Genomic DNA, 910779 nt, shown 5'->3' on the forward strand with positions numbered 1-910779 from the left:
GCTGGACATCCTGACCCGGATCGACGCGCCCAATTTAGGTCTGCAATTTGATGCCTATCACGCACACAAAATCACAGGCGACATGCCAAAAACATGGGGGATCTGCCGCGACGCAACTGTGCATATTCAGGTAGCAGAACCAAATGGCCGACACGAACCTGCCCGGGAAACCATTGATTACCCATCCTTTTTTGCCCAGCTGGATGCTGAGGGATATGCCGGATATGTCAGCGGTGAATACACACCGCGCGGCCTGACACAGGACGGGCTGGACTGGATCAAATAGCCAAAGCCACATGGCGGAATGGTTGAAATCATCATCTGGCGCGATAGGTGATCACCTTAGATATGCAGGCAGATCAATGACAGATAACGGCCCCACAGGGCGTCCCCTTCAGGTTCCAGCCGGACGGCTTGCACGCATGACGCGGTTGGGCGTAATGGCGTCCGGTGTGGCCGGTGGCATGGCCGCAAACGGCCTGCGCCAGTTGGGACAGGGTCAAAAACCCGCCATGCGCGATCTTCTTTTGATGCCTGCCAACATCCGGCGTATCACCGAAGAATTGGCCCATATGCGCGGCGCCGCCATGAAAATGGGCCAATTGATGTCGATGGACACAGGCGACATGCTGCCGCGTGAATTGACTGATATTCTGGCACGGTTGCGCGACGACGCGCATTTCATGCCCCCGGCCCAGTTAAAGAAGGTGTTGACTGCAAACTGGCCAGACGGCTGGCTCTCCAGGTTCAAGAAATTCAATGTCCGGCCCATTGCCGCCGCATCGATCGGACAGGTGCACCGCGCGGAGCTGCATGACGGATCTGATCTGGCGATCAAAATCCAGTATCCCGGCGTGGCCAAAAGCATAGACAGTGATGTGTCGAATGTGGGGGGCCTTCTGCGGATGTCGGGCCTTATACCAAAGGGGCTCGACATCGCGCCCTACCTGACAGAAGCGCGACGGCAATTGCACGAAGAGACGGATTACGCCCGTGAGGGGCGGTACCTGAGCGAGTATGGCAAACTATTGGAGGGATCGACGGATTTTGTTGTGCCGATTTTGAATTCGGAATGGAGCACGGATGACATTCTTGCAATGTCCTTTGTTACAGGCGTCGCAATCGAAGATCTCTGCGACGGCCCGCAGGACCAACGGGACCGTGTGGCCACGCTGCTGATTGATCTGATGTTGCGCGAGCTGTTCGAATTCGAGCTAATGCAGACCGATCCGAACTTTGCCAATTATCGCTACAATCCGGAGACCGGCCGTATCGTCTTGCTGGACTTTGGTGCCGCACGCCGCATGTGTGAGAAAACAACCCTTCAATACCGCACCCTGATGCGTGCAGGGCTGATGCGCGATCAAGAAACGCTGCTGGATGCCGCATTGGACATTGGGTTTGTAGATATGCAGATGTCGCAAAACCACCGTATGCGCGTCCTGTCGATGATGCGTTTGGTTTTCGACGCGTTGGACCAGGAAGACACGTATGATTTCAGTCAAACGGATTTGTCGAAAAAGCTGCAAACTGAAGGCACAGCATTGGCGCAAGAAGGGATGATCCCGCCCACACCATCGATGGATGCGCTTTACCTTCAACGGAAATTCGGCGGCATTTTCCTGCTGGCGGCACGTCTGAAAGCCCGCGTCCCGGTGCGTGCTTTGCTGGAAAGACACCTGGCGTTGTGACCGGCGTCAAATATCCAAGACCACCTTTTGCAAGACAGCATTGAACCCTTTCAAATCCATCTCGAATTGTCTTTGCAACTGCAAAGCTCGCTCCATATCACCTCAGAACCCTGACTAACTTATTCACTAGCTTCGCCAATATCTGTGCTCATTTTATCGGCTTTTACGGCAGTATTTGGCGCGCGCGGGCACAGCAATCTTGCCACAGCGGTGTCATTTCCCCATATCCGCTGGCATGACCAATGAATTTTCCCCCTCCCGCATGACATTACGCCAACGCGCCGGCCAATTTGTTGACCGCACGCTTGTGCAAAATTTCATTCTCGGCGTGATCCTTTTCAACGCCGTAATCCTCGGTCTGGAAACCTCATCCACTGCGATGGCAACCGCAGGGCCATTGATCTTACTGCTTGACCAAATCTGCCTTGCAATCTTCGTGATCGAAATCGGCCTCAAACTCTTCGCCCGCGGCGGGCAGTTTTTCAAACGGGGTTGGAATATTTTCGACTTTGTCATCGTTGGCATATCGCTGGTTCCCGCGGCTCAGGGCCTCAGTGTTCTGCGGGCCCTGCGGATTTTGCGATTGCTCCGGGTGGTCTCCGTGGCGCCGTCATTGCGCCGCGTGGTCGAGGGGCTGGTCAATGCGTTGCCCGGGATGGGATCAGTATTTCTGCTGATGGGGCTGATTTTTTACATCGGTGCCGTCATGGCGACAAAACTGTTCGGGGCAAGCTTTCCAGAATGGTTTGGCACGCTAGGACGCTCGGGCTACTCACTGTTTCAAATCATGACGCTGGAATCCTGGTCGATGGGTATTGTTCGGCCTGTCATGGAAATCTACCCGCATGCATGGATGTTTTTTGTCCCCTTCATCATGATCACGACCTTTGCGGTGGTAAACCTTTTGGTGGGTCTGATCGTAAATTCGATGCAAGACGCGCATTCGGAAGAAGACAATGAGAAGACCGACACCTATCGCGACGAGGTTTTGACCCGTCTGTCGGACCTCGAGGCATTGATCATAGCGCAGCGCAAAGAGCGCGACGGGTCATAAAGCGCATCATTCGGGTCGCCCAACACCGTGGTTTTTGAAATCAATGGATCACTTTTACCGAACAGCCGGAGTGATCCAATGACAATCAAATTCACCGCCATGCCCACGGAAACGGCCCGGGCGTATCAAAACGGCGCGCCCGATGCCTATGGCAATCCCCCCGAACGTCAGATTGCCACAGACGGCGGGTTTCAATGCCGCCACTGTCTGACCATCATCGAACCTGGTGCCGAGATGCTCCTCGTTGCGTATCGGCCGTTTGAGGCGTTGGATGCCTATGCCGAAACCGGTCCGATCTTTATTTGCGCAGACCAGTGCACGGGATATGGCAGCCAGCACAACGTTCCCGCGACGCTCAAGGCAAGCGCCGATTACCTGGTCAAAGCCTATAGTGCGGATAATCGGATCATCTATGGTACCGGCAAGGTGATCGACGCGCAGAAATTATCTGACCGGGCAGCACATTTGTTCGAAGACCCGAACGTGGCCTATTTGCACGTCCGTTCTTCGCGCAACAACTGCTATCAGGCCCGGATCGACCGCGCGTAGCGGGCGTCAGGACGAGCGGGTCAGATTCAGGAATACATCTTCCAGATCCGCCTGCTCGGTCTTCACGTCCTGAATGCGAATACCGGCCTGCCGGATCGCATCAAAGACCGCATCAGCAGGCATCTGCGATGCGCTATACGCGATCGACAAACTGCCATCAGGGCGAGAATTGACCTCGAGGCCTGCACCTTCGGGCAGTGCGCTCACAGGGCCATCCGGCCGGATAATCAGAGTGCGCGTATCCATCTGGCCCAGCAAATTGGCGGTACTGTCGCGCACGACCAACGCCCCGTGGTTGAGAATGGCGATCTCGTCGCACATCTCTTCTGCTTCTTCCAGATAATGCGTGGTCAGGATGATGGTCATGCCCTGTTTGTTCAACCGCCGGATATTGTCCCACAGCATCTGTCGCAATTCGATATCGACGCCCGCCGTGGGTTCGTCCAGCACAAGGATATGCGGCATATGCACCAGTGCCTTGCCCAGCAGAAGCCTGCGTCGCATCCCGCCGCTCAAAGTGCGGGCATAGGCGTTGGCCTTATCGGCCAAACCGACCAACGCCAAAATCTCATCACTGCGGCGTTGCGATTTGGGCACGCCGTAAAGTCCGGCCTGTACCTCCAGCGCGTCACGGGGCGAAAAGAACGGATCAAGGTTCAATTCCTGCGGCATCACACCAATAGAGGCGCGCGATTGACGCGGGTTCACATCCTGATCAAAGCCCCAGATTTTCACCCGTCCGGATGATTTGAGCACCAGCCCGGCAAGAATGTTGATCAACGTGGATTTACCGGCCCCGTTTGGCCCAAGCAGCCCGAAAACAGACCCACGCGGAATATCCAGATCAATTGCCTTGAGCGCATGCTTTTCAGGGCTGCCTTTACGGCCGCCATAGGTTTTCGTCAGACCGCGAATTTCGATGGCACTTGTGCCCATGCTCCCTTGCCCCTGCAGTACGGATCGCTCATAGTTGGACCTAATTCAATCGCAGCCAAAAGGAAACGCCCCGATGACCACCGAGGCCCCCGAAATCAGGATCGTCCACACCTACCGCGTCAGCTGTGATGGTGGCGAAGGTGCATTGGGCCATCCGCGTGTCTGGCTGCAAATCCCGACTGATACGGGATGGGTTGAATGCCCCTATTGCGACTGCAAGATGATCCATACGGACTTCGAGGGCAAAGTCTAAGACCATGGCAACGCGGCGCGGCTTGATCCGTCTTGCCGGGTTTGCGGCACTTGTGGGTGCGGCGTATGGCGGCACGGGCCTCCTGCGGCGTTTGACAGAACCTGGGCTGGAGTTCGAACCCGTGGCCGGCGTACCCGGATTTCGCCGTATCACTGGGGGCCCCATCTCTGGCGGGGCCGCCATGATGGTTGGTATTGGCGGTACACGTTCGCAGGTGCAAATCAGCAATGCTCGGCTCTGCGATACGCTCTTTGCCGGACCGCCACGGACCAATATCGTGAACATCGCCTATTTCACAGATTACCGCTGTGTCTATTGCCGTGAGGTCAGTCCGATGCTGGCGCGGCTAGAGGCCGCGGGCGGCGTGCATGTCACGTGGCATGACCTTCCCTTGCTGGGACAAGCCTCAACACTAGGAGCGCAGGCAGCGGTGGCCGCGCGGGCTCAAGGCGCATACCAAATCTTTCATGACCGCCTGATGGGAACGCCGGTTGTTCCAACGCCACCTTTTCTGCGCGAATTGTCACAAGAAGCCGGTATCGATGCTGGCCGATTGCTGCGGGACATGTCCTCGGATGAGACGGTGCATCAGTTGGAGGTCACCGCCGCGCTTGCCAGACGATTTGGATTTATCGGAACGCCGGCTTTGGTGATCGGCCGAACCGCCGTTTTGGGGGGCATCGACGAACGCATGGTCCAGCGCTTGATCGCGGAGGAACGGGAGTTGCCCCAATCGACGGTCTGCCGCTGACGCAGCAATACATTCGGGCCAGTCCAGCAACAAGAATGCCGCATCGCAGCAACGATAGGTGACAAGCCCAGCGAAGCCGCCTATAAGGCGCGAAAACTCCGGATTTGCACAGGATTCTGCTCATGACCACGCTTGTTTTTGGCCACAAGTCACCCGATACCGATTCCACTGGCTCCCCCATTCTCTGGGCCTGGTACCTGAACGAAGTGAAGGGCGGCGACGCCGAGGCCGTATTGCTGGGTGAGCCCAACACAGAAGCCACGTTCATGCTGTCCCACTGGGATCTGCCCAAACCACGGATCATCGCAGATGTGGAGGCCGATCAGGCTTGCGTGATCGTTGACACCAACAACCCTGCCGAGCTGCCTGAAAACATCAACAACGCCGACGTACAGGCCATCATCGACCACCACAAACTGGTCGGCGGGCTGGAAACCAAGGGGCCAATCGACATCACCGTGCGCCCGCTGGCCTGCACCGCAACCATCATGGTTGATCTGATGGGCGACGATGCCGCCAAGATGCCAGATTGGGCCAAAGGCGCCGCGCTGACCTGTATTCTCAGCGACACGCTGGAATTCCGCAGCCCGACAACCACCGATCATGACCGCGCCGTGGCCGAAAAACTCGCGGCAGATCTGGGCATCAACATTGCTGATTATGCCGCTGACATGTTTGCTGCCAAATCTGACGTCAGCGCGTTTTCCGATGCGGAACTTCTGCGCATGGACAGCAAGGAATACGGCGTCGGCGACACGAAATTCCGCGTCAGCGTTCTGGAAACCACAGCACCGGCCACCGTGCTGGACCGCAAGGACAGCCTGATGGCCAGCATGACCGGCGTGGCCTCAGAGGACGGCGTGGATCAGGTGCTGCTCTTCGTGGTGGATATCCTCAACGAGGAAGCCACCCTTCTGGTGCCCAATGATCTGGTGAAATCTGTGGCCGAAAAGTCATTCGGCGCATCGGTATCCGGCGACACGGTTGTTCTGCCCGGCATCATGAGCCGCAAAAAACAGATCATTCCAAATTTGGCGGTCTGATCCGGCCAAAGCACGAGTAAAGGCCCGCACCGCTGGTGACGGGCCTTTTTTGTGGCGGCGACGTCAGAAATCGCGGCGCTTTTCCGCTCCGTGGTAGAGGATTTCAGACCAGGTTTCATTGACCTTGTCCCGCAGCGCCAGATCATCGGGCATCATGTTACCGGAGGGTCGTCCGGCACGCATGAAATTGCCGTGATTATCCTCGCCACGGATCAATTGGGCGTAGGTCGGTACGATGACCTGTTTCGTATAATCTGGCATGTAAGGCTGGATCACGAACCCAATCCGGCGGTCATCGCTTTGGTTGGGTTGTGAGCTGTGGATTACCCGCGCGCTGTGAAATGACGCCTGACCGGGGCGCAGGGTCAGCGACACGGCCTTGCTTTCATCCACGCCCTGCACCTCCTGTCCGCGGGTCAGGATATTTTCCTCGCCAAAGGTATCATCATGCTCGTGCAGCTCGCGGTGCGAACCGGGGATCATCTGCATGCATCCGCTCTGGTCATTGCTCTCCGACAGGGCGACCCAAGCTGTCACGCCTTCATGCGGCTCCAACCCCATGTACCGCGCGTCCTGATGCCAGCTGACAAAACCGGGGTCATGCGGCTCCTTGATAAAAAGCACCGTGCCGTAGTTCAGAATATTCGGCCCCACCAGATCTTCGGCGGCATCCACCAACGCAGTATTGTGCACAATCTCATCCAGACACATCAGGTTGAGATGGGCATTGTTGCGCGCAGCCCCCTGAAAGGCTTCGGGCCATTTCGCCTCGGCCTCTTCCAACGCGGCGCGCAGTTCGGCGGCTTCTTCTTCGGTGAAGATATCGACAGGCGAGACAAAGCCGTCCCTGTGATAGGCCTCGATCTGCGCCTCTGTCAGTTTTTTACCCATTTCCGGCCCCCTCTGGTGGTCTTGGTGAGGATTAAGCCATTGGGCTCGGCCCGCAGTCTATTCCAAAAGCGTCATTCCGGCAGGGCGGACATGAAGCGCACCAAATGGCGGGCCACCTGATCGCCCGCCTCGAGCAACAGCGAGTGTTTCAGCTCCGGCAGGATGACCAGTTCTGAATTCGGCAGGGCGTCATCGATCAATCGGTTGAGGCGTGGATTGCAGCCCCCGTCGTTCTCGCCGGTCAGGATCAGTGACGGCGCGGTTACCTCATGCAGCCAGGGTGCCATCTCGGTACCGGCGTAAATGCGGAACACGTTGAGGAATATGTCTGCGTTCGTATCAATTACCTGCTGCAGACGCCGTTCCACGACATCGCCATGCCGGGCGATGAAGTCATCGGTAAACCACCGATCCGTCAGCGTGCCAAGGACCTGCGGAATGCCCTTCTCCTCCATGGCACGCACCACGCCCCACACTTTGGCGCTGTCATCCTCGGTCCGGAAAGCGGCAGTGGACAAAAGCCCTAGCGACTTCACCCGCGCCGGGTGTTTGCGTGCATAGGCCGGGCCAATCATGCCCCCCAGGGAATGCCCCGCAAAATGGGCCGCACCAAACCCGGTTCGTTCCCGCACGCGTTCCAGATCATCCACCAAGGCATCAAGCCCGAATTCACCCATCGGCATCGGAGACGCACCGTGGCCGCGCAGATCATAAGTGATAACGGTAAAATGCGGCGTCAGGACTGGCAGGGCTTTGGCCCAGGTGTTGCGTGCAGCACCGATGCCATGGATCAAGAAAAGCGGCGGGCCGTCACCTTCAACGCTGTATTCGCAGTCAATCACATCGCTCATGTGCCGCCCTCAATCCGGAAAACGATCCGAATTCAGCTCGCCACCTGTGCCCCAGTCGGATTTCTCGACATCTGTGATGATAACCTGAACACCGGCAGGGTTACCGCCCGCCGCGCCAACAAACGCATCGGTCAGATCGCGGACAATCGCGCGCTTTTGCTCGATACTGCGGCCTTTGAACAATTCAACACGAATGATTGGCATGAAACTTCCCCTAATCGTCAGATTTTGGGCGCACCACATGGAAAGCGCCGCTCATATAGGTAAGCGGTTGCTCTCCGGCATCCGAAATGCCGGTAACATCGCCGATGCAAATGGCGTGGCTGCCATGAATGACCGTCCGGGTGAGCGAACAAGCAAAGGCCGTGGCGCGTGGCAGGATCGGACCTTCCGCCGTCGCAGTAATGTCCAGCCCTTCAAACCGGTTTGGCCGCGCCTCGTCAAAGGCCCCGGCGAAGGTATTGGCCAACTCAACGGCATCCTCGCTCAGGATGTTGACACAAAAGACGCCGTTATCCTTGACCGCCATCGCGATCCGGCTGTCGGCCTTGAGGCAGACAAGAACCGAAGGCGGATCTGCACTGAGCGACGAAAACGCACTTACCGTGGCACCCGACTGTCCGGCAGGTCCATCGGTTGTCACCACTGTCACGGTCGACGCGACCTTGCGCATGGCCGTGATAAATGCCTGACGTGCAGCCTTCATTGGGCGGCCTCCTGCACTGGCGTGCGACCCGTGAAATGCGGCATGACCTCCTCGGCAAAACACTGGATGGCATCCAGCGTCTCAGCGGCGTCGAGCCCGAAATTCATGTTCAGAATGACCCGGTCAATGCCCAGCTCGGCATAGGGGCCCAGCTTGTCGATCATCTCTTGTGGCTTGCAAATCAAAAGGCTTTCTCCGAGGTCTTCGACGCTCTGCTCGCGTGGCAGCTCGCGCACCATACCGTTATCCACGATGCCCGGGCCGGTAAAGACGTTATCGAACCGGCTGTAATACCTGTAGGCGGCCTCGACCTTGCGCTGACGTTCACCCGCGTTGCGCGCCACATGCGCCACGCGGCTGAGCGTTAGTGTCAGCGGCGCACCCGCCTCGCCCATTTCATCCTTGGCCCGGTTGAACCCGCCCACTTGGTCGAGCAGCAATTGATGATTGCCTGAGAGTGGCGTCGTCTGGATGTGAAAGCCGCGTTTCGTGCAGTGATAAATGCCTTCGGGGTTCATAACCGCCATCATCATGGAAATCGGCCGCACCGGGCGGGGCATGATCGTCAGCGGTTCAAACTGATAATACTTGCCCTCCCAACTGACCTCTTCGCGGGTCAGCAACGCCTGTAAAACATCGAGCGATTCATTGAACCGTCCCTGTGTTTCGTCCATCGGGACGCCGAGACGCTCCATTTCATAGGCAAACGCCCCGCGCCCGACCCCAAGCATCAACCGCCCTTCGGTAAAGATATCGGCCACTACGACCTCACCGGCGTAGGTGCGCATGTCATGCAAGGGCAGCACGACAATCGAGGTCATGATCTTGATCCGTTTGGTATGCGCCGCGATCTTGACCGCAAATTGCAGCGGCGCGGGCATCATCAGGCAATTCATCAAGTGATGTTCGGTGATCGACACCGCATCGAAACCCAGCCGATCCCCCAGCATTGCCTGATCCAGCATGTCCGCATAGACCCGGTCGCCGCCATAGGATTTTTCCGGGTAATCCGCCGAAAGCTGAAGACTGAATTCCATTTTTGCCCTCCTGACAGTGCCAAAGATGACAGAGTTATGCGGTCTAGGAAATCGAATTTAATCACATTGTTCGTTCGAATTTTGCGTAGTGTTACCAAATGGAGCGCGCGGTGCGCGCACAGGGCATCTCGGCCTCCTCCTGCGTCGTCTGCCTCGGGGAATGCCGCCACTGTGACATGTCTCCGCGACCAATTCTTGGTACTGGCATATCCGGGCGCTGCCTGCCATAGATGGCGCATGACACAGATCGTTGAAACTCTCGCCGAAATTTCCGCCCGCTATGAGGCGCTTTTTGTGGATCTCTGGGGATGCGTGCACAATGGTGTCACCCCATTCCCGGGCGCAGTCACAGCTTTGCAGCAATACCGTGCCGGTGGCGGAAAGGTAGTGCTTGTCACAAATTCACCCCGCGCCAGAGACCGTGTAGAGACGCAATTGGCACAAATCGGCGTTCCAACCGATTGCTGGGATACGATTGCGACCTCGGGTGACAGCGCCCGCGCGGCCATGTTCCGCGGCGTTGTGGGTGAAAAGGTCTATTTCATTGGACATGACGGCGATCGCAGAATTTTTGAACCGATCAACATCATTGAAGACCCGGTCAACGTCACCCCCGTGCCATTGGACGAGGCCGAAGGGATTGTGTGTGCCGGGCCATTCGATCCTATGGCTGATCCGGCGGACATGCGGCCTGACTTTCTATATGCCAAGCAAAAGGGCATGAAGTTACTGTGCGCCAATCCCGATATCATCGTGGATCGCGGTGATCGTCGCGAATGGTGTGCGGGCGCGCTTGCCAAGCTCTATACCGAGATGGGCGGCGAGAGCCTTTATTTCGGCAAACCGCATCCACCAATCTATGATCTGGCGCGCCGTCGTCTGACCGCTCTGGGCAAGGACATCGATTCGTCTGCGATTTTGGCCATCGGCGATGGCATCCTGACCGACATCGCAGGTGCCATGGGAGAAGATATCGACAGTCTTTTTATTTCTGGAGGTCTGGCCGCCATAGAAACCAAAACGTCGCACCAGCCAGACGAAAAAGCCCTAAGGTCCTATCTTGAAAGCGAAAATTACGCGCCGACCTACACGATTGGCCACCTTCGATAGTCAAAAAAACACTTGATTTTCTGCACCTGCAAAGTAATAAAGTTCCAACTTCAAGCGCTGCCTTATCCGAAAATTACGCGCCGAACCTGACTGGAGGGTCGAATGTTGGACAATATGCCCCGCGGAACCATTACCATCGAAGAGATCGAGATGGGCATGACGCGCAGCCTGCGCAAACTGGTGACCGACCGCGATATTGAGATGTTTGCCGAGGTTTCGACGGACCATAACCCGGTGCATATGGATGACGATTACGCCCGCGACACCATTTTTGAGGGGCGCATCGCCCATGGCATGCTGACGGCAGGTTTGATTTCCGCCGTCATCGGCGAGCAGCTTCCTGGTCACGGCACTGTCTACATGGGTCAGACGCTCAAGTTCCTGGCGCCTGTTCGTCCTGGGGACATGGTCGAAGCGGAAGTGGAAGTGATTGGCGTCGATCACGGCAAGCGCCGTGTTCAGCTGGACTGCCGCTGCATGGTAAACGGCAAGAAGGTACTGATCGGCGAGGCCACCGTGTTGGCCCCCTCCGGCAAATTCGACTAAGAAACGCGCCGAACCGCCGCGAATTTCGCGCAGATTGAACGATCTGCGCGTTTTCTTGCACTCTGAGCCATTAATAGTCCACGCGACCCAACCTACCTGTGTGTCACATCGTTTGACACATCAAGGAGGTCGCCATGCCGATCAAATTCATTACCAAAGATATCCACGCCTTTCTCGACTACCCGGTTGCGCTGGCATTGATTGGACTGCCATTTCTGTTGGGGCTTGGGGCCACCAATCCGATGGCACTCTGGCTGTCAGTTGTCACTGGCATCGCCGCCTTTGCCCTGACGGTTCTGACAGATCACAAACTTGGCCTGATCCGAGTGCTGCCCTATTCATTCCATATGGCCGTTGACCTGATTGTTGGCCTGAGCTTTCTCGCTGCGCCGTTTGTCTTTGTTTTCACCGGTCTGGATGCCGCCTTCTACTGGCTCAACGGGGCTGCCGTTTGCCTTGTGATCGCGGCCCATAAACCCGAGCCTGAGGCCCACCCCGCCGTGTAACGCAATCGCGCGCTTGCACAGCTTCGCATGGGGCGGTACCCCTGCCCCATGCGCATCATTCGTGATTATGATTTCCTTGACCCGTCCGACCGAGGCGCCAGCGTGGCCATCGGTAATTTTGACGGGGTACATATCGGGCATCGCACGGTCATTGATCTGGCCCGCGCCAAGGCAACGGAACTGGGCGCACCTCTGGGTATCCTGACGTTCGAACCGCATCCGCGACAGTATTTTGCACCCGATGCTCCACCCTTTCGGCTGATGGGTCCCGAAGCCCGCGCGAACCGGCTGGAAAAACTGGGCGTAAAGCGCCTCTACGAAATCAATTTCAATGCCGCCCTCTCGGCTCTTACCCCGCGTGACTTTGCTCAGAACGTGATCACCGATGGGTTGGGCTTGAAACACGTCGTTGTTGGTGCGGATTTCTGTTTTGGCCAAGCGCGCGCAGGCAACGCCAAAACACTCCAGGATTTTGGTGTTGAAATGGGGTTTGGGGTCACGATTGCCGAGCTTTTGGAAGGCGATCTGGGTCAGGTTTCCTCGACGGCCATACGCACCGCGCTCAGCGATGGCCGTCCTCGTGACGCCGCCGCAATGCTGGGACACTGGCACCGGATCGAAGGGCCTGTTGTGGGTGGCGAACAACGCGGACGCGAGTTGGGCTATCCCACCACCAACATGTCGATTGAAGGATTGCACCCGCCCAAATTTGGCGTCTACGCGGTCATGGTAGACGTTTTGGATGGCCCGCACAAAGGCACCTACAAAGGGGCGGCCAGCCTTGGCGTGCGCCCGATGTTCAACGGCGAAATGCCCAATCTCGAGACATTCCTGTTTGATTTCTCGGGCGATCTTTACGGCGCAGATTTGTCGGTTGCACTGGTCGAATACCTCCGCCCGGAGGCAACGTTCGACAGCCTCGAGGCGTTCATCGCGCAAATGGATGCAGATTGCGTCCGCGCGCGGGACATATTGGCGCAGCCATGAAGGATCCGATTGATCGCACCGGCCTGCGCGACCGGTTTTGGGAAACGGTCCCGATAACCCTGATGACCCAACGCGAATGGGAAGCCCTTTGTGACGGCTGTGGCAAATGTTGCATGAACAAGCTGGAGGACGAGGACACCGAGGAAGTGGCCCTGACCTGTATTGCCTGCCGACTGTTTGACGACAGCACATGTCGTTGCACCCAATATGGCATCCGGCATCAGTTTGTACCCGAATGCGTGGTGCTGAGCCCTAAGAACATGGACCAGAATCTGTATTGGATCCCGGAAACCTGCGCATACAAGCTGCTGTGGACCGGGCAGAAACTCTTTGACTGGCATCCGCTGATTTCGGGAAGCCCGCAAACCGTTCACGACGCAAAGGTGTCCATGCAACACAGAACCGTCCCAGAGTTCGAAATTGATGAAGACGATTGGGAAAATCATATAATCGAGGAACCGGTTTAGATGTATTTCGCTTCTGATAACGCGGGCCCGGCGCATCCGGCAGTGCTTGCGGCCGTAACGGATGCCAACACGGGCTACCAACCCTCCTATGGTGACGATGCCATGATGGACCGGGTCCGCGCCATGATCCGCGATCAGTTCGAAGCGCCAGACGCTGCGGTTTACCTGGTGGCGACGGGGACCGCTGCCAATGCTTTGGCGCTCTCGACATTGGCGCAGCCGTGGCAGACGATCTTTTGCACCCCGCTATCGCACATTCAGCGCGATGAATGCCATGCCCCGGAGTTTTTCACCGGCGGGTCAAAACTTACCTTGGTTGGTGATGCGGACAAGATGACGCCAGACACGTTGGGCGCGGCCATCGAGGATTGGGTTTACGGCGATGTCCATGTATCGCAGCGCGGCCCAATTTCACTCACGCAGGTGACGGAGATGGGTCATGTCTATTCGCTGGACGAACTCAACGCCCTGACCAGCCTCACCAAAACATACCGGTTGCCGGTGCACATGGACGGTGCCCGTTTTGCCAACGCGCTGGCCGCCCTAGGCTGCACACCAGCAGAAATGACCTGGCGCGCGGGGATTGACGCGGTCAGCTTCGGGGGAACAAAAAACGGATGCATGGGCGTCGAAGCCGTGATTTTCTTTGACCCGAAACATGCATGGGAGTTCGAGTTGCGCCGCAAACGGGCCGCGCATCTTTTCTCGAAGCACCGGTATCTGTCGGCGCAAATGTTGGGATATCTCTCTCAAGCGGAGTGGCGCAAAACGGCGGCAAAATCCAATGCCGCCTGTGCCCGACTGGCCGCCGGCTTGCGGGCCATCCCGGATGCGGTGTTACTGAACGAGCCGCAGGCCAACATGATTTTTGCCACGTTGCCGCGTGCCACCCATCAACGGCTGCAGGACGCGGGCGCATCTTACCAACTCCATGGCACGCTCCAAGGCGACGACCCGAGTGCAGCACTTTCGATGCGCCTCGTGTGTGATTGGTCCATGACAGACGCGTTGATTGACCAATTCCTCGATATCGCCAAAGGATAACACCGAGGGGCATCGGCCTCACCGCGTTTTCAGGAATTGCAGGATTTCCGCACTGACCTGATCCGGATGTGTCAAAGGAACCATATGTCCCGCGCCCATGACCATGGCGCGCCTCACATCTGGCAAGCGGTTTTCCAGACCTTGGCAAACAGCACCTATGATCTTTGGTGCGGCACTTCCCTCGATGATCAAGACAGGCATCGTCACACGCCCAATCCGCTCTGGCGCCAAGACATTTGCAACATCATCAATGATCGCCGGCCCGCTGGCCCGGATCAGGGGCATCTGCGCCGCCAACATGTCTTGCTGCGCTTGGGTCACTGCCCTGATTGGAAATCCGTGGCCCCAGATTTCAGTGAACTCACGTGCCGCCGTCGCGTGATCCCCCGCAACCATGGCCGCTTCATACTTGGCGGACAGCGCGGCATGGGCCTGGGCCACGTCAGGTTGGTCTGCGATGGCAACGGCGAAAAAAACGGGCTCGATCAGGGTCAGCGTTCTGACCAAGTCAGGCCGTTCCACGGCCAATCGCAATGCAACGGTTGCGCCAAAGGAATGGCCGATGACATCCACCGGCCCACTTTCCAGAAACGCCGCCGCGATCTCGGCCGTTACGCCCTGCAATTCGCCGCGATCGTCCCAATCCGCACTATGTCCATGTCCGGGCATATCGAACGCGGTCATCGACAACGCGCCGGATAGTTGCCGGGACACCGGGCCCCACGCGGCCGACGAGGCCAAAGCACAATGGATCAACAACCCATCACGTGGGCCCTGACCAAAAGTTGTCCAATAGGTCTCAAACCCCGCCTTGAACGCCTTTGGCATGTATCAGAGATCACCAGACAGATGCGCGTCCAGATCCTCGAGCCGATCCTGACCCCAAAACTTCTGTCCGCTGTCGACCACATAGAAAGGCGCGCCAAAAACGCCAACCTTTACTGCTTCTTCGAGGTTGGCAGCGTACGTTTCAGCGCCGGACAAAAGCCCGCTATTGGCCAGTTCGGGATCAAAGCCAGCAGCACTCAGACTGGCGCGGATCACATCATCTTGCGCAATGTCACGCTCTTCAGACCAAACCGCGCGGGTCAACGCATGTACCAACCCACCCAGATCGCCGCCACCGGCTGACTGCGCGGCAATGACGGCATAGCTCGATGGTGCTGAATTGGTCGGCCAATGCGCCGGTTGCAGGTTCAAATGCATGCCCCGTTTTCGGGCCTGGCGTGGCAGGTCCTGTGCACGGTATTGCTGCCGCGATGGGTGCCTGTCCTTGGGCGGCTGCCCACCGGTGCGCCCAAACAGCGCGATGATGTCGAGCGGTTTGTAGGTGATCGTCGCACCGTGCCGCGCGGCGATTTCTTCCATCGTCACACCTGCAATGTAGGTGAAGGGCGACAGTGTCGAAAAATAATAGTCGATATGGGCCATTTTCTGATCTCCACCCCGCTGCATCGCTTTGCCAGACCCTACGCGCATGCTAAGCGGTGTCAACGTCACGATTCTGTCATGTAGCGCACCTCGGGGGAACCAGCTATGCCATCCACTCCAGAGCCAAAACTGATCTCAGGCAACGCCAATATGCCCTTGGCTAAGGCCATAGCTCGCCGCATGTCGATGCACCGCGGCACCAGTGTGGGCCTCTGTGATGCCCGCGTGGAACGGTTCAACGATGGTGAGATTTTTGTGGAAGTGTACGAGAACGTGCGCGGCGAGGATATGTTCATCATCCAGCCAACGTCGAACCCGGCAAATGACAACCTGATGGAACTTCTGATCATGGCCGATGCGCTCAGGCGTTCTTCGGCACGGCGTATTACCGCGGTGATCCCCTATTTCGGCTATGCCCGTCAGGACCGCCGGTCGCGCGCGCGCACACCGATCTCCGCCAAGCTGGTTGCCAACATGATCGTTGAGGCCGGCATTGAACGCGTCCTGACAATGGACCTGCACGCGGCGCAGATTCAGGGCTTTTTCGATATCCCCGTGGACAACCTCTACGCTTCTCCCATCTTCGCGCTCGACATTTTGAAACAGTTCAAAGGGTCAACCGGCGACTTGATGGTTGTGTCACCGGATGTGGGCGGCGTGGCGCGTGCACGCGAGCTGGCCAAGCGGATCAACGCCCCGCTGAGCATTGTCGACAAACGCCGCGAAAAGCCCGGCGAAGTGGCCGAGATGACGGTAATCGGCGACGTAAAGGGCAAGAAATGCCTGATTGTGGACGATATGGTCGACACGGCAGGCACGCTATGCAAGGCCGCCGAAGTCCTGATGGAAAACGGTGCGGCTGAAGTGCACTCCTACATCACGCATGGCGTCATGTCCGGCCCGGCCGTCGAACGGGTCACGAAGTCAGTGATGAAATCCCTCGTCCTGACCGACACGATTGCGCCGCGCGCGAGTTTCGCAGACGCCAAGAACATTCGCATCGTTCCAACCGCACCCGTCTTTGCCCAAGCCATTCTGAACATCTGGAGCGGGACATCTGTATCCTCGCTTTTTGACACGGAAACACTGGGCCCGATCTACGAAGGGCTGTACGCGGCCGAGTGAGCGCGAGCCAGCGGTGTAACTTTCACACCCAGAGCATCAGAGCGCGCTGGTCCATTAGTCAGGCAGCAAACAGAAGGATCTTCATCCACAAAGCCCGCCAGAGCCCAACGCCCCCAGCATCAGGCATTCTTCCGGCGTAAAACGGCTTCCTTCTGCGCTGGAGACAACCGGTGCAAAGGAAAAGGTGTCGTCCAATTCGTCGGGGGCGTTGATCACCCGCCACTGCACACCGTTGTGCTGCAAATCAACCTCCACAGCGGCGGTTTTGCTTGCTGCACCCGCCGTATTGGCAATCGCACTGTAAAGCGCGCCACGTTCGCCCAATCCTTCAAACGACGACGACGCGCGCATCGTCAGGTCAAAAGAACACGTCGCTTCCCCGGCTTGCGACTGGCGGCAGGTGACGTTTTCAAGCGTGGACGGACCAAAATCCACAATCAGTGACCCAGCCTGATCTGTAATCGTTCGCACGCCACCAATCGTATGGATCAAACGGCCGCCCAGATCGCCAAGAGACGTCTCTTGCTGGGGGTACCGGCCCTGTAAGTGCACGATGACAGCCCGCCGCAGATGAGCCGTGGTAATTTCAGACGCCGGTTGGGGAGACTGCGCCGCAAAAGCGGCCGTTTCCTGCAAAGCACGGTCCATGTCCTTGCGAAATGCGGTTTCAAGCTGTTCTTCGATGCTGACATATGTCCCGTCTGCAATCGCGGCGGCGCGCGCGGCTCGGCGCTCGGCTCTTTTGCGTTTGGTTTCCGCCCACTGCGCCTCATTCGCAGCCTTTGCCATGCCAAGGAACGGCGCGGCCTGATCGCAATCGATCTCGTCAACCGCCACGCCATCCACCTCGTTCACTCGCCGCAGCACCAGATCCGTACCCACAAACCCGCTCAGAATCTCGCGCAGCCTCGACTCAAGCTGTGAACACGACGCCGGATATGCCGCTTCAATTGACACAAGCGCATCATAATGTTCGGGAAAAAACTCAGCGGAACGATGCACAAAGGACGTAACGCAGCGGATCGCATAATCCGTCAAATCGGGTGCATCGGCGATCCCGATACAGTCGTGCCAGACGGGTCGCGAACCTGATATCGTCAAAATCAAGTCAGACGCCATAACGCAACTGGGCCGCGCGAACGGCTCGGCGCCCGGAAGACCAAGGTTCTTTCTTTCGTTCCAGGCAATCTTGTTCAACGCGTCCGGGTCTTCTGCAATCAATCGGCCGGTGACCAGCCGTCGCCGGATTTCCATGCACGTATCACCCTGATTGTATCTATGGGGCTCGCTTTGCGCGCAGGTAGTTGTTGCAGCCAAATCGGTAAAATCTGTCCCGGAGCAGGATGCAGCCGCGCGTTCCGGCAACCAGATCAACCAAAGCGACGCCAAAAAAAGGAAAAGAAACGCTCTCATCTGAAATCCAACCAGCAATAGAATAACGTCATTTAAAACATGGCTTTTCCACCATTTCAATTGATGCGACGCGCAATCTTCAGGTCGTGGATTGACCCACGCACCAAGAACCACCGATCGGTTTCCGCGAACTACCGCGCGGGACTTGCCTAAATTTCCACCCCCTGGCACCCTTCGCTGCACAGGACACCAAGACAGTGGTGCCTTTTTCCCGTCAGCATACGTCATGATCCGGGTGGAAGCCTGTCGCGCTTCGTGGCAGAACAGGTCCGACGGAGTATTGCAGAACCCGGGGGCGCACATGACCACACAATTTGGAAAGGGATGCCATTTGCATCTGATCGATGGGTCGGCCTTCATCTTTCGTGCCTACCATGCGCTACCGCCGCTGACGCGTAAGTCGGACGGCCTGCCCATCGGGGCAGTCAGTGGATTTTGCAACATGCTGCAGCGCTATATCTCGGACCACACTGGCGCAGACGCGCCAACCCATGTCGCAGTGATTTTCGACAAGGGCAGCCACACGTTTCGCAACGATCTCTACTCCGAATACAAAGCCAACCGCGAGGCGATGCCTGAAGATCTGCGTCCGCAAATTCCTCTAACGCGCGAGGCGACCCTTGCGTTCAACATCGCATGCAAGGAAATCGAAGGCTTCGAGGCCGATGACATCATAGCGACCTTGTCGGTCCAGGCACGCGATGCGGGTGGGCGTGTGACCATCATCAGCTCAGACAAGGACCTGATGCAACTGGTCGGTGGCGGCGTCGAGATGTTGGATGCAATGAAGAACAAGCGTATTGATGTCGAAGGCGTGGAAGAAAAGTTTGGCGTGGGACCGGACCGCGTGGTCGATGTACAGGCACTGGCGGGCGACAGTGTCGATAACGTCCCCGGCGCTCCCGGAATTGGCATCAAGACCGCCGCCCTTTTGATCAATGAATTTGGTGATCTGGAGACGCTGCTGGACCGTGCCGGTGAGATCAAACAACCCAAACGCCGCGAAACACTCATCGACAAGCGCGAACAGATCGAGCTGAGCAAAAAACTGGTGCAGCTCGACCTCAATACCCCCCTCGATTTTACGCTGGATGATCTTGAGGTCAAAGATCCCGACCCCGATGCATTGCTGGCCTTTCTGGCCGAAATGGAATTCCGCACATTGTCGAAACGCGTCGCCGATGCGCTTGGCGCAGAGGCCCCGGTGATTGATGACACACCTGCCGCCTCTGATGATGCCCCTGCACCGGAATGGCCCGCCATCGACCCTGAAAAATACGAACATGTTAGCGACATGGACGCACTTCAGAAATGGATTGATCGGATCACATATGTGGGTCACGTCGCGGTCGACACCGAAACCACATCGCTGAATGAAATGCAGGCGGAATTGGTTGGTGTTTCGCTGGCGGTTGATCCCGGTGAAGCCTGCTACATCCCGTTGACCCACAAGGAGGGTGAAGATGCCGGTGACCTCTTTGCAACGGACACCTTGGCCAAGGGACAAATGGCGTTTGATGCCGTTCTGGCCGCGCTGAAGCCTGTTTTGGAGGATGATGCGATCCTCAAAATCGGTCAGAATATGAAATACGACGCCAAGATTTTCGCCCGTCATGGCATTGCCGTCGCCCCGTTCGACGACACGATGCTGATGTCCTATGCCCTGAATGCGGGCGTTCATAATCACGGCATGGATGCGCTTTCGGACCGGTACCTGAACCACAGCCCCATCCCGATCAAATCCCTGCTTGGCACTGGAAAATCGGCCATCACGTTTGACCGTGTCCCCGTGGATGAGGCGGTCAAATACGCCGCCGAAGATGCCGATATCACCTTGCGGCTATGGCATATCTTCAAGCCCCTGTTGCATCGCACAGAAGTCACCAGCGTCTACGAAACGCTTGAACGCCCCTTGGGGCCCGTGCTGGCGCGCATGGAGATGCAAGGCATCAAAGTGGATCGCGAAACGCTGTCGCGCATGTCCAACGCCTTTGCCCAGAAAATGGCAGGGCTGGAGGCGGAGATTTACGAATTAGCAGGGCGCAGTTTCAACGTCGGATCACCCAAGCAACTGGGTGAAATCCTCTTCGATGAAATGGGGATCGAAGGCGGGAAAAAGGGCAAAACCGGTGCCTACGCCACCGGCGCGGATGTGCTGGAGGATTTGGCTACAGAACATGAACTGCCGGCACGTGTTCTAGATTGGCGACAGCTCAGCAAACTCAAATCCACCTATACAGACGCGCTGCAAGATCACATCGATCCCGACACCCACCGCGTGCACACGTCGTATGTTCAGACCGGTGCCAGCACAGGCCGTCTGGCATCAACCGACCCGAACCTACAAAACATCCCAGTGCGCACCGAAGAAGGCCGTCGCATTCGCGAGGCCTTTGTGGCCGAGCCGGGCAATACACTGATATCCCTGGATTATTCGCAGATCGAATTGCGTATTCTTGCCCATGTGGCCGATATCCCCGCTTTGAAACAGGCCTTTGCCGATGGGTTGGACATTCACGCGATGACCGCGTCCGAAATGTTCGATGTTCCGCTGGATGAAATGACGCCAGAAGTACGGCGCCGGGCAAAGGCGATCAACTTTGGGGTCATCTATGGCATCTCCGGCTTTGGCCTGGCTCGAAACTTGCGTATTCCACGGGCCGAAGCGCAGGGCTTTATCGACCGGTATTTTGAGCGTTTCCCCGGCATTCGAACCTACATGGATGACACGGTCAAATTCGCCAAGGAACATGGTTTCGTGCAGACCCTGTTTGGTCGTAAAATCCACACGCCCGAGATCAACGCCAAAGGCCCTCACGCCGGGTTTGCCAAACGCGCGGCGATCAACGCACCCATTCAGGGCACCGCTGCGGATATCATCCGCCGGGCCATGATCCGGATGCCCGAAGCCATCTCTGCTCTGCCTTGCAAAATGCTACTGCAAGTACATGACGAATTGCTTTTTGAAGCCGAGGAAAGCGCCGCACCGGACGTGATCAACGCGGCACGTGAGATCATGGAAGGGGCCGCCGCCCCGGCGATTCACCTGGACGTGCCGTTGACCGTGGATGCAGGCCAAGGCATTAACTGGGCCGAAGCGCATTAAGACCAGAAGACGTCAGGCTGCCGGTGCGCTGCCCGGCATATAGGAGCTGAGCTCTTCAAACATGCTGCTGGAGCGGCACCCGCAAGCACCTCAAGCTCCCCGCCTTCGGCATCTATTTTCAGAATAGCAGGGGCAGGCAGGTTGTGATTGACGATAAGACTTTCTGGCGCATCGGAGTAAAACGCACGACACCCAAGTTTCACTGTCCCTTGTTGGTACCGACATCAACGATGATTTTGGGGGCAAACTGCGTTCTTTTCAGTATCGAAAGAGCGCCACGTCGCCAAAACCTCCCGTAAGGTCGAGGTCTAGAGGGCGGGATGTTCAGAAGGTTTGAGGATATCCGTACTTTTGACACGCACCAATTCATCGAAGGGCAGCGGTTTGGCATATAAAAAACCTTGGTGCTCATGACATCCCTGCTCAATCAACCAATCGCGTTGTTTTGTCGTTTCAACACCCTCGGCAATCACCCGCAACCCAAGGGCCTTGCCCATATCAATCACACCGTTTGCGAGCTTCTTATTCTCCTTTTCGCAAATCAGGGAACGGTCAATTTTTATGCATTGGATTGGATGCTTGTTCAGCCGGGCGATGTTGGAATATCCGGTCCCAAAGTCATCGATCGCGATTTTATAGCCCAAATCAACGACCTTGCGCAGTTTTTCGTTAAACCGCCAATCGCCCAAATGAAGCTGGGATTCCGTCAATTCCAGCTCGAGGTATTCCGTACTGAAGCCCGATTTGGACGCGAACCGCCGCAGTTGGCCCATCAATTCGGGGCCATGAAACTGCATCGGGGCCACGTTCACTGAAAACCGGTAGGGCTTCATGTAATCTGGCAGGCGCATGTATGCTTCGACGGTTTCTTCCAGAACCCAATGGCCCAATTCCAGGATCAGCCCTGTTTCTTCTGCCACTGGGATAAACTCGGTTGGCCCCATTTGCTTGCCATCGCGTGTGGTCAATCGGGCAAGTGCTTCGGCCCCGATAATGCGCCCCGTGGTGTGGCAAACCTGCGGTTGGAAGCGTAAATCCATATCTTGGCAGCGGTCCGAGAGCGCATGGCTCAACTCGGCCTCGATGCTCAGAAAACGCTCCCGCTGATGGCTTAAAACATCGCGGTAGGGGCGCACCTGTCCGCCACCTAGGTTCTTGGCCTCATACTGCGCCAAATCCGCCCGAACCAGAAGGTCGTCAAAATTGTCCGGACCACTCTGCGCGGTTGCATGGCAAATTCCGAGGCTGCAGTAGATCCGCAATTCGTGGTTATCGATCTTGACCGGGCTTTTCAGAGCACGGACAAACTTTCCCGCAATCTTCGACATGTCCGACAACCTGACATCGGATTTGACCAAGACACAAAATTCATCCCCGCCAAGACGACCCAGAATGGCATCCTTTGGAAAGAAGCCCCGCAACCGTTCGGCCACTTCCGCCAAAATCTGATCACCGACCGCGTGACCCAACGTGTCATTCACATCCTTGAACCTGTCGAGGTCAAAGAGCATCAGGAAAATGCCCAACCCCATGTCAAAGGCGGTTTCGATATAGCTGTTGGCATGTGTTGCCAGAAAAGTTCGGTTGAAGAGGCCCGTCAACATGTCCTGATTGGCCAACCGTTCCACGGCGCGTTTGGCATGTTCACGCTCGGTGATGTCCAGTTCGGTGAGCAGCAGCGTCTTGATGCCATCGACCGCATCAGTGCTCCGGCGCGCTTCGATCTCATGAATACGCGGGCCACGCGTGGTCATCACGTCACTGATGATCAGTCCTTCTTGCCCCAGACGCGCCATTTCCATCAGTGTTTGCAGCGCATAGTCGTTCAGGATTCTATCCTGCAGCAGGCCTTTTTTGTGCCCGAACGCGCGCAATGCGGCTGGATTTGCATAAAGGCAGCTTCCGTTATTGTCGTAGGTGGAAACCATTGCGCCTGTATAAAGTAGCGCCTGCGATCCCCGCAAAAGCTCTTCAGGTTGCTCACCCACTTCCTGAGCCTCACAGAGCATGGCCATCGTGCCATCCGTTTTGATGCACCCACGAAATCGACACCGAACCGTTTTTGGAATGTCTTTGGGATAGAGCGTCCAGCTTTCGTCAAACATTGCGCCGGTCTCAAATTGAACCAGGTAGAGTGACAGCCGCTCTCGAATGGAATTCGACATGTCCCCACTCATATCGCGTCCAAGCAGTTCCTGCAGCGTATCCGCTTCCCAAAGCGCGACTGCGGCTTCGTTCGCCCAGATGACGCGGGCCGCATTTACATCAAAAACCCATACCGGAAACTGCGAGAATTGCATGACATGCAGGTCGTGTTCGCGCGTACACGAAGACGGCAATTCGTCGACATATGTCTGAAACTCAAATGACACGCGAAACCAGTCCATTGGCGATACAGTGGGTATCGCCAGACCATGGGTCAAATCCGTTAACGGATCGTTAATAATTGTTTATGACCTGCGAATTAACCGTGCGGTTTCAGCGGAATTTTCGGCTTAGTACAGCTGCCAATCATCTTCGTGAGCAACCTCTCCGATTGCCATCCACCGCGCGCGCGCGCGCCACACGGCTATCGCCCCATGTGCGGAAAACCACGTCGAAACCGGTTGCCGTGATATTTTCAGCCGAAATATCGGCCCGTGCGTTGGTTGCGCTATCCATATCCCACATAGAAAGCGCAATGTGTACAGCGGGTGGTGATTTAAACGATTGGCTGAAACTAAGGGTGTGGCGGCGTTCCCGCGGGCCATTGCCCGTCCACATATCCCCGCCATCCTCGTAATCCGAGAACAGAACTTCCTCACCTTGATCGACGCCGATCGACTGTTTTACAAACTTTTTCATTCGTCACACACTCAACTTGATGTTGATGCCCCTACTATGACTTTTCGGCGAAATTGAGAAAGAAAAAAGAAAAAGGGGCCCCAAAGGCCCCTTGTCATTGCCGATCAAAGCGCCGCTCAATCAGCTGTCAGGCCAATTTCACCGCCCATTGCGACCATATCCGCCAGCAATTTGGCAGCATCGTCAACCGGGCCAGGCTCGTTTACGAACGTATCCTGTGCCTTGGAAAGTTTCTCCTTGGCGTCATCCACCATCGCCTTGAAGTCTTCCTGGGTCATGTCCGCTTTGGGAACGGCGCGCTCCGCCAGCACCGAAATACCTTCGGGGCTGATTTCCGCAAACCCGCCGGTGACAACATATTCTGTCTCACCATCGGCGCTGCTCACGCGCAAAACGCCAGGGCGCAGGGTTGTGATCAGCGGCGCGTGGTCCGGCAGCGCGGTCATGTCACCTTCGGCACCGGGTATCTGCACTTCCTTTGCATCCACCGACGCCAGAAGACGCTCGGGGCTTACCAGATCGAATTGCACTGTGTCAGCCATTTATGGCCTCCTTGTCGGGCGTCTCCGGGGCATCAAAGCCCCGGGTCAGCGACAGTTACTTATGCCGCGTCAGCAGCCATTTGCTCGGCTTTGGCTTTCACCTCTTCGATGCCGCCTACCATGTAGAAGGCGCCTTCGGGCAGGTGATCATACTCACCCGCAACCACGGCCTTGAACGACGCGATGGTTTCTTCCAGCGGCACCTGAACGCCGTCGGAACCGGTGAAAACTTTCGCCACGTCGAAGGGCTGGCTGAGGAAGCGCTGAATTTTCCGGGCGCGGGCCACGGTCAACTTATCTTCTTCCGAAAGTTCGTCCATGCCGAGGATGGCGATGATATCCTGAAGCGACTTGTAGCGCTGCAGGATACCCTGAACGTCACGTGCCACCTGGTAGTGCTCTTCACCTACAACAGCCGGGTCCATCAGACGCGATGTTGAATCGAGCGGGTCCACCGCAGGGTAAATACCAAGCTCGGAGATCGCACGGGAAAGAACGGTCGTCGCATCAAGGTGCGCAAACGATGTTGCAGGTGCAGGGTCAGTAAGGTCATCGGCAGGCACGTAAACCGCTTGCACCGAGGTGATCGAACCGGCTTTGGTCGACGTAATCCGTTCCTGCATCGCACCCATGTCCGTGGCCAGCGTCGGCTGGTAGCCCACAGCCGAGGGGATACGACCCAGAAGGGCCGAAACCTCGGAACCGGCTTGGGTAAAGCGGAAGATGTTGTCGACGAAGAAGAGAACGTCAGTACCGGACTGATCCCGGAACTGCTCGGCCAGGGTCAGACCGGACAGAGCCACACGCATCCGCGCTCCGGGAGGTTCGTTCATCTGACCGTAAACCAGGGCCACCTGGCTTTCTTCGAGGTTATCAGGGTTGATAACATTGGATTCGATCATCTCGTGGTAAAGGTCGTTACCTTCACGCGTCCGCTCACCCACACCGGCGAAAACCGAGAAACCCGAGTGCACTTTGGCGATGTTGTTGATCAATTCCATGATGAGAACGGTCTTGCCCACGCCCGCACCGCCGAAGAGGCCAATTTTACCGCCCTTCGCGTAGGGGGCCAGCAGGTCAACAACCTTGATGCCGGTGACCAGAACTTCGGATTCTGTCGACTGTTCAGCGAATTGAGGCGCATCCTGATGGATCGCACGGTATTCTTTGGCTTTTACGGGGCCCTGTTCATCCACAGGCTCACCCACAACGTTCAGGATACGGCCCAGTGTCGCGTTGCCCACTGGCATCTGGATCGGGCTACCGCTGTCGGTCACTTCCTGACCGCGGACCAGACCTTCGGTCGCGTCCATCGCGATGGCACGAACGGTGTTTTCACCAAGGTGCTGCGCGACTTCGAGGATCAGGTTTTTCCCGTTATTGTCGGTTGTCAGCGAGTTCAAAATCTCGGGCAGGTGATCGTCGAACTGAACGTCCACCACGGCGCCGATGACCTGGGTCACTTTGCCTTTTGCGTTTGCCATTTTTCGTCTCCGGTTCTTTTAGAGCGCTTCCGCGCCCGAAATGATTTCAATAAGCTCGTTGGTGATCACGGCCTGACGTGAGCGGTTGAACTGGATCGTCAGTTTGTCGATCATTTCGCCCGCGTTACGTGTTGCGTTGTCCATCGCGGACATCCGTGCACCTTGTTCCGACGCGCCATTTTCCAAAAGCGCGCTAAAGATCGCTGTGGCCACGCCGCGTGGCAGCAAATCTGACAGGATGGCCTGTTCATCCGGCTCAAAGTCGTAGAACGCGCTTTCGCCCTCGCCATCGTCTGCCGTTTCGAACGTCGCAGGGATCACCTGCTGCATGGTCGGGATCTGGCTGACGACGTTTTCGAACTTCGAGTAGAAGATCTTGGCGACGTCAAATTCACCCGCGTCAAACCGATCCAGAACATCCGCGGCAATGGCTTGAGCATCAGCGTAACCGACGTTCTTGACCTCGGTCAGATCGACATGGTGGATATAAAGATCGCCCACGTCACGTTTGATCGCGTCGCGGCCTTTTTTACCCACGGTAATGATTTTGACCGTCTTGCCTTCACCTTGAAGTTTCAGCGCCTCGGCGCGGGCCAGCTTGGCAATATTGCCATTGAAGCCACCGCACAAACCGCGTTCGGCGGTCATCACGACCAGCAAATGCGTCTGATCCGACCCCGTGCCACTCAGCAGTTTTGGCGCGTTCTCAGATGATCCAACCGAAGACGCAAGCTTGGCCATCACAGCATTGAACCGCTCGGCATACGGGCGCGACATCTCAGCCTTTTCCTGCGCGCGGCGAAGCTTCGCCGCGGCAACCATTTGCATGGCCTTCGTGATCTTGCGGGTCGATTTGACCGACTCGATCCGTGTTTTAAGGTCCTTTAGACTTGGCATAGGCCCTCGTCCCTTCCCTTAAGCAAAATCAGCTGCGAATTCGTCCAGCGCGGCTTTGATCTTGTCTTCGAGCTCGTCTTTCACCTTGCGGTCATTCTCGGTGATGTCCTTGAGCAGATCAGCATGCTTGCCACGCAGATGGGCCAGCAGACCTTTTTCCCAACGACCCACGTCAGACACGTCCGACTTGTCGAGGTAGCCTTTTGTGCCAGCATAGATGACGCACACGATTTCGGCGTTGGATAGCGGCGCATACTGTGCCTGCTTCATCAACTCGGTCAGGCGCGCACCACGGGCCAGCAATTGCTGCGTGGCGGCATCAAGATCAGAACCGAACTGCGCAAACGCAGCCATTTCGCGGTACTGCGCCAGTGACAATTTCACCGGACCAGCCACCGACGACATCGCCTTGGTCTGTGCTGAAGACCCCACGCGGGAGACCGACAGACCGGTATTCACCGCAGGACGAATGCCCTGATAGAAGAGTTCGGTCTCGAGGAAGATCTGACCATCGGTGATCGAAATCACGTTGGTCGGAATAAACGCCGAAACGTCGCCGCCCTGAGTTTCAATGATCGGCAGCGCTGTCAGCGAACCGGCACCATTGTCTTCGTTCAGCTTGGCCGAACGCTCCAGCAGGCGGGAGTGAAGATAGAAAACGTCACCAGGATAGGCTTCACGTCCAGGTGGACGGCGCAGCAGCAGCGACATCTGGCGATAAGACACGGCCTGTTTCGACAAATCGTCATAAACGATCAGAGCGTGGCGACCATTGTCACGGAAATGCTCGGCCATCGCCGTTGCGGAATAAGGCGCAAGGAACTGCATTGGCGCGGGGTCCGAAGCGGTCGCAGCCACAACAATCGAATATTCCATCGATCCGGCTTCTTCGAGCTTCTTCACCAGCTGAGCCACTGTCGAGCGCTTTTGACCAACGGCAACATAGACACAGTAGAGCTTCTTGCTCTCATCATCGCCCGCATCGTCGTTGTAGGATTTCTGGTTCAGCATGGCATCCAGCGCAACTGCCGTTTTACCTGTCTGACGGTCACCAATGATCAACTCGCGCTGGCCACGGCCAATCGGGATCATCGCGTCAACGGATTTCAGACCGGTTGCCATCGGCTCGTGAACCGATTTACGCGGGATGATGCCGGGCGCTTTGACGTCGGCCAAACCACGTTTCTTGGTCTTGATCGGGCCCTTGCCGTCCAGCGGGTTGCCCAGAGCGTCCACAACGCGACCGAGCAGCTCGTCCCCAATCGGAACGTCCACGATCGACTTCGTGCGCTTAACCGTGTCACCCTCTTTGATGTCCCGGTCAGAACCGAAGATCACGACACCGACGTTGTCGATCTCGAGGTTCAACGCCATGCCCATGATCGAGCCGGGGAATTCTACAAGCTCACCGGCCTGCACATTGTCCAACCCGTGTACACGCGCAATACCATCACCAACGGACAGCACACGACCAACCTCTGTCACTTCGGCTTCTTCACCGAAATTCTTGATCTGGTCCTTCAGGATCGCAGAAATCTCTGCTGCTTGGATACCCATTTATCCGACCTCTTTCATTGCATTCTGGAGGGAGTTCAGGCGCGAGCGGATCGACGTGTCGATCATTTTCGAGCCCACCTTAACGATAAGACCGCCGATGAGGCTTTCATCAACGGTCGCATTTATTTTCACGGCTTTGCCCATGCGGGCCTTCAGCGTCTTTGCCAGTTTGTCGGACTGTGCTTTGGTCAATGCCTTGGCACTGGTCACTTCGGCAGTCATCTCACCTTTGTCTTCGGCGATCATCGCCTGAAGCTGCGAAATCAGCTGCGGCAGCACAAAGAGACGGCGCTTTTCAGCCATCAGGCCCAGGCCGTTTTGCAACACGGTTTCGAGACCCATCTTCTTGCCGACAGCCGCAATTGCCGCACCTTGGTCAGTACGCGAGATAACGGGGCTGCTGATCAGATCACGCAAATCGGCGCTGTCATTAAGAGCGGCGCCAATATTGCTCAGGTTCGATTCGAGTTTTTTGAGGGACTTGCCCTCTTTGGAAATCTCGAAAATGGCAGTGGCATAGCGCGCGGCGATGCCGGAAGAAATCGAAGCTGGTTCGGACACGTCCACCCTTCCGATAATCTGGCCCCGGTTTTTTCAATCGGCTTACGGGCCGCTTCCGGGGACGTTTCCTGTCGATGAGTTTTAACAAATCATCGAAATTCGGCGTGGGTGTAACAGAGCCGTGCGGACCTCGCAAGACAGTTAGGCCTCGCCCCTGAAAAGGAAATAATATGCCTTTTCAATATCTTAACGCATATGCGACCCTTTGCGCCGAATTAGATGTCTCAATTATGGGCGTGAATCTCCCATTTTGTGCGATTCCTTGACGTGATCACCGACACATTTCGTGAGGTCTTGTTTTCGCTAACAGCAAATCATGACCGTCAGATATCCCCAATTCTGCCTTCAAAGCCGGCCCGATTGCGACTTTTGCAACGTGGACGCGTAATTCTGACGCAAAGCGTTTTAAACTGGCGCTCCTTTTGGAATTGAGTGTTATGCATGCCGCGTTAAATGAAATGCGATGATCGGAATACATTGATGAGTGACACGCCGCGCATGCCCCCGGACCTGTCGGCCAGCCAACCGGACTGGACCCGCGAAACACCGCGGAAATTCTGGGACCCCTCGCGTAAATTGCTGCTATGCGTTCGCCAGCACCAAACCCTGCGCGACAAGGGTGGTTTGATTTCACGCCTGCGTATGAAACTAACGACCCTGCGCTACAGGTTCTGGTGCATCGTCACCCAGGCCGAAGTTCCGGTGACGGGTGATATTGGTGGCGGGCTGAAACTGCCACATCCAAACGGCGTGGTGATCCACCCTGCCACCAAGATCGGACCCAACTGCATCATCTTCCAACAGGTCACACTTGGCACGTCCGGTCCCAAATCCGGCGCGCCTGTCATTGGCGGCGGTGTCGATATCGGCGCCGGGGCACGGATCTTGGGGCCCGTCCAAATTGGCGATCATGCCATCATCGGTGCAAATGCCGTGGTACTGGATGATGTGCCCGAAGGGGGATTGCGGCAGGTGTCCCTGCGCGCATCATCGGCAAAAGGTGGTAGCGAGCGACCCCTGCTGCCGATGCAGTACCAAAGACTATTCCAGCAATGCGATCGGGGCGTCTGGACGACGGTAGAAATCCAGCGGCTGTCGATCAGCTGCTTCGGTGGATCGTTTGTATTCGAATTCGATTTCATCACCTTCTTCTGCGCTTGCCACAATCAGGCAGCGCGACAGGTGATTTGTTCCATCGAACATGTCCACCAACCCACGCAGATGCGGTGCCTCTTCCGCATCGAGCGAAAAACCATTGTTCCAGCTGCGCAGAATTTTGAACGTCCGATCGCCCGCCTGAACACTCAAACGGTGGCTCTTTTTGAGCGCAAGTTTACGCGCCGCATCAAGACCGGCCTGAACTTCGGGGGACAAAAACGTGGACATTTGGCGAATCCCTAAAACTATCTCTGAAGAGGATGTCGCACATCTGAGTAACGGTCACGTTAAATGTCTCTGATGCCGGAATTAAGGACCAGATCACCGGAAACGGCCCCTCCGGCCAGTGTCCTATCCGCGTAAATCCAGAGGATTGTTTCGACTTTGAAAACAATGCGGATTGCAACTGCGCTTATTCGTAGGGTTTTGTGTTTTCAGGATAAAACCAAACAGCACAAACAGATCCGCCACCGCCGTGGTCCCCAATGAACACGCCATCCGCATGCGCCAAATAGGCGGCGATTGCTGTATATTCGTCCACCTGTTTTCGCGTGGCCTCACCGCCTCGGCTGAGCAAGTCATCTATTTCCTGACGCTCCCCATAGCGTTGCGCAGCCCAAGCCGCTTGTTGCAGCGGTTGCGGCACCGATGGATGACCCCATCCCCACATGAATGATCCTTCGTCCGAATATGTACCGGCCACCTGCGCGATGACACGGGCATCCGGCGCATCCGTAAATTTCATATCGAGCGCACCTGTTTCCAAATCCAACTCAAAGCTTTCTGGCACGGGCATCGGATTATCCGCGGTTACCTGCGCGACATAGGCTTTGGCCTCGCGGCATAGCTTTTTGTACGTCTTGGGAATGGAGCTAGCCCCTTCATCCGCCTTGCGGTTCACAAATTCGGTCAGAAAATCCCGCACTGGATTGCCTCCTTGGATCGGCGTGTGCACCATTGGCGCTTTGCAATCCTCTAATCCGACTGGGTCACAAAACACAACAACCTCCCACCAGATGTCGACGCACATGGGTGAATACCTGTGCGCCCGCGCACGCCGGCTGCGCGGTGATACCCGTTGGCCAGAATTCAAAACCCACTAGGTTGGCGGCGCAAAGGAGATACGCATATGGGACAACTGGTAAACGGCGTTTGGGAAGATACGTGGTACGACACAAAAGCGTCCGGCGGCACATTCGTCCGGTCCACCGCGAAGTTTCGAAACTGGATCACCGCCGATGGTGCGCCGGGTCCGTCGGGGCAAGGCGGCTTTGCTGCACAATCCGGGCGCTATCACCTTTATGTCTCCTACGCTTGCCCATGGGCTCACCGCGCGCTGATCTTCCGTGCGCTGAAGGGGTTGCAGGATCATATCAGCGTTTCCGTGGTGCACCCGGATATGTTGACCGATGGATGGACGTTTGATGCCACCTTCCCCGGCGCCACAGGCGACACGCTCTACGGACAACGCTTTGCCCGGGATATCTACCTCAAGGCCGATCCGGAAATCTCCGGGCGGGTCACCGTTCCGATTTTGTGGGACACCGAACGCGAGACCATCGTGTCGAACGAATCTTCCGAGATCATCCGGATGTTCAACAGCGCTTTTGATATCCTCACTGGAAACACCGATGACTTTTGGCCAGATGATCTGCGCGATGCGATTGAACCTGTGAACCAGCGTATCTACGACACTGTTAACAACGGCGTTTACAAAGCCGGGTTTGCCACATCGCAATCTGCATATGATGAAGCCATCGTACCGCTGTTCGACACTCTGGACTGGCTGGAGGAGCGGTTGAGTACGCGCCGGTTCCTGATGGGGGATCGTCTGACCGAGGCCGATTGGCGGCTATTTACAACTCTGATCCGCTTCGATCTGGTTTATCACCTGCATTTCAAATGCAACCGGGCAAGGATTGTGGATTACGCCAACATTTGGGATTACCTGCGGGCGCTCTACCAATGGCCGGGCATCGCCGACACCGTGCATTTCGATCACATCGTGCGGCATTATCATTACAGCCACGATACGATTAACCCGAGCAGGATCATTCCAGTCAATCCTGATCTCGATTTCAACGCCTCGTCCGAGCGCAGTACTGCGTGACCTAAAACTGTTCGCGTTTGGGGCTCACAAGCCGCCGTAATGTTCGACCATCGCCGTCAAATCTTCTGGCGGTGTATCGGTCTGCAAGTAAGCACAGGCATTGGCGCTCAGGTTGAAGATCGATCCGTCCGAGAAAAAGGACGTGTTCGTCACGAAAATCACTTGCGTGGCCGGATAGCGATAGCTGGCCAGATCGGCGATGGCAAAGGCACTGCCCTGATCCAGAACCAAGTCCAGAACAATAATGTCAAAGCTTTGAGTTTGAAGCGCCGCTGCTGCGCCCGCCTGGGTCTGTTCCAGGCGCACATCCATTCCGCGCCGCTCCATGTGATTGCGCCAAATAGCGCCTAATTCCGACTGGCTTTCGACAATCAAAACTTTCATACCCACTCCGATCGGATCGCAAAAGGCCCTGAACGATAGGCACAACGAATTGTTTACGAATGACTACTGTAACTGGCTAACTAACCTTAACAATTGGTTAACAGTTGCAGTTTGTGTTCGCCCGGAACCGCGCATCTTGCGTATTGCGCGAATTTCCGCTTGAACGCTTTGCAACCAGATATGGGGTGCCAGATGGCCCAAGAAACAACAAATAGGGAAATATCGCGTCTGCGGCACATGCCCGTCCCCGACCCTTCTGAGATTCCAATCGACGAGACAAATAATCTCATTACCGCAGACAAAACCGGAACGTACGCTGCGTTAACCATTCGTCAGGCTCGCAAAACATGATTTTAATCTGTTCTCAACACGGTTCTGTGCGCGCCAATTTCGCAAAGGCTGCATAGCATGACACTGACCCGGGATCATGGCGGCGGTCTGGACGCGGCTACGCAGAAATATGGCGGGATGCGCGACGATTGGCTTGATCTCTCAACCGGCATCAACCCTGTACCCTACCCTATACCGGATGTTCCGCTGTCAGCCTGGACGGCCTTGCCAGATCAGGCGGCAGCAAAGGATCTTGCCGCCGCCGCCCGTCGATTTTGGAACGTTCCCGCGGGTGCGAAACTCTTGGCGGCACCGGGTGCGTCATCGTTGATCGCGCGATTGCCCGGAATTGCCGCCAAAGGCACAGTGCATATCCCGACGCCCACTTATAACGAGCATGCGGCAGCGTTTGCAGCGCATGACTGGCACATTAGCTGTGAAAACGCGCAGGCCAAAGTCATCGTGCATCCAAACAACCCAACGGGGCACTGGTATGACACCACCGATTTGACCGCACCGCTCATGGTGATCGACGAAAGTTTCGCGGACGAAGACCTCACAAGGTCTTTTGTGCCACTCTGTGATCAGCCTGGACGGATCGTGCTCAAGAGTTTCGGTAAATTCTGGGGTCTTGCCGGGATGCGACTGGGCTTCGCCATCGGTCATCCAGATACGATTGGAACCCTGGAACAGATGCTTGGCCCGTGGCCCGTATCCGGGCCCGCCCAGGCCATCGCCACGGCAGCGCTTGCCGATGAAACCTGGGCCCAAGATACACGCCAGCGACTGGCTCAGGATGCCGCGCGACTGGACACATTGATGACCAAGGCAGGTGCCGAAGTAACCGGTGGCACCACGCTTTTCCGCCTCTATCGCGTGAAGGATGCGGCCCAGTGGCAAGACCGCCTTGCCCGGCATCACGTTTGGACGCGTATTTTTCCGTACGCCGATGATCTGATCCGTCTTGGCCTTCCGGCGCCTGATACGTGGACCCATCTCGAGGCGGCACTGTGAGCACCGCGCTTATCCTGTTCGTCGCGATGATCCTGGATGCGCTCTTTGGTGAGCCGCAATGGCTATGGTCGCGATTACCTCACCCGGCCGTACTGATGGGGCGCGTCATCAGTGGGTTCGAACGTGCCCTGAACAGCGGCGGCGCGCGGCGGGCAAAGGGCATCGCAACCATGGCCCTGCTGGGCGCCTCAGCAATCGGAATTGGATGGTTTTTGTCCCTGTTGGGCCCGATGGTGGAAATCCTGATCGTCGCGATCTTGTTGGCGCAGAAATCACTGGTCGACCATGTTCGCGCCGTGGCGGATGCCTTGCGCGTTTCGGTTGGCGACGCCCGCCTTGCTGTCGGACGCATCGTCGGGCGCGACACAGGTGCCATGGATGGCCCGGCCATTGCACGCAGCGCAATTGAATCCGCGGCTGAAAATATCTCCGACGGGGTCATTGCCCCGGCCTTTTGGTACCTGATTGGCGGTCTCCCGGGCCTTCTGCTCTATAAAATCACCAACACCGCGGACAGCATGATCGGTTACCGGACAGAACGTTTCGAAGCATTTGGATGGGCTGCTGCGCGGTTCGATGATCTGCTGAATCTTGTGCCCGCGCGTCTGACCTCTGGGAGCATCGCACTGACCCATGGCAAATTGGGTGACATGCCGGAGATCGCCACAGACGCCCGAAGGCACATATCGCCAAATGCAGGGTGGCCCGAGGCCGCCATGGCCCGCGTTCTCGGCGCCGCTCTTGCGGGTCCACGATCCTATGACGGACACATGCGTGACTTTGCTTACGTCAACGCCCATGGGAAGAAGGACATCGATGCCGACCAGATCGACGCCGCGGCAGACGCGTTGTGGCGCACATGGGCCACAGCATTGGCAGCAACGGGGTGTGCTGCGGTTGTCATCGCACTGGCGTAACCCTAGTTTGGCGCAAAGTTTGTGAGCCGGAGAGATCATGCGCGTACTGAGTTTTGTTGCGGCCCTGGGTATGGCGCCGCTTGCCGCCCACGCCAATTGCGGTGGAAATTTCAAAAGTTTTGTCAACGATATGAAGGCTGAAGCCCTGTCTTTGGGCCACGCGCCGGGCAGTGTAGATGCGTTTTTTGCGTCCGTGCGTACCGATGCCAAGGTGCTCAAGGCGGATCGCCGCCAAGGGGTTTTCCAACTCAACTTCACCGATTTCTCGCGACGCCTGATCAGCAAAAGCCGTCTGAACACCGGCAAGGCCAAAGCCAAATCGCATGCAAAAACATTCAATCGGATTGAAAGCAGCTATGGCGTCGATGCGGGTGTGCTGCTGGCGTTTTGGGCATTTGAAACCGACTACGGCACCTTTCAGGGTGATTTCAACACGCTCAACGCGCTGGTGACGTTGGCCCATGACTGTCGTCGTCCCGAGCTTTTCCGGCCCCAGGTTTTCGCCGCGTTGAAATTGTTTGAGCAAGGCGATTTTGACCCACGCCGCACAACAGGCGCATGGGCCGGTGAGATCGGCATGGTGCAGATGCTGCCGCAGGATATCCTCGACAATGGTGTGGACGGTGATGGCGACGGCAAAGTGAACCTCAAATCATCGCCAGCGGATGCGTTGCTGTCGGGCGGCAAAATGCTGTCACATCTGGGATGGCGCCCGGGCGAGCCATGGTTACAGGAGGTCAGCGTTCCTAAAAATCTGGACTGGTCAAAAACAGGCCTCCGCCACACAAAACCTGCCGCAGACTGGGCGGCTTTGGGCGTCACACCCCGCCATGGAAATATCACAGGCGAACTGCCCGCGAGTATTATCCTACCTCAGGGGCGCAATGGTCCTGCGTTTTTGGCCTATCCGAATTTCAGCGTCTATTTCGAGTGGAACCAAAGCTTCACCTATGTGCTGACGGCCGCGTATTTTGCCAATCGCCTGCAAGGGGCGCCTGTGTTCAACGCCGGTAATCCAGATCCCGGGCTGAACGGCGACCAGATGAAACAGCTGCAGAAAAAGCTGGCGAACCGGGGATACAACGTGGGCAAAATTGACGGTATTTTGGGCGCCGGAACACGCGCGGCCGTTCAGGCCGTGCAACAAGAACTGGGCCTGCCAGCCGATGCCTGGCCAACCCGCGAGCTTCTTTCAAAGCTCTGAGCCATCCGCGGTCCGAGCAGCCGCCTCAAACCAAAATGCGCGAAATCTGTGTCTTCGGACCCATTTGCAACAGAATATCGCAGTGTCGTGATCCGTTGTTATCGCGTTGAAACCCCTTGTTTTTTAGGCTTTGAACAGCGCGTCACACGTCCGTGAAAGTTTTTGAGCCTGCGTGTGAAACTATTTCGCCCGCTCGAGCGTATCTCTCACCAACAGCACAGAATTATCCGTGCGCCCAATGGAACGAGAAATGATACGCAACGGCACCATAAATGCACAATCGGCTTTCGTCGCACAAAGCGGGATCAATGCCCCGTCAAAGGCGACGCTTGGCGCAATTGCGGCATGGATCGCGGTGCTCCTTTATGCGGCGTCAAATTCGATTGTGACACTGCTGGTGGACATCGGTCAGATGAACCCATTGGCTGATGGGCGAAATGCGATCACGTACACGAACCTCTACCTTCTGGGTTCTGTCATCTCACTCCTGCCCATGGCGTTGATCTATCGTCGTGATCTGACCCGCGAGAAACTTGAACGGTTGGGCACACGTGATTGGCGCCTTTTGGCAATATCCGCCGTTTTGTCGTCGGTGATCACACCGGCGCTTTTCTTTTACGCGTTGGAGCACACGACCGTGTCCAACGTCGTCCTGGTTGGCCGTATCGAGCCACCTCTGTTCCTGCTGGCAACGTGGTTTTTCCTGCGCGAGCGTTTGAACCCTTGGGCGCTGTTGGCGGGCATCACGGCCCTTGCTGGGGCGATCGTCGTACTGGGGGCCGGAAGTCAGGCAGGTATGTTTGTTCTGGGCAAAGGCGAAATCGCAACCGTCGCCGCAACGCTGTCCTTCATTGCCTCAACCATCGTCACCCGTGCGGGATTGCGTGATGTGCCTATTGGCATCTTTGCGGTCTTCCGCACGTTGATCGGATCAACGCTTTATTTCGCGTTGGTGGCCGCCGTATTCGGTCTTGATCAATTCCGGGATATCTTCGAGCCCATCGTCTGGAAATGGGTCTGGGTGTACGCAATCATCGTCATCGTTTTCGGTCAGATCGCCTGGAATTATGGCCTGAAACATGCGCGCGCCGGGGATGTGTCGCTTGCTACATCCTTTTCACCTCTTGCGGCTCTGCTGATCGCCATGGTTCTTCTTGGTGAGGATCCGGGTCCGGGCCTCTTTCCCGGCGGTGCTTTGATCGTCTTGGCCATTCTAATTGGTCATCTGGGCCGCAACACGCGCCGCGAGAAAGAAACACCTGCGAATACCGAAAGCGTGGTTATCCGGCCACAATGGGAGACACCCGGTTGGATGCCAAACCACGTGGCGGTACAGGCCAACAAGGGTGTATTGGCACGTGGAGCACCTGTGCCGCGCCTGACATGGCGACAGCGCGGCCGCGACGGCCCTCTCTTTCATTTGTCGTTGCAAAAGCAGCAGCACGGACCACCCTTCTTGTGGCCACTGCGTCGGCGGATCTGACGTCTACCGTGGTTACGCCACCATCTGTTCGGCTTTTTTCAGATCAACACTGACCAATTGGCTGACACCTTGTTCAGCCATCGTCACGCCAAACAGACGGTCCATCCGACTCATCGTCACGGCGTGGTGCGTGATGATCAGGAACCGGGTTTCCGTTTGACGGCACATCTCATCCAGCAGATCGCAGAAACGGCCCACATTCGCGTCATCCAAGGGCGCGTCAACCTCATCCAGAACACAGATCGGCGCCGGGTTGGCCAGGAAGACGGCAAAGATCAAGGCAAGCGCTGTCAACGTTTGTTCGCCGCCGGACAAGAGGCTGAGCGTTGCCAGTTTTTTACCCGGCGGCTGGCACATGATTTCGAGGCCGGCATCCAGCGGGTCATCGCTTTCGACCATCACCAGATTGGCTTCACCACCACCAAACAGATGCTTGAAGAGCATTGAGAAGTTGCTGTTGACCTGCTCGAAGGCTGTCAACAAGCGCTCTCGCCCTTCCCGGTTCAGGCTGGCAATACCATTGCGTAAGGTTTTGATAGCCTCTTCCAGATCGGTCTTTTCGGCCACCAGCGTGCTGTGTTCCTCTTCGACCTCACGGGCATCTTCTTCGGCCCGCAGATTGACGGCACCCAACGCATCGCGTTGCCGTTTCAACCGGTTCACATCCGCCTCGATTGCATCAGCAGCAGGCATGTTGTCCGGATCAGCTTCCAGCGTTTCCAGAAGCTGCGCGGGCGTTGTTTCCTGATCTTCGGAAATACGCTCCGCTGCCTGATCGCGGGTGTCACGCGCCGCTTCTGTGCGGGCTTCCGACCGGGCGCGCGCCTCGCGGGCTTCGCTTGCCGCACGCTCTGTCTCGCGTTCTGCTTCCACGGCCTGCCGTGCCGCGCGCTCCGCTGATGACAGCGCGTCTGCGGCTTCTGCGCGCCGGGCCTCCGCCCCATCAATTTCCGCACCAAGCTCGGCGCGTTTTGCGGCAATCTCTTCGGGGGCGGCAACCGCTTGCGACAGTTCAGTTTCTGACGCGTCCTTGCGTTCAGCCAACTCCGCGCTGCGCTTTTCGGCTGTTTCCAACCGGTGACGCCACCCGCTCAATTCCTTGGTCACTTCCTGGGCACGTCTTGTCCGCGCCTCACCCTCGCGACGCACCTCATCATGGGCGGAACGCTTCGCCATCATTGTCATGCGCGAGGCTTCAACCGTCATCTTGACGTCTTCGACGCCCGCGCGTGCCGCGTCCAGATCGCCCAGATCGGCCAACCCTTTTTCCGCCTCGATCACCTGCTTGCGCGCGTTCATCGCTTCTTCTTCGTGCCGGCTTACTGCCAGGCCCAGGGATTCCAGCCTGGATTGCGCCAGATTGCGGTCCGCTTCCGCCTTCGACAGGGCGCGGTTCGCCTCGTTCACAGCAACATCCGCCCGACGGCGCGCTTCACGCGCATCGTGGTCGGCTTTTGTCACCTCGGCCAGCTTGGCCCCCAGTGTTTCATGCGCAAGTCGCGCCCCGTCCGCGCGGGCGCTTGCGTGCTCCAGTTCTTGCTTGAGCACTTCCAAACGGTTCAACTGCTGCAGGCGCAATGCCGCCGCACTGGGGGCGTCCTCTGCCCAGGCGCGAAAACCGTCCCAACGCCAGAGGTCCCCTTGCGTGCTGACCAGCCGTTGACCCGGTTTAAGCTCAGCCTGCAAACGCGGTCCGTCATCCGCATCAACCAGCCCGATCTGTCCCATCCGCCGTGCCAGAACTTCCGGCACCGACACGAAATTCGACAACGCCTTGACGCCATCGGGCAAGTCCTGAGCCTGCGCATAGCCGCCAAGCGTGACCCAGCCGGATGGGCCGTCCCCCCCGACCTCAGGCGCGCGCAGATCATCAGCAAGCGCGGCGCCCAGCGCCTTTTCATAACCGCTCTCCACCTTGAGCCGGTCCATGATCTGACCGCCCTCCGCCGTGTCGCGTTCAACCAGTTTTGCCAGTGCCGTCACCTCGGCGCGCAGGGCATTCACTTCACCTTCCGCTTCAGAGCGTTCTGCGCGGGCTTCGGCCTCTTTCGCTTGCGTATCCGCGCGCGCGTCATCCGCCGCAATCAAAGCCTGTTCTGCGGCCTGCGCCGCGGCCACGGCCGCTTTCTCCAGACCGTGCGCGGCATCGTGATCAGCTTTGGACGTCTCGAGGGCTTCCTGCGATGAGGCAACAGCGTCGCGAGCGCGGGTCGCTTCCGCTTCTGAGCGCTCCATGGTTTTCTGATTGTCACTCAACAACCGCTGCGCCGATTGGTGCCGGGCCGCCAGTCGCGCTACATCTTCGGTCAACTGGCTCAGATCATTTTCCCGCTCCTGCAGGATATTGGCGGCATCGCGGGCCTCGCCCAACGCGTCTTCCAGACGTGCCTCGTGGCCCTCGCTGGCTTTGGCGAGTTCTTTTTCTTCCCATTCCAACCGATCAATCGTCTCACCCGCATCCCGGTTCAAACCGCTTTCGCGTTCGATATCGTGGGCCAGCTGTTCGATCCGGTTGCGCAATGTCTCTATCCGGTCGCGCGCGCCTGCTTCCTGTTCGCTCAATGTATCGCGTTGAACCTGAAGACGTTGCAAAACGGCTGCGGCAATGGCCTCTTCTTCGCGCAAGGGCGACAATGCCTCATCAGATGTGACGCGCAATGCCGCTGCCTCGCGGGCGGCTTTTTCCGCTTGCGACGCAGCCGTGATACGCGCGCGCAATTCCTCTTCCGTCCGGGCGCAGGCTTCATCCGCTTCTTTCCACCGACGATAGAGCAACAGCCCCTCGGCTTGTCGCAACTCTTCCCCGATCGCCCGGTACCGCGCGGCCTGACGGGCCTGACGGGCCAATTGGGCCAGTTGCGCACCCAGTTGTTCGATCACGTCATCCACGCGCGTCAGATTGGTTTCCGCTCCCTTGAGCTTCAATTCTGCTTCGTGGCGCCGTTGATAAAGCCCCGAAATTCCTGCGGCCTCTTCCAGAATGCGCCGCCGTGCCTTGGGCTTGGCGTTGATCAATTCGCTGATTTGTCCCTGACGAACCAGCGCCGGGCTGTGCGCACCGGTCGACGCATCGGCAAACAACATCTGGACATCGCGCGCGCGCACGTCCTTGCCGTTCACCTTGTATGCACTGCCAACATCGCGCGTAATCCGGCGCACGATTTCGATATGATCAGCCTCGTTAAACCCCGCAGGCGCCAACCGGTCCGCATTGTCGATATGAATGCTGACCTCGGCAAAGTTGCGCGCAGGTCGCGTGGCAGCACCGGCAAAGATCACATCTTCCATACCGCCACCGCGCATTGCGGTCGGTCGGTTTTCACCCATGACCCACCGTAGCGCTTCCAGCAGGTTCGACTTGCCACAGCCATTGGGCCCGACAACACCTGTCAGCCCATCAGCGATGAACAGGTCAGTCGGGTCTACAAAGCTCTTGAAGCCCGTCAGTCTGAGTTTGGAAAATTGCAAAGGCACGCCTTGGGCAGTTGATTCCGGTTGCCGGTAAATGTGCGGGTCCTCGCAGCCCTCTGTCAACGACAAACCCCACGATATGGCCAGTGAGTACAAGTTATCCACAAGATATTGCGCAATTTGGCCCGCATGGCAGAATTGAGCTGTCTCCGAAGATCCAAGGATTGGCGCGCGAAGTCTTCCTTGCTATGGTCGCAGAAAATCTGCGCATTTCAAGGCATCATGCGCCGACATCTGCCATCAGCCGATAGAAAAAGCCCCACACCATGCCCAAACCCATTGCTCTGCTATCAATCGGTCTTCTTTTCGGAACGGGACTGGGATTTATCTTGGCCTCCGGAACCGGCATGGGGATGCATCATGGTAAATCAATGAACGCGGATATGGTCCATGATCACTCGGCTCACGATCATGGCGAAGGCTCCGGGCATGGCAAAATGACAGATGCGGGCACGCCGCCCGTTACCCTTGCCATCACCGTGCATCCCGATGGCGCGCAAAGCCGCAATCTGCATATTCAGACGACGAATTTTGCCTTTGCACCCGAGGCGGTGAACGGCCCGCATGTCCCCGGGCAGGGGCACGCCCATATTTATGTGAATGATGTGAAAGTGGCACGCGCCTATGCGCCCTGGATGCAACTGGACGCCCTGCCCGTTGGAACTCACGTTATTCGCGTCACGTTGAATGCCAACGATCATAGTTACTTGAGCGTCGACGGCACGCCTGTCGAGGCGACCACAGAAGTCATCATTGAATGATGATGCCGCAGCAACAGGTGCACGTACATGTTGATGATTGAAGCCACTGATCCGCGTGAAGACGGCCCCCGTGCCCTGCTCGAAGCCAGTCATGCATTGATGCATTCGCTCTACCCGCCTGAAAGCAATTATGCGCTTGATATCAATGCGCTATGCGCTGATGACGTCTACTTCTTTGCCGCCCGAGAGGCCGGGAACACGCTTGGAACAGGCGCGCTTGCGGTGCATCAGGGATATGGCGAGGTCAAATCGATGTTCACCGCACCGGACGGACGGGGCAAAGGTGTTGCCGCCGCCATCCTGAGGCAGATTGAGGATCAAGCCCGCACTTTGGGCTTGCAGATCCTGCGTCTGGAAACCGGCAATGAGCTGGCGGCGGCGGTACGTCTCTACGAACGCCATGGCTTTGTCCGCTGCGGTGTGTTTGGCGATTACGCCTCGGACCCTCTGAGCGTATTCATGGAAAAAAACCTGTCATGATCTCGCGTGGATATTGTTTGTGTAAATTGGTCCAATTCGAAATCACTGGCGCACACAACTGGGTTGGTCATTGCCACTGCGATAGCTGCAGACGCGGGGCGGGCGCGCCGATTGTGACCTTCATTGGCCACCCGAATGGTGAATGGCGCTGGACGGGAGAGATACCCAAAATCTACACCTCTTCGCCCGGCAATTACCGGCATTTCTGCCCAAATTGCGGCAGCTCAGTGGCCTATACCTCTGACAGGTACCCGGAAGAAATTCACTTCCATGCGACGCTTCTGGAAAACCCGCAAAACCTCAACCCAACCGACATTTACCACGGCGATGAACGCCTGCACTGGCATCTGGATGCGCCGTCTTGATCCATGCTTAGATCGAGCGGCATGTAACGTCGGCAAAACTGTCAAAAATCGCGTCCAGTTCACATTCGAACTCAACGTCGCGCGGCAAGGGTTCGAGTTGCCCTCCGCAGTCAAGCCATGCCTCCATCACCGCCGCATCCCCCTCCAAACGCCGGACGCGGCAACCGCTCACCTTTTCAATTGCGAAGAAACCGCGGGGGGCAACGGCCGCCAAGCGCGGTGCGTATTCGGCATTGACCCGAATTGCCTGAGCTCGGGTGCCTTTCACGCGGACATCAAAGATGCTGTCACCAATTGAAATCCGTGTCGGTTTGATGCCGCCAAAATCCGGCCCGGGCGTGGCGCAGCCAGCCAGCAAAAACGCCAAAAGACAAATCAAGTTCCGCATGCGCAAAGAGTTGGGTGTTCAAAGTTAAAAAAGCCTTATGATCCGTGGGCTGCCTGCAAAATGCACTTGCACCTGATCCACGCGACCCGCACTGTCTTGGCGACCAAAGGCCGGGGGAAATCAGCGATGCCCCCGGTGATACCACGTTGATTTGAACGGAATGCCGATGCCCAAACACCGCGTATTGACCGAATTCGGAATGGGCAGCAGCCTGCGCCGACAAGATTATACCGAAGCTGCCAAACGCGCGCTCAAGGATGCACTGTGGCACAACTCGATCAACATGGCCGAATTGTTCGGCTTCGAGAAAGAAGCGATGATTATTGACGTCGAGATCGCAGTGCAAAATCCCGATGCGGTCGACACGGATCAATTGGCCAGCGTTTTCCCATACGGACAGATCAGCGTCACAACCACCCATGGCGGGCTCGATATTCCACGGCCTGTCGGCAACCCCACGGTGATCGCCAATGCCGCAATTTCCGTCAGCTTTGACATGGAGCGCCAGTCATGAGTGATCAACGTTTCATCATCGAAATGGGCATGGGAAATGACCTGCATGGGATGGATTATCAAAAAGCAGCGCGGCGCGCGATCGAAGATGCGTTTCGCCATTCCACATTGCCCATTTTTTCGGCGACCGGGCTTAGCCCGTCCGACATGCGCGTACAGGTTACTGTCGGTGTGCAGGCGCCCGAAAAGATCGATACCGATGCGCTTGCGGCCATGATGCCACGCGGCGTGGCGCAGGTGACCGCCGTCAGGGGCGGGCAAAATGTCACCAACCCGGATGACGGCGAAACACTGGTCATTGCCACGGCCGCCGTAGAGGCTTTTTGCCGTATCAAGGGGATCGCTGGAAAGCCGCAGCAGAATAATCTGCGAATACTGCCCCGCTTTCAGTAACCGACGGCGCAGCCTTGCCAAAAAGGGGGCGCTTGCCCAATGACGTAACCGGTCATATGATTTGACCAGTTTGTACAAGGCTGAACGATGCCCTTCCAGAAAGTCACTCCCGAGAAACTGTCAACCGCCGTTACACGTCAGATCGAAAAACTGATCCTGCGAGGCATCTTACGCCCTGGCGAACGTTTGCCAGCAGAGCGTGAATTGGCGGAACGCCTTGGTGTTTCACGCCCTTCCTTGCGCGAAGCCGTGGCGGATTTGCAGAACAAAGGTCTGTTGGCCGCGCGTGCAGGGGCCGGAATTTTTGTGGCCGATGTGCTGGGAAACGCGTTCTCGCCCGCGCTTGTTCAGCTCTTTGCCGAACATGATCAGGCTGTTTTCGACTACATCGCCTTTCGCCGAGATCTCGAAGGGCTCGCAGCTGAGCGAACGGCGCATTTGGCCTCTGAAACAGATCTCAAAGTGATCCAGACGATCTTCGACAAGATGGAAACCGCCCATGCCAAACCCAATCCGCGGGACGAGGCACAGCTTGATGCGGATTTTCACATGGCCATCATCGAAGCCAGCAACAATGTGGTGATGCTGCACATGATGCGATCCATGTTCCAACTGCTCCGTGAGGGTGTGTTCTACAACCGTCAGGTCATGTTCAAACAACGCATGACCCGCGACAGCCTGCTGGACCAGCATCGCGCGATAAATGTCGCTTTGCAGGCGCGCGATCCCATTGCAGCCCGTGCTGCCGTTGTGGAGCATCTCAACTACGTTGAAAAGTCACTTCGCGATCAGCAAATGGCCGACAGGAACGAAGCCATCGCCACACAGCGTTTCGAGCATGAGCAGTCGCGTTAAGCCCCTCTGGCACTTTCTCAACAGTTGCTGCGCTTTAGCCTGGAATTGCGGCACGTCACATACAATCACACGCAATTAGTTGTTAAAGTAAGGAGCTGTTTCGGAGAGAGACTGGCGCAAAAGCCGTTCAAGAGTCCCAGGTTTTGCTGGTTCCAGCGAAACCCCGTTTTTCTGTAAAATCCTGACGTTGCCGGACAGAAGCTGGCACGTGTAAGAAATTGTCACGTTGTCAACTGTACCAACAGCCCCGTCATTGTAATCGGTACAGCTGCCAAAAACCGCCCGACAAGCGCTTTGCGCGACCCTGGCGCAACTAGCCTGCGACATGTTTAGGTGTCCAGACACGGCGCCTTGCAGTCCCGAAATCTCATGCGCCGAAACCGGTGCTACACCTGCCAAAAAAAGAAATGTAGCACCTTTGTACCATATGCGACGATTGACCAACTCACACTCCCTTGTTTTTGAGTCATCTTGGTTTACGTCTACCATGTGCTTGAAGAAAGTGACATTTAAATTGCGATCTCCCTCAATTTATTAACTTTTTTCAAATTTCCGCCCCGTGTGCCAAGCCAGCGTATTCAAATTAATTTTACCAATTGATAAAAATTTTGTTTGTGGCAAACTGTCCGCGTCGTTTGCCACCAAAGAGGAAGCCATGACAAACAATGCGCTGACCCCCGGTATCGCCGCCGGTCGACTAGATGCCTCCAGCTATGCCGACAATTTTTCTGACCTCCATCCACCCCTCGATGCGCATGAAGCACGCGTGGCAGCGGACCGGTGTTACTTCTGTCACGACGCGCCCTGTATCACCGCCTGCCCGACGGACATTGATATCCCGCTCTTTATTCGCCAGATCGCAACCGGCACGCCGGAAGCTGCCGCGCAGACGATCCTGAACCAGAACATTCTGGGCGGCATGTGCGCCCGGGTTTGCCCGACGGAAACGCTCTGCGAACAGGCCTGCGTGCGCGAGGCAGCCGAAGGGAAGCCGGTGATCATCGGACAGTTGCAGCGCCACGCCACGGACACAGTCATGGACGCAGGCCGCCACCCATTTACCCGTGCGCCCGCTACAGGCAAAAAGGTCGCTGTTGTTGGGGCGGGTCCTGCGGGCCTTGCCTGTGCGCATCGCCTGGCACTGAAAGGGCATGACGTCACGCTCTTTGATGGCCGCAACAAACCCGGCGGCCTCAATGAATTCGGCATTGCCAGCTACAAAACAGTCGACGGTTTTGCCGAACGGGAAGTAAACTGGCTCCTGCAAGTTGGAGGGATCGCTCTTGAGCCCGGCAAATCCCTCGGTCGCGATCTCAACTTGGGTCAATTGCAGACCACGTATGACGCGGTCTTTCTGGGAATCGGTCTGGGCGGCGTGAACGCCCTCGGGCTGGAGGGCGAGGAAAAGAACGGCGTTCTGGATGCGGTCGATTTCATTTCCGATTTACGGCAGGCGAAAGACCTCAAAAACGTGCCAATTGGCCGCGATGTTGTGGTGATTGGCGGCGGCATGACGGCCGTGGATGCGGCTGTGCAGGCAAAACTTTTGGGTGCGCTCAATGTCAGCCTTGTCTACCGGCGTGGGCGTGATCGGATGAACGCCAGCGCGTTCGAACAGGACCTTGCTGCGTCAAAAGGCGTGCGGATCATCACCAATGCCTCCCCCAAGGCGGTGCATGGCAACGGATCAGTGCGCGAGATTGAGTTTGAATACACTGATGATGATCTCACCCCCACCGGACAAACCTTACGCCTTGCCGCCGATCAGGTTTTCAAGGCGATAGGTCAGGTTCTGGAGGGCGATGACCTGCCAGAGCTGGACGGGCGAAAGATCGCTGTGACCGGCACGGGCCGCACCAGCATCCCGGGTGTCTGGGCCGGTGGGGACTGCGCGGCAGGTGGTGACGATCTGACTGTAACGGCGGTGGCCGAAGGGCGCGATGCCGCCGAAGACATCCACGCTTTCCTCGATCTCGTGATAGGCTATGGGCATTTTTCAGCACCTAGATAGGAATTATGCCATGACTGATATCGAGACCCTCGTCGCACGCCATTACGCGGGCAAAAGCCTTCTGGAGAATATCCGCTCAGCGCTTGAACAAACCGGCGTCGACCCGGATGCGCCCGGCATTGAAGACCTCAAACCCGTGGATGAGTTTCACACCGGCGGGTTGGAGGCGACGGATGATCTTCTGGACCAGCTTGAAATTAGCCCGCAAACCCGCGTGCTGGATATTGGCTGTGGCATTGGCGGCGCGGCGCGCCATGTGGCTGCGCGCACCGGAGCGCATGTGCGTGGATTTGATCTGACGCCCGATTTCGTCAGCACCGCAAAGGCGCTATCGCAACTGGTCGGCCTTGATGCACAAACCAGCTTTCAGGTGGGCAGCGCGCTGGATGTCCCAGAACCGGACAACAGTGCCGATCTGGCGCTAATGTTCCATGTGGGCATGAATATCGAGGACAAGGAAACACTCTTTCAGGAATCCGCGCGTGTTCTGGCACCCGGTGGCACCTTTGCGCTTTTCGACGTGATGCGCGGCTCGGACGCTGACCTCACATTCCCGTTCCCCTGGGCCGAAGAGGTCGCGTTTTCGTTTGTGACGCGGCCCGAAGCCTATCGCGCGGCCGCTGCCGCGGCTGGTTTTGAACAGGTGGCCGAACGGGATAGGTCCGAGTTTGCAAACGATTTTTTTGACCGCGTCTTTGCCCGCATTGCCGAGGCCGGTGGGCCGCCGCCGGTTGGCATTCACCTCTTGATGCACGACACCGGCAAACAGAAGATTGAAAATTACATCACGCATCTGACGGCGGGCGATATCGCCCCGACCGAAATGATCTTTCGTCTGCCCGACTAGGGCGCGGGCGAACACAGGGAAAGGAAAGCCAATGGCTGATCTGACATCCAACTTCATCGGGATCAAATCCCCTAATCCGTTCTGGCTGGCCTCGGCCCCGCCGACGGATAAGGAATACAATGTCCGCCGCGCGTTCGAGGCCGGCTGGGGCGGCGTGGTCTGGAAAACCTTGGGCGAAGCCGGGCCACCTGTGGTCAACGTCAACGGGCCGCGCTACGGCGCGATCTGGGGCGCGGACCGGCGGCTTCTGGGCCTCAACAATATCGAATTGATCACCGACCGGCCATTGGAAGTGAACCTTGAGGAGATGACGCGGGTCAAGAAGGACTATCCTGACCATGCACTGATCGCCTCGCTCATGGTGCCCGTGAATGAAGACGCCTGGAAAGAGATCCTCCACCGGGTCGAAGATACCGGTTGCGATGGCGTTGAGCTGAATTTCGGCTGCCCCCACGGGATGAGCGAGCGTGGTATGGGCAGCGCGGTAGGTCAGGTGCCTGAATATGTGGGCCAGGTGGCGCAATGGTGCAAGAAACATACCGATCTGCCGGTGATCGTGAAACTGACCCCCAACATCACCGACATCCGCAACCCGGCCCGCGCCGCGATGGAGGGCGGTGCGGATGCCGTGAGCCTGATCAATACGATCAATTCGATCACATCGGTTGATCTCGACCTCTTCGCGCCGGAACCCACGATTGATGGCAAAGGTGCGCATGGTGGCTATTGCGGCCCGGCCGTGAAACCGATTGCGCTCAACATGGTGGCCGAAATTGCGCGCGCACCCGACATGGCCGACCTGCCGATCAGCGGCATTGGTGGCATCACCACATGGCGCGACGCGGCCGAGTTCATGGCGCTTGGTGCGGGCAACGTGCAGGTCTGCACCGCTGCGATGACCTATGGGTTCAAGATTGTCGAAGAAATGATTTCGGGTCTCAGCCAATGGATGGATGAAAAAGGCCTCACCGATACGTCCCAAATCGTCCGCCGCGCCGTGCCCAATTGCAGTGATTGGCAACACCTGAACCTGAATTACGTGGCCAAAGCCAAAATCAATCAGGACCTCTGCATTAATTGTGGCCGTTGTTTCGCGGCCTGCGAAGATACCTCGCATCAAGCGATTTCGATGTCAGACGACCGGGTGTTCGAGGTCAAAGATGACGAATGCGTCGCCTGTAACCTGTGTGTCAATGTATGCCCCGTTGAGGGCTGCATCACGATGGAACAGATGGCGCCGGGCACGGTTGATCCGCGCACCGGCCAGGTTGTCGAAGAGAAATTCGGCGATTGGACCACACACCCGAATAACCCCGGCGCCTGTGCCGCCGAATGACCCCTAGCTATCCGGTTTCGCGGAGGGATCGATGGGGCTTGCGGGGTTAGGGTCTGCCAGCAGCACGTTTTCCGAATTTTCCGGAACAGCGCGCGAAACAGGATCCGTCCAGTTGCTGACAATATCGCGCAATTTATCGACGATGTTATCCGTCCGGGCACGCTCCATGGCAGCTTCTGCGATCCTGCGGGCAGACTGAAGGTTGTCCGACAGATCCGCCCGTTCGCTGCGCGCCAGAACAACGCTTTCCTTCGTTGCCGAAACGGGCTACTCGGTTGAACGTGGCTGCTCAGCCTGAGAAGGACCGTTCGCCCCTGTGCTTTGCTGGGTTTCCGACGTGGAACCCTGTTGAGAAGCACTGGTTCCTTGAGTATTTTCCGTCTGACCTGAATTCTGTGTAGAATCCGTGTTTTGTTGCTGTTGCAGTGGTATGACACTGCTGATACCGCCGATTGCCGTCATGGCTGCTCCAATTCGTCATTGATCATTCGATCTGAAGCCCGTCACCCAAAGGCACAGCTAACAGCCAAGTCTTTTTATTTAAACCAAAACTTAAGACTTTAGTTACGAAACGGTTAACAAAGCCGGTGGCATGTCACGGGGTCAGCAGACGAGTAAAAAGCGCATCCAAATGAGCGTGTGCGCTATCGTCGCGACCGGCATCTGCGTCTGGCATCAACGCCTGCACCTGTGCATCAAAATCAGCGTAGTGCTGTGTGGTCGCCCAGATCGAAAAGATCAAATGGCGCGGGTCAACAGGTGCCAGTTTCCCGGCATCGATCCAGCCTTGGACCACCTTGGCTTTTTCATCCACCAACGGCTTCAGACCGGTTTCCAGATGGGGGCCCATGCGCGGCGCACCTTGCAGAATTTCAATGGCAAAAAGGCGGCTTTCGCGCGGGAACTCATAACTCATTTCCAGTTTGCGCCGCACATATCGCAGGATTTCGTCCAAGGGATCCCCACCGGGATCGATCTGGCGCATCGGATCGAGCCACGTATCCATCAGCTGGTTCAGCAGCGTGACATGAATGTCTTCCTTGCCGTCAAAATAGTAGAGGATGTTGGGCTTGCTCAGCCCCGCCTCGCGGGCAATCTGATCCAGCGTTGTGCCCCGAAACCCGTGTTGTGAGAATACCTCAAGTGCTGCGTCCAGAATGACACTCCGATTGCGCTGCTGGATCCGGCTGGGTTTTTTGGGCGCAAGGGCATCGGTCATCACATCACTCGGGTACGTGTAAGACGGTGGTTTGGCACATCATGCGCCATTTCCAGCGCCGGGAAAAGCCCATGCCTTGACACCAAGCTCACCCCTTGGCGCCAATCCCCGTGAGAATGATCGATTTGACCGAGGCCTTGGCGGCATCCCATTGCGCATCCGACAAAGGCTCCCCGCCATTCAGGGTTTCGATCTGGTGCCCGAAATCGGCGTAATGCTGCGTGGTGGCCCAGAGCATGTAGAGCAGATGACGCGGGTCAATTTCATCCATCTGACCTTCGTCAATCCAACGCCGGATCACGGCCATCCGCCCTTCGGTCCATTCCACCAGCGTGGTTTCCAGATAGTCCTGAATAACCGGTGCGCGATGCATGACCTCGGACGCCCACACTTTGGACCCGGCAGGATGACGGCGGCTGATTTCCATCTTGGCATCGATATAGGCGCCGATTCCCTCCACAGGGCCAGGGGCATCGTCAAAGATGTCGGCCGCCTGCAGCCAGACCTGAAAGATTTTCTGCACAACCTGACGATAGAGCGCTTCTTTCGTGGGAAAATAATAGTGCAGATTGGCCTTGGGAAGCCCCGCCAGATCGGCGATCAATTGCATTGTCGCCCCGCCAAACCCCGCCTCCGCAAAGACTTTTTCCGCCGCCTCAAGAATGACCCTCTCATTCTCTTGCCGGATTTCCTTTTTGCTGAGCGGGCGTGCAGTTGGCGACATCTTTGGGCAGGTCCAGAAATTTCTTGACCGGTTGGTCAGGATATGGTGCTCTCATCTTGACCATACGGTCAGGATGCTACCGATTGCAAGAGGGCCGCCAGACGCCCCGCCATAGGGAGAGAGACATGACAGCGCCCGGACAAAACCTCAAAATCAACGGTGAGCGCCTGTGGGACAGTCTGATGGAGATGGCCAAGATCGGACCGGGCGTCGCGGGTGGCAACAACCGCCAAACCGTCACCGACGAAGACGGTGAAGGCCGTGCACTTTTCCAATCCTGGTGCGAAGCGGCGGGCATGACAATGGGCCTCGATACCATGGGCAACATGTTCGCGCGGCGGGAGGGGACCGACCCGGGCGCACTCCCCGTCTATGTCGGTTCCCACCTGGATACACAGCCCACGGGTGGCAAGTATGATGGCGTTCTGGGCGTACTGGCCGGGCTTGAACTGATCCGCACGCTGAATGACCTCGACATCAAGACCAAACACCCCATCGTCGTGACCAACTGGACCAACGAGGAAGGCACACGGTTTGCCCCCGCGATGCTGGCGTCGGGCGTGTTCGCGGGCATCCACGAAGAAGACTGGGCCTATGATCGCGAGGACGCCGAAGGCAAGAAGTTTGGTGATGAATTGAAACGCATCGGGTGGCGCGGCGACGAGCCGGTTGGACAACGCAAGATGCACGCGTTTTTTGAATTGCACATCGAACAGGGTCCGATTCTGGAGGCCGAAGAAAAAGATATCGGCGTCGTGACCCACGGTCAGGGGCTCAGTTGGACGCAAGTCACCATTACCGGCAAGGACAGCCATACTGGTTCAACCCCGATGCCGATGCGCAAGAATGCTGGCCTCGCCATGGCGCGGGTGCTGGAGAAGGTTGAGGAGATCGCCCTATCCCACGCGCCCGACGCGGTGGGGGCTGCCGGGCATATCGACATCTACCCCAACTCACGCAACGTGATCCCCGGCAAGGCCGTGTTCACCGTCGATTTCCGCTCGCCCAATCTGGACGTGATCAACGACATGGTCGCTCGGATGAAAACCGCCGCAACCGAGATTTGTGATGACATGGGCCTGAGTGTGGAATTCGAAGTCGCAGGCGGATTTGACCCGGTGACCTTTGACGAAGCCTGCGTAACAGCGGTCCGCAATGCCGCAGAACGCCTTGGCTACTCGCACCGCAACCTGATCTCCGGCGCGGGCCACGACGCCTGCTGGATCAACCGCGTCGCCCCGACGGCGATGGTCATGTGCCCCTGCGTCGATGGTCTGAGCCACAACGAGGCTGAGGAGATTTCAAAAGAGTGGGCAACGGCGGGTACGGACGTGCTAATGCACGCAGTGGTCGAAACGGCGGAGATTGTGGAGTGAGAAGAGAAGTTTAGATGGGCAAATGGCTACTCGTAATAGCTTGCGTAGCTGCTGCTTATTGGTTTTGGCCGAGGTCGCAAATATGGACTGGAGTGTTTTATCCAGATCGTGCTGATTTAACTGTGCACGAAATCGTTGGAACATTCGAGGGCTTAGATATCTGCAGAAACTTCATCATTGGCAAAATCGACGGGTTATCGGATCCATCCAAACCTGATTGGGAATGCGGACTAAACTGCAAACCGTATAGAGGCGACTCCGATATGTTAATTTGCGAACGAACGGAAAGGTGAACACAATGACCACCAAAGTCATCAAGAACGGCACCGTCTGCACGGCGGATCGCACGTGGAAGGCCGATGTTCTGATCGAGGGTGAGACGATCAAGCAGATCGGCGAGGACCTCAAGGGCGATGAATTTATCGATGCCGAGGGCGCCTACGTGATCCCCGGCGGCATCGACCCGCACACGCATCTGGAAATGCCTTTCATGGGCACCACGGCTGCCGAAACGTTTGAGACGGGCACATGGGCCGCGGCCTGTGGCGGCACGACAATGCTGGTGGACTTTTGCCTGCCGGGCGCGGACGGTTCGATCAAGAACGCGATCAACGAATGGCACCGCAAATCCGCCCCGCAGATCTGCGCCGATATCGGCTATCACATGGCGATCACCGGCTGGAACGAGAGCATTTTCAACGAGATGAAAGATGCCGTCGACATGGGCGTCAACTCGTTCAAGCATTTCATGGCCTACAAGGGCGCGCTGATGATCGAGGATGACGAGATGTTCGCCTCCTTCAAGCGTTGTGCCGAGCTGGGTGCGCTGCCGATGGTGCATGCCGAGAACGGCGACCTGGTGGCGGAGCTGCAGGAAAAGTATTTCAATCAAGGGATTACCGGCCCCGAAGGCCACGCCTATTCCCGTCCACCTGAATTGGAAGGTGAGGCCGCGAACCGTGCCATCACCATCGCCGACACCGCCGGGGTGCCGCTTTATATCGTGCACGTGAGTTGTGAGCAGGCGCATGAGGCGATCCGGCGCGCGCGCCAGAAAGGCATGCGGGTCTATGGCGAGCCGCTGGTGCAGTTCCTGACGCTGGACGAATCCGAGTATTTCGACAAGGATTGGGACCATGCCGCGCGCCGCGTGATGTCGCCCCCTTCCGCTCCAAAGATCATCAGGACAGCCTCTGGGCGGGTCTTCAGGCCGGGTCATTGCAGGTGGTTGCCACCGATCACGCAGCCTTTAATACCGAACAGAAACGCGCAGGCCGCGAGGATTTCCGCATCATCCCGAATGGCTCCAACGGGCTGGAAGAGCGCCTGCCCGTGCTCTGGACGCACGGCGTGGAGACCGGCCGCCTTACGCCCAACGAGTTCGTCGCGGCGACCAGCACGAACGTGGCCAAGATCCTGAACATCTACCCGAAAAAGGGTGCCATCGTCGAAGGGGCGGATGCGGATATCGTCGTGTGGGATCCGAAAATCACCAAAACGATTTCTCCGGCCAACCATCACTCGATCCTCGACTACAATGTTTTCGAGGGGTTCGAGGTCACGGCCAACTCGCGCTATACGATCTCGCGTGGCGAAGTCATCTGGGCCTGGGGCCAGAACTCGCAGCCGCAACCCGGCCGCGGCCGTTTCGTTCCCCGCCCCGCCTTCCCGTCGGCCCATGAAGCTCTGAGCAAATGGAAAGCGCTCACCGCCCCCAAAATGATCGAACGCGATCCCCTGAATATCCCATCGGGGATCTGAGAAGAAAGCCAGCCACTTGAGCGAGCAAACAGTCATTCATGCTGAAAGCCTCAGCCTGACATTCCAGACAAATGACGGCCCGGTGCATGCGTTGAAAGACGTAAATCTTGACGTGCAGAAGGGCGATTTTGTCAGCTTCATCGGACCCTCAGGCTGTGGGAAAACCACGTTTCTGAGGGTCATGGCCGATCTGGAGCAACCCACGTCGGGCACGATATCCGTCAACGGTGTCAGCCCTGCGGATGCGCGCGCTGCCCGTGCCTATGGCTATGTCTTTCAGGCGGCTGGGTTATATCCCTGGCGGACGATTGGGGGCAATATCCGCCTGCCGCTTGAGATTATGGGATACGATAAATCTGATCAGGACGCGCGGGTTCAAAAAGTATTGGAGCTGGTCGAACTGGCCGGGTTTGAAAAGAAGTTCCCCTGGCAGCTTTCAGGCGGGATGCAGCAGCGCGCCTCAATCGCGCGGGCGCTGGCCTTCGATGCGGACCTTTTGTTGATGGACGAACCCTTTGGTGCGCTGGATGAGATCGTGCGCGACCACCTGAACGAGCAATTGCTGCACCTTTGGGACACGACGCACAAGACGATCTGCTTCGTCACCCACTCGATCCCCGAGGCGGTCTACCTCAGCACCAAGATCGTCGTGATGTCGCCCCGACCCGGTCGTATCACGGACGTGATCGAAAGCACCCTGCCCCGCGAACGGCCGTTGGAAATCAGGGACACACCGGAGTTTATCGAAATCGCCCATCGCGTTCGTGATGGCCTGCGTGCGGGGCATGGCGATGATGTCTGACCCGCATATGGCGTTTGGCGCATGAGGTCGGTCTTGCCCATCCTGACGGTGGTCGGTGCGATCATCCTGCTCTGGTACGGGGCGGCCATTCAACTCAACAAACCCTGGGCGCTCGACAAGGCAAAACGGGCGGGCGTTGAACTGAGCTTCAATGAATTGGTCGCGGACACCTGGAGCCAGAAGAAACCCAAACTGCCCGTGCCGCATCAGGTTGGCGAAGAAATCTGGAAAACCACTGGCGAGATGGTCGCCAAGGGGCGCGCCTTTTCCAAACGGTCACTGATCTATCATAGCTGGGTCACGTTCAGTTCCACCATGCTAGGGTTCCTGTTTGGCACCGCTCTGGGCATCGCGTTGGCGGTTGGCATTGTCTACAATCGCACGATGGATATGAGCGTGATGCCCTGGGTCATTGCGAGCCAGACCATTCCAATCCTCGCCATCGCCCCGATGATCATTGTGGTGCTGAACGCGGTAGGCATCTCAGGGCTTCTGCCCAAGGCAATGATCTCGATGTATCTGTCGTTTTTCCCGGTCGTCGTCGGCATGGTCAAAGGACTACGTAGTCCAAGTGCGATGCAGATGGACCAGATGCGCACATGGAATGCGAGCCCCAGTCAGACGTTCTGGCGGCTGCGCCTGCCCTCATCAATGCCCTACCTCTTCACTTCGCTCAAAATCGCCATGGCGGCGAGCCTGGTGGGGGCCATTGTGGGTGAGCTACCGACCGGCGCTGTTGCGGGCCTTGGTGCGCGCCTTTTGGCGGGCAGCTATTATGGTCAGACCATCCAGATCTGGAGCGCGCTTATCATGGCTGCCACTTTGGCTGCGGTCCTTGTCGGTCTCATCGGCCTGCTGCAACGGTTCACGCTGAAACGCATGGGGATGGCGACATGAGTTGGCTGTTCATCGGCATAATCGTCTGGATCGGTGGCTGGTGGCTCAATGCCCGGCTGTCGCATCAGGAGCGCACACCTTTCACCCGTCTAGCCGTGCCGGTCATTTTTGGCATCACGATCATTGTGGTCTGGGAATGCGTCGTGCGCGGGTTCGAAATTTCACCCGTGTTGCTGCCCGCCCCGACACAGATTGCCCAGACCTTTGCCGCCTCCACCGCAATTCTATGGGAAGATTTTGTGCAAACCGTGCTCAAAGGCGCGCTCTCCGGATATGTCATCGGCTGCGGCAGCGCCTTCCTGATCGCGGTTGCCATCGACCGCTTCCCGTTCCTGCAACGTGGCCTTTTGCCGGTGGGTAACTTCGTGGCGGCCTTGCCGATCATCGGGATGGCGCCCATTCTGGTGATGTGGTTCGGGTTCGACTGGCAATCCAAAGCCGCTGTGGTGGTCGTCATGGTGTTCTTCCCAATGCTGGTGAACACCGTGCAGGGCCTGCAGGACACCGACGCCATGCAGCACGATTTGATGCGGACCTACGCGGCAGGCTATTGGAAGACGCTTCTGAAACTGCGCCTGCCCGCAGCGATGCCTTTCATCTTCAACGGCCTCAAGATCGGCACCACGCTGGCGCTGATCGGGGCCATCGTGGCCGAATTCTTCGGCTCGCCCGTGCGCGGCATGGGCTTTCGAATTTCCACGTCAGTTGGCCAATTGGCGATGGATCTGGTCTGGGCAGAAATCGTCGTAGCGGCGATAGTTGGCTCAGGCTTTTATGGCGCAGTTGCTCTATTGGAACGCTCCATGACATTCTGGCACCCGTCTCAGCGGGGCTCATAACAAAAAGAATCCAATTCAAGGGAGATTACGGATGAATACTCTGACAAAAACAATTGGCGTTGCAGCCATAGGCGCTTGGGCCGCTTTCGGTACAACCGCCGCGCACGCAGCGGATGATGTGACGCTTCAACTCAAATGGGTCACCCAAGCACAGTTCGCCGGATACTACGTGGCGCAAGACCAGGGCTTCTACGAAGAAGAGGGACTGAACGTCACTATCAAACCCGGTGGGCCAGATATTGCACCCGCACAGGTGATCGCGGGTGGGGGCGCGGATGTCGTGCTTGACTGGATGCCCTCTGCGCTGGCCAGCCGTGAAAAAGGTCTGGCACTGGTGAACATCGCTCAGCCCTTCAAAAGCTCGGGTATGATGCTGACCTGCCGCAAGGATGCGGGCATTGAAAGCCCCGAGGATTTCCGCGGGAAAACGCTTGGCGTCTGGTTCTTTGGCAATGAATACCCTTTCCTGAGCTGGATGAGCCAGTTGGGCATTCCCACCGATGGCAGTGATGATGGCGTGACGGTTCTGAAACAGGGCTTCAATGTCGATCCGATCCTGCAGGGCCAGGCGGCTTGTGTGTCGACCATGACTTACAACGAATACTGGCAGATCATTGATGCAGGCCTCACGCCAGATGATCTGGTGGTGTTCAAATACGAGGATCAGGGTGTCGCGACGCTGGAAGATGGCATGTACGTGCTTGAAGAAAACCTGAGCGATCCGGCATTTGAAGACAAGATGGTGCGGTTTGTCCGCGCGTCGATGAAGGGCTGGAAATGGGCCGAAGAGAACCCGGACGAAGCCGCGTTGATCGTGTTGGACAATGATGCATCAGGTGCCCAAACCGAAGAACATCAGACCCGGATGATGGGCGAGATTGCCAAGCTGACCGCAGGTTCGAACGGCGCGCTGGACCCTGCCGATTTCGAGCGCACAGTGCAATCCTTGCTCTCGGGTGGCTCGGATCCGGTCATCACCGCAAACCCGGGTGAGGCCGCATGGACGCATGCGATTACCGATAAAGCACTGAACTGAATTAGTGCCAAAATTCAGAAAAGGGCGTCCATCAGGGCGCCCTTTTACTTGACCAAGCGGCGCAGCTCGATGCCGCATAGGTATTACCCTTGGAGCGAATGCCCTACCAAAACTTCAAGCATCAGACGAAATCCGCTGGTTGTTGCCGCCACGATGATCGCCACAAGATATAGTCACGCGCCAAAACAACTGCAGATAATTCATTGGGAATGAACGCTTTATTTACCAAGATCTCTATGATAGCGTTACGACATAAAAGAAAAAGCCAGTCGGAAAACCGGCGGCATGAGGCAGAAAAGAGTAGTTCCATGAAGGCGCGGAGCAGGCAACCGATCCGTTGGGGTCTGGTGGCGTTGGCCACTATCTGGATGTTAATCGTCGTACCGTTAAGCGCGGTCGCTGCACCTTACGCAGCGATGGTAATGGATGCGCGGTCTGGCAAAGTTGTGCATTCTCGCAACGCAGACACACGATTGCACCCGGCATCCCTAACCAAAATGATGACTTTGTACATCGTGTTTGAGGCTGTCGAAAACGGCGAAATCAGCCTCGACACCAAGGTGCGCATTTCAAAACATGCCGCCAGTGAACCCCCCAGCAAACTGGGTCTCAAGGCCGGCCAGCGCATCGCATTGCGGTATCTGATCCGGGCAGCGGCTGTAAAATCAGCCAACGACGCCTCGACCGCATTGGCAGAAGCAATCGAAGGCTCGGAAGCGCGGTTTGCCAGACGTATGAACCGCACCGCCAAAGCCCTGGGCATGACACGAACCACCTTTAAAAACGCACATGGCCTGACGGAATCGGGCCATCTGTCGACGGCTCGCGACATGACCGTTTTGGGACGGCACCTGTTTTACGACTACCCGGACTATTACAATCTGTTTTCGCGCATGACCGCCGATGCGGGCGTCAAAACCGTCTATCACACGAACCGCAAATTGCTCGGCAGCTACCGCGGCGCTGACGGGATCAAAACCGGCTACACCCGTGCTGCGGGCTACAACCTTGTAGCTAGCGCAGAGCGCGGACGCGAGCGGGTGATTGCCACCGTTTTCGGCGGGCGCTCAACCCGTACTCGCAACGCCCGTGTGGCGGAGCTGCTGGACTTGGGCTTCAAACGCTCCCCCACACGCGTGGCCGTACATCGCCCCGCAAAACCGGCCTACTATGGCAAGGTCAGAGGCACGTCAGTCGCGCAGGCGCAGCCCGGCGCGGTGGGCAAGACCGTCCGCCTTGCGGCCGCCGCTGCGGTCAAGAAAAGCTTGCGTCCTACCTTGCGGCCACGTCCCGCAAATACGCCTATTCTGGTCGCCGCCAAAGCCGATATCGACAAAGCCGTTCTTGCCGCGCAAGGAATTGGTGCAGCCAACGGCGCACCTGAAAAGGCAACGGGGGCCGCAGCCGCAACGATTCGCATGGTCAAACCAACCGCGCGGCCGAAATCCATCGTGAATGCCGCAGCAGAACCGGTTGATCCCATTCAGGAGGTTGTGACCCGCGTTTCAACCTCCGGTGGTCGCCATTGGGGCATCAACATCGGTCGGTACCCGAGCCAGTATAAAGCACGCAAAGTGCTGCTGCAGACTGCTCTCAATGAAATGAGCACGCTTGATGGCAGCCTGCGCAAAGTGGTTGAAAGATCCAACGGGTACGATGCGAATTTCATGGGTATGACCCGTGATACAGCCGATCTGGCCTGTCGTCGCCTTCAGGCCAAACAGGTCTCGTGCTTTATGATTGGCCCAAGCTGACGGCCACCTTTTCTACCAGCTAATCATGCGCCCCAATGCCTTCAGGTTTTGGGGTGGTCATCATATGCGTCGCTCAGGATGCGGCGGCTGTCGCCTTCCGGGTCGTCATATTGGCGGGACTGCACGGTGTAGACAAACGCGACCAGGCCCACACCTCCAAGCAAAAGCGAAATTGGGATCAAATACGCCAGGACATTCATTTGCGATCTCCCAGTCTCAGCGCGTTAAGGGATACTGTGATCGAACTGCTCGACATGGCCAAAGCCGCAATCAACGGGGTCGCGAAACCCGCAATTGCCAGCGGCACTGCGACCAGGTTATAAAATGTTGCGATGCGAAAATTCTGGCGAATGCGCCGGATTGCGATCCGGGCCGTGCCACAGGCCGCAACAATCGGGCTCAGGTCTTTCCCCAGCAAAACGATATCGCTGGCCACGCGTGCGGCATCCAGCGCAGAAGCGGGGAAATGGAGACGTGGGCCGCTCTGAGCGCCGCTGTGTCATTGAGGCCATCCCCAACCATCAGCACCTTGGCACCCGCCTCTGACAGCGCGTTTACACGCTCCAGTTTCTCTGTCGGTAGCGCTTCGGCCACCCAGTTTTCGATCCCCAAACGGTCTGCGATATCCGCCACGGCCCGGGTCGCATCGCCCGAAATCAGATGAACTGTCTTACCGCTCTCCTGCAACATCCGGACAGTGTGCTCTGCACCTTCTCTCAACCCGTCTTCGAAGGTAAAGGTCAACGCAGTGTCGTCACCAATCCGCAGATAGGTCGCCGTGACTTGCGCACTTGCGACACCCGTCCAGCACGCCCGACCAAGACGGACCTCTTGACCATTCCAAACCCCTTTCGTGCCATACCCGGGCACTTCGGCGCACTCATCGACCACATACGGGACCAGGCCCGCTTCATCAGCAGCCTTGGCAATTGCCTGGGCCAGGGGATGCGACGATGCCTGCGCCAATCCCGCGGCCAATTGAATGGCTGTTTCTGGCAGCTGGTCAAAATTGGTCAGTCGGGGTGTACCCGCCGTCAATGTCCCGGTTTTGTCGAACACCACCGTATCGACACCTGCCAGTCGCTCCAGCGCCGTGGCATCTTTGATCAACAAACCCCGGCGAAACAGCTTTCCGGACGCGGCGGTTGTGACCGCTGGTACCGCCAATCCCAACGCACAGGGGCACGTGATGATCAATACAGCCGCTGCGATGTTGAGCGCCGTGCGGACATCCTGACTGTAGAGATACCATCCAACAAAACTGAGCGCGGACAGAACATGCACGCCGGGTGCATAGAGTTTGGCCGCCGCATCCGCCAGCGACGTGTAACGCGCCCGCCCAGATTCCGCGACGGCCACCAGATCGGCAAGCTGATGAAGCGATGTGTCGGCGCCAACGGCGGTTGTCTTGATGGTCAGCGGGCCGGTCAAATTCACCTCACCCGCTGAAACAGCCTGCCCGGGTTCGGCAAGAACCGGCAAGGCTTCACCCGTCAAAAGGGATCGATCCAGCTCTGAACGGCCTTCGATGATCTGGCCGTCGACAGGCATCCGCCCACCCGGACGCACCCGGACCAGATCACCCACAGCCAGCTCAGCGATGGCAACTTCTTCCTCCGCACCATCGTTCAACCGGATCGCACGCGGCACCTCCAGTGCCGATAGCTCTTCGGCCGCGGATCGGGCAATTGCCCGGGTTCTGTGATCCAGATATCGCCCGGCCAACAAAAAGAAGGTGAGAGTGAGTGCGGCGTCGAAATAGGCATGCTCCCCCGACAAGGATGTTTCCCAAAGCGATGTGACCACAGCCAGCAAAATCGCCAGCGAAATGGGCACATCCATGTTCAACCGACCACGTGACAGCGCGGCCCAGGCATTGCGAAAGAAAGGCTGCGCGGAAAATGCAATTGTCGGAACGGTAATGATCGCCGAGATCCAGTGGAAGAGGTCCCGTGTGACCGCCTCGGCGCCTGACCAGACAGCGACAGACAGAAGCATGACATTCATCGCCGCAAATCCGGACACAGCCAACCGCATCAAAAGATCGCGCCCGGCTGTATCGGTGCCCGTGCCTCGCAACGCGCCGGCATCGAGTTCAAAGGCGTCATAGCCCAATCCCTCGATCAGCTTTATCGCGTCTTCTGCGGTCAACACCGCTTCCGCCGAAATTTTAACGCGCTTCATGGTCAGGTTGACCCGCGCAGATATCACCAGAGGATGGGCCTCCAATGCGTTTTCGACCTTGGACAAACATGCGGCACAATGAATCGTTGGCAACGACAAGATGATCTGTGCCGGAGCATTGTCATCGTGCTGTGCCAAAGACTGTGCTGCCGGAGCCGCAGAACAGGCCGGGCAGGCCGAAAGGGAGGGACGCAAAACCGCAGTCATTTTTTGTGCATCACGACACGTTGCGTGAACTCGGTACCGTCCTGTGCAACGGCACGCAGTCGGATGTTCCAATTGCCGCTTCCGGCCTCAACCTGTGCGATATAAACCGCGCCTTCAAACATCAGATCAAGAGACTTGTCCTCGCTGACATGCGTCGCCCGGCCCAACGTGGCATCCAATGTGGCAACCCGCACCGGCGCACCGTCACGGTCTGTTATGGCCAGATGCAGAACACTGTCGTCGTGATCTGCCCGAATGGTCCAACCTAACCGTTCCTGCGCCGCTTTTCGCGCGTCAAAGCTCTGACTGGCCACATATGAATTCTTCACTTCCAACCCCGGAAAGCTCTTCACCGCATTCCAGGCCAGAACCAGATTTACGCTGATGATCAACGCAAATGCTGCGCTGAAACCCATAAGCACTTGTCGACCGGTGATTTGCCGTTCCGCCATCACTTTCCCCTTCCATTGAATATCGTGTCCTTGAACGCGCGATCGCCGTTGACCGTGTCTTCGACCCACATGCGCACCTCCGTACGCTTGGCCAGTGCCGGTCCCGAACCGGGCGGGGCCTGAAGGTAGATGCGTTGAAGAAATGTTGTGTCCGCAGGTACTTCGACGGCACTGCCGGGCTGGCCCTCAAGTTCGATCTGAATGCTTGGATCCCCCCGCAGGGTCAGGTCAAAAACCCGGTCCGTGCCGTGTTTATTCAACAGACGCACGGAATAGGTATTACGGATCGTGCCATCAGCCATTGTCACGAAGGTCGGATTACGCACCGGCGCCACCGTCATTTCGATATCTGGACGGATAAAAAGCGCGACAAGCAGACCCAAACCGACAAGCGACCAAAGCGCCGTGTAAAGAAGCGTGCGCGGCCGCAAAATGTGTTTCAACAAAGGTTGGGGCGGTTTGCCCGTGCGTTCGTTTTGTTCGTCCGTCAGGGCCATGTAATCAATAAGCCCGCGGGGTTTGCCGATCTTGGCCATGACATCGTCGCAGGCATCGATACAAAGTGCGCAAGTGATGCACTCCATTTGCTGCCCGTCGCGAATGTCGATGCCAACCGGGCAGACGTTCACGCAGGCCATGCAGTCGATACAGTCACCCTGTGCCGCGCCAGATTTCACGGGATCAGAATTTTTGCGGGGTTCACCGCGCCATTCGCGGTACCCGACCACAAGCGTGTCTTCGTCCATCATCGCCGCCTGAATGCGCGGCCAGGGGCAGGCGTAGATACAAATCTGTTCGCGCGCAAAACCGCCAAAAAGAAAGGTGGTTCCGGTCAAAATTGCCACCGTCGCATAGGCCACGGGATGGGCGTTTAGTGTAAAAAGGTTGACCAGCAAAGTAGGTGCATCGGCAAAATAAAACACCCATGCGCCCCCTGTTGCGACGGCGATCAAAAGCCACGTGACCCATTTGGTCACGCGCAGCCGGGCTTTGCGAAAATCCCATTTCTTTTGATGGTGCAGGCGGAGCCGGGCGTTTCTGTCCCCTTCGATCCAACGTTCCACCAGAATGAAAAGGTCCGTCCAGACAGTTTGCGGGCAGGCATAACCACACCAGACCCGGCCGAGCGCCGACGTGAACAAGAAAAGCCCCAGCCCTGCCATCACCAAAAGCCCCGCCACGAAGTAGAATTCGTGGGGCCAGATTTCGATCCAGAAGAAAAAGAAGCGCCGATGCGCCAGATCGACAAGCACCGCCTGATCCGGCAAATTGGGGCCGCGATCCCACCGCAGCCATGGCGTGACATAGTAAATGCCCAAGGTGACCGCCATGATCACCCATTTCAGGTTACGGAACGGGCCGTAAACCTTCCTTGGAAATATGGGCTCACGCGGCGCGTAGAGACTTTTGGGCGCGTCGTTTGGGTTGATGGCCACGGAATCACTCCGATTTGGCTGTCCTGTTCAACGCCTTTGTGTCAGGTCCCGCGTTTCGCGACTTTGATATGGGTCAAGTTCTGCAACTGAGCCGCGTGTTCCTCGGCTCTTAAACTCCGCGATCACACTGCTTGGCCTGCTTGCGCAGCCATTTCAAAAATTTCCGAAGCGCCGGACGTTGCGCGCCCGGGCGGGTGACGATGTGATAGCCCTTCATCGCCTCGCTTTCGAACAACACGCGCAAACGCCCGGCCTTCAAATCGTTTTCGACAAAGGCCCGGACAGTAACGGCTATGCCCTGCCCATCGCGCGCGCCATCCAGAAGCAGATTTCCAGGGAGCTGGATCGAGCCCTGGCTGAGTTTTTCCAGCGTCCCGATCCCGGTCAGCCAGTTGTTGGCCTCCGATAGCCCGGCATCCAAAAGCCACGGGAAATCCACAAGATCGTCAAAGGATTTGATCTCCTCCTCTCCCACCAAACAGGGAGAGGCCACCACCACCATCTTCGACAGAAATAGCAGCTCACTCTCAAGTCGCGCCCACGCCCCGACGCCGTAGCGCAAGGCAACGTCTATTTGCCCCGTCTCCATGGGTTCGACTTTGGGTGTCGTGCTAAGGATAAGGTTGATATCCGGGTGCTCCGTATGAAAGCCACCCAGTTGCGGCATCAACCATGCCGCGGCGAGCATTGGTGTGGTCGAAATATGCAAGGGACGATCCGCATCCTGACCTGTCAGGCCATTGATCGTGGTCGCAATAACCTCAAACCCGGCACTGAGCGCGTCGGCCAGTTTCTGTCCGTCAGGTGTGAGAGCCAAACTGCGCCCGGAGCGATCGACCAGTTGAAGTCCCAAATGCGCTTCAAGTGTCTTGATCTGTTGGCTGATGGCCGCGTGGCTGACATTGAGTTTGTCGCCTGCCGCCACCGCCGATCCGGTTTCGGCCAATGCGGAAAAGGCCCTTAGCGCCGAGAGCGGTGGGATCTTGATCCAATCCATTATGTAATTTTTCCTTACATATGTGAATTTTTCCTGAGTCGCAGAATTGCAGGTTAAATGCAACATTCAATACAGAAATTCACATAACGAAAGGAAACGCCATGTTGGATATTTTCGCAAAAACTTTCAATACCGCCACACGAACCAACCCGGGAAACCATTGGGGAAGCCGCAGCCGGTTTGATGAACGGCGTGAAGCATCCATGTTTCCCCACACCGTGAAGCGCCGCGATGACTGATCCCCGATCTCGCCACGCGGGCCGCCTCTCCTCCCCCGAGAGGCGCGTGTTTGACTGGCCGTGGCGTGGACGCCGGTGGGCGCCCCAATTTCCGGATCAACGCCGCTGGTAATCACACAAAATGGTCGGGCCACAGACATCTCCCGCTGTGGCCCGAATTGGGCGGCACCGGCCTTCCAGGAAACGCGCGAACAGGACGGAAGGTCCGGTGCCTAACCCGCAGGATTAACCCTGCGGGTTTTCTTTATTCCTCTCCACCACCAAGCTGGTGCACATAGGCGGCCACTGCACGAATCTCGGCCTCGCTCAGGCGCTCCGACCAAGGCGGCATCACGCCATAGCGGCTGTAGGTGACGGTTTGCAGAACGGTGTCGTAGTCCCCGCCAAAGAGCCAGATCGCGTCCGCAAGGTTCGGCGCGCCCTGCTCGCGGTCACCAAGGCCCTGATCGCCATGGCACGAGGCGCAGTTGTCCATATAGACCTGCTGCCCCGCCTCGACCTGCGATGCATCGTTGGGCGTGCCCGAGAGCGACATCACGTAATTCGTGACGGCGGCAATTTCTTCGTTCTCCAGCAGGTCGCCAAAGGCAGGCATCTGGGAAAACCGCGTCTCGTCACCTTCCTCGCTGCGAATCCCATGCGCGATCGTGGTATGGATCGCTTCGATATCGCCGCCCCAAAGCCAGTCATTATCCAGAAGGTTGGGATACCCTTTCGCCCCCGCAGCCCCAGAGCCATGGCATTGTGCGCACCATGTCTTGAACACGGCCGACCCGGCCGATGTGGCATAACCCGCAAGCTCCGGCGTAGTGGAAATTGCGGTCAGGTCCACTTCGACCAATCGCGCGTTCATTGGCGCATTAGCGGCCTCTGCCCGGGCGATGTCTTCAGCCACATTGGCGCGTGTTGACCAGCCCATCACACCTGCAGTGGCCGACGAAATTCCGGGCCAGGCGGGATACGCGATCGTGTAGCCCACAGCCCAGACAATCGTGGCATAGAGCGTCCAGAGCCACCAGCGCGGCAGCGGATTGTTGAATTCCTCAATACCGTCCCACTCGTGGCCGGTGGTATCAGGATCGCCTTGTTGTTCTTCAGGTTTCTTGACCATATCGCTTACGCCTCCTTGGCGTCCGCGCCCCTGTCGGGGGCGGGTTTGTCTTCATGCCGGAAGGGGATGTTGGCGGGATTGTCGTAGACTTTGCTGGAACCGGGTCGAAAGACCCAGAACACAACGCCCGCAAAAAATACGAACAGGATCAGGAGCGCCCAGCTATCTGCCAATTCGCGCAGGAATGAATAGGTTTCCATGTTTCAGCCCCCTCTACCGGCTTGCCGCTGGCGTGAAGGTCGAGAAATCGACCAGTGTGCCCAGCATTTGCAAATACGCGATCAGGGCATCCGCTTCGGAAATACCTGCCGCCCCATCGAAATTACGCACCTGAACCGTATCGCCGTAGCGTTCGATCAACCCGTCATAGTCACTGTCGGGATCGGCCTGCGCCTTGAAATCAGCTATTGCGTTTTCCACCATGTCTTCGGTGTAAGGCACGCCGACAAAGCGGTCAGTTTTCAGACGATCATCCATGTATTCACCATCGATCAACCGGTTTTCGAGAAAGCCATATTTGGGCATCACCGATTCCGGTACGACCGATTGCGCATCCCTCAGGTGATCGACATGCCATTCGTCTGAATAGCGTCCTCCCACACGTGCCAGATCAGGCCCCGTGCGTTTTGATCCCCATTGAAACGGGTGATCGTATTTCGATTCCGCCGCCAATGAGTAATGGCCATACCGCTCAACCTCATCGCGCATCGGGCGGATCATCTGGCTGTGGCAGACATAGCAGCCCTCGCGCAGATAGATATCGCGCCCGGCCAGTTCGAGCGGGGTGTAAGGGCGCATGCCCTCCACATCCTCGATCGTGTTTTCCAGCCAGAAGAGCGGTGCGATTTGTACCAGCCCGCCGATGGTGACGACCAAAAATGCGAAGATGGCCAAAAGGGTGACATTCTTTTCCAGAACATGGTGTTTGTCGAGAATTCCCATTTCTGAATCCTCCTTTATTCGGCTGGCACAGCGGAGTTGGTGGCTGCAACAGCCGGGCTCCGCGTAACGGTCAGGGTGAGGTTGATGCACATGATGATCGCGCCGGCCATGTAAAGGACACCGCCCAATCCGCGCACGACATACATGGGGAACTTGGCCGCAACTGTGTCGGCGAATGAGTTCACCAGGAAGCCATTGGCGTCCACTTCGCGCCACATCAGGCCCTCCATGATGCCGGTCACCCACATGGCGGCGGCGTAGAGGATGATACCGATGGTCGCGAGCCAGAAATGCCAGCTGACCATGCTGAGACTGTAGAGGCGTTCACGGTTCCACAACCTGGGCACCAGGAAGTAAAGCGCGCTGAAGGTGATCATGCCGTTCCACCCAAGCGCGCCAGAATGCACGTGCCCGATGGTCCAGTCGGTATAGTGCGACAGCGAGTTGACCGCGCGGATCGACATCATCGGACCCTCAAAGGTCGACATGCCGTAGAAGCCGATGGAGATGACCATCATCCGAATGATCGGATCCGTGCGCAACTTGTCCCAGGCCCCGGAGAGGGTCATCAATCCGTTGATCATGCCACCCCAAGAGGGCATCCAGAGCACGATTGAAAAAACCATACCAAGGGTCGAGGCCCAATCCGGCAAAGCGGTGTAGTGCAAATGGTGCGGGCCCGCCCAGATATAGAGGAATATGAGCGCCCAGAAGTGGATGATCGAGAGCTTGTAAGAATAGACCGGACGTTCCGCCTGTTTCGGCACGAAGTAGTACATCATGCCCAGAAAGCCCGCTGTCAGGAAGAAGCCCACGGCGTTATGGCCATACCACCATTGCACCATCGCATCCTGCACGCCCGAAAAGACCTGAACGGATTTCGAGCCGAAGATTGAAACCGGGATCGACAGGTTGTTGACCACGTGCAGCATCGCAACCGTGATGATGAAGCTGAGGTAGAACCAGTTGGCCACGTAGATATGCGGTTCTTTGCGTTTGATGATGGTGCCTAGGAAAACCGCCAGATAGGCCAGCCACACGATCGTCAGCCACAAATCCACGTACCATTCCGGTTCGGCATATTCCTTGGATTGCGTGGCGCCCAAAAGATACCCAACAGCGGCCAATACGATGACCAGTTGATATCCCCAGAAGACAAACCATGCCAGGTTGCCACCCCATAGACGTGCAGCCGACGTGCGCTGCACGACGTAAAAGGACGTACAGATCAACGCATTGCCGCCAAAGGCAAAGATAACGGCACTGGTGTGCAGCGGTCGGAGCCTGCCAAAATTGGCCAGGCCCTGCGCCCATTCGAAATTGAGCGCCGGGAAGGCAAGCTGGAAAGCGATAAACGTCCCAACCAGAAATCCAACAACGCCCCAAAGCGCCGTTGCGATCACACCCGCGCGGATCACACCATCCATGTATTCACCGGACAGGTCGACGTGTTCGACAGGTTCATCGGTTTGCCGCAGCACCCAAATAAACATGGCCGCCGCCGCAAGCGCGATGGTCAAAGCATTGACCATATAGGCCATATCACGCGCGTAATTGGCGGCGATCAACGCGATAAAGGTGATCAGCCCAAGCGCGATCAGCTTGAAATAATTCATCATTTTCTTGGTCCCTTCGTCTTGGTCCTTACGACTCACTCGAGCCGCATCTGCGCGTTCAGACAGGGATTAGATGCGCCAAGACGGAGGGGCGTTCCTTGATCTGCATCAAGACGCGATCAAAGACTTAAATTTTTCCGAACTTGATACGCATCAAGGCGCGGCCTGGCCCGGCACGCATTCTGAACCGCAGAGGAGACGCAAACCTGATGGAGTTCAAAATGGCCTATAATTGCCTCTTTACCGTACTGACCGACACGGAACTTGTTGCCGAAACCCTGCCGCATGCCATTGCCGCGGCGCATATTCATGACGCGCATTTGAATGTCTTTTGCCTCGGCGTCGATCGATCGCAAAACGGGTACTACTGTATTGGTGCCACAGCGATCACCGTGCCCGATACCCTGACGCGCGCCAATCAGGAAGCGCAGGAAATCGAAGAAATGGCACGTGCAATCCTGCAGAAAACTGACGTGAGATGGGATGTCGAAACCGGCGTGGCTCAATTGGCCGACTTAAGCCGACATGTGGCGGTCCGCGCCCGGTTTTCTGACTTGGTGATCCTGCCAAAACCCTATGGCGACGATCTGGGTACCGAGATGGAGCCGGTTACCGAAGCGGCCCTTTTCGATGCCGGACGGCCAACACTGATATTGCCGCATGGTACCGTCGCCGAAACCGCGCCAGAGCGTGTCCTGCTCGCCTGGAACGAAAGCACCGAGGCGCTGGATGCCATCCGGTCGGCCTTGCCGCTCCTTCAACAAGCGCAAACCGTGCATGTGGTCGTGATTGATCCGCCTGCACATGGGCCAGCCCGGTCCGATCCCGGGGGGCTCTTGTCGCAGTATCTGGCACGCCACAACGTCAAGGTCAGCATAGATGTGTTGGCCAAGACGCTGCCACGCGTTTCAGATGTTCTGTTGCGTCACGCGACAGATATGAACGCCGATATGATTGTGATGGGCGCCTATGGTCATTCACGTTTCCGCGAGTCAATATTCGGCGGGGCCACGCGAAATATGCTCGAACAGACGACACTTCCTGTCCTGATGGCGCACTGACGACCAAACAAGGACTCAATAGCGCTTGACCTGCCCCTTGAAGGCAACCCAACGTGACGGGGAAAGGGCGGGGCAAGCGCATGAACAAGAACCATAGGGTGACAATCGAGGGCACGTGGTGAAATTACTTCGTGTGCTGATTTTCTTCTGCGCTTTTGGGTTTGGTCCGGCGTCCGCGCAGCAGCAGGGTCAAATGGAACTGCATCTGGTGTTGGCCTTTGATGTCTCCGCCAGTGTCAATGACAATGAATTCGATCTGCAACGGACGGGCACAGCCGACGCGCTGCGCTCGGAAAGAGTAGCCGAGGCAATCGCCCGCGCACCCGGGGGTGTCGCCATAGCGATTGTCCAATGGTCCAGTGTGACGCGTCAGGCCTTGGGCCTGGATTGGGTAGAGCTTTACAACACCGGCGATGTACACGCCTACGCAAGAGAGGTTGCCGACATGCCGCGGCGTCTGCCGGGCGGCGGCACAATGATCCACTCCGGATTGGATTTTGCTGCCCGAATGCTGGAGGCCGGACCGGGTAATGCGCGCAGACAGGTCATTGATATTGCAGGAAACGGTCAAGCAGATGACCGTGATCTATTGCTGGAAAGCCGCGACAGATTGCTCTCGCGAGGCATTGTGATCAACGGTCTGGCGATTGAAGAGGACGACGACGAACTGACCGAATATTTCGAGCGCTATGTCGTCGGCGGCGCAAATGCCTTCGTGATCACGGCCAATGATTTTGACGACTTTACCGAAGCGATGGAAACCAAGCTCTTTCGTGAAATCAGCGGCGCGGTGTTTTCCAGAGATACCGCCCCACGGCAGCGGATTCTGGCAAAGCGCTGACGCCAGGTTCCGATTTTTCCAAATCAAATCAAACGCATAAATAAATGCGCAAAAACTGCACAAACGCTCCGCCCGGGCTGCACAGGTGCCGCCTAAAAGTGAGGCAACAGGTAAGAAAAAGACAGTAAGGAACCTATCCATGAAAACCTGCATTCTGCGCGGCGTCCCTTCATCCCTTCGCCAAGACGGCTGGTGGCTGGACCCCATCACCCGGGCCGGGCCGACCCCCGATCAGCCGCACGCCGCGCAGAATCCCAATCGCTACGCCTTGCACGCGTTGTTGCTGGGCGTGCTGATAGCAGGATCGCAGGTGTCCAACCTCACCGACACGTTTCAGCCCTTGCCCATGACGGAATACACGGCCTGCGGTGGCCCCAACGATTTAAGCTTCCACGCGGCCAATGAGTTGCGTACCTTTGGCGCACCAATGCAACAAGGCACGCCACTCTGACTATGGCTCACATCCTGATCATCGACGACGATCCGCAGATTCGTGACGTCCTGCGCATCGCTTTGAAACAGGCCGGATATGATGTGACCGAAGCGGGTGACGGCGCCGAAGGGCTGGCAAAGGCGAAACGGGGCAAGGCGGATCTTATTGTCCTGGATATTGGCTTGCCAGAAATGGACGGGCTGGAGCTTTGTCGCGCCTTTCGTGCAGGCCACGATACACCGATCCTTTTCCTGACTGCACGAGACGATGAAATTGATCGTATTCTGGGGCTCGAACTAGGCGGTGATGACTATGTCACCAAACCGTTTTCGCCCCGCGAATTGATCGCCCGCATCCGCGCCATCCTGAAGCGCACGACATCGACCGGCACATCCAGCGGGGCTGAGATGACCCGCGGTGTTATCAAACTCAATGCAGACCGCCACCTTTGCACGATTTCTGGCGTTCCCGTGACCCTGACAAGCCGCGAAATGGCATTGCTGAACCACTTGATGACGCGGCCTGATCACATTGCGACCAAGGCGCAATTGATAGATGCGGTTTATGGCACCACGATCCATGTGTCGGACCGGACGCTGGATAGCCATCTGCGCAACCTGCGGGCCAAACTGGCAAGCGCCGGATGCGAAGGGGCCATCGAAACCGTGCATGGTGTCGGCATCCGAATGGGTCCTTGTCAGGAACAATCATGTCCGGACCGATAAAGCAGAAGTGGCGCCCGCCTCTAGCGCTGGTTGTTGGTGGGACTTTGGCCGCCGTTTTGTGCCTGCCTTTGATCGGCATCGCCCATTTCAAGCTGGCTGGAAACATCCTCGGTTGGGGCGAAACCGCTTGGTTGATTTTCTGGATGGCGGTGATCGCCACGACCATTTTGGGATACCTCCTTTGGCGCCTGGTTCTGCGGCCGGTAACAGCGCTCACCGCCCACGCGAACGCCGTGCGCGAAGGGCGTGGAGATGCGCCGTTGCCACCGCATTTTGGCACCCCGGAGATTACAGCACTGGGACAGGCCGTGGTCGAGATGGGTGCCACCTTGAACAACCGCGAGGCAGGGTTACGAGCATTCAGCAATCACGTCACACATGAATTGAAATCACCGCTGACCAGCATCAAGGGGGCGGCCGAACTGCTGGATGGTGAGCTGGACGCCCAAGACCGTGAACGATTGACCAAAACTATCCTCACAGCCACGGCGCAGATGCAGGAGCAACTCGACGCCCTGCGCGTTCTGGCCGCCGCGCGTGACCCTGTCGGCCCCGGACCATCGCGTTTATCCGACGTGGTGGCGACGCTGTCGCCCGAGGCCGGTATATCCATAGACCTTACAGGTGATACGCTGTTGCCAATTGATCCACAGGCTGCGTTGGTGATTTTGGGTCATCTGGCGCGCAACGCGCGTCAACACGGGGCAGACAGGTTGCAAATCATTGCCAAAGACCACGGTTTTGAAGCGCAGGATAACGGGACCGGCATTGCGGCGGGCAATCGCGCGCGCATCTTCGACCCTTTCTTCACGACCCGGCGCGGCACCGGTGGGACGGGCATGGGGTTGGCGATTGTGCAAACCATGTTGCAAGCTGCTGGTGGTACGGTTTCGCTAACCGAAGGCACAGCTGGTGCAGGGTTTGACATCCGCTTTCCCGGGAATTGACCTGCGCTATGCTTGCATCCCCAACGACCGCCCCAAACCTGCCAAACCTTCTCTGATCATCTCTTCACGGGACTGCACGGTGACAGGCACCCCCTGAGCTGTCAGAGCTGTTGCATAGGTCGATATTTTGACGTCAGGGGCAATCACGCCCACCTGCTGGCCCAACCAATAGACCCGTGACGCCGCCAGTTCAGCACCGATCAAATGACCCGTAACGGCATTGGGCGCCCCAGAAAGCTCAGCTTGTCGCAGATATGCCGCCAGACGTTCTGGCCTGCTTTGACTGTCCGCCAAAGCCTCGAGATCCGGTGCCTCGCCTCCTCCCAGGGCTGCAATAAGCCGCGGCGTCAGAAAGCTGGCAAAGCTCACAACTTCGTTGGCGCTGACATGCACCCAATGTGTCACATCAACTTCCTGCACGCAGATCACACCGTCCCAATCCGAATGACGTGTCACAAACCCGGCCACACTCAGGCGGGCCCATCCGCCCATGACATCTGCAGGCTGGTCTTGCGTGATGACGGGCAATCCATGCCCTGATTGCAGCAAAATCGCACAAGGCACAGCATCCGGGGCCCCGTCGCCAATTCTGACCGTAGACCCGGAATGACCCCCTAATCCGGTAAGCGCTGCCGCCTCATCCGAACCGTGTGACTGCGCCTGTATCTCGGTGCCTTGCAACGCGTAAGCACAAACGCCGGACATGCTGCGCCCGATTGCGATCCAGCTGATATCAGCCATGCCGGGTTACTGCTGAGACAGTTGATACAAGATTCCGGACATGTCATAGCCCGCCTTGTTGGTCAGTTCATGAATCGTTTCCGGAGCGATCTGGCCATATTGCGCAATGGTCCACAGCATCGTGCAACGCGTTCCGCTTCGGCAATAGGCCAGAATGGGCCCAGGCATCTGGTCCAGTGCAGCATTGAATGCTTTCATGTCATCGGCGCGCACCATGCCGGACACGATCGGGACGGAACGCACCTCAAGACCGGCTTCCATAGCGGCTTCCGCTACATCATCGTAGCAGCACTGATTGGGTTCTTCGCTGTCTGGCCGGTTACAGAGAACAGATCGAAAGCCCGCCGCCACGATATCGGGAATGTCCGTCGCCTCGATCTGTGGCGAAACCGAAAAGTCATCAGTGATCTTGCGCAGGTCCATGGGCGTGCTCCTCTGGCTTTGGCATATATGCGCAAAATCGTGGGGCAAGATCAATGCCAGTAGCGTTGACATTTCCGGTACTCAAGCCAAACGTGGCCGAGTGGCGTTAACGGGGAAATCTGATGAGCGGACAGTGGGAATTCTGGATCGACCGGGGCGGAACGTTCACGGATATCGTGGCGCTTGATCCCACGGGGGACGTGCACACGCACAAACTGCTGTCGGAAAATCCGGAACGCTATCAAGATGCCGCTGTGCAGGGCATTCGAGACGTGATGCGCGTCGATGGTGCCTTTGCCGACAAGTCCATTCGCGCCGTCAAGATGGGCACCACCGTGGCCACCAATGCGCTTTTGGAGCGCAAGGGCGAGCGGGTGTTGCTCCTGATCACCAAGGGGTTTCGTGATCTGCTGTTGATTGGGTATCAAACCCGCCCGCGTCTCTTTGACCTCGAAATCAAGCGACCTGATTTGCTCTACGAAGATGTGGCCGAGCTGGACGAGCGGTTGGATGCCGATGGCGCGGTTGTGACGCCCTTGGACGAAGACGCGGCGCGCGCCACGTTGCAGGCAAGCTACGACAAGGGCATTCGTTCCGTCGCGATTGCGGGATTGCACGCGTACCTCAACCCTGCGCATGAAATCCGCGTGGCTGAGATTGCCGCCGAAATTGGCTATACGCAGATTACCGCCAGCCACCGGGTGAGCCGCCTGGCCAAACTGGTCGGGCGCGGCGATACGACCGTGGTTGATGCTTATCTCTCTCCCATTTTGCGGCGCTACGTGGATCAGGTGGCAGGGGCGCTCGATATGGGGCGGGCCTGCGATGCGCTGCTCTTCATGCAATCCAGTGGGGGGCTGACCGACGCCAAGCTCTTCCAAGGCAAGGATGCCATTCTGAGCGGCCCGGCGGGGGGTATCGTCGGAATGGTCAAAACCGGCAAGGCGGCAAGTCACTCCAAGCTGATCGGTTTTGACATGGGCGGCACATCGACCGATGTGAGCCATTATGCCGGCGATTTCGAGCGCAGCTTTGAGACCGAAGTGGCGGGCGTGCGGATGCGTGCCCCGATGATGGACATTCACACCGTGGCCGCGGGAGGCGGCAGCATCTGCAAGTTCGAAGATGGCCGGTTTCAAGTGGGCCCTGAAAGTGCCGGTGCCGATCCAGGTCCGGCCTGTTATCGCCGTGGCGGACCGCTGGCCGTGACCGACTGCAACGTGATGCTGGGCAAGCTGAACCCTGATCATTTCCCGCCAGTTTTTGGCCCCGACGGTGATCAACCGCTGGATGCCGATATCGTGCGCGAAAAATTCGCGGCGTTGGCCCGTGATGTGGCCGCCGAGACGGGCGACGCACCGCGCAGCCCCGAAGAAATGGCCGAGGGGTTCCTGCGTATTGCAGTCGACAACATGGCCAATGCGATCAAGAAAATCAGCGTTCAGCGCGGCCACGACGTGACCGGCTATACCCTGCAATGCTTTGGTGGCGCAGGCGGGCAACATGCCTGTCTGGTGGCCGACGCCCTTGGCATGACCAAGGTTCTGATCCATCCCCATGCGGGCGTGTTGAGTGCCTATGGCATGGGCTTGGCCGAGATCCGCGCGTTGCGCGAGGTGCAGATGGACGCACCCCTTGCGGCAACAGGTCAGGCTGAGACCGCGTTGGCCAAAATTGCCGACGAAGCCCGCACCGAAGTGGCCGGGCAAGGCATTGATAACATCACGGTCCTGCGTCGTGCCCACCTGCGCTACGACGGCTCCCACCAGCCGCTGGATGTACCCTTTGGAGCGCCGGACCAGATGCAGGCCGATTTCGAGGCCGCCCACAAACAGCGCTTTGGTTTTTACTCGCCCGAACGGGCCATCCTCTTTGATATGCTGAGTGCCGAGGCGATTGGTCAGACCGGCCAAACCCTGCCCCTGCCCTGCCTCAAGGCAGTGGCAAACCCGTGGCGCATATCCCGATGCATGCGGATAGCACATGGCAGGATGTGCCGCTTTTTGATCGCAACTCGCTCGACCCGGAGATGCAGATCACCGGACCGGCCATCATCACCGAACCCACCGGCACCAACGTGATCGAGCCGGGGTGGGCCGCACGTGTGGACGCCATGGGCAACTTGATCCTGGAGCGCGTTGCGACCAAGGCACGTGATCACGCCGCCGGGACCGAGGCTGACCCCGTACTGCTCGAGGTTTTCAACAACCTCTTCATGTCGGTGGCGGATCAGATGGGCGCGACCCTGGCCAATACGTCCTGGTCGGTGAACATCAAGGAACGCTATGATTTCTCCTGTGCGATCTTCGACGATCAGGGCGATCTGGTGGCCAACGCGCCGCATGTCCCGGTGCATCTTGGCTCGATGTCAGACAGCATCAAGACCGTCATGCGCCTCAACCCCGATGTAGCGCCGGGCGACGCCTATGTGCTCAATTCGCCCTATAATGGCGGCACGCATTTGCCGGACGTGACCGTTGTAACGCCCGTTTTTGTAGGGGGTGCGCCTGCGTTCTGGTTGGGCTCACGCGGACATCACGCCGATATCGGCGGGCGCACACCGGGCAGTGCCCCTCCTGATAGCAGCCATATCGATGAAGAGGGCGTGCTGATCGACAATGTCAAACTGGTGGATCGCGGCACATTGCTTGAGGCTGAGGCCGAGGCGCTTCTGGCTACGTGCAAATATCCTTGCCGTAACATACCGCAAAACATGGCCGACCTCAAAGCGCAGGTCGCGGCCAATGAAACCGGCCGGCAAGAACTGTTGAAGGTCGTCGACAATTACGGGATCGACGTGGTGCAGGCCTATATGGGCCATGTGCAGGACAATGCCGAAGAAAGCGTGCGGCGCGTGATTGACCGGCTGCGCGACGGGCAGTTTACGTATCCGATGGACCACGGTGCCGTGATCGAAGTGAAGGTTACGGTGGATCGCAGCGCGCGCGAAGCAACGATCGATTTCACCGGCACCTCGCCACAGCATTCGGGCAATTACAACGCCCCCCGATCAATTGCCGATGCGGTCGTGCTCTACGTCTTCCGCACCATGGTCGGCGCGGATATTCCTCTGAACCAGGGTTGCCTTACGCCCCTCAGGATCATCGTGCCGGATGGATCGATGCTGAACCCCGGTTACCCGGCAGCGGTGATTTCGGGCAATACCGAAGTGAGCCAGGCCACCTGCAATGCACTATATGGCGCATTAGGTGTGATCGCAGGGTCGCAGGCAACAATGAACAATTTTGTCTGGGGCAATGACGACTTCCAGAACTATGAAACCATCGCGGGCGGCACAGGCGCGGGCCCGGGGTTCAAAGGGTGCGATGCCGTCCAAAGCCATATGACCAACACCCGCATGACCGATCCCGAAATCCTGGAAAAACGGTTTCCTGTGCGGCTGGAAGAATTCACCGTGCGGCCCGGATCGGGGGTGCGGGCCAATGGGATGGCGGCAATGGCCTGATCCGCAGATTGCGGTTCTTGGCACCGGTCACCGTCACGACCCTGAGCAATCACCGGATCATTCCGCCCTTTGGCGGCGATGGCGGCGCACCCGGTCAGGTGGGCCGCAACTGGGCGGAATTGCCGGACGGAGAGCGGCGTGACATGCCCGGCAATGGTGAGATCGACCTGCCCGTTGGTGCGGTTTTTGGCATGGAGACACCCGGCGGAGGCGGTTGGGGGGCGGCGTGATCCTGCTGCCTCACTCCATTTCTTTTGGTTTTCATGACAGTGACTTGAGGGGTTTGCTGTGCTCAGATGCGGCCCCAATAAGCAAAATTTAAAACTTTAAAGGTATCTGAGCCCCATTATGGAACACCACACGCCACGCAAAAAGCAAATGCCGCATGAAAAGCGCAAGTGCCACCGATGCCACGGTACCGGTCGCGCGCCGTGTCAGATCTGTGGTGGCTCCGGGCAGGTTGCGCAGGGCCGTGATGAGCGTGGCGGGCCAAAATTTGGCCGATGCGAAGGCTGTTTTGGCACGAAAACCAGACGCTGCCTCGCATGCAGCGGTGCAGGTTTCGCCTGACCTCTCTGCCGCGACTTAGTCGTAGCGCAGTTCCGTCGCTTTTCCGCGGAAGATAATGTAGGCCATCACCGTGTAGCCCCCGATCATCGGTAATACAAAAACCGTACCCACAAGGATGATGAAGAGGCTTTCAGGCGCGCTGGCCGCATCATAAATCGTCAACGCATCCGGCACGACATAGGGATAAAACGAATAAGCCATCCCGAAAAAGCCGAGCATAAAGAGCACGATCGTGGCCACGAATGGTACCCAAGAGAGGCCATCATCAGCCCGCGGCAAGTGGCGCAAGGTCAACCACAACGCACCAATCAGCACCATCGCCATCATCGGCATCGGCAACAGCAAGAAAATTTCCGGCACTGAGAACCATTTTTCAAAAATACGCGGGCTGACAAAAGGCGAGGCGATCGAAATCGCGCCCAAGCCCAGGACAACGCCCCAGATTCCTTGGCGTGCCCATTTCACGGATTTCTCCTGAAGCACGCCATCGGTCTTCAAGATCAACCATGTCGCCCCGATGAAGGAATAGGCCACGGTCAGGAACACGGCCGTCACCAAGGAAAACACCAGCGTAAATGCAGTGGCTTCCAAGCCCATAATGTACATACCCAGCATGAAGCCTTGTGAGAGCGACGTCATTAAACTGCCGATGAGAAAGGCGCGATTCCACATGGGTTTGCGGGGTGCTGGTGCCTTGACCCTGAACTCAAACGCCACACCGCGCAGGATCAAACCCACGAGCATGACCGCCACCGGAAGATAGAGCGCCGTCAGTATCATGCCATGTGCTGCGGGAAATGCGACAAGCAAGATGCCAATCGCCAACACCAGCCACGTTTCATTGGCGTCCCAAAACGGCCCGATTGACGCAACCATTCTGTCCTTTTCATCATCGGATGCGAAAGGAAACAGCAATCCGACACCCAGATCGAAACCGTCAAGGCAGACATAGATCAGGATCGAAACGCCCATCAGCGCTGCAAAGACAACCGGCAACCACAGGGCGGGATCTCCAAACATTTCCATCCTGGTTACTCCGCCGGTACCGGTTCAGGCAGACCGGGCCGGATGCGATCCGCGGCCCCCTTGCCCGCTGTACGCGCCAGGTAGAACAACACCCCGATATAGGCGGCCAGGAGCAATCCGTAGATGGTCAGGTAAACTGCCAACGTTCCTGCCACCATGGGGGCGGGCACGTCCGCTACCGCTTCCTTGGTGGTCATCACTCCAGTCACCAGCCATGGCTGACGGCCAATTTCGGTGGTGTACCACCCGGCAAGCGTTGCAACCCAGCCGGAAAAGGCCATCGGGACCATTGCCCACAGCATCACCTTAGGCAAAGCCTCAACGCCACGTCGACGCCACGCCATCATACCCACGGCGACCCAGCTGAGCAGCAGCATTGCAACACCGGTTCCGATCATGATGCGGAAAGAATAAAATACGGGTGCCACGGGCGGGTGCAGGGGGTGCCATCCTCGGCCACAAAGTCATTCAGACCGGGTACAACACCATCGGCCTTGTGTTTCAGGATCAACGACGCCCCGTTGGGGATACCGATTTCAAAGTTGTTTTCGCGTGCAGCTTCATCCGGAACAGCAAAGAGCAGCAGCGGGACGTTGCCTTGTGTTTCCCAATTGCCCTCCATCGCCGCGACTTTGGCAGGCTGGTGCTTGAGCGTATTGAGGCCATGCAAATCCCCCACCAATATCTGCACCGGGATCAATAAAGCGCCCAGCGCAAGACCAGTTACCAACGTCGCGCGCACATCCGGGCCGCGTTGATCCCTCAGCCAGCGGAACGCACTGATCCCTGCCAGCAGAAAGGCAACCGTCAGGCCGCTGGCGATCAGCATATGTACCAGCCGATATGGCATAGACGGGTTGAAAATAATGGCCCACCAGTCGGTAGCAAATGCCACGCCGTCGCGCATCTCATACCCCGCCGGGGTGTGCATCCAACTGGACAGGACAAGGATCCAGAACGCCGACATTGTTGTTCCGAACGCAACCAGAAACGTGCTGAGCGTGTGGAGCCAACTGGGCACACGGCTGAACCCAAAGAGCATGATGCCCAGGAAGACCGCCTCGAGGAAAAAGGCGGTCAGGACCTCATACGCCAGCAGCGGACCTGCAATATTGCCGACCGTTTCCATAAAGCCGGGCCAGTTCGTACCAAACTGGAACGACATTGTGATTCCGCTGACGACGCCCAGCGCAAAACTCAGCGCAAATACTTTGATCCAAAAGCGGTACGCATCCATCCACCGGTCGTCGCCGGACCGAACAAACAGCAGTTTGAAGTAGAGCAGCACCCACCCCAACGCGATTGTGATGGTGGGAAACAGGATGTGGAAGGAAATGTTCGCCCCAAACTGAATTCGGGAAAGTAGCAATGTGTCCATAGTCTTTTTCCGCCAATTACCGAGCGCGTCGCACGTCACCCTTTGTCGCTAACATAGGGCATGATGCGGCAAAGTCAGTCACCTGCGACCGCAGAGCGCAGGGCAATTCAATCCATCACTGCTTCAAGGTTGTAGCCCTTGAATTCCTTTAAAGTAGAAAGACTTAGGAGGGTTTTGACCTGCGCGACGGACGGAATCTGTGACAACCTATTTCGATAAAAATCTTCGTAGTCGGATGGGTTGCGGACGGCAACACGCATCAGATAATCGAATTCACCCGAAATCAGGTGACATTCCAGCACGTCCGGCATCGCCTTGATCTTGTCTTCAAACGCGGTCTGATCCTCCTTGTAATGCGACGTCAGTTTAACCTCGATAAACACCTGCAATTCCAAACCAACCGATTTGCGATCCACCACGGCGGAATAGTTCGAAATCGTACCGCTGACCTCCATCATTTTGACCCGCCGGTGGCAGGCAGACAAAGACAATCCAACCTTTTCCGACAGTCGAACCATCGAAATTTGTCCATCTGTCTGAAGTATGGAAAGAATGCGGAAGTCCAGCCGATCCATCGGAAATTTTCCTGTTATTTTAGTTATTCAGATAAGTATTTCCAAAAATTTCCGAAATGACAACACGCTTCAACGAAAATTGCAACGCAACCTGTGGTATTATCAATCTGCGCTAAACACGGCGTGGTACTAAAATGGGAGTACGAAATGTCTGGAAAATTTGTCGTCGGCTATGACGGCAGCGACGCGTCCAAAAGGGCGTTGGAATTTGCTGTCGAACGAGCCAAATCTCAAGGTGGCAGCATCTTGGTTGCGCATGTATTGGAGTGGTCGCCCTATTCCTTTCTGACGCCATTTGAGCTGGAAGAGCGCCACAAAAGACGCAACGAAGAACTGGCGCGCGCAAAAGAAGCGTTGATGGATCCGGCTGTCGCAGCGTTGGCAGATAGCGGTGTCGAAATCGAAACCGACATCAAATATGGCCATATCTCCAAGACGTTGGCCAGAATTTGCACCGAGTCCGGCGCTTCGCAGATCGTGATTGGCCGTGATGGCGAGACCGATATAGGCGCGCGGGTCTTTGGCTCAGTCGCCAGCTCTTTGGCACAGGTCGCGCCTGTTCCATGCACAATCGTTCCATAAATAAACAAAAATCAGGGATAGTCATATGTTTCGAAATTTGACCTATGCGGCAACGGCCGCGGCCGGCCTGGCACTGACCAGCGCACCGGCAATGGCGCAAACGCTTGATGAGAAGGTAAACGCGATGTTTGCCAGCTCCACAGGCTGGTTCGTCAACCTTATCTTCAGCCCCTTCCCGGGTACAAACTTCCCGTGGATCGTGGCGTGGCTGGTGGTTGCGGCCACTATCTTCACGCTCTACTTCGCGTTCATTCAGTTCCGCGCGTTCCCGCACTCCATTGCGCTCGTCAAAGGGGATTACTCCGACCCAAATGACGCGGGCGAAGTCAGCCACTTCCAGGCCCTTGCAACGGCGCTTTCGGGCACCGTGGGGCTTGGTAACATTGCCGGTGTGGCCGTGGCCATTGGCATCGGTGGACCGGGTGCAACCTTCTGGATGATCCTGGCCGGTCTCATGGGCATGGCCTCGAAATTCACCGAATGTACGCTGGGTGTGAAATACCGGAATGAATACGAGGACGGCACCGTTTCGGGTGGTCCCATGTACTATCTGACAAAAGGGTTCGCCGAACGCGGCAAGCCAGGTGGCAAAATCCTTGCGGTCATGTTCTCGATCTTCTGTATCCTTGGCGCCCTTGGTGGCGGCAACATGTTCCAGGCAAACCAGGCGCATGCACAGATCACTAATGTCGTCGGCGACTATCCGGGCTGGATCACCGGCGTGATCTTTGCCGGTGTGGTTTTTGCCGTAATTGTTGGCGGTTTGAAATCCATCGCCAAGGTGACTGAAAAAGTCGTGCCGATCATGGGCGTGATGTATGTGCTGACAGCGCTGGTCATCATTCTGATGAATGCGGATCAGATCGGTTGGGCCTTTGGCCAGATCTTTGAAGGCGCCTTTACCGGCCTCGGCGTTGCCGGTGGCATGGTGGGTGCGCTGATCCAAGGCTTCAAACGGGCCGCGTTCTCGAACGAAGCGGGCGTTGGTTCGGCGGCGATCGCACACTCCGCGGTGCGCACCAAAGAGCCGATCACCGAAGGGTTTGTCTCGCTTCTGGAGCCGTTTATCGACACCGTTGTGATCTGTACCATGACCGCATTGGTGATCATCATCACCGGTCAGTTGCTGGTAGATGAAAACACCGGCCTCTACATGCTGAACGAAGCGGGCACCGCGATTGCCACGGTTGATGGCAACTCGGGTGTGGCGCTGACCTCAGCGGCGTTCTCGTCGGCGATCGGTGGGTTCAAATACATCCTCGCGATTGCGGTGATCCTCTTTGCCTTCTCAACCATGATCAGCTGGTCTTACTACGGCCTCAAGGCTTGGACCTATCTCTTCGGTGAAGGCAAGACGACAGAATTGGTGTTCAAGATCATCTTCTGCATCTTCGTTGTGATTGGTGCGGCGGCCAGCCTTGGCCCAGTCATCGACTTCTCGGATGCGGCGATCTTTGCCATGGCAGTTGTCAACATCATCGGGCTCTACGTCCTGATGCCGGTCGTCAAGGCCGAGTTGGAAAGCTACATGAGCCGGTTGAAATCGGGCGAGATCAAGAAATACGCCTGATTGAAATCCGATAAAATCGTCAAGGCCGGTGCGCAATGCATCGGCCTTTTCATTTTCAGAGCCTGCGATCTTTGCGAAAGAGCAGCAGGATCGCCGCGATGGAAACCAGGCCTGATGCGGACGCCACAATCAACGCCGATTGATAATCACCACCCAGGTCGTAGAGTACCCCGGCAAGCCAGGGGGCGAACAACCCCGCAGCCCCCCATGCGGTGAAAACACGGCCATAGATACGCACCCCATCTGCCCCCTCATAGAGACGGGCGATGATCGCCGGATAGGCCGCGATTGTCCCGCCATAGGCAAACCCAATCACCCCGAGCGCAAGGAACGCCCCACCGATACTGTCGAGCATTGCCAATGCCATCGCGGCAAGTGCTGACACCAACGGCAAACCGGTCAACAAGCGCGCCGGGGAAATGCTGTCGGCCCATTTGCCGCCGAACAAACTGCCACCAAGATTGCAGATTGAGACAAACACGGGCGCGGTCCAACTGGGCCCCATCGCACCGAAGGACCGCGAGAGACCAGCCGCGTGCCCCATCACCATCAAACCTGTCGCAACACCAGCGCCATAGCCGATCCAAAAGAGCATCAGGTTGCGCCGCGAAACGCGACGCGTCGATTGCTGCACGTCCTGCAAATGAAAAGACGCACGGGAGATATGCATCAAGGCGGCACAAAGGATACCGATCACGATCAACACACCGGCCAGCCCCAACATCGCAAGCCTGAAACCACCCGCGGCCGAGAACAAGGCCGGAGCGGCAACAGCACCAAAGGCGTAGGCCGCAGTGACGCATCCCATGGCAATACCCTTGCGGTCTGGATTTGCCTGCGCTGCAATTTGCAGGCCGAACCCGTATCCAAGCCCGTTTGCCGCGCCAAAAATGATGCTGTAGCCAAACCAGACCTGCCACAACGTCGATGCGTGGCGGGCTAGCCCCACGCCCAGAACCGCCAACAGGCAAATGGCAAGCACAAGCAGGGAAGGTCGGATCCGCGTGTAAACGTGATGCCCCCACAACACGGCCAGCGTCAGGCTCATCAATGCCAGCGAATACGTGAAACTGACCCGAGCGCGTGATTGGTCAAACTGGACCTCCAGCGGAAACAGAAAAACGGAAAACGCATGCACGGACCCCAATACCGCTGCCAAAAGTGACGCCGCGATCAGAACGCCGGTTCCGTTCGCGCAGGGGTCATGGGGCTGGGTTTGGGCCATGCCGGACCGTAGCGGCCAAAGGAAATCTGCGCAATCTGGGTCAAGCCATGCGCGAAGCCCGCGGAAAGGGCCTTTCCCTAGGCGCCGAACGCGGTAATGTCTGCGCAGCATGGCGGTCTTTCGAACACTCATCTGCACGCTTGTACTTTTGGCACCCGGTCTTGCACTTGCGCATGCCTCAGAGCAGGGGTTTGTGCTCTTGCTGCCCACGGATGTCTATATTGGTGCCGGCGTTGCCAGCGTGGCGTTGACGGTTGTGTTGCTGGCGCTCATGCCCGCCCGTATGGCCTCGGGTATCTTCCGGCCAGCACGGCTATTTTCCCGTCAAACAGGGTCGCTCCACCTTGTCACCAGCTGCATTGCGGCTTTGCTTCTGGCCGTATCCGTCTGGATTGGCCTCACCGGCACGCGTGATCCTTTGGCAAATCCCCTGCCGCTTCTGGTTTGGACCGTGTGGTGGATCGGCTTGGTCTCACTGCAAGGCTTGATTGGCAATCACTGGCGCTGGACCAATCCCTGGACCGGTCCGATCGTCCTGTTGACGCGTATGACTGGGCTTCACCCCTTGATGCGTTACCCAAGCGCATTGGGCTACGCGCCCGGTATTTTGTTGTTCCTTGCCTTTGCCGCCCTTCTTTTGGCAGACCCCGCGCCCGCCGATCCCGGACGCCTTGCGCTGTTTGCCGGGGGATATTGGTACCTCACGATGTTTGGTGTTCTGCTTTTTGGGCCACGCTGGATGGTCCGGGCCGAGGCCTTGACGATCCTGATGCGATGCTACGGCCGCACTGCCCCCTTCGGTGCTTTGGGCAGGCGCCTTGCTATTGGGCTTCCCGGTTGGCGGATCACATTGCGCCGCAACGTGCCGTTTGGACTGGCCATCTTCATCCTGATCCTGCTGGGAACGGGCAGTTTTGATGGCCTGAACGAAACCTTTTGGTGGCTAGGCGTTTTGGGCCTGAACCCATTGGAATTCCCAGGGCGCAGTGCGGTTGTAACGCCAACCCTGATCGGCCTGTTCGCGGCAAATGCCGCGCTTATTGCCAGCTATGGCTTATGCATCTGGCTCGGCTTGCGGATTGCGCAGACCAACACAGGTTTTGGCGACGCTTTTCGCCTCTTTGCCCCCTCGATCCTACCCATCGCGCTTGGCTACCACGTGGCGCATTACCTGACGAGTTTCATGGTGGATGGGCAATACGCACTCAAAGCCGCCACAGACCCACTGAACAACGGGTCCGATTTGCTGGGGCTTGGGCAGTTTTACGTCACCACCGGTTTTTTCAATACCGCCAGCAGTGTTCGAACGATCTGGCTGGCGCAGGCCGGGGCCGTCGTGATCGGTCATGTGGTGGCCATTTTGCTGGCACATGCGCTGGCTCTGCATGCGTTCGGAACCGCGCGGCGCGCAACTCTATCACAGGCACCATTGGCCCTGTTCATGGTGCTCTACACGTTCTTTGGACTTTGGTTGCTGGCGTCACCACGCGGTTAAAAACTGCATTTTACTGGACAATTCCAACCCCACTTCGCAAGGTAATGTGTGATTTAGGCCAATCTCTTTTTTGAGCGGTCAGACATGGGAGACAATTGATATGACGAAATCCACCAACCGTCGCACAGCACTCAAGACACTTGCCGCCGGTGTGGGCGCCGCAAGTTTGCCGATGTGGGCACGCTATACCAATGCGCAAACGGCAGAGCCGATAAAGATTGGCTTTCAGGTTCACCGCACGGGGATTGGTGCCGCATATGGCCGCTGGTATGGCCGAACAACCGAGGCTGCGGTCAAACTGATCAACGATGGTGGCGGTATCAACGGCCGCATGGTGGAGATTGTTGCAGAGGATGACGGCACAGATCCGAAACGCGGCGCCGAAGTGGTCGAAAAGTTTGCCACACAGCATAATTGCGATGTGGGGTTCGGCACCCTCTTCAGCCATGTTGTGATCGGCTCCTCCCCGCGTGCCGGCGAACTTAAACTACCCTATTTCGTGGTCTCGGAAGGCCATCACGTAGCGAGCGGTATCCTGAACCGCTATACGCTTCAGCCCGGCATCACGGACGTTAAAAGTCAGGTTCAGGCGATGGCGCCTTATGTGGCCGAAAATCTGGGTAAGAAAGTCACGATGGTGTTCCCCGATTTCGCGTTCGGACATGACCACCGCGATTTCTTTACAGCCGCGATTGAGGCTCAGGGCGGTGAAGTGCTGGAGCATATCGCAATTCCTCCGTCTGAGACTTCCTTCACCAAATACTTCCCCAAAATCCCTCGCGAAACTGAAGTGCTGTACCACGTAATGGTCGGGCCAGCTGTTCTGACGTTCGTCAAGGAACTCGGCGAATTCTTTGGCTCCCAACGCCCCGAGATGTTTGGCTTTATCGACAGTCTGGAAGCGGTGGATATCTCCAGCCCGGGGCTGGACTACCTTGAAGGCACGTATTTCTGGGAAGGTAACCCACGCAACGCACAACCGGATCAATCCGAGCATGATAAATTCTACCGTGCTGCGGTTGGCGTAGATGAAAACGGCGCATCGATCAGTGACCCCACCGATGTGTCCACCTATGCGCATATGTTTGGATGCTGGGAAACACTCCACGTGATCAAGGATGGCATGGAGGCTGCAGGATATCAGAGCACAGCCGACAGGGCCAAACTGATCGAAGCGGTGGAAGCCATGGGGGAAATGCCCGCGTCGCAAGCGCACCCGCAGGGCGCAAAGGTATTCAATGGCAAGACCCACCAGGTCTTTGGACACCAGTACATTTCACGAGTGGAAAGCGGCAGATTGGTCAAGGTGCATACGACCTCAATCGAAGACACGCTTTATCCCGATGAAGTGGATTACACCACGCAGTCATTCTGAAAAAGTAGTCCGCCCCGGCGTTGTTTCCGGGGCGGCACCCTCACCCCAACGCGCGTCAAAACTGCCTTAAATTGACGCGTGAACGGGCTGAAGACCTTCGAGCCATTCCACGAAAGCATCGACAGCATCAGCGTGATCGCTTTGCCCAGGATCCGCCAAAAAGTATCCATAGGAAGACAGCTCGATTGGCGAAAGACGAAAGAGCCTTTGGTCGTCAAGTTCTGCGGTCACAAACGCATCCATCAAAGCAATCCCCTGCCCGTCAATGACGGCCTGCACCCGGACATTGGGATCAGGAATAATCAAAGCGTCTTTGCGATTTTGAGAGGATAATCCAGCCACGTCCAACCAATCGGTCCAGGCGTTGCTGTCATCATGGTCGCGTAACAACGTCAGTTCCGACATTGCCTGTTCCAGGCCCACCTCTTCGACTTTTTCGGCTGCGTCACGGTTGCCAACAGGCCATGCAGGCATCCGCATGAAGGGCGTAATCTCAACATCTGTCCATTCCCCGCTGCCCCACCGGATGGCCAGATCGACACCTTGGTGTTCAAGATCGAAAATCTGCGTCAACGGCTGGATCCGCAACTGAATTTTGGGGTTTTGCTGCATGAAGGTCATCAACCGCGGCGACAGCCATCGCGACGCAAAATAGCTCGACATGCCGACTGTCAAAGACTGATCCTGCAGGCGAACCACCTCTTTCAGGGCGGTTTCGATTTCCTTGAACACAGGTGTGACCCGTTCCATCAAATCTCGCCCTTTGGGCGTCAAAACAACCCCACGCGATTGCCGTAGAAACAAACGAACACCCAAGCTTTGCTCCAGCGTTTTGATTTGGTAGCTGATCGCCCCTTTGGTGATGGCCAATTCATCCGCAGCATCCGAAAAACTGCTGTGCCGGGCAACTTCCAGAAACAGGCGCAAAGTGTCGTGATGTTTGAATAATCTAGGCATATCATATGAGTATAAATTTTTTGAACGCAACGTACAGATAAATTCGATTGTCCGGCGGAGAGTTCTCATAAATCCTCGACCTGAATGCTGAGACAAAGGGACAGGTGTTGGGAAATTTTGACGCATCTTCGACCCAGGTGGCCCGCCGTTCCGGTCGGCGCAGGGCCGGATGTCGTCCTGTGCCACCTTACCCCGCGCCGGTCCTGCAGGCACGAAAAGTACCGATGTATCACCTGTTGGACGAAACGGCGCTCACGGCAATTGAAGCGCAAGCGGATTGGATATTGCAGAACATCGGCATCGAGTTTCGCGGTGATCAAACCGCCCTTGATTTGTTCGATGCCGCCGGTGCAACGGTCACAGGTCAACGCGTCACCTTCGAGCCCGGACTTGCCCGGCATTTGTGCTCCACAGCCCCGCCAGTGTTTCGCCTGCATGCGCGCAACCCGGCCCATTCCCTGACCCTGGGCGGCGATCACGTGGTGCTGATGCCCGGTTATGGATCGCCCTTTGTCACTGATCTTGAGAAGGGCCGCCGATATGCGACGCTTCGGGACTTCCAAAACTTCGTCAAACTTACGTATCATTCACCCTGGCTGCATCATTCCGGAGGTACCGTCTGCGAACCAACCGATGTGCCGGTCAACAAGCGGCACCTGGATATGGTGCTGGCACACCTGACACTGTCCACCAAACCCTTCATGGGCGGTGTTACATCGCCAGAACGGGCGCAGGACAGCATCGATATGGCGCGGCTGGTGTTCGGCGCGGACGTCATGGACGAACACGCGGTGATGCAGGGCAACATCAACGTCAATTCTCCCCTGATTTATGACGACACAATGTCAGGCGCGTTGCGCGTTTATGCGCAGGCAGGCCAATGCGTCTGCGTCTCTCCGGCGATTTTTGCGGGGGCCATGGGCCCGCTCTCGCCCGCCGCAGTTGTCGCACAAACCCTTGCCGAGGGCATGGTGGGGATAGCCCTTGCACAGCTTGTGCGTCCGGGCTGTCCGGTTGTTCTGGGAAGTTTTCATTCGACAATGAACTTGAAATCCGGCGCGCTGACTTTTGGCTCGCCCGAGGCCAACTTGGCCACCATGGCACTGACGCAGGTCGGGCACCGTCTGGGTGTTCCCGTCCGGTCGGGCGGCGGACAGATCACCGCGTCGAACGCGCCGGACGGACAGGCGATGCAAGACAGCGCAGATGCCATGTGGGCAACACTGATCTCGGGCGCTCATCAGGTCTGGCATGCGGCGGGCTGGTTGGAAGGTGGGCTGGTCATGTCGTACGAGAAATTCGTGATGGACCTCGATCATTGCGGCGCGATGATGACATTGCTTCAGGGCTTTGAGACCACCGATGAAACCTTCGGCAGAGATGCGTATCTCGAAACGCAGCCCGGCGAAAATTTCCTGTCGACGGCGCACACATTGCGCCACTACGCGACCGCCAATTTCCAACCTGACATCCCGGAAGCCGGGCCGTTTGAGACATGGGTCGAAAACGGATCACACACCGCCGCAGAACGCGCAACCGCCCGGTGGAAGAACATATTGGCCGAAGTCACTGATCCACCGATGGATGAAACGATCAAATCAAACCTTATGGAATTCGTCGCCGACCGCAAAGCGTCAATGCCAGACGAATGGTACTAGAAAGGAACCCACATGACCGAAGAACTCAGCCGCAAATCTGCCCTCGCCTCGCGCCACACTGCGCTTGGGTCGGGGTTGGAGGATTGGAATGGAATGGGCACCGCGTGGAGCTATAGTACTGATCCCAATGACGAGCATGATGCCGTGCGCGAGCGCGCCGGTATGTTTGATATGTCACCGCTGAAAAAGGTATTCGTGCGCGGCGCAGATGCAGCGGCGACACTGGACCACCTGACCACACGAGACATCTCCCGGATCAAACCGGGACATGCCGCTTATCTCTGCGTTCTGACGGAAAAAGGCGGTATCGCGGATGATGCCATCGTCTCGAACAACGGCGATGACGAATGGATGATCGTTCACGGCTCCGGCGACACAATGGCATTGCTGGAGGCATCCGCGGCCGGTCGCGACGTTACAGTGGAGTTCACCGACGAACTGCACGATTTGTCGGTTCAGGGGCCCAAATCCTGTGAAATTCTAAACGCACATTGCGATATAGATCTTCCGGCCTTGGGCTATTTTCAACATGCACCGGCAACGCTGTTCGGCCATCCCTGCCATTTGTCGCGCACCGGGTATTCGGGTGAGCGCGGCTATGAGATTTTTGCCGATGCAGCGGTCATAGGGGACATCTGGGACAATCTGGCCACAGAAGGTGTTATGCCATGTTCTTTCACCGCATTGGACAAGGTCAGAATCGAAGCCGGATTGTTGTTTTACGGCTATGACATGACCGAGGACAACACCCCTTGGGAGGTCGGGCTGGGCTTCACGATCAGCACAAAGAAGGGCGCCTTTCGGGGCAAAAGCGCCTTGATGGCATCAAAGGGAAGTGAGGCCGTACACAACGTGTGTCTGGATGTTGCGCATACGGATATGCTCGAAGGCGGCGAAGCCCTGTCACTTGGTGGACGTGAGATTGGAACCGTTAACAGCCCCTGCTTTTCCCACCGGATGAACAAATCACTCGCCCTGGCGCATATCCGTCCGGACATTTCAGTGGGCACCGAGTTGCAGGTTACAGGCAACAACATCAAGACAACCGCCACGGTGGTGAAAGGCCCGGTGTACGATCCGAAAAAGTCCAAAACACACGCATAATTCTGGATTGCGCGTCAAAGCACGAGGCTCAGAAGGAGCGGAAAGGTGACGACCGCAAACAACGTCGAAACCACCACAAGCCCGGCGACGGCCTGAGCGTCCGCCTTGTATTTTTCCGCGATGAGATAGCTTGTGACCGCAGCGGGCGCGGCAAGCTGCAGAACCAATATGCCAAACGCTACTTTTGGCAGATCAAACCATACCGCCACGCCCCAGGCGATGCTGGCGCAAAGCAGCGTTTTGACCAAAGCGATCCAGACAGAACGGCTGATGTTTTGCGGTGTTAAGCGCGCCACGGCGACGCCCAATGTGATCAACATGATCGGAATTGCCATCTGACCCAAAAGCGAAAGCGTATTGGTGATCGCGGTGGGTGTTTCCCACCCCTGCCACAAAAACAAAGCTCCCAACAGCGTCGCCGCCACAATCGGTTCCTTGAACATCGCGACAAGAGAGCCGGACCGCGACACGATCCAGATCCCGAAGGTAAACGTATAAATCGCGGAAATGGCAAATATGACGACGGCATAGCCCAACCCCTCGTCCCCATAGGCGAAAAAGACCACTGGCAATCCGATATTCCCCGTATTTCCCATGGCAATCGGGGCCAGATAGGTGCGGGCGTCCAATTTTGTGAGTTTGACGACAACCCACGCAACACAGGTTGCCAAAACATAGCATGCAACCGCCGCAAGGCTGATCAGCGAAAGCGATTTGGCGGGGATTTCCGTCTCCATCAAAGCCACGAAGATCAGCGCAGGAACCGCCAGCGTCATGGCCAGCCGCGTTACGAATTCGACACGGTACTCAAACCCCAATCGCACCCAGGCAAAGCCAATACCGGCGAGCGCAAAGGTCGGCGCGATAATTTCGATGATCTGGAGGGCGAGGTTCACGGGGCGCTCTGTTGAGTGATTCTTGGGGTCTCGACCTTCTATGTCACACACAACCCTCTGCTGCATCCGATACCTTCAGGGTGCACAGGCAGCGGTAAAGTCTATCTCGCGGGTTCACGAATTGCCACTCTGGATGCGACCGGCTTGCAGGGCCAAGGTTCGCAAACGGCTGCTGGATGGATAATTGTCTCTACCGTTCCAGTTCCGTATATCTGTCTTCGGTTGCTTGGATCATCGCGCATCACACGCCCTGCAAACCAGTTGCAGTTTTTGCCGAACCCCTTGATTCTGGGTCGTCGAGCGATGCCAGCATATCTGAATACTGGTTAGTTTGGCACGTTCACGTCGCGCGATGGATCTGCACGGCCAAAGAAAACCCCACCCCGCGACAAAGCGCAGGATGGGGCCAATGAGATGTTTAAAAACTCACCCGAAGACTTTGGTGAGCGCTTTGTCCACGGCACTGACGATTTCGTCGATATCGTCTTTGGTGGCGATCAACGCAGGTGAGAAGCACAGCGTGTTGTTCAAGCCCGGCAGCGAACGGTTGGTAGCGCCGATGACAACACCTTGCGCCATGCAGTCGCCCACCACAGCCTGAACCAGTTTTTCGTCTGCAGCTTCTTTGGTGGCGCGGTCAGCCACCAATTCGGTGCCAAGGAAAAGACCTTTTCCCCGGACCTGACCGATAACACCATGCCGGTCCTGAAGCGCGCTCAACTGATCAAGCATGTAATCGCCCATCGCGACGGTGTTACCCAACAGGTCTTCTTCCTCGATGATCGCCATGTTTTCCAACGCGGCTGCCGGACCGGCAGTACACCCGCCAAAGGTCGAGATATCGCGGAAATAGTTCATTGGGTCGGTGACGTCATCTTTGAACATGTCAAAGACTTTCTCATTGGTCACGCAGCACGCAATGGCCGCATACCCCGAGGCAACACCTTTGGCCATGGTCACGAAATCAGGTTCGATCCCGTAATGCTGGTAGCCAAACCACGTACCCGTACGGCCTACGCCACAGACGACCTCGTCAATGTGCAGCAGGATGTCGTATTTCTTGCAGATCTCCTGAACGCGCGGCCAGTAGCCTTCTGGCGGCACGATCACGCCACCACCAGCGGTTACCGGCTCAAGGCAGAGCGCGCCCACGGTCTCAGGGCCTTCGCGCAGGATGACCTCTTCGATCGCGTTTGCGGCGGCGATACCATATTCTTCACCGCTCAAATCCCACTGGGCGCGGTATTCGAGGCAATGCGGCACTTCGACAAAACCCGGCGTGTAAGGGCCGTATTGCGCGCCGCGTTCAGGCTGACCACCGGCCGACAGGGTTGTGATGGTCGTGCCGTGGTAATCACGCTCCCGGAAGAGAATTTTGTGCTTCTTGCCGCCAAAACGCTTATGCGCGATCTGGCGCACCATTTTGAAGGCTTTCTCGTTCGCCTCGGACCCTGAGTTTGTGTAGTAAACCCGGCTCATGCCTGGCATCTTCGAAATCAGTTTTTCCGAAAACAGGGCACCCGGGATCGAGCCTGCAGACCCCGCAAAATACGGCAGTTTGATCAGCTGATCGCGAACGGCATTGGCAATACGCTCGCGGCCGTAGCCAACATTGACGGTCCACACGCCACCCGAAACCGCGTCCAGATGTTCTTTGCCTTTTTGGTCCCAAACCCGCATTCCGCGCCCTTCGACGATGATACGAGGGTCGGATTTCGGGTCATCCCCGGTAAAGGGTTCGTGCTGAATCAGATGGTGCCATACGTGGGCGCGATCGGCGTCCACGATTTTGCTGATGTCATTATCCAGAACTTTGCCGTCCATTTGAATTCTCCATCGAATAAAGCCCGATCCAGAGGTCGGGCGTGTTCCGCCGCAGAAACTGCGTTTTTCTGGTATTTATCAGTGGTCAGAATCGCCTTCACTGATAGGGCCAGTTCATATCTTTAATTATTACCAGAATTGCGCAGATTTTGATAGAACTGCCTATAAACCCTTGTTCGCATAGGTGAATTCAACAGAAATGCATCACGAATGACATAGGCGAAGATCAGAGGATTCTGACGCACGATACTGTGCGGCGGTCATCTTGGAAAATGCTCTCGCTATCTAAATCAAGAAAGCGGACTAAGCACGCCAGTCGAAAAACCCTTCGCCGGCTTCGTGCAACAAGGTCTCAGCCATGGCTTTGCCCAAAGCGGCACCATCTTCAATCGGCGCGGTGCGTTCATCGCTCAGGCTTTCGCTGCCATCCGGGCGCAGAATTTCGCCACGCAGGCGCAGGGTGCCACCTTCAAGTTCGGCAAGAGCCGCAATCGGGGTCTCGCATGAGCCATCCAACGTGGCCAGAAATGACCTTTCCGCCGCCAGACGCTGTCCAGTTGGCGCATCGTGCAGTGCGGCCAGCATTTCAGCCGCGCGCCTGTCATCTTCGCGTCTCTCGATCCCGATGGCGCCTTGGGCCACGGCGGGCAACATGACTTCGGGCTCAATCGCTGCGCGCGCGACATCACTTTTGCCAAGCCGGTTCAGACCGGCCATGGCGAGAAACGTACATGCGGCCACGCCATCATCGAGTTTTTTCAGACGGGTCTGTACATTGCCGCGAAACTCCACCACGTCCAAATGCGGATAGGCTACCAGCACCTGCGCCTTGCGCCGGAGCGACGAGGTGCCCACCTTGGCGCCTTCCGGAAGATCGCCCAAAGACGCCACCGATGGTGAAACGAAAGCATCGCGCACGTCTTCGCGCGGCAAATAGCAATCAATCACCAGCCCGCCAGGTTGCAACACCGGCATGTCTTTCATCGAGTGGATGGCGATATCAATGTCACCGGCCAAAAGGGCTTGTTCGATCTCACGCGTGAAAAGCCCTTTGCCACCAATCTCCTTCAGCGGTTTATCCGCATCAATCAGCGTGCGGTCATCACCGGTGGTTTTGATGACCACGATCTCGAACGAGATCCTGGGGCAGTTCAAAGGCAGACGACAGCCTTTCGCGGGTTTCGTACGCCTGTGCCAGCGCCAGAGGAGAGCCGCGCGTCCCCAATTTCATTGGCTGATCGGGCGAAGGTAAATTCAGTGTCATGGCCAAGGTCTAGCCCTGAGTTTCAGCCGTTGCAAGACTGACAGGTTGACATCCCGCCCTGTCAAGGCGACCAAACACGTACAACGGAGGGAAAAGATGGCCGCACAAAAAACGATTCTCAAAGCATTGGCGGGCGAAACACAGGATGTTCCGCCAATCTGGATGATGCGTCAGGCCGGTCGTTACCTGCCGGAATACCGTGCCACGCGCGCCGAAGCGGGGGATTTTCTGTCGCTGTGCTACAATAGTGATCTGGCCACCGAAGTTACCCTGCAACCCATTCGCCGGTACGGATTTGATGCCGCCATTCTATTTGCCGACATTCTGTTGCTGCCTCAGGCGCTTGGCGCCTATCTGTGGTTTGTCACAGGCGAAGGTCCACGCCTATCGACGCTGACCGATCAGTCCGGATTGGATCAGCTCAAACCGGTCTCTGACATTCATGAGACGCTGAACCCCATTTACCAGACCGTCCGCAACCTGTCCGGCGCACTGCCAAGCGAGACCACGCTGATTGGTTTTGCCGGTGCCCCGTGGACGGTCGCCACCTACATGATCGCGGGGCGCGGCACACCGGACCAGGGCCCGGCCCACGCGCTCAAGGACGAAAACCGGGCGGTTTTTGAAGGCCTCCTGGCGCGTTTGACCGAAGCCACAATCGAATATCTGTCAGCCCAGATCGAGGCGGGCGCGGAGGTTGTAAAACTGTTCGACAGTTGGGCGGGATCGCTCAAAGGAGCAGACTTCGACAATTACGCAACCGAGCCTGCGCGTCAGATCATTGCCGCCCTGAAGGCGCGCCATCCGGACACGCCGGTGATCGCATTCCCGCGCGAAGCGGGCGAAAAATACGTGGGCTTCCACAACGCAACCAATGCCGACTGCGTCGCTCTCGACAATTCTGTCGCCCCTGCATGGGCAGCGGAGCATGTGCAAAAGGATGGCTGCGTTCAGGGCAACCTCGCGTCATCGCATATGGTTACGGGCGGCGATGATCTGGTGCGGGAAACCAAAGCCATCGTCGACACGTTCCGTGGCGGGCCCCATATATTCAACCTTGGCCACGGCATCACGCCTGACGCAGACCCAGACAACGTGCAAAAAATGATCGACGCGGTGCGCGACAGCTGAGCGACTGGTCAGAAGTTCTTCGTCCAGTACCGAAGCAGTGAGTTAGTAGCTGTAATCGGCGTAAATCCGGTTGATGTCGCCATCCCAGTCACTCTCAAAACGGTCGAGCAATTCATCCGCGGGCACTTTGCCGCTCTCAACGCTTTCCTTCAGCGCGTTGAGAAAATGGGTTTCGTCCGGCACCAGCCCACCTGCCCCGGTGCAGCCACGCGCGGCAAGCCCGGCCTCGGAAATCTCGAGCACGTCGCGCGCAAGACTGTGCATGTTGATCTTCCCAACCTGCGCCTGAAGTGCCTGTTCGCTTGCCTTAACGCGCAATTCTTCACGGGTCTCGGCATCCCAGTCCTTGCACAGGTCCCATGCCGCATCGAGCGACGATTGATCATACATCAAACCCACCCAGAATGCAGGCAGCGCGCACAGCCTGCGCCATGGTCCACCGTCGGCCCCGCGCATCTCCATGAATTTCTTGATCCGCGCCTCGGGGAATATGGTTGTCAGATGATCAGCCCAGTCGCTCAGTGTCGGTTTTTCGCCGGGAAGCGCGGGCAATTCACCCTTGAGGAAATCCCGAAAGGACATGCCCAGAGCATCCACATATTTGCCATCCCGGTAGACAAAATACATTGGTACATCGAGCGCATAATCGGCGTATTGTTCGAACCCGAAACCGTCATCAAACACAAATGGCAACATACCGGTACGATCGGCGTCAAGATCACGCCAGACACGGGCGCGCCACGATTTGTGCCCGTTCACCTTGCCTTCAAAAAAGGGTGAGTTGGCAAAGAGGGCTGTCGCGACAGGCTGCAATGCCAATGCGACCCGCAGCTTTTTCACCATGTCTGCCTCGGACGCGAAATCCAGATTGACCTGAACCGTGCAGGTACGGCGCATCATGGAACGTCCCATGGTGCCGACTTTTTGCATGTAGGCATCCATCAGCTTGTAGCGCCCTTTGGGCATCATCGGCATGTCGTCATGTGACCATTGGGGGGCCGCGCCTAACCCGATGAACCCGACACCAACCTTGTCGGCAATGTCCTTCACGTCGCGCAGATGGGCATTCACTTCGTCGCATGTCTCGTGGATGGTTTCTACCGGCGCACCGGACAACTCCAGCTGCCCACCGGGCTCCAGGCTGACATTGGCGCCGTCCTTTTCGAGGCCGATCAGTTTGCCACCTTCTTCGAGAGGTGCCCAGCCGTGGCCATCGCGCAACCCTTCAAGCACCGCCAAAACGCTCCGGTCACCGTCATAGGGAATGGGCTGAAGCGTGTCGCGGCAATAGCCGAACTTCTCATGCTCCGTTCCGATGCGCCAATCGTCTTTGGGTTTGCAACCGCTTTCCAGATAGCCTGCCAATTGGTCGTGGCTTTCGATCGGGCCGCCGCCGGATTGAGGGATAGACATGGTGGAATTGCCTCCGCAGGGTATAGAGCGCCAGTCTCTGAAACGGTTGGCCATGGGTGTCAACCCGGGATTGATCTGAAATTGGCACGCAACTGTGATGCCTGCAGCAATTGTTCGTGAACGAAGTTACTTTATATTGGGCCGTGAACCAGGAAATTCTGAACACATGAAAACTCACCTTGATCACCCGTCCAGACGGCAAGTTTGCGCAACGCTTGGTGCCGCGCTCATTCTGACGTCATCAGGCTCAACCGTTTTGGCGCAAGGCGGCGGCGGCGATAACATCCGAGACCGGAAAGAGCGCGAAGAGCGTGCGAACCGGCGCCAAACAGGTCAGATCACGCAAAAACAGTTTTTGGGCATGTCGCGCAGTAGTTTTTTCGAAAACAGCAACAACCCCAACGCCAGTATCCAGGGTTTCTCGCGGCAAATGTCCCAAAGCCTGTTCAAGATGGGCGTCGCAAACTTGCCGAGAACCAAAGCGTTGGTCCAGAAATTGCAGAACGTTACCCAGGACCGGCAGCGGCAGAACATGTTGCAGAGCGAACTGGAATATGCGCAACAAGACCTTGAAAATTTCCGTGGTTTTTCCTCACAAAAGAAAAAGCGCGTGGCCTATGCCGAACATGTTCAGGCATGGCGGAATGCACCCAACGAAGGCACGTTGAGCAGGTCCGCATCTAACTGAAAATATGAATTTTAGTGCAGCGCGCGGGGGTCAACTGCCCGCTGCCAGATAACGACGCTCGGCATTGTGTCCCGTTTCATTTCGGCAAGCATTTTTTCGGTCTTAATTCCCGGTAGGCTTGCAAATGCGTCAAAAAGGGCCTCGGCCCCTTCTGCGTTCATTGGGATATGTAGATCAGCCTGCCCCGGTTGGCTCAGCACCCAATGGGGCGGCGTGCCGGAACGATCCAACATCAACCCAGTCATCTCTCGCAGCGCAACCGCTCCGCCGGTCAGGGGGCCAAAATAGGCCACAGCACCTTCGTCGACATGGACAACACCGGGCCCACCCTGATTGCCACGGAACCGCCCCCGCTGCACGCCTGTGGCCAGCAGCACCAAGCCTGCAGCCATCACAAAATACCCGATCCAATGAAGCAGCGCGCCGGTGCCAAACGCCCAATAGGCACCCAGGCTCAGCACCCCCAACGCGATTAAGACTTCCCGCCATCGCCAAATGGCCTGACGGGCTTCGGGGCGTACAAAACTCATGTCCAATCCCCAACGGCCTGTTGCCAGACGGTCATTGCGGCCACAACTGCCGTGTCAGCCCGAAGAATTCGAGGGCCCAGACTGACAGCCTGCGAAAACGAAGCCGCGGCAAGACGCGTGCGCTCCGCCTCCGAAAACCCGCCTTCCGGGCCGATCAGAATGGCCCATTTGCCACCCTGTGCCGCCGTAAGCCCTTGCGCTGACCCGGCCAGAGCCTCGTCACAAAACATCAGTTGGCGATCATCAGGCCACGTGTCCAGAATTCGCGTGAGTTTTTGCAAATTGACGACCTCGGGCACAAAAGTACCGCCACATTGCTCGGCTGCTTCAACAGCATGGGCCTGCAGGCGATCCTGTCGAATACGTTCTGCATTTGTGAAATCAGTCTGAACCGGGCAAATCCGCCGCGCGCCCATTTCCGCGGCCTTTTCAACGATAAAATCGGTGCGGGCTTTCTTGATGGGCGCGAACATCACCCAAAGATCCGGTGGCATATGCAGCGCCCGGGATTGTACGCGTACGTCCAGAACACCACCGCGCTTGCCGGCTTCAACCACAGTGGCTTTCCACTCGCCGTCCCGGCCGTTGAACAGGGAAATGGCATCCCCCACACCTTGCCGCATGACACCAAAAAGGTAATGCGCCTGTTCCCGCGTCAGAGGAACCGATTGCCCTTTGCCCAAGGGGTGCTCTACATAAAGCCTGATCTTTGCAGCCGTCATGGGGCCAACATATGACCGACACCAACAAGACGCCAGAGGCCGAAGGCCAGGTGGCCGACGCCTATCGCGGCAATTGGGTCGATCGTCTGGCGCCGCCCGCCACAAGGCCGTATTTGCGGCTCAGTCGGGCAGACCGGCCCATTGGCACATGGCTCTTGTTACTGCCTTGCTGGTGGGGCCTGCTGCTGGCAATGCTCTACGATGGGCGCGCGTCGTTTTTTGATCTGTGGATATTTACCGGATGCGCAATTGGTGCGTTTTTGATGCGGGGCGCCGGGTGCACCTGGAATGACATCACCGACCGCCATATCGACGGATCTGTCGCACGGACCGCGTCCCGGCCCATTCCATCCGGTCAGGTCAGTGTCAAACAGGCCATGATGTGGTTGATCGCGCAGGCATTGGTGTCCTTTGCCATATTGCTAACGTTCAATCTTGCCGCCATCGCCCTTGGTGTTTTGTCGCTTCTGCCCGTCGCGATCTACCCGTTTGCCAAACGCTTCACCTGGTGGCCGCAAGTGTTTCTGGGCCTCGCCTTCAACTGGGGGGCATTGCTGGCATGGACGGCCCACACCGGATCGCTGCAGTGGCCAGCCGTCATGCTTTATCTCGCTGGCATCGCATGGACGCTGTTCTACGACACAATCTACGCCCATCAGGACGCGGATGATGATGCGCTGATCGGCGTGAAATCAACCGCGCGCCTTTTTGGCTCGAACTCCCCCAAATGGCTGCGGTGGTTTCTGGTATTGACCGTCACGCTGATGGCGATTGCCGTCATGCTGACCACACTCGATGGGCATTTTGCAGCTGTGCTTTTGGCGCTCTGCGGGCCATGGGCGTTGGGTTGGCATTTACAATGGCAACTCAGAACGCTGGATCTGGATGATCAGGACGTACTCCTGAAACTCTTCCGCTCGAACCGGGATGCGGGCCTGTTGCCCCTGCCATTTTTTGCCATCGCCCTGTTCCTTTGATTGAACTCAGACGCGCAGCAGCCTAAACACATTAGGACCTTAATCATTTTCCGGCCACGCCATGCGCTTGTCTGTCCTTTTTGCGATTATCGCCAGTTTCGTCATGGCGGCTGTTTTATGCCTTGTAGCGGCGGGGTTTTCCGTTCGGGTTATCGAAGACAATTCCCGCAACGCAGTGCGCGATACGCTGGATGCAAACGATATGGTCTGGTCCGAAGTGGACGCGAACGGCCTGCAGGTATTTCTTGGTGGCACCGCCCCCTCCGAAGCGCTCCGGTTCAAGGCGTTATCCGTAGCTGGCACGGTTGTGGATGCAGCGCGTGTGATTGACCAAATGGATGTGGCCGACAGCGCCATCATCGCACCCCCGGAATTTTCCGTCGAAATTCTGCGCAATGACAGTGGCATTTCCCTGATCGGCCTGATCCCCCTGACCACAGATCGCGAAGATCTGTTGGAGGATATCAACAACGCAGCGGATGGCTTTGAGGTGACGGACCTGTTGGAATCAGCGGATTACCCGAAACCTGACACGTGGGATGAAGCACTGGACTATGCCGTCAGGTCGCTCAAGACCCTGCCCCGGACCAAAATATCCGTGGCACCCACGCGGGTCGAAATCACGGCAATGGTCGAAAGCGAAGAGCAAAAGCAGGAAATTGAGAACGAACTGACCCGCAAGACACCCGACGATGTACGCCTTGCAATGAACATCTCGGCGCCGCGCCCGGTGATCACACCCTTTACGCTCAGGTTCCTGATCCAGGATGGCCAGGCGCGTTTTGACGCTTGCTCCGCAGACACTCCGGAGACGCGAGACACCATTCTCGAGGCCGCGGCGCAGTCGGGTTTGCGTCAGGAGGCTGACTGCAAAATCGGTCTGGGCGTACCGTCTCCCAAATGGGGGAAAGCCGCCGCACAAGCCATCACAGCGCTTGGCAATCTGGGCGGCGGCACGGTGACATTTTCCGACGCTGACATCACACTTGTCGCCGCACAAGGCACCCCGGAAAACCACTTCGATGATATCGTCGGAAGCCTTGAAACCTCGCTGCCCGAAGTCTTCGCACTCCACGCCGTTCTACCAGCCCCACCGACCGAAGCGCCTGAAATAGCACCGGAATTTGTTGTCACCCTGTCGCCTGAAGGTTTGGTGCAAATCCGCGGACGGGTCGGCAGTGAAACCACCCGGGACACGGTCAATAGCTTTGCAAAGGCACGATTTTCCTCTGACAGCGTGCACAACACAGCCCGTGTTGCAGCGGGATTGCCGCAAGATTGGCCCGCGCGCATCCTGACCGGTCTTGAAACGCTGTCCTACCTGTCAAATGGTGCCGTGACGGTTACACCAGAGCTGATCGAGGTGACAGGCAACACCGGTCATAAAGACGCCAAAGCAATGATCGCGCAGTTTCTGTCCGACAAGCTTGGTGATGCAAAAGAGTTTTCCATCGACATCACTTATCAGAAGGCGCTGGACCCCGTTGCCAGCATTCCGACACCGGATGAATGCGAAGCCCAGATCGCCACGATCCTGTCTGAACGCAAGATCAACTTCGAACCGGGGTCTGCAACGATCGATGAAAGCGGTGCGGCCATCATGGACGACATCGCCGAAATCCTGAAAAAATGCGGCGATATCCGCATGGAAATCGGCGGCCATACGGATAGTCAGGGGCGCGAGGTCATGAACCAACAACTCAGCCAATCACGCGCCCGGGCTGTCTTGAACGAACTGCGCAGCCGCCGGGTCCTGACCGCCTCGATCACGTCAAAGGGCTTCGGTGAAAGTGCCCCAATCGCCGACAACAAAACCGAAGAAGGTCGCGAAGCAAACCGTCGCATTGAGTTTAAACTGATCCGCCCGGAACCCATTCAGGAACGGCAAACCGGCCTCGAGAGCCTGGAACAGGCGATTGACGAGAGCCGCGAGCCCGACACCGCGGATCAGAACCAAGAAGAGACAACAGATGAACAGAACTGAATTTATCATCGCCACTGCAATCGTTCTATTTGTGGCTTTCTGTTTGGGCTGGTTTGCCAATTGGCTGATCCACCGGTTCATCCGCGTCTCCGGGTCGGATGTCGGCGAATTGGAAAAAATGGCGCAGGAACTTCACGAAGCCGAAGAGACGCGAGATCAGGCCATAACCTATCTTCAGCAGCGCGAGGCAGAGCTGACAAATCAGCTAAGCCAAACCGAGGCGGAATTGTCTGCCACAATGGACGGCCTGCGTGAGGCCCGCCGAGAAGCCGAAGACCTCCGCGGTCATCTGGAACGATCAAGCCACGGGCATACCGGCACCTGACCACCGCCACGGCTTCGCCTGAACAGCGCGTAGCCTGGCGCGGTTCAACTCGTGGGTCGGGCCTCAATCACAACAAAGGCCTGCGCCCAGGGGTGATCATCCGTCAGGGTCACGTGGATTATGGCTTCGTGGTCATCTGGCGTCATCTCTGCCAAACGTTCCGCGGCCCAGCCGGTCACGGCCATCACGGGTTGACCTGTTTCAAGATTGCTGACTGCCATGTCTTTCCACGCAATCCCCATGCGCAACCCGGTACCCAATGCCTTGGAACACGCTTCTTTGGCTGCCCACCGTTTGGCATACGTACCGGGCGTGTCTGCACGCCGCTCAGCCTTGCGTTGTTCAACTTCCGTGAAAACACGATTTCGAAACCGGTCTCCGAACCGCTCAAGCGTACCGGCGATCCTGTCGATATTCGCGAGATCTGTACCGACGCCGAGGATCATTTTGAAGCGGCCGACCGGATCAATGCCAATCCACCACTGGCAAAAAGCACCGCACTTGCGCCTTCAATCCAGCGCCGCGCCTTTCGGTAGAGCGCCATCATGCCACCCATGGAAAAGACCAGGGAGTAGGTGGCATTGTTTGCAAAAGCGACTGCCACACACACAAGCGTTGTCACGACCACGGCGCCGATGGTAGCCGTGGGGTCCAGCCCCATCGACAGCGCCGCCATCCATGCAATCACTGATTTGGGGTTCGACAGGTTCAGCAAAACACCCCGCCAGAACCAGCGACCAGGCGAAATTTCCGCCAATTGCGCCGCGCCCGGCCGAATGGCAGATCGACCAGATTGCCACGCCAGCCACAACAGGTAGAGGCCGCCGAAAACCTTGAGCACGGTCAACAGCCACGCCGATGCCTGCAGCACGGCCCCCATACCCGTGGCAGCCAGAATACCCCAAAACACCAGGGCCACACTTAACCCAAGGCCGTAGATGATGCTGGCGCGTCTGCCGTACCGCATGGCAATGGCCGCGTTCGAAATATTGGCGGGGCCTGGTGACGCGGCAATCACCCAAAAAGCGATACCCACTGTCAAAAGCGTCGTTAGATCAACCATGATGCGCTCCTCTGTGCCGCTCAGATGCCGGCGCGGCCTTCATCCATCAACCGACGCATTTCTGTGATGGCCGGGTGCAACCCACGGAAAATCGCCTCCCCGATGATGAAATGCCCGATATTGAGTTCCATCGCCTCAGGAAATGCCGCAACCGGCTTCACTGTGTCGTAGGTCAGCCCGTGCCCGACATGCACCTCAAGCCCCAGCTCATGGGCAAAGGTCGACATTTCGCGCATCGCTTCCAGCTCTCGGTCACGGTCGTCGAAGCGACCCTCATGATGGGCATCGCAATACGCGCCGGAATGCAATTCGATGACCTGCGCGCCAATGCGGTGCGCGGCTTCGATCTGACGCTTGTCTGCGGCGATAAAAATGCTGACACGGCAACCGGCATCCCGCAACGGCGCGATGAAATGTGCCAGTTTGTTTTCCTCGCGCGCCACTTCGAGGCCGCCTTCGGTGGTACGCTCTTCGCGCTTTTCAGGCACGATGCACACCGCATGCGGTTTATGACGCAACGCAATTTTCTGCATTTCATCCGTGGCCGCCATTTCGAAATTCAGCGGCACATCCAGCGCGTCCATCAACCGGTCAATATCGTCATCACTGATGTGACGGCGATCTTCGCGCAAATGCGCTGTGATGCCGTCGGCCCCGGCTTCTTCGGCAATTTTGGCCGCACGCAACGGGTCAGGGGTGTCGCCGCCGCGTGCATTACGCACCGTGGCCACGTGATCGATGTTGACGCCCAAGCGCAGTTTTTCAGGTAGTGACATGGTGACCCTCGGATCTGTGCGACTCAGGGGCAGACTATTCGTGTTTCTTCTTGCCGTCAGCCTTCGCAGCCGCTTTTTCTTTCAAAGCCATAAATTTAGATTTCAGACGACCTTTGCGGCGGTTTTGATAGGCCTGAATCACCGGCAGGCTGCTGTAATAGGCGATCAGACCGCAAATGACACCCGGAATGATCCCGCCAATCAGGTACGGGAAAAACACTTCGTCATAGAAAATCCGCAGCTCTGCCCAATCCGCCATGTCGTCGGTGAAGATGGCAAAGAAGTTTTCCTTGAGGTCACGGCCCGCGTTCAGGAATTTTTCGCCAAGCGAGCTATGAATTTCTTCGGCGTCGGGCGCATTGCCCGTACCGAGCAGGAAATGCCCCGTCTGCAACGATGACGCGCCGATGAAAAGGAACGTCAGCGGATTGCCAAAAAAGGTCGACAGCAATGATGCCACGATATTGCCGCGCAGGATGAAGGCCACAAACGCCGCCAAAAAGAAATGCAGCCCAAAAAACGGTGAGAAGGTCACAAACACCCCGGCAAAGATGCCACGGGCAATCCTGTGCGGCGGGTCCGGAAGACGCCAGATCCGATGCCGCACATATTGAAACGCACGTGCCCAACCAGTGCGTGGCCAAAGAAACTCGACCACTGCCCGCCATGTTGAACGTTTGTTTCGTCGTTTGAAGACCACCGAGGGCTCCTAGTCTTGGCGTGTCTGTGGACCACCGGATCGGCCGGGATCGCGATGTCTTTCGATTGCGGCCACATCGCTCTCGGCCTCAAGTGCCGAAATCAACCGATGAAGATGCTCAGCATCTCTTAGCTCAACATCTATCAGTAACCGGTAAAAATCTGGCTTTCGGTCCACAAAATTCAAGTCCGAAATATTGGCCTTCTGTTCGCCTATCAAGGTGCAAATGTGGCCAAGAACGCCAGCATCGTTACCGATCGTCATATCAAGCGACACATTATAAACCGCAGGGTGAGTGCCGCTATGCCAATGCAGGTCTAGCCAGCGTTGCGGTTGGTCATCGAAGGATTGCAGGGATTCGCAGTCAATCGTGTGGACCACAACCCCATGCCCCCGATAGGTGATACCCACAATACGCTCCCCCGGCAGGGGCTGGCAACACGGTGCACGATCAAAACTCTGATCCGCCGCCAAACCAATCACAGCCAGATCCAACGCAACTTCATCACCTTCATCCGGGGCCAGATCCGGGTAAATCGCATTGAGCACGTTTTGCGCCGTCAATTCCGCACTGCCAAGACGCGCCAAGAGTTCATCAGGCTCATTCAACCGCAATGTGCGCGTCGCGGCCTCGAGTGCCTTGTCTGTCGCTTTCTTGCCCACATGTTCAAACGCGGCGCGCGCCAATTCTCGGCCCAACTTGATGAAGCGGTCACGATCCTGCTCACGCAACGCACGCCTGATAGCGGCCCGCGCCTTGCCAGTTGTCGCAATATCAAGCCAAGTGGGCTGCGGCACCTGACCTTCGGCCGTTATCACATCCACAGATTGGCCGTTTTTGATCCGCGTCCAGAGTGGCACCCGCATGCCGTCAATCTTCGCCCCCACACAGGCATGACCAATCCGGGTGTGAATGGCATAGGCAAAATCGATCGGCGTCGCACCGCGCGGTAGTTTGACCACATCCCCCTTGGGCGTGAAACAGAACACCTTATCGGTATACATCTCGAGCTTCACGGCTTCGAGGAATTCGTCGTGATCTTCTTCCGCGTCGAATTGCTCGGTGAGGGCCGAAATCCATTTTACCGGATCAACAGCAAACGGGTTTTCACTTCGCACGCCATCGCGGTACGACCAATGCGCTGCCACGCCGGTTTCGGCCACATCATGCATCTGACGGGTCCTGATCTGCACCTCCACCCGTTTGCCGTCCCGGCCGCTGACCGTGGTGTGGATACTGCGATACCCGTTTGATTTTGGCTGGCTGATGTAATCTTTGAACCGACCCGGCACCGCGCGCCATCTTTGGTGAATGGCCCCGAGGACCGAATAACAATCATGTTCGCTGCCGGTGACGATCCGGAACCCGTAAATGTCACTGAGGCGGCTGAACCCCAATTCCTTTTCCTGCATCTTGCGCCAGACGGAATACGGTTTCTTGGCGCGGCCCAGCACATCCGCTTCGATTCCTGCCTTTTCGATTTCATGGCGCATGTCAGTGGTGATTTTCTCCACCACATCACCTGTTTCCTTTTGCAAGGTGATGAACCGCCGAATGATCGACGCGCGCGCATCGGGATTAAGCACCTTGAAGGCCAAATCTTCCAACTCTTCGCGCATCCATTGCATGCCCATTCGGCCGGCCAATGGCGCAAAAATATCCATTGTCTCACGGGCTTTTTGCTGCTGCTTTTCAGGACGCATGGCCTTGATCGTGCGCATGTTGTGCAATCGGTCTGCCAGTTTGACCAGAATAACCCGCATGTCCTTGGACATCGCCATGAAGAGCTTGCGGAAATTTTCCGCTTGCTGGGTCTCTGTACTGCTGAGCTGCAAATTGGTCAGTTTGGTAACGCCGTCCACAAGATCCGCAATCTCGGAACCGAATCGCTCGTCGACGGTGGCATAGGAAGCGCGGGTGTCTTCGATCGTGTCATGCAGCAACGCAGTGATGATCGTTGCGTCATCTAGGCGTTGTTCCGCCAACACCGCAGCAACAGCAACCGGGTGGCTGAAATACGGCTCGCCCGAATGGCGATACTGCCCTTCATGCATGTCGCGGCCATAGTCATAGGCCGCTGATATCAGCTTTTCATCTGTCTTGGGGTTGTAGGTGCGGACCAGCGCGATCAGGTCTTCTTGGGCGATCATCCGCGGCGCATCCCCAGGGCTGTGGGGTCAGGTTCAGCCCTGACCCTGCGCTTCCATCAATGCCCGCAGCAGTTTTTCTTCGGACATGTCGTCATCAGCGGGCTTGTCAGCCTCGCCGCCCATCAACAGAGCCATTGAATCTTCTTCCGGCTCGTCAACTTCGATCTGCGTCTGGTTCGATTCGATCAAACGTTCCCGCAGTTCTTCGGCTGATTGGGTTTCCTCAGCGATCTCACGCAGGCTGACCACGGGGTTCTTGTCGTTGTCGCGATCCACCGTAATCGGCGCACCGGCCGAGATTTCGCGCGCACGATGTGCCGCAAGCATCACCAGGTCAAACCGGTTAGGGACCTTGTCAACGCAGTCTTCTGTGGTCACGCGGGCCATGGGAACTCCGATCAAGCAATCAATAGAAGCCCGGTATTTAAGGCCTGAAGGCTGGATTTACAAGCACAGAATCGCACACGCATGGCGGTCTTGTCAGAGCCGTGTCACCAGAGATTTTTCCTCTGCTGGCAACATCTCCAGCATGTCCGACACCGTCATTTTCAGTACGGGATGTTTCCAATTTGGTGCAATCTCCGCCAAAGGCACCAAAACAAAAGCCCGATCCTGAAGGCGCGGATGCGGTACGATCAGATGATCCGGCGAATGTGTCATCTGCTCTTCAATCGGCAGTGATTTCCATGCGTCAAACTCTGCGGTGCTGGGAATGACCTCAGATCCAACTGCAATAAGATCAAGATCAAGCGTTCGCCCCGCCCACCGTTCATTTCTGTGCCGTCCGAAATGCGCCTCTACGGCATGCATCTTGGCCAACAGGGTCTCAGCATCCCCGGCAAAGCATAATTCGGCGGCGGCGTTCACATAGTCCGGCCCCGCGCCCGCAGGAAAACACGGCGTGTTGTAAAACCGGCTTTGCGCCGTGATCACAACACCGGCCTTTTCCAATCGCTGCAGTGCAGCACGCATGGTTCGGGCAGGACCACCTATGGGAGAGGGCAGGTTCCCACCCAAAGCAATCAGGAATTGTTGATGCTGTGTCATGCCGAACCTATCCTTCTGAACTTCCAAACACCCTTGCCGTCTATATGTAAACTATTTAGTTTGGCCGACAGTCCTGGTCGTTCCCTTACCACTCACTCACGAACACCGCGGTCGGGGCAAGTTAATTCGGAAGGACATTTAAGATGTTTTACAAAGACGAACGGCTTGCGCTGTTCATCGATGGCTCGAATTTGTACGCAGCCGCCAAATCGCTTGGATCTCGACATCGACTACAAACTTCTCCGCGCGGAATTTATGCGTCGTGGAAAACTATTGCGCGCGTTTTACTACACGGCGCTTCTTGAAAACGACGAATATTCCCCCATCCGCCCGCTTGTAGACTGGCTGAACTACAACGGCTTCACGATGGTGACCAAACCGGCCAAGGAATATACCGACAGCCAGGGCAGACGCAAAGTCAAAGGTAACATGGACATCGAACTTGCTGTCGACGCCATGGAACTCGCCCCACGGATTGATCACATTGTGCTGTTTTCCGGCGACGGAGATTTCCGACCGCTGATCGAAAGCTTGCAGCGTCAGGGCGTGCGGGTCTCGGTTGTGTCGACCATTCGCAGCCAGCCGCCGATGATATCGGACGAACTGCGCCGTCAGGCTGACAACTTTATCGAGTTGGAAGACCTGCGCGACGTGATCGGACGCCCGCCCCGGGAAATGTCACCCGAGCGCGAAGAAGCCTTCGTCACCGGCAAATAACGAAACTTGAACCGGGGCCATTGCGCCCCGGTTTTTCGATGCGACACCCAAGCGGTTTTGTCGCATGAGCGTATTCTTGTTTGAAACGCTCTGATCCCCATATCTCCAGCATCTGAAACAAACGGAGGTTATGGACACACGATGCAATGCCCGATTGATGGAACACAACTTGTCATGTCAGACCGGAGCGGGGTCGAAATCGACTACTGCCCGCAATGCCGTGGCGTCTGGCTGGACCGTGGCGAATTGGACAAGATCATCGAACGCAGCACTGTCCAAACCCCGCCCCCTGCACCGCAAGCCGCGCCACAATCCTATGACCGTGGACAGGATCATCGCTCGTACAAAAAGAAAAAGCGCGAGAGTTTTCTGGGTGAGCTCTTCGATTTCTGAACGTTACATCTCACTGGACGACGCGGGTCATAAGCCTTAGGTCTGAACCAAGACCGGAGGCATCATGGCGAAACCACCTTTGACCCTTTACCTGGCCGCACCACGCGGGTTCTGCGCCGGCGTGGACCGGGCCATCAAAATTGTCGAAAAAGCGCTGACTAAATGGGGCGCGCCCGTCTATGTGCGGCATGAAATTGTGCACAATAAATTCGTCGTGGATGATCTGCGCGCCAAGGGCGCCATCTTTGTCGAAGAATTGTCGGAATGCCCCAATGACCGCCCCGTGATTTTTTCTGCCCACGGTGTTCCCAAATCCGTCCCGGCCGAAGCGGCCAGCCGCGAGATGATCTATGTCGATGCCACCTGCCCGCTGGTCAGCAAGGTGCATATCGAAGCTGAACGCCATTCGGCCAATGGATTGCAGATCATCATGATCGGACATGAGGGCCATCCCGAGACCATCGGTACCATGGGTCAGCTCCCCGATGGCGAGGTTTTGTTGGTGGAAACACCCGCGGATGTCGCCACGATCGACGTCAATGACCCCGACAAACTGGCCTTTGTCACTCAAACCACTTTGAGCGTGGATGATACCGCCGATATTGTCGCTGCACTTGAAGCCCGGTTCCCCAACATTCAGGGTCCGCACAAGGAAGACATCTGCTACGCCACCACCAACCGACAAGAGGCTGTCAAGGCGATGGCCGCGAAAGTCGATGCAATGCTGGTTGTCGGTGCTCCGAATTCATCTAATTCCAAACGTCTGGTTGAAGTGGGCACAAAGGCGGGCTGCTCTTATTCTCAACTGGTACAGCGCGCCACGGATATCGACTGGCGCGCGCTCGACGGAATTACGTCCCTGGGTATTACCGCAGGCGCCTCCGCGCCAGAGATACTGGTGAACGAAGTGATCGATGCGCTTAAAGCCACCTATGACGTCACTTTGGCCGAGGTCGAAACCGCCAAGGAAAACGTCCATTTCAAAGTCCCCCGCATCCTTCGTGAAATTGCTTGACTGCAACTTGAGCCAAATCCTAGCTGCGAGCCCAAACTTACGTTCCTTGGTAACTGATTTTTGTGCGATTTGGTCTACCTAACTGGACACTACTCAGTGAAGAGTGGATGCAGGAAACGATGGGCAAAATACAAAATACTCAGAACAAATCAGAACTACTTCGCGACATAAGGAACGTGTTTGGCCAGGATGCACCTCCTAGCCTTCCAAATGGATGGGAGCAGCTGACGGATGACATAAGCTCAGTAAACTACTCAGAAGCGATTGAAGAAACCTACCGATTCTGGGGAAAGAATTGGTCTGCCCTAGCGATGGCAGATTTTGTAGACTGCACGCGTGTTTTTTCTTTCTTGCCGAAAGAGAATGTTCCGTATTTCCTGGGTGCTCTTATGGAGCTTTCCTTGCAGGAAGAGCCATACTCTGATGAACTGCTTGAGTTGTTCACCCTATTTGACCCATCGATTGCAAGCCGGAAGGAAGCGAAGAAGTTTCTGGCTTTCAACAAAAAACAAATTGACTCACTCGACGCAAAACAAATCCAAACAATCGTTGCCTTCCTGAAGTTTTTGGAGGGGGCTGGACTTGAAGATGAACGTTCGGCCTACATGCAGAAGTTTCTTCATGAGCAACTGAGTTAGAGCAGTTTTGCAAAGAGGAAGGTCTATCGGCCTTGTTGAATGCAAGCGGACGGCAGGTTTGTCCGCGAAGCAGGCAGTTTAAACCCTCGGCGGACGACTCTTATAAACCGGGAGTTTCCAGCCAAACACCAATGAACCGGCCCTGAGGCACCATGTGACCAACGCGCAAATCGCCAGAACTGGCATCACCTCGTGGGTCATCTCCATCGCCAGCAATCCGGCCAGCGTTCCACCCAGAGCGGCGGTAACATAAAGCTCCCCTTGCTTGAGCACCAAAGGCACTTCGTTACAGACGACATCGCGCAACAGGCCACCCAGACACCCCGTTGCGATCCCCATCAGCACCAGAACAGGCCCCGGTTGCCCCATCACCATCGCCGCCGCCATGCCCGCCGGAACGGCCACAGCCAGTGCAAAACTATCCAGCCACAAGAGCCACCGATAGCGGCTTTCCACCAAATGCGCCGTAAAATAGATCAAGAGCGCAGCGCCCAGAGCAATAAATATATAAGTCGGATTGCCCACCCAAAAGACCGGGTTTCTGTCCAGCAAAACATCACGCACCGTGCCACCGCCCACCGCCGTGATCGACGCCATGAACGCAAAGCCCACGATATCCAATTGCGCCCGGCTGGCCACCAATGCCCCGGTCAGCGCAAAGATCAGCACCGACGCGTAATCGAGCAACGTCAATGCGCTCATACGTCGTCTTTCGGCGGTTTCGCGGGTTTGAAGGGTGCCATACCAGCACGCGCCAATTCATCCGCGCGTTCGTTCTCGGGATGCCCCGCGTGGCCCTTGACCCATTCCCATGTCACGTCATGGCGCGCCTGCGCCTCATCCAGACGCTGCCACAGCTCGACATTCTTGACCGGCTTTTTGCTCGAGGTTTTCCAACCATTGCGTTTCCACCCGTGTATCCAGCCTGTCACACCATTTTTGACATACGCACTGTCGGTTACAATGGTGATCTGGCTGGTACGTTCGAGCGTTTCCAGCGCATGGATCGCCGCCAGCAATTCCATCCGGTTGTTGGTCGTGTCTGCTTCACCACCCTGTAGCTCGCGCTCCTTGACGACGGTTTCGCCCTGCATTGCGCGCATCAAGACCCCCACCCGCCGGGGCCGGGATTCCCGGAACACGCACCATCGGTATAGGCAATCAAGTCAACCATGTGCTGCAATCGTCACCCAAGGTGCCATTTGACCATCGAGGCCAACTTCCTGTCCGGTTTTGCTGGAAAACGGCGTGAAGCCCGCGCCCCGCAACAGCCCCGCCAGTTCGTCTTCGGTGTAATAGGTGTAGAGCCGCCCCAGATCATCCCGCTTTTCACCTGTCCCGGTCTTCATCCCAATATGAAAAAGTCCGGCTGGCTTCAGAATTTCATGTAACGCGGAAAGGTATCGCGGCATATCCGATCGCGGTGCGTGCAAGAGGCTGAAATTAGCCCAGATACCGTCATAGACGTCGGTGCCCGACAGATCATCAAAACTGGCCACTGTTGCGGACACGCCATCATGTTTCTGGGCCAGTTCCACCATCGCCGGTGTGGCATCTGTCGCATCAACGCGGTGGCCCGCCTGCGCCATGCGCGCCGCGGCCTGACCCGGACCACATCCCAGATCCAAAAGGTACGACGCCTTAGGCAGCGCTGCGATAAAGGTCTCCAGCACCGGATCTGGCTTGGTCGTCATGGCGGCGTATTCGTCAGCCATATTGTCATAGACGCGGATTGTTTCGGTATCGCGGCTCAAAGGAACACTCCAATTGCAAGACAGATCAGGACCACTGTAGTCAGCAAAACCCGCAGACGCATCCACCAAATCGGCGCTACCCGGTACCGCCAGAACAGCCAATCCAGACCAAGAAGACCCAGAAACCCGACCATGAGTGATATGCCGGCCGACGTCGGGCCCCCTCCTGTCATGAAGAACGCCCAAAGTGCAGGCAATGTCGACAAGGCGTAGCCGCTCGCGGCCTGTTGGCCCGACAGCTTTGTGGAAAAGCCCCAGAGGACACCGGACATAAACGACAAGATCACCGCACCGTAGAACAGCATCACATATGGTCCGGCAAAGCGCGGACCGATGGTTTGCGCCGTCCACAACCCAAGATCGGGGGCCAACACGGTCATTGCACCCCACACAAACGGGATCAAACCGGCCAATCCCAACACCAATGCCGCGCGCGGGATCATCTGACTGTAGGTGCTATAAGACGGCAGCACAGTCGCATATCAGGCCTGTTTCCATTTGATTGAGCATCCCATGGATGGAATTTGCTCGCGCGGTCCGTTGCCGGTTTCAGCCACCTGCGCCATGGCGTCGAACAGATCACGCGTGAGGTCCGCAGATCCGGACGAGGCCCGCGATGCATCAAGCCTACCCCGATATTGCAGACCAAGATTTTGATCGAAGCCAAAGAAATCCGGGGTGCATACCGCGTCATAGGCCCGGGCAACTGATTGATCTTCGTCATGCAAGTAAGGAAAGGGAAATCCGTGCTCTCGCGCCATCGCCACCATGTTTTCAAAACTGTCCGAGGGGTAGCTGACGGCGTCATTCGAACAAATCGCTGCTACGCCAACACCAAGATCACTCAGTTCTTTGGCATCCCGCACGATCTTATCGAGGATCGCCAGCACATAAGGACAATGATTGCAGATGAACATCACAAGCGTGCCCTTTTCGCCTGCGATATCTTTTAGGCGATAGGTCTTGCCGTCGGTCGCGGGCAGGGAAAAATCCGGTGCGGGCCAGTTAAAATCGCATACAGGCGGGGTAGCTGCCATTGAGATGCCTCCTCATTTGCGTCGGGAACAATGTAGAACATGTGACGGACCACGCCAGCGAATTTGGTTTTCGCAGCGGTCGCAATGCGCCGGTGTCGAATAGACAAGTCTCTAATCGCCCCCCGAAGACGCCGGGGTGGGCGGGCGGCAGGCGTCTGAGGGGGTGATCTCATTTACGGATGTAGGTCTTCCATATCCAAATCAGCACTAACGCACCCAGTACCGCACCAATCAGACCGGACAGCATGCCCATGGCACGCATCAACAGGTTCAGAACCAATCCGCCCACAACCGCACCGCCAATGCCGATGGCAACTGTTGTGACGATATCGGTCTCCAGGCGCATCAGACGCGTTGCCAGAAACCCTGCGGCAGCGCCAACAATAACTAACCAGACAACACTCATGCGATCCTCCTACTTACGACGACGCCAATGCGTTGGCACAATGATCAAAGCACCGATGGATGACAAAATGGCATCAACACCCGGCGCTCCGAACCGGATCCCAAACATGATCCTGACGAAGTAAAACAGGAACGCACCGCCCACACAGATGATGATGGATGGCAGGTATCCGTTCTGCGTGAACCCCGACTTTTCGCTGACATAGCCCACGATACCCGCGATCACGACCGTACCGAACAACATTAGAAACATGGGCTTCTCCTACAGCATTGTCCCCTTGGGCACCGGCATGCCCCGCAAGAACTCGCTTGCATCCTGCGCGCCCTTTCCTGCCCGTTGCAAGCGCAAAACCTGGACTGCGCCGCGCCCGCAGGCAATCGTCAGGTTGTCATCCAATACCTGGCCAGGGGCTCCGCATCCCTGCCCCACCCGGGATGCCAGCAACTTGACGCGATGACCATCAACTTCAGCCCACGCGCCGGGAAAAGGCGATAAGCCGCGGATATGCCGGTCAACTTCGGCCGCCGTCCAGGACCAGTCAATGCGGGCCTCGGATTTATCGATCTTCGAAGCATAACTTACCCCCGCATCAGGTTGCGGCTCGGGCACCAAATCTCCAAGCCGCGCCAATGCATCAACAATCAGATCGGCCCCCATCGCAGATAACCTGTCATGCAATTGCCCGGTTGTTTCTTCCGGGGCGATGGCCGTGGCCTTGCGCAGCAATACGGGCCCCGTATCCAATCCGGCCTCCATCTGCATGATACAGACACCCGTCTGCGCATCTCCCGCCATGATTGCCCGATGGATCGGCGCCGCACCCCGCCAGCGCGGCAGGAGCGAGGCATGAATGTTGAGGCACCCTTGCGCCGGCGCGTCCAGAATACCCTGCGGCAGGATCAATCCATACGCGACAACCACGGCCAGTTCCGCGCCCAACCCTGCAAATTCCGCCTGCTCCGCAGCACCTTTGAAACTGACCGGATGGCGCACCTCGATCCCCAAGGCTTCAGCGCGCGCATGCACAGGCGTCGGCCGGTCTTTCTTGCCGCGTCCCGCCGGACGAGGGGGCTGACAATAGGCACAAACCACCTCATGTCCCGCCGCCACCAAGGCGTCCAGGACAGGAACGGAAAATTCCGGAGAACCCATAAAGACAATACGCATAAATCAGGCCTTTCGCGATTTGCGGATCAGCATGTCACGCTTCATCTTGCTCAGGTGGTCGAAATACATCTTTCCCGCAAGATGGTCGATCTGGTGTTGCACACTTGTGGCCCAAAGCCCGACGAAATCCTGTTCTTTGATCTCACCCTGGTCGTTCACAAATCGCACGGTGACGGCACGTGGTCGTTCGATCTTGGCAGAAACACCCGGCAAGTTCGGGCTGGCCTCGTTATGGGTATTCATTTTCGCGCTGGCGTGAAGCACTTCCGGGTTCGCCATCCGGATCACCTGCCCTCGCGTGTCGCTGGCATCAATCACGGCCAATCGTAGCATCACGCCAATCTGGACAGCTGCCAGTCCAACACCGGGCATCGCCTCCATCGTGTCGATCATGTCCTGCCAGACGGAGCGGATCTCATCGGTGATCTCATCAACGGTTGCCGCAGGCACGCGCAGCCGTTTATCCGGCCAGGGCAGACAGGGCCTGACGCTCACGCCCGCGCCTGTTCGCGCTTCAGCTTCTGCATTTTGCGGGTGATCAGCTGGCGCTTCATTGCGCCGAGGTAATCAATGAAAAGCTTCCCATTCAAATGGTCGATCTCGTGCTGGACGCATGTGGCCCACAGACCATCGAAGGTTTCGGTATGTTCGTTGCCGTCCACACCCATCCACCGCACATCCACGACCTTTGGGCGTTTAACTTCGGCAAACTGGTCCGGGATCGACAAACACCCTTCTTCGTAGACATTGGTTTCATCGGATGACGCCAGGATTTCCGGATTGAACATTGCCAATGGCCGCGAGACATCATCTTCGTCCCTGACACAATCCAAAACCAGCAAACGGCTCAGAACACCCACCTGCGGCGCGGCCAGTCCGATACCCGGCGCGTCATACATGGTTTCCAGCATATCCTCGGCCAAAACGCGCAATTCGTCCGTCACATCATCGACGGGAGCGCACACCTTTTTCAGACGTGGATCAGGGTGGATCAGAATAGGCATCTTCATGACGCCTGATTTAGGCCAAGACCTGTGCTTCTGCAACGCCCCTTGCGCTCAGATCGCATTTCGCTAGCGTGCGCGACATGCAAATGAGGACAGCTTTATGGACTTTGACCTGATCATAGACCGTCGCGGCACCAACAGCTCGAAATGGGACGGGATGGCGCGCTCAAACGGCGGCGTCAGTGCAGAGGATGGCATCGCGATGTGGGTTGCCGATATGGACTTCGGCGCACCTGATTTCTTGCAGGCAGCCACCCAAGGCCTCCTGGACAAAGCGAACTATGGTTATTTCACCGGTGACGCCCCGATGAAACAGAAAGTTGCGCAGTGGATGCAGACCCGCCACGGCTGGTCCGCGGACCCGGCTGCGATGTTTTCCACATTCGGATTGGGGAACGGTATCGGGTTGTGTCTGCAGGCCCTGACAGAACCGCAAGACGAAGTGATCATCTTCACGCCTGTCTACCACGAGTTCACGGTCAAAGTGAAAAAGTCCGGACGCCCTCTCAAGGAAAGCCCTTTGGTGATCCGCGATGGTGTCTACCACATGGATCTCGAGGCGCTGGAGGCCGCCATGACCGGTCGCGAGAAACTGATGATTTTCTGCTCACCGCATAACCCGGCCGGGCGGATCTGGACCCCGGATGAACTGCGCGCCGTTGCGGATTTCTGCATCCGTCACGATCTCATCCTGATCTCTGATGATATCCATCACGATCTGACATTTCCGGGTGAAACTTACACGCCCATGCCGGTCGCTGCACCGCATATCATGGACCGTCTGGTGATGCTGACTTCGGCATCAAAAACCTTCAACATCGCAGGTGCGCGCTTGGGCACCGTCACGATACCGGATGATACACTGCGCGCCAGGTTTTCCGCCCTGTTCCGCGCGCTGGACATGAGCCCGAACCTGCTCGGTGTCGTCCTGACCGAGGCCGCGTATTCCCAAGAAGGTGCAGCGTGGGTCGACAAATTGCAGTCTTATCTGGCCGAAAACAGCCGGCTGTTTGTGGACGCTATGGCGCAAATCCCGGGCGTGAGCGCGATGCCGATGCAATCGACCTACCTCAGCTGGATTGATTTTGCCAATACCGGCATGGACATGGCCGAGGTGCAGCGGCGTGTCCGCATGGATGCCCGTATCGCGCCCTCCATTGGGGCCGAGTTTGGCACCGGCGGCGAGAGCTTCCTACGGTTCAACATCGGAACCCAACGTGGTCGTTTGATCGAGGCGATCGACCGTCTGCACAGCGCGTTTTCGGACCTTCAGTAACACCAATCAGGCAGTTAAGTGCCGTTCAAACAGGTTTCGCTTCGGGCTTCGGGCTGAGAACTGCCAAAGGTTTGCGTACCTTTTCGCGCAAGCCCGGACCGCTTGCCGCCTGAACCCGTTTGGTGGCCTCAACCATCAGCACGCCACCCGCGACCACAACTGATAGTTTACCGCCCATTTTCTCCCACATCCCGGCCGTTTTGCGCCAGAACCGGCGTTCAGACGGCGGCTGGTAAAGGGCGGTCGCATGTTGCACCGGCATGAATTCATGCGACTTAAGCTGGCTTTCCAACTGCGTTTGGCTATAGGGGCGCCCGAAACCATAGGGTGTTCGGTCACTCCGTGACCACAAACCCGCCCGGTTGGGCACAACAAAAAGCGCTGAGCCACCGGGGCCCAGGACGCGCCAACATTCCTCCAGAAGGGCCGCTGGCTGTTCGCTGGTTTCCAACCCATGCACCACCAAGAGCTTGTCCACATGGCCGGTCTCAATCGGCCACCATGTTTCTTCACACAAGACCGAGACATTCGGTGCATTTGATGGCCAACCAATCACCCCCTGCGGTGCGGGCATCAACGCCATGACGCGGCGCGCGTCCAAGAGGTATGGACGCAAGAAGGGCACCGCAAATCCATAGCCGACGACCGTTTGACCAACAGCTTCGGGCCAAATTCGGGTCAATTCTTCACGCACGGCTTTTTGCGCGGCGCGGCCAAGCGCGCTGCGGTAGTAAAAATTCCGCAAGTCTTGAACGTCAAGATGCATTGCAGCCCGGCCTCTGATCAGTCACTCTGACGTTAACAGTATCCGGCAAAAGGGAAAATACTATGACGCTGCAAATCCTGACGATCCCCTGTTTGTCGGACAATTACGCCTATCTTGCGCATGATCCCGCCACCGGGAAAACCGCCGCGATTGATGTGCCTGAGGCCGGACCGCTGCTGCACGCGCTGAAAGAACACGGCTGGACACTGAGCGACGTCTTGTTGACCCATCACCACTATGACCATGTCGACGGCTTGCCGGACCTTTTGGCAACCCACCCTGCACGGGTCATTGGTGCCGCGGCCGATGCCCATCGCCTGCCACCTCTCGATGTGGCTCTGTCAGAAGGGGACAGCGTCGCGATTGGCGATGAAACAGGACATGTCATCGATGTATCCGGTCACACGGTGGGGCACGTCGCTTTTTACTTTCCACAAAGCGCCGCAATTTTCACCGCGGACAGCCTTATGGCACTTGGATGCGGCCGCGTTTTCGAAGGAACAATGCCTCAAATGTGGGCAAGCCTGCAAAAAATAGCGGCGTTGCCGCCCGCCACAACGGTCTATTCGGGCCATGAATACACCCAATCCAACGCAAAGTTTGCGTTGACCGTTGACCCGGCAAACCCCGCGCTTATATCCAGAGTATCCGCAGTGGATACGGCCCGTTCGCGGGGCGAACCCACTGTTCCCTCAACCCTCGCAGACGAATTGGCTACAAATCCGTTCCTGCGCGCAACAGACCCTGCCATTCAGGCCCATTTGGGCATGACCGGGACCGATCCCGCCGATGTTTTTGCGGAAATTCGCACACGCAAGGATTGTTTTTGACTCTCCCAAACCGTGTTAAACCTCAACAATGTCAGGAAAAGTGACCACTCTTTTCCAAAAAAGCCTTGAAGCGCCCACGATATCGACCAAACTTTAATGTTATGAGGCCATGGTCAGGGAAACGAACCCGGACCCAGATCAGAAGGAGCACCAAACGTGCCTTCATTCTCGAATACGCTGGAACAGGCAATTCATGCAGCTTTGGCAATGGCCAACGCCCGGCAACATGAATTTGCTACACTGGAACATCTGCTTTTGGCGCTGGTCGATGAGCCGGACGCAACGCGGGTGCTCAAGGCATGCAGCGTCGATACCGAAGACTTGCGCAAAACTCTGGTAGAATTCATCGACGAAGACCTCTCCAATCTGGTGACCGATATCGATGGGTCTGAGGCCGTCCCGACCGCCGCGTTCCAACGCGTGATCCAACGTGCAGCAATCCATGTTCAGTCATCCGGCCGAACCGAAGTTACCGGCGCAAACGTTTTGGTGGCTATATTTGCAGAACGGGAATCAAACGCGGCCTACTTCCTACAAGCGCAGGACATGACACGGTATGACGCCGTCAACTTCATCGCGCATGGTGTGGCCAAGGATCCGGCGTATGGCGAAACCCGCTCGGTCTCCGGTGCCACAGACGGCGCCGAAGAAAGCGCGCAGACGCCCAATGAAACAGATGCCGTCGAAGCAGGTGAATCCGCACTGGCTAAATATTGCGTTGATTTGAATGAAAAATCGCGCCGGGGTGATGTTGATCCGTTGATCGGTCGCTCACACGAGGTTGAGCGTTGCATTCAGGTGCTGTGTCGTCGACGTAAGAACAATCCACTGCTTGTGGGTGATCCCGGCGTTGGCAAAACCGCCATCGCGGAAGGCTTGGCGCATAAAGTAGTACAGGGTGAAACTCCCGAGGTGCTGTCAAACACGACGATTTATTCTTTGGACATGGGCGCGCTTCTGGCGGGCACACGGTATCGCGGTGATTTTGAAGAGCGCCTGAAATCGGTCATGACAGAGTTGGAAGATCATCCTGACGCCGTCTTGTTCATTGACGAAATCCACACCGTGATTGGTGCAGGTGCCACATCGGGTGGCGCAATGGATGCCTCCAACCTGCTCAAACCCGCTTTGCAAGGCGGCAAGCTGCGGTGCATGGGGTCGACCACATTCAAAGAATTCCGACAACACTTCGAAAAAGATCGCGCCTTGTCGCGCCGTTTCCAGAAAATCGATGTGGTTGAGCCAACTGTCGAAGACACAGTTAAAATTCTCAAAGGTCTCAAGCCTTATTTCGAGGAACATCACGGCGTGAAATACACCGCAGATGCAATCAAAAGCGCTGTTGAACTGTCGGCGCGCTATATCAATGACCGCAAACTGCCTGACAAGGCCATCGATGTGATTGATGAGGCCGGTGCAGCGCAACATCTTCTGGTGGCATCGAAGCGTCGCAAAAACATTGGCGCGAAGGAGATCGAGGAAGTTGTGGCCAAAATCGCCCGCATCCCGCCGAAAAACGTGTCAAAAGACGATGCCGAAGTCCTCAAGGATCTCGAAAAGTCGCTGAAGCGCGTCGTCTTCGGTCAGGACAATGCAATCGAAGCGCTCAGTTCATCAATCAAGTTGGCCCGTGCTGGCTTGCGTGAACCGGAAAAGCCCATCGGGAACTATCTTTTCGCAGGTCCTACCGGTGTGGGCAAAACCGAAGTTGCCAAACAGCTGGCAGATACGCTTGGGGTGGAATTGCTGCGGTTCGACATGTCTGAATACATGGAAAAACACGCTGTTTCGCGTCTGATTGGTGCACCTCCAGGCTACGTTGGTTTTGATCAGGGCGGCTTGTTGACGGATGGCGTTGACCAGCACCCACATTGCGTTTTGTTGCTCGATGAGTTGGAAAAAGCGCATCCCGACGTCTTCAATATCCTCTTGCAGGTGATGGATCACGGGAGTCTGACAGATCACAACGGTCGCACTGTTGATTTCCGCAATGTCGTGTTGATTATGACCTCCAATGCGGGCGCCACAGAGCAGGCAAAATCAGCCATTGGTTTTGGCCGCGACCGTCGCGAAGGTGAGGATACGGCTGCGATCGAACGCACGTTCACGCCGGAATTCCGCAACCGCCTTGACGCGGTCATTTCTTTTGCGCCGCTTGGCAAGGACGTGATCTTGCAGGTGGTCGAGAAATTTGTGCTGCAGCTCGAAGCGCAGTTGATGGACCGCAACGTCACGATCGAGCTGACAACACCTGCCGCGGAGTGGCTTGCCGACAAAGGCTATGATGACAAAATGGGCGCACGCCCCCTTGGCCGCGTGATCCAGGAACACATCAAAAAGCCGCTTGCCGAAGAGCTATTGTTCGGCAAATTGGCCAAAGGTGGCATCGTTAAAGTGGGTGTTAAAGGCGGCAAGATTGACCTGAAACTCGAGGGGCCTGACCGGCCTCGGATTTCCGGCAAAAAGCCTCCATTGCTCACCGCCGACTAAAAATCTGGCGTTCCCACACGGGAGCGCCAATCTCCGATCATTTACCTGTAAACTTCAATTCGATCCGCCGGTTTTGTGCGCGGGCATCAGGCGTGTCATCAGGATTGATCGGCTGGTATTGTCCAAAGCCGTTTGCTGACAATCGATCAGGCGGCATGCCAAGAACATCAATCATGTAGCGCACGACCGACAAGGCGCGCGCCTGACTGAGCTCCCAATTGTCCCTAAACCGCGCAAACGCGGCCACTGGCACGTCGTCCGTGTGACCATCGACCTGCAAAACCCAATCGATTTCTTCCGGGATATCATTTGCAACATTGCCAAGAATATCCGTAATTTTGGCAATTTCACCACGCCCATCAACCGACAATTCCGCCTCTCCGGGGGCAAACAGAACCTCCGAGGAAAACACAAATCGATCCCCAACGATCCGGACACCTTCCTGTGCGCCCAGGACGTCGCGCAGACGGCCAAAGAATTCAGACCGGTACCGTTCAAGATCCTGTTTTTCAGCTTCGAGCAACTTCAAACGCTCTTCTTGAAGTGCCAACTTTTCCGCCTCCAAAGCGGCTCGTTCCTCCAGCAATCCGGTTTTTTCTTCCTCCAGCACCCGGGCGCGCCGCTCTTCGGCGGCGACGCGGGCCAGTGCCGTATTCAGATTACGTCCTAGTGTTTGGAGTTGAATATCTGCTGTCGCTTCCCGCGCGTTGGCGTCATCCAATAGCCCTTGCAAACCGGATAACTGTTCGCGCAAAGCGGCCAGCTGGCGGTTTAACAGCGCCTGCTGCTGTTGTGCTTCGCTGGCCAAGGCCTCCTGCTCAGAAAGTTCCGCCTGAGCCTGAGCCAGCAACGCCGCACGCTCTTCGGCTGCGGTCAATTGCGTACTGACTTCCCGTTCTGCTGCCAGTTTTGCCGCCAGGGCTGCAGCCAGCTCGCGGCGGACATCCTCTGCATCGGCCACATTGGCAACCAGCTCTTCGCGCGTGGCCAATGCGTCTTTCAAAGCTTCACGCGTTTCCTCAAGTGACGCCTCGACATCCTGGCGCGCGACCAATGCGGCTGCCAACCGGACATCCAGGTCATCCTGTGCGTCTTGGGCAGCGGCCAACATCGCAAGCGTTTCTTCTGCGGCGCGCCGTTGCTCCTCCAACGCAAGCGTCATAGCCGTCAATTCTGCGTCGGAATTTTGCAACCTGGCGCGCAGCGCTTCAGCCGCAGCAGCTTCTGCCAATCTTGCTTTTTCTTCGTCACTCAACTGCGTTTCAAGTTCGGCAACTTGCGCATCAAGTGCCGCCTGAGCCTCCGCGCCGTCCGCATTCTGACGCTGCAAATCGGCCACCAGCGCATCCAATGCCGCACGCCGCGCCGCAGCCAGCCGCGCCGCCTCTTCCTGCGCATTCACCTCATCGCGCAAACCTGCCAAGGCCAGCTGCAAGGCTTCCTGCTCGGACAAAAGTGTATCACGCTCGCCCTCTAAATCGGCCACACGGCCCAAAGCCGTATCGCGCTGCGCCAACAAGCCCGCAACTTGCTCCTCAAACGATACGATGCGCGCCGCCTGATCTGCCTCGCGCTGCCGTGCCTCACCAAGTGTGGCTGACAACTCACCCACCCGCGTTTCAAGCGACGCCGTTCGGCCTTGCTCCAAACCAAGTGCCTGCGCCAAGGCGGCCACTTCCGCAGAAAGATCGTTAAGTTCACTTTCCTGCCCGGTGATCGTTTCTCGCAAGACGTATTGAACCACCATAAAAATGGTCAATACAAACATCAGAACCAGCAGGAGACCGGTCATCGCATCCACAAAACCCGGCCAGATTGAGGCCTGAAACCGCGTTCCCGTGCGTCGCGACAGCGCCATCGCCTACCTGTCCCCCGGGCCGCCGGCCGCTTTGTTTCCGACAGATTTCCGTTTCTGCTGCAAGGCTTCGGTCAACGCCGCAAGATCCATGCGCAATTCGGCCATGCTTTCCTGGCGGCCTGCGCTGATCTCCTCAAGAATACGCAACATTTGCACATCAATGGACCTGAGCCTCATCCGGCTCTCCGCGTCCATTCCTTCATCGCCACGCGCCTCCAGCTTTTCGATCAGGCGTTCCTGGCTTTCCGCCAAACGCATCAAAGCCGCATCGCCGGTTGCGCCAGATTGTGGGTTCATCTGTTCGGTCAACCTGTGGACTGCGTCCGCCAAAACACCCAGTTTCTCATCAACTGCTGCACGGCTGATATCAGATTGGGTCAACATCATCTGAAGGGATTCCATCTGTTCCCCCATATGGTCAACGACCCCTGCCATCACGCCTTGTTCGATACCACCTTCGCCATCACCCGCAGAAAACCCTACCCGCGTGATCGTCGACATCCATTCCTCAAGCTCGCGGTAGAACCGGTTTTGACCGTGCCCGGCAAAAAGCTCCAGCAGCCCCACAACCAGTGATCCCGCAAGCCCCAACAGGGACGAGGCAAAGGCAACCCCCATACCGCCAAGTTGTGTTTCCAGACCTGTCATCAGCCGGTTGAACACCTCAACGCCCTCTTCACCTTCCTGCGGGGCCAGCGACCGGATGGTATCGACCACGGCGGGAACCGTCGTCGCCAGGCCATAGAACGTCCCCAAAAGGCCAAGGAAAATCAGCATGTTAACGATATATCGCGTGATTTCACGCGCTTCATCTATCCGTTGCGCCACTGAATCCAATATCGATCGCGCCGAAGATGACGCCACCTGCATGCGTTTACCCCGTTGCCGCAACAACGTTGCCAGCGGGGCCAACAATTGTGGCGCTTTGATAAATTCATGCCCCGGTCGTTGTGCCGCAAACCCCTCGATCCAGCGCACCGACCCGATCAGCTGAAAGACCTGCCAGAAACAGGCCAGCACACCGATGAAAAACACGAAAATGATGAACCCGTTCAACCATGGGTTGGCCTGGAACACGGGCAATACGCGGGGCAACGCCAAAAACGCACCTGCCCCCGTCAGGCCCAGCACCACCAGCATCAACAGGATCTGGCGAACAGGGTGTGAAAATTGCGGCTCGACCTCGCGGTCCGGCTGGTCCATCTGGACACTCCCGACACTTGCTCTTGTTGGCCTGCACCCTACGCGGATGCGCCATTCAAGCCAAGGTTTTATGCGCCCAGGGTACGGACACGGGCGGTCAACCACTCAAGATCAGCGTCGCGTATCCCAAGCGTGTTCAGATGTGTGGCCGTGTTGTAGAGATATTCATCATTCGGCCCCCGCCCACCATGGGCCTGCGCGATGATTTGCGCCTGCTCTTCCAACGGAAGCCCACCGCAATACTGCACGTGATCTGGATCGATGACATAGGTCACAGCCTCAACGACGGGCCCATTGTCCAACTGCACGTTTAGAAATTTTTCCAGATAAGCAGATGAGATCAATTCACGCTCGCGAAGATAGGCCAATGTCGCGTCTTCGTGACCCTTGGCAACAGCCAATGCAACACCCTGACAGGTTGCGTGGGCATCCTCGTCCAAGGCAAGAACAAGTCCCGGATTTTCATCCGTCCCGCGATGATGGATGGACCGCATGCAAAAGCTGCGGTGATAACCCGGCAAGGTGGCAATCACCTGCTCGGCAACTTCAAAACCCGGATCCCACACCAGCGACCCATAGCCGAAAACCCACATCGTCATAGTGTTGTTCCTTGCGTTTTTTCACCTATAAACACCAAAGCCAGAGGGCATGAAAGGGGCACGCGCTCATGAGATTATTGCTAAACCTCGTCCTGCTTGGCGCTGTCATCTGGTCTGGCTATTGGTTTGTCGGCTCCCGTGGGTCTGAAACCGCTTTTGAGACGTGGTTTGAAGAGCGTCGCGGCGAAGGATGGGTGGCCGAATACAGTGAATTTGGTGTCGAAGGGTATCCGAACCGGTTTGATGCCAAGTTTACGGATATTGCACTGGCCGATCCGGAAACCGGGCTGGCCTGGGATGCACCTTTTTTCAACTTCTGGCCCTTAGTTACCAACCCAACCACGTGATCGCCATCTGGCCGCCGGAACAGGTGGTTGCTACACCTCTGGGCAAGTATCAGATCACCAGTGATGACATGCGCGCCAGTCTTGTCCTTCAACCCGATACGCAATTGGCATTGGAACGCACAACGCTTACCGCCGAAAAACTGGTTGTGACTCCATCCGATCCCCCGACACCGACCAGTATGGATGCGTTGTCGCTGGCCGCAGAACGCGTGCAGGCCAGTGAGGCAACCTACCGATTTGGTCTTTCGGCGGATGGGTTGAAACCTTCCGTTTCGTGGGCGCGCCTTGTCGATCCCAAGGGCACGTTACCCGATACGCTTGAAGCATTGAGCGCCGACATCACGGTAACCTTTGACAAACCCTGGAACCGTTCCGCGATCGAAGTCGCGCGGCCGCAGCCGCGCAACATCACCCTAAAACTTGTTCAGGCCACCTGGGGCCAGCTTGATCTTCGTCTGGCAGGCAGCGTCGATGTGAATGAAGCGGGTGAACCAAACGGCCAAATCACCGTCAAGGCCGAGAACTGGCGCGAGATTTTGCAGTTGGCCGTGGCATCCGGCGCCGTGCCCGAAGGGTTGAGCGGTACGATTGAGGATGCGCTTGGTCTGATCGCTGGATTGTCAGGAAGCGCCAAGACGCTGGATATCCCTTTGGATTTTCGCAACGGCAAGACCTTGCTTGGACCTATCCCAATCGGACCCGCACCCGTCTTGATCCTGCGCTAACGGCAGTAAGACCCGCTCCGGTACCGCGCCGTGTCGAAATGGAAGTGATCGCGGTGGTGGCGGTCTGAATTCGGCCCAAGTACCGTGCCGAACGGACCACATGCACTTCGATGCATCTTCTTCAGAATGCGACCGTTTTTACCGCTGCCCCAGTGTTTCAGCACCGAAATTTCGTTGCCGTCACTCAGTGTAAAGGCAGAGATATCGATCGCACGGCCCTTGCCATGCTCTGAAATTTTGGCGCCCTTGCGGTTGTTGCGGGTACGGCACGCATAATGGGCCGCCACACGCAAACGCACGACGCCACCACCGCGATTGCCAATGGCCGGTTTCACGCCCTGATCGATCCATGTCTTCAACGCTTTGGCCGTTCCGCAATCCATCACCGATTGCTGGCTCAATGCAACACCGCTGACCGAGCGGATTTTGACGGCGTTTTCCACACCGCAGCCCCGAATTTTACCCGGGACACGTCCAACAATGATGCCCTGGATGGCCGGATCGCCGCACACCGCGCCTTTCTCCGCAAGGCGTCTTTCCTTGCGGGACTCGCGGCGGGTTTTGCCATCCCGTTTCTTGGGCCGCAGTGATTTGAAAAGGCCTTTGCGCTCTGTCTCCTGAGCTTGCGCCTGAATAACCTCTGCCGGGCTGGTACGCGCAACAGGGCGCAGCGATGTTTCAGGGGCTTGGGCAAAGGCCGCTTGAGGCGCAAACAAAAAAGCAATCACCAACAAAACGCGCATCTTTTATACCTTTATTCGTCCGAAATCCGGGGCATCCGTATCCTGACCTGCTTCGATGATACCCTTACGGATCGCCCGTGTCCGGGTGAAATAATCATGCAGATGATCGCCGTCGCCGTCGCGAATGGCCTTTTGCAGGGCAAACAGCTCCTCGGTGAAGCGCCCGAGGATTTCCAGCGTCGCATCCTTGTTATTCAGGAAAACATCACGCCACATCGTGGGATCGCTCGCAGCAATCCGGGTGAAATCCCGAAAGCCTGCCGCGGAATATCGGATGACTTCCGTGTCAGTGACGCGGCGTATGTCGTCGGCCACACCCACCATCGTGTAGGCAATCAGGTGGGGGGCGTGACTGGTGACGGCACAGACCAGATCATGGTGATCCGCGCCCATTTCATTGGTTTTTGCGCCCATACCGTGCCAGAGCCGCTCCAGCCGGTCGACGGCAACGCGATCACTGCCCGGCAAGGGAACAATGAGCGTAAACTTGTTGTCAAATAGCTCAGCAAAGCCGGATGTTGGCCCGGAATGTTCCGTTCCCGCCATCGGGTGGGCCGGAACAAAATGCACACCGTCCGGCAGATGTGGTGCAATAGCGTCGATCACGGCCCGTTTGACCGATCCGACATCGCTCACCGTGGCGCCCGGCTTGAGCGACGGCGCGATTTCGGCGGCAACGGCACCCATTGCGCCAACGGGCACACACAACACAACCAGATCTGCCCCTTCGGCGGCTTCGGCGGCGCTATCGCAAACCCGGTCACAAAGGCCAATTTCGCGCGCCGTTTCGCGCGTTTCAGCCGACCGGGCATAGCCCGTAACTTCGTTTGCCAGCCCCGCGCGTTTCATGGCCCAGAACATCGACGATGCAATCAGGCCCAGCCCGATCAGCGCTACGCGGTTATAAATCACAGCCATTACGCGTCACCCATGAACTGACCCACCGCATGCGCGACGCGACGACAACTGGGCTCATCCCCCACCGTGATCCGCAGGCAATGCGGCAGGTTATACCCCGCAACTTTGCGCACGATCAGACCTTGAGATTTCAAGTGCTCGTCGCAGGCATTGGCCTCAGCCGCATCCGCAAACCGGGCCAGAATGAAGTTGGCCAGCGAGGTGTCCGACACCACGCCATGTCCCGCCAGTGCTTCGGCCAACCAGGCGCGCAGACGATTGTTTTCTGTCCGGCATTTCTCAACCCAGTCGGTGTCGCGCACCGCCACTTCTGCCGCGGTCAATGCGGCATTCGACAGGTTGAAAGGTCCGCGAACACGGTTGAGCACGTCCACGACATGCCGTGGACCATAGCCCCACCCCACACGCAGACCGCCAAGACCGTATAATTTGGAAAAGGTGCGCGTCATAACCACATTGTCGCGTGCATCTACCAGCGCCGCGCCACCGTCGTAGCCGTCAACATATTCTGCATAAGCACCGTCGATCACCAACATCGCCTGCGGCGGCAGACCATCAGCCAGCCGCGCCATTTCCGCATCCCCGATCATCGTGCCCGTCGGGTTGTTGGGGTTTGCGATGAAGACGAGCTTGGTGCGATCATTGCAGGCCGCCAGAACGGCATCCACATCGGTCACGCGCCCCCGTTCGGGCACTTCGACCGGCGTGGCGCCATTCGCCAGTGTGGAAATACGGTACATGCCAAACCCGTGTTCGGTATGGATCACCTCATCGCCGGGCCCTGCATAGGATTGGCACAGGAAGGAAATGATCTCATCGCTGCCCACGCCACACACCACACGCGACGCATCCACATTATGCACTTCACCGATCGCGCCACGCAGCGACGCGTGATCGGTGGATGGATACCGGTGCAGATCATACGCCACCTTGCGAAACGCCTCTTTAACGGCGTCACTTGGCCCAAATGGGTTTTCGTTCGAGCTTAGTTTGACCACGTTGCTCACGCCGTCGATATGCGTCGCCCCGCCCTTATAAAGCTCAATATCCATGATCCCCGGCTGGGGTGAAATTAGCGTCATAGATCCGCCTCCCGTGGCGTGTTCTAACTGTGGTGCCATAACTTGACCAGCACCAAACGAAAAAGGCCGCGGCGGTTCCCCGTCGCGGCCCTTGGCAGAAGTCAACTTGGCTTAGTTCTGCGCGTAGAATTCGATAACGAGGTTCGGTTCCATCATCACCGGATAAGGCACGTCGCTCAGGCCGGGTGTACGGACGAAAGTTGCTGTCATCTTCGAATGATCGGCATCGATGTAATCAGGCACATCCCGCTCGGCCAATTGTGTGGCTTCCAGCAGAACGGCGATTTGTTTCGAACGGTCGCGCACTTCGATCACGTCACCTTCTTTCACACGGTAGGAAGGGATGTTGACCTTTTTGCCATTCACCATGACATGACCGTGGTTCACGAACTGACGTGCGGCAAACATGGTTGCAACGAATTTGGCACGGTAAACCACCGCGTCCAGACGGCGCTCCAGCAAACCCACAAGGTTCTCGCCAGTGTCGCCTTTCACGCGGGACGCTTCTGCGTACACACGTTTGAACTGCTTTTCGGTCAGGTCGCCGTAGTAGCCTTTCAGCTTTTGCTTGGCGCGCAACTGCAGACCAAAATCCGAGATTTTGCCCTTGCGGCGCTGACCATGCTGGCCCGGGCCATATTCCCGACGGTTGACCGGTGATTTCGGACGACCCCAGATGTTTTCGCCCATCCGGCGATCGATTTTGTATTTGGCAGACGTGCGTTTTGTCACGGCTGATCTCCTTCTTTAGACCGACGGCCCGAGTGGCCGACTATGAAGGGCGTTGTCCTCTGGATTTCTCCCGACAGGCATCCCCTTGCGGGGGCCGCCAACACCAATGAATGCGCGCTTATACTGCGCTGCGGCGCAGAGTCAACACAGGTTGGAAACCCAGGCAAAAATCGTCGCTTTCCACAGCCTCAAGACCAGGAAGAACTGATTTCTGTTTTGCGAAAAACAGATACGTGCGTTTAGGCCGCCTCATGCGCCAGAATTGCCGCCTCTGAACTGCTCAGTTTCCTGCGGGCAAAACTGCCATATGCGTGGGGTTCGTACTCCAAGCGCTGGTTCACTTCCAAAAGACGTTCTTTGTCACCAATGTCCAACATGTCCAGCGACGTGCTGGCCGGATGGAAACTCTCCGTCTCTATCCCATTGGCCCAGACGATTTGATGCTGCGGCAACAGCAAATGCACATAGGTGACTTCCCGCACTGCCAGATCGACCGAAATGGTCGCGTTGTTGATCAGATCTTTCGCCGACACCAAAACTTCCGGCACATTGAACAGCGATTGCGCCACATCACCCTTGATCAGCATCCGGTGTTCGGGGCTGACCAGTAATTCCTCATCCGGGCGTTCAACGCCCAATGCACCGGCACGGATCCGAACCGGCCGCAACCGTGGCATCGCAAAAAGCCGGGCGCCAGACATCCGGCGGCTGCCAATCCATTCAATTTCCTGTGCTCCGTTGTCTTTGGTCGCCACGTGGTCACCTTCGCGCAGTTCTTCCACCAGACGCGGGCCTTCGGGCGTCTCGATCCGGGTGCCCGGTGTGAAACAAATGACGCCGCCCGACATGGGCTGTCTCGCGGCACTCCGCAGGCCGTCAAGCGAGTGGTGCACAATCCACATTTCCGTATTGCGCGGGGGGATTTCGTCGAGGAACATCAAGAGAGGCGGCGTGTCGCGACCGGCATCAATCATGGTAACGGTATAGCTTTGCGCCCCATCCGTGACGACAAAACCGCTATCCACCTGTGGGTCTTCGACCTCCACGGCCTCGATATCATTTGTGTGCGTGATCGCCGCGCCCACCAGGCGCCGTACCATCCGCGCCGCGCGTTTGCGATTTGTTACATCACCATTTGCCCGCTCAAGGCGCAGGAGTTCACTGGGTCCGTCCACCCGTACCACATCGCCCCGCCAGGACCACGCGGCCCCAATGTTGAGCGACGATACAGGTGCGGCTTCTAAACCGTCCACTTCCGTCTGCGACCAGGAGATGACAAACGTGCCACGAAAGCCCGTCTTCATTGCCTATATGCCTGCCTTTTATTCTTTTTATTAACGAATGGTTAACAGACGCAGAATCACCCTGGGAAGCCCCCCGATTCGGAATTTGTCCAATTTTTCGATTGCCGTCACATCTGGCCCACAGACCGCACTGGGTCAAAACATTGTATTGCCCGGCGGATTTGCGCAATTCTGCATTCCGGGTAGTCTGTACGTCAGATGCGTTGCGGGAGGCGAAGATGAACAAGCTTGATGAACTGGATGATGCCGCACGACTGGCGGTGTTGAACAGCGTGCGGTTTGACGATGGTCGCAATGCGCGTGCCAAGATCGGATTTGTTCTCATTCCTAATGAGCAGACGATCGAAGACGACATGATCCGGCACATGCCACCGGGTGTGGGCACATTTTTCAGCCGGGCCACCATGCCGCGTGAAATTTCTACCGAAAGCCTGGCTCAGCTACGTGGCTCTCTGGCGGATACGGCGCGACGCATCCTGCCTGATGACGGTCTGGATGTGATCTGCTTCGCCTGTACCTCCGGCACCGTGGCCGTTGGCGAAGAGGCCTCCTGCACGGAACTGGCCAAAGGGGCGCCGGGGGCCAAAACATCAACCCTCGCCGGGGCCGTGCGCAAAGCACTATCCGCGATGGGCGCACGGAACATCACGCTTGGGTCACCCTATGTGTCGGAGTTAAACGACAATGTCGCGGCCTATCTGGAAGAGGCGGGTTTCAACATCGTGGCCGCCCACGGCATGGGCCTGCACTACGACACCGAGATGATCAGGGTCTCGCCCGCGTACCTGATCGACTACGCCCGCGCGATCGACACGCCCGAGGCGGACACCATCCTGCTCAGCTGTGGTGCCCTGCGCAGCATCGACGTGGTGGATGAGATCGAACAGCGCCTTGGCAAACCGGTGATCTGCAGCAATCAAGCGATGCTTTGGGACTGTCTGCGGCTGGCCGGAGTGAGAGATAAGTTGACGGGGCTGGGGCGGCTCCTTCGCGAGCACTGACACGCGGGCAATAGCCCAGTTTTGTTCAAATGTCTTTCCGTGCAGGCCCCCACCTGTCGGTCAGGTGGCTGATGATCTGATCCCGGGTCTGGCGATAGGCGCCAAGCTTGGCGTCGCGGGTTTCACCAAGCCCAGTTGGATCCATGATTGGCCAATAGATGACTTCAAGGTGAAAGACACGGGTCAGTTCCAAGGCGCGGCGCTGGCTGGCCGGGCTGAGTGCCACCACAAGGTCAAAGGATGACAGGTCATCACCCCATTGCTCCATCTCATCAAAGCTGCGGGTGCGGTGACGGTCCAGAACCACGCCGATCTCCCCACAGACAGATATGCTGAACCCGTCAATATCCATATCGCTCTTGACGCCGGCGGACTGAACGTAGGTGTCAGTGCCGTAGAACTTCTTCATGATCCCTTCGGCCATGGGCGAACGCACGGCATTGTGGTCACAGCAAAACAGCACTGACTGAGGAAGCTCCTCGCCCATTCGCGTCAGGCCCCGAAATGCAGCACGCAGATCAGCGTGAAGAGGCGTCGGGCGGTGTCATTGTCGATATCGGCCTTGCCTTCCAGGCGTTCTTCCAGAATGCGGGCACCCTCGTTGTGGATGCCACGACGCGCCATATCGATCGTCTCGATCTGGCTGGGCGGCATGTTCTTGACCGCATCGAAATAGCTTTCGCAGATCGCCCAATAATCCTTGACCACTTGCCGGAACGGGCTGAGGGACAAATGGAACTCCGCCGCGGGATCTTCAGCCTCGGTGCGGATGTCGAACACCAGCCGTTTTTCGCAGAATCGACAGCTGCACGCGGTAGGGGCCCGGCGGCACCACGCGGTCATCCCGTTTGGGCAGATCAAAGGTGTTCCCTTCGATCAGGTCAAACATGGCTACCTTTCGCTCCTGCTCGATCTCGGGCGTGGGCGGTGGCAGATTGGCGTCATCCAATTCGATGTGGCTGATACGACTCATTTTACGATCTTTCACTTGGCAAGCTTCCGAACCACTATCGCAGGATGCATTTTTGGGCAATCCGACTTCGAATTGAGCACGTGAATCGCGACCCGTAAAACACAGGTCAGGATTAGGCGGGAACCATCGCCGTGACTTCGATTTCGATCACCATGTCCTCATAAACCAGCGCGCGCATGGGAATGCCTGTCGTCGCAGGTCCGGGGGCGGTGTAGGAATTTGAGCGGATCAACAGGTTTTCGTGCAAAGCATCGGCGGATGCGTTGCCCTGATAGAATGTTGTGACCTTGACCACATCATCCAGCCCCGCGCCCAGATCGGCCAGCACCTTGGCCATATTCTCCATCGCGCGCCGGGTCTGGGCCACCATGTCACCCGGGTCGATCACCTGCGCGTTGCAGTCAAGCGACACCTGCCCGCCCACGTGGATCATCTGCCCACATTTATTGCCGTGTTTGTAGGGCAAGGGCGTGGTCCAATCCCAATGCCCCTCGGGCCAGGCGTGCATCTTGGGGCCATGCATCGCCGTGACGGATATTTTGGTCATCATTTCCGGGTTCGGGAAACGTGGCACGGGCATACCTGTTGGCGCGGGCCCGGGATCCGGGAAACGTGCCGCCCGGATTTGCGCGGGCTTCTCCCAATCCTCCGCCGTACCGCCGCCCACATAAAACACGTTGAGCTTGACCACATCACCGATGGCCGCACCCGCGAGCGTCAGCGCACTTTCAAGTTGATCCATCATCACCTCGGTCTGCGCCACGACATCGCCGGGCATATCAAACTGCCCATCCGGTTTCTGGGCGGAAAGATCGCCGGTGAAAACCATGTCGCCACAGACGACAACATGCGAGAAAGTCGGGGGCAATTTCGGCATCGATGGCATGTGTATTTCCTGACGCGGCAACGGCTGATCATCCTCGCGGCGCATGGCCACGCCTTCGATTTCGATCATCATCTTCGGATAACACAGCTCGGGCAGCGCGATCAGGTTGACCACTGGGCAGGACGCGCCACTTAGAATGCCTGCCAGCTGTGTTAGAAGCCGTGCCTCAGCGCCTGCATCGCCCACGAAATAAACGACCAGCCGGACAAGATCACCATAATCCGATCCCAGATCGTGCAGAACATCCGACAGGTACGCCATCGCCGCATCACACTGCGCGGTGATGTCGCCCGGGTTGCGTACAGTGCCCTTGGCGTCCAGATCGACCTGCCCGCCGGTGAAAATCATCTGGCCCGCCCGTACGCCATGCTTGTGCGTCAAGTCTACGGGCCAGTTCCAGTGTCCCTGGGGCCAGCTATAGGTTCTCTTCATCCCGATATCCGCGCGCAATTTACCACGGACACCACGCTACACCAGCCGGGCCAGACGTCGATGGATTTTGTGAATGGCCGGGGCATGCCTTGGGGGGTCAAACTGCCCCGGCCTTGGCCTGATCAGGCCGTATGCGCGTTGTGTCCGAAATACATGAACTCACGGTCCATGCCGGCCACATCGCCCGCATTCAACGAAAGGTTTGCCCCATCCACCATCTTGAAACTCTTTTGCGCCTTCACCCATTCATCTGCGTTCTGCAGCGTGGTCAGCGTGTAGCTGGTGGTCTCATTGAGGTAGTGTGTGGGGATGATCACCTTGGGCTTCAGCCGTTCTACGATGTCATTGCCCATGTCGTAGGACAGAATATGCTGGGAGCCGTCCACCGGAAGGGTCAGCACATCCACCTGACCAATCGCATCCCAGAATTCGGCGGGTGGATTGTGGCGGTTATCGCCCCAGATCAGTGTCCGGATACCGCCGGTTTCCACCAGATAGACCACCATATCCATATGGCCCACATTATCAGGCGGGCAGGCATTGACGCCAAATTCAGCCAGCGCATCCGTCCAACTGTACCAGCCCGGCGCCACACAGGCATGTTTGTCTGCAAACCCGGTGATTTTGAGATCGGCAAACTCGAAATTGCCCACCATGCGGTCGAGCACCATGGTCGAGACCGGACGGTCGATTGCATCGTGATCGAAATGCGTATGGGTCGACATGCAGATATCGACCTGTGTTTCCGGAAACTCGTTTTTAAACCAAAGGCCCCAGGCACCTGACGGATCGTCGCGCCAGGGATCAAACAGGACCGTCGCACCGCCGGGGGATGTGATCTTGATAGCGCAATGACCGTAGAAATCTATGCCGACATCGCCCTCAACCGCAGCACCCGTTGTGGCTTGCATATCAATCACGCTGTTGTTGTTGCCGGGCTGCAACCAATCCGTCGAATGTGCCTGTGCCTTTCCGCTGCCAAGCATCGTTGCCGCGGCCCCGACACCTGTGGCCCCCGCCGCGAGAAAGAAGGATCGGCGTGACAGGCCCGGCGCCAGATCATCGCGTGCGCCGTGTAATAGGGTAGGTTTTAAATCTTCTCTTTTCATGCGTTTTGTCCCTGTTGTCAGATGGCAAGCGGCCTGATGCCGCCGTGAACAGGCTAACAATCAATCTGTCTTTCGAGAGTATGGAAAAACCGATGGGGAAATGGGGGTTTTCCCCCATATTCATTGGATCGACAAAAGAAGGCTGCGCAGGTTCTGACCCTTGCCATGGATGCCCAGCTTGCGCCGGATATTGTTGCGATGGAAATCGACCGTACTGGTTTCGCGTGCCAGGGTCTGCGCAATCTCCTTGGTCGTCTGGCCGCGCATGACCATTTGCGCAATCTCCAGTTCAGCCGGTGTCAGAGCTTCGAACGCCGTGGCCAGTTTGCTGGAATACGACGCCGATATGGATTTGAGGCTGCTTTCCATCAGTTCAAGATAGGTGAGCGCCACCGGATCGCTGCTGAGCCGGGTGCGCAGGCGTGACACATGCGGCATCACGAGGCCCTTGATCTGGCGCAGAAACTGCTGGTCATAATCCTGCCGCGCCTGCTCGACATTCGAGAGCAAGACCCGCAATGCGGTGTTGGCCTCTTCCAGCTCGGATGTACGATCACTGACCCGCTTTTCGAGCTGATCCAGCGTGTCCTGTAACTGCGCTTCAAGGCGTTTGCGCGCGTCGATTTCCGTCAGCAGCACCAGATCGGCCTCGATCACCCGGGCAAACTCCTGCAACCCTTCGCGGAAGAGAAGCGCGCGCTTGTTGCGCCGACGGTCCAGCACGCAAATCGTGCCAAAAACCTCCCCATCCGGCCATTTCAGCGGATAGCCGATGTAAAAACTCATCCCTTCCTCAAGGTCTTCATTATCGCACCAACGGGCCTCACATTGCGCATCTTCGACGATCAATTCACCGTCATTGTCAAAGACACCCTGGCAATAAAGCTTGTCATGCAGCCGAAATTCCCGACCAACTTCATAAGGGTTGCCCGGCGTCCGACTGGTCACGAAAACCGCATGTCGCGGGGCATCCGTGCGCATGACCAACCCGGCGGGCACATCAGACAGTTTGGCGATCAGATCAATAATCCGTTGCCAATTGGCAATCGTCTCTGTGGGGATATTCGGCATGACCTTCGGCATAGCGCAAGTCTAAGGGGCCGCCGCCAGCCCGCGCAAGCCGTCTTACTTGTTGAGGTGATCCAGCCGCGCCCGCACGGACAGGCCATGCGCCTCAAGGCTCTCGGACTGCGCCAGCGTTTCCGCCGCCGGTCCGATGGCACGCAAGGCCTCTGGCGTCATCCGCGCCAGTGTGGTCCGCTTGAGAAAATCCATCACGCTCAGACCGCTGCTGAAGCGGGCAGATCGCGCTGTGGGAAGCACGTGATTTGGCCCGCCCACGTAGTCGCCAATGGCTTCGGGCGTCCAGGCGCCAAGAAAAATTGCGCCCGCATGGGTGATTTTGGCCGATAGCGCATCGGCATCACCAACGCAAAGCTCCAGATGTTCGGGCGCCACGCGATTGGATAGCTCCGCGGCGCAATCAAGATCAGGTACCACGATCACTGCGCCGAAATCACGCCAACTGGCCCCAGCAATCTCACGCCGCTCAAGGGTTTCAAGACGCGCATCTATGGCAGCACTAACCGCATTGCCAAAATCCGCGTCGTCCGTGATCAGAATGGATTGCGCGCTTTCGTCATGTTCCGCCTGGCTCAGCATATCAAGCGCGATCCAGTCGGGGTTGTTGTCCTTGTCGGCAATGACCAGAATTTCAGATGGCCCCGCGATCATGTCAATGCCGACCTTGCCAAACACCCGGCGCTTGGCCGCGGCGACAAAGGCATTGCCCGGTCCGGTGATCATGTCGACGGGCGCAATCGTGTTCGTGCCATACGCCAGCGCTGCAATCGCCTGCGCGCCGCCGATGCGGTAAACTTCGTCGACACCGGCCAAACGCGCGGCCAACAATACCAGCGGGTTGGAAATTCCATCTGGCGTTGGCACCGTGATTGCCAACCGCTCAACCCCCGCCACCTTGGCCGGGATCGCGTTCATCAACACGGATGAGGGGTAAGAAGCCAAACCACCGGGAACGTAAAGGCCCGCCGCGCTGACCGGCGTCCAGCGCCAGCCCAGCATTGCGCCATGCTCATCCGTCCAACTGTCATCCGCCGGCATCTGGCGCGCATGGTAAACTCTGATACGCTCCGCCGCCAATTCCAGCGCATCGCGTTCAACAGCGGGCACTTGCGCCACCAATTCATCAATTTCGGTCTCTGAAAAACGCAGCCTATCCGCGTCCAGTTCCATGCGGTCAAACCGCTTGGTCATGTCAATCACGGCCGCATCGCCGCGCAATTGCACGTCACTGATAATCTCTGCGACGGCCGAATCAACGTCGGGACTGTCCTCGCGCTTGGCGCCGAGGAGTGCTGCAAACGCCGCCTCGAAATCCGCATCGGTGCTTTTCAGAAATACCGGCATAGCCCAGCCTCCTTGATCTGGCAGAGGCTTACTTGCATCGCCCCCAAGGCTCAACCCGGCGCAGCGCAATTAGCTGCACCACATTCGCGCAACTTCTACGCGCCGTGATCCGGTGTTTTCTTGGACGGCGCACCGTAAGGCCGCGTTACATCCCGTAACGTGGCTTCCAGCGCTTCGACTTCCAGCCGAATTGCGCCATCGCCCGCCAGGGTCAACAAAACATACCCCGCACCCTCTTCGCCGGGCTCGAACGTTATCGCCAGCAGCGACAGGATCATGTCCTTGTCGGACCGGTCGATGCCCTGGCTCGCAATACGCAAAACATTGTCTACCACCAGAAGCGACCTCACCCGTTCCGGACCATGCCGATCGCGACCGTCATCTTCCCATCTGAAACGGTTGACCAAGAGTGCAAACCGGCGATCCGCCGCGCGCCACGACATCTCAATGATCGGAAAAACAGCGTCCTGCAGAAGCGACGACATGACCTCAAGATCATCGGCGTCCAACGCACCAAGGTTCAGGGGCGCCTCGTCCCCATCTTCAAAACGCGCGTCTTCACTCATTTCCCCGACACCCTTTCGATCTTGGCACCAACGCCTTCGAATTTACGCACCACTTGCTCATATCCGCGGTCCAGATGATAGACCCGGTTGACCACAGTATCCCCCTCGGCGGCCAACCCGGCCAAAATGAGCGAGACACTGGCCCGCAAGTCAGTTGCCATGACAGGCGCACCCTTGAGGCGATCCACCCCCGTGACCGTGGCCGTACCGCCATGAACCTCGATCCGGGCTCCCATGCGGGTCAATTCCGGCGCATGCATGAAGCGGTTTTCGAAAATCTTCTCCTCCAGCACCGAAGTCCCGTCCGCGGTGCACATCAATGCCATCATCTGCGCCTGCAGATCCGTCGGAAAGCCGGGAAAGGGCTCTGTCGTCACATCGACGGATCGCACCCGGCCGTTTTTGCGCGCGACTTTGAGGCCTTTTTCCGTTTCGGTCACCGAGATGCCCGCCGCATCCAGTTTTTCGCAAAATGCGCCAACCAGATCAATCCGTCCGCCGAGGCATTCCACCTCACCACCGCAGATCGCCGGTGCCAGCATGTAAGTACCCAGCTCAATTCGATCAGTAACAACCGGGTGCGTTGCCCCACCAAGGCGATCAACGCCCTGAATGGTGATCGTACTTGTGCCGTCGCCTTCAATCTGCGCACCCATCCGGCGCAGACATGTAGCCAGATCAACGATTTCAGGCTCGCGCGCCGCGTTTTCCAGAACGGTCGTGCCCTTGGCCAGCGTCGCCGCCATCAGCACGTTTTCCGTGGCCCCAACTGATGCGAAATTGAATGAAATCTTTGCGCCCTTAAGCCCTTTGGGTGCCTTGGCATGCAAGTACCCGTCACGCAGGTCGATTTCGGCCCCAAGCGCCTCCAGCCCCTGAATGTGCAAATCCATCGGACGCGCACCAATCGCGCAGCCGCCGGGCAGCGACACAACCGCATGTCCCAACCGCGCCAGCATGGGCCCAAGAACAAGGTTCGACGCCCGCATTTTGCGCACGATGTCATAGTCTGCCACGTGATTATCGAGGTTGTGACTGGACATCACCAGCACCTGCCCGTCCTGCAGGCTCGACACTTCCGCCCCGAGGGAGCTCAATAGCTCTGTCATGGTCTTGATATCTGACAGGCGCGGCGCGTTTGTCAGGGTCAGCGGCTCATCGCTCAGGAGCGTCGCCGGCATCAATGTCAGGCAGGCATTCTTCGCCCCTGCGATTGGTATCTGGCCCTTCAACGGGCCATTTCCTGTCACAACAATCGAATCCATCTGCTCTATCCCTCGCCTTTGCCTGTGTTCTGCGCGCCCCGCGCACGTGTCTGCGCTTTTCGACGCGCAAGATTAGCTTTCAAAGCCTGTTTGAGCCTCTCTTCGCGCGTTTTTCCGGTTTTTTTCGGTTTCTTTTCTGGCGCTTTTTTGTCCATGTTTACTCTCTACATCAGCAGCCAATAAGGGTCCAGATAACCCTTGCACCATATGCAATAAGGGTCTAATCAGCCCGCCACGGCGTGCTGCTGTAGCTCAGTGGTAGAGCGCACCCTTGGTAAGGGTGAGGTCGGGAGTTCAATCCTCCCCAGCAGCACCAGATTACCAAATAAATTTTATAAATTTCAGATACTTACATAAAAATTGAGGTTTCTAATCCACCCTAGAATCCACCCAAGCACTCTAAGCATGCTGCAACTGGGGAGTGTCGCCTCGATGATGTTACGAACGTAACCGTGTTGCAAAACTTATAAATACGATATGTGGCATATCAAGTCATACACGCTTAACGACACTACAGATTCCATTTCGAGAGTTGTGCCTCAAGTTCGTTGATGCAGCTCTTAAGTCTGTTCGCAGAAGAGAACTGTGCATTTGTATCTATCAAAATTGCGCCTAAGCGAACTGAAGTTTCATTTTTGGACGGAAAACACACAATTGCAGAGCGGTCGCCTCTATAGCAGCGAACAAGCCAATCATCGTCTTTTGGATTGCCAAAAAAATCTCTTAGTGCTTTCCTATTGTTTTTGACACTGAGGTTTTCGTATACGGGATCACCGGTACTCAATGCTTCATGAAGACCAGAATTTTTTAAGGGAAAAGTAAGGCCCTCCTCAACGCTAGTATCAAAACCTACGCACTTCCAAGGTTTCAAAGCTGTAGGTCTGCATCTTGGCAAGTTCACAAACCTTAAGAGGGCTACGCGCACATCGGTAGTTCTTTCTGTTGGCGTAGCGAAGTTTGAAATAACTCGCGATGTCAAATTTTGAATGTCCCAAGCTAACTTTAACTGTTCTTTCTCGTAAATTAATGCGTTTTGAGCTTTCTCGAAACCACGCGCTGCAAGTTTGGACGCACGCCGACCATTCATCTCAAAGTCTAATAAGCCGTAGTTAGTCGTGTCTGTATCAATCCGAATATGATTTTTAAGCCCGCGAGTATTCAATTGATGCGATCCAAAGACAGCTGTCACCAACAATCTCAAAAACAAGTTTCTGGGAGTGGATTTTAGCGCTTCTAGTTCTGATGTTATTGTGACTATGTTTGGACCAAAAATAGCTTCATCTTCGAACGTCCAAGCAGGTAGATTTGAGACCAAACCACCATCCGAGTACTCTACTTCATCGATTAGTACAGGCTCAAAAATAACAGGGACGGCAATTGACGCAGCGACGGCCTTGGCTACTGGCATGTCTCGGGTTTGGCCTGATGAAAAAAGTTCGACTTCACCTGTCGTAAGATTAGCAGCAACAATTCTCAGCGGCATTCCAGTGTGTTGATACAATTCTCCGAACGTAACCCATTCGCCATTAATCAAACCAGGTTGCTTTTCATTCAATCTTGCTAGCAATAGCGAATTGAAATTTTTCTGAAACTCATCGAGCGAAACGAACCCCTTGAACTGAAAAATCGTATACCACGTTAGCACAGTGCAAAGAAATAGAATGGCCACTGGTAAACTGGCTAAAACTGAGACGTTCCATACAAAGCTATTTGACAAGGTTAAGTGCAAGAATAACGCTGTGGCAAGGGCTATAATCGAGAGCAACGCGATAGCGTACTTTACTGTTCGACGTCGGTTTTCGTACCCATTGAATCGATTTATCCAACGCAGCCCGCCTCCGAAGATTTCACTTGGATGCCGAAACTCAATCGGTTTCAGATACTGCATTAACGAGGTTTTCTTTGTTTCTCGGTTAAGAATTTCCTCACTGGAAAAACCGGCTGCTGCGAGAGATGCGACGATTGCACCCGCTGAAGCGCCCGCAAATCCAACTATTGAAATGCTAGTGTCTTTCTCAAGCGCCTCCAGAACGCCCAAATGCGCCACACCGCGCGCTCCTCCTCCTTCAAAGACGCAAAATGCTCTTATCCTTTTTGCTTTTTTTACCATTTTCTGTCCCCAATTATTCCGAAAATCACATATACCAAGACTACATGATGTGCTAATGTCTAACAAAAAATCAACTTGTAGAGCGAGCAGAGCAGATGAACAACCAAAGCAAATCATTGCGCGAAGCAGTTTGGCTACGTGATCTAAAGCAAGTTAAGCTACTACTTGCGTCAGGTGCGGATCCAAACGCAATTGATGACTCTGGCTTGTCTGCGATTTTTCATGCGGTTGAGGCTGGGAACACTCAAGTTCTCCAAACGCTGATTCATCACGCAGCCGACTTGTCAGCCAGAGACCCTTCCGGTTACACAGCACTCGACATTGCAACTTTTAACGAACACAATGTAGCAGTTGAAATTTTGAGGGATGCCATAGATGCCGAGGCGCGCCAATAAAAAGACAGCCAGACAGAAAGCACATACTTGTCCCGTTGTCGTTCATGTTGCAGGTGGAAAAGACATACTGTTTGCAAAAAATGAAGCCGTTCAAATTGCGAAATTTCTTGCATCAGTTGGTTCCAATGATGAAAAGCACACTGACCCACACCATTGGCGTCAATTCGACTCGGGACCGTTTCGAATGGCGGACGAAGGTATTCGGGTCCACCTAAAAAAGAATGGCTTCGATAAGCGAAGCAGGAAATCTGTTTTTGTTTTGGCAAGTTCACCTTCGCCTCGAACTTTCTGTGCCGGCCACTGTCAAAGCAGGAACCGTCCAAGTATTACTAATACAACCGACGGCCTGCGTTGCTCCTGTTGCTGAGGCAAATCAACATCTTTCTACCTAGCGAAAAACTGCGGATAAAAGAATTGCTTGAACATTTCCAAATTGACGGGTTCAGGTTCTCTGGTTCATGGATGGACTAACAGTCGACCTTGCCACCACCAACCCCGGCTCCTTGGGAAAGCTCCTGATGTCGAACCACGTAAACCGCGTGCCGTCTGCGTTCGTCTTGTTGCCCCACACCAACCCATCCACTCCCTGCCGTATAAGCCCTGCTCGGAATGCCCGTAGGTCAATCAGATACCAGCTCTCAATCGCCGTCTGAGCTGTATTGGCATGGCCGTAGAACAACCAGTCGCCTTTGCCGTTCACTATCTTGGATAGCTCTGTCTCCGCCCCAGAGGCGACGCGAGAGCGGATGGTGAACTGATGCGGGTACCTGTCTGCGTAGCCAGGTCTACGAACCCGTGCGGCGATACGCATGTCTCTGGCGTCCAACATGAGAAGGTCTGTAGCCTGATGCCAGTCCAGTGGATCTGGTGAGGTCTCCAGGAGATGGCTGCCCACAATCCGTTTTATCTGCGGCAGGAACTGGTCTGACCAGGTCCGGTTTACAGCATAATGGTTCATAACAAAAACCTCGTACTCAAAACCCAAACAGGGGCACTCGTTACTGCCCGTTAAACATGAGTTCAAAAACTCCGGGCATCTGCAAATTTCTTTGTCAGTCGTAACCTCAGATTCACTTTCCGGAGTGTAGTAATCAACCTGCCTCTTGGCAGAGGACGGAAGCTAGAGGCCTTGTCGAATTCCAGCAGATAAGGTCTCTACTTTCTTCTTCATCACTCGGCGCAAAAGCAAGTTCACGCTGTTTGCCTCTACTACACTAGTCACGAGTTGTATGATTGTAAGGTTGGAAGCCTTGTTGCCGGAACTGCAAGGCTTCCTTCACCTGCTAACAAAGAATTCCTTCCTCACTATTGCGACCTCTACGCCTTCTGCTTCCAGCGCAAAGATGTTCGCCGACACATAGGCTGGCTTGGTGCCCAGTGCCGTCTCGTCGGCCAGGATGAGCTTGTCACCGGGGCGCATGACCTTGCGCAGGATTTTGAATGCTGGGCGGTCCATGACACGGCCTTCACGAATGTCAGTCAGCACCAACTCCGCACCCACGTAGTACACCTGACGCACCTTCGTGTCTGACGCCCCATCGCGGGATTCAGCAACGTAGCCGAACACCCGCTGGTCAGCTTCGCGGAAAGCTTCTGGATGGCAGACACCGCAGGTCATCTCACCTCCCTTCCTGCGGCGTCTGAGCGGTTTCCAGGTGTTCGGTTTCCGGGATGGCTTCCATCAGAAGGTGCGCTGCTTGCTCCAGCGCAGCAGTTTCAAAATACCAACCTTCAAAGAACTTCTCGGGCACGAAGTTGGTGTCTGCAGCCATGATCTCTTTTTGAATGATACTCAGAGCCGTACAGAGGCGGTGATGAACAGTGTGGTTCATTGGGCGTCCCCTGACTCAAGTTTGTCCAAGTTTTCGGCAAGTGCCTTTGCGCGTTCGAGCGCGACGATGGTGACCGCAATGCGTGGGCTGTCAAACTTGCACCCTTCCACACCCATCAAGTCAATGCCTTCTAGCATCTCAGCCAGTATGACGGCGTCGTGTTGGCAATCTGCCAAGGTTGGTCTTTGAACTTGGGCATCCATTTGAAGTCCCTCCTATGAGTTATTGGATCACGTACTCATGCACCGCGCCATTGACGGCAATGCGGGAGATGGTGGCGAGTTGCATGCTTGCGCACTGCATTAACTTGAAATATATTTAAGTTACATGACTCATTTGGTCAATGCATAACTTGAAAAAAATTGAGGTTTATAGTGCTGACGGGAACACAATGCGCGGCAGCAAGAGCTCTCTTGCGATGGAAGCAGGCAGATTTATCGAGCGCCATCAATGGCATGGGTGGAAAGTTAAGCGTGACTGCAATCACAGCTTTTGAAAGAGGCGGCGCCATAAGGGAAAGCAATGCAAAGCTCATTTCAGAGGCGCTTACCAATGCCGGAATTCAATTCATCCCCGAAAACGGTGGTGGGCCTGGGGTGAGGTTGAAGAAGTAGGTGCGGGTCATCTAGGGAGTGATAGCCGCAGCACTTAACGGGGATTGCCGCAAGAGTTCAGTGCAACCTCATGCTTTTCGTATCAACAGGGGTAAACAGCTCCAGAATTGCCTCTTCAAATTCATCCAATGTTTCGGGGCAATCAAGCGACCCATTATCCTCCGCTGGATTGTCAGCAGGCGTAAAAGTCAATCTACGGGCGAACGGGCTCGAATATGTAATGCGGAATTTTTTATTCTTGGGCATAATCAAGAAACCATTTTAACAAGCGATAACACTTTTTTAAGACCTAACTACTTCTTCGGCTATTCGGGGATTCCCGTATCCGACAAATTGTGGTTTGCCTGTAGGTAGGTTGAAGAAGTGCAAGTAGATATTGCGGGCTAACCGCGAATGTCAGCTGTTGTGGCTCTGCGGACAAAGTGACGTTCGTGGCATAGCGGATTTAGCAGAATCCGAATTGTACTGGTCCACGCCGTTAACGTGACTAACACATCGTTAACTAATTAATGGGAGGTTAACCGTCAGACCGGGAAGAGAGGGCCAAACGGATGGGGATGTCACCGAATAGACTGTTTGAATTGATAAAAAACCTTTCCGGCACACTCCACGAACTTGAGCAGGCGGGAATCCGTGTTGAGATTGGAGATGATTTCGCAAAATACCGTACCTTGCGAGGTCAACTATCTGATCGAGGCCCAATCTACCCGATGTTCGATGTGGCGAGTTCGTACATCGACCATACCAACGGTTTCTGGATCTGCGGCTTTTCTCCATGCGGGGAGCTGATTCACACTCAGGCGGTAAGGGTCCTTGATCTTTCAGGTGTGTCGCTCGCTCAACACCTGAGTGAACATCGCCACAAATACATTACCCCAGATTCAACACCTGACCCGGACCTCACGTTCTATTCAGGCCCAGAAGCGCTCCAGACAATCACAGGTAAAGTCTGCTACCAGGGCGAATTCTGGCTTCGGGCCAGCGGTCTTGGTGGGCCACGAAGCCAAGGTGCTACGTCACTACTGTCGCGAATCCTCCTTGAAATCATGGTCAGTGCCTGGAACCCATCTTTTGTGTTTGCATTTGTTCCCAAGAAATTGGCTGCGAAGGGAGCCCATCTTCGGTACGGTTATAGCCATTGCGAACCCGGCCACTGGTTGGGGCCGGATCAGCAGGTAACCGAAGAAGATCACTTAATCTGGATGGGGGCCAATGATATGGCAAATTTACTTGCAAGAGCACCTCAGAGCGTTCGGCTTGCAAACGGGTACTCTACTGTCCAGCGCACTTCTCTACCCGCTGACATAAAAAAACGTATAGGTGCATGAGAGAAAAGTCGGGTCAACGAATTAACCAATGATATCCAAGACACTGGATATCGAAATGACCGACCCCGTTGATCTGTCCTCACGAACGGCAGCTGTGCGGACTTTGCTGCCGTTCGATTTGTTTGAGCTAACGTCCGCTTTGTGCCCTTTGCGACCACAGCGAAAAGCACCAAAGGTAGAAAACCGAAGTTAGCTGCGGGTGCGAACTAGTCGCCGAGCGTTTTCAGTAGCTGACGTTCGTTTAGTCTTGAAACCAGGTATTTTTCTCCAACGGTGCGAGGCGACACGGAGCCCGAAAAGTCGATTCAATGATCGCGTTGCTAGTGCGCGCAGCGCAGAAAACGCTGCAACCCTATAGAATATTTTGAGCCACGGTGTCTGGAACACAGCCATTAACATATGTTGAAGCGAAGTTATCAGGCCCTGTTTTCGAAACTTAGGATTATGCCAACTCCGGAGTTTTGAACTTCGCTAGCATAGCATCCGTTGATGTTGGCTGCGGGTTTACAAATCAGACCTAGTTAGTTCTCCAGAAGCACCTGTTTTTCGGCTCGCACTTATGCCTCTTTGTGGGTTCCATTTCATTGAAACCGAGTTGAAGACGACCGGCGTCTTCCCTCGAGAGTTAAATACCCAGCAACACTGATTAATGGTTCGTTAACAATAATGTGAAACGAACTGTGCTGAAAGTAACGTGTTTTTAAGACGAGGCGTCCGATGAATATTCTTGTCATTGATGACTGCGAGTATGACGCGCTTGAGCTATCCACAAAACTGTCTGCCATCTCTCCTGACGCGACAATCACATGGGTTTCGTCCCCGGAACAAGCATTTTCCGAACATCTTGGCCGGTTCGACTTCTGCTTCATCGACCAGCACATGCCGGGAGTTTTGGGTACAGATTTGGCAGAGCGCATCAGAGGACATCTGAATGGTTCCACGCTGCGCATCATCATGCTTACGGGAGATGGCGGCGACAAAACGCGCGCACGCGCCCTGATCAGCGACTGTGATGGCTTTTTGACGAAACCAATTGACCAGCGTCGGCTTCGAACGTTTTTGAATGGCTCAAGATGTCGATGGGAGCCGTCGGAGCTTCCCAACAACATTGAGCACTATTGGAGGCTGTTGGACCGCCGTCTCGCTCCGGTTAATCACTTGTCCGATTGACGATTCCGAACTGCGCGTCACGGTCTTCAAGCCGCGCGTGGCTTTGGCAACGATAGTGTGAATTTGGACCATTGCCCAAGCTCTGCCTGGCAGAACAAGCCGGCATCGTGTTGCTCTGCAATCCGCATGCAGATTGCCAAACCTAGGCCAGTTCCTTTGTAGATCGTACGTCCATGCAGTCTTTTGAAAGGCTCGAAAATATCGGCCAAGTGTTCCTGAGCGATGCCGATGCCGTTGTCCAACACCACCAACAACCATGCGTCGGCGTCTTCATGGGCGGTAATATGGATACGAGGATCAGAGTTCCGGCGATATTTCAAACCGTTGTCGACGAGGTTTTGAAGCAACTGAGCAAGGAGGAGCGGAGAGCCCCAGATCTCCTCCACATTCTGCTCGAAGGTCAGGGTTGTTTTGGTCGCCTCGATGTCATGAGCCAGCGTCGTTTTGACGTGCTCGAACAGAGTTGACGGGCAAAACATCTCGAATTTTTGTTCCGCTTGAGGCTGCTCGGAAAACTCTTGCAGCGATAGGATTAGACCGTCCATCTGCGCGACGCTATCGGTGATAAACTCGAAAAGCCGGGCCTGAGTTTCTTCAGGCAAAGGCGCATCACCGTTGGTCAGGAGTTCAATCGGTCCTTTGATAGACCTGAGCGGAGCGCGCAGATCGTGCACGAGAATGTCAGCAAAATCCCGCAAGCTTCGCTGTTGTCGCGCCAGACGCCGCTCCAAGTTTTTGTGCTCAATCGCGGTGTCGACGCGGTGCCGGATGTCAGGCCCAGAAAACGAATTTTTGACAATATAGTCTTGGGCCCCCAGTTTGAGCGCATCGACAGCTACATGTTCGCTGCCATGGCCAGTCACCATGATAATGGGCATGGACGGATACTGCGCGACAAGAGCGGACAAAAGGTCGAGCCCATCTTTCCCCGGCATGGAATAGTCCAACAGCAGGCAATCAACTTTCGCGTTTGTCTCCAACTGTTCAAGACAGGACTCTGCGTCCCAAGCCTCGATCGTTCGATAGTGTTCTTTAGTTTCACTCGCAGCGAATATGCGTGTCAGTACCTCGCGGTCTTCGGGTGTATCGTCGACCACAAGAAGCAATTTCATATTATGACCTAAGCGTCGGCAATTCCGCGTGCCGCAACCAGAACGTATATAAGCTGCGTATCTTTTGAACGAACTCGTCCCAATTGACCGGCTTGCGGATGAAGGTGTTTGCACCAGTGCGATAGCACGCTTCTACATCGTTCGCATCACCAGAGGTGCTTAAAATGGCGACTGGGATTGATTTGGTCTTATCGTGCGACTTCATGCGTTCCAACAGGTCGCGTCCATCAAAGCCTGGCATGTTCAGGTCTAATATGACAAAAAATTTCTGGTCCTCGGTTTTGTGCTCGACGTCAGACGCCCGAAACAACAAAGCATTCCACGCATCCGTTGCGTTGCAGCATCTGGAAATGTTGAGATCACTATCGCTACTCAGGTTGAGCGCGCGCAACGTGGCCTCGTAGTCATCATCATTGTCTTCGACAATCAGTACTTCCACGGTTTATCCCGTCATAATTAAGGGGCAACTTACGATATCACGTTGAATGGCCGAATTCTCCCGATGTGAAATGTAGCATGTTATCTTTGGTTGTGTCATGATTTGTTTGATCCGTGAAGGAGACATAAAACGTGGTCCCTTCACCGACCTTCGAAGTCAATCCAATGGCACCTTGTACGCTTCCAATCACTTTTTTCACAAAAGCAAGCCCAGCCCCACTTCCTGCGCCATAGCTGGCATCGGAATGCAGTCGCTTGAACATCTTGAACACGGTTTCGTGGAACTCTTCGGGAATGCCAATGCCGTTGTCCTGAACATAGTAGGCGTCCCAAATCGCCTGTCCGTCCAAGGCAACATGTTTGACATGACCGATAGAAACCTCTTTGCGTTCGGAATTGTTGTACGTCACAGCGTTGACGATAAGATTGCGAAAAACCGTGTCAATCTGTGCCAGATCAGAACTGAGGTCTGGCAAACTTGGATCAACCGAGACCTGCGCCTTTTGTTCCGCCAAGAACTCGGACATTGATTCCACGATGTCACCAATATATTCTTGCATGTTTATGGGCGTTCGCGCCGCGTCGCTTGTTATGCTCGAATACCTCATCAGCGTTGAGATTGACGTTTCAACCTGTTCACAGAGTTCGCAAATCCGTTCGATACGCGTGAGCGCTTGAGGCGCGAGTGTGTCACCGTGATCGATCTCAAGAAACTTGGCTTGGTTTGAAATTCCACGCAGTGGCGCTTTCAGATCATGCGACGCAATATGAGCGAATTCGCTGAGCCTTTCATTTGCGTCTTTTGCCTCCTCGATCTGCCGTTCACCAAGCATGATTTGCGCATTTTTGCGGACAAGGTCGTCGTGGCTTGGCAAACTCAGAAACATAGGCATCAGTCGCGCAAGCTGAATTGCGGTGTAAATCGAGATACCCGCGGTCGCCAGCTTCACAAAACCTTGCAGCGTATAAGCAGGGAACCACAACGTCAGAAGGGCTCCGGTGTGGCTGAGGGCACAGGCCGTAATGAAGCCCGCGAACATTCGCGCAACCGTTGGATCAATTAAGTCGGGTCGCTTTTCTTTGGCTCTCAGGATGATCAGAGGAATAGTGAAATATGCCAAAGCGATCAACAGGTCAGAGCCGCCGTGCAAAAATAGAAGATCGGGCCGCCAAAGCAAACACATCCCGTGGGGAATAAATTGCGCCGTGTCAAAGATACTGAAAAATAAGTCTAGCATGTTGGCACCCCTTCCGCACCGACCGTGCGAGCTCTGCCTGTAGACGGCATTACCTCATATAAATGCGCAAAGAGTTAACCTTTCATTAACTTTCAGGAGATCCGCTCACGAAATGGGGTATGAAGACTTCGATCCAGCAAGTAGTATAGAGCGCAAGCCACAGTCTCTGAGCCAGTCCTTCGCATGGGCTATGCCTGTGTGTGAGGGAGGGTCTACGTGAAAAAAGCCAAGAAGATTCTTCTCATCGAAGATGATGAGTTCACGTGCTTCATGATGCGGCAAATTGTGAAAGCTTTGGATGTGGACGTGGACTTTGCTCATGATGGTAGTGATGGTTGTGACCTGCTCTCGGAAAACCCTCATGCCTACGGTGTCGTCTTAATGGACATCCATCTCCCCGGAGTAGATGGGGTTTCTGCCACACATCGTATCCGTAATACTGATGATGACCCGCCGCAAAACATACCGATTATTGCTGTGACAACCGACACGCGATACCACGACGACCAATCAGTAAGTGAAATCGGCATGAATGGTTTCATCCCCAAGCCGGTGACTGCGGGAGATCTTGTTGGACTGGTTGAAAGATACTGTGTAGCGGCTTAGCCGAGATAGGTATTTGATTTCTGTATTAGTCTACGTTTCTAAGGCTCAAACTGTCAGCAGGGAAAGGTGCGTTTGGCTTCTGTACCAGACGGCGGGTTTCAACAACTGTTTTGCCGTCGTCAGGTGAAATGCGACAGTGGTCATGCTGCAGATGCGATGGCTATCGGGGCAACAGGAGCCACACATGCACAAGCGGCTTCGTCCGTAGCTTGTGCGTTGGCTTGCACCCTTGCGTTGCCTATGCAGCGATTAAGGGCTGCAACCGCAGCATTTTGAGGGGATGCTCAAGGTTGAATTTGGGCCGTCCTCCTGGGGAGCAATGTCGGCTTTTGGCGTATCGCCCTTATTGGGGCGCAGTGCAGCATTCGGGAGGTGTGGGCTCGTTGCCGTCATTCGACGCCAGCGTGAATACGCCGACTAGGTAATCACACGCATTTACGCGTTCGCAGTTTCGCCGAAGACTTTGCGCGTGGGTACTATACGAGCAGCAAATATCATCGCAGCCAGCTTGACCATGGAGGAGGTTGCCCTCCTCTTACATTTTGGCCAGCAACGGGTGGTGTCACCCGAGCGGCTAACGATAGTTTACCGTTCTCTACTAGGCCTTCGACTGATTGAAGAATTCTTCGACAGTTCCCAATTGATTGTAACGAGATTTGGGCTTGAAGTGCTGGCGCACTTGGTGATCCCTAATCAACGAGAATAGATGTGCGACGCGCTTCTGGCAGAGCAAATTAAGTAAACAGTGTGATTTACAAACTCAGTAGCGTCGCCCATGAACCGAGCTTACTTCCCGCCATTTTCAACGCGAAGGGAGTGTAGGTCATCGAGATTGGTCGAACACCTCAAGGCGACACTTGCCAGACGTTAGCTAGCCGGTTTTCTTCCAATGGCTTAAGGCAAGAGCGTATTTAGAAATCCTGATACCCACATGATCCTTAGGCACTTCAGGCGGAGCCAATGGTGGAAATCGTTCGATGATCCGTTCGCTCTTATCGGGGTGTGCCGTTTCCTCATTGTGTTGTGCCTTAAGAAATTGCTGCTCAACGCTCATTTGTCTATCCGTCTTTGCTGTACTGCACGATTCATTAATTACATCTTAAAGTAGATTAATTTTTTGTTAATGATGAACTTAAGATGAGTTTTATGTTGCACTGCGTCTTCGCAGCGACCCCCCCAAAAAAACCGCCGGTTGTTGCCGGGGTCATCCTAACAGGGAGGTACATATGGTTGCCCGCAAATGCGACAGGAACTGTTTGCCAGTAGCACTAGATTACCCGTTCCGACAACTCAGACGTAGCCAGACTTTCCTTGCGTAGCTCAGAAATCGTGTGAAACGAGTTCTCGCCGGTCGGCAGTTTATTGGATGAGATAGACCCGGTTCGACTTAGTCGACTTACGTAATGGAGGGAACGCGCCGTTCCGGTCTTTTTCGATTGCCTTTCTGGCCGTCGCAATTAGTTTCTCAGCTTGTGGAAACGAAGTTTTGCCTGCGTACTCTTCGAGGTCATTCAACAATACAAGTGCGTCTTTATAACTCGTCATTATTTGTATCCCTTAGGCGATATAGTGAGTGGCAGCCCCACCTGTCACAACTTTAGGGATTAGTGTTAACAATAAGTAAATTGGCTTTAATCAAAGGGAAAACAGTGTTTTTGCTAGTGGACATGCAATACGTCCACGTTGGTATTTGCTCTTTTTTCACCTGCAGATTGCGCTCTAGAATTGGCTAATTCCAACAGTTTTTCAACGATTTCGTCGAAAGCATCAGCGGTATTGTTGAAACCCTGATTGCGGGCTTCCTTGGCGGCGTTCATGGTTCGAACCAGTATTTCATTCGTATCCATAGCTCACTCCTAGCTTGGCAATAATTTATCGATCAATGGAATCACTTTGTTAATAAAAACCTAAGGAAAACTTAACCTTGAGATACGCCACGTAAATTCGGCGTTATCTTGCTTAAGTTATGTAAAAGCACTCTGTTTTGCGCGGCAGTTTCGGTGATCTAACGGGGTAAAAATCCGCGGCACTTCTAAACTTTATCTTTTGAAGTGTTTGAATTCATGCGCTTACTTAATCTACGCGGCTTTTGCTTCGTCGAATGGTATGGCGACGTGACGCTCGTCATCAAAAACTCAGCGTCCAAGTGTTTCGACAGCATGTTGACAATTACATCCAGGGCATCAGCCGTTTGAATGTAGCCGTTTTCTCGCGTTTGCCGTGCTGTATAAATTGTCCTTATCAGGAGCTCATATTTTATCATAGCAATCCCCCAGAATTAGCCAAGAATGAATTAACAACAGCTAATTTCTATTAATGGAATCCTAACGACTTCTTAATCTGCTCGATAACGAAGCTAACTTTCAAAGCATTAACGCAAGCAAACGCATCAATTCGTCCAGCACGACACCCTAAACTAAGTTGGTGTCTCGGATGGCATCTCTGGTGGCCTCTGTGACGCCCTCCGCGCGGGATAGAACTGTGGAAGCTATTCGTCGCGAGATGGAGGAGCGTGCGGAAATTTCGCACACGGCGTCTACTATTGATAGCTTTAGCCGAGAGCAACCAGCGCGGAAGCCAACAACGACTGAATTTCGCGATCCACTACTGGAAACGCCGACCCAAAACCCTTCGCAGTCTTGAAGTCACTTGCTTGAACCAGCTTTCAGTCGCTTCCAGAGTTTCTTCAGGGTCCGCCAGCCTTGGGAAAACGTCTCGCTTACTGCTAACAACTGAGAGCGCAAAGCTTTCAACTGGTTGAATAGGTTCAACCCAATTAGTGTCTTTTGGCATTTTGTTCTCCGACAATTTGCTTCTTACCTGCATAAGATACAAATTCGCCTATAAGTTGATTAAAATTCAGTTAATCCCCCTGCTGCGCGCCCAGGGTCCCGGTTAGATACCGCGACATCACGCGTTCATTCTTAATGTTACTGTCTCAGTCATTTCTGTTCTCCTTATTGAGTGCTTTGTTCCAATGAGATTGCCCATCACTGGCGATGGCGACTTCAGTATTGTTGACGATGCGATCCAATCGCCTTTCGAATTCAGCTGCAGATTCCCCACCGTTTCGATTGACCTGCCCGCCCGCAAAGGGCCCTGCCAAAACGTATGCAAAGCACGGCTCACTTGCCTTATCTCGGCGCGCAAGCTGGCCGATGATAATTGCTGCCGGTTCACTGCCCGTTGGACTACCGGAATGACGCTCTATGCGTTCAATGCGCGATTTCAAATTCATTGCTTCACCTTTGCCTCTACTCGATTCCTGGAGTCGTCATAGGCTTCACCCGCCATGGCAGAAAAAGTTTCGTGGCTGCCGTTTGGCCAGTTCGCGAACGCAAGTGCACCGCCAAATTCGTCTGGCCCTTCTCGTTGCTCGTAAATTGTTGCCATGAACAGGATATCAGGCTCATAAAACCCAATCTGTCGCTCAAGTTTTGCGATGCGCTTTGAGAGGGTCATTGCTTCACCTCAGAAGCGGCTTCCACACGCGTTTTGAAATCTTCGAAAGTTTCGCCTTGCTTGGCAAAGTGCGCTGTGTACTGACCACTTGGCCATTTAGTGAATGCCTTGGCACACCCAAATATTCTTGCCTCACCGTCACACTCAGCAGGTCCGTCCTCAGTGTCACGGCACAATGGCATGATGAAGACAATCTCAGGTTCGCCAACACCGCTCTGATGCTCCAATCTATTCAGTCTACGTGTAAGTGCAGTACTCATGCCAGTGCTCCATTTTCTGCCTTTGACATTGCGCGCTCAACGAATGCCGTATCGGCCTCACCTGGATGGGGTGTAATGCACGCGGGTTTGGCATCGATGGTCTTTGCGGAAGCGAACCATTCTTGGCCGGTGGGTTTACCGTCCGCTGCCGCGACAATTTTGCGGAACACAATCAGCCGCTCGCGTGCCATCGAACTCGTACCTTCAAGCCTGCTAACCCGTTTTTCCAACCTACTCATTTGCCTGCCTCCAATGCTGTGATGCGGGTTTCCAATTCAGACGTCTCCAGAGCGCGCCTGTAGCTCTCGACAAGCCCCATGACGCTGGCAGCTTCCAGTGGGGTCAGCTCACCCCCGGACACGGCCTGTAGAACCGCTTGGGCGGCATTGGCGGCGTCACTGGCCGATTGCATGGATGGCAAGTCAAACTCGACCGTTGTGTCCTTACGAGGTGGGGCAATGCGTTCCATGCACAGACGCAGGGCCGCCATGTCGCCGTCGAGACCCAGCTCAATGGCCTTGCGTGTCAGACCTTCTGCTTCGCCCTGAAGCAAGCCCTCAATAGCTCGGGTCGTCTTGTGACGCGCACCTTTCGGTTTGCCGGGGTTGCCCTCAGCGAACTTGCCGGTGTTATCAGTGTACGTATTGCCATCGTTTTTACGTGTCACGGTGCAACTCCAATTCTGTGAAGTTGGCTGAGCGTGACACCGTGACACCCCCTAAAGGGGGATGTCACGTATGTCACGGTAGCATCAGCGGGTGACACGTCACGCTTTGTCACGCCTGTCACGTTGGTAGAATTATTCATCTGAACACCTCCATGCGAAGCCGTCGATGACCCTGACGACTTCCTTTTCTTGCAGTGATTTCCATGCCCGACCAAACGCCTGTCTGGCGGCGCTGTTGTCGGTTCCACCAGAGAGAGAATGACGGTCGCAATAGGTTCTCCAATGATCCATCGAAACGCAGTTTCGGCTGCTCGGGAACATGTCCCCGGGTTGCTTCGCGCCGTGATGTGCAAGGGCATCATCAAGCGCCTGTAGGGCGATCTTCTGCTGGCCGGTGATTTTGATCGACTTGCCTACGGGATCGGTTTGTTCGACGACCGCCGACGTGACTTTGTCTCCGTCTTCGTCAATGCCGATTTCGACTCCTCGAAGGGAATAGGCAAAGACTTTACCCGTGAGCATGTCCCGCTGCTTGCGGGTCTCCGCCATAATGACACTGCCCGAACGCGTGAGTTCAATTTCCGTGTCAACAGCAGCCCTCAGGCTTCCGCTTCCCCGGGCACCTTTGCTGGTGTCCTTGCCAGAATGATGGATGACCATAATATGTGCGCCGGTTTGTGCACGGATGAAATCGATGTTTCTGACGAATGCTCCCATGTCCTTGGCGGTGTTTTCATCGCCTGTTCCCATGCTGCGAGCCAGGGTGTCGATCACAATCAAGGGGATATCTTCAAGCCGCTCAAGGGCGCTGACAAGGGCAGTTGCATCGCCCTTTGCACAGAGATCAAGGGGTGTTGGCAGGAGCAAGAATTCACTATTTCCCTCAATGCCTTGTATGAGCTCTGGTTGGTCAATTCGTATCGCTTCAATGCGGTTATTGATGCCATATCCGCCTTCCCCCGCAACGTAGAGAACCGGACCAATTGATCCTTCGTTCACCCCACCAATAAGATGCCCGTGCCAGGGCCTTCCAGCGGCCACATGCATGGCCAAATCCAGAGCGAAGAAGGTCTTCCCAACATTGCTTTCTCCGTAGATCACACTCACGGTTTCCCGGTCGATCCACCCTTTCACCAGGTATCGTGACTTGATGACTGGCCTGATGCAGGAGATTGGCTCCAGGGCATTGCGCAGGGTGTTTGCACGCTTCGGCAGTTCCGGTGCGATATATACAGGAGCGCTACCCACCTCTTTGAGATGCGCAGTATCTTGTGCATGTAGGCCATCGAACGAAGTCACGCGGCTTTCCTCCCCGTAACATGATCTAGGAATGCGTGCTGTCGACCGGCCTGCATCCGGTTGAAAGCCGCAAGGCAGTAGGCATCAAGTTCCTCTTCTGAGGCCAGGTCAGCCCAGTGCGCCGCCTGATCCATTTCTGAGAACAAAGCCACTTGAGGCATACCAGCCCATTCGGGACGAACAGCACCTGCGGTCAACTCAGCTTGGTGAGAAGGAAGGGATTTCAAAGCCGCGTAGGCGATTGAAGCGCGCTCTTCGTTCTTCAGGCGAACGGACCAGACGCCTGACAGCTTGAGCCAAGAGTCGAAGTCACCCAAGTGGAGAGCAAAGCCCAACACTTTGGCTGCTTTCCCGTGTTCGTCAGACACGGCTGCTTTGAAATGAGGCATGCTTCCCATCAGGCGGCCTCACGCTGAGCTTTCGCTTCTTCAATCGCGGCAACGATTTCAGACATGGGCCAGCGCGTCATGCCGCCGATTCTTACGGGCTGGGGGATGGTTCCGTCAGATACACGTCGCCACACTGTGGCGACGCTGCAGCCATAGGCGGCTGCCGTGTCTTTGACTGAAACCAGCCTGTCAAAAGACTGTAGGGCCATTTTCAACACCTCGCGGTTGGTTGGTTGCGTTGTGTTGAGATGGTATGACTTGATTTAATTCAATTCAAACAAATGCTTAGGTGGAAACTTCAGGAGGTTCTTACCCAAAGCCTGGATGAACTTGCCTGAATGTCTCAATGGTGTCCGGGCCATATTTTCTGAATGCTTTCCGGACGGTCTCGTAGGGGATATCTTGCGATTCAACAACCGCTTGAATGGCAGCATCTTGGCTTATTGGCGCGCTGCTCTTCTCAGCCCGTAAGAGTTGGCGTACGACCATGTTTGACAGTCTTCGAACTTCATCCTGAGTGTTTTCTGTTTTTAATACTGGGCTGGTTCCTTGGCCGCCACCTTCCAACTCCATGGCTTTCCCAAGAGTAAGGCCCGGCTGACCCTCTAAGTATTCGACCCATCCTTCAACGAGAGGGCGCAACAAGGCGCGCGGTATAGTAATCTGGTCTTCTCGCCATGCCTTAACGGGGTAGCATTCTGACAGTTCTTTAGGATCGAAATCCTTCTCAAGTGCGGAAAAAATTGACATCAAGATCTCGAAGCTTGCGAACTGTGCTGGAAGTTCACCCGCTTTAACGCGATCAGCATATTGGCGAGCCCTTGCATTCAAAGCACTTAAGAATTTGTTCTTATCGTCTAAATTGATCACCGCACCATCCTCACAACTTCACCAGATCCACCGGTCACATGGTCTGCCCAGCGTTCCATCAATACGCGGCGCTGCTCAAGGAAGTCCGTCCTCCGATAAGCCCTCTCGACCTTGCTACCCGTAACGTGTGCCATGGCGGCTTCGGCAACCTGATCAGAGACGTCAGTTGCTTCCGCACACCACGTTCTGAAACTGGACCGGAAACCATGCGGACGATACTCCAGCCCACTTCGCTCCATGAACCTGCTCATCGTAGCATCCGACAGCACGCCCTTGCGCTGACTGGGGAAGATAAACCCATCACGCGCCGATGGCTTCGCTTGCTCGATGATTGAAAGGGCTTCAGATGACAGCGGTACTCTGAACTCTGCTTCGTGACCTTTCTGTGCCTTCATGTTGTTGGCAGGAACAATCCAAACATCGCCTTCAATCTCATCTAAACGACATAACCTTATCGGCTTGGATCTTAGGTTGGTCAGTATCAGAAGACGCAGCGCTAATTGCGTGATCGTGCCTTCGTTCAGGCTTGCGTAATAGGTAGGCACTTCCCGCCAGGGCATAGATGGGATGTTCTGGATCACGTGCCGGGTTTTGCCCAGAAGGGCCTTTGCCTTTTCCGTCGCCTGTATATCCACGTCCAAGCCCATTGCAGCGGCATAGCGCATTGTGATCCGCAGTCGGTTGAGCGCTTTCTGAGCAGTGTCAGCTTTTTCGTGCCAGATGGGTCCTAAAGTATTTTTGATGTCTCGTTGGTCGATGTCTTCGACCGGGATTTTTCCAAGCTTTGGCAAAATGTATAACTTCAAAGGAGTGAACCAACGACCAGCTTTGCCGTCATCCCTCAATTCCGCCTTTCTTGCCTCAAAGGCTTCCTCTGCGACCGTCTCCAGAGTGTGGTCCGCTTTCTCAGCTTCACGTCTCTGTTTTTCTCTGACTTTTATTGGGTCTTTTCCCTGCCGAACAAGAGCACGCCACTTCTCCGCGTTCTCACGTGCTTCCTTAAGTGAGACACCAAACTCTCCCTTGCTGTCGAACCGACCCAGCCCCATCTCCCGCCTTCTGCCGTGAACAGTGACACGCAAGAACCATTGCCCGCCTCCGTCCGACCGCTTGTGCAACCAAAGCCCGCCACCATCAGAATACTTACCTGGGGAAGAATTCTTGATCTTAGCAGTTGTGAGTTTGTTCAATGCTCGCAAAATCTGTATCCACCCTAATATCCACCTCTATATATAGTACAGGCTGAAACAGAATGACACGGTTTGATACATGAAATTGCGATAAAAATTTGGATTCATTCAGTTTTTGATACAGAGTGACACTACATGATATAGTGTTTCAATGCTCCCCAGCAGCACCATAATTTAAGCAAAATGTGTCAACATAACTGCTTATCTGACGCATGCTGAACTCCGCACACCTCCGATCTTAAAATCACCCATAGCCAGGGATTTTGGTCAAACGCGCTGCGGGTTCCCTCGTAAGGATAAACCAAAGCATTTGGCTTGGGTTACATGCGACCCAGACATCCCACGCAACCACACCCGAGGCGTCACGCAAACATCTTTTCAACGATTGATTTGGTGGACGTATCGCCCATCGCCTGCCGCGTTCGCATGATGCCTGAATCGCCATAGGCGTTTCGCATTACTTTGTTGAATTGGCGGCTTCTGCGCAGTTCAGGATCAACTTGAATGCAGGCCTTGATGAGCTGCCGGTCATTGAAAGGATTGATGTAATTTGCGTTTCTGTACCCGATCAGACGCCCCCCCAATGTGTTGGGAAGCAACTGCTCGACAAAGGCAAAATCATATATTCTGGACCGGGCAGATTTAGGAAGTGTATCAACCCAGTTCTTGTACTCCGGGCCCCAGTAATTCAGGTTCTCTTCAGCAGGCCGGCCACCAATAAGCAGCTGTGACACCGCATGATCCAGATCATATTTAAGATCAACAGGCCATTGGTTCGCCCGTCCCATATCCATAATATTGCCGCGCAAAATGTAATCCGCTTCGGGCAAAATATCCGCGGCCACCAACTCCCGGTGCTTTGGGGGATGCTGATACCCCGTCCGGTGGCAAAAATTCCAACGTATGCGCCCTTTCGCGTCACCGTCATATGTACCCTTTTCGATTTCGGCAACGGCATCAAATATTTTGAAACGGCTCGAGACGCCCAAATCTTCGGCAATCTGCTTTGCCAAAAAACAATCAAACTGTGAAATCCACGTTGTTCTATGGGAAAAGATCATCTTGGCCTGATGCAGGCTGGCTTTCGCCGAATACGCCAGCGTTCTGCTATCGGCCCCCCGCTTAACGCCACAAAACAGGAATAGTTCTGAAGAAGTGTTCCGCTGGTTTGCCCCAGACGGGCAACCATCATATCGGCGACGTCACTCGGCGACATCTCATGCGCGTTGAAATCATCGTTTTCAGTGGGCCAGTGACGATGCAGCGAGAAGTCATCCAGATCCAGGTAGTGGTTTGACAAAACCCGCAACACATCCGGATCGCATGTGTTCTGCATGCCATAATTTCCGCCCTCTTTGACGATCAGGCGGTGGCTAACCCGGTGGTTCGTCCGCATTGGTCGATTCAGCGCCATGATCGGGGATGACGCCACCATCCTTTCGCTGCGATTGAAAACCGCGGGCAAATCAGTCACCGGATCGAAATAGACGCGCTTGCCCTTGTCGGTCAGAACAATTGCCAGATAACGGCCAGCAAAATACGTCACCTCCTGTTCGAAGGCGTTCCAGAAGTCTTTGTCGGTCAGGGAAGTGGTCAGTTTGAATGGCGCTTTACCCACAAGCGCCCCATTCGGGGTAACCGCCGCACCCAAGAGCCACCCGATGGGGTTTCCGTCGCGATCCTGCAAATCGCAATGTTCGATTTTTGGGCAATGTGTGAAATTCCAACCCATCTTGGGTTTGGGGCGCTTCCAACCCGATATCTTTTGCAACGGGTTCCGTGACAAACAGTATTGCCTGGCAAAGGATTGCTGAAAATCCAGTTCGGCGTTTTCGCATAGCTGAATTGCAGCAATCATGATGGTTAGCCTGTCTTGACGTCGAACATGCCCTGTCTAATCCGTATCAAAAGACTTTCACAGGCAGAAGAGGTCATTCCAATTGACCAGGCCCCTGAGTAAGGATCAGCGCTGGCGTTGGCGTAATACGTATTCCGCCAGACAATCAAACGAAACAAAGGCTCTGCACCGTCAACAGGACCCACCGAAAACCGGTCAGTTACGTACTGAGAGTCTCTTCGTTCCGCTGACACAGGAATTTTCGTCATGTGACGGCGCGCAAAAAAATCACCCGCCCAACTGAGTTGGGCGGGTGTCTGGGCCTGAATTGGGGAGGATTGTTTTGGGACGAGGTTATCAGGCGCAGAAAAGCGTTTGCTGCACCCTGTGCAACAATTTGGTTGGGGAATTGGCAGCCGGACCGCAATGGACCGGTTCACAGGGGGCGAGCTCAGGCAAAGCTTGGCGCTTTTGCCTGCTTTTTTCTTTCAATTGGATGATCCGCACGAAATCACTCAGCGTGGAATCATCATTGATAAGAATGCCGCCAGGCAGGTCGCAAAGGGGTTTGGCATGCAGCGACTGGGCGGCGGTTTGGCGACGCGCGATACTCATTACAACACTACTCCGTAACACTCACTAAAACATACTCGTTACGCCGTTACTGCCTGGCGTAAATAAGGATTACAAAATCATTGTGACCATATTTAGGCACATGCAGTCCTAAATACAGGATAATTACTTTCATTCCGGACTGGCCACGGTTGTGACTGCCTGCAGACCCGGAACCCGCCCACGAGCCATGGGGCAGCCAACACCGGCAACAGCCCAACTCTGACATTCCGGCAACTACATGCTGAAGGCATTAAAACAAGGCCTTTCGCCTCTGCGCCATGGTCTCTATAAGGTCAAACAACGCACCGTGCACAAAGTACGGGCCCATTGAGCACGATCACCACAGGACGACCCGTAACATGTCAATATTGCACAGAATTCCCGGTCTGTTTTCCCAGGACATGGCCATTGATCTGGGTACAGCCAACACTCTGGTTTATGTAAAAGGCCGTGGGGTGATCCTGTCTGAGCCGTCCGTTGTGGCCTATCACGTGAAGGATGGCGTCAAAAAAGTGCTCGCCGTGGGCGAAGACGCCAAGCTGATGCTGGGCCGCACGCCCGGCAGTATCGAGGCGATCCGCCCGATGCGCGAAGGGGTGATTGCGGACTTTGATACCGCCGAGGCGATGATCAAACACTTCATCCGCAAAGTGCACAAACGCTCGTCCTTCTCAAAACCCAAAATTATCGTCTGCGTACCCCATGGCGCGACACCCGTTGAAAAACGCGCGATCCGTCAATCGGTGCTGAGCGCAGGTGCACGCCGTGCAGGCCTGATTGCCGAACCTATCGCAGCCGCGATTGGGGCGGGTATGCCCATCACTGACCCCACCGGCAACATGGTTGTTGATATCGGCGGCGGGACGACAGAGGTGGCCGTTCTGTCACTGGGTGATATCGTCTATGCCCGCTCGGTCCGGGTGGGTGGTGACCGCATGGATGAGGCGATCATCAACTATTTGCGTCGTCAGCAAAACCTGCTGGTGGGCGAATCCACCGCCGAGCGCGTCAAAACCTCCATCGGCACCGCGCGCATGCCCGATGACGGGCGCGGCAGCTCGATGCAGATCCGTGGCCGTGACCTTCTGAACGGTGTGCCGAAAGAAACCGAGATCAGCCAGGCCCAGGTGGCCGAAGCACTGGCCGAGCCTGTGCAGGCGATCTGCGAAGCGGTGATGACCGCGCTGGAAGCAACACCACCCGATCTGGCAGCTGATATCGTGGATCGGGGCGTGATGCTGACTGGCGGCGGCGCGCTTCTGGGGGATCTGGATCTGGCGCTGCGCGAACAGACAGGCCTTGCGGTTTCCATTGCCGATGACAGTCTGAACTGCGTGGCCCTTGGCACCGGCAAGGCGCTGGAATTTGAAAAACAGCTACGCCACGCGATTGACTACGACAGCTAAGGCGGCCACCTTTTAATCAAAGGGAATGCCATTGGCCAAAGACCGAGGACAATCAGGAGAATTCACCGGCCCGCTCAAGCGTTTGCTTTTCGGGACGTTGCTCTTGTGTCTGCTCGGCTTCTTCGTGGTCTGGCGTATTGACAGCCCGCGCGTCGAACGTTTCCGTGCGCAGGTCGTGGACCGCGTCGTACCCAGCTTTGATTGGGCGATGGCCCCGGTGACCGGCACCGTAAATATCCTGCGCGACTTCCAAAGCTACAGCCGCATTTACCAGCAAAACCAGGAATTGCGCCGCGAGCTTCAGCAAATGAAAGCGTGGAAAGAGGCCGCGCTGCAGCTCGGTCAGGAAAATGCGCGCCTGCTGGACCTCAACAACGTGCAACTTGATCCGCGCCTGACATTTGTCACCGGCGTTGTCTTGGCCGACAGCGGCTCCCCCTTCCGGCAATCTGTTTTGCTCAACGTCGGACGCCGCGATGGGATCGTCGATGGCTGGGCCGCAATGGATGGTCTGGGCCTTGTGGGCCGCATTTCGGGCGTCGGCAACAACACCGCCCGCGTGATCCTTCTGACCGACACCTCCAGCCGCGTTCCCGTCACGATCCAACCTTCGGGGCAACAGGCCCTGCTGCTTGGCGACAACACTGTCGCCCCCCCGATTGACTTCATCGAAGATGCAGACCAGATCCGACCCGGTGACAGGGTCATGTCATCCGGTGACGGCGGCGTCTTTCCCGCCGGCCTGCTGGTCGGTCAGGTCGCCGAAGACCCGGGTGGGCGTATGCGTGTTCGGCTGGCGGCAGACTACGAGCGGCTAAAGTTCCTGAGGGTCCTGCGGGATTATGGCAACGAAGCCATCGAAGACCCCGGCAACCTGATTGCCCCCGCGATCCTGACTGACCCGTCCGAGACACCCGAAACCTCGACCGATGCAACGGCGGAGGGTGGCAATGGCTAACACGCGCCGCCCCTGGATCATGATGTGCCTCTATGCGCTGATCTGCATGGTGTTGATCTTCATTCAACTGCTCCCCTTGGATACCGTACCCAAAGCATGGACGGCTCCGGAACTGATGCTGGCCGTTACCTTTGCATGGGTGCTAAGACGCCCGGAATTCATTCCGGCATTCGTGATCGCCCTTTTGTTTTTGCTGGCGGATTTGCTGTTGCAACGCCCGCCGGGCCTTTGGGCCGCGCTGGTCCTTCTGGGCGGTGAAACCCTGCGATCTCGCGCGCCCGGACTGCGCGATCTGACTTTTCCCGTTGAATGGCTGACCGTTGCGACCACATTGGTGGTCATGACCCTCGGCTACCGCCTCATCCTTAGTTTGACGGTTGTGGATCAGGCACCATTGGGCCTGAGCCTGATACAGCTTGTGATGACGCTTCTTTCCTATCCAATTGTGGTATTTGTGACTCAAGTGGTCTTTGGGGTCCGAAAACTTGCCCCGGGCGACGTGGACGCAATGGGGAACCGGATATGAAGCGCCCGACCCGCGATAATGCAGACAGCCTGCGTATCATCACGCGCCGTGGCCTGATCCTTGGCGGCGCGCAAGCCGGCTTCATGGGGCTTTTGGCACTCAGAATGCGATACATGCAGGTCGATCAAGCCGATCAGTTTCGCCTGTTGGCGGAAGAAAACCGCATAAACATTCGCCTCATTCCGCCGGCCCGTGGTCGCATATTTGACCGTACCGGCGCCGTGGTGGCCGAAAATGCGCCCAGTTACCGCATTACGATGGTGCGCGAAGACGCCGGGGATATCGAAGAAGTCATTGCCCGGCTCGGCAACCTTGTTGAACTTGATCCCGATCTGCTCAAGCGCGCCCGACGCGAATTGACCGAATTGCGGGGCGATACGCAGGTCACCGTTGCCGATCGCGTCAGCTGGGAAGAAATCAGCCGCGTCGCTGTGAACGCCCCGGCGCTGCCTGGTGTCACACCAGAAGTTGGTCTGTCGCGGCATTATCCTGGCGGCGGCGATTACGGGCATATTGTCGGATATGTGGGCGCGGTCAGCGATCGCGATCTTGAAAAGATCGATGCGCCAGATGCGTTGTTGCTCATCCCACGCTTTCAAATTGGCAAGATCGGCCTCGAGGTCAAACAGGAAGACGTCTTGCGCGGTACGGCGGGCACTAAACGCGTTGAGGTCAACGCCGCTGGCCGTGTCATGCGCGAGCTGGACCGCAAGGAAGGCGAAGCCGGCAAAGACATCCAGATCACCGTGGACAACAAGCTGCAGGCCTACATCAACGACCGCCTCGAGGGTGAGAGTGCCGCCGTCGTGGTCATGGATTGTCAGACCGGCGATCTGCTGGCCAGTGCATCGGCCCCGAATTACGATCCAAACCTTTTTGTGCGCGGCATCTCCAGCGCCGATTACAAGGCCCTTCTGGACAACAAGTACCGCCCCCTGCCCAACAAAGCGGTCCAGGGTGTCTACCCGCCCGGGTCAACTTTCAAGATGGTCACGGCACTTGCCGCACTTGAGGGCGGTTTCGTTGATCCGGGAGAGACAGTGTATTGCCCTGGTCACCTGCGCGTCGGTGGCCGTCGCTTCCATTGCTGGAAACGCGTGGGCCACGGCAATGTTGATCTGCACCGTTCCCTGCGTGAAAGCTGCGACGTCTATTACTATGACATCGCCCAACGCGCAGGCATCGACCGCATCAGCGAAATGTGCAATCGCTTGGGGCTTGGCGTGGAACACGATCTGCCCATGACCAGCGTGTCCAAAGGTCTGGCGCCCACACGGGAATGGAAACTGGAAAGCAAGGGTAGTGAATGGCTGCGCGGCGACACGGTCAACGTGGCCATCGGTCAGGGATATGTGCTGGCCTCGCCATTGCAATTGGCCGTCATGACCGCGCGACTTGCCACCGGTAAAAAGATCAAGCCCCGGCTGATCAAATCCATCGACGGGGTCGAACAACCGGTTGAGGCACCCGAAGACCTGGGCATCAATGAAAACCTGCTGAGGCTGGTGCGAAAGGCGATGTATTCGGTTTCCAACAACAAGCGTGGCACCGCGTATCGAAGCCGCATTGTCGAAGATGCCTTCAAAATGGCGGGCAAGACCGGCACCAGTCAGGTCCGAAACATCACCAAAGCCGAGCGCGCGCGGGGCGTGACACGCAACCGTGACCTGCCCTGGGAACGCCGCGACCATGCGCTATACGTGAATTTTGCACCCTATGATAACCCAAAGATCGCTGTGGCGGTCGTGGTGGAACATGGCGGCGGCGGATCAACCGCGGCGGCCCCAATCGCGCGCGACGTGACCTTGCAGGCGCTCTATGGTGGAGAACCCCCGCTCGAGGCCTATCCCACGGCTGATCGGCCCCGGATCAAGGAACAACAGGAAAAGCTGCGGCAGGTGCGGCCGAACCGCAAAAAAGACAAAAGTGACCGCGCATGAGTTATCTTGAATACACGGTCAAAACGACGCCCACTGGGATGCGCAAAATACTGCATCTCAACTGGCCGCTGGTCATCTTGCTGATAACCGTCGCCTCGGCCGGGTTCCTGATGCTGTTTTCCGTGGCAGGCGGGTCGCTTTCCCTTGGGCCGAACCGCAGATGAAGCGGTTCGCCCTTGGTTTGGTCTTGATGTTCTTTGTGGCCATGGTCCCGATCTGGTTCTGGCGCAACATGTCGCTGGTGGCCTATATCGTCTCGCTTTTACTTTTGGTAGCGGTCGAGCTTGTGGGCGTCGAAGGTAAGGGCGCGCAGCGCTGGATCAATTTGGGCTTCATGCGCCTGCAACCCTCCGAATTGATGAAGATCGCCCTCGTCATGGTACTTGCTGCGTATTACGACTGGCTGCCGCTCAAGAAAACATCGCGATTGTTCTGGGTGGTTTTACCCGTGATTTTGATCCTGATCCCCGTTGCACTGGTTCTGAAACAGCCCGATCTGGGTACCTCGATCCTGTTGATTACCGCGGGTGCACTTGTGATGTTTCTGGCGGGCGTACACTGGGGATACTTTGCCGTGGTCATCGCCGCCGTGGTCGGCCTTGTCACCGCCGTCTTTCAGAGCCGTGGCACAACGTGGCAATTGCTCAAAGACTACCAGTTTCGGCGCATCGATACGTTCCTCGATCCTGCCAGTGACCCGCTTGGCGCGGGGTATCACATCACCCAATCCAAAATCTCTCTGGGCTCCGGCGGCTGGACCGGACGCGGCTTCATGCAAGGCACGCAGTCACGGCTGAACTTCTTGCCGGAAAAACACACCGATTTCATCTTTACGACTCTCGCCGAAGAATTCGGATTTGTCGGCGCCTTTTCGCTCTTGTCCCTCTACGCGCTGATCATTTTTTTCTGCGTCATTGCGGCCCTGTCCAACCGCGACAGGTTCTCGTCCCTCCTGACCCTTGGCATTGCCACAACCTTTTTCCTCTTCTTCGCCGTGAACATGTCCATGGTCATGGGGCTGGCACCGGTGGTTGGGGTTCCATTGCCGCTGGTCAGCTATGGCGGATCGGCTATGCTGATCCTGCTTCTGGGCTTCGGCCTTATTCAAAGCGCCCATATCCATAAACCGAGGTAAAGATCATGCCTGTCAACGTGCTGTTTTCTGCCGCGTATGAGCGGTGGGACACATATGAAGCCCCTTTGAAGTCCGCCTTTTCAAACGCGGGTCTGGACGTAAACCTCGGCACGGATATCGCTGCAGACAAGGTGGATTACATCATTTACGCACCCAATGCTGATATGCGGGATTTCGGGCCATATACCCGCGCCAAGGCGGTCCTTAGCCTGTGGGCTGGCGTTGAAGGGATCGTTGGAAACGACACCATCAAAGTACCTCTGGCGCGCATGGTCGATCACGGCCTGACTCAAGGCATGATCGAATGGGTCACAGCGCATGTCTTGCGGCATCATCTGAACACCGACCGGCATCTGAAAGAACAGGATGGATCGTGGCATCAAATCGCCCCGCCGTTGGCCCAGAACCGGCGCGTGACCATTCTGGGCTTGGGCGCGCTTGGCGCAGCGTGCGGCACCGCGCTGGCCCATCTTGGGTTCAATGTGACGGGGTGGAGCCGGTCGCCCAAAGACATCGCCGGCATGTCATGCCTGTCAGGTGACAACGGACTCACTAAAGCTCTGAAGACGGCTGAAATTCTGGTCCTGTTGCTGCCCGCCACGCCCCAGACCGAGAACATCATTAATGCCGACACGCTGGCCCACATGCCGAAAGGCGCGGTTATCATCAATCCCGGTCGCGGCCCGTTGATAGATGATGATGCGTTACTGACAGCACTTAAAAGCGGTCAGATCGGCCATGCCACGCTGGATGTTTTCCGGGTCGAACCCCTGCCACAGGATCATCCGTATTGGGCACATGAAAACGTGACCGTGACCCCGCATATTGCATCTGAAACCCGCCCCGAGACCGCCGCCGAGGTGATTGCCGAAAACATCCGCCGCGGCGAAGCGGGAGAGCCCTTTTTGCACGTTGTCGACCGTGAGTTGGGTTATTAACTTAGCGCAGTTTCGGGGGTTTATCCGGGTCTGATCCCGGCGCAATACGCGTCGGCGCCGGCGCCCGGGGCAGATCGAACCGCAGCCCGCATTTTGCCAGTTTGGTCGCCGTCGGATCACTGGCGTCGAAAAATCCCACATCAATCGTGCCTGCCTCCAGACCGGAAAAGATCAACGCTTGCGCAACGGTCTGCGCCAAAGCGTCCATTGCTTCGGTGCGGGCGTTCACAAACCCCAAAAGATGTCCGGTCGACCCGTTTTCGTAAGTTGCCTGCACCAGATATGCCAGCTCGGCCAAACCTTCGGCGGCGGCAAGGCGTGTGTCCAACACGCGCAAAAAGGCCTCGGGCAGATTTGTGGGCGCATTCACTTCCGCAACCCGCGCTGTGATTTGATCGGGTTCCTTGTCCATATCTGCCAGCCATTGCACCGCTTCGGGTGGCAACAATATCGACGATGGCGCCACATCCAGATTGAACCCGACGCCCAATCCGTTGGGGGCCAGCATCTGACAAATCGCGCGCCCCGACAGCGCCGCGTAGGGCGATGTGATGCCCGTAAACTGCGTCAGCCGGTCTTCCAGATCAAAAACAAGTACAAAGGAATGGTCCGAGAGGTCAAAGACATGCGGCGAAATCTGATCGCCCACCGGCTCTGCATCCAGCAACAGAAAAAGCTCTGTCCCTGAGAGGCGCTCATAAAACCGCATTCGCATTTCATCATCATCGGGATGGGCCTGCATGGCCGCATAAGCCGCATCCAAAAGCGTCTCAACCATGCATGACCTGTTGTACCTGCGCACGTAGCTTTGGCAAAAGCGCGTCCTCAAACCACGGATTTTTCTTCAGCCATCCAGTATTGCGCCACGACGGGTGAGGCAAGGGAAAGAGAGCGGGTGCATGGGCCTGCCAGCCCTGAACTGTTTCGGTCACACCGGTTTTGACACCCATGTGGTATTTGTGGGCGTAGCCCCCCACCAAGACCGTCAGCGCCACGTTATTGAGCGACGCCATGACCTCAGCATGCCACGTCGTGCCACATATCTTGGGCGGCGGCAGGTCAGATCCTTTTGCATCGTAGCCCGGAAAGCAAAACGCCATCGGCACAATTGCCACCCGGGATGTGTCGTAGAATTCATTCGGGCTCAGCCCCAGCCAGTCGCGCAGCCGGTCACCGGAAGGATCGTCAAAGGGTTTACCCGATTTATGCACGCGCATGCCCGGCGCCTGACCCGCGATCAAGAGCCGCGCACCGGGTTTAAACCAGACAATCGGACGCGGCTCATGGCCTGTATGGGTGGCGGCAAAACGGTCTGCGCACAAACGGCAATTAGAAATGTTTTCGGTTAGTTTGGTCATTGAATCACGCGGCTTTTTGCAAATCGTACCGCCGTTTAGAACCATTTGCACGAAATCGGCGCGTGTTTTGCATTGCTTTGAACGATCAGCACGAAATTCTGGTTCATCAGCACAACCAATCTGATTATTTCGAAAAACATCGAAATAACTCTTGCGTAGTAAGGTTAATTCTATAATTCTAGAAATATGAAACAGACAGCGATTCCCGACTATGACCTTGCCCTGGCGGCCTCGACCTTCGCGGCGCTTGGTAGTGAACAACGCCTTGCCGTGCTGCGCAGCCTCGTACGCGCTGGCCCTGATGGGTTGAGCATTGGTGAATTGGGAGATCGGACGGGCGTGACAGGTTCAACCCTGACGCATCACATGAAAATTCTGGCTCAAGCCGGTCTCGTCAGACAGGAAAAGCGCGGGCGGAGCATCATTTGCGCTGCCGTGGCCTATGACGAATTGAAAAGCATTTCGGAATTTCTGTTGCGCGAATGCTGCGCCGACAGTGACCACCCCCATGAAAGGCATATTCATGGCTGAAACGACCGCCGATACCCATGTCGCGAAATGGCGGCTGGATAGAGCCTGGGCAGCGCTGGTTGTTGTGCTTTTGCTCGTCGCAGTTCTGGACGGGCCACAGTTCTGGCCGACCATCACATTCGCTTTGGGTGCCTTGTGGCATACCGCACCTTTCATTGCGTTTGCCGTGCTGGCCGTGGCCTACATGAAGGCCAGCGGCGCAGAGACATTGCTTGCCAAGGCATTTGAAGGCCGGCAGGCGAAAATGGTCGTATTTGCGGCCCTCCTGGGCGGGCTTTCTCCTTTTTGTTCCTGTGAAGTGATCCCTTTCATCGCCGCCATGCTCGCGCTCGGCGCGCCTCTGGGGGCCGTCATGGCATTCTGGCTGGCCTCGCCCCTGATGGACCCCGCCATGTTCTTGATCACGTCGGGCACATTGGGATGGGAATTTGCCATCGCCAAGACCGTAGCAGCCGTCAGCATTGGGATGATGGGCGGGTTCGCCACTATGCTGGCGTCGACGTCACCCGTCTTTGCGGATCCACTGCGGGAAAAATCGCAAGGATGCGGCGGCTGTTGCAGCAGCAACAAGCCCTTTGAGGGCAAGCCGGTCTGGGCATTCTGGACCCAAAGCACACGGCGCGATACCTTCCGTACGACTACAATCGAAAACGCGCATTTCCTTCTGAAATGGCTGGCCTTGGCATATGTTTTTGAGGCTTTAATGCTGCAATATGTACCTGCCGAAATGGTGGCACGTGTGTTGGGTGGCGAAGGTGTGATGCCAATCATTCTGGGCGCGCTTGTCGGTGCACCAGCCTACTTGAATGGCTATGCCGCCGTGCCACTGGTGGATGCACTGTTGGCACAAGGCATGACGCAGGGTGCAGCCATGAGCTTTGTAATCGCAGGCGGCATCAGTTGCATTCCCGCCGCCATCGCCGTCTGGGCCCTGGTCAAACCTCGCGTATTTGCCGCCTATATCGGTTATGCCATGATCGGAGCGATTTTGGCCGGTATGCTCTGGCAAGCGGTCAGCTAAACCCACGCGCCCGGGCACACCTACTCCACATGCCGGTATGAGCGCGGGGTTTGCTCCGGCCCATCATTTGTCTTACCCCTAAGAAAACGCAAAGAGCGGGGTGAGATATATGTATCGCGTCTGGAGTTTCGTCGCCGAATACTCGCTCTTGCTGATCTTCGGCGCAATCATCGCCCTGATCTGGGCCAATATCGACGCGCACAGCTACCACGCCTTTACCGAATTTGTGATCTGGGATCACGCGCCCATTGGACATTTGCATGACGGCCATCGCACGCTGACGCTACATTATCTGGTTAACGATGTGCTGATGGCGCTGTTCTTTGCCATTGCCGCCAAGGAGGTCTGGGAAGCGGTCATTCTCAAGAACGGCTCCCTGCGCGGGAAAAAGGCAGCAACGCCCTTGTTTGCAACGGCGGGTGGCATGTTTGGACCCATCGCGGTTTACCTTGGTCTGGCCGCGATCATGGGGTCCGATACCTATGACGCAGTTGCCAACGGATGGGCCATCCCCACCGCCACGGACATTGCTTTCAGTTACCTTGTCGGGCGAATTGTCTTTGGCGCGGGCCACCCTGCTGTTCGGTTCCTTCTTTTGCTGGCCATTGCCGATGACGCGGCAGGTCTGATCATTCTCGCAGTTTTTTACCCCTCGGGTGATCTGGCGCCGGAATGGTTGCTCTTTTCCTTCGGCGCGGCAGCAGCCGCGTTCATTCTGTTCAACTGGTTTCCCCGGTATTTAGACCGCGGCAAACAAGATCGCCCCAACTCCACCCGGATGCGTAAGGGCCTGGGCGGCCTGCCCTATATCATCGCCGGAATTGCAAGCTGGTATGGCTTCATGCGGTCGGGTCTACATCCGGCGCTTGGATTGCTGCCCATCGTGGCAACCATTCCCCATGCGGACCGCGCATTCGGAATTTTCAACGAAGCCGAAAGATATCTGACAGACCTGCTCAACGTGCTGGAACATGCACTCAAAAACACGGTCGAAATTGTGCTTTTCCTGTTTGGCCTAATGAATGCCGGGGTTGAATTTTCAGCGATGGGCGATGCCACCTGGCTTGTTCTGGCGGGTTTGATCGTGGGCAAACCCATCGGCATTTTCCTCTTTGGCTGGATCGCCGCCGGGCCAATGGGCCTTGGCATGCCGCAAGGCATGCGGGTCATCGATCTGGTTGTCATCGGGTTCGTCGCAGCAATTGGCTTTACGGTGTCGCTCTTTGTGGCTTCCGTGGCCTTTGACGCAGGGCCGGTGCAGGACGCCGCCAAGATGGGTGCGCTGTTCAGCTTTGCCGCGGTTATACTATCAATCATCGCTGGCAAAATGCTCAGAGTCGAAAAACAGGAACTTTGATCAACACCTTCAAGCTAAAGATGAAAACCGGTGCCATGTGCGCCGGTTTTTTTGCATCACGGGGGATAAAAATACCCGGTTTTCCTGTATCACATGTTAAAATTACCACATAATGAGGGCAATTATGGCTAAGCATGCCTTAACAAAGCCCCGCTAAAAAGAGGGCAGACCAGAGCAGTACCGGAGCCTTTAGATGCTCGAGTTCGACAATGTCAGCAAGTCCTTCTGGACGGGCACACAACGCAAGGTGATCCTTGAAAAGGTCAGCTTTCGGGTGGAGCTTGGCCGGTCGCTTGGCATTTTGGCTCCGAACGGCACCGGCAAGACCACGCTGGTTAATATGATGGCCGGTCTGGAAAAACCGGACGAAGGCAACATCCGCCGTGATTGTCGTATCAGTTTTCCATTGGGGTTCATGGGCGGCGTCGTTAACAAGATTTCCGCGATGGAAAACAGCCGCTACATCGCCCGGCTCTATGGGCTGGACCCAGATTACATCGAAGCGTTTTGCCGGTGGATGTGCAATCTTGGTGAATATTTCGACCAGCCCTTGGGCACCTATTCATCCGGCATGCGCGCCCGGTTTACGTTTTCGCTGATGCTCGCCTTGGATTTCGATATCTATCTGATCGATGAAGGCATGCCCAGCTCGACCGACGTTGAGTTCAATCAAAAGGCCGGTGAAATCCTGCGCGAACGGTTGCGGACCACCACGGTCGTGATCGTTTCACATCAACCGTCAACGCTCGAAAAATTCGCCCGCGAGGCCGGGGTTTTGATGGGCGGCAAATTACACATGTTCGACACCTTGGAAGAGGCAAAGCAACTCTATGACTACGAAACCCAAGGCTAGAAAATTCCGCATAAGGCGCAACACGCCAACAACCGGGGCTGACGCCACGCCGCAGGAAAATGCTGCGCGCCCGGCAGAAGACGTCCCTGCGCCCGCTGCAGAGACAGGCGTGGAGGGTCAGGTCAGCTCCGCACGGGAAATGGAAACGTCCCAGAATATCGACGACATCCGCCGCGAGGGCCTGACCGGACGTCAATTGCGGATGGCACGACGCATGGCGCAGAAACACGGTTTGGCACCGGTGTCCGATTTCGACGCGGTGCGCCTGTTGCGTGCCAAAGGGATTGATCCTTTCAAACGCACAAACATTCTCGAAGTAGTGGCCGATGCAGACCAGCAGGGTGCGCAAAAACCAACTGGGAACACCGAACAAAAAGTCCAGTTGCCCCAAACCCTTCCGGCGGACCAACAGACGCTACCATCAACCGATCTCAATCCGGCCGATCGGCGCGCGTCGGAAATCATGGGCATTCAGCGCGACATCAGCAAACGGCGGCGGCGCAAACTTCTGCTTTTGCTGTCGCGCCTGACCGCGTTTGTTTTTCTGCCAACGCTTATTGCGGGCTATTACTACTACGTGGTTGCCACCCCGATGTACTCCACGAAGTCCGAATTCCTGATCCTGACCGCTGATGGCGGCGGCGGCAGTGCGGGGGGCCTGGGTGGATTGCTGCCCAGTCAGTTCGCTACCGGGCAGGATCTCGATTGCGACGCAGTCTTACCTGCAATCCAAAGATGCGATGTTGCGACTGGATGCGGATCTGGGGTTCCGGGCGCATTTCAGTCAGGACACCATCGACCCAATCCAGCGTCTGGATCCCGAAGCCAGCAACGAAGCGGCATACAAGCTCTACAAGAAATACATCAAGCTGGGATATGACCCAACTGAGGGCGTCATCAAAATGGAACTGTCGACGGCAGATCCAGCTGTCAGCGCGCTCTTTTCACAGCGTTTGATCGAATATGCCGAAGAACGTGTGGATGAGCTAAGCCGCGAAAAGCGGGTGGATGCGGTTGAAACCGCCGACAAGGGTCTGGAAGAAGCCAAGGCGGAGCGCCGCGCGGCCCAACAGCGTATGGTGCGTCTGCAAGAAGGTACAATCCTCGATCCCGAAGGTGAAATCGCCGGCATCCGGCAATTGGTCAGCACGGTGGAGCTGCAATTGCAGGAAAAGCAACTGGCGATGGATATCCAGCAAAACAACGCGCGGCCCAACAAGGCCAAAGTGGACGCGCTGAGTAGCGAGATCGAAGTGCTGACCGCGGAGTTGCGCAAACAAAAAGCCCGACTGAATCAAGCCACCGAAGGGGCCAGTTCCTTGGCGTCCCAGACGGCCGAAATCCAAATGGCGCAGGCCGATCTGGCCACGGCTGATCTGGTGCTGCAGGCAGCGCTGGAAAGCAAACGCCTCAGTGAAATCGAAGCAAACAAGCAGGTTCGGTATCTGACAGTGTCGGTGCGACCCGTGGCCTCGCAGGATCCCTCCTATCCGCGCGCGTTTGAGAATACGATCCTTGCCTTCCTGATCTTTGCCGGTATCTATCTGATGGTATCTCTGACCGCCTCGATCCTGAGGGAACAGGTGTCGTCATAGGGCCATTGAAGCCAGAGTGACCAAGGAACCGCCGACCATGAAACAGGTTGAAATCGCGGGGCTGCGCGTCGGAAATGACCAGCCATTGACCGTCATTGCGGGCCCCTGCCAGTTGGAAAGCGCAGACCACGCCCAGATGATTGCGGGCACGATGCGCGATGCCTGCGCTGCCTCGGGGGCGCAATTCATCTTCAAGGGTTCTTTTGACAAGGCGAACCGCACATCATTGTCCGGCAAACGCGGCCTCGGGATTGAGGATGGCTTGAAGGTCATGCAATCCGTCAAGGACGCGTTGAACGTCCCGGTTCTGACGGATGTGCACCTGCCCGATCAATGCGCCCCGGTCGCCAGTGTTTGTGATGTGTTGCAAATCCCTGCATTCCTGTGCCGCCAGACTGATCTGCTTTTGGCGGCTGGTGAAACGGGAGCGGTGATCAATATCAAAAAAGGACAGTTTCTGGCGCCGTGGGAAATGCCGAACATCATCACCAAGCTGGAGAGCACCGGCAACACACGCCTTTTGCTGACCGAACGCGGCACATCCTTTGGCTACAACACGCTGGTGGCCGACATGCGCAGCCTGCCGCAAATGGCAGCAACAGGGTATCCGGTGGTGATGGATGCGACCCATTCGGTACAGCAACCCGGCGGCAAGGGCGGCTCTAGCGGCGGACAGCGTGAATTTGCGCCGGTCATGGCCCGCGCCGCCGTCAGCCTTGGCATCGCCGCTGTTTTCATCGAAACCCACGAAGACCCTGACAACGCCCCATCAGACGGGCCGAATATGATTTACCTGTCCGAAATGCCCCATCTTGTTGACACATTGATGCGCTTTGACGAGTTGGCAAAAGACACACCAATTACGATCTGAAGAAAGAGTACTGACAGTGACCAAACCCCAGCCAAACGTCACCCCCAACACCTGGGAATTCCTCCGTGACGCGATGATTACGCCCACGGGCTTTCGCGAGTATGACGCCCGCTGGAAATATCCCGATGAGATCAACCTGCCAGGCATAACAGCGCTTGGTCTGGGTCTGGGGACGCAGATGCATGCGCGCGGGATCGAACCCGTCATTGCGGTTGGCAACGACTACCGCGACTATTCACTGTCGATCAAAAACGCCCTTATCTTGGGTCTGATGCGCGCAGGGATCACCGTCAAAGATATCGGCCCCTGCCTCAGCCCGATGGCCTATTTCAGTCAGTTTCACTTGGACGTTCCCGCGGTGGCCATGGTCACAGCCAGCCACAACCCAAATGGCTGGACTGGCGTGAAAATGGGCTTTGATCGCCCGCTGACCCACGGCCCGGACGAGATGTCCGAACTGCGCGACATCGTCCTGGAAGGCCGCGGTGAAACACGCCCCGGCGGCGCATATGAATTCATCGACGGCGTACGAGAGGCATATCTGGATGACCTTGTCGGGGATTTCAAAATGACCCGCAAACTGAAGGTTGTCTGCGCCACGGGTAACGGCACCGCCTGCGCCTTTGCGCCGGAACTTTTTGAACGCCTCGGCGTCGAAGTTGTGCCATCACACAATGAGCTGGATTACACCTTCCCACACTACAACCCCAACCCCGAAGCCATGGAAATGCTGCACGACATGAGTGACAGCGTGAAGGCCAGCGGTGCGGATTTTGCACTCGGGTTTGACGGCGATGGTGATCGCTGTGGTGTGGTGGATGACGAGGGTGAAGAGATTTTTGCCGACAAGGTTGGTGTCATCATGGCGCGCGATTTGTCCAAGCTGCATCCGAACAGCACGTTCGTCGCAGACGTGAAATCGACCGGGCTTTTTGCGTCCGATCCGGAACTGATCGCCAATGGTGTCAAGGCGGACTACTGGAAAACCGGGCACAGCCATATGAAACGCCGTGTCAAGGAAATCGGCGCTTTGGCAGGGTTTGAAAAATCAGGCCATTACTTTCTCGCCGAACCCGTAGGCCGTGGATACGATTGCGGCATGCGTGTCGCGGTTGAGATTTGCAAACTGATGGACCGCAATCCCGACATGTCGATGTCGGACCTGCGCCGCGCGCTGCCTGTCACCTATGCAACCCCCACCATGTCGCCGTGGTGCGCAGATACGGAAAAATACGATGTGCTGGAAAGGTTGGTGCAAAAACTGGTCGCCAAACATAACGCGGGAGAACAGATTGCGGGGCGTGCGATCAAAGAGGTCGTGACGGTAAATGGCGCACGTGTTATCCTCGACAATGGCAGTTGGGGACTGGTTCGCGCGTCGTCGAACACACCCAACCTTGTGGTCGTATGCGAGAGCAGCGAAAGCGATGACGAGATGCGCGCGATTTTTGCGGATATAGACGCCGTGATCCGAACCGAACCTTCCGTGGGTGAATACGACCAGACGATCTGAGAGGGCAGCCATGCGTGAGCGCTAAGCCACCGGGACACTGCCTATCGGCCAGCGCATTATGCGCATAGCCGGGTAACAGACCAAAGGACCAAGGACATGAGTGATCGCCGAAAGACTTTGTTGCTGACCGGCGCCAGCCGCGGGATCGGTCACGCCACCGTTCGCCACTTTGACAAGGCGGGCTGGCGCGTTTTGACCTGCTCGCGTCAGGCGTTTGATGACAATTGCCCGTGGGGCGGTGGTGAAGATCATGTGCAGGTTGACCTGTCCGAACCCAAAACCACCATCGAGGCAATCGAAACGATCCGCAGCAAGCTCGACGGGAAACTGGATGCGTTGGTCAACAATGCGGGCATTTCGCCCAAAGGACCCGAGGGAGAGCGCCTGAATACAATCGACACTGATTTACGGACATGGGGGCAGGTATTTCATGTCAATTTCTTCGCGTCTGTGGTGCTGGCCCGCGGTTTGAAAGACGAATTGGCCAAAGCGAAGGGCAGCGTGGTGAATGTGACCTCGATCGCAGGATCACGGGTGCATCCTTTTGCCGGTGCCGCCTATGCAACGTCCAAGGCAGCGCTGGCGGCACTGACCCGCGAAATGGCGCATGACTTTGGCCCCTTGGGCGTACGCGTCAACGCAATCGCACCGGGTGAAGTCGAAACCGCCATCCTGAGCCCGGGCACGGACAAGTTGGTGGAAAAGCTCCCCATGCGGCGCTTGGGACAGCCCGAAGAGGTCGCATCAGCGATCTATTTCCTGTGTTCGGATGCCAGTTCATACATCTCGGGCACCGAGATTGAAGTGAACGGCGCACAGCACGTTTAAGCCGCCAGCCCACGCCCTTTCAACAGCGCCTCGACACCGGGCAAGCGCCCTCTGAATGCAAGGTACAATTGTTCCGCATCGCGAGAGCCACCCGTGGACAGGATATGCGCCTCCAATGCTTTGGCCCGCTCGGCATCAAATGCCCCGCCAGCCTCTTCAAAGGCCGCAAAGGCGTCCGCATCCATAACTTCGGACCACATGTAACTGTAATAGCCGGAACTGTACCCATCGCCTGAAAACACATGCGCGAATTGCGGCGTGGCATGGCGCATTGTGATGGCGTGGGGCATGCCAATCTGCGCCAGCACATCGGCCTGTTTTGCCATCGGATCCGCAGGTGCGTCGCCCTCGTGGAACGCCAGATCAACCAGCGCAGAGGCCACATATTCAACCGTCTGGAACCCCATATCAAAGGTTGCGGCGCCCAATACCCTGTCGAGCATATCCTGTGGCATCGCCTCGCCGGTTTCAGCATGTGTGGCAAACTCAGCCAGCACCTCGGGTACCTCAAGCCAATGTTCATAAAGCTGGCTTGGCAATTCAACAAAATCACGCGCCACATTGGTCCCTGACATGCTTTCGTAGGTGACGTTCGACAGCATCTGATGCAGCGCATGGCCAAATTCGTGAAACAGCGTGCGCGCATCATCATAGCTCAATAATGCCGGGTCGCCCTTGGCAAAGTTACACACGTTGATCACAACGGGCCCCTGGCGTTTCGGGAAATTGGCCTGCCCGCGCATCGCCGAACACCACGCGCCGGATCGTTTTGACGCGCGGGCAAAGTAATCACCGATAAAGACGGCCACGTGTTCACCTGCCCGGGTCACTTCCCATGCCCGGCAGTCCGGATGATAGAGCGGCACATCGAGCGGTGTGAATTCAAGCTGGAAAAGCCGATTGGCGCAGGCGAACGCAGCCTCGATCATACGTTCAAGCTGCAAATAGGGCTTCAATGTCGCCTCGTCCAAATCGTGTTCCGCCTTGCGGCGTTTCTCAGCGTAGTAGCGCCAATCCCACGGCTCCAGCTCGGCATTTATGCCATCTTCCTGCATCATGGATGTCAGCACATTGGCGTCCGCCTCTGCCCGCTCCTTTGCCGGCTCCCACACATCCATCAGCAACGCCCGCACAGCGTCCGGCGTCTTGGCCATTTCCGTTTCAAGTTTGAAATCCGCGAAACTGTCATAGCCCAAAAGCTTTGCACGCTCTTGCCGCAACGCAAGCGTTTCCGCTGCAATCTCTCGATTGTCCGTGTCACCGCCATTGGCGCCCCGCGCGGCCCAAGCGTTGAATGCCTGCTCGCGCAAATCCCGGCGTGGGGAAAACTGCAGAAAAGGTACAATGAGCGAGCGGGACAGCGTGATCACCGGACCGTCCAAGCCCTTTTCCTGGCCCGCGGCGCGCGCCGCATCGACCACAAAATCCGGTAGGCCATCCAAATCGTCTTCCGACAACGCCATATGCCACGCAGCTTCATCCGCCAGCAAATTTTGCGTAAAGGCTGTCCCCAGCTCGGCCAAGCGTGACATGATTTGCCGCATCCGGATGTCCTGATCACCGGTCAAAGCAGCACCTGCCCGGACAAATCCCCGCCGCGTCAGATACAACAGCCGCGCTTGCTCTGGGGTCAACGTCAACGCTTCGCGATCCTGCCAAAGCGCGTCAATCCGGGCAAACAGCGCTTTGTTTGAATGAACTTCGGAGCTGTAGGCCGCCAGTTTCGGGCTGAAATCCCGCTGCAATTCCTGCCGCTTTGGATTGCTGTCCGCGCCGGCCAGCGAGAAAAAGACCGAGAGGACCTTGTCCAACGCCTTGCCGCAGGTTTCCAGCGCCTCAACTGTGTTGGCAAAACTCGGCGGGTCCACATTGTCGGCTATCGCGGCAATTTCAGAACGGGCCTGCGCCAACGCCTCGTCCAGAGCGGGGGCAAAATCCGCGTCTGAAACTTTGTCGAACGGGGCGATGTTGAACGGTGTAGTCCAGTCAGCCAGCAGCGGATTTGTCATGCATATCTCCTTGAGATCCACAGATAGGGCAATCTGCACGGGGTTTAAGTGTGATTTTTCGGCTTTCCCCAAAAAGGGCGTCATAGATCAACATCTCACCCCGCAACGATGTGCCCGCACCAGTGATCACTTTGATCGCCTCCGCCGCCATCATCGACCCCAATACGCCCGGCAAAGGGCCCAATACGCCTGCTTCCGCGCAAGAAGGTGCCAGTTCCGCCGCCGGGGCCTCGGGAAAGATGCATTGATAGCAGGGTGCGCCCTGCGCCGGGTCAAAGACACTCAGTTGACCCTCCCATTGTGATAGTGCCCCTGAAATCAACGGCTTGCCAGATGTGACGGCAGCCTCATTCACAAGATACCGGGTGCCGAAATTGTCGGTCCCGTCCAACACCAGATCATAGTCTTCAAAAAGCGCCGTCGCAATTTCAGCCGTCAGACGACGCTGATACGGGCGCACAGTGACCGATGGGTTCTGGGCCTGCATCGCGCGCATGGCCGATTGCACCTTGGGCAGTCCAATGTCCTCATCGCGGTGAATTACCTGACGCTGCAGGTTGGAATTGTCGACGATGTCATCATCGATCACGCCGATCGTTCCCACGCCTGCTGCCGCCAGGTAAAGCAAAACCGGTGAGCCCAGCCCGCCCGCGCCGATGACCAGCACCCGCGCATCGCGCAGCGCCTTTTGCCCCGGCCCGCCAATTTCACGCAGCACAATGTGACGCGCGTACCGGTCCAGTTGGGCCTCCGTGAACCTGTTGGGTGCTGGTTGCTTGTCCGTCTGCGGGCCAGATTCTGCTCGCAATTTCAACCGTCTCAACCCGGCGCGGTAGGCCACAAAAAGGGAGGCAAAACCGCCCAGCAACAACCAAGGTGCTGCGGTTTCTCCGGTTGACACCCGCAGCGGATTACCGTCGGGCAGAATGAAATGCAGCAGGACAACGCCCAGCCACAAAAACCCGATCATCGCCCACCGGAGGTTTTTTGGCGTGCCCATCGCGGCACCCAAACCCCATAATGCCGCAGCCATGAGGAGGACCAGAACCATCAGCCGTGCCCCGTTGAGCCAAACCCGCCAACACCGCGCACCGTAGCGTCCAGTGTCTCCACAAGATCGAACTGCGCTTTAACGACAGGTGCTACAATCATCTGCGCGATCCGCATGCCATGGATGACGTGAAACGGCTCAGGCCCCGCATTCAAAATGATCACGCCCAGCGGTCCGCGATAATCACTGTCGATGGTGCCCGGCGTATTGGGCAAGGTAAGTCCGTTTTTCAGCGCCAGACCAGAACGGGGCCGCAATTGAACCTCGAAACCCGGCGGGATCGCCATGCGCAACCCGGTTGGGATAAGCGCGCGGCCCATCGATGCAATCACAATGCCGTCGCGCTGATCTTCCGCAAAATTTGCCCGCAAGTCCGCCCCGGCCGCCCCGGCGGTTTCATACTGAGGCAAACCCAATGTCGGATCTGCGTCCTCTTCCCAAACGAATTCGATCCTGACCATCACCGCCCCCTTTTCGTGACCCTTCAGGCCAAAGCCTCGGCGATCCGCTCTGCCAGTTTGGCGGCCACGCGGTCCTTGGCCATCCGCGGCCAGTCTTCAGCGCCGTTGTCGGAAATCAAGGTAATGTCGTTTTCAGCGCCACCCATAATGCCGGTACTCGCACTGACGTCATTGGCAACGATCCAGTCACACCCCTTGCGTTGACGTTTGGCCGTTGCATTTTTCTCGACATCATCGGTTTCTGCCGCAAAGCCCACCACCAGACGGGGTCGGCCCTTTTTCAACTGGCTGACATACGCCAAAATGTCCGGGTTTTCGGCAAATTCCAGTTTGGGCAACCCGCCCTTGGTCTTTTTCATCTTACTGCTCTGGGCCTTTGCCACGCGCCAATCGGCCACAGCGGCGGCAAAGATGGCGGCATCTGCCGGCAAAGCGTCTTTTGTCGCCTCCAGCATTTCTTGTGCGGTTTGAACGGAAATCACCTCAACACCTTCAGGCGGAGCAACATCGGCGGGTCCTGTCACAAAAACAACGTTAGCGCCCAAAGCCGCAAGCGCCCGCGCGATGGCGGTGCCTTGCGCCCCCGACGAACGGTTGGCGATGTAGCGGACAGGATCAATCGGCTCATGCGTTGGGCCGGACGTCACAAGAATGCGTTTGCCCTTGAGCGGCCCATCGGCCAAAGCTGCCTCAACCGCCGCAACAATCTCCAGCGGTTCAGACATTCGGCCCGGACCATATTCACCGCACGCCATGTCCCCTTCGTTGGGTCCCACAAAGCGCACCCCGTCCTGCGCGAGCGTTTCCCGGTTTCGCGCCGTCGCCGGATGATCCCACATCCGCACATTCATCGCAGGTGCCACCAAAACCGGCGTATCGGTGGCCAGTAACAGTGTCGAAGCCAGATCATCCGCATGACCCTGTGCCATCTTGGCCATCAAATCCGCCGTGGCAGGGGCGACAACGATCAAATCCGCACTGCGGCTGAGTTCAATATGACCCATTTCAGCCTCATCTGTCAGATCAAAGAGATCGCTGAACACTTTCCGGCCCGCCAATGCCGACACCGACAACGGCGTGACAAATTCCGTGCCCGCGCGGGTCAAAACTGGTGTCACCTCGGCGCCGCGTTCCCGCAATCTTCGGATCAGATCCAGTGATTTAAACGCCGCAATACCCCCGCCAATGATCAGCAGAATGCGTTTCGATGCCAGCATGGGCCACGTTCCTTATAGGTCTGGCGCGACAGTATTGCGGGAAATTGGGGGAAACAAGGGCGCTCAGCGGCCTATTGAAAGGCTAGACATGGGTCAGGGCGCTCAATGGATGGGGCACTCAGAACCTTGTCATATGTGCCCGAAAGCGGCTGATCATCTTCTGTTTGACCAATCACCAGAATATCAAGATCTGGCGCGTAACCTGCCAGAAGGGCCGGCATACCCCAATCCTTGCGGGCATGGCCATTGCCAGTTATCACCACAACTGGTCCACCTGTTTCGACGAATGCCTGATGCGCGGCCTGCGCCAATGCTGCATCGCGGAGCCGTTGAAATTCAACCATCCCGGGCAGCGCTTCGGCGGGTAGCGCATTGCAATGAGACGCCATTTGCAGCGCTTCGCGCGCCTCCTGCTGCTCCGGGGGCAAGGGCTGATCCAAACCAAACGGCTCTTTCAGGGCATCAAACTTTTTGGCCAATGCTTCGCTCATCAACCGCCGCGAATTGGGTCCAGGAACGAGGGCGCCGTAAAGCCGGGCCTCAGGTGCGGCGTCGAATATTGGCGCATACATCTCAAAATCCGGCCAGCCGCCTTCAGACCAGCCCAGCACCCGTTCCAGTTTTTCCCGGGACGCGCGCACCGTATCAGACACTTTTTCCGTCCGCAGCGACGTCGCCATCTCCAAAACGATTGCCTTGGGTTGTATTTCTTCAACCTGCGCTGCCTGCACCTGATGATGGGCCGGGTTGTCGTGAATTTCACCAATGACAACAACATCTTGGGCGGCAAGATTGCCGCCCCACACAAGAATTGCCGCCGTTAGAAGAAACCTCATGCCAACAGGTTATGCACCTCGGACCCATGGCGTTCAAGGTGTTTGCGCATCTTTACAAATGCCGCCGCCTCGAGCTGGCGCACGCGTTCCTTGCTCAGGTTCAACTCGTCACCCAGACATTCCAGCGTACGGGGTTGTTCCCGCAGCTTACGCTCGCGCACGATAAACCGTTCCCGATCGTTCAAGGCGTCCATTGCCTGCGTCAACCATGTGCGCAGAGCCGCTTGATCGTGATCCTTTTCAACCAGCTCTTCGGCCTGTGGACCTTCATCTTCGATCGTGTCGACCCATTCCCGGCCCTCATCTTCTGCGGACTGCGTTGCGTTGAGCGAAAAATCCGACCCAGACAGCCGACCTTCCATCATTTCAACATCGCGCAAAGGCACGCCGACTTCACTGGCGATCATTTCACGCAACTGATGCCCATCCAGTTCCTCGCCCTTGGCCATCGCCTCACGCTCCAACCGCGCCTGAACACGACGCATGTTGAAAAACAGCGACTTTTGGCTGGATGTGCTGCCGGTGCGCACCATGGACCAGTTGCGCATCACATATTCCTGAATGGACGCTTTGATCCACCAAACGGCATAGGTCGAAAACCGCACGCCGCGGTCAGGATCGAATTTGTCAGCCGCTTTCATCAGCCCCAAACCGGCTTCCTGGATCAGGTCGTTCATCGGCGCGCCGTAGCGGCGGAACTTCGATGCCATCGAGATCGCCAGACGCATATACGCGTTGATCAATCGGTGGAGAGCTTCTTCGTCGCGCTCGTCGCGCCACGCGTAGGCCAGCGCGCGTTCGGTCTCTGCGTCCAGCATTTCGGCCTTCATCGCAGTCCGCGACATGTTGTTCTGATAAGGTGCGTCCAAAGGCATATTATACCCCCTGAGATATGGCTGCGTTACATGCGCTCTTTTTCAGTGTCTTAACCAGTGATACGCAGGCCAAATCAAAGCGGATCAAAAAACGGGTATAAAATCTGATGCTTCCAGAACTGACATTGGTCTTGGGCGGCGCTGCTTCAGGAAAGTCGGCCTTTGCTGAAAGCCTGGCCAAAGGCTCAAATCGCGGGCTGATTTATCTGGCAACGGCCGAAATCCGTGACAACGAAATGCGAGCAAAGGTCTATAAACACAAAGAAATGCGGGGGCAGGGCTGGAAAACGATTGAGGCGCCCATGGATTTGGGCTCTGCGCTCAACCGCGCACCGGGGGATCATATCGTCTTGTTGGATTGCGCCACGATGTGGTTGAGCAATCATTTGCTCGCCGAAAGCGATATGGACATGGCCGAGGCCGATCTGATGACCGCGCTTACACTTTCCGCAGCCCCGGTAATTGTGGTGTCAAACGAGGTGGGATTGTCGGTCGTTCCGGAAAATAAACTGGCGCGCACCTTTCGCGATGCACAAGGCGCGCTGAACCAGAAACTCGCGGCGAAAGCTGGATTGGTTGTCAACGTAACCGCCGGATTACCACAGGTTCTGAAGGGTAATCTTCCGTGAACCGATTTTTTGGGTCCGGCATGGCCCAACCCACGCCAAGGCGATGGTTGGATGGTCTGACATCCCGGCTGATCTGAGCGACAAGGAACAAATTGCCCGCCTGTCCGCCTACCTGCCCAACGATGCAGTTTTGATTTCGTCTGATCTGATCCGCGCCCACGATACGGCGGATGCGATCGGGGCCGGGCGGACGCGGTTACCGGATGACCCCGACCTGCGGGAAATCAATTTCGGCGCATGGGAAATGCAAGGGTTTGATGCGATCCCTAACCAGGCTCACGTGCGCGCGTTCTGGGACCAACCTGGTGACATACGACCGCCAGAGGGCGAAAGCTGGCACGAAGTTGTAGCACGGGTAGATCGCGCGACAGCCAGACTGATCTCGGCGCATCCCGGCCGCGATATCATTGTGGTCGCACATTTCGGGGCGATCCTGACGCAGGTGCAACAGGCATTGCAGGTCGGCGCGTACGAGGCATTTGGACACAAGATAGATAATCTTTCTGTCACCGAATTGCATTGGGATGGCGCGCGCTGGAGCGCCGCGCAGATCAATCACAATCCTTGATGGTATGGACCACAAGGTTTTGTTTCTCGTCGCCGCAGGCCGTGGTTAAACTTCGGCCATGACATATGACCTCATCCTTGGCGATTACGCCTATTCCAGCTGGTCCTTGCGGGGCTGGCTGCTTTTCGAACGGTTCGGCATCGCGCATCGGACTGAAATGGTGGATTTCAAAAAAGGCAGTGTGCCTGCGCAGATGCCCGGATGGGCGCCGGCCAAAACAGTACCTGCAGCACGCACGCCAGACGGCGCTATCTTGACGGATCTCGATTGCGATCGCCGAAGAATTGGCAACGCGTCATCCAGATGCAGGGCTTTGGCCCACCGACCCCAAGGCCCGGGCTACGGCGCGGAGCCTGACCGCGGAAATGCATTCTGGCTTTGGCGCCTTACGGAGCGATTGCCCCATGAACATGCGCCTAGCTTATTCGGATGTTGAACCTTCTGATGCTGTTAAGGCTGATCTGCGGCGGCTTGAAGCCATCTGGGATCACGCCCGCGCAACCTGCGCATCACAAGGACAATGGCTGTGCGGCGAATATTCGGTTGCAGACGCATTTTATGCACCGGTTGCCGCCCGCATTGCCGGCTATGGCCTGGAGGTTTCTGAAACGGCGCAGGCCTACGTTGCTGCACATTTGGCGGATCCCGCGTTTCGAAGGTGGCGTGCAATGGGGCTGGTCCGGGGCGATGTTTTGAACCGCTACAAGAAGCCTTTCGCGACAACTGCGTGGCCCGGCCCTGCGCCGATGTCAGCAAAGGAAAGTGATGCCACTCCCGAAAACGCGACATGTCCTTATTCGGGAAAGCCTTCGACAGATATGCTCGAGCTCGACGGGCGCGTTTTTGGCTTTTGCAACGCGTTTTGCCGCGACAAAACGATGGTGGACCCAAGTGCCTGGCCCGCATTTATGGCATTGTACAACCACGCTTGACCGAAATTTCAGACGCAGATGCGCGCAAACATCACGCCCTCGACCGTTAGTGCCGACGCGGGCTGGTCGCTTGGCATTCAAGCTATGCAGATTGCTGAGCACGATTAACTTTTCGTCAATCTCTCTGAACCTATCGTCAGCTTTGGGACATTAACCAAGATTGACGAAGGGCAAATGAATGGTCGCACGCGCGTATACTGTGGCCTTCGAAGGTGTTGAGGCGCGTCAGGTGGAAGTGCAATGCGCCGTGACACCGGGCATGCCTGCCTTTTCGGTTGTCGGATTGCCCGACAAGGCCGTTAGCGAGGCGCGGGATCGGGTGCGAACGGCGTTGAGTTCCATGGCAATCGCCTTGCCTTCGAAGCGGATCACAATCAACCTCAGCCCCGCCGACATGCCAAAGGAAGGCAGTCATTTCGATTTGCCCATAGCGCTTTCGCTGCTTGCCGCACTGGAAATCATCCCAAAGGATGCCGTTGAAACCACCACGTCTCTGGGGGAATTGTCGCTTGATGGCTCACTTGTGCCGGTGATAGGCGCATTGCCCGCTGCCATGTCCGCCGCGGAGGAAGACCACACTTTGCTGTGCCCCAAAGCGTCCGGTGCCGAGGCTGCGTGGGTCGATGCCGTACAGGTCTTAGGTGCTACGTCACTGGCCGAAGTGATCCGGCATTACACCGGGCAATCGCCCCTCACGTCTGCTGACCCTGGCGAGGTACTAGCACCAAGCGCCAATCGCGACCTGCGCGACGTCAAAGGACAGGAACGCGCAAAACGTGCGCTCGAAATTGCCGCCGCCGGCCGGCACCATTTGATGATGGTGGGCACGCCCGGATCGGGCAAATCCATGTTGGCGGCGCGCCTGCCCGGCATTTTGCCGCCCCTGACGCCGATGGAGGCGTTGGAAACGTCCATGATCCATTCGCTTTCCGGACTTCTGGACGAAGGCGGGATCAGCCGGACACGTCCGTTTCGCGAACCCCACCACACGGCTTCCATGGCCGCCATCGTGGGTGGAGGGCGGCGTGCCAGCCCAGGTGAAATCAGCCTTGCCCATAATGGCGTCCTGTTCATGGACGAGTTTCCCGAATTTCCGCGCGCCGTCCTGGAAACCCTGCGCCAACCGATCGAAACCGGCGAAGTGATGGTGGCGCGCGCCAATGCGCATATCAAATACCCTTGCCGATTTATGCTGATCGCAGCCGCGAACCCGTGCAAATGTGGATACCTCAGCGATCCGGGGCGTGCCTGTACCCGTGCGCCGATATGCGGTGAGGATTACATGTCGCGTATATCCGGGCCATTGTTGGACCGGTTCGATCTGCGGGTCGACGTCCCCCCGGTAGCCTTCACCGATCTGGATCTTCCCGCATCTGGCGACAGCTCAGCTCAGGTCGCGGAACGGGTGCAACAGGCCCGGGCGGCGCAACAGGCGAGATATGCCGAACGGCCGGAAATGCGCCTGAATGCCGATGCCGAAGGCGAGGCCCTGGAGGAAATTGCAACGCCGGATCAGGCGGGGCGCGATCTGCTGACCAAGGTTGCGGAACGGTTTGGCCTGAGCGCCCGCGGTTACCACCGCGTCTTGCGGGTGGCCCGCACCATCGCGGATCTCGACGGCGCATCTGATGTCCAGCACCCCCATGTTGCCGAGGCTGTCAGCTACCGTCTTCACGGCGCGAAAGAGATGTGAGCCAGCCGGACAATTCTTGCAAAGTCTCTCCGGCCTCGGGCAAAAATCCTTGAAAAATGGGCCAGACATGCGGCCTGTCACGCTCGATCTTCCACGTAACCGACACACCTTGTTTTTCCAGATACTCTGCCATTCGGCGCGTATCATCCAGAAGGATTTCCGTATCACCTGCCACCATCCAGACAGGTGACGCTCCTGCGAACTGCCCAAAAATCGGCGACGCGCGTGGATCTTCGGGGGCAGTCCCCGACAGATACATGCCCCCCATCTCAGACGCGCGTTGGGCCGGCAACACCACCTCGGCATCTGTGTTCCGCTGAAAACTTTCGGACGAAAACCGCATGTCGACCAGTGGAGAAAACGCAAAACTGCCAATCGGCTGGGGCAATCCCAATCGTGTGATCTCAGCCAGCAGGGCCAAGGCCAGTCCGCCACCGGCGCTATCCCCACCCAGTATCACACCGCCGGGCCAGTCCATCACCGCCTGGTAACTCGTCAGAACATCATCAATTGCCGCAGGAAACGGGTGTTCCGGCGCCAGGCGGTAGCGCGGCAACATTGCAGGCAATCCCGAAAGCGCAGACAGTCGTGCAATCATTGCCCGATGTGTGCGCGGCGATCCGAACACATATGCGCCACCGTGAACAAAAAGGATCAACGGGCCCGGGCTGTCGATATTGACGGTCTGCGCCCACACTTTTTGTTCGTTATGGACAAGATCACGGGACCCAAAACGGGTGCCGCGGGGCGGGTGAAACAGCAACCGCGCTTTTTGCTCAAAAAGGTTGCGTATTTTCTCGGGCGCGGCCCGGGCCAGATGGGGCTTTTCCGTCAGCTTGAGCCACGCGTTTAGAAAGCGAAGGCGCAGGCTCAACGGCGTTTCGCCTCAATCGCTTCCCAGATTTGAGCCGCTACGTTAATCCCATCAAACCGTTCAAGTTCCTGTATGCCCGTGGGCGAGGTGACATTGATCTCCGTCAGGTAATCGCCAATCACGTCAATACCCACGAAAACCTGGCCTTTCTCGCGCAATAACGGGCCGATTGTGGCGCAAATTTCGCGATCGCGCTCCGAGAGTTCGATCTTTTCCGGACGTCCGCCGACATGCATGTTGGACCGTGTTTCACCCTTGGCGGGCACACGGTTGATCGCACCCACGGCCTCGCCATTCACAAGGATCACCCGTTTGTCACCCTTGGACACATCCGGCAAAAATTTCTGCACGATCAAGGGCTCGCGGCTGAAGCCACTGAACATTTCATGCAGCGAAGTCAGGTTTCGATCATCCTTCTTCAACAGAAACACGCCCGCACCACCATTGCCATAAAGCGGCTTCAGGATCACATCACCATGCTCTTCCTTAAAGCCACGGATGGCATCGAGATCACGGGCAATCGTGGTGGGTGGCATAAGCTCGGGAAAATCGAGGATAAGAAGCTTTTCCGGAAAATTTCGTACCCAGAAGGGATCGTTGACCACCGTCGTACCCGGCGCCAGCCGGTCCAACAGATGCGTTGTCGTGATGTAAAACATGTCAAACGGCGGGTCTTGGCGGAGCCAGACAACATCGAAATCAGCAAGGTCAACAACCGTTTCGTCACCCAATGTGAAATGATCACCCACCACGCGCTGCACCTGTAACGGCCACCCGCGTGCTGTCACGCGGCCCTGGTCATACGCCAGTTTGTCCGGCGTATAGTAAAACAGCTCATGACCGCGCACCTGCGCTTCTTCGGCCAGGCGGAACGTGCTGTCGGCATTGATGTCGATCGGGCCGATCGGGTCCATCTGAAAGGCGATTTTCATGGCGCTGCCCCTTTGTTCAATCCCCCTCTACATGGGGCAAGGGCGCGCGAGGTTCAATTCAGAAATGACCGAAAGCGTTTTCGATGATTTGAACCTGCCCGGAGGCATCCATGGCCGCCAGATCAAAGCGGACCTCGCTCAATTGCCCGTTTGGCGTTTGGCCGAGATATTCTGATGCGGCTCTGTGGATCCGGGCCATTTGCGCCGGGCGCAGACTGCAAATGGCGGCATCAATATTGCGTGCCTTTTTCACCTCAACAAATATCAGGCAGGATCCATGCGCGAAAATCAGGTCAATTTCGCCTCCGCGACCGCGCCAGCGGCTCTCCAACAACGCGTATCCTTGCGACACATAGGCCTCGACGACACGCTGCTCGGCGGCACGACCGGAAAGCTCCGCACGCCGGCCGCGATCTTCACGTGTCTTGCACTTTGCCGGACTTGCATCGGTCATTTTTCAGCCTCCAGCTTGAGCGCCATTTGATAAATCTGACGCCGCTTCATCCCCAAATCGGCGGAAACCTGATCTGCGGCATCGCGCACAGACATCGTCTCCAATGCCGCACGCAGTTTAAGCTCTATGTCAGTTTCGCTAACGGTTGATGAAAGCGCTCGGTCAATCAGCACAACGCATTCGCCCTTGAGGGTCCGCGTGCTGCACCTTTCTGCCAATTCTGCCAACGACCCGCGCAGAATTTCCTCGAATTTTTTGGTCAATTCACGCGCGACAACGGCCTGTCGATCTGCACCCAGCACGTCAGCGGCATCCGCCAACATGGCGGCCGCCCGTTTAGGCGATTCGTAGAAAACCAGCGTGCCCGGTACAGCCGCAAGCGCCAGAAGCGCGGATTTTCGCCGGGATTTCGTATTCGGCAGAAACCCGGCGAAATGGAATTGGTCCGTTGGCAATCCAGACAATGTGAGCGCCGTGATCACCGCTGACGGCCCAGGCGCGGATATCAGATTTTGCCCCGCCTCTACGGCCGCCCGCGCCAGATCAAATCCTGGATCAGCAACCATTGGCGTCCCCGCCTCTGATGCATAAACCACCGATTTTCCCGCCTCCAACGCGCCAAGAATGCGCGGGCGCACCTTGTCGCCATTGTGATCGTGATAGGCCAACAAAGGCCGTTCGCTGAGGGCCACACCATGGATATCCATCAACTTGCGCAGGCTGCGGGTGTCTTCGGCCACAAGCACATCCGCCGAGGCCAGAATATCGAGCGCCCTGAGCGTGATGTCGCGCGCTGTCCCGATTGGTGTGGCAATCAGGTAGAGACCCGGCGGCAGCTTGCTCTTGATCGGATTCACCACTGGACCCGCCCCGTTAGACGTTTATGATTGCTCCCAAATTTGCGGCAGCGCATAACGCGCGCCGCCCAGAGGGAGTGAGTTACCTATGTTTGCCGTTTTATCCGCCGCCCGCAAGACTTTCGCCCGCGTGGCATTGTTGATGTCCGTTCTTTGGATTGCCGCCTGCCAGCCCGTTTCGCTGTCCAACGTCGGCGATGGCATCATCCCAGGCAATACCGTTGCCGTGGCCCTGTTGGTGCCGCACGGATCATCAAGCCAGCAAGAACAAAAACTGGCCCGGGATTTGGAAAACGCGGCACGATTGGCCGTTTCCGATTTGGACGGCGTTCAAATTGATCTGCGCGTCTACAGCACCGCCGGAAATGCAGCGCGGGCGCGAAGCGTCGCCGTTGAAGCCGTAGCGGACGGCGCCAAGATCATCGTTGGGCCGCTACACGCTGAATCCGCCAACGCGGTCGCCCTGGCCGTGGCAGATCAAGGCGTGAATGTTTTGGCGTTCTCCAACAACGCGACAATCGCCGGTGGCAACCTCTTTATCCTAGGTCAAACCTTCCAAAACACAGCCAATCGCCTGGCCCGTTACGCGGTACAAAATGGCAAGGACAAGGTTTTGACGGTCTATGCCAGCAACCTGTCCGGACAGCTCGGCAAACAAGCCATTGAACAGGCTGTGCGGGCCAATGGCGGCACAAACGCCGGCAGCGTCAGCTATGAGTTTTCGCAAAACGGTGTTGTAAATGCGGTGCCGCAGATCACATCTGCCGCAGCATCCAGTGGCGCAAATTCGGTCTTCATGACGTCAAATGCCGCGGGCGCCTTGCCGCTCTTCACTCAAATGCTGCCCGAAGCAGGCCTGTCGCCACAAGACGTGCAATATATCGGCCTGAGCCGATGGGACACGCCGCCCCAAACCCTTGCCTTGCCGGGCGTTCAAGGCGGCTGGTTTGCCCTGCCAGACCCAAATCGGATGTCACAGTATAACGGCCGCTTCTCGTCAAGTTTTGGCGAAAACCCCCACGCGTTGAGCGGGTTGGCCTATGATGGCATCGCGGCTATCGGTGCGTTGGCCTCATCGCGTGGACGTGGCGCGCTTGACCGTCAGGCGCTGACGCAAGCGGCTGGTTTTCAAGGCGTCACCGGCATCTTCCGCTTCCTGCCTAATGGCACCAACGAGCGCGGGCTGGCCGTGGCCACAATCCGCGACAAACGCGTGGCTGTGATCTCGCCTGCACCGCAGGGCTTTGGCTCGGCAGGTTTCTGAACACATAGACTTTCCTGCAATGGCCCTGAAAACATCTCTGCCGGACGATCTGATCTGCCCGGCAGAGGCGATCTTTGACGTGGCACGCGTTGAGGCTGAACTTTCCCAAACGCTTCAAAAGACAGCAAACGATCAAATGGCGCTGCGCAAGGCGGCGGTCGATATTCTGGGTGCTGCTCAAAAACAGGGACGTGCAACGATTGCATCTTCGCTGGCGGAACACCCCTTTGCCGCCGCATCGGCCACGCGCTCCTATAGCTGGCTGACCGATTGCATCATTCTGGCCGCCCTTGATCTTGCCACGGGGCACTTGCATCCCGTGCCCACGCCCACGGCTTCTGAACGGATTTCTGTGCTGGCGGTCGGTGGGTCCGGACGTGGGGAAATGGCCCCGATGTCGGATGTCGATCTGCTCTTTTTGACCCCCTACAAAATCACACCCTGGGCAGAAAGCGTGATCGAATCCATGCTCTACATCCTGTGGGACCTGAAGTTGAAAGTTGGCCACGCAAGCCGCACCATCCGGGATTGCCTGCGTTTGGGCCGCGAAGATTTCACCATCCGCACAGCCCTGCTGGAAAACCGTTTTCTGGCCGGGGATGCCGATCTGGCGGCCGATCTGAACCACCGTCTATGGAATGATCTGGTGAAGGGCACGGCGCCTGAATTTATTGAAGCAAAGCTGTCCGAACGCGACATCCGCCATGAAAAACAGGGCGGACAGCGGTATATGGTTGAACCGAACGTCAAGGAGGGCAAAGGCGGGCTGCGTGATCTGCATTCGCTGTTCTGGATCGCCAAGTATCTCTACCGAGTGCAGGATATTGCGGAGCTGGTCCGCCTCAAGGTCTTTACCGAAGATGAGTTCGATAAATTCTCAGGGGCGCACAATTTCCTCTGGGCCGTACGGTGCCATCTGCATCTGGCAACCAACCGTCCCAATGACCAGCTGACCTTTGACATGCAGGTCGAAGTGGCCGAGCGGATGAAATACGTGGATATCGCCGGACGCCGGGCGGTTGAGCATTTTATGCAGGACTATTTCCGCCACGCGACCGCTGTTGGCGATCTGACCCGGATTTTCATCACCAAGCTGGAGGCGGCGCATGTTAAATCCGCCCCTTTGCTGGAGCGGCTTTTCAAGCGCAAACGCAAATTGAAAGAAGGCTATGTGGAGGTTCATGGCCGTCTCGCCATCGCCAATGAAAAGAAGTTCCTCAAGGATCGCCTGAACCTGCTGCACGTGTTTGAAGAGGCCCTGCGCACAGGCATGTTGATCCACCCGGACGCCATGCGATTGATCACTGCAAACCTGCATATGATCAACGATGACATGCGGGCCGACCCTGTGGCGCAGAAGTTGTTTCTGGATCTGCTTTTGAAACATGGCAACCCGGAACGTGCGCTGCGCCGGATGAATGAATTGGGTTTCCTGTCCGTTTTCATTCCCGAATTCGAACCCATCGTGGCGATGATGCAATTCAACATGTATCACCACTACACGGTGGATGAGCACACCATCCAATGCATCAGCCAATTGGCACAAATCGAACGCGGGGAGCTGGTAGATGATCTGCCCGTCTCCTCCACGATTTTCAGTCAGGGGATCAACCGCCGTGTGCTCTATGTCGCACTTTTGTTGCACGATATCGGCAAGGGGCGCGATGAAGATCACTCGATCCTTGGCGCAAAAATCACTCGAAAGGTAGCGCCGCGTCTTGGCCTGAAACCCAAGGAGGTCGACACGGCCGAATGGCTGGTGCGGTATCACCTTCTGATGTCCGACATGGCGCAAAAACGCGATATCGCGGATCCGCGCACCGTGCGCGACTTTGCCAAGGCGGTGCAGACCCGCGAACGGCTGGACCTGCTCCTGATGCTTACGGTGTGCGACATCCGCGGCGTCGGGCCAGGTACATGGAACAACTGGAAAGCCTCGCTTCTGCGCGCGCTTTACCGTCAAACCCGCCGTGCCATGGAAGGCGGGCTTGAGGCATTGAACCGCGAACAGCGCGGCTCCGAGGCCAAACGCAACCTGCGCAAAGCGTTGGAAGGCTGGGACGCCAAAGACATCAAAACCGAGATTGCCCGACACTACCCGCCCTATTGGCAAGGATTGCACGTCACCGCGCACGCGGTTTTTGCCCGGCTATTGCGCGACCTAAAGGAGGGCGAGATTGCCATCGATCTGCACCCGGATGAAGACCGCGATGCCACCCGCGCCTGTTTCGCTTTGGCCGATCACCCGGGCATCTTTTCGCGCCTTGCGGGGGCATTGGCCCTGGTCGGCGCCAATGTTGTGGATGCACGCACGTATACATCCAAAGACGGCCATGCAACGCCCGCATTCTGGATACAGGACGCCGATGGAAGCCCCTATGAGGCCAGCCGCCTACCCCGGTTGCGGCAAATGATCCAGAAAACGCTGAAAGGCGAGGTTGTGGCCCGCGACGCCATAAAATCTCGCGACAAGATCAAGAAACGCGAACGCGCGTTCAAGGTGCCCACGCATATCACCTTCGACAATGAAGGGTCCGAAATTTACACGATTATCGAAGTCGATACCCGTGACCGCCCAGGTCTGCTCTATGATCTCACCCGCACCTTGGCCGACAGCAATGTCTATATCAATTCTGCGGTGATCGCGACCTATGGCGAACAGGTTGTGGATACGTTCTACGTCAAGGACATGTTTGGCCTGAAATTCCACTCACAGGCCAAACAGGACGCGCTCGACAAGAAACTGCGCGCGGCAATCACCAAGGGCGTCGAGCGCGCCACCGCCTGAGTCAAAAATCAGGTTTTTGAACATCTCGGCCAAAAAATTGCCTCAAATTTATGTCAAAACGCCCCGCATAAACGTAAACGGTGGCAGCTAAGGTATTTTTTGTATGGGCGTTTTTGGCGCATATATTTTCATTGGCCTGGGCCTTTTGGCCAGCATCAATGCCGTCTTCATCATGGTTTTGACCTTGTATCATCGGATGACGGCCTATGCGGTTTTTGCCGAAGTCATTGATTTGCGCGAAACCACGGATGGCGATGACGGGGTTGCGTTTGCGCCGGTCTTTCGCGTGATCGACGGCGCGCATGCCGGCGAAATCTGGTCTTCGTGGGCAACAAGTTCCGCGCCGGCGCACAAAGTTGGCGATAAGGTTGCCGCCACCTACAATCGCCGAACGGGCGTGATTCAATCAGGCAAAACAAAGCGGGGCAGTTATGTATTGGGCATCGCGATGATGCTGGCCTCGATCGCTTGCTTCAATCTCAGCCAGTTGGTCTGAAACCGCACGCTCAGAAACGTCCGACACACTTCTCGATTGTCCCTTTGCCCTTGGCCGCGCTATGCAGGGGCGCGAGACACAGGAGCCGTGGAAATGAATGACCTGCCCGGAATAGTGATCACCGGCGCGTCGGGCCGGATGGGCCAGATGCTGATGCACACGATCAACGAAAGCCCGCGCGCGCGGCTGATCGGCGCGTTGGAACGCCCCGGTCATGAATGGATCGGACAAGATGTCGGTACCGCGATGGGCGGGACAGAAATGGGCGTCACAGTCAGTGATGATCCGCTTGAGACATTTGCAAATGCGCAGGCCGTCATTGATTTCACCGCCCCAGCTGCAACGGTCGAATTTGCTACCATCACAGCGCAGGCGCGCTGCGTGCATGTCATCGGCACAACCGGGCTCAGAGCGGACGACATCAAACGTCTGGACGCAGCGGCGCGCCATGCGGTGATCGTGCGGGCTGGCAATATGAGCCTTGGTGTCAACTTGCTTACGCAACTGACCAAACGCGTGGCTGCCGCGTTGGATGAGGATTTCGATATCGAAGTGATCGAAGCCCATCATGGCAAAAAGGTCGATGCGCCGTCTGGCACGGCTTTGATGCTGGGCGAGGCCGCCGCCGAAGGCCGCGGCGTCTCCCTTGATGCAGTTGCAGATCGGGGGCGTGACGGCATAACGGGCGCGCGCAAACGCGGTGACATCGGCTTCACCGCAATCCGCGGCGGCGACATTGTAGGCGAACACGACGTTTTGTTTGCGGCACCCGGTGAGCGAATTGTCTTGCGCCACATCGCAACCGACCGGGGTATCTTTGCCCGCGGTGCGATCAAGGCGGCCCTGTGGGGTATTGGCCGCAAACCTGGCGCCTATGACATGCTGGATGTGCTCGGCCTCAACGAAAACTGATCCAATCCTGCCAACCGTGCGTATTCCTTTGTGTATCCGAGGGAGAAACGTCATGCGTGTTGTTATTGCCGCCGTTCTAGCCAGCCTGATTGCCATGCCTGCGTCCGCAGATGGGTTTGCGAAAATATCAAAGAAATCTGACTTCGTGTCGTTGATTGACGGCCGTGACCTCAAGCGTTTCGGGATAAATCTGAACGTGACAACCGACGGCAAAATACAAGGCGACGCCTTTGGCCGCGAAGTTCTGGGCGCATGGCAGTGGGACAGCGGGTACTTCTGCCGCGATCTTTATTGGGGCAAGCGCGATCTTGGCCCGAACTGTCAGATGGTCAAAATCAACGACGGTAAAATCCGGTTTATTTCGGACAAGGGAACCGGCGACTTTGCCGACTTTGCCCTGAAGTAAAGACCGCCACTGACATTTGTTTGGAAAACGAATTTCTTTTAACCCGGTGCCCCCGCGCAGGGTTATATTTAGTAAGGTGGCATCGTTGCGTTTCTGACGAAAGTGACAATTGGGTTGTCGACTACACCAAACTCACTTTCTCAGATGGGATCGCAACTGTTCCTGTTCCCGCATCATTGCCGTTGCTGGCATTTGGTTTGGGCGTGTTGGGAGTGATGCTTCGCGAGACCGGCTAACGCGGCCAGAACACGAAAGCCCAGGACGTCACCTTCACACCACGGAGGTCGCTGCAATGCGCGGCGCCCTCTTTCCCCGCTTGGCCTGATCCGTTACTTCTTCGGCAACCGCCCCCGGAGTGAGGCCCGAGCATGAAACCCATCCGCCTGATTTCCAGCGTGCTGACCGTTGGGGTTTGGACCCTGCTCAGCCGGGTGCTGGGGTTTGTGCGGGATGTGATCATTGCCAATCTGCTGGGGCCGGGCGTGTTGATGGATGCCTATGTGGCCGCCTTCCGCCTGCCCAACATGTTCCGCCGGTTTTTCGCCGAAGGGGCGTTCAACGCGGCGTTTGTACCCATGTTTTCCAAACGGCTCGAGGCCGACGAGGATGCCATAGGCTTTGCGCAACTGGCCTTTTCAGGATTGGCCCTGATCCTGCTGATCCTGACGGCATTGGCGATGATTTTCATGCCCGCGCTGGTCTGGGCCACAGCCGAAGGGTTCTATGGCGATGAGCGATTTGACATCACCATAGAATTTGGCCGTATCACCTTCCCGTACATCTTCTTCATCTCCCTCGCGGCCTTGTTTTCCGGGGTTCTGAACGCCGCCAACCGCTTTGCTGCCGCGGCCGCTGCACCGGTGCTCTTGAACGTCATGCTAGTCACGGCGATGAGCGTGGCATGGTTCCGGGGTGAGGCGGTTGCTGAGGCCTTGATCTGGACCATCCCCTTCGCCGGCATGGCGCAACTTGCGCTGGTCTGGTACGCGGCGGATCGTGCTGGGTTGCGCATCCGCCCCACACGGCCCCGCTGGACGCCCGAAATGGCGCAATTGGTGCGCATTGCCGTGCCCGCCGCACTGGCCGGTGGTGTGATGCAGGTAAATCTTCTGGTCGGTCAATTGGTGGCCTCAAATTACGAAAAGGCTGTCAGTTGGCTCTATGCCGCCGACCGCTTGTATCAACTGCCACTTGGCGTCGTTGGCATTGCTGTGGGAATTGTTTTGCTGCCAGACCTGTCGCGCCGCCTGAAAGTGGATGACCATACCGGCGCACGCGAAGCACTTTCCCGTGCGGGCGAAATTTCACTGGCGCTGACCATCCCATCAGCGGTTGCGCTGATGGTCGTGCCTCTGCCTTTGATCTCTACACTTTTCGAACGCGGCGCTTTCGGGACGGATGACACCGCCGCCACGGCCACCGCCGTGGCCATTTACGGGCTGGGTTTACCCGCCTTTGTGCTGCAAAAAATCCTGCAGCCGCTCTTTTTCGCCCGCGAAGATACCAAAAGCCCTTTCCGTTACGCCGTGGTCGCGATGGTGATCAACGCCGCCGTGGCCATTGGGCTGTCCTACGCTGTGGGGTGGATCGCCGCCGCCATTGCCACCACAGCCGCGGGATGGGTGATGGTCTGGCTCCTCTTGCGTGGCACCCGGAGCTTTGGCGAGGTCGCGCGGTTTGATGCGCGGTTCAAACAACGTCTTTGGCGGATCATTCTGGCATCCATCCTGATGGGCGTGGTGCTTTGGGTGCTCTGGCTGCTGATGGGGCCGCTCTTTGGTCTGCCCGGCCTGCGCTGGATTGCACTGCTTGTCCTGATCGTTTTGGGCGGGCTGAGCTATTTTGGGATTGGTCACATGATCGGCGCGTTCAAAATGGCAGAACTGCGCGCCGCCTTCCGACGCTAGTGGCCTTTGAACTCAGGTACCTATTGGCGCCGGATCACGGATCGGATTTTCGCCCATCCACCCGGGCTCAGGAAAAACGAAATCGAAAACCCAAAAACGAAGCCGCCAACATCGGCCAGCCAGGACGCGTTGCTGCCTGATGTTCCAAGCAGGTTCGAGATCAGACCAAAGAGCAACTGGATGCCCATCAAAAACCCGATCAGCATAAAGGCTCGCGATTGCGCCTCACCCAATTGCCCCAGTCGCAGCCACATCAGATAGGTAAACCCGCCGATCAGGCCGTACACGCCCGGAAACGCGCCCACGAGCATCAGCCGTTGTCCCGACACCAGCCCATAGACCGCAGCGCCCGCGATTGCCGATCCCAGGAACAATACCAGTGTTGCCCATTGGCTGAAAATTTCGCCCACAAACTTGCCCAATGCCAACAGCATTGCCCCGGCAAAAAGCGCGTGGGTGAAGGTGCCGTGCACGAAAACATATGTGACAAAGCGTTTCATATACTCCACAGGATAGCGCCCGTTTTCGACCATCCATGCGACAACATTGCCGTTAATCCCGTAATCCCGGATCGCGGTGCTGCGCCAACCGATGGCCTCGGGCCCGCCCACCAGACCACGAGCGCCCAGTTGAAATATCAGTTCGATCCCTATGATCACGGCAAAAAGGGCCACGACGACGGGCGGTAAAGGGTTCACCGGGCTCATGGTATCTGGGCTGCTCATGCCTGCTCTCCTTGACGGGGCTTTGGCCCATGGGTAAGCGAGGCAGACGAAGAAATCCAGTTCGGAGATGACATATGACCGAGGCGGCATTCACGCCACGCGTGTTCTCAGGCATTCAGCCATCGGGCGGTTTGACGCTTGGCAATTATCTGGGCGCGCTCAAACGGTTTGCCCAAGCGCAAGATCAGGGAACGCAGAGCATCTATTGCATGGTTGATCTGCACGCCATCACCGTCTGGCAGGACCCTGACAAACTGCGCCATGCCACCCGCGAGCTTTGTGCCGGGTTCATCGCGTCCGGATTGGACCCGGAAAAATCCATACTGTTCAATCAAAGCCAAGTCTCTGAACATGCGCAACTGGCGTGGATTTTTAATTGCGTGGCGCGCATGGGCTGGATGAAGCGCATGACCCAGTTCAAGGACAAGGCCGGCAAGAACGCGGAAAACGCCTCGCTTGGGCTGTTTGGGTACCCTGCGCTGATGGCGGCTGATATCCTGATTTATCACGCCACACATGTGCCTGTGGGCGAAGATCAGAAACAACACCTGGAATTGACGCGCGACATTGCGGCCAAATTCAACCACGACTACGGCGTCGACTTCTTTCCCATCACCGAGCCGGTGATCGAAGGCGCGGCCACGCGGGTGATGAGCCTGCGCGACGGGTCAAAGAAGATGTCGAAATCCGATCCATCGGATATGAGCCGCATCAACCTGACCGATGATGCCGATACGATCGCCAAGAAAATTCGCAAGGCCAAAACCGATCCGGAGCCCCTGCCCTCCGAGGTCAAAGGGCTGGAAGATCGCCCCGAGGCGCGCAATCTGATCAATATCTACGCAGCACTTTCGGACATGACGGTAGAACAAGTGATGGCCGAAATGGGTGGCAAAGCCTTTTCTGAATTCAAACCCGTTCTGGCAGATCTTGCCGTGGCGCAGATGTCCCCGATTTCCGCAGAGATGTCCCGTTTGATGCAGGATCAGGGCGAAATTGATCGTATTCTGGAAGACGGCGCAAATCGTGCCCGGGCGATTGCGGCGCCTATCCTGCAAAAGACGTATGATATCGTTGGCATGGTGGGCGCAACAGGGCGTTAAGCCCGCCCGACGTACTGAAACCGCGGTCCACTCAGAATGCGCGTTGATTGATCGCCATCCTGCGACTTGAATTGTTTGAATTTGCACAAAGGCTGGGCGAAAACAGTAAATTGTGCAATTTGGCACGTCACCATATATCCATCCTCATCAACAAGAGGATCGGCATATGACACACCCTGTTCACCCCGGCACATCCATTGGCCACGTTCATTTGAAAGTCGCGGATTTGGATCGGGCAATCGCGTTCTATAGCGGCATTTTGGGCTTCGAAGTGCAGCAGCGCTATGGGGATCAGGCGGCGTTCCTGTCGGCTGGCGGATATCATCATCACCTCGGCCTTAACACGTGGGAAAGTCTGGGTGGCACACCAGCACCTAAAGGTCACACCGGGCTCTATCACACAGCGTTTTTATACCCGGACCGCATCCAATTGGCGGACGCCCTGCGCCGGGTTCGCGACGCCGGAATAAAGATCGACGGCGCCGCTGACCACGGCGTCAGCGAAGCCATTTATGTTTCTGACCCCGACGGGAACGGTGTGGAACTCTACCGCGACCGACCGCAGGAGGAATGGCCCCGCGACGACGCCGGAGGTCTTGCAATGACCAACACGCCACTGGACCTGGAAGAGCTCCTGTCACACGCGCCAAACTGAGTCTGGACCTGACCCGCGTGGCGACATAAGTTGATCAAAACCGGGGGATACCATGGCAACGGGCACCAATATCCGAACCTACTACAAAGGCAGCTGGCATGAGGGCGACGTGCCCGTCATGAACGCCGCAGATCACGGGATGTGGTTGGGTAGCAACGTGTTCGATGGGGCCCGCATGGCCAACGGATTGACGCCCGATCTGGACAAGCATTGTGCGCGTGTTAACGCCTCTGCGGCAGCGCTTATGGTGACGCCCACCGTCACGCCCGAAGACATGGTGGCCATCATCAAAGACGGGTTAAAGGCATATCCCGCAGATGCCGCGATCTATATCCGTCCGATGTATTGGGCGATCGAGGGCGGCATGTCGGCCATCGTGCCCAAGCCCGGCGGCGAAACGGGGTTTGCCATATGCCTCGAAGAAATTCCAATGGCCGCCCCAGAGGATGTCACAACCCTGGCTCTGACGCGGTTCCGGCGCCCGGTTCTGGAAAATGCCGTGGTCAACGCCAAGGCCGCCTGTCTTTATCCAAACAACGCCCGGATGCTCGCCGAAGCGCGCGACAAGGGCTTTGGAAACGCATTGGTGGCAGACGCGCTTGGCAACGTGGCCGAAGCCGCCACCGCCAATGTTTTTGCGGTCCGCGACGGCGAGGTTTTCACCCCTGTTCCGAATGGCACTTTCCTGTCGGGCATCACACGCGCGCGCCACATCTCAAACTTGCGGGCCGACGGTGTGACTGTTCACGAATGCACCATGTCCTTCGACGATTTCCATGCGGCGGATGAGATTTTTCTGTCGGGGAACATGATGAAGGTGACGCCTGTTACCGCGCTCGAAGACACCAATTATCAAATCGGCCCGCTGACACGAAGGGTGCGGGATATGTATTGGGATTGGGCCGCGTCTGGCGCTTGATACTGACCTTCTGCCCACACGAGGGGCCTGCTCTCGGATCCGCACGAAATTCACGGTTTTGTGCGCGCAATTTTCGCCGTCTCCCTGTTCTCTTCAGCTTGAACGGACTACCTATACACCAAAGCCAGCACTGGATGATCCTAGGCTGCACATCTCTTTCCCGCCGCGTTTGCTGCGGCCCCATCACAGGAAAACACCAATGCGCACATGCCGTAACCTTCTGGGAACGATCAGCCTGCTGGCCGTTGTCTCGACCACTGCCATCGCGCAAGACACACCGACGGCCGATACGGTTGTGGCCACCGTCGGTGGCACTGACATCACGCTTGGCCACATGATGGCATTGCGGGAGCAACTGCCGGAAGACTACCAGAACCTGCCGGATGAAACACTGTTCAACGGTCTGCTGGATCAGTTGATCAATCAAACGGCATTGGCGCAGCAACTTGATGGTGGTGCACCCAAGCGCATCCAACTGGTGCTGGACAACCAGGAACGCGCCTTGCTCGCCAGCGAAGCCCTCGATGACGTACTCAAGGATGCGGTGACCGAAGAGGCCCTGCAAGCAGCCTATGACGCACAATTCGAAAACTGGGAAGCAGCGCCAGAATACAATGCCTCACATATTCTTGTGCCAACCGAAGACGAAGCCAAAGAGATCAAGGTAATGATCGAAGAAGGTGCGGATTTTGCGGAAGTTGCCAAGGAGAAATCAACGGGCCCATCGGGTCCCGGCGGTGGACAGCTTGGTTGGTTTGGGCAAGGGGCAATGGTGCCGGAATTCGAAGCCGCAGTCATTGCGCTGGCGGCGGGTGACGTATCCGATCCGGTTCAGACTCAATTTGGCTGGCATGTCATCAAGATGAATGAGCTGCGCGACAGCCAACCGCCCAGCCTTAACAATGTCCGCGCAGAGCTGGAAAGCCGCCTTCAGGAAGAAATCGCCGCGGCTTACATCAAGGACATAGAAGCACAAACCGACATCGTGCGCCCGGAGGCAGACGCGTTTGATCCGGCCATTCTGAAGCAGCTGGATTGGACCGCCGAATAGTTCTTCCTAACCGGTCAAAATGCTGCTGACCTTGAGGGCACGTTGCGCGTTGCCCTCAACCTTCAGCTTGCCGGACATATACGCCATCACTGGATTCAGGTCCCCTGACAGGATATCGCGGAAAACTCCATCGCTCGCGATCAGCACCACATCGGCAACATCGTCCCCGGCCCGGGCACCTTGTTCATCCAGCATGACCGAACCTTCGCCCTTGATCTGCAACTTTGCCGTGCCCCTGATCTGACCCGCGGCCTTGGGCTGTAGGTCATCTATATACGCCTGTACAACATCGCTCATTGGGGCAAGCCTCCTGTCTGATCTCCAACGTCAACATCGGATGGCGATGCGATGTGTTCAATCGAAACCCCGCGTCACTAAGGCGAATGTGATACGTCACTCACCAGCGTTTCAGCGAGTCTTCATCCTCATCCCGCGCCGCCACCCAGTCCGTTCCGGAGGTCGAGACTTCCTTTTTCCAGAACGGGGCGCGTGACTTCAGAAAGTCCATCAGAAATTCCGCCGCCTGAAATGCATCTACCCGGTGGCGCGACGCGGTCGCCACCATCATGATGGTATCCTGCGCGCGTAACGTGCCGTGTCGATGAATGATCAGAACATCCCCAAGGTCCCATCGCTCCTGCGCATCTTGGGCAATCTTCTCCAGCGCCTTTTCCGTCATGCCAGGATAATGCTCGATCTCCATGGCATGCAAGTCACCCTCTCCCAGATCACGCACAATGCCAGTAAAGGTGACAATCGCGCCCATGCCCTTTTGGCGCTCAGCAAACCTGTTGCTCTCAGCGCCCAAATCAAACGGATCTTTCTGTACACGGATTTCCATCCGTCATCCCCCCGTCATCGGCGGGAAAAAGGCCACTTCGCGCGCGCCAGACAAGGGTGCGTCGAAATCCGTCAGCTCTTGGTCAACGGCCACGCGCAGCGCTGTAAGATCGGCGAAGGCTGCGGCATAGCGCTCCTCGCGCTTGCGCAATTCCTCGACCAGATCCATCACCGTTGCCGGGTTGGTCTCAACCGTATCCTTGGCATGACCAATCCGCTCCCGAACCCACGCGAAATAGAGTACATCCATCAGTTTTCATCCTTCAGGTAGGGAATAGACTTCTGGAAATAGTCGAACCCCGTGACCAAGGTCAGCGCGGCGGCAATCCAGAGCAGCCACAGGCCGACAAACCCAGACCATTCCATGCCGGTGAGTTTCCATTTCAGGCCCAGCACGTCCTCTTCGCGGCCCTCCAGAATGTCCATCACCATGGCCTCATCCATGCCAAAAACGGACATGCCAAAGTAATGCTCGAACACCCCCTGTGAGAAGAGCACAGCAATGGCGATCATTTGCATGGTGGTCTTCCATTTGGCCAACCGGGTTACTTTCAAAGTGCCTGCCGTGTCCCCGAGATATTCCCGCAGCCCAGAGACGAAAACCTCCCGGAAGAGGATGAAAGTGGCGGGCAAGACCAGCCAGGGCGAATAGCTGGAATAGCCAACGATCACCATCAATGCGATCACGACCATCGCCTTGTCGGCAATTGGGTCCAGCATCGCGCCCAGTTTCGTCTCCTGTTTCCAACTGCGCGCCAGATGGCCGTCAATCCAATCGGTTATGGCCGCGCCAACAAAAAGCAGAAGGGCAAACCAATCCGCGTAAGGTCTTGTGAAATATAGAAACATTACCGCTACACCCGGTGCGGCAAGCAACCGGAATACCGTCAACATATTCGGTATCGTCCAAGTCATATTTAGGTTCTATCCGCATCTTTGCCGGAGGGAAAGCGCCGCCAACTCAGCCCTTTTCATGAAAAAAGTCATAGACTTTCTGCGCCAAGCCTTCGGACACACCATCCACTGCTTTTAGATCGGACAAATTGGCGCGGCTCACGGCCTTGGCCGACCCGAAATGTGCCAAAAGCGCCCGTTTACGGGCAGCGCCCACGCCGGGCACTTCGTCCAATGGATTGGCGATGGCTGATTTTGCCCGTTTCGCCCGATGCGTGCCGATGGCAAACCGATGCGCTTCATCCCGCAGGCGTTGCACGAAATAAAGCACAGGGTCATTGCGTTGCAGGGCCATCGGCCGCTTGCCGGTACGGTGGAACTCTTCCTTGCCATGATCGCGGTCCACGCCTTTGGCCACGCCAACCATCGGGATGTCCGTGACGCCCATGTCGCGCATAATGCCAGCAACCGCACTGACCTGTCCGGCCCCACCATCGATCAGCAACAGATCAGGCCAATGTCCCTGATCGCGCTCAGGATCTTCTTTCAGCAAGCGCTTGAAACGACGTGTCAGCACCTCTTTCATCATCCCGAAATCATCTCCGGGGGTCAGATCATCCCCTTTAATGTTGAATTTCCGGTAGCTGTTTTTCATCAACCCGTCGGGACCGGCCACAATCATCGCACCAACAGCATTGGTCCCTTGTATGTGGCTGTTGTCATAGACCTCGATCCGCTGTGGAGGGGCCTTCAGATCAAACGCTTCGGCCAGGCCTTTCAGCAGTCTGGCCTGGGTTGCCGTTTCCGCCATTTTTCGACCGAGACTTTCACGGGCGTTCCGTACCGCACCATCGACCAGTTCAGCCTTTTCGCCACGCTTGGGCACAAGCACTTCGACTTTGCGTCCCAGCTTGCCACTCAGGGCGTCTGCCATCAGGTCATCATCGTCGATCGGATGGGACAGGATCACCTGACGCGGCGGCTCTTTCGTATCGTAGAACTGGCCAAGAAACGCCTGCAAAACCTCGGCCTCCTCCACGTCATTGCCAACACGCGGATAGAAATCGCGGTTGCCCCAGTTTTGCCCGGCACGGATGAAAAAGACCTGCACGCAGGCCTGTCCCTTTTCCAAATGCAGCGCCACGATGTCGGCCTCATCAACGGTGCGGGGATTGATGCCTTGATTGGTTTGCACCTGCGTCAGCGCCTTGATGCGGTCGCGAAGGGCGGCCGCGCGTTCAAACTCCATCGCTTCCGAGGCTTCAGCCATCTGCGCGCCAAGCTTGGCCTGAATTTCGGTCGACTTGCCGGACAGGTACCTCTCGGCATCTTTGACCGATGCGGCATATTCCGCCTTGCTGATATGTCCGACGCATGGCGCTGTGCACCGCTTGATCTGGTACTGCAGACAGGGTCGCGTACGCCCCTCGAACATCGCATCGCTGCAATTGCGCAATAGAAACACGCGCTGCAGCTGCGCCAATGTCCGGTTCACCGCGCCCGCACTGGCAAAGGGGCCGTAATAGGCGCCTTTTTCCTTTTTCGCACCGCGGTGCTTTTTGATCATCGGGAAATCATGCGCCTTGGTGACCATGATATTGGGGAAACTCTTGTCATCGCGTAACAGCACGTTGAAATGCGGTTTGAGCTGTTTGATCAGGTTCTGCTCCAATAGCAGAGCTTCGGTTTCCGTGCGGGTCGTCAGGAACATCATCGACGCCGTTTGCGAAATCATCCGCGCAATTCTGGGCGTGTGACCCGTAGGTCTGGCGTAGCTCGATACCCGCGCCTTCAGATCGCGCGCTTTGCCGACATAAAGGACGCGCGCCTGTGCATCGAGCATGCGGTACACGCCCGGCGAGCCATCCAGTGTCCTGAGATAGGAATGGATCACTTCATGTCCGGTTTGCCGGGGTTTTTCCTGCGCGTCTTCTGTCATAGTCCTTTGGATATGATTCTCTGGTCTTGCTGCAACCATATCGACCAATGAGCAAGAGGAAACCTTTCCCCGTTTCATGTGGATAAGTCTGGAGATAACTTTCCGTGATCCAGAATTTTCCTTTGTTTTTTGACCACTTCGTAGAAATGCCTATTTTTTAGGCACTTTTTCAGATCGTTGTTTTTAAACGAAAAAATTATAAATTAGTGCCAAAATATTGAAATCATTAAAGGTTTTGTAACGAACATTTATAGCTTTGGTAACACGTGCAAAACTTGCATTGCAGGGTCTGATTATTCAACGCCCAACACGTCCGGTGTCTGCCACCCAAGATGCTGCCCGCCATCAACGCAAAGAAGCTGTCCCGTGACCCCGGGCGCCGTCAAAAAATAGGCGAGTGCTGCGGTTATATCCGACTCGTTCGAGCCCCTCTTCAGGACTGTTGCTTTACGCTGACGCTCAAAATGGCTGGCTTCCTGGCGACCGCCTTGCAGGGTCGGGCCCGGCCCTATGCCATTGACGCGAATGCGCGGCGCCAAGGCCTGTGCGGCGGTTTGCGTAAAGGCCCAGAGGCCCATCTTGGCAAGCGTATAGGTCATGAACTCGGGCGTCAGCTTGCGCACACGCTGATCGATCATATTGACGACCAGCCCTTGAGCAACCGGCTCACCGGCTGCGTCCATCAAGGGCTCCGGCACATCAGCGGCCATGGCTTGCGTCAACAGGAACGGCGCACGCAGGTTGCTTGCCATATGTCTGTCCCAGCTGTCGCGCGTCGCGGTGGCAAGGGTATCGTATTCAAAGATCGACGCGTTGTTGACCAACACCAAGAGCGGCCCACCAAGCGCTTCCACCGCGCGTGGAACCAATGTGTTTGTCTGTTCTTCGTCCAGCAGGTCAGCGCCAATTGCCACGGCGTTTCTGCCCATTGCCTTGATCTCATTGACCACTTCCAGCGCGCCGGCTTCCGACGAGGCATAGTGAACCGCTACGTCATATCCACGACGCGCAAGTTCAAGCGCCATTGCCCGTCCCAGACGTTTGCCCGCCCCGGTTACCAAAGCCCGTGTCATTGCCTGCCTCCGTTTAGATCAGCACAACGGTAATGTATGTCAAATACAGCCCGGTCAAGATAACGCCCCACACGCGCCCGATGTCCTGCTTGCACAGAACAAACGGGATGAGCATCAGCGACGCACCCAACATGACCCAAAGATCAAAGCGCAGGAATTGCGGGTCGACCGGGATCGGGCCAACCAACGTGGTAATGCCGATGATGGCCAGAAGGTTGAACATGTTCGACCCGATCACATTGCCCAACGCAACGTCAGCCTGGCGCCGCAACGCCGCCATCACAGTGGTCGCCAATTCAGGCAAGGATGTGCCAAGCGCCACAAGCGTCAAACCGATGACCGAGTCGCTGACACCGTATTCACGTGCGATGATCGACGCATTATCCACCAATAGATCAGCCCCCAGCGGCAAGCCGATCAGGCCAAGGATCAGGAACACAAAGATTTGCCACCAGGGCATATCCGGGTCGGCCCCTTCAACATCTTCCTCTGTATCCATCCCGGCATCGTTTCTGGCCTCTTCCGCCAGCGCCAGAGCTGCGTTTTGTTTGCGGTGACGGTTTGCCTCCAAAAACGCATCGCCCAGCACAAAGGCCAGCACCGACAGCAGGATCAGACCGGATACAAACGTAAAACTGCCGGTAAAGGCCAGACCGATGAACAAAAGCGTCGCGCCGATCATGAAAAAGAATGTCTTACGGCTGTCGCAAACGCTGGTGTGCAAACTGGCAAACAACGCGGGTACGCCAAGGACCAGCAGGATATTCGCCGTGTTGGAGCCAACAACATTCCCTAGCGCAAGGCCGGGTTTATCCTCAAGAACCGCGTTGATGGATATCAGGAGTTCCGGCGCGGATGTTCCAAACGCCACAATTGTCAGACTGACGATCAGGGCGGGTATCCCGACCCGCAGGCTTAGGTTGACGGCGCCTTTGACAAGCGCGTCTCCCGCCAGCAGCAAGATCAAAAGCCCAAGGCCCGCCAGAAGCCAAGGGATCATTTGCCAATCCCCTTATCGCATTTGCAAGGGCCCTTACCGATCCGGTATCGTCCACATTTCCCGCATTTCGCCGAGGCAAGGCGTTTTTGACCCGGAAACCGGAGGCGGCCAAACATCGCCAATACACCCATGGCCACAAGAAACAATATGACGATCTTGATGATCATGTCAGAGGCCGAACCGGGCAAAATCAGCGCGTTCTTCAACGGCGGCAATCGCGTCCTGTGCAACATTTGCGCCAAAGCGCTGCAGGAAGCCACGTTTGCGGCCGTAGCGCGCTATTTTCACCTTGTCGCCGTATAATTCTTTCAGCTTGGGCACCAGATGGCCGATGCCATCGACCAGACCCAGTTCAATCGCCCGCCGACCCAGCCAGAATTCTCCGGTGAAGAGATCAAGCTTGTCGGTTAAGCGATCCCCGCGTCGGACGTTGACATGATCCGTGAAGGTCGTGTGCATCTGTTCCAGAATGGCTTTGAGCCGTGCTACATCCTCGGGCTTTTCAGGCTGGAATGGGTCCAGCATGCTCTTGGATTTTCCGGATGTGTGGACCCGACGCTCCAGCCCCTGTCGTGCCAAAAAGACCGGCGCGCCAAAGCCTGCCGAAATCACACCGATCGAGCCGACAACCGATGCCGGGTCAACCCAGATATCATCCGCAGCCGTCGCCAGCCAATAGCCGCCAGAGGCAGCGACGTCTTCGACGAAAGCATGCACGGGAATGGCTTTTTCTTCGGCCAGACGGCGAATACGTGCTGCGATCAGCGAGGACTGCACGGGTGACCCACCCGGAGAATTGATCACCAGCGCCACAGCGACGGGTTTGCCGCGCTTGAACGCCTTTTCGATCACAGGCGCCATCGCCTCATCGCTTAGTTGGGAACGCCCACCTGCTCCGATGGAGCCAGAGAGGCGGATGACGGCAACCGTCGGCTCAGATTTAACAAAAGGGATCCATCGCTTCATGCAGCCCGATGTAGAATGCCGATGCGGTCCAGACAAGGTGACAGGCCCCGCCCAACCACATAGTTTCTGAAAAAGATGCGGTCCAAGGGCAAATAAGTCACGCACACACCGGTCGCGTTAAGATTTGATGCGGTACCCTGTCTTGAAAATATACCAGATGATACCGATGCAAATGGCGGTAAAAACGGCGATCGCAAGCAGGCTGAAACCGATTGCAACATCGGCTGTTCCAAAGAATGACCACCTGAAACCTGAAATCAAATAAACCACCGGATTGAACAGGGTCACCGTTTGCCATGCGGGCGGGAGCATCGAAATCGAATAGAAAGACCCACCCAGAAACACCAGAGGTGTGATGACGAGCAGGGGGATCAATTGCAGCTGCTGGAAGTTTTGCGCCCAGATGCCAATGATGAATCCAAAGAGCGAAAACGAGATACAGGTCAGCAACAAAAACGCCATCATGGCCCAAGGGTGTTGGATCTCCAGATCAACAAAAAACTCCGCCGTGATCAGGATCACGACACCAATGAAGAGCGATTTGGTGGCCGCGGCCCCAACGTATCCCAGTACGATTTCGAGAAAGTTCACCGGGGCCGAAAGCAATTCGAAAATGGTGCCGATGAATTTCGGAAAATAGATGCCAAAAGAGGCGTTGCTGATCGATTGCGTCATCACCGACAACATCACCAGCCCGGGTACGATAAACGCCCCGTAACTCACCCCGTCCACCTCATTGATGCGGCTCCCGATAGCGGCCCCAAAGACCACGAAATAGAGCGAGGTGGAGATCACAGGCGACAGAAAACTCTCCATAAACGTCCGGAAAAAACGCTTCATTTCATAGATGTATATCGCGGTAATAGCTGGCAGGTTCATGCGGCATCCTCCTGCACAAGACCCACGAAAATTTCTTCGAGGCTGCTCTGCGTGGTTTGAATATCACTGAGTGAGAGGCCTTCCCGGGCCAGCGCCTGAAGAAGCCGGGTGATGCCTGTCCCTTCGCCACGCGTGTCGTAATGATAGCTCAGGCTCGACCCGTCTTCGGACAGTTCCAGATCGTAATCCGCCAGAGTGTCGGGAACGGTTTTGACCGCATCTCGCAGATCAATGCGCAATGTCTTGCGGCCCATCCGCGTCATCAATGCGTTTTTCTCCTCGACCAATAGCAATTCACCCTTGGAAATCACGCCCACACGGTCCGCAATCGCTTCGGCTTCTTCAATGTAGTGGGTGGTCAGGATGATCGTGACGCCATCTGCCTTCAAACCTTCGACGATCTGCCACATGTCTTTGCGCAATTCCACGTCTACACCGGCCGTCGGTTCATCCAAAAACAAAACGCGCGGCTCGTGACACAGCGCCTTTGCAATCAAGACCCGCCGTTTCATCCCACCGGAGAGTTCGCGAATGCGGTTGTCTCTCTTGTCCCACAAGGACAATTGGCGCAGGATTTTTTCGATCAGGGCATCGTCGCGTTTTTTGCCAAAAAGACCGCGCGAAAACCGGACAGTGTTCAACACTTTCTCAAACGGCTCCAGCGCGACTTCCTGTGGAACAAGCCCAATGAGCTTGCGCGCGCCACGGTATCCGGTCTCGATGTCAAAGCCGCCAACACTGGCGCTTCCGGAACTGGCCGTTGTGATACCGCAAAGCGTTGATATCAATGTTGTTTTGCCTGCACCATTTGGTCCAAGTAACGCCAGAATCTCACCCTCTTCAATGTCGAGAGTGACGCCTTTCAACGCTTCGAAACCACCATCATAAACTTTGCGCAGGTCGTTGACTTGAACAATAGGCATGCGTTTACCCTTTGATTGATCGGGTATATTTATGTCATTCACGCGGATGTGAAAATGCTGGATTGAGGCAGAGATTGCCCTGCGTCAATGCACATAGTGTCAGCTGATCAATCGCTTGAGCCAACCCTTTTTTCGGCCTCGCGTGCGTCATCCTCATCGGACGGGCCTTCCAATACGTTTTCCAGCCGCGTGAAAAACTGATCTGCCATTTTCTTGGCGAAACCATCCACGATACGGCTGCCAAGCTGAGCCAACTTACCGCCCACCTTGGCTTCGACGTCATAGATCAGGCGCGTACCTGTTTCGCTGTCCTCCAGTCGCACATCCGCACCGCCCTTGGCAAAGCCCGCAGCACCGCCCTTGCCTTCGCCGGTTAGGGTCAGGCTTTCACCTTCGACCATATTTGAGACGGTCACCATGCCCTTGAACGTCGCCTTGACGGGCCCGACCTTTTGCACGACGACGGCCTCAAATCCATCCTCGGGTGTACCGGTCACTTCCTGCGCACCGGGCACACATTCCTTGAGCATTTCAGGGCTCAGCAACGCCGCCCAAACCGTGGCACGATCCACCTTGATGTCGCGTTCGTCACTCATTTGCATGGGGCGCGCCTTTCTCATGGTTGCCCGACAACTCTAGCCTGCGAGCCAAAGCGTGAAAAGTCGTAAACGGGCGTGGCCCCGACGCGGCCATGATGGTAGAGCCAAAGGAGAAAGGACGCCCGGATGACCGCACCCACCCAACTTCAAAACCCCGCGGTCGGCGTCGCCTTTATCGTGGTCGGGATTCTGACGATTTCGGTCAACGACATGCTGATCAAACTGTTGTCCGGTGGCTATCCATTACATCAGCTGGTGTTCACACGGTCATTGATCGGGCTTTGTTTCACCCTCGTTCTGGTGCAGGTCGAGGGTGGGTGGCGCATCTTGCGTACGGACAGACCCGGACTGCACCTCCTGCGCTGCGCAATGCTCGTCACGGCGAATATGACGTTCTTTTCGGCGCTCGCTGTTCTGCCCCTGGCCGAGACAACAGCCATCTTTTTCGTGGGCCCGCTGTTGATCACATTGCTCAGCATCCCAATCCTCGGCGAGCGGGTTGGACCCTTGCGCCTGGGCGCAGTCGTTGTTGGATTTTGCGGCGTGCTGATCATGACCCGCCCCTGGCAAAGCGCGGGCAGCCGAGACGTCTCTGTGTTGATTTACCTGCTGCCTGTCCTCGCGGCCCTGACCTACGCCATCACACAGGTTCTGACCCGTAAACTGGGCACGACCACAAAGGCGTCGGTTCTCGCGGCCTATCTGCAAAGCCTCTTCTTGGTCGTCAGCATGTGTTTCTGGCTCGTGGCCGGCGATGGCCGATATGCCGAAGGGCTAGAAAGCGAAAGCCTCATCTTCCTGCTGCGCGCATGGGTCTGGCCAGAGGGTCGCGATCTCTATCTTTTTGTGCTGCTTGGCTTCAACGCTGGCATCATCGGATACACATTGGCACAGGCCTATCGACAAGCCGACGCAGCCATTATAGCGCCGTTCGAATATCTTGGTCTGCCACTGGCCGTCTTCTGGGGCTGGATCATTTGGGGCGAGCTGCCGGATGTGGTCGTGACAGTTGGGATCGTGCTTGTTCTGGGCTCCGGCCTGTTTGTCTTCTTGCGGGAACGCCAACAAAAACTGCGCGCAATCGCTGCATCACAGGGACATCGACGCTTTTGACGGCTCTTTTACAGCGCAAATGCGCAGCGTAAACTTGGCCACGAAAGACAAGGGAGCAGTGGATGTTGGATGGCATTCGAGTGATCGAAATCGAAGGGCTGGGCCCCGGGCCTTTTGCCGCAATGATGTTGGCGGATCTGGGCGCCGAGGTCATTACAATTCATCGCCCCGGATCAGCGCCCGATATCACCGGTGATCCCAGCCTGCTGGATCGCGGGAAAAAATCGATTGTATTGGACCTTAAAGAAAGCGCCGATCTGGCAACTGCGCGCACCCTGATAGATACTGCGGATGCGTTGATCGAAGGGTTCCGCCCGGGTGTCATGGAGCGGTTGGGGCTGGGTCCGGATATGTGCCACACGTCCAACCCGAAATTGGTGTACGGCCGCATGACGGGATGGGGGCAAACCGGACCGCGCGCGCTGACCGCCGGCCATGACTACAATTACATCGCCACCTCGGGCGCGCTTTGGTACACATCTGAGCCTGGAACGCCGCCCATCGCACCGGCTACCATGGTCGGCGACATTGGCGGCGGCGCTCTTTACCTGGTGGCTGGTATTTTGGCGGGCCTTCTGGCGGCCAACCGAACCGGGAAAGGCACGGTTGTCGATGCGGCCATTGTCGACGGGTCTGCCCATATGATGGCGCTCTTGATGGCCATGCAGCCCACAGGCAATTTGAAAACGGAGCGCGGCCAAAGCCTGTTGGACGGGCCGCATTGGTCGCGCAGTTACGCCTGCAAGGATGGCCGGTACCTGAGTGTTCAGTGTCTTGAGCCAAAATTCTATGCCGCGTTTCTGGAGATAATGGACCTCGCGCAAGACCCGGATTTCAGGGATCAGTTCGATCGGTCCCAATGGCCGGGACAGACAACAAAGCTCGCCAAAATACTTGCCGAAAAACCTGTGGCGCATTGGCAGGCGCTGTTTGAAGGATCAGACGCCTGCGTGGCGCCGGTCCTGTCTCCGGTAGAGGCTGAAACCGAGCCGCATATGGCGGCCAGAACCGTTTGGCAGGAGATCAATGGCGCATTGCAACCAGCCCCCGCACCACGATTTGACGGAACGCCCGCGTCCATCGCGCCAGCACCTCAACGCGGACAACACACGGCTGAATTGCTGAACGAACTGGCACAGGCCAAAACCCGATAGGGCAGTTTTGCTCCCATCGCAGCACCATTTTCTGCGCGGTTACTTTCCCTCTCGCGCGGGGGACTTTCTCTTGTTACCTTGCCTGCATGCGCGTGATGTTTGTTCTGTTCTTTCTAACGCTGGCCGCTTGCGGTCGCCCGTTGACGCCCGCGGAGCACGCTTTCGCAAAGCAATTGCACGGACCCACAATCGACACGTCGCGCATCCGATCTGTACATGGCTCACCCGTCGGCAGCGTTACTTTGAAACGTGACAAAAGACCCCGGCTTGCGTGCCGCGAACTGATCCTGCCAGAGCCGGAAACCGAAACCATCACCGTAGCACCGGCCGCGATGGTCATTCATAACCGGATTTTCTATTCCAAAGACTGGTATCTGGAGGATTACCTCCAAGATTACCCAGAGGAATTGAACCTCTTGACCGCAATGCTGTTTGCCCATGAAATTACCCATGTGTGGCAATGGCAGAACCGAGAAAAAACGGGCTATACGCCATTTCGTGCGGCCCGCGAACACAGCGGCAGCGACGATCCTTACCTTTATGACATCAACACACAGACCGATTTTCTGGACTTTGCCTACGAACAGCAGGCCAGCATTGTCGAAGAATATGTCTGCTGCGCCACGTTGGACCCCAATGCCGCCCGAACCAAACGCCTCGAACAGCTCTTGAGCGGGGCCTTCCCACTGCAAAAACTATCCGTGCCGGAGCGTGTACTCCTCCCGTGGGACGGAGTGGAAATCGAAGGTATATGCAGTCGTGGTGAAAACGACGCGGGTTAACCCGGCCTGGGCCGCGTCAACCATCCTTGCATGAGCAGGCTCTGCCAGCCGCGATTACTTCTTGAGACGGCGCAGGCCTTCCTCAACGCAAATGCGGTCCCCTTCGGCAATGGTCATACCGGGCGGGATCGAGATTGCCTCGTCCCAGATTACCTGTTTGGGCTTATAAAGCTGACACGTGACAACGCCCTTGGCCGATTTCACCTGAACCGGTGTAGTTTCATAGTCAGCCGGGTCGATACACCCTGACAATACCAGCGCTCCGGCACAGGCCAGAAATGGTCCAACACGTTTGAATTTGGTCATTTTCTTACTCTCCACTGCTGTAGATAGACGGCCCGATGCCCTTGTCGTGCTCATGGCGCAGTCTTCTCTCGTACCCAATTATCATCGACCCGTTTAGTAACTGTTAACCAAGGCCAGACTGTGTCGCATCTTGGGAAACCGGGCGATATTCGTTTCTCAGGACAGATTGCCCGCCAAGCCGTCGTCAATCAACTGAATGGTTTCCTGCACACCATAGAGTGCTATGAAACCGCCGAAACGAGGGCCCTGACTGGCGCCCAGCAACACCTCATACAGCGCCTTGAACCAATCACGAAGCGGGTCGAAGCGATCGCGCCCAACGGCATAGACGATGGATTGCAAAGTCTCGTCGTCGACATCACCGTCATGGGCCACAAGCGCTGCGCGCAACGCTTCAAAGGCCTCTCGCTCCTGCTCCGTAGGAGCTCGGTAGGTCTTGGTCGGCTTGACGAAGTCGTTGTAATAGCGCACCGCGAAACCCGCCGCCTGGTCCATGTCCGGATTGGTCTCGGCGCTCGCGTCGGGTGCATATCGCTGAATAAAGCCCCAGAGCTTATCCTTGTCCTCTGCGGCCGACACGGACGCCAGGTTCAGCAACATAGAGAACGGCACCACCATATGGCTCTCAGGCACGTCGCCGCCATGTATGTGCCAGACGGGGTTGTTTAACTGTGCTTTCGCATCTTGTGTCGGAAACGCGCGCAGCTGTTGATGATATTCATCCACCGCCTTGGGGATCACATCGAAATGCATCCGTTTTGCTGTTTTTGGCTTTTGATACATGAAATACGACAGGCTTTCGGTCGATGCATAGGTCAGCCATTCATCAATCGACACGCCGTTGCCCGAAGATTTCGAAATCTTCTGACCATTTTCATCTAGGAAAAGCTCATACGAGAAATGCTCGGGCGCCCGCCCGCCAAGCGCCCGGCAGATCGCATCATAGATCTTCTCGTTGGTGGCGTGTTCCTTGCCGTACATTTCGAAATCAACGCCAAGTGCGGCCCACCGCGCACCGAAATCCGGCTTCCATTGCAGCTTCACCTTGCCGCCGGTCACCGGCACGGTCCATTCCTTGCCGTCTTCATCGTCGAAGGTAATGGTATATGTCTCGGCGCACACTTTCTTGAGCGGGACGTAGAGCACTCGACCTGTTTCAGGATGCAGCGGCAGAAAAATCGAATAGGTCGCCGCACGTTCATCGCGCAGGCTTTTGAGCATGATCGCCATGATGTCATCATAGCGGTCCACCGCCCGTTTCAGGATCTCGTCGAACTGCCCCGAATGATAGAATTCACGAGCCGAGTAGAACTCGTAGTCAAAGCCAAATGTATCCAGAAACCGCCGCAGCATGGCATTGTTGTGATCGCCAAAACTGTCATGCGTGCCAAACGGATCGGGAACCGAGGTCAGGGGCATCTGCAAATAGGGTTCCAGTTGCGCCGCATCCGGCACGTTACCCGGCACCTTGCGCATCCCATCCAGATCATCCGAAAAACAGACCAGCTTGGTTGGTATGTCGGAAATCAATTCGAACGCACGTTTGACCATAGACGTGCGGGCGACTTCACCAAAAGTCCCGATATGAGGCAAGCCTGAAGGCCCGTAACCGGTTTCAAACAGCACATAGCCTTTTTCTGGCGGTGCCTTCTGATACCGTTTGAGCACGCGGCGCGCTTCTTCAAAAGGCCAGGCTTTCGATTCCAGTGCAGCGGCGCGCAGTTCGGACATTGGGTAGTCTCCTGATTTTCCGGCGCATTTGTCGCGCGCGGAACACGTCCGCTTCCTATTGCCCACTGGCCAGACAGTCAATATTCTGCACCGCAACACCGGATCGCAAAGGATACCCGATGACCGAACAAATCCAGCACCCGCTGAGCCCTCAAGATTGCCTCGTAGCGGTGATGATTGCAGTTTCGGCCTCGGACGAAGACATACGCACCTCTGAATTGGTCAAAATCGAGGTGGCCGTGAACAACCTCCCGGTCTTCGGCGCTTATGATCTTGATCGCATGCGAGTGATTGCGCAGATGGTTTTTGACCTCTTCAGCGTTGAAGAAGGTCTGGATGCACTTTTCGGGTTGGTCCGCGACAATCTGCCAGAGCACTTGTTTGAAACCGCCTATGCACTGGCCTGCGACGTTGCCGCCGCTGACGGTACACTCGACGAAAGCGAATTGCGCATTCTTGAGGAAATTCGGTACGAACTGAATATCGACAGGCTGCATGCTGCCGCGATTGAACGCGGTGCCCGCGCCCGCCACCTCACAGCCTAGGCCTTTCCTTCAGGCACGGATTGCGGCTTAATGGCCGTCAAAACAAGCGGAAGGATTTCAGATGAACTGTGTCTTTGTGAACATTCGCTGCCAACCGGGAACATCCTACGCTGTTGCCGAGCAGATCGCATTGCGCGAAATTCATTCCGAGCTCTATTCAACCTCGGGCCCGTTTGATCTTCTGCTCAAGCTCTACATTCCAGCGACTGAGGATGTAGGCCACTTTATCAACGAGAAACTACTGGATATTGACGGGATTGAGCGGACCGAGACCACGCTGACCTTCAAGGCGTTTTGAGGCTGGTCGGCGCTTGCCATGGCAGAGCTTCTAATCGTTTATCATTCCCGCACCGGCGGCAGCCGCCAGATGGCCGAAGCCGCCGCAGACGCCGCGCAGGGTGAGGCCAACGTTACGTTGCTGCCCGCAGATGCCGCTGGTCCGGAGGACCTTTTGCGCGCGGATGGGTTTATCTTTTGCGCGCCGGAAAACCTCGCGGCCCTTTCCGGTGTGATGAAGGACTTCTTTGATCGGTGTTACTATCCCGTTCTGGGCCAGATCGAAGGGCGACCCTATGCCCAGATGGTTTGCGCGGGATCCGACGGTGAAAATGCCGTCCGCCAGATCGCCCGGATTGCCCAAGGCTGGCGGCTCAAGGCGGTACAAGAGCCGGTCATCATCTGCACCCATGCACAAACACCCGAAGATATTCTGGCCGAAAAGACGATCCCGAACATGGAGTTGGAGAAGTGCCGGGAGATCGGTCTGAGCCTGGCCGCAGGGCTGAACATGGGCATTTTCTGAGAAAAAAACCGCTCCGAAGAGCGGTGTTTTTTGGTTGCGGGAGCAGGATTTGAACCTGCGACCTTCAGGTTATGAGCCTGACGAGCTACCGGGCTGCTCCATCCCGCGCCAAAAGCGCACCCCAAGTCGAACAGTGATATGGGGCGTCATCGAAAGAGAGATACGTATTTCTAGGGCTTTACTAGGTTTGGCGGTGACCTACTCTCCCACGCCTTAAGACGCAGTACCATCGGCGCTAAGGCACTTAACGGCCGGGTTCGGGATGGGACCGGGTGTTTTGCTCTTGCTATGACCACCAAACCAAGAAAAGTCCTAGAAATCCAAGTCGCGTACACTGTTAAGTGTATGCTTTCGACCAGTCGTCAGCTTCGCGTCCCTCCGGGACGACAAAGTCTGGCTTTTACTGGATCAAATCAAGCCTATCGGACAATTAGTACCGGTCAACTGAACGCATTGCTGCGCTTACATCTCCGGCCTATCGACGTGGTGGTCTACCACGGTCCTCAGGGATACCTTGTTTTGAGGGGGCTTCCCGCTTAGATGCCTTCAGCGGTTATCCTGTCCGATCATAGCTACCCTGCACTGCCGTTGGCACGACAACAGGTCCACCAGTGGATCGTTCACCCCGGTCCTCTCGTACTAGGGGCAACTCCTCTCAAGTATCCTACACCCACGGCAGATAGGGACCGAACTGTCTCACGACGTTCTAAACCCAGCTCACGTACCTCTTTAAACGGCGAACAGCCGTACCCTTGGGACCTGCTCCAGCCCCAGGATGAGATGAGCCGACATCGAGGTGCCAAACACTGCCGTCGATATGGACTCTTGGGCAGTATCAGCCTGTTATCCCCGGCGTACCTTTTATCCGTTGAGCGATGGCCCTTCCACTCGGGACCACCGGATCACTATGGCCGTCTTTCGACTCTGCTCGACTTGTCAGTCTCGCAGTCAGGCTGGCTTCTGCCATTGCACTCAACGAGCGATTTCCGACCGCTCTGAGCCAACCTTCGCGCGCCTCCGTTACGCTTTAGGAGGCGACCGCCCCAGTCAAACTACCCGCCACACAGGGTCCCGGAACCGGATAACGGTCCGCGGTTAGACATCAAGCAGAACAAGGGTGGTATCTCAAGGGAGGCTCCACGATGACTGGCGTCACCGTTTCAAAGCCCACCACCTATCCTGCACATGTTCGGCCTAATGCCAATGTGAAGCTGTAGTAAAGGTGCACGGGGTCTTTCCGTCTAACCGCGGGAAACCTGCATCTTGACAGGTAATTCAATTTCGCTGAGTCGATGTTGGAGACAGCGGGGAAGTCGTTACGCCATTCGTGCAGGTCGGAACTTACCCGACAAGGAATTTCGCTACCTTAGGACCGTTATAGTTACGGCCGCCGTTTACCTGGGCTTCAATTCAAGGCTCTCACCTCTCCTTTTAACCTTCAGGCACCGGGCAGGCGTCAGACCCTATACGTCGTCTTGCGACTTCGCAGAGCCCTGTGTTTTTAGTAAACAGTCGCCACCCCCTGGTTTGTGCCCCCAGCCAATACTTGCGTAGAAACTGGGCCTCCTTCTCGCGAACTTACGGAGGTATTTTGCCGAGTTCCTTCAACATCGTTCTCTCAAGCGCCTTGGTATTCTCTACCAGTCCACCTGTGTTGGTTTAGGGTACGATCTAATGGAGGTGCTATTTCCAGGAACCGATTAACGGCCCACCCAATCCGATAAGGGTGAACAATCTTCACGATCCGTCACATTCCTCCTGGCCTGGGAATATTAACCCAGTTCCCATCGTCTACGCCTTTCGGCCTCGACTTAGGGGTCGGCTTACCCTGCTCAGATTAGCTTTAAGCAGGAACCCTTGGACTTTCGGCGAGAGTGTCTCTCACACTCTTTGTCGCTACTCATGTCATCATTCTCACTAGTGATCTCTCCACGGGATCGCTCACGCGCCCGCTTCATCGAAAGCCTCTCTCCTCCAATGCGGGACGGATCCCGCTAAGGAGGAATGAGACTATGTCACACTACGCTCTGCTACCATGCCTTACGGCATCCTAAGCTTCGGCTCATGGCTTGAGCCCCGTTACATCTTCGCCGCAGGATAACTTATTTAGACCAGTGAGCTGTTACGCTATCTTTAAAGGATGGCTGCTTCTAAGCCAACCTCCTGGTTGTTTTGGTCGTCCCACCTGCTTTCCCACTTAGCCATGAATTGGGGGCCTTAGCTGTAGGTCAGGGTTGTTTCCCTCTCCACTACGGACGTTAGCATCCGCAGTGTGTCTGCCATCTAGTACTCCTCGGTATTCGGAGTTTGGTTAGGATCAGTAAGCCTGTGGGGCCCCATTACCCATCCAGTGCTCTACCCCCGAGGGTATTCGGATGACGCTCTACCTAAATAGATTTCGCAGAGAACCAGCTATCTCCGAGTTTGATTGGCCTTTCACCCCTAGGCACAGCTCATCCCGATCTTTTTCAACAGATGTGGGTTCGGTCCTCCAGTAAGTGTTACCTTACCTTCAACCTGGCCATGCCTAGATCACTCGGTTTCGGGTCTGATCCATCTAACTCATTCGCCCTATTAAGACTCGCTTTCGCTGCGCCTACACCTAACGGCTTAAGCTTGCTAGATAGACCAAGTCGATGACCCATTATACAAAAGGTACGCCGTCACAAGACTGGACACTAATGACAACCGAAGTTGTTGTTTTTGGATTTTGACCGTTACTTGTTGATCGGGAATGAGACCCGAAACTGTACGGTTTCAAGACCGGGGTTGTCGCTGTAGATCCCGAGGTTCGACCGGTGGTCGACGCTCAGGCTCATTTTAACGCCCGCCTTGTTTTTGTATCCAACGGCAAGACCGGATCGGAATTCGATCGGTCCGCCAAGATCGACGCCGTCACCTTCTTCATAAAGGCCCGTCATCGCATGAAGCTCCAGGAACAGGTTATCTTTACGATTGCTCAGTGTGTAGGCATGCCCCACACCGGCCCAAAGTTCACCGTCCGTCGTTGCTGAAACACCCCAAATCCGCTGAAACGGGCCATCTGCATGGCCAGTGTCACGGCGAAAATAGACTTCTTCTCCGACTTCGTTTTCCTGAAAATACGTGCTTCCGACCGAGATGCTATTATAGGCTTGTACATCGTTTTTCGCGATGCAGCCCCCATTCGGGCAATGATTGACACCTGCGTCGATCAATCCTGCTACCAGGAAGACCACTGCAGCTGTTCCATCTGTTATAAAAGCTAGGTCTGACACGTTATGCTCCCTCCGCGATTCATTAATCACGTTCTGAAGCAGATTGTCATTAGAGTCCAGTCAAGCTCCGACTGATTGTAGGCGTTCGGTTTCAGGTACTGTTTCACTCCCCTCGTCGGGGTGCTTTTCACCTTTCCCTCACGGTACTGGTTCACTATCGGTCAGTAAGGAGTACTTAGCCTTCGAAGGTGGTCCTCCGATCTTCAGACAGAATTTCACGTGTTCCGCCCTACTTAATACGTCCAATCATGCTTCATATACGGGGCTATCACCCACTATGGCCGTGCTTCCCAACACGTTCTATTCACAATCATGGCTCGGCTGGTCCCCGTTCGCTCGCCGCTACTAGGGGAGTATCAATTGATTTCCTTTCCTCCGGGTACTTAGATGTTTCAGTTCTCCGGGTTTGCTCTTAAAAACCTATGTATTCAGTTCTTAAGTACCTGTTTCAGCAAGTTATAAGCTGCCCGAAGGCAATTATAACAAACTGTCAGGTGGGTTGCCCCATTCAGAAATCCATGGATCAAAGCTTATTCTCAGCTCCCCATGGCTTATCGCAGAGTATCACGTCTTTCATCGCCTCTTACTGCCAAGGCATTCACCAAACGCCCTTCTCGCGCTTGATTTGATCCAGAAAAAGCAAGACTTGCGTCATGCGCGGAAAACAGAAGCTGGTAAGAAACTGCCCTCCTTATTCTGAACCAAAAGCATACTTTCCCGCACTCTATCAAAGAACCTCATGTCGGTGAGGTCCCCCGTAAGATAGAGTACTTAATGAGCAATCTTGCGATTGCTCGGGTTAGTGTACTTGACTTGGACAACTCTGTTCGTTTCAGCAGGCAGACGCATGTTAGGTCGAGGAAACAACCGTGGCATACGCTCGCTTCGGACCGAAGTCCTCGGCACCAAACTGAGGTTTTCCACTTACTCGCGGAAACCAAACAGTGTTGATATTGTATCTCTCTATACGATGTCAATTCGTCCGATTGGACGGTTAAGAACTGCGAACAGTGCTTAACGGTCAAATCAAGTTATGGTGGAGCCTAGCGGGATCGAACCGCTGACCTCCTGAATGCAAATCAGGCGCTCTCCCATCTGAGCTAAGGCCCCAGTTGAATTTGCGTGGCAAATTCGACAAACGCGGTAAGCGAGTTTTGCGTGCAAAACTTGCGGCGCGCCCGGTGGTTAATGATGGCTCTCGTTGATTTTCAGTGAAAATCAACTGCCGCCTGTCCAATTCGCTTTGCGAAAAGAACGTTGGTGGGTCGAGGAGGACTTGAACCTCCGACCTCACGCTTATCAGGCGTGCGCTCTAACCACCTGAGCTACCGACCCAGACAGGCCGGTAGGGCCTGAAATCAATTCCTGAAGAGATATGAGGACGGCTCGGTCCGTGATGTTGATCGGCTTTGTTTGCCAATCTTCTGCTAAGTGTTCCACGAAGTTGAGCGAACTCAATTTGCTAGGAACATCCTTAGAAAGGAGGTGATCCAGCCGCAGGTTCCCCTACGGCTACCTTGTTACGACTTCACCCCAGTCGCTGAGCTCACCGTGGTCCGCTGCCCCCTCGAAAGGTTGGCGCACGGCCTTCGGGTAAACCCAACTCCCATGGTGTGACGGGCGGTGTGTACAAGGCCCGGGAACGTATTCACCGCGTCATGCTGTTACGCGATTACTAGCGATTCCGACTTCATGGGGTCGAGTTGCAGACCCCAATCCGAACTGAGACAGTTTTTGGGGATTAACCCATTGTCACTGCCATTGTAGCACGTGTGTAGCCCAACCCGTAAGGGCCATGAGGACTTGACGTCATCCACACCTTCCTCCCGCTTATCACGGGCAGTTTCCATAGAGTGCCCAGCCGAACTGCTGGCAACTAGGGATGTGGGTTGCGCTCGTTGCCGGACTTAACCGAACATCTCACGACACGAGCTGACGACAGCCATGCAGCACCTGTCACTGATCCAGCCGAACTGAAGGAAACGATCTCTCGTAACCGCGATCAGGATGTCAAGGGTTGGTAAGGTTCTGCGCGTTGCTTCGAATTAAACCACATGCTCCACCGCTTGTGCGGGCCCCCGTCAATTCCTTTGAGTTTTAATCTTGCGACCGTACTCCCCAGGCGGAATGCTTAATCCGTTAGGTGTGTCACCGAATAGTATACTACCCGACGACTGGCATTCATCGTTTACGGTGTGGACTACCAGGGTATCTAATCCTGTTTGCTCCCCACACTTTCGTACCTCAGCGTCAGTATCGAGCCAGTGAGCCGCCTTCGCCACTGGTGTTCTTCCGAATATCTACGAATTTCACCTCTACACTCGGAGTTCCACTCACCTCTCTCGAACTCTAGACTAGTAGTTTTAGAGGCAGTTCCAGGGTTGAGCCCTGGGATTTCACCCCTAACTTTCTAATCCGCCTACGTACGCTTTACGCCCAGTAATTCCGAACAACGCTAACCCCCTCCGTATTACCGCGGCTGCTGGCACGGAGTTAGCCGGGGTTTCTTTACCAGGTACTGTCATTATCATCCCTGGCGAAAGAGCTTTACGACCCTAAGGCCTTCATCACTCACGCGGCATGGCTAGATCAGGCTTGCGCCCATTGTCTAAGATTCCCCACTGCTGCCTCCCGTAGGAGTCTGGGCCGTGTCTCAGTCCCAGTGTTGCTGATCATCCTCTAAAACCAGCTATAGATCGTAGACTTGGTAGGCCGTTACCCCACCAACTATCTAATCTAACGCGGGCCGATCCTTCTCCGATAAATCTTTCCCCCGAAGGGCGTATACGGTATTACTCATCGTTTCCAATGGCTATTCCGTAGAAAAGGGTACGTTCCCACGCGTTACTAACCCGTCCGCCGCTCACCCGAAGGTGCGCTCGACTTGCATGTGTTAGGCCTGCCGCCAGCGTTCGTTCTGAGCCAGGATCAAACTCTCAAGTTGAAAAGCTGTTACCAGCTTATCCTTGACGTTCGAACCTCTGCACATATTGATCCGGCCGGCATGACCGGATCGTACTGTCTGTTGTGCTTCTGGTTTCAGAGAAACCGAAAGCCGTCCAAACAGTGAAGCTGTATCTACATGATCGGCCGAAGCCTAGTAGAGCGACATATGTGCAGTTGTTGATCCATCGAATGAACCAAACCGCCCACATATCTCTTCAGATACTATCAATTTCAAAGAGCGTAGAGACAAAATCAACACGAAGCGCCACTATCTTTTGGCGCAACCTGCGTCAGTTACCTCAGTGTTTTTTGCCCGGCGTCCCTTGCGAGTGTGTCCCGCTTATTCCGTCTGGCGTCCCGTTGGTGCATCTCTGCGCCGCCGGTGAAGGGGTATTTACGGATTGCCGTGCTGACCCGCAACCCCTTTTTTTGGTAAACGTCATCTTTTTTTCTTATTTCTATTTTTTAATTTAAAAACAAATACTTGATATGTGATTTTTTCATGGATTTCGGGATTTCAGGTATTTTGCGTTTCTCCCGGCAGGTATAACAACACCAGATATTGGGTTTTCCACCGAGTTATCCCCAATTCAAGGCAGACTCACAGCCTGAGTCTGCCCGTTTTTAGGTGAATCGCTGGCCCATTCCGGACCGCAAATTCAGGAATCGCGCAAAATGCGCCGTCAGATGGTCGAGATCCAGACGTTTTTGAGGAATCACGACATGCGCTGACACCGCCAGTGCCGTCCGGCGCGTGTCAGGTTTTCGCCGACCGGGTTTTGCCCTTGCCTCGCAACAAGAGCAGCACGAGGATGATGCCCAGAAAGATCATTGGTTTGACCTGCCAACCTTTGACCAGCATCACATAATGCACCCCACCCAAAACTGCGGCCGGATAGATAAGTCTGTGCAGCTTGTTCCAACCACTGCGCAACCGGCGCACCGACCAGTCATTCGAGCTGAGCGCCAAAGGCAGCAACAGCACAAATGACGCCATGCCGACAGTGATGTAAGGGCGTTTCAGAATATCCGCCCAGATGCGATCCAACGCCTGCACGTCCAGCACGGCCCATGTCAGTAAATGCACCAATACGAAGAAGAAGCAGCTGACACCAATGGCGCGACGAAACTTCAGTAGGTTGATGCCAACAAAACGCCGCAAGGGGGAAACGGCCAAACCCGCGATCAACAGGTAGAGCGCCGCCTCACCCGTGGCATGCTCCATCGCCTCAACCGGGTTGGGGCCCAGCCCCCCATTGATGCCCTGCCAAAACAACCAACCCGCATATGTGAAACTGCTGGCGTAGATCACCCAGCATGGCACCAAACGAACAGGGGCATTTATGGTTGCGGCTATATCCACGAGCGCCACTTAAGCATCCGATCGCAAAGCGCGATCAATGAAACTCCAAAAGGTCCATGCCATCATAAAGACTGGCAACCTCTTCTTCGTATCCGTTGAACATCAATGTCGGTATCTTGGGCGCGAACAGCCCTTGCCCGATCACCTGTTCATAATCCTGTGCCCACCGCGGATGTGGACGGTTGGGGTTCACGTTCGAGTAAAACCCGTACTCGCGTGCGCTGTATTTGTTCCATGCCGTCGGCGGTTCTTGATCCGTCAGCGTGATCCGCACAATCGACTTGATGGATTTATAGCCATATTTCCATGGCACCACCAAACGCAGCGGCGCACCATTCTGATTGGGAATGTCCTTGCCATAGATACCTGTGGCCATGATGGTCAACGGATGCATCGCCTCATCCAGGCGCAATCCCTCGACATAGGGCCAATCTATGACCGGTTGGCGCATGCCCGGCATTTCCTCAGGGCGCGCCAGAGTTTCGAATGCTACGTATTTGGCCTCACTCTGGACACCAGCCAAAGCCAACAGGTCTGCAAGTTCGAACCCATTCCAGGGCACGACCATCGACCAACGCTCGACACAGCGAAACCGATAAATACGTTCCTCAATCGTCATCTTGGACATGATATCTTCGAACGCATAGTCGCCCGGATTATCCACCAAGCCATCGATTTTGACGCTCCACGGAGTCGTGGTCATCATATGGGCATTTTTAGCGGGATCGCCCTTGCCCGTGCCAAACTCATAAAAGTTATTGTAGCTGGTGATATCTTCCCATGAGTTCGGCTCGCCTATTGGCGGCACCTCAGGGGAAGACGTTGCAAGAACACGTCCGCCGACAGCACCCGCAACAACCGTTCCTGCAGCAGCGGCCAGAAGCCGCCGTCGGTTCAGAAACGCCGTCTCACTGGTCACGTCGCTATCTTTAAGTGTGTTCTTCCAACGGTGGGCCATTTGTCTCTCCAAAAAGGTCCGATCACGCCCTTATATATAGGGTGCTTGAGCATGCGCATAGGCCTGGCAAATGAACCTATATCACGATGGCGTGCCCGGATTGTAACTTGGCCGGGTCTCATTCATGGCAACCGAACTGCCATCTGCCTGCACCAATCGTACGTGACGACGTCGCATTTGACGTGGTTCGGAGACCCCCACGGAATGGGCAATGGTCTCGACTTCCTTGATGATGGATTTGGCGTAATGAGCCACCTTTTCGTATTTGTCTTCGACCACCAGCCCGGCCTGCAAATGAGGATCGTGAGTGGTGATACCGGTAGGACAGGTATTCTTATTGCATTTGAGCGCTTGAATGCAGCCCAGGGAAAACATAAAGCCCCGCGCTGAAGTGACAAAATCAGCACCGGCGCAAAGCGCCCAGGCCACATCGCCCGGATTGACCAGCTTACCTGCAGCAACAATGCGGATACGATCCTTCAATCCATGCCGGTCGCGGAGATCTACCATTAGCGGCAATGCCTCCCGAATGGGCAATCCGACCAAATCCATCAGGGGCATGGGTGCCGCACCGGTACCGCCTTCCCCCCATCAAGCGTGATGAAATCAGGCGCACAGTCCGGGCCACGGGCATTGATCAGATCAAAGAACTCTTCCCAGACATGCGATGTACCGATAACGGTTTTGAACCCGACCGGTTTGCCGGTGACATCGCGGATATGATTGATTAGGTCGATCAGATCACCGAAATCACTCACTTCCGTATGCCTGTTGGGCGACACGCTGGATTGACCGGCCTCAATGCCGCGGATTTCAGCAATCTCGGGAGTGACTTTACTGCCGGGAAGAATACCGCCCTTACCGGGCTTTGCGCCCTGCGCCAGTTTGATCTCGAACATCTTGACGGCAGGCGTTTCGGCAATGGTGCGGAGCCTGCTCTCACTCAATCGCCCGTCTTTGTCCCGCACCCCGTATTTCGCTGTGCCAATCTGAAAGACGATGTCACACCCTCCGTTGAGGTGATAGGGCGACAACCCGCCCTCGCCCGTATTCATCCATATGCCTGCCGTGGCCGCACCGCGGCTCAACGCTTCAACCGCGGGTTTGGAAATGGCCCCAAAACTCATGCCCGAAATGTTGAAAAACGATTTCGCCATATAGGGCGCCGCCGCGGTGGGCCCAATCACCAAAGGCTCTGTCATGGACGATTGGTCACTCAGCGGCGGGAACACCGCATTCACAAAGATCGGCGTGCCTGGAATGCTGAGGTTTCGCGTCGATCCAAAGGCCAGCGTATTGCCTTCGTTCTTAGCGGCATGTTTCACCCAATCCCGCTGTGCCCGGTTGAACGGCAATTCTTCGCGGTCCATGGCAAAGAAATACTGGCGAAAAAACTCACCCAGCGTGGTGAAGAGCCCGCGAAATCGTCCGATCACAGGATAATTCCGTCGGATCGCATCGTCTTTCTGTACGCGGTCGATGATGAACAGCACCAGTGCTGCAATGACGGCGACGCCCACAACGAAAACAAACAACAGCGCCAGAAACTCCAGGGCGTTCATTGCATAGGTCATGTCCATTCGATCCTTTCAACCTCGTCTTCTCGTATCCAGCACTTTGCGTTGGAAAAGCGAGGGTAACAACCCATTCAGAGCGGCACGAAGTGCCCGCCGAATTGCAACGATCAATAACAAATTTGTGAGTGGAAATGGCACAACACAGCGGCTTAGGCGCGCTCCGAATTATGTCAAACCGCATCGGCAGGATTCCCCGCAGATCCAAACCCATGTGCACGCCGTAGAGCGCACAGATGTCAGCAAGACATCGTCCCACATTTCTGAAAGGAAGTAGACATGTTTCGTAGAACTTACCTCGCTCTGACGGCCGCCGCTCTGATCGCGACCCCTGCATTTGCCGGCGATGCCGCCAAAGACATCGTAGACACTGCCGTTGGTGCCGGACAGTTCGAAACGCTGGTCGCTGCCGCAAAGGCCGCTGACCTCGTGGACACATTGAAGGGCGATGGCCCGTTCACCGTTTTCGCACCGACAGATGCGGCCTTTCAGGCCCTGCCGGATGGTACGGTTGAAAGCCTTCTGAAGCCCGAAAACAAGGATCAGCTGGCTGCCATTTTGACCTATCACGTTGTGCCGGGCAAAGTGATGTCAGGCGATCTGACAAACAACATGACGGCCACGACGGCCCAAGGCAGTGACGTAACCATCATGACCGAAGGCGGTGTCACCGTGAACGGAGCAAATGTCGTCAGCGCGGACATCGAAGCATCGAACGGCGTCATTCACGTCATCGACGCCGTAATCCTGCCGGAATAATCCACCCGGCAAAACGATATTGGGGGCGCTGACCTGCGCCCCTTTTTTAACGCTTGTGGATTACTGCCACTTGATCGCGTAATCCTCTGCGGAATTTCACCGGCTCAATGATGCATCCCGAAATGTCATCGCGCAGCGCGTTGAATTCCTCTGCGACCTCAGGGTCAACATGTCTGAACTCACGATCGTTCAGCCAACTGCGGAACAACTGTGAGGTTTTCGTGATTTTCGGATGCTCATACGTTGCGGGCTGATACCGCAAATCCTCAATCACGTAGAGACCGCCCGACTCCATACGCGGAAAAATCTCGAGAAACGCATTTTGCTGATGGTGGCTGGCGTGACTGGCATCATCAATGACAATCGTGGGTGCCGGTGTGATCTCCTCAATGGCGCGGGCAATTTCGGCCCGGTCATCCATGTCGCAACGGTGGAAGGTGAAACGATCATCTTTGAACCAGCTGAAATCCGACACATCCAGCCCGTGAATATGCGCTTTGGTGAAGTATTCCAGCCACATCCGGATGGACGGCGCGTCATTGGTTTCACGGTCTTTGTCGATCCCATGCTCCGGGCCACCAATCAACAAACCCATTTCGAGAAAGTTTATCTTGCGACCCCGGTAGGGATGAAAGAGCATGTGATAAAGTTCGGTGTAGCGATGCTTGGTGGACCCCTTGTCCGACCCATAACGATCGGCAAGATCGGTCATGTTTTCGCCCCCCTTGCCAATCGCAACCCGGGGTGCGGGGGCAGGTTTGGGTTTGCTTTTTTCAGCCTTTGAGACCTTGTCGTCACCCGCCTTTTTCTTGGCTGGTTTCGCGGCGTCGCCGGCCTCTGCTTTGGCCGCATCCAACGCTGCTTTCTCTTCACGCGACAAAACAGGTGCCGCGTCAGTATCGATATTGTGCTTCTTCAAAAGCATATCCATGTAGCTGTCCTCGCCCGGCAATCCGCCCCGATTAGAAAGAAATTCACGCACACGGCGGCCATAAAAATGGATCGAATAGGTATTGGGCGTCAAAACCTCTTCGACCTTGTCGCGCAACCGGCGTTGCATCAATTGCCGACGCTGCCGGAATCCAACCGGATACAACCCTTCAATCGGCAGCGCGTATTTGGCCTCGCCAGTTTTTTGCAGATAATGCGTTACCGCATGCGGGCCCCATACGCCCCACGCCATCTCGCTGACATGTTCTGGCGTCCCGCTTTCCTTGAGAGCTTCAAGCCGTGCGCGCTCTTCCGGACCCGCCCATTCCGGGATGCCAAACTCGTCCTCTGTCATTTCCAGCAATTGGCCCAGCGCATCACTGTCCGGCGGCAATCCCAACACCCCGCCATTGATGTGCCGTTTGCTCTCCCAGCCAAAGAAATGGCCGGTTTCGCTCTCAAAAGCTTTGACGCAATACGCGTCCAGATCAGCCCAGATCATACGGTCATTCTGTTGCAGCAGGTGATACCGGAAAACATCCGAAAACAACGCAAAACTACCCGTGCGACCATGCTGGATGAACCTGTCGATCTTGAGCACGCTATCGCCATGTATCAGCTCGACGCCTTCGGGAACATTCTGCACATCTTTATAGTGGTAGAGCTTCACATGGTGACCGGCGTCCAGAAAGGATTGCGCGCAGAGCACTTCGACATAGCTCAGCGCTCCTTCGACCCATAACATGCCGATTTCATGATCTCTGCTCATTTTTGCCCTCACTCAGTTGATGCGTTTTGCCCGAAGGGACGCACCTTTTTTGGTCACTTGTACGTGTCGCGATGGACCCGCGCAATCATCCGTTGGCATACCACACCGCCCGCGTGTCTCACGCGCACCAGAACCGGGCGGACACACATCGCCCATCACGTGCCGTCCGGCCCCAGGACCGTAATCGCAGGGTTTGCACGGATATCACGTATGTCATTTTCATAGGTGCGGGTCAGATGCGCCCGCTCGCGGTCCGTCCAAGGATCGTAACTGCCAAACTCCGGGCCGCGCGGGTATTTCTCCTGTAGCGCCACGCGTTCATTCAGGGCAAATTCTGCCCCCTTGGAATGGATAAGCGTCAAGAGTTCGGCCACCGCACGGCCAGACGCCGTTGGGCGCTTGTTTGTGTCCTTGGGCGCTTTCAGTTTTGATACATCAACCTCAGAGCCGCAGAGCAAAGCCATGATGTCCCCATCCAGCTCACGGAAGTCTTCGTATTTCCAGATCGTGATCTTGGCCTCTGGGAAAAACGTAACGATCGACTTCAGGATGTTGTGCCAGCTGGGCATGTTCTCCAGAACATTTCGGCGCATAATGGCCTCGTCGATAAACCACCGTCCCTGCACAGATCGAAGATACTCTACGTAAGCCGACGCGAAAAAATCCGCGTAGTTTCGCACACCCAGATACACTTCTGCCACCGGGTGCGGAAATTGCGCTGAAAAGACTTCGATCAGCTTTCGCCGCCAGCGATACAAGACACCGCGCTTCACGCAATGCCCGCAATGACCGGCCATATTTTCGTCTGACAGGATGATCCGGTCGGCTGGCTCCGACAGCACTTCATCGAAAAACTGTGCGGTCATCGCCGAAAGCTCATCACCGGTGATCTTGGGATCCCAATCCATGCCAATTGACGTGTAGACATTGCATTGAACCGGGACAGTCAGCCGTTTGCGCGTGTCACGGTGATGCAGGTAATGCACGCCATTGCGGCTCAGCATTTTGGCATTGCGTGCCAGCAAGGACTGAATATGACTGGTGGCCGTTTTGTGAAAGCCACCATGCAAAACCAGCGTCGGTTGGCTCATCCGACCTCAAGGTCCTGCATCAGCTGATCCCGGTCGACCGGCAATTCCCCCGGCCGGTTGATGGTTTGCAACAGACCGTGCAAATTAGCCCACTCCTTGCTGGATTTGAGCTTCTTGATTTTCGCCCGGTGCCATTTGCATGCGGCCGCGTGAAGCGCTGCCAGCTCAGGGTCGGCCAGCAGGGTGCTCAACTCTTGTTTGGTGCGCTCAACCGTCCCCAACAGGCTGTCGTCTTTTTCCATATTGAGGTTCATATCCGCCCAATAGGCGACGCCCTGGTCCCGGTCGATATGGTTGGTACGTCCCCTGTCGCGTTTGACCAGAAAACTATCGACCGAGCGCACCGCATAGTGGTGCAATCGCGCAAATTCATTGCCAAAATTGGGGTGTGCTGACCAGCCGCCATTATAGTATTTTTCCGGCATCTCCTTGCCGCTGGAATCCTTCCAGACAAACCCTTCGGGTCGATCTTCGAATTTCGGGCGATGCACACCAAACTTGCGGATATTCTCCGACGGGCGGAACATCGTTTTCAGCCCCAACGCGCGGTACTTGGCCCGAAAGTTCTCTGGCGCACTCCAAACAAACTGCTCTGTGATCAGCTGGTCATTATAGGCAACCTGATCACCACAGCCGAAGAGTTTCCAACACAGCGAAATCGCATCGGCTTCGCCAACGGCGTCAAAGAGGGCATCCAGCGTTCCGTCGCCCGTGCGCACATTCAGGAACTCGTCGCAATCCGCGCAAATCACCCAGTCACAATTGCGGTAGACTTCCTGTTTCAAGGCCCGCCGTAGCGCCACCCGCTGCGGACTGGCCCCCGGCTTGAACTTGTTCTCGACATGTTTAGCAATGCCAAGTTGTTCCAGCCGGATGGCAATCGCATCTGTGCCGTCATCACAATCGTTGGTGTAAATCAGAAAATCCGTGAACCCGATCGCGCGGTTATAGGCCACCCATTCCAACATAAAGGGGGCTTCGTTTTTCATCGTGGTGATCACAGCGCGGCGGCCCGTGTTCTTACGCAGCATTTTGCCGGGAGCCTGCTGTGTCTTTGGGGCGGGCGCGGCAGCTTCAATTTCTTTTTTGTCTGTAGATTCTTTTGCTGCCGTCACCTCAACAGAGTCATCTTCTGTCGCGGCTTGGCTCTTGCGTTTGAGCATGCGACGTCGGAACGCCACGTCTATCGCTTCGGATAGCTCTGTCCGCCCCAGATCTCGAAAGTACGATGACAACGATCCGCGATACCACGGCAGGTATCGGCGTTCACGATAGAGCTGGTAAAACGCAAGTGGCGTCAGTTCATCAAATATGCAATGCCGCATGACCGGCTTCAGCGCGCCGATCTTGCGCAAAAACACAGCTGTTTTGTGGTTGGAAAACCAGCAGTTGAAGATACGAACATTGTCGCCAGAAAACCGGTCAATATGTTGCTGGTCCAACGCGTGATAGGGATCATAGAAAATGTTCACGCAACCCAGTTTCTTGGTCAGTTTCGCGGCATCCCCCAAGGGCAGTTTCCAATCCTGCCGCCGCCCGTTTTCGTATCGCGTCTCCCAAGGCACCAATTCGGGATCAAGCGTACTTTGCGGGTTGATCGACACGACATGCGCATCCGGCACCAGCGACCCAAACGCAATCGCTGCATAGCCGCCCATTGAGACACCAGCAAAAACAACGCGGTCATACCCGTCGAAAAAACCGTCCTTTTTCAGTTTCTTTATCCGGTCGATCAGGTCCGGATCACGGTACCAGTCGCTGACATGCGCCATCACGCCCAGATGCGAAATGTTTTCGTCCTGTGCAAATTTATAGGCCCAGGGCTCACGCTCGACAGAACGATCACCGACGTTTGACAGATTATCGAAAGTGACCAACAGCCGGTTCACCGGGCGCCGGACGAACATCAGGCTGTGCCGCAGACGTTTTTCCAAAAACCCTTCGCCATCACCGCCAGGCCGAAGCGCATCAAGCCAGCGCGGCATGGGCTGGGCGTCTTCTGTTGCAGTAGGCTGCTCTGCCATCGCTCTATCTTTGTTCTTTGTTATCTGGCCGTCCGCGTCCGAACAGGCGGTTCCAGTATAGGCTTTGAGTTTAGAAACACGCAACAACTCTATCGGATACCCGTGATTGTTTCGAAAATTGAAACGACTTCTTTTTGAAGCGGCCGTGGGAAGCAGCGCAGGTTGCGCAAACCCACACTTTCAACTCAGCAAGAAAAAACCCCGCGCCATCCAGCACGGGGTTTCCAAAATTTTAATGAACGACGGCATCTTCTGGCGGCGGCCGACCCGACGAGCCGACACGGTCGCCCACAATCAGACCGTCGGCACCAGCACTGACCGGCACGACCGAGCCATCCAGAACGTCGCCAGCCAATAACATCTCGGCCAGTGGGTCCTGAATGGCCTTCTGGATCACACGCTTCAGCGGGCGGGCCCCAAAGACCGGATCATACCCTTCATCCGCCAGCCATTTTCGGGCGGCTTCATCCAGATCAAGCGATATGTTACGGGCGGCCAGACGTTTGGCCAATCGCGCCAGTTGAATATCAACGATCCCATCCATGTCCGCCCGTGCGAGACGGTCAAAAATGATGGTTTCGTCAAGACGGTTCAAAAACTCAGGCCGGAAATGGGCACGAACCGCATCCATCACATCGCGTTTCGCGTCCGAGGCGTCGGCACCGTCCGGCAACTGACTGAGGGCCTGAGCCCCCAGATTGGAGGTCAGAACAATCAGCGTCTGTTTGAAATCGACCGTGCGCCCCTGACCATCGGTCAGCACACCATCATCCAATACCTGCAACAGCACATTGAACACATCAGGATGCGCTTTCTCGACCTCGTCGAACAGAACCACCTGATAGGGTCTGCGCCGCACCGCTTCGGTCAACACGCCACCTTCATCATAGCCCACATACCCCGGAGGGGCGCCGATCAGACGTGCCACGGCATGTTTCTCCATGAATTCACTCATATCGATCCGCACCATCGCGCTATCGTCATCAAAGAGGAACTCCGCCACCGCTTTGGTCAATTCGGTCTTGCCCACACCCGTTGGCCCCAGAAACAGGAACGACCCCAAAGGCCGCCCTTCATCGTTGAGGCCCGCACGGGCACGACGCACCGCATTGGCGACGGCTTTGACGGCACTGTGCTGGCCGATGACACGCTTGTGCAGGCCATCTTCCATGCCCAGCAACTTTTCGCGCTCGCCCTCCAGCATCTTGGCGGTCGGAATACCGGTCCAACGCTCGACCACCTGTGCGATCTGCTCGGGACGCACGGCCTCTTCAACCATAACACCGTCTTCCTCGGCTTCCTCCGCCTCGGTCAGTTGCTTTTCCAAACCCGGGATGACGCCGTAGGACAGCTCACCCGCCTTGGCCAGATCACCCTCGCGTTTGGCAATCTCCAGCGCGGCGCGGGCACGGTCCAACTGTTCCTTGATATCGCGGGCACCCGCCAGCTTGTCACGCTCAGATTGCCATTGCGCTGTCATCTCGGATGACCGCTCCTGCAACTCGGACAATTCCTTTTCAAGCTTGTCCAACCGCTGCTTGGAGGCCGCATCATCCTCACGGCGCAACGCTTCAGCCTCGATCTGCTTTTGCAAGATCTCACGGTCGAGCGCATCCAGTTCTTCTGGTTTGCTGTCCACTTCCATGCGCAACCGGCTGGCGGCCTCATCCATCAAATCGATGGCCTTATCGGGCAAAAACCGGTCCGTGATGTAACGGTGGCTTAGCGTGGCCGCCGCAACAAGAGCGCTGTCGCTGACCCGCACACCATGGTGCAGTTCGTATTTTTCCTTGATGCCACGCAGAATGCTGATCGTATCCTCAACGGTCGGCTCTTCCACCAAAACCGGCTGGAAACGACGCGCCAACGCTGCGTCTTTCTCGACATGCTTTCGGTACTCATCCAGCGTCGTGGCACCGACACAGTGCAATTCGCCGCGCGCCAGCGCAGGTTTGATCAGGTTGGCGGCATCCATGGCACCGTCGCCTTTGCCGGCACCCACAAGCACATGCATCTCGTCGATGAACAAAATGATCTCACCTGCGGCGGCGGTCACCTCGTTCAGAACCGCTTTCAGACGTTCTTCGAACTCACCACGGTACTTCGCACCGGCAATCAACGCGCCCATGTCCAGAGACAGCAAGCGTTTGTTGGCCAGGCTTTCGGGCACATCGCCATTAACGATGCGCAACGCCAAGCCTTCGGCAATTGCAGTTTTACCGACGCCCGGTTCGCCAATCAGAACCGGATTATTCTTCGTTCGGCGGCTCAGCACCTGCATGGCGCGGCGAATTTCATCATCCCGGCCGATAATCGGATCAATTTTGCCCGACTCTGCTGCAGTGGTCAGATCATGCGCGTATTTTTCGAGCGCTTCATATGTGTCTTCCGCGCTCGCTGTGTCGGCCTTGCGGCCCTTCCGGATATCGTTGATCGCCTCATTCAGTTTCTGCGCCGTCACAGCACCCGCATCCAACGCGTCTTTGGCAGGGGATTTGACCACGGCCAGCGCCGTCAGCAAGCGTTCGACGGTAACAAAGCTGTCTTTGGCCTTGGTCGAAAGCTTTTCTGCCTCTGCCAACACCTTGCCGGTCTGCTGATCCATATATGTTTGCCCGGCATCACCACCGACCTGCGGGATCTTACCCATCGCAACGTCCAGCGCCTCAGTCACGCGTTCAGGCGCGCCACCAGCACGCTTGATCAGGTTGCTTGCCAACCCTTCAGTGTCATCCATCAATGCTTTCAGTAAATGCTCGGGCGCCAGCTTCTGGTGGCTCTCCCGCATCGCGATCGTTTGAGCGGCCTGAATAAAGCCGCGCGACCGCTCCGTGAACTTCGACAAGTCCATGGGCTTTCTCCTTTTAACAAGCGTTATCCCGGTGGCGCACCCTTCAATAGGCATACGCCGGTCGGAAACCTTATCTCATAAATGGGTAACGAGCCCGTTATCTTCAAGCCACCCTGCCCGCAAATTCTTTCACGGGTAAACATTTCCGTGATTCCCCCTTGGACTGTCACGCGGGCGTCATACTTATCCCCATAGTTATCCACAGGCCCGCAGAGGCCCGAGCAAAAGGAAGTTGCTTATGCGTACCGATAAACTTCAACTTTCGGACATCCGCTATAATCCGGAACGCAGTGGTTTTGAGGCCATTGTTCGGATTCACGACAAAGGCGAAACATACGAGTATCCAACCCACATTTTAGCGCCGCTGCAGGCTGAATTTGGCCTGATCGCGCGCGGTCTCGTCGAAAAAGCACACCGGGCGCATAAGACGTCGGCCCCAGCTTTACGGATGCGGATGGCAAACACACCTGTTCAAACGGTGCATCGCCCTGCGCCGCAGGTTCGTGAAACACCGTTGATGATGCGGATGCTGCGCGCACTGGCCGCCTGACCCACGGATCCTTCCACGAAAAAACGGCCCGCCTAAACGGGCCGTTTCTTATATCAGCCATGTGATCAGGACGCCGTCCCTCACACCGTGCGTTTAGGCAGATTGCCGTTTCTTGCGACCCAAACGAAGTCCGCCAAGAGATGCCAGACCGCCAAGGATCAAAAGTCCCGACGCCGGGAGCGGCACCGCAGCCTGAACTTCGCGAATTGAAATGGTCGCGATCGAGAAACCGCTGCGATCATTTGTGAAGTCAATCAGGTCACCATCCAAAATACCCAGAGGCGTCTCAGCGCCTGCAAACGCGGCAAAGGATTCCGCCGCGTGAACCACGCCGTTTTCATCCACACCGTCATCCGCATTCTGTCCCGCGACAAATGCCGGACCGCCAAACAGGTCATTGATCTCCGTGCCAGCGTCCCAAAGGTATTCGGCCGTTACGTCGATGATACGATCACCGCGGAAATTGCCGTCACTGTCGAAAAGTTCAAAGGCCATAGGATCGTCATTGCCTAAAAACGTATCGTTCGAGGGCACCAGCATCGACAGAAACGTGAAAAAGCGGTTCACGGATCCGTCCACAGTTACGGTTGCCATACCGGATTCGCCCGGATCGATAGTGGGCGGACCGCTCTGTGGCGCAGCGATATTGACGGCCACGGAGTCCGGTGAGATTGGAAGTCTTTCGCTTGGCAAAAGCCCGCTATTGCCGGTTTCCGCGATCAATCTGATCCCATCGGTGGCCTCGGCACCCTCGCTAAAAGCATCGAATGCGCCATCGTGAAATGCCGAATAAACCGGCGTGATCGCAAAGCCGCCTTCCAAGGCGGTATTGGTGATCGTGATTTCCAGCGTCGTCGCCTGAGCCGCTGTCGCAAGCATACCCGCGGCGACCGCAGAGCTCAGTACCCTTCGCCCTCTTGTTAGTGTATTGAACATACAAAGTTCCTCCTGAGAAATGCCGCCGAACCGTTCCGCGACAGGCGTCAACATGCCGGTGTTTCAAGGCGCGCGGAAAACACATCTGATGAAGTTTTTGTGCGGCGATGTCATTTTGATGTGAACGTCCCTAGGCATGTCCTGGCGGCAAGGCTTGACGTGGGCCACCCGCACCGCGAAAAGGGCAAAACCCCGATAAAAGGCTACTGCCATGTCTGATGACCGATTGATCGTTGCCCTTGATGTTCCAAATGCGCTCGACGGGCTGCAACTGGCACAAACTCTGGGCGACACCGTATCGTTTTACAAAATCGGATTGGGCATGCTGACCGGTGGCGGGTTGGCGCTGGCAAACGAACTCAAACAGGATCACGGAAAACGTATTTTTCTGGACATGAAACTGTTTGATATCGGAGCGACGGTTGAAAATGCCGTACGGGGATTGGCGCAATTTGATCTTGATTTCCTGACCGTGCACGGCGATCCGCATGTCGTGCGGGCCGCCAAGGAAGGCGCTGCGGGTAAAGACCTCAAAATTCTTGCCGTGACGATCCTGACCTCGCTGGACCGTGACGATCTGGATGCGGGTCTGATCCGGTCCGGGGACATTCCCGAGATCGTCGCCGAACGCGCATCGCGCGCCTTTGATGCGGGCGCCGACGGTGTGATCGCCTCACCGCAAGAGGCCAAAATGATACGTGCCCTGCCAAACGCAACCGGCAAACAGATCGTGACGCCCGGTGTGCGCCCGGCCGGATCGGCGCTCGGGGATCAAAAACGCGTGGCCACACCCGCACAAGCCATTGCCGACGGGGCCGATCACATCGTGGTTGGCCGTCCGGTCTGGGCGGCTCCTGATCCGGCAGAGGCCGCGCGCAAGATCCAGTCCGAACTCGCCCCCTGACAAAACGCATTTGGCCAAACACTTCCATCCGCCACACGTGGCCCGAGGAGGAAGCCGGAGGCCTGACGACGAGACATACTGCGCGCCATGGGCGCTCATTCTTATTCGATTGAAACACCCTGTCCCCGCGCTCGCGGATTGATTACACTCTCACCACCAACCTCTTTTCCGGTGGCCAAATGCCTGCCCTTTGCCGCGATTGCCTGACACAGTTTGACACCGGTCCGCGCTGCCCATCCTGCCGCAGCCCCCGGATCAAAACCCATGACGAACTCTTCGCCTTGAGCATCGCCCATATGGATTGTGATGCCTTCTACGCAAGCGTCGAAAAGCGCGATAACCCCAGCCTGATTGACAAGCCTTTGATCATCGGTGGCGGACGTCGCGGTGTGGTCTCAACCGCATGCTACATCGCCCGCATCCGGGGCGTGCGATCCGCCATGCCGATGTTTCAGGCGCTCAAGCTCTGCCCTGACGCGATCGTCCTAAAGCCCAGAATGGATGTCTATGCGGAAACCTCCCGCGCCATCAGGCAGATGATGGAAGAACTGACGCCATCAATCGAACCGCTTTCTCTGGACGAGGCTTTTATAGACCTGACAGGCACCGAACGGCTGCATGGCGTCCCGCCTGCCGTCATGCTCGCCGGCCTGGTACGGCGTATGAAAACGGAATTGGGGCTTACCGGTTCCATCGGCCTGTCGCACAACAAGTTTCTGGCCAAAGTGGCCTCCGATCTTGATAAGCCCCATGGCTTTTCGGTGATCGGCAAGGCCGAAACGGCAAGATTTTTGCGCGACAAGCCTGTCAGTTTGATCTGGGGCGTTGGTCAATCCACTCGCAGTTCACTCGACAAGGTCGGTATCCGCACCTTTGCTGACCTCCTGCGATGGGAGCGCGAAGATCTTACGGCCCGTTTCGGTGCCATGGGAGAGCGGCTCTGGCATCTGGCCCGCGGGCAGGACAAACGCCGGATTTCCGCACATGCCCCGGTCAAATCGATCTCCAGCGAAACCACTTTCTTTGAAGATACCGCCAACAGCGATGTCCTAGATGGGCATATCTGGCGACTGTCGGAAAAAGTATCCGACCGGGCCAAGGCAAAACAAATTGCCGGACGTGTCGTCACGCTCAAACTCAAACGCGCCAACCACGCGCTGGTGACCAAGCGCCTGTCTCTGCGCGACCCCACGCAATTGGCAGACATGATTTACAGAACCGCCCGCGATCTTTTTGATCAGGTCGATGCCACGTCTGCCTACAGGCTGATCGGCGTAGGTATCTCTGACCTGATCCCGGAAGAAGGGGCCGACCGGTCAGGCGACCTTTTGGACCCGCAGGCGAGTAAACGCAGTGAGGCTGAAAAGGCCACAGACCGCATTCGCCAGAAATTTGGCCCTGATGCAATCCTCAAGGGTCGTTCGCTTCGCTAGGGTTATTCCGCTGCCAAAGATTTTTCGACCGGTCGTCCGATATCTGCGATTTCCGCAATCACACCACGCAAAAGGGTGCGGAAATTCTGGAAATTACTATTGGGCCGGATCATCTGTTCGTTCATGTAAAGCGCGCGATCAATTTCGACCTGCACTGCATGTCGGCCCCGCATCGGGCGGCCATAATGCTGGGTGATGTAAGCCCCGGCAAAGGGCGTGTTACGCGTCACCACCAGGCCAGCTGCGGTAAATGCCGCTTCGATCCGGTCCACAATCGCCTCATCCGCCGCCGCACCAAATCGATCGCCCAGCACAACTTCGGGTCGCCGGACACCGGTTCTTGCAACAGCATCCATCGCCTCATGTGGCATGGAATGACAATCCACCAGGATCGCCTGACCAAACATCGCATGGGCTTGGTCCAATTGGGTCTGCAACGCGGCATGGTAGGGCCGCCAATATGTATCGATGCGGCGCTCCGCCTCGGCCATAGTTATTTTGCCAGAATAAATCGCCTTGCCGTTGGCCACGACACGCGGCACCACGCCCAATCCGGACGCCACCCTTGGGTTATGTCCAAGACGCTGTGCCCCATCTATGAGGGCCGGGTCCAGTTCCTCGGCACTTCGGTTCAGATCAACAAAGGCGCGGGGTGCTCCGGCTTTCAAGAAAGGTGCGCCAAATTGTGGTGCGCAATCAAAGAGTTGATCCACAAACGCGTCTTCCGAACTGCGCACGGTATGTTCGTTCAGGTTGGTTCGGCGGATAAAACTCCAAGGATAGTCGCGCCCACTATGCGGCGAGGCGAAAACAACACTTGTCGTGCGTCGCTCTGCATGGTTCAGGTGATAGGCAACCTTGGGCATCAACTCTCCTGTTGCGATTTATCATAGCCTGAATTTGGCAATCTAAAAGCCCTTGATCCCTCACACGACTCCTTTTATAGACCTGTTCACTCCGGCGCGGATTTCCGCGCCCCTATTTTTTGGGGGCATCTGAAGCGCAGGACTTACGGGCGATTAGCTCAGCGGTAGAGCACTTCGTTGACATCGAAGGGGTCACAAGTTCGATCCTTGTATCGCCCACCATATTCACTGCGTCGCTTCGGCGAGGCACCCGCAACCCCAGGCGCTGGCCCGCGCCGCGACAAAAAGGAGAGGACCATGAAGGTTCGTAACTCGCTTCGCTCGCTGAAGAACCGGCATCGTGATTGCCGCGTCGTGCGCCGCAAAGGCCGCGTCTACGTGATCAACAAAACACAGCGCCGGTTCAAAGCCCGCCAAGGCTGAACCCGCACCCACATCTTTGTGGACGGAAAAAACCCCGCCGTTTGTGGCGGGGTTTTCTTTTTGGCGAAAACTGTTGTGTCAGGACGCGCCGACAACCGGTGCGATCGATCGCAACCGAAAGCCGTCTTTTCAGACATGCAAAGCGTTCGCCACTGTCTGGATGCTTTCGCGCAAGGTATTCTCAATTTCGCCAATCATCACTTCATCCATGATCAGCGTAGGCGACAGGATCAGGATGTTACCAAGCGCCCGGGCAATCAACCCACGCTCCTGCGCGGCCTGAGCAACCTTTGATCCGATCATCGCATCAGCGTCGAACTCTTCACGAGTGTCTTTGTTTTTGACAAACTCGATCCCCATCATGAAATGCGAACCGCGCACTTCACCAACCATATCCATGTCTTCCAATCCCCGCAGGGCGTTCTCGAAAATCTTGCCCGTGGTTTGCACCTGCTGAGGCAGACCGTCGCGTTCAAGAATACCGATATTGGCAAGACCCGCCGCCGCCGCCGCCGGATGCCCCGAATAGGTCATCCCATGCAGGAACATGGCATCTGGTCCGGAAATCACGTCGTGAATTTCGCTTGATATGATGGTGGCCGAGAGCGGCTGATAGCCGGATGTCAGACCTTTGGCCGTCGTGATGATATCGGGTACATAGTCATAAGCATCTTCGGACGCGAACATATGCCCCAACCGGCCCCATGCGGTAACAACCTCGTCGGCCACATAGGCAATATCATGTTCGGCTGTGATTTCCCGCATCCGCTTGTGATACCCTTCGGGTGCCGTGATCACGCCACCAGCACCCTGGATCGGCTCGGCAAAAAACGCACAAATATTGCCTGCGCCAATGCGGTGGATAGCGTCCAGCATATCCTGCTCCAACACCTGCAAGAATTCCGCATCCGTCATCTCGGGTGCTTCACGATATTTATGCGGTGCCTTCAGGTGATGCACCAACCCCTCAGCAGTGCTCCACCCGTCGGAATAGGCTGGCGTGGTCAGCGCCATCGCCATGTGGGTCGAGCCATGATACGCGCCGACGCGCGACAGAATTTGCCGTTTCTCCGGCTTACCCCTGAGGATGTTGTAGTGGTGCAGGATGCGGACCGCCGTGTCATTGGCCACGGATCCGGAATTGCCGAAATAGACGTGGTTCAACTGGCCCGGCGCCAGAGATGCGACCTTTTCTGCAAGGGCGGCGGCGGCCAGGTGGGTGAAATTGTAGAAGGTCGAATAATAATCCAGCGTTCTGAGTTGTTCGGCAATGGCGTCGATGATCTCTTCACGCCCGTGGCCAACATTCACGCACCAGAGGCCGCCAATACCGTCGATCAGCTTGTTGCCTTCACTGTCCATGACATGCGCACCTTTGGCTGAAACGATGGCCGTGCGTGCCCCGTCCTGCTTCAGCGCATTCAGATTGGCAAATGACTGGATCAGATGTGTGTCGGATGTCAGCACGTCATCCGTGCGGCTGGAAATATCGAGTGTCATTCTGGGATCTCCCTGTAATCGGCCAGCTGCGTTGACAGCAGCGCCGGGTCGACATCATGGGTGATGTCCGTGACGATAAGCGTTTCGGTGCTGTGGGCGGCGCCAAGCACGCTGCCATCGGGGGCAACGATGATGGAATGTCCGCCAAAGCGCAGATCACCTTCATCGCCACAATAATTCGCATAGGCAATTGTCAGTGCCTGCCCAAAGGCCTGCGCGGGAACCGTCTGCCGCGAAACGTTCTCGAAACCCGCCGGATTGGCTGTGGGCACCAAGAGCACGGCAACGCCCTGTTTGCGCAAAGCCCTTACGTGATGCGCAAATTCGACATCATAACAAATCAACAACGCGCAGATATGCCCCTCAAACTCGAACACGGCATGGGCATTGCCAAAGGCAAAACTGGCCTTCTCCATTGGCCCGAACAGTTGAATTTTACGGTAATGCGCCAGCGTCTCACCATCTGGGCCAAAAGCCGTTGCCGCGTTGTACACTGTTTCTCCGTCGCGCTCGGCCCAGCCGATCGTCAGGCCACAGCCTGCATTGCGCGCTAGCGCCGCGAGCCGCACACTCCATTCCCCGCCACGTGGCTGGGATAGCGAGGCGTGCAGCTCGGGCTGATTATAGCCCGGCAGAAAAAGTTCGGGGAAGACGACCATGCGCGCGCCAGCACGGGACGCAGCATCCAACTGCTGCCCAATGCGCGCAAAGCCCTCTTCGACATCACCCTGAATGGGCGGCCCCTGATATAGCCCAAGCTTCATCTGCCGATGCATCCGGTTACTTCTTCAGGTTGGTCCAGATCTGGTCATAGACCTTCTGGGTGTCCTGATCACAGACCTCGACAAAGACTGTCGTGATACCGGCAGGCGGGTTTTGCTCCGGCATGGTTTTCAGCACATCATCGATGTGGTTTTCCACGCCTTTCACACCAGATTTGTAGCGCGCAAAATTGGTCACCGCGCCCATGTTTTCAGGCTCCAGAAGGAAATCCATGAACTTCAGCGCATTGTCACGGTTGGGCGCATCCTTCAAAAGAACGACGTTGTCCATCCACACGATCAATCCCTGATCCGGATAGGCATATTCCACATTCGCGCCTTCTTCACGCGCCTTGGCACCAAACCCGTTCCAAATCATGCCCGCCGCGGCATCGCCTGATACCAGCACATCCTTTGCCGTATCGGAATTGAACGACACCCAGTTTGCTTTGGACCCCTGCAGCAAATCATTGAGAGCCTGCAATTGATCGCGGTCCTGCGTGCATTGCGGAATGCCCAGATGCAGGGACGCCATCAGCATGACCTCACCCTGACTGTCGAGAATATTGATTTTGCCCGCCAACTCCTCCGGGGGATTGAAGATGATGTCCGTGGTGTTGATTTCACCCGCATAGGCATCGCGGTTGACCATGAAAGATGTTGATCCCCACTGATAGGGAATGGAGCTCGCGCGGCCCGGATCAAACGCGGGATCCGCCCATTCATCCGCGATGTTGCCCGCATTGGCCAATTCGCCATCGGCAATCGTGTCCAACATGCCTTCACCGGCCATGATCTTGACCATGTAGTCACCCGGGACAGCCAGATCATAGGTGCCCATTCCACCCGCCTTGAGCGATGCCAGCATCGACTCGTTTGAATCGAACGTGTCCATGACAACTTCGACCCCGGATTCAGCGGTGAACTTATCCAGCAACTCTTGCGGGATGTATTCGAACCAGTGGTACAGAACCACTTTGCCATCGGCTTGCGCTGCCTGCGCCCCGATGCTCAGCGCCAGAGCGGCAACCGTTGTTTTCAGTATATCTTTCATAGTTTCCTCCGTTTGTTGGTTATTTGGTATTGTCCGATTTACTGATGAAATAGGATATCGTGACCATGATGATCGAGACTGCCAGAAGCATGGTCGAGATCGCCATGATGTTGGGCTTGATGCCCTGTTTAACGGCCCCGAAAATGGCCGTGGGCAGGGTTTCGACCCCCGCGCCCTTGACGAAATTCGTGATGATGAAATCGTCAAGCGAGATGATGAAGGCCAGAAGGTAACCCGAAATGATGCCCGGGATCATCAAGGGCAAAAGGATCTTGGTAAAAGCCTGTCGTTTGGTGGCGTAAAGATCCATAGCGGCTTGTTCATAACTGTCTTCGATCCCCTGCATTCGCGCCGCAATGGGCATGTAGGCAAAGGGGATGCAAAAGGCGATATGGGCCAAGAGGATCGTCGTGTATCCGCGCACAAATCCGATCGAATTGAAAAAGATCAGCGTGGCAACCGCCGTGACAATTTCAGGGACCATCAAGGGCAAGGAGATCAACCCGAACGACACTGTGCGCAGCCGGAATTGGCCGCTGCGGATCATTCCGGTGGCGGCAAGCGTTGCGATTGTGGTCGCCACTGTCGCCGCGATCAGCGCGATGGTGAAACTGTTCCATGCCGCGCGTTTGAATTTTTCAGCCTCGACCCCGGTAAAGACATCCGCGTACCAGCGCAGGCTCAACCCTTCCCAATTGGTGATCGAGTTACTGGCATTGAAGGAGTAGACCGTGACCACGATCAATGGCGCGTAGAGCAGGGTCAGACACAGGATGGTCATCGGTAAAAAGCCAGGGTAACGGCGGATATCGTGCTTGCTCCGGGCCATTACGATACGCCCTTCTGTGCCCGGGCCTGTTGGCGCGCCATGATGAGCAGGATGATCAGCACCATCGTCAGCAGGACCATCGCGGACGCGGCACCAAAGGGCCAGTTCCCGGCGTTCCCTTTGAACTGTTCTTCGATCAGCGAGCCGATCATGAAGTTCTTGGCCCCGCCCAGCAAATCAGGCGCCAGAAATGAACCCAGTGATGGCACAAAGACCAGAATACACCCCGCAATTACGCCGGGTTTTACGGCAGGCAGAATAATGCGCCGCAGCGTTGTCCATTTACTGGCATAAAGATCAGCCGCCGCCTCAGAGAGGCTGAAATTATACCGCTCGACCGAGGCATAGATCGGCAGCACCATAAACGGCAGGTATGAGTAAAAAAGACCAAGCTGAACCGCAAAATTTGTGTTCACGATGCGGAGCGGATCGTCGATCAGCCCGGTCGCCATCAGAAAGTCATTGAGCGGGCCTTGGTCGCGTAGCACAAACTTCATGCTGACCGTGCGGATCAACAGATTTACCCAGTAGGGTATCGTGATCAGAAACACCCAAAGTGGCCTGACAGGCGCGGGCCGTGTGGCAATAAAATACGCTGTGGGGAACCCAATGATCAGGCTCAGCAACGTGGCGGCCCCTGCCTGCCAGATCGAACGCCAGAAGATCAGGATATAGGTCCACTCGACGCTGCAGGGTTCATCTCCGAAAAGCCCGCGGTTGCAAAAGAACTGATCATAGGCTGCCGGAGAGAATTCCCAGATGACACCGCCTCGGAATTCCTTGGTTAGGAAGGAGTAGACCAACATCATTGCCACGGGCGCCAGCACCAGGACAGAAAGCACCACCCATGACGGCAATAACAGCCACGTTCGCGCCTCTTTGTATGTGTCCGAACGGGCTGATCCGCCTGATGCCGCGCCTGCTGCCATCAGTCCACCAGGAGCCGCGCGGCCCCCACCTCCATGTTGACGAATACGGCGCTGCCCGGTTCAAAAATTCGGCTGCTGCCCCGCTCTGAATTGGATGTGCGCACCGTCATCTCTGGTCCGTTACTCAGCGCCACGATGGTCTGGATATCCGTGCCAATAAAGATGTTATCGCGCACCGTACCCTTCAGGCTTTCATTGGCGGCTGGCGTATCGGACAGGAACAAACGTTCGGGCCTGACCGAAAGATGCACCTGCGCACCCGCCGTGACACCCTCCACGGCCTCACAGCTGAGTGCATAGCCGCCGCCCAGATCACACGTGGCCCGTGCGCCGTCGATTTTCTCGACCCGGACGTCCAGAAGATTGGTTTCTCCAATGAAATTCGCGACAAAAACGTTATGCGGCGCTTCATAGATATCCCGTGCCGCGCCCAGTTGCTGCAATCTGCCGTCCGACATCACCGCGATCCGGTCAGACATGGTCAACGCCTCTTCCTGATCATGGGTGACAAAAATAAACGTGATACCGGTCTCGCGCTGTAACGCTTTGAGTTCGTATCGCATCGCCTGCCGCAGCTTGAGGTCCAGTGCCGACAACGGTTCGTCCAGCAACAAGACCTTTGGCTGTGGGGCCAGCGCCCGTGCCAGAGCGACGCGTTGTTGTTGCCCCCTGACAATTGCGACGGGCTGCGCTCGGCAAATTGCGACAGCTGAACCAGTTCCAACATCTCGCCTGCGCGCGCCCGCGCATCGGCCTTCGTCCGACCCAGCATTTCCAGGCCAAACGCCACATTGTCCGTCACACTCATATGCGGGAAGAGCGCATAGTTCTGGAACACAGTATTCACGGGTCTTTTGTTCGGTGGCAGCGTTTCGATTTCATCTCCGAAAAGATAAATCTCACCCTCGGTCACATCCTCGAACCCGGCGATCATACGCAACAACGTCGTCTTGCCGCATCCCGACGGCCCGAGCAGCGTAAAGAATTCGTTGTCGGCAATCGTCAGGGAGACATCTTGCAGCGCCGTAAACGACCCATACCGTTTGGTGACGTGATCAATTTCGACCGCAGCAGCGCCGGAATCTGAAACACTATTTTCCATTGCCTATACCCCCTAAAGCGGCAAAATTAGGTTATTAACTTCATATGAGGGGGTATATACCCCCGTGGTGGTATGACATGGCAAACGCTCCAGACGTGCCTAATTTTCTGGCACAGACTATTGATGCCCTTGGCACAAATGACTTTTCCGAGGCACTTCAACGTTGGTTGCAGGCCGAAATGCGTCAGGACAATTGCACTGTCATCGCCTATTTTGATGGCAGACGGCCTCTTTCGATCACGCGCCAGGCGCACATCAGCGCCGTGCATGAGAGGTTTGAAAAAATCTATATTGCCGGTGCGTACCTGCTGGATCCGTTTCACGATCTGCATATCAGCCGGGCCAAAGCTGGTGTTTACCGTTTGTCGGACATCGCGCCCGACCAGTTTCATCGCAATCCCTATTTTTTGGACTACTACTCGGCCACGACGTTGATGGACGAACTCGCCTTTGTCACCTATCCCGCACCCGATATGTCGTTGCATGTTTGCCTTGGGCGCGATGCCAGTTCTGATACGCGGTTCAACACCAAAGAGCTGTCAGCCGCGCGCCAGATTGCGCCGATTGTCCAATCACTGGCAAATCGTCAATGGGCCGGATTGGCCGCACAGGGAGATTACTCCGATACTGCAGTGACCGACCGACTGGTGGCATCGCTGGAGACGTCACATGGCATCCGGCTCAGCCAGCGTCAGGCCGAGGTCGCGTTTTTCATTCTGCGCGGACATTCGTCGGTGTCGATCGGGTTAAAGCTCGGCATCAGCCCGCAAACCGTGAAGGTCTTCCGCAAACAACTCTACCGCAAATGCGCAATCAGTTCTCAAGCTGAACTTTTTCACCTGATGCTACCGCTGTTGAGCGACGGATGAACGGGTTCAATACCAACCGGATCAGATCACGTCCCGATAGATACCCGACAGATTTTCCAGCGTCAGTTCAACAGGGTTGCCGCCGCAGGACGGATCTTCAATCGCCATTGCGGCCAGTTCATCTATCCGGTCATCGCCCACACCCATATCGCGCAGCTTGCGCACGATGCCAAAGCTATCATTGAACTCCTGCACAAATTCACAGAAACCTTTGAAGCCGCCGGAAATGCCCAAGTAAGACGCCGCCAAATCAAAGCGGTCTTTGATCTCATGCGCATTCAACTCCAGCACCGCAGGCATGAAAACCGCATTGGTTGTCCCGTGATGCGTGTTGTAGACCGACCCGATCGGGTGGCTGAGCGCATGGATCGCCCCAAGACCCTTTTGGAACGCTGTTGCCCCCATGGCCGCTGCAGACATCATATTGGCGCGAGCCTCGATATCCGAGCCATCGACGTAGGCTCGGGGCAGATTGTCGATCACCAGCCGCATGCCTTCGAGCGCGATGCCCTGGCTCATCGGATGGTAATGCGGGCTGGAAAACGCCTCGACGCAATGCGCGAACGCATCAAGGCCGGTGCCTGCCGTGATAAATTTCGGCATCCCGACGGTCAATTCAGGATCACAAATCACGACGGATGGCAGCACTTTGGGGTGAAAGATGATTTTCTTCACATGGGTTTCAGAATTGGTAATCACGCTTGCGCGCCCCACCTCTGATCCGGTCCCGGCCGTTGTGGGCACCGCCACGATCGGCGCAATGACATCCGCATTTGCCCGCGTCCACCAATCACCAATATCCTCAAAATCCCAGACCGGGCGGGTTTGGCCAACCATGAAGGCAACCATTTTGCCCAGATCAAGACCAGAGCCACCGCCGAAGGCGATCACACCGTCATGACCACCGGCTTTGTAGGCATCAGTGCCGGCCACCAGATTTTTTTCGTTCGGGTTCGGGTCAACCTCGCTGAACATCGCCCGGCCCAGACCGGCCGCATCCATGATATCAAGCGCGGCTTGTGTGACCGGCAATTCGGCCAAACCTTTATCCGTCACCAAAAGCGGGTTTTTCATCCCCGCCGCCGCACAGGCGTCGGGTAATTCTTTGATCCGGCCAGCGCCAAATTTCATTGTGGTCGGATAAGACCAGTTTCCAGTCAGGCTCATGAGTTCACCCTTTTAGATAGAAGGTTTTTGCAGCAGGACATCTGTTTAGTCCCATCAGATATTGCCCACAGGTCTTCAAATCGAATTCCTGCGCGTCGTCGAAATTGGTCCAGGGGGCGAGGGCGAACACCACGCCTTGGGGAACGCGTTTGATGTATCGTCTAAACGTTTCACCCTCTCCCCCCGGATATCGGCCAGCGCCACATGTGCAATCTGACCCATATTTGTTGCGGCTTCAGAGACACCGCGATTTTCTTCGTCATACCAGCGCGTCCGCTTCTCGGTCCGAATTTGCAGCGCAATTAACATGTGATCCTCACGCTCTCTCGAACCCACGGGCAATCTCGTAATCGGTGACCACGCGGTCAAAATCTTCGATCTCAACCTCGGCGGCGCGCACATAGTGATCCACGACGTCATCTCCCATTGCCGCCCGCAACATCTTGGATCCGCGCAAAGTCGCACATGCATCCCGCAGGGTCTGTGGGATCATGCCGGTATTTCCTTCGTACGCGTCTCCTGAAAACGGCGGATCAAGCTCCAATTCCTCCTCGATCCCGGCAATCCCTGCGGCGATCTGTGCAGCCATTGCCAGATAGGGGTTGAGATCAGAGCCACCCACGCGACATTCAACGCGAACAGATTTCGTGCCATCCCCGCAAAGCCGAAAACCAGCCGTGCGGTTATCCACGGACCAGATCGTGCGGGTTGGCGCAAACGACCCTTTTTGAAATCGTTTGTAGCTATTGATGTAAGGCGCCAGAAAATACGTGAAGTCGGGTGCGTATTTCAGCAGGCCCGCCATGTATTTTTTCATCAACGCAGACATTCCCAGACTGTCATCCGCATCGAAAAAAGCAGGCGTGCCGTCTTTCCAAAGCGATTGATGGACGTGACTGGAGCTGCCCACCTTGTCGTGGTGCCATTTCGGCAAAAAAGTCGCTGCGTGGCCTTGCTGAAAAGCGATCTCCTTGACGGCATTCTTGGCAATCGTGTGAAAATCCGCGGTATCTATCGCGGCGGCGTATTTGATGTTCAATTCCTCCTGGCCTGTTTCAGCCTCGCCTTTGGAGTTTTCAACCGGGATGCCCGCCGCGTAGAGATGGTTGCGGATGGGCCGCATCACATGCTCTTCCTTGGTCGTCTGCAAAATGGCGTAATCTTCGTTGTAGCCGGAAATGGGTTCCAGATCGCGGAACTTGTCCTTGCGAATGGCGTCAAAACTCTTCTCGAACAGAAAAAATTCCAGTTCGGTCGCCATCATGGCGTCGAATCCCATCTGCTCCAGTCGCTGAACCTGTTTTTTCAGCATCGCCCGGGGCGAGTGGGGGACATCCTTGTGTGTATGGTGATCCAGTACATCACAGATCACCATCACCGTGCCCGCCAGCCACGGCACAGGGCGCAACGTCGCCAGATCAGGCTTCATCACATAGTCGCCATAGCCCGACTGCCAGCTTGTCGATGCATAGCCATCCGGCGTCGCCATTTCGAGGTCCGTGGCCAGCAGGTAATTGCAGCAATGTGTTTCTTCCCACGCGCTGTCCACAAAATGCGCGGCGTGAAAACGTTTGCCCATCAGGCGGCCCTGCATGTCCACGATACAGGCCAGAACCGTGTCCACGTCTCCCGACGCGGTTTGTGCTTTCAGATCATCAAAACTCAGGCTCATATCGGCAGTCCGTTCTGTGGCGGTTATTGTGTTGCCCGGCCCCGGACAGCGCCGGGACCAGAGGTTTTTGAAGGGTCACTTTAGCCGTTTGTGTAGGGTGGTCCGGCTTGGTTGATGACCGAGTTGTACTCGCTGAAGATATTGATGATCTTCTGCTGGATTTCGCCTTCTTCCGCGATCTCTTTCCAGAAATCCTTCGCGGCGTCTTCCACTTCGGCCCATTCTTCGGCGGGAACCGTACGGAGTTCCAATTTGTCACCATTGGCCCGCAACGCGGCTTCACCACCCCAATACCACTGGTTGCGATAGGTGTGTCCAGCCTCGGTCGCTGCCATCACCAATTGCTTCAGATGGTCGGGCAAATCCGCCCACCGTTGCTGGTTCACGAACCACGACCCAATCCAGGCACCTGAGATGTTGTTGGTCAGGAAGTAATCCGTCACATCGGCCCAGCCCACGGTGTAGTCCTCGGTGATACCCGACCACGCCATGCCGTCCAGCTCGCCGGTCTGAACCGCCACTTCGGCGTCTTCATACGGGATATTGACCGGCACCACACCGAATTTGGCCATGAACCGGCCAGCCGTCGGGAAGGAATAAAGCTTGAGCCCATCCAGATCGGCAACAGATGTGATTTCCTTCTTGGTGTTGAAGTTGCACGGGTCCTGTCCGGCCGCGGAAATCCACTGCACACCGACTTTTTCGTATTCTGACCGCCAGATATCCGCCAAGCCGTACTGGTTAAAGAGAACCGGCACATCAAGAATATGCTTGGTGGCAAAAGGGAAATATCCGCCAAACTGGCGCAACGGTGTGGGCGAGGCCATGGAGTCATCGTCCGAATGCACCGCATCAATGGTACCGCGCTGGAGCGCCTGGAAGAGTTCGCCCGTCGGGACGATCTGATCGGCATAGAAAAGCTCGATCTCCATCTCACCGTTGGCCGCGTTGTTGACATAGTCGACCATCGGCTTGGTCACATGCTCGCCCAACGCCGATCCAGCATATGTCTGGAAGCGCCATTTGATCGGCGCCTGGGCTTTTACGATTGCAGGTGAGGCCAGCGTGGCCGCAGCGCCCACACCCGCAGTTGTTAAAAACTTTCTTCTCGTCGTCATCACTTTCTCTCCTGTTGTTTGCTCGACAATTGTTGCTCCGTTAACGGAGTTCTCAAAAATTCCTATTTTCCATAAACGTATTCCGGCAGCCAAAGGGCCACTTGCGGGAACATCATGATCACCGCCAGCGCAAAGCTCATCACCAGCACGAAGGGGAGGATTGACCGGTAGATGTCGTGAATTGATATCTCGGGCGGGGCCATCGCCCGCATCAAAAAGAGGTTATAGCCAAAAGGCGGCGTCATATAAGCGATCTGGCAGGTGATCGTGTAGAGCACGCCGTACCACACCAGATCAAACCCAAGCGCGCCGACCAGCGGCACGTAAAGTGGGGCGACGATGACCAGCATGGCCGTGTCATCCAAAAACGTGCCCATCACGATAAAGCTGAGCTGCATCAGGATGAGGATCATCATCGGTGACAGGCCCATTTTTTCGGTGAAAAGACTGTCGATGGCCTTGACCGCACCCAGCCCATCAAACACAGCGCCAAAGGCAAGAGCCGCAAGAATGATCCACATGAACATGCACGAAATTCCCAAGGTGTTGCGCACGCTCGTTTCAAACACCGTCCATGTCATCCGACCCTTCAACACCGCAGCCATAAAGGCCGTCATGGCCCCAATAGCCGAGCTTTCGACCAATGACGTCCAGCCTTTGATGAAGGGGACCATCATGGAAAAGAATATCACCAGCGGCAGCAGGCCAGCCGCCAGAAGGCGCAGTTTTTCAGGCCAGCCGACATTGCGCTCCTCGGGCGGCAGAACCGGACCAAGCGACGGGGTTATTTTGCAGCGGATGGCAATGTAGATCACGAACATCGCCGCCATCATCAGACCCGGGAAAACACCCGCTAGCCATAGCTGTCCCACCGGTTGGCGCGCGATCATCGCATAAAGCACCAGCACCACAGAGGGCGGCACCAAGATACCCAAGGATGAGCCCGCCTGCACCACCCCCGTGACCATGCGTTTGTCGTATCCCCGCTTCAACAACTCCGGCAGCGCAATCGTGGCTCCGATTGCCATACCTGCAACGCTCAATCCGTTCATCGCCGAAATCAGGACCATCAGCCCGATTGTACCAATCGCCAGCCCCCCCGAAAGGCCCCCCATCCAGACGTGGAACATCTTGTAGAGGTCATCAGCAATCCGGCTTTCACTGAGGATGTACCCCATGAAAATGAACATCGGCAGCGTCAAAAGAGGGTACCATTTCATCAGCTTGATGGCGGCTGAGAAACCCAGATCATAACCCCCCTTGTCACCCCACAGCAGGAGCGCCGCGACCACGGCGACAAAACCGATCGCACCAAAAACACGCTGACCGGTGAAGAGCATCACCATCATGGTCGAGAACATCAAAAGCGCGATCATCTCATAGGACATCAGATTTCATGCCCCTTGATCCGCAAAATATCTTTGCACAGCTCGGAGATCGCTTGTAGCAACATCAGGAAAATTCCGACAACCATAATCACTTTGATCGGCCACATATAGGGCCGCCATGCCGACGGGCTGCGCTCCAGATGCCCAATTTCAGCAGCGGCCGCAGCGGGGCCACCTGTCACGAAGGCACCAAATAAACCGCCGAAGAAGCCGAAGGGTTCACCCGAGAAATCACCCAATGAATAGGCCGTCGAGCTGATCCCGCCCCACAGCAGTATGATCAGATAGAAAATCAGGAAAAACACGGTCATTGCATCCACCGAGGCACGACGGCGGTCTGTCCAGGCACCGTAAAACAGATCCATGCGCACGTTCGAGCCCAGTTGGATCGAATAGGGCCCACCCAGCATGTAATAGGCCACCATGCAGAATTGCGCCATTTCCAAGGTCCAGAGCGTCGGCACAAAAAAGGTTTTTGAGACGGATGACCAGAGCAGCACACCGATCATCGCAAAGACGCCGTACATAATGATCCGCCCGATAAAACGGTTCATCGCATCGATCGTGCGGACGTAGGACATCATGGCTCTAGGCACGTTGAACGCCCTCCGACGATAGCTCCGCAAGCGCGGGCTTCAGAAGCAACAAGATTTCATCTGCCATCTTTCTTTCATCAACGGCGGACCCGAGCAGATCGTTGCGCACCTCGAGCATGACATTGGCCAGCCCATGCGCCTGACCATGGATTTGCAGCGAATGCGTGACGCCATCGGCGGGACCGTAGGGCTCATTTCGCTGAACATTTCTGTGCGGCACCATGGCGGCATTGGCCAGCATCGCGTCCGCCAACCTTGTGTCTTCATCATGGAGGATCCCAATTTCGACGGGTCGCTGCTGATCGAAATAAACCGGTGTAAAGCTGTGCACCGTGATCAGGAATAGCATCTGCCCGCGCGCCTTTTTTGCAGAAATCACGCGCGTGACCGCCTCACAAAACGGGCGATAAACTGTCCTTTCCCGTTCTTCGCGCGCCGCTTGAGACAGGTTACGGTTACTCAGGAATCTCGAAGCGCTCGGAAGTTTCAACCATGGCATCCGCGGAGTGAGGGGGGCGATTGCAATCATAAACCAGCCGCGACACACGCGATGCCACAAGCGGCGCATCCAACGCCTCGGACAAGGTTTTTGCTGTTCCAAGCGCGCCCGGGTCCCACGCCGCGTGGCTTGCCAGAACATCATCGTCAAGGCCGAGGTTTTCGTAGCGCGGCGGGATATGATTGGAGGCATGCTCGCACAGGATCACTGCCTGTCCCATGCCCGTTGGGTTCAGGATATCAACAGCATTGAAGTGATCATTGGCGGCACTGCCAGACATTCAAATTTCCCCAGTCCTGTAAATATCTTTTCTCAACAATCATAATGCGTCAATATATTTTCAGAGACTTTTGCGCCCATGGGGTAATATTTACAAAAGCGCTCAAAATATGCGCGACACGTTCATGCCGGGGACCAACATTGACCAATCCAACCACAAGCGTTCGGGATTTAATCAGAGAGCACTACGCGACGCTCACTCAATCCGAGCGTAAGTTCGCAAATTCATTGTTAGAAAACTATCCTGCTGCGGGATTGGCCTCAATCACGATCGTCGCGGAAAACGCAGGCGTTTCAACGCCAACGGTGGCCAGAACGGTGCAGAAGCTTGGGTTCAAAGGGTACCCGCATTTCCACAAATCTCTCCTCAAGGAACTGCAGGCAAAGGTCTCCGGGCCAACGCAGAGACGCGCAAACTGGGCCAGTGACGCCCCAGATTCGCATCTTTTGAACCGATTTTCACAAGCCGTGACACAAAATTTGAGCCAGACGTTTTCCAATGTCGACACCGATAGGTTCGACGCCGCTGTAAGGCAGTTGGCCAATACGGATGGGCGGCTCTATGTGGCCGGGGGGCGCATCACCCGCGCATTGGCCGAATACGCCTTCACCCACTTTCAAGCGATACGCCAGCGGGTTACGCACATGACGTCTTCGTCAGCCACCTGGCCGCATTACGTCTTGGACATGGTCGAAGGTGATACGCTTTTGTTGTTCGATGTGCGCCGATACGAGACCAACCTGCAGAACCTTGCCAAGCAGGCCGCCGATCGTGGCGTCAGCGTCATCCTGATCACCGATCAATGGGCATCACCTGTGGCGGCACAGGCGACGTTTACATTCAATTGCTGGGTGGAAATCCCATCCGCGTGGGATTCGAACATCTCTACCATGATGCTACTGGAAGCGCTGATCGCTGCGACGCAAGAAGAGAAATGGCCGGAAACCCGTGATCGCTACGAACGGCTGGATGCCCTTTTCGATGTCACGCGGGTATTCCGTAAATTCACCTGACGCGGTTAGCCAGACGCGCCTGAGCCAACAATCATGTTGTTCAACCAAAGCCTGCCGGCATTTACCACATCGACATAAGCTGACATCGCGCCGCTCAAGGCGGGAACTTTTTCAGCAATCATTGGCGCCAGCAGATAGAGGATCACCAAGAGCACGACCAGAAGTATGACGCGCCGGAAACCGCGCCCAAACCGGCCTTTTTGCGCCACGGATTCTTCCGAATATGCCGCGCTGGCATCCCCGTTCTCCGCGTCCGAGCGCGCACTCTCAGAATCCAGCGATGAATTGATTTCGTCAATATCCGGCAACAAATTACGGCGCGAAATCAGTTCTGGATCAGGCTCCGGTCCATCGTCTTCCACAACACCTTCTGGCATGCCACGCATGCGAGCCATGCGGGATTTCGCCTGTAGAGAACGCTCATCTTCACCCGATGCCTGATCGTCCAAGCCCAAGTCCGGCTGCGTTTCCAATCCGCCACCAGCTTCGGCATCGCGGGCATCCTGCTCACGTTTTGCCTCTTCGCGCAAAACATCTGCAATCGAGGAATCCAGTTCCTGACGCGGGGGTAAATCATCTTCTTCAGGCGCGAAATCCGTGTCGCCATCCTCGTCAGATGCGTCATCGTCTGCGCTGCTGTCTTCCTCAGATGCATCTTCTTTATGATGCTCTTGTTCGGGCTCAGGTTCGGGATCGGCCTCAGAATCCGGCTCACGCGCCTCGGCTTCGTCTTCTTCAGGTGCAAAATCCTGTTCGGGTTCTTCTTCCGGGCTGTCCCAACCTGGATGCGGCGCTTCAGCTGCGTCCTCTTCCTCCGCCGGGGCGTGATCGGGATGATGCTGGAACCACGTGTCACCGCAATTCGAGCATTGCACGTCGCGGCCCGATTCCGGGATCACTTCATCCGGGACTTCGTACTGGGCCCCGCAATTCGGGCATGTCAGCCTCATTGTGCCACCTGCTGCCTGTCGCCGTTCTAGCGCAAATCTGTTTGGCGGCCACCTTATGCCGGAAAATCACGCCCGAAAAGGACAAAGAAAATAGCCTCGGTAATGATTGCACAAGTGTGTCCTCTGAGGCATTTAGGGCATAGTCGAGGACGAGGGGGCAGCCGTGATCGAGCTGGAAAATGTAGCGTATAGCTATGGTGGCGGGGAATTGCTGAGCGACGTGTCGCTTAAACTGCAGGCAGGCTCGTTCCATTTCCTGACAGGCCCCTCTGGCGCAGGCAAGACAACGCTGCTCAAGCTTTGCTATGGCGCGCTTCTGCCCACGTCCGGCCAGGTCCGGTTGTTCGATACGGACGTTCGCGCCCTTGAACGCGATGATATTGCGATGACGCGACGGCGCATCGGTGTTGTGCATCAGGATTGCCGCTTTCTCGACCACCTGTCTGTTTCGGAAAACATTGCGCTGCCCCTGATGGTTTCGGGACGTGACGTGCTGAGCGAAGCTGCAAATTTGAAAGAGCTGACCAGCTGGGTTGGCCTGAACGACCGCATCAATGCCCTGCCCCCGAGCTATCAGGCGGCGAACGCCAACGCGCCGCTCTGGCGCGAGCGGTGATCATGTCGCCTGATGTCATTCTGGCGGATGAACCCACCGGCAACGTTGATTGGGAGATGTCGCAACGCTTGCTCAAACTGCTCCTCGAACTCAATCGCATGGGCAAGACAATCATGATCGCGACCCATGACCTGACACTGGTGCGGGCAGTGAAATCACAGGTTCAGGCCCGCGTTTTGCGGATTTCCAACCGAAGGCTGCAGCTTGCGGGAGCGGATTTATGAATGTGAACATCCGCAAGGTCATCGAATTGCTGGCCGGTGACGCGCAGGCCGACAAGGTTGTACCACCCACCGGGTACACCGCCACGTTGACCCTCTTTACCGCGGCAGCAATGGCATTTCTGGCGATCTTCGCCCTGGCTTTGTCACTGGCAACCGGGCGGCTGGCCGACCGATGGGGGGACGAACTGGCGCGCAGCTCGACCTTACGCATTTCGGCACCAGCCGAGCAGATGGCAGCCCAGACCGAGGCCGCGCTTTCGGTCCTGACAACTACCAGCGGTGTGGCCAGCGCCCGCGCGTTGGACACAGATGAACAACGCGCGTTGCTGGAGCCCTGGTTCGGGCCGGATTTACCGGTAGAAACGCTACCCATCCCGCAGCTGATCGAAATCATCGAAGAAAATGACGGGTTTGATGCCGATGGCCTGCGTCTGCGCCTTGCTGCCGAAGTGCCGGGTGCCGTGCTGGACGATCACACACGATGGCGCCGTCCTTTGGTTCGCGCCGCCAGCCGGCTGCGCCTGTTGGGTTGGGTTTCACTGCTTCTGATCGGCGCCGCAACCGCCGCCATGATCACGCTTGCCGCCAATGCCGCTCTTGCCGCCAACACCCAGGTCATCACCGTCTTGCGTCTTGTGGGCGCGCGGGACGCCTACATCGCCCGGGCCTTCGTGCGCCGCTTTACTTTGCGCGCTTTGATTGGGGCCGCTGTTGGCGTGGTTCTGGGGGCGATTGCCATCTTCTTCCTGCCCTCTGCCGATACGGGCGGTGGCTTTCTGACCGGCCTCGGATTTCAAGGAGCGCATTGGCTGTGGCCACTGGTCATCCCGCCATTGGCTGCTATCGTGGCGTTTATTGCCACCCGCGCGGCCGCGCACAGAACGTTGAAGGACCTTACATGAGCTACGCCATCCAGTGGATACGCTCATTGATCTTCACGATCTGCGCCTACATCATGATGGGCGTACTTGGCATCGTGTTCTTCCCCTGGGCTCTTTTTGACCGCCGCGGCGCGTTGGCCGGGTGTCACAGCTGGTGCGTCTGGATCAGATGGTCCGCCCGTTGGATGATCGGTCTGAAAACCGAAATTCGCGGCACGCCACCCACGGATGAAGTGGTCGTCGCGGCCAAACACCAATCGTTTCTGGACATTATTTTGATCTTCGGTGCGATCCCATCGGGCAAGTTCATCATGAAACGCATCTTGATGTATGCACCCGTAATTGGCCAATACGGACTGCGCATCGGCTGCGTGCCGGTTAATCGGGGCCAACGCGGCAAAGCGATCAAGAAGATGCTTGCAGATGTCGCCAAAGGCCGCCAGCACCCGGGACAATTGATCATCTACCCCCAGGGCACCCGTATCGCACCAGGTGTGAAAGCCCCTTATAAGGTCGGCACGGGTATTCTCTATGAACAGCTTGGACAGGATTGCGTGCCTGTGGCCGCCAATGTCGGCCTCTATTGGCCCAAGCGGGGCATCTATCGCAAACCTGGCACGGCGGTTGTTGAGTTTTTGCCCCGGATCAAAGCGGGTATGAACAAAGAAGATTTCATGGCAAAGCTCGAACACGATATCGAGACTGCCTCGAACCGGTTGATGCGCGAAGCGGGTTTGATCCAGATGGCGTGGGTTGAGGATATCGCCGCGCTCGAAGCGCTCTACGGCACTCCCGGTGCGCCCGCGCTCCGAAAAGTCGCCCATCGGCTGACGCCCCTCTATCGGAAATGGATCATGACGTCGCGGTTTTGCGTTGTCAGCACAATTGGCCCGAACGGGACAGATGGCAGCCCACGGGGTGACGATGGGCCCGTGGTTACCGAACTCGATCCACAAACGCTTGCCATGCCCGATTGGCGGGGCAACAACCGTTTGGACACGCTGCGCAACATCGTAGAAGACGGGCGTATCTCGCTGATGTTCATGGTGCCCGGCTCGAACACTGTGGTGCGGCTGAACGGCAGCGCGAAGCTCAGCGCCGATGACGCATTGCGCGGCAGATTTGCCCGTGGAAACCGCCTGCCCGCAACTGTAATCGTGGTCCGCATTGGTGAGATTTACACCCAATGCGCACGGGCACCCCTCAGGGCTGGTCTTTGGGCGCGCGATGACAGCGCTGGCCTTCCAACCATGGGCGAAATTCTGGCCGACATGACAGATGGCGAAGAAGGCGGCGACGACTATGATGTCGGTTGGGCTGCACGCGCCGCCAAAACCTTGTGGTAAGCCACCAACAGTAAACCTTTACGCGTGGATCGCACCATCCCCACAGGCCAGCGCGGCTTCGCGCACGGCCTCAGAATAGGTCGGATGCGCGTGGCAGGTCAGCGCCAGATCCTGCGCCGAGGCGCCGAATTCCATCGCAACGCAAATTTCATGGATCAAATCGCCCGCTGCCGGTCCAATGATATGCGCACCCAGAATGCGATCTGTTTCGGCATCGGCCAATAGCTTCACAAAGCCATCGCCTGCAAATACCGCCTTGGCACGCCCATTGCCCATAAAAGAAAACTTGCCCACCTTATAGGCACGGCCCGCCTCCTTCAGGCTCTGCTCGGTTTCACCCACATTCGACACTTCAGGATGGGTGTAGATCACGCCCGGAATGACGCCATAATTCACATGGCCATGATTGCCTGCGATCACTTCGGCGGCGGCCATACCTTCATCTTCGGCTTTATGGGCCAGCATCGGCCCATAGATTGCATCCCCAATCGCATAAATGCCTTTCACGTTGGTCTGCCAATGCGCGTCCGTCTTGATCTGACCACCCTTGGTCACCTCAACGCCCAAGCCCTCAAGCCCCAGCCCGTCCGTGTAAGGACGCCGTCCCGTGGAAACCAGCACCACATCGGCATCCAATGACGCCTCGCTGTCATCCTTGCGCAGCTTGTAATGCACCTTGGCCTTGGTCTTGGTTTTATCCACGGTATGGACCGCGGCCCCCATGATGAAAGTCAAACCCTGCTTCTTGAGCGTCCGCTGGAACATTTTCTGAACCTCTGCATCCATACCGGGCGTGATGGCATCCAGGAATTCAACAACCGTCACCTCCGTTCCCAATCGCGCATAGACACTGCCCAGCTCCAGCCCGATCACACCGGCCCCGATCACCACCATCTTTTTGGGGATTTTGCCAAGCTCCAACGCGCCTGTGGAAGTGACCACGATTTTCTCATCAATCTCCACACTTGCACCCGGCACGGAGGACGCCTCAGAACCGGAAGCAATGATGATGTTCTTGGCATCATGGACATCGTCGCCCACTTTGACTTTGCCCGCCTCGGGGATTGACCCCCAACCTTTCAACCAGTCGATCTTGTTCTTTTTGAACAGAAATTCGATGCCCTTGGTATTCTGACCGATCACGTCATCCTTATAGGCCAGCATCTGCTTCCAATCGACAGACGGCGCCTTGCCTTTCAATCCCATCTTCGCAAAGTTATGTTGTGCTTCGTGCAACGAATGCGACGCATGCAACAGCGCCTTCGATGGAATGCACCCCACGTTCAGACAAGTACCACCCAAGGTCTCGCGCCCCTCGACACAAGCCGTCTTCAGGCCGAGCTGCGCACAACGGATTGCAGCCACATAGCCGCCGGGGCCCGAACCGATTACGATAACGTCATAACTTGCCATGGGGGTCTCCTGTGGAGTTGTTTTTGAAATGTCTCTTTCGACTGTAAGAGGATTCTGTGCGGGATTTGAAGGGGAAGGTCCAAATTGCGTGGCTCAAACCAGTGCCGCCAATAGCATCAGGCCCGTCGACAGGAAACCCACGGCCCAGATCACTGAGCGCCACGGCACCCAGCCAAACACATAAGCCGGCACATAAAGCACCCGCGCCAGCAGGTACGTATAGGCGCACATCGCGGTGAAACCCGTTGATTGCCCGGAAACGGAGATCACCGAACAGGCAATTGCAAACAAGATCAACCCTTCGAAATGGTTGTTCATCGCCCGGTAAATGCGCCCTGTCTTTCCCGAAAGTTCAATTGGCTCATCCCGCGGCTTGAGCGCTGTTTTTGATCCCACCTGTCCACGCCCAGCCACAGAATAGATACATACTTGCACCACTTGAAGAAGGGCGGCCAACGTCAGAGCAGTGAGTTCAGGTGTCATGGCATCCCTTGCGTTGCAAACCGGCGTTTATTCCTCACCAAAAACAATAGCACTGTTTCGATAGGCGTACACATCTTGTGTCTTGTCACGCGGCGCCATAGCGGTGCCAATTTTGGTGGCTGCAATCACTGCACCGGTGACACTCGTTGCAGATTTCAGCGAGATCAATGATTTGTTCGCCTCCGCCTGCGTCTTGTTAAAGGGCTTGAGCGCTTTCACCTTGGTCTCGCCTTCATGCTGGCATGAGATCGACACTGGTTTAGTCTTTGGTCCAAATACGGGCGCACTGACCTTTGCAGGCGTGGTGAATTGAGACTGAAATCCTTCACCGGTCATCTTGCACGCGACACCTTTTATTTCCTTTTTCTCTTCGCCAGCTTTGGTTTGACTGCGAAAGACGAAATTCGAAACACCAACCGGGGCAATCCGCGTTGTCGATTCGTAAGGCACCGGCGTTTTTGGGCCAGTAGTGGACTGACACGCCGTCAACGTACTGACCAAACCCACGCCTAAAAGTGTTACCCACCGCATCAATATCCCCTTTCACCAAATCGAGCGCCCATACCGTAACAGGCTGTGCTGCAAACATTTCAGAGTGCCGCAAACGCACAAAGGGGAAAATCTGGGGTAAAACAGCGTGGTTTAAAACCGCGGCATTGGTTAAGGCAGTGACTTTGGGGGTTACTTCGTCTGCTCATAATCTGCCAGAATTTCGTTAGCTCTCTGAACAGTTTTTTCCTGAAACACCGTTTGATAAACATCGGACAAAATTTCGTTCAACGCATAGAACTCTAAGTCATCTTTAATCCTGCCCCGTTTGACCGCTTTGCGCGCAAAATCCTTTTTGCTTATGGCATCTTCAAAAAAATCATTGCCGGTCTCTGCAGTGTAACGCTGCAAAACTTCCGAAGCGATCTCGCCCATTTTAAGCTGAAAGGCGATCCATGGCCGCATATCCATCAGACCTTGCTTGAGGCCCTCCAAATACACACTGGGTTTGTCTTTGCCACTATCAAAGTCGGAAATGAGTTTTTCTTTGGTAGGAAGTGAATTTTGTATTTTCTTCGGGGCACCTTCCAGCTGCATCCGCGCAATTGCAATCTCTCTTGCATATTCCCAACATGTCGCGAGATGTAGAAATTCTTCTCGAATCTGAGTGGAATTACGCCGCAAGCACCTACTCCTTTAAACCGATTTTGCCTACTTTTAGCCTTCCAATTCACCTTCTATGAAAGTGACGTCCAGTTCCGGATTGCTGAAAGGCATCGCAGTGACAATCAAAACCGAGCCATCTGAAAAGTTGAGGCTAAACGAGTGCGGGGCTTCCTCCGAAACACCGCTCACAGTCAAGCCTGGTAGCCGTTTTTTTGCAAACGTTGGCAGGACGAAATTTTCTTCCATCGAAGCTCCACGAGGCCTTAAAGGTCCATCAACAAGCGCCGCGGATCTTCCAGCGCATCCTTGACCCGCACGAGGAAGGTCACCGCCCCTTTGCCATCCACAATCCGGTGGTCATAGCTCAGTGCCAGATACATCATGGGCCGGGCCACGATCTCACCATTCACCACCATCGGGCGCTGCTGGATCTTGTGCATGCCCAGAATGCCCGATTGCGGTGGGTTCAGGATCGGTGAAGACATGAGCGAGCCATAGACGCCCCCGTTCGAAATGGTGAACGTTCCGCCTTGCATCTCGGCCATGCTCAGCTTGCCGTCACGGGCGCGGGCACCTTTTTCCGCGATCGCTTTTTCAATCGCGGCAAAGCCCATCTGATCGGCGTCGCGAATGACCGGCACCACAAGGCCTGTGGGCGTGCCCGCGGCGATGCCCATATGCACAAAGTTTTTGTAGACGATATCGGTGCCATCGATCTCGGCATTCACTTCGGGCACTTCCTTCAGCGCATGACAGCAAGCCTTGGTGAAAAACGACATGAAGCCCAGCTTAACGCCGTGTTTCTTGACGAAATCTTCCTTGTACTCGTTGCGCAATGCCATCACCGCGGTCATGTCGACCTCGTTATAGGTGGTCAGCATGGCGGCGATGTTCTGGCTGTCTTTCAGGCGGCGCGCAATGGTCTGACGCAGCCGCGTCATCTTCACCCTCTCCTCGCGCGCGGCATCATCCGCAGAAACGGGGGCACGCGGGGCGGGCGCGGTCGCCGCAGGCGCCGGGGCTGCAGCCGCCGTTGCCCCTCCAGCTGCGGCCGCTTTGGCCACATCTTCCTTCATCACCCGTCCATCACGGCCAGACCCCTGCACCTGATCCGGGCTCAGACCGGCTTCTGCCATGGCTTTTTTGGCCGATGGAGCATCTTCAACATCTTTCGCGCCACTCGACGCCGCAGGGGCCGTCGCAGGCGTAGCTGCCGGAGCCGCGGTCGCAGCACCCGACCCACCCGAAATAACCGCCAGCTTGCCGTTGGCCTGAACCGTGTCCCCTTCATTGGCCACGATCTCACTCAATGTGCCGGAGGTCGGCGCAGGCACCTCAACAGACACTTTGTCTGTTTCCAACTCGCACAGCATTTCATCCTGCGCGACGCTCTCGCCGACTTTCTTGAACCAGGTTGAGACGGTGGCCTCTGTTACGGATTCGCCCAATGTAGGCACCATCACGTCTACGGCTTCGCCTCCCCCGCCAGGTGCGTCCGCAGCCGGTGCGGCTTCCGCCTTGGGTGCCGGCGCCACCGCGGCACCTTCACCCTCAGAAATTGTCGCCAGCAGCGCATCAACGCCAACCGTATCGCCTTCTGCGGCAACAATCTCGCCCATCGTTCCGGCCGCCGGGGCTGGCACTTCGACCGTCACCTTGTCAGTTTCCAATTCACACAACATTTCATCCACTGCCACAGCATCGCCGGGCTTTTTGAACCAGGTTGCCACGGTGGCTTCGGTCACGGATTCTCCCAGCGTTGGGACGCGCACTTCGGTTGTCATAATTTATTTCCCTTCGATGGTCAGCGCGGCATCCACCAACGCTTCTTGTTGTGCTTTGTGTTGTGCAGCCAGTCCTGTTGCCGGAGAGGCAGACGCCGGGCGGCCCGCATAAACCGGGCGGGTATTTTTGGCCTTAATGCGGGTCAGGACCCATTCGATGTTCGGCTCAATAAACGTCCATGCCCCCTGGTTCTTGGGTTCTTCCTGACACCAGACCATTTCCGCCTGTTTGAACCGCTCCAATTCCTTGACCATTGCAATTGCAGGGAAGGGATAGAATTGCTCAACCCGCATCAGATACACATCATCAATGCCGCGATTGTCGCGCTCCTCCAGCAGATCGTAATAGACCTTGCCCGAGCACAGCACGACCCGCTTGATCTTTTTGTCGGCTACCAATTTGGTTTCGGAATTACCCAATTGTGCGTCGTCCCAAAGCACCCGGTGAAAACTGGACCCGGTGGTAAACTCTTCAGCTTTGGACACCGCCAACTTGTGTCGCAACAGCGATTTCGGCGTCATCAGGATCAAGGGTTTACGATAGGTGCGGTGCAATTGCCGCCGTAGAATGTGGAAGTAGTTGGCAGGTGTTGTGCAATTGGCCACGATCCAATTGTCGCCACCGCACATCTGCAGGAACCGCTCCAATCGCGCAGATGAGTGTTCCGGCCCCTGGCCTTCGAAACCATGCGGTAGCAGACACACAAGGCCCGACATCCGCAGCCATTTGCTTTCACCCGAGCTGATGAACTGATCAAACATGATCTGCGCACCGTTGGCAAAATCCCCAAACTGCGCCTCCCACATCACCAAGGCATTGGGCTCGGCAAGGGTATAGCCATATTCAAAACCCAACACCGCGTATTCGCTCAGCATTGAATCGATGACTTCGTATTGCGCCTGACCTTTGCGGATATTGTTCAGCGGATAGTACCGCTCTTCGGTCTCTTGGTTGATCAGGCCCGAATGGCGCTGGCTGAACGTCCCGCGGGTACAATCCTGCCCCGACAGCCGAACCGGAAACCCTTCCGTCATCAAAGACCCAAAAGCGAGCGCCTCAGCCGTCGCCCAATCAAAACCTTCGCCCGTTTTGAACATCTTGGCTTTCGTGTCTAAAAGCCGGCCTACGGTTTTATGCAGCGGAAAGTCCTTTGGGGCGGTCGAAAGCGCTGTACCGATTTCTTTGAAGGTCGCCGGTTTGATTGCCGTCGCGCCGCGCTGATAATCCTCTTCTTTGCGGTCGAGATGAGACCATTTGCCATCCAGCCAATCGGCCTTGTTCGGCTTGTAGTTCGTACCCGCCTCAAACTCATCCGCCAGGAACGCCTGAAACGCGGCCTTCATATCCTCAACTTCGCCTTCGGGGATCAAGCCATCCTTGATCAAACGATCCGTGTACAGGCTCAGGGTCGTTTTCTGCTTTTTGATCTTCTTGTACATGATCGGGTTGGTAAACATGGGCTCATCGCCCTCGTTATGGCCAAACCGGCGATAACAGATGATGTCCAGCACTACATCTTTGTGGAACATCTGACGGAATTCCGTCGCCACGCGGGCGGCATGAACAACCGCCTCCGGATCATCGCCGTTCACGTGGAAAATCGGCGCTTCAACCATCAACGCAATATCCGTGGGATAGGGGCTGGAGCGGCTGAAATGCGGCGCGGTGGTAAACCCGATCTGGTTGTTGACCACGATATGCATCGTACCGCCGGTTTTATGACCCTTCAGGCCACTCAGACCAAAGCCTTCTGCCACAACGCCCTGCCCGGCAAACGCCGCGTCACCATGCAGCAAAATCGGTAATACCTTGGTGCGGTCCGTGTCGTTCAACTGGTCCTGCTTCGCGCGCGCCTTGCCCAGGACAACAGGGTTCACAGCCTCAAGGTGGCTCGGGTTCGCCGTCAGGCTCAAATGCACCGTGTTACCGTCAAATTCACGGTCAGAACTGGCCCCAAGGTGATACTTCACATCACCGGAACCATCGACATCTTCGGGCTTGAAACTACCACCCTGAAATTCGTTGAAAATCGCACGGTACGGTTTGCCCATCACGTTGGCCAGCACCGACAGACGCCCGCGGTGGGGCATGCCCACAATCACATCCTGAACGCCCAACGCACCACCGCGTTTGATGATCTGCTCCATCGCCGGGATAAGGCTTTCGCCGCCATCCAACCCAAACCGCTTGGTGCCCATGTATTTCACATGCAGGTATTTCTCAAAGCCTTCAGCCTCGACCAGCTTGTTCAAAATTGCTTTTCGGCCTTCGCGGGTGAACTGGATTTCCTTGCCATACCCTTCGATCCGTTCTTTCAGCCAGTTGGCCTGTTCAGGATCCGAAATATGCATGTATTGCAGCGCAAACGTGCCACAATAGGTGCGTTTTACGATATCCAGAATTTCGCGGATCGACGCGATTTGCAGGCCCAGAACGTTGTCGATGAAAATAGGGCGATCCATGTCCGCTTCGGTAAATCCGTATGACTTTGGATCGAGCTCTGGCCGGTGTGGCATTTCGCGCAAACCCAATGGATCCAGATCCGCGGCTAGATGCCCCCGGATACGGTGCGCCCGGATCAGCATCAATGCACGCACACTGTCCAGAACCGCGCGCTGGATTGCATCATCGCTGACTTCGACGCCCTTTTCCGCCGCTTTGGCGGCAATCTTCTTGCCCGCTTCCTTGGCCTCTGGCACCGATGGATATTCGCCGGTCAGAGCGCCGGTCAGATCGTCATTCGGCTCAGGTGGCCAATCTCCGCGCGCCCAACTGGGACCAGCGGCCTCTCGTTTGACGCTGACATCATCATCACCAAGCTGCCGGAAAAACGCCTGCCATGCTTCATCCACCGCATTCGGGTCATTGGCATATCTGGCATAGAGCTGTTCCAAATATTCCGCATTGTGCCCTTGCATGAAGCTGGAGGCACGAAACTGGTCATTGGGGGATTGTTCTGTCATGGCTGTCTCCCTGAAGAAGCCGTTTTCGATGTCGGGCCCGACCCGGTGCCCGGTAGGTCAGCGCGCCCGCCACCAAGATGCGGCGGGCGACACCGTCATCTTTATCCGATCGCTTCCATCACCGCTTCGCCGAGACCCGCAGGGCTGTCGGCAACAATGATACCAGCGGCGCGCATGGCCTCGATCTTGTCTTCGGCACCGCCTTTGCCACCGGCGACAATTGCACCAGCATGGCCCATGCGTCGGCCCGGAGGTGCCGTGCGACCCGCGATGAAACCGGCCGTCGGTTTCCAGCGGCCTTTCTTCTTCTCGTCGGTCAGGAATTGCGCGGCCTCTTCCTCGGCGCTGCCGCCGATCTCACCAATCATGATGATGGATTCGGTCTCATCATCCGCAAGGAACCATTCCAGCACGTCGATATGCTCGGTCCCTTTGATCGGATCACCACCAATCCCAACCGCTGTGGATTGGCCAAGACCCAGATCCGTGGTCTGTTTCACCGCCTCATAGGTCAAGGTGCCCGAACGGCTCAGAACACCGCAGCTGCCTCGCTTGTGGATGTGGCCCGGCATGATGCCAATCTTGCAGGCATCTGGCGTGATAACACCGGGGCAGTTGGGACCAACTAACCGGCTGCTGGACCCTTCCAGCGCGCGTTTGACCCGCATCATGTCCAAAACGGGAATACCTTCGGTGATGCAGATGATCACTTCCATCTCGGCATCAATCGCCTCGAGGATACTGTCTGCCGCAAAAGGCGGTGGCACATAGATGACCGATGCGTTCGCTTCTGTCGCGTGCTTGGCTTCATGAACCGAGTTGTAGACCGGCAGATCCAGATGCGTCTGCCCGCCTTTGCCCGGTGTCACACCACCCACCATATTGGTGCCATAGGCAATCGCCTGTTCGGTGTGGAATGTGCCCTGCGAGCCGGTCAGACCCTGACAGATGACTTTGGTGTTTTCGTCAATAAGTACGGCCATCGTGTTATCCCTTCACCGCTTTGACGATCTTCTCAGCACCGTCTTTCAGATCATCCGCGGCAATCACATCCACGTCCGAATTGTTGATGATGTCCTTGCCTTTTTCCACATTGGTACCTTCAAGCCGGACAACCAGCGGGACTTGCAGGCCCACCTCTTTAACGGCGGCCACGACGCCTTCCGCAATCACGTCACAGCGCATGATACCGCCGAAGATGTTAACCAGAATGCCTTTGACCTGCGGATCAGATGTGATGATCTTGAATGCTTCGGTCACCTTTTCCTTGGTCGCACCGCCCCCCACATCAAGAAAGTTGGCAGGTTCGGACCCATAGAGTTTGATGATGTCCATCGTCGCCATCGCCAAACCGGCGCCGTTCACCATGCACCCGATCTCACCATCCAGAGCGATGTAGTTCAGGTCGTATTTCGAGGCTTCGAGTTCCTTGGGGTCTTCCTCGGTCGTGTCGCGCAGCTCGGCAATGTCGGCGTGGCGGTAGACTGCGTTGCTGTCAAAGCCCATCTTGGCATCCAAACATTTCAGATCACCCTTGTCGGTCACGATCAAAGGATTGATCTCCAGCATCTCCATGTCCTTTTCGAGGAACATTTTATAGAGCGTGCCCATCAATTTGACGCATTGCTTGATCTGTTGCCCGGTCAGGCCCAGTTGGAACGCAATCCGGCGACCATGGAAGGGCTGGTACCCCGTGGCTGGATCAATGCTGAAGCTCAGGATTTTTTCAGGCGTCGAATGCGCCACTTCTTCAATGTCCATACCGCCTTCGGTCGAACAGACAAAACTCACCTGGGATGATTGCCGGTCGACCAACAACGCCAGATACATCTCGTTTTCGATGCCCGAGCCGTCTTCGATATAGATGCGGTTCACCTGTTTGCCCGCAGGGCCGGTTTGTTTTGTCACCAGGGTGCGGCCCAGCATACGCTTGGCTTCCTGGGCGGCTTCTTCGACGGACTTTGCCAATCGAACACCACCTTGTTCTCCGGCCCCGGCTTCTTTGAATGTTCCTTTGCCGCGCCCACCAGCGTGAATTTGCGCTTTAACGACCCACAAAGGGCCGTCCATCTCGCCAGCAGCGGTTTTGGCCTCTTCGGCGCGAAGCACAACACGACCGTCGGACACTGGAGCGCCATATGAACGCAGCAGTGCTTTCGCCTGATACTCATGGATGTTCATGAAAAAATCCCGTTTAGATGCGATTGATTCAGATATACCCACAAGCGAGACGCAGGTTTAAACCGTTTTCTTGCTTAAAAGCGCAATTTCACAGGATTTTCGAACATTTGTGATCACAGGCACAAAACGTGTGATCACAAATTAACAAAACAACGTACGATAGTGTAAACAAAAAAGAATCAGGGCCGGGAAATTCCCGACCCTGAACGCTTCAATTGTTATGGAAGCCCGTTTACGACAGCGAACTGTCGATCCCTTTACAGGCTTCGACAAGACCCTTAACCGCGTTAACAGAGCTGTCGAACATGGCCTGTTCGTCTTTGTCCAGCTTGATCTCCACGACCTTTTCAATTCCCCCCGCGCCAATCACGGTGGGGACGCCGACGTAAAAGCCCTTCAGACCGTAAGCGCCATCAACATATGCCGCACTTGGCAGCACGCGCTTTTGATCTTTCAGGTAGGCTTCTGCCATTTCAATGGCGCTTGTCGCGGGCGCATAAAAGGCAGACCCGGTCTTCAAAAGACCTACAATCTCTGCGCCGCCATCACGAGTACGCTGCACGATCGCATCCAGCTTTTCCTGCGTTGTCCATCCCATGTCGATCAGATCAGGCAAAGGAATCCCGGCAACAGTCGAATAGCGCGTCAAAGGCACCATCGTATCGCCATGTCCGCCCAAAACAAAAGCGGTGACATCTTTCATCGACACGCCAAATTCAAGACTCAGGAAGTGGCGGAAGCGCGCACTGTCCAGAACTCCGGCCATGCCGCATACTTTTTCGCGGGGCAGACCGGAAAACTCACGCAACGCCCAAACCATCGCGTCAAGCGGGTTGGTGATGCAGATTACAAATGCGTTTGGTGCATGGTCCCGAATGCCCTCACCCACCGATTTCATAACCTTGAGATTAATGCCCAAAAGGTCATCTCGGCTCATTCCGGGCTTGCGTGGGACACCCGCCGTTACGATGCAGACATCCGCGCCCGCAATGTCCGCATATGATTGCGTCCCGGACATCGTGGCATCAAAACCCTCAGACGGGCCGGACTCGGCAATATCAAGTGCCTTACCTTCGGGCGTGCCTTCTGCGATATCGAAAAGCACTACGTCGCCCAGTTCCTTCAGCGCAGCAAGATGCGCGAGCGTGCCGCCAATCTGTCCTGCGCCGATCAGTGCGATCTTGGGTCTAGCCATTGGATTTGTCTCCGGTCGGTTGAATTTTCGCGTATGGCCTATTCCCATTCTGGCCTATGCGCAAGGGTGCCGCACTGCGGCATAACCGGATCACCTAGGTGTAGACGCAATTGCAATGCACCTAACATACTGGTGCAAAAGCACTTTCGGATGCTGGAGTTACAGAACACGATCTGCGGTAAGAGAACAAACAAGACTGAAAACTCAACACTGATAGGGCTCAAAAACGCGCCCAATTCCAGCCTTCTGACAAAAAGGAAGAGGTCGCGACAATTTGGACAATGCACAACGTCCAAAAAATGGCGACAAAAAAAACAAGAAAAGAACCCAAGATAACCCTTGGAAAACAAAAGAGTAACTCGCACGATCACGGTATTTTCTGTGTGGGCCTGTGATGCTGGAGCAGACCTGCTCGGAGGAAAAGCGCCAACTTGAGCCGCCACGTCGTGGCAACAGAGCATTACTCGTTATTGCAACGCGCTGAATTTGACATCGAAGTCAATGCAGAGTGCGCCAAACAGAGGCGTGGGTGCAATCACATGCGCCCCACGCTCTAATCAGGCATCATTGCCTTGTGCCGGAAGCGCTTCAGCCAATTCTTCAAAGGCTTGGCCACTGGCAACAAGACATGTCAGACCATTTGCCGAGGTCACTATGATGGTCCATGAACCGGAGGCTTCCGAAGCATACACCTCAACCACGGCGTTATTGGCACCAAGGCCCATCGACTGTCGCGTTTCACCGTATTTGTTGGCCAGACGCTCAAGAACCATCTCGCGCGGCGCGCAATTTGGACCGGATTGAGCAAGTGCAGGACCAGCCATCAGAACCGCTGTGGCGGCGACAATTTTTGCTGTTGTTTTCATTTTTACACCCTTTCTGTGGTGGGATCCCTGCCGATTTCGTGTGAACAAAGCATGCACAACAGTGTGTCAAAACAGGGTTAATATGGAGGCCGTAACCGAAATTATTTGGCATATTCTGCGCTGCGGCGAGAAAACTCTTGAAGTTTTCAGGCGAAAAATGGCATCTGTGCGCAAGAAAATTGCGGGGCTTTCTGCGCAGAAATCTGAGAAAAACCGACCATGCAACCTTATCGATCCGTTCTCTACATACCCGGCTCCAAAGAACGTGCGCTGGAAAAAGCGCGCAGTTTGCCGTGCGATGCCATCATCTTCGATCTTGAAGATGCAGTTGCCCCCGATGCAAAGGCCAGCGCCCGCGACACCCTGGCACAAGCTCTGCGGGATGGTGGCTTTGGACGCCGCGCCAAAATTGTCCGGATCAATGCCCTGAACACGGAATGGGGTCTGGGCGACGTTCGGGCACTTCGCGACGCCGGCGCCGACGCCATCCTGCTACCCAAGGTCAACACGCGCTCGGACGTCGATAACCTTGCTGATCTGCTGGACGAGACCATGCCGATCTGGTCCATGATGGAAACCCCGGTCAGTGTGTTCAATGCGCGCGATATCGCGGCACACGGCCGCGTTGCGGGCCTGGTAACAGGTACAAATGACCTGACGAAAGACCTCGGCAGCCGTTATCGTGCCGATCGCCTGCCCCTTATGACAGCGCTGCAAATGATCGTTATGGCAGCCCGTGCGGCCCGCATCGTGGCGATTGATGGGGTTTACAACCGCTTTCGCGATGGAGACGGACTCAAAGCGGAGTGCGAGCAAGGCCGTGATCTTGGTTTTGACGGCAAAACACTGATCCACCCCGCGCAGATCGAAGTTACAAATACGGCTTTCGCGCCCACAAGTTCTGAAATTGATTTGGCGCAACGGCAGATCGCTGCTTTTCAGGAAAGTCAGGCATCTGGCCTTGGTATTGCTGTTGTGGATGGCCAGATCGTTGAAAACCTGCATGTCGTCGCGGCAAAACGCGTTCTGGCAAAAGCAAGCGCAATTGCGGAAATGATGACGGAGTGATCTGATGATCCTACTGCTTCTCGGTCTTGCCCTCTGGATAGGGGCCCATGTGTTCAAACGCGCAGCGCCCGAGGCCCGCGCCAAAATGGGAGCCAAGGGCCGTGGCCCCATCAGTCTGGCTATTCTGGCCGGTATCGTTTTCATGGTTCTTGGCTACCGCGCCGCAGAATTCGTCCCACTCTACACGCCCATGACGGGTATCGGCCATCTAAACAACTTGTTGATGCTGGTCTCCGTTTTTTGCTTTGGTATCGGTGCATCCAAGGGCGTACTTGTAGACAAAATCAGGCACCCCATGCTGCTTGGGATCGTCGTTTTCGCCATCGCACATCTATTGGTGAATGGCGATTTGGCATCGGTCGTTCTGTTTGGTGGCCTAGGCCTTTGGGCATTGCTTGAAATGATGTTGATCAATCGCGCCGAAGGTACATGGAACCGGCCAGAACCTGGCACCGTCAAAGGCGATGTCAAAAACCTGATTATCACGCTTGTGATTTACGTCATTGCGACCGGGGTTCACATTTGGCTTGGCCACAACCCATTCCTGGGTACCTACGCATGAAACTGTACCGATTCCTGAGCGCCGACGATACCGCAGCGTTTTGCCATAAAGTGTCTGATGCCCTGAACAAAGGCTGGGACCTGCATGGCAGCCCAACATATGCATTTGATCACGCGAAAGGTGTCATGCGATGCGGGCAAGCGGTCACAAAAAATGCTGAGGGCACCTATTCGCCCGACACAAAACTTGGAGAGCAGTAACGATGGCCAAAACCAATCCGGGTCGGTTTTTTGAAGACTACACAGTTGGTGAAACAATTCATCACGCGGTGCCTCGTACCGTATCAGGTGGCGAACGTGCACTGTATCACGCGCTCTACCCGGCGCGTCACGCGTTGTATTCGTCAGACGAATTTGCACGCGCCTGCGGACTGCCGGCCAGTCCTCTGGATGACATTGCGGCATTTCACGTGGTTTTTGGCAAAACCGTTCCAGATATTTCACTCAATGCGCTTGCCAATCTTGGCTACGCAGAAGGCCGTTGGCTAAAGCCAGTGTATCCCGGTGATACCATCCATTCCACGTCTGACGTCATCGGCGTAAAACAGAATTCAAATGGCAAGTCTGGCGTTGTTTGGGTTCGCACCAGGGGTCGAAACCAACATGGCGAGGTTGTGCTGGATTATGTGCGATGGGCGATGGTGCGCAAACGTGATTTCGACGCGCCTGCACCCGAACCCGTGATCCCGTCACTGAAACCTGCGCTTGAGGCCTCGGATCTTGTGATCCCGACAGGCCTGGATTTCACCAACTACGATTTCACTCTGGCAGGCGAACCGCACCGGTGGGGCGATTACGAAGTTGGCGAGAAGATTGACCACGTCGATGGCGTTACGGTCGAAGAAGCCGAGCATATGATGGCGACACGACTGTGGCAGAACACGGCCAAAGTGCATTTTGACGTCGGATCCCGGCCTGATGGACAGCGCCTGATTTATGGTGGTCACGTAATTTCGATGGCACGAACCCTATCCTTCAATGGACTGGCCAATGCGCAGATCGTGGTGGGCCTGAACGGCGGCACACATGCCAATCCCTGCTACGCGGGTGATACGATCAAGGCGTGGACCGAAGTGCTGGATAAGGTGGAAACGCCCGCCCCCGGTGTTGGGGCCCTGCGGCTACGTTTGGTCGCCGCAAAGGGAGGCGACCCGTTTACGCTCAAAGGCGATGACGGCAAGTACTTACCACATGTGATGCTTGATCTGGATTTTTGGGCGCTCATCCCATTGTGAGCACAGGCGTCAAACGTCCTTTCCAGCGTATGCCGTAAAGTTACCAAAATTGCATGCCAAACTATTCGGACCTGAGAACTATTTGGGAACGACACGCATATCATGGCACATTTGGACCGTACACTTTTGATAGCCATCGCATTGCTAAGCGCAAACACTGCAGCTGCGGAACGTGTGATATCTGTGAAACCAGGATTGTGGGAATACACGCATACGCTCAACATCCCGGGCCTGGTTTCCCCATCATCCACGCCCAAAACGGAATGTATCAAGGAAGACGATGCCGAGCGCAAACTGTCTGAGCTTCTGAGCGAGCTTTCCAAGGAAGGTGGTTGTGAGATTGCAAACCTCAAATCCTCGCTCAACACGGTAACATTCGACCTTGTCTGCAAACAGACGATCGCAAGCATACCACTTCAATCGAAGGGACGCATGGCGTTCAGATATGGCCGAACCAAAGTCACGGGCATGGCCGAAGGCACCGTGTCCCTGAAAGGGGCCGATGTCGACGTGAAGGCCGATGCCTTCGCGCGCCACGTGGGTCGTTGCGATAAGAAATGATTTCTGGCCGGATATGCGAGCATCAGGATAAATCATGTCGCCTTGAGAACCTGTGCGAACTTATTGGTTTGACTGTTCACCCGTGACCATCTTTGGTCAGAGTTCTCCCGAATAGTTAATTTTGTGATCACAGCACAAATGACGTGATCACAAATTAAGAGAATCGCGACGATTTGCCTATACGCGCTGAGATTTAGTGCTGGGCAAGCGCGCCAGTCGCGTTAGAATAGTTCGAGAAAGAGTGTTTCACCTGAAGCACCCGGATGCCCGCGAAAATAAATGGGAGCACTACATGGCTGATGTGAATAGGGGCAACCGCCCGCTTTCGCCACACCTGACGATCTACCGGCCACAACTGACATCCATGACATCGATCCTTACGCGGATCACAGGCAATGCACTTTTGCTGGCGGCACTGATGCTCGTCTGGTGGTTTTTGGCTGCAGCAACATCACCTGAATATTTCGCTGTCGCGGACGCATTTGTGACCAGCTGGTTTGGCGATCTGATCATGCTCCTGTCGGTTTGGGCGATCTGGTATCACACGCTTGCCGGCGTGCGCCATCTGATCTGGGACAATGCCATGATGCTCGAGATCGATAAGGCGGAAAACCTGGGATGGATGGTTATCATCGGGTCAATCTGCCTGACGCTTTTCACCATCATCGTCGTTTGAGGAGGTCGGATCATGCGCTATCTCACTGATCGCAAACGCGCTGTCGGCATGGGCTCGGCGAAGTCGGGTGTACACCACTTCTGGGCGATGAAAGTGTCGAGTGTGGCTCTGCTTATTCTTGTGCCGCTCTTTATCTTTACCGTGGGTCCCGCATTGGGAAAATCCCATGCAGACGTATTGGCGACGTTCTCGCGCCCCTTCCCGGCCATTGTCGCCGCGCTTACCATCATCGTAGGCTTCAAGCATTTTCGGGATGGCGCGCAGGTCTTGCTTGAGGATTATGTCCATGGCACCGCGCAAAAAGTCTCAATCATCCTGATGACATGTCTGTCCTACGGTGCAATGGCGACGGGGTTGTTCGCCATCGCCAAAATCGCCCTCTAAAGACCGGAGTAGAAACGAATGGCTGCTTACGAATACGAGACGCATGATTATGACGTCGTGGTCGTCGGTGCGGGTGGTGCGGGTCTACGCGCCACATTGGGCATGGCCGAGCAAGGGTTGCGCACAGCTTGCGTCACCAAGGTGTTCCCCACACGGTCACACACGGTTGCCGCGCAGGGTGGCATCGCCGCGTCCCTCAGCAACATGGGTCCCGACCACTGGCAGTGGCACATGTACGACACCGTCAAAGGCAGTGATTGGCTGGGTGACACGGATGCGATGGAATATCTGGCCCGCGAAGCGCCCAAAGCAGTATACGAACTTGAACACTACGGCGTCCCATTTTCACGCACAGAAGAGGGCAAGATATACCAACGCCCCTTTGGCGGCCATACAACCGAATTTGGCGAAGGCCCAGCTGTACAGCGCACCTGTGCTGCCGCGGATCGGACCGGTCACGCAATTCTGCACACGCTTTACGGACAAAGCCTGAAGAACAACGCTGAATTCTATATTGAGTATTTCGCGATTGATCTCATCATGTCTGATGACGGCATGTGCACGGGCGTCGTCTGTTGGAAGCTGGACGATGGCACAATGCATGTCTTCAACGCAAAGACGGTTGTCTTGGCAACCGGCGGATATGGCCGGGCCTATTTCTCCGCGACGTCTGCCCACACCTGCACCGGTGATGGTGGCGGTATGGTGGCCCGCGCGGGCCTGCCGCTTCAGGATATGGAGTTCGTACAATTCCATCCCACCGGCATCTATGGCTCAGGCTGTCTGATCACCGAAGGCGCGCGTGGCGAAGGCGGGTATCTGACCAATTCCGAGGGTGAGCGATTCATGGAGCGCTACGCCCCGCAGTACAAAGACCTCGCACCACGCGACTACGTGAGCCGGTCAATGACTATGGAAATCCGCGAAGGACGTGGCGTTGGCGATGGTGGCGATCATATCCACCTGAATCTCAGCCACCTGCCGCCCGAAGCGCTGAACCTTCGACTGCCCGGCATTTCCGAAAGCGCCAAGATTTTCGCCGGTGTCGATGTCACCAAAGAGCCTATCCCGGTTTTGCCCACAGTTCACTACAACATGGGCGGTATCCCGACGAACTACTGGGGTGAAGTTCTCAACCCCACCAAAAAAGATCCGCACGCCGTGGTTCCCGGCCTGATGGCCGTGGGTGAGGCGGGCTGCGCTTCGGTACATGGTGCCAACCGCCTTGGTTCGAACTCTTTGATTGATCTCGTGGTCTTTGGGCGCGCCGCTGCCATACGCGCCGGCAAGGTTGTAGATGCCGACAGCGCCGTTCCTTCGACGAACACAGCCCAGGTCGACAAAGCCTTTGAACGGTTTGACAGCCTGCGCAACGCCAGTGGCAGCACCACAACGGCCGATCTGCGTCTTGAAATGCAGCGGACCATGCAGGAAGACGCGGCTGTCTTCCGGACCTCCAAAACGCTCAAAGAGGGCGTGACCAAAATGGATGCGATCGCGGCCAAGATGGATGACATCAAAGTCACCGACCGTAGCCTCGTCTGGAATTCGGACCTGATGGAGACACTCGAGCTGACAAACCTCATGCCAAACGCGCTGGCCACGATTTCTGGCGCAGAAGCCCGCCACGAAAGCCGGGGCGCGCATGCACATGAAGATTTCAGCAAACGCGATGATGAGAAATGGCGCGTCCATACAATTGCAAGGGTCGATGGCAAGAAAGTCGATTTGAGCTACCGTCCCATCATCGAAGCGCCGCTTACAACGGAAAAGGAGGGCGGCATCAGCCTCAAGAAAATCGCCCCCAAGGAACGGACTTTCTAATGGCCTCAACGATTAAATTTATGGCAGTCGCCTCCGTCTTTGTCGTATCTGCATGCGCGGGCGACGGCATCATCGGCAAACGTGATACCGGCCAAAAGCTGGTCAATGCCTGTCTGGTTGAGACCGGCATTCCCGGCGCTTATAGTTCTCGCGCGGGCCAGAAAGTCCCGGTTGTTACCCCGGTCGAAAACCTGGGTGGCACACGGGAAGGCGCGGCATCCATAAATGAGTGCATACGCCAAAAAGCTGCGGCCAATGGTCAAACCACGACCACGCAAAGCTCCGGAACAACAACGCAAACGACATACACATACGGAACACCTCCTGAGAAAAAAAGAGCGCGCGCAAACCGACGCGTCACCAAGACGCAATCCACATCGTTCTGCCCCAAGCACGCAGGCACGATTTATGGCGGCACTATGTATTGCGTGGGCAATCAATAATGCGCGGAACACCACCTCTGTTGCTGGCGACCGTGCTGCTATCCAGCTGCACAGCGGTCAATGACGCCGCCGACACGGTGGCGCGTGATCGCGCAAAAACCGTCGTCAACGGCGTCGTCACCGACAGGTTCCCGAGCGTCAATGCGGCCCCGATTACCGATTGCATCATCGATGCGGCCTCTGCCGGTGAGATCATCAAAATTGCAGGTGCGTCTGTTACAGGCGTGAACCAGTCAACGGTCGAACAAGTGTTGGAAATTGCCCAACGCCCCGAGGCCGTACAGTGTATTGCCGAAAACAGCATCACGTTGCTGGGCATTTGAAGGAGTTAAGAACATGGTCCAACTGACACTCCCCAAGAATTCGCGGATGACGTCGGGCAAAACATGGCCGAAACCTGCGGGTGCCACAAATGTCCGAAAGTTCCAAATCTATCGCTGGAACCCGGATGATGGAAAGAACCCCAGTGTCGATACCTATTTCGTCGATATGGACAGCTGCGGCCCGATGGTTTTGGACGCACTGATCAAAATCAAGAACGAAATTGACCCAACGCTCACGTTCCGGCGCTCCTGCCGCGAAGGTATTTGCGGGTCTTGCGCGATGAATATTGATGGGATCAACACTCTCGCCTGCATCTACGGCATGGATGAAATCAAGGGCGACGTGAAGATTTATCCCCTTCCGCATATGCCAGTCGTAAAGGACTTGATCCCTGATCTGACTCATTTCTATGCGCAGCACGCGTCGATCATGCCCTGGCTGGAAACCAAGACAAACCGCCCCGCCAAGGAATGGAAGCAATCTATTGATGACCGCGAGAAACTTGATGGTCTTTATGAATGTGTAATGTGCGCCTCCTGCTCAACCTCGTGCCCCAGCTATTGGTGGAATGGCGACAAATACCTTGGGCCAGCGGCTTTGCTGCACGCATATCGGTGGATCATCGACAGCCGTGATGAAGCAACGGGAGAGCGTTTGGACGATCTTGAAGATCCGTTCAAACTCTATCGGTGCCATACGATCATGAATTGCACCAAGACCTGCCCCAAAGGCCTCAACCCGGCCAAGGCAATTGCTGAGATCAAGAAAATGATGGTCGAACGCGCCGTTTGACACCCCATGGTGTGTAGATCGCCAGCAATGCCATCTCCACTTCTCACATGAGATTTCCGGTCACTTTGTCGATCTGAATAGCCAGTTGGATCTTTTCGGAAAATGCCCTGTTACGGGCGTCTTTCGGAATGATTCGGGGCAAAATATGCAATCTGAACACGAATTTACGCCCGGCTTGTCCAAATAATTACAACTTCGGGGTGGTAAAAATCACACGAAATTGGCTGTTACCCTATCCAAAAGTAGAGAGATTTTGTTCGAAAAACGAACAATCTGGCGCAATCATGTCAATTGTTAGCGCTGCCATAAAATAGCCATTAACTTGTTGTAATCATGACATTTTTTGAAACAATCTTCTTAATCAGGCCACAGAAAACGCAAATTTCCTAACGGCCCAGTACAATACGTGACCTAGCGAGTTCTCTTAGTTTCCCATCCCCAAAACGGGTATCGCGGAACATCATCGACGCCGTAAATTGCGCCACGTTCTTGATACCCCAATAACAAACCAAAGCGACCGAATGCCGGCGTATTTGGAAAATCAAAAAGGGTAACAAGATGAAAACCGAACCAAAAACCGCGAACTCCAACGCAACACCAAAACGCAGCATGTTGTCGACTTTTGATAACGTGATCGACCTCGCTGTTTGGCGCGAACGCAAGAAACAGCGCCGCGCTGCGTCCAAAGCCTTACCTAGTACACATGTTCTTTTGACTTATGGCCTGACCGCCTGATCCCCCTACACCTCGAAAGGATACGAATATGTCTGCTAATCTTCTGGAAAAAGCCCGCGCAAACCGTCTCATCGCTCTTGAGGTTCTCAAGCAGCGCAACAGTAACCTGATCGTTCTTGGCACTGCCCGCAAAGCAACCCGTCGTCGGCAGGATGCACTGATCTTCAGCTCATGCCGTACGTCCGCCTCCATTGCATCGATTTTGCAAAAGGCAGCTTAACCACACCTGGGGCAAAAGGCGGCAGCCACTGTCGCCTGATCGCCCCAGTCTCCCTATCGCAGGCATATGACCCCCGATGAACAATGATGTTCAAACTGCGCGATATCTGCACACTTCCCCCAGTATTGACTGCACATGCACTCCGTAACTGTTGAAACACATTCAACAGCAAGGAAGTGCACCAATGCTACGATCTCCCGGCCTGCGATTTTTCATCGTCGGCATTCTCATCCTTCTTATGTTCATTCCGATCTTGTTCGTCAGCGAAATCATTAATGATCGCGCGAACTACAATCGCTCGACGCGCGACAGTGTCGGACAGGAATGGGGCGGCAAACAACTTATCAGCGGACCTGTTCTTGTGGTCCCCGTTCAGGAAACCGTCACAATACGCGAAAAACAGCAGGTGATTGATCCGATCACCAAGCTGCCTAAACTGGACCGGGACGAACAGCCAATTTTTCGGCATGTGGATGTGGAAAAGGTCGTAAATCGCAACCCTGTCTATGTCTATCCTGATCAATTTGATGCCCAGATCGATACCAAAATCGAAGAACGTCATCGTGGAATATTCACCGTGCCCGTCTACACAGCGGACGCACGGCTGGCATTTGATTTTCCAACCGAGGACATAACCGATGCCCTGCAAGGTCAGGAGGTGGCGTTGTGGGACAAGTCGGAAATCCGGGTACATGTCACCTCAAATCGCGCGCTGCGGGGCGTTGCCAATTTAACCACGGACAAATCAAGTCTGCAGATTGAACCATTGGTAAACGAAGACAGTCAATCCGGTGGATTGCGAGCCCTAACCGGCGACCCAAGGAAAAGAAACAACTACGAACTTGTTATCGGTTTCAACGGCGCCCAAACCCTTTCGATCGCGCCCGTTGGACGCACAAGCAACATCTCGATCGTAAGCGACTGGGAACACCCATCGTTCTTTGGCTCCTTTCTGCCCAATGATTTCGATGCATCTTCGGAAGGTTTCAACGCCAATTGGCTGATCCCGCATTTGGCACGGGCTTTGCCGCAAGTTTCCCGTGAAAACCTGGACCATGCCGCCAGACATCGGACCAGTTTTGGCGTCACATTCTACCAACCCAACGACTTCTACCAAAAATCCTACCGCGCGGCACGCTATGGTCTGATGTTCATCGGCCTAACTTTTTTGACAATCTTTCTGATCGATGGTCAGTCAAAACGCCCGATCCACCCGGTGCACTACCTGCTGGTGGGCCTCGCGCAATCCACGTTTTTTCTGTTGATGTTGGCTTTGTCTGAGCAGATGGGCTTTGGTCTGGCGTACTTGATCGCCAGCGCGGCAACAATTGGTTTGATCACGGCATTTGGGTCGACGGCTTTGGCCCTTGGCAAGCGGACCACAGTTCTTTGTCTGCTTCTCACGCTCCTTTATGCTGTGCTGTACCTGATCTTGCGCAGCGCAGATTTTGCTCTGCTCGCAGGGTCAATTCTGGCCTTTGGGGCGGTAGCAGGCACGATGTACGCCACGCGCAACGAAAATTGGTACGGGGACAAGGACGCAAAGTCCGGCTTTGGTTGGTTCAGGAAAACGCCACCCGCCGCCAGCCCCCCAGCACCTTCGCCGCAAACCTGACACGAGCTCGCTTGTCGAACGGCCCTGGCCCATTTAGGCTGGGGCCAATCGTTTGGGGGGACGATCTATGATCAAGGCAGACATCATCATCGTGGGCGCAGGACTTGCTGGTCTTGTCGCAGCGCATGAAGCCACAAATCGCGGCAAAAAGGTGATATTGCTTGATCAGGAAGGCCCACAATCCCTAGGCGGCCAGGCATTTTGGTCCTTGGGTGGTCTCTTCATGGTGGATACCCCGGAACAGCGCCGCATGCGCATTCGCGACAGTCAGGAACGCGCCATGCAGGACTGGCTCGGCAGCGCCCAGTTTGATCGTGAGGAGGATGCCAATCCGCGCCAATGGGCCGAACGATACATCGAATTTGCAAGCGGCCCGATGCGCGAATATCTGCGCTTCGTTGGCCTGCGGTGGTTTCCGGTCGTCGGTTGGGCAGAGCGAGGCGGCCCGGCAGCCAAAGGCCATGGTAACTCCGTGCCCCGTTTTCATATCACATGGGGTACGGGCGAAGGCATCGTGGATCCCTTCGCGAGATTGGCACGTGACGCCGCAAATATTGGCCTCCTGCGGTTCGGCTTCCGCCACAAAGTCATTGGGCTCGAGACAACAGACGGGCGCGTTACGGCCGTTTCCGGACAAATTTTGAAAGGAGATTCCGCCATCCGTGGCGCACCGACCAACCGCGACGTCGACAGCGAATTTACCTATGGCGCAGACAGCGTGATTGTAACCTCCGGCGGTATTGGCGGTGATCATGACAAGGTTCGCGCACTTTGGCCGCGCGATCGGCTGGGTGCACCGCCAAGAACCATGGTGGCTGGGGTTCCAGACTACGTAGACGGCCAAATGCAAGACATCGCCAAATCTGCCGGTGCGGCTGCCATAAACGAAGACCGCATGTGGCACTATTGCGAAGGTATCCAAAACTGGGACCCGATTTGGCCAAAGCACGGTATTCGCATTCTGCCCGGCCCGTCCTCCATATGGCTGGACGCGAACGGGGATCGTATGGAACCGCCCTGTCTGCCCGGTTTCGATACGCTTTCAACGCTGAAACGCATATTGTCGACCGGTCATGATCACAGCTGGTTCATTCTGACGCAAAAGATCATCGAAAAGGAGTTTGCCCTGTCCGGCAGTGAGCAAAATCCTGATTTGACCTCCGGCAAATGGTTGAAAGTCTTGCGCGAGCGTTTGGGCAAAGGCGCTACCCGCGCGGTGGAAGCGTTCAAGGAAAAAGGCGCCGATTTTGTCGTCGCCGATGATCTGGAAAAACTTGTCGCTGGTATGAACCGTTTGACGCCGGACACGCCGCTAAAGCTTGATCATGTACGCGCACAAATCTCTGCACGCGATGCGGCCATCGAAGATCCAAAAGCGGATGATGCCCAAGTCAATGCGATCCATCACGCGCGGACCTATCTGGGTGACAAGCTGATCCGCACCGCAAAGCCGCACGCGATTCTGGATCCGGCCAATGGCCCCCTGATCGGTGTGCGTCTCAACATACTTACACGCAAATCGTTAGGCGGCCTGCACACGGATACCGCGGCACGCGTCCTGCGCCCCGATGGCAGCGTATTTGATGGCCTCTTCGCCGCCGGTGAAGTCGCGGGCTTTGGGGGTGGCGGGTATCATGGCTACAATGCGCTGGAAGGCACGTTCTTGGGTGGCTGTATCTTTTCGGGATTGATTTCCGGCAAGAACGCCTGAAACACGCACCAAAATCGCTGCCAGAACGCATCTTGATGTGAGGACGGCGATCACCCGCCTAAGAGATCATGCAAACTCAGCGCCATCACCTGAGCCGATTGGATCATGTCTTCGATACCCACATATTCATCCGGTTTATGCGCCAAATCCAATATGCCCGGTCCATAGGCGATGCAATTCTTTAGCCGTCCGATGCGATCGATGTGCTTTTGGTCATAGGTACCAGGGCTGACCACATAATCCGGTTCACGTCCCAAAGTGGCCTGAATGGCACGCGCCACAGATGATACGATAGGCGCATCCTGAGCCGTCATCGTTGGTAAGACCCGGTGCAATTCGCGAATGTCATAGTCAAACTTTTCGCGTTCTGACCGCACACGTTCCAGCACGGTACGCACCTCGTTTTCGACGTCATTAATGTCTTCTTCAATCAAAAACCGCCTGTCGATCACCATGCGGCATCTGTCCGGTACGCAAGCACTTGGCAGTCCTGTGTAGTCCGCCTCCTGCTCTGCCTCGCCGCCGTGGATGGAATTGATATTGAGCGTCGATTGTTTTGCCCCGTCCGGCACCACAGGCATATCTGTTCGTTTTTGCGCCAATGCCGGAAAAAGGCTCTCCTCCATCTCTGCCACAACGGCCCCCATGTGACGTACGGCACAATCGCCCAAAAACGGCATCGACCCATGTGCGATTTCACCCTTGGTCTCAATCTCCGCCCACCAGACGCCGCGATGGCCCAAACAAATTCTGTCTTTGTTAAGTGGCTCTGGAATGATCACATGCTGAACCCGATCTGGCGAAAAATACCCCTGTTCTGCCAAGTAAGCGACGCCACCAAATCCACCCGATTCCTCATCTGCGGTGCCGCTGATTTCAATCGCTCCGGCATAGGCCGGGCAGCGGTCAATAAACGCTTCTGCCGCAATGATACTGGCCGCCAAGCCCCCTTTCATATCGCACGCACCACGGCCAAAAATTTTGCCGTCCTTGACCTCACCGCCGAAGGGATCGGTGGTCCATCCGTGACCCACTTCGACCACGTCGATATGTGAATTGAAATGCACACAATCCCCCGACTGCGCGCCATCCCGCCGCGCCACGATGTTCCATCTAGGGTACTTGTCACTGTCGCCAATCGCGCCCTTGGCGCGCACAAGTTCTGTGTGAAAACCAGCCCGCAATAGCCGCCGATCCAGATAATCGCAAATCTCTCGGTAGTTCTCGCCCGACGGGTTCAACGTGGGAATGCGGATCAAATCCTGCGTCAACGCAATCAGGTCGTCGCGTCGCGATTCAATTTCGGCCTTTAGTCTTTCCGCAATGTCCATCAACGCCCCCAGTGTAGCCAAACTATGCGCCGCTTGTCACGACCGGGCAAGCGCATTGATCGGTACGGGCTAGGTCATGTCAGGTTGCGCCCGTGGCCGCTTTGATCGCACGAATATTTTCGCCATACGGTCCAGGGTTTGAAACTGATCCACCCTTGAATACGGCCGAGCCCGCAACCAGCACATCCGCGCCTGCCTCAGCCATCAGCGGTGCAGTTTCTGGCGTGATGCCGCCGTCAATTTCAATATGGATGGGACGATCCCCGATCATGCTGCGCAGTTTGCGCACTTTCTCAACCTGACTGTGAATAAACTTCTGGCCGCCAAAACCGGGGTTCACCGTCATCACGCAAATCAGATCCACCATGTCCATCAGGTAGTCCAGATCATCTACGCCCGTTCCCGGATTTAACGCCAGACCAGCTTTGCACCCGGCGCCTCGGATCGCCTGCAACGTCCGATGCACGTGCGGTCCGGCCTCAAGATGCGCGGTCAGAATGTCCGCCCCGGCTTCTGCAAAGGCATCAATGTATGGATCCACGGGAGCAATCATTAGATGGACATCCATGACCGTCTTGATATGGGGGCGGATTGCAGCGCAGAGCGGCGGACCGAATGTCAGGTTCGGTACAAAATGACCGTCCATGACGTCAACATGGATCCAATCCGCACCTTGAGCCTCAACACATTGAATTTCTTGTCCAAAATTGGCGAAATCCGCCGAAAGGATCGACGGCGCGATCTTGATGCTTCGGTCGAAACTCATGGCCCGATCTCCCCCGAGGTATTGCTGCGTGATCTGCTAATGCGCATTGAACCCGTTCAGGTCAAGGGCTTTATCCTCCGCCGGCTTTGTGCCACCTTTCTGAGGTAAAGCAGTGATGGCCACCATGACCCCAGATGATATTCAAGCCGTCTCTAACTGGCTGTCGGCCCGCATTCCGGGTTTTCAAGGTATCACCAGTGTCGCAAAATTCTCTGGTGGACAGTCCAATCCCACGTTTCGTCTTTCGACACCTTCGGGGTCCTACGTGCTACGACGAAAACCGACAGGCACCCTGTTGAAATCTGCCCACGCCGTGGACCGTGAATTTCGCGTTCAAAGCGCCCTGAAAGCGAGCAACGTTCCGGTTGCTCCCATGCATATACTCTGTGACGATCTGAGTGTTTTGGGGTCGATGTTTTACGTTATGGATGAGGTTTCTGGCCACATCTACGACGATCCCACTCTACCAGATATGACACCGGATCAACGCAGCGCCACGATACGCGAAATGAACCGCGTTTTGGCAGCGATCCACGACGTTGACCTGACAGCAACCGGACTGCTGGATTTCGGTCCTACCGGCAACTACTATCGCCGCCAGCTTGACCGCTGGACGCAGCAATTCCGAGCGACACAGACCGAGCCACTGCCGGAAATGACAAAACTGATAGAGTGGCTCAACGCACATTTGCCCAAGGATGATGGGCAACGCACTCTGGTTCATGGCGACTATCGCCTCGATAATCTACTTTTTGCACCAAAGGGCATACAGTGTGCCGCGGTTCTGGATTGGGAATTGTCCACGCTCGGCCATCCCTTTGCCGATCTGGCAAGCGTGATCATGCAATGGCAAATGCCGCCGGGCCGTGAGGGGCGCGGTTTGGCTGGTATCGACCGTGCGGCATTGGGGCTTTGGAGTAATGCCGAATTTGTTGACGCCTATTGTGCCCGCCGTGGCATACAGGGGATCCCAAATTTCAACTTCTACCTCGCATTTTGCTACTTTCGAATGGCCGCCATATTGCAAGGCGTCAAAAAGCGCGCGCTGAATGGAAACGCGTCAGACCCAGAACGCGGCCTGAAACTTGGTAAACATGTTCCGGAATTCGCCCGGCAGGGCCTCAACGTGGCGGAAAGTAAATGACAGAACTCCCTATCGATCCCCAATTGATCGAAGACGAATATCCCCTGCAAAAGCTACTTGGTTTTGACATCACCGCCTGGCGCGAAGATTTCGCGCGTGTTGAAATTCCGCTGACCAACAACCTCATGAACCGTCAGGGTTTGCCCCATGGCGGCGTGCATGCCACGCTCTTGGACAGTGCCATGGGGTTCGCAGGGTGCTACACCGGCGATCCGGCCCGCCGCCAAATGGCGCTGACCTTGTCACTGACCGTCAGCTATTTGGCCCAGGCTTCGGGTTCACGCTTGATTGCCGACGGATGGCGGACAGGCGGCGGGCGCAAAACGTTCTTCGCAGACGGTCATGTCAAAGACGAAAACGGCACGCTGATTGCCAAGGCAACTGGCGTTTTTAGGTATAGATCGCTGAGCTAGGGCTTGACCTTCCAGTAACCGGAACCTTTATAGAGTGGATCAGATGACATGATCCGGGGTGTCTATGACTGAGTCTCAAACCATTCGGCTGGACGTAGAAGGGCTGTCCTGCGCATCGTGTGTGGGGCGCGCAGAAGCCGCGTTGAATGCGCATTCAGGCGTGGTAGCTGCCTCGGTAAACTTGGCCACGCACACGGCCACGGTCCAATTTCAAAAACAGATAACCAATGTCAGGGAATTGTCCGTCGCGCTGACGAAAGCAGGCTACCCCGCGCGTGAATCCACGGGAAACCGGGCGGATCAGGCCGCACGCCGACACGAAGAAACGCATGCCGCAAAACGTCTGTTCCTGATCGCTGCGGCGCTAACCCTACCGGTCTTTGTTCTTGAAATGGGCAGTCACTTCGTGCCCGGCGTTAAAGAGTTGGTCCATTCCCTGCTGGGTCAGAATACCTCTTGGCTGCTTCAGTTTTGCCTGACAACTCTTGTGCTGTTGTGGCCGGGACGCGTGTTTTTCACACGCGGATTGATGGCGTTGATACGCCACAAGCCGGACATGAACAGTCTTGTCGCGTTGGGTGCCGGGGCGGCATGGCTCTTTTCGACGGTATCGGTCTTCCTGCCTCAATTATTGCCCGACGGTACAGCGGCAGTGTATTTCGAAGCGGCCGCGGTGATCGTAACACTCATCCTGTTGGGCAGATGGCTCGAAGCGCGTGCCAAGGGCCAAACGGGTGCAGCCATCCGCAAACTGATCGAACTGCAGCCGCCAACCGCACGCGTCGAGCGCGATGGTCAAATTGTAAGTGTCGCAACGGAGGATATCATCGTTGGCGACATCCTCCATGTGCGGCCCGGAGAGAAAATCACTGTTGATGGGCAAATCATGGACGGCTCTTCCTTCGTGGATGAGAGTATGATTTCCGGTGAGCCTATGCCCGTTGCCAAACATCCCGGACAACACGTGATAGGTGGTACAGTAAACGGAGAGGGTGCGCTCACCTTCAAGGCCACAAAGGTGGGTCGGGATACGGCCCTCGCCCAAATCGTAAACATGGTCGAAACGGCGCAAGATGCGAAACTGCCGGTTCAGGCTCTGGCTGACAAAGTCGTTGCCGTGTTTGTGCCCATTGTGATCGCTATTGCTTGCGTAACCGTCATCACATGGCTGTTTCTGGGCCCTGACCCACAGCTCAGCCATGCCTTGATTGCAGGTGTTTCCGTGATGATAATTGCCTGCCCCTGCGCCATGGGTCTGGCCACGCCGACGTCGATCATGGTGGGCACCGGACGCGCGGCGGAACTGGGTGTCCTCTTTCGCAAAGGCGACGCTCTGCAGCAATTGGATGAGGCCAGTGTCGTCGCGTTTGACAAAACGGGCACATTGACGGAAGGCCGCCCTCGCGTTGTGAGCGTGGAACTGGCACCAGGGTTCAAACACGATCAGGTCCTGCGCCTTGCCGCCGCGGCCGAAGCGAAATCCGAACATCCCATCGCGCGCGCCATTGAAACTGCGGCGGACGGGACAGACCTGCCCACACCGATAAATTTCACTGCCATAAGTGGCTTCGGTGTGCAGGCACAGGTCGATGGCTTTGATGTCCTGATCGGTGCGAAACGGTTGATGTCGCGCGACGGCATCGCGTGCGATTCATTCAATGAGGCGCTGTCAACGGCCACGAAAAGCGGCCAGACCCCCGTATTCATCGCGGTCGACGGCACTCTGGCGGCCGTTCTGACAATTGCAGACGCCGTCAAACCAAACAGTCAGAAAACAGTTGCGCAATTGCGCGAGGCTGGGTTGGAGGTTGCCCTGGTCACAGGCGATACAAAGGCCACGGCACAGACCATTGCGTCCGAACTTGGTATCGACCATGTCGTTGCAGAGGTTCTGCCCGGCGGCAAAGTCGAAACCCTGCGGGCATTGCGTAAGTCATTCGGTCCCGTTGCCTTTGTTGGTGATGGCATCAACGATGCCCCGGCTCTTGCAGCGGCCGATGTCGGTATTGCCATGAGCAACGGTACTGACATCGCGATCGAAGCGGCAGATATCGTGCTGATGTCGGATGATCCTCAGGGTGTCATCGCAGCCCAGCACCTGTCACATCGCACGATGCGCAACATTCGCCAGAATTTGTTTTGGGCTTTTGCATATAATGCGGCATTGATCCCGGTGGCGGCCGGCGTACTTTATCCGTGGACTGGCCTCTTACTATCACCGATGCTGGCGGCGGGGGCGATGGCATTATCCTCGGTTTTTGTGCTCAGCAACGCCTTGCGCCTCAGAACGGTCAACCCGTCCGCAGATGGCCGCACGTTCAGCGAACATGACTATGTAACAGGGGCAAAATTAACCGAATAAGGGAGTGGGTGATGAATATTGGGGAAGTTTCCAAACGTGTCGATATGCCGGTCAAAACCATACGATACTACGAAGATATTGGTCTGATCCGCCCGCAGAGAGACACCAACGGGTATCGCATTTTTCACAAAAACGATGCGCACAAACTCGCGTTTCTTGGGCGTGCGCGTACACTCGGGTTTTCGATTGATGACTGCCGTACATTAATGGCGCTTTACGAAGACGACACACGTGCCAGCGCGGATGTCAAACAACTGGCCCTTCTGCACCTCCAACAAATTGACCAAAAGATTACACAGCTGCAATCCATGCAAGACACCTTGTCTGATCTGGTAGAAGCCTGTGCCGGTGACAGTCGCCCGGATTGTCCAATTCTGCGGGATCTGGCCTCGGGTTAAGGTCTCTAAAGCTCTCGTCCTGCCTTGAATTCGCTCCAGCGCAGCATCGCATTGGCCCCAACATACGCCACGGGTTCAGGCGGCAAACGGGACGGTTTAGGCAATGCCAGAACCTGATCCAACAAATCGGATGTAAGACCAGAAGCAAGCTCAGCCATCAGCATGCCATGCAACGTCCCCTTCGCGACCCCTAATCCGTTTTGGCAGCACGCGGAAAAAAGGCCGTCATCCACCTCGCCCAAAGCAGGTGCACCATTGCGGCTCAGACAAAGCCGCCCGCCCCAGCTGTGTTCCATTTCGACACCCGCAAGCATGGGAAACCGCGCTTCAAAGCTCCTGATGTGATCTCGCGCCATCTTTTCTACTTTCGCTGCGCTCACCCGCATCGTGGGATCATAGCTGAAGCGATTGCGCACAACGATCCTGTCACCGCCCGTTCCTGAAATGCGCCGCACTGTGGATCCCATCGGGTCTGCCGGCGTCAGCCCCCATCGCGGCTCTCCGCCGAGCGCTTTGCATTCCTGAGCCGTCAAGGCCCGTGTCATCGAGCCATAGAGATGGATGTGCATCAAGCGACCTTTAAAGTGTCCAAAGCTGTTGGCATGCCCGTTGACGCCTAAGATAACCTTGGGTGCCGTAACTTGTCCTTTAGGCGTTCTGGCAACCCAATCACCATTCTTTTGCAGATCAACAACAGGAGAATTTTCGTATATGCGCACCCGGTTGGATTTCAAGCAACGCGCCACATCACGAATGAAAAGTGCGGGTTGTATCAACCCAGCCCCCGGAGTTCGAAGGCCGCTTTGGTAATAGCTGCTGCCTGTTAAATCTTGCATTTGTTTGGCGTCCAGCATCTCGTGAGCCTCACCTAAACTCTCAAGGTGCTTCGCATAAGACAGGTTGTGACGATGGCCATGGTCTGATGCCGCGGCATTCACTTTGCCGGGACGGTCAAACGCTTCCTTACTCAATCCAAAATCTGCTGCCATTTCCGCGGCAAATGCAATCGCGGCCCGGTTGGCAAACGCTTCGTTGCGATCCCATTCGGTGTGCCCCCCATAACCTTCGGACGTCAAATGATGGGGCAGATCAATCATGAACCCGGTGTTGCGACCCGCCGGACCTTCGGCCAGGCGCGTGGCATCCAAAAGGACGATCCGCGCATCGGGGTGCAGTTGACTTAGCCGACGCACAGCGGCCAGCCCCGCAAACCCACCGCCAATAACAAGCCAATCGGCCATGACGTTCTCGGAAAGCTGATCGGGTGTGTCTGCCGCAGGCAGAATGGCATTCCAGCCTGAAACACCTGTGTCCACAGGAAGACGGCTCACTGTCATGGCAGGCTCAATTGCGCGGTGCGGCCACCATCAATCGTGTAAGTCTGGCCGGTGACAAAACTTGCCTCGTCCGACACCAACCAGCAGATCAGCTTCGCAACATCCTCGGGTGATCCTGTGCGGCGCACCGGGTGGATGTCACCAATCTTTTCGCGGAACATCTCAGGATCCGCCATGCTGTTGACGAAATCCACGTTCAACGGGGTATCGATCCATCCAGGCGCAACGGCATTGCAACGCACCCCGTCGGGTCCGTGATCGATGGCCACCGCGCGGGTCAGCCCATGTAGCCCCGCCTTGGACGCGCAATAAGCCGGATGGCGAGGGTTTGACCCCAAGCCTTCGATCGAACCCACGTTCACGATCGCCCCGCCGCGCGCCTTCAGCATCGGCATGGCATAACGGGTCAAGAGGAAGGGCGCTGTCAGGTTGACCTGCATTTGAAAATGCCAGTCTTCAACGCTTGTTTCTTCAACCGTGCCTTCGCGCATAACGCCAGCATTGTTGATCAGGATATCCAATTCACCTGCGATCCTGTTCACATGGGTGATCACCTGCTCAGGTACGGAAGGGTCCGCAAAGTCGGCAACAATATTCTCGTGCTCTGCAGCACCGCGTTGAGCGGTGAAAACACGTGCACCCTGGTCCGCCAGCATCTTTGCCGTGGCCGCACCCATCCCGCTGGACGCTCCGGTGACCAACGCCACTTTATCCGCAAACCGCTCCGTCATCCGACCGGCTTCGCACCGTTGACTTCGATTAAAGCACCACAGACATAGCGCGCGGCGTCCGAAGCCAGAAAGGTTACCACATCCACAACATCCTCCGGTTCGGCAATCCGACCCAGGGGGACACTGGCATTCAGCTTGGCCACCGCGTCGTCAGGATCCAGGCCGCGAATGGCAAACCCCGTGCGCAGCATTGGCGTGTTCACCTCGTTCGGGCAGACCGCGTTGACCCGGATGCCCTGGCCCGCGTGATCCCGTGCAAGACACTGCGTCAGCGACGCAATCGCCGCCTTCGACATCACGTAAAGCGGATGCTCAGCCCCGGGCTGCAATCCCCAGCACGAGGACGTATTCACAATGGCTCCGCCGCCCCCTTCCGCCATGATCGGAATGGCCGCGCGGCACAGCCGAAATGGCGCTTCGACATTTACGCCCATCGTCAGGGCATAATCCGCATCTGTAGCGGTTGTGATGTCACCCCGTGTGATGACCCCGGCGTTGTTACACAGAATGTCCAGCCGCCCAAGTGCTTCAGCCGCGCGGCCGGGCAACGCATCACAGAAATCACCATCCAAAAGGTCACCGTCGAAATGGGCATCGGCCTCGACCGCGGATGTATCGCGATCTGTGACGGCAACCTTGGCTCCTTCGTCGCGCAACGCCCGTACAAGGGCTGTACCAATGCCACCGGCAGCCCCCGTGACAAGCGCGGTTTTCCCTGCAAATCTCATGCGCATACCTCATATTTTATCGGCAGTCTGATGGCCCCTGTGTTTCCACTGTCGGGCATCCATTCCGGTGATCCATCATAGGTCACTGTCAAAAAGGTTTCGCGCAGGGCTGTTAATGCTGCGGCCAGATCCGTTCGGGCCACAAAATGCCCGATGCAATGATGCGCCCCACCACCAAAACCGAAATGGCGTTTGCGCGGCAGAGTGATGTCAAACCGAGGGTCCGTGCATATCTCGGGGTCACGTGCCGATGCGTGAACCAGCAGGTGAAGAACCGTACCGCGCGGAATATTCAACCCGCCCATATCGACGTCTTCGACCGCTTCGCGGGTGGCCCATGTGGTGGTGGGGCGCGCACGAATGAACTCTTCTACTGCGGCAGGGATTAGGTTGGCATCGCGCCGCAGCGCCTGCCATTGATCCGGGTTTTCGATAAACAAAGACAGGCCCAGCCCAAGCAAAGCGCGGGTCGTATCCACGCCGCCGAAAATGGAAATTACGATCGTGTTCAGCAATTCCGCGTAGGTGCAATCGCCGTTACGGTCAAATTCATCGACCATCCGGGCAACATAGCTCGTCGTGTCTTTGCCCTGCCGAACGCGAATAACCAGCCTGTCCGCCAGATCGAACAAACGCTCGCACGCCGCATTGAACCGGTCTTCATAGCGTTGAGCCGTGATGCCCATTGCAAGCCCCAATTCCGACGCATCCCGTGCAACTGACGGCCACTCCTCTTCATTCAAACCCAAAAGCGTCGCAATCACACCGCCTGTGAAGGGATCGCTGAAGGCAGATTGAAATTCGACATGGTCCGTCTTGCGTATCTCGGCACAAAGATCGCGGGCTATCTGCAGGAACCGGGGAGCAAGCCCGATCACGTAATCGTCGCTCAGGGCAGGTACGGCCAGCGCGCGCAACCGCCGATGAGCATCCCCTTCCTGCCCGATCACCGATTGCCGCCAGAATGCGGCGAAGGGTCCGGAAATACCCACCGTGGATGGCCAGTTGTGACTGCCCTGTCGGAACCGCCTGTCGCGCAGAATTTTTCCAACCTCACGATACCGCAGCACCGCCAGACCATAGGGTGTCCGCGCGCACCAACCTGTATCCCGTGCCGCGCGCACCTCGGGTCCTCGAGTGGAAAACCCGGGATCCGCAAGGTCAAGATATGGCAGCGCTGCGTTCATCTGTTCAACGCCTATACGACGCAACCGGATCACCAAAAAGAGCGGCGTCTGGCAGAATGCCCAAACCTGGGCCTTGCGGCAGATCGATGTGACCATCCTCAATTCGAATGCCGTTTTCAGGGTCGTAACTACCATCGATGTAAGGGGCAGCCAGCCACACGCCTTCCAGCAGACGCGGATTGACCGTAGCGCCCATATGCGTGCAAGCGGCAGCAATGATGTCACCCCCCCAACTGTCATCACAGGTATGCGGAAGGTTGCGCGCCTCGCAGATATCGCGGAAGGCGGCCATTGGGTGCAGGCCGCCGATCCGGGTCAGCTTCATGCCAAACCCATCCACCAATCCTGTTCCTGCCGCCGCGATGACGGTGCTGAGATCAACGGCATTTTCGTCCATGTAAATCGCATGGCGGACCTGTGGGCGAATTTGGCGCAGCTCATCAATCGAATTACAGGGCTGTTCCATAATGAACGGGATGTCCGGGCATTCCCGGCTGACGCGCAGAGCATCCCGCGTGGTCCAGCCCCGGTTGCCATCTACCGCCAGTCGCACTTTGCCGCCGACCGTTTCCCAGACCTTGCGGATGACAGCGATATCTATCTCAACCGGCCGCCCACCCACTTTGATCTGCAACCGCTGATACCCTTCAGCCACCTTATCGGACGCCAGTTTGGCAATCTCATCAGGCTCGCCCACACCAGTGGCATAATAGGATGGCACGCGTTCTGTCACCGCTCCGCCCAACAGGTCAGCCACACGCAGCCCCGTGGCTTTACCGATCAAATCATACACGGCAATATCTATCGCCGCCTTGGCATACTTATGCCCGTTGAGCAGGCCATCCATCGCCCGGTGCAAGCTCAGCGGCGCAACATCAACCCCAATCAGGCCAGGTGCCATTTCCACCAACGCGGCGCGGGCACCTTTGGCATGGGCTTCGGCGTAGGTGGGACCAACAGGGCAGGTCTCTCCCCACCCCTCTAGCCCGGTATCCGAAACCACCCGCACCAGTGTCGTATCCAGCGACCACACCTGCGCATTGGCCATCGTGTACGGTCCGTTTTTGACGGGTAGATCGTGGGCGTAGATATGGATCTCGGCGATACGCATCAGTGCTCCTGATTCAGGGCATCTGCTGCTGGGATTTCGCGTTCGCGCCGGGCGATATAGTCCAAAAGCGCGTCATTCACGCCAGCATCCAGCTTGGGCTCTTCATAGCTGTTCAACAGATCGCGGGTGTAGGTGATCGCGCGTTCGCCCACTTCAATCCCACCTTCGGCTTGCCATTGCTCGATCGAGTTGTTGTCGAAAAGGTCCGGCATGAAGAACGCCCGCTGGAAGTTTTCCAGCGTGTGCGGGTGGCCCAGATAATGCCCACCGGGACCGATATCCGCGACCGCGGCCAACGCCTCGTCGAAATCATCCCACCGGATGCCCTCTGCCATGCGATACGCCATTGCACATTGTTCGGCATCAACAACGAATTTGGCCATGGAACAGTGCATCCCGGCCTCGTTCCAACCCGCGCTGTGCCACATGTAATTGGTGCCCGCCATTTGCAAGGCCATCAGCGTGGTGGCACTCTCATATCCTGCCTGCGCGTCAAAGGTCTTGGCCCCCCCAAAGTGTTCGAGGACCGCCAGGGGACACCATAAAACCGTGCCATCTGACCGATCATCAGGTTCATCAACGAAATCTCGGGTGTGCCTGCCATAGGCGCGCCGGATTTCATACTGACAGTGCTGAGGTAGTGCCCGTAGATCGCAGGACAGCCCTTTCGCACGACCTGTGTGTAGGCCAGAGCACTCAAGGCCTCAGCATTCAACTGTGCCACAGTGGGTGCAACGGACGCAGGCGTATTGGCCCCGCCCAGTACAAAGGGTGAGCAGAGCACCGGCTGGTTGCGTTTGCAAAAAGCCCGCATCGCCCCAAGCATGGTTTCATCCCACACAAGTGGACTGTTGCCATTGCAGTTGCCGGTGACAACGGGATGCGTCTCCAGAAATTCATCGCCGAAGAGAATGGCGCACATCTCCATCACATCCTCGGCGTTTTTCGGGCTGGTGGTCATGCCCATGAACGTTTTGTCCGAGTGTTTCATCGATGAATAGGTAATGCGCAGGTGGCGCTGGCTGATCGGGTGATCGTAAGGCTCGACAATGTGATGCGCTGAGCTGTGCATCGCGGGCAACATATGCGCTAGCTTGTGGAAATTCGCGAGGTCTTCCAGCGTCGGGTTGCGCCGCACGTCATCCAAATCGCGCAGAAACGGCGCGCCGGTCATTGGCACAAAAATCGCATGATCGCGCCCAAAGGGCAGGTTATTTACCGGATTGCGCGCATGGTACGTGAAGGTTTCGGGGATGGTCGCGATCAACTCGCGCACCAAACCGCGATCAAGATAAACATGTTCTCCAACAACCTTGGCCCCGGCCTTGCGCCAATCCTCAAGCGCGATGTCATCGCGGAAATGCACACCTACATTTTCAAGGATATGCATCGAGGCCGCATCAATGCGCTCAATCTCCTCTCCACTCATCGGCTCGGTCAGAGGAATGCCGCGTTTCAACGCCGGCAGCATGGTGAAATCCTTGGCGCGTCGCGCCGATGTACGCGCCCCACGTCCGCGACGAACCGTGCCTACTGCATCAACACTCATCCCACGTTGTCTCCTTCAGACGGATCAGAAAGATCGATCCAGATGGTTTTGAGTTGTGTGAACTGGTCATGGGCGTGGACCGAGTTATCGCGGCCACCAAAGCCCGATTGCTTGTACCCACCAAAGGGCGTCGAGATATCCCCCTCGCCATAGCAATTGACCGTTACTGTACCCGCCTTGATCTCGCGTGCAGTGCGGATTGCCTGGCGGGTATTCGCAGTAAAGACTGACGCGGCGAGACCGTAGCTTGTGTCATTGGCCAGTTGGATCGCCTCTTCGGTGCTGGCCACCTCAATCACGCTCAGTATGGGACCAAAAATCTCGTCCCGTGCCTTCTTGTCGGACGGCTTCACCTCATAGACCGTGGGGGGCACGAAATTTCCTTTGGCCTTGTCGCCAACAATCGCCTTGCCCTTCAGATAACCGCTGACTTTCTTGCAATGCTCGGCGTCGATGAGCGCTCCAAGATGGTTGGCCGGATCCAGCGGGTCACCAGTTTTCCAATCCCGAATGCGGGCGATAATGCGCTCCATCAGCGGAGCTTTCACCGCCTTGTGCACGATCAGGCGCGACGCGGCAGAGCAGTTTTCGCCCATGTTCCAGAACGCCGCGTTGACCACATGTTCGGCCACATGATCCAGGTTCTCGGCGTCTGCGAGCACGACGCAGGGGTTTTTGCCGCCGCATTCCAGCGTGACCTCTTTCATGTTGCTGTCCGCGGCGTAGCGCAGGAACCGCTTGCCGGTTTCGGTCGAGCCGGTGAAGCTCACCATGTCGACATCCATGTGCTTCCCGAGCGGTTCGCCCACCGAGGGGCCATCGCCAGGCAACACCTGCAACACACCGCGTGGGACACCCGCCATGTGGGCGATCTCGGCCAGGCGAAGGGCAGTCAGGCTGGTTTGTTCCGCAGGTTTCACGATGACCGAATTGCCCGCCGCCAACGCCGGGCCGATCTTCCACGCCATCATCAGCATCGGGAAGTTCCACGGCAGCACCACGCCTACCACGCCAATCGGCTCCCGCACGATCATGCTGATCGCGTCGTCGCCAGACGGACCGGTCTGATCGTAGATCTTGTCGACCAGTTCGGCGTGCCATTTGATCGTGTGGATCGTCTCGGGGATATCGATCTCTTCGCAATCCTTGATCGGTTTGCCACTGTCCAGGCTCTCCATCACTGCCAGTTCGCGACGGCGACGGGTGATCAGCTTGCACATCCGGATCAGCACATCCTTGCGCTCAGACGGGTGCAGGCGCGACCAATGCCCCTGATCAAACGCCTCGCGCGCCTTGCTGACGGCAAAATCCACATCCCTGGCGGTGGCGGTGCTGACCTTAGTCAGCAAATCCCCCGTTGCCGGGTTCACCGTTTCCATCATCGGGCCCGACCCCTTCTGAAATTTCCCATCGATGAACGGGGTTGCGGGCAAGTCAATCTCGGCGGCGATGGCGCCATATTCGTCGCGGGTCAGAAGGTCAGTCATGTGGCCTCTCCTTTGATCTGGGCAACGCGGGTGTTCATTGTGCGGATGACCTCCTCAAGCGCGCGTTTGTCGTCTTTGTTCAGAGGATGCAGCGGCTTACGCGGCGGGCCGCCGGGTATGCCCCGCATGGTCAGACCGTGTTTGATGCACTGGACAAACTTGCCGCCTTGCTCGAGCACTCGCATCAGCGGCAGCATCGCCGACATGATTGCGCGGCCCTTGGTAAAATCACCCTCGACCACGCAGGCACGGTAGAGCGCGATATGCGCCTCGGGCGCAAAATTCGATCCGGCACAAACCCAGCTCCGCGCACCCCAGGCAAAGAACTCCAGCGCCTGATCGTCCATCCCGCAGCTCAGCGCGATATGCGGATAATCCCGCGCCAGCATATGCAAGCGGTTGATGTCGCCCGAGCTTTCCTTGATCGCGCAGAAGTTAGAGGAGCGCCCCAACCGATCCAACGTTTCTTCATCCATGTTCACGGCCATGCGGCCTGGGTAATTATAGAGCATCACCGGCATGTCCGCGGCCCGGTCCACCGCCAGACAATGCAGCGCCACCTCGCGTCCCGTCGGGCAGGAATAGGGCGGCGTGGCGATCAACAACGCATCGGCACCGATCTTCTTGGCGGCCTTGGCATATTCGATGCTGTTTTCAGTGCGGATATCGCCCGTGCCCGCAATCATGGGCACCCGATCTTTGATCAGCTTGTGCACGTGTTTCATCATCCAGACGCGTTCATCAAAGGTTTGCGCATAGTATTCACCGGTCGTGCCAGCTACGATTATGCCGTGCACACCGGCGCCGATCAGCAATTCGACCGTGTTGGCCAGCGCTTCTTCGTTCACACTGAAATCATCATGATAGGGCGTCACGATGGGCGTGTAGATGCCTTCAAAGTGCATGTTTACGGTCCTTCATAGAAATCACATCGAGCGGCAGTGGATCCGGTGACACGAACCGCTCCAGCCGATCCCGCGACAGGTTCCAATGCTCAATGGTCAGGTCGACAGCCAGAGCAGGCTCCTGCCGTTCGATGGCGACAATCATGGCATCGTGTTGCTCGATTGCGCGTGCCACGCGCTGTTCTTCATCCTGCGACGTCGGGCGATAGAATGTCTGGCTGAGCCGCGTATGATCGATCAACATCCGCCCCAAGCTGGCCCGCAGGTAAGGGTTGTGGGACATCACACCGATCTGTTCGTGGAATGCATGGTTCAAAAGCGCCGATTGCGCCGTATCGCCCGCCTGCACGGCAATACGAAATTCTTCCTGAATGGATTTCAGCGGTGGAATTTCGTCAGACCGTCTGTTTTCGGCCGCAAGACGCGCAACATTTGCATAAATCATCGGTGCCGTCTGAAAGAACATCCGCATGACGCCCAGATCCATCGAGGCCACCTTGGCCCCGCGGTTCTGTTCAATGCGAACATATCCTTCGCCGCTCAACCGCTGAAAGACCTCGCGCATCGGCGTGCGCGAAATGCCGTAGTGATCACACAACGACACTTCATCCAGATCACTGCCCGGAGCAATATCCTGACGTAGGATGCGCATACGCAAATCGTCGATACAGGCTGACTTTTTGTCTTTTGACATCGAGATCTCCTCATTTGCATACATTTTGTATACAAAATGGATTTCGAGTCCAGAAATTTCAGCGGCCCAGGTTTTGCACTTGCATCAAAAAGATACAAAGCAAGGTCGCAAAATTTAAACAGTGATTAGCGGTATGCTGGCTCAGACGTACTGGCTTTCCAGTCTGGCTCAAAGCCCAACACTTCCGTATCCGGTGGAAGAACCGAGTTGAAGAGCTTGTTGTGTGCAACGGTTGCCTGATGCAGCAGGTTATGTTGCGCCAGGCGCCAAACCTTGCATTGCAGATCAAATTGCTGGGCATATGCGTCGAACACCAGACGACAATGACCCGCTTGATGGATCTTCGCAGCTCCTTCGGATGCCGGCGGAAACGTGGCTGTCAGGATGTCGGAAAACTCAACTGCATTTTGATAATATCCAGCCGAGAGAAACCGGATCGCTGTCTCGCGACGTTGAGCAGGGTCATTTGTCTTGGCGGACATGTGCACCAGTTCGGAGGTCACGGAATACCCGGGCGACTTGTTCATCACGGTAATGATATGGCCCATTGCCTCATCTTGGTCCGGCAGGATCACTGCAGGCATGATGGCATCATCTGGGCGTCCATCATGGTCACGCATCGACATCTGCCGCACCCGGCATTGCCACCGCAAGAAGGCTTTTCGCAACGGGTGATCGGAATAGCTTTCGCCCAACTGGGAGGCAACAGAGCTCATGCAACATTCCTTTTGGTATCGACTTCAAGAGTGAAAGGCTGATCATTATCAAGGCTCGGAATACGAGCCTCGGTCTCAGTGACCTTATCCAGATCAATCCGGGCCTGCACAACCCCCGGCAACGTGCCACCATCACTGATGACTTCGCCCCAAGGGTCAACCACCAGAGAATGGCCGTAGCTTTCACCACCTCCCGGCACAGGACCTATCGCGCAAGGCGAAACAACAAACCGCGTGGTTTCGATTGCCCGAGCCCGATTGAGAATGTGCCAATGCGCTTCACCGGTCTTGCGTGTGAAGGCCGCGGGGCAGATGATGATTTCGGCGCCATTTTGCGCAAGGCGCCTGAAAAGTTCGGGAAACCGCAGATCATAACAGATCGTATGCCCGATCCGAGCAAACGGCGTTTCATGGATCACCGCTTCGTTTCCGGGACTGACACAGGCACTTTCTCGGTAAATCTCAGTTTCCGAAAGCTGTATGTCGAACATGTGGATTTTATCGTAAGAGCTTCTGATCGCTCCTGTGTCGTCCAACATGTATCCACGATTGATGATACGCCCATCCGGGCCATCTACAGCGATTGATCCAAGGTTGACCCAGATCTGACGCTTGGCCGCGAAATCCTGCATCGCTTTGAGGAAAGGATGCGCGTTTTCGGGTGCAGACGGCGGCGTTACACGCGCACCTTCGGTTTTCAATCCGCCGCAATATTCCGGCAAAAAGAGGATGTCCGCGCCCGCTGTTGCCGCCGAATTGGCCAACGGCATCGCCTCATCCAGGGCCGATGCAAAATCAGGCATCGGCCGGGTCTGAAGGCAGGCGATATCTAACGGGCGCGGCATGGTTCAGAACTTCATATACGCCTTGCGCAGATTGACCAGCGGATGACGATCCGACATCTGGAATTTCAGCAGTAGTTCACGCGCAATCATGTCACGATCCTGCTGGTTGTCCGGCAGATCAATCGTGTCAGGCACCCGGATCCAACCGTTGTTGTTCCTGTCAAACACGGCTGGGGCACCTTCTTCGTAGCCCATGTGCACGTCTTCAAGCCAGTTCAGATCGTCCCAGCCCATCACTTCCATGTACTTTTCCAAGTAGGGCGTGATGCGGTTGTAATCAGGCACAAGGTTTACGTCATAGCGATAGCCAATGTGCTGACCGATTTCTTTTTCGCGCTCCGAGCCAAGGCCGTCGGCGTCATTCAGGAACTGATCGACATCGGTGATTTCCGAGCCGCGGTACTGTGTTCCAGCCATTTGGTTTCTCCTTTCGGATGGTGGGTCCCGCCCGGCAACCAGGTCACCGGTCGGACGATCCACACATTAGAGGTGGTGATAATCTTCGATGCCGACTGTATGGTTGGTGCCCGCAAGGGGAACACCCGCCATGGCCGAAGCCTCCATCGTAAGCGCGGCCAAATCCTCGGGCTCCAACGAGTGGAGATAGGTTTTACCGCAGGCACGGGCAAAGAGCTGTGCCTCGATGGTGAGCGTGTGTAGGAAATTATATACACGCTCTGCTGCCGCATCGGGATCAAGACGCTCGCGCAGTTTCGGGTCTTGCGTCGCAACGCCAACCGGGCAGCGGCCCGTGTGGCAGTTGTAGCAATAACCCGGCTCTGCACCGATTTCCTCGGGGTAGTTCGCCTCGGGGATGTCCTTGTTGCAGTTCAGCGCCATCATAGCCGAGTGGCCGATCGCGATGGCATCTGCGCCCAAAGCAATCGCCTTGGCCACGTCGGCACCGTTCCGGATACCGCCCGCGTAAACCAGCGTGATGTCACCGCGTTTGCCCAGATCATCAATCGCTTTACGCGCCTGACGAATGGCCGCCATGCCGGGCACACCTGTGTCTTCGGTCGCAAGGTGCGGACCTGCGCCCGTGCCGCCTTCCATACCGTCGATATAGATGCTGTCAGGGTCACACTTCACCGCCATCCGCACGTCGTCATAGACGCGGCTCGCACCCAGCTTGAGCTGGATCGGGATTTGCCAATCGGTTGCTTCGCGAATCTCCTGGATTTTCAGGGCCAGATCGTCCGGTCCCAGCCAGTCAGGGTGACGGGCAGGTGAGCGTTGGTCGATACCGGCAGGCAGCGAACGCATCTCGGCAACCTGGTCGGTCACTTTCTGACCCATCAGGTGACCACCAAGGCCAACCTTACAGCCCTGACCGATGAAGAATTCACAGCCATCCGCCAGAACCAGGTGGTTCGGGTTGAAGCCATAACGCGACTGAATGCACTGGTAGAACCATTTGGAGCTATAGCGGCGCTCATCCGGGATCATCCCACCTTCGCCAGAACACGTTGCCGTACCGGCCATGGTGGCACCACGTGCCAAAGCAGTCTTCGCTTCATATGAAAGCGCGCCGAACGACATACCGGTGATGTAGACCGGGATATCCAGTTCCAGCGGCGTCTTGGCGCGGGGGCCAATCACCGTCTTGGTTTCGCATTTCTCACGGTACCCTTCGATCACGAAACGCGTCAGCGTGCCAGGCAGGAAGGTCAGATCATCCCAGTGAGGGATTTTCTTGAAGAGCGAGAAGCCCCGCATCCGGTAGCGGCCAAGTTCAGACTTGATGTGGATGTCATCCATCACCGCTGGCGGGAAGATAAAGCTGTCACCGATGCGGTTTACATCGCGCGCCAGCGCTGGTTTTTTGGGCAGATCACCGTCAGCCATAATTCTAATCCTTTCGATGCCTCAGAGAATGAGTTTTTTCTCGGTGGGCTCAAGATTGTCGTAGTTCCAAAGCATTTTGCCCGCGACGACTTTTGTGAAATGATCGACACCTTTGTCAGGCATCAGGCCATATTGTGTAAGCTTGCGTGTCAGCCATGCTTTATCGAGATCGGTCAGTTCCGCCTCAATCGCATCAACACCAAGCGACTTGATGTTCCCACCCACAAAGATGGTGCCATCATACATACTGTCGCCCAGGTTTTTGCCGGCATCGCCACATACAACCATGCGTCCACGCTGCATCATGAAGCCCGAAAGCGCGCCTGTATCACCGCCAACGATGATTGTACCGCCCTTTTGGTCGATCCCTGTCCGTGATCCAACCGAACCGCGGCACACCAGATCACCGCCACGAATGGCAGCGCCAAAGGTGGAACCGGCGTTCTTTTCGATCATGATCGTACCGGACATCATGTTTTCGCCACAAGACCAGCCAACGCGACCATTGATGCGGACATTCGGCCCATCGATCAGACCAACCGCAAAGTAGCCAGTGGACCCTTCGATGATCAGGTTCAGGCGGCTGAGGATGCCCACGCCAAGCGAGTGCATGCCGCGAGGGTTTTTAAGCACGATTGTGCCGTAGCCCTCTTTCATCAGATCACGGATGCTCGAATTGACCTCGGTTGTGGTCATCCCGTCGCAATCCAGCTCGGTCCGTTTGTTGAAATCAACATCCGGCGCCCAGGGATACGTGAAATTCTCACTCGCATCGGGGTCAAACTCGATATAGAGCGACTTGCCCGTCAGCTGTTCGGTGCGCATGCCCAGAGCGGTGACCCGCTCTTCCTGGGTCATCTTTTTGAGTTCTGCATCGCTTACGCTTGCCATACTCGAACCTCCTCGTCGTAGGGATCAGTTGTGTCAATTTCTTCGGGAAGGATCGCGCGGATCGCCACCTCTTCAGAGGCCATGGCGATCAGATCGTCCGATTCGTAAAGAACCAGCGGCTTGGCAGCCATCGTGTCCTTGGCCATGCCAAGTTGATCTTTGGTTGCCACCAGATAGGTAAACACACCATCAATCTCTTCGATGGACTTGCGCAGGCTGTCTTCCAGCGAGATGCCCTGCGACAGGTTGTGCGCCGTATAGACCGCCAGCAATTCGCTGTCACAGTTCGACATGAAACGATGACCGTTGCGCTCCATGGTGCGGCGCATGATCCAGTAGTTTGTGATCTGACCGTTATGGACAACGCTCACATCATTGTAAGGGAACGCCCAATATGGGTGCGCCGACCGGATATCCACATCTGACTCGGTCGCCATACGTGTGTGGCCTATGCCATGCGTGCCCTTGAATTCGTTCAGATTATAGAGACCTGCCACATCATCGGCGTCGCCCAGATCCTTGATCAGTTCCAGACCGTTGCCCATAGACATGATCTCGACACCTTCGCCCTCTTCGATATGGGCGGCCATTTTGGCGGTGTCGCCATCGTGGCTGATCACATAGCGCAGAGCATATTCAGTGTCGGCTTTCTTGTCCTTCACCTTGGCGCCATGCTCTTTCAAGATCGCCTCGACTTCGGTAATTCGATCCTTGATCACCTGATGGATGCCACGACCGCGATCCATGTCCTCGGCTTCCGCCACGTTGACCCGCAGGATGTAGTCCCCTTCGGTCGGTTCGCCATACACCGCATAGCCGGTGCTGTCCGGTCCACGGTGTTTCAGGGCTTTGAGCATCTGGGTCATTTCTGCCCCGACATTCGAGCTTTTGCCCTTGTGAATAAGTCCAGCAATTCCGCACATCTGGATGCGCCTCCTCAAGTTGCGTCGTTCTAGTGTTCAGAAAAGGCGGCAGGCATAGGGAACCTGCCGCCAGTTTTAGGAGTGCCTCAGGGAAGACATTCCATATACGTGTCGTTGTCCCAATCGGTGACGGTCGCCATGAAGCGGGCGTATTCGTCGTACTTGTACTCATGGAACAGGCGATACATTTCACCCGGCAAGCCGCGTTGGACAACCTCGCTGTTTTCAAGGAAATCAAGCGCTTCACCCAGAGACATCGGCAGTTTCTTGACCTGCTTACCAGCCTTGATCGCCTCGTAGATGTTGCGTTCTTCGGGCTGACCTGGGTCCAGTTTGTTGTCGATGCCGTCATCCATGGCCGCCAGAAGGCACGAGCCCATCAGATAGGGGTTTACCATCGAGTCAACCGAGCGGTATTCAAACCGGCCAGGGGCCGAAACGCGCAGACCTGTGGTGCGGTTCTGGAAACCCCAGTCTGCAAAGATCGGTGCCCAGAAACCGGTGTCCCAAAGACGGCGATAGGAGTTCACTGTGGAAGAACCGATGGCTGTCAGCGCCTGCAGGTGGTGTACCACGCCGCCGATCGCCTCAAGGCCCTCTTTGCCTGGCATTTGCGGATCGTCATCATCCGGCATGAACGTGTTCTCGCCGCCTTTGACGTACATGTAATTCTCGGGCATGCCCGGCAGATCATCGGGATCGTTCCCGCATTTCACAAACTCGTCTTCACCGCCACGCCACAGGCTCATGTTGTGGTGGCAGCCCGAGGCAGACACACCCATGAACGGCTTCGTCATAAAGCAGGCAAAGATACCTTCTTCACGCGCGACCTGTGCACAGATCTGACGATAGGTGGTCAGACGGTCGGCGTTGCGCAACACGTCATCGAACATCCAGTTCAATTCCAGCTGCCCGGGCGCGTCCTCGTGATCGCCCTGGATCATATCGAGGCCCATCTGACGGGCATATTTGATCACTTTCATCGAAACCGGACGCAGCGATTCAAACTGGTCGATGTGATAGCAATAAGGCTTGGAATAGCCGTCCTTTGGCTTGCCGTTCTCATCGAACTTCAGCCACATCATTTCAGGCTCAGTACCGATCCGCAGCGAACGGCCGTGCTTTTCCTTGAACTGGTCATGCATGCGACGCAGGTTACCGCGGCCATCCGACGTCAGGTACCCACCCGGATTTTCCTTTTCCTCGCGGTTGCGGAAGAGTGTGCAGTAGAACCGGCCGATTTGCGGCGCCCAAGGCAGCTGCATGAACGTTTCCGGCTCTGGGATACCAACAAGCTCGGCAGCCTCAGGACCATAGCCCAGATAGTTGCCAGCGCGGTCGGTAAAGAGGTTCACAGTGGCACCGTAAACCAACTGGAAGCCCTTCATCGCGACGCTTTCCCAATGGTCGGCCGGGATGCCCTTGCCCATGATCTTGCCGGTCACGGATACAAATTGCAGGTACAGATATTCGATGCCCTTTGCATCGATCATCTTGCGCACTGCTTTGATCTTTTCGGCGCGGCCCTCGGCTTCGACGAACTTTTCTAGATCTGTTGCCACTGTCTTAGTCTCCCTGAATATATCGCCCTGGCGTGGTTATGATCCGCCATCAGCGCGGTGGTTCACCCCGTTTCGATGGGGTGTTGTGAAACCGGCTGCAAAACACCAAAGGCAGACCGGTCAGATTCAATTGGTTCAAGATTATCGTGAATGAATGCAGGTGCCGCGTTCATGTTCGCAACCGCGCGCGGCAAATCGAAAACTGTAATCGAAAATGTTCGAACAGCGGTGCGGAGATCAGCTGAAGATGCTCCGAGCTTCCATGCAATGGGGCCGCGGTGTATACAGACATCAGTGATGATGAAATCAGTTTGATTTCTGACTGCCATCCGATCGGGCTCCCTTGATCACGTAAGGTGGCTTGATACGCAAAACCGAGGCTCTGCATTCTTGTTAACGAAATACTTCTCACTGGACACCCAAAAGTCAACCACTTTTGATCCAATGACGTCCAAAAATCCAAAAATCCATTCAATTTGGTTCAATTTTGGTCTATATTCAAAGAGTTTTGAATGACAGGCACTATGGATCAAAAACTTGGCGCATCGGACATCGCCGCCCTGCTAAGACGCGAGATTTCAAAGGGAATTTTGCAACTGCATGACCGTTTACCGCCAGAAAGAGTGCTGTCAGAGACATATGGTGCGGCCCGCGGCACGGTCCGAAAAGCTCTGAACTTGCTCGAAAGCGAGGGCTTTGTCGAAATTCGCCCAGGCAGCGGTACATATGTGGTTCACATGCCTACCGATTCGGCATCTGACGCCATCGAAAACGCGACGCCGCTCGAATTGATGGACACCAGATTCGCGCTTGAACCACATATTTGCAGGCTGGCCGTTCTGCACGGGCGCCGCGCCGATTTCGACAAGATGGAAGCGCTTTGTACGCAGATGGAAAGCTTGGCCGACGACCCGGTTTCGTTTTCCGAAGTCGATACCGAATTCCACCGCGCTCTGACGGGCTCAACCCGAAATGGCCTGTTGATCTGGATCATCGATCAGATCGCGCATGTGCGTAGTCAGGACGATTGGACACGCATGCGACACCTGACTTTGGACGCGCGCACGATCAATCAATACAATGCCCAGCACCGCCAAATACTGAACGCAATTCGAACACGTGAGCCAGAGCGCGCGGCCAATGTGATGAAAGAACATCTTGAAACGGCGCGCCTCTCACTGACGCGCGCCGCCGAGACTTAACCGGCTTTGGCGGTCATCTGCAGCCAGTTCATGTAAAGCCGTTCGGCCATGGAATTGAAGTCGTCCATGCGCGCGGCGCAATCGGCATCGAATTTCTCCACGGCACCGGCTCCCATCGCTTTTTCCAAGGCACCAGCATATTCCGGAATAACTGCCCAATTTCGCACCGTGTCGGCTTCGAGTTCTATGTGAAATTGCATCGACACGGCGCGTGTGCCCCACTTCATCGCCTGTACAGGGCATGCCGGCGAAGTCGCCAGACACTGCGCGCCAGGCGGCATCTGCTTCACCTCTGCTGAATGCCACTGAAGTGTCTCAAACCGTTCTGGCAATCCATCGAACAATACACCCGTCGCCCCAGCTTCCGTAAGCTGGACTTCCATCACACCAATCTCCGGGGTCTCAGACGGTCCAACCGCTCCCCCCAATGCTTCCGCCAGCAATTGGTGTCCAAGACAAAGCCCCAGAAAAGGCAATCCTTTTTCCTCTACAGCCTTACGAATGAACACTTTTTCGTCTTTCAGCCAGGGGTGCTCCTCTTCCTGCCAGACATCCATCGGGCCACCCAAAACCCAAAGAGCATCATAACCTTCGAGCGATGGCAATGCTTCGCCTTCATCCAGCTCGATGGCATCCCAAGTGTGCCCGTCCTCGGCCAAAAAATGACGGAAAACTCCGGGGTGTTCGACGCTTTCGTGTTGCAAAACCAGGATATGCATAGGCCCCTCCAATTTTGCGCGACCCTATGCTGCAAACGGCCCTGCGCGCAAGATGCCTATCGGCTCGCGGATGGCGGTCTGTCAAAATGCTGCGTGTACACTCGCGAAAAATGCGACGAGTTCGCGAAGCCGGTCGCCAGTGCAATTTCCGTAAGGGACAAGGCCGAGTTTCGCAGAAGGCTTTGCGCCTTTTCAAGGCGTAGCTCACGGTAATACGCCATCGTAGAACGGCCCAATTTCTCTCTAAATAGGCGGTTCAATTGTCGTGGTGAGACGTCCGCCACCCGCGCCAAATCATCCAGCCCTATCAGCTCAGCCACATGCGTTTCCATGGCGCCCACTGCCTCGATAATCGCCGCGTTGGTGGAACCGACGCGCTCTACCAGCCCGCCCCGTTGCGGGCCGATTGAAGGGCGAACTTCCGTGTGCATGAACCAGTCACTGACAAGCCGCGCAAATGGCACGCCGTGATGCCGGGAAATCAATGCATGCATCAGATCGAGAGGGGCCGTCCCCCCGCACATGTCACCCGGTCCCGGTCGATCACATAAAGTGTGCGGTCAATCATCAGATGAGGTGAAATCTCCGAAAGCGCTTCGGCATGCTCCCAATGAACCGTCATACGCCGCCCGTCCATCAAGCCAGCCTTTGCAAGGATCAACGGCCCGCCCGATACGCCACCCAATTGCGTGCCGCGTCGCGCCATCCGGGCCAACCAGGGGATAACCGCTCTGTCTTGATATTTTGAGGGATCCCCCCAGCGACGACAAAAAGATAGTCCAGTTTCGGATCATCGGAGATTGTGGCTTGCGGCAGAACAACAGCCGCGCCCGAACTTGATACCGGCTCCGCCGTCAGTCCGATGTTGATAACGTCATAGAGCAGTCGCCGCCCCAGCAAATTGGCTGCACGCATGGGTTCAACCGTCGACGAATATGACAGCAATGCGAATCCCGGTAACGTCAGAACCCCGATGCGACGCGTTTGAGCGATTGTACCAATTTCGTCCATTTTAGATACATAACGGTCTATTTTGGGAAAGTCGATTCGCCGTTAACCAGCGATGCTTGCGCAATGTGACTCAGAGGTCGACGCCCAATGCGCTATTCCGCTCTAAAGATATTCAGCCAGGGTTTAACTGGCAACAAAGGCTGGAAGCCTGTTTGGCGTGAACCAGACCCCAAACCCGAATACGACATAATCATCATCGGCGGTGGCGGGCACGGTCTTAGCACTGCCTACTACTTGGCCAAGGAATACGGACTGACAAATGTCGCGGTTCTCGAAAAAGGCTGGCTTGGGTCGGGCAATATCGGTCGCAACACAACGATCATCCGCTCGAACTACATGCTGCCCGGAAACGAGCCTTTCTACGAATTGTCGATGAAGTTGTGGGAAAACCTGGAGCAGGATTTCAACTACAACGCCATGATCAGTCAGCGGTCAATCTTGAACCTGGTGCATTCGGATGCTCAGCGGGATGCTTTCATCCGGCGCGGTAACGCGATGTTCCTGGCCGGAGCTGATGCGGAATATGCCGATGTGGAACAGCTGCGCGCAGAATTGCCGTTTCTTGATTACGACAATGCACGTTTCCCGATCAAAGGCGGCCTGTATCAACGACGCGGTGGCACCGTTCGCCACGACGCAGTGGCTTGGGGATATGCGCGCGGCGCGGACAGCCGAGGCGTGGATATCATCCAAAACTGTGAAGTGACAGGTTTTGATATCCAAAATGGCATGTGTCGTGGCGTGGAAACCAGCCGCGGCGCGATCCGAGCCAAAAAGGTCGCGGTGTGCGTGGCCGGTTCTTCTGGCCGCGTCATGGCGCAGGCCGGGATGCGTCTGCCTATCGAAAGCCACGTCTTGCAAGCCTTCGTCACTGAAGGATTAAAGCCCGTATTGCCCGGGGTGATCACCTTTGGCGCCGGGCATTTTTACGTCAGTCAATCCGACAAAGGCGGCTTGGTCTTTGGCGGCGATATCGACGGCTACAATACATATGCCCAACGCGGCAATCTTCCGGTCGTTGAGGACGTTGCCGAAGGCGGCATGGCGATCATGCCCATGATTGGACGCGCGCGACTTCTCCGCAGCTGGGGCGGGATCATGGACATGTCGATGGATGGGTCACCCTTCATAGACAAGACCGACATCAACGGACTCTTTTTCAACGGCGGCTGGTGCTACGGCGGGTTCAAAGCCACGCCGGCCAGCGGGTATTGCTATGCCCATCTGCTGGCCAAGGATACCCCGCACCCGGTGGCAACCGAAATGCGCCTGGATCGGTTCCAACGCGGCCACATCATTGACGAAAAAGGTCAGGGCAATCAGCCCAACCTGCATTGACACGGGAGGACAGGACATGATCATCAACCATCCATTGCTTGGCCCCCGAGACGCGGCTGAATTCATCTATCTCGGTGATGCCAGTCTGATTGACCGCCCCGACTGGCAAGATCCAGACGCCGACGCAAAATTTTACGAATACGGGTATCTGCGCGACAACACCGCAGGCAAACATCAGGAGCTCTGGTACCACGAACAGGGCGATCGGTCTTGGCTTGTGATCACCCGCGACACGCTGACCCACGAAATATCCAAGGTTGAAATGGCCCGCGATGTCGCGCGTGCCCGGGGGCGCAGCAAATGACGCAGATGAATCGGATCGAAGGTGGGCTGGTTGACCGGTCCAAAGAGCTCAAATTCACGTTCAACGGCAAGGCCATGCGTGGGTATCAGGGTGATACGCTGGCTTCCGCTCTTTTGGCTAATGGGCAACGCCTGGTTGGACGGTCGTTCAAATATCACCGTCCGCGGGGTATTCTGACCAGCGGTTCCGAGGAGCCCAACGCTCTGGTCCAGCTGCGCAGCGGCGCACATCAGGAGCCCAATACACGAGCGACAGTTGCCGAATTATTCGACGGGCTGAGTGCAACAAGCCAAAACCACCGCGGATCGCTGGAATTCGACCTGATGGCCGTCACCGATCTGATGGCCCCGTTTCTGAGCGCAGGTTTTTACTACAAGACGTTCATGTGGCCCAAAGCCTTCTGGGAAAAGCTCTACGAACCGATGATCCGCAAGTCAGCCGGTTTGGGAAGCCTGTCGATGCAGGAAGATCCGGACAGTTATGACAAAGGTTTTCTACACTGCGATCTTTTGGTCATCGGCGCCGGTCCCACGGGTCTGAGTGCCGCACTGGCGGCCGGGCGCAGCAGAGCACAGGTTATTCTGGCGGATGAAGATTTCACCATGGGAGGCCGCCTCAACGCTGAAACGTTGGAGGTTGATGGCATGGCTGGCTCCGAATGGGCTGCGCAAGCCATGGCAGAACTTGGCGCGATGGATAACGTCCGCCTGATGACTCGCACCACGGTTTATGGGGCATATGACCACGGCATTTATGGCGCGCTCGAACGGTGTACGGATCATTTGGCCAGTGCAAATGGCAAACCACGACAAGTCTTGTGGCGCATTTACTCAAAGCGCGCGGTTCTGGCGGCGGGGTCAACGGAACGTCCCATTGCGTTTGGCAACAACGACCGCCCCGGCATCATGCTGGCGGGCGCCGTGCGCACCTATGTCAATCGCTACGGGGTCACCCCGGGTCAACAGATGGCCGTGTTCACAAACAACGATGATGGTTGGCGAACAGCAGCCGATCTGGCGACCAAAGGCGTGGACGTGACAAACATCATCGACACGCGCGATGCGCCCGCGGTGATCGACGTGCCTGGCGCGCGGCACATTCGCAATGCTGCTGTTATGGACACGGTAGGTCGCAAGGGTCTCAAATCCGTCACTCTGACCAGTGGCCAGGTGATCCCTGCGGATTGTCTGGCGGTCTCTGGAGGCTGGAACCCCAACGTGCATTTGACATGTCACCAACGGGGCAAGCCAACGTGGCGCGATGACATCTGCGCCTTCGTACCGGGCGCTGAATTACCACCAGGCATGGCCGTTGCAGGTGCAGCAAACGGCTCAATGACGCTGGCAAGCGCCTTGGCCGAAGGCCGAAGTGTCGCAAACCAACAGATCAAAGACCTGGGCTTCACCCCATCGCGGAAATCTGCGCCCAAGGCAGAAGACGAAGCCCGTGAATGCATGCCAATCTGGCATGTGCAAGAAAGCACCAAGCGCGCGTGGTTGGACCAACAAAACGACGTCACTGTCAAAGACATCAAGCAAAGTTACCGCGAGGGTTTCCGCTCCGTCGAGCATCTCAAGCGTTATACGACTTTGGGCATGGCCACTGATCAGGGCAAAACGGCGAATATTCCAGCGCTTGCCATTATGGCGGAGTGTACCGGTAAATCCCTGCAGGACACCGGAACGACCATTTTTCGCCCCCTTACACGCCTATTCCATTGGGCGCCTTGGGCGGGCGGGCGCGGGGCAAAGACTTCCGTCCCTACCGTTTGACGCCAAGCCACGAATGGGCCAAGGCCAATGGTGCAACATTTGTGGAAGTCGGAAATTGGCTGCGCGCTCAATGGTTTGCGCGCCCAGGCGAAAAAGGCTGGCGCGACAGTGTAGACCGCGAGGTTGAAATGACCCGCAACTCCGTTGGTATTTGCGATGTGACCACGCTTGGCAAAATCGACATTCAGGGCAAGGATGCCGCTGCCTTCCTAAACGTGGTTTACGCCAACGCCTTCGGCAAACTGGCGGTTGGCAAAGTGCGATATGGCTTGATGCTGCGCGAAGATGGCATCTGCTACGATGATGGCACAACGGCGCGGATGTCCGAAAACCATTTCGTAATGACCACGACAACCGCCAATGCGGTACTGGTGTTTCGCCGGATGGAATTTGTACGGCAATGCCTGTGCCCGGATATGGACGTGCACTTGATTTCCACCACAGATGGATGGGCTCAGTTTGCTGTCGCCGGCCCGAATGCGCGAAACCTTCTGCGCAAAGTGGTCGACGAGGCGCATGACATTTCGAACGAGGCGTTCCCTTTCATGGCCTGTGGCGAGGTATCCGTGTGTGGCGGAACGCCCGCACGTCTCTTCCGCATCTCATTCTCTGGCGAACTTGCATACGAAGTCGCTGTGCCCGCGCGCTACGGCAATGCGATGATGGAAGTGCTCATGAAAGCCGGAGAAGAATTCGACGCAGTGCCCTATGGCACCGAAGCCCTTGGGGTGATGCGGATCGAAAAGGGCCATGCCGCCGGCAATGAACTGAATGGTCAAACCACAGCTCTTAACCTTGGGCTTGGCGGAATGGTCTCGCAGAAGAAAGACTGTATTGGCCAGACCCTTTCAAAGCGCCCGGAACTCAACCGGGATGACGCTATTCGGTTGGTTGGCTTCCGCCCGGTTGACCGGAGCGTAAAACTGATTGCGGGGTCGCATTTTATAAACACGGAAGATGAAGCCGTGATGGCCAATGACCAGGGCTGGATGACTTCCGTGGCCTATTCACCATCGCTGGGCCACTCCATCGGCCTGGGCTTCATCAAGGCCGGACATGAGCGCATTGGCGAAATCGTACGCGCCGTGAGCCCAATCCATGACACTGAAATGGACGTCGAGATTGTCTCAGCCCATTTCATTGATCCCGAAGGAGAGCGTCTGCGTGCCTGATTACACACTCATCTCTGCACCGCCTCTAGACGGCTACGATCAACGTTTTGACGGCGTCCATTTATCAGCACCCGCGAATTTGGCCATTGTTTCAATGGCATTACCAATGGGGGGCGAGATCCAGCGCTGAAAAAACCATCAAATCAGCCTTTGGTGTCGCGTTGCCCAACGTCGGCAAAACCGTGACCAATAAAGATGGTGCAATGCGGATCGCCCGCCTGTCATCCGATGCTGCGTTTGTGATTTTCACCCACGCCACACCCGATGCCGAGCCCGTTATCGCCGGCAAATTGAAGGGCGCTGTCTACACAACCGATCAAACAGATGTGTGGAGTGGTTTGGTTCTGGACGGCGCTAAGTCCCGCACGGTTCTTGAACGCATCTGCCCTATCGATTTGAACCCAGGCGTCTTTCTGGAAGGGGACGCCGCACGGACCATCATGGAACATTTGGGTACGTTGATCATCCGAACGGGTCCTGACGCATACATGCTTTTGTCTGCCAGCTCGTCCGCCAAGTCATTCCTGCATGCGATTGAAACGTCAATCCACAACACCGCCTAAACGGCGACACGCCAAAACCGCTCAAACGGAGAAGGAAATTCGCGATGTATCTTGAAACACTGGAAACAGCACGATCCCCCGCTCCTGCCGCCATGCACTGCCGACGCAGCCTGTCAGGCGATTTCGTATTTTTGTCACAGGATGAAACCGTCTCATTCGCCGCAGAGGCATGCATTGATGTGTTGCGATCGGCAAACAGACTTACGGGCGAAGGTGGATACCATTGGACGCATTACACCGGTGAGGCTTGCTTGCAGGATGGACCTATTTGTGGACCGGACCAAACACTGGTGCTGGTAGGCGGGATTGAGAATCCTTGGCGCCCCTCACCGGAATATTTGCGGAACCTGCGGGCCTGTATTCGGAATGCAGCGCGGGTTTGTGTGGTAGGGTCTGCCGTGTTTGTCCCCTTGGCTGCAGGTGTGTTGGGGACAAAACAACTTTCGGTCCATCCCAATTTTCGCCCAGGTGTACGCGAAACTGGGCGCATGCTGGAACTGACCGAAGGAGCCACGTGCCACCACAAGGCCTTGTCCAGCGCGGTCAGTCCGGCGGCCGCCATCCGTATGATGGTAGAACTCGTCGGGGCCCGCGATGGTGAATTCACGCGCGCCACGTTGACCAAATATATGGGGCTCAGCGACCCTGACGAAGACACCGGAATGGCCGAACACTGGCGGTACAAGCGTTTGGCGCAGGGCAACCTCGTGATCAGCGACGCGTTGAAAATCATGCTGGAACATTTGGAAGACACGCTGACCGTAGGGCAGATTGCCGACATTCTGGATGTATCACCCCGCAAACTCGAGCGCGGCTTCCGGGACTTGCTGAATCAAACACCCTTGAAAGTGTATCGGGACCTGCGGTTAGATCGCGCCCGCAGTTTGCTGGCACAGACTTCACTCCCGATCAACGAAGTATCGGTCGCCTGCGGCTTTTCAAATGTAACCTTGATGAAAAAATGGTTCGTTGAGAAGTACGGCGAACTACCTGGACAAGTACGTCAACATGCCTTCGGTGGTATGGTTCGGGTCTGACGAAGTATCGATAGTATCATCTGATGTGCTGTCGGCCGAAATCACACCTTTGGCAATGATAACGCCCCGGAAAACCAAAGTTCTCCGGGGCTGATGCGATTTCTAAAGCGCGTTAGCCAGCGTGGCGCGCTTCATCCCGAAACTCGGTTTCTTCGGTAACTGTGAAACGACCGCCTTTGATCTTCTGAAGCTTACCATCGCGCAACAACTGCCCGAATGAGCGCAAGCCGTCTTCTCGCGAGAAGTTATCTTTCTCAACTTCCTGCAGCTTGTGCATCAACATTGGCCGTGAGAATTGTGAGCGACCCTCAACATCGGACATGTAAGCCGCTGCCGCTTCCAGAAGTTCTGGCAATTGGGTTGCACCCATTTCTTGGGCATATTCGCTGAAGCTGCTGTCACTATCCACCGACGACGCTTCGGTCGCCGCATTCAATTCGGCTGCTGATACGCGGCGCGGACGCACGGGATCCCGTTCCGTGTCAATACGTTGCTCTGCTACAAGTTTGAGCGGCGCAGGACGGCTTTCGCTCGGACGCTCAGACCGGGTTCCATCCGACGCACTGGGCCGGCGCGGACGCACGACGCTCGCCAGATCGCTACGATAGGGTGTGTCATCAACATTTTTCTGAAGATCAGCGCCCGCCTTCTTTTCGGCACGCGTTGCCGCAACAGCGGCCCGCAGATGCTGAATAGCACTACGACGTTGGTTAGACTCTGGTTTTTCAAGCTGACTGTCCGCTTCGTCAAAGATACGCTCGAGATCAGATTGATCATCCGCCATATCAAATTTGGCGCGTCCTTCACGAGCCGCTTCAGCTTCTTCTTCAACGGCCTCTTCTTCCGCCATTTCAGCCGAAACGCCTTCTTCGCTTTCCGCAACTTCGGGCTCATCCTGAAGCATTTCAGATGAGACCAGATCAGCATCAACCTCAGCCAATTCGCGCTGCAGTTCTTCTTCGTCTTCAGGGCTCAAGATATTTTCGGAATCAGCAGTCTCCTCAGACGCGTCTTCGAAGCCTTCATCCGCAAGATCGCTCGAAACATCTTGATCCGCGTCGTACCCCTCGAGGCCTTCCAGATCTTCACGTTTCATTTTGATCACGCGCGCATTCAGATCATCATGCGCTGTTTCTTCTGCAAGATCAGATTGCTCTTCGGTCGCCATGACATCGTCCGCAGCATCCTCCGAAACAACGTCTTCTGAACTATCGTCGACTTCATCGACCACGACATCGTCAGTTTCTGACTGCTCGGCAATCGAGATCCTGCAACAGCTGCGAAAGTGTGTCTGGCATTTCGCCATCGTTTTCCTCAGCCTCATCCGCCTTTTCGGCAGGCGCATCGTCAACAATTTGATCGTCAGCGGCTGCACCAGCCAGCGATGCAAGAATATCTGCGTCCGGTGTGGATTCCTGTTCCTCTTCTTCCAGAGCGTCCATTTCCGCCGCATCATCCTGCGCCAGCGCCGCGTCGAGATCAGCGGCGGTATCACTCAGAAAGTCTTGCGCATGCTCATCTTCGCTAAAATCACTCTGATCCTGGGTCTGACTGTTTTGGGATACGACTGAACGAATTCGGCTCAGTTTTGCAGCAACACTATCCGGATCTGGGTGCGCCGCGACTTCATCAACATCTTCAGGCTCATAATATGTTTCTGGATCTGCTTCAGGTGCCGACGCAAAGAACTCTTCTGCCGTCTCAACTGCTTCGTCTTCCATAGCGTCATCAGACGAAGCCGCGTCTTCACCTTCAACCATTTCGGCTTCGGCCGATTCTTCTTCTACCGCTTCACCATCATCTTCAGCAGCTACTTCCAGATCGGTCGTTTCGTCAGCCGCAGTAATTTCTTCAACGGCCACTTCCTCAGCGGCTGCCGCTTCGATTTCTTCCTGTGGCTCTGCAACCGGCTCATCGGCAAGGGGCGCGTCCACCGTGACATCTTCGGGCATGTCGTCATTCGCGACATTGTTCATTTCCAGCGGCGATTCTGGACTTTCAGCCCCTTGATAGGCAATAGGCTCTTCGGAAAGTGCTTCATCAGTCACCTGTGCCTCTTGTTCAGGCTCCGGTGCAGCAACCGTGTCGCCAGCACTCAGTTCGGACACTTCGTCTTCGACTACGTCGGCCAAGGCCGCAATCCCTGCGACCGCAGGAGCATCTGCAGCACGCAGGACAATCTTGCCCTGATCTTCGTGCGCTTCGACGCGCCGCTCAATCTCGCGCTCGGCGATACGCGCCAGCATCTCAGCATCGGGCGTCGGAGGCTCTGCACCAAAATACCGGTCATCTGCCGCCAGATCGCGGAAATATTCCGCAATGGCCTTCATCGTATCGAAGGAATCATCAAATCCTTCCAACGTGCACGAAAAGGTTCCATAGGAAACTGTTAGAATTTTACTTGTGTTAACCATTTTAATCGCTCGCTTTGCTTTGCCTGCAAAGACTGTCTTTACCAGCATGGGGGGGACGAAAGCTGCCCGATTCTTGGAGTTTTAGCGTACCATTTTGTGGCGATAATGTGTTCTCTTCGATAAATTGGCGTTAACTCGGGGAAAAAATGATCGTTCAACAATCCGAACCGGTCACTTTGATTGGTGGCGCAGAGGTAAACAATCAAGGGCTTTCGCGTGCTTTAGCGCTGGCCCCGCATATCGTTGCAGCCGATGGCGGAGCCGATTCCGCCCTGGTCCATAACGTTATGCCCGCCGCCGTAATCGGTGATTTTGATTCGATCAGCGATTCGGCGCGCCAGATCATTCCCGCAGATCAGCAACATTCGATCACCGAACAAGACAGTACGGATCTTGAAAAATGTCTGCGCAACATCAACGCGCCGCTGATCATCGGTGTGGGATTTTCCGGCGCACGCCTGGATCACCAGTTGGCGGCTTTCAACGCGCTGGTGCGGAACCCACAGCGGCGCTGCATTCTGATGGGCGAAACCGAGATCGCGTTCTTGTGCCCCCTCTCTGAAACTGGACTTACCAGTCGCAACTTTGGTGTCTCTTTTTCCTTTGGGTGCCGTTGAAGGTGTTTCCGACGGATTGGAATGGCCCATCGCCGGCCTGAATTTCGCGCCTGACGGACGCATCGGGACGTCGAACCGCACGACCGGCCCTTTGCATATCAGTATGACAGCGCCCAAAATGCTGATCATTCTGCCATTAAGCAGCCTGGAAACCGTTGTCAGCGCTCTCCTAAGCACTGTGGCTGATTGGCCTAACTAAACGGCCACGTCTCGGGTATTCGATCCGGTCCTTTGTTGGCTTCCAGAATTTTGCGGTAGTTTTTCATCGAATGGTCCATACCCCAATTGTTTTCGGGCGGTTCCAGGAACTTGGCTTGCCCCAGATGGCTAAAATTCGGCGCCATCGCGCAAACAGTGTCGTCTACCCGACAAATCGACAGACACTTGCCGTCATTTTGCACGCGTCCCCCACCTTTCTTTGGCCGTGGTGAGGCAAAGCCAATGCCGTGGACGTTATAGGTTTTTGACAAAATTTGCGTCGCCGCCGCCCCAAGCGAATGACCGATGATCAAACGTGGCCGGCGATTACCCATCCAGCCATGTACCATCCGGGAATACACCAGAAAGCCCTGGTGCCACCGCGTCCCGCTAGCCCCTCGCTCGGTTGCACCGTCAGCAAGCCGATACTTCTTTTGCCCGACATTGAAGACACGCAGATTGAAATGAAGATAGTCCAATAAGCTGTTGCTGCCGGGTAAAAGCAGTATCCCGTTCTCTGTAAGATGCGCCTGCACCCCAGATTTATCCAGACTATCAACAATTCTGGGCGACTGTATCTGGCTTGCCTTATAACAATGCTGTGCCAGCGTCGCCGCGTCTTTGATCCGTATCTTCGCCATGAAAAATGTCCTCCTGAAAATATCAGCAGTTTTTCACGACCCACCCTTTCTGGAAAGTCACTTATTCCTGACCTTCGAACTCGATTTTCAGGGGGCAGGCGTAGGCCGTCGTTGCATATGCCTTTCGCGCAGAAACACATAAAGGCCTGATCCCACAATCAGTGCGATCCCCACAAAAGTCAGGGCATCCGGCAGGTCCCCAAAGATGTAATACCCAAAAAACGTGGCACCGACGATTTCGATATATTGCAAGGGCGCAAGAACAGAGGCCGGTGCAAGAGAAAGCGCAAAACTGATGCACACATGGCTAAGCGTCGCGACAATACCCAAGGCCGCCAACAGCATCAATTCACGCGGCGCCGGCCAGCTCGGATCCAACGGTGCAATACCGCTGCCGTTAAAGCCCCAAAGCACCGGAACCGCGATGATCAGAGCCGCAAGTCCAGTGTAAACCTGCAAGGTAATGGGATGCATTTGTGTCGCCATACGGCGCGTCAAAATCATGTAAAACGCAAAACATAAAGCCGTAACCAGGGGGAGCAGTGCAACACCGCCAAGCTCTTGAAAACTTGGCTGAATAATCAGGAGTGCACCACCAAACCCAACGGCGCAAGCGATGTAACGGCGAAGTCCCACCTGCTCACCCAGAAGCCAACCGCCGAGCAGCGTCAGAATGAAAGGTTCTACGAAAAAGATCGCGATCGCATCGGCAATGGGCATGTAGCGAATGGCGGTAAAAAAGAATGCCGTTGCCACCATCAACAGGGCGGAACGCACCAGATGTAGCCCAATTTCGCCACGTCCCGGCCGGTGCATCCACCCCATCAGCGCCGCCAATGGCAACAGCAAAGCCGCTTGTACTGCAAACCGGGTGGCCGCAATCTGACCAACCGCCACAGCGTCCCCGATAAGTTTCGCAAAACTGTCCATCAATGGGGCAATCAGCGAAAACCCGATCATCAAAAGAATGCCGAAAAGAGTGCGGTCACTGCCCATGGCGCGACGCTAGGCGCGCGGCGGAATTTTTACAATCGGGATTCTATGGCAAGAGCGGGTGGTTTAGCGGGTCGATAACCGTTGCGCATCATCCGCCAGCCGGTCAAAGGGGTCAGGGCGTCCAGCAAACACTTTTGGCTCGCGTTCAGCCGGAACCAAGCGTGCCATCAGCAATTGCAACTTGTCGGCCAGCCCAAGTTTTTCTTCAACTTCGCTTTCCGTTGACAATGACGCCGTCTGCATCGCGGCCTTTTTGGCCGCTACGCTAACAACTGGATTGGCGGATGCGGGTGCATCATCTGCTTCTTTTCCCTTTCGACCCAAAAGCGGCAAGGGCAATTTGAACCCACGACGCTTCTCTTCAACTGGGATAGCCGCGTCATTCAAATCCTCGTCGCTCGTTGCCTTTCGGGTCAATTTTGGAAGTGGCAGTTTAATTCCACGGCGCTCAGGGGCTTCTTCAGCAACCGGATCCATGGCTGTGACTTGGTCCGGGGCAGGTTTCGCTTTGCGTCCAAATGACGGTAGTGACAGACCAAATTTGCTCTTGGGTGTCTCTTGATCTGCGGGGTGTGACAATTCGTTTTCCTCCTCGACGCAATCAGCAAGCATTTTATCCTCCTCGAAAGAGGCCCCAGCCTCTGCCTGTACGTTTGCCATAATCGCATCGTCCGACGGCTTCCGTCCGGGAACTTTGCTCGCCAATTTCTGGAGCCCACCAGCAACTGCATTGCCGGTTTTGCGCATCATCAACAGGTACAGACCCAACAAAACACACACCAGTATCAAGCTGAACTTACCGGAATAAATGGCAACGCCAATCAAAGCCATTGCAGCTAGCAATTTGATTGGCAAAGGTTTTTTGGGCTTCTTAGGTGCAATTTCTGCGTCTGCCGTTGAATTCGTCTCAGGGTTTGTTTCCAATGCTGGCGTTGCAAACGCATAAGCACTTTCACTGGCGTCAGGTGCTTCTTTCGGATCATCGGATGCGGCCTTTTTCCGACGGCGCATCACGAATTTCGCAATTCCGACCAAACCAACAAACAGCGCTACATAACGGATTGTGTTGCGCAATTCATCCGCAGACATGGTCGGCGTCAACCCGGCTGTACGGCCTTCCAAAAACGGTTGAATGTAGATGAAATCGTCAGACTTAGACAGGTTTTCATCCTCAAACGCATCGCGCACCAGCGATGACAGATCAGGGCTTTTCTCGACCACGCCATTCAACGTCACGACGGAAACAACACTTCCCGCACCAAAGGCAATTTCAGAGTTTTCAAGATAGTATTCGTCGATGAATTTTTGTTTCTGTGCTTCGCTCAGAACCATCGCCCCACGGGCTTCTTTTGTGCCGGCGGCATCGTCAGCATCAAACAGGACAAACATAAACCGAACTGTATCCGGGCCCTTACGCTGCTTGGTCAGCTCGTAATTGTATTCGGGGTCAATCACGGCTTTAACCGAAATTTCCTGGGCCAAACCGATATTCGCGTCACGTGAAAACTCAGCAAGCGAGACCGTTTCAGGCGGGTTCCCTGCCAAAGCGCGGGCCATTTCCTGATTTTTTGCCAATGTATCCCTATGACTCAATTCACCGAGATAAAACAAGCCGCCTGCGACGATCAGGAAAACCCAAAAGGGCAATTGAAAAATGATAAAGAGCAATCGCATCGCGATAAATCCCCGATTTACATCAAAATTTAATCGAGGATGGCACTGGCAACCGGGCGAAAATTTGGCGGTGCAGTGAAGATTTGGCGAAATTGGTTGGAAATCAGCAGTTGGGAATGTTGACGGCAAGGCCCCCCAGCGACGTTTCCTTGTATCTCTCGCTCATGTCCACACCGGTTTGTCGCATCGTTTCGATGCAGGCATCCAACGGCACAAGATGCGTGCCATCGCCGCGCATCGCCAGAGACGCGGCGCTGACGGCCTTGATCGCGCCCAGACCGTTCCGTTCGATGCAGGGCACCTGAACCAAGCCAGCAACCGGGTCACAGGTCATGCCCAGATGATGTTCCAGGGCAATTTCTGCAGCATTTTCAATCTGTTCAGGTGTGCCGCCCAGCACAGCCGCCAATCCGGCGGCGCCCATGGCAGCAGCAGATCCAACTTCCGCCTGACAGCCTGCTTCGGCACCGCTGATCGATGCATTGAACTTCACCAAACCGCCAATCGCGGCAGCTGTAAGTAGGAAATCTTCAATCTGCACGTCACTAGCGCCGGGTACATGTTCCAACCAGTATTTGATCACGGCGGGCACCACGCCAGCCGCGCCATTCGTGGGCGCGGTCACAACCTGCCCACCTGCCGCGTTTTCTTCGTTCACGGCCATGGCATAGACGCTCATCCAGTCATTGATCTTGTGCGGCGCATTGAGGTTTGTCCCCCGTTCGTCAAGCAATGCATCGCGGATGCCTTTTGCACGACGTTTGACCTGCAAACCACCGGGCAAAATCCCCTCCGCGGCCATGCCACGTTCGATACAATCGTTCATCACCTGCCAAATTCGCGAAACTCCAGATTTCAGATTTTCCGGCCCGCCCCGGGCATGTTCATTGGCTTTCTTCATGGCGGCGATGCTCTTGCCGCTTCTTTCCGCCATCTCCAACATTTCCGCTGCGGTTTTAAACGGATAAGGCACCGGAGCGCCTTCATCCGTGTCTCGCCCTTCGGCCAATTCGGCTTCGGTCATGACAAACCCTCCACCGATGGAATAATACGTTTCCTGCAAGATCACATCACCCTGCGGGTCCGTCGCCATCAAGATCATGCCATTCGCATGGCCGGGCAAGTTCGGGCCGAAGTCGAACAGTAAATCCTCTTTGGGATTGAATTTAAGTTCGGGCAGATCTGCGGGACGGATCACATGTGTTTCGCGGATCGCGTCCAGCGCCGCCTCTGCCTTTTTGTGGTCATATGTTTCCGGCACGAACCCGGCGAGCCCCAGAATGGTAGCCCGGTCGCTGGCGTGACCCACACCCGTAAAGGCTAATGATCCATGCAACGATCCTTTGACGCCAGCGCATTGAAACGGCGCCGCGCGCATTTTGTCCAAGAACCGGTTGGCCGCGACCATCGGACCCATCGTGTGGGACGAGGACGGACCAATGCCAACTTTGAACATATCGAAGACAGACAGGAACATTAAAGTGCGGACCCTTCGGGAGGTGTTGGATATTGCGGCGCGGTGAAAGGGTTTGGACCCAGACCCTCGGCATGTATTGCACGTGTCACACTCTCGCAAGGCTCTAGTCGCGCCGCCAAAGCCTGCAAATGCGGCCATGCCTCCAACGAAACCCGGTTTGATCGACCTCTGATGTACAAAACCATCCAGCGCAGGGTGCAGGCCACGTAGAAATCCAGAACAGAACGATGCGCACCGCCGAACCAAGGTGGCGATTGCGACGCAACCCCCTCCAAAATCGAAACGTGCCGCTGCAACTCGCCGCGCATATGCCGACGCAACGCGGTCTGATGGTCCGGGTCTGGCCCGATATATTGCTCAGGGTAAAACATCATTCTAAGCGTCGGGTGCAACGTGTTCGAGACAAAGAACAGCCATTTCAGAAAATGGGGCCGATCGGGATCATCCGGTGTGGGGACCAACGCACCGTGACGGTCAGCCAGCCACAAAAGAATTGATGCCGTTTCAAACAGTGGCCCATTCGGCGTTTCCAATGTCGGGATCAAACCGTTGGGATTAATTTTCAGATACTCTTGGGACTTTTGACCGTTGATGCGTCGATCGACCAAGATGGTCTCATATGGCTGACCCAGCTCTTCGAGCGTCAAACGAACAACAAGAGAGGCATTATCGGGCGCATAGTGTAGTCGGTATGTTTTTGTCATGTGACCACATTAGGTCACGGCCCTGCCCCAGCCAGCCAAAAAACGACGCCTGAACCACCAAAACTTGCACCGCTCGAGGTTTGCCCCCTCGCACCCTGCAAACAACTCACCTATAACCGCTGCCAAACATCGGGGAGTCGCTGCCATGTCTGGAGAATTATCACCTATCGATAAAGCCAAGTTCGTTGCCGCGAAACGCGCGGTTGATTTTGTCGAAGACGGCATGCGCGTGGGCCTAGGTACTGGCAGCACTGCCGCCTGGATGGTGCGCTGCCTGGGCGAGATGGTCCGAGACGACGGGCTGAAAATCCGCGGGGTTCCGACCTCGACCCGAACAGCAGATCTGGCACGTGAAGTCGGTATTGAGGTGATCAGCCTTGATGAGGCGAAGTGGCTGGATGTGACAATCGATGGCGCAGATGAGTTTGATGCCGACCTGAACCTGATCAAAGGGGGTGGCGGTGCCCTGCTGCAGGAAAAGATCGTCGCAACAGCCAGTGATCAAATGGTCGTGATTGCCGATGTGGGCAAAGAGGTTGAAAGCCTGGGCGCTTTCCCTTTGCCGGTTGAGGTCATACCCTTTGGTTGGCAGACCACCAAATCCTTGATCGAGGAACTGCTGATCAGCATGGATGTATTGGGCCGAGACGCCACGCTGCGTATGAACAGCGACACCCCGTTCATCACTGATGAAGGCAATTACATTCTCGACCTGCACCTGGGCCGGATCGGCAATGCACAGCAATTGTCGCTGGCGATGAACCAAATGCCTGGGGTGGTTGAAAACGGGCTTTTCATTGATATCTGCGATGTGGTCGTTTTGGGCTACGGCGATGGCCGGGTCGAAACGCGCGATATCAACCAAGGCACTGTTGAAGAAGACCGTCTGGATTTCTTGGAATCCGATAACCTCTTTTCCGACATGCAGGACTAAGGCGGGAACTTAAATGGCGTTTGACTACGATCTGTTTGTCATCGGAGGTGGCTCGGGCGGCGTGCGGGCGGCCCGTGTTGCGGCGCAGGGCGGTGCAAATGTCGCCCTTGCAGAAGAAGACCGTTACGGCGGCACTTGTGTGATCCGCGGCTGTGTACCCAAGAAACTAATGGTCTTTGCCAGCGAATACCCCGCGGCCATGGAAGACGCGCAAGCCTATGGATGGTCAGTCCAACCCGGCGCGTTCGATTGGACCGCTTTCAAGACCAAGCTGCATGCGGAGCTTGATCGTCTGGAAGGGGTCTATCGCGGCATCCTGAAAAACAATGGTGTCGATAGTTATGATGCGCGCGCGAAAATTGCCGACGCGCATACGGTCGAGCTGAGCACCGGTGAACGCAAAACGGCCAAACACATTCTGGTGGCCAGCGGCGGCCGCCCTGTCAAACCGGAACTACCCGGTGCCGAACATGGCATCACGTCAAACGATATTTTCCATCTTGAAAGCTTGCCCAAATCGATCCTGATCATCGGCGGCGGATACATTGCCTGCGAATTTGCCGGTATCCTCAACGGGCTTGGCGTTGACGTGACCCAGTACTACCGGGGCGCGCAAATTCTTCGGGGTTTCGACGAAGAAGCACGCGGTCTAGTCTCCGAAGAGATGATCCAATCCGGAATTGATCTGCATCTGGGCACCAATATCCTGGAAATGACACCTGTCGAGGGTGGCTATCGCGTCAAATCGACGAACGGGTCTGAAAAAGTGTTCGAACAGGTGATGTTCGCCACGGGCCGGGTGCCAAATTCCGACGATATGGGGCTTGAAGAGCTGGGCATCGAACTGGGCCGTAAAGGTCAGATCGTTGTGGACGATTACAGCCAGACGGCGGTGCCCTCGATCTACGCCATTGGCGATGTCACCGACCGCGTCAACCTAACACCTGTGGCGATCCGCGAGGGAATGGCCTTTGTCGAAACAGTGTTCAACGGCAATCCCACCCCGGTCGACCATGACCTGATCCCAACCGCGATCTTTACGCAGCCTGAAATGGGCACGGTTGGCTTGTCGGAAGAAGAAGCCCGTGAAAGGGAGCCGGTTGAAATCTACTGCACCTCCTTCAAGCCCATGCAACAGAGTTTCGCCGGACGCGCCAACCGTGTCTTGATGAAACTGGTCGTCAGTCAGGCATCGCGTAAGGTGCTGGGCTGTCATATTGTCGCGCCGGGCGCCGGTGAAATGATCCAATTGGCCGGCATCGCGGTCAAAATGGGCGCAACCAAAGAGGATTTCGACCGGACAGTGGCGGTTCACCCCACCATGTCCGAAGAGATTGTGACTATGAAAGCACCGGTCAGAACGGCTTGATTTTTTGCCTTTACTGCACAGGTTAGGTACATCGCTGCTAAGGCAGCACGAGATAAGGGAAGATATTACATGGCTGGAAATTCTGGCGGCCCCTGGGGAGGGGGCGGAAATTCAGGCGGCGGCGGTGACGGAGACGATGACCGTGGTGGCAATCGGGGTGGCAGACGTCCCCCCGAAGGTCAGGGGCAAATACCCGAAATTGAGCAGCTTGTTAAAAAGGGCCAGGATCAACTACGCGTGTTGATGGGCGGCCGCGGCGGCAATGGCGGCGGCGGTGGCACCGGCGGCGGTGACAATCCGGGTATTGGCAAAGGTACTCTGCTGATCGGCGCGCTTGTGGCCGTCGGTCTCTGGGGTGCGGCAAGCTTCTACACGGTCAAACCCGAAGAACAGTCCATCGAACTCTTCCTTGGAGAATTTTCCGGCATCGGCACAGAGGGTCTGAACTTTGCCCCCTGGCCCGTCGTGACCTATGAAGTGTTCAACGTTACCACCAACCGCACCGAAGATATCGGCGTGCGTCGGTCCGGCCGGGATAACGATGGCCTGATGTTGACCACGGATGAAAACATCGTGGACATCGACTTCCAGGTTGTCTGGAACATCAAGGATGCTGAGGATTTCAAATTCTCGCTCAAGTATCCGAATGACTCCGTACGTGCCATTTCCGAAGCAGCGATGCGCGAAGTCATCGCGCAATCCGAGTTGGCGCCGATCCTGAACCGGGATCGTGCATCCATTGAAGCTCGCGTCAAAGAGTTGATCCAAACAACACTCGACAATCGCGAGACCGGTATCAACATCATCCGCGTAAACTTCAACAAGGTGGACCCGCCGAGCCAACAGGTGACCGTCACCGACGGCGAAGGTCGCACGGAATCCGTATCGGTCATTGACGCCTTCCGCGATGTGCAAGCCGCGGAGCAGGAGCGCGACCGGGTAGAACGTCAGGCGGACGCCTATGCCAACCGCAAACTGGCGGAAGCCCGGGGTGAATCAGCGCAGCTTCTGGAAGCATCGGAAGGCTACCGCGCACGTGTGGTCAACGACGCTGTCGGTGAAGCCAGTCGGTTCCTTGCCGTTCTGGCCGAGTATCAGGCGGCGCCCGAAGTCACGCGCAAACGTCTCTATCTTGAGACCATGGAAAAGGTTCTGGGTGATGTCGACAAGATCATCCTGGAGGGTGGTTCCGCGGGCGCCGGCGGACAGGGCATCGTGCCTTATCTGCCGCTCAACGAACTACGTCGCAGCACGGGAGCGAACTGATGGGAAAAACCAAATTTATCTTTCCAATCCTGGCCGTAATCCTGGTCGCGATCATGTCATCCATCTTTATCGTGGACGAACGCGAGAAAGTACTCGTCCTGCGCTTCGGCCAGATCAAGCAGGTTCGGACCGAGCCCGGCCTTGGTTTCAAAGTGCCTGTTTTGGATGAGGTCGTGTCGTACGAAGACCGTATTCTATCGCTCGAAACACCTGTGATCGAAGTGACGCCCGCTGACGACCGCCGGCTTGAGGTTGATGCCTTCGTTCTTTACCGCATCGGCGATGTGGTCCAGTTCCGGCAAGCCCTTGCGGCAGGCGGCGAGCGAGAAGCGGCGATCCAGCTCAATGACATCCTCGATGGTCAGATTAGGGCTGTTTTGGGGTCTGACGGTGTGACATCCAACACCATCCTGTCGCCCGAACGGGCAGGTCTGATGGAACAGATCCGCGCCCGTGCAGACAGCCGTGCCGGGGCGCTTGGCCTCGATGTGGTTGATGTGCGCTTGCGTCAAACCAACCTGCCGGAACAAAACTTTGACGCCACTCTGCAAAGGATGATTGCCGAGCGCGAACGCGAAGCAACCGACGAACGCGCCCGTGGCCGCGAGGCCGCGCAGCGAGTGACGGCAACCGCCGACCGGACATACGAAGAAATCCTGTCCGAGGCGCGACGTGATGCCCGTATCATCGAAGGTGAAGCAGATGCGGAACGCAACCGGATCTTTGCCGAAGCCTATGCCCAGGATGCTGAATTCTTTGAATTCTACCGCTCGCTGGCTGCCTATGAGCAGTCGTTGACCGGGCAGAATTCCAGCATGGTCCTTTCTCCGGATAGTGAGTTCTTCAACTATCTGCGGTCTGATCAGGGTGCTGCGGCCAATCGGGCCAACGCGTCGCAATGATTGAAACAACGTTTCTGGCTCTCGGGCTGGTGTTGATTGTTGAGGGGCTGGTGTATGCACTGGCCCCTTCTCTTATTGATCAGTTGCTGGTTGCCTTACGTCAGATGCCGCTCGAGAGCCGGCGTCTTCTGGGCTGTCTGGCAATTGTAATTGGGTTGATCATGGTCTGGGTCGCCAAAACGATCGGCGCCTGATAGAATTCTAACATATTGTTCACATGCGCGTGACACGGTGTAGCGGACTTTGCGATCCTGAAAACGCCACCTACATGATACGAAGAGTAAGCCAATCGCACGGTTGGTATGATTAGGACAACGAAGGAGAACCCCGCGTGAAAGTTCAAACCGTTTCCATGGCTCGGCAGAATGTCACAAGCCTGCGCGCCTTTTGGCTGACCGCACTGGCTTTTGCCATTCTGCTGGCTCAGACCATCACCGCACAGGCCCGACCCGACAGTTTTGCCGATCTGGCCGAAAAGTTCAGCCCGGCGGTGGTTAACATTACAACGTCAACTGTTGTGGCACAGGGCACAGGCCCCTCGCCGATTGTGCCTGAGGGATCACCCTTTGAAGACTTCTTTCGCCAGTTCCGCGAGCGTGGCGAAGATGGGAACCGGCCTCGCCGCACATCGGCGCTTGGGTCCGGCTTTGTCATTTCCGAAGACGGCTATGTGGTCACAAACAACCACGTGATTGAAGCCGCTGACGAAATCATCATCGAATTCTATTCCGGCGGTGAACTTGAGGCGAAAGTCATCGGAACAGACCCAAAGACTGATATTGCGCTTTTGAAGGTCGAAACCGACAAACCGCTGCCTTTCGTGAGTTTTGGCGATAGCGATGTCGCCCGTGTAGGCGACTGGGTCGTTGCTATGGGTAACCCGCTTGGCCAGGGATTTTCGGTATCGGCCGGTATCGTTTCCGCGCGGAACCGAGCCCTTTCTGGCACCTATGACGATTACATTCAGACAGACGCCGCCATTAACCGAGGAAACTCGGGCGGACCGCTCTTTAACCTCGACGGCGAAGTGATCGGTGTGAATACCGCAATTCTGAGCCCGAATGGCGGTTCAATCGGTATTGGTTTCTCGATGGCCTCCAATGTGGTGACCCGTGTAGTCGCGCAGCTCAAGGAATATGGCGAGACCCGCCGTGGATGGCTGGGCGTACGTATTCAAGACGTGACAAATGACGTGGCCGAGGCCATCGGCCTTGAAAAAGTTGCCGGTGCTTTGGTCACAGACGTTCCCGAAGGACCTGCCGCCGAAGCGGGAATGGCCTCGGGCGATGTCATCATGTCGTTTGATGGCAAGGAAGTCGCGGATACCCGCGGTCTGGTTCGCCAGGTCGGCAACACGGAGGTGGGCAAAACCGTTCGTGTCAAAGTGTTCCGCGATGGGAAAACCCAGACGCTGAAAATCACCTTGGGTCGTCGGGAGGCCGCTGAAGGCGCCATACCTGCAGCGCAGCCAGGGGGCGAGGAAAACTCCGAGGAGCCAAAACAAACTGAGCTTCTGGGCCTGACAATCGCCCCATTGGATGATGAAGTGCGTGGCGCTTTGGAGCTTGATTCCAACGCCACCGGCCTCGTGGTACGCGATGTAGATGAGCTGTCTGAAGCCTACGAAAAAGGTATCCGCGCGGGCGATTTGATCGTCGAAGCCGGACAGGAAAAACTCAACGGCATCGAGGATCTGAATGGCCGCATCTCGGCCGCCAAAGATGCAGGGCGCAAATCGATTCTGCTGCTCGTGCGTCGTGCCGGCGATCCCCGCTTTGTTGCTCTCTCACTGGAAGAAAAGAGCGACAACTGACGGTCATATCATCCCAGGTTTACCTCGTGGGGCGTTCCGGAGACGGAGCGCCCTTCGCTTTTTAGAAGGTCACTTGCTGAATGCTGCGTCCGGTGCTGTTCACGGTTTCGATGTCGGGAATGCCCGCAATTGGGTGTCCTTGCGCAGATAAAGCGGATGTTTTGCCGACCCATCCTGATTAAGGCCAAGACACATCAAGGGTTTGCCCGTCGAGCGCATCGCCGTCAGAACGTCTGCAACCACATTGTCAAACCGCTTGTGGAGCTTGCCGTACGCCAGAACCAGCGTTTCAGCTTCATGTGCCATATTCAGCAAAGCCGGAATGTTGTCAGCACTGCAGGCCACATTCACATCGGTTGGAATATCCTTGGGTGAGGTCGCCCGCCAATCCAACATGTTGCCCTTGAGATATCGCGAGTACCCCCAGTCGCGCGCGAACATCAACTCGCGATGACATGTTGGGTCTGAAATTTCAGCAGCTGCCACCGATGGGTTCATGCCAATGAACAGGATTGTGCGTGCCTTGGTACCCTGCGACGTCCAATCCCGTGTCAACGCCTGACGGTAGCGCCCGCAAGTCGAGAATGTTGCCCCACCAATCACACCGTCAGGTAATTTCAAACGAACCTTGCCGCCCGGATCATGGTTGGTTGGTTCTGTCATTGGTTAAAGACCCGGCTCGGATGCAATTCCCCGGCTTTGTAGCGCCCTACGGCAACGGCGCGATCTTCGAGGGCCGCCCAGCATTCATCGCCGTATTCCACATCCTGAGCAATCACCAAGCCCGGATTGCCATTGCGCAACCGCGCGGCCGATTCAGGCGTGCATGTGACTTTCGGCAAATCGGTCAATCCTTGTTCCAACGGGTAGAGCCGTTCGTCCAGCGCGGGCGAATGGGCCAAGCTGTCAATCTCCTCAATGCTCAAGCCATCGCTCGCATCGAAAGGACCAGACCACAGCCTGCGAAGCCAGACCACGTGCCCGTAACAACCCAAAACCTCACCCAAATCACGTGCAATCGCGCGCACATACCCGCCCTTGCCACAGGTCATTTCCAGCATGACGTGATCAGCATCGGGGCGGTCGGTGACAACCAACTCCTCCACCCATAGCGGTCGCGCTGCAATCTCAAGATCTTCACCCTCCCGCGCAAGTTTATACGCCCGCTGTCCATCAATTTTGACAGCAGAAAACTGCGGTGGGACTTGCTGAATATCACCGACAAACTGACCCAATGCCGCTTTGATCTCGGTGTCAGTGGGGCGGAGATCACTTGTCGATCGCACTTCGCCTTCAGCATCATCAGTATTGGTGGATTCTCCCAACTTCACACAAAACGCGTATGCCTTGAGCGCGTCTGTTATGTACGGAACGGTTTTGGTGGCCTCGCCGACAGCCACCGCTAAAACGCCGGTTGCTTCGGGGTCCAATGTACCGGCATGCCCAGCCTTTTTAGCCTGCAATGCCCAGCGAACTTTGTTGACCACAGAGGTTGAAGTAATGCCCGCTGGTTTGTCCACCACCAGCCATCCGGAGATATCACGGCCTTTGCGTTTGCGTGCCATCCCAACACCCCGTTCAATTCGTCAGATCAGCGCGTTACCGTGACCTGCGCTGTGCGTCAATCACTCAGCCACTCTTACAACAACACCCACCATCGGCCCCATCGGGAATCCGCTGTCAAAACGGTCCAATTCCGGCGCGTAAAGCCGGGATATATTGCCATCAAAGTAAAGCGCCTGTGGCACGCCAAGGTGGTCACGGAAAAAACTACCGAACTGGTGGAATGTGACGCGTTCGTCCGAAATGACGAAAAACGCCGTTTGGCCATCTGATGTCGTGCCAACTCCGTTGCGAATGTATCGACTGTCGCTATCTGCCAAAAATCTCGGATGCAAAGCACCGTCAATCACCAACATAGGGCCAGATTGGCTGGCGTAGGTGCAGTCCGGTTCTTCTTGCACAAAACGCTTCGTTTCAAACACATCGGCTCGGGTGTCGCGCACGCAAAAAACACCGTTTGGCAAAAGGCCGAAGTTACCCGGACCGGCGCTGGTAATTAGTGGCGCCAACGCAGCACCATTTTCCGCGTAGTGGCCTACAGGTCGACGATCCGTATGATACATGCCCGCATTCATCGAAAAGACCAGTTTTTCACCGTCTTTTTCAATCAGTTTTTCGATGCTGCTGAACGTGCCCAAAGGCTTCTGCGTTTCCGGGTCATTTAGAAAGAGGCGCACGTCATCTTGGGATACATCCACTTCGCAAACCGTATATGCCATTTCGCGAAAACTGACATTGCCACAGTCGACGGCCCAGGACGGGCCAGCCAGCAGGCTTAACAGAACCAACCACGCCCCGCGCTTCATTCCCCTAGATCCCTGCGCACATCCTCCTGCGCAAAAAGCCTGCGTGTTTCGTCCATCTGATCAAATGTTTCATCTAGTCGAAACCGCAAATCCGGCGCAAATTTAAGCTCAAGCTTTTTGCCGATGATCCGGCGCAGTTCATGTTTGTTGCGCGCAAGCAGGCCGACCACTTCATCCTGGCCCTTGCCGCCCAACGGCAGAACATATGCCGTTGCAACTTTCAGATCGGGCGATGTGCGCACCTCACCAACGGTCACGGAAAGCCTGTTGAGGTCCGGATCGTGGATGTCGCCACGCATTAAAACCTCGGACAGTGTCCGACGGATCAACTCCCCCACTCTCAACTGCCGTTGCGATGGACCGGGGCCATCATGAAATTTGTTTTTTCCCATGATACTGCATCTAAGCGCTTGGCCGCGCTTTGCCAAGCAATGTTGAGCAGTTGCGGCAAGCCTTTGCCCGCGTTCCAGGGCAAAACGGGTCTTTCTGCGCGCCGTTTTGCAGGCCCCGCGCCTCAGACTAAGCTATTACCAACAATGCGTGTAAGATTCTGGTCCGGCTCTCGACGCCAGGTACCGAGATCAATTGCCGCTCTCTTATACTTCGGCTATCATCGAATTATGAAAGATCTACCTGACATTTCGCGCGTTGCCTCCCTTATTGGCGATCCGGCGCGCGCCAACATATTAACGGCGCTGATTACAGGGCACGCGCTGACGGCAACCGAACTTGCAGGAGAGGCAGGGGTTACGCTTCAAACCACGTCATCGCATCTGGCAAAACTTGAAGCTGGAGGGTTAATCCGCCCCCGCAAGGAAGGACGGCACAAATATTTCTCCCTCGCGTCAGAAGATGTGGCGCATGTTCTCGAAGCGCTCATGGGGCTTGCCGCAGGTTCCGGTCATTTACGTCATCGCCCGGGCCCTAGAGACCCCGAGTTGCGGCACGCCCGCGTTTGCTACAACCACCTCGCCGGAGACCTGGGCACGCGCATGTATGACAGCATGAAAAAGCGAGGCCATTTCAAGCAAATCAACAAAACACTTTCGCTAACGGATGCCGGTACCAAATTTATCGCTGAATTTGGCATCAATCTGGACGATCTGCCACCATCACGCGCCCCTATGTGCAGGAAATGTCTGGATTGGTCAGAGCGCAGGTCGCACCTTGCCGGGCGATTGGGGCGTGCGATGCTCACGCATATGCAAGATACAGGATGGGCCAAGCGCGTCGAAGGCACCCGCATTATCCATTTTTCTCACGACGGTGTTGCTGCTTTCGATCAGGCCTTTCCCCATCTTTGATCACATATTCTTTGCGACAAGCAAAACAGACCATCAGGCCAGATTGCACGCAAAATAAGTCCAGTCTAATGTGCGCATATGGCTATTTCCGTCGAAACTTTTTTTCTGGATCCGAATGCACAAGGCACACTGCAGGCGCGCATCCAACAAATGATTGCTCAGGGCATTTTGTCCGGGCGCTTTCGGAAGGGCGAAAAGCTGCCTTCCTCCCGCAAACTGGCAAGCCATCTTGGCGTCAGTCGGATTACCGTGACGCTGGCCTACACGGAACTTCAAGCCAATGATTACCTCTCGGCCCGCGACCGTTCAGGATATTTCGTTTCCGATAACGCGCCGGAACCACCGAAATTTGCAGCTCTTCCCCCACGACAGGATCGCATTGATTGGTCCCGGGCCTTGGGTCGCCGATTTACGGGCGGGGCCACGCCAGAAAAGCCACAGGATTGGTCGAAATTCCGCTACCCGTTCATCTACGGGCAGGCAGACCCGGAATTGTTCGATCATGGGAACTGGCGTCAATGTGCACTTCAGGCACTGGGTCAAAAAGACTTTCAGGCGATGACCACGGACTATTATGATCAGGACGACCCCCGGCTGATCGAGTTCGTTGCGCGCCACACATTGCCAAGACGGGGTATCCTGGCGGATCCTTCGGAAATTCTGATCACAATGGGGGCACAAAATGCGTTGTGGCTCACCGCTCAGGTGTTGCTGACACAGCGCCGTACCGCCGCCATCGAAGATCCGTGTTACCATGCCCTGCGCGATATTCTGACCCAATCACGCTGCCACCTGAAACCGATCAAGGTGGACGCGGATGGGCTGCCGCCCGACGCGCTGCCAAAAAGATCGGACGTCATTTTCACCACGCCAAGCCATCAATCGCCAACCAACGCCACGATGCCCCTGAAGCGTCGCAAGGCGCTATTGGAAAAAGCCCGCGCCATGGACGCGCTGATCGTGGAAGACGACTACGAATTTGAGATGTCCTTTCTGAAGTCGCCTCTGCCAGCGCTTAAGTCACTGGATAAGGACGGACGTGTGATCTATGTCGGCAGTTTCTCCAAATCGATTTTTCCGGGACTTCGCTTGGGGTATCTGGTCGGATCCAAGGCGTTCATCCGCGAAGTGCGGGCGTTGCGCACCAGCGTGTTGCGGCACCCACCAGGACATATCCAACGCACCGCTGCCTACTTTTTGTCATTGGGACATTACGATAGTCTGATCCGTCGGATGCGTCAGGTATTTGCCACCCGGCGCAAGGTTTTGGAACAATCACTCGCAGATCATGGGCTTGGGGTTATAGGGCGTGGCCTCTTTGGCGGGTCATCTGTCTGGATGCGCGCGCCTGATCATGTCGATACAAAACAGCTTGATCTGCACCTTCGTCCCCAAGGCGTTTTGATCGAGCCAGGCGTGCCTTTCTTTCATGGCGACGATCCGCCGCACAATTTTTACCGCTTGGCATACTCTTCAATCTCGGCAGAACGCATCCCGGAAGGCATAGCGATTCTTGCGCGGGAATTGGAAAAAGCATGATTCCGGAGGAAAAATCCTTCGAAATCCAAAAAATTTAATAAAACAAGGCTTTTCTTTCAGACCCTTACAACAAAGGGGTTGCTAAAAATGTAAATTTTTGAGACTTTTATTCTCAATAACGATTTACTCTGGCCATATGATACTTGCAATTCTGGCCCTAACACCCCTCTGATCTCAGAGGTAGTTACGTGTCAGTTTTTCCCTGCAACTCGATAATTGCGAAATAAGTGAGGACCGCCCTAATGAAAATGACGACCGAGGAAGCCTTCATCAAGGTACTTCAAATGCACGGAATCGAACATGCCTTCGGCATCATCGGTTCTGCAATGATGCCAATCTCCGATCTGTTCCCAGCTGCCGGAATCAAGTTCTGGGATTGCGCCCACGAAACATCCGGCGGCATGATCGCCGACGGTTACACCCGCGCAACTGGTAAAATGTCGATGGCCATCGCGCAAAACGGCCCGGGCATCACCAACTTCGTGACACCTGTCAAAACCGCATACTGGAACCACACGCCGCTCCTGCTGGTAACACCACAAGCTGCCAACAAGACAATCGGCCAAGGCGGTTTCCAGGAAATCGAACAAATGAAGTTGTTCGAAGACATGGTCTGCTACCAGGAAGAAGTACGTGACCCGAGCCGTATGGCTGAGGTTCTGAACCGCGTGATCGAAAAAGCATGGCGCGGTTCCGCTCCGGCGCAAATGAACATCCCGCGTGACTACTGGACACAGGTTGTTGATATCGAACTGCCCCAAATCATCCGCCTGGAGCGCCCCGCTGGTGGTGCCGACGCTGTCAAAGCGGCTGCAGACCTGCTGAGCAAAGCTGAATTCCCAGTCATCCTGAACGGCGCCGGTGTAATTCTGGCGGGCGGCATTGACGCCTCTGCCAAACTGGCCGAAGCGCTGGACGCACCAGTGTGCTGCAACTACCAGCACAACGATGCGTTCCCGGGCTCGCACCCTCTGGCCGCTGGTCCTCTGGGCTACAACGGTTCGAAAGCAGCGATGGAACTGATCGCCAAAGCCGACGTCGTTTTGGCTTTGGGCAACCGCCTGAACCCATTCTCGACACTGCCAGGCTACGGTATTGATTACTGGCCCAAAGACGCCAAAATCATCCAAGTCGACATCAACTCGGATCGCATCGGTCTGACCAAGAAAGTCGACGTAGCCATTCAGGGCGACGCCAAGAAAGTGGCCGAGCAACTGCTGGAGCACCTGGGAACTGGCGCAGGCGACAAAGGCCGCGAAGAGCGCAAGGCACTGATCGCGACAACCAAGTCGCGTTGGGCACAGGAGCTGAGCTCGCTGGATCACGAAGAAGATAACGATGAAGGCATCACATGGAACGAGCGCGCTCGTAAGGCCAAGCCAGATCACATGGCGCCCCGTCAAGCCTGGCGCGCGATCATGCAGGCCCTGCCAAAAGATGCCATCATCAGCTCGGACATCGGCAACAACTGCGCGATCGGTAACGCATACCCGTCGTTCGACAAAGGCCGCAAATATCTGGCACCGGGCCTCTTTGGTCCCTGTGGTTACGGTCTGCCTGCGATCCTTGGCGCGAAAATCGGTTGCCCCGATGTTCCGGTAGTCGGCTTTGCCGGTGACGGCGCGTTCGGCATCTCGATGAACGAAATGACTGCCTGTGGCCGTGGTGATTGGCCTGCGATCACGATGATCATCTTCCGCAACTACCAATGGGGCGCTGAAAAGCGGAACACCACATTGTGGTTCGAAGACAACTTCGTCGGCACCGAGCTCAACGAAGGTGTGAACTATGCCAAGATCGCCGAAGGTTGTGGCGTCAAAGGCGTTCAGGCCAAAACGATGGAAGAACTGACCGATGTTCTGAACACTGCTGTCAAAGAGCAGATGAAAGACAACGTCACTACCTTCATCGAGGTCATTCTGAACCAAGAACTGGGTGAACCCTTCCGTCGCGACGCCATGAAGAAACCGGTTTCGGTTGCAGGCGTCAGCAAAGACGACATGCGTCCACAGCAACCTGCATAAGACGCAAACGAGTTAGACCGGAAAGGCCGCGAACCAATGACACAGACCCCAATTGATCTGCTGCTCTCAGAGGTTCCGGCAACCCGTCCGACCGTTTCCCTAAGCGAAGGCAGTGATCCCCGCGTTGTCGCGGGGGCGCTCGCCGCCCACAAGGCCGGAATTGCGAATGTCATTCTGGTCGGCAGCCAAGGCGCTGTCGAAGCCGAACTTGTCAGTCAGGGCGCAAGTGCCGGAGATGGCGTGTCGATCCACGACCCCAAAACATCAGACCTGGCCCAAGAATTCGCTGCTGCCTTTCATGAGTTGCGCAAACACAAGGGCGTAGATGAAGAGGCTGCACGCAAGGCCGTAGAAACGCCACTGGTCTATGCCGCGATGCTAGTGCGTCAGGGCCATGCCGCTGGTACAGTAGGCGGCGCTGTTGCGACCACATCAGATGTCGTTCGCACGGCGATACAGGTGATCGGCAAAGCACCGGATGCCGCCATGGTGTCCAGCTTTTTCCTGATGTATCCGCCGGAGAAAGCAACCGAACATGGTCGCGCCATGCTCTATTCTGATAGCGGGCTGGTGATCGATCCAAGCGCGGACGAGTTGACGGCCATCGCTGCCGCTTCAGCACATTCCTGCCGCGCGTTGATGCGCGAAGAACCCAAAATCGCCATGCTGTCCTTTTCCACTAAAGGCAGCGCGCGCCACGACAAGGTGACCAAAGTAACCGACGCGCTGACCAAGCTGCGCACAGATCATCCGGATCTGAACGCCGATGGTGAGCTGCAGTTCGACGCGGCGTTTGTTCCTTCGGTCGGTGGCAGCAAAGCGCCCGGATCAGACGTTGCCGGACAGGCCAACGTGATGATTTTCCCCAATCTAGATGCGGGCAACATTGGCTACAAAATCACCCAACGCGTCGGTGGATACAGCGCCATCGGGCCAATTCTACAAGGCCTGGCCCATCCCGCCAATGATCTGTCACGCGGTTGCGTGGCCGATGATGTAACGCAAATGATCGCCGTCACCGTTTTGCAATCGGTGGCATCCTGAACCCAAGGCAGCCACGCGTTCGTTTGATCGAATGCTGTGCACCCAATTCGACCTAAAAGGATACGTCCTGCACAATGGCGCCTTCCGCAACCCAGCCCTCTCCGCTACGCAACCGGATTGAAGAGCGCACCCGCGCGCTTTTTCCCGGTGTGCTGATATCAATTCTTGTTGCCGTCGCCGCTCAATTTTTGTCCGACCACTATGCGACCCCCGCCATGCTACTGGCGCTGCTCTTGGGCATTGCGGTCAGCTTTCTGGGTGAGGATGGCAAAGCCGTTGATGGGATTTCCTTTGCCGCGCGCACTTTGCTGCGGATTGGAGTGGCGCTGTTGGGCGTGCGGATCTCGATTGCTCTTATGGCCGGTCTTGGCATCGAATTGATTCTGCTGGTCATCGCCGGCGTTGTCGCCACGATCGGCTTTGGTTTGGCGTTCGCACGGTTTTTGGGCCACAAATGGCGGTTCGCATTTCTGACGGCCGGATCAGTGGCAATCTGTGGCGCTTCTGCGGCCATGGCCATCAGCGCGATCCTGCCCCGCGATGAACGCTCCGAGGAGCGCCTGATTTTCACGGTTGTCGGTGTCACGGTGCTATCGACCATTGCCATGATCGCCTATCCCATTCTGGTTAAGGCGCTTGGTATGGATGACGTCTCTGCCGGGGTTTTTCTGGGCGGCACCATTCATGACGTGGCACAGGTGGTGGGTGCAGGTTTTTCGATCTCGGAACAAGCCGGGGATACCGCGACCCTGGTCAAACTCTTCCGCGTGGCGATGTTGGCCCCGGTCGTGCTTGTGGCATCGATCTTGATCCGCAGTTTCGCAGAACATGACGAAGTGGGTTCACGCCCACCGATCCTGCCGACTTTCGTGCTGGGGTTTTTGGTTTTGGCCACGTTTAACTCACTTGGCCTCATCCCCACGATGATTGCGGATTTTCTAAGTCAGCTGTCTCGCTGGCTGCTTTTGGTCGCCATTGCAGCGGTCGGAATGAAGACCAACCTGAAACAAGTGTTGTCCGTCGGCGGCGCAGCAATTGCATTGATCGTTATTGAGACGATTTTCATTGCGGGCCTGATACTTGCAGGAATAAAGTTCTTGAATTGACGGGACGAGAGGAACAATAGCCAGATGACAATCCAGCAACCGAAAATCGATACGTCCCCGAAGGTCTCGGACGAGGTACGCAAGACCACCTGTTACATGTGCGCCTGTCGCTGCGGCATCAATGTCCACATGAAAGATGGCAAGGTCGCCTATATCGAAGGCAACCGGGATCATCCCGTGAACAAGGGTGTTCTTTGCGCCAAGGGCAGTGCTGGCATCATGCAGGTCAACGCGCCCTCGCGCCTGCGGGCACCGCTGAAGCGTGTCGGACCACGCGGATCAGGCGAGTTCGAAGAAATCAGCTGGGACGAGGCGTTCCAGATTGCCGCCGACTGGCTGGAGCCCATTCGTAAAGAAGACCCGTCGAAGCTGGCCTTTTTCACTGGCCGCGACCAATCGCAAAGCTTCACTAGCTTCTGGGCACAGAATTTCGGTACGCCCAATTATGCGGCCCATGGCGGTTTTTGCTCCGTCAACATGGCGGCAGCGGGCATCTACACGATGGGCGGTGCATTCTGGGAATTTGGTCAGCCAGATTGGGATCATACCAAACTCTTTATGCTCTTTGGGGTGGCCGAAGATCATGACAGCAACCCGATCAAGATGGGCATCGGCAAAATCAAGGCGCGCGGGGCACGTGTCATTGGCGTCAACCCGATCCGCACCGGATATAACGCTGTGGCGGATGACTGGGTGGGCATTACACCCGGAACCGACGGCCTGTTCATCCTGTCGCTCATTCATGAATTGATGAAAGCCGGTAAAATCGATCTGAACTACCTGGCGCGTTACACCAACGCCCCGGTTCTCGTGAACGGTGATCCGAAATCACCCGAATACGGCCTCTTCCTGCGCGATGATGACGGCAAACCGCTGGTGATCGATCGCAAGACCGGCAAGCTGACCGCCTTTGACAAGCCCGGCGTGCGCCCTGATCTACACGCCACACACCGTGCAGCAGGCATCACCCATCGTCCGGTCATGCACCTGATGGCCGAACGCTACCTTGATCCGCAATACGCACCTGAAGCCGTGGCAGAAAAGTGCGGTATCAAAGCGGACAAGATTAAAGCCATCGCTGCTGAACTGGCTCGTGTCGCCTTTGAAGAGGCGTTTGAGCTTGACCATGAATGGACTGACTTCCGAGGTGAAAAGCACAAAACCATGACGGGTCGCCCGGTCAGCTTCCATTCGATGAGGGGCGTCAGCGCACATTCCAACGGGTTCCAGACCTGCCGTGCGCTGCATGTGTTGCAAATCATTTTGGGAACCGTCGAAGTGCCCGGCGGTTTCCGGTTCAAACCCCCTATCCCAAACCCGTCAGCGCGCATCCTAAACCGCATTGCGGCGTGAAACCCGGAGCGCCGCTGGACGGCCCGCATCTGGGGTTTGTCCAAGGCCCCGATGATCTGATGCTGAAGGATGACAATACACCGGCGCGGATCGACAAGGCCTTTACCTGGGAAAACCCGATGTCCAGCCACGGGCTGATGCATATGGTGATCTCAAATGCCCACGCAGGCGATCCCTACAAAATCGACACGCTGTTTATGTACATGGCCAACATGTCGTGGAACTCCTCCATGAACACCAAAGGCGTGATGGAGATGCTGACCGACAAAGATGAAAATGGCGACTACGTGATCCCGCACATCATCTACTCCGACGCCTATTCTTCGGAAATGGTCGCTTATGCCGATCTCATTCTACCGGATACAACCTATCTGGAACGGCATGACTGCATCTCGCTTCTGGACCGTCCGATCTGCGAAGCCGACGCGGCGGCGGATGCCATTCGCTGGCCCGTGATTGAGCCTGATCGTGACGTCCGTGGCTTCCAGACCGCGCTGGTTCAACTGGCCAATAAAATGAAACTGCCCGGCTTCACCAACGAAGACGGCAGCGCCAAATACCAAGACTATGCTGACTATATCGTCAATCACCAGCGCAAGCCGGGCATTGGGCCCTTGGCGGGTTGGCGTATGGGTAAGAAAGGTCTGCAACACGGTCGGGGTGAGCCCAACGAGTCGCAGCTGCAAAGCTACATCGCCAATGGTGGGTTCTTCGTGAAACACATCCCGGACGGGTCGAATTACTATAAGCCTTGGAACACGGCCTATCAGGATTGGGCCGTTGATATGGGCATCTACGACAGCCCACAGCCCTACGTTTTCGACCTCTATGTCGAAACAATGCGTAAGTTCCAATTGGCCGCGGAAGGACATGGGGATCGGCAACCGCCCGACCACCTGCGCGAGCGGATCAAACAAACCATGGACCCGCTGCCGATTTGGTATGCTCCGTTCGAAGATGACAATGTCGATACCGCCGATTTCCCCGTTCATGCGCTGACCCAACGCCCAATGGCGATGTATCACAGCTGGGGCACGCAAAACGCGTGGCTGCGCCAGATCCATGGCCGCAACCCTTTGTACGTGCCCACCAAGATCTGGGAAGCCAATGGCTTTGCCGACGGCGATTGGGCCAAGGTCACGTCTGCACATGGCGAAATCACCGTACCTGTGGCGCATATGGCCGCGCTGAATGAAAACACGATCTGGACCTGGAATGCGATTGGTAAACGCAAGGGGGCCTGGGCGCTGGAAAACGATGCGTCCGAGACCACCAAGGGGTTCCTCTTGAACCACCTCATTCACGAGTTGCAACCGCCCAAGGGCGACGGGTTGCGCTGGACCAACTCGGACCCGATTACAGGCCAGGCCGCGTGGTTCGATCTGCGTGTGAAGGTCGAAAAGGCGAGCGCCCCACCGGATGTGAGCCAACCGAGCTTTGATCCGATCAAATCCCCGGTGGCAAAAGGCCCCAAAGACCTGAAATGGAAGGTGGGCCAATGACAACCCTACCCGAAAACACGCAACGCAAACTGGGCCTTGTGATTGATCTGGATACCTGTGTCGGTTGCCATGCCTGTGTAATCAGCTGCAAAGGCTGGAACACAGAAAACTACGGCGCACCGCTGAGTGACCAAAATGCATATGGTGGCGCAGGATCGGGCACATTCCTGAACCGCGTGCACAGCTACGAGGTTCAACCGCTTGCCACATCAGCAATGCCGCATCCCGCGGCACAGCTGGTGCATTTCCCGAAATCCTGCCTGCATTGCGAAGATGCACCTTGCGTCACCGTTTGCCCAACCGGCGCAAGCTACAAACGGGTCGAAGACGGGATCGTGCTGGTCAACGAAAGTGACTGCATCGGTTGCGGCCTCTGTGCCTGGGCATGTCCCTACGGCGCGCGGGAGCTGGATCAGGCCGAGGGTGTGATGAAGAAATGTACGCTCTGCGTCGACCGGATATACAACGACAACCTGCCGGAAGAAGACCGCGTACCCGCCTGTGTTCGGACTTGCCCGGCCGGTGCACGCCATTTCGGTGATTTCGCCGATCCGGAAAGCAATGTCAGCAAACTGACCGCCGAACGCGGCGGTATGGATCTGATGCCTGAGCAAGGCACTAAACCCGTCAATAAATACCTGCCACCGCGTCCCAAGGACCAAATGGATCAGTCAGAGCAAATCGATATTCTGGCACCCTTCCTCGATCCTATCGTGGAAGAGCCCAAGGGATTTCTTGGCTGGCTCGACAAGGCATTGGAGAAAATCTGAGATGCATCCCGCACCATCCGTCATCGTATTCACCACCCTGTCCGGTCTGGGTTTTGGCCTTCTCTTTTGGTTGGGTCTTGGCCTGCCAGACGTCTCGGGTTGGGTCGCCTTCGTCTTCTTTGCCATCGGGTTTGGCCTGGCCGTGGGCGGCCTCTTGGCTTCGACCTTTCACCTTGGCCACCCAGAACGCGCCATCAAAGCCTTCAGCCAATGGCGCTCTAGCTGGCTCAGCCGCGAAGGCGTGGCTGCCGTGGGTGCACTTGTCATCATGGGGATCTATGCCGCGGCTCTGATCTTTCTGGACCTGAAACTATCCATCCTCGGATGGATCGGCGCGTTGCTCAGCCTTGCAACCGTTTATGCCACGTCGATGATCTATGCCCAGCTGAATACTGTTCCCCGGTGGAAAACACCCCTAACGCCCGCACTTTTGGTCTCGATATCGCTCGCGGGCGGGTCGTTGCTGGCGGGTCAGATCGGCATTGCCGTTGTGCTCCTTCCCATTGCCATGGTCATTCAGGTGATCTGGTGGGTCCGTGGCGACGGCGCGCTTGAAGGCAGCGGCACGAATATCGCAAGTGCCACGGGCCTTGGTGACACGGGCACCGTGCGCGCGTTTGAACCACCCCATACCGGCACGAATTACCTGTTGCGTGAACTGGTGTTTCAGGTCGGGCGCAAACACGCGATGAAAATGCGCATCATTGCAATCCTCCTGGGCTTCGTTCTGCCGGTTCTTTTGATCCTGATCCCATTCGCCCATGTGCTGGTTCTGGTCGCGGTGATCGTGCATCTCGTCGGCATTGCCGCATCGCGCTGGCTCTTTTTTGCAGAGGCCGAACATGTGGTGGGTCTGTATTACGGAAAACGGTAGAACCGCTCTACCACCAGTGGGTTTGCTAAGCCAACGGACCAATCCGACCCGCGCATCCAGGTGAATTTCGCTGCGGCACCCAGTCAGTGCTGCAGCCTCACCCCCAACCGTCCGTCCATTCATCTATTTTTGTGTCGATCCTGTTTTTCCGAAACCTGATCCACCGCACCCGGATTGCCCAGAACACGGCAAAAAGGAATGTCAGCAGAATGATATTGAACCACGGAATGATGCGAACATCCGGCCCGTCCAGCTGACGCACGCTTACGGCATTGGGAAAAATCGACAAAAACTCATTGCGCCACCCGTAGTGTTTGATCGCCACCCATTTCGGAGACTCGGCCACAGATTTCAAATCCGCCGCTTCAGCCTGCAAGTTTGAAGTGTCAAATTTGAAATAGGGCGGCCAACCCCATCCGGTATCTTCGTTGCGATACACCATGACCTGTCCGTCTTTCAGGCGGCTTTGAATGAAAAACACATCACGATTGCCACCGGTGGTGCTGTTTCCCACATCCGGGCTGGACCAGAAAATCGAGTTTTCGCCGAAATCAATCCGCTTTTCATACGTGTCCGTCACGCGCGCCACGTCATTCTGCGGCAACGTATAATGAAAGAACGCAATCACAAGCAGCCAGAAACATGCTTTGAGCACCCATTTTACGTAAACCATTGCGACCCCCTATCTGACACACGTAACCCGGATCATCGCCGAAATACCCCGTAACGAAAAAATTAATTCGCCGATGCGGTGCACCAAGCTATCCTCGCCATAAACTATAACCGAAGATATTGGGAGAAGACTATGTGCGATGCATGCGTCATGAAGGCCGTAAAAGAAAAAATGTTGTCTCGTCGGTCGTTTTTTACAGCAACCGCAGCAGCAGGGGCGGCCGCAACACTCGGGGCCGTTTCCGCGCCACCTGCACTCGCGATGGGGCACAGCGCTGTCGAAGATTTGACCCACACATATGACGCTGACTTTCCGACCTATTTCGGAAAACCTGGCGTTGAGATGGTACAGCAATTCAATTTCGCAGATAATGGCTTCAACCTCTTTTCAATGACATTGAACGAGCACACGGGCACCCATATCGATGCTCCGTTACACTTTTCTGCGGATGGTGCGGCGGTAGATGAAATCGCGGTAAGCTCCTTGGTCGCCCCGCTATGTGTGGTCGATATCGCTGCCCGCGCAGCTGAAGATGCGGACACGCAGGTCACACCCGATGACCTCAAGGCGTGGATAAGCGCTAATGGGGACATCCCGGACAATGCCTGTGTCGCGCTGTTTTCCGGTTGGGGTGCCAAAACCGGCGGGGATGGTTTCCGCAATTTTGATGGTGAAAAGATGCATTTCCCCGGGTTCCATGTCGAAGCGGCGCAGATGCTGCTGGAGACCGGTGCCGGATCAATTGCAAGCGACACCCTGTCCTTGGATCATGGCATTTCCGAAGACTTTGCTACGCACTACGCTTGGTTGCCTAACGGCCGCTTTGGCATTGAGAACATTGCCAACCTCGACAAAATGCCGGCCAGTGGCGCAACGATCATGATCGGCGCGCCAAAACATCGCGGTGGCTCAGGGGGTCCGGCCCGTATCTTTGGTATGGTCTGACAAAAAAGGGCGGCCAACGTAAGCCGCCCCATTCACAATATTCATGCGGTTTAACCGACGACGTTGAAATCAGGCCCGTAGGGGTAGCCGGTGATGTTTTCATTGCCGTCTTCTGTGATCACCAACACATCATGTTCACGGTATCCTCCGGCGCCCGGTTGACCGTTGGCGATGGTCAGCATCGGCTCCATCGAGATCACCATGCCCGGCTCCAGAACCGTGTCGATATCCTCGCGCAGTTCCAACCCGGCTTCACGGCCGTAGTAATGGCTCAGCACACCAAACGAATGGCCATAGCCAAAGGTTCGGTATTGCAACAGATCACGCTCTTCGAAGAACGCGTTGATCTTGTGCGTGACCTCAGCACAGCTGATCCCGGGTTTCAGCAACGACATGCCATATTCATGGGCTGCCACATTGGCCTCCCAGATTTTCAGGCTGGCATCATCGACTTCACCCACGAACATGGTGCGTTCCAGCGCCACGTAGTAGGCGCTGACCATCGGGAAGGTGTTTAGGCTCAGGATATCGCCACGCTGCAACTGACGGCCCGTAACCGGGTTATGCGCCCCATCCGTGTTGATGCCGGACTGGAACCAGACCCAGGTATCGCGATACTCCGCATTCGGGAAGACACGTGCAATCTCGGTCTCCATCGCGTCCCGTCCGGCCATGGCCACATCAATCTCGCGCGTGCCTTCGCGCACCGCGTCGCGGATGGCATAGCCACCGACATCGGCAATCGCCGTACACTGACGGATCAACGCGATTTCCGCAGGGGACTTGTGCATCCGTTGCCGCATCGTGTGACCTGCGATGTCAACCGCCTTGCCGGGCTTCATGAACGCCTCCAGCTTGTCACGCTGCATCAGTGTCAGGTGATCGGCCTCATAGCCCACGACCTTGCCTTCACCAGCGACCGAGGTGATCGCACGCCAATAGTTGTCGCGCTGCCAATCAGTGTAGGTGATGTTGTCACAAAAGCACCAGCGCCAGGGTTGCCCGGCATCAATGCCCGCGCTAATCGTCACGCATTCGGTCGCGGTCACAACCAGGCCGTAGGGCCGGCCAAAAGCGCAATAGAGAAAGCCCGAGTAATAGGCGACGTTGTGCATTGAGGTCAGCACAGCCGCATCAACGCCCGTTTCGGCCATAATGCGGCGCAGACCGGCGATGCGCGCCTCATATTCGGCGACATCAAAAGGCAGTTGTGCCTTTTCGCCATTGTGAAACCGATACATTTCGGGACGTGCGGTTTGGGTGAATTGATTGGATTCTGGATATGCAGTCATAGTGACCCTCCTGAAAAGAAAGGTCCCGGCGTTCAGGACTGTTTGGGTTTTGAGGCTTTGGAGACGACGCCATCGCTCCTGCCTAAGGCTTTTCTTGCCGATCCTGTGCAATCTGGCAAGATGAAACGCGACACATGAGAGGCGTTTTTGAGCCATGACAACAAAGCCGGGTCCGCTGAACCTGATCACCGATATAGCCGGATTGCGCGTCGGAAATGCCGCCGACACCGCCCTTAAGTCCGGTGCAACAGTATTGGTGGGTGACGTGCCGTTTACGGCGGGCGTTCATGTCATGGGCGGCGCGCCGGGGACGCGCGAAACCGATCTTTTGGCGCCAGACAAGACAGTGGAACAGGTGGATGCGCTGGTCCTTTCGGGGGGTTCCGCCTTCGGGTTGGACGCGGCATCAGGCGTCGCCGATGGGATGCGCGCGATGGGCCGAGGGTTTGCCGTCGGAGGCACAAACGTCCCGATTGTGCCCGGGGCCATCCTGTTTGATCTTTTGAACGGGGGGGACAAGGATTGGACCCAGAACCCCTACAAGTTACTTGGCCAAATGGCGTTGGAGACTGCGCAAACCACTTTTGATCTGGGTAGCATTGGCGCGGGCACCGGTGCGACCACTGCCAACCTCAAGGGCGGTCTTGGTTCCGCATCCTTGGTTCTGCCATCAGGTCATACCGTCGGAGCCCTTGTGGCGGTCAACGCGCTTGGATCAGCAATCGTGGGTGATGGGCCGCATTTCTGGGCCGCGCCGTTTGAAATCGGCGATGAGTTTGGTGGCAAGGGTCCGGCAAGAGATCATCCAGATGTGCACACAACTCCCACAAAAACTGCGCCGCACGCCAATACGACCATCGGCATCGTTGCAACCGATGCGAACCTTAGCCAGGCACAATGTACGCGTCTGGCGACCGCCGCGCATGATGGCTTGGCCCGCGCTTTGATCCCGTCTCACACCCCAATGGATGGTGATCTGATCTTTGCGGCCGCAACGGGCCGCGTACCACTTGCCAACCCGGTCGCAGACACGTTGATGCTGGGGCATGCAGCTGCCACCTGTGTGGCCCGTGCGATCGCCCGCGCGGTTTATGCGGCCACACCGGTTGATGGGGATGTTTTGCCCTGTTGGTCAGAGCGCCACGGCTAAGACAAAAGACGTTTCACCATCTGGCTGCCAGCATCAAGCAGTGGATCAATCACATCGAAGTGGTGACGATGGTCATCAACAATATGCGTGGCACCCCAAGCCTCTGCCAACCACCGCGCCTGATCCAGAAATACAGGCCTCTCGTCTGCACCGACCCAGATCGTCACCGGCACGTCCAGAGGCACCATAAGCGCGGGGCTTTCCGCAATCGCTGACGCCAAATCCAGCTGGAAGGTCGCATTCATCTGAGTATTCAAGAGAGGCCGCAAATCGGAAACGGGTGAAATCGACATCACGTGCCTGATCCTGTCAAATACCGGAACAGGCAAGACGCCCTTCACACACATGCGCGCCACCAGATGACCGCCTGCGGAATGGCCAACCAATCGTATCGGACCAGAGACCTGCCGGGCGATTGTCTGGACAGCCAGAGCAACCTGACCTGTGATTTCCGCAATGGTAACGTCCGGACAAAGATCATAGGAGGGCAGTGCCACATGCCATCCCTGCTGCAGTAAGCCGGACGCAAAATGTGACCAATACGACCGGTGGAATTTCATCCAATACCCGCCGTGCACAAAGATCGCGATGCCCTGCGACAGGCCCACCGGGTCAAAGAGGTCAAACTGCTGTCGCTCGGTGGCACCATAGGGAATTGCCAAATGCGCCCGACCATTGGTTTCAAGTCTTTGCCGAAATGCGCTTGCGTCCCGGGACCACCGCTCAAGATAAGCCTCTGCGTCGGGAATATACGGCATGTTCGCGTATGCATCATCCCAGTCCATGTATCTGTCTCCTTCGCGGTACTGGACAAGCCTAGCCCGAGATGCTTTGGCTGTACGAGACAAATTCAGAGGACACCGCCATGACCGAAACAAATTTGAAATCATTGCTCAAGGATCCATCCCTGCTGACCGAACAGGCCTTTTCCGGGGGGGAATGGGTGGATGGCGACGGCGGCACATTTGATGTGACTAACCCGGCCCGCGGTGACGTCATTGCCAAAGTGGCTGATATGTCGCGCGCGCAGGTTGGGCGCACAATCGCAGCCGCTGAGGCCGCACAAAAAGACTGGGCAACATGGACCGGAAAAGAACGCGCTGCCGTTCTGCGCAAATGGTACGATTTGATGATGGAAAACGCCGATGATCTGGCGACCATTCTGACCGCGGAACAGGGCAAGCCACTGACCGAGAGCAAGGGCGAAATCGGTTACGGCGCGTCTTTCATCGAGTTCTTCGCCGAAGAGGCCAAACGTATCTATGGCGAAACCATTCCGGGTCACCAGCGCGACAAACGCATTACCGTGATCAAGCAACCCATTGGCGTCGCGGCTTCGATCACGCCCTGGAACTTCCCCAACGCAATGATCACCCGCAAGGCAGCACCTGCCCTTGCAGCAGGCTGTGCCTTTGTGGGCCGACCTGCGGCGGAAACGCCCTTGTCGGCGACTGTCATGGGCGTTTTGGCCGAACGCGCGGGCATCCCCAAGGGCGTGTTCAACATTGTCACGTCCTCTCGGTCTTCGGACGTGGGCAAGGAGTTTTGCGAAAACCCCGCAGTTCGGAAACTGACCTTCACAGGTTCGACCGAAGTGGGCCGCATCCTGCTACGTCAGGCGGCGGATCAGGTCATGAAATGTTCGATGGAACTTGGTGGCAATGCACCGTTCATTGTCTTTGATGACGCCGATCTGGACGCCGCTGTCGAAGGCGCGATCATGTGCAAATTCCGCAATAACGGCCAGACTTGCGTCTGTGCCAACCGCATCTATGTGCAAGCCGGTGTCTATGATGCCTTTGCCGCGAAGCTCAAAGAGGCGGTGAGCAAGATGAAAATTGGCGATGGCTTGGAAGATGGCACCGCCCTCGGCCCGCTGATCAACGCGGATGCCATAGACAAGGTGCAGGAGCATGTCGCCGATGCTACTGCCAAGGGCGCAGAGGTCATCCTGGGCGGCGGTGAACCGACAGAAGGCACCGGATATTTCCTACCACCCACAATTGTCACGGGCTGCACGCAGGACATGCAGGTTGCCACGGATGAGACATTCGGGCCCTTCGCCCCGCTCTTCAAGTTCGAAGATGAGGACGACGTGATTGCCATGGCCAATGACACGATCTTTGGCCTGGCGAGTTATTTCTACGCCAAGGATCTGAGCCGCGTTTACAAAGTGGCCGAGGCCTTGGAATACGGCATCGTTGGCGTCAACACCGGTATTATTTCGACCGAAGTGGCACCGTTCGGCGGCGTCAAGCAATCCGGCCTTGGCCGCGAAGGCAGCCATCACGGGATCGAAGACTATCTGGAGATGAAATACATCTGCATGTCGATTTAAGGATCAAAAAAGCGCGGCGAAACACGCCGCGCTTTCAAAACTTTTCCGGAGTTTTTTACCCAATCAGGTAAGCGGTCTGCGATCGTTGCTTCAGATCAAAACCGGAAAATGCCGCGCACTTGGTATGTGGTAATATCCAGATCCACGAGGCCAACATTCCCGGCATCATTGATCTCGTGATAAAGCACCTCGGCACCGAGGCTAAAGCGATCTGAGATCAAGTGCTCATATCCAGCCCCAAAGAAGTACCCGCCGTCATCACCGGCATTATCGGTGTGCATATGCGCATATCCACCAACGCCGTAGATCAGGCCGCTACCCACTTTGTAGCCCCCGCGAAGACGAATTCTCCAAAGGGATTCAACATCCGTACTGCCGACAGAGATATCCGAGAAGTCATAGTCAACACCGGCGCCAGCAACCCAGTTGCCAAGGTCGTAGTCATATCCAAACAGAAGTCCGCCCGTCAGGCCATCACCTGTGGCCCCGGTCGTGGCGTCGATGTCAGCATATCCCAATTCGACACCCGCATAATATCCCGTCCAGTCGACTGATCTCGAAACCTTGGCCGGTTCTGTGACTTTTGGCTCAATCCAAGCAGGTTCGGGCGACCCGGCAAAAACGGGTGTTGCGGCCAAAATTGCGGCAGCGGCAACACTTTTGAATTTCAGGGACATCGCAAATTTCCTTTACTCGTTGTGCAACTCATGAGGCGATTTCATGAGATCAATCATAAGATGTTTCTTTGTTGGATACTCTCCTAATAAGGAATAATCCAGAGCAAAATTCAACAGCTATTTATCTATCAAAAGCTGATGACTTATTGATTTAAATCAACTTTGTGGCGAAATTTTGGTGGCGCGCGATCTCATGGGGTTTTGCCGCAAACTTCCGAAGCTTTCCGATTAAGCCTCGTGGCGATTGCTCCACAATTCCCACTGAAACCGTGTCCGAACCCCAATGTCGAGGAACGGACGAGGTGGAAGGGGATCAGGCTCACCCAAGCTCTGCATGTCCTTGATCAACGGGTTCTCACGCCCCGTGGCCAGATCCGCCGCAAGGATACCGCCAAACGTGCCCTTGGTCACACCCACGGCGTTCTGACACACCGACGACCAGACATTTGGTGCCAATTGCCCAAACCCCGGCGCGCCGTTGCGCGACAGGCAGACAATCCCGCTCCACGTATGTTCCATTTCAACGTCCGGCAACATCGGAAAACGCTGATCAAAGAGCCGTTTATGCCGGGCTTTGACAGCGGCCTGCTCAGTGACGGAAACCCTCTGGCTGGGGCAATAGCTCAGCCCCTGACGAATCAGAAGACGGTTGTCATTCGTGTAGCGCATCGTGATCCCGGCAAAGGCATTTGCGGGGGTCAGGCCCCAAGGCTCGGCCACGCCATACGCGTGCTGCTCTTCTTCGGTCAGGCGGCGCGACAGGCTGGCATGGGCCACAAGATGTAGAAAACGGCTTGGGAAAAACCCGAACTGTTCCGAAAATCCATTCGCGGCCATGATCAGTTTGGGAGCGCGTACAGAGCCTGACAGCGTTGTGAAATGCACGCCATTTTCAAAGATCGCCTGTGTCACTGGCGAGTTTTCATAAAGCGTCACGTTTTCCGGCAAAGTGTCGGCCAGCCCACGCGTCAGGGCCGCGGGATTCATCAGCACGCAGCCCGGTGTATAAACCGCCGCGTTGAAGTGATCGGAACCCAGTTTGGAACGCAGAGCATCACCCTCAACCCAGGTGAACGGCTCCTTGAGCGCTTCAAGCTCTTTGGCAAACGGCTCCAATACGTCGCGCGTGCCGCGCGCCGATACGGCCGTGTGATACTTCCCATCGCGGGACCAATCACAGGCGATATCATTGGTCGTCACGACCTCTTCCAAATGGTCAATCGCCATCCGCGCCAGGCGCATGAACCGGTGCGAGCCTTCCAGTTCATCCAGCGACGATCCGACATTGTGCGGCAAGTCGATGCCAAAACCCGAGTTCCGGCCGGATGCGTTTTCCCCGGCCTGCCCCGCGTCGATCAGGACGATATGCTGATCCGGGCAGTTTTGTGCCAAGCGCCGTGCCGCCGCCAACCCCGCATAGCCCGCACCCAACACCACCCAATCGGCGGCAATATCACCAGTCAACACCGGGCGAGGGGAGCGTTCGGGCAGAATGGCGCTCCAACCGTTGGTTTTATCATCCTTGGGCAGGCGATTGATTTTCATGGGCTATGCCTCTGCCCAGTTTGCAGGCTCGATCGCGTAAAACATGAGGGCGTCTTCGGCGACGTAGGTAAGCTCCGTCCCATCCGGCAGCCAAATGGTCTCCATGGGACCCGCTACCAGATCGCCCTCTTTGGTGCGGATAGTCAGCTGCCCCTCGAGTACCAGGATCACCTCATCATACTTGATGGTCCACGGAATTTCGGCGTTTTTCATCCGCACGAACCCACTGCCCAGCTTGGTGCCATCACCATCTTTGCCGGTCACAACCGAGACTTCGGCCATATGCCCATAATCAAACCGCGGCACAAACGCGGCCTTTGAAAGCGACGCTACACGCGCTGGAGCTTTGTCAGCCATCTCACCTTCTCCCAAATTTGTTGACGCGCACCATACAGCCCTGTATTGAACCATGCAACCCTGTATGGAAATCCAATATGACCCTTCAAACACGCAGCGCTGATTCGGATAAGCAAACCCGCTTGACCGCTGTTGATTGGGTGGAAACTGCGCTTGAAACGCTGATCCACGAAGGGATCGAAGCGGTGCAGATCACGGTTCTAGCCCGCAAACTGGGTGTGACACGTGGCAGCTTCTATTGGCATTTTGATAGCCGCGAGATCTCTTCTTGATGCGCTGCTAGACGAATGGCGCGCGCGCAATACCGATGTGATGGTTGAGGCTATCGCCAACACCGACACTCTGGACGATGGCATTCTCGCCCTCTTTTCCGTCTGGACGGTGCACACTCGGTTCGATCCCAATCTGGATCAGGCCATTCGGGACTGGGCCCGTTACGCCGATGCGGTGCGTGACATTCTGCAAACCGAGGATGATGCCCGCGTGGCGGCGATATCCGATTTCTTCAAACGCCATGATTATGAGCCGACCGAGGCCTTCATCCGGGCCCGGGTGATCTATTTCACCCAGCTCAGCTACTACGCGTTGAACGTGCAAGAGCCGATGGCCGACAGGATGAGCTATCTCGCCGCCTATTTCCTGAGCTTCACCGGGCGGGACATTGATGCCGAAACGGCTGCCCGACAAATCGAGATCTTTCTTCAAAAGGACGCTCAGAAATGACCAGCCAGCGGTCCGGAGGGCGTCGGGGACGCGCAGCAAAACGCCAGAAAACGGCTGAAAATCAGTTCGATTTGGCATGGCGGCAATGGGTGAACCCCTATCCGCCTATCGAGCAATTCAGCGCGGACGAGATCGAGGCCATCCACCTGACCTCGCTCAAAGTGCTGCGCGACACCGGGATCAAAGTGCTCAGCGCCCCTGCCCGCGAACATTATGTCAAGGCGGGCATGACGCTCGGTGCGGATAATGTCATTCACTTCGATCCTGATCTGGTTATGGAACTGATCGGCAAAGCACCTTCGACCGTCGAACTGCGCAGTCGTGCCAAGGATCGCAATGTGATCATTGGCGGCAAAAATGTCGGCATTACCACCTCCGCCGGCTCGCCCAATTGCTCTGACCTGCAGGGCGGGCGTCGCCCCGGTACCCAGGCGGATTACGATAACTTCTGCAAGGCCGCACAGGCGTTTGACGTCATCCATCTTTTTGGGCCCATCGTCGAGCCGCAGGACGTGCCCATGAACCTGCGGCATCTGGGCATGGCACGTTCGGTGGTGACGCTGACGGAGAAAGTCCCGTTTGTGTATTTCCGCGGCAAGCAGGCGATTGCCGATAGCTACGAAATCCTGCGCATCGCCAACGGCTTGACCCATGAGGAATTCCTCAACACGCCCACCTGCTATTCAGTGGCCAACTCCAACTCGCCCCTGCAACTGGATGAATTGATGTGCCGCGGCATCATCGACAGCGCCCGAGCCGGGCAGTTGATGGTTCTGACGCCGTTCACGCTGGCCGGGGCGATGGCCCCGGTCACGATCCCCGGGGCTCTCGTCATGCAAAACGCCGAAGCCTTGGCGGGCCTGTGCCTGTCGCAGATCGTGCGCCCCGGTACGCCGATATGCTACGGCAGCTTCACCAGCAATGTGGACATGAAAACTGGTGCACCCGCCTTTGGTACACCGGAATACGTACGAGCGGCCTTTGCCTCCGGTCAGTTAGCACGGCGATATGGCTTGCCCCTGCGGTCATCTGCACCAACGGCATCAAACGCGCCGGACGCACAGGCCGCCTACGAGTCGCAGATGTCCCTCTGGGGCGCGTTGATGGGCGGCACCAACCTGCTGCTGCATGGCGCAGGGTGGCTCGAGGGTGGCCTGACCGTCTCGGCCGAGAAGTTCATCATTGATGTAGAAGTGCTGCAGATGTTTGCCGAGCTTTTCAAACCAATTCAAGTGAACGATGCCACGCTTGGCCTGGACGCCATCACCGATGTCGGCCATGGCGGGCATTTCTTTGGCACACAGCACACATTGGATCGGTTCGAGACGGCATTTTACTCGCCACTCCTGTCCGATTGGAACAACTTTGAAAACTGGTCCGAACGCGGTGCTGCCGACGCAACCACCCGCGCCAACCAGATTTGGCAGGACACGCTCAACGCATATCAGCCGCCCGAGTTTGACCCCGCGCGGCTGGAAGAGTTGGACGATTTCATCGCCCGGCGCACCGCGGAGGGTGGCGCCGATATCTCGCAATAAAACGACTTAGCTTTTGACGACTTTTTCTGGCGAAATCACGTCGATGCCCAATGCCTTGCCAACGGCATAATAGGTCAATTGACCGGCATGCACATTGAGACCATTGAGCAGATGCTTGTCATCGGCGCAGGCCTGTTTCCAACCCTTGGTGGCCAGTGACAACATGAAAGGCATCGTGGCATTGCCAAGCGCGATGGTCGACGTACGCGCGACAGCACCCGGCATGTTGGCAACGCAGTAGTGCATGATACCGTCCACTTCGTAGATTGGATCGGCATGGGTGGTGGCCTTGGATGTCTCGAAACAGCCACCCTGATCAATGGCCACATCCACCAGCGCCGCTCCCGGTTTCATGCTGGCAAACTGATCACGACGCACCAGTTTGGGCGCTTCGGCGCCGGGGATCAAAACGGCACCGATGACCATGTCAGCCTGTGTCAGATGCTCAGCCAGCAGACCTGCCGAGGAATAGCCCGTGCGGAACGCGCCCCCGAACACATCATCCAGATAACGAAGGCGCGGCAAAGACCGATCCAGAACAGTGACGTTGGCGCCCATACCGGCGGCAATCTTAGCCGCGTGAGTGCCTACGACACCGCCACCGATCACAACCACATTGGCCGGGCCCACCCCGGGCACACCGCCCATCAGGATGCCGCGGCCACCATTGGCCTTTTGCAATGTCCAGGCACCAACCTGCGGCGCCAATCGACCTGCCACTTCGGACATGGGCGCTAGAAGCGGCAATCCGCCGCGATCGTCTGTCACAGTCTCATAAGCAATCGCGGTGCATCCGCTGTCGATCAGGTCTTTGGTTTGATCGGGATCCGGCGCCAGATGAAGATAGGTGAAGAGAAGCTGACCTTCGCGCAGCATCTTGCGCTCGCCCGCCTGCGGCTCCTTGACCTTCACGATCATGTCGGCCGCGGCAAAAATCTCTTCTGCCGTGTCGATGATCGCGGCACCAGCGGCCACGTAATCGGCATCCTCAAACCCCGCGCCTTTGCCCGCTCCGGCCTGGATGATCACGTCATGTCCATGATTGACCGCCTCTTGCACGGCATTGGGCGTCATGCCAACGCGGAATTCCTGTGGCTTGATCTCTGTTGGGCAACCGATCTTCATGGGAAGTCTCCTCTTCATCCCTGGTATTTGCGCCATTCTGTCGCACCCTCTGCGCAATTGGATTGAGATTTCACTCGTTGAATTGCAGAATATGTGAATATAATTCGAACAATCAGATATTTCTCCGAAAGGTCTTGCACAAATGTCCCTGGACCCGACCGATCGTCGCTTGCTGACGGTATTGCAGCGTAAAGGCCGCATCTCAAATGCCGATCTGGCTGAAAAGGTGAACCTGTCTGCCAGCGCCTGTCACCGACGCGTGCAACGGTTGGAGGCGGATGGATACATCCGGGACTATGTGGCCCTATTGGATGCGCGCAAGATGGGCGTGCCTGCCACCGTGTTTGTAGAAATTACCCTGTCGACACAAGCTGACGAAGTGCTTGAAGCATTTGAAAAGGCCGTGCAGCGCATTCCAGATGTTCTGGAATGCCACCTGACCGCGGGTGCCGCCGATTATATCCTGAAGGTTGTGGCGGAAGACACCGAGGATTTTGCCCGCATTCACCGGCAATACCTGACACGACTTCCTGGTGTCGCCAAAATGCAATCCAGTTTTGCCCTGCGTACGGTGTTTAAAACAACGGCGCTGCCTGTCTGATTGCTATGGCCAAAAAACCATAGGACCTCGGTGTTTCCACCGAGGCCCCTGGGTACAGCCTGCTCCGTGAGTAGTAGTATGCACCCGTTACTGTTGACCCCCAAAGGCGTTTGCCTCAACTTGTTACATCCAGAATATGGCGGTTGCGGCGACGACATTCATGGGGAAAAAACAGCTGATCCGCCCCGTAAGGAAAACCTTACCTTTTGACGTTGCCACAAAGAAAAACCCCGGCGTTCCCACCGGGGCCTTCCGCAGCGAATTTGATTTGTGTTCAGGCGGTTCGACGACGCGCCACAACACCAAAACCAGCCAATGCGACAAGCATTAAAGGCAGAGCCGCAGGAACGGGCACTGGTGTGATCGCACGGGCCACATCATCTGCAAACAGCCTATGCGCCGTTGCATTGGGATGAACACCATCGACAAACAACAGACGGTTGGGATCGATGCCCAAATCCAGACAACTTCCCGGATTGGTCACGTCCGGGTTCAGCGGCGCGCCAACGCTCAGCGTGCAGGGGTTTTCGGCATCAAGGATACCGAATTCAAATGTGCCAGAGTCGATATCCGCAAGAATTTTATCGACAACAGAATTCGGGTCGAACTTGATGATATTCAAACCTTCCAGCCGCAGATCCTTAATGTTTTCGTCGAGCCGATCATTGAACAAGTTGGTCACAAACGTACCGCCAGGCGCATCGTCACCGGAAAAGGCAGGTGTCTTTCCGAGGTCCGGCAGTCCGACCACAAGGAAATCATCGAACACGGATGTGTTGAGCGCATTCAAAGCGCGAATGCCAGCCGCCACAGCGTCGGCCGCCAGCACCGGATTGAATTCCTGGAAGATATCATTGGCACCAAACCAAACGGACAAGAGCGGGTTTTCCCCCGGCTCCGGACCTTCTGGCTGAACTTCTACACTGGGCAGCACGCGGGTCGGCAATCCGATGCCTGTGTTCAGTGAATTGGCAAACGTCGCGACCTGACCCATGAACGTTGCCAGCGGCGCGGTTGACCTCGTGTTGTTGTCATTGGCGGTCGCCCCGCCAAGCGCGAGGTTACCGGTGTCACGCCCTGCAGCCTTGAACTGGTCTTCGATATATTCAGCCCAGACCAGGCCATTGCTGAACCGTCCTTCGAAACTGGGCGGATCAAGCTGGGTGAATTTCCCATCATCAGACAGGCTGTCGCCAAAACTGTAAAAGCTTGTGAACAGGTCGGTGAAGGTTTTTGCTTGCGCCCCACCGGCCATAGCCACGGCAAACGCTGCCGCGCAAATAACGTGTTTCATGTTCTCTCCCTGGGGATTTTCCCTCTTCTCGCGGGGGAGCATCGACTCCTCGACTGCGTTTGTCTCCTAGAACGTAACGTCACACGAAAAAGGCCCCGGCGGTTCAACCGGGGCCTTCAACTCAAATCAGACGGCCTTTAGGCGTCGTCTTTTTCTTTCTTCTCGGGCGTGACTTCTTCGCCGGTTTCCTGATCGACGACTTTCATCGACAGGCGCACCTTGCCACGATCATCAAAGCCCAACAGCTTCACTTTCACTTCCTGACCTTCTTTCAGAACATCCGAAGGATGGTTCAGGCGGCGGTTTTCGATCTGGCTGACATGCACAAGACCGTCGCGCTTGCCAAAGAAGTTCACGAAGGCGCCGAAATCGACGATCTTCACGACGGTGCCGGTATAGATGGCGCCTTCTTCGGGCTCGGCCACGATCGCGTGGATCATGTCGTAGGCTTTCTGGATCGAGATCGCCATTGGGCGACGCGATCTTGATGGTGCCTTCATCGTTGATGTCGACCTTGGCGCCCGACACTTCGACGATCTCACGGATGACCTTACCGCCCGAACCGATCACTTCACGGATCTTGTCGGTTGGGATTTGCATGGTTTCAATCCGCGGCGCGTGCACCGAGAAATCACCTGCTTCGGTCAACGCATTGGCCATTTCACCCAGAATGTGCAGACGGCCCTCTTTGGCCTGCGCCAAAGCGGTTTTCATGATCTCGGGCGTGATACCCGCAACCTTGATGTCCATTTGCAGCGACGTGATGCCTTTTTCGGTACCGGCCACTTTGAAGTCCATGTCACCCAGGTGGTCTTCGTCACCCAGGATATCAGTCAGAACGGCGTATTCGCCATCCTCTTCCAGGATCAGACCCATGGCCACACCGGCAACCGGTGCTTTCAACGGTACACCCGCATCCATCATCGACAGCGAGCCACCACAGACCGACGCCATCGAGGACGAGCCGTTGGATTCTGTGATCTCACTGACAACGCGGACGGTGTAAGGGAAGTCCGTCGCCGCTGGCAGAACCGCCTGCAACGCACGCCACGCCAGTTTGCCGTGACCAATCTCACGACGGCCGGGAGGGCCCACGCGACCCGCTTCACCCACCGAATAGGGAGGGAAGTTGTAGTGCAGCAGGAAGTTGGATTTGAAGTTGCCATGCAGCGCGTCGATGAATTGCTCATCGTCACCGGTGCCCAAAGTGGTCACAACCAGACCCTGTGTTTCGCCACGCGTAAAGAGCGCCGACCCGTGGGTCCGGGGCAGCAAGCCGGTTTCAGAAACGATGGGGCGCACCGTATCCAGAGCACGGCCATCGATCCGCTTGCCAGTTTTGACAACGTCGCCACGCAGAATGCTGGCTTCCAGCTTCTTGAGCGCTGAGCTCAGGTTTGCGTCTTCCAGCTGCTCTTCGGTCAGGGCTTCTTTGATCGCATCACGTGCGTCGGAAACCGCTGTTGTGCGCTCCTGTTTGTCAGTGATGGCAAAGGCTGCACGCATCTGCTTTTCACCGGCTGCTTTGACAGCGTCATAGAGCTCCGAGTAATCCGGCGGCTGGAAGTCAAACGGCTCTTTCGCGGCATCTTCGGCCAACGCGATGATCAGGTCGATCACGGGCTGAATTTGTTCATGCGCAAAAGTAACCGCGCCCAGCATTTCCTCTTCGGTCAGCTCATAGGCTTCGGATTCAACCATCATGACCGCGTCTTTTGTACCGGCTACAACCAGATCAAGACGTTGATCAGGATTGTTGCGCAACTCATGCATGTCATCGACGGTCGGGTTCAGAACGTATTCACCGTCTTCAAATCCAACACGGCACCCGGCAATCGGGCCCCGGAAAGGCGCGCCGGAAATTGTCAACGCCGCAGAGGCGGCGATCATCGCCACCATGTCTGGATCATTCACCAAATCGTGGCTCAGCACCGTACACATGACCAGCACTTCGTTTTTGAAGCCAGGCACAAACAACGGGCGAATTGGGCGGTCAATCAGGCGCGCGGTCAGAGTCTCTTTTTCGGTCGGGCGCGCTTCGCGCTTGAAGAACCCGCCAGGGACCTTACCGGCCGCATAGTATTTTTCTTGGTAATGCACCGTGAGGGGAAAGAAATCCATTCCCGGTTTCGGTGCCTTGGCAAAGGTCACGTTGGCCATGACGCTGGTCTCACCCAGTGTCGCGATGACCGAACCATCTGCCTGACGAGCAACCTTGCCCGTTTCCAGTGTCAGGGTTTCTTCCCCCCACTGAATTGATTTCGTTGTGGTATCAAACATTTTTACATCCTAGTTGAGAGCACTCCCAGGCGTATCCCGGGTCTCCCGTTTCGTTGGCGGCCCCATTGCCGCCGACCCCAATCATTTCCATGCGCCCGGAGTCAAAGGCATCACGTCTCAGATGGACGGGGCCATACAGGAGTTTCGCCTGTATTGGAAGCCATGAAGGTGCTTCATTGGGGAATACACACAGGTAATTTCAATTCCGCGGCGATTGGCTGATGTGGGCCACCGTGATATCGCTGCGCAAGGCTGGTTTTCACCATCGGGGGACGTATGGCGACAAAGCGCATTTTGCTGATTCATACGGGCGGCACGATCGGTATGGTGCGTTCTAAACACGGCTTCACACCCGAAGAAGGCGTTGTGGAGGCGGAAGTTTCGCGGGTGCTTGCTAAAAACGGTTCCGGTGTGAACGCGCAAGTGCATCTGTTGAAACCACTGATCGACAGCGCGAATGCAACACCGCAGGACTGGAACAGGATTTCCGGGGTCATCCATGAACATCATGACATTTTCGACGGCTTCGTCGTAACCCACGGAACCGACACGTTGGCCTACACATCCGCCGCCTTGGCGATGGCGTTGGAAGGCCTGCAGAAAGCAGTCATTTTAACAGGGTCGATGTTGCCACTTTCGGAACCTGGGAATGATGGGCATCGCAACCTTTCGGATGCAATCGAAAGCACCGACCACGCGAAACCCGGTGTCTGGGTGCAATTTGCCGGTCGGTTTTTACATGGCGGACGTATTCGAAAAACGCATTCGCAGTCCTTTGACGCGTTCAATGCAGTCCCTTCAGACGATGCGCCCAGACGCGCCGCGAAAGGCTCACGACAACGTCATGAATTCGGACATCCGGATGTTGCGATTTTGCCCGTTGTCCCCGGTGGCTTTGGCAACGTACTGCTGAACGCCGCCCGTTCCTGTGATGGCATTGTCCTTAGGTGCTTCGGATCGGGCACCATCCCAAACACGCCCAATACAGAAGAGGCGCTGCGTTTGGCTCACCACCGTAGCATTCCGGTGCTGGCTGTCAGTCAATGCCCGGAAGGCGGAATAGCACTTGGCACTTACGCGGCAGGCGCGCCCTTGATCCATCATCATGCCATAGATGGTCGCGACATGACGGTCGAAGCGGCGTATGTAAAGATGGTATTGGCGTTGAGCCAAGATGGTTCGATTGACACGCGCCGCGAGTTTTTGCGATCGCCAATCTGCGGGGAAATGACGGGACCGGCTGCTGGATAAAGCAAACAAGATAGCCACAAAAAAACCGCGCCCGGTGTAGATGCACCAAACGCGGTTCGAATTCTTTTCAGGCGCTAATTAGCGGCGGATGCCGAGACGCTTGATCAGATCGCGGTAACGCGCATCGTCTTTGTCTTTCAGGTAATCCAGCAGTTTACGACGCTGTGCGACCATTTTCAAAAGACCACGACGACCGTGGTTGTCTTTTTTGTGGGTCTTGAAATGCTCGGTCAGCGTTGTGATCCGTGATGTCAGGATCGCGACCTGAACTTCGGGCGAACCGGTGTCGCCGTCCTTTGTCGCGAAGTCTTTCATTACACGGGCTTTTTCTTCGACTGTGATCGACATCGGGGTCTCCTTGTCGTCTAAGGGTTAAGGGCACAAGCCGGGATGTCGTCCAGCAGGGTCCTATGGAGAAACCCCCGGATTCGTCCGGGAGATGGGCGCGTATAGGAGATATTCGTCGGGAAGAAAAGAGAAAATCAGCTGTGGGCCTTTAGGCCGCAGCGGCGTTTTCCACAGTACTTTGTGCGACCAGTGTTACGTGATCCAGCGTCAGACCTTCGGCCTCGTGCACAGCCGCAATTCGAACGCCGTTCAGCGTAAGGTGCGTGCGCGTCTGTTCGGTCTCATCCGCTTCAAGGCCGACCTGGGGATCCGGATCAACACCGTCATCATAAACAACAACAAGCCGGTCTTCATCCGCAGAAAAATCCCGCACGTCATCAAGATGCATCTCTGTCAAGATATCACCGGGGCTGACTTCTTCACCTACTTCTACGGGTTCAAATTGAGACGCTTCTGCGTGAACATTACTTTGTTCACCCAGCTCACCATTTTCAAAGACGGCACTGTGGTTCTCTGCGAAGTAACTTTCCGCGTCATCGAGGTTCAACTCCGAACCATCGGAAATCTCGATCATGTGGTTCTGTTCCGCCGTATCTGGCGCGTAGTCTGAAACGTCCTGATATCCGGCCGTTGCAATGGAAACGAGGTCTTCGCCATCATGATCGAGGTCCTCAGCACCACGTTCAGGCTGCAACGCGTCTTCGTCATGCTCAGACTCTGGCTCACTCATGACCTCAAGTCCGACCAATGCCGTCGCACCGACAGCCAGTGCACCCATCAATCCCGCCAGAAGAAGCATGTCACGAATCCAGAACCGTTTAACCAACATGGAATGGGCCACATAAAGGCCTTACAATCAAATAAAACCGATGATCGTGGTAAAATTTTCGTTAATTATCAGATGGTTTCGGGTCTATTTGCTCAGCCAGCTGCCCTAACCAATCTCCAACAATCGGCAGCCATTCGAATTGTGCAAGCCAATACACCACAACAGACAGCAAGACCGTGGCACCAATCACAGAGCCCAAACCAAACGCAAGGCCACGCATGAAGTTGAAGGTGAGCAATCGCCACGCGGAGTTGTGCATCCGAATGAACCTGTGCTTGTTGAGCGTGCGTAGTTCATCCGCCAAATTACTCAGCATCACCGCCTGATTTTTAGTCAGCAATTCACTGTCCGGGTCATTTTCGGGAATTGTCATAGGCGGCTCCTGATTGACCGGCCAGATTGGTCTTTGGGCCAGCTTACTATCATGCGGATGATCCAGCTAGCCCATGATTCCGACATAGGCACACCAATGACCACACCCTATAAAAGAGCCAAGCGGAATCGTTTCCTTTGCAATTTCGCGAGAATAATTTTACCAATTGGTAAAACAATAACGGACTGGGAGTACTGACATGACACACAAGAATTTCACGGGGATGTCGCGGCGCGCCTTTTTGGGCACAACGGCAGGCGCAACGCTGATTGCTGGCGCACCAAGCAAATTGCTGGCTGCCGACCCGATCAAAACCGCTGGCATCTATACTGTACCTGTTGAACAGCAATGGGTCAGCCGCATCCATCAGGCCGCCGTAACGGCCGAAGGTCGCGGTGATATCAGCTACACGTTTTCCGAAAATGTCAGCAACACCGATTATACCCGCGTGATGCGCGAATATGCGGAACAAGGCCACAAGCTGATCATTGGTGAGGTGTTTGGCGCAGAGCAAGAAGCGCGCGAAGTGGCGGCCGAGTACCCCGATATCGCCTTCCTGATGGGTTCGAGTTTCAAGGAAGATGCAAGCCTTCCGAACTTCTCGGTGTTTGACAACTACATTCAGGACGCTTCCTACCTGTCAGGCATCATCGCCGGATCGATGACGGAAAGCGGAAACATAGGCATGGTTGGTGGCTTCCCAATCCCCGAAGTTAACCGTCTGATGCATGCCTTCATGGCGGGCGTTCAGGAAATGCGGTCCGATGCAACCTTCCAGGTCAGCTTCATTGGCTCGTGGTTCGATCCGCCCAAGGCCAAGGAAACCGCATTTGCCATGATCGAAAATGGCGCGGACATGCTCTATGCCGAGCGCTTTGGCGTGTCGGATGCGGCGCAGGAAAAGGGCATACTGGCCATAGGTAACGTGATCGACACGCAAGCCGACTATCCGGAAACCGTCGTGGCCTCGGCCATCTGGCATTTCGAGCCGACGCTGGATGCAGCCATCGCCAAAGTGCAGGACGGATCATTCACCGCCGCAGATTACGGCATCTATTCCTTCATGAAGGAAGGCGGCTGCTCACTGGCGCCTCTGGGGACGTTTGAAGGCAAAGTCCCGCAGGCCGCTCTCGACATGGTGGCCAGCCGGACCGAGGAGATCAGATCGGGCGCCTACGAAGTGGCGATCAATGACGAAGAGCCGAAATCGTCTTAAATGACCGGTCAGGTCGATGTGCAGGACGACGCGCAAATCGTCCTGCGCCTGAACAACATCACCAAGCGATTTGGCAAGCTGACCGCGAATGATGCGGTCAGCCTGTCTTTGCATCGCGGTGAGGTGATTGCCCTTCTGGGCGAAAACGGCGCGGGCAAAACCACGCTGATGAACATTCTCTTTGGCCAGTACACCGCCGATGAGGGCACGGTTGAGGTCTTTGGGGCCGAACTGCCGCCGGGCAATCCGCGCGCGGCGCTGGATGCGGGCGTGGGCATGGTGCATCAGCATTTCACGCTGGCGGATAACATGACCGTTCTGGAGAACGTGACCTTGGGCACGCAATCGCTGTGGCGGCCCGGGTTGGACCGGACCGCGGCGCGCGCCAAGATCATGGGCCTCGCCGAAGATTTTCATCTGTCGGTCGATCCCGACGCGCGCGTGGGGTCCCTGACCGTGGGTGAACGCCAGCGGGTGGAAATCCTCAAGGCGCTTTACCGGGATGCTCGGGTACTGATCCTTGATGAACCCACCGCGGTGCTGACCCCGCAGGAAACCGATGATCTGTTTGAAACCTTGCGCGAGGCGGTGGCCAAGGGGCTGTCGATCGTTTTCATCTCGCACAAGCTGCACGAGGTGATGGCGATCTCGGATCGGGTCCTGATCCTGCGGCATGGCAAATTGGTGGCCGAGGAACAGACGCGGGATGTGGATGCGCGCAAGCTGGCGGCGCTGATGGTGGGCTCAGACGTTGACGCACCAGAGGTGGCCCCGTCACAACCCGGCCCGGCGCTGATGACACTGCGCGATGTAGCAACGCCCGACCAGGGCAATGCGCCCGGGTTAAAAGACGTAACACTGGCGCTGCGCGCGGGGCAGATCACGGGGCTGGCCGGTGTGTCGGGCAACGGGCAGGCCGCGCTGGCCGATCTGATTGGCGGGCTGACACAGCCCGAGGCCGGTGCCTTGGTTCTGGAGGATCAGAGCCCTGCCAACTGGACCCCGCGCGAGGCGGTGCAAAGCGGTATCGCACGCATCCCCGAGGACCGGCACAAGACCGGCACCATTGCGGATTTTGATCTGACAGAGAATGCCATTCTCGAAAGCTATCGCGATGCACCCTTCAGCCAACGCGGCTGGATGAACTGGAGCCGTGCCGAGGCGTTTACCCGCGATGTAATCGACACCTATGATGTACGCTGCCCGGGACCCGGCACGCGGATCAGGCTGCTTTCGGGCGGCAACATGCAGAAGCTGATCCTTGGCCGTGTGCTGGAAGCCGAACCGCGCATCATTCTGGCCAATCAACCGGTACGGGGGCTGGATATCGGCGCGGTGAACTATGTGCATTCACGACTGCTCGACGCGCGGGATCAAGGCGCTGCTGTGCTGCTGATCTCGGAAGATTTGGATGAGATCATGGCGCTGTCGGATGTGATCCATGTGATCTCGGAAGGTCGTCTATCCCCCGAGTTTCCCCGCGGATCAATGACGCCGGCCGAACTGGGCGTTTGGATGGCAGGCCACGGTTTCGATGAGAGGCACGCCCATGCGTCTTGAACCCATCGCCAACCCAACGCTGACGCGGTCTTTTGCCCTGCCCTTTGCGGCAATTGTGGCGACGGTTGTGATCGCGTCCCTGTTGGCGATGCTGGCGGGGGCGAACCCGTTTTCGGTGCTGGGGCTGATCCTTAAGGGCGCGGCCGGGTCGAAATTTGCGCTACTGGAAACGTTGAACCGGGCCACGCCGCTGATCTTTACAGGCTTGGCCGTGGCCGTCGCGTTCCGGGCCAAGCTGTGGAACATCGGAGCCGAGGCGCAGCTTTACGCAGGGGCGCTTATCACCGTGGTGCTGGGCACAGGTGCACTGGCCTGGCCTTCGGGGCTGTTGCTGCCAACGCTGGCAGTTCTGGCCATGCTGGCAGGCGCGATTGTGCTGCTGGTCCCGGCACTGTTGAAAGTGCGGTTTGGCGTGGATGAGGTGGTTACAACACTTCTCTTCAACTTCATTTTCCTGCTCTTCATCTCGATGCTGCTGGAAGGGCCTTTGAAAGACCCGATGGGCATGGGCTGGCCAAAATCGGCGCGCTTGATCCCCGAAGCGCGGCTACCGCGCATCTTCGACGGGTTGCGGCTGCACTGGGGCTTTGCGCTGGCGCTGATCGCTGCCTTGGTGGTCTGGTTGATCGAGCGCCGCACGACCTTGGGGTATGAGATGCGCGCCGTGGGACTGAACCGCGAAGCCGCCAAGTTTGCGGGCATCCCCGTCAACAGAGTTCTGATCAAAACTGCGCTGTTGTCAGGTGGACTGGCGGCGCTGGCCGGGTTCTCTGAGGCCGCCGGGCTGAAAGGCAACCTGACCTTGGATCTGTCACCCGGCTTTGGATACACCGGCATCATCGTGGCGATGCTGGCTCTACTCAATCCGCTGGCGGTGATCGCGGCAGCACTGTTCGTGGCGGGGATTTTCGTGGGCGCTGACAGCATGAGCCGCGCGGTAGGCGTGCCAACTTATCTCGCCGATATCATGCTGGCCACAGCGCTTTTGCTCATGGTGCTGGCGATCATGTTGACGCGGTTCCGCGTGGTGCGGGAGTAGCGCGATGGACCTGATAGAAATACTCCTTTCCGCCAGTTTCTGGACCGCCGCGATCCGCATCGCGAGCCCGTTGATCTTTGCCACTCTGGGCGAATTGATCTGCGAGCGCGCCGGTGTGCTGAACCTTGGCATCGAAGGGATCATGGTGGCGGGCGCCTTTGCGGGCTGGATGGCCGTGTATTCCGGCATGGGCCTTTGGGGCGGGGTTTGCGTGGCGATGGCGGTGGGCATGATGTTCGGCCTTGTGCATTCCACCCTGACAGTGCCCTTTGGCCTGTCGCAGCACGTGGTGGGCCTTGGGGTTACTCTGTTAGCCACATCCTTGACCTACTACGCCTACCGTCTGGCCCTTCCCGAAGTCACAAGCCCACCCAAGATCGAGGCGTTTCAGCCCTTTGAAATCCCGCTGCTGTCCGACTTGCCGATTATCGGCCCCGCTCTGTTTGCACAGACGCCACTGACCTATCTGGCGTTTATTCTGGTGATCGTTGTGTCGGTCATCCTCTACAGAACGCCTTTGGGATTGGCCCTGCGGGCGGCGGGCGAGAACCCCTCTGCGGTTGCGGCACAGGGCCTCTCGGTGACGGGCATCCGCATGGGGGCGGTCATAGTGGGCAGCGGGCTGATGGCGGTGGGCGGCGCGTTCCTGACCATGTCGGCCTTTGACAGTTTCTTCTTTGAAATGGTCAACGGCCGCGGCTGGATCTGCATTGCGTTGGTGGTCTTTGGTGCATGGCGGCCGGGTAAGGCCTTGCTGGGCGCGATTCTCTTTGCCGCCTTTGATGCCCTGCAAATCCGCATCCAGCAGACGCCGTTGGGGGCCAACGTCCCGTACCAAATCTTCCTGATGATGCCATATTTCCTGTCTATACTGGCCCTGATCGTCATGTCGCGCCGGGCCGAAGTGCCCGCCGCCCTGATGGTGCCGTTCAACAAGGGGGAACGCTGATGTTCGATTTGATTGTCAAAGGGGGCACGCTGCCCGACGGGACGGTGACGGATATCGGCATCAAGGGCGACGTGATTGCCGAGGTCGGCCAGGTCGACGCCGAAGCCGGACAGGTGATCGACGCCAGCGGCGACTTGGTCAGCCCGCCCTTCGTGGATCCGCATTTTCATCTGGATGCGACGATGTCCTACGGCACTCCGCGCATCAATGCCTCGGGGACACTGCTTGAAGGGATTGGTCTTTGGGGTGAACTGAAAGAGGTCATGACGCAAGACGAAGTGGTGGAACGCGCGCTCACCTATTGCGATTGGGCCGCCAGCATGGGCCTTCTGCACATTCGCAGCCATGTGGACACCTGCGATGACCGGCTTCTGGGCGTCGAAGCACTCTTGGACGTGCGCGAGAAGATCAAAGATTACATCGATCTGCAACTAGTCGCCTTCCCGCAGGACGGGTTCTACCGCGACCCGACCGCGCGGGAAAACACGATCCGCGCGCTGGATATGGGCGTGGATGTGGTGGGCGGCATCCCGCATTTTGAACGCACGATGGCCGATGGTGCGGCCTCCGTGAAAGAGCTGTGCGAAATTGCAGCGGAACGTGGTCTGCGCGTGGATATGCATTGCGACGAAACCGACGATCCGATGAGCCGCCATATCGAAACACTGGCCTACGAGACACAACGCCTGGGGCTGCAGGGGCGCGTTGCCGGATCGCATCTGACGTCAATGCACTCGATGGACAATTACTATGTCTCGAAACTGCTGCCGCTGATGGCAGAGGCAGAAGTGGCCGCCATCCCAAATCCGCTGATCAACATCATGATCCAGGGGCGGCATGATACCTTCCCCAAACGGCGCGGTTTGACACGGGTCAAGGAGATGCTGGCGCATGGAATCCAGGTTGGCTTTGGTCAGGATTGCGTTCTGGATCCATGGTATTCGCTCGGAACGGCCGACATGCTCGACGTCGCATTTATGGGTCTGCACGTGGCGCAGATGTCAGACCCTGCAGAAATGCGAAAATGCTTTGACATGGTCACCGTAGACAGCGCCGCAATCATGGGGCTGGATACCTATGGTCTGCGGAAGGGCGCTCAGGCATCGCTTGTTATCCTCGACGCCAGTCATCCAATCGAAGCTATCCGGCTGCGCGCCACGCGATTGCATGTGATCTCAAAGGGCAAGGTCATCGCCTCCGCGCCGCGCCCGGATGCGAGGCTGACCCTGCCGGGAAGGCCGTCAAACATCCGGCGCAGGTACAACGCCCACAGCTAGGCAATCCTGCACCGAGACTTCCAATTATCGCCATATATTAACCATATCAGCGGGTTCTGATGCTGTGCCGCAGAGAATTTCATGCTATGCGTGCGCCAAATTGACGTGATCCTGGCCAGGAGTTTACAGTTTGACCCAGATTACCCCTGTTTTGCTTGCCGGTGGCTCCGGTACGCGCCTATGGCCCCTGTCGCGCAAGAGTTACCCCAAACAGTTCACGCGCCTTGTGGGGGAACAGAGTCTGTTTCAGGCATCCGCCCATCGGCTGTCCGGGCCGGATTACACAGCACCCGTGGTCATCACTGGGTCAGATTTTCGGTTCATCGCAACAGAACAATTGCGCGACGAAGGGGTCGAAAACGGCACCGTTCTGATCGAACCCGAGGGGCGCAACACCGCGCCCGCAGTTCTGGCCGCAGCGTTGTGGTTGGAGGCGCGCAATCCTGATGGTTTGTTACTGGTCGCACCCTCCGATCACATAATCCCCAGCAGTGCGGACTTCACGGCGGCTGTGCAAATGGGCAAATCGGCAGCTGAAGCGGGAAAGCTGGTCACCTTCGGTATTGCCCCCGACAGACCCGAAACCGCATACGGATACCTTGAATTGACGGCTGATCCGACCGGTGCCTCCGGGCCAATCCCATTGGCGCAATTTGTCGAGAAGCCCGACAAAGCAACGGCCCAGAAGATGTTGGACAGCGGCAATTTCCTTTGGAACGGTGGGATTTTCCTATTCTCTGTCCGCGGGATTCTGGCGGCTTTCCAAACCCACGCTCCGCAGCTTGTTGATCAGGTCCGAGCCGCGGTTGAAAAAACCCAGCCTGATCTGGATTTTTTCCGCATCGATCCCGCCGCATGGAGCGCCGTGGAAGACATTTCGATCGATTACGCCGTGATGGAAAAGGCCGACAATCTGGTGGTCGTCCCATACACCGGCGGTTGGTCCGACCTGGGGGATTGGGATTCTGTCAGCCGTCACATGGCATCTGATGCCAATGGGAATGCCATGCATGGCACGGCAACCGCGGTTGATTGCTCAGACAGCCTGTTGCGTGCCGAAGATGACGGCGTTGAACTTGTTGGGCTCGGCCTCAAGGACGTTATGGTTGTTTCCACGCGCGATGCTGTTTTGGTAGCCGATAAATCACGCGCACAGGACGTGAAGAAAGTTGTCGATCAACTGAAACAGAAGGATGCCAAACAAGCCACGGAATTCCCTTGGGATCAGCGTCCGTGGGGCATGTTCGAAACTCTCGCACTCGGGGATCGCTTTCAGGTGAAACGCATTGTTGTGAAACCCGGCGGCATCCTCAGCCTGCAGAGCCACCACCATAGGGCAGAGCATTGGATCGTTGTGGCGGGCACAGCCAAGGTCACGATCGACGACGAGGTCAAACTGCTCTCGGAAAACGAAAGCGTCTATATCCCACTGGGCGCGGTGCACCGCATGGAGAACCCGGGCAAAGTCCCAATGGTCCTGATCGAAGTACAGACCGGTAGTTACTTGGGTGAGGATGACATCGTACGTCTGGAAGATGTGTATGACCGCGGCCAAGGCGCCAAAGGGTAGTGAAACGTTCAGAATGGCCTATAGAATCTGCACATTGAGCCGGATGCCAACTGATCCGGCAGAAAACCCAGCATTCTCCGAAATGTCGTCGCAGACCTAACGGATGGGTTTTATGTTCAATTTGCTACCCTAAACTAGCAACGCATACGGCTAAGGCGCGCTTTCCGGGACACCCAGTTTTCGTAAATCTTCTAGCCAACGGTTCAGATATGCCCCGTTACTGAACGGTGCTGACTGCGCCTCTTCAATATCGTAATCCGGGTTTTCCTTCATAAATTCATCGATCACAGCACGCGCTTCATCTTCTTGTCCTAACCGCAGCAGTATCGGAGCAAGGGTGCGCTTAAGCTGATTTGGGACTTCGTTCATTTGTTCGATCGAAGCAAGCGCACCCTCGTAGTCCTCGGCAAAGTACTGAGCCCATCCCAAGTTCCAAAGATACCAATCCTGATGATGCGGGTTGAGACGGATTGCTGATTTCATCCGCTCAACACCCTCACTTGCCCTGCCGCCATAGACCAGTGGATCAATTGAATCAGCAAGCACAGAGGCGGAATTCGGATTCAGGGAAATCGCCTTATCGTAGAGCATGGCCGAACCTTGCAGATCACCGGTTTGGGTCGTCGCGTTTGCCAGAACCCAGTGGCCTTTGAAATTAAACGGCTCTAATTCGATCGCCTTCCTCGCCATCGCGAAGGCCATTTCAAGCGATTTTTCACGCGGCGTATTCTCACTCCAGCCCCAACGCGCGCCGTTGATATGGGCCCAAGCAAGCTCCACGTAAGCACCCGTAAAACTCGGGTCGAGCGCGACGGCCTGTTCGGCCAGTTTCAAAGCGCGAATGTTACCGTCTTTCGTGAACGTGAAAGATTGCTCCTGCGCGCGTTTGAAGAGTTCATATGCACCGAGGTTTTCCGTCGGCTGGTGTTTCAAGCGATTGTACTCAGCCAGATTTATGCTTGCCACGAGCGTCGACGCGATGGTCTCGGTTATCTCGTCTTGTACATCAAAAATATCCGCCATGTCGCGATCATAACTCTCCGCCCATATATGCTTACCGGTAAGGGCATCGATCAACTGCGCAGTGGCACGAAACGTATCATCTGCAAACTGAATGCTGCCTTCAACAACATAACGAACGCCCAGTTCTGCTGCGACTTGCTGAACTTTCGTGGGCTTGCCTTTGTAGGTGAAGCTTGAATTGCGCGCGATGACAAAGAAATCCGGGAAGCGCGCCAAGGCCGTGATAATATTCTCGCTAAGCCCGTCACTTAGGTAATCCTGCGAAGCACCTCCAGTCAGATTGTCAAACGCCAACACTGCTATTGATGGCTTGCCGGGAAGGGGCAGGGTCTCTGAAGTGGATCTAAGCGGGTCAAATTCAGATCCGGCAAACTTCCACACAAAAACACCACCGAGCAAAGCCACAACGCCGCTGGCCAATGCCAAGCGTCTGAATAGGCTGGAGGCAAAAAATCCAGGTGCGCTTGGGCTGCCTTGCATGCCGACTGGGGCATCCAGTTTATCGGGGTGTCGTGTTACAGTCAGTTTGTAGCCCTTCTTGGGTAACGTCTGTACGATCACGTGGTCCGTATCGTTCAACGCACGCCTGATATCCGCGATGCATTGCACCAGACTGTCATCGGTGACAAACGTCTCAGACCACACGTTTTCGATCAAATCTGATTTTGAAACCAACTCTCCCGCACGCAAAACCAGATATTTCAAGACTTCCGTGCTCTGGCTGCGCAAATGGACGGAATGGCCGTTTTCATCGGTCAGTTCGTTGGTGCGCAAGGAAAATATGAAGCTACCCAGTTGAAACCGTTCTTCAGATTTCGTCTCTTTTTCGTAGTTTTTTCCGGACATTTCAGCCGCCTCCATGCGCATTTAACCTAGCGGGCGGGTTACCGATTTAGCAATGGCATTCACTTCCACTGCAAGGTTGCCCGCGTGTTGATCACGGACCAAAAAAGAGGGACACAGCCATGAAAATTTACGCCGTTTTGATTGCCGCTAGCATAGCCAGCCTACCCGCCGCAGGTGCTCAATCCGCCGACTACAAAGTGCAACGCACGCTTCAACTTTCATCCCCCGCAGTGGAGGCATGGAACATGGTCGGAGACTTCTGCGATGTTGACGATTGGCACCCGGCATTGACGGCCTGCACACTTGAAGTGACCGATGGTCAGCTTCATCGTCATCTCACTGCCGTCGATGGATCGATGATTGTGGAAAAGCGCATCGCGAAGGAACCGGGGCTGTCTTATACATACAGCATCGTTGAGTCATCTTTGCCAATTGAAAACTACATCGCAACATTCTCGATCGAGTCTTTAAACGGCGCACTCATCAGTTGGTCGGGCCGTTTCTCGTCCGATGAACCAGACATGGAAGCTGCGATCGCTGAAATGTACGAAGCTGGTTTGGCTGCGATCGAAAAACATCTCGCCCAATAATTGGCAGGAGCTGAGATAGGTGTGACTGCTGTTTCCGGGATTTTTTGAGCATCCCGGAAATCGCGCTTTTTGTCGGCGTGCCTGATCTGAAAGTCCGATGGAAAACGATCTGTATCTGGTTAAACCCTACAGCTTTTTCAAATACTTGCCGTAATCGTTCTTCATGTATTGCTCGGCCTGAGCCATCAATGCTTCACGGGTGATAAAGCCCATCTCAAAAGCAATCTCTTCCGGGCAACCGATCTGCTGACCTTGGCGCTTTTGAATCGTGCGTACAAAATTGCCCGCATCCAGAAGGCTGCCATGCGTTCCTGTATCCAGCCATGCATAACCACGACCCATTCGCTGGACATCAAGCGTCCCCTCTTTGAGATAGATCTCAAGAAGCGAGGTGATTTCCAGCTCCCCACGCGCAGACGGTTTGACCTGCCTTGCCTTTTCCGGTGCCGATCCATCCACGAAATAGAGCCCGGTCACAGCGTGGTTTGAGGGTGGCACCTCGGGCTTTTCGATGATCTCGCGCACGGTGCCATCTTTGTCGAAATCAACCACGCCGTACCGTTCAGGATCTGCAACCTGGTAGCCAAATACCGTGCCACCCGTGTCTTTGGCATCTGCCTCTTCCAACAAGGTTGGCAAGCCATGACCAAAAAAGATGTTATCCCCCAAAACCAATGTCGACGCGGCACCATCCAGAAAATCCTCAGCCAGAATAAATGCCTGCGCAAGGCCGTCCGGAGAGGGTTGAACAATATACGTGAAGCTAAGCCCCCATTGGCTGCCATCATCCAGCATTCGCTTGAACTGGTCCTGATCCTGCGGCGTGGTAATGATCGCGATCTCTCGAATACCCGACAGCATCAAAACGCTCAGCGGGTAGTAGATCATCGGCTTGTCATAAATCGGCAGAAGCTGTTTCGACACACCCTTCGTGATCGGATAAAGCCGCGTGCCTGATCCGCCTGCCAGAATGATACCTTTGCGTTCAGTCATAATCGGCTTCCTTTTTTACTCGGCGACTGCATTCAGATCGCGCAGAATGTCAGCCAACCCAATGCGCCAGTCCGGGCGAGTTATACCAAACGCAGCCTGTAGCGCGCTACAATCCATCCGGGAGTTCAGCGGCCGCGTTGCGGGGGTTGGGTAGTCAGATGTTGGAATATCAGTCACTTCGCAGGTGAGGCCGGATTGCGCAAAAATCTCGCGCGCAAAATCCGCCCAACTGGCGTCCGGCGCGCCAGAAAAATGATAGGTTCCAGATTTGGATGCATCGTTCGTAAGTTCAGTAGCCATCCGGTGGCACGCTGCCGCGATATCATGGGCCGGCGTGGGCCCCCCAATCTGATCTGCGACGATGGTGAGTTGATCGCGCTCTGCACCAAGACGCAGCATGGTCTTCACAAAATTCGCCCCATGCGCAGACACAACCCAGCTGGTTCTCAGAATGGCATGCACACCTGCCGCTGAACGAATAGCGTTCTCACCCTCGAGCTTTGAGCGCCCATAGGCGCTGAGCGGCCCGGTAGCATCTTCTGGTCGCCAAGGGTCCGTGCCACCGCCTTCGAACACGTAATCCGTTGAAATATGTACCATCGGGATGCCCCGTTCGGCGCAGGCCTTGGCCATCACGCCGGGCGCATCGCCATTGATCACGGTTGCCAAGTCTTCCTCGGATTCAGCCTTGTCTACAGCTGTATAAGCAGCGGCGTTGATAACCGCAGTCGGATTGTGATTCTCGATTTCTGCGGCGCACGCGGCAGGATCACTCAAGTCTGCATGATCACGCCCCAGGCACAAAACGTGCGGCAAGCGTGCCAATTCCGTGGCCACCTGGCCGCTTTTTCCGAACACGAGAAATGTCATCTGCCTGTCCTTCAGACCCTTTGGATCTTGTTAGCCGGTTTTACCCAATCGCTGACCGACACCTTCCCGCGATTGCAACGCGCGCCACCAGTCCTCATTGTCCAGATACCATTGCACTGTCTTTTTAAGCCCTTGCTCCAGTGTGACCGAGGGGCGCCAGCCCAGTTCGGTCGCGATACGCGTCGGATCAATCGCATATCGCAAATCATGGCCGGGCCGATCTGTAACAAAGGTGATTTGATCTGCATATGGAGTGTCCGCAGGACGCTTTTCATCCAAGATAGCGCAGATCATTCTGACGATATCGATGTTCTTGGCCTCATTTTCGCCGCCGATATTGTAACTGCGACCCACCTCACCCTTTTGAAGAACGGTCAAAAGCGCATCGGCGTGGTCTTCGACGTAAAGCCAGTCGCGCACGTTTTCGCCCTTGCCATAAACCGGGATCGGTTTGCCACCCAATGCATTCAGAATAACCACAGGGATCAGTTTTTCAGGGAAGTGAAACGGGCCGTAGTTGTTCGAACAGTTGGTCATCACAATAGGCAGGCCATAGGTTTCGGCCCACGCACGTACCAGATGATCGCTGGCGGCCTTGGACGCGGAATAGGGTGAATTGGGCGCATAAGGCGTGTCTTCCGTGAACTGGCCTTCGTCACCCAGCGTTCCAAAAACTTCATCGGTCGAGATGTGATGAAATCGGAACACGCCGGGTTTACCGCGCTCTGTCCAATAGGCCCGTGCCGCCTCCAGCATGTTGTAGGTGCCGGTGATATTGGTTTCGATAAAGTCGCCCGGGCCATCAATCGAACGATCCACATGACTTTCTGCGGCAAGATGCATGACGGCATCCGGTTGATGCGCCTTGAACACCCGATCCAATGCCTCCCTGTCGCGGATATCGGCTTCTTCAAAACTGTAATTCGGATCATTGGTGACAGACGCCACGTTTTCCAGACACGCCGCGTAGGTTAGCGCATCAAGATTGATCACCTGATGCCCATCGCGCACCGCCTGGCGGACAACAGCCGACCCAATAAAACCGGCGCCACCTGTCACGATCAGCTTCATCATGCGGCCCCTTCATACACAAACGGACTGTCAAAGTTGGCAAAGAGCTGCGCCTTGGCATCCTTTTCGCTCAACAGTGGTTCAATGCCATCCAACTGCCAATCAATCTCTAATTCCGGGGAATCAAACCGCACCGCGCCATCACAGTCGGGCGCATAGTAATCGGAACACTTGTAGATGATTTCAGTATCTGGCTGCAGAGTGGAAAACCCGTGCAGGAACCCTTTGGGAACCAACAATTGTTTACCGTTTTCAAAGCTCAGAACCTCTCCAAAACTCTGCCCATAGGTCGGAGAGCCACGGCGAGCATCTACAACCACATCATAGAGCGCACCGCGTCCACACCGGACCAATTTGTCCTGTGCATGCGGCGGAGATTGAAAGTGCAACCCGCGCACTGTGCCCACTCGGGCCGACAGAGAATGATTGTCCTGAACCCAATCAATCGCCAACCCGGCCTCATGCATAACGCGACGGCTCCAACTTTCGGAAAAAAACCCCCGATCGTCGCCAAAGCGGCGCGGCGTCAGCACTTTAACGCCTTCCAGGTTGGTCAGTTGAACGTCCACATCAAACTCCGCAAGTCACTAATATTCTCTGGCCGTTTAACAAGGTCCGCATCCCGAGTCACGCCCCAAGAAACCGCGTTACGTACGAAGTGGATCATATCCGCCGCAGTCCAAAATCATGGCCTCAGCATCCATACTGAACAATCTCTTAAGCTTCAGAACGGCACACAGACGGACACGAAAGAATTGGGCGACATTTTTCAGCGGATGCTTTGAAACAGGGATTTCCCAATGCCGGATACGTTGCCAAACCTCAACCTGCCCCTTCTTGCCCCGTCACAGGCCCAAAAACACGTCACTCATAACGAGGCACTGCGTGTTCTGGATGCGTTGACGCAGCTTGCCGTGTTATCTGAAACGGCAGTCACACCACCCCCTTCGAATGATGCAGGCGCACGGTATCTTGTCCCGGCGGGCGGTTTGGACGCATGGACCGGACAAGACGGTATGATCGCAAGTTTTGATCAGGGCGCCTGGCTGTTTTATCCACCGCAGGCAGGCTGGCGTGTGTTTGTCATCGACACGTCGTTGCTCAAAGTCTTTGATGGTTCGGCCTGGCAAATCGTTGGCGGCAGCCTTTTGGAAAACCTTACGGGTCTGGGCATCGGCGTGGACACCAGCAGCGCGCCATTTTCAGCCAAACTGAATTCGGCACTCTGGACCGCGCTCTATGCGGCGGATACCGGCAACGGCGACCTGATCCAGACCTTGAACAAGGAAGCCACGGCGGATGACGCTGGTTTTGTCTTGCAAACAAACTTTGCAACCCGCGCTTTGCTTGGCCTCTTTGGCAACGACAACCTACGCCTGTCCGTCACGCCCGACGGAACGAACTTTCGTGACGGGCTTACCGTGAACAACGCCACCGGCATTGTAGATCAACCCAACCTGCCCCGCTTTGCAGGTGCGACGAATTTCGACAACTTCGGCGCGGCTGACACGTGGGTGAAGATCGCGATCAATACCATGAGCTATAATGATCAGGCCGTGTTTGACGCGGGCACCAACCTATTCACCGCACCTGTGGACGGGCTCTATAGTTTCGGTGGACACCTTCTCTTCAAGCAAGACAGCAGCAACAATGCCCGGCTAAACGCGCGCATCGTCAAAAACACAACCGATCAGGTTGCGGGTAGTTTTGGTCGGATCACCAGCAGTCATATCAGCGGTTCAACCTTTATCAACACCCAAGCTGTGATCCCTCTGATAAGTGGCGATACGATTGAACTGCAAGGCATGTTTTCCGGCCAATCGGGAAATTTTCAGGCGGATGACACTACCTTCTGGGGATTTAAAATCGGCTGACGCGCGGGCCTAGAAGACAAAAATCAAGTCGGCCAGATGATCCATGTTACCCATACCGTTTAACGTAATCATCTGGCTGTTTCCAAACGCATCCGTCCCGAAATCAAGCCGCAGGGATGCGCCGAGATCCTGACCATAAGTGGCAACGATATCTTCGGCCGACATGGCCGGATCCGCGAGCAAGTCCTGGCTGATGAAAAGCGTGTCGTTTTTGCGCGAAAAGTCGGTAACCCGGTCATTACCTTCGACAAAGTGGAATTCGTCTGATCCACCACCACCGGTCAATATATCATCGCCCGTACCGCCCAGCAGCGTATCATCACCGCCACCGCCACGCAGCGTATCGTTGCCCTCGCCGCCAATCAGGATATCGTTGCCTTTGTTCCCTTTGAGCACGTCATGACCAAGTCCCCCTTCGAGGCTGTCATCATCACTGCCGCCGACAAGGCGGTCGTCGCCGATGCCACCAAACAATTCATCCGAACCCGCGCGGCCCTTGAGGACATCATCGCCGTCACCGCCTTCAAACCAGTTGGTGCCAGTATCACCTTTTAGAACATCGCGGAATTCCGAGCCCCTGATACCTTCAATCGAATAGAATTTATCGTCAGAGACATCGCCTCTGTTGTGGATCGGAAAGAGCAGGTCAGTCTTGATCCGCTCGTCCGAATTCTCGAAAGACACCAGATCAAAATCGTCACCGCCCACATACGTGTCTGCGCCTTCTCCCGCGAAAAAGACGTCTTCGCCCGCATTGCCAAAAATCACATCATCACCATCGGTTCCGAAATGCGTGCCAGAGAGGTCTGCGCCTGTAGGCGCGTCTGACACCATGGAATGGCTTGGGTTTATAGTAATTCGTTCAGCCACATCTTCTGCGCTCAAAGAACTGCCGTTGTGGGAAAATAGGGTGACGCTGTAGCCTTGAAAGCCGATATCAACGCGATCACCCTGGCTGATGAACGTTAACTGTTCGACGTCATGCAACAGGAACCAGCCGGACAGGTCCAGCGTATCCTGCGAGACGTTGAAATCATCAATCTGACCACCATCTCCGGCCCCACCGAACACAAACGTGTCCGCTCCAAGGCCACCGATCAATCGGTCGCCACCTGGACCTGCGACCAGAAAGTCATCACCGTCATGGCCGTAAAGAACGTCCTGTCCGGCCCCATGCCCGCCAAAGAGCACATCGTTGCCATTGCCGCCGTTGAGCGTGTCATTGCCCTCGCCTGCGGTCTGAACTGAGCCCGGTGTGCCAAGATCAAAGGTGAGTTCCGTCACGCCTGTTTCCGTGGCACTCGCCGCAAAGACATGTAAAACACCGTCTTCGACAACGCCGGTCAACCCTGAGATATTCTGCAGCGTCACATCATCGCTGTCTTCCAGCGTCACGTGATGGATCAAACGCCCATCTGGCATCAGTTCGAGCAATGACAAACCATCATCGGCACCGGCCGCCAATACGAACGCGCGACCGTCGCTCTGCAGGACCTCCAGCTCGGAGATCGATGCGAACCGCGTGCCCTGCCCATCAATCACATGGTCACGCGCCGTCATCACTCCGGTGTCAGATATCTCGAAAACGCTAATCGAAGAACTGCTGCTGGCCGCAACAACACCAAAACTTTGACCCGCCACCGTGACGATTTTCAGGGTCTCCGGTGCAATCAATCCCAAGCCATCGATGACACCCAATGTATCCGTCGGGCTGAGCGCACCGTTTTCATCTACGGTGTAAGCCAAAATTTCATTGCCGGCGCCGTCAAGAGCAATCGCCAGATCGTTTCCGCCGACCGTCAGAAACGCGATGTCGGTAATTTCGCCCGCCGGAACAGAAACGTTTTGGATAAGAGATAGAGACAGATCCGTCTCTACGGATTGTACCGAAAACCCGCCCTGTCCGCCTTGGGCAGTTGCCAGCACCGTACCGCCGGGCAATTGCAAAGCAGCAATCGCGCTGATGGCGTTACTTTCGCCAGATTGCGGCGCAAAGCCGATGCTGTCACCAAAGCTTCCGGACGCAGTCACTTCATACGCGTTATAGAGCGTGCCACCTTCACCGCTGAACACCGCGATGGTTCCCGCGTTTGTCGACACGATGTCCAGGTTGGTAACTGTAGTCTGTCCACCTTGTATAGCAGGCGTCACACCATTCGTTGACGGAGCAGAGGCATCAAGAATGTCGAAAATGCTGACAGTAGCATCCGACTGATTGGTGGCAAACAGCCGCCATTGATTGCCAAAAAGTGCTGCATCCAAATCGGCGATACCGACCAGAGGGCCAACGATATCATTGGCAAAAACCGATGCAGACGAAAACTGTACCATAAAGGACTCCAAATTGCGCGTTGTCCGGAATATGCGGATACATCGCGACAAATCGGCGGCGGACATGGTCTGGGAGAATGGCCAATATATGGCTCAAGATTATGATTTATTTATATTTTTATGATGATTTCGGGCGATTGCAATCCATCCGGAATTGTCCCTAAAGATCAACGTCATTACGCGCGATCTCACATCCGGATCCGGGACTTCGACAGGCTGATTTTCCGCTTCTGGCGCAGCGAGAAAACTCTGATGTCGAGCCAAATGCCACAATTGCGGATCAAAACGTTACCTACTGTCTGAATTCACGGGCAACCGGCATGCCTTAGCCCAATACATCCCGGTTACGAACTGCCGGCTGGGTTTGCCCGATCTGGGCCAAAGTCAGACTGACCTCTTCCGACATCACGTCCCAAAGCGCGCGCAAGCCACCCTCACCACCCGCCGCAATAGCGTAGAGTAGGATACGCCCCAGAAAGGTGAAATCTGCACCAGAGGCAAGGACTTTCATGACGTCTTCACCACTGCGGATACCACTGTCGAAAAACAACGGGAAATCCGTGCCAACGGCCTTGCGAATATCCCTTAATGCGTGAACGGGTGGAATCGCTGCATCCAACTGTCGCCCACCATGGGAGGACACTTGTATCGCATCTACGCCTGCTTCTTGCAGACGCACCGCATCTTCAACGTCCAAGACGCCCTTCACGACCAGCTTACCGTGCCAGCGATCCCGAAGACGGGCGAGGTAATCCCAATCTGCCCGCGACCGGGATTCCGTGCGGTCAAACTCATCGGCACCCGTGAAGTTCGCCATCTGCGGCTTGCCTTTGAACAGCATATTCAGCGACCATCGGGAGTGCATGGCAAAATCCACAAACTGACGCGGGCCGATCTTGAACGGCATTTTGAACCCGTGCCGCAACTCGCGGGGACGGCGACCAACCTCTGGCACGTCCAGCGTAAGAACCAGCGTTTGGTATCCCGCAACTTCCGCCCTATCGACCAGCTTCATCGCGGTACTGCCATCGCCGCTGAAGTAAAGCTGGAACCAGGCGTTGCCCTGGGCCACTTCAATGATCTCTTCTAACGAGGTCGAGGCGACGGTCGAAACCCCTTGGGGGATTTTGTAATCCGCAGCAAGGCGCGCCAACATCAAATCGGCGCCCGGCGCCGCAAGGTTGCACATACCCATGGGCGAGATGCCGAAAGGGCGATTGGCAACGCCATCGAAAACCGGCATGTCAAGTTTGCGCTGGCTGGCATCAACCAGAACACGCGACCGCAGACGGATGTCTTGCAACGCCCGGCGGTTTAATGCGGCGCCGTATTCTTCACCAGCGGCGCCGTCCATATAGTCAAACACCATCCACGGCAGCCGTCGACGGGCCAGCCGCCGTGCATCCTCGCTGGAATGGATTTGACTGGACCGCAACATCGCGTGACCCTTAGCTTTGAACTGCGCCCATGAAGCGATCACGGATCACAACCGGATCCATGGTAATGACCGGCAGTTTGATATTGCCGCTTTCACATTTGGCAACGATCACGGTCATCTGCTTACTGTCGATCGCTGCTTGTAAAACCTTGCCGGTATCGGCCGCGTCGCAAGTCACAACATTTTCACAGCCGCAGGCCTTGGCCACGTTTTCCAGCTTGGTCTTCTTGCCCGCATAGGTGGGCTGATCCCCGGTGGAGCCGTAGGACCCATTGTCGATGATGAGCAGCACGAAATTGTCCGCCACGTTGTTGGCGATGGTCGGCAGCGTGCCAAGATTGGTCAGGATCGAGCCGTCACCGTCAATCGAGATGACGGTTTTGTCCTGGGACAGGGCAACGCCAAGGCCGATGGACGAGCTGAGACCCATGGTGCCCAGCATGTAGAAGTTCGACGGCTGATCGTCGATCATATGCAACTCTTGGCTGGGCAGGCCAATGTTGCAGACAACTAGATGGTCACGAAGAATGGGCGCAATCTCGCGCAGGATTTCAGAACGGATCATTGGTCTCCGTAGCCTCCCCAGAAGGACGCATCCGTCAGGATCGCCACAGGTTTATTGCACATGAACGTGTATTTCAGGATCGCGTCCAGCTCATCCGCATCCGCTTCCTTGTGGAAGTGATAGGTTGGGATGTTGAGCTGGTTGAGCAGCGCTTTGGTATGCACCGCCATTTCCACCTGACAGGCGACCGGTTCGCGCAGCTCACCGCGATAGGAAATCAACATCGGCAAGGGCATGCGGTAGTATTGCGTCAGCGTCGCCAACGTATTGATGGTCACGCCGATGGCGGTGTTCTGCATGATGATGCAAGGACGTTTGCCCCCCATGAACGCACCGGCGCACAGGCCCATGCCCTCATCTTCCTTGTTGGCGGGAATATGAAAGATCTCGGGCCGCGCTTCGACCTCGTCAATGACGCCGGCCAATTGTTTACACGGCACAGTGGTCACAAAACTGATGTCATTGGCCACCAGATCGTCAACGATTTTGCTGTCGATGGACACGAGGATAGTCTCCTTTGAATGTCTGCCTTACGGCGTCAAAATAATCTTGGGGTTGGGCACAAGGCCCGCACGAATATCGGCAAATGCCTTGGCGCCATCGGAAAGGTTGCGCGTTTCAGTCCAGTCGAGCGCGCCCAAGCGGCCATCGAAAATGGCGGCACAGGTTTGGCGGAAATCTTCGGCCGTGTACGTATAGGTGCCGATAAACGTGATCTCCTGTAGGGTCATGCGGCGGACATCCAGGCCACCGGCATCCTCACCCAAACCGATATGCAGGATCACACCACCGGGCTGTGCCAGCGCCGAGGCCGTGGCGCGCGTCGCTGCGTATCCCACTGCGTCGACCACGATGGCATGGAGTGTATCACTGCTGGCAACAGCGTTTTCGCCGCACTGACCAGTCAAGAAGGCACGCCGCGTGTCATTAGGCTCCACAATTGTGATCTCATCCACGCCCATGGCCCTCAGCGACAAAGCTGCAGCAAGACCGATTGCGCCGCCGCCAAGTACAAGTGCGCTACGATCGGCGCTTTCATGTAACGCGTCGAGACCTAACCGCACCGCGTGCCAACTGACCGCCAATGGTTCCGCCAGCGCAGCTTTGCTCATAGGCACGTCGTCAGGGACTGTCACAAGGTTCTGGTTCGGCATCGAAATGAACTGGGCGAATGCACCTTCTCGCGGCGGCATGGAGATGATTTGCCGGGACTCGCAGAGATTTTCACGACCAGATGTGCAGGCGGAACAATCGCCACAGGTGACCAATGGATTGACCGTCACACGACGGCCGTCCTGTGGCCCGCCGACGATCACGCCCGCAGCTTCATGGCCGAGTATCAGTGGCGCGGGTCGACGCTCATCATGACCGAGATAGGCGTGCATGTCCGATCCGCAAATTCCCACGCTGTCAACGCGGATCAAGTGCTCACCGGACGTCGGTGCAGGATCTGCCATGTCCTGAAACGCCAGCGATTCAGGACCTGTGTACACAAGCGCTTTCATTTGGCTGTATACCCCCCATCCACCATCAAGACCTGACCTGTCACATAGGCCGACGCGTCCGAACACAAAAAAAGCAAGGGCCCATCCATGTCCGAAAGCTCTCCATTCCGGCCAATGCAAGTCTGTGCCGCATTCCGCGCCGCACGGTCCGGGTCATCGAAAACCGCGGCCGTCAATTCCGTGTGGAAGAACCCCGGGCCAATCGCGTTTGTATTGATGCCATGCGGTGACCACGCCTCAGCCATGGCGCGCGTCAACTGACCAATGCCTGCTTTCGTCGCGCCGTATGCGATCCCTCCCGGAAAGGCCCGTGTGGTCTGTAACGAAGCGAAATGCACGATACGACCCCAGCCCTTGTCCTTCATCGCGGGCGCAAAGGCCTGACTGATGAAAAAGGGCGCCGCGAGGTTAAGGTTCACTGTCATGTCCCAGCCCTCAGGCGTGACATCATCAGCAGTCTCGCGAGTATTGATACCAGCGGCATGCACCAGAATATCCGGCGCTCCAAAAATATCGGAAACGCGTGAAGCCAAATCCGCGACACTGTCCCTGTCAGACACGTCATGCGCCACACAAGCAGCGGCATCACCGGTGGCGTGTTGCCACGCCTCCAACGCATCGGCGCGGCGGGCGACACCGACAACCTTAGCACCGGCACGCGCCAAGACGGTTGCCGCATGTTGCCCCAAGCCTGAGGAAGCTCCGGTCACACAGGCCACGTGTCCCGTCAGGTCGAACAGGGCGCCTGACATGACTATTCGGTCCCGACCAAATCAAACTCTTCGTCGGGGAAGTATTTGTGGAGACGGATATCCGCCGTCCGGGCGTGTCCTTCCATCCCCTCCAAACGTGCAATGCGTGCAGTGGCTTCGGCCACCGGTTTTGCACCTTCTCGCGTGGCCCGCTGCCACGTCACGATCTTCATGTATTTGTGCACGCTCAGACCACCGGTATAGCTGGCGGCACCCGAGGTCGGCAAAACGTGGTTCGTACCTGACGCCTTGTCGCCAAACGCGACTGTAGTTTCCTCACCCAGGAACAACGATCCGTAGCAGGCCAGACGCCCCAGCCACCAATCCAGGTCTTCAGCCTGAACCGTCAAATGCTCCGGCGCGTATTCGTCGGACGTCGCCGCCATTTCTTCGCGGTCAGCACAAAGAATGACCTCTGCATAGTCACGCCAGGCTTTGGTTGCATTGTCCTTGTTCACTTCGGGCAAATCATCGATCAACCCGGGCACCAGTTCCATGACCTTTTCAGCCAGCGCGCGATCATCGGTTACCAACCAAACGGGCGAGTTGTAGCCATGCTCCGCCTGACCAACCAGATCGACAGCGACAACCATGGGATCCGCCGTTTTGTCGGCCAGAACGAGGCTGTCCGTTGGGCCAGCAATCATGTCGATACCGACACGACCAAACAGCCGACGCTTGGCCTCGGCCACAAACTGGTTGCCGGGACCCACAAGAATGTTGGCCTCGGGCAGTCCAAAGAGGCCAAATGTCATCGCGGCCACACCTTGTACGCCGCCCATGGCAAGAATTGTGTCCGCGCCACACAGATCAGCCGCGTAGATAATTGCGGGCGCAACACCCACCCCGGGGCGCGGCGGTGAACACGCAACAATGTGATTACACCCTGCCACTTTGGCTGTTGTCACTGTCATGATTGCGCTGGCGATATGACTGTATCGCCCACCGGGCACGTAGCAGCCCGCGCCATTGACGGGGATACTCTTTTGCCCGGCAATCAATCCAGGGACGACCTCAATTTCGATATCACGGAGCGTTTCTTTTTGCGCCTCAGCGAAGCGTTTCACATTGGCATGCGCGAACTGAATATCTTTCTTGAGCTGCTCCGGTACCTCGGCCGCCGCTGCCTCGATCTCCTCCCGCGTCAGGATGACGTTGCCATCGTATTTGTCGAATTTGGCTGCGTATTCCATTGCAACGGCGTCGCCGCCTGCCTCGATATCATTCAGGATCGTCCGGACTGTATCGCCCACATCTGAAGCATCGGATTGCGCGGTCAAGGTTGCTTTTTTCAGGTATTCTCGTGTCATGAAACGATCCTATATTCAGATGCCGGAGCGAAGCGCTGAGCGCCTTGTGGTTTAACGGGTGGGCGACAATGACGTCGTGTGGGAAACTCCGCGGTTCAAATTGCCTGAAATAGCACGAATCCATTTACGGGGCTAAATCGCGCACTTGATTCGATACCAATGTAAGCGCTTACAATTTTTCTTGCAAGCGCTTACATTTTCCTTCTTTGGCGTTATGATGGAGCGGTCCAATCCAGGGATTTACGTAAATCGCGACGCAGCAAAACAAGCCAATGACGATGAATCAAGATCACACCAATCCGCTCAAACCCGTGCCAACACTGGCCGATGTTGCGCGGCGGGCGGGTGTGTCAACGGCCACCGTCTCGCGGTGTTTGAACGCGCCGGGCCGCGTGGTCGAAGACACCCGCGAACGTGTCATGTCCGCCGTGAACGAGCTCGGTTACTCCCCCAACTTCAACGCCCGTGCTCTTGCGTCGAAACGCACGAACACGTTTGGCGCAATTATCCCCACAATGGACAACGCCATTTTCGCCCGCGGTCTGCAGGCGTTTCAGGAAGAGTTGGATCAGGCGGGCATTACACTTCTTGTCGCGAGTTCGTCTTACAGACCGGACCTTGAGGAAAAACAGATACGCGCACTTGTGGCCCGCGGCGCAGATGCCCTTTTGTTGATTGGTCACCACCGCAACCCCGACCTTTATGACTTCCTTGAACGCCGTGATGTCCCCGTTCTTGTGACATGGGCCTATGACAGCAGTGCACCACAATCCTCCATCGGTTTTGACAACCGACGCGCCATGACCGCCATGGCGGATGAAGCAATACGACAAGGACATCGCAATATTGGTGTGATCTCGGCGCCCCAGGCCAATAACGACCGGGCGCGCGACAGGGTGCTGGGTGTTCAAGACGCAATGCAAGCGCAAGGGCTAAACCCTAGTGCAATGACACTTATTGAAACCTCATACGGGATAGAAAGCGGCAAAGCGGCCTTTCGCGAATTGATGGGTCGCGCGCCGCGTCCGACGGTCGTGATATGCGGCAATGATGTTCAGGCGGTCGGCGCGTTGCATATGGCGCATGAATTGGGTCTGAAAGTACCCGAAGAAGTCTCAATCACCGGCTTTGATGATATGGAACTCTCCCGCGTTGCACGCCCACCCTTGACCACCGTTCACGTGCCACATCGCGAAATGGGACAGCACGCCGCACGCCTGTTGATCAAAATGGTGGACGGTGGAGAGGCGGGAGAAAGCCTCCGACTGGAAACCAGTTTGCGCCTGCGAGGCACCTTGGCTCCGCCGCCCGTCTGATCTCTTCAATCGCCCCCACCAAACAGGCAAGCGTTGCGGTCCCGGCGCAAGCGCCTAGTATCGCATGTCTAAACCAAGCGCCCTTGGATGTGATCAACGATCGAAAGACAAACTGAATGAGCCATTCGACCCATGAAGCAGAGGAAGACCTGCGCAACCAATCCATCAAGATTTTCCTGAACGGTAGAATTGTCCCGCGCGAGCAGGCACTCGTTTCTGTCTACGATTCTGGCTTCATGCTCGGAGATGGTATGTGGGAAGGTCTACGTCTGTATGATGGTATCTGGGCGTTTTTTGATGAACACATGGATCGCTTGTTCAACGCGTGCAAAACCGTGTCACTAGACATTGGAATGACCAAGACCGAACTGCACGACGCCTTGAACAGAACGGCGGAAGCGAACGGGATGACATCTGATGCACATTGCCGTCTGATGATCACACGCGGTCCGAAAGCGAAGCCATTTCAACATCCGGGGCTTAGCAGATCAGGACCGACTGTTGTTGCCATTCTGGAGCATTCCAAACCAGTGGATGGTTTGCAAACGACAGGCATCCGGCTGGCATCTGTCCCGCAGGTGCGCGGCCTGCCAAACAGTCAGGATCCAAAGCTGAACAGCCATTCGAAGCTGAACTGCGTGATCGCCTGTCTTCAAGCCGAAGAAGCCGGTGCGGACGAAGCATTGATGTTGGATCCGCATGGATTTGTGAACACGACCAATGCGTGCAATTTTTTCATCGTCCGACGCGGCGAAGTTTGGACCTCGACCGGCGACTATTGCATGAACGGTGTGACCCGCCAGAAAGTGATCGACCTGTGCCGTGCCAACGACATCCCCATTCGTGAAAAGAACTATTCGCTTTTTGAAGCCTATGGTGCGGATGAGGCCTTCCTGACCGGCACGTTTGGCGCACAAACCCCTGTGGCAGAAATTGACGGCAAAAAAATCGGTTCTGCGAAAGGTGCAGGCCCTATCACATCTAAGCTGCGCGGGCTTTACAAAGACCTCGTTGCAGAAAATGTAGCCGCGCAAAAAGCAAAGAACACCTAGTGCCCTTTAGCCGGAATTAATTGACAAAAAGCCCGCGCATCATAACATTCGTATACTAATGAATTTCTGTGACAGGGAGTCGTCTTGGCCGCTGCCTATTTCGCACCTCAGGACCTAAGTGAAGCGCTCGAGTTGATGCAGGCCCGGCCTGTGTGTGTCGTGGCGGGCGGTACAGATTACTTTCCAGCTCGTGGCCGCGCTCCGGTTGACCACGACATCTTGGACATCACCCGTGTCAGCAGTTTTCAAGGGATCGAATGGACTCGCGAAAACACATTGCGCATAGGAGCCGCCGCCACATGGACCGAGCTTGTGCGCGCGGATTTGCCCGCGTCATTTGCCGGGCTCAAGGCCGCCGCGCGTGAAGTGGGCAGCATCCAAATCCAAAATACTGCAACCGTTGTGGGTAATCTGTGCAATGCATCACCGGCGGCGGATGGTGTTCCGCCCCTGCTGACGCTGGACGCTGAGGTCGAGGTGGCATCCGTGTCCGGAACGCGGCGTATGGCGCTTTCGGCGTTCCTGCGCGGTCCCAGACACACCGATCTGAAAACCGGTGAACTGGTCACCGCGCTCTATATGCCACAACCACCAGCGCATGCTGTTTCAGCGTTTGAAAAGGCCGGTGCCCGCAAATACCTGGTTATTTCCATCGCTATGACAGCGGTTCTGGTTGGTCTGGATGCCGCAGGGCGTATCGATGTTGCTCGGGTAGCCGTCGGATCATGCTCTCCCGTTGCACAACGGTTGACCCAACTGGAAAAGGACCTTTTGGGATGCGACCCTGCCAAAATCGAAATTGGCTTGCATCATACTGCGCCGCTGTCCCCAATTGATGATGTACGCGCGGATCAAACCTATCGATCTGAGGCTGTTCCACACCAAATCCTGAGGGCAATCCAAGCTGCGGTGCAGTCAAATGGATAAACGTACCGACCTGCACGACATCTCGTTCCACCTGAATGGCCGCGCGTATCACGTCCAGCCAGAGACCGGTGCGCGCCTGTCGCACGTACTGCGCGAAACGCTGGAAATGAGGGACGTGAAAGTCGGGTGCGACGCTGGTGACTGCGGCGCGTGCACGGTTCTGATCGACGGGGCGCCCGTTTGCGCCTGCCTGATGCCGGTGCACCAAGCAGATGGGAAGCAGATCGAAACACTGGCCGGATTGATCGCCGAAGACCCGACGGCACAATCCCTGGCGCGAAGTTTCGAGGCACATGGCGCCGCGCAATGTGGCATTTGCACACCCGGCATGATGGTCTCTGCTGTCGCTCTGCTGCGCAGCACACCTTCGCCAGATAGCCCACAGGTCGAAGATGCTTTGGGCGGCGTTTTGTGCCGGTGCACCGGCTACCGCAAAATTATAGATGCTGTTCTTCGCACCGGTGCAGAGCACCCGAAACATGACGCAACTGGTCACACCGGCGCGTCCATTCACCGCTTGGATGGCGCAGCAAAACTGTCCGGAACCGAACGCTTTGGTGATGATATCGCCCCGCCCGATACCCTTGTTGTGCGCGTTATCAGATCTCCCTTTCATCGCGCTGGTTTCCAGTTCGGAGATATAGATACGTGGGTGCAAAATACCCCCGGCATTGAGGCTGTGATTACCAGCGCCGACATCAAGGGCGAAAACTGTTTCGGCGTCATTCCGGCCTTCGCCGATCAACCTGTCTTCGCAGAAAACGAATGCCGGTTTCGTGGTGAAGCCGTAGCAGCGGTGATTGGCACACCTAAGGCAATTGAGCGATTTGATGACACGCAATTCCCGATAGACTGGTCTGAAAGAAAGGCCAGTTTGACCATCCCTGAAGCAATGGCAGACGGCACAGATCTGTTGCATAGTGATCGCGCAGGGAACGTTATGTGTGGTGGCTTTGTCACCTGCGGTGACCCTGATGATGCGCTCGGGGCGGCAGATGTGACTGTCAAAGGACATTTCTCCACAGCATTTGTCGAACACGCTTACATAGAACCCGAGGCCGGGTTTGCGATGCTCCGCAATGGCCGTGTTGAAGTTCATGCCTGCACGCAGGCCCCCGTTATGGACTTGGAAGGGCTTGAAATTATTCTGGGGCTTGATCGATCCGATATCCGCGTGGTGCCGACTGGTGTGGGCGGTGGCTTCGGGGCCAAGCTTGATCTTTCCGTCCAACCCTATCTGGCGTTGGCCATGCTCAAAACCGGCAAGCCCGTCCGGATTACCTATTCCCGAACAGAATCGATGCAATCCACGACAAAGCGCCACCCTGCGGAAATCACGATGCAGATTGGGGCAACGCGGGATGGACAGCTCAGCGGAATGACATTTGACGGGCTGTTCAATACCGGCGCCTATGCGAGCTGGGGTCCCACGGTCGCCAACCGGGTTCCGGTTCACGCCTCGGGGCCATACCGCGTGACAGATTACCGCGCCGATGCAAAAGGTATCCACACCCATTGCCCACCTTCGGGGGCTTTCCGGGGGTTCGGGGTGCCGCAATCTGCTGTGGCGCAAGAGAGCCTTTTTGACGAATTGGCCGATAAACTCGCAATTGACCCGTTGGAGTTCCGCATCCTGAACGCATTGGAGAACCACACACCAACCGTCTGTGGTCAGGTGTTTGAGCAAGGCGTTGGGATCAAGGCCTGCTTCGAAGCATTGAGGGCAGCCTGGAAAGCGGAAAATGCCGAAGCCCAACGCCACAACGTCAAAAACAGCACGGTAAAACGCGGTGTCGGCCTGGCCGGGGGTGGTACGGTTGCGGGAACACATCTCTGCCCAATCCCTCGACGATCAAGGCCGGTATCCGCGCAGACGGACAGGTTTTCCTGCATCAGGGCGCGATGGATATCGGTCAGGGCGCGAACACGGTCATCGCCCAGATTTTTGCAACAGCCCTCGGCGTTCCAACACACCGTTTAGAGCTTATTGGAGGCGATACGGATGTCACCCCCGACGCGGGAAAAACCTCCGCCTCGCGCCAGACATTTGTGTCCGGGAACGCCGCACGGCTCACAGGCGAAGCACTCAGGGCGCATATCCTGAAACTGGTGAATGCCAGCAAGGATGCGGTCATAGAAATCGGTCAGGGCGTTCTGACAGTACGCGATGAGGCGGGTCAGCACGACATCGATCTGGCGACGTTCGATGCGGATGCAGAAGGCTATGTTCTGCGTGCCGAAGAGACCTATGACCCGCCGACCAAGCCATTAGATGAAAACGGGCAAGGCATCCCCTATGCGCAGTTTGGCTATGCCGCGCATTTGGCTGTGGTCGAGGTGGATGTTGCTCTGGGAACCGTAAAGCCCATCAAATTTGTGGCCGCACATGACGTGGGTCATGCTATCAATCCGCTTCTTGTCGAAGGACAAGTGGAAGGTGGCATAGCGCAGGGGTTGGGCATGGCATTGATGGAAGAATACATTCCCGGTCGCACCGAAAACCTGCATGACTATCTGATCCCGACCATTGGAGACATTCCACCCATCCAGACGATCATCATCGAGGAACCTGATGCACACGGGCCATATGGGGCCAAGGGGCTGGGAGAGCATGTTCTTATCCCCACGGCACCTGCACTCTTGAACGCGATAAAGAATGCCACCGGCGCAAGGATCACCCAACTCCCGGCAACCCCCGCTCGCATAAGGGCGAAACTGCGGGAACAGGCCGATGGCTAAAAACCCTCAACGCCCTGACAAACCGGAAAAAATCCGCTGCGATGCCTGCCCTGTGATGTGTTACATCGCCGACGGCAAGTCAGGAGCCTGCGATCGCTATGCGAACCATGCCGGTGAACTGGTGCGGCTGGACCCGTTGACGATCATCGAGAATACAGGTCAAAAACTGGTTCCTTTTCTGGGCGAAACGGAGCCGGAAGACTGGGACGGGGATATCGTGCAGGGCGGTCGCCCTTTCGTGACCGCCATCGGCGCGGGCACAACCTATCCCGACTATAAACCAGCACCGTTCATTGTCAGCCAGGAGGTCGAAGGCGTGGATATGGTCACAGTCGTGACCGAAGGCATCTTTTCCTATTGCGGCGTCAAAGTGAAAATCGACACAGATCGGCACATCGGACATGAGCGCGATGTTGTGAGGGTTGAGGGTGAGCCAATCGGCCATGTGATGACATCCGAATACGGGTCCAAAATGTTGTCATTGGGCGGGGTTGAACATCTGACGGGGGGCACAAAACCCGAAGGTCGCGTGACCTGCGACGCGCTGTTGCGCCTTTGTAATCGCGAGGCCGTGGATATGGTGATCGGTGAAGCGGACCATGCCACTCAGATCACCGTTCAGGCAGGGCAACCTCCGATCATCAATGGTGTGACTGAAAAACTGATGCGCGTTGGTTGTGGTTCCGCCGCGATTGGCATGTTCGCCAAGCAATGGCTGGATCACGTTGACGATGTCGTGGTCGTCGACGACCACATCACTGGCGTTTTGTCGGAACATGAGGCGGGCAAACAGCTTGATGTGCCTGCGACAGGCATCAAGATAATGGGCCGGCGCTCAACACCCGGAAGATACTTCCAGGTGGCAGATCCCGGAACCGGCTGGGGTGGCACAAATGTCGAAGACCCACTGTCCATACTGGGGCCATTTAACCCCAAAAAAGCGTGGGCAGGTCAAAGGCTCCTGATGGTGTCAACCACCGGCGAACAATATGCCTATTTTGAACTGGATGAAGACCTGACCCCGCAACCCGCAAATATACCTGCGGCGCTGAAAGCATCCGCGGACCTTATCGCTGAAAACTGCGAACCTTCTGTTTGTTCGGTGCTCTTCATGGGCGGCGCCGGGGGCAGCCTGCGGGCGGGTGTCACGGAAAACCCCGTGCGCCTGACACGGTCGGTCAAGGACGCACTGACCTATGTATCATGCGGTGGCGCGCAGGCCTACATTTGGCCCGGCGGGGGCATAACGGTGATGGTCGATGTGATGGATATGCCGCCTGGATCTTTTGGGTATGTGCCAACGCCTGCCTTGGTTGCTCCCGTGGAATTTACAATGCGTGTCAGGGACTATGGCGCATTGGGTGGCTACATGGAGGAAATCCGCAAAATCGAGACCCTTGATGGGCCAAGCCTGCGCAAAGTCGACCAGCCCGCGGGGCAACCCGATCCAATGGACCGTGCTCACTATCGTTGGCCCAAGGGGGTGTCATGACCGCACAGGCAACACTTCTTTCGGATGGAAAGCGCCTGCACCTGAACCACGGGCCTATTGATTTGATCGCCGGGGCGGACGGCCCGGAAAATGCGCGTCAGGAGGCCTTCGCCACTGCCACAGAGCGATTCAATTCCGTGCTGGAAGAACTGGTGAAAGAACTGCCACTCCTGCGTCGTCAACTCACAGCCACTGCGCCACATCCCACTGGCCGAATAGCGCAACGAATGGATGCTGCCACGCGGATGCACTGTGATAGGTTCATTACCCGCATGGCCGCCGTCGCGGGCGCTGTTGCAGACGAAATACTCTGTTCCATGAGCCAAACCGCCCCTCTGACACGCGCCTATGTGAACAATGGGGGCGACATTGCGTTGCAACTCGCGCCGGGCCACACATTTGTCAGCGCCATTCACCTGCCGAACGGCGCAGAAATCGGGCGGATCCGCGTAGCTGCCGAACAGGACGTCCGTGGGATCGCAACATCCGGTCGACATGGTCGGAGTTTGTCTCTGGGCATCGCCGATAGTGTCACTGTTCTGGCGCAAAACGCCGCACAGGCAGATGCTGCCGCAACTTTGATCGCAAATGCGGTCGATCTTCCAGACCATCCTGGTATCGAGCGCGCTCCAGCGAACAGCCTTGATCCAGACAGCGATCTGGGCTCCAAACCTGTGGTTGTTGGACGAAGCGACCTGCAGCACGGTGATGTTTCAACTGCACTGGCCGCGGGGTTAGCCTGCGCACATCACATGAAGAACCGGGGACTCATTGCGGATGCTGCCTTGTGTCTGGACGGACAATTGGAAATTTTGGGCTCGCATATAGCGCCCAATAAAAGGAGCCTGGCCTATGCCTGAAATTATCCTGCGAAAAACGGTGCAGGCCAGCGAAGAAGTCTTTCACGAAGGCGGTCCGGTCGCCAACACGCCACTTTTGCGCGGCTCCATTATGGCGATCCTCAAAAATCCGTTTGCGGGGCGATATGAACCTGACATCCAGCCCTTCATGGAAGACCTCAAGCCACTTGGTCTGTCGATGGCACAAAAGCTTGTCACCCTGCTGGGCGGTGCGGATGGCATTGAAGGGTACGGCAAAGGTGCAATTGTCGGCGAAGCGGGCGAGATTGAGCATGGCGCGCTTTGGCATGCGCCGGGCGGCTACGCGATGCGCGAGTTACTGGGTGACGCAAAGGCTATCGTGCCGTCTACCAAAAAGGTAGGCGGCGTGGGCGCACGGTTGGACGTGCCGATCACCCATATCAACGCCTCTTACGTTCGCGGCCACTTTGACGCGATGGAAGTGGGTTGCAACGATGCCCCACGCGCTGACGAATTGGCGTTCGTGTTGGTGATGACCACCGGCGCCCGCATCCATGACCGCGCGGGCGGATTGGCTGCAACAGATATCCAAGGAAAGGACGGGCTCAGATGAAAGCGAAAATCCGGAAAATTGCCGTGAACATCGAAGAAACGCATATTGAAATGGACCGCGCTATTGACCCTGTCACCCGCAAGGCCGTGGCTGTCGCCGTGATCGAAAACCCCTTTGCAGGCACGTATCAGGAAGACCTGAGCCTCCTGATGGAGATCGGAGCGGAGTTAGGCGGTCTCTTGGGCGCGCGGTGCGTCGAGGCGTTGGGCATCACACCGGAGCAGGCCGAGAGTTACGGTAAATCTGCCATGGTCGGTGAACGTGGCGAGCTTGAGCATGCCGCCGCAATCTTGCATCCGCAACTGGGCGCACCACTCCGCGCGGCCGTTGAAAAGGGCGCCGCTCTGGTGCCGTCATCCAAAAAAATGGGAAGCCCGGGCCAGGTATTGGATGTTCCTTTGGGGCACAAGGATGCGGCTTATGTCCGCAGTCATTTCGATGGCATCGAAGTCCGCCTGAACGATGCGCCGCGCGCCGGTGAGATTATGGTCGCTGTGGCTGTGACGGATGGCGGACGTCCCTTGCCGCGCGTCGGTGGATTGGAAGCAAAAGACGCTGAGGGCAAGGATGGTCTGCGATGATCATTCCGCTCCATTGAGCCAATTGGGACCCTGATGAGCACACTCGATAAAAAGCGGACAGATGACTACCTGTTGGATGATCAGGTCGGGTATTTGTTGCGTCTGGCCAGCCAGCGCCACAGTACGATTTTTCAAGCGCACATGTTAGACGGCCTCACGCCCACGCAATTCGCGACCATAGCGCGTTTGGCGCAGCACGGTCGCTGTTCGCAAAACCAACTGGGGCGTCACGCGGCGATGGACATCGCGACCATCAAAGGCGTTGTGGATCGGCTTCGGCAAAAGGGATTGGTGCACACAGAACCGTCGCTGGAGGACAAACGGCGGAGTCTGGTCTCCCTGACAGAACGAGGGCATGCAGTGATGCAAGATCTGTTCGCGGCAGGTCAAACTATCACAGAAGGCACGCTTAAACCCCTTAGTGCCGAAGAACAGCAGACCTTCGTTTCGTTGCTCCGTAAGCTGACTTGAAGCCCCGCACCGGACTTAGATCACCTCGGGCAAACGTTGCGCGGGCGGTGTGTTTCGACTGCGATGGCTGGTCACAACGCCATCGATGATCGTCATGCCAACACCGGGAAGATTACCCAACTGAACTGATTCCAAAAGGCCATTCCCCGGTGCATGTTGCGCCTGATCCATCAGAACAAAATCCGCACATTTGCCCTTTTCTATCAAACCAGTATCCAACTCGCGCCGCCGTGCAGTGTTGCCGTTGGCAAAGCAAAACGCAGTTTCCGCTGCGACATTGCCGAGCGACGACAACATGGCCACCATTCGCATGATTCCAAGGGGCTGCACACCCGATCCGGCGGGGCCATCCGTGCCCAGAATGATCTGATCCAGCTTGTCCAGTTCACGCGCCGTGTTCAGCGTAAGAAGGGCGGCACGTTCATTCCCGTTATGTACAATTTCAAGTGCGGCAGTGCAGTTTTCACAGAGGCAAACGATCTGATCGTCCGGCAAAGCGGAATGTCCGCCATTAATATGACCAACGACATCTGTCCCCGTTTCCAGCACCATATCCGCATCGATCAGCCCCGAACCTGGAATTGACGGGCCCCCCGTATGGATCGTGCTTTGTATACCGTATTTTCTGGCCCAATCGACCATCTGATTGGCGGTTTTACCGTCCTTTACGGTGCCCAGGCCAACCTCGCCCAACAATTTGACCCCTGCATCAGCGAGGTCTTTGAAATCCTGCTCTTCCATGCCGTGTTCAATCACCGGTGCGCCAGCATGCACCTTAACACCCGAGGGCCGGAAATTTTCGTACCAGCGCTGCGCCGCGATCGACATGGCCTTGAGACCAACAATATCCTTGGGACGACCCGGCATATGCACTTCACCCGCCGAAATCAGTGTTGTGACGCCCCCATGCAGCGTTGAGTCGATCCAATGAAGCTGTTGCTGTCGTGGTGTGTAATCACCCACAACCGGATGGACATGGCTGTCAATCAGACCAGGCGCAAGCGTGACGCCCTTAGCATCAACAGTGGTTGTCGCCCCGTCACAATCCAGATCCGCCTCGACACCCCAGGTGTTGATCTTGCCGTCCAGAGCAACCAAACAATCGCCCTCGAAAATAGGCTCTTCGATCTTACCGGAGAGGATCATACCGATGTTTTTGATGACCAGCTTGTTGCTCATGATACCTCCCGTCGATGATGCACGTATCGTTAGTATGCACATGACCCAAGACAAAGAAAGTCTTGCTGACCTGGCTGTTTTGATATGCACATTGGCGACCCCGGCAGGATTCGAACCTGCAACCTGCCCCTTAGGAGGGGGCTGCTCTATCCAGTTGAGCCACGGGGCCGCTATCGTCTTTGTTATCCGGCGGGATTCTGTTTGTCATCGGGGCAATTTCAGAAACTTGCGAACCGGCAATGCTTGATCCGACAAGACTGTTCGCGGTAACACTTGGAGGACCTCGCACAGGAAGAAGCTTCGTGACAGATAATGATAACCGCCCGCTGACGCTCCGCGATGTTTCCGACGCATCGGGTGTATCGGAAATGACCGTGAGCCGAGTTTTGCGGAACCGAGGCGATGTATCGGACGCGACACGCAAACGGGTTTTGGAAGCGGCGCAGGAACTGGGATATGTTCCCAACAAGATAGCGGGTGCTTTGGCCAGCCAGCGCGTCAATCTGGTGGCCGTTGTGATTCCGTCGATGTCCAACATGGTTTTCCCGGAAGTCATGACCGGCATCAGCCAAGTGCTGGATGATACCGAGCTGCAGCCGGTCGTTGGCATCACCGGGTATCAACGGGAAAAAGAAGAAAAAGTCCTCTACGAGATGTTGTCCTGGCGCCCGTCCGGCGTGATCATTGCAGGCCTCGAACATTCAGAAGCATCGCGGGCCATGCTGGCGGCGTCTGGCATCCCCGTTGTGGAAATTATGGATGTAGATGGAACACCCGTAGACTCCGTCGTGGGGATTTCGCACCGGTTGGCCGGGCAAAAAATGGCGAAGGCAATCTTGAAGGCGGGTTACCAGCAGATCGGATTTCTGGGTACGAAAATGTCGCTGGATCATCGCGCGCGCAAGCGGTTTGAGGGCTTCACCGAAACTCTTGGCAAGGCGGGCGTTGAGATCATCGACAAGGAATTTTATACCGGTGGCTCGGCCTTGGTGAAAGGCCGCGAGATGACCCAGGCCATCCTGGATCGCAACGAAGAGATCGATTTCCTCTACTATTCGAACGACATTATCGGTGCCGGCGGACTTCTCTATTTGCTTGATCAGGGTATCGACGTTCCGGGTCAGATTGGTCTGGCCGGGTTCAATGGCGTCAACCTTCTGAAGGGGCTGCCCAAAGAGCTGGCCTCGATGGACGCGTGCCGCCTGGAAATCGGCAAACGCGCGGCACAGGTGATCGTGGATCGTGTCAACGGTGATGCAGGATCACAGCGCATTGTGCTGGAACCAACAATTAGTTTTGGCGATACGCTCAAGCGTCGTTAACAACCGCAAATCACGAAATTGAAAAACCCCCGCCCAGCAATCTGGACGAGGGTTCTTTTTGTTTCAGGCAAGCAACTGAGTTAGTGCTTTTTACCTTTGATGGGTGCCCAGATCCGTTTGTTGGTTAGGTATAGAAGAACCGACAGAAGTGTCAGGAAAATCACACCCGTCAGGCCCGCATGTTTGCGCGCCATCAATTTGGGTTCAGCGGTCCACATCAGGAATGCAGACACATCTTCGGAGATGTGGTGCAGATCCGTACTGTGACCGTCTGCGAATTCAACGTCATCGCCGTAAAGCGGCGGTGCCATCGAAATCCAACCTCCAGGGTAAGCCGTATTTTCGTACAGCGTCACACCCGCCTCTTCCTTCTCTTCACCGGTATAGCCGGTCAAAAGCGAGACGATGTATTCAGGACCACCCATACCTTTGAGCAGTTGATTAATCCCGGTGCCTTCTGGGCCATGGAACCCGGCACGAGCCTTCGCCATCAAGCTAAGATCCGGTGCGTTCTCCAGACTGGAGCCCGGAAAATGATCATTCGGTGTTGCAGGACGCGTATCATCCAGCTCGGGGTCGAACACTTCAAAGTTCTGTTCGGCATAAGCGCGCACCTGATCTTCCGGCAGATGCGGACCGCCCTCATCGCTCAATGTGCGCAGTGGCACGTATTGCAAGCCATGGCAGGCCGAGCAGATTTCCGTGTAAACCTGCAGGCCACGCTGCAACTGGTTCTGGTCGAATTTGCCAAAAGGTCCCTCGAAAGAGAAATCCACATCGTGAACGTGACCTTCGGCTCCAGCCGCCATGGCACCCCCTGCAGAGAGGGTCAGGGCCGTGACAGCAGCAATGCTGAGTTTCTTCATCATGATCCCGTTTCCTTATTCCGCAGGTGTTTCGGCTTTGCCGTAATGCGATTCGAAGTCCGCCTCGATGGTTTCCGGTGGCGCTGTCGGTTTTTCGACAACACCTAGGATCGGCAGGATCACCAGGAAGTAGGCAAACCAATAGGTCGAGGCGATAAGTGAATAGGTCGCATAGGGTTCTTCCGCAGGACGCGCACCCAGCCACATCAGCGCGATGAAATCGACAACCAGCAGCAGGAACCACCATTTGAACATCGGCCGGTACCGGCCCGAGCGTACGCTGGACGTATCCAGCCAAGGCACCAGAGCCATAACCGCAATGGCGCCAAACATCGCCAGAACACCGAAGAACTTGGCGTCGATGATGCCGCCGGTCACCCAGCTTGCCAGCTGCACAACCCAGACTTCACTCGTGAAGGCCCGCAGGATGGCGTAGAACGGCAGGAAGTACCATTCGGGCACGATATGTGCCGGCGTCGCCAGCGCGTTCGCTTCGATATAATTATCCGGGTGGCCAAGGTAGTTTGGCATGAAACCGACGACCGCAAAGAAAACCACCATGATCACGGCAAGGGCGAAGAGATCCTTGATGACGAAATAGGGCCAGAAGGAAACCGTGTCTTTGTCGGCTTCTGCTTTGGAGCCACGACGGACGTCTACACCCGTTGGGTTGTTGTTCCCGGTGGTGTGGAACGCCCAGATGTGAACAGCCACAAGTGCGGCAATCACGAAGGGCAGCAGATAGTGCAGCGAGAAGAAGCGATTCAGCGTGGCGTTATCCACCGCCGGGCCGCCCAACAGCCATGTCTGGATAGGCTCACCGATAAACGGGATCGCCCCAAAGAGACCGGTGATAACCGTCGCACCCCAGAAGGACATCTGACCCCATGGCAAAACGTACCCCATAAAGGCCGTACCCATCATCATCAGGTAGATCAACATGCCGATGATCCATGTAATCTCACGCGGGGCTTTGTAAGAGCCGTAATAAAGACCGCGGAAGATGTGCAGGTAGACGGCAAAGAAGAAGAGCGATGCGCCATTCATGTGCAGGTAGCGGAGAAAATGCCCGCCATTCACGTTGCGCATGATGTGCTCAACCGAGGCAAAGGCCAGATCGACATGCGGCGTGTAATGCATAACCAGCACAATGCCCGTGATGATTTGCAGCGCCAGACAGAAAGTCAGAACGATCCCCCAAATCCACATCCAGTTCAGGTTCTTTGGCGTGGGGATCATAATGGTGTCGTAAAGCAGGCCTACAATCGGCAAGCGGCTATGCAGCCACTTTTCGCCGTTTGATTTTGGTTCGTAATGATCGTGTGGAATTCCGGACATTTGCGCGCTCCCTTATCCCAGTTTGATCGTCGTTTCATCGACGAATGCGGCCACAGGTACTGGCAGGTTTTCAGGGGCAGGTCCCTTACGGATACGACCCGATGTGTCATAGTGCGATCCGTGGCAGGGGCAGAACCACCCGCCGAAATCACCCGCGTCACCCAGCGGAACGCAGCCCAGGTGGGTACAAACGCCGATCTGAACCAGCCATTCCCCTGTATTTTCCGCATCACCAAACGGTGGCAGCGAACGGTTGCTGTCATCTCCGGGTGCCGGGCCCAAATTGGCGTTGCGCGCATCTGCATCCGGCAGATCCGCCAGATCAACGGCACGAGCCTCTTCGATTTCTTCCGGGGTCCGGCGACGGATGAAAACCGGCTTGCCTAACCATTTTACGGTCAGCTGCGTGCCGGGCTCAACGCTGCCGACATCCACCCGGATCGAGCTCAACGCTTGAACGTCAGCGGATGGGTTCATCTGGTTCACCAGCGGCCAAACGGCTGCTCCGGTGGCAACAACACCTGTACCGGCTGTCGCATAATACAGGAAATCCCTGCGGGTGCCTTCGTGATCGTCTGCGTGGGACACGAGGTTCTCTCCATTCTGGTGCCGAATGCGGCTCATGCAATCTGGGGCCGCAGGAATCCTGCAACCTTTCCATCGCGATGTTTAACTGTGCTTTTCAGGCCAGTCCAGAGCACATTACCGCAGAATTGATCAGGGCGCGCATGTGTCGCGCTTGAGAGTGCAGGTTTCCGGGTGTAAGCAAGAGGAAAAGCACGCAGGCACAACCTAAAAGAGGCCCAATCCATGAACAAACTCTTAAAATCTACCGCAGCGGCGCTCTGTCTGCTGGCAGCCCCCGCCAGCGCCGAATTTGAATTGAGCTTCTATCTGGGTGTCCAAAACGTTCAGGACAGTACCGCATCGGGTACATTCCCCGGCGGCGCGCCTGTGAGTCGCAGCTTCAATTGGGAAGGTCGTCCACTGGAAAACCCCTATTACTACGGGGGCCGCGCAATGTGGTGGACACAACAGAACATCGGTTTCGGCATCGAAGGCACACATACCAAGGCCTATGCATCCACCGCTGATCTTGTTGCCGTCGGCGCCAACAGCTTTGAATTGTCCGATGGCCATAACATCGTAACCGCCAACATCATGAAACGTTGGCCCGGTCTGTTTACCAATCAGAACTTCACGCCCTACCTGGGCGCAGGTGCTGGTGTGGCCATCCCACACGTGGACGTGGCCGTGAATGGCGCGTCAAACCGGACCTTTGGTTTTGAAGTGACCGGCCCTGCCCTGCGTGGCATTGCGGGTGTCAAATATGACCTCAACGACCGGTGGGCATTGTTCAGCGAATATCAGATCACATGGTCCGACAACGATATCACCATTGACCCCGACCCCCTTGTGGCAGGTCAGACACCGGGCAAAATCAGCACCGAAATCATCACACATGCCGTGAATTTCGGGATCAGCTATAGCTTCTGATCAGGCGTGATCATTCGGGCGCGGTGGCTTTCATGCTGTCGCGCTCATTAAATACGGCAAACCAGTCATCAAGCGCATCGTTACCCTTGCGCCAATTCCGATCACCGTGGCGGAAATCAAGATAGGCCAAGGCACAGGCTACGGAAATGTGGCTCATGTCCAACGGGCCGGACAAATGGCTCATCCAGCGTGTGTTGATCGCCGAGACCGCGCCCGCCGCTTTCTTCCACTGTGCATCCAGCCAATCCTCAGATTGATATTCCGCCGGACGCAGGCGCTTTTCGTACGTCATCAACACACCGGCATCCATGATCCCATCTGCGGTCGCTTCCAGCGTCAATGTCTCCCAGAGACGGGCGTCGGGGTAAAACCCACAGCCAGCCCGGGCATCCAGAAACCGCGTGATGACGCGACTGTCATAAAGAGCCGGGCCATCATCGCGCACCAGTGTCGGCAGTTTGCCCATCGGGTTGGCCGCCGCAACCGCAGCATCCGTGTTGTAAGGCGTGGTCATGGCCGAAACCACGTCAACCTCGTCCAGAGTGCCGCTTTCATGCAAAAATACGCGCACTTTGCGCGCAAAGGGCGATGCGTCAGCTGAGATTAGTTTCATTTCAAAGAACTCCTTTTGCGCCAATCTTCAACTGGCATCCATTATCTCTCTGGTCCGCATCATTCATTCCTTGGGCGCGACACCTGCCATCAGGGCCGCCAGAATGCGAACCTCGTTGCCCATTCCGTAGGCATCCATCTGCGCCGCGGCTCGTAGCCGAACCGGGTCGGGTTTATTCTGGCCCAGTTTCCATGTGCCATGAATTTCCTCAACCCGCATCCTGCAGGGCACGATCTGACGCATCATTCTGTGCAACGCGTCAGGTGTCATCTTGTCGGCAGTCCAGGCAGGTTTCGGCGCCAGCTTATTCTCGAATTCCGCCGATTGCCGATCCAACAAATCACGCATTTCCTCCGCCGGACGCAAAGTGATCTCTCCAACCAGATGCACGGACACATAGTTCCACGTCGGGACCTGATCCTCAACCTCATACCAATCCGGTGAAACATAGGAATGGGGGCCTTGTATGGCCAACCGCGCGCTCATCGGGGATTTGAGAAGTCGCGCGATAGGGTTGGAACGCACGAGGTGAAATTCGGCAACCGTGCCGTCCTTGGACAACAAAAAAGGGATGTGACTGATCAACGGCACATCGGATGTGTTGACTGCTAACACACCAAATCCCTGCTCTCGGGCAAACGTTATGTTCTGTGCATCTGTTTCAGTGCGAAATATCGGGTTGGGATGCATGATGCATGTCCTTGCTGACAAACCGCGCGCATGATGTCAATCATGGGGTTCTTTGCAAGAAAAGCATTGTACCAAGCACAATCAGCACATGTCAGGGGAAGGCGATACCGTCGTCACCGGACTGCCATACGGCATTTTTGAACATGATCTGTGCAAAGATGTCCGATGATTTGAACGCTGCCAGCCACTGGATCACATCAGGCCATGCCTGCGCCTCAAACCAGGTCAGATCCACATGTGAAACTGTCTGACAAAGGGCAATATCGCCATATCCGCCAAACGTGGTTTCGCCCCGAACAGCCAATCCTGCCCTGACAGTTGATCGTTAAGCGCCGCGATAAAAACAGACGCCTTGGCGCGTTCTGATTGCGCATCAACGTCGTTGTAGCGAGAGACATATTTGTACTTGTCCAACGCGGATTTGAATGGTCCATCATTCGCAGCGATCAACGCATGCCCCTTTTCTGGCATGTCGAGCCAGTCTTCTGGATCCTGCTGTTCCAGCGCCCAGAGCATGATATCAAGGCTTTCATCAATCACGTCCGATCCGTTTTGCAGACAGGGAACGGTGGCACTGGGCGAGGCTTTCAAAAAGGCGTCTGGTTTGTCCCGCAAAAGAATCTCACGCAGCTCAACGGCCTGACCGGATGACATCACGGCCAACCGCGCCCGCATGGCATAAGGGCATCGACGGAAAGACCAAAAGATGGGCTTTGACATCCGATCAGGCCACCAGCCTTTGACCATTCTGGTCGCGGATCGTGGCGGTCACAATCTGACCCTCGATCTGATCCGCGCTAAAATCCACCTCGGTGAATTGTTCGGTCCGGCCCATCCGCGCATTTTCCATCAATATCTGATGCTGCTGACCAATCTGTTTTTGCAGGTGGCGGGTCACTTGCCGCGCACCGGCAGCACGCAAGCGCGCGGCGCGTTCCTTGATGACCGCGCCCTTCACCTGTGGCATCCGCGCCGCTGGTGTGCCCTGCCGGGGTGAATAGGGAAAGACATGCAACCACGTCAGGTCACAATCTTCGACCAAACGAAGCGAATTTTCGAAATGCGCCTCTGTTTCCGTGGGAAAGCCCGCGATTATGTCGGCACCAAAGGTCATGTCAGGCCGCAGCTTGCGGGCGTCTTCTGAAAAACGAATTGCATCATCACGCAAATGCCGCCGCTTCATGCGCTTGAGGATCAGGTCATCGCCGTGCTGTAGGCTCAGATGCAGATGCGGCATAAACCGCGGTTCCGACGCAATGGCCAGCATCAGATTATCGTCCACTTCAATCGAGATCGATCGACGAAATCCGCAGACGCGGCAAATCAGGAACCAATTTGAGAATGCGCACGACCAGATCACCCAAACGCGGCTCTGATGGAAGATCAGCACCCCAACTGGTCAAATCCACGCCGGTCAACACAACTTCGTTGTATCCGCGATCCACAAGTCGCTTGATCTGGTCCACCACAACGCCCGCCGGGACAGACCGCGAATTGCCTCGGCCGTAAGGTATGATGCAAAACGTACAACGGTGATCGCATCCGTTCTGCACCTGAACATAGGCGCGCGACCGACTTCCGAACCCGTCGATCAGATGCCCTGCCGTTTCGGTGACTGACATGATGTCATCGACCTGCACCGCTTCGGTTTCACCGATGAACTCAGACGCCAGACCTGTCCACGTGTCCGCCTGCATTTTTTCTGCGTTGCCAATGACAGCGTCGACTTCGGCCATTTCGGCAAAGGTCTGCGGTTCAGTTTGCGCCGCACATCCCGTAACGATCAATCGTGCGTCCGGGTGCGCACGGCGCAGTTTGCGAATTTCCTGCCGTGCCTTGCGCACCGCCTCTGCTGTTACAGCGCAGGTGTTTACCACAACAGCATCCTGCAGCCCCGCCGCCGCAGACAATTCTTTCATCGCTTCGGTTTCATAGGCATTCAAGCGACAGCCAAGGGTCGCAAAGACCGGCGCGCCCGTCATGTGATCGTCTCCAGGAACGCGGCTGTGAAAACCCCGTTGCAAACGTGCATCGTGGGCCCTGTCATCCAGACACCGTCATCCCGCCAACTGACATCCAGCGTGCCACCATCCAGATCAATCCGCACATTCCGGCCTGTCAGACCACGCCGCGCCGCCGCAACCGCCGTTGCGCACGAAGACGAGCCGGATGCCTGTGTGATGCCCACACCTCTTTCCCAGACGCGCATCCGGATGTGATCCGGTCCCACGATGCTGGCCACCTGCACGTTGGTCCGTTCAGGATAGAGAGGATGATGCTCATAGAGCGGTCCGAACTGTTCGAGGTCGACGGCCTCCACATCATCCACGAAAAACGTGCAATGCGGATTGCCCATGCCCGTGGCCGTCGGTGCCCCGTCAATTGGCAGCTCAAGCGTCTCCATCTCTTGAGTCAAGGGGATTTCCGACCAGACCAATTGAGGATATCCCATATTGACGGATGTGGCGCCGCTCCCTGCGTCTTTGGCAATGAGGTTGCCCCGTTCCGTTGTCAGATGGACCGTGGATTTTCCGGTTTCATCCATCAAGTGCCGCGCGATACAGCGGGTCGCATTGCCACAAGCCGCCGACGTCGTGCCATCCGCATTATAGAAAATCAGGCTGGCATCGGTGCCCTCTGTGCCACCAGGGGCAATCACAGCCAATTGGTCAAACCCAACGCCAAAACGGCGATCTCCGATGGCAATCGCCATAGCAGGGGTAACTTCAATTTCATGCGCACGCGAATCTACAACGACGAAGTCGTTGCCCAGCCCATGCATCTTCATAAAGGGCAAATCTGAATTTGTGCGCGGTGTCATAGGGGCGCATATAAACGCGGCGATATGATGAATCCAGCATCGCATTCGATTTACTTGGATTTTCGGGCTTGACCCCCGCTGCGCGACTTTCTAGATAGGCCGCCTAGTGGGCCGTTAGCTCAGTTGGTAGAGCAACTGACTTTTAATCAGTGGGTCGCAGGTTCGAATCCTGCACGGCTCACCACTGAAATCCTTTTCAGAACGCAATGCGCGGCACGTACCGTGCGCTGTTTCCCGCTCGGTTTACCGTGTAAAAAACACGTCTCGTCAGAAGAACAGGTTCAAACCCGTAAGTGACACGATTAGAAACAGTATCGTCATGATCCCACCCGATCGCACAAAATCAATCACCCGGTACCCTGCCGGACCCATGATCAAAGCGTTGACTTGATGGGTCGGGATCAGGAACGAGTTGGAGGTGGAAATTGCTACTGTCAGCGCAAAGACCGCCGGATCCCCGCCAGCGGCAATCGCGATGGACACGGCCAAAGGCACCAACAAAACAGTCGCACCCACATTTGACATGACCAGCGTAAATGCAGTTGCCAACACGGCCAAGCCCACCTGCAATGCCCAAATTGGCCACCCATCCAGCAAAGTCAAAATCTGACTTGCAATCCAATTCGCCGTTCCCGTATTTTGAACGGCCTGACCCAATGGAATAAGGGATGCGAGCAAGAAAACAGTGCTCCAACTGACCGCCTCATATGCCTCGTCTATAGACAGCACTCGGCTCAAAATCATGCCCATGGCCCCGGCAAGCAAACACAGCGACAGGCGCACATCCGAAAACAGGATCAACACTAGTGCCATTGCAAAAAACGCCAGCGCCCATCCAACTTTGTGCGGTCGTAATTCTTCCTGAGGAAAGTCCGATGTGACCACCACAAAATCGCGGTCTGAAAGTAGCTGGGTTAGACGATCCCACTGAACGTGGACGACGGCCGTATCACCCGCCTGAAGGGGGACCTGCCCGATATGCGTGGCCACGTGATCTTCGGTCTCCACATGGCTCAGCGTATCCTCGCCACGGTGGATCGCCAGCAGTGACAACCCATGTGTCTGGCGCAAGCGCAGGTCAATCGGTGACTGACCAATGACGCCCGATCCCGGTGGGATGACCACCTCGGCAACGCCGGATTGAGTTGCCGCGAAATCATCCGCAAACACTTCAAGCTGCGGCATGATTTCAAGCCCGTAGGGTTCCGCAAACTCCTCCAGTACCACACGGTGCAAACCCAGAACCGCCAAACGCGCCGGCGCTTCAATTGTGGTATCCGCCATTGGCGCGATTACCTTGTGGCCGCGATAAGACGTACCAAGAATATACATGTGATGGGCAACCATCAGATCAGCCAGCGTTTGCCCGATCAGGATTGACCCTTCAGGCACACGCACTTCGAACATGTCAGCGCGCAACCCGTATGTGTTTTCAATATAGGTCTGCATCGATCTGGCAGATCCAGCATCCGTTCCCCGGTCGCGCTGCGCTGGGAGAACCCACCGGCCAAAGAGAACGAAGTACAAAACACCTGTCGCCACCAGCATCACCCCAATTGGCGTGACGGAGAAAAGGCCAAATGGCTCCATCTTCCGATCAGCAGGCAATGTTTCATTGGACGCAAGGATCAGGTCGTTGAGCAAAATCAGCGGCGAAGATCCAACCATGGTGATGGTGCCGCCCAGGATGGCACAAAACCCCATCGGCATGAGCAACCGGCTCATTGGAATCTCTGTCCGTGCTGAAATACGGCTGATCACGGGCAAAAACAGCGCTGCAGCGCCAACATTTTGCATGAATGAACTGATGACACCCACAACGCTTGAGACGATAGGGATGATCCGGGCCTCGGTTGTGCCGCCTCGTTTCAGAATCAGCGCGGCGACTTTGGACATGAGCCCGGTTTTGTCCAATCCAGCCCCGATGATCATGACGGCGATGATCGACACCACCGCGTTCGACGAAAATCCGGCAAAAAGATTGGAAACATCGGCAAGGTTGTTCAAGCCGGGCAAATAGCTGAGCCCACCCAGCAAGACCATAACCAGAACGGCCGCCACATCTATTCGGACTATTTCTGAAACGAAAAGGAAAACTGTAAACGCCAGCAGTCCCAGGACCGCAATCATCTCACTCGTTAATGCAATTGATTCCAATTCAGCCTCCAAGTCTAAGCCTACCTTATGAAGCGATCCGGCGCATAGCCCAAGCGGATTTTAAATTGGCATGGAATTCTGTTGTCACTCAACTCACGGCAGACGGCATTTAGGAATTCACGCAGCGCGAAGATTAAGAAACGTCTTTTGAACACTTGTAGAAGGAAGTCAGGTCATTCGAAGTTTTTATGACCAACAGCACGCCATTCCGGCGCCTAGAAAGTTCTGGGCCCGGTGCAATCGACCGGGCCCAGATGGTTAGTACATCAGCGTTTAGTGCTTCAGCTTTCGAACCACCAGCGGTGTGCACCGCGTGCACCATCCAATGACCAGCTCGCTGCCAGTTGACCGGTGTGCTTGACGTTCTTGCGGCGCCCGAAGACGAAGTTCGGGAAGTACGGAATGAGCGAACCACCGTCATCACGGGCAATCATGCCCATCTCACGGTACATCTCGGCCCGTTTCGTGTCGTCCAGCTCGGCCTTGGCCATCAACAGCAATTCATTGAACCGCTCATTCTGCCAATAGGATTCGTTCCAGGACGCATCATCCTTATATCCAAGCGTGTACATCACGTCAGGCGTCGGACGCGCACCCCAGGATACAACGCACCAAGGCTTGGTAAGCCAAACGTCCGACCAGTAGCCATCGTTCGGCTCACGTACGACGTTGATATTGATGCCTGCCTCTTTGGCGTGGGCTGCATAGAGCACACAGAGGTCAACCGCACCTGTGGTGATCGATTCAGCCGTGCTGAGGTTCAGCGTCTGACCTTCCATCCCGGCTTTCTTCCAGAGTGACGCCGCCTGATCCGGATCATACTCACGCTGTGGAATATCATCGGGCCAGTATGGCATCGCGGGCGAGTGGTGGAAGTCGTTACCAATTGTCGCCGCACCAAAGGTGATTTTATCGACGATTTCTTCGCGATTGATCGCCAGTTTCAGCGCCATACGTACGTCCGGGTTGTCGAACGGAGCTTTGTTCGTGTGCATCGGCATCGTGATGCACTGCGCGGACGGCACGTTATCGACCTCAACATTGGGGTCACGCGCCAACAGCGACATGGTCTTGTTTTCAAGCAACGTAACGGCATCGACGTCACCCGTGACCAGCGCCGTCTGACGGGCGTTCGGGTCATTGATGACAATGTATTCGACTTCATCGAAATACGCGTCATCGCCGTGCCATCCGTCGTGACGAACGAGGCGCGATCCAACACCAAACTCATGTTCGACCAGCTTGTATGGACCGCAGCCATCAGCAGATTGCCAGTTCAGCGTGCCGTCCGCGTTTGCAGGACAGATTGCCAAGTGGTAGTCTGGCATGATCCACGGCAAGTCAGCGTTTGGTGAGCTCAGCTTGAACGTCACCGAATGATCACCGTTATCAACGATATCTTCAACCGAACCCAGCAGGGACTTGGCCGCTGATGCGGAATCTTCACCACGGTGGTGGTTCATCGACGCGATAATGTCTGTCGCTGTTACCTTGGCGCCAGAATGGAAGGTCGCATTGGGGTTCAGTTTGAACGTCCATTCCTTCGCATCAGGCGTTGCCGACCACTCGGTTGCAAGATCCGGCCCAAGCGTTTGGTCCGTATTGATCAAGGTAAGGAACGAACGGTGCGTATGCGCCAACGAAATCATGGCATAAGACAGGTATGTGCCTGGGTCATGGCTGTCGCTGGTGTTACCATCGTGCTGTGCGACGCGGAATTTGCCACCGCGTTTTGGTTCGGCCTTGGCGGATGTACCCCACAGACCCGTCGCAGCTGACGCGGTCATACCCGCCGCTACCGAGTAGTTCATGAACGACCGGCGCGAGATTTTGCCTTCCCGGGCAGCGTCCGCAAGCTTGTCGATCATCATCTGATCTTTTTGGTTTGTCATAGTCTCTCCCTTGGACTTACAGTTTAACCATTTTAACAGGTGATTATTATTACAAGTTATTTTCAAGCACCTAGATGGGCTTTGTACCATAGGAAATTGAAAAATGCAGCGCGAATTTCACTTAACCAAATTTCAGAAACGCTGAAATTGTATGGGCAAGTTCGTCCTCGACCATGGATTGATCTGCCGATGCGCCGTCGCAACTGCGCTGAAAAACGTGCACCAAAAAAAGGAGCGCAGAATTTTGCGCCCCTTTTCCGTGTCTAAGTGGTGTCGTGCTTAAGAACGTGTCAACTCACAGTTGGCCACCCCAAAATGCGCGACAGTGTTGGTCCGCCGCCCCGGATAACCGAGCTGTTTCGCTTCTTCTTTGACAACAGGCTGCCAGGCCAGAAGGCTCTCGACATGCGACGTCCACCGCTGATGACCGACGGGCTACGTGTCTTGGTGGACAAAAGCGGCATTGGCCAGAAAAAGCGGGATTTATAGCCGCCACCGGCGATGGCGGAGTTGCGAGTGCGGTGTTCTTTCAGAAGCGGAATGCTCAATCCGTGCGATACGGGGCGACCCTCATATCTGCTGCGATCGATGCGCGCTGTCAAAAACAGCGGGTGCTCTTTGAGCACGCTGCGCGCGGGTTCCGGGCCATCCGCGATATAGTGATCATCAACGACATCGCCAACGTTCACGGTTTCGCGGTTTGCCAGTACCTGCCTTGCGATCGTTGCGGCGGTCAGAGGCTTATACGTTGTGCGAAGCACCAGCAATGCCCGCCCGTCCATGACGTATTTGGCGTATGTGTCCACTGCTGACTCGTGCACGTTCAAGTGCAACATCTTGTCTTTCAGCGTCGCAGCGTCGCCATAAGATGACGCCGTGAAGATGCGGCTTGCTCTGCTGGGAATGCGTCGGAATTCCAGTTTTTCGACGGCTTTTCGCGCGGCCGCTTCGTCCTCGAAAACGCGTGTGATGACTGTGGTCATGTTACCTCCACTGAGTTGTTGCTGGCGTCCGTGAGTGTACGGGCAGGTACGCGCAGTTGTTTATGATCCGTTCGCCGGCCATGGTCTTTCAAAAACGGCAGGGCCACCGCAATTGCCACCAAAAGGAACGCGATTTCGATCGCGAATACGACATTATAAGGCGTTTCGGCCGCACTTCCAGTACCGGCATTGAGCCCAACGATGAGGTCCCGCACGATACCCGCCAGGGCCACACCTATCCCGGCGGCCGTTGCTTGCACCGCGCCCCATGCCCCAAGGGCGAGGCCAATGCGATTTTTGTCAGCGGCCCGGATCGTAGCCGTCAACGTGGCGTGACCAAACATGCCAGCGCCTAAACCGGTTAGAAATGTACCGAGTAGAAAGAGAGGGATGCCACCCCCGGCTGATGACAAAATGATTGCGACAAAGCCGGGAATGCCGACGGCCGTGCCGAAGACGACGATGCGTTCAGGCAAACCGCCACGGCCCAGCTCCCAAGACGCAATAGCAAAACCAATGAGCGTGCCGGTCGCAAAGAGCGCCGTCAGTTTTGTTGTACTGGCCACCGACAGACCGAGCGCTTGCCCGCCATAGGGTTCAAGCAGAACATCCGCCATTCCGAACCCAAAGGTCCCGACGCCGATCACAAAGAGCAGCCGCACCATGCCCGGCGCTTTCATAAGATGTGCCCACGCGTCTGCAAAATGTGCTTTGGGTGCTGCTTTCATCGCTTGCGCACGATCGCGGTCGCGTACTTCCTGCTTCCACATCGCACACATGTTCAGACCGACAGTCACAACCGCAGATCCCTGGATCACCTGAATCAGTCGACCGGGCGTATAGTTTTCCAAAAGTGCGCCAAACACCAATGCGCTGATGACCATCCCGACCAGCAGCATCACGTACATCAGGCCAACGACTTTGGGCTGGTCTTTTTCTTCCACCAGATCGGTGGCCAGAGCCAATCCAACCGTTTGCACCATATGCACGCCCGCCCCGACCAAGAGGAAGGAAAGCGCTGCCGAACTATATCCGATCCAGCGCGGTGCATCGATCGCCTCGCCATATCCGGAAAGGACAAGCAGCGAAAACGGCATGATGGCAAATCCACCAAACTGATAGAGTGTGCCTTTCCAAATGTAGGGAATTCGTCGCAGACCAAGAGCTGAGACATGAACGTCTGATTTGAAACCAATCAGCGTTCGAAAGGGCGCAAACAACAATGGCAGCGCCAACATTGTAGCCACCAGTGTTGCGGGCACGTTCAGCTCGACGATCATGACCCTATTCAGGGTCCCGACAAGCAGGACCAGAGCCATGCCGACAGTGACTTGAAAAAGCGAGAGGCGCAGGAGACGCGACAATGGAACGTCGTCAGTCGCAACATCGACAAACGGCAAATACTTGGGGCCAATGGCCGCCAATTTGCGTGTTGCGAATGTGCGGTAGTCGAACATCACTTAGATCAGCCTCCGCGCAACCCACGTGTCGCAGAAGGCGCGTTCAGAGTGGTCTCCAAATAGAATTCGGCCCGCAGAAGAAGCACCGCGGGCCGATTCAAGCTAGTTTTCGATCACAGTACTCTGTGTCGAATGTGCCGCCGCGTGGACCTCTGGCGGTTGCAGAATTGCCTTTACCGGCGTTCCGTCCGACAGGATCAGCGTCACTTCATTTGTTGCGCCATCCTGAGATGGAGCGACATAGGACACTTTTGCCGTGTCTGTATCGGTCGTGATCGTCGCTGCCGCGGATTGATCACCGGAGCCCAAAGGTTTGCCGGACAGGAAGTCCGCGACCCAGGACGTATTGCTGAGAACTGCCACGTGAACCGCAAAGGATCCAACTGCAACTGCGCTCAAGAATAACGGAACTCCAACGGTTGGCTTAACAACAAGCCACATTTTCGCATTGTTCATAATAAGCCTCCTTTATCCGAGCCAAGGGGTCGACACAGCGACCAAAATATGGGCAAGCAACGCGATCGCGCCGAAAACGCGCGTTCCGTCGATGAGGTAGCTATGCACCTCTTCTGCCTCTTCGAGTGTCAGACCAGTCGGCCAAACTTTTTCACTATCCGCCATGCCATTTCCTCCGCTTTTGACGCAAGCGCTGACACCTGGACCTTCATTTGTCCAGGCCGCCAAGCCCTGAAAATTCAAGACTTATATGCGACAGGTTGTCACTATTTGTGTACATTTTCAAGTGTAAATCAATATTTACAAATACCTGGAGACGCACGCATCCCCCTGTCGATACAAGGCGCCATATGCGGGATTTGGGAATTGGTCAGTTGAATCAAGGGACAAGCATTTTCTACCCCGATGAATGTCAGGCAACATTGTTCACTGAAAAACGTCGGTTTTTCGCCTGCGTATTCAGCGAAACGCCCTAAAAGGCGGCATCTAAATCTTCAGGATTTAGCTCAGTATTTGGCTGAGTCTCTCTGGCGTGGCTGCACGGTTTTTACGCAATCGCCGATCAGGCCACACGCCGACCGCCAGACAATTGTTCTTCAATCAACTCAGTGATTGCCACAAGCGGCACCGAGGTTTCACCAAACTGAGCCGCAAGAGCCGCAATCAGCAAATCAATGCGCTCAACAGCCGGTGCCCCGGCCGCCAGGCCGCGAGCAAGTGATGACGGCAGTGTCAGGCCTGTGGCCACGGCCGCATATCGCTCAAACGGGACCAGTACGTTTTCGGCGGCACCCGCCTTTTTGGCCAATTCAGCTGTCCAATTGTAAATACGGCGCGACGCATCAAGGTCGGTATGAACCGCCTCCGCGATCGACACCGGCGCGGAACCTTGCCGCATGCACCGGCAATTTCCACAGATCAGCATCGGCCATTTTGCCAAGGGCGTATGCAGGTCAGGTGTGGCGACGATGCGAACGCTCAACGACTTTCCGCTTGGCCGTGATTCATCAACATCCGCGCAAATTTGCTCCAGCATGCTTTGGGTGGCTTTATCGGCAAACGGCGCAACTTTGAAATTGGTTGCCAGCGTGATTGTCAGGCTTCCGGGCGTAGACGCATGCATTCGTACCGCTTGGGCATCCGGACTGGCCAGTGTGATCTGGTCCTTGTCGAATTTCGACCAGACACCTGCGGCAGAATACGCGCCGGGCGCCATCAGAGGATCAAGGCCGATACGTGCAAGGAAAGGCGGCGGCGGCATGTTCTGCAAGGACAAAACGGGCACGCCAGACGTTGCAATGCGCGCCGCCAGCTCCGCGATTTCGGGCGCAGTAAATTGCGGCTCCTGCATTGCTAGGATGACTAGATCAGCCTTCTCAGGAGACGCGTCTTCAGGCGTCACAAATCCAATGGCAGTGCTGGAACCTTCGCCCAAATGTGCATCGCGGGTCAGTGTGAAGTCAGGACCAACGAAACGCGCGGCGCTGGCTGTTGCGTCAGATCCCCTTGCCCGTTCGGGCAATGTGACCGACACGCCCGAGCGTGCAATCTCCTGACCTTCCTCTTTACGGCACACAACCGTGACGACGTGGCCAGCGGCCGCGATACGTGCCGCCGGCAAGAGGCCGTAACTGGCCCCCAAAACAAGGATTGAACGTGGTTTGGAAACCGGCATCAGTCGATGTCCAGGTAGATGTTTGGCTGCACACTTGCGACAGACACAATCACGCCCACAATCAGCACGGCGTAGATCAACGCCAATACCGGCGGCGTCGCTTTGGCGGGCAGGATTCGAGCGAGAAGAGATTGAAGCGGGGTCATATTGATTTACCCTAGAATGAGCGCAATGATGGGATGAGCGAGGGACAACCAGCCCAGAACACATACCGGCGCGATGCAATAGCGCACAAACCGGTTCATGGGCGGCCAGCCCTGTTTCTGCCAATAGTTCAACCCCATCCGGTTCAACGTAATGCCAAGCGTTTGCCAAACGGCCCACAGCACATAGAAGAACGACGTTTCGTGCCAGAGGCCAATCGCTGCCATTGCGGCAAAGAGCCCGAGCAGGGGGCTGCGCAAAGTGACCGAAACGGGCTGGAACACGTAATCGCGGCACCAGAAGGATAAGGTGATGTGCCAGCGGGTCCAGAAATCGATCAGCGATACCGCCAGAAACGGTGACCGAAAATTCTCCTCGATCTTGATGCCGCACATCGCGGATACGCCGATGGCAACACTGCTGAACCCGGCAAACACCATATAGAGGGATACCCACCCCATAGCGGACGCAGCCCAGACATCGAGAAAACCGTTCGGGACATAATAGGCAACTTTGGCTGTCACCAGCGGCATAATCCACCCGCCCAACACCGTGGCCTGAGCCAATCCGAGAAGCACACGTTCGGCACCGTCAGCCAATGCCTGTGGATCAAATCTCCGGCGTTCCAGCGAACGGTGAAATGTCTGGAACCGATTGATCGGGCCAATTGCCATCACGGGCAGGAAACAAAGGTATTGCACCAATTCCCGAAGCGAAGGCGCTTGCAGACGTCGCATCCAAATATCAAACAGGACATGCAGTGCGCGGAGTGTGAAATAGGCGCCACCGATAAGGGCAATTCCTTCAAGCTCACGCAGAATGAAGTATGCCGCCACCATCAAGGTAGAGACAAGGCCGAGCATCATTACCTTGCCGCCCGATCGTTCAAGATGGCCAGCCATAACCCAAGACGTCAGAATAACGCCCGCCAGCCAGAGTAACGCGATGGGGGCCAGAAGGCCTAGAACAATGGCCGAAAACAGGGCTACGCCGTCCAACGCAATGTCGCGCGGCAACATCCAAGAGAGCGGGACAATCAAAAAAGACGCCACGAAGAGAAGGATAAGTTCAGCCGTCAATCGACACACTCCGATGAGCGTTCAGCCATGTGATCAAGGCCTGTCGAAACCGCTCGCGGCCCGCGCGGTTCAGGTGAGAACTGTCGATGTAGAACGAGTTTGTCCAAGGCCCGATTGGACGGAAAAGCTCGGTATTCATTTCATCGGCAAAGGTCTGTGCAAGGCTCATCACATCTTCCACCGCCCCCTCACCAGCCAATTCATACGCGGCTTCAGACAGCGGTGGCGCGACCAGGACAACCTTGGACCCTTCAGCCTGCAAATCACGAATGGCACGGCTCAATTCCGTCAGTTCGCGGGTGCGTTTGGGTGTGATCGGAAACAAGGTCTTCAAGACTTCAGGACGCAGCTTGTATTTGCTATCGATCCGGCGTGCCGTGTAATCGCGGGCAAGACCGGCCTGCGCAACGGCCTCGCGACCAATCACGCGTGTGTCGGCAAGAAGCCCATGTCCGATGTCGCGTAATCCGTCGAAGCCTTGGGCAAACCACCCGCGCTCCTTCGGCACACGCGCCTGATCGAAAAGAAAATGCGAGATTTCCAAAAAAACGATTTTCACGCCGGTGGAGCGTGCGAAATCCAATTCCCTGATAAATGCATGACGGCGAACACCGCGATGCATGTTTTTGGCATAGGGTGCACCCAGGGCTTCGATCATCTCTGCATCATTCGGGGGCATCGCATGATCTGTCAGCGAAGACCCAACAAAAATGACTTCGTTATCGTGCCGCGCAGCGGTTACGACAATGCCGATAGCGACCAGCACAAGGGCCGCACACCAGACGGCCAAAAATTGGCCAAGTTTCATGCCTGCGCTTCCCGGACCGCAAGGGCTGCATCACCCAGGCTGCGAAGGGCAGCAGCGCGGTGAGGTGGAATGCGTACGCCAAACCCCTCTTCAATCGCCAGAATAAGCGCAATATGGGTGAAACTGTCCCATCCAGAGACATTGTCGGGCTGGGAAGACATGGAGAGCTGATCCTGCGACACGTAAAACACATTTGCGGCAAGTTCGATCAACTGGGCATCGATATCAGAACCATCCAGCGTGGCACCGGCAGATGCGCTTTGTAGCGCCTCGGTGAGTAGGCCACGAACAGCATCCAGTTTTGGTTTACCCGCATCACCACGTGGAATGGAGTCCATGGCGATGATGCGTTTGGGCACTTTGAGAGGTTCGAGATGGGTTTGCGCAAAGGCCTTTAGGGCATCCTCCTGCGGACCATCGGCATCACAAACCACAGCGGACACGGCAATTTCACCAAAATCAGAATGCGGCAGACCGACGGTGATCACTTCGTGTATCTCTGGGTGTTTATTCAACGCATCATCAATTTCTTCGGGTCTGATCAGGAAACCCGCGGACATGATAACTGTCTTCAATCGGCCTAGTATCTCGTAGCTACCATCCGGGCGCTGGTACGCCAGATCGCCGGTTCGCAGCCATCCATCCTCGGTCAACGTATTAGCCGAGCGTTCCGGGTTTTTCCAATAGCCGTCGAAAATGTTCGCACCGCGTAACATCAATTCGCCTTCACCCGTGTCCTCGGACCCGGCAACGCGTTCGACACGCGCCTCGCAATCCAGTGGCAAACCGACTGTGAAACGCGCGCCTGCTCGCGGGGCATCTCCGGCAAAAAGCGCTGTCGCGACGGTTTCAGTGAGGCCATATTGGTTGACCAATGGACGTTTGAACCGTGTCTCGATCCGGTCCCACAGGGGTTCGGGCATCGCGGCGGCAACGGTTCCAAGATACTTGAATTCCGGCGCATCAAAATAGTCATCATGCGCGCAATAGCGGTCAATCATTGTCCAGACCGTCGGAACGGTCATGAAATGCGTCGACCGGGTTTTGCGCACACGGTTGAGCCAGGTTTCGATCCGGTCCACGGCAAAACCGCCCGCGCGCACGACACAACCGCCTGTCATCAGCGCCATGACCGGGCCCTGTATCATGCCATCGGCATGGGCCAGGATCATATCGTTGAACATCCTTGAGTTTTCGTCGATTTCAAAGACGCTGGCGATCGTTGCAATATTTGTGATCATCGCTTCATAGCTGATCATCACACCCGCGGGATCTGATGTCGTACCGGACGTAAAGAGGAGATATGCCAGAGCGCCGGGCGTGTCGGGCAGACGCGGTTTGCGCTGTGCATCCGACAAATTCATCCGCGCCGCGACGATCTCTTCGGCCGTCGGGCTTTTCAAACGCAGTTTTCTTGGCGCAGAGGCGGCTGGCGAGACGATCAAAGTTGCCAACCCGTCAAATCCGGAAGGCGGCGGGCCGACATCATCCAGCACGATCAGCTTTGAGTCCGTGAAGGCCGCAATATGCGCGGCTCTTTCATCCGGCGTGTCCGGCGACACCATCACCGGGACGACGCCGTCCAACAGACAGGCAATGAACAGAACCACGGCGCTGCTTTCATCCTTTGTACGGATGAAAACACGGTCGCCTAGCGCCAACCCCGCTGTGTCAAACGCCGTTGCAACACGCTGTACCAAACCCGCCAGATCGCCCTTGGTCATGACCATTTCAGGCGATGCCATGAATTCCGCCTTTGGCTTTGCCATCAATGTGGCCCAGGCATTGGAAAAATTAGTATTCAATTTTGAATGTGCATTCATGGGACTATTCACCACCTGGGACATTTAAACTTGATTTCTCTGCATTAAATTCACGTCGTTTTGCCGGGTTCCCCGCAACAAACGCGCCGTCCGGCACGTCTTCACGCACAACCGAGCCACCGGCAATCACGGTGTCAGATCCAATTCTCACGTCGGGCAAAATTGTGGCGCCCACACCAATCATAGCACGATCACCAACAACTATATTTCCCGCTAAGGTTACACCGGGTGCAATCGAAACGAAATCGCCGATCAAGCAATGGTGCCCCAAAGAAGACGCCCGATTTACCAAAACACCGGACCCCATCATCGTAACACCACCGGCCACAACGCCGGCATTTACAAATGAGCCGTCTCCAATCCGGATATTGTGCGGCAGAACAGCACTGGGATCGATCAATGCCGGCGCTGGCTTCAGGCCAAGCTCTTGTGCCTGCTGACTTAAACGCATTCGCCGCTTTGGGACAAACGCTGACGCCAAAAAAGGTATGTCGGTGTAGCGAGCCGGGTCAAAATCATCCAACCGAACAACTTTTTGACGCGCCATCGTAGATCTGGGCACACCTTCAACACTGACGCCAAGACTGATTTCAATCCCGAGCCTGCGGCAGGTTTCTTCAAAATCTACGGTGATCGGAGACCGAATACCGAACAAAATCATCTTTAAAGCCTAAGGTTGCAGCTACTGCTTACGTTAAACAACGCGTTTCTCAAAGGTATTCGGCTTTTTTTGGACCGAGCAATGGTCATTTCAGGGTCTCGGTTTATCCGACCGAGTTTTGTTGAGCGTCTTGACCGTCAAAAAGGGGGCAAATTAGGGGAAATCAATGTCTTCGAAAATTTGGTGGAGCCTAGGGGGATCGAACCCCTGACCTCTTGCATGCCATGCAAGCGCTCTCCCAGCTGAGCTAAGGCCCCTTACCATTTGACCCCTTGGGGCCAACTCGCCGCTAATTAGGCAAAGCGGCTGGCGGGATCAAGTGGAAAATCCCGCCTGTTTTGTCTTCAGCTTTCGTCGTCATCCGCCGCTACGTCAGCGATTTCATCCAACGAAACCTCATCATCATCGTCATCTTCCAGCACATCATCGCCTAGATCGACATCGACGTCAGCGTCGTCATCCAACACTTCGTCAGCGACATCCGTGTCTGCTTCTTTCATCTTCTTCGTCTCGGCATCTTCCGCATCCGCCGTGATTGAACGGCTCTTGCCGGTCTCAAGTTCGAACACTTCACCCGTATATGGGTTGATGATCGGATCCTTGTTCAGATCGTAAAACCGTTTTCCGGTGGTCGGGCACAGGCGCTTTACGCCCCATTCATCCTTGGGCATTGGTCATCCCTTTCACATCTGAGGTCTTGTCGACGATCCGCGCCACCTGCCATAACGTGCGACAGGTGTCAAAGGCTTTAGCGCAGGCATCAACTGCAATTCACGAGGGCATATGGGCCAACATCGTCTTCCCGGCAACCCCCCAGTCGATCTAACCCTGCGGCGATCCGCGCGCGCACGGCGTATTTCCCTGCGCGTATCAGGGCTCGACGGGTTGGTCACCCTGACATTGCCGCGCGGTGTCACGGAACGCGAGGCCCTGAAATTTGCCCATAGCAAAGGAGACTGGCTGCGGGCGCAATTGCAAAATCAGGTTGGGGCGGTACCGGTCGCGTGGGGCGCCGAAATCCCGGTTGAAGGAGACATGCTGCAGAATCGTTCCGGGCACCGGCAGGGGGTTCAGGCTCGGGCAGATTGCCTGATGGTTCCAGGGCCGGAAACCTCCGTGGCCAAGCGGCTGCAGGCATTCCTGAAAACGCTGGCTCGGGATCGTTTGGCCACAGCCTCTGACCGATATGCAAAGACACTTGGCCGCGACTACGTCAGGCTCACCCTGCGCGATACACGCTCCCGTTGGGGGTCTTGTACAACGGCAGGCGGGCTCATGTACTCATGGCGTTTAATCATGGCACCACCGGAGGTGCTGGATTACGTGGCCGCGCATGAGGTTGCGCATCTTCAGGAAATGAACCATTCGCAGGCGTTCTGGAATTTGGTCGAAGAACTGAGCCCGGACTACCGGGAACCGCGCCTCTGGCTGCGCAAAAAGGGGGCGGAATTGCACCGGTATCGCTTTGATGATTGACCAAGCCTGATTTTGTGATCACAAAATATGCATGCTTCTGAATCCGCGCCCTGACCCATCACCTTCCGCTCATGACCGTGTGTATCGCGGTCTGCGAACCCGTATCATGCATGGCGAGATCGCACCGGGCCAGCAATTGACCCTCCGGGGCGTTGGAGCGGAATTCGACGTCTCGATGACCCCAGCCCGTGAGGCCGTCCGCCGTTTGACAGCCGAGGGCGCACTGACCCTTTCAACCTCGGGCCGCGTCTCGACCCCGGAACTCAACGACGACCGGATCGAGGAATTGGCCGCATTGCGTGCCTTGATCGAAGTGGAATTGGCAAGCCGTGCACTGCCCCGAGCGCATATCGCCCTGATCGATCGTCTGCACAGCATAAACGGGCTCATTTTAGAAGATATCGCCCGACAAGATGCCGTGGGCTACATACGGCGAAATCTTGAATTCCACCGCACGCTCTATCTGCGTGCGCAAGCCCCTGCGATGCTGGCCATGGCCGAAACTGTCTGGTTACAGCTTGGGCCGACCATGCGCGCGCTCTATGGGAAGTTAAATCGCAAGGATCCACCGCAATATCACCGCCTTATCATTGGCGCGCTTAAAGCGGGCGATGAGCCCGGCTTGCGTCTGGCGGTCCGGTCAGATGTCACGCAAGGATTACGAATGCTCGTCGGCTAGGGGACAGCGGGGTTAGGCCGCCAATCCCTTGCTGCCCATGGTCAGGAATTTTTTCCGGCGATCGTTGATCAACTCGTCACGCGATTTCTTTTCGAGGTTGGTCAACATACTGCTGATCGCCTTACCCACATCGGCAATGGTTTTTTGAGGATCGCGATGCGCGCCCCCCAAGGGTTCGTTGATGATCCGGTCCGCGACGCCAAGCTTGGTCAGATCCTGTGCTGTCAGCCGCAACGCCTCAGCGGCTTCGCGCATCTTCTCTGCATCTTTCCAAAGGATCGATGCACAGCCTTCCGGTGAGATCACGGAGTAAACCGAATGCTCCAGCATCGCGACCCGGTTCGCACTGGCAAAAGCCACCGCACCCCCCGAACCGCCTTCACCGATAATCACACTGACCAGAGGAACACCAATCTGCAGGCACTTTTCCGTGGAGCGCGCAATGGCCTCGGATTGACCGCGTTCTTCCGCCCCCTTGCCCGGATAGGCGCCGGGCGTATCAACCAACGTCACCACGGGCAGGTTGAACTTGTCAGCCATATCCATCAGGCGAATGGCTTTGCGATAGCCTTCCGGACGGGCCATACCGAAGTTACGCTCGATCCGGCTTTTGGTATCTGCACCCTTTTCGTGACCAATGACCACGACAGGACGGTCATCCAACCGGGCCAAGCCCCCCATCACGGATAAATCATCCGCAAAGTTCCGATCACCGGCAAGCGGCGTATATTCTGAAAACAGCTGTTCAATATAGTTACGGCAATGCGGCCGATCCGGGTGACGGGCCACCTGGCATTTGCGCCAGGGAGTCAGGTCTTTGTATAACTCGGTCAAAATTTCGCCGGCCTTTTTGTCCAGCGCCTGCGCTTCATCCTCGACGTCCATCTCCTCATTCGCCCGCGCCATCGCCCGCAGCTCTTCCGCCTTGCCTTCAATCTCGGCAAGCGGCTTTTCGAAGTCGAGGTAATTGGTCATCGCCGTCTCCACGTTAATCGCTTGGATATATGGCGGGCCATGCACGCATTTGCAATCACAACCGGGCCAAGCCCGCCCGTATCGCCAATTCAGGTGACGCCAGAACCGGACAGGGCAATTCTTCAAGCCACTTGACCGCGCCCGCCATGGATGCTTGCGCCAAAACCACGCATCCCGGATTTTCCATGTGCTGCACGCGCGCACGTACGGCCTCCGCAATGGCTTGCTCAAAGGCAACCATTTGCTCCGCCTCAAACAGCGACCAAAGCCCGGTCAATGGCAACAAATCTACCTGTGCAGGACGCCCGGCTGTCAAAAGAGCCGTCTGAAGCAATTCAGTGCTGGGCACGCGTGTACTTTCCAGACAATACGCCAGAATGATTGTGCCACCCTTCTTGGCAGCTGCCTGCATCATTGGCTGGTCGATACGGATAGCGCCCGCAGCCTCGGCCACCGGGCCAATTGTCGTGCAGGTGCATATGATGGGCTGCCGCGCGGCCCGCACTTCGTTCTTGATGTCAGCCGCCAGCGCCGGGCTAATCCCATCCTGTGCACGCGCCAGCCAACTGGTCCGGATGTTGTGATGCATCGCCACGCCCGGCGCGATCTTGTCACGCAATGCATCAAACGCATCGCTATGCACGACAGCCGTGTGAAAAAACGTGAGGATCTTGGGCAAAGTGCCCTCCGGAAATCAGCTCTGTGCAGGCCATAACACGGGGATCAGCGTGGCGACCAGCAAAAGCGCCATCACCCCGTTGAAGATCCGCAACCGCACCGGGTTAGTCAGGATCCGCTGCATCTGCTGCCCCAGGAAGGTCCAGCCCGTGGTGCTGAGGAACGAGACGCAGACATAGACACCGGCGACCCAGATCACCGCTGGCAAGTCGCGACTGCTGGCGTAGAGTGTGATCGCTGACAATGCCATGCTCCACGCCTTGGGGTTCACCCATTGAAACGCGGCCGATTGCAGAAAGGTCAGCGGCTTACCCTTGGCTTTGGCGTCCTTCGGTGGGGCCGCATTGGCGATCTTCCACGCCAGATAGAGCAGGTAGATTACGCTAAACACTTTCAGGATCGTATAGCTGACCGGCCAGAGATCAAAAAGCTGCATGACGCCGATCCCCACTAGGAAAATCATCGTCGGAAAGCCGATCCCGATGCCCAACATATGCGGCAATGTGCGCCGAAATCCGAAATTGGCACCCGAAGCCATCAACATCAGGTTATTCGGCCCCGGCGTGCACACTGTCACGAGGGCAAAGGTGAAAAGGGCGAAGAACAACTCTGGTGTCATGTGTGCAACCTTATGCGGCTCCTCGCGCATTTGAATTGCAAATATTTGAGTATAGCCGGAAAATATGCAACTAAATGCGGCCATGGATCAAATTGACGAAAATATATTGCGTGAATTAATACGCGATGGCCGGATCAGCAATCTGGAACTGGCCGAAAAGGTCGGCCTGTCCGCATCCGCGTGTCTGCGACGGGTAGCGGCCCTCGAAAAACGGGAGGTGATTCAGGGCTATCGTGCCGTGTTGAACCGGCCCGCAATGGGTGTGGGATTTATGGCCTATGCCACCGTTGGACTGAATTCGCATACCAAGGCCAGCCAACTGGCATTTGAACGCGCCATGGCCGTGGCCCCGGAAGTTGTCGAATGCCACAACATAACCGGCTCTGTCGAATACTTGCTCCGGATCGAAGTTGCAGATCTGCCTGCGTACAAGTCGTTTCACACGGATGTTGTGGGCACCCTGCCACAGGTTAGTTCGATCACATCATATGTGGTCATGGGATCACCGAAAGACCTGCGGGCCTGATCGACAAGCCCGGTCTTGGAACCCGGATCACAACCCACTATGTAGGCGGGCCGCTGGACAGGTGTCCGGCACCCCGTTAGGACAAGACCCATGGCCAAGCCAAAGGACAACCCAAACTACAAGGTCATCGCTGAGAACCGGCGTGCGCGCTACGACTATGCCATCGAGGATGACATCGAATGCGGCATCATTCTGGAAGGGTCCGAGGTGAAATCCCTGCGTGCGGGCGGCAGCAACATTGCCGAAAGCTATGCCAGTGTCGAAGACGGTGAATTGTGGTTGGTCAACAGCTACATTGCGCCATATGATCAGGCAAAGACGTTCACCCATAACGAAAAGCGGCGGCGCAAATTGCTAGTGTCGAAAAAGGAAATGTCTCGCCTGTGGAACGAAACCCAGCGCAAGGGCATGACGCTGGTGCCGCTGGTGCTCTACTTCAACCATCGCGGTCTGGCCAAACTGAAAATCGGCATCGCCAAAGGCAAAAAGAACGTCGACAAACGCGCCAACGAAGCGAAGCGTGACTGGAATCGCCAAAAACAACGGTTGCTGCGCCACGGGGAATGAACCCCGGTATTTTCCCCTTAGGTTGTCCCTGATGCTTCTATACCTTTCGCATAACCGAGGGGGGATGGGTCAAACTTCGGCTGTTTCAAGTATGTTTAAAGACCCGAGGGAAAGGAGAAGTTGATGGAACTTCTGATCAGTCTTATTGCAGGTGCTGTCGGCGGTAACGTGGCCGGTGGCCTGTTGAAAAAAGCCAATATGGGTGTCCTGTTGAACTCAGTTGCAGGCGTTGTTGGTGGCGGGCTTGGGGGCCAGATTCTATCAGCTCTTGGAGCCGGAGGTGCTGCCGCGGGCGGCACTGATATCGGCGCAATCATCGGCCAAGTCGCTTCAGGCGGCGTGGGCGGCGGTGCTCTTTTGGCCGTTGTCGGTCTGGTAAAGAGCGTTTTGGCAAAATAATGCCAGCACCGGGTGCCTTGTATCCCGGCACCCGGTATTGCCCTTCCCGCCCCCGGGATGTAGGCAGGAATTATCTCAAACGGGGGCATCCATGGCACATGATGATCCGAAGACTCTGGTTTCAACCGAGTGGCTGAGTGCACATTTGAAAGACCCGGATTTGCGCGTGTTGGACGGCACATGGTTTTTGCCCGGTGATCCGCGCGACGCCAAATCCGACTATGCATCCACCCATATTCGTGGCGCGCGTTTTTTCGACATTGATGAAATCTGCGACCATCGGTCTGACCTGCCACACATGGTCCCACCGGTTGAGAAATTTATGTCCCGGTTGCGCGCAATGGGCGTTGGGGACGGACACCAGGTGGTGGTTTATGATCAACACGGCCTGATGTCAGCCGCACGTGTTTGGTGGTTATTTCGCCTGATGGGACAAGAGAACATTGCCGTTCTTGATGGCGGCTTGCCCAAATGGTTGGCCGAGGATCGTACCACAGAAGACATGCCCCCTATTGTCAAAGACAGGCACATGACCGTGCGCCGCCAAAACCAGATGATCAAGGACGTAACACAGGTGGCTTCTGCGTCGAAATTGGGCGACTACGAAATTCTGGATGCCCGCGCTGCCGGACGCTTTCGTGGTGAAGCACCAGAACCGCGCCAAGGATTGAGATCCGGGCATATCCCCGGCTCAAAATCAGTGCCTTTTACGGAATTGCTGCACGCCGACAGCACTATGAAATCCCCTGATGATCTGCGCGCCGTATTTGCAGCAGCCGGTGTGGATATGTCCAAACCCGTGATAACCAGTTGCGGATCGGGGATCACGGCAGCAGTCATCAATCTGGCCCTGGAACGTATCGGTAAAACGGATCACGCACTTTATGACGGCTCATGGACGGAATGGGGTGCGTACCCTACTGTTCCCGTTGCCACCGGAGATGCTTGACCGTGCTGACGGCGCTGACCAAACAACCCGAGGATAAAATCCTTGCGCTGATGCAAGCCTTCAAGAATGACCCGCGCGATGACAAAATCGATCTGGGCGTGGGCGTCTACAAAAACGCTGACGGTCACACACCCATCATGCGGGCCATCAAGACGGCGGAAGAGCAGCTCTGGCACGCAGAACAAACCAAAAGCTATGTCGCACTTGCCGGTGATCCTGCCTTTGGTGACGCGATGCGCAACCTTATTCTGGGCGACGCCGTTGCCGATGACAACGTCGCAGCCGCCGCAACGCCGGGCGGGACTGGCGCGGTCCGGCTGGCTTTTGAACTTGCACGGATCGCCAATCCTGACCTGCGCGTTCACGTGTCTGATCCGACATGGCCCAACCACATAAGCATCCTCAAGCACCTCGGCATCGACACCCGGCCTTACCGCTATTTTGATGACGCCACCTGCGGCGTAGATTTCGAAGGCATGATCGCCGATCTCGCCAAAGCGCGCCGCGGCGATCTGGTGCTGTTGCACGGCTGTTGCCACAACCCGACCGGCGCAAATCTGAACCTGACGGAATGGCAGACCATTGCCGACCTTTTAAACCGGACCGGTGCCGTGCCGATGATAGACATTGCCTATCAGGGCTTTGGGGACGGGTTGCAGGAAGACGCGGCCGCCACACGTCTGATCGCACGATCCTGTCCCGAGACGGTCATTGCAGGAAGCTGTTCAAAGAATTTCGGGATTTATCGTGAGCGGACCGGCATTTTGATGACTGTCAGTCACGATGCATCCGTCAGAAATGTGGCACAGGACAATCTGAACGCATTGAATCGCCTTACCTATTCCTTTCCACCCGATCACGGGGCGCGGCTGGTAACGATGGTGCTTGGTGACCCGGTGCTGCGCGCAGACTGGGAAAAGGAACTGGAAGATGTACGCCTGGGAATGCTCGGCTTGCGCCAAAACCTTGCCCAGGAATTGCGCAGGCTTTCTGGCTCTGATCGGTTCGGGTTTTTGGCACAACATCGCGGTATGTTTTCAAGGTTGGGTGTCAGTTCGGACGTGGTCGAAAGACTTCGGGCTGATTATGGAATTTACATGATCGGAGACAGTCGTATGAACATCGCGGGTCTCAACCAGAACACTGTGCCTGTTCTGGCCCGAGCCATCGTGGATGCGGGTGCCTGAGGGGCCGGATAATGGACCATAAGGCTTTCATCGCAACCCTTCCGCCCAACACCCTGGCCGAATTGAACCGGACAGATGACACCCCTGGCCTGCGCCATTTGGCCGGGCACGCGGCACTGATCGCGGGCCTCGCACTTTGGATCGCTCTCGGCTTGCCGCTCTGGCAGCTGGCGCTTGTCGTTCAAGGCATCGCAATCTGCTTCCTTTTCACGCTGGAGCATGAGGCCACGCACAAAACCCCATTTGCCAGTGAAGACATCAATGAAAAGGTTGGTCGCATCTGCGGCGTTTTGATTGCGCTACCTTTTGAATGGTTCCGATATTTTCACCTGGCGCATCACCGTCACACCAATATCCCCGGCAAAGACCCCGAACTGATGGCAGGCGCCAAGCCCGAAACCATAGGCGCTTACATCGCACATGTCTCGGGCCTTCCGTTTTGGGGCTCTATGATGGCTCAAATCGTGCGCAACGCCTTGGGTCATGATCCGGGTGATTTCGTGCCCAAGCGCGCGCATACCCGCATTGTGGCCGAGGCGCGGTGGATGTTGATGATCTATGGCGCAGTTTTGGTCAGCCTCTTGATCACGCCGTTTTTCTTCTGGATCTGGCTGTTGCCGTGCCTTCTTGGGCAACCCTTTTTGCGTCTTTACCTGTTGGCCGAACATGGTCGCTGCGCCTTTGTCGCTGATATGTTCGAAAACACGCGTACGACTTACACCAACCGCATCATCCGGTTTCTGGCGTGGAACATGCCCTATCACGTTGAACACCACACGCTGCCCCAAGTACCCTTTCACAAACTTCCCGTTTTACACGCCTACATGCAGGGTCAGCACAAGGTGACCGCAGATGGATATACGGAATTCACCCGCGATTACATCCGCAAGGTTGGCACACCATAGCCTTGCAAGCGCAGGATATGCGCGGTAACCCGCATCCGAACCTTTTTGCAGGACAAAGCCAATGGACGATCTCCGCGAGAAATATCTGACAGCCATCGCCGGTGCTGACGATGAAGCCACTCTAGAAGATCTGCGCGTGCAGGCGGTCGGCAAAAAAGGTGAAGTCAGCCTGCAAATGCGCGAGCTGGGCAAGATGACCGCCGAAGAACGCCAGATGGCTGGCCCAAAGCTCAACGCGCTCAAGGATGAAATCAATTCGGCCCTTGCCGCGAAAAAGCAGGCCTTGGGCGATGCCGCGCTGGATGAGCGTTTGAAAACCGAATGGCTGGATGTGACCTTGCCGGGTCGCACGCGTCGTGCGGGCACGATCCACCCCATCAGCCAGGTCACCGAGGAAGTGACCGCGATTTTCGCCGATATGGGCTTTTCCGTCGCCGAAGGACCGCAGATTGAAAGCGATTGGTACAATTTCGATGCGCTGAACATTCCCGGCCATCACCCTGCGCGGGCCGAGATGGACACGTTCTACATGCACCGTGCAGCGGATGATGACCGCCCGCCACATGTGCTGCGGACACACACAAGCCCCGTCCAGATCCGGTCGATGCAGGACCACGGCGCGCCCCTCCGCATCATTGCGCCGGGCCGCGTCTACCGGGCCGATTATGACCAAACCCACACACCGATGTTCCATCAGGTCGAAGGGCTGGCCATCGACAAAGATATCTCGATGGCGAACCTGAAATGGTGCCTTGAGGAATTCGTGAAGGCGTTTTTCGAGGTGGATGATGTCGAGCTGCGCTTCCGCGCCTCGCATTTCCCCTTCACCGAACCCTCGGCCGAGGTTGATATCCGCTGTTCCTGGGAAGGCGGCACGCTCAAGATTGGCGAAGGTGACGATTGGCTGGAAATTCTGGGCAGCGGCATGGTGCATCCGCATGTGCTGCGCTCAGGCAACATTGACCCCGATGAATGGCAGGGTTTCGCCTTTGGCGTCGGCATAGACCGTATTGCGATGCTGAAGTACGGCATCCCGGATCTGCGCGCGTTTTTCGATTCAGACCTGCGCTGGCTCAGACATTACGGGTTTGCATCGCTCGATGTACCAACGTTGCACGGCGGTCTGTCGCGCTAGGAACGAAGACCATGGGAACCAAAACAATCATCCTTCTCGTCGCGGTAGTTGCCGGCGCAGGCGCGCTTTTTGCCACCAAACCGGGTGCCACCGAAATTGAGCGCAAGATCGCGGATATGATCGTGGGCGAAATTCAGGCGACTGGCAGTTCTGATCTGGCATCCGGTATCCTGCTGATGACCTGCAAGGCCAATATCAACGAGTGCACCCAATTGATCCGGACGACCATGGATGTCCAATCTGAGGACAAAATTCTCTGGCAAAAGGTCACGATTACCCAAGGTGACCGCACCCAAAATTGTATTGGCATCTTGAACCAGCTCCGTTGCAACTGAACCTTGACGTGCTTGTGACGTGACATCTTGCGAGGTCTCATTACATTCGCATCAGTATCAAACGGGACGATCAGTCATGCGGATTTTCATCGCACTTTTTTTTGCGGTTTTTGCAACGCCGGGCCTGGCCGTCGGCGCGGATGAGGCCGATTGCCACGCGACAGTACCGTGTGAGCTTGGCGACCGCTCGTATCATATCAAAGAACCAGACGGCTGGGATGGCGAAACACCCATGCCGGTCCTGTTGCATTTCCATGGGTGGATGCGACAGGGCAGTTTGATTGTGCAACACCAACGCATTTCCGGCGCCACAAGGCGACGCGGCGTACTGCTCCTTGCGCCCAACGGAAACAGGCGCACATGGGATTTCTGGGATTCCGACACAGATGATGTTGCCTTTGCGGCCGCCGTTTTGGAAGACGCCGCCAAACGCTATCCCATCGACCGTTCGCGTATCTATGTCTCGGGCTACTCCTTTGGTTCAGCCATGGCGTGGCGCTATGTCTGCGAAAACGGTGGGGATGTGGCGGCTTTGTTGGCGATTTCAGGCACGCTGCGCCAATCTGAAACCTGCCCCACGGCTCCGCGTCAAGTGCGCCATGTGCATGGCACCTCAGACATGGTTATGGATTTCCCGTTTGGCCCAGACGGCGATACCACCTATCCGGTGGCGCTCTGGCGTGAAAAATACGGGTGTGGAACTGGTGAAAATACCGGCCCATGGAAAGCCGTCGATTGGCTGAGCCTGAACCGCACGACATGGGAAAACTGCGCAAATGGCGGTTCCGTGACCTTGGATGTCCACAATAGCGGGCATTTCATTCCGCACGGTTGGATCGGCTGGCAGCTGGATCAACTGATGGGCCGCACACCATCCTATCCCTGACTTTGCTTGACACAATGCGTGTTCAGGCAGACGGTTTTCCCTACGATACCGGGAGGGACCGACATGAAAGATCAAGCAACCGCGTTTTCTCTGCACGTCCGGCGTGACGGTGGCGGCACACCCAACCTGAATGGCTGGGGCGCGAACTCAGACTACGGAACGCTTCGCTCTGTGCTCTTGGGTCCGATCGAGAATTACCGTTGGCTGGAAACCAGCTCCGTGTCAAAAAAGACCCTGCGGCGCGGTGTTCCATTCAGCGCTGATACCGCCCGGAAACAACATGCGGAAATGGTCAGCGCCTACCAATCAGCCGGGGTTGAGGTGCACACGCACAAACCCGATCCGCATCTGCCCTATCAGGTCTACGCGCGCGACAGTTCCATCATGACGCCCTATGGCGCGATCATCACCCATATGGCGCAGTACTGGCGCCGTGGCGAAAACTTCCGCGCGATTGAAACATATCAAAACCTCGGCATTCCGATTTATGATTTCGTCACCGCTGGTACCTTTGAAGGCGGTGATTTCAACGTGATCGAACCGGGCTGCGTCTTGATCGGCTGGGAAGGTGACGAAGGCCGCACCCAGGAACAGGGTGCCAAACAGATTGCGGGCTGGATGGAAGCCGAGGGCTGGGAGGTAAAACTCGCGGATATCGACCCGTTTTATGTGCATATCGACCTGATGGTGGTGATGCTTGCACCGAAACTGGCCGCGGTTTGCCTCGATTGTACCGATCCTGGAATCGTCGATTGGTTACGCGGCAAGAAAATCGAAATCATCGATGTGCCGTTTCAGGAAACCATCGCACTCGGGTGCAACGTTGTGGCCTTGGGCGACGACCGTGTCCTGCTACCCGAAGGGTCGAAAACGCTGAAAGACAAGCTCAAGGCATACGGGTTCACGATCTATGATCCTGACCTGTCGATGATCACACAGGGCGGCGGCGGGGTGCATTGCATGTGTCAAAGCCTGATCCGCGATCCTGTCTGATCAGAGCCCGGCCGATCCAACGAAACTGGCGTGCAGGCTTCCCCTTCTGCGCATATCCGCTAAAGCGCTTGAGACTTGAATTTGACCAGCGGATGACAGCACATGAAATTCACGCTTTCCTGGCTGAAAGACCACCTAGACACCACCGCGTCGGTAGCGGAGATTTCTGAGGCTTTGACAGACCTCGGACTTGAGGTGGAAGGTATTGAAAACCCGGGCGAACGGCTGGCGGATTTTACCATCGGCAAGGTCATCCATGCCGAACAGCATCCCGATGCAGATCGCCTGCGTGTGTGCAAGGTTCTGACCGACGAAGGCGAGCTTCAGATCATCTGTGGCGCCCCGAATGCGCGCACCGGCATCACCGCCGTCATTGCCAAACCCGGCACCTATGTTCCGGGCATCGACACAACCATCGGTGTCGGCAAGATCCGGGGTATCGAGAGCCACGGCATGATGTGCTCCGAGCGTGAGATGGAGCTCAGCGACGAGCATGACGGCATTATCGAATTGCCCTCCGGTGACGTCGGCGAACGGTTCATCGACTGGCTGGCCGCCAATGACCCGGCAAAAGTGGACCCGGTGATTGAAATCGCCATCACGCCCAACCGCCCGGATGCACTTGGGGTTCGGGGGATTGCGCTTGATCTTGCAGCGCGTGGTCTTGGCACAATGAAACCTGCTGCGGAGGCACAGGTTGAAGGTCAGTTTGACAGCCCGATTACCGTCACCATCGATGATGATACATTGCAGGACGGCTGTGATGTCTTTGCGGGTCGCCTGATCCGAGGCGTCAGCAACGGCCCAAGCCCGGAATGGCTCCAGAACCGTTTGCGCGCGATCGGGCTTCGTCCAATTTCCGCGCTGGTCGATATCACCAACTTCTTCACCTATGACCGCAACCGCCCATTGCATGTTTTCGATGCGGGAAAGGTGCAGGGCAATCTGCGCGTGCATCGTGCAGCGGGTGGTGAAACACTCGTTGGCCTGGATGAAAAGGAATACACCTTCAGCCCGGGTCAGGTGGTCATTTCCGACGACAAGGGCATCGAATCCATCGGTGGGATCATGGGCGGTCTGGAAACCGGATGTACCCCGGAGACCACAGACGTGTTTCTGGAGGCTGCGGTATGGAACCACATTCAGATCGCGACAACCGGACGCGCACTCAAGATCAATTCTGACGCGCGGTACCGAAACGAGCGCGGCATCGATCCGGCCTTCAATATGGAAGCGATTGAGCTGGCCACGCAGATGATCCTTGATCTGTGCGGTGGCGAACCATCAAAGGTTGTTGTTGCGGGCAAAGTGCCCGATGTCAGCCGCTCCTACACACTGGACGCGTCGCGTGTGCAATCGCTGGTGGGCATGGATATTCCCGAATCTGAGCAACGCCAGACTTTGACGGCCCTTGGGTTCCGCATGGAAGGCAATCAGGCACATGTGCCCAGTTGGCGCCCCGATGTCTTGGGTGAGGCCGATCTGGTTGAGGAAGTCGCGCGCATTGCGTCCCTGACCAAGCTGGTCGGGCGTCCGTTGCCGCGTTTGCAAACCGGTGTGCCGCAACCCATCCTGTCGCCCACGCAAAAACGCGAACAGATTGCGCGGCGGACCACCGCAGCGCTTGGGTATAACGAATGCGTCACCTACAGCTTCATCGATCAAAAGAGTGCCGAGCTTTTTGGCGGAGGTGATGACGCCACCAAGCTGGCCAATCCCATCAGCTCTGAAATGAGTCACATGCGCCCCGCGCTTTTGCCGGGTCTGTTGCAAGCAGCAGCACGCAATCAGGCCCGTGGTCATATGAACATGGCCTTGTTCGAAGTGGGACAGGCCTTCCATGGCGGTGAGCCGGGCGAACAACACCTGTTGGTCAGCGGCTTGCTGGTGGGCCAGACCGGACCCAAGGATGTACATGGCACGGCGCGATCTGTGGATCTCTTTGACGTCAAGGCCGATGCTGAAGCGATCCTGTCTGCGCTTGGTGCGCCCGCCAAAGTACAAGTGCTGCGTGGCGCGCGCGAATGGTGGCACCCGGGCCGTCATGGCATGATCTGTCTGGGCCCCAAGAAAGTGCTTGGCATATTCGGTGAGCTGCATCCCCGCGTTCTGACCGCAATGGATATCAAAGGACCCGCAATGGGGTTCACCATCTGGCCCGCAGAAATTCCGCAACCACGGAACCAGACTGCAAATCGGGGCGCGCTGGAATTGCGCGACCTGCAGGCCGTCGAACGGGATTTCGCCTTTGTCGTGGACGATACGGTTGAGGCGCTTACCCTTGTCAACGCGGCGGTTGGCGCAGACAAGACACTGATCGAAGATGTGCGTGTCTTTGATGAATTCATTGGCGGCAGTCTTGGTGAAGGCAAAAAATCCCTTGCCGTAACAGTGCGTCTGCAACCCACGGACACAACGCTGAAGGACGCAGATATCGAGGCCGTCAGCGCCAAAATTGTCGAGAAAGTCACCAAGGCAACAGGCGGTGTGCTGCGCGGTTGACCCTTTCCCCGTTTGCGCCCGCATCGCCCAACAAGGAGCCCACCTATGACGCTGAAAATCTATCTCTCCGGTGAAATCCACACGGACTGGCGCGAACAGATCATTGAGGGTGCCAAGGGCTTGGACGTCAGCTTCAGCAGCCCGGTGACTGATCATGCGGCCAGCGATGATTGCGGCGTGACCATCTTGGGTGAAGAGCAAGACAAATACTGGCACGATCACAAGGGCGCCATGGTCAATGCGATCCGGACGCGCAAAGGCATTCAGGACGCGGATATCGTCGTGGTCCGGTTTGGCGAGCAGTACAAACAATGGAACGCCGCCTTTGACGCAGGCTTTGCCTCTGCCTTGGGCAAATCACTGATTATTCTGCAACGCCCCGAGCATGACCACCCCCTCAAGGAGATCGACGCGGCAGCATTGGCCGTTGCCCGCGAGCCGTCTCAGGTGGTTGAAATTCTGCGCTATGTTCTTGACGGATCGCTCCCGTCCTAGGTTTCAAAACACCGGTCATTTCCACGAAATGAGCAAACTCCCGCTTCGAGGGAAAACGAGACGTTTTTTCCCATTAAAAGAGTCTGCGTGAATTTCGGAATTCATGTTACCAAGTGCGCGCGGACGGGAAATGCCGCGCGAACATCAAGTGGTGAGGGACAAATGATTCAAGAATTCAAAGATTTCATTGCCAAGGGCAATGTTATGGACATGGCGGTGGGCATCATCATCGGTGCGGCCTTTACAGCGATCGTGGGATCGCTGGTTGCAGACCTGATCAATCCGATCATCAGTCTGTTTATGGGCGGTATCGATTTCTCCAGCATGCATGCTGTGCTGGACGGTGGTGAATATGCCTCGATGGCAGCTGCGGAAGATGCCGGCGCCGCCGTCTTCGCCTATGGTCGCTTCATCATGGCCATCATCAACTTCCTGGTCATCGCATGGGTTGTCTTCATGCTGGTCAAGGCCGTCAATCGTGCCAAGGAAGCTTCGGCTGAACCAGAGGAGGAAGCCGAAGAAGAGGCTGGTCCTTCTGAGTTGGACATCCTGATGGAAATCCGCGACTCGCTGGCGAAAAAATAACGCCAAGTCACGACCGGAACTTTAAAGGGCTTGCGACCACGCAGGCCCTTTTGTTTTGCCCCATCACAAGGTAGCAGCCTGCATCACATGTAGGACGGATTGGGGATCAACATGGAACAGGTTATCGACCAGGCGCTAAGCTATGGGCCCATTGTAATTGATGCGGCCAAAGCGCTTTTGGTGCTGGTCATTGGTTGGCTGATTGCGGGCATGGTTGCCCGGCTGGTCAGCCGCAAGGTCAACGCCAACGAAAACATCGATAACACGATCGGCAATTTCGCCGCCAATCTGGTGAAATGGGTGATCCGCCTCATGGTTGTCATGGCCGTTCTTGGCATCTTCGGCATTCAGGCGACCAGCCTTGTTGCCGTCATGGGCGCAGCCACATTAGCCATCGGTATGGCCCTGCAAGGCACGCTCAGCGATCTCGCGGCAGGCCTGATGCTGGTGATTTTCCGCCCCTACCGCGAAGGGCAATATGTGGATATCGGCGGCACAACCGGCACCGTGAAACAGATAGCTCTCTTCTTTACCGAACTTGTCACACCCGACAACGTTCAGGTGATTGTGCCCAATGGCAAAGCCTGGGGAGAAATCATCTCGAACTACTCACATCACAAGACCCGTCGTCTGGATCTGGTTTTTGGTATTGATTACGGAGATGATGCCAATCTGGCCAAAGAGGTCATTCATGACATTGCCAAATCCGAAGCGCGTATCCATCAGGATCCCGCCCCATGGATACGTGTGACCAATCTGGGCGAAAGCAGTGTTGATCTGACAGCGCGGCTCTGGTGCGACAACGCGGAATATTGGGACCTTAAATTCACGCTGACGCAGCAGATCAAAGAAGCATTGGATGCCAAAGGCATCTCAATTCCGTACCCGCATCGCATGATGGTCCAGCGCGAGGGCTGATCTCAGCGACAGTGCTTGGCGACCTCTCGGTTGAGCAATCCGGTTTCAACCAGGAGGCACCGGTTGCGCGCCTCATAATAGTAACCGCGGGCATACCACATCACGGCACGGTCTATATTACCATCCGAGACGAGCCAGGCGCCCCGAAGGTATTTCACCGCCCACCGCAGGTTGGTTTCGGCATCCAGAAGATCATTGGGTTGGCCGCGAAATCCCATGATGCCTGCCGTTTCGGGCAGAATTTGCATCATGCCATAGTAGGGACCATTGCGCGCGTGAGGCCTATAGTCACTTTCTCGCTGGATTACCTTGTGCACCAGCGGACTGGGAACGTCATAGAAATCCGCATATTGATTGATCAGGTTGCGCAACGCCGGTGTTTCATTCGGGTAGAGCGCGGGCTCGATTGGTACTTGCTCCGAAGGGCCGGAACAGGCCTGAAGCGCCAATAGAGCCACCAAAATCAAGCTGCGCCGCACCATGAGATCCCTTCTCGCAATTCCAGTCAAACAGAATGCCAGAACGGTCCAATGATCAAGCATGTTGCGTGGGAAAGGCGGGTTGTTGCTACCGTGCGGCACTCACCCCAAAATGCCCGGCAAATTCAGGTCGTTCTCCCGTGCGCACTCAAGCGCAATGTCATAACCCGCATCCGCGTGGCGCATCACGCCCGTGGCCGGATCATTCCAGAGAACATTTGCAATCCGGCGGTCCGCGTCTTTGGTCCCGTCGCAACAGATCACCATGCCCGAATGCTGGCTGAAACCCATGCCAACGCCACCACCATGATGCAGCGACACCCAAGTCGCCCCGCTTGCCGTATTCAATAGCGCGTTGAGCAGCGGCCAATCGCTTACCGCATCACTGCCGTCTTTCATCGCCTCGGTTTCCCGATTTGGCGACGCAACCGATCCGCTGTCCAGATGATCGCGCCCAATCACCACGGGTGCCGAAAGCTCTCCATTGCGAACCATTTCATTGAACGCGAGGCCCAGTTTGTGACGCACGCCCAAACCGACCCAACAGATACGCGCGGGCAAGCCCTGAAAACTGATCCGGTCCCGCGCCATATCCAGCCAATTGTGCAGGTGCGGATCATCCACCAGTTCCTTCGCCTTGGCATCGGTTTTATAGATGTCTTCCGGGTCACCCGATAACGCGCACCACCGAAACGGCCCGATACCCCGACAAAAGAGCGGACGAATGTAGGCAGGTACAAATCCGGGGAAGTCAAAAGCATTTTTTAGACCCTCTTCCAGCGCAATTTGGCGAATGTTGTTGCCATAATCCAGTGTGGGTACACCCGCATTCCAGAACTCAACCATCGCAGCTACATGGGTTTTCATGGACGCCCTTGCCGCTTTTTCCACCGCCTTTGGGTCGCTTTCCTGTTTGGTGCGCCATTCGCCTACGGACCACCCTTGAGGCAAATACCCATGCACCGGGTCATGAGCGCTTGTCTGATCCGTCACAATATCCGGGCGCATACCGCCGTTGTTCATGATCTCTACCAACTGCGGAAAAACATCCGCCGCATTGCCGATCAGCGCGACGGATTTCGCGTCTCCTGCCCGGGTCCAGTGATCTATCATTTCCAACGCATCTTGGAGGTTGTGGGTCTTTTCATCGACATAGGACGTGCGCAATCGGAAGTCCGCGCGTGTTTCGTCACACTCAACAGCCAGACAACACGCACCGGCCATAACCGCCGCTAATGGTTGCGCACCGCCCATGCCCCCTAAACCGCCCGTCAGGATCCATTTGCCCGTCAGACTACCGTCGTAATGCTGACGCCCTGCTTCGACAAAAGTTTCATACGTGCCCTGAACGATGCCTTGCGACCCGATGTATATCCAGGAACCCGCGGTCATCTGGCCATACATGGCCAGACCTTTTTTATCGAGCTCGTTAAAATGATCCCAGTTGGCCCAATGCGGGACGAGATTGGAATTTGCGATCAACACACGTGGCGCGTCTTTGTGCGTACGAAAGACACCAACAGGTTTGCCGGACTGTACCAAGAGGGTTTGATCGTCGTCCAAATTTCTAAGTTCAGCAATAATAGTGTCGAAATCTGCCCATGTACGGGCCGCTCGTCCGATCCCTCCATAGACCACCAATTCGTCAGGGTTTTCTGCAACGTCGGGGTGCAGATTATTCATCAGCATCCGCATTGGCGCTTCGGTCAACCAGCTTTTTGCGCTTATTTCAGCGCCGGTGTCAGGAAAAATATCTCTGGCGTTGTGCCGTGAGTTGTTCATTTCAAATCCCTTTTGCCCGGGGTTCACTTTCCATAGGCATCTCAAGCCCGGATGCCGTAACAAGAGCCCCGGAGCTGATCAGGTGGCTTGCAGATTGAAGATCAGGCGCAAGATAACGGTCCGCGTTCAGCGCAGGAATATCCTGGCGCAACCTGGCGATGACAGCTTGCAATGGACGGCTTGATCTTAGGGGTGCTCGGAACTCAATGCCTTGCGCACCGCACATCGCTTCAACACCCAAAATGGTCGACAGGTTTGAGTTCATGCGCTGTAACCGCCGCGCCGCATGTGCCGCCATGGACACGTGATCTTCCTGGTTGGCGCTTGTTGGTGTTGAATCGGTTGTGCAGGGGTTTGCCAGATGCTTATTTTCGCTCATCAGCGCGGCCGTGGTTACTTCTGCGATCATCATGCCCGAGTTCAACCCGGGGTCTGGTGTCAGGAACGGTGGAAGATCGAAACTGAGTGTTGGGTCAACCATGAGGGCAACGCGCCGTTGTGAAATTGCCCCGATTTCAGCAATGGCCATGGCAATCTGATCGGCCGCGAACCCCACAGGCTCGGCGTGAAAGTTGCCGCCGCTCACGATGCGACCCTGTTCCACCAGAACTAGCGGGTTATCCGTGACAGCGTTGGCTTCAATTTCGAGCGTGCATGCGGCTTGATGCAGCAAATCGATGGCTGATCCACTCACCTGAGCCTGGCAGCGAATACAATACGGATCTTGTACCCGGGTATCACCTTCCCGATGACTTTCGCGGATGGCGCTGCCATCCATCAGGGCGCGTTGTAGCCTCGCCGCTATAATTTGTCCCGAATGTCCGCGCAAAACGTGAATATCGTCTTCTAAAGGCGCCGTGGAGCCCATGATTGCGTCGGTTGATAGCGCGGCGGTCACTATGCAGGATTGCGCGTTGTTCCATGCGCCCCATAGCCCGGCCAAAGCGCAGGCCGTGGAAAATTGAGTCCCGTTTATGAGCGCAAGCCCTTCCTTGGGCCCCAAGGTAATTGGTTCTATTTCAGCGTTTTTGAGCGCTTTTCGCCCGGATACTCTTTCGTTGTTGTAGAACGCTTCGCCCTCACCAATCATGATGGCGGCCATATGTGCTAGCGGGGCAAGATCGCCCGACGCGCCGACGGAGCCCTGATCCGGAACAACAGGTGTCACACCCTTTTCCAACATTTCTTCGATAAGATGGACGGTTGATTGTTTCACGCCTGACGCGCCCCGCCCGAACGAAACCAGTTTCAATATCATCATCAACCTGGTCGTTTTCACATCCAATGCTTCGCCCACGCCGCAGCAATGGCTGAGGATCAGATTGCGCTGGAGAACACTTGTGTCTTTTGACGGGATTTTGACATTGGCCAGTTTTCCAAAACCAGTGTTGATACCGTAAATCGGCGCGTCACTTTGGGCTGCCTTGGCAACCAGATCTGCCGCCGCATCGATTTTGGCCATCGCTGAAGGGTCTACCCGAGCAGAAAGCGCATGCCGCCAAATTTTCTCTAACTGCAGGATGGAAGTGGATCCAGGGATCAGAATTTCCGTCATCCCTGACCTCCAAACATGCGCCGTTCCAATGGGTTTTTTCCAATCCAATAGGGCAATTCTGCAGGTTCGGTGACGTTCCAGATCGCCAGATCGGCACGTTTCCCCGGCGCGATTGTGCCGCAATCATTTAACCCCAGTGCCTTTGCTGCATGGCACGTTACCCCGGCAACGGCCTCCTCTACGGTCATGCCAAACAGAGTGCATCCCATGTTCATTGCAAGCAGCAGGGAGGTCAAAGGTGACGAACCTGGATTGCAATCCGTGGCCAAAGCCATTGGGACGTTTTGCGCACGAAACGCGTCAACGGGCGGTCGTTGGGTTTCGCGCAACGTATAGAACGCGCCGGGCAACAAGACGGCGACGCTGCCGGCGCTGGCCATGGCCCGTGCATCTTCGTTCGTTGCATACTCTACGTGGTCTACGGACAACGCGTTGTGCTGGGCGGCCAATTGCGTGCCGCCAATATTACTGAGCTGTTCAGCGTGTAATTTAACCGGAAGCCCGAGCTTTTTTGCCGTTTCAAACATGCGGGCTATTTGCGGCGCATCAAATGCTATGCACTCACAAAAACCGTCCACGGCATCGACCAAATTTTCGCTATGGGCTGCTTCAAGCGCGGGGATGCAGACGTCGTCAATATACGCATCCTTCCGACCCGAGTATTCCTCCGGTACGGCATGAGCACCCAAAAACGACGTTTTCACGCGTATCGGGCGCGCGGATTTTATTTCGCTGGCAACGCGCAGCATCTTAAGCTCTGTGTCCAAATCTAACCCGTAGCCAGATTTAATTTCTACGGTACTGACACCTTGCGCGATCAACTCGTCCACACGGGCCAGAGCGCCAGCAAGCAGGGACGCTTCCGTTGCCGCCCGCGTTGCGCTGACCGTGGATACGATACCACCACCAGCCCGGGCAATTTCCTCGTAACTCGCTCCCTTGAGCCGCATCTCAAATTCATTGGCACGATTCCCGCCAAAAACGATGTGTGTGTGGCAATCAATTAGCCCTGGCGTCACCAATCGGCCTTGCAAATCTTCTTCAGGGCCATCGTGTCCTTGCGGCGCGTCATTTTCCGACCCAACCCAATTAACTAGACCCTGTTTCACCAGAATCGCACCATTCTTGATCAACCCATAGGGCTGACCACCGGCCATCGTGGCCACCTGTGCATTCCGCAAAAGCATCCAAACAACTTTCTTGAGTCCTCGAGTCGCGCCTGATATTATGTATAGACATAATAATCTGTCAAGCGGGGCCATCATGCAAACGATTTGGGCGGAACATGCTCTTTTGCCTGCCGGTTGGGTCCAAAACGTGGCCGTCACGATTGGAAAAAGCGGCCAGATTGACAGCGTTAGCACCGATCAACCTCGCTCCGGCCATACCGTGGGCATTCTGCTGCCAGCCCCGGCGAATGCACATTCGCACGCGTTTCAACGCGCCATGGCCGGTCTGACCGAATCCCGCGGGCCAGACCCGCGCGACAGTTTCTGGACATGGCGACGGCTGATGTATCAGTTTCTGGATCACCTGGACCCGGATCAGGTGCAGGCAATCACCGCCTTGGTCCAAATGGAAATGCTCGAGGCGGGCTTTGCCACAAATGTCGAATTTCACTACCTGCACCACCAGCCAGGCGGTGTGCCGTACGATACTTTGGCTGAAATGTCGCATCGCGTTGCCGCAGCGGCCGAGCAAACAGGCATCGGCCTGACGCTATTGCCGGTACAGTATGAATTTGGCGGGTGTGACAAGCGGGCGCTGACATCCGGACAAATCCGTTTTGGAAACAACCCTAACCAATTCGCTCGTTTGGTCGAAAGTGCGCGATCTGCCCTGCGTCGATTGCCTGCTGACACTGTAATGGGCATTGCACCACATTCGCTGCGTGCGGTTTCGCCGGAAAACGTGTCTATTTCTGCGCAACTTATACCGAATGGGCCAGTTCACATGCATCTTGCTGAGCAGGTTGCAGAGGTAGAAGAAGTCAAATCCTCCTATGGGCAGCGCCCGGTGGCATGGCTGCTGGACAACGTGGATATAAATGATCGCTGGTGCCTGATCCATTGCACGCAGATGGAGCATCATGAAACCATGGCCCTCGCCCGGACCGGTGCCGTGGCAGGCTTGTGCCCGATCACAGAATCGAACCTCGGCGATGGCATTTTCGATGGCGTTAGGTGGTTGGAAAGCAACGGGCGAATTGCCATCGGATCCGATTCCAATATCCGCATATCCCTGTCGGAAGAGGTACGCACGCTGGACTATTCGCAACGCTTGCGGGATCACTCCCGCGCCGCCCTGGCGACATCAGAGTTTTCAACGGGCCGCCGCCTTTATGATGCAATCTGCACTGGCGGGGCGCAGGCGGCAGGCCGGAATTCCGGAAGTATCGCCACCGGACAATGGGCAGATTTATTGACCCTGGATGCGACGCATATCGATCTGGCGGATCAATCAGGTGACCAGCTATTGGATTGCTGGATGTTTGCCGGGGATGACCACATGGTGCGCGACGTCTGGTCCGCAGGTCGGCATCTGGTCAAGGACGGTCGCCACCATGCCCGCGATACGATTACAGCCAACTACACGCGCGCGATGAAATCTCTGAGGGATGTTTTATGAGCAATCCGCAGTTTCGAAACTGGCAAGCCATTCAGGCGGAGGTGCTGCGCCGGATTCACGCGCGCGATTGGCCGCCCGGTCATACCATTCCAAACGAGGCCGATCTGGCGCTGGAATTCGGGTGCGCGCGCGCCACTGTGAACCGTGCCCTGCAGTCACTGGCCGACGCGGGCATGCTTGAACGCCGGCGCAAAGCGGGCACGCGCGTAGCCCTACATCCGATCAGCAAGGCAACAGTCGACATTCCTGTCATCCGGCAGGAAATCGAAGAGCGGAGTATGACCTACGCCTATCAGCTGATTGCTCATGAATCCGCCACACCCCCTGCGGTTCTCGGGCCGGACTCTACCGGCATTCACGTCACCGCCCTGCACCGGGCGAACGGCGCCCCTTATGTTATCGAAGATCGATGGATCAACACAACCACCGTGCCCGCAGCCCTTGATCAGACCTTTGAAGAGATCAGCGCGAATGAATGGCTGATCACCTCGGCGCCCTATACCCACGGCGACATCTCTTTCATGTCAGCGCCGGCCACGGGCTTTGAGGCCAAACACCTCAGAACCCGTCAGGGTGATGCGGTTTTTGTGATAGATCGGACCACATGGGACCGGGGCCAGACAGTGACATCTGTCCGATTGACCTATGCGCCGGGCTACAGCATTCGCACGGCTATTGGGACGGGTTTTGGCACGGAACAGGATGCTTAAAATAGTTGCCGGCATTCAGCCTTCGCTGGCCAGCAGCGCCGGTAGGCCCACGCGGTAGGTGGGGTAGCGCAGTTTCACGCCCAACTCTTCCTTGATGCGCGTGTTCCTGATGCGTTTGGATTCTGCATAGAAGCTCCGCGCCATCGGGCTCATCTCAGCCTCTTCGATTGGAATGGCGGGCGGGATTGGCAATCCCAGCAGTTCGGCCGCATGGGCAATTACATCCTGTGGAGGCGCAGGCTCATCATCGCAAACGTTGTAAGCACGTCCCGGATTGGGCTGAGCAATGGACGCCGCCAGGATTTGTGCGATGTCTTCGACATGGATGCGGCTGAAGACCTGGTTTTTCTTGATGATGCGCCGCGCTGTGCCCTGCCTGACCTTTTCAAAGGGTCCCCGTCCCGGCCCATAGATCCCCGCCAGTCGAAAGATATGTACGGGTAATCCGGGCACGGAAAGCCATCTGTTTTCCGCATCCTTGCGCATCCTGCCCCGCTCGGTTGAGGGGCGCAGCTCGTCCACTTCATCAATCCAACCACCCTGATGGTTGCCGTACACACCGGTTGTCGACAAATAGCCGAACCACTCAAGTTGTGAGGCAATCCCGGCAAGATCGTCGCGGTAAGCGTTGAACACAGGATCGCCACCCTCGTTGGGACCGGCAGATGTCAGCACATGGGTGGCCTGTGCAAAAGCTTGCGTCAGATCACCATCTGGCCAAAGCACGGGGATCACGCCCTGGTTTTCCAGCAGCGCCGTCTTTTCTGGTTTGCGCGTTGTCCCGTAGATGGTCCAGCCCATCGGCAGCAGCAATTCTGCCAACGCCTGCGCGGAATACCCGTGACCGAATGAAATCAAAACCTTGCTCATGGCACCTTAATGGTAGTGCCATGGGGCAATGGCAAGGGTTTCAGGCGTGCATCTTTTTCTTGCGCCCGCGCGTTGTCGCGGTTGCCGCTTCACTGCCATCATGGAAGGTTCCGAACCACCGGTCCCACGGCATCTCCTGATTGCCGTAGTTACATTCATAATACCGATGATGCAGTTGGTGGTAGAACGTGCCCAAGGCCAGACGGCGTTTGTCCTTGATCAACAAGTCCTCATAGCCCGTGTGCGTCATAGCCGCGCCCGGGCCCTGATAGATCACGTGGAAAATCAGATGAACCGGGTGCGACGCCACAACCCAATGGATGCAGAGCGTGGTGAGGTAGATGAAATGCTCAATCGGGTGCATCGACAGGCCGGACCATGGCCCAATGTTAACGTTGCGGTGGTGCAGCGAATGCACGCGCTTGTAGAGGAACGGGACATGCAGCAACCGGTGCGCCCAATAGAAGTGAAAAGCACTCCAGATCGGCAAGAGGATCAAGGCGAGAATGAACCAGACCGGGTTGGAGGCGAAGGTGATCGTAGGCGCGTATCCATTGGCCATCAGCCACATTGTGATGACCTGAAACGCCGTTAGCTGCGCCACACCGGACCCCAAGGACCAGAACATGTTGTCATGGACCTGATTGGAAAAATCCCACAGCTTGTTGCCTTTGGCCGGATCGCGCTTGTCAAACTTGAGCGTCTTGCCCTGGCCCTTGCGCATGTAGAAGTACCAATGCAAGCCACCCGCGATCACGATCATCAAGCCCATGTTCACGAGCCATGTCTGGAAAATCCAGCCAAACGCAAAACTCCGAGCGGTTTCAAGCGATGGGTAGAGTGTGAGCCACGCAACCACCGCAAGGATCACCATCATCACCCGTTCACTCAGCATCAGCCAGTTGCGCAGAAACCAACGGGCCAGAAACCGTGGGTCTGGCGGCCAGCTGAAAATCGACGGATTTTCCAAGGGTAGGTCGGGATGGTAGTTCCACTCGCGGGATTGGTTGCCTGTGTTTTCAGACATGTTTCAGCTCCGGTATTCGAACAGCGCAGAGATCAGGAAGCGTAGGTTGAGCCTTCCTCATCCAGAATGGCTTTGAGTTCTGACAGATGTTTATCCGCCTGCCCGGGGTAGTCTTCCAGTTCCTTGGCCGTGCTTTCCGCAATCTCGTCCGAGAGCACGCGCAACGGCTGACCTGTCCAGAGCGCCTTGATATAGGTCTCGCAGGCACGCTCGAAATAATAGAGCCGGTTGAAGGTTTCGGCGACGGTCTGGCCAATCACCATGATCCCGTGATTGCCCATGACCAGCACGGTTTTGGACCGGTCGGTCAGGTTGGAACAGCAGCGCTCAGCTTCTTCCTCGAACGCCAGACCGCCGAAGTGATTATCCACCGCCACGCGGTTGTAAAAGGTCGCCGTGTTTTGATCGATCGGTGGCAAGGTGCTATCCGCCATTGACGCCAGAACCGTGGCATGGATGGAATGCACATGCATGGCACAGCGTGCATGCGGGCACATCCGGTGCAACGCGCCGTGCAGACCCCAGGCGGTGGGGTCAGGCGCGTCGGGACCCTTGAGCGATTCCGGATCGTTGGCGTCCAGCAATAGCAGGTCACTTGCCTTGATCCGGCTGAAATGTTTCTGGTTCGGGTTCATCAGAAATTGCGTGCCATCCTCGTTCACCGCGAGAGAGAAGTGATTGGCGACGGCTTCATGCATGTTCAACCGCTCGGTCCAGCGGAACGCAGCCGCCAGATCAACACGTTCATTCCAATGCGCCATGTTCGGACGAAGCTCGGTAACAGACATGTGCAGGTCTCCTATGATGTGCTGGACAGAAGGTGCCGCGTCACACGGTGCTTTACCAACGAAAAAATTACAGCCATGCTATAAGTTCAACTAATGGGCAATTTATACCGATGCGTAAATCCCTCCCTCCCCTGAACTGGCTGCGGGCGTTTGAGGCCGCGGCCCGGCACCTGTCCTTCACCGCTGCCGCGGCTGAACTGAACATGACCCAAAGTGCCGTCAGCCAGCAGATAAAATCGCTTGAAGGCCATATGGGACGCGCGCTTTTTCATCGCCGCCCACGGACGCTGGAGCTTACGGAAACCGGTTCCAGTTACCTGCCCATCGTGCGGGATGCATTCCGGACGCTGTCGCGCGGTACGCTGGCCGTCACCGGCGGCAGTGAAACCGTGGTCCAGGTGCACACGAACATGAGTTTTGGCACATTTTGGCTGGCCCCGCGTCTTGGCCGTTTCTATGCGCGCCACCCTGATGTGCGATTGAACATCATCGCAGAGCTTTGGGAGCAGGCCGCTGGCATCGCCCCGGGTGCCGATGTGGAAATCCGGTATTCGGTTCGCCCGTCCGATGGTGTTGTCGCACAAAAACTCATTCAGGATTATGCCTACCCGGTTGCCGCGCCGGGATGGCAGGGCAGCCTCGAAGACATCTCGCGCGAAACGCTCTTTGACTGCGCCAACCTGATGGCAACCTGGGCCGCGTGGGGCGAAGAACAGGGCTTCGATTGGTCCGACCTCAACGTGACATATGCCACCACCTACGCCATTGCCCTGTCAGCGGCCATTTCCGGCGCGGGTCTTTGCATGGCCCATGACACGATCGCCGGACACCTGATCGAAACCGGCCGTTTGCAGCGCCTGTTCGACCACCGGTCAAAAATGCAGGAGGCCTATTACCTGATCACCGCACCCCACATCGCGGAAATTCCGGGCGCTCAGGCCTTCATTGATTGGCTGCTCGAAGAAATGGCGCAGGATCAAAGCGGGCGGGACGCAACCCAGGCATAGCCGTTTTCACAGAGGATGTACGTCTCACGCAGGCCATGCGGCTTGTCTGTCGGGGCTTGCAAGATATGGGCACCCAAGGCTTCGGCCCGTGCGGCGGCCTGATCCGGGTCTGTTTGATAGAGCCTTAGCTCCGCGCCAGCGCCCCGCGCACCCGCCTCGGGCAGGAGCCCCAGCAGCGGGTTGGAATGATACGTCCCATCCGCATGTAATTGCATCACCTGGCCATGATACCACATGATTGCAAAATCCGGTGTGGGCTGATGAGCCGTCATCTCAAAAATTTCGGTCAGGAAAGTGACCTGTGCTGCCACATCACGCACAAGGATGTTCAGCCCAATCCCAGTCAAAGATGCGCCAAAATCTTCGGCGCTCACCGTCTCATAATCCATGCCAACCCCCTGTTTGAGGACAGCTTGATCCCGCTCTGTCGGCGTGTCAACTTACGTGGAACGCGGCAAACGACGACACCTTGTCATTCCCCTCGTCATCCGTCAGGAAAAACCATGAACCTCCATGACCAGAATGTTGACTTGATCACACCCAATGTGCCCGCGCGGCAGGAATTCACAAACGCCGTGGCCGCCGTTGATCATCTGGTGGAATTGTACGACAGCGCCGCCAAATTTTTGTGCCACTCCTTCACCGAAGCCATCAACGGCAACGTTCCCAAAAAGAAAGTGCGCGCCTTTTACCCCGAAATTCGCATCACGACCCGCTCCTTTGGCCAGATCGACAGTCGCCTGAGCTTTGGCCATGTCTCAGCACCCGGCACATATGCGGCAACCATCACGCGGCCCACCTTATTTCGGAGCTACCTTGAGCAACAGATTGCACTGCTCCTGGAAAATCATAACGTTCCCGTCTGTATCTCGGTATCCGACACGCCCATCCCGGTGCATTTCGCCGTTGCCAATGAGCCAGATATCACCGTCCCTCAGGAAGGTGCTGCGGATTTCACCCTGCGCGACAAGTTTGATGTGCCTGATCTGAGCACGACCAATGATGATATCGTCAACGGCACATTCCAACCCGGAGCAGATGGCGTTGGTCCTTTGGCGCCATTTTCGGCCCAGCGCGTGGATTATTCACTGGCGCGTCTGGCGCATTACACGGCAACCGATCCCGCGCATTTTCAAAACCACGTTCTGTTTACGAACTACCAGTTCTATGTCGCAGAATTCGAAAAATATGCGCGCAAGGTTCTGGACGATCCTGACAGCGGATACACCTCATTTGTCAGCACCGGTAATGTGGAAATCAAAAACCCGGATGCGAAAATTCAGCGCCCCAGTCAATTGCCTCAGATGCCGTCTTACCACCTCAAGCGCGCGGATGGCATGGGGATTACTCTGGTCAATATCGGCGTTGGACCGTCCAACGCCAAAACTGCAACCGATCACATCGCCGTTTTGCGTCCGCATGCGTGGTTGATGGTGGGCCATTGTGCCGGGTTGCGGAATTCGCAAAGTCTGGGTGATTTTGTCCTCGCCCATGCCTATTTGCGCGAAGATGGTGTGCTGGACGCAGATATCCCCGCATGGGTGCCAATTCCAGCGTTGGCAGAAATTCAGATTGCGTTGGAGCGGTCCGTGGCGGATGTCACTCAGCTCGATGGATACGACCTCAAACGCGTGATGCGAACCGGCACAGTGGCCAGCTTTGACAATCGAAACTGGGAACTGCGAGATCAGTCAGGTCCGGTACAGCGCCTGAGCCAATCACGCGCCATTGCACTGGACATGGAAAGCGCCACAATTGCCGCCAATGGCTTCCGTTTCCGGGTGCCATATGGCACGTTGCTTTGTGTCAGCGATAAACCCCTGCATGGCGAATTAAAACTGCCCGGAATGGCCAGCGATTTTTACAAAGCACAGGTCTCCCGCCACTTGATGATTGGGATTCGAGCGATGGAAAAACTAGCCGAAATGCCGCTGGAAAGGTTGCATAGCCGCAAATTGCGCTCCTTTGACGAGACCGCCTTCCTCTAACCCGGCGTAAATCAGCACAAAATGCACGAAAAACGCTTGCTTTAGGCCACTATTCGTTGTGTTCATACACAAGATAGCGTTAGATTATGCGCATGAGGCCCAATAGCCGGGCAGTTGAAGGAGACCATAAAATGGCAAAACCGATGACCAAAACACAGCTTGTATCTGCTCTGGCCGACGAAATGGGCAGCGACAAGAAAACCGCGAGCGGCGCACTGGATGCCGTGATCTCGATCATCACACGCGAAGTGTCCGGCGGCGGCGCTGTGACCCTGCCAGGTGTTGGCAAAATCTATTGCCGTGAACGCCCTGAGCGTATGGTGCGCAACCCTGCCACCGGCGAGCAAATCAAAAAAGACGCCGACAAGGTTGTTAAAATGACAATCGCCAAGGCACTCAAGGACAGCGTCAACGGCTGATCTTGTAATTGACCAAAGTTTCGGAAAGGGTCGCCTTAGGGCGGCCCTTTTCAGTTTTGGAGCATTGGCATGGATATTCGGGCAATCGTCGCGGGCATCGCCTTTGCTTTCATGTGGTCCAGCGCATTTACATCCGCTCGGATCATCGTGGCCAACGCACCGCCACTCACTGCTCTTTCGCTGCGATTTTTGATCTCTGGCATGCTGGGTGTGCTGATCGCTTGGATGTTGGGCCAAAGCTGGAAACTAAGCCCGTCTCAATGGCGTGCAACGATCATTTTCGGGATCTGCCAAAACGCGCTCTATCTGGGCCTCAACTTTGTCGCCATGCAGACAATCGAAGCGTCGCTTGCTGCGATCATTGCGTCGACCATGCCATTGCTGGTCGCGTTGGCCGGTTGGGCGTTTTACGGCGAACGGGTCAGCCTATTGGGCTTCATCGGCCTGACCGGTGGCTTAATCGGGGTCGTGATCATCATGGGCGCGCGCCTTCAGGGCGGCATAGACATGATGGGCCTGGGTTTGTGCATTCTGGGTGTGATTGCCCTGACATTCGCTACGCTCGCCGTACGTGGCGCGACATCCGGTGGAAATTTCCTGATGGTTGTCGGCCTGCAGATGCTGGTCGGCAGTGCCGTACTGAGCTTGGCAGCGTTAACCACCGAAACCATCGACATTACCTGGAGCTGGCAATTGATCGCCGCCTTTGCCTATACCACTCTTATCCCCGGGCTGGCGGCTACCTTGGTCTGGTTTTGGCTGGTCAACCGCATCGGCGCGATCAAGGCAGCAACATTTCACTTCCTCAATCCGTTTTTGGGCGTGGTCATCGCGGCAATTATACTGGGCGAAAACCTGGGTATGCGCGAAGCATTTGGTGTTGCAGTGATTGCCTTAGGTATTCTGGCGGTTCAACTATCTCGGCAAACGGCCAAATAGACCGGCGGTCTCACCCAATTTTACCGCGTGGACCGTCGCCCACCTGACCTCGGTGCAACAGCAATTGATCCAGCAAAACGCAGGCCATCATCGCCTCACCGACAGGTACGGCTCGGATGCCCACACAAGGATCATGACGGCCCTTGGTCACAACCTCCGTCGGTGTGCCATCCATGCGGATTGATTTGCGTGGGCTCAATATCGAAGAGGTGGGTTTGACGGCAAACCGCACAACGATGTCCTGCCCCGTCGAAATGCCGCCGAGGATACCGCCAGCATGGTTCGAGGAATAGACGGGCTGCCCGTCATTCCCCATGAAAATCTCATCGGCATTCTGCGTACCGGTCAACATCGCGGCGGACATGCCTTCGCCAATCTCGACACCCTTGACCGCATTGATCGACATCATCGCCGCAGCCAATTCAGTGTCTAACTTGCCATAAACCGGGGCGCCCAACCCTGCAGGCGCTCCCTGCGCTACAACTTCGATCACAGCACCGACAGAGTTGTGATCTTTGCGTAGCTTCTGCAGATAGTCTTCCCACTCGGGTGCCGCCTGTGCGTCCGGTATCCAGAAATCATTGCCGTCAATCGCGTCCCAATCGAAACGATCCCGGTTGATTTCCATCTCACCCATCCGGGTCATGTATCCTTTAATGCGAATACCTGGAATGAGGTCTTCAAGCGCGGCGCGCGCAACACCACCTGCCGCCACACGCGCGGCGGTTTCACGCGCTGAACTGCGTCCACCGCCACGGTAATCTCTGATCCCGTATTTCTGATGGTACGTGATATCCGCATGTCCGGGTCGGAAAGTTTGGGCAATATCGCCGTAATCCTTCGACCGTTGGTCGGTGTTTTTGATCATCAACTGGATGGGCGTTCCGGTTGTTTGCCCTTCGAAAACGCCCGACAGAATCTGTACCGCGTCGGGTTCATTGCGTTGGGTCATGTTCTTGTTCTGACCCGGGCGTCGTTTATCCAGCCAGTGCTGCAGCATGGCCTCATCGATGGAAATTCCCGGCGGGCAGCCATCAACCGTTGCCCCAAGCGCGGGACCGTGACTTTCACCCCATGTGGTGACCTTGAAAAGATGTCCAAACGAATTGACGCTCATCTGTCGGCTCCTTCCGCGTCGGTCTAACGACGCGAGGCCAATGGCTCAAGTCCAATTGCAGCATCCGTCAAAGCGCTTACGCATCTGTTGCCGCATTGCGTGAAACGTTTTTTTGAGTGTCGGCAAACGCCAATGCACGGGAGGAAGTCAGTTGGGAAATTCCACAACCTTGGCAAAGCAATCGATCATATCCAATGCCTTCACAAAGCTGTCTCCCAAATTGTCTTTCACAATGTAACCAGCAATGTTGTTGTCATAAGCATGTGCGACATCAGCAGGGGCGTCGGACGTAGAGAGAACAAAGATCACGAGCCGGTGCAGTGGCGGGTTGTTTCTAACCTCATCCATGAACTCAAAACCATTCATCCGTGGCATATTTAGATCCAGAGTAACCAAGTAGGGCGGCAAGGTTTTTCCATCGCGACACTCTGCGCGAAGCATATCAAGGGCTTCCCGGCCGTCGCGCGCAACCTGAACTGGATTGATGATCTTCAGCTTTTTCAGCGCACGCTTAATGGCCAGAACACTGACCTGGTCGTCATCTATGATCAAAAACCTGACCGGTTTCGTGGGCACCTTTACAACGGGATTCGGTTCGATTGCAGTCATCTCAGATCCTTCATTTTTTGCCTAAGCCGCCAGGTCGCGGTTGAAGCTGGGCGGCGTCTTGATCGGCAGATCGAATTCAAATTTCGTGCCGCGTCCGATGCTTGGATTGGACTTGATGCGAATTGTTCCACCAAAATGTTCAACTTGTTTGCGAATAATTGCGAGGCCCAAACCGCTGCCCTCCACTTCATCTCTGGGCCGCAGCGTTTGAAACAGCCCGAAGATACGCTCGTGGTACTGCGGTTCAATTCCGGGACCATCGTCTTCGATTGTGATCTTCAGACGACCGTTTTCGACTTCACCAGTGACCTGGATCACACCGACATCTAGGTCATGGTGCTTGATCGAATTGCTGATCAAATTCATGAGAATTTGCCGCAAGGGCGTGGCGTAAGTCACAATGTCATTACTTGTCCCCGAGTAGATGATTTTGAAGTAATCGTTCGGGTCAAGCATATCGCCTGTTGATCGCACCAGTTGCGGCATCGAAAGAAGTGTCAGGTCTTCACCTTCTTTCCCCACTCTTGAATACGCCAACAGGTCACTCAGAATCAGATTGAGACGATTAACCCGCATCTGAAGCATGGCCATGTTTTCGCGTCCCTGCTCCGACAGACGGTTTTCTTCATCTTCCATCGTCCATTCCGCAAGATCCTGAATTGCACGCAGTGGCGACCTGAGATCATGAGCTGCTACATACGCGAATTTTTCTAATTCGGTATTCGATCGCCTCAACTCCTCAGCTGTCGCTTTGAACGTTTCCAAAGCCGACGCCATTTCTCCCAATTCATCATTGCCTTCAACATCGACTCTATACTCCGTCTCATTGGACGCGATTGCAGAGACTGCTTTTGTAAGGCGCGACATACGCTGATTGATTTGTTTCTCGACGATGAAAAGGTTCGCGATAACGAACACCAGAATCGAGCTCAAACCAGAAAACACCAGAAAAACAACAACCTTGTTGGCAGCATTGGCCAGAGATTGGCGTGCTTGGTCAACTTTAGTGCGCGTGCCGTTCACCAAGTCAGATGCAGCCTTGGAAATCACCTGAACGGAAGCGTTTTCAAGCGAATTCAAGGTATCAAACGACTGGCGAAGAATTCGTGATTCTCCGACTTGCTCCAAGATACCCATGTCGCCAAAAACAAGCTCTCGAATGGCAAGAACCTCTTCGGCCAGTTCTTTTCGTGCAAAGCTAGGCCGTAGCTGACTGATGAGCGTGGACACAGATTGCGACTTGAACCGAATTTCACGCTCGATTTGAGCCGCTTCCTCGATATCAGAAATCTGTCTAAAACGTGTCGCCGTACTTACGATCGCCTCGATTTCAAGCGTCAATTGGGTTACCGCATTCGCCTGTTTGAGATTTCGGGAATAGACCTGTCTGAAGTTTTCAGGGCTAATCGCACTCTCCGTTACATCTTGATCGATCAAGATCGCGGTATTGAAAGTCAGTTCTTCCAAAGCATCACGGGCCGAAACCTGGCTTTCCTTCAAGCGCTCTTCAACTTGGATTGTTGTTATTTCAAAGAGCAACATTTTGCGTTTCAGGTCGAACAGTCCATCAACGCGGCCGACAACCTTTTCCAGTGCCGTGGACATCGTTGCGGTGACGTCTAGCGCGTCATGGCGTTCGACCAACTGCCTAATTTCGCTTCTGATGGTTTGTGTTTTTTCTGTAAGTGCGTCTTTCAGCGGGATCAGATCTTCAATTTCCACGACATTCTCAACCGCGCGCAGCAATAGAATCAAATCTGTAAGATTACTTTCAATCTCCTGTGCTCGGACAAAAACCGGTACCGACGCTTCCGTCAATTCGACCGCTGTTTGATTCAGCGTTCTAATCTGGAGATACCCCAAAGCAATCGCGGCGAGCAGCACCAATGACACCGACAGGAACACGAGCCGAAGCCGGGCGACGACACTCGGTACTAGCTGAAATTGTCTCAGTGACAAATTAGAACGCCCCACGCTGCTCAGGTCTGAGAAAGATCAAATTAAGCTCAATGAATTAAACCTTCGTTAACGTTGCTAAACGAAACCTTTTGGCGCGAAACGACACTGTTTTGCGGAGAAGTTTTACTGAGAAAGGTGGAATGGTGATCTGCTCACGCCGAGAAGCGATTTTAGGTCTTGCCGCAACATTTGGGTGCGCGTTGCCCGCCGCTGCATTCAACAGGTTCGGTGATCTGCACAAGACGGTGGCCGAAAAGGTGCGCGCACTTACACAAGGTCAAGACGCTGCTTTGCGCATCCTGTTGCCCAATGGATCAAATGCAAATCTAGCGCCAGTAATTGCAGAATTTGGCCGGTTAACGGGTGTGCGAGTGACGCCCTTCGAAACTCAAGTGGACGACATAAATACCGAGTTGTCGCTGCATGTATTCAGTCAATCTGACAAATATGACATCGCCCTTCCGGCCACATTTGGTGTGCCGGATTTGGTAACTTCTGGCGCGATTCTGCCGTTAACGGCCTATGTCAATCGCCACGAACCGCCAGGATTTCGCAATGATAGCCTCTACAGAATTGGCGATGAATTTGACAATAGCGTTTATGGATTTCAGGCGGATGGCGATGCCTACCTCATGTTTTACAACAAACGAATGCTCCAAGATCCGGGTCACGCGGCGCGATATTCAGACACGTTTGGCGAAGCCTTAGAGCTTCCAAAAACTTGGGCACAGTTGGACCAGCAGATGGCCTATTTCAACCGCCCAGATGATGGTCAGTGGGGCGGGTTGCTGTTTCGATCACGCGGATATCTAGCATGGGAATGGTGGGTGCGGTTTCACGCAAAGGGCGTGTGGCCGTTTTCTCCGGAAATGGACCCGCAGATTGCATCTGACCATGGTGTGGCGGCTTTGGAAGAGCTGATAAGAGCAACGCAAAGTCAAAGCCCGGAGGTCTTCGACTTGGGCCTATTTGAGAATTGGGAAAGATACAGCCGCGGCGACATTTACTGCAACATTAGATGGGGTGGATCACAGAAGTATCTGAATTCGAGCGCTTCTGCGATGCGCGGCAACATCGTTTATGGCCCAATGCCGGGTGGTATCGTGGATGGAACCCTCCTGGAAACACCATATTTCAATTGGGGGTGGAGTTACGTCGTTCCCCGCAGCACGCGTTTCCCCGAAATTGCGTACCTTTTCTCACTCTTTGCATCGACGCCTGCCATGTCCACTTTGGCCGTGCGTGAAAAAGACGGATTTTTCGATCCGCACAGACCGGAACATTACGACGACCTGGGAATCCAGCAGACCTATTCGCCCGAATTCCTGGAGGTTCATCGCAACAGCCTCGAGGCCGCAATCCCTGATTTGTACCTGCAGGGTCAGAGCGAATATTTCCGCATTCTGAATGAAGGTCTTCACAAAGCCCTGACACAAGACCTCAAACCACGGCAGGCATTGGAGCAGATCTCTCGCCGGTGGCAAGTCACGACCGACAGCTATGGCCGCCAAGCCCAGATCAAGCGGTGGAGCCATTTGAAACGCAAATATCCCGCTCAAACCCGGACCAAACTCAAAAACACTGTCTAAACACCATCTCATCGAAACATTGAGCGCTTTGGGTCCGATGCGGAAAATCTAACGCATTTTCTTAATAGTCGGGCAAAACTCCTGCTTTGGCAGACGGATCCGGCGATGCGTTTTGGCGATTAACAAACAATTATCAATTCTTCAATAAACCCAAAGAAATAGCAGGATTGAGGGTTCAGATGGGAATACGCCAAGTCGACGCAGAAGTTTCGCAAGGAGCGGAGCAACTTCACAAGAAGGTAGGCTCGCAGGAATTTGAAGACTTCATTTATCTTCTGAGCCATGACATCCGAAATTCCGTTCGCGCACTTCTGGAAGTGCCGCAATGGATCCAAGATGACCTGATTGAAGCCGGATACCGGATCAATGCACCATTGCAGGAAAATCTTGCGTTGATGAACATCCACACCCGGCGTTTAGATCGTATGCTTATCGACCTGCTGGTTTACTCCCGCGCTGGACGCATGCAGGTTGTGAAATCCGTCGATATCTCAGAAGCCGTAGCAATTGTTCTGGATCAACTCAGTGTACCTGCGGGCTTCGATGTTGAATTGAACCTTAAATGCACTGAAATCAGGATGGGTGACCGGGATATACTTACATTGCTGTCAGCCCTGATTTCCAACGCGATCAAACATCACGACATGAGCCAGGGGACCGTCAAAGTGTCGACTGTCAAGAAGGCGGGTAACTGCGTCATTACCGTTTCGGATGATGGTCCCGGTATCCCCGAAAAGTACCGCGACCGTGTTTTTGAAGTAATGACCACGTTAAAGCCACGCGACGAAATCGAAGGCAGCGGTATGGGTTTGGCATTGGTTCGTAAAATCGTCGATATCTACGGTGGCCAAATCAAATGGTTGTCTGATCCATCAGAACGCGGCACGTCGATTGAGCTGAAATTCCCAACCTAGCGTTTCACGACCCGCGCCTACGACCCAGACTCTGGCGGAACAATCCAGTTTGAATTTGCGCGGAATCCGCCCAGCCTCCAGAAACCCAACACTGCAAAACGCAAAAATACCCAGTGGGGATGCGATTTGCAGCCGATTTTTTCCTGCAACACTTGCCAAGCCTGAAGTAGGCTTTACAGGGTAAGGGTGACAGCGGCCCGGCGGGCGAGGAGAGGATCGAAAATGGCCAATCATCTGTATCAGAACGATCTCCCGGATGGGCTCGACCTTGGGCCTGTTGTGGCCATCGATTGCGAAACCATGGGGCTCAACCCGCACCGCGACAGACTATGTGTTGTGCAGATGTCGGGCGGAGATGGTGACGCCCATATAGTTCAGATCGCTCTCGGCCAAACCGAAGCGCCCAACCTTGCCGCAATGCTGGAAAACCCAAACGTCCTGAAATTATTCCATTTCGGTCGCTTCGATATAGCAGCGCTCTTTCATGCATTCGGGGCCCTTACCGCGCCTGTTTATTGTACCAAGATTGCAAGCAAACTTATCCGCACTTACACGGACCGCCACGGGTTAAAAAATCTCCTGCAGGAATTGCTGAATGTGGATGTTTCCAAACAACAGCAATCGTCAGATTGGGGTGCTGCAAACCTGACCGACGCACAGTTGGATTATGCGGCGTCGGATGTGCTTTATCTGCATGCGCTTCGGGAGGAACTGGACAAACGGCTGGAGCGTGAGAACCGGATCGAGTTGGCGCAGTCGTGTTTTGATTTCTTGCCCACCCGCGCATGTCTGGATCTGGCAGGATGGCCAGAAATCGACATTTTCGCACACTGATGGCTTTGCGCGACAATCTCTATTCACACGTCATTGCGTGGATGAAAATCATCCTACCGCTTGCCGCACTCGGAATTCTCTCAACACTTTTTCTCATCTCCCGTACGATTGACCCCACGGATTCTATTCCGGTAGCACAGATCGATCTCGAACAACGCGCGCAAGAGTTAGGGGCGACGAACCCGTCATTTGCCGGTGTATCCGGGCGCGGCGATCAAATTACATTTCAGGCCATCAGGGCAATCCCCGACCCGGAAGATCCAGAGCATCTCGTGGCGACGGACGTTACCGCTCAACTAGGTCTGATCTCGGGAACTGTCATCGACATAACGTCCAAAAATGCGGATATGCACCAAAGCAAATACACGGCGACTTTGAATGGCGATGTACATGTGACGACCACGTCCGGTTATGAAATCACTACCGAAACTCTCTGGACACGTCTTGACGAACTGTATGCAGAAACACCCGGGCAAGTCGATGGCCGGGGCCCTCCTGGTGACTTGACGGCTGGTAAAATGGTATTGCGAACAGACCCTGAAACAGGACAAGCAGAATTGATTTTCACTCAGGGCGTCAAGTTGATATATACGCCATCAGAAACCAAGGAATAATTCACGTGCTTCGTTTTCAGCAGCTGTTCTTTTCCGTCGTCCTGATCATAGCCCCTGCAATGGCGCCTGCCCAAGGTGCGCAAGTGGCGTTTGGCAACACACAGCAAGACAGCAATCTGCCGGTTGAAGTGACCGCCGACAATCTGAACGTAAACCAAAACGATGGCACAGCTGTTTTCACGGGTAACGTCTTGATTGGGCAGGGGGAAATGCGGCTAGCGGCACCTCGAGTATTAGTCGTTTATCTGGAAGACGAAAGTGGCATTGAAAGCCTGAACGCGACCGGTGGCGTAACGCTGGTAAGCGGCGACGACGCGGCTGAGGCCAGCCAAGCCGACTACAATATCCAGACCGGCCTGATCGAGATGCAGGGCGACGTATTGTTGGTTCAGGGTGTGAACGCATTGACGGGCGACAAGATGTTTATCGATACCAAAGCCGGAACCGCACGGGTTACCGGACGGGTCAAAACCGTTTTGCAACCTGAGCCATCCGAATAGAAAAATGGCCAAACCCAAACTTCATATCGCCCACGAAAACTCCGGGCTGAAGATAGAAAACCTGCGCAAGAGTTATGCCAAGCGGGTTGTCATCCGCGATGTATCTCTCAACCTGAACCAAGGAGAGGTTGTTGCCCTTCTGGGCCCCAACGGCTCGGGCAAGACAACAACGTTCTACGCAGTGGCGGGTTTGGTTTATCCCGAAGGCGGCCACGTAACCATCGATGGCCGGGAAGTAACGAACCTGCCGATGTATCGTCGCGCCAAGTTGGGCATCGGATATCTACCGCAGGAAATGTCGATCTTTCGTGGCATGTCCGTCGAAGACAACATCATGTCGATCTTGGACATCTCGGTTTCCGGGCGGCATAAACGCCGCGAGCGTTTGGAAGAACTGCTATCGGAATTTTCAATCGAACATTTGCGACGCGCCCCCGCGCTTGCATTGTCAGGTGGTGAACGGCGACGTGTTGAAATCGCGCGCTGCTTGGCCGCGCATCCGAAATATCTTCTGTTGGATGAACCTTTTGCCGGCGTCGATCCAATATCAGTTGGCGACATAAGACATCTGGTGGCTGACCTGAAAAAACGTGGCATCGGCGTGCTGATCACTGACCACAATGTGCGCGAAACACTCGAAATTGTGGACCGCGCGTATATTCTGCATGATGGCAAAGTTTTGATGTCCGGTAACCCGGACGAAGTGGTCGAAAACGAGAATGTTCGCCGCGTTTACCTTGGGGACAGCTTCCGTCGTTCTTAGGTTGGCGACAGTCAGGTTGAACACTTCAATCTTAACTCTTCCATCATTGACATTCACACCAAAAAACGCGTCAATTGGGGAATGACATTTGTCTTCTGCGAAGTGTCCCTTGGAAATTTGCCGGTTTACAGGCTGGGTTTCGGGCAAGCTGATCAAATGTCATTTCTCAACATTCGGACCTGACGTTTTTCCTGGTGCTTTGCACTGGACGCGCCGCCGATATGTCAAATGAAGGAGACAAGATGCGCTATCAAATCAGTGGAAAACAGATCGATGTGGGTGAAGCGCTACAGATTCACGTCAAGGATGAATTGGGGGCGGCCGTCGCAAAATATGCCGAACGCCCGACCGATGCCCAAGTCATATTTTCGAAGAGCGCCAATGAATTTGTCTGCAGAATCCACTGTTCACCTGTCCACTGGCCTGACCGCGCAGGCCAAAGCGCATGCTCACGAGATCTATGCAGCGTTTGATTCGTGCTGCGACAAAATGGAAAAACAGCTGCGGCGATACAAGCGTAGGCTGAAAGACCACCACACCCACCGTTCGGAACCGGTTGAAATCTTCGGCGCCCCCTCTTATATCCTCGCTTCGGAAGGCGAAGAAGCAGAATCAGAACCCGATAGCCTGCAACCGATCATTGTGGCGGAGATGGAAACCAATATTCCCTCTCTCTCCGTTGGTGAAGCGGTCATGCAAATGGAGCTGGCCGGGGCACCTGTTCTGGTTTTTCGAAATGAGGGTAAGGACGGGTTGAACGTCGTATATCGCCGTGATGATGGCAATATCGGATGGATTGATCCGTAAATTTGGGTGAGGCGGCTTGCGCGCTGATCCGAACGGAGCGACAATAAACATGTCTATGTCAATTATCCTCAAACCCGAGGCCGTACGTGTGCTTTCTGCCGCAACCAGCAAAAAGCGCCTGCTGCATGAAATCGGCGGTATCGCCGAAAATGCGTATGGCGTTGATCATACGACGGCTATTGAAGCTTTGAATGATCGCGAAAATCTTGGGCCAACCGGCGTGGGCAAAGGTGTGGCGCTGCCACATGCACGGATTGACGGTTTGGAAAAAGTTGTCGGCGCGCTTGTACTTTTGGAAACCCCGATTGACTTTGACGCGGTAGATCGTCAGCCCGTCGATTTGGCATTTGCGCTATTTGCACCGCGGGAAGCTGGTGTCGAACATCTCAAGGCATTGGCATTGGTTTCACGCACATTGCGCGACGCGGCCATCTGCGCAAAATTGCGCGCCAATCAGGACCCGGCAACGCTCTACACAATCGTAACGGAATCGCAGGCCGTGCAGGCCGCCTGACCACCCAATTACTGCCAGGCTTCAAACCCAAACATCATGTAGTCGCGTTGATAGACCTTGCGGGTCAACTTCTCGATATCGTCATCATAGATTTGATCCAGCACAATTGGTTGGTCTGCGGCGGCGTCAACAAGGTCGGGCGCCGTGTCGTACCCCACTTCTTGCGCAAGGTTTTTCAAGACAACCGCCATATCAGCCTCCCGGATCACCACATCTGGCAAAGCAAACCGCGCCATTCCCTGAATGATCGCGGCCTGCGTGGCCCAATTTGGATCCACCCGCAAACTTGTCTGGCCCGCAAGATTGGATTGCAGGAATTCTAGAAACGCAAGGAAAGCAGCACGATGTTCCCGCCGGTCATAGGCATCGTCCGGACCTCGCGCCGGTATTGGTAATTTATAGGAATTACGCAGGGTTTTGCGGATGTCCCAAAACGCCTCATCCTCCGCATTCAATATCTTGGAGCAAAAGGCACGATGCGCCCGAGCAACAGGATGCCGGATCACGGTAAAACTGCGATGTCGACCCATGCGGCGCTTCCATTGACGGATTGCTTTTTGGTTTAGGTGTGTGGGCAGATCTTGCGCTGCAACGCCATCAAGTGCGGCCATCCAATCGCATACTTCGTGTTCCGGTGCAGATCGGATCGGCATGAACAAGAGCGGTGCCTTTGCCCCGGTGACATAGCCCGGAACAGCCGCCCCACGGCGCGGTTCAAAATGCGGACTGCGGGACATATTGAACGGGTCTTGACCCGCTAGCGCTGCTTCCATGTCATCGTAATTTGCGACTTTGTTGTAAAGCGGCTTTGGGTTTTGCTTTTTCAGCGAAGAATCCAGCGCCTCAAGCTGCTCGCCCGATCCCAAAAACTGGGCGAGCCCGTTGATCACATCCACATTCTGCAAATCTTCATATGCCAGATAAAAAGCAGTTTGCCCGGTCACTTGCAACCGGTTCAGGAGCTGGATTTGGAATGCCTGCAGCGCCGCGACATGCTTTTCGAATTCTGCCGGATCAAAACTGATCTTGCTGTCGCGACGTCGTTTAACATTGGTCAGTTTCCATTGACCCGTGGCCTGTGCAATTTTCCAAGACACATACGTATCGAGCGGATTTCGCGTCAGGATAACCTTGGCGCACCGAGGATCATCCAGACATATGTCCAGCGCACGCGGATCGTGATCGTGGAAAAACCGGAAACCGCCCAGACCATCACTGATTTCCTTGATGGTCTTGATAAGCCGTATGGGATCGGCATCGCGCATCGCCTGAGTGACGCCCAGAATTTCCGTTTTGTTCGGATACCCAATGAAAAGCGGATTAAATGCCTCGCCGTGGCAGGTCAGATCGGAAAAGGTATTGAGATTTGTTTCCAGAAAGTTTGAGCCGGTGCGCATTTCGGCAAATATAACGAAATAGTCGAAGGGGCCTGGCATAAGTCGTTATCGCACCAGATAGGGTTTGCGTTTGCCTTTGGGCGGCTCCCGCAAATCATGCGCCACAGGGAAATCTCCCATCAGATAAGGGTGCATCCCTTGGTTTTTGAGGTTCTGAAGAAACTGCCCAAACCCGGAAAGATCGACCATTTTCGGTACTTCGGCCAGCCCGCGCAGATTTTGCTGCCGGATTTCATCAATGATGGTTTGCAATGGTTCCATCGGGGCCTCAATGAACTCAGCCATCGTCCAAATGCGAATGCGTGCCTTTGCCCAGGATGAACGCAACACTTCCAGATGCTTGCTTTCGGTTTGCTGCAGGAAAGCTGCCTCGCGGCGAATATCTGAAAAGTTGCGGTTGGATTGAAACAATGGGACCGCCCAAGCGCCGGTGATGACGGAAATCTGTGCGTTGGGATCCTTGGCCATATCCCATTCAACATCGTAATTGTCGCGTGGTCCAAACTGGAAACACTGCCGTTCTCCGCGCGTGTTCCAGATCAAGTTGGCAAGAAAGGCGCGCGGGTTGTAGTCCCTCAAATCCGCACTGTCGCTCAGCGCGCCATTCATGACGGTTTGACCTTCGGAAAATTCGACACGCTCTGGCGCAAAAAGATGTCCATGCACGCGTGTGCCGGTCGTTTTGGCCAACCAGCTTTCAAAATTTTCGAACAGGTCGCTAAACCCCTCAAAAACCGAATATTGCCCGCAGGTCAGACCATTTTCACGCGTTTCCACCGGAAAACGGCTTTGCATGTACAGGCCTGCACGCCCCCGGGTTCGCCGCTCGACCGCCTTGGCAAAAATCCTGTCAATTTTCCCGGGGTTGGGCTCGGTACGCTTCATGGCCGCCGACGCATCCGTCAAAAAGGCCTCAAACAACCGGTCAGCGAAGGGCCAGATTTTACGCGCCACGAAACAGTCTGATCTACGTAACAATTGCAGATGGTCATCGTAAAAAATATGGGGTTTGCCCTGATAGTCGAATTTCGACAGGGTCAGCGACCGGCTTTCGATTTGCCGGGAATACTGACGCGCCAGCGTCTGGAAATAACTCTCATCCGGGATCCAGACCTTGTTGAAGTAGCGGTCATACGACTCCCGCTCCGGGTCCTGCAAAATCGCTGACAAGGTTTGTCGGGTCAGGCACCACCATTGGCTGCCCATGTGTGGTACGATTCCGCTTGGAATTTTACGCCGGAACCTGACCAGTCTTTGAAGCGCTACGTAGCGATCAAAGAGATATCGCTGTTTGCGCCACGAAAACGGAAAGCGCATGGTGAAACGCTCTTCATCCAACCCCCCGATGGTCCAGGGGACATCCGCCGTTGTGGCAGATTCAATGAAATCTGTATGCGGGCGCTCCGCCAGATAATCCAGAAGTTCCTGAACAGGACGCAATGGCAAACAAGAACCCGATGCCAGATACACATGTCGGACATCCGCGAACTCTTCCAACATCGTCTGCGATGCGCTCTGCGTGGCGGCCACCAGCCCCCATGTGCCCCATTCGCAGCGATGTCTTTTGCTGAACCGCACGTCCGGTACATCCGAAAGCGCAGACACAAATCCTGTGTACTCCGCCCGGGGAACAGATTTATCGACATGAATCACCAATGGGCATCCGGCGGCCGACCAGTGGCGTACCAACTGCTCAGCGCGGTCAAAGGCCGTGTGGACCAGCATGACGATACCGACACTCACGCGCTCTGCCCTTTCCTCATGCCCAGTTCCCCTTTGACATCAGTCCGAGGATCTCCAATTGGCGCCAGTTTATATACTTTTCCGACCATTTGCACCAAAGCTCAGGATTGTCGCTCAGGTTTTCGGCATAGGCTTTGTATTCGACGCTGGCGGAATAGTGTTGTTTCCGCTTCAGTTCTTCGTCTGCCTTCGCGGTAAACGTGTCGATAAACTTGGCATGTAGCAGAACACCGCTGGCCTGCTCGCCGCCCCATTCGTCATAGACCAGGTTCAAGCCGCGCGGCAGCAACATGTGCGTTGAGCTCACATAGGCATACCGTTTGTTCCATTTGACCAACGGTATCTTATTCAACGCAGGCGCTTTTTTAGGAGCGTCAGGAAAAAACACGCGGGCGCGAGGACCGCCTTGGATCCACAGGTTGCCGTAGAACGTATTTTTCTCGATCGTGTAGTTGCCGGGGTCAAACCAACTGGCAATCTCAATCGGGTTCTGACCTTGCTTGTACGGCACCGCATCGATCCGTCCCTTGGGGTACATATCCAGCAACATTGCCCCAAACGACCGAACCTGACTGACATCCAGCCAATCGGTCAATGCGCGGATCGGACGAGTATCACAGAATGGGTACACAAACAGCTCATCCGGATCGACGACAAGCGTCCAATGCCCGTCAGCGTATTTGTGTTGCAGCCAATTCAGCCAATCGACCCCAAACCGCGACCCCTTGTAGCTGGCCTTTGTCGACCACACCGACACGTCACTTTGGCCAGCCAGATATTCGCGTCCACCGTCCGTACTGTCGTTATCCACCATGATGAAATGCGAAACACCCAGATCACGGTAATACTGCATAAAATACGGCAACCGGATCATTTCGTCCCGGAAGGTACAGAACAACAGGATATCGCCCGGCTTGATCGCGCCCGTCCGGTTTGCCACCGATCGAAGCGAAAAATGCTTCCGATAAGCACGGATTTTCATCCGTTTCCGGCGTAGCCTCATGCGATATGATTGCCAAAGGCTCAAACGTTATTTCTCCGTTCCGCGTGCTGCAGTCAGGCTTGTGTTTAGCCAATCAGCATTAACCAAACCTTTTGCATGCTCATCTGCCAGAACCCACAGACGATATTCGCGGCTCAGAACTCTGCGGTCACATCCCACAGCGATCCCCTTCAACCTGTCGCTCCTCAAGTTCATAACCAGTTTCCTTTCGACATCAATCCCATCGCCTCCAGCTGACGCCAACTGATAAATTTTGTGGACCTTTCGCACCACAAATCAGGATCTGCCGACACCTCGTCATAGTAACTGTCGTAAAGCGTACTGTTAGCAAAGTGTTCCTTGCGTTGTTTTTCCTCTGCGGATCGCTCCAGAACCTGCGGCAAGAATTTGGAATGCAGCAAGATGCCAGATGTCAGCTCACCACCCTGATCGTCGTAGACATGATTGAGCCTGCGCGGCAGAAGCGAATGGGTCGAGCTGACATACACATAGCGCCGGTTCCATTTAACCAAAGGTGTTTTGCTCATGGTGGGTGCGCGACGTGGTTGACCGGCAAAAAATTTGCGGGCTCTGACACCGCCTTGAATCCAGAGATTTTGCAAATCTGGTTTGCGTTGAATGGTATAATTGCCCCCATCAAACCAACACAACGTCTCAAAGGGATCATCACCCGCCGCATAGCTGTGCGCGCCGATCGGGCCTTTGGGATACATATCCAGCATAAGTGCGCCAAATGACGTGCGACCGGTTTGATCCAACCAATTTGTCAGGGCGGATAGCGGCCGCGTATCATGATGCGGATAAATGAAAACCTCATCCGCATCCAAGGTCAGGCACCAATGGCCATGCGCGTGGCGCAATTGCAGCCAGGTCAGCCAATCCACGCCAAAACGCGACAAACGATAACTGTGTGGTGTTGACCATAGAGAGACGTCCGGCTGTGCCACCAGAAAGTCACGTGTGCCGTCATCACTGCCATTGTCGATCAACAGGAAATGTTTGACGCCCAAAGCACGGTGATGATCCAAGAAAAATGGCAGGCGTGTGACTTCGTTGCGCAGCGTCGACGCCGCCAGAATATCATCGGGTTGGATTTGAGGCGTTCGGTCGATCACCGGGCTCAGCTGGTGGCGTTTGCGCAATGCCCGGAATAGCAGGCGCCGGCGCTTCCAACGCAGGCGATAGGCAAGTGCCAACTGCTTTATCCGTTCCATGTGGTCCAACGCCTGTAGTGTGCCACCCTACCGACAGAATCGGCGTTACTTGCTGTAATGTCCAGTTTGATGCCAGCGCCACGCGTCTGAGATCATCTGTTTCATATTGGATCGTGTTGGTTTCCAGCCCAATTCTGCCTCGGCACGGGTCGATCCGGAAACCAGTTTCGTGCAGTCACCCGGACGTCTGGGCCCTTCCACAACCGGTACCGCGCGATTGGTCACAGCACCCGATTGATCAATCACTTCGCGCACGGAAAAACCGCTGCCAGTGCCCAGATTGAAAACGCGACTGCCTTTCTCGGCCTCCAACCAGTGCAGGCCCAGCACATGCGCATCGACAAGGTCCATCACATGCACATAGTCCCGAATACACGTGCCATCCGGCGTGTCATAATCCGTGCCAAAAATGGTCAATGCATCGCGACGACCATCTACGGCATCCAGCATGAGCGGCACCAGATGTGTTTCGGGCTGGTGGAACTCACCTACTTCTGCTTCCGGGTCCGCTCCCGCCACGTTGAAATATCGGAAGATGACATGCCGCATGCCATAGGCGGTTTCAAAGTCGCGAAGGATATCTTCGATCGCGCGTTTGCTGGCACCATACGCGTTGATCGGATGCTGTTCGCAATCCTCATCCAGAACCACATTGTCCTGATCGCCATACGTGGCGCAAGTGGACGAAAACACCACGTTCAGGCACCCGGCCTGAACCGCCGCCTGAAACAGGTTCAGCGATCCCGCGACGTTGTTGTGCCAGTATAGGCCCGGTTCGCGGATGCTTTCCCCAACTTGGCTAAGCGCCGCAAAATGCATGACCGCCGCAGGTTGATACGCGGCAAATATCTGATCCAGCCGAGCCTGGTCATTCAGGTCACCCTGTTCGAAAGGGCCGAATTTCACGGCCTCTTCCCAGCCGGTGTTCAGATTGTCGTAGGTAACGGGCGTATATCCGGCTGCCTTGAGAACCTTGCAGGCGTGTGAGCCAATGTATCCGGCACCGCCGGTAACAAGGATGTTGGTCAACGCGTGTCCCCCAAGGAAATTACTGCGCGGCTTTTTCCGAATGCACAACGTCGCTCAGATAAGCCCAGAGGTCATCACGCAATTCATCGCGCGCCAATGCAAATGCCACCGTCGCCTGAAGGAAACCGGCCTTTGACCCGCAATCGAACCGCTGCCCTTTGAACCGGAAGCCGTACACTTCTTCGCCATCTTCGCGGGCATCGGCAATCGCATCGGTCAGCTGGATTTCACCACCGGCCCCGGTACGTTTCTTGTTCAGCTTCTGCAAAATCGTCGGCGTCAGGATGTACCGTCCGATCACCGCCAAGTTTGACGGCGCGGTACCAGCCTCAGGTTTTTCGACCATGCCTTTTGTCGACACGATTGATCCCATGTCTTCCTTGATATCCAAAATACCGTAGGACGAGGCCTGATGCTCGGGCACTTCCATGGCCGCAACGATATTGCTTTGGGTTTCTTCAAACGCCTCAACCATCTGCGCAAGGCAGGGTTTGTCTGCGGCAATCACATCGTCCGGCAGGATCACGGCAAACGGTTCGTTCGCGATCAAACGGCGCGCGCACCAAACAGCATGGCCCAGACCCAGAGGTTTGTGTTGGCGCATGTAAGCTATTTCACCACTGTCCATGTTGGTATTCTTGAGAACATCCAGCAAGTCATCCTTGCCTTTGCGGCGCAATTCCTGTTCCAGCTGAGGGGCGGTATCAAAATAGTCCTCAAGCGCGCCTTTGCCGCGCGAGGTCACGAAGATGAATTCCTTAATGCCAGCGGCCCGTGCTTCATCAATCGCGTATTGCACCAGCGGCCGATCGACCAGCGTCATAATTTCCTTTGGCACAGACTTGGTCGCGGGTAAGAATCGCGTCCCCAACCCGGCTACTGGAAAAATCGCTTTGGTCACCTTCTTACGCATTGCCTGCTCCTCAATGCCAGTATTTCGTTAACGTACATCACAAACCCAATTCATGTGTGAACATTAGGGGGAAAATAGGACATTTTTTGTCCCATGACGCCCAGATTCGCTATGAATCGCCATTTCAGGCCTTTCCTTGCCAGAAACGGGTAACAATTTTATCTACGGCATCTCCATTTCTTGCATCATCGCTTCGATCCGCGGCACATCCTCCGGGTTGTTCAATTCCCAGAATTGCCGACCCTTGGCTGCAACTTCAACACACAAAACCGTTTGTCCGTTTTCCATAAACCGCAGCTGCTCAAGGCCTTCGAGCGTTTCGATCGGCCCTGACTGCCAACTTTGGTAGTCTTTCAGTGCACTGGGCCGGTATGCATAGACACCAACATGATGGAAAACCGGCGTTTCGTCATCATCTGCATAAGTATAGCCCGTGTAGGGCACAACTTCCTTAGAGAAGTAGAGTGCATGATGCGCATGGCCAAAAACCGCCGTTGTCCCACCGACGCGCCCGTGCGACCGGTCTTCCAGAAACCCGTTGAGGGCCCGCCCGTCGCAGCGCAAAACAGGCGTCGCCACCTGCGCTGATGGGTCATTGCGCAACCCGTTGATTAGGTCTTCGACAAACCAATGCGGTGTCAGAGGCGCGTCGCCTTGCAAATTGACGACGATGTCATATCCGCCACCCAGATTTTCGAGCGCTTCCGCACATCTCTCGGTCCCGTTGCCACAGGCCTCGGACGTCATCACGACGTCGGCGCCAAAAGCCTGGGCGGCATCGCGTATCCGGTCATCATCCGTCGCCACAACCACCAGGTCCACGCCCTTTACCTCACAGGCCGCCTCCCAGGATCGCTGGATCAGTGATTTACTTTCCCCCGTCACACCGGTCAGCGCCACCAGAGGTTTTCCAGGGTAGCGGGTCGAGGCATAGCGCGCCGGGATGGCAATCAAGACACTCATCAGGCCGGCTTGAGATCAACACGCGGGGAGTAGGCAATGAAAAACGAATTGGCATAGCCTTCTTTGCCGTAGACCAGTGGGCTATGATCATCGAAACGCACCACTTTGCCACCGGCACCGTGCAGAACCGCGTGACCCGCCGCCGTGTCCCACTCCATCGTCCGCCCGACACGGGGGTAGATATCAGCCTCGCCGGTCGCGATCAGACAGAATTTCAGCGACGATCCCGCGCTCTTCATATCCTTGACTGCATATTTGTTGATGTAGTCATCGGTCGCCTGATCCCGGTGCGATTTACTGGCCACAACCATCAGCGCACCATTATCCGGATCCGAGACGCGAATTGGCGATAGCTGTCCAATGGTGCCGCGATCAAACGGGCCTGCTTCTTCCACGGCCCTCCCGTCAGCCTGGGTAAAGAACATGCGTTCTTTGGCAGGCGCATAAACGACACCACGAGTCGGCACGCCGTTTTCGACATAGGCGATGTTGACGGTGAAATCGCCGCGGCGATGAATGAATTCCTTGGTTCCATCCAGCGGATCGACAATCAGGAACGTATCCGCATTCTGACCATGCGATGCAGATTGCTCTTCGGTGATCAGCAAAACATCAGGAAAGGCCTGTCGCAACCCGGCCGAAATCAGCGCGTCAGCCGCCTCGTCCGCCTCGGTGACCGGGCTGTCATCTGACTTCACTTTCACGTCGAAATCATCAGAGTTGTAGATCTCCATGATCCGGTCTCCGGCCTCGAGAGCCAGCTCCCGCATCACCACAACAAGTTTATCATAGTCCAAATCGCAACTCCCGATTTTGCGGCGTGACCCGCATGTTGATAGTTCAATCGCGGCCCCTTATGGTACGACGCTAACGGGACAGCAAGAAATCCGTGCAACAAATCTACATGAAGCCACAGGCAAGAGGCCATGTTTCAGCACGTAAAACCCAGATCCAAGCTGCATTCGGCCGTTACCATGGTCGAACTCATCTACCATTCCGCCGTGCGCGAAGTGCGCAAGGGGCATGGTAACGCTTTCATGGCGTTGGCCAGCAGCATCCTAACCACGGTCATCTTTGTGATGGCGTTTTATCTGCTTTTTTCGGTGTTGGGTCTTAGGGGCGCAAAACTGCGTGGTGATTTCCTGCTCTATATGTTGTCGGGCATTTTCCTCTACCTCACGCATATCAAAGCCGTCAGTGCGATATTGAGCGCGGATGGACCATCATCACCGATGATGCAGCATGCGCCCATGAACACAATCGTATCTATTGCCGGGGCGGCGCTAAGTGCGCTCTACATTCAGGTGTTGTCGCTCTTCGTGATCCTCTTTGTCTACCATGTCGCAATAACGCCTTTTGAGATCGATCAACCTGCGTCAGCTTTTGGCATGTTGATGCTTGCCTGGTTCACCGGCGTTTCGGTTGGGCTTGTGCTGATGGCCATCCGGCCGTGGTTTCCGGGTTTTGTGAGTATATTCAAAACGGTCTACCTGCGGGTTAATATGATTGCGTCGGGTAAGCTCTTTGTTGTCAATACATTGCCGTCTTTCATGCTGACCATGTTTGATTGGAACCCTCTTTTTCACATCATCGATCAATGTCGGGGTTTTGTGTTTGGCAACTACTTCCCGCGCAATACCAGCGTCGAATACCCCGTGATTATCGCCGTGATCCTGATCATCCTCGGATTGATGGGTGAGTTTTATACCCGGCAATACGCGTCCCGAAGCTGGGACGCACGGCGTTAGACATCAAATAGCGTCCGCGCGGCCGGTTTGCTTTACATAAGATGATCGCGCGTCCTGAGCCAATTCCTGCTAAACATTAATTTGCCGACATTTTCTTGCCATCCAGCAAGTTGGCGCCTTTGTGTCGGCACCATTTTGCCCGCAATGGTCCTGGCCCAAAGCCCCATCTAGCGTCCCCCAAGCATCCGGACCGCACCTGACACGCGACACGGCTCTGCGCTCGAAAACCTCTCAGTGAACCCGTCATGGCGATGCCTGGCGGCACCATCTGCTTATGTCCTCCGTGAGCAGTCAGAGAGGCTTTGTTCAAAATCGGCACCTGCCGAAACACACAACACAATGGCGCCAACGCCATAAGAAAGGACCTGAACATGTCACTGCCAAATGAAGCAGAAGAATTGATGCTCAACCTGATCAATCAGGAAAGAACCAGCGCCAACCTTGCTCCGCTGACATTTAACAACCTGCTGAACGATGCCAGCGAAGACCATAGCTCCTGGATGCTGGATACGGACAAGTTTTCGCACACCGGGGAAGGCGGATCATCGGCCGGTGACCGGATTGTAGATGCGGGGTATGCGCTGGAAGGCAACTGGACCTGGGGCGAAAACATTGGGTGGCAAAGTGAACGGGGCGCACCCGGTATCGAAGATGACGTCGAGGATATTCACCAAAGCCTGATGAACAGTCCGGGCCATCGGGCCAACATCCTCAACCCAAATTTCGAGGAAATTGGCATCGGTATTGAAACAGGCGATTTCGACAGTTTTGATAGCGTGATGATAACCCAGAACTTTGGCACGACAGATGCAGTTCTAGAAGACGACGGCGATGAGCAAACACCTGTGCCAGAAACGCCTATGGACGACACGCCGGATGAAGAGCCGCCTGTTTCCGAAGGTCCGGACGAGGAGGGCGATGATCAGGACCCCCCGTGGCGGAGGGTCCAACCGATGACGATGATGACGATGGCGAAACGCCGGTAGCGGAAAACCCGGATGATGACATGCCGGAAGAAGAACCTCCTGTTGCAGAGGGTCCAGACGTCGAAGATCCGGATGTGGAAGACACACCGGTCGCGGATGGGCCCACTGATGAAGAGGACCCAGATGTTGAGGATGATGATCCTGAAGAAGACGACGATACGCCTGTCGCCGAGGGGCCTGAAGACGACGAGGACCCCGATGCGGAAGATCCAGTGATCGATGATCCGATGGAGGAAGAACCACCCATCGCGGAAGGACCCGATGCCGAAGACCCTGATGCCGAGGATCCTGAAAGCGAAGACTTCGACATCGAGGCGTTTTTTGCAGAGCTTGGCGATATGCTGGGTGAACTTCTGGACGAATTCGAACTCATCGCATCCGAAGACTGCGATCCTGACATCATCGTCGATCAAATGCCGATGGAAGAAGAACCCATCATGGAAGACCCGGTGGTGGAAGATATATCAGCTGATGACGATATGGAGGTCACCTGCGAAGAGTTTTCTCCCGACTCGTTCGATTTCCAGGTGTCGATCAACCTGTCGTTCAACTTTGATCTTGGCTGATCTGGTCTGAAGCCCGCAGGGGCGCGTTTGCGCGCGCCTCTGCACAATTATTTAATCAACCACCCGACATGTCAGGTTTATCCGGCCGCCCTTTGGCAGCAAAGATGACGTCCCGAACTTGATCCGGTCCACGCCGTGATACGTCAGTCGCGCCTCACCGCCCATCACAACGACATCTCCGGATTGCAGCCAGATAGATTCGGTCTTTCCCCCGCGTGTCGCATTCCCGATCCGAAAGAGCCCTTCATCACCCAACGACACGGATAGGACCGGCCAGGTAAAGTCAGCCTCATCGCGATCCTGATGCATGCCCATTCTGGCACCTTCACCGTAGAAATTGACCAGGCAACAATCCGGATCGCGATCTGTGCTGACCAGATCATGCCAAACCGCCAACACCGGGTCAGGGATTGCGGGCCAGGCCGTACCACCGGGATGTGTATCTGCATAGCGATACCCGGACCGGTCAGAAAACCATCCATATTTGCCCGCCGACGTCATTTGAACTGACATCGGTTTACCATATGGCGTGTCAGGCGAAAAAAGCGGGGCATCGGCCACCACCTCACGCAATGCACCTACCAAAGCAACCTGCGCGTCAGGTGTTAACAACCCTTTGAAAACACGGAATCCCCGGATCGAAATCGTTGGTGTTCGCATTCTGTCTCCTGTCGATCCGCCATTTGCCCACTAATTTAGCGCAAAATTGCAAAATCCACCCCCTTGCAGTGGTTGCAGGGGCAGTTTTGCCTGCCTATATACGCCCAGAAGCGCGGAAACCTTTGTTGGAATCTGCCACATATCCGGAGCCTGATGCCAAAACGGGTCAGGCCACCGCAACATCGCCTAAGTTAGAAGGGATCGTAAAATGGCCAAAGTCATCGGTATTGACCTCGGAACAACCAACTCCTGTGTTGCCATCATGGATGGTAGCCAGGCACGCGTCATCGAAAACTCCGAAGGTGCACGCACAACACCATCCATCGTCGCGTTCACTGAAAACGAACGCCTTGTGGGCCAGCCGGCAAAACGCCAGGCAGTCACAAACCCCGAAAACACTGTCTTTGGCGTCAAGCGCCTGATCGGCCGCCGCGCCGACGACAAGGATCTGGCCAAAGACAAAAAGAACATGCCATTCAACGTCATCGATGGCGGCAATGGCGACGCCTGGGTTGAAGCTCAGGGTGAAAAATACAGCCCCTCGCAAATCTCAGCCTTCATTCTCGGCAAGATGAAGGAAACCGCAGAGTCATATCTGGGCGAAGACGTAACACAGGCTGTCATCACCGTTCCGGCCTATTTCAACGACGCACAGCGTCAGGCCACCAAGGATGCTGGCAAGATCGCGGGCCTCGAAGTGCTTCGCATCATCAACGAGCCAACAGCCGCCGCATTGGCCTATGGTCTCGACAAGGAAAACACACATACGATCGCGGTCTATGACCTTGGTGGTGGTACATTCGACGTGACCATCCTTGAGATCGACGATGGCCTGTTTGAGGTGAAGTCGACCAATGGTGACACCTTCCTCGGGGGTGAAGACTTTGACATGCGCATCGTCACCTACCTCGCGGATGAGTTCAAAAAAGAACATGGCGTCGACCTGACCAAAGACAAAATGGCCCTGCAGCGCCTGAAAGAGGCCGCTGAGAAAGCCAAGATCGAACTCTCCAGCAGCTCTCAAACCGAAATCAACCAGCCCTTCATCTCGATGGGTTCAGACGGCGCGCCGCTGCACATGGTTATGAAACTGACACGCGCCAAGCTGGAAAGCCTGGTGGGTGATTTAATCAAAGCGTCAATCAAGCCATGTCAGGCCGCATTGAAAGATGCCGGTATGGCGCCAAATGAGGTGGACGAAATCGTTTTGGTTGGCGGGATGACCCGCATGCCCAAAGTGATCGAAGAAGTGACCAAGTTCTTCGGTAAAGAGCCTCATAAGGGTGTCAACCCGGACGAAGTCGTTGCCATGGGTGCCGCCATTCAGGCCGGTGTTCTGCAAGGCGACGTCAAAGACGTGGTTCTTCTGGACGTAACACCTCTGTCGCTTGGTATCGAAACCCTGGGCGGTGTTTTCACCCGCCTGATCGATCGCAACACCACGATCCCGACCAACAAAGGTCAGATCTTTTCGACCGCCGAAGATAACCAGAACGCCGTAACGATCCGGGTGTTCCAGGGCGAGCGTGAGATGGCCGCGGACAACAAGATGCTGGGCCAGTTCAATCTGGAAAACATCCCGCCGGCACCACGCGGCATGCCACAGATCGAGGTGACCTTTGACATCGATGCCAACGGTATCGTTTCGGTACAGGCCAAAGACAAGGGCACCGGCAAGGAGCAAAAGATCACCATCCAAGCATCGGGTGGCCTCAGTGATGAGGACATCGAAAAGATGGTGCAGGATGCCGAAGAGAATGCGGAGGCCGATAAGGAACGTCGCGAACTGGTCGAAGCCCGCAACCAGGCGGAAAGCTTGATCAACTCGACCGAAAAGTCGATGGAAGAGCACGCGGACAAGGTGGACCCGACTACCATCGAAGCCATTGAGTTGGCCATCGCCGCGCTGAAAGACGAGCTGGAAACCGACAATGCCGACAAGATCAAGTCCGGCATCCAGAACGTGACAGAAGCTGCCATGAAACTGGGTGAGGCCATCTACAAGGCAGCTCAGGAAGACGGCGAAGACGAGCCAATGGCGGCAGATGAGGCCGGGGCCGGTGACGACGATATCGTCGATGCCGATTTCGAAGATCTCGACGACGACAAGCGCGCTTGATGTGCGCCTGACGGAATCATTGGAGCTGGGCCAGCAGGATAGGGCCCGGCTCCATACGTTCCGGCATAAGGAGATCACCAATGGCCAAACGTGACTATTACGAAGTGCTTGGAATTTCCAAAGGCGCGTCGGCTGAGGAAATCAAAAAAGCCTACCGCACCAAAGCGAAAGAGCTTCACCCGGACCGCAACAAAGACAACCCCGACTCGGAACAGCAGTTCAAAGAGGCGGGCGAAGCTTATGATGTCCTAAAGGACGCCGACAAAAAGGCTGCCTATGACCGGTTTGGCCATGCTGCATTTGAAGGCGGCATGGGCGGTGGCGGTCGACCAGGCGGCGGACAGGGCGATTTTGCTAGCGCGTTCTCGGATGTCTTTGACGATCTCTTTGGTGATTTCATGGGTGGTCGCGGCGGCGGTGGCGGCGGCCGCGGTCGGGCGGCACGCGGCTCTGACCTGCGCTACAATCTTCGCGTAACATTGGAAGAAGCCTATTCCGGCCTGCAAAAAACCATTAACGTCCCTACGGCTGTCGCCTGCGACGCCTGCGAGGGATCCGGTGCAGAGGGTGGGGCGGAACCGTCAACATGCCCGACCTGTTCGGGCATGGGAAAAGTACGTGCGCAGCAGGGGTTTTTCACCGTTGAACGCACATGCCCAACCTGTTCGGGTTTAGGGCAGATCATCAACAACCCCTGTAAATCCTGTCAAGGGCACGGTCGCATTGAAAAAGACCGCGCACTGAGCGTGAACATTCCTGCCGGTGTCGAAACCGGTACCCGCATTCGTCTGGCCGGCAATGGCGAGGCCGGGATGCGTGGTGGCCCACCCGGTGATCTATACATCTTCATCGATGTGACGCCGCACGAACTCTTTGAACGGCAAGACAACCACCTGTTTTGTCGCGTACCCGTTTCCATGTCTGCGGCAGCACTTGGTGGTGATATCGAGGTGCCGACGATCGATGGCGGCCGTAGCCGCGTAAAAATCCCCGCTGGTAGCCAATCAGGCCGGCAAATGCGCTTGCGCAGCAAGGGCATGCCAGCTCTTCGCGGCGGAGCGAGCGGGGACATGATGATCGAATTGGCGGTGGAAACGCCCGTCAACTTGACCTCCAAACAAAAAGAATTGCTGCGTGAATTCGAAGCTTTGAGCGAAGACAACAACCCGGAAAGCAAAAGCTTCTTCTCTTCGGTCAAGTCATTCTGGGATTCGATGAAGAGTTAACGAGCACGCCAAAATTGCCGCCGTTTCGTCTCTAACGCACCCAAACTTCAACGCGACGGTTTACTTGTCGACCCCATGCGCTGTCGTCGCAGGCCATCGGCATCGCCTCTCCAAAAGCCTCGACGCCCAAACCGATGCGATCCAGATTTGCCGTTTCAGCGGCCTGAATAACAGCCGCCTGGACAGCCTTGGCCCGGCGCATCGCGATGGCGCGGTTTGAATTGGCGGGCCCTTCTCCATCACTGAAACCCACGAAAACCAAACGGCGCGCGTCGTAAATGCCAATTTCCATCGCACGTGCCAACTGCAACACGTTGGATCTGGACTGCGCGTCCAAGCGGGCCGAACCTGCCTCAAACCGAAACGTTGTCGACAGCCGTTTGAGTGGGGCGAGCGTACTCACCATGCGCTGCAATTCCGTCAGACGCACTTCATTTCCAGCCTGCAGAATCGCATTTGCAAACCTGGCCCCTTGGGCATCGATATCGATCTCTTCAGGGGCTTGATCCACAAATCCGGCGCGACGGATCACCAACTGCGCGGACGGATCACGCATGTAGGACAAAAACTCGCGCATCAGCTTTGGAAACCGGCGGGCTGGCAGGTAGAGAAACATAGGCGCGGTCAATGGGTAGTCTTCGGTTTTGACCGCACGGCGGGTGGCATTCAAGGCGAAGCCGCATTGTCCCTTTAGCGCCAATTCCCATGTGTTGCCGGTCTCTGACCTGCTGGTCACGCCCAATGCAAACGGGTCATCCGTCACCGCAGTTGCCAAGACTCGGCTGTCTTTGTGTCGGATTGCGGAGTCGAGGAGCGCCAAATTTTCCGGACCAAGGAGGCGATCAACCGTCGCCTGGCCCAATCCTGACGCGGCATCATGCAGATGAACGCTTATGGGCGCGTTCGGGCCGCCAAGCTCTGTCCAATTCGAGACTGTTCCAGCCAAAACCTGCGCCAATTGGGGTGTGGTTATCGCCTGAATCGGATTGCTGGGTGCGACGACAGGTACCAAAGCATCCAGGGCCAGCACCCGACTGCGCCCGCGCGCCCGTAGATCTCCCAAGCCGGCCTCATAGGCACGCGTTAACTCCTCTGCCCGCACTTCCCGAAGGGTCATGGCAACATCTGCTTCATTGGCCAGAAGGTCGGCAAAACCTTCATCCGTATTGGTCAGTCGAAAGGTGAACTCTCCCAAAACCGCGCTGTCCTTGCGATCTGCCAATCGAATAACAAATTGCCCATCTGGCAAGTTCTCTCGCGTCAATTCGTATTCACCGCGAATGGCGAAAGCTTCCAATAGTGCGGGCATCAGAACCCTGCCTATGGTAGGTGCGCCGGAAAAGGTGATACGGGCGATATAGTTTTCAAGATTGGGACAGCCCGGTCCTTCGCACACCACGCCAGACCCGTCGACTGTCAGCTCTCCGTAGATCGTATCAACACGGTAGAACTCGCCGTCAAACCCCAGCAGATTTCCCGAAACCTCAACGTCGCCATCCCGCGACGTGAGCGTCACGTCCTGCGCAACAGCAGCCATGCCGCCAAAAAGAAAGAGAAGTGCGGCGAAAACCGCCGCACGCATCATTGCCATCAAAGGAGCCCTCGGAACTCGTGGATCAGTTCCGAGCGATCTTCAGGTCATTCAGCAAGTTTTTCAACACTAGAAAGTCACCAATGGCGTCACAGGCGGGGATCGCCAACACCACGTCCTGAACCTTCAGCGATCCTTCGCTGCTCAATTGCAGGGATTGGGCCTCGATATCACGCCCGCAATTCGATGCCGTTATTTCAGTTTCGACACTCAGCGACACACGACCTCCACGCGCCGTTGTGCCGGAAGGAAAGGTGTATACTTCGGCAATTCGGGCGTTATCGGTGTCTTCAGCGCCGTATCTGCTGACAAATCCGCCTTCACCGCGGGCCGCAACCGAAACGTCACCGGCGTCTTCACGCCAAACATGACCCGACTCTTGGTAATCCGCACCATATTCAAGCGCATGAATCTGCAAGCCACTGTCGCCCGTCCATTGGACAACAACACGATCATAATATTCCAAAGATGTCACTGTTGTCTTGGCAACGGCCCCTTCGCCGTTGGAAAACGAGACGATATAGACCGCATCACGCGCCAAAGCGGGCACATCGAGGGTGATTTGGCCCTTTTCGTCGGTGATATCCGTAAACATCATGCCGTTATGGTGGACGGTGAATCGGTCATTGACCATGCAGGGCGCGTTCAACGTCAGCGTCACCATCGCCGCTGCGGCTGGTTCTGCCGTTACAGTGTGCTCACACGCGAATGTCGGCGCGTCTTCTTCGGTCAACATATCCGCGATCGGCGCACTCGGCGCATCTTGGGTGAGTTTCACGGCCACAATAGGCGCATCTGACAAGAACGCAGGCATGGATGTTGGCATAAACGGCACTGAAACGGCACTTGTCAGCTTGATTTCAGAGATTTCGACCGGCTCTGAAGGCGTCGTTTGCTCGTTTTGTACTAACGGTTCAACCGCCACTTCAGGGGCGGGAAGCCCACTCGCTTGCGGCAGGACTTCCTGAGCGTTGCTTTGCATCAAAAAACCTATGCCCCAGGCACAAAAAAGAGTGCCGCCGACGGTGATAACCCGTCTGGGGTTGATCTTCTTCTTCAGCATTACACTCTCCCACACCTACGAAAGGTTGGGGATAGCCATAATTAGGGAAAATGGCAGGCTTGGGGAATGAATCAGGCAGCCATGTGGCAGCCTCGTGTATTAGGCAAGACGACCGTGACAGTGTTTGAACTTTTTTCCGGACCCACACGGGCAGGTTTCGTTGCGCCCCGGGTTGCCCCAGGTAGATGGATCATCCTCAACAAAGCCATTTGCCGCCACGGCAGGGTTGCCGACAGGTGCGCCCGCTGCCGCCGCTGCTTCTTCCATCGCGGCGCGTTGCTCGGCCACCTGCGCCAGCATTTGCTCTTGTTCTTCTTCCGTCATTGGTCTGATTTGTCCCAGTTTCTGGGTCACATCCTGACGCAAAGTATCCAGCATGGTTTCAAAGAGTTGAAACGCCTCGTTCTTGTATTCATTGAGCGGATCGCGCTGTGCATATCCCCGGAAACCGACAACGCTGCGCAGATGCTCCAATGTCAGCAAATGCTCGCGCCACTTGGTATCAATGGTTTGCAGCAGGATCTGTTTTTCGATCATGCGCATGTTTTCTGAGCCAAACTGCGCTGCCTTTTGCGCCATCATCTCATCGGCGGATTTTTCAAGACGCTCAGCAATTTCTTCGTCGTCTACACCCTCTTCCGCGGCCCATTCATCAACGGGCACGTCCAGACTAAGCTGCTCGATAACCGAGGCTTTCAGCCCTTCCACGTCCCACTGGTCTGCATATGATTTCGGCGGCATATGCGTATCCACAAGGTCATCGATAACCTCGTTCCGCATGTCCTGAACGATCTCCGAAAGGTCGGACGTTTCCATAATGTCGAGGCGCTGCTTGAAGATCACTTTGCGCTGTTCGTTCATCACGTCGTCAAACTTGAGAAGCTGCTTGCGAATATCGAAGTTGCGGCCTTCAACCTTGGCTTGCGCGCGTTCCAGCGATTTGTTGACCCATGGGTGAATGATCGCTTCACCCTCTTTCATACCCAGACCGGACAGGACTTTCTCCAGCCGCTCTGAGCCAAAGATACGCATCAGATCATCATCAAGGCTCAGGAAAAAAGCCGAAAGTCCCGGATCGCCCTGACGCCCGGACCGACCGCGCAGCTGGTTATCGATCCGACGGCTTTCGTGCCGTTCGGTCGCAAGGACAAACAGACCACCGGCCTCCAATACCGTTTCCTTCTCGCCCGCATGTTCAGCTTCGATCTTTTGATGAAGCGCTTCCGGATCAGCGTCCGGATTTTCCGCCAGCGCTTCCATCACCTTCATATCCACATTGCCGCCCAACTGTATGTCTGTCCCGCGACCAGCCATGTTGGTCGCGATCGTAACGGCATTCAGTTTACCGGCATCCGCAACGATCTGAGCTTCCTGTTCATGTTGGCGTGCGTTCAGAACGTTGTGTTTGACGTTGGCGGACGTCAGCAACTGGCTGAGCAGTTCCGATTTTTCGATCGAGGTTGTACCCACAAGGATCGGCTGACCTTTGGCATGTGCTTCCTGAATCGATTCGATGATGGCTTTGTATTTATCCTCGGCATTGCGATAGACGGCATCGTCGCGATCAACCCGAGCGATTGGCTTGTTGGTCGGTACTTCGACCACGCCCAAACCATAGATCTCTGAAAATTCCTCTGCCTCGGTCGCGGCCGTCCCGGTCATACCAGACAGACGGTTATAGAGCCGGAAATAATTCTGGAACGTAACCTGCGCCATCGTGACGTTTTCAGGTTGGATATCACAGCCTTCTTTGGCCTCAATCGCCTGGTGCAAGCCCTCCGACAATCGTCGTCCGGTCATCATGCGGCCGGTGAATTCATCGATCAGAACAACTTCGCCATCGCGCACGATATAATCCTTGTCACGTGAAAACATCTTGTGTGCGCGCAGACCCTGATTGACGTGGTGTACGATCGTCGTGCTCTCCGGATCGTAAAGTGACTGACCTTCCGGCAGCAGTTCCTTTTCCAGCAACAGAGCTTCCAGAAACTCATTACCTTCATCGGTAAAGGAGGCACTGCGCGCCTTTTCATCAATCGTGTAATGCTCTTCCGACAGTTCAGGGATCACCTTGTCGATGGCAACATAGAGATCACTACGGTCCTGAGCGGGCCCCGAAATGATTAGGGGGGTCCGCGCTTCGTCGATCAGAATACTGTCAACTTCGTCGACGACGGCAAAATTATGCCCGCGCTGGTGCATTTCCTCGAGATTGGACTTCATATTGTCGCGCAGATAGTCGAAGCCCAGTTCGTTGTTGGTTGCATAAGTAACATCGGCGCCATAGGCCGCTTGCTTTTCACTGTCAGGCTGCTGTGGGTAAACAACGCCTGTCGTCATTCCCAATGCTTCGTAGACTTTGCCCATCCAGGCCGCATCACGCTTGGCCAGGTAGTCGTTGACCGTGACGATGTGCACGCCTTTACCTGAAAGCGCATTCAAATAAGACGGGAAGGTCGCCACAAGCGTCTTCCCTTCACCCGTCTTCATTTCGGATATGTTGCCCTGATGCAGGAAAATTCCGCCCATCAACTGCACATCAAACGCACGCAAGCCCAAGGCACGACGCGCACCTTCGCGGCAATTGGCAAAAGCTTCAGGCAACAGATCATCAAGGCTTTCGCCCTCTGCCACGCGTTTTTGAAATTCGCGTGTCTTTTCAATCAAGCCTTCATCGCTCAGCGCTTCGAATTCTGGCTCAAGCGCATTGATCTTGTCGACCAAAGGCTGTGTTGCTTTAATTTTGCGGTCATTCGGGGTGCCGAAAATCTTTTTGGCGACTGTTCCGATACCCAGCATGTTTTATCCGTTCCGGTCATTTGACAATACGTGAAAGGCATTCGCTTGCCCCGCATTCCGCACCACCGTACAACGAGGGTAAGATAGCGAGTATGCCTTCATCTTAAGGCGATGTAAGGGGCCGTTGGTACAGTGTCAACGTCGCGGTCCCACGCGAAATCCATAGCAGTGTCCACAAAGGAAGAATACCATGTTCAACCGCCCGCGGATTCTGGCAACGGCTGTGACCGTCGCCGCTCTTGCATTCACCATCCCTGCCCAGGCGCAGGATGAGCCTACGGCTGCCACAGTCGTGGCCAAAGTTGGCGATACCGAAATCACACTGGGCCACATGCTTGCGCTGCGGTCAGGTCTGCCGCCCCATTACAATGAGTTGCCGGACGAGGTCCTGTTCAACGGCATCCTGGATCAACTCATCCAACAGACATTGCTGATGCAGGTGGTCGGCGACGAGCCTGCGTTGATGACGCGGCTGAGGATCGAAAACGAACGCCGCGCCATTTTGGCATCAGAAGCCATTGAAAACATCACAAATCAGCCTTTGGATGAAGCGCAGCTACAAGCAGCGTTCGACGCGAACTATGCCGGGCAAACGCCCGAATCCGAGTATCATGCCGCCCATATCCTTGTAGAAACTGAAGAAGAGGCAAAGGCGATCATCACAGAGCTTGAGGATGGCGCCAATTTCGCAAACCTCGCCCAAAACCGCTCCACAGGTCCTTCCGGGCCAAATGGCGGTGATCTGGGCTGGTTTGGCGCTGGCGTAATGGTCGAGGCATTCTTCACCGCCGTCCAGGCGCTGGGGGACGGCGAGGTATCTCCACCGGTTGAGACGCAATTTGGCTGGCATGTGATTAAGCTGATTGAAACGCGCGAAACCGTCATTCCAACCCTTGATCAGGTGCGCGAGCAACTCGAAGAGGATATCCGGGAAACACAGTTTCAAGACCTGCTAAAAGAACGCGAAGCACAAACCGAAATTGACCGCACCGGTGCAGATGCTATCAATCAGGCAGTGATTAAGAGTTCTGATATTCTGGAGAAATAGCCATGGGCGCAACGCCTCCCCGGTCCCCTCTCGCGCCTGATGTCTTTCCGGACTTGCCAGAAATTGCTGGCGTGGAATTTGCCGTGACTGAGGCGGGCATCAAATATCGCGACCGCCCTGACGTGATGCTTGCGAAGCTGGCAAAGGGGACAACCATTGCCGGTGTGTTCACGCGTTCTGTTACCCGCTCCGCCGCCGTTTTGGACTGCCAGGACAAGATTGGTCTTTCATCCAAGGATGGGGCGGCCATTTTGGTAAATTCCGGCAACGCAAACGCGTTTACCGGTCGTCACGGCATGGCATCGGTGAAAGCGCTTACAGAAACGACAGCCAAGGCTTTGGGTGTTCCGGAAAACCGCGTTCTGACCTCTTCGACCGGGGTCATAGGCGAACCTCTGCCCCATGACATGATCACAACAAAACTGAACCAGTTGACCAAAGGTTTGTCAGCGGGCGGTATCAGCGATGCAGCGCGCGCCATCATGACCACTGACACGTTTCCAAAAGGGTCGCAAACCACAGTGACGGTTGACGGCCAGAAGATCCGGATCGCTGGAATCGCCAAGGGTTCGGGCATGATCGCGCCGGATATGGCAACCATGCTGGTATACATCTTCACCGATGCGCTGGTGGATCAGGCCGTGCTGCAATCCATGGTCAGCGCGCTAAATCGAAAAACCTTCAATTGCATCACCGTCGACAGCGACACATCAACGTCTGACACGTTGTTGGTTGCTGCCACCGGCGCCTCGGGCATCCGCATCACCGAAAGCAGCCTCGGCTTTATGGAAGGCTTGCGTCAGGTCATGCTGGATCTGGCGCACCAGGTGGTCCGCGACGGTGAGGGAGCGACCAAGTTTGTCGCCGTGTCCGTCACCGGTGCTGCCAGCGACGAAGAGGCACGCACCCACGCGTTGGCCATCGCTAACTCTCCGTTGGTGAAAACCGCCATCGCGGGCGAAGACCCGAATTGGGGGCGGGTTGTCATGGCCATCGGGAAATCTGGCGCGCGGGCAGATCGCGATATGCTGTCGATCCGTTTTGGCGACATCCTTGTCGCGAGCGAAGGCTGGGTCAGCCCGGATTATGACGAAAGTGCTGCCGCCACCTATATGAAAAACCAGGAGCTCGAAATTCACGTCGATCTCGGCCTGGGCGGCGGAACAGCCGTGGTCTGGACCTGCGATCTGACTCATGGCTACATCACCATCAACGCTGACTACCGCTCATGAAGACCGTTCTGGTGTCTGCGGTTGCGTTGATCGATGTCGACGGGCGCATCCTTCTGGCGCAACGACCTGAAGGGAAATCCATGGCAGGACTGTGGGAGTTTCCCGGCGGCAAAGTCGAGCCCGGCGAAACGCCCGAAGCTGCGTTGATCCGAGAGTTACAGGAGGAGCTTGGCATCGATACGTGGGCCAGCTGCCTTGCACCGCTGACCTTTGCAAGCCACAGCTATGAAACGTTCCACCTGCTGATGCCGCTCTTTGTCTGTCGCAAATGGGAAGGACAACCCCAAGGCAAAGAGGGCCAAACACTGAAATGGGCCCGTCCCGGTGACCTGCGCGACTACCCAATGCCACCTGCAGATATCCCCCTGATCCCTATCCTGCGTGACTGGCTCTAGTTAAGCGGAATATTAAAGATCCGGTTTAAGCCCAATGCAAACGCGTATGACGGGCCAAAATCTTCCGGGCTCAATGTTGGTTTCTCCTAACAAAGAAGGCCAAACCTCGTGGCTACAAGCATCCACGCTCATGTTGAGTGCCTTGCGCAAATTCGAGACTTCCGTGCTCATCAAAGCCTATGAAAACGTACATTCGAATATTACAGGGAAAACGGCTGGCTTCGCGAGAAAATATTTCACGTCCTAAGACCACTTCGCCCTGATGTTGGCTCCAAACTTGAGAGCTTGGTATGTATTCGAACCCGGCATCATTCAGCTTTTCAAAAACATCTTCTCGCTGTTCACCTAAAGCGAATTGCGCTGGAATAAGAGCAACACGTTCCCCCCAGCCATATGGTTGTTTATCATTTCTGATCTCGTTGACTATGGGATTGAAGAGTAGATCAAAACGCTTGAAGGAGTTGAGCAGACTTAAACCGACCAAAACAAGAAGGACCGCAATTATTCCAAAGCTTACTTTAAGTACTCTACGCAGCTTCAAGACCAATAACCCCGCTCGTTAGCCGCCCCCTACGCGATCGATAACTATCTATTCGCTCTGGGTTTGGACGGCAACTTCGTCCGCATTCCGTACCTAGACCACAAAAACCAAGTCTCCGATCAACGAAAAAGGGCCGGAAGAACCGGCCCTTTTCAATCAGAATAACCTTGAAATCACTCAAGCGTACGTTCGATTTCCTCACGCTCAAAGATTTCGATCACGTCATTGGCGCGAATATCGTCGTAGTTCTCAAACGCCATGCCGCATTCCTGACCGGACTGAACCTCAGGCACCTCATCCTTGAAACGCTTGAGCGTTTTCAGGGTGCCTTCGTGGATCACAACATCGTCGCGCAGAAGGCGTACACCGGCCGAGCGGCGCGCAACCCCTTCGGTTACCAGACAGCCAGCAACCTTGCCGACGCCTGTGACCTTGAAGACCTCTTTGATCTGCGCATATCCGATGAAGTTTTCGCGGATTTCCGCGCCCAACAGACCCGACGCCGCAGCTTTCACATCATCAACCAAATCGTAGATCACCGAATAATACCGGATCTCGACACCCTTTTGATTGGCGCTGTTGCGCGCGGGTGTATTTGCCCGAACGTTAAAGCCAAAGACGGGTGCGCCCGAGGCTTCCGCCAGACCGATATCGGATTCCGTGATTGCCCCGACGCCCGAATGCAGCACGCGAACGCGCACTTCTTCGTTGCCGATTTTTTCCATCGCCTGAACGATCGCCTCAGCGGAGCCCTGCACATCGGCCTTGACCAATATCGGCATCTCCGACACGTTTTCGTTTTCCTTGGCGTTGGCCATCAACTGTTCAAGTGACGTGGCCGCACCCGCAGCAGCGCGGCGGTCTTTGGCGGCCTTTTCGCGGTATTCAGCGATTTCGCGGGCTTGGGCGTCGGTTGAGACAACGTTCAACACGTCGCCCGCTTCCGGCGTGCCGTTCAGACCCAGAACCTCAACAGGCACTGAAGGACCAGCCTCCTCCACGCGGTCACCACGGTCATTGATCAGCGCGCGGACTTTACCGTATTGCTCACCCACAACGAAAATATCGCCCTGACGCAGCGTGCCGTTCTGAACCAGAACCGTTGCCACAGGCCCACGACCCACATCCAGTTGCGCCTCGATCACGGCCCCTTCAGCGGCGCGATTCGGGTTGGCCTTCAGCTCAAGAATTTCGGCTTGCAGCGCAATCGCTTCCAGCAAAGCATCAAGCCCCTGACCGGTTGCGGCGGACACTTCCACATCCTGAACCTCACCCGACATGGCTTCGACGATCACTTCATGACGCAAAAGATCCGAACGCACTTTGTCCGGGTCCGCCGCCGGGAGATCAACCTTGTTGATTGCGACGATCATCGGCACTTCGGCCGCCTTTGCGTGGTTAATCGCCTCGATGGTCTGCGGCATCACGGCATCGTCTGCCGCGACAACCAACACAACGATATCGGTCACCTGGGCACCACGCGCGCGCATCGACGTAAACGCCGCGTGGCCGGGTGTGTCGAGGAAACTCAGCACAGTGCCGCCATCGGTGGTCACCTGATACGCGCCGATATGCTGCGTAATGCCGCCCGCCTCGCCAGCAACAACCTTGGCGTCGCGAATGGCGTCCAGAAGCGACGTCTTACCATGGTCAACATGGCCCATGATGGTGATCACGGGCGGACGCGCCTCGAGGTCTTCTTCCTTGTCTTCAACCTGATCAATTACGTCTTCGACGTCAGCGTCACTTACGCGCACAACGTTATGACCAAACTCTTCGATGATCAGTTCCGCCGTATCCGCATCAATCGGTTCGTTCTGCGTGACCATCATACCGTTATTCATCAACGCCTTGACGACATCACCAACGCGTTCCGCCATGCGGTTTGCCAGTTCAGAGACAACAATGGTCTCAGGCAACTGGACTTCACGAACAACCTTTTCGCGCTCAACATTGCCGCCCATCGCCTTTTGACGCGCGCGCTCTTGCTTACGCTTCATCGCAGCAAGCGATTTCTGACGCCCGCCTTCGCCACCCGAAAGCGCCTGGTTCAGGGTCAGCTTACCAGAACGTCGTCCGTCATCACCGCGACCCTTGCCGCGACGTTGCTGATCACGATCCTTGTCTTGCTTGCGTGGTACCGGCGCTGATTTCGCAGGCGCAGAACCACGTTCCTGCGGAGGCGCTGCCGCGGGCTGAGCGGCGGCAGCGGCAGCTTGCTGTGCCGCGGCGACGGCTTCGGCCTTCGCACGTTCATCTGCCTCGGCTTTCGCCTTGGCCCGCTCGGCACGCTCTTGTTCTTCGCGCTCTTTCGCTTCCGCCTCTTCGCGGCGACGCTTACGATCAGCTTCGCGCTCCTGCTCTTCGGCTTCGCGCTTCGCAGCATCCTCTACTTCGCGCTCCTTAGCAGCCTGCAACGCCTTCATCCGGCGTTCCATCTCCGCGTCGGAGATGCCTGCAGGACGTTTGGCCGAGCTGCCCGGTGCCGTGGACTTGGAAGGCACAGCAGAACTGGACGCACCCGCCGCTGGTTTGACGATGCGTTTGCGCTTGGTTTCCACCACGACGTTCTTGGTCCGGCCATGGCTGAAGCTTTGCTTCACATTCCCCGCGCGGGGACCACCACGAACGCCCAGTGTTTTCTTTCCGTCGTTGTCGCTCATCTGCTTCTACTTTCCTTTCCGGCGACTCTCGTCACCGTCCGAGACGCGCAGGCCTTTCAGCCTTGCCGCCTCCTCTACAACACGTTTGGACAAACCACCAGCACCCAGTGCCGCATGCACTGCTGTTTGTCGCCCAAAGGCATGGCCCAGCTCAGCCGCTGTCAGCCAGCCTATGAAACTGCCACCGTAGGGCGTGCTCAGTTTCGATTTTCCCCGTTCCGATCCTTCACTTGCCTGAATCAGAACTTCTGCTTCGTCTTTACTCAGCCAATCCTTGACCCGCTCATATCCGGTCGTAGCACGCCCACCTTTCCGCGTCAGACTGATCAACTCAATCACCCGGCGGGCAAGCATACCTTCCAGCATGTCCGACAGCCCATCCGGTACGGTGACCGTCTGTTTGGCGGCACGGGCAAAAAGACCCTTCGTCGCGGCCTTGTCGACAGCAGCCCGATCCGCAGCAACCCATATGCCACGACCCGGCAGTTTCTCGGCAAGATCAGGCGCAATCTGCCCGTCCGGACCCACGGCAAAGCGGATGAGGCCATGTTTTGGCTGCACCTCACCCGTGGCAATGCACTTGCGATCAGGACCGTCAGATCGGTCTTTGGGTTGCCCAGCGCGACCCATCAGGTGCCTCCGAGGCCTGATAAATCAGGCCTCAGCCTCCTGCTCTTCGCCATCAACGGCTTCTTCGTCGGCTTCATCAGCCTCCAAGTCAGCGGGATCGACCCACCCCAGCATTACCCGTGCGGTCATCACCATGTTTTGCGCTTCCTCAAGCGACACATCAAAGGGTTCCAGAATGCCATCATCCTTGACGCGCTCACCATCATTGGTGGTCCAACCACCGGCAAGCTCCCAATCGGCGCATGTGGCGAAATCTTCAAGCGATTTAACACCATCTTCAGCCAGCGCCTGAATCATTTGGGGTGTCAGACCCTCAAATTCAACCAGACTGTCTTCGACACCCAGCTCACGGGCTTTATCAAGCGCCGCCTTGGCTTGGGCATCCAGCACATCACGGGCACGCGCCTGCAATTCATTGGCCGTGTCTTCGTCAACACCATCGATCACCAGAAGCTCGTCCAACTCGACATAGGCGACTTCTTCGAGGTTGGTGAAGCCTTCCGAAACCAGCAACTGAGCAAAAAACTCGTCCAGGTCCAATGTGTCCATGAAAAGCTTCGTACGCTCTTCGAATTCACGCTGACGACGCTCCGAATCCTCGGCCTCGGTCATGATGTCGATGTCCAAACCGGTCAATTGACTGGCCAGACGCACGTTTTGACCGCGACGGCCAATGGCCAGGCTCAACTGCTCTTCAGGCACCACGACTTCGATCCGCTCGGCCTCTTCGTCCAGAACAACCTTGCTCACCTCGGCGGGCTGCAGCGCGTTCACAAGGAACGTTGGCTGATCTTCGTTCCATGGGATAATATCGATCTTTTCGCCCTGAAGCTCGTTCACGACCGCCTGCACGCGACTACCGCGCATACCCACACAGGCGCCCACAGGGTCAATCGAGTTGTCATAGCTGATCACCGCAATCTTGGCGCGGCTACCAGGATCACGGGCCACGGCCTTAATCTCGATGATACCGTCATAGATCTCTGGCACTTCCATTTTGAACAGTTCCGCCATGAATTCCGGCGCAGTGCGGCTCAGGAAAATCTGCGGGCCACGAGCCTCGCGACGCACGTCCTTGATGTAACAGCGGATGCGGTCGTTCGGGCGATATGATTCGCGGCCGATCTTCTCGTTCCGGCGCAAAATCGCTTCGCCACGACCCACATCAACGATGACGTTGCCATATTCCTCGCGTTTGACCTGACCATTGATGATAGTACCTGCGCGATCCTGAAACTCTTCGAATTGCCGATCACGTTCCGCTTCGCGCACTTTCTGCAAAATCACCTGTTTGGCAGATTGCGCTGCGATCCGGCCCATATCCACGGGCGGCACTTCTTCAACGAATTGATCACCAACCGCCGGGTTTTCCAAATACTGCTTGGCTTGCTCAACCGTGAACTCGGCCTGGTAGTTTTCCAATTCTTCGTCTTCAACAACAGTGCGTACACGGGTGAATGTGGCCTTGCCGGTCTTGCGGTCGATGCTGACACGAATGTCCATTTCGGCGCCGTAGCGGCTCTTGGCGGCGCGGGCGAGGCTCTCTTCCATCGCTTCGATCACGAGGCTCGGCTCGATCATCTTTTCGCGGGCCACGGCCTCAGCGGTTTGCAACAGCTCAAGCTGGTTGGCGGATGTAATTGCCATTCTCTCAGTCCTCCTCAGAACCGGTTTCGGTCTCTATTTCGTCAAACGCGTCTTCGTCTATAACGCCTGCGGCTTTGCGCTGGCGCAGCATTTCCTTGATCAGCTCATCGGTCAGAACCAGTTTGGCTTCGGCCAACCAGTCAAATTCCAGACCGATGGTGCCTTCTTCCAGGTTGATCAACACCTCGGTGCCTTCAACGCCAGCCAACACACCTTTAAATCGCTTACGCCCGTCGATCAGATCAGCAGTTTCAAGTTTCGCCTCATAACCCTCAAATGCTTCAAAATGTTTGAGCCGTGTCAAAGGCCGGTCGATACCCGGCGACGACACTTCGAGCGTGTAGGCTTCGGTAATCGGGTCTTCCACATCCAGTACCGCACTGACAGCCGTGCTGATCTGCGCGCATTCATCCACCTCAATCCCGCCATCCGGACGTTCGGCCATGATCTGCAGCGTATGGGATTTGCCTCCCATCAGACGCACGCGCACCAGCTCAAACCCCATATCTTCGATGACGGGGGTGATGATCTCGGCCATGCGGCGGTCAATCGCTGCTTTTGCAATCAGATCGTTGGTCATGTGGTCCTGAACAGGTGTGACTAAGGCACAAAAAAACGGGCGCGCGGCCCGTTGAAAATCTCCGGTGGAGCTTTCGGTGTGGACCCGTAAGCGCCGCTGTTGAAGGGGATATAACGAGCCTGTCATGAGTCTGCAAGGCCTGTGTTTCAATGTCCTTTGATTGAATTCTGAATTCCAGTTTCGCTCAATCATGAAACTGGCGATAAATTAGAGGTAGATCATGGCTTTGAAACCATACGCAGTGCATGGCTTGAGTGATCGACATATCAAAGTGTGGTGTCAAAAATCGCCCCAAGGCATTGTTGCCCCCTAAACTGACGACATTGTATTCCGCATCAACCGGTCCAACGCGGACGACCAAGAGCGTCAGTTGGTAACTGGCGTTTAAGGCTTGCGCGCCAACCGGTCCATGACGCTCACGAGCTCAGCACTGATTCCCGGTTCAGAAAGGGCGTGGCCTGCAACGGGAATCATCCGCAGATCGGCCTTTTCGCCCCAGGCTTGCGCCAATCGATACGCGGTGCGCGGAGGGCAAATCATGTCGAACCGACCCTGCACAATGGTGCCGGGAATATGCGCGATTTTGTCGATCTGATCCAAAATCTGCCCGTCATACTCCAGAAATCCGGCATGGGTAAAATAGTGGTTTTCCAACCGGGCAAAGGCGCGTGCGTATTCTGCCGGACTGTCGCCACCCCTGCCGTTTGACTGCACAGTCGCCACCGCGTTTTCCCATGCAGACCATGCTTTGGCGAATGTTGTCTGGGTGGCGACGTCTTCTGCAAACAGACGTTTATGATAGGCTGCAATCATGTCGCCACGCTCGGCCACCGGGATCAATTCCTGAAACCGGTCCCACGTCTCCGGCCAGAAATGCCCAGCGGCACCACCATAAAACCAATCCAGCTCGGCCTGGGTCATCATGAAAACCCCGCGCAACACCAATTGGGTCACACGATCAGGATGCGCTTGCGCATAGATCAATGCCAGAGTCGCGCCCCAGCTACCCCCAAAAACGATCCACTTCTTAATCCCGAAATGGTGTCTGATCTGTTCGATATCGGCCACCAGATGCCAGGTCGTGTTCGCCTCAACACTGGCATGGGGTTTGGACCGACCACAGCCACGCTGATCAAAGAGCACGATCCGGTAAACCTTGGGGTCAAAATAGCGTCGCATCGCCGGGCTGCACCCGCCGCCTGGACCGCCATGCAGAACCACCACCGGCTTGCCGTCCGGATTGCCGGATTGTTCGACATAAACCTTGTGCCCGTCGCCCACATCCATCATCTGCCGGTCGAAAGGTTCAACCGGCGGGTACAAATACTGGACTGCGCTCTTTTGGCCTGAGAATTTGTCCATGATCGTCCTATATAATGGGCAACACCATCAAGAACCCATGGAGAGCAGAATGCAAGCCGCTCAAACAACGATTGATCCAGACGAGATCGCCAAATTTGAGGCGATGGCCGCGGAGTGGTGGGATCCGACCGGAAAATTTAAGCCGCTTCACATGCTCAACCCGTGCCGGCTGGACTATATCACAAGCCAAATTTCAGCGGAATTTGACCGGGATCTGAACGCGCCAGCACCTTTCAAGGGGTTGCGTATTCTGGACATCGGCTGTGGCGGCGGTTTGTTGAGCGAACCGATGGCGCGTTTGGGTGCGGACGTTGTCGGGGCCGATGCAGCCGCACGCAATATCCCCGTTGCGCAAGTTCATGCCGAGCAATCCGGTCTGACCATAGATTACCGGCACACGACGGCCGAAGACATGGCTGATGCGGGCGAAAAGTTCGATGCGATTTTGAACATGGAAGTCGTGGAGCACGTGGCGGACCCCCTGACTTATCTGACCGCGTGCCAACGGCTGTTGAAACCAGGCGGTATTCATCTGTGTTCGACCATCAACCGCAACGCCAAAAGTTTTGCGATGGCGATCGTCGGTGCGGAATATGTCATGCGGTGGCTGCCGAAGGGCACCCATGAATGGAACAAGTTCATAACGCCCGACGAACTTTACGAACTACTCAAAAGCGCAGGGTTAGAGCCTGTTGACCGCAAGGGGTTTGTCTTCAATCCCGTCCTATGGTCGTGGTCGCTTTCACCGCGCGACCTGAGCGTCAACTATGTCACCACCAGCCTGAAGCCAGCGACATCTTAGTCCTTGGCTTCAAGCCGCAGGCGTAAGTCGCGCATCACTGGCAGTGTCGCGCGTACGTTTTCTTCGCCCAAATCCGCCACCATGTCTGAAATCATCGGTGTGATGGCATCCAATGCCGCTTCGCGGGCTGTGCGTCCTGCCGGGCTTATGGCGACCATCTTGCGACGCGCATCATCCCAGTCGGGTCTGATATGGATGTATCCCGCCAGTTCAAGCTTACTGAGCGTGTTGGTCATGGCCCCACGCGTGACATGAAAACTCTTGGCCAACTGGGCCGGACTGCGCTCGTCATTGAGGCGCGCCAGATGGTTCAACACCGAAAAGTGCGACACTTCCATGCCTTTCGGCAACACCCGGCTCAGCCGGTTTCGGATCAGTTGGTCATTGGTCAGAATTTCACTGAACAATGCCACCGCCAGTGAATTCCTCGTGTCGTCACTCATTCAAGGGCCGCCAAAATCGGTTCCATGGGACAGGGATGGTATGCGTCCTCGTGCTTTTGCCACTTCGGCGGGGTCCAAATCAACGATAATGATCCCAGGATCACGCCCGCCATCTGCCAAAACACGGCCCCAGGGATCGACAACAAGCGAATGACCGTAAGTTTGGCGCGGTTTTCCAGACGTAGCGGTATGCGTCCCCGTTTGCGCAGGTGCGAGGATGTAACACCCGTTTTCCACGGCACGCGCGCGCAGCAAAACTTCCCAATGCGCGGCGCCAGTGATCGGCGAAAACGCGGACGGCACTGAAATGATATCCGAGCCCGCCTGCGCCAAGCTTCGATAGAGAGTTGGAAATCTGACATCATAGCAAATCGTCAGGCCCAGCTTTAACCCGTCCATCTGCGTCGTCACACCACACTTGCCCGGGCGGTACCCGACCGATTCCCGGTAGCTCTCTGTCGCGGATACATCGACGTCAAACATATGTATCTTGTCGTACCGGGCCGCAATTTCACCAGAAGGTGAGATCAGAAAGGATCGGTTGGCAAAACGACCGTCGGGGTCATCCGTTTTGAGCGCCAACGACCCGATCAGCAGCCAGATACCAAGCTGTTGCGCCTCCTCGCACAACGCCTGCAGCGTGATGTCATCCTTCTGCACCTGCAACACATCCGATTGATGTGCCCGGCTGGTCGATACGCAATTTGTCACCTCAGGCGTCAAAACAAACTGTGCGCCCTGGGATGCCGCGTCGCGGATCATCTTCCGCGTTTCCGTCAGGTTTTCAGTCGAGTTATCGCTGCTATTGAGTTGAAGCAGGGCGACCTTCATCACAATTTACGCCGCCAACAATGCGTCCAGCTTTCCCGCACGGTCCAGCGCATGAAGTTCGTCGCAACCGCCAACATGAACATCTCCGACGAAAATCTGCGGCACAGTACGGCCCCCGTTTGCGCGCTGGATCATCTCCGGCTTCCGGGACGGATTGGTGAAAACGTTGATCTCAGAAAAGTTTATGCCTTTCTGCTTCAACAGACGCTTAGCCGCATGGCAGTAGCCACACATGGGTGAGGTGTAGATTTCAACCTGTTTCATGAGAATCAGTCCTGCAATTGTGTTGGACAGGTATTTAGGTGTCCTTCGCGGCACGCGCTAGGGTCAGTATGCACACATCTTCGGCACCTGCGGCATAACATGCCTGTGTCGCAGCCGAGAGCGTTGCACCCGTCGTCAGCACATCGTCCAGCAAAAGCACGCGCCGCGCGGCTAACATGTGACGACGTTTCGGATGGACCTGAATTGCACCATCTAGCGTCGTAAACCGTGCGTCACGCCCCATGCCTTCCAGAGATTTTGTCCGGTTGGGGCGAACCAAAACGTCCGGGCAATGCAAGAGCCCCGTTTCCGCGGCCAAGGCCTTGGCCAAAAGCACAGATTGGTTAAACCGACGCTTCAAGAGGCGCATCCAATGCAAGGGGATGGGCGCAATCAACGTATTAGGGTTTAGCAGCGGCGCCGCGGTGCGTGCCATCCACTGGCCCGCGGGACGCACAACATCGTGCCGGTCCCCGTGTTTCAAGGCAAGCACCAGTTTTCGACCATTGTCACGATAGAGGAACACGGCGCGTCCTCGGCGCCAGGGCCGTGCGATTTTCAGGCAATCGTCACAAACTTCCGCCGTGCCCGAATCTTCGCCCGGCAAAGGCGAACCACAGATGTCGCAGCATAACCCAGTGATAAACGGCGTGTCGCGCCAACAGGGCCCACACAGACCAAAATCGCTGTCGACCGAAGTGCCGCACATCGTACATTGCGGCGGATAAATCAGGTGTAAGGCTGTTTGAAACCCGCCTGCCATCGCCTTATTGTCCCCGCTATGAGTAATCTGACCGATCGCGCTGTTCTGATCCGCAACCGTCAACGTGCGTTGCGCGCGCAAAAGCCAGCATTGTTTATGCATGAAGCCGCCCGCGACGAACTCAAAGATCGCCTCTTACTGGTTAACAAAACCTTTAGAAACGTCGCGATCGTGACCGGACACCCTGACTTTTGGCAAAGTGCCTTTCCAGATGCGATCTGCATTCCGGATGATGAGACCCTCAATCTGGCGCCAGGTGAATTTGACCTCGTGATCCATGCACTTTGCCTGCATTGGTCCAATGACCCCGTCGGTCAACTGATCCAAATGCGCCGCGCCCTCAAGCCGGATGGCCTTTTTCTGGGCGCTTTGTTTGGGGGAGAGACGCTCAATGAACTTCGCGCATCACTGGGTCAGGCAGAATCAGATCTCTACGGTGGTCTTTCGCCTCGTGTCGCGCCGATGGCCGAAATTCGCGATCTGGGCGCATTGCTGCAACGGGCCGGTTTTGCCTTGCCGGTCGCAGACAATGTACCGCTTAAGGTAAGTTACGAAACGCCGCGCCATCTGATGCATGATTTACGCAATATGGGCGAGACAAATGCCCTTTCCGAACGCCAAAAACGCGGACCTCAGCGGCACCTCTTTGCCCGCGCATCCGAGATATATGCGAAACAGTTTAGCGATGGCGCAGGACGCATCATTGCCAGTTTTGATATGATTTTCCTAACCGGCTGGGCACCTGATGCCAGCCAACCGCAACCCCTTCGTCCCGGGTCCGCCGCCGCCAGGCTTGCTGATGCCCTAGGATCCACCGAAACACCTATAAAAGATTGACGGCGCCGCCTGTACGTCTATGTCGATGTCGAACCCTGCCTGTATCGGACGCCAACCCCTATGCCAGAAGCCAGTCGACCCGTTCCCGCCTCGAGCAATCACCTGCCCGGTGATCACCCCCGGTGAAATCACAAAAGACCGGCATTTTGTTGGCGAATTTGGGGACACCGGACAACACGGATTACTGGTCAATGCGGCGGTACCTGAACGAGTTTTTGTCAGACAAACGCGTGATCGATTACCCCCGCTGGAAGTGGCAGCCTTTGCTGCAACTGGTGATCCTGTCCAAACGACCATTCAGCAGCGGCGCGGCCTACAAATCGATCTGGAACGAGGAAAAGGGTGAAAGCCCGTTGATGACCATCACCCGCGACCAAACCGAAAAAATGGCCCGTACGATGCAAGATCGGTTTGGCGATCAGGTCATGGTCGATTTTTGCATGCGCTACGGTAACCCGTCCACGAAATCCAAGGTTCGCGAGATGGTGGATGCCGGATGTTCCCGTATCCTGTTTTTCCCGCTCTACCCGCATTACGCAGGTGCTACATCTGCGACCGCCAATGATCAGTTCTTTCGCGCCTTGATGGAAGAAACATGGCAACCGACAGCCCGCGTCGTAGAGCCCTATTTTGACAACCCACTTTATATCGAAGCCCTGGCCGCGTCCGTTGAGGAAGCGTATGGCAAGCTGTCACAGCGCCCCGATATTTTGGTGGTTTCCTATCACGGCATGCCCAAACGCTATCTTATGCAAGGTGATCCCTATCACTGTCAGTGTCAGAAAACGACGCGGTTGCTACGAGAACGATTGGGTTGGGATACAACGCAAATCGCAACCACCTTCCAGTCTGTTTTTGGCCCAGAAGAGTGGCTGAAACCTTACACTGTAGAAGAAGTTGCACGACTGGCGCGCGACGACGACAAAAAGAACATCGCGGTGATTGCGCCCGCCTTCTCAGCGGATTGCATCGAAACGCTTGAAGAGATCAATGAAGAGATCAAGGAAAGTTTTGAAGAGGCGGGCGGCGAGACATTTACCTACATTCCCTGCCTGAATGACAGCGATGCCCATATCAAAGCGCTTGCATCAATTGTCGAAGATAATTTGCGCGGTTGGGTGAGCTAAACCCCGAATCGAACCCGCAAAAACAAAAAAGGCAGCGATAACGCTGCCTTTTCCGAATTCGATGTGCCTGACAGATTAGTCGGCTGCGATAACTGCTGCAACGATGGCCAGCAGTACCAGCGGTACCCATACGCCTGCGGCAGATGAGCTTGCGGCTGTTTCTTCAACAACAACAGGTGCTTCCATGACTGGCTCTTCGTAGGAACCAGCAAACGATGTCGACGCGGCGGCTGCGAAAGCGGCTGCAAGTGCGAGTTTTTTCATAGTATCCTCCAGATATTGGCCTGGCTCCGAACTATGCACGGGGGCAGGCACCCAAAAACTTTACCTCGTGCCCGCTTCTAACCTGCTAAATTTGGCGATTGCAAACGCATCATGGCGACAACAAGCCAAAAAAGCCGGGATTTTCGTCAAATAAGCAACACTTGCGTGCCTACTTTCGTCATCCCGAAAAGTTCAGCGATATGCTCATTGTAAAGACCAATGCAGCCATTCGACGATTTGCGACCGATTTTGCGCGTGTCATGCGTGCCGTGGATCCGATAATAGGTCCAGCTGAGGTAGAGCGCATGCGTACCAAGCGGATTGTCGGGACCCGGACCCACAAAGGCGGGCCATTCCGGATTGCGCTTCAGCATGGACGGCGTCGGACGCCAGCTCGGCCCTTCAACCTTGCGCACGACCTTGGTGCGCCCCTTACGGGTCAGCTCTTCTGAAAGCGGAACACTGGAAGGGTAGAGTTTGTAAAAATCGCCACCTTCCGCCCAGTAATGCAACGCACGCGATGAAATATCGACGAGAATCGCACCGTTGTTGAGGTTGGAGAAATAGGGTTGCCAATCCAAGGCGCGGAAACTGGAAATGTTCCTACGCACGGTTTGATCAATGTCCTGCTCGATCAAAACCGTTCCCGGCCCATCGATGCTCTGGGCAATTAATGGCGTTCCGATAACCGACGCTGTACCAGCCAAAAACGCGCGTCTGCTGACATCTTTCCGAAATTTGGGTGACATTTTCTTTCTCCAGAGTTCTGAAACAACACTGTCTGTAACTGGCATATTGCCAGAAAGCCTCAGTCGCAAATCAAACCTGCGTTAATCAGCGAAGATACGCGAACTGGGTTTGAATCGCAACGCGGCACAGGCTAAAGCAAACTCAATAGGGCAACCGGATGGCTTAAAAATATGGCGCGTATTCTTGTACTTCTCATGTCGGCACTGCTGGTTTTGTCTGCCTGTGCGGCACCACCAGAAGTTGGTACGGATGGGCAATCCCTTCCACGGGTCTACAAAATCCGGTCTGGCGACACTGCCAAAATCCAGTTCCGGATGCTCGATTCGGTAAATTCCTTGCGTCAGGCATCGGGCGCGTCGCCCGTGTCGCTTGACGCCAAGTTGAACGCCGCCGCTGCAACGCATTCACGCGATATGTCCATTCAAAACCGGCCTTGGCACTTCGGCTCTGACGGCTCATCGCCGATTGATCGTATTGCACGCGTCGGATATCCCGGCCGTCTTGTCGGTGAAAACATTTCGGAGACGTTCGAAACCGAATTGGAAACGCTTTCGGCTTGGATGGATCGGCCAGAAACGCGCAACGTTATCCTCGCCCCGGACGCCCGAAATATGGGATTCTCGTGGCTACAGGAAAAGAACGGTAAGATCTGGTGGACACTGGTGATGGGCAAGTAGCCGTCAGGGTCGAACCGTGATCAACGTACCTGTTTTCACCATCGCATAGATCTGCTCCATCTCTTTGTTGGTGACCGAAATACATCCCGCTGTCCAATCTGGTCCGGACCCGGATTTTTTGTTCGGCTGCCCATGCAGAAAGATATCGCCACCCGGGCTTTTTCCAGCTGCTTTCGCCTTGGCAATATCCCGAAGATTTGGGTACGAAAGGCCCAGCGACAGATGGAAGTCACTGTTCGGGTTGCGCCGGTCGATCCGGTACGTGCCCTCTGGCGTCTTGCCGTCCCCCTCAAATTGCTTGTGCCCCAGCGGCGCAAACCCCAACTCGATATCGTAGGACTCTAGAACCGTGTTTTCATGCAAGAGGAACATACGCCGTTCGCCTTTATGCACGACGATATGAGTCACTTCAGGTCCATTATAAGTCTTGAATTTGGACGTGCTGCATGCGGTCAATCCCGCCAATAGCAAGACGACCGCCAGATATTTAACTATCCGCATTTTTTTCACCAAGTATTACTGCTCGATCTCTTTCTAAGCCGGATCGGTTAACCAGAGATAGACCTAAATCGCCTCTCACCCTTTTGTGAAGCTAAATTCAGCAACCAATTCAATGTGCGTCGACCATCGAAATTGATCGACCACGCCTATGGCCCCCAACACATATCCTGCCTCAACCAACGTTTTGGCATCACGCGCGAATGTGGTTGGATTACACGACACATACGCAATTTTTCCGATCTTGGTGTCACATAATTCCGCAACCTGTGCCTGTGCTCCGGCGCGGGGCGGATCAATCACCGCCGCGTCAAATGACGATAATTCATCCGGCATCAAAGGTCTGCGAAACAAATCACGGACCTCATGGGTAACCGGCTTCAGGCCCGACGCCCCACGCCACGCCGCGTCCAGGGCGGCAATCATGTCTTGGTCACCTTCAACCGCGTGAACCTCTGCAACCTCGGACAAAGGCAACGCGAACGTGCCGCATCCGGCAAACAGATCCACCACACGATTGGCGCCGTGCACGATATCAGCAACATGCGCCAGCAGGTCACTTTGCCCCTGTGCTGTTGCCTGCAAAAAAGCACCGGGGGAGGACGGACTCTCGCCGTGCCAAACATCAGTTCGGGTGGATTGCGTGTGACAATCGTTTCGTCGTCCCAAACCAATCTGGCGACATCGTGCTTTTCTGCCATCGCAGCAAGTTCAATGCGTAAGGGACCGTCCAAGGGCTTGCCATCTGTGACATGTATATCCAACCCATTCAAAGTTGCCGTCGCAGAAACGTTGATGCCGTTTTTCCGGCTTGCGCCGACAAGTGCCAGATCACTGGCAATCGGTATCGCTGCCATCAGAGACGGTTCGAGCAAGTGGCAATCAGGGATTTCCACGATCACGTCCGACCCTTTGGCGTGAAACCCGGCCATCGCACCTTTCTTGGTGCGCCGCGCCGCAAAGCTCGCACGACGCCGCGTTTGGGTGGGTGATGTCGAAATTGGACGAAATTCCGCTTCAAGGTCATGCGCAGCCAGCGCAGAGGCAACGACCTCCATGCGCCACTGCGCGATAAACGCATCCGAACCATGTTGCAGTTGGCACCCACCGCATGAGCGGAAATGACGGCATGGCGCAGCCACGCGATCAGACGAGGGCACCTCAATTTTGACATTGGTCAGGCGATCCCCAACCAAATCACCGGTGACCACTTCACCCGGCAGAGATAGCGGCGCAAAAACAGGGCCATCGGCAACACCATCACCATGTTGACCCAATCGCATGATCGTGTAGCGGGTCATGACCCCAACAAATCCGTTTTGGAAAGTCTAAAACCGGACGCGATCCAGCGCTGCTCCAATTCAGCCAATCGCGCCCCAAGTTCCGGTCCTGTGAACACGGGCATCACGTCATCCGCCCGAACCGGAAATTTTGCAGATGCGCCATTTTGCGCCTCGTTCTGCAGATCGGCATCAAATGGCATCTCCAGAAGAGCCGCCCGCAATACCAAAACATCAATGGCCGTACCAAAGCCAAACCTGTAGCCAAGCTCACCGGCTGATCTCTGGCTGGAGACCTCATCTTTTAACAGCGCTATTTGTTTGGCCTGCGCGCGGCTCAGGCGCAGTGGCTCCGCAGGATCTTCTCCACCCAGCGCTGCCATCCGGCGCAATGGATCAGCATCAAAACCATTTCCCTGCTCAAGATGAACCAGCGCGGCAAGCGACCGATCATCTGCGCCGGGTAGTACGCGGTTCATCACGCCACTTGCCCGCATCGCCGCTATGGAAGGGCTGGGGTCGGGCGCAGACAAAAGTTTCAAAATCTCAGCGCCAACGCGTTCTGATGAAAGCCCGGCCACGCCATCCAGATGGTCCGCCACGGCCGCCAAACCTTCCGCATCAATGCCAGCCGCCGGATCGCCATACCACGCGTGAAACCGAAAAAACCGCAGAATACGCAGGTAATCTTCACGAATACGCTGTCCTGCATCCCCGATGAACCGAACCTTGCGCGCCCGCAGGTCGCATAGACCATCCAGCGGGTCAATCACCGTACCATCGGGCTGCGCATAAAGTGCATTCATCGTAAAATCACGGCGGCCCGCGTCGTGACTTACATCATCAGAATATGCGACCTTCGCGCGCCGCCCATCGGTTTCGATATCCGTGCGAAAAGTCGTGATTTCATGCAGGTTTTCATCGACAACGACGGTGACTGTCCCGTGATCCAGCCCCGTTGGAATGGATTTGAAACCCGATTGGTCCGCAAGTTCCAAAACGCGTTCTGGTCGTGCATCTGTGGCAATATCAATGTCACTGACCGGTACGTCGAGAAGGGCATTGCGGACACATCCCCCGACGAACAATGCCTGGTGACCACCCGCCTGCAACATCGAACAGACCGACTGCGTTGCGACAGATGTGATCCAATCGCCGGAAACTTTCATGACGGTTTCGCCGCTTCTGCCACAGCACGCAAGATCCGAGCCGTCGCACCCCAGATGTAATAGGGCCCATAAGGAACGGTATAGTAGTGCCGCCGTGCCCCGCGCCAGCGTCGGTACTGCACGGCATATTGAGATACGTCCATAACATGCGACAAAGGAACGGTGAAAACCTCCGCCACTTCGCCAACCTCCGGCACCGGGTCAAACCGTGTCAAAACCTGTGCCAACACAGGGGTCACAACAAACCCCGTGACGGTCTCGTGCGATGGCATCTGACCCAAAACCTGCACATTGGACGGCAACAAGCCGATCTCTTCCGATGCTTCTCGCAGTGCCGTGGCCGCAATATCGGCATCCCCTTCATCCATTTTCCCACCCGGAAATGCAATCTGACCAGGGTGGTGTTTGAGTGCAGAAGACCGTTTGGTCAAATACAGGTGCGCGCCATTCTCATCACACAGAATGGGTACCAAAACACCAGCAGACCGCAATTTGCGACCTGCTGGTAGATTCACATCCGGATTCAGATCGAAATCCGAGGACGACGCGCCCGGATTTGCCAATGCCGCGGCAAGAGGTGAAAGGGGATCAACCACCGTCGCCAGCGTCACTTTCCGCCTCAAACCCCAGCGTTTTGGGGTCAAGCACGTAGTGTTGGCCGCAAAACTGGCAGTCGGCCGTCACGACCCCGTCGGGAGTTGTCATGGTTTCGATGTCGCGCGCCGAATAAATCGACAGGCTGTTTCGCACGCGTTCTTCCGTGCAGGTGCAGCCAAATCGAACCGGTTGGGCATCAAAAACACGTGGCGTTTCTTCGTGGAACAATCGAACGAGCAGGTCTGTCGGGGCAAGTGATGGGCCAATCAACTCGAGATCCTCAACGGTATCCAGAAGCAGGTTGACGCGGGTCCAGTTTTCCAACTCATCGCCATCCACCAAGTCCTGCGCACCCAGCAGGCCACTCTCTCCAGATGCACCATCTTTAGCAAATGGCGACGCCTTGGGCATGTGCTGCAGCATAATTCCACCGGCACGCCAATGCTCTTCACCGCCTGCTTCGGTTGACTTGCCAAAACTCAGCGAAAATCGCGTGGGAAGTTGTTCGGATTGAGCAAAATAGGCTTCTGCACAATCGCTCAGACCAGTGCCGGCAATCGGGGTGATCCCTTGGTACGGTTCGGTCCCTTCACCCTGATCAATCAGCACGGCAAAGTAACCTTCACCCACTTGGTCAAAGGGGGCACCATCGGTCAACCGTTCCCGATCAAAGCTGGCATAAGCACGAATACGCGCCGAACCACCTTCGGTTTCCGGCCCGTAATAATCTGTCGCAATCATGCGCACGGGCCCCTTGGACTGGATCTGAAGCGACAGTTTCCAGCGCAATTTGATCGTTTGCCCAATCAACGCGGTCAGCAAAGCCATTTCTGCCACAAGGGCCTCTACAACAGCCGGATAGTTATGCTGTTTCAATATACCGCCCAAAACGCCATCGAGGCGCGCAACGCGGCCTCGAATATCCGATTGGTCCAGCTGGAACGGCAGAATTGTATCGTCCCAAGCGATTTTTTGTCCGAGTGTCATGGGGTTTCCTTATGCGCCTAATATTGGCATATCGCGTCTATATAGGTAGGGCAAGTTGTGGTCCAAGAGGCATAATTCGATGATCAGACGCTTTGGCGAAACCCCGATATTGACGCAGCGATATACCATGCGGCCGGGGGTCTATGCGATCTTGGTTCGTGGTTCGTCACTTTTGTTGACCCATCAACTCGAACCCCAACCGGAGTTACAGCTCCCCGGGGGCGGTGTTGATCCAGGTGAACATCCTGTTCGGGCACTTCATCGCGAAGTCATGGAGGAAACCGGTTGGACAATCTCACAACCGCGTAGATTGGGCGCTTACCGGCGGTTCACCTACATGCCGGAATACGACATGTGGGCGGAAAAAATCTGTACGATTTACTTGGCGCGTCCTGCGATGCAGATGGGGCCGCCAACGGAAGACGGGCATACATGTGTCTGGGCAAGCCCGGAGGTAGCTGCGGTCGAGCTGGAAAATTCAGGTGACAGGCACTTTGTCAAATCTCTATTGAGGCTTTCTTGAATTCCAAAAGTACCGCTGAAACATCATCCTCAAACTCGCGGTCATCCGCAAAATCAGACAATTTCCACACAATTGACTCAAGACAAGCCAAACCGCGTGTTTGCCGAAGATCCGCGAGGATACGTTCCAAACCGGGTTCATCCAGCAGGTTACCAGCCGCATCAGCACACTCTACAACGCCGTCGGAATGGATCATCAGCCGGTCCCCCGGGGTCATTGAAACTTCAAACTGCTGATATTCAGCGCCCTCAATCAAACCAACTGGCAACCCACCTTCACCTACAAACTCCACCGACCCATCGGCACGCTGTACCACGGCGTGCGGATGGCCCGCCTGTACCATTGTTATTCGACCAGTCGTCAGATCGACATCCGCCAAACACATTGTGAAGTAGAGTTCTGTCTCCATCTCCTCCAAGATCAGTTGGTTCAGGGTGGCGATTGTCTCAGCGGGCGGGCGCGGCACGTAATCTCCGTCGGCGTTTTTGACCAACGCAACATTCTGATCAGGTGCTGCAGATGACAGATATCCAGCCAATCGCGCTGTCATCAGCGCAGAACTGATCCCATGTCCGGAAACATCAATGCCATAGAGACAAATTCTGGTTGGGTTCACCGCAAAGGTACCAACGAGATCGCCGCCCACATGCCCACATGACTGCAACAGCATTGAGACTTCTGCCGGACCAAAATCCCGATACCTGTCGCTGACAAGCGATTGCTGAAGCTTCTTTGCCTCGATCAAATCATTGTCGAGCGAATCGTAGAGAGCCTGTAATTCCTCCAACGTGGATTCCACGATCCTGTTTTTCTCCGTCAGCTCCCTTTCCATCTGAAGAATGCGTTCGCCCGCAGATATGCGCGCCCGCAATTCGGCTGGGTTGACAGGTTTTGTCAAAAAGTCATCCGCGCCGGCATCAAGCCCATGCGCGATCTCATCCTTTTCGCTCTTGGATGTCAGCAAGATAAAATACCCGTAGTGATCGCGGCTCATCTGCCTGAATTCACGGCAAAATTCAGGCCCGGACATGCCGGGCATCATCCAGTCGCTCATCACTAAGTCAGGTGGCGAATGTCGGCACATTTCCAATGCTTCAGCGCCAGATTCAGCCTCCTGCACCTCAAACCCCCAGCGTTTGAGTGAAGCCATTAGAATGCGGCGTTGCAACCGGCTGTCATCGACAACCAGCACGTGTCGGATAACACCCGTTTCCACTTTATTCTGATCAATGGTTTGAATTGTTGAATTCACACGCTTCGCCTTACATTTGCCCCGGCAATTTGGACATTGCCACTTAACACCGCATGAATGCTAAAATTGTCCCGAATTTCCTGCCTCGCGCCTGCAAATTGTTAAAGTTTCAGATGCCACAATGGTGCGTCTCAAAAGCGGGCGTAAGGCGATGATTGACTGGAAAAGAGTGAATGAATTGCGCGATGAAATCGGCGCAGAGGATTTCGAAGAAGTGGTCGAAATATTTCTTGAAGAAGTCGAAGATGAAATCGACAAGCTCAGGGGTCAATCCAATGTCGAAAACCTAGAGGCGAAAATGCACTTTCTGAAGGGAAGCGCGCTTAACCTCGGATTTTCGAAGTTTTCGGAACTGTGTCAGCATGGCGAAACAAGTTCGGCTGCAGGCAATGACGCGGATGTCGATCTGTCAGCGGTAACAGAGTGCTATGACCTTTCAAAAACCGAATTCCTTGAATCGCTGTCGTAACAAAACGCAGCTTAGATCAGGAATTGCGCGAGCACTTCATCGTTTGTGATATCCCGAAATCCGAAACCGGCATCGGTCAATTTACGTTCGAGGTTTTGAAAGTTCTCAGCCTGACTTGTCTCGATCCCCATCAATACAGATCCAAAATTTCGCGCTGATTTTTTCAGGTATTCAAACCTGGCAATATCATCATCCGGACCGAGCATTGTCAGAAATTCCTTAAGCGCGCCCGGTCGCTGAGGCAAGCGAAGGATAAAATACTTCTTCAGGCCCAAATGTCGCTGCGCACGTTCTTTGACTTCCGGCAGTCTTTCAAAATCGAAATTACCTCCCGAAGACACGCAAACCACCGTTTTGCCGACAATTGCATCAGCGACATCTTTGAGCGCATCCACGGCAAGCGCACCAGCAGGCTCAAGCACAACGCCTTCGACATTCAGCATCTCAAGCATCGTTGTACACAATCTGTCCTCTTGCACAGTCACCGCATCGTTTGGCGACAAGTCAGACAAGCGGGCAAAGGTCTTCTCTCCGATGCGCGCCACCGCTGCGCCATCTGCAAAATTATCGACAGAGTTCAGTTTCACCGGTGATCCCGCATCCAATGCGGCCTTGAGGCAGGCGCCTCCTGCAGGCTCCACCAACGTATATTCTGTGGTATCTCCGAAATAACTACGGACACCAGCGGACAACCCTCCACCACCAACGGGCATCAAAATTCGATCCGGGCATCGTCCCAATTGCCGGGCAATTTCGACAGCAACCGAAGCCTGACCAGCAATGACATCCTCGTCATCAAAGGGCGAAAGAAAGTGGCCACCAATCTGGTCGCAATGCAATTGAGCCGCGGCAAGCGTGTCATCAAAATAGTCACCGGTCAGTACGATTTCGATCGACGCACCGCCAAATTTGCGTGTCTGGCTGATCTTTTGCTCGGGCGTGGTGACGGGCATAAATATGGCTCCGCGCACATCGAAATGCCTGCACATAAAGGCCACGCCCTGAGCATGGTTGCCCGCGCTGGCACAGACAAATTGCGTGCTGGGAGATTTGTTATCCAACACCCTGCGCATCGCATTAAATGCACCGCGCAGCTTGTATGACCTGACCGGCGTCAGATCCTCACGCTTCAGGAGGATATTGGCCTCAAACCGCTCAGATAGATGTTCATTGCGCTGCAATGGCGTCTCGGCAAATACCGCACGCATGGCAATTTCTGCCGCGTTGGCCTGATCTTGGAAGTCTGTCATTCACGATCTGTGACCCAGGCGCCGTCTCCATGCAAGCCCTGACCTTGCCCCTCTTCGCAAAACCCGGTAAGCGCCGATCAATTCTGACATGAGGAAAACGAAAATGTCCGCGCCAAAGAAAGTCGTGCTGGCCTATTCAGGCGGCCTTGATACGTCCATCATCCTGAAATGGCTGCAATCCGAATATGGCTGTGAAGTGGTGACTTTTACCGCTGATCTTGGTCAGGGCGAGGAACTTGAGCCAGCGCGCGAAAAAGCAGTCATGCTGGGGATCAAGCCCGAAAACATCTTTATAGAAGACGTTCGCGAAGAATTCGTACGTGATTTCGTGTTTCCAATGTTTCGCGCCAACGCCGTTTACGAGGGCCTTTACCTGTTGGGCACATCGATTGCGCGCCCTTTGATTTCCAAGCGACTGGTCGAGATCGCCGAAGAAACCGGCGCGGATGCCGTGGCCCATGGCGCGACGGGCAAAGGCAATGATCAGGTTCGATTTGAACTTGCGGCCTATGCCCTGAACCCTGACATCAAAGTGATTGCGCCTTGGCGCGAATGGGACTTGTCCAGCCGGACCAAATTGATTGATTTCGCCGAAAAAAACCAGATTCCAATCGCCAAAGATAAACGCGGCGAAGCGCCATTTTCTGTAGATGCTAACCTGTTGCACACCTCGTCAGAGGGCAAGGTTCTGGAAGATCCAGCCGTTGAAGCGCCAGATTACGTTTACCAGCGCACGGTGCATCCAGAAGACGCGCCGGACAAACCGGAATTTGTCGAAATCGGTTTTGAAAGAGGTGACGCGGTCAGCATTAATGGCGAAAAACTGAGCCCAGCCAGCATTCTGACGCGTTTGAATGAATTGGGCGGTGCGCATGGCATTGGACGCCTCGATCTTGTCGAAGGTCGCTTCGTCGGCATGAAATCTCGTGGCATTTATGAAACGCCGGGAGGCACCGTACTTTTGGAGGCCCATCGCGGTATCGAATCCATAACGATGGATCGCGGTGCGATGCATCTGAAAGATCAACTGATGCCGCAATATGCCGAACTGATATACAACGGTTTCTGGTACAGCCCCGAACGCAAAATGCTCCAGGCTGCCATTGATGCATCACAAGATCATGTGACGGGTACGGTGCGGCTGAAACTCTACAAGGGATCGGCTCATACCGTTGGGCGCTGGTCCGATCATTCGCTTTATTCAGAAGCGCATGTGACGTTCGAAGAGGATGCAGGCGCGTACGATCAGAAAGATGCAGCCGGCTTTATTCAGCTAAACGCTCTTCGTCTGAAGCTTCTGGCGGCGCGGGATCGTCGACTGAAATAGGCGGTGCGCTTGCTTCTGACGCCGCGCTCATTTCCCGGTCTTCCGGCACGTCTTTGGTGATCTGCGCAATCTCGTTCGCTTTGGCACGCAGTTTGCCCAGAGGGTCCTGCGACGTGATGCCACTAGGCGCGCGCATAATGACTTCTGGTCGCACGCGCAGCAGAGACGATGCCAATTTCGAAACGCCCGCGGCATTTGGCGCGTCCACGACGCCATTCGCGGCAAGATCGGAAATGATGCGCCTGGCCGCATCAGGTGAAATCTTCAGTCGTTCAACGATCATATCCGGCGAGATTTGGGACTTCGCATGCGCAATGGCCACCGCCCATGTGTAGGTACCGCGCTGCATTGCAGCCGTGGGTGCGTTGGCCAAAACCGTTGCCGGAGCACTCGCAGCTAGACCAGTGCCCAGCATCATCTGGGTGAATTCGCGTCTATTCATGGATTGGATATGGGTATTCCGCAGCAGGGATTTACGGGGAAATAACCTGTGTACCTGTCATAACGCATGGCGTTTCAGGGTCTCGTAGTGGGGTAATGCCGCTTCGGAAAGCCGACGTTCTTGGGTCGAGAGCTGCGGCAGATCTCCTTCGGCTGAGGCAAAACCGGTTGAGCTGTGCACGGCTCCGTACCAATGGGTTGCCCAAACACCATCTTTCGCGTGACCTCCCCGCGGCCAGTGCAGCATGGCTGGGTCCCACGGCAAGTTGAGCGCACCGCACAATCGCCGCAGCATCGTTTCCGGATCGCGGCGAATATCGACGGCATCGATCACAATCGGATTTTGCCCTTTTTCCTGAAGGCGCTGAAATAGCGCCGCCTGTTGCACAAACCCGAGGTCCATCAGAGTTGGGTTTTCGTATTTGGCTGCAAAGCTGGCAACAACACGTGCGGGATGACGGATCAAAAATACATTCGTCACGTGCTCTGCCCAATCCTGAGGGATACCTGTGACCATGTGTTGGGACATGTGTTTCTGATAGAAATGCGGCTTGCCGTCTGGAACAGGCCCCAAAAGAGATTGCGCCACAGTCTTGGGGTCCGTTGGTTGCGATGCCAGAATTTCGGCGCGCATTGGGTGATCCAGACCTGTTTTCGCAAGATATGCCGCATAAAACGGCTCATCCACAACAGCGCAATCGCTGCGCGCGCCAAAGGAATACATCATTGCAGTGCTTAAATTTCGCGGCCCTGACCACATCGCGATACGCATGATATCCACCCATCTCTTGAAACATACGCCTTGTGGGTCACGTCCCCGGCCGGTGAATCGTTTCTCAAAGAATGTTACAAGTCACGCCAATTCTGCGGAATTCCGCCACAAAAGAGTAAACTGCTGTCACCAGCGTGTGAGATTACGTTTCAGTATCTTGGCGCATGGCAATCCTTGGGTCTATGACTGGATCAAACGGAGGACGCACCATGACAACATTCGATATCAGACAAGCGAAAGTATACCTGCTGGCCGCATTGATCGCCGTCGGATTGGGTGTTCAGAGCCAAAAGGCAAATGCAGCCGGAAGCGAAACGCTGATCGTCGCAGGTGGTTGCTTTTGGTGCGTCGAATCAGATTTCGAATCCGTCGCTGGCGTAAAAGAAGCCGTGTCCGGGTACATCGGGGGCGCGTCCGAAACTGCTAAGTACAAAAAGGTCACAAAAGGTGGTACCGGCCATTACGAAGCAGTCAAAATCACCTTTGATCCCAGCAAAGTCAGCCGCGCAACACTTCTTGATATGTTCTTTCGTTCCGTAGATCCAACCGACGCGGGCGGACAGTTTTGCGATCGTGGCGCAAGCTATCGGACGGCAGTCTTTTTTGCCAATGACGGCCAGCGCAAGGCTGCAGAAGCCGCAAAGAAAAATGCTCAAAACCAGCTTGGCAAAAAAGTTGTAACGCCCGTCCTGCCGGCTCAACCATTTTACGAAGCCGAAGACTATCACCAGGACTATTACAAAGGCTCCAAAATTGTCGTCACGCGCTTTGGCCCAAAGCGCCAATCCGAAGCATATAAACGATACCGCAAAGCCTGTGGTCGTGATGCCCGCGTGGCGCAGCTTTGGGGAAGTGCGGCACCTTTCGCAGCCGGGTATTGAACCAGACAACAGAGCCTATTTATGGAAAAGGGACAGGTTTTACCGTCACTTTTTTGGTGACCAATAAACCTAACCCACCTTGCAAGCTGCCAAAACAGCCATGTTCAGAATGTCATTGGCGGTGAAATTTGTCGAACAGATCTGAATTGACTGATCGACGCCTGCCAGAATGGGCCCAACAACCGTGGCCCCACCCATTTCCTGCATCAATTTGACAGAAATCGAAGCCGAATGTCGTGCGGGAACAACCAGCACATTGGCGGGACCGGTCAATCGCTGAAACGGGTATGCCTCTTGCGCCGCGGTATTGAGTGCCACATCGACGGTCATCTCGCCCTCGAATTCGAAATCTACGCCACGTTGCTCCAAGACTTTCGGCGCTCGGTGCATTTTTTCGGCACGCTCCGAGCGCGGATACCCAAAGGTTGAAAAGCTGACGAAGGCAACGCGAGGCTCAACACCCAGATGCCGCGCCACACCAGCTGCGCGTTCAGCGATGTTGGCGAGATCTTCTTCGTTCGGCCATTCGTGCACCAACGTGTCTGCGATAAAGACAATTTTGCCTTTTTGCATGATTGCTGTAACGCCAACTGCGCCATGTTCTGCGTCCGCATCAAACACATGGTTGATCAACTGCAACACATGCGCTGATTTCCGCGTCGCGCCCGTGATCAGACCATCGCCGTGGCCATGCGCCAACATCAAGGCCGAAAATACATGTCTGTCCCGGGCAGCAAGGCGGTGAACATCCTGATGGTCAATGCCCTTGCGCTGAAGCCGGTCATAAAGGAAATCTTTGTATTCCTCCAAGTTGTCAGTATTGGCCGCATTGACAATTTCCAGCTCGGAAACTGCGTCACCCATACCTGCGGCTTCCAACTTCTCTTTGACATCTGCTTCACGACCCACAACCAGCGCTTGTCCAAACCCAGACCGTTGGTACTGAACCGCAGCCCGAAGTACCCGTGGATCATCCCCTTCGGCGAAAATCATCCGTGCTTGCGCCGCGCGGGCACGCGCATTGATTGAACGCATGATGCTGGCTGTTGGGTCCATGCGTGTTTTGAGCGTCACTTCATACGCTTCCATATCGACAATCGGCCGACGCGCAGCACCGGTATCCATGCACGCTTTTGCAACGGCTGGCGGGATCGTGTGGATCAGACGCGGATCAAACGGTGCGGGAATGATGTAGTCCCGCCCGAAGTGCAATTTTCGACCATAAGCCATGTCGACTTCATCAGGGACATCTTCACGCGCCAGCTTCGCCAACGCTTCCGCACCGGCAATTTTCATCTCGTCATTGATCGCCCGGGCATGAACATCAAGTGCCCCGCGGAAAAGATAGGGAAACCCCAGCACGTTGTTAACCTGATTTGGATAGTCGCTGCGCCCCGTGGCAACAATCGCATCCGACCGAACGGCTTGCGCTTCTTCCGGTGTGATTTCCGGGTCAGGATTCGCCATGGCAAAAATAACCGGATCATTGGCCATCGACATAACCATATCCTGCGTCACGGCGCCCTTTACAGAGACGCCCAAAAAGACGTCTGCCCCTTTCATCGCCTCCTCAAGTGTTCGCAAATCGGTATTGGCCGCGTGGGCTGATTTCCACTGGTTCATACCTTCCTTACGGCCCTGATAGATCACGCCTTTGGTGTCACAAACGATGCAATTATCGTGCTGTGCTCCCATAGATTTAAGCAATTCGATACATGCAATGCCAGCCGCGCCAGCGCCGTTCAAAACGATACGAACATCTTCGATTTTCTTGCCGCTCAGATGCAGCGCATTAATCAAGCCCGCCGCACAGATCACGGCGGTGCCATGCTGGTCGTCATGGAACACGGGGATATCCATGACCTCTTTCAACCGTTGTTCGATGATAAAGCACTCAGGCGCTTTGATATCTTCGAGATTGATACCCCCGAAGGTCGGTCCCATCAGTTTGACGGCGTTGATAAATGCCTCAGGGTCTTCTGTGTCCAGTTCAATATCAATCGAGTTCACGTCGGCAAAACGCTTAAACAAAACCGCCTTACCTTCCATGACGGGTTTACCGCCCAGCGCGCCCAGATTGCCCAAACCCAAAACAGCAGTGCCGTTTGAAATAACGGCCACAAGGTTGCCCTTGTTCGTGTAATCGTAAGCAGTTTCGGGGTTTTCTGCGATCGCCAAACACGGCACGGCAACGCCCGGCGAATAGGCAAGGCTCAGATCACGCTGTGTGGTCATCGGAACAGTAGCTTGAATCTCAAACTTTCCTGGGGTCGGTTCAAGGTGAAAGGCCAGCGCCTCTTCCGGGGTGAATTTGGTTTTCGCCATGTCAGTCGCGGCCCGTCCATTAGGGTAAAGAGATTTCTGCATAGCGGTGGATCACCCGGGCCTCAAGCGCAAGGCGAATTTACCTTTCGTCTGGCCGCTGTGGTTTGTAAGGTTTGTGGAACTTAGGGGTGATTGTGACGTCTGCCAAATCCGCCGTAACACCAATGATGGCGCAATATCTGGAGATCAAAGCGCAGTACCAAAATGCGCTGCTGTTCTATCGGATGGGCGACTTTTACGAGCTGTTCTTCGATGATGCCGTAGCTGCCAGCGCGGCGCTCGATATTGCGTTGACAAAGCGGGGCAAACATCTTGGCGAAGACATCGCCATGTGTGGGGTGCCGTTCCATGCCGCGGAAGGCTATTTGCTGACGCTTATCCGCAAAGGTTTCCGTGTGGCTGTCTGCGAGCAAATGGAAAGCCCGGCGGAGGCCAAAAAACGCGGGTCGAAATCCGTTGTGCGCCGGGACGTAGTTCGGTTGGTCACGCCCGGTACGCTGACCGAAGAAAGCCTTCTCGAAGCGCGCCGCCACAATTATCTGGCCAGTTTTGCCGACGTCCGCGGTAAATGTGCGCTGGCATGGGTCGATATTTCAACGGGCTCATTTCATGTGATGCCAATGGCAGCGGTTCGACTTGGACCCGAACTTGCACGGCTTGCTCCAAGCGAAGTTTTGATCGCTGAATCTGCAGAATTGGGCGAATTAGTCTCTGATTTGGGCGCTTCATTCACCTCGCTCAGCCCAGCTTCCTTTGACAGTGCTGGTGGTGAGAAACGATTGTGCGACCTCTTCGGTATCAGCACGCTGGACGCATATGGTGAGTTTTCACGCCCGGAAATTTCGGCCATGGGTGCAATCGTCGATTACCTTGAAATCACGCAAAAGGGCAATCTGCCGCTCCTGCGCGCGCCTTTGCGGGAAGATCAATCGCAAGTCCTACAAATTGACGCGGCAACAAGACGTAACCTCGAATTAACCCATGCGCTTTCTGGTGGACGCACCGGATCACTGTTGGCTGCTATTGATCGCACTGTCACCGCAGGCGGCGGGCGCCTGCTGGAACGTCGGCTCTCCAGCCCCTCGCAACAGATAGATGTAATCAATACGCGCCTCACTTCCGTAAAATTTGCCGCAGAGAATAGCCGTTTTTTGCAAGACATGCGCAGCTCCTTGCGAAGAGTTCCCGATCTTGATCGCGCCTTGTCACGTCTCGGCCTTGATCGCGGCGGTCCGAGGGATCTTGCCGCTATTCGAATTGGTCTTAAGCAAGCCTCCGATATTGTGGGAAGCCTCGCGGCCATCGACATGCCAAAGGGTCTTTCAGATGCCGCACCGTTTCTGGGTGGTCATGACGCGTTGGTTGAACTGTTGGAACAAGCTCTAATTGCTGAGCCTCCTTTGCTGGCGCGTGACGGTGGATTCATTGCCGAAGGGTATGACCAGGAACTGGACGATTGCCGCAAACTGCGTGATGAGGGACGTGGTGTTATCGCGGCTATGCAGGCTGAATACTCCGAATTAACGGGTATTTCTTCGCTGAAAATCAAGCATAACAATGTGCTTGGCTATTTTGTCGAAGTAACGAGTTTGCATGCGGACAAATTGTTGTCCGAACCGTTGAACGAAACATTCAAACACCGCCAAACCACGGCCAATCAAATACGTTTCACCACCACACGCTTGACCGAAATGGAGAGCAAGATTCTCAACGCGGGTGGACGGGCCATTGAAATCGAAAAAAGGCTCTATTCCACCTTGAAAACGGCGATTTTGGATAAGTCCGCCGACATATCGCAAACCGCGCGCGCATTGGCGGAGCTTGATCTGACAACCGCTTTGGCAGATTTGGCCATCGCTGAAAACTGGTGCCTACCCAAAGTCGACGCTAGCCGTTGTTTAAAAATCGAAGGTGGGCGGCACCCGGTGGTGGAACAAGCGCTCAAAGCGCAAAACGGAGCTCCCTTCATTGCGAATGATAGTGATTTAGGAAATGGTGCAGATGTTTGGCTTCTCACCGGTCCCAACATGGCGGGTAAATCAACTTACTTGCGGCAAAACGCTCTGATTGCGCTGCTGGCCCAAATGGGCAGCTATGTTCCGGCAAAATCCGCGCATATCGGGATGGTCAGCCAATTGTTCAGTCGGGTCGGCGCCTCAGACGATCTGGCGCGCGGGCGCTCAACTTTCATGGTTGAAATGGTTGAAACCGCGGCCATTCTGAATCAAGCCGACGCCCATGCACTGGTCATTCTAGACGAAATTGGACGCGGTACAGCTACCTATGACGGGCTATCTATCGCGTGGGCGACGCTCGAACATTTGCATGATGTGAACGGATGTCGCGCCCTTTTCGCAACGCATTACCACGAATTGACAAATTTGAGTGAGAAGCTCGACCGCGTCGAAACCGCGACTGTGGCCGTCAAAGAACACGATGGAGAAGTGATTTTTCTTCACGAGGTGCGCCAAGGCGCGGCAGATCGATCATATGGCGTACAAGTTGCCAAATTGGCCGGTCTACCAGACGTTGTTGTGTCGCGGGCACGTGTTGTTCTGGATGCGCTGGAAAAAGGGGAGCGCGAAGGTGTAGCATCCCAAAAAGCGTTATTCGAAGACCTTCCTTTGTTTGCAAACACACCGACACACATAGAAACCAAGCCGAAATCCTCAGAGGTTGAAGAAAAATTGGCGAACGTTCTGCCAGACGAGCTGACTGCGAAAGATGCTCTAAATCTGGTTTACGAACTGAAGGATCTTTTGAAGTGAAAATTCTTCCGGACATGGGGATTCCCCTGTCCGACGGTACCCGGCTTTCGGCACGTGTCTGGATGCCAGAGAGCGCGAAAACAGAGCCTATTCCGGCGATTCTTGAATATTTACCCTATCGCAAGTCTGATGGAACCGCCGCGCGCGACCACGGGATGCATCTCCATTTCGCCAAGGCCGGGTATGTATGTCTGCGCGTGGATCGTCGCGGCTGCGGCGATAGCGAAGGCCTCTTTGACGACGAATATTCCGAACAGGAATTGCGTGATGGCGTGGAGATCATCAACTGGATCGCCGAACAGCCATGGTGTGACGGAAATGTAGGTATTCAAGGGATCAGCTGGGGGGTTTCAACGGCTTGCAGCTGGCCGCGTTGGCGCCCGGGCCCCTCAAAGCAGTGATCAGCATAGGCACAACAGTCGATCGATACCACGACGACATACACTACAAAGGGGGCATTCAGCTCTGCGAAAACATTGGATGGGCCGCTACCGTTTCATCCTGGTTTTCCATGCCGCCAGATCCGGCGTTACGGCCCGACTGGCGCAAAATGTGGTTGAACAGGCTCGAAAATGCGCCGTTTCTTGCCAGCCGGTGGATGCGCCACGCGGACCGGGATGGGTACTGGAGACACGGATCAGTTTGCGAGAACTATAATGCGATCAAGGCCCCCGTTTTGGTCTTGGGTGGTCTTCATGATGGGTACCGCAATGCGATGGCCGCGCTGGTTGAAAATCTGGACGTACCTGTCAAAGGCATCGCAGGTCCGTGGAGCCATAAATACCCGAATATCAGCACCATTGGTCCGTCGATCGACTATCTTGGCGAGGCGCTCAGATGGTGGGATCACTGGTTGAAAGGCAAAGACACCGGCGTTGGCGACGATCCGGCTTACCGGGCCTATGTCATGGACAGTGTCAAACCCGATCCGTCATTGAGTTATCGCCCCGGCAAGTGGGTCGGACTGGATGCCGCTCCAGCAACCGTTACGAAGTGCCAGGTTTTTGGTTTTGGAAGCGGCACATTGGGCGAAGGCGAGGTATTATCAGCCTATTTAGAGACTGATCTGAGCTGCGGTCGAGCCAGCAGCGAATTTTTTCCCTTTGGGTTTGGGCCCGGTGAATTGCCCGACGATCAGAGTGTCGATGATGCCAGGTCTTTATGTTTCGATAGCGCACCGATGGAAGAAGACCGCGTTCTTATCGGAGCACCAAAAGTCTCGCTGAGCGTGATCGCCGAGAGTCGTCGCGGGCAAATCGTGGCGAGGCTATGTGATGTGAGGCCCGATGGCACATCCGCTTTGATCACCATGGGGATCATGAACTTGCGGCATCGATTTGGATTTGTCGAAAAATTTGACGCTACCCCCAGTGAGACCTGCGAATTTCCAATATCTTTGGATCAAACGGCCTACAGGTTGCCCAAAGGACATAAGCTGCGAGTTGCCCTTTCGACGAGCTATTGGCCGTATTGCTGGCCGGAAGGAGAAAACACCGCGCTGACGGTGTGCGTCGGCGTTTTGTCAGTTGGGTGGCTTGATTTTGAGACAGCGCAACATGTGAGCTTTGATGAGCCAGGGCCTATGGAGCAACGCAAGTATCGGGAATTGTCGCCCCCGGTGGAACGCAAGGAATGGCATGATGACCCGGATACCGGGCAGATTGTGCTGGAGATTTTCGGCGATCACGGGCGACGGGAAGATTTGGAAAATGGCCTGATTACCGAAAGCGCAGTTTCCGAAACCTGGTCGATTGTGCGTGACGATCCCGCCAGCGCACAGGTCGAGATTGTCTGGACGCGGTCATTGGGACGAGGCGATTGGGAAGTCGCCAGCAAGGTGACCACAAGGATGCGCGGTGAGGCCGATCAGTTTTTCGTCGAGCAGGTCACCGAAGCCTTCGAGGGAGATGTTAAAGTGTTCGAACGCGCCGAAAGCGACACTATTCCACGCTGATCTGCTTATTCCTTCATGGATGATACGCCGACCTGCGCGGGGCGCAGAATTCGATCGTGGATCATAAAGCCTTCAGCCGAAATTTGGATGATTTCCCCGGCTTTGGTTCCCGGAAGCGGCGCTTCGAACATCGCTTCGTGTTCCTGAGGATCAAACCTGTCGCCAACTTCGGGTGAAATCAATCGGACACCGTGCTTCGAAAATACGTTTAGTAATTCCCGCATTGTCAGCTCAATGCCTTCGATCAACGCCGCTGAACCATGGCGCTGTTCTTCTGTGATCGTCTCAAGTGCGCGCTTCATGTTATCGTATACGGGCAACATATCGCGGGCCAGCTTCGAGCCACCATAATTTGCGGCCTCAAGGCGGTCTTTGTCAGATCGCTTTCGCGCGTTTTCCGCATCAGCCAAGGCACGCATAAATTTATCCTGGAGTGCGTCTCTTTCTGCACGCAGCGCATCAATCTCCGCCGCTTCATCGGTAATTTCAGCGGTTTCCGCCTCCAGCTCCTCGGCCAGGGCCTGTTCAATGTCATCCAGAAAATCTTCGTTCTTCTGCTCAGCCATGTTTTCTACCTCTAACCCCGGTCGGCGATCAGCTTGCCGACCAGTTGTGCCGTGTAATCCACAATCGGCACGATCCGTCCATAGTTCAAGCGGGTTGGGCCAATCACCCCTACCGCGCCAATAATCTTTCGATCAGCGTTCATATAAGGAGACACAACCAAAGAGGAACCCGAAAGTGAGAAAAGTTTGTTCTCAGAGCCAATAAAAATGCGCACACCTTCGCCTTCCTCGGTCAATTCAAGGAATTCGGCGATGTCACGTTTACGTTCTAGATCATCAAACAGGCTTCGAATGCGGTCCAGATCTTCCTCGTCAGCCTCTGCGTTCAGTAGATTCTGCACGACCTCGTACGATCAACCGTTCGTAGGAATCGCCATCCCCACCCCAAACAGCAAGCCCACTTTCAACCATCGCATGCGCCAATTGATCAATTTCCTGTCGCCTGGCATCGATCTGAGCCGTGATGGCGGATTGAACTTCCGACAGTGTCTTGCCCTCGATCAGGGCATTCAGAAAATTGGCGGCCTCGCGCATGGAACTTGGCGTCTGCCCGGGCGGCGGATTGAACACCCGGTTTTCCACATGGCCATCGGCAAAAACCAATACCACCAACGCCCGGTCATGCCCCAGACCAACAAATTCAATGTGCTTGATCGGCGCTTCGTGTTTGGGTGCCAGAACAAGAGATGCGCCATGTGTCACGCCGGACAGGGCCGCACCCACACGGTCCAGTGCTAGCGCCACGTCGTCAGAATTTTTTGTGACCGTTGCATCAATCATCTGCCGATCTGTGTTTTCCAGATCGCCCACCTCCAGGAGGCCATCAACAAACATGCGCAACCCTTCTTGCGTCGGGATACGTCCGGCGCTGATGTGCGGGCTGTCCAACAAGCCCAGATACTCCAGATCCTGCATGACGTTGCGAATGGTCGCGGCGCTGACTTTTTCAGTCATATCCCGTGTCAGCGTTCGCGATCCGACCGGATCGCCACTGGCAAGATAACTTTCGACGACCCGGCGAAAAACTTCACGAGACCGTTCGTTCATCTCTTCCAGAATTTTGCTGCTATCGGTCATGTCACCTGCGTTGCGCTATTTGCCGCTTGTAATAAAGGGCGCACCGATCAAAAGGTCAATCGGGGTTGCTATCCGGGTGGCGTCGCCTGTATCTCCAAACCCAACCGATATAAGGAAAAAACAATGCGCCCTTCTGGAAGAGACTTAAGCGAGATGCGCCCGGTTTCAATTGAAACAGGCATTACAAAACACGCAGAGGGTTCATGCATGATCCGAGTGGGCGACACCCACGTTCTTTGTACTGCGACAATCGAAGATCGCGTGCCACCGTTTATCAAAGGATCGGGCCTTGGGTGGGTAACAGCGGAATATGGGATGCTGCCGCGATCAACCACGAGCCGCATGCGCCGGGAGGCCACAGCAGGCAAGCAAGGCGGACGGACGGTTGAGATCCAGCGCCTGATAGGCCGGTCTTTGCGGGCAGGAATTGACCGCGTTGCTTTGGGTGAGCGACAGATCACAGTGGACTGTGATGTGATTCAGGCCGATGGCGGCACGCGTTGCGCGTCAATCACCGGCGGCTGGGTGGCGCTCCGTCTCGCGGTGGCTAAACTCATGAAGACCGGTGATGTTACATCTGATCCAATGGTTGATCCTGTCGCGGCCGTTTCGTGTGGCATCTATGCCGGGCAAGCCGTGCTTGATCTTGATTACCCCGAAGACAGCGATGCTGGCGTAGACGGCAATTTCATAATGACCGGATCAAAGCAATTGATCGAAGTGCAGATGAGCGCGGAAGGCGCAACATACTCAAGGGCCCAAATGGATCAATTGATGGATCTGGCTGAAAAGGGCGTAGATGAGCTTGTTGCAATGCAATTGGCGGCCGTAAATGCGTAAATTCGACGGTGATACTCTGCTGGTGGCCACGCACAATGCGGGAAAGCTTGAAGAAATCACCGCATTACTCAATCCGTACGGTGTCAGCGTCTTGGGCGCGGCGGAAAAAGGTCTGGTCGAGCCTGAAGAGACGGAATCCACATTTGTTGGAAATGCGCGCATCAAGGCCCATGCTGCAGCACGGGCAAGCGGCTTGCCGGCTCTATCAGACGATTCCGGTGTTGAAATTGATGCGTTGAATGGCGCGCCGGGTGTATACACAGCGGATTGGGCAGAAACAGAGACTGGTCGAGACTTCGTAATGGCCATGAACAGATCAAAAAACGAACTCGAACGACTAGGCGTACCGCACCCTTGGACCGCTCGATTTTGCTGCACACTGGTCCTGGCTTGGCCGGATGGCCATGACGAGGTTTTTCCTGGCTATGTCTCTGGCAAAATCGTTTGGCCGATGCGCGGATCTGAAGGTCATGGCTATGACCCGATTTTCCAACCGGATGGCTATGATGTGACCTTTGGGGAAATGGATCGCTGGGCCAAAAACCGTATCAGCCACCGCGCCGATGCTTTTTCCAAGCTTATAGCAGGTTGTTTTGCGTGACGATTGGCAAAATGGCGGCTTTGGCTTCTATATCCATTGGCCGTTTTGCGAGGCTAAATGTCCCTATTGCGACTTTAACAGCCATGTAAGTCAAACGATCGACCAAACTGCATGGGCTGAAGCCTATCTGCGAGAAATTGATCGATACGCCGAATTGCTTCCCGACAGGGTTTTGAATTCGATATTCTTTGGGGGTGGCACCCCGAGCCTGATGAGCCCAGATGTTGTTGCGCGCATTATTTCTCACATACGTGAGAATTGGCCAACGGCAAATGATCTTGAAATTACACTGGAGGCCAATCCTGGGTCAGTAGAGGCGCGACGCTTCGAAGGGCATGCAGCCAGCGGCGTCAATCGGATCTCGATGGGCATTCAAGCTATGAATGATGTCGACCTAAAGCGATTAGGGCGCATCCATTCGGTTGCAGAGGCCCGTCAAGCATTTGATATAGCACGGAAAATTTTCAATCGTGTGAGTTTTGACCTTATCTACGCCAGGCAGGATCAAACGCTTGATGGTTGGCGGGCTGAACTTCGCGAAGCGCTTAGCATGGCGGTCGATCATTTATCGCTATACCAGCTTACAATTGAGTCAGGAACGGCATTTGGTGATCGGTATGCCGCGGGGGGTCTACGTGGCTTGCCGCCCGACGATCTGGCCGCTGACATGTATCAAGCAACGCAGGATATTTGCGGCGCTGCCGGCCTCCCGGCTTATGAGGTGTCAAACCACGCCAAACCGGGCTCCGAATCCCGTCATAACCTGATTTATTGGCGCTATGGGGACTATGTCGGAATTGGTCCGGGCGCGCATGGACGAATAACCGTGAACGGATCTCGCTTCGCGACCGAGGCATGGTCTTCGCCAGCGAAATGGCTGAACTGCGCAGATAACGGGTCGACGGAAAAACCAAAAACGCCCCTTACATTTCAGGAGCAGGCCGAAGAATATGTCATGATGGGATTGCGCATCGACCAAGGTATTGATCCCAATAGGTACGAGAAACTAGCAGGAAAAACTCTATCCTCCTCTGCGATTGATAATCTCACTGAACTTGGAATGATCACAGCTGCCCCGCACCAAATTCGCGTGACTCAGCAAGGCAGAATGGTATTGAATGCAGTAATCCGGGAATTTTTGTCAGGAAACTGATGCGTATCATTTGGACGGCTCTTGGGCTGATCAGCTTGGGCTTGGGTATCGTCGGTATCTTGTTGCCGCTCGTTCCCACCGTTCCATTCGCTTTGCTGGCCGCCTTTTGTTTTTCCAAATCGTCGGAGCGCCTATATAGCTGGCTGATCAATCACCCCAAATTTGGCCCGGTCATTATAGATTGGTACCGAAGCGGGGCAATCAGCCCGCGCGTAAAGCGCCTGTCTTCTGTTTCTATTCTTGCTGTTTTTGGAATTTCGCTGGTCCTTGGCGTACGGCCAATGGTTTTGGCCATTCAGGCTGTTGCCCTAACCTGCGTGACTATTTTTATTTGGACGCGCCCTAATGAGTAGCGCTTAGAATTCGGCAGATGTCGTCTAGCTGGTCAAGCGTTGCGTATTTGATGACGATCTGCCCGCTTTCCTGACCTGGCTTGTGGTCTACTGAAACTTTCATGCCAAGATTAGCAGACAGATCGCCCTCAAGCGCCTTGGTATCTGCGTCTTTGCCTGAAGAAACCTTCGGTTTTGACGATGTGCCGTTAGGGGCAAAAATGTTGCCAATACCCGACTTGGCAAGTTTCTCGGTTTCTCTCACCGAAAGGTTTTTCTTGATGACATGGCGGGCAAGAGCAGACGGATCATCTGCCGTAATCAGGGCCCGAGCATGACCGGCTGACAATTTTCCATCCCGCAAATACGTTTGCACTTCAGTGGGCAGTTGCAGCAAACGGACGGAATTTGCGATGAAGCTGCGGCTCTTCCCAAGCACCTGAGACAGCTTATCTTGTGTGTGCCCAAACTTTTCCATCAACTGGTGGTATCCAGCCGCTTCTTCCACGGGATTTAGATCTGCCCGCTGTATGTTTTCAATTATCGCGACTTCCAAGACTTCGATATCTGTAAAATCCCGCACCAAGACCGGGATCTCATGTAGCTTTGCCATTTGCGCCGCGCGCCATCTGCGCTCACCCGCAACAATTTCATACTCTCCTTCGACACCCGGCCGCGCACGAACGATTAGCGGCTGAATAATACCTTTTTCTGCGATTGAGGCGCTCAAATCAGCCAGCTTTTCCTTGTCGAACGCGCGTCGTGGCTGATCCGGGTTGGCCGTCACCTTTTCGATTGGAACAAGAAGATCAGGTGCGGCGGATGTATCCTGGCTTTTTGGCGAAGTATCTTCAGCGACATCAGCCATGAGCGCAGATAGGCCACGTCCAAGCCCTCGCTGCTTCGTTGTCTTTTTGGCCATTACGCGCTCCTTCTTGTACCTATGCGGCAACTCGTGCCTGGTTTTTTATTAGCTCTTGGGCAAGACTTCGGTATGCCTGTGCACCTTTGGAGTTGGTATCATAGTCCAATACTGGAATTGCATAGGACGGTGCCTCGCTGACGCGAACATTCCGCGGAATCCTTGTCCTAAAGACCAGCGCACCCAAATTATCGCGCGCATCCTTTTCGACCAGACTGGATAGATTGTTACGCGCATCAAACATCGTCAGGACGATACCTTCGATCCTAAGGTTTTTGTTGGCTGTTTGCCGAACTTCCCGAATGGTCAACATCAATTGGGAAACACCTTCCAGCGCAAAAAATTCAGACTGCAAGGGTATCAGAACCGAGTGAGAAGCCACCATCGCATTGACCGTCAAAAGGTTAAGAGACGGGGGGCAATCAATGAGGATGTAGTCCAGCTTGTACGCGTCCATCGCAGTTTGTCGCAAAGCGTCATGTAACAGAAAGCTGCGCTTTTCATTAGAAAAAAGCTCGATATCAGCAGAACTCAGGTCAACCGTCGCCGGGATAATCATCAGGTTCTGGTTCTCGGTCTCCTGAACAACATTCTTGAGCTCCACATCATCAAGCAGCAAGTCGTATGTAGTGTATTCACGCGCATCAGCGCCGATGCCGAGCCCGGTAGATGCGTTACCCTGTGGATCCAAGTCAACAATCAAAACACGGTTTCCAGCTTCGGCCAAAGCCGCTGCAAGATTTATCGCTGTAGTGGTCTTTCCAACGCCGCCTTTTTGATTGGCAACAGCAATTATTTTAGGTCCACGTGGGCGAGTGGGGTCAGACACGCGAAACTCCTGTAATTCGCAAAATAACCGGGCCAGTTTCCGTTTTACTCTTAACAAATTGATGGTCAAAGCGCCACTGAGATTGAGCAGCGTTCAGTTCTTTCTGCCAAGATTCTCCCTTTGGGAAAATTGCCATCCCGTCTGGCTGCATATGACGTTCTGCAAATGCCAGCAAATCGGATAGATCTGCCAGTGCACGGCCTGATAATACGTCGGCGCGCAACGGATCTACAATTTCTATCCGATCATTCAGTACATCTGCGTTGGTACCTGTTTCGCGGATGACTGTGCGCAAAAATGTACATTTCCGCGTATCGCTTTCCACCAAACTTACTTTCTTGGGTGACCCAGCCTCCATTGCCATAATGGCAATCACCAATCCCGGAAAACCGCCCCCTGACCCCAGATCAACCCAATGTGCCACAGGATGAGGCGCCATGTCGAATATTTGCGTAGAATCAAAGATATGGCGTGTCCAAAGATTTTCTATGGATCCCTTTGAGACAAGATTTATTGAGGGATTCCACTTCTTCAGAAGTGCGGCGTAAATTTCAAGCCGTTCCATTGTTTCACGTGAAACATCCGGCGCGTAAGCCGACGTCATGCAGATTTACCGCGCCTATTTTGCCGCAGTCGGGCCAAAATTAGCGTGAGCGCGGCGGGTGTCATCCCATCTATACGTCCGGCTTGGGACAAATTCGAAGGCCGTGCACTGGTCAGCTTCGCCTTAAGCTCATTCGAAAGCCCCCCGATATTCCCATATTCGAAGTCATCTGGGATTTCTTGCGCCTCGTCACGCTTCATCATTTCTACATCCCGATTTTGACGATCAATGTAATTCGCATAAAGAGCGTCTTTTTCAAGTTGCTCCTGAGTTTCCACATCAATTGCGCCGAAATCCTTGTCCAGCTGCTGAAGGTGCGAGAAGTTGATTTCTGGAAAGGCCAATAGCTGGAACGCAGAGCGCCGAGAACCATCCTGGTTCACGGTCAGACCAACTTCATTTAACTGTTTCGGTGTGAAGCTTTGCTCTTCCAATTTGTCTCGGGAAGCCGAAAGCCTTTCCATCTTTTCATTAAAATGGGTTTCGCGCTGATTTCCAACGCATCCAAGCGCTACTCCCTTGGCCGTTAACCGCTGATCGGCGTTGTCGGCGCGTAGAGAAAGGCGAAACTCGGCGCGCGACGTAAACATGCGATATGGCTCCGTAACACCGCGCGTGATCAAATCGTCCACCATAACGCCGATGTAACTGTCTGACCGACTGAAAAGAACAGGTTCACCGGATTTCACCTCCTGAGCAGCATTTAGCCCCGCCACGAGGCCTTGTGCCGCAGCTTCCTCATAGCCCGTTGTGCCATTGATTTGGCCCGCCAAATACAATCCGGGAACGGATTTGACAGACAACCGCGCATCTAGCGCACGAGGATCGACATAGTCGTATTCGATGGCATAACCCGGTTGCAGAATCGTCGTGTTTTCAAGGCCTTTTATCGATTTCACGTATTCGATCTGAGTTTCCTGCGGCAAGGACGTCGATATTCCATTCGGGTAAATCAAATCATCTGACAGGCTTTCAGGCTCAAGAAAAACCTGATGCGACGTTTTATCTGCAAAACGGACGATTTTGTCTTCTATCGACGGGCAATACCGCGGCCCTACACCATCAATATGACCACCATACATTGCAGAGCGTTCAAGATTTTCGCGAATGATATCGTGTGTTTTTTCATTTGTATGAGTGATGCCACATGAAATTTGCCGGGCACTTGGCTTCCGCGACAAAAAAGAAAACAGCGTCGGGTCATCATCACCGGGCTGCATTTCCAGAATAGCCCAATCGATGGTTTTTCCATCAAGCCTGGGTGGTGTCCCGGTCTTCAAGCGCCCCAACGACAAGTCAAAGCTGTCTATTCTTTCTGCCAACTTGATAGAAGGTTTGTCACCCATCCGACCGCCTGGACGCGAAACATCGCCAATATGTATAACACCACGCAGAAACGTACCCGTGGTCAACACAACGGCTCCCGCTTTGATCTGACCTCCGTCATCAAGCTCTACGCCGACCACTGCCTCACCTGACATGATAAAGTCGGTGGCCTCTCCCTCGACGATCGACAGATTTTCCTGTGCCTCGATTTCTTTGAGCATCTCTTCGCGATAAATTTTGCGATCTGCCTGCGCTCGAGGACCCTGAACGGCAGGTCCCTTCCGGCGATTCAGAAGGCGAAACTGTATCCCTGCCGCATCGGCAACGCGTCCCATAACGCCATCAAGCGCGTCAATCTCACGAACGAGATGTCCTTTGCCCAAACCGCCGATCGCTGGATTGCAAGACATCACTCCGATACCTGATCGCGTCAGCGTAACCAAAGCAGTCTTGGCGCCAAGCCTCGCTGATGCATGTGCAGCTTCTGTGCCAGCGTGACCACCGCCAATAACCACCACATCAAAATGTTTCACGTGAAACACTCCTCATTTGCCAAGACAAAAGCTTGCAAAAATTTCATCCAGCACGTTTTCGATATCAACGCGTCCTACCAGAGAATCAAGGGCACGGATAGCCGTCCTCAACTCTTCTGCGGCGATGTCAGCCGTATCTTCACCGCCGGGCAAAAGATCAACCGCTGCCTGTAATGCATTCAGCCCCTTTTCCATTGCCAGCTTATGGCGCAGTCTGGTCGCAATTCCGACATCCATGGAACGGTTCTTCAGCTCTCCGGAAACCTGGCTCACCAGTTCTGAAACACCCTGTCCCGTTAGGCCGGATACGGCATTCGGGCAATCATCCAGCAGATCCCCTTTGGCCGCCAAAACGATGTCATCAGGCAACACCTCCATGTCCGGGGTTTCACCAGCTTCTACCAAAAACACGCGCAGATCGGCCGCCATTGCCCGTTGCCGCGCGCGATCTATTCCGATTGTTTCGACTACATCATCCGTGTCTCGTATTCCCGCAGTATCCAGCAGGGTCACAGGCAAGCCCCCTAAATCCATGCGAACTTCGATGACATCCCGTGTCGTACCGGCAATTTCCGACGTAATTGCAGCTTCTCGACCTGCTAAGCTATTGAGAAGAGTAGATTTTCCTACGTTTGGAGCACCAACAATTGCCACTTCAAACCCAGTTCTAATGCGCTCTGCAGTTTGAACGCCTTTGATCTCTGAACCCAATGATGCAATCACAGTACGGACGAGGTCATTGACCTCTGGTGATACATCAACCGGGACGTCTTCATCCGCAAAATCTATTGTGGCTTCCAATAGCGCGGCCGCCCGGATCAAATTCTGGCGCCACCCTTCCGCTCGCTTCCCTAAATCGCCCGACAGAACGCGTAGTGCCTGGCGCCTTTGTGCTTCGGTTTCCGCTTCGATGAGATCGGCCAGCCCTTCGACTTGAGCCAAATCCATGCGGCCATTTTCCAGCGCGCGCCTTGTAAACTCCCCAGGCTCCGCCGCTCGCAAACCTTCGATCTTTGACAGAGCATCGAGTACCGACGACACAACGGCAACAGAACCGTGAACCTGCAGCTCCACAATGTCCTCTCCTGTGAAGCTGCCCGCGTGCGAAAAGGTTACGACAAGCGCCTCATCGAGGCGCATACCGCTCGCATCGCGCAGGACACGCACTGACGCCATCCGAAAGGGCGGGACGTCCCCACACAGCATTTCAGCCGCACTCAACGCCTCTGGCCCGGATATGCGGATCACAGCGACGCCAGCTTTGCCTTGCGCTGAGGAAAGAGCATAGACCGTGTCCATGGCTGGCCTCAAAGCACCTTATGTCAGGTGTTCATTGAATCGAAGAATTCAGAATTGGTCTTGGTCTGTTTCAACTTCGACAACAAGAACTCGATCGCATCCGTTGTGCCCATTGGATTAAGAATGCGGCGCAGCACAAAGGTTTTCTGCAGGTCGATCTTGTCGATCAACAGGTCTTCTTTCCGTGTACCGGATTTCAGGATGTCGATGGCCGGGAACACGCGCTTGTCCGCGATTTTTCGATCCAGAACCAATTCGCTGTTACCGGTGCCTTTGAATTCTTCAAAGATCACCTCGTCCATTCGGCTGCCCGTATCGATCAGCGCGGTTGAGACGATGGTTAGGGATCCGCCTTCTTCAATATTCCGTGCCGCACCAAAGAAACGCTTGGGTCGTTGCAGGGCATTGGCATCCACACCACCGGTCAAAACCTTACCCGACGATGGGACAACTGTGTTAAACGCCCTACCAAGTCTTGTGATCGAATCCAGTAGAATAACAACATCTCGTTTATGCTCGACAAGACGTTTGGCTTTTTCGATGACCATCTCTGATACGGCGACGTGGCGCGTGGCAGGTTCATCAAAGGTCGAGCTGATAACTTCACCCTTCACCGAGCGCTGCATATCCGTAACTTCTTCGGGACGTTCATCGATCAGCAGAACAATCAAATAGCACTCGGGATGGTTCGCTTCGATGCTAGCCGCGATGTTCTGCAAGATCACAGTTTTACCGGTCCGCGGTGGGGCCACAATCAGGGACCGCTGGCCTTTGCCAATCGGTGCAACCAGGTCAATCACACGTGCAGATTTATCTTTAATCGTCGGATCTTCGATTTCCATCTTCAGACGCTCATCCGGGTAAAGGGGCGTCAAGTTGTCGAAAGCGATCTTGTGCTTAGCCTTCTCCGGATCTTCGAAATTGATTTGCGTCACGGAAGTAAGGGCAAAATAACGTTCACTTTCTTCCGGGGCCTTAATGAAGCCGTCGATCGTATCTCCGGTGCGGAGCGAGAATTTACGGATCATCTCGGGCGAAACGTAAATGTCATCTGGACCTGGCAGATAGTTGGCTTCAGGAGAGCGGAGAAATCCAAAACCGTCCTGCAATACTTCAAGCACCCCGTCACCAGAGATTTCCCATCCCTCGTCTGCGCGTTCCCGCAGAATTTGGAACATCATCTCGCCTTTACGCATGGTCGAGGCGTTTTCGATCTCGAGCTCTTCCGCCATGGACAGAAGGTCCTTAGCGGATTGCGCTTTGAGATCAGCGAGATTGAGTTTGTCTTGGGACATGGAGATACACCTTATACGCAGCCCGTAAGGCACGTGTTCATTTTATTGCTGGAAAACAGGCCACCCGGACGGGCGCTTGGGAGGCTTATTAAGCCCGTGTCGTAAGCGAGTCAATAAAACCTAGAATTTCACGACAACAGACAAGACAATGATAACCATCAAAACAGTCGGTACTTCATTCATCATTCGGTATTGTCGGCCCGACACAGTGTTCTGACCTTTGAAAAAGTCCTTGCGTCTCAGACCTAGCCAATGATGAAACCATGTCATGATCAGGACAGATAGCATTTTTGTGTAAGGCCAAACAGCAGACCAATCGACGATACCGGGGGTGAATAGCAGAAGCAGTCCAAAAACCCATGTCGCTATCATTGCAGGGTTCATGATGACCCGAAGGAGTTTCATTTCCATCATCTGGAAAACGGGGTCGATACCATCAACTTTGGGCGACTGCTCAACGTGATGCACGAAGAGACGGGGAAGATAGAACAGACCAGCCATCCATGCTATCACGGACATGATATGAAAGGCCTTGGTCCATGGATAAAAGCTAATCAGAAAATCGGCCACGGTCTTTCCCCACTTCTGAGCAACCTTCCTTTAATATTAAATAGAAAGATAAGAAAGGATGATGTTTTAGTAGGGATGCTCAAACATGTGGATTAATAGGTTCTACGCAATTTATGAACAAGTTGATCGCGATGTGGATAAAATGGCTAGTTTCTAACTTAAACCCACTTTTTGTCAAAACTATGTTTCAAAAACAGGTACTTAGATACATGAAATTAAAACTAGAATGTTGATAAATCTGGGATAACTCCTTGAAATCTGAAATTGTCCTGACCCTCAAGTTTTCCAAATCCACAATGGGGTAGTTTTGGACAAACGGCACGAAATCAACTGATTTCAACAGAAACAAACCTGGTCATGGATTTACCGGCAAAGTGTTCTTAAACATCTGGGAACATATCCTTTGGGTTTTCCACATGTCTCAAGATCTTGTTCTGGCGTCGGGCTCATCAATCCGACAGGAGTTGTTGCATAGCGCCGGATTGAAATTTGATGTTCAAGCCGCGCGCGTCGATGAAGAGGCAGTGCGCAGATCGCTGGAAGCAGAAAATGCCAGTGCCCGCGATATTGCTGACACTTTGGCTGAGATGAAGGCTCGAAAAGTAAGCGACAAAAACCCCAGCAGTCTGGTCATAGGATGTGATCAGGTTCTGAGTTTCGAGAAAGCGATATTGTCTAAGCCACCATCCCCGGAGCAAGCACGGGCAGATCTGTTGAAACTACGGGGCAAGCGGCATGAGTTGCTATCCGCTGTTGTCATTTGTGAAGGTGGCAAACCGGTATGGCGACATGTTGGTGTCGCCCGATTGACCATGCGGCGCTTTTCAGATGAGTATCTTGACGGCTATATAGAACGGAATTGGGACAGCATCCGGCACTCGGTCGGTGCCTACAAGCTGGAGGAAGAAGGCGTCAGGCTATTCACACAGATAGATGGTGACTATTTTACGATCCTTGGCTTGCCGCTTTTGGATCTTTTGTCATATCTCGGCCTGCGCGGCGCAATAGAACAATGAGTGACAAGAAAATACCTTTGGCCGGGGTCATTGGCCATCCAATTGCGCATTCCAAATCGCCTCAACTTCATGGTCACTGGTTGCGCGCGCACGGCCTTCCAGGTTTTTACATCCCCATGGATGTCGCGGCAGACGATTTGTCGGATGTAATCAAAACGCTGCCCAAACTGGGTTTTGTCGGCGTTAACATCACTGTACCGCACAAAGAACGCGTGATGGAGCTGGCCGATTTGGTGACAGATCGTGCATCGCTGATTGGGGCGGCGAACACCCTGATTTTTCGTCGCGACGGCAAGCTGCATGCTGACAACACGGATGGATATGGGTTTATCCAAAACCTTCGTCAAGGGGCGCCACATTGGAATCCAAAGGCGGGTCCTGCCGCCGTACTGGGCGCTGGTGGTGCAGCACGCGCTGTTGTTGCCTCGCTTCTGGAAGTTGGTGTTCCAGAGATCATGCTGGCCAATCGCACCCGCGTTCGGGCGGAAGCGTTGCAATCCGACTTTGGCAAACGGGTGAAAGTCATTGATTGGGTGCAGGCCGGGAACATGATGGATGAGGCAGCGACTGTCGTGAACACAACCTCCCTTGGGATGATCGGAAAGCCCGAATTGCGCGTACCTCTCGATGGGTTACGCAAAGACTCTGTCGTCACGGACTTGGTTTATGCCCCACTGAAGACCCGATTGTTGCACGAAGCCGAAGAAGTTGGCTGTACCACGGTTGATGGCCTCGGGATGTTGCTACACCAAGCAGTTCCAGCATTTGAGCGTTGGTTTGGTGTACGTCCAGACGTTGATACCGCCACGCGTGCGGCCGCTCTGGCATGACTTTCAAGTTGGGCCTTACCGGGTCGATCGGCATGGGCAAATCCACCACCGCCAAAATGTTTGCAGAACACGGATGCGCAGTCTGGGACGCGGACGCGGCAGTGCACCGTCTCTACAGCAAAGGTGGAGCGGCAGTTTGCGCCATCGGTGATGCATTCCCCAATGCCATTGTCGACGAAGAAGTTTCCCGCGAAGCCCTGAAGCGTATCCTGACAACGGACCCCGACGCGCTGAAACAAATCGAAGCGATTGTTCATCCATTGGTCGCGGCGGACCGGGAGGCATTTTTAAAAGATGCTGAGACGGCCATTGTTGTTCTCGACATACCGCTTCTATTCGAAACCGGAGCCGATGCACAAATGGATGCCGTTGTCTGTGTAACGGCGCCGGACTACATCCAGCGCCTGCGGGTTTTGGACCGTGGAACCATGACAGAAGAACAGTTCAATGTGATCCGGGACACGCAAATGTCAGATGCAGAAAAGTGTGCCCGGGCGGATTATGTGATTGAGACCGACAGCCTTGAGCATGCGCGGGAACAAGTGCAATCTGTGTTGAGCGACATAAAGGGTAAACTGGATCATGCGTGAAATCGTACTCGACACGGAAACCACGGGGTTTGAACCCGAACAGGGTGACCGCATTGTCGAAATCGGTGCGGTTGAGTTGCTGAACCACATGCCCACCGGAAAGACGTTCCATAAATACATAAATCCGGAACGGGCGATGCCGAATGAGGCGTTCGAAGTTCATGGTCTGGGCGATGAATTTTTGCGCGATAAACCTGTTTTTGCAAAAATAGGTCAGGAGTTTCTCGATTTTGTTGGCGACGCCAAGCTCGTTATTCACAACGCCGCTTTTGATATGAAATTTCTGAACGCGGAGCTGGGTTGGATGAAACTGCCGCAGCTGCCTTGGGAACAGGCGATCGATACATTGGCCATTGCGCGGAAGAAATTCCCGGGTTCGCCGGCATCTCTTGATGCGCTCTGCCGCAGGTTCGGCATTGATAATTCCGCACGCACGTTGCACGGCGCGCTGTTGGATCTCGGAAATATTGGCGGAAGTTTATCTTGAGCTGATTGGCGGGCGTCAGCCCGACCTGGTTTTGAGCACCGCCACGACAAAGGCCGATGATACCGCAGCGGGATCTGATGATTGGCGGCCAACGGCTCGGCCAAACCCTCTTCCATCCCGGTTAACCGAAGAAGAGGTTGCCGCCCATGAGGTTTTTTTGGAGACCCTAGGCGACAACGCTTTGTGGAAATCGATGAATTAAGCGTCCGGTTTCGCGGCTTCGGCCTGTGCCGCTGCAGCACGACGATTGATTTCATTGCGATAGAGTTTCACGAAATCGATGCTTTCCAGATTCAACGGTGGGAACCCGCCATCACGGGTCACATCACTGACGATGCGGCGCACGAAAGGGAAGAGCATCCGCGGGCATTCGATCAATAGGAAAGGATGCATCTGGTCTTCTGGCACACCCTCAACATGGAAAACGCCGGCGTACTCCATTTCGAAAATGAACAAAGGATCTTCAGTGCCTTTGTTCTTTCCCGCCACATTGGTTTTCATTGTGACTTCATACTGATGGTCAGGTTTGCGCTTCTTGGCATCCAGATTCACACCAACTGTCACGTCGAGCTGCACTTCGCCACCGGTGCCTTTTTGAGCGAGAATATTTTCGAATGACAGGTCGCGAACAAACTGCGTCAGGACATTCATCTTTACCTGGGGCGGCTGTTCTGCGGCTCCGTTTTCATTTTCGGCCATAGTCTGTCTCCAAAGGGGTCAAAATATTTGGGGCAGGCTTAACAGCTAGGGTCGCGGGCCTCAATGCTTAGTCCAGCCGGATGACTGATGCGTGGGCTTCTTTGGTGGATCCACTTCCTGGTATTCGCCTTCAATCACATCACCGTCTTGCGCTCGCTGTGGGTCTGAACCGGGTGGGGGCGAACCTGGATGGGCGGAAGGTCCTTGCGGTCCCATGTCAAATTTCTGCACATGAATACGTTTGCGCAAATAGTCAAAGGCGGCCTTGCGCACCGGTGGCATCAGCAGCGCAAACCCAAATGCATCGGTAAAAAATCCTGGCGTTAGCAACAATGCGCCAGCCAAAAGGATCATGGCGCCATGGGCCAAAGGTTCCGTGGGATCATTCAGCTCGGAAAACGAACGGCGGAGGTTGCCCATCGCCATCGCGCCTTGTGTCCGCACCAGCCATGTTCCCAGAATGGCCGTCAAAACAACCACGCCAAGCGTAGGCCAAAGACCAATTGCGCCACCTACCTGAATGAACAAGGCGATTTCAATAAGCGGGACGGCAATGAACGCTAACAACAGCCACATTAAGGCGACTCCTTTGTTTTGCGGGTCACAAGGTGGACTTGACCGCATCGACCCCCTACATAAGTGCGTGACAGCAGTGTTTCCATGCCCAGTTAGACAAGAGGTCCTCATGAATTCGCCTATCCTACAGCTTTTGGTGTTGGCCGGAATTGCAATTTTTCTGATTTTGCGCCTGAAAAGCGTGCTGGGCACTCGCGACGGTTTTGAAGGCCCCGTAAATCGTGGGCCCGCGCCATCAAACACACGCCGTCAGGACTTTGAGGTCATTGATGGCGGCCCTGATCGTGACATCACGGATCATGTCGCCGAAGACAGCGAAGCCGCTGCCGCTTTGGCCGAAATGAAACGGGCGGAGCCAAGCTTTAACCTGACTGAATTTCTCCAGGGTGCGCGTAGCGCATATGAGATGATTCTGATGGCGTTCGAGCGTGGCAAGCTGGATGAAGTGACACCGTTTTTGTCCGAAGATGTCTATGAAACATTTGCGCAGGTTGTCGACGCCCGCGAAGAGCAGGGACTGACAATCGAAGCCGAATTCGCCGGCGTTCGCGAAGTCACACTCCACGAAGCCCGATTTGATGCGGATGAAAAGCGGGCGGAAATCACGATGAAATTCGTGGGCGAGCTATCCTCTGTTGTGCGCAACAGCGAGGGTGAGATCATTGAGGGCAAACCGGGGCAATCAAAGAAGCAAAAAGATGTCTGGACCTTCGAGCGTGCGATGGGCACGGATGATCCTAACTGGCGGCTTGTTGCCACGGGCGAATGACGCGCGCGCTTTGGGTTTTGCTTTGTCTCTGGTTGCCTGCGGCAGCCAGCCCGGACACGACAGACCTGCACCATCAAATTCTATCCTTTGAGGATCTCAACGGCTGGAGCGATGACGACCACGCGCAAGCGCTGGACGTCTTTCTGAACACATGTCCGGATCTCAAGGATCCTGATTGGGGTGCCCTGTGCGCACTTGCGCAACAAAAGCCCGACGCCAAACCGTTTTTCGAACTCTTTTTCAGACCTGTCCTGATCGAAAACGAAAAAGCGGCGCTGTTCACCGGGTATTTTGAGCCTGAACTGAACGGTGCTCTCCGACCGGATGCGCAGTATCGCTACCCGGTTTACCGCGAACCCTATGCATCAAAAAATACGGATATCTGGCTGACACGACGCCAGATCGAAACAGGAAGCTTCATGCAGGGCAAGAGGCTCGAGATCGCATGGGTCGATGACCCGGTTGAACTCTTTTTCCTGCAGATTCAGGGATCAGGCCGGATCAAACTCCCAAACGGCCAGACAATCAGAGTGGGTTATGGCGGGTCAAACGGTCATGAATACCGCTCCATCGGGGTCGAGCTTGTGCGGCGCGGTGTCTATGAGGCTCATCAGGTTTCTGCCGAAGTGATCAAAAACTGGGTCAGGCGCAATCCGATTGAAGGACGGGAATTGCTCTTTCATAATCCGTCTTATGTCTTCTTCCGCAAACTTACCAAATTGTCATCTGATGCTGGACCATTGGGCGCGATGAACCGTTCAGTCACGGCAATGCGTTCGATTGCCGTTGACCCGGCCTATGTGCCACTGGGATCACCAGTGTGGATCGAAAAGGATGGCAACGGACCTCTTCGGCGTTTGATGATTGCCCAAGACACAGGTTCAGCCATCAAAGGACCGCAGCGCGCAGATATCTTTTTTGGGACTGGCGATGAGGCTGGGAAATCCGCCGGACGATTGCGCGACCCAGGGCGGTTGGTGGTGTTGCTGCCCATTCAGCGCGCTTTTGCGATGCTGCCTGAGATCAATCAATGAGCAGAAGACGCCTGAGGCCGGATGAATTGGACCTATGGCGCAAGGTTGCAGACACGACGCAACCCATGCATCCGGACCGGCCGCAACCATCACTGCCTTTGAAACCCAAACAGCCAGCGGTACTTGATAGAAAACCTGTTGAAAAATTTCAGATCGGCGCCCGAAGCAATGGAACGGTGCCAAGCCACGATGTTTTACCCGGCCTGCCCGAGCGCGTCGCGCAAGCGCCGCTGAAAATGGACAAAAAGGCGTTTAGCAAACTCAAGCGCGGCAAATTGGTGCCGGAAGGCAAAATTGATCTGCATGGCAAAACACTGGATCAGGCGCATCCGGCTTTGACCAGTTTCATTCTGAAATCACATGCATCCGGAAAACGGCTGGTTTTGGTGGTGACGGGCAAAGGTAAAGAACGGGATGACGGCGGTCCGATTCCGGTCCGGCTTGGCGTGTTGCGTCATAACGTTCCCCATTGGCTATCGGTGCCACCCCTGGCGCAGGTCGTGCTGCAGGTCACAGAAGCGCATTTGAAACATGGCGGTGGTGGTGCCTATTATGTGTACCTACGTCGCAACAGGTAACAACGGCTTGGCCCGATTAATGCCCAGGACCATCATCACCGTTGCGAAAACAAAGTAGAGCGCGATCAACAGATATTGCGTCTCAATCCCAAGCCCGAGATCTATCCCAACCCCAGTTATTCCCGGCCCAATGGCGGAACCCAAGACCATTACGGCAGCAGCCATAGCCTTGATGGAACCCAGATATTGGGTCCCATAAAATTCTGCCCAAAACGCATTGGGTAACGTCGTGTTTGCCCCTGTTGTTAGGGCCAAAAAGAAAAACCCAAGCAGCATGGTCATGGGTCCGGTCGCATAGGCAAAAACCACAAACGAAGCGACCATTGGAATCTGAAAATAGGGGATGAGCCGGGCGGTTCCAAACCTGTCTAATGCGGCGCCAGACAGGACCATCGCACCAATGCCAACGAGCGTGTAAAACGGGAACATGGCGACCAGCTCAACATGCGTCATGTTTTTGATTTCTGAAAAATGTACCTGGTGAAAGAAAAACGCGGTGTTGAATGCACCGGGCCCCAAAAGTGCAGGCACCATGAACCAGAACAGCCAATGTTTGAACGTCCGGTTCCGGGTCCATTGCTGGCCCATCATTCCGACCGCCTGATCCGACGCTGAAATCGATTGTGGTGTACGCTCCTGTTTCAACAGCTTTAGCAAAACGGGAATACCCAAAAGGGCAATTCCGGCTGCGAGACCCCATAGTACCCGCCAGTCGTAAAACAGCATAAGGCCGACAAACACGAGCGGCAGCACAGCCTCGCCTACTGCGAAACCAAGTGTGGCAACGGAAAGAGCGCGCCCACGTGTTGTGATGAACCACCGTGACATGGCAACAACAGCAATGTGGCCGGTCATCCCCTGACCCGTGAAACGCAGGGCCAGAATGACGAGAGGGAGTGCCCAAACCGCAGGATTGAGCGCCATGAAAAGACAGGCGGCGGATAGCATAAGCAAAATGACCGTGCCCAGAGATCTGACCCGAAACTGGTCTGTCAATCCGCCCGCCCAGACCATCAAGACGGCGGATATTCCTGTGCCAAGTGTGTAGATGCCGCCCCATTCCCCGTGGCTGAGACCGAATTCAGATCGAATTTCTCCTGCGAAGATCGAAATGAAAAACGTTTGTCCGAAACTGGAGAGAAATGTCAGAAGAACGCCGGCTGACAACCACGGTAAATTTGATCGCAGGAAATCAAGCGTTCGCATGATGCTAATCGCTCAGGCCAAGCTCGGAGAATATCAGATCAGCAAGCTTTACAGAGTATTTGTTGGTCACATGATTTCGGTCATAAATCACCAAATTGCCGGTTTCGTCGACCGAAGGACAGACGGTATCATCACAATAAAAATCGGTTGTCTCAATATACACATCGACCGTTTGCGCGAGCGTTCGGGTAAGCAATACGCTCTCGATCAGCTCATTTCTGGTGATTGATAATGGGCCTTCATGATCACTGCGCAACCGTTGCAATTCATGTTCTGCGACGGTGGTGTCGTATATAGGCCCCTGTTCCACCAAAACAGTTTGAGCCCCAAGTTCTTTGAACTGAGCCACCGCGACCTCGACCTGTTTTTGAACGGCGGATTGCGAAGTCGCTTCGCCATTTAGGGTTACGTTCCCCGCCTCCATTGCAACAGATAGGTTCCCGATGATCATCACCGTTTCCAGAGCTGATAAGTTCTTGATGAGATCCAAAGCAGCAGCATGGGTTTTTGCCGTACAGGTCGAAAGGGTGGTGTTGCGTAAACCCAATACAGGTGGGCAGCCATTGGACACAAAGGCCATGCCGGCAATACCGTTTTTGCGCGCGATTTGATCCATGCCGTGCAAAAGTGCACCGGAAAGACTATCGCCCCACATCGCAATTGTTGGTTTCTGATCTTCTGCGCCAAACTTGCAAAATTGCAGCCCGAGCTCCTCGATTTGGTTTTCACATTCCATGCGTACATCGCGACGTTCGACATATTTGATCAACTCCGGCGACGCGTTGGCCAGGGCCCATTGGTACGATGGCACCGCGGTGTGGTTTTCGTGAACTGTAGTCAAAAACGTCGTCGCTGCAGCCGCGACCATGAGAAGACAGGCAGTCATTGAAACACAGAGCTGTTTGAGTGTCGCGCCACGACGGAACGGACGCTCGACCACCCAATAGCTAAACGTAGCCAGCGCCAAAGACAGAAGGATCAGAGCAAATGCGTAAGAGTCGAATGACGCAATACCAAAGCGATGTTTGAAGAACGCAAAAACAGGTTGGTGCCACAGATATGCGCTGTAGGAAACCAGTCCGATCGCGACCATCGGTCTTGCGGCCAGCAACCGATGGGCGATCGTGCCAGTACGCGCAAACAGGATAATCAGTGCAGTTCCGATGGTTGCCGGCAAGGCATACGCCCCCGGGAACGGTGTTTCATGGGAGTAGAAAAAGATCGGCACAATGATCAAGAGCAGGCCAAGGATGGACAAAACTTCTGTCTGAGTGCTGCGCTGAAAAGCAGAATTCTTCTGAATGTGCATCGCGGCGAAAACCCCAACCAAAAGCTCCCACCCCCGTGCGGGCAACAAGAAGAAAGTGGCTGAAGGTCGGTTGTAAATGCCCCATTGAGAAATCGCAAAACTGATCACAAAAATCGCGATAAGGCAGTAAAGGGTCGTGCGTTTGCCCAACGGCGTCAGCAAGATCATCAGCACGGGAAAGATGATGTAGTACTGCTCTTCGACAGCCAGGCTCCACGTATGAAGCAACGGCTTTAGCTCGGCCGCTGTTTCAAAGTATCCGGCCTCAAGCCAGAACTGGATGTTCGACACAAAGAACGTGACAGCGGTCAGGCTCTGGGCAAAATCTTTCAGATCGCGCGGCATCAACCAAAACCACGCGAAGGGAATACAAACCAACATAACAAAGAATAGCGCGGGCAAGATCCGCCGGGCCCGGCGTTCGTAAAAGTTCAGGATGCTGAACCTGCCCTCATCCAACTCGTTGATGATGATCGTCGATATCAGATAGCCACTGATCACGAAGAAAACGTCGACACCAATGAACCCGCCCCCAAAAGGCGCAATACCCGCGTGAAACAGGATAACTGGCACAACCGCAAGCGTCCGGAGGCCATCAATTTCGCCGCGGTACTTCATCTGCTGCTCGGCCTCGCGGGTGGATTTCATTGTGCCGCGATTTACACAATCGGCACCTGATTTGCGAGTTAAAAAGCACCCATCTTCACTCGCGCAGTGCTCAGTTGCGATCTCGCCGGCGATGGGTGAATTGGCGTTGACCGAAACGTGGCTGAAACAATCGACAGTCCAGAGAAACAAAAATGGGCTGGAATGATACGCGATGCTGGCTGCCGGAAGCCCCGCGAAACCATCAAAGTGGGGCCGTCAATTCACGTCTGATCGTGAACCATCATCACAGTATCTAGTTGGAGAAAGACCATGAACTTGAAATTTTTGACAATACTCATCGTACTTGGCCTCGCAGGTCAGAGTGAGGCGGCCAGCGTCACACTGGGCTCTAGTGTCGGCGTAAAATCACAATCATTCGAAGACCAGGTTGAGAAGAACGAAACCTACGACACAGCCGTAGATGGCCCGCTTCAATACATCACCGCTGAGGCGGAATTGCCGCCTGGTGATGTTCGGGCTGATGCACTTTCCGGCGTTGACCTAAGTCTTGGCGCAAGTCGAGCACGCGTTCGCATGAACAAAGCACCAAATACGGATGCGACCCAAGGACATGCCGAAGCGCGTACACAAATCGACGAGAAGTATTTTGTATCCGGCAATGGCAAGGCACGGGTGAATTACACCATCTACGGGGATTTTAAATCACTCACTGATCTTGGAAACCCTGGGTCTTTTATGTCCGGATTTGGCGCAGTGGAGATTTTCCACGACGGTGCAACCTATCGTGAAACGCTCTCGACCACCGACAATACCGATCCGCTCTTTGAATTCGCGACAGGCCCATTGCACCGTCTCTTGTCATTCACGTTTGATGTGGAAGATGGTGACCGGTTTGATGTTTCGGCGGTGATCGAGGCCAAAATCCATTTTCTTGATCAAGTTCTTGCCGCCTTTGACATGGAGGTCGATCTCAAATCCGGTCTTCGGGTTTTTGGCTTGGATGGCGCAACCATCGAACCGGTCGATGGATCAAACGGTGTTGTTCCTTTGCCCGCTTCGGCATTTTTGCTGATCACACCGCTGGGCGCATTGGTCGCCCTGCGTCGCCGCAAAAGATGCGCGTCCTGACGAAAGATATTCGGTGCGACTGCTGGCGTGGCCGCACCAAATTCTTTTTACAGAACGTATCGGCTGAGGTCTGTGGACTTCATAAGCTCGCCGAGGTTTTCTTCCACAAACGCGGCATTCACAGTCACGCCGTCACCAGCGCGATCGGGAGCGCTAAAGCTCAGCTCTTCAAAAACCCGTTCCATCACAGTGTAGAGCCGCCGCGCGCCAATGTTTTCCACGCTTTGGTTAACATCTGCGGCAATTTTTGCCAGCGCTGCAATTCCGTCATCTGTGAAATCCACGGTGACATCTTCCGTACCCATCAGCGCGGTGTATTGCAGGGTCAGCGCATTATCTGTTTCGGTAAGGATGCGTACAAAATCCTCTTCTGTCAGCGCACGCAGTTCTACTCTGATGGGCAACCGGCCCTGAAGCTCCGGTAACAGATCGGAAGGCTTCGCGATGTGAAACGCCCCGCTGGCGATAAACAGAATATGATCGGTTTTGACGGGTCCATGCTTGGTCGACACGGTTGTACCCTCAATCAAGGGCAACAGATCGCGTTGCACACCTTCACGGCTGACATCGCCGCCGCGCGCATCTGAGCGGGCACAGACTTTATCGATCTCATCCAGAAATACGATGCCGTTCTGTTCAACCGCGTCGAGTGCTGCCTTGTTGACGATTTCGTCGTCCAGAAGTTTGTCCGCCTCTTCGCCGATCAAAATTTCATAACTCTCAGCAACACTCATTTTCCGCCGTGTCGTGCGTCCGCCGAGCGCTTTGCCGAATAGATCACCCAAATTCATCATGCCCATCTGGCTTCCAGGCTGGCCGGGAATATCCATCATGCCCAATGGGTTGGAATTGTCGGCGATGTCCAATTCGATCATCGTATCATCCAAGAGCCCGTCTTTGAGCTTCTTGCGAAACATGTCGCGGGTGTTTTCGCGCGCATCCTCACCGGCGATGGCGGTGATAACTCGTTCCTCTGCGGCGGCATGCGCGTTGGCTTTCACATCATCGCGCATCTGCTCACGGGTTTGAAGGATAGCGGCGTCGACCAGGTCGCGAACTATTTGCTCTACGTCGCGGCCCACATATCCAACTTCGGTAAATTTGGTGGCCTCAACTTTGATAAATGGCGCCCGCGCGAGTTTGGCCAGGCGGCGGGAAATTTCCGTTTTTCCAACGCCCGTGGGCCCGATCATCAAGATGTTCTTTGGATAAACCTCATCGCGTAAATCGTCCGACAGCTGTTTGCGGCGCCATCGATTGCGCAGAGCCACGGCGGTGGCGCGCTTTGCGTCACTTTGGCCGATGATAAAACGGTCAAGTTCGGACACAATCTCGCGCGGGGTCAGGTCGGTCATTCGGTTCTCCGGGTTGCGGCTATTGGCGGAACCTAAGCATGAGAGGCAAAAACGCAAGCACTGACATTCTGATCACGGTTTATGAGGTGTGCGTGACCTGCCGTAGCAATCACTGTCGCGCGAAAGCCGATACGCTATCCTGATTGCTGGAACATTGCGTGCAGATGGCATGTATGCCGGAGCAAGAGCACCCCGTCTACCCTAGGTGCTTGCGTAGTGTTTCGCGCCTCGTCTTCCCCAAAAAGTCGGCGCGTCACACGAATTTCGGGGGCTGGTGGGTTTTTCCTTCAACCCCCGATTTTTTCAACGGTCAGATTGCCGTTTGTGTAAACGCAAATGTCCGATGCGATTGCCATTGCGTCGCGAGCGATCTCTTCTGCGGACTTCTTGCTGTCCATCATTCCCCGTGCCGCTGCCAGAGCATAATTGCCGCCCGACCCAATGGCCGTTACGTCATGTTCCGGCTCAAGAACATCCCCGGCACCCGTTATGACATAAAGCTCTGCGCCATCTGAAACGATCAGCATCGCCTCAAGCTTTTGCAGGTACTTATCTGTCCGCCAATCCTTGGCCAGTTCAACGGACGCGCGCTGTAGCTGACCGGGGGTGGCTTCAAGTTTTGCCTCCAGTCGCTCGAGCAATGTAAACGCGTCTGCTGTCGATCCCGCAAACCCGGCAACGATGTCCATGCCACCCGGGCTCAGCCGCCTGACCTTCCGGGCGGTTCCCTTGATAACGGTCTGCCCAAGGCTCACCTGCCCGTCACCAGCGATCACCACCTCGCCACCCTTTTTGACACCGATGATGGTTGTGCCGTGCCACCCAGGAAATTCGTTGCTCATGCGCCCTCCGATCTGTTGGGAACTTTATGAAAGGGGATACGCTTGGGCGCAAGGGCATGCTTACCCAAGCAGGTCTCTCGCGATCTGCTCGAAAACGGAGGTTCCTACCGCAATCAACTCGTCAGGAAAGTCGTATTGGGGATTATGAAGCGGTGGCTGTTTTTGACCTGCACCCAGAAAGAACAATGCAGCCTTGGCATTATGCCCAAAACGCCCAAAGTCTTCGGAGGGCCGCCAGGGGAGGCCTTTTTCATCATACGGAATTTCCAGTTTTGTCAGCGCTTTTTGCACAATCGTTGTGGCTTCGTGGTTGTTTTCACAGTGCGCAAATTCGTCATGATACGAAAATCCAAACTCCAGACTATGATCCGATGCGGTACTCGCTATCAAGTCCTCCGCAGCCTTGCAGAGTTTCGCCATATGATCATCGGTTAGACACCGCAACGTGGCAAAAAGCGTCGCTTGCCCTGGCGCAACACCAAAGGCGGCGGCGCCCATAGTGGCATGTGTGATCGTGACCAATGCAAAATCTGGATCAGCAATCGAGCCGCGGCTGAGCGATGTCAAAGCGGGCATCAATGTGCTGAGCGCAAGCATCGGGGAGCGACCCGTTTCCGGCTGTGAAGCGTGGGCAGCTGTCCCGATCAACTCGACTTTGATACCTCGGGATGCACAACAAACAGGACCTGCTTTTACCGAAATATGACCAAGTGGCATGCCGGGCAGATTGTGTAGCGCGAAAGCAAAATCAGGTTTCAGGTCTGCGAATTCTGGATCAGCCAAAACTGCGGCGGCACCGGCCCCCGTTTCCTCGGCGGGTTGATATAACAATATCAGCCGTCCGGCCGCGGGCCGCTTCCGCGCCACGCACCGTGCGACTCCTGCCAAAATGGCTATATGCCCGTCATGCCCGCACAGATGGCCGACCCCCTCAATTTCAGATCGATGCGAATGCTGTCCGAGGTCGTGAATCGGAAGGGCATCCAGTTCGCAGCGGAAAAGAACTGTAGGCCCGGGCGCTGCGCCACAAAAAATTGCAGCGACGCCAGTCCCTCCCAAACCGGTAACAATGGCGTCCGGCGACAGATCCTGAAGCGCTATGTTTACTTTTTGCGCGGTGCGATGCTCGTTGCCGGATACTTCCGGCTGACGGTGAAGCGTGCGGCGCCATTGCGTCAATTCATCAATATCGGAAGTTGTGAGCGTCATGGATTTCTGTCTATCGCGATGGATCAACCTTCCGCAATGATACTAGCGAACGGCAACGGTTCCGGGCGACATTGCAAACGCTGGGAATCGGTCACGGACGAACAGAGATTTTGCCAAGCAGCCGTTGATTTTGGGCTGGATTTTGTTCTGTGCTGCCAGAAAACCAGCCAAAATCGGAAGCGAACCACAGCTTTTCCAAATCCGTTACAATTGTGCCTATCGTACGCCATCTCACTTCTTGCGACGGTGAAACAGCTTAACACAATGATTTTAAACATTTTTTAATATTTCGAAAGGTTACACCCTGACAGTGGCCTACTCACTGCTAGATCACACGCGCGTGATAGGCTCTGATGCGGCGAAATTACCATGGAAAATATTCACAAAAACAAGTATCGTTCGCGCTTAGCGCATGCCTATTTGACCAAAGAAGTTTTTGAAAACGTAGGCCAAACCTGTTTGTAACCTAGTTAGGGGCCGAGACGATTATGAGCCTTACCAGTCATCACATTCCTTCCGCAGAAACATCCAAAGGGTTCTTTCACAAAGGACTTTTCTGGCTGACGATTGCCACAATCGCGGCAACAGTTTTCTACTGGGATGGAATCGCGGAGCTTCTCAAGGCATGGCAGCTACCTGAATACAGCCATGGGCCGTTGATCCCATTGTTGTCTGGGTTGCTTTTCCTGCGCCAGCTTAAAACTGTCCCCGTCAACGATGGCCCGGTCAATGACCGCTGGCCCGGTGTTGTGTTGCTGATCATTGCCGTTGCGCTGGGCGCCGCGGGCAACATGATCGAAATTCGAGACATCGTGGCCTATGCATTGATCCTTTGGGTCGGTGCGATCCTGCTGATTAGCTTCGGATGGAAAACGGGCAAACATTTCTGGCCGCCTGTCGTACACCTGATCTATATGTTGCCGTTGCCCGGCGCGCTCTATTACGGCGTCTCGACTTATCTGCAAGGCATCTCGTCCGAACTTGGTGTCTACTTCCTGCAATTGCTGCGTGTTCCAGTGTTCCTCGAAGGGAACATCATCGATCTAGGTGTTTACAAACTGCAAGTTGCGGAAGCGTGTTCAGGTCTGCGGTACCTGTTCCCGATCCTCAGCTTCTCGTACATCTTTGCGGTGCTCTACAAAGGATCGACATGGCATAAGGCAATCCTGTTGATCGCCGCAGCTCCGATCACGGTTTTCATGAATTCCGTCCGCATCGCGATTGCTGGTGTTATCGTCAACAACTACGGCCTTAGCCACTTGGAAGGCTTCTCGCATTTCTTCGAAGGCTGGGTGATTTTTGTCAGCTGTATCCTGATCCTGTTCGCCTTAGCATGGGTCCTGGTGAAGTTTCGCCGTGAACGCGTGAGCCTGATCGAAGCGCTTGATTTGGATACTGACGGTTTGGGCACTCAAGCGAAACGCATTCTTTTGGTGCGTCCGTCCAAATCAATGATCACGGCGGCCGTTCTTGTTTCGGTAATGGCTGTCGCCTGGAATTCGGTGCCACAGCGCGATGCGGTACAGATCAACCGCGACCCGCTTGCGTTGTTCCCATCGGAAGTGAACGATTGGTCAACCGGCCGGCAGTCCCTGCTCGATCCGGAAATCGAACGCGTATTAGGCGCAAATGACTACCTCATGGTCGACATGCAGAAGCCCGGCGTTTCTGAGCATGTCGAGCTCTTTGTCGCGTGGTACGAAAACCAGGATCGCGGCGGCGTCCATTCTCCGGAAGTTTGCCTGCCCGGTGCGGGATGGGAAATTGCCCAGCTCGAGCAGATCGAAACCACACCACCTGCAGGTTTCGGTGAAACATTCACGATGAACCGCGCCATCATTCAGAAGGGCGTGAACCGCCAGCTGGTGTATTACTGGTACGAACAGCAGGGTGAACGTACGGCATCCATGTTCACCGCAAAACTTCAGCTTATGATGGGCAAGCTCACCAATGGCCGCAACGATAGTGCGATCATCCGTTTGACCACGGCAATGCAGCGCGGCGAGTCGATGGAAGATGCAGAAATTCGGTTGCAAGAAACCCTGCAGGGTGTACTGACCAAGACATCAAGGTTCGTTCCGGGGCTCTAAAACCGGCATCGGTACGACAGATCGTCTGGAGCAGCGCGCACGATGGGTACGCAAAGAGGTGAGTCACCGCGTCAGGTCACTTTGGTGTTTGGCGCGTTGCGGTCAGGCACAACCGTCTTTCGATTGATGCTGGACGGCCATCCTGCGATCGACAATCCTGGTGAAGTCGACTTCCTTTTTGACTTTCTGAAGCGTGATACAACCCACCCGTCCGGATGGCGCTACGACATTGCGGGTCTTCGAGAAAACCGGGTCTTCAAGTCATCTGGTTTGGTAATTCCCGAGGAAACAGACGGGCTGGATCTTCTGGAGGAATTTATCGGGCAATACGAACAGCGCGGTGGTGGCATTCTGACATTGAATATCCACCGCAATATTGCTCGGGCAACCCAGGTTCTACCAGATGCCGGTGTGATCCACATGCTGCGTGACCCGCGCGATGTCGCGCGCTCTTCAATCGGTATGGGTTGGGCGGGGACGCTTTTTCATGGCGTGAACCATTGGATATACACGGAAAATGAATGGCATATGATGGGCGATGAGCTTGATCAGAATCGGGTGCTAACGGTGAAGTACGAAGACCTGTTTCGGCAGATTGAAAGTGAGTTGCGAAAGGTCTGTGCGTTTCTGGGGGTCGATTTCGATCCAGGCATGTTGAAGTATCACGAAAACAGCACGTACAGCCCGCCAGACGTGTCCCTTGTTGAGCAGTGGCGCCGGAAATCGAGTGATGATGAAATAGCGTTGGTCGAAGGTAAAGCTGGACATCTGATGCAGGTTTTGGGCTACGAGCTTGCTGGTTCAGGTCGTCACCCCTCTACCCCCGAACGCCTCTGGATGACGCTGAAAAATCGCGTGCTGATTTGGCAAACGGGCATTCAGAATTTTGGGTTTGCAACATACTTCCTGGAAAAGCTGACGCGGTACATTGGTCTAGGAAAAATCAACCAACGCCTAAGGTCCAGAATGCGGGACAGAGCGTCAGACCTCGTCAAGTAAAAGCAGCCATTCAAAACCGAAGGCCTGAAAAAGAAATGCGCCGCCCGATCAAGGCGGCGCACCAATGCTTGCATTGCTATCTGTGTCGTTCAGGCTCAGATGATATCGAACACATCAACCGTCACGGTGGCGCGGGTATACTGCCCTTGTCCGTCCGTTGCCCAATAATCAAACGTGTCCGTCCCGACATAATCCTTATGGGCCGTGTATGAGAACGTTCCATCCTCAAGCAGGTTCAACTCACCCTTGAACGGATTTGTGAATCCGCCAACTTCCAGCGCTTCGCCCTCGGGGTCGAAGTCATTGGCCAGAACATCAATGATGATGCTGGAATCATTGTCGGTGGACACCTGATCATCTTCGACATCAGGTGCTTTACTATCCAGGTCAATCAAGCCATTGGACGTGACGCCGAGCTGCTCCAGCTTCTTATCGCTGATGTCCAGTGTGATGATCTGAGAAAAGCGCAACAACTCACCTGTTGCCCGATCCGCAACCAGATCTTCGAGCAGCATGATGTTGGTCCCATCCTCAGTTTCGTAGTACCCATCGCGTTGCAGCAAGGGCAGGATGTTTTTGTTGAACTTGATATCCTGAACATCCGAATAGAATTGACGATCCCGGTCACCGATTGAGTCGGTTTTGATACCGTCAAACGACAGATGTTCATGAAGGCTGATGGTCGTGTCGCCGGTGGGATCGAATTCCAGACGGTCAGCAACCAAATCATCGGCTGTCAGTATCGTGTGACGTTTGGGGTCAAAACCCTTGATGTCGACATCATTGCCCTGAACGTCCGCGTCGATCAGGATATGATCGATATCGTCACCTTTCCACGCCTCAACGATCAGCTGATCGAGATCGACGCCAGTCTGGAAATTTTCGACGGTCAATCCGTTCACAACCAAATCGAACGTCTTGGGACCAAAATCAAACCCAGTTTTCGCGTTTGACAGCGGCACTTCGCTGTTGGTGCCGATCAGGTCGATATCCTTCAGCGTGTAGTGTGAGGTGTAGGTCAGCTGGATCCCGTTTGATGTCTCCCAGTTCAGGAAACCATCAATGACGGACCGAACATCATGGTTCTGCTCAATTCCACGTTTCACAACGATCAGCCCAACTTGCGTTCCAAAGGCTTCGTTGTCGCCAAACCCCTGAATGGGTGCGTATTGGGAACCGCGGAGGTCTTCGCGGCCGTAGAAAGCCTCGGGATGGTCAGTGTGGTCCACGTCGGATTTGACGTTAGAGGTTCGGGTGTTCCAAACATAACCGTGCGTGGTGTTGGCCGCGATGTTTTCGCCTGTTTCGACCAAACGGCCAGCAAAGAAGAAACCATCACCAGTTCGACCAGCATCATCGCGCTTCACATCTGCGCCGGATTTGGTTTTGGCGTGGCCGTATCCGATACCCTCGGTTTTGATTGCGAGGTTTTGCCACCAGACGCCTGTTTCATCGCCATCTTCCGCAACGAAAGATGCGCCAAACACGTCAAAGGCAACATTCTGAATCAGGTTGGCATGGCTGGAGTGGTGCACGAAGCCCCAACCGGCCGATCCGCTAACCGCGTTACCCAAGGCGATGGCGGGGTTATCTTGATCCTCGGTACCCGTGCGATGGAAATGCACGGAATACCGGCCTTGAACGTTTGTATCCGCCTCAATAGACCCCGGATCAAGCGAGCTGCCGTGGAATGCCGGGTTCGATTTGTCGGTCCGGCCCAGATCATCAAAGGCGGCATAGCGCACATCGACATCATCGTTGTGCATGAACATGATGTGCCCACGGTGATGTACTTCGGTCTGGTCGCCATTCTCGCTGGAGAAGGTGATATTCCGAGACGTGTTGGCAACATAAGCCGCTAGGTCTTCGCGCGGGACATCGTGGTCATATTCAAGCGGGCGATCAATTGTGATCGTGTCACCATCAATCGATACGATTTTGACCTCTTCGTCCTGCGTCCCGCCATGCTCTTTTCTTTTGGTTTCGCGGTTGTAAAACCAGCCCATTTTATGGGTGCCCGTCAGGACAATTGTGTCACCAACAGACCAGTTGTCCGGAATCTCAGCCAGCTTGATTTCGGTGTCACCGGCCATGGGTGCGTCATCAACTTTGAGATAAGCACTCTTTTCGCCGCCGTGGATTTCGACCTCGCCATGCGAAATGACACCACGTGACAACAAAGATGGATCCCAGCCCACATCAATATCACCGTTATCAGCGATAATGATCTGTGCGTTCACACCGTCTTCTATCGGGTTCTCTTCCGTTCCGATTTCCAAACGACCACTGGGTGATACAACCATCGTATCAACCAGGATTTTGGTGTCTGTATCCGTGGCAAAGGACAATTCACCGTCCACTCTGACCGTGAAGAGCGACGCGTCACTTTCACCATCATATTGGACCGATACGCCACGCGGGATCAAAACCTGCGCGCCCTCATCCGGAATTTCGCCATTGTACCAGGTGTCAGGATCGAACCAGTCGCCATTTCCAATTGCAATATGTGTCGCCTCGGAACGCGGAACGAGTTCGAGCAGTTGCCCATGTTCCGTTGCGCGCTGCTCATCATTCATATGAGCATCCATGTCTTGTTCGGCCTTTACGGCGGCAACATAGGCTTCCACTTCATCTGGCGAGGTAGGCAATGGAATGGGCGGTGTGTCATCCGACCCATGATTGTGATGTCCGCTGCCATCATCCGATGCGTCATCGTCGTGACCACCATGCCCGTCATCGTGCATTTGGCCGTCATCATTTTGACCACCATCATCATGACCGCTGTGGCCATCGCCACTCATGGATCCGCCTTCATCATGACCGTCGCCATGCATGTCATCATCACCATGGCTGTCGTGAGCGTCGTCATTCATGTGACCGTCAGCGTCATGACCATCATTGTGCATATCGTCGTCATGGTTGTGATCGCTGTCGCCCATATGGCCGTGATCATCACCGCCATCGTCCGCGGTCGAGCCATCAGTATCGTTGGTGTCATGGCCCATGTGGCCATTGTCGTCATTTTCTTCGCCGTGTTGAGCCGTGTGGTGATGCGACAAGCTATCGCCACTAATCGTAGTCCGGGCGTCATTGGAATCAGGCCCCTGCCATTCCAACCGCAATGTCTGACTGCCACGGTTTTCCACATAGCGTATTTCGATGGTGTGGCTGCCCGCGCTCAGGTCAATCTTGTTCTCACCTTCACGGAGCGCATGACCGCCGAGTTTTCTGTTGTTGATGACCCGCTCACCGTCGATGTAAAGCGCAGCGATGTCATCCGACGTCAGAAACAGAGTATATTCACCGCCCTCTTCAACGTTCAAAAGACCCTTATAGCGCGCGGCAAAATAGTTGATCGCGCCGCCGTCCCAGAAGGCGTCGCGCGTGCGGTAATTATCCACGCTGGAAACTGTATCCTCAACAACCGGCTCGGCATCGAAATCAACACGATTGAGAGATTTCGTTTTGTTGGGAAGAAGATGGTATTCAGCCATCAACCCAGCCATGGTTGGAGAATCATCATGGGCCATAGACCCATGGTCTTCAGAAGCAGCCTTTTCGGCTTTCTTCTTTTTGGCAAGCTGGGTCAGAAAGTGGTACTGCACTGACCAGACAGTTGGAAACAAACTAGACCATGAGCCAGAGGTTTGACTCGGTAAAAACAAATTGAACACCTCATTTTCGAGGTCTCTCATTGCAGACCGCTCCTTCTTTCGCGCCCATCCCGGTTAATTTTTGGTTTACCTTCTGGACTATTTTGTGGCTCTCACGCGGCAAGATAAGGCCGCAGCCATTGATGCTCGGTTACAAAAAAGGGGAACATTTTAAACAAGTTACGTAGATATGGGTTAGGTCAACGTGACCCTCGAAAACATCACTCGCGCAGCACAATGGGTTGACCGACCCGATGATCATTCGGAATCGATCCGCGACGTCTGCCAAAAGGGAAAACTGCCGCTTCCTCGATGAGTGGATTACGACCACTTCGCTTACTGAGCGGACGTTAAGTCGATTGCGGATTTTGGAACAATTGCCATCAAACGTTTCGTCTGAAGTGGGCACTTTCGTGCTTAAAACCTCGCGAAGCGTGGGGGTTTCCTGCCGATTTTGGGACTAATAAACGAACTTGTTACTTGAGGTTGTAAGATTTTTCAGGTGCTCGCTCGAATTCAATTAACGGCCAAAGTCGAATTCGTCTTCCAACAAAAAGTCTGAAAGCCTTTGTTGATCCGATTTCGGAAACACCGGCGTCGATTGTGATTTGTAGCTTTGCAGCAAAACGTCGCCATACCGTCCGGCACGCGGCAACTCGGCCCGTGCCATTGGATCATCTGCGGGCAAAATCTCCGCGCGAAGCAACAGGTGAAACAGGCCCTGACGGGTACCGACAAGGTGATCCGGAACTCTCTTGCTTTCGATATTTGCAGACATTTTTAACAATCAGCCTTTTTTGTGCCCGACGTGAGCAGAACGGGAATCACTAAAGAGCAGCGAAAGCTGGCCAAAAAAGGGCAGGTTTGGACAATTGTTCTGGGTGGGACTGTTGGGAAATGTAGCGGATATGCGCGCCGAAAAGACCGGCTGACGGCCTCAAAGGCGTTCTTCCAGAGTGTTCTGGTAGATTTCAAGTATCCTGTCTGCCTTCTTTTCCCAGTCAAATTCACACTTTATCTTGTGTATCCCCGCCACACCCATACTATACCTTCTTTCTGGGTCATTGGCCAAGTCGGAAATTGCCTGACCCAGCCGTTGGCCAAAAGTGGCCCTGGGAACCGGGTGCACCAAGATACCACAACTTGCATCGATATAGTCTGCAGGCCCACCCCAATCACCGGCAATAACTGGCTTACCCAAGCTCATCGCCTCCAACACAACAGCACCGCCGCATTCTCGGAGCGAATTTAATATCAACGCGTCCGCTGCGGTCAGGACATCGGCACATTCATCCTGGGTGCGAAATCCATGAAAGCGCACATGGTCAGAAAGGCCCAGTTCTTTGACCAATGCTTCAAGCCCCGGTCGCTCAGGACCGTCACCCAGTATGTCGATGCTAACGTCCAGACCTTCGTCGCGGACAAGGCTTATTGCACGCAGCGAGAAATCTAACGCTTTAAGAGGGATCAAACGGCCCATGAAAACCAGTTTGAGTGTGCCGGGCGCGGCAAGTTCCGGCTTGGCCATTTCAGGTGGGTTCCAGATGGAAAGATCCACGCCGTTTTCCACCAAGGTCATCACGCGACTTAGATCACTAATCGGAAGCCCCTCGCGTGTCCGCTCGTTTGCCACCAGCAAGATATCCGCGCGCCGCTTGCCAGGAATAAGAACGTTTACCATTTTGGCCAAAAGCCGACCCACCGGGATAAACAGCCGGGATATTCGGCTTTCATAATCCTCGTACCCTTCGGGGTAATTCATGTTTCCGTTCATCGGGCCGATGATGACTGGTACACCCAAACCATAAATACGCGATGGCGCCCGTGGTGAGACAGGAATGGGCTGATGGATCAAATCCGCCTTGCCATCATCGAGCAGCTTTTTGATCAGACGTTTCTGGTAGGTCTCGTTGATCTGGTTCACGATGTTGCCGATCAAAGGCACCCGTATCGCATCTGGCAGAACTTTTCCGACGTGCCACGCGGCGCGGTGATAAACGCTGTCTTCAATGTAATGAATGTCATCGGTATAGGCGTGCAGCAATTCAGATAATTCCGTGCGATTGCGTGAATGTGCAATCAGGCTGACCGCTTCGCCGCGCTGCTTGAGAATCTGAAAATACTTGAGCGGTAAAAACGCTTCTCCGCCCATTTTTGCGGACGCGTTTGGCGCGACGATCAACACGCTTTTGCCTGACAGTTTGCTCATGATTTCGGCCTGCTCGGGTGAGGATAATCAAAGATGTGGGTCACGGCCTCATGGCGGCAGACACTACTGCATCACATACGAAAAACAAGTAGCCATGGACCTGCCCGTTAGAGCCGTAGAAATACACATTCAATAGCAAACCCATTGGCAACGGTTTGTGTGAAAAGACAATTGATGAAACCCCGTTCTGGACAACACACTTTGCCGATGGCTTAACTGCGCAATTATGCGATACCGCCCCGGAGCGTACTCTCTTGCTGTTTAATTCTACCGAGTTTCTGGTTTTTCTGATCACGGTCGTTTTCGTTCATTACTCGATTCCAATGGCGATCCGGCGTCACTTCCTGTTGTTTTGCAGCTACGTCTTTTACTGGTTCTGGGATGTCGAACTTTCGCTTCTGCTGGTGGCTTCGACCTTTGTCGACTATTTCGCGGCACGTGTGATTTCCGCTATCCCGCCCGATCATCCAAACGCTTGGCGCAGGCGCGTCGCTCTGATCGCTTCCATAGGTTTCAATCTCGGCATCCTGGCGCTGTTCAAATACGCCGACTTTTTCAGCAATTCGGCGGCGGACTTGGTTGGTGCCCGACCGTGGCCAGTGCTGGACTTGGTGCTGCCGCTGGGCATCAGTTTTTACACATTCCAAACCATGAGCTACACGATCGACGTCTATCGCGGGAAAAACAAAGCCTTCCATGATCCGATAGATGTGGCACTTTACGTGTCTTTCTTTCCGCAGCTTGTCGCAGGCCCGATCATTCGGGCAGATGTCCTTGTGCCTCAAATTCACAAGGCACATACGCTGGAGCCCGCCCTGTTGCGCGCCGGCATTGCGCTGGTCACCTGGGGTTTGGTCAAAAAAGTGTTCTTTGCGGATTCCATGGCGCCTATCGTGAATGAGGCCTACGCCAGCGCTGAGCTGATGTCCGGGCTGGCCTTGCTGACAGCGACCTATGCATTCGCGGCTCAAATTTACTTCGATTTCTCCGGCTACACTGACATCGCCATTGGCAGCGCGCTTCTTTTGGGCGTCAAGCTGCCGAAGAACTTCGATTCACCCTATCTCTCGTGTTCGATCGGTGAGTTCTGGCGTCGATGGCATATTTCGCTTTCCACATGGCTGCGCGATTACCTCTACATTTCGCTGGGGGGTAATAAGAAGGGCCCAAGCCGCACCTATTTCAACCTGATGATCACGATGGTGCTGGGGGGTCTGTGGCACGGTGCCGGCTTGAACTGGATCGTCTGGGGCACTTTCCACGGCGGTTTGCTCATCATCGAACGCGTTTTGGGAATATCCAACAAGATCAGCCAGCATCTGAGCATCCGATTGCTGCAATGGTTCATCACATTCCATCTGGTCTGTATTTCGTGGGTCTTTTTCCGGGCGGTCGATATGGACCATGCGATGACCGTGCTGAGCCGCATCGCCACCCTGGAACCGGGGTACGAGTTTTCCGTCGTCTGGCCGGTTGCGGTGATGTTCCTTTTGATCGCTGTAGAGCTCACGAAACTGCGGGCCAAGTGGATTGACGCCATCGGAAAGTCGCCCCGCGCGGCACTGATCGTTGCCTTGCTGGTCTGTGCGATCTTCCCATTGATTTATCGGGGGGTCGAACGTGTCGAGTTCATTTATTTTCAGTTCTGAGGATGCCCGCATGTTGCGCTTGAACGTCCAAAACCATGGCCGGAGGATCTGATGTTTAAAAATGTCGCATCCCTGATCGCGCGTGAAAAATGGCTTCTGATCGGTATTTTGGGCGCGGCCTTGTGCCTCGAGATGTTGATCCGTTTTGTAGCCCCTGATTTGGCGGGTCAGGTGTATGCGGGCAAGATCACAGGGGGTCACCCGATTTACCTCTCTGAAACTTCCTTGCGTGTTGCAAAGCGCGGCGATGAACGTCCGGAACAATTAACCGTTTTGGGCATGGGAGATTCGACAACCTTTGGAACCGGCGTCGGCGCGCAGGAAACCTGGCCACTGCAATTGAACGCGCTTCTTGGGCCGAACCAAACCGCCGTCAATGCAGGTATTCCCGGCAATGAACCTCGCCAACTGGCCTATGGTTTCGACCAGATATGGAGCAAACCCAACCCGCCAGAAGCGGTCGTCATTCTGGTGACCGGAAACATGATCAGCTTCGCGAATTTCCGTCGTGGCGATGACATCAAAGACCCACGCGAACGCGCGCGTCGCCACAATGCCCGGAAAGACAACAAGGGAATGAAACGACGCGCGGTAGAAGCGCTGCAAGCATCCGCGCTTTGGAAAGCCATCTCAATCGGTATCGACTACGGCAAGTTTGCAGTTGGACTTGTGGGGCATCGGGTTGATCCCGTTCGTCCTCTGAGTCCGCTTATCCCATTTGGCTGGCAACAGGCAGACCTTCCCGCCGACCAGTTTGAACAGATGTGGGAAGATTTCGCGGAGGGCATGACCTCCTTGCGGGATCACACACAAAGCAATGGCAGCTGTCTTGTCGTGGGGTTTTTGCCGCCCCGGTTTACGCTCGGCAGCAACCGTTTGGACAACCTGAAATTCGTGCCCAAACACCGACTGACCTATAATGCCGAAGACCATGTTATCCGGCTCACACAGCAATTGGGCGTGGCTTACGTCCCGGTGGCTGATGCTCTGCGACAGGCGCGGGCGGAAAATGGCCCGTTATCGTTGCCGCTTTATGTGCCGGGCGACTACACACATCTGAGTGCAGATGGGCATGGCGTTGTCGCCGAGGCGATTGCAGAATTTCTTGCGCCAATCCTGAGCGGTCAGGCGTCCTGCCAAGCGCAGTGATTTTTTCAAACATTGTCTTTGATCAGATCCAACAGGGCGGTCGCGTTCTTGCGAATGTTATGTCGTTCTTTGACCCGTTCCCGCCCTTCCAAACCCTTGGCCTTTAGCGCCGCGGGTGTATCAGCCATCGCGGCTTTCATGGCATTCGCAATGTCGCCAACCGACCCGGCGGGAATGATCCAACCGCAATCTTCATCCACCAATTCCGGGATGCCGGCGATATAGGTCGATATGGCAGGCCGGCCCAAAGCCAGTGCCTCCATGATCACCACGGGCAACCCTTCGGCGAAGCTGGGCAGCAGCAATGCACGGGCACGCCCGAGTTCAGCGCGGACCTGTTTGTTGTCGCACCATCCAAGCAACGTGATGTTTTCTGCGATGCCATGACGGGCGATTGCCGCCTCAACATCGGCCCGGCTCTCTCCATCCCCGATCAGCGTCACACGGACATCAGGATGTGTCTGTGCGACCTGCGCGACAGCTTCAACCACGAGGGTTTGGGCCTTTTGTGGGCATAAACGGCCGACGGAAACAAAGGGTGCGTTTGCATCGAAAGGGGCGTTGCTTGGCGCAAACTCATCTACGTCAATGCCGCAACCAACAATGTGCAGCCTGTCCCAATAGTCCATGCCCGACGCACGTGCCAATTGCACCCGGCAGAAATTGGAAATGGCTATGGCAAACCGTGCTTCTGCCACTTTCAGGCCCAGCGAAGAACGCCCCCAATCGACAAATTCATCCGGCCCGTGGGCCGTGAAACTATAGCCGGGCCCACCCAGCCGTTTGGATAGCATCGCAACTGCCGCAGAGTTGGTAGAAAAATGCGTATGCAGATGGCTTATACCGTCCCGAACGGCGCGGCGTTTCAATGAGACGGATTCCAACAGATACGCCACATGTGGGACAAATCCCCGGCCCGCATTGCGCCAAAGCCGCGCCCATGTGGAGAGGGCGCGCGCCATACCAGCAGGATTTGTCACACATTCCTTGGCAAAGTCCGACAGCAAACCGCCCAGCCGACCGACCAACAGGTAAAAGGTGATCTCTTTCTCAGCCTTGTCCTGATCATCGACCAGCTCTTCCGACCAAGGCCGGATCGCGTAACGCATGACTTCGACACCCTGCTCTTCGATCGCGTGAATTTCGCGACGAATAAACGTGGTGCTGGTCATTGGATAGGCATTCATCAAATAGCCAATGCGCATTGCGTCAGATCCCTTTGATCTGTTGGCGTGCCTGGTCCAACACGTCTTGGGTGTTCAGGGTCAGATCCAGTGTAGCGAGCGTGCTTTCCGTGCGGTCAGCGCGGATCAGATCGCGGAAATGGTTCAGCATCGGGGCATATTGGTCAGTGCCATGGGGTATGAATTGCGCGGCAGACGCATCTTTCAAACGTTTAATCCGGCGTAAAACAGCGTTCGATTTTAAGCGATCCTTGAGGCCGCTTGATGGCACTTGAATGATATCTAGTGTGTCACTGGATCCTTCAGGCGTCATTTGCTGGCTCAGAAACGATTCTGATCCGACAACCGGAGCACCCAATTGCATGAACCCGTGGGTACAGGACAGCGCTGCCGTATTGGACATCAGGGCATTCAGCGACACCGTAATCTGGGACGTAGACCCGGAATAATGCTCAAGCATCAGATCAGATGTGAGATCAACGCCGTTTTGATCGAGCTGAGATGTGCATTGCACCAAATGAACCGGACCAAGAAGATGAATGGCAAGGGATACGCCATAGACGCCACGATCCAACAGTGCGCCACCATCTTTGGGATCGAATAGCGATGGATACCCCTCTGGCGTGACCGGATAGCCAAAGGAGAATTGGAGCTGAACCGGTTTGCCGTAACTCTGGCTGTTGAGCCCTTCAGACAGGCGTCGATAAGAAGGCAAAGCCAGACACCAAAGATTTTCCATCAATAGGCTGTTTCGCTGACGTGCTGCTTCGACCAGCGTGGTTGCATCCGCCACTGTGGTTGCCAGCGGCTTTTCCACCAAAACCGGTTTTCCAGCCTCAATTGCCGCCATTCCACCTGCCAGATGCGCGCCTGAGCGGCCACAGATGTAAACGGCGTCCACGGCATCGCTATTACAAAGGCCTTGTGCGGCCGCGTGCGTTTCGGGAATGCCGAACGCTTTTGCAAAGGCCGCCGCGCGTTCGGCACTGCCAGACGCCACGGCCTGTACTGAAAAGTCGGGTACAGTCGCCAAAGCCTGCATCATGCGTGCCGCCATGCGACCCGTACCAACGATGCCCAATCGGATTTGATTTGCCATCACGCCTTCATCCCAGTTTTTGAGCCCACGGCATTGGTTCCAGCGGGTCACATCGTGTCGTCATTTGTTGTGCGCCGCTTTGCTCGCCAGAGCCTTGGATCGCCAAGGTAACCTCCGTCAGGTGCAGTGCCAAATCAATCGACATGCGCGAGGCGCGTCCCTCGCGAATGGCCTCGACCATCTCGGTCACGCCAAGCGCGAAATTCATCGAGGCAGAGCCCCATCTGCCGACCTTCGGATGGGTCTGCTTGCCCAGCTTCAAACGCTTGGAAATTGGCGATTCCATCAGGCGGCGACGCAGATTAAAGCGTTTGCGAAACCGTACCTTGGCGCTGTTGTTCCATGCTTCGTCCAGCTCAATAATGCCGCGATCCCCGATGATACGAAGGGAATGGTTATGCGGACCAATAATGGTGCAGGTCAAACGTGCAACAACGCCGGATTCAAAAAAGAGCGTGGCGACGGAAAAATCCGGCGCCGGATCATCCACTGGCAATAAATCTGCCACCTGTCGGGAAGACGCTGCCACCACGGTGCGCACAGAACCAAAGATCGAAATCAACCATGTGAGGTAGTAGCCCGCATGTTCGAGTGTGCAGCCCACCTCAAATTCATCACCCGCAGGCCAGGGCGCGCCGCTTTCGCTGATCCAATCGGCATACCGCGCCTGTGGGATGAAGCCATCATCCAGTTCGGCATAGATCACGCGCACTTTGCCTGCCACTTTTTCACGCACTGCCGCCCCGACGGTCTGTGCCGCTTCGCTGAGAAAACTACAGGGGGCAGAGGCCAACATCAGGTCACGTTCACGCGCCATTTCGCATAGCGATTGGGCATCCTTGACCGTCATGGCCAAAGGTTTTTCCGTGTAAACGTGACAGCCAGCCTCAAGTCCGGCCTTCCCAACCTCAAAATGAGAAGAGGGGTTGGTCAGGTTCAGGAGAACACCCCCGGGGCCAATTGCGGACAGCAACGCGTCTTGCGAAGCAAACTCCTGCAACTCCCAGAACCCGCAAAATTGCGACAGCCGGTCTGCGCGTCGGTCATATGCGCCCACCAATTCGAATTCGGTGCCCAACGCAAAGGACCGTAAATACAAATCGGCAACGAAACCGGTTCCGATGATGCCCACTTTGATCATGTCGCGTATGTGCCGATCTCTCTTGTCAGTAATGTGGCCCGATTGCGGAAAAGCATGTGTTTGCGCCCTCTCGTGCCGTCCAACGGCGATTTTGTCCATCCATATTCATGGGATGTTGCCGTATTGGGCGTCAGGTTGTGACGCAAGACCAACAGGTTTCATGCATTCCATGCCAAAGCCCCTTGGTCATCGACAAACGCCCCCCGAAGCAGGTAACGGTCAACACAGCAAAGGTTTTTGCACCGACGCTGTAAAGATTTTGGGCCAAGACAGGCAAGACTATGACAGGTGAAGCGGCAACAGAAAACGATGCGGGGCGCAAAGCCGCCCTGATGAGCGTGATCATCGCCGCCCGAAACGAAGAAGCCTATATCGGCGCATGTTTGAACGCGCTTTTGGAGCAGTCTGCAGATGCCGGACCGGTAGAAGTGATACTGGCGGCGAATGCCTGTACGGACCGCACCGTTGACGTGGCAAGCGCCTGTCAGGAAGATTTTGCCGCGCGCGGCTGGCACCTGAACATCATTGAGGTCCCGGAGCCAGGGAAGGTCAACGCCCTGAATGCTGCCGACCAGAAAGCGACCGGTTTTGCCCTGATTTTTCTGGATGCTGACGTTCGGTGTGATCGTGATTTGCTGGCTCAATTGCGCGGGGTACTAAACACGGATCGACCGATTTATGCCACCGGACAGCTCAAGGTGGCGCCAGCCAAAACCTGGTTTACGCGGCGCTATGCCAAGTTCTGGGTATGTTTGCCGTTTGTGCGCGGTGGGGCCGTTGGCGCCGGGCTTTTTTCCGTTAATCGCGCCGGTCGTGCGCGTTGGGCCGAGTTTCCTGATATCATTTCCGACGATACTTTTGTGCGGCTGCAATTCGCGCCCGACGAAAGGATCGAAGTACCCGCAAGGTACCATTGGCCGATGGTCGAAGGCTTTGGAAATTTGGTGCGCGTGCGGCGCAGGCAGGATGCGGGTGTACGTGAAATCCACCAGCTTTACCCCGAGATTGTTGACAATGAGGCCAAAGCATCTGTGCGTCGGAAGGACTTGATTGGCCTGTTGCTCAAACGGCCGATTTCTTTCTTTGTATATGCTCTGGTGCATGTTGCGGTAAGATTGCGCCGCTCAGGCTCAGATTGGACACGGGGGCGGTAAGGCTATGGAGCGTCATGTTATCCTGACCCTGGGTCGCAGCGGCAGTAACACGCTCTGTGATATGCTTAACCAAAATCCAGCCGTTTTGAATTTTGGCGAAGTTCTGGGCGAGTGGAACCTCATACGTAAGCTTCAAAAGAAACTCCCTTTCATCCCGCGCGGGGACGAGGCGTTTCTGGATTGGGTTTTGTACTCGGGATCATTTTTGCGGACGGTGAACGGTATCCGGTCTCTGCGAAAAAACGTGACCGGCAAACGTGGTTCCTCCAAACCAATGCGCGATATCAAGACCTTTGGCATCAAGGACTTTTCACTCAATTTCATGCGGTTTGGCCTGTCCGACTACCTTGATAAACACGCTGATTTGAAAGTGATTGGCCTGAAGCGAGACGATGTTGTCGACCGAATGATTTCGAATGCTATGCTGGGCGCGACCGGTGTCATAAAAACGACCAGCGCAACCGATCAGAAACGCAAGACACTTCGCATCGCGCCGGACCAGATTGCAAACCTGCTTAGCGATATTGAGACTGAAAACGCTGACCTTGATGCGATGCTGGGTCGTTTGCCGGCAAACCGCAAACACGTAATTCGCTATGACGATCTGTTTTTGGACCCCGAAAAACGCCAAGCTGCAATGACGGAGCTGTTTCAGTTTTTGGGTGTTCCGCCGGTGCAGACCGAAGAACGCATGGTCAAAATTATCCGCTCATCCGTATCAGACGTAATTGAGAACTATGATGAGTGTCTTGAGGCCGTCCATGGCACGCATCACGAAACGCTTTTGCAAGAGGCCGCGGCGCGGTAGGGCGCGGGGTATTATTTGTACTCGATCAAGCCTCTGCGGCGCCCCAAAACACGGCGCAGCCAGTATTCCATCACTCCGGTCATTTCGGCAAACTTTCCAATCACCAGGAAAAACCCGCGTTCCCATGCGGTCAAATCGCCGCCTTCACGCACGGCAAGGCGGATTACCTGTAGTGGGTAGAGCAACAGAAGAAACAGCGCTTTGGACGAAAACAGCCAATACGCCACCAAGATAAACAGCGGCAAAAACAAGCCCCAAGTCAAAGCTTTTCGGGTTTCGCGCACCCAATGGCGTTCCGGCGGCAATCCATGAATGGCGGCCCCTTCGGCAAAGGCGTGGCCAGAACGGTGCGTGCGTTTCCACCATTGCGTGAAACTGTTGATCGCCGCATCGTGCAGCGTCATTTCGTGATCCAATCGCCAGATTTGCCAACGCCATGCCCGCAACCTCACGCACAGCTCGGGCTCTTCGCCTGCGATCAATTCCGGGTCAAACCCTTCGACGTCTTTCAATGCTGCGATCCGCATCAGTGAATCGCCCCCGCAGGCCTTGGTCATGCCGACGGGCGTGTCCCATTCCCAGTCGCAAAACCGATTGTATGCGGAATCTTCAGGGTTGATTTCCCGTCTGCGACCGAAGGCCACGGCAGCATCTGAATGGGTTAGCAGAAATTCGAGAGCTGTGTTGATCCAGCCGTCCTGCAACTCGCAGTCACCGTCGATGAATTGAACGAATTCAATCGGATAAGTCGATGTGAGAGCCGCCAGCCCCGCATTTCGAGCACGCGCTGCTGTGAAAGGTTTGGTCATGTCCAACTCAACCACATCCGCCCCGGCGGCACGGGCCTCTTCGATGCTATTATCGGTGGAACCTGAGTCCACATAAACGACATGTGGCACTTGAGCACACACGGACGCTAGGCAGCGCACAAGCCTTTCGCCTTCGTTTCGGCCAATGATGACCGCCCCTATGTGAGCCCTTTCAGTCATGCGTCAGAAACGGATAGCTGACGCGGAGATCATCGCGGCCCGGCAACAATGCCATCAGTTGACGGAAATCATCGCGGTAGGTTTCTTGTAATTTCTCACGGAGCGTTGCGGACAACTCCGGACGGTCCTGCATCTGCCGTTTTTTCTTCAGACGGGTCCGAATTGATTGCGGTACAATTGTTTTTCTCAAGGCCGTGGCAACAGGATTGCCAAACACCAGCCAATGCAAAGGAAACCGCCGAATGCGTTCGGCTGAGGCATTCATTTGTGCCAAATCTTCTGTCCACACGGGTTGTTGTCGGTATCCCAAAAACGAACAAACCTGTTCCAAAACACGTTGAGGATCGGATTTCATCGCTTCCAGGCTAATCACCAGCGTATTTTCCGCGCCATAAGCATCGATATACGGTCCAATCTGCGTGGCATAAGATCCGTAACTGACCAGCTCCGGATGTTTTGCAAAAGCCTCTTCTACGTTGCCCGACATAACACCCATCGTCCATTCGTGGATGTAATGCGATACTGCGCGGGCGATCGGGTCGCGGATCAGATAGATGATCTTGGGCGTATCCAACATGTCTCGCATGCGGCTCAAGGCATCAGGGTGGACAGGCAATTTGGTGTAATGCGTGCTTGCCTCACCTTTGATATCGTCCGGTGACGCATCGTCGAACAGTGCCACATACCAGTCTCTACCATTGGCAAAAACATCGTCATCCGAGAAAAAGTTTGGCTCTTTGGGCGTGGTCATGAACACCCCGGGTTGTGCCCCAAGCTGTGCAGCCAATGTGCTTGTGCCACACTTCATGGCGCCGACAATAATGAAGTCCGGGAGGGCCATTCTTTAATTCTTTGGTTGATGGCTGTCGCCAAGCGGTGAAAACACGTTAGTCCAGATATCGCGGTATTCCTGTTGGTTGCTGGCGGGTATGGTTTTACCAGCTAGCACACGCATTGCGGCAATTGTACGGCCGACAAGCCAGCTCAGGTTGGCAAGCAATAATCCGCCTGTGCCGTACATCTGGTACAAAATCCGCGTCCGAGATGCGTAATAGTAAGCAGGCAAACGTTTTTTTGCCTTGGCCAGGGATTTGACCGGACCACTGCCGCCGCGAAAATGGATGGCGCGCGCCTCGGGGGTGTACCGAATGCGCCACCCGGCTTGGCGCGCCCGCCAGCAATATTCGACATCTTCAAAATAGAGGAAATAGCCTTCATCCATCGGTCCTACCTCCTCAATCATTTCTGCACGCAGCAAAATGCAGGCAAAGCTGGCCCAATCGATCTGATCCGCAACCGGCGGCATTTCCATCGCTACGCGATATTTTGCCAAGAGCCGCGTGACGGGGTTACTTTCTGCGCCGCGGATAACTTCGCTCGCGGGCGACGGAAAACGAAAACAGCTGATTTGCTGACCGCCGTCATCGTAATCTATGCGAGGGGCGAAAAAGCCAAATTCAGTCTCTGTTTCAGCGCATTCCAGTATTTCTTTGAAAAAATCCGGCTGTACGACCGCATCAGAATTTAACACGAGATAATACTGTGCCTGCATCGCGCCGATGCCCTGATTGTGCCCGCCTGAGAATCCGGAATTGGTGGGTGAGATCACTAAATGTACACGATGTGCTTGGTTCTTTTCCTGAATCCAGTTGCCAATTTTTTCGACTGATCCATCATCGGATTTATTGTCAACGATCACCACGTGGCCATCAATGTCATCCAACGCATCCAAAACGGACTGCGCGCATTGCAGCGTCAGGTCCGCGGTCTTGTAGTTGATGACCGAGACAACAACGGTGGCTTTTGAAGGGGGTGTCACCAGGTTTTCCGATTCTTTGTGGCCAATGGCGAAAGGCACGCACTGGATGCACGGCACGGTCGATTTTTCCAAGCGCCTTCTTAAAGCGTTGAACCCCCAAAGGAAACAATAGGTTGGAATGACCTAAATTGTGGGGGCTCTCCGTTGTAAATCAGCAAAGATAGAGTGAAAATTGCCCCAATAGGTTTCGATTCGTCTCGAAAACGGATATGTCCTTTTTCCAGTAAAGATTTTGTCCGGGAATGGTTTTCTATGTTCGCTGAGCTGGTTTTATACAGCTGGCCATTGGTCACGCTCTACCTGTTCAAACGGATGCCGTTGCAGGAAGCGTTGGTGTGGTCGGTTGTTGCCGGATATCTGCTCTTACCCCAAATCGTCGGATTTGATCTTCCGCTGGTGCCGTCAGTCGACAAACATCTGGTGGCAAATGTCTCAGTAGCGATCATTTGCGTGGCCTTCGCGATTTCCCAACAAAACAAAGTCAAACATGCGCTGGTCCGAGGTATTGCACCTCCATCTGGAGGTCCGGACAAGTTTGTTGTGCGTCGCGGAAAGCTGTTGTTTTGGGGTCTGGTTTCGACCTTGTTCGTCACAACACTGTTCACCGTATTAGACAACGGTCGTCCGCTGGTTCAGGGCCTGCGTATTCTGCAGGGCTTGAGAATCTACGACATGTTCACGATCAATTTCGAATTGATGACCGTGATCCTGCCCTTCTTGCTGGCGCGTCGCTACCTGTCGACACCCGAGGCCCATCTGACCATTCTCAAGATCCTTGTTATTGCGAGCCTGGCATACAGCCTGCTTGCGCTGTGGGAACTCCGTATGAGCCCCACGTTGAACAAGCAGATTTATGGATTTTCCAATCACGTTTGGGCCCAAAACGTGCGTGGCGGTGGTTTCAGACCCATGGTGTTTATGAACCACGGATTGTGGCTCGCCATCGTCTTTGCCATGGCAACGATGGCCGCTATGGCAATTTGGCGAGATCAATTGAAATCGGGCAATGCGTCCAAGTGGCTTTTTGTTTCGCTTTATTTGCTGTTGATCTTGGTCCTGTGCAAATCGTTGGGTGCCTTGATCATTGCCGTACTTTTGCTGCCGCTTTTGTTTGTTTTCGGTGTTGGAATGCAACTGTTTGTGGCGGCCATCATTTCGGGTGTCATCCTGTTCTACCCGATGCTGCGTGGTGCGGATTGGATACCCACCACGGCGATTGCCAACGCGACCGCAAAGATTGACCCGGCGCGCGCGCACTCCATTCAGTACCGATTTGACAACGAAGATGAGCTGTTGGCGCACGCGAACAAAAAACCAATGACCGGGTGGGGATCGTGGGGCCGAAACCGCGTTGCAAACGAAAAGGGTGTCGATAACACGGCGACCGATGGATTTTGGATCATTATCGTTGGTGTCCATGGTTGGTTCGGCTACATCGCGCAATTCGGCCTGCTGATGTCCGGGATTGTTATGTTGGCGGTGAACCGAAGGCGATTGCAATTGACGCACGCCACATCCGGGATCGCGGTTGTGCTGGTTGGTGCCATGGTCGATTTGATCCCCAATGCGACGATATCGCCGATCACGTGGTTGTTGGCAGGGGCTTTGATGGGGCGCTATCAAACCGCCGAGGCGGTTGTTAAAGAAACCAATGTCCGGCTAATGGCTGAAAATCGCAACAAATCAGACGCGTTGATAGACGAGCCTGTTATGGCCAAAAGACCGAATACAGCCCGTGCCGCACGCCCATTACATCAACGTCGACCACGCGAAGGTTAAGACAAATACTTCGCTGACACACCCGTGAACGACGTGAACCCACACCCCAAAATCATACGAGAAGGCAATTCGATGGTGGAAAATGCTTTTGGCACACTTGATTTCGAAGCATCGAAATGCCCTGAACATACCCTGATTACCGCCCGATCGCATTTGATTGACCGGTTTGTGCCGGAATGCGAATTGATCCGGTTGCCTGCGAAAACTGTGGGAGGTGGTCAACTTCGATACGAACGGAAGACATATGTGACTGACGCCTCTGAGCCAGAAAAACGCGGCATCCGTGCGTTCCGGAAAAGCGCAGCGACCCATCGGTTGGACGGCGGCGTTTTCGTGGATCTCAGAATGAGGCACCCGCAAAATTGGGCGCATTTTCTGAATAATCACATCCCGATTTGTTTTGTACTGTTGCACGAAACTGGTCTGCGGCCGAGGGACGTCACAGTCATTCTGCCTGCCAAAACACCCGGGTACATCGTAAAGGCGGCCGAATTCTTTGGGGTGTCAGCACTGTGCTCGGACGACCGGATCGAAGGCGAGGGGATTGCCTTCACGTCTGAGCCCTGGACGGGCATTCGGTCTGTACGGGCTGACTGGGCGCGCCTGCCGATGATGCAGGATGTTTTGCAAACGCAAAAAATCCACGGGGCGACGGCTGATCATTTGCCCCGGAAGGTGTTTCTCTCGCGATGCAACACACGGAACCTGGAAAATGAAGCGCCGGTCGAAGCGTATTTGTCGCAACGCGGATACACAAAAATTTACCCTGAAGATCTGTCAATCGCGGATCAATTGAAGCTTTTTGAACACGCGGAAAGCATGGTTGCTATACACGGTGCGGGTCTGGCGCCGCTGCTCTTTTTGTCAGAAGCCTCAACACTCAAGAAACTGATCGAGGTTTTCCCCTGCGGCCACATGACAGACGTGTTTCGTGTCATGGCGCATCAAGTTGGCTGCGACTGGATTGGGGTACGGGGCAAAATAAAACCGGAGCATGTGGCGCCTGCCTATGATCTGGACAAACCTTTTCTGCAATACTCGCTGCAGTCTTTTGAGCTTGACCTTGCATCGCTCGACGTTGCATTCGAAATGGTCTGAATAGGAGCCCATGTCGTGAAGACCAAAAAAGTTTTTTGTATCGGATTTCACAAGACCGGTACCTCATCACTGGGTGTGGCGCTTGAGAAACTGGGATACGATGTTGTAGGCTTCTACCCGTTTCGCCACCTTGCGCAGCAAGACCAGCTGGACTTGGCGGAGGTCGAAAATCTGGCCCTGCAAGTTGCGGCAGAACATGATGCCGCTCAAGACAGTCCATGGCCTATTTTGTATCGCCAGATGGATGCTGCCTTCCCGGGCAGCAAGTTTATCCATATCTACCGGGATCGTGACGCCTGGATGCAAAGCGCGATCAAGGATTTTGGTGAAAATCCAAATGCGATGCGTACCTTGATCTACGGCGCGCCTTATCCGAAAGGTTTTGAAGGGATATGGCTGGACCGCTATGACCAGCACAATTCTGATGTAAAAGCGTATTTTGCAGACCGGCCTGATGACTTCATCTCACTTGAACTCGAAAAGGGTGAGGTCAATTGGGACAATGTTTGTACGTTCTTGGATGAGCCCTTGCCGAACATCCCGTGGCCACATGCCAACCGCCGCAGCGTCAAAAAGCAAAAGATGCTGCTCTACAAAATAATGCACAAACTGGGCCTGAAAAACTAATGCCCACCGAATCTGCGATCGAATAGGCGGTGAGACTGGCGGATAAACACTCAAGCGGCGCACAAAGCGCAGACAATGGTGTTTTTCCTTACTTCTGTCCTCACGGTTTTTCACTTAAAGAACACGTAGTTACGCAAACCTGAGAAAATACCCGGAATTTTCACCGCTACGCACGGTCGTCGTCAAATTATAGACATAAAAAACTGCGAGTAGCACGTTCAATCAAAAATCCACGAGCGGTCATGAAAGAAAAAGTAAAAATTGCTGTTGTCGGCCTGGGCAAGATGGGCCTGTCTCATTTCGCATTGGTGAACGCCCACCCCGACACGGAAACATTTGCCTGTGATGCAACCGGTTTCATGGTTGACGTGCTGAGCAAGAATATTCCAGCCAAGATCTATCGCAAATATGATGAAATGCTGGCGGAGGAGACGCTGGATGCGGTTGTTATCGCAACGCCATCGCGTCTTCACGGGCCAATGGTTCGCGCAGCGCTCGACAAGGGTATTCATGTGTTTTGTGAAAAACCCTTCTGCCTTGATCCCGATGAGGCGGAAGAGCTGGCCCAAATCGCGGAAAGCAAAGGTCTGGTCAATCAGGTCGGGTACCACAATCGCTACGTTGGTGCTTTCCGCAAAATGAAAGAGATTGTCGACACGGGAGCATTGGGCCGGATCACGCATGTGATGGCCGAGGCCTATGGTCCGGTCGTTTTGAAGGCCAAGCGCCAGACATGGCGGACCCAAAAAACAGAGGGCGGTGGATGTCTTTATGACTACGCGGCCCACCCGTTGAATTTGCTGAATTGGATGTTTGGCGCCCCTGAAACAGTGCGCGGCTCGGTTCTGAATTCGATCTACTCCGAAGGGATCGATGACGAAGTGTTTAGCACGCTGCAATTCAAAGACGGTCCAACGGCCCAGCTATCGGTCAATTGGAGCGACGAATCGCACCGCAAGATGACAACGAAGATCAGCATGATCGGAACCAACGGTCGCGTGAATGTGGACCGTCAGGAATGTCAGGTCTATCTGCGCGAACCGGTTGCCGCCCTGCCCGATTTCAAAAAAGGTTGGACCGTAAAATATACGACGGAGTTGACCGAAGATCCGTGGTTCTACCTGCGCGGCGAAGAGTATTCGAACCAGATTGATGACTTTATCCTGGCCGTCCGCGACAACCGTGGTGCGGCTGGGGAAAATGACTTCCGTTCGGCAGCGATGACCGACCGCGCATTGAGCATGATTATGGATGACAGCGCCGGCGTCACACCCGCAAAACCACACACATCCACAGACACGAAATCATCCGAGCGCAAGCGCGGATGGTTTGGGAGGTCGTGAAGATGGGAACAGAGACCACAATGGACCGTTTGCTCTTTGGCGATAACCAGTTCTTTGGCATCAATCACATGTCAGAGGAAAAAGCGCGTGCGCAAGCGATGCGATTTCAGGAAACCAGCGCCATCATGGATGTGTTGGATACGGCCTATGATGAGGGCATCAAGACCTTCATGTGTACGACCCACGACCGGATCGCCGAAGTGGCCGAGATCGTGCGCGCAAACCCGGATCGTTATCCTGATTTCACGTTCTATCCGTGTATGCCCTATGCCCATAAATACGCAAACGCTGTGACGGATTACGGCATGTTGGGTGCCGTGACGCATTTCATGCCCGAGGACGGGTTTTTCAAAACGGCCCTTAAAGGGGGAGCAGCACTGGCCACCAAGGATGTGGACGGTATCGCCAAGGTGCTGATCGACGCCGAAATGAAGATGTTCAAAGGCCTCAACACGCCGATCATCTTTATGCAGAACGTCTTTACTGATCTGCTTTTGGGAATGGGTTTCACCGGAGCTTTCCGGGTGTTCCACGATCACATCAAGGAAAAGTACAACGCCGAGCCTGCGTTCATCACGATGAACATGCCTGCCCTTGTTGATGCGCTGGAGGAATTGGGGATCAAGAACCCGATCGTCTGCTCAAACATCAACAAACTGGGCTTCCGGATGTGTGGCGGGTTGGATTCTTACGTCAAAACCCTCGAAAGCGGCCGGGTCCGGGCCATCGCCATGTCGGTTTATGCCTCGGGGGCAATTTCAGCGGATGAAGCGATTTCGTGGATATCAGAACTGCCGAATGTGGAATCAATTGTGTTTGGCGCATCGAGTGCCGGCAATATTCGCAATACACGTGACCTTGTTAATCAGTATATGTGGAAGGAATAGTTCATGGAGGGTGGTTTCATTGCCGCGCAGGACGACAGCATGATGGCGTCAGATGCCGATCAGACCCAAGAGGTCGGGTACAAAAAAGTGCCTCTCCTGAATGCGTTTGTTCATGACGTCACGATGGATGAGGTCGTGCGCGATTTCAACGAAGGTCTGATGCTGACGCTGCATGTCGATATGATCATGAAGCTGCAGCAGGATCCTGAATTCTATGAAATCTTCAAGAAGTTTGACCTGATCACCTGCGACAGTCAGATCATGTATTTCGCTACGAAATTCATGGGCACGCCGGTCAAGGAACGTGTGTCAGGCTCTGACTACTTCCCCAAGTTCTACATGCACCACAAAGACAACCCTGACATCACTGTGTTCATGTGCGGGGGTAAACCGGGCATCGCTGAAATTGCGGCGAAAAACATCAACGACAAAGTTGGCCGTGAGTTTATTTGCGGCACTTACGCGCCCTCGTTCGACTATGATCAAAAGCCGGAAGAGATCGAACATATGATTGATCTCATCAATGCGTCCGGTGCGACGGCTTTGCTGGTCGGTCTGGGCGGTGGACGTCAGGAAAAGTTCATCATCAACTACCGGGATCGCCTGCCCAACGTAAAACTGTTCCTGCCTTTGGGTGGTACGATTGACTATGAGGCCGGTACATTCAAACGCCCGCCCGCATGGATCACCGAGGCCGGGTTTGAATGGCTATATCGTCTGCTCAAAGAACCAAAACAACGTTGGCATCGATACATCGTGCATGAGCCGCCATTCTTGTGGAAAATCCTGTTACAACGGCTGGGTCTCTACCGCGATCCGTTTGCCAAGAAGTAGCGGATCATTGATGGCCTGATCAGGGCATTCACATCTTGTAGTAAGAAAAGGTGCTGTCGCTTCGATAGGCATCACGCTCGCTGTCCGGGACATCTGACTTGGCGTACCAAGGCGCGTGGCCAGCCGTGAACCGTCCACCGATGCGCACCCCTCGGGTGAAGGCGTCCTGCGTCCATTGATCCTTGTCATAAAGCCCGAATGTTGTGTCCACATCGGCACGGTAGACTGTATCGCTGGTCTTGGTTTTACCGATTGGGTTCGCCCAAAACCGCTCTTCCCACTCCCAGATTTTCCATTCCTGATAAAGAAGATTTACAATCGTATCGCTGAAAAATTGCCGGTGCATGATATCCAGCGCAAAGCCAGCTTTTCCGATTTTATGGACCTTTGTCTGTTCGATTAACTGATCCAGAAAGTCGTCAGGCAAAAAAGGATTGAACACGATGTCGGGGTCCGTGACGCAAAAGTACCGCGGCATTTTCGCGTAGCGCTCCGGTGTGAAAATCGATCGTTTGGGCCCGAGGTTTTCCTTCAAACGGTCCACTGAAACCACGGCTTCAATTTCATCCAGAAAGGCATGCATCTCGGTACTGGTCGAGGCATTGTCGACCAAAGTGATATCCACAAATCCGGTATCACGCAGCTGCTTTACCATCGATTTGCAATATGTCTGGTTGTTGAAGCAGGGAATAAAGACCGGCATGTCGCGCGGGCGAACTACCGCACCTGATTTGGTCGCGCCAAACGCCTCTTCGATGCTGTTTCGAAGGACAGGCACGACATCTGACATCCTGCTACGTTGTACGAAGAAGACGCGAAATGTGTTGTCGTCTGCTTTTGCGCTCCGCAAAACCGGTTCCAGACCTTTGGCCATCAGAAACTCGGTCACGTCGATCGCGGTGGAGGATTTGTCGCCAGACGCTATACTATCGAGTGTTGCATGCATCGCGACGCAGTTTTCCAACTGATCCGACATATCTTTGCAGAACTGTAGAGTCGTAGCCTTGCCTTGCCACAACCCGAAGGGCGCGGATGTCTCGACCGCTTGCAGAACGGCACGCGCGCCCGACGAGTTTTCTGCGATCAGCATGACCTTGCCGCTTTTGACCAGAACAGGGACATCTGCGTCCGCTACAATGATGCGATCTGGCGCCAGGGATTTGAGCGCATCGGCGCAAATTTGGACAAAAGATTTCGATCCATCGTCCGTTCCTTCCATTTTCGGCAGGGCATCGAAAAAAGACGCAAAACTGTGGGAAAGTACGCCGCGCTCAACGTTGGCCTTGGATCGATTGCGCATGTTTCGTGCGGATTTTATCGCCCGTTTTACCAACTTCATGGAACCGAGAACCCCTTGCGATGAACCAAATCCAAAACCTAGACGGGTTTGGTCATTTGTTGCGTGCCACGATGAGATATTGCTTTTCGAAAAAAGCGCGGAACAATCCGAACGTGAAGAGATTTGTCCACTTGTGCCACCGGGCTTTGGACTGCCGGCCCACAATGCTTTCCAGCGTCAAACCGGAGCCGGTCATTAGTTCGACACAGCTGTCGCGCGTAAACCAGCGCATGTGGGTGCGATCCCTGATGCCGTGATCTTCCAACTGAAATTTGCCCTTCAGGACAAGCGGCCCGACCAGGTTGACGTGGCGCATATTCGGGATGCTGGCCACGATGACACCGTCCGGCGAAAGCCCCGCATGCAGCGTTTCAATGACCGTCCAGGGATCACGCAGATGTTCCAGAACATCGAGGCACAGGACCGTATCGAACGGACCCTCTTCTTTGATAACTTTTTGCAGGAATGCCGGATCATCCAAATTGCCGGAAAATGCCGTATCAACATCCGGATCATGATTATCCGCGACCAGATCCGTCAGCACAATGTAATCGGCTTTGCCCTGTCTTTTCAGCTCGGAACTCGTACCACCGAAACCGCCGCCAACATCCAGAATCTTTTTTGAATGGGCTGGAATAAACGGGAAGACATCTTGCCTTACCAATCCATAATATCGATCCGCCATGTGGTGCGTTCCTTGCAGGTTAAACGTGTTTACTGATCACTGATGTACTGATTTTTATGTCAATAATAGGTTACGCTGAGAACAACAGCGGGATTTGGCCATTCACCGATTAAATTGCCGAAAGCCGTGTCAAACCTACAACTTTCAGGACCAAAAATCAGGTTTTTTACCGAACCGTTCCAAAAATGCGGCTGCATCCTTTTGGACCTCTTGGGTTACCTGTTCTCGTAGTGCCGGGCTCCATACGATGTCAGTCTCAATTTTGTGGGTGACAGTATTCTTCAGGAACAGTTTCAGCCCGTGCGGCACCAGATGTTTGTATCGTTCGAACGCCTTGAATTGTCGCAAGCGTTTGACCAGTGATGGATCTGAGATTTTTTCATCGCGCGTGTTCTTTGCTTTGCGGTCTGCAAACACCGCCGCATGATCATCGACTTCAAGATAACGTAACAAGCCAGATACAGTTGCCTCTTTGTCGGCAACGTAATCCTCGAAAAAAATCACGTGAATGCGGTCTTCCGAATAAGCATTGGCGAAGATTTTGAAATTCTCTTCGTAAAGACTGCCATGCATCAGGTTCCAATCAAAAACGGCACGTTCGAAATCCATATGTTCAGCGCCATTCGCGAGCTTTTGTACATATTCTGATTCTATCCGCCGAATTGGATTGCGCACCATGTAGATCAGTTTTGCATCCGGCACGTGTTCTGCCATGCGATCCGCGACTATTTGCGATTTTCCTCGGGTACTGTACTCGGGTGTGGCATCCATGATGACCTTTTGCCCGGATGGCTGGAATAACGACATATAATAATCGATGCCACGGTCATAAAGATACGAAAAGAAATGCGTCTCTTTCGAAGGGTACAGATAAATATCCGGGTGATGTTGCAGATCGCCACAAAGGCTGGTGGTGCCTGCCTTGGCTGCGCCAATCAAAATGGTGTTTGGCAAAGCTGTCATGTCCGCCCCCCGTCACAAAAAGTGACGCCAGTTGAAGTGCATTGGGTGTGTGTCATGTGGCAGAGGGCTCCATCCCAAAAACAGAATGTGCCACATTTTGCAGGCGGGCATCGGATACAACACTTTGAAAGATCGGGTCAGATTGGCTGTTTCTCCAGCGATCAAAGACGCCCGCGCGTACATTTGTGCCTTCAGTCTGATAGCCATCGAAGGAACTGCCGTGGCCATAGACGGGCACGTCATCCAATCCGATATCGCCACTGTTTATCCCAAGCTTCTGGGATAGATCATGGCGATAAGCTTGGTCCGTAACCAAATGATTATAGAGGATTGGCACGACGGGTTCGCTACCAAACGTGACTTCGGGGGCGAGAACGAATTGAGCGTGATTGGCGTATAGATCTTGCTGGCGTTTGATGTCTTCAGCGCTTCCAAACCGCTCGGGCCATTTTTTGAGGCGACTGGCAAACAGATTGTACGGATCTCGAAGGATTACGCCACATTGCACTTGCGTCCCATGCCGCTCTGCCCGGTCCGCTAAAAAGTCGGGCAAGGCCCCGGCGGTTATCTCTCCAGGTGTCAGGTCTTCGTAACTGAGGATGATTTTGGGGCGACGGTTGGCGCGCCTTATCCGATATTCGCGCATACCCACATCGAAGGGATGCGCGTTTTGACGGATGTTATTGTAGAAAACTGCAGAGCCATCCACCTGCCCTAAAATCCAATTTATCGCCAGGTGATTGCCAGACCGCCGCATCCCAAAAAGAACGAGGATATCATATGTCCTGCCTGCTGAAATCCAGCGTTCCGTCGCCGAAACTGCCAGCTTGCGCCACTGTGTTTTGACCGGTTTTGCCAGCTGCGTCAGCATGGTCGGATATCTGGATTTTGGATTCGCGCCAGCCGTCATTTTGCGCCACCGAAAACAGTTCCATATGAGTAAAATTCAAACCGAAAAAGAAACCACGTGCTCATCTGATTACTCGTTCGCGGCCATGCGTCGGAAAGTATCGCTTGATTCAACCAGATCATCAAACGTGCCGGTAGATGCGACTTTGCCGCGCTCCAGCAGAATAATCTGATCACATTTTTTGACCGTGCTCAGCCGGTGTGCGATCATGATAATGGTCTTGTCATTGCGAATATTCTGAACCGCCTTCATCACCGCACTTTCGGTAAGGTTGTCGAGCGCAGACGTGGCTTCATCAAGGATCAAAAGCGACGGATCATGGTAGAGCGCTCGGGCGATGCCGATCCGTTGTCTTTGACCACCTGACAAACGAACGCCGCGTTCTCCAACCGTTGTTTCATATCCGTTCGGCAGTTCATTGATTACAAAGTCATGTAGCATCGCTGTTTTGGCTGCGCGTTCCACGGCTTCCATATCTATTGGCTTATCGCCCGCACCAAAGGCAATGTTCCGGGCGACGGTAGAGTCTGTCAGATAAATACTCTGCGGCACGTATCCAAGCGACCGGCGCCAGGAATGAATGTTCTCACGGGTAAGGGTCGTTCCATCCACGGATATCTGACCGCCATCCGGGATCAAAAGCCCCAGAATAAGATCAACAACCGTTGTCTTTCCGGCACCGGTTCCGCCGACGATACCGATCGTGGAGTTCGCGGCAATTTCCAGGTTCAGGCCATTTACAGCCGGCTTATCGCCTGATGCATAGCTAAAGGTGACATTGTCCAAAACGATCGCCTCATTCAGCGGCAGTTTGTTGGTTTCCTTCGCGCCGATGGGTTCCTTCACCTTGTTGGCGATCGCATCGCAATAGTCTTCGTAGATATGGTCGAGAACCGGTTTGGAATTTCGAATGGATGCCACAGCGCTGTAGACTTGTTGCAGTGCTGGCAAAAGACGCATGACCGAAACCGCAAAGACGCCAAGGATCGGAATGGCCTTCGTCAGATCGCCATCGTCGCGGAAAATCATGAACAGAATGACCGCCATCAACACCACGTAGGTCAGGGCTTCCAGTGCGTAACGGGGAATCTGGTTAATGACCTGTGACAATGCGGCGCTATTGGCCAAACGTTTTGCAGGAGAGCGAAAGCCGGAGACATACATCTCCTCAAGCCCCATCAGTTTGACTTCCTTGAAGCCATCCGTCGCCTCCTGGGTCAGTCGAAACCGTTCCTTGTTGGCATCCAGAATATCGTCACCCAACCGCAAAAGTTTGACGCGCATTTTCATGTAGATTGCCGCGTAGGCACCGCCGAGCAAGAGCGCCGAAACAATTGCAACCAAAGGATCGACGAAAAGCAAAAAGACCAGAATTGAAATGGCCAACAGCAGATTGGACAATAGCCGGCTGCCGGGCACGATGATCTTGTTCACAAGGTTCTGAATTTCGCCCAGGACGCTTTTTTTCACATCGGCGCTGTTGCGTTCCAAGAACCATGTGTAGGGCTGATGCAAATAGGCCTGCAGCAAACGGCTGGACAGAGTAAAGCCGCGCATGGTTGAAAATCGGATGATCGCGTAGTTGCCGCCTGCTTTGATCGCCAGACTGAATGTGACGACAAGCAAGACGACAATCGACAGAAACAGCTGAAAGCCGAACGTGCCCGTGAAGCCGAGCGTTTCGTATATCCAGTTCAGGTATTCGCTTTCGAAAATACGCTGGGGGTCAGAGAGAATTTGGAGCAGTACAAGAATGGTGGAAATGCCGAAAACTTCTGCAAAGGCGACGAACACCATTAGCGCCATAAGCACGCAAAAACGGCGGCGTTCACGCTCACTGAGCAGCACCATCAACTTTTTTATGACATCGATCATTCTCGATTCCCAAAGACAAACAGTTCATGTCGTGTCGAAATGGCCCTGTTGCGGCAAATCCTTGGCACTACGGTGATGCCGCGCCCAAGGCCATTTTGGTGCCTTGTCACACTATCTGTACGCTTTGCCAATAGCTTGGTGCCTTTGTTTGTTGGTGTTTCGCAGCACAGTGACCCATAAAAAATGAAATTCTGGTGCAGTCGCAGCAATTGAGGCGACTTCCGGCCTGGTGCTTCCGAATTTTGTGCAGTTCACACAGGATTGAAGCGATTTTTGCCCCAAAAACATGGATAGTATGATTTAATCTGGCCAATCTGCGTAAATTTGAGCAAATTCTTGTAATGAAAAATTCCTGGTTCACACGTAGCTTCTGCGCTTTTTTGACATCCGCAGTTCTTGTTTTCACCTCCAATTCTGCGATTGCGGATCCCGGTGTTGTGTCCCGAGATAAGCTGGTCCCGTTCGGCGGGCTTGCGTGGTCAGTGCCGGAATTCGAAATCCCTCAAGCGTCTCCGGGTTTGCCGCTTCTGGATCTTGTGGATAATTCGCCGGAAGCCCTTCTTCTGCGTCGATTGGAACAGCAGGGAAAAGCCGCAGGTTTCAAAAACGTTGTCTATGACAATCATGATCGTGGGCATTCTGTCCTGCCGCCGGGTATGTTTCCGCGCCTTCCAAAGGTTTATTTCAGCGAAGAGTTGAAGAAGTTGAAACTAGACTTCGGGCTGGCCGGTAAGATCATTCTGCCTGCCATCGTGATCGGTAATTCATCGACCGCGATCACCAAAGGCCAACGTAAACGCAGCCAGCCGCGTCTTTCGATGACCTCACCCAATGGGCCGGTCCGTGCATTCCTGACCTATGTGACCAACCACCTTTACCTCTATCCTGAGCACCGTGACCATGATGCGGCTGACCTCTTCCCTGCGAACTGGCCGTATATGGTGATCACGCAAGGTTCGTCACATTCCGACAAGCCGTTTATGCGCGCCCTCCTGATGACGGTTGCTGCCTTCAGTCCAGAGACGCAGGCGCGCTTGCAGGAGCTGAATCTGATCGCCCCAACCTTGCAAATGATACTGCGTCGCAGCCAAAAGGCCGTTTACAAAAGGGCCGCTTACCTGTCGGGTGCCGCGCATCCCACGGTTTTTCAGAAACGAAAACTCGTTCCCGAACGTATGGTCGCAATGGCTTCGGCGCTGAAACCGGACGAAATTCCGCCGATGGTTTACTTGTCCATTGAGGAAGAGGAATTTCAAAAATCCGCAGGTTTGGCGGGCTTGTCGGAGGTTTTGTTCGACACGCCCTCGGCCATCGCACGCATATGGCGCTCTACAGAATACACCCGGACCATGACTATTTCTGCGGACTCAACCGTAGATCCCAACGGACATGAATTGCAGTTTTCATGGGTTGTTTTGCGGGGTGATCAAGACCGTGTCCGCATCACACCCATTGGTGAAAACGGCAGCTCAGCCGAGATTAGCATTGATTGGCACGACACACGCAAGATCACGCCAACGCATAAACGTCTGACGGACAGGGTAGATATTGGCGTATTCGCCTGGAACGGTTTCCACGATAGTGCCCCGGCCATCATTTCGGTTAGCTTTCCGGGACACCAGACGCGTGAATATGCGGCAGCCTCGGGCGAACAGCGCGCGCGCTTGGTTTCGATTGATTATGACGCTGCCGAAAGAAAGGCCAACTACGACCCGGTGCTGTTCTGGTCAGCCCCATGGCGCGACGAATTAAGCTATGACGATGCAAAGGGCACCGTTGAGATAACGCGTCAGACCGGTGATGAAACGATAACGCTGACCTCACCAACAACACTGGCAGGCGGTCAATCCATTCAGTACGATATGGAAGTAACCGAAAAAGCCCGGATTCTGGTGATGGAGACCGAGCTATCGCAGTAACGGCGGATCGCCCTGGCTGTTAGCTGTATTCCTTGCCGTATTCTTCGTGTTTGCTCAGGTAGCGGCATTTGTTCAGGACAACACCCAAGACATTGGTTCGGGCCGCAAGTTCCTGCTCGCATTTGTCGATCTCATCAATCGTCGAACGTTCTGCCTCGGCGATCATTAGCGCGCAGTCCACCTGATCCAAAAATGCCAGCGTGTCGTCACCTGAAAACACAGGCGGCGTGTCGAAAATCATGATGTCTGGCTGAAACTGGGCCTCGATATCATCGATCTTTTTCGAAGCAGTTGTGCTCTGCAGCAATTCAGCCGGGTTTCTTACGGTGTTGCTATTTGAGCCGAAAATCAGGTTTTTGCCATAGCGCAGCATTTGAGCTTCGACCGGGTCCTCACCCGTAAGCACCCTGGAAAACTGCCGCTCTTCCGTCAGCCGCAGTGTTTTGGCCAGCGCTGGTCGACGCATGTCCAGTTCTATAAGCGCCGCAAAGAAGTTGGTTTGACGCGCAAGGCTGAACGCCAAGTTGACACTTGTAAGGGTTTTGCCAGCGCCCTGAGACGGCGACACAACGGCCAGTCGCGTCCATTTGTTGCTGCGCATCTGGTGCAGCAGTTTGGTGCGCATCACGTCGTATGGAACGGAATCGTGGCTCGATTTGTAGGCAACAATCCGGCTGCTCGCCAAGTGCTTTTCCTTGGGATTGAAAGCGGGGATCGTTTTCCAGATTTCTTCCCGGCCTTCTACCGACATGGTTTTTGGTAAAACGTAAGTATCCAGCGCGGCATCATCGCGTGGATCCGGCCGTTCTTCCTGTGGCGTACCCGCATTTTCACGTCTGGTTTTGCGGGCCTTGCTCAGTGCTGATTGGATACGTTCCATATTACCTCTCTAACTCATTCACCAAAACCCTGCCGAAATTGCTCGATCAGATCGGCCAAGCCTGTTTTATCAAGGGCTTTTTCGATCAAGAGATCCATCGGCAGGTAATACGTATGCAACAAGAATAGTGTGACCGGGATCCCCAACCCAACGATAAGCAGCGCCAGGAAAATGACAAACCGTCTTAGATTGGCCTGACGGCGCGTGCGGATATAGGGGATTGATACAAACGGCGCGATGCCAAGCCGATTGGTCAGATCGACAGACCGGCGCACGGAATTGTTCAAAAGCTCGATCAGAAATACGAATGCCAGTCCGGCCAATACGCCGCCAGCCACACCCGCAGTGGCAATTTTCTTGCGGTTCGGGCTTGTAGGTTGGCGCGGCACTGTGGCCTGTTCGATCACCGAGATACGCTGGCCGCGGGATTGGGCTTCAATCTGATCGCCTGTGCGTGCTGCAGCGAAATCTGCAGTGGCCTGGTTATATTGTACACGAATATTGTCATAGTCGCGCTCCAGCGAGCTGAGCGTGATAGCGTTGGCCGGTGTGCGTTCGATTGACTTTTCAATCTCTGCCACTTCGTTTTCTACGTTCTTCTTTTCTTCGAGCAAGAACTCCATCTGCCCGTCCAAATCCGAGAGTTGGACTTCATAGGCGGACATAACTTCGTTGCCCGCACCACCGCGCTGACTGGCAACTTGGCGCTTTGCTGCGTCAACCTGAGCCCGGAGCGTTTTCACACGCGGGTTGTTTTCGGAGAAAAGAACGAGCGCTGAAGCCAGTTGATTACTAAGTTCTTGCAGCTGCAATTCTTCAGGCGACAGGGAATCACCAGACAAGGCCACTTCGCCTGTGCTTTGATACAAATCCACCAGATGCGCGCGTCTGTCCCGCAGGCTTGCCAGCTCACGCTCCATATTCAGCAAACGCTCTTGCAACGACGCCTGCCTGTTTCTGCGGTAATCAAGGCTGTCCGGCAGGTCGCCCTGGTTTTGGCCTTTGAACGCGAGAATTTTCGCGCCCTGCTCTGCCAACGCTTCGTCCAGCTTGTCGACTTCGTTCTTGAAGAACTCGAGCGTCTGTGACGTGGTGGTTGTCCGTAGCGCCACGTTTTCCTGCAAGATCAGCGTAACGAATTCATTTGTGACCTTGGCAGACGTGTCGCCGGTTTTTGCAAGGAACGAAACATTTACAAATGATGCGGCATCACGGCGGCCCGGCAAATTCATCTTCAGGCGCTTGCGCATATCCGCGACGATATCATCTGCACTGGTGCGGGGCTGATCTTTATAGAGCTCGTATTTTCTGGCCACATCCAAAAGGCTGGCGCGCGTAAGAATACGTTGTGAAATGATAGCCAATTGTTCCGACACTTCCGTCCGGACCGTCGATTCAGCCAGATCACCGGGGATCTGGGCGGATTCCACCAACAATCTGGCACGCGCTTCATATCCTGCTGGCAATGTATAGGCGACGGTCACACCAAATGCGGATACCGCCACCGCCACCACCAGAAAGTAGTGAAGGCGTCTCAGGAACAATGACGCAAAAAATTTAAAGTCAGGGATCATTACGCAGTCTCGTCATTTTTTTCAGGAGCTGGAGCGCCAAAAAAAGCGCCATCATCCAAAACCTGTTCCACAGTAAGCAAGGTCACAGTCTTCTGGTTCTTTGCAAAAGCATACACCATAGATAGGTCGCACAACTGATTTACCAGACGTGGCACACCATGGGTATTCTTATGAACCAACCGGCTGGCACTCTCGGTAAAAAGGTTGCGAGGCGCGCCGGCTTTCTTCAATCGGTGCCCGATATAGGCCAAGGTGGTGCTTTCATCCATCGTATTCAAATGAAAACTCGACGCAACGCGTTGCGCGAACTGGCGCAATTCCGGGCGTTGCACAATTTCTCTCAATTCGGGCTGACCCACCAAGACCAACTGAAGCAATTCATCTTTGTTGGCATTGATGTTCGTAAACATGCGCAACTCTTCCAGTGATTCTTGGCTGAGGTTCTGCGCCTCGTCAAAAATCAGAATGACACGGTTGCCAGCGGCATATTCACTGATCAGGTATTCCTGGAACGCATCAAAGAGGTCGACATAGGTGGCCGAGTTGTCCGCAGGCTGGTCCAGCGACATCAGAACCCACCTCAACAACTCGCCGCGCGATCCATGCGCATTGGAGACCAGGCCAACTTTGACGTTTTCGTCTAGGTTGTTCAGGAAATGATGCAGCAGCGTCGTTTTACCCGCGCCCACTTCACCAGTGATCAATGTGATTGGGGCACCCGTCAGCGTGCCATATTCAAGCATTGTGAATGCGCGCTGGTGTGCCGGTGACCAAAAAAGGAAATCGGGATCAGGCAGAAGCGTAAAGGGCCGCTCCTTCAATTCAAAATGCTGTGTATATATCTCAATCGTATTGTTCATTGGCTTCGTGTAACTCGAATTACCGGTACCTTCCATTAAATTAGCATCACTCACACGATTGCCGTTTTGCAGGATATAGGCGGTGTTGCTAGAGGTCGAAACAGAAGACGGGGTATTTTTTCTGCCTGGCGTTATGGCTGCACATAGCGCACGGACGCTGGAAAACTTTGGTGGCTTTGGTTTTGTGCTGACGTCGTTGGTGGATTCGGCGGCTGCGTTCCGGGCGCGTGTTTCCTCAACCTTAGAGATTGCTTTCCCAAGTCGAACCGGATCTGTCGCGCTAAAGATGTTTGTGACATCCGGCGGCGGCGCAGATTTTGCGGACCTCGGGACTCTCCCGCTCATTGTTACCTCCAAGCCGATTACCAAAACATGCGAAATTGGCCGGATGACCCCATGTTCCGAAACTGAGATCGCATTGGGCTTTGTCCAAATGTGGACAGATGGAAGGTAAAATCTTGTTCTTAAACGCCTAATGCGTGTGAAAGGCAGAAATCGCTGATTCGCCACTTTCGCCAGAATTCCGCCGTAATTCAGGATCGCCTCGGTTATTTAACGGATACAATTCACGAAAGCTGACAGATTAGACACAATATGGAAACAATGCTCACTTTTTAAGTGAAAAATTCAACCACAGGCAGATTTTTCAGATTGCCGCGCGGAATATGCTTTAAATGTCCAACGACGGCTGGTAAGAACCAATTAAATAAAAATCTCGGCGAAGTTCTCGTCGATTATAATAAAATCTAGTGAATGAGCAGTCGTTTTTGGCCCGCTTCGCGGGCTGTGAGTATGAACCGTGGTAATGATTAAGGACGCTGTGTACCAATGAGCATCCAAGACAATGATTTTAAAAATAGCTTTGCTTTTGCAGATAAAGTTTCTCCCCTAGCAAGCTTTGGCATTCCTCAACGGAGTGTTTATCGACTTGTATTTAAAAGAATTTTTGATTTCTCGCTTGTACTCTTATCCGCACCGATCGTCGTACCAGTCGTTCTGCTGCTCGCCCTTCTTGTAGCGCGGGACGGTCACAATCCATTCTACAAACAGTCTCGGATTGGCAAGAATGGTCGCGTTTTCACAATGTGGAAACTTCGGTCGATGGTCCATGGCGCAGACGAACTTCTCAAAAACCATCTTGAGAATGATCAGGACGCGATGAACGAGTGGGAGCAGAAGCAAAAGCTGACGCACGATCCAAGGATCACTTCCTTTGGGCAGCTCCTTCGCAAGACGTCGTTGGATGAGCTCCCACAGCTGTGGAATGTTCTGATCGGCGACATGAGCATAGTTGGCCCGCGCCCTATGATGCCTGAGCAACGCGATCTGTATCCGGGTCGCGCTTATTATGCCCTGCGCCCTGGTGTGACGGGCTACTGGCAGATTTCCGATCGCAACAAGTCGACTTTCGCCGCGCGCGCAAAATTCGATAACCGTTATTACGAAGATGTGAGCTTTTCTACCGACGCATCCATCGTTCTTTCCACGGTTGGTGTTGTGCTGCGCGGGACTGGTTGCTAAATTTCACGTCAGTTTATGGCTGCTAGAAAACGCTTGTGCTTCTCCAGCGCAAGCGTTCGCCGTTCCTAGATAGCGTCGCGTTCCAATTTCGAATGCGTTGATAAGAAAGAAAGTTGGACCCACCCATGCCTATTCGCTTTCCAATTTTTAAGGCCTTTTTATTCACGGCGCTTCTGGCTTTGGCGGCGTGTGAAAGCGCAGAAGAACGCGCAGAACGTCATTTTGAAGCTGGTATGGCATTGTTGGATGAAGGAGATGTCCAGCGCGCAATTGTCGAATTCCGAAACGTATTCAAACTGGTTCCCGACCATAAAGAGGCGCGCCTTGCCTATGCTCGCACGCAGTTGGAACGCGGGCGCAGGGGCGAAGCTTATTCCGCCTATCAGCGCGTTGCGGAGCAATTTCCTGACAATGTCGAAGCCCGGATTGAGTTGACAGACTTGGCCGTAGAAGCGCGCAATTGGGAAGAAGTTGAGCGCCATCTGGCGGTGGCTCTCGAGCTTGTGCCGGATGACCCTCGCGTGCAGGTCGCTGAAATCGCGTTGGGTTACTCCGATGCCCGGACTGAAAATGACCCGATTGCTGCGGAAGTTCAGGCTGAAAAAGCACAGGTCGTTCTTGACGGAGATCCTGCCAACACCACAGCGCGTCGCATCGTGATCGACTACCTGCTTGGCAGAGAAGACTATGACAAAGCTCTTCCGATTATTAACGTTGGGATTGAGCAGAACCCAGAAGACTACGATCTGCATTTCACGAAACTCAGAATCCTGGAACGGACCGATAAGATCAGTGATATGGGTCCCGCCCTCCGTCAGATGGCGGAAGTATTTCCAGAAGATGAAACCGCGCAGCAATTGCTGATTGGCTGGTATGTCGATCAAGGTGACAACAAGGGCGCAGAGAACTTTCTTAGGGAAGTTGCAAACAGACCTGACTCAGACGATTCCAATCATATGTCGGTTGTTCAGTTCCTGCGGCTGACGGATGGGATTGAAGCGGCTCGCGCAGAAATCGAACGATTGATTGAAACCGAAGAAGACCCAACACGATTTATTGCGGTTCGAGCTTCTATGGATTTTGACGCAGGCGAGCATGACACGGCCATTTCGGCGCTTGATCAATTGGTTGATGCTGCAGAAGAGCCAGATGAGGTCATCAATGATGCCAAAGTTCTTTTGGCGCGCATGCAAAACGCCCTTGGCAATCTTGTCGGTGCCAGAGCGCGGATCGAAGAAGTCATTGAAAATGACAACAGCCATGTTGCGGCCCTTAAGATGCGCGCCAGCTGGCAAATAGAAGAAGACAAACCCGGTGACGCGATTATCGATCTTCGGACAGCACTGTCACAAGCGCCACGTGATCCATCCATCATGACGTTGATGGCCGCTGCCCATGAACGGGCAGGCGAGCGTGAACTGGCCGGTGAGCGGTATTCGTTGGCCGTTGAGCTTTCCAACCAGGGAACAGAGGAATCATTGCGCTACGCCAACTACCTGGTTGGTGTTGGGCGTCCAGAATCCGCGGAAGCAGTGTTAGACGAGGCTCTAATCAATGCACCGAACAGTGTTGATTTGTTGCAGAGCATGGTGACGCTGCAAATTCAAAAACAGGATTGGAACGAAGTTCAGCGCATCGTCTGGAAGCTCCGGTCTATTGATACGCCCGAGTCGCAAGCGGCCGCGAATGCTGTGCAGGCAGAGATGTTGTTGCAGCAAAACGGCCTCGATGACACGATCGCTTATCTGGGTCAGCTCGCAGAAGAAGAAAACGGCCAGCAGGCATTCGCCGCAATGGTTGAAACGCAAGTGCGCGCCGGCCGACTTCTCGACGCGGTCCAGCAGGTAGAAATACGGTTGGCAGAAAATCCTGATGATGCCGTGTTGCGTCATCTGCGTGCCGGCCTGCATATGTTGAGCGACGAGCGGGATGAAGCGGAAGTTATCTATCGGTCTCTGTTGGAACAGTTCCCCGCTAACGATCAAGTACTGCGCACACTCTACAGCCTTTTGGTCGCGACGGGTCGTGACGAGGATGCCCGCAAATTGGTAGATGAGCAGGTCGCCCTTCTGGATCAAAACCCAGAAGCCACCAACGCGTTGTTTTTGAAAGCAGAGATTCTGGAGCGGGACCGTGACTTTGAAGGTGCCATCGCGATCTACGAATCGATGTACGAAAGAAACAGCAACAACATTGTTGTGGCAAACAATCTGGCGAGCCTGATATCCGCGCATCGCGATACGGACGAAAGCCTGAACCGTGCATACGCCGTGGCGCGCCGCTTGCGTGGAATCGAAGTGCCCGCATTGCAAGACACATACGGCTGGATCGAATACCGTCGGGGGAACTACGATGAGGCGCTGACGCATCTCGAACCGGCAGCGGCTGGTTTGCCAGATGATCCGTTGGTTCAATACCATCTGGCGCGCACTTATCTGGCGCTTGATCGCAAAGAAGAAGCGCTCGAAGCGTTTGAGCGCGCCATCACAATCGCAGGCGAGAATCCTTTGCCGCAACTTGTTGATGCGAGAAGCGTTGTAGAAGAATTGAAGTCGCAACCGGCCGAATAACCGTGGTTTAGAGACTATTTTGGGCGTTGGGTCAGTTGGTCCGGCGCCCAAAACGCGTTTTCACCAACGCTGCCGGCTGTTCAAGTCATGTAAAGATGGAGTGTTTGGGATGTATGCCATCCGCGAGGCTAAATGTTCAAACGGCTCAAATAGAGCGCGCGCATCGCATGGCTTGCGTGTTTGACGCGAAAAATCAAAACGTATTCGGTTGCAATACTTTCTGGCGATAGTCGGAATTTTTCAGGTTCGAAATGAATTGGCACATATAGGCTCGTGCGAGAACCAACATGAATGCCAATACGCCGGTGGCAGCGTACGCCGCAATTGCGGTGACGATGGAAGCACCTGAATACAAAGCAAAACCGCCTGCCAAGATGCCAGAAAACATACTACAGATTACAAAAACAACCATTTCTAAGCCCGCTCCTTTCGAAGACTACTTACTAAATTTACGTGGTCCTTCGTCTTATCGTTGCGATGATGGTGCGCATTTGTTGGTCCAAAATGGGGCAAAAGGGTGAACATAGGATTAAATCGTCAGAATCTCTGTAAATGATGGCCACATGCACGATTATTGTGACCTGCGCGGCACGGGACATCACAGAACCGCGTTAAAAATGGTAAAAATCCAGAAAACTCTTCCGTAGCTGCGGATTACAGCCTATTTTTCACTCAAACTGACACCTAATTCAAAGAATCGAGAGTTTAGGATGAAACGCATCGTTACGAATATCATTACAGCTCTGCTGATCTTGCCTGTTTTCGCTGTGGCGTCTTTCGCGCAGGACAATTACCGCATCAAACCCGGCGACGTTTTGCGCGTTGAGGTTTTGGAAGATTCTGACCCTGAACCGGGATGCAATCGTTCTGCCAGATGGCCGGATCTCATTCCCTTTGGCTGGTTCCGTGACGGCGGGTGGCCGCAGCGTTGAACAGGTTCGGGGTGAAGTGATCTCGAAACTGTCACCGAATTTTGCGACCGAACCTACAGTATTTGTGTCTATTTCGCAGCTTGCCGCACCAGTAGCGAGCTCGGGTAAAGCCGTTTCTACCAACACGATCTACATCCTGGGCGAAGTGGCAAATCCTGGCGCACATGAAATCGAACGCGGCACAACGATGCTGCAGGCATTGGCGCAAGTGGGTGGCTTTTCGCAATTTGCGGCAACAAAACGCATTCAGCTCAGACGCACAGATAAGTCGCGCAAAGAGCGGATTTACAATGTGAACTACAATTCAATCCTTCAAGGAAAGACAAGTATCGGTACAACGGTCATGGAATCAGGCGATGTGATCATTGTTCCACAACGAAAACTATTCGAATAACCCGTTTTCGAGGGGGCAGTATTGGCAAAACAAAAGATCGTTCACGCAGCAGCTGCAAGTGGACTAACGCTCTTTATCCTGCCGGCTTTTGCGCAGGAAAATCAGGGCGTATCCTTTACGCTGGACGTAGAACAGCGATTTGAGGCAGGCGATAACCTGTCTCTTAACGCGCGAGAAGAAGGCCGTACCGTGCTTTCGACAACATCTCTGGATTTTGGCCTTCTGGCGGAAACCCGAGATCAGAGGTTTTCAGCAACAGCAGGGGTGAACCTGCGCGCAGGCGAAGTGCCCTCCGGCAGCGATATTGACACAGGCATCGTGGAGCCGCGTTTTTCGTTCGACTATATGCGTGAAGGTGCAAACGGTTCGTTCAGCATCGACGGACGCGTTCGTGAAAGCGATATTTCATTCCGTCAGGATGTCGGGTCTTTCACGGATGAAGACGGCGTCATCGTTTTGCCGCCGGATTTTGAGGATCTGGAAGGCACTGGAACGCGCCGGAACTATGATCTGCAAACCCGGCTTGAACTCAACAGAAGCGGTCCTTTGGGATTTGTCTTTGATGCAAGCGTCAGCGGTATCACCTACGATCAGCAATCCGCCACTTTGAACGACATCTTCCGGTATACGGCCGGTGCGCGGGCCAACCTGCGGTTTTCCCAAGTCACCACGGGTTTTGTAGCCTACAATTTCAGGCACTTTGAATCAGAAGACGCGCTGAACACCGAGCGAGATACAAACGCGATCGAGGTCGGGATAAATCAAGCGATTTCGCGTCGCGCAAACCTCGAAGCGGCGATTGGTTTTTCGGAAACCGACGAAGAACGCCTGGGCATCAGCAACACAACCTCGGGCGCGACGGGCCGGGTGACATACTCTTACGACATGCCGAACGGCAATCTGACGGCTTCGTATTCTACGACGCGTGATCAGGATGGCGCGCGGCATAACGTGTCTTTTGGGCGCTCACTTGCTTTGCCAAGTGGCCAGCTTTCAGCAAGCATCGGCGCTACAAGCCAAGATGGCAGCGATCCAAGCCTGATCGGAAGCCTGTCCTATCTGCATGAGATGCCAACAGGCAACTTGAGCTTTGGGTTGAACCGAAATGTGACACGGAACAATGACGACGATGAGCGCATCACCACAACTGCGGACATGTCGTACAATCATAATATCAACCAGATCTCGAGCATCGGCTTTGACATTACATTCGGTTTCTCCGAAGGCAGCACCGCAGCAGATGAGACGACGCGTACAGACATTTCGACAACCTACAACCGTGATCTGACGGAGGATTGGACAATGTCTACGGGCGTTTCCTATTCGATCCGTGATCGTCAGACTACGGGCTCGTCAGACTCCACCTCGATCTTTCTCAGTTTGAACCGCGAATTCAAATTCTTCCGTTGATATGGGCGGTTCACATCGGACAAAACCCCGTTTTTGGCCGAGGATCTGCGGTGCATGTAGCGCCTCATTAACATGAGCAAAGACACCAAAACTTGGGCAGCGCTGTCACCCGTTGTCGTTTTTCTGGTGGTCTCTGCGACAACGATTGAATTGGCGCTCCAGGCAGCTGATGCAGGGATTTGGGGTACGGCGCGTCTCAGGACGCTAATCTATCAAAATGGGGCGTTTTGGCCGGGCTTGTTGCGGGGCTGGATACCAAATTATGACCTGCAACCATACACGATGTTTTTGACATATGCCCTGCTGCATGGGGGCTTCGTGCATTTGGTCGTCAACATGATCACGTTAGTGTCTTTGGGTGCGGCGGTTGTACGGGATGTCGGGCAGGTTAGGTTTGCACTGATTTACCTTGTTTCAACGCTGATTGGTGCAATCATATTTGCGTTGGTGACAACGTCCTCGCGCCCAATGGTTGGTGCGTCGGGCGCTCTATTTGGGTTGGCAGGCGCACTTGTGGTCTGGAATGTGCGATATACGCTGGGTCAAAACGTCAGCTTTGCGGTCAAGGCAGCCTCAGTTCTCTGGCCCCTCTCAATCCTGCTGGTTCTCAACGCATTGATGTATTTCGGGTTCGACAAAAACGTCGCCTGGGAAACGCATTTGGGCGGATTTGCCGGTGGCGCGCTTATCGCGTTCTTCATGCGTGAAAACGAGCCTCCACCACCGTTGGTTTGACGGCACGGCGGAGAACACATCTGCACGCCGTGCGGCGCCTTTAGTCCGTCAGCAAATCCTCGGCGGACATGATCGCATCGCGGGAGGCGACCTCGACGACATCTTCATGGCCCACACCCAAAGCAACCCGCAGCGCGATATAGGCATTCGACAAGTCTCGAACGTTAGAGGCCAGAAGGGCACGCGCATTGGAAACGGAACGCTCCCGATCAATCAGATCAAGCACCGTCGTTTCCCCGCTTTCAACCAACAACCGGCGTGTCAGGTTCAGGGAGCTTTGGTTTAGCTCAACAACGTCGCGTGAAGCACGAACCGCCAGATGTGCGGCACGGAGGTCTGCAAGGGCCGTTTCGACTTGCTCGATCGCAACCAGGACCGCCCGTCGCCATTGCAGATACGCCTGTTGAGCACGCGATTCAGCGACATCCACGGATGCGGCCAAAGAAGCTTGCGAGAAGACAGGTACGGTTAATCCTGCCACAATGCTTTCGTTCCAGGACCCGCGGCTTAGCGGTGCGGTCACCAACCCACTCAGGCTCAAACTTGGGTATCTGGCGGCTTCAGCGGAGCCGATATCAGAAACAGCGGCGGCATAAAGCCGTTCTGCCGCGCGAATATCCGGCCGGGCGCGCAGCAAATCTGCCGGCACACCCATTTCGGCAACGCCTTTAGGAATAGGTTGTACACCCCGATAGCCAAGATCGATACCGACCTCACCAACCGGCAGGCCCAGCAATGTGGAGATCTGGTTGCGTTGCTGGATGATATCAGCCGTGATGGGCGGGATTTCGGCCCGTGTTTCGGCCACAAGAGCGCGCGCGCGCAACACATCAAGACGTGTCGCCGCGCCGGCATCCAATTGTTTGTTCAGATCGCGCAACGTACGCTGCCGCGACCGCAAATCTTCCTGGCGGGTCTCCAGGTTACGCTGCAGGAACCGCAGATCAACATAGGCTGATCCCAGGCTCGAAAGTAGAATGCGCCGGGCTTCGCCAACGCCAAGCTCTGCTGCCTCAAGGCGCTGCATTGCGGCCCGTTCCGCCCAAAGTGTCTGTCCGCCCAAACCAAAAGACGCAGTCAAATCAACCTGCGCGTTGTTTGGCGCATTGCTGTTGCCAGTTACCTCGGCGCCACCGTTGCCCGATACGGCAATCCCATCGCGACGGGCGACGGCTTCTGCCTCGCGCACCCTCTCGCGTGCTTCTGCGACATCCAGGTTACCCTGCATCGCCTCACTCACGAGTCTGTTCAGGATGGGATCATTGAAATCCGTCCACCAGTTCAGATCACGCGTACTGGCTTTGGTAACAGGTGCCACTAGGGAATAGCGATCCGGTAAATCGATTTCGGGCGTCTTGTACTCCGGGCCCACAGTGCAGGCCGACAGGAGTAACCCCGCCCCGATAGATAGGACAATGCGCATTAGAACTGCTCTTTTACTGCCTCGTTTTGACCCATTATTTTGTACGTCTTTTCGACGCCTTGAGCGGGCCTTGCGCAAAACTTAACAAAATTAGCTGTTTAGCACCACATTCGATCGATCGAGCGGTGAATTCGCAAAATCTGTTGCTTAGTTGCGTCACGTCAAAACCGGCCAAATCACAGGTAGTCTTTGCAACTCTTGGGAAAAATCGGCCTGTACTAGCCCAGGCTCGCCATCGGATCACAGGTACGGTAAACAAGCCAAATGACTGGTTTACGTGAATTTTTACCGTGGTTTCTGCGAAAAACGCCCGATTTTGGCGCATCGTTGGCGCCGGGTCAGTCCTTTGTTGCGGTTGGTGATGTTCACGGGCGCCATGACTTGCTTCGGGGCCTGTTGAAACAAATAGATGCCGAAGGTGCGGCGCTGACAAAAGTGTTCGTCGGGGACTATCTGGACCGAGGTCCCAATAGCAAATCTGTGCTGGAGGTGTTGTTTGACATGTCTCAAGCACAACCCGAGCAGGCTGTTTGCCTGAAAGGCAATCACGAGGCCATGTTTTTGGATTTCCTCGATGCACCGCACCAATCCGGACCACAATGGCTGCGCAATGGAGGCAATAAGACACTGGAAAGCTTCGGTGTTGCCGCCCCGAATGATCCAACTGATCAACAAGCGCTTACAGCCGCACGCGACGCTTTGGCAAAGCATGTTGGTCAAAATATGATCGACTGGATACGTGATTTGCCCCTTGTGTGGCAGACTGGAAATGTCGCTGTGAGCCATGCAGGTGGGGATCCCGCGCAACCCATCGAACCCCGTCGGGGCCACGGGTTTTTGTGGGGCCATCCTGATGTGCTGCGAAAACCACGCCAAGATGGTCTTTGGATGGTACACGGACACTACGTTGTGGATGAGGCGCAAGTTCGCAATGGACGTATCGCGATTGATACAGGCGCGTATTCTACGGACCGGCTTAGTGCCGCTGTAATCGAGCCTGACGCTGTGCGCTTCCTACATACCTGATGCCAAAACAAAAGGGCCCGTGAACAGGCCCTTTTGCTCGAAATTCTAACTGGTTTAGATGCTTTCTTCGATCCAGCCCTGGAGCGCGGCTTTTGGTGCAGCACCAGTCTTGTTCGAAACGACTTCACCGTTTTTGAACAGAAACAACGCGGGGATACCGCGCACGCCCATTTGCGACGGCGAATTCGGGTTCTCATCAACATTTACTTTGACGATCTTGACCTTTCCATCCAGCTCATCGGACAGTTCTTCCAAAGCGGGACCGATTTGTTTGCACGGGCCGCACCATTCGGCCCAAAAATCCACAACAACTGGAATTTCGGAATTCTTAACTTCGGCGTCGAAAGTAGCATCAGTAACGGCAACTGTGGCCATGATCTCTTCTCCTGAGGGTAGCAGCAATTTGACGTGAACGTATGAAGACTGGTCTCGCGCGTCAAGATATCTGGGTGGTGTTAAGCGCGTCTGTCACAATATCGTGTGGTAGATACATAAGCGTTGCGGTACGTGTCCACAAGATCGCTGTCTCAATCTGGCATTCGGGAAAAATGGCATGCAACGCGTGCGCATAGGCGCCCATTTGACGCAAAATTCCGTCAGGAACCAAGCCGACGTCATCTGGAACCATCGCATTCGTTTTGAAATCCACGGCCAAAACCCGGCCTTCCCGAAAGATCAGCCGGTCAATTGTCCCGTGCACTCTTTGGCCATTTAACACCTCCAGCGATGCCGTAACCGGCACTTCAGCAAGTGCATCAGTTTCAAAGAGATGGGACAAAGATGGCTTCGTCAGAACTTTCCGCACCTCAGCCACAAGTAAATCAAGTTCTTCGCCCGTGGCGGCGTCCTGCCCAGTTTTCATTAAGTTCTGCGCCGTCTCGGGCCATTCACCAGGGTCCTTTTGCGGTAAAAACTCCAATAGTTTGTGGATCTGGCGCCCCCGGCGTTTCGCGGCGTGTTCATCCAGACCACGCTCTCCAGGCAAAGCTTTCGCACCGCCAAGATCAGATGGGCTAAGTGGTTTGGCGGGCGTTTGCTCGGTCGGGGCATCTTTGTCAAAAAAAGCATCTATCGGTGTAGGTTTGTGATGTTCTTTTTCGTCCGCTCTAGTCTCTAAACCAGCCCAATCTCCATATTCATATCTCAATCCCTTTCCACTCTTAAAGGTGTGAGCCGAGGCGCCAGCGGCCGTCATCCCTGCCTCGACCTTTTCATACCATGTTTCTCCGTCTGAGCCGGGATCCCCGGCTGCCGCAACCATCAACCACTTTTCTGCACGGGTCATTGCGACGTAGAGAAGACGGTCCCGTTCCGCGCGCTCTGCTCTTTTGATTTCATCTGTTGCAGCATTGATTTCAGGCGGCGATTGATCACTCGCCGTCCGCCACAGCGCTGTATCGCCGCTGGTTATAATTTGGTTGCGGACCGTCAGTTTGCGCTTGCCGGTTTCAGGCAGGATGACGATTGGTGCCTCCAGCCCCTTGGCGCCATGGACTGTCATAACACGGATCAAGTCACCATCGGTCTCAACTTGACGCTTCACTTCCAATTCATCGGTTTCCAGCCAAACCAGAAAGCCGGTCAAACTATCCACGGATTTTTGTTCGTAGGTCATGGATTGCGCCAGCAGAGCGTCAATCCCTTCCTCCGCTTCCGGCCCCAAGCGAGACAGCAAGTTGTAACGTCCACGATGGCGCGTCAAAATGCGCTCGAGCAAATCGTAAGGTCGCAAGAAGTCGGTCTTGTCTCTTAGGTCGCGCAAAACAGCCATAGTTTCAGGATATTCATCTGAACGACCCCGCAACGCTTGCCATAAAAACTCTGATCCACGCGGGTGTGCCAGATGATAAAGGTCGGCCTCTGACCATCCAAACAACGGCGATTTCAAAGCGACAGCGAGGGAGAAACTGTCTTCGGGAATGGCTAGAAACGACAATAACGCAGCCAGATCACGAACGGCCAATTCAGCCCCCACTTTGAGCCTGTCCGCGCCTGCAATTGGGAGGTTACGTTCCTTACACTCCCGAATGATGTCGTAAAAAAGCTCACTCCGCCTTTGGACAAGGATCAGGAAATCACCGGCTCTTACCGGTCGGGATGGGTGGTGTCCGTTTGTGGCGTCACTTGCGGGAAGTGGATGCTTGTTGCGAATTAGCTCATCGATCGTTTCGGCAATCTGTCGGGCCAAAACGGTTTCCGGATCGTTTGTTGCTTTGATGTCTACCGGCATGTGCCAAGGCGGCGGCTCTTCCTTTCCGGGTTTTAGCACATAGGGCCAAAGATCCACGCGTCCTGGAAGGTTTGACTTATGCGCTTTGTGGCTCTGTTCCGGCGCAAAACCTGATTTTTCAGCGCCTTTAAACGTTAAGTCGACAACCGAAAGAATGGCTTGGGATGACCGAAACGAATACTCCATCTCCAGTGTTTGAAGCGGTTTCGGGGTATCTCTGAGACGTGCAGTAAACTCTACCCGCATCCGATCAAATTCGCCGGGATCAGCACCCTGAAAGGAATAAATCGATTGTTTCTTGTCTCCCACAATAAAGATTGTTCGGAACTTGTCGTCACGCGCACCCAACCCGCTGGTAAACTCCTGCGCCAACCGTTCGATCACTTGCCATTGCGTGGGGCTGGTATCCTGCGCCTCGTCGACCAAGATATGATCAATGGAGCCATCAAGGCGAAAAAGAACCCATTCTGATACGTCGCTGTTGGTCAGCAGGTCTCGCGTGCGAAGTATAAGGTCATCAAAATCAAGCAGACCGCGCAGTTGTTTTGCCTTTTCGTATTCAGGGATAAACACGCGAGCGAATGCATGAAGGGCCTGACTTTTTGCCGCCGCGTTGATCGCAAGCAAAAAAGCTTTGGCAGAGGCGATACGATCCATAAATTCATGTGTTTGCGCAATAACAGGCTCTAAAATCGCCACCGCCTTTTTGTGGTTACTCTGCGGAAAATTGACAGATTTAGAATCCCATTTCTGGTATTTGCCGTTTGAAGCGTTCGATTGATAAAGAAAGTCGCTAAACAGATTTTCCAGATCTGACATCGTCGGTGAAATGACGTTCACAGAAGACAATTTCTCTGCGAGTTTTGTATACGTCGCCGTGCCTGTTTCTTCCAACAATGGGAGTAGCTTTTGAAAAAGACGGCTCTCGGAGCCATCGAATGCAATGTTCAGAGCATCCTGGGCATTGGCTGTTTCTGGTAATCCAAGACGTCCGTGTATGGCTCTGCAATCGGGGCTGCCTCGGAAAAACTCGCGAAATCGAATAATTTCGGCGGCCACATCGTCCAGATCGTCGCCAGAGTAGTGGCGAACCAAGTCGTAAAACAATTTGGCATTTTCGCCCGACGCCATTGCTTCCATTGTTTCAGACCGCATCTGCACCGCTGTGCGTTCATCCATCTCGACAAATTGCGGACTGACGCCGGCTTCTAACGGGAACTTGCGCAGTAGAGCCGCACAAAAAGAATGGATCGTCTGAATCTTCAGCCCGCCAGGGGTTTCTATGGCACTGGCAAACAGCCGCCTCGCGTTTTTGAGCTTTGTGTTAGGTATGGATCCAATCAAACCAAGCTGCCGTAGTTCATTGGACAAAGTTTCGTCGTCCAGCATGGCCCATGCGCCCAATCGTTTGAACAAACGGTTCTGCATCTCGCTTGCAGCGGCCTTGGTGTATGTCAGGCACAAAATGTCCTGTGGGTTGACTTGGTCCAGCAGCAACCTTGCAACCCGGTCTGTCAAAACGCGGGTTTTTCCAGATCCCGCATTGGCGGACAGCCAAGTGGACCACTCAGGTCGCGCGGCTTTGATTTGCAGGAGGGTTGCTGGATCAAAGGACATCAAAGCGGCTCCTTGATCGGACCGTCGGTGATGTCCCATTCGCCAAATCGCGACAGCTGGTCGTAGTCACTATGATCGCGCTTGGTTTCCATCGCGCGGCGTGCAGTATACCCTGTGTTTTCGTCAAAATAGGTCTCGATCAGGGCACGGAATTCCGCCCAGACTTTCTGCGTTTTCTCCGTTTCCAAAGGTGCTGCAACGTCTTTTGCGTCCGATCCCAACCCCAAATACATTGCTTCTGCTACTTCGGTGGGCTCCAAGCCGTCAAAACCGGAGTTTTCAGCAATTACGGCTTCTAAAAGCAACTGTTTGTCGAAATGAGACTGCTGTGCTTGCGTGGGTGGCTTTCCCGTCTTGTAGTCGTAAATTTTCAGCCTGCCGTCATGCGACTTATCAATCCTGTCGGCTGTTGCCGTCAGGAAAAATGCCAACTCAGGAATTTCAACGCGCCCTCGGACTTCAAACGCAAACGGGTCTCCCGTTGTACGCCGCTCAATTTCGGATGAAATAAATTCATCTGCTACCCGCTCCATCCGGGCGAGCCATATGGCTCGTGCCTGAGCCCAGGGTACGTTTTTGGCAAGAATAGTCTCTGTTATTGAGAGCAGTCGCTCTGTGATACAAGCTCCTACATCATCGCGCGTCTCACGAATGAATTGTTCGAGAACACTATGCAAAACGATGCCACGCATGAGCGCATCGGGGATCTTCATTAGCGGATTTAAAGGGTTCAAACGCAATATGCGTTTGCCATAAATGGCATAGGGATCACGGATCAATCGTTTGATTTCGGTGACAGACAGTTGCTGAGGACGCGCGCTGGATGGAGGGCATGGTGCGGGTCGAGGGGCCGGATCACATTTTCCTGGTTCCTCCATTTTGCGCGCCATACGCAGCCAAATTTCTCCTCGATCCTGCATATCCGCCAGGGCATGAGCTCCACCCTGTTTCGGGAGGCCAGCCAAAAGATTCTGCAGGCGATTCAGCCAACGCGATGTTACGGTTTCAGCATCATCGGAACGTATGGACCGGGTCAACCAAACCTCTGGCGCCGTCACCGCTTGCTGAAAATCATGTGCGGACAGGCCAATGCGTCGTTCTGGCAATAGCAGACCGGCATCACGGCGCAATGCGCGATTCAACCATGGATCGGGAGAGGGCATTTCCGGCCATACGCCCTCGTTCAAGCCCGCCAGAATAAGGAGATCAGCGCCTTGAACCCGCGCCTCCAGTGTGCCCCAGATTAAAATCCTGGGGTGCGGTTCGACCGGATTGCGTACGTCCTGCCGGGACAAGACTGCACTAAAAAGGCTCGCATAATCGGCTGCATTGATCGTTCCACCGTAGGGCGCTTCACGCAGTAGCTCGTTTGTGGTTTCCTGCGCCGCGCGTCCAGCATCATCCTGCCAGAGTGTCCCAGACCCTGATCCAAAAGACCCCTGCGCGATCTTTTCTGCCAGAACCATATGATCTCTTACACGTCCCCCCAAAGGAGCGTCGTCGATGGACATGCGATCAATGAAACAATCGCATAGCCAATCAACCCAAGGTGCCGCAATTTTTTCCTTGCGCCCTGATGCCCAAGCCTGCAAATCCTCCGCGCTAGGAAAAGGCGGGCCATGTCGGCGCAAATGAAGTTCCAATTCCCGCGCAAGTAGCAAGTGCTTGTTTCTATGCTCTCCGCGATGGGTCAATGGGTGCTTGAGAAGCGTCAACAAAAGTTCTGCGCTGAGAGGTTGGCGGTAAAGATCACCGATATGCCGGAGAAAACGGCCGGGTGCTGTGAGCTGAAGTGGAATACCCGCACTATCATCTGGAATAATGTTCCAGCGATCCAAGGCTGCGGTTACCTGCCGCGATAGAGTGCGATCAGGCGTAATTAGCGCAGCGGTTTGGCCGAACTCGGCAGCACGTCGCAAACGCATGGCAATCGCCAGCGCCTCCTGCCGAGGGGTTGGCGCTTCAACCAAGGTTACGTCTTGCATCGCCGCTTTGATGTCTTGCAATTCGGCACCGTCACTTAGCCATTGATCGGTCACCGGGGCCGGCCGCAGTGCAAGGGATATCACCTTGTTGCGCGAGGCATTCACAGGCTTTGTATCTGCCCAGGCGGGAATACTCTTCGCGTCAATTCCAAGGTTTTGTGCGAATGCATGAAACCGGTATTGCGGGTGGTCTTCCGCCGGAATCTCACCACCTAACTTATGCCAAACACCCTCCGGCATATCGATATCGAATCCGGGGAGAACCACAGCACCTTGAGGTAAGTTTGCAACCGCCTGCATAAGCATCTGCGTGGCACCGCGCGACCCTGTTGAGCCGGCGATAATGATTGGGTGTCGCGGTGGTGCATCTTGCCACCGCCGCACAGCATTTTCGATCACAAGCCGTTGACGCGCTTCACTGTCCGGCTGATCGGTTTCTGCATCAAAATAGTGTCTAACAATACGCAAAAACGAAATAGTCCGTGTCCAATGCCCAGATTTGTCGCTTACATCCAAGTCTTCTAGGGTTTCAGGCAAAACACCTTCGCCGTGCATTTCATCCATCAGGTTGGCAAGGCTGTCAGCAAGATCATAAAGCGAGCTGCGAGACGCGATATCCGGTTGAGCTTCCAGTAGTCCTGACAACAGTTGCACCAGTTCCAAACGGCGCCTCAAAGGTGAGACAGCTTCGGGAATTTCCGCAAGATCCCAGCTTTCCCCCAGATCCGTTACCAAACTGATCCGCGGTAGCAAAAGCGATGGGCCTGCATCAAACAACGCACGCAATCGCCGGGCCATTCGACGTGTGTTTACGATCACCTGTACCTTGGCCAAATCCTGCGGAGGGTAATCGCGATGGCGATCCAACAAGCCGTCGATCAGTGCCTTTGGAAAGTCCACACCGAGGGGCAGATGAAAAACACGTGGTGTGCTTGTGCGTTCAAACATCACCGTCGTCCATCAGCTGTTCCGCCAGAGAAATACTTTCGGGCTTGCCAACATCGCACCAATTGCCGGGGTAGGATGTGGCGTACAATGACCCGTCAGCCAGCATGAGATCCCACAATAGGTTGAGCGAAAAGCTGTTTTCAGAAATGTGATTCAGACGGTCCGTCTTGATGATCTGAAGGCCCGAATACACCAGTCCCGCGCCGCGTGTTACCCGGCCCACATCATCGACTAGGAAATCACCGCCCCCCTGTGGCCAATAGCGCTTTTACGCGGAATACACAGCAAAAGAGCGTCCATTCGATCAGGTTCCCATCTATTTGCAAGATGGGTCAACGGATTTGGTCCCTTCCAGATGGCGTCCGTATTCATCGTAAAAACCGGTTCTTTGCCCAACTGGGACAGGGCGGCGCGCAACCCACCTCCGGTTTCCAGAATATTGGGGCTTTCGTGCGAAAGCATGACCCCTGTTCCGGCCAGATGATCCGCAATTTGATCGGGAAAATAGTGGGTGTTCGCAACGATGGTCTTTGCCCCATAGGTTTGAACCTGTGCAAGGGCGTGATCAATGAGTGCACGGCCGCCAACACTGATCAAAGGTTTGGGCCGGGTTGCCGTGAGCGCCCCCATCCGGGTGCCAAACCCCGCTGCAAAAAGCATTACTGAGCTGGGTTTGTCGCGCATTTGTCTCGAAGGTTTTGAAGGATTTCTGGTGTGGGTTTGGGTAGCGCATCATTGAGCAAGTCTGCGATGGGCGTCAGGACGGGATGCGTCAAATCATGTTCCAGATGGGCCCACACCCGCGGAATGAGATCGATATACCCTGATTTTCCGTCCCGTACACAAAGCCGCGCAAACACACCTAAAATGCGCAGGTTTCGTTGCGCACCGAGGCAGTGATAGGCAACGTCAAAATCATCTTTGTTGGCGCCGGTCGTCTGCACATAGTGATCTATCATCTGACGTGCGATTTCTGGCGTAACGTCGCGGCGCGCATCTTGCAGGAGGGAAACAAGATCATAGGCGCGGTGCCCCAGCATGGCGTCCTGAAAGTCGAGCAGACCGACCCTTGCCACAGCGTCACGATCAGGCAACCAAAGCAGGTTTTCAGCATGGTAGTCCCGCTGTATCAATACCGAAGCATCGGCGCAGTGCAGCGCCATAATTTCTTGCATCATGTTTTTGAAATGCGCACGCACAACACCATCGGATTTAGTTGCCGAGGCAGCGTACCAGTCGAAGGCCAGTGCCGCCATGTCAGCCATAATTTCGCTGCTGTAAGGCTGCAAATCCTTAGGTGGCGCATGGCGATGCAATTCGATCAAAGCATCCGTTGCGGCGGTGTATAGGTCAGATTCAAGATCAGGATTTTGGGAGAGCACGCGCGCAAAAAGTGCGTCCCCTAGATCTTCAAGCAGCAAAAACCCGTGAGTTTCGTCGAGCTCCAGAATCTTTGGTGCGCTCAAGCCAACACGTCGCAGATATCGGGCAATTGATACAAAAGGTCCAATTTCTTCGCCCGTTTCGGGCGGTGCATCCATCAAAACCGCAGTTGCGTTCGTTTCAGGGTGGGACAAGCGCCAATATTTTCGATTGGAAGCGTCACCCGCCAGCATAGTCAGCTTGGAAGCCGACCAATTGGTCTTGGCCAAGAATTTTTGAGCAAGGTGCGCGCGATCAGTCATCAAGTACCAATTTCAGTCTTTGCTCCCAAGCTGGATCGGACCAGGTCAGGGTCGCAACACGTCTATCATCGCTCTGCGGCGCCTCCAAGGACAGCGTCAAAGCCTGCGGCGGCGTTTGGTCGCCAAGACGATCCGGCCATTCAATCAGGCAAATCGCGTCGGAAAAGGCCTGTGACAGACCAAGCTCGTCAATTTCGGAGATATCCGTGAGGCGGTAAAGATCGGCATGCCAGATTTCGCATGCGTCACCCAAGTATGTTTGCACCAGTGTGTAGGTCGGAGAAGGAACATCCTCCGGTAGACGAAGCCGCGAGAGGATCAGACAGCGCGCAAAATGGGTTTTGCCGGCACCAACTTCGCCCGCCAAAAGCACTGTGTCACCGGAACGCAGCACGGAGCCGAGCGCATGTGCCAGACGGCAAGTGTCGTCGGGTGAGTTCAACTCTATCGGATGTGATTTGCGCAACATGCAGCGACACTACACGTGCCGCGTTTGCCTGCAACCGGGATCAGGACGCCATGGATTTTGCGTCGGGGTCAGAGTTTGATTTCGACCGTGTAGTCGACTGCTCCAGCTGCTGGCATATCAGCGTCGCACCGCCAGAGACGGGCACCAAACGGCAATGCAGCGGAGTTTGATTTTCGGTTTGGATGGTTTCTTCGATCGGGTGCGACAATGTCTTGCATGTCGTCTGTGACTCGACTGTTTGCCAGAATTCGGGATGCGGGTATTTCTGTCGGCAAACGGCCATCAAATCCCGGATGCCCAATTCTGCGAAGCTGGTGTCTGGATCAATGCCAAACAGCTCCGTCCAGGCCGCATTGCAAAAAATCACCACGTTATTCGAGGCAATGACCGCCACGGCGTGATCCAGTTTGTCCATTACGGCCTGCCGGAGGTCATTTTGCGCGCGGAAACGGCGGGTCAGAGAAATCTCTGCGGTGATGTCCTCGAACAGAAAAGCTACTGCGCCGTCCGGGTGCGGCCGCCCTGTGACCCGGTATGTTACACCCGAAGGCAGCGCCCACGTTTCTTGGTAGAGACCGTCCGATGCAGTCTGGATCATTTCGTTTATCTGTGCGCGCCAGTCCGCGTAGTTTTTGGGTTCCGGCATGACCTGCCGATCCCGAAGGTTATCAAAGAAGCTCATCAAAGTTGGCCGAGCGCTCAGGAATTCGGCGGGGAGAACCGTCAGATCGACAAGTGCGGGATTGAACAGGGCGAGCTGTTGGTTTCGGTCAAAAATGGCCAAACCTGTCGTCAAATTGGCAAAGGTCTTGGTCAGTGTTTGGACGAATTCACGTTGTGCCGCCTCGGCATTGACGGCGTTGGTGATATCGGTCGCGTAATAGACGGCTGAGTGAGTTGAGGCGCGCACATGCACATCCAGCCAAGTTTGGTTGTTTTTGTCCGTTTGGGGAATGGCAACGCGCGCGGTTTTGGTCTGTCCCGGCCCTTCGGGTGTTTCAATATGGGTCATTACGCGATTGATCTCGTCACTCAACATTTGCGTACAGGCATCGTTTTTCCAGATCACATCGCCTGCTTCGTTGACGCGCCAGATTGCGCATGGGGCATTGTGGAGTGCTGAGCCACACTCGGCGCTAGATGAGTGCAACGTGATCGCTTGATGTCGTGCCGCAGGTTGGCTTTCCACCGGGTCTTCCAGAATGATGCGCGCCACGCCGCCATCAGAGGCAATTGTCAAACTTGCGAGATCATCCTCACCCGTAGACGGGTAAGTATCGGTTCTCGAGGTGTCATCTGGCAGAAACTCGGGCAGTTTGGAAAATCGTTGTCCCAACCAATTGCGCAAATCTGACCAGTCTTCGACGCTTGTTTTCAAGTTTTGCAGGTTGCTGTCGTGATCCACCAAAAGACCATTGCGGAACAAAAAAGTGTTCGACGTGGGCGGCGCGATCATGGCAGCGGAGCCTGGCTTTTGTCGGGGTTTTGTCATCAACCCCACGACCCATAAAACGGTCAAAGATGCGGCAACCGATACAGCCAGAATGCCTGCAAGATTAATCAACGCGCTTTCTGCCATGGGCCGGTCTCTCCTGATCGCCACGCAGGAAAGAGTGCCGTCACTTGGTTAAGGCAAGGTTAACCAAAGTAAACAATCGGGTAATTTATCAAGACGCGAAGAGCTGGTTGTCGCCTTCTGGCAGCTGGTTTTTGTCAGATGTGGCGTCGATTGCATCGCGGGGCCAAGTGAGCTCAACAATCGCACCTGTGCGCGGCGGCTGCCCGTCTCGTTTGCCGACTGTTTCGGGGCCATTGGCAAAACTTATGTCAGCGCCAGACCTCTCCAACAGCGTTTTTGCGATAAATAAACCAAGGCCCATTCCTTCGTATCCGGGTCTAATCTTGTCGGCAGTAGGGCGTCTGCGCACAAACGGGTCCCCTATGCGGCCCAAAAGCTGAGTGGGAAATCCGTCCCCATCGTCAACAATGCGGACAGAAATGGTTTCATCATCCCAGTTACTTTCGACCCAGGTGGTGGTTTCAGCAAAATCGACTGCATTTTGGATCAGGTTTCGCAACCCATGTATGATCTCCGGTCTTCGCAGAATGACGGGTTGCTCGCGCAGATCGCCAGCATCAGGAGAGGTCTCAAATAGAACAGTTTTGCCTCTTTGGAGGTGAGGTTCCGCAGCCTCCTCCAAGACCGAGATTAGGGGCGCTTTGCGCAAATGCAGATCATCTTTTCCTGCACGCCCCATAGAGCGCAATATATCCCGACAACGATCCGCTTGGGCGCGTATCAACAAAGCATCTTCCAGGAGGTCGGGCTTGTCTTCCAATTCGTCGGCCAACTCAGAGCTGGTCAGTTTGATCGTGGCCAATGGTGTGCCCATTTCATGCGCAGCGGCTGCAACAACACCGCCCAGATCTGTTAGTTTTTGCTCCCGCGACAGCGCCATTTGCGTGGCCTCAAGCGCATCTGACATCGCGTGCATTTCGGTCACGATCCAGCGGGAATAGACACCCAGAAAGATCACTGCGATTACAATGGCGACCCAATTGCCAAACCGAAAAACATCAGGAACGCGTAGGATAAAGCCGTCCTGGGTGCGCAAAGGCAGATGAAATTCCATGAGCAGCGAGACGATGGCAATAGCCGCCATACCCAGAAAAAGAGTCGAACGGGAAGATAGGGCAGACGCGGCCACCGTAACGGGACCCACAATCAGGATGCTGAACGGGTTGTTCAAGCCGCCTGTCAAATGCAGCATCAGCCCAAGCTGCAGCATATCGAACAAAACGAACAACATCGTTTCGGTTTCACGCAGGCGTTTGTTTTCGGGGTAAATGAAAAACGCGACAAGGTTGCTCAGGACCGAAACGCCTATCACCAGATAACACAGGCCGGTTTCAAGGTTCAGGTCGTAAAGTCGCTGCACGATCAACAAGGCAGAAAGCTGCCCGGCAATCGCCCACCAGCGCAACAAAACCAGGGTGCGAAGCCGGATCCAGTTTCCGCTGTGACGTGATTTCAGTGGGCTAGAATTGATTTCCGTCATCTATGCGACTTGGTCCTGTTGCGGTTTGGCTCTGCGGTGCTAGATATATGGCAAAGCACAATTTCACCCATCAGACTAAGGATAAAACCATGACACGCAACATTGCGATATTCTCCAGCGTGGCGCTGCTTTTGGTTTTGGGCGGTCTGTTTGTTGCAACCAAATTGGCCGGCTCTGATGATCAGTTTGCACAGTGTCGGGCCTCTTCGATTGCAGGTGGCGTTGGGGCCATAGGTGGACCGTTTGAGTTGGTGAGCGAGACGGGCGAAACGGTGACCGATGCGGAGGTGATAGACAAACCAACGCTGGTCTATTTTGGCTATACGTTCTGCCCGGATGTTTGCCCGGTAGATGCCGCGCGGAACGCCGAGGCCGTGACGCTGCTGGAGGATCGGGGAACCTTGGTAAAGCCGGTCTTTGTGACAGTAGACCCCAAGCGCGACACACCGGAAGTCATGGCAGAATTCACCGATTTTCTGCATCCTCGGATGCTGGGGCTGACAGGTTCGGCCGAGCAAGTGAAAGCCGCGAGCAAAGCCTATCGTACCTATTTCAATATCCACGAACCGGCAGATGAAAGTGATGAATTCTACCTCGTCGACCATTCTACCCAGAGCTACCTGATGATCCCGGGGCATGGGTTTGTCGAGTTTTTCAATCGCAACGATTCAGCCGAAGTCATGGCAGACCGGATTGCATGTTTTGTGGATGCCAGTGCCTGACACTGGTCGTGTTTGACGTCCTATACCCGGCGGGCTACGTTTCCCCAAGATCGTGAAATACGGAGAGACACGCATGGCAGAAGATCTTGGTGAGATAGGCGAGGATAAGTCGCTTCTTCTGCTTGACGATGACGAACCTTTTTTGCGCCGATTGGCCAAGGCCATGGAAAAGCGTGGTTTTGCCGTTGAAACGGCTGGATCCGTCGCCGCCGGAAAGGCGATCGCCACGGCCCGCCCACCGGCCTATGCTGTCTGCGATCTGAGGCTTGAAGATGGCAACGGCTTGGATGTTGTTGAAGTCATCCGTGAGCGTCGTCCTGATAGTCGGGTGGTTGTCCTGACCGGATATGGTGCGATCGCGACGGCCGTTGCCGCGGTGAAAATTGGCGCTACGGATTATCTCTCCAAACCGGCGGACGCAACCGACATCACCAACGCACTCTTGGCCACGGGTGACGAGTTGCCACCGCCTCCGGAAAATCCCATGAGCGCGGACAGAGTGCGCTGGGAGCACATTCAGAGAGTGTATGAACTCTGTGACCGCAACGTCAGCGAAACGGCAAGACGGCTAAATATGCATCGCCGGACCTTGCAGCGTATCCTGGCGAAACGGTCGCCGCGTTAGACGATTCAGGCCAAGATAGAGACTACATGAGGTTGATCAGTTCAGCGTGGCGCGCGAGATAGTCGTTGCGAGCCTGAATCGGGGGCTGCAAACGCAGTGAAAAGTCCTGGATCAATGCGGCATCTGGTTTTCCGAAAAACCGGTTGGCTTCATCTTCATCAAAACCCGCGATCTGTGTCGCTTCCATCCAGGCACTGATTTTGTCGGCCTTCTTTATTTGCTTCTTTACGGTCGCGGGTATCGCGGCTGGCAGGCCAAACCGGATGTGAATGGCTGCCGTCAATCGCTGATCCAGTTGCTCATATCCTGGCCCAACGGCACTTTTCACGGGCGATATCATATCCCCGATGACGTATTCAGGCGCATCGTGCAGCAAAGCCGCCAATTGCCATTTCGCGGGAGCCTTTGGATTGAGGCGCGTGAAAAGCGCCTCCACCAGCAAGGAGTGTTCCGCGACAGAATAGGCAAAATCACCAAGCGTTTGACCGTTCCATCGCGCCACAAACGAAAGACCATGGGCGATGTCTTCGATTTCTATATCCATCGGTGTTGGGTCCAGCAGATCTAATCTGCGACCGGATAACATTTTTTGCCAAGCGCGGGGTGTGGGCACAACAACTCCTACTGTCAGAGGTTCACTCGTAACGTTTGCCTCACGATTTTGCAAAACCTTCAAGAATAGCTTTCAAAAGAGGTGAAGATGCATGCCCCGCGACGAAATTATATCCTTTAAACGGGTCCGTCTTCAGCGCACGAATTTGCGCAACGGAAGACAGTAAATCTGCCGTATTTGAGGTGAAATAGATACTGATATCGGGATTTTCCAACAAATGTGCGCTGGGCAGGCAATCCGGATCGTTTCCGTGATCTTCGTAGATAAAAACTGATCCCTCAGCCAGCACACGCTGGGCACCCTCAAAGGCTGCGATTTCCGCCCCTTCGACATCCAGTTTGATCAAAGCTGGTCGGCCTCGAGGCACGAGATCGTCTATGCTGATCGTTTCAACGGCTTCATCCGCCCCCTCCTCTGCATCCGCGATACGGGCTGAAGCATGGCTGTTATGAACGTTGAGAAAGTGCAGAATTTGGCCGGAAGCCTTGTGAATTGCGCGTTTGAATCGCGTTACATTTGGCAAGCCAGCGGTATTTTCTTCGAGTATTTCAAATGTCTCTGCGGATGCCTCTACAGCGTAAATGTCACGAAACAGATGGGCGGTACGAACAGACCAGTACCCTTTGTTTGCGCCAAGATCACAAAACAGGTCGGTATGGCCGGCCGCAGCATTGATTGTGCGCTCGACTTCCTCCTCGTAATCATGATGGTAAAGCGCAAATCGCGTCCAATATCCGTCATTGAGGTATATTTTAAACGGTGGTTCGTCATTTTGGCTGAGGAAAACGGCGTTTTGTGAGCCAAAGATACGGCCCAACCCGCGTGCAAAGCGCCCGTAGAGACCCCGCGTGAAAGCCAGCCGAAAAAGAGCCATCAGAAGATAGTAGTGAAACCGAGACATGAGGCTCGAAAATCTGATCGTGTGGGGATGCGACATGATTTCTCCAGGGCCGACGAAATTGCCTTTGTGCCTACCTTGCGATTTGCGGCGGTGCAAATGGGCCTCACAACATTTTGTGCATAGGTACGCTCGAGTCGTTCGCCACAATTTTGCCACATTTCGGTCGCACTCTTGCCGCACGATCTGCTGCCAGTTTGGATCGAAGCCAATAAAACAAAGAGTTTTGGCCAAACTTGAAGCCATAAAAGGGGGGACGTGCGATCCTCTCTTTGCGCTGTCCCCCGTTTAAGAAACGAAAAGGAGCTTGCAATGTACAAGCATCTGTTGGGGTCGGGTTTGAGCATTGGACTGGTGTTGGCATCACAGTCGGCACATGCCGCGAATTGTGCAAATCGCGATCAAATCGTCGAGAGGTTGAAAACCAAATACTCCGAAAGCTTTACTGGTGGCGGATTACAGGCCTCACAAACAGAAAGATCGGTTGTTGAGGTTTGGTCCTCCGAAGAAACTGGAACGTTCACAGTCATTCTGACGACGCCCGAAGGCCTCGCCTGCATCGTAGCAACCGGAACGGACTGGTACGAAGGCCATCTGTTGGATGAGCCCGAGGGCACGGAAAGCTGACAGATTTTTTCGTGTTTGGTTAAAATTAACCACGCCCAGTTTTTGGGCGCTTTTGATGTGTCAGCTGCATGTCGCTTCACCGCGCGCCACATCTCAACACCAAAAGCTAAATCACCATATCGCACGCTTTGACCGGCATTCTTGCGTCACGATGTCGTTGCTGGGCAATCCCGCATTGCCGAATAGGTGGTCGAGTGCTATCTGCCCCTCCAACCGTTATATTTGAAGGAGCCATCAGTATGGCGAAAGACTATGTGGTCAAAGATATCAGCCTTGCCGCGTTTGGCCGCAAGGAGCTGGACATAGCCGAGACAGAAATGCCGGGCCTGATGGCTTTGCGTGAGGAGTACGGCGATAGCAAGCCGCTCAAGGGTGCCCGCATTGTGGGCAGCTTGCACATGACAATTCAGACGGCCGTGTTGATCGAAACGCTGGTGGCTTTGGGCGCTGACGTCCGTTGGGCGTCCTGCAATATCTTTTCGACCCAAGATCATGCGGCAGCCGCGATTGCGGATGGCGGAACACCCGTTTTTGCGGTGAAAGGACAGACCCTGACCGAGCACTGGGACTACCTTGACCGGTCCTTTATGTTCCCGGAAGGCGCAAATCTGATCCTGGACGATGGCGGCGACGCAACACTTTATGTGCTGTTGGGCGCACGTGTCGAAGCTGGAGAAACCGGTTTGATCGAGGTGCCGACGTCTGAAGAAGAAGAGGCTATTTTCGCACAGATCAAAAAGCGGATGGCGGAATCTCCAGGCTGGTTCACCAAGACACGTGACGCGATCAAAGGTGTCTCCGAAGAAACCACAACCGGCGTCCATCGCCTCTATGATCTGCATAAGAAAGGCCAACTGCCCTTCCCCGCGATCAACGTGAACGACAGCGTCACGAAGTCCAAATTCGACAACAAATACGGGTGCAAGGAATCTCTGGTTGATGGGATCCGTCGGGCCACCGACACCATGATGGCCGGCAAAGTTGCCGTGGTCATGGGGTATGGGGACGTTGGCAAAGGCTCTGCTGCCTCACTCAGCGGTGCTGGCGCCCGTGTCAAAGTCACCGAAGTTGACCCGATTTGCGCGCTGCAAGCCGCGATGGATGGTTTCGAAGTTGTTCGTTTGGAAGACGTGGTTGGTGATGCTGACATCTTTATCACCACAACAGGCAACAAAGATGTAATCCGCATCGAGCACATGCGCGAGATGAAGGATATGGCGATCGTTGGCAACATTGGGCACTTTGACAATGAAATTCAGGTGGCCAGTCTCAAGAACCACAAATGGACAAACATCAAAGAACAGGTCGATATGATCGAAATGCCAAGTGGCAATCGGTTGATCTTGCTGTCTGAAGGTCGTTTGCTGAACCTTGGTAACGCGACAGGGCATCCGTCATTTGTCATGTCCGCCAGTTTCACCAACCAGGTATTGGCGCAGATCGAGCTGTGGATACGTGGCGACGAGTACGAAAACCAAGTTTACATCCTGCCGAAGCATTTGGATGAAAAGGTTGCGCGTCTGCATCTTGAACGTATCGGTGTCAAACTGACCGAGCTTAGTGGCGACCAGGCGTCTTACATTGGCGTCAAGCCCGAAGGGCCGTTCAAACCGGAACACTACCGCTATTAAGCGGCGTGCGATTTGACTGGAAAGAATTCCGCCCGGCCTTGCGTCGGGCGTTTTTCCGTGCAGCTCTCATTGTTCTATTGATCACGGGCTATGTGACCCTAATCCACCCCAAATCGCCCTTGCCCGACGAATGGCAGCCGCTGACACCGCTAAATGTCAACGCTCCAATTTCCGGGCTTACGCAATGGAAATTGCGAAACACATTGTCAAATGATGCATCCTGTTTGGCAGCCTTAGAAGAGGCATCGTTCGACGCCCTTGAGCCTCTGGTTGCGTCAGAACAATGTCATATCTCTCCACGTATCTCACTCAAACGTGTCGGTGGCGCCAGATTGAGCCCTGTTGAAACACGGTGCCAAACCGCCTTGCGCCTTTTGATGTGGGAAAAGCATGGGCTACAGGCGGCTGCAATTCGGCATTTGGGTCAACCAGTATCGGAAATAAAGCACTTTTCCAGCTACAATTGCCGTGCAATTCGCACGCTGCGTGGATCCACCGGCCGGATGAGCAGCCATGCCACGGCAGATGCCATAGATGTTTCCGGATTTCGCACCAACGACGGCGAACTCATTGACCTGAAATCACATTGGTCTGGTGATGATGATAAAGCGCGGTTTCTGAAGGATGCTTTCGCCGCTGCATGCATCTGGTTTCGGGTTTCCTTGGGGCCTGACTACAACGCGCTGCACGCCGACCACTTTCATTTACAAGGCAGTGGTTGGGGTTTGTGCCGATGATGGCCGAAGGGGAGAAAGAGCCAAGTTTTCCCTTTGAGCAGATACCAACAGTCGTTATCGTGACGTCAGCGCCAACTTGGGGGCTGAAACAGTAATTTGGGCCGGTTTTATCGGACAAGAGGGAGACTATTCATGGGAAAACGAGACGATTTGATTGCGCAATACGCGGATGATCTGCGCAACAAGTGCGGCATGCAGCCGGATATGGATCTGCTGACCAAGGTAACAATTGGCTGTGGACCTGCCATCTACAATGCAGACGCATCAACCGTTGCAGCGGGCCAAGCGTCCGAACTGGAAACCGTCAAGGACAATTTCCTGATCAAGAAGCTGGGCCTGGCAGATGGCCCGCAGCTGATGGAAGCAATCAACAACGTGATCGAAACCTATGGTCGTTCCGAGCGCAACAAATACCGCGCGGTTGTCTATTACATGCTGACCAAGCATTTTGGCAAAGAGTCGGTTTACGGCTAAAACCTCTCTTAATCAAAGATTTTGAGACGCTCGCCCAACTGGCGGGCGTTTCTCTTTTGGGCCGTTGGTGGAGATTTGAGTTTAATTCTAAGGACTTGGTGTTTGTGAATTACGTCTGATTCCGCTAGCTTACCAATAACAGGCCAGTACGGCCGAGACCTATTCGAAATACGCGTGTGGTGTGTAGGGAGCACGTGGGGTAACGGAGGGTGTCGGCTATTGCCTGCGCCCTCCGTTTGTTTTTTGGATCAGAACAACGTCAGAATGGCGCCCATGATCGCACTACCAAACGTTACATACCCAGCATCTATCAAAACAAGCTTAAATGGCCTGCCGCCAAATGCGTAACATGTTGCCAACCAAGGGCTGGCCATGAAAAGCCCGATGCCCAGTCCGGAAACAAAGCCTTTGTTGATTGTATCGATGCCGCTCAAGGCAAAGGTGTGGCGCATCATACCAGCGACAACCAAAGCCATTACAAAGGCAATCAGATACGGTTTGGGATCAGCGTTGTTGATCGGTTTGCCATCTTCGCCGGCTTCGACACCTGCCGCCGCCATCCAAGGTTTGGACAACGTCATATACCAGATCGCGCCGAACCCGTAAGACGCCATCGCAGCGACCAGAACGTTCAAAAGTTCCATTTTCCTACCCCTCAGTTAAAGCTCGTTTCAAAGAAGCTACGCCTAACAGACTACAGCTGCAGCCCGGCCAATTCACATACGATTTTCCATTCATCGGGCGTGACCGGCTGGACCGAAAGCCGTGAATTCTTGACCAAGACCATATCCGCAAGTCTTGGGTCGTCTTTGATCATTGCCAGCGTCACGGGCGTTTTGACGGGACTTACAGCTTTGATATCAACGCATTCCCATCGTTCGTCGTCCGTTGTGCTATCGGGGTGAGCAAGGGCTGACACCTCGACTATACCGACAACGGCCTTCTCCGTCTGACTATGATAAAAGAACCCCAGATCACCGATTTTCATCTGCCGCATGAAATTTCTGGCCTGATAGTTGCGCACCCCATCCCATTCTTCGCCGACATCGCCCTTTTGTACCTGCTGGTCCCAGCTCCAGGTCGAGGGTTCGGATTTGAACAGCCAGTATTGCATTAATCAGATCACCTTGTTCCACGGGATCAATTCAACCTGCGCAAACAGACCTGCATGCGCATAGGGGTCATTTGCAGCCCATGCCTGCGCCGCTTCCATATCGGGCACATCTAGAACCACCAGCGAGCCGCACATATTGCCTGCGTCATCCAGCAACGGTCCAGCCTGCGATACAACACCCGTTTCTTTGAGATAAGCGACATGGGCGTCGCGCGTATCGATACGTGTCTGCAATGCGCCCGGCTTGTCGCGGGCTATCAGGGCTATCAGCATTATTCTTCCTTTAGTGGTCTTGATAACAGCATATCCATGGCTTGTCGGACGTGCAATTTCCCATCGATCAACGCAACAACAACTGAAGTGATGGGCATGTCGAGTTTCATTTTCTTTGCCTGTTCGATGACCGCGCATGCGGTTGATGCGCCCTCAACGGTAATTTGACTGTCAAATTCTTTATTTTGACCCAAACTCTGCCCAAAATGATAGTTTCGTGACTGATCTGACGTACAAGTCAGGGTCAAATCCCCAAATCCCGACAACCCAGCCAAGGTTTCGGGCTCAGCGCCCAGTTCAGCCGCCATGCGCGCCATTTCCGCATAGCCGCGCGTCATCAGCGCCGCGCGTGCACTTTCCCCTAAGCCCGCACCGATCGCGGCACCGCAGGCAATGGCAACCACGTTTTTGAGCGCACCACCCAATTCTGCGCCGATCGTATCTGTGGTTCGATATATGCGCAGGTTTGAGGTGGTGAGTGCCTCTTGTAGCCCGAGTGAGGCATCTGCATCCGCGCAGGCAAGCGTTAAGGCTGTTGGCAATCCGCGGGCAATGTCGTTGGCAAAGCTTGGACCTGTCAGCATAGCCGGCGTTGCAGAGGGAACGGTTTGCGAGATGATCTGTGTGGGCCCCAATCCAGTACCGTGCTCAACGCCTTTGCAACAGGCAACAAGCTGGCAATTGGTCAGTTTCGATCCGTGTTCGTCCAAAAGGCCGCGCAATTTCTGCGTTGGAACGGCCAACAGACAAATGCTGCCAGCATCCAATGAAGACAGTGTCGAAATGGGTCTTAATGATTGCGGTAAGTTGATGCCCGGCAAGCGGCCGGTGTTTTCTCGGTTTTGCGCCATTGAAGACGCGATCTCCGGGTTGCGGGCCCAAAGATCAACATGCCCGTTACCCGCCAATGTGACGGCCATCGCGGTGCCAAAAGCTCCGGACCCCAGAACAGTTATCATGCCTTTGCCCCCTTTTTCCCGCTGCCGAGCATGGATGGGCTGGTTTGATCAAGCGGCCATCGGGGCCGCGCTGCAAGCTGCATTGTATCGCTGTGCCCTTTTAGGAAAAGCTCAGCCCCTGCATAGGCAATCATGGCCGCATTGTCGGTGCAAAGGGACAATGGTGGCGCCACAAATAATGTACCGTGTGCCGCACAAAGCGTGTCTAATCCCGCCCGAATTGAAGTATTTGCCGCCACACCTCCGGCGACGGCAAAGGTGGGCGCATCGCCTGACAATGGCAAATAAACCTGCAGTGCGCGCCGCACTTTTTCGACCAGCACGTCAGCAACGGCACGCTGAAAACCCGCACATACATCAGCCCGATCCGCGCGGCTCAATCCACCCTTCTTGGCGATAATTTGATCTCGCGTTCGCAAAACCGCGGTCTTCAGTCCGGAAAAGGACATGTCGCAACCCGGGCGGTCCAATAGCGGGCGGGGGAATTTGAAGTGGTGAAGATCGCCTGTTTTGGCTTCCTGTTCGACCAGAGGTCCACCCGGAGCACCCAGCCCCAGCAGGCGCGCGATTTTATCAAAAGCTTCGCCCGGAGCGTCATCTATCGTGCCACCTAAACGTTTGAAGTCATCACAGCCATTCACGATGAGAATTTGGCAATGGCCCCCTGAAACGAGCAACATCAAATAGGGGTAGGTGACAGCATCGGTCAGGCGTGGCGTCAAAGCATGTCCCGCCAGGTGGTTCACCCCAATCAACGGAAGGCCCGTGCCCGCCGCGATACCCTTAGCACACATGACGCCAGACATCACGCCACCGATCAAACCGGGCCCGGCAGTCACCGCGACGGCGTCAAGATCTGAAAGGCCACAATTCGACTGTTTCAGAGCCTCTTTCACGCAAATATCCAGTTTTTCGGCATGGGCGCGTGCGGCTATTTCCGGGACGACACCGCCAAAATCGGCATGCAAGTTATCCTGACCATGCACGATTGACGATAGAATTTGCGCAGGGCCATCGGGTTCCAACCGAACGACGGCTGCGGCTGTGTCGTCACAGCTGCTTTCCAGTCCCAAAAGTGTCAACGCTTTTGCCATGTGGCCACCCGTTGCGTGTTGCCTCTTTGGCAGGTATCACCACAGCCGCGTGCAAACAACACCGGAGCATTGATGCCGCCCACCATCTTGATCACGCGACCTGAAATGGCGGCCCTGACGTTTGCCGATCAGTTGCGCGCGATGTTTGGATGTGAAGTGCCCATACTATTGTCGCCGCTTATTCGGATAGAAAATTCTGGCGCATTGCCAGATATGGATCCGATCGATGTTCTGATTTTTACGTCAAGGAATGGCGTCGATGCGTTTTCCGAGATGTCAAATCGACGGGACATTCTTAGTTATTGCGTGGGACCTGCGACAACACAGAGCGCCCGTGCCGCGGGATTTGAGGCAATCTCTTGTGATGGGACGGCGGCGGATATTATCGCGCGACTAAAGGCAGACCAAATTTCCGGTCCCTGCCTTCATGTCCGGGGCGAGCATGCCATTGGCGATATCGCGGAACGCCTGACACAAGAAGGTATCTCAACCGAAGAGGCAATTTTGTATCGGCAAGTGGCCGTTCCGCTGACGCCGGATGCTCAAACCTTGTTACAGGGTGAAGAAGCGGTGGTTCTTCCCCTTTTCTCGCCGCGCACTACCAGATTAGCGTTTGCGATGGAGTGCATAGCGGCGCCATTGAAGGTAATTGCGATGAGCGAGGCGGTAGCGGCGCAAGTTCCAAATAGATTTTCGGGTGAGATGATAATCGCCGAAAGCCCCAATGCAGATGCAATGTTGGCGGCGATTGACAAGGTAATCAGGGCGGGGAAGCCGCTTGAGGGATAAAATCTGGCGCAGTAAGGTCTTCTGGGACGCATAAGTGTGTGAGATTCGAAAAGGGTGGCGGACGTTGGCGAGAAAAAAGAAATCTGCAAAAGCGGCTGACAACGAATCTGAGCTGACATCGCCGGACGCGAACGTTGAAAATGTTAAGGCGGACAACACAACTGACATTGAAGGGAATGCTGAGCCGTCATCTGACAGTTATGTCTTGGACGCGGAAATTCTAGCAGAAGACGCGGCTGTAGAAGAGGTTCAGGGCGAGTCGGATCAGGTCGATGACGTGCCCGAAGAAATGACCGAGATGTCTGACAGTGAATCAGAAGCCACTGATGACAGCGCTGATGAGGTGTCAGACCTCGATGCACCAGAGACGTCAGAGACAGTTGAAGCCCAACCGGCTCCAATGCCTGAGCCACCGCAAGATCCGCCAAACGTATTTATCCCAATGCTATTGGGCGGATTGGCGGCAGGTGCCATCGGGTATGGTGCGGCAACCTATTGGCAACCCGCCACGCCAGGGAATGAAACAGCTTTGACGGAAATTCAAAGCGCTTTGGACGCACAATCAGGGTCCTTGTCTGAATTGGGTGACCGCCTTGGCGCGCTGGAGACCCAAGAAACGCCAGCACCCACCAGCGACTTGAGTGGTGTCGAGGAGGGGCTTGCAACCAACGTTGCAGCCATAGCGGCTCTTGCGGATCGCCTTGCAGAGTTCGAAACGCGTTTGGATGGGTTTGAACAACCTTCAGCGAACGCCGGTGATGGCGCCTCCAGTGCTGCTCTCGAACAATACGAAAAAGAGTTGAAGGAGCTGCAATCCACCGTCGATGCCATGGCGGATAATGCTGCATTGATGGAACAAAACGCCCAGTCCGCAGCACAGGCCACGCTTCAACGCGCCGCTCTAACGCGCGTTCAAACGGCGCTGGATACCGGCACTGGATACCAATCTGCTCTGGCAGATTTGGAGGGGCTGGGTGTTGATGTCCCAGAGCCTTTGAAGGCCGCGGCAGACACGGGCGTTGCATCGCCTGATGCGCTGCAAGACAGTTTTCCGGATGCCGCACGCGCCGCTTTGGAGCTGTCACGCGATGCGGGGACAAACGCTGGTGAGGGCGGCTTTGCATCGTTCTTGAAAAGCCAGCTCGGTGCCCGTTCTTTAGAGCCGCGTGAAGGGGATGACCCCGACGCCGTTCTGTCGCGCGCAGAGGCAGCAGCGCGTGAAGGTCGATTTAATGACGCATTGGCTGAAATTGAAGGGCTGCCCGAAGAAGGGCGTGCCGCATTGTCTGAATGGTCTGCTGAGGTGACCAAAAGACTTGAAGCCGTTTCTGCCGCTCAGGCGCTGAGCGACAGTTTGAACTGATACCGAAAGGGCAAGCGTAATGCTGTGGTCAATTATTAAGATTGTTGTTTTCATCGCCCTTGTTGCGGCCGCTGCCATGGGGGCGGTTTATCTGCTCGAACTTGACGGTGGTGTGCGCATTGTCATGGCGGGGCAAGAATTCAACCTTACACCTTTGACTGCTGTCGTTGCATTGCTGGTCCTTGTGATCGCGATCTGGATATTCCTGAAACTGGCCTCACTGTTGATTGCGGTTCTCAAGTTTATAAACGGTGATGAAACAGCGATCTCGCGTTATTTCGACCGAAATCGCCAGCAGAAAGGATATCAGGCCCTGTCGGAAGGCATGATGGCACTTGCATCTGGCGAGGGCGATTTGGCCATGGCGAAGGCCGGTCGTGCGGAAAAATATCTCAGCAAACCCGAGCTTACAGAATCTGATCACAGCACAAGCTGCTGAAATGTCGGGGAACCGGCGCAAAGCCGAGGAAGTCTACAAACGCCTTCTTCAGAACGAGAAAACGCGTTTTGTTGGCGTGCGCGGAATCCTCAAGCAAAAGCTCGCAGACGGCGATACCGAAACTGCCCTCAAGCTTGCGGAGACCGCATTTGCTCTGAAACCAAAGCATTCGGAAATTCAGGATACGTTGCTGAAACTACAGGCCCAGAACGAAGACTGGTCCGGTGCGCGCGAAACGTTGAATGCCAAGCTCAAGCACGGCTCTTTGCCGCGCGATGTGCACAAGCGCCGAGATGCAGTTTTGGCGCTATCTGAGGCGCGTGATATTCTGGATGATGGCAAAGACATCGAGGCGCGCGAGGCCGCGATAGAGGCCAATCGGCTATCACCTGATCTGGTTCCCGCGGCCGTACTTGCGGCGCGGAGCTACATCGCGAACGGGTCGAAACGCTATGCGGCGCGTGTGGTGAAAAAGGCGTGGGCGGTACGGCCCCACCCAGATCTTGCCGCCGCATTTGCAGAGATCGAACCCGAAGAAACCCCGGCGGCCCGTATCAAGCGATTTGCCAAGTTGATGAAAGTGCATCCCGAAGATCGTGAAACCAAATTGCTGGCAGCAGAGCTTCACATTGCCGCTGAAGATTTCCCGGAAGCACGGCGTTCCCTCGGTGATTTGGCTGAAGTTGACCCGGATGCCCGTGCGCTTACAATCATGGCCGCAGTAGAACGTGGTGAAGGCGCGTCGGACACTGTCGTCAAAGGTTGGTTGACGCGGGCATTGTCCGCGCCGCGTGGTCCGCAATGGGTCTGCGACAATTGCCACCACATCCATGCCGAATGGGTACCTGCCTGCGATAACTGCCAGTCCTTTGACACGTTGAGCTGGACAGCGCCGCCCGCGAGCACGGTCAGCAGCCCGACAGGCGTTGAAATGCTGCCCTTGATTGTGGGAGCCATCGAAGATCAGTCGGACATGGCTGAGGAAGAAGCTGCGGTTGAAGTTGAAATGGATCCCGTTGAGGATGTTCAGGACGCGGAAATCGTAGAAGATTCCGAGCCGGAAACCGCCGAAAAAGCAGCCAGCTAAACCCCGCCATCGTGTCGGCATTTTTAAACACTAAATCGCCGATTTAGACGCGTTTTCTGCGCCAATACTCCGTTGTCTGAAGCCGGCGGAGTACTTCTGGATGTTCGGTTGCCTGCAAAATCCTCAATTTCAATGATCAATAGATGTACTGCAGCTGGCTTTGGGTTGCGAAATCTGTCGCGAACAGCTCCGGGTTTTGAACCCGACGAGAATATCACAAATGCCGTTTAAATGCCCGAAACTTGCCATTTTGCTTGGATACGAAAACGAAACCTTTGCTAGGCTAAAAATAAAAAAACAGGATTGAAGCAGTGACCGATACGGCAACACCATCAAAATCTTTCGCGGATCTTCCGTGGATCAGAAACGCCCGTTTTGATATGGGATTCATCTTTGGCCTCCTGGCACTTTCGTGTGTCACAGGATTGGTCATTTTGTTCGAACCCACGCTTTTCTATCCGATCCTCGTGATCGATTTGTGGTTTCTTGGCTATCACCATGTGATTTCCACTTTCACACGAATTTGCTTCGACAAAGATAGCTTTCGTGAACACAAGTTCCTGATGGTTGGCTTGCTGCCAATTGTAATTGTGGCAACCCTCGGTGTGGTCTGGATCGCCGGTCTTTGGGTAATTGTGACTATCTATTTCTATTGGCAATGGTACCATTACACCCGTCAGAGCTGGGGCATTTCACGTGCCTACCGCGGCAAAGACCGCGAAGCGAGTTACGAAGACGGCTGGTTGGATCAGGCTATCTTTTATGCAATCCCCGTTTTCGGGATCCTGAGCCGCTCCGCAGAACAGCATCCGACATTCATTGGCATGGAATTGTGGTCAATACCCGTTCCGCAACCGGTTTCCGATTTGTCTGGTTACATCGCCATTGGTCTTCTGGCGTATTGGGTTCTTGCCCGGTTGAAGGCGGCAGCCGATGGGCAATTGGCCGTTGTGCACACCATGTATATGATGACGCATTTTGCCATCTTCTATCTTGCCTATATCGCAACGGCGGACATTACGCTTGGCTGGCTCATGATTAACATCTGGCACAACGCGCAATACATTCTCTTCGTCTGGATGTATAACAACAAACGCTTCAGCGGCGGTGTTGATCCTGATGCGAAGTTTTTGTCGTACATTTCGCAATCCGGTCGCATGTGGCTTTACATGCTCAGCTGTGTCGCGATCACGGGTGTCGTTTATTGGGGCGTTTTGCGCGCAATCGACTGGCTGTTCTTTGCAGGCTTGTCAGCAACCATTGTTCTCTATCAAATCGTCAACTTCCATCACTACATGGTCGACAGCAAGATCTGGAAACTGCGCAAACCCAAAATTCAGCAGACGCTAGATATCGACTGATCCGGTTGTTCTCAACATGCGTACGCAGGTTATGTCGCGGGACGTAAACAGCAAAGGAGCGCGGCAGTCACGACTGCCGTTTCTCCATTTTGGACAATCAATGCCAAAGCATTCCGGAACAGAAAATGCGACTGGTGGTGTTTCGCTCGTGTTGCGATTGGCCGTGTTGGCGGGTTTGATCGCTGCAGTCCTTTTACTGGTCGACACTAAAGCCGTTTTAGAAAGCTTGAAAACAGTCTCGTGGCGCGTCTTCGGTGCCATGACGGCCCTGCATATCGTGATCATATTACTGGTGTCCTGCCGGTTTGCCGTCATCGCGCGCGTGTCGGGTGCCAATCTCAAAATCGCGGATGCCACCAAACTCACATTTGCCTCCACGCTTGCGAATATGCTTCTACCGACATCTCTTGCCGGCGACGCCGGGCGGGTTTTCCTGGTGCGCAGGTTCGGGCTAACCCTAAAGTCAGCGATGCGCGCAGGTGTCTTTGACCGGATCATCGGATTGGCATCACTGGGGATGATTGTGCTTGCAGGCGCTCTTGTAGAGCCCACGATTACTCCGATTTGGATCGTCGGCTGTGTTTGCGCAGCCGCCCTTGCTGCAATTCTGCTTATGTTTTGGCGCAGGGTTCCGTCCAATAAGCCATCGGACGACACCGCGTCTTTTCAGGTCGAAACACGCGGCATGCTCGCGAAGACTGTCGTATTGTCTCTGGCAGCACACCTGGTTTCCATCATCATCGCATATTCGTTTCTGAGCAGCCAACCTGTGGTTATCAGTGTCGCACAACTTCTCGTGTTGTTTCCGGCTGTGCTTTTGGCGGCGTCCATCCCGATTTCAGTTGGTGGATGGGGCACACGGGAACTTGCCGCGGCCGGCGCCTTTGCAATGATTGGTGTCGATACGTCCGTCGCCATCGCTTTGGCATTTTTATTCGGCGTCACTCAAGTTGCCGCAGCAGGGCTGGGCAGCGCATTTTTTGCAGTGTTCAGCATAAATTCCGAACCCAAGAATGACTGAACCACAACGGCACATAGCGTCCTTCAGCGTTACAATGCTTTGTATTTCAGCGCTTCTGTTGCATTTCCACGATCAATTTTGGTGGCCAGTCGATGAAGGCGTATATGCCTATGTTGCACAGCGGGCGAACGCAGGGGATGTCATCCATCGCGACGTCATTGATTTGCATGGTGGATACGGCAACATTCTCAACGCTTTGGCATTCAAGGCTTTTGGCGAAGACCTGTTGAGCCTCAGATATCCGTTGGTTATGCTGGCTCTTCTTCAATGCCTTATTGCCTATGTTTTGTTGATGAAAAGCGGACGAGTTGTGGCATCTGCTGGTGCATTCACAGTGGCTGCCTTTTCTTTCGTTCAATTCCCAAACCCGAGCGCCAATTGGCACGCCTTAGCCGCGTTTTTCTGCCTCTGCCTTTGTCTTGAAAAATTACCAAAGGGATCGCCGACACGCTTTATTCTGGCGGGTTTTTTAGTAGGTCTTTGTTTCTTCACGCGCCAGCTCAGCGGCGTTTTCCTGGCGTTGGGCCTGGTTTGCGTATTGCTCAACGAAGTATCACGCGAAACGCCGGAAAGTCGTGGCCCCGCGATCCTTGTTGGTGGCATTTCGTTTGCAGGGCTACTCGTCTACTTGACTTCGAAACAGCATATGTTCGGTCTGATCTGGGGCGGGATCTGGCCATTGATACTGATGTTGGTTGCCACTCTGCACGCCAGACTTTCATGGCGTGACGCTGGAAAAATGACCGTATGGGTTTTGGGCGGTTTCCTTCTGGCGGGAATGCCGCTCGCATTGCTCGCATTGTCGATGGGCGCATTTTCCTATTGGACGTCAGACATTCTTTTCTCTGCCCTGATGATCAATGGTCAGGATTTCATTGCGCAGGCCAGTTTTTTGACAGTGATACAATTGGCACTCCAGAATATCGTCACCGCGGCGGGATTCGTCCCAATGCTTTCTGGTGTGGCATGGCTGTTTCTGGTTCTTTGCGTGCCACTATTCAGCGCGTATTGCTGTTTCGCCCTTATCCGCAGAAAGCACGTGCCGCCCACGGCCATTTTGGCGGTTTTCTGGGCCATTGGTGCACTACATTACCAGATCCCCATTTACCTGCTCTTTGTGATACCAGCGATATTGTTTGCAATGCTGCACATGTCCCCGAAGTCCACAATCAGTGTAGGCCTGGTTGCCCTGTCGGCTTGGGCGTTGGTTTTTCAGGCGGCCCAGCCCCTCGAAAGAGGGTTGAATGGCACCATTGCAGGTCACCGAAGCCCGCCCAATGTCGCCGCCAATCTTCCACGGGTCAGCCTGAGGCTGCAGGCCAGTGACATCGAAATCTACCGTCAGATCACAACGGCGATCGAAGCACGCGCGCGACCTGACGAGCCATTGATGACGCTGCCCATGGATCCGGAACTCAATTTCATGACGGGTCGCGCAAGCCCCGTGCGATATTACGGCACGCCTTTGGGGTTACGGCAGGAAAGTGATGTCGCCGAAACGCTTTCAGCGCTAGATGCTGCAGCACCGCTCTTTGTAGTGCATCGACGTCAGGACAAATACTTGTCCGCGCTCAGCGCGACACTTCTCGCACAAGTTCAGGCCCGGTCGAACGCGCCTGTCTCGATTGGTCCATTTGATCTCTACCGCTATCAGAAAGCGCAGTAGCCGCGCGCGTTTGCTGTTGAACAATAAATTCAGGCCGCCTTTTGACCTCTTCGTAAATCTTGGCGATGTAGATGCCGATGATCCCCAGACCGATCATCAGGATGGATCCGATAAGGATCAAAAGCAAAATGACGGTCGAAAACCCGGGAACGGCGCTGCCGGTCATCCAGAGCCAGAATGTACGCGCACTCAAACCAACGGCCACAACCGCGAAACACGTGCCCAGCATCGTCATCAGATGCATCGGAGTTGTGCTGAACGACACGATGGAATCCAACGCCAACCGGATCAGTTTGGTTGATGACCATTTGCCATCCCCGGCAAGACGCGGTGCCACATCAAATAAGAGCGTATGCTGTTCAAATCCGAGCCAGCCAACCAGGCCACGATAAAACCGCTCTCGTTCTGGCAAGGCATTCAGGCAATCAACAACCTCGCGGTCCAGTAGCTTGAAATCGGATGCATTGCCAACATCTATGCCGGCCAACCGGTGGAACAGACCGAAATAGCGCCGGGTCATCCACGCCTTTACAGGCCCTTCGTTTTCCCGCGTGCGTTTGACAGTGTTTATGACCTTCGCCCCGGATTGCCAAAGTGCGAACATCTCCGGGATCAGTTCTGGTGGGTGCTGCAGATCTGCATCAATTGTCACAACGGCCGAGCCTGTTGCCGCTTTCAAACCAGCGGCAATCGCAGCTTCCTTGCCGAAATTTCGGGACAGCCGCACACCATTGATGCTCGGATGCGATGCCGCGATATCCCGGATAACGTGCCACGTTGCATCTGCCGAACCATCGTCGACGATAATGTACTCAACATGTCCTAAAGTGTCAGCATGACTGCGAATTGCAGCGACCGCATCTGCCAGTCCATCAGCTTCGTGATAGGCTGGAATGACAACAGACAGTAGCGGTGTGGACTTCATCCTTCACTCCGATGTTTGGCTCGATAACTGATCGTGGTTGCGGGCAATGTAACGCTCATCTTGTCAGTCCAGCGCGGGCCGCGAATACCAAATTTCGACAGGACCAGCGACAGCGGAAAGACATGAGGGTAAGGCACACGCTCCGCAACGTCCATCCCGGCACGTTTGAAAAGATCGGGAAGCGTTTTTGCGTCGAAAAACGAAACATGCTCTGGATATTTGAAAGACGGCCAGCGACGACCCATGATGTGGCGGAAAATGCTGCCCATATGCGGAGCTGCGAGAATGATACTACCGCCCGGCTTCAGCCGTTTTGCCAAGCTTTCTACAAAGGCGACCGGCTCGTAAATATGTTCGATGACATGTGTGGCCACGATGCAATCAAATGCAGGCCGATCTTCCAGCTCTTCGATGCTAAGATAAATGTCTGCGCCGGTCAGGGAACGCGCCTCTTCCGCAGTACTTGGCGAAAGCTCCACGCCAACGCGCTCGTCAAATCGGTCGCGGGCTTCATCCAACAGATAACCTGGCCCACACCCAACTTCCAGCAAGGCACCACCTGATGCGCCTTGCTTTTCAATCGTGTCCAAAAGTTTCCGGAACGTCGCACGCAGACTGCGCTCCTGAACGGAATAATCTTCGTAGCCGGACACGCCATCGCCGCCGGCAAAATAATCATCGCTTTCATAAAACCTGTTGGCCTCTTCCGCCGACAAGCGGGGGCTCAGGAAGGACAACGTGCAGGATTTGCAACGTTTAACCTTGAACGGAAGTTGCGCGTAGGGCGTGTTTTCAGCGTCTGCGCTGCCGCACATTGGGCAAGCGGTATCTTCCACTTGCCAATTTGTCTCAAAGTTCGAATGTGCCGTCATGTCGTTCATACGTATCGCCTCATGCCCGTAACTCTTTCACAAGTTTTCTGACGGGATATTGAAATCGTAATAGCCGATTTTCCCCATCTTTCCTACTTACAGGCATAAAGAGCTATCGTGTCAAATTCGGGGCCGATATCGGTCAAAGGTCGGACCCAAGGCCTTTTCTGAACAATCCACCGGCAAAAAAGTAGTCTACAAGATGCTTCTGACTGATTTGCTAACACGAACGCCATTGAAAATCCCGTCGGCGCACTTGGTAACGGTCTCTAATCAGAGCATAGATGCCGGCCGGAGTATGGCATGTCACACCGTCGGGCTGGCTTAAATCTGATTGAAAACGCGGTGATATCGGTATTTGGTAGCGTCGCAGTTTGAAATTTCCGGCGAGCGTCTCTGATATGCAGCATGACATTGGATGGATAGTTGGCCCGGTTGATGCAGGTGCACCAGTGCCGAACAAGCGTGGCTCGTCAATATGCACCAGCCCGAAAACTGAAAATGCGACACTATCAAAAGGCAAATCAGATTGACGGTTGAGTATGCAAAAACGGAGTTTGACTTTTACACGCACTACGATGCGGTTCCCTATGCCGACACTCAACAAAATGGGAAAGACGTAACGCTCCATTGTTCGCTGTATCTGCCAAGGACAATTGACCATCCTCCACCTCTTTTTGTCTGGTTCCACGGCGGCGCATTTAAGTTTGGAAACCACCGGCAGAAAATGTCACAGAGATTGGGTCGCAGACTTTCCAAGCAAGGCATTGCCGTTGCATCTGTTCAGTATCGTTTGTGGGGTACGGTTGATGATCTTTCAGAGTCGGTATCGCGTTGCGTTGAAGACTACCAATCGCATCAAAGTAACCTTATCCGGCCAGGATTGTGTGAATTCAGGTCGCTTGTGGCGCTTGAAGATGGGGTGCGGTTTTTGTCTTGGGCGTCCGAGGAAGCGCGCAACTTTGGCTGGTCAGAAAAGCTTGTATTGGGAGGTACGTCAGCCGGTGGCATTACAGCCTACAACATTGCCTTTGGCGCACCACATGTTGGTCTGAAAACGCCAGAAATTAGTGGTGTTTTTGCAAGTTCAGGTGGGTTCAATTATCCGAATTTTGTTACCTCGAGCGCCAATTTTCGCTCACTGGCGTTGCATAATCCACTAGACAAACGCGTGTCGGTCAAAGGGGTACTAATGCTAAAGCGTGCTTTGGGCGAACAAATGGAATTGCTTGAAGATGAAGCGCATATTCATGGCCATTGCGAACTTTCACCAGAGGAGCATAAATCTGCGACCTACAAGCGCATCGCCGAGTTTGTCAGGCGGGCAGCGAGTTAGTTCGATCCCGAAGGCTAAATTAGATTTTTTAGGGGAATTGGTGCCCAGGAGAGGACTCGAACCTCCACGTCCATACGGACACTAGCACCTGAAGCTAGCGCGTCTACCATTCCGCCACCTGGGCAGGTGTCGTGAAGCAGGCGTTTAGACCTGCGTTCGGACGGAGTCAACGTTGATTTTGCTGAAAGCACGTTCACCATATCAACTTGTCCAATGCGCCATGGGGCGATAGGAAGAAGTGTCTAATTCTCTGCTCGGAGACATGTCATGTCCAAGCTTGTTACCATTTACGGCGGATCGGGATTTGTCGGGCGATACATTGCGCGGCGTATGGCCAAAGCGGGATGGCGTGTGCGGGTTGCTGTTCGACGCCCTAATGAGGCGATGCATGTCAAACCGTACGGTGTTGTTGGTCAGGTCGAGCCGGTCTTGTGCAACATCCGTGACGACGTGAGCGTTCGCGCCGTCATGCAGGGCGCCGACGCCGTTGTGAATTGCGTTGGCACGTTTGACCGCAAGGGTCGCAACAATTTTGACGCCGTGCAGCATGAGGGTGCTGAACGTGTTGCCCGTCTGGCCGCTGCGGAGGGCGTCAGGCATCTGGTGCATATTTCCGCGATTGGTGCGGATGCTACCTCCAATATCCTTTATGCGCGCAGTAAAGGGCAAGGCGAGGAAGGCATTTTGAAACACTTTCCGTCCGCAACCATTCTTCGACCGTCGGTGATTTTCGGACCGGAAGATGGGTTTTTCAACAGATTTGCATCCATGTCTCGCTTGGGTCCAATTCTGCCGGTTGTTGGCGCGGATACAAAATTCCAAACCGTTTATGTTGATGACGTTGCAAAAGCGGCGGAATTGGGCATCACGGGTGCCTCGAAGCCGGGGATTTATGAGCTCGGCGGCCCGGACGTGAATACGTTCCGTGAGCTCATGCAGCAAATGCTGGGCGTTATCCGTCGCCGGCGTTTGATATTGAACATTCCGTTTTGGGCTGCGTCGATCATGGCGGCTGCTATGGAGTTGGTTCAAACTCTGTCTCTGGGTTTGATCTCTCCGCAAATTACGCGTGATCAGGTCAAAAGTCTGCGTGTGGACAATGTGGTCTCCGAGGGCGCTATGGGATTTGTTGAACTGGGCATCGACCCTGTTGCAACCGAAGCTGTTCTACCGGACTACTTGTGGCGTTTCCGTCCTGCCGGCCAATATGAAGCGATCAAGGAATCCGCTGATAACCTGCGTGCCTGATCAGCTATAAGCGATTCCCAAAAGAACCAAGCCCATAGCAACGCGGTACAACACGTAAGGTGTGAAACTGACGCTTTTCAATAGTCGCATCATGAGCACCAAAGCCAAAAGCGCGGCCACAAAAGACAGAACCGCCGCTATGCCGCAGTCGCGCAGGAGATCCATATCCGCGTCGAGCGCGACTTTGCCACCCAGATAGACGCCGCTGGCAATAATGGTTGGAATGGACATCAACATGGCCAGCTTGGCCGCGTCATGTCGATCGTATCCCAAGAAGCGCGCGCCGGTGATTGTAATGCCTGATCGCGATGTGCCTGGGATAAGAGCAATCGCCTGCCAAACACCCATTGTCATAGCGTCCGAAATCGTCCAGTCCCCAGATTTCTTTTTTGTTTCGCCGCTCTGATCCGACCAATAGAGCAAAATGCCGAAAATCAGCATCGCCCATCCGATGGTTTTTATCGTGCGCAGATCTTCATAGAGACCGGTCAGTTTAAGCAACAGGCCAAACGCGATCACAGGCACGGATGCAACCAGCAACAACAGGGCCAGCCGCGCGCCTTCGGTATCCGTACGCCCCACTGCCAGACGCGGCAGACCGCTCAGGGCCAAGCGTACATCAGACCAGAAATAGAGGATAACCGCAAAAAGCGTTCCAACGTGAACAGCGACATCAACCGCCAAACCTTGGTCCTCGTGTCCCATCATATGCGGAAGGAGAATCAAATGTCCCGAAGAAGAGACCGGTAGAAATTCCGTAATGCCCTGCACAACGGCGACCATGAACAAATGAAAAAAGGTCATTCCGGGCGTCCTGTGTTTGCCTCGACCACAGCTATAAACCATCGGGATACTGAGGGAAGATCGTATTTAGGTCCGAAGTGGAATTAAATATAGGGCGAAAACCCGCCGCACTTTCGTGGGCGTACTGATTTAATTGATAATAGGTCATCTTTTATGACTTTATTTCGACGGGCAGTTCCTCTAGACATGCCAAGCACCCAAGAGAATCTGGAGAAAGTGCTGTGGCGAAGCAACCGATGTTGAAATTCGTATCTGTGGAGCGTGACATGCCGGAAAAGCGCCCGGCAGATGTTCGAAACACAGATTTTCAGGAAATCTATTCTGAATACGCTGCCGCGAAAGCGCAGGAGCAGTCGAGCAGGTGCAGTCAATGCGGTGTGCCCTACTGCCAATCGCATTGCCCGCTGCACAACAATATTCCGGATTGGTTGCGGATGACCGCCGAAGGGCGTCTGCGCGAAGCCTATGAGCTGAGCCAGGCCACAAACACGTTCCCTGAAATTTGCGGCCGCATTTGCCCACAAGACCGCCTGTGCGAAGGCAATTGCGTGATCGAACAGTCGGGTCATGGGACAGTCACGATTGGATCTGTCGAGAAGTACATCACCGATACGGCCTGGGAAGAAGGCTGGATTGTGCCCCCATCGCCAACACAGGAACGTGCTGAATCTGTTGGTATCATTGGCGCCGGCCCAGGTGGATTGGCGACAGCAGATGTTTTGCGGCGCGCGGGTGTTCAGGTGGTGGTCTATGATCGTTATGACCGCGGTGGTGGCCTGCTTACCTATGGCATTCCGGGCTTTAAGTTAGAAAAAGACGTTGTGATGCGTCGGATCGAACAACTTGAAAACGGCGGCGTTTCGTTTGTGATGAACTGCAATATCGGCGAAGACATGAGCTTTGACGAATTGCGGGCAAAGCACAGTGCGTTGATCATCGCCACCGGCGTTTACAAGTCACGTGAGTTACAAGGCCCGGGGTCGGGTGTCGCCGGGATTGAACGCGCGATCGATTTCCTGACGGCCAGTAACCGGATGAGTTTCGGTGATACAGTCCCGGAATTCGAAAGTGGCGCTCTCAATGCCGAAGGTAAGCGCGTCGTTGTCATCGGGGGTGGCGACACCGCGATGGATTGCGTCCGTACCGCGGTGCGACAAGGCGCAAAGTCAGTAAAATGCCTGTACCGCCGAGACCGGGAAAACATGCCGGGCAGCCAACGCGAAGTTGCCAATGCCGAAGAAGAAGGCGTTGTTTTTCAATGGCTCAGCGCGCCCAAAGGCTTCACAGGTGACCCTGTTTCCGGCGTAATGGTGCAACAAATGCGTCTGGGCGCACCAGACGCGAGTGGACGGCAAAGCCCGGAAGAAATCGAAGGCGCAATTGTCGAAGAACCCGCTGATCTTGTGATCAAGGCACTGGGGTTCGAACCTGAAGACCTGCCTACACTCTGGGGGCAAGAAGACCTCGAAGTAACCAGCTGGGGCACGATCCGGGCTGAATTCACCACGGGTCGGACGGCGATGGACGGCGTTTTTGCCGTTGGTGATATTGTCCGGGGCGCCTCGCTTGTGGTCTGGGCCATTCGTGACGGTCGCGATACTGCGGATGCGGTCTTGGACTACCTGAACACTTCTGCGGCGGTAGCAGCGGAATAAAGATGAACGAAACCGTCCAAATGAATGCGGCACGCACGACGTACCAGGACGACGATCTCATGATCCGTTGGCTTCCGGGGAATTCGTCACGGCTGATACTCGCATTCAGCGGAGTTCAGCACGGGCTGGGCGGAATGCCGATGGACGAATTCATCGGCACTGCGTCGGGCGGCGCGTCAAACCATGTTCTCTTTGTCAGTGATATGCAGCGTAGCTGGTATTCACGCACCGGACTTGTCGAAAAGATCGTTGAACAGGTGACCATTTTTGCTCAAGAGCACGGTATCGAACACATGGACTCTGTTGGCAATTCAATGGGCGGCTACGGCGCAATCCGGTTCTGTTCAGTCCTTCCGATCCGATTTGCTGCGGCCTTTGCCCCACAAATTTCGATGGACTTGTCCGTTATCGATGAACCGAGGTGGAAAGGATACCGCCCTGCATTTGGCGACGCGCTTTTACCATCCCTCGCCGGTCCAATCCTTGAAAGCACATCCCAAATTTTCATAACCATGGGGGCTGGCGGTCATTTGGAGCGTGCGCAGGCCGCGCTTTTGCCGAATGCCAAAAATCTACACCTGCGGTTGCTACCGTTCTGCCACCACAACGTCGTCAAAGATCTTAAGGCTGCTGGTTTGCTCTCGCCATTGGTTGACGCCAAACTTGCAGGCGACACGTCGAAGGTAGCGGAAATCTACGGCGACTTCGAAAAATTCAACAATCAAACAGCGCAGGTTTTGGCGAGAGGCCTCAAAAAATAAAGGCACGCGTCCGGCGTGCCAGCGGCGGACGGCTCTTTGCAGCCGCCCGAAACTGAGTTTGAAAACGTCTCTAACACGGCGCAATTCGGCCAAAAGAGAAGAAAAGAGAAACGACATGACAAAATTCGATTTGGAATGGGCAAAGACTGAAGAAGCCAAACGCAAATGGATGGCGGAAAACGGTATGTATGCCGAGGAGGAGGAGCATTCTTCATGCGGTGTAGGCCTCGTCGTTTCAATGAACGGAAAACCAAGCCGTCAGGTTGTCGATGCCGGTATCGATGCGCTGAAGGCAATTTGGCACCGTGGCGCCGTTGATGCAGACGGTAAGACGGGCGACGGCGCGGGCATACATGTGCAAATTCCGGTGCCGTTCTTCTACGATCAAATTCGTCGCACGGGTCATGAACCACATCAGGATCAATTAGTGGCGGTGGGTCAGGTGTTTTTGCCGCGTACTGATTTCGGCGCGCAGGAAACCTGCCGGACAATTGTTGAAACCGAAGTTTTGCGAATGGGATACTACATCTACGGGTGGCGTCACGTGCCCGTGGATGTCGCCTGTCTGGGCGAAAAGGCCAATGCCACGCGTCCGGAAATCGAACAAATCTTGATATCAAACTCCAAAGGGGTCGATGAAGAAACATTCGAGCGGGAGCTCTACGTTATTCGCCGCCGGATCGAAAAAGCAGCGATTGCCGCTGGGATCGGTGAATTATACATCGCGTCGCTCAGCTGCCGCAGCATCATCTACAAGGGTATGATGCTGGCGGAACAGGTGGCTGTTTTCTATCCAGACCTGATGGACGAGCGGTTCAAATCAGCCTTTGCGATCTATCACCAGCGCTATTCGACCAACACTTTCCCACAATGGTGGTTGGCGCAACCATTCCGTATGTTGGCGCACAATGGCGAGATCAATACCCTCAAAGGGAACTTGAATTGGCTCAAGAGCCACGAGATCCGCATGGCCAGCGCTGCCTTTGGTGATATGGCCGAAGATATCAAGCCAATCGTGGCGGGCGGATCGTCAGATTCGGCAGCATTAGACTCTGTTTTCGAAGTTTTGGTTCGGGCCGGTCGCAGCGCGCCGATGGCCAAAACGATGCTGGTTCCGGAAAGCTGGTCCAAGCAGGCCGAGGAACTGCCACAGGCGTGGCGCGACATGTATTCCTACTGCAACAGCGTGATGGAGCCCTGGGATGGTCCTGCGGCTCTGGCAATGACGGACGGGCGTTGGGTGTGTGCTGGTCTTGACCGGAACGGACTACGGCCGATGCGCTACGTGGTGACAGGCGACGGCTTGGTCATCGCAGGCTCCGAAACGGGTATGGTCCCGATTGACGAAGCCAATGTTAAAGAAAAAGGCGCCCTAGGTCCCGGCCAAATGCTGGCCGTGGACATGAAAAAGGGCAAAATGTTCCGAGATACTGAGATCAAGGACAAACTGGCGCGCGCGCTGCCTTTTGGTGAATGGGTTGGGAAAATCAACGAGTTGGACGAAAACCTGGCCGTTGTAACCGAAGCGCCGATCCATACTGGCGCAGATTTGCGTCGCCGCCAAATTGCAGCTGGGTACACAATCGAAGAGCTGGAACAGATTCTGGCTCCGATGGGCGAGGATGGAAAAGAAGCGATCGCCAGCATGGGTGACGACACGCCTTCGGCAGTTTTGTCCAAAGGTTATCGCCCGCTCAGCCATTATTTCCGGCAAAACTTCAGTCAGGTGACGAACCCACCCATCGACAGCCTGCGCGAAGCCCGGGTGATGAGCCTCAAAACCAGGTTTGGCAACCTCAAGAACGTTTTGGACGAAAGCAGTTCGCAAACTGAAATCCTGGTGCTGGACAGCCCGTTTGTCGGCAACGCTCAATGGGATGCGTTGATGACCCAATTCAACGCTGATGTGGTCGACATTGATTGTACCTTCGAGAAAGGAACAGGCGCTTTGCAGGCAGGTTTGGCTCAGAATCCGGGCCGAAGCTGAAGATGCCGTGCGCAGCGGTGCAGGACATCTGGTGCTCACTGACCGTGGTGTTGGTGTGGACAAAATCGGGATGCCCATGATCCTGGCCACCAGCGCGGTCCATGGGCATCTGACCCGCAAAGGGCTGCGCACCTTTTGCTCACTCAACGTACGCTCGGCGGAATGCATTGATCCGCATTACTTCGCTGTTTTGGTTGGTGCTGGCGCAACCGTTGTGAACGCGTATCTGGCAGAGGATTCGCTGGCGGACCGGATCGACCGCGGTTTGCTGGACGGATCTCTGACCGAAGTGGTCGCACGCTATCGAGGTGCTATAGATCAGGGCTTGCTGAAAATAATGTCCAAAATGGGTATTTCAGTGATTTCATCCTATCGTGGCGGCCTGAATTTCGAGGCCGTTGGCCTGAGCCGTGCTATGTGCGCCGAATACTTCCCCGGTCTGACCAGTCGGATCAGTGGGATTGGGATCAGCGGTATTCAAACCAAGCTCGAAGAAGTGCATGATCAGGCCTTTGGCCGTGGTCAGGACATTCTACCCATTGGCGGTTTCTACAAAGCACGCAAATCCGGCGAAACCCATGCGTGGGGCGCCCAAACCATGCACATGATGCAAATGGCTTGTAACAATTCCAGTTATGAGCTGTGGAAACGGTATTCGGCTGCGATGCAAGCGGCGCCGCCCATCCACCTGCGGGACCTTATGGCGATCAAGCCAATGGGTGACCCGATCTCCGTTGATGACGTGGAAAGTGTGACCGCAATTCGCAAACGCTTTGTCACGCCCGGTATGTCGTTGGGGGCACTCTCACCCGAGGCACATAAGACGTTGAACGTGGCAATGAACAGGATTGGCGCGCGGAGCGACAGTGGCGAAGGTGGCGAAGATCCGGCGCATTTCGTGCCCGAACCTAATGGTGACAACCCGTCCGCGAAGATCAAGCAGGTGGCCTCAGGGCGCTTTGGCGTCACAGCGGAATATCTGAACCAGTGCGAAGAACTTGAGATCAAGGTGGCGCAAGGGGCGAAACCCGGCGAAGGCGGGCAGCTGCCAGGCATGAAAGTGACCGAACTGATCGCGCGGTTGCGGCATTCCACTAAGGGCGTGACGTTGATTTCACCGCCACCGCATCATGATATCTACTCGATCGAAGACCTGGCGCAGCTGATTTACGATCTCAAACAGATCAATCCGCGCGCCAAGGTGACGGTCAAACTGGTGGCGCAATCCGGTGTCGGCACAATTGCCGCCGGTGTGGCCAAGGCCAAGGCAGATGTGATCCTGATCTCTGGGCACAACGGCGGGACGGGTGCGAGTCCGGCTACATCAATCAAATACGCCGGTCTGCCGTGGGAAATGGGCCTGACCGAAGCGCATCAGGTGCTCAGCATGAACAACCTGCGCGAACGGATTACGCTCAGGACAGATGGTGGGCTACGCACTGGACGTGATATCGTGATGGCGGCGATGATGGGCGCCGAAGAATACGGTATCGGCACCGCCGCACTGATTGCGATGGGCTGTATCATGGTGCGTCAGTGCCAATCCAACACCTGCCCTGTCGGGGTCTGCACACAAGATGAAAGCCTGCGCGCCAGATTCACGGGCAATGCGGACAAAGTGGTTAATCTGATCACGTTTTATGCCCAGGAAGTGCGCGAAGTTCTGGCGAGTATTGGCGCGAAATCACTGGACGATGTGATTGGGCGTGCGGATTTGCTGACACAGGTGTCACGCGGCTCTGCGCATCTGGATGATCTGGACCTGAATCCGATGCTGATCACCGTCGATGGTGCAGCGGATATTGTCTATGATCGGGCGCGTCCGCGGAATGAGGTGCCAGATACGTTGGATGCGGAAATCGTACGTGATGCGCAACGCTTCCTCGAAGATGGCGAGAAGATGCAATTGTCTTATGCCGTTCAAAACACAGACCGCACCGTGGGAACGCGGCTTTCCTCACATATTGTGCGCAATTTCGGTATGAAGAACGCGCTTCAACCCAACCATCTAACCGTAAAACTGTCTGGCAGTGCGGGGCAGTCACTTGGCGCCTTTGCCGCGCCAGGCCTCAAGCTCGAAGTGGCGGGGGATGCCAATGACTACGTTGGCAAGGGGCTGAGCGGGGGCACAATTGTGGTGCGCCCACCCATGGCCAGCCCGCTGGAGGCATCAAAGAATACGATTATCGGCAACACAGTGCTTTATGGCGCAACTGACGGCTACCTATTTGCCGCGGGTCGCGCGGGAGAGCGTTTTGGCGTTCGGAATTCTGGTGCCAAGGTGGTGATCGAAGGTTGCGGGAGCAACGGGTGCGAATACATGACTGGCGGCGTTGCCGTTATCCTCGGGTCCATCGGTGCCAATTTTGGCGCAGGGATGACCGGTGGTATGGCGTATCTTTACGATCCCGGCGGCCGTGCGGACACGCTGATCAACATGGAAACACTTGTAACCTGTTCTGTGACATCTGATCACTGGATGGACGAACTGGAAGAGTTGATCGAGCGCCACGCGGCAGAAACCGGCAGCCTGAAAGCCCAGAAAATCTTGCAATACTGGGATGTAGAAAACGCGAATTTCCGTCAGGTTTGTCCAATCGAAATGCTCGACAAGCTGCCCGTGCCGTTGGGTGTTGAAGCACAGGCCGTGCCAGCGGAATAAGATTTTTCCCCGCGAAATTTCTCTAAATCCTCAATAAAAACCCAAAACCTGCCCCAATTCGGGCGGGTTTTGGCCGGACAGTATCGGCATAGATTTCGTGTAACCCAGTGCGGGGCGTAAGTATGCCGACCACCTATAACGATCAGTTTTTCGAAATGGATCCGTTCAGCCCACCACCGGCTGGGACGGCTTTGACCGTTGTGAACCACGATCTGGTTGACCAGGATGATGACGACGATATCGAAGCCGCCGGTGGCGACACGGTCGCGGGATTTGACGTCACAGCCTCATGGCCCGGTGACACGGTAACCATTGAATTGCCGGACGGCACGCAAATCACGTACACGGGCATCACGTTTTACGTCGATGATGGTGGCACGCAGCGCGAATTTTTCACCCCGACTGATGGTCAGGTTCTGCAAAACGGTGAAATCGTCACTGCATCGGGCGTTGATACCGGTGGACCGTTGGATGTGGGCGATCTGGGCCCACCCTGCTTTACACGGGGTACGCTGATTGCCACGCCGGAAGGTGACCGGAAAATCGAAGACTTGAATCCTGGCGACATGGTGTTGACCCTCGATCATGGACCACAGCCTCTTTTGCTGGTCAGCTGCAACGTCTTTCCTGCATCTGGCTGCAATGCGCCGGTACATATTCGTGCGGGTGCCTTGGGCAATGATCGCGATCTGCTGGTATCGCAACAACACCGCATGTTGATCGGTGACTGGCGCGCCGAGATGTTTTTTGGTGTCGAGCAGGTATTGGTGGCGGCAAAGCACCTCTGTAACGGCGATACGATCACGATAAGCTCCGGAGAAAGCGTGGAGTATTTTCACCTGCTGTTTGATCGTCATCAGATTGTTTGGGCTGAAGGCATCCCCTCCGAAAGCTACTTTCCGGGCTATGCCACCAACCAAGCAGATCATGAAACCCGTGCCGAAATTGACCGCCTTTTTCCGGAACTGGCACAAAAGGCAGCCGACAGTTGGGTAACAGTGCGTCCCGTCGCCAAACAATTCGAAGCGGCGTTGCTGAACTGACGCGATTGCGCAGCTAGCTGACGAAACCCGCTTTTTCGCAACCCTTACGCGCGCTATAGCTGTGCCAAGATGGCAAAGCGCAAGACCACAAAAAGAGCAGCAAAATCCAAACAACGCTTCCAACCTTTTCGGTGGGTACGGCGCTGGATCTTGCGCTTTGTGGTGATTTCTGTCGCCGTTTTGGTCTTGGTCGTTGCCATTCACCGCGATTTCAAGCCCCCTGACACGTTCTATATGGGCCAAGAGGCGCGCCGGTTGGGTGGCATAGATCACATTTGGGTGCCTATGGATGACATTGCGCCCGTCATGGCCCGATCTGTTGTGGCTGCCGAAGACGCAAATTTTTGCGCCCATTGGGGTTTTGACATGTCCGCCATCCGAACAGCGATTGAAGAAGGATCAGGTCGCGGCGCGTCAACGCTCAGCCAACAGGTCGTCAAGAACGTGTATCTTTGGCACGGCCGCAGCTGGCCACGCAAAGCATTGGAAGCGACTATCACGCCGCTGGTCGAATTGCTTTGGGACAAACGCCGCATCGTCGAGGTCTACCTGAACGTAGCCGAGTTTGACGAAGGCGTGTTCGGCATTGAGGCCGCATCTCACCGATACTTTGGCGTGAGCCCGGATGAACTTACACATGTACAGGCCGCACGCTTGGCCGCTGTTTTGCCAGATCCAAAGGGCCGATCGGCCAACAAACCCTCAACCTCATTGCGAAAACGAGCTGCCAGCATCTTGGACGGAGCGGCCACCATCCGCCGCGACGGGCGGTCCGCATGTTTCGAGGATTGAAAAATGACCGTAATCGGGGCATTGAGGGCAAACCCCATCGCAAGGTTTAGACATTAATGGCCAAGCTTTTTCACGTTCCGCTGTCCCCATATTGCCGCAAAGTCCGCCTCTGTCTCGCAGAGAAGAAGATTGAATGTGAGTTGGCGGAAGAACGGTACTGGGAGGCTGATCCGGATTTTCTGCGCCGCAATCCGGCGGGAAAAGTTCCCATTCTCAAGATCGACGGCAAGACGATGGCAGAAAGCACGCCTATCTGTGAATACCTGGACGAGAAGTATCCTGAGCCTGCGCTTATGCCCAAGGGCGCCGATGCGCGCTACGAAGTGAGACGTCTCGTGTCGTGGTTCGACGACAAATTCCATCATGAGGTGACGTCGAAGCTGCTTTATGAACGCGTCAATAAAAAGATGATGGGGCAAGGTTACCCCGATAGCAGCAGCATCAAACAGGGTGCCAAGGCGATCAAATACCATCTGGATTATATGGCGTGGCTTCTGGATCATCGTCGCTGGCTGGCCGGTGACACGATGACCATGGCTGATTTCGCAGCAGCCGCGCATCTGAGCGCGTTGGATTACATCAGCGATGTAGACTGGAACCGCAGCGACGTGGTCAAAGACTGGTACGCCAAGATCAAATCCCGACCTGCCTTTCGCAATATTTTGGCAGACCAAGTTTCTGGCTTCCCGCCTCCTGCGCATTACGCCGATTTGGATTTTTGATCCGTACTGGCGTGATCACCGACTTTTCGGCACACTCAAATCATGGACGATCTAAAACACAAACTGGTCACGCAGGCCCAAACAGAAGGGTTTGATCTGACCAGGATCTGTCGCCCTTGGGATGTTCCGGAAGTACCTGAACGGTTGGCCGCGTTTCTGGATAAGGGGTACCATGGTCAGATGGCATGGTTGGCTGATCGTACCCATTGGCGCGGCGCGCCACATGTTTTGTGGCCTGACGCAAAATCGATCATCATACTGGGCGAAAGCTACACGCCGGACTTTGATCCCCTGGAAACACTTGCGGACCCTGATGTCGGAACAATTTCCGTATATGCCCGCAACCGCGATTACCACGATACGGTCAAAAAAAGACTGAAGCGATTGGCGCGGTGGTTGATTGATCAGGCCGGTGGAGAGGTGAAGGTTTTTGTTGATACCGCCCCTGTCCCCGAAAAGGCGCTGGGCCAAGCAGCCGGTTTGGGATGGCAGGGCAAGCATACCAATCTGGTAAGTCAGGAACTGGGCAACTGGTTCTTTATCGGATCCGTGTTTACAACGTTGGAAATCGAGACTGATACACCTGAAACCGACCATTGTGGTACTTGTCGGTCCTGTCTGGATGTTTGCCCTACGGCAGCATTTCCGGCGCCTTATCAACTTGATGCGCGGCGCTGCATTTCTTATCTGACGATTGAACATCAAGGCCCCGTAGATGAAGATCTGCGCCCGCTTATGGGCAACCGAATTTACGGTTGTGACGATTGTCTGGCGGTATGTCCGTGGAATAAATTCGCGGTGTCTGCACGCGAAGCAAAGTACCATGCCCGAACTGAATTAATGGCGCCAAAGCTCGCGGAATTGGCAAGGTTAGACGACAGCGCCTTTCGCAATCTTTTCTCCGGAAGCCCGATCAAACGTATCGGACGTGACCGCTTTGTACGCAATGTTCTCTATGCGATTGGCAATTCGAACGATCCCAAGATGATACCCTTGGCGATTGAACTTTCATCCGATCCTAACCCAACTGTTGCAGATGCTGCTGATTGGGCTGCGCGGCGACTTCAATCTGCCGCAAACGGGCTGGCACCCATTGCAAAACCCGCTAAACCCAAGCGTCAGAACAAGTAGAGGATTTGCCTGATGGCATTGCTTTTGGGTGTGGATACTGGTGGAACCTACACGGATGCCGTGCTGATCCGCGATGAAGAAGAAGTTGTCGCCAGTGCGAAGGCTCTCACAACACGGCACGACCTCGCGATTGGTATCGGACAAGCGATTGAATCCGTCTTGGCGTCAAGTGGTGCGAAGGTCACTGACATTGGTATGGCGTCTTTGTCGACCACTTTGGCCACAAATGCATTGGTTGAAGGGCAAGGCGAACGCGTTGGCCTTGTGTATATCGGTTTTCGGGAACGAGACCTGGAAACACATGGGCTGAAGGATGCTCTGGGCGGGGATCCTGCCTTGGTGATCGCGGGCGGCCACAACCACGCAGGCGGAGAGGCTGCAGCCTTAGATAAAACCGCACTTTCGGCCTGGTTAGAGACTGATCAGGGTATTTCCGCCTACGCCGTTGCGGCCCAGTTTGCCACTCGAAATCCGGAGCATGAGCTCGCGGTATCCAATGTCCTTCGCGACGTAACGGGTCGGCCAGTTTCGTGTTCACATCACTTGTCTGCAAAACTAAACGGTCCCAAGCGCGCTTTGACCGCTTTATTGAACGCCCGTTTGATTGGCATGATCGCACGGCTTATCGATAAGGCCGAAGGAAAGCTCCGGCAGTTGGGTATTGAGGCACCTTTGATGGTCGTGCGCGGTGACGGTGCACTGATATCTGCAGACCAAGCACGCCTACGTCCGATTGAAACGATTTTAAGTGGGCCTGCCGCCTCCATTGTTGGGGCGCGTTGGATGACCGGCGCAGATCATGCTCTGGTTTCTGATATCGGCGGGACAACCACCGATGTTGCCGTTCTGCGGGACGGACGTCCAGCAATCGACCCGGCGGGCGCACAGGTTGGCCCTTGGCGAACCATGGTCGAAGCGGTGGCCATGCGCACTACGGGGCTTGGCGGTGATAGCGAGGTCCATGTCAACGACGAGGGTTTGAACGGTGGCGTTACACTAGGGCCGCGCAGGGTGGTCCCGGTGAGCTTAATGGCCGTAGATGCCCCGGATATCGTCCATGGCACGCTGGACCAGCAATTGCGGAGCCAAACACCGGGCGAATATGACGGGAGATTTGTCCGAATTGTTGCGGGACTGGAGGCGGACGGCGTCCCAGACCGCGATGCGAAGGTGCTGGAACGCATCGGCACTGGTGTCAAACCTGTTGGCGATATTCTCAAATCACGTATGGAGGTCCAGGCCCTGCGGCGGCTGGTCATGAGGGGGCTTGTTCAACTTTCCGGTACCACGCCGTCTGACGCCAGCCATGTCATCGGCAAGCTTGACGCGTGGGATACCGATGCTGCCAGAAAAGCGATCGAACTGGTGGCGCGTAAACGCACGGGGTCCGGTAATGTCCTGTCGTTGAGTGTTGATGGCATGGCCAATATGATCATCGACCAACTGACACAACAAACGACTTTGGCTTTATTAGAGACGGCATTTGCCGAGGAAGACGTGAATTTTGGATTGCCGCCGCGTGAATTGTCATCACATGTTTTGATGCAAAGGGGTTTATCAGGACATCGCGGCTTGGTGCGGATTGATGCAGGTTTGAATGCGCCCGTGATCGGGCTGGGCGCATCGGCCAACAGCTACTATCCGGCGGTTGGTGAGCGGCTAGGATGCGAGATGATTTTGCCGGAACACGCCAGCGTTACCAACGCAATCGGGGCAGTCGTCGGTCGCGTTACTATTCGTCGAACCGGAACCGTCACATCGCCGGCTGAGGGCCGTTTCCGGGTGCATCTCAACACTGGGCCAGAAGATTTCGTGGATGCGGAGGAGGCCATGGCGTTCCTGCAAACCAGCCTTGAACGCGACGCGCGAAAAGAAGCCGAAAGTGCCGGCGCCGACGATATCAATCTGACAGCAACACGCGACGTCAGGTCCGCAAAGGCCGAGGCAAGAGAAGTGTTTTTGGAAGCTGAAATTGTCGTCGAAGCGTCGGGCAGGCCCCGCATTACGGGTTAGAGGTTCATCAGCCAGTCGCGGGTGCGTTCAGCTTGCGGGCTGAGCGGAGCACTATCAGACCAGACCAAATAGAATCCGGCCCCTGTTTCCCACGCCCATTCGGATCGGGCCGCAAGGAGCCCCTGGTTAATCAGGCCCTCTGTGACGTGTTTCCATCCAAAAGCGAAGCCCTCTCCGGCCAGAGCAGCCTGAAGCACAAGCGCATAGTCATTCAAACGCAATCCAGTGGTCGGTTCAGTGTAGGGCACATTCCAATGCGAAAAGAAATCTGCCCAACTTGGCCGGTTTCTAATGGGCTCTTCAAGGTGAATCAGAGTCTGATTTTTGAGATTTGCGACCGTCGCAAGGTTGATAGCAGCAGACATAACCCGTGGCGCAGCTATTGGTTGGATAACTTCAGGTGCGACGAGGTGTGCTTTACATCCCGGCCAGACCCCCGTTCCATGCCGAATGGCGAGGCTGATGCCTTCGACGCCGATATCAGGTTCACGATCAGACGTTTGAAGGCGCAGGTCAATATCGGGATGTGCCGCGTGAAAATCCGCAAGGCGAGGTACCATCCAGTAGTGAGCAAATGCGGTGGAAGCCGAAAGCGTCACATGCTCTTGTTTTGTGCGCTCTGTCAGCAGCTTGGCGCTTTGCAGAATCCGATCAAAAGCACCGGCAACGTCCGTGTAAAGCCGTTCACCGGACCGGGTCAAAGTCACTGAACGGTGCGCACGCTTAAACAAGATCAGGCCTAACGAGGCTTCCAGCTGTTTGATGGCGGCGGAAACTGCAGGTTGTTGGACGTTCAGCTCCCGTGCTGCACGCGTGAATGATCCGGTACGGGCTGCGGCTTCAAAGACCAACAAGTGACGGGGGGATGAAACGAGCTTCCAAAGATCTTGCATAAGCTGATGTTATCCAAAGCCTCAGGAATTTCAAGGATCACAAGGCTTGTTGCAGCCTATAGATTGAAAAATAAGTAGGAGAGGTGCCAAAATGGCCAGACGCTCACGCGGCAAGCGCAATAGTGACCAAATTGATCCTTTGGCGCCGCTATCACCGCATGTCATGCGGAAATTGCCCTATTTCGATCCGCTCGACGAAGAGGCATTGGTGCGTCTTGAGCAACAGGTAGATTGGTTAATCCAGGAAATCGGGATCGAATTCCGTGATGATCCCGAAGCGCACCGGATCTGGAAGGAAGCCGGCGCGGACATCCAGGGAACGCGCGTGCGCGCGTCGTCGGAGTGGATACGAACGTTAAGCGCTACGGCGCCGCGATCTTTTGCGCAAATTGCACGAAACCCGGACCGTTCCGTTGTCATCGGAGGAGACAACCAGGTCTTCGCCCCCATCTATGGAGCGCCATTTGTTCGCGATCTGAAGTCTGGCCGCCGATACGGCGATTTGGAGAGTTTCGAGAAATTGCTGAAATTGGCTTACATGCACCCAAATCTCCACCACACAGGTTTGGTCATATGCGAACCGTGCGATGTTCCTGTCAGCCATCGTCATCTGGATATGGTGTATCTGCACATGACGCGATCGGACAAACCGCACCTAGGCGCCATAACGGAAATGAGCCGCGCCCAAGATAGTATCGAGATGGCGGAAATCATGCACGGTCGCGACGTTATGGAGAAAAACTGCGTGATCATGGGTAACGTGAACACCAATTCTCCACTTCTTGTGGACAAAGTCGTTTCTGAAGCAATCAGAGTCTATTGCGGCCGAAATCAAGGTATTATCGTTGTGCCGTTTATCCTGTCTGGTGCAATGGGACCGGTCAGTACGACCGCATCAGTCTGTCAGGCCATGGCAGAGGCAATGATGTGTTGTGCTTTTTCGCAACTCGTCAGACCGGGGGCACCCTTTGTGCTTGGCAACTTCCTCAGTTCGATGAGCCTCAAATCTGGCGCGCCCACATTTGGCATGCCAGAACCCGTTCTGAGCAACTATGTCATCGGCCAGATGGCCAGACGCCTCGGCCTGCCCCTCAGGTGCGGAGGCTCGCTCACCGCCAGCAAGATTGAAGATGCCCAGGCCGCGTACGAATCCGCTGATTCCATGCATTCGACAGCTTTGGCCGGAGCTAATTTTGTGCTGCACGCTGCTGGGTGGATGGAGGGCGGCCTCTGTACTGGGTTTGAAAAGCTGATCATGGATGCTGATCGGCTCGGGGCCTACCAAAAACTTATGGGCGGTTTGGACCTGAGCGACGAAGCCATGGCGCGCGATGCCTATGGCGAAGTGGAACCCGCAGGTCACTTCCTGGGGTGTGCCCATACCATGCGGAACTATACCACCGCCTTCTATGAACCGGCACTCAGCGATAGCGAAAATGTTGAGAGTTGGGAGGAAGCTGGTGAAAAAGACATGCGCCAGCGGGCATATGAGCGCTGGACGGGTTTGTTGGAGCGTTACGAACCGCCTGAAATAGATGTGCAGATCGATGAAGCATTGAAAGACTATGTTGCACGTCGCAAATCTGAAATTCCTGAGGCATGGTACTGAGCAGGAGGACACAGAAAATGCGAGCATCTCAACGTTTTGACGACGATATTTCGACGCGCCTGGACGGGTTAAGGGACGAGGGTCTCTATAAATCCGAGCGTGTGATCACCAGCATGCAGTCAGGCCAAATCTCTTTGGAAGATGGGCGCGACGTGATCAACCTCTGCGCCAATAATTACCTTGGCCTTGCCGATAATCCTGACATCATTGCGGCCGCTCACGCTGCTTTGGACCGGTATGGATTTGGGATGGCATCCGTCCGTTTTATTTGCGGGACTCAGGAAGAACACAAAGCCTTGGAAAACCGCATTGCCAGTTTTTTGGGGAAAGAGGATAGCATTCTCTACGCGGCTGCATTCGATGCAAATGCTGGTTTGTTCGAGACGCTTTTGGGCCCCGAGGACGCAATCATTTCTGATGCGCTAAACCATGCTAGTATCATCGACGGTGTGCGGTTGTGCAAAGCGCAGCGGTTTCGCTATGCCAACAGCGATATGTCGGAACTGGAAAAATGCCTGCAGGAGGCTAGTGGCACGCGGCATCGATTGATCGCGACCGATGGAGTCTTTTCGATGGACGGCTACTACGCCCGATTGGATGAGATTTGCGAATTGGCAGACCGTTACGATGCGCTGGTCATGGTGGATGATTGTCATTCCACAGGTTTTGTGGGGCCGACTGGGCGCGGAACCGCTGAAAAATTCGGTGTGGTCGACCGCGTTGACATTATGACAGGGACGCTCGGCAAAGCTCTGGGCGGTGCATCAGGTGGATATACGGCTGCAAGCGGCCCCATCGTGGACTGGTTGCGCCAAAGGTCCCGCCCCTATTTGTTTTCCAACACATTGGCCCCTGTAATTGCCGCCGCTTCCCTGAAAGTTTTCGATCTGTTGGAAAACGGGGAAGAAATGCGCGAGAAACTCTGGGAAAACGCCCGGTATTTTCGTGAAAAGATGGGAAAACTTGGGTTTGAACTTTTGCCGGGTGAACATGCAATCATTCCCGTCATGTTGCGCGATCCGAAACTGGCTCAAGAGATGGCAGCGCGTTTAGGGAAACGTGGTGTATTTGTGACGGCCTTCAGTTTCCCGGTTGTACCGAAGCAGCAAGATCGTATCCGGACACAAATGAGTGCAGGATTGACCCGTGAAATGCTCGACCGTGCCATCGACGCGTTTGAGGCGGTGGGCCGTGAACTTGGAGTGATCTCATGACGTTGTTCCCCTCAATTATTGAGGTCATTGGCCAAACGCCTTTGGTTGAATTGAGCAGAATTAGAGACAAAATCGGCTTGAATGGGCGTCTCTTGGCCAAATTAGACTACCTGCTCCCAGGTTTTTCGAAAAAGGACCGTGCCGCGCGTCAAGTGATTGAAGCTGCGCACGCGAGCGGAGCACTGCAGCCTGGCCAATGTGTTGTCGAATTGACTTCCGGTAACATGGGGACAGGTCTTGCGATCGTATGTGGTGTTTTGGGACATCCGTTTGTAGCGGTTATGAGCGCAGGTAATTCGGTCGAGCGCGCAAAAATGATGCAGGCCCTTGGCGCCGAAGTCATTTTAGTGCCGCAAGCGGCTGGCGGTATACCCGGGAAGGTATCTGGCGCGGATTTAGCACTGGTGGATGAGGCCGCTAAACGGATAACGGCAGACCGCGGCGCCTTCCGCGCCGACCAGTTTAGCGAACCTGCGAACCCGCTGGCACATGAAACAGGAACCGCACCAGAAATTTGGAAGCAATCCAACGGCAGCGTCACCGCGTTTTGCGATTTCGTGGGATCCGGCGGGACGCTGGCGGGCTGCAACCGTTTTTTCGCGCCGAAGGGCGTGAAGTGCTATTGCGTGGAGCCGTCGGGTGCCGAGGCAATAGGCGGCGGTGACATCTCCGAACCAGACCATCCGATTCAAGGTGGCGGTTATTTGATGCATGATTTGGATCATCTAGGAGACGCAGAATACGCTGGAATAGAGACTGTTTCGGGACAGGAGGCACGCCACCACGCACGTCTGCTGGCGCGCTGTGAGGGAATTTTTGGCGGCTATTCGGCGGGCGCCAATCTGGCGGCCGCCATATCGCTTCTGAAGGGTCGCGAAAAGGGAGGCACCGTGGCATTCGTGGTCTGCGACAGTGGTCTCAAATACTTGTCGACCGATTTATGGGAGAGCACTTCGTGAAAAACGAAATGAAAGCATTGGTCAAAAGCAAGCCTGAACCAGGGCTTTGGATGGAATACGTACCCGTCCCGGAGCCCGGGCCAAGTGACGTGCTGATCAAGGTGAAAAAATCCGCCATTTGCGGCACGGATGTACATATTTGGAAATGGGATGAATTCAGTGCAAAAACGGTCCCGGTGCCGATGGTTGTCGGGCATGAATTTGTCGGCGAAATCGTGGATACCGGCGCCGCAGCGATCAAGTACAGGATTGGTCAACGTGTCAGTGGAGAGGGCCATGTAGTTTGTGGCACCTGTCGTAATTGCCGTGCCGGCCGCGGGCACCTGTGCCGCAATACGCTAGGCGTGGGTGTAAACAGGCCAGGTTCTTTTGCCGAATACGTTTGTATTCCGGAAGACAATGTGGTGCCTATCCCGCCAGATATCTCTGACGAAATCGCATCCATATTTGATCCGTTTGGCAACGCCGTTCACACAGCCCTTAGTTTCGATCTGGTTGGTGAAGATGTTTTGGTCACAGGTGCCGGTCCGATCGGCATCATGGGCGCGCTGGTTGCTCAACGGGTTGGGGCACGCAAAGTCGTCATCACAGACATCAACCCTTATCGCCTTGAGCTGGCCAAATCGATGGGCGTTCAACATGTCGTCGATGTAGCCAAAGAGCAATTGCGCGATGTGATGGATACGATTGGAATGACCGAAGGGTTTGACGTGGGCTTGGAGATGTCCGGTGCGGCCCCTGCGATGCAACAAATGATCTCGCGAATGAACAATGGTGGGAAAGTCGCGCTGTTGGGGATCGCCCCGACGGAATTCCCTGTGGATTGGAACACCGTCATTTTCAGGATGCTGCACATCAAGGGCATCTATGGGCGCGAAATGTTTGAGACCTGGTACAAAATGATCGCGCTGGTGCAGTCCGGGCTGGATGTGTCCGGATTGATAACACACCGGATCGGGATCGATGACTTCGAAGAAGGCTTTGCGGCAATGATATCAGGAAATTCCGGGAAAGTTGTGATGGATTGGGCATGAATAGCGTCGAAATTGGATGTCGACCTGGCGCCGCTACTCTGCAGTTCTCTTTTAGAAAGGAATTGATTCCATGGGCGATCTAGGTTGCTTGTTCAGAGCGCTTCACAGGCCCGGTGATCCGTTTGTTTTGGTTAATGCCTGGGACAAGGGGTCAGCCCTGATGATGGAGGCGTTGGGTGTACAGGCCCTCGCGACCACCTCTGCGGGAAATTCTTTTTCTGAGGGCCGTGTAGATGGTGGAACTCTGACGCGAGATGAAGCCCTGACGCATGCGCAGGACCTGGTTAGTGTTGTTGAAATCCCGGTATCGGGCGATTTTGAAAACGGCTTTGGTGAATCCCCCGACGTTGTAGCCGAAACAATCCGCATGGCGGCGGAGGTTGGGTTGGCCGGGTGTTCGATCGAAGACACTGCCCTTCCGTCTTTTGCACCGTATGACTTCGACCTTTCGGTTGAGCGTATAAGGGCCGCCGCCAGTGCGGCTCGAGCGCTTGCGCGTGATTTCGTATTGGTCGCGCGCGCGGATGGCGTGATGCTGGACAGTTACAATTGTGACGAGGCGATCCGGCGCATCCAGGCGTTTGAAGCCGCCGGCGCCGATTGCGTCTATGTTCCGGTGCCCCCAAATATAGAAGAACTCAAACGCATAATTTCTAGCGTATCAATCCCGGTAAATGTGTTGGTTTCAGGCCAGTTTTCGAGCCTATCACGGCAGGAATTGGCCAAAATGGGTGCGGCTCGACTTTCCTTGGGCGGTTCGTTGGCGCGTGTCGCTTACGGCGCCGCAATCAAGGCGGTGGAGGGAACATTGGTAGGCGATTTCTCAATGCTCGCCCGCGCCAAAGATGAAAACGACATCAACAAATTGCTGACAAGAAATGACGGAGTGACGGATGCCTGAAGTACAAAAAGAGGGCGATATTGGGGGCAAGAAACTGCCAAGCCATACAAAAGTAGTCGTGATCGGCGGTGGCGTGGTTGGGTGCTCGATTTTGTTTCACCTGGCCAAGTTTGGCTGGAAAGACGTCGTTTTGCTTGAGCGCGATGAGCTGACAAGCGGATCAAGCTGGCATGCGGCAGGCCAAATTCACACGATCAGCAGTGATCCGAATATCAGCCGCCTGCAAGGATACACGATTGATCTCTATAAAGAGATTGAGGAAACAAGCGGCCATTCCGTGGGCTTGCACATGACAGGTGGCTTCTATCTTGCGTCCAACCAGACATGGTATGACTATCTCAAGCGCGAACGTTCCAAAGCCCGTTACATGGGCCTGAATCAGGAATTCATCAGCCCCAAGGAACTGGCAGAGCGTCATCCGCTGATTGATCCAAAACACTATTTGGCTGCATTATGGGATGACCAAGATGGAGATCTTGACCCCAGTGGCGCAACGTATGCTTTTGCCAAGGCCGCGAAAGTTCACGGTGCCCAATATTTCACACATTGTGGTGTAACAGAGACGAAACAGCGCACTGATGGCAGTTGGGATGTTGCCACGCCCAAAGGTGTTATCAATGCAGAGCATATCGTCAATTGCGGGGGCTTGTGGGCGCGGGAAGTCGGGCACATGCAAGGTGTGAATTTGCCTGTTCAGCCGATGGAGCACCATTACCTGATCACGGAAGCCATTCCGGAAATAGCGGCGCGAACGGATCGCCTGCCCTGCGGCATTGACTACGAAGCCAATATTTACTTCCGGCAGGAGCGACAGGGTATGCTTCTGGGCACCTACGAACCCAAAGGAACGCCCTGGAAAGTTGATGGCACGCCTTGGGATTTTGGGCATGAGCTTTTACCGCCGAATCTTGAGCGTATCGCTGATCGATTGGAACTTGGATTTGAGCGCATTCCAGCCTTGGCAAATGCAGGCATTAAGGATGCGATCAACGGGCCATTCACCTTTGGGCCGGATGGCAACCCAATGATTGGCCCTGTGCCGGGTATGAAAAATTATTGGTGTGCCGTGGGCGTCATGGCCGGCTTCTGTCAGGGCGGCGGTGTTGGTCTGACAATGGCGGAATGGATGATTGACGGAGAGCCCAGCATCGACGTTTGGGCAATGGATGTGGCGCGCTTTGGCGAGTGGGCCAGTCCGGATTGGGGTACGGTAAAATCCACGGAAAATTATGAGCGCCGGTTCGTCATGACCTTCCCAAACGAAACTCTGCCAAAAGGACGTAAGCAAAAGACGACGGCGCTGTATGACCGTTTGGTCGCCAAAGGCGCGGTAATGGATCAGGGCTTTGGTTTGGAGAACGCACTGTGGTTCGCCGATGGCCCGGATGATGCACATGAAGAGCCTACGTTCCGACGAAACAGGTCCTTTGAGTATGTCGCGCGCGAGATAAAAGCGGTGCGTGAGGCGGTTGGTGCAATCGAGGTCGCCAATTTTGCGAAACACGAATTCAAAGGGAAAGGCGCAAGGGCATATTTAGACACTATCCTTGCCGGATACGTTCCAAAACCTGGCAGATTGACCCTTACACCGATGCTAACGGAAAACGGTAAGCTCTATGGTGATCTAACGGTTGCGTGTCTGGACGAAGAGCATTTCATGTTGTTTGGATCCGGCGCCATGCAGGAGGCACATCGTCGATGGTTTGAGCGCAGCCTGCCCGGTGACGTGAGCTATCGAAATGCAAGCGATGACTGGCATGGGATAGCGCTCAGTGGGCCAAAATCACGTGATTTGCTGCAGCGGATCACACGTAAGGATGTGAGCGCTGAAGCGTTCAAGTTCCGTGATCTGGCCGAATGCTATGTCGGAGATGTTCCCGTTATCCTGAACCGGATCAGCTTTTCCGGGGAGCTTGGCTATGAGATTTATTGCAAACCCCATTATTTGGTTCGCTTGGCTGAGGCCATAGAAGAAGCCGGTGCTGATCTTGGGCTGAGATGGTACGGTGCGCGTGCGTTGATGAGCATGCGTTTGGAAAAGGGCTGGGGCGCCTGGACCTTGGATTTCCGGCCAGACTTTACAGCGGCCGAAGCAGGGTTGGATGTCTTCATCAATTGGAAAAAAGACTTTGTGGGCAAAGCCGCTGCCGAAAAACAACGTACAGAGGGGCCTCAAAACAAGCTCGTCACTTTAGTGATCGATGTCGATGGCATTGATGTCAGCAACGATGAGGCAATTTTGCAGAACGGTGAGGCGGTCGGTTATGTGAGCTCAGGGGGCTATGCGCATCACGTCAAAAAATCTGTCGCCATGGGATACGTTCCGTCGCAAATGGCTAAGGGCGGCACAAAAGTGCAGGTAGAGATCCTGGGCGAGCTTTATGACGCCGAAATCCAAGGCGGGCCGCTCTATGACGCCAATGGGGCCAACATGCGGGCCTGAAACCAAGGAAACCGGGATGAGCGAGGACGACAAACCCAAACGATATGTCTTTTTGCTGATCCCGGGTTTTTCGCCCTTGGGCATGACATGTGCACAGGAAACGCTCGCCTTGGCGAACAGGTTTGCGGGCGGATCCCGAGTTTACTACGAATGCCTTCTGATCAGTGAAGATGGTGCGCCTGTCACAAGCTGGAACGGGATGAAGGTGTCCGTGGACGCGGGCCTGATTGATCTTCATCGTACCGACACCCTGATCGTGTGTGCAGGGGTTGATGCCCCTTCAGGCAGTTCCAAGAAAGTCGTGAATTGGCTGCGGCGCGAAACGCGAAAGGGTATTGATTTTGGTGCTCTCAGCAGCGGTGCCTTTGTCCTGGCATCGGCTGGCTTGCTGGACGGAAAACGCATCACAACCCATTGGGAATACGCTTCCGCAATTGCGGAGATGTTCCCGGACGTGGAAATGCAGGAGTCTATTTTCACTGTAGATGGGCGCGTTTTCACCTGCGCGGGCAGTGCCAGTTCAATGGATCTGATGCTGGACCGTATTCATTCGGATTATGGCGCGGAATTGGCCACATGGGTAGCGGATCAGATGATCTACACTGCTCCGAGGTCTGAAGAACACGCGCAACGGGTATCCATGGCGAAGCGTATGGGCGTGCGTAACACCAAACTTGTGCGTGCCATAGAAGCGATGCGACAGAATCTCGAGGACCCGATCCCGCCCAGTGAAATTGCAAAACATGTCGGCTTATCGACCCGCCAACTGGAGCGTCTGTTTGCGCGCTATCTAAATACTTCACCCAAAAAGTACTACCTCGGTTTGCGGTTGGAAAAAGCCCGACATCTGTTGATGCAAACAGAGCTCTCATTGATCGAAATCTGTGTGTTGTGTGGATTTCGCGCGCCTTCGCACTTTTCTAAAACTTATAGAAAGGAATTTGGCGTGGCACCGAGCCGCGACACACGTGGATCCAGTGTTCTCTTCTCTGGGCGAAGTGGCGAATTCTGACGGTCTTTTGTCGTTTTTTGACACAGTAGAGCGTCGTTTATCGCCATGCCCGGCCAGGTGCTCTACCGCATCCTGACCAAGAGGCATGAACCGGAGGTAGCAATGAATTCCGTTGACGTCATTCAAGATGGCCAAGCGCTCCAACTCAATATTGGTAGCGGAACGTTCCGGTTCCACGCAATCTGGCTGCGCGACAATGCTTGGGATGAGAGAACACGTGACACCAGAAATGGCCAGCGTTTGATCGCGCTTCGCGACATCCCCGCTAACACTGTCATTAAACAGGCATCGGTCACGCAAAATACGCTGGTCGTCGAATTTCACCCCGGCGGTCAACGGATTGAATATGACCTGGCATGGCTAAGTCAGCACGCCTACGATACTGAGAAAACACGCAGTTTAGGGTGGATCAGAGACGAAATTAGCGAGTGGGATGCGACGCTGAGCCATGCTATTCCCTTGGCTGATTTCACCGCAGTTAAACACGATCATCGCGTTCTGGCAGATTGGTTAGGCGGCGTTGTGCAATATGGTTTTGGCAAGCTGACCGGTGGTCCGATTGCCGAAGGCGCACTGTTTCAAGTCGCTGAATTATTCGGGTTTGTGCGCGAAACGAATTACGGTCGGCTGTTTGAAGTTCGAACCGAAGTAAATCCTACAAATCTTGCCTATACCGGTTTGGGTTTACAGGCTCATACGGACAATCCCTACCGTGATCCGGTGCCAACAGTGCAAATCCTTTATTGCCTAGAAAACTCGGCTGAGGGCGGTGAAAACATGGTTGTTGATGGGTTCGCTTGTGCATTGCGATTGCAGCGCGAGGATCCTGCGGGGTTTCAATTGCTCAGCCGATACTGTGCACGGTTTGAATATGCGGGCGAGGATGGTGTGTGCCTGCGTTCGCGCCGTCCAATGATCGAACTTGCGCCGGATGGGGAATTGATCGGTATACGGTTTAACAATCGTTCGGCAGCAGCAATAGTGGACGTGCCCTATGATGACATGGCCGCATACTATGCCGCCTATCGGCGTCTTGGAGAAATTATTGATGATCCAGCGATGGAAGTGACGTTCAAGCTTGCTCCGGGGGAGTGTTTCATTGTCAATAACACCCGCGTTTTACACGCGCGAAAAGGCTATTCCGGAGAAGGCACACGTTGGTTGCAGGGCTGTTATGCTGACATGGACGGGCTCAGATCCACGCATGCGTCGCTTGTGCAAAAAATGGGATACGCGGCAGAATGACATCTAAAAATCAGACTCTAAACCGGGCAAATATTGTTGATTTCCTCGCTGATATTTTTAACCGCCGCGGAGGAGAAGAGTATCTGGGTGAGCCTGTTACAATGGCGCAGCACATGCTTCAGGGGGCCACGATTGCCGAACAGCAAGGGCAAAGTGAAGAGATAATTGTGGCCACGTTGTTGCATGATATCGGGCACTTTACCTCGGAATTTGGAACGTTCCGGATGGATGACACCGAAGACCGGTTTCACGAAGAAGCCGGAGCAAAGATTCTGGACCAGTTCTTCCCGTCAATTGTCACGGATTGTGTGCGCTACCATGTCGCCGCCAAACGCTATTTATGTGCCACGCGGCCCGAATATCTGGCGCTTTTGTCGGATGCGTCCGTTCATTCGTTGAACTTGCAAGGTGGCCCAATGACCGATGCCGAGGTCGCGACATTCGAAAAAAACCCTAACCTGCAGGAGATCGTGGCGGTTCGTTATCTGGATGATGCTGGAAAAGAACCAGATATGGAGACGCCGGATTTCGCCCATTTTGCACCGATGGTTCAGAGGGTGGTCGACGGTTTTTGCGGGGCATCGGCGAAGAGTGCTGAATAGGTCTCCCGCAGTGTCCTTTCCTGCGTCTTGTCAGGTTTGTAAGTTCAGTCGCCTGTCACCAAAGCCATGGCATAGAGCGGCCATATTGTTGCGCGCCGAAAGCGCCCAAGCGGGAATCTTTTGGGCGGTGTTTGCATGATCTTCGGGTGCAGGGTGCGAGACGGTCGACCCAAAACCTGATCCGCGAGTAAGGAGCCTGCATAGGAGGCCATGGCGACGCCATTCCCATGGTAACTGATTGCGGTAAACGCACCAGGCATCTCGGGGATTGGGCCGGCATAGGGGGTTAGATCACGTGAAATCGACAGAAGTCCCTGCCAGTTGAACGGGGTTTCGACATGCGCCCAAGCCGGGAACATCGTTTCGAAGTGGCGACGGATAAGCCGATACATTTTTGCGTCGGATTTGGCCGAACTGAACAGCCCGCCACGCATACCGAAAAGCATCTGATTGTTGGGCATGAGGCGAAAATAGTGCAGCAGAAAGCGGTCATCATATGACATCTGGTTGCTGGTCCACCCTTGCGATTGCAACTCCGTTTCCGTCATTGGGCGCGTCACGATCACGTTGGACTGAGTTGGCAGGTATCGGGCGCGCAACCAGCTAGGTAGATCATCGGAAGAATAGCCGTTGGTTGCCACGACCAGTCGTTTTGCCGTGATCGTCGCATTTGGCGTGATCAAGGTGAAATCGGCCCTATGATCGATGCGTTGGACCGGCGAATTTGCATAGATACGTGCCCCTGCGCCGGTACTCGCATCGGCCAATCCGATTGCATATTTGAGCGGATTGAGTGCAAAACCAACAGGTGTGGTCATTGCGCCGAAAAACGGACCTTGCATGCCGATGCCCGCAAGGTCCTTGCGCTCAACGATCTCGGGCATGACCCCAAGATCGCGCAGTGTTGTTTCGGCCTTTTCGGCAAAACCGTTCATGGCTTTTTGATTGTGGGCCAAGAGCGTTTCGCCCTTTGAATGGGTGTCACAGGCAATTCTGTAGCGTTTGATCAGGTCGCTCGCCAGATCAACGGCTGCAAGTTCCGTCTTGCGGAATTCAAGGCGGGCGGCTTCACCAAAGTGTTGGCGTAAGACTGTATCGGAAGCCGCGGAACCACCCAGGCAACAAAACCCACCGTTACGCCCCGACGCCCCCCAACCGGGTGTCTGTGCGTCCACCACCACAACATCACTGCCCGCTTCACACAGATGCAGCGCGGCTGAAAGGCCGGTAAAGCCTGCCCCGATAATGGCAACATCACAGGTGATTTTACCCTTAGCGATTGGGTAAATCGGGGGCTTTACCGTGCTTGGCCAATAGCATTGTGCACGTGGGCCCTCGCCGTAAGCATAGGGTGGATAAACCCGCGTCATGCCTGAACGGCGGCGCGTTCCTCGGCCTGTTGGCGCAGGGCTGCGCGTTTCGTGATCAGGGACGCTGTGATGACACCTACGGCAACAATCGCGATCATGATCGTCGACAGGGCATTGATCTCGGGACTGACGCCCAGACGCACGGAACTCCAGATTTTCATCGGTAGAGTTGTTGCTGACGGGCCTGCTGTAAAGCTTGCGATGACAAGGTCATCAAGGCTCAGCGTGAAGGCCAGAAGCCACCCGGAAATCACGGCAGGTGCGATGATGGGCAATGTGACCAATCGAAACGCCTGCATCGGGGAACAGCCGAGATCCAACGCAGCTTCTTCAAGGGAGCGGTCGAAACTGACCAGACGGGACGAGACGACGACAGAGACGAAACACATTGAAAAGGTCGTATGCGCCAAAACGATTGTGAGCACACCACGATCAAGTCCAATGCCGATGAAAAGCAGCAAGAGCGAAAGACCTGTGATCACTTCCGGCATCACAAGGGGCGCATAAATCATGCCGGAAAACAGAGTTCGGCCCACGAATCGGCCAGCGCGTACCAAAACGAGGGCGCCCATCGTGCCGAGTATCGTAGCAAAGGTCGAGCTGATCACCGCGACCTTAAGTGTCACCCACGCGGCGTTCAGAAAAGCCTCGTTCTGGATCAGTTCCCCGTACCATTTGGTTGAAAACCCGGCCCAGACAGTAACCAGTTTGCTTTCGTTGAAGCTGTAGACGATCAAGATGATCATCGGAAGATAAAGGAAGGCGAACCCGAGGGTGAGCGAGGTGGTGTTGAACCAAGTCAGACGTCTCATCCGTCAATCTCCCGCTGCTTTTGCTCGTTTCTTTGAAAGAGGATGATTGGGATGATCAGGATCAGCAGCAATATGACCGCCACAGCGCTGGCAACAGGCCAGTCGCGGTTGTTGAAGAATTCCTCCCAGAGGACTTTACCGATCATCAGCGTTTTTGAACCGCCCAACAAAGACGGGATCACAAATTCGCCCAACGCGGGAATGAAGACCAGAAAACACCCTGCAATGATGCCATTTTTACTGAGCGGAATGGTGACCAGCCAGAACGCCTTCATGCGCGAACACCCCAGATCTTCGGCAGCTTCCAAAAGTGATGCGTCAAGCCGTTCCAATGCCGAATAGATCGGCAAAATCATAAACGGCAGATAGGTGTAAACGATGCCGATATAGACCGCCAGATTGGTGTTGAGGATCACCAAGGGTTCACTGATTGCGCCAATACCTAGCAAAAACTGGTTCAGATACCCCTCGTTGCTCAGAATACCCATCCACGAGTAAACCCGGATCAGAAAGCTGGTCCAGAAGGGAAGGATAACCAGCATCATCAAAGTGGGACGCCAATGGTCAGGCGCATTGGCCATCCCGTAGGCAATTGGATAGCCCACCAGCAGCGTAAGGAACGTGGCAATGACCGCAATTTGCAGCGAAGACAAATATGCCTTCCAATACAGATCATCGCTTGTCAGGAATTCAAAGTTTTCGAAATCCAGCGCGCTCCAGAATTCCTTAAACCCTTGCCAGCCCGTGCCGAAATCCAGTGTTGGCGTGTAGGGTGGGATGGCCAGATCAGTGTCCGACAAGCTGATCTTGAGCACGATCAGGAAGGGCACCAAGAACAGCGCCAAGAGCCAGAAGTAAGGGATAATGATCAGAAGGGCGCGGCGCATCACGTCAATCCTTCAACAGAACACCAGCGGTGTCGGTCCAGGAGAGCCAAACGTCATCTTCCCATGTGAATGTGCGGCGCGAGAGCCGCCGGGTATTGGCCGTTTGCGATTTGACGATTTGTCCATTTGAAAGCTCGACATGGTAGGTCGAAAGGTTCCCGAGATACGCGATATCCAAGATCTTGCCCTGAACCGCATTGATGGCATCCTGGGGTTTTTCCGCTGTGATAGACACTTTTTCGGGCCGGATAGCCAGATGGCAGGTTTGCCCCTTATCCAGCGCCAGATCAGATGTCGCGCGAAGCTGCGGTTGACCTTCGGCGAACGCAATATCGTAGCCGTCGCCGCTGGGCGTGGCGGTACCGCTGATGATCGTCACATCACCGATGAAATCGGCCACGTAAACTGAATTGGGTATTTCGTAGATGTTTGCAGGTGTGTCAGCTTGGATGATGCGACCATGGTCCATCACGGCCACCCGGCTGGCGACGGTCATCGCCTCTTCCTGATCATGGGTCACGATCACGAAAGTCGTGCCGGTTTTCTCCTGGATATCCATCAACTCAAACTGCGTATCTTGCCGCAGCTTGGCGTCCAACGCGCCCAAAGGTTCGTCCAACAACAGCAGTTTGGGTGCCTTGGCCAGGGACCGCGCAAGAGCTACGCGCTGACGCTGTCCGCCGGAACACTGATGCGGTTTACGTTTGGCGAACTGTTCCAGTCGCGTCAGTTTCAGCATCTCGGCGACGCGGGCGTCGATCTGATCTTTGGGCATGTTATCCCGTTTCAGACCGAAGGCGATGTTTTCCCAAACGCTCAGATGTGGAAACAGCGCATAGGATTGAAACATCATGTTCACGGCGCGTTTATTCGGCGGAATGGGCGCGATGTCCTGACCGCCCAGAAGGATTGTGCCTTCGGTTGGAGTTTCAAAACCCGCCAGCATACGCATCATTGTGGTTTTGCCGCAGCCGGACGGGCCCAACAAGGCAAAGAACTCCTGCGCGTAGATGTCAAAGCTTTGATTGTCGATGGCAACGAAATCGCCAAAGCGCTTTGTCACATTTTTGAATTGGATGAGCGGTTTTGCATCCGGATCATTCCACGGTGCGAATTCGGTTTGTCCCATCCACTGCCCCTTAGTTCAGAAAAAACCCGCGCAACTCAAGTTGCGCGGGTTTGTTTGGCGGTTAGGTGCCTGATTTGATCTTTGTCCACATCCGCGTGACGACCCGTTGAACCTTGGCCGGGTAGGGCGTGGTTGTGTACAGGTTTTTCAGCGTTTCCGGGGTTGGGTAGATGGCTGGATCCTCGATCACATCCGCTTCCAGCATCGGCTGCGACGCCAGATTGCCGTTGGCGTAATAGACGTAGTTCGATGCGTCCGCCATATTCTGCGCGTCCATGATAAAGTTCAGGAATTTATGCGCGCCTTCCGGGTTGGGTGCGTCGGTTGGAATGGCCATTTGGTCAAACCACATCAGCGATCCTTCGGCGAAGGCATTATAGGCAATGTCCACGCCATTTTCAGCCTCTGCCGCACGGTCCCGCGCCTGTAGGATATCGCCGGACCAACCAACGGCGACACAGATGTCGCCATTTGCCAGCGCATTGATGTATTCCGAACTGTGGAATTTCTGGATATGCGGTGCCACGCCTGCCAGAACCGGCTCTGCCTTGGCCAGAACGTCCGGGTCATGACTGTCAGGGTCTTCACCCAGATATTGCAGTGTCATTGGAATGATTTCTGTTGGCGCGTCCAGGAAATGAATGCCGCATGCCGCGAGCTTTTCGGCATTTTCAGGGTTCAGGATTAGTTCCATGCTGTCCATTGGCGCGTCGTCGCCAAGAATTTCAGCCACTTTGCCGACATTCACACCGATCCCGGTGGTGCCCCACATGTAATTGATTGAATAGGCGTTATCCGGGTCGTATTGCGCCGTGCGTGATTCAATCACATCCCACATATTTGTCAGGTTGGGCAATTGCGCCGGGTCGAGCTTTTGAAAGGCACCTGCTGTAATCTGGCGTTGCAGGAATGTGCCAGAAGGAACCACCACGTCGTATCCGGAGCCGCCGGCCAGCATTTTTGTTTCCAGCACTTCGTTGCTGTCAAACACGTCATAGATCAATTCCAGACCGGTTTCCTGTTCGAACTTCTCCAACAACGCTTCGTCGATATAGTCAGACCAGTTATACACGCGCACTTCTTCGGCATGGGCAGTGAGTGTGCCCACGGCCAAAGCGGCGGTGGTCAATAGTAACTTCTTCATTTTTATCTCCCGTTGGTCGGCATTTAGCTTGCCGTACGCGCAGATTTGATCAAAAAATTCTCCGCGTGGCAATATGGTAATGTTTTCACGCAGCCGCTAAACTCGCAAGACAAGAGATGCCTCTCAGCAATTCGGACTTTATGGCAATGATCAAACCAGCGCTGAAATCCGGTGCCAACGCCACGGAACCGGTTGGCCTTCCCGCGCATGAACTGATTTACCGGCGGTTGCGGGATCTGGTGCTGTTTGGGGATCTGGCGCCAGGTCAGGCGGTGACGATACAGGGGCTTACCGATCAGCTGGGCGCGGGTATGACGCCCGTGCGCGAAGCGATCCGACGGTTGATTGCGGAAGGCGCGCTTGAATTCCAGGGTAACAGACGCGTTTGCGTGCCGCTGCTGAGTGCCGAAAATATCAGTGAATTAATCGTTGCAAGGCAATGGCTTGATCCGCATTTAGCTTTGCGTGCAACGGAACGTATCACCCTTGATGAACTTGATGAACTGACGGCCATGGATGCCTTACTGGACCAAGCAATAGAGCAAGGCGATTTGCGCGCGTATCTGGAGTTGAACTACAGGTTTCACCGACGCCTTTATGAAATTGCCAAGGCCCCTATTTTGGCAGATATGGCAGACGGTTTGTGGCTAAGGTTTGGACCTTCCCTTCGTGTAGTGTGCGGGCGAATTGGCACCCAGAACCTGCCAGATAAACACAAGGACATGCTGGCAGCGATGCATGCGCGCGATGCAGAGCGCGCAGCGCGTGCTATTCGTGAGGACGTGATACAAGGAATGGAGCAGGTTCGCCGCTCCTTCGAGATATCCTCCGCAGAGGGCTGATTCGATTGACAGGGAATAATTTGATCATATTCTGGTCATAACCAGAACCAGCTGCATGATTCCGTAGCAATCCATTTGTGAAAGGGCTGACCATGAACATGATTTCAAACCATATGCCGACCGCAGAACTCCAGGCATTGGACGCCGCCCATCACATGCACCCTTTCACGACGAATGACGAACTCGCGGCCAAGGGCGCGCGCGTCATCACCCGCGCGCAGGGCGTCACGCTGACCGATAGCGATGGCAACGAAATGTTGGACGCGATGGCCGGCTTGTGGTGCGTCAACCTGGGCTATGGCCGCCCTGAGCTGGCAGAAGCGGCGGCACGTCAGATGAAAGAGCTGCCGTATTACAATACGTTCTTCATGACGACCCACGTGCCCGCAATTGCGTTGAGTGCGAAGCTGGCTGAATTGGCCCCTGGCCCCTTGAACCACACATTTTTTGCAAGCTCCGGGTCCGAGGCAAACGACACCAATATCCGGCTGGCACGCACCTATTGGTCGGAATTGGGCAAGCCTACCAAAAAAACGATCATTGCGCGCCAGAACGGGTATCACGGTTCCAGCGTTGGGAGCGCTTCACTGGGCGGCATGAAGCCAATGCATGCGCAGGGTGGATTGCCGATACCGGACATACATCACATCGGTCAGCCCTATTGGTATGGTGAAGGCGGCGACAAATCCCCCGAGGAGTTTGGCCTGGAACGCGCGCAAGAGCTTGAAAAAGCAATCCATGATCTGGGCGAAGACAATGTTGCAGCGTTTATTGCAGAGCCGATTCAGGGGGCAGGCGGTGTTATCATTCCGCCGAGCACATACTGGCCGGAAATTCAGCGTATCTGCGATGAATACGAAATTCTGTTGATCGCGGATGAAGTGATTTGCGGCTTTGGACGAACTGGCAACTGGTTTGCCTCACAGACCTATGACATCCGGGCGGATATCATGACCATCGCCAAAGGATTGAGCTCTGGCTACGCGCCGATCGGGGGATCCATGGTCACGGATGAGGTCGCCAAAGTTATGGATGCTTGTGAGTTTTCTCATGGTTACACCTATTCCGGCCATCCGGTTTCCTGCGCTGTGGCGCTCGAAAACCTGCGTATTCTGGAAGAGGAAAAGATTGTCGAACGGGCGGGGGCAGAAACGGCACCGTACCTGCGCGAAAAGTGGCTGGGCCTTGCGGATCACCCATTGGTGGGTGAAGCGGTGATCGAAGGATTGATGGGTTCGATTGCCCTGACGCCGGACAAAGCCAGCCGTGCGTCCTTTGCTGCCGATACAGGGACCGCTGGTTTTGCCTGCCGCGAGGCGTGTTTCCAAAATTCGCTTGTGATGCGTCACACAGGAGACCGTATGGTCATTTCGCCGCCACTTGTGATCACCAAATCAGAGGTCGATATGCTGACGGACCGCGCCTGGAAGGCTCTTGATATTGCCCACAAGACTCTCAGCGATCAGGGTTTGATGACGGCGGCCTGATATGGGCTTTGACGATCAACCGGTGTTACGTAGTGACAAACTCGGGCTCAGACCCCTGCTGGCCGGGGATTTTCCTGACCTGCAAAACGCGGCAAGCGACCCCGAAACGTGGTCCGGTCATCCGGCAAAAGACCGCTTCAAGCCCGCGGTTTTCCGTCCCTACTTCGAGTTTCTATTGAAGGCCGGTGGGGCGCTGGTGATCGAAGATGTAACGCGGCAAAAAGTCATCGGATGTTCGCGGTACTACACGGCGTCGGATATGCCGGACACGATATCGATCGGCTTTACGTTCCTGAATTTCCGCTATTGGGGCGGGGTTTGGAATTTCGAACTGAAGCGGCTGATGCTGGGTCATGCATTCGCGAATTTTGACGAGGTCTGGTTTCATATCGACCCCACGAATATCCGGTCCCAGACAGCGACCAAGCGGCTAGGAGCCGTGCATGCCTATGACACGGGGCTTGATCTGTCTGGCATCTTGGCACCATGGAAATGCTTTCGCCTGACACGCGAAGCTTGGCTCGAAACAGTCGCCGTCAAACAAAGCACCGAAGGCGTCAGTCCTTGATGAACATTTTGCGCGGTCGGTTGCAGAATGTATGCGCCGGTCCGTTTTCGGTGATCATAATCGGCTCGGTGATTTCAAGACCCCAATTTTCCATCCAAAGCCCCGGCATGAAATGGAATGTCATTCCCGGTTCCAGCACGGTTTCGTCTTCGGCACGCAGGCTGATCGTGCGCTCCCCCCAATCCGGGGGGTAACTGAGGCCGATGGGGTATCCACACCGCGCACCACGCTCAATGCCGGCTCTTTCGAGCGGTGCGGCCAACGCATTGGCGATGTCGCAGGCCCGGTTTCCGGCGCGGGCCGCGTCCAGCCCGGCCTCAAGCCCTTCAACCAAGGCCGCTTCCGCGCGCAAAATATCATCGCCTGGTTTGCCCAAGAACAACGTACGGCAAAACGGTGTGTGATAGCGTCTGTAAACGCCAGAGATTTCAAAGAAAGTGGCTTCCCCTTTTTGAAAGGTCCTTCCATCCCATGTGAGATGTGGCGCCGCTGCGTCAGAGCCTGAGGGCAGCAAGGGCAAAATCGCGGGGTAGTCACCCCATGCGCCGTCAACGCCACGAATTCCATCCCGGAAAATCTCGGCCGCGATTTCGTTCTTCGGAATCCCGGGCTCGACCCGATCAAGCAGCCCATCGACGATTTTCTCTGATATCGCCGCGGCTTTGCGCATAAAAGACAACTCTTCTTCAGACTTGATGGTGCGCTGCCAATTGACCAACGCAGTAGCGTCCACAAAACGGGCATCCCCCAATTCGGCTTGCATGACAGCGAAGGCTTTGGCCGAGAAGTAGTAATTGTCCATCTCAACCCCAATGCGCCCGCTGGCCCGTCCTAAATCCTTGAGCCTTGCCGCAAGATCTTGCATCGGATGGCGCACCGTAGATTGCACGTAGTGATCCGCGTAGCCCAGCACGCGATCATCGTTCATCCAAACGGTTCGGATGCCGCCATTTGCATCCTGCGCGCGCCCCCACCAAATCGGGTTGTCATCTGGGAAAATCAGAACACCCTGATGCACGTAGAAAGACCACCCATCATACCCGGTCAACCAGTTCTGGTTCGACGGATCCGTCACAAACAGAACGTCTATCCCGGCGGCGTCCATGGCCTTTCGTGTCAATGTCAGACGGCGCTGAAACTCGCCTTGTGAGAAGGGAAGATCTTTGTGGGGCATCGTGCTACCTGCTTGTTTGGATGGCGTCCATTCTGGTCACAGAAGGATGTATTGCCCTTCAGAAGGCGTCAATCTGTGTCGTTTTCGTGCGGTGGCTTTACAGGCGTTGACCAACGAAAAATCTTCGACGAAGTTGTGCTGGGGATGAGGAGGGACAGATGCGTGTGACGTTGGCAGACATCTATGCCGCTGCGGGGGTAATCCGTGGTGTTGCGGATCAGACGCCACTTGTGCCCTCGGCCTTCATGTCAGCACGAACGGGTGCCGATTTCCTGTTGAAACTCGAAAACATGCAACCGATGGGGGCTTTCAAACTGCGTGGCGCTATGAATGCCATCGCGGCACTGGGTTCAGACGTTAAGGGCGTAACCTGCGTTTCAACCGGCAATCACGGGCGCGGTGTGGCCTATGCGGCCAAACGGCAAGGCATTCGGGCGGTGATTTGCATGTCGTCGCTTGTGCCGGAGGCCAAGGTTGCGGGCATAAAGGCATTGGGCGCAGAAGTGCGGATCATCGGAACCAGTCAGGATGAGGCGCAGGTGGAGGCGGAGCGTCTGGTTGCTGAGGAAGAGATGGTCGAGATATCTCCGTTCGACGACGCCAAAGTGATTGCCGGTCAAGGCACTATCGGCGCCGAAATCATGGCAGCACGCCCGGATATTGAGACGATCCTAGTACCGGTTTCCGGTGGCGGCTTGGCCGCCGGTATCGCTTTGGCCGCAAAGTCGGCAAACCCGGATATTAAGGTGATTGGCATCAGCATGGACAGGGGAGCCGCCATGCATGCCAGTCTGAAGGCTGGAAAGGCGGTGGAAGTGCAAGAAGTTGCCTCGCTGGCCGATAGTCTGGGTGGGGGGATTGGGTTGGAGAACCAATTCAGCATGTCCATGTGTCGCGAACTCCTCGATGATCTCATTCTGGTCAGCGAGCAGGAAATCTACCACGCGATGCAAACGCTTTACTATGAAGACCGTATCGTTGCGGAGGGGGCCTGCGTCGTGGGAATAGCGGCGGTTCTGTCAGGCAAAGTTGCACCGCGTGGTCCAACAGTCACGCCGATCACAGGCCGAAATCTGGACATGAATATGTTCACTCGAATTGTGACCGGTCAGGATGTCCAGCTTGGCGATGTTGTAGTCCGGGGTCAAAACTACGAGGCGACAAAATGAAACGCGTTGTGTGTTTGTTAGGGAGCCCACGTGAGGGTGGGAACAGCGATGTACTGGCAGGGGTTTTTTGCGATGAGGCGCGTGCCCAAGGCGCCGAAGTGGCGCAATTTGCCCTGCGGGACCTGCGATTTCAGGGCTGTGTTAATCTGCGGATGTGCAAAAGCGGCGGTACAGAATGTGGGTTGAACGACGATCTGAACCCGGTTCTGTCCTTGATCGAAACAGCCGATATCGTCGTCATGGCGTCGCCGATTTACTTCTGCAATATTTCCGGCCTGGCAAAGCAATCGCTGGATAGGTTTTTCTCGTTTTTTGTGCCGGATTACGTCACCGCAGACGAACCATCACGTTTAGGCCGCGACAAGACCTTTGTGCTGATACAGGTCCAGGGTGAAGGTTCTGAACGGTACGCGGACATATTAGAAAGCTATGGTCCGGCTTTGGACAAACTTGGGTTTGAGAAACGTGCCGTGATCAGAGCATGCGGCGCCCGCGAGCCAGAGGATGTGTTGCAGGACAAGGACGTGATAAATCATGCCGTGGAAACCGCACGGAAATTACTTTGAAACGCGGGGCATTTGGGCGCAACCTGTCAGAGTTTGAGGCCAATTCGCTGCAACGCGCCAAAACAAAAATTTCCGAATACTTATCAAGGGAAACGAGATGCTGAAAAACGATCAATTGTCCCAATGGGACCGAGAGAATTTTTTCCACGCTTCGACGCATCTTGCGCAATTCGCCCGTGGAGAACTGTCCAACCGCGTCATTACAGGCGGTTCAGGTTGCCACATTGAAGACCGGGATGGTGTGCGGTTGCTGGATGCATTTGCCGGTCTTTATTGTGTCAACGTCGGGTACGGTCGTCAGGATATCGCAGATGCGATTGCAGAACAGGCGAAAGAACTGGCGTACTACCACGCGTATGTCGGGCATGGCACAGAGGCCAGTATCACCTTGGCCAAATTGGTATTGGACCGCGCACCGAGTAACATGAGTAAGGTCTATTTCGGGCTGTCAGGTTCCGATGCCAACGAAACCAACATCAAGCTGATCTGGTACTACAACAACATCCTTGGTCGTCCCGAGAAGAAGAAGATCATCTCGCGCTGGCGCGGGTATCATGGATCTGGGTTGATGACCGGCTCGTTGACCGGTCTTGAACTCTTCCACAAGAAATTTGATTTGCCGCTGGCGCAGGTCATCCACACTGAAGCGCCCTATTATTACAGGCGCGAAAACTTGGCCCAAAGCGAAGCGCAATTTGTGGCCCATTGCTGTGCGGAACTGGAGGCTTTGATCGAGCGTGAGGGGGCAGATACGATAGCAGCATTCATCGGCGAGCCCGTTTTGGGCACCGGCGGCATTGTTCCGCCCCCCGAAGGGTATTGGCCCGCCATCCAGGAGGTTTTGAAAAAACACGATATTCTGTTGGTCGCCGACGAAGTGGTGACCGGCTTTGGCCGATTGGGCACGATGTTCGGATGCGATCACTATGGGATTGAGGCCGATCTGATTACAATCGCCAAGGGGCTCACGTCTGCCTATGCCCCTCTCTCGGGCAGTATTGTCAGCGACAAGATGTGGAAAGTTCTGGAGCAAGGCACCGATGAAAACGGCCCCATCGGACACGGTTGGACCTATTCCGCGCATCCCATCGGTGCGGCCGCGGGTGTAGCCAACCTGAAACTGCTCGATGAGATGAACCTGATCGCAAACAATCGGACCGTTGGCACATATTTGAACAATGCCATGAGTGAGGCTTTGGGCGCGCATCCCCATGTGGGTGAGATCCGCGGCGAAGGCATGCTGTGTGCGGTTGAGTTTGTCCAAGATCGTGACAGGCGCACTTTCTTCGATCCAAATGAAAAGGTGGGACCGCGCATCGCGGCCGCCTTGTCCGCGCATGGTGTGATCGGACGGGCCATGCCACAGGGTGATATACTGGGGTTCGCACCGCCCTTCTGCCTGACCGAATCTGAAGCCGATGAAGTGGTTGCCAAAACGGCCGCTGCTGTCGGTGAGGTTTTGGGGGAGTAACCGCCATGAAAACGGGCGCATGGGCGCAATAGCACGCTTTTTGCGTGTTTTTCGTAGTGGTCCTGCGACGTCGTTCAACAAGATGTCGGTATTGATTTGCAGGGTGTCGCGAATCTGATGTGAAATGACGCGCTGCGCTTGCATCGCATTGCGTTTGCAGGTTTAGTTCCGTTCGAACATGGGCAAACCATGAAAAAGTATAACAGGGAGCCAGATTTGGCAGAGATGACCAACAACGATGCATTCGTTGAGTTTGAGCGTGTCCAAAAGAGTTACGACGGCGAAACGCTGGTCGTGAAGGACCTGAATCTTTCGCTGCCAAAGGGCGAGTTTCTGACAATGCTTGGGCCCTCGGGATCAGGCAAAACGACCTGCCTGATGATGCTGGCGGGTTTTGAGACTGCGACCCATGGTGAAATTCGTCTGGACGGGCGCGAAATCAACAACATCCCGCCCCACAAACGCGGCATCGGCATGGTGTTCCAAAACTATGCGCTCTTTCCGCATATGACGATTGCCGAAAATCTGAGCTTCCCACTGGAAGTGCGCAAAATCGGAAAATCCGAGCGTGAGGAGAAGGTAAAGCGCGCCCTGGACATGGTCGAGATGGGCGCTTTTGGGGGCGACGTCCCGCACAGCTTTCCGGTGGTCAGCAACAGCGCATCGCGCTCGCTCGAGCGTTGGTTTTTGAACCTGAGTTGGTCCTGATGGACGAACCCTTGGGTGCGCTGGATAAACAACTGCGCGAAAAGATGCAGTTTGAGATCACCAATCTGGCACACAGCCTCGGCATCACGACGGTTTATGTGACCCACGATCAGACCGAAGCGTTGACCATGTCAGACCGTGTTGCCGTATTTGACGATGGCCGCATTCAACAGATCGCGCCCCCGGATCAGCTCTATGAAGAGCCAGAAAACAGCTTCGTGGCGCAGTTTATCGGTGAGAACAACACATTGCTGGGCACCGTAAAGAAAATTGACGGTGATCAGGCGGTGGTCGAACTGGATGATGGCGAACTGATTGATTGTAAACCTGTCAATGTGAACGCTGTGGGCGACCGCACCCGCGTGTCGATCCGTCCGGAACGTGTTGAATTCAACAAGGACCGCCTGAAGGACGGGGCACATACGCTCAAGGCCGAGGTTCTGGAATTCATCTACATGGGTGATATTTTCCGCACGCGCCTCAGGGTCGCCGGCAATGACGAGTTTGTTGTCAAAACCCGCAACGCGCCCGATCAGGTGCGCTTGCAACCGGGCCAACAGATCGACATCGGTTGGCTGCCCCAAGATTGCCGAGCGCTTGATGCGTAACAGGCTTGGAATATCGCGCCTGCTCACGGACGCGATGAACAGCGGGTTCAATGGTCAAGCCCGTGGCCAGAACCCCAAAGATCGTAACGGGTTACATAAGGGAGAAAATAGTATGAAACTCACAAAAACACTGCTTGCGACGACGGCTCTGACCGTAGTTGCGGGTGCAGCTGTTGCCGAAGAAATGACCATCGTGTCATGGGGCGGCGCTTATTCTAAATCGCAGAAACTTGCGTATCACGACCCCTATTCGGAAAAGACCGGTGTCACCATCATCAACGATGACAGCTCGGCCGAAGCCGTGGCAAAACTGCGCGCCATGGACGAAGCGGGCAACATCACATGGGATGTTGTTGACGTTGTTGCTGCTGACGCTCTGCGTCTGTGTGACGAAGGTCTGGCAATGGAAATCGATCCAGACACAATGCTGGCCGCCGCACCTGATGGCACGCCTGCGTCCGAAGATTTCGGTGACCTTCTGGTTGGCGACTGCTTCATCCCGCAGATCGTGTATTCCACAACATTCGGGTACCGCACTGACATGGTAGGTGACACACCACCCACCGACGTATGTGCCGTGTTCGATCTGGACGCCTATCCAGGTAAGCGTTCGCTGGAAAAGCGTTCGATCAACAACATGGAATGGGCGTTGCTGTGTGACGGTGTCGCCAAAGACGAAGTGTATGACGTATTGGCCACACCTGAAGGTCAGGATCAGGCACTCGCCAAGCTTGACACCATCAAGGATCAGGTTGTCTGGTGGTCCGCTGGTGCAGACACGCCGCAGCTTCTGGCCGATGGCGAAATCGTCATGGGGTCGACCTATAACGGCCGTCTCTTCAGCGTGATCGAAGAGCAGAAACAGCCTGTTGGTATGCTGTGGGACGCGCAGATCTTCGACCTGGATGGTTGGATCATCCCTGCCGGTCTGAGCGATGAGCGCAAGGCGCGCGCGCTGGACTACATCATGTTTGCAACAGACACACAACGTCTGGCGGATCAGGCCAAGTACATCTCGTACGGCCCGGCCCGTGCCTCTTCGGCGCCACTGGTTGGTAAGCACGCGGAACTGGGCATCGATATGGCACCGCACATGCCTACCGATCCCAACAACGCCAAGAACACGTTCCTCTATAACTACGAGTTCTGGGCAGATTACCGCGATGATATCGAAGCCAAATTTCAGGCGTGGTTGGCACAATAATCTGAGTTGGGCGTGTTTAGGCACGCCCGCCTCATCATAACAAAGTGCGGTCCGGCGTAACGGACCGCACGACCATACGGGGGTGGATCATTGCCCAAAGGGTACATCATAGGACACATAACGGTGAACGATCCGGAGGCATACAAAGAGTATGTCGAAAAGGATACACCAATCCTGAAGGCCTTGGGTGGCACTTTTGTCGTGCGCGGTGGACAGTCAGAAGTGCCGGAAGGCACGTCACTGAACCGGCATGTCGTGATCGAATTCCCTAGTTTCGAGGCCGCGAAAGCCGCCTACAATGATCCAGAATACCAAAAAGTGGCTGAGATCAGACGGCGCACGGCAGACAGCGTCATTATCCTGGTCGAGGGGACCTGACATGAGCGATGCAACCCAAACCGGGCCCGTATTGGCCGCCGATGGCACGCCGCTGAAACGCAGCCTTGGCCGCGCCTTGCGGATGCAAAAGACGCGCGCCTTGATGCTGATCGCGCCCCTGCTGATTTTTGTAATGATCTCTTTCATCTTGCCCATCGGCAATATGCTGTTTCGATCAGTCGAGAATGACATTGTCCAAAACACGCTTCCGAATACGGTGCCGCTGTTGGCCCAATGGGACGCATCGACCGGCGAATTGCCGGACGAACCAATTTACGCGGCATTGGCTGTTGATATGGTTGCGGCAGTCAACGCCAAGGAACACACCAAGCTGGCTACTCGGCTGAACTATGAACAGGTCGGTATCGCCTCGATGTTCCGCAAATCAGGCCGGCAAATCAAAAAATGGGACCCGGTTGCAGACGCGCCTTTCAAAGAAAAGTTCCTGGAACTGCATGACGGCTGGGGCGACATCGAAACCTGGAAAACGATCCAGACGCATTCCGGCGCATTTACCAATGGCTATTTTCTAAACGCGATCGACATGCAGAAAACGCCGGATGGCATCTCAGCGCAGCCTGAAAATAAACAGGTCCTGATCAAGCTTTTCATGCGAACGCTGATCATGTCGCTTGTCATCATGGGTGCCTGTATCCTGCTGGGATATCCCATTGCCTGGATTCTGGCGAATCTGCCAGCCAACAAGGCCAATCTTTTGATGATCCTGGTGCTCCTGCCGTTCTGGACATCGCTTCTTGTGCGGACTTCGGCCTGGAAGGTGATGCTGCAGCAACAAGGTGTGATCAACGATGTGTTGGTCTGGATCGGCCTAGTGGATGACGCCAACCGGCTGATCATCATTAACAATCAGTTCGGCACCATCGTCGCGATGACGCATATTTTGCTGCCGTTCATGATCCTGCCGATGTATTCGGTGATGCAGACGATCAACCCGACCTACCTACGCGCCGCCAAATCGCTTGGTGCGACCAACTGGACGGCCTTCTGGCGGGTCTATTTCCCGCAAAGTGTTCCGGGTATTGGCGCGGGCTCGATCCTCGTCTTCATCCTGGCCATTGGTTACTACATCACGCCCGAAATCGTGGGTGGCACCAAGGGTGTCTTTATCTCGAACCGGATTGCCTATCACATTTCCAGCTCGCTCAACTGGGGTCTTGCGGCCGCGTTGGGTACAATTTTGCTGGCGGCGGTTCTCATTCTCTATTGGGCCTACGACAAGATCGTGGGCATCGACAACGTGAAGCTGGGGTAACGCGACATGGGCCTGCCGATATATGCCACGTTCGGACAACGCGTCTGGTACTACACCTTCCGCGTGATTTGCGCGCTGATCTTCATCTTTCTGATCACGCCGATCCTGGTCGTCCTGCCGCTCAGCTTCAACGCGCAGGACTTCTTTACCTTCACGCCCGAAATGCTGCGATTTGACCCGGATGGGTACTCGCTCAAGCACTATCGCGATTTCTTCAGCAACAATGAGTGGCAGCGCAGTTTCAAGAACTCGCTGATCATTGCGCCCATCGCCACCATCATCTCGGTATCTCTGGGCACGCTGGCCGCCATCGGCCTTTCGCAATCCCACGTGCCCTTCCGCCGTGCGATCATGGCGATCCTGATCTCACCCATGATCGTACCGCTGATCATTTCGGCCACGGGCATGTTCTTCTTCTACAGCCAGGTGGGCAACTTCCTCGAAGGCACGTTAGGCTTCAACAAAAACTTCGTGGGTTATGTGAAGGTGGTCCTCGCGCATGCCGTGTTGGGTATTCCCTTTGTCATCATCACCGTGACAGCCACACTTGTAGGCTTTGACCGCTCGCTGACACGCGCCGCGGCCAATATGGGCGCCGATCCGGTGACCACGTTCTTCAAGGTGCAGATGCCTCTGATCCTGCCGGGTGTGATCTCAGGTGGGCTTTTTGCCTTCATCACGTCCTTTGACGAGGTGGTTGTGGTGCTCTTTGTCGGTTCGGCCAGCCAGAAGACGCTGCCCTGGCAGATGTTCACTGGCCTGCGCGAACAGATCAGCCCGACCATTCTGGCCGTGGCCACGATCCTGGTGATCATCTCCATCGCACTTTTGACCACGGTAGAACTGTTGCGCCGACGGTCCGAGCGGTTGCGTGGTATCACCCCAAGCTGACCTGCTAAGACCCCCTTACTCCTGTTTGCGACATTGGGGTCGAATTCTGGCAAGACATTGCCGTCTGCAATGTAAAAGCTTGAAGCTTGTCAACAAGCTGGCGCAACTCCTTTGGCCCAATCAGCAATAGAAACACCGGCGGATAACTCGGAGAACACGCTGCGAAGCAATGGCATTTGCGTGCTCGCGGTGGCCTTGTTCGCCACCGGGTTTCCTGCGGCCGAAGAATTGCTGAAGACCTGGGGTCCGATTTCTCTGATTACGGTCAGGCTGGTGCTGTCCTGCGGGCTACTCGTCGTGATGTGGATCATGTTCGACGGGTGGAAGCGCGTGGTTCAAGCACCGTTGGTGCGAGGTCTTTCCATCGGCGCCTTTGGCTTTGGCACAGGTGCCATCATGATTTTGGTGGCCCAAGACCTGACTGATCCTGTGACGGCTGTTCTGGCCGCAGCGACAATGCCCGCCACGGCTGTTGCCCTCGAGGTGCTGTTTGATGGTCGGCGCCTGACCCGAAACTTTGTCTTTGGGGCCTGTCTTGTTTTGATAGGGGGCTATCTGGCCACCGGGGTCGACATGCGCCAGGCGACCTATGGTTTGGGCATTGCGCTTGGACTTTTGGCAACCGCGCTCTTTGCCTGGGGGTCGCGAAAGACGGTCAAAGGTTTGCCCGAAATGTCGCCCCTCGGCCAATGCACGATCACCTTATGCGGTGCGATGCTGTTTTCCATGGCGACGCTTGCGGTTTTTCAGATCTTTGGCTGGTCCGGTAGCCACGCAGCACCCCTTGGTCTCTGGGGCTGGTCCATGCTGTTGATCTACGCTGTGGGCGCCATGGCCCTCAGTCAGGCGTTCTGGATTTTGGGCGTGTCCCGGTTGGGTATTGGCATCGCGTCTTTCCATCTCAACGCAGCCCCGTTTTACGTGATGCTGATGCTCTTTGCCCTTGGCGATGAGTGGGATTGGAATAGGGCGTTAGGGGCGGCTATTTTGGGCGCTGGCGTTATTTTGGCGCAGCGCCAAGCCGCCCGATGATCAACGCAACGGGCGGCCCGGTTTTGGTATCGGTTAGCTCCGAACCAACTTTTCGTATTCTTCAGAAATGTCGCGCGCCATGGCACCAACTTCGAAGTTATAGTCACCAATCTGCCCAACAGGCGTGACCTCAGCAGCAGTGCCGGTCAGCCAGCATTGCTCAAAGCTTTCCATTTCCTCGGGCATGATATGGCGCTCGTGCACCTTGATCTGGTGATCTTTCAGCATGCCCACAACGGTTTGACGGGTCAGGCCGTTCAGGAAGCAATCGGGTTTCGGCGTATGCACTTCGCCGTCCTTGACGAAAAAGATGTTGGCGCCCGTCGCTTCGGCCACATAGCCGCGATAGTCCATGAAGAGCGCGTCCGAGCACCCTTTGGCTTCTGCGGCATGTTTGGAGGTGGTGCAGATCATGTATAGCCCTGCCGCCTTGGCATGAACCGGGATTGTCTCGGGGCTCGGCCGTTTCCATTTGGAGATATCGAGCTTGGCACCCTTCATCTTGGCGTCACCGTAATACGCACCCCATTCCCAAGACGCGATCACCAGATGAACAGGATTGCGCGCGGAAGCGACGCCCATGTCTTCGCCTGCACCGCGCCAAGCGACGGCCCGCACATAGGCATCGGTCAGGCCATTGGCAGTCAGAACTTCCTGCTTCGCGGCCTCGATCTCATCCACGGTGTAGGGGATCTGGAAGTCCAGCTCACCTGCGGAAAAATGCAGGCGCTCAGAATGCTGGCGGCTTTTGAAGATTTTGCCGTTATACGCACGTTCCCCCTCGAAGACGGAACTGGCGTAATGCATGGCATGCGTCAGGATGTGTACATTGGCATCACGCCAGTCGACAAGTTTGCCATCCATCCAGATTTTACCGTCACGATCATCATAGCCAGCCATTTTCAGTCTCCTCTTACGGCCAGTGTTTCCATTTGTTGCGCAAATTACGTCCGATACGGACATAATATTTCGCCAAATCTGCGATTCGGTACCAGTTTGGCCTTGGAATGTCAACAAAGCTGACATATCATGAAATATGTCGAGCCATTTGTGTACGGAGTGTGTGATGCCCGAAATACAAGGTGGAGAAAACCTGCTTTTCCTGACCGATGAGCAACTGCGCCAGGGCATTGAGGCGATGTTTTTCGCGTATCGCGGTTTCACGGCTGACCCGGATCGAATTCTATCAGGTATGGCTTATGGCCGGGCGCATCACCGCGCCATCCATTTTGTGGCACGAGCCCCCGGGACAACCGTCAATAATTTGCTGAATATACTGGGTGTGACCAAGCAGTCTCTGAACAGAGTTTTGCGCACCCTGGTTGAAGATGGGTTGATTGAAAGCCGCGTCGGAACAAATGACAAGCGAGAACGGCATTTGTTTTTAACTCCGGAAGGCGAAGCTTTGGAACGAAAATTGGGTGATGCGCAACGCGCCCGGATGCGCGCGGCATACCGAACAGCGGGTCCGGAAGCCGTCTCGGGTTTTCGCCAGGTGCTGGAGGCGATGATGGATGCCGACATGCGTAGACAATATTTCCAGATAAGGGATAGCAGTTCATGAGTGACCCCGCCCCACATCTGCTGATCGTAGATGACGATGAACGGATCCGTGGTCTGTTGCGAAAGTTCTTGGCGCGCAACGGATTTCTGGTCTCGGTCGCGCGCGATGCGGCGCATGCCCGCCGTATTCTTTCAGGGTTGGATTTCGATCTGATCGTGATGGATGTGATGATGCCCGGGGAAGACGGCGTGCAACTGACCCGCAGTCTGCGTGAAGAAGAGATCGCCACTCCGATCCTGTTGCTCACCGCAAAAGGCGAAACCGAAGATCGCATATCGGGGCTTGAAGCGGGCGCAGATGACTACCTGCCCAAACCGTTCGAGCCGAAAGAACTACTGCTGCGGATCAACGCGATCCTGCGGCGGATGCCGACGCCCGAACCCGAGAACACCGCCCCGAAAGTGCTGCATATGGGCCCTATCAGATTTGATATCGAAAGATCTGAACTGATGCAGGACGATCAGGTTGTGCGTTTGACGGCCACGGAAGTGCAGCTGATGCGCATCTTTGTCGAAAATCTGCGTCAGCCTGTTAGCCGCGCCAAGCTGGTTGAGGATTTGGGACGGGACGGCGGCCAAGCACAAGAACGCGCGGTTGATGTGCAGATCACGCGATTGCGCCGCAAGCTTGAAACCGACCCCAAGCAGCCGCGCTATCTGCAAACCGTGCGCGGCGAAGGGTATATGCTAGTCCCGGATTGATCCGAAACTTGAAATTCTGACGCTGACTATTCGGGATATTTGCGCCGTGCTTTTGCCTTTGCGACGGTCTTCCCGCCGGCTTTGGCTGTTGCCGTCCACTCATAAGTATGGGTGCCGCCCGGAGGGCACGGGCTTTTATATTTGAACGCGCCAGGCATGATTTTACCTGATTTACCGGTTTTGACCGTTCCGCCGCCATGATTATATCCGGGCACATCCAGATCACGCATCTTGAAGACAATCTTGGTTGTATTTTCAGGCACTCCCTTGATCACAAAAATCGGGTTGGGAACCGTCCCGGGTTTGCCGGTACGGCAACTTGGTATGTTGCCCCAGTCAAAGCTGAGCGTCATTTCAGCCTGCGCGGCTGTGGCGGTCATCAAAAGCGATGTGAGAATGGGTGTAACAAAGCGCATGCGATTTATCCGTTCCTATAAAGACAGGAACATCTTCTCCGGAATCCCCTCAACCAGCAACAAAAAGCGGACAAACCAACCAGACCCTGCATGATCGAATCCTTGAAGTCTTGCGGCGTCAGGCGTAGATCATCCCCATGACACGGATTTTCGACATGGATGATCGCGCGCGCCTGCCTTGGCGTTTTTTTGGTGCGACGCTGACGGTGCGTGCGGCCCTATAGGGCACCCATACCCCTATCCGTTCTGAACATTACCTTACATATGGGAGAGGGCACATGTCCCCCAAGACACTCTATGATAAAATCTGGGATGCTCATTTGGCGCATGAGGCTGAAGATGGCACCTGTCTGTTGTATATTGATCGCCACCTCGTGCATGAGGTGACAAGTCCGCAGGCCTTTGAAGGGCTGCGCATGGCCGGACGCACGGTGCACGCGCCGGACAAAACCATCGCGGTGCCGGACCATAACGTGCCCACGACGCTGGATCGCGCCAATGCGGCGACCATGACCGAAGACAGCCGCGTTCAGGTTGAAGCGCTGGACAAAAATGCCAAGGAATTTGGCATCCACTACTATCCGGTCTCAGACGTGCGTCAGGGCATCGTCCACATCGTTGGCCCCGAACAGGGTTGGACGTTGCCGGGTATGACCGTCGTTTGCGGTGACAGCCACACGGCAACACACGGCGCCTTTGGCGCGCTGGCCCATGGGATCGGGACCTCAGAGGTCGAGCATGTGCTGGCCACCCAGACGCTGATCCAGAAGAAATCGAAAAACATGAAGGTGGAGATCACCGGCAAGCTGAAACCCGGCGTGACCGCCAAGGACATCACGCTTTCGGTGATTGGCAAGACCGGTACCGCTGGCGGAACCGGATACGTAATTGAATATTGCGGCGAGGCCATTCGTGATCTTTCCATGGAAGGTCGCATGACCGTCTGCAATATGGCGATCGAAGGTGGCGCACGTGCTGGTCTGATTGCGCCCGACGAAAAGACGTTTGAATACTGCAAGGGTCGCCCCAACGCGCCGAAAGGCGACCATTGGGAAGCCGCGCTTGAATGGTGGAAGACGCTTTATTCCGATGACGACGCGCATTGGGACGAGGTCGTCACCATCAAAGGTGAAGATATTGCGCCGGTTGTCACCTGGGGGACCTCGCCCGAAGACGTGTTGCCAATCACCGCTGCCGTGCCCGCGCCATCGGATTTCGAAGGAGGCAAGATCGGCGCAGTCGAACGCTCGCTCGACTATATGGGCCTGACATCCGGCACACCGCTCAATGAGGTCGAAATCGACACTGTCTTTATCGGGTCCTGCACAAACGGCAGGATCGAAGATCTGCGTGCGGCGGCGAAAATCCTCAAGGGCAAGAAAATCGCTGTCAAACGCGCGATGGTCGTGCCGGGGTCGGGTCTTGTGCGGGCGCAGGCCGAAGAAGAAGGCCTTGCAGATATTTTCAAAGAAGCCGGTTTTGAATGGCGTCTGGCGGGATGTTCCATGTGTCTGGCCATGAACCCGGATCAGCTTGAACCTGGTGAGCGGTGCGCCGCCACGTCGAACCGCAACTTTGAGGGTCGACAGGGCCGGGGCGGCCGGACACATCTGATGTCACCCGCAATGGCGGCTGCGGCGGCCGTGACCGGGCGCCTGACCGACGTGCGCGAGATGATGTGATGTCACTCGGGTGCTGCGACTTTGCGACCGGCGGTAAGCAGGGCAATGACATTGGCCAGAATGAGGCCAATGCCACCCAGCTCGAGCAGCCAATTGATCTTGATCCCGGCGATGTCGCTTTTGATCAGGATGTCGAAGTTGTGGAACCCGACAGCACGGATGGCGATGAAACCGATCAGGAAGGCAACGCCCAGAACTGCCGCCCACGTGCGGCGCAGATGACGCCACATTACCATGCCCAGACTGATCAGGATCACCACACTGGCGCACAGCAAGCCGATGATGAATCCTGTCTGAACGATCCTGCGATCCTCATACCAACCCTGCGCCTGCGCCAGACATCGCGCGAAGGCTGTCAGGGCGGATTGCAGATCAAGCTGTTTGTTGACGGTCAGGGCCATCAACAGCAACGTCAGCATGATCCAAAAAACCGTTCAGGTCTGCCGCTGCGGCTGAAAGCCAGTCTGGCAGTCAGTATCGCGGCAATGGCATAGGCCACGACGGTGACCCAACCCATAACCGACGGGTCGCCAATGGTCGGAGACCATCGGTCATCAATGCAGGACAAAAGCTCAGGCGTCAGGCTCATCGCGGCGCTTTCTCACACATGCGCGGGGTACGCGTGCATGGATACATGAACCATCAACCCTGTCAAAAGCAGGCGTTGTCCAGAGGTGGCATCGCACGGGCGTGCGCGCACCTCTTGAAGGCAAGGAGCATTCAAAATGGATAAGTTTCAAACTCTCACAGGTATCGCGGCGCCGATGCCCATGATCAATGTCGACACCGATATGATCATTCCCAAGCAATTCCTCAAAACGATCAAACGGTCGGGGCTTGGCGTCAATCTGTTCGACGAAATGCGATATGATGACGACGGTAAAGAGATTGCGGATTTTGTGCTGAACAAGCCGCAATACCGTGATGCGGAGATTCTGGTTGCCGGGGATAACTTCGGCTGCGGTTCTTCACGGGAACATGCGCCATGGGCCATCAAGGATTTTGGTATCCGCTGCGTGATCGCCCCGAGTTTCGCCGACATTTTCTACAACAATTGCTTCAAGAACGGCATCCTGCCGATCGCTTTGCCGCAAGAAACGGTCGATCTTCTTATGAAAGATGCCGAAAAAGGTGCGAACGCGCGTATGGAGGTCGATCTTGAATCCCAGACGATAACCACATCGGATGGTGAGGTGATCTCGTTTGAGGTAGATGCGTTCAAAAAACACTGCTTGATGCAAGGTTTGGATGATATCGGCCTGACGCTCGAGAAAAAATCCTCTGTGGATGCCTTCGAGGCGCAAGCGGCCAAAGAACGACCCTGGGTTTAATCCAGTTACAGCTAAGGCCATGAAATACCGCCTCCAGGTTGTAGGCGGTATTTTCTAATTCCCTTTGATTTCCAAGATTGTCTCCATTTTCTTGATGGCTCTGGTGGTAAAAGAGTCAGCAACCCCAACATGTTGTGTGGTCTCTGCATATGCCGCGTTTATGATCCTAAATTGATGCATTCTCGCACCACTAATTCCATCAATTCGCCTTAAACCTGAACTCATATTAACCATGACTTGAGCCGCATGACGAAAGAAGGCAGAAATTGGGCACGAATGAGGCAAGCCGCCACAATGTGCGGGATCAAGTTGGAACAAGGGCGCAGCACAGTACTGCGACCGACCAGTTTGAAGGGAACGGACAGTGATTTCACAGGTAACAAGTGCGTTGACGCGTGCGATGTTGGTTGCGCTATTGGTAGCAACGCCTTCGCTGTTGCTCCCCGCCACAGCGGCAGACACCGCACAGATTGTTGTGGTGTTGGCCATTTTGGCGTCATTCATGACGTTCATTGAATATTATGGCCGCTATCCCAGCATCATCGAATTCCGGTTCGCCCCTCCGTTCAATAGGTTGAAATTCCTCGGGCTGGCGCTGACGGTTCTCTTTCTATCCTTAATCAGTCGCGGCAAAACCGATCCAACCCAGTTAACGGCGATGTTGACGCAGTTGGGCGACGGTTTGGGCCATGCAATTGACTTCCCATATTCTCCGGTTCGCCTGGTTGTTCTGATGATGCCCGCAAACGCAGATGCAGAACTGATCACCTCTGTGCGAACTGCTGCGGGTATCTCATACATGGTCTCGTTGATCATGATGTTTGTTTTCCTGACGCTTGTCCGTCTATTCGGATGGCCCGTTCGGAACGGTGCCTTCAATGTCTGGGTGAACCTGCCATTGTTTGATCCGACAGGTGGCGGAGACGTGTTGAACCGCCTCAAGCGCGATGCAGGTCTTAACATTGTGTTAGGAAGTTTGCTGCCATTCTTGATCCCGGCCACGGTTAAAATGGCTTCGGATATGGTTGACCCGATTTCGATCGCCAACCCGCAAACTCTGATTTGGACGATGACAGCATGGGCGTTCCTACCGGCAAGCATGTTGATGCGCGGCATCGCAATGAGCCGTATCGCCGATATGATCGAAGAAAAACGCCGGCGCGCATATGCCAAGGCCGAAGCCGACGGATTGCAGCACGCGTAAGCGCCTTTCTTGCTTCATTTTGCACAACAGTTTGCTTCTGGCTCGTTTCTGCACAGGCGCAGGAAATTCGCATAGCAACTTTCAATGTTGAATTGGACCGCGACGGGCCGGGTCTCCTGCTGCGTGATATTCTTCGTGGAGAAGACCCGCAAATTAGCGCCGTTCTCCAGGTGATTGCGCGAACTTCCCCTGATATTCTGGTGCTGCAGCGCGTAGATTACGATCTTGATCTGCGCGCTATTACGGCCCTGCGCGATGCCATTTCCGAACAAGGCCCAACGTATCCGTATATCTTCGCCCGTCGCCCGAATTCGGGACAACAGACTGGGCTGGACATGGATGGAAACGGCCGCACCGGGCAAGCGCGCGACGCGCAGGGCTTTGGTGAATTTTCCGGCCATCTTGGTATGGCCGTCTTGTCGCGATATCCGATTGACCACGCAGCAGCACAGGATTTCAGCGCAATGCTGTGGCGGGACGTGCCAGACGCGGACTTGCCGTATGTGGATGGCGCACCTTTCCCCTCCGCAGAAGCACACGCCATTCAGCGCCTCTCGACGGTTGGCCATTGGGTCGTTCCTGTGTCCGTTGACGAAAAACGCCTTGATTTGCTTGTGTTTCACGCGTCTCCGCCGGTTTTTGACGGCCCTGAGGACCAAAACGGCAGACGAAACCAAGATGAGCTGAAGTTCTGGCAACATTATCTGGATGGAAATTTCGGGACACCGTCGAAAGGCGCATTTGCACTTGTTGGCGTAACCAATCTCGACCCGTTTGATAGTGATGGCCGGCTGGAAGCCATGCGGGGGCTGCTGGCGGATAAACGTTTGCAGGATCCCAAACCCAGACGCGAACCTCCTGCCCGAAACGATCCTGCCCATTTGGGTGATCCGCAAATGGATACTGCCGTTTGGCCGGCACCAGGCCCAGGTGCATTGCGGGTAGATTACATTTTGCCGTCGGCAGAAATCGAAGTGACTGGGTCTGGCGTCTATTGGCCTGCGGACGGCACCGATGACGCGCAGGTTGTGGAGCAAGCCAGCCGCCATAGGTTGGTTTGGGTGGATATGCTTGCAACGCCTTAGGACGTGCAGGACATCCAGTTCGATGTGGCGCGTTTTCTTGACCATCCTTGGCCATCGCGATAGGCGGTTTGCAACATCTGTTAAGCCAAGGAACTTCTGACATGAGCACGCCCTCGCTTCTTATTCTGCCCGGTGACGGAATCGGCCCCGAAGTTATGACCGAGGTCCGCAAAGTGATCGATTGGTTCGGCGCCAAACGCGGTGCCAAGTTCGATGTGAGCGAAGACCTTGTGGGTGGGGCAGCGTACGATGCCCATGGCACGCCTCTTCACGACGATACGATGGAAAGGGCGCAAGAAGCCGACGCCGTGCTGTTGGGAGCGGTCGGTGGTCCGAAATACGATGATCTGGATTTTTCCGTCAAACCAGAGCGGGGCCTGCTGCGCCTGCGCAAGGAGATGGATCTGTTTGCCAACCTCCGCCCCGCACAGTGTTTTGACGCGCTGGCAGATTTCTCGTCCCTGAAGAAAGAGATCGTGGCAGGCCTTGATATCGTCATCGTTCGTGAACTGACCAGTGGCGTTTATTTTGGCGAACCGCGTGGAATTATCGAAGAAGGCAACGAGCGCGTCGGGATCAACACGCAGCGCTACACGGAATCCGAAATCGAACGTATCGCACGCGCCGCATTCGAACTGGCCCGCCGCCGCAACAACAAGGTCTGCTCAATGGAAAAGGCCAATGTGATGGAATCGGGCATCCTGTGGCGGGAGGTGACACAACGCATCCACGACACCGACTATCCGGATGTCGAGTTGAGCCACATGTACGCGGACAATGGTGCAATGCAGCTGGTGCGTGCGCCAAAGCAGTTTGACGTGATCCTGACCGACAACCTCTTTGGTGATATCCTATCTGATTGCGCCGCGATGTTGACCGGATCGCTCGGCATGTTGCCGTCGGCGTCTTTGGGTGCACCGATGGCCAATGGCAGGCCAAAAGCCCTCTATGAGCCGGTGCATGGCTCCGCTCCAGACATCGCCGGTCAAGGTAAAGCAAACCCAATCGCTTGTATCCTCAGCTTTGCCATGGCGTTGCGCTACAGTTTTGACATGGGTGATGATGCGTCGCGCGTGGAAGCGGCGGTCGAGACGGTCCTGGCAAATGGCATGCGCACCGCTGATCTGTTGGGCGCCGAAGGCGGAAACGCTTCGTCGACCACTGAAATGGGCGATGCCATCATTGCGGCTCTCGACGCGAGCCTGTGATCCAGACGCGACCGTTTGCGGCGGGTGATGAGGCGGATTTCATCGCGTTGCACCGTGCCTGTCTGACACATTACGAAATCCCTCCGGCAACGCAGGCGCAGGAACTGCGTGTTTTGGCGTTGCTTGCTGCTAAGCGCCACATGTCCTGTCTTCTGGCGTATGACGGCGTGACCCCTGTTGGATTTGCAACATGGGCGCTGACCTTTCCAGCGGGCGCGGGTGTCGCGCTTTACATGAAAGAGATATTTGTGTGCCAGACCGCCCGTGGCAGTGGTGCAGGACGCGCCTTGTTGTCTGGCCTGATCGAAATCGCAGAGGCCGAGGAATGCGTTCGCTTTGATTGGCAAACCGATGGGTACAATCAAGCAGCGCAGGTGTTCTACGCGGGCCTCAATGCGCCGGAAAAAGACAAACGATCATATCGTATCTTGGCGGACGATTTCGCCCGGTTTCGCGAAAGGCTCGCGGCGCGCTGATGCTTAGTCATCCAGCTGCGCGGTTTTGGACAAATCGATCAATTCCGCGATGGAGCTGATCCCCAATTTCTCAAGAATGCGACCCCTGTGGTGATCCACGGTTCGCGGGCTGATTTCAAGGCGCCTGCCGATGTCCTTGCTCGATGTGTTCGACGGGTTGGCAATCATGAATTCGGCGATTTCCTTTTCCCGTGCGGTCAATCGCTGGAACCTGACCTGCGCAGACTTGGCATTGGCTTCGGCCATCCGGTTTCTGCGATCTGTTTCAAATGCAGTCTCGATGCAACTCACCAAGGTGTGTTGCCGGAAGGGTTTTTCCAGAAAGTCGACCGCGCCCCCTTTCATCGCCTGAACGGATTCCGGTACGCCGCCTTGACCGGAAATAAAAATGATCGGAATGGCAATATTCAGGGTCGTTAAATGGTCCTGAAGTTCAAGGCCGTTCAATCCTGGCATGCCATAGTCCAGAACCAGACATCCCGGTTGTTCTACATTGTATTCCGACAAAAACTCTTCGGCTGACGCATAGACGCTGACGTTGTAGCCCCGCTTGGTCAAAGCGCGCGCCAGGCTGACGCGAATACGGTCATCGTCGTCTACGATAAAAACGGTGGGGTCTGTTTCTGTTTGTGTATTCACGATCGGATCATCTCACGACGAGGCCCGATTGCGGTGATCTGATTGGTCTTCAACCTTATCCTTCTGTATTTGAAGAGACAGGCAAAACCGGGATTTTTCCTTTTCGTGCGAGTCATACCATAGCCGCCCCCCATTGGTTTCGGCGATTGTCCGCGATATCGAAAGACCAAGGCCCATGCCGTCATTCTTGCTTGTTTCAAACTGCTTGAAAAGCGTGACGTCGGGGTCGATGCCGGGACCTGTGTCTTCCACCCATACTTCCAACGTCTCTTTTCGCGGATGTGTTGTGATGGAAATTTCGCGGATGGGGCTATCGGCTTCTGCAATGGCTTCGGTGGCGTTTCTGATCAGATTGATCAGCACCTGTGCAATCTGCACCCGATTTCCGATCACCATGGGTGTCTTGGCCCCATCAATTTTGAGCGAGATGCCCCGTGTTTCGACCTCATTGTGCATCAGGCGATCAGTCTGCTGCAGCAATTCATTGAAATCGAACGGTTCCATCTCACCGGGATCTTTTCGAACAAACCCGCGCAGAGCCCGCAACACATCACCGCCCCGGTGTGCCTGCTCGTCCAACTCTGTGAGAATGTCGAGCAATTCCTTGCTCGTCGATTTTTCCTGCTTGGCTGTTGAAATCGCGGCATCCACATTCTGCGAAATCTCGGTCAGCGGCTGGCTCAATTCATGCGCCAACCCTGTTGCCATTTGCCCCATCAGGTTCACACGGGAAAAATGCGACAGGTCGCGGTTGAGTTCCAGAATCTTTGCGTCGGCTCCACGCCTTTGCGCAATCTCGTCAATCAGTGTCTCGTTTGCTTTCTTCAACTCCTGATACGTTCGGGGCAGTGGTTGCGACGCGGAAACTTCACCCTGCGACACCAACGATGTCCGCACTGCAAACGCCCGCACCGGTTTCAGGATCAATTCAGCAAGCGCCAACCCAACAAGCGCGGCCACCAGCGAAATCGCAGCGGCGATCCAGATGTTGCGACGGCGGTTTTCCCGGATGTCCTTGGTGAAGTCGTTCTTGGATGCATAAATCGCAATGGTCCAAGGCAGATCATATTTTTGGATGGGTTTCAAAAGCGAAAGATACGCCTCGCTATCAAATCTAAAATCCGACAGTGTTTCTTGCGCAATTTCAAGCACCCCGCTGGTTGCCAAATGCCCAAATGCAACGCGGGCTACAGGATCGTCCACTGCGTTGATGTCGGCCAGACCGCGTTGCCCCTGTTCATCTTCTACGACGATCTGATCGAAATTGGGGTGGGCGATCACGTCGCCATTCTGGTTCAGGATCATCGCAGCGCCTCGATCACTGATGACCAAGCGCGACAGGAAATCCGAGATCGTCGAAATTTCGATATCCACACCGACAACACCTTTTAACGCACCATTGGCAACAACAGGTGCGGCGACGGAAACACCGGGCCTTTGGGACGAGAAGAAGATGTAAGGATCAGTCCAGACCGTCGTGCGGGCGTCACTGGCTTTTTCGTACCAGGGACGTGTGCGCGGATCGAACGGATCATTGGGATCAAACTCTGTTTTGATCAACCCGAAGTCGGCCTGCCGCCAGAGCAATTGCACAGTTCTAGCGGAATTCTCGTTTTGGATAATCTTGGTTCGAAATGGCCCGACGTCATCGCTACGAGTGACGAACAGGAAATTGCCCGATTCATCCCCGTAGTAAATGCCAGACAGGTTGGGTTCATTTTGAAGGCTCTGAAACAGGTATTTTTCCAGTGATGCGATGTCACTTTGTGCGACGACACCGCTTTCGATGACGCGGCTGGATAGGTTCGCCGTTTCCAGGGCTGGCTTCAGAAAGCCTATGGAGTGTTCGCTGGCATTTGCGCCGACCTCCGCCAGCAATTCCCGGGCATGCTGCAGCATGGCCCTTTCAGAGGTCAGGTAGGACGTAGAGACAACGGTGATGATTGCCAGAAACTGAAGCCCGGCCAGGCTAAGAGCGAGAACGAACCCAAGCGAAAACTTCATGCAATTCCGCCAATGATTGCAAGGATCGTCTTACTGCAGGCCAACATCGACAAGAACTTTTTCAACGGCTGAGCCAAGTTTTTCAACCAATTCATCCAAGTGTTCAGGTTCTACGATAAAGGGCGGTGCCAAAAGCACGTGATCTCCTCTTTGGCCATCAATCGTACCGCCCATAGGATAGCAGATCAGACCCTCGGCAAAAGCAGTGGCCTTCAGTTTGGCATTAAATTTCAAAGCAGGGTCGATACACTCTTTGGTTTCCCGGTCTTTCACGAACTCCACACCAACAAAAAGACCACGACCGCGGATGTCACCTACATTGGCGTGTTGTCCAAACCGGTCTTGCAGGCGCTTTTGCAGCGCCATGCCTTTGGGAGTTACCTCGTCTACCACCCCACCAACCAGCTTTTTGACCACTGCAAGGCTGGCGGCACAAGCCGTAGGATGTGCCAAATAGGTATGCCCGTGCTGAAAAAATCCGGACCCGTTCTGGATCGCATCGTAAATCGTGGCGCTACACACCATCGCGCCAATCGGCTGGTATCCTGCGCCCAGTCCCTTCGCAATCGTGCAGATATCAGGGCTGATTTCATCCTGAGTGCACGCGAACAAACTGCCTGTACGGCCCATGCCGCACATCACTTCATCCAAGATGAGCAAAACGCCATACTGATCGCAGATTTCCCGAATGCGTCGGAAATATCCCTCTACGGCGGGGACGGCACCCAGTGTTGCACCGACAACGGGTTCGGCCACAAAACACATGACGTTTTCGGGCCCAAGCCGGAGGATTTCTTCCTCGAGTTCATTCGCAACCCGCAGTCCAAAGTCGACCTCGCTTTCAGCGTCCATCCGGTCGCGATACGCATAGCAAGGGGCGATATGGCTTACATCAATCAAAAGCGGGGCAAACTGTGCGCGGCGCCATTCGTTGCCGCCAACGGCCAGAGCACCAAGTGTGTTCCCATGATAGCTCTGGCGTCGCGCGATAATCTTCGAACGCGTGGGTTCACCGATTTCAAGGTAATATTGCCGCGCCAGTTTCAGCGCCGCCTCGATTGCCTCAGACCCGCCCGAAACGAAATACACGCGTTCCAGACCCTCGGGCGCATGGTCGATCAGCAGATCTGCGAGTGCTTCGGCCGGTTCAGAAGTCAGAAAACTGTTGTGAGCGTAGGCCATCGAATCGACTTGGGACTTGATCGCCTCGATCACATCGCGGTCGCTGTGACCGAGACAAGATACGGCTGCACCGCCTGATCCATCCAGATACTGATTCCCATTCTGGTCGATCAGATATACGCCATCCCCCCTTAGACCTGTCGGCGCTAAGGTCGTGGAATTTCGTGGAAAAACGCGAGACATCAGGAGATTTCCAAATCGCAGAGTTATAACAGTCTCATTTTGCGGTGAAATTTGCTATAGGTATTTACGCGCATAGACAGCTTGCCATCTGACTGAGACCCTGCTGCCCCATACCGGTGGGTAACCGCCGGGCGCTTTGGGGGTGCGCGTTCCGAATAAAATGTGCAGCTGTACTCATGTCGGTCAACTTACGTATTTCCAGACAAAGATTGAAAATAGGGAGAAAACAATGTCTCAGAACAAATTCACCTTCGCGGCCGCAACCGTTGCTGCGTTGGCGGTATCCGCGCCGATGGCGTCTGCGGAAGAGTTTATTACGATTGGCACCGGCGGTGTTACGGGTGTCTATTATCCAACCGGCGGTGCGATTTGCCGTTTGGTCAACAAGGGTCGCAAAGATCACGGAATTCGCTGCTCCGTCGAATCGACCGGTGGCTCCGTCTACAACATCAACACCATCCGCGAAGGCGAGCTGGAATTTGGCGTGGCCCAGTCAGACTGGCAGTACCATGCCTATAACGGCACGTCGAAATTCGAAGATGCTGGTGCGTTTGAAGGCCTGCGTGCTGTGTTCTCAGTGCACCCAGAACCGTTCACTGTTGTGGCGCGCGCTGATGCCGGTATTTCGAACTTCGACGACCTGAAAGGCAAGCGCGTCAATATCGGCAACCCGGGCTCCGGTCAGCGGGGCACGATGGAAGTGTTGCTCGAAGCCAAAGGCTGGACCACGGGTGATCTTGCTCTGGCGTCCGAGCTTAAGGCTGCAGAGCAATCCGCGGCCCTGTGTGACAACCAGATCGACGCGATGGTCTACACGGTTGGTCACCCTTCCGGTTCCATTCAGGAAGCCACGACGGCATGTGATTCCGTTCTGGTTACCGTGGACGGAGATGCGGTTGCGGGCCTGATCAACGACAATTCCTACTACCGGTCTGCAACGATCCCCGGTGGTATGTATCGCGGGTCTGACGCGGATGTATCGACATTCGGTGTGGGTGCAACGTTCGTGACGTCCGACAGCGTGTCAGACGAGGCGGTCTATGCGGTTGTAAGCTCTGTCTTCGAAAACTTTGAAGATTTCAAAAAGCTGCACCCTGCATTTGCCAACCTGAAGCCGGAAGAAATGGCGACAGCTGGTCTTTCCGCGCCGCTGCATCCCGGTGCTGCGAAATACTACAAAGAAAAGGGTTGGATCGAGTAATCGACGCCACCGAAAATTCAGGAGGGGCAGTGCGCTGCCCTTCCTCTTAAAGACCCGCGCAAGACGGGCTTTTTAACAAAATTTTTTGACTGGGAGACAGACCAATGGCTGACAAGTCACCCGAATCGCGTCCACTGAGCGAAGAAGAACTTCAGGAACTCGTGGCATCCAGTGACGCAGGCGCGCGCGCGCCTGCCGGATCGGTTGGAACATTCCTCGCCGTCGTGGCCATTATCTGGTCCTTGTTTCAAGTGGTGCTCGCATCGCCGCTTTCTAACATGTTGCTGCCAGGATCGCTGATCAACAACTCCCGTCAAATCCACCTCGCCTTCGCGATCTTCCTCGCGTTCATGGCGTACCCAATGTTCAAATCCAGCCCGCGCCACTACATTCCCATCCAGGATTGGATCATGGCCATTGCGGGCGCTGTGATCGCGCTCTACGGGTTCATCTTTTACCAAAAAATTGTCAATTCAGGCGGCCTGGCCGATGACGTTGACAAGTGGTTCGCTCTTGCGGGTCTTTTGCTGTTGTTTGAAGGTGCGCGCCGCGCGCTTGGGCCCGCGATGGCCATTATCGCCACCATATTCCTCGCTTATGTGTTCTTTGGCTCTTCGTCATGGGTGCCCGAAGTCATCCAGTGGAAAGGGGCCTCGCTGAAAAAGGCCATGAGCCACATGTGGATCACCTCCGAAGGTGTCTTCGGAATTGCCTTGGGCGTATCAACCAAATTTGTTTTTCTCTTCGTGCTGTTCGGCGCATTGCTCGATAAAGCCGGGGCGGGGAACTACTTCATCAAAATGGCCTTTGGTGCGCTTGGGCACCTGCGCGGTGGCCCGGCCAAAGCTGCGGTTGTTGGCTCCGCTGCAACCGGCCTGATTTCGGGCTCATCAATTGCAAACGTGGTGACCACCGGGACGTTCACAATCCCTCTGATGAAACGCGTGGGCTTCTCGTCAGAGCAGGCCGGCGCGGTCGAAGTTGCGTCATCCGTGAACGGCCAGATCATGCCGCCGGTTATGGGCGCGGCTGCCTTCCTGATGGTTGAATATGTCGGCATTTCCTACGTCGAGGTCATCACACACGCCTTCCTGCCTGCTGCGATTTCCTACATCGCTCTGGTCTATATTGTGCATCTCGAGGCGGTTAAACGGAACATGCCAACCCTCGGTAACCGCGTTGTCTCCATGGGTAAAACCATTGGCGGCATGGCTTTGTTCTTTGCGGGCTTTGCGGCGCTCTGTTACGGCGCTCAATACCCGGTCCGTGCCATCACGACCTTGATGCCGGGTGCCTCCGCACTGACGCTTTCGGCGCTGGTATTCCTTGCATACGTCATCCTTCTGTACCTCGCGGCGGGAACGGACGATCTGGTGCCGGATGATCCGAATGCCAAAGAAGTCGAGCTGCCCGTGGTGGCTGAAATTTACAAATCCGGCCTCTACTTTCTGCTGCCGATCATCGTTCTGGTTTACTTCCTGATGATCGAACAGAAATCGCCCGGTTTGTCGGCTTTCTGGGCAACAATGCTGCTCTTTGTCATTCTGCTTACTCAAAAACCACTGAAAGCCATCTTCCGGGGCCAGAGTGAAACCGCCAATGCCTTTGTGGATGGGGTTGCTGATCTGTTGCAGGGGTTGATCGACGGCGCCCGCAACATGATTGGTATTGGTCTTGCCACGGCAACGGCCGGTGTGATCGTCGGGACCGTGACATTGACCGGCGTGGGTCAGGTTATGGCCGATCTGGTTGAGTTCCTGTCCGGTGGTAATCTCATTCTGATGCTTGTGATGGTCGGCCTCCTGAGCCTCGTCCTTGGGATGGGGCTGCCGACAACAGCAAACTACATCGTTGTGTCATCCCTGATGGCGGGCGTTGTCGTTGAACTTGGCGCGCAAAGCGGGCTGATTGTTCCGCTGATCGCGGTTCACCTGTTCGTCTTCTACTTCGGGATCATGGCGGATGTTACGCCGCCGGTTGGGCTTGCCAGCTTTGCCGCGGCTGCCGTATCCGGCGGGGACGCCATCAAGACCGGTTTCGTCGGGTTCTTCTATTCGCTGCGCACAGTTGCTCTGCCATTTGTATTCATCTTCAACACGGATCTGTTGTTGATCGATGTCGGATGGTTCGGCGGCATACTTGTCGCGATATCGGCGACGATTGCGATTCTCGTCTTCACCTCCGGCACCATGGGCTGGTTCCTGACCAAGAGCCGCATTTACGAAAGCGTGGCCCTTATCCTGATCGCATTTGCGCTCTTCCGGCCTGACTTCTTCATGAACAGGATCCAGCCACCGTTTGCGATGATCGAACCTTCGGGTCTCAGCCAGGCGCTCGATACCGCGGCGGCCGGCGATGAAATCCGCATGGTCGTGTCCGGTCCGGATTTCGACACCGGCAATGTCAAAGACACGACGCTCGTGCTTGGCGTACCAGAAGGCGGCAGTGGCGATGAACGGCTGGAAGGCTTTGGCCTGACGCTCTTGCCCGATGGTGATGTGGTCGCACTGGAAGAGCCGATTTTCGGGACACCCTTTGCGGATATCCTGTCTGGCTTTGATTTCTACGCGGATACACCTGTGACCATCGCTTCGGTTCAGGCGCCGGCATCGCAACTCCCCAAGGAGCTGATCTTCATTCCGGCGCTGCTGCTGCTGGGCCTGATCGCGATGCTGCAACGCGCGCGTATGGGACGTAACCCGGCAAAAGAGGAAGCAACATCATGATCAAGAACATTCTCTGTGCCATCGATGTGGCAGATCCCGAACAGGACCGCGTGGTATTGCGCCGCGCGGCAAAGCTGGCCGAGCTTGACGGGGCTCAACTTGATCTCGTGACCGTGGTTCCGGACTATGGCCTCAGCGTCGTGGGGTCGTTTTTTGAAGCCGACCATCATGATGCGGCCGCGGCCGAGGCCAAGGAGCGGCTCAAACAGATCGCTGAAAAAGAACTGGGCGCGGACTTGAACGCAAAAGTTCGGCATGTTGTTGCAACGGGCAAGGCATATGAACAGATATTGAAAGCGGCCTCAGCATCAAAAAGCGATCTGATTGTGATCGGGGCCCATGCCCCGGAGCTCTCGGACTTTCTGCTGGGCCCAAATGCGGCGCGCGTTGTCCGCCACTCGCAGTGCTCCGTCTACGTAGTTCGGTAGACGTCAGGTCGACGCGGTCAGTGATTTTTCAATGTCCTGGAAAGCCTCGTAGAATTCATATTCTGCGGCCCAATATGACTTGAGGTTTTTCAGCGCCCGTTCTGACAGCGTTTCCGAATTGTCGGGATTTGCATGCTTTTGAATTTCTGGCGGCACTTCAAATTCACTGATGCCCAAATTCGCCATGAAGGCGCTCAACCCTGTGTCGAAACGTGCGACGTCCAAGCACCCGACGATGTTGGGCACTTCGTCCGCAAGTGTTTTGAGACTTTCGAAATGAAACCTGTAGTCTTTCTTGATGTGAATGATCGCGCTGAAGGCAAAAATCGCGGCCGATTTCATGCGCTCATCGGACGAGATCCAAGGCCTCGGCAAGTGCCGTTGCGCTCTCAAAATACCAAAAGGAAACCGCCTCACCGGGAGACCAGTTGCGATTATATGTCGGGCGCCCTTGGCGCAGCCGGCTCTGAAATGCGGATACGAACCGTTCCGCCGGATCGCGATAGGTGAATGCCAATTTTCGTTCAGGACCAAAATCGCGCGCTGTCGTTTCCACCGTGGCGCGATGCGGCAGCAACCGTATGGGCCGGGTCCAGGCCGCTGAATTATGCCTGATGACCGACTTTAAAAACGTGCCGCCTGTCTTGCCGGGGTGCAAGAAGCAGATTTTGGGCTGTCGTCTTTTCATGGTCACCAGAGTGTATCAGCCGTCATCGGGATTGAGGGATGGCGCAGGTCTCCCATCGCAAGTACCGCTATTTTTCTGAGCTGTCGAGGGGCAGGTAACCACGTAGTTCCGGCCTGTTGCCAACCCTCCTTTTTCAGTGCGGTAACCGTCGCTTAGCCCAGTTGTGGTCAACGAGCAGACCGGTTCGTAGCCCTTGGATTACCTAAAATGCGCAAAAAATGCTTCATGGTTTGGTATCTCAAGTTGGCAATTCATTAACCCATCTCCTGACATATGGCCGTGGGGGCGCCAAATTGGTGGGTGCCAAATGACGTATCGAGTAAACTACACTTTCCAGAATGGGGAAGCTGTGGGATCTGAAATTGGGGCTGAGCATTTTGGCACCAACTATTTATTCCACCACGACCGTGTTGAATCAGACAGTTCCTTTCCCGAGATCATGGATCGCGTGGGAATTGATCTGATCCGCTATCCCGGTGGTACCATCACTGAAGAATTTTTTGATCTGGCCAATCCGACATCGTCTGTCCAAAGCAGTCAGTTCGGGCGGGCTGACAAAACAGTCACGCCGATCCAGGATTTTCTGGAATACGTCGGACAGTCCGGTTCGCAGGCGATCATCGTTCTGCCCACATTCCGCTATTTTGATGAGGTGACGCGCCAAATCGATCCAGCAGCCGAAAGCGTGATCAAGGCTTTTGTCCGGTCTGCAATGGCTGGCGATTACGGTCAGGCGACCATCAAGGGATTTGAGATCGGCAACGAATGGTACCAGGACCGGTTCGATTGGACCGCCGCCGAGTTCGGAGAATTGCAGAGCCAGATGAGCGTCTGGATTGATGAGGTCATCCAGGAAAATTCCGACTGGTCCGACACCAATGTCTACATACAAGCCGGTCGCGGTGATGATGACGACAACGGCATCGAAGACGATCAGGAAATCGCGGCTCAGTTCACCGAAGCGGAACTCGCAACTGTCGACGGGCTGATTTCCCATTTCTATGCCTCGACGGGCTCCGGAAATCCGCTTGTTCTGGGTGGTAACGTCAATCGCCGCTTGAACGACATGGCCGATCATTGGGATGTTTCAGATGAAACCGGGCTCGAACTGGTCGTAACAGAATGGAACATCGGTGGTGATGGCGAAGACAATACGTCGGTGACGGGGCTTATGCGCAGTGTTGCCTTGTTGAACGTCTTTTCGAACATGTTGGAACGCGGAGTTGATGTTTCGGCGATCTGGACGGCACAAGCGCCAGGTCCTGCCGGCTTGAGCAACAAGGAAGGTGACGACCACCTGACCTCAACCGGGTTTCTCTATCGGATGATGCGCCGCGAGCTGGTCGGCACGCAGGCCGTTGAAACCGCGCAAAACGACGAAATCTACGACAATAACGGAAACGAAATTGGCCGAACCTATGTGTTTCAAGGCGAAAACAAAACGATCGTCTATCTGGCTTCAGGCGTTGGTGAACCAATTGATCTGACTGTTGATCTGGGTGCGTACACCACCGCGAACTCGCACATACATGCGACGGTACTTGGCGCGGCAGACGGCAACGCGGCCGAAGACTACCGTGTCGAAGCCAAGACCACGACGATCAGTGATGGCCAGATCAACAACAGCGGCACGCACACATTCAATTTGGGCGATTACGAAGTCATCCAGATCGTGATCACTGATGGCACGGGTGTCGCCCTTTTTGGTGATGACCAGAACGCAACGGATGACCGTTTCGACGGCACCAGTTTTGCAGATGAAATCTGGGGGCTTGAGGGTGATGACACCATCGCAGGCTTTGACGGTGCGGATACGGTAGACGGCGGCGATGGGCAAGATGACATTGACGGCGGTGCCGGTGACGATGCGTTGAATGGCGGAGACGGAGCCGACATGATCTCCGGTGGTCAAGGCAATGATACGATCGTGACCGGAGAAGGCGAAGACACCGTTGATGGCGGGTCTGGCGTCGATGTGCTCGACTACTCCGAAAACCTGTCAGCGGTGCGTATTTACGCGCGCGACGGAATCGTGGAAGAAGATGAAACCGGGACCGTCGACTACTTTTCAAATATCGAAACGTTTGTGGGCAGTGCCTACGACGACACAATTTTCACGGATGAAACCACACATGCCGTCACAAGCGGGGCAGGTGATGATTTCATCCGCGTTCTGGGCGGTGACAATACGGCCATCGAAACTGGTGAGGGCGCCGACTTTGTGTTGGCGGAATTCGGGAGTGCCGTGGTGCAGCTTGGGTCCGGTGATGACAGGTTCCTGTCTTACGCTGCGCAAGTGAATGTGGATGGTGGCAACGGCAATGACGTTATCCATGGCGGCAATCAAAATGACACGATTGACGGTGGTCAGGGCAACGATGTGCTCAGTGGCGGGCAGGGCGAAGACGTCTTTGTTTTCGCCAGCGGCGAGGGGTCGGATGTGATCCTCGACTTCGATACCAGCCATGACACCCTGGATTTTACGGATTTCGGCATCGAATTTGAAGATATCAACGTGGTTTCAACCTCTGACGGCGTTACACTGGACGTCGCAGGTGAAACAATCGTGACCCTCAATGGTGTGGCCGCAAATGATGTGACCAGCGATGTCTTTAGCCTCTGACCTATGGCGACGCCGTTCGTAAATCGGCACTAAAGCGGCAAAAAATGCAACAACTGCAGCTTTCCAGCAGGAGGGCGTTGAAACTTGTTGATCGTTTGAAGACACTGCAACGTAACCCGGTGTACCAACCGGATTGTTGCGTTTTGCAGGGACACGGATGGCAAAAAAGAAACTTCACGTTCATCTTGGTCCGCACAAAACCGGCTCCACAGCAATCCAGCGGGCGCTGAAGGACAATGCCGCTGTGCTGACGTCGGCGTTTGGTTTGACTGCAATCACATCCTCCAAGATTGCGATGGCGGCGAAGCATCTGAATGCAGACCGCAAAAAGGACGCTTTGAGTGCTTTGAAACACGTGGTGCGTGCGTGCAAGAAAGCGCCCGGGGATTGCATTCTGTCCTGCGAGGATTTGGCGGGTATTTTACCTGGCGCCCGCGGGGTTCGGCGTGCCTACCCGCATCTTTGGCGCAATATCAGTGCCCTTGAGGAAGCGTTTTCAGACTTCGACTGCCACTACTATTTTTTCGTGCGTGATCCGGAGGAGTGGATCACCAGCGCGTATATCCAAAACCTGAAGTATAGACAGAAGTTCAATTCACTTGAGGGGTTTCAGGGTTTCCTGAATGCGGATGAATTGTGGGATGCTGTGCTTGCCAAGCCATCGAACAAACTGGGCGCTGCTTTTGTGAAAATCCCATATCCGGATCGTGAGAAGGAAACGGCCATGCGGTCTCTGTTGGCGGCAATTCCGGAACTAGACGGGAAAGACCTGAGCGTCATATCCGAAACGCCGGCAAATGTGTCCCCAGGCGAAACAGACATTCGGTTGATGGAACGTATCAACCGTTCTGGCGCCTCCCAGGATGCAAAAAGACTGGCAAAGCTTGCGCTCTTTGCACCGGAAGGTGGGGGCGCAAAACAGCCCTACCCGGACGTCGCGGAATGGCGCGATCTGCCCCCACAGCCTGAAAACCTGCCCAAGACACTCGAACCTCTTTGGCGTCGCGTTACAAAACGGGTCCATCATCAGGACCAACCCAACCTAATGCCAGAAATCGACGCCGATTTGCGACCCTACCGCAACCGGATCGTGGAATCAGACGACGAACTGCCGGATATTTCGCGATCCAAAATGGCGAACCAGGCGGAGCTTCTGGTTTATCGTTTCAGAAACCTTCCGGAAATCTGTTTCCTTTTGGGGCTTTCGATCAGCTATTTACGTCGGTCCACGCCGCACACCAAACATGCATCGATCCTGTTTCAAAGGCTTTGGACGGAAGAGTATGAGGTTTTGCTTGGCATCTTGCCGACCCGGTGGCTGATATCGAGTTTCCAGACGTTCCTGGATCATGGCGTTAACGAAAACCAAAAGGTCATCGGGTCGGGCGCATATTTTTTTGCCAATATTCTCAAGGCCTATGAAACAGAACGTGCGTTCGAGGACATGCCCCCTGATGCGATCTACCCAAATGCTTTGTCCCAGACAAAAATGGGGTTTTCTGGATTGGATCGTTTCAAGCTGGGCGGATCTGATCTGATTTTGAACACCAATGCGTTGCTGCTGGAGTATTCTGCCCGGGATGAAGTGGCAGGGCGTGTCGTGCAGGAGTTTTTGGCACGGGCGAAATCAGCGGATACGATATTTTCCCGTATGGACAAAAGCCGGCAAGCGCACGACATCGACAATCCTCAATTCGCGAATTGTTGGAGTTTTTTCGAAGAACCTTGATTGACGAAATGCGTTACAAAACGCGGATCACATCCTTGTCGATGGCCAGCATGTACCCACGGCGGGCGATGTTTTTGACCAAAAGCTCACTCACCAACTGGTTGCCTAAGGTGTCACGCAACCGCTTGATCCGCGTGGCGCCTGCGGCTTCTTCGCAATCCGATGCGCTGCGGCCAGAAATCATCGCTTCAATCTCTGCGCCGGTCAGGACGTCATCATCCATCCGCGCCTCTGCCAGAATGGACAGTGTTTCCATCGCAGCGTCGGTCAGTTTGAAACCCATATTGTTGAGATAGACAGTTTTTTCTTCGCGGCTGATCAGCAAGGAACTCACCTGAATGCCGGATCGTTCGATCTGTGCCATCCGTCGATTCATGGCGATAAGCATGACCAGAAAAACCAATGCAGCCACCAAAAGTGCGGCGGCGAACACCAACAAAACGAAAATAACCATGCGATAACTGACAAGGGTTTCGGAAAATGCCGTGCCCGAGAGGGCTAGAATTTCCAGCAACTTGATTTCGGCGTCTGTTGTCAGCGCGTCGTTCTCGATGAAGATACGTTCGACACGGGCGTTAAATGCATTGGCATCCGGAAGGCTCAGGAACAACAAAACAGCGGCAATTGTCAGGATCAAAACCACGGCAGACATACCGATCACGACGGCCCGACTTCCTGTCCGGCGCGCGTCAGCGGCAGATGTCGTCACTTCGTGCAATACCGATCCTTCCCGGTGTCTATTGCTTTTGAACCGACAAAACCTTGAGAAGGGTCAAACCCTTCTTGGCAAGTTTTTTCTCAAGCTTCGGCGTAACAGCGGCTATGTTACAGTCGCCATTCACCTGTGCAACATCGTAAAACAGCTCAAGCGGGTTATCGCGCTTGGCTTTGTACTCAACAGAACAGGCGGCATGCGCCGCCTGAGCACCAAGTATAATGGCCGCGAAGGCCACGGGTGTGATCAGTTTGCGTTTCATGGGCAGAACATGCGCGACAAGGCGTGGCTATTCAATAACATACGGGCTGAAAGCGCTCTTATTCGTGCTGTTATTCAATAACAGTGTGTCGATATTGCCTGTCTTCCCCACCCGACACCATCCTTGGATCATCAAACGCCCCTAACCTGCCCGGGGCCCCGGAAAACACACCTGGAAGGAAGTCCAATGATGTATCGCACCTTTATATCCACGGTTTTGGCGACAGCCGTTGCCATCACCGGATTAACCTCTGCCCCCGCCCGCGCCGCCAACGAAGATGTTTTAAAAGTTCTTGGCGGTATTGCCGCCATTGCGATCATCGGCGCGGCTATTTCGGAAGCCAAAGACCGCGACGATAAGGTCACGCGTTACAACAATTACAACAACTACAACAAAGTTCGGCGTCACAAAAACCGCCATCGCCACCATGGCCACACCCATACTCACGGCCACGGCAATCACTATGGTCACAACAAACACCACACGCATTCGACCCACGGTCGCAATGACAACCTGACGCGGCCTTTGCCAAATCGTGTACAGCGCAAACTGTTGCCAGTTTCGTGTCGTGTGCAGGCGCGGAACAAGAACAAAGGGAATTTCTTGGCCTACAGCAATTGGTGCCTGCAGCGTAAATTCCATCATGCGGGTAATCTGCCAAACCGCTGCGCCTCAAACGCACGTATTTTGCATAACAACAACCGCACGATCGTGTACCGCAACCGATGCCTGCAGCGTTACGGGTACACCGCGGCAAACTATTAATTCGAGCAGCGACCAAGAAAAAAGGGGGGAGGTTCAAACCTTCCCCCTTTTGCATTGTTGCACCGGGTGTGATCTTTGGTGCGGAATGAACGGACCCGATTATTCTTACGAAAGAGCTGCGCTTGAAAAAGGCGCGCGATATGTGGCCGGGGTTGATGAGGTCGGGCGTGGACCACTGGCCGGGCCGGTTACCGCCGCTGCGGTCATTCTGGACCCGGACTGCATCCCCGAAGGCCTCAATGATTCCAAGAAACTGACGGCGAGACGACGGGATGATCTGAACGGTGTTTTATTGGAATGTGCAGATGTCTCTATTGCGCACGCCAGCGTGGCTGAAATTGACGAGCTGAATATCCTGCGCGCCTCTCATCTGGCGATGGAAAGAGCAATTGCTGGCTTGCGGCAAACGCCTGATGTTGCGCTTATCGATGGAAACATGGTGCCGCGTGGTTTGCAGACACCAGCACAGACAATCATCAAAGGTGACGCGATTTCTGTTTCTATTGCGGCGGCATCCATTGTCGCCAAAATCTGCCGGGATCGGATCATGTGGGATTTGGCGCAACAGTATCCGGGCTACGGGTGGGAGACCAACGCAGGCTACCCATCAAAAAGTCACAGGGAAGCTCTGCAAAATCTTGGGATAACCCCACACCATAGACGTTCGTTCAAGCCCGTCCACAATATCTTGTATCAAGAAAATAACTAAGCTTTTGATTCAAAAAGAAATTGACGGCGAATCAGCTTTGACTCATCTTTGGCTTCAACAACCAGAGCGTAAAAACGCCGGGGTAAGAGGCAGAAAATGAAGACGAAAAGTAAAGCCAAGAGCGCGCCTGCGCTCCCATTGAACACGATTCTGGCTGGCGACTGCATCGATGTGATGAACAGTCTGCCCGAAGCCAGTGTTGATCTGATTTTTGCAGACCCACCCTACAATCTGCAGTTAAAGGGTGATCTGCACCGTCCCGACAACAGCCAGGTAGATGCTGTTGACGATGCGTGGGATCAATTCTCATCCTTTGCCGCATATGACAGCTTCACCAAAGACTGGCTCAGCGCGGCACGTCGGTTGCTTAAACCCAACGGTGCGATTTGGGTGATCGGGTCTTATCACAATATTTTCCGGGTTGGGGCCGCTTTGCAAAATGCTGGTTTCTGGATTCTGAATGATGTGGTTTGGCGCAAATCCAACCCCATGCCAAATTTCAGGGGCAAACGCTTCACCAATGCGCATGAAACGATGATCTGGGCAAGCAAGGAAGAAGGTGGGAAATACACCTTCAATTATGAAGCGCTGAAAGCCTTGAACGAAGGTATCCAGATGCGCAGTGACTGGGTCCTGCCAATCTGTACCGGGCATGAGCGATTGAAGGACGATAAGGGCGACAAAGCCCACCCGACACAAAAGCCTGAAAGCCTGTTGCACCGCGTATTGGTCGGGTCAACCAATCCTGGTGATGTGGTTCTTGATCCGTTTTTCGGCACGGGCACGACAGGCGCTGTCGCCAAGATGCTGGGCCGGAACTACATCGGGATTGAACGCGAGGCGGCCTATCGCGCCGTTGCGGAAAAACGATTGCAAGACACGCGCAAATTTGATCGCGAAGCGCTTGAGGTTTCGGTCAGCAAGCGCGCTGAACCGCGGGTTCCTTTTGGCCAATTGGTCGAGCGTGGCATGCTACGCCCTGGGGAGGAACTCTATTCAATGAACAAGCGCCACAAGGCTAAAGTTCGCGCCGACGGCACGCTGATCGGGGACGATATCAAAGGCTCGATCCACCAGGTTGGTGCGCATCTCGAAGGCGCTCCCAGCTGCAACGGCTGGACCTACTGGTGCTTCAAACGGGATGGGAAAACCGTTCCGATTGATCTGCTAAGACAGCAAATCCGCGCCGAGATGGCCAACTAACTCACCCAAGAACACCGCCGGTGCCTGTGGTCTGACTTCCACCTGCACCATTCACTTGCCCCGCCGCCACGGCGGGGTTTTTTTATTGAAGGTATCGGCTCTCATATGGATCAATCGGTGCATCATCGTCGCCATATCCAAGCTTGTGCTTCAGAACAGTGCGCAATTTGATCTGTGGCCGGTCGTTCTTGTCAATGATTTGCAATCCGGCCGCTTTGGCCTTGGCCCACATGAAAGGAGATGGCCAGCCGGAGATGATCACGATCGATGTTCCGCGGTATCCCGGATCACTGGCCAGTTGCTGAGCAAACTCTGTTCCATTGCCGTCCGGCAGGTTGTTGTCACACAGAATCACGGAATAGCGCCCGTTTGCCAACGCCTGACGTGCCGCATCCAGCGTGTCAGCGATATCAATTTCTGCATCAACTTCGGCACTGGCAATTGCTCTGCGGATCATCTTCTGATCCAGAAAGGTATCTTCGATGATCAGGCATCGTTTTCTGGGCGGCGGTGTTTGTTTTGGTTGCGCTTGCATATTGGCTTCCCGATTGTTCGCGAGAACACTGTCACAAACCGCTTAATCAAGGTTTAAACGCGGCAGGACGCTTTATCCGATTGCGAATACCCTTTCCAAACCACCTGTTATTGCGCTGGTCTTGGCGCAAATACATTCCAGCCGCTAAGATGCCCAAACCTAAGACACGCGGCAGATTCTCAAGGAGACCTTATGCTTATCAACGCAGATTTCTCACAACGCGTGGTCGTGACACCTGATCAATATGAATGGGTCAGTTCACCGGCCACAGGTGTTGAGCGGATGATGCTGGACCGTGTTGGAGACGAAGTCGCCCGCGCGACGACAATTGTGAAATTCGCACCCGGGTCGCAATTTGACGCACATACCCACGGTGGCGGCGAAGAGTTTCTGGTGTTGGATGGCGTGTTTTCGGATGAAACCGGCGACTATCCTGTGGGTACCTATGTGCGAAACCCGATCGGAACGAGCCACACCCCGCATACCAATGAAGGTTGTACCATTTTGGTGAAACTTCATCAGTTCACGGCGGAAGACACGGAGCAGTTTCACGTGGATACGCAGTCCGCGGTGTTCCAGCCGGGTCCGGTTGAGGGCCTTTCGGTACTGCCTTTGCATTCCAATGGGTCTGAGAACGTATCCCTTATCCGTTGGGCACCGGGTACAAAATTCACGTCGCACGATCACCGGGGCGGTGAAGAGGTCTTTGTTTTGGAAGGCACATTGCAGGATGAGCATGGCACGTATCCCGCTGGCAGCTGGATACGCAGCCCGCATCTGTCACAGCATCATCCATGGTCTGACGAGGGCTGCCTGATCTGGGTCAAAACCGGGCACTTGCCACCGGACAACGCGGCCTAAACAGCCGCGCTTTTTTAGCGCGGCAATGGGTTCATGGCGTTGTTGTAAGGCTTCCAATCCGTAATTTCAGGATAATACATTTGCCGCCAACGGCGCACGCGCGGGTTCATAACCCGCCGCCACAAGGGCGGAACCATCGCAGCAATCGTCATCACAGGATACCCATAGGGCAATTGTGGCGCGTCACCATCGGGATGCGTTTGCAACAATGGAAACCGGCGATCGGGTTTGTAGTGGTGATCGGAATGGCGCTGCAGGTTGATGAGTAACCAGTTGGACGCTTTTTGCGCGGAGTTCCAGCTGTGTCGTGGCAGAACATGTTCATATTTGCCATCGCCCAGATGTTTGCGCGTCAGCCCGTAATGTTCGATGTAGTTGACCAGTTCCAACTGCCAGATCGCGACGCCGGCCTGCCATAGAAACAGAAACAATCCGGTCCAGCCGCCCAAGATCACAGCCAGTATCAGCATTGTACCTTGGAGTGCCCAGTACCGCATGAACGGATTGCTAAGGTGTGTCCACGGCAGGTTCTTGCGGGCAAGCATGTCCCGTTCCGCCCGGAAGGCGGACAGCAGCGAACTTTTCAGAACCCGCGGGAAGAAACGGTGAAACCCTTCGTTGTACCGCGCGGTCACCGGGTCCCGGGGGGTGCCCACATGCCGGTGATGCACCAACAGGTGCTCCGAGCGAAAGTGCGAATACAAAACCATCGCCAGAAGCAGATCGCCCATCAGCCGTTCCTGCTTGTTCTTCTGGTGCATCAGTTCGTGGCTGTAATTGATGCCGATTGTGCCGGTGATAATGCCAACCCCAAAAAAGAGGGTGATCGTTTCGATCGGAGACAGATGCGCATCGCCCGGTCCATTGACGTACCAGATCATCCAAAAGAGCAGCACAAATTGAACAGGGGCCCAGATCAGTGTGATCGCTCGATACCATGTCAGGTGGTCATCCGATATTTGCGGATCTGCGTTTTCCAACTCCAGCCCCAGAACAAGGTCCAGAATGGAAAACATGAACCACGTGACAAGCGGAAGGAGCAGTACTGTCCATCCGCCCTGGGTGGCACTGAACAGTGCAACCGGCACAAGCAGGAGAGATACCCAAAAGGGCAAAGCGCGTTGCGCACGTGAAACTTGTTGAGCGTTTATCATGCGGGTCTCCGGCGGGTTCAGGGCCAACTTGAACGATACACTAGCCCAATTTTAGAACCGCGCCATGTGCAAGATCGAAAACCTTGCGCATGACGGTGGGTAACTCAGCCGGTTTGAACTGGTCCTTGGGCAGAAATGCACCGGTTTTGGGGTGCGCAACGCTATCCACACGCGCAAATTCGATTCGCAACTGCAGGTGAAAATGCGTGAATGTGTGCCGCGCTTCTTCTGGCAACGTTTTCCAATTCGCATCAATAGGTGGGGCAGGCGTGGGCGCGTCGGACCAATCGCTGCCGGGCCAACCCAGCATACCCCCCAAGAGCCCCTTGTCGGGGCGTCGCTCCAGCAACCATGCCCCATCGTCACGCTGCACCACATAGGCGATGCCAATCCGCGTCGGTTTTGCCTTTTTGGGGAGTTTGCGGGGCAACTCCGCCTGCGTGCCTGCGATGCGCGCTTGGCACGGTGTACGCCAAGGGCAGATGCCACAGGCAGGCGATTTGGGTGTACAAATCGTGGCGCCCAAGTCCATCACGGCCTGCGCATAATCCCCAGGACGTTGCGACGGGGTTAATGCCGCAGCAGCGGCGGTTAACTCCGGCTTCGCGGTAGGCAGCGGCGTGTGGATATTGTGCAGTCGCGCCATAACGCGTTCTACGTTGCCGTCCACCACGGTTTCCGGCTGATCAAAGGCAATGGCCGAAATCGCGGCCGCCGTGTAAGGGCCAATGCCGGGCAGCGCAAGCAATGCCTTTGGTTCATCTGGAAAGGTGCCGCCATGCGCTTCGGTTACCACGCGGGCACATTTCAACAGATTGCGCGCCCGGGCGTAATACCCAAGCCCGGCCCATTCCCCCATGACGTCTCCGTCTTCTGCAGCAGCAAGGTCCTGAACTGTGGGCCAGCGTTGCGTAAACCGTTCAAAATATGATTTGACCGTAGCAACAGTGGTCTGCTGCAGCATGATTTCGGACATCCAGATGCGATATGGGTCGGGGATCACACCGCTTGCTCGTTGCGCTGGCCCAATCCGCCACGGCATGTCGCGCGCATGGCGATCGTACCATTCCAAGAGGTCATCAGGATTTGCCGGGTCACACATTCGTTATCGTGCCGTGAGTTTAGGGGCTGGTATGCTCTGCCACATGCCTTAAATTAGCGCGTGAGTACAGGAGGTCATTCATGTCAGAGCGCCGAGCAACGGCGCGCGGGTTCAAACGGACCTCGACGTTGCTGCAAAAACGCATCAGACAAGCATCGGAAAGCCGTGGGTTTTCCGAATCCCGCGTACTCACGCATTGGGTTGAAATCGTTGGTTCGGACATTGCGGCAATCGCACGACCGGTCAATGTGAGTTATGGCCGCCACGGATTGGGAGCCGCGTTGACGGTTCTGACCACTGGCGCACAGGCCCCGATGCTGGAAATGCAAAAAGAAAAGCTGCGCGAAAAGGTGAATGCGGTCTATGGCTACAATGCGATTTCGCGGGTGCGGATCACGCAAACAGCCCCGACGGGATTTGCCGAAGGCAAGGTTGACTTTGACCATCGCAAAGCGGCTAGCACTCCGTCGAAACCTGATCCGTCTCTAGACGCCAAGGCGACACAGCTTGCGGAACATGTGGGCGACACTTCCCTTCGATCAGCGCTGGAAACGCTGGGTCGAAACGTTCTATCAAAAACCAAACAGTAATCATTGGAGATCAATTTAATGAAGCATTTGATTGTGTCGGGCGCCGTGGGCCTTGCATTGGCCGCCGGCGTCACATTCTGGGTCAGCGGATCCCAGAACAGCAATTCGAGCCAAATTCCAACGGGTGCTGTGAACGCTCAAGAAGCCTCTGATGCGGATACGTCCTCCATCGTGGAAATGACGATGGGGCCGGAAGATGCAAAAGTGACGGTCATTGAATATGCGTCATTTACCTGCCCGCATTGTGCAAATTTCCACAAAGGCGCCTTCAAAGAGTTGAAAGCGGATTATCTCGACACAGACAAAATCCATTTCATCTACCGCGACGTGTTTTTTGACCGCTTTGGCCTCTGGGCATCGATCGTGGCGCGCTGCGGCGGGCCTGAAAAGTTCTTTGGCATCTCCGACATGCTCTACAATCAGCAAAGCGAATGGATCGGCAGCCGTGATCCGGTTGAGATCGCGGACAACCTTCGCAAGATTGGCAAAATCGCGGGTATCGAGGAAGAACAGCTCGAGGCGTGTCTGACCGATAGTGGAAAGGCCGAGTCGCTGGTTGCCTGGTACCAGCAAAACGCAGAGGCGGATCAGGTGAACTCAACACCGACGCTGATCATCAATGGCACCAAGTATTCGAACATGAGCTACGGGGATCTGAAAGAGATCATCGACACCAAGCTTGCTGAGTAATGGCATCTCCGCTTGATGGCCTGAAAGTCATTGAATTGGCACGTATTCTGGCCGGTCCCTGGACCGGCCAGACGCTTGCTGATCTAGGCGCCGAGGTCATCAAGGTTGAGGCCCCGGGCGGTGATGATACGCGCCGCTGGGGCCCGCCCTTCATTGAACGCGACAACGACACTACAGCGGCCTATTTCCATTCCTGCAATCGGGGAAAAGCCAGCGTCACCATCGACTTTCGCACGCCCGAAGGTCAGCAACTGGTACGAGACCTGGTGGCGGACGCCGACATCCTGATCGAGAATTTCAAGGTTGGCGGTTTGGCGAAATACGGCCTGGACTACGCGAGCCTGAAGCAGCTCAATCCCAGGCTGATCTACTGTTCGATCACTGGATTTGGACAGGATGGGCCGTACGCGCACCGCGCGGGTTATGATTACATCATCCAAGGGATGTCTGGCTTGATGTCGATCACCGGCGATCCGTCCGGCCAGCCACAAAAGGTGGGTGTAGCGGTTACGGATGTATTTACCGGCGTCTACGCAACAACGGCAATTTTGGCAGCAGTACATCAGCGCCACACGACGGGCAAAGGGCAACATATCGATATGGCTCTGATGGATGTTGCGGTGTCCGTAACGGCCAATCAGGCGCTCAATTACCTTTCGACCGGTGAAGCCCCACGTCGGATGGGCAATGAGCATCCAAATTTATCACCCTATCAGGTGTTTGAGTGTTCCGATGGTTTCATCATCATCGCCACGGGAAATGACCCGCAATACCAGCGTCTGTGCATTTTGCTGGGCTTGGCGGAATTGGCCAATGACCCCGACTATCTCTCAAACGCGGACCGGGTTGCGCATCGTGATGATCTGACCCGTGTCCTTACCGTGAAGACCAAAGGGTTCACCAAGGCAGAACTATTGGCGGCATGCGAGGGAGAAGGCGTACCAGCGGGGCCAATCAATGATCTGGAGGAGGTCTTTGCTGACCCGCAAGTGCGCGCACGCGGCATGCAGCTTTCGTTAGATGGAGTGCCCGGTGTACGGTCCCCGTTCCGGTTCTCTGACGCAGAGTTATCACTGCAAAAGCCGTCACCGAAATTGGGTGAACACAACGAATAATTAACCGGTCAATCAGGTTCCAGCCCTGCGTCCGTCAATGCGCGATCCAATGGACCCCAATCGGTCAGTTCCAACCGTACTGGCAACGTAAGTACCTTGCGTCGGAAGGCATCGGGCAGGCGAACAGCATCCTTCTCTGTGGTCACAAGCTGGGCCCCAAGTGTCTGCGCCTCGGTTTCCAAGCGGGTCATCAAAGCAGGTGTCAGAGTTTCATGATCATCCAGGCTTTCCGTGGCCACCAGCGTAGCGCCCATCCCCCGCAAACTTGCGAAAAACTTTTCGGGGTGGCCTATGCCGGCAAAGGCCAGACACTGAGTGCCGCTCCAATCCATCCCTGTCTGTAGCGGTTCGAGCCGGCCTGTGAGATGTGGAACAGCAATGTTTGCGCCCCATGTCTGGCTAAATTTTTGCTGCGCGGCTTCATCGCCAATCGAAAGAAGAATGTCGGCACGCGAGAGGCCGGTATCAACTGGCTCCCGCAGGGGGCCGGCTGGTAGGCAGCGGCCATTGCCAAACCCTTTCTGAGCGTCGACCACGATGATACTGATGGTTTTGTTCAGTGAAGGGTTCTGAAAACCATCATCCATCACAAGCACATCTGCCCCTGCGGATTCTGCAGCGCGGGCACCTGCGGCGCGGTCACGGGCCACCCAAACAGGCGCAAACGCAGCGATCAGCAAAGGTTCATCCCCTGTTTCTGATGCTTGATGAACCTTGGGATCAACCTGAACCGGGCCTGACAATGTGCCGCCATGACCCCGCGAAATCACATGCGGGGTCTTGCCCATCTTTTGCAGCCGCTCGACCAGTGCAATCACAGTCGGGGTCTTGCCTGTCCCGCCTGCGTTCAGGTTGCCAACACAAATCACTGGAATGGCGGATTGGTACCCCGTTGATCCCGCCAATCTGCGCGCTGTTATCTCGGCGTAAACCCAACCAAGCGGCGCCAATATGCGTGTGGAAATCGTAGGTTGGGCCGGATCAGAGTACCAAAACAGTGGCGGTCTCATGCGCCCACATCCGTTTCATCCAATGCGTCCTGAACCAATTCCAGAATCTGATCAGTAACCTCTGCACCTTGGGTGGCAACATCCCAGGCCGCATGGGCCATAGCGGCAGATTGATCCGGAGCGATCAACCGCTGAACCGCTGTAGACAGGGTATCGGCATCGCGCACCAAACGGGCCGCGCCAGCCTCGGAATAACGCGTGTAGCCGGACATATAGCGGCTCACATGCGGGCCGTAGAGAATGGCCGAGCCGTGTGCCGCGGGCTCATTCGGGTCGCGACCTGAGTATTCCTGAAAAAACGAGGTCCCCATCAAGGTGACCGCCGCCAGAAGATACCATAGCCCCAATTCGCCCCGTGTGTCCGCCAAAAGCACCTGCGTTGTTTCTTCGGGCAAGTCACCATTTGACCAAACGGCATAGCGCCACCCTTCGTCTTCCAGTTGTTTCTGGAACGCGTCCGATTGCGAAATGTCGTCCGGGACAATCACCAGCATCGCCCGATGCGCCAGCTTACTGACGGAACGGTGCGCCTTGAGCACGATAGGCACTTCATTTGCCTGAATCATAGCCGCCAGCCAGACATGGCGGCCGCGCATCAGGTTAGACATCTCGTCGTGGTCAGATTGATTGTACGGCAGTGCCGCAGCACCGCCCAGAAACGGGCCCGTGACGGTGATTTTTGTGTCCCCAGTCCCTATGCGTCGTAAGTCGCGCGCGGCATTCGCAGAGCGCGCCATGATTGCAGAAAATCGTGAAAAGAGTGCTTTTGGCAAATCTGGAAACCACCGCCATCCGGGCCGAACCAACAGCGTTTCGTCGGCATCAACCAGAAACAAACGCAAACCGGAAATGTCCGCGCAATGGATCAAAGACGGAAGCAGATTTCCCCCGGTCCACAGGCCAAGGTCGGGTTTCCAATGCTCCAAAAAAGCTTCGGCGGCCGCAACGGAATCCTCAGGGATACTTTGCCAAATGATGTATTTGCTGTTTTGGCTTGAATGAATCAGATCTGCCGGACCAGTCATCAGAAAATGCAAATCTGGCCGCAACTGTCGCAACCGTTCCGCAAGATCGAGCAATGCGTCAGCCCGGCTTGCATCCACCGCGTGACCCCAGATCAGTTCGCCGTCGGGGCGGGCAATTGGCGGGACAGGAATGGCGCGAGGCGTTCCACGGGCATAGGCCAGATAGGCAGCCAGGCTCAGCGAACGCCCCATCGATCAATCTACCCCAGTTCTTCCGTTGGAGAGGCCTCTGTGGCTTCATCCCGAAGTTTATGCAGATGGGCAATGAAATAGCGCATATGTGCGTTGTCTACCGTCCGTTGCGCTTCGGATTTCCATGCGTTGTAAGCTTTTTCATAGTCGGGAAAAATGCCGACGATATGCAGGTCATTGGTGTCCTTGAAGACATTGCGCGATGGATCAACCAGTTCACCGCCAAAGACCAGATGCAGGCGTTGGGTCATTGCTGTTTCCTTGCATGGGTTTACACGCGACGCAGCGTATTCGTTTGGGCGGCGGGGTCAAGCAGATGGACGCGCAAGGACGGCCGACGGTTGTCCGGCCCGTGACTTGACGACGCCTACGGAAAGGGGCACCCAAGACCGAACCTTTTGGGACAATCGCCATGACCAAACCTTTTCTCATCCTGCAGCTACGCCCGGAAACTGAGGCGGCCGATGACGAATATGCAGCGATTTTGCGCAAGGGTGGTTTGACCCCGGATCAAACGGTGCGCATTCGATTGGATCAAACTGAATTGCCAGCTGATCTGAAATTGGATGACTTTGCAGGCGTCATCGTCGGAGGTGGTCCCGGCTGTGTAAGCGATGCGCCCGATCAGAAAACCGATGTTGAGGCACGTATCGAGGCCGCAATCTTGTCGTTGATGCCAGCTGTAACGGATCGTGATTTCCCGTTCCTTGGATGCTGCTACGGCATTGGAATACTGGGCAAACATCTGGATGGCGAGGTGAGCAAAGCATACTTTTCCGAACCCGTGGGGACGTCCGATTGTCAGATTACGGCCGAAGGGGTCCAAGACCCGCTGTTAAGTGGATTACCGGCTCGTTTTCAGGCCTTTGTCGGCCACAAGGAAGCGCTTCAGACCCTGCCGGATGGGTGCGTGCATCTGGTAAGTTCACCGACATGCCCATTCCAGATGGTGCGCTACGCAGAGAATGTTTATGCCACGCAGTTTCACCCCGAAGCTGACGGTGAAGGCTTCAAGACCCGCATATTGATCTACAAGGATCGTGGGTATTTCCCGCCAAGCGAAGCGGCCTCATTAATCGACATGTGCACCGCGGCGGATGTGCATGCGCCGGAACTGGTACTCAGAAACTTTGTCCGGCGTTACGGCTGAGTTCCAGCCACCATCACCGCGTCACCAAATCGATTTTCATCACGTCGTCGACCCAGCTTACTTGCCGCGGCAAGCAGATCGAATTGAGGTCATAATGCTCGCACGCCAATTTACGCGCGGCCTGCCCCAGGCGCTTACGCGTCTCCGCGTCGTCCAGAAGTTCGCAAACCTGATTGACGATCGCATCATGGTCGAAAAAATCGACCAGCCGGCCGGTTTGGTCATGTGTGATCACTTCCTGCACTGGACCTGTGTCACTGGCCACAATGGCCGCCTCACAGCTCATTGCCTCCAGAAGGCTCCAACTCAGCACAAAGGGATAAGTCAGATAGACATGCACCCGGCTGACCTGCAGAAGTTTCAGGAATTGATCGTAAGGGATGCGCCCCAAAAAGCGGACACGCGCCCAATCGGCATCTGAAATCTGCCCTCTTACCTCGTCGATGAAAATCTGTTTCCACGTCCTGTCACCTTCAGGGCGCGCGCCATAACTCACCTCATCGCCCCCCACGATCAGGACGGTCGCGTTGGGACGTTCTTTGAGCAACCGTGGCAGAGCGCGCATGAAAATGTGATAGCCGCGATATGGTTCAAGGTTGCGATTAACAAAGGTAATCACCTCATCATCCCGGGTCACATCGCAGGCCCCGTCAATGGTCAGCCTAACGGTGGGGTCCGCAACCGCTGTGGTCGTGTCTATTCCGTCGTGGCTGACGGTAATCTTGTCTCGGAATTCCGGCGGAAAAGTATCTGCCTGAAAGTGCGTAGGGCTGATCCCCGCCTCGGCATTCGGGAAATGCAAATGGTTGTTGAGGTTCTTCATCCGCATCCGAAGAACTTCGATTTCGGCGTCGGACTTTTCAAATTCCGGATCAAAATGCAGGTGCGGATAGGTCGCATGATGGAACAGTTCGCAATAAAGACCCATGCGCGCTTCGGGCCAGACATCGCGCAAGAACATCGCTTCACCCCAACCAGGATGCGCCAGAATGAGATCTGGAACAAATCCACCTTCTCTGAGTGTGCGCGCAGCGCGGTAACAGGCATCGGCACGGGTGACCTTGCTGTCCAGATCAAGGATCCAAGGATGTACGTTTTGACCCGATCGTTCAGGCAGCTTGTAGGGTAGAACCCGCACACCGTTCCATGTGATGGCGTCGTCGACACGCAAAGTCAGCGCCACACAGTCATGTCCCTGAGACGCGAGGAGCGGTGCCAAATGTTTGTATTGGCCGGGGAAATTCTGGTGGATAAAAAGGATTTTCATTGAAAATACTGCCTGTGTGCCTTGCCAATGGTTATATGCGCCCCTTACGCCCCTGCAAAGGCCCGCTTTTTGCGGCATTTCTCTGGACCGCGCGCGTGCTTGCGCCTATCACCCTGTGAACCAGATGATCACCAAAGGAGCCGACACCGATGTCGCGCTATTCCGCCGCCGAAATAGAAGCCAAATGGCAAGAGGCCTGGGACAAGGCCGGTATTTTCCGGGCCACCCATACGGATGACAAACCCAAGTATTACGTGCTTGAGATGTTCCCGTATCCATCGGGCCGCATCCATATGGGCCATGTGCGCAATTACACGATGGGTGACGTTATCGCGCGCTACAAGATGTCGACCGGACACAACGTGCTGCATCCCATGGGCTGGGATGCGTTTGGCATGCCTGCGGAAAACGCCGCTATGGCCATTGGTGGTCATCCGAAGGACTGGACCTATCAGAACATCGACGACATGCGGGCGCAGATGAAGCCTCTGGGGCTCAGCATCGACTGGTCGCGTGAATTTGCCACCTGCGATCCAGAGTACTATGGCCAGCAACAGGCTCTGTTCCTGGACATGTTGGACAAGGGGTTGGTGTATCGCAAGAACGCCGTGGTTAATTGGGACCCGGTTGATATGACCGTGCTGGCCAATGAGCAGGTGATCGACGGCAAAGGCTGGCGTTCGGGCGCCGAGGTGGAACGACGAGAACTCACGCAATGGTTCTTTAAGATCAGCGACTTTTCCGAAGAGCTGCTTGAGGCGCTGGACGGGCTGGACAACTGGCCCGCCAAGGTCCGGCTGATGCAGGAAAACTGGATCGGCAAATCTCGCGGTATCGAAATCCCATTCCACCGCGCTGATGGCGGCGATCCGATTCTGTGTTACTCGACGCGCCCTGACACAATGCGCGGCGCCAGCTTTATCGCCATTTCGCCCGAACACCCGTTGTCGCGTGAATTGGCCGAAGGCAATGCCGAGCTGGCCGCCTTCATCGCCGAAACCCGCAAGATGGACACGACCGAAGCCGCGATGGAAAAGGCCGAGAAGAAGGGTCTTGATACCGGTATCACTGTCCAGCATCCGATTTACCCGGACATTCAGCTGCCTGTCTGGGTCGGTAACTTCGTCTTGATGGATTACGGCACCGGTGCAGTCTTCGGTTGCCCGGCGCATGATCAGCGTGACCTTGATTTTGCCCGCAAATACGGTCTCGATGTGCGCAACGCCTTCTACATGCCCGGTGACGACACAGAGGTCGAAGATGTGGCGCTGGTTCCGGCCAAATCCGAAAAAATTGTCTTTATTGACCATTTCACCGGTATCGCCGAGGCCACCAGCCAGGAAGGCATCGACGCCACGATCGACTATTTCGAAGCGCATAACCTTGGCAAAGGTCAGGTCAAGTACCGCCTGCGCGATTGGGGCCTTTCACGGCAACGCTACTGGGGCTGTCCGATCCCTGTCGTGCATTGCGATGACTGCGGCGTGGTGCCGGAGAAGAAAGAGAACCTGCCCGTCCAACTGCCAGATGATGTCACGTTCGATATCCCCGGTAACCCGCTGGATCGTCATGCCACGTGGCGAGACTGTTCCTGCCCGAAATGCGGCAAAGCGGCCAAGCGTGAGACCGACACAATGGACACCTTCGTGGACAGCTCATGGTACTTCGCGCGCTTCACCGCCCCGCGTGCCGCAACGCCAACCGACATGGCCGAAGCGGAATACTGGATGAATGTGGACCAGTATATCGGCGGCATCGAACACGCGATCTTGCATCTGCTCTATAGCCGGTTCTTTGCTCGTGCGATGCACATCACCGGTCATCTGCCGTCCAGCGCGATTGAGCCATTTGATGCTCTGTTCACTCAGGGCATGGTCACGCATGCCATTTTCTTGAGCTATAACGACGCTGGTCGACCTGTGTATCACTATCCGGAGGACGTGGAAATCCAAGTCGATGGTACATCCCAGTATGCATTACTCAAAGCGGACTTACTGAAAGATGGTGACTTCTGGAAGACTCTGGAAAAGGCGAACCAGGGGGATGCAACACGTATCGAAATTGTTCCGTCAGCTAAGATGTCGAAGTCAAAAAATAACGTCGTTGATCCACTAAACATCATTGGCGCTTACGGGGCTGATACCGCGCGCTGGTTTGTCCTCAGCGACAGCCCGCCGGAGCGCGATGTGGAATGGACCGCAAGCGGGGCAGAGGCTGCGTTCAAACATCTGAGCCGTGTCTGGAATATCAGCGATCGAATTGCTGCGATGGATGCAAATGCCTCGGGTGACGGCGATGACGATCTCTTGCGTGAGATGCATAAAACCATCCGTGATGTGACGCTTGGTGTCGAAAGCTTCGGATTTAACGCAGCGATTGCAAGGCTTTACGCCTTTACCAATGTGCTGTCGAAATCCAAAGCCAGCCACGCCGCGCAGAAACAGGCGATCATGACACTGGCGCAGCTGATGTCCCCGATGACGCCGCATCTGGCCGAAGACATCTGGGCGCAACAGGGCGGTGACGGCCTGATCATCAACGCGCCCTGGCCGCAGGCGGATGAGGCGATGTTGGTGGATCAATCCATTACCCTGCCCATTCAGATCAACGGCAAGCGCCGCGCAGAAATCAGCGTGCCACCAGATATGGACAAGGCCGAGGTTGAAAAAACCGCCATGGCCACCGATGCTGTGCAAAAGGCGCTGGATGGGGCCCAGCCCAAGAAGGTCATCGTCGTCCCCGGCCGGATCGTGAATGTGGTTATCTAACGAATTTGCCAACCCTGTAGGGCGCGTATGAAGCTTTCGACGCGCGATGCACCGGGCTATTTCGCCCGGCCTGAGCCGAACCGCACGGGGCTGTTGATCTATGGCGCGGATGCGATGCGGATTGCGCTCAGACGGCAGGAAGTGATCGCGGCGCTGGTCGGGCCAGATGGTGAGGAAGAGATGCGCCTGGCGCGTATTCCTGCCGCTGACCTGCGCAAAGATCCGGCGATGCTGTTGGATGCCATCAAGGCGCAGGGTTTCTTTCCCGGTCCGCGCGTCGTTTTTGTCGAAGATGCCACCGATGCGTTGGCGCCATTGGTAACCGCGGCGCTGTCCGAGTGGGCAGAAGGCGATGCGCAGGTGATTGTCACGGCGGGCGGGCTCAAGGCCTCCTCCAAACTGCGCAAACTTTTTGAGACCCATCCCAATGCCTATGCAACCGGCATCTACGATGATCCACCCTCACGCGCCGAGATCGAAGCAACCCTGACCAAGGCCGGACTGACCGGTGTTGGAAACGACGCCATGACAGACCTCACAGCCTTGGCACGGGACCTCGATCTGGGTGATTTCCGCCAGACCATGGAAAAACTGGCGCTCTACAAGATGGGCGATGACACGACCGTGTCTTCGGAAGACATCGCCGCCTGTGCGCCCACATCGACTGAGGCGGATCTGGATGACGTTCTGAATATCGTGGCCGAGGCACGGTCCGGCGAAATTGGCCCTGTTATGAAGAAACTGAAGGCGCAGGGCGTTCAACCCGTTGGTCTTTGCATCGGGGCAACAAGGCACTTCCGTGCGCTTTACACGGCTGCATCTGATCCCGGCGGTGCGTCGCAGGGTATAGCCCGGATGCGCCCGCCAATCTTTGGCCCACGCCGCGACAGGATGCTGCGACAAGCGCAGAAATGGGGCGCACCGCGTCTGGAACAGGCTCTGACGTTGCTGACCGATACGGACCTGCAGCTCCGATCCGCCGGGCAAAACGCACCCGCGATGGCATTGGTCGAGCGAACGCTTATTCGGTTGGCCATGATGGCGGCAAGATGAAAGGTCTGGCCGTTCTGTTCTGGCTCTTTTTGGCCGCTGCCGCACAGGCTGATACCGCGCGGGATAGCACAGAACTGGCCCGCACATGGGCTGGTGCTCTGGTGTATTTACCTGGCGAAAAAGGCGCCCCTGTCCAGGCCTCTGTCGCAGATATCGCAGGTTACTTATCCGAAAATCCTACCGCAGGCATTGTCATCTATGCCCATGGCTGTGCTGGTTTCAGCTACATTGACCGTGCCGCGGGTAAGTTTCACGCAGGCCTAGGCTATGTGTTTGTGGCGCCCGATGGATTTGCCCGGAAAGTCAAACCAGCGAGTTGTCGACCGTTGCTGCAAAAAGGCGGGTTACACCGTGCCGTCCTGCAATGGCGGCATGCCGAAATGGATTATGCACTGCGTCAAATCAAACGGATGACCCGGTCTGCCAACCGCGTCGCCTTGGTGGGACATAGCGAGGGTGGCATTGCGGTTGCGACGGTGCGAACTTTGCCAGTAAGCGCCCGTGTGATTGAAGGTTGGACATGTCACGCAGGATGGCCCGAATACAAAGGCCTGAATGCCCCGCGCGTCGAACCCGTACTGTCACTCGTGGGTAAAAACGACCGGTGGTTTCAAAGCCTGGACCTTCGCGGAGACTGCCAACCGTTTATGGACAGCAATGACCGATCTGTTGTGTTTACCCGACCGGACCCATTGCACAACAACCATTGGCTGACGTCGAAAAAACGCGTGCGGCGGATGGTGGCGGCGTTTCTGTCCGAGCACATGTAGCGCTTAATGCGCCACATCCTCTCCGGCGAATAACGCGAAGACTTCATCACGGGTCATGCCTTTCAGGTCTCCCGCAAGAGCATAACCTTGTGGTTTTACATCAGTGAAAATCTCTTCAGTCACGGTCAGGTCATCCGCGTTGTCGATCGAACCCATCCCGAGGTGGTACACACCGTGATGCGGCCCCGGGGCCGTGATGCGGTAAAAGAGACTGCTTCCGCATGTGCTGCAAAAACCGCGTTCTGCCCAGTCAGATGATGTGTAGGTTGTGATTGCGTCGGCGCCCTCAAAAGAGATGTCGTCAGGCTCAACTTTTACGCCAATATACATGCCGCCCGACCATTTTCTGCACATTTCGCAATGACACGCACCCGCTTCGGTGACATCAGAATTTACGGTGTAACTCACTGCACTACAAAGGCATTTTCCGGTAATTGGCATATGGCTTCTCCTCAAACGAATTTGGAAATGGCGTAGTTTAACTTGCCACAAGAGGATGACACTTTTTGTCAGTACGCGCCAGTTTCGTTGGTGGTATGGCCAGCATAGCGCGCCGCGGCGGCACCGGCCCACTTCCCGGTGGCAAGGCACGCAGTCAAAAGATAGCCGCCGGTTGGCGCCTCCCAATCCAGCATTTCACCAGCAGCAAAAACGCCGGGACGGGCGCGGATCATCAAGCTGTCGTCGAGCGCATCGAAACGTAACCCACCCGCGGTTGAGATTGCCTGATCTATCGGTCTCGGGCCTTCCAATGTCAGGCTCAAGGCTTTGATCTGTAGCGCAAGATCATCGGGGAGCGGTTTTGCACATTCCATAAGAAGTGCAATTTTGACCGGGTCCAACCTGAGCGCCTTGCGCAAATGATTGGTCAAGCTGGCCTTGCCACGACCACGCGCCAGCTTTTCGCGCACCTTTTCGATGGCCATGTCTGGCAGCAAATCGATTGTTAATGACGCGCCGTCGCGCAAAGCGCGGGAGATAGCATAAACACCGCCGCCTTCAATTCCAGCCGATGAAATCACAATCTCACCAAGCGAAATTTGATCGCCCGCGTGCAAAGCGACCCCCTTAACGGGTTTGCCAAAATGCCGCGTCATATGCTCGGACCACGCGACTTCAAATCCAACATTGGCAGGTTTGTAGGGTGCGACATGGGACGGTGGCATGTGGGCTGACCAAGTTCCATCAGACCCAAGTCTTGCCCAACTGGCGCCACCACACGCCAGAACCGTAACTTGAGGGCGCAGGCATTGGATACCACCGGGCGTCTGAAAAACCGTCTTTTCACCGTCCCATCCCTGCCAGCGCCAACGCAGGTTGGTTTGGACGTCCAACGACGCCAAACGACCTAACCACGCCCGCAGCAAAGGCGACGCCTTCATTGCTTTTGGAAAGACGCGCCCAGTTGTGCCTGTAAAAATCTCTTGGTTCAGGCCTTTTGCCCAGGCCATGACGCTTTGCGCGCCAAAGGCGTCGATCATGGGTTTCAAAGGCTCGGATCCCGGACCATACGCCGCCAAGAATTCGTCTTTTGGTGCATCCATGGTGAGGTTCAGGCCAGACTTGCCAGCCATCAAAAATTTGCGCGCCACAGAGGGTTTGGCGTCGGCCACCAAAACGCGGCATCCGGCCTGCGCCATTGTTCCGGCCGCCATGAGCCCAGCAGGACCAGCCCCGATGACCAGCGCATCGGTCATGAAGAGGGTGGTAGTCCCTTGTGGTGCACAACACGTTGAGGAAAGGGGATTTCGATGTCATTTTCCTTGAGCGCGTTCCAGATCGCGAACAACACTTTCGGGGTGAATTTGTTTTTCCCGTCGTCAATCCCATTGACCCAGAATTCGACTGAAAACTCGACGCCACTATCGGCAAAGGCCCGAAGCTCACAGTCGGGTTTTTCAGGCTCCTGCAGGACGAAATCGAGCTTGGATACGGCTTTTTCAATGATCGCAGGAACAAGGTTGATGTCTGTATCGTAGCTGACCGAAAACGGGGCTTCGTAACGATTGGCGCTGCCTTGGTCCGAATAGTTGACCACCCTTGTGGTGATGAAATCTTCGTTCGGCACCACGATCCAACGGCCATCGAAAGACTCCAGGATCATGGCCCGGGCCGTGGTCTTGACGATTGTGCCCGCCTCTCCGCCATCCAACTCGACGTAATCACCAACCGTTGCCTGCCCTTCCAGCAAGAGAATGACGCCGGAAATGAAGTTGGCGGCGATCTTTTGGAGGCCAAACCCGAGGCCCACACCAATGGCGCCACCCAGAACGGCGAGCGACGTCAGCGATATGCCCAGAATGTTCATCAGAATCAGGAATGCGGCGCCAAAAATCGCAATTTCTGCAGCCTTTACAGCAAGTTGCCTTGTGGCTGGCCGCATTTCTTCTTGCTGGTGAATGAAGCTCGCAGACTGATCGTTTGACCAGCGTCCCAGCCAGAAGATAACGCTGCCGACGACGATTGCTTTGATCAGCCACAGGAGGTCAAATGACATATTGCCAAGCGGCACCACCGTGCTTTGAAGCCATTCAGTGACGGTGCCCAACAGGCCAACAGCATAGATTGCTGCGACGGGAATGAGCACGTATTTCCCTAGTAGCTTGAGGAATGGGTCCTGAATGATCCGATGCACCAAAATGCGCGCAGCGAGAAACAGAAAGACGCGTTTGCCAAAGGCGATGACATCTCCCGAGCCAAAGATCGACCGCGTGATGCTCTCGCCCATACCGGTGAAAGTGTAGGCCAGGAGAGGCAACAACAGCGGCACAAAAATCAGGACAAACCGGCGCGCGCGGGCAAAGATGTTTACCTGATCATCAGCCGGAGTGAGCCATCGGCGCAGAATGGGCTTGAGCTTGCGTGAGAAGACAAGTGCCACGAGGTAAGCGACGACGAGCAGGGCGAATTGAGACCATGCTGCGGGACTGAGCAGCCATGCTTTGGCCAGGTCCCACCCCTGAAGCCCGTAGGCAAGCGCCTGTTGGACGAATTCCGGTTGCGCCTCCCAGTCCATTATCCACCTCTTGTCATTTTCACCATCACCGTCATTTTCATGCCTGTGATCATTGAAAGGATCAAGCCATACAAACGAATACGCCGATATGTCCTTTATGCCAGCGGCCCATTCCCGCCGATGCGCGGCAAAGCCATCATCACCTGGTCCCCAAGCTTAAAGGTGGTAAAGGCGGCCCTACTGTCTTGCTTCATCAAATTTGTCACAACGAAATTCACGCAACGCTTACAGAAGCAGAACTGGCCCGTGATTTCGCGACGATCGATGCATTGAGAGCGCATCCAAGATTGGCAAAATTCGTTGCATGGGTAACCAAGCGCCCACCCGATTTTCATTCCAAAACACCTGGTCGCCGTCGCAAGAGATAGCTGACAAGCAGGGATAAGGCCTTTCAGGCTGGGTCAGAGTCCGTTTCTACAAAATCAACAAGATTTCGATTGCCAAACCGTAGCCCGGCGAAATTTGAGTTAGTCGTTGGCTTCAAACCATCCACATATTGAAACTCAAGTGTCGTGTATGGACGCTTCCAAAGCCATTCCCGATTTTGAACAGCACGCAGGTCCGGATCGGGCGGGTCCTCCGCACTAAACGCCCAGAAATAGAGGTCAAAACCGCGATCCCGAACCGGTTGAATGGACAAAAGGTGCATGCCGTTGGCATCTGCGATTGCTGTCTCCGCTGCGATATTGCCTGTCCTCAACGTGATTTGACCGATACGCGCACCTCCCCCAAGTGGTTGGTTTCTATTGCCCGTATTTGATGGTCGGTTGCCCTCAAAGTCATGTTGCAAAAGTTCGATTTGGAAGCCTTCAGGATCAGACAAATGGCACATGTATCCGATGTCCTGGAATTGGTGCGGCTGGGTCACCTTGATCCCGGCTTGCCGCAACTGACGATGCGCAATGTCGACATTTGGCAATGTCAGACCGATCTTCCAATACCGGTCGGTTGGCGCATGCTGGTAGGCGGTACCACCTGGCACCAGAACAAGCAAAGCATCTTCACCGCGATACCCCAGATGCCATTCATCTGATTTCTGTTGGGCCACCATTCCCAGATGATCCACGTAAAACCGGGCAAGTTTGCTTGGATTAGAGACAGAAAGACATAGGGCCGAGAGGTGACCCATCAGCGGCAAAGACCTTTGATCGCCTGCGCATGTGATGGCGCCGCGGCGAGCGTATCTGCGGCCAGTTCACGGGCGGTGGGCAAGAGCAAATCCGGCTCTACCACACGGTCGAACAGTCCCCAAGCCAAAGCGTCGTTGGTCGATATTTTTTGCCCGGCCATCAAAATCATCTTGGCACGCGACCGGCCGATCAAACGGCTCAATCGACCTGGATCCGACGGCTGTGGCAAAAACCCCAACTTCATTACCGGATAAAATGCACGCGTTCCGGGCACGGCAATCCGTAGATCACAGGCCAGAACCATGCCCATCGCGCCACCGGCAACAGTGCCATTCAAGGCCGCAATGGAAAGTCCCGGAAGAGACGCAATGGCGGTCGATAGTCTTTCCCATACCGGCGACGTCGGCAGGCCGGATTTAGCGGCCTCAAGATCCATCCCGGCGCTGAAGGATTTGCCGTGGGCTGTCAGAATGAAAACGCGGGCCTCTTGGGCGGCCTCTGCAATATCTGCCAGTTCGGTCAACATGGCTTCGGTCAGAGAATTGGCTTTCTCCGGCCGGTTGATTGTGGCGATCCACAGATCTTCGTCTTTTTCGAGGTTGATCATATCAGGCCGACCCTTTTGCGAATGTCTTCGCTGCGTAGCGAGATTTCCTGACCAATGAATTCATCCGCATCTGGACTACACATCCACCTGAGCGTTTTGGCGGGCCAATCCGGGGGGATGTGATCGGACCATTCGAGCTGCGCCACCGGATTGATGCCACTCTGTTTGATCTCGCGCTGCATTTCGGTGGCGACGGTCCCCGGAGAGAGGCCCATGACCCGAAGCCCCTGCGCGCGACCTTCCTTGTCGGCACACATGGTCAACATGGCAGCGCCCGCTTTGGACGCGCAGTAATGGCTCCACCCTTCCAGAGCGCTATGGGCGGCCCCGGAGCTGATGGTGATAATCGTTCCACTGCCTGCCGCCTGCATCACAGGCATTGCGGCGCGCATTCCGTTGAAAACGCCCTTGAGGTTGATATCAATCACTGCGCCCCAGGCATCAGGATCTGCGTCGGCAAGCGAAGAAATAGGCTCTATCACACCGGCATTTCCGATCAAAACGTCAACACCCCCGAAGGTATCCACGGCGGTTTGCACGGCACTCGACATGTCTGAAAAACGGCTGACATCGCATGGAATTGCGATCGCTTGTGCGCCAATATCTGCGGCCACTTCACTGATGGCGCCGCTGCTGCGGGCAAGGAGCGCAACATTGGCGCCTGCAGCCGCAAACTCATACGCAGACGCTGATCCAATGCCGCGACTTGCCCCAGTGATTACCACGGTCTTGCCTTGTAACATCATAATGTCGCCCTTTTATAGATGGATAAGTCGTATCTGCCCGCGCGATGATGGTCCAGCGAGATCGCTACTTGACCGGGCCGGTGCTTGAGCAGAAGTTAGTGCCGAATTTCAAATCGAGAGGGTTCAAAATGGCGCAGTTGAAATCCGCCGCATGTTCGGCGGCAGCCATCAGTATTTTTATGACGGGATCGGCAGCATACGCCGATGTAACAGCACAGCAGGTGTGGGACGACTGGAAGAGCTACATGGTCGGGTTCGGCTATGAGTTGGTGTCCAATGAAAGCATTTCCGGCGATACACTGACGGTTGATGATTTGGTGTTGAACATCGATCTGCCCGAGGAAGAAGGCAACATGAGTGTCTCTCTCGGCCAGTTTCAGTTTACGGAGAACGGTGATGGCACGGTATCCATGTCCATCCCACCAAAAATCCCGATGCGCCTGAACATGCAAATCGCCGAGGGCGATGTCATGGACATGCTGATCGACTACGAAACGTCGGGCTATTCCGTCGTAATCTCCGGCGCCCCGGAAGATATGACGTATAATTATTCCGTCGCGGAGATGAGCATTGCCTTGTCAGAGGTTGCCGTAAACAGTGCGCCTGTTGATTTCATCAAGGGTGGAATGTCGGTCACCGATCTGGTCGGCTCGTCCAATATGAAGGTCGACGCGATGCGTAGTACGACACAGCGCATGACGTCCGGGCCCATGACGTTCGACTTGGATTTCACAGACCCCGAGACGTCAGGTCGGATGCAGATCAATGGGTCATACGACAATTTCGGCTTTGCTGGCAGCGGGACAATTCCGCCCAATATGGATGCCAATGACATGAGCGCCATGCTGGGCTCCGGTTTTGCCTTCACCGGCGGTTTCCAAATGGGGCCGGGTGGCTCGAACTTTACGGTTACCGAAGATGGCCAGGATGTCCAAGGCACCACAAAAACGGGTGGTGGCATGTTGGATATTGGCATGGATACAAGCGGTCTGAACTATTCGGGCGAAGCAAAAGACTACCAAATCCAGTTGGTTGGTGGTGAATTGCCGTTCCCGGTAGAGCTGGCGATGCAAAAGGCAGCGTTCAACCTGCTGGTGCCGATCACAGGAAGCACGGACGAACAGGATTTTGCCTTCGGCATGACAATGGGTGATTTCACCATGTCCGAGATGCTCTGGAGTATCTTTGACGGTGGCGCTGTGTTGCCCCGTGATCCTGCAACAATCGCACTTGATCTGACTGGTAAGGTCAAATTGATGGTTGATTTGCTGGATCCCAACGCGATGGAAGCAGTGGAGCGCGGCGAAGTGGCTCCGGGTGAAGTGACGGAGTTGGATCTGAAGGGCATGACAATCAGTCTGGCCGGTGCAGAGCTGACAGGCGAGGGTGGTTTTACCTTCGACAATAGCGACAAGGTCACATTCGGTGGAATTCCTGCCCCAACCGGCGAGATTGATCTCAAATTGCAGGGTGCCAATGGCCTTTTGGACAAGTTGGTGTCGATTGGATTGCTACCCGACACTCAAGCCATGAGCGCGCGCATGATGATGGGCCTCTTTGCGGTGCCAGGGCAGGGCGAAGATACCCTGACATCAAAGATCGAAGTCACGGATGACGGTCAAGTCAAGGCCAACGGCCAACGCCTGCGCTGATATCAGGGCAGAGCATTAAGGTATTTGAGGCTGCGGGTCACACTCGCAGCCTCTTTTTTGCGCGCAGGATGCCAAAGGCCGAACGGGGTATGATGATCCTACCTCCTGCCCTTGCACCCTAGGGGATCACGCTCTACCTGTTGGCTTCACAGGAGACACCTTATGCCCAACACTCTGCATGATTTGACCAGCGCAATTTTGGACGCTGCGCGCAAGGCCGGTGCGGATGCGGCAGATGCAATGGCGACCGAGGCAACGTCACTTTCAATCGATGTTCGCGGCGGGGCACTGGAACAGGCTGACCGGTCTGAAAACGTCGAGGTTGGTTTAAGGGTTTTGGTTGGCAAGCGTCAGGCCAATGTGTCTGCGTCGGATACACGGACCGATACATTGCGGGCATTGGCAGAGCGCGCTGTCGCCATGGCGCGTGTGGCGCCGGAGGATCCGAACATTGGTCTGGCCGATCCGGGCCAATTGGCCGTGAACTGGGATCTTGATGCGCTGCAACTCGAGGATACCTCGCCAGAACCATCGCCCGCTGCATTGCAACAGGATGCTGAGGCTGCAGAAGCCGCGGCTCTTGCGGTAAAGGGCGTATCACAAAGCCAGGTGGCGTCAGCCGGATATAGCAAGCGCTTGATCCACTTGGCCGCGACTAACGGGTTTAGCGGTGGCTATACGCGCACCACTCGCAGTCTCTATTGTGTGGCCATCGCCGGAAGCGGCCTGGGCATGGAAAGGGATGCAGACAGCGACAGTCGTATTTTTCAGTCGGATCTGCGGACCCCTGAAGAGATTGGCCAATGCGCCGGGGAACGCGCCGCAGAACGCTTGGGTGCGTGCAAACCACCTACCGGAACCTTTCCGGTTTTGTTCGACGAAAGAGTGTCTTCCTCATTGATCGGGCATTTGTTGACTGCCGCGAACGGCCTGTCGGTCGGCAGGGGCTCTTCATGGCTTCGGGACAAACTGGGTGCACAAGTCCTACCCTCACATCTTTCGATTTCTGAAGACCCACTCCGGCCACGTGCAACGGGCTCCCGCCCGTTTGACGCCGAAGGCTTACCAACAAACCATCGCTTGATTGTTGAGAACGGTATTTTGATGGGGTGGACGCTTGATCTGGCCACGGGTCGTAAGTTGGACATGCCCTCGACAGGTAACGCCAAGCGTGACATTGCATCACCCCCGTCGCCAGGCGTCTGGAATACCGCCCTGACACAAGGCAGCGCATCTCGTGCGGATCTGATTGCACAGATGGGAACGGGGTTGCTGGTAACGTCGATGATTGGGTCAACAATCAATCGCAACACCGGAGACTATTCCCGCGGTGCCAGTGGGTTTTGGGTTGAAAAGGGTGAGATCACTCATCCGGTCAACGAATGCACAATCGCCGGTTCATTGCCGGAAATGTTGCGGCGGATCATCCCGGCCAATGACGCCAGAACGCATTTATCGCGCGTCGTGCCATCGCTGCTGATCGAAGGGATGACCCTTGCCGGAAACTGATCTGGAGCTTCTGATACGCGCAGCGCAGGCCGCGGGTGAGATTGCCACAGGATATTCCGGCGCAACCGCCAAACGGTGGGACAAAGGCGATGGCGCAGGACCGGTCACCGAGGCCGATCTTGCCGTCAACGAAATGCTGGCCTCAGAGCTTCGCGCGGCCCGCCCGGACTATGGATGGTTGTCTGAAGAAACCGAGGACAATGCCGACAGACTGGAGCGCGACACGGTCTTTATCGTTGACCCAATCGACGGGACGCGGAGCTTTATCGAGGGGTCGCGCACATGGGCGCATGCGCTTGCGGTTGCGCACCAAGGCGTCGTGACAGCAGCGGTCGTTTTTTTGCCGCAGCGCGACAAACTATATACGGCTGCGGCAGGCCAAGGGGCATATCTGAACGGTGGGCGGATTTCTGTCAGCCCGCGATCTGCCCTGACCGGGGCATCTTTGCTTGCGGCCAAGCCCAGTTACCGGCCAGAGCATTGGCGCGGTGATGTGCCGGCGGTTGAACGGGTTTATCGTCCCTCTCTGGCGTATCGAACCAGCATCGTCGCCGAGGGCAGATTTGATGCGATGATGACGTTGAGGCCGACCTGGGAATGGGATGTGGCTGCCGGGGACCTGATTTTGCGTGAGGCAGGCGCCGCCACATCAGACCGGGCGGGCCGACCTTTGGCGTTCAACAATGCACATCCAAAACTGAATGGCATTCTGGCGGCCAACCCTGATTTGCACCGCGCCCTTTGCGGCGCCTTGCTGAGCGAAGACAGCGATGGGTAAACGTATCGCCACATATGCCCTGGGTTTTGTTGATCGCGCACCTTGAGTGGCGCCTTGCCCTCAGGTTTCAACAGCCCGGACCATTTGCCATTCATTACGCAGCGTTTCGGGGTGACATTCATGCGCTCAACCGCCATTTTTGATCCAGCCTTGTTCGGAGACATGCCATGACCGCTTATCCTCATCTGCTCGCCCCGCTTGATTTGGGTCATGTGACCTTGCCCAATCGTGTGCTGATGGGCTCGATGCATACCGGTCTGGAAGAAACCAAGGATTGGAACCGCGTCGCCGAATTTTATGCCGCTCGTGCGCGCGGGGGTGTGGGGTTGATGGTCACCGGTGGTATGGCGCCAAACCGCGAAGGTGGCGTTTTCCCGGGTGCGGCGGGGCTATTCACCGACGAAGACATTTCGAACCACAAAATCGTCACGGACCGCGTGCATGACGCAGGCGGCCGGATTGCCATGCAAATCCTGCATGCGGGCCGATACGCCTATGGGCCTGAATGCGTCAGCGCTTCGGCGATCAAATCCCCAATTTCTCCCTTTCCGCCCAAGGAACTGGACGAAGAGGGTATTGAAAAGCAGATCGCAGATATCGTGACGTCCGCCACCAATGCGCGCTCTGCCGGTTACGACGGCGTCGAGATCATGGGGAGCGAAGGGTACTTCATCAATCAGTTTCTCGTGCGCCATACGAACAAGCGCGACGACCGTTGGGGCGGTTCCTACGAGAACCGCATGCGCCTGCCTATTGAAATTGTGCGGCGCACCCGTGAGGCCGTTGGGCCGGACTTTATCATCATTTACCGTCTGAGCATGATCGATCTGGTCCCGGATGGATCCACCTTTGAAGAGGTGATCCAGCTGGCACAAGAGGTTGAACGCGCTGGCGCCACGATCATCAATACCGGGATTGGCTGGCACGAAGCGCGTATTCCGACAATCGCAACGTCAGTGCCACGCGCGGCCTTTACCTGGGTCACCAAGAAGCTGATGGGTAAAGTTGGCATTCCCGTTATCACATCTAACCGTATCAACACGCCGCAGGTTGGCGAAGAAGTGTTGGCGGACGGAGCGGCGGACATGGTCAGCATGGCCAGACCGTTCTTGGCGGACGCAGATTTTGTTCGCAAAGCCATGGACGGCAAAGCCGAACAGATTGCGCCCTGCATTGCCTGCAATCAGGCCTGTCTGGACCACACGTTCAGTGGCAAGATCAGTTCATGCCTTGTGAATCCCCGCGCATGTTTTGAAACCGAATTGGTAATCGCACCAACGGATGATCCCAAGACGGTCGGGATCGTTGGTGCCGGTCCGGCGGGTCTTTCGGTCGCGATGACCGCCGCAGAACGTGGTCACAAGGTGACGTTGTTTGACCGCGCCGATGATATCGGCGGACAGTTGAACATGGCCCGCGTTATCCCCGGCAAGGAGGAATTTCACGGCCTTGTCGATTGGTTCCGAACCATGGTCGATGAATTGGGTGTCACCCTCGAGTTGGGGCATGACGCCACCGCCGATGATCTGGCCGGATTTGACCACGTTGTGATTGCCACAGGGGTCACGCCGCGCGATCCTGGCATCGAAGGGCAAGAGGGCGCAAATGTACTCTCTTATATAGATGTGCTGCGCGGCAAGGCACCGGTGGGCGACCGGGTGGCCGTGATCGGCGCAGGTGGCATCGGTTTTGATGTGGCGGAATATTTGGTGCATCAAGGCGAAAGCCCCACCGAAAACCTCGACATTTGGCGCGCGGAATGGGGCATTGGTGATCCGAGTGACACACGCGGTGGTCTGGCACCGGACGGGCCACAGCCTGAGGCACCAGCACGGCAGATAACACTGTTACAGCGCAAGGCCGAAGCGCCGGGCAAACGGTTGGGAAAGACCACCGGTTGGATCCATCGGGCGGCGCTGCGGATGAAAAATGTCAAAATGATGGGCGGCGTGAATTATGAGCGGATTGATGCCAATGGCATCCATATCAGCCATGGAGAGGCGCGCGAAAACCCCACAGTGTTGGAAGTCGATACCGTTGTTCTTTGTGCCGGTCAGCTGCCGGAACGGTCTTTGGCTGATGCTCTGGAGGCGCGCGGGATTGATTGCCATGTCATTGGCGGTGCAGATGTCGCGGCAGAGCTGGATGCAAAAAGAGCCATAAACCAAGGCACCCGGCTTGCCGCGACATTGTAAAATCCAGGGCGTGCATGGTCACCCTGGCACTCGTTACCAAACCAAACAGATTAAGGTCTGAACCGCCGTCCCTCCTGTCGGACGATCACGCCGGCGTGTAAGCAAGATGAATTTGCCGTGAGGAAGGCAGTCGTCGTGTTGGCTTTTTTCACTGGCGTCTCCTATGTTTTGCAAAACCGGCGCTTTGCGTGCGGCGATACAAGGGAAACACGGACGGGGTCAGAGTTATTCGGCGCAATTCGAAAAAGAATCGGAAGCGGCTGTTCGGGATGGCCTGCCGGAGTGCTTTCCCCGGGTTTGGCGGTTTTGCCTGTCGCTGACCGCGCGTCGCGATGCGGCAGATGATCTTGCACAAATGACATGCGCCCGTGCGATCGAAAAAGCAGAGCTATTTGAGCCGGGTACGCATCTTGATCGCTGGCTGTTCGTCATGGCGCGTCGCCTATGGCTGAACGAAGTGCGCAAAGAGTCGATCCGCGGGTCCGCGGGCTTTGTGCCAGCGGATGAAATTGAGATTTCTGATCAATCGGCACCGGTTGAAACGAATATTTTCGCGCGTCAGGTGTTATCCGAAGTGAATAGGTTGCCAGAAGCGCAGCGCGTGACGGCCTTGCTTGTCTTCGTCGAAGGCTGCAAATACGCCGAAGCCGCAGAGATTTTGGAAATCCCTATTGGTACGGTTATGAGTCGCGTTTCAGCAGCGCGTGTGACATTGGCCCGGAAACTGGCCGCAGCAACAGGAACGAACGAATGACGGATAAAGTCGTTTTTTCGGATGAAGACCTGAGCGCCTACCTTGATGGTGAGGCGGCTGAAGACCTGTCGCAATCAATCACACGTGCATCCGAAACCGATGCAGCTCTGAAAACACGGCTTGATGAATTGCGCGCTGGGCAGGAAGCTTTTGTGATGGCAATGCAATCGGCTTTGACGGCGGCGCCAAAGATGCCGGTATTGCCCGCACCAGCCCCGCCCCGTGCTGCGAACTTACCGTGGCGCGCCGGATTGGCGGGCGTTGCCGTTGGGGCGATTGCTGCCATCGGCGTGGCCTGGACCCTGTGGCAGCCCAAGGAGCCGGGCTGGCGGGCCGCAGTGGCCAACTACCAGTCGCTTTATGTGGCCGAAACACTGGCACAGGTCGATCAGACGCCTGACGCGCGCCAGGCTGACCTTCAAAGGCTGTCTGAAACGCTTGGTATTGATCTAACGGCACTGCCTGAGGTGCCGGGATTGTCGTTCAAAAGATCGCAGCAGCTTGGCTTTCGTGGCCGCCCCCTGGCGCAATTGACGTATCTGTCGGCTGACGGTGGGCCGGTAGCGCTGTGCATTTTGCAAACTGGTGACGATGCCAGCGCGCAGATTGCTGCATCGGAACTACGAGGCCTAGATACATACAATTGGACAGATAACGGCTTCGGCGTGCTCCTTATTGGACCAAAGGGCGACAAGAGCCTTGAAAATGCAGCTGATTTGTTCCGCGCAGCACTAAAAGACGCTTCTGCGTAAGCATAGAAACCATTGTTTCATTGTTTCGGTGCCATGATCGATCCGCGACAAAACCCAGATATTGTCGGGCATACGCCCCAGTTGTGCCCGATTTGCCCGCGATAACATCTGGAGATTTTTAGAACGAGGTATCGAGTATGGATCGCCTGACGGAAATGGAGGCCTTTGCCACGGTAGTGGATCAGGGAGGCTTCACTGATGCCGCCCGGAAGATGGGGATTTCCAAATCCGCCGTATCCAAACATGTGTCCTCGCTAGAGGCGCGTCTTGGGGCGCGTCTTCTGAACCGCACAACCCGTCGCGTAAGCCCAACAGAAATCGGCCTGGCCTATTATGACCGGGCGCTTCGCGTCCTAAATGACGCGGGCGAAGCGGATGCGCTGGTCAGTTCGATGCAATCAGACCCATCTGGCCTGCTGCGTATTTCGGTTGCGACGGATTTTGGCGTTAATCACCTCAGCCCGGTTTTGGGCGAATTTCTTGATGAATTTCCGGATATTACGGTCAATATGGTGTTGAACAACCGCTATGTTGAACTGATTTCCGAAGGGTTTGACATGGCAATCCGCATTGGGGAGCTGGAAGACAGCACTCTGCGGGCCCGTAAACTGACCGAGACAACCAAGCGTATGATCGCCAGCCCGGCCTATATCCAGAAACATGGCCGACCGATGAAAATCGATGACTTGAATGATCACAAGCTTCTGCACTACTCCAGCCAGGCCAATGGTTCTGTCTGGAAACTGACCGCACCGTCGGGAGAAAAGCGCCAGGTGCGCACGGCCGGTGGACTATCTGTCAATGACGGGCAGTCCCTATTGAATGCGGCCATTTCGGGGTTGGGTATCGCCTATTTGCCCAGCTTCCTTTACGCCAAAGCCATGGAAGATGGCCTGGTCGAGGATATTATCCCCGATCTGCCAATCGAAACCCAAGGCATCTACGCAGTTTACCCTCCGGGCCGTTTTACCCAGCCCAAGGTTCGCGCGTTTATCGATTTTCTAGTCCACGCCTTCGCTGAGAAAGGGCCGACGGACTGGTAATTTTTTCCTCAAAGCCTGACTAGGCCACCTTTCACCCCGGATGCTTTTAGCGTCCGGGGTTATTTCTTTTCACTACGAATTTTTGCACTTTGTTCGCTCATTTGGGGGGATATGTGCGCATGTGCAGGTTGTCAGGCGGTGCTAACCGGCCCAGATTATCGCCAACGCAATTTGACAGTGAAAGGGGATGGGCCATGGCCACTCCAAAACTCGTGACAATTTCGGGTTCTTTGCGAAAAGGGTCGTATAACAGGATGCTTCTTCAGGAGGCGGTAACAGCCTTTGGCGAGGCCGAGGTGGTTGAGGCGGATCTGAACTTGCCGCTCTACGATGGTGATCAAGAGGCCGAACATGGCATACCAGACGCGGTCGTAAAACTGGCCGAACATATCCGCACGGCAGACGCTGTGGTGATTGCATCGCCGGAGTACAACAAGGGAATTTCCGGTGTTTTGAAGAATGCATTGGATTGGGTCAGCCGGGTAGAAGGCGCTGTTTTCAAAGGAAAACCAACTGTTGTCCTTTCCGCCGCGGCGGGCCGCACCGGGGGTGAAACCGCGCAATTCATGACGCTCAGCTGTCTGACACAACTCCAGGCACGTTTGATACCAGGACAGGCGGTTCTGGTGGCTGCTGCGATGAAGGCTTTCGACCAAGATGGCAGATTGATCAATGACCTCTACCGAGATGTTGTGGTCGCCCGGATGCAGGGATTACGTGCCGAAGTAACCTGATTTCAGATGGTTGAATTGGCAATTTCTATAAGGTTCCCGTCTGGGTCACGCAGGTAAATTGAGCTTATGGGCCCCGTCGCACCCGTTCTGTGTATCGGGCCGAGCTCAACCGAAATTTCCTGTTCCGACAAATGCGTCATCCAATCTGCAAGTGGCGTTGTACTTAGAAAACACAGATCGGCCGATCCCCGTGTCGGATGCCGCGCTTTTGGATCAAACTCTGACCCCGCCACATGCAGGTTGATCTTCTGAGAGCCGAATTTAAGCGCCCACCGTGGTGCATCTCCTTCAGGCGCAAACATTTCGGCGTTCATCCCCAACCCGTTGCGGTAAAAGGCAATTGTGGTTTCAAGGTCGGAAACCGTCAGAACCAGATGATCAATGGCGTTCAGAACCGGGGGCATTTCAGGATTGTTCCTCGATAAGGCCGATACTAGTTTGCCCGCATGGCACCTGCGACGCAAACCATGAATGACGTCATTGATCCGGCGCGCGCGCGGGCGATGCAGGCCATGTTGGGACAACCCGTTTCCCTCGAACACGGCAGCATTCTCCCCCCGTTTTTTCATCAACTCTATTTCTGGGATCCAAAACCCCCAGAGGATTTGGGTCGGGACGGCCACCCGAAACTTGGCGGGATCATCCCGGATCTTGGATTGCCCCGACGGATGTGGGCCGGTGGGCGAATAGAATTTCATGCACCATTGCGTGCAGGCATATCGGCGAAACGAGTGTCAGTGTGCGAAAACACAGCCTTGAAAACCGGGCGCAGTGGCCCGCTGGGGTTTGTTACTCTTCGCCATGAGATCTATCAGGAAGGGCAGCTATGTGTGACGGATTGGCAAGATCTGGTCTATCGAAGTGACCCGGATCAGCAGGCCCCCAAGACCGCACCGCCTGTCGCACCACAAAATGAGACGATTTGCGAACGCAGAACGTTCAATGCGACGCATCTTTTTCGCTACTCTGCTCTAACCTTTAACGGGCATCGCATTCACTACGATCGCAATTATGCCCGCAATGTTGAAGGCTACGCAGGTTTGGTTGTGCACGGGCCGCTTTTGGCGCAATGCCTGATCTTGATGGCAGAGCAGCAATTGGGAGAACTGAAAACGTTCCGTTTTCGGGCGACAGCGCCTTTGATGGACGGGGAGGAGGGCGCGTTTTGCTGGCGTGACGGTCAGGCATGGGTGCGTGGCGACGATGGTCGGCAATGTATGCAAGCGTCCGCGGCTTGATCACAAACAATTAGACAAAGCGCTAATTGCAAAGCCCGGAGTTTTTCATTTCTTCTGTGAATTCAAAAGCTTCACCCACGCAATCCCCGATACTTTCGGTGGCGTTCGGCGTGATTTTGCAGGATATTGTCCCACTGTTGAGGAGCTTTTCCAGCAACGTTCTGGCGTCGCGACCTTCTGTCGTATCAACGGCAGGACACGTGACGCCGTCCAGCCGGACAATCAGCCCATCCAGCATCAAACGATCGCCCGACAAGGCCCGCCACTCCCGTGTTTGACCTTCTGGAATACGTACGGCCGGATCCGTGTTGAAGACCAAAGTGATCGCCTGACCACGCTTGTCGCGCATATTGATCCAGCCAAAGACAGCGAGCGCCGCAATCAACATCGTCGGAATAACTATTTTGGACAGGCTCATTTACTAACCGCCTAATAAGATGCGTCTGGGTGGAAGTCTTTGGGTATCTGATCACATCCCTCCAGGATCAGATCCGCCATTACCTGCCCGACCTTCGGTGCCATACCAAACCCGATCTTGAAACCGCCATTGGCGATAAATTCTCCGGCCTTCAAAGGGTGTGGTCCCAACATCGGCGCACGGGATCTGGATCGCGGCCGGACACCGGCCCAACGGCTGATAACCGGCGCATCGCGCAGCGAAGGAACAGCGCGACGTGCGCGTGAGATGACATCATCAAGTCTTTCATCTGTTGATGTCGCATCCTCGTACGTATTTTCGCTTGTTGAGCCGATGGCAACGGTCCCGTCTTCATGCGGCACGATATGAATGGTATCCGCAAAAAGTTGAGGAAGCTCACTGGCGTCCCAAGCCAGAAGCGCTGCCTGACCTTTGACGCCGCTTCCCACAGATCGCGTGTGTGCTGCGTTCAATGCCCCAAACCCCGCGGCGCCGGTAGCATGGACAATTCGACCCTGTTGAGGGCCGTCCGGCGCGATCTCACCGCCTCTTGATTGGATCGCTTGGGCCAGCGAAGTACAGGCCATTTGCGGGTGGATGCGCGCACTAAGTGTGTCGTGGATAAGCGCGCCCGTTTGCGTAAGCGGCGACCATACGTAATCTTCGGCATTAACGACCTGCCACGTCGCGCGGCCCTGCCAAAGCTCCTTTGCTGTCTCGGAACGCGCCTTGGCAAGAGTCAAAGCGTGCGGGTCTATGATGGGTTGCAATCGCCCTAGGCGGGCGTATCCAGCGGACACTCCTGACACCTCTTCCACATGGCGCCAGAATTCTTCGGCCATCAGCAGGCTATCGAGCTGAAAGGCTTTCTTTGCGTTCCAATTCTCGGGCACATGTGGGGCCAATGCGCCGACAATCCCGCCCGATGCTCCGGCGCCCGGTCCGCCCGGATCAATCACTCGCACCAAGGCGCCACGATTTTGGCATGCCCAAGCGATCGAGAGGCCAAAAATACCCGCACCCAAAACTGTGACATCGGCCATTGCCAATCCCGGTACTCCTCTGCATGGTCGGCACGTTCTGATCTCTTTCCTAAAGGAAGCCGCGATGCAGGGCCAGCGGGCCAAGATTGAATGGCGCACCGGTGATGTGCCGGTGTCGACCCTGTTTGATGATCCGTATTTCAGCCTTGAAAACGGACTGGCGGAAACGCGTCATGTCTTTTTGGACGGCAACAATCTATCGCAGCGGTTCGAGGATGGAATTCACATTGCAGAACTTGGGTTTGGCACTGGGTTGAATTTCCTGACAACGCTACAGAGCTGGCGTGCAAACGGATGCATTGGGCGGCTGAATTTCACGAGTTTTGAAGCCTACCCGATGGAAGCCGCTGATATGCAAAAAGCGCTCGAGGTATTCCCGGAAATCGCTGATCTGGCAGCTGTTTTGATCAAGGCATGGGCGGCGGGAGCTCGCAGAATTGAATTTGAAGGGGGCGCTGCCCTGCATGTGATTGAAGGCGATGCCCGCATGACGTTACCGGCCTGGTCGGGCAAAGCTGATGCCTGGTATCTGGATGGGTTTTCGCCGGCAAAAAATCCGGAATTGTGGCAGCCTGAGTTGATGGAGGCCATCGGCGAGCACACGAATGAAGCGGGCACAGTTGCCACCTATACCGCTGCAGGGTTCGTGCGCCGCGGATTAGAGACCGCGGGATTTGAGGTAGCGCGGCGGCCGGGATTTGGCCGCAAGCGTCACATGACGACTGCCTGGCTCAAATCCACATGACTCAGAACAACGCCAAATTGGGCATTCTGCTTATGGTGGCAACCACCTTTGTGTTCGCGGTTCAGGATGGCATCTCGCGGTACCTTGCGGGTGAATACAATGTGTTGATGGTGGTCATGATCCGCTATTGGTTTTTTGCCGCGTTTGTCATCACCATTGCCTCGCGCAAGGCGGGCGGCATCCGTGCGGCGGCAGCAACGAAACAGCCATTGGTGCAAAGTTTTCGATCTCTTCTTCTGGTCGCAGAAATTTGTGTCATGGTGTTGGGCTTTACACTGCTTGGATTGGTGGAAAGCCATGCCGTCTTTGCCTGTTACCCGCTTTTGGTCGCAGCGCTTTCTGGGCCGGTGCTGGGTGAACACGTGGGGTGGCGACGTTGGGCGGCCATCGCCGTGGGTTTCATCGGCGTGATCATCATTCTCGAACCCGGGTTTGGTGTATTTAAACCCGAGGCTATTGTTCCGCTGACGGCGGCGCTGATGTTCGCACTATATGGGTTGATGACCCGATACGTGGCGCGCCAGGATGATGCTCAGACCAGCTTTTTTGGACAGGAACGGTTGCGTCCGTCGCCATGACAGCGGTTGGCATTTGGTTTTGGGAACCAATGACGGCCTATGATTGGCAGTGGATGATTGCGCTTTGCGTAACCGGCGTGCTGGGCCATTTTACGTTGATAAAATGCTACGAGGTCGCCGAAGCCAGCGCGGTTCAACCCTTTGCCTATCTGCAATTGGGGTTTGCAAGCATCATCGGCATTTTGGTGTTTGGCGAGACGGTCAAATTGAACGTGGCACTGGGCGTTGCCTTGATTGTCACGGCGGGTCTTTTTACCTTATGGCGCCAACACAAACTGAGCAGCTAACACTTAGTCAGTCGCTGACAATTGTGCGCCGCTCAGGCTGTACCGTTTTCCCTTTCAACTCTTCAGTGAAGGGGATCGGCAACGGTTCTTTGCCCAGCCTGGCACGATATACTGGCATGCTTTCAGTGACGCGCATCACATAATTCCGGGTCTCGCGAAACGGGATATGCTCGATCCAGTCGATAATGTCCAAATTTTCGGTACGCGGGTCACCAAAACGTTCAATCCATTGTCGCGCCCGGCCTGGTCCTGCATTGTATCCAACTGACATCAATACCAGATTTCCGTCCAACCAGTCCGCCAGCTGCGCCAGATATGTGGAACCCAGTTGCACGTTATATTGCCAGTCCGACAGAACGCGCGTGCGGCTGTGTGCAAGGCCCAAATCGCCGGCAACTTCCTTGGCCGTGCCGGGCATCAGTTGCATCAAACCTTGAGCACCCGCTCCGCTGACAACGCCCAGATCGAACTCGCTCTCCCGTCGCGCAATTGTCAAAGCCAACTCGGTTGGAACGGGCAGCTCCTCTTTCGCCATGGGATGCACGGCGTAATATGCGGCGGGCAGAACAATGGCCCTTTTGGCGGCGGCTTTGCCCATCATGACCTGCAAATGCGGTTGATCCATGTCGTGCAACGCACGGGCCAACCGCCCAAGGTCCTCGCGCTCAAGGGTTTTGCCCATATGGACAAAGAACACTTCAGCCAGACTGATCCGCCCGGTTGCAATGGCCAAAACGCCCGCCTGAAAGACCGTGGAATTTACGAATTCGGCCTCGCGCCACGGCTCAAAATGTTCGCGGCCATCCAGCATCGGATCAAGCGGCACATTTGCGGCTTCGGCGGCTAGAATACCATAGAAACTGGTCGAATGCTCTGCACCCTCGGCATACGCAAGCTGCGCCGCCTCAGTGTCTCCCAGTGCGTCCTGCGCGCGTCCTATCCAATAGCCGGCGCGCCCAAGGGAGATGGGTGTTTTGACCGCAGCACGCAGGCGCTGGAAGTGATCCAACGCAAGTTCGGGCTCGTCCAAAAACCGCAGGGCAAGATAGCCAGACAGCCACTCCAGGTCCGCATACCGCGACCCCTCCGCAAGCCCATGGCTCGATGCCAGATCATAGGCCAATTGGTGGTTACCATCGCGCATTTGTGCCCGGGCCAGAGACCGGCGGTTATTGGACCATTTGTGGGCATCCCCCAATCCATTTTCGAGGCGGCTTTGACGCAGCATCAGCTTGATGGCAGCGTCGGTTTTGCGCTTGCTCATCAGGTGATTGAATTCCGCGTAGGCCACATGGGCATCACGGCGCAGTTTCGCGGGGAGCTCGGTGATCCATTTGTCCAGTGCTTTGCGGCCATTTTCGATGGTATGGCGCGTCTCAACCCGCTTGCGCAGATCGGCAGAGACAAGCGGTTTCATGTCCTTGACGTCCTTTAATCCGCGCCAAAGCGCCATGTGCATCCGCGCCTCGTGATGCGGTTTCAGAACGTCTGAATAGGCGGCAATAAAGGCGTCATGCTCATCGCTGGTCAGGTCCATCGTGCGCCACGCTTTGATCAACATCTCATGGGCCGCCGCGTCTTGTTCCGCTGCGATCAGGGCGCTGGCATAGGTCAAAGCGCCGATCCCAGTTTGTGGCGCGTGATGTTCGTAAAATGTCAGAATGTCATCATCGTCAGCGACAATCATACGCACTTCGTTGCGACGGCGCAGGAGTTCCAGCCCGGGCCAATCTGCATTGCGATCCAAAAATGCCATCACGTCGCCTGCGTTGCCGCGTCCGGATCGCAGGCGATACCATTCAATCAGATCTGCCGCAGCTGGCCCGTCGCGCGCCGCAAGCGTTGCCGCCACATCCCATCGTTCCGCCTGCATGGCGTGAAACGCGCTCTCAAGAGGACGTGGGGCCTTGGGCACGGCGTCGCCGGCCCATCCCGGCAGGGACAAGCACACCAAAGCTAGAATATGTGTCACCAAACGCGACATCTCTTGCATTTCCTCGCTCAGCGAAGGATAGACAGCGCCAACCTAAGCACGCGCAACAAACCCGTCTATGCACAAACTTGGCACTGGGGCAGCATCTCGCTAATGTAGCGCGCGTTTATGAACCGCCCATTAGGGTTAAAACACAAATGTGGAAGGAGCGTGGCATGTTTAAGGGATCTTTTCCTGCACTGGTGACGCCGTTCAAGAACGGCGAACTGGACATTGATACGCTCAAACACCTTGTAGAATGGCATATTTCGGAAGGGTCGCATGGTTTGGCGCCGGTTGGCACCACGGGTGAAAGCCCCACGCTGAGCCATGAAGAGCATGAAACCGTTGTCGAAACCGTTGTGACCGCTGCGGCGGGGCGAATCCCTGTGATTGCGGGTGCGGGCAGCAACAACACGCTCGAATCGATCCGTTTCATGCAGCATGCTCACCGGGTTGGGGCGAACGGCGCTTTGGTTGTGACCCCCTATTACAACAAACCAACGCAGGCCGGGTTGATCGCCCATTACAAGGCCCTGCATGAATGCTGTGACCTGCCGATTGTGATCTACAACATCCCGGGGCGGTCCGTCGTGGATATGACGCCTGACACAATGGGCGAATTGGCCAAACTGCCGCGGATTGTGGGGGTCAAGGACGCCACTGGCGATCTGGCGCGGGTCTGCCAACAGCGCATCACCTGCGGTACGGATTTCGCACAGTTGTCGGGTGAAGATGCCACGGCACACGGTTTCAACGCGCAGGGCGGCGTGGGTTGTATCTCCGTCACGGGCAACGTAGCCCCCAAGCTGGTGTCGCAAATGCAATCGGCCACGCTGGCGGGTGATTTTGCCACGGCGCTTGAATTGCAGGACCGGTTGATGCCGTTGCATCAGGCCATCTTTACCGAGCCTGGCCTGGTGGGGGCCAAATACGCCATGTCCAAATTGGGTCTCTGCAGTGACGAAGTGCGTTCGCCGCTGATCGGTCTGACGGACGCAACAAAAGCACTCGTTGAAGACGGGATGCGTCACGCCGGGTTGATAAACTAATCAGATCGGGTGCGCGTTCGGCGCGCGCCCAATCCATTTCTTCGAAATCGGCGCAGAATTTAATCGCTGTTTCAATTGACAGGCCCGCGCGTGAAACAAGGCTTTCTCTCCATTCTGCCGTTGGCAGCAGGTGCGGCTCTTTACGGGTTTGCTTTTGGCGTCCTTGCTGCTCAAATCGGATTCCCATGGTGGGGCGTGGCACTTATGAGTGGCGCGGTTCATGCCGGGTCCAGCCAGATCGTAGCCGTCGAACAGTTTGGCAGTCATGGCTTCATCATTGGTGCCGTTCTGGCGGGTGCTGCGTTGAACTTGCGCTATCTCGGGATCATCGCATCGCTCAGCGATGTTTTGCGCGACGTGCCGATGCGCGTAAGGCTGCTGGTCATCCATATCACCGGAGACGAAAACTGGGCGCTGACCATGGCGCGACGCGCCCAGGATCCTAGCATCGGTGCTCCGTTTCTGATCGGCTCCGGCCTGACGATGATTTCTGTTTGGGTTCTCTCGACCAGTATGGGCGCGTTGATTGGCGGTGCGATCCCCGACCTTGAAAGCTATGGGCTGGGTTTCGCATTTACAGCCGCCTTTATTGCCATGGCTCGAGCGATGTGGCGCGGATATTCATCCCTGTTGCCGTGGGGCGTGACTTTTGCGGTGACATTCGGGCTGGTTCAGTACGGGATGGGTGCGGCCTACGCTATTGTGCTGGGTGCACTTGCGGGTGTGTTGGTGGCCCAAGCCAGCCGCAACTTTGGAACACGCGCGCCATGACGTCAGCCCAATGGATCTTGATCGGGCTGTTGGCGATTGCGTCTTATGGTGTGCGTCTTTTGGGGCTGTTGGGAGGGCACGCAATGGCCGCCAACCCGAAGTTGAAACCCTTTTTGGATGATCTTCCCGGATGTCTGGTCGTGGGCCTTGTGGCCGCTTCACTTGCGGGAGAGCCGCTTGTGACATGGGGTGCAGCACTCGTGGCTTTGGTCTTTGCCATCCTCAGCAACTATGTCGTTCTGACAATGGCCGCCGGTTTGGCCGCCATTGTCGCAGGTCAGATGATCGGCGGAGCCTAGGCCGGTTCGCCGATCTTATCTTGGGTTTGGGTGTCAAAGTCGCTCGCATCATGGCGCTCATGCAGCTGCTCGTGCGGCTCACCCATCATACGGTTAACCATACGACCGCACTGTACCGCGGGGCGTTCAAGAATTTTCTCTGCCCATGCCAGCAGGTTCTTATAGCTTTTCACATCGAGGAATGTACCGGCGTTGTACTGGCGGCCCAGAACCAAGTTGCCGTACCACGGCCAGATCGCGATATCCGCGATGGTGTACTCATTCCCAGCCACATAGGGATTGTCCGCCAGTTGGCGATCCAGGACATCCATCTGGCGTTTCACCTCCATCGTGAAACGATCAATCGGGTATTGGAATTTCTCGGGCGCGTAGGCGTAGAAATGGCCGAAACCACCGCCCAGATACGGCGCGCTTCCCATCTGCCAGAAGAGCCAGTTCATCACTTCAGTTCGCTCTGGTCCGGACTCAGGCAGGAATGCCCCATATTTTTCGGCAAGATGGACAAGGATTGACCCGCTCTCAAACACCCGCACGGGCTTATCCCCGCTGTGATCCATCAAGGCCGGGATTTTTGAATTCGGGTTGATATCAACAAAGTCCGAACCGAACTGATCGCCGTCACCAATGCGGATAAGCCACGCATCATATTCGGCGTCATGACCGGCTGCGAGCAATTCCTCAAGCATCACCGTAACTTTCACACCATTGGGTGTGGCCAGCGAATAAAGTTGTAACGGATGCTTGCCGATGGGCAATTCCTTGTCATGGGTTGCACCGGCGATGGGGCGGTTGGTCGATGCCCATTCGCCACCGTTTTCGGCGTCCCAGGTCCAGACTTCAGGGGGTGTGTAGGTGTCGTTGGCCATCGTTTGATCCTTTCGTAAGAGGTTCAGCCAAACTTAAGCCTGCAATGATGCGATGCAACCAGCTTTGCTGCACAGGGGTCTGTGCGCCTATGCTTACATCGGGCATAGCAAAGCCACATCGGTGCGTTTTGTTACGGCGTCGCACAGAGCGGTGAGGCGACGTGTGCCGTGAAACACAAACGCGGCACAAACCCTTCAAGCCGGAATTCAGGCCCCCATTTCAGTTCGAACTTAACGAGCCCCAGTTGCGGGGTGATGACAGAAAAGGACGACTGATATGGACCACAAAAAATTCATTGCGTTTGTCACAGCGCTCTCCATCGGTATCGCCGGATTGTCTGCTGTTCCAGCACAGGCCAACAGTCACAACCAAAGCCACTATTCAAACTACATCGCGCTGAAAATCCTTAGCGCGAAGGTTGCGAAATCGAAACATAAATCCCATCACCACAAGAAGTTCAAAGGCCACTATGGTCACTCGAAACACCATGGGTTTCATCACCGCAAACACGTCAAAAAACACTACAAATTTGGTCACAAGAAGAGCCATCGCGGTAAGTACTACAAGTATTGAACGACGTTTTTGGGTATGCAGTAGTGACACTCTACCGTGAAAATTCTGCGACGACGAAATGTCAAAAGCCAAATGGCTGAGAGCCCGAAGCTGTCCCCGGGCTCTCAGAAGATTTGAAAATCAATAGACAACGACGCTGCGGATACTCTCACCCGCATGCATCATTTCAAAGCCTTTATTGATCTCTTCAAGCTTCAGGATATGCGTGATCATCGGATCGATTTCGATCTTGCCCTCCATATACCAGTCAACAATCTTGGGCACATCCGTCCGGCCCGAAGCGCCACCAAAGGCGGTGCCCCGCCAGCTGCGACCGGTGACCAACTGGAATGGACGGGTTGAGATTTCAGCGCCTGCCGGAGCCACACCGATGATGATGCTTTCCCCCCAACCCTTGTGCGACGCTTCCAATGCAGTGCGCATGACGCCCACATTGCCCGTGGCATCAAAGGTGTAATCCGCGCCACCTCCGGTCAGTTCAACCAGATGACCCACCAGATCGCCTTTGACATCGTTGGGGTTCACAAAATCGGTCATGCCAAACTTTGTGGCCATGTCGACTTTGCCAGCGTTCAGATCAACGCCCACGATCTGATCGGCGCCCGCCATTCGCAGTCCCTGGATCACATTGAGGCCAATGCCGCCCAGACCAAAGACAATGGCCCGGCTGCCGATCTCGACCTTGGCGGTGTTGATCACCGCGCCGATGCCCGTGGTCACGCCGCAGCCGATGTAGCAGATTTTGTCGAACGGTGCGTCCTTGCGCACCTTGGCCAGCGCGATTTCAGGCAGAACCGTGTGGTTCGAGAATGTTGAGCACCCCATGTAGTGCAGAATGGGCGTGCCATCGAGCATCGAAAAACGGCTTGTGCCGTCTGGCATCACGCCCTGACCCTGGGTCTCACGGATTGACTGGCAGAGGTTGGTTTTTGGATTCAGGCAGTATTCGCATTCCCGACATTCCGGCGTGTAGAGCGGGATCACATGGTCGCCGACCTCCAGTGAGGTAACACCCGGACCAACCTCAACCACGACACCGGCGCCTTCATGGCCCAGAATGGCTGGAAACGCGCCTTCAGGATCTGCACCTGACAGCGTAAAATCATCAGTGTGGCAAAGGCCTGTGGCCTTGATCTCAACCAAAACCTCGCCCGCCTTTGGGCCATCCAGGTTCACTTCCATGATTTCCATTGGTTTGCCCGCTTCCAGGGCAACGGCGGCAGTCGTACGCATAATGTCTGTCCTCTCTTTCTTTTTCGCGACTTTGAGGGACAGAATGTCCTTTTTCAATGCTGCAGATCGATGAGCTTGCGTGATTGACGCGGAATCTGCCAAGTTTGACGCAAAATCAAAGAAGTGAGACGGATGCGTTTTTACACAATTGTTTGCCTTGCTATGCTCTCAGCTTGTGTTCCCGCAAAGGAACCGGAGCAAACGATGCCTGATGAGGGCGCTTGCGGCGCTGCTGCATTGCAACATCTGGTTGGTCAACCCGTTGGGTCCCATGATTTCGAAGCAGAAGGAAAGCCCCTGCGCATCCTGCCGCCGGGTTCGGTCATGACGCTGGACCATCGGGTCGAACGCCTGAATGTCGACCTGGACAAATCGGATGTCATCACACGTATCTGGTGCGGTTAGTGTCTGTGGCGCCGACCCAAGATGATGCTGGAAAGCGCGGTAAGGATAAGCAACCCGGAGGCCGGGACCGGAACCGCGCCACCGATTTCCGTATCGTCCGGAACCTTGGTCCAAAGCGCAAATGTAACGCCGGTCACAGCTGACGTGTCGAAACTGGGTCGGAGGCAACAGAGGCCGCTATATCCGTCGATATCGTCTTCCAGTGCATTCCAGTTTTCCAGCGAGATGTAGCTGACAACATCACTTTTGAAGGATGCGGCGTAGGGCGTGTAGATCGAACAGACGTCGAGGAGGAAAGATGCCTCACATCCGGCAACGCGCGGATCTGCATCGATGTCGGAATGCGCATTGATCAGGTTCAACAACGCAAAGTTGGCAGAGCCTGCAGTGAGTTCATCCAAGACACCGTCGGATGTACGCGTGCAGCCGTCAAAGACCTCGGCGCATGACCCGGCGACGAACGCAACATCATACAGTTGACCCGCCACGTTGACGTTGGTTGCACCGGTTTTTGTGAGGGTCGCGGCGGTAGCCGTCAGTGGGGTGATCAACCCGATCAACACAATCAGCACGTTCAGTTTCATGATGTTGCACCCCCAAGTCGCACTCGAACACATCGTCTACGTTAACACTAAATTAACCTTGGTTAACATGTCAAAGTTGTGGAGGCATCGAGAGGGCTGCGGCAGGTGGGGTCAAGTTTCCCGAGAACGCTCTTCTGCTTTTACGGCGTCCCAAAGCGCATCCATTTCGGCCAGATCGGATGCCTCAGGCGTCTTGCCGCGTTCGGCCAGCATCGCTTCAACCCGTTCAAAACGTCTCGTGAATTTGGCATTTGCGGCCCGTAGCGCGCTTTCCGGGTCCAGTTTCATATGCCGTGCAAGATTGGCCATGACAAACAGAAGATCGCCAAACTCTTCTTCAACCTTGTCCTGGGTCAGTGTCTCGGCCGCTTCCTGCAGTTCGGCGGCCTCTTCGGTGATCTTGTCCAGAACATGCGATGCATCTGGCCAGTCAAATCCAACCCGCGCTGCCCGTTTTTGCAATTTCACCGCGCGCAAAAGTGCCGGTAATCCCGTCGCCACACCATCTAATGTACCCGTCTGCGCTTTGGCCGCGCGTTCCGCTGCCTTGACCGTCTCCCAATCCCGCGTTTGCTGTTCTGCGGATTTGTCACGCGATTCGTCGCCGAACACATGCGGGTGGCGCGCCACCATTTTGTCCGCGATGGCGTTCGCGACATCATCAAACGCAAACAGGTCCTTGTCGCTCGCGATCTGGGCGTGAAACACGACTTGCAACAGCAGATCACCCAATTCACCTCTCAATTCGTCCCATGCTGAGCGCTCGATGGCGTCAGCGACCTCATACGCCTCTTCGATCGTATACGGCGCGATGGTGTTGAAATCCTGTTCGATATCCCAGGGGCAGCCCGTGTTCGGATCGCGCAGGCGGCGCATGATTTCGATGAGGCGCGGCATTGCCCGGGTAGCATCATGGATCAAGGCGTCATCGGGCATTGCGGTTCTATCCTCTTTGGGGTTGAGTGGACCGTGACAAGCAATCGGGACGGAGTCCAGACCATGGCAGTTATCAATCGCATCGCCGGGTTTGCCGATGAAATGACCGCTTGGCGTCGGCACCTACATACACGACCAGAACTGGGGCTTGAGTGCCACGAGACAGCCGCTTTCGTCGTGGATCGTCTACGTGAGTTCGGTATCACCGAGATCGAAACCGGGATTGCAACCTCTGGCGTTGTGGCGGTCATTGAAGGGCGCGGGGATGGTCCCACAATTGGATTGCGGGCGGATATGGATGCCTTGCCGATTGAAGAGGCAACCGGGGCAATCTGGAAATCGGAAAACGAAGGTGTCATGCATGCGTGTGGTCATGATGGGCACACAACGATGCTTTTGGGTGCGGCTAAATATTTGGCGGAAACGCGCAATTTTACGGGGCGCGTCGCGTTGATTTTCCAACCGGCCGAAGAAGGCCCTGGTGGTGGGAAGCTGATGGTAGAGGCAGGCATTTTGGATCGCTATGATGTATCTGAAGTTTATGCCTTGCATACCCTGCCCGGTGTCGAGGCCGGGGGTTTTTACACCTGCCCCGGACCGATCATGGCTGCGGTAGATACGTTCCATATCAACATACAGGGGCGGGGAGGGCACGGGGCCTATCCGCATGATACGCGTGATCCGGTGATTGCGGCTGCTGGCATGACGCAGGCCATTCAAACCATTGTAAGTCGCAATCACTATGCGCTGGATGATCTGGTCGTATCCGTCACGCAAATTCACACGGGAAGTGCGGAAAACATCATCCCGGACACCGCGTATATCAATGGCACGATCAGGAGCTTTGACCCACAGGTTCAACAGATGGTCTGGGCGCGTTTGCGCGAGATCGTGGACGGGCAAGCGGCGTCGTATGGCGTAACGGCGGAGCTGCGGATTGACCAAGGCTATCCCGCAACAGTGAACGACCCGGGCCGCATCGAATTTGCCACCGGAGTTGCCCAAGAAGTGGCCGGTGAAGCACCTGTGGTCACCAATCGAACACGAGAAATGGGTGCGGAGGATTTCTCGTTTATGCTCAACGAAAGGCCCGGAGCGTATTTGTTTTTGGGTCAGGGAGAGGCCGCAAGCCTGCATAATCCCGCGTTTGACTTCAATGATGCCGTTGCACCGATTGGTGCCTCGTTTTTTGCGCGGCTTGTGGAGCGGGCGCAACCTGTGGGATGATGCCTTTCAGAGCGCCGCCCACCCACCCTCCCCGACACTCTGAAAGGCATCACTATGGCACTTGAGGACGCAAAAAATCAGGTAGATCAGGCGTTTACACGCAAGGATCTGCGCGGGTTGAGCTTTGAAAGCACATTTGGCGGGGCCACGTCTTTTGTCAGGCGGCGATACACCAAAGACCTGAAGGGCGTGGATATTGCCGTGACAGGTGTGCCATTTGATCAGGCGGTAACAAACCGCCCTGGCACCCGGCTGGGGCCGCGGGGCGTTCGGGAAGCGAGCTGTTTGCAACCCTTTGATGCCCCCTACGGATGGGGCGGCTACAGCCCGCTCGAAGAATTCAACATTGTAGACTACGGAGACGTGGCGTTTGACTACGCCAATATCCCTGCTTTTCCGGCCGCTCTTGAAGCGCATATCGCGGGTATTCTGGATGCGGGCAGTACAAGCATCGCGATCGGTGGCGACCACTATGTTTCATTCCCGATTCTGCGGGCCTATGCCAAGAAATTTGGTCCCCTGTCCTTGCTGCAATTTGATGCGCATTCGGACACGTGGGCAGATGACGATATGGACCGGGTCGATCACGGCACAATGTTCTACAAGGCTGTCAAAGAGGGTCTGATTGATCCCAAGACATCTGTTCAGGTTGGGATACGCACCACAAACGAGGATAACCTTGGCGTTCCGACAATTGATGCCCGCGAAGTCCATGAAACAGGGCCTGTCGCCGTGGCCCAAAAGATCAAAAGCATTTTGGGAGACCGGCAAACCTACGTCACATTCGACATCGATTGTCTTGACCCGGGTTTTGCACCGGGTACCGGCACGCCCGTCTGGGGCGGGCTGAGCAGCGGACAGGCGTCCATCATCCTGCGCGATATAGCAGGCATCAACATGGTTGGCGGTGATATTGTGGAGGTTTCGCCGCCCTTTGATACAACAGGTGCTACGGCAATTGCCGGGGCCCATGTTGCGATGGAATTGATCTGCCTGTGGGGATGGACGCGACGCAAACCATGAGGCGTGTTTGATCAGGATGAAGAACAAGATGACGACCATTGCGTTGATGAGTGTCGCTGCATTGTTGATTGTGACGCTATGGGCACGCTTTGCGCCAACAGATGTGGGGCAATGGCATCGCATGTCTGACACCGTACAGCCCGGGGATCAGAGCAACAGTGCGATGCGCGTGATCGAATCCGGTGAGGGGTATTGGCCTGCCTTGAACGAAGTTATCCGCGCCACACCACGCACCGGAGTTCTCGCAGGTCTGCCGCAAGACGGTATGGTCACATATGTGACCCGAAGCGCCGTTTTCGGATTTCCGGATTACACAACGATCCGGCTACGCGACGGGAAAATCGAGATATTCGGAAGGGCGCGATATGGGCTGTCTGATTTGGGCGTCAATGCCTCACGTATCGACGCTTGGATCGCCGCTGTGGTCGAGTGACGAGGACAGGCATCCCTCAGATACTTCGCGCCACATAGGTACGTTCAACGACATCTGACATTGCGCCATGAACATTCGGCCATCCACCTGAAGGCAGGTTGTGTCACCAAGTTCCACGCGTTCGCCTTGACGATCCGTACAGTAGCAATCGATCGTCTTGCCTTGGGATTTGACGTCTGCCAGCGACGGGCTGGCGGCGATAATGAATAAAACGAGCCATCTCATAGGGTGATCTTAGCATAGTCTGTGCTCTTGACCAAACCCCAAGGATAAGGGACACGGAGCGCCATGATACCTTTGGATCGACTTGCGCAAATCACCCAACGTTTCGAGTTTATCGAAGCGCAAATGTCCGAGGGCACCGGTGATATCGCCAAGCTGGGCAAGGAATATTCGGATTTACGTCCTCTTGTCGAAGAAATCCGGGCATACCAGCAGCTTCTGGGCGACATCGACGCTGCAACGGCCATGCTGGACGATCCCGAGATGCGCGATTTGGCCAATGATGAGTTGGCAGATCTGGAAGCGCGCCAACCAGATATGGAAGCGGCACTGCAGCTGGCGTTGTTGCCAAAAGATGAGGCCGACAAACGCCCCGCAATCGTTGAAATCCGGCCGGGTACAGGGGGCGATGAGGCGGCGTTGTTTGCAGCCGATTTGTTGCGCATGTACCAGAGGTTTTCCGAAGCCCATGGCTGGAAATTCGAACTGATCGAAGAACAGCAGAGCGAGCTAGGTGGGATCAAGGAAGCCGTCGCGCATGTGAAAGGTGAAAACGTTTTTGCGCGGCTCAAGTTTGAATCCGGTGTCCACCGTGTGCAGCGGGTACCGGAGACGGAGTCCGGCGGGCGTATTCATACATCTGCTGCAACGGTTGCTGTTCTGCCCGAAGCCGAAGACGTGGATATTCATATCGACGCAAACGACCTTCGCATCGACACGATGCGCAGCTCCGGCGCAGGCGGGCAGCACGTGAACACGACGGATTCCGCCGTTCGGATCACGCATATTCCGTCGGGCATCGTTGTGACCAGTTCCGAGAAATCGCAGCACCGCAATCGCGAGATTGCGATGCAGGTGCTGAAAACCCGGCTCTACGACATGGAACGTCAAAAGGTTGACGATGAGCGATCCGCAAACCGCGCAGCGCAAGTTGGTTCGGGTGATCGTTCCGAGCGTATCCGCACCTATAACTTTCCCCAAGGCCGGATGACGGACCACCGCATCAACCTGACGCTCTACAAGCTGGATCAGGTAATGGCCGGTGATCTGGACGAAGTGATCGATGCCCTGACCGCCGATGCGCAGGCCACGATGCTGGCGGAGATGAACGGGTGAACGAAACGCAGGTGATTGCCCGCGGCGCGCGTTTGCTTTCGGATCATGGCATTGCGGACCCACAGCGCGAGGCGCGGCTGCTGTGGCGGGCGGCCTTTCCGCGGCGCTATGAGGATTATGAAGCGGCAATGGCAGGCAGGTGGGAAGCGGACTTTGAAAAGCTCATCGCTCGGCGCTGCAAGCGGGAGCCGATGTCGCATCTGCTGGGCTACCGCGACTTCTATGAACATCGCTTCAGCGTCAGTGGCGATGCATTGGACCCGCGGCCAGAAACGGAAACGCTGGTCGTTGCCGCGCTTGAAGTGCCGTTTGAGCGCCTGCTTGATCTGGGCACCGGTTCGGGCTGCATCCTGCTTAGTCTGCTGGCGGCACGGTCTGAGACCACAGGTGTCGGGACGGATCTATCGGAAAAGGCGCTGACCGTGGCGCGCCGGAACACATTCACGATGGAGCTGAACCATCGCGTCACGCTGATCCAATCTGATTGGTTCACGGATGTCGACGGGACGTTTGATCTCATCGTCTCCAACCCCCTTACATTGCCACCGAAGAGATGGCGGCACTGGCGCCTGAACTGTCCTTTGAACCGCGCATGGCACTGACCGATGAAGGTGACGGGTTACGTGCCTACCGCAGCATTACGGCCAATGCCGGACTGCATTTGAAACCCGGTGGACATCTTATGGTTGAAATCGGTTGGACCCAGGGTCAGGCGGTCACTGAAATGTTCCATTCAGCCGGGTTTCAGGAGGTTGGAATCGTTCCTGATCTGGACGGTCGCGACCGCGTTGTGCAGGGCGTTTGGCGGGGTTAAACCCCCAGAAAACTGCAAATTTCAGGCTTGAATCTGCACAAAACGGTTAAAATCGACTGTTTGTACTTGTGCCATCGCCTTCCGCATGTTTATTGGAGCGTAGATCAAGACGGAGGATGCCCTAGGGCGGTCCCGCTTGACACCAAGCCAAGACATGTCGGATTCGGGTCATTTTATCGGCGCAAGGGGCGCCAGTCGGATCAAAAGGCACATTGAGCATAGGGCTGCACAGCAAGTATCATGAGATCATCGAAGTCACGTTCGCGGAATAAGAACAACCGCAACCGGTCTGTAGGCAATGTGGTCAATCGAGTTTTTGATAGCTCGGGACCGGAGGGCAAAGTACGTGGGACGCCCCAGCAGATCATTGAAAAATATAACCAGCTGGCGCGGGATTCCCAGTTGTCCGGCGATCGGGTTGCGACAGAGAACTTTCAGCAGCATGCAGAACATTACCTGCGTCTCCTGGGGGCCGCTCAGAAGGAGCAGGACGCCCGCCGCGAGCAGCAGGAACGCGAAAACCGTGAGCGTCAGCAAGAGCGTGACCGGGAACGCGCCAAGCGCCAGGAGCGTGAATCCAACCGCACCGATGACGATCCAGCGGCAGCCCCACAACCCGATGTGATGGAGCAGCCAGACGTTGCAGATAGCGGGTTGGTTGAAACCCCGGAAAGCCAGCAGGCGCCCAAACCCAAACGCCCGCGCAAACCAAAAGCCCCGAAGGCAGGTGATACTGCGCAGCTTGACGCAGGCAGTGGCCAGTCACCGGACGGCGGTGACGCCCCGGATGCACCGGAAGCGGCCGAATAACACAGACTTTTCAATCGGTTTTCACAAGCTTTGCCTGCAAAGTGTGGCCTATGCTGTGAAGAGTTGCATAGCGCACGTGGTGCGTTTTTTGACCACAAATGCGATTCGCCGTATTCTGACGGCATTTAAGAACGATGCGGCGCATATTTTAATTCCAATTTCGAAGTTTCGCGTGCCGCAATGCATGATGAATTTCAAAGGAGGATTTGAACATGTTGCGAATGATTAGTTCATATCTGGCCGCGATTTTACTGTCTGCCCAGGCACATGCGGCCACCATCGATTTCGGAAATAGCGACGTTGATCCATTTGTGTCTTTTGGCCAGGACGGTTTTACGATTGCCCGAACAGTTGGCACGGCCTGGGATCTGACAACCAGTTTTTCGGTTTCCGGGGCCAGCCTTGCGACAGCTTTTAATGGTGATCCCTCTCAAGTCGGTGATCGCGTTGAACTGACACGGGACGGCGGCGGCAACTTCCGGTTCGTCTCTCTCGCACAGCGTGCGCTGTCGACGATTGGCAATGGCTCAGACGAAATCAGTGTTACCGGCCTTCTGGGTGGGTTGCAGGTGTTTCAGTTTGATGTGAACAGCCTGTCGACCGTGTTCGGGACTGTTAACAGCCCCAGCAACGCCCTGATCAACAGGTTACGGTTTGAAGTTTCGGTAAAAGGCAGTTCTGCGCGTTTCATCGACGATATCGATGTAAGGCCCGACACTGGGGTCATTCCTCTGCCTGCCAGTGCGTGGCTGCTTATATCGGCTCTCGGTGTGGTGTGGGTGCGGTTTGGCCGACGTGCCGGTGCCGCCTAGAGGCGTCGTTACGGTGCCATTTGTCGCGCAAGCGCACAGAATTGTTCCAGCCCAACGGTTTCGGCGCGGTCGGTAGGTTTAATGCCCGCAGCGATCAGGCGGTCCTCGATATCCGGTGCCAGCCCCTTGAGCGCGGCGCGTAGCATCTTGCGGCGTTGGTTGAACGCTTTGGCCACAACTTTTTCCAACACCTTTTGGTCGGCCTCAAACCGAGGCTCAGGCAGGGCTTTCAGATGCACCACTGCACTCGAAATCTTGGGGGGCGGTGTGAATGCCTCGGGCGGCAGTGTCATGACAATCCGTGCCTCGCACCGCCACTGCGCCAGCACGGCCAGCCGTCCGTATGCTTTGCCGCCAGGTTGGGCCACGATCCGGTCAGCTACTTCGCGCTGGAACATCAGCGTCAGGCTCTGCCAATAGGGCGGCCATGACGGAGGTGTCAGCCAACGCACCAACAACTCGGTACCGATGTTGTAAGGCAGGTTGGCGGCCACGCGAATAGGGGGTGTCAGGTGGCTCAAAGGGTCCAGTTCAAGCGCATCCGCATTGATCACCGTAAGACGTCCCGGGCACGCTTTGGCAATTTCTTCAAGCGCGGGCAGGCATCTGACATCCTTCTCGACAGCCAGCACCCGGCGTGCGCCTTCGGACAAAAGCCCGCGTGTCAGACCGCCGGGACCCGGCCCGATTTCCAACACATCGCATGCGCTGAGATCACCGGCCTGCCGGGCAATCTTTGATGTCAGGTTGAGATCCAGCAGAAAATTCTGTCCCAGTGATTTGCGTGCGGCCAAATCATGCGCCGCGATAACCTGACGCAACGGGGGAGGTCATCGAGGCTCATGCGCCACGCACAGCGCCCATCCGGGCCGCCATTTTCAGAGCTTCGATCAGAGATGTCGGATTGGCTTTGTCTTGACCAGCGATATCCAGTGCCGTGCCGTGATCCGGAGATGTGCGCACAAAGGGCAAGCCAAGGGTCACATTCACACCACGGTCAAAATCGAGCGTCTTGATGGGGATCAGGGCCTGATCATGATACATGCAGACAGCTGCGTCATACCCGGTGCGCGCAGCGGCATGAAACATCGTATCTGCCGACATCGGTCCGCGCAGATCCATCCCCTCGCCGCGCAATCGTGTCAAAAGAGGTGCAATCAGGTCTATTTCTTCGCGGCCCATTTTGCCGCCTTCGCCTGCATGAGGGTTGAGGCCTGCCACGGCAATCCGCGGGGCGGAGATACCGAAATCACGGATCAAGGACGCATGAGTTGTCCGCAATGTTGCGTCGAGCCGTGCTTCTGTCAGGTGCTCTGGCACCTGCGACAAGGGGATGTGGATCGTGGCAGGAACCACACGCAACGCGTCGCTTGCCAACATCATGACCACGCGGTCCACGCCCGCCAAAGCCGCGAGATATTCCGTATGTCCGGGATATTGAAACCCGGCACCGTCCTGCAACGCCTGTTTGTGAATGGGCGCGGTACAAAGCGCGGATGCTGCGCCGTCCTGCACCAGATCGACGCCGCGGGCGATCACATCGATGACACTTTGTGCGTGCTGGGGGTTTGGGGTACCAAGGGTCAGTTCGCCTTGGAAATCATGGCGCAGGATAGGCATGCCGCTGGCACATGCGCCCATAGCTTCGGAAGGCTCATTGATTTCGATAACCTGTATGCCCGATGGCACATGGCGAGGGTCACCAATCAGAAAAAACGGAAGGTCCGAGCCAAGTGCCTGCCAGGCGCGCGCGGCAATTTCAGGGCCTATGCCCGCCGGTTCGCCGCAACAGAGTGCGACGGGGCGTGTCATTTTTCGACGATCCGTGCCTCGGCCCGCAGCTGTTCAAGATAGCCGTTAGCAAAAGAACTGAGGCGTTGGCTCCGGATGAAACCTGTCAGGTCATCATCCGTCGGTCCATCCTCGCCAAGCTGCGGTGTGCGACCACACAGCATCAGAAAAACCAGGGTTTGGCCATTTGCGCGCGTCAGTGCGGTTGACACTTCACCAGGGTCCAGTTTGGACAACTCCAGCGCAATATCTGTCGGCAACTCATCTGGCGCTTTCGTACCGCGATCCAGAACTGTCTCCGGCTGGCCTTGTGCAATGCCATAAAGATCATCACAGGTGTCTACATTGGCCTCGACACGGGCGGCACGGGACAGTGCCTGTTCGCTGCGGCCGCCATCGATGTAATAGGCCGCATACTCGATTGCCGCGTATTCAGTGGCTGGTGCTTCCAGCTCCTCAATATCGCGCAACTGGAAGAGCGCAACGGCACCGTCAAATGGAAAGGGTTCAGAAACTTCACCGGGTGCAAGGCTTATGATGACTGGTCGTAAACGCGCTGGTAGATCGGTGATAGGCTGCCAGTCGAGGCGGCCACCACGGCCTTTAGTCCGGGAAGCCGAATAGCGCCTCGCTTCTGCTGAAAACTCTGCTTCAGACTCAGCCTGCGATATTCGATCTATCCGTTCTTGAATAACTTGCGGGCTAACGCCACCGGTTGGGATCACAATTTCCGAAAGAAGCACCCTTATACCTGCACGACCAGAAACAGCGGATCTGGCACGATCAAGGTCCGACTCAGATACAGAAACCCGGTTGAGAAAAAGTGTCCGAGTGACCTCTCTCCACGTGATTCCAGCTTTTACATAGTCACGCAGTGTTTCTCTGGCGACGCCTGCGCCTTCCAAGGCACGCACAAACTGGTCCAGATCCATATTTGCACGTCCGGCGAATTCTTCCATTTCGTCTTCAAGTTCTTCGTCTTCAATTACGACACCATTTTGTTTGGCCGCATCCGCCTGTAGACGTTCTTCGACCAATTGCTTGCGCGCAAGTTTCACAAGATCTCCCGGCACTCCAAACAAAGTCCACATGCGCGTGCGTTGGTCGATTTCGTAGCGAGAGATGGCTTGATCATTCACCGTTATGACGGTTTCAAACAGGTTTTGCGCAGATATAGGTAAAGCCGGCGCAGCAAATATGCATGCGACCGCAAGAACCCGGATGAATGAGGCAAGGAATTTACGCATATCTGGTTTCACTCTGCTTACTTCTTGCATTTGCGAACATAGGACTTGTCCGACGTTTTTGCACTAAACCCTCTGAGCCCGACGGTGAGGCCGATATCGGTGGATGCTTCAAGGTTAGTGGAAGACGTAAACCGGCGTAAGGCCGAAAGCTCGATTTCCACACACTCGTTGGTATATTTTATACCCACACCCGCCCGAACACTACTGTCTGTCACCACGTCATAGCGCCATTCCGCACTGCCCGTCCAGTGGCGCGACAGCCGGTAACTGCCATCGAATTCCCATTCTGAAATGGTACGTGCGCGATCTTCGGCCGGATCGGCCTGAATCCAGATGAAGGAAGCGCCGATATTGGCGCGCTTGTTGCGCCAGCTGGCGCGCGCCTCGGCCTTGGTTGCGTCAAACGCATCGTCAAAGATGCTGCGCGCGGTAAAAGCCATGCCATTGGGCAGCTTGAGCTGCCCCGCGATCAGATAGTCAGAAAATTTTTGTTGCAGGCCGGAGGCGTTGGTGAAGCTGGTTGAGCCATTGCTTTCCAAAAGACTGTCGTCGCGGATCACCTGCCCGAATGTTAGTGTCGATTTGGCGCCGCGCGGATCGTAGCGCGTCCAGTTGATGCCATATGCTATACTTGCCCCGCGTTCGCGGCGATCTGGCGCTGTAAATCGCGACAGAGACAACAAGTTGCCCTCGTCAAAATCAATCCGCGTGCTTTCGTCATTGGGCACGTCCGGATTGCTGCCACCAACCCAGGCCAGTTGCACCACCGGCTCGATCAGATGGGTGGTTCCGCGTGCCGTGGTTTTTGTCAAAGGCATGCGAAAGACCAGTGACGTCGAGGGAGTGACTTCGGTTGCCTCTGACCGCGATGTACCACCCGATTGGCTGATGCGGAACGTGTCGACGTCAACACCGGTCTGAAACTGGGTCTTGATGCCGTATGGCAAAATCCAAGTGCGGTACCAGTTTGCACTGGTCGTCAGGCGGCTGACGTCTCGCCCGTCCGCAAAACGGTCAAAATCAAGCCCGTCCGTTTCGAGGTCGGATTGGCGGAAATGGCTGTGGGCTTCGGCCGCGAACCGCAACTCCCCTCCGACAACCCTTGGGAAAACACGACGCTGGTATTCCGCATTGCCGACGATGGTGGGCAGGGTCGAATTGCTTTCGTCAATGCGCAGCGTCTCGAAATGAGTGACGGCGGCGCGGATGAATTCATCGCGCTTGGCGCGTTCAATGGACACCTCACTGTCCAGCCGATCCTTGGCCGTAATCGAATAGTCTTCGAGATAGGTGTCGTCGTTGACGGTCTCCAAATCGAAGGCCAGCTTGAAGCCTCTTGGCAAATCGAAGCTGCCTTTGACAAACAGATATGCGCGGTTTGTGCGGTCCCCGGCCTGATCGTTTGAGATCGCGCCGTTGACTTCAATATCGCCTTTGCGAAAGGCCTGGCGATACCGAAACCCGAGCGTTGTCGATTTGGTGGCAATGAAAGGCGTCAGCGTCAGGTCGCGATGATCACCCAGTTTGATAAAGTACGGAACGCGCACCCCAAAACCCAGTTCCGTGGAGCTGACCACCGTCGGGATCAAAAAGCCCGTGGCACGATCCAGTGTGGGGTCGGGCAATCGCAGGCGGGGCAGGTAGAAAACCGGCACATCCAGAATGCGAAATTGCGCGTCGTGGAAATAAAGCTGGCGTTCGTGTTGGTCGTGAATGACACGGCGGGCCCGGATCGACCATAACGGCACATTGCCGTCATGGCAGATACGGCACGATGTGACCGTTGCCTTGTAAAGCTGGGTGTAGCGCCCGCCGACGCGGTTCAATTCATGCGAGGCCAATTGCAACTGATCATCCAAAACCACGCGTGCGCCGCGCAGGATGCCGTTTTTCATTTCCCGATCCAGCGATCCAGAATCCGCCAGCACCAGGGTCGATTGGCCGTCATCCAGCGTGATGGGGCCATTGATTTCAAGCGTCTCAGTTTTACGATCATAGGTAATGGATTTCGCCATCAGGCGTTGGCCCTGATAGACGGCTTCAACATTGCCCTCCGCAACCAGCTTGTCGTCCCCGGTTATATAGACGTCATCGGCGACCAGCAGCGCGGGAAGGTCTGGCCCGTCCTGGGCGTGCGCCGTTTGGGAAAAAATCAACAGGCCAAGTGATATGGCAAGAAGACGGAACAAACGGGTCATCCATCCTCCATATGCAGCAGAATGCCCAATGCCAACAGGAATGCGGCAACCGGTGGTGCCCACGCGGCCAGAAGGATTGGAATTTGTCCGTTTTCACCGAGTATCTGGGCGAAGTTCCGGATGTAGTGCAGGCTGAACCCCAGCATGACCGCAGTCAGCACCGAAATGCCGGTATTGCCCAAGCGGGTGTGGCGCATGGTAAAGGCGGCTGCCACCAACACCAATGCGGTCAAAAACAGCGGGCGGGCCAATTCCATCTGAAACCACACAGCATAGCGCCGTGCGGAAAAACCTGCTTGTTCCAACTGCCGGATGAACCTCGGCAGATCCCAGATCGGTATGTATTCAGGCTTGCCGAAACTGTCGATGATGCGGGCCTGGGTCAGGGACGAAGGGATCGACATTTGCGGCATGATTGATGCTTCGGATTCCGGATTACCACCCGGTTTGAGATTCCATTGTTTGGCATCGGTTAACAGCCATTCTCCGTTCGAAAGTCTGGCCGAGGGGGCGGCAACGCGCGTCAGCGGCTCACCTTCGGGAGAGAAGGAAACAAAAGTGGTATCATACAGCACGCCCACATCCGAACTGGCGCGGGCGGCGTGGATCACTGTCTGACCATCTGATGTGCCCTGCCGCAGCCACAGGCCTTCCACCGAAATTGCCAGTACGTTTGACCCGAAGCCGACATAAGTATTGACCAGATCATGATAGCGTTTGGAGGAGGCGGCCACGATCGGGTTCATCATGGTGACCGACAAAATACCGATCATCGCGGCAACGGTCAGCGGCGCAACCAACGTGCCAAGTGCCGAGCGTCCCGCAGCCCGGACAACGACCAATTCAGAACTCCGCGCGACGCGTACGAAAAGTGCAACGGAGGCAAGAATGATAATCAGTGGCAAAATCTCGTAATTTGCCTGAGGCAGTTTCAGCAAAACAACTTCGAGTACTTCACCAAAAGTAAGGTCCGGAAAGTCCTGCAATTCATCAACCAGATCAATCAGGCCAAGCAGGATCACAAAGACGAAGAAGATCGTCAGAAAAGTCCACAGGAACCGACGGGCAAAGTAAAAGTGAAGTATCACGGCGCATCCTCGGCTGGTTTGCGGGTTCGCAACAGATGCGACACGCCGGGATTTGCAGAGATATAGAGCAGCAATACCGTTAGCACGCCGCCCACCAAAATGGGTACGTACATCAAGGGCCAAAGTGCTGCGTTCGACAGCACGGGGGACGCAACAACCCCTTCAATCAGTTTCACACCGATCAGCAGGAAGAATGCGGTGACGACCTGCCACCAGACGCCAAAGCGGCTGTAATTTCCCAGCAAAAGGGTCGCGAACCCAACCGTTGCAGCAACAATACACATCAGCGCCTGGGCAAAACGGTTATGTGCCTCATATGCGATATCGCCCCGCCTCGCTGAACTGCGTTCTGCCACCTCATCAGGGCGCAGCAGCAGATCAGCCGTTTCGGCGAATGCCACATTGTTCAGGTTGGTTGAGTTGCGTGAAACAAGCGAGCTGATGTCGTAGGAAAAATCATCAAAGTGGGTGGTAAAAAGGCGGTTTTCCTCACGTTTGAAATTCTGCGCCAGACCGGCCACCATGACCAGTTTCGTGCCACCACCTTCCTGGACAAGATAGGCCGTCGAGGACGTGTAGGTTACCGGGTTTTTACGATCCCGCCGGTCAGACAGAAATACGTTTTGCAGCTCCCCAACCGGGGTGATGTGGCGAATGTAAAATGTAATTCCGGGTGCGGGATGCAAAAATTCACCCGCTGTCAGAAGCTTTGCAGTGATGTTCTGGCTGATTTCGGCCTGCCGCTGTTTGAGTTGCGACAGACTGCTCGGGATCAGGAAATGGGTCAGGATGGACATCATGACAGCCACGATGATTCCGTAAATCACGACGGGACGGATCAGCCGGTAGGGCGAGTAACCGGTGGCCTGCATTACAGTCAGCTCGCTTTCGGTGCTGAGCCGGTTTGTGACGTAGACGGCCCCTGCAAATGCAGCGATTGGCAGGACGACCCCGATTACCCCGGGGAGCGTAAGGGCCGTAAATTCAAGGAATACCCAGGCAGGCTGACCATCTGCGATCAGCCGATCAAACATGCGCACAGCTTTGTTGATCCAGAAGATTGAAACCAAAACCAGTGCGAAGAAACCGAAAAGCACCATGAATTGCGACAGCATATATCTGTCGAGATCTGGTCACGCGTACCCCCTGGTTAAGCCCCGTTGGCGATCAGACTAACGGAATTGGCAGCGAGGGAAAACTGCTATCTGGTCAAGTCGGCGATGGCGCGCTAGGACTCCCTTACCCCAGAAAAGGAACTGCCAAATGACCAAGCCGGTTGCCGTAAAATTCATTGAGACAGATATCGATCAGATTGCAGAAGCGGAAGGCCGTGTTGCTGTCATTGTCACCCCTGATGGCAAATTGGATTCCGGCGCACGGCGGGTGAACCGTCTGACCAAGGGCGCGTTGGCCCGTCTGGTGGAAAGTGACGTTTGGGAAAAGAAAAAAGAAGGTGATCTCGTTACCATCGCGTGGCCCACAGGGCTGGCCGCCGAAGCGCTTGATGTGATTTGCCTGTCGCGCTCCGCCAAGTCGGATGAGTTACGCAAAGCGGGTGTGGCTCTCGGCCGTGCAAAAGGCAAAGCCGCGTTGCTGGTACTGGCCGGTCAAGTTCGCCGCCCGGTGGTTTTGACACTGGGTGTCTTGCTGCGCGCCTATGAATTCGTCGCGCACAAAACAGCTGAACAAAAAGATGCAGGCGAGGTTACCATGATGGTGGCCAAGCCAGATGAGGTCAAAACCGATGCCGGTGCCGCCATGGCGGTTGCAGAGGGCGTGTTTTTCACCCGCGATCTTGTGAGCGAACCGGCCAACCACCTGACCACCATCGAATTCGCAGACCGAATTGCCGCGATGAGCGAGCTTGGTCTCAAGATCAAGATTCTGGACGAAGACGAATTGGGTAAGCTGGGTATGAACCTGCTTTTGTCGGTCGGCCATGGCAGCATCACGCCTTCCAAGGTGGCCATCATGGAGTGGAACGGTGGCAAGAAAGGGGATGCCCCGCTGGCGCTGATTGGGAAGGGCGTTGTCTTTGATACGGGCGGCATTAGCCTTAAGCCCGCCACTGGTATGGAAGACATGACCATGGATATGGGTGGTGCCGGTGTGGTTGCCGGTGTGATGCGCACATTGGCATTGCGCAAGGCCAAGGCCAACATTGTCGGTCTGGTTGGTCTGGTCGAAAACATGCCCTCGGACCGTGCCACACGCCCCGGCGATGTTGTGACGTCCATGAAAGGTGACACTGTTGAGATCATCAACACCGATGCGGAAGGGCGCTTGGTTTTGGCCGATGTGCTCTGGTACGCACAGGAGACATACAAACCCTCCGGTATGATCAACCTCGCCACTCTGACCGGCGCGATTATCATTGGTCTGGGTCACGAAAACGCAGGTGTCTTTTCGAACGACGACACGATCAGCAAGAACTTCATCAAGGCGGCGGATGCCGAAGGGGAAGGCGCATGGCGCATGCCCATGGGCAAGGCCTATGACGACCTGCTGAAGAGCAACATTGCGGATATGAAAAACGTTGGCGGTCGGGCGGCTGGGTCGATCACGGCGGCCCAGTTTTTGCAGCGTTTCGTGAAAGAAGGCTGTCCCTGGATTCACCTCGACATTGCTGGGGTTGCATCGGTCAAAGCGGAAACCACGTATTCGCCAAAAGGAGCAACGGGCTGGGGCGTCATGGCGTTGAACCGTCTCGTGGCGGATGTCTACGAAGGCGATTGATATGGGTGCCGCCTATTTTTATCACCTGACGCGAGCCCCTGTTGAAGTGACCTTGCCCATGTTGCTGGGCAAGGCATTGGGTGCCGGATGGCGCGTGGCGGTGCGCGGTCAGGACATGGCGCGCATGGAATGGCTCGATGAAAAACTGTGGCTTGGCCCGGAAGAGGCGTTCTTACCGCATGGGCTGTCCGGCAAACCGCACGCCGCAGATCAGCCGGTTCTTTTGACCACGGCGGATGATCTGCCCAACGGCGCGACATGTCTGATGAGTGTGGATGGCGCCGATGTAACGGCGGATGAAGTCACACAGCTTGAGCGCGTTTGTATCCTCTTTGATGGAAATGATCCGGTTGCCTTGGATCGTGCACGCGGGCAATGGAAGGCTGTGACCGACGCAGGGTGTTCGGCGCAATACTGGTCCGAAGAAACCGGAAAGTGGGAAAAGAAGGCCGAAAAATAGAGCGATTTGAGCTCGTGCGATACTCAAGCTTCATCCTTTGAACGCCTTTTCCCGTCAGCAAGACAATTACGTTTTTGAAACATTTAACCCGGTTTTCAGACGCAAGACTGAAACGAAGGTGCTTCATACCCTGTCTCCAGAAGCAAACACGACAACATACTTTCTAGGAGACAAAAAATGAAAACTGTAACGTTCTTTCTGGCGCTGACACTGAGTGCAAATTCCGCGATGGCTTATGGCCTGAACATGGGCGGCATCACACCTACGTTGACCTTCCCTTCGGATACATCTGAGGCAGAAACAGTCGCCAAGGATAAGGTCTCTCTCGACCAATAAGGCATACGTGATGGCATAAAACGGATGGAGCGTTATGAGTGCCCCCTCGTATCCCTCTTTACTTAGTGTTTTGATTAGTAACCGTCTGTTTTAGTGCCGTAAAATACTTTCACCACGTCCTCCAAGACCTCCCATGTAACACGGCTGCCATCACGTACAAAAAGGCTATCGCCGGGCGAAAGCTCGGCGATTTCGCCGCTTAGATGATCCAGCAACCGGCATTGGCCGGACAGGATTGTCATCAACTCATCTCCCTGCTCGGTGCAGTCGAAAACACCCTTGGTGCATCGCCAAATACCCATGCGCGTTGTATGGCCCGATCCGCCGGTTTCAATCCGTCCGGATGCCTTGGGCGAGCCTTGCCGGATTTGATAATTGCTGGCCGGATTGTCGAACGGCCAGTCTTGCAACGGGCCGATATCAGCGTCGGGTTTGTATGAGATCATCGTATGTCTCCTCTAAAATATGTGGCCAGCCTACCGTAACCGACGGCAGGACTCGACTCTGATAGGGCTGCATTCTATTTTGGAACAAATAGAGAACAAACAAGGCTGTCATGCCCAATCGTCGTATCCTTTCGGTCTGGTTCCCGCGTCTGGGGGCTGAACGCCTGCTTCGGCAGTTTGGCGGGATCGAAGAGATCCCCTTTGCCGTGGTGCGTGATAGCGGGCAGATGCAGGTATTGTCCTCCCTTTCGGCTCCGGCTCAGGCGGCCGGGCTGCAGATGGGGCAGCCCCTGCGCGATGCCCATGCCATGTGTGCAGGCCTTGTCACACGGTTGCAAAATCCGCAGGCTGAGGCGGCTTTTCTGGATGTATTGACCCGTTGGTCCGGGCGATTTTCACCGTGGGTTGCCGCGCAGCCTCCAGACGGGCTGGTCTTGGATATCACGGGCTGCGCGCATCTCTTTGGCGGGGAAAGCGCGTTGATGGACCTTCTGGTGCAAGATGCAGCTCATATGGGGGTGACTGCCTGTTGTGGGATCGCCGATACGGTTGGGGCGGCTTGGGCATTGGCACGATTCAGTGGCCAAAAGGCCAGCCACGCCCGGACCGGTGATGCAATTGATCAAGAGGCCCGTGCAACCAGATCGCGGGCGGCAAAGCGGCGGCATTGGGAACGCGGTGGCGCTGCCCCGGCCACTGTTGCGACACAGGCTAACACGCCACGGATCGCGCCTCCGGGCAAGGCTTATGGGGTCCTTTCGGACTTGCCTGTCGCGGGCTTGCGGCTGGCGCCTGAGGTCCAGGAGCAGCTGATCCGTCTGGGACTGCGCCGTATAGGTGATTTGATCGGGCAGCCCCGTGCACCTCTGGCCCGGCGGTTTGGCAAGGGCTTAATCCTGCGGCTGGATCAGGCGCTGGGCTCGGTGCCCGAACCGGTCTCTCCCACCGCCGCACCACCCCGTTTCGCCACCCGGCTGACCCTGCCGGAGCCCATTGGTCTGATCGACGATATGATGGCGTCGCTGGACCGTCTGATCCCCCGTCTGTGCGAGTTGTTACGCGACAAGGGGCAGGGCGCCCGCACCGTCCGCCTGCAGGTATTTCGAGCGGATGGGACCATGCAATGGATCAGTGTTGGTCTGGCACGCGCAGCGGATCAGCCTGATCGTATTCGTCCCCTGCTGGCAATGAAGCTTGAGGAAATTGATGCCGGTTTCGGTATCGATGTGCTGCGGCTGGAGGCCGTGGACACCGAGCCCCTGCATCAACGCAACATGACTGGCCATCTTGATGCTGCCCGGACTGTACAGGACAAACTGGCACAAGGCAGCACGCTGGATGATCTGATCGGCCGGATTGGCGCACGTATCGGCATGCAAGAGATCACCCGCCGCCACCCGGTCAGCAGTCATATCCCGGAAAAGACCGCCCAAACCCTTGCTGCTGCGTGGTCCGAACCCGCACAGCAATGGCCGGCCCCCTCTACACCTCGCCCACTGTTGATCTGGCGGCCCGAGCCGGTGATGGCCCCCGATCATCCACGTCTGTCGGCAGCGTTTCGGTGGCGCGGCATGGATCACGCATTGGTACAGGCAAGCGGCCCTGAGCGGATTGCACCAGAGTGGTGGCTGGACGAACCGGAATGGCGTAGCGGTGTGCGTGACTATTGGCGGGTCTGGACAGAACGGGGGGATTTGCTGTGGCTGTTCTATGCCCATGGCGCGGCGCTGTCCTCGGGCTGGTTCTGTCAGGGCAGTTTCGCCTGAGGCTAGCCCGACCCGATCAGCACCCCAACGGCCAACACCAGACCGCCCCCCAAAACCACCTGGAACGCCGCGCGGAAAAAGGCGTTTCCATGTATCGGTTCTGGATCCAGGCAATGGCCCAAAGTTCAACAAAGACCACGATGATTGCGATGATTGTCGCAGTCCAAAAATCGGGGATCAGATAGGGCAGGGCATGGCCAAGCCCGCCTAATGTGGTCATGACACCCGATGCCAGCCCACGTTTGATGGGGCTGCCCCGGCCTGAAAGTTCGCCATCATCGCTGGCCGCTTCGGTAAAGCCCATCGAGATGCCAGCGCCGACCGATGCGGCAAGACCCACAAGAAACGTCGTCCAGGTGTCCTGCGTGGCAAAGGCGGTGGCAAAAATCGGCGCAAGGGTCGAAACCGAGCCGTCCATCAACCCGGCCAATCCGGGCTGAACCCAAGTCAGTAGAAACTGCCGTTTGGCGGTCTTGTCCTCGGTATCCAATGTGTCCGCGTCCAAATGTTCCGCTTCCAGCTCTCCTGCTCGGGTTTCATGCCCGGCCTCAGCAGCGGCCAAATCCCCCAACAGCTTGCGGGTGGCCGCGTCAGACGTGCGCGCTGCAGCCTTCAGGTAAAACCGACCCGCATCGCGTTCCATCGCGGCCGCTTCTTCGCGGATGCGTTCAAGTCCAAGGTTCTCGACAAGCCACACGGGGCGGCGCGCATAAAATCCCGCAACATGTTCGCGGCGGATCAAAGGGATCACGTCCCCGAACCGCTTCTGATGCAGTTCTATCAGGCGTTGCCGGTGGCCATCTTCTTCCACGGCCATGCCATCAAACACACGCGCTGAATCTGGGAAATCTGATCGCAGCATTTCGGCATAGCTGCGATAAATTCGGGCGTCATCCTCTTCGGACGAGATCGCAAGCGCCAAAATTTCCTGCTCATTCAACTCGGCAAAACGGCGGCGCGTAGAGATACCTGGGATCATAGAAAGCTCACTTTTAGAATCATTCTAACTTTGACGTGAATATGATGCAATCCTCAAGTGACAGGGCCTGGTGCGGTAAACGCGCGCATACCAAACCTTGCAATTCAAAATTTTTCGGGTCAATCGAAGGGCATGCGCGTTCTGCCCACCCTTGGTCTTCTTCTCCTGTCGCTGGTTGCGGCGATTGGTGTGTTCCGCTTGTCATACGGATATTTTCAATCCGAGGAGTTGTCCAAAGCCGAGGGACGCTTGTCGCTCTACCGCAGTACGGTCATTGCGGAACTGGAGCGATTTTCGCACCTGACTTTTGTGCTGGCGCGTGACCCCTTTGTCATCTCAACTGCCGCAGACGGAGACACGACGGGATTGGACCAAAGGCTCAGGAAGTTCGCGGAAAAGTCCGGTTTGGATGCAATCTACCTGATCGACCGGAAAGGGTTGACGGTTTCGGCTTCCAACGCTGGCGAAACGCCCAGTTTTGTCGGGCAGAATTACGCATTTCGGCCCTATTTTCAGGCCGCGCGGGACGGCAGACAGGGCCGGTTCTATGGCATCGGCGCAACGACCGGATTGCCCGGCTATTTCATTGCGGACCCGGTTCGAGGCGCCTCAGGTGATATTCTGGGCGTGATCGCGATCAAAATTGACCTGTCAAAACTGCAAAACAGTTGGCGGGAATCCGGTGAACAGGTGTTTTTGGCCAATGGGGACGGTGTGGTGTTGCTTTCGTCAGATCCCGAATGGCGATACCGGACATTGGATGTTTTGAGCACAGACCAACGCGCGGCGATCGATGCGGCACGACAATTTCCTGGTCAATCGCTTGATCTTTTGAATTGGACGTCTGTGGCCGATGGGCGCGTCGAAATCAACGGCGCAGCGCGGTTGCATGTGATGGCGCCGGACCTGCCTCATGATTGGGCGCTGCATTATTTTGCCAGCGACGATCGCGCGGTTGTGCGCAGTTGGCTGGTGACCGGATCGGCGGTGCTTCTTGCAGGTTTGGTGCTGTTGTTCTTGCAAATTCAACGCGCCCGCAGGATGGGCGTCGCGCTCCGGCGGTCTGAATTGGAAGAAGCCGAATTGCGCGCCGCCAATGAACGTTTGGCTGTCGAGATTGAGGAACGCCGAACGGCCGAGCGCCGATTGAAGCGCACGCAGGACGAATTGGAAAGCGCCAGCCGTCTGGCTGCTTTGGGGCAACTGGCGGCGTCTGTTACGCATGAGCTTGGTCAACCCATCGCGGCGATGCGCAATTACCTGGCTGCCGCAGAAATCACCCAGAACGGTCAGGGCCCCATGACGTCAAAAATTGGCGCGCTCGTCGATCGGATGGAGGGCATCACCCGGCAACTCAAGTTCTTCGCCCGCACGGAGCGTGACACATTTGGCAAGGTTGACCTGCGTTCCGCCTTGCAGGCGTCGCTGGCTCTCGTGGCGCCAAACATCGACGCACATCATGTGGCCGTTGATCTGGAACTGCCCCCCGATCCCGTGCCCGTACGTGGGAACAAACTTCGGCTTGAACAAGTAATGACCAACATTCTGCTCAATGCTCTTGACGCTATGGAAACGGTCGATACCCCAGTACTAAAAATCAGCACTGGTATGGATGGGACGACCGCATGGTTCGAGGTTGCCGATAACGGGCACGGCCTGGGCGAAGCTACGCTGGCGGATCTGCAGGAACCATTTGTCACAACGCGCGAGAGTGGACGTGGGATGGGTTTGGGACTGGCGATTTCAGCAGGTATTATCAATGACCATGGTGGGCAAATGAGCGCAAAGAACGATGGTGAAACCGGAGCCGTGTTCCGCGTGGAATTCCCGAACATCCACGGTCAGGATTCAGAAGCCGCATGAGTGAGATCACACAAAAGAGCATACTTGTCGTCGATGATGACAAATTGATCCGCCAGTCCTTGATTGAGCTTTTGAACGCAGATGGGTGGCGCGTAGAGGCCTTGACCCGGGCGGAACGCGTGGCGGAGCGCCTAAGTGAATTTTGTCCTGATGTCATTTTGTCGGATGTGCGCATGCCGGGCATGTCCGGACTGGATCTTTTGGCCAGCCTTGATACGGCAACAGCGCCGCCGCTGGTTTTGATTTCGGCGCATGGCGATATCCCGATGGCGGTGCAAGCCATGCAGGATGGGGCGTATTCCTTTGTCGAAAAACCGCATGAGCCGCGCCGATTGCTGAGCATTCTGGCGCATGCGGCGGATCAGTACAGGATGCAACAAACCAATGCGCGGCTGCGCCATCGGCTCCTGAGCCTTTCCGGGTTGGACCGCATTCTGTTGGGCAACACGCCCGAAATCAACGACTTGCGGCTTGATATCGTCGACGTGGCAGATTCCGACATGGCCGTCCTGATCCAAGGGGAAACTGGCACCGGCAAGGAGCTGGTTGCGCGCGCCTTGCATGATCTTGGCGCGACAGCAGGCGGGCCTTTTCTGGCGTTGAATTGCGCCGCCCTTTCACCGGATACGTTTGAAGCGGAAATGTTTGGTGTGGCCGGGGGTGCTGATGGCCGGCTTTTGGCGGCTTCAGGTGGAACGCTTTTTCTGGACGAGATTTGCACCTGCCCCATGGATGTACAGGCGAAACTACTGCGCGTGATCGAGGACAAACAAATTCTGCCTGTTGGTGCCGCCCAACCCGTATCTGTAGATTTCCGCGTTGTGTCGGCGACAAACGAAGATGCAGCGCAGGCTGTGATAGATCAACGGTTGCGACAGGATCTGCTCTTTCGCCTCAATACGATGGTTTTGCAATTGCCGGCGCTGCGACAAAGACGTGACGACCTTATGTTGCTTCTGGCGCATTTCCTTGGGGAATTTGCCCGTGTCTACGAAATTGCCGCACCTGAGATAACACAGGATGATGTGGCCGCTTTGATGGCGCATGATTGGCCGGGAAATGTGCGCGAACTTCGGAGCGTGGCTGAACGACGCGTACTATCCGCACGTCGCGGCGCGGGCTCAATGGCGGAGGCCCTTCGCACGGATCACCCATTGGATGATGTTCCCGACACACTGCGCGGCGCCGTGGCGGCCTTTGAACGCGAGTTGATCGGCAAAGCAATCACCGCACATGAAGGGCGGATGGACGCAGTCGCGGAATCCTTGGGCATCGGTCGGCGTACATTGAACGAAAAAATCGTCAAACTCGGGCTTGATAAAGAAGCTCTGCTCTGATGTCGGCGCAGCCTGCGGATATCCGCAGGGCAGGTCACCCGGGGCTGCGCAGATTTATTCCTAGGCAAAACGCGGACGGTTGCAGATACTACGCGCAATCAACCGCGTGAATCTGGGAGGAACAACATGCGTAAATTTCTAAGCCAAACTGCTGTGGCCGCGATTGCCGTCACTTTTGCAACCGAGGCCGTGGCCACGGAATGGAATGTATCGCTCTGGGGTAAACGCCGCGCGTTCACCGAGCATGTTGAAAAACTGGCCGAATTGGTCAGTGAAAAGACAGGCGGTGAATTCACGCTGAACATCAGCTACGGCGGCTTGTCGAAAAACAAGGAAAACCTCGATGGTATTTCCATCGGTGCTTTCGAGATGGCGCAATTCTGCGCGGGCTATCACCGTGACAAGAACCGCACGATCACTGTGCTTGAACTGCCGTTTCTTGGCGTAGCAAATCTCGACGAAGAAGTTGCGGTGAGCCACGCGGTCTATGATCACCCTGCTGTTCAGGACGAGTTGGCACAGTGGAATGCGAAGCTGCTGATGACATCGCCGATGCCGCAATACAACATCGTGGGCACAGGTGAGCCACGCGAAAAGCTGTCGGATTTTGAAGGCATGCGCGTCCGAGCAACCGGCGGTCTGGGCAAAGCGTTTGAAGCTGTGGGCGCCGTCCCGACATCCGTGACCGCAACCGAAGCCTATCAGGCCATGGAATCGGGCACGGTTGATACGGTCGCATTTGCGCAGCATGCGCATCTGAGCTTTGGCACTATCAACCAGGCGTCCTGGTGGACGGCAAACCTCAACCCCGGCACGGTGAATTGTCCGGTTGTTGTGAACATTGATGCCTACGAATCCCTGTCGGACGCCGAGCGCGAGGCGCTGGACAGTTCGATCCCGGAGGCGATTGAACACTATCTGGCCAACTACGGCGAGCTGTTGACCAAATGGGATGGCATCCTGGAAGAAAAAGGTGTCGCCAAGGTCGAGATCAGCGATGCAGAGCTGGACGCTTTCCGCGCCAAGGCTGCGGATCCGATCCGTGCCGCATGGATTGCAGACATGGAAGCGCAGGGCCTGCCCGGCCAAGAGCTCTATGATCTTGTGATCAAAACGCTGGATGAAAAGCGCGGCGGCGGTAGCTGATAGAAAGTTGGGGCTGCGTCGCTGACGCGGCCCCGATGATCGGGCTGGGGGCACATGTCTGGAAATTCAACAGTATTGCAGGATGATGGCCTGCTCAGTCGGCTCGATCGCGGACTGCTGAAGCTCGAACGCTTCTTTGCCCTGCTCAGCGGTTTGGCGGCGTTTTCACTGATGTTTCTGGCAGCCTATTCCGTGGGCGGGCGCGAATTTTTTGAATCTCCTCTGCCGGGCTATGTTGATTGGATTGAAGCCCTGATGCCTCTGATTGCAATCATGGGGGTGTCATATGTTCAACGCGAAGGTGGCCATATCCGGATGGACATCCTGATTGGTGCACTGAAAGGCCGGGCCTTGTGGGCGGTTGAACTCATCACTGTGACGTTGATGTTGGTTCTGATGATCGCGCTGGTCTGGGGAAGCTGGTCGCATTTTGATCGCAGTTTCGACATGACCAAACCGCTCTGGAGCAGGGATAGCTCGATTGATATCGGTTTGCCCATCTGGCCGATGAAACTGCTGGTACCTGTCGCTTTTTCGGTTCTGAGTATGCGACTTGCGCTGCAGGTCTGGGCCTATGGGCGCGCCTTTATGCTGGGGTTGGAGCGGCCTGTTGCCGTGCCCTTGTACCAATCTGTTGCGGAACAAGCTGAAGCTGAAGCGCAGCAGCTCGAAGGAGCGGATTGATGGGCTCCATTGAAATTGGTCTTTGGGTCACGGCAGGCATGCTGTGCTTGGTTGTTTTGGGCATGCGTGTGGCTTTCGCCGCAGGTCTTGCAGGCTTTTTGGGCCTTGTCTGGCTGCGTTGGAATGGGTTCGATTACGATCCGGCGCGCTTTGGAAAAGCGTTGGAGATTAGCGTCAAAGTGGCAGGTCAAGTGCCGCATTCCAAAGTGTCGGCCCATGCGCTGAGCCTGATCCCGACCTTCATTTTGATCGGCTACCTGGCCTATTATGCACGGCTGACAACCGCGCTTTTTGAGGCAGCCAAACGTTGGATTGCCTGGGTCCCGGGCGGTCTGGCGGTATCAACGGTCTTTGCCACGGCGGGCTTTGCCGCGGTCTCAGGTGCCTCTGTCGCAACCGCGGCCGTCTTCGCGCGGATCGCCATCCCCGAGATGCTGAAAATAGGCTATAATAAGCAATTCGCAGCTGGTGTTGTGGCGGCGGGTGGCACACTGGCCTCCTTGATCCCGCCTTCGGCCATTTTGGTGATCTACGCGATCATCGTCGAACAGGATGTGGGCTCTTTGCTGTTGGCAGGCTTCATTCCCGGCGCATTTTCCGCGGTGATCTACGCGCTCTTGATCATTACAATCGCGGTCGTTTTCAAAAACGTTGGCCCGCCTGTGGGTGGTTTCACCTGGGGTGAAAGGTTTACGGCCCTGTTGCCCGCTTTGCCCATCGTGGCAGTAGTCGTGATCATCATTTTCTTTGTCTATAATCCCTTCGGTGATGCCTGGGGCACGCCGACCGAAGGCGGCGCCGTGGGCGCGTTTATCGTCTTCCTGATGGCCCTCGCACGCGGGTTACGCTGGAGCCAACTGAAAGAAGCGCTGATCGAGACCGCCAAGCTGACCGTGATGATTTTCACGATCATTTGGGGCGTACTCATCTATGTGCGTTTTCTGGGGTTTGCCGACCTTCCCGGTGCGTTTTCCGATTGGATCACATCCCTCGACATGGCGCCGCTGCTCATACTGGTGTGCATTCTGTTGGCCTACGCGGTCTTGGGAATGTTCATGGACGCAATCGGCATGCTGTTGCTGACACTGCCAGTGGTCTATCCGGCGGTCATGGCCCTGAACGGCGGTGAAGCGGTGAGCGCCGCCGACAGCGCCTTTGGCATGAACGGCACAATGTGCGCGATCTGGTTCGGGATCTTGGTGGTCAAAATGGCTGAGTTCTGTCTGATCACACCGCCGATTGGGTTGAATTGTTTTGTGGTTGCGGGCGTGCGCGATGATCTCACCGTGCAGGACGTGTTCAAAGGCGTGACACCATTCTTTATCGCGGATGCCATCACAATTGCATTGCTGGTTGCCTTTCCGGCCATTGTTCTTTGGCTGCCAAGCCTCGCGATGTAACAGGCAAAGCATCCGGTTTTGCGCCGTGCAACCGCTAGAAATTGCGTTTTCCTTCTGCGCTAACCTGCCCAGAATTTGGAGCGCAAGCCCAAGAAAACCCTCTGAATAAACTTTGCGTCACTTTGGTTGGCTGGCGCGGCATCTATTTTTTTATCAATTAAAAACAGATATTTAAGTGCATTTTGTAACGTTACGTCAAAAAAGTGAACTAATCAGTTCATTAAGACCTTGAAAACTGAACTACACGGTTTATTTATCGCTATGTGAACTAAACAGTTCAGAAAAGGAAATAAGATGAAAACTCCCCTTATCGCCCTGCTTATTGCAGCTTCTCTTTCTGCCACTCCCGTGGTGTCACAAAGCTTTGATATGAACACGCTGACCCCGACACTGGACTTTCCAAAGCCTGAACCCAAGCCAGTGAGCAAAGACCTGTCGGGGATCGACAAATAGTCTTTCTGCGAATGCGAGGGCGGCTTTGGCCGCCTTCGCCAGAACAGATATGCTTGCGGCTGGTGCTGTGACACGACTAGACTGGGCAGGCCCAGTTGGAGAACGTGCATGACGGCGATGGCCGCAGAAATAAAAAAAGGCAGGAAATTCGACCAGGTTCTGGAAGGCGCACGCAGCATATTCATGCGTGACGGCTTTGAAGGCGCCAGTGTCGATGATATTGCCCGCGAGGCTGGTGTCTCGAAAGCAACGCTCTACAGCTACTTCCCGGATAAACGCTTACTGTTCTCCGAAGTCGCGCGGGTGGAATGCAACCGTCAGGCTGAAGAAGCACTGCACGTGATCGGTGTCGACGCGCCGATTGAGATTGTATTGCATGAGGCTGCGAGCAGGATTGTACGGTTTTTCCTGTCTGATTTCGGCCAGCAGGTCTATCGGATTTGTGTCTCGGAATCCTATCGGTTTCCAGAGCTTGGGCAACGGTTCTACAATTCCGGCCCTGCTCTGGTGCGCGAACGCATGAGCCAGGTGCTGACCCCCTATGTGGATCGCGGAATTCTGAAGATCGAGGATATGGATTTGGCCGCCAGCCAGTTTGGAGAGCTGTGCAAGACGGATATGTTCGTGCGCTGCCTGTGTGGTGTTGACTGTGACATCACCGAAGAAAACATCGAGCGGGTCGTCAATGGTGCGGTCGAGATGTTTCTTGCCCGCTATAAAGCCTGATCGATATTTGGCGGACTTCGTCTCTGCGCCAAAATACAAAAAAACGCCGCTGGTTTTGCAACCAACGGCGGTTTCTTCTGTCCCTCGGCGACGGGCTTATTGTGCCAGTGCGGCCTTGGCCTGATCGACGATAACGCCGAATGCAGCAGGTTCGTGCACGGCCAGATCGGCCAGCACTTTGCGGTCCACTTCAACACCTGCCAGCGACAAGCCGTTGATGAAGCGCGAATATGTCAGGGCTTCATCATGGCTGCGCACGGCGGCATTGATCCGCTGAATCCACAGGGCGCGGAAGTTGCGCTTGCGGTTCTTGCGGTCACGGGTTGCGTATTGGTTTGCCTTGTCGACGGCCTGCGCGGCCACCTTGAAGGTATTCTTGCGACGTCCGTAATAGCCTTTGGCGGCCTTGACGACTTTCTTGTGACGGGCGTGGGTTACTGTCCCACCTTTAACGCGTGACATCTGTCAGATCCTCCTTAGCGGCTATAGGGCATCATAGGCTTGATGATACCTTCATCAGCCTTTGACAGCGTGGTCGTGCCACGCGCGTTGCGGAGGAATTTGTTGGTGCGTTTGATCATGCCGTGGCGCTTACCGGCCTGGGCGGCCACAACGCGGCCACTGGCCGTCACTTTGAACCGCTTCTTGCAGCTCGATTTGGTCTTCATCTTGGGCATTTCCGGCTCCTCTTTGGTCAGTCGGTCGAAGCGCGCGACTCGGCATGCCACTTGGCCGGACGCGCGCGTGAGAGGCGCCGTATACGCCGCATCTTTCTATTGCGCAAGGGGTTTTGGGCCACGGCGTGCGCCGTCAGGAGATAAACCGGGCGACAACGCTGACGAAAATGTCGGGGATGTCCAAAATGGCATACCCGCCCGGCTTTTTGCTGATCGCCCAGACCAGCAGACAACCGGCGACAATCACCGTAAATGCGGCCACGCGTGGAGCGCGCCCTTCTGAAAAGGCAGACAGAATTGATGGTATCGAAAACACCCCGAGGATGAGGCCGATGATAAGGGCGAGATCGGGATCCATACGGCGCGTTCCCAAAACAACAAAAAAGCTGCGTCAGTCTAGCCGCGTTCGTGGGAATAAATCAAACTTTCCTGACAAGGTGCAACCCTGAGGATGTTTGTTGTACCGGGTACGTTGAACGGCACGCCCGCAGTGACAACAATCTGGTCCAAAGCACTGGCATACCCTTGGCTGCGCGCCGCACGGGCAGCATTGATCACGGCCATTTTGAACCGGTCCAGTTTTTCAGTGATGACGCAATTCACCCCCCAGCTCAGGCCAAGGCGGCGCGCTGTGTCCATCTCGGAACTCAGCGCAAGGATGGGCACGCGGGGGCGTTCGCGGGCGGTGAGAAGCGCGGTTGTGCCCGACTGCGTGAAACAGCAGATCGCCTTGATGTCTGTGGTCTCGGCTATCTCCCGGGCGGCAGCAACGATCCCATCGGCCACCGATGTGCGGGTGGCTTTGCGCGATGCTTCGATGATTTGTGTATAGGTTGGATCGTCCTCGACCTCGCGGGCGACGTTGTCCATTGTTGTTACCGCCTCGATCGGAAAGTCGCCTGCCGCTGATTCCGCCGACAGCATGATCGCATCGGCGCCTTCATAAATCGCGGTGGCCACGTCGCTGACCTCCGCGCGCGTTGGCATCGGGCTTTCAATCATGGATTCCAGCATCTGCGTCGCTACGATCACCGGCTTTGCCGCCGCGCGGCAGGTCCGGACAAGGCGTTTTTGAATGGGTGGCACGTTCTGGACCGGCAGTTCGACGCCCAGATCGCCACGGGCCACCATGATCCCGTCCGACGCCGCCAGAATGGCGCTGAACCGTTCCACGGCAGAAGGCTTCTCGATCTTTGACAGGATCGAGGCGCGGCCTTTGCAAAGCGCGCGTGCCTCTTGCACGTCTTCCGGGCGTTGCACAAAGCTGAGCGCCAGCCAATCCACGCCCAAGGCGCAGACAAATTCCAGATCCGCACGGTCCTTTTCACTCAGCGCGGCCAAGGGCAACATCACATCGGGGACATTCACGCCCTTGCGGTTCGAAATTGTGCCCCCCGCCACAACGACGCAATCGGCAAAATCCTTGCCGCAATCTGTGACCTTGAGGCGGATCTTGCCGTCATTCACCAACAGACTTGCCCCCGGTTCAAGGGCGGCAAAAATCTCAGGATGGGGCAGACAAACGCGGGTCACATCGCCTTCAGCCTCATCCAGATCAAGCCGGAATGGTTTGCCGTTGATCAGTTCCTCTTCTTCGTTGGCAAAGGTCCCGACGCGCAGTTTTGGACCCTGCAGATCAGCCAGAATGGCAATTGGACTGTTCAGGTCTTTTTCAACCTGCCGGATGATGCGGTGCTTTTCGACAATACCCTCATGCTTGCCATGGCTATGGCTCATATTTAGGCGAAACACGTCAGCGCCTGCCTCGTGCAGAGCACGTATGGTGTCATAATCTTCGGAGGCGGGGCCAAGGGTGGCCACGATTTTCACGTTGCGGTGACGTCTCATGGGCTGTGTCCTGCTCTTTTCGTCATGCCCAAGCGTCGGGCGAAACTCATCCATCTGTCAACAAGACTGTCGGATATGTCGACACGCGTGGCGCATCTGAACGTTACCGCTAACAGTTTGCGCTGCCCTTATTACCCAATTCACATTCGGGGGCAACTGTCATAGACGGATAGGGAAACAACAAGACAACCCGATGACATATCAACCCTACCTGGTCGAGGGGGCAGAGCGCCCCGCCCGATGGCTGGTGACCTGCGACCATGCCAGTAACACTGTGCCCGATTTTGTAAACGGCGGCTCCCTTGGCGTTGACCCGGAAGATATGGCGCGACACATCGCCTATGACGTCGGTGCGGCGGGGCTGGCCCGCGCCTTGGGGCAACTTTTGAACGCGCCAGTGATTTGCTCAAATTTCTCCCGGCTTGTGATTGATCCCAATCGGGGCGAGGATGATCCGACATTGCTGATGAAGCTCTATGATGGCACGATCATTCCTGGCAATCGTCATGCGGGTCCGGATGAGCTCGAAATGCGTTTGAACAAGCTTTACCGTCCGTACCACACCAAACTGGCCGAGATGGCCGCGCGTCAGGCCGATACGATCATCTGTTCGGTCCATAGTTTTACGCGACAATTCGTGGATCGCCCTCCGCGACCTTGGCATGTTGGGTTGCTCTATGCGGTGGACGATCGGCTGGCCAAACCCTTGCTCACCCGGCTGCAATCGGAGGCTGACCTGTGCGTCGGAGATAACGAGCCTTACAGCGGTCACCTTGCAGGGGACGCAATTGCCCGTCACGCGATTGCGTATGAGCGGCCTAACATCTTACTGGAATTACGCAACGATCTGGTGGCATCCGCCGACGCGCAGGAGGCGTGGGCGTCACGTCTCGCTCCCATGCTTGAAGATGCGGCCCACCAGGCTGGTGTTTGAAACGCAATAATCGCAACGACCGCTTAGCGGACGAAGCAGCCGTTCAACGCCGTGTTGCAAATGTCCACATTCGGCGCTTTTGGCTAGGTCTTATGACTCCGGCGCGACGTGACGATGCGATCATGCGCTTTTGCAGCGGTCTGAGCGGCCAGAGAACTATTCTGCCCATTAACGTGAAAACAGGTCTCGAATTACGCATCATTGAACGGGCGTATTCGTCGGCTTCATTTTCCTGTTCAGCCACCTGTCCACCCTCAACGTGCCCGGAAACGTGATGTCCGACTTCATGGTAGAATGTGAATTCTGCGTCCAGACGCCACCACCAAAGCTTGACGCCTCGGGCAGTGCCGACAGGCCACGTCAGAACGATTCCAGAGAAGAACAAATTATACAGTCCCAGATAATCGAGTTCTGGGTGGCGCGCGATAACGTCTATACGGGTCACGTTGTCGAGTGACAGACCCTTTGTCTTGCTCCAGATTTCGATGTTTCTGACGACCACGGAGCGATCCGCTATGTCAGAGGCAACAAATACAGGTATTTTGTCGGCAATATGAGTTTCAGGATCTTCGAGAATGCGCCGCGAAAGAATATCCAACGTCTTAATGTGCATGGGGTGCAACTTGCTCTTTCGGAGCCTCTCGATTTCCTTCTCAAAAGCAGATGCATCCAATTCATCCAGGATGGAAAGCAACACTCCAAAGTATTTGGCCAGAGGTCCGCGAGGATTCTCAGACCATGCGGATGACGCCAGTTTTTCTTGAATTTGTCTGACGGACGTCGCGCCTTCTTTCAAAATTTCCCGCCAGGCATCCCGAACGGTTTCAACATTATCCGTCGAAATACCTCTCAATAAACTGTCGACAGCTGGCCGGGATTTCTGAGTCATAGACAAATAGTATCAAGGAAAAAGGGCGATAGTCGGGCGATTGAGCTGCTTTCAGCGACAATTATTGCCCTAAACAAAAGCAGGCCCAAAAGAAAGCTGCTGTTCGGGCATACTGTAGCATTCGGCGAAATGGGCTCAAAGCCGTCATTCAAGAGAAATTTGTTGCGCCGCCCCTGCGTTCCTGCGGATAGTGCAGCCGACCATAGGAGGGGCCGGATGCCACATATCGTGATCGAACATTCCCAGGGGCTGCAGGATAGCCATGATCTTCAGGCGCTTTGTGACACGCTGTGGACCAAATTTGCCGACCACCCTTCGGTTACCGGGCCGGATACTGTGCGGGTGCGGACACTGGCGGCCACGGCCAGCCGCATCGGTGTGGAGCCACAGAGCTTTGCCCACGCGACCTTGCTGCTTTTGCCCGGCCGATCCGAAGAAACGCGTCTGGACTTGGCGGAAATCACTCTGAATACGCTGGAAACCGCGCTGCCGGATGTAGGCAGTCTGACCGTGCGCCTGACGGACTTGAACCAGCCTTACCTCAAGCGCATGTTATAGGCCAAAGGAGACACTGGATGGATGACCAAACACGGATCGAACTTGAAGCTGCTGCCTTTCGCACTTTGCGCGAACACCTGATGGAAAAGCGCACGGATGTGCAAAACATCGACATGATGAACCTGACAGGGTTTTGCCGGAATTGCCTGAGCCGCTGGTATCAGGAAGCGGCCAATGCGCGTGGTATCGACATGGACAAGGCCGAAGCGCGCGAGATCTTCTACGGTATGACCATGGACGAGTGGAAAGCCAACTATCAGACCGATGCCACAACCGAAACGCAAGCTGCGTTCAAGGATGCCTTTGCGCAAAACGTTGGCGACAAAGGCTGATCGCAGTGGCTCTGCTTTTCCGGAGCGCTGCTTTGAGATAGCGTGCCACAATGAATAACCGAAGTTTTGTTCCAAAAGGTGCTGCCAGTTTTCAGGTGGATTATGATGGGCCGCCCCGGGATTTCTATTTTCTGCTGTTGCCCCGGTTGACGATGCTGGCGTTCAGCGCTGCGGTGGAGCCGTTGCGCGTGGCCAATCAGGTGGCCAATCGTGAGCTTTACCGGTGGTTCGTGATGACCGAAGACGGCGCGCCGGTGCGGTGTTCCAACGGGATCACGATAACACCGGATTCCGGACTGCAAAACCTGCCAAAGACCGCCAGCGCTTTCGTGTGCGCAGGCACGGAACCGTCAGACAGTGTCGGTGCCAAGGCAGTCAATTGGGTCAGTCGCCAAAGGGCGTTTGGGTGTCAAATCGGAGGTATTTGTACAGGTGCGTTCGCCTTGGCAAAGGCTGGTTTGCTCAAGGGCCGGACATTCACGCTTCACTGGGAAAACCAACCGGCATTTCTGGAGAGCTTTATCGGGTTGGAACCCACGGGCAATCTTTATGAAAACGACAATGGATTGATGACATGCGGTGGCGGGAATGCGGCCACAGACATGATGCTGGCCATGATCGAACAGGACCATGGCAAAGACCTCGCCGTGGTCGTGGCCGATATGTGCATCCATTTCCGAAGCGACAGCCGCGAGGCACCCCAGAAATCTGCCTACTCTGTCGCTCTCAGCAGTCGAAATCCGCATCTGATTGCCGCCATTCAATTCATGAATGACACGCTCGAGACGCCGGCGGAAATTGAGGAAGTTGCCGAAGCGGCCGATATATCGCGCCGCCAATTGGAACGACTGTTCAAACGCTACGTTGGCACCAGCCCGGCGCAGTTTTACATCGAACAACGGATATCACGGGCCCACGCGCTTCTGAATGAAACCACGATGTCGGTCAATGAGATTGCTGTGGCCACCGGGTTTACCAGCAGCTCGCAATTATCCCTGCGTTTCCGCAAAAGATTTGGAAAATCTCCAGGCGCATTCCGCAAAAGCTGGGTGGTGCAAGACCGATCAGAGGTGGTCTGATCCTGTCCTGGCACCATCAAATCGCGGTTTTCAAGCTCTCATCCAGATAGATTTCGCGCAAACGCTTCGAGACGGGACCAGGCGTACCGTCACCCATGGTCACACCGTCGATTTCCACAACTGGCATCACAAAGGCGCTGGCCGATGTGGTAAAGGCCTCGTCCGCCTCTTTCGCCTCGTCGATGGTAAAGTTGCGCTCCTCCACTTCCATCTGCGCTTCTTGCGCAAATCGTAGAACCGCGGCGCGGGTGATGCCGTGCAGGATATCGTTGCTCAGCTGGCGGGTGATGATTTTGCCGCCTTTGACGATATAGGCGTTGTTGCTGGTGCCCTCGGTCACCATGCCATCTTCGATCATCCAGGCGTCATCACAGCCTGCGGCTTTGGCCATCATCTTGCCCATCGACGGATAGAGAAGTTGAACCGTCTTGATGTCGCGACGCCCCCACCGGATATCTTCGATCGAGATAATCTTGTTGCCCTTTTTTGAGGCTTCGGAATGCGCCAGGCCCGGCTTGTTCTGGGTGAAGAGCACGACAGTGGGCTTGGTATCGGCTGATGGGAATACGAAATCCCGGTCACCATCGCTGCCACGGGTCACTTGCAGATAAATCAGACCTTCATCGATCTCATTGACGCGAACCAGCTCGCGGTGAATGTCCAGCAGATCGCCGAAATCATCCGGCTTTTGCATGTCGAGCTCATTCAGCGAGCGTTCCAACCGTTTCACGTGGCCCGGAAAATCGATCAGCTTGCTACCCAGAACGCTCGTCACCTCATAAACCGCATCTGCCATCAAGAACCCGCGATCAAAGATCGAAACGGTGGCCTCGGTCTCGGGCAGGTACTCGCCATTCACGTAAACAGTGCGCATATGATCATCCCCATAGCTTGGGCGTGGGTGCGTGTACCCCGGCCTCATCAAAAATCAGTGGTTCATCGCGGTCCTCGGCCAGAAGAAGCGGGCCGTCAAGGTCTGTTACCATCGCGCCCTGCGCCACCAGTGTCGCCGGTGCCATGGCCAGTGAGGAGCCTACCATGCATCCCACCATCACCTTGTAGCCTTCGGTCAAGGCAGCCCGTCGCAGTTCAAGCGCTTCGGTCAGCCCGCCCGTCTTGTCCAATTTGATGTTCACGACGTCATATTTGCCCTTGAGCTTGGGCAGGCTGGTACGATCGTGACAGCTTTCATCGGCACACACAGGCACCGGACGTTCCATCCCGATCAGCGCGTCATCCTGACCCGCGGGCAGGGGCTGTTCCACCAGTGCCACACCAAGGCGCACCAGATGCGGGGCCAGATCGGCATAAACGTCGGCGCTCCAGCCTTCGTTTGCGTCCACAATGATGGTCGAGTTGGGCGCACCGGCGCGCACGGCCTCAAGCCGGGGCATGTCATCGAGCGTGCCAAGCTTGATCTTGAGCAGTGGGCGGAAGGCATTTTGCGCCGCCTGTTCCTGCATCTTTTCCGGCGTGTCCAAAGATAGGGTATAGGCGGTGATTTCCGGGCCAGGGGCGGGCAACCCCGCGATGTCCCATGCACGTTTGCCCGCACGCTTGGCCTCAAGATCCCACAGTGCGCAATCAACGGCGTTCCGTGCAGCCCCTGCAGGCAACAGATCATAGAGCGCGGCGCGGGTGATTTCTTCGGGCAGACCTTCGATTTCGGCTGTCACGCTGTCCAGCGTTTCGTCATATCGCGCGTAGGGCACACATTCGCCCCAACCGTGATGATCGCCCTCCTGCACCCGGACGGTTAGGACTTTCGCTTCGGTCCGGGACCCGCGCGAAATGGTGAACACCTGTGCCAGTTTGAATACGTCGCGAGTGACAGAAATATGCACGGGGTTTGACCTCATGTTTCCAGGGCGCGGTGTAGGCAGCGCCTAACCGCTGCCTATGTTTATTAGATCGCTGCCAGCGCATCCACCAGAGGGCCGGAGCCAAAACGGTACGGATCGGTGGTGGGCAGACCCATGCGGGTCTCGACCTCAGACAAATAGGCTTTGGCGTCTTCTTCAGACAGATGCTGCGTGTTGACCGAAACGCCCACAACCTTGCAATCCGGGTTCGCCACCTGTGCAATCGGCAGGGCTGTGTCGCGCAGCGCTTCCAGCGATGGCAGGCTATAACCCGGCAGACCGCGCATATGCTCGCGGGTGGGCTCGTGGCACAGGATCAGCGCATCGGGCTGACCGCCGTGGATGAGGGCCATTGTCACACCGGAATAGGAGACGTGAAACAGGCTGCCTTGTCCCTCGATCATGTCCCAGTGATCGTCGTCATTGTCGGGCGTCAGGTATTCTACCGAACCGGCCATGAAATCGGCAATCACAGCATCCAGCGGCACACCATGGCCGGTGATCAGGATGCCGGTCTGACCCGTAGCGCGGAACGTGGCCTTCATGCCGCGCGCGTGCATGTCACGCTCCATCGCCATGGCGGTGTACATCTTGCCAACGGAACAATCTGTCCCGACGGCCAGACACCGCTTGCCGGAACGCTTCACCCCATTCGCGATGGGATAGCCCACGGTGGGCACGCGCACATCATGCAATGTGCCGCCATATGTCTGTGCGGCGGCGACCAGATCGCCTTCATCGCGCAGCAGGTTGTGCAGGCCCGAAGCCAGATCATAGCCCATTTCAAGCGCCCGGATCAGCACCTCTTTCCACGCGTCGCTGATCACGCCGCCACGGTTAGCAACACCGATGACCAGTGTGCGTGCCCCGGCATCTTTCGCCTCGGCCAGTGTCATCTCCGTCAGGCCCAGATCAGCCCCGCAGCCGGGCAGGCGGATTTGGCCAATGGCGTTTTCAGGGCGCCAGTCGCGGATGCCAATGGCCACCTTGGCCGCCAACATGTCAGGCGCGTCGCCCAGAAACAGAAGATATGGTGTTTCAATCATGGAATTATCCCCCCAAGCCGGAATCACAGTCTTGGCAGTTTCCGACATTCCCGTCGCGAAATTCTGTTGAAATCTTTGACATATTAAAAAATGACGGGAGGATATCCGGCAATCAGGTAATAATGCGCAAGATTATGTCGCATCGTCGCTCTCCGCCGCGGCCATGACTTCGGCCTGCAGCCGTCCGGGTTGCGCCATACCGATCACACCGGTGGGCACCATCGTACCCGTCTCTTCCGGTGCGTCGCTGGTGACGCGGCGTGCCACCGCAATCGCGGCCACACCAAGGCCGATCACAGCGATCATGATTTGCAATCCGCGGCCGTCAAACCACGCAATCACGTTGGGGCCCAGCAACATGCCGAAGACCTGGCCGAATTGTAGCAGGAATGCCATTGCGCCGCTCGCCGCCACGACCTGACCCGGGTTCAGCTGATCATTCGCATGTGCCGCCAGGATGGAATAGACGGGCAGGGTCATGGCTGCGATCACCGCATAACCGATCACGGTATGGGATGGAGAGGTATCAACCACCATCCAGAACGCGGCGATCGATGATATGACACTCAGCCCGATCACCACGTACCTGCGGTCGGTATTGTCGGAAATCCAACCCACCGGATACTGCACAACGCCCGCCGCGATCATGGCCACCACCAACGCGCCCGATGCCTGAGCTTCGGTAAAGCCCTGTCGGAGCGCATAGAGGGGCAACCCGATGAACCAGGCGGAAACACCGACGCTCATCAAGGTGATGCCCAGAACCGTCATCGGCGACACGCGGTAGAGTTTCATCACGGTCATCCGGTCCGGCACCGTGTATTCCGGGGCGCGGTTGCCGGACAGAAGAAGCGGCACGATGGCAACGGACATGAGGATCGACACGATGCCAAACATCAGGTTGCCGGTTGGATCCGGGAAGCCCACCATCGCGGTGCCAAGGGCAGGCCCAAGTGTTTGGATGATGAAGTAAACCGACAGGACCTGCGCGCGAATGCGGTTTTCGCTTTTGGCGTTCAGCCAGCTTTCGGTCACCACGTAAAGCCCCGGAAAGCAGACCCCTGCCAGAAATCGCATGGCGCTCCAACTGATTGGATCATTGGTCAGAAGGTGAATGATCGAAGCCACCGAGACCATCGAGGCCAATGCCGAAAACACACGGATGTGCCCCACCTTTTCGATCAGGAGGGGCACCGTGATCGTCCCGATCAGCGCGCCCAATGGATAACATGCCTGCATGATTGAAATGGTCAGCGGGGTGAACCCAAGGCCCGCCCCGCGGATGGACAGCAACGTAACCAGAAGGCCGTTGGCAACCATCAGCATCATCATGCCCAGAAACAGGGCCCAGTTATCAATCAGTGCACGTCGCATGCGCCCTCCTGCCCATCACGGTCAGCCTTGTGGCACACTTGCATGGGTTTCGCCCTTGTTTGCGACACTCAGGTCGCTTCCGGACGATGAGGGTTGGCGGGGTTTCGGGTTGCGGGCGGTTGCGCAATTTTATACCCGTTGCGCCAAACCAGACGCAATTTTGCACCCGAAAGGACCTGCTATGAGCTTCCGCCTGCAACCACCAGCCCCCGCCCGCCCCAACCGTTGCCAATTGTTCGGCCCCGGCTCAAACGCCAAGCTTTTTGAAAAGATGGCGGCCAGCGCGGCGGATGTCGTCAACATCGACCTGGAAGATTCAGTCGCCCCCACCGACAAGGATCTGGCACGTAGCCAGACGATTGAGGCGATCAACAGCGTTGATTGGGGCAACAAGACACTGAGCGTGCGGATCAACGGGCTCGACACTGGGTGGTGGTACAAGGATGTCGTCGACCTCTTGGAGCAAACCGGTGACCGGCTAGACCAGATCATGATCCCCAAGGTGGGCTGTGCCGGTGACATTTATGCGGTGGACGCGTTGGTGACCTCGATCGAGCGCGCCAAAGGCCGTACCAAGCCAATCAAGTTCGAGGTTATCATCGAAAGTGCTGCGGGCATCGCCCATGTCGAGGAAATTGCCGCCGCCAGTCCGCGTCTTGAGGCGATGAGCCTGGGTGCCGCAGATTTCGCGGCCTCGATGGGCATGGCGACCACGGGTATCGGCGGGACGCAGGAAAATTACTACATGCTGCAAGACGGCGCCAAATACTGGTCCGACCCCTGGCATTGGGCGACAACGGCCATTGTTGCGGCCTGCCGGACCCACGGTGTGTTGCCCGTCGATGGCCCCTTTGGCGATTTCAGCGATGATGAAGGCTTCCGGGCGCAGGCGCGCCGCGCCGCTACGTCGGGTATGGTCGGCAAATGGGCGATCCACCCCAAGCAGATCGCGCTGGCGAACGAGGTGTTCACCCCATCGGACGAGGCCGTTCAGGAAGCCCGCGAAATTCTGGCAGCGATGGAAGAGGCCAAGGCCAATGGCGAAGGGGCGACCGTCTATAAGGGCCGTCTGGTCGATATCGCCAGCATCAAACAGGCCGAAGTCATCGTGAAACAATCTGAGATGATCAACGGCTGATCGCGGCACATTGTGACGTAGCAATAGGGCTGGTCGAAAGATCGGCCCTTTTTGTGGCTCAGCCCGATTTCAACCGGGCAATCATTCGCGCGCTGCGCCGCAAACAAGTGACACCAGCGCCGATCACCACGATCCATAAGGCAATTTGCAACACCGGCCCGCCGGCCCATATCGCCGCGACGATGGCGGCGACGGTCACAACCGCCATGCGGTGCGGTTTGGCCATGGGGCCGATAAAATCGTTTTCGGCTGTCGCCGCGCGGCCCAGTTCACGCACATACGCCGTTGCTACCGCAAATGCCGCGGCTGCCCAGCCCAGAGCGGGCATCCCGATGCCATATCCGATGGCGGTCAGGATCACGATGTCGGACACCCGGTCCGGGGCTTCATTCCAAAAAGCGCCATCGGGCGTGCCCTTGTTAGCCTCAACCGCCACCAACCCGTCCATGAGATTGCAGATCAGGCGCAGCTGGCAACAGAGCGCCGCAATAAGTAGCAACGCAACGCGCCCGATACCGTCAGCACTGTCGCCCGCAAAGAACGCCAGCCCGGCCAATGCGGCGAAACCCATGCTGGCAATCGAAATCTGGTTAGGTGTGATGGCACTACGCGCCAATACCTTGGTCAGCGCGCGGGCCCAACCGGTGTCGCGGCTGGCGATGGGGCGGCGGTCACTCACGGTGCCTCGCTCTTCCACATCATGAAATTATAGAAGATCGCGTAGAAGGACGCGACCGAGAAAGGTACGCTGATCGTCGGGAAAATCTCCGGCGTACCGGCCAGCCAATGCACCCCGATCAAAAGGCAGAGCGAGCCAGAAAGCGCGACCAGTGGCGGCATCAACCAACCGATGCTGCGCGGGGTTCGCCCCCGCAACGTATCCAGCGTGCGCTTGAGCGCGTAGGTGATGGCCGCCGACAGCGCGCCTTGCACCAGCCCGGCGACAAGCGGCACAGGCATCGGGTAATTGCTGTTGGCAAAGGCCGCCCAATGACCCATTGCGACAAAGGCAATCGCCACATGCACCGCTGTGTTTTGCATCAGGCCCTGTTTCATACGTGCCACCAATATCGCGTGAGATGGAAAAAGATAGGGGCCGCGAAGATGACCGAATCCAATCGGTCAATGAACCCGCCGTGCCCTGTGATCACGTCACCCCAATCCTTGACGCCCCGGTCACGTTTGATCGCCGACATGACCAACCCGCCGACAAACCCCATGAGCGCGATGATCAATGACATCAGCCCCGCCTGCCAGAAAGTAAAGGGCGTGACCCACCAAAGACAGGCCCCCAAAAGCGTCGCGCTGGCCACGCCCCCAACAAAGCCTTCGACTGTCTTGGAAGGTGACAATTTGGGTGCAATCTTGCGCTTGCCGATCAGCTTGCCCCAGACATATTGCAACACATCACTGGCCTGCACGACAATGATCAGAAAGGCGACCAATTGGATGTTCTGCCCCTCAAAACCGGGGATGTTGAGGCTCAGCAGCGCGGGCACATGTGAGACGAAATAGATCGTGACCATGGCGGCCCACTGCACTTCGGCCATACGGATCAGGAAATCACCCACCTCGCCCCGCATCGCGGAGATCAAGGGTAAGAGCAGGAACATATAGACGGGGATCAGAACCGTGTAAAAGCCGTACCAATCGGTGTAAACCAAGGCATATTGTAGCGGCAAAACGACAAAAAATACGGCCGCGAGCATCCAGTGATCTGCCCGGCGTGCATTTGTAAGCGTGATAAATTCCCGCAACGCGTTGAAAGAGCAGACAGCGAAGAGCAGCGTCACCCCGACACGGCCCCACAAGAACGCCAATCCCAAAAGGGCGACCATCACCCACCAGGCCCAGATCCGCGCATTCAGGTTTTCGACAACGGACCGGTTTGGCCCATCTGTCACCCGTGCGGACAGGATGCCGCCAATCGTTGAGGCGACGGCCAACACCGCAAAAACGCCCATCATCAGGGTCATCAAGGTTTCATGATCCATTGGAATTCTCCCGGGCCAGCGCCAGAACGGCATCTTGTGCGCGGGTCAGAAACTGATCCTTGCTTTCGCCCTCGGCAATGCGCATCGGCGCGCCAAAGGTGCAGGTGCAGATATACGGGATCGGAATGATCTCACCGCGTGGCAGGGCACGGTTCAGGTTGTCGATCCAGACAGGCACGAACCGCACATGGGGCCGCTTGCGTGCGGCGTGGTAGATGCCGGTCTTGAACGGCAGCAGCGCCTCGTCGGTATCGTTTCGGCGGCCTTCGGGAAAGATGATCAGGCTGGCACCTTCGTCCAGTGCCTCGACCATTTGGTCTACCGGGTCTGAATTGCGCGCTTCGGGGCGCCGATCGATCAGGACCGCATTGATCACCTTGCGACCAATGAAACTTCGAATGGGCGAGTTGAGCCAATAGTCCGCGGCGGCCACGGGCCGGGTTTTCCATCGCAGGCGCGGCGGCAGCACGGCCCAGATCAGGATGAAATCACCATTGCTGGTGTGATTGGCAAAGTAGATGGTTTGCTCATCGCGGGGCGCTTCAAACGGCCAGTTCCCCCGCACAGCCGTAATGAACCTTGCGAACCCGATGATCAGATACGCAACCAGATATCCCAAAAGGCGCATGAATGCTTCCCGTTTCTCCCCTTGGAGCGGCATACTGCCCCATTCTTGCGCCTGCGCCAATGGTGGGTTTTCCGTACCTTGTCTCAGGCCCTCGGCCAGACCATGGGGAACCAATCCTCCCGCAGTTTTTGTCCTCGGGTCATGTTGTGGCCGGGAAACGGAGGAGATGTGGGTCCGGGACGTTCCGTATATCGCGCGTCATCCCCAACCAGACGCAGGGAAAAGGCACGCCGCCGTTGCGCGGTGTCGTTGCCGCGCGCGCCGTGCAAAACGCCGAAATTGAACGCAACAGCATCGCCGGGCTGCATCGTCCATTCGGCAATGGCCATTCCATCCGCGTCGGGATCGGGTACGGGCATATAGGCATCCACATCGGGGTAGAAATCTTCTTCGCTCAGCCATTTTGTCGGCAGGACCGGTTTGTCCCACAAATGCGAACCCTTGACGCATCGCAGGGTCGCATCGGTGACCGGGTCCAACGGTGACCAGAAGCTGACGGTCTGCCGTCCTTCAACAAAATAATAGGGCCCGTCTTGATGCCAGGGCGTGGGTTTGGCCGTTCCGGGTTCCTTGACCAGCACATGATCATGAAACACCTGCGCGGTCTGCGATTGCATCAATTCGGCGGCAACCTGTGCCGCGGATGAGGTTTCGATCACATGTTGAAATTCTGGAATGCGCTGCCAATTGCAATAATCATCAAAGAAGCGACCGGTTTCATGTTTGTGCAGGTTTTCGGCTGCGTAAGGGCCAGGGTTTTTCATGTTGTGCGCGATGCCCGCCCGAAGTGTATCAACGTGATCGGCAAAGAGGCCCCGTATCAGGACCACGCCATCGCGTTGGTAGTCATCGATATCGGTCTGAGAAATCAAATCATGCATGGTGCCAACCTACCCGACCAAGGGCGATGATCAACCGATGCCATAAAAAACCCCGAAAGGCCGTCCGACTTCCGGGGTTCAAAATATTGGGTTTAGATCAGCCCTGCGCAGTCGGGAGGATAACAATCTCGACGCGACGGTTCTGCGCTTTGCCTTCTTCCGTCAGGTTCGATGCGATCGGTTGATCCTCGCCGCGGCCAAATGCATTGATCCGGCTGAAATCGACACCGCCGTCCAACATGACATCGGCGACAGAGTTCGCGCGCCGTTCAGACAAATCCTGATTGTAGGCGGCAGACCCGGTGTTGTCGGTATGGCCAATGACCTGAACCGTCGACTGTGGGTATTGCTGCAGGCTGTTGGACACTTTGAAAAGGTCGCTCCGCAGTCCGCCGGAAACCGCAGCACTGTCGCTGGCGAAGAGGATATCCTGCGGCATCGTCACAATCAGCCGGTCCCCTGTATTGGTGATCTGAATATCGTCATTGTTCAGATCCTGGCGCAGCTCCGCTTCCTGTTTGTCCAGTGAATAGCCGATCCCCGCACCAACGGCCGCGCCTGCGATCCCGCCAATGACGGCGCCTTTGCCTTTGTCATCGCTGAAAATCGCGCCCAGCCCCGCACCGGTCAATCCGCCGATCAGGGCGCCTTTTTGGGTCTTTTGATTAGGGTTGGTTGTACCGCCGTTCCCAACATAACCTGGGTCCGTACAGGCCGCAGCCAACAGAAGAGAAGCGCCCGCAAGCAGCAGTCTTGGTTTCTTTGAATTGGTCATTTTACTCGCCTCGTTATTGACGCCCGTTACGTCGGGCTTGCCGCATTGTTATTCAATAACAGGGCCTGCCCCAAGCAAAATCAGCGGGGAAATAGGCGTTAATTCGCGCATATATGATGGGGTGGGACGCTTTGAAAGCACATTTTATAGTGGTTAGTGCCCCAATTCACAATTTGGTGGGGTGACAATATCCACACCGCGCTTTTGATAAATCAGCCTTATGCCAGTGCGCGCGATATCAGGTGGCAGAGCAATTTAGGACGGCGAAGTCCCGATCAGCGATCGCTCAGTATTTTGTAGCGCCCTTTGTGCAGCAACGCCGCAGAGGATGCAGACCCCGGCGCACGGCGACCAAGGCTTGCGGAGGACACTGTCACCTGATCTGCATCGGTCCAGTCTGCAGCACCAATCTGCGCACAGTGTATCAAAGCGTCGGCCAGATCGGGCACATACAATTCGCTGATGGGGCGGGTCGTGGAAATCCGGATCAATTGCTGGCCGTTGCTTTTGAGAAAAGCCGCGGTGAGGCGACCGTACTCGTAGGCCAATGCCTTGCTGCGATGCCCGGAAAACGCCAATGGCGCCCCTAAACGGAAGTCTTCGTAGCCATGCCGCCATGCGCGGGACCGTACCATGTCCCGTGCGCTGACCCAGTTATCATGGAACTGTGGCATGGCACTCTCCTCCGATGAGAAAATACCACAAATTGACCGCCGCGCCAACGCGGCCCCGTGCGGTCACGCATCCGCGCGTGCGCTCTCCCATGCCAGTATCGCGCGTTTGACGGGCAGCCCCCAGTGATACCCACCAAGCCCACCGGATTTGCGTAACGCCCGGTGGCAAGGGATCAGGAAACTGACCGGATTGCGACCCACAGCGGTCCCAACCGCCCGCACCGCACGGGGGCGGCCAATGGCCTGTGCAATCTCGGAATAGGTCGTGACCTGACCAGAAGGGATTGTCAGCAAGGCCTCCCAGACCTTGATCTGAAACGGCGCGCCAATCATGTAAAGCGGGATTTTTTCGGATATCTGCCCACCTGCACCATAGGCCTCCAGCACCCAGGGTCGCAGCATCATGGGATCTTCGACATAGTCCGCATCTGGCCAGCGACTGACCAAGTCTTCCATTGTGGCCTCTTCACCCGCTTCACTGGCATACCCTATGCCGCAAATGCCCTTCTCTGTGCCCATCACAAGGCTGAGCCCAAAGGGACTGTCGAACCATCCCCAATAGATTTTCAACCCCGCGCCTTTTCGGGCAAATTCGCCGGGGCTCATCGCTTCCCATCGCAAAAAGAGGTCATGCAACCGACCAGATCCGGATAGGCCCAACTCATGCGAGGTTTCCAATGTCGTGAACCTCTGTGCCAACAGCGATTTGGCATGCCCCAACGCCAGGTATTGTTGATATCTTTTTGGCGACACACCCACCCATGACGTAAACAACCGCTGAAAATGAGCGGGGCTCATATCCATTTCTGCGGCAAGTTCATTTAACGAAAGCGCCTCATCGGTATCGTCAATCAGATCAATGGCCCGGCGCATCACGTGGTAATGATAGCTTTGTTGTGGTTCGGCGTTCATCGCATTCATCCTTTGTCTCTTGGGATTGAATTTAACGATCCGGCGGGCCCCTTACGACCCGAATATTGCGCATTGCAGGATTTCCCGGCATAGGGGGTCTCATGGCAAAACAGCTCGACTATCATACGATCCGCGAAATTTTCACGCGCTTTCACGCGGCAGACGCAGAGCCCAAGGGTGAGCTCGAACATGTGAACGTTTATACACTTGTTGTCGCCGTGGCGCTGAGCGCGCAGGCAACGGATGCTGGCGTCAACAAGGCCACGCGCGTGCTGTTCAAGATCGCTGATACACCACAAAAAATGCTCGATTTGGGCCTCGAAGGGCTGACCGAGCACATCAAGACAATTGGTCTTTTTCGACAAAAAGCCAAGAATGTCATCAAGCTCAGCCAGATCCTGGTCGACGACTATGGCGGAGAGGTTCCGAATTCGCGTGCGGCGTTGCAATCCTTGCCCGGTGTGGGGCGCAAGACTGCCAATGTCGTTCTGAACATGTGGTGGGGGATGCCCACACAGGCCGTCGACACGCATATATTCCGAGTCGGCAACCGTACAGGTATCTGCCCTGGCAAAGACGTCGTGGCGGTTGAACGCGCGATCGAAGATGTCATTCCGGCAGATTTCCAGCATCATGCGCATCACTGGTTGATCCTGCATGGACGCTATCACTGCAAAGCTCGCAAACCGCTCTGCAGCACCTGCATCATCCGTGACCTATGTGAATTTGAGGACAAGAACCTATGACCAAGTACCAAACCGTCGGTATCGGCAATGCAGTTGTGGACGTCATCAGCCAGAGCGACGACGCTTTCCTTTCGACGCACGGCATCGACAAAGGTGTGATGCAACTGATCGAGACTGATCGTGCGGAATACCTCTATGCCCAGATGGAAAACCGTGCGCAGATGCCGGGCGGATCCGTGGCCAATACAATCGCTGGTCTGGGCGCAATGGGCCTCAGCACGGCCTTCATCGGGCGGGTCAGTGACGATGAACTGGGCCGTTACTACGCCTCCACCATGGCTGATGCTGGAACGGATTTCGTCAATGAGCCGGTGGCGGGTGGCGAATTGCCAACATCGCGGTCCATGATCTTTGTGTCGCCCGATGGTGAGCGATCAATGAACACCTACTTGGGCATTTCGACCGAATTGGATGCCGGTGACGTGGATGATACCGTGGCCGGGGGGCAGGGTTGTTGTTCCTCGAAGGCTATCTTTATGACAAACCCAAAGGCAAAGCGGCATTTACCGAAGCGGCGCGGGTCTGCCGGGCAGCAGGCGGTATGGCGGGCATTTCCCTCAGCGATCCGTTTTGCGTCGACCGACATCGTGATGACTTCAGGAAACTCGTGCGGGATCTGGATTATGTTCTGGGCAACGAGCATGAATGGAAATCGCTCTATCAGACCGATGATCTGGGTGCCGCACTGGAACAGGCCGCCACGGATAGTGGGTTGATCGTCTGCACCCGGTCGGGCCACGATGTGGTTGTGACGCGCGGCGATGAAAGCGTATCGGTTCCCGTTCAGGAAATTACGCCAGTCGACGCCACAGGTGCCGGGGATCAATTTGCCGCGGGCTTCCTCTATGGCATTGCCACGGATCAGCCACTTGATGTGTCGGGTCGTATGGGGTGCATTGCCGCGGCAGAGGTCATCAGTCACTACGGCGCGCGACCCGAGCGCAACGTCAAGGACCTATTCCGCGCCGAGGGTCTGATCTAGACCACAACGTCAGGTGCGCATCACGAGAAACATGCGGCTGTGAAAGACGGCTGGCGCTAGCACACGCGGTGCCCGCGTACCCAGGTTTCACGCAACACGGGCGTGCCCTCGATACGGGCGACACGGATCAGATCCGCGCGCGCTCCAATGCGCAATTCGCCCCGGTCATCGAGGCCACATGCGCCCGCCGGAACGCGTGTGACCGTAGATACCCCGCGCGGCAGGTCATCCCACAAATCCCCCAGCATAATCGCCGCAGCCAAAAGGGCGGATGGGACATAGTCAGACGACACGATATCCAGAAGGTTCAGTTCTGCCAATGCCGCGGCGGCGACGTTGCCCGAATGTGACCCGCCGCGGATCAGATTGGGCGCGCCCATGATTGTGAACAAGCCACACGCCTTGCTTTCACGGGCCGCTTCTTCGGTTGTGGGGAATTCGGCAAGCGTTGCACCGAGCGATCCGGAGTGTTTGACCTGTTGCGCCGTTGTGTCGTCATGACTGGCCAGCACTGCCCCCAGTCGCGTTGCCGCCTGCACGGCCGCTTGCTCATGACGGGCCCCCAGGCGGGCACTGAGCCTGCGCCGTTCGTCCACATGTTCATCAAATTCTGTGTCCGAAAACCCATATTTCCCGCGCACATATTCTTTGAGTTTCGAAAGGTCACGAAACTGGCGCTGACCGGGCGTGTGATCCATCAGGCTCAGAATTCGCACGCGGTCCTCGGGGCCAAACTCCGCAAGTTCCTCCAATAGCGTTTCCGAGCAAATTTCAGCCCGCAGATGAAGGAAATGGCTGATCTTCAGGGCATTCTTTTCGCGAAGGTCCAGGAGTTCAGTGGCCAATTGTCGTGCGTATTTTTTGTAACCACCCCTGCCGCCCGACACGATGGAACCCACACGCATCGCATCAAAAACCGTCGTGATGCCCGTACTTGCAAGTTCGGCGTCATGGGCGATCAATGCTGGGATATGTGGCCAGTTGGCCTTTGGTCGTGGCTGGATGTGACGTTCCACATTATCTGTGTGCAGCTCGACCAGCCCGGGCATCAGGATGTCACCATCCAGATCCTGCGCACCTGTCGGCACGCCCGTCCCTGACGCAATGTCTGATATTTCGCCGTCGCGCACGCTTAAACTGCCACGGATGACCTGATCCGGCAGAACCAAACTTGCATTGGCGAAAATTGTGGTCGTCACGTTTTAGGCCTTTCAATGGTGTTGATACTATTCACGGGATGATGACGCTCAATCGGGTCGCTGGTGATTTGTTCCTGCAATGCGTCAAGAAAACGCGCGATCCCGGTATCTAGTTGGCCACTGTTTTCCACATGGGTAAAGCGCAATCCGTCAGCAAGTGGATACTCGGCAGTGGCCAGACGACGCTGAATATCCTCAGCATCTTCCCGGCCTCGATGCGCCAGTCGTTGGGCAAGAATGTCCGGCGTGGCGGTAACCAGTATCGCGCGCAAATCCGGCGCGGTGGCCAACATATCGGGCACCGCGCGTCGCGAGCCGTTGAAGATCACATTCTTGCCCTGCGTGACATGATCCAGATGTGTCCGATCTATGCCGTAGCGCAAGCCATGAGCCCTCCAGTTGAAAAGAAACGCGCCTGCGGCCTCACGCCGGTCAAATTCGTCGTCATCCACTCCCGCGTGATCCTCGCCACCAGCATCCACGCGTCGCGTGATGACGCGTCGGGCGCGCACCAGATCCGGTCGAACACGACATGCAGCATCCATCAGCGCATCCTTACCCGCACCCGATGGTCCAAGGATGGCAATCAACCGACCCTGTCTGGCATCGTCTGTCATTGCGGTGGCTCCGGCGCAAACTGCGTCACATCTACAACGCGATCGCAGAGCCGGTCGCGGGCGGCGTCATCATGGAATATCCCGACGATGGCAGTGCCTTGGGCCTTGGCGTCTTCGATCATCGACAGTACCACTTCACGATTGTTCGCATCCAGACTTGCGGTCGGTTCATCCAACAGCAACGCAGGGTAGGCATAGGCAAAGCCGCGTGCGATATTGACCCGTTGTTGTTCTCCGCCCGAGAACGTGGTGGGTGAAAGTGACCAGAGTGTTTTGGGTATGTTGAGATGCGTCAACAAGGTTTGGGCGCGTTCGCGTGCTGCGATTGATGGCATGCCAGTGGCCAAGAGCGGTTCGGCGACCACATCCACGGTCGGCACGCGCGGCACAACGCGCAAAAACTGGCTGACATATCCCAATACGGTGCGCCGCAAGGCAAGGATATCGCGTGGCGCTGCCTTGGCGACATCGACACCGCCCACATTGATGTGGCCCGATTGGCTTAGGTAGTTGCCATAAATCATACGTATCAGCGTTGACTTGCCGGACCCGGACGCACCGGTCAGCGCCACACACTCACCTGGAGCGACATCAAGCTTCGCACCTTCCATCACAGTAATCACCGCGCTGTTCTGGTTGTGCAGGGTGAAGGATTTTGAAAGATTTTCTATATGTATCATCGCGTTATACCTGCAACACGGAGGACACGAGCAACTGAGTGTAGGGCTGTTGCGGGTCATCAAGCACTTGATCGGTCAGCCCGGTCTCGATCACGTCGCCGTCTTTCATGACCATCAACCTGTCTGCCAAAAGCCGCACCACGGCCAAATCATGCGTTACCAGAATGACCGACAATCCCATGTCGCGCACCAATTCCCGCAATAGATCCAATAGCCGGGCCTGAACGCTGACATCCAGCCCGCCGGTAGGTTCATCCATGAAAACCAGGCGGGGCCCTGTCACCAGATTGCGGGCAATCTGTAATCTCTGCTGCATACCGCCGGAAAAGGCGGAGGGCCTGTCATCGATTCTATCGTCGGAAATTTCGACCCGGCCCAACCAGTCTGAGGCAGCGGCGCGGATGTCACCATAATGGCGGGCACCGACCGACATCAGCCTTTCGCCCACGTTGCCGCCGGCGCTGACGCCCATACGCAACCCATCGCGTGGATTTTGATGCACAAAGGCCCAATCGGTCCGCCCAAGCATTCGGCGTTCAGGCTCGCTCATTGTTACGGTGTCGCGCATATCTCCGGTGCGCATGCTGTAGTGAACCGAACCATTGTCAGGCACCAGTTGCCCTGCCAAACAATTCAGCAAGGTCGATTTACCGGAGCCGGATTCGCCCACGATCCCCATCACCTCGCCGGGGTAAAGCTCAAAACTGACGTCCCGGCAGCCAATCCGTTTGCCGTAGCGTTTTTCGATGCCTTGTACGGAAAGCAGAGGGCCAGTCATGCGGTTCCCCCGCTCGCTTGGTCTGTACGTTTCTGGCAATAATCAGTGTCCGAACAGACGAACATCCGCCCCCCGGCGTCATCGACGATCACCTCGTCCAGGTAACTGTCTTCAGCGCCGCAAATTGCACAGGGATGATTGGCCTTGGAGGGATCAAAAGGATGATCCTCGAAATCCAGACTGACGACGCGCGAATAGGGCGGCAGCGCATAAATGCGTTGTTCCCGACCGGCGCCAAACAACTGAATCGCGTCCATTTCCATCTTGGGATTGTCAAATTTCGGGATTGGAGACGGGTCCATCACATAGCGTCGCTCGACTTTGACCGGATAAGCATAGGCGGTTGCGATGTTCCCGTGTTGGGCAATGTCTTCGTACAATTTCACGTGCATCAGACCGTATTCTTCCAGCGCATGCATCTTGCGTGTCTCGGTTTCGCGCGGTTCCAGAAATCGCAGGGGTTCCGGGATTGGCACCTGGTAGACCAGGATCTGATCGTCGCGCAGCGGTTCTTCAGGAATTCGGTGGCGGGTCTGGATAACACTTGCGGCAGCGGTGCTTTCTGTAACCGCCACATCGGCCGTTTTTTCAAAAACCGGCGGATTGATACGGCGTTTGTCGTGTCGTCAGCCCCCTGATCGATCACTTTCAATTTGTCTTCTGGCGTCAGGATTGAGGCAGTGACCTGCACGCCCCCGGTCCCCCAACCGTAGGGCATAGGCATCTCGCGACTGGCGAACGGAACCTGATAGCCCGGAATGGCAATACCCTTCAGGATCGCGCGCCGGATCATCCGTTTGGTCTGCTCGTCCAGATAGGCGAAATTATAGTCCTGCATTTCTGTCACAAGCGTGCCTCCCTCTTCCGAAGGTTCGGCAAAAAGACTTTGCGCGCCCCGAAACACTGCAAGTCATTCGGCGACCTCCGCCTCGGCGGCCTCTGATACTGCGGCTTTCGACGTCGCGGCAAGCGCCTCGGCCCGTATCTTGCGAATAAGCTCGAGCTCTGACTGAAAATCCACGTAATGCGGCAGTTTGATATGCTCCAGAAAACCGGTCGCCTGAATGTTATCGGCGTGGCTGAGCACGAACTCTTCGTCTTGTGCCGGGGCACTGGCATCATCCTCACCCAGCTCTTTCCACCGTAGCGCACGATCAACCAATGCCATCGAAATCGCTTTGCGTTCCGTTTGGCCAAAAACAAGTCCGTAGCCCCGGGTAAATTGCGGAGGTTCGGATTTCGAGCCCTTGAATTGATTGACGGTTTCGCATTCCGTTAGGGTCACTTTTCCAATTTCAATGGCAAATCCGAGTTCCGGGATGTCCATTTCAACTGCGACAGAACCGATGCGCAACTCTCCCACAAACGCATGATTGCGCGCATAGCCCCGTTGTGTGGAATATGCGAGACCCAACAGGAACCCTTCATCCCCGCGCGTCAACGACTGTAAACGCAAGGCGCGATTGGCCGGTAATTCCAACGGCTCGCGTGTCAGATCAGGAGGCTCCGCATCGTCCGCCATTTCCTCTTGAATCAAGCCATCGCGGTTCAAAAACCCTGTCACATGCGGGATATTTGCCATGTCCGCTGGTGTTTCGGGTGCTGCGGGTACCTCACTTTCGGCGGCCAGTTTGAAGTCCAGCAAACGGTGCGTGTAATCGAATGTGGGGCCCAGGATTTGCCCGCCGGGAACATCCTTGAACGTGGCAGATATCCTGCGTTCGCACAGCATGTTGGCTGTTTCGACTGGTCTGGACGCACCAAAGCGTGGCAGAGTTGTGCGATAAGCGCGGATCAAAAAGATGGCTTCAATCAGATCGCCGCGCGACTGTTTGATCGCCAGAGCAGCCAGATCCGGATCGTAAAGTGATCCTTCTGCCATGACCCGGTTCACGGCCAGCGAAAGCTGCTCACGGATTTGCGCAATAGAAAGCTCCGCAACGCTTGTGTCGCCGCGCCGCTCTTCGGCCAACCACGCATGTGCGTTGTCGATCGCGCGTTCGCCCCCTTTGACGGCCACATACATCAGCGATCCTCGACTTTGGTGGAACGGGGCAGTGCGGCAAGATCCGCACCGCAAGTGAAGTAAAAATCTAAGCCACAGGGAAAGAGCATGTTGTTTAGCTGGAACGCCTCAATCTCGGGCAAGGACAGATGCGCGCGATCCTGAATGCCAGGGCCGGACAGTACCGCGCCCGTGTTTGAAAGCGCATCCACTTCAACGACGATGGTGGCAGATCGGTCTGGGTACACGGCACTGCCCGTTGGGTATGCGTTCAGCGGCAAAAGGGCACGCCATGTTCCGATGGCGAAATCTGCGGTTTTTGGATCACCGGTGATCGGCGCACCAGTGTGGAAGGTGACCCAATCGCGGATAGACTGGTTGTCATGCACTCCGGTCAGATAAATCGGGGTTTGTGTGTCACAAAGCGTCAGCACCACAGTGCCAGCCGCAGTCGACAGCGGAGATGGTGGCGTTGCGCCAGATACACTTTCAATTGTTCCGGGTCGTGCCATTGTGTTGAGACAAACGCGAAACGCGAACGCTGCATCATGTGAGGGTTCCGAAAAGCCACCTTCCAGAGGTGCTGTGGTCATGCGTTCTCTCCTCGGACCAGTGTGAAAAAATCAACCTTGGTCGCCGCGGCCTTGGCGGCGCGGGCCGATCGCCGTGCGTCTTCTTCGGCTTTCAATGCATCCAGAAACCCTGTTCGAATCCGGGCTGCCAAGTCTGTCTGTAAACACGCATCTGCCAAGGCAGCGATTTCAGCGTGGCGTTTGCTGCGACCTTGGACATAGCCGTGTCCAACGCTGTTGCATCCGGTCAGGCGCAGGCTTGATCTGGTGACAGTCATTTCACCCAGATTAAACGCGGCCCCCGTTCCTCCGGTACGCCCTTGCACCATCACGCCGCCTGTTTCAGGTTTGCGCAACCACGCGAATTCCGGTGCCAAATTCAGGCTTTCCCACAGCGAAATTACCCGCGCTGCAGGCGCGCGCGCCATTAAACCCATCCATGCCTGGCGGTCCTGAGCCATGACTAGACACCTTCTGAATTTGTCTATTATACTATACAACTAGACAAATTAATGCGCTATTCACGATCAAAGAGCAAGGGCGCGTTTGGAATAAACGGTCACGGTTGGGGCAGGTATGGCACGTAATTCGATTTGGAAAGTGATTGCGGCGACACTGACCGCGGAAATTGGTGATGGTCAGTATCGACCCGGTGATAAACTCCCGACCGAGGCAGCTTTGTCCGCCCGCTTTGGCGTTAATCGTCATACAGTGCGGCGCGCAATTGGGGCGCTGTCTGATGCAGGGCTGACCCATTCGCAACGCGGTGCTGGTGTTTTTGTAACGGCCAAACCTACGAACTACCCTCTGGGGCGCAGGGTTCGGTTTCATCAGAACCTCGAGGCCGCCGGGCAAACTGCGGAAAAACAAATTCTGCGTCGGGAAATCCGCACGGCCAACACGCGTGAGGCAGAAGCTCTAAAGCTGCCTGAACACTCTCGGGTGTGTGTGTACGAATCCCTCTCATTGGCAGATGGGGCGCCGATTGCAGTGTCACGCGCTGTTTTTCCGGCGGATCGATTTCCCGACATTCTGACCCACCTCGAACAGGTGACGTCGGTGACCGAAGCATTGCGCAAGTCTGGCCTTGCCGATTACACGCGCTCGTCCACACGGCTGACGGCAAAACTCGCGACCCCGACGCAAGCCAAGCACCTGCGCATCGCCGAAGGTGCACCGATTTTGCGGACAATCAGTATCAACATCGACCCGGCGGGTACGCCGGTAGAATACGGGCACACGTGGTTCGCCGGCGACAGAGTTACGCTGAGTGTCGTGCCGGAGTGACCCGGTCTGATGATGACATGTCCTGCGTTCGCATCTGAATTGTCCATCCGAAATTCCGTGGCACGGATGGCGCCGGTTTGTAAAATCCTCATGCCGGGTTTGTAACTGCTATTTTCTAGTATCGGGTCTCCACCCAAGGACCGGAAGACCGGATCAGACACTCAGCGTAAGCAAACGCAAAACCCGCATTCAAGACATTGCGTGCAGTTGCTGTTTGCCTTTCGTCGAGAGATTGTCTAGACGCGCTCTGTTCGCAGTTGCGGATGCCGGTCGCAGCCTACCCGGCTTTTAAAACAAGGACCAAAACGATGAAGACGCTTGTTATCTGCTCTGGCGGATTAGATTCCGTTTCGCTGGCCCATATGGTCGCGGCGGAAAACGAATTGCTTGGCCTTGTCTCCTTCGACTACGGCCAGCGCCACCGGAAAGAGGTGACGTTTGCGGCGCTTGCAGCAGAGCGTTTGGGCGTGCCGCATGATCTGATCGACATGAGCCATATCGGTCGATACCTCAGTGGATCCGCGTTGACCGACGATCTGGATGTGCCTGATGGGCATTATGCCGAAGACACAATGAAAGTGACTGTTGTGCCCAACCGGAATGCCATCATGTTGGCTGTGGCCTTTGGTATGGCGGCGGCCAAAGGCGCAGATGCGGTGGCCGCGGCTGTGCATGGGGGCGACCATTTCATTTACCCCGATTGCCGGCCGGATTTCATCGAGGCCTTTCAGGCGATGCAGGACAAGGCATTGGATGGTTATGCCAAAGTCACGCTTTATACGCCCTTCGTTCACATTCCCAAATCGCAAATCGTGACCGTCGGACACAAATTTAACACGCCATTTGCAGATACGTGGTCCTGTTACAAAGGCGGTGATTTGCATTGCGGGCGTTGTGGAACCTGTGTTGAAAGACGCGAGGCGTTCGACATCGCCGGCGTTCCGGATCCAACGGTCTATGCCGACCCCGAGTTCTGGAAATCAGCGGTGGGGGACGCGTAATGTTTCGGATCACCAAGGAATTCCACTTTTCGGCCAGCCACCAACTGTGCCACCTGCCCGATGACCATCCCTGTGCGCGGATGCACGGGCATAACTACATTGTCGAGGTCGAACTCAGCGCCGAACGCCTCGATGATAACGGCTTTGTTCTGGATTATCGCGAACTGTCTCCGTTGAAGCGATATATTGATGATGAATTGGACCACCGTCACCTGAACGATGTCTTTGGTCACGACATGGTCACCTCTGAACGGCTGGCGCAGGACATCTATGATTGGTGCCGCAGCAGATGGGGTCAGGTGACGGCTGTCCGTGTCTCGGAAACGCCTAAAACCTGGGCGGAATATCGGCCGTGACCCGGTTGCGCATCACGGAAATTTTTGGTCCGACCATCCAGGGGGAAGGCTCAGTCATTGGCGTGCCCACGGTTTTTGTGCGCGCAGGCGGGTGCGATTATCGCTGTACTTGGTGTGACAGCTTGCATGCCGTTGACCCGATCCATCGCAGCGAATGGACCCCAATGACCGTGGATGAGATCATGTCCCAAGTGCGAACCCTTTCGGGAGGCGCGCCGCTGACAGTGTCATTGTCAGGTGGTAACCCTGCCATTCAGGATTTTGCACCGCTCATCCAACGTGGACACGCCGAGGGCTTTGGCTTTGTGATGGAGACCCAAGGTTCGGTTGCGCGCGATTGGTTTCGGGATCTGGATACCTTGATCCTAAGTCCTAAACCGCCATCATCAGGTGAAACCGTAGACTGGCGCGCATTTGACGCGTGCCTGAAGCACGCTGATGAGGCGGAGACGGTTTTGAAAATCGTCGTGTTCGATGAACAGGATTACCAATGGGCGCGTGATGTGGCGGGACGATACCCAAACCTGCCACTCTACCTGCAGCCGGGCAATCACACGCCGCCGACGGCTTCTGGTGACGATCTGGATATGAACGGGATCATGAACCGATATGAGTGGTTGATCGAACGCACATTGAATGACCAATGGTTTATCCCCCGCATCCTGCCGCAGCTGCATGTTCTGCTTTGGGGCAACAAGCGCGGTGTCTAACGAAAGGAACGCATGATGTCCGATCAGGATATTTATAAAAACCTCACGCAATTGGGCGGTAAAACAGAATTGCCGAACTCGCCCGAAGAAGCGGTGATGGAAAAGGTGCCGAACCCGCAAGCCGATACGGATTACGCCGTGCGTTTCACGGCGCCCGAGTTTACGTCGCTTTGCCCCATGACGGGACAACCAGATTTTGCGCATATCGTGATTGATTACATCCCCGGCGATTGGCTCGTCGAAAGCAAATCACTCAAGCTGTTTCTGGGCTCGTTCCGAAACCATGGGGCGTTCCACGAGGATTGCACCGTGACCATCGGCAAACGTCTTGTTGATTTGCTGGCGCCCAAATGGTTGCGTGTTGGAGGCTATTGGTATCCACGCGGTGGCATCCCCATCGACATCTTTTTCCAAACCGGCGAACAACCTTCAAATGTCTGGATCCCCGAGCAAGGCGTACCGACTTATCGAGGGCGCGGGTAACACCCATGGCCGGGGTGGCGATGATGCTTGCGCGTTTGCTAAATCCAAAAACGCTTGATTAACCTGCAAATTGGCGCAAGGCTGTCGCAATGAGCTATCAGTCATTAACCCCCTTTCCGGGGCCGCGCGACACCAAGCAGGTGGCCTTTCACCGAACCGAACTATCCGTCATTCTGTCTCTCTATGGCCGCATGGTCGCGGCGGGTGAATGGCGCGACTACGGTATTTCTTCACTGCGGGATGTCGCCGTCTTCTCGGTCTTTCGCCGAACAGCGGAAACGCCGCTCTACCGGATCGAAAAACGCCCGAAACTGCGCCTGCGGCAGGGTGAATACGCTGTTATTGGCCCCGAGGGTCAGATTTTGAAACGTGGGTCCGATCTGAAAACAGTTTTGCGGGTTCTCGAACGCAAACTGATTAGAGTTGTAGACTGATTTATGCGTAGCGCTTTTTGTGTCCTCGCGGCCCTTCTGCCAGGTGCGGCAATGGCCAATCCCTGCCCGGCGTTGCACAACATTCTGGCGCAGGCGGAAGCCGGGTTCCCAGGCGGTGCATCATCCCTGATTCAACCAGACGCTGGAAAGTGCACGCTTTCGCAAAATCAGAACGGTGCTCAGACATATCTTTGCTACTGGGAATTTCCGTATCGGGACAATGCCGCAATCAAACGGTTTACCGTGCTGGACGACCAACTCAAAACCTGTTTTCCATCGGCCGCGCCGTTGCCAGAGGACACTATTGTAAACCATCCGGATTCTTATGATCTCAGACGCTATCGCGAAGGCAACACCGTGGTCTCCGCATCGCTCAAAGACAAAGCCGGGTTGGCGCAGAGCCTTGTTTTCTTGCGTGTGGAACAGACGGCGGATTGATCAACTTCAGCGCTGTGTTGCTCGTACCAGATTGAGGCACGCGGGAACATGTATCCCGCTTTTTGTCGAAAAGCTGGCAAGGCGCTCCGCCACCAGAGACTCGACCCTTTCAATGTCTTCTTCGGTGCCTTCGCGATCCGAGATAATGCGCGACGCCGGGCCGACACGCGTTGCAAATGAGGCGATGTCTGCAAGGGAACCCATGGGTGTCAGCGACAATTTGATTTCGGTTACCTGCACGTTTTGCCAACCTGCATTGCGCAACAGCGTTTCCACATAATCGCGATCGTCAAATGCCATGGGGCCGGGTGCGCGCGGATCAGATGGGGCGGGCTGGCCTACAACCTCGACGGCCGCTTGCGCGGGCGTGCTGAACCACGGATTCGCGGTCAATCGGGACCACGCCATAAATACCAATTCTCCACCGGGTTTGACGGCGCGCCTTATATTGTGAAATGCCGCCTCTGGCTCTTCAAAAAACATCACGCCGAAACGGGATAGTACCATGTCAAAATGCGCGGGTTCGAAGGGATATGTCTGCGCATCGCCGGAAACAAACGTGACATTGTCGATCCCGGCTTCACGCGTTCGGTGTTCAGCAAGCTCCAGCAGAATGTCCGAGATGTCCGCCCCAGTCACATGACCTGCGGAGCCGACCAAACCCGCCGTCGCCATCGTGCTGGCACCGGTGCCACATCCAATGTCCAATACACGTGCCCCGGCGCTTGGGCTGGCTTCCGCCAGTAATCTGTCCAGCACCGGTTGCAAAAGCGTATCCAACTGTACCTGACAATCCACCCATTGCTGGGCTGAACGCCAATAGTTTGATTGAAATGCTTGCGGGTCTTCGGACATGTATGTCACGCGTTATTTTGCATCGCCATGATGCACAGAATTTCGAACATGACCGACACGCCGAGAAACGCAGTGCCACCACTTGCATCGAAGGGCGGTGACACCTCCACCATATCGGCGCCAACGATTTTGAGGCCCTGCAGTTCCCGACACACTTGCAGCGCTTGATAACTGTTTGGACCGCCCACTTCGGGCGTGCCCGTGCCCGGTGCGAATGTAGGGTCGATGAAATCGATGTCGTAGCTTACATAAGTTTTGGCATCCCCGGCAATCTCGCGCGCCTCCGCCATGACGTCCTCAACGCCGCGGGCATGGAATTCCTCGATCAGGATGAGGCGAATACCATTGGCTTTGGCAAAGTCGCGATCTTCCGTATCGTACATGGTTCCGCGAATACCGATCTGGACGATCCGTTTGGGGTCCAGCAGGCCTTCTTCCACGGCGCGTCTGAAAGGCGTGCCGTGGGTATACATTGTGCCACCGAAATACGAATGAAAGAGATCCGTATGGCTGTCAAAATGCACCATCCCCATAGCGCCATGTGTCTTGGCCAACGAACGCAGTACAGGAAGTGAAGTGAGGTGATCACCGCCCGCGGTCAGCGGTACAATATCAGCCGCCAGAACCTGATCATAAAAAGCGGTGATCCGTTCCATACTATCGATAATGTCGGCCGGATTGGGGCCCACGTCGCCCAGATCGGCACAATTGGCCGCCTCAAACGGGCGCGTTCCCGATACAGCGTGTTGCGCGCGCATCATTGTCGATGCATCGCGCAATTGGCGTGGCCCGTGACGCGGGCCGGGTCGATTGGTGGTGCCGCTGTCCCATGGCACGCCGATCAGGCCAATCTGCACATCATCATACCGATCATGACCATGGGGTACATATGGCAAGCGCATGAAGGTCGGAACACCGGCAAAACGCGGTAAATCAAAGCCCGAAACAGGGTGAAAAAACGGGTCGCTCATGAAGGTCCTCCCAGACGTTTTCGTGCGGTCACCGGGCCATCGCCCAGCGCTTGTATTCTGTCGATGGCATCCTGTAACCGTTCAAATGCCACGGCCATATGAAATGCATTTGCGTGCAAAATCGTATCTGCGTCCGCCACCCAAGCGACATGTCCTTTCCAGAAAAGCAAATCTCCCCGGCGCAGGGTTGCATCGTCCGGTAAGGCGTGACCAAGCGAGGTCTCCTGCATATCGCTATCGCCCGGGCAAGGTATGCCGCATGCCAAACACGCGGCCTGCACCAATCCGGAGCAGTCTATGCCAAAGCCCGAATTTCCGCCCCAAAGATAGGGCGTGCCCAGGTAAATTTCTGCCACGGCAACGGGGTCCAGTGCGGTGGTTCGTAACGGCGACAAATGTACCTTGGGTACAAAACCATTCGGGGTTTCGGCAAATCTGCCAGCGTCTTGGCTCACGCGCAGTTGGCTCATATGGCTCAACGCGGATATCTCATGCGCTTTGAAATTCGGTTCCGGGTAGAGATGTGTGCTCCGGGCGTGCACCCAATGGGTTGGCGTTTCGGGTTCTCCTAAAAGACTACTTTGCAGATAGCCGACATACCCATCCCGTTTGAGTTGAACAAAGGACCAACCTTCGTGGCTTTCAAATTCGGTCACCACTTCACCGCTCACAACCTGGCGGTCCCGTTTGCCATGCGGCGCGTTCAACAGATCCGCGACGGGCGCGGTTACACGACGCGCCGCCCCCGCTGTAAATTGCGGCACCTCAACGGTACCGCGTAGGTGATCCGCGGCAACGCGATCATTGGCAGGGGTTAATCGGCGGTCTGTCACAGGCCCAACACATCCGGAAGTGCCTCAAGAAGTGCGCGGGCACCCATGCCAACGCCGCCTTTTGGCCGGGCAGGTGCGGCGGACGGGCTCCAGCCATAGATGTCAAAATGCGCGTAAGGACTGTCACCCGCAAAGCGACGCAGAAACAGCGCGGCCGTGATGGATCCGGCAAAGCCACCTTTGGGCGCGTTATCCAGATCGGCAATGCCGGGTTCGATCATCGCCTCGTAGGGCGTGTGAAAAGGCAGCCGCCAGACAGGATCAGCAACCTTTTTCGCCGCATCCTCCAGCGCACTCACCATGGCATCGCTATCGGTGTAATAGGGCGCGAGGTCAGGACCGACCGCCACACGTGCGGCACCGGTTAGGGTCGCCATCGAAATCATAAGATCGGGTTTGGCTTCGGCGCCGAGGGCCAGGGCATCTGCCAAAACCAATCGTCCCTCGGCATCGGTGTTGTTGATCTCAACTGTCATACCATTGCGCGCCGTCAGGATATCGCCGGGCCGATAGGCATTGCTGCTAACCGAGTTTTCGACTGCAGGGATCAACACACGCAATTGCACGGGCAGATTTAGCCCCATGATCATATGGGCAAGCCCCAGCACGGTTGCGGCACCACCCATGTCCTTTTTCATCAGCCCCATGCTGCCACCGGGTTTGAGGTTGAGGCCGCCAGTATCGAAACACACGCCTTTGCCCACCAGCGTCAGCGTGGGGCCCGTCGTACCCCAGGTCATATCAATCAACCGCGGCGCCCGGTCAGACGCGCGCCCAACCGTGTGGATCATAGGGAAATTTTGCTCCAACAGGTCGGCGCCTGCGATCACATTTATCGAAGCATCATGTTGGGTCGCCAAATCCTGGCATGCCGCTTCAAGCTCTGCAGGACCCATGTGGAAGGCTGGCGTGTTGATCAGATCTCGCGTCAGTGCTTCGCCGGCCGCGATCACTTCGACCCGCTTCGCATCACATCCATCTGGTGGTACCAGTCGCGCCTTGGCCGGTTTTTGATCGCGGTATCGATCAAACGCGTACCCTGTCAGCAACCAACCCAGAGCTTCTTGTTCGATGTGTGCCGGGTCAAGACCGCGCAGTTCATAGTTCCCTTCAGGCAAACTCGCCGCGACACTGGCCAAATGAAACCGCCCACGTGCCCGTGCGGCTTCTGTTCCATAGCCAGCCAGTGCCATTGCAATGCTGCCATCGGTACCCGGGATAACCAAACTGCTGCCAAGACTTGCTGAGAAGCCGTTGGCCTGAACCCATGATGCCACATCATCTGTTTGTCTTTTCAGCCAATCCTCCAGGCCATCGCTTTCGATCACATGGAGTGGGCAGACATCTACCGCTTCAGTGGAGAATTCTAAGGACATCGCGACGGGCTTTCTAAGCGGGGTTTTTCTGTACCCAGCCTATCGCTCTGACCAACAGCTTCAAGACATCAAATTGAGAGGTCCTGCAATTCCCATATTTCTGACAGAGAGCGTTCGCCTATCCGCAACAACCGCGCCATGGTGGCCGAAAGTGCGATATTCTCACCCGCGTCGATACAAATTGTGACGTCCAGTGCCACTTGCGCCAGAAGACTCATGCCGATTTGCTCGGAAATAGCCACCAGGCTACGGGCGCTTTTGCGCATTTCATGATGCCGCATCTCGCGATAGCACCGTTCCGTATGTGACAGCCGTGCTGCCAATTCTTCCAAGGCACGGCACACAACGTCCTCGGCACCCGCCTCGCCCAACTGGCTGTAAAGCTCTTCCAGCCGGTCGGGATTAAGCCGCACCACTTCGTTTTGTCTCAATAAGGTTACGTGTTCCACAATCTCACCTAAGCATTTCTGCCCCCATAGTGGAGATGACTATGGGGCTCAGTTCTTCCGAATTTGTTGAGGTGCGAAGCTTTTCTCTCTCGAAATCTCGTCAAATTACGAGTATCTCGCGCTTTGTCAGACGATAAAGCGGAAGAAACGATGAAGAATGCCAAACCACTGCCCGGTTACCTGATACAGCGTTTTCATGGTTGGAAGGCCACGGCATATGCCGAAAACCAAGCCTGGTATCGAAGATTGGCCGAATCCGGACAACATCCTAGAGCAATGGTGATCTCCTGCTGTGACAGCCGTGTGCATGTCACGTCTGTTTTCGGCGCAGATCAGGGCGAATTCTTTTTGCACCGCAATATTGCCAACCTCGTCCCGCCCTATGTGAGTGATGGTGCGCAGCACGGCACGTCAGCCGCAGTCGAATACGCCGTTCAGGCGTTGAAGGTCGCGCATGTTATCGTGCTGGGCCATTCAAACTGTGGTGGGGTCAAAGGTTGCCACGATATGTGTTCTGGGGTTGCGCCGGAACTGGAAGAAAAATCTTCGTTCGTTGGTCGGTGGATGGATATTCTGCGCCCCGGATACGAACGTGTAAAAGAAATTGCCGATCCCGAGGAGAGAACTAAGGCGCTGGAAAAAGAAGCGGTTCTGGTGTCGCTGGAAAACCTCATGACCTTTCCGTTTGTGAAAGAGGCGGTCGATGGCGGCAAGCTGTCATTACACGGCCTGTGGCACGACATCGGCGAAGGCGGGATCGAGCAATACACGGTTGAAACGGGCGCGTTCACGCCAGTTTGACCCTATTATTCTCGGAGTTTCGAAAAAGGCTTAGAATTTACCTGCGCTGATCCGCAACTGACGGGCCCGTGCCAGGATTGCATCTTCGACGGCGCGCTGAGTTGCGTCGCTGACCGGGCCGCGCTGCGTTTGCAATGACACTTTGAGCGATCGCGCATCCAAAGCCGGGTCGCTGATCAACACAGTCGCACGATACGCCTGACCACCGCCGGGCGGACGACCATAGCCGGTTGAAATTACGCCCGTGAACGGATCCGCAGCCTGAATCGGCAGGAAGTTGAGCACATCAAGCGATGCATTCCACAAAAACCGGTTCACTTTCACTTCTGACGCGCCGGCGCCGCGGAAGGCATCAAACAATCCGCCCTTCGCAGGTGGTCTCTTCTCGCGGCCGGAAGGAACGCCGGTATCTTCATCTACTTTGGCGTTTTTGAACCCACCGCACGAGGCGACCATCAAAACACAGGCCAGCGCAAGGCCGATTTTCTTCAAACGCACGTGGATCATTTTACCATCCGGAATTGTTTCTTTACTCTAGTAGCCAACGCAGGACAGTCGAGCAAGGTGTTAACTGCACTGAGCACGGGCCAGCGGGGGCAAAGCGCAGTGGAGGCGCACCAAAAGAACGGTGAGCCGCAGATTTCGCCAAACATCGATTGCATCTGCGGTGCTTGGCGTTTTATCCCTGACGTAACCGCAAGACGTAACCCTGAAAGAGGCCCCTGCCGTGAGCTTGTCTGACATCACAGCACGTATTCACAAAGCTGCAAGTGCCGCTGATCGTGATCCCGCAGATGTGACGCTGATCGCCGTATCCAAAGTGCAGCCAAATGAACGCGTGGCGCATGTTTTGCAGGAAGGTCACAGATGTTTTGGCGAAAACCGGGTGCAGGAAGCCGCGGGTAAATGGCCTGATTTCAGCGAGCAGTTTGAGGGCGTAGATCTTCACCTGATTGGCCCGCTGCAGACCAACAAGGCGCGCCAGGCCTTCGAGCTGTTTCAGACCATTCATTCCGTCGATCGGCCAAAATTGGCCAAGATAATTGCACGGCTCGCCGAGGAAACCGGCCACTGCCCAGACGTATTTTTGCAGGTCAATACCGGGGAAGAGGCGCAAAAGGCGGGCGCCTTGCCGGCCGATGCTGACGCGTTTGTGGCGGACTGCCGTGCCATGGATTTACCGGTCAAAGGGCTGATGTGCATTCCGCCCGTGGATGAAGAGCCAAGTCTGCATTTTGCCCTGCTGGCCAAAATTGCCGAACGAAACGGTCTGACGGGTCTGTCGATGGGGATGAGCAGTGATTTTGAAACTGCCATCGCCCTGGGCGCTACCCACATTCGGGTGGGAAGCGCCATTTTTGGGGCCCGTGACTACGGCTAGGCTGGCTCAGAATCCCTCAACCACAATCTTACCCTTGGCGGTACCGGCCTCGATCATCGCATGGGCTGCGCGCAGATTTTCCGCGTTGATCGGACTCAGGACCTGATCCAGCGTGGTGCGGATGCGGCCTGCGTCGATCTCTGCCGCCACATGGTTCAGCAGATCATGTTGTTCGACCATATCGGGTGTTTCAAATTTTGCCCGTGCAAACATGAATTCCCAATGCAGGCTGGCGGCCTTGGTCTTCATCCCTGCCATCGGCATCGGCAGATCTGTGTCATCAATGGTCACTATTCCACCCTGGGGGCGGATCAATTCAACGGCCGTTTCCCAATGGCGCATGTCATTGAAAATGGCGATGTGATCGACGTGTTGGAATCCAAGCGCACGCACTTGTGCCACCATATCTTCGCGGTGGTTGACCACGTGGTCTGCCCCCAATTCAGTGACCCATGCCGTGGTTTCCGGGCGGGAAGCCGTGGCAATGACAATCAGCCCGGCCGCCTTGGCCAACTGGATGCCAATGGAGCCCACGCCACCCCCGGCACCGATGATGAGCACCGTTTCGCCAGCGTTTGCACCATTTCTATCAATTTCAAGGCGGTCAAAGAATGCCTCATAGGCGGTGATCGTGGTCAACGGAAGGGCGGCGGCTTCGGCAAAATTGAGCGACGCAGGTTTGCTCCCGACAATCCGTTCATCACCAGCTGAAACTCTGCGTTGGACCCCGATCGCGTGATATCGCCCGCATAATAGACCGCATCACCCGGTTTGAAGAGCGTGACATCTTGCCCGACGGCGTCAACCACGCCGCTTGCATCCCACCCCAAAACTCTGGGCGGGTCCTCGACCGTATCACCGCCGCCACGACGCACTTTGGTATCTACGGGGTTCACCGAGATCGCCCGCACAGCGACCCGCAAATCCCGGCCCGTGGGTTCGGGTTTGGGCAGATCGACATCTTTGAACGCATTTGTGTCTTTGATCGGCAAGTAATGGGTGAGTGCGACAGCTTTCATCTTCAATTCTTTCAATGTGACATGCGATTTGGAGTCAGTTCGCGGAACCAAATTTTCTCAAACATACCAACCGTGACCGACATGAAGCCGCGTAGATGGCCGTATTGACCGGAATGCTTCCTGTGATTGTCAGCTTTTGCATCAAACGGCCTCCTGCACGCGCGATTACACCATAGATAGCTGCTTGCTTTGGTCGGATAAACGGGCATGATACGGAATCATAATCCGGATTTACCGTATAATGCTGCTTGACAATTTGGCGCTATTCAATGTCATCGTGGAGAAAGGAAGCCTGGCCGCCGCCGGGCGCGAAGTGGGTCTTTCCTCAACCACTGTCTCCGAGCGTCTTTCAGCGCTTGAGGCACATTTTGGTGTTGTTCTGCTCAATCGCACGACACGGGCAATAAGCTTGACCGAAGAGGGACGACAATTGCTGGATGGGGCGCGTCATGTGTTGGATGAAGTCGCCGATCTGGATGCTCGCATACGCCATGGCGCAGAGACGCTATCTGGACCGATCCGCATGAGCGCCCCAAGTGATATTGGCCGCACGGTTGTCTCTGATGAGGTCGCCCTCTTCCTTCGGGATCATCCGTCGATCTCTATCGATCTGCATTTGTCCGATGGCTATGTGGACATTGTAGGACAGGGTATCGATATTGCGTTGCGCCTAGGGGTTATTACCGACAGCAGTCTGCGGGTCCGCCCGCTGGAACATCGCCGCCGCTTGCTTTGCGCGGCTCCGTCCTATCTCAGCCGCCATAAGGCACCTGCGGCACCTGTTGATTTGCTGGATCACAATTGCCTTGTCATGCGGTTTGGCACGACATTGGACAATGTTTGGACATTCGGACCCGATGCGACGAAGCAAGTGATCACGGTCAGTGGCGACAGGGTTGCAAACGATGGTGCTCTGGTGCGGCAATGGGTTTTGGCAGGCGATGGCATCGCCCTGAAATCAGAGCTGGACGTGGCAACGGATATCAAAGCTGGGCGTCTGATTGAGCTTTTGCCGCGATTTGCGCAACCTGCATTACCATTTCAGATGCTGTTTCCGCCCAGCCGTGCCCAGCCCCGGCGGGTGCAGGCATTGGCAGATCGGTTGGCCCAACGATTCAAAAACCGTAACGCGCTCACCGATCACCGTTTGCAGATGATCAGGCGGCTTTCCGGGGTCAGCCGCCGTGCAATCCAGCGCAGATCTGCCCGGCGAAATGCGACGCAGCCTTCTGTCGGAAACCCAGGTCGTCGCCATTGATGAATAAAGATACAGGATCCCCGCCCCGGCACTGATTTGGGCCAGTTCCAATCGGTCACGATGATCAAATCGTACAAGGGGTCCGCTCGGCGCAAAACCTCATGACTATAAGGATAAGGAGCCCTGACCATCAGATTATAGTCTTCATGACCTACATCATCTGACCACAAATCCCGCGGTTTAATGGGGAGTGCCCATCCCACGGGGCGCGCCATGCGATCCGGCCGGTAGAGCATGCCGACAATATGGTGCACGCCTTCTGGCGTCCCCTGATCCCCTTCACGTTTGTCACTTCGAATGCCACCGCGGCCGATCGTGCAGGGAAATCGGCGACCCAGAAAGCGCAGACCGGTTGGGGTGAGAACAAGATCGTGGGATTTCATGGTCTCAGACTGCCCCAGTCCCGGACGCAAGGAAAGTGGGATTTGCAGGGCCAATCTGTCGCCAAGACGTCACCGCTGTGGCAGGAGGTGTTCAGACATGGTTTGCGGACGACCTGTTTTGGGTTGGCAACTGCAGCAAATATGCCTATAGACCGCCCGATACATGCGCGTGATGCCCGCTTAGGCAAGAATCAATCCCGAGAGATCGGGGCCCGGTTCGGGGTATCGCACACGCATCGCAACAGACACTGAACCAGATCAAGGGTTAGATTCACATGGCCAACACGGCACAGTCAAAAAAACGGGCACGTCAGAACGAAAAGCGTTTTGCGGTCAACAAAGCGCGCCGGTCGCGCATTCGTACACACTTGCGTAAAGTTGAAGAGGCAATCGCTTCTGGTGACAAAGATGCCGCACTGTCTGCGCTACGAGCCGCTCAACCCGAGCTTATGCGTGGCGTCACAAAGGGCGTCTTCCACAAGAACACGGCATCGCGCAAAATTTCTCGCCTCTCGGCACGTGTGAAGGCCTTAGGCTGAACAAGGCCCGCTAAGGTATTGAACAAAAAAGGCGCTGTATCATCCAGCGCCTTTCTTAACTTCCGGCCTTAAATACAAAGCAACAGATTCTTTTTGCTGAAACGCGTTGTCAAGAAAGAAGAGTAGTTGCCGGACTGCGTATGAGCTTGCTAGTTTCGACAGGCGATTCACGCTTGGGGGGACAGGCTGCTAGCGAATCCGGACCATCCTATGGGGATAGGATTGGCGGATTTGAACGGGGGTTTCCCCGGCCATGTCTTACAGGTTTGTGCCGCGACACAGAACATTCGTGCAAGGCTGCATTTTGTAAATGCAGAACACACCAATTGTGATGGTCGTCTGGTGCATTTTAAGTCCGATCCATGGGCTTTCCACCGGTTGCTGCGGGCAATTGGACAGGAAAGGTCTGTGTCGAACTTGTCCAGCGGAATCGTGGAGCGGCGGAGGTCGGGGAGTACCTGCGCAAAACTGACAGGTAAACGCGTTTGAGGCGGGGAAGTATGACACAAGACCAATGGGGCGAACTCAAAAAAGAATTACTGAAATCGGTCGGGACAAATAACTACAAGAATTGGATCGAGCCGCTTGAACTGGAAAATGTCACCGACGGCGTGGCGACTTTCACGGTGCCGACAAGTTTTCTGGGAAACTATGTGTCGCACAATTTCGGCGATCTGATCCTCTATCAGATGAACACGCTGTCGCCGTCCATTCGCCGCATTAAATTCCGCGCCGCCGCAAACTCCGTCTCGAAACCAACGGCACCGGCGCGCACGACACAGCACGTACCGGCAACATCCGTCGACGGGTTTATGCCTGCGGCACCTCTCGATGACCGGTTTACCTTTGATACGTTCGTGGTTGGCAAACCCAACGAACTCGCCCACGCCGCGGCCAAGCGCGTGGCTGAAGGGGGCCCTGTCACCTTCAACCCGCTCTTTCTGTACGGCGGCGTGGGCCTTGGTAAAACCCACCTGATGCACGCCATCGCCTGGGAGCTTCAGGCCCGCCGCCCCGACTTGAATGTCGTCTATCTGTCGGCGGAGCAATTCATGTACCGGTTTGTTCAGGCCTTGCGGGATCGCAAGATGATGGATTTCAAACAGGTCTTCCGCTCGGTCGATGTGCTGATGGTCGATGACGTGCAATTCATCGCGGGTAAAGACAGCACGCAAGAGGAATTTTTCCACACTTTCAATGCCTTGGTGGATCAGAACAAGCAAATCATCATTTCTGCTGATCGCGCACCCGGTGAGATCGAGAACCTGGAAAACCGGATCAAGTCGCGTTTGCAGTGTGGGCTGGTTGTGGACCTGCACCCAACGGATTACGAACTGCGCCTTGGCATTTTGCAATCCAAGGCCGAGCTTTTTGGCGCGCAGTATCCAAACCTACACATGAACCAAGGTGTATTGGAGTTTTTGGCGCACCGGATCAGCACCAATGTGCGCGTCCTCGAAGGCGCGATGACCCGGCTCTATGCGTTTGCATCGCTGGTTGGTCATCAGATCACGCTGGAACTCACACAGGACTGTCTGGCTGATGTGCTGCGCGCCTCCGAGCGCAAGATTTCGATCGAAGAGATCCAACGCAAGGTTTCGGATCACTACAATATACGCCTCAGCGACATGATCGGCCCCAAACGCGTGCGCAACTTTGCCCGTCCACGTCAGGTGGCGATGTATCTCTGTAAGCAGATGACCAGCCGTTCGCTTCCAGAAATCGGCCGGTGCTTTGGCGGGCGCGACCACACCACCGTGATGCACGGGGTCAAACGCATCGAGGAGCTACGCGCTCAGGATGGGCAAATCGCCGAAGACCTCGAATTACTGCGGCGCACACTGGAAAGCTGAGTCCTTTTCACAACGGTTTCCCTGTCCAAGCAACGCTTTGGGCAGGGTGCCCTTGACCCTCCGGGGAATACAGCGGAAAACGCAATAAAAGGCTTGAGCCGAAGGGGGAAGGTGGTACCTTGCTCTTCCGGCATCGAACCGGCACCTGGACAGGGAGCGAGGGTATGAAACTCAGCATCGAACGCGGCACGTTGCTCAAGGCCGTTTCTCAGGCGCAATCCGTTGTCGAGCGTCGCAACACGATCCCTATCCTGGCAAATGTTTTGATCGAAGCAGAAGGCAGTGACGTAAACTTCCGCGCCACCGACCTCGATATCGAGGTGGTCGACAAGGCCCCCGCGCAGGTCGAGCGGGCAGGGGCAACCACCGTCTCTGCCGTCACCTTGCATGAAATCGTACGCAAGCTTCCTGATGGTGCGTTGGTCACGCTGAGCGACGATGGTACCTCCGGTCGATTGACGGTTGAGGCCGGGCGCTCAAACTTCAATCTGGCAACCCTGCCGAAGGAAGACTTCCCGGTGATGGCGTCTTCGGAATACGCCTGCAATTTTTCGGCCAAAGCCCCCGATCTACGGCGGCTCTTCGACAAGTCGAAATTTGCAATTTCAACTGAAGAAACAAGATATTACCTGAATGGCGTCTACATGCATGTGTCGGATGCCGAAGGCGGTAAGATGCTGCGTTGCGTGGCCACAGATGGCCACCGTTTGGCGCGCATCGATGCTGATCTGCCAGACGGTGCTGCGGACATGCCCGGCGTGATTGTGCCGCGCAAAACTGTCGGTGAATTACGTAAGTTGCTGGAAGACGACGACATGAAAATTGCCGTCTCGGTTTCTGAAACCAAGGTGCGGTTTGCAACACCGGATATCACGCTGACCTCCAAGGTTATCGACGGGACTTTCCCGGATTACACACGCGTCATTCCGCAGGGGAATACGCGCAAGATGGAAGTTGATGCCGCCGAGTTCGCGCAGGCCGTTGACCGTGTGGCGACCGTCAGTTCCGAACGCTCACGTGCTGTCAAACTTGCGCTCGACGAAGACCGGTTGGTTTTGTCTGTCAACGCGCCTGATAGCGGCGCCGCAGAAGAAGAATTGGCCGTTGCTTACGGCGATGAGCGGCTCGAGATCGGCTTCAATGCCAAATACCTCCTCGAAATTGCCAGTCAAGTTGATCGCGAAAACGCGGTTTTCCTGTTCAACTCGGCCGGAGATCCGACGCTGATGCGTGAGGGCAACGACACAAGTGCCGTCTATGTTGTCATGCCGATGCGGGTATGAGGCAAACCGGCTGACGTCCTTAATAGGGCCGACTTTATAGCGCAAAATTCGAGGCAGTTTCACGTCTGACACGCTTGTCAGATCATATAGGCAATCACGCGTATTTACTTGGATCAGGTTCCCGAGAACAATGGTGAAGTATCGAGTGATATGCACGCTGATTGTTTTCGGCGTACTGGGGGTAACAAGTATTTTGGCCTTTGTTAGACTTCGTTGCTGTGTCCCATCCCCAAATAGATCGCACACAAGTCCAAAGTTCCGGCCGTAAGAACTGGCGTTGCAGCAAACCACTTCAAGGTAAGCTGCAGCGCCTTTTTCGTTTTCGCCATGTCCCGTTCCACCGGATACCCACGGATCCTTTCCCGGCGGCTGTCGCAGGCGGCACGCGAATTATGCCGGTTATTGTCTCTGGTAAGCGACCCTCTCTTCAGGCTAATTCGGTGCTATGGGGCTCTATCTCTCTTCTCTGACGCTGTCGCATTTCCGCTCGCATAAATCGGCGGCGTTGGATCTGGATGCGCGTCCCATTGCTATTTTTGGGCCCAACGGTGCGGGTAAGACCAATATCATCGAGGCCGTATCGCTTTTCTCGCCGGGGCGGGGGCTGCGCCGGGCGTCCGCACTTGATATGACCCGTCGGCCTGAGGCGTTGGGCTGGAAACTAAAGGGCGTCCTGCACGCGTTGAATCAGGTGCACGAAGTGGAACTCTGGTCCGAGCAGGGCGCCGCCCGTCAAAGCCGCATCGACGAAAAGGCCACCGCACAGATTTCTCTGGGGCGCATTGCCCGCGTATTGTGGTTGATCCCGGCCATGGACCGTCTCTGGATCGAGGGGGCAGAAGGGCGCAGACGATTTCTGGACCGCATGACCCTCAGCTTCTTTCCGGCCCATGCCGAAGTGTCATTGGCCTATGAAAAGGCCATGAGGGAGCGGAACCGGTTGCTGAAAGATCAGGTGCGCGACGGGCATTGGTATGTTGCCGTCGAGCGGCAGATGGCAGAAGCTGGGGTGGAAATTCACCAGAACCGTCTGGCGGCCCTGTCGCAGATCGCAGACGCGCAGAGACAGGCAGAAACGGCTTTTCCTACGGCCGAGCTGGAATTGACCCAAACCGAGGGTGAAATGCCCATGACCGAGTCCGATCTGCGCGATGCCCTCAGTGAAAGCCGTTTTCGCGATCTGGCTGCCGGACGGACGCTTGTGGGGCCGCACCGGGCCGATCTTTACGGTGTCTATGCCGCCAAGGGCGTGCCCGCGCGCGATTGTTCCACGGGTGAACAAAAGGCGCTGCTGGTCTCACTCATCCTCGCCAACGCCCGTGCATTGGCAGTAGAGTTTGGCGCGCCACCTCTGCTGCTTCTGGATGAGGTGGCCGCTCATCTGGATGCCAGTCGCCGGGCGGCACTTTATGATGAGATTTGCGGACTGGGTGCTCAGGCTTGGATGACGGGTACAGGCCGAGAATTGTTTTCCGAGTTAGGGGGCGGGCACAGTATATCGAAGTGACGGATGCAGATGGTACCTCTTCCGTTGCCACATCCACCTGACCAAAGTGCTTAGTGTCGATACGGTCATTCAGGCCAGACCAACTGTTGACCCTCAAGCAACATGAAGGGATAGGTTGTTCCATCAGGCGCAACCCAAATGTGACCTGGTCCTTGTCGGCGAATGCCATAGGCCTCCCAATTGCTCTCGCCGCCGCTCCACCAGCTTTCGTAGGCGGACCCGTCATCGCTGATGCGCCACTTGCCGCGGGCTGAGCGTTTCCCCTTAGGGGCATAGTATGTCGTGCCGTCTGCGGCGAAATACTGGCGATAGACACCGTCGTTCCAGTCGCCGATTGCCGTCTTATCGGTCAGCAAGTCGGCAATGGCCTGACCAGAGATCTTGCCCACATCCGCCGCCCAACCCGGAAGGGCCGCAAACGCGGAAAACACGCCCGCGATTATGCCTGTCGTAATTCTTGGCGAACACATCTGGACGCTCCCTTTCCGGCTTTGGATACGTTGGGCTCAGATTGACACCAAACGCAACGCGGATCATCACAATCCACGCTGAACCTGCGTTGTCCCTAATGCAACGGAAACCACAAAATATTGTGGTCTGCGCGTGACAATCCCCCCAGAAAATCGTATAAAATGGTAAAATTACTAAGGGAAATTCGCATGTCCGAACCCGCCGTGTCGCCAGAAGAATATGGCGCCGATTCTATCAAGGTTCTCAAAGGCTTAGAAGCTGTCCGCAAACGCCCTGGCATGTATATCGGTGACACCGATGATGGCAGCGGCTTGCATCATATGGTCTATGAGGTTGTCGATAACGGCATTGACGAGGCTTTGGCCGGTCATGCGGACCGCGTAACTGTAACAATTCACGCCGATTCCAGCGTTTCCGTCAGCGATAATGGCCGCGGTATTCCCGTCGAAACCCACGAAGAAGAAGGCGTGTCAGCCGCCGAAGTCATCATGACCCAGCTTCATGCTGGCGGTAAGTTTGACAGCAATTCCTACAAGGTGTCTGGCGGCTTGCACGGCGTGGGTGTTTCGGTGGTGAATGCCCTATCGGATTGGCTGGAACTGCGCATCTGGCGCAACGGCAAAGAACATGTGGCTCGGTTCGAGGGTGGCGACACCGTTGATCACTTGAAAGTCGTCGGTGATGCAGGCGACCGTAAGGGGACGGAAGTTCGGTTTCTGGCCTCGACGAAGACGTTTTCCAACCTTGAATACCAATATGAAACGCTGGAAAAACGATTGCGCGAATTGGCGTTTTTGAATTCCGGCGTGCGCATCATTCTGCGCGACGAGCGTCCAGCCGAAGCACTGGAAACCGAGCTGCATTACGATGGCGGCGTCAAAGAATTCGTCAAATATCTGGATCGCCACAAATCACCGATGATGCCCGAGCCGATTTTCATTACCGGCGAAAAAGACGATATCGGCGTTGAGGTCGCGATGTGGTGGAACGATAGCTACCACGAGACCGTGCTGCCCTTTACCAACAACATCCCACAGCGCGACGGCGGCACCCATATGGCGGGCTTTCGTGGGGCGTTGACCCGCACGATCAACAACTATGCGCAGACCAGTGGGATCGCCAAGAAGGAAAAGGTCAGCTTTACAGGTGATGATGCGCGGGAAGGGCTGACCTGTGTTTTGTCGGTCAAAGTTCCTGACCCGAAATTCAGCAGCCAGACCAAGGATAAGTTGGTCAGCTCTGAAGTGCGCCCTGCGGTTGAGGGATTGATGAATGAAAAACTCTCGGAGTTTTTCGAGGAAAACCCGAACGAGGCACGGGTGATTGTTGGCAAGATCATTGAGGCGGCTCTGGCGCGGGAAGCCGCTCGAAAAGCCCGCGACCTGACCCGGCGCAAAAATCCGATGGATATGAACTTCCTGAGTAGCAAGCTCAAGGATTGCTCGGACAAAAACCCGGCAAATACCGAACTGTTTCTAGTCGAGGGTGACAGCGCCGGCGGGTCTGCACAAACCGGACGTGACAGAGCAACGCAAGCAATTTTGCCTCTGAAAGGTAAGATCCTGAATGTCGAACGTGCCAGGTTTGACCGGATGCTGGGCAGCCAGGAAATCGGCAATATGGTGATGGCGCTTGGCACGGGGATCGGGCGGGACGAGTTTGATATCTCGAAGCTGCGTTACCACAAGATCGTCATCATGACCGACGCCGACGTGGACGGCGCGCATATCCGGACCCTTCTTTTGACGTTTTTCTATCGCCAGATGCCTGAACTGATCGACGGCGGATATCTCTATATCGCTCAGCCGCCGCTTTACAAAGTCATGCGGGGCAAGTCTGAGGTTTATCTGAAAGACGAAGCCGAGATGGAAAATTATCTGATCTCGCAAGGGACCGAGGACGCCGTGTTACGATTGGGGTCGGGCGAAGAAATCGTTGGTCAGGATCTGGTGCGTGTCGTCGAAGAAGCGCGACAGATCAAACGTATCCTGGAAGCCTTCCCAACCCACTATCCGCGCCACATCCTGGAACAGGCGGCGATTGCCGAGGCATTTGTTTCGGGCAAAGTGGATGCCGATCTGCAAGGAGTTGCGGACGCGGTGGCTGCGCGGCTGGACCAGATTGCGCTGGAATACGAGCGCGGCTGGATCGGCCGTCCGACGCAGGACAAGGGCATGCGCCTGAGCCGCAGTTTGCGGGGTGTTGAAGAAGTGCGCACATTGGACGGTCAGGTTCTTCGCTCGGGCGAGGCCCGCAAACTGGGACAAATGTCAGCCTCCGTGCGTGAAGTCTACGGCCTGCCGGCATCACTGGTACGCAAAGACCGCTCACAGGTCATTCACGGCCCGCTGGATCTGCTGGATGCGATTCTCAACGAGGGTGAGAAAGGCCTGACCCTGCAACGCTACAAAGGTTTGGGTGAAATGAACCCGGACCAGCTATGGGAAACCACGCTTGATCCGGACGCGCGCACGCTCTTGCAGGTGCGCGTCGATGACGTGGCTGAGGCGGATGATCTCTTTACCAAACTGATGGGGGATGTGGTGGAACCCCGTCGCGAGTTTATCCAACAAAATGCTCTGAGCGTCGAAAACCTCGATTTCTGAGTTCTGGCTGTGTTTCAGAGCGGCCAGAACACCAGAATGGCAGGGATAGAGACCGCCACTACCAGAACTTCCAACGGCAGGCCCATGCGCCAATAGTCACCAAAACTGTATCCACCCGGTCCCAGGATCAGGGTGTTGTTCTTATGCCCGATCGGCGTGAGGAAGGCCGAAGATGCAGCCACCGCCACAGCCATAAGGAACGGATCTGGTGAAACGCCAAGCGTCTGCGCCATCTGGATGCCTACAGGCGCGGCCACAATGGTGGTCGCAGTATTGTTGAGCACGTCAGATAGGCTCATCGTGACGATCATCAACACGGTGAGAATGGCCCAAGGCGGCAAATTGCCCGTCAGGCTGATCAGGCTGCCCGCAATCAATTCGGTGCCCCCGGAATTTTCCAGCGCTGCACCCAAAGGGATCATTGACCCCAATAGAACCACAACTGGCCAGTTGATATGCGTATAAAGCTCGCTGAGGGGAATGATGCGCGTCAGCACATAGGCCACGACCACCAACCCCAAGGCGATCGGCAAATATAACAGTCCCACACTTGCCGCCAGAACGGCCGCGGCAAAAAGGCTGATGGCCAGCCATGTTTTGCTGTCTTGCGTCACCGCCAAACCACGATCAGCCAGTGGCAGGCAGCCCAGCCAATCCGTTACCACTGTGCCCGTGTCTTTAGGCACTAACAGCAAAAGGATATCACCCGGCAGGATAATGGTTTTGCGAACCTGCTTGGTAATTTTCCGGCCTTGCCGCGAAATCCCCATCAACACGGTGCGATGCCGCCAGTTCAGGCCGATGCTTTGCACTGTCTTCCCAGCAATGCGTGCCTCGTTCGGAACAACGATTTCGATAATGTCCAAGCCTTCACCATCGGCTCGGAGTTTTTCTTCCCGTTCCTTGTCCGATAAGGCCAGAGACAGTGCTGCTCGGAATTCATCCAGCGCATCGGGCGTTGCCTCAAGCACCAAGGTATCACCCGCTTTGAGGGGCGTATTGCGCGATGTGCCATAGCGCCGTGCGCCATCGCGAATGAGGCCCAGCAACGCAACATCCGCATTCTGGGCAGCGTCCTCCAATTCACTCAGCCGTTTGCCGATATGGTCCGATTTTTCCGGGATGGTCAGTTCAGCGATATATTGCGCCAACTCGGATGCGTTGATGCCTGCGTCTTCGCGTTTAGGAATCAACCGCCACCCGATCAGCGCCACAAAAATTAGGCCCGCGATGGCTGTAAGGCCCCCGACAGGGGCGAAATCGAACATGCGGAAAGGCTCACCCAATGCATCTTCCCGGAATGACGCGATGATGATGTTGGGCGGCGTGCCGATCAGGGTCGCCATGCCCCCGAGGATCGTAGCGAAACTGAGCGGCATAAGGCTTAAGCCGGGTGAACGCTTTGCCTTGCGCGCGGTTTGCACATCCACCGGCATCAACAGTGCCAGAGCAGCCACGTTGTTCATGAAGGCCGACAAGACACCGCCAATGGCACCCATCAGCGCGATATGAGCCCCAAGGGCGCGCGTGCTGTCGACCAAGGTGCGCGTGATCAGGAAAACAGCACCTGATCGCACCAGGCCTGCCGATACCACCAGCACCAGTGCCACAACGATTGTTGCCGGATGGCCAAAGCCGGAAAACGCATCCTTGGTTTCGACAACACCCAATACAACGCCGACCATCAGCGCCGAAAAGGCCACAAGATCATAGCGGTAGCGACCCCAGAGCAGGAGTGCGAAGACAAGCCCAAAGAGGCTGAAAAGGATTATCTGGTCGGTCGTCATGTAAGGCCTTTCCTGATCGTTCGAACCAAGCGCATCCCACGTGCAAAAGCAACCGGCTTGCGAGCGGGGCAGCGCCTGCCGTATAGAGACGAAAACCAAAGTTTCTGATCGGAGGCACCGCATGGCCGGCCACTCAAAATGGGCAAATATCCAACACCGCAAGGGGCGCCAGGACGCGGCACGCTCCAAGCTATTCTCCAAACTTTCCAAGGAGATAACTGTTGCGGCGAAAATGGGTGACCCTGACCCGGACAAAAATCCGCGCCTGCGTCTGGCCGTCAAAAGCGCCAAGTCGCAATCGATGCCCAACGACAATATCGACCGCGCGATCAAGAAATCCCAGACCGGCGATAGCGAGGATTACAAGGAAATCCGGTATGAAGGCTATGGTCCGGGTGGCGTTGCCGTGATTGTTGAGGCAATGACGGACAATCTGAACCGTACGGCCAGCAATGTGCGATCTACCTTCACCAAGAACGGTGGGAACCTTGGCGAAACCGGCAGCGTTGGTTTCATGTTCGAACGCAAGGGTGAGGTTTCCTACACCGCCGCCGCTGGCGATGCTGATACGGTGATGATGGCAGCGATCGAGGCGGGTGCCGAAGATGTGGAATCATCGGATGACGGCCATATCATCTGGTGCGCTGACACGGATTTGAACGATGTGAGCACTGCGCTTGAGGCCGAGCTGGGCGAAAGCGAAGAAACCAGTCTTGTTTGGAAACCGACCACCACAACCGAGCTGGACCTCGAAGGCATGCAAAAGCTGATGAAGCTGATCGATGCGCTGGAGGATGACGACGACGTTCAGCGTGTCACTGCCAACTTTGAAGCCAGCGATGACGTCATGGAGCAACTCTGAGGCTGAATTTCAGGTCGAAACGCGTTTGTTGGGCCGTGCTAGGATCAAAGCGCGGCCCTTCTTGTCTTTATCTGTCGCGGAATTGCGCTTCGCGTTTTTCGGCAAAGGCCGACATGCCTTCCTTTTGGTCTTCGGTCGCAAAAAGCGAATGGAAAACCCGGCGCTCGAACAAAAGCCCTTCGCGCAGCGTCATCTCGTAAGATCGGTTCACCGCCTCTTTGACGGCCATCGTCGTAATCATCGACTTTTCGGCAATCTTGTTGGCAGCTGACAACGCCTCTTCCTTGAGCTTCTTGGCAGGTACCACGCGGCTGACCAAACCCGAACGTTCGGCCTCTTCGGCATCCATGAAACGACCCGTCAGGTTCATATCCATCGCTTTGGATTTGCCGATAAAGCGGGTCAGACGCTGTGAGCCGCCCAGACCGGCCATCACGCCAAGATTAATTTCCGGCTGGCCGAATTTCGCTGTGTCCGAGCAGATGATGAAATCGCACATCATCGCCAATTCGCAACCGCCGCCCAGGGCATAACCGGACACGGCAGCGATGATTGGCTTGCGAATCCGCATGATATCATCGGCTTCAGGGCCAAAGAGGTCATCGCCGAACACTTCGACAAAGGATTTTTCGCTCATCATCTTGATGTCGGCCCCGGCGGCAAATGCCTTTTCCGAACCGGTGATCACGATGCAGCGGACTTTTTCGTTTTCTTGCGCCTCTTTCAACGCCGTGACCAATTCGCCAAGCAATTGGTCGTTCAATGCGTTCATTGCATCGGGTCGGTTGAGTTTGATGAGGGCGACGTGGTCTTCCAGTTCGACGATGATCGTCTCAAAGGCCATGAAATCTGCTTTCGCTTGTTTCAGTCAGGACCGGTGTATTAACACCGTTTGCGGCAGGTTCAACCTATCTTTGGCATAGGGTGCAATAGAACGACGACCTGCCGGATTGAGTGATGCGGCTGATTTGCCCGGTACAACCGGGGGTTGGACAAGCTTCACCCTCGCGATCGTAAACATCGAAACGATGTTGAAAATAACCCAATTCCCCATCGGTTTGACGAAAATCTCGCAGGCTTGATCCGCCAGCTTCGATCGCTTCGGCGATGACGTCCCTGATGATCGGGACAAGGCGCGCAATCCGGGTGGCAGATATCTGCCCGGCGCGTCTTTTGGGCGAAATCCGCGCCCGGTAGAGCGCTTCACACACATAGATATTGCCCAATCCAGCAACGATTCGCTGATCCAAAAGAGCCGATTTGATCGGGGTTTTCTTGCCTTTCAGCGCCTCAACAAAATACGCCTCGTGAAAGGCATTCCCAAGGGGTTCGGGACCCAGTTTTGCCAACAAAGGATGCGTGTCGGCATTCGGCGTGTCCATCAAGTCCATCGCGCCAAACCGACGGGGGTCATTGAAGGTGATCCGAGCGCCATTGGCCATGTGCAGCACGACATGATCATGTTTTTCGGGTGCAGGATGGTCATGCAAAAACTGCCCCAATGGATCGCCGGATATCAGCATTCGCCCAGACATGCCAAGATGGATCAGAAGTGTTTCATCGCTGCTCAGATCCGCAAGAATGTATTTCGACCGTCTGCGCAGGCGTAAAACGCGTTTTCCAGCCAACCGTTGCGCCATATTTTCAGGAAACGGCCAGCGCAGGTCAGGCCGGTTCACGTCGGCTTGGGCAATCACATCGCCTTCCATGGCAGGGACCAGCCCGCGGCGAACCGTCTCAACCTCTGGCAATTCGGGCATTTTGGGCTTTCCTTTGTTTCCAAACGGCGCATTGTCACTGTCCGGTAGCGCCTTATAAGAAGGGCGGGAACAAGGAACGGCAAGACCTATGAGTGAGAAAACCACGCATTTCGGATTTGAAACCGTACCAGAGTCTGAAAAAGCAGGCCGAGTACAGGGCGTTTTCGGCTCTGTCGCGTCCAAATATGATGTCATGAATGATGCCATGAGCATGGGTATCCACCGTCTTTGGAAAGATGCCATGATGGATTGGCTGGCACCGCGCGCCGGGCAAAAACTGTTGGATGTTGCGGGTGGAACGGGCGACATTTCGTTCCGGTTTCTGAAACGTGCTGGCCACGGACACGCCACAGTGCTTGACCTGACAGAGCCCATGCTGATCGAAGGCCGCAAAAGAGCCGAAGCCGAGCAATTGGGAGCAAGCCTTGATTGGGTGGTTGGCGACGCAATGGCGCTGCCATTCGAAGATAACAGTTTCGATGTCTACACGATCAGCTTTGGCATCCGTAACGTAACCCGACCGTCAGACGCGCTTGCAGAAGCGTACCGCGTGTTGCGGCCCGGTGGGCGATTGATGGTTCTGGAATTCAGCCAGATCCCAAACGAATTGATGCAGAAAGCCTATGACCTCTATTCCTTCAACGTGATCCCCCGAATGGGGCAGGCGATTGCAGGGGATCGTGAAAGCTATCAGTACCTCGTGGAATCCATTCGCAAATTCCCCGATCAGGAAACGTTTTTGGCAATGGTGCAGAATGCCGGATTTGAAAATGCAAAATTCCGCAATTTGACAATGGGGATTGCGTGCCTGCATTCCGGATGGAAAATCTGAATGAAAGGCCCGCACAATATTCTGCGCCTCATTCGAACGGGCGCTACGTTGGAGCGCACCGGTGCGATGGGCGTGGTGATGCAGGCGATGGATGCGCCACCTCTTGTACGCGGAACAATGCGTTTTCTGGCTTGGCCGTTCCAGTGGCTGGGATATCGCGGTGATCCGAAAGTGCCGCCCGCACCTCGCGCGCTCACAGCGCTTGGACCGGCATACATAAAATTTGGGCAAATTTTGAGCACGAGACCGGACTTGGTGGGCGGAAACCTCGCCATGGAACTGCGTGTTCTGCAAGATAAACTGCCCCCGTTTTCCTCCGAAGCGGCCAAAGCCAGTATTGCTTCCGAGTTGGGTCATCCTGTTGAAGCTTTGTTCGAAGAATTCAGTGAACCGGTTGCTGCGGCATCCATCGCGCAAGTCCACAAAGCCCGGGTTCGAGAGACCGGCGATGATGTTGCTATCAAGGTGCTGCGCCCCGGGATCGAAAAAGCGTTCCGCAAAGATATTGATGCGTTCTATTTCGCAGCTCGGATGGTTGAACTGTTGTCTCCCGCGTCACGCCGATTGCGGCCCACTGACGTGATCGCCCATTTTGAGGGCGTTGTGATGGGTGAGTTGGACCTGCGATTGGAGTCTTCCTCGGCGTCTGAATTTGCAGCCAACACGGAACATGATGAAGGGTTTCAGTTGCCGCGTGTGCAATGGCATCTATCCAGCCGTCGCGTAATGACGTTGGGCTGGGCCGATGGTGTGCCTTTGGGTGACAACGACGCGTTGGATGCCGCCGGTCACAATCGGGTCATTCTGGGCGAGCGGGTTCTCCAGCTTTTTTTGTCGCATGCCTTGCGCGATGGATATTTTCATGCGGACATGCATCAAGGTAACCTGAAGGTCGCCGCCAATGGCGACATCATTGCCTACGATTTTGGGATCATGGGCCATATTGATGAATACACACGGCGGGTTTATGCGGAAATCTTGTACGGGTTCATCAAACGCGACTATCGCCGCGTGGCGGAAGTGCATTTTGAAGCGGGTTACGTGCCTGCAGATCAGGATGTCGACGAGTTTGCAAGGGCGTTGCGCGCGGTAGGTGAACCGATATTCGGAATGGACGCCAGTTCGATCTCGATGGGGAGCCTTCTGAGCTATTTGTTTGAAGTCACAGAAAAATTTGGGATGGAGACCCGGACGGAATTGATCCTTTTGCAAAGGACAATGGTTGTGGTCGAAGGGGTTGCGCGAAGTCTGGATCCGGAGATCAATATCTGGAAGGTCGCCAAACCCGTTGTCGAAAACTACATCAAGGAAAGCATCGGGCCTGCCGCCGCGCTGCGGGATCTTGGTAAAACCTTGACTGTTTTGTCGCGATACGGCCCCCGGTTACCTGTCATTGTCGAAAACGCATTGATCCGCCAGTCGTCACCACAAGAGCCACCCGTTCAACAAAGCTGGATTGGGCGGTTGTCATGGGCCGCTTTGGGGTTGATTGCAGGTGGTGGGCTGGCGGCTGCCGCGTTCTGGTTTCTGTAACGCGTGCGGTGTTGCCTACGCATTCATTAGCGCATCTTTTTCATGGGCTAACGCTTCGGCCGCGCGCGGAACACCCGCGGTTTGTTTCCAAAGGCAATAGGCCGCCATGCGCCAGTGATACCAAGGGGCAAGAGCGCGGTAACGGCCCCGTATTGTTTCATCTGGATAAGCGGTCAGGAATTCCGAAACCTCATCCGCGTTGAGAACGGAGCCCCGGTATCCAAGCTGCATGGCAGGTGACAGAAAAATTGCGATGTCCTCGCAAGGATCACCAACGGCGGGGCATTGCCAGTCGATCAGTTTTAGACCGTCGTGACCCTGTAAAATATTCGAAGGTACCGGATCGCCATGCAGCAACGCGACCTTATCCGACGGTGCGACGTGATGCTGGGGTTTTAGAGACAAAAGTGATTGCGACAGATCCGGTGGACAGGCGGCCAAGATAATTCTCGTTTGTCTCTCTAAGTCATTCGAGCCGTCCGGTGCATTGCGTAAATCTTCTGGTGGTCTGAAACAATGTACACGGTGCAACAGGGCTGCAACCTGCTTGGTACCATGTTGCCAAGGTGAACCATGCAGATGTTGGTAAACCAGACAGTGACCCGCAGATGTCTCGAACTGGTCAATCAATTCAGGCGCGATGTGATGCGTGAAGAGGTGCTGCAAAACAACGGCTTCGCTGGCGGGATCATTCGGGAAAAGGGGGTTTTCTTGTTTTTCGGCGAATAGTTTAACCACAATATCGCCAGCTGGCCCGTGAACATGCCAAAGCCTGTTGGTACGGCCACCATGCAGTTTAGTGTGCGTGGCGCCTGATGAAAGGAGACGACGCGCCTCGAGCTGAGGGGCGACTAACTCGCTAAAAATGTCATGCGTATTTTGCGCCACAGCGCTGTCCTGTTTGGAGTAGTGAACAATCGCCGGACGCTACGCCAGAGGCCGGGCCGAGGCAAGCCGGCCAGACCCAATTCAGGTGAGAACACTTAGATAGCGGATTCGCGCAAACCAAGCACATTATCCGCCGGAACTTCCTGACCGCCTGCCATCACAAGGATTGTCCGTCCCCCTTCATTGCGCGCCTCTACGATCCGGTCATTTGCCACGACAGGGTTGGAGGATAGCAACTCGTCATCGAGATAAGACTCAAGTGACAGTGAATATGAGCCTGGCGGCAATGGTGCTCCGGTGCTGTCCACTCCGGCCCAGATCAAATCACCGCTCTCTGCAGGTGCTGACAATCGTTGAACAACGTCGCCCGCTTCGTTTCGCACAACCAATTCTGCACTATCGGCCAGTGTTGCCGCTTCAACCGAGACGGTGACCGGCGCGCCATTGAAGGCCACTGGCATTTGCGCCTTGGCGGTCATACCAACCCAACCCGACAATTGAGCAACACCTAATCCGGCCACCCGGTCGCCTAAAGATGTCAGGAGGTCGTTGGTTTTGACCTGCTGCTCAACAGTAGAGAACGTCGCCAATTGAACCGCAAAATCAGCAGATTCGATTGGATTGAGGGGATCTTGGTTCTCCATCTGCGTGGTCAACATTTTGATGAAGGTTTCAAAATCCGAACTGATCGCATTGCGTTGCGGCACGGTGTTGCCGTTGGTTTGCGAAATTGTAGATGGGTTTTGAGTGGCAGACGTTACGTCCATTTTAAGCCCTTTCTAAAGCCTGAGATCGACACGATCCGTTTGGAGATTAATGGGTGAGGAAGTGACAGGCGCATCCGTCTTGTCAGTGTCGTCGACATTGGATGATGCCAATGAACCGTCACCACTTGAATCGTCGTTGGGCGACCCCTCATCACTTGCTGAATTTTGCCCGAAGCTGAATTCAGCAGATCCAAAACCCATTTCGTGGAATTCTTGCGCCAACAGATCGATGTTCCTGCGCATAAGGTCGAGTGTTTCGGAACGTTCGGCCAGTACCTGCACCGTCATGGTGCCGTCGGTTGAATGCATCGAAATCCGTACACGTCCCAATTCAGCCGGGCTTAAGACTAATTCCATTGGGCGTTCCGCACCACCTTGACGCATCGCATGTGCCAATTGGATCGCGACATGACGGGGAAGATCGGGTTGTTGCAGCAGCGTCGTCTGCATCGCGCGCGATGTTGGAGGAATGTCTTGCGGGGCGACGTCCGCGGTGAAGCTGACGTCTGTCATCCATCTTACCTTGCCACTGTCATTTGCTGCTTCAGACGCGGCCAGGGCTTTTGTCAGATTTTGGGAAACGGCGGTCATGGCGGCATTCGAAGGGATCGTTTGCGGAGCCCGCTGTGTTTTGAATGTGCTTTGGACCAGCTGCATCGCCTCATCCTTGCGGGAGGCAACTCGGCTTGGCATTTCATTTTCTTTGGTCGACGGTCCCGCATTAGTGCTATGCACAAGCATTTGAGCTTGCGCCTGAACGTCCTGGGCTTTGTTGGCGGCCGGCACCGTCACAGTTGCCTGGACTGCGCTTTTGGTGTCACCAGTCAAGGTTTTCTGAACCAGCTCAGGCGCTTCTTTGCCGCGCCGTGATGGTGTGTCGGCCTCAGTAAGATTGGACGACGCCAACATGACAGCGGCTTGGTTAGGTGCGGCGGGTTTCAATTGCTCCTGAACTGCTACATGTGCAGAAGCATTGATTTTCGTGTTTTCGCCAAAGGTTATGCCATTTTGGATTTGGACGTCATTCGGCGCAGAAAACCAAGCGGGCACAGAGGCCTGTTTTAGTTTCGTTAGCGCTTCTGTTTTGGATGCCAAAGCCTCGCTCTCATTCGCCTTGGTTGGCAATCTGTCTGCTGGGATTCCTTCATCCACGGCTCCCGGAAAATCCGCTGTATCCTTTTGGGAATTCTTGAATACAAGCGTATCTGCATCTTCTAAGTCTGGAACATCCTGACCATCTATTTGCTCTTCAGGTGGCGTATCTGCCCGAACATCTGACGAGATCGTCTTCAGTTGGCCCATCCAATTTGGCGACATCATTCTCCACGTCAGCCGACGACGTTTTCTCAACAGATGAATGATTGGTTGTCTCTGAACGGGATGTATCCGCCATGACATCCTGAAAAGTTTCGCCGTCACTATTATTGGACGGATCTTTCTTTCCGGTGTTTTGCGCCAGACTTGCAAAGACTGGGCTGGCCGTTTGTGCGGCGGATACCTGACTGTTCTGTGTCTGCATACTCGTTGCTCCGGGATTTCTTCCACGTTGGAGCGAACATTGCAGATCACAGTTACTGCTTCTTTACCGTATTGCGGTTCTATGGATCAGAGTTCTTCTAATTCGAGGTAATCCTGTGACCGAATCTTTACCAATTCAACCAGCACCACGCACGCATGCGGCCGTTAAACATGCACTGTCCGCCCGCCAAACCGCCGAAAAGCTTGAAGCCTCCTTTTTGGCGGAAATGCTCAAATCGGCAGGAGTTGGCGAGCAAGACAATACTTTCAGCGGCAGCGCAGGCGAAGACCAGTTTGCATCATTCCAACGAATGGCGATGGCAGAGCAGATGGTTAAACGCGGAGGGATTGGCCTTGCGGAAGCATTCTACAAATCCATGATGGAGAAAATCGATGACAACTGATTCACCGCAAAACATTTTCAACCGGCTTGATGAGTTACTGGAATTGGAAAGGGACGCGCTGTTGAGCGGTGACCTTGATAAAATCCCCGCGTTTCTGGAGGAAAAGGAAAATCTAATTGATGCCCTGAACGCTTTGGAACCAACAGGTAGTTCTGAGTTAAAGGGTCTTCAAAACAAGGTAGAGCGCAATCAGGCGCTTTTGGATGGTGCCTTGCAAGGCATTCGTAAAGTGGCGGCGCGCATGGCTGCGTTTCGGCGCATCCGGCGTTCGCTGGAGACGTATGACGAAACCGGTCGCAAGCAGACTATTCAGGCGGATGTAGAGCATCGCGTCGAAAAGCGTGCGTGACGGCATTTAACTCAAATGCCACCTAGATGGTTGGTTCAGTTTAGCACTCCATTAGCACTTCAAAGTCCATTCTGTGCAGGCATCCGAAAACGGGTGGCGCAGCGGACGAAACATCTCGGCTGCAGACGTCAGAACGACAGCTAATCCGTCTTCCGAACGAGGGCGGGATGTGAAACTGGCGCAAAAGCGTCAAAGCTAAAGGAAAATGCTATGTCCAGCATTCTGACAAACAACAGCGCAATGGTTGCATTGCAAACCCTGAAATCGGTCAACATGAACCTGGCCAAAACTCAGGACATGATCTCGACCGGTAAGGCGATTGCAACTGCCAAAGACGGTTCTGCTATCTTTGCCATCTCGAAAGTGATGGAATCTGACGCCAGCGGTTTCAAGGCGATTTCGGACAGCCTGGCGCTCGGTGAATCGACTGTCGCCGTTGCTTCAGCAGCTGCTGAACAAACGGTTTCTGTTCTTCAGGACATCAAAGCTCTGATTGTTTCCGCAAACAGCGAAAACGTTGATCACGCCAAGATCCAGAACGAAATCGCTGAAAAGAGCGCTCAGGTTGCCTCGATTATCAGCGCTGCTCAGTTCAATGGTGCTAACCTTCTCGCCACTGATGTGGACGGTAATGGTGCAACGCAATTGACCGTACTTTCGTCGCTTGACCGTGTTGGTTCCGCCGCACCTACAGCGTCGTCTATCTCTGTCAATGGTGTTGATTTCGAAGCAGATGTCGATCTGGCAACTGATTTGACCGCAATTACCGATACTGCGACTGCAGCAACTGCTCTCGGTGAAATCGAAGCCTTCCTGCAAACAGCAATTGATGGTGCTGCATCTCTTGGTGCTTCTGCCAAACGCATCGAAGACCAAGGTAACTTTGTCTCGAAACTGACAGATGCCATGACGTCGGGTATCGGCGCTTTGGTTGATGCGGATATGGAGGAGGCGTCAGCACGTCTGCAGGCCCTTCAGGTACAGCAACAGTTGGCGACTCAGTCGCTCTCGATTGCGAACCAGGCTCCACAGGCGATCCTGTCGCTGTTCCGTGGATAAAGACTGGCTTCAGGGGCGCTTTTTTGGCGCCCCTGAACTTCTAGCCATCTAAAAATACTCTCCGGAAGGATGTAAAGTGAACGCGATACTCAAAGCGCAGAATGCCTATGGTCAACAAAATCATGCAGTTCGAACCGAGCGGGGAACAGAGTATAACGTTCTGGCTCAGATAACACACCGCATGAAATCCGCCTCTACCCGTGGGGACAGCGGATTTGTCGACCTCGTCGCTGCACTACAGGATAACAGGCGTCTGTGGACGCTATTGGCCACAGATGTTGCGGATAACAAGAATACCTTGCCCAAGTCATTACGGGCAAGAATTGTCTATCTGGCAGAATTTACACGCGTTCATACCGGTAAAGTTTTGTCGCGCTCAGCAAAGGTTGATGCGCTGGTCGAAATCAACACTGCGGTGATGCGCGGATTACGAAAAGAAAGGACTGCAAAATGAGCGGCCTTGTTCTAAAACTGAGCCCCAAAGAACGTGTGTTGATCAATGGGGCAGTCATCGAAAACGGTGACCGTCGATCACGTTTGTCTATCATGACCCCAAAGGCAAATATCTTGCGCCTTAGGGACGCAATTCACCCGGAAGAAGCGACCACACCCGTTCGGCGCGTTTGCTATGCTGCGCAACTGGTCTTGTCTGGGGATGCGGAACCCAAGGAGTCGCGCCTGAAGCTCCTGCGGAGCATCGAGGAATTGAGCCAGGTTTTAACCGACCCGGACAGCCGGGCTCGGTTGTCTGAAGCTACGGATGCACTTCTTCAGGACCAACACTACCAGTGCCTGAAAGCGCTACGTGCCTTGTTACCGCGCGAAGAGCGCCTGCTGGCTCACCGTCCGTCATGAATTTCCAACCGCTTGTCCCTATCGGTGGCGTTTCGGGTTGGGTGTTGCTGAACAACACGCTGGAACGACAAACCGAAGTTTTTAACAAATCGCCACTCATCGTGCGTGATACGGACTACTTCGAGCAAAACATCGGCAAGATTCAGACGGCAGAACAACTAGTGTCTGACCGAAGACTTCTTCGTGTCGCTTTGGGCGCGTTTGGTCTTGGGGATGATATCAACAGCCAAGCGCTTGTACAAAAAATCCTCGAAGAAGGCACGGTAGAAGATGATGCTCTGGCCAATCGGTTGGCTGATGAAAGGTACAAGAAGTTCACCGATGCATTTGGTTTCGGGGAACCTGCGCTGCCGCGAACGCAATTGGCCGGGTTTGGGCGCGAAATGGTTGATAAATTTCGCGAGCTGGAATTTGAGGTCGCGGTAGGCCAGCAAAACGAAAGTTTACGGTTGGGAATGAATGCACAGCGGGAGCTTTCTGAAATTGTGACCAGCGATGATTCCGAAGATGCGAAATGGTTTGCGATTATGGGAAATCCGCCTTTGCGCAAAGTTTTTGAGATTGCGCTGGGGTTGCCCAGCAGCTTCGCGCAACTCGATTTGGACCGTCAATTGGAAACCTTCAAATCGATGTCTCAAAATCAGCTCGGTATTGAGTCTTTGGAAGAATTGGCGGATGACGAAACGAAAGAAGACTTCATTCGTCGTTACCTCATTCGGGATCAAGTTGCTTCTTTTGAGATACAATCAAGCGGCTCTATTGCTTTGACGCTCTTGCAGTTGGCGCCAAGTCCATTTGGTGCGAATTAGAACAAACTTTTGATATAAACAGCATAAAGAAGTTTGGATCAGCGAGCGATTCCGCATTGCAAATGGAAGGCGCACACGCTCATGTTTGCTCAAACTCCGTTTTGTCCGCTAGCAGCTTTCACGCTGGCAGTCCCTGTTTTTGGACCGGCGCGCCTCAAAATAACTGACAAGCGATCAAAACTGTCTTGCACAGTTGGGGAGCCGGTGTCCGCAAGAAAGCCGTCCAATTCCCCCCAAACACGCAACGCCTGGTCCAGCTCTGCATCGGTTCCTTCAACATATAGGCCAGCTTTCACCATTGTTTCAGATTGCGCGTAGACTCCCAACAGTCGGCGTGCCCGCATAATCAACGAGTTTTCTTCTTCACCTGCGGCCGCTGGCAGGCTTCTCGAAACGGATCTAAGCAAGTCAATTGCAGGATATCGCCCCCGTTCAGCGATTTTCCGATCGAGGACAACATGTCCATCCAAAACACCGCGCAAAATATCCGCAACTGGTTCATCCATATCGGAACCTGCAACCAGCACACTTAGCAAAGCGGTGATGTCACCGGTGTCGTGAGAGCCGGGTCCAGCACGTTCGCACAAAGACATAATCATGTGGGAAGTCGAAGCGGGAAACCCACGCAAAGCCGGTAGCTCGCCGGCTGCTGTTGCGACTTCACGATGTGCTTCGGCAAACCGGGTGACCGAATCTGCCAGGAACAAGACATGACATCCTTGGTCACGAAAATGCTCAGCGACGGTCATTGCCGTCCAGGCACAGCGGCGTCGCACAAGGGGCGAAAGATCAGACGTGGCAGCGATTACGACAGACCTTTGCATTCCTTCAGGTCCCAACACGTTTTCGACAAAGTCGCGAAGCTCCCGTCCGCGTTCACCGATGAGCGCAAAGACGACAACGTCGGCTTCCATGTTACGTCCGAGATGCCCCAGCAAATTTGACTTTCCCACGCCTGAACCAGCAAACAACCCGACACGCTGTCCGCGAACAATCGGCAAAAGGGTGTTGAATGCGGCCATGCCCGTGTTCAGGCGCGGGCCAAGCGACCGTCGCTGTGCTGCAGCTGGCGGATCTGCCCTCAAAGCGCGTGCCTTCGGACCGCGTAGCAAGGGGCGGCCGTCAAGCGGCTGACCAAAGGGGTCAATGATGCGTCCTATCCAACTGTCAGCGGGTGCAATGTTGCTTGCGTCCAACAGAACTGCGCGATCACCAAGAGAAACACCGTTTGGTGCTTCGTCAGGCAGCATCATTACACCACCTTGATCAATTTGCAGGACTTCGCCAGACAACCAACCACCTTTGCGGCGCATAACACGGACCCGGTCGCCCATTCCGGCGGCGTTTCCCAAACCGCCGATACGCAATGTGTTTCCTTGCACAGCGCTAACACGTCCGATCACCCTTTCGACCTGTAGAGTTGCAATTTCGGCCTTTAGACCCGCCAGAGGTGATTCCATGATCGTGCGCTCCATTGTGCTTCTGAAAACAATTTTTAAACGAATCATCGTTAAGCCTTGGTTGAAACCAATCGAGGGAGAAGCCCCGATGTTCGGAAAACTGGATATCTTTCGCATGGCGCACGCCATGTCAGTTCATGCAGGCGCGAGACAGGCTGTTGTGGCGCAAAACATGGCCAATGCAGACACGCCCGGTTATGCCGCACGTGACGTGCGCCCATTCAAAGAAATTATTGATACAGGCGAGACTGGCTTTGCCCCAAGGGCCACGCGGCCCGGTCACCTGAACGCGCCAACAATGCCCTTTGATATTGGCATCTCAGAACGCCGCGATGTTGAAGCAGACCCCAACGGAAACTCCGTGTCCCTAGAATCGGAAATGCTGACGGCTGTTGATGTGAAACGCCAACATGATCGCGCTCTGGCAATCTACAAATCATCGCTGACCGTGCTGCGCACGGCAATTGGCCGCGGATAGGAGGGCAGCCCATGAGTGAATTCACAAAATCCCTGTCTGTTTCAGCGAGCGGTCTGAAAGCTCAGGCGCAACGCTTGCGGCATGTGTCAGAAAACATCGCGAACACGGATACGCCGGGATACCGCAGAAAAAGTGTTTCATTCGAAACTGAATTTGGGAGCCGGGACGCCGTTGGTCGAGTTGAAACCAGCCGCGTCAATCTGGATCACACAGAATTGGCACGGGTCTATGATCCAAGCCATCCATTGGCCGACGAATCTGGCCATTATGACGGGTCCAATGTGAACCTGGTCATTGAAATTGCTGACGCGCGCGAAGCGCAGCGCAGTTATGAGGCGAACCTCAAAATGTTTGATCAAGCGCGGCAAATGTCGTCAGGCCTGATGGAATTGTTACGTCGATAAAGGAGATCCAGAATGGATATCAAAGCCATAAATGCTGTTCAGAAATATGCAGCCTCCCGCCCAGCCACCGAGCCGAACGCCGGTCAGGGCGGTATGGGCGAGGCCGTTACAGGCCTCGCCAAAGACTTCGCAACCACGCTTCAAGAAAGCGAAAACATCGCCAAGGCGGCGATGACGGGTGAAGCTGATCCGCATGCTCTGGTGCAGGCTTTGGCACAAACGGAACTGGCGGTTGAGACCGCTGTTACCGTTCGGGACAAAGTAGTGGAAGCGTATCAAGAAATTTTGCGGATGCCGGTTTAAGCGCATGCTGGACGAAGTGATCTTTTTTGACACCCTTCGACAAGGGTTGTGGGTGGCTGTGATCATTTCGTTCCCGATCCTGACTGTGGCATTGGTCGCCGGTTTAACCGTGGGTTTGTTCCAAGCCCTGACATCCATTCAGGAACTGACATTGACTTTCGTGCCCAAGCTGGCGGCCATCGTCGTCATTTTCTGGCTCACGATGGGCTTCATGACCCAAACGCTGGTCGCGTTTTTTCAGGACTGGCTGATCCCGTTGATCATTGGAGGCTGAAATATGGAAAATGCAGGGTACACAACGCTGACGCGCCAATCTGGGCTAATGCGTGAAATGCAAGTTGTGGCGAACAATATCGCCAACAGTGCCACAACAGGCTTTCGGCAAGAGGGTGTGGTGTTTGCAGAATTTATCCGTGAAACCGGTGATGGCGCATCGTTGTCGATGGCCTCCGCGCATGCACGAAACACATCGATGGTTCAAGGAGCGTTGACCAAAACCGGCGGATCTTTGGACCTTGCAATTGAAGGCGACGGTTTTTTCCTGATTGAAACACCAGCCGGGCAACGCATGACGCGCGCCGGTAACTTCGCGTTGTCTGCGGAAGGTGATCTGGTGACCAATGATGGATTTCGCGTTCTGGACGCGGGAGGCGCTCCGGTTTTTGTGCCACCTGATGCAACCGGGTTGGGTATCTCCGCGGATGGAACCATCAGCGCCGGTGGGCAACCACTGGGCCAAATCGGCCTGGTCCAACCTGCGGACAGGATTGAACTCATTCGGGAAGATGGCGTGATGTTTCGTACCGAGGGCGAAATCGAACCTGTGCCTGACGGCCGAGTTTTGCAGGGATTTCTGGAAGGGGCCAACGTTGACCCAGTTGGCCAAATTGCCCGCATGATCGAAGTGCAGCGCGCGTATGAAATGGGTCAGAGTTTTCTGGATGCCGAAAATGAACGGATCCTCTCCGCCCTCGATACATTCACCCGATAAATAAAGGAGGTGCCAATGCGCGCCCTTAAAATTGCAGCAACCGGAATGGCCGCCCAACAAATGCGGGTTGAAACCATATCGAACAACCTCGCGAACATGTCGACCACTGGATATAATGCGCGAAGGGCAGAATTTTCTGACCTTCATTATCAGCAGTTCACGCGTGCCGGAACGGTCAACGCGTCAGATGGCACTGTTCTTCCGACCGGCGTTCAACTTGGTTTGGGTGTGCGACCTGCCGCTGTTTCCATCAATCTCGAGCAGGGGTCTCTTTCGGCCACGAACGGAGATCTCGATGTTGCAATCGACGGCAATGGCTACCTCGAAGTCACGATGCCTTCTGGTCTGTCGGCGTACACGCGCGACGGCGCATTGAAACGATCCGCCGAAGGTCAGATCGTGACTTCTGATGGTTTCCCTCTCTCTCCGGAGATTGTCATTCCGGATGACGCTCGCAGTATTTCGATCAACCCCGCCGGAGAAGTTTTTGCGTATTTTGCTGACACAAGCGAAGCCCAATCGCTGGGCGAAATCAGCTTGTCCAGCTTTACCAACCCCAAAGGTCTGGAAGCCATTGGCAGTAATCTCTTCACTGAAACGGAAGCGTCTGGACCAGCCTTGGTTGCAACTCCGGGTGAAGATGGCTTGGGAACACTAAGACAAGGTTATCTCGAAGACAGCTCGGTCGACCCCGTGCGTGAAATCACGGAATTGATCGAAGCTCAGCGTGGTTACGAATTAAACGCCAAAGTCATCTCGGCATCAGACCAGATGTTGGGCGCAACCACACAGGTGCGTTGATGAAAATCTGCGTGTTCGCCATTGTCTATCTTATTGCAGGCCAGGCTGCGGCGGATGCTGTTTTCGCAACGCGCACCATACGTGCGAACAGTATCATCACGGCCCAGGACCTTGTCGTAAAAGAAGGCGAAATTTCAGGTATGGCAAGCACCCCGGACCAACTGATTGGGTCCGAGGCCCGGGTTGCTCTTTATGCAGGACGCCCGATCGCTCTGGCCAATGTCGGACCACCCGCTTTGGTAGAACGCAATCAGATTGTCGCCCTCGTCTTTCAGCAGAATGGTTTGACCATATCAGCTGAGGGCAGGTCTCTGTCGCGGGCGGCTGTGGGCGATTACGTTCGAGTGATGAACCTGTCATCACGTTCAACTGTTTCCGGTCGGGTCATGCCCGACGGTCGAATTTTGGTTTCACGATAGGATCGTACATGTTCAAATGTAGTTTAGGCCTTTCTTGTTTAGTAATGCTCAGTGTCGCTGGGTGCAGCCGCATGGATCACATCGGCAAGCCACCAAGTTTCACGCCAACAGAAAATTCAACTGAACATGTCGCTATGCTAAATCCCGGTTTGCCGTTGGCTGTTGAGCCCCGTCGCCAAATCGATCAAGCGTCACTTTGGAGTGGTGGCCGGCAATCGTTGCTTGGTGATCGTCGGGCGTTGCAACGTGGTGATATTTTGACCGTGGTCATTGAGATCGATGAAGAAGCGCAAATTTCAAACTCCACATCGCGCTCGCGAAGCGGGTCGGAGTCGCTCAGTGTCCCTCATCTCTTCGGTATCCCTCAACGTATCAACGAAAAACTTCCCGATGGCGCGTCGCTGGACAATGCCGTGTCGCTGGATTCATCTGGTCGGTCCGGTGGAGACGGCTCTGTCAGTCGTAAGGAAGAGTTGACCTTGCGTATCGCCGCAACTGTGATGGACGTACTTCCAAACGGCGTCTTTGCAATCCAGGGCACACAGGAAGTCAGGGTAAATTTTGAGCTGCGTGAGTTGCTGGTCAACGGCTACGTGCGGCCGGAAGATATCTCGCGAAAAAACGAAATTACGTATGACAAAATTGCGGCTGCCAGGATTTCCTATGGCGGGCGTGGCCAGATCACAGACGTGCAGCAGCCCCGCATCGGGCAACAAGTCCTCGACGCCGTCTTGCCGTTTTAGGAGAGCGAAAAATGCTGGGAAAAATTTTGCCTCTGCTGTTGGCATTGGTTGGCGTCGGTGGCGGGATTGGTGCGGGCCTTGCATTAAAGCCTGAACCACAGGAAACAACCGAGGAAATGCAAACTAAAGAAGAAGCTCATGATGAGCAAAACCTTAGTGAGCCAGAGATGGACGACTCGCATGATGAAAAGTCTGACTCTGATGAAATGGACTCAGTTGAGTATGTGAAGCTCAACAATCAATTTCTGGTACCGGTCGTGGTTGATCAATCCGTCCAGTCTTTGGTTGTTATGTCTTTGAGTGTAGAAGTGTCCGCTGGCAGCAGTGAAAGTATCTACATGCGTGAACCAAAGTTAAGAGATGCCTTTTTGCAGGTGCTTTTTGACCATGCTAATATTGGCGGGTTCAAAGGCGAGTTTACAAACGCCAAAAACCTAAACGTGCTCCGCAATGCTTTAACGGAAACCGCTCAGACCATCGCAGGTGATGCTGTGGTCGGGGTCTTGATTACGGACATCGCCCGTCAGGATGTGTGATCGGACGCGATCGCTTTATCGGGTCATCAAGAAAAGTCTAACCTTTCCAAGCTTTGACATTAGAAATGTCGTCTTGGGATTGTGACGCTTTCTTTTCCAGCGCCTTGCGTTCGGACAAGCAGCGTTTTTCCAACATATTTGCAGCAGCTAATTGCTTGCCGAACGCTTTTCTTAGCTGGACAGTCATGCGCTCTTTTTGAACCAGCACTTGTGCCAGTTCGATGTTCAATTTCTGACGTGTGCGACCGACCCAACCTTGCCAAAGAACGTCCGCGCCAATCTGGCGCAATGGACCAAGCTGCGTGTCGGGCAACGCAAGGCTGTTGCGCCGGTGATCCTCAAGATCTTGCAGGTCCCGCCTCAGCTTCGTTTCTTGTGCAAGGACGTCCTTCACCTTAGCCAGTTCGGCGCGGTAAACCGCATCCGTCAAGGTTACCAAGTCATTTAGCGGGTCCACCGTCATCCAAAACTCCTCGCTTTTTTGCGCATAACCTCGGCAAACCGAATGGCCGCTGCGACGGCACGATATTGATCCGGATCGATTTCATGACCTATTTGCGTGCCGGCGTGTATGGCGCGTGCGGTCGGTGGATCGTGTCGTATTGGTACGCCGTTTTCCTGCGCCAGTTCGCGAATAGCATGCGCAATATGATCCACACCTTTTGCGACACAAACAGGTGCCGCCCCGGGTGCGCGCGACCATTTCAGTGCCACTGCGTAATGTGTGGGATTTACAATAATTACGTCTGCATCTGGAACTTCCGACATCATCTGTTCCGAGGCAATTTGATGCCCGCGCTGTCGACGTTCTTGTTTCATATGAGGATCGCCCTCATGCTTCTTGTGCTCATCCCGTATCTCTTGGTGCGACATCCGGTTTTTGCGAAGGTGATCATGTCTCTGCCAAATATAGTCGACGGCGCCGACGCTGAGCGAAATCAGCAAGACAATGAACATGAACTCAATCATGACCTGCGCCATCAAGGCACCGACAATATGCGGCGCGCCATGGATTGCACCCGCGATATCGGAAATCCTGAAAGCCAAGAAAACGCCTAGCAAAACCGAAAAAAGGAGTAGTTTTACGAAACTCTTCGCGAATTCAAACAAACCTGAAATTCCGTATTTGTTTTTCGCGTTCTGGATCGGATTGATGCGGGACATCTTGGGTTTCAGCTTGCTGGGTGCAAAAACAAAACCCCGCTGTGCTGTGATTGACAAAATAGAGGCCCCGGCTGGAATCAAAAACCAGCCCAGCAACCCAACAGTTATTGCACTCAGGAGGCCACCAACGGCCGTTTTCGCCTGACCATTGAAAAATAAGTCGGCGAGCGGTGTGGCCTGGTCAACCAATATCATCAATGACGTACTGACCTGTTGAATGGAGGCACCGCCAATTGCCAATCCGGCCAACAAAAAACCGCCATATGAGGCCGCAGTCGTCAGGTCTGCGGATCTGGCAATCTCACCCTTTTTGCGCGCCTCGTCCAGTTTGTGCTGGGTCGGCTCGTGGGACTTTTCGGTTTCGTCGTCGTTTCCTGCCATCATCCGCCCCCGAAAGGATTAATGACAAATCGTTCGATGGCATTTACCCAAACCGTGAGCATTGTTGGCGCCATCAACAACAATAACCCAAGTCCTCCTGCGGTGATGACCGGCGCACCGACGAACACGACCATGAGCTGGGGCATTGCCCGGTTGATGATGCCTAAGGTCAGATTGTAGATCACCGACAAAATGACAAATGGTGCAGCAAGGGTGAATGCGAGAGCGAACGCACCCGCAATTTGCTGTACACCCCAGGCAGACACGGATACCGCGTCCAGCCTTTGTCCCACGGGAAAGAGTTCGTAGGTCAAAACCATCATTTGCGCGGTCCGCACGTGCAGCCCCATCATCATGGCAAGCGCCAAACCACCAACGACAAGCAAATGACCAATCGCAGGAAGAGGCGTAACGCCAGCACTTCCCAAAATTTGTGCAAGTGATGTTGCTTGGGCGGCAATCGAACCAGCGGTTTGTAACGCGAGCAAGAAAAGCCGAATGCCAATGCCGATCATTAAACCGACAATAGTTTCCGTCAACACGATCCATGCCAATGGGGGAGGGTTTTTAATCGTATCTATCAATAAGGGAGATACAGCCGGTGATACGACCAGGGTGAACATGAGGGCCAGAATGAGTTTGACCCGAACGGGAACAGATCGTTCACCGAAACCCGGAAACAGTGACATGACCGGTCCGACACGCAAAAAGACAATAAAGTTTATCCAAAACAGTTCACGCGAAATCTGCAGAAGATCTGCTGCCGCGTTCATGCCGCCGTCGCCACGCCAACGAGTGAGGGTTTCGTCTCAAGCCCGATTTCCTCAAAAGACAAGACCGGGTTCGAGATATCTCGGGCCGACAGTACCGTTCGGAGAAATCTGCGCCGCAAGGTGGACGTTACGATAGCCGGGTAAATTCCCTGTTCGCTCGCTCGAGCCACTTGTTCCGAGATGGAATTGGTCAGCGAATTAAAGATTTCAGGTGGTAGCGCAACATCCATCCGGCCTCTGTCACTATCGATCTGATAGGTTGAAAACGTGTCTTCCCATTCCGGCGCCAATTGGATCAGTGGCAAGCTGCCATCTGTGCGTTGCAGGTTCGCGACCAGCTGAAATCCCAAGCGCTGCCGTACATGTTCGCAAATTGCTTCTGTTTGAGTGAACAGCTGACGTGCCTCGGCTGTCGCTTCGAGGATGAGAGGCAAATTTCGAATGGATACTTGTTCCGCCAACAGCAATCTCAATACGGAGTGCAGCAGGTCTGATGGAACACGTTCGGGGATCATTTCATCCAGAAGTTTCCGGTTGGCCTCAGAACGTGCCTGATCTGACAGGTTAACCATTTCGTCCAGCAAACGCCGCATGGCTTTCATGGTTAGCAGCCGGCTTAGATTACTTTTAATCACTTCCAGCAAATGCGTTGCCAAGACCTCTGTTGGGGCAACTAAAGTTGTACCGCTCAACGCGGCATCATCGCGTGCGTCTTCCGGTATCCAACGGGCAGGAGCGCCGTATACCGGTTCGGCTACATTTTCCCCGGCGGGCAAAGTGGCGTTGTTTTCAGGATCCAAGGCCAGAACCTGGTCTGCCCGCAAAACAGCTCGTGCTTGTTCCACGCCTTGCACGCGCACCAAGTACGTGCCGTTGGACAAACCAGGATTATCGGTCAACCGAATTTCCGGCAAAATCAATCCGTAGAATGTTGCGACATGTGTCCGCATGTTGGAAATCCGAGCGTCGAGACCAATGCCAGGATCCAAAATCATATTGACCAAATCCGGTGCAAACTCGACGTGGATGTCATCCAGTTCCAAAATATCACCCAAGGACTTGTCAGAAATCGGCTCTTCTGTTGCGTCCGTCGGTTCGTCTGCCAGTGCATTCTGTTTTTGCGTTCTAAACATCATCCATGCCGTGACGCCGAGCCCAATTCCGCCGACGATAAATGGAACGAATGGCAACCCAGGTACCAAAGCAAAAAGCACCATGAGAATTGCGACAGTCGCCATCGCAGAAGGATAGCGCGCGAGCTGCGAACCCAAGGCTTTATCTGTAGCGCCTTGTGCGCCTCCTCTGGCCAGTAAAAGCGCTGATGCAATTGAAATAACAACTGCCGGAATTTGAGTTACCAGCCCGTCGCCAACAGTCAGGATTGCGTAGGTTTCGAACGCCGTGGCCAAGGGCATGTTATGGACCACAATCCCCATTATCAAACCCATGACGAGGTTCAACAAGGTTATCAACAAGCCCGCAATTGCATCTCCTTTTACGAACTTTGACGCGCCATCAAGAGATCCAAAGAACGTGGTTTCCTGTTGTTCCTGTTCCCGGCGTGCCTTGGCTTCCTGGTGATTGATTGCGCCTGCAGACATATCACTGTCGATGGCCAATTGTTTGCCCGGCATGCCGTCCAGAGCAAATCGGGCGCCGACTTCGGCCATACGAGCTGCCCCTTTCGTGATGACCATGAAATTGACAATCAGCAATACGCCAAAGACGACAAGACCGAGGAAAACGCTTCCCCCCATTACGAAATTAGCAAACCCTTGAATGACGCCGCCTGCCGCATCCGTCCCCGTGTGGCCTTGTCCAATGATCAGCTTTGTTGACGATACATTGAGCGACAATCGTAGCATTAGAGAGGCCAGCAGGATCGTAGGGAATGCCGAGAAATCAAGTGGCTTTTCGATGAACAGCGTTACGGTGAAAATCAAAATGGCGAGAGCGAAAGAGGCTGCTAATCCGACGTCTAACACCCATGCAGGAACGGGCAAAATCATCATTACAATGATCGCCATAAGCGCAAGTGCCAACAGTACGGTTGGTTGAAAGAGATCACGGATTGATAGGTTCTTCATTGCTCAGGAGCCTTCTGAATCCGTGCGAGCGCCAAACAACGATCTGGTGTTCGTCTGGCGTAAAGGCACAAGTGATCCGTTGGATGTTACCGACCCTACGTGTGTGAGAAGTGGGTAAGTGTTTTGTCGACTTGGTTTGCTAGTAACTTGGGGCAAGTCTTCCGCGGTGCGACTTGGCGTCACCCACTTGTCATGTGTGCCATGAATTCGGTCAAATCGTGCGCGGTAGTGTTTCGCATGTTTTGGCGTACGGGAGTGAAATGCACCGGCCGCTAGCGACCAATCTCCGGTCTCTTCAAAAAGTTGCAAAAGGAAAGTCGCCGCATAGCGTGCGTTTTCCAATGGGTCGAACATTTGCTCGATCGACTCGAAGGAAGACCCGTGCCATTTATAGTTGATTTGAAAACAGCCCACATCAAAACTGCGGGCGCCGCGTTCGACGTGATCATAAACAAACGACCGAGCGGCTTGTTCGTTTTCGAACCACTTCCCTTTGCCCTCCATGTTTACAGTCCATGGCCAAGGTTGCAGGGCTCCATTCAAATTTCGACCTGTTTCGGTTCGCGTGACGGTCCATAGAACGGAGAGAGGAATTCCTGTTTCGACGGCCACTCTGCGAGCGGCGTGATCGCATATTTCTGCTGTCTTTGCGTGTAGAATTTGAGGGGCATGCGTGATGACAAAAAAAGCAAGCGGAACAGCTGTCCAACTTTTTGATGCAAAAAAGTAATTTCGAGCGCGCGCCTAAAAATACAACACGCCTCGAAACAGCCTTGCTTCAGATTTTTACTAACACTCGCTAACATTCGCTCTCCCGACGGCACATTCTGTAGCCTATATTCGGAAAGTAATTTTGGAGTGTTTAGATTTGGTAACCCACTTCGATTAAACGAACCAGTTACTTCACTGTGGATCAGAAACAGGAGACGGTTTAGTGCGGAGAAGTTCTTGAATTGCATCTCTCGTAGCAGAGCTCTTTTGGATAAGATTTCTGTTTCCTGCCAGTGTTTGCACATCAGTTGGCAGATTTTCTTCGCTGTCACTGGCTTGGTCCTGCTCTAACCTTGAAGCCAAAAAAGAAGCGACAGTGGCGGTCGCATTGTCTTCTGCATCCAACAAATTTTGCCAGTCTTCCGCCAACCATGATTGACGCTCTGATTGCTTTTGTTGGTCTATTTCCGAGTACAATGCAGCTGCGATACGGTGATTGCCGTACGAACTCATTGCAACAGCCTGCAACAAAACAGAATCGTCGCCTTCAAGTCCCGCGAGATCGCTGGAAACTTGCTGTGGATTTCCTTCTGCAATGGATATCTTCGCGCGCAATATTCTCCGGGAACGGTTAGTTGAACCTTCAACCTCACTTTCGATGAAGCTTCGTGCTTCAGATGGAAAGCCGATTGACAAAAGTCGCTCAGCAGCGGCATTGGCGACAATACCATCCAAGGCTTTTTTGTCGTCTTTGTATTCATCGAGAGCATGACGAAGAAAGGTCACTTCGTCTGCACGTGTGGTCAATTGGTCCAGCATTTCGGTTTTCAAAAGAATTTGATCGCCTGCTTCTAAGTCGTCGGAAAATTTAGTGAATTCTTCAAAAGACTGATCAAATGCCCCGGATGCCGCCAAGCCAACAATGTAAGCGCTGATCAATGCTGACCCCTGTTCACCTTCTTTGTGTTGGTTGATGTATGAACCGGCAAGTATGGCCTGATCATACGAAACACTGTTACCGGCCGTAACTTGTGAATTTATCAACTCAATAAGTGCCGTTGCAGAGAGTTCTGAGTTACTTGAAGCGACGCTTTCCATTTTTTGGACGGCCGCGTTTTCTCGACCCTCATCGAGGTCAATCTGGGCTTCGACAAGCTGTGCACCGGGTGTGATCATGTCTTCATGCCTGTTCACAATGCGGAGAACTTTGTCCGCAGCCTCTTGGTATCCACCATCCAGGAACCGCTGTGCGAGCGTGGGCCCAAGATGGCTCCTAAGATGACGGGGCAAGGCATCAAATGAGCGCAAGACAGCATCGCTATTTACGGGCACATTCGCAGGTAAATACTCGTGAGAAAGGACGGACCAAAGCGACGATGAGTTTTCACACTCGAGTTGGTGTTTCAATGAGGAGTTCTCTGTTGCGTGGCCATGCTCGACAATCGACGCAAGCGTTTTGAGAATATCGGATCCGTCGGTTTGGAAATTGATCATTTCCAGTGCGGATCGAGCTTCGACCCCGAACCCATAAAACAGATATAGTTTGATCAGTTGATTAACGACATCATCGTCTAGCTCGTCGAGTTCGTTTGTCAGATTTTTGTGTAGCCTGCTGATTTGCGTTGCAAAGGGTTCGTCTGAACCCCAGGCGCCGACGTCGATCATCTTTTCCGGTACACATGTCGTGTCTGTTGATGCGCCTCCTGATTGCCCCAAGAAAGCGAGGAAATCCCTATCAACACTGCTTTGAACCTTCAGGTTGACGTGTGACATCGTGCTTGTTTCTGGCTTTGGTGCAGGCGTTTTCTGCTGAGCGACGTCAGGTGCTTCTTCACGTGGTTTTTGTTCGCGCACGGCCTCCAACCTCGGGGAAAGCAGCCCCTGCGATGCAGCTCGACTAATTTGCATGTTTAGTTGGTTCCGGGCTTCCTCAATTATTGCCTCTTCCCGAAATTCGGTTTGAGCACCCAGAGCAATTTCCACGTTCTCTTTGGGCGTACTCATGAGATTTTGGCCGGAAGGCCTAAAATCTGCCATGGACGCTGCTAGAGAACTTGATTGTCCGGTTGGTGTAACCTGAACACGCGCGACTGGCGGGTCCGGTTCAGCTTTTACCTCAGTCTCCACCAAAAGCACACTCTCCGTGGCTTCTCGAACATCCAAAACCAGAAGCGCTTTACCGTGCCAGAAAGCCGAGACTTCGCAGTCACATCCAAGTTTGATGTCCAATGACTTTTGTTCAGTAGATGTCGAAACATCCTGAATGCGGTCTTGCGAAATGCGGTTGAAAACAGCAGTCGTATCAAACGAAAAATTACTACCAGGAAACAGAACAGTTGCGTTATCAACGCCGTATTCTATTTCGAAACGAACTCGCATCGGTAAATCAACGATAAGTCTTGTAAACTCGTCGTGTTGGCCTGACCGAACTTGTATTGTTTGCGCATTCAATGTGCCAGCAAGCACGCACGCAGCGAACAGAAAAAACCAGAAGCGCATCATGCGGCACCTTGTTTGACGCTCTTCAAAGCTTCTTCAAGTTCGTTGAAACTTGGCCTGCAGTGCGACGGTGTATTTTGGCGACCGACTTCAATGCAAATATTGGTTGCGTGATTATGCAAGTTGGCGACCAAAACTTCGCGAATAAGCTGATAGAAATGACCGTCATCTTCCACAACAGTTTTGACTTTTCCGGCAAAGGGTCCGACCAGGCCATACGACAAAAATACGCCTAGGAAAGTACCGACAAGTGCCCCGCCAATCATTTTACCCAGAACTTCCGGGGGTTGGTCGATGGAAGCCATTGTTTTAATCACGCCGAGAACCGCGGCAACAATGCCGAGCGCGGGAAGGCCGTCTGCCATGGATTGTAGCGCATGGCTGGAGTGCATCGCATGATGCATTGTGGCATCCATACGTTTTTCGAGCACTTCTTCCACCTGGTGCGGATCGTCATAATTCATCGATGCAGACCGCAACGTGTCACTGATCAGCGAAACGGCTTCTGCGTCTTTGAGAATCTTTGGGTATTTTGAGAAAATCGACGAGCTTTCGGGTTCTTCGACATGTTCTTCAATAGCCACGGGGTTTTGCCGCGCCAGACGGATCAATTCGAATAACAAGCAAAGCAAATCACGGTAGTCGTCGTGTTTCCATTTGGGTCCCTTAAAGACCTTGCCAATATCTTTGAACGTGTGTTTTACCGCAGGCATATCGTTGCTGATCAAGAACGCACCGATTGCTGCACCACCAATCATCATCATCTCGAAAGGCAATGCCTTAAGAATGATCCCCAGTTTACCGCCCGCAGCAATGTATCCGCCGAAGACCATTGCGAAAATCACTACAATACCAATTATGCCGATCATCGTACTCTCCAGCCAAAACGTGTTGGCCTACCCTGCCATCGCCGAGTTAAAAAACACTGACCAGTTGGAAATTATTCGGACGGAACATTGGCATTTCGGCCGGCCAACACGACGCTAAAGGTATGGGCCGCTTCGGGGCTCAGTCCGGCCATGACAGCGGCTGCTGCTTCGGGTCGCATGCGTCCCAAGAAACCGGCGGCAAAATTTGGATCCATCTCTTCGAAAAGCGCGGCCGCCTGCTTTGGCTTCATGTTTTCATACACGCGCGTAAGCCGATCCAGATCGCTTTCCGCGGCGGTATCCGCCAAAGCAATGGTTTCGCGTAGCATCTCCTCAGCCTGTGTCAGTTCGGCCAGCTTGCGATCTATCTCTTCATTGGCAATTTTCAGCGCTTTCAGCCGATCTTCCAGTGCAAATTCTTTTTGCGCTAAATTGGCCTCTCTCTTCCGAAATGCATCCAGCATCAGTTGGAAGTCTTTCGGAGGTTCCACCCCAACACTTGCTGTCTCTTTCATGGCCATTTCCGAGCCGTTGGTTGCCTTGGCAAAGGCTTGACCTGCATCATCACCGATGCGGATGACAGCAGATCCCACCAGCAGTGCAGATATAGCGACAAGGGCACCTCGACCAGAAGGTTTGCGTCGGCGAGAGGGTTTGGTTTTTTTACGGAACATATCGGAGCCTTTTACGCTGCATCATTGTGACGTTTGAAAACCGGTGCGATTGGATTTTCCTGCTGTTGAGGGGGTGCCTCGGCAGGTGCAGGCGGAGGTGTTGGATTGGGTGGAGCGACAGACGGATCCGGCAGGTCGTGCATTGATGCGACCAAAAGTTCCAGGCGCTTAGCAACACCCTCGGCGCGGTCTGTTAGATCCCCCAGGGAATCGGTCGATGAACTTGCGGTTGACTGCGCTGCCAAGAGCGTCTTTGTCAGATCATCCACCTGAGCAGATAAAACAGCAACCGCACCGCCAACGCCGTTTTCCAGGTCATTGAACCGGCTCAAACGCCGCGCGAGAATGTAGCAATAGAAACCAGCGCCCAATGCACCAGCCACGAGAAGAATATCGGCTATCATTTCCATTTTTTGACCCTCAATTCAGTACAAATTCCATGATCAACAAATCACTGACACGTCCGGCGCCAGTTACGATTTGAATGCGGCGCAGCATCTGGGCACGTAAGCGGACGAGCACCGAACTGCTTTCCAAAACAGCTGGATCCAAAGCTCGGAGATAACTGTTCAAAACATCGACTACCCGTGGCATCAACTTTTCGACTTCTTCTTTGTACGCCGGTTCGATTTCGAGCTGGGCCTGAAATCGCAAGTGACTGCTACTACTGTCTTTTCCAAGCGAAATCACCAGAGGATCAATCGGTAGAAATGCGACGTCGTCAGTTATCATGTCGTATTCTGGTGCATCGGTTTTCGCAGCGGTTTCAGGTGATTCGCTTCCAAAAAGAAGCCCGGACTGGACCGCATAAAAACCACCGCCGCCGCCAGCGACTGCAAGCACAAGCCCTATTAATAGAGGCAGTTTAGACTTCTTCTTTGGGGCTTCTTCCCCGGTTTCTTCAACTTCGGACATGATGCATCCCTGCAAGTTTCGCTTTTCGCAATATAGACCGGCAGGAACTAACCGATTGTTAAGCCTGATCAGCGAAAGATGAGACAACCGAACGGCAGAATGTCGTGGATCAGGAGGCAAAGAAATTGCAGCAGATTGTAAATATCTGGACGGCCATGAACATGCAGCGACGCTTGATCGTCGTGCTGGCAACTGTGGCTATGTTTGCGACGGTGTTGTCGCTGACGCGTATGGCATCCGCACCCAGTCTGACATTGTTGTATTCCGGTCTCGAAAATGGGGCCGCCGGCGAAGTTGTGACAGCGCTGGAACAGCGCGGTGTCGCATACGACGTTCGGGGTGGATCTATTTTTGTCGAAGCTGCCCGGCGTGATGAATTGCGCATGACGCTTGCCAGCGAGGGGCTGCCGACAAATTCTAGCAGGGGTTATGAATTGCTAGATGGTTTGTCGGGTTTTGGAACAACCTCACAAATGTTCGACGCCGCTTATTGGCGCGCAAAAGAAGGCGAACTTGCGCGCACGATTGTGTCGCATCCTTCGATCAGTGCGGCTCGTGTTCATATCGCCAGTACGGGTTCAAATCCGTTTCAACGCGATACCCGTCCATCTGCGTCCGTATCGATCACCACAAACGGTGGTGACATTTCCGCAAAACATGCCCGAGCGTTACGGTTTTTGGTAGCGGCAGCCGTCTCTGGTCTTACACCGGAAGATGTGTCGGTCATTGATAGTTCCGGTGGTCTTGTGGGTGCCGCAGAAGAGGCTCCGGCGAACACTTCTGAGGATCGGGCTGATGCTCTGCGCCAGCGAGTTCAGAGATTGCTGGAGGCGCGCGTCGGTCCCGGAAATGCGGTTGTTGAAGTGAGCGTCGACACAGTGACGCGCACCGAATCTATCCGACAACGGCAAATTGACCCGGAAAGTCGAATTGCAATCAGCACAGACACCGAGGAGAGGTCGAATTCCGCGTCGGATCAAGGCGGGGGGATGTGACTGTTGCGTCAAACCTTCCTGATGGTGATGCCGCCGGCGGTGATTCTTCGTCGAGTCAGACAAGTGAGACCCGCGAGCGTGTAAATTACGAAGTTTCGGCAACCGAGCGGGAAATAACCAACATACCAGGTGCGATCAAACGTCTAACGGTAGCTGTTCTCGTAAATGGCACCACGGCGGCGGATGGTTCTGGCGGAGAGGTTTTCGAACCAAGGTCTGAGGAAGAATTGGATGCCTTGCGCGAATTGGTGGCCTCTGCGGTGGGTTTCGATGAAAGCCGAGGCGACGTCATCACATTAAAAACAATGGAGTTCGAGGAGGTTACGTTGGCTGGGACGGCTGCAGAACCCTCCCTTTTTGCAAGTCTGGGGCTTGATCTGATGTCGATTATCCAGGCCGCGGTTTTGGGCTTAGTGGCGATTGTACTTGGTCTCTTTGTCGTACGCCCACTCTTGTCCAATCCGCCTCAGCCGTCAGCTGGCCAATTGGCGCCGCCAGATCCCTTGGCGGCAGCAAGCACTGTTGCCGCTGATGGCAACGCCCTGACCGGTGAGATCGCGGACGGAAAGTTTGAGAGTGACGATATCCCCGTCATTTCCGACCAAACCGGCGACGGGCTGGGCGATGGACAAATGCTGCCTGCCTTGGCTGCAGGTGACCAGGAAGATCCTGTTGAAAGATTGCGTGGTTTGATCGGCGAGCGTCAGGAAGAGACCGTGGAAATTCTGCGGAGCTGGCTTGAAGGCGAAGAGGAGAATGCCTGATGACAATTGGACATCTTCTTGAAGATTTCGGTGCATTTGCAACGGGTTCACCAGTTTCCATCAGTGATGTTTCTTTGGAAGAGCAACGTTTGGAAGCGTTTGAAAAAGGGTACCAGGCAGGATGGGACGACTCGGTTAAAGCCCAGTCAGAAGGCGCAGGGAAAGTATCTGCTGATTTGGCGCAAAACCTGCATGATCTTTCACTGACCTACCAAGATGCCCATACCGGCATGTTGAATTCCATGATGCCCCTCTTGCAACAGATAGTAGAGGTCGTCTTGCCCCGTGTGGCGCATGAAACACTGGGCCCTCGCCTCGTTGATATGCTGCATGAGTTGGCAAAGGAACACGGCAAGCATCCGGCGGAAATTGTTACAGCACCTGCAACTGTTGCGGCCATTGAAGAAATGATGCCGGAAGACTTGCCCATGCCGACGAAGGTAACGGGGGAATCGTCTCTTGCGGAAGGACAGGTCTTTATTCGCATAGGCGAGGCAGAGCGTGCCATCGATCTGTCGGAAGTTCTGTCCGAGATAAAACGTTCAGTTTCCGGCTTTTACCATGAAAATCAAAAGGATATCGCATAATGGAAGATACTGTTGCACAACCTAAATCTGGCGCAGACCTTTCAAATCCGTTTTCGTCGGTACCGATTGAAATCACGATCTCGGTTGGAAAAGCGCGCCCGCTTATCCGCGATTTGCTAAAGCTCGGACAAGACGCCGTTTTACCGTTGGATAAGCGCGTGGATGACGCCGTTGAGCTTTACGTAGGTGAACGTCTGATCGCACGCGGACAATTAGAGGAATTGGAAGGTGATCAGGAAGGGCAACTCGCTGTCAGATTGACGGAAGTTGCTGATCTGCAAGACGGTCTGGGATGATATCTCGAATTTTTTCCCGGCAACGTTGGGGTTTTTGTTGCTTGTTATCGTCCCCGCGCCGGCGATTGCTCAGGAGCTTTCTATCTCGCTGGGTGACGACGGGTCGCTGTCGGCGCGCACCCTGCAATTATTTGCGCTTATTACCGTGCTCAGTCTGGCGCCGGGGCTTGCGATCATGATCACGTGCTTCCCGTTCATAGTGACCGTTCTATCGATTCTGCGTCAGGGGATCGGGCTGCAGCAATCACCGCCAAATATGTTGATTGTCAGCCTCGCGCTCTTTTTGACCTACTTCGTGATGGAACCCGTTTTTACGGCCGCATGGGCGCAAGGTATCGAGCCTTTGCTCAATGAAACGATCCCGGTGGAAACTGCAATTACCCGCGCGTTGGAGCCGTTCCGAACGTTCATGGCCGGACGTGTGGATGGTGACACATTTTCCGCCATGGCAGCGCTTCGTCCGGATGCGGATTCCATCCAGACAGGGCCAGATGCACCTTTGTCGGTCCTCGTTCCCAGTTTTTTATTGTCTGAGATTTCGCGCGCCTTCCAGATTGGATTTTTGGTGTTCTTGCCCTTTTTGATCATCGATCTGGTTGTTGCTGCTGTGCTGATGTCCATGGGGATGATGATGGTGCCACCCGCAATCGTATCCTTGCCATTTAAACTGGCGTTTTTTGTGATTGCCGATGGTTGGACACTGATCGCAGACAGCCTCGTACGCGGATACTTTTAAACAGTACTCCCTCGCTAGCATCGTCCGCGCAGGTTGATTGGCCATACCAGCTGCGTTGCAGATGTCGGTGCTTTGGTAAGATCACTGACATGGCGCACGATATCACAAGACTGCGAGAATTGGGCCTTTGGCGCTGTCATAAAGAACATAAAGCCTTATGTTTGTGACGATGCTGTTTCGTTTGGTTCCTTTGTGTGCCTGACTTTGCCTCGGACTTCCGACTGCCGGTTCCGAGCACTAAGTCAGGAACGCAGAGCGCATCTGCCGGTGCCAATATAGAACGACATCTAAAGGGAGCGAACCTTGGAAACGATGAACAAAAGCCGACGTTTTTTTATGGGTGGCCTTGTCGTGGCCGCTGCTGCAGGTGGCATGTCCTTGGTCTTTGTCCAAAGAGCCTCCGGTGAAGCGGTAGAACTAAGCCCTCCTGAAGCCCTGGAAGCTATGCGGTCCGGCAAGTTGGTTTTGGTTGATGTGCGTCGTCCGGACGAATGGGCACAAACGGGTGTTGCGGAAGGTGCGTTTCCAATTGATATGCGCCGAACAGATTTTGTAGAGGCCGTTCAAAAGGCCTCTGAGGCAAATCCGAATGCTCCGATCGCATTCATCTGTGCCAGAGGTGTTCGATCGCGCAGAGTTACGCGACTTATGGAAAGCGTGGGTATTACCAATATTGTTGATGTACCTGAAGGAATGCTGGGGTCTTCTGCGGGACCTGGCTGGTTGGAGCGTGGTTTGCCCGTCGTTTCCGCTGGCAGCTAAACTGGGTTTGCAAAGGACTTGGGTAGCCGTGAAAAAGTTTTGGTCTTTTGGTGCGATTATGGCGATGGCTATTGGCACCGCGTTTCCTAATGTTGCAGCCGCTTGCAGTGCTTCGACACCATGTGAAGTCACCGGTGGTGAATACTATATCGCTGCGCCGGAAGCATCAGAGTCGAAAGTGCCGGCCATTGTATTTTTGCACGGGTACGGAGGCTCGGGCGAGGGCGTTCTGCGCAATCAGGGGCTGGTAAATGTACTCCAATCAAGAGGATATGCGGTGATTGCCCCAAGCGGCATGAAACGTGAAGGCCGCAATGGGCGCAGTTGGTCGTTCCATCCCGATTTATCCCAACGACGAGACGAGGCATCCTTCTTGATTGAAGTGCGCGATACCGTGATCGCGGACCACAACATTGATCCCGACAAAATCATTTTGTCTGGGTTCTCTATCGGCGGCTCGTTAACCAGTTATGTTGCGTGCTCGGTGCCAGATGCCTTTTCGGCCTATGCACCGATTGGAGGCAGCTTCTGGCGCCCACATCCGACGGGCTGTGTGGGCCCCGTTCGCCTGTTGCATACTCACGGCTGGACGGATGGAACCGTGCCGTTGGAAGGCCGCGTTTTACGCGGTGACGACATCCGCGATAAAAACGCGTTGGCGCAGGGTGATGTGTTCCATGCGATGGATATATGGCGGCAAACAAACGAGTGTGTGCACCTCAAAGCCGACCGTTTCCAGACCAACGGCGCCTTTTGGCACCGTAAGTGGGAAAGATGCCAGACTGGTTCCGCTTTGGAATTCGCCCTTTTCCCCGGCGGGCACGTGATTCCAAAGGGTTGGGCCGATATGGCGTTGGATTGGTTCGAGGGTCTTTGAAGCTGCTTATTCTGCGGCAATCGCTTCGGGCGCGTTTTCCAGCAAATATCGCATCCGGGCGCGCTCCGTCTGTGCAGATTTGAAAATGCTCGGCTCACGCAGAGTATTGGGAGCATCCAGCCGAAACACACAAGGCGCAAACCCCGTGACGCGTAGAGCGCTCAAGCGCGACAGAGGGGCTGAGAGGACAAGGCTGAACGCAATGATCGAGAGCCAGGCGGACGCGTAGCCGGCAAGTATTGCAGCGGTCAGCGCGAGGCCAAGCAATAACTCTAATCGATGAAACCAGAGTGAGTGCCACCAGCCATACCCATTGCCGCCGCGAGATTGCGGGGTCCATCCAGCCGAACGGCCGAGGATCGCTTGCATCACCGCAATGCTCTGCTGAACCATCAGAATGGGCGCGAAGATCACGGAGCAGAAGATTTCAAAGACAGCCGTCGCCAGAAAACGGCCCAATCCGCCATAACTGCTGCGGGTACGTCTTTGCAGGCTCAGGACGATGATGCCAGCAATTTTTGGCAAAAGCAGCATGCCGTAAATCACCGCCAAATAGACCCAGCCGCTGACCTCGCTGGCTTGAGGCCAAACTGGTGCGAGGGGTTCGCCGCCGTAAAGTACGATGTGCTGTCGGTTTTCATGATGCCCAGCATCGACCAGATCAAAATCAACGCCAGCCACGCTGGAGACAGCAAAAACGCAACAGCACCTTGCAGGAGGTGAAACCGCGTCAGTGGATGAAATCCTCTTGCCGTAAGCAAGCGCAAGTGCTGCAGATTGCCCCGACACCAGCGTCTGTCGCGCAGCGCGTAGTCGATCAGGGTTTGAGGTGTTTCCTCGTAACTGCCACCGACCCGTGGCAAAAACCGGACGGCCCATCCCGCGCGGCGCAGCAGACCTGCTTCTACGAAGTCATGACTGAAAATAAGGTCTTTGCGTCCGTTCCGGCCCCGCAGGTATGGCAGCTGAGCGCTATCCGCAAATGCACGGGTTCGGATAATCGCGTTGTGACCCCAATAATTGCCCTCGCTCAGCGACCAGATTGCAAGGCCTTCCGCCAGAAGCCAGCCATAAACAGCGCTCGAAAACTGCTGCATCCGACCAAAAAGTGTTTCGGAGCCGATCAGGGATGGGTAGCTTTGCAGCAAGCCGGCATCGGGATCATCGGCAAGCTCTTGGGCCAGATGCCGGATTGCGGCACCACTCATCAGACTATCCGCGTCCAAGACCAGCATGGCGTCATATGCCGCGCCCCAATTTGTAATCCAATCCGTTAAGTTACCGACTTTCTTATCGGCGTTTTTGGCGCGCCTGCGATAAAATACGTTCAGACCCCTTGGGCAGGCCGCGCGCAACGCAAAAAAAGCACGTTCCTCCTGCACCCCGATATCGGGATTGTTGGAATCGCTCAGGATGAAAACCGAATAGCTCGAGTTATCCGGTCGCGCAGCCAGGTCTTTAAGCATCGCGTGGGCATTGCCGAAAACTTCCGCCGGTGTCTCATTAAAAATCGGAACCAGCAGGGCCACTTTCATGTCCGCCGAACCCGCGCGTTTGGGCCTCTTGATCTGCGCACGCGTGCCGATAACCCGTCGGATCAGCCCCAAGGTGACCGTACTGACAGACAAAGAGACCCAGATAAACGTCAAACCAACGAGAACGATCACGGCCGTTTCCATTAAAGTAACGCCGCCCGATGCGAACCAGTCCGTGATCCCAATAAGCAGGGATACTGTCAGCGCAATCGCAGGTGCAAAAGCGCCGATCCGCCACAGCCTGTCTGTCCAAGAAGCGCGGTAAAGCGCGCGAGGCTCGGGCGACACGCCAAAATCCTGCTCGCGCATGTGCAACGGTGCGCGTTTTGGCATATGAGCAGCGGCATACTGCGTCATGGCGTCCACCGGTACAGCCAGGTTTCGGACAACGGCGCTCCGTCACGCCGCAACTGTGCCCGAAATTCGATTAGTTTCGCGTCGCCGGGATGAAACTTGAAAGCAAGCCGCGGTCCGCCGGTCTCCGGGTTGCGCTGCAATACACCGTCGGACACATCACCCGAACTTGCGGAAATCAACTTATCGACCTTGTCCAGTTCATCCGGGATATTCGGCCCATCTTCAAAGTCGATGGCAACGATAATGCCGCTTTCGAACGCACTGCCGATACGTGTGTTCAGAACCTTTAAACCGCGGCCATACTCGCTTTGCTGACCCCAAGTGAGCCGGTAATTCAAAGCGTGTTCTTCGCCGGGCAGCCAATCCTCACGCGGGCGCCAATAGACCGCGATATTGTCGTAAATTTCGCTGTCTGTCGGGATTTCTACCAGCGTGACTGAGCCTTTGCCCCACTCGCCTTTTGGCTCGACCCAGAGGCCGGGGCGGCGGTGATAGAGTGCCTCAAGATCTGCAAAATCGCTGAATTTTCGCGCTCTTTGCATCAATCCGAAACCCTTTGGGTCCTTGTCGACAAAGGCGCTAATCTGAAGCGTCTTGGGGTTGGCCAAGGGCCGCCAAATGGTTTCGCCCGCTCCATTTCGGATCAGCAGGCCATCTGAATCGTGGACGGCCGGGCGAAAATCGGAAAACCGGTCGCGGTTGGTCTCGTCGAACTGAAACATCGACGTCAGTGGTGCAACCCCGACATTCCCCATTTCTTCGCGCGGGAAGAGACGCGCTTCGACTTCCATCACCAACGGTTGGCCGGGTGTGATTTCGAACTGGTACGCCCCGGCAACACTTGGGCTGTCCATCAACGCGTGAACCACAAAGGTTTCGGTGCCTGGCGCTGGTTTTTCTAACCAGAACGCCTCGAAGTTAGGAAATTCCTCGCCCTTTGGGCCCGCCGTATCAATGGCCAAGCCGCGCGCAGAAAGACCGTAGATGTCGCCTGTGCCGATCGCGCGAAAGTAGCTGGCACCCTGAAATGTCAGAAACTCCTGGTAAATACCGGCCTTTTCAAGCTCCGCGCGCAGGCGTAATCCGGAATACCCCAAGCTGCCATCAATCGGCAGATTGGGAAATTTGTCGGTTCTGTCGAATACTTCGAGATCAAAGAGCAGCGGACTTGCCATCCCATTTTCCAAGACTTCGATCCGGATCGGATGCGGGAAATAGAGACCCGGCGCAAAAACGTCGAGGCGAACGGGCGTGTCGCCTTCCCCCTCCCAAAGCGCATTGCGGACATCGAACCAGATACTGCGATAGTCCTCGTAACTTATATCGGTCCATGCCGCGGGAACCCGTGGCCGCTCACGGTATGGCCTTGCTGCACGCCTTTTGGCCTTGGCAATAACCTGGGCCGCATCAAACGGGCGTGCGTCACCAACGCTGAGGCCGGGCTCTTGCTGAACAACTTCCTGGGTCGTCTGGCCCGCGGCTTGCGACGCGGCCAACGCCATCAATCCTGTCAAAACCTCACGCCTGAGCATTGGCTTTCACCTTTTTTGTGCGCCAGGGCTGTGATTTGAACCAGGCGGTCCCGTAAGCGATCGCAATGATCGTGGCAAAGCCAAGAAGGTTAACGAGGAAGATGGACAAATGCGTGCGCCCGACGAGATCCAAAAGCACTCCGAGGAGGCGGGCAAGAAACATCGACGAGATGAAAATGGCCAATGATTGCTGTCCAACTTTCATGATCATGGCGAGAGTTCCGCGCCACAACCTTGCGAAAATGCCATTTCCGTTTGGCGGCAGGATATTCACGCCTTTGGGTCCGACCAATACCCACGCGACATAGGCCGTCGCAAGAAAGTGGACGTATCGCAGGATGCCAAAGTTGGTTTTGGAGATCAGGAATTTCCAATCCTGACGGATGTCGAGGAAAACCGTGAATTCGCGGTAGATGCGGAAATACGCAAAGGGCAGCGTGATCAAGATGATGGCAACAGCTGTCCAAAACAGTCGCTTGTTGACAGGCGGCGCCGGGATCCAGCCGGACATGAAGGCGAAGCCTGTGAAAAAGATCAATTGCCATCCAAAGGGATTGAAGAACCAGCCACGGTCAGACCACGGTTCGGCAGGCAGGTTGAAACCGTAGAGGTTAGGGGCCAGCCAGAGCGCGATTGAGGCTGCGATCATCAACCCCACATGAACCCGCGCCAGGGCATACATGGCCGGTAGCAGTGCGAGAATGACCAGATACATCGGTAGAATATCAAAGTAATTTGGCACATAGGTGAGCGTCAAAAGCCCCACCAGATTATCCGGTGTGTTTTTGAAAAACGGATATAGGTTGAGTTGCCCGATATAGTTGCGGCCATCGGGCAGAGCGGCGTTCAAAGCCACCATTGTTGCGGCAATCGCGAAAAACAGTCCTATGTGGGCCCAATACACCTGCCATACGCGATGCGCGACACGCGCCGTTCCCATCATCAGTCCGCGCTCTGAAAAAACGCGGCCGAAAGCGATGGCAGATGCCATGCCCGAACAGAAAACAAATGTTTCCGTTGCATCAGAAAAACCAAAGCGAGCAGGGATCCAAAGCGTCAGCCAGTTCCGCGGAATATGTGCGACCAAAATGATGAACATCGCGATACCGCGAAAAAAGTCGAGTCGCGGATCGCGCACACTGGTCACCGGCGCGGCTTTGGCCGGTGCAATATTGGTATCTGCCTGATTGGGCATGTTCAGGGGCGTCTCTGCAAGGCTCATAAAATTACTGTGCTGCTACAGCCGGATCTGCCATACGCGCGCCTTCGATCAAAGCCAAACGTTTATCGGCAAAGGCATCCGGCGTCCCGTCGCGTAGGCGGGTCCGTGCCGAAATCAGACTTTCTGCATCGCACAGACGACCGGCCCGCAGAGCTGCCTCGATTGTCAGTCTCTCAAAAATATCGCGTTGTGCGTGGCTTCCGCCCATCTTCTGGAACTGGGGCTGTGCCATCCGAAGATGCTCGAATGCCTGTGCGTATTGAGCATCACCAAAAGCGGCCAAACCCTGTGCGGCGGCTTGGCCTGGATCCTTCATTACCGTGGCTGCGTCCGTATCAGCCGATGCATCCCGGGACACGCGTGCGGTCAGTTGTTCAACAGCGTCGGCGCGATTGTCGCCCATCAGTGCCAACATGTAGTGCAAATCCGCGAAAACCAGACAGCCATCATTGCTGCGGTTTTCGGCCAGTTCAGCCAATTCAACCCAACGGTTGCCAACATCAATACCCTCAAGCTCCAACCTCATCAAAAGCGAGCTAGCGTTGGAAAAATCGCGATAGTCATCTGTTTTTTCGTGCCGCACTTTTTGGTCATAAATCTCCATGACATGCGCGTGGTCACCTTGGTCCAGATGCAACAGGGCCTTATGCCACCAGACGTGAAACCGGAAGTTATTGCAGTGGTTCCATGCGTCTACGTTTTGCTCAATCAAAGCGATCCCGTGGTCCGGCCTGCGGGTCATGTCGTAAACATGTGCGACCGCGTGCAGCCCCCACGCGTCATCCGGCGCAAACTGCAGTGCCTCAAGACCAGTGGCCTCCGCAAGCTCATAGCTACCCGTTTCTTCCTGTGCAAATGACAGGCATCCAAGCGCGTAGCCGCGTAACGTATGATCTTTTCCATGCGCCGACATCACGGCTTCTACAGAGTGACGCATACCGTGATTGTCACCCATGATAAAACGGATGGCATGCGAAATTTTCATCGACATCGTGTCGGCGGGGTTCAGTCCCATCGCGCTTTCCATGTGCGTGATCGCTGAAAGGGGGCTTCCTTTGCACCATGCATCCGCAGCCTGACACCAAAGACGCTCGCGCTCTGTTGCTCCGCCTGCAGCCAAAGCTTTTTGCGCCGTCTGGTTCGCATCCATCGCGACGGAGACCAGTTCGCGTCGTCCCATCATCATTGAAAAGAGACTTTTTGCAGCATGCGCCATGGCATAACCCGGTTCGGCCTCTAAGAGGCGACCCAGATGCACGGGCGTGGCTGTTCCGTGCGCCAGAAAGGCCCGAACCATTTCGTTCCAGTCATCCAGCGCGCTGGCCTTGGTGAGGCTGACTGGACAGGTACAAACATCATAAAGCATCGGCGGCCCTTTGGATAAAACGTGTTAACAGTTAGTTGTCACCTAACCAGAGAACGGGTCATTCGCACGTCACATGGCCGCTATCACGCGATTTTGTGAAGTAGTCTCACGATTTAGTGATAAAACGAGGCATTAATCCTCCGACACGTCATGCCTTGTGAAACCTGGTAAAAGGTCCGGTAAAGCACCAGTATCTTGGCCGAATGTAGGCGGTGGGGATCTGTAAGTCACGGGTGTTTTCGAAAATTTGAGCGGATTGCCTAATAAAGAGACGCTTCCTTTGCGTGTTTGCGCGTGTGCCATCTGGACGACAGTTTCACGGGCATGCGCCTGATCCGATCTCAATGCTTGCTCAACGTTGTGAATGGGGCCGCACGGCACGTTGACGGATTGTAACTTTTCAAGAATGTCGGCCACTCGTAATTTGGAAAGTGTTTCAGAAATCTCGGTGCTTAGTTGCTCGCGATGCTTGATCCGGTCTGGATTTGTCTGAAATTCCTGTGTTTCGGCAAGGTCAGGCCGGTCCAGAGCTCTACAAAACCTTTGATATTGGGCGTCATTCCCAACCGCGATGATCACATGGCCATCCGTTCCGGCATAAACATCATAAGGAACGATGTTGGGATGCGCATTGCCACGTCGTTTGGGCAACGCGTCGGATGTCAAAAAATTCGTTCCTTCATTGATCAACCATGCCATTTGCGCGTCAACCAAAGCGAGGTCGATGTGTTGGCCTTCGCCCGTGGCATCGCGATGCCGGAGTGCCGCCAGAATACCGATCGTAGCGTACATTCCGCACATCACATCAGCAATTCCAACGCCCACTTTCATCGGCGGGCCTTCGGGGGCGCCAGTCAAAGACATGATCCCACCATATCCCTGTGCCATCAGATCGTATCCCGGCTTATCCCTATTTGGACCTGTTTGGCCGAACCCGGAAATCGAGCAATAGACCAATCGCGGGTGAGCAGAACAAAGCGTTTCGAAGTCCAAACCGTATTTTTTCAAGCCGCCGGGTTTGTAGTTTTCGATAACCACGTCCGCATGCTGCGCAATTGATTGCACAAGGTCTTGTCCTTCGGGCTTAGACAAATCTGCAGCGATCGAGTGTTTGTTCCGGTTGGCCGCCATGAAATACGCGCTCAGGTCGCTCTCGCCTTCATGCATTTCGGCATAGGGGGACCCCACCCGCGCGTGTCATCCCCGCCGGTTTTTGGGTTCTCTATCTTCAGGACAGTCGCACCCATATCCCCCAGCAACTGCGTTGCCGTCGGGCCAGCAAGAATCCGTGACAGGTCCAGGACAATCAGACCATCCAACGCGCCTTTGGTCTCAGAACATCCCGTCATAGGATGTCCTCTCGATTTCGGCTGCGATCAAGGTAAAGGTTTCTGATTGTTGCGCATCGGCGAGCGCCGCGCGTAATTCATCCTCTGATGTCACACAATGCCCCTTGCCTCCGAAAGCGCGGGCGACGGATGCAAAATCAACGCGTCCAAAATCGACCCCGCGATTGTCCATCTGGCGTTGTCGTTGTTTCAGCTCGATCAGGGCAAGGCTCGCATCTACAAAAACCACGAATATGGTTTTGAGGCCCAGTTCGGCAGCCGTTGCGATTTCGCCGGCAACCATCAGGAAACCCGCGTCACCCGAAAATGAAACAACTGTGCGATCTGGTTCGACAATTTGCGCACCAATCGCGAGTGGCACGGCACATCCCATCGTGCACAGGGCAGACGATTGCGTCAGAGCCCGTGGGAAATTGCATTGCCACATCTGTGACAGCAAAATGCGGTGGGCCCCGCTGTCAGCGGTCAAAAGCGTATCGTTTGGTAGTGCGTCCTGACACGTCGCAATGACAACGTCCGGGCCCCACGCGTTTTGGACGGAAAATGCCTCTTGCAAGGCTGTACGCGTGGATGATGGTGAACCACAGGCCCAACTATCCTGCGCTGAAAGAGGCAGAAGTGCTTCGAGCGTTTCCGTGCAGCTTCCAATGAAATTGAAAGTCGCTTGATGCATATAGTGGTGGTTTGGTTCGGCGGCGATGTCGATGATTGTCTGCTGCGCCGGATCCCACGGGTTTTGCCATCCCGTGCGCATTTCTATTGGGTCGTACCCGACGGCCAAAATGACATCTGCCTCACGTACGAGAGGCAAAAGGAACGTATCCGCTTTTGGCGACAGACCTGCGCCCCCGAGGGCCAATGCATGACTTTCTGGGATGAGACCCTTGGCCTTGTATGTGGTGATGACAGGGGCGCCCAAACGTTCGGCGGCTTTCGTCAAAGCATCGCCGGCATTATCTTCTACAGCATCGACGCCCGCCACGATCAGAGGCCGGTTGGCACCGGCCAACGCGATTTTGGCTTGTTCCAACGCATCGCCGTGCGCAGGGCTCATCGGCGCTGCATCCGGACGCAAAACACCTCCACCCGAGGCTGGGGCGTCTGCGACACTTATCGGCACATCAATATGCACTGGTCCTGGACGACCTTCAGTGGCAATTGAAACTGCCTTGTCGGCGATCACATGTGCGGCACCCGCCGACAGCGTAAACGTGGCTTTTGTGATGGGTCGGAACACTTGAGGTTGATCGAGAACTTGATGGGTATAAACATGCGCTTCGTCCGCATCCACCGCGCCCGTAATCACAATCATGGGGACGCGGTCCTGCCTTGCATTTTCAACCACATTGATCCCATTTAACGCGCCCGGACCAACAGTTGCGATCAAAAGCCCCGGGGCGCCGGTGCGGTGGTATGTGCCTTCCGCCATAAAGCCGGCTGCATTTTCGTGTTTTGCCAGAACAAAGGTAATTCCGGCCTTTTCCAAGGCATCAACCAGGGTCAGGACTTCGCCGCCAGGCATGCCAAAAGCCCAACGGCACCCTTGTTCAAAAAGACGTCGCGCCAGCACATCAGCGGCTCGTGTCGAAATATCTGCCAATGTCTTAACCCATACCCGTGATGTGTCGCGCCTTAGATGCCGCGTCAGGGCGGCGCGTTCAAACCACATTCTCGTGTATCAAATTACTGATATTGTAAAGCGTTGCCAGTCACAGGTGTCTGCAGGTTTGACGATGCTGGCAGTCTTGAACTGCGGGAAAAGGGCCTAGATGGGTGTTTAGCCTTTTGAGCCGGAGCATATCCAGTCGCAACTCATCAGAGAGTATGCGGACGGCACGCTTGGCAAAATGGGGAGGCTTTTCGCGGCCAGAGTCCGTTAATTTGAGGGCACCACCAGTTTGGACGACCAAGAGCCCAATTGTCATGGTCAATCCACACTTGGCGTTTACCGCACGACGAATTCTGCATGCAGCGCACCCGCTGCTTTGATGCTCTTTAAAATGTCAATCATGTCGCGTGGCGACACGCCAAGAGCGTTGAGCCCAGCAATGACCTCTGACAAGGATGTTCCCGGCGCTACTTCAGCCAGTCCAATCCCCGGCTCTTCCTGGATTTCGGCATTTGTTCTCGGGATCACAACGGTTTCTCCTTCAGCAAATGGATTTGGTTGGACAACCAGCGGTGCCTCCTGGACCCGCAACGTCAAGTTCCCTTGTGAAACAGCAACCCGCGAAATTCTGACATCATCCCCCATAACAATTGTGCCGGAACGTTGATCAACGACAACGCGCGCCTTTCTTTCAGGTTCGACCAGAATATTTTCGATCTGGCCAAGCGCATGAGCCGGCGAGCGCGCCTGAGTTTGATTGACATTTAACTGTACGGTCCCGGAATCGAGCATGACGGCAACCGAGCGACCAAATGAGGCGTTGATGGCGGCCTCGATCCTTGCAGCGGTTGTGAAATCTGGTTCGCGCAGCGCCAATCGCATCGTGTCCAAAGACGCAAATTCGAAATCGATTTCGCGTTCAACCCGCGCGCCAGCAGGGATCACCCCTGCTGTCGGGACGCCTTGCACTACACTTCCCGCGTCACCTTCCGCTGCGGCGCCACCTGCAATGATCGTACCCTGTGCGACCGCGTAAATCTGACCGTCGGCCGCATTCAGAGGTGTCATAACCAACGTACCACCGAGCAAACTTTTTGCATCCCCAATGGCAGATACTGTTACGTCAATCTGCCCGCCCGCCCGTGAAAACGGTGGCAAGCTTGCTGTAACGAAAACTGCAGCCACGTTTTTAGGTCGGAATTGTTCGCCGGTTATGTTCACGCCCAAACGCTCTAGAATGTTGGACATGATTTCCTCGGTAAACGGCGCATTCCGAATGCCATCTCCGGATCCATTCAGTCCCACGACGAGGCCGTATCCAACAAGATCGTTGCCTCGTACGCCATCAAACTCGACCAGATCCTTAAGTCGGATTGGCCCGGCTGTTACGGACGTGGCAAGGGTCGCAATAAGAACGAAACGCAGAAGTTGGCTAAAGAGTTTTTTGATCACAGGAAATTCACCAGGCTCAAGCGCGATGAACGCGCGGTTAAAGTGTATAGTGTTTCGAGTTGTATTTGAACGTTTTCAAGCTCTGTCGCTGTTTGGAATTGATCCACCGACAAAAGACCGTTTCGAGCAAATTCCAGGCTGCTCATTTCGGTCGTAATCCGCGTCAACGATTGATCAATCCGCGACTGAGCAAAGCCCAAATTGGCACGGACACCAATCACCTCATCTTGCATGGTCAAAAGACGCTCGCCGGACTGCTGCGCAAGTTGCGTGCGATCCGCATTGTTGAGCGTAAGCGACGCATCATCAGCCAACGCCGCTAAAACCGTGTTTTTCAAGATGTTTCGGATGGCTGGATCATCGGCTCTGAAATCCAGCCGCACAGATTCTCCTTCTCCCAACTGATAGGGCGAAAGAAATGTGGTGCCACCTTGGTAAATCAGAGTGTCAAAGTCACCGCCCGGCGTATCAAAAAACGCATCAAGCGCGGTGAAAACATCCGCGGCTGTGGTTGCTCCTGCCAGCGCCGTGCGCACTTCCGTCAAAAGCGTGTCAGCAGATTCCAAAGGGGTCGCTTCGATATCGGTGCCGCTGAACAGGGAACGTCCTGCGATTTCTGTGTTCATTGCTGAAATTATGGTGTCCAAGGCACCACGACCTTGCGTGGCAATGGCGTCGATTGTGATGCCGCCCGTCGTCGCGCCGGCAATGATAGCAGCCGCACCCAAATCGCCAGCGGTGTTGTGAACAACTTCCAGAGCGGCTTGCATGGCCGTGGTTGCAATCCCGGCTTCGTTCGCCGCCCCGCGATAGCTCTGCAACACGAGCAAATCATGCTCAATATCGGATAGATGACCGAAATTTCCCGACAATTGGCGGGTAACATCAGCCGCGCGGCCGCTGGCCAGCTCTTCCGTGAGGCGGGCCATTTGTTGTTTCAACTGAACATTTTGCTGGCGGAGTTTGAAAGTTTGCGCCAGATCACCAAGGGATTGTATGTTCATGTGTTATATCCTCAAAAGGGCTTGCATCATTTCATCGAGCGTTTGGATCATCCGCGCATTTGCAGCGTAGCTTTGCTCGATCAGGAGCAAACGTTGGGTTTCCGCGTCGGTGTCGACGCCACCTTGAAGTTCAAGCGATGACAGTTCGCTTTGGCGTGCCGCTGCGAAGCTGATATCCTGATCCAAGGTCAAGCGTGTCTGCCCAATGCGCGAAACGAAACTGGCGGAATGCCCAGCCAGTGATCTGGAAGTCGCACCAAGATCGCCGGACGCCAACACGCCGCCAGAACTCAGCGTCGATTGAAGATCCTGTAAAAGTGCCCCGTTTCCTGCGGGTCCTGGCACAGCGGCGCCCAACCCATCGCGCAAACGCCAAAACGCACCCCCGTTGTTGGGGTCAACAGCTGAATTCACGGCGATACGCCCTGCAATGCCCACCTCGTCCAAGGGATCAAACGCAGATCCGGCATCGGTAAACAGACCCGGATCACCCGGAGCCCGCGTCGCATCAAGACCGGCGGCTTGGAAACGCTCAATCAAGTCACGGGCGAGCGCATCTACCTGTGCATTGGCATCTTCACCCATGGCGTCGCGCGTTTCAAAGAGTGCCGCGAGCCTGCCACCAGCAATTGGGCTGCCGTCGCCCGATGGCGTGACGTCCAACCCGTTGATGGTCAGGCCGGACAAAAGCGATGCACTCAGTGTCATGTGAGGCGCGACAACGTTGGAGGTTGTGAAGCCCAAAGTTGCGGCCGTACCATCCAGCAAGACGGCCCCACCGGGCGTAAACAAGGCAACAGCGCCACCATCACGCGGGACCTGACGCACGGGGATGTACTCCGACAGCTCATCGATCGCCATCTGTCTTTGATCCTGCAGCGCCGCTATGGAATTACCACCGGGGCTGGTTGCGGTAATCTGAATGTTGAGGGTGCGAATTCGGCTGAGCGTAGAATTGACCTTGTCGACAGCAAGCCCGATGTCGCCATCCGCATTTGTCCGCCGCGTCTGAATTTCAGAGGAAATGTTGTTAAGGACATCCGCGAGTTCGCCAGCCCGCAAAACCGCGGCCTGCAGCCATTCTGTTGCTTCTGGCCGGCTTGCGGCAGAGACCAGGCTGGCATCGAAGGCAGCAATGCGACCTGAAAGTGAAGAGCTTTCATCCGGTGTGCCGACAACGCGTTCAAGTTGCTCGATAAATGCTGACCTTGTTTCAGAATGCGCCAATTGACTATCAGCCAGCCGTCTGTCGCTCAGAATACCCTGATCGACATGCCGGGTGATACCTACAATCGAAACGCCCCCTCGTGATCCAGAGGATTGCGAAACAAGTTCAAGTGCGCGAACGCCGTAGCCGGGCGTAAGCACGTTTGCCAAGTTTGTGGAAACGACGCCCGCGGCACGCGCGCTCGCGTTCAATCCGCTTACAGCATTGGATAATGCACCTGAAATACTCATATTTGAACCTCTGTGTTACGAAGGGGCAAAATTGCTTTGAGAACTACGAAAATCAGCGTTTGATGTTCGTCGTTTCCTGCAGCATTTCATCTACGGTCTGGATAACCTTGGCATTGGACGAATATGCCCGTTGTGTCTGGATCATGTCCGTCAGTTCACCCGCCACGTCGGTCGCAGATTCCTCGCGAGCAAATGAAACAATGTCGCCCGTCGGGCCGTCACCGGCATTCCACAGGAAGAATGTGCCACTGTCAGGGGAAGGCAGATAGGTCTGTTGGTCCAGTGACACCATGCCATTGGGGTTGGGCAAATCAACCAGCGGAACCTGGTAGATCACACGTGTGACGCCTGTATCAAACGAGGCGCGCACAAAACCATTTTCGTCCACCTGTGCTGAGGTCATGTTACCCACAGGTGAGCCGTCCTTAGAAATCGAAAGCGGTGCGAAGCTGTCGGAAAGCTGTGTCAGGCCATCGGTTGCACCAAGCTCGCCAATATTGATCTCGAGAGGGCCGCCATCAACGTTCACGATGAAACTACCGGTACCAGGAACATATGCGCCACCCGATACTGTCGCCACGTTCAGGAGCGTGCCGCCTGTGGCACGGGAATCATCGAATGTCAGCGTGTATTCACCGATTGTTGCGCCGCCTTGCGCGGAATCTGTCAAGGTCATCGTCCATTCATTGGACGAACCTGTTACAGGAACCGTTGGCACAAAGCTGACCGAAACGCTTTCGGACTTGCCGAGGTTATCGAAGTACTCGACCGACAAAAGTTGAGGGCTTCCGGTTGAACCTGCATCCGTTTCGGTTGCTGGCAGGTTTACGCCAAGACTGATCTCAGTAGTTGGTTCACCGGTCAGTTGGTTCACGTTGATCTGAACCGGCTCCAGGCCGTCACTCGTATCGCGAGGGAAAGAAGGAATGGTGCCATCCGGGTTTGCAGGCCATCCGAGCAGAACAAGACCCGATTCTGTGACCAAGCGTCCCTCTGCATCCGTGCGGAAGGAGCCGGTTGTGGTCAATTGCATCTGAGCATTGCCAGCTTCGACCTGCGCCGCGCGTGCGACAGGCAACATACCGCGACCGCGCACTGCAAGGTCAGTCGGGTTATTGGTTGAAACCAGAGAGCCGCGTTCGTCAATCAGACGTTGCGTGGTTGAACGCACGCCGCCGGCAGAATAGCTGCCACCATTGGAAGAAATGACCAGAGATTGAAAATCGGCTTCGACCCGTTTGTAGCCATATGTGGCCGAGTTGGAGATGTTGTCTGAGATCGCCGCAAGCCGCGTTGCGTTTGCGCCCAAACCGGCCACACCTGCATTCAAAGAGGAAGAAATTGTCATGGATACGCCTTTCTGCTGCACCAATTGTTATCGATGCTCAGGTGTAGGGCCGTCCGTTTAACAGCGCGCTAACAGATAAAATGCGTTGTATTTCCTCATTGGTCGGATCTCAGGAAGATGATTTCGAGCCGGTTGTTGCGGATCGCCATTGGATTCGGCACCGCCGGTTCTCGATCAGCATACCCGGTGACCCGCCGCATTTGCGCGTCTTCCACGCCCGCAGACTGCATCATGATGCGAACTTGTTGTGCCCGCGACATGGACAGATCCCAAACCGGATTGACCAACAATGGCACAGGTTCTGACCGTGTGTGACCTTCAACGGCAATGTGGTTTTCAACCATTTTCGACGCCTGAGCCAAGAGTGAGGCGATTTCCGTCATCAATGGGGTCGGTGTATTGGTTCCGACCTCAAACAACGGTTCGTTTTCCAAGTCAAAGATATCAACAATCAGGCCCTCATCGGTAAGGCGTGTTGTGACATGGCGCCTTAAAGCCTCCGAAATGGTGCTTTCGCCAGCCCGTCCTGTGAAAATTTCTTCAACTTCTTGCAGTGCGGATGTTTCTGCAGCTTTCGCCGCCGAATCTCGCCCACCATCCTCGGATGTCCCCATTTCACCGCGGGCTTGATGGGCCTCGGTTGGGCGCTGGTTGGTTGCGCCTGTACCGTTTTGAAGCAATGTCTCTTCGGAAAATACACTGTCGCCACCAAAGCTGCCATCACCGCCACCCGAGATCCGACTGATCGGAATCGTAGGGCTGAAGTAATCCGCAATACCCTTGCGTTGCTTTTCCGTTGTCGCGTTCAGCAGCCACATCAAAAGGAAAAAGGCCATCATCGCCGTAACGAAGTCAGCGTAAGCAACTTTCCAGGCACCCCCATGGTGCCCATCACCGCCCACTACCTTTTTCTTCTTGATGATGACTGGCGCCAGATTTCCTTGCGCACTCATAACTCACCACCTTTTATCTCACCCGACCCAATGGGTAACCGATCAGGTGTTACGGTGGCCTTAACATCTCAACTTGTCGGGATTTATCGCCGGATGCCACGAAATGCCTGGTCCAATCCTTCGGCGACCTGATCAACATCGGACAAAGAGAGGCACATCGGCGGAACCATCCTCAGACAGGATCGGAAGGCCCCTGATTTCGACAGGATTAGGCCACTTTCGCGCGTCGCCTCGAACACGGCGGCGGTGGTCTCTGCATCGGGTTCCTTGGTCTCACGGTCCTTGACCATTTCGATGGCAAGCATCAATCCACGCCCGCGGACATCCCCAATGGCGGCATGCCGTTTCTTCAATTCCTTCAAGCGCTCCAGCAGGGCTGCACCAACCGTTTTAGCATGATCCATCACATTGTCTTCACGGATCACTTGCAACACCGCGCGTCCAGCAGCGCATGCCGTTGGATTGGCACCATAGGTGTGGAACATGAATTTCTCGGCCATGGGCGCCGCGATTTCCTTGCGCGTCACAACGGCGCCCAAGGGGAAACCGTTACCGATGCCCTTGGCCATCACAACGATATCCGGCACCACGCCATCGGCCTCAAAACCCCACATGTGATCACCGGTCCGGCCAAACCCGGATTGCACTTCATCTGCAATATAGAGCCCGCCTGCGGCGCGCACCCGCTCAGCCGCGCCGGACATGTATCCGGGGGGCATTTCGATAATCCCGCCATAGCCCTGAACACTTTCGACGATCATGCCTGCAACCCGACCGGTGGTTTCGAACGTCAACGCACGCTCGATTTCTTCCAGATAGGGCGCCGCTCCGGCCCGTTCGCCAAAAATACCGCGGTACTGGTTGGGTTCGGGCACAAACGCGACATTGCCGGGCATGCCGGGATGCCGCCACCCGCTAATGCCTGTCACAGATTGCGCGGCGCTGGTGGGCCCGTGATAGGCGGAACGCAAGGCCAGCATATCCAGATGACCTGTGAACGTGCGCGCAATAGTCATCGCCAGATCCACCGCCTCCGAGCCCGAATTGGTGAAATGCACCACCCAGTCATGGCCAGCGGGCATGGTGGCGGCCAGCTCCTGCGCCAGATGTGCCGGAGTGGGATGGTAGAACATCGTGGTGCAATGGGTCAGTTCCTGCGCCTGTGCGGTTGCAGCGGCCACAACTGTCGGGTGGGAATGCCCAACGGAAACACACACATTCATACCAAGCAGGTCGATATATTTGGTGCCGTCCGTGTCCCAGAGATATTGCATTTCGCCTTTTCGGAACGCGATAGGCTCCGCGAAGGGCACGAACTTCTGTTGGCTTGCCGCGTAATAAGTGTCCCGCAGGTCTGCGATCTCATCCAACTGCCAACTTGTGGCCAAGGGCGCATGCTGTGTCATTTGTAAGGGTCCCTTTCAGATCATGCTTTCAGGCGTTTGTTTTCAGGGTCGAACGGCGCTTCATCCAAGATTTCGACAGCGATCCGATGTCCAAGCAATCCGATGCTGAGTGTCTTTGTGGGCCGCCGCCGGAGGAGTGCTAGGGCAATAGATTTTTGGGTCCGGTGCCCGAACCCACCCGACGTCACGATGCCAATCGGTTCATCCTCTTCATAAACCGGATGTGCATAAAACGGGTCCACATCCTTCGCCGCGACTTCCAACAAAACTGAGCGCCAGTCATCACGTGCATCGCGCTCTTTCATCGCGTCGCGCCCAACAAAATCACGTTCACCTGGGTTGACCAAATGGCCGACACCGCATTCGGTTGGTGTGCGCTCGGTCGTCAGATCAGCGCCCCATGCCCGGTAGCCCTTTTCCAGCCGCAAGGAGTTGGCGGCAAACGCGCCGCAACACCCGATGCCAAATGACTGCCCTGCGTTTTCGAGAGACAAAAACACCTTTTCCGCTGCGCTTGCTGGCAGGTGCAATTCCCATCCCAATTCCCCCAGATAAGACACACGCAATGCACATATGGCGTGGCCAGCGATCTGGATGGATCGCACATTTAGCCAATTGAAATCATTGGGGATATGCGTGACCTTGGAGAGGGTGTCACGAGATTTGGGACCCATAATGCCGATAACGGCGAGCGCTTCGGTCTGGTTTGTGACGTGTACATCCAATCCAGCGGCGTGTGATTTCAGGGCGTCCAGATCGATCTCTTCCGCCGCTGCGGCAGATGTCAGATAGGCATGCGTGTCGGACAGCATCGCAACCGTGAATTCCGACTGAACGCCCCCGGCAGGTGTCAGGGCATGCAAAAGGCCGACGCGTCCCGTCGACGGGGCGGAATTGGCGCCCAGTGTTTCAACAAAGCGCCGGGCATCCGGACCCGTGATGTCAAACTTGGAGAACACGGATAAGTCAGCCAGTGCGACAGTGTTGGTCACGGTTTGGACCTCATGCGCAACGGCGTCGAACCAGTTTGTCCGTCTGAAACTATGGGTGGCCTCATCCCCAACGGTGGTCGAAAACCAGTTGGGTCTTTCCCATCCATGTGCTGCCCCCATCACCGCGCCTCGTTCCACCATGAGGTCATGCAATGGCGATATGCGCTTGTTGCGCGCGGCGGGTCTTTCTTCAAACGGGTAATGCACGCCGAATTGCAAACCGAAACACTCTACCGCCTTGGCGATACGGTAATCGCGGTCCGCCCATGCGCCAAATCGCCTGCTGTCCACGGCCAGAGCGTCCATAGGCGGCGCGCCATGGGTCATCCAATGGGCCAGAAACCAGCCAGCGCCGCCGCCCTCCATAACCCCCATGCTTGAGCCAGTCAGAAGCCACGCATGATCCAGCCCATGCGCCGGTCCGATCAACGGATTGGCGTCTGGTGTGAAGGTTATGGGGCCGTTTATAACCGTTTTCACGCCAGCGGAGCTGAGCGCCGGGATACGCGCCATCGCGGCTTCGACGATATGTTCGACACGGTCCAAGTCAGGCGGCATCAAATCTGCGCCAAATTCTGGCGGTACCCCATCCACTGACCAAACCTGCGCATCGGCCTCATAGGGTCCAAGGATCAGACCATCGCGTTCCTGACGCACGTACCAGCTTTCTTCCGGGTCGCGGATTATGGGCAATTCGGGCATGCCGTTTTGTTGGCGATCCGCCACATCCGGCACCCGGTCTGTGACCAGATATTGATGCAAAACCGGGACGGATGGGATGTTGAGGCCCATCATGTATCCAATCTCCCACCCCCAGGTGCCCGCGGCATTCACAATATGCTGGCTGCGTAGCGTGCCCTTGGCGGTTTCGACGACCCACCCATCACCCTCGCGACGGATGGCATGCATCGGGTTGAACCGCTGAATACGCGCGCCATTTTTGACCGCCACCTGCGCCATTGCATTTGTTGCCAGTGTGGGATCGACATGACCGTCATCCGGTTCAAAAATACCGCCCAGCAAACCGTCCAACGTCGCCAAAGGATGCAGTTCGGCAATCCTGTCGGGCGTCAGGATTTCCAGCGGGTAGCCTGTAAAGTCAGACAGCCCTGCTACATGCCGAAACTCATCCATACGATCCGGATTGCGGGTGATCCGCATGGCGCCCGAAGGATGAAACCCGCAGCTCTGCCCGGTCTCTTCGGGCAGGATGTCGCGATAGAGCCGTACAGAGGTTGCCCGCAATTCCTGGATCGTGGCGTTATGCGCAAAGTGTGTGCACAGGCCCGCCGCATGCCAGGTCGAGCCATGGGTCAGATCGTTTTTTTCCACCAGAACCACGTCGGACCATCCGGCCTTTGCCAGATGGTAAAGGAGCGAAACACCCATCGCGCCGCCGCCAATGATCACAACCTGCGCATCACTCATCCGCGCATCCTTTCACCGGTCGGATCAAACGCAGGCTTGGCCAACGCGCGCGCCGTATAGTCCGTTCCCGCAACTCTGATCCTGAATGTGCGCGTGCAGGTCTGGGTCAGAGTTTCGCCTTGTGCGATGTCGATCAGCGCCAACGCTAGTGTGAGCCCTGTCCGGGGGCCGTAGGCGCCTGAGGTTGTCAGTCCGACAACCTTACCCGCTTCCACCACGGGTTCATCATGCAAAATCAAAGGGTGATTTTCGACATCCATCAAGACCAGCCGGCGCCTTACACCCTGCAATTTTTGCGTTTCCAGCGAAGGCCTACCCCTGACATTCTTTTCCCAATCAATGGTAAATCCCAACCCGGCTTCCAGCGGTGTGATCTCAGGGCCAATGTCATGTCCCCAATGACGAAAACCTTTCTCTATCCGGCACGCATCCACCGCATAATGCCCCATCGGTTGTGCGCCTGCCTGGATCAAGGCATCAAACACAATGTCCGCGTGGATGGTAGGAATGCTGATTTCCCATCCCAGCTCACCCACATAACTCAGGCGCGTGGCCTGACAGACAACACCAGAGATCGCTATGGTCCGACTGGTGGAAAAGGCGTTTGGTGTCCATGAGGCACCGACGATATGCCCCAATACCCTTGATGCGGCTGCGCCCATGACACCGATCACGACGATGTCTTCGGTTCTGTCCGTGAGCGTCAGTTGCTGACCCTTGGTTGCCCTCCGCAGCAGTGCATGATCCCGCCACCTCGTCGCGGCACCGGACGTGATCTGGAAGCTTTGGGCATCCACCCGGCGCACAGTGACATCTGCTTCGATACCGCCTGCATCATTCAAAAATTGTGTGTAGACCGCCCGTCCGACAGGAACATCCATTTGCGCACAGGCGATTGAATTCAGGGCTGGCAGGGCATCCGGTCCGGAGAGATCGAATTTGCCGAAGGGGGACAAATCGATCATGACACAGCCGGTTTCCATCTGGGCTACTTCCCGGTCGATGATATGTTGCCATGCCTGTGGGCCAATACTGTAGGGTAGATCGCGTTCGCTGGCGTCGCGCGCATACCAAAGACCACGTTCCCACCCGGCTGTTTGGCCAAAAACAGCGCCTTCTCGGGCCCACTGATCATGCAATTCAGAAGACCTTAAACCGCGCGCGGCTTTGGGTTGTTTGAACGGCCAGTGCATGTCCATCAAATCGGCAACGGCTTCTGTCATGCGCGCGGCCATGTGTGCGGGCTGTGCAGCCCTCGGATCAACGCGGGCGATATCGACTTCCCACAAATCCATCGGTTGTGCGCCGTCCACCATCCAATCACCAAGCGCTCGACCAATGCCCGCCGATGACATCACACCCACTGAATTCATGCCTGCCGCGACATAGAGGTTGTCGATATCAGGTGCGGCACCAACCAGTGGCCTGGTGTCATGCGTGAAGCTTTCGGGCCCGTTCATGAACCGTTGAATACCTGCATCTTTTAATCCGGGGATCAGATCGAGCGCGGCTTCCATAAAGGGCTGAAACTGGTCCCAATCCTCAGGCAATTCCAGAAAAGGCCGGTCGCTTTCCGGACCAAAAGCATCCCAGCATTTGGCATTGGGTTCAAAGCCCCCGATCACCAGCCGACCTGCATCCCCTTTGACATAAATACCTGTGTCCATGTCCCTCAGTACGGGCATGGGATTGGGCAAACCTGCGATAACGTCGGTGACGACATACATGTGTTCAACCGCCTGAAGGGGCAATGCCACTTTCAGTTCATCCAAGAGTGGCTTGGACCACGCACCGGCGCAAACCGCGACCTGCTCTGCATCGATTGTGGTACCATCGGCCATGCGAACGCCGATCACCGTGTCACATTTCCGCAAAATCGCGGATACTTCCGCGTTTTCGCGAATTTCGACACCGCCTGATTTTGCGGCCTTGGCATAAGCCATGCAGAGATCGACAGGATTTACGCTGGCATCTTCCAGCACATGCAAGGCACCTGAATGTCCCGATAGGTCCAGCATGGGCAAGGGGACCTGATTAGGCGCGATGATACGCGTTGTCAGGCCAAGGTGTTCGCCCAGGGATGCAATTCGATGCAACTCATCCATCCGCTCAGACCGTCGAGCCAGCCAGTATCCCCCGGTTTGGCGGTACCCAGTGGCCATACCAGTTTGCTTTTCGAGCTTTGGGAAAAGCTCAATCGCGTACATTGCCAATTTGGTCATGTTGGCTGTCGCCCGCAGGGGCCCAACGATGCCTGCGGCGTGCCAACTGGTGCCGCTGGTCAATTGATTTCGCTCGAGGAGCAACACTTCCTTTTCGCCGCGTGCGGCCAGGTGATAGGCGAGGCTCAGACCGATTACGCCGCCACCTATGATGATGCGGTGTCCCATCAGAAGTAGTCCATATCAGGCGTTTCCGCCTTGCGCCGGGCAATGTAGTCCTGCAAAGCGGCTTCAATTTCCGGATCAAGACCCGGGTCTTCGTACCGCTCCAGACGATCCTTCCAGATTGCATATGCGCGTTGGCTTGCATCCAATGCGCCGCCTGCAGACCATTGTTCGAATGAATCGTTATCAGGCGTTTCTGGCCGGAAGAGGGCGGTCAGGAAATTTTCATGGGTATGATCCGAGCCGAGAAAATGTGCGCCGGGACCGGTGCTTGCAATTGCGGCCATGGCTTGCGCGTTTTCACTCAGATCAATGCCCTCAAAAAACCGGCACAACTTACCGCAGAGATCAGCATCGATGATGGTCTTTTCAAACCCGGTCACCAACCCGCCTTCCAGCCAGCCTGTCGCATGGTTGATCACGTTAGCCCCGGCAAAAAGGGCCATCATCAACCCCCATGTGCCTTCCTGTTGGCTTTGGGCATCGGGTAGTTTTGACGAGGATAACGTGCCAACCGTATGCAGCGGAACGCCCAACCGCCGCGCCAATTGACCGGCGGCCAGCACCATCTGCCCCGCTTCGGGCGTCCCAAACGTGGGTGCGCCCGACTGCATCGACATCGTTGATGCAAATGACCCCATCAGAACGGGGGAGCCCGGGTTGATCAATTGCGCCAAAGCCATGGCCGCCATGGTTTCGGCCAGCACCTGTGCCAACGTGCCGGCGACCGTACAGGGGCTCATTGCGCCGGTTAAAACCCAAGGGGTGCAGGCCACCGGTTGACCCGCGCGCGCATTAACCTTGAGCGCGCCCGACATGTGCGCATCCATCACCAAGGGGGCGTTGGTGTTTGACACGCAATAAAGCACCGGATTTTCGGCAACAAAACCATCCCCAAACAAAATCCGCGCCATATCCAGTGCATGGCTTGCGCGTTCGGCGCCGATAAAGGCCCCCATGAAACACCGATCCGACCAGCGAATATGGCTATAAAGCATATCAAGGTGGCGTTTGTTTGCAGGCAGGTCCACGGGCTCGCATACAACGCCGCCGGAATGGTGCAGCCATGGCAAGGTTTGGTGCAGTTTGACAAGGCGCTCAAAATCCGCGTGTGTCGCGTAGCGCCGTCCGTGGTCCAGATCCTGCACAAATGGAGGGCCCCAGGATGGGCAGAGAACGGATGCTGCCCCTCCAATCTGCACGGTGTTGATCGGGTTACGGGCATGCTGCGCAAAAGACTTTGGAGCGGTGGCCATGATCGTCTGCCGGCAAAACCCCGGATCAAATCGCACGCGTTCACCCGTAACATCACATCCCGCATCGCGGAAGATCTGCAGCACTTCCGGGTCCCCCCGAAATTCCATGCCCGTGTCGCGCAAAATTTGGTCTGCGTTACCCTCAATCAGGCAAAGGCCTTCTTCGGACAAGATGTTGAACGTGCCTATCTTGCGGTCGAGATACGGCGCGCGGGGCTCAGGCGCGCGAACGCCCTTTCGTTGTCTTTTGGAACCAACTCTGGCCACTCTTTGCTCCCCTGTGCCAGATAACAGCTAGGCACAAGCCACTTGCGCAATCAATTCACCTGGGACAGCATTAGGAATTCTTATAATGTTACCTTGCAGGGACGCATGTGACCACAAGACCCCGAACCGACAGCAATCTCGTCAAAGCAATCGAAGTCTTTGTGGCCGTCGTCGAAACAGGCCAATTGACGGCGGCTGCACAATTGCTCGGCATTACGCAGTCCGCCGCCTCGCAGCAGATTGCAACGCTGGAGCGGCTATTTGACGTGCAGCTGTTGGACCGGAGCGTGCGGCCGGTGCGCCTGACCCAGGCTGGTGGGCTTTTGCATCGCCACGCGGTGGATATCCTGAACGCGGTTGAGGATCTGTCGACCCATATGCGCCACAGCGGCGCCAATCCAATCAGCGTTTTGCGCATCGGTATTCTGGCATCTATTGCTACCACGCTGACACCTGCTCTGGTCGCGATGGCACAAACCGAATTCAATGTGCAGGATGTGTCGCTGCATGCGGGATTGAGCTGGGATCACGAGACGCTTTTGCGCACCAAGCGTGCCGATGTCGTCATCACCTCAGACCCATTTTACGATATGGACGGTTTGGAACGTCACCCGGTTCTTAAAGAGCAATTTTTGCTTGTTCTTCCAAAGAACTATCGTGGCCCGCGCGATAATCTTGGCGCAATACTCGATGAAATGCCGCTGGTCCGTTTTGCGGATACGACTAGCGTCGGACGACAGGTGGAACAACATCTGCGACGCCTGAAACTGAGCGCGCCCAGGGTCATTCAGGCGGACCGGTCCAGCATGGTGACCGCTTGTGTGGCGGACGGAATGGGGGTGACATTTCTAACGCCCACGCTCCTGATCGACGGTTTTGTCGAGCAGATGCCGTTGGATGTGGTGCCGATGCCGGTTGCGGGCATGACCCGAACACTCACGCTGCTTGCCCGCGAAAACGAATTGGGGCTGGTTCCCGCACGCTTTGCCGCGCTGGCTCAGGCGAACCTTGCGGCCAAGATTGCACAGACAGTCGGCCCGACAGGGACCGAAGCCACAACGCTGAAAGTTTAAATCCGAGCCTTGCGAATGCTTGACAGAATCGCAATTGCAACGCAGCGTCGACCCAAGATCAAAGGAAATGCAATTGATGTTGACCGCGCAGGTTAGAGATCACCGCGACGGACGCCGGGCAAAACGGGTCAATCTGGTTACATAGATCAGCTGCATATCGCTATGCGTGCCATAGGGGCACGACCTATTCCTTCCTCTCGATCATTCCGGAAACTCACCTATGACCAAAAGGCCCGATTTGCGTGTCGCCGTTGATATCGGCGGAACATTCACGGATACCGTTTTGATGACTGCCGAGGGCGACGTAATCGCCACATGCAAGACGCCGACCACACCTGGCAATCCGACCGAAGGCGCGATGGCCGGTGTCGAACGGGCCTTGGCAGATGCTGGTGCTCACTTCGAACAGATCACCGGTTTCATTCATGGAACAACGCTGGCCACGAATGCCCTGATTGAGCGGCAAGGTGCACGGGTTGCGACGATCACGAACGAAGGTTTCCGCGATATTCTGGAGATCGCCTATGAACGCCGCCACAGCCAGTATGACATCAATATCGAAAAACCTGATCTGTTGGTGCCGCGGTCACGCGCATTTACAATTGGAGGCCGAATGGACGCCCAAGGGCGCGAACTGACTGCACTTGCGGCAGGAGACGTACCCGAACTGGTGGCGGAGATCAGCGCAAGCAGCGCCGAGGCAATTGCGATCTGTTTGCTGCATTCTTATGCCAATCCCGATCACGAAGAGCGACTGCGCGATTTGATAATGGCTCATCTGCCAGACGTAACGATTTCGATCTCGTCTCAGGTCAGCCCCGAAGCGCGTGAATTTGACCGGCTCTGCACGACGATCGCCAATGCATATATTCAGCCATTGATGTCACGCTATCTTTCGGATTTTTCAGCACAATTCAAAGAAAAGGGTGTCGGTTGCCCAGTGCTGATGATGACAGCAGGCGGTGGCATGACCACGTTGGAAACCGCGGCGCAATTGCCGATCCGTCTTGTCGAGATCCGGCCCCGCTGGTGGGGCCATTCTGGCGGCGCGCATCGCGCGAATGGCGAACCTGCCGGAAGTGCTGTCGTTCGATATGGGTGGCACCACGGCAAAGCTCTGTCTGATTGACCAATTCCGCCCCCAAAGTGCCCGACGGTTCGAGATTGCGCGTGCCGAAAGGTTCATCAAGGGATCTGGTATGCCAGTGCGCATTCCGGTTCTGGAGATGATCGAAATCGGTGCTGGTGGCGGTTCCATCGCAAGCGTGGATCGGTTGGGTCGCCTGAAGGTTGGGCCGAAAAGCGCAGGGAGCGAACCGGGCCCGGCAGCCTTTGACAAAGGCGGAACCGAAGCCACCGTGACGGATGCCGATATTGTGCAAGGGCTGATCGAACCCGCAAGTTTCGCGGAAGGCAGATTGGCCATTGATGTGTCAAAGGCGAGAACTGCGATGGAGACAAACCTCGGCGCGGCAATGGGCGTGGACGTGGATGGTGTTGCCGCCGGGATATCGGAAATTGTGGATGAAAGCATGGCAAGCGCCGGTCGGATGCATGCCGTTGAATCCGGGAAGGACCTGGCGCCGCGCACGATGATTGCCTTTGGCGGGAACGGCCCCTTGCACGCCACGCGCGTTGCGCGGCGGGCAGGTGTTTCACGCATCTTGATTCCGCACGATCCCGGGGTCGGATCCGCGGTTGGTTTTCTATACGCTCCCGTATCCTTTGAGATTGTGCGCAGCCGATATGCGACCCTGGATGGGTTGAATATCGACAAAATCAACAGCTTTTTCGACGATATGATCCGCGAGGCCACGGAAGTTGTCCGCGCAGGCGCCGCGTCGCAGAAATTACGCCGCACCCGGACGGCGTTTATGCGCTATCACGGACAGGGCCATGAGATAGAAATCCCTCTGCCTGATCGGGATTTCATTCCAAGTGACACAGATACGTTTAGAACGGCATTCGAAACGGAATATGCGCGGCAATTTTCCCGTTCTGTGCCCGGAATGGTGGTTGAAATTCTCAATTGGTCTGTTCAGGTCTCAACCTTAGAAACCGTGCCGGACGCGCCGACGGAAAACAAATCTGTTGCGGCCGCTCCGCACCAGCGCAAACAGCGCATCCTTTGCGATGTGACAGGTGATCGACGTTACGCGGATGTCTATGAACGATCCGCGTTGAAGCCTGGTCATATGTTGGAAGGACCAGCTCTGATCGTTGAGCCTCAAACAACGACCTATGTCAGCGCTGATTTTTCGGCCTCCGTGGACGCCAGTGGAAACATCATTTTGAATCGCAGCACGCAGGGGATGGACCTGTCGACGACTGAAGCAAGTACGGAGGTGGTGCAATGACTGCGATCCCCAAAACCCGCCTGCAAGTCATGTGGAACAGATTACTGGCCGTCGTTGAAGAACAGGGGCAGGCGTTAATCCGCGCTGCGTTCAGCCCCATCGTACGCGAGAGTGGTGATATCTCCGCCGGAATATTTGACGTACGTGGACGTATGTTGGCGCAGGCCGTCACCGGTACGCCCGGGCATATCAACACAATGGCGGAAGCGGTCAAAAATCTTCGCGATCGGTTCCCTGTGCAGGACATGAAGCCCGGTGACATATACATGACAAATGATCCCTGGCTGGCGTCTGGGCATTTGAATGACTTTCTGTTGATGCAACCTGTTTTCCACAAAAATCGCGTGGTTGGGTTCACCTCATGTACATCGCATCTGGCGGATTTGGGTGGGAAGGGCATGGGGCCCGAAGGGTCTGATATCTTTGACGAAGGATTGATGATCCCGCCCTGCAAACTGCTGGATCAGGGACAGATCAATGCGTTCTTGATGGAGATAGTCCGGGTCAACTCGCGTGAACCGATCGCCAATGAAGGCGACATCTATGCCCTGATTGCCTGCTGTGAGACCGGTGCCACTCGGCTGGCAGAAATGATGCAGGAATTTGGCATTGATGATCTGGACCAGCTCTCGGACTACATTATCAAGACCTCCTATCGTGGGACACTGGACGCCATCGCTGAAGTTCCCAACGGAACATACGCCAGCGAATTGATGGTCGATGGATACGATGAGCCGATCAAATTGGCCGCGACACTGACCGTTGCGGGCGATCATGTCCTGTTGGACTACGCCGGCACCTCGGGCTGTTCTGACAAGGGCATCAATGTGCCGCTCAATTACGCAACGGCTTATTCCGTCTTCGCGCTGCGTTGCATCATCGGGCCGGACATTCCGAACAATGCAGGTTCACTGGCGCCGTTTCGTGTTATCGGCCCACCGGGATGCATTCTGAACGCGCAACATCCCGTCCCTGTGGCGATGCGGCATTCGATTGGGCAAATGACACCAGATCTGGTCTATGGGTGTCTCACACAAGCTTTGCCAGATCAGGTGCCTGCGGAAGGCGCCTCGTGTCTCTATGACGTGCCGCTCCGACATACGCCGGAAGCTGCGCGGGATGGTGGAACGCAGTTTGCGCTTGAGTTGGTTTACAACGGCGGCACCGGCGCGCGTCCGGCTTTGGATGGATTATCCGCCACGGCTTTCCCGAGCGGCGTATGGGGCAGCCAAGTCGAGACGACCGAGGCAACAGCCCCTGTTTTAATCACCAAACGCGAACTTTTGACTGATAGCGGGGGTGCTGGTCAGCGACGGGGTGGTCTGGGACAACATATCGAAATTTCATCTGCCACTGACGAAGATTTCCTCGCATTTCTGTCCGTGGAGCGCATTCGGTTTCCGGCTGCAGGACGCCATGGTGGGAAACCCGGCCGCGCCGGGCGCATGCGGATTGGGCCGGACGGCTGTGATCTTCCAAGCAAAGGTGAATTTCGCGTGCCAGCCGGATCTGCTTTGATCCTTGAAACACCGGGCGGGGGTGGGTTTGGCCCACCCGAGGCGCGGGCGACTGAAACACTTGCCGGCGATCTACACAATGGGCTGGTCAGCGCGAAGGCCGCCAAGGAAGTATACGCAGCGCAAGACGAGGAACTGCCATGATCCCGCCCCGGTCGCACATTGCAGAAATGGAAGCATATGCGCTTGCGGATATAACCGCGCCCGAAGGCAAGCGTTTGATATCTCTTTGCCAAAACGAAAGCCTGCGCCCGCCCAGTCCCCACGCCATCAAAGCCATAGAGGCATCAGCACGCATTCATCACCTATACCCAGACCCGGATTGGACTGAATTGCGAAACGCGTTGGCTGAACTACACGTCATCAATGCGGGGCAGATCGTCTTCGGCAATGGCTCGCTGGATTTGATCGGCTGCCTTGCTCAGGTCTATCTTGGCCCGGGGGACGCGGCATTGGCGCCTGCCCATGCTTATCCGTTTTTCCAAACGGCAACCCGTGCCACCGGTGCGCACTGGCAGGTTGCGCCCGAAACCCAATGCGTCGCGGATGTGGACGCCCTGTTGGCAGCGGTGACGCCGCAAACCCGCGTGGTTTTTTTGGCCAATCCGGGCAATCCCACTGGCACGCGTACTTCACTGTCAGAGATATCGCGCCTGCGGAATTCTATGAACGATGACATACTGCTAGTGGTGGATGAGGCATACGGAGAGTTCGCGGATCACCTTGGCGAGCCCAGTTTTGGATTGGTGTCTCTTGGGAATACGGTGGTTTTACGCACGTTTTCAAAAGCCTACGGTCTGGCAGGTGCGAGAGTAGGTTGGGGGCTGTTTCCCGTTGATGTCGCGACTGAACTGAGAAAACTGCTTAATCCCAACAACGTCAGCGCTGCGTCGCAGGCGGCGGCCTTGGCCGCTCTCGAGGATCAGAATTATATGCGCGAAACCTGTGAGATGACCGCCAACATCAAGACGGCCTTTGCCCAACGAATTCGGGATATTGGGCTGACGGTGCCGCAGAGTTTTACCAATTTTGCGCTTCTGGCCTTCAAATCTGCGGCTCAAGCGTATGCCGCCGATCAAGCGCTCCGGGCGGAAGGTATTTTCCTACGAGCACAAGGTGGAGTGGGATTGCCACACTGCCTGCGGGCGACAATCGGCGTCGCGGATGACATGGCATTGGTTGCCGAGTTCCTTGAGGGTTGGATGGTGAAAGGGGCCTCCACATGACACATCGCAGCCGCGCCCGCATCGGGGCTCTTGTACCATTTACCAACAGTAATCTGGAACAAGACCTGGCACTTCTCGCCCCCGAAGGGCTTTCAATTCATATTACCCGGATCGGGGGCTACGACGAGGATGAAATACCGGACGAAAACCAGATGGCCGAGCTTGGTTCGGCAAATATGGATGAGCCTCTGAAACTGCTTCAAGGCGTGCAGCCTGACGTCATTTTGTATGGCTGTACCTCTGCGACATTGTCCCATGGCACACGCTTTGACAGAAAACTGGCCGCTGACATCAAGGCGCAAAGCGGAGCAAAGACAGTCACAGCCGCCGGGGCATTGCTTCATGCATTGGCGGCGCTTGGGATCACCCAGATCGGGTTTGCGTCGCCGTATGTGCCAGTGCTCAATGACCGCGCCGTGGGTTTTTTGGAATCGTCTGGCGTTCAGACCGTGTCTCGCGCAGATGTCGAGGGCGTTCTCAGCAATTTAGGGCAGGGCGCGCTAAGCCCGGACGCGGTTTTCGATCTGGGTCTTCGGGCAAACAGCGACCGGGCCGAGGCGGTAGTTCTGTCATGCACTGATATGCGCAGTGTTGAGGTCATTGCCCGGCTGGAGCAGACCATCGGCAAACCGGTTATTACCTCCAATCAGGCGATGATGTTTCAAACGCTGGGCCTGCTTGGCCTTCCGCAAACCAGACCGGGATTTGGTCAGCTGTTTGAAAGGCTGCCGTCATGACAACCGATCTGCCAGATGAGGCAACATTTGACGCGATTGCCGACTTTGCCTTGGACGGTGATCTGGTCGTGCCTGAAGATGCGCTCAGGTTTGCTGCGACGTTGCTGATCGACACGCTTGGTGTCGCTGCCGGGGCCGTAAATCTGGATGTGTCCAAGATCGCGCGCGATTTTGCTTCTGATTTCCACGCCGCGGGCGGATACGGATATGCAGCTTGCATGCTTTTCGATGGGCGGCGTGTCAGCCTGCCGGGTGCGGCCTGGGCGGCCGCCACGCAGATCGACAATCTGGATGGCCATGACGGGTACAACCCAACCAAAGGCCATATCGGTGTCGCGGTCGTTCCCGCGCTCTTTGCCTTTGCGGAACGTACGCCTGACCTGTCGGGGCGCGAAGCATTGACGGCGCTTGCAATGTCCTACGAAGTTGCGGCCCGCGCTGGCATTGCGTTGCATGCGACCGTAAGTGATTACCACACGTCTGGCGCGTGGAATGCCTTGGGTGTCGCCGCATTAGGATGTCGCTTGAACCAGTCGACACGCGAAGAGTTGCGACATGCCTTGGGTATCGCCGAATACCACGGTCCGCGCAGCCAAATGATGCGCGAGATCGACAACCCATCAATGCTGCATGACGGCTCCGGGATGGGCGCGTTGGTCGGCTGTTCGGCGGCACTACTGGCGCAGCGCGGGTTCGAAGGTGCACCGGCGATAACGGCACAAAGTCCTGAGGTTGCGCCGATCTGGGCGGATTTGGGTCAGACTTGGACCGTCGCGCTGAACTACATCAAACCCTATCCGGTATGTCGTTGGGCGCATGGTGCGATTGACGCACTGCGGCACCTCATGCTGACCGAAGAAATTGCAGCGGAACAGGTCGACCATATTCACGTCCGGACGTTTGGAGAATCCGCGCGGCTTTACGCGGGCATGCCGGATACCACCAGCCAGGCACAATACTCGCTGCACTTTGCCTTGGCCACGTTGTTGGTGCATGGCCGCATCGCGCCGGAACATATCTCGGGTCGCGGGCTGAAGGACGCAGCGGTTGCTGCGGTTGTCGCAAAGATAACGGCCGAAGAAGATCCAAGACACAGCACGCGGTTCCCGGCCGGGCGTTGGTCTGACATCACCGTGACACTGACGGATGGTCGGGAAATAGACTCGGGTGACGTTAATGCCCGGGGTGGTCCGGAAGCACCGATGAGCGATGAAGAGGTATTGGAAAAACTACAAAATATGGCAGGCGAAATGTTGGGCGGCGACCGGATCAACGATCTCTGGTCCATGCGTGACCGATTGCTTGAACCGGACAGCAAATTCGCGGAGCTTGCAGCTCTGGTAACCCCTGCACCCTGAGAGACCCATGACACGCATTTTGATTCACAACGACAAGACCGACGAGATGGTGGCACGCCTATCAAAGGTGGCGCCGGAGGCTGAGGTCGCGACTTGCGACACATACGAAGATATCCCGGACTTGGTGCGCGATTTCAAACCGGACATTGCCTATTCGATTTGTTTCAAGGGGCGGGCTGGATTTCCGCGTGAGGCTCTCTTGGGCGAAAATGGCCCAAAATGGATTTCCGTCGGGGGTTCCGGCGTTGATCATCTGGCCAAATGGGACCCTGAGCACGTTACGGTAACCAACGCCGCCGGTGCCGCCGCGCCGATGATGGCGGAATACGTGTTTGGGTGCCTTTTGCATTTCACACTCGATATCGAGGGGTTGGCTGCGGATCAAACCGCGCGGCACTGGCGTGCATCGCGGCTCATGACCCCTTTGGTGGGCAAAACCATGTTGATTGTTGGGTTGGGGCACACCGGACAGGCCGTTGCAGCGCGTTCCAAGGCCTTCGGTCTGCACGTGATCGGGACGCGGGCGCGCCCCGAACCGATGGAAAACGTGGATGAGGTCCACCCAAGCACCGCATTACACATGCTTTGGACCCGGGCCGATTTCATCGTCTTGTCGGTCCCGCTTTTGACGTCCACGCGGCATATGGTTGGCGCGCAAGCTTTTGCGGCAATGAAGCCATCTGCACTTTTGGTCAATGTCTCGCGGGGCGGCGTTGTTGACGATGCGGCCCTTGCCAATGCACTTGGAAGTGGATCCATTGCCGCCGCTGCTCTGGACGTTTTTGAAACCGAGCCCTTGCCCGAAGAAAGCCCTCTGTGGGGCCTGCCAAACGCAATCCTTTCGCCGCATTGTTCGGCGGTTTACACGGAGTGGGCGATGCAATCGTTCGAGCTGTTTCTGGGAAACCTGACGCGATGGAAATCAGGTGAGACACTAAGCAATATCGTAAACCCCATTCGCGGCTATTGACTGGTAGAGGGAAAGATATGACAGACCGTTTGCAGGGGGTAATCACCCCGATCCTGACACCCTACAATGATGACCAAAGCATCGCCACTGACCTCTACCTGGCACATGCGGCCGGGTGTCTGGAGAGCGGGGTTCACTATCTTTCCCCCTTTGGCACAACGTCAGAAGCCCTAAGCAATACGATGCGCGAGCGGATGGATATGCTGGAACTGTTGGTCAGTTCTGGCACCGCCCGCGCGGATCAACTGATGCCGGGTACAGGGTTGAATGCGCTGGAAGAAACGGTCGAATTGTCCCGACACGCAGTTGAACTCGGGTGCGCAGCTGTGATGACCCTGCCGCCTTTCTTCTACGTCACCGCGAGTGACGAAGGGCTCTACCGGTACTTTAGCCAGCTGATAGAAGCTGTGGGATCAGATGCATTGAAAATATGCCTTTACCACATCCCGCAAAACACCGGCTTGGGATTGTCTCCCGGTCTGGCGGTGCGCCTGAATGAAGCCTTTCCCGAGGTCGTCGTGGCCTACAAGGACAGCTCCGGCAATTGGGACAACACCAAAGCCGTCATCGAGGCCGCTCCGGGGATTTCCGTTTTCCCCGGTTCAGAAAGCTTTCTGACTGATGCGATGAAGATTGGCGGTGGCGGATGCATATCCGCAAGCTGTAATTCAAACCCAAGGGCGATCCGGGCGCTCTTTGATTGCGCAGCGGCGGAGGATTGGACCGGCGCGGATGCAATGCTCCCCGAGATCAATCAACACCGACAAGCCATTCAGCAAGGTGGATTGATCCCCGCGCTCAAAGCCCTCAAGGCGCATCAAACGGGCGACGCGCGATGGCTGAACCTGCGTGCACCGCTTGAGAACGCGGATCCCGCCCTGGGTCCTGCGCTGGCGAAAACGTTGGCCTAGCCTGAACCTCGTTGGCACGATGAAGGATGTTTAATCTGGATCAGAAACGATCCGGCAGGCCTGACATTTTCTGCAAGTGCAGATAGGCGCAGTGCAAGTTAGCTGCGGCCCCAGTCTTCGGATTGCATCTCGCGCAGGCGGCTGGCGGTTCGTTCAAATTCGAAAGTGCCTTCACCTTCGATATAGAGGAATTCTGGTGCTGCCGCCGCGGTACAGATCAGTTTAACTTTCGCCTCGTACAACGCGTCGACAAGGGTGACAAAGCGTTTGGCCTCGTTGAAATTTGAGCGGCTGAGTTGCGGTATGTTTTCCAGAACCAACACGCGCGCTGCCTCGGCCAGTGCAAGGTAGTCGGCCGGTCCAAGTGCTGCCCCGCAGAGATCGAAAAACGAGGCTCTGGCCACACCATTGTGAAACCCCGGCAATTCGACTTCGCGCTTATTCACATGCAGCACCAGTGGCGCGCTCTTTCCATCGGTCAGGTCATCCCAGATCGTCGCAATTTTTGCACGGTTTTCGTCATTGACCGGTGTGAAATAACTTGGGCTTCCGGCCAGCTTGTCTTGTCTGTAGTCGGTGGGGCTGACCATTTCATGCACCACCATCCGATCCTTGAGCAGATCGATAAAGGGTAGAAAAAGCTGTCGGTTCAAACCGTCTTTATAGAGATCATCCGGAACCCTGTTCGACGTCGTCACAACCACGACACCGGCGGCAAAAAGCGCTTCGAAAAGGCGACCGACAATCATGGCATCGGTGATATCGGTGATCTGCATCTCGTCGAAGGCAAGCAGGCGCACAGTTTGCGCAACATCTTTTGCAACCGGCGCTAACGCGTCCTGGTCACCCCGCGCGCGTGCCTCATGCATGCCGCGATGGATTTCCTGCATGAACGCGTGGAAGTGAACCCGCCGGCTGGGCACATCGAGCGTATCGACGAACATGTCCATCAACATCGATTTGCCGCGACCGACGCCGCCCCACAGATAGAGGCCTTTGGGTGGTTCAACTGCCTTGCGAAACCACCCCTTTTTGGGCGTTTCTGCCAACCCCTCCCGAATGGCCTCAAAGAGAGGCATAACCGCCTCCTGCGCGGCATCATTCGTGAGCTCACCCGCAGCAACCAGGCGGGCATATTTTTCAGGCAGCGTTTCCATCCGCCCGGAATATCGTGGGATGGCGGGTATGGGAAGTGAGAAGAAGACGCGAACACATTGGCACAAGTGATCGTTTGACCATTGTGACGATAGGCATAGACTGATCCCTCGTGCAGCGGAGATGTGAAATGGAAAAGACCCCCCCGATTTTCACGCCGGTTTTGATTGCCGGATGCGTGATTATACTGGTGTCCATCGCCATTCGTTCCGCGTTTGGCCTTTTTCAAATCCCGATTGCTGATGAGTTTGGCTGGCTGCGCAGCGAATTCAGTCTGGCGATTGCGATCCAAAATCTCTTTTGGGGCATTGGCCAACCCATATTTGGCGCAATTGCAGAAAAGATCGGGGACCGTAAGGCCATTTTTTTGGGTGCGGTCGTGTATGCGTTGGGTCTTGTCATGTCCTCTTTTGCGGTCACGCCGGAGGCACACCAATTCTATGAAATCTTGGTGGGTTTCGGCATCGCCGGGACCGGATTTGGTGTGATTTTGGCCGCTGTCGGACGGGCCAGCAGTGCTGAAAACCGATCAATGAGCCTTGCCATCGCCGCGGCGGCGGGCTCTGCCGGACAGATCGTTGGACCACCTCTTGCCGAATACCTGCTTGGCATCATGTCGTGGCAATCCGTGTTCGTGGTCTTTGCCGCCACAATTTTGGCGGTTGTTCTGGTTTTGCCGATGATGCGCGCGCCTGAATCCGCCAGCAAGGCGGAACTCGAGGAAAGCCTGAGTGAAATTCTGGGTAAGGCCTTTCGGGATCCATCATATACGCTGATCTTTCTGGGGTTCTTCAGCTGCGGATATCAAGTGGCATTCATCACGGCGCATTTCCCGGCCTTCGTGGCTGAAATGTGCGGGCCGGTCGCCCCGGGTGGCACCTTGGACAACATGGGCATTTCATCCACATCCACGTTGGGGGCGGTGGCCATTTCGGTGATTGGGTTCGCCAATATTATAGGCACTCTGGCCGCGGGTTGGCTGGGCAAACGGTACTCCAAAAAATATCTGCTGGCGGGGATTTACATGGGCCGCACATTGATCGCCGCGGCCTTTATCATGACGCCAATGACGCCTGAAACCGTTTTGCTGTTTTCTGCGCTGATGGGTGCGCTCTGGCTGGCTACCATCCCACTGACGAGCGGCTTGATCGCGCATATTTACGGCGTCCGCTACATGGGCACGCTCTATGGCATCGTGTTTTTCAGCCACCAGTTGGGCAGCTTCCTGGGTGTTTGGCTGGGCGGTGAGATGTATGACCTCTACGGCAGCTACACGCTGGTTTGGTGGGTGGGCGTTGGCATTGGCGCTTTCAGCGCGATCGTCCACCTTCCGATACGCGAAAGGGCGCTGAGCCCTGCGTAATCAGCAGCGTTTAACCGTAGAGGGCGCGAGCCTGCGAGAAGGACAGTAAGCGTTTCGTGTTTTCATCCCAGAGATGCAGCCGGGCACAGCTGATGCTTTCGCGGATTGTCATGCGGTTGCTTTCGTCCAGTTCGGAATGATCGCGCAGCACTTCGGTCAGGCGATAAAACGGGATTCGGCTGTAGAGATGATGAACATGGTGAATGCCGATATTCGCGCTAAACCATTGCAGCACCTTAGGCATCACGTAATGCGAGCTGCCATGCAGCGCCGCATCGTGCAATTGCCAGTCTTCGTCCTGATCCCAATGCGTATGCTCGAACTGATGCTGCACATAAAAGAGCCACATCCCCGCCATGGCGGCCAGCAACGTAGAGGGCAGGAAAATCAAAAGAATGGGGGCAAAGCCGCCAAAGTACCAGATCACTGTCAGGGCAGCGAAGATGGCCAGATTGGTACCAATAGCGCTGACCCAATACCGCCCGTGGTCCATCAAGCCAATGGGCAGGCGGTTGAGCACAAGGAACAGAAATCCGGGCGCCAAAACAAAGAGCGTAATCGGGTGGCGGTAGAGCCGGTACTTGATCCGCTCATAGCGTGACAGGGCCTTGAATTCCGCAACTGTGTAGGTGTGGATATCGCCCATACCGCGTTTGGCCAGATTGCCCGAACCACTGTGATGCGCCGAATGTGTGCGGCGCCAGACGTCATAGGGTGTCACTGTCAGCACGCCGATCACACGGCCGAGCCAATCGCTTACGTGGCGGTTAGAGAAAAACGCGCCATGGCCGCAATCATGCTGGATCGTGAAGAGGCGCACCAAAAACGCTGCGTTGAAAACCGAAATACCGAAGGTCAGCCAATAGCTGACGGACAATGACCACCACGCCAAAGCCCAGAGTAGAATGAAAGGCACGATACTGACACCGGTTTCAAAGATGCTGCGGAGGTGATTTGGTTCGCGATAGTTTGCCAGAACCTTGACCCAATCACGCGAAGATTTGACGCCGCTGGCGGGGTTTTCAATATCGGAATGTAGTGTCATGTGCCTGTTGATGTCTGCTGCTTTGTAACCCGGATAGACTAGTTGCCGAACATGGCAAGAAAAATGTGAACCTTTTCCTAACGCATAACGGGCTTTTTACGTCAGGGTTGCGGCAGACTTCGCCATGGTTGTGTTCGTGGTTGTCAAACACGCTCGTCCATCAGATCGCGCATCGCATAAAGAACATCGGCACTATGCGTGTATGCGAGGCAGTGGTCTGCACCTTCAATGACCTCCTGACGTGCGACCCTGTTCCACTCGGCCAACGTGCCAACACCTGTGATCGGGATCACGTCATCGTCGCGCGCCCATATGGCCAGTACCGGCACGCCTTCGCGTGTGATCTTGCGATGCTCTTCTTCCCGATCCTCTTCCATGATGCCGTGCATCGAGGATAGCACCGCGCCGCGAAATCCCTTGATGTCCAATTCCGCCATTTGAAGATCAACCATGTTGTCAATTTCGGTTGGTGTGTTGCGCTCTTCTTCGAGAGATCGACGATAGGAGCGGCCATACCACGCCAGCATCAGCCACTTACCCAGCCAGTTATGGTTGGTCATCAGCTGCGCAACTGGCCCCAGATCATGGCCAAGGCCCGCAGGCGCCAGGAGGACTAGCCGGCGCAGCATGTCCGGATGTTTGGCGGCAAACCCGGTCACGATTGCGCCGCCCATGGAGTAGCCCAGCAAGGTCACATCCTCCCTGATGCCCTGATCTTCCAGCAGTTCTTCCAGTTGTTCGATAAAAAATGCGCTGTCTTGCACACCACTAGGCCGGTCGGAATACCCCCGCCCGTAGAGGTCATAAACCAACACGCGGAAACCCATTTTCACCAACCCTTCGGCGATTGGACCCCACACAAAAGACGGTGTTGTCAGGCCGTGCACGCAGACCGCCACCGGCCCACGTGAAGGGCCCAGCCATTGGAAGTAAGTGGTGCCACGCGACAGGGTCACAAACGCGCCCGGAGCATTTTGTCGCCGTGCATCATTCATCTTGGGCCGTGCCGCTTCGATCACAAATGGGCCCAGCACCAGCGCGGCGAGCAGGATGAGAAGAACGCCGGAGATCACCGTGTGCTGTCCCATGCATCTAGGATGTATCTGCTGGTCATCAGGTCCAGATGGGCACCGCCGCCGTTTTTGAACAAGGTGATTTCGTCCTCCGATCGCCGCTCGAAACGATCCGGCATGTAGTAATCCGCCAGCACGGCATCGCGGCGCAATACACCTGCCTCTATCGGAATTTTGAATTCGCCGATGTGATCCAGTGTCGTGTCGAAACTGTCGGCAAAGATCCGGGCGCGCAACAGGCCTGAGTTGTCGACCTCGCGCATATCCGGCCTGTAGGCGCCGATCAGGTCAATATGCTGACCGGGGCGAAACCAATCACCTTTGATCAGCGGATCAGATGACATCGTGGCTGAGGTGACGATGTCCGCGTCCCGTACGGCGCGCTCGAGATCATCGGCGATGACGATGCCGGGGCATGCCGAAAGCATCTTCTCTGCATTCGCGCGCGTCCGGTTCCAGACAGTGAACTGCGCTTTTGGAAAGGCCGCGCTGTAGGCTTGCCAAAGGTTGCGGCCTACGGTGCCCGCCCCAACGATCAGGATTTTCTCGCTGTCCGGTCGGGCCAGTTTGGTGGCGGCGTAAACACTGTCGCCAGCAGTCTTCCATTTGGTAACAAGGTGGAAGTCGATCATCGCCTCGAGCTGGCCATCTTCATCCGAAAAGAGACAGACCGACCCATGGATCATCGGTTTGCCCTTCTGGGGGTTGCCGGGATAAACCGTCGCGCATTTCACGGCCAAACCCAAACCGTCGATCCAAGCGGAGCGATTGAGCAACGTGTCGCCGCCGCGATAGAGAAACGTATCGGTGATTTCAGCCTTGGGAAGCGCGTGCCCCTGGCGAAAGGCGTCGCAGAGTGCAATCCAGTTCAGATTGGCTTCGCCTTCTGCGAAGGGAATAATGGTGACACTCATCGGGCTTCATCCTTGCTCAACAGGCCGGTCTGGACGAGGCACTCCGCCCAACCTGCCGGGGTCTCAAACAGATGCACTTGCCATCCTCGTGCACGTGCCGCGTCAATATTCTCATCTCGGTCATCGGCAAATAGCAAGCCCTCTGGCGGTAGACCGCACGCCTCTTCGACGGCGGCATAAATCGCGGGATCAGGTTTGCGCATCTTCATGCGGCCAGAAATAAAATATCGATCAAAAAGGTCCAGAAAAGAAAACTGTTTCTGGCTCAGCGGAAAATTTTCGGCCCCGAAATTGGACAACACAAACACCGGCACGCCGCGTGCTTTCAGCGCTTCAAGGAGACGCACGGAATGGGGAATCTCCGGTTGGGCCAGATCACACCAGTTATCGCGCAGGATCAAAAGCTCTTCGCGCCAATCGGGTGTGGCCCTTGCCGCAGCTTCGATTGTGGGGCCAAAGGGGCCACCTTCGTCGATCTGGTTCATCAACCCGTGAAAGTCAAACGCGTCAAAAAAAGCGCGTCGCCTCTCCGGACCGATCAACCGGTCATAGTGTCGTTCAGGCTGCCATTCGATCAGCACATTCCCAACATCAAAGACAACGGCTTGAGGTGTAATCATCGCGGCCCCTGTGCGCTATGGATGCGCCCTTTGATCGTTTCGCGCCAGATCAGGTATAGTCCGGAGCCCAATATCAATGCGATCCCGATCCAGGCACTGGTATCCGGAAAGGTTCCAAACACGGTGATACCCCACATGATCGCCATCGGCATTGATACATATTCGAAGGGGGCGGCAAATGCAGCTTCGGATAAACGATAGGCCTGACTGATCAAATAGCCGCCCATCACACCGCTGACGCCGAGCATGACCAGAATTGGCAGATCGTCTGCATCCAGAGGCCCCCATGCGCGCAGCAGAAAATCAAGCGAAGGGTGGGATTGTCCGACAAATCGTCCATCCCCGATCGCCAAACCGATGCCACCACTAACGACGATAAAGGTCAGCACGATATAGAACGTCATCGTTGCAGCACTTTCGGTGTCGCCAATGCGACGCGCTACGATGTGCATGACGCCATAGAGAAACGCCGCTGCAATTGGAAAAAGAGACGCCAGTTGGAAGGCGGATGTACCGGGTTTGACGATGATCATGACACCCAAAAACCCGACGGCAATAGCACCCCATCGGCGCGGTCCCACGACTTCGCGCAAAAAGACAATCGACAACAGCGCGATCAATAACGGGGAGATGAAAAAGATGGCAATGGCATCCGCGATAGGCATTGCCGCGAGGCCCAGAAACAGAAAAGAGTTTGCAAAAACCACGCACACGCCGCGCACAAGGTGTGAGCCAATTCGTTTTGTGCGCACTATTTTCCAACCACCGCTTAGTGGCATGATGATCGCCAGAAATGTCGCCAATCCAACAAGCGAACGGATAAACACCACTTGGTGCAGCGCGTATTGATCACTGAGAAACTTGATCCCCACGTCGTTGAGCGAAAAACACAAAGCTGCCGCCAAGGCGCACATGGCACCTGACAGGTTTGTTTGTTGCACGGAGGTTTGAGACGCTGTCATTCGCAGCGCCTCGCGCTTCGTGCCATTCGTGTAAGCACATTCCGACAGGTTACATGCGTCATTCGAGCCGGATCTTCCAATACGGCCCATCGGGCGTATCGACCTGCTCCAACCCCGGCCGATCCTTGGCCGTGTTGAGATTGGTCAGCAGTTGGTAGATGTCCGAAAGGATCGTGGCATTATCCCCAAAATACGTATGCCCAAAGAAGTCTGACTTGGCACCGGAAGCATCGATCAAATCAACCCCTGGCATTGGAAAGAGACCTTGCGACGCGTCTCCAATGCGGTGGAACCCATTCACGGCTTTAGAAGCTTTGAGCGCGGTATCGCTGTCGGACGCATAGAGTGTAATGGCATTCGGCAGTGTCTGAAATTTTGGCAAGAGCTGATCGCGGAAAATCTGCGCATCGATATCTGGTGCCGCGAGAATGACCGTTGTAACGCGTGCCGCCGCTGCCGGGTCCTTGTCGGCCAGTTGCGCAAGCCCAAGCGTCAACAAACGCGTACCCATGGAATGAGCAATCACAATCACCTGCTCGGCATCCTGCGCGGTAATGTGCTGCAGAAACTCGGTCATATGGGGCACAGACCATTCCGCATTTTGACTATCGACCGTGTAGGCTTCGGTTCGGTCTTGCGAAGGCCAGCTGAAAAATACGGAAGGTCCTTCAAAGCCCAGATCATATGTCAGCTGCCCCATGCGCCGTGCGGCCTTGCGATAGCTTGTGTTGTAGCCATGCACATAGGCTAGCAATGCGCCATCTTCCAACGCCGCCAGCTTTTCCTTGACCTCAGCTAGCATCTTGTCCCGGTCCCATTCGCGCACATCGGTCAGGGTGACATGTTTTTCCGGATCAAACCCAAACAGTTTTTTGACAAACCAATTGGGTGTTTCCAGATGGCCCATCCTGTGATCTCGCGGGATCGAGATATCCGCTACCCCGTATCGCAGCGTGCCCCGTTCGTTGTTATAGCGGCTGGACGGGTCGCTGGCATCGCGGTCTTCTTCAGGTCGTAACCCGCGATTTGTGGCGTAGTACACTGATACCTTGACGAAGTTTTCATCGATCGCGGCCTCATTCTCAGGTGCTTCTGGTGCCGCGGCTTCGAGGCTTTCTTCCACCATGACAGGTGCTTCCAGGACGGGCTCCTCGCCAGCACTCTCTGCGATAGCTGTATCTTCTGGTGGCGCGGCCTCAAGAGCGTCTTCCTGCGGTGCATTCTGCGTGCCAGTGAAGCCCAGAAAATACCCCAGAAGTAGGATGACTATAAGCGGCAACACAACTTTGAAAAACAGCTTGGGCATCACGGCCACCCCCAAAAATGAGTATCGGATTCACTATTGCCGCAGAATCGCGGAAACTCCAATCCCGATGACCTGATCGACCGTCAAACGGGACGGGATGCGGCCCGAACCGCCCGCTCCAGTGCATCCAGAAATCGGGACCTATCCGCCTTGCCAAACCCTTTTCCACCGCCATGCCGAAATGGATCCGCCGCGCGCAGATCGGCCATCAGATCGCGGGTTGCCAGGACATTGCCAATGTTGGCTTGCGTCAACGCTTCACCGTTGTGTTTGAGAACCTGCGCACCCGCTTCAACACATTTGGCGGCCAGTGGGATGTCGCCGGTGATGACAACATCTCCGGGACCTGCGCGCTCGGCGATCCACATGTCTGCAACATCCGGGCCGTCAGCCACGATCACGTTTTCGACCAGAGGGTTTTGCGACGGACGCAGACCACCGTTTGAAACGATATACATGCGCATTTTGTGCCGTGTGCCCACGCGCTCTACTTCTGCTTTGACAGGGCAGGCGTCGGCATCGACATAGATTGCACTCATTTGGATGTGACCGGTTTGCTTGCCCGCTTGACCTTGAATTCCTCGGGGATCGGCATCCGGTTAAACGCATCAAGGCCGGCAATTTTGTACGCTTCGGCCAGCGTGGGGTAGTTGAAGGTGTTCTGCACGAAGTAATCCACCGTCCCCTTCAGGTTCAACACGGCTTGCGCAATGTGAATAAGCTCGGTCGCGCCTTCCCCCACGATCTGAACGCCCAGAACGCGGCGGGTTTTCAAGCTAAAGAGCATCTTGAGCATACCATGTTCCAGACCCATGATGTGGCCCCGGCTGGTCTCGCGGAACCGGGCGATACCCACTTCGTAGGGGATGCCGCGCTGCTGCATTTCTTCTTCCGACATCCCACATGTGCTGATCTCTGGCACCGAATAGATGCCGTAGGGATACCACGGGCTTTCCTCCAGTGTCGGCACATCAAGCGCATGACATGCGGCCACCCGACCCTGCTGGATCGAGGTGGACGCAAGGGATGGATGTCCGATCACGTCGCCGGTCGCATAGATATGCGCCAAAGAGGTCTGGTAGCTTTTGCGATCCACATTGAGGCGTCCGCGATGATCGGTTTCCAACCCGATGGCGTCGAGATTGAGACGGGTTGTGGCCCCCATGCGTCCCGCCGCAAACAACAGCATTTCGCTGCGGACGTGGCGGCCATTGCCCATTGTGACCTCGATATGTGTTCCGGCGTCCTCGATTTTCTCAATCTCTGAGCCCAACCTCAGATCCACGCCGTTTTCACGAATTTGATGGGTGAATTCCCGGATGGTTTGCTGATCGATAAAATCCAGAAAACTGTCGCGCGGTTCGATCAGCGTGACCCGAACGTCCAGCGCCGAAAACATCGTGGCATATTCCACACCAATAACGCCGGCCCCAACAACGGTCAGGCTGCGGGGGATTTGTCCCAGTTCCAGGAATTCGTCGCTATCCACGACTGTACTGCCATTAAAAGGCACGTAGTCCGGGCGATAGGTTTTGGTGCCGGTGGCGATCAGGAAACGATCACCTGTGAAGGTGCTGACATCGCCCGCCTCAGTGGCCACTTCGATTGTTGTGGCATCTGTAAACCGTGCCATGCCCATAACCGTGTCGACGTGATTGCGGTTAAACTGGTGCTCCAGAACATCGACCTCATAATCCAGTGTCTTGTGCAAACGCGCCTTCAGGTCCTGCGCGTCGATATCGTCTTTGACGCGGTAGGATCGGCCATAAAAACTGCGTTCGCGCCAGCCGGACAGGTTCAGAACCGTTTCGCGCAACGTCTTCGACGGGATTGTTCCTGTGTGCACCGAAACCCCGCCAAGGCGATCCTTGCGATCGACGACCAGGACGCGCCGCTTCAGCTTGCCCGCTTGAATGGCGGCGGAACGGCCAGACGGTCCTGAACCAATAACGATCAGATCGTAGTGGCTCATGAATTAGCCCGCATAGAGTGCTTCGGCATGAAAGGCGACGTGATCTTCCATGAAGGTCGAGATGAAGAAATAGCTGTGATCATAGCCCGGCTGCAATCTCAACGTGGCTTGTTGACGACGGGCGGCGGTCGCCTCGGCCAATGCTTCTGGTCGCAGAAGATCGATAAACTGATCCTTTGTCCCGGTATCAACCAGAACTGGCCCATCAAAGCCAGTCTCACGCATCAGCAGGCTTGCGTCATGCGGGGCCCACGCGGCCTCATCCGTGCCCAGATAAGCCGTCAGTTGCTTGCGGCCCCAATCGCTGGCCACGGGGTTGGAAATTGGCGCAAAGGCAGAAACAGACGTAAAACGCCCGGGCAAACCCATCGCCAATGTCAGTGCACCGTGCCCGCCCATGGAATGCCCGGTGATGGCCTGCCGGTCCATGTCTATGGCAAAGTTTTCTGCAATCAAGGCAGGCAGTTCCTGCGCCACGTAATCCCACATTTTGAAGTGTGGTGCCCAAGGATCCTGCGTGGCATTCACATAAAAACCGGCCCCTTTGCCCAAATCATATGCGTCGTCATCTGCCACATCATCGCCCCGTGGTGATGTATCTGGAAACACCAGTGCAATCCCCTGTTCTGCGGCCCAGGCCTGCGCCCCTGCTTTGGTCATGGCGTTTTCATGTGTGCATGTCAGCCCCGAGAGGAACCACAAAACGGGAACCGGCCCATTCCGGGCCTCTTCGGGCAAAAACAATCCGAATGTCATGTCACATGCACACGCGTCGGAGCTGTGGCTGTAGACACCTTGCACGCCACCAAAACAGGCGTTTTCTGATTGGGTTTCCATAAATCACGTCCTCTTGAATCGGTTTGCAGTCAGATATGGCAGATCAGTAAAGCTGCGTCACCCAGCCTATCACCAGCGACACGCTGACAACTGCCGTGACCGTCGAAATCAGGATCGAAGCCGACACGCGTTGGGGTGCGACGCTGTAATGTTGCGCCAGAATATAGACGTTGCCCGCCACCGGCAGGGATGCGGCGGCGATCATCACGGCTGCGGAATAGGGGGCGACGGGAAAAATTATCAACGCAGAGATTGCAACGGCCGCCGGGTGAAGGACAAGTTTGCACATGCTGAGCCAACCTGCCACGAAGGGCCGCTCGGCCGACTTTCCCGCCAGTGAGGCCCCAATGGCAAAAAGCGCGCCCGGCGTTGCAGCACCGCCCAGTAGCGACAAAAACTCGTTCATGACGGTCGGGATCGGTACTGCGAGCGCGGACCAAGTGAGGCCCAGAACGATCGAGACGATCATCGGGTTTTTCAGCAGACCCATACCGACAGTCGCCAGAATGCCAATGCTCATACGCCCGTCACGCGCGCCGGTGATCAGGATCACGATGAGTGAGCCAAAGACGATCAAATCCACCGCAAGCACCAGCATCACCGGGCCAATCGCGGCCTCGCCCATCAACAACACCAGCATCGGGACGCCCAGAAAACCCACATTGCCAATGACGGCGCATTGGGCCTCCACGGCGGCCTCTTCGATGCTGACCTTTCGGGCCAATGCCACAGCGGTGACCAACAGGTAGATCACGCCAGACGCGCACAGATATGCCGTGACGAATTGCCAATCCAGAATTTCGCCGAGCGACAGGTTAGCCGAAAACCGGAAAAGCATGGCAGACAATGCAAAGTAGAACACGAATTTCGTCAGCCACGCGGTCGCTTCTTCGGTGAAAAACCCCGTACGACCCGCGCCAAACCCCAAGCCGATGATCAGGAAAAAGGGCAGTGTCTGGAGAAATATGGCTAGCATGCGGTGTCCGTAACACGCTGAGGGCGCGCGTCAATACGCACAAAAGGCCGGATCAGAAATCCACCGTGACGCCCGGCAATTCCAATGCCTTGATCAATTCACGCAATTCTTGACGCGCCGCAACATTCGAAATGTTCAATCCTTTGACGCCGATGTCCTTGAGGTCCAGCAAGGTCAGGCCCCGGGGAAACAACTCGCGAAAAATCACCCGTTCATTGAAACCCGGTGCCGTCCGGAAACCGATCCGGCGCGCCAGATTTTCGATTGCTTCGCCCATCTTTTGTTTGTTGACCATGTTCTGCGCACCCAGGCGATTGCGTACAACAATCCAGTCAATCGGTTTCAAGCCGGCCTGTGCTCTCAATTGACGGGCATTCCAAACCATCTCGGAATACACTGACGGCCCCATGATTTTGCGCCCGTCCACATCAACATGGGCCAAGAGATCGAAGTCAATGAAACTGTCGTTCAACGGCGTGACCAATGTATCGGCCAGCGAATGGGCCACCTGGCTCAGGCGGGTGTGGGAGCCGGGGCAATCAATGACGATGAAATCGCTATCGGCCTCCAATTCAGCGACCGCGGCCGACAAGCGCCGGTCATAGACATTTTCTCCGGGTTGCAACACAGCCGGATCCACCTCGGGCAGATCGTGATATCGTGGGCCGGGCAGGTCGAGACCTGATTTTTGCATGAAGCGCGCCCGGTTTGCGGAATAGCGGCCAAACGTTTTTTGCCGCAGGTCAAGATCCAGTGCACTGACCTTGTGGCCCATCCGCGCCAATGCGGTTGCCACATGCATCGACACCGTTGATTTGCCTGCACCGCCTTTTTCGTTGCCGACGACAATGATATGCGCCATGCGCTGTTCCCCTCAATCTGCAGGTTTGACCTGTCAGTTTTGCGGCACATTATCGGCCGTTGGCGGAATTGGGAAGGGAAGACAGGACCCCAAGGTTGCATTTCTGAACAGGTGTGTTTGCTTTGCGATTTTGCGCGGCACTTTGGCCACCAACAATGCACAGAACGCAAGTCTGGTATGATGCCTTTGCAGTTGTGGTTTTGCCGCTCAGGCTGCATGGACGCTTAATTTTGCTGGCGAAAGGGCTGGGACATGAAGGTCGTTGTGATGGGGGCAGGGGTTATTGGCGTAACCACCGCCTATTACCTTGCAAAGCAGGGCGCTGACGTCGTTGTGCTGGATCGGCAAGCCGGTCCGGGACAGGAAACCAGCTATGCCAACGCAGGCGAGCTTTCCTATGGCATGACCTCGCCATGGGCCGCGCCGGGCATTCCGGTCAAGGCGGTCAAGTGGCTGTTCATGAAACGACGCCCGCTCTTTATCTGGCCGTTGATAAGCCCAACGATGTGGATGTGGTCAATCCAGATGATCCGCAACTGCAACCCCGAGAGCTATGCGGTCAACAAATCGCGTATGGTGCGCGTGTCGAATTACAGCCGCGATGTGATGCCCGATCTGATCGAAGAGACGGGCATTGAATATGATGGCCGCGCACAGGGCACGCTGCAGCTTTTCCGCACACAAAAGCAGCTTAAGGGCTCGCGCGCCGATCAGGAGATCCTGGCCCAGTTCGACAGCCCGTTCGAGGAGTTGGACCGTGATGGCTGCATCGCGGCCGAGCCTGCGCTGGCCAATGTCCGCGACAAGTTTGTGGGCGGGTTGCGCCTGACGGCGGACCGGACCGGCGATTGCCGGATGTTCACCATCGCGCTGGCCGAAAAGGCGGCGGAAATGGGCGTGCAATTCCAATACGGACAATCCATCCGGTCAATCGTCGTCGAAAACGGCAAGGTTGTCGGTGTGGATACCGAGTTGGCCGGGCGTATCACCGGCGACAAATATGTATGCGCATTGGGCAGCTATGCACCGCGTTTGTTGAACCCGATTGGAATGAAGCTGCCGGTGTATCCGGTCAAAGGCTATTCAGTTACTTTGCCCGTTGTTGATGATGCGAAGGCCCCGCAGTCCACCCTGATGGATGAAACCCACAAGGTGGCCATCACACGGCTGGGCGATCGTATTCGGGTGGCGGGAACCGCGGAAATCGCGGGATATTCCAACCGGCTCGGCCCACACGCGACCGACACTGTGAAACACGTGATCGGGGATCTTTTCCCTGGCGGTGGCGATCTGAGCCAAGCCGAAGGATGGACCGGTCTGCGCCCCATGACGCCCGATGGCACGCCCATTCTGGGTGGCACCCAGTACGACAATCTGTTCCTGAACACAGGTCATGGCACATTGGGCTGGACGATGGCGTGTGGCTCGGGTCGGGCGGTGGCAGATGCGGTGCTGGAGCGCACGCCGGAAATCTCGTTCGACGGGTTGACGGCACAGCGATACGCGTAGGCGCAGACGAAGCGTGGTCGCGCCGCATGGGACGACCCAAAACTTCGGTGTTTTATGCGTATTGAAGGCTTGATCCGTCTTGTGATCCCGCCTATACCCCGCACGTTCGGAATCGCTTTGGCGGCTTTGGACCTGTTCGCTATTGGTGCATCGTTACATCGTGGCCTTCTTCGGCCCTGGATGTCCGCATCGGCCAACAGATCAACAGATAACGACGACCTGTATCTTGGGCGGGCGCTGCGGCGGACCCGGAAGAAGACCCAGAGCTCTGAGGACGCGACACACCTTTGCGGGCCAAAACCGCAAGCATATAGGAGACGAAGCGATGGATATTATCGCTCAGCTGGAGGCGGAACAGATCGCCTCACTCGGGAAAGACATTCCCGATTTCAAACCCGGCGACACCATTCGCGTGGGGTACAAAGTAACCGAAGGCACGCGCAGCCGTGTTCAGAACTTTGAGGGCGTTTGCATCGCCCGCAACAACGGCACCGGCATCGCCGGATCGTTCACCGTTCGCAAGATTTCATTTGGTGAAGGCGTGGAACGCGTGTTCCCGCTCTATTCGACCAATATCGACAGCATCACCGTTGTGCGCCGGGGCCGTGTCCGCCGCGCCAAGCTGTATTACCTGCGCTCGCGTCGCGGTAAATCAGCCCGTATTGCTGAAAACGCCAACTACAAGCCCCGCAAGGACGCTTCTGCGTAAGGAATGCCGAGATGAAAAAAGACATCCATCCCGATTACCACGTCATCGACGTCAAAATGACCGATGGGACCGTGTTCCAAACCCGCTCGACCTACGGTGCGGAAGGCGAACAGCTGAGCCTTGATATCGACCCAACCGTTCACCCGGCATGGACCGGTGGTGGCACACGTCTGATGGACGCAGGTGGTCGCGTATCCAAGTTCAAAAACAAATACGCTGGTCTGGGCTTCTGATCCAAACCGCAGCATAGCTTACAAAACGCCGCTCCAATTTGGGGCGGCGTTTTTCGTTTCGCTAAACGTCAGTCTTCTTTTTTGCTGAACTTCCGCCACATATCCGGGCGGCGCTCCTGTGTCAGCTTTTCCGACATCTCGCGGCGCCACCGGGCCACTTTTGCGTGATCACCCGATGTCAACACGTCGGGGATTGTCCGCCCCTTCCATTCGGCAGGGCGCGTGTATTGCGGGTGTTCCAGCAGCCCGTTCGAATGGCTTTCTTCGTCAGCGCTTTCTGCGTTTCCCAGCACCCCGGGCAGGAGGCGAACGACGGCATCCAGCATCGCCTGTGCAGCAATTTCACCCCCCGTCAGAACGAAATCTCCAAGACTGACTTCCTGGACGTCGTAATGATCCAGCACTCGCTGGTCGACGCCTTCGAAACGGCCACAAAGCAGTGTCACGCCCGAGCCCGTCGCCCAGGATTGTGCCATCTCCTGCGTGAAAGGTGCGCCGCGAGGGCTCAGGTAAACTACCGGTGCATCTTTGGGCGCGGCATTTTTAGCTTCTTCGATTGCGCGCCCCACGACATCAGCGCGCAAAACCATCCCTGCGCCGCCCCCGGACGGGGTGTCATCGACATTGCGATGTTTGCCCTCGCCAAATGCCCGCAATTCGATGGTTTCAAGCGTCCACAGCCCATCTGCCAACGCTTTACCGGTCAGGCTTTCGCCAAGAACGCCGGGAAAGGCCTGAGGAAAGAGAGTGATGACCCGGGCCGCCCATGCGCCTTTCAACGTCGGCGTCGCCGTCATCAACTCCTGCGGCCGCGCTGTGATGCGGATTGACTTCCGCCCGTGGGATTTTGGTGTTTCGGTCATGCAAGCGGAGTACCGTTCAGGCGGGTATTGGGCAAGTATTTGGTCACAGAAAGTCTGGGATGCAGGGCTCAGAGGCTGATATTGTCGAACGTAAACAAAGTCATGCTGCCTTTCATGGTGCTGCGGTGTTTGGCGCTTTTTGAGGGGAGTAAGAAAGTCAAATCACCAATCACGCAGATGCGGGCACGTTGAAAAGTGGCTGGTAACAGCCAAAGTGCCTTTTGGAACGCAGGGATTGCCTGCAAGATCGCGGCACAAAAAAGCTCAGTCCAGTTGAAAGCCCTGCGCCCGGATGTACGCGCCAAAATCCGCACGCTCGGCGCGGCTATACTGGCGCACTTTATCGTCGGACCATGAGTAGGTTTCGGCAGTGCCATATGTCTCTAAAAGCCGTTGGTTGGCATAGGGTTGTGACCTGTTTCGGTCAGTGTCGTATGCCTGAATTGCAGCCTGCACATCCTCTTCGCCGTAACGGTCAATATGGCGTGTGACGGCCAGGGGCAGCCTTTTCGAAATGCTTGGCGCATGACGGGGGTAGCCAACCGCAAGCCCGGCAAATGGAAAGACGTAGGGCGGAAGTTCCAACAGCGTTGACAAAGCCCGAGCTTCGTTGCGGACGCCGCTAATGGGGCAACACCCAAGACCAATCGCTTCCGCAGCTGTCACAAACGCACCCAACGCAATCGCCGCATCCGCTGTGGCATTGAAAAATGCATCGAGATGATCGTTGGCGAAGGGAATTCCGTGCCAGTCGTGGAGCATGCGTTGCCGGCGATTGTTCCCGCAGAAAATCGCAATCATCGGAGCTGTGGCGATCCAGGCTTGGTCAGGCACAAGCGATGCGAGCTGCCGCCGCAAATCGGCAGATTGCAGCAGGATAATGTCACGCTGTTGCAGGTCACTTTTGGTGGGCGAAGCCAGAGCGGTCGCGCAGAGAACATCCAGGAGTTTGGAGGGAACAGCGGTATCGCGGAAGCTTCTGCAAGATCCCCGATTGACCATCGAGTGTATTGCGCCACTTGGAATATCCGTTTCATCCAGCCTTGGAGCGTCGCTGTACCGGGCATCCAATGCGTGTTGCAGGTTGTTGGAAGGTGTTTCGGCCATTGGGTCCCTTCGATCTTTCAGAATTGTAAATTACACTTACAAAAACGTTAAGAATATATCGCGTTCATTAAGGAGCGCTGTCCGTTACACTCTGCACGAAGCATGTGGCCAGAGGAAGACTTTGGAAAGATGACGTCGGACGTCCTGAAAGTGACAATCGAACGAGGACAGCATGGGCAGCACGTCCAGCAGGAATTTGACGTGCCCGCCCATGAAAACCAGACCGTTCTGGATGTGGTGTCATGGGTCCAGCAACACGTTGATCCGACGTTGAGCTATCGATTTGCCTGCCGTGTTGGCATGTGTGGCAGTTGCGCGATGATGGTCAACGGCGTGCCGCGCTGGACATGTCGAACCCATGTGTCGAAAGTGCTGTCAGGGAATGAGGTGACCATCGGCCCGCTGCGAAATTTGCCCGTGATCAAGGACCTCGCGGTCGACATGGATCCGTTCTTTGACAAATGGGTTGAAGCGGAAGGCGTGCATCACGGTGCAATGACCCGCGATGATCCAATCCCGGAAGTGGATGAAGCAAGTACATCGCGCATTGCGGCAAATGCGGGCATTGAATGCATTAACTGCTCGGTGTGCTACGCGGCCTGCGACACGGTAACGGGTAATCCTGATTATCTTGGCCCGGCGGCTTTGCAGCGGGCATGGACCTTGTTGAATGACGCCAAAGATGAAGGCCGCGTCGCCATCCTGGAAGCCGTATCGGGCAAAGGCGGGTGTCACAATTGCCACTCGATGGGGTCATGCACAACCTATTGCCCGAATGATCTGGATCCGATGTCCGCAATCGCAGGGCTCAAGCGAGAGACTGCACGGTCGTTTTTCAAGAGGGGGCGTTGATGTTGAACCTTCGGCTATACATGCTACAACGGATCACCGCGTTGTTGATGGCACCGCTGGTGTTGGGACATTTGGCGGTGATGATCTACGCCATACAGGGCGGTTTGAGTGCTGCGGAAATTCTCGGGCGCACCCAAGGCTCGCTACTTTGGTTTTTTTTCTATGGCATCTTCGTTCTTGCCGTGTCGGTCCATGGCGCGATTGGTGTGCGCACGATTGCCCATGAATGGGGCGGTCTGAAGGGCAAGGCGCTGGACCTTTTCATGTGGGCCATCGGCACAAGTCTTTTCATACTTGGAGCACGCGCTGTCTGGGCCGTGACCTTTGCATGAAGATCGTTCGAAGCATCTCATCGCGCGCCCATCCGCTTTGGCTGGCTTACATCTTGCATCGCCTATCTGGCGTCGCATTGGCGGTGTTCCTGCCACTCCATTTCTGGGTTCTGGCCATGGCGGTCAGCGACCCGGCGCGCCTCGATGGTTTCCTGCTTCTGACTGGCGCGGGCATCGTCAAACTGGCTGAATTCGGTCTCGTCTTCCTTCTTGCCGTGCACATGTTCGGGGGCCTGCGCCTGATGGCACTGGAATGGTTGCCCTGGACACCGCCACAAAAGACGTTGGCCGCCGGAGCAACCGCGATATCTTTTCTGATTGCCGTGCTCTTTTTCATGGAGGCCCTGTGACATGGCGCTGAAGGACATAGACCGGCACGACACGGATATCCTGATCCTCGGCACTGGCGGCGCGGGTCTCTTTGCCGCGCTACACGCGCAACAAACAGCGCCTGAGGGTACGAAGATAACGGTTGCGGTTAAGGGTTTGATCGGCAAATGCGGCTGCACCCGCATGGTGCAGGGCGGGTATAACGTGGCACTGGGCGGTGGGGACACGGTTGAGCGGCATTTCATGGATACGATTCAGGGTGGCAAATGGTTGCCCAATCAGGACATGGCATGGCGGCTCTGCGAGCAGGCCGTGGTGCGCATCCGCGAGTTGGAAAATGAGATCGGGTGTTTTTTCGATCGCAATCCGGACGGTTCATTGCACCAAAAAGCCTTTGCCGGGCAAACCGCAGACCGGACGGTACACAAGGGCGATCTGACTGGCATCGAGATCATCAACCGCCTGATGGAAAAGGTTCTGGCCAGCGGTGTCGAAAAACTGCAAGAGCACCGCGCCGTCGGCCTGATCCCGACGAAGGACGGCGCGGCATTGGCCGGCGTTCTCATGATCGACATGCGCACGGGGCGCTTTCGGCTGGTGCGGGCCAAGACCGTATTGATGGGCACCGGCGGCGGGCCGACCATGTACAAATACCACACTCCCTCTGGCGACAAGACGATGGATGGATTGGCCATGGCCCTGCGCGTGGGGCTGCCATTGCGCGATATGGAGATGGTGCAGTTTCACCCGACCGGTCTGCTCGCTGGCGATCACACGCGGATGACGGGCACGGTGCTGGAAGAGGGTCTGCGTGGCGCGGGCGGGCAGCTTATCAGTCACGCCGGGCAACGGTTCATGTTTGACCATGATCCCGAGGGTGAGCGGGCCACCCGTGATGTCGTCAGCCGGGGCATCTACGACGAGATGCGCAAGAACAATAATCCGGACCAAGAAGGTGTGTTCATTTCGATGGCGCATCTGGGGCCGGAAAACGTGCGCCAGAAATTTCCCGGTATGGTCAAGCGATGCGCGGATTGCGGATTTGACTTGGCTGCGGGCCAGGTCGAGGTAGTGCCGACCGCCCATTACTTCATGGGGGGCGTGGTCGTCGATGTAAACACGCGCACCGCCATGGAAGGGCTTTATGTGGCCGGTGAGGATGCGGGCGGTGCGCATGGATCGAACCGGTTGGGCGGCAACGGCGTGGCGAATTCAACCGTCTATGGCGGCATTGCAGGCGACACGATGGGCGCGGACATTCGCGCCATGCCAGCCCTGCGCGATCCGGATGAAACCGTTCTGGCGGCCGAGCTGGAGCGCGCGATCCATCCGCTGAACACCAAGCCTGATCTGGTCTTGCCCCTGCGCAAGCAGTTGCAGGACCTTATGTGGGCGGATGTCGGCGTGATACGCACGAAAGCCGGGATGGAACGCGGTCTTGCTGGCATCGCAGAGGCGTCTGACGCCTTGATGGATGTCGGCGTTGCAAGCGATAATCTGGCGTTCAACCTCACCTGGCATGACTGGCTGAATCTGCGGTCACTTTGTGATATCTCTGAGGTGATTACGAAAGCCGGGATCGCCCGGGAAAATTCACGTGGCGCGCATTACCGTGAGGATTTCCCCGAGACAGGCGCCATGGAGGACAGCGATTTCACGGTCGCATCCCTAAAGGACGGCGCTGTGCATGTAACGAAAGAGCCGGTTCAATTCACAATCGTGCGCCCGGGCGGGACTGTCTTGCCCGATGGCGCACCCGAAACACTGGTGGCAGCTCAATGATCCCAATCGATCTGATCCAGAAAACCGCCGAAACCCTGATGGATAAGGCGGCCATCGAAATCCCGCAGGACTACCTTGATGGGCTGGAGAAGGCCGCGGCCACAGAGGATGGTGACCTGTCCTCCTTCGTCCTGAAGGCAATGCTCGAGAATTACGAGGCAGCCAAAGAAGATCGACGCGCGATGTGCGGTGATACCGGTGTCCCGCGCTGGTTCGTCAAGATGGGCAACGAGGCGCGGGTTGAGGGCGGGATGGTCGCGCTTGAAGCGGAGCTGCGCCGCGCCACGGCCAACGCCACCAATGGAGTGCCTCTCCGGCCCAACCGGGTGCATCCCTTGTGGCGCACGGATCATGACAACAATGTCGGCATCGGCGCGCCGGAGATCGAATACGGGTTTGAACCTGAGGGCGAGTGGATCGATCTCATCACCGTGCATAAGGGAGGGCTATTCGGGACGGATTACAGGATGCTGTTCCCCTCGGATGGCATTCAAGGGATCAAGCGGTTCTACCTCGATAGCCTGATGGCGTTTGGCAAACGCGGGCTTGCGTGTCAGCCGGCGATCATCGGGATTGGGTTAGGCGGGTCCAAGGACATCTGCATGACGCTTGGCAAACGCGCCTCGACGCTCCGTATCGTTGGCAGCCGCAATTCTGATCCGCGCATTGCCGAGATGGAGGATGAATTCAAGGAGCTTGGTAATTCCATCGGCATGGGTGCGATGGGGTTTGTTGGCAAGAACATGGTCATCGACTGCAATATCGAGGTGGGCTATTGCCACACCGGGGGCATGCCAATGTCGGTGCACGCCTTCTGCCTGTCGTCGCGCCGCGCTGTGGCCCGCATCCACGCCGATGGACGTGTGGAGCATCGCACGGACCCGGATTGGTTCACCGACTATCAGCGCCGCGAAACAATTGACTGGGAACCAGTGCGGGAGGCGGCTGAATGAGCCCGCGTGAAGTCCGACTGTCCACCACGCCGACCGCTGAGGCGATTGCAGATCTGCGATTGGGCGATGTCGTGTACCTTGATGGGTTGATGTACACTGCACGCGAGGGCGTTTACATGCGCGCGCTGGAGGATAAGGCCAACATCCCGATGGAACTGCCCACGCAATCTGCGGCCAACTTCCACTGCTCCCCGGCGGCCCGGATCAACGCGGATGGCTCCTTTGATATGGGCGCAGTGACGGCGACGGCCTCGTTTAGGTTTGCCAAATGGTTGCCGGAATGGATGGCCAAAACCGGTGCCAAACTAATCGTCGGCAAGGGCGGCATGACGTCAAAGGATTACAAGGAGTACTTCGTGCCCAATGGGGCGGTCTATCTGTCCACCGTCGGGTATGGCACCGGCGCGTTGCTGGGGCGGGGTGTCGAAAGCGTCGAGGCGGTGCACTGGAACGAAGAGCTTGGCCTGGCGCAGGCAATGTGGGTGATCAAATGTAACAAGATGGGCCCCTTTTTCGTCGCCTCCGATCTGAATGGTGATTGCCTCTTTGAACGCGAAAACGCCAAGATCGCGAAAAACGTCGCACGCGTGTACGAAGGTACGAAACCGGCGGTTCTAAAGCGCTATGGGGAAAGTGACGACCGTACGGATGAGGTGATCTGACATTTCTGTCTGACGTTCAAACGGCACTCTATGCCACGGAATGAATGGCCAATGCGACCTGCGCCGCCGGGCGCATCTGCATTTTATCGCGATGTGCCGCCAATTCCGGACAATCTTAAATCGAAATCTCGGCGGCGACCGCTGCAAGCCGACAGCTACGCGTCATTGATAACGCTTTGTAATGCGTCAAACACTTCGTCTATGGCCTGAGATTTGATGTGATCTTCCGGGTGAGCAAGCCCGAGAATGCGGGCAGGTGCGTCTTGTCCCAGATCAAGGTGTTTCACAGGCACGCTGTCATGAGGTTTGACCGCAAGGCTGGGGACAATCGATACGCCAAGGTTGGCATGAACCATGCTGGCAATGGCCTCCGGGCTGTCCAGCTCCATCGTTTCAGTCACGCGGATGCGTTTCGCCAATATCCAGTTGTCGATCAGCGTGCCGACAACCGCATTCCTGTTGAACCGAATGAAAGGCCGCGTTTTCAGAAGGGTGATTGGGTCGTTTTCCGTTTCTTCGACGGATGCAATCAGTTGCATCGGCTCGCGCGCCAATTCGCGAAACACGATACCCACGGGCATCAGATGCGGTTTGGAGAGTATCGCAGCATCAAGGTTGCCGCGTTCAATGTCAGCCAGCAATGCACTGGTCAATCCCGGGCGGATGTGGAAACCAATTTGCGGAAATTTGGCTTTCAATATGGTCATGGCTTGCGGCGTCAGGCCTGTGAGGGTCGTTCCCAAGGCGCCCAGCCTGACCGTTCCGCTCAACCCGCCATCGGCCAAAACCGAAGGCACCAGATTGTCGTAATCAGCGATCAGCTTGCGCGCTTTTTCAACAATCTGGCGGGCAATGGGGGTTAGCTCCGGCGTTCTTGTCCTGCGATTGAACAGATCAACGCCCAAATCGGCTTCGAGCGTTTGCATCTGCTGACTGACCGCGGCATGCGTGACATGTACCCTATCTGCGGCTGCGCTAAACGTTTTTGTATCCGCGATGGCGACCAGGGTTCGGAGCAGTCGTATAGTCATTGAAATCGCGCCCTAAAAGAAAGCCTGGCTTTCATTAACTTCTAGTAGGGCGCAGCATACTAAAGCTTGGCTTACAAATTCAAGACATGGAATTGTGGGTGAACTTTGATCTCCCAACAGTCCGGCAACAGAAAATCCCGGGACTTGCGGGGCATCCGTTGAACAGGGCGAGGGCTCTTCTCGACGGATGCTTACATTCAGGCGGATGTCTTCAACATTGCTTCGAGTTTGTCGAAGGCTTGGTTCCATCCACCTGCACCGGCGGTACCTTCAGTCACACCGACATGGACCATGACCATCCGGGTTCCACCGTCTTGCTCTGACAAGTCGATGACCACTTCGGTGATATCGGGGAACGTGTCGGGCATGCCCATGCTTTGGGGCGAAAGGAGCGTGCCGTTCTCGTCACACATGCTTTCGGTATAGACAAGGCGGTGGGGCGCGCGGACTTCTTTGTACACGCCGGTGAACCACATTGTCATTGAGCGTTCTGGCCCCTCCATAGACATGGCAACCTTGCGGACGCCACCGATGGTGACATCCATTTCGGCGGTGGGAACGGACATACCACGTGGGCCATACCACTGCTTGAAAAGGGCCGGTTCCGTCCACATCTGCCAGATCATGTCGATGGGCGCGTCAAAGAACCGATCAATCTTGATCCAATCTCCGTTATCCGTCATTTTTGGGTCCTTTCATTTCAGTCAGTAGGGCGTTCATCGTGTCAAAGCGGGCGTCCCAGATGTGCCGATACTGATCCGTCCAACGCGAGATGTCCTCCAGCGGTTTGGGGTCCAGCGTGCAGGGTCGGAACTGCGCATCCTTACCGCGTTGCACCAGCCCGGCGGCCTCAAGCACACGAATGTGCTTGGAAATAGCTGGTAGTGACATGTCGAAAGGGGCGGCAAGGTCATTCACGGTTGCCTCCCCTTTTGCCAAGCGGGCAAGGATCGCGCGTCGGGTCGGATTGGCCAGGGCGGCGAAGGCCGCATCAAGGGGGTCAGTTTTTGCCATAGTGCCTATATTAAACCACCAAGTTAATTAATCAAGTGGTTTAATATTGAGCAGCTGTGGGACTATCAACTAATGCGGCGTCATGACTAGCGGTTGCGGGTCAAAACCTCGATCGAATGTAGCAACTCATTCATGTCAGTCGGCTTTGCCAGTGTAATATCCGCGCCGAGATCACGACATATTTTGAGAATATCTGCCATCCCCTGATTTCGTACCGCGCCCGATATGGCAATGATCGGCATTTTTTTCATCCAAGGTTCGAGGTTCCAACTCAAAACGCCACGCAGACGGGAGATCAAAGAGATCCCGCCATCAGGGACGGATTGGTTGTCTTTCCGCACGATGATGTCGGTAATCAGCAAGTCGAACTTTTCGCTGAAAATACGCTCAAGGGCCTCTGTTGCGGAGGTGCAAGAAACGACCTCGTGATCTGCAGACCCAAGTACTTCGCAGATGACTTTTGTCAGGTCCAGGTCATCTTCCATCAGTATAATTTTCGACACGATTTTCTCCGTTGTCTTGCTCAGCACTAGAGCGTTTTATCAAGGTTGCATTTGACACTTGCGTTCGGGCTGAGCTGATTTCGAGCAGTCCGAATCATTACGCGTCATCTCTTGCGGCGTTTTTCATCAAGGCTTCCGCCAGCACTTCTCCCAATTCGGCGGGCGGGCACGGTTTTTGTATCATTGGGGCGATCACGCTACCCATTTCGTTGGAGGTGAACCCGGTGTAGCCGGACATATAGACGACGGGTGTGTCCGGGAGCAGCTTGCGCATTTGGCTGGCCAATTCAAAACCGCCGATGCCGCCGGGCATGACGATGTCTGTCAGCAACAAGTCGATTTTTTCACCGCTCTCAATCACTTCCAAAGCTTCCTGGCCAGAACGCGCCGGGATGAAGGAGAACCCGAGCTCTTCAATCAACTCTTCCATGACGGAAAGCAGGTTTTCTTCGTCTTCCGCGACCAGAATGCGCTGGCCATTGCCTCTTTGAATAGGCATCCGGGCAATCGGTGCTTCGCGTTCATTTTCAGCGGTACCTCTGGGCAGAATGATCCGAATGGTGCTGCCAAATCCCAGTTCAGAATATATCCGCAATTCCCCATCGGATTGCTGAATGAAACCATAGACCATCGACAGGCCCAGACCCGTGCCGGAATTGGTATCTTTGGTGGTAAAGAACGGGTCAATCGCGCGGCGCTTTACCTCATCCGTCATGCCGGGGCCATCATCGGTAACCGAGATTTCCACGTAGCGATAAGCGCGCTCATCATGGCGCGCGAGATCCTTGGCGTGTTCCTCTTTCATGCCTTGTGTAATGTAGGCATGCAGATCTTCGCGCCGCAGCGCCAAGTCAACGTCGACCTCATTAATCGCCCGTGCCTTGACGATAATTCGCGAACCCTTGCCGCTGCGCATGATGGCGTCGCGGCTGTTCAGGACCAGATTGAGCAAGGCATTGTCCAACTGCCCGTGATCACAATAAACCATGAGGTCCGGATCAGGCGCGATGAAAGAGATGTCCACATTCGCCTCAATCGCAGGTCGGGCAAGCGCCTCGAACTCGCCAAACGTCTCCGTCAAATGCCGTGAACGCGACAAACCCGGCTGCCGCTTGGCGAATGCCAGTAGCCGCCCCGTCAATTCACGCCCGCGTTCAACGGCGCTCATCGCTGTCTGCAGCACTCTCTCGGAACGCGCCGAAATATCGTCTGTCCGGGTCAGCTGCATCGCATAAAGGATCGTGGCCAGCAGATTGTTGAAATCATGTGCAATCCCGCCGGTAAGCTGACCCAAGGCGTCGAGCCGCCCCTTGCGCTCAACCTGCTGCCGGTTTTTCTCCAACAAGGACA

869 protein-coding genes, 9 tRNA genes, 3 rRNA genes and 43 pseudogenes (2 of these 924 only partly in view) are annotated in these 910779 nt (G+C 55.5%); 435 read left to right on the forward strand and 489 right to left on the reverse strand.

Annotated features, from left to right (window positions below; all coding sequences use genetic code 11):
• The 4 genes from ACZ1HJ_RS02215 to ACZ1HJ_RS02230 form a co-directional block, all read left to right on the forward strand.
• A protein-coding gene (locus ACZ1HJ_RS02215) for a hydroxypyruvate isomerase family protein (RefSeq protein WP_472720736.1) crosses the window boundary here: on the forward strand, positions 1 to 286 show its final stretch. The gene continues 464 nt to the left of window position 1, outside the view; only the last 286 of its 750 coding nucleotides appear in the window; its start codon lies beyond the left edge, outside the window; the stop codon is at positions 284 to 286.
• Between the two features lie 76 nt (positions 287 to 362).
• Positions 363 to 1691, forward strand: a complete 1329-nt coding sequence (locus ACZ1HJ_RS02220) for an ABC1 kinase family protein (protein ID WP_472720737.1) — start codon at positions 363 to 365, stop codon at positions 1689 to 1691.
• A 262-nt stretch (positions 1692 to 1953) separates the two neighbouring features.
• A complete protein-coding gene (locus ACZ1HJ_RS02225; protein WP_472722138.1) occupies positions 1954 to 2745 on the forward strand; it encodes an ion transporter in 792 nt (263 codons plus the stop codon).
• Positions 2746 to 2823: 78 nt separating this feature from the next.
• On the forward strand, positions 2824 to 3294 hold the full coding sequence (locus tag ACZ1HJ_RS02230; protein ID WP_472720738.1) for a DUF1203 domain-containing protein: 471 nt from the start codon (positions 2824 to 2826) through the stop codon (positions 3292 to 3294).
• Between the two features lie 6 nt (positions 3295 to 3300).
• Here the strand turns inward: ACZ1HJ_RS02230 and ACZ1HJ_RS02235 are convergent, their stop codons facing one another.
• Positions 3301 to 4230, reverse strand: coding sequence for an ABC transporter ATP-binding protein (locus tag ACZ1HJ_RS02235; RefSeq protein ID WP_472720739.1), 930 nt, complete (start codon positions 4228 to 4230; stop codon positions 3301 to 3303).
• A 73-nt stretch (positions 4231 to 4303) separates the two neighbouring features.
• Between ACZ1HJ_RS02235 and ACZ1HJ_RS02240 the strand changes: the two genes are divergently transcribed.
• From ACZ1HJ_RS02240 to ACZ1HJ_RS02250, 3 genes are all read left to right on the forward strand, one after another.
• Entirely contained in the window at positions 4304 to 4483 is a 180-nt protein-coding gene (locus ACZ1HJ_RS02240; RefSeq protein WP_472720740.1) for a zinc-finger domain-containing protein, read from the forward strand.
• Positions 4484 to 4487: 4 nt separating this feature from the next.
• On the forward strand, positions 4488 to 5234 hold the full coding sequence (locus ACZ1HJ_RS02245) for a DsbA family protein (RefSeq protein WP_472720741.1): 747 nt from the start codon (positions 4488 to 4490) through the stop codon (positions 5232 to 5234).
• Positions 5235 to 5356: 122 nt separating this feature from the next.
• Positions 5357 to 6277: a manganese-dependent inorganic pyrophosphatase gene (locus ACZ1HJ_RS02250; RefSeq protein WP_472720742.1), complete on the forward strand. Its 921-nt coding sequence runs from the start codon at positions 5357 to 5359 to the stop codon at positions 6275 to 6277.
• A 63-nt stretch (positions 6278 to 6340) separates the two neighbouring features.
• Here the strand turns inward: ACZ1HJ_RS02250 and ACZ1HJ_RS02255 are convergent, their stop codons facing one another.
• The 5 genes from ACZ1HJ_RS02255 to ACZ1HJ_RS02275 form a co-directional block, all read right to left on the reverse strand.
• Entirely contained in the window at positions 6341 to 7168 is an 828-nt protein-coding gene (locus ACZ1HJ_RS02255) for a phytanoyl-CoA dioxygenase family protein (RefSeq protein WP_472720743.1), read from the reverse strand.
• Between the two features lie 71 nt (positions 7169 to 7239).
• Complete coding sequence (locus ACZ1HJ_RS02260; protein WP_472720744.1) at positions 7240 to 8019, reverse strand: alpha/beta fold hydrolase; 780 nt, start codon at positions 8017 to 8019, stop codon at positions 7240 to 7242.
• Positions 8020 to 8028: 9 nt separating this feature from the next.
• Positions 8029 to 8223, reverse strand: a complete 195-nt coding sequence (locus ACZ1HJ_RS02265; protein WP_472720745.1) for a tautomerase family protein — start codon at positions 8221 to 8223, stop codon at positions 8029 to 8031.
• 10 nt (positions 8224 to 8233) lie between these two features.
• Entirely contained in the window at positions 8234 to 8725 is a 492-nt protein-coding gene (locus ACZ1HJ_RS02270) for a flavin reductase family protein (RefSeq protein ID WP_472720746.1), read from the reverse strand.
• Positions 8722 to 9762 carry an LLM class flavin-dependent oxidoreductase gene (locus ACZ1HJ_RS02275; protein WP_472720747.1) on the reverse strand — a complete coding sequence of 347 codons (1041 nt, stop codon included), beginning with the start codon at positions 9760 to 9762 and terminating at the stop codon, positions 8722 to 8724. The genes ACZ1HJ_RS02270 and ACZ1HJ_RS02275 overlap by 4 nt, the downstream gene beginning before the upstream one ends.
• A gap of 237 nt (positions 9763 to 9999) precedes the next feature.
• On the opposite strand from ACZ1HJ_RS02275, the gene ACZ1HJ_RS02280 reads away from it, so the two are divergent.
• The 6 genes from ACZ1HJ_RS02280 (at position 10000) to ACZ1HJ_RS02305 (ending at position 14422) form a co-directional block, all read left to right on the forward strand.
• Positions 10000 to 10872, forward strand: a complete 873-nt coding sequence (locus tag ACZ1HJ_RS02280; protein ID WP_472720748.1) for a TIGR01459 family HAD-type hydrolase — start codon at positions 10000 to 10002, stop codon at positions 10870 to 10872.
• 102 nt (positions 10873 to 10974) lie between these two features.
• A complete protein-coding gene (locus ACZ1HJ_RS02285; protein ID WP_472720749.1) occupies positions 10975 to 11418 on the forward strand; it encodes a MaoC family dehydratase in 444 nt (147 codons plus the stop codon).
• 134 nt (positions 11419 to 11552) lie between these two features.
• Positions 11553 to 11924: a hypothetical protein gene (locus tag ACZ1HJ_RS02290; protein ID WP_472720750.1), complete on the forward strand. Its 372-nt coding sequence runs from the start codon at positions 11553 to 11555 to the stop codon at positions 11922 to 11924.
• A 48-nt stretch (positions 11925 to 11972) separates the two neighbouring features.
• Positions 11973 to 12911, forward strand: coding sequence for a bifunctional riboflavin kinase/FAD synthetase (locus tag ACZ1HJ_RS02295; RefSeq protein ID WP_472720751.1), 939 nt, complete (start codon positions 11973 to 11975; stop codon positions 12909 to 12911).
• Positions 12908 to 13378, forward strand: a complete 471-nt coding sequence (locus tag ACZ1HJ_RS02300) for a YcgN family cysteine cluster protein (RefSeq protein WP_472720752.1) — start codon at positions 12908 to 12910, stop codon at positions 13376 to 13378. Before ACZ1HJ_RS02295 ends, ACZ1HJ_RS02300 begins: the two co-directional genes overlap by 4 nt.
• Positions 13379 to 14422 carry a threonine aldolase family protein gene (locus tag ACZ1HJ_RS02305; RefSeq protein ID WP_472720753.1) on the forward strand — a complete coding sequence of 348 codons (1044 nt, stop codon included), beginning with the start codon at positions 13379 to 13381 and terminating at the stop codon, positions 14420 to 14422.
• 18 nt (positions 14423 to 14440) lie between these two features.
• On the opposite strand, the gene ACZ1HJ_RS02310 is transcribed toward ACZ1HJ_RS02305, so the two are convergent.
• Both ACZ1HJ_RS02310 and ACZ1HJ_RS02315 read right to left on the reverse strand, forming a co-directional pair.
• A complete protein-coding gene (locus ACZ1HJ_RS02310; protein WP_472720754.1) occupies positions 14441 to 15250 on the reverse strand; it encodes an alpha/beta fold hydrolase in 810 nt (269 codons plus the stop codon).
• 3 nt (positions 15251 to 15253) lie between these two features.
• The gene (locus ACZ1HJ_RS02315) at positions 15254 to 15853 is read right to left on the reverse strand and encodes a DsbA family protein (protein WP_472720755.1); all 600 of its coding nucleotides are present in this window, start codon (positions 15851 to 15853) and stop codon (positions 15254 to 15256) included.
• A 105-nt stretch (positions 15854 to 15958) separates the two neighbouring features.
• On the opposite strand from ACZ1HJ_RS02315, the gene ACZ1HJ_RS02320 reads away from it, so the two are divergent.
• Entirely contained in the window at positions 15959 to 16978 is a 1020-nt protein-coding gene (locus tag ACZ1HJ_RS02320; protein WP_472720756.1) for a ribose-phosphate pyrophosphokinase, read from the forward strand.
• A gap of 81 nt (positions 16979 to 17059) precedes the next feature.
• Here ACZ1HJ_RS02320 and ACZ1HJ_RS02325 read toward each other — a convergent pair whose 3' ends face one another.
• Positions 17060 to 18232 (reverse strand): hypothetical protein, encoded by a 1173-nt coding sequence (locus ACZ1HJ_RS02325; RefSeq protein WP_472720757.1) that lies wholly within the window; start codon positions 18230 to 18232, stop codon positions 17060 to 17062.
• A gap of 460 nt (positions 18233 to 18692) precedes the next feature.
• On the opposite strand from ACZ1HJ_RS02325, the gene polA reads away from it, so the two are divergent.
• Entirely contained in the window at positions 18693 to 21497 is a 2805-nt protein-coding gene (polA, locus tag ACZ1HJ_RS02330; protein ID WP_472720758.1) for a DNA polymerase I, read from the forward strand.
• Here polA and ACZ1HJ_RS02335 read toward each other — a convergent pair.
• The 8 genes and pseudogenes from ACZ1HJ_RS02335 to ACZ1HJ_RS02370 all read right to left on the reverse strand — a co-directional run bounded on the left by ACZ1HJ_RS02335 (position 21494) and on the right by ACZ1HJ_RS02370 (position 29382).
• Positions 21494 to 21700 carry an FkbM family methyltransferase gene (locus ACZ1HJ_RS02335; RefSeq protein ID WP_472720759.1) on the reverse strand — a complete coding sequence of 69 codons (207 nt, stop codon included), beginning with the start codon at positions 21698 to 21700 and terminating at the stop codon, positions 21494 to 21496. The genes polA and ACZ1HJ_RS02335 overlap by 4 nt on opposite strands.
• Positions 21701 to 21805: 105 nt before the next feature.
• Positions 21806 to 23869 carry a putative bifunctional diguanylate cyclase/phosphodiesterase gene (locus ACZ1HJ_RS02340; protein WP_472720760.1) on the reverse strand — a complete coding sequence of 688 codons (2064 nt, stop codon included), beginning with the start codon at positions 23867 to 23869 and terminating at the stop codon, positions 21806 to 21808.
• Between the two features lie 123 nt (positions 23870 to 23992).
• Positions 23993 to 24341, reverse strand: a pseudogene (locus tag ACZ1HJ_RS02345) (H-type lectin domain-containing protein).
• A gap of 116 nt (positions 24342 to 24457) precedes the next feature.
• Positions 24458 to 24883: a F0F1 ATP synthase subunit epsilon gene (locus tag ACZ1HJ_RS02350; protein ID WP_472720761.1), complete on the reverse strand. Its 426-nt coding sequence runs from the start codon at positions 24881 to 24883 to the stop codon at positions 24458 to 24460.
• A gap of 59 nt (positions 24884 to 24942) precedes the next feature.
• On the reverse strand, positions 24943 to 26367 hold the full coding sequence (gene atpD, locus ACZ1HJ_RS02355) for a F0F1 ATP synthase subunit beta (RefSeq protein ID WP_472720762.1): 1425 nt from the start codon (positions 26365 to 26367) through the stop codon (positions 24943 to 24945).
• A gap of 18 nt (positions 26368 to 26385) precedes the next feature.
• Positions 26386 to 27264: a F0F1 ATP synthase subunit gamma gene (locus ACZ1HJ_RS02360; RefSeq protein WP_472720763.1), complete on the reverse strand. Its 879-nt coding sequence runs from the start codon at positions 27262 to 27264 to the stop codon at positions 26386 to 26388.
• An 18-nt stretch (positions 27265 to 27282) separates the two neighbouring features.
• On the reverse strand, positions 27283 to 28821 hold the full coding sequence (atpA, locus tag ACZ1HJ_RS02365) for a F0F1 ATP synthase subunit alpha (protein ID WP_472720764.1): 1539 nt from the start codon (positions 28819 to 28821) through the stop codon (positions 27283 to 27285).
• A complete protein-coding gene (locus ACZ1HJ_RS02370) occupies positions 28822 to 29382 on the reverse strand; it encodes a F0F1 ATP synthase subunit delta (protein ID WP_472720765.1) in 561 nt (186 codons plus the stop codon).
• A 480-nt stretch (positions 29383 to 29862) separates the two neighbouring features.
• Here ACZ1HJ_RS02370 and ACZ1HJ_RS02375 point away from each other — a divergent pair, with 480 nt between their 5' ends.
• On the forward strand, positions 29863 to 30783 hold the full coding sequence (locus tag ACZ1HJ_RS02375) for a serine acetyltransferase (RefSeq protein WP_472720766.1): 921 nt from the start codon (positions 29863 to 29865) through the stop codon (positions 30781 to 30783).
• 169 nt (positions 30784 to 30952) lie between these two features.
• Here ACZ1HJ_RS02375 and ACZ1HJ_RS02380 read toward each other — a convergent pair whose 3' ends face one another.
• Positions 30953 to 31465 (reverse strand): DUF6882 domain-containing protein, encoded by a 513-nt coding sequence (locus ACZ1HJ_RS02380; RefSeq protein ID WP_472720767.1) that lies wholly within the window; start codon positions 31463 to 31465, stop codon positions 30953 to 30955.
• Positions 31466 to 31669: 204 nt separating this feature from the next.
• On the opposite strand from ACZ1HJ_RS02380, the gene ACZ1HJ_RS02385 reads away from it, so the two are divergent.
• Positions 31670 to 32650, forward strand: coding sequence for a glutathione S-transferase family protein (locus tag ACZ1HJ_RS02385; protein WP_472720768.1), 981 nt, complete (start codon positions 31670 to 31672; stop codon positions 32648 to 32650).
• Positions 32651 to 32674: 24 nt separating this feature from the next.
• On the opposite strand, the gene ACZ1HJ_RS02390 is transcribed toward ACZ1HJ_RS02385, so the two are convergent.
• The gene (locus tag ACZ1HJ_RS02390) at positions 32675 to 33034 is read right to left on the reverse strand and encodes a response regulator transcription factor (RefSeq protein ID WP_472720769.1); all 360 of its coding nucleotides are present in this window, start codon (positions 33032 to 33034) and stop codon (positions 32675 to 32677) included.
• Between the two features lie 408 nt (positions 33035 to 33442).
• Here ACZ1HJ_RS02390 and cobD point away from each other — a divergent pair, with 408 nt between their 5' ends.
• The 4 genes from cobD to ACZ1HJ_RS02410 all read left to right on the forward strand — a co-directional run bounded on the left by cobD (position 33443) and on the right by ACZ1HJ_RS02410 (position 37982).
• Positions 33443 to 34378, forward strand: coding sequence for a threonine-phosphate decarboxylase CobD (cobD, locus tag ACZ1HJ_RS02395; protein ID WP_472720770.1), 936 nt, complete (start codon positions 33443 to 33445; stop codon positions 34376 to 34378).
• The gene (cbiB, locus tag ACZ1HJ_RS02400; RefSeq protein WP_472720771.1) at positions 34375 to 35295 is read left to right on the forward strand and encodes an adenosylcobinamide-phosphate synthase CbiB; all 921 of its coding nucleotides are present in this window, start codon (positions 34375 to 34377) and stop codon (positions 35293 to 35295) included. The genes cobD and cbiB overlap by 4 nt, the downstream gene beginning before the upstream one ends.
• Before the next feature lie 37 nt (positions 35296 to 35332).
• Entirely contained in the window at positions 35333 to 36499 is a 1167-nt protein-coding gene (locus tag ACZ1HJ_RS02405) for a lytic murein transglycosylase (protein ID WP_472720772.1), read from the forward strand.
• A gap of 250 nt (positions 36500 to 36749) precedes the next feature.
• Complete coding sequence (locus tag ACZ1HJ_RS02410; RefSeq protein WP_472720773.1) at positions 36750 to 37982, forward strand: DMT family transporter; 1233 nt, start codon at positions 36750 to 36752, stop codon at positions 37980 to 37982.
• Between the two features lie 12 nt (positions 37983 to 37994).
• Here ACZ1HJ_RS02410 and ACZ1HJ_RS02415 read toward each other — a convergent pair whose 3' ends face one another.
• Positions 37995 to 41450 (reverse strand): chromosome segregation SMC family protein, encoded by a 3456-nt coding sequence (locus ACZ1HJ_RS02415; protein WP_472720774.1) that lies wholly within the window; start codon positions 41448 to 41450, stop codon positions 37995 to 37997.
• 269 nt (positions 41451 to 41719) lie between these two features.
• Between ACZ1HJ_RS02415 and ACZ1HJ_RS02420 the strand changes: the two genes are divergently transcribed.
• Genes ACZ1HJ_RS02420 through ACZ1HJ_RS02430 form a run of 3 tightly spaced genes read left to right on the forward strand, consistent with a single transcriptional unit; the run spans position 41720 to position 43059 of the window.
• Positions 41720 to 42214, forward strand: a complete 495-nt coding sequence (locus ACZ1HJ_RS02420) for a hypothetical protein (protein ID WP_472720775.1) — start codon at positions 41720 to 41722, stop codon at positions 42212 to 42214.
• 27 nt (positions 42215 to 42241) lie between these two features.
• Entirely contained in the window at positions 42242 to 42694 is a 453-nt protein-coding gene (locus tag ACZ1HJ_RS02425; protein ID WP_472720776.1) for a GNAT family N-acetyltransferase, read from the forward strand.
• 17 nt (positions 42695 to 42711) lie between these two features.
• The gene (locus tag ACZ1HJ_RS02430) at positions 42712 to 43059 is read left to right on the forward strand and encodes a GFA family protein (protein ID WP_472720777.1); all 348 of its coding nucleotides are present in this window, start codon (positions 42712 to 42714) and stop codon (positions 43057 to 43059) included.
• 7 nt (positions 43060 to 43066) lie between these two features.
• On the opposite strand, the gene ACZ1HJ_RS02435 is transcribed toward ACZ1HJ_RS02430, so the two are convergent.
• Positions 43067 to 43447, reverse strand: coding sequence for a hypothetical protein (locus ACZ1HJ_RS02435; RefSeq protein WP_472720778.1), 381 nt, complete (start codon positions 43445 to 43447; stop codon positions 43067 to 43069).
• A gap of 166 nt (positions 43448 to 43613) precedes the next feature.
• On the opposite strand from ACZ1HJ_RS02435, the gene ACZ1HJ_RS02440 reads away from it, so the two are divergent.
• From ACZ1HJ_RS02440 to preA, 6 genes are all read left to right on the forward strand, one after another.
• Positions 43614 to 43961: a Lin0512 family protein gene (locus tag ACZ1HJ_RS02440; protein ID WP_472720779.1), complete on the forward strand. Its 348-nt coding sequence runs from the start codon at positions 43614 to 43616 to the stop codon at positions 43959 to 43961.
• A complete protein-coding gene (locus tag ACZ1HJ_RS02445; RefSeq protein ID WP_472720780.1) occupies positions 43958 to 44353 on the forward strand; it encodes a Lin0512 family protein in 396 nt (131 codons plus the stop codon). The genes ACZ1HJ_RS02440 and ACZ1HJ_RS02445 overlap by 4 nt, the downstream gene beginning before the upstream one ends.
• 87 nt (positions 44354 to 44440) lie before the next feature.
• Positions 44441 to 45208, forward strand: a complete 768-nt coding sequence (locus tag ACZ1HJ_RS02450; RefSeq protein WP_472720781.1) for a FadR/GntR family transcriptional regulator — start codon at positions 44441 to 44443, stop codon at positions 45206 to 45208.
• A gap of 655 nt (positions 45209 to 45863) precedes the next feature.
• Positions 45864 to 47219, forward strand: coding sequence for an NAD(P)-dependent oxidoreductase (locus ACZ1HJ_RS02455; protein ID WP_472720782.1), 1356 nt, complete (start codon positions 45864 to 45866; stop codon positions 47217 to 47219).
• A 10-nt stretch (positions 47220 to 47229) separates the two neighbouring features.
• Complete coding sequence (locus tag ACZ1HJ_RS02460) at positions 47230 to 48066, forward strand: class I SAM-dependent methyltransferase (RefSeq protein WP_472720783.1); 837 nt, start codon at positions 47230 to 47232, stop codon at positions 48064 to 48066.
• Between the two features lie 31 nt (positions 48067 to 48097).
• On the forward strand, positions 48098 to 49402 hold the full coding sequence (gene preA, locus ACZ1HJ_RS02465; protein ID WP_472720784.1) for an NAD-dependent dihydropyrimidine dehydrogenase subunit PreA: 1305 nt from the start codon (positions 48098 to 48100) through the stop codon (positions 49400 to 49402).
• Positions 49403 to 49405: 3 nt separating this feature from the next.
• Here the strand turns inward: preA and ACZ1HJ_RS02470 are convergent, their stop codons facing one another.
• The 3 genes from ACZ1HJ_RS02470 to ACZ1HJ_RS02480 all read right to left on the reverse strand — a co-directional run bounded on the left by ACZ1HJ_RS02470 (position 49406) and on the right by ACZ1HJ_RS02480 (position 51345).
• Positions 49406 to 49570 carry a hypothetical protein gene (locus ACZ1HJ_RS02470; RefSeq protein ID WP_472720785.1) on the reverse strand — a complete coding sequence of 55 codons (165 nt, stop codon included), beginning with the start codon at positions 49568 to 49570 and terminating at the stop codon, positions 49406 to 49408.
• A gap of 427 nt (positions 49571 to 49997) precedes the next feature.
• Positions 49998 to 50621 carry a TetR family transcriptional regulator C-terminal domain-containing protein gene (locus ACZ1HJ_RS02475; protein ID WP_472720786.1) on the reverse strand — a complete coding sequence of 208 codons (624 nt, stop codon included), beginning with the start codon at positions 50619 to 50621 and terminating at the stop codon, positions 49998 to 50000.
• Between the two features lie 88 nt (positions 50622 to 50709).
• Complete coding sequence (locus ACZ1HJ_RS02480; protein WP_472720787.1) at positions 50710 to 51345, reverse strand: TetR family transcriptional regulator C-terminal domain-containing protein; 636 nt, start codon at positions 51343 to 51345, stop codon at positions 50710 to 50712.
• 125 nt (positions 51346 to 51470) lie between these two features.
• Here ACZ1HJ_RS02480 and ACZ1HJ_RS02485 point away from each other — a divergent pair, with 125 nt between their 5' ends.
• The 7 genes and pseudogenes from ACZ1HJ_RS02485 to ACZ1HJ_RS02515 all read left to right on the forward strand — a co-directional run bounded on the left by ACZ1HJ_RS02485 (position 51471) and on the right by ACZ1HJ_RS02515 (position 59810).
• A complete protein-coding gene (locus ACZ1HJ_RS02485; RefSeq protein ID WP_472720788.1) occupies positions 51471 to 52721 on the forward strand; it encodes a Zn-dependent hydrolase in 1251 nt (416 codons plus the stop codon).
• A gap of 298 nt (positions 52722 to 53019) precedes the next feature.
• Positions 53020 to 54482, forward strand: a pseudogene (gene hydA / locus ACZ1HJ_RS02490) (dihydropyrimidinase).
• 16 nt (positions 54483 to 54498) lie between these two features.
• Positions 54499 to 55284: an ABC transporter ATP-binding protein gene (locus tag ACZ1HJ_RS02495; protein WP_472720789.1), complete on the forward strand. Its 786-nt coding sequence runs from the start codon at positions 54499 to 54501 to the stop codon at positions 55282 to 55284.
• A 21-nt stretch (positions 55285 to 55305) separates the two neighbouring features.
• A complete protein-coding gene (locus ACZ1HJ_RS02500) occupies positions 55306 to 56181 on the forward strand; it encodes an ABC transporter permease (RefSeq protein WP_472720790.1) in 876 nt (291 codons plus the stop codon).
• Positions 56178 to 57020 (forward strand): ABC transporter permease, encoded by an 843-nt coding sequence (locus ACZ1HJ_RS02505; RefSeq protein WP_472720791.1) that lies wholly within the window; start codon positions 56178 to 56180, stop codon positions 57018 to 57020. The genes ACZ1HJ_RS02500 and ACZ1HJ_RS02505 overlap by 4 nt, the downstream gene beginning before the upstream one ends.
• Positions 57021 to 57051: 31 nt before the next feature.
• Entirely contained in the window at positions 57052 to 58056 is a 1005-nt protein-coding gene (locus tag ACZ1HJ_RS02510; RefSeq protein ID WP_472720792.1) for an ABC transporter substrate-binding protein, read from the forward strand.
• Between the two features lie 308 nt (positions 58057 to 58364).
• Positions 58365 to 59810 carry a D-alanyl-D-alanine carboxypeptidase family protein gene (locus ACZ1HJ_RS02515; protein WP_472720793.1) on the forward strand — a complete coding sequence of 482 codons (1446 nt, stop codon included), beginning with the start codon at positions 58365 to 58367 and terminating at the stop codon, positions 59808 to 59810.
• A 41-nt stretch (positions 59811 to 59851) separates the two neighbouring features.
• Here ACZ1HJ_RS02515 and ccoS read toward each other — a convergent pair whose 3' ends face one another.
• The 9 genes and pseudogenes from ccoS to ccoN form a co-directional block, all read right to left on the reverse strand.
• On the reverse strand, positions 59852 to 60010 hold the full coding sequence (ccoS, locus tag ACZ1HJ_RS02520; protein ID WP_472720794.1) for a cbb3-type cytochrome oxidase assembly protein CcoS: 159 nt from the start codon (positions 60008 to 60010) through the stop codon (positions 59852 to 59854).
• Positions 60007 to 62201 (reverse strand): annotated as a pseudogene (locus tag ACZ1HJ_RS02525) (heavy metal translocating P-type ATPase). The gene ccoS and the pseudogene ACZ1HJ_RS02525 overlap by 4 nt, the downstream one beginning before the upstream one ends.
• Positions 62198 to 62653, reverse strand: a complete 456-nt coding sequence (locus tag ACZ1HJ_RS02530; RefSeq protein WP_472720795.1) for a FixH family protein — start codon at positions 62651 to 62653, stop codon at positions 62198 to 62200. Before ACZ1HJ_RS02530 ends, ACZ1HJ_RS02525 begins: the two are co-directional and overlap by 4 nt.
• A complete protein-coding gene (ccoG, locus tag ACZ1HJ_RS02535) occupies positions 62653 to 64089 on the reverse strand; it encodes a cytochrome c oxidase accessory protein CcoG (RefSeq protein WP_472720796.1) in 1437 nt (478 codons plus the stop codon). Before ccoG ends, ACZ1HJ_RS02530 begins: the two co-directional genes overlap by 1 nt.
• Positions 64090 to 64198: 109 nt before the next feature.
• Entirely contained in the window at positions 64199 to 65086 is an 888-nt protein-coding gene (locus ACZ1HJ_RS02540; protein ID WP_472720797.1) for a LysR family transcriptional regulator, read from the reverse strand.
• A 483-nt stretch (positions 65087 to 65569) separates the two neighbouring features.
• A complete protein-coding gene (gene ccoP / locus ACZ1HJ_RS02545) occupies positions 65570 to 66436 on the reverse strand; it encodes a cytochrome-c oxidase, cbb3-type subunit III (RefSeq protein WP_472720798.1) in 867 nt (288 codons plus the stop codon).
• 5 nt (positions 66437 to 66441) lie between these two features.
• The gene (locus ACZ1HJ_RS02550) at positions 66442 to 66636 is read right to left on the reverse strand and encodes a cbb3-type cytochrome c oxidase subunit 3 (RefSeq protein WP_472720799.1); all 195 of its coding nucleotides are present in this window, start codon (positions 66634 to 66636) and stop codon (positions 66442 to 66444) included.
• A gap of 13 nt (positions 66637 to 66649) precedes the next feature.
• Complete coding sequence (gene ccoO, locus ACZ1HJ_RS02555) at positions 66650 to 67378, reverse strand: cytochrome-c oxidase, cbb3-type subunit II (RefSeq protein WP_472720800.1); 729 nt, start codon at positions 67376 to 67378, stop codon at positions 66650 to 66652.
• Positions 67379 to 67392: 14 nt separating this feature from the next.
• On the reverse strand, positions 67393 to 68997 hold the full coding sequence (ccoN, locus tag ACZ1HJ_RS02560) for a cytochrome-c oxidase, cbb3-type subunit I (RefSeq protein ID WP_472720801.1): 1605 nt from the start codon (positions 68995 to 68997) through the stop codon (positions 67393 to 67395).
• Between the two features lie 218 nt (positions 68998 to 69215).
• Here ccoN and ACZ1HJ_RS02565 point away from each other — a divergent pair, with 218 nt between their 5' ends.
• From ACZ1HJ_RS02565 to ACZ1HJ_RS02585, 5 genes are all read left to right on the forward strand, one after another.
• Positions 69216 to 70055, forward strand: coding sequence for a universal stress protein (locus ACZ1HJ_RS02565; protein ID WP_472722139.1), 840 nt, complete (start codon positions 69216 to 69218; stop codon positions 70053 to 70055).
• 118 nt (positions 70056 to 70173) lie between these two features.
• On the forward strand, positions 70174 to 70896 hold the full coding sequence (locus tag ACZ1HJ_RS02570) for a DUF1194 domain-containing protein (protein WP_472720802.1): 723 nt from the start codon (positions 70174 to 70176) through the stop codon (positions 70894 to 70896).
• 139 nt (positions 70897 to 71035) lie between these two features.
• Positions 71036 to 71347 (forward strand): hypothetical protein, encoded by a 312-nt coding sequence (locus ACZ1HJ_RS02575; protein ID WP_472720803.1) that lies wholly within the window; start codon positions 71036 to 71038, stop codon positions 71345 to 71347.
• A 2-nt stretch (positions 71348 to 71349) separates the two neighbouring features.
• Positions 71350 to 72054 (forward strand): response regulator transcription factor, encoded by a 705-nt coding sequence (locus ACZ1HJ_RS02580; RefSeq protein WP_472720804.1) that lies wholly within the window; start codon positions 71350 to 71352, stop codon positions 72052 to 72054.
• On the forward strand, positions 72039 to 73001 hold the full coding sequence (locus ACZ1HJ_RS02585) for an ATP-binding protein (protein WP_472720805.1): 963 nt from the start codon (positions 72039 to 72041) through the stop codon (positions 72999 to 73001). Before ACZ1HJ_RS02580 ends, ACZ1HJ_RS02585 begins: the two co-directional genes overlap by 16 nt.
• Before the next feature lie 6 nt (positions 73002 to 73007).
• Here the strand turns inward: ACZ1HJ_RS02585 and ACZ1HJ_RS02590 are convergent, their stop codons facing one another.
• Both ACZ1HJ_RS02590 and ACZ1HJ_RS02595 read right to left on the reverse strand, forming a co-directional pair.
• The gene (locus tag ACZ1HJ_RS02590) at positions 73008 to 73742 is read right to left on the reverse strand and encodes a 2-dehydro-3-deoxygalactonokinase (protein ID WP_472720806.1); all 735 of its coding nucleotides are present in this window, start codon (positions 73740 to 73742) and stop codon (positions 73008 to 73010) included.
• A gap of 6 nt (positions 73743 to 73748) precedes the next feature.
• Positions 73749 to 74165, reverse strand: a complete 417-nt coding sequence (locus ACZ1HJ_RS02595; protein ID WP_472720807.1) for a protein tyrosine phosphatase family protein — start codon at positions 74163 to 74165, stop codon at positions 73749 to 73751.
• Positions 74166 to 74287: 122 nt separating this feature from the next.
• Here ACZ1HJ_RS02595 and ACZ1HJ_RS02600 point away from each other — a divergent pair.
• Positions 74288 to 77861 (forward strand): annotated as a pseudogene (locus ACZ1HJ_RS02600) (hydantoinase B/oxoprolinase family protein).
• Between the two features lie 355 nt (positions 77862 to 78216).
• Here ACZ1HJ_RS02600 and ACZ1HJ_RS02605 read toward each other — a convergent pair.
• The 4 genes from ACZ1HJ_RS02605 to ACZ1HJ_RS02620 form a co-directional block, all read right to left on the reverse strand.
• Positions 78217 to 79227 carry a cytochrome d ubiquinol oxidase subunit II gene (locus ACZ1HJ_RS02605; protein WP_472720808.1) on the reverse strand — a complete coding sequence of 337 codons (1011 nt, stop codon included), beginning with the start codon at positions 79225 to 79227 and terminating at the stop codon, positions 78217 to 78219.
• A 5-nt stretch (positions 79228 to 79232) separates the two neighbouring features.
• Positions 79233 to 79655, reverse strand: a complete 423-nt coding sequence (locus tag ACZ1HJ_RS02610) for a cytochrome ubiquinol oxidase subunit I (RefSeq protein WP_472720809.1) — start codon at positions 79653 to 79655, stop codon at positions 79233 to 79235.
• Positions 79622 to 80605, reverse strand: a complete 984-nt coding sequence (locus tag ACZ1HJ_RS02615; RefSeq protein ID WP_472720810.1) for a cytochrome ubiquinol oxidase subunit I — start codon at positions 80603 to 80605, stop codon at positions 79622 to 79624. Before ACZ1HJ_RS02615 ends, ACZ1HJ_RS02610 begins: the two co-directional genes overlap by 34 nt.
• 107 nt (positions 80606 to 80712) lie before the next feature.
• Positions 80713 to 81180 carry an Lrp/AsnC family transcriptional regulator gene (locus ACZ1HJ_RS02620; RefSeq protein ID WP_472720811.1) on the reverse strand — a complete coding sequence of 156 codons (468 nt, stop codon included), beginning with the start codon at positions 81178 to 81180 and terminating at the stop codon, positions 80713 to 80715.
• A 147-nt stretch (positions 81181 to 81327) separates the two neighbouring features.
• Here ACZ1HJ_RS02620 and ACZ1HJ_RS02625 point away from each other — a divergent pair, with 147 nt between their 5' ends.
• The gene (locus ACZ1HJ_RS02625; protein WP_472720812.1) at positions 81328 to 81762 is read left to right on the forward strand and encodes a universal stress protein; all 435 of its coding nucleotides are present in this window, start codon (positions 81328 to 81330) and stop codon (positions 81760 to 81762) included.
• A 25-nt stretch (positions 81763 to 81787) separates the two neighbouring features.
• A complete protein-coding gene (locus ACZ1HJ_RS02630) occupies positions 81788 to 83332 on the forward strand; it encodes an alanine/glycine:cation symporter family protein (RefSeq protein ID WP_472720813.1) in 1545 nt (514 codons plus the stop codon).
• A gap of 55 nt (positions 83333 to 83387) precedes the next feature.
• On the opposite strand, the gene ACZ1HJ_RS02635 is transcribed toward ACZ1HJ_RS02630, so the two are convergent.
• On the reverse strand, positions 83388 to 84557 hold the full coding sequence (locus ACZ1HJ_RS02635; protein WP_472720814.1) for an MFS transporter: 1170 nt from the start codon (positions 84555 to 84557) through the stop codon (positions 83388 to 83390).
• Positions 84558 to 84666: 109 nt separating this feature from the next.
• Here ACZ1HJ_RS02635 and ACZ1HJ_RS02640 point away from each other — a divergent pair, with 109 nt between their 5' ends.
• A complete protein-coding gene (locus ACZ1HJ_RS02640) occupies positions 84667 to 86052 on the forward strand; it encodes a hypothetical protein (protein WP_472720815.1) in 1386 nt (461 codons plus the stop codon).
• 100 nt (positions 86053 to 86152) lie between these two features.
• Positions 86153 to 87427, forward strand: coding sequence for an ABC transporter substrate-binding protein (locus ACZ1HJ_RS02645; protein ID WP_472720816.1), 1275 nt, complete (start codon positions 86153 to 86155; stop codon positions 87425 to 87427).
• 66 nt (positions 87428 to 87493) lie between these two features.
• Here the strand turns inward: ACZ1HJ_RS02645 and ACZ1HJ_RS02650 are convergent, their stop codons facing one another.
• Positions 87494 to 88384, reverse strand: a complete 891-nt coding sequence (locus ACZ1HJ_RS02650; protein WP_472720817.1) for a LysR substrate-binding domain-containing protein — start codon at positions 88382 to 88384, stop codon at positions 87494 to 87496.
• Positions 88385 to 88563: 179 nt separating this feature from the next.
• Between ACZ1HJ_RS02650 and ACZ1HJ_RS02655 the strand changes: the two genes are divergently transcribed.
• Both ACZ1HJ_RS02655 and ACZ1HJ_RS02660 read left to right on the forward strand, forming a co-directional pair.
• Complete coding sequence (locus ACZ1HJ_RS02655) at positions 88564 to 90042, forward strand: trimethylamine methyltransferase family protein (protein WP_472720818.1); 1479 nt, start codon at positions 88564 to 88566, stop codon at positions 90040 to 90042.
• A 12-nt stretch (positions 90043 to 90054) separates the two neighbouring features.
• Positions 90055 to 91146 carry an aminomethyl transferase family protein gene (locus ACZ1HJ_RS02660; RefSeq protein ID WP_472720819.1) on the forward strand — a complete coding sequence of 364 codons (1092 nt, stop codon included), beginning with the start codon at positions 90055 to 90057 and terminating at the stop codon, positions 91144 to 91146.
• A gap of 14 nt (positions 91147 to 91160) precedes the next feature.
• Here the strand turns inward: ACZ1HJ_RS02660 and ACZ1HJ_RS02665 are convergent, their stop codons facing one another.
• The 3 genes and pseudogenes from ACZ1HJ_RS02665 to hemC form a co-directional block, all read right to left on the reverse strand.
• Positions 91161 to 92042 carry an AEC family transporter gene (locus ACZ1HJ_RS02665; RefSeq protein ID WP_472720820.1) on the reverse strand — a complete coding sequence of 294 codons (882 nt, stop codon included), beginning with the start codon at positions 92040 to 92042 and terminating at the stop codon, positions 91161 to 91163.
• 426 nt (positions 92043 to 92468) lie between these two features.
• Positions 92469 to 93866, reverse strand: coding sequence for an aminotransferase family protein (locus ACZ1HJ_RS02670; RefSeq protein WP_472720821.1), 1398 nt, complete (start codon positions 93864 to 93866; stop codon positions 92469 to 92471).
• A gap of 303 nt (positions 93867 to 94169) precedes the next feature.
• Positions 94170 to 95130, reverse strand: a pseudogene (hemC, locus tag ACZ1HJ_RS02675) (hydroxymethylbilane synthase).
• 96 nt (positions 95131 to 95226) lie between these two features.
• Between hemC and hemE the strand changes: the two are divergent.
• A complete protein-coding gene (gene hemE / locus ACZ1HJ_RS02680; RefSeq protein WP_472720822.1) occupies positions 95227 to 96261 on the forward strand; it encodes a uroporphyrinogen decarboxylase in 1035 nt (344 codons plus the stop codon).
• 42 nt (positions 96262 to 96303) lie between these two features.
• On the opposite strand, the gene ACZ1HJ_RS02685 is transcribed toward hemE, so the two are convergent.
• On the reverse strand, positions 96304 to 97674 hold the full coding sequence (locus ACZ1HJ_RS02685; RefSeq protein WP_472720823.1) for a glutamate--cysteine ligase: 1371 nt from the start codon (positions 97672 to 97674) through the stop codon (positions 96304 to 96306).
• A gap of 166 nt (positions 97675 to 97840) precedes the next feature.
• Here ACZ1HJ_RS02685 and ACZ1HJ_RS02690 point away from each other — a divergent pair, with 166 nt between their 5' ends.
• Positions 97841 to 98362, forward strand: coding sequence for a hypothetical protein (locus ACZ1HJ_RS02690; protein WP_472720824.1), 522 nt, complete (start codon positions 97841 to 97843; stop codon positions 98360 to 98362).
• An 11-nt stretch (positions 98363 to 98373) separates the two neighbouring features.
• Here the strand turns inward: ACZ1HJ_RS02690 and ACZ1HJ_RS02695 are convergent, their stop codons facing one another.
• Entirely contained in the window at positions 98374 to 98892 is a 519-nt protein-coding gene (locus tag ACZ1HJ_RS02695) for a hypothetical protein (protein WP_472720825.1), read from the reverse strand.
• A complete protein-coding gene (locus ACZ1HJ_RS02700) occupies positions 98889 to 99614 on the reverse strand; it encodes a 16S rRNA (uracil(1498)-N(3))-methyltransferase (RefSeq protein WP_472720826.1) in 726 nt (241 codons plus the stop codon). Before ACZ1HJ_RS02700 ends, ACZ1HJ_RS02695 begins: the two co-directional genes overlap by 4 nt.
• A gap of 11 nt (positions 99615 to 99625) precedes the next feature.
• Here ACZ1HJ_RS02700 and ubiA point away from each other — a divergent pair, with 11 nt between their 5' ends.
• The 3 genes from ubiA (at position 99626) to ACZ1HJ_RS02715 (ending at position 102900) form a co-directional block, all read left to right on the forward strand.
• Positions 99626 to 100591 (forward strand): 4-hydroxybenzoate octaprenyltransferase, encoded by a 966-nt coding sequence (ubiA, locus tag ACZ1HJ_RS02705; RefSeq protein ID WP_472720827.1) that lies wholly within the window; start codon positions 99626 to 99628, stop codon positions 100589 to 100591.
• Between the two features lie 61 nt (positions 100592 to 100652).
• Complete coding sequence (locus ACZ1HJ_RS02710) at positions 100653 to 102575, forward strand: OmpA family protein (protein ID WP_472720828.1); 1923 nt, start codon at positions 100653 to 100655, stop codon at positions 102573 to 102575.
• Positions 102562 to 102900 (forward strand): hypothetical protein, encoded by a 339-nt coding sequence (locus tag ACZ1HJ_RS02715; protein WP_472720829.1) that lies wholly within the window; start codon positions 102562 to 102564, stop codon positions 102898 to 102900. Before ACZ1HJ_RS02710 ends, ACZ1HJ_RS02715 begins: the two co-directional genes overlap by 14 nt.
• Positions 102901 to 102944: 44 nt before the next feature.
• On the opposite strand, the gene acpS is transcribed toward ACZ1HJ_RS02715, so the two are convergent.
• The 7 genes from acpS to folK all read right to left on the reverse strand — a co-directional run bounded on the left by acpS (position 102945) and on the right by folK (position 108637).
• On the reverse strand, positions 102945 to 103346 hold the full coding sequence (acpS, locus tag ACZ1HJ_RS02720; RefSeq protein ID WP_472720830.1) for a holo-ACP synthase: 402 nt from the start codon (positions 103344 to 103346) through the stop codon (positions 102945 to 102947).
• Positions 103343 to 103963: a LysE family translocator gene (locus tag ACZ1HJ_RS02725; RefSeq protein ID WP_472720831.1), complete on the reverse strand. Its 621-nt coding sequence runs from the start codon at positions 103961 to 103963 to the stop codon at positions 103343 to 103345. The genes acpS and ACZ1HJ_RS02725 overlap by 4 nt, the downstream gene beginning before the upstream one ends.
• Before the next feature lie 20 nt (positions 103964 to 103983).
• Positions 103984 to 104739, reverse strand: a complete 756-nt coding sequence (locus tag ACZ1HJ_RS02730) for a pyridoxine 5'-phosphate synthase (RefSeq protein WP_472720832.1) — start codon at positions 104737 to 104739, stop codon at positions 103984 to 103986.
• Between the two features lie 34 nt (positions 104740 to 104773).
• On the reverse strand, positions 104774 to 105439 hold the full coding sequence (locus ACZ1HJ_RS02735) for a DUF2062 domain-containing protein (protein ID WP_472720833.1): 666 nt from the start codon (positions 105437 to 105439) through the stop codon (positions 104774 to 104776).
• A 9-nt stretch (positions 105440 to 105448) separates the two neighbouring features.
• Positions 105449 to 107590 carry a RelA/SpoT family protein gene (locus tag ACZ1HJ_RS02740; RefSeq protein ID WP_472720834.1) on the reverse strand — a complete coding sequence of 714 codons (2142 nt, stop codon included), beginning with the start codon at positions 107588 to 107590 and terminating at the stop codon, positions 105449 to 105451.
• Positions 107591 to 107623: 33 nt separating this feature from the next.
• Complete coding sequence (gene rpoZ, locus ACZ1HJ_RS02745; protein ID WP_306112712.1) at positions 107624 to 107977, reverse strand: DNA-directed RNA polymerase subunit omega; 354 nt, start codon at positions 107975 to 107977, stop codon at positions 107624 to 107626.
• 93 nt (positions 107978 to 108070) lie between these two features.
• The gene (gene folK / locus ACZ1HJ_RS02750) at positions 108071 to 108637 is read right to left on the reverse strand and encodes a 2-amino-4-hydroxy-6-hydroxymethyldihydropteridine diphosphokinase (RefSeq protein WP_472720835.1); all 567 of its coding nucleotides are present in this window, start codon (positions 108635 to 108637) and stop codon (positions 108071 to 108073) included.
• 143 nt (positions 108638 to 108780) lie between these two features.
• Between folK and ACZ1HJ_RS02755 the strand changes: the two are divergent.
• From ACZ1HJ_RS02755 to ACZ1HJ_RS02770, 4 genes and pseudogenes are all read left to right on the forward strand, one after another.
• Positions 108781 to 109354, forward strand: a pseudogene (locus ACZ1HJ_RS02755) (LabA-like NYN domain-containing protein).
• Between the two features lie 141 nt (positions 109355 to 109495).
• Positions 109496 to 109747 carry a TFIIB-type zinc ribbon-containing protein gene (locus ACZ1HJ_RS02760; RefSeq protein ID WP_472720836.1) on the forward strand — a complete coding sequence of 84 codons (252 nt, stop codon included), beginning with the start codon at positions 109496 to 109498 and terminating at the stop codon, positions 109745 to 109747.
• 64 nt (positions 109748 to 109811) lie between these two features.
• Positions 109812 to 110762 carry a 4-hydroxy-3-methylbut-2-enyl diphosphate reductase gene (gene ispH, locus ACZ1HJ_RS02765; RefSeq protein WP_472720837.1) on the forward strand — a complete coding sequence of 317 codons (951 nt, stop codon included), beginning with the start codon at positions 109812 to 109814 and terminating at the stop codon, positions 110760 to 110762.
• Positions 110763 to 110869: 107 nt separating this feature from the next.
• Positions 110870 to 111400: a DUF6714 family protein gene (locus ACZ1HJ_RS02770; protein WP_472720838.1), complete on the forward strand. Its 531-nt coding sequence runs from the start codon at positions 110870 to 110872 to the stop codon at positions 111398 to 111400.
• Positions 111401 to 111478: 78 nt separating this feature from the next.
• Here the strand turns inward: ACZ1HJ_RS02770 and ACZ1HJ_RS02775 are convergent, their stop codons facing one another.
• The 10 genes and pseudogenes from ACZ1HJ_RS02775 to def (ACZ1HJ_RS02820) form a co-directional block, all read right to left on the reverse strand.
• Positions 111479 to 112102 carry a trimeric intracellular cation channel family protein gene (locus ACZ1HJ_RS02775; RefSeq protein ID WP_472720839.1) on the reverse strand — a complete coding sequence of 208 codons (624 nt, stop codon included), beginning with the start codon at positions 112100 to 112102 and terminating at the stop codon, positions 111479 to 111481.
• Positions 112099 to 112574, reverse strand: a pseudogene (rnhA, locus tag ACZ1HJ_RS02780) (ribonuclease HI). Before rnhA ends, ACZ1HJ_RS02775 begins: the two are co-directional and overlap by 4 nt.
• A complete protein-coding gene (locus ACZ1HJ_RS02785) occupies positions 112567 to 113154 on the reverse strand; it encodes a class I SAM-dependent DNA methyltransferase (protein ID WP_472720840.1) in 588 nt (195 codons plus the stop codon). Before ACZ1HJ_RS02785 ends, rnhA begins: the two are co-directional and overlap by 8 nt.
• On the reverse strand, positions 113151 to 113597 hold the full coding sequence (locus tag ACZ1HJ_RS02790; RefSeq protein ID WP_472722140.1) for a DUF3429 domain-containing protein: 447 nt from the start codon (positions 113595 to 113597) through the stop codon (positions 113151 to 113153). The genes ACZ1HJ_RS02785 and ACZ1HJ_RS02790 overlap by 4 nt, the downstream gene beginning before the upstream one ends.
• A 39-nt stretch (positions 113598 to 113636) precedes the next feature.
• A complete protein-coding gene (locus ACZ1HJ_RS02795) occupies positions 113637 to 114191 on the reverse strand; it encodes a thioredoxin family protein (protein ID WP_472720841.1) in 555 nt (184 codons plus the stop codon).
• Positions 114192 to 114360: 169 nt separating this feature from the next.
• Entirely contained in the window at positions 114361 to 114597 is a 237-nt protein-coding gene (locus ACZ1HJ_RS02800) for a GlsB/YeaQ/YmgE family stress response membrane protein (protein WP_472720842.1), read from the reverse strand.
• 9 nt (positions 114598 to 114606) lie between these two features.
• On the reverse strand, positions 114607 to 114849 hold the full coding sequence (locus ACZ1HJ_RS02805; protein WP_472720843.1) for a hypothetical protein: 243 nt from the start codon (positions 114847 to 114849) through the stop codon (positions 114607 to 114609).
• Between the two features lie 9 nt (positions 114850 to 114858).
• The gene (fmt, locus tag ACZ1HJ_RS02810) at positions 114859 to 115764 is read right to left on the reverse strand and encodes a methionyl-tRNA formyltransferase (RefSeq protein ID WP_472720844.1); all 906 of its coding nucleotides are present in this window, start codon (positions 115762 to 115764) and stop codon (positions 114859 to 114861) included.
• A 3-nt stretch (positions 115765 to 115767) separates the two neighbouring features.
• Positions 115768 to 116259 carry a peptide deformylase gene (gene def, locus ACZ1HJ_RS02815; protein ID WP_472720845.1) on the reverse strand — a complete coding sequence of 164 codons (492 nt, stop codon included), beginning with the start codon at positions 116257 to 116259 and terminating at the stop codon, positions 115768 to 115770.
• Positions 116256 to 116774 carry a peptide deformylase gene (def, locus tag ACZ1HJ_RS02820; protein WP_472720846.1) on the reverse strand — a complete coding sequence of 173 codons (519 nt, stop codon included), beginning with the start codon at positions 116772 to 116774 and terminating at the stop codon, positions 116256 to 116258. The genes def (ACZ1HJ_RS02815) and def (ACZ1HJ_RS02820) overlap by 4 nt, the downstream gene beginning before the upstream one ends.
• A gap of 97 nt (positions 116775 to 116871) precedes the next feature.
• On the opposite strand from def (ACZ1HJ_RS02820), the gene ACZ1HJ_RS02825 reads away from it, so the two are divergent.
• A complete protein-coding gene (locus ACZ1HJ_RS02825; protein ID WP_472720847.1) occupies positions 116872 to 118047 on the forward strand; it encodes a MalY/PatB family protein in 1176 nt (391 codons plus the stop codon).
• Between the two features lie 25 nt (positions 118048 to 118072).
• On the opposite strand, the gene ACZ1HJ_RS02830 is transcribed toward ACZ1HJ_RS02825, so the two are convergent.
• The gene (locus ACZ1HJ_RS02830; RefSeq protein WP_472720848.1) at positions 118073 to 118813 is read right to left on the reverse strand and encodes a methyltransferase domain-containing protein; all 741 of its coding nucleotides are present in this window, start codon (positions 118811 to 118813) and stop codon (positions 118073 to 118075) included.
• A 62-nt stretch (positions 118814 to 118875) separates the two neighbouring features.
• Between ACZ1HJ_RS02830 and gloB the strand changes: the two genes are divergently transcribed.
• On the forward strand, positions 118876 to 119643 hold the full coding sequence (gloB, locus tag ACZ1HJ_RS02835; protein ID WP_472720849.1) for a hydroxyacylglutathione hydrolase: 768 nt from the start codon (positions 118876 to 118878) through the stop codon (positions 119641 to 119643).
• A gap of 156 nt (positions 119644 to 119799) precedes the next feature.
• On the forward strand, positions 119800 to 122133 hold the full coding sequence (clpA, locus tag ACZ1HJ_RS02840; protein ID WP_472720850.1) for an ATP-dependent Clp protease ATP-binding subunit ClpA: 2334 nt from the start codon (positions 119800 to 119802) through the stop codon (positions 122131 to 122133).
• A 37-nt stretch (positions 122134 to 122170) separates the two neighbouring features.
• Here clpA and ACZ1HJ_RS02845 read toward each other — a convergent pair whose 3' ends face one another.
• The 3 genes from ACZ1HJ_RS02845 to ACZ1HJ_RS02855 all read right to left on the reverse strand — a co-directional run bounded on the left by ACZ1HJ_RS02845 (position 122171) and on the right by ACZ1HJ_RS02855 (position 125793).
• Positions 122171 to 123991, reverse strand: a complete 1821-nt coding sequence (locus ACZ1HJ_RS02845; protein WP_472720851.1) for a peptidoglycan -binding protein — start codon at positions 123989 to 123991, stop codon at positions 122171 to 122173.
• 3 nt (positions 123992 to 123994) lie between these two features.
• Positions 123995 to 125194, reverse strand: coding sequence for a biopolymer transporter ExbB (locus ACZ1HJ_RS02850; RefSeq protein ID WP_472720852.1), 1200 nt, complete (start codon positions 125192 to 125194; stop codon positions 123995 to 123997).
• 68 nt (positions 125195 to 125262) lie between these two features.
• Positions 125263 to 125793 carry a gamma-glutamylcyclotransferase gene (locus ACZ1HJ_RS02855; protein WP_472720853.1) on the reverse strand — a complete coding sequence of 177 codons (531 nt, stop codon included), beginning with the start codon at positions 125791 to 125793 and terminating at the stop codon, positions 125263 to 125265.
• 68 nt (positions 125794 to 125861) lie between these two features.
• Here ACZ1HJ_RS02855 and ACZ1HJ_RS02860 point away from each other — a divergent pair.
• Positions 125862 to 126865 (forward strand): annotated as a pseudogene (locus ACZ1HJ_RS02860) (DUF2125 domain-containing protein).
• Here the strand turns inward: ACZ1HJ_RS02860 and ACZ1HJ_RS02865 are convergent.
• The 5 genes from ACZ1HJ_RS02865 to ACZ1HJ_RS02885 all read right to left on the reverse strand — a co-directional run bounded on the left by ACZ1HJ_RS02865 (position 126862) and on the right by ACZ1HJ_RS02885 (position 131644).
• Complete coding sequence (locus ACZ1HJ_RS02865) at positions 126862 to 127608, reverse strand: extensin-like domain-containing protein (protein ID WP_472720854.1); 747 nt, start codon at positions 127606 to 127608, stop codon at positions 126862 to 126864. The pseudogene ACZ1HJ_RS02860 and the gene ACZ1HJ_RS02865 sit on opposite strands and share 4 nt — an antisense overlap.
• Positions 127609 to 127611: 3 nt before the next feature.
• A complete protein-coding gene (locus tag ACZ1HJ_RS02870) occupies positions 127612 to 128526 on the reverse strand; it encodes a prephenate/arogenate dehydrogenase family protein (protein WP_472720855.1) in 915 nt (304 codons plus the stop codon).
• Positions 128526 to 129608 (reverse strand): histidinol-phosphate transaminase, encoded by a 1083-nt coding sequence (gene hisC, locus ACZ1HJ_RS02875; protein WP_472720856.1) that lies wholly within the window; start codon positions 129606 to 129608, stop codon positions 128526 to 128528. The genes ACZ1HJ_RS02870 and hisC overlap by 1 nt, the downstream gene beginning before the upstream one ends.
• 111 nt (positions 129609 to 129719) lie before the next feature.
• Complete coding sequence (gene rpsD / locus ACZ1HJ_RS02880) at positions 129720 to 130340, reverse strand: 30S ribosomal protein S4 (protein ID WP_472720857.1); 621 nt, start codon at positions 130338 to 130340, stop codon at positions 129720 to 129722.
• A 239-nt stretch (positions 130341 to 130579) separates the two neighbouring features.
• Positions 130580 to 131644 (reverse strand): Hint domain-containing protein, encoded by a 1065-nt coding sequence (locus ACZ1HJ_RS02885; protein WP_472720858.1) that lies wholly within the window; start codon positions 131642 to 131644, stop codon positions 130580 to 130582.
• Positions 131645 to 131862: 218 nt separating this feature from the next.
• Here ACZ1HJ_RS02885 and ACZ1HJ_RS02890 point away from each other — a divergent pair, with 218 nt between their 5' ends.
• Positions 131863 to 132645, forward strand: a complete 783-nt coding sequence (locus tag ACZ1HJ_RS02890) for a maleate cis-trans isomerase family protein (protein ID WP_472720859.1) — start codon at positions 131863 to 131865, stop codon at positions 132643 to 132645.
• A 25-nt stretch (positions 132646 to 132670) separates the two neighbouring features.
• Here the strand turns inward: ACZ1HJ_RS02890 and ACZ1HJ_RS02895 are convergent, their stop codons facing one another.
• The 8 genes and pseudogenes from ACZ1HJ_RS02895 to murA form a co-directional block, all read right to left on the reverse strand.
• The gene (locus ACZ1HJ_RS02895; RefSeq protein ID WP_472720860.1) at positions 132671 to 133132 is read right to left on the reverse strand and encodes an arsenate-mycothiol transferase ArsC; all 462 of its coding nucleotides are present in this window, start codon (positions 133130 to 133132) and stop codon (positions 132671 to 132673) included.
• 5 nt (positions 133133 to 133137) lie between these two features.
• Positions 133138 to 133618: pseudogene (locus ACZ1HJ_RS02900) on the reverse strand (UPF0262 family protein).
• A gap of 112 nt (positions 133619 to 133730) precedes the next feature.
• Positions 133731 to 134936: a Rid family hydrolase gene (locus ACZ1HJ_RS02905; protein ID WP_472720861.1), complete on the reverse strand. Its 1206-nt coding sequence runs from the start codon at positions 134934 to 134936 to the stop codon at positions 133731 to 133733.
• A 122-nt stretch (positions 134937 to 135058) separates the two neighbouring features.
• Entirely contained in the window at positions 135059 to 136045 is a 987-nt protein-coding gene (locus ACZ1HJ_RS02910; RefSeq protein WP_472720862.1) for an MBL fold metallo-hydrolase, read from the reverse strand.
• Positions 136046 to 136165: 120 nt separating this feature from the next.
• Positions 136166 to 137128 carry a LuxR C-terminal-related transcriptional regulator gene (locus ACZ1HJ_RS02915; protein WP_472720863.1) on the reverse strand — a complete coding sequence of 321 codons (963 nt, stop codon included), beginning with the start codon at positions 137126 to 137128 and terminating at the stop codon, positions 136166 to 136168.
• A 42-nt stretch (positions 137129 to 137170) separates the two neighbouring features.
• Positions 137171 to 138472, reverse strand: a complete 1302-nt coding sequence (gene hisD / locus ACZ1HJ_RS02920) for a histidinol dehydrogenase (protein WP_472720864.1) — start codon at positions 138470 to 138472, stop codon at positions 137171 to 137173.
• Between the two features lie 95 nt (positions 138473 to 138567).
• Entirely contained in the window at positions 138568 to 139038 is a 471-nt protein-coding gene (locus ACZ1HJ_RS02925; RefSeq protein WP_472720865.1) for a DUF2948 family protein, read from the reverse strand.
• Complete coding sequence (gene murA, locus ACZ1HJ_RS02930; protein WP_472720866.1) at positions 139035 to 140303, reverse strand: UDP-N-acetylglucosamine 1-carboxyvinyltransferase; 1269 nt, start codon at positions 140301 to 140303, stop codon at positions 139035 to 139037. Before murA ends, ACZ1HJ_RS02925 begins: the two co-directional genes overlap by 4 nt.
• Before the next feature lie 241 nt (positions 140304 to 140544).
• Here murA and ACZ1HJ_RS02935 point away from each other — a divergent pair.
• Positions 140545 to 140619, forward strand: a tRNA-Thr gene (locus ACZ1HJ_RS02935).
• A gap of 195 nt (positions 140620 to 140814) precedes the next feature.
• Here the strand turns inward: ACZ1HJ_RS02935 and ACZ1HJ_RS02940 are convergent.
• Positions 140815 to 142413 carry a patatin-like phospholipase family protein gene (locus ACZ1HJ_RS02940; RefSeq protein WP_472720867.1) on the reverse strand — a complete coding sequence of 533 codons (1599 nt, stop codon included), beginning with the start codon at positions 142411 to 142413 and terminating at the stop codon, positions 140815 to 140817.
• Between the two features lie 95 nt (positions 142414 to 142508).
• Between ACZ1HJ_RS02940 and ACZ1HJ_RS02945 the strand changes: the two genes are divergently transcribed.
• Positions 142509 to 142808 carry an ankyrin repeat domain-containing protein gene (locus ACZ1HJ_RS02945; RefSeq protein WP_472720868.1) on the forward strand — a complete coding sequence of 100 codons (300 nt, stop codon included), beginning with the start codon at positions 142509 to 142511 and terminating at the stop codon, positions 142806 to 142808.
• 1276 nt (positions 142809 to 144084) lie between these two features.
• Here ACZ1HJ_RS02945 and ACZ1HJ_RS02950 read toward each other — a convergent pair.
• Genes ACZ1HJ_RS02950 through ACZ1HJ_RS02960 form a run of 3 tightly spaced genes read right to left on the reverse strand, consistent with a single transcriptional unit; the run spans position 144085 to position 144843 of the window.
• A complete protein-coding gene (locus tag ACZ1HJ_RS02950; RefSeq protein WP_472720869.1) occupies positions 144085 to 144426 on the reverse strand; it encodes a hypothetical protein in 342 nt (113 codons plus the stop codon).
• A gap of 1 nt (position 144427) precedes the next feature.
• Complete coding sequence (locus ACZ1HJ_RS02955; protein ID WP_472720870.1) at positions 144428 to 144640, reverse strand: hypothetical protein; 213 nt, start codon at positions 144638 to 144640, stop codon at positions 144428 to 144430.
• On the reverse strand, positions 144637 to 144843 hold the full coding sequence (locus ACZ1HJ_RS02960) for a hypothetical protein (protein WP_472720871.1): 207 nt from the start codon (positions 144841 to 144843) through the stop codon (positions 144637 to 144639). Before ACZ1HJ_RS02960 ends, ACZ1HJ_RS02955 begins: the two co-directional genes overlap by 4 nt.
• 171 nt (positions 144844 to 145014) lie before the next feature.
• On the opposite strand from ACZ1HJ_RS02960, the gene ACZ1HJ_RS02965 reads away from it, so the two are divergent.
• The 3 genes from ACZ1HJ_RS02965 (at position 145015) to ACZ1HJ_RS02975 (ending at position 147752) form a co-directional block, all read left to right on the forward strand.
• The gene (locus ACZ1HJ_RS02965; protein WP_472720872.1) at positions 145015 to 145254 is read left to right on the forward strand and encodes a transcriptional regulator; all 240 of its coding nucleotides are present in this window, start codon (positions 145015 to 145017) and stop codon (positions 145252 to 145254) included.
• A gap of 551 nt (positions 145255 to 145805) precedes the next feature.
• Positions 145806 to 146582, forward strand: a complete 777-nt coding sequence (locus ACZ1HJ_RS02970; RefSeq protein ID WP_472720873.1) for a hypothetical protein — start codon at positions 145806 to 145808, stop codon at positions 146580 to 146582.
• Between the two features lie 717 nt (positions 146583 to 147299).
• Positions 147300 to 147752 (forward strand): response regulator, encoded by a 453-nt coding sequence (locus ACZ1HJ_RS02975; protein WP_472720874.1) that lies wholly within the window; start codon positions 147300 to 147302, stop codon positions 147750 to 147752.
• Positions 147753 to 147778: 26 nt separating this feature from the next.
• On the opposite strand, the gene ACZ1HJ_RS02980 is transcribed toward ACZ1HJ_RS02975, so the two are convergent.
• The 3 genes from ACZ1HJ_RS02980 to ACZ1HJ_RS02990 are packed head-to-tail and all read right to left on the reverse strand — an operon-like array spanning position 147779 to position 150540.
• On the reverse strand, positions 147779 to 148864 hold the full coding sequence (locus tag ACZ1HJ_RS02980; RefSeq protein ID WP_472720875.1) for a sensor histidine kinase: 1086 nt from the start codon (positions 148862 to 148864) through the stop codon (positions 147779 to 147781).
• A 1-nt stretch (position 148865) separates the two neighbouring features.
• Positions 148866 to 149303: a response regulator gene (locus ACZ1HJ_RS02985; RefSeq protein WP_472720876.1), complete on the reverse strand. Its 438-nt coding sequence runs from the start codon at positions 149301 to 149303 to the stop codon at positions 148866 to 148868.
• A gap of 37 nt (positions 149304 to 149340) precedes the next feature.
• Positions 149341 to 150540: a sensor histidine kinase gene (locus ACZ1HJ_RS02990; RefSeq protein ID WP_472720877.1), complete on the reverse strand. Its 1200-nt coding sequence runs from the start codon at positions 150538 to 150540 to the stop codon at positions 149341 to 149343.
• Between the two features lie 216 nt (positions 150541 to 150756).
• Here ACZ1HJ_RS02990 and ACZ1HJ_RS02995 point away from each other — a divergent pair, with 216 nt between their 5' ends.
• Positions 150757 to 151146: a response regulator gene (locus ACZ1HJ_RS02995; protein WP_472720878.1), complete on the forward strand. Its 390-nt coding sequence runs from the start codon at positions 150757 to 150759 to the stop codon at positions 151144 to 151146.
• 871 nt (positions 151147 to 152017) lie between these two features.
• On the opposite strand, the gene ACZ1HJ_RS03000 is transcribed toward ACZ1HJ_RS02995, so the two are convergent.
• From ACZ1HJ_RS03000 to ACZ1HJ_RS03070, 15 genes are all read right to left on the reverse strand, one after another.
• Entirely contained in the window at positions 152018 to 152200 is a 183-nt protein-coding gene (locus tag ACZ1HJ_RS03000; RefSeq protein ID WP_472720879.1) for a hypothetical protein, read from the reverse strand.
• A gap of 604 nt (positions 152201 to 152804) precedes the next feature.
• On the reverse strand, positions 152805 to 152993 hold the full coding sequence (locus tag ACZ1HJ_RS03005; protein ID WP_472720880.1) for a hypothetical protein: 189 nt from the start codon (positions 152991 to 152993) through the stop codon (positions 152805 to 152807).
• Positions 152994 to 154084: 1091 nt separating this feature from the next.
• Positions 154085 to 154384 carry a hypothetical protein gene (locus ACZ1HJ_RS03010; protein ID WP_472720881.1) on the reverse strand — a complete coding sequence of 100 codons (300 nt, stop codon included), beginning with the start codon at positions 154382 to 154384 and terminating at the stop codon, positions 154085 to 154087.
• Positions 154381 to 154608: a hypothetical protein gene (locus ACZ1HJ_RS03015; protein ID WP_472720882.1), complete on the reverse strand. Its 228-nt coding sequence runs from the start codon at positions 154606 to 154608 to the stop codon at positions 154381 to 154383. The genes ACZ1HJ_RS03010 and ACZ1HJ_RS03015 overlap by 4 nt, the downstream gene beginning before the upstream one ends.
• Entirely contained in the window at positions 154605 to 154868 is a 264-nt protein-coding gene (locus ACZ1HJ_RS03020) for a hypothetical protein (protein ID WP_472720883.1), read from the reverse strand. Before ACZ1HJ_RS03020 ends, ACZ1HJ_RS03015 begins: the two co-directional genes overlap by 4 nt.
• Complete coding sequence (locus tag ACZ1HJ_RS03025; RefSeq protein WP_472720884.1) at positions 154865 to 155107, reverse strand: hypothetical protein; 243 nt, start codon at positions 155105 to 155107, stop codon at positions 154865 to 154867. The genes ACZ1HJ_RS03020 and ACZ1HJ_RS03025 overlap by 4 nt, the downstream gene beginning before the upstream one ends.
• The gene (locus tag ACZ1HJ_RS03030; protein WP_472720885.1) at positions 155104 to 155535 is read right to left on the reverse strand and encodes a hypothetical protein; all 432 of its coding nucleotides are present in this window, start codon (positions 155533 to 155535) and stop codon (positions 155104 to 155106) included. The genes ACZ1HJ_RS03025 and ACZ1HJ_RS03030 overlap by 4 nt, the downstream gene beginning before the upstream one ends.
• A 132-nt stretch (positions 155536 to 155667) precedes the next feature.
• Entirely contained in the window at positions 155668 to 156834 is a 1167-nt protein-coding gene (locus tag ACZ1HJ_RS03035) for a helicase RepA family protein (protein ID WP_472720886.1), read from the reverse strand.
• A complete protein-coding gene (locus ACZ1HJ_RS03040) occupies positions 156831 to 157223 on the reverse strand; it encodes a hypothetical protein (protein WP_472720887.1) in 393 nt (130 codons plus the stop codon). Before ACZ1HJ_RS03040 ends, ACZ1HJ_RS03035 begins: the two co-directional genes overlap by 4 nt.
• Positions 157224 to 157231: 8 nt before the next feature.
• Positions 157232 to 157432, reverse strand: coding sequence for a helix-turn-helix transcriptional regulator (locus tag ACZ1HJ_RS03045; protein ID WP_472720888.1), 201 nt, complete (start codon positions 157430 to 157432; stop codon positions 157232 to 157234).
• 100 nt (positions 157433 to 157532) lie between these two features.
• The gene (locus ACZ1HJ_RS03050) at positions 157533 to 158093 is read right to left on the reverse strand and encodes a hypothetical protein (protein ID WP_472720889.1); all 561 of its coding nucleotides are present in this window, start codon (positions 158091 to 158093) and stop codon (positions 157533 to 157535) included.
• Positions 158090 to 159292: a tyrosine-type recombinase/integrase gene (locus ACZ1HJ_RS03055; protein WP_472720890.1), complete on the reverse strand. Its 1203-nt coding sequence runs from the start codon at positions 159290 to 159292 to the stop codon at positions 158090 to 158092. The genes ACZ1HJ_RS03050 and ACZ1HJ_RS03055 overlap by 4 nt, the downstream gene beginning before the upstream one ends.
• A gap of 353 nt (positions 159293 to 159645) precedes the next feature.
• Positions 159646 to 160296, reverse strand: a complete 651-nt coding sequence (locus ACZ1HJ_RS03060) for a hypothetical protein (RefSeq protein ID WP_472720891.1) — start codon at positions 160294 to 160296, stop codon at positions 159646 to 159648.
• 44 nt (positions 160297 to 160340) lie between these two features.
• Positions 160341 to 161141: a hypothetical protein gene (locus ACZ1HJ_RS03065; RefSeq protein WP_472720892.1), complete on the reverse strand. Its 801-nt coding sequence runs from the start codon at positions 161139 to 161141 to the stop codon at positions 160341 to 160343.
• A gap of 336 nt (positions 161142 to 161477) precedes the next feature.
• Complete coding sequence (locus tag ACZ1HJ_RS03070; RefSeq protein ID WP_472720893.1) at positions 161478 to 161735, reverse strand: hypothetical protein; 258 nt, start codon at positions 161733 to 161735, stop codon at positions 161478 to 161480.
• Positions 161736 to 162094: 359 nt separating this feature from the next.
• Between ACZ1HJ_RS03070 and ACZ1HJ_RS03075 the strand changes: the two genes are divergently transcribed.
• The 6 genes and pseudogenes from ACZ1HJ_RS03075 (at position 162095) to ACZ1HJ_RS03100 (ending at position 168638) form a co-directional block, all read left to right on the forward strand.
• Positions 162095 to 163141 (forward strand): rod shape-determining protein, encoded by a 1047-nt coding sequence (locus tag ACZ1HJ_RS03075; RefSeq protein WP_299845301.1) that lies wholly within the window; start codon positions 162095 to 162097, stop codon positions 163139 to 163141.
• A gap of 31 nt (positions 163142 to 163172) precedes the next feature.
• Positions 163173 to 164099, forward strand: coding sequence for a rod shape-determining protein MreC (gene mreC, locus ACZ1HJ_RS03080; protein WP_472720894.1), 927 nt, complete (start codon positions 163173 to 163175; stop codon positions 164097 to 164099).
• Entirely contained in the window at positions 164092 to 164625 is a 534-nt protein-coding gene (locus ACZ1HJ_RS03085; protein ID WP_472720895.1) for a rod shape-determining protein MreD, read from the forward strand. The genes mreC and ACZ1HJ_RS03085 overlap by 8 nt, the downstream gene beginning before the upstream one ends.
• Positions 164622 to 166565, forward strand: a complete 1944-nt coding sequence (gene mrdA / locus ACZ1HJ_RS03090) for a penicillin-binding protein 2 (protein ID WP_472720896.1) — start codon at positions 164622 to 164624, stop codon at positions 166563 to 166565. Before ACZ1HJ_RS03085 ends, mrdA begins: the two co-directional genes overlap by 4 nt.
• A pseudogene (gene rodA / locus ACZ1HJ_RS03095) lies at positions 166562 to 167700 on the forward strand (rod shape-determining protein RodA). The gene mrdA and the pseudogene rodA overlap by 4 nt, the downstream one beginning before the upstream one ends.
• 5 nt (positions 167701 to 167705) lie before the next feature.
• Positions 167706 to 168638, forward strand: a complete 933-nt coding sequence (locus tag ACZ1HJ_RS03100) for a 2-hydroxyacid dehydrogenase (RefSeq protein ID WP_472720897.1) — start codon at positions 167706 to 167708, stop codon at positions 168636 to 168638.
• 1 nt (position 168639) lies between these two features.
• Here ACZ1HJ_RS03100 and ACZ1HJ_RS03105 read toward each other — a convergent pair whose 3' ends face one another.
• Positions 168640 to 169416 carry an SseB family protein gene (locus ACZ1HJ_RS03105; RefSeq protein ID WP_472720898.1) on the reverse strand — a complete coding sequence of 259 codons (777 nt, stop codon included), beginning with the start codon at positions 169414 to 169416 and terminating at the stop codon, positions 168640 to 168642.
• Complete coding sequence (locus ACZ1HJ_RS03110) at positions 169409 to 169996, reverse strand: uracil-DNA glycosylase family protein (RefSeq protein WP_472720899.1); 588 nt, start codon at positions 169994 to 169996, stop codon at positions 169409 to 169411. The genes ACZ1HJ_RS03105 and ACZ1HJ_RS03110 overlap by 8 nt, the downstream gene beginning before the upstream one ends.
• Positions 169997 to 170182: 186 nt before the next feature.
• Here ACZ1HJ_RS03110 and ACZ1HJ_RS03115 point away from each other — a divergent pair, with 186 nt between their 5' ends.
• The 8 genes and pseudogenes from ACZ1HJ_RS03115 (at position 170183) to ACZ1HJ_RS03150 (ending at position 178565) form a co-directional block, all read left to right on the forward strand.
• Complete coding sequence (locus ACZ1HJ_RS03115; RefSeq protein ID WP_472720900.1) at positions 170183 to 170527, forward strand: ArsR/SmtB family transcription factor; 345 nt, start codon at positions 170183 to 170185, stop codon at positions 170525 to 170527.
• On the forward strand, positions 170520 to 171548 hold the full coding sequence (locus ACZ1HJ_RS03120; RefSeq protein WP_472720901.1) for a permease: 1029 nt from the start codon (positions 170520 to 170522) through the stop codon (positions 171546 to 171548). Before ACZ1HJ_RS03115 ends, ACZ1HJ_RS03120 begins: the two co-directional genes overlap by 8 nt.
• A gap of 109 nt (positions 171549 to 171657) precedes the next feature.
• Positions 171658 to 172905, forward strand: coding sequence for a Na+/H+ antiporter NhaA (locus ACZ1HJ_RS03125; protein ID WP_472720902.1), 1248 nt, complete (start codon positions 171658 to 171660; stop codon positions 172903 to 172905).
• A gap of 193 nt (positions 172906 to 173098) precedes the next feature.
• Complete coding sequence (locus ACZ1HJ_RS03130; protein ID WP_472720903.1) at positions 173099 to 173758, forward strand: ABC transporter ATP-binding protein; 660 nt, start codon at positions 173099 to 173101, stop codon at positions 173756 to 173758.
• Positions 173736 to 175353 (forward strand): annotated as a pseudogene (locus ACZ1HJ_RS03135) (KpsE/RkpR family capsule polysaccharide export protein). Before ACZ1HJ_RS03130 ends, ACZ1HJ_RS03135 begins: the two are co-directional and overlap by 23 nt.
• Positions 175354 to 175390: 37 nt before the next feature.
• On the forward strand, positions 175391 to 176224 hold the full coding sequence (gene kdsA, locus ACZ1HJ_RS03140; protein ID WP_472720904.1) for a 3-deoxy-8-phosphooctulonate synthase: 834 nt from the start codon (positions 175391 to 175393) through the stop codon (positions 176222 to 176224).
• A gap of 16 nt (positions 176225 to 176240) precedes the next feature.
• The gene (locus ACZ1HJ_RS03145) at positions 176241 to 177737 is read left to right on the forward strand and encodes a phosphomannomutase/phosphoglucomutase (protein WP_472720905.1); all 1497 of its coding nucleotides are present in this window, start codon (positions 176241 to 176243) and stop codon (positions 177735 to 177737) included.
• Positions 177738 to 177833: 96 nt separating this feature from the next.
• Positions 177834 to 178565: an SDR family NAD(P)-dependent oxidoreductase gene (locus ACZ1HJ_RS03150; RefSeq protein ID WP_472720906.1), complete on the forward strand. Its 732-nt coding sequence runs from the start codon at positions 177834 to 177836 to the stop codon at positions 178563 to 178565.
• On the opposite strand, the gene ACZ1HJ_RS03155 is transcribed toward ACZ1HJ_RS03150, so the two are convergent.
• The 6 genes from ACZ1HJ_RS03155 to ACZ1HJ_RS03180 form a co-directional block, all read right to left on the reverse strand.
• The gene (locus ACZ1HJ_RS03155; protein ID WP_472720907.1) at positions 178562 to 180574 is read right to left on the reverse strand and encodes a M3 family metallopeptidase; all 2013 of its coding nucleotides are present in this window, start codon (positions 180572 to 180574) and stop codon (positions 178562 to 178564) included. The genes ACZ1HJ_RS03150 and ACZ1HJ_RS03155 overlap by 4 nt on opposite strands.
• On the reverse strand, positions 180552 to 181625 hold the full coding sequence (locus ACZ1HJ_RS03160) for a HesA/MoeB/ThiF family protein (RefSeq protein WP_472720908.1): 1074 nt from the start codon (positions 181623 to 181625) through the stop codon (positions 180552 to 180554). The genes ACZ1HJ_RS03155 and ACZ1HJ_RS03160 overlap by 23 nt, the downstream gene beginning before the upstream one ends.
• Positions 181625 to 182086 (reverse strand): dUTP diphosphatase, encoded by a 462-nt coding sequence (dut, locus tag ACZ1HJ_RS03165; RefSeq protein ID WP_472720909.1) that lies wholly within the window; start codon positions 182084 to 182086, stop codon positions 181625 to 181627. Before dut ends, ACZ1HJ_RS03160 begins: the two co-directional genes overlap by 1 nt.
• Before the next feature lie 23 nt (positions 182087 to 182109).
• Positions 182110 to 183303 (reverse strand): bifunctional phosphopantothenoylcysteine decarboxylase/phosphopantothenate--cysteine ligase CoaBC, encoded by a 1194-nt coding sequence (gene coaBC, locus ACZ1HJ_RS03170; protein ID WP_472720910.1) that lies wholly within the window; start codon positions 183301 to 183303, stop codon positions 182110 to 182112.
• Positions 183304 to 183374: 71 nt separating this feature from the next.
• On the reverse strand, positions 183375 to 184139 hold the full coding sequence (locus ACZ1HJ_RS03175; protein WP_472720911.1) for a ChaN family lipoprotein: 765 nt from the start codon (positions 184137 to 184139) through the stop codon (positions 183375 to 183377).
• A complete protein-coding gene (locus ACZ1HJ_RS03180; protein ID WP_472720912.1) occupies positions 184136 to 185014 on the reverse strand; it encodes an RNA polymerase factor sigma-32 in 879 nt (292 codons plus the stop codon). Before ACZ1HJ_RS03180 ends, ACZ1HJ_RS03175 begins: the two co-directional genes overlap by 4 nt.
• A gap of 107 nt (positions 185015 to 185121) precedes the next feature.
• On the opposite strand from ACZ1HJ_RS03180, the gene cobU reads away from it, so the two are divergent.
• The 4 genes and pseudogenes from cobU (at position 185122) to ACZ1HJ_RS03200 (ending at position 188836) form a co-directional block, all read left to right on the forward strand.
• A complete protein-coding gene (gene cobU / locus ACZ1HJ_RS03185) occupies positions 185122 to 185643 on the forward strand; it encodes a bifunctional adenosylcobinamide kinase/adenosylcobinamide-phosphate guanylyltransferase (protein WP_472720913.1) in 522 nt (173 codons plus the stop codon).
• Positions 185644 to 185647: 4 nt separating this feature from the next.
• Positions 185648 to 186211 carry a histidine phosphatase family protein gene (locus ACZ1HJ_RS03190; RefSeq protein WP_472722141.1) on the forward strand — a complete coding sequence of 188 codons (564 nt, stop codon included), beginning with the start codon at positions 185648 to 185650 and terminating at the stop codon, positions 186209 to 186211.
• 58 nt (positions 186212 to 186269) lie between these two features.
• Positions 186270 to 187143 (forward strand): annotated as a pseudogene (locus ACZ1HJ_RS03195) (glutathione S-transferase).
• Positions 187144 to 187321: 178 nt separating this feature from the next.
• A complete protein-coding gene (locus tag ACZ1HJ_RS03200; RefSeq protein WP_472720914.1) occupies positions 187322 to 188836 on the forward strand; it encodes a YifB family Mg chelatase-like AAA ATPase in 1515 nt (504 codons plus the stop codon).
• Here ACZ1HJ_RS03200 and ACZ1HJ_RS03205 read toward each other — a convergent pair.
• The 4 genes from ACZ1HJ_RS03205 to rsmI are packed head-to-tail and all read right to left on the reverse strand — an operon-like array spanning position 188802 to position 191953.
• Positions 188802 to 189710 carry an alpha/beta hydrolase fold domain-containing protein gene (locus ACZ1HJ_RS03205; protein ID WP_472720915.1) on the reverse strand — a complete coding sequence of 303 codons (909 nt, stop codon included), beginning with the start codon at positions 189708 to 189710 and terminating at the stop codon, positions 188802 to 188804. The two genes, ACZ1HJ_RS03200 and ACZ1HJ_RS03205, sit on opposite strands and share 35 nt — an antisense overlap.
• Complete coding sequence (gshB, locus tag ACZ1HJ_RS03210; RefSeq protein WP_472720916.1) at positions 189707 to 190642, reverse strand: glutathione synthase; 936 nt, start codon at positions 190640 to 190642, stop codon at positions 189707 to 189709. Before gshB ends, ACZ1HJ_RS03205 begins: the two co-directional genes overlap by 4 nt.
• Before the next feature lie 58 nt (positions 190643 to 190700).
• Entirely contained in the window at positions 190701 to 191096 is a 396-nt protein-coding gene (locus ACZ1HJ_RS03215) for a YraN family protein (protein WP_472720917.1), read from the reverse strand.
• Complete coding sequence (rsmI, locus tag ACZ1HJ_RS03220) at positions 191093 to 191953, reverse strand: 16S rRNA (cytidine(1402)-2'-O)-methyltransferase (RefSeq protein ID WP_472720918.1); 861 nt, start codon at positions 191951 to 191953, stop codon at positions 191093 to 191095. Before rsmI ends, ACZ1HJ_RS03215 begins: the two co-directional genes overlap by 4 nt.
• A gap of 88 nt (positions 191954 to 192041) precedes the next feature.
• On the opposite strand from rsmI, the gene ACZ1HJ_RS03225 reads away from it, so the two are divergent.
• The 6 genes from ACZ1HJ_RS03225 to murJ all read left to right on the forward strand — a co-directional run bounded on the left by ACZ1HJ_RS03225 (position 192042) and on the right by murJ (position 199726).
• The gene (locus ACZ1HJ_RS03225; protein ID WP_472720919.1) at positions 192042 to 193217 is read left to right on the forward strand and encodes a penicillin-binding protein activator; all 1176 of its coding nucleotides are present in this window, start codon (positions 192042 to 192044) and stop codon (positions 193215 to 193217) included.
• Positions 193218 to 193236: 19 nt separating this feature from the next.
• Positions 193237 to 196005 carry a [protein-PII] uridylyltransferase gene (locus tag ACZ1HJ_RS03230; RefSeq protein ID WP_472720920.1) on the forward strand — a complete coding sequence of 923 codons (2769 nt, stop codon included), beginning with the start codon at positions 193237 to 193239 and terminating at the stop codon, positions 196003 to 196005.
• Between the two features lie 103 nt (positions 196006 to 196108).
• Positions 196109 to 196501 (forward strand): hypothetical protein, encoded by a 393-nt coding sequence (locus tag ACZ1HJ_RS03235; protein ID WP_472720921.1) that lies wholly within the window; start codon positions 196109 to 196111, stop codon positions 196499 to 196501.
• A gap of 93 nt (positions 196502 to 196594) precedes the next feature.
• Positions 196595 to 197413 (forward strand): 4-hydroxy-tetrahydrodipicolinate reductase, encoded by an 819-nt coding sequence (gene dapB / locus ACZ1HJ_RS03240; protein WP_472720922.1) that lies wholly within the window; start codon positions 196595 to 196597, stop codon positions 197411 to 197413.
• Between the two features lie 52 nt (positions 197414 to 197465).
• A complete protein-coding gene (locus tag ACZ1HJ_RS03245) occupies positions 197466 to 197819 on the forward strand; it encodes a dihydrodipicolinate reductase (protein WP_472720923.1) in 354 nt (117 codons plus the stop codon).
• A gap of 368 nt (positions 197820 to 198187) precedes the next feature.
• Positions 198188 to 199726 carry a murein biosynthesis integral membrane protein MurJ gene (murJ, locus tag ACZ1HJ_RS03250; protein WP_472720924.1) on the forward strand — a complete coding sequence of 513 codons (1539 nt, stop codon included), beginning with the start codon at positions 198188 to 198190 and terminating at the stop codon, positions 199724 to 199726.
• 20 nt (positions 199727 to 199746) lie between these two features.
• Here the strand turns inward: murJ and ACZ1HJ_RS03255 are convergent, their stop codons facing one another.
• Positions 199747 to 200451: a rhomboid family intramembrane serine protease gene (locus ACZ1HJ_RS03255; protein WP_472720925.1), complete on the reverse strand. Its 705-nt coding sequence runs from the start codon at positions 200449 to 200451 to the stop codon at positions 199747 to 199749.
• A 74-nt stretch (positions 200452 to 200525) separates the two neighbouring features.
• Between ACZ1HJ_RS03255 and trpS the strand changes: the two genes are divergently transcribed.
• The 4 genes from trpS to ACZ1HJ_RS03275 all read left to right on the forward strand — a co-directional run bounded on the left by trpS (position 200526) and on the right by ACZ1HJ_RS03275 (position 204179).
• Positions 200526 to 201554 (forward strand): tryptophan--tRNA ligase, encoded by a 1029-nt coding sequence (trpS, locus tag ACZ1HJ_RS03260; RefSeq protein WP_472720926.1) that lies wholly within the window; start codon positions 200526 to 200528, stop codon positions 201552 to 201554.
• A gap of 166 nt (positions 201555 to 201720) precedes the next feature.
• The gene (locus ACZ1HJ_RS03265) at positions 201721 to 202209 is read left to right on the forward strand and encodes a VOC family protein (RefSeq protein ID WP_472720927.1); all 489 of its coding nucleotides are present in this window, start codon (positions 201721 to 201723) and stop codon (positions 202207 to 202209) included.
• A 52-nt stretch (positions 202210 to 202261) separates the two neighbouring features.
• Positions 202262 to 203128: a branched-chain amino acid aminotransferase gene (locus ACZ1HJ_RS03270; RefSeq protein ID WP_472720928.1), complete on the forward strand. Its 867-nt coding sequence runs from the start codon at positions 202262 to 202264 to the stop codon at positions 203126 to 203128.
• Between the two features lie 199 nt (positions 203129 to 203327).
• Complete coding sequence (locus ACZ1HJ_RS03275) at positions 203328 to 204179, forward strand: peptidylprolyl isomerase (RefSeq protein ID WP_472720929.1); 852 nt, start codon at positions 203328 to 203330, stop codon at positions 204177 to 204179.
• Positions 204180 to 204185: 6 nt separating this feature from the next.
• On the opposite strand, the gene ACZ1HJ_RS03280 is transcribed toward ACZ1HJ_RS03275, so the two are convergent.
• From ACZ1HJ_RS03280 to ACZ1HJ_RS03330, 11 genes and pseudogenes are all read right to left on the reverse strand, one after another.
• Positions 204186 to 204476 carry an SCP2 sterol-binding domain-containing protein gene (locus ACZ1HJ_RS03280; RefSeq protein ID WP_472720930.1) on the reverse strand — a complete coding sequence of 97 codons (291 nt, stop codon included), beginning with the start codon at positions 204474 to 204476 and terminating at the stop codon, positions 204186 to 204188.
• Between the two features lie 100 nt (positions 204477 to 204576).
• Positions 204577 to 205020: a molybdenum cofactor biosynthesis protein MoaE gene (locus ACZ1HJ_RS03285; protein WP_472720931.1), complete on the reverse strand. Its 444-nt coding sequence runs from the start codon at positions 205018 to 205020 to the stop codon at positions 204577 to 204579.
• Between the two features lie 3 nt (positions 205021 to 205023).
• A complete protein-coding gene (gene moaD / locus ACZ1HJ_RS03290) occupies positions 205024 to 205269 on the reverse strand; it encodes a molybdopterin converting factor subunit 1 (RefSeq protein ID WP_472720932.1) in 246 nt (81 codons plus the stop codon).
• Complete coding sequence (pgsA, locus tag ACZ1HJ_RS03295; RefSeq protein ID WP_472720933.1) at positions 205269 to 205934, reverse strand: CDP-diacylglycerol--glycerol-3-phosphate 3-phosphatidyltransferase; 666 nt, start codon at positions 205932 to 205934, stop codon at positions 205269 to 205271. The genes moaD and pgsA overlap by 1 nt, the downstream gene beginning before the upstream one ends.
• Positions 205935 to 205980: 46 nt before the next feature.
• Positions 205981 to 207852, reverse strand: a complete 1872-nt coding sequence (uvrC, locus tag ACZ1HJ_RS03300; protein ID WP_472720934.1) for an excinuclease ABC subunit UvrC — start codon at positions 207850 to 207852, stop codon at positions 205981 to 205983.
• Positions 207853 to 208145: 293 nt separating this feature from the next.
• The gene (locus ACZ1HJ_RS03305) at positions 208146 to 208925 is read right to left on the reverse strand and encodes an SDR family oxidoreductase (protein ID WP_472720935.1); all 780 of its coding nucleotides are present in this window, start codon (positions 208923 to 208925) and stop codon (positions 208146 to 208148) included.
• A gap of 13 nt (positions 208926 to 208938) precedes the next feature.
• Positions 208939 to 209925, reverse strand: a complete 987-nt coding sequence (locus tag ACZ1HJ_RS03310) for a calcium/sodium antiporter (RefSeq protein WP_472720936.1) — start codon at positions 209923 to 209925, stop codon at positions 208939 to 208941.
• A 168-nt stretch (positions 209926 to 210093) separates the two neighbouring features.
• The gene (locus tag ACZ1HJ_RS03315) at positions 210094 to 210891 is read right to left on the reverse strand and encodes a S49 family peptidase (RefSeq protein WP_472720937.1); all 798 of its coding nucleotides are present in this window, start codon (positions 210889 to 210891) and stop codon (positions 210094 to 210096) included.
• 117 nt (positions 210892 to 211008) lie between these two features.
• Complete coding sequence (locus tag ACZ1HJ_RS03320) at positions 211009 to 211770, reverse strand: ABC transporter permease (protein WP_472720938.1); 762 nt, start codon at positions 211768 to 211770, stop codon at positions 211009 to 211011.
• On the reverse strand, positions 211767 to 212693 hold the full coding sequence (locus ACZ1HJ_RS03325) for an ABC transporter ATP-binding protein (protein ID WP_472720939.1): 927 nt from the start codon (positions 212691 to 212693) through the stop codon (positions 211767 to 211769). The genes ACZ1HJ_RS03320 and ACZ1HJ_RS03325 overlap by 4 nt, the downstream gene beginning before the upstream one ends.
• A 99-nt stretch (positions 212694 to 212792) precedes the next feature.
• A pseudogene (locus tag ACZ1HJ_RS03330) lies at positions 212793 to 213295 on the reverse strand (CoxG family protein).
• Positions 213296 to 213418: 123 nt separating this feature from the next.
• On the opposite strand from ACZ1HJ_RS03330, the gene ACZ1HJ_RS03335 reads away from it, so the two are divergent.
• From ACZ1HJ_RS03335 to ACZ1HJ_RS03345, 3 genes are all read left to right on the forward strand, one after another.
• A complete protein-coding gene (locus tag ACZ1HJ_RS03335; RefSeq protein WP_472720940.1) occupies positions 213419 to 214405 on the forward strand; it encodes a DMT family transporter in 987 nt (328 codons plus the stop codon).
• A gap of 62 nt (positions 214406 to 214467) precedes the next feature.
• A complete protein-coding gene (locus ACZ1HJ_RS03340) occupies positions 214468 to 215559 on the forward strand; it encodes a CaiB/BaiF CoA transferase family protein (protein ID WP_472720941.1) in 1092 nt (363 codons plus the stop codon).
• 95 nt (positions 215560 to 215654) lie between these two features.
• Positions 215655 to 216341 (forward strand): hypothetical protein, encoded by a 687-nt coding sequence (locus tag ACZ1HJ_RS03345; protein WP_472720942.1) that lies wholly within the window; start codon positions 215655 to 215657, stop codon positions 216339 to 216341.
• Positions 216342 to 216395: 54 nt separating this feature from the next.
• Here the strand turns inward: ACZ1HJ_RS03345 and ACZ1HJ_RS03350 are convergent, their stop codons facing one another.
• Together ACZ1HJ_RS03350 and ACZ1HJ_RS03355 are read right to left on the reverse strand one after the other, a co-directional pair.
• Positions 216396 to 216647, reverse strand: coding sequence for a hypothetical protein (locus tag ACZ1HJ_RS03350; protein WP_472720943.1), 252 nt, complete (start codon positions 216645 to 216647; stop codon positions 216396 to 216398).
• 156 nt (positions 216648 to 216803) lie between these two features.
• Entirely contained in the window at positions 216804 to 218378 is a 1575-nt protein-coding gene (locus tag ACZ1HJ_RS03355; RefSeq protein WP_472720944.1) for a lysine--tRNA ligase, read from the reverse strand.
• Between the two features lie 119 nt (positions 218379 to 218497).
• Here ACZ1HJ_RS03355 and ACZ1HJ_RS03360 point away from each other — a divergent pair, with 119 nt between their 5' ends.
• The 3 genes from ACZ1HJ_RS03360 (at position 218498) to ACZ1HJ_RS03370 (ending at position 219725) form a co-directional block, all read left to right on the forward strand.
• Positions 218498 to 218923, forward strand: coding sequence for a tellurite resistance TerB family protein (locus ACZ1HJ_RS03360; RefSeq protein WP_472720945.1), 426 nt, complete (start codon positions 218498 to 218500; stop codon positions 218921 to 218923).
• Positions 218924 to 218984: 61 nt separating this feature from the next.
• The gene (locus ACZ1HJ_RS03365) at positions 218985 to 219221 is read left to right on the forward strand and encodes an Lrp/AsnC ligand binding domain-containing protein (protein WP_472720946.1); all 237 of its coding nucleotides are present in this window, start codon (positions 218985 to 218987) and stop codon (positions 219219 to 219221) included.
• Between the two features lie 18 nt (positions 219222 to 219239).
• Complete coding sequence (locus ACZ1HJ_RS03370) at positions 219240 to 219725, forward strand: flavodoxin family protein (RefSeq protein WP_472720947.1); 486 nt, start codon at positions 219240 to 219242, stop codon at positions 219723 to 219725.
• 31 nt (positions 219726 to 219756) lie between these two features.
• On the opposite strand, the gene ACZ1HJ_RS03375 is transcribed toward ACZ1HJ_RS03370, so the two are convergent.
• The 9 genes and pseudogenes from ACZ1HJ_RS03375 to ACZ1HJ_RS03415 all read right to left on the reverse strand — a co-directional run bounded on the left by ACZ1HJ_RS03375 (position 219757) and on the right by ACZ1HJ_RS03415 (position 229823).
• Positions 219757 to 219833: transfer RNA gene (locus ACZ1HJ_RS03375), tRNA-Met, on the reverse strand.
• A 77-nt stretch (positions 219834 to 219910) separates the two neighbouring features.
• Positions 219911 to 220025: ribosomal RNA gene (gene rrf / locus ACZ1HJ_RS03380) — 5S ribosomal RNA — on the reverse strand.
• Positions 220026 to 220134: 109 nt separating this feature from the next.
• Positions 220135 to 223608 (reverse strand): 23S ribosomal RNA (locus ACZ1HJ_RS03385).
• A gap of 408 nt (positions 223609 to 224016) precedes the next feature.
• Positions 224017 to 224092, reverse strand: a tRNA-Ala gene (locus ACZ1HJ_RS03390).
• 148 nt (positions 224093 to 224240) lie between these two features.
• Positions 224241 to 224317, reverse strand: a tRNA-Ile gene (locus tag ACZ1HJ_RS03395).
• A 143-nt stretch (positions 224318 to 224460) separates the two neighbouring features.
• Positions 224461 to 225926, reverse strand: a 16S ribosomal RNA gene (locus tag ACZ1HJ_RS03400).
• Together the 16S, 23S and 5S rRNA genes with 3 tRNA genes alongside form the textbook arrangement of a ribosomal RNA operon.
• A 759-nt stretch (positions 225927 to 226685) precedes the next feature.
• On the reverse strand, positions 226686 to 227300 hold the full coding sequence (gene msrQ / locus ACZ1HJ_RS03405; protein WP_472720948.1) for a protein-methionine-sulfoxide reductase heme-binding subunit MsrQ: 615 nt from the start codon (positions 227298 to 227300) through the stop codon (positions 226686 to 226688).
• Between the two features lie 25 nt (positions 227301 to 227325).
• Entirely contained in the window at positions 227326 to 228249 is a 924-nt protein-coding gene (msrP, locus tag ACZ1HJ_RS03410) for a protein-methionine-sulfoxide reductase catalytic subunit MsrP (protein WP_472720949.1), read from the reverse strand.
• An 81-nt stretch (positions 228250 to 228330) separates the two neighbouring features.
• Positions 228331 to 229823: pseudogene (locus tag ACZ1HJ_RS03415) on the reverse strand (FMN-binding glutamate synthase family protein).
• Between the two features lie 279 nt (positions 229824 to 230102).
• Here ACZ1HJ_RS03415 and ACZ1HJ_RS03420 point away from each other — a divergent pair.
• Positions 230103 to 230582: a fasciclin domain-containing protein gene (locus ACZ1HJ_RS03420; RefSeq protein ID WP_472720950.1), complete on the forward strand. Its 480-nt coding sequence runs from the start codon at positions 230103 to 230105 to the stop codon at positions 230580 to 230582.
• 46 nt (positions 230583 to 230628) lie between these two features.
• On the opposite strand, the gene ACZ1HJ_RS03425 is transcribed toward ACZ1HJ_RS03420, so the two are convergent.
• The 4 genes from ACZ1HJ_RS03425 to clpB form a co-directional block, all read right to left on the reverse strand.
• Positions 230629 to 232281 carry a hypothetical protein gene (locus ACZ1HJ_RS03425; RefSeq protein WP_472720951.1) on the reverse strand — a complete coding sequence of 551 codons (1653 nt, stop codon included), beginning with the start codon at positions 232279 to 232281 and terminating at the stop codon, positions 230629 to 230631.
• Between the two features lie 155 nt (positions 232282 to 232436).
• On the reverse strand, positions 232437 to 233372 hold the full coding sequence (locus tag ACZ1HJ_RS03430; protein WP_472720952.1) for a hypothetical protein: 936 nt from the start codon (positions 233370 to 233372) through the stop codon (positions 232437 to 232439).
• Entirely contained in the window at positions 233369 to 235396 is a 2028-nt protein-coding gene (locus ACZ1HJ_RS03435; RefSeq protein ID WP_472720953.1) for a glycosyltransferase family 2 protein, read from the reverse strand. The genes ACZ1HJ_RS03430 and ACZ1HJ_RS03435 overlap by 4 nt, the downstream gene beginning before the upstream one ends.
• Before the next feature lie 232 nt (positions 235397 to 235628).
• A complete protein-coding gene (gene clpB / locus ACZ1HJ_RS03440) occupies positions 235629 to 238247 on the reverse strand; it encodes an ATP-dependent chaperone ClpB (RefSeq protein ID WP_472720954.1) in 2619 nt (872 codons plus the stop codon).
• A 238-nt stretch (positions 238248 to 238485) separates the two neighbouring features.
• Here clpB and ACZ1HJ_RS03445 point away from each other — a divergent pair, with 238 nt between their 5' ends.
• The gene (locus ACZ1HJ_RS03445; RefSeq protein WP_472720955.1) at positions 238486 to 238797 is read left to right on the forward strand and encodes a hypothetical protein; all 312 of its coding nucleotides are present in this window, start codon (positions 238486 to 238488) and stop codon (positions 238795 to 238797) included.
• Positions 238798 to 238890: 93 nt separating this feature from the next.
• Here the strand turns inward: ACZ1HJ_RS03445 and ACZ1HJ_RS03450 are convergent, their stop codons facing one another.
• A complete protein-coding gene (locus tag ACZ1HJ_RS03450) occupies positions 238891 to 239733 on the reverse strand; it encodes a spondin domain-containing protein (protein ID WP_472720956.1) in 843 nt (280 codons plus the stop codon).
• A 211-nt stretch (positions 239734 to 239944) separates the two neighbouring features.
• Between ACZ1HJ_RS03450 and pyrF the strand changes: the two genes are divergently transcribed.
• Positions 239945 to 240637, forward strand: a complete 693-nt coding sequence (pyrF, locus tag ACZ1HJ_RS03455; RefSeq protein ID WP_472720957.1) for an orotidine-5'-phosphate decarboxylase — start codon at positions 239945 to 239947, stop codon at positions 240635 to 240637.
• Positions 240638 to 240816: 179 nt separating this feature from the next.
• Positions 240817 to 242070 (forward strand): DNA polymerase IV, encoded by a 1254-nt coding sequence (locus ACZ1HJ_RS03460; RefSeq protein ID WP_472720958.1) that lies wholly within the window; start codon positions 240817 to 240819, stop codon positions 242068 to 242070.
• A gap of 2 nt (positions 242071 to 242072) precedes the next feature.
• Here the strand turns inward: ACZ1HJ_RS03460 and ACZ1HJ_RS03465 are convergent, their stop codons facing one another.
• Entirely contained in the window at positions 242073 to 242936 is an 864-nt protein-coding gene (locus ACZ1HJ_RS03465) for an N-formylglutamate amidohydrolase (protein ID WP_472720959.1), read from the reverse strand.
• Positions 242937 to 243083: 147 nt separating this feature from the next.
• Here ACZ1HJ_RS03465 and ACZ1HJ_RS03470 point away from each other — a divergent pair.
• Together ACZ1HJ_RS03470 and ykgO are read left to right on the forward strand one after the other, a co-directional pair.
• Positions 243084 to 243158 (forward strand) — tRNA-Val (locus ACZ1HJ_RS03470).
• Between the two features lie 75 nt (positions 243159 to 243233).
• On the forward strand, positions 243234 to 243359 hold the full coding sequence (ykgO, locus tag ACZ1HJ_RS03475; protein WP_005850168.1) for a type B 50S ribosomal protein L36: 126 nt from the start codon (positions 243234 to 243236) through the stop codon (positions 243357 to 243359).
• 129 nt (positions 243360 to 243488) lie between these two features.
• Here the strand turns inward: ykgO and ACZ1HJ_RS03480 are convergent, their stop codons facing one another.
• From ACZ1HJ_RS03480 to ACZ1HJ_RS03505, 6 genes and pseudogenes are all read right to left on the reverse strand, one after another.
• Entirely contained in the window at positions 243489 to 244859 is a 1371-nt protein-coding gene (locus tag ACZ1HJ_RS03480; RefSeq protein WP_472720960.1) for an aminotransferase class III-fold pyridoxal phosphate-dependent enzyme, read from the reverse strand.
• On the reverse strand, positions 244856 to 245623 hold the full coding sequence (locus ACZ1HJ_RS03485) for a carbon-nitrogen hydrolase family protein (RefSeq protein ID WP_472720961.1): 768 nt from the start codon (positions 245621 to 245623) through the stop codon (positions 244856 to 244858). Before ACZ1HJ_RS03485 ends, ACZ1HJ_RS03480 begins: the two co-directional genes overlap by 4 nt.
• A 16-nt stretch (positions 245624 to 245639) precedes the next feature.
• Entirely contained in the window at positions 245640 to 246674 is a 1035-nt protein-coding gene (locus ACZ1HJ_RS03490; protein WP_472720962.1) for an extracellular solute-binding protein, read from the reverse strand.
• 19 nt (positions 246675 to 246693) lie between these two features.
• Positions 246694 to 247503: an ABC transporter permease gene (locus tag ACZ1HJ_RS03495; protein ID WP_472720963.1), complete on the reverse strand. Its 810-nt coding sequence runs from the start codon at positions 247501 to 247503 to the stop codon at positions 246694 to 246696.
• Entirely contained in the window at positions 247503 to 248432 is a 930-nt protein-coding gene (locus tag ACZ1HJ_RS03500; protein WP_472720964.1) for an ABC transporter permease, read from the reverse strand. Before ACZ1HJ_RS03500 ends, ACZ1HJ_RS03495 begins: the two co-directional genes overlap by 1 nt.
• Positions 248432 to 249534, reverse strand: a pseudogene (locus tag ACZ1HJ_RS03505) (ABC transporter ATP-binding protein). Before ACZ1HJ_RS03505 ends, ACZ1HJ_RS03500 begins: the two are co-directional and overlap by 1 nt.
• A gap of 77 nt (positions 249535 to 249611) precedes the next feature.
• On the opposite strand from ACZ1HJ_RS03505, the gene ACZ1HJ_RS03510 reads away from it, so the two are divergent.
• Complete coding sequence (locus ACZ1HJ_RS03510) at positions 249612 to 250403, forward strand: helix-turn-helix transcriptional regulator (RefSeq protein ID WP_472720965.1); 792 nt, start codon at positions 249612 to 249614, stop codon at positions 250401 to 250403.
• Positions 250404 to 250424: 21 nt separating this feature from the next.
• Here ACZ1HJ_RS03510 and ACZ1HJ_RS03515 read toward each other — a convergent pair whose 3' ends face one another.
• From ACZ1HJ_RS03515 to ACZ1HJ_RS03545, 7 genes are all read right to left on the reverse strand, one after another.
• Positions 250425 to 251570, reverse strand: a complete 1146-nt coding sequence (locus ACZ1HJ_RS03515) for an iron-containing alcohol dehydrogenase (RefSeq protein WP_472720966.1) — start codon at positions 251568 to 251570, stop codon at positions 250425 to 250427.
• A 316-nt stretch (positions 251571 to 251886) separates the two neighbouring features.
• Positions 251887 to 253242: a glutamine synthetase family protein gene (locus ACZ1HJ_RS03520; protein WP_472720967.1), complete on the reverse strand. Its 1356-nt coding sequence runs from the start codon at positions 253240 to 253242 to the stop codon at positions 251887 to 251889.
• An 80-nt stretch (positions 253243 to 253322) separates the two neighbouring features.
• Positions 253323 to 254360, reverse strand: coding sequence for a TRAP transporter substrate-binding protein (locus ACZ1HJ_RS03525; RefSeq protein ID WP_472720968.1), 1038 nt, complete (start codon positions 254358 to 254360; stop codon positions 253323 to 253325).
• A gap of 62 nt (positions 254361 to 254422) precedes the next feature.
• Positions 254423 to 255748 carry a TRAP transporter large permease gene (locus ACZ1HJ_RS03530; protein WP_472720969.1) on the reverse strand — a complete coding sequence of 442 codons (1326 nt, stop codon included), beginning with the start codon at positions 255746 to 255748 and terminating at the stop codon, positions 254423 to 254425.
• Positions 255748 to 256344 carry a TRAP transporter small permease subunit gene (locus ACZ1HJ_RS03535; protein WP_472720970.1) on the reverse strand — a complete coding sequence of 199 codons (597 nt, stop codon included), beginning with the start codon at positions 256342 to 256344 and terminating at the stop codon, positions 255748 to 255750. Before ACZ1HJ_RS03535 ends, ACZ1HJ_RS03530 begins: the two co-directional genes overlap by 1 nt.
• Complete coding sequence (locus ACZ1HJ_RS03540; RefSeq protein WP_472722142.1) at positions 256337 to 256912, reverse strand: N-formylglutamate amidohydrolase; 576 nt, start codon at positions 256910 to 256912, stop codon at positions 256337 to 256339. The genes ACZ1HJ_RS03535 and ACZ1HJ_RS03540 overlap by 8 nt, the downstream gene beginning before the upstream one ends.
• Positions 256800 to 257123, reverse strand: a complete 324-nt coding sequence (locus ACZ1HJ_RS03545; protein WP_472720971.1) for an N-formylglutamate amidohydrolase — start codon at positions 257121 to 257123, stop codon at positions 256800 to 256802. The genes ACZ1HJ_RS03540 and ACZ1HJ_RS03545 overlap by 113 nt, the downstream gene beginning before the upstream one ends.
• A gap of 140 nt (positions 257124 to 257263) precedes the next feature.
• On the opposite strand from ACZ1HJ_RS03545, the gene ACZ1HJ_RS03550 reads away from it, so the two are divergent.
• On the forward strand, positions 257264 to 258136 hold the full coding sequence (locus ACZ1HJ_RS03550) for a MurR/RpiR family transcriptional regulator (RefSeq protein WP_472720972.1): 873 nt from the start codon (positions 257264 to 257266) through the stop codon (positions 258134 to 258136).
• A 5-nt stretch (positions 258137 to 258141) separates the two neighbouring features.
• Here ACZ1HJ_RS03550 and ACZ1HJ_RS03555 read toward each other — a convergent pair whose 3' ends face one another.
• Positions 258142 to 259086, reverse strand: coding sequence for a zinc-ribbon domain-containing protein (locus tag ACZ1HJ_RS03555; protein WP_472720973.1), 945 nt, complete (start codon positions 259084 to 259086; stop codon positions 258142 to 258144).
• Between the two features lie 220 nt (positions 259087 to 259306).
• Here ACZ1HJ_RS03555 and ACZ1HJ_RS03560 point away from each other — a divergent pair.
• The 5 genes and pseudogenes from ACZ1HJ_RS03560 to ACZ1HJ_RS03580 all read left to right on the forward strand — a co-directional run.
• Positions 259307 to 259680, forward strand: a pseudogene (locus ACZ1HJ_RS03560) (cell division ATP-binding protein FtsE); the annotation flags it as partial.
• Between the two features lie 24 nt (positions 259681 to 259704).
• Entirely contained in the window at positions 259705 to 259926 is a 222-nt protein-coding gene (locus ACZ1HJ_RS03565) for a hypothetical protein (RefSeq protein WP_472722254.1), read from the forward strand.
• Positions 259923 to 260828 carry a cell division protein FtsX gene (locus tag ACZ1HJ_RS03570; protein ID WP_472720974.1) on the forward strand — a complete coding sequence of 302 codons (906 nt, stop codon included), beginning with the start codon at positions 259923 to 259925 and terminating at the stop codon, positions 260826 to 260828. The genes ACZ1HJ_RS03565 and ACZ1HJ_RS03570 overlap by 4 nt, the downstream gene beginning before the upstream one ends.
• A pseudogene (locus tag ACZ1HJ_RS03575) lies at positions 260825 to 261541 on the forward strand (lysophospholipid acyltransferase family protein); the annotation flags it as partial. The gene ACZ1HJ_RS03570 and the pseudogene ACZ1HJ_RS03575, both read left to right, overlap by 4 nt.
• A gap of 9 nt (positions 261542 to 261550) precedes the next feature.
• Positions 261551 to 262153 carry a pyridoxamine 5'-phosphate oxidase family protein gene (locus ACZ1HJ_RS03580; protein ID WP_472722143.1) on the forward strand — a complete coding sequence of 201 codons (603 nt, stop codon included), beginning with the start codon at positions 261551 to 261553 and terminating at the stop codon, positions 262151 to 262153.
• An 18-nt stretch (positions 262154 to 262171) separates the two neighbouring features.
• Here the strand turns inward: ACZ1HJ_RS03580 and lpdA are convergent, their stop codons facing one another.
• The 11 genes from lpdA to ACZ1HJ_RS03635 all read right to left on the reverse strand — a co-directional run bounded on the left by lpdA (position 262172) and on the right by ACZ1HJ_RS03635 (position 274194).
• Complete coding sequence (gene lpdA, locus ACZ1HJ_RS03585; protein WP_472720975.1) at positions 262172 to 263566, reverse strand: dihydrolipoyl dehydrogenase; 1395 nt, start codon at positions 263564 to 263566, stop codon at positions 262172 to 262174.
• Positions 263567 to 263659: 93 nt separating this feature from the next.
• Positions 263660 to 264049, reverse strand: a complete 390-nt coding sequence (locus ACZ1HJ_RS03590) for an MAPEG family protein (RefSeq protein ID WP_472720976.1) — start codon at positions 264047 to 264049, stop codon at positions 263660 to 263662.
• Between the two features lie 27 nt (positions 264050 to 264076).
• Positions 264077 to 264385 carry a hypothetical protein gene (locus ACZ1HJ_RS03595; protein WP_472720977.1) on the reverse strand — a complete coding sequence of 103 codons (309 nt, stop codon included), beginning with the start codon at positions 264383 to 264385 and terminating at the stop codon, positions 264077 to 264079.
• Positions 264386 to 264730: 345 nt separating this feature from the next.
• The gene (locus ACZ1HJ_RS03600) at positions 264731 to 265222 is read right to left on the reverse strand and encodes a hypothetical protein (RefSeq protein WP_472720978.1); all 492 of its coding nucleotides are present in this window, start codon (positions 265220 to 265222) and stop codon (positions 264731 to 264733) included.
• A gap of 33 nt (positions 265223 to 265255) precedes the next feature.
• Positions 265256 to 265450, reverse strand: a complete 195-nt coding sequence (locus ACZ1HJ_RS03605; protein WP_472720979.1) for a hypothetical protein — start codon at positions 265448 to 265450, stop codon at positions 265256 to 265258.
• 17 nt (positions 265451 to 265467) lie between these two features.
• A complete protein-coding gene (gene odhB / locus ACZ1HJ_RS03610) occupies positions 265468 to 266988 on the reverse strand; it encodes a 2-oxoglutarate dehydrogenase complex dihydrolipoyllysine-residue succinyltransferase (protein WP_472720980.1) in 1521 nt (506 codons plus the stop codon).
• 3 nt (positions 266989 to 266991) lie between these two features.
• Positions 266992 to 269952, reverse strand: a complete 2961-nt coding sequence (locus ACZ1HJ_RS03615) for a 2-oxoglutarate dehydrogenase E1 component (protein ID WP_472720981.1) — start codon at positions 269950 to 269952, stop codon at positions 266992 to 266994.
• A gap of 101 nt (positions 269953 to 270053) precedes the next feature.
• Positions 270054 to 270935 carry a succinate--CoA ligase subunit alpha gene (gene sucD / locus ACZ1HJ_RS03620; protein WP_472720982.1) on the reverse strand — a complete coding sequence of 294 codons (882 nt, stop codon included), beginning with the start codon at positions 270933 to 270935 and terminating at the stop codon, positions 270054 to 270056.
• A 4-nt stretch (positions 270936 to 270939) separates the two neighbouring features.
• Positions 270940 to 272133 carry an ADP-forming succinate--CoA ligase subunit beta gene (gene sucC, locus ACZ1HJ_RS03625; protein WP_472720983.1) on the reverse strand — a complete coding sequence of 398 codons (1194 nt, stop codon included), beginning with the start codon at positions 272131 to 272133 and terminating at the stop codon, positions 270940 to 270942.
• A 232-nt stretch (positions 272134 to 272365) separates the two neighbouring features.
• The gene (gene mdh, locus ACZ1HJ_RS03630) at positions 272366 to 273328 is read right to left on the reverse strand and encodes a malate dehydrogenase (RefSeq protein WP_472720984.1); all 963 of its coding nucleotides are present in this window, start codon (positions 273326 to 273328) and stop codon (positions 272366 to 272368) included.
• 557 nt (positions 273329 to 273885) lie between these two features.
• Positions 273886 to 274194 carry a hypothetical protein gene (locus tag ACZ1HJ_RS03635; protein WP_472720985.1) on the reverse strand — a complete coding sequence of 103 codons (309 nt, stop codon included), beginning with the start codon at positions 274192 to 274194 and terminating at the stop codon, positions 273886 to 273888.
• A 219-nt stretch (positions 274195 to 274413) separates the two neighbouring features.
• Between ACZ1HJ_RS03635 and ACZ1HJ_RS03640 the strand changes: the two genes are divergently transcribed.
• The 15 genes from ACZ1HJ_RS03640 to ACZ1HJ_RS03710 all read left to right on the forward strand — a co-directional run bounded on the left by ACZ1HJ_RS03640 (position 274414) and on the right by ACZ1HJ_RS03710 (position 286343).
• On the forward strand, positions 274414 to 275262 hold the full coding sequence (locus tag ACZ1HJ_RS03640; RefSeq protein ID WP_472720986.1) for an HpcH/HpaI aldolase/citrate lyase family protein: 849 nt from the start codon (positions 274414 to 274416) through the stop codon (positions 275260 to 275262).
• Between the two features lie 4 nt (positions 275263 to 275266).
• Positions 275267 to 275824: an NnrU family protein gene (locus ACZ1HJ_RS03645; protein ID WP_472720987.1), complete on the forward strand. Its 558-nt coding sequence runs from the start codon at positions 275267 to 275269 to the stop codon at positions 275822 to 275824.
• A complete protein-coding gene (locus tag ACZ1HJ_RS03650; RefSeq protein ID WP_472720988.1) occupies positions 275821 to 276024 on the forward strand; it encodes a DUF1737 domain-containing protein in 204 nt (67 codons plus the stop codon). Before ACZ1HJ_RS03645 ends, ACZ1HJ_RS03650 begins: the two co-directional genes overlap by 4 nt.
• Positions 276025 to 276026: 2 nt before the next feature.
• On the forward strand, positions 276027 to 277058 hold the full coding sequence (locus tag ACZ1HJ_RS03655) for a MaoC family dehydratase (protein WP_472720989.1): 1032 nt from the start codon (positions 276027 to 276029) through the stop codon (positions 277056 to 277058).
• A 102-nt stretch (positions 277059 to 277160) separates the two neighbouring features.
• Positions 277161 to 277619: a DUF3617 domain-containing protein gene (locus ACZ1HJ_RS03660; RefSeq protein ID WP_472720990.1), complete on the forward strand. Its 459-nt coding sequence runs from the start codon at positions 277161 to 277163 to the stop codon at positions 277617 to 277619.
• A 292-nt stretch (positions 277620 to 277911) separates the two neighbouring features.
• The gene (sdhC, locus tag ACZ1HJ_RS03665; RefSeq protein ID WP_472720991.1) at positions 277912 to 278295 is read left to right on the forward strand and encodes a succinate dehydrogenase, cytochrome b556 subunit; all 384 of its coding nucleotides are present in this window, start codon (positions 277912 to 277914) and stop codon (positions 278293 to 278295) included.
• 12 nt (positions 278296 to 278307) lie between these two features.
• Positions 278308 to 278679 carry a succinate dehydrogenase, hydrophobic membrane anchor protein gene (gene sdhD / locus ACZ1HJ_RS03670; protein WP_472720992.1) on the forward strand — a complete coding sequence of 124 codons (372 nt, stop codon included), beginning with the start codon at positions 278308 to 278310 and terminating at the stop codon, positions 278677 to 278679.
• Positions 278680 to 278697: 18 nt separating this feature from the next.
• Positions 278698 to 280503: a succinate dehydrogenase flavoprotein subunit gene (gene sdhA, locus ACZ1HJ_RS03675; RefSeq protein WP_472720993.1), complete on the forward strand. Its 1806-nt coding sequence runs from the start codon at positions 278698 to 278700 to the stop codon at positions 280501 to 280503.
• Positions 280504 to 280523: 20 nt separating this feature from the next.
• The gene (locus ACZ1HJ_RS03680; protein WP_472720994.1) at positions 280524 to 280946 is read left to right on the forward strand and encodes a hypothetical protein; all 423 of its coding nucleotides are present in this window, start codon (positions 280524 to 280526) and stop codon (positions 280944 to 280946) included.
• Positions 280946 to 281269 (forward strand): succinate dehydrogenase, encoded by a 324-nt coding sequence (locus tag ACZ1HJ_RS03685; RefSeq protein WP_472720995.1) that lies wholly within the window; start codon positions 280946 to 280948, stop codon positions 281267 to 281269. Before ACZ1HJ_RS03680 ends, ACZ1HJ_RS03685 begins: the two co-directional genes overlap by 1 nt.
• A gap of 13 nt (positions 281270 to 281282) precedes the next feature.
• Positions 281283 to 282062, forward strand: coding sequence for a succinate dehydrogenase iron-sulfur subunit (locus ACZ1HJ_RS03690; protein ID WP_472720996.1), 780 nt, complete (start codon positions 281283 to 281285; stop codon positions 282060 to 282062).
• 558 nt (positions 282063 to 282620) lie between these two features.
• The gene (locus tag ACZ1HJ_RS03695; protein ID WP_472720997.1) at positions 282621 to 282797 is read left to right on the forward strand and encodes a hypothetical protein; all 177 of its coding nucleotides are present in this window, start codon (positions 282621 to 282623) and stop codon (positions 282795 to 282797) included.
• A gap of 28 nt (positions 282798 to 282825) precedes the next feature.
• Positions 282826 to 283017 (forward strand): hypothetical protein, encoded by a 192-nt coding sequence (locus ACZ1HJ_RS03700; protein WP_472720998.1) that lies wholly within the window; start codon positions 282826 to 282828, stop codon positions 283015 to 283017.
• 184 nt (positions 283018 to 283201) lie between these two features.
• Positions 283202 to 284632 carry a cell envelope integrity protein CreD gene (creD, locus tag ACZ1HJ_RS03705; RefSeq protein ID WP_472720999.1) on the forward strand — a complete coding sequence of 477 codons (1431 nt, stop codon included), beginning with the start codon at positions 283202 to 283204 and terminating at the stop codon, positions 284630 to 284632.
• Positions 284633 to 284699: 67 nt separating this feature from the next.
• Positions 284700 to 286343, forward strand: coding sequence for an FAD-binding dehydrogenase (locus ACZ1HJ_RS03710; protein ID WP_472721000.1), 1644 nt, complete (start codon positions 284700 to 284702; stop codon positions 286341 to 286343).
• Positions 286344 to 286393: 50 nt separating this feature from the next.
• Here the strand turns inward: ACZ1HJ_RS03710 and ACZ1HJ_RS03715 are convergent, their stop codons facing one another.
• Together ACZ1HJ_RS03715 and rpe are read right to left on the reverse strand one after the other, a co-directional pair.
• Entirely contained in the window at positions 286394 to 287674 is a 1281-nt protein-coding gene (locus ACZ1HJ_RS03715; protein WP_472722144.1) for an acetylornithine deacetylase/succinyl-diaminopimelate desuccinylase family protein, read from the reverse strand.
• A 79-nt stretch (positions 287675 to 287753) separates the two neighbouring features.
• The gene (rpe, locus tag ACZ1HJ_RS03720; protein WP_472721001.1) at positions 287754 to 288440 is read right to left on the reverse strand and encodes a ribulose-phosphate 3-epimerase; all 687 of its coding nucleotides are present in this window, start codon (positions 288438 to 288440) and stop codon (positions 287754 to 287756) included.
• A gap of 124 nt (positions 288441 to 288564) precedes the next feature.
• Between rpe and ACZ1HJ_RS03725 the strand changes: the two genes are divergently transcribed.
• The 4 genes from ACZ1HJ_RS03725 (at position 288565) to cueR (ending at position 292757) form a co-directional block, all read left to right on the forward strand.
• Positions 288565 to 289584, forward strand: coding sequence for a phosphotransferase family protein (locus ACZ1HJ_RS03725; RefSeq protein WP_472722145.1), 1020 nt, complete (start codon positions 288565 to 288567; stop codon positions 289582 to 289584).
• Complete coding sequence (locus tag ACZ1HJ_RS03730; protein WP_472721002.1) at positions 289581 to 289997, forward strand: PaaI family thioesterase; 417 nt, start codon at positions 289581 to 289583, stop codon at positions 289995 to 289997. Before ACZ1HJ_RS03725 ends, ACZ1HJ_RS03730 begins: the two co-directional genes overlap by 4 nt.
• Positions 289998 to 290061: 64 nt before the next feature.
• Positions 290062 to 292359 carry a heavy metal translocating P-type ATPase gene (locus ACZ1HJ_RS03735; RefSeq protein ID WP_472721003.1) on the forward strand — a complete coding sequence of 766 codons (2298 nt, stop codon included), beginning with the start codon at positions 290062 to 290064 and terminating at the stop codon, positions 292357 to 292359.
• An 11-nt stretch (positions 292360 to 292370) separates the two neighbouring features.
• Positions 292371 to 292757 carry a Cu(I)-responsive transcriptional regulator gene (cueR, locus tag ACZ1HJ_RS03740; RefSeq protein ID WP_472721004.1) on the forward strand — a complete coding sequence of 129 codons (387 nt, stop codon included), beginning with the start codon at positions 292371 to 292373 and terminating at the stop codon, positions 292755 to 292757.
• Between the two features lie 5 nt (positions 292758 to 292762).
• Here cueR and ACZ1HJ_RS03745 read toward each other — a convergent pair whose 3' ends face one another.
• The 16 genes and pseudogenes from ACZ1HJ_RS03745 to ACZ1HJ_RS03820 form a co-directional block, all read right to left on the reverse strand.
• Entirely contained in the window at positions 292763 to 294094 is a 1332-nt protein-coding gene (locus ACZ1HJ_RS03745) for an NAD(P)/FAD-dependent oxidoreductase (RefSeq protein WP_472721005.1), read from the reverse strand.
• Positions 294091 to 294825: an SDR family NAD(P)-dependent oxidoreductase gene (locus ACZ1HJ_RS03750; protein ID WP_472721006.1), complete on the reverse strand. Its 735-nt coding sequence runs from the start codon at positions 294823 to 294825 to the stop codon at positions 294091 to 294093. Before ACZ1HJ_RS03750 ends, ACZ1HJ_RS03745 begins: the two co-directional genes overlap by 4 nt.
• Complete coding sequence (locus tag ACZ1HJ_RS03755) at positions 294822 to 295553, reverse strand: SDR family NAD(P)-dependent oxidoreductase (protein WP_472721007.1); 732 nt, start codon at positions 295551 to 295553, stop codon at positions 294822 to 294824. Before ACZ1HJ_RS03755 ends, ACZ1HJ_RS03750 begins: the two co-directional genes overlap by 4 nt.
• Positions 295550 to 296740, reverse strand: a complete 1191-nt coding sequence (locus ACZ1HJ_RS03760; protein ID WP_472721008.1) for a cytochrome P450 — start codon at positions 296738 to 296740, stop codon at positions 295550 to 295552. The genes ACZ1HJ_RS03755 and ACZ1HJ_RS03760 overlap by 4 nt, the downstream gene beginning before the upstream one ends.
• 4 nt (positions 296741 to 296744) lie before the next feature.
• Positions 296745 to 297851 carry a mandelate racemase/muconate lactonizing enzyme family protein gene (locus tag ACZ1HJ_RS03765; protein ID WP_472721009.1) on the reverse strand — a complete coding sequence of 369 codons (1107 nt, stop codon included), beginning with the start codon at positions 297849 to 297851 and terminating at the stop codon, positions 296745 to 296747.
• Positions 297851 to 299400, reverse strand: a pseudogene (locus ACZ1HJ_RS03770) (trimethylamine methyltransferase family protein). Before ACZ1HJ_RS03770 ends, ACZ1HJ_RS03765 begins: the two are co-directional and overlap by 1 nt.
• A complete protein-coding gene (locus tag ACZ1HJ_RS03775) occupies positions 299397 to 300887 on the reverse strand; it encodes an aldehyde dehydrogenase (RefSeq protein ID WP_472721010.1) in 1491 nt (496 codons plus the stop codon). Before ACZ1HJ_RS03775 ends, ACZ1HJ_RS03770 begins: the two are co-directional and overlap by 4 nt.
• A complete protein-coding gene (locus ACZ1HJ_RS03780; RefSeq protein ID WP_472721011.1) occupies positions 300884 to 301792 on the reverse strand; it encodes a dihydrodipicolinate synthase family protein in 909 nt (302 codons plus the stop codon). Before ACZ1HJ_RS03780 ends, ACZ1HJ_RS03775 begins: the two co-directional genes overlap by 4 nt.
• A complete protein-coding gene (locus ACZ1HJ_RS03785) occupies positions 301782 to 302486 on the reverse strand; it encodes a GntR family transcriptional regulator (protein ID WP_472721012.1) in 705 nt (234 codons plus the stop codon). The genes ACZ1HJ_RS03780 and ACZ1HJ_RS03785 overlap by 11 nt, the downstream gene beginning before the upstream one ends.
• A 125-nt stretch (positions 302487 to 302611) precedes the next feature.
• Positions 302612 to 303202 (reverse strand): hypothetical protein, encoded by a 591-nt coding sequence (locus ACZ1HJ_RS03790; RefSeq protein ID WP_472721013.1) that lies wholly within the window; start codon positions 303200 to 303202, stop codon positions 302612 to 302614.
• Entirely contained in the window at positions 303199 to 304047 is an 849-nt protein-coding gene (locus ACZ1HJ_RS03795; RefSeq protein ID WP_472721014.1) for a carbon-nitrogen hydrolase family protein, read from the reverse strand. The genes ACZ1HJ_RS03790 and ACZ1HJ_RS03795 overlap by 4 nt, the downstream gene beginning before the upstream one ends.
• A 3-nt stretch (positions 304048 to 304050) precedes the next feature.
• Entirely contained in the window at positions 304051 to 304464 is a 414-nt protein-coding gene (locus ACZ1HJ_RS03800) for a hypothetical protein (protein ID WP_472721015.1), read from the reverse strand.
• Positions 304465 to 304530: 66 nt separating this feature from the next.
• Positions 304531 to 305895, reverse strand: a complete 1365-nt coding sequence (locus tag ACZ1HJ_RS03805) for an FMN-binding glutamate synthase family protein (protein WP_472721016.1) — start codon at positions 305893 to 305895, stop codon at positions 304531 to 304533.
• Between the two features lie 21 nt (positions 305896 to 305916).
• Positions 305917 to 306786 (reverse strand): GltB/FmdC/FwdC-like GXGXG domain-containing protein, encoded by an 870-nt coding sequence (locus tag ACZ1HJ_RS03810; RefSeq protein WP_472721017.1) that lies wholly within the window; start codon positions 306784 to 306786, stop codon positions 305917 to 305919.
• Complete coding sequence (locus ACZ1HJ_RS03815) at positions 306774 to 307709, reverse strand: class II glutamine amidotransferase domain-containing protein (protein ID WP_472721018.1); 936 nt, start codon at positions 307707 to 307709, stop codon at positions 306774 to 306776. The genes ACZ1HJ_RS03810 and ACZ1HJ_RS03815 overlap by 13 nt, the downstream gene beginning before the upstream one ends.
• An 86-nt stretch (positions 307710 to 307795) precedes the next feature.
• Complete coding sequence (locus tag ACZ1HJ_RS03820) at positions 307796 to 309271, reverse strand: glutamine synthetase family protein (protein WP_472721019.1); 1476 nt, start codon at positions 309269 to 309271, stop codon at positions 307796 to 307798.
• Between the two features lie 512 nt (positions 309272 to 309783).
• Between ACZ1HJ_RS03820 and ACZ1HJ_RS03825 the strand changes: the two genes are divergently transcribed.
• Complete coding sequence (locus ACZ1HJ_RS03825; protein WP_472721020.1) at positions 309784 to 310473, forward strand: FadR/GntR family transcriptional regulator; 690 nt, start codon at positions 309784 to 309786, stop codon at positions 310471 to 310473.
• On the opposite strand, the gene ACZ1HJ_RS03830 is transcribed toward ACZ1HJ_RS03825, so the two are convergent.
• The 4 genes from ACZ1HJ_RS03830 to ACZ1HJ_RS03845 are packed head-to-tail and all read right to left on the reverse strand — an operon-like array spanning position 310470 to position 312107.
• Positions 310470 to 311192 (reverse strand): type 1 glutamine amidotransferase, encoded by a 723-nt coding sequence (locus ACZ1HJ_RS03830; protein ID WP_472721021.1) that lies wholly within the window; start codon positions 311190 to 311192, stop codon positions 310470 to 310472. The genes ACZ1HJ_RS03825 and ACZ1HJ_RS03830 overlap by 4 nt on opposite strands.
• A 56-nt stretch (positions 311193 to 311248) precedes the next feature.
• A complete protein-coding gene (locus ACZ1HJ_RS03835; RefSeq protein ID WP_472721022.1) occupies positions 311249 to 311716 on the reverse strand; it encodes a GlxA family transcriptional regulator in 468 nt (155 codons plus the stop codon).
• Positions 311686 to 311898 carry a DJ-1/PfpI family protein gene (locus ACZ1HJ_RS03840; protein WP_472721023.1) on the reverse strand — a complete coding sequence of 71 codons (213 nt, stop codon included), beginning with the start codon at positions 311896 to 311898 and terminating at the stop codon, positions 311686 to 311688. Before ACZ1HJ_RS03840 ends, ACZ1HJ_RS03835 begins: the two co-directional genes overlap by 31 nt.
• Entirely contained in the window at positions 311850 to 312107 is a 258-nt protein-coding gene (locus ACZ1HJ_RS03845) for a hypothetical protein (protein ID WP_472722255.1), read from the reverse strand. The genes ACZ1HJ_RS03840 and ACZ1HJ_RS03845 overlap by 49 nt, the downstream gene beginning before the upstream one ends.
• A gap of 183 nt (positions 312108 to 312290) precedes the next feature.
• Between ACZ1HJ_RS03845 and ACZ1HJ_RS03850 the strand changes: the two genes are divergently transcribed.
• The 5 genes and pseudogenes from ACZ1HJ_RS03850 to ACZ1HJ_RS03870 all read left to right on the forward strand — a co-directional run bounded on the left by ACZ1HJ_RS03850 (position 312291) and on the right by ACZ1HJ_RS03870 (position 318389).
• Entirely contained in the window at positions 312291 to 313541 is a 1251-nt protein-coding gene (locus tag ACZ1HJ_RS03850) for a sarcosine oxidase subunit beta family protein (RefSeq protein ID WP_472721024.1), read from the forward strand.
• Between the two features lie 16 nt (positions 313542 to 313557).
• Positions 313558 to 313845: a sarcosine oxidase subunit delta gene (locus tag ACZ1HJ_RS03855; RefSeq protein WP_472721025.1), complete on the forward strand. Its 288-nt coding sequence runs from the start codon at positions 313558 to 313560 to the stop codon at positions 313843 to 313845.
• Positions 313842 to 316789 (forward strand): annotated as a pseudogene (locus ACZ1HJ_RS03860) (sarcosine oxidase subunit alpha family protein). The gene ACZ1HJ_RS03855 and the pseudogene ACZ1HJ_RS03860 overlap by 4 nt, the downstream one beginning before the upstream one ends.
• 182 nt (positions 316790 to 316971) lie before the next feature.
• Complete coding sequence (locus ACZ1HJ_RS03865; protein ID WP_472721026.1) at positions 316972 to 317352, forward strand: hypothetical protein; 381 nt, start codon at positions 316972 to 316974, stop codon at positions 317350 to 317352.
• A 44-nt stretch (positions 317353 to 317396) separates the two neighbouring features.
• Entirely contained in the window at positions 317397 to 318389 is a 993-nt protein-coding gene (locus ACZ1HJ_RS03870) for a helix-turn-helix domain-containing protein (RefSeq protein WP_472721027.1), read from the forward strand.
• A 112-nt stretch (positions 318390 to 318501) separates the two neighbouring features.
• Here the strand turns inward: ACZ1HJ_RS03870 and ACZ1HJ_RS03875 are convergent, their stop codons facing one another.
• Both ACZ1HJ_RS03875 and ACZ1HJ_RS03880 read right to left on the reverse strand, forming a co-directional pair.
• Positions 318502 to 319695 carry a hypothetical protein gene (locus tag ACZ1HJ_RS03875; RefSeq protein WP_472721028.1) on the reverse strand — a complete coding sequence of 398 codons (1194 nt, stop codon included), beginning with the start codon at positions 319693 to 319695 and terminating at the stop codon, positions 318502 to 318504.
• 856 nt (positions 319696 to 320551) lie between these two features.
• Positions 320552 to 320803, reverse strand: a pseudogene (locus ACZ1HJ_RS03880) (chemotaxis protein CheA); the annotation flags it as partial.
• A gap of 146 nt (positions 320804 to 320949) precedes the next feature.
• On the opposite strand from ACZ1HJ_RS03880, the gene ACZ1HJ_RS03885 reads away from it, so the two are divergent.
• Together ACZ1HJ_RS03885 and ACZ1HJ_RS03890 are read left to right on the forward strand one after the other, a co-directional pair.
• On the forward strand, positions 320950 to 321420 hold the full coding sequence (locus tag ACZ1HJ_RS03885; protein WP_472721029.1) for a thiamine pyrophosphokinase: 471 nt from the start codon (positions 320950 to 320952) through the stop codon (positions 321418 to 321420).
• Positions 321392 to 321619 carry a hypothetical protein gene (locus tag ACZ1HJ_RS03890; protein ID WP_472721030.1) on the forward strand — a complete coding sequence of 76 codons (228 nt, stop codon included), beginning with the start codon at positions 321392 to 321394 and terminating at the stop codon, positions 321617 to 321619. Before ACZ1HJ_RS03885 ends, ACZ1HJ_RS03890 begins: the two co-directional genes overlap by 29 nt.
• Here ACZ1HJ_RS03890 and ACZ1HJ_RS03895 read toward each other — a convergent pair.
• The 5 genes from ACZ1HJ_RS03895 to ACZ1HJ_RS03915 all read right to left on the reverse strand — a co-directional run bounded on the left by ACZ1HJ_RS03895 (position 321612) and on the right by ACZ1HJ_RS03915 (position 327110).
• A complete protein-coding gene (locus ACZ1HJ_RS03895) occupies positions 321612 to 322259 on the reverse strand; it encodes an alpha/beta hydrolase family protein (protein WP_472721031.1) in 648 nt (215 codons plus the stop codon). The two genes, ACZ1HJ_RS03890 and ACZ1HJ_RS03895, sit on opposite strands and share 8 nt — an antisense overlap.
• 87 nt (positions 322260 to 322346) lie before the next feature.
• Positions 322347 to 323255 carry a DMT family transporter gene (locus ACZ1HJ_RS03900; protein ID WP_472721032.1) on the reverse strand — a complete coding sequence of 303 codons (909 nt, stop codon included), beginning with the start codon at positions 323253 to 323255 and terminating at the stop codon, positions 322347 to 322349.
• A 63-nt stretch (positions 323256 to 323318) separates the two neighbouring features.
• Entirely contained in the window at positions 323319 to 324929 is a 1611-nt protein-coding gene (locus ACZ1HJ_RS03905; protein ID WP_472721033.1) for a hypothetical protein, read from the reverse strand.
• Between the two features lie 103 nt (positions 324930 to 325032).
• Positions 325033 to 326406, reverse strand: a complete 1374-nt coding sequence (locus ACZ1HJ_RS03910; RefSeq protein ID WP_472721034.1) for an L-serine ammonia-lyase — start codon at positions 326404 to 326406, stop codon at positions 325033 to 325035.
• A complete protein-coding gene (locus ACZ1HJ_RS03915; protein ID WP_472721035.1) occupies positions 326406 to 327110 on the reverse strand; it encodes a glutathione S-transferase family protein in 705 nt (234 codons plus the stop codon). The genes ACZ1HJ_RS03910 and ACZ1HJ_RS03915 overlap by 1 nt, the downstream gene beginning before the upstream one ends.
• Positions 327111 to 327255: 145 nt before the next feature.
• On the opposite strand from ACZ1HJ_RS03915, the gene rpiA reads away from it, so the two are divergent.
• From rpiA to ACZ1HJ_RS03945, 6 genes are all read left to right on the forward strand, one after another.
• A complete protein-coding gene (gene rpiA / locus ACZ1HJ_RS03920; protein WP_472721036.1) occupies positions 327256 to 328044 on the forward strand; it encodes a ribose-5-phosphate isomerase RpiA in 789 nt (262 codons plus the stop codon).
• A 13-nt stretch (positions 328045 to 328057) separates the two neighbouring features.
• Positions 328058 to 329413, forward strand: coding sequence for a glutathione-disulfide reductase (gor, locus tag ACZ1HJ_RS03925; RefSeq protein WP_472721037.1), 1356 nt, complete (start codon positions 328058 to 328060; stop codon positions 329411 to 329413).
• A gap of 69 nt (positions 329414 to 329482) precedes the next feature.
• On the forward strand, positions 329483 to 330679 hold the full coding sequence (gene hflK / locus ACZ1HJ_RS03930) for an FtsH protease activity modulator HflK (RefSeq protein WP_472721038.1): 1197 nt from the start codon (positions 329483 to 329485) through the stop codon (positions 330677 to 330679).
• A complete protein-coding gene (gene hflC, locus ACZ1HJ_RS03935) occupies positions 330679 to 331581 on the forward strand; it encodes a protease modulator HflC (RefSeq protein ID WP_472721039.1) in 903 nt (300 codons plus the stop codon). Before hflK ends, hflC begins: the two co-directional genes overlap by 1 nt.
• Positions 331578 to 331775 (forward strand): DUF2065 domain-containing protein, encoded by a 198-nt coding sequence (locus ACZ1HJ_RS03940; protein ID WP_472721040.1) that lies wholly within the window; start codon positions 331578 to 331580, stop codon positions 331773 to 331775. Before hflC ends, ACZ1HJ_RS03940 begins: the two co-directional genes overlap by 4 nt.
• 158 nt (positions 331776 to 331933) lie before the next feature.
• A complete protein-coding gene (locus tag ACZ1HJ_RS03945; RefSeq protein ID WP_472722146.1) occupies positions 331934 to 333394 on the forward strand; it encodes a Do family serine endopeptidase in 1461 nt (486 codons plus the stop codon).
• Positions 333395 to 333493: 99 nt separating this feature from the next.
• On the opposite strand, the gene ACZ1HJ_RS03950 is transcribed toward ACZ1HJ_RS03945, so the two are convergent.
• From ACZ1HJ_RS03950 to rbfA, 4 genes are read right to left on the reverse strand one after another with little or no spacing between them, the layout of a single operon-like run.
• Positions 333494 to 334057, reverse strand: coding sequence for a DUF1643 domain-containing protein (locus tag ACZ1HJ_RS03950; RefSeq protein ID WP_472721041.1), 564 nt, complete (start codon positions 334055 to 334057; stop codon positions 333494 to 333496).
• Positions 334054 to 334959 carry a tRNA pseudouridine(55) synthase TruB gene (gene truB / locus ACZ1HJ_RS03955; RefSeq protein ID WP_472721042.1) on the reverse strand — a complete coding sequence of 302 codons (906 nt, stop codon included), beginning with the start codon at positions 334957 to 334959 and terminating at the stop codon, positions 334054 to 334056. The genes ACZ1HJ_RS03950 and truB overlap by 4 nt, the downstream gene beginning before the upstream one ends.
• A 60-nt stretch (positions 334960 to 335019) precedes the next feature.
• Complete coding sequence (locus ACZ1HJ_RS03960) at positions 335020 to 335763, reverse strand: phosphodiester glycosidase family protein (protein ID WP_472721043.1); 744 nt, start codon at positions 335761 to 335763, stop codon at positions 335020 to 335022.
• Complete coding sequence (gene rbfA, locus ACZ1HJ_RS03965; protein ID WP_472721044.1) at positions 335760 to 336155, reverse strand: 30S ribosome-binding factor RbfA; 396 nt, start codon at positions 336153 to 336155, stop codon at positions 335760 to 335762. The genes ACZ1HJ_RS03960 and rbfA overlap by 4 nt, the downstream gene beginning before the upstream one ends.
• Between rbfA and ACZ1HJ_RS03970 the strand changes: the two genes are divergently transcribed.
• The 8 genes and pseudogenes from ACZ1HJ_RS03970 (at position 336135) to ACZ1HJ_RS04005 (ending at position 347279) form a co-directional block, all read left to right on the forward strand.
• Positions 336135 to 337067 carry an ArsR/SmtB family transcription factor gene (locus tag ACZ1HJ_RS03970; protein WP_472721045.1) on the forward strand — a complete coding sequence of 311 codons (933 nt, stop codon included), beginning with the start codon at positions 336135 to 336137 and terminating at the stop codon, positions 337065 to 337067. The two genes, rbfA and ACZ1HJ_RS03970, sit on opposite strands and share 21 nt — an antisense overlap.
• Before the next feature lie 78 nt (positions 337068 to 337145).
• Entirely contained in the window at positions 337146 to 338606 is a 1461-nt protein-coding gene (pdxR, locus tag ACZ1HJ_RS03975; RefSeq protein WP_472721046.1) for a MocR-like pyridoxine biosynthesis transcription factor PdxR, read from the forward strand.
• 242 nt (positions 338607 to 338848) lie between these two features.
• Positions 338849 to 340630: a sulfoacetaldehyde acetyltransferase gene (xsc, locus tag ACZ1HJ_RS03980; RefSeq protein ID WP_472721047.1), complete on the forward strand. Its 1782-nt coding sequence runs from the start codon at positions 338849 to 338851 to the stop codon at positions 340628 to 340630.
• A 36-nt stretch (positions 340631 to 340666) separates the two neighbouring features.
• Complete coding sequence (pta, locus tag ACZ1HJ_RS03985; RefSeq protein WP_472721048.1) at positions 340667 to 341674, forward strand: phosphate acetyltransferase; 1008 nt, start codon at positions 340667 to 340669, stop codon at positions 341672 to 341674.
• Between the two features lie 74 nt (positions 341675 to 341748).
• On the forward strand, positions 341749 to 342780 hold the full coding sequence (locus ACZ1HJ_RS03990; protein WP_472721049.1) for a YeiH family protein: 1032 nt from the start codon (positions 341749 to 341751) through the stop codon (positions 342778 to 342780).
• A gap of 24 nt (positions 342781 to 342804) precedes the next feature.
• A pseudogene (locus ACZ1HJ_RS03995) lies at positions 342805 to 345635 on the forward strand (molybdopterin oxidoreductase family protein).
• On the forward strand, positions 345632 to 346405 hold the full coding sequence (locus ACZ1HJ_RS04000; RefSeq protein WP_472721050.1) for a 4Fe-4S dicluster domain-containing protein: 774 nt from the start codon (positions 345632 to 345634) through the stop codon (positions 346403 to 346405). Before ACZ1HJ_RS03995 ends, ACZ1HJ_RS04000 begins: the two are co-directional and overlap by 4 nt.
• A gap of 1 nt (position 346406) precedes the next feature.
• Entirely contained in the window at positions 346407 to 347279 is an 873-nt protein-coding gene (locus ACZ1HJ_RS04005) for a dimethyl sulfoxide reductase anchor subunit family protein (RefSeq protein WP_472721051.1), read from the forward strand.
• A gap of 97 nt (positions 347280 to 347376) precedes the next feature.
• Here ACZ1HJ_RS04005 and ACZ1HJ_RS04010 read toward each other — a convergent pair whose 3' ends face one another.
• Entirely contained in the window at positions 347377 to 347952 is a 576-nt protein-coding gene (locus tag ACZ1HJ_RS04010) for a DUF1523 family protein (protein WP_472721052.1), read from the reverse strand.
• 132 nt (positions 347953 to 348084) lie between these two features.
• On the opposite strand from ACZ1HJ_RS04010, the gene ACZ1HJ_RS04015 reads away from it, so the two are divergent.
• Complete coding sequence (locus tag ACZ1HJ_RS04015) at positions 348085 to 348897, forward strand: cyclase family protein (RefSeq protein WP_472721053.1); 813 nt, start codon at positions 348085 to 348087, stop codon at positions 348895 to 348897.
• 50 nt (positions 348898 to 348947) lie between these two features.
• On the opposite strand, the gene ACZ1HJ_RS04020 is transcribed toward ACZ1HJ_RS04015, so the two are convergent.
• Positions 348948 to 350189: an aminopeptidase P family protein gene (locus ACZ1HJ_RS04020; protein WP_472721054.1), complete on the reverse strand. Its 1242-nt coding sequence runs from the start codon at positions 350187 to 350189 to the stop codon at positions 348948 to 348950.
• Positions 350190 to 350343: 154 nt separating this feature from the next.
• Between ACZ1HJ_RS04020 and ACZ1HJ_RS04025 the strand changes: the two genes are divergently transcribed.
• Positions 350344 to 351339 carry a P1 family peptidase gene (locus tag ACZ1HJ_RS04025; protein WP_472721055.1) on the forward strand — a complete coding sequence of 332 codons (996 nt, stop codon included), beginning with the start codon at positions 350344 to 350346 and terminating at the stop codon, positions 351337 to 351339.
• Here the strand turns inward: ACZ1HJ_RS04025 and ACZ1HJ_RS04030 are convergent.
• Positions 351336 to 352124, reverse strand: coding sequence for an alpha/beta hydrolase (locus ACZ1HJ_RS04030; RefSeq protein WP_472721056.1), 789 nt, complete (start codon positions 352122 to 352124; stop codon positions 351336 to 351338). The two genes, ACZ1HJ_RS04025 and ACZ1HJ_RS04030, sit on opposite strands and share 4 nt — an antisense overlap.
• Positions 352125 to 352204: 80 nt before the next feature.
• Between ACZ1HJ_RS04030 and ACZ1HJ_RS04035 the strand changes: the two genes are divergently transcribed.
• A complete protein-coding gene (locus tag ACZ1HJ_RS04035; protein WP_472721057.1) occupies positions 352205 to 353677 on the forward strand; it encodes an NAD-dependent succinate-semialdehyde dehydrogenase in 1473 nt (490 codons plus the stop codon).
• Positions 353678 to 353772: 95 nt separating this feature from the next.
• Here ACZ1HJ_RS04035 and ACZ1HJ_RS04040 read toward each other — a convergent pair whose 3' ends face one another.
• From ACZ1HJ_RS04040 to ACZ1HJ_RS04050, 3 genes are all read right to left on the reverse strand, one after another.
• Complete coding sequence (locus tag ACZ1HJ_RS04040) at positions 353773 to 354354, reverse strand: outer membrane protein (RefSeq protein WP_472721058.1); 582 nt, start codon at positions 354352 to 354354, stop codon at positions 353773 to 353775.
• Positions 354355 to 354582: 228 nt separating this feature from the next.
• Positions 354583 to 355899 carry an NAD(P)/FAD-dependent oxidoreductase gene (locus ACZ1HJ_RS04045; protein WP_472721059.1) on the reverse strand — a complete coding sequence of 439 codons (1317 nt, stop codon included), beginning with the start codon at positions 355897 to 355899 and terminating at the stop codon, positions 354583 to 354585.
• Positions 355900 to 355902: 3 nt separating this feature from the next.
• Complete coding sequence (locus ACZ1HJ_RS04050; RefSeq protein ID WP_472721060.1) at positions 355903 to 356256, reverse strand: ethanolamine utilization protein EutQ; 354 nt, start codon at positions 356254 to 356256, stop codon at positions 355903 to 355905.
• Positions 356257 to 356333: 77 nt separating this feature from the next.
• Between ACZ1HJ_RS04050 and ACZ1HJ_RS04055 the strand changes: the two genes are divergently transcribed.
• The 3 genes from ACZ1HJ_RS04055 to ACZ1HJ_RS04065 are packed head-to-tail and all read left to right on the forward strand — an operon-like array spanning position 356334 to position 358517.
• Positions 356334 to 356528, forward strand: a complete 195-nt coding sequence (locus ACZ1HJ_RS04055) for a helix-turn-helix domain-containing protein (protein ID WP_472721061.1) — start codon at positions 356334 to 356336, stop codon at positions 356526 to 356528.
• On the forward strand, positions 356482 to 356979 hold the full coding sequence (locus ACZ1HJ_RS04060; protein WP_472721062.1) for a hypothetical protein: 498 nt from the start codon (positions 356482 to 356484) through the stop codon (positions 356977 to 356979). The genes ACZ1HJ_RS04055 and ACZ1HJ_RS04060 overlap by 47 nt, the downstream gene beginning before the upstream one ends.
• Complete coding sequence (locus ACZ1HJ_RS04065) at positions 356976 to 358517, forward strand: trimethylamine methyltransferase family protein (protein ID WP_472721063.1); 1542 nt, start codon at positions 356976 to 356978, stop codon at positions 358515 to 358517. The genes ACZ1HJ_RS04060 and ACZ1HJ_RS04065 overlap by 4 nt, the downstream gene beginning before the upstream one ends.
• Before the next feature lie 6 nt (positions 358518 to 358523).
• On the opposite strand, the gene ald is transcribed toward ACZ1HJ_RS04065, so the two are convergent.
• Positions 358524 to 359642, reverse strand: a complete 1119-nt coding sequence (ald, locus tag ACZ1HJ_RS04070) for an alanine dehydrogenase (RefSeq protein WP_472721064.1) — start codon at positions 359640 to 359642, stop codon at positions 358524 to 358526.
• Between the two features lie 142 nt (positions 359643 to 359784).
• On the opposite strand from ald, the gene ACZ1HJ_RS04075 reads away from it, so the two are divergent.
• Complete coding sequence (locus tag ACZ1HJ_RS04075) at positions 359785 to 360243, forward strand: Lrp/AsnC family transcriptional regulator (protein WP_472721065.1); 459 nt, start codon at positions 359785 to 359787, stop codon at positions 360241 to 360243.
• Positions 360244 to 360517: 274 nt separating this feature from the next.
• On the opposite strand, the gene ACZ1HJ_RS04080 is transcribed toward ACZ1HJ_RS04075, so the two are convergent.
• Both ACZ1HJ_RS04080 and pnp read right to left on the reverse strand, forming a co-directional pair.
• The gene (locus ACZ1HJ_RS04080) at positions 360518 to 361537 is read right to left on the reverse strand and encodes an SGNH/GDSL hydrolase family protein (RefSeq protein WP_472721066.1); all 1020 of its coding nucleotides are present in this window, start codon (positions 361535 to 361537) and stop codon (positions 360518 to 360520) included.
• 137 nt (positions 361538 to 361674) lie between these two features.
• Positions 361675 to 363817 (reverse strand): annotated as a pseudogene (pnp, locus tag ACZ1HJ_RS04085) (polyribonucleotide nucleotidyltransferase).
• Positions 363818 to 364093: 276 nt separating this feature from the next.
• Between pnp and ACZ1HJ_RS04090 the strand changes: the two are divergent.
• Positions 364094 to 365068 (forward strand): asparaginase, encoded by a 975-nt coding sequence (locus ACZ1HJ_RS04090; RefSeq protein ID WP_472721067.1) that lies wholly within the window; start codon positions 364094 to 364096, stop codon positions 365066 to 365068.
• A gap of 78 nt (positions 365069 to 365146) precedes the next feature.
• On the opposite strand, the gene rpsO is transcribed toward ACZ1HJ_RS04090, so the two are convergent.
• The 3 genes from rpsO to ACZ1HJ_RS04105 all read right to left on the reverse strand — a co-directional run bounded on the left by rpsO (position 365147) and on the right by ACZ1HJ_RS04105 (position 366618).
• Complete coding sequence (gene rpsO / locus ACZ1HJ_RS04095) at positions 365147 to 365416, reverse strand: 30S ribosomal protein S15 (RefSeq protein WP_472721068.1); 270 nt, start codon at positions 365414 to 365416, stop codon at positions 365147 to 365149.
• Positions 365417 to 365564: 148 nt separating this feature from the next.
• Positions 365565 to 366215: a hypothetical protein gene (locus ACZ1HJ_RS04100; protein ID WP_472721069.1), complete on the reverse strand. Its 651-nt coding sequence runs from the start codon at positions 366213 to 366215 to the stop codon at positions 365565 to 365567.
• Between the two features lie 91 nt (positions 366216 to 366306).
• Positions 366307 to 366618 (reverse strand): DUF5665 domain-containing protein, encoded by a 312-nt coding sequence (locus tag ACZ1HJ_RS04105; RefSeq protein ID WP_472721070.1) that lies wholly within the window; start codon positions 366616 to 366618, stop codon positions 366307 to 366309.
• Between the two features lie 199 nt (positions 366619 to 366817).
• Between ACZ1HJ_RS04105 and ACZ1HJ_RS04110 the strand changes: the two genes are divergently transcribed.
• The 6 genes from ACZ1HJ_RS04110 (at position 366818) to ACZ1HJ_RS04135 (ending at position 374229) form a co-directional block, all read left to right on the forward strand.
• On the forward strand, positions 366818 to 367834 hold the full coding sequence (locus ACZ1HJ_RS04110) for a BMP family protein (RefSeq protein WP_472721071.1): 1017 nt from the start codon (positions 366818 to 366820) through the stop codon (positions 367832 to 367834).
• Positions 367835 to 369394, forward strand: a complete 1560-nt coding sequence (locus tag ACZ1HJ_RS04115; protein ID WP_472721072.1) for an ABC transporter ATP-binding protein — start codon at positions 367835 to 367837, stop codon at positions 369392 to 369394. It abuts the gene before it with no gap.
• The gene (locus ACZ1HJ_RS04120) at positions 369384 to 370433 is read left to right on the forward strand and encodes an ABC transporter permease (RefSeq protein WP_472721073.1); all 1050 of its coding nucleotides are present in this window, start codon (positions 369384 to 369386) and stop codon (positions 370431 to 370433) included. The genes ACZ1HJ_RS04115 and ACZ1HJ_RS04120 overlap by 11 nt, the downstream gene beginning before the upstream one ends.
• 4 nt (positions 370434 to 370437) lie before the next feature.
• Positions 370438 to 371382: an ABC transporter permease gene (locus ACZ1HJ_RS04125; protein ID WP_472721074.1), complete on the forward strand. Its 945-nt coding sequence runs from the start codon at positions 370438 to 370440 to the stop codon at positions 371380 to 371382.
• The gene (locus ACZ1HJ_RS04130) at positions 371382 to 372659 is read left to right on the forward strand and encodes an amidohydrolase family protein (protein ID WP_472721075.1); all 1278 of its coding nucleotides are present in this window, start codon (positions 371382 to 371384) and stop codon (positions 372657 to 372659) included. Before ACZ1HJ_RS04125 ends, ACZ1HJ_RS04130 begins: the two co-directional genes overlap by 1 nt.
• A 130-nt stretch (positions 372660 to 372789) precedes the next feature.
• A complete protein-coding gene (locus ACZ1HJ_RS04135; RefSeq protein ID WP_472721076.1) occupies positions 372790 to 374229 on the forward strand; it encodes a mannose-1-phosphate guanylyltransferase/mannose-6-phosphate isomerase in 1440 nt (479 codons plus the stop codon).
• A 150-nt stretch (positions 374230 to 374379) separates the two neighbouring features.
• Here the strand turns inward: ACZ1HJ_RS04135 and ACZ1HJ_RS04140 are convergent, their stop codons facing one another.
• On the reverse strand, positions 374380 to 376119 hold the full coding sequence (locus tag ACZ1HJ_RS04140) for a winged helix-turn-helix domain-containing protein (protein ID WP_472721077.1): 1740 nt from the start codon (positions 376117 to 376119) through the stop codon (positions 374380 to 374382).
• 98 nt (positions 376120 to 376217) lie between these two features.
• On the opposite strand from ACZ1HJ_RS04140, the gene ACZ1HJ_RS04145 reads away from it, so the two are divergent.
• Positions 376218 to 376688: an SRPBCC family protein gene (locus tag ACZ1HJ_RS04145; protein ID WP_472721078.1), complete on the forward strand. Its 471-nt coding sequence runs from the start codon at positions 376218 to 376220 to the stop codon at positions 376686 to 376688.
• Positions 376689 to 376814: 126 nt separating this feature from the next.
• On the opposite strand, the gene rfbA is transcribed toward ACZ1HJ_RS04145, so the two are convergent.
• Genes rfbA through rfbC form a run of 4 tightly spaced genes read right to left on the reverse strand, consistent with a single transcriptional unit; the run spans position 376815 to position 380191 of the window.
• Complete coding sequence (gene rfbA / locus ACZ1HJ_RS04150; protein WP_472721079.1) at positions 376815 to 377681, reverse strand: glucose-1-phosphate thymidylyltransferase RfbA; 867 nt, start codon at positions 377679 to 377681, stop codon at positions 376815 to 376817.
• 15 nt (positions 377682 to 377696) lie between these two features.
• Positions 377697 to 378551 carry a dTDP-4-dehydrorhamnose reductase gene (gene rfbD / locus ACZ1HJ_RS04155; protein ID WP_472721080.1) on the reverse strand — a complete coding sequence of 285 codons (855 nt, stop codon included), beginning with the start codon at positions 378549 to 378551 and terminating at the stop codon, positions 377697 to 377699.
• Positions 378552 to 378581: 30 nt separating this feature from the next.
• Positions 378582 to 379622 (reverse strand): dTDP-glucose 4,6-dehydratase, encoded by a 1041-nt coding sequence (gene rfbB / locus ACZ1HJ_RS04160; RefSeq protein ID WP_472722147.1) that lies wholly within the window; start codon positions 379620 to 379622, stop codon positions 378582 to 378584.
• A complete protein-coding gene (gene rfbC / locus ACZ1HJ_RS04165; RefSeq protein ID WP_472721081.1) occupies positions 379622 to 380191 on the reverse strand; it encodes a dTDP-4-dehydrorhamnose 3,5-epimerase in 570 nt (189 codons plus the stop codon). The genes rfbB and rfbC overlap by 1 nt, the downstream gene beginning before the upstream one ends.
• 231 nt (positions 380192 to 380422) lie before the next feature.
• On the opposite strand from rfbC, the gene ACZ1HJ_RS04170 reads away from it, so the two are divergent.
• Positions 380423 to 381496, forward strand: a complete 1074-nt coding sequence (locus tag ACZ1HJ_RS04170; protein WP_472721082.1) for a DUF2793 domain-containing protein — start codon at positions 380423 to 380425, stop codon at positions 381494 to 381496.
• A 9-nt stretch (positions 381497 to 381505) separates the two neighbouring features.
• Here the strand turns inward: ACZ1HJ_RS04170 and ACZ1HJ_RS04175 are convergent, their stop codons facing one another.
• From ACZ1HJ_RS04175 to hisD (ACZ1HJ_RS04205), 7 genes are all read right to left on the reverse strand, one after another.
• Positions 381506 to 383827, reverse strand: a complete 2322-nt coding sequence (locus ACZ1HJ_RS04175) for a calcium-binding protein (protein ID WP_472721083.1) — start codon at positions 383825 to 383827, stop codon at positions 381506 to 381508.
• A 325-nt stretch (positions 383828 to 384152) separates the two neighbouring features.
• On the reverse strand, positions 384153 to 385265 hold the full coding sequence (locus ACZ1HJ_RS04180; RefSeq protein WP_472721084.1) for an alpha-hydroxy acid oxidase: 1113 nt from the start codon (positions 385263 to 385265) through the stop codon (positions 384153 to 384155).
• Between the two features lie 10 nt (positions 385266 to 385275).
• A complete protein-coding gene (gene comE, locus ACZ1HJ_RS04185; protein WP_472721085.1) occupies positions 385276 to 385830 on the reverse strand; it encodes a sulfopyruvate decarboxylase subunit beta in 555 nt (184 codons plus the stop codon).
• Positions 385827 to 386333 (reverse strand): sulfopyruvate decarboxylase subunit alpha, encoded by a 507-nt coding sequence (gene comD / locus ACZ1HJ_RS04190; RefSeq protein ID WP_472721086.1) that lies wholly within the window; start codon positions 386331 to 386333, stop codon positions 385827 to 385829. The genes comE and comD overlap by 4 nt, the downstream gene beginning before the upstream one ends.
• A gap of 27 nt (positions 386334 to 386360) precedes the next feature.
• Entirely contained in the window at positions 386361 to 387335 is a 975-nt protein-coding gene (locus tag ACZ1HJ_RS04195; RefSeq protein ID WP_472721087.1) for an alcohol dehydrogenase catalytic domain-containing protein, read from the reverse strand.
• The gene (locus ACZ1HJ_RS04200; RefSeq protein WP_472721088.1) at positions 387332 to 388087 is read right to left on the reverse strand and encodes an SDR family NAD(P)-dependent oxidoreductase; all 756 of its coding nucleotides are present in this window, start codon (positions 388085 to 388087) and stop codon (positions 387332 to 387334) included. Before ACZ1HJ_RS04200 ends, ACZ1HJ_RS04195 begins: the two co-directional genes overlap by 4 nt.
• A gap of 2 nt (positions 388088 to 388089) precedes the next feature.
• A complete protein-coding gene (gene hisD / locus ACZ1HJ_RS04205) occupies positions 388090 to 389397 on the reverse strand; it encodes a histidinol dehydrogenase (protein ID WP_472721089.1) in 1308 nt (435 codons plus the stop codon).
• A 278-nt stretch (positions 389398 to 389675) separates the two neighbouring features.
• On the opposite strand from hisD (ACZ1HJ_RS04205), the gene ACZ1HJ_RS04210 reads away from it, so the two are divergent.
• The 9 genes and pseudogenes from ACZ1HJ_RS04210 to ACZ1HJ_RS04250 all read left to right on the forward strand — a co-directional run bounded on the left by ACZ1HJ_RS04210 (position 389676) and on the right by ACZ1HJ_RS04250 (position 399409).
• Positions 389676 to 390713 carry a LacI family DNA-binding transcriptional regulator gene (locus ACZ1HJ_RS04210; RefSeq protein ID WP_472722148.1) on the forward strand — a complete coding sequence of 346 codons (1038 nt, stop codon included), beginning with the start codon at positions 389676 to 389678 and terminating at the stop codon, positions 390711 to 390713.
• Positions 390714 to 390829: 116 nt separating this feature from the next.
• Positions 390830 to 391765 (forward strand): aminotransferase class IV, encoded by a 936-nt coding sequence (locus ACZ1HJ_RS04215; RefSeq protein WP_472721090.1) that lies wholly within the window; start codon positions 390830 to 390832, stop codon positions 391763 to 391765.
• Between the two features lie 84 nt (positions 391766 to 391849).
• Positions 391850 to 392692: an FAD binding domain-containing protein gene (locus tag ACZ1HJ_RS04220; protein WP_472721091.1), complete on the forward strand. Its 843-nt coding sequence runs from the start codon at positions 391850 to 391852 to the stop codon at positions 392690 to 392692.
• Positions 392685 to 395431: pseudogene (locus tag ACZ1HJ_RS04225) on the forward strand (molybdopterin-dependent oxidoreductase). Before ACZ1HJ_RS04220 ends, ACZ1HJ_RS04225 begins: the two are co-directional and overlap by 8 nt.
• Positions 395424 to 396923: a 6-hydroxynicotinate reductase gene (locus tag ACZ1HJ_RS04230; protein ID WP_472721092.1), complete on the forward strand. Its 1500-nt coding sequence runs from the start codon at positions 395424 to 395426 to the stop codon at positions 396921 to 396923. Before ACZ1HJ_RS04225 ends, ACZ1HJ_RS04230 begins: the two are co-directional and overlap by 8 nt.
• Complete coding sequence (locus ACZ1HJ_RS04235) at positions 396920 to 397783, forward strand: UPF0280 family protein (protein WP_472721093.1); 864 nt, start codon at positions 396920 to 396922, stop codon at positions 397781 to 397783. Before ACZ1HJ_RS04230 ends, ACZ1HJ_RS04235 begins: the two co-directional genes overlap by 4 nt.
• Positions 397776 to 398357: an amino acid synthesis family protein gene (locus ACZ1HJ_RS04240; RefSeq protein ID WP_472721094.1), complete on the forward strand. Its 582-nt coding sequence runs from the start codon at positions 397776 to 397778 to the stop codon at positions 398355 to 398357. Before ACZ1HJ_RS04235 ends, ACZ1HJ_RS04240 begins: the two co-directional genes overlap by 8 nt.
• On the forward strand, positions 398354 to 398938 hold the full coding sequence (locus ACZ1HJ_RS04245) for an amino acid synthesis family protein (RefSeq protein WP_472721095.1): 585 nt from the start codon (positions 398354 to 398356) through the stop codon (positions 398936 to 398938). The genes ACZ1HJ_RS04240 and ACZ1HJ_RS04245 overlap by 4 nt, the downstream gene beginning before the upstream one ends.
• A 33-nt stretch (positions 398939 to 398971) precedes the next feature.
• A complete protein-coding gene (locus tag ACZ1HJ_RS04250; RefSeq protein WP_472721096.1) occupies positions 398972 to 399409 on the forward strand; it encodes a MarR family winged helix-turn-helix transcriptional regulator in 438 nt (145 codons plus the stop codon).
• Positions 399410 to 399424: 15 nt separating this feature from the next.
• Here ACZ1HJ_RS04250 and ACZ1HJ_RS04255 read toward each other — a convergent pair whose 3' ends face one another.
• On the reverse strand, positions 399425 to 400588 hold the full coding sequence (locus ACZ1HJ_RS04255) for an amidohydrolase family protein (protein WP_472721097.1): 1164 nt from the start codon (positions 400586 to 400588) through the stop codon (positions 399425 to 399427).
• Positions 400589 to 400680: 92 nt separating this feature from the next.
• Positions 400681 to 400757 (reverse strand) — tRNA-Arg (locus tag ACZ1HJ_RS04260).
• Positions 400758 to 400890: 133 nt separating this feature from the next.
• Here ACZ1HJ_RS04260 and ACZ1HJ_RS04265 point away from each other — a divergent pair.
• Positions 400891 to 401910, forward strand: coding sequence for a LacI family DNA-binding transcriptional regulator (locus tag ACZ1HJ_RS04265; protein ID WP_472721098.1), 1020 nt, complete (start codon positions 400891 to 400893; stop codon positions 401908 to 401910).
• A gap of 80 nt (positions 401911 to 401990) precedes the next feature.
• Here the strand turns inward: ACZ1HJ_RS04265 and ACZ1HJ_RS04270 are convergent, their stop codons facing one another.
• From ACZ1HJ_RS04270 to petA, 3 genes are read right to left on the reverse strand one after another with little or no spacing between them, the layout of a single operon-like run.
• Entirely contained in the window at positions 401991 to 402779 is a 789-nt protein-coding gene (locus tag ACZ1HJ_RS04270; RefSeq protein ID WP_472721099.1) for a cytochrome c1, read from the reverse strand.
• Between the two features lie 12 nt (positions 402780 to 402791).
• Positions 402792 to 404114, reverse strand: coding sequence for a cytochrome b (gene petB / locus ACZ1HJ_RS04275; protein WP_472721100.1), 1323 nt, complete (start codon positions 404112 to 404114; stop codon positions 402792 to 402794).
• A gap of 12 nt (positions 404115 to 404126) precedes the next feature.
• Positions 404127 to 404702, reverse strand: coding sequence for a ubiquinol-cytochrome c reductase iron-sulfur subunit (gene petA, locus ACZ1HJ_RS04280; protein WP_472721101.1), 576 nt, complete (start codon positions 404700 to 404702; stop codon positions 404127 to 404129).
• Between the two features lie 222 nt (positions 404703 to 404924).
• On the opposite strand from petA, the gene ACZ1HJ_RS04285 reads away from it, so the two are divergent.
• Complete coding sequence (locus ACZ1HJ_RS04285) at positions 404925 to 405611, forward strand: outer membrane protein (RefSeq protein ID WP_472721102.1); 687 nt, start codon at positions 404925 to 404927, stop codon at positions 405609 to 405611.
• Between the two features lie 10 nt (positions 405612 to 405621).
• Here ACZ1HJ_RS04285 and ACZ1HJ_RS04290 read toward each other — a convergent pair whose 3' ends face one another.
• From ACZ1HJ_RS04290 to dapF, 6 genes and pseudogenes are all read right to left on the reverse strand, one after another.
• Positions 405622 to 406224, reverse strand: a complete 603-nt coding sequence (locus tag ACZ1HJ_RS04290) for a glutathione S-transferase (protein WP_472721103.1) — start codon at positions 406222 to 406224, stop codon at positions 405622 to 405624.
• A gap of 63 nt (positions 406225 to 406287) precedes the next feature.
• Positions 406288 to 406914 carry an FMN-binding negative transcriptional regulator gene (locus ACZ1HJ_RS04295; protein ID WP_472721104.1) on the reverse strand — a complete coding sequence of 209 codons (627 nt, stop codon included), beginning with the start codon at positions 406912 to 406914 and terminating at the stop codon, positions 406288 to 406290.
• 91 nt (positions 406915 to 407005) lie between these two features.
• A complete protein-coding gene (locus ACZ1HJ_RS04300; RefSeq protein WP_472721105.1) occupies positions 407006 to 407149 on the reverse strand; it encodes a hypothetical protein in 144 nt (47 codons plus the stop codon).
• Complete coding sequence (locus ACZ1HJ_RS04305) at positions 407140 to 407634, reverse strand: glutathione S-transferase N-terminal domain-containing protein (RefSeq protein ID WP_472721106.1); 495 nt, start codon at positions 407632 to 407634, stop codon at positions 407140 to 407142. The genes ACZ1HJ_RS04300 and ACZ1HJ_RS04305 overlap by 10 nt, the downstream gene beginning before the upstream one ends.
• A gap of 4 nt (positions 407635 to 407638) precedes the next feature.
• Positions 407639 to 408896 (reverse strand): annotated as a pseudogene (gene mtaB / locus ACZ1HJ_RS04310) (tRNA (N(6)-L-threonylcarbamoyladenosine(37)-C(2))-methylthiotransferase MtaB).
• Positions 408893 to 409735, reverse strand: a complete 843-nt coding sequence (gene dapF / locus ACZ1HJ_RS04315) for a diaminopimelate epimerase (protein ID WP_472721107.1) — start codon at positions 409733 to 409735, stop codon at positions 408893 to 408895. The pseudogene mtaB and the gene dapF overlap by 4 nt, the downstream one beginning before the upstream one ends.
• Before the next feature lie 108 nt (positions 409736 to 409843).
• On the opposite strand from dapF, the gene ACZ1HJ_RS04320 reads away from it, so the two are divergent.
• Positions 409844 to 409919 (forward strand) — tRNA-Lys (locus ACZ1HJ_RS04320).
• A gap of 83 nt (positions 409920 to 410002) precedes the next feature.
• On the opposite strand, the gene ACZ1HJ_RS04325 is transcribed toward ACZ1HJ_RS04320, so the two are convergent.
• From ACZ1HJ_RS04325 to ACZ1HJ_RS04390, 14 genes are all read right to left on the reverse strand, one after another.
• Positions 410003 to 411892, reverse strand: coding sequence for an SLC13 family permease (locus ACZ1HJ_RS04325; RefSeq protein ID WP_472721108.1), 1890 nt, complete (start codon positions 411890 to 411892; stop codon positions 410003 to 410005).
• A 281-nt stretch (positions 411893 to 412173) separates the two neighbouring features.
• Positions 412174 to 413784 (reverse strand): ABC transporter substrate-binding protein, encoded by a 1611-nt coding sequence (locus ACZ1HJ_RS04330; protein ID WP_472721109.1) that lies wholly within the window; start codon positions 413782 to 413784, stop codon positions 412174 to 412176.
• A 290-nt stretch (positions 413785 to 414074) separates the two neighbouring features.
• Positions 414075 to 414767: a hypothetical protein gene (locus tag ACZ1HJ_RS04335; protein WP_472721110.1), complete on the reverse strand. Its 693-nt coding sequence runs from the start codon at positions 414765 to 414767 to the stop codon at positions 414075 to 414077.
• Entirely contained in the window at positions 414764 to 416224 is a 1461-nt protein-coding gene (locus tag ACZ1HJ_RS04340) for a PucC family protein (RefSeq protein WP_472721111.1), read from the reverse strand. The genes ACZ1HJ_RS04335 and ACZ1HJ_RS04340 overlap by 4 nt, the downstream gene beginning before the upstream one ends.
• A gap of 105 nt (positions 416225 to 416329) precedes the next feature.
• Positions 416330 to 416683, reverse strand: coding sequence for a light-harvesting protein (locus ACZ1HJ_RS04345; protein ID WP_472721112.1), 354 nt, complete (start codon positions 416681 to 416683; stop codon positions 416330 to 416332).
• Between the two features lie 12 nt (positions 416684 to 416695).
• The gene (gene pufB / locus ACZ1HJ_RS04350; protein ID WP_472721113.1) at positions 416696 to 416848 is read right to left on the reverse strand and encodes a light-harvesting antenna LH1, beta subunit; all 153 of its coding nucleotides are present in this window, start codon (positions 416846 to 416848) and stop codon (positions 416696 to 416698) included.
• Between the two features lie 397 nt (positions 416849 to 417245).
• On the reverse strand, positions 417246 to 418358 hold the full coding sequence (locus tag ACZ1HJ_RS04355; RefSeq protein ID WP_472721114.1) for a ketopantoate reductase family protein: 1113 nt from the start codon (positions 418356 to 418358) through the stop codon (positions 417246 to 417248).
• Positions 418358 to 418504, reverse strand: coding sequence for a hypothetical protein (locus ACZ1HJ_RS04360; protein WP_472721115.1), 147 nt, complete (start codon positions 418502 to 418504; stop codon positions 418358 to 418360). Before ACZ1HJ_RS04360 ends, ACZ1HJ_RS04355 begins: the two co-directional genes overlap by 1 nt.
• A 6-nt stretch (positions 418505 to 418510) precedes the next feature.
• On the reverse strand, positions 418511 to 419581 hold the full coding sequence (locus tag ACZ1HJ_RS04365) for an MBOAT family O-acyltransferase (protein WP_472721116.1): 1071 nt from the start codon (positions 419579 to 419581) through the stop codon (positions 418511 to 418513).
• On the reverse strand, positions 419571 to 420389 hold the full coding sequence (locus tag ACZ1HJ_RS04370) for a hypothetical protein (RefSeq protein ID WP_472721117.1): 819 nt from the start codon (positions 420387 to 420389) through the stop codon (positions 419571 to 419573). Before ACZ1HJ_RS04370 ends, ACZ1HJ_RS04365 begins: the two co-directional genes overlap by 11 nt.
• On the reverse strand, positions 420386 to 422158 hold the full coding sequence (locus ACZ1HJ_RS04375) for an AMP-binding protein (protein WP_472721118.1): 1773 nt from the start codon (positions 422156 to 422158) through the stop codon (positions 420386 to 420388). The genes ACZ1HJ_RS04370 and ACZ1HJ_RS04375 overlap by 4 nt, the downstream gene beginning before the upstream one ends.
• A gap of 58 nt (positions 422159 to 422216) precedes the next feature.
• The gene (locus tag ACZ1HJ_RS04380; protein ID WP_472721119.1) at positions 422217 to 422873 is read right to left on the reverse strand and encodes an acetyltransferase; all 657 of its coding nucleotides are present in this window, start codon (positions 422871 to 422873) and stop codon (positions 422217 to 422219) included.
• Between the two features lie 181 nt (positions 422874 to 423054).
• Positions 423055 to 423130, reverse strand: a tRNA-Ala gene (locus ACZ1HJ_RS04385).
• 87 nt (positions 423131 to 423217) lie between these two features.
• Positions 423218 to 423544 (reverse strand): TIGR02300 family protein, encoded by a 327-nt coding sequence (locus ACZ1HJ_RS04390; protein ID WP_472721120.1) that lies wholly within the window; start codon positions 423542 to 423544, stop codon positions 423218 to 423220.
• Between the two features lie 112 nt (positions 423545 to 423656).
• Here ACZ1HJ_RS04390 and ACZ1HJ_RS04395 point away from each other — a divergent pair, with 112 nt between their 5' ends.
• Entirely contained in the window at positions 423657 to 424349 is a 693-nt protein-coding gene (locus ACZ1HJ_RS04395; protein WP_472721121.1) for a M48 family metallopeptidase, read from the forward strand.
• Positions 424350 to 424380: 31 nt separating this feature from the next.
• The gene (locus ACZ1HJ_RS04400; protein ID WP_472721122.1) at positions 424381 to 425028 is read left to right on the forward strand and encodes a GntR family transcriptional regulator; all 648 of its coding nucleotides are present in this window, start codon (positions 424381 to 424383) and stop codon (positions 425026 to 425028) included.
• A 12-nt stretch (positions 425029 to 425040) separates the two neighbouring features.
• Here ACZ1HJ_RS04400 and ACZ1HJ_RS04405 read toward each other — a convergent pair whose 3' ends face one another.
• From ACZ1HJ_RS04405 to ACZ1HJ_RS04415, 3 genes are read right to left on the reverse strand one after another with little or no spacing between them, the layout of a single operon-like run.
• On the reverse strand, positions 425041 to 426003 hold the full coding sequence (locus ACZ1HJ_RS04405; protein ID WP_472721123.1) for an acetyl-CoA carboxylase carboxyltransferase subunit alpha: 963 nt from the start codon (positions 426001 to 426003) through the stop codon (positions 425041 to 425043).
• 55 nt (positions 426004 to 426058) lie between these two features.
• A complete protein-coding gene (locus ACZ1HJ_RS04410) occupies positions 426059 to 426682 on the reverse strand; it encodes a hypothetical protein (RefSeq protein WP_472721124.1) in 624 nt (207 codons plus the stop codon).
• Positions 426683 to 426697: 15 nt separating this feature from the next.
• Positions 426698 to 427300, reverse strand: a complete 603-nt coding sequence (locus ACZ1HJ_RS04415; protein WP_472721125.1) for a LysE family translocator — start codon at positions 427298 to 427300, stop codon at positions 426698 to 426700.
• 82 nt (positions 427301 to 427382) lie between these two features.
• Between ACZ1HJ_RS04415 and ACZ1HJ_RS04420 the strand changes: the two genes are divergently transcribed.
• The 14 genes from ACZ1HJ_RS04420 (at position 427383) to ACZ1HJ_RS04485 (ending at position 439682) form a co-directional block, all read left to right on the forward strand.
• A complete protein-coding gene (locus tag ACZ1HJ_RS04420; RefSeq protein WP_472722149.1) occupies positions 427383 to 427826 on the forward strand; it encodes an Lrp/AsnC family transcriptional regulator in 444 nt (147 codons plus the stop codon).
• Between the two features lie 90 nt (positions 427827 to 427916).
• Positions 427917 to 428393 (forward strand): SsrA-binding protein SmpB, encoded by a 477-nt coding sequence (smpB, locus tag ACZ1HJ_RS04425; protein ID WP_472721126.1) that lies wholly within the window; start codon positions 427917 to 427919, stop codon positions 428391 to 428393.
• Positions 428394 to 428516: 123 nt separating this feature from the next.
• Complete coding sequence (locus tag ACZ1HJ_RS04430; RefSeq protein WP_472721127.1) at positions 428517 to 428792, forward strand: hypothetical protein; 276 nt, start codon at positions 428517 to 428519, stop codon at positions 428790 to 428792.
• A gap of 91 nt (positions 428793 to 428883) precedes the next feature.
• On the forward strand, positions 428884 to 429741 hold the full coding sequence (sseA, locus tag ACZ1HJ_RS04435) for a 3-mercaptopyruvate sulfurtransferase (RefSeq protein ID WP_472721128.1): 858 nt from the start codon (positions 428884 to 428886) through the stop codon (positions 429739 to 429741).
• A gap of 2 nt (positions 429742 to 429743) precedes the next feature.
• On the forward strand, positions 429744 to 430928 hold the full coding sequence (locus ACZ1HJ_RS04440; protein ID WP_472721129.1) for an amino acid aminotransferase: 1185 nt from the start codon (positions 429744 to 429746) through the stop codon (positions 430926 to 430928).
• A gap of 11 nt (positions 430929 to 430939) precedes the next feature.
• Entirely contained in the window at positions 430940 to 431833 is an 894-nt protein-coding gene (locus tag ACZ1HJ_RS04445) for a fatty acid desaturase (RefSeq protein ID WP_472721130.1), read from the forward strand.
• Positions 431834 to 431894: 61 nt separating this feature from the next.
• Positions 431895 to 432968 carry a phenylalanine--tRNA ligase subunit alpha gene (gene pheS / locus ACZ1HJ_RS04450; protein WP_472721131.1) on the forward strand — a complete coding sequence of 358 codons (1074 nt, stop codon included), beginning with the start codon at positions 431895 to 431897 and terminating at the stop codon, positions 432966 to 432968.
• Positions 432969 to 432979: 11 nt separating this feature from the next.
• Positions 432980 to 433303, forward strand: coding sequence for a hypothetical protein (locus ACZ1HJ_RS04455; protein ID WP_472721132.1), 324 nt, complete (start codon positions 432980 to 432982; stop codon positions 433301 to 433303).
• A gap of 76 nt (positions 433304 to 433379) precedes the next feature.
• Positions 433380 to 434189 (forward strand): CE1 family esterase, encoded by an 810-nt coding sequence (locus tag ACZ1HJ_RS04460; protein ID WP_472721133.1) that lies wholly within the window; start codon positions 433380 to 433382, stop codon positions 434187 to 434189.
• A 63-nt stretch (positions 434190 to 434252) separates the two neighbouring features.
• Positions 434253 to 435182, forward strand: a complete 930-nt coding sequence (locus tag ACZ1HJ_RS04465; protein WP_472721134.1) for a dimethylarginine dimethylaminohydrolase family protein — start codon at positions 434253 to 434255, stop codon at positions 435180 to 435182.
• Between the two features lie 102 nt (positions 435183 to 435284).
• The gene (pheT, locus tag ACZ1HJ_RS04470) at positions 435285 to 437684 is read left to right on the forward strand and encodes a phenylalanine--tRNA ligase subunit beta (protein WP_472721135.1); all 2400 of its coding nucleotides are present in this window, start codon (positions 435285 to 435287) and stop codon (positions 437682 to 437684) included.
• Positions 437685 to 437729: 45 nt separating this feature from the next.
• Positions 437730 to 438179, forward strand: a complete 450-nt coding sequence (locus ACZ1HJ_RS04475) for a YtoQ family protein (protein WP_472721136.1) — start codon at positions 437730 to 437732, stop codon at positions 438177 to 438179.
• Positions 438180 to 438341: 162 nt separating this feature from the next.
• Positions 438342 to 438764: a large conductance mechanosensitive channel protein MscL gene (mscL, locus tag ACZ1HJ_RS04480; protein WP_472722150.1), complete on the forward strand. Its 423-nt coding sequence runs from the start codon at positions 438342 to 438344 to the stop codon at positions 438762 to 438764.
• A 111-nt stretch (positions 438765 to 438875) separates the two neighbouring features.
• On the forward strand, positions 438876 to 439682 hold the full coding sequence (locus ACZ1HJ_RS04485) for a mechanosensitive ion channel family protein (protein ID WP_472721137.1): 807 nt from the start codon (positions 438876 to 438878) through the stop codon (positions 439680 to 439682).
• Between the two features lie 2 nt (positions 439683 to 439684).
• On the opposite strand, the gene ACZ1HJ_RS04490 is transcribed toward ACZ1HJ_RS04485, so the two are convergent.
• The 4 genes from ACZ1HJ_RS04490 to hutI all read right to left on the reverse strand — a co-directional run bounded on the left by ACZ1HJ_RS04490 (position 439685) and on the right by hutI (position 444685).
• On the reverse strand, positions 439685 to 440164 hold the full coding sequence (locus tag ACZ1HJ_RS04490) for a transglycosylase SLT domain-containing protein (protein WP_472721138.1): 480 nt from the start codon (positions 440162 to 440164) through the stop codon (positions 439685 to 439687).
• Between the two features lie 99 nt (positions 440165 to 440263).
• Positions 440264 to 441943: a urocanate hydratase gene (gene hutU, locus ACZ1HJ_RS04495; RefSeq protein WP_472721139.1), complete on the reverse strand. Its 1680-nt coding sequence runs from the start codon at positions 441941 to 441943 to the stop codon at positions 440264 to 440266.
• 1 nt (position 441944) lies between these two features.
• Complete coding sequence (gene hutH, locus ACZ1HJ_RS04500) at positions 441945 to 443498, reverse strand: histidine ammonia-lyase (protein ID WP_472721140.1); 1554 nt, start codon at positions 443496 to 443498, stop codon at positions 441945 to 441947.
• On the reverse strand, positions 443495 to 444685 hold the full coding sequence (gene hutI / locus ACZ1HJ_RS04505) for an imidazolonepropionase (RefSeq protein WP_472722151.1): 1191 nt from the start codon (positions 444683 to 444685) through the stop codon (positions 443495 to 443497). Before hutI ends, hutH begins: the two co-directional genes overlap by 4 nt.
• Before the next feature lie 76 nt (positions 444686 to 444761).
• Between hutI and ACZ1HJ_RS04510 the strand changes: the two genes are divergently transcribed.
• Both ACZ1HJ_RS04510 and ACZ1HJ_RS04515 read left to right on the forward strand, forming a co-directional pair.
• Positions 444762 to 446126: a formimidoylglutamate deiminase gene (locus ACZ1HJ_RS04510; protein ID WP_472721141.1), complete on the forward strand. Its 1365-nt coding sequence runs from the start codon at positions 444762 to 444764 to the stop codon at positions 446124 to 446126.
• Entirely contained in the window at positions 446123 to 446836 is a 714-nt protein-coding gene (locus tag ACZ1HJ_RS04515) for a UTRA domain-containing protein (RefSeq protein ID WP_472721142.1), read from the forward strand. The genes ACZ1HJ_RS04510 and ACZ1HJ_RS04515 overlap by 4 nt, the downstream gene beginning before the upstream one ends.
• A gap of 15 nt (positions 446837 to 446851) precedes the next feature.
• On the opposite strand, the gene ACZ1HJ_RS04520 is transcribed toward ACZ1HJ_RS04515, so the two are convergent.
• Genes ACZ1HJ_RS04520 through ACZ1HJ_RS04530 form a run of 3 tightly spaced genes read right to left on the reverse strand, consistent with a single transcriptional unit; the run spans position 446852 to position 449521 of the window.
• Positions 446852 to 447706, reverse strand: a complete 855-nt coding sequence (locus tag ACZ1HJ_RS04520; protein ID WP_472721143.1) for an SDR family oxidoreductase — start codon at positions 447704 to 447706, stop codon at positions 446852 to 446854.
• A 40-nt stretch (positions 447707 to 447746) separates the two neighbouring features.
• Positions 447747 to 448733 (reverse strand): sterol desaturase family protein, encoded by a 987-nt coding sequence (locus ACZ1HJ_RS04525; protein WP_472721144.1) that lies wholly within the window; start codon positions 448731 to 448733, stop codon positions 447747 to 447749.
• Between the two features lie 32 nt (positions 448734 to 448765).
• On the reverse strand, positions 448766 to 449521 hold the full coding sequence (locus ACZ1HJ_RS04530; RefSeq protein ID WP_472721145.1) for a class II aldolase and adducin N-terminal domain-containing protein: 756 nt from the start codon (positions 449519 to 449521) through the stop codon (positions 448766 to 448768).
• Positions 449522 to 449631: 110 nt separating this feature from the next.
• Here ACZ1HJ_RS04530 and ACZ1HJ_RS04535 point away from each other — a divergent pair, with 110 nt between their 5' ends.
• Positions 449632 to 450528: a LysR substrate-binding domain-containing protein gene (locus tag ACZ1HJ_RS04535; RefSeq protein WP_472721146.1), complete on the forward strand. Its 897-nt coding sequence runs from the start codon at positions 449632 to 449634 to the stop codon at positions 450526 to 450528.
• Here the strand turns inward: ACZ1HJ_RS04535 and ACZ1HJ_RS04540 are convergent.
• Positions 450498 to 450917, reverse strand: a complete 420-nt coding sequence (locus ACZ1HJ_RS04540) for a VOC family protein (RefSeq protein WP_472721147.1) — start codon at positions 450915 to 450917, stop codon at positions 450498 to 450500. The two genes, ACZ1HJ_RS04535 and ACZ1HJ_RS04540, sit on opposite strands and share 31 nt — an antisense overlap.
• 114 nt (positions 450918 to 451031) lie before the next feature.
• On the opposite strand from ACZ1HJ_RS04540, the gene ACZ1HJ_RS04545 reads away from it, so the two are divergent.
• The 3 genes from ACZ1HJ_RS04545 to ACZ1HJ_RS04555 all read left to right on the forward strand — a co-directional run bounded on the left by ACZ1HJ_RS04545 (position 451032) and on the right by ACZ1HJ_RS04555 (position 453874).
• A complete protein-coding gene (locus tag ACZ1HJ_RS04545) occupies positions 451032 to 452516 on the forward strand; it encodes an AMP nucleosidase (protein ID WP_472721148.1) in 1485 nt (494 codons plus the stop codon).
• 131 nt (positions 452517 to 452647) lie between these two features.
• Complete coding sequence (locus tag ACZ1HJ_RS04550; RefSeq protein WP_306114352.1) at positions 452648 to 452935, forward strand: HU family DNA-binding protein; 288 nt, start codon at positions 452648 to 452650, stop codon at positions 452933 to 452935.
• 69 nt (positions 452936 to 453004) lie between these two features.
• Positions 453005 to 453874: a DMT family transporter gene (locus tag ACZ1HJ_RS04555; protein WP_472721149.1), complete on the forward strand. Its 870-nt coding sequence runs from the start codon at positions 453005 to 453007 to the stop codon at positions 453872 to 453874.
• A gap of 10 nt (positions 453875 to 453884) precedes the next feature.
• On the opposite strand, the gene aroC is transcribed toward ACZ1HJ_RS04555, so the two are convergent.
• The 3 genes from aroC to ACZ1HJ_RS04570 all read right to left on the reverse strand — a co-directional run bounded on the left by aroC (position 453885) and on the right by ACZ1HJ_RS04570 (position 457505).
• Positions 453885 to 454991 carry a chorismate synthase gene (gene aroC / locus ACZ1HJ_RS04560; RefSeq protein ID WP_472721150.1) on the reverse strand — a complete coding sequence of 369 codons (1107 nt, stop codon included), beginning with the start codon at positions 454989 to 454991 and terminating at the stop codon, positions 453885 to 453887.
• Positions 454992 to 455138: 147 nt separating this feature from the next.
• Positions 455139 to 455600 (reverse strand): response regulator, encoded by a 462-nt coding sequence (locus tag ACZ1HJ_RS04565; protein WP_472721151.1) that lies wholly within the window; start codon positions 455598 to 455600, stop codon positions 455139 to 455141.
• Between the two features lie 21 nt (positions 455601 to 455621).
• Complete coding sequence (locus tag ACZ1HJ_RS04570) at positions 455622 to 457505, reverse strand: sensor histidine kinase (protein WP_472721152.1); 1884 nt, start codon at positions 457503 to 457505, stop codon at positions 455622 to 455624.
• Positions 457506 to 457699: 194 nt separating this feature from the next.
• Between ACZ1HJ_RS04570 and ACZ1HJ_RS04575 the strand changes: the two genes are divergently transcribed.
• The 8 genes and pseudogenes from ACZ1HJ_RS04575 to ACZ1HJ_RS04610 all read left to right on the forward strand — a co-directional run bounded on the left by ACZ1HJ_RS04575 (position 457700) and on the right by ACZ1HJ_RS04610 (position 464094).
• Positions 457700 to 459148: an ABC transporter substrate-binding protein gene (locus ACZ1HJ_RS04575; protein WP_472721153.1), complete on the forward strand. Its 1449-nt coding sequence runs from the start codon at positions 457700 to 457702 to the stop codon at positions 459146 to 459148.
• 86 nt (positions 459149 to 459234) lie between these two features.
• A complete protein-coding gene (locus tag ACZ1HJ_RS04580; protein ID WP_472721154.1) occupies positions 459235 to 460062 on the forward strand; it encodes a sensor histidine kinase in 828 nt (275 codons plus the stop codon).
• A gap of 222 nt (positions 460063 to 460284) precedes the next feature.
• Entirely contained in the window at positions 460285 to 460896 is a 612-nt protein-coding gene (locus tag ACZ1HJ_RS04585; RefSeq protein ID WP_472721155.1) for a ribonuclease D, read from the forward strand.
• Complete coding sequence (lptC, locus tag ACZ1HJ_RS04590; RefSeq protein ID WP_472721156.1) at positions 460866 to 461510, forward strand: LPS export ABC transporter periplasmic protein LptC; 645 nt, start codon at positions 460866 to 460868, stop codon at positions 461508 to 461510. Before ACZ1HJ_RS04585 ends, lptC begins: the two co-directional genes overlap by 31 nt.
• A 59-nt stretch (positions 461511 to 461569) precedes the next feature.
• Positions 461570 to 462010, forward strand: coding sequence for a lipopolysaccharide transport periplasmic protein LptA (gene lptA / locus ACZ1HJ_RS04595; RefSeq protein ID WP_472722152.1), 441 nt, complete (start codon positions 461570 to 461572; stop codon positions 462008 to 462010).
• 4 nt (positions 462011 to 462014) lie between these two features.
• Positions 462015 to 462773, forward strand: a complete 759-nt coding sequence (lptB, locus tag ACZ1HJ_RS04600) for an LPS export ABC transporter ATP-binding protein (protein WP_472721157.1) — start codon at positions 462015 to 462017, stop codon at positions 462771 to 462773.
• A gap of 242 nt (positions 462774 to 463015) precedes the next feature.
• A pseudogene (gene hpf / locus ACZ1HJ_RS04605) lies at positions 463016 to 463580 on the forward strand (ribosome hibernation-promoting factor, HPF/YfiA family).
• 49 nt (positions 463581 to 463629) lie between these two features.
• Positions 463630 to 464094 (forward strand): PTS sugar transporter subunit IIA, encoded by a 465-nt coding sequence (locus tag ACZ1HJ_RS04610; protein ID WP_472721158.1) that lies wholly within the window; start codon positions 463630 to 463632, stop codon positions 464092 to 464094.
• A gap of 8 nt (positions 464095 to 464102) precedes the next feature.
• On the opposite strand, the gene ACZ1HJ_RS04615 is transcribed toward ACZ1HJ_RS04610, so the two are convergent.
• From ACZ1HJ_RS04615 to cysQ, 8 genes are all read right to left on the reverse strand, one after another.
• On the reverse strand, positions 464103 to 465530 hold the full coding sequence (locus tag ACZ1HJ_RS04615; protein WP_472721159.1) for a sulfotransferase family 2 domain-containing protein: 1428 nt from the start codon (positions 465528 to 465530) through the stop codon (positions 464103 to 464105).
• Between the two features lie 6 nt (positions 465531 to 465536).
• Complete coding sequence (locus ACZ1HJ_RS04620) at positions 465537 to 467234, reverse strand: DUF5927 domain-containing protein (RefSeq protein ID WP_472721160.1); 1698 nt, start codon at positions 467232 to 467234, stop codon at positions 465537 to 465539.
• A 16-nt stretch (positions 467235 to 467250) separates the two neighbouring features.
• Positions 467251 to 468237: a glycosyltransferase family 2 protein gene (locus tag ACZ1HJ_RS04625; protein WP_472721161.1), complete on the reverse strand. Its 987-nt coding sequence runs from the start codon at positions 468235 to 468237 to the stop codon at positions 467251 to 467253.
• A gap of 191 nt (positions 468238 to 468428) precedes the next feature.
• Entirely contained in the window at positions 468429 to 469451 is a 1023-nt protein-coding gene (locus ACZ1HJ_RS04630; protein ID WP_472721162.1) for a glycosyltransferase family 2 protein, read from the reverse strand.
• A gap of 45 nt (positions 469452 to 469496) precedes the next feature.
• On the reverse strand, positions 469497 to 470480 hold the full coding sequence (gene galE, locus ACZ1HJ_RS04635; protein ID WP_472721163.1) for a UDP-glucose 4-epimerase GalE: 984 nt from the start codon (positions 470478 to 470480) through the stop codon (positions 469497 to 469499).
• 19 nt (positions 470481 to 470499) lie between these two features.
• Positions 470500 to 471393: a UTP--glucose-1-phosphate uridylyltransferase GalU gene (gene galU / locus ACZ1HJ_RS04640; protein ID WP_472721164.1), complete on the reverse strand. Its 894-nt coding sequence runs from the start codon at positions 471391 to 471393 to the stop codon at positions 470500 to 470502.
• A 162-nt stretch (positions 471394 to 471555) separates the two neighbouring features.
• The gene (locus ACZ1HJ_RS04645) at positions 471556 to 472356 is read right to left on the reverse strand and encodes a 3-deoxy-manno-octulosonate cytidylyltransferase (RefSeq protein ID WP_472721165.1); all 801 of its coding nucleotides are present in this window, start codon (positions 472354 to 472356) and stop codon (positions 471556 to 471558) included.
• Positions 472356 to 473153: a 3'(2'),5'-bisphosphate nucleotidase CysQ gene (gene cysQ, locus ACZ1HJ_RS04650; RefSeq protein ID WP_472721166.1), complete on the reverse strand. Its 798-nt coding sequence runs from the start codon at positions 473151 to 473153 to the stop codon at positions 472356 to 472358. The genes ACZ1HJ_RS04645 and cysQ overlap by 1 nt, the downstream gene beginning before the upstream one ends.
• Positions 473154 to 473282: 129 nt before the next feature.
• Between cysQ and ACZ1HJ_RS04655 the strand changes: the two genes are divergently transcribed.
• The 3 genes from ACZ1HJ_RS04655 to ACZ1HJ_RS04665 all read left to right on the forward strand — a co-directional run bounded on the left by ACZ1HJ_RS04655 (position 473283) and on the right by ACZ1HJ_RS04665 (position 475656).
• On the forward strand, positions 473283 to 474104 hold the full coding sequence (locus ACZ1HJ_RS04655) for an ABC transporter permease (protein WP_472721167.1): 822 nt from the start codon (positions 473283 to 473285) through the stop codon (positions 474102 to 474104).
• A gap of 371 nt (positions 474105 to 474475) precedes the next feature.
• Positions 474476 to 475090, forward strand: a complete 615-nt coding sequence (locus tag ACZ1HJ_RS04660) for a CAP domain-containing protein (RefSeq protein WP_472721168.1) — start codon at positions 474476 to 474478, stop codon at positions 475088 to 475090.
• On the forward strand, positions 475039 to 475656 hold the full coding sequence (locus ACZ1HJ_RS04665) for a hypothetical protein (RefSeq protein ID WP_472721169.1): 618 nt from the start codon (positions 475039 to 475041) through the stop codon (positions 475654 to 475656). The genes ACZ1HJ_RS04660 and ACZ1HJ_RS04665 overlap by 52 nt, the downstream gene beginning before the upstream one ends.
• Positions 475657 to 475707: 51 nt before the next feature.
• On the opposite strand, the gene ACZ1HJ_RS04670 is transcribed toward ACZ1HJ_RS04665, so the two are convergent.
• On the reverse strand, positions 475708 to 476316 hold the full coding sequence (locus ACZ1HJ_RS04670) for an alpha-ketoglutarate-dependent dioxygenase AlkB family protein (protein ID WP_472721170.1): 609 nt from the start codon (positions 476314 to 476316) through the stop codon (positions 475708 to 475710).
• A 208-nt stretch (positions 476317 to 476524) separates the two neighbouring features.
• Here ACZ1HJ_RS04670 and dnaK point away from each other — a divergent pair, with 208 nt between their 5' ends.
• Together dnaK and dnaJ are read left to right on the forward strand one after the other, a co-directional pair.
• On the forward strand, positions 476525 to 478435 hold the full coding sequence (gene dnaK, locus ACZ1HJ_RS04675) for a molecular chaperone DnaK (protein ID WP_472721171.1): 1911 nt from the start codon (positions 476525 to 476527) through the stop codon (positions 478433 to 478435).
• A gap of 80 nt (positions 478436 to 478515) precedes the next feature.
• Positions 478516 to 479661 (forward strand): molecular chaperone DnaJ, encoded by a 1146-nt coding sequence (dnaJ, locus tag ACZ1HJ_RS04680; RefSeq protein ID WP_472721172.1) that lies wholly within the window; start codon positions 478516 to 478518, stop codon positions 479659 to 479661.
• A 31-nt stretch (positions 479662 to 479692) separates the two neighbouring features.
• Here the strand turns inward: dnaJ and ACZ1HJ_RS04685 are convergent, their stop codons facing one another.
• The 3 genes from ACZ1HJ_RS04685 to secA all read right to left on the reverse strand — a co-directional run bounded on the left by ACZ1HJ_RS04685 (position 479693) and on the right by secA (position 485114).
• On the reverse strand, positions 479693 to 481252 hold the full coding sequence (locus tag ACZ1HJ_RS04685; protein WP_472721173.1) for a substrate-binding domain-containing protein: 1560 nt from the start codon (positions 481250 to 481252) through the stop codon (positions 479693 to 479695).
• A 25-nt stretch (positions 481253 to 481277) separates the two neighbouring features.
• On the reverse strand, positions 481278 to 482315 hold the full coding sequence (locus tag ACZ1HJ_RS04690; protein ID WP_472721174.1) for a hypothetical protein: 1038 nt from the start codon (positions 482313 to 482315) through the stop codon (positions 481278 to 481280).
• A 99-nt stretch (positions 482316 to 482414) separates the two neighbouring features.
• Positions 482415 to 485114, reverse strand: coding sequence for a preprotein translocase subunit SecA (secA, locus tag ACZ1HJ_RS04695; RefSeq protein WP_472721175.1), 2700 nt, complete (start codon positions 485112 to 485114; stop codon positions 482415 to 482417).
• Between the two features lie 190 nt (positions 485115 to 485304).
• Between secA and ACZ1HJ_RS04700 the strand changes: the two genes are divergently transcribed.
• Genes ACZ1HJ_RS04700 through mutT form a run of 3 tightly spaced genes read left to right on the forward strand, consistent with a single transcriptional unit; the run spans position 485305 to position 487789 of the window.
• On the forward strand, positions 485305 to 486162 hold the full coding sequence (locus tag ACZ1HJ_RS04700; RefSeq protein WP_472721176.1) for a peptidylprolyl isomerase: 858 nt from the start codon (positions 485305 to 485307) through the stop codon (positions 486160 to 486162).
• A 2-nt stretch (positions 486163 to 486164) separates the two neighbouring features.
• Positions 486165 to 487394, forward strand: coding sequence for a bifunctional glutamate N-acetyltransferase/amino-acid acetyltransferase ArgJ (gene argJ, locus ACZ1HJ_RS04705; protein ID WP_472721177.1), 1230 nt, complete (start codon positions 486165 to 486167; stop codon positions 487392 to 487394).
• Positions 487391 to 487789, forward strand: coding sequence for an 8-oxo-dGTP diphosphatase MutT (mutT, locus tag ACZ1HJ_RS04710; RefSeq protein WP_472721178.1), 399 nt, complete (start codon positions 487391 to 487393; stop codon positions 487787 to 487789). The genes argJ and mutT overlap by 4 nt, the downstream gene beginning before the upstream one ends.
• A 112-nt stretch (positions 487790 to 487901) precedes the next feature.
• Here the strand turns inward: mutT and ACZ1HJ_RS04715 are convergent, their stop codons facing one another.
• The 6 genes from ACZ1HJ_RS04715 to pip form a co-directional block, all read right to left on the reverse strand.
• On the reverse strand, positions 487902 to 488330 hold the full coding sequence (locus tag ACZ1HJ_RS04715; RefSeq protein ID WP_472721179.1) for a hypothetical protein: 429 nt from the start codon (positions 488328 to 488330) through the stop codon (positions 487902 to 487904).
• A 173-nt stretch (positions 488331 to 488503) separates the two neighbouring features.
• Positions 488504 to 490993, reverse strand: a complete 2490-nt coding sequence (gene infB / locus ACZ1HJ_RS04720; RefSeq protein ID WP_472721180.1) for a translation initiation factor IF-2 — start codon at positions 490991 to 490993, stop codon at positions 488504 to 488506.
• 6 nt (positions 490994 to 490999) lie between these two features.
• On the reverse strand, positions 491000 to 491623 hold the full coding sequence (locus ACZ1HJ_RS04725; protein ID WP_472721181.1) for an RNA-binding protein: 624 nt from the start codon (positions 491621 to 491623) through the stop codon (positions 491000 to 491002).
• 24 nt (positions 491624 to 491647) lie between these two features.
• Positions 491648 to 493270: a transcription termination factor NusA gene (nusA, locus tag ACZ1HJ_RS04730; RefSeq protein ID WP_472721182.1), complete on the reverse strand. Its 1623-nt coding sequence runs from the start codon at positions 493268 to 493270 to the stop codon at positions 491648 to 491650.
• A gap of 4 nt (positions 493271 to 493274) precedes the next feature.
• Entirely contained in the window at positions 493275 to 493850 is a 576-nt protein-coding gene (gene rimP / locus ACZ1HJ_RS04735) for a ribosome maturation factor RimP (protein WP_472721183.1), read from the reverse strand.
• Between the two features lie 384 nt (positions 493851 to 494234).
• Entirely contained in the window at positions 494235 to 495212 is a 978-nt protein-coding gene (pip, locus tag ACZ1HJ_RS04740; protein ID WP_472721184.1) for a prolyl aminopeptidase, read from the reverse strand.
• A 49-nt stretch (positions 495213 to 495261) separates the two neighbouring features.
• On the opposite strand from pip, the gene ubiG reads away from it, so the two are divergent.
• Entirely contained in the window at positions 495262 to 496014 is a 753-nt protein-coding gene (gene ubiG, locus ACZ1HJ_RS04745; protein ID WP_472721185.1) for a bifunctional 2-polyprenyl-6-hydroxyphenol methylase/3-demethylubiquinol 3-O-methyltransferase UbiG, read from the forward strand.
• Here the strand turns inward: ubiG and ACZ1HJ_RS04750 are convergent.
• The 4 genes from ACZ1HJ_RS04750 to ACZ1HJ_RS04765 are packed head-to-tail and all read right to left on the reverse strand — an operon-like array spanning position 496011 to position 498315.
• Complete coding sequence (locus ACZ1HJ_RS04750; protein ID WP_472721186.1) at positions 496011 to 496457, reverse strand: MarR family winged helix-turn-helix transcriptional regulator; 447 nt, start codon at positions 496455 to 496457, stop codon at positions 496011 to 496013. The genes ubiG and ACZ1HJ_RS04750 overlap by 4 nt on opposite strands.
• A complete protein-coding gene (locus tag ACZ1HJ_RS04755) occupies positions 496458 to 497288 on the reverse strand; it encodes a carbon-nitrogen hydrolase family protein (protein WP_472721187.1) in 831 nt (276 codons plus the stop codon).
• Between the two features lie 6 nt (positions 497289 to 497294).
• Complete coding sequence (gene grxC / locus ACZ1HJ_RS04760; RefSeq protein ID WP_472721188.1) at positions 497295 to 497552, reverse strand: glutaredoxin 3; 258 nt, start codon at positions 497550 to 497552, stop codon at positions 497295 to 497297.
• 34 nt (positions 497553 to 497586) lie between these two features.
• Positions 497587 to 498315 carry a double zinc ribbon domain-containing protein gene (locus tag ACZ1HJ_RS04765; protein WP_472721189.1) on the reverse strand — a complete coding sequence of 243 codons (729 nt, stop codon included), beginning with the start codon at positions 498313 to 498315 and terminating at the stop codon, positions 497587 to 497589.
• A gap of 18 nt (positions 498316 to 498333) precedes the next feature.
• Between ACZ1HJ_RS04765 and ACZ1HJ_RS04770 the strand changes: the two genes are divergently transcribed.
• Both ACZ1HJ_RS04770 and hemH read left to right on the forward strand, forming a co-directional pair.
• Positions 498334 to 499152, forward strand: coding sequence for a methyltransferase domain-containing protein (locus tag ACZ1HJ_RS04770; protein ID WP_472721190.1), 819 nt, complete (start codon positions 498334 to 498336; stop codon positions 499150 to 499152).
• A 60-nt stretch (positions 499153 to 499212) separates the two neighbouring features.
• A pseudogene (gene hemH, locus ACZ1HJ_RS04775) lies at positions 499213 to 500279 on the forward strand (ferrochelatase).
• Between the two features lie 75 nt (positions 500280 to 500354).
• On the opposite strand, the gene ACZ1HJ_RS04780 reads toward hemH, so the two are convergent.
• Positions 500355 to 500543 (reverse strand): hypothetical protein, encoded by a 189-nt coding sequence (locus ACZ1HJ_RS04780; RefSeq protein WP_472721191.1) that lies wholly within the window; start codon positions 500541 to 500543, stop codon positions 500355 to 500357.
• A gap of 146 nt (positions 500544 to 500689) precedes the next feature.
• A complete protein-coding gene (locus tag ACZ1HJ_RS04785; protein WP_472721192.1) occupies positions 500690 to 501292 on the reverse strand; it encodes a L,D-transpeptidase in 603 nt (200 codons plus the stop codon).
• Between the two features lie 171 nt (positions 501293 to 501463).
• Here ACZ1HJ_RS04785 and dalA point away from each other — a divergent pair, with 171 nt between their 5' ends.
• The gene (gene dalA, locus ACZ1HJ_RS04790; protein WP_472721193.1) at positions 501464 to 501970 is read left to right on the forward strand and encodes a divisome-associated lipoprotein DalA; all 507 of its coding nucleotides are present in this window, start codon (positions 501464 to 501466) and stop codon (positions 501968 to 501970) included.
• 3 nt (positions 501971 to 501973) lie between these two features.
• Here dalA and ACZ1HJ_RS04795 read toward each other — a convergent pair whose 3' ends face one another.
• The 5 genes and pseudogenes from ACZ1HJ_RS04795 to hslO form a co-directional block, all read right to left on the reverse strand.
• Complete coding sequence (locus tag ACZ1HJ_RS04795; protein ID WP_472721194.1) at positions 501974 to 502471, reverse strand: L,D-transpeptidase family protein; 498 nt, start codon at positions 502469 to 502471, stop codon at positions 501974 to 501976.
• Between the two features lie 75 nt (positions 502472 to 502546).
• Positions 502547 to 503769, reverse strand: a pseudogene (locus ACZ1HJ_RS04800) (class I SAM-dependent RNA methyltransferase).
• Positions 503766 to 504917 (reverse strand): CCA tRNA nucleotidyltransferase, encoded by a 1152-nt coding sequence (locus tag ACZ1HJ_RS04805; protein WP_472721195.1) that lies wholly within the window; start codon positions 504915 to 504917, stop codon positions 503766 to 503768. Before ACZ1HJ_RS04805 ends, ACZ1HJ_RS04800 begins: the two are co-directional and overlap by 4 nt.
• Positions 504914 to 505522: a CoA pyrophosphatase gene (locus ACZ1HJ_RS04810; protein WP_472722153.1), complete on the reverse strand. Its 609-nt coding sequence runs from the start codon at positions 505520 to 505522 to the stop codon at positions 504914 to 504916. Before ACZ1HJ_RS04810 ends, ACZ1HJ_RS04805 begins: the two co-directional genes overlap by 4 nt.
• Positions 505506 to 506501 (reverse strand): Hsp33 family molecular chaperone HslO, encoded by a 996-nt coding sequence (hslO, locus tag ACZ1HJ_RS04815; RefSeq protein WP_472721196.1) that lies wholly within the window; start codon positions 506499 to 506501, stop codon positions 505506 to 505508. The genes ACZ1HJ_RS04810 and hslO overlap by 17 nt, the downstream gene beginning before the upstream one ends.
• Before the next feature lie 79 nt (positions 506502 to 506580).
• Between hslO and ACZ1HJ_RS04820 the strand changes: the two genes are divergently transcribed.
• Positions 506581 to 507024, forward strand: a complete 444-nt coding sequence (locus tag ACZ1HJ_RS04820) for an NUDIX hydrolase (protein ID WP_472721197.1) — start codon at positions 506581 to 506583, stop codon at positions 507022 to 507024.
• Here ACZ1HJ_RS04820 and ACZ1HJ_RS04825 read toward each other — a convergent pair.
• Positions 506999 to 508276, reverse strand: coding sequence for a PP2C family protein-serine/threonine phosphatase (locus ACZ1HJ_RS04825; protein WP_472721198.1), 1278 nt, complete (start codon positions 508274 to 508276; stop codon positions 506999 to 507001). The two genes, ACZ1HJ_RS04820 and ACZ1HJ_RS04825, sit on opposite strands and share 26 nt — an antisense overlap.
• 121 nt (positions 508277 to 508397) lie before the next feature.
• Between ACZ1HJ_RS04825 and ACZ1HJ_RS04830 the strand changes: the two genes are divergently transcribed.
• Positions 508398 to 508745: an Hpt domain-containing protein gene (locus tag ACZ1HJ_RS04830; protein WP_472721199.1), complete on the forward strand. Its 348-nt coding sequence runs from the start codon at positions 508398 to 508400 to the stop codon at positions 508743 to 508745.
• 11 nt (positions 508746 to 508756) lie between these two features.
• Here ACZ1HJ_RS04830 and ilvA read toward each other — a convergent pair whose 3' ends face one another.
• Positions 508757 to 509995 carry a threonine ammonia-lyase IlvA gene (gene ilvA, locus ACZ1HJ_RS04835; RefSeq protein WP_472721200.1) on the reverse strand — a complete coding sequence of 413 codons (1239 nt, stop codon included), beginning with the start codon at positions 509993 to 509995 and terminating at the stop codon, positions 508757 to 508759.
• A 103-nt stretch (positions 509996 to 510098) separates the two neighbouring features.
• Between ilvA and ACZ1HJ_RS04840 the strand changes: the two genes are divergently transcribed.
• The gene (locus tag ACZ1HJ_RS04840; protein ID WP_472721201.1) at positions 510099 to 511322 is read left to right on the forward strand and encodes an argininosuccinate synthase; all 1224 of its coding nucleotides are present in this window, start codon (positions 510099 to 510101) and stop codon (positions 511320 to 511322) included.
• On the opposite strand, the gene ACZ1HJ_RS04845 is transcribed toward ACZ1HJ_RS04840, so the two are convergent.
• Entirely contained in the window at positions 511261 to 511764 is a 504-nt protein-coding gene (locus ACZ1HJ_RS04845; protein ID WP_472721202.1) for a hypothetical protein, read from the reverse strand. The two genes, ACZ1HJ_RS04840 and ACZ1HJ_RS04845, sit on opposite strands and share 62 nt — an antisense overlap.
• A 57-nt stretch (positions 511765 to 511821) precedes the next feature.
• Positions 511822 to 512535 (reverse strand): sulfotransferase-like domain-containing protein, encoded by a 714-nt coding sequence (locus ACZ1HJ_RS04850; protein WP_472721203.1) that lies wholly within the window; start codon positions 512533 to 512535, stop codon positions 511822 to 511824.
• 209 nt (positions 512536 to 512744) lie between these two features.
• On the opposite strand from ACZ1HJ_RS04850, the gene msrA reads away from it, so the two are divergent.
• A complete protein-coding gene (gene msrA / locus ACZ1HJ_RS04855) occupies positions 512745 to 513416 on the forward strand; it encodes a peptide-methionine (S)-S-oxide reductase MsrA (RefSeq protein ID WP_472721204.1) in 672 nt (223 codons plus the stop codon).
• 69 nt (positions 513417 to 513485) lie between these two features.
• Here the strand turns inward: msrA and ACZ1HJ_RS04860 are convergent, their stop codons facing one another.
• A complete protein-coding gene (locus ACZ1HJ_RS04860) occupies positions 513486 to 515741 on the reverse strand; it encodes an NADP-dependent malic enzyme (protein WP_472721205.1) in 2256 nt (751 codons plus the stop codon).
• Positions 515742 to 515905: 164 nt separating this feature from the next.
• On the opposite strand from ACZ1HJ_RS04860, the gene mutS reads away from it, so the two are divergent.
• The 3 genes and pseudogenes from mutS (at position 515906) to ACZ1HJ_RS04875 (ending at position 520463) form a co-directional block, all read left to right on the forward strand.
• A complete protein-coding gene (gene mutS, locus ACZ1HJ_RS04865) occupies positions 515906 to 518509 on the forward strand; it encodes a DNA mismatch repair protein MutS (RefSeq protein ID WP_472722154.1) in 2604 nt (867 codons plus the stop codon).
• Positions 518510 to 518571: 62 nt separating this feature from the next.
• Positions 518572 to 519233 (forward strand): annotated as a pseudogene (locus ACZ1HJ_RS04870) (CocE/NonD family hydrolase); the annotation flags it as partial.
• Positions 519225 to 520463, forward strand: a complete 1239-nt coding sequence (locus tag ACZ1HJ_RS04875; protein ID WP_472722155.1) for a CocE/NonD family hydrolase C-terminal non-catalytic domain-containing protein — start codon at positions 519225 to 519227, stop codon at positions 520461 to 520463. The pseudogene ACZ1HJ_RS04870 and the gene ACZ1HJ_RS04875, both read left to right, overlap by 9 nt.
• A gap of 5 nt (positions 520464 to 520468) precedes the next feature.
• On the opposite strand, the gene ACZ1HJ_RS04880 is transcribed toward ACZ1HJ_RS04875, so the two are convergent.
• Together ACZ1HJ_RS04880 and hrcA are read right to left on the reverse strand one after the other, a co-directional pair.
• Positions 520469 to 521029, reverse strand: a complete 561-nt coding sequence (locus ACZ1HJ_RS04880) for a nucleotide exchange factor GrpE (RefSeq protein ID WP_472721206.1) — start codon at positions 521027 to 521029, stop codon at positions 520469 to 520471.
• Between the two features lie 11 nt (positions 521030 to 521040).
• A pseudogene (gene hrcA, locus ACZ1HJ_RS04885) lies at positions 521041 to 522106 on the reverse strand (heat-inducible transcriptional repressor HrcA).
• A 123-nt stretch (positions 522107 to 522229) separates the two neighbouring features.
• Between hrcA and rph the strand changes: the two are divergent.
• From rph to ACZ1HJ_RS04905, 4 genes are read left to right on the forward strand one after another with little or no spacing between them, the layout of a single operon-like run.
• Positions 522230 to 522946: a ribonuclease PH gene (rph, locus tag ACZ1HJ_RS04890; protein ID WP_472721207.1), complete on the forward strand. Its 717-nt coding sequence runs from the start codon at positions 522230 to 522232 to the stop codon at positions 522944 to 522946.
• Positions 522939 to 523547 (forward strand): RdgB/HAM1 family non-canonical purine NTP pyrophosphatase, encoded by a 609-nt coding sequence (rdgB, locus tag ACZ1HJ_RS04895; protein WP_472721208.1) that lies wholly within the window; start codon positions 522939 to 522941, stop codon positions 523545 to 523547. Before rph ends, rdgB begins: the two co-directional genes overlap by 8 nt.
• Positions 523540 to 524700: a radical SAM family heme chaperone HemW gene (gene hemW, locus ACZ1HJ_RS04900; RefSeq protein ID WP_472721209.1), complete on the forward strand. Its 1161-nt coding sequence runs from the start codon at positions 523540 to 523542 to the stop codon at positions 524698 to 524700. Before rdgB ends, hemW begins: the two co-directional genes overlap by 8 nt.
• A complete protein-coding gene (locus tag ACZ1HJ_RS04905; protein WP_472721210.1) occupies positions 524700 to 525053 on the forward strand; it encodes a YbaN family protein in 354 nt (117 codons plus the stop codon). The genes hemW and ACZ1HJ_RS04905 overlap by 1 nt, the downstream gene beginning before the upstream one ends.
• Here the strand turns inward: ACZ1HJ_RS04905 and ACZ1HJ_RS04910 are convergent.
• The 7 genes from ACZ1HJ_RS04910 to hemJ form a co-directional block, all read right to left on the reverse strand.
• Positions 525043 to 525954, reverse strand: coding sequence for a ParB/RepB/Spo0J family partition protein (locus ACZ1HJ_RS04910; RefSeq protein ID WP_472721211.1), 912 nt, complete (start codon positions 525952 to 525954; stop codon positions 525043 to 525045). The two genes, ACZ1HJ_RS04905 and ACZ1HJ_RS04910, sit on opposite strands and share 11 nt — an antisense overlap.
• Before the next feature lie 19 nt (positions 525955 to 525973).
• The gene (locus ACZ1HJ_RS04915; RefSeq protein ID WP_472721212.1) at positions 525974 to 526783 is read right to left on the reverse strand and encodes a ParA family protein; all 810 of its coding nucleotides are present in this window, start codon (positions 526781 to 526783) and stop codon (positions 525974 to 525976) included.
• A complete protein-coding gene (gene rsmG / locus ACZ1HJ_RS04920; RefSeq protein ID WP_472721213.1) occupies positions 526776 to 527348 on the reverse strand; it encodes a 16S rRNA (guanine(527)-N(7))-methyltransferase RsmG in 573 nt (190 codons plus the stop codon). Before rsmG ends, ACZ1HJ_RS04915 begins: the two co-directional genes overlap by 8 nt.
• A 35-nt stretch (positions 527349 to 527383) precedes the next feature.
• Positions 527384 to 529246 (reverse strand): tRNA uridine-5-carboxymethylaminomethyl(34) synthesis enzyme MnmG, encoded by a 1863-nt coding sequence (gene mnmG, locus ACZ1HJ_RS04925; RefSeq protein WP_472721214.1) that lies wholly within the window; start codon positions 529244 to 529246, stop codon positions 527384 to 527386.
• A 12-nt stretch (positions 529247 to 529258) separates the two neighbouring features.
• Positions 529259 to 530545: a tRNA uridine-5-carboxymethylaminomethyl(34) synthesis GTPase MnmE gene (gene mnmE, locus ACZ1HJ_RS04930; protein WP_472721215.1), complete on the reverse strand. Its 1287-nt coding sequence runs from the start codon at positions 530543 to 530545 to the stop codon at positions 529259 to 529261.
• Between the two features lie 23 nt (positions 530546 to 530568).
• A complete protein-coding gene (rho, locus tag ACZ1HJ_RS04935; RefSeq protein ID WP_472721216.1) occupies positions 530569 to 531840 on the reverse strand; it encodes a transcription termination factor Rho in 1272 nt (423 codons plus the stop codon).
• A 120-nt stretch (positions 531841 to 531960) separates the two neighbouring features.
• Positions 531961 to 532410: a protoporphyrinogen oxidase HemJ gene (gene hemJ / locus ACZ1HJ_RS04940; RefSeq protein WP_472721217.1), complete on the reverse strand. Its 450-nt coding sequence runs from the start codon at positions 532408 to 532410 to the stop codon at positions 531961 to 531963.
• 416 nt (positions 532411 to 532826) lie between these two features.
• Here hemJ and ACZ1HJ_RS04945 point away from each other — a divergent pair, with 416 nt between their 5' ends.
• The 4 genes and pseudogenes from ACZ1HJ_RS04945 to dnaQ all read left to right on the forward strand — a co-directional run bounded on the left by ACZ1HJ_RS04945 (position 532827) and on the right by dnaQ (position 535535).
• The gene (locus ACZ1HJ_RS04945; RefSeq protein ID WP_472721218.1) at positions 532827 to 533426 is read left to right on the forward strand and encodes a Maf family protein; all 600 of its coding nucleotides are present in this window, start codon (positions 532827 to 532829) and stop codon (positions 533424 to 533426) included.
• Positions 533423 to 534256, forward strand: a complete 834-nt coding sequence (locus ACZ1HJ_RS04950; protein ID WP_472721219.1) for a shikimate dehydrogenase — start codon at positions 533423 to 533425, stop codon at positions 534254 to 534256. The genes ACZ1HJ_RS04945 and ACZ1HJ_RS04950 overlap by 4 nt, the downstream gene beginning before the upstream one ends.
• Positions 534253 to 534846, forward strand: coding sequence for a dephospho-CoA kinase (coaE, locus tag ACZ1HJ_RS04955; protein WP_472721220.1), 594 nt, complete (start codon positions 534253 to 534255; stop codon positions 534844 to 534846). The genes ACZ1HJ_RS04950 and coaE overlap by 4 nt, the downstream gene beginning before the upstream one ends.
• Positions 534839 to 535535, forward strand: a pseudogene (dnaQ, locus tag ACZ1HJ_RS04960) (DNA polymerase III subunit epsilon). The gene coaE and the pseudogene dnaQ overlap by 8 nt, the downstream one beginning before the upstream one ends.
• Here the strand turns inward: dnaQ and secB are convergent.
• Positions 535532 to 536032 (reverse strand): protein-export chaperone SecB, encoded by a 501-nt coding sequence (secB, locus tag ACZ1HJ_RS04965; protein WP_472721221.1) that lies wholly within the window; start codon positions 536030 to 536032, stop codon positions 535532 to 535534. The pseudogene dnaQ and the gene secB overlap by 4 nt on opposite strands.
• Positions 536033 to 536092: 60 nt before the next feature.
• A complete protein-coding gene (locus ACZ1HJ_RS04970; RefSeq protein ID WP_472721222.1) occupies positions 536093 to 536608 on the reverse strand; it encodes an FxsA family protein in 516 nt (171 codons plus the stop codon).
• A 109-nt stretch (positions 536609 to 536717) separates the two neighbouring features.
• On the opposite strand from ACZ1HJ_RS04970, the gene ACZ1HJ_RS04975 reads away from it, so the two are divergent.
• Genes ACZ1HJ_RS04975 through ACZ1HJ_RS04985 form a run of 3 tightly spaced genes read left to right on the forward strand, consistent with a single transcriptional unit; the run spans position 536718 to position 538989 of the window.
• Positions 536718 to 537377, forward strand: a complete 660-nt coding sequence (locus ACZ1HJ_RS04975; protein WP_472721223.1) for a Tim44/TimA family putative adaptor protein — start codon at positions 536718 to 536720, stop codon at positions 537375 to 537377.
• Positions 537374 to 538411 carry a murein transglycosylase A gene (gene mltA, locus ACZ1HJ_RS04980; RefSeq protein WP_472721224.1) on the forward strand — a complete coding sequence of 346 codons (1038 nt, stop codon included), beginning with the start codon at positions 537374 to 537376 and terminating at the stop codon, positions 538409 to 538411. The genes ACZ1HJ_RS04975 and mltA overlap by 4 nt, the downstream gene beginning before the upstream one ends.
• The gene (locus ACZ1HJ_RS04985) at positions 538408 to 538989 is read left to right on the forward strand and encodes a Smr/MutS family protein (protein ID WP_472721225.1); all 582 of its coding nucleotides are present in this window, start codon (positions 538408 to 538410) and stop codon (positions 538987 to 538989) included. Before mltA ends, ACZ1HJ_RS04985 begins: the two co-directional genes overlap by 4 nt.
• On the opposite strand, the gene ACZ1HJ_RS04990 is transcribed toward ACZ1HJ_RS04985, so the two are convergent.
• Together ACZ1HJ_RS04990 and ACZ1HJ_RS04995 are read right to left on the reverse strand one after the other, a co-directional pair.
• A complete protein-coding gene (locus ACZ1HJ_RS04990) occupies positions 538972 to 540195 on the reverse strand; it encodes an MFS transporter (RefSeq protein WP_472721226.1) in 1224 nt (407 codons plus the stop codon). The two genes, ACZ1HJ_RS04985 and ACZ1HJ_RS04990, sit on opposite strands and share 18 nt — an antisense overlap.
• Positions 540196 to 540199: 4 nt before the next feature.
• Complete coding sequence (locus tag ACZ1HJ_RS04995) at positions 540200 to 542152, reverse strand: acyltransferase family protein (RefSeq protein WP_472721227.1); 1953 nt, start codon at positions 542150 to 542152, stop codon at positions 540200 to 540202.
• Between the two features lie 270 nt (positions 542153 to 542422).
• On the opposite strand from ACZ1HJ_RS04995, the gene ACZ1HJ_RS05000 reads away from it, so the two are divergent.
• Entirely contained in the window at positions 542423 to 543241 is an 819-nt protein-coding gene (locus ACZ1HJ_RS05000; protein ID WP_472721228.1) for a VPLPA-CTERM sorting domain-containing protein, read from the forward strand.
• Positions 543242 to 543288: 47 nt separating this feature from the next.
• On the opposite strand, the gene hslU is transcribed toward ACZ1HJ_RS05000, so the two are convergent.
• From hslU to ACZ1HJ_RS05015, 3 genes are all read right to left on the reverse strand, one after another.
• Complete coding sequence (gene hslU / locus ACZ1HJ_RS05005) at positions 543289 to 544596, reverse strand: ATP-dependent protease ATPase subunit HslU (protein ID WP_472721229.1); 1308 nt, start codon at positions 544594 to 544596, stop codon at positions 543289 to 543291.
• A gap of 287 nt (positions 544597 to 544883) precedes the next feature.
• Complete coding sequence (gene hslV / locus ACZ1HJ_RS05010) at positions 544884 to 545438, reverse strand: ATP-dependent protease subunit HslV (protein WP_472721230.1); 555 nt, start codon at positions 545436 to 545438, stop codon at positions 544884 to 544886.
• A 60-nt stretch (positions 545439 to 545498) separates the two neighbouring features.
• Positions 545499 to 546647, reverse strand: a complete 1149-nt coding sequence (locus ACZ1HJ_RS05015) for an amidohydrolase (RefSeq protein ID WP_472721231.1) — start codon at positions 546645 to 546647, stop codon at positions 545499 to 545501.
• A gap of 488 nt (positions 546648 to 547135) precedes the next feature.
• On the opposite strand from ACZ1HJ_RS05015, the gene xrtD reads away from it, so the two are divergent.
• The gene (gene xrtD, locus ACZ1HJ_RS05020) at positions 547136 to 548737 is read left to right on the forward strand and encodes a VPLPA-CTERM-specific exosortase XrtD (RefSeq protein ID WP_472721232.1); all 1602 of its coding nucleotides are present in this window, start codon (positions 547136 to 547138) and stop codon (positions 548735 to 548737) included.
• Between the two features lie 42 nt (positions 548738 to 548779).
• Positions 548780 to 549736: a sulfotransferase family protein gene (locus tag ACZ1HJ_RS05025; RefSeq protein ID WP_472721233.1), complete on the forward strand. Its 957-nt coding sequence runs from the start codon at positions 548780 to 548782 to the stop codon at positions 549734 to 549736.
• 95 nt (positions 549737 to 549831) lie between these two features.
• On the opposite strand, the gene ACZ1HJ_RS05030 is transcribed toward ACZ1HJ_RS05025, so the two are convergent.
• From ACZ1HJ_RS05030 to ACZ1HJ_RS05040, 3 genes are all read right to left on the reverse strand, one after another.
• Positions 549832 to 553266, reverse strand: a complete 3435-nt coding sequence (locus ACZ1HJ_RS05030; protein ID WP_472721234.1) for a G8 domain-containing protein — start codon at positions 553264 to 553266, stop codon at positions 549832 to 549834.
• Between the two features lie 643 nt (positions 553267 to 553909).
• Complete coding sequence (locus ACZ1HJ_RS05035) at positions 553910 to 554167, reverse strand: hypothetical protein (protein ID WP_472721235.1); 258 nt, start codon at positions 554165 to 554167, stop codon at positions 553910 to 553912.
• 159 nt (positions 554168 to 554326) lie between these two features.
• The gene (locus tag ACZ1HJ_RS05040; protein ID WP_472721236.1) at positions 554327 to 555598 is read right to left on the reverse strand and encodes a glycosyltransferase family 4 protein; all 1272 of its coding nucleotides are present in this window, start codon (positions 555596 to 555598) and stop codon (positions 554327 to 554329) included.
• A 254-nt stretch (positions 555599 to 555852) separates the two neighbouring features.
• On the opposite strand from ACZ1HJ_RS05040, the gene ACZ1HJ_RS05045 reads away from it, so the two are divergent.
• On the forward strand, positions 555853 to 557247 hold the full coding sequence (locus ACZ1HJ_RS05045; RefSeq protein WP_472721237.1) for an MBOAT family O-acyltransferase: 1395 nt from the start codon (positions 555853 to 555855) through the stop codon (positions 557245 to 557247).
• 51 nt (positions 557248 to 557298) lie between these two features.
• Positions 557299 to 558396: an SGNH/GDSL hydrolase family protein gene (locus tag ACZ1HJ_RS05050; RefSeq protein WP_472721238.1), complete on the forward strand. Its 1098-nt coding sequence runs from the start codon at positions 557299 to 557301 to the stop codon at positions 558394 to 558396.
• A 5-nt stretch (positions 558397 to 558401) separates the two neighbouring features.
• Here the strand turns inward: ACZ1HJ_RS05050 and ACZ1HJ_RS05055 are convergent, their stop codons facing one another.
• Genes ACZ1HJ_RS05055 through ACZ1HJ_RS05065 form a run of 3 tightly spaced genes read right to left on the reverse strand, consistent with a single transcriptional unit; the run spans position 558402 to position 561919 of the window.
• Positions 558402 to 559601, reverse strand: a complete 1200-nt coding sequence (locus ACZ1HJ_RS05055) for a glycosyltransferase family 4 protein (protein ID WP_472721239.1) — start codon at positions 559599 to 559601, stop codon at positions 558402 to 558404.
• Between the two features lie 4 nt (positions 559602 to 559605).
• Positions 559606 to 560679, reverse strand: a complete 1074-nt coding sequence (locus tag ACZ1HJ_RS05060; protein ID WP_472721240.1) for a Gfo/Idh/MocA family protein — start codon at positions 560677 to 560679, stop codon at positions 559606 to 559608.
• 7 nt (positions 560680 to 560686) lie between these two features.
• The gene (locus ACZ1HJ_RS05065; protein WP_472721241.1) at positions 560687 to 561919 is read right to left on the reverse strand and encodes a Gfo/Idh/MocA family protein; all 1233 of its coding nucleotides are present in this window, start codon (positions 561917 to 561919) and stop codon (positions 560687 to 560689) included.
• A gap of 182 nt (positions 561920 to 562101) precedes the next feature.
• On the opposite strand from ACZ1HJ_RS05065, the gene ACZ1HJ_RS05070 reads away from it, so the two are divergent.
• Together ACZ1HJ_RS05070 and ACZ1HJ_RS05075 are read left to right on the forward strand one after the other, a co-directional pair.
• Positions 562102 to 562974: a glycosyltransferase family 2 protein gene (locus ACZ1HJ_RS05070; RefSeq protein ID WP_472721242.1), complete on the forward strand. Its 873-nt coding sequence runs from the start codon at positions 562102 to 562104 to the stop codon at positions 562972 to 562974.
• Positions 562975 to 562978: 4 nt separating this feature from the next.
• A complete protein-coding gene (locus tag ACZ1HJ_RS05075; RefSeq protein WP_472721243.1) occupies positions 562979 to 563782 on the forward strand; it encodes a hypothetical protein in 804 nt (267 codons plus the stop codon).
• An 11-nt stretch (positions 563783 to 563793) separates the two neighbouring features.
• Here ACZ1HJ_RS05075 and ACZ1HJ_RS05080 read toward each other — a convergent pair whose 3' ends face one another.
• Genes ACZ1HJ_RS05080 through ACZ1HJ_RS05090 form a run of 3 tightly spaced genes read right to left on the reverse strand, consistent with a single transcriptional unit; the run spans position 563794 to position 566590 of the window.
• Positions 563794 to 564771 (reverse strand): glycosyltransferase family 2 protein, encoded by a 978-nt coding sequence (locus ACZ1HJ_RS05080; protein ID WP_472721244.1) that lies wholly within the window; start codon positions 564769 to 564771, stop codon positions 563794 to 563796.
• Positions 564764 to 565612, reverse strand: coding sequence for a sulfotransferase domain-containing protein (locus ACZ1HJ_RS05085; RefSeq protein WP_472721245.1), 849 nt, complete (start codon positions 565610 to 565612; stop codon positions 564764 to 564766). Before ACZ1HJ_RS05085 ends, ACZ1HJ_RS05080 begins: the two co-directional genes overlap by 8 nt.
• A gap of 3 nt (positions 565613 to 565615) precedes the next feature.
• The gene (locus ACZ1HJ_RS05090; RefSeq protein WP_472721246.1) at positions 565616 to 566590 is read right to left on the reverse strand and encodes a glycosyltransferase family 2 protein; all 975 of its coding nucleotides are present in this window, start codon (positions 566588 to 566590) and stop codon (positions 565616 to 565618) included.
• A gap of 252 nt (positions 566591 to 566842) precedes the next feature.
• Between ACZ1HJ_RS05090 and ACZ1HJ_RS05095 the strand changes: the two genes are divergently transcribed.
• From ACZ1HJ_RS05095 to ACZ1HJ_RS05120, 6 genes are all read left to right on the forward strand, one after another.
• Positions 566843 to 568369, forward strand: coding sequence for a hypothetical protein (locus ACZ1HJ_RS05095; RefSeq protein WP_472721247.1), 1527 nt, complete (start codon positions 566843 to 566845; stop codon positions 568367 to 568369).
• A 24-nt stretch (positions 568370 to 568393) separates the two neighbouring features.
• Complete coding sequence (locus ACZ1HJ_RS05100; protein ID WP_472721248.1) at positions 568394 to 569467, forward strand: glycosyltransferase family 61 protein; 1074 nt, start codon at positions 568394 to 568396, stop codon at positions 569465 to 569467.
• Between the two features lie 15 nt (positions 569468 to 569482).
• Positions 569483 to 570094 (forward strand): sulfotransferase family protein, encoded by a 612-nt coding sequence (locus ACZ1HJ_RS05105; RefSeq protein ID WP_472721249.1) that lies wholly within the window; start codon positions 569483 to 569485, stop codon positions 570092 to 570094.
• Between the two features lie 242 nt (positions 570095 to 570336).
• Complete coding sequence (locus tag ACZ1HJ_RS05110; RefSeq protein ID WP_472721250.1) at positions 570337 to 571437, forward strand: Gfo/Idh/MocA family protein; 1101 nt, start codon at positions 570337 to 570339, stop codon at positions 571435 to 571437.
• A gap of 2 nt (positions 571438 to 571439) precedes the next feature.
• Positions 571440 to 572324 carry a hypothetical protein gene (locus tag ACZ1HJ_RS05115; RefSeq protein ID WP_472721251.1) on the forward strand — a complete coding sequence of 295 codons (885 nt, stop codon included), beginning with the start codon at positions 571440 to 571442 and terminating at the stop codon, positions 572322 to 572324.
• Between the two features lie 3 nt (positions 572325 to 572327).
• The gene (locus ACZ1HJ_RS05120) at positions 572328 to 573158 is read left to right on the forward strand and encodes a WecB/TagA/CpsF family glycosyltransferase (RefSeq protein WP_472721252.1); all 831 of its coding nucleotides are present in this window, start codon (positions 572328 to 572330) and stop codon (positions 573156 to 573158) included.
• Positions 573159 to 573186: 28 nt separating this feature from the next.
• Here ACZ1HJ_RS05120 and ACZ1HJ_RS05125 read toward each other — a convergent pair whose 3' ends face one another.
• The 5 genes from ACZ1HJ_RS05125 to ACZ1HJ_RS05145 all read right to left on the reverse strand — a co-directional run bounded on the left by ACZ1HJ_RS05125 (position 573187) and on the right by ACZ1HJ_RS05145 (position 578930).
• Entirely contained in the window at positions 573187 to 574497 is a 1311-nt protein-coding gene (locus ACZ1HJ_RS05125) for a glycosyltransferase family 2 protein (RefSeq protein ID WP_472721253.1), read from the reverse strand.
• Positions 574498 to 574549: 52 nt separating this feature from the next.
• A complete protein-coding gene (locus ACZ1HJ_RS05130) occupies positions 574550 to 575182 on the reverse strand; it encodes a class I SAM-dependent methyltransferase (protein ID WP_472721254.1) in 633 nt (210 codons plus the stop codon).
• Positions 575183 to 575326: 144 nt separating this feature from the next.
• Positions 575327 to 576145 carry a sulfotransferase family protein gene (locus tag ACZ1HJ_RS05135; protein ID WP_472721255.1) on the reverse strand — a complete coding sequence of 273 codons (819 nt, stop codon included), beginning with the start codon at positions 576143 to 576145 and terminating at the stop codon, positions 575327 to 575329.
• A gap of 52 nt (positions 576146 to 576197) precedes the next feature.
• A complete protein-coding gene (locus ACZ1HJ_RS05140) occupies positions 576198 to 577016 on the reverse strand; it encodes a hypothetical protein (RefSeq protein ID WP_472721256.1) in 819 nt (272 codons plus the stop codon).
• Positions 577017 to 577124: 108 nt separating this feature from the next.
• Entirely contained in the window at positions 577125 to 578930 is a 1806-nt protein-coding gene (locus tag ACZ1HJ_RS05145; RefSeq protein ID WP_472721257.1) for an ABC transporter ATP-binding protein, read from the reverse strand.
• Positions 578931 to 579271: 341 nt separating this feature from the next.
• Between ACZ1HJ_RS05145 and ACZ1HJ_RS05150 the strand changes: the two genes are divergently transcribed.
• Positions 579272 to 580849: a hypothetical protein gene (locus ACZ1HJ_RS05150; protein ID WP_472721258.1), complete on the forward strand. Its 1578-nt coding sequence runs from the start codon at positions 579272 to 579274 to the stop codon at positions 580847 to 580849.
• 19 nt (positions 580850 to 580868) lie between these two features.
• On the opposite strand, the gene ACZ1HJ_RS05155 is transcribed toward ACZ1HJ_RS05150, so the two are convergent.
• From ACZ1HJ_RS05155 to ACZ1HJ_RS05165, 3 genes are read right to left on the reverse strand one after another with little or no spacing between them, the layout of a single operon-like run.
• On the reverse strand, positions 580869 to 581729 hold the full coding sequence (locus ACZ1HJ_RS05155; RefSeq protein ID WP_472721259.1) for a CpsD/CapB family tyrosine-protein kinase: 861 nt from the start codon (positions 581727 to 581729) through the stop codon (positions 580869 to 580871).
• 14 nt (positions 581730 to 581743) lie between these two features.
• Positions 581744 to 583303, reverse strand: a complete 1560-nt coding sequence (locus tag ACZ1HJ_RS05160; protein ID WP_472721260.1) for a GumC family protein — start codon at positions 583301 to 583303, stop codon at positions 581744 to 581746.
• Positions 583303 to 584520, reverse strand: a complete 1218-nt coding sequence (locus tag ACZ1HJ_RS05165; protein ID WP_472721261.1) for an ExeA family protein — start codon at positions 584518 to 584520, stop codon at positions 583303 to 583305. The genes ACZ1HJ_RS05160 and ACZ1HJ_RS05165 overlap by 1 nt, the downstream gene beginning before the upstream one ends.
• A gap of 471 nt (positions 584521 to 584991) precedes the next feature.
• Between ACZ1HJ_RS05165 and ACZ1HJ_RS05170 the strand changes: the two genes are divergently transcribed.
• The 8 genes and pseudogenes from ACZ1HJ_RS05170 to ACZ1HJ_RS05205 all read left to right on the forward strand — a co-directional run bounded on the left by ACZ1HJ_RS05170 (position 584992) and on the right by ACZ1HJ_RS05205 (position 591725).
• Positions 584992 to 585684, forward strand: coding sequence for a sugar transferase (locus tag ACZ1HJ_RS05170; protein WP_472721262.1), 693 nt, complete (start codon positions 584992 to 584994; stop codon positions 585682 to 585684).
• Between the two features lie 233 nt (positions 585685 to 585917).
• Positions 585918 to 586151 (forward strand): annotated as a pseudogene (locus ACZ1HJ_RS05175) (tetratricopeptide repeat protein); the annotation flags it as partial.
• 189 nt (positions 586152 to 586340) lie between these two features.
• Entirely contained in the window at positions 586341 to 588254 is a 1914-nt protein-coding gene (locus tag ACZ1HJ_RS05180; protein ID WP_472722156.1) for a tetratricopeptide repeat protein, read from the forward strand.
• A gap of 287 nt (positions 588255 to 588541) precedes the next feature.
• Positions 588542 to 588775 (forward strand): hypothetical protein, encoded by a 234-nt coding sequence (locus tag ACZ1HJ_RS05185; protein ID WP_472721263.1) that lies wholly within the window; start codon positions 588542 to 588544, stop codon positions 588773 to 588775.
• Between the two features lie 189 nt (positions 588776 to 588964).
• Positions 588965 to 589186 carry a hypothetical protein gene (locus ACZ1HJ_RS05190; RefSeq protein ID WP_472722256.1) on the forward strand — a complete coding sequence of 74 codons (222 nt, stop codon included), beginning with the start codon at positions 588965 to 588967 and terminating at the stop codon, positions 589184 to 589186.
• A complete protein-coding gene (locus ACZ1HJ_RS05195; RefSeq protein WP_472722157.1) occupies positions 589137 to 589580 on the forward strand; it encodes a polysaccharide biosynthesis/export family protein in 444 nt (147 codons plus the stop codon). The genes ACZ1HJ_RS05190 and ACZ1HJ_RS05195 overlap by 50 nt, the downstream gene beginning before the upstream one ends.
• Before the next feature lie 21 nt (positions 589581 to 589601).
• A complete protein-coding gene (locus tag ACZ1HJ_RS05200; protein WP_472721264.1) occupies positions 589602 to 590990 on the forward strand; it encodes a hypothetical protein in 1389 nt (462 codons plus the stop codon).
• A gap of 72 nt (positions 590991 to 591062) precedes the next feature.
• Positions 591063 to 591725, forward strand: coding sequence for a rhomboid family intramembrane serine protease (locus tag ACZ1HJ_RS05205; protein WP_472721265.1), 663 nt, complete (start codon positions 591063 to 591065; stop codon positions 591723 to 591725).
• Positions 591726 to 591765: 40 nt separating this feature from the next.
• Here ACZ1HJ_RS05205 and ACZ1HJ_RS05210 read toward each other — a convergent pair whose 3' ends face one another.
• On the reverse strand, positions 591766 to 593148 hold the full coding sequence (locus ACZ1HJ_RS05210) for an efflux transporter outer membrane subunit (RefSeq protein WP_472721266.1): 1383 nt from the start codon (positions 593146 to 593148) through the stop codon (positions 591766 to 591768).
• A gap of 264 nt (positions 593149 to 593412) precedes the next feature.
• On the opposite strand from ACZ1HJ_RS05210, the gene ACZ1HJ_RS05215 reads away from it, so the two are divergent.
• A complete protein-coding gene (locus tag ACZ1HJ_RS05215; protein ID WP_472721267.1) occupies positions 593413 to 594174 on the forward strand; it encodes a metallophosphoesterase in 762 nt (253 codons plus the stop codon).
• A gap of 54 nt (positions 594175 to 594228) precedes the next feature.
• Here the strand turns inward: ACZ1HJ_RS05215 and trxA are convergent, their stop codons facing one another.
• The 8 genes and pseudogenes from trxA to regB form a co-directional block, all read right to left on the reverse strand.
• The gene (trxA, locus tag ACZ1HJ_RS05220; protein WP_472721268.1) at positions 594229 to 594549 is read right to left on the reverse strand and encodes a thioredoxin; all 321 of its coding nucleotides are present in this window, start codon (positions 594547 to 594549) and stop codon (positions 594229 to 594231) included.
• 61 nt (positions 594550 to 594610) lie between these two features.
• The gene (addA, locus tag ACZ1HJ_RS05225; RefSeq protein WP_472721269.1) at positions 594611 to 598021 is read right to left on the reverse strand and encodes a double-strand break repair helicase AddA; all 3411 of its coding nucleotides are present in this window, start codon (positions 598019 to 598021) and stop codon (positions 594611 to 594613) included.
• Complete coding sequence (gene addB, locus ACZ1HJ_RS05230; protein WP_472721270.1) at positions 598021 to 600954, reverse strand: double-strand break repair protein AddB; 2934 nt, start codon at positions 600952 to 600954, stop codon at positions 598021 to 598023. The genes addA and addB overlap by 1 nt, the downstream gene beginning before the upstream one ends.
• Positions 600947 to 601638 (reverse strand): annotated as a pseudogene (locus tag ACZ1HJ_RS05235) (nucleotidyltransferase family protein). Before ACZ1HJ_RS05235 ends, addB begins: the two are co-directional and overlap by 8 nt.
• Positions 601614 to 602639, reverse strand: a complete 1026-nt coding sequence (locus ACZ1HJ_RS05240; RefSeq protein ID WP_472721271.1) for an aminoglycoside phosphotransferase family protein — start codon at positions 602637 to 602639, stop codon at positions 601614 to 601616. Before ACZ1HJ_RS05240 ends, ACZ1HJ_RS05235 begins: the two are co-directional and overlap by 25 nt.
• Complete coding sequence (gene tsaE / locus ACZ1HJ_RS05245; protein WP_472721272.1) at positions 602632 to 603108, reverse strand: tRNA (adenosine(37)-N6)-threonylcarbamoyltransferase complex ATPase subunit type 1 TsaE; 477 nt, start codon at positions 603106 to 603108, stop codon at positions 602632 to 602634. The genes ACZ1HJ_RS05240 and tsaE overlap by 8 nt, the downstream gene beginning before the upstream one ends.
• Before the next feature lie 40 nt (positions 603109 to 603148).
• Positions 603149 to 604687 carry a PAS-domain containing protein gene (locus ACZ1HJ_RS05250; RefSeq protein WP_472721273.1) on the reverse strand — a complete coding sequence of 513 codons (1539 nt, stop codon included), beginning with the start codon at positions 604685 to 604687 and terminating at the stop codon, positions 603149 to 603151.
• 88 nt (positions 604688 to 604775) lie between these two features.
• Complete coding sequence (gene regB / locus ACZ1HJ_RS05255) at positions 604776 to 606167, reverse strand: sensor histidine kinase RegB (RefSeq protein WP_472721274.1); 1392 nt, start codon at positions 606165 to 606167, stop codon at positions 604776 to 604778.
• Positions 606168 to 606256: 89 nt separating this feature from the next.
• Between regB and ACZ1HJ_RS05260 the strand changes: the two genes are divergently transcribed.
• Positions 606257 to 606889 carry an SCO family protein gene (locus tag ACZ1HJ_RS05260; protein WP_472721275.1) on the forward strand — a complete coding sequence of 211 codons (633 nt, stop codon included), beginning with the start codon at positions 606257 to 606259 and terminating at the stop codon, positions 606887 to 606889.
• A 73-nt stretch (positions 606890 to 606962) separates the two neighbouring features.
• On the forward strand, positions 606963 to 607514 hold the full coding sequence (locus ACZ1HJ_RS05265) for an ActR/PrrA/RegA family redox response regulator transcription factor (RefSeq protein ID WP_472721276.1): 552 nt from the start codon (positions 606963 to 606965) through the stop codon (positions 607512 to 607514).
• Positions 607515 to 607536: 22 nt separating this feature from the next.
• On the opposite strand, the gene ACZ1HJ_RS05270 is transcribed toward ACZ1HJ_RS05265, so the two are convergent.
• Both ACZ1HJ_RS05270 and ACZ1HJ_RS05275 read right to left on the reverse strand, forming a co-directional pair.
• Positions 607537 to 608100, reverse strand: coding sequence for an HD domain-containing protein (locus ACZ1HJ_RS05270; protein ID WP_472722158.1), 564 nt, complete (start codon positions 608098 to 608100; stop codon positions 607537 to 607539).
• A 67-nt stretch (positions 608101 to 608167) separates the two neighbouring features.
• Positions 608168 to 609259, reverse strand: a complete 1092-nt coding sequence (locus ACZ1HJ_RS05275) for an FkbM family methyltransferase (RefSeq protein WP_472721277.1) — start codon at positions 609257 to 609259, stop codon at positions 608168 to 608170.
• Positions 609260 to 609337: 78 nt separating this feature from the next.
• On the opposite strand from ACZ1HJ_RS05275, the gene ACZ1HJ_RS05280 reads away from it, so the two are divergent.
• The 4 genes from ACZ1HJ_RS05280 to ACZ1HJ_RS05295 all read left to right on the forward strand — a co-directional run bounded on the left by ACZ1HJ_RS05280 (position 609338) and on the right by ACZ1HJ_RS05295 (position 612494).
• Positions 609338 to 609652 (forward strand): hypothetical protein, encoded by a 315-nt coding sequence (locus tag ACZ1HJ_RS05280; protein ID WP_472721278.1) that lies wholly within the window; start codon positions 609338 to 609340, stop codon positions 609650 to 609652.
• Positions 609653 to 609891: 239 nt separating this feature from the next.
• Positions 609892 to 611283 carry an adenosylhomocysteinase gene (gene ahcY, locus ACZ1HJ_RS05285; RefSeq protein WP_472721279.1) on the forward strand — a complete coding sequence of 464 codons (1392 nt, stop codon included), beginning with the start codon at positions 609892 to 609894 and terminating at the stop codon, positions 611281 to 611283.
• A gap of 5 nt (positions 611284 to 611288) precedes the next feature.
• Complete coding sequence (locus tag ACZ1HJ_RS05290; protein WP_472721280.1) at positions 611289 to 612020, forward strand: extensin-like domain-containing protein; 732 nt, start codon at positions 611289 to 611291, stop codon at positions 612018 to 612020.
• Between the two features lie 132 nt (positions 612021 to 612152).
• Positions 612153 to 612494, forward strand: a complete 342-nt coding sequence (locus tag ACZ1HJ_RS05295; RefSeq protein ID WP_472721281.1) for a DUF2853 family protein — start codon at positions 612153 to 612155, stop codon at positions 612492 to 612494.
• 248 nt (positions 612495 to 612742) lie between these two features.
• On the opposite strand, the gene ACZ1HJ_RS05300 is transcribed toward ACZ1HJ_RS05295, so the two are convergent.
• Genes ACZ1HJ_RS05300 through tsaD form a run of 5 tightly spaced genes read right to left on the reverse strand, consistent with a single transcriptional unit; the run spans position 612743 to position 615934 of the window.
• Positions 612743 to 613138, reverse strand: a complete 396-nt coding sequence (locus tag ACZ1HJ_RS05300; RefSeq protein ID WP_472721282.1) for a DUF1761 domain-containing protein — start codon at positions 613136 to 613138, stop codon at positions 612743 to 612745.
• A 50-nt stretch (positions 613139 to 613188) separates the two neighbouring features.
• On the reverse strand, positions 613189 to 613608 hold the full coding sequence (locus ACZ1HJ_RS05305; RefSeq protein ID WP_472721283.1) for an EVE domain-containing protein: 420 nt from the start codon (positions 613606 to 613608) through the stop codon (positions 613189 to 613191).
• A 3-nt stretch (positions 613609 to 613611) separates the two neighbouring features.
• A complete protein-coding gene (locus ACZ1HJ_RS05310) occupies positions 613612 to 613881 on the reverse strand; it encodes a YciI family protein (RefSeq protein WP_472721284.1) in 270 nt (89 codons plus the stop codon).
• A complete protein-coding gene (locus tag ACZ1HJ_RS05315; protein ID WP_472721285.1) occupies positions 613881 to 614840 on the reverse strand; it encodes an NAD(P)H-dependent glycerol-3-phosphate dehydrogenase in 960 nt (319 codons plus the stop codon). Before ACZ1HJ_RS05315 ends, ACZ1HJ_RS05310 begins: the two co-directional genes overlap by 1 nt.
• On the reverse strand, positions 614837 to 615934 hold the full coding sequence (gene tsaD, locus ACZ1HJ_RS05320) for a tRNA (adenosine(37)-N6)-threonylcarbamoyltransferase complex transferase subunit TsaD (protein ID WP_472721286.1): 1098 nt from the start codon (positions 615932 to 615934) through the stop codon (positions 614837 to 614839). The genes ACZ1HJ_RS05315 and tsaD overlap by 4 nt, the downstream gene beginning before the upstream one ends.
• A 72-nt stretch (positions 615935 to 616006) precedes the next feature.
• On the opposite strand from tsaD, the gene ACZ1HJ_RS05325 reads away from it, so the two are divergent.
• From ACZ1HJ_RS05325 to ACZ1HJ_RS05350, 6 genes and pseudogenes are all read left to right on the forward strand, one after another.
• Positions 616007 to 616723 (forward strand): uroporphyrinogen-III synthase, encoded by a 717-nt coding sequence (locus ACZ1HJ_RS05325; protein WP_472721287.1) that lies wholly within the window; start codon positions 616007 to 616009, stop codon positions 616721 to 616723.
• A gap of 64 nt (positions 616724 to 616787) precedes the next feature.
• Positions 616788 to 618086 (forward strand): COG4223 family protein, encoded by a 1299-nt coding sequence (locus tag ACZ1HJ_RS05330; RefSeq protein ID WP_472721288.1) that lies wholly within the window; start codon positions 616788 to 616790, stop codon positions 618084 to 618086.
• 19 nt (positions 618087 to 618105) lie between these two features.
• Positions 618106 to 619612 (forward strand): annotated as a pseudogene (locus ACZ1HJ_RS05335) (heme biosynthesis HemY N-terminal domain-containing protein).
• 311 nt (positions 619613 to 619923) lie between these two features.
• Positions 619924 to 620973 (forward strand): hypothetical protein, encoded by a 1050-nt coding sequence (locus ACZ1HJ_RS05340; RefSeq protein ID WP_472721289.1) that lies wholly within the window; start codon positions 619924 to 619926, stop codon positions 620971 to 620973.
• 100 nt (positions 620974 to 621073) lie between these two features.
• A complete protein-coding gene (locus tag ACZ1HJ_RS05345; protein ID WP_472721290.1) occupies positions 621074 to 621994 on the forward strand; it encodes a lysylphosphatidylglycerol synthase transmembrane domain-containing protein in 921 nt (306 codons plus the stop codon).
• Positions 621987 to 623660 carry a hypothetical protein gene (locus ACZ1HJ_RS05350; protein WP_472721291.1) on the forward strand — a complete coding sequence of 558 codons (1674 nt, stop codon included), beginning with the start codon at positions 621987 to 621989 and terminating at the stop codon, positions 623658 to 623660. Before ACZ1HJ_RS05345 ends, ACZ1HJ_RS05350 begins: the two co-directional genes overlap by 8 nt.
• Here the strand turns inward: ACZ1HJ_RS05350 and ACZ1HJ_RS05355 are convergent.
• Both ACZ1HJ_RS05355 and ACZ1HJ_RS05360 read right to left on the reverse strand, forming a co-directional pair.
• Complete coding sequence (locus tag ACZ1HJ_RS05355) at positions 623566 to 624585, reverse strand: glycosyltransferase family 2 protein (protein WP_472721292.1); 1020 nt, start codon at positions 624583 to 624585, stop codon at positions 623566 to 623568. The genes ACZ1HJ_RS05350 and ACZ1HJ_RS05355 overlap by 95 nt on opposite strands.
• On the reverse strand, positions 624582 to 625466 hold the full coding sequence (locus tag ACZ1HJ_RS05360; protein WP_472721293.1) for a class I SAM-dependent methyltransferase: 885 nt from the start codon (positions 625464 to 625466) through the stop codon (positions 624582 to 624584). Before ACZ1HJ_RS05360 ends, ACZ1HJ_RS05355 begins: the two co-directional genes overlap by 4 nt.
• Before the next feature lie 520 nt (positions 625467 to 625986).
• Here ACZ1HJ_RS05360 and ACZ1HJ_RS05365 point away from each other — a divergent pair.
• The gene (locus ACZ1HJ_RS05365; RefSeq protein ID WP_472721294.1) at positions 625987 to 626793 is read left to right on the forward strand and encodes an alpha/beta hydrolase; all 807 of its coding nucleotides are present in this window, start codon (positions 625987 to 625989) and stop codon (positions 626791 to 626793) included.
• A 38-nt stretch (positions 626794 to 626831) separates the two neighbouring features.
• Here the strand turns inward: ACZ1HJ_RS05365 and ACZ1HJ_RS05370 are convergent.
• Positions 626832 to 626917 (reverse strand) — tRNA-Leu (locus ACZ1HJ_RS05370).
• Between the two features lie 143 nt (positions 626918 to 627060).
• On the opposite strand from ACZ1HJ_RS05370, the gene ACZ1HJ_RS05375 reads away from it, so the two are divergent.
• Complete coding sequence (locus ACZ1HJ_RS05375; protein ID WP_472721295.1) at positions 627061 to 628041, forward strand: complex I NDUFA9 subunit family protein; 981 nt, start codon at positions 627061 to 627063, stop codon at positions 628039 to 628041.
• Here the strand turns inward: ACZ1HJ_RS05375 and ACZ1HJ_RS05380 are convergent, their stop codons facing one another.
• Positions 628042 to 628845: an undecaprenyl-diphosphate phosphatase gene (locus ACZ1HJ_RS05380; protein WP_472721296.1), complete on the reverse strand. Its 804-nt coding sequence runs from the start codon at positions 628843 to 628845 to the stop codon at positions 628042 to 628044.
• 221 nt (positions 628846 to 629066) lie between these two features.
• Here ACZ1HJ_RS05380 and ACZ1HJ_RS05385 point away from each other — a divergent pair, with 221 nt between their 5' ends.
• The 8 genes and pseudogenes from ACZ1HJ_RS05385 to ACZ1HJ_RS05420 all read left to right on the forward strand — a co-directional run bounded on the left by ACZ1HJ_RS05385 (position 629067) and on the right by ACZ1HJ_RS05420 (position 641611).
• On the forward strand, positions 629067 to 630500 hold the full coding sequence (locus ACZ1HJ_RS05385) for an NAD(P)-dependent oxidoreductase (RefSeq protein ID WP_472721297.1): 1434 nt from the start codon (positions 629067 to 629069) through the stop codon (positions 630498 to 630500).
• Positions 630501 to 630520: 20 nt separating this feature from the next.
• Positions 630521 to 631261: a hypothetical protein gene (locus tag ACZ1HJ_RS05390; RefSeq protein WP_472721298.1), complete on the forward strand. Its 741-nt coding sequence runs from the start codon at positions 630521 to 630523 to the stop codon at positions 631259 to 631261.
• 115 nt (positions 631262 to 631376) lie between these two features.
• Positions 631377 to 635910 (forward strand): annotated as a pseudogene (gene gltB / locus ACZ1HJ_RS05395) (glutamate synthase large subunit).
• A gap of 122 nt (positions 635911 to 636032) precedes the next feature.
• A complete protein-coding gene (locus ACZ1HJ_RS05400; RefSeq protein ID WP_472721299.1) occupies positions 636033 to 636953 on the forward strand; it encodes a Hint domain-containing protein in 921 nt (306 codons plus the stop codon).
• A 69-nt stretch (positions 636954 to 637022) separates the two neighbouring features.
• A complete protein-coding gene (gene mtgA, locus ACZ1HJ_RS05405; RefSeq protein ID WP_472721300.1) occupies positions 637023 to 637745 on the forward strand; it encodes a monofunctional biosynthetic peptidoglycan transglycosylase in 723 nt (240 codons plus the stop codon).
• A gap of 56 nt (positions 637746 to 637801) precedes the next feature.
• A complete protein-coding gene (gene fzlA, locus ACZ1HJ_RS05410) occupies positions 637802 to 638467 on the forward strand; it encodes an FtsZ-binding protein FzlA (protein WP_472721301.1) in 666 nt (221 codons plus the stop codon).
• Between the two features lie 42 nt (positions 638468 to 638509).
• Entirely contained in the window at positions 638510 to 639598 is a 1089-nt protein-coding gene (gene queG, locus ACZ1HJ_RS05415) for a tRNA epoxyqueuosine(34) reductase QueG (protein WP_472721302.1), read from the forward strand.
• A 12-nt stretch (positions 639599 to 639610) separates the two neighbouring features.
• A complete protein-coding gene (locus ACZ1HJ_RS05420) occupies positions 639611 to 641611 on the forward strand; it encodes a hydantoinase/oxoprolinase N-terminal domain-containing protein (RefSeq protein ID WP_472721303.1) in 2001 nt (666 codons plus the stop codon).
• Here the strand turns inward: ACZ1HJ_RS05420 and ACZ1HJ_RS05425 are convergent.
• Complete coding sequence (locus ACZ1HJ_RS05425) at positions 641608 to 642504, reverse strand: LysR substrate-binding domain-containing protein (RefSeq protein ID WP_472721304.1); 897 nt, start codon at positions 642502 to 642504, stop codon at positions 641608 to 641610. The genes ACZ1HJ_RS05420 and ACZ1HJ_RS05425 overlap by 4 nt on opposite strands.
• 91 nt (positions 642505 to 642595) lie before the next feature.
• On the opposite strand from ACZ1HJ_RS05425, the gene ACZ1HJ_RS05430 reads away from it, so the two are divergent.
• The 9 genes from ACZ1HJ_RS05430 to tmpB all read left to right on the forward strand — a co-directional run bounded on the left by ACZ1HJ_RS05430 (position 642596) and on the right by tmpB (position 653523).
• Complete coding sequence (locus ACZ1HJ_RS05430; protein ID WP_472721305.1) at positions 642596 to 644113, forward strand: trimethylamine methyltransferase family protein; 1518 nt, start codon at positions 642596 to 642598, stop codon at positions 644111 to 644113.
• A gap of 17 nt (positions 644114 to 644130) precedes the next feature.
• Entirely contained in the window at positions 644131 to 645327 is a 1197-nt protein-coding gene (locus tag ACZ1HJ_RS05435; RefSeq protein WP_472721306.1) for a glycine C-acetyltransferase, read from the forward strand.
• Positions 645324 to 646286, forward strand: coding sequence for a PLP-dependent cysteine synthase family protein (locus tag ACZ1HJ_RS05440; protein WP_472721307.1), 963 nt, complete (start codon positions 645324 to 645326; stop codon positions 646284 to 646286). Before ACZ1HJ_RS05435 ends, ACZ1HJ_RS05440 begins: the two co-directional genes overlap by 4 nt.
• A gap of 8 nt (positions 646287 to 646294) precedes the next feature.
• Complete coding sequence (tdh, locus tag ACZ1HJ_RS05445) at positions 646295 to 647320, forward strand: L-threonine 3-dehydrogenase (protein ID WP_472722159.1); 1026 nt, start codon at positions 646295 to 646297, stop codon at positions 647318 to 647320.
• Between the two features lie 70 nt (positions 647321 to 647390).
• Entirely contained in the window at positions 647391 to 648221 is an 831-nt protein-coding gene (locus ACZ1HJ_RS05450; protein ID WP_472721308.1) for an isocitrate lyase/PEP mutase family protein, read from the forward strand.
• The gene (locus ACZ1HJ_RS05455; RefSeq protein ID WP_472721309.1) at positions 648214 to 650664 is read left to right on the forward strand and encodes a GcvT family protein; all 2451 of its coding nucleotides are present in this window, start codon (positions 648214 to 648216) and stop codon (positions 650662 to 650664) included. The genes ACZ1HJ_RS05450 and ACZ1HJ_RS05455 overlap by 8 nt, the downstream gene beginning before the upstream one ends.
• A 16-nt stretch (positions 650665 to 650680) precedes the next feature.
• A complete protein-coding gene (locus ACZ1HJ_RS05460; RefSeq protein WP_472721310.1) occupies positions 650681 to 651676 on the forward strand; it encodes a GlxA family transcriptional regulator in 996 nt (331 codons plus the stop codon).
• A gap of 102 nt (positions 651677 to 651778) precedes the next feature.
• Positions 651779 to 652921, forward strand: coding sequence for a 2-trimethylaminoethylphosphonate dioxygenase (gene tmpA / locus ACZ1HJ_RS05465; RefSeq protein ID WP_472722160.1), 1143 nt, complete (start codon positions 651779 to 651781; stop codon positions 652919 to 652921).
• A complete protein-coding gene (gene tmpB, locus ACZ1HJ_RS05470) occupies positions 652918 to 653523 on the forward strand; it encodes a (R)-1-hydroxy-2-trimethylaminoethylphosphonate oxygenase (RefSeq protein WP_472721311.1) in 606 nt (201 codons plus the stop codon). Before tmpA ends, tmpB begins: the two co-directional genes overlap by 4 nt.
• Before the next feature lie 44 nt (positions 653524 to 653567).
• Here the strand turns inward: tmpB and ACZ1HJ_RS05475 are convergent, their stop codons facing one another.
• The 5 genes from ACZ1HJ_RS05475 to ACZ1HJ_RS05495 all read right to left on the reverse strand — a co-directional run bounded on the left by ACZ1HJ_RS05475 (position 653568) and on the right by ACZ1HJ_RS05495 (position 658865).
• Positions 653568 to 654893, reverse strand: coding sequence for an NAD(P)/FAD-dependent oxidoreductase (locus tag ACZ1HJ_RS05475; RefSeq protein WP_472721312.1), 1326 nt, complete (start codon positions 654891 to 654893; stop codon positions 653568 to 653570).
• Positions 654890 to 655705, reverse strand: a complete 816-nt coding sequence (locus ACZ1HJ_RS05480; RefSeq protein WP_472721313.1) for an ABC transporter permease — start codon at positions 655703 to 655705, stop codon at positions 654890 to 654892. Before ACZ1HJ_RS05480 ends, ACZ1HJ_RS05475 begins: the two co-directional genes overlap by 4 nt.
• On the reverse strand, positions 655702 to 656592 hold the full coding sequence (locus ACZ1HJ_RS05485) for an ABC transporter permease subunit (protein WP_472721314.1): 891 nt from the start codon (positions 656590 to 656592) through the stop codon (positions 655702 to 655704). The genes ACZ1HJ_RS05480 and ACZ1HJ_RS05485 overlap by 4 nt, the downstream gene beginning before the upstream one ends.
• Positions 656593 to 656596: 4 nt before the next feature.
• On the reverse strand, positions 656597 to 657721 hold the full coding sequence (locus tag ACZ1HJ_RS05490; protein WP_472721315.1) for an ABC transporter ATP-binding protein: 1125 nt from the start codon (positions 657719 to 657721) through the stop codon (positions 656597 to 656599).
• A gap of 61 nt (positions 657722 to 657782) precedes the next feature.
• A complete protein-coding gene (locus ACZ1HJ_RS05495; protein WP_472721316.1) occupies positions 657783 to 658865 on the reverse strand; it encodes a polyamine ABC transporter substrate-binding protein in 1083 nt (360 codons plus the stop codon).
• Positions 658866 to 659011: 146 nt separating this feature from the next.
• Here ACZ1HJ_RS05495 and ACZ1HJ_RS05500 point away from each other — a divergent pair, with 146 nt between their 5' ends.
• The 3 genes from ACZ1HJ_RS05500 to ACZ1HJ_RS05510 all read left to right on the forward strand — a co-directional run bounded on the left by ACZ1HJ_RS05500 (position 659012) and on the right by ACZ1HJ_RS05510 (position 661762).
• A complete protein-coding gene (locus ACZ1HJ_RS05500) occupies positions 659012 to 659707 on the forward strand; it encodes a GntR family transcriptional regulator (protein ID WP_472722161.1) in 696 nt (231 codons plus the stop codon).
• 92 nt (positions 659708 to 659799) lie between these two features.
• Positions 659800 to 661194, forward strand: coding sequence for an aspartate aminotransferase family protein (locus ACZ1HJ_RS05505; RefSeq protein WP_472721317.1), 1395 nt, complete (start codon positions 659800 to 659802; stop codon positions 661192 to 661194).
• 1 nt (position 661195) lies between these two features.
• A complete protein-coding gene (locus ACZ1HJ_RS05510; RefSeq protein WP_472721318.1) occupies positions 661196 to 661762 on the forward strand; it encodes a GNAT family N-acetyltransferase in 567 nt (188 codons plus the stop codon).
• On the opposite strand, the gene ACZ1HJ_RS05515 is transcribed toward ACZ1HJ_RS05510, so the two are convergent.
• Positions 661752 to 662936 carry a M24 family metallopeptidase gene (locus ACZ1HJ_RS05515; RefSeq protein ID WP_472721319.1) on the reverse strand — a complete coding sequence of 395 codons (1185 nt, stop codon included), beginning with the start codon at positions 662934 to 662936 and terminating at the stop codon, positions 661752 to 661754. The two genes, ACZ1HJ_RS05510 and ACZ1HJ_RS05515, sit on opposite strands and share 11 nt — an antisense overlap.
• A 158-nt stretch (positions 662937 to 663094) precedes the next feature.
• Between ACZ1HJ_RS05515 and eutB the strand changes: the two genes are divergently transcribed.
• From eutB to ACZ1HJ_RS05560, 9 genes and pseudogenes are all read left to right on the forward strand, one after another.
• On the forward strand, positions 663095 to 664105 hold the full coding sequence (gene eutB, locus ACZ1HJ_RS05520; protein WP_472721320.1) for a hydroxyectoine utilization dehydratase EutB: 1011 nt from the start codon (positions 663095 to 663097) through the stop codon (positions 664103 to 664105).
• Complete coding sequence (locus ACZ1HJ_RS05525) at positions 664102 to 664671, forward strand: flavodoxin family protein (protein ID WP_472721321.1); 570 nt, start codon at positions 664102 to 664104, stop codon at positions 664669 to 664671. The genes eutB and ACZ1HJ_RS05525 overlap by 4 nt, the downstream gene beginning before the upstream one ends.
• A gap of 97 nt (positions 664672 to 664768) precedes the next feature.
• On the forward strand, positions 664769 to 666142 hold the full coding sequence (locus ACZ1HJ_RS05530) for an aminotransferase (RefSeq protein WP_472721322.1): 1374 nt from the start codon (positions 664769 to 664771) through the stop codon (positions 666140 to 666142).
• 225 nt (positions 666143 to 666367) lie between these two features.
• A pseudogene (locus ACZ1HJ_RS05535) lies at positions 666368 to 667458 on the forward strand (ABC transporter ATP-binding protein).
• A gap of 112 nt (positions 667459 to 667570) precedes the next feature.
• Positions 667571 to 668662: an extracellular solute-binding protein gene (locus ACZ1HJ_RS05540; protein ID WP_472721323.1), complete on the forward strand. Its 1092-nt coding sequence runs from the start codon at positions 667571 to 667573 to the stop codon at positions 668660 to 668662.
• Positions 668663 to 668752: 90 nt separating this feature from the next.
• Entirely contained in the window at positions 668753 to 669040 is a 288-nt protein-coding gene (locus ACZ1HJ_RS05545) for a DUF1330 domain-containing protein (RefSeq protein WP_472721324.1), read from the forward strand.
• Between the two features lies 1 nt (position 669041).
• Entirely contained in the window at positions 669042 to 670313 is a 1272-nt protein-coding gene (locus ACZ1HJ_RS05550) for an ABC transporter permease (protein WP_472721325.1), read from the forward strand.
• A 21-nt stretch (positions 670314 to 670334) separates the two neighbouring features.
• Positions 670335 to 671204: pseudogene (locus ACZ1HJ_RS05555) on the forward strand (ABC transporter permease); the annotation flags it as partial.
• Positions 671205 to 671315: 111 nt separating this feature from the next.
• The gene (locus tag ACZ1HJ_RS05560) at positions 671316 to 672236 is read left to right on the forward strand and encodes a DMT family transporter (protein ID WP_472721326.1); all 921 of its coding nucleotides are present in this window, start codon (positions 671316 to 671318) and stop codon (positions 672234 to 672236) included.
• Between the two features lie 33 nt (positions 672237 to 672269).
• Here ACZ1HJ_RS05560 and ACZ1HJ_RS05565 read toward each other — a convergent pair whose 3' ends face one another.
• The gene (locus ACZ1HJ_RS05565) at positions 672270 to 673136 is read right to left on the reverse strand and encodes a branched-chain amino acid aminotransferase (protein WP_472721327.1); all 867 of its coding nucleotides are present in this window, start codon (positions 673134 to 673136) and stop codon (positions 672270 to 672272) included.
• A gap of 166 nt (positions 673137 to 673302) precedes the next feature.
• Here ACZ1HJ_RS05565 and ACZ1HJ_RS05570 point away from each other — a divergent pair, with 166 nt between their 5' ends.
• Positions 673303 to 673800, forward strand: a complete 498-nt coding sequence (locus ACZ1HJ_RS05570; protein WP_472721328.1) for a MarR family winged helix-turn-helix transcriptional regulator — start codon at positions 673303 to 673305, stop codon at positions 673798 to 673800.
• On the forward strand, positions 673797 to 674501 hold the full coding sequence (locus ACZ1HJ_RS05575; protein WP_472721329.1) for a response regulator: 705 nt from the start codon (positions 673797 to 673799) through the stop codon (positions 674499 to 674501). The genes ACZ1HJ_RS05570 and ACZ1HJ_RS05575 overlap by 4 nt, the downstream gene beginning before the upstream one ends.
• Positions 674502 to 674527: 26 nt before the next feature.
• Here ACZ1HJ_RS05575 and ACZ1HJ_RS05580 read toward each other — a convergent pair whose 3' ends face one another.
• Positions 674528 to 674917: a cupredoxin domain-containing protein gene (locus tag ACZ1HJ_RS05580; protein ID WP_472721330.1), complete on the reverse strand. Its 390-nt coding sequence runs from the start codon at positions 674915 to 674917 to the stop codon at positions 674528 to 674530.
• Between the two features lie 278 nt (positions 674918 to 675195).
• Here ACZ1HJ_RS05580 and leuC point away from each other — a divergent pair, with 278 nt between their 5' ends.
• Entirely contained in the window at positions 675196 to 676599 is a 1404-nt protein-coding gene (gene leuC, locus ACZ1HJ_RS05585) for a 3-isopropylmalate dehydratase large subunit (RefSeq protein ID WP_472721331.1), read from the forward strand.
• A gap of 2 nt (positions 676600 to 676601) precedes the next feature.
• On the opposite strand, the gene ACZ1HJ_RS05590 is transcribed toward leuC, so the two are convergent.
• Both ACZ1HJ_RS05590 and ACZ1HJ_RS05595 read right to left on the reverse strand, forming a co-directional pair.
• Positions 676602 to 677018 (reverse strand): hypothetical protein, encoded by a 417-nt coding sequence (locus ACZ1HJ_RS05590; protein ID WP_472721332.1) that lies wholly within the window; start codon positions 677016 to 677018, stop codon positions 676602 to 676604.
• Positions 677012 to 677188, reverse strand: a complete 177-nt coding sequence (locus ACZ1HJ_RS05595) for a hypothetical protein (RefSeq protein WP_472721333.1) — start codon at positions 677186 to 677188, stop codon at positions 677012 to 677014. Before ACZ1HJ_RS05595 ends, ACZ1HJ_RS05590 begins: the two co-directional genes overlap by 7 nt.
• 136 nt (positions 677189 to 677324) lie before the next feature.
• On the opposite strand from ACZ1HJ_RS05595, the gene leuD reads away from it, so the two are divergent.
• Positions 677325 to 677930, forward strand: a complete 606-nt coding sequence (gene leuD, locus ACZ1HJ_RS05600) for a 3-isopropylmalate dehydratase small subunit (RefSeq protein WP_472721334.1) — start codon at positions 677325 to 677327, stop codon at positions 677928 to 677930.
• Between the two features lie 54 nt (positions 677931 to 677984).
• On the opposite strand, the gene ACZ1HJ_RS05605 is transcribed toward leuD, so the two are convergent.
• A complete protein-coding gene (locus ACZ1HJ_RS05605; RefSeq protein WP_472722257.1) occupies positions 677985 to 678419 on the reverse strand; it encodes a hypothetical protein in 435 nt (144 codons plus the stop codon).
• Here ACZ1HJ_RS05605 and ACZ1HJ_RS05610 point away from each other — a divergent pair.
• The 4 genes from ACZ1HJ_RS05610 (at position 678331) to ACZ1HJ_RS05625 (ending at position 681903) form a co-directional block, all read left to right on the forward strand.
• Entirely contained in the window at positions 678331 to 679134 is an 804-nt protein-coding gene (locus ACZ1HJ_RS05610) for a hypothetical protein (RefSeq protein ID WP_472722162.1), read from the forward strand. The genes ACZ1HJ_RS05605 and ACZ1HJ_RS05610 overlap by 89 nt on opposite strands.
• A gap of 71 nt (positions 679135 to 679205) precedes the next feature.
• On the forward strand, positions 679206 to 680219 hold the full coding sequence (locus ACZ1HJ_RS05615; RefSeq protein WP_472722163.1) for an endonuclease/exonuclease/phosphatase family protein: 1014 nt from the start codon (positions 679206 to 679208) through the stop codon (positions 680217 to 680219).
• A 101-nt stretch (positions 680220 to 680320) separates the two neighbouring features.
• Positions 680321 to 681427: a 3-isopropylmalate dehydrogenase gene (gene leuB / locus ACZ1HJ_RS05620; RefSeq protein WP_472721335.1), complete on the forward strand. Its 1107-nt coding sequence runs from the start codon at positions 680321 to 680323 to the stop codon at positions 681425 to 681427.
• Positions 681424 to 681903, forward strand: a complete 480-nt coding sequence (locus ACZ1HJ_RS05625; RefSeq protein WP_472721336.1) for a GNAT family N-acetyltransferase — start codon at positions 681424 to 681426, stop codon at positions 681901 to 681903. Before leuB ends, ACZ1HJ_RS05625 begins: the two co-directional genes overlap by 4 nt.
• Positions 681904 to 681906: 3 nt before the next feature.
• Here ACZ1HJ_RS05625 and ACZ1HJ_RS05630 read toward each other — a convergent pair whose 3' ends face one another.
• Genes ACZ1HJ_RS05630 through ACZ1HJ_RS05640 form a run of 3 tightly spaced genes read right to left on the reverse strand, consistent with a single transcriptional unit; the run spans position 681907 to position 685911 of the window.
• Entirely contained in the window at positions 681907 to 682542 is a 636-nt protein-coding gene (locus tag ACZ1HJ_RS05630) for a response regulator transcription factor (RefSeq protein WP_472721337.1), read from the reverse strand.
• Positions 682543 to 682554: 12 nt separating this feature from the next.
• Positions 682555 to 684546 (reverse strand): cache domain-containing protein, encoded by a 1992-nt coding sequence (locus ACZ1HJ_RS05635; RefSeq protein WP_472721338.1) that lies wholly within the window; start codon positions 684544 to 684546, stop codon positions 682555 to 682557.
• A gap of 30 nt (positions 684547 to 684576) precedes the next feature.
• Positions 684577 to 685911: an aspartate aminotransferase family protein gene (locus tag ACZ1HJ_RS05640; RefSeq protein WP_472721339.1), complete on the reverse strand. Its 1335-nt coding sequence runs from the start codon at positions 685909 to 685911 to the stop codon at positions 684577 to 684579.
• Between the two features lie 229 nt (positions 685912 to 686140).
• Between ACZ1HJ_RS05640 and ACZ1HJ_RS05645 the strand changes: the two genes are divergently transcribed.
• From ACZ1HJ_RS05645 to ACZ1HJ_RS05655, 3 genes are all read left to right on the forward strand, one after another.
• Positions 686141 to 687112, forward strand: coding sequence for a TAXI family TRAP transporter solute-binding subunit (locus ACZ1HJ_RS05645; protein WP_472721340.1), 972 nt, complete (start codon positions 686141 to 686143; stop codon positions 687110 to 687112).
• Between the two features lie 104 nt (positions 687113 to 687216).
• Positions 687217 to 689838, forward strand: a complete 2622-nt coding sequence (locus ACZ1HJ_RS05650) for a TRAP transporter permease (RefSeq protein ID WP_472721341.1) — start codon at positions 687217 to 687219, stop codon at positions 689836 to 689838.
• Positions 689835 to 690266 carry a universal stress protein gene (locus ACZ1HJ_RS05655; RefSeq protein WP_472721342.1) on the forward strand — a complete coding sequence of 144 codons (432 nt, stop codon included), beginning with the start codon at positions 689835 to 689837 and terminating at the stop codon, positions 690264 to 690266. Before ACZ1HJ_RS05650 ends, ACZ1HJ_RS05655 begins: the two co-directional genes overlap by 4 nt.
• A gap of 3 nt (positions 690267 to 690269) precedes the next feature.
• Here ACZ1HJ_RS05655 and ACZ1HJ_RS05660 read toward each other — a convergent pair whose 3' ends face one another.
• Complete coding sequence (locus ACZ1HJ_RS05660; protein ID WP_472721343.1) at positions 690270 to 690608, reverse strand: hypothetical protein; 339 nt, start codon at positions 690606 to 690608, stop codon at positions 690270 to 690272.
• A gap of 653 nt (positions 690609 to 691261) precedes the next feature.
• Between ACZ1HJ_RS05660 and ACZ1HJ_RS05665 the strand changes: the two genes are divergently transcribed.
• Positions 691262 to 693577 carry a calcium-binding protein gene (locus ACZ1HJ_RS05665; protein ID WP_472721344.1) on the forward strand — a complete coding sequence of 772 codons (2316 nt, stop codon included), beginning with the start codon at positions 691262 to 691264 and terminating at the stop codon, positions 693575 to 693577.
• Between the two features lie 157 nt (positions 693578 to 693734).
• A complete protein-coding gene (locus ACZ1HJ_RS05670) occupies positions 693735 to 695306 on the forward strand; it encodes a hypothetical protein (RefSeq protein WP_472721345.1) in 1572 nt (523 codons plus the stop codon).
• A 13-nt stretch (positions 695307 to 695319) separates the two neighbouring features.
• On the opposite strand, the gene ACZ1HJ_RS05675 is transcribed toward ACZ1HJ_RS05670, so the two are convergent.
• The 3 genes from ACZ1HJ_RS05675 to ACZ1HJ_RS05685 form a co-directional block, all read right to left on the reverse strand.
• The gene (locus tag ACZ1HJ_RS05675) at positions 695320 to 695958 is read right to left on the reverse strand and encodes a winged helix-turn-helix domain-containing protein (RefSeq protein WP_472722164.1); all 639 of its coding nucleotides are present in this window, start codon (positions 695956 to 695958) and stop codon (positions 695320 to 695322) included.
• 85 nt (positions 695959 to 696043) lie between these two features.
• Positions 696044 to 696283 (reverse strand): hypothetical protein, encoded by a 240-nt coding sequence (locus ACZ1HJ_RS05680; protein WP_472721346.1) that lies wholly within the window; start codon positions 696281 to 696283, stop codon positions 696044 to 696046.
• A 282-nt stretch (positions 696284 to 696565) separates the two neighbouring features.
• Entirely contained in the window at positions 696566 to 696925 is a 360-nt protein-coding gene (locus tag ACZ1HJ_RS05685; RefSeq protein ID WP_472721347.1) for a hypothetical protein, read from the reverse strand.
• A gap of 208 nt (positions 696926 to 697133) precedes the next feature.
• On the opposite strand from ACZ1HJ_RS05685, the gene ACZ1HJ_RS05690 reads away from it, so the two are divergent.
• A complete protein-coding gene (locus ACZ1HJ_RS05690; RefSeq protein ID WP_472722165.1) occupies positions 697134 to 697757 on the forward strand; it encodes a ribonuclease HII in 624 nt (207 codons plus the stop codon).
• A gap of 96 nt (positions 697758 to 697853) precedes the next feature.
• Positions 697854 to 698960: a DNA methyltransferase gene (locus tag ACZ1HJ_RS05695; RefSeq protein ID WP_472721348.1), complete on the forward strand. Its 1107-nt coding sequence runs from the start codon at positions 697854 to 697856 to the stop codon at positions 698958 to 698960.
• 82 nt (positions 698961 to 699042) lie between these two features.
• Here the strand turns inward: ACZ1HJ_RS05695 and ACZ1HJ_RS05700 are convergent, their stop codons facing one another.
• Positions 699043 to 699495 carry a response regulator gene (locus ACZ1HJ_RS05700; protein WP_472721349.1) on the reverse strand — a complete coding sequence of 151 codons (453 nt, stop codon included), beginning with the start codon at positions 699493 to 699495 and terminating at the stop codon, positions 699043 to 699045.
• A gap of 192 nt (positions 699496 to 699687) precedes the next feature.
• Between ACZ1HJ_RS05700 and ACZ1HJ_RS05705 the strand changes: the two genes are divergently transcribed.
• The gene (locus ACZ1HJ_RS05705) at positions 699688 to 700356 is read left to right on the forward strand and encodes a cupin domain-containing protein (protein ID WP_472721350.1); all 669 of its coding nucleotides are present in this window, start codon (positions 699688 to 699690) and stop codon (positions 700354 to 700356) included.
• A 14-nt stretch (positions 700357 to 700370) separates the two neighbouring features.
• Here ACZ1HJ_RS05705 and ACZ1HJ_RS05710 read toward each other — a convergent pair whose 3' ends face one another.
• Positions 700371 to 701510 carry an alkane 1-monooxygenase gene (locus tag ACZ1HJ_RS05710; protein ID WP_472721351.1) on the reverse strand — a complete coding sequence of 380 codons (1140 nt, stop codon included), beginning with the start codon at positions 701508 to 701510 and terminating at the stop codon, positions 700371 to 700373.
• 40 nt (positions 701511 to 701550) lie between these two features.
• Positions 701551 to 702612 (reverse strand): A/G-specific adenine glycosylase, encoded by a 1062-nt coding sequence (gene mutY, locus ACZ1HJ_RS05715; RefSeq protein WP_472721352.1) that lies wholly within the window; start codon positions 702610 to 702612, stop codon positions 701551 to 701553.
• A gap of 80 nt (positions 702613 to 702692) precedes the next feature.
• On the opposite strand from mutY, the gene ACZ1HJ_RS05720 reads away from it, so the two are divergent.
• Genes ACZ1HJ_RS05720 through ACZ1HJ_RS05730 form a run of 3 tightly spaced genes read left to right on the forward strand, consistent with a single transcriptional unit; the run spans position 702693 to position 705007 of the window.
• Entirely contained in the window at positions 702693 to 703202 is a 510-nt protein-coding gene (locus ACZ1HJ_RS05720) for a DUF721 domain-containing protein (protein ID WP_472721353.1), read from the forward strand.
• A gap of 18 nt (positions 703203 to 703220) precedes the next feature.
• Positions 703221 to 703892 (forward strand): DsbA family protein, encoded by a 672-nt coding sequence (locus ACZ1HJ_RS05725; protein WP_472721354.1) that lies wholly within the window; start codon positions 703221 to 703223, stop codon positions 703890 to 703892.
• Positions 703892 to 705007: a CaiB/BaiF CoA transferase family protein gene (locus ACZ1HJ_RS05730; RefSeq protein ID WP_472721355.1), complete on the forward strand. Its 1116-nt coding sequence runs from the start codon at positions 703892 to 703894 to the stop codon at positions 705005 to 705007. The genes ACZ1HJ_RS05725 and ACZ1HJ_RS05730 overlap by 1 nt, the downstream gene beginning before the upstream one ends.
• A gap of 8 nt (positions 705008 to 705015) precedes the next feature.
• On the opposite strand, the gene lpxK is transcribed toward ACZ1HJ_RS05730, so the two are convergent.
• From lpxK to ACZ1HJ_RS05745, 3 genes are read right to left on the reverse strand one after another with little or no spacing between them, the layout of a single operon-like run.
• Entirely contained in the window at positions 705016 to 706017 is a 1002-nt protein-coding gene (lpxK, locus tag ACZ1HJ_RS05735) for a tetraacyldisaccharide 4'-kinase (RefSeq protein ID WP_472721356.1), read from the reverse strand.
• Positions 706014 to 707234, reverse strand: coding sequence for a 3-deoxy-D-manno-octulosonic acid transferase (locus tag ACZ1HJ_RS05740; protein ID WP_472721357.1), 1221 nt, complete (start codon positions 707232 to 707234; stop codon positions 706014 to 706016). Before ACZ1HJ_RS05740 ends, lpxK begins: the two co-directional genes overlap by 4 nt.
• A gap of 8 nt (positions 707235 to 707242) precedes the next feature.
• On the reverse strand, positions 707243 to 707485 hold the full coding sequence (locus ACZ1HJ_RS05745; RefSeq protein WP_472721358.1) for a DUF4170 domain-containing protein: 243 nt from the start codon (positions 707483 to 707485) through the stop codon (positions 707243 to 707245).
• A 161-nt stretch (positions 707486 to 707646) separates the two neighbouring features.
• Between ACZ1HJ_RS05745 and ACZ1HJ_RS05750 the strand changes: the two genes are divergently transcribed.
• The gene (locus tag ACZ1HJ_RS05750) at positions 707647 to 708384 is read left to right on the forward strand and encodes a glutamine amidotransferase (protein ID WP_472721359.1); all 738 of its coding nucleotides are present in this window, start codon (positions 707647 to 707649) and stop codon (positions 708382 to 708384) included.
• A gap of 13 nt (positions 708385 to 708397) precedes the next feature.
• Here ACZ1HJ_RS05750 and ACZ1HJ_RS05755 read toward each other — a convergent pair whose 3' ends face one another.
• On the reverse strand, positions 708398 to 709651 hold the full coding sequence (locus ACZ1HJ_RS05755; protein WP_472721360.1) for a glycosyltransferase: 1254 nt from the start codon (positions 709649 to 709651) through the stop codon (positions 708398 to 708400).
• Between the two features lie 149 nt (positions 709652 to 709800).
• Between ACZ1HJ_RS05755 and leuS the strand changes: the two genes are divergently transcribed.
• Genes leuS through ACZ1HJ_RS05770 form a run of 3 tightly spaced genes read left to right on the forward strand, consistent with a single transcriptional unit; the run spans position 709801 to position 714242 of the window.
• Positions 709801 to 712419, forward strand: a complete 2619-nt coding sequence (leuS, locus tag ACZ1HJ_RS05760; RefSeq protein WP_472721361.1) for a leucine--tRNA ligase — start codon at positions 709801 to 709803, stop codon at positions 712417 to 712419.
• Between the two features lie 27 nt (positions 712420 to 712446).
• A complete protein-coding gene (gene holA, locus ACZ1HJ_RS05765) occupies positions 712447 to 713472 on the forward strand; it encodes a DNA polymerase III subunit delta (RefSeq protein WP_472721362.1) in 1026 nt (341 codons plus the stop codon).
• Positions 713469 to 714242: a dienelactone hydrolase family protein gene (locus ACZ1HJ_RS05770; RefSeq protein ID WP_472721363.1), complete on the forward strand. Its 774-nt coding sequence runs from the start codon at positions 713469 to 713471 to the stop codon at positions 714240 to 714242. The genes holA and ACZ1HJ_RS05770 overlap by 4 nt, the downstream gene beginning before the upstream one ends.
• A gap of 3 nt (positions 714243 to 714245) precedes the next feature.
• On the opposite strand, the gene ACZ1HJ_RS05775 is transcribed toward ACZ1HJ_RS05770, so the two are convergent.
• The 3 genes from ACZ1HJ_RS05775 to ACZ1HJ_RS05785 form a co-directional block, all read right to left on the reverse strand.
• Positions 714246 to 714683 carry a GFA family protein gene (locus tag ACZ1HJ_RS05775; protein ID WP_472721364.1) on the reverse strand — a complete coding sequence of 146 codons (438 nt, stop codon included), beginning with the start codon at positions 714681 to 714683 and terminating at the stop codon, positions 714246 to 714248.
• Between the two features lie 68 nt (positions 714684 to 714751).
• Positions 714752 to 715939, reverse strand: a complete 1188-nt coding sequence (locus tag ACZ1HJ_RS05780; protein ID WP_472721365.1) for a TIGR03862 family flavoprotein — start codon at positions 715937 to 715939, stop codon at positions 714752 to 714754.
• Positions 715936 to 717258 carry a mechanosensitive ion channel family protein gene (locus ACZ1HJ_RS05785; RefSeq protein ID WP_472721366.1) on the reverse strand — a complete coding sequence of 441 codons (1323 nt, stop codon included), beginning with the start codon at positions 717256 to 717258 and terminating at the stop codon, positions 715936 to 715938. The genes ACZ1HJ_RS05780 and ACZ1HJ_RS05785 overlap by 4 nt, the downstream gene beginning before the upstream one ends.
• A 68-nt stretch (positions 717259 to 717326) precedes the next feature.
• Between ACZ1HJ_RS05785 and ACZ1HJ_RS05790 the strand changes: the two genes are divergently transcribed.
• Positions 717327 to 717626, forward strand: coding sequence for an HNH endonuclease (locus tag ACZ1HJ_RS05790; protein ID WP_472722166.1), 300 nt, complete (start codon positions 717327 to 717329; stop codon positions 717624 to 717626).
• Positions 717627 to 717649: 23 nt separating this feature from the next.
• On the opposite strand, the gene ACZ1HJ_RS05795 is transcribed toward ACZ1HJ_RS05790, so the two are convergent.
• From ACZ1HJ_RS05795 to ACZ1HJ_RS05805, 3 genes are read right to left on the reverse strand one after another with little or no spacing between them, the layout of a single operon-like run.
• Complete coding sequence (locus ACZ1HJ_RS05795; protein WP_472721367.1) at positions 717650 to 718387, reverse strand: VOC family protein; 738 nt, start codon at positions 718385 to 718387, stop codon at positions 717650 to 717652.
• Positions 718387 to 718995: an enoyl-CoA hydratase/isomerase family protein gene (locus ACZ1HJ_RS05800; RefSeq protein WP_472721368.1), complete on the reverse strand. Its 609-nt coding sequence runs from the start codon at positions 718993 to 718995 to the stop codon at positions 718387 to 718389. Before ACZ1HJ_RS05800 ends, ACZ1HJ_RS05795 begins: the two co-directional genes overlap by 1 nt.
• Positions 718992 to 719741: an SDR family oxidoreductase gene (locus tag ACZ1HJ_RS05805; RefSeq protein WP_472721369.1), complete on the reverse strand. Its 750-nt coding sequence runs from the start codon at positions 719739 to 719741 to the stop codon at positions 718992 to 718994. Before ACZ1HJ_RS05805 ends, ACZ1HJ_RS05800 begins: the two co-directional genes overlap by 4 nt.
• A gap of 128 nt (positions 719742 to 719869) precedes the next feature.
• Between ACZ1HJ_RS05805 and ACZ1HJ_RS05810 the strand changes: the two genes are divergently transcribed.
• The 8 genes from ACZ1HJ_RS05810 (at position 719870) to ACZ1HJ_RS05845 (ending at position 729158) form a co-directional block, all read left to right on the forward strand.
• On the forward strand, positions 719870 to 721393 hold the full coding sequence (locus ACZ1HJ_RS05810; protein WP_472721370.1) for a DUF2125 domain-containing protein: 1524 nt from the start codon (positions 719870 to 719872) through the stop codon (positions 721391 to 721393).
• Positions 721394 to 721555: 162 nt separating this feature from the next.
• Positions 721556 to 722902, forward strand: coding sequence for a TldD/PmbA family protein (locus ACZ1HJ_RS05815; protein WP_472721371.1), 1347 nt, complete (start codon positions 721556 to 721558; stop codon positions 722900 to 722902).
• The gene (locus ACZ1HJ_RS05820) at positions 722889 to 723680 is read left to right on the forward strand and encodes a 3'(2'),5'-bisphosphate nucleotidase CysQ (RefSeq protein ID WP_472721372.1); all 792 of its coding nucleotides are present in this window, start codon (positions 722889 to 722891) and stop codon (positions 723678 to 723680) included. The genes ACZ1HJ_RS05815 and ACZ1HJ_RS05820 overlap by 14 nt, the downstream gene beginning before the upstream one ends.
• Before the next feature lie 167 nt (positions 723681 to 723847).
• Entirely contained in the window at positions 723848 to 725875 is a 2028-nt protein-coding gene (locus ACZ1HJ_RS05825; RefSeq protein ID WP_472721373.1) for a 2,4-dienoyl-CoA reductase FMN-binding domain-containing protein, read from the forward strand.
• Positions 725876 to 726038: 163 nt separating this feature from the next.
• Complete coding sequence (locus tag ACZ1HJ_RS05830) at positions 726039 to 726629, forward strand: RNA polymerase sigma factor (protein ID WP_472721374.1); 591 nt, start codon at positions 726039 to 726041, stop codon at positions 726627 to 726629.
• Positions 726626 to 727381, forward strand: a complete 756-nt coding sequence (locus tag ACZ1HJ_RS05835) for an anti-sigma factor (protein ID WP_472721375.1) — start codon at positions 726626 to 726628, stop codon at positions 727379 to 727381. The genes ACZ1HJ_RS05830 and ACZ1HJ_RS05835 overlap by 4 nt, the downstream gene beginning before the upstream one ends.
• A gap of 137 nt (positions 727382 to 727518) precedes the next feature.
• Entirely contained in the window at positions 727519 to 728424 is a 906-nt protein-coding gene (locus tag ACZ1HJ_RS05840; RefSeq protein WP_472721376.1) for a LysR family transcriptional regulator, read from the forward strand.
• Positions 728425 to 728618: 194 nt separating this feature from the next.
• Positions 728619 to 729158 (forward strand): NADPH-dependent FMN reductase, encoded by a 540-nt coding sequence (locus ACZ1HJ_RS05845; RefSeq protein ID WP_472721377.1) that lies wholly within the window; start codon positions 728619 to 728621, stop codon positions 729156 to 729158.
• A gap of 2 nt (positions 729159 to 729160) precedes the next feature.
• Here ACZ1HJ_RS05845 and ACZ1HJ_RS05850 read toward each other — a convergent pair whose 3' ends face one another.
• Positions 729161 to 729562, reverse strand: a complete 402-nt coding sequence (locus tag ACZ1HJ_RS05850) for a VOC family protein (RefSeq protein ID WP_472721378.1) — start codon at positions 729560 to 729562, stop codon at positions 729161 to 729163.
• 63 nt (positions 729563 to 729625) lie between these two features.
• On the opposite strand from ACZ1HJ_RS05850, the gene ACZ1HJ_RS05855 reads away from it, so the two are divergent.
• Entirely contained in the window at positions 729626 to 730396 is a 771-nt protein-coding gene (locus ACZ1HJ_RS05855) for an HTD2 family dehydratase (protein ID WP_472721379.1), read from the forward strand.
• Between the two features lie 22 nt (positions 730397 to 730418).
• On the opposite strand, the gene ACZ1HJ_RS05860 is transcribed toward ACZ1HJ_RS05855, so the two are convergent.
• Together ACZ1HJ_RS05860 and ACZ1HJ_RS05865 are read right to left on the reverse strand one after the other, a co-directional pair.
• Complete coding sequence (locus ACZ1HJ_RS05860) at positions 730419 to 730814, reverse strand: hypothetical protein (RefSeq protein WP_472721380.1); 396 nt, start codon at positions 730812 to 730814, stop codon at positions 730419 to 730421.
• Between the two features lie 11 nt (positions 730815 to 730825).
• Positions 730826 to 731857 (reverse strand): NAD(P)/FAD-dependent oxidoreductase, encoded by a 1032-nt coding sequence (locus tag ACZ1HJ_RS05865; RefSeq protein WP_472721381.1) that lies wholly within the window; start codon positions 731855 to 731857, stop codon positions 730826 to 730828.
• 64 nt (positions 731858 to 731921) lie between these two features.
• Here ACZ1HJ_RS05865 and mnmC2 point away from each other — a divergent pair, with 64 nt between their 5' ends.
• Both mnmC2 and ACZ1HJ_RS05875 read left to right on the forward strand, forming a co-directional pair.
• Positions 731922 to 732602 carry a tRNA (5-methylaminomethyl-2-thiouridine)(34)-methyltransferase MnmC2 gene (mnmC2, locus tag ACZ1HJ_RS05870; RefSeq protein WP_472721382.1) on the forward strand — a complete coding sequence of 227 codons (681 nt, stop codon included), beginning with the start codon at positions 731922 to 731924 and terminating at the stop codon, positions 732600 to 732602.
• Positions 732599 to 733467 (forward strand): annotated as a pseudogene (locus tag ACZ1HJ_RS05875) (DMT family transporter). The gene mnmC2 and the pseudogene ACZ1HJ_RS05875 overlap by 4 nt, the downstream one beginning before the upstream one ends.
• Positions 733468 to 733474: 7 nt before the next feature.
• Here the strand turns inward: ACZ1HJ_RS05875 and ACZ1HJ_RS05880 are convergent.
• A complete protein-coding gene (locus ACZ1HJ_RS05880; protein WP_472721383.1) occupies positions 733475 to 735451 on the reverse strand; it encodes a lytic transglycosylase domain-containing protein in 1977 nt (658 codons plus the stop codon).
• A 164-nt stretch (positions 735452 to 735615) separates the two neighbouring features.
• Here ACZ1HJ_RS05880 and dapA point away from each other — a divergent pair, with 164 nt between their 5' ends.
• The 3 genes from dapA to ACZ1HJ_RS05895 all read left to right on the forward strand — a co-directional run bounded on the left by dapA (position 735616) and on the right by ACZ1HJ_RS05895 (position 737561).
• Positions 735616 to 736491: a 4-hydroxy-tetrahydrodipicolinate synthase gene (gene dapA, locus ACZ1HJ_RS05885; RefSeq protein WP_472721384.1), complete on the forward strand. Its 876-nt coding sequence runs from the start codon at positions 735616 to 735618 to the stop codon at positions 736489 to 736491.
• 90 nt (positions 736492 to 736581) lie between these two features.
• On the forward strand, positions 736582 to 737262 hold the full coding sequence (locus ACZ1HJ_RS05890) for an AzlC family ABC transporter permease (RefSeq protein ID WP_472721385.1): 681 nt from the start codon (positions 736582 to 736584) through the stop codon (positions 737260 to 737262).
• Positions 737259 to 737561, forward strand: a complete 303-nt coding sequence (locus ACZ1HJ_RS05895) for an AzlD domain-containing protein (RefSeq protein WP_472721386.1) — start codon at positions 737259 to 737261, stop codon at positions 737559 to 737561. Before ACZ1HJ_RS05890 ends, ACZ1HJ_RS05895 begins: the two co-directional genes overlap by 4 nt.
• On the opposite strand, the gene yghU is transcribed toward ACZ1HJ_RS05895, so the two are convergent.
• Positions 737558 to 738427 (reverse strand): glutathione-dependent disulfide-bond oxidoreductase, encoded by an 870-nt coding sequence (yghU, locus tag ACZ1HJ_RS05900; RefSeq protein WP_472721387.1) that lies wholly within the window; start codon positions 738425 to 738427, stop codon positions 737558 to 737560. The two genes, ACZ1HJ_RS05895 and yghU, sit on opposite strands and share 4 nt — an antisense overlap.
• A 277-nt stretch (positions 738428 to 738704) precedes the next feature.
• Here yghU and ACZ1HJ_RS05905 point away from each other — a divergent pair, with 277 nt between their 5' ends.
• Positions 738705 to 739001 (forward strand): hypothetical protein, encoded by a 297-nt coding sequence (locus ACZ1HJ_RS05905; RefSeq protein ID WP_472721388.1) that lies wholly within the window; start codon positions 738705 to 738707, stop codon positions 738999 to 739001.
• A 120-nt stretch (positions 739002 to 739121) separates the two neighbouring features.
• Here the strand turns inward: ACZ1HJ_RS05905 and ACZ1HJ_RS05910 are convergent, their stop codons facing one another.
• Positions 739122 to 740234: an S-(hydroxymethyl)glutathione dehydrogenase/class III alcohol dehydrogenase gene (locus ACZ1HJ_RS05910; RefSeq protein ID WP_472721389.1), complete on the reverse strand. Its 1113-nt coding sequence runs from the start codon at positions 740232 to 740234 to the stop codon at positions 739122 to 739124.
• Positions 740235 to 740438: 204 nt separating this feature from the next.
• Here ACZ1HJ_RS05910 and ACZ1HJ_RS05915 point away from each other — a divergent pair, with 204 nt between their 5' ends.
• On the forward strand, positions 740439 to 740639 hold the full coding sequence (locus ACZ1HJ_RS05915; RefSeq protein ID WP_472721390.1) for an I78 family peptidase inhibitor: 201 nt from the start codon (positions 740439 to 740441) through the stop codon (positions 740637 to 740639).
• Here the strand turns inward: ACZ1HJ_RS05915 and ACZ1HJ_RS05920 are convergent.
• Entirely contained in the window at positions 740636 to 741223 is a 588-nt protein-coding gene (locus ACZ1HJ_RS05920) for a hypothetical protein (protein WP_472721391.1), read from the reverse strand. The genes ACZ1HJ_RS05915 and ACZ1HJ_RS05920 overlap by 4 nt on opposite strands.
• A gap of 111 nt (positions 741224 to 741334) precedes the next feature.
• Positions 741335 to 742159, reverse strand: coding sequence for a nucleoside triphosphate pyrophosphohydrolase (mazG, locus tag ACZ1HJ_RS05925; protein WP_472721392.1), 825 nt, complete (start codon positions 742157 to 742159; stop codon positions 741335 to 741337).
• Positions 742160 to 742222: 63 nt separating this feature from the next.
• Between mazG and ACZ1HJ_RS05930 the strand changes: the two genes are divergently transcribed.
• The 3 genes from ACZ1HJ_RS05930 to ACZ1HJ_RS05940 are packed head-to-tail and all read left to right on the forward strand — an operon-like array spanning position 742223 to position 744842.
• Entirely contained in the window at positions 742223 to 743386 is a 1164-nt protein-coding gene (locus ACZ1HJ_RS05930; RefSeq protein WP_472721393.1) for a M20 aminoacylase family protein, read from the forward strand.
• A 54-nt stretch (positions 743387 to 743440) separates the two neighbouring features.
• Complete coding sequence (gene speB / locus ACZ1HJ_RS05935) at positions 743441 to 744409, forward strand: agmatinase (RefSeq protein ID WP_472721394.1); 969 nt, start codon at positions 743441 to 743443, stop codon at positions 744407 to 744409.
• A gap of 28 nt (positions 744410 to 744437) precedes the next feature.
• The gene (locus ACZ1HJ_RS05940; RefSeq protein ID WP_472721395.1) at positions 744438 to 744842 is read left to right on the forward strand and encodes a DUF1499 domain-containing protein; all 405 of its coding nucleotides are present in this window, start codon (positions 744438 to 744440) and stop codon (positions 744840 to 744842) included.
• Here ACZ1HJ_RS05940 and ACZ1HJ_RS05945 read toward each other — a convergent pair.
• Positions 744804 to 745067 (reverse strand): hypothetical protein, encoded by a 264-nt coding sequence (locus ACZ1HJ_RS05945; RefSeq protein WP_472721396.1) that lies wholly within the window; start codon positions 745065 to 745067, stop codon positions 744804 to 744806. The two genes, ACZ1HJ_RS05940 and ACZ1HJ_RS05945, sit on opposite strands and share 39 nt — an antisense overlap.
• Before the next feature lie 63 nt (positions 745068 to 745130).
• Between ACZ1HJ_RS05945 and prfA the strand changes: the two genes are divergently transcribed.
• The 5 genes from prfA to ACZ1HJ_RS05970 all read left to right on the forward strand — a co-directional run bounded on the left by prfA (position 745131) and on the right by ACZ1HJ_RS05970 (position 748616).
• Entirely contained in the window at positions 745131 to 746180 is a 1050-nt protein-coding gene (gene prfA, locus ACZ1HJ_RS05950) for a peptide chain release factor 1 (RefSeq protein WP_472721397.1), read from the forward strand.
• Positions 746177 to 746782 carry a N5-glutamine methyltransferase family protein gene (locus tag ACZ1HJ_RS05955; RefSeq protein WP_472721398.1) on the forward strand — a complete coding sequence of 202 codons (606 nt, stop codon included), beginning with the start codon at positions 746177 to 746179 and terminating at the stop codon, positions 746780 to 746782. Before prfA ends, ACZ1HJ_RS05955 begins: the two co-directional genes overlap by 4 nt.
• Positions 746773 to 746994, forward strand: coding sequence for a hypothetical protein (locus tag ACZ1HJ_RS05960; RefSeq protein ID WP_472721399.1), 222 nt, complete (start codon positions 746773 to 746775; stop codon positions 746992 to 746994). Before ACZ1HJ_RS05955 ends, ACZ1HJ_RS05960 begins: the two co-directional genes overlap by 10 nt.
• A gap of 240 nt (positions 746995 to 747234) precedes the next feature.
• Positions 747235 to 747804, forward strand: coding sequence for a DUF4167 domain-containing protein (locus ACZ1HJ_RS05965; protein WP_472721400.1), 570 nt, complete (start codon positions 747235 to 747237; stop codon positions 747802 to 747804).
• Positions 747805 to 748016: 212 nt separating this feature from the next.
• Positions 748017 to 748616: a hypothetical protein gene (locus ACZ1HJ_RS05970; protein ID WP_472721401.1), complete on the forward strand. Its 600-nt coding sequence runs from the start codon at positions 748017 to 748019 to the stop codon at positions 748614 to 748616.
• An 8-nt stretch (positions 748617 to 748624) separates the two neighbouring features.
• Here the strand turns inward: ACZ1HJ_RS05970 and rsmA are convergent, their stop codons facing one another.
• Genes rsmA through lptF form a run of 6 tightly spaced genes read right to left on the reverse strand, consistent with a single transcriptional unit; the run spans position 748625 to position 756055 of the window.
• Entirely contained in the window at positions 748625 to 749437 is an 813-nt protein-coding gene (gene rsmA / locus ACZ1HJ_RS05975; RefSeq protein ID WP_472721402.1) for a 16S rRNA (adenine(1518)-N(6)/adenine(1519)-N(6))-dimethyltransferase RsmA, read from the reverse strand.
• 19 nt (positions 749438 to 749456) lie between these two features.
• Positions 749457 to 750428, reverse strand: a complete 972-nt coding sequence (pdxA, locus tag ACZ1HJ_RS05980; RefSeq protein ID WP_472721403.1) for a 4-hydroxythreonine-4-phosphate dehydrogenase PdxA — start codon at positions 750426 to 750428, stop codon at positions 749457 to 749459.
• Positions 750425 to 751654 carry a peptidylprolyl isomerase gene (locus ACZ1HJ_RS05985; protein ID WP_472721404.1) on the reverse strand — a complete coding sequence of 410 codons (1230 nt, stop codon included), beginning with the start codon at positions 751652 to 751654 and terminating at the stop codon, positions 750425 to 750427. Before ACZ1HJ_RS05985 ends, pdxA begins: the two co-directional genes overlap by 4 nt.
• Before the next feature lie 17 nt (positions 751655 to 751671).
• Positions 751672 to 753852, reverse strand: coding sequence for an LPS-assembly protein LptD (locus tag ACZ1HJ_RS05990; RefSeq protein WP_472721405.1), 2181 nt, complete (start codon positions 753850 to 753852; stop codon positions 751672 to 751674).
• On the reverse strand, positions 753849 to 754940 hold the full coding sequence (lptG, locus tag ACZ1HJ_RS05995) for an LPS export ABC transporter permease LptG (protein WP_472721406.1): 1092 nt from the start codon (positions 754938 to 754940) through the stop codon (positions 753849 to 753851). The genes ACZ1HJ_RS05990 and lptG overlap by 4 nt, the downstream gene beginning before the upstream one ends.
• Positions 754937 to 756055 (reverse strand): LPS export ABC transporter permease LptF, encoded by a 1119-nt coding sequence (gene lptF, locus ACZ1HJ_RS06000; RefSeq protein ID WP_472721407.1) that lies wholly within the window; start codon positions 756053 to 756055, stop codon positions 754937 to 754939. Before lptF ends, lptG begins: the two co-directional genes overlap by 4 nt.
• Before the next feature lie 148 nt (positions 756056 to 756203).
• Here lptF and ACZ1HJ_RS06005 point away from each other — a divergent pair, with 148 nt between their 5' ends.
• From ACZ1HJ_RS06005 to ACZ1HJ_RS06015, 3 genes are all read left to right on the forward strand, one after another.
• Complete coding sequence (locus ACZ1HJ_RS06005; RefSeq protein ID WP_472721408.1) at positions 756204 to 757676, forward strand: leucyl aminopeptidase; 1473 nt, start codon at positions 756204 to 756206, stop codon at positions 757674 to 757676.
• Position 757677: 1 nt separating this feature from the next.
• The gene (locus ACZ1HJ_RS06010) at positions 757678 to 758136 is read left to right on the forward strand and encodes a DNA polymerase III subunit chi (protein WP_472721409.1); all 459 of its coding nucleotides are present in this window, start codon (positions 757678 to 757680) and stop codon (positions 758134 to 758136) included.
• A 177-nt stretch (positions 758137 to 758313) separates the two neighbouring features.
• Positions 758314 to 758472, forward strand: a complete 159-nt coding sequence (locus ACZ1HJ_RS06015) for a hypothetical protein (RefSeq protein WP_472721410.1) — start codon at positions 758314 to 758316, stop codon at positions 758470 to 758472.
• A 74-nt stretch (positions 758473 to 758546) separates the two neighbouring features.
• Here the strand turns inward: ACZ1HJ_RS06015 and ACZ1HJ_RS06020 are convergent, their stop codons facing one another.
• A complete protein-coding gene (locus ACZ1HJ_RS06020) occupies positions 758547 to 758918 on the reverse strand; it encodes a cupin domain-containing protein (RefSeq protein ID WP_472721411.1) in 372 nt (123 codons plus the stop codon).
• 110 nt (positions 758919 to 759028) lie between these two features.
• On the opposite strand from ACZ1HJ_RS06020, the gene ACZ1HJ_RS06025 reads away from it, so the two are divergent.
• Positions 759029 to 760684, forward strand: a complete 1656-nt coding sequence (locus ACZ1HJ_RS06025; protein WP_472721412.1) for a Y-family DNA polymerase — start codon at positions 759029 to 759031, stop codon at positions 760682 to 760684.
• A 2-nt stretch (positions 760685 to 760686) separates the two neighbouring features.
• Here ACZ1HJ_RS06025 and mbfA read toward each other — a convergent pair.
• Positions 760687 to 761663 (reverse strand): annotated as a pseudogene (gene mbfA / locus ACZ1HJ_RS06030) (iron exporter MbfA).
• 132 nt (positions 761664 to 761795) lie between these two features.
• Here mbfA and ACZ1HJ_RS06035 point away from each other — a divergent pair.
• The 7 genes from ACZ1HJ_RS06035 to ACZ1HJ_RS06065 all read left to right on the forward strand — a co-directional run bounded on the left by ACZ1HJ_RS06035 (position 761796) and on the right by ACZ1HJ_RS06065 (position 769272).
• Positions 761796 to 763526: a sensor histidine kinase gene (locus ACZ1HJ_RS06035; RefSeq protein ID WP_472721413.1), complete on the forward strand. Its 1731-nt coding sequence runs from the start codon at positions 761796 to 761798 to the stop codon at positions 763524 to 763526.
• Complete coding sequence (locus ACZ1HJ_RS06040) at positions 763523 to 764863, forward strand: sigma-54-dependent transcriptional regulator (protein WP_472721414.1); 1341 nt, start codon at positions 763523 to 763525, stop codon at positions 764861 to 764863. The genes ACZ1HJ_RS06035 and ACZ1HJ_RS06040 overlap by 4 nt, the downstream gene beginning before the upstream one ends.
• Before the next feature lie 126 nt (positions 764864 to 764989).
• On the forward strand, positions 764990 to 766009 hold the full coding sequence (locus tag ACZ1HJ_RS06045; protein ID WP_472721415.1) for a C4-dicarboxylate TRAP transporter substrate-binding protein: 1020 nt from the start codon (positions 764990 to 764992) through the stop codon (positions 766007 to 766009).
• A 54-nt stretch (positions 766010 to 766063) separates the two neighbouring features.
• Positions 766064 to 766693, forward strand: coding sequence for a TRAP transporter small permease subunit (locus ACZ1HJ_RS06050; RefSeq protein WP_472721416.1), 630 nt, complete (start codon positions 766064 to 766066; stop codon positions 766691 to 766693).
• Entirely contained in the window at positions 766693 to 768093 is a 1401-nt protein-coding gene (locus ACZ1HJ_RS06055; protein WP_472721417.1) for a TRAP transporter large permease, read from the forward strand. The genes ACZ1HJ_RS06050 and ACZ1HJ_RS06055 overlap by 1 nt, the downstream gene beginning before the upstream one ends.
• Before the next feature lie 294 nt (positions 768094 to 768387).
• The gene (locus ACZ1HJ_RS06060; RefSeq protein ID WP_472721418.1) at positions 768388 to 768546 is read left to right on the forward strand and encodes a hypothetical protein; all 159 of its coding nucleotides are present in this window, start codon (positions 768388 to 768390) and stop codon (positions 768544 to 768546) included.
• A gap of 108 nt (positions 768547 to 768654) precedes the next feature.
• Positions 768655 to 769272 (forward strand): TetR/AcrR family transcriptional regulator, encoded by a 618-nt coding sequence (locus ACZ1HJ_RS06065; RefSeq protein WP_472721419.1) that lies wholly within the window; start codon positions 768655 to 768657, stop codon positions 769270 to 769272.
• Between the two features lie 96 nt (positions 769273 to 769368).
• Here the strand turns inward: ACZ1HJ_RS06065 and rplT are convergent, their stop codons facing one another.
• From rplT to pyk, 4 genes are all read right to left on the reverse strand, one after another.
• Positions 769369 to 769734, reverse strand: a complete 366-nt coding sequence (rplT, locus tag ACZ1HJ_RS06070) for a 50S ribosomal protein L20 (RefSeq protein WP_472721420.1) — start codon at positions 769732 to 769734, stop codon at positions 769369 to 769371.
• Between the two features lie 14 nt (positions 769735 to 769748).
• A complete protein-coding gene (gene rpmI / locus ACZ1HJ_RS06075; RefSeq protein ID WP_085799545.1) occupies positions 769749 to 769949 on the reverse strand; it encodes a 50S ribosomal protein L35 in 201 nt (66 codons plus the stop codon).
• 133 nt (positions 769950 to 770082) lie between these two features.
• Entirely contained in the window at positions 770083 to 770307 is a 225-nt protein-coding gene (locus ACZ1HJ_RS06080) for a hypothetical protein (RefSeq protein ID WP_472721421.1), read from the reverse strand.
• Between the two features lie 38 nt (positions 770308 to 770345).
• Positions 770346 to 771797 carry a pyruvate kinase gene (pyk, locus tag ACZ1HJ_RS06085; protein WP_472721422.1) on the reverse strand — a complete coding sequence of 484 codons (1452 nt, stop codon included), beginning with the start codon at positions 771795 to 771797 and terminating at the stop codon, positions 770346 to 770348.
• Between the two features lie 193 nt (positions 771798 to 771990).
• Here pyk and ACZ1HJ_RS06090 point away from each other — a divergent pair, with 193 nt between their 5' ends.
• Positions 771991 to 772731 carry an N-formylglutamate amidohydrolase gene (locus tag ACZ1HJ_RS06090; protein WP_472721423.1) on the forward strand — a complete coding sequence of 247 codons (741 nt, stop codon included), beginning with the start codon at positions 771991 to 771993 and terminating at the stop codon, positions 772729 to 772731.
• Positions 772732 to 772774: 43 nt separating this feature from the next.
• Here ACZ1HJ_RS06090 and ACZ1HJ_RS06095 read toward each other — a convergent pair whose 3' ends face one another.
• Positions 772775 to 773620: a hypothetical protein gene (locus ACZ1HJ_RS06095; protein ID WP_472721424.1), complete on the reverse strand. Its 846-nt coding sequence runs from the start codon at positions 773618 to 773620 to the stop codon at positions 772775 to 772777.
• A gap of 216 nt (positions 773621 to 773836) precedes the next feature.
• Between ACZ1HJ_RS06095 and ACZ1HJ_RS06100 the strand changes: the two genes are divergently transcribed.
• From ACZ1HJ_RS06100 to ACZ1HJ_RS06110, 3 genes are read left to right on the forward strand one after another with little or no spacing between them, the layout of a single operon-like run.
• On the forward strand, positions 773837 to 774178 hold the full coding sequence (locus ACZ1HJ_RS06100) for a tautomerase family protein (protein ID WP_472721425.1): 342 nt from the start codon (positions 773837 to 773839) through the stop codon (positions 774176 to 774178).
• Between the two features lie 17 nt (positions 774179 to 774195).
• On the forward strand, positions 774196 to 774510 hold the full coding sequence (locus tag ACZ1HJ_RS06105; RefSeq protein ID WP_472721426.1) for a DUF1244 domain-containing protein: 315 nt from the start codon (positions 774196 to 774198) through the stop codon (positions 774508 to 774510).
• Between the two features lie 50 nt (positions 774511 to 774560).
• Positions 774561 to 775589, forward strand: coding sequence for a GlxA family transcriptional regulator (locus ACZ1HJ_RS06110; protein WP_472721427.1), 1029 nt, complete (start codon positions 774561 to 774563; stop codon positions 775587 to 775589).
• Positions 775590 to 775605: 16 nt separating this feature from the next.
• Here the strand turns inward: ACZ1HJ_RS06110 and ACZ1HJ_RS06115 are convergent, their stop codons facing one another.
• From ACZ1HJ_RS06115 to ACZ1HJ_RS06130, 4 genes are all read right to left on the reverse strand, one after another.
• Positions 775606 to 776463, reverse strand: coding sequence for a D-amino-acid transaminase (locus tag ACZ1HJ_RS06115; protein WP_472721428.1), 858 nt, complete (start codon positions 776461 to 776463; stop codon positions 775606 to 775608).
• Positions 776464 to 776467: 4 nt separating this feature from the next.
• Positions 776468 to 777433 carry an N-acetyl-D-Glu racemase DgcA gene (gene dgcA, locus ACZ1HJ_RS06120; RefSeq protein ID WP_472721429.1) on the reverse strand — a complete coding sequence of 322 codons (966 nt, stop codon included), beginning with the start codon at positions 777431 to 777433 and terminating at the stop codon, positions 776468 to 776470.
• A 62-nt stretch (positions 777434 to 777495) separates the two neighbouring features.
• Positions 777496 to 778497 (reverse strand): N-acetyltransferase DgcN, encoded by a 1002-nt coding sequence (dgcN, locus tag ACZ1HJ_RS06125; RefSeq protein ID WP_472721430.1) that lies wholly within the window; start codon positions 778495 to 778497, stop codon positions 777496 to 777498.
• A 132-nt stretch (positions 778498 to 778629) separates the two neighbouring features.
• Entirely contained in the window at positions 778630 to 779871 is a 1242-nt protein-coding gene (locus tag ACZ1HJ_RS06130; protein WP_472721431.1) for an MFS transporter, read from the reverse strand.
• A 181-nt stretch (positions 779872 to 780052) separates the two neighbouring features.
• On the opposite strand from ACZ1HJ_RS06130, the gene ACZ1HJ_RS06135 reads away from it, so the two are divergent.
• Positions 780053 to 781009, forward strand: a complete 957-nt coding sequence (locus ACZ1HJ_RS06135) for an L-malyl-CoA/beta-methylmalyl-CoA lyase (RefSeq protein ID WP_472721432.1) — start codon at positions 780053 to 780055, stop codon at positions 781007 to 781009.
• Between the two features lie 58 nt (positions 781010 to 781067).
• Here the strand turns inward: ACZ1HJ_RS06135 and ACZ1HJ_RS06140 are convergent, their stop codons facing one another.
• The 8 genes from ACZ1HJ_RS06140 to ACZ1HJ_RS06175 all read right to left on the reverse strand — a co-directional run bounded on the left by ACZ1HJ_RS06140 (position 781068) and on the right by ACZ1HJ_RS06175 (position 786882).
• Positions 781068 to 781688: a CDP-alcohol phosphatidyltransferase family protein gene (locus ACZ1HJ_RS06140; protein WP_472721433.1), complete on the reverse strand. Its 621-nt coding sequence runs from the start codon at positions 781686 to 781688 to the stop codon at positions 781068 to 781070.
• Positions 781685 to 782065, reverse strand: coding sequence for a hypothetical protein (locus tag ACZ1HJ_RS06145; protein WP_472721434.1), 381 nt, complete (start codon positions 782063 to 782065; stop codon positions 781685 to 781687). Before ACZ1HJ_RS06145 ends, ACZ1HJ_RS06140 begins: the two co-directional genes overlap by 4 nt.
• A complete protein-coding gene (locus ACZ1HJ_RS06150) occupies positions 782062 to 783003 on the reverse strand; it encodes a phosphatidate cytidylyltransferase (RefSeq protein WP_472721435.1) in 942 nt (313 codons plus the stop codon). Before ACZ1HJ_RS06150 ends, ACZ1HJ_RS06145 begins: the two co-directional genes overlap by 4 nt.
• Positions 782993 to 783631, reverse strand: a complete 639-nt coding sequence (locus ACZ1HJ_RS06155; protein ID WP_472721436.1) for a lysophospholipid acyltransferase family protein — start codon at positions 783629 to 783631, stop codon at positions 782993 to 782995. Before ACZ1HJ_RS06155 ends, ACZ1HJ_RS06150 begins: the two co-directional genes overlap by 11 nt.
• An 83-nt stretch (positions 783632 to 783714) precedes the next feature.
• Positions 783715 to 784512 (reverse strand): phytanoyl-CoA dioxygenase family protein, encoded by a 798-nt coding sequence (locus tag ACZ1HJ_RS06160; RefSeq protein ID WP_472721437.1) that lies wholly within the window; start codon positions 784510 to 784512, stop codon positions 783715 to 783717.
• Positions 784513 to 784609: 97 nt separating this feature from the next.
• Complete coding sequence (locus tag ACZ1HJ_RS06165) at positions 784610 to 785287, reverse strand: YiaD family glycine zipper/OmpA-like lipoprotein (RefSeq protein ID WP_472721438.1); 678 nt, start codon at positions 785285 to 785287, stop codon at positions 784610 to 784612.
• Positions 785288 to 785562: 275 nt separating this feature from the next.
• Entirely contained in the window at positions 785563 to 785961 is a 399-nt protein-coding gene (locus ACZ1HJ_RS06170; RefSeq protein WP_472721439.1) for a hypothetical protein, read from the reverse strand.
• 63 nt (positions 785962 to 786024) lie between these two features.
• Entirely contained in the window at positions 786025 to 786882 is an 858-nt protein-coding gene (locus tag ACZ1HJ_RS06175) for a bifunctional helix-turn-helix domain-containing protein/methylated-DNA--[protein]-cysteine S-methyltransferase (RefSeq protein WP_472721440.1), read from the reverse strand.
• Between the two features lie 92 nt (positions 786883 to 786974).
• Between ACZ1HJ_RS06175 and nth the strand changes: the two genes are divergently transcribed.
• Together nth and ACZ1HJ_RS06185 are read left to right on the forward strand one after the other, a co-directional pair.
• On the forward strand, positions 786975 to 787619 hold the full coding sequence (gene nth, locus ACZ1HJ_RS06180) for an endonuclease III (RefSeq protein WP_472721441.1): 645 nt from the start codon (positions 786975 to 786977) through the stop codon (positions 787617 to 787619).
• Positions 787616 to 788601, forward strand: a pseudogene (locus ACZ1HJ_RS06185) (adenosine kinase). Before nth ends, ACZ1HJ_RS06185 begins: the two are co-directional and overlap by 4 nt.
• A 56-nt stretch (positions 788602 to 788657) precedes the next feature.
• On the opposite strand, the gene ACZ1HJ_RS06190 reads toward ACZ1HJ_RS06185, so the two are convergent.
• The 8 genes and pseudogenes from ACZ1HJ_RS06190 to phnG form a co-directional block, all read right to left on the reverse strand.
• Positions 788658 to 789800, reverse strand: a complete 1143-nt coding sequence (locus ACZ1HJ_RS06190; RefSeq protein WP_472721442.1) for an alpha-D-ribose 1-methylphosphonate 5-triphosphate diphosphatase — start codon at positions 789798 to 789800, stop codon at positions 788658 to 788660.
• Positions 789797 to 790417 (reverse strand): phosphonate metabolism protein/1,5-bisphosphokinase (PRPP-forming) PhnN, encoded by a 621-nt coding sequence (phnN, locus tag ACZ1HJ_RS06195; RefSeq protein WP_472721443.1) that lies wholly within the window; start codon positions 790415 to 790417, stop codon positions 789797 to 789799. Before phnN ends, ACZ1HJ_RS06190 begins: the two co-directional genes overlap by 4 nt.
• The gene (gene phnL / locus ACZ1HJ_RS06200) at positions 790414 to 791097 is read right to left on the reverse strand and encodes a phosphonate C-P lyase system protein PhnL (protein WP_472721444.1); all 684 of its coding nucleotides are present in this window, start codon (positions 791095 to 791097) and stop codon (positions 790414 to 790416) included. Before phnL ends, phnN begins: the two co-directional genes overlap by 4 nt.
• A 4-nt stretch (positions 791098 to 791101) precedes the next feature.
• Entirely contained in the window at positions 791102 to 791875 is a 774-nt protein-coding gene (gene phnK / locus ACZ1HJ_RS06205) for a phosphonate C-P lyase system protein PhnK (RefSeq protein ID WP_472721445.1), read from the reverse strand.
• Positions 791872 to 792713 (reverse strand): annotated as a pseudogene (locus ACZ1HJ_RS06210) (alpha-D-ribose 1-methylphosphonate 5-phosphate C-P-lyase PhnJ). The gene phnK and the pseudogene ACZ1HJ_RS06210 overlap by 4 nt, the downstream one beginning before the upstream one ends.
• A gap of 72 nt (positions 792714 to 792785) precedes the next feature.
• Positions 792786 to 793901, reverse strand: coding sequence for a carbon-phosphorus lyase complex subunit (locus ACZ1HJ_RS06215; protein WP_472721446.1), 1116 nt, complete (start codon positions 793899 to 793901; stop codon positions 792786 to 792788).
• Entirely contained in the window at positions 793901 to 794473 is a 573-nt protein-coding gene (gene phnH / locus ACZ1HJ_RS06220; RefSeq protein WP_472721447.1) for a phosphonate C-P lyase system protein PhnH, read from the reverse strand. The genes ACZ1HJ_RS06215 and phnH overlap by 1 nt, the downstream gene beginning before the upstream one ends.
• Positions 794470 to 794913, reverse strand: coding sequence for a phosphonate C-P lyase system protein PhnG (phnG, locus tag ACZ1HJ_RS06225; protein WP_472721448.1), 444 nt, complete (start codon positions 794911 to 794913; stop codon positions 794470 to 794472). Before phnG ends, phnH begins: the two co-directional genes overlap by 4 nt.
• A 115-nt stretch (positions 794914 to 795028) precedes the next feature.
• On the opposite strand from phnG, the gene phnF reads away from it, so the two are divergent.
• The 7 genes from phnF to ACZ1HJ_RS06260 all read left to right on the forward strand — a co-directional run bounded on the left by phnF (position 795029) and on the right by ACZ1HJ_RS06260 (position 799161).
• Complete coding sequence (phnF, locus tag ACZ1HJ_RS06230; RefSeq protein WP_472721449.1) at positions 795029 to 795739, forward strand: phosphonate metabolism transcriptional regulator PhnF; 711 nt, start codon at positions 795029 to 795031, stop codon at positions 795737 to 795739.
• A gap of 308 nt (positions 795740 to 796047) precedes the next feature.
• Complete coding sequence (gene queC, locus ACZ1HJ_RS06235; protein ID WP_472721450.1) at positions 796048 to 796740, forward strand: 7-cyano-7-deazaguanine synthase QueC; 693 nt, start codon at positions 796048 to 796050, stop codon at positions 796738 to 796740.
• Positions 796740 to 797096, forward strand: coding sequence for a 6-carboxytetrahydropterin synthase QueD (gene queD, locus ACZ1HJ_RS06240; RefSeq protein WP_472721451.1), 357 nt, complete (start codon positions 796740 to 796742; stop codon positions 797094 to 797096). The genes queC and queD overlap by 1 nt, the downstream gene beginning before the upstream one ends.
• A complete protein-coding gene (gene queE / locus ACZ1HJ_RS06245; RefSeq protein WP_472721452.1) occupies positions 797093 to 797806 on the forward strand; it encodes a 7-carboxy-7-deazaguanine synthase QueE in 714 nt (237 codons plus the stop codon). Before queD ends, queE begins: the two co-directional genes overlap by 4 nt.
• Before the next feature lie 15 nt (positions 797807 to 797821).
• Positions 797822 to 798289: a preQ(1) synthase gene (queF, locus tag ACZ1HJ_RS06250; protein WP_472721453.1), complete on the forward strand. Its 468-nt coding sequence runs from the start codon at positions 797822 to 797824 to the stop codon at positions 798287 to 798289.
• Positions 798290 to 798378: 89 nt separating this feature from the next.
• Entirely contained in the window at positions 798379 to 798723 is a 345-nt protein-coding gene (locus tag ACZ1HJ_RS06255) for a DUF2794 domain-containing protein (RefSeq protein ID WP_472721454.1), read from the forward strand.
• 3 nt (positions 798724 to 798726) lie between these two features.
• Positions 798727 to 799161, forward strand: a complete 435-nt coding sequence (locus tag ACZ1HJ_RS06260; protein ID WP_472721455.1) for a hypothetical protein — start codon at positions 798727 to 798729, stop codon at positions 799159 to 799161.
• 6 nt (positions 799162 to 799167) lie between these two features.
• Here ACZ1HJ_RS06260 and ACZ1HJ_RS06265 read toward each other — a convergent pair whose 3' ends face one another.
• The 5 genes from ACZ1HJ_RS06265 to ACZ1HJ_RS06285 form a co-directional block, all read right to left on the reverse strand.
• On the reverse strand, positions 799168 to 800016 hold the full coding sequence (locus tag ACZ1HJ_RS06265; protein WP_472721456.1) for a class I SAM-dependent methyltransferase: 849 nt from the start codon (positions 800014 to 800016) through the stop codon (positions 799168 to 799170).
• Positions 800017 to 800021: 5 nt separating this feature from the next.
• On the reverse strand, positions 800022 to 800987 hold the full coding sequence (gene speB, locus ACZ1HJ_RS06270) for an agmatinase (protein WP_472721457.1): 966 nt from the start codon (positions 800985 to 800987) through the stop codon (positions 800022 to 800024).
• Positions 800984 to 801820, reverse strand: a complete 837-nt coding sequence (locus tag ACZ1HJ_RS06275) for a C40 family peptidase (RefSeq protein WP_472721458.1) — start codon at positions 801818 to 801820, stop codon at positions 800984 to 800986. The genes speB (ACZ1HJ_RS06270) and ACZ1HJ_RS06275 overlap by 4 nt, the downstream gene beginning before the upstream one ends.
• Positions 801817 to 803196, reverse strand: coding sequence for a leucyl aminopeptidase family protein (locus tag ACZ1HJ_RS06280; protein WP_472721459.1), 1380 nt, complete (start codon positions 803194 to 803196; stop codon positions 801817 to 801819). Before ACZ1HJ_RS06280 ends, ACZ1HJ_RS06275 begins: the two co-directional genes overlap by 4 nt.
• Positions 803197 to 803264: 68 nt before the next feature.
• A complete protein-coding gene (locus ACZ1HJ_RS06285; RefSeq protein WP_472721460.1) occupies positions 803265 to 803645 on the reverse strand; it encodes a hypothetical protein in 381 nt (126 codons plus the stop codon).
• Between the two features lie 150 nt (positions 803646 to 803795).
• Here ACZ1HJ_RS06285 and ACZ1HJ_RS06290 point away from each other — a divergent pair, with 150 nt between their 5' ends.
• Positions 803796 to 804446, forward strand: coding sequence for a carbonic anhydrase (locus ACZ1HJ_RS06290; protein ID WP_472721461.1), 651 nt, complete (start codon positions 803796 to 803798; stop codon positions 804444 to 804446).
• Positions 804447 to 804476: 30 nt separating this feature from the next.
• Here the strand turns inward: ACZ1HJ_RS06290 and ACZ1HJ_RS06295 are convergent, their stop codons facing one another.
• On the reverse strand, positions 804477 to 804953 hold the full coding sequence (locus tag ACZ1HJ_RS06295) for a DUF3576 domain-containing protein (RefSeq protein ID WP_472721462.1): 477 nt from the start codon (positions 804951 to 804953) through the stop codon (positions 804477 to 804479).
• Between the two features lie 220 nt (positions 804954 to 805173).
• On the opposite strand from ACZ1HJ_RS06295, the gene ACZ1HJ_RS06300 reads away from it, so the two are divergent.
• Entirely contained in the window at positions 805174 to 805827 is a 654-nt protein-coding gene (locus ACZ1HJ_RS06300; protein ID WP_472721463.1) for a YggS family pyridoxal phosphate-dependent enzyme, read from the forward strand.
• A gap of 6 nt (positions 805828 to 805833) precedes the next feature.
• On the opposite strand, the gene ACZ1HJ_RS06305 is transcribed toward ACZ1HJ_RS06300, so the two are convergent.
• Together ACZ1HJ_RS06305 and ACZ1HJ_RS06310 are read right to left on the reverse strand one after the other, a co-directional pair.
• Positions 805834 to 806559, reverse strand: coding sequence for a zinc-binding alcohol dehydrogenase family protein (locus tag ACZ1HJ_RS06305; RefSeq protein ID WP_472722167.1), 726 nt, complete (start codon positions 806557 to 806559; stop codon positions 805834 to 805836).
• A complete protein-coding gene (locus ACZ1HJ_RS06310; RefSeq protein ID WP_472721464.1) occupies positions 806463 to 806846 on the reverse strand; it encodes an alcohol dehydrogenase catalytic domain-containing protein in 384 nt (127 codons plus the stop codon). Before ACZ1HJ_RS06310 ends, ACZ1HJ_RS06305 begins: the two co-directional genes overlap by 97 nt.
• A 241-nt stretch (positions 806847 to 807087) precedes the next feature.
• Between ACZ1HJ_RS06310 and ACZ1HJ_RS06315 the strand changes: the two genes are divergently transcribed.
• On the forward strand, positions 807088 to 808104 hold the full coding sequence (locus ACZ1HJ_RS06315; protein WP_472721465.1) for a LysR family transcriptional regulator: 1017 nt from the start codon (positions 807088 to 807090) through the stop codon (positions 808102 to 808104).
• Here the strand turns inward: ACZ1HJ_RS06315 and ACZ1HJ_RS06320 are convergent.
• Entirely contained in the window at positions 807987 to 808487 is a 501-nt protein-coding gene (locus ACZ1HJ_RS06320; RefSeq protein WP_472721466.1) for a L,D-transpeptidase family protein, read from the reverse strand. The two genes, ACZ1HJ_RS06315 and ACZ1HJ_RS06320, sit on opposite strands and share 118 nt — an antisense overlap.
• A gap of 275 nt (positions 808488 to 808762) precedes the next feature.
• Here ACZ1HJ_RS06320 and rpsT point away from each other — a divergent pair, with 275 nt between their 5' ends.
• The 4 genes and pseudogenes from rpsT (at position 808763) to recF (ending at position 813710) form a co-directional block, all read left to right on the forward strand.
• Positions 808763 to 809026, forward strand: coding sequence for a 30S ribosomal protein S20 (rpsT, locus tag ACZ1HJ_RS06325; RefSeq protein WP_472721467.1), 264 nt, complete (start codon positions 808763 to 808765; stop codon positions 809024 to 809026).
• A gap of 500 nt (positions 809027 to 809526) precedes the next feature.
• Positions 809527 to 810879 carry a chromosomal replication initiator protein DnaA gene (gene dnaA, locus ACZ1HJ_RS06330; RefSeq protein ID WP_472721468.1) on the forward strand — a complete coding sequence of 451 codons (1353 nt, stop codon included), beginning with the start codon at positions 809527 to 809529 and terminating at the stop codon, positions 810877 to 810879.
• 164 nt (positions 810880 to 811043) lie between these two features.
• On the forward strand, positions 811044 to 812162 hold the full coding sequence (dnaN, locus tag ACZ1HJ_RS06335) for a DNA polymerase III subunit beta (protein ID WP_472721469.1): 1119 nt from the start codon (positions 811044 to 811046) through the stop codon (positions 812160 to 812162).
• A gap of 445 nt (positions 812163 to 812607) precedes the next feature.
• Positions 812608 to 813710 (forward strand): annotated as a pseudogene (gene recF, locus ACZ1HJ_RS06340) (DNA replication/repair protein RecF).
• Between the two features lie 24 nt (positions 813711 to 813734).
• Here recF and ACZ1HJ_RS06345 read toward each other — a convergent pair.
• Positions 813735 to 814139: a hypothetical protein gene (locus ACZ1HJ_RS06345; RefSeq protein ID WP_472721470.1), complete on the reverse strand. Its 405-nt coding sequence runs from the start codon at positions 814137 to 814139 to the stop codon at positions 813735 to 813737.
• 189 nt (positions 814140 to 814328) lie between these two features.
• Between ACZ1HJ_RS06345 and gyrB the strand changes: the two genes are divergently transcribed.
• Entirely contained in the window at positions 814329 to 816746 is a 2418-nt protein-coding gene (gene gyrB, locus ACZ1HJ_RS06350; RefSeq protein ID WP_472721471.1) for a DNA topoisomerase (ATP-hydrolyzing) subunit B, read from the forward strand.
• A gap of 14 nt (positions 816747 to 816760) precedes the next feature.
• On the opposite strand, the gene ACZ1HJ_RS06355 is transcribed toward gyrB, so the two are convergent.
• Positions 816761 to 818533, reverse strand: coding sequence for an SLC13 family permease (locus ACZ1HJ_RS06355; protein ID WP_472721472.1), 1773 nt, complete (start codon positions 818531 to 818533; stop codon positions 816761 to 816763).
• 121 nt (positions 818534 to 818654) lie between these two features.
• On the opposite strand from ACZ1HJ_RS06355, the gene ACZ1HJ_RS06360 reads away from it, so the two are divergent.
• On the forward strand, positions 818655 to 819395 hold the full coding sequence (locus tag ACZ1HJ_RS06360; RefSeq protein WP_472721473.1) for a YebC/PmpR family DNA-binding transcriptional regulator: 741 nt from the start codon (positions 818655 to 818657) through the stop codon (positions 819393 to 819395).
• A gap of 67 nt (positions 819396 to 819462) precedes the next feature.
• Here the strand turns inward: ACZ1HJ_RS06360 and ACZ1HJ_RS06365 are convergent, their stop codons facing one another.
• Positions 819463 to 820239 (reverse strand): enoyl-CoA hydratase, encoded by a 777-nt coding sequence (locus ACZ1HJ_RS06365; RefSeq protein ID WP_472721474.1) that lies wholly within the window; start codon positions 820237 to 820239, stop codon positions 819463 to 819465.
• A gap of 64 nt (positions 820240 to 820303) precedes the next feature.
• Positions 820304 to 821155 carry a bifunctional DNA-formamidopyrimidine glycosylase/DNA-(apurinic or apyrimidinic site) lyase gene (gene mutM, locus ACZ1HJ_RS06370; RefSeq protein WP_472721475.1) on the reverse strand — a complete coding sequence of 284 codons (852 nt, stop codon included), beginning with the start codon at positions 821153 to 821155 and terminating at the stop codon, positions 820304 to 820306.
• 88 nt (positions 821156 to 821243) lie between these two features.
• Between mutM and ubiE the strand changes: the two genes are divergently transcribed.
• Entirely contained in the window at positions 821244 to 821987 is a 744-nt protein-coding gene (gene ubiE / locus ACZ1HJ_RS06375) for a bifunctional demethylmenaquinone methyltransferase/2-methoxy-6-polyprenyl-1,4-benzoquinol methylase UbiE (RefSeq protein ID WP_472721476.1), read from the forward strand.
• Positions 821988 to 823520: a 2-polyprenylphenol 6-hydroxylase gene (gene ubiB, locus ACZ1HJ_RS06380; RefSeq protein ID WP_472721477.1), complete on the forward strand. Its 1533-nt coding sequence runs from the start codon at positions 821988 to 821990 to the stop codon at positions 823518 to 823520.
• 15 nt (positions 823521 to 823535) lie between these two features.
• Here ubiB and ACZ1HJ_RS06385 read toward each other — a convergent pair whose 3' ends face one another.
• From ACZ1HJ_RS06385 to ACZ1HJ_RS06400, 4 genes are all read right to left on the reverse strand, one after another.
• Positions 823536 to 824408 (reverse strand): phosphotransferase, encoded by an 873-nt coding sequence (locus ACZ1HJ_RS06385; RefSeq protein ID WP_472721478.1) that lies wholly within the window; start codon positions 824406 to 824408, stop codon positions 823536 to 823538.
• Between the two features lie 95 nt (positions 824409 to 824503).
• Entirely contained in the window at positions 824504 to 825175 is a 672-nt protein-coding gene (locus ACZ1HJ_RS06390) for a flagellar hook capping FlgD N-terminal domain-containing protein (RefSeq protein WP_472721479.1), read from the reverse strand.
• A 12-nt stretch (positions 825176 to 825187) separates the two neighbouring features.
• Positions 825188 to 826477 (reverse strand): flagellar hook-length control protein FliK, encoded by a 1290-nt coding sequence (locus ACZ1HJ_RS06395; protein WP_472721480.1) that lies wholly within the window; start codon positions 826475 to 826477, stop codon positions 825188 to 825190.
• Positions 826425 to 826694, reverse strand: a complete 270-nt coding sequence (locus ACZ1HJ_RS06400) for a hypothetical protein (RefSeq protein ID WP_472721481.1) — start codon at positions 826692 to 826694, stop codon at positions 826425 to 826427. The genes ACZ1HJ_RS06395 and ACZ1HJ_RS06400 overlap by 53 nt, the downstream gene beginning before the upstream one ends.
• A gap of 115 nt (positions 826695 to 826809) precedes the next feature.
• Between ACZ1HJ_RS06400 and ACZ1HJ_RS06405 the strand changes: the two genes are divergently transcribed.
• The 6 genes from ACZ1HJ_RS06405 (at position 826810) to ACZ1HJ_RS06430 (ending at position 830169) form a co-directional block, all read left to right on the forward strand.
• Positions 826810 to 827097, forward strand: coding sequence for a rod-binding protein (locus tag ACZ1HJ_RS06405; RefSeq protein ID WP_472721482.1), 288 nt, complete (start codon positions 826810 to 826812; stop codon positions 827095 to 827097).
• On the forward strand, positions 827087 to 827446 hold the full coding sequence (locus ACZ1HJ_RS06410) for a flagellar protein FlgN (protein ID WP_472721483.1): 360 nt from the start codon (positions 827087 to 827089) through the stop codon (positions 827444 to 827446). The genes ACZ1HJ_RS06405 and ACZ1HJ_RS06410 overlap by 11 nt, the downstream gene beginning before the upstream one ends.
• 210 nt (positions 827447 to 827656) lie before the next feature.
• Positions 827657 to 828505, forward strand: a complete 849-nt coding sequence (locus tag ACZ1HJ_RS06415) for a flagellin N-terminal helical domain-containing protein (protein WP_472721484.1) — start codon at positions 827657 to 827659, stop codon at positions 828503 to 828505.
• Between the two features lie 76 nt (positions 828506 to 828581).
• Positions 828582 to 828959, forward strand: a complete 378-nt coding sequence (gene flaF / locus ACZ1HJ_RS06420) for a flagellar biosynthesis regulator FlaF (RefSeq protein WP_472721485.1) — start codon at positions 828582 to 828584, stop codon at positions 828957 to 828959.
• The gene (flbT, locus tag ACZ1HJ_RS06425) at positions 828956 to 829360 is read left to right on the forward strand and encodes a flagellar biosynthesis repressor FlbT (RefSeq protein WP_472721486.1); all 405 of its coding nucleotides are present in this window, start codon (positions 828956 to 828958) and stop codon (positions 829358 to 829360) included. The genes flaF and flbT overlap by 4 nt, the downstream gene beginning before the upstream one ends.
• Positions 829357 to 830169 carry a DUF1217 domain-containing protein gene (locus ACZ1HJ_RS06430; RefSeq protein ID WP_472721487.1) on the forward strand — a complete coding sequence of 271 codons (813 nt, stop codon included), beginning with the start codon at positions 829357 to 829359 and terminating at the stop codon, positions 830167 to 830169. Before flbT ends, ACZ1HJ_RS06430 begins: the two co-directional genes overlap by 4 nt.
• 89 nt (positions 830170 to 830258) lie before the next feature.
• Here the strand turns inward: ACZ1HJ_RS06430 and ACZ1HJ_RS06435 are convergent, their stop codons facing one another.
• Positions 830259 to 831644, reverse strand: a complete 1386-nt coding sequence (locus tag ACZ1HJ_RS06435; protein WP_472722168.1) for a FliI/YscN family ATPase — start codon at positions 831642 to 831644, stop codon at positions 830259 to 830261.
• A 112-nt stretch (positions 831645 to 831756) separates the two neighbouring features.
• Between ACZ1HJ_RS06435 and ACZ1HJ_RS06440 the strand changes: the two genes are divergently transcribed.
• The 9 genes from ACZ1HJ_RS06440 to ACZ1HJ_RS06480 are packed head-to-tail and all read left to right on the forward strand — an operon-like array spanning position 831757 to position 836304.
• The gene (locus ACZ1HJ_RS06440) at positions 831757 to 832107 is read left to right on the forward strand and encodes a FlgB family protein (protein WP_472721488.1); all 351 of its coding nucleotides are present in this window, start codon (positions 831757 to 831759) and stop codon (positions 832105 to 832107) included.
• 11 nt (positions 832108 to 832118) lie between these two features.
• Positions 832119 to 832511 (forward strand): flagellar basal body rod protein FlgC, encoded by a 393-nt coding sequence (gene flgC, locus ACZ1HJ_RS06445; protein ID WP_472721489.1) that lies wholly within the window; start codon positions 832119 to 832121, stop codon positions 832509 to 832511.
• 12 nt (positions 832512 to 832523) lie between these two features.
• Entirely contained in the window at positions 832524 to 832814 is a 291-nt protein-coding gene (gene fliE / locus ACZ1HJ_RS06450) for a flagellar hook-basal body complex protein FliE (RefSeq protein WP_472721490.1), read from the forward strand.
• Positions 832815 to 832818: 4 nt separating this feature from the next.
• Complete coding sequence (locus tag ACZ1HJ_RS06455; RefSeq protein WP_472721491.1) at positions 832819 to 833088, forward strand: flagellar biosynthetic protein FliQ; 270 nt, start codon at positions 832819 to 832821, stop codon at positions 833086 to 833088.
• A gap of 3 nt (positions 833089 to 833091) precedes the next feature.
• A complete protein-coding gene (locus tag ACZ1HJ_RS06460) occupies positions 833092 to 833805 on the forward strand; it encodes a flagellar hook-basal body complex protein (RefSeq protein WP_472721492.1) in 714 nt (237 codons plus the stop codon).
• Between the two features lie 15 nt (positions 833806 to 833820).
• Positions 833821 to 834606: a flagellar basal-body rod protein FlgG gene (gene flgG / locus ACZ1HJ_RS06465; RefSeq protein WP_472721493.1), complete on the forward strand. Its 786-nt coding sequence runs from the start codon at positions 833821 to 833823 to the stop codon at positions 834604 to 834606.
• Positions 834606 to 835025, forward strand: coding sequence for a flagellar basal body P-ring formation chaperone FlgA (flgA, locus tag ACZ1HJ_RS06470; RefSeq protein WP_472721494.1), 420 nt, complete (start codon positions 834606 to 834608; stop codon positions 835023 to 835025). The genes flgG and flgA overlap by 1 nt, the downstream gene beginning before the upstream one ends.
• Positions 835026 to 835033: 8 nt before the next feature.
• Positions 835034 to 835768: a flagellar basal body L-ring protein FlgH gene (flgH, locus tag ACZ1HJ_RS06475; protein WP_472721495.1), complete on the forward strand. Its 735-nt coding sequence runs from the start codon at positions 835034 to 835036 to the stop codon at positions 835766 to 835768.
• A gap of 11 nt (positions 835769 to 835779) precedes the next feature.
• Complete coding sequence (locus ACZ1HJ_RS06480) at positions 835780 to 836304, forward strand: flagellar basal body-associated FliL family protein (RefSeq protein ID WP_472721496.1); 525 nt, start codon at positions 835780 to 835782, stop codon at positions 836302 to 836304.
• 37 nt (positions 836305 to 836341) lie between these two features.
• On the opposite strand, the gene ACZ1HJ_RS06485 is transcribed toward ACZ1HJ_RS06480, so the two are convergent.
• The 10 genes from ACZ1HJ_RS06485 to ACZ1HJ_RS06530 all read right to left on the reverse strand — a co-directional run bounded on the left by ACZ1HJ_RS06485 (position 836342) and on the right by ACZ1HJ_RS06530 (position 846377).
• Positions 836342 to 836767 (reverse strand): hypothetical protein, encoded by a 426-nt coding sequence (locus tag ACZ1HJ_RS06485; RefSeq protein ID WP_472721497.1) that lies wholly within the window; start codon positions 836765 to 836767, stop codon positions 836342 to 836344.
• Positions 836764 to 837852, reverse strand: a complete 1089-nt coding sequence (locus tag ACZ1HJ_RS06490; RefSeq protein WP_472721498.1) for an EscU/YscU/HrcU family type III secretion system export apparatus switch protein — start codon at positions 837850 to 837852, stop codon at positions 836764 to 836766. Before ACZ1HJ_RS06490 ends, ACZ1HJ_RS06485 begins: the two co-directional genes overlap by 4 nt.
• Positions 837849 to 838622 (reverse strand): flagellar biosynthetic protein FliR, encoded by a 774-nt coding sequence (locus ACZ1HJ_RS06495; protein WP_472721499.1) that lies wholly within the window; start codon positions 838620 to 838622, stop codon positions 837849 to 837851. Before ACZ1HJ_RS06495 ends, ACZ1HJ_RS06490 begins: the two co-directional genes overlap by 4 nt.
• Positions 838619 to 840709, reverse strand: coding sequence for a flagellar biosynthesis protein FlhA (gene flhA, locus ACZ1HJ_RS06500; RefSeq protein WP_472721500.1), 2091 nt, complete (start codon positions 840707 to 840709; stop codon positions 838619 to 838621). The genes ACZ1HJ_RS06495 and flhA overlap by 4 nt, the downstream gene beginning before the upstream one ends.
• A gap of 3 nt (positions 840710 to 840712) precedes the next feature.
• Positions 840713 to 841213, reverse strand: a complete 501-nt coding sequence (locus tag ACZ1HJ_RS06505; protein ID WP_472721501.1) for a transglycosylase SLT domain-containing protein — start codon at positions 841211 to 841213, stop codon at positions 840713 to 840715.
• A gap of 399 nt (positions 841214 to 841612) precedes the next feature.
• The gene (locus tag ACZ1HJ_RS06510; protein WP_472721502.1) at positions 841613 to 843922 is read right to left on the reverse strand and encodes a hypothetical protein; all 2310 of its coding nucleotides are present in this window, start codon (positions 843920 to 843922) and stop codon (positions 841613 to 841615) included.
• Positions 843919 to 844788 carry a flagellar motor stator protein MotA gene (gene motA / locus ACZ1HJ_RS06515; RefSeq protein WP_472721503.1) on the reverse strand — a complete coding sequence of 290 codons (870 nt, stop codon included), beginning with the start codon at positions 844786 to 844788 and terminating at the stop codon, positions 843919 to 843921. The genes ACZ1HJ_RS06510 and motA overlap by 4 nt, the downstream gene beginning before the upstream one ends.
• Positions 844789 to 844859: 71 nt before the next feature.
• Positions 844860 to 845462, reverse strand: coding sequence for a MotE family protein (locus ACZ1HJ_RS06520; RefSeq protein WP_472721504.1), 603 nt, complete (start codon positions 845460 to 845462; stop codon positions 844860 to 844862).
• 11 nt (positions 845463 to 845473) lie between these two features.
• Positions 845474 to 845872: a hypothetical protein gene (locus ACZ1HJ_RS06525; protein WP_472721505.1), complete on the reverse strand. Its 399-nt coding sequence runs from the start codon at positions 845870 to 845872 to the stop codon at positions 845474 to 845476.
• Positions 845873 to 845882: 10 nt separating this feature from the next.
• Complete coding sequence (locus ACZ1HJ_RS06530; protein ID WP_472721506.1) at positions 845883 to 846377, reverse strand: flagellar basal body-associated FliL family protein; 495 nt, start codon at positions 846375 to 846377, stop codon at positions 845883 to 845885.
• 125 nt (positions 846378 to 846502) lie between these two features.
• Between ACZ1HJ_RS06530 and fliF the strand changes: the two are divergent.
• The 6 genes and pseudogenes from fliF to ACZ1HJ_RS06560 all read left to right on the forward strand — a co-directional run bounded on the left by fliF (position 846503) and on the right by ACZ1HJ_RS06560 (position 851394).
• Positions 846503 to 848136: pseudogene (gene fliF, locus ACZ1HJ_RS06535) on the forward strand (flagellar basal-body MS-ring/collar protein FliF).
• Positions 848136 to 848723, forward strand: coding sequence for a FliH/SctL family protein (locus ACZ1HJ_RS06540; protein ID WP_472721507.1), 588 nt, complete (start codon positions 848136 to 848138; stop codon positions 848721 to 848723). The pseudogene fliF and the gene ACZ1HJ_RS06540 overlap by 1 nt, the downstream one beginning before the upstream one ends.
• The gene (locus tag ACZ1HJ_RS06545) at positions 848723 to 849019 is read left to right on the forward strand and encodes a FliM/FliN family flagellar motor switch protein (protein WP_472721508.1); all 297 of its coding nucleotides are present in this window, start codon (positions 848723 to 848725) and stop codon (positions 849017 to 849019) included. Before ACZ1HJ_RS06540 ends, ACZ1HJ_RS06545 begins: the two co-directional genes overlap by 1 nt.
• Before the next feature lie 37 nt (positions 849020 to 849056).
• Positions 849057 to 849755, forward strand: coding sequence for a flagellar type III secretion system pore protein FliP (fliP, locus tag ACZ1HJ_RS06550; protein ID WP_472721509.1), 699 nt, complete (start codon positions 849057 to 849059; stop codon positions 849753 to 849755).
• Between the two features lie 444 nt (positions 849756 to 850199).
• Entirely contained in the window at positions 850200 to 850517 is a 318-nt protein-coding gene (locus ACZ1HJ_RS06555) for a rhodanese-like domain-containing protein (RefSeq protein ID WP_472722169.1), read from the forward strand.
• Positions 850518 to 850581: 64 nt separating this feature from the next.
• The gene (locus tag ACZ1HJ_RS06560) at positions 850582 to 851394 is read left to right on the forward strand and encodes a CE1 family esterase (RefSeq protein ID WP_472722170.1); all 813 of its coding nucleotides are present in this window, start codon (positions 850582 to 850584) and stop codon (positions 851392 to 851394) included.
• Positions 851395 to 851400: 6 nt separating this feature from the next.
• On the opposite strand, the gene ACZ1HJ_RS06565 is transcribed toward ACZ1HJ_RS06560, so the two are convergent.
• From ACZ1HJ_RS06565 to ACZ1HJ_RS06640, 16 genes and pseudogenes are all read right to left on the reverse strand, one after another.
• Positions 851401 to 851928, reverse strand: a complete 528-nt coding sequence (locus tag ACZ1HJ_RS06565) for a hypothetical protein (protein ID WP_472721510.1) — start codon at positions 851926 to 851928, stop codon at positions 851401 to 851403.
• Between the two features lie 8 nt (positions 851929 to 851936).
• Entirely contained in the window at positions 851937 to 853286 is a 1350-nt protein-coding gene (mdoH, locus tag ACZ1HJ_RS06570) for a glucans biosynthesis glucosyltransferase MdoH (RefSeq protein WP_472721511.1), read from the reverse strand.
• On the reverse strand, positions 853283 to 854818 hold the full coding sequence (locus ACZ1HJ_RS06575) for an OpgD/OpgG family glucan biosynthesis protein (protein ID WP_472721512.1): 1536 nt from the start codon (positions 854816 to 854818) through the stop codon (positions 853283 to 853285). Before ACZ1HJ_RS06575 ends, mdoH begins: the two co-directional genes overlap by 4 nt.
• Positions 854805 to 856040 carry an OpgC family protein gene (locus tag ACZ1HJ_RS06580; protein ID WP_472721513.1) on the reverse strand — a complete coding sequence of 412 codons (1236 nt, stop codon included), beginning with the start codon at positions 856038 to 856040 and terminating at the stop codon, positions 854805 to 854807. Before ACZ1HJ_RS06580 ends, ACZ1HJ_RS06575 begins: the two co-directional genes overlap by 14 nt.
• A 4-nt stretch (positions 856041 to 856044) precedes the next feature.
• Positions 856045 to 857406, reverse strand: coding sequence for a tetratricopeptide repeat protein (locus ACZ1HJ_RS06585; protein WP_472721514.1), 1362 nt, complete (start codon positions 857404 to 857406; stop codon positions 856045 to 856047).
• 132 nt (positions 857407 to 857538) lie between these two features.
• Positions 857539 to 858755 (reverse strand): annotated as a pseudogene (locus ACZ1HJ_RS06590) (CaiB/BaiF CoA transferase family protein).
• Positions 858739 to 860424: a thiamine pyrophosphate-binding protein gene (locus tag ACZ1HJ_RS06595; protein ID WP_472721515.1), complete on the reverse strand. Its 1686-nt coding sequence runs from the start codon at positions 860422 to 860424 to the stop codon at positions 858739 to 858741. Before ACZ1HJ_RS06595 ends, ACZ1HJ_RS06590 begins: the two are co-directional and overlap by 17 nt.
• Positions 860425 to 860700: 276 nt before the next feature.
• On the reverse strand, positions 860701 to 861789 hold the full coding sequence (locus tag ACZ1HJ_RS06600; RefSeq protein ID WP_472722171.1) for a flagellar basal body P-ring protein FlgI: 1089 nt from the start codon (positions 861787 to 861789) through the stop codon (positions 860701 to 860703).
• Between the two features lie 23 nt (positions 861790 to 861812).
• Complete coding sequence (locus ACZ1HJ_RS06605; protein WP_472721516.1) at positions 861813 to 862820, reverse strand: flagellin; 1008 nt, start codon at positions 862818 to 862820, stop codon at positions 861813 to 861815.
• A 3-nt stretch (positions 862821 to 862823) separates the two neighbouring features.
• Entirely contained in the window at positions 862824 to 864278 is a 1455-nt protein-coding gene (flgK, locus tag ACZ1HJ_RS06610; protein ID WP_472721517.1) for a flagellar hook-associated protein FlgK, read from the reverse strand.
• Positions 864279 to 864330: 52 nt separating this feature from the next.
• Positions 864331 to 865626, reverse strand: coding sequence for a flagellar hook protein FlgE (locus ACZ1HJ_RS06615; protein ID WP_472721518.1), 1296 nt, complete (start codon positions 865624 to 865626; stop codon positions 864331 to 864333).
• 95 nt (positions 865627 to 865721) lie between these two features.
• Positions 865722 to 866579: a flagellar motor protein MotB gene (locus tag ACZ1HJ_RS06620; RefSeq protein WP_472721519.1), complete on the reverse strand. Its 858-nt coding sequence runs from the start codon at positions 866577 to 866579 to the stop codon at positions 865722 to 865724.
• A gap of 83 nt (positions 866580 to 866662) precedes the next feature.
• Positions 866663 to 867985 (reverse strand): aspartate aminotransferase family protein, encoded by a 1323-nt coding sequence (locus ACZ1HJ_RS06625; RefSeq protein WP_472721520.1) that lies wholly within the window; start codon positions 867983 to 867985, stop codon positions 866663 to 866665.
• A gap of 20 nt (positions 867986 to 868005) precedes the next feature.
• Positions 868006 to 870405, reverse strand: a complete 2400-nt coding sequence (locus ACZ1HJ_RS06630) for a GcvT family protein (RefSeq protein ID WP_472721521.1) — start codon at positions 870403 to 870405, stop codon at positions 868006 to 868008.
• Complete coding sequence (locus ACZ1HJ_RS06635; protein ID WP_472721522.1) at positions 870402 to 872795, reverse strand: GcvT family protein; 2394 nt, start codon at positions 872793 to 872795, stop codon at positions 870402 to 870404. The genes ACZ1HJ_RS06630 and ACZ1HJ_RS06635 overlap by 4 nt, the downstream gene beginning before the upstream one ends.
• A complete protein-coding gene (locus tag ACZ1HJ_RS06640) occupies positions 872795 to 874315 on the reverse strand; it encodes a trimethylamine methyltransferase family protein (RefSeq protein ID WP_472721523.1) in 1521 nt (506 codons plus the stop codon). Before ACZ1HJ_RS06640 ends, ACZ1HJ_RS06635 begins: the two co-directional genes overlap by 1 nt.
• A 107-nt stretch (positions 874316 to 874422) precedes the next feature.
• Here ACZ1HJ_RS06640 and ACZ1HJ_RS06645 point away from each other — a divergent pair, with 107 nt between their 5' ends.
• The 9 genes from ACZ1HJ_RS06645 (at position 874423) to ACZ1HJ_RS06685 (ending at position 884464) form a co-directional block, all read left to right on the forward strand.
• A complete protein-coding gene (locus tag ACZ1HJ_RS06645; protein ID WP_472721524.1) occupies positions 874423 to 875388 on the forward strand; it encodes a LysR family transcriptional regulator in 966 nt (321 codons plus the stop codon).
• 220 nt (positions 875389 to 875608) lie between these two features.
• Entirely contained in the window at positions 875609 to 876517 is a 909-nt protein-coding gene (locus tag ACZ1HJ_RS06650) for a hydantoinase/oxoprolinase N-terminal domain-containing protein (RefSeq protein ID WP_472721525.1), read from the forward strand.
• Positions 876450 to 877745, forward strand: coding sequence for a hydantoinase/oxoprolinase family protein (locus ACZ1HJ_RS06655; protein WP_472721526.1), 1296 nt, complete (start codon positions 876450 to 876452; stop codon positions 877743 to 877745). The genes ACZ1HJ_RS06650 and ACZ1HJ_RS06655 overlap by 68 nt, the downstream gene beginning before the upstream one ends.
• Entirely contained in the window at positions 877742 to 879406 is a 1665-nt protein-coding gene (locus ACZ1HJ_RS06660; protein ID WP_472721527.1) for a hydantoinase B/oxoprolinase family protein, read from the forward strand. Before ACZ1HJ_RS06655 ends, ACZ1HJ_RS06660 begins: the two co-directional genes overlap by 4 nt.
• Positions 879403 to 880488, forward strand: coding sequence for a pyridoxal phosphate-dependent aminotransferase (locus ACZ1HJ_RS06665; RefSeq protein ID WP_472721528.1), 1086 nt, complete (start codon positions 879403 to 879405; stop codon positions 880486 to 880488). Before ACZ1HJ_RS06660 ends, ACZ1HJ_RS06665 begins: the two co-directional genes overlap by 4 nt.
• Positions 880485 to 881225: a maleate cis-trans isomerase family protein gene (locus ACZ1HJ_RS06670; protein WP_472721529.1), complete on the forward strand. Its 741-nt coding sequence runs from the start codon at positions 880485 to 880487 to the stop codon at positions 881223 to 881225. Before ACZ1HJ_RS06665 ends, ACZ1HJ_RS06670 begins: the two co-directional genes overlap by 4 nt.
• On the forward strand, positions 881222 to 882583 hold the full coding sequence (locus ACZ1HJ_RS06675) for an MmgE/PrpD family protein (RefSeq protein WP_472721530.1): 1362 nt from the start codon (positions 881222 to 881224) through the stop codon (positions 882581 to 882583). The genes ACZ1HJ_RS06670 and ACZ1HJ_RS06675 overlap by 4 nt, the downstream gene beginning before the upstream one ends.
• Before the next feature lie 7 nt (positions 882584 to 882590).
• The gene (locus tag ACZ1HJ_RS06680) at positions 882591 to 883553 is read left to right on the forward strand and encodes a D-2-hydroxyacid dehydrogenase (protein WP_472721531.1); all 963 of its coding nucleotides are present in this window, start codon (positions 882591 to 882593) and stop codon (positions 883551 to 883553) included.
• A gap of 17 nt (positions 883554 to 883570) precedes the next feature.
• Positions 883571 to 884464, forward strand: a complete 894-nt coding sequence (locus ACZ1HJ_RS06685) for a dihydrodipicolinate synthase family protein (RefSeq protein ID WP_472721532.1) — start codon at positions 883571 to 883573, stop codon at positions 884462 to 884464.
• A gap of 98 nt (positions 884465 to 884562) precedes the next feature.
• Here the strand turns inward: ACZ1HJ_RS06685 and zapE are convergent, their stop codons facing one another.
• Positions 884563 to 885621, reverse strand: a complete 1059-nt coding sequence (gene zapE, locus ACZ1HJ_RS06690) for a cell division protein ZapE (protein WP_472721533.1) — start codon at positions 885619 to 885621, stop codon at positions 884563 to 884565.
• 128 nt (positions 885622 to 885749) lie between these two features.
• On the opposite strand from zapE, the gene ACZ1HJ_RS06695 reads away from it, so the two are divergent.
• Positions 885750 to 886982, forward strand: coding sequence for an MFS transporter (locus ACZ1HJ_RS06695; protein ID WP_472721534.1), 1233 nt, complete (start codon positions 885750 to 885752; stop codon positions 886980 to 886982).
• A gap of 10 nt (positions 886983 to 886992) precedes the next feature.
• Here ACZ1HJ_RS06695 and ACZ1HJ_RS06700 read toward each other — a convergent pair whose 3' ends face one another.
• The 11 genes from ACZ1HJ_RS06700 to ACZ1HJ_RS06750 all read right to left on the reverse strand — a co-directional run bounded on the left by ACZ1HJ_RS06700 (position 886993) and on the right by ACZ1HJ_RS06750 (position 897549).
• The gene (locus ACZ1HJ_RS06700) at positions 886993 to 888027 is read right to left on the reverse strand and encodes a fatty acid desaturase (protein ID WP_472721535.1); all 1035 of its coding nucleotides are present in this window, start codon (positions 888025 to 888027) and stop codon (positions 886993 to 886995) included.
• Between the two features lie 143 nt (positions 888028 to 888170).
• Positions 888171 to 889115: an alpha/beta fold hydrolase gene (locus ACZ1HJ_RS06705; RefSeq protein ID WP_472721536.1), complete on the reverse strand. Its 945-nt coding sequence runs from the start codon at positions 889113 to 889115 to the stop codon at positions 888171 to 888173.
• Positions 889097 to 890014, reverse strand: a complete 918-nt coding sequence (locus ACZ1HJ_RS06710; RefSeq protein WP_472721537.1) for an ornithine cyclodeaminase family protein — start codon at positions 890012 to 890014, stop codon at positions 889097 to 889099. Before ACZ1HJ_RS06710 ends, ACZ1HJ_RS06705 begins: the two co-directional genes overlap by 19 nt.
• A complete protein-coding gene (locus tag ACZ1HJ_RS06715; RefSeq protein WP_472721538.1) occupies positions 890011 to 890634 on the reverse strand; it encodes an HAD family hydrolase in 624 nt (207 codons plus the stop codon). Before ACZ1HJ_RS06715 ends, ACZ1HJ_RS06710 begins: the two co-directional genes overlap by 4 nt.
• Positions 890631 to 891596 carry a DMT family transporter gene (locus ACZ1HJ_RS06720; RefSeq protein WP_472721539.1) on the reverse strand — a complete coding sequence of 322 codons (966 nt, stop codon included), beginning with the start codon at positions 891594 to 891596 and terminating at the stop codon, positions 890631 to 890633. Before ACZ1HJ_RS06720 ends, ACZ1HJ_RS06715 begins: the two co-directional genes overlap by 4 nt.
• 58 nt (positions 891597 to 891654) lie before the next feature.
• Entirely contained in the window at positions 891655 to 892902 is a 1248-nt protein-coding gene (locus tag ACZ1HJ_RS06725; protein WP_472721540.1) for an alpha/beta hydrolase, read from the reverse strand.
• Positions 892903 to 892985: 83 nt separating this feature from the next.
• Positions 892986 to 893441, reverse strand: coding sequence for a YaiI/YqxD family protein (locus tag ACZ1HJ_RS06730; RefSeq protein ID WP_472721541.1), 456 nt, complete (start codon positions 893439 to 893441; stop codon positions 892986 to 892988).
• Positions 893438 to 894874, reverse strand: coding sequence for a Si-specific NAD(P)(+) transhydrogenase (gene sthA / locus ACZ1HJ_RS06735; protein ID WP_472721542.1), 1437 nt, complete (start codon positions 894872 to 894874; stop codon positions 893438 to 893440). Before sthA ends, ACZ1HJ_RS06730 begins: the two co-directional genes overlap by 4 nt.
• A 3-nt stretch (positions 894875 to 894877) precedes the next feature.
• Positions 894878 to 895711, reverse strand: a complete 834-nt coding sequence (gene fghA / locus ACZ1HJ_RS06740) for an S-formylglutathione hydrolase (protein ID WP_472721543.1) — start codon at positions 895709 to 895711, stop codon at positions 894878 to 894880.
• Positions 895712 to 895754: 43 nt separating this feature from the next.
• Positions 895755 to 896687 carry an AEC family transporter gene (locus ACZ1HJ_RS06745; RefSeq protein ID WP_472721544.1) on the reverse strand — a complete coding sequence of 311 codons (933 nt, stop codon included), beginning with the start codon at positions 896685 to 896687 and terminating at the stop codon, positions 895755 to 895757.
• 52 nt (positions 896688 to 896739) lie between these two features.
• Positions 896740 to 897549, reverse strand: a complete 810-nt coding sequence (locus tag ACZ1HJ_RS06750) for a division plane positioning ATPase MipZ (RefSeq protein ID WP_472721545.1) — start codon at positions 897547 to 897549, stop codon at positions 896740 to 896742.
• A 252-nt stretch (positions 897550 to 897801) separates the two neighbouring features.
• Here ACZ1HJ_RS06750 and ACZ1HJ_RS06755 point away from each other — a divergent pair, with 252 nt between their 5' ends.
• From ACZ1HJ_RS06755 to rpmE, 3 genes are all read left to right on the forward strand, one after another.
• Positions 897802 to 899058: a D-amino acid dehydrogenase gene (locus ACZ1HJ_RS06755; protein WP_472721546.1), complete on the forward strand. Its 1257-nt coding sequence runs from the start codon at positions 897802 to 897804 to the stop codon at positions 899056 to 899058.
• 325 nt (positions 899059 to 899383) lie between these two features.
• On the forward strand, positions 899384 to 899767 hold the full coding sequence (gene rplS / locus ACZ1HJ_RS06760; protein WP_472721547.1) for a 50S ribosomal protein L19: 384 nt from the start codon (positions 899384 to 899386) through the stop codon (positions 899765 to 899767).
• An 11-nt stretch (positions 899768 to 899778) separates the two neighbouring features.
• Positions 899779 to 900000 carry a 50S ribosomal protein L31 gene (rpmE, locus tag ACZ1HJ_RS06765; RefSeq protein WP_472721548.1) on the forward strand — a complete coding sequence of 74 codons (222 nt, stop codon included), beginning with the start codon at positions 899779 to 899781 and terminating at the stop codon, positions 899998 to 900000.
• 68 nt (positions 900001 to 900068) lie between these two features.
• Here the strand turns inward: rpmE and trmD are convergent, their stop codons facing one another.
• Positions 900069 to 900863 (reverse strand): tRNA (guanosine(37)-N1)-methyltransferase TrmD, encoded by a 795-nt coding sequence (gene trmD / locus ACZ1HJ_RS06770; RefSeq protein ID WP_472721549.1) that lies wholly within the window; start codon positions 900861 to 900863, stop codon positions 900069 to 900071.
• Between the two features lie 264 nt (positions 900864 to 901127).
• The gene (locus ACZ1HJ_RS06775; RefSeq protein ID WP_472721550.1) at positions 901128 to 901970 is read right to left on the reverse strand and encodes a nitroreductase family protein; all 843 of its coding nucleotides are present in this window, start codon (positions 901968 to 901970) and stop codon (positions 901128 to 901130) included.
• Between the two features lie 129 nt (positions 901971 to 902099).
• Between ACZ1HJ_RS06775 and ACZ1HJ_RS06780 the strand changes: the two genes are divergently transcribed.
• The 6 genes from ACZ1HJ_RS06780 to ACZ1HJ_RS06805 are packed head-to-tail and all read left to right on the forward strand — an operon-like array spanning position 902100 to position 906881.
• Positions 902100 to 902822 (forward strand): succinate dehydrogenase/fumarate reductase iron-sulfur subunit, encoded by a 723-nt coding sequence (locus ACZ1HJ_RS06780; protein WP_472721551.1) that lies wholly within the window; start codon positions 902100 to 902102, stop codon positions 902820 to 902822.
• Positions 902822 to 903154, forward strand: a complete 333-nt coding sequence (locus tag ACZ1HJ_RS06785; protein ID WP_472721552.1) for a succinate dehydrogenase/fumarate reductase transmembrane subunit — start codon at positions 902822 to 902824, stop codon at positions 903152 to 903154. The genes ACZ1HJ_RS06780 and ACZ1HJ_RS06785 overlap by 1 nt, the downstream gene beginning before the upstream one ends.
• Positions 903151 to 903504 (forward strand): succinate dehydrogenase, cytochrome b556 subunit, encoded by a 354-nt coding sequence (gene sdhC / locus ACZ1HJ_RS06790; RefSeq protein WP_472721553.1) that lies wholly within the window; start codon positions 903151 to 903153, stop codon positions 903502 to 903504. Before ACZ1HJ_RS06785 ends, sdhC (ACZ1HJ_RS06790) begins: the two co-directional genes overlap by 4 nt.
• 1 nt (position 903505) lies before the next feature.
• Positions 903506 to 905266 carry an L-aspartate oxidase gene (locus ACZ1HJ_RS06795; protein ID WP_472721554.1) on the forward strand — a complete coding sequence of 587 codons (1761 nt, stop codon included), beginning with the start codon at positions 903506 to 903508 and terminating at the stop codon, positions 905264 to 905266.
• Positions 905263 to 906219 carry a fumarate hydratase gene (locus ACZ1HJ_RS06800; protein WP_472721555.1) on the forward strand — a complete coding sequence of 319 codons (957 nt, stop codon included), beginning with the start codon at positions 905263 to 905265 and terminating at the stop codon, positions 906217 to 906219. The genes ACZ1HJ_RS06795 and ACZ1HJ_RS06800 overlap by 4 nt, the downstream gene beginning before the upstream one ends.
• Positions 906216 to 906881 carry a fumarate hydratase C-terminal domain-containing protein gene (locus tag ACZ1HJ_RS06805; RefSeq protein WP_472721556.1) on the forward strand — a complete coding sequence of 222 codons (666 nt, stop codon included), beginning with the start codon at positions 906216 to 906218 and terminating at the stop codon, positions 906879 to 906881. The genes ACZ1HJ_RS06800 and ACZ1HJ_RS06805 overlap by 4 nt, the downstream gene beginning before the upstream one ends.
• Before the next feature lie 155 nt (positions 906882 to 907036).
• On the opposite strand, the gene ACZ1HJ_RS06810 is transcribed toward ACZ1HJ_RS06805, so the two are convergent.
• The 5 genes from ACZ1HJ_RS06810 to ACZ1HJ_RS06830 all read right to left on the reverse strand — a co-directional run.
• Positions 907037 to 907912: a LysR family transcriptional regulator gene (locus ACZ1HJ_RS06810; protein ID WP_472721557.1), complete on the reverse strand. Its 876-nt coding sequence runs from the start codon at positions 907910 to 907912 to the stop codon at positions 907037 to 907039.
• A 197-nt stretch (positions 907913 to 908109) separates the two neighbouring features.
• Entirely contained in the window at positions 908110 to 908595 is a 486-nt protein-coding gene (locus ACZ1HJ_RS06815) for an SRPBCC family protein (RefSeq protein WP_472721558.1), read from the reverse strand.
• Positions 908585 to 908926, reverse strand: a complete 342-nt coding sequence (locus tag ACZ1HJ_RS06820) for an ArsR/SmtB family transcription factor (RefSeq protein ID WP_472721559.1) — start codon at positions 908924 to 908926, stop codon at positions 908585 to 908587. The genes ACZ1HJ_RS06815 and ACZ1HJ_RS06820 overlap by 11 nt, the downstream gene beginning before the upstream one ends.
• A gap of 86 nt (positions 908927 to 909012) precedes the next feature.
• The gene (locus ACZ1HJ_RS06825; RefSeq protein ID WP_472721560.1) at positions 909013 to 909429 is read right to left on the reverse strand and encodes a response regulator transcription factor; all 417 of its coding nucleotides are present in this window, start codon (positions 909427 to 909429) and stop codon (positions 909013 to 909015) included.
• A 97-nt stretch (positions 909430 to 909526) separates the two neighbouring features.
• A protein-coding gene (locus ACZ1HJ_RS06830) for an ATP-binding protein (RefSeq protein WP_472721561.1) crosses the window boundary here: on the reverse strand, positions 909527 to 910779 show its 3' portion. 1051 nt of this gene lie beyond the right edge of the window; the window shows 1253 of its 2304 coding nt (coding positions 1052-2304); the start codon falls outside the window, past its right edge; its stop codon occupies positions 909527 to 909529.

This window comes from Roseovarius sp. JB2-10, assembly GCF_055693585.1.

Bases quoted from the DNA above. Each gene is read 5' to 3' on its own strand.
- ACZ1HJ_RS02220 (WP_472720737.1), top strand. From the start codon at position 363: ATGACAGATAACGGCCCCACAGGGCGTCCCCTTCAGGTTCCAGCCGGA.
- ACZ1HJ_RS02225 (WP_472722138.1), top strand. From the start codon at position 1,954: ATGACATTACGCCAACGCGCCGGCCAATTTGTTGACCGCACGCTTGTG.
- ACZ1HJ_RS02230 (WP_472720738.1), top strand. From the start codon at position 2,824: ATGACAATCAAATTCACCGCCATGCCCACGGAAACGGCCCGGGCGTAT.
- ACZ1HJ_RS02235 (WP_472720739.1), bottom strand. From the start codon at position 4,230: ATGGGCACAAGTGCCATCGAAATTCGCGGTCTGACGAAAACCTATGGC.
- ACZ1HJ_RS02240 (WP_472720740.1), top strand. From the start codon at position 4,304: ATGACCACCGAGGCCCCCGAAATCAGGATCGTCCACACCTACCGCGTC.
- ACZ1HJ_RS02245 (WP_472720741.1), top strand. From the start codon at position 4,488: ATGGCAACGCGGCGCGGCTTGATCCGTCTTGCCGGGTTTGCGGCACTT.
- ACZ1HJ_RS02250 (WP_472720742.1), top strand. From the start codon at position 5,357: ATGACCACGCTTGTTTTTGGCCACAAGTCACCCGATACCGATTCCACT.
- ACZ1HJ_RS02255 (WP_472720743.1), bottom strand. From the start codon at position 7,168: ATGGGTAAAAAACTGACAGAGGCGCAGATCGAGGCCTATCACAGGGAC.
- ACZ1HJ_RS02260 (WP_472720744.1), bottom strand. From the start codon at position 8,019: ATGAGCGATGTGATTGACTGCGAATACAGCGTTGAAGGTGACGGCCCG.
- ACZ1HJ_RS02265 (WP_472720745.1), bottom strand. From the start codon at position 8,223: ATGCCAATCATTCGTGTTGAATTGTTCAAAGGCCGCAGTATCGAGCAA.
- ACZ1HJ_RS02270 (WP_472720746.1), bottom strand. From the start codon at position 8,725: ATGAAGGCTGCACGTCAGGCATTTATCACGGCCATGCGCAAGGTCGCG.
- ACZ1HJ_RS02275 (WP_472720747.1), bottom strand. From the start codon at position 9,762: ATGGAATTCAGTCTTCAGCTTTCGGCGGATTACCCGGAAAAATCCTAT.
- ACZ1HJ_RS02280 (WP_472720748.1), top strand. From the start codon at position 10,000: ATGACACAGATCGTTGAAACTCTCGCCGAAATTTCCGCCCGCTATGAG.
- ACZ1HJ_RS02285 (WP_472720749.1), top strand. From the start codon at position 10,975: ATGTTGGACAATATGCCCCGCGGAACCATTACCATCGAAGAGATCGAG.
- ACZ1HJ_RS02290 (WP_472720750.1), top strand. From the start codon at position 11,553: ATGCCGATCAAATTCATTACCAAAGATATCCACGCCTTTCTCGACTAC.
- ACZ1HJ_RS02295 (WP_472720751.1), top strand. From the start codon at position 11,973: ATGCGCATCATTCGTGATTATGATTTCCTTGACCCGTCCGACCGAGGC.
- ACZ1HJ_RS02300 (WP_472720752.1), top strand. From the start codon at position 12,908: ATGAAGGATCCGATTGATCGCACCGGCCTGCGCGACCGGTTTTGGGAA.
- ACZ1HJ_RS02305 (WP_472720753.1), top strand. From the start codon at position 13,379: ATGTATTTCGCTTCTGATAACGCGGGCCCGGCGCATCCGGCAGTGCTT.
- ACZ1HJ_RS02310 (WP_472720754.1), bottom strand. From the start codon at position 15,250: ATGCCAAAGGCGTTCAAGGCGGGGTTTGAGACCTATTGGACAACTTTT.
- ACZ1HJ_RS02315 (WP_472720755.1), bottom strand. From the start codon at position 15,853: ATGGCCCATATCGACTATTATTTTTCGACACTGTCGCCCTTCACCTAC.
- ACZ1HJ_RS02320 (WP_472720756.1), top strand. From the start codon at position 15,959: ATGCCATCCACTCCAGAGCCAAAACTGATCTCAGGCAACGCCAATATG.
- ACZ1HJ_RS02325 (WP_472720757.1), bottom strand. From the start codon at position 18,232: ATGGAAATCCGGCGACGGCTGGTCACCGGCCGATTGATTGCAGAAGAC.
- polA (WP_472720758.1), top strand. From the start codon at position 18,693: ATGACCACACAATTTGGAAAGGGATGCCATTTGCATCTGATCGATGGG.
- ACZ1HJ_RS02350 (WP_472720761.1), bottom strand. From the start codon at position 24,883: ATGGCTGACACAGTGCAATTCGATCTGGTAAGCCCCGAGCGTCTTCTG.
- atpD (WP_472720762.1), bottom strand. From the start codon at position 26,367: ATGGCAAACGCAAAAGGCAAAGTGACCCAGGTCATCGGCGCCGTGGTG.
- ACZ1HJ_RS02360 (WP_472720763.1), bottom strand. From the start codon at position 27,264: ATGCCAAGTCTAAAGGACCTTAAAACACGGATCGAGTCGGTCAAATCG.
- atpA (WP_472720764.1), bottom strand. From the start codon at position 28,821: ATGGGTATCCAAGCAGCAGAGATTTCTGCGATCCTGAAGGACCAGATC.
- ACZ1HJ_RS02375 (WP_472720766.1), top strand. From the start codon at position 29,863: ATGAGTGACACGCCGCGCATGCCCCCGGACCTGTCGGCCAGCCAACCG.
- ACZ1HJ_RS02385 (WP_472720768.1), top strand. From the start codon at position 31,670: ATGGGACAACTGGTAAACGGCGTTTGGGAAGATACGTGGTACGACACA.
- ACZ1HJ_RS02390 (WP_472720769.1), bottom strand. From the start codon at position 33,034: ATGAAAGTTTTGATTGTCGAAAGCCAGTCGGAATTAGGCGCTATTTGG.
- cobD (WP_472720770.1), top strand. From the start codon at position 33,443: ATGACACTGACCCGGGATCATGGCGGCGGTCTGGACGCGGCTACGCAG.
- ACZ1HJ_RS02405 (WP_472720772.1), top strand. From the start codon at position 35,333: ATGCGCGTACTGAGTTTTGTTGCGGCCCTGGGTATGGCGCCGCTTGCC.
- ACZ1HJ_RS02410 (WP_472720773.1), top strand. From the start codon at position 36,750: ATGATACGCAACGGCACCATAAATGCACAATCGGCTTTCGTCGCACAA.
- ACZ1HJ_RS02420 (WP_472720775.1), top strand. From the start codon at position 41,720: ATGCCCAAACCCATTGCTCTGCTATCAATCGGTCTTCTTTTCGGAACG.
- ACZ1HJ_RS02425 (WP_472720776.1), top strand. From the start codon at position 42,242: ATGTTGATGATTGAAGCCACTGATCCGCGTGAAGACGGCCCCCGTGCC.
- ACZ1HJ_RS02435 (WP_472720778.1), bottom strand. From the start codon at position 43,447: ATGCGGAACTTGATTTGTCTTTTGGCGTTTTTGCTGGCTGGCTGCGCC.
- ACZ1HJ_RS02440 (WP_472720779.1), top strand. From the start codon at position 43,614: ATGCCCAAACACCGCGTATTGACCGAATTCGGAATGGGCAGCAGCCTG.
- ACZ1HJ_RS02445 (WP_472720780.1), top strand. From the start codon at position 43,958: ATGAGTGATCAACGTTTCATCATCGAAATGGGCATGGGAAATGACCTG.
- ACZ1HJ_RS02450 (WP_472720781.1), top strand. From the start codon at position 44,441: ATGCCCTTCCAGAAAGTCACTCCCGAGAAACTGTCAACCGCCGTTACA.
- ACZ1HJ_RS02455 (WP_472720782.1), top strand. From the start codon at position 45,864: ATGACAAACAATGCGCTGACCCCCGGTATCGCCGCCGGTCGACTAGAT.
- ACZ1HJ_RS02460 (WP_472720783.1), top strand. From the start codon at position 47,230: ATGACTGATATCGAGACCCTCGTCGCACGCCATTACGCGGGCAAAAGC.
- preA (WP_472720784.1), top strand. From the start codon at position 48,098: ATGGCTGATCTGACATCCAACTTCATCGGGATCAAATCCCCTAATCCG.
- ACZ1HJ_RS02470 (WP_472720785.1), bottom strand. From the start codon at position 49,570: ATGGAGCGTGCCCGGACGGATAACATCGTCGATAAATTGCGCGATATT.
- ACZ1HJ_RS02475 (WP_472720786.1), bottom strand. From the start codon at position 50,621: ATGACCGATGCCCTTGCGCCCAAAAAACCCAGCCGGATCCAGCAGCGC.
- ACZ1HJ_RS02480 (WP_472720787.1), bottom strand. From the start codon at position 51,345: ATGTCGCCAACTGCACGCCCGCTCAGCAAAAAGGAAATCCGGCAAGAG.
- ACZ1HJ_RS02485 (WP_472720788.1), top strand. From the start codon at position 51,471: ATGACAGCGCCCGGACAAAACCTCAAAATCAACGGTGAGCGCCTGTGG.
- ACZ1HJ_RS02500 (WP_472720790.1), top strand. From the start codon at position 55,306: ATGAGGTCGGTCTTGCCCATCCTGACGGTGGTCGGTGCGATCATCCTG.
- ACZ1HJ_RS02505 (WP_472720791.1), top strand. From the start codon at position 56,178: ATGAGTTGGCTGTTCATCGGCATAATCGTCTGGATCGGTGGCTGGTGG.
- ACZ1HJ_RS02510 (WP_472720792.1), top strand. From the start codon at position 57,052: ATGAATACTCTGACAAAAACAATTGGCGTTGCAGCCATAGGCGCTTGG.
- ACZ1HJ_RS02515 (WP_472720793.1), top strand. From the start codon at position 58,365: ATGAAGGCGCGGAGCAGGCAACCGATCCGTTGGGGTCTGGTGGCGTTG.
- ccoS (WP_472720794.1), bottom strand. From the start codon at position 60,010: ATGAATGTCCTGGCGTATTTGATCCCAATTTCGCTTTTGCTTGGAGGT.
- ACZ1HJ_RS02530 (WP_472720795.1), bottom strand. From the start codon at position 62,653: ATGGCGGAACGGCAAATCACCGGTCGACAAGTGCTTATGGGTTTCAGC.
- ACZ1HJ_RS02540 (WP_472720797.1), bottom strand. From the start codon at position 65,086: ATGGATTGGATCAAGATCCCACCGCTCTCGGCGCTAAGGGCCTTTTCC.
- ccoP (WP_472720798.1), bottom strand. From the start codon at position 66,436: ATGGTCAAGAAACCTGAAGAACAACAAGGCGATCCTGATACCACCGGC.
- ACZ1HJ_RS02550 (WP_472720799.1), bottom strand. From the start codon at position 66,636: ATGGAAACCTATTCATTCCTGCGCGAATTGGCAGATAGCTGGGCGCTC.
- ccoO (WP_472720800.1), bottom strand. From the start codon at position 67,378: ATGGGAATTCTCGACAAACACCATGTTCTGGAAAAGAATGTCACCCTT.
- ccoN (WP_472720801.1), bottom strand. From the start codon at position 68,997: ATGATGAATTATTTCAAGCTGATCGCGCTTGGGCTGATCACCTTTATC.
- ACZ1HJ_RS02565 (WP_472722139.1), top strand. From the start codon at position 69,216: ATGGCCTATAATTGCCTCTTTACCGTACTGACCGACACGGAACTTGTT.
- ACZ1HJ_RS02575 (WP_472720803.1), top strand. From the start codon at position 71,036: ATGAAAACCTGCATTCTGCGCGGCGTCCCTTCATCCCTTCGCCAAGAC.
- ACZ1HJ_RS02580 (WP_472720804.1), top strand. From the start codon at position 71,350: ATGGCTCACATCCTGATCATCGACGACGATCCGCAGATTCGTGACGTC.
- ACZ1HJ_RS02585 (WP_472720805.1), top strand. From the start codon at position 72,039: ATGTCCGGACCGATAAAGCAGAAGTGGCGCCCGCCTCTAGCGCTGGTT.
- ACZ1HJ_RS02590 (WP_472720806.1), bottom strand. From the start codon at position 73,742: ATGGCTGATATCAGCTGGATCGCAATCGGGCGCAGCATGTCCGGCGTT.
- ACZ1HJ_RS02595 (WP_472720807.1), bottom strand. From the start codon at position 74,165: ATGGACCTGCGCAAGATCACTGATGACTTTTCGGTTTCGCCACAGATC.
- ACZ1HJ_RS02605 (WP_472720808.1), bottom strand. From the start codon at position 79,227: ATGGAAATGTTTGGAGATCCCGCCCTGTGGTTGCCGGTTGTCTTTGCA.
- ACZ1HJ_RS02615 (WP_472720810.1), bottom strand. From the start codon at position 80,605: ATGGACACATTGCTACTTTCCCGAATTCAGTTTGGGGCGAACATTTCC.
- ACZ1HJ_RS02620 (WP_472720811.1), bottom strand. From the start codon at position 81,180: ATGGATCGGCTGGACTTCCGCATTCTTTCCATACTTCAGACAGATGGA.
- ACZ1HJ_RS02625 (WP_472720812.1), top strand. From the start codon at position 81,328: ATGTCTGGAAAATTTGTCGTCGGCTATGACGGCAGCGACGCGTCCAAA.
- ACZ1HJ_RS02630 (WP_472720813.1), top strand. From the start codon at position 81,788: ATGTTTCGAAATTTGACCTATGCGGCAACGGCCGCGGCCGGCCTGGCA.
- ACZ1HJ_RS02635 (WP_472720814.1), bottom strand. From the start codon at position 84,557: ATGGCCCAAACCCAGCCCCATGACCCCTGCGCGAACGGAACCGGCGTT.
- ACZ1HJ_RS02640 (WP_472720815.1), top strand. From the start codon at position 84,667: ATGGCGGTCTTTCGAACACTCATCTGCACGCTTGTACTTTTGGCACCC.
- ACZ1HJ_RS02645 (WP_472720816.1), top strand. From the start codon at position 86,153: ATGACGAAATCCACCAACCGTCGCACAGCACTCAAGACACTTGCCGCC.
- ACZ1HJ_RS02650 (WP_472720817.1), bottom strand. From the start codon at position 88,384: ATGCCTAGATTATTCAAACATCACGACACTTTGCGCCTGTTTCTGGAA.
- ACZ1HJ_RS02660 (WP_472720819.1), top strand. From the start codon at position 90,055: ATGACCGAAGAACTCAGCCGCAAATCTGCCCTCGCCTCGCGCCACACT.
- ACZ1HJ_RS02670 (WP_472720821.1), bottom strand. From the start codon at position 93,866: ATGGACGGCAAAGTTCTGGATAATGACATCAGCAAAATCGTGGACGCC.
- hemE (WP_472720822.1), top strand. From the start codon at position 95,227: ATGGCCGCACAAAAAACGATTCTCAAAGCATTGGCGGGCGAAACACAG.
- ACZ1HJ_RS02685 (WP_472720823.1), bottom strand. From the start codon at position 97,674: ATGTCTATCCCTCAATCCGGCGGCGGCCCGATCGAAAGCCACGACCAA.
- ACZ1HJ_RS02690 (WP_472720824.1), top strand. From the start codon at position 97,841: ATGAAAACTCACCTTGATCACCCGTCCAGACGGCAAGTTTGCGCAACG.
- ACZ1HJ_RS02695 (WP_472720825.1), bottom strand. From the start codon at position 98,892: ATGAGTTTTGTACGCCCCGAAGCCCGTCAGGCCATTTGGCGATGGCGG.
- ACZ1HJ_RS02700 (WP_472720826.1), bottom strand. From the start codon at position 99,614: ATGACGGCTGCAAAGATCAGGCTTTATGTAGAGCACCCCTTGGGCAAA.
- ubiA (WP_472720827.1), top strand. From the start codon at position 99,626: ATGACCGACACCAACAAGACGCCAGAGGCCGAAGGCCAGGTGGCCGAC.
- ACZ1HJ_RS02710 (WP_472720828.1), top strand. From the start codon at position 100,653: ATGCGCTTGTCTGTCCTTTTTGCGATTATCGCCAGTTTCGTCATGGCG.
- ACZ1HJ_RS02715 (WP_472720829.1), top strand. From the start codon at position 102,562: ATGAACAGAACTGAATTTATCATCGCCACTGCAATCGTTCTATTTGTG.
- acpS (WP_472720830.1), bottom strand. From the start codon at position 103,346: ATGATCCTCGGCGTCGGTACAGATCTCGCGAATATCGACAGGATCGCC.
- ACZ1HJ_RS02725 (WP_472720831.1), bottom strand. From the start codon at position 103,963: ATGGTTGATCTAACGACGCTTTTGACAGTGGGTATCGCTTTTTGGGTG.
- ACZ1HJ_RS02730 (WP_472720832.1), bottom strand. From the start codon at position 104,739: ATGTCACTACCTGAAAAACTGCGCTTGGGCGTCAACATCGATCACGTG.
- ACZ1HJ_RS02740 (WP_472720834.1), bottom strand. From the start codon at position 107,590: ATGATCGCCCAAGAAGACCTGATCGCGCTGGTCCGCACCTACAACCCC.
- rpoZ (WP_306112712.1), bottom strand. From the start codon at position 107,977: ATGGCCCGCGTGACCACAGAAGACTGCGTTGACAAGGTCCCTAACCGG.
- folK (WP_472720835.1), bottom strand. From the start codon at position 108,637: ATGACACAGCATCAACAATTCCTGATTGCTTTGGGTGGGAACCTGCCC.
- ACZ1HJ_RS02760 (WP_472720836.1), top strand. From the start codon at position 109,496: ATGCAATGCCCGATTGATGGAACACAACTTGTCATGTCAGACCGGAGC.
- ispH (WP_472720837.1), top strand. From the start codon at position 109,812: ATGGCGAAACCACCTTTGACCCTTTACCTGGCCGCACCACGCGGGTTC.
- ACZ1HJ_RS02770 (WP_472720838.1), top strand. From the start codon at position 110,870: ATGCAGGAAACGATGGGCAAAATACAAAATACTCAGAACAAATCAGAA.
- ACZ1HJ_RS02775 (WP_472720839.1), bottom strand. From the start codon at position 112,102: ATGAGCGCATTGACGTTGCTCGATTACGCGTCGGTGCTGATCTTTGCG.
- ACZ1HJ_RS02790 (WP_472722140.1), bottom strand. From the start codon at position 113,597: ATGATCCCGCGCGCGGCATTGGTGTTGGGATTGGCCGGTTTGATCCCG.
- ACZ1HJ_RS02795 (WP_472720841.1), bottom strand. From the start codon at position 114,191: ATGGCAGCTACCCCGCCTGTATGCGATTTTAACTGGCCCGCACCGGAT.
- ACZ1HJ_RS02800 (WP_472720842.1), bottom strand. From the start codon at position 114,597: ATGAGTGTTGTCTGGTTAGTTATTGTTGGCGCTGCCGCAGGGTTTCTG.
- ACZ1HJ_RS02805 (WP_472720843.1), bottom strand. From the start codon at position 114,849: ATGTTTCTAATGTTGTTCGGTACGGTCGTGATCGCGGGTATCGTGGGC.
- fmt (WP_472720844.1), bottom strand. From the start codon at position 115,764: ATGCGTATTGTCTTTATGGGTTCTCCGGAATTTTCCGTTCCTGTCCTG.
- def (WP_472720846.1), bottom strand. From the start codon at position 116,774: ATGAAGATGCCTATTCTGATCCACCCTGATCCACGTCTGAAAAAGGTG.
- ACZ1HJ_RS02825 (WP_472720847.1), top strand. From the start codon at position 116,872: ATGGACTTTGACCTGATCATAGACCGTCGCGGCACCAACAGCTCGAAA.
- ACZ1HJ_RS02830 (WP_472720848.1), bottom strand. From the start codon at position 118,813: ATGCATCTTGACGTTCAAGACTTGCGGAATTTTTACTACCGCAGCGCG.
- gloB (WP_472720849.1), top strand. From the start codon at position 118,876: ATGACGCTGCAAATCCTGACGATCCCCTGTTTGTCGGACAATTACGCC.
- ACZ1HJ_RS02845 (WP_472720851.1), bottom strand. From the start codon at position 123,991: ATGGCGCTGTCGCGACGCACGGGAACGCGGTTTCAGGCCTCAATCTGG.
- ACZ1HJ_RS02850 (WP_472720852.1), bottom strand. From the start codon at position 125,194: ATGGACCAGCCGGACCGCGAGGTCGAGCCGCAATTTTCACACCCTGTT.
- ACZ1HJ_RS02855 (WP_472720853.1), bottom strand. From the start codon at position 125,793: ATGACGATGTGGGTTTTCGGCTATGGGTCGCTGGTGTGGGATCCGGGT.
- ACZ1HJ_RS02865 (WP_472720854.1), bottom strand. From the start codon at position 127,608: ATGCGCGTTTTGTTGGTGATTGCTTTTTTGTTTGCGCCTCAAGCGGCC.
- ACZ1HJ_RS02870 (WP_472720855.1), bottom strand. From the start codon at position 128,526: ATGGCTGTGATTTATAACCGCGTAGCGCTGATCGGGCTGGGCCTGATT.
- hisC (WP_472720856.1), bottom strand. From the start codon at position 129,608: ATGACGCTAATTTCACCCCAGCCGGGGATCATGGATATTGAGCTTTAT.
- ACZ1HJ_RS02885 (WP_472720858.1), bottom strand. From the start codon at position 131,644: ATGAAGACGGGCTTTCGTGGCACGTTTGTCATCTCCTGGTCGCAGACG.
- ACZ1HJ_RS02890 (WP_472720859.1), top strand. From the start codon at position 131,863: ATGAACAAGCTTGATGAACTGGATGATGCCGCACGACTGGCGGTGTTG.
- ACZ1HJ_RS02895 (WP_472720860.1), bottom strand. From the start codon at position 133,132: ATGGGCGAGGAGCTTCCTCAGTCAGTGCTGTTTTGCTGTGACCACAAT.
- ACZ1HJ_RS02905 (WP_472720861.1), bottom strand. From the start codon at position 134,936: ATGAAGAGAACCTATAGCTGGCCCCAGGGACACTGGAACTGGCCCGTA.
- ACZ1HJ_RS02910 (WP_472720862.1), bottom strand. From the start codon at position 136,045: ATGAAAAGAGAAGATTTAAAACCTACCCTATTACACGGCGCACGCGAT.
- ACZ1HJ_RS02915 (WP_472720863.1), bottom strand. From the start codon at position 137,128: ATGCCGAAGGTCATGCCGAATATCCCCACAGAGACGATTGCCAATTGG.
- hisD (WP_472720864.1), bottom strand. From the start codon at position 138,472: ATGCCGGTATTTCTGAAAAGCACCGATGCGGATTTCGAGGCGGCGTTT.
- ACZ1HJ_RS02925 (WP_472720865.1), bottom strand. From the start codon at position 139,038: ATGAGTGAAGACGCGCGTTTTGAAGATGGGGACGAGGCGCCCCTGAAC.
- murA (WP_472720866.1), bottom strand. From the start codon at position 140,303: ATGGATTCGATTGTTGTGACAGGAAATGGCCCGTTGAAGGGCCAGATA.
- ACZ1HJ_RS02940 (WP_472720867.1), bottom strand. From the start codon at position 142,413: ATGGTAAAAAAAGCAAAAAGGATAAGAGCATTTTGCGTCTTTGAAGGA.
- ACZ1HJ_RS02945 (WP_472720868.1), top strand. From the start codon at position 142,509: ATGAACAACCAAAGCAAATCATTGCGCGAAGCAGTTTGGCTACGTGAT.
- ACZ1HJ_RS02950 (WP_472720869.1), bottom strand. From the start codon at position 144,426: ATGACCTGCGGTGTCTGCCATCCAGAAGCTTTCCGCGAAGCTGACCAG.
- ACZ1HJ_RS02955 (WP_472720870.1), bottom strand. From the start codon at position 144,640: ATGAACCACACTGTTCATCACCGCCTCTGTACGGCTCTGAGTATCATT.
- ACZ1HJ_RS02960 (WP_472720871.1), bottom strand. From the start codon at position 144,843: ATGGATGCCCAAGTTCAAAGACCAACCTTGGCAGATTGCCAACACGAC.
- ACZ1HJ_RS02970 (WP_472720873.1), top strand. From the start codon at position 145,806: ATGGGGATGTCACCGAATAGACTGTTTGAATTGATAAAAAACCTTTCC.
- ACZ1HJ_RS02975 (WP_472720874.1), top strand. From the start codon at position 147,300: ATGAATATTCTTGTCATTGATGACTGCGAGTATGACGCGCTTGAGCTA.
- ACZ1HJ_RS02980 (WP_472720875.1), bottom strand. From the start codon at position 148,864: ATGAAATTGCTTCTTGTGGTCGACGATACACCCGAAGACCGCGAGGTA.
- ACZ1HJ_RS02990 (WP_472720877.1), bottom strand. From the start codon at position 150,540: ATGCTAGACTTATTTTTCAGTATCTTTGACACGGCGCAATTTATTCCC.
- ACZ1HJ_RS03000 (WP_472720879.1), bottom strand. From the start codon at position 152,200: ATGAGCGTTGAGCAGCAATTTCTTAAGGCACAACACAATGAGGAAACG.
- ACZ1HJ_RS03005 (WP_472720880.1), bottom strand. From the start codon at position 152,993: ATGGATACGAATGAAATACTGGTTCGAACCATGAACGCCGCCAAGGAA.
- ACZ1HJ_RS03010 (WP_472720881.1), bottom strand. From the start codon at position 154,384: ATGAATTTGAAATCGCGCATTGAACGCATAGAGCGTCATTCCGGTAGT.
- ACZ1HJ_RS03015 (WP_472720882.1), bottom strand. From the start codon at position 154,608: ATGACCCTCTCAAAGCGCATCGCAAAACTTGAGCGACAGATTGGGTTT.
- ACZ1HJ_RS03020 (WP_472720883.1), bottom strand. From the start codon at position 154,868: ATGAGTACTGCACTTACACGTAGACTGAATAGATTGGAGCATCAGAGC.
- ACZ1HJ_RS03025 (WP_472720884.1), bottom strand. From the start codon at position 155,107: ATGAGTAGGTTGGAAAAACGGGTTAGCAGGCTTGAAGGTACGAGTTCG.
- ACZ1HJ_RS03040 (WP_472720887.1), bottom strand. From the start codon at position 157,223: ATGCCTCATTTCAAAGCAGCCGTGTCTGACGAACACGGGAAAGCAGCC.
- ACZ1HJ_RS03045 (WP_472720888.1), bottom strand. From the start codon at position 157,432: ATGGCCCTACAGTCTTTTGACAGGCTGGTTTCAGTCAAAGACACGGCA.
- ACZ1HJ_RS03065 (WP_472720892.1), bottom strand. From the start codon at position 161,141: ATGATTGCTGCAATTCAGCTATGCGAAAACGCCGAACTGGATTTTCAG.
- ACZ1HJ_RS03070 (WP_472720893.1), bottom strand. From the start codon at position 161,735: ATGAGTATCGCGCGTCGCCAAACCGCCGCCCAGTCGCTGCATGCCAAA.
- ACZ1HJ_RS03075 (WP_299845301.1), top strand. From the start codon at position 162,095: ATGTCAATATTGCACAGAATTCCCGGTCTGTTTTCCCAGGACATGGCC.
- ACZ1HJ_RS03085 (WP_472720895.1), top strand. From the start codon at position 164,092: ATGGCTAACACGCGCCGCCCCTGGATCATGATGTGCCTCTATGCGCTG.
- mrdA (WP_472720896.1), top strand. From the start codon at position 164,622: ATGAAGCGCCCGACCCGCGATAATGCAGACAGCCTGCGTATCATCACG.
- ACZ1HJ_RS03100 (WP_472720897.1), top strand. From the start codon at position 167,706: ATGCCTGTCAACGTGCTGTTTTCTGCCGCGTATGAGCGGTGGGACACA.
- ACZ1HJ_RS03105 (WP_472720898.1), bottom strand. From the start codon at position 169,416: ATGGTTGAGACGCTTTTGGATGCGGCTTATGCGGCCATGCAGGCCCAT.
- ACZ1HJ_RS03110 (WP_472720899.1), bottom strand. From the start codon at position 169,996: ATGACCAAACTAACCGAAAACATTTCTAATTGCCGTTTGTGCGCAGAC.
- ACZ1HJ_RS03115 (WP_472720900.1), top strand. From the start codon at position 170,183: ATGAAACAGACAGCGATTCCCGACTATGACCTTGCCCTGGCGGCCTCG.
- ACZ1HJ_RS03120 (WP_472720901.1), top strand. From the start codon at position 170,520: ATGGCTGAAACGACCGCCGATACCCATGTCGCGAAATGGCGGCTGGAT.
- ACZ1HJ_RS03125 (WP_472720902.1), top strand. From the start codon at position 171,658: ATGTATCGCGTCTGGAGTTTCGTCGCCGAATACTCGCTCTTGCTGATC.
- ACZ1HJ_RS03130 (WP_472720903.1), top strand. From the start codon at position 173,099: ATGCTCGAGTTCGACAATGTCAGCAAGTCCTTCTGGACGGGCACACAA.
- kdsA (WP_472720904.1), top strand. From the start codon at position 175,391: ATGAAACAGGTTGAAATCGCGGGGCTGCGCGTCGGAAATGACCAGCCA.
- ACZ1HJ_RS03150 (WP_472720906.1), top strand. From the start codon at position 177,834: ATGAGTGATCGCCGAAAGACTTTGTTGCTGACCGGCGCCAGCCGCGGG.
- ACZ1HJ_RS03155 (WP_472720907.1), bottom strand. From the start codon at position 180,574: ATGACAAATCCGCTGCTGGCTGACTGGACTACACCGTTCAACATCGCC.
- ACZ1HJ_RS03160 (WP_472720908.1), bottom strand. From the start codon at position 181,625: ATGGTTCTGGTCCTCCTCATGGCTGCGGCATTATGGGGTTTGGGTGCC.
- dut (WP_472720909.1), bottom strand. From the start codon at position 182,086: ATGGTCAGGATCGAATTCGTTTGGGAAGAGGACGCAGATCCGACATTG.
- coaBC (WP_472720910.1), bottom strand. From the start codon at position 183,303: ATGCTGGCATCGAAACGCATTCTGCTGATCATTGGCGGGGGTATTGCG.
- ACZ1HJ_RS03175 (WP_472720911.1), bottom strand. From the start codon at position 184,139: ATGAGGTTTCTTCTAACGGCGGCAATTCTTGTGTGGGGCGGCAATCTT.
- ACZ1HJ_RS03180 (WP_472720912.1), bottom strand. From the start codon at position 185,014: ATGCCTTTGGACGCACCTTATCAGAACAACATGTCGCGGACTGCGATG.
- cobU (WP_472720913.1), top strand. From the start codon at position 185,122: ATGCTTCCAGAACTGACATTGGTCTTGGGCGGCGCTGCTTCAGGAAAG.
- ACZ1HJ_RS03200 (WP_472720914.1), top strand. From the start codon at position 187,322: ATGGTCGCACGCGCGTATACTGTGGCCTTCGAAGGTGTTGAGGCGCGT.
- gshB (WP_472720916.1), bottom strand. From the start codon at position 190,642: ATGAAAATCGCCTTTCAGATGGACCCGATCGGCCCGATCGACATCAAT.
- ACZ1HJ_RS03215 (WP_472720917.1), bottom strand. From the start codon at position 191,096: ATGACCGATGCAAGTCCGGCAAAGTGCAAGACACGTGAAGATCGCGGC.
- ACZ1HJ_RS03225 (WP_472720919.1), top strand. From the start codon at position 192,042: ATGTTTGCCGTTTTATCCGCCGCCCGCAAGACTTTCGCCCGCGTGGCA.
- ACZ1HJ_RS03230 (WP_472720920.1), top strand. From the start codon at position 193,237: ATGGCCCTGAAAACATCTCTGCCGGACGATCTGATCTGCCCGGCAGAG.
- ACZ1HJ_RS03235 (WP_472720921.1), top strand. From the start codon at position 196,109: ATGGGCGTTTTTGGCGCATATATTTTCATTGGCCTGGGCCTTTTGGCC.
- dapB (WP_472720922.1), top strand. From the start codon at position 196,595: ATGAATGACCTGCCCGGAATAGTGATCACCGGCGCGTCGGGCCGGATG.
- ACZ1HJ_RS03245 (WP_472720923.1), top strand. From the start codon at position 197,466: ATGCGTGTTGTTATTGCCGCCGTTCTAGCCAGCCTGATTGCCATGCCT.
- murJ (WP_472720924.1), top strand. From the start codon at position 198,188: ATGAAACCCATCCGCCTGATTTCCAGCGTGCTGACCGTTGGGGTTTGG.
- ACZ1HJ_RS03255 (WP_472720925.1), bottom strand. From the start codon at position 200,451: ATGAGCAGCCCAGATACCATGAGCCCGGTGAACCCTTTACCGCCCGTC.
- trpS (WP_472720926.1), top strand. From the start codon at position 200,526: ATGACCGAGGCGGCATTCACGCCACGCGTGTTCTCAGGCATTCAGCCA.
- ACZ1HJ_RS03265 (WP_472720927.1), top strand. From the start codon at position 201,721: ATGACACACCCTGTTCACCCCGGCACATCCATTGGCCACGTTCATTTG.
- ACZ1HJ_RS03270 (WP_472720928.1), top strand. From the start codon at position 202,262: ATGGCAACGGGCACCAATATCCGAACCTACTACAAAGGCAGCTGGCAT.
- ACZ1HJ_RS03275 (WP_472720929.1), top strand. From the start codon at position 203,328: ATGCGCACATGCCGTAACCTTCTGGGAACGATCAGCCTGCTGGCCGTT.
- ACZ1HJ_RS03280 (WP_472720930.1), bottom strand. From the start codon at position 204,476: ATGAGCGATGTTGTACAGGCGTATATAGATGACCTACAGCCCAAGGCC.
- ACZ1HJ_RS03285 (WP_472720931.1), bottom strand. From the start codon at position 205,020: ATGGAAATCCGTGTACAGAAAGATCCGTTTGATTTGGGCGCTGAGAGC.
- moaD (WP_472720932.1), bottom strand. From the start codon at position 205,269: ATGGATGTACTCTATTTCGCGTGGGTTCGGGAGCGGATTGGTCATGCC.
- pgsA (WP_472720933.1), bottom strand. From the start codon at position 205,934: ATGACTTGGACGATACCGAATATGTTGACGGTATTCCGGTTGCTTGCC.
- uvrC (WP_472720934.1), bottom strand. From the start codon at position 207,852: ATGACAGAAGACGCGCAGGAAAAACCCCGGCAAACCGGACATGAAGTG.
- ACZ1HJ_RS03305 (WP_472720935.1), bottom strand. From the start codon at position 208,925: ATGACACGGGCTTTGGTAACCGGGGCGGGCAAACGTCTGGGACGGGCA.
- ACZ1HJ_RS03310 (WP_472720936.1), bottom strand. From the start codon at position 209,925: ATGATCCCTTGGCTTCTGGCGGGCCTTGGGCTTTTGATCTTGCTGCTG.
- ACZ1HJ_RS03315 (WP_472720937.1), bottom strand. From the start codon at position 210,891: ATGAAGCGATGGATCCCTTTTGTTAAATCTGAGCCGACGGTTGCCGTC.
- ACZ1HJ_RS03320 (WP_472720938.1), bottom strand. From the start codon at position 211,770: ATGAACCTGCCAGCTATTACCGCGATATACATCTATGAAATGAAGCGT.
- ACZ1HJ_RS03325 (WP_472720939.1), bottom strand. From the start codon at position 212,693: ATGCCTATTGTTCAAGTCAACGACCTGCGCAAAGTTTATGATGGTGGT.
- ACZ1HJ_RS03335 (WP_472720940.1), top strand. From the start codon at position 213,419: ATGACCGCACCCACCCAACTTCAAAACCCCGCGGTCGGCGTCGCCTTT.
- ACZ1HJ_RS03340 (WP_472720941.1), top strand. From the start codon at position 214,468: ATGTTGGATGGCATTCGAGTGATCGAAATCGAAGGGCTGGGCCCCGGG.
- ACZ1HJ_RS03345 (WP_472720942.1), top strand. From the start codon at position 215,655: ATGTTTGTTCTGTTCTTTCTAACGCTGGCCGCTTGCGGTCGCCCGTTG.
- ACZ1HJ_RS03350 (WP_472720943.1), bottom strand. From the start codon at position 216,647: ATGACCAAATTCAAACGTGTTGGACCATTTCTGGCCTGTGCCGGAGCG.
- ACZ1HJ_RS03355 (WP_472720944.1), bottom strand. From the start codon at position 218,378: ATGTCCGAACTGCGCGCCGCTGCACTGGAATCGAAAGCCTGGCCTTTT.
- ACZ1HJ_RS03360 (WP_472720945.1), top strand. From the start codon at position 218,498: ATGACCGAACAAATCCAGCACCCGCTGAGCCCTCAAGATTGCCTCGTA.
- ACZ1HJ_RS03365 (WP_472720946.1), top strand. From the start codon at position 218,985: ATGAACTGTGTCTTTGTGAACATTCGCTGCCAACCGGGAACATCCTAC.
- ACZ1HJ_RS03370 (WP_472720947.1), top strand. From the start codon at position 219,240: ATGGCAGAGCTTCTAATCGTTTATCATTCCCGCACCGGCGGCAGCCGC.
- msrP (WP_472720949.1), bottom strand. From the start codon at position 228,249: ATGGCCCACCGTTGGAAGAACACACTTAAAGATAGCGACGTGACCAGT.
- ACZ1HJ_RS03420 (WP_472720950.1), top strand. From the start codon at position 230,103: ATGTTTCGTAGAACTTACCTCGCTCTGACGGCCGCCGCTCTGATCGCG.
- ACZ1HJ_RS03425 (WP_472720951.1), bottom strand. From the start codon at position 232,281: ATGAGCAGAGATCATGAAATCGGCATGTTATGGGTCGAAGGAGCGCTG.
- ACZ1HJ_RS03430 (WP_472720952.1), bottom strand. From the start codon at position 233,372: ATGAGCCAACCGACGCTGGTTTTGCATGGTGGCTTTCACAAAACGGCC.
- ACZ1HJ_RS03435 (WP_472720953.1), bottom strand. From the start codon at position 235,396: ATGGCAGAGCAGCCTACTGCAACAGAAGACGCCCAGCCCATGCCGCGC.
- clpB (WP_472720954.1), bottom strand. From the start codon at position 238,247: ATGGACTTGTCGAAGTTCACGGAGCGGTCGCGCGGCTTTATTCAGGCC.
- ACZ1HJ_RS03445 (WP_472720955.1), top strand. From the start codon at position 238,486: ATGCGTACCGATAAACTTCAACTTTCGGACATCCGCTATAATCCGGAA.
- ACZ1HJ_RS03450 (WP_472720956.1), bottom strand. From the start codon at position 239,733: ATGTTCAATACACTAACAAGAGGGCGAAGGGTACTGAGCTCTGCGGTC.
- pyrF (WP_472720957.1), top strand. From the start codon at position 239,945: ATGTCTGATGACCGATTGATCGTTGCCCTTGATGTTCCAAATGCGCTC.
- ACZ1HJ_RS03460 (WP_472720958.1), top strand. From the start codon at position 240,817: ATGCCTGCCCTTTGCCGCGATTGCCTGACACAGTTTGACACCGGTCCG.
- ACZ1HJ_RS03465 (WP_472720959.1), bottom strand. From the start codon at position 242,936: ATGCCCAAGGTTGCCTATCACCTGAACCATGCAGAGCGACGCACGACA.
- ykgO (WP_005850168.1), top strand. From the start codon at position 243,234: ATGAAGGTTCGTAACTCGCTTCGCTCGCTGAAGAACCGGCATCGTGAT.
- ACZ1HJ_RS03480 (WP_472720960.1), bottom strand. From the start codon at position 244,859: ATGACACTCGATATTTCCAGCCGCACGGATGACGTGCTGACATCCGAC.
- ACZ1HJ_RS03485 (WP_472720961.1), bottom strand. From the start codon at position 245,623: ATGAAGCTTGGGCTATATCAGGGGCCGCCCATTCAGGGTGATGTCGAA.
- ACZ1HJ_RS03490 (WP_472720962.1), bottom strand. From the start codon at position 246,674: ATGAAAGATATACTGAAAACAACGGTTGCCGCTCTGGCGCTGAGCATC.
- ACZ1HJ_RS03495 (WP_472720963.1), bottom strand. From the start codon at position 247,503: ATGGCCCGGAGCAAGCACGATATCCGCCGTTACCCTGGCTTTTTACCG.
- ACZ1HJ_RS03500 (WP_472720964.1), bottom strand. From the start codon at position 248,432: ATGGCAGCAGGCGCGGCATCAGGCGGATCAGCCCGTTCGGACACATAC.
- ACZ1HJ_RS03510 (WP_472720965.1), top strand. From the start codon at position 249,612: ATGGCAAACGCTCCAGACGTGCCTAATTTTCTGGCACAGACTATTGAT.
- ACZ1HJ_RS03515 (WP_472720966.1), bottom strand. From the start codon at position 251,570: ATGAGCCTGACTGGAAACTGGTCTTATCCGACCACAATGAAATTTGGC.
- ACZ1HJ_RS03520 (WP_472720967.1), bottom strand. From the start codon at position 253,242: ATGAGCCTGAGTTTTGATGATCTGAAAGCACAAACCGCGTCGGGAGAC.
- ACZ1HJ_RS03525 (WP_472720968.1), bottom strand. From the start codon at position 254,360: ATGACGACGAGAAGAAAGTTTTTAACAACTGCGGGTGTGGGCGCTGCG.
- ACZ1HJ_RS03530 (WP_472720969.1), bottom strand. From the start codon at position 255,748: ATGTCCTATGAGATGATCGCGCTTTTGATGTTCTCGACCATGATGGTG.
- ACZ1HJ_RS03540 (WP_472722142.1), bottom strand. From the start codon at position 256,912: ATGCGCCGCTTGTGGCATCGCGTGTGTCGCGGCTGGTTTATGATTGCA.
- ACZ1HJ_RS03545 (WP_472720971.1), bottom strand. From the start codon at position 257,123: ATGTCTGGCAGTGCCGCCAATGATCACTTCAATGCTGTTGATATCCTG.
- ACZ1HJ_RS03555 (WP_472720973.1), bottom strand. From the start codon at position 259,086: ATGAGGCTGACATGCCCGAATTGCGGGGCCCAGTACGAAGTCCCGGAT.
- ACZ1HJ_RS03565 (WP_472722254.1), top strand. From the start codon at position 259,705: ATGTCGCCTGATGTCATTCTGGCGGATGAACCCACCGGCAACGTTGAT.
- ACZ1HJ_RS03570 (WP_472720974.1), top strand. From the start codon at position 259,923: ATGAATGTGAACATCCGCAAGGTCATCGAATTGCTGGCCGGTGACGCG.
- ACZ1HJ_RS03580 (WP_472722143.1), top strand. From the start codon at position 261,551: ATGGCGTGGGTTGAGGATATCGCCGCGCTCGAAGCGCTCTACGGCACT.
- lpdA (WP_472720975.1), bottom strand. From the start codon at position 263,566: ATGGCAAGTTATGACGTTATCGTAATCGGTTCGGGCCCCGGCGGCTAT.
- ACZ1HJ_RS03590 (WP_472720976.1), bottom strand. From the start codon at position 264,049: ATGACACCTGAACTCACTGCTCTGACGTTGGCCGCCCTTCTTCAAGTG.
- ACZ1HJ_RS03595 (WP_472720977.1), bottom strand. From the start codon at position 264,385: ATGACCGGTGAAGGATTTCAGTCTCAATTCACCACGCCTGCAAAGGTC.
- ACZ1HJ_RS03605 (WP_472720979.1), bottom strand. From the start codon at position 265,450: ATGGAAGAAAATTTCGTCCTGCCAACGTTTGCAAAAAAACGGCTACCA.
- odhB (WP_472720980.1), bottom strand. From the start codon at position 266,988: ATGACAACCGAAGTGCGCGTCCCAACGCTGGGAGAATCCGTGACCGAA.
- ACZ1HJ_RS03615 (WP_472720981.1), bottom strand. From the start codon at position 269,952: ATGACAGAACAATCCCCCAATGACCAGTTTCGTGCCTCCAGCTTCATG.
- sucD (WP_472720982.1), bottom strand. From the start codon at position 270,935: ATGGCCGTACTTATTGACGAAAACACCAAAGTCATCTGTCAGGGTCTG.
- sucC (WP_472720983.1), bottom strand. From the start codon at position 272,133: ATGAACATCCATGAGTATCAGGCGAAAGCACTGCTGCGTTCATATGGC.
- mdh (WP_472720984.1), bottom strand. From the start codon at position 273,328: ATGGCTAGACCCAAGATCGCACTGATCGGCGCAGGACAGATTGGCGGC.
- ACZ1HJ_RS03635 (WP_472720985.1), bottom strand. From the start codon at position 274,194: ATGAAAACAACAGCAAAAATTGTCGCCGCCACAGCGGTTCTGATGGCT.
- ACZ1HJ_RS03640 (WP_472720986.1), top strand. From the start codon at position 274,414: ATGCAACCTTATCGATCCGTTCTCTACATACCCGGCTCCAAAGAACGT.
- ACZ1HJ_RS03645 (WP_472720987.1), top strand. From the start codon at position 275,267: ATGATCCTACTGCTTCTCGGTCTTGCCCTCTGGATAGGGGCCCATGTG.
- ACZ1HJ_RS03650 (WP_472720988.1), top strand. From the start codon at position 275,821: ATGAAACTGTACCGATTCCTGAGCGCCGACGATACCGCAGCGTTTTGC.
- ACZ1HJ_RS03655 (WP_472720989.1), top strand. From the start codon at position 276,027: ATGGCCAAAACCAATCCGGGTCGGTTTTTTGAAGACTACACAGTTGGT.
- ACZ1HJ_RS03660 (WP_472720990.1), top strand. From the start codon at position 277,161: ATGGCACATTTGGACCGTACACTTTTGATAGCCATCGCATTGCTAAGC.
- sdhC (WP_472720991.1), top strand. From the start codon at position 277,912: ATGGCTGATGTGAATAGGGGCAACCGCCCGCTTTCGCCACACCTGACG.
- sdhD (WP_472720992.1), top strand. From the start codon at position 278,308: ATGCGCTATCTCACTGATCGCAAACGCGCTGTCGGCATGGGCTCGGCG.
- sdhA (WP_472720993.1), top strand. From the start codon at position 278,698: ATGGCTGCTTACGAATACGAGACGCATGATTATGACGTCGTGGTCGTC.
- ACZ1HJ_RS03680 (WP_472720994.1), top strand. From the start codon at position 280,524: ATGGCAGTCGCCTCCGTCTTTGTCGTATCTGCATGCGCGGGCGACGGC.
- ACZ1HJ_RS03685 (WP_472720995.1), top strand. From the start codon at position 280,946: ATGCGCGGAACACCACCTCTGTTGCTGGCGACCGTGCTGCTATCCAGC.
- ACZ1HJ_RS03690 (WP_472720996.1), top strand. From the start codon at position 281,283: ATGGTCCAACTGACACTCCCCAAGAATTCGCGGATGACGTCGGGCAAA.
- ACZ1HJ_RS03695 (WP_472720997.1), top strand. From the start codon at position 282,621: ATGAAAACCGAACCAAAAACCGCGAACTCCAACGCAACACCAAAACGC.
- ACZ1HJ_RS03700 (WP_472720998.1), top strand. From the start codon at position 282,826: ATGTCTGCTAATCTTCTGGAAAAAGCCCGCGCAAACCGTCTCATCGCT.
- creD (WP_472720999.1), top strand. From the start codon at position 283,202: ATGCTACGATCTCCCGGCCTGCGATTTTTCATCGTCGGCATTCTCATC.
- ACZ1HJ_RS03710 (WP_472721000.1), top strand. From the start codon at position 284,700: ATGATCAAGGCAGACATCATCATCGTGGGCGCAGGACTTGCTGGTCTT.
- ACZ1HJ_RS03715 (WP_472722144.1), bottom strand. From the start codon at position 287,674: ATGGACATTGCGGAAAGACTAAAGGCCGAAATTGAATCGCGACGCGAC.
- rpe (WP_472721001.1), bottom strand. From the start codon at position 288,440: ATGAGTTTCGACCGAAGCATCAAGATCGCGCCGTCGATCCTTTCGGCG.
- ACZ1HJ_RS03725 (WP_472722145.1), top strand. From the start codon at position 288,565: ATGACCCCAGATGATATTCAAGCCGTCTCTAACTGGCTGTCGGCCCGC.
- ACZ1HJ_RS03730 (WP_472721002.1), top strand. From the start codon at position 289,581: ATGACAGAACTCCCTATCGATCCCCAATTGATCGAAGACGAATATCCC.
- ACZ1HJ_RS03735 (WP_472721003.1), top strand. From the start codon at position 290,062: ATGACTGAGTCTCAAACCATTCGGCTGGACGTAGAAGGGCTGTCCTGC.
- cueR (WP_472721004.1), top strand. From the start codon at position 292,371: ATGAATATTGGGGAAGTTTCCAAACGTGTCGATATGCCGGTCAAAACC.
- ACZ1HJ_RS03745 (WP_472721005.1), bottom strand. From the start codon at position 294,094: ATGACAGTGAGCCGTCTTCCTGTGGACACAGGTGTTTCAGGCTGGAAT.
- ACZ1HJ_RS03750 (WP_472721006.1), bottom strand. From the start codon at position 294,825: ATGACGGAGCGGTTTGCGGATAAAGTGGCGTTGGTCACCGGAGCGTCC.
- ACZ1HJ_RS03755 (WP_472721007.1), bottom strand. From the start codon at position 295,553: ATGAGATTTGCAGGGAAAACCGCGCTTGTCACGGGGGCTGCCGGTGGC.
- ACZ1HJ_RS03760 (WP_472721008.1), bottom strand. From the start codon at position 296,740: ATGAACGCAGCGCTGCCATATCTTGACCTTGCGGATCCCGGGTTTTCC.
- ACZ1HJ_RS03765 (WP_472721009.1), bottom strand. From the start codon at position 297,851: ATGCGTATCGCCGAGATCCATATCTACGCCCACGATCTACCCGTCAAA.
- ACZ1HJ_RS03775 (WP_472721010.1), bottom strand. From the start codon at position 300,887: ATGACTGACCTTCTGACCCGCGACGAATATGGCGCCATCGCCGCCGAG.
- ACZ1HJ_RS03780 (WP_472721011.1), bottom strand. From the start codon at position 301,792: ATGCACTTTGAAGGCATCTACACGCCCATCGTGACGCCCTATCATGAT.
- ACZ1HJ_RS03785 (WP_472721012.1), bottom strand. From the start codon at position 302,486: ATGTCAAAAGACAAAAAGTCAGCCTGTATCGACGATTTGCGTATGCGC.
- ACZ1HJ_RS03790 (WP_472721013.1), bottom strand. From the start codon at position 303,202: ATGAGCTCTGTTGCCTCCCAGTTGGGCGAAAGCTATTCCGATCACCCG.
- ACZ1HJ_RS03795 (WP_472721014.1), bottom strand. From the start codon at position 304,047: ATGCCGCGCCCGTTAGATATCGCCTGCCTTCAGACCCGGCCGATGCCT.
- ACZ1HJ_RS03800 (WP_472721015.1), bottom strand. From the start codon at position 304,464: ATGGCTGGAACACAGTACCGCGGCTCGGAAATCACCGATGTCGATCAG.
- ACZ1HJ_RS03805 (WP_472721016.1), bottom strand. From the start codon at position 305,895: ATGGCTGACGGTGATCTGCCCAAAAAACCAGCGCTGGCGCGCGATGTA.
- ACZ1HJ_RS03810 (WP_472721017.1), bottom strand. From the start codon at position 306,786: ATGGCAAGCGTAAGCGATGCAGAACTCAAAAAGATGACCCAGGAAGAG.
- ACZ1HJ_RS03815 (WP_472721018.1), bottom strand. From the start codon at position 307,709: ATGTGCGGAATTGCTGGACTTATTCACAAGGGCAAAAGCTCGAATGTC.
- ACZ1HJ_RS03825 (WP_472721020.1), top strand. From the start codon at position 309,784: ATGACAGGCACTATGGATCAAAAACTTGGCGCATCGGACATCGCCGCC.
- ACZ1HJ_RS03830 (WP_472721021.1), bottom strand. From the start codon at position 311,192: ATGCATATCCTGGTTTTGCAACACGAAAGCGTCGAACACCCCGGAGTT.
- ACZ1HJ_RS03835 (WP_472721022.1), bottom strand. From the start codon at position 311,716: ATGTGCGGGGGGACGGCCCCTCTCGATCTGATGCATGCATTGATTTCC.
- ACZ1HJ_RS03840 (WP_472721023.1), bottom strand. From the start codon at position 311,898: ATGGCGCGACGCGGCACGCAATTGGGTGGCGTATCGGGCGGGCCGTTG.
- ACZ1HJ_RS03845 (WP_472722255.1), bottom strand. From the start codon at position 312,107: ATGCGTGCAGCCAATTTGCTGGGGCGGCGACTGCTCTATGACGTTATC.
- ACZ1HJ_RS03850 (WP_472721024.1), top strand. From the start codon at position 312,291: ATGCGCTATTCCGCTCTAAAGATATTCAGCCAGGGTTTAACTGGCAAC.
- ACZ1HJ_RS03855 (WP_472721025.1), top strand. From the start codon at position 313,558: ATGATCATCAACCATCCATTGCTTGGCCCCCGAGACGCGGCTGAATTC.
- ACZ1HJ_RS03870 (WP_472721027.1), top strand. From the start codon at position 317,397: ATGTATCTTGAAACACTGGAAACAGCACGATCCCCCGCTCCTGCCGCC.
- ACZ1HJ_RS03875 (WP_472721028.1), bottom strand. From the start codon at position 319,695: ATGGCGAAATGCCAGACACACTTTCGCAGCTGTTGCAGGATCTCGATT.
- ACZ1HJ_RS03885 (WP_472721029.1), top strand. From the start codon at position 320,950: ATGATCGTTCAACAATCCGAACCGGTCACTTTGATTGGTGGCGCAGAG.
- ACZ1HJ_RS03895 (WP_472721031.1), bottom strand. From the start codon at position 322,259: ATGGCGAAGATACGGATCAAAGACGCGGCGACGCTGGCACAGCATTGT.
- ACZ1HJ_RS03900 (WP_472721032.1), bottom strand. From the start codon at position 323,255: ATGGGCAGTGACCGCACTCTTTTCGGCATTCTTTTGATGATCGGGTTT.
- ACZ1HJ_RS03905 (WP_472721033.1), bottom strand. From the start codon at position 324,929: ATGCGATTGCTCTTTATCATTTTTCAATTGCCCTTTTGGGTTTTCCTG.
- ACZ1HJ_RS03910 (WP_472721034.1), bottom strand. From the start codon at position 326,406: ATGTTCCTGTCTGTCTTCGATATGTTCAAAGTTGGCATTGGTCCGTCC.
- ACZ1HJ_RS03915 (WP_472721035.1), bottom strand. From the start codon at position 327,110: ATGACAAAAACATACCGACTACACTATGCGCCCGATAATGCCTCTCTT.
- rpiA (WP_472721036.1), top strand. From the start codon at position 327,256: ATGTCTGGAGAATTATCACCTATCGATAAAGCCAAGTTCGTTGCCGCG.
- gor (WP_472721037.1), top strand. From the start codon at position 328,058: ATGGCGTTTGACTACGATCTGTTTGTCATCGGAGGTGGCTCGGGCGGC.
- hflK (WP_472721038.1), top strand. From the start codon at position 329,483: ATGGCTGGAAATTCTGGCGGCCCCTGGGGAGGGGGCGGAAATTCAGGC.
- hflC (WP_472721039.1), top strand. From the start codon at position 330,679: ATGGGAAAAACCAAATTTATCTTTCCAATCCTGGCCGTAATCCTGGTC.
- ACZ1HJ_RS03940 (WP_472721040.1), top strand. From the start codon at position 331,578: ATGATTGAAACAACGTTTCTGGCTCTCGGGCTGGTGTTGATTGTTGAG.
- ACZ1HJ_RS03945 (WP_472722146.1), top strand. From the start codon at position 331,934: ATGGCTCGGCAGAATGTCACAAGCCTGCGCGCCTTTTGGCTGACCGCA.
- ACZ1HJ_RS03950 (WP_472721041.1), bottom strand. From the start codon at position 334,057: ATGACAGAACCAACCAACCATGATCCGGGCGGCAAGGTTCGTTTGAAA.
- truB (WP_472721042.1), bottom strand. From the start codon at position 334,959: ATGGCACGCAAACGCAAAGGCCGTGATATCTCCGGATGGCTGGTGGTG.
- ACZ1HJ_RS03960 (WP_472721043.1), bottom strand. From the start codon at position 335,763: ATGAAGCGCGGGGCGTGGTTGGTTCTGTTAAGCCTGCTGGCTGGCCCG.
- ACZ1HJ_RS03970 (WP_472721045.1), top strand. From the start codon at position 336,135: ATGAAATTTGTTTTTTCCCATGATACTGCATCTAAGCGCTTGGCCGCG.
- rbfA (WP_472721044.1), bottom strand. From the start codon at position 336,155: ATGGGAAAAAACAAATTTCATGATGGCCCCGGTCCATCGCAACGGCAG.
- pdxR (WP_472721046.1), top strand. From the start codon at position 337,146: ATGGCTATTTCCGTCGAAACTTTTTTTCTGGATCCGAATGCACAAGGC.
- xsc (WP_472721047.1), top strand. From the start codon at position 338,849: ATGAAAATGACGACCGAGGAAGCCTTCATCAAGGTACTTCAAATGCAC.
- pta (WP_472721048.1), top strand. From the start codon at position 340,667: ATGACACAGACCCCAATTGATCTGCTGCTCTCAGAGGTTCCGGCAACC.
- ACZ1HJ_RS03990 (WP_472721049.1), top strand. From the start codon at position 341,749: ATGGCGCCTTCCGCAACCCAGCCCTCTCCGCTACGCAACCGGATTGAA.
- ACZ1HJ_RS04000 (WP_472721050.1), top strand. From the start codon at position 345,632: ATGACAACCCTACCCGAAAACACGCAACGCAAACTGGGCCTTGTGATT.
- ACZ1HJ_RS04005 (WP_472721051.1), top strand. From the start codon at position 346,407: ATGCATCCCGCACCATCCGTCATCGTATTCACCACCCTGTCCGGTCTG.
- ACZ1HJ_RS04010 (WP_472721052.1), bottom strand. From the start codon at position 347,952: ATGGTTTACGTAAAATGGGTGCTCAAAGCATGTTTCTGGCTGCTTGTG.
- ACZ1HJ_RS04015 (WP_472721053.1), top strand. From the start codon at position 348,085: ATGTGCGATGCATGCGTCATGAAGGCCGTAAAAGAAAAAATGTTGTCT.
- ACZ1HJ_RS04020 (WP_472721054.1), bottom strand. From the start codon at position 350,189: ATGACTGCATATCCAGAATCCAATCAATTCACCCAAACCGCACGTCCC.
- ACZ1HJ_RS04025 (WP_472721055.1), top strand. From the start codon at position 350,344: ATGACAACAAAGCCGGGTCCGCTGAACCTGATCACCGATATAGCCGGA.
- ACZ1HJ_RS04030 (WP_472721056.1), bottom strand. From the start codon at position 352,124: ATGGACTGGGATGATGCATACGCGAACATGCCGTATATTCCCGACGCA.
- ACZ1HJ_RS04035 (WP_472721057.1), top strand. From the start codon at position 352,205: ATGACCGAAACAAATTTGAAATCATTGCTCAAGGATCCATCCCTGCTG.
- ACZ1HJ_RS04040 (WP_472721058.1), bottom strand. From the start codon at position 354,354: ATGTCCCTGAAATTCAAAAGTGTTGCCGCTGCCGCAATTTTGGCCGCA.
- ACZ1HJ_RS04045 (WP_472721059.1), bottom strand. From the start codon at position 355,899: ATGAAAATCAATCGCCTGCCCAAGGATGATAAAACCAACGGTTGGAGC.
- ACZ1HJ_RS04050 (WP_472721060.1), bottom strand. From the start codon at position 356,256: ATGGCTGACAAAGCTCCAGCGCGTGTAGCGTCGCTTTCAAAGGCCGCG.
- ACZ1HJ_RS04055 (WP_472721061.1), top strand. From the start codon at position 356,334: ATGACCCTTCAAACACGCAGCGCTGATTCGGATAAGCAAACCCGCTTG.
- ACZ1HJ_RS04065 (WP_472721063.1), top strand. From the start codon at position 356,976: ATGACCAGCCAGCGGTCCGGAGGGCGTCGGGGACGCGCAGCAAAACGC.
- ald (WP_472721064.1), bottom strand. From the start codon at position 359,642: ATGAAGATCGGTTGCCCAACAGAGATCAAGCCACAGGAATTCCGCGTT.
- ACZ1HJ_RS04075 (WP_472721065.1), top strand. From the start codon at position 359,785: ATGTCCCTGGACCCGACCGATCGTCGCTTGCTGACGGTATTGCAGCGT.
- ACZ1HJ_RS04080 (WP_472721066.1), bottom strand. From the start codon at position 361,537: ATGAAACACGTTATTTGCGCGGCAGCGTTTGCCGTGGCTATGGCCGGT.
- ACZ1HJ_RS04090 (WP_472721067.1), top strand. From the start codon at position 364,094: ATGGCGACAAAGCGCATTTTGCTGATTCATACGGGCGGCACGATCGGT.
- rpsO (WP_472721068.1), bottom strand. From the start codon at position 365,416: ATGTCGATCACAGTCGAAGAAAAAGCCCGTGTAATGAAAGACTTCGCG.
- ACZ1HJ_RS04100 (WP_472721069.1), bottom strand. From the start codon at position 366,215: ATGCTTCTTCTGGCGGGATTGATGGGTGCACTGGCTGTCGGTGCGACG.
- ACZ1HJ_RS04105 (WP_472721070.1), bottom strand. From the start codon at position 366,618: ATGACAATTCCCGAAAATGACCCGGACAGTGAATTGCTGACTAAAAAT.
- ACZ1HJ_RS04110 (WP_472721071.1), top strand. From the start codon at position 366,818: ATGACACACAAGAATTTCACGGGGATGTCGCGGCGCGCCTTTTTGGGC.
- ACZ1HJ_RS04115 (WP_472721072.1), top strand. From the start codon at position 367,835: ATGACCGGTCAGGTCGATGTGCAGGACGACGCGCAAATCGTCCTGCGC.
- ACZ1HJ_RS04120 (WP_472721073.1), top strand. From the start codon at position 369,384: ATGCGTCTTGAACCCATCGCCAACCCAACGCTGACGCGGTCTTTTGCC.
- ACZ1HJ_RS04125 (WP_472721074.1), top strand. From the start codon at position 370,438: ATGGACCTGATAGAAATACTCCTTTCCGCCAGTTTCTGGACCGCCGCG.
- ACZ1HJ_RS04130 (WP_472721075.1), top strand. From the start codon at position 371,382: ATGTTCGATTTGATTGTCAAAGGGGGCACGCTGCCCGACGGGACGGTG.
- ACZ1HJ_RS04140 (WP_472721077.1), bottom strand. From the start codon at position 376,119: ATGCGCATGGAGGCGGCTGAAATGTCCGGAAAAAACTACGAAAAAGAG.
- ACZ1HJ_RS04145 (WP_472721078.1), top strand. From the start codon at position 376,218: ATGAAAATTTACGCCGTTTTGATTGCCGCTAGCATAGCCAGCCTACCC.
- rfbA (WP_472721079.1), bottom strand. From the start codon at position 377,681: ATGACTGAACGCAAAGGTATCATTCTGGCAGGCGGATCAGGCACGCGG.
- rfbD (WP_472721080.1), bottom strand. From the start codon at position 378,551: ATGACATTTCTCGTGTTCGGAAAAAGCGGCCAGGTGGCCACGGAATTG.
- rfbB (WP_472722147.1), bottom strand. From the start codon at position 379,622: ATGAAGCTGATCGTGACAGGTGGCGCCGGTTTTATTGGGTCGGCTGTT.
- ACZ1HJ_RS04170 (WP_472721082.1), top strand. From the start codon at position 380,423: ATGCCGGATACGTTGCCAAACCTCAACCTGCCCCTTCTTGCCCCGTCA.
- ACZ1HJ_RS04175 (WP_472721083.1), bottom strand. From the start codon at position 383,827: ATGGTACAGTTTTCGTCTGCATCGGTTTTTGCCAATGATATCGTTGGC.
- ACZ1HJ_RS04180 (WP_472721084.1), bottom strand. From the start codon at position 385,265: ATGTTGCGGTCCAGTCAAATCCATTCCAGCGAGGATGCACGGCGGCTG.
- comE (WP_472721085.1), bottom strand. From the start codon at position 385,830: ATGATCCGTTCTGAAATCCTGCGCGAGATTGCGCCCATTCTTCGTGAC.
- ACZ1HJ_RS04195 (WP_472721087.1), bottom strand. From the start codon at position 387,335: ATGAAAGCGCTTGTGTACACAGGTCCTGAATCGCTGGCGTTTCAGGAC.
- ACZ1HJ_RS04200 (WP_472721088.1), bottom strand. From the start codon at position 388,087: ATGTCAGGCGCCCTGTTCGACCTGACGGGACACGTGGCCTGTGTGACC.
- hisD (WP_472721089.1), bottom strand. From the start codon at position 389,397: ATGACACGAGAATACCTGAAAAAAGCAACCTTGACCGCGCAATCCGAT.
- ACZ1HJ_RS04210 (WP_472722148.1), top strand. From the start codon at position 389,676: ATGAATCAAGATCACACCAATCCGCTCAAACCCGTGCCAACACTGGCC.
- ACZ1HJ_RS04215 (WP_472721090.1), top strand. From the start codon at position 390,830: ATGAGCCATTCGACCCATGAAGCAGAGGAAGACCTGCGCAACCAATCC.
- ACZ1HJ_RS04230 (WP_472721092.1), top strand. From the start codon at position 395,424: ATGGCTAAAAACCCTCAACGCCCTGACAAACCGGAAAAAATCCGCTGC.
- ACZ1HJ_RS04235 (WP_472721093.1), top strand. From the start codon at position 396,920: ATGACCGCACAGGCAACACTTCTTTCGGATGGAAAGCGCCTGCACCTG.
- ACZ1HJ_RS04240 (WP_472721094.1), top strand. From the start codon at position 397,776: ATGCCTGAAATTATCCTGCGAAAAACGGTGCAGGCCAGCGAAGAAGTC.
- ACZ1HJ_RS04245 (WP_472721095.1), top strand. From the start codon at position 398,354: ATGAAAGCGAAAATCCGGAAAATTGCCGTGAACATCGAAGAAACGCAT.
- ACZ1HJ_RS04250 (WP_472721096.1), top strand. From the start codon at position 398,972: ATGAGCACACTCGATAAAAAGCGGACAGATGACTACCTGTTGGATGAT.
- ACZ1HJ_RS04255 (WP_472721097.1), bottom strand. From the start codon at position 400,588: ATGAGCAACAAGCTGGTCATCAAAAACATCGGTATGATCCTCTCCGGT.
- ACZ1HJ_RS04270 (WP_472721099.1), bottom strand. From the start codon at position 402,779: ATGATGAAGAAACTCAGCATTGCTGCTGTCACGGCCCTGACCCTCTCT.
- petB (WP_472721100.1), bottom strand. From the start codon at position 404,114: ATGTCCGGAATTCCACACGATCATTACGAACCAAAATCAAACGGCGAA.
- ACZ1HJ_RS04285 (WP_472721102.1), top strand. From the start codon at position 404,925: ATGAACAAACTCTTAAAATCTACCGCAGCGGCGCTCTGTCTGCTGGCA.
- ACZ1HJ_RS04290 (WP_472721103.1), bottom strand. From the start codon at position 406,224: ATGAAACTAATCTCAGCTGACGCATCGCCCTTTGCGCGCAAAGTGCGC.
- ACZ1HJ_RS04295 (WP_472721104.1), bottom strand. From the start codon at position 406,914: ATGCATCCCAACCCGATATTTCGCACTGAAACAGATGCACAGAACATA.
- ACZ1HJ_RS04305 (WP_472721106.1), bottom strand. From the start codon at position 407,634: ATGTCAAAGCCCATCTTTTGGTCTTTCCGTCGATGCCCTTATGCCATG.
- dapF (WP_472721107.1), bottom strand. From the start codon at position 409,735: ATGACACCGCGCACAAATTCAGATTTGCCCTTTATGAAGATGCATGGG.
- ACZ1HJ_RS04330 (WP_472721109.1), bottom strand. From the start codon at position 413,784: ATGACAAACCAAAAAGATCAGATGATGATCGACAAGCTTGCGGACGCT.
- ACZ1HJ_RS04335 (WP_472721110.1), bottom strand. From the start codon at position 414,767: ATGACCACAGTCATCACACGCGTTTTCGAGGACGAAGCGGCCGCGCGA.
- ACZ1HJ_RS04340 (WP_472721111.1), bottom strand. From the start codon at position 416,224: ATGTTCGACTACCGCACATTCGCAACACGCAAATTGGCGGCCATTGGC.
- ACZ1HJ_RS04345 (WP_472721112.1), bottom strand. From the start codon at position 416,683: ATGAACAATGCGAAAATGTGGCTTGTTGTTAAGCCAACCGTTGGAGTT.
- pufB (WP_472721113.1), bottom strand. From the start codon at position 416,848: ATGGCGGATAGTGAAAAAGTTTGGCCGACTGGTCTGACACTCGAAGAG.
- ACZ1HJ_RS04355 (WP_472721114.1), bottom strand. From the start codon at position 418,358: ATGCCGGTTTCCAAACCACGTTCAATCCTTGTTTTGGGGGCCAGTTAC.
- ACZ1HJ_RS04360 (WP_472721115.1), bottom strand. From the start codon at position 418,504: ATGACCCCGCTTCAATCTCTTCTCGCTCGAATCCTGCCCGCCAAAGCG.
- ACZ1HJ_RS04370 (WP_472721117.1), bottom strand. From the start codon at position 420,389: ATGAAACTTGGCCAATTTTTGGCCGTCTGGTGTGCGGCCCTTGTGCTG.
- ACZ1HJ_RS04375 (WP_472721118.1), bottom strand. From the start codon at position 422,158: ATGGCAAAGCCAAAGGCGGAATTCATGGCATCGCCTGAAATGGTCATG.
- ACZ1HJ_RS04380 (WP_472721119.1), bottom strand. From the start codon at position 422,873: ATGATTTTGTTCGGTATTCGGTCTCCGATCACCGTAGATTTTGAAGAA.
- ACZ1HJ_RS04390 (WP_472721120.1), bottom strand. From the start codon at position 423,544: ATGCCCAAGGATGAATGGGGCGTAAAGCGCCTGTGCCCGACCACCGGA.
- ACZ1HJ_RS04395 (WP_472721121.1), top strand. From the start codon at position 423,657: ATGGGCCAACATCGTCTTCCCGGCAACCCCCCAGTCGATCTAACCCTG.
- ACZ1HJ_RS04400 (WP_472721122.1), top strand. From the start codon at position 424,381: ATGCTTCTGAATCCGCGCCCTGACCCATCACCTTCCGCTCATGACCGT.
- ACZ1HJ_RS04405 (WP_472721123.1), bottom strand. From the start codon at position 426,003: ATGACCAATTACCTCGACTTCGAAAAGCCGCTTGCCGAGATTGAAGGC.
- ACZ1HJ_RS04415 (WP_472721125.1), bottom strand. From the start codon at position 427,300: ATGACACCAGAGTTGTTCTTCGCCCTTTTCACCTTTGCCCTCGTGACA.
- ACZ1HJ_RS04420 (WP_472722149.1), top strand. From the start codon at position 427,383: ATGGATCAAATTGACGAAAATATATTGCGTGAATTAATACGCGATGGC.
- smpB (WP_472721126.1), top strand. From the start codon at position 427,917: ATGGCCAAGCCAAAGGACAACCCAAACTACAAGGTCATCGCTGAGAAC.
- ACZ1HJ_RS04430 (WP_472721127.1), top strand. From the start codon at position 428,517: ATGGAACTTCTGATCAGTCTTATTGCAGGTGCTGTCGGCGGTAACGTG.
- sseA (WP_472721128.1), top strand. From the start codon at position 428,884: ATGGCACATGATGATCCGAAGACTCTGGTTTCAACCGAGTGGCTGAGT.
- ACZ1HJ_RS04445 (WP_472721130.1), top strand. From the start codon at position 430,940: ATGGACCATAAGGCTTTCATCGCAACCCTTCCGCCCAACACCCTGGCC.
- pheS (WP_472721131.1), top strand. From the start codon at position 431,895: ATGGACGATCTCCGCGAGAAATATCTGACAGCCATCGCCGGTGCTGAC.
- ACZ1HJ_RS04455 (WP_472721132.1), top strand. From the start codon at position 432,980: ATGGGAACCAAAACAATCATCCTTCTCGTCGCGGTAGTTGCCGGCGCA.
- ACZ1HJ_RS04460 (WP_472721133.1), top strand. From the start codon at position 433,380: ATGCGGATTTTCATCGCACTTTTTTTTGCGGTTTTTGCAACGCCGGGC.
- ACZ1HJ_RS04465 (WP_472721134.1), top strand. From the start codon at position 434,253: ATGAAAGATCAAGCAACCGCGTTTTCTCTGCACGTCCGGCGTGACGGT.
- pheT (WP_472721135.1), top strand. From the start codon at position 435,285: ATGAAATTCACGCTTTCCTGGCTGAAAGACCACCTAGACACCACCGCG.
- ACZ1HJ_RS04475 (WP_472721136.1), top strand. From the start codon at position 437,730: ATGACGCTGAAAATCTATCTCTCCGGTGAAATCCACACGGACTGGCGC.
- mscL (WP_472722150.1), top strand. From the start codon at position 438,342: ATGATTCAAGAATTCAAAGATTTCATTGCCAAGGGCAATGTTATGGAC.
- ACZ1HJ_RS04485 (WP_472721137.1), top strand. From the start codon at position 438,876: ATGGAACAGGTTATCGACCAGGCGCTAAGCTATGGGCCCATTGTAATT.
- ACZ1HJ_RS04490 (WP_472721138.1), bottom strand. From the start codon at position 440,164: ATGGTGCGGCGCAGCTTGATTTTGGTGGCTCTATTGGCGCTTCAGGCC.
- hutU (WP_472721139.1), bottom strand. From the start codon at position 441,943: ATGAACAACTCACGGCACAACGCCAGAGATATTTTTCCTGACACCGGC.
- hutH (WP_472721140.1), bottom strand. From the start codon at position 443,498: ATGACGGAAATTCTGATCCCTGGATCCACTTCCATCCTGCAGTTAGAG.
- hutI (WP_472722151.1), bottom strand. From the start codon at position 444,685: ATGCTTTTGCGGAATGCACAGGTGGCCACGATGGCCGGTGGTCAGCCC.
- ACZ1HJ_RS04510 (WP_472721141.1), top strand. From the start codon at position 444,762: ATGCAAACGATTTGGGCGGAACATGCTCTTTTGCCTGCCGGTTGGGTC.
- ACZ1HJ_RS04515 (WP_472721142.1), top strand. From the start codon at position 446,123: ATGAGCAATCCGCAGTTTCGAAACTGGCAAGCCATTCAGGCGGAGGTG.
- ACZ1HJ_RS04520 (WP_472721143.1), bottom strand. From the start codon at position 447,706: ATGAGCAAGGTTTTGATTTCATTCGGTCACGGGTATTCCGCGCAGGCG.
- ACZ1HJ_RS04525 (WP_472721144.1), bottom strand. From the start codon at position 448,733: ATGTCTGAAAACACAGGCAACCAATCCCGCGAGTGGAACTACCATCCC.
- ACZ1HJ_RS04530 (WP_472721145.1), bottom strand. From the start codon at position 449,521: ATGTCTGTTACCGAGCTTCGTCCGAACATGGCGCATTGGAATGAACGT.
- ACZ1HJ_RS04535 (WP_472721146.1), top strand. From the start codon at position 449,632: ATGCGTAAATCCCTCCCTCCCCTGAACTGGCTGCGGGCGTTTGAGGCC.
- ACZ1HJ_RS04540 (WP_472721147.1), bottom strand. From the start codon at position 450,917: ATGGATTATGAGACGGTGAGCGCCGAAGATTTTGGCGCATCTTTGACT.
- ACZ1HJ_RS04545 (WP_472721148.1), top strand. From the start codon at position 451,032: ATGAACCTCCATGACCAGAATGTTGACTTGATCACACCCAATGTGCCC.
- ACZ1HJ_RS04550 (WP_306114352.1), top strand. From the start codon at position 452,648: ATGGCAAAACCGATGACCAAAACACAGCTTGTATCTGCTCTGGCCGAC.
- ACZ1HJ_RS04555 (WP_472721149.1), top strand. From the start codon at position 453,005: ATGGATATTCGGGCAATCGTCGCGGGCATCGCCTTTGCTTTCATGTGG.
- aroC (WP_472721150.1), bottom strand. From the start codon at position 454,991: ATGAGCGTCAATTCGTTTGGACATCTTTTCAAGGTCACCACATGGGGT.
- ACZ1HJ_RS04565 (WP_472721151.1), bottom strand. From the start codon at position 455,600: ATGACTGCAATCGAACCGAATCCCGTTGTAAAGGTGCCCACGAAACCG.
- ACZ1HJ_RS04575 (WP_472721153.1), top strand. From the start codon at position 457,700: ATGGTGATCTGCTCACGCCGAGAAGCGATTTTAGGTCTTGCCGCAACA.
- ACZ1HJ_RS04585 (WP_472721155.1), top strand. From the start codon at position 460,285: ATGGCCAATCATCTGTATCAGAACGATCTCCCGGATGGGCTCGACCTT.
- lptC (WP_472721156.1), top strand. From the start codon at position 460,866: ATGGCCAGAAATCGACATTTTCGCACACTGATGGCTTTGCGCGACAAT.
- lptA (WP_472722152.1), top strand. From the start codon at position 461,570: ATGGCGCCTGCCCAAGGTGCGCAAGTGGCGTTTGGCAACACACAGCAA.
- lptB (WP_472721157.1), top strand. From the start codon at position 462,015: ATGGCCAAACCCAAACTTCATATCGCCCACGAAAACTCCGGGCTGAAG.
- ACZ1HJ_RS04610 (WP_472721158.1), top strand. From the start codon at position 463,630: ATGTCTATGTCAATTATCCTCAAACCCGAGGCCGTACGTGTGCTTTCT.
- ACZ1HJ_RS04615 (WP_472721159.1), bottom strand. From the start codon at position 465,530: ATGCCAGGCCCCTTCGACTATTTCGTTATATTTGCCGAAATGCGCACC.
- ACZ1HJ_RS04625 (WP_472721161.1), bottom strand. From the start codon at position 468,237: ATGAGGCTACGCCGGAAACGGATGAAAATCCGTGCTTATCGGAAGCAT.
- ACZ1HJ_RS04630 (WP_472721162.1), bottom strand. From the start codon at position 469,451: ATGGAACGGATAAAGCAGTTGGCACTTGCCTATCGCCTGCGTTGGAAG.
- galU (WP_472721164.1), bottom strand. From the start codon at position 471,393: ATGCGTAAGAAGGTGACCAAAGCGATTTTTCCAGTAGCCGGGTTGGGG.
- ACZ1HJ_RS04645 (WP_472721165.1), bottom strand. From the start codon at position 472,356: ATGAGTGTCTTGATTGCCATCCCGGCGCGCTATGCCTCGACCCGCTAC.
- ACZ1HJ_RS04655 (WP_472721167.1), top strand. From the start codon at position 473,283: ATGTTTCAGCACGTAAAACCCAGATCCAAGCTGCATTCGGCCGTTACC.
- ACZ1HJ_RS04660 (WP_472721168.1), top strand. From the start codon at position 474,476: ATGTCACTGCCAAATGAAGCAGAAGAATTGATGCTCAACCTGATCAAT.
- ACZ1HJ_RS04670 (WP_472721170.1), bottom strand. From the start codon at position 476,316: ATGCGAACACCAACGATTTCGATCCGGGGATTCCGTGTTTTCAAAGGG.
- dnaK (WP_472721171.1), top strand. From the start codon at position 476,525: ATGGCCAAAGTCATCGGTATTGACCTCGGAACAACCAACTCCTGTGTT.
- dnaJ (WP_472721172.1), top strand. From the start codon at position 478,516: ATGGCCAAACGTGACTATTACGAAGTGCTTGGAATTTCCAAAGGCGCG.
- ACZ1HJ_RS04685 (WP_472721173.1), bottom strand. From the start codon at position 481,252: ATGGCAATGATGCGTGCGGCGGTTTTCGCCGCACTTCTCTTTCTTTTT.
- ACZ1HJ_RS04690 (WP_472721174.1), bottom strand. From the start codon at position 482,315: ATGCTGAAGAAGAAGATCAACCCCAGACGGGTTATCACCGTCGGCGGC.
- secA (WP_472721175.1), bottom strand. From the start codon at position 485,114: ATGCTGGGTATCGGAACAGTCGCCAAAAAGATTTTCGGCACCCCGAAT.
- ACZ1HJ_RS04700 (WP_472721176.1), top strand. From the start codon at position 485,305: ATGTTCAACCGCCCGCGGATTCTGGCAACGGCTGTGACCGTCGCCGCT.
- argJ (WP_472721177.1), top strand. From the start codon at position 486,165: ATGGGCGCAACGCCTCCCCGGTCCCCTCTCGCGCCTGATGTCTTTCCG.
- mutT (WP_472721178.1), top strand. From the start codon at position 487,391: ATGAAGACCGTTCTGGTGTCTGCGGTTGCGTTGATCGATGTCGACGGG.
- infB (WP_472721180.1), bottom strand. From the start codon at position 490,993: ATGAGCGACAACGACGGAAAGAAAACACTGGGCGTTCGTGGTGGTCCC.
- ACZ1HJ_RS04725 (WP_472721181.1), bottom strand. From the start codon at position 491,623: ATGGGTCGCGCTGGGCAACCCAAAGACCGATCTGACGGTCCTGATCGC.
- nusA (WP_472721182.1), bottom strand. From the start codon at position 493,270: ATGGCAATTACATCCGCCAACCAGCTTGAGCTGTTGCAAACCGCTGAG.
- rimP (WP_472721183.1), bottom strand. From the start codon at position 493,850: ATGACCAACGATCTGATTGCAAAAGCAGCGATTGACCGCCGCATGGCC.
- pip (WP_472721184.1), bottom strand. From the start codon at position 495,212: ATGGACAAATTCTCAGGCCAAAAGAGCGCAGTCCAGTATTTGTACCCG.
- ubiG (WP_472721185.1), top strand. From the start codon at position 495,262: ATGCAAGCCGCTCAAACAACGATTGATCCAGACGAGATCGCCAAATTT.
- ACZ1HJ_RS04750 (WP_472721186.1), bottom strand. From the start codon at position 496,457: ATGAGTGACGACACGAGGAATTCACTGGCGGTGGCATTGTTCAGTGAA.
- ACZ1HJ_RS04755 (WP_472721187.1), bottom strand. From the start codon at position 497,288: ATGAAGGTCGCCCTGCTTCAACTCAATAGCAGCGATAACTCGACTGAA.
- grxC (WP_472721188.1), bottom strand. From the start codon at position 497,552: ATGAAACAGGTTGAAATCTACACCTCACCCATGTGTGGCTACTGCCAT.
- ACZ1HJ_RS04765 (WP_472721189.1), bottom strand. From the start codon at position 498,315: ATGGCAGGCGGGTTTCAAACAGCCTTACACCTGATTTATCCGCCGCAA.
- ACZ1HJ_RS04770 (WP_472721190.1), top strand. From the start codon at position 498,334: ATGAGTAATCTGACCGATCGCGCTGTTCTGATCCGCAACCGTCAACGT.
- ACZ1HJ_RS04780 (WP_472721191.1), bottom strand. From the start codon at position 500,543: ATGAAAAAACTCGCACTTGCAGCCGCTTTCGCAGCCGCCGCGTCGACA.
- ACZ1HJ_RS04785 (WP_472721192.1), bottom strand. From the start codon at position 501,292: ATGTCACCCAAATTTCGGAAAGATGTCAGCAGACGCGCGTTTTTGGCT.
- dalA (WP_472721193.1), top strand. From the start codon at position 501,464: ATGGCGCGTATTCTTGTACTTCTCATGTCGGCACTGCTGGTTTTGTCT.
- ACZ1HJ_RS04795 (WP_472721194.1), bottom strand. From the start codon at position 502,471: ATGCGGATAGTTAAATATCTGGCGGTCGTCTTGCTATTGGCGGGATTG.
- ACZ1HJ_RS04805 (WP_472721195.1), bottom strand. From the start codon at position 504,917: ATGAAAGTTTCCGGCGATTGGATCACATCTGTCGCAACGCAGTCGGTC.
- hslO (WP_472721196.1), bottom strand. From the start codon at position 506,501: ATGACACTCGGACAAAAAATCGCTTGGGACGATACAATTCTGCCGTTC.
- ACZ1HJ_RS04820 (WP_472721197.1), top strand. From the start codon at position 506,581: ATGATCAGACGCTTTGGCGAAACCCCGATATTGACGCAGCGATATACC.
- ACZ1HJ_RS04830 (WP_472721199.1), top strand. From the start codon at position 508,398: ATGGTGCGTCTCAAAAGCGGGCGTAAGGCGATGATTGACTGGAAAAGA.
- ilvA (WP_472721200.1), bottom strand. From the start codon at position 509,995: ATGACAGACTTCCAAGATCAGGCCAACGCGGCAGAAATTGCCATGCGT.
- ACZ1HJ_RS04840 (WP_472721201.1), top strand. From the start codon at position 510,099: ATGTCCGCGCCAAAGAAAGTCGTGCTGGCCTATTCAGGCGGCCTTGAT.
- ACZ1HJ_RS04845 (WP_472721202.1), bottom strand. From the start codon at position 511,764: ATGAATAGACGCGAATTCACCCAGATGATGCTGGGCACTGGTCTAGCT.
- ACZ1HJ_RS04850 (WP_472721203.1), bottom strand. From the start codon at position 512,535: ATGCGTATCGCGATGTGGTCAGGGCCGCGAAATTTAAGCACTGCAATG.
- msrA (WP_472721204.1), top strand. From the start codon at position 512,745: ATGACAACATTCGATATCAGACAAGCGAAAGTATACCTGCTGGCCGCA.
- ACZ1HJ_RS04860 (WP_472721205.1), bottom strand. From the start codon at position 515,741: ATGGCGAAAACCAAATTCACCCCGGAAGAGGCGCTGGCCTTTCACCTT.
- mutS (WP_472722154.1), top strand. From the start codon at position 515,906: ATGATGGCGCAATATCTGGAGATCAAAGCGCAGTACCAAAATGCGCTG.
- ACZ1HJ_RS04875 (WP_472722155.1), top strand. From the start codon at position 519,225: ATGGCCGCGCTGGTTGAAAATCTGGACGTACCTGTCAAAGGCATCGCA.
- ACZ1HJ_RS04880 (WP_472721206.1), bottom strand. From the start codon at position 521,029: ATGGCTGAGCAGAAGAACGAAGATTTTCTGGATGACATTGAACAGGCC.
- rph (WP_472721207.1), top strand. From the start codon at position 522,230: ATGCGCCCTTCTGGAAGAGACTTAAGCGAGATGCGCCCGGTTTCAATT.
- rdgB (WP_472721208.1), top strand. From the start codon at position 522,939: ATGCGTAAATTCGACGGTGATACTCTGCTGGTGGCCACGCACAATGCG.
- ACZ1HJ_RS04905 (WP_472721210.1), top strand. From the start codon at position 524,700: ATGCGTATCATTTGGACGGCTCTTGGGCTGATCAGCTTGGGCTTGGGT.
- ACZ1HJ_RS04910 (WP_472721211.1), bottom strand. From the start codon at position 525,954: ATGGCCAAAAAGACAACGAAGCAGCGAGGGCTTGGACGTGGCCTATCT.
- rsmG (WP_472721213.1), bottom strand. From the start codon at position 527,348: ATGGAACGGCTTGAAATTTACGCCGCACTTCTGAAGAAGTGGAATCCC.
- mnmE (WP_472721215.1), bottom strand. From the start codon at position 530,545: ATGGACACGGTCTATGCTCTTTCCTCAGCGCAAGGCAAAGCTGGCGTC.
- rho (WP_472721216.1), bottom strand. From the start codon at position 531,840: ATGTCCCAAGACAAACTCAATCTCGCTGATCTCAAAGCGCAATCCGCT.
- ACZ1HJ_RS04945 (WP_472721218.1), top strand. From the start codon at position 532,827: ATGTCTCAAGATCTTGTTCTGGCGTCGGGCTCATCAATCCGACAGGAG.
- ACZ1HJ_RS04950 (WP_472721219.1), top strand. From the start codon at position 533,423: ATGAGTGACAAGAAAATACCTTTGGCCGGGGTCATTGGCCATCCAATT.
- coaE (WP_472721220.1), top strand. From the start codon at position 534,253: ATGACTTTCAAGTTGGGCCTTACCGGGTCGATCGGCATGGGCAAATCC.
- secB (WP_472721221.1), bottom strand. From the start codon at position 536,032: ATGGCCGAAAATGAAAACGGAGCCGCAGAACAGCCGCCCCAGGTAAAG.
- ACZ1HJ_RS04970 (WP_472721222.1), bottom strand. From the start codon at position 536,608: ATGTGGCTGTTGTTAGCGTTCATTGCCGTCCCGCTTATTGAAATCGCC.
- ACZ1HJ_RS04975 (WP_472721223.1), top strand. From the start codon at position 536,718: ATGAATTCGCCTATCCTACAGCTTTTGGTGTTGGCCGGAATTGCAATT.
- mltA (WP_472721224.1), top strand. From the start codon at position 537,374: ATGACGCGCGCGCTTTGGGTTTTGCTTTGTCTCTGGTTGCCTGCGGCA.
- ACZ1HJ_RS04985 (WP_472721225.1), top strand. From the start codon at position 538,408: ATGAGCAGAAGACGCCTGAGGCCGGATGAATTGGACCTATGGCGCAAG.
- ACZ1HJ_RS04990 (WP_472721226.1), bottom strand. From the start codon at position 540,195: ATGCGAACGCTTGATTTCCTGCGATCAAATTTACCGTGGTTGTCAGCC.
- ACZ1HJ_RS04995 (WP_472721227.1), bottom strand. From the start codon at position 542,152: ATGAAATCCACCCGCGAGGCCGAGCAGCAGATGAAGTACCGCGGCGAA.
- ACZ1HJ_RS05000 (WP_472721228.1), top strand. From the start codon at position 542,423: ATGAACTTGAAATTTTTGACAATACTCATCGTACTTGGCCTCGCAGGT.
- hslU (WP_472721229.1), bottom strand. From the start codon at position 544,596: ATGACCGACCTGACCCCGCGCGAGATTGTGTCCGAACTTGACCGTTTT.
- hslV (WP_472721230.1), bottom strand. From the start codon at position 545,438: ATGAGCAACGAATTTCCTGGGTGGCACGGCACAACCATCATCGGTGTC.
- ACZ1HJ_RS05015 (WP_472721231.1), bottom strand. From the start codon at position 546,647: ATGACGCTCACAACTTCCGATATTGATGAATTGACGCAATGGCGCCGC.
- xrtD (WP_472721232.1), top strand. From the start codon at position 547,136: ATGAGCCTTACCAGTCATCACATTCCTTCCGCAGAAACATCCAAAGGG.
- ACZ1HJ_RS05025 (WP_472721233.1), top strand. From the start codon at position 548,780: ATGGGTACGCAAAGAGGTGAGTCACCGCGTCAGGTCACTTTGGTGTTT.
- ACZ1HJ_RS05030 (WP_472721234.1), bottom strand. From the start codon at position 553,266: ATGGCCCATGATGATTCTCCAACCATGGCTGGGTTGATGGCTGAATAC.
- ACZ1HJ_RS05035 (WP_472721235.1), bottom strand. From the start codon at position 554,167: ATGTCTGCAAATATCGAAAGCAAGAGAGTTCCGGATCACCTTGTCGGT.
- ACZ1HJ_RS05040 (WP_472721236.1), bottom strand. From the start codon at position 555,598: ATGAGCAAACTGTCAGGCAAAAGCGTGTTGATCGTCGCGCCAAACGCG.
- ACZ1HJ_RS05050 (WP_472721238.1), top strand. From the start codon at position 557,299: ATGTTTAAAAATGTCGCATCCCTGATCGCGCGTGAAAAATGGCTTCTG.
- ACZ1HJ_RS05055 (WP_472721239.1), bottom strand. From the start codon at position 559,601: ATGCGCATTGGCTATTTGATGAATGCCTATCCAATGACCAGCACCACG.
- ACZ1HJ_RS05060 (WP_472721240.1), bottom strand. From the start codon at position 560,679: ATGGCAAATCAAATCCGATTGGGCATCGTTGGTACGGGTCGCATGGCG.
- ACZ1HJ_RS05065 (WP_472721241.1), bottom strand. From the start codon at position 561,919: ATGGACAAAATCGCCGTTGGACGGCACGAGAGGGCGCAAACACATGCT.
- ACZ1HJ_RS05070 (WP_472721242.1), top strand. From the start codon at position 562,102: ATGACAGGTGAAGCGGCAACAGAAAACGATGCGGGGCGCAAAGCCGCC.
- ACZ1HJ_RS05075 (WP_472721243.1), top strand. From the start codon at position 562,979: ATGGAGCGTCATGTTATCCTGACCCTGGGTCGCAGCGGCAGTAACACG.
- ACZ1HJ_RS05080 (WP_472721244.1), bottom strand. From the start codon at position 564,771: ATGACTGAAAGGGCTCACATAGGGGCGGTCATCATTGGCCGAAACGAA.
- ACZ1HJ_RS05085 (WP_472721245.1), bottom strand. From the start codon at position 565,612: ATGGCCCTCCCGGACTTCATTATTGTCGGCGCCATGAAGTGTGGCACA.
- ACZ1HJ_RS05095 (WP_472721247.1), top strand. From the start codon at position 566,843: ATGTTCGCTGAGCTGGTTTTATACAGCTGGCCATTGGTCACGCTCTAC.
- ACZ1HJ_RS05110 (WP_472721250.1), top strand. From the start codon at position 570,337: ATGAAAGAAAAAGTAAAAATTGCTGTTGTCGGCCTGGGCAAGATGGGC.
- ACZ1HJ_RS05115 (WP_472721251.1), top strand. From the start codon at position 571,440: ATGGGAACAGAGACCACAATGGACCGTTTGCTCTTTGGCGATAACCAG.
- ACZ1HJ_RS05120 (WP_472721252.1), top strand. From the start codon at position 572,328: ATGGAGGGTGGTTTCATTGCCGCGCAGGACGACAGCATGATGGCGTCA.
- ACZ1HJ_RS05125 (WP_472721253.1), bottom strand. From the start codon at position 574,497: ATGAAGTTGGTAAAACGGGCGATAAAATCCGCACGAAACATGCGCAAT.
- ACZ1HJ_RS05130 (WP_472721254.1), bottom strand. From the start codon at position 575,182: ATGGCGGATCGATATTATGGATTGGTAAGGCAAGATGTCTTCCCGTTT.
- ACZ1HJ_RS05135 (WP_472721255.1), bottom strand. From the start codon at position 576,145: ATGACAGCTTTGCCAAACACCATTTTGATTGGCGCAGCCAAGGCAGGC.
- ACZ1HJ_RS05140 (WP_472721256.1), bottom strand. From the start codon at position 577,016: ATGCTGACGCAGCTGGCAAAACCGGTCAAAACACAGTGGCGCAAGCTG.
- ACZ1HJ_RS05145 (WP_472721257.1), bottom strand. From the start codon at position 578,930: ATGATCGATGTCATAAAAAAGTTGATGGTGCTGCTCAGTGAGCGTGAA.
- ACZ1HJ_RS05150 (WP_472721258.1), top strand. From the start codon at position 579,272: ATGAAAAATTCCTGGTTCACACGTAGCTTCTGCGCTTTTTTGACATCC.
- ACZ1HJ_RS05155 (WP_472721259.1), bottom strand. From the start codon at position 581,729: ATGGAACGTATCCAATCAGCACTGAGCAAGGCCCGCAAAACCAGACGT.
- ACZ1HJ_RS05160 (WP_472721260.1), bottom strand. From the start codon at position 583,303: ATGATCCCTGACTTTAAATTTTTTGCGTCATTGTTCCTGAGACGCCTT.
- ACZ1HJ_RS05170 (WP_472721262.1), top strand. From the start codon at position 584,992: ATGAGCATCCAAGACAATGATTTTAAAAATAGCTTTGCTTTTGCAGAT.
- ACZ1HJ_RS05185 (WP_472721263.1), top strand. From the start codon at position 588,542: ATGAATGCCAATACGCCGGTGGCAGCGTACGCCGCAATTGCGGTGACG.
- ACZ1HJ_RS05190 (WP_472722256.1), top strand. From the start codon at position 588,965: ATGAAACGCATCGTTACGAATATCATTACAGCTCTGCTGATCTTGCCT.
- ACZ1HJ_RS05205 (WP_472721265.1), top strand. From the start codon at position 591,063: ATGAGCAAAGACACCAAAACTTGGGCAGCGCTGTCACCCGTTGTCGTT.
- ACZ1HJ_RS05210 (WP_472721266.1), bottom strand. From the start codon at position 593,148: ATGCGCATTGTCCTATCTATCGGGGCGGGGTTACTCCTGTCGGCCTGC.
- ACZ1HJ_RS05215 (WP_472721267.1), top strand. From the start codon at position 593,413: ATGACTGGTTTACGTGAATTTTTACCGTGGTTTCTGCGAAAAACGCCC.
- trxA (WP_472721268.1), bottom strand. From the start codon at position 594,549: ATGGCCACAGTTGCCGTTACTGATGCTACTTTCGACGCCGAAGTTAAG.
- addA (WP_472721269.1), bottom strand. From the start codon at position 598,021: ATGTCCTTTGATCCAGCAACCCTCCTGCAAATCAAAGCCGCGCGACCT.
- addB (WP_472721270.1), bottom strand. From the start codon at position 600,954: ATGTTTGAACGCACAAGCACACCACGTGTTTTTCATCTGCCCCTCGGT.
- ACZ1HJ_RS05240 (WP_472721271.1), bottom strand. From the start codon at position 602,639: ATGACTGATCGCGCGCACCTTGCTCAAAAATTCTTGGCCAAGACCAAT.
- tsaE (WP_472721272.1), bottom strand. From the start codon at position 603,108: ATGTTGCGCAAATCACATCCGATAGAGTTGAACTCACCCGACGACACT.
- ACZ1HJ_RS05250 (WP_472721273.1), bottom strand. From the start codon at position 604,687: ATGGCAGAAAGCGCGTTGATTAATCTTGCAGGCATTCTGGCTGTATCG.
- regB (WP_472721274.1), bottom strand. From the start codon at position 606,167: ATGACGGAAATCAATTCTAGCCCACTGAAATCACGTCACAGCGGAAAC.
- ACZ1HJ_RS05260 (WP_472721275.1), top strand. From the start codon at position 606,257: ATGACACGCAACATTGCGATATTCTCCAGCGTGGCGCTGCTTTTGGTT.
- ACZ1HJ_RS05265 (WP_472721276.1), top strand. From the start codon at position 606,963: ATGGCAGAAGATCTTGGTGAGATAGGCGAGGATAAGTCGCTTCTTCTG.
- ACZ1HJ_RS05270 (WP_472722158.1), bottom strand. From the start codon at position 608,100: ATGTTATCCGGTCGCAGATTAGATCTGCTGGACCCAACACCGATGGAT.
- ACZ1HJ_RS05280 (WP_472721278.1), top strand. From the start codon at position 609,338: ATGTACAAGCATCTGTTGGGGTCGGGTTTGAGCATTGGACTGGTGTTG.
- ahcY (WP_472721279.1), top strand. From the start codon at position 609,892: ATGGCGAAAGACTATGTGGTCAAAGATATCAGCCTTGCCGCGTTTGGC.
- ACZ1HJ_RS05295 (WP_472721281.1), top strand. From the start codon at position 612,153: ATGGGAAAACGAGACGATTTGATTGCGCAATACGCGGATGATCTGCGC.
- ACZ1HJ_RS05300 (WP_472721282.1), bottom strand. From the start codon at position 613,138: ATGGAACTTTTGAACGTTCTGGTCGCTGCGATGGCGTCTTACGGGTTC.
- ACZ1HJ_RS05305 (WP_472721283.1), bottom strand. From the start codon at position 613,608: ATGCAATACTGGCTGTTCAAATCCGAACCCTCGACCTGGAGCTGGGAC.
- ACZ1HJ_RS05310 (WP_472721284.1), bottom strand. From the start codon at position 613,881: ATGCTGATAGCCCTGATAGCCCGCGACAAGCCGGGCGCATTGCAGACA.
- ACZ1HJ_RS05315 (WP_472721285.1), bottom strand. From the start codon at position 614,840: ATGATAACTGTTCTGGGGTCCGGAGCTTTTGGCACCGCGATGGCCGTC.
- tsaD (WP_472721286.1), bottom strand. From the start codon at position 615,934: ATGGCAAAAGCGTTGACACTTTTGGGACTGGAAAGCAGCTGTGACGAC.
- ACZ1HJ_RS05325 (WP_472721287.1), top strand. From the start codon at position 616,007: ATGCCGCCCACCATCTTGATCACGCGACCTGAAATGGCGGCCCTGACG.
- ACZ1HJ_RS05345 (WP_472721290.1), top strand. From the start codon at position 621,074: ATGCCAAAGCATTCCGGAACAGAAAATGCGACTGGTGGTGTTTCGCTC.
- ACZ1HJ_RS05350 (WP_472721291.1), top strand. From the start codon at position 621,987: ATGACTGAACCACAACGGCACATAGCGTCCTTCAGCGTTACAATGCTT.
- ACZ1HJ_RS05355 (WP_472721292.1), bottom strand. From the start codon at position 624,585: ATGAAGTCCACACCGCTACTGTCTGTTGTCATTCCAGCCTATCACGAA.
- ACZ1HJ_RS05360 (WP_472721293.1), bottom strand. From the start codon at position 625,466: ATGAACGACATGACGGCACATTCGAACTTTGAGACAAATTGGCAAGTG.
- ACZ1HJ_RS05375 (WP_472721295.1), top strand. From the start codon at position 627,061: ATGTCCAAGCTTGTTACCATTTACGGCGGATCGGGATTTGTCGGGCGA.
- ACZ1HJ_RS05380 (WP_472721296.1), bottom strand. From the start codon at position 628,845: ATGACCTTTTTTCATTTGTTCATGGTCGCCGTTGTGCAGGGCATTACG.
- ACZ1HJ_RS05390 (WP_472721298.1), top strand. From the start codon at position 630,521: ATGAATGCGGCACGCACGACGTACCAGGACGACGATCTCATGATCCGT.
- ACZ1HJ_RS05400 (WP_472721299.1), top strand. From the start codon at position 636,033: ATGCCGACCACCTATAACGATCAGTTTTTCGAAATGGATCCGTTCAGC.
- mtgA (WP_472721300.1), top strand. From the start codon at position 637,023: ATGGCAAAGCGCAAGACCACAAAAAGAGCAGCAAAATCCAAACAACGC.
- fzlA (WP_472721301.1), top strand. From the start codon at position 637,802: ATGGCCAAGCTTTTTCACGTTCCGCTGTCCCCATATTGCCGCAAAGTC.
- queG (WP_472721302.1), top strand. From the start codon at position 638,510: ATGGACGATCTAAAACACAAACTGGTCACGCAGGCCCAAACAGAAGGG.
- ACZ1HJ_RS05420 (WP_472721303.1), top strand. From the start codon at position 639,611: ATGGCATTGCTTTTGGGTGTGGATACTGGTGGAACCTACACGGATGCC.
- ACZ1HJ_RS05425 (WP_472721304.1), bottom strand. From the start codon at position 642,504: ATGCAAGATCTTTGGAAGCTCGTTTCATCCCCCCGTCACTTGTTGGTC.
- ACZ1HJ_RS05430 (WP_472721305.1), top strand. From the start codon at position 642,596: ATGGCCAGACGCTCACGCGGCAAGCGCAATAGTGACCAAATTGATCCT.
- ACZ1HJ_RS05435 (WP_472721306.1), top strand. From the start codon at position 644,131: ATGCGAGCATCTCAACGTTTTGACGACGATATTTCGACGCGCCTGGAC.
- ACZ1HJ_RS05440 (WP_472721307.1), top strand. From the start codon at position 645,324: ATGACGTTGTTCCCCTCAATTATTGAGGTCATTGGCCAAACGCCTTTG.
- tdh (WP_472722159.1), top strand. From the start codon at position 646,295: ATGAAAGCATTGGTCAAAAGCAAGCCTGAACCAGGGCTTTGGATGGAA.
- ACZ1HJ_RS05450 (WP_472721308.1), top strand. From the start codon at position 647,391: ATGGGCGATCTAGGTTGCTTGTTCAGAGCGCTTCACAGGCCCGGTGAT.
- ACZ1HJ_RS05455 (WP_472721309.1), top strand. From the start codon at position 648,214: ATGCCTGAAGTACAAAAAGAGGGCGATATTGGGGGCAAGAAACTGCCA.
- ACZ1HJ_RS05460 (WP_472721310.1), top strand. From the start codon at position 650,681: ATGAGCGAGGACGACAAACCCAAACGATATGTCTTTTTGCTGATCCCG.
- tmpA (WP_472722160.1), top strand. From the start codon at position 651,779: ATGAATTCCGTTGACGTCATTCAAGATGGCCAAGCGCTCCAACTCAAT.
- tmpB (WP_472721311.1), top strand. From the start codon at position 652,918: ATGACATCTAAAAATCAGACTCTAAACCGGGCAAATATTGTTGATTTC.
- ACZ1HJ_RS05475 (WP_472721312.1), bottom strand. From the start codon at position 654,893: ATGACGCGGGTTTATCCACCCTATGCTTACGGCGAGGGCCCACGTGCA.
- ACZ1HJ_RS05480 (WP_472721313.1), bottom strand. From the start codon at position 655,705: ATGAGACGTCTGACTTGGTTCAACACCACCTCGCTCACCCTCGGGTTC.
- ACZ1HJ_RS05485 (WP_472721314.1), bottom strand. From the start codon at position 656,592: ATGCGCCGCGCCCTTCTGATCATTATCCCTTACTTCTGGCTCTTGGCG.
- ACZ1HJ_RS05490 (WP_472721315.1), bottom strand. From the start codon at position 657,721: ATGGGACAAACCGAATTCGCACCGTGGAATGATCCGGATGCAAAACCG.
- ACZ1HJ_RS05495 (WP_472721316.1), bottom strand. From the start codon at position 658,865: ATGAAGAAGTTACTATTGACCACCGCCGCTTTGGCCGTGGGCACACTC.
- ACZ1HJ_RS05500 (WP_472722161.1), top strand. From the start codon at position 659,012: ATGATCAAACCAGCGCTGAAATCCGGTGCCAACGCCACGGAACCGGTT.
- ACZ1HJ_RS05505 (WP_472721317.1), top strand. From the start codon at position 659,800: ATGAACATGATTTCAAACCATATGCCGACCGCAGAACTCCAGGCATTG.
- ACZ1HJ_RS05510 (WP_472721318.1), top strand. From the start codon at position 661,196: ATGGGCTTTGACGATCAACCGGTGTTACGTAGTGACAAACTCGGGCTC.
- ACZ1HJ_RS05515 (WP_472721319.1), bottom strand. From the start codon at position 662,936: ATGCCCCACAAAGATCTTCCCTTCTCACAAGGCGAGTTTCAGCGCCGT.
- eutB (WP_472721320.1), top strand. From the start codon at position 663,095: ATGCGTGTGACGTTGGCAGACATCTATGCCGCTGCGGGGGTAATCCGT.
- ACZ1HJ_RS05525 (WP_472721321.1), top strand. From the start codon at position 664,102: ATGAAACGCGTTGTGTGTTTGTTAGGGAGCCCACGTGAGGGTGGGAAC.
- ACZ1HJ_RS05530 (WP_472721322.1), top strand. From the start codon at position 664,769: ATGCTGAAAAACGATCAATTGTCCCAATGGGACCGAGAGAATTTTTTC.
- ACZ1HJ_RS05540 (WP_472721323.1), top strand. From the start codon at position 667,571: ATGAAACTCACAAAAACACTGCTTGCGACGACGGCTCTGACCGTAGTT.
- ACZ1HJ_RS05550 (WP_472721325.1), top strand. From the start codon at position 669,042: ATGAGCGATGCAACCCAAACCGGGCCCGTATTGGCCGCCGATGGCACG.
- ACZ1HJ_RS05565 (WP_472721327.1), bottom strand. From the start codon at position 673,136: ATGGCTGGCTATGATGATCGTGACGGTAAAATCTGGATGGATGGCAAA.
- ACZ1HJ_RS05570 (WP_472721328.1), top strand. From the start codon at position 673,303: ATGCCCGAAATACAAGGTGGAGAAAACCTGCTTTTCCTGACCGATGAG.
- ACZ1HJ_RS05575 (WP_472721329.1), top strand. From the start codon at position 673,797: ATGAGTGACCCCGCCCCACATCTGCTGATCGTAGATGACGATGAACGG.
- ACZ1HJ_RS05580 (WP_472721330.1), bottom strand. From the start codon at position 674,917: ATGCGCTTTGTTACACCCATTCTCACATCGCTTTTGATGACCGCCACA.
- leuC (WP_472721331.1), top strand. From the start codon at position 675,196: ATGTCCCCCAAGACACTCTATGATAAAATCTGGGATGCTCATTTGGCG.
- ACZ1HJ_RS05590 (WP_472721332.1), bottom strand. From the start codon at position 677,018: ATGCTGACGTTGCTGTTGATGGCCCTGACCGTCAACAAACAGCTTGAT.
- ACZ1HJ_RS05595 (WP_472721333.1), bottom strand. From the start codon at position 677,188: ATGAGCCTGACGCCTGAGCTTTTGTCCTGCATTGATGACCGATGGTCT.
- leuD (WP_472721334.1), top strand. From the start codon at position 677,325: ATGGATAAGTTTCAAACTCTCACAGGTATCGCGGCGCCGATGCCCATG.
- ACZ1HJ_RS05610 (WP_472722162.1), top strand. From the start codon at position 678,331: ATGTTGGTTGCGCTATTGGTAGCAACGCCTTCGCTGTTGCTCCCCGCC.
- ACZ1HJ_RS05605 (WP_472722257.1), bottom strand. From the start codon at position 678,419: ATGGCCAACACCACAACAATCTGTGCGGTGTCTGCCGCTGTGGCGGGG.
- leuB (WP_472721335.1), top strand. From the start codon at position 680,321: ATGAGCACGCCCTCGCTTCTTATTCTGCCCGGTGACGGAATCGGCCCC.
- ACZ1HJ_RS05635 (WP_472721338.1), bottom strand. From the start codon at position 684,546: ATGAAGTTTTCGCTTGGGTTCGTTCTCGCTCTTAGCCTGGCCGGGCTT.
- ACZ1HJ_RS05640 (WP_472721339.1), bottom strand. From the start codon at position 685,911: ATGTCTCGCGTTTTTCCACGAAATTCCACGACCTTAGCGCCGACAGGT.
- ACZ1HJ_RS05645 (WP_472721340.1), top strand. From the start codon at position 686,141: ATGTCTCAGAACAAATTCACCTTCGCGGCCGCAACCGTTGCTGCGTTG.
- ACZ1HJ_RS05650 (WP_472721341.1), top strand. From the start codon at position 687,217: ATGGCTGACAAGTCACCCGAATCGCGTCCACTGAGCGAAGAAGAACTT.
- ACZ1HJ_RS05655 (WP_472721342.1), top strand. From the start codon at position 689,835: ATGATCAAGAACATTCTCTGTGCCATCGATGTGGCAGATCCCGAACAG.
- ACZ1HJ_RS05660 (WP_472721343.1), bottom strand. From the start codon at position 690,608: ATGAAATCGGCCGCGATTTTTGCCTTCAGCGCGATCATTCACATCAAG.
- ACZ1HJ_RS05665 (WP_472721344.1), top strand. From the start codon at position 691,262: ATGACGTATCGAGTAAACTACACTTTCCAGAATGGGGAAGCTGTGGGA.
- ACZ1HJ_RS05670 (WP_472721345.1), top strand. From the start codon at position 693,735: ATGGCAAAAAAGAAACTTCACGTTCATCTTGGTCCGCACAAAACCGGC.
- ACZ1HJ_RS05675 (WP_472722164.1), bottom strand. From the start codon at position 695,958: ATGTCTGCCGTGGTTTTGATCCTGACAATTGCCGCTGTTTTGTTGTTC.
- ACZ1HJ_RS05680 (WP_472721346.1), bottom strand. From the start codon at position 696,283: ATGAAACGCAAACTGATCACACCCGTGGCCTTCGCGGCCATTATACTT.
- ACZ1HJ_RS05685 (WP_472721347.1), bottom strand. From the start codon at position 696,925: ATGGAATTTACGCTGCAGGCACCAATTGCTGTAGGCCAAGAAATTCCC.
- ACZ1HJ_RS05690 (WP_472722165.1), top strand. From the start codon at position 697,134: ATGAACGGACCCGATTATTCTTACGAAAGAGCTGCGCTTGAAAAAGGC.
- ACZ1HJ_RS05695 (WP_472721348.1), top strand. From the start codon at position 697,854: ATGAAGACGAAAAGTAAAGCCAAGAGCGCGCCTGCGCTCCCATTGAAC.
- ACZ1HJ_RS05700 (WP_472721349.1), bottom strand. From the start codon at position 699,495: ATGCAAGCGCAACCAAAACAAACACCGCCGCCCAGAAAACGATGCCTG.
- ACZ1HJ_RS05705 (WP_472721350.1), top strand. From the start codon at position 699,688: ATGCTTATCAACGCAGATTTCTCACAACGCGTGGTCGTGACACCTGAT.
- ACZ1HJ_RS05710 (WP_472721351.1), bottom strand. From the start codon at position 701,510: ATGATAAACGCTCAACAAGTTTCACGTGCGCAACGCGCTTTGCCCTTT.
- mutY (WP_472721352.1), bottom strand. From the start codon at position 702,612: ATGTGTGACCCGGCAAATCCTGATGACCTCTTGGAATGGTACGATCGC.
- ACZ1HJ_RS05720 (WP_472721353.1), top strand. From the start codon at position 702,693: ATGTCAGAGCGCCGAGCAACGGCGCGCGGGTTCAAACGGACCTCGACG.
- ACZ1HJ_RS05725 (WP_472721354.1), top strand. From the start codon at position 703,221: ATGAAGCATTTGATTGTGTCGGGCGCCGTGGGCCTTGCATTGGCCGCC.
- ACZ1HJ_RS05730 (WP_472721355.1), top strand. From the start codon at position 703,892: ATGGCATCTCCGCTTGATGGCCTGAAAGTCATTGAATTGGCACGTATT.
- lpxK (WP_472721356.1), bottom strand. From the start codon at position 706,017: ATGAGACCGCCACTGTTTTGGTACTCTGATCCGGCCCAACCTACGATT.
- ACZ1HJ_RS05740 (WP_472721357.1), bottom strand. From the start codon at position 707,234: ATGGGGCGTTCGCTGAGCCTGGCTGCCTATCTGGCCTATGCCCGTGGA.
- ACZ1HJ_RS05745 (WP_472721358.1), bottom strand. From the start codon at position 707,485: ATGACCCAACGCCTGCATCTGGTCTTTGGCGGTGAACTGGTTGATCCA.
- ACZ1HJ_RS05750 (WP_472721359.1), top strand. From the start codon at position 707,647: ATGACCAAACCTTTTCTCATCCTGCAGCTACGCCCGGAAACTGAGGCG.
- ACZ1HJ_RS05755 (WP_472721360.1), bottom strand. From the start codon at position 709,651: ATGAAAATCCTTTTTATCCACCAGAATTTCCCCGGCCAATACAAACAT.
- leuS (WP_472721361.1), top strand. From the start codon at position 709,801: ATGTCGCGCTATTCCGCCGCCGAAATAGAAGCCAAATGGCAAGAGGCC.
- holA (WP_472721362.1), top strand. From the start codon at position 712,447: ATGAAGCTTTCGACGCGCGATGCACCGGGCTATTTCGCCCGGCCTGAG.
- ACZ1HJ_RS05770 (WP_472721363.1), top strand. From the start codon at position 713,469: ATGAAAGGTCTGGCCGTTCTGTTCTGGCTCTTTTTGGCCGCTGCCGCA.
- ACZ1HJ_RS05775 (WP_472721364.1), bottom strand. From the start codon at position 714,683: ATGCCAATTACCGGAAAATGCCTTTGTAGTGCAGTGAGTTACACCGTA.
- ACZ1HJ_RS05780 (WP_472721365.1), bottom strand. From the start codon at position 715,939: ATGACCGATGCGCTGGTCATCGGGGCTGGTCCTGCTGGGCTCATGGCG.
- ACZ1HJ_RS05785 (WP_472721366.1), bottom strand. From the start codon at position 717,258: ATGGACTGGGAGGCGCAACCGGAATTCGTCCAACAGGCGCTTGCCTAC.
- ACZ1HJ_RS05795 (WP_472721367.1), bottom strand. From the start codon at position 718,387: ATGGGTCACCTCTCGGCCCTATGTCTTTCTGTCTCTAATCCAAGCAAA.
- ACZ1HJ_RS05800 (WP_472721368.1), bottom strand. From the start codon at position 718,995: ATGATCAACCTCGAAAAAGACGAAGATCTGTGGATCGCCACAATCAAC.
- ACZ1HJ_RS05805 (WP_472721369.1), bottom strand. From the start codon at position 719,741: ATGATGTTACAAGGCAAGACCGTGGTAATCACTGGGGCAAGTCGCGGC.
- ACZ1HJ_RS05810 (WP_472721370.1), top strand. From the start codon at position 719,870: ATGGCGCAGTTGAAATCCGCCGCATGTTCGGCGGCAGCCATCAGTATT.
- ACZ1HJ_RS05815 (WP_472721371.1), top strand. From the start codon at position 721,556: ATGCCCAACACTCTGCATGATTTGACCAGCGCAATTTTGGACGCTGCG.
- ACZ1HJ_RS05825 (WP_472721373.1), top strand. From the start codon at position 723,848: ATGACCGCTTATCCTCATCTGCTCGCCCCGCTTGATTTGGGTCATGTG.
- ACZ1HJ_RS05830 (WP_472721374.1), top strand. From the start codon at position 726,039: ATGTTTTGCAAAACCGGCGCTTTGCGTGCGGCGATACAAGGGAAACAC.
- ACZ1HJ_RS05835 (WP_472721375.1), top strand. From the start codon at position 726,626: ATGACGGATAAAGTCGTTTTTTCGGATGAAGACCTGAGCGCCTACCTT.
- ACZ1HJ_RS05840 (WP_472721376.1), top strand. From the start codon at position 727,519: ATGGATCGCCTGACGGAAATGGAGGCCTTTGCCACGGTAGTGGATCAG.
- ACZ1HJ_RS05845 (WP_472721377.1), top strand. From the start codon at position 728,619: ATGGCCACTCCAAAACTCGTGACAATTTCGGGTTCTTTGCGAAAAGGG.
- ACZ1HJ_RS05850 (WP_472721378.1), bottom strand. From the start codon at position 729,562: ATGCCCCCGGTTCTGAACGCCATTGATCATCTGGTTCTGACGGTTTCC.
- ACZ1HJ_RS05855 (WP_472721379.1), top strand. From the start codon at position 729,626: ATGAATGACGTCATTGATCCGGCGCGCGCGCGGGCGATGCAGGCCATG.
- ACZ1HJ_RS05860 (WP_472721380.1), bottom strand. From the start codon at position 730,814: ATGAGCCTGTCCAAAATAGTTATTCCGACGATGTTGATTGCGGCGCTC.
- ACZ1HJ_RS05865 (WP_472721381.1), bottom strand. From the start codon at position 731,857: ATGGCCGATGTCACAGTTTTGGGTGCGGGTATTTTTGGCCTCTCGATC.
- mnmC2 (WP_472721382.1), top strand. From the start codon at position 731,922: ATGCAGGGCCAGCGGGCCAAGATTGAATGGCGCACCGGTGATGTGCCG.
- ACZ1HJ_RS05880 (WP_472721383.1), bottom strand. From the start codon at position 735,451: ATGTCGCGTTTGGTGACACATATTCTAGCTTTGGTGTGCTTGTCCCTG.
- dapA (WP_472721384.1), top strand. From the start codon at position 735,616: ATGTTTAAGGGATCTTTTCCTGCACTGGTGACGCCGTTCAAGAACGGC.
- ACZ1HJ_RS05895 (WP_472721386.1), top strand. From the start codon at position 737,259: ATGACGTCAGCCCAATGGATCTTGATCGGGCTGTTGGCGATTGCGTCT.
- yghU (WP_472721387.1), bottom strand. From the start codon at position 738,427: ATGGCCAACGACACCTACACACCCCCTGAAGTCTGGACCTGGGACGCC.
- ACZ1HJ_RS05905 (WP_472721388.1), top strand. From the start codon at position 738,705: ATGGACCACAAAAAATTCATTGCGTTTGTCACAGCGCTCTCCATCGGT.
- ACZ1HJ_RS05910 (WP_472721389.1), bottom strand. From the start codon at position 740,234: ATGCGTACGACTGCCGCCGTTGCCCTGGAAGCGGGCAAACCAATGGAA.
- ACZ1HJ_RS05915 (WP_472721390.1), top strand. From the start codon at position 740,439: ATGCCTGATGAGGGCGCTTGCGGCGCTGCTGCATTGCAACATCTGGTT.
- ACZ1HJ_RS05920 (WP_472721391.1), bottom strand. From the start codon at position 741,223: ATGAAACTGAACGTGCTGATTGTGTTGATCGGGTTGATCACCCCACTG.
- mazG (WP_472721392.1), bottom strand. From the start codon at position 742,159: ATGCCCGATGACGCCTTGATCCATGATGCTACCCGGGCAATGCCGCGC.
- ACZ1HJ_RS05930 (WP_472721393.1), top strand. From the start codon at position 742,223: ATGGCAGTTATCAATCGCATCGCCGGGTTTGCCGATGAAATGACCGCT.
- speB (WP_472721394.1), top strand. From the start codon at position 743,441: ATGGCACTTGAGGACGCAAAAAATCAGGTAGATCAGGCGTTTACACGC.
- ACZ1HJ_RS05940 (WP_472721395.1), top strand. From the start codon at position 744,438: ATGACGACCATTGCGTTGATGAGTGTCGCTGCATTGTTGATTGTGACG.
- ACZ1HJ_RS05945 (WP_472721396.1), bottom strand. From the start codon at position 745,067: ATGAGATGGCTCGTTTTATTCATTATCGCCGCCAGCCCGTCGCTGGCA.
- prfA (WP_472721397.1), top strand. From the start codon at position 745,131: ATGATACCTTTGGATCGACTTGCGCAAATCACCCAACGTTTCGAGTTT.
- ACZ1HJ_RS05960 (WP_472721399.1), top strand. From the start codon at position 746,773: ATGGCACTGACCGATGAAGGTGACGGGTTACGTGCCTACCGCAGCATT.
- ACZ1HJ_RS05965 (WP_472721400.1), top strand. From the start codon at position 747,235: ATGAGATCATCGAAGTCACGTTCGCGGAATAAGAACAACCGCAACCGG.
- ACZ1HJ_RS05970 (WP_472721401.1), top strand. From the start codon at position 748,017: ATGTTGCGAATGATTAGTTCATATCTGGCCGCGATTTTACTGTCTGCC.
- pdxA (WP_472721403.1), bottom strand. From the start codon at position 750,428: ATGACACGCCCCGTCGCACTCTGTTGCGGCGAACCGGCGGGCATAGGC.
- ACZ1HJ_RS05985 (WP_472721404.1), bottom strand. From the start codon at position 751,654: ATGCGTAAATTCCTTGCCTCATTCATCCGGGTTCTTGCGGTCGCATGC.
- ACZ1HJ_RS05990 (WP_472721405.1), bottom strand. From the start codon at position 753,852: ATGACCCGTTTGTTCCGTCTTCTTGCCATATCACTTGGCCTGTTGATT.
- lptF (WP_472721407.1), bottom strand. From the start codon at position 756,055: ATGCTGTCGCAATTCATGGTGCTTTTCGGTTTCTTCGCACTGGTTTTG.
- ACZ1HJ_RS06005 (WP_472721408.1), top strand. From the start codon at position 756,204: ATGACCAAGCCGGTTGCCGTAAAATTCATTGAGACAGATATCGATCAG.
- ACZ1HJ_RS06010 (WP_472721409.1), top strand. From the start codon at position 757,678: ATGGGTGCCGCCTATTTTTATCACCTGACGCGAGCCCCTGTTGAAGTG.
- ACZ1HJ_RS06015 (WP_472721410.1), top strand. From the start codon at position 758,314: ATGAAAACTGTAACGTTCTTTCTGGCGCTGACACTGAGTGCAAATTCC.
- ACZ1HJ_RS06020 (WP_472721411.1), bottom strand. From the start codon at position 758,918: ATGATCTCATACAAACCCGACGCTGATATCGGCCCGTTGCAAGACTGG.
- ACZ1HJ_RS06025 (WP_472721412.1), top strand. From the start codon at position 759,029: ATGCCCAATCGTCGTATCCTTTCGGTCTGGTTCCCGCGTCTGGGGGCT.
- ACZ1HJ_RS06035 (WP_472721413.1), top strand. From the start codon at position 761,796: ATGCGCGTTCTGCCCACCCTTGGTCTTCTTCTCCTGTCGCTGGTTGCG.
- ACZ1HJ_RS06040 (WP_472721414.1), top strand. From the start codon at position 763,523: ATGAGTGAGATCACACAAAAGAGCATACTTGTCGTCGATGATGACAAA.
- ACZ1HJ_RS06045 (WP_472721415.1), top strand. From the start codon at position 764,990: ATGCGTAAATTTCTAAGCCAAACTGCTGTGGCCGCGATTGCCGTCACT.
- ACZ1HJ_RS06050 (WP_472721416.1), top strand. From the start codon at position 766,064: ATGTCTGGAAATTCAACAGTATTGCAGGATGATGGCCTGCTCAGTCGG.
- ACZ1HJ_RS06055 (WP_472721417.1), top strand. From the start codon at position 766,693: ATGGGCTCCATTGAAATTGGTCTTTGGGTCACGGCAGGCATGCTGTGC.
- ACZ1HJ_RS06060 (WP_472721418.1), top strand. From the start codon at position 768,388: ATGAAAACTCCCCTTATCGCCCTGCTTATTGCAGCTTCTCTTTCTGCC.
- ACZ1HJ_RS06065 (WP_472721419.1), top strand. From the start codon at position 768,655: ATGACGGCGATGGCCGCAGAAATAAAAAAAGGCAGGAAATTCGACCAG.
- rplT (WP_472721420.1), bottom strand. From the start codon at position 769,734: ATGTCACGCGTTAAAGGTGGGACAGTAACCCACGCCCGTCACAAGAAA.
- rpmI (WP_085799545.1), bottom strand. From the start codon at position 769,949: ATGCCCAAGATGAAGACCAAATCGAGCTGCAAGAAGCGGTTCAAAGTG.
- ACZ1HJ_RS06080 (WP_472721421.1), bottom strand. From the start codon at position 770,307: ATGGATCCCGATCTCGCCCTTATCATCGGCCTCATCCTCGGGGTGTTT.
- pyk (WP_472721422.1), bottom strand. From the start codon at position 771,797: ATGAGACGTCACCGCAACGTGAAAATCGTGGCCACCCTTGGCCCCGCC.
- ACZ1HJ_RS06090 (WP_472721423.1), top strand. From the start codon at position 771,991: ATGACATATCAACCCTACCTGGTCGAGGGGGCAGAGCGCCCCGCCCGA.
- ACZ1HJ_RS06095 (WP_472721424.1), bottom strand. From the start codon at position 773,620: ATGACTCAGAAATCCCGGCCAGCTGTCGACAGTTTATTGAGAGGTATT.
- ACZ1HJ_RS06100 (WP_472721425.1), top strand. From the start codon at position 773,837: ATGCCACATATCGTGATCGAACATTCCCAGGGGCTGCAGGATAGCCAT.
- ACZ1HJ_RS06105 (WP_472721426.1), top strand. From the start codon at position 774,196: ATGGATGACCAAACACGGATCGAACTTGAAGCTGCTGCCTTTCGCACT.
- ACZ1HJ_RS06110 (WP_472721427.1), top strand. From the start codon at position 774,561: ATGAATAACCGAAGTTTTGTTCCAAAAGGTGCTGCCAGTTTTCAGGTG.
- ACZ1HJ_RS06115 (WP_472721428.1), bottom strand. From the start codon at position 776,463: ATGCGCACTGTTTACGTGAATGGCGAGTACCTGCCCGAGACCGAGGCC.
- dgcN (WP_472721430.1), bottom strand. From the start codon at position 778,497: ATGATTGAAACACCATATCTTCTGTTTCTGGGCGACGCGCCTGACATG.
- ACZ1HJ_RS06130 (WP_472721431.1), bottom strand. From the start codon at position 779,871: ATGCGACGTGCACTGATTGATAACTGGGCCCTGTTTCTGGGCATGATG.
- ACZ1HJ_RS06135 (WP_472721432.1), top strand. From the start codon at position 780,053: ATGAGCTTCCGCCTGCAACCACCAGCCCCCGCCCGCCCCAACCGTTGC.
- ACZ1HJ_RS06145 (WP_472721434.1), bottom strand. From the start codon at position 782,065: ATGAAACAGGGCCTGATGCAAAACACAGCGGTGCATGTGGCGATTGCC.
- ACZ1HJ_RS06150 (WP_472721435.1), bottom strand. From the start codon at position 783,003: ATGGATCATGAAACCTTGATGACCCTGATGATGGGCGTTTTTGCGGTG.
- ACZ1HJ_RS06155 (WP_472721436.1), bottom strand. From the start codon at position 783,631: ATGCGCCTTTTGGGATATCTGGTTGCGTATCTGATCATCGGGTTCGCA.
- ACZ1HJ_RS06160 (WP_472721437.1), bottom strand. From the start codon at position 784,512: ATGCATGATTTGATTTCTCAGACCGATATCGATGACTACCAACGCGAT.
- ACZ1HJ_RS06165 (WP_472721438.1), bottom strand. From the start codon at position 785,287: ATGACCAATTCAAAGAAACCAAGACTGCTGCTTGCGGGCGCTTCTCTT.
- ACZ1HJ_RS06170 (WP_472721439.1), bottom strand. From the start codon at position 785,961: ATGCCACAGTTCCATGATAACTGGGTCAGCGCACGGGACATGGTACGG.
- ACZ1HJ_RS06175 (WP_472721440.1), bottom strand. From the start codon at position 786,882: ATGAATGCGATGAACGCCGAACCACAACAAAGCTATCATTACCACGTG.
- nth (WP_472721441.1), top strand. From the start codon at position 786,975: ATGGCAAAACAGCTCGACTATCATACGATCCGCGAAATTTTCACGCGC.
- phnN (WP_472721443.1), bottom strand. From the start codon at position 790,417: ATGACAGACGATGCCAGACAGGGTCGGTTGATTGCCATCCTTGGACCA.
- phnL (WP_472721444.1), bottom strand. From the start codon at position 791,097: ATGATACATATAGAAAATCTTTCAAAATCCTTCACCCTGCACAACCAG.
- phnK (WP_472721445.1), bottom strand. From the start codon at position 791,875: ATGACTGGCCCTCTGCTTTCCGTACAAGGCATCGAAAAACGCTACGGC.
- ACZ1HJ_RS06215 (WP_472721446.1), bottom strand. From the start codon at position 793,901: ATGTATGTGGCCGTCAAAGGGGGCGAACGCGCGATCGACAACGCACAT.
- phnH (WP_472721447.1), bottom strand. From the start codon at position 794,473: ATGACCACAGCACCTCTGGAAGGTGGCTTTTCGGAACCCTCACATGAT.
- phnG (WP_472721448.1), bottom strand. From the start codon at position 794,913: ATGGCTCAGGACCGCCAGGCATGGATGGGTTTAATGGCGCGCGCGCCT.
- phnF (WP_472721449.1), top strand. From the start codon at position 795,029: ATGGCACGTAATTCGATTTGGAAAGTGATTGCGGCGACACTGACCGCG.
- queC (WP_472721450.1), top strand. From the start codon at position 796,048: ATGAAGACGCTTGTTATCTGCTCTGGCGGATTAGATTCCGTTTCGCTG.
- queD (WP_472721451.1), top strand. From the start codon at position 796,740: ATGTTTCGGATCACCAAGGAATTCCACTTTTCGGCCAGCCACCAACTG.
- queF (WP_472721453.1), top strand. From the start codon at position 797,822: ATGTCCGATCAGGATATTTATAAAAACCTCACGCAATTGGGCGGTAAA.
- ACZ1HJ_RS06255 (WP_472721454.1), top strand. From the start codon at position 798,379: ATGAGCTATCAGTCATTAACCCCCTTTCCGGGGCCGCGCGACACCAAG.
- ACZ1HJ_RS06260 (WP_472721455.1), top strand. From the start codon at position 798,727: ATGCGTAGCGCTTTTTGTGTCCTCGCGGCCCTTCTGCCAGGTGCGGCA.
- ACZ1HJ_RS06265 (WP_472721456.1), bottom strand. From the start codon at position 800,016: ATGTCCGAAGACCCGCAAGCATTTCAATCAAACTATTGGCGTTCAGCC.
- speB (WP_472721457.1), bottom strand. From the start codon at position 800,987: ATGAGCGACCCGTTTTTTCACCCTGTTTCGGGCTTTGATTTACCGCGT.
- ACZ1HJ_RS06280 (WP_472721459.1), bottom strand. From the start codon at position 803,196: ATGTCCTTAGAATTCTCCACTGAAGCGGTAGATGTCTGCCCACTCCAT.
- ACZ1HJ_RS06290 (WP_472721461.1), top strand. From the start codon at position 803,796: ATGAAGAATGCCAAACCACTGCCCGGTTACCTGATACAGCGTTTTCAT.
- ACZ1HJ_RS06295 (WP_472721462.1), bottom strand. From the start codon at position 804,953: ATGATCCACGTGCGTTTGAAGAAAATCGGCCTTGCGCTGGCCTGTGTT.
- ACZ1HJ_RS06310 (WP_472721464.1), bottom strand. From the start codon at position 806,846: ATGAAAGCTGTCGCACTCACCCATTACTTGCCGATCAAAGACACAAAT.
- ACZ1HJ_RS06315 (WP_472721465.1), top strand. From the start codon at position 807,088: ATGCTGCTTGACAATTTGGCGCTATTCAATGTCATCGTGGAGAAAGGA.
- ACZ1HJ_RS06320 (WP_472721466.1), bottom strand. From the start codon at position 808,487: ATGAAATCCCACGATCTTGTTCTCACCCCAACCGGTCTGCGCTTTCTG.
- rpsT (WP_472721467.1), top strand. From the start codon at position 808,763: ATGGCCAACACGGCACAGTCAAAAAAACGGGCACGTCAGAACGAAAAG.
- dnaA (WP_472721468.1), top strand. From the start codon at position 809,527: ATGACACAAGACCAATGGGGCGAACTCAAAAAAGAATTACTGAAATCG.
- dnaN (WP_472721469.1), top strand. From the start codon at position 811,044: ATGAAACTCAGCATCGAACGCGGCACGTTGCTCAAGGCCGTTTCTCAG.
- ACZ1HJ_RS06345 (WP_472721470.1), bottom strand. From the start codon at position 814,139: ATGTGTTCGCCAAGAATTACGACAGGCATAATCGCGGGCGTGTTTTCC.
- gyrB (WP_472721471.1), top strand. From the start codon at position 814,329: ATGTCCGAACCCGCCGTGTCGCCAGAAGAATATGGCGCCGATTCTATC.
- ACZ1HJ_RS06355 (WP_472721472.1), bottom strand. From the start codon at position 818,533: ATGACGACCGACCAGATAATCCTTTTCAGCCTCTTTGGGCTTGTCTTC.
- ACZ1HJ_RS06360 (WP_472721473.1), top strand. From the start codon at position 818,655: ATGGCCGGCCACTCAAAATGGGCAAATATCCAACACCGCAAGGGGCGC.
- ACZ1HJ_RS06365 (WP_472721474.1), bottom strand. From the start codon at position 820,239: ATGGCCTTTGAGACGATCATCGTCGAACTGGAAGACCACGTCGCCCTC.
- mutM (WP_472721475.1), bottom strand. From the start codon at position 821,155: ATGCCCGAATTGCCAGAGGTTGAGACGGTTCGCCGCGGGCTGGTCCCT.
- ubiE (WP_472721476.1), top strand. From the start codon at position 821,244: ATGAGTGAGAAAACCACGCATTTCGGATTTGAAACCGTACCAGAGTCT.
- ubiB (WP_472721477.1), top strand. From the start codon at position 821,988: ATGAAAGGCCCGCACAATATTCTGCGCCTCATTCGAACGGGCGCTACG.
- ACZ1HJ_RS06390 (WP_472721479.1), bottom strand. From the start codon at position 825,175: ATGGACGTAACGTCTGCCACTCAAAACCCATCTACAATTTCGCAAACC.
- ACZ1HJ_RS06395 (WP_472721480.1), bottom strand. From the start codon at position 826,477: ATGGGCCAACTGAAGACGATCTCGTCAGATGTTCGGGCAGATACGCCA.
- ACZ1HJ_RS06400 (WP_472721481.1), bottom strand. From the start codon at position 826,694: ATGCAGACACAGAACAGTCAGGTATCCGCCGCACAAACGGCCAGCCCA.
- ACZ1HJ_RS06410 (WP_472721483.1), top strand. From the start codon at position 827,087: ATGACAACTGATTCACCGCAAAACATTTTCAACCGGCTTGATGAGTTA.
- ACZ1HJ_RS06415 (WP_472721484.1), top strand. From the start codon at position 827,657: ATGTCCAGCATTCTGACAAACAACAGCGCAATGGTTGCATTGCAAACC.
- flbT (WP_472721486.1), top strand. From the start codon at position 828,956: ATGAGCGGCCTTGTTCTAAAACTGAGCCCCAAAGAACGTGTGTTGATC.
- ACZ1HJ_RS06430 (WP_472721487.1), top strand. From the start codon at position 829,357: ATGAATTTCCAACCGCTTGTCCCTATCGGTGGCGTTTCGGGTTGGGTG.
- ACZ1HJ_RS06435 (WP_472722168.1), bottom strand. From the start codon at position 831,644: ATGGAGCGCACGATCATGGAATCACCTCTGGCGGGTCTAAAGGCCGAA.
- ACZ1HJ_RS06440 (WP_472721488.1), top strand. From the start codon at position 831,757: ATGTCAGTTCATGCAGGCGCGAGACAGGCTGTTGTGGCGCAAAACATG.
- flgC (WP_472721489.1), top strand. From the start codon at position 832,119: ATGAGTGAATTCACAAAATCCCTGTCTGTTTCAGCGAGCGGTCTGAAA.
- fliE (WP_472721490.1), top strand. From the start codon at position 832,524: ATGGATATCAAAGCCATAAATGCTGTTCAGAAATATGCAGCCTCCCGC.
- ACZ1HJ_RS06455 (WP_472721491.1), top strand. From the start codon at position 832,819: ATGCTGGACGAAGTGATCTTTTTTGACACCCTTCGACAAGGGTTGTGG.
- ACZ1HJ_RS06460 (WP_472721492.1), top strand. From the start codon at position 833,092: ATGGAAAATGCAGGGTACACAACGCTGACGCGCCAATCTGGGCTAATG.
- flgG (WP_472721493.1), top strand. From the start codon at position 833,821: ATGCGCGCCCTTAAAATTGCAGCAACCGGAATGGCCGCCCAACAAATG.
- flgA (WP_472721494.1), top strand. From the start codon at position 834,606: ATGAAAATCTGCGTGTTCGCCATTGTCTATCTTATTGCAGGCCAGGCT.
- flgH (WP_472721495.1), top strand. From the start codon at position 835,034: ATGTTCAAATGTAGTTTAGGCCTTTCTTGTTTAGTAATGCTCAGTGTC.
- ACZ1HJ_RS06480 (WP_472721496.1), top strand. From the start codon at position 835,780: ATGCTGGGAAAAATTTTGCCTCTGCTGTTGGCATTGGTTGGCGTCGGT.
- ACZ1HJ_RS06485 (WP_472721497.1), bottom strand. From the start codon at position 836,767: ATGACGGTGGACCCGCTAAATGACTTGGTAACCTTGACGGATGCGGTT.
- ACZ1HJ_RS06490 (WP_472721498.1), bottom strand. From the start codon at position 837,852: ATGATGGCAGGAAACGACGACGAAACCGAAAAGTCCCACGAGCCGACC.
- ACZ1HJ_RS06495 (WP_472721499.1), bottom strand. From the start codon at position 838,622: ATGAACGCGGCAGCAGATCTTCTGCAGATTTCGCGTGAACTGTTTTGG.
- flhA (WP_472721500.1), bottom strand. From the start codon at position 840,709: ATGAAGAACCTATCAATCCGTGATCTCTTTCAACCAACCGTACTGTTG.
- ACZ1HJ_RS06505 (WP_472721501.1), bottom strand. From the start codon at position 841,213: ATGGAGGGCAAAGGGAAGTGGTTCGAAAACGAACAAGCCGCTCGGTCG.
- ACZ1HJ_RS06510 (WP_472721502.1), bottom strand. From the start codon at position 843,922: ATGATGCGCTTCTGGTTTTTTCTGTTCGCTGCGTGCGTGCTTGCTGGC.
- motA (WP_472721503.1), bottom strand. From the start codon at position 844,788: ATGATCGGCATAATTGGTATTGTAGTGATTTTCGCAATGGTCTTCGGC.
- ACZ1HJ_RS06520 (WP_472721504.1), bottom strand. From the start codon at position 845,462: ATGTTCCGTAAAAAAACCAAACCCTCTCGCCGACGCAAACCTTCTGGT.
- ACZ1HJ_RS06525 (WP_472721505.1), bottom strand. From the start codon at position 845,872: ATGGAAATGATAGCCGATATTCTTCTCGTGGCTGGTGCATTGGGCGCT.
- ACZ1HJ_RS06530 (WP_472721506.1), bottom strand. From the start codon at position 846,377: ATGTCCGAAGTTGAAGAAACCGGGGAAGAAGCCCCAAAGAAGAAGTCT.
- ACZ1HJ_RS06540 (WP_472721507.1), top strand. From the start codon at position 848,136: ATGACAATTGGACATCTTCTTGAAGATTTCGGTGCATTTGCAACGGGT.
- ACZ1HJ_RS06545 (WP_472721508.1), top strand. From the start codon at position 848,723: ATGGAAGATACTGTTGCACAACCTAAATCTGGCGCAGACCTTTCAAAT.
- ACZ1HJ_RS06555 (WP_472722169.1), top strand. From the start codon at position 850,200: ATGCGGTCCGGCAAGTTGGTTTTGGTTGATGTGCGTCGTCCGGACGAA.
- ACZ1HJ_RS06560 (WP_472722170.1), top strand. From the start codon at position 850,582: ATGGCTATTGGCACCGCGTTTCCTAATGTTGCAGCCGCTTGCAGTGCT.
- ACZ1HJ_RS06565 (WP_472721510.1), bottom strand. From the start codon at position 851,928: ATGCTGCTTTTGCCAAAAATTGCTGGCATCATCGTCCTGAGCCTGCAA.
- mdoH (WP_472721511.1), bottom strand. From the start codon at position 853,286: ATGACGCAGTATGCCGCTGCTCATATGCCAAAACGCGCACCGTTGCAC.
- ACZ1HJ_RS06575 (WP_472721512.1), bottom strand. From the start codon at position 854,818: ATGCTCAGGCGTGAGGTTTTGACAGGATTGATGGCGTTGGCCGCGTCG.
- ACZ1HJ_RS06580 (WP_472721513.1), bottom strand. From the start codon at position 856,040: ATGAGCCTTGCAGAGACGCCCCTGAACATGCCCAATCAGGCAGATACC.
- ACZ1HJ_RS06585 (WP_472721514.1), bottom strand. From the start codon at position 857,406: ATGCTTTATGATGTTTGTACCTGTCCAGTCAGCCTCACCAAGGCCAGC.
- ACZ1HJ_RS06595 (WP_472721515.1), bottom strand. From the start codon at position 860,424: ATGTGGTTTGAACGCGCCGCCCTGACGCGGCATCTAAGGCGCGACACA.
- ACZ1HJ_RS06605 (WP_472721516.1), bottom strand. From the start codon at position 862,820: ATGAACATACAATCCCTTGGTGATCTGGCGCAAACTTTCAAACTCCGC.
- flgK (WP_472721517.1), bottom strand. From the start codon at position 864,278: ATGAGTATTTCAGGTGCATTATCCAATGCTGTAAGCGGATTGAACGCG.
- ACZ1HJ_RS06615 (WP_472721518.1), bottom strand. From the start codon at position 865,626: ATGACAATTTCTTCCTCTTTGAATGCAGGTGTGGCCGGTTTGGGCGCA.
- ACZ1HJ_RS06620 (WP_472721519.1), bottom strand. From the start codon at position 866,579: ATGAGTGCGCAAGGAAATCTGGCGCCAGTCATCATCAAGAAGAAAAAG.
- ACZ1HJ_RS06625 (WP_472721520.1), bottom strand. From the start codon at position 867,985: ATGACACAGCATGCGCCCTTGGCCACAAGTTGGCAGTTGGATGAGATC.
- ACZ1HJ_RS06630 (WP_472721521.1), bottom strand. From the start codon at position 870,405: ATGAGTGATGCGCAGGTTGTGATCATTGGCGGCGGCGCGATGGGTGTT.
- ACZ1HJ_RS06635 (WP_472721522.1), bottom strand. From the start codon at position 872,795: ATGGGACACCGCATCATCATAGGTGGCGGCGTAATCGGTCTGAGCCTC.
- ACZ1HJ_RS06650 (WP_472721525.1), top strand. From the start codon at position 875,609: ATGACCAAAAGGCCCGATTTGCGTGTCGCCGTTGATATCGGCGGAACA.
- ACZ1HJ_RS06655 (WP_472721526.1), top strand. From the start codon at position 876,450: ATGGCGAACCTGCCGGAAGTGCTGTCGTTCGATATGGGTGGCACCACG.
- ACZ1HJ_RS06660 (WP_472721527.1), top strand. From the start codon at position 877,742: ATGACTGCGATCCCCAAAACCCGCCTGCAAGTCATGTGGAACAGATTA.
- ACZ1HJ_RS06665 (WP_472721528.1), top strand. From the start codon at position 879,403: ATGATCCCGCCCCGGTCGCACATTGCAGAAATGGAAGCATATGCGCTT.
- ACZ1HJ_RS06670 (WP_472721529.1), top strand. From the start codon at position 880,485: ATGACACATCGCAGCCGCGCCCGCATCGGGGCTCTTGTACCATTTACC.
- ACZ1HJ_RS06675 (WP_472721530.1), top strand. From the start codon at position 881,222: ATGACAACCGATCTGCCAGATGAGGCAACATTTGACGCGATTGCCGAC.
- ACZ1HJ_RS06680 (WP_472721531.1), top strand. From the start codon at position 882,591: ATGACACGCATTTTGATTCACAACGACAAGACCGACGAGATGGTGGCA.
- ACZ1HJ_RS06685 (WP_472721532.1), top strand. From the start codon at position 883,571: ATGACAGACCGTTTGCAGGGGGTAATCACCCCGATCCTGACACCCTAC.
- zapE (WP_472721533.1), bottom strand. From the start codon at position 885,621: ATGGAAACGCTGCCTGAAAAATATGCCCGCCTGGTTGCTGCGGGTGAG.
- ACZ1HJ_RS06695 (WP_472721534.1), top strand. From the start codon at position 885,750: ATGGAAAAGACCCCCCCGATTTTCACGCCGGTTTTGATTGCCGGATGC.
- ACZ1HJ_RS06700 (WP_472721535.1), bottom strand. From the start codon at position 888,027: ATGACACTACATTCCGATATTGAAAACCCCGCCAGCGGCGTCAAATCT.
- ACZ1HJ_RS06705 (WP_472721536.1), bottom strand. From the start codon at position 889,115: ATGGGACAGCACACGGTGATCTCCGGCGTTCTTCTCATCCTGCTCGCC.
- ACZ1HJ_RS06710 (WP_472721537.1), bottom strand. From the start codon at position 890,014: ATGAGTGTCACCATTATTCCCTTCGCAGAAGGCGAAGCCAATCTGAAC.
- ACZ1HJ_RS06715 (WP_472721538.1), bottom strand. From the start codon at position 890,634: ATGATTACACCTCAAGCCGTTGTCTTTGATGTTGGGAATGTGCTGATC.
- ACZ1HJ_RS06720 (WP_472721539.1), bottom strand. From the start codon at position 891,596: ATGACAGCGTCTCAAACCTCCGTGCAACAAACAAACCTGTCAGGTGCC.
- ACZ1HJ_RS06725 (WP_472721540.1), bottom strand. From the start codon at position 892,902: ATGCCCAAGCTGTTTTTCAAAGTTGTGTTGCCGCTTATAGTCATCCTA.
- ACZ1HJ_RS06730 (WP_472721541.1), bottom strand. From the start codon at position 893,441: ATGAGTGCAATCTATGTCGATGCCGACGCCTGCCCTGTCAAAGCAGAA.
- sthA (WP_472721542.1), bottom strand. From the start codon at position 894,874: ATGAGCCACTACGATCTGATCGTTATTGGTTCAGGACCGTCTGGCCGT.
- fghA (WP_472721543.1), bottom strand. From the start codon at position 895,711: ATGGAAACCCAATCAGAAAACGCCTGTTTTGGTGGCGTGCAAGGTGTC.
- ACZ1HJ_RS06745 (WP_472721544.1), bottom strand. From the start codon at position 896,687: ATGCTAGCCATATTTCTCCAGACACTGCCCTTTTTCCTGATCATCGGC.
- ACZ1HJ_RS06750 (WP_472721545.1), bottom strand. From the start codon at position 897,549: ATGGCGCATATCATTGTCGTCGGCAACGAAAAAGGCGGTGCAGGCAAA.
- ACZ1HJ_RS06755 (WP_472721546.1), top strand. From the start codon at position 897,802: ATGAAGGTCGTTGTGATGGGGGCAGGGGTTATTGGCGTAACCACCGCC.
- rplS (WP_472721547.1), top strand. From the start codon at position 899,384: ATGGATATTATCGCTCAGCTGGAGGCGGAACAGATCGCCTCACTCGGG.
- rpmE (WP_472721548.1), top strand. From the start codon at position 899,779: ATGAAAAAAGACATCCATCCCGATTACCACGTCATCGACGTCAAAATG.
- trmD (WP_472721549.1), bottom strand. From the start codon at position 900,863: ATGACCGAAACACCAAAATCCCACGGGCGGAAGTCAATCCGCATCACA.
- ACZ1HJ_RS06775 (WP_472721550.1), bottom strand. From the start codon at position 901,970: ATGGCCGAAACACCTTCCAACAACCTGCAACACGCATTGGATGCCCGG.
- ACZ1HJ_RS06780 (WP_472721551.1), top strand. From the start codon at position 902,100: ATGACGTCGGACGTCCTGAAAGTGACAATCGAACGAGGACAGCATGGG.
- ACZ1HJ_RS06785 (WP_472721552.1), top strand. From the start codon at position 902,822: ATGTTGAACCTTCGGCTATACATGCTACAACGGATCACCGCGTTGTTG.
- sdhC (WP_472721553.1), top strand. From the start codon at position 903,151: ATGAAGATCGTTCGAAGCATCTCATCGCGCGCCCATCCGCTTTGGCTG.
- ACZ1HJ_RS06795 (WP_472721554.1), top strand. From the start codon at position 903,506: ATGGCGCTGAAGGACATAGACCGGCACGACACGGATATCCTGATCCTC.
- ACZ1HJ_RS06800 (WP_472721555.1), top strand. From the start codon at position 905,263: ATGATCCCAATCGATCTGATCCAGAAAACCGCCGAAACCCTGATGGAT.
- ACZ1HJ_RS06805 (WP_472721556.1), top strand. From the start codon at position 906,216: ATGAGCCCGCGTGAAGTCCGACTGTCCACCACGCCGACCGCTGAGGCG.
- ACZ1HJ_RS06810 (WP_472721557.1), bottom strand. From the start codon at position 907,912: ATGACTATACGACTGCTCCGAACCCTGGTCGCCATCGCGGATACAAAA.
- ACZ1HJ_RS06815 (WP_472721558.1), bottom strand. From the start codon at position 908,595: ATGACGGATAACGGAGATTGGATCAAGATTGATCGGTTCTTTGACGCG.
- ACZ1HJ_RS06820 (WP_472721559.1), bottom strand. From the start codon at position 908,926: ATGGCAAAAACTGACCCCCTTGATGCGGCCTTCGCCGCCCTGGCCAAT.